General features: G+C 42.8%; 726 protein-coding genes, 8 tRNA genes, 8 pseudogenes and 2 riboswitches (2 of these 744 running past the window's edge). Of the genes and pseudogenes, 327 read left to right on the top strand and 415 right to left on the bottom strand.

What is annotated here, in order from left to right; genetic code table 11:
• Both D8S85_RS15510 and D8S85_RS15505 read left to right on the top strand, forming a co-directional pair.
• A protein-coding gene (locus tag D8S85_RS15510; RefSeq protein WP_106481393.1) for a PKD-like family lipoprotein crosses the window boundary here: on the top strand, window positions 1-902 show its 3' portion. The gene continues 691 nt to the left of window position 1, outside the view; 902 of the gene's 1,593 nt are visible here — the last part of the coding sequence; its start codon lies beyond the left edge, outside the window; its stop codon occupies window positions 900-902.
• Window positions 903-1,029: 127 nt separating this feature from the next.
• Window positions 1,030-3,744, top strand: coding sequence for a zinc-dependent metalloprotease (locus D8S85_RS15505; protein ID WP_106481392.1), 2,715 nt, complete (start codon window positions 1,030-1,032; stop codon window positions 3,742-3,744).
• Window positions 3,745-3,876: 132 nt separating this feature from the next.
• Here D8S85_RS15505 and D8S85_RS15500 read toward each other — a convergent pair whose 3' ends face one another.
• Together D8S85_RS15500 and D8S85_RS15495 are read right to left on the bottom strand one after the other, a co-directional pair.
• The gene (locus D8S85_RS15500; RefSeq protein WP_106481391.1) at window positions 3,877-4,416 is read right to left on the bottom strand and encodes an RNA polymerase sigma factor; all 540 of its coding nucleotides are present in this window, start codon (window positions 4,414-4,416) and stop codon (window positions 3,877-3,879) included.
• A gap of 150 nt (window positions 4,417-4,566) precedes the next feature.
• Window positions 4,567-5,031, bottom strand: a complete 465-nt coding sequence (locus D8S85_RS15495) for a DUF2059 domain-containing protein (RefSeq protein ID WP_106481390.1) — start codon at window positions 5,029-5,031, stop codon at window positions 4,567-4,569.
• A gap of 428 nt (window positions 5,032-5,459) precedes the next feature.
• On the opposite strand from D8S85_RS15495, the gene D8S85_RS15490 reads away from it, so the two are divergent.
• Entirely contained in the window at window positions 5,460-6,683 is a 1,224-nt protein-coding gene (locus tag D8S85_RS15490; RefSeq protein WP_005832231.1) for a site-specific integrase, read from the top strand.
• Window positions 6,684-6,706: 23 nt separating this feature from the next.
• Window positions 6,707-8,008 carry a site-specific integrase gene (locus D8S85_RS15485; RefSeq protein ID WP_021971806.1) on the top strand — a complete coding sequence of 434 codons (1,302 nt, stop codon included), beginning with the start codon at window positions 6,707-6,709 and terminating at the stop codon, window positions 8,006-8,008.
• A 66-nt stretch (window positions 8,009-8,074) separates the two neighbouring features.
• Here the strand turns inward: D8S85_RS15485 and D8S85_RS15480 are convergent, their stop codons facing one another.
• The 15 genes from D8S85_RS15480 to D8S85_RS15410 form a co-directional block, all read right to left on the bottom strand.
• On the bottom strand, window positions 8,075-8,386 hold the full coding sequence (locus D8S85_RS15480; RefSeq protein WP_004319015.1) for a helix-turn-helix domain-containing protein: 312 nt from the start codon (window positions 8,384-8,386) through the stop codon (window positions 8,075-8,077).
• A complete protein-coding gene (locus tag D8S85_RS15475; protein WP_004319014.1) occupies window positions 8,383-8,679 on the bottom strand; it encodes a helix-turn-helix domain-containing protein in 297 nt (98 codons plus the stop codon). Before D8S85_RS15475 ends, D8S85_RS15480 begins: the two co-directional genes overlap by 4 nt.
• Window positions 8,680-8,698: 19 nt before the next feature.
• Window positions 8,699-9,004 carry a helix-turn-helix domain-containing protein gene (locus tag D8S85_RS15470; protein WP_004319013.1) on the bottom strand — a complete coding sequence of 102 codons (306 nt, stop codon included), beginning with the start codon at window positions 9,002-9,004 and terminating at the stop codon, window positions 8,699-8,701.
• A gap of 217 nt (window positions 9,005-9,221) precedes the next feature.
• On the bottom strand, window positions 9,222-9,638 hold the full coding sequence (locus D8S85_RS15465; RefSeq protein ID WP_034522606.1) for a hypothetical protein: 417 nt from the start codon (window positions 9,636-9,638) through the stop codon (window positions 9,222-9,224).
• Between the two features lie 351 nt (window positions 9,639-9,989).
• Entirely contained in the window at window positions 9,990-11,303 is a 1,314-nt protein-coding gene (locus D8S85_RS15460) for a sigma-54-dependent transcriptional regulator (RefSeq protein WP_021971807.1), read from the bottom strand.
• On the bottom strand, window positions 11,278-13,614 hold the full coding sequence (locus D8S85_RS15455) for a hybrid sensor histidine kinase/response regulator (protein ID WP_394345024.1): 2,337 nt from the start codon (window positions 13,612-13,614) through the stop codon (window positions 11,278-11,280). The genes D8S85_RS15460 and D8S85_RS15455 overlap by 26 nt, the downstream gene beginning before the upstream one ends.
• Before the next feature lie 16 nt (window positions 13,615-13,630).
• On the bottom strand, window positions 13,631-14,107 hold the full coding sequence (locus tag D8S85_RS15450; protein ID WP_004319010.1) for a MutS N-terminal domain-containing protein: 477 nt from the start codon (window positions 14,105-14,107) through the stop codon (window positions 13,631-13,633).
• Entirely contained in the window at window positions 14,104-15,219 is a 1,116-nt protein-coding gene (locus D8S85_RS15445; RefSeq protein WP_227980148.1) for a reverse transcriptase domain-containing protein, read from the bottom strand. The genes D8S85_RS15450 and D8S85_RS15445 overlap by 4 nt, the downstream gene beginning before the upstream one ends.
• The gene (locus D8S85_RS15440) at window positions 15,141-15,365 is read right to left on the bottom strand and encodes a hypothetical protein (RefSeq protein ID WP_005832218.1); all 225 of its coding nucleotides are present in this window, start codon (window positions 15,363-15,365) and stop codon (window positions 15,141-15,143) included. The genes D8S85_RS15445 and D8S85_RS15440 overlap by 79 nt, the downstream gene beginning before the upstream one ends.
• Before the next feature lie 289 nt (window positions 15,366-15,654).
• Entirely contained in the window at window positions 15,655-16,029 is a 375-nt protein-coding gene (locus D8S85_RS15435; protein ID WP_004319006.1) for a four helix bundle protein, read from the bottom strand.
• A gap of 105 nt (window positions 16,030-16,134) precedes the next feature.
• On the bottom strand, window positions 16,135-17,700 hold the full coding sequence (locus D8S85_RS15430) for a fimbrillin family protein (RefSeq protein ID WP_127075360.1): 1,566 nt from the start codon (window positions 17,698-17,700) through the stop codon (window positions 16,135-16,137).
• 179 nt (window positions 17,701-17,879) lie between these two features.
• Entirely contained in the window at window positions 17,880-19,514 is a 1,635-nt protein-coding gene (locus D8S85_RS15425) for a fimbrillin family protein (RefSeq protein WP_127075358.1), read from the bottom strand.
• 120 nt (window positions 19,515-19,634) lie between these two features.
• The gene (locus D8S85_RS15420) at window positions 19,635-20,663 is read right to left on the bottom strand and encodes a fimbrillin family protein (protein WP_127075356.1); all 1,029 of its coding nucleotides are present in this window, start codon (window positions 20,661-20,663) and stop codon (window positions 19,635-19,637) included.
• A 31-nt stretch (window positions 20,664-20,694) separates the two neighbouring features.
• Window positions 20,695-21,585 (bottom strand): FimB/Mfa2 family fimbrial subunit, encoded by an 891-nt coding sequence (locus D8S85_RS15415; RefSeq protein WP_005832209.1) that lies wholly within the window; start codon window positions 21,583-21,585, stop codon window positions 20,695-20,697.
• 15 nt (window positions 21,586-21,600) lie between these two features.
• Window positions 21,601-22,815: a DUF3575 domain-containing protein gene (locus D8S85_RS15410; protein WP_005832206.1), complete on the bottom strand. Its 1,215-nt coding sequence runs from the start codon at window positions 22,813-22,815 to the stop codon at window positions 21,601-21,603.
• Window positions 22,816-22,866: 51 nt separating this feature from the next.
• Here D8S85_RS15410 and D8S85_RS15405 point away from each other — a divergent pair, with 51 nt between their 5' ends.
• Window positions 22,867-23,097: a hypothetical protein gene (locus tag D8S85_RS15405; protein WP_127075354.1), complete on the top strand. Its 231-nt coding sequence runs from the start codon at window positions 22,867-22,869 to the stop codon at window positions 23,095-23,097.
• A gap of 335 nt (window positions 23,098-23,432) precedes the next feature.
• Here the strand turns inward: D8S85_RS15405 and D8S85_RS15395 are convergent, their stop codons facing one another.
• The 10 genes from D8S85_RS15395 to D8S85_RS15345 all read right to left on the bottom strand — a co-directional run bounded on the left by D8S85_RS15395 (window position 23,433) and on the right by D8S85_RS15345 (window position 32,585).
• Window positions 23,433-24,221, bottom strand: a complete 789-nt coding sequence (locus D8S85_RS15395; protein WP_004318986.1) for a PRTRC system ThiF family protein — start codon at window positions 24,219-24,221, stop codon at window positions 23,433-23,435.
• The gene (locus D8S85_RS15390; RefSeq protein WP_004318984.1) at window positions 24,218-24,937 is read right to left on the bottom strand and encodes a prokaryotic E2 ligase family D protein; all 720 of its coding nucleotides are present in this window, start codon (window positions 24,935-24,937) and stop codon (window positions 24,218-24,220) included. Before D8S85_RS15390 ends, D8S85_RS15395 begins: the two co-directional genes overlap by 4 nt.
• Window positions 24,938-24,943: 6 nt before the next feature.
• Complete coding sequence (locus D8S85_RS15385) at window positions 24,944-26,026, bottom strand: hypothetical protein (protein ID WP_005832197.1); 1,083 nt, start codon at window positions 26,024-26,026, stop codon at window positions 24,944-24,946.
• A 35-nt stretch (window positions 26,027-26,061) separates the two neighbouring features.
• Complete coding sequence (locus tag D8S85_RS15380) at window positions 26,062-26,283, bottom strand: PRTRC system protein C (protein ID WP_004318980.1); 222 nt, start codon at window positions 26,281-26,283, stop codon at window positions 26,062-26,064.
• 4 nt (window positions 26,284-26,287) lie between these two features.
• On the bottom strand, window positions 26,288-27,265 hold the full coding sequence (locus tag D8S85_RS15375; protein ID WP_005832194.1) for a PRTRC system protein E: 978 nt from the start codon (window positions 27,263-27,265) through the stop codon (window positions 26,288-26,290).
• 36 nt (window positions 27,266-27,301) lie between these two features.
• Complete coding sequence (locus D8S85_RS21970; protein WP_004318974.1) at window positions 27,302-27,517, bottom strand: hypothetical protein; 216 nt, start codon at window positions 27,515-27,517, stop codon at window positions 27,302-27,304.
• Window positions 27,518-27,882: 365 nt separating this feature from the next.
• Window positions 27,883-28,119 carry a hypothetical protein gene (locus D8S85_RS15360; protein WP_004318972.1) on the bottom strand — a complete coding sequence of 79 codons (237 nt, stop codon included), beginning with the start codon at window positions 28,117-28,119 and terminating at the stop codon, window positions 27,883-27,885.
• A 200-nt stretch (window positions 28,120-28,319) separates the two neighbouring features.
• Window positions 28,320-30,416: a type IA DNA topoisomerase gene (locus tag D8S85_RS15355; protein ID WP_004318971.1), complete on the bottom strand. Its 2,097-nt coding sequence runs from the start codon at window positions 30,414-30,416 to the stop codon at window positions 28,320-28,322.
• 96 nt (window positions 30,417-30,512) lie between these two features.
• Window positions 30,513-30,776 (bottom strand): DUF4099 domain-containing protein, encoded by a 264-nt coding sequence (locus D8S85_RS15350; RefSeq protein WP_004318970.1) that lies wholly within the window; start codon window positions 30,774-30,776, stop codon window positions 30,513-30,515.
• Window positions 30,777-30,818: 42 nt separating this feature from the next.
• Complete coding sequence (locus D8S85_RS15345; RefSeq protein WP_004318969.1) at window positions 30,819-32,585, bottom strand: DUF3945 domain-containing protein; 1,767 nt, start codon at window positions 32,583-32,585, stop codon at window positions 30,819-30,821.
• A gap of 151 nt (window positions 32,586-32,736) precedes the next feature.
• On the opposite strand from D8S85_RS15345, the gene D8S85_RS21570 reads away from it, so the two are divergent.
• Complete coding sequence (locus tag D8S85_RS21570; protein WP_034522595.1) at window positions 32,737-33,078, top strand: hypothetical protein; 342 nt, start codon at window positions 32,737-32,739, stop codon at window positions 33,076-33,078.
• Window positions 33,079-33,354: 276 nt separating this feature from the next.
• Window positions 33,355-34,611, top strand: a complete 1,257-nt coding sequence (locus D8S85_RS15335; RefSeq protein WP_004318967.1) for an ATP-binding protein — start codon at window positions 33,355-33,357, stop codon at window positions 34,609-34,611.
• Window positions 34,612-34,722: 111 nt separating this feature from the next.
• Here the strand turns inward: D8S85_RS15335 and D8S85_RS15330 are convergent, their stop codons facing one another.
• From D8S85_RS15330 to mobA, 7 genes are all read right to left on the bottom strand, one after another.
• Window positions 34,723-35,013 carry a DUF4120 family protein gene (locus D8S85_RS15330; protein ID WP_005832188.1) on the bottom strand — a complete coding sequence of 97 codons (291 nt, stop codon included), beginning with the start codon at window positions 35,011-35,013 and terminating at the stop codon, window positions 34,723-34,725.
• 18 nt (window positions 35,014-35,031) lie between these two features.
• The gene (locus D8S85_RS15325; protein WP_004318963.1) at window positions 35,032-35,520 is read right to left on the bottom strand and encodes a hypothetical protein; all 489 of its coding nucleotides are present in this window, start codon (window positions 35,518-35,520) and stop codon (window positions 35,032-35,034) included.
• Between the two features lie 10 nt (window positions 35,521-35,530).
• The gene (locus D8S85_RS15320; protein ID WP_004318961.1) at window positions 35,531-35,785 is read right to left on the bottom strand and encodes a DUF6926 domain-containing protein; all 255 of its coding nucleotides are present in this window, start codon (window positions 35,783-35,785) and stop codon (window positions 35,531-35,533) included.
• 11 nt (window positions 35,786-35,796) lie between these two features.
• Window positions 35,797-36,060 (bottom strand): hypothetical protein, encoded by a 264-nt coding sequence (locus tag D8S85_RS15315; protein ID WP_004318959.1) that lies wholly within the window; start codon window positions 36,058-36,060, stop codon window positions 35,797-35,799.
• Between the two features lie 216 nt (window positions 36,061-36,276).
• Window positions 36,277-38,301 carry a conjugal transfer protein MobC gene (gene mobC, locus D8S85_RS15310; RefSeq protein WP_004318957.1) on the bottom strand — a complete coding sequence of 675 codons (2,025 nt, stop codon included), beginning with the start codon at window positions 38,299-38,301 and terminating at the stop codon, window positions 36,277-36,279.
• Between the two features lie 34 nt (window positions 38,302-38,335).
• On the bottom strand, window positions 38,336-39,589 hold the full coding sequence (mobB, locus tag D8S85_RS15305) for a conjugal transfer protein MobB (RefSeq protein WP_127075352.1): 1,254 nt from the start codon (window positions 39,587-39,589) through the stop codon (window positions 38,336-38,338).
• Between the two features lies 1 nt (window position 39,590).
• A complete protein-coding gene (mobA, locus tag D8S85_RS15300) occupies window positions 39,591-40,049 on the bottom strand; it encodes a conjugal transfer protein MobA (RefSeq protein WP_034522587.1) in 459 nt (152 codons plus the stop codon).
• A gap of 609 nt (window positions 40,050-40,658) precedes the next feature.
• On the opposite strand from mobA, the gene D8S85_RS15295 reads away from it, so the two are divergent.
• The 4 genes from D8S85_RS15295 to D8S85_RS15280 are packed head-to-tail and all read left to right on the top strand — an operon-like array spanning window position 40,659 to window position 42,898.
• On the top strand, window positions 40,659-41,411 hold the full coding sequence (locus D8S85_RS15295) for a ParA family protein (protein WP_005832182.1): 753 nt from the start codon (window positions 40,659-40,661) through the stop codon (window positions 41,409-41,411).
• Between the two features lie 7 nt (window positions 41,412-41,418).
• Window positions 41,419-41,838: a DUF3408 domain-containing protein gene (locus D8S85_RS15290; RefSeq protein ID WP_005832181.1), complete on the top strand. Its 420-nt coding sequence runs from the start codon at window positions 41,419-41,421 to the stop codon at window positions 41,836-41,838.
• A gap of 2 nt (window positions 41,839-41,840) precedes the next feature.
• On the top strand, window positions 41,841-42,629 hold the full coding sequence (locus D8S85_RS15285) for a DUF4122 family protein (RefSeq protein WP_127075350.1): 789 nt from the start codon (window positions 41,841-41,843) through the stop codon (window positions 42,627-42,629).
• 2 nt (window positions 42,630-42,631) lie between these two features.
• Window positions 42,632-42,898, top strand: coding sequence for a hypothetical protein (locus tag D8S85_RS15280; RefSeq protein ID WP_005832178.1), 267 nt, complete (start codon window positions 42,632-42,634; stop codon window positions 42,896-42,898).
• A gap of 72 nt (window positions 42,899-42,970) precedes the next feature.
• Here D8S85_RS15280 and D8S85_RS15275 read toward each other — a convergent pair whose 3' ends face one another.
• The 4 genes from D8S85_RS15275 to D8S85_RS15260 all read right to left on the bottom strand — a co-directional run bounded on the left by D8S85_RS15275 (window position 42,971) and on the right by D8S85_RS15260 (window position 47,962).
• Window positions 42,971-43,765 carry a TIGR02391 family protein gene (locus tag D8S85_RS15275; protein ID WP_034522585.1) on the bottom strand — a complete coding sequence of 265 codons (795 nt, stop codon included), beginning with the start codon at window positions 43,763-43,765 and terminating at the stop codon, window positions 42,971-42,973.
• A 292-nt stretch (window positions 43,766-44,057) separates the two neighbouring features.
• Window positions 44,058-45,533 (bottom strand): RNA-directed DNA polymerase, encoded by a 1,476-nt coding sequence (locus D8S85_RS15270; RefSeq protein ID WP_127075348.1) that lies wholly within the window; start codon window positions 45,531-45,533, stop codon window positions 44,058-44,060.
• A 58-nt stretch (window positions 45,534-45,591) separates the two neighbouring features.
• Window positions 45,592-46,848, bottom strand: a complete 1,257-nt coding sequence (locus D8S85_RS15265) for an ATP-binding protein (RefSeq protein ID WP_005832172.1) — start codon at window positions 46,846-46,848, stop codon at window positions 45,592-45,594.
• A gap of 133 nt (window positions 46,849-46,981) precedes the next feature.
• Complete coding sequence (locus D8S85_RS15260) at window positions 46,982-47,962, bottom strand: IS982 family transposase (RefSeq protein WP_034522583.1); 981 nt, start codon at window positions 47,960-47,962, stop codon at window positions 46,982-46,984.
• A 59-nt stretch (window positions 47,963-48,021) separates the two neighbouring features.
• Here D8S85_RS15260 and D8S85_RS15255 point away from each other — a divergent pair, with 59 nt between their 5' ends.
• From D8S85_RS15255 to D8S85_RS21965, 4 genes are read left to right on the top strand one after another with little or no spacing between them, the layout of a single operon-like run.
• Window positions 48,022-48,570, top strand: a complete 549-nt coding sequence (locus D8S85_RS15255) for a zinc ribbon domain-containing protein (RefSeq protein ID WP_117589815.1) — start codon at window positions 48,022-48,024, stop codon at window positions 48,568-48,570.
• A 1-nt stretch (window position 48,571) separates the two neighbouring features.
• Complete coding sequence (locus tag D8S85_RS15250) at window positions 48,572-49,591, top strand: BMP family ABC transporter substrate-binding protein (RefSeq protein WP_005832166.1); 1,020 nt, start codon at window positions 48,572-48,574, stop codon at window positions 49,589-49,591.
• Window positions 49,572-51,056: an ABC transporter substrate-binding protein gene (locus D8S85_RS15245; protein WP_240648694.1), complete on the top strand. Its 1,485-nt coding sequence runs from the start codon at window positions 49,572-49,574 to the stop codon at window positions 51,054-51,056. Before D8S85_RS15250 ends, D8S85_RS15245 begins: the two co-directional genes overlap by 20 nt.
• Entirely contained in the window at window positions 50,978-51,700 is a 723-nt protein-coding gene (locus D8S85_RS21965) for a C13 family peptidase (protein WP_240648692.1), read from the top strand. The genes D8S85_RS15245 and D8S85_RS21965 overlap by 79 nt, the downstream gene beginning before the upstream one ends.
• A gap of 13 nt (window positions 51,701-51,713) precedes the next feature.
• On the opposite strand, the gene D8S85_RS21565 is transcribed toward D8S85_RS21965, so the two are convergent.
• Together D8S85_RS21565 and D8S85_RS15240 are read right to left on the bottom strand one after the other, a co-directional pair.
• Window positions 51,714-51,992: a hypothetical protein gene (locus tag D8S85_RS21565; RefSeq protein ID WP_034522580.1), complete on the bottom strand. Its 279-nt coding sequence runs from the start codon at window positions 51,990-51,992 to the stop codon at window positions 51,714-51,716.
• Window positions 51,989-52,927: a hypothetical protein gene (locus D8S85_RS15240; RefSeq protein WP_117589814.1), complete on the bottom strand. Its 939-nt coding sequence runs from the start codon at window positions 52,925-52,927 to the stop codon at window positions 51,989-51,991. The genes D8S85_RS21565 and D8S85_RS15240 overlap by 4 nt, the downstream gene beginning before the upstream one ends.
• Before the next feature lie 251 nt (window positions 52,928-53,178).
• Between D8S85_RS15240 and D8S85_RS15235 the strand changes: the two genes are divergently transcribed.
• Entirely contained in the window at window positions 53,179-53,583 is a 405-nt protein-coding gene (locus D8S85_RS15235) for a hypothetical protein (RefSeq protein WP_005832157.1), read from the top strand.
• Window positions 53,584-53,610: 27 nt separating this feature from the next.
• Here the strand turns inward: D8S85_RS15235 and D8S85_RS15230 are convergent, their stop codons facing one another.
• Together D8S85_RS15230 and D8S85_RS15225 are read right to left on the bottom strand one after the other, a co-directional pair.
• Window positions 53,611-54,585 (bottom strand): IS982-like element ISPrsp2 family transposase, encoded by a 975-nt coding sequence (locus tag D8S85_RS15230; RefSeq protein ID WP_005832156.1) that lies wholly within the window; start codon window positions 54,583-54,585, stop codon window positions 53,611-53,613.
• A gap of 59 nt (window positions 54,586-54,644) precedes the next feature.
• Window positions 54,645-55,529, bottom strand: a complete 885-nt coding sequence (locus tag D8S85_RS15225) for an IS1595-like element ISPrsp1 family transposase (RefSeq protein ID WP_009017594.1) — start codon at window positions 55,527-55,529, stop codon at window positions 54,645-54,647.
• A gap of 159 nt (window positions 55,530-55,688) precedes the next feature.
• On the opposite strand from D8S85_RS15225, the gene D8S85_RS15220 reads away from it, so the two are divergent.
• Window positions 55,689-56,018: a hypothetical protein gene (locus D8S85_RS15220; RefSeq protein WP_034522578.1), complete on the top strand. Its 330-nt coding sequence runs from the start codon at window positions 55,689-55,691 to the stop codon at window positions 56,016-56,018.
• A gap of 82 nt (window positions 56,019-56,100) precedes the next feature.
• On the opposite strand, the gene D8S85_RS15215 is transcribed toward D8S85_RS15220, so the two are convergent.
• A complete protein-coding gene (locus D8S85_RS15215) occupies window positions 56,101-56,616 on the bottom strand; it encodes an SLOG family protein (protein WP_005832151.1) in 516 nt (171 codons plus the stop codon).
• Window positions 56,617-57,028: 412 nt separating this feature from the next.
• Between D8S85_RS15215 and D8S85_RS15210 the strand changes: the two genes are divergently transcribed.
• Genes D8S85_RS15210 through D8S85_RS15145 form a run of 14 tightly spaced genes read left to right on the top strand, consistent with a single transcriptional unit; the run spans window position 57,029 to window position 68,682 of the window.
• A complete protein-coding gene (locus D8S85_RS15210) occupies window positions 57,029-57,325 on the top strand; it encodes a DUF4134 domain-containing protein (protein WP_005832149.1) in 297 nt (98 codons plus the stop codon).
• A gap of 1 nt (window position 57,326) precedes the next feature.
• The gene (locus D8S85_RS15205; RefSeq protein ID WP_005832146.1) at window positions 57,327-57,659 is read left to right on the top strand and encodes a DUF4133 domain-containing protein; all 333 of its coding nucleotides are present in this window, start codon (window positions 57,327-57,329) and stop codon (window positions 57,657-57,659) included.
• Complete coding sequence (locus D8S85_RS15200) at window positions 57,656-60,154, top strand: TraG family conjugative transposon ATPase (RefSeq protein WP_127075346.1); 2,499 nt, start codon at window positions 57,656-57,658, stop codon at window positions 60,152-60,154. The genes D8S85_RS15205 and D8S85_RS15200 overlap by 4 nt, the downstream gene beginning before the upstream one ends.
• A 43-nt stretch (window positions 60,155-60,197) precedes the next feature.
• The gene (locus tag D8S85_RS15195; RefSeq protein ID WP_117589903.1) at window positions 60,198-61,223 is read left to right on the top strand and encodes a hypothetical protein; all 1,026 of its coding nucleotides are present in this window, start codon (window positions 60,198-60,200) and stop codon (window positions 61,221-61,223) included.
• Window positions 61,224-61,262: 39 nt separating this feature from the next.
• Window positions 61,263-61,892 (top strand): DUF4141 domain-containing protein, encoded by a 630-nt coding sequence (locus tag D8S85_RS15190; protein ID WP_005832139.1) that lies wholly within the window; start codon window positions 61,263-61,265, stop codon window positions 61,890-61,892.
• Between the two features lie 22 nt (window positions 61,893-61,914).
• Window positions 61,915-62,919, top strand: a complete 1,005-nt coding sequence (gene traJ / locus D8S85_RS15185; protein ID WP_008765484.1) for a conjugative transposon protein TraJ — start codon at window positions 61,915-61,917, stop codon at window positions 62,917-62,919.
• 23 nt (window positions 62,920-62,942) lie between these two features.
• The gene (gene traK / locus D8S85_RS15180) at window positions 62,943-63,566 is read left to right on the top strand and encodes a conjugative transposon protein TraK (protein ID WP_004309376.1); all 624 of its coding nucleotides are present in this window, start codon (window positions 62,943-62,945) and stop codon (window positions 63,564-63,566) included.
• Window positions 63,567-63,578: 12 nt separating this feature from the next.
• Complete coding sequence (locus tag D8S85_RS15175) at window positions 63,579-63,884, top strand: TraL conjugative transposon family protein (RefSeq protein ID WP_004309375.1); 306 nt, start codon at window positions 63,579-63,581, stop codon at window positions 63,882-63,884.
• Window positions 63,877-65,145, top strand: coding sequence for a conjugative transposon protein TraM (traM, locus tag D8S85_RS15170; protein WP_004309374.1), 1,269 nt, complete (start codon window positions 63,877-63,879; stop codon window positions 65,143-65,145). The genes D8S85_RS15175 and traM overlap by 8 nt, the downstream gene beginning before the upstream one ends.
• Window positions 65,146-65,168: 23 nt before the next feature.
• The gene (traN, locus tag D8S85_RS15165; RefSeq protein WP_005680473.1) at window positions 65,169-66,152 is read left to right on the top strand and encodes a conjugative transposon protein TraN; all 984 of its coding nucleotides are present in this window, start codon (window positions 65,169-65,171) and stop codon (window positions 66,150-66,152) included.
• A gap of 2 nt (window positions 66,153-66,154) precedes the next feature.
• Window positions 66,155-66,727 (top strand): conjugal transfer protein TraO, encoded by a 573-nt coding sequence (locus D8S85_RS15160; RefSeq protein WP_127075344.1) that lies wholly within the window; start codon window positions 66,155-66,157, stop codon window positions 66,725-66,727.
• 13 nt (window positions 66,728-66,740) lie between these two features.
• Complete coding sequence (locus tag D8S85_RS15155) at window positions 66,741-67,607, top strand: toprim domain-containing protein (RefSeq protein ID WP_005680475.1); 867 nt, start codon at window positions 66,741-66,743, stop codon at window positions 67,605-67,607.
• 39 nt (window positions 67,608-67,646) lie between these two features.
• A complete protein-coding gene (locus tag D8S85_RS15150; protein ID WP_005680476.1) occupies window positions 67,647-68,153 on the top strand; it encodes a DUF3872 domain-containing protein in 507 nt (168 codons plus the stop codon).
• A gap of 13 nt (window positions 68,154-68,166) precedes the next feature.
• A complete protein-coding gene (locus D8S85_RS15145) occupies window positions 68,167-68,682 on the top strand; it encodes a glycoside hydrolase family protein (RefSeq protein ID WP_004309369.1) in 516 nt (171 codons plus the stop codon).
• 76 nt (window positions 68,683-68,758) lie between these two features.
• Here the strand turns inward: D8S85_RS15145 and D8S85_RS15140 are convergent, their stop codons facing one another.
• A complete protein-coding gene (locus D8S85_RS15140) occupies window positions 68,759-69,685 on the bottom strand; it encodes a hypothetical protein (protein WP_004309368.1) in 927 nt (308 codons plus the stop codon).
• A gap of 44 nt (window positions 69,686-69,729) precedes the next feature.
• Window positions 69,730-70,020: a DUF4120 family protein gene (locus tag D8S85_RS15135; RefSeq protein ID WP_004309367.1), complete on the bottom strand. Its 291-nt coding sequence runs from the start codon at window positions 70,018-70,020 to the stop codon at window positions 69,730-69,732.
• Between the two features lie 322 nt (window positions 70,021-70,342).
• Here D8S85_RS15135 and D8S85_RS15130 point away from each other — a divergent pair, with 322 nt between their 5' ends.
• Window positions 70,343-70,687: a hypothetical protein gene (locus D8S85_RS15130; protein ID WP_005680486.1), complete on the top strand. Its 345-nt coding sequence runs from the start codon at window positions 70,343-70,345 to the stop codon at window positions 70,685-70,687.
• Between the two features lie 55 nt (window positions 70,688-70,742).
• Here the strand turns inward: D8S85_RS15130 and D8S85_RS15125 are convergent, their stop codons facing one another.
• The 14 genes and pseudogenes from D8S85_RS15125 to D8S85_RS15055 form a co-directional block, all read right to left on the bottom strand.
• Window positions 70,743-71,456: a hypothetical protein gene (locus tag D8S85_RS15125; RefSeq protein WP_127075771.1), complete on the bottom strand. Its 714-nt coding sequence runs from the start codon at window positions 71,454-71,456 to the stop codon at window positions 70,743-70,745.
• Window position 71,457: 1 nt separating this feature from the next.
• Complete coding sequence (locus D8S85_RS15120) at window positions 71,458-72,159, bottom strand: hypothetical protein (protein ID WP_004309364.1); 702 nt, start codon at window positions 72,157-72,159, stop codon at window positions 71,458-71,460.
• A gap of 10 nt (window positions 72,160-72,169) precedes the next feature.
• Window positions 72,170-73,189 (bottom strand): LPD29 domain-containing protein, encoded by a 1,020-nt coding sequence (locus tag D8S85_RS15115; protein WP_005680487.1) that lies wholly within the window; start codon window positions 73,187-73,189, stop codon window positions 72,170-72,172.
• Between the two features lie 12 nt (window positions 73,190-73,201).
• Complete coding sequence (locus D8S85_RS15110; RefSeq protein WP_004309362.1) at window positions 73,202-73,411, bottom strand: hypothetical protein; 210 nt, start codon at window positions 73,409-73,411, stop codon at window positions 73,202-73,204.
• Window position 73,412: 1 nt separating this feature from the next.
• Entirely contained in the window at window positions 73,413-74,045 is a 633-nt protein-coding gene (locus tag D8S85_RS15105) for a hypothetical protein (protein WP_127075342.1), read from the bottom strand.
• Complete coding sequence (locus D8S85_RS15100; RefSeq protein WP_004309359.1) at window positions 74,042-74,641, bottom strand: hypothetical protein; 600 nt, start codon at window positions 74,639-74,641, stop codon at window positions 74,042-74,044. The genes D8S85_RS15105 and D8S85_RS15100 overlap by 4 nt, the downstream gene beginning before the upstream one ends.
• A gap of 31 nt (window positions 74,642-74,672) precedes the next feature.
• The gene (locus D8S85_RS15095) at window positions 74,673-75,176 is read right to left on the bottom strand and encodes a DUF4313 domain-containing protein (RefSeq protein WP_004309358.1); all 504 of its coding nucleotides are present in this window, start codon (window positions 75,174-75,176) and stop codon (window positions 74,673-74,675) included.
• 32 nt (window positions 75,177-75,208) lie between these two features.
• Complete coding sequence (locus D8S85_RS15090) at window positions 75,209-76,141, bottom strand: hypothetical protein (protein WP_005680490.1); 933 nt, start codon at window positions 76,139-76,141, stop codon at window positions 75,209-75,211.
• A gap of 89 nt (window positions 76,142-76,230) precedes the next feature.
• Window positions 76,231-76,518, bottom strand: coding sequence for a hypothetical protein (locus D8S85_RS15085; protein WP_005680491.1), 288 nt, complete (start codon window positions 76,516-76,518; stop codon window positions 76,231-76,233).
• Window positions 76,519-76,525: 7 nt separating this feature from the next.
• Window positions 76,526-76,846, bottom strand: coding sequence for a hypothetical protein (locus tag D8S85_RS15080; protein ID WP_005680492.1), 321 nt, complete (start codon window positions 76,844-76,846; stop codon window positions 76,526-76,528).
• 12 nt (window positions 76,847-76,858) lie between these two features.
• Entirely contained in the window at window positions 76,859-77,356 is a 498-nt protein-coding gene (locus tag D8S85_RS15075) for a hypothetical protein (RefSeq protein ID WP_005680493.1), read from the bottom strand.
• Window positions 77,357-77,582: 226 nt separating this feature from the next.
• Window positions 77,583-80,584, bottom strand: a pseudogene (locus D8S85_RS15065) (N-6 DNA methylase).
• 79 nt (window positions 80,585-80,663) lie between these two features.
• Window positions 80,664-81,602, bottom strand: coding sequence for a hypothetical protein (locus tag D8S85_RS15060; protein WP_005680496.1), 939 nt, complete (start codon window positions 81,600-81,602; stop codon window positions 80,664-80,666).
• A gap of 19 nt (window positions 81,603-81,621) precedes the next feature.
• Window positions 81,622-82,449 (bottom strand): DUF4121 family protein, encoded by an 828-nt coding sequence (locus tag D8S85_RS15055; RefSeq protein ID WP_005680497.1) that lies wholly within the window; start codon window positions 82,447-82,449, stop codon window positions 81,622-81,624.
• Between the two features lie 544 nt (window positions 82,450-82,993).
• On the opposite strand from D8S85_RS15055, the gene D8S85_RS15045 reads away from it, so the two are divergent.
• The gene (locus tag D8S85_RS15045) at window positions 82,994-84,361 is read left to right on the top strand and encodes a S28 family serine protease (protein WP_106481389.1); all 1,368 of its coding nucleotides are present in this window, start codon (window positions 82,994-82,996) and stop codon (window positions 84,359-84,361) included.
• Here D8S85_RS15045 and D8S85_RS15040 read toward each other — a convergent pair.
• Window positions 84,350-85,573 (bottom strand): 3-deoxy-D-manno-octulosonic acid transferase, encoded by a 1,224-nt coding sequence (locus D8S85_RS15040; RefSeq protein ID WP_228423244.1) that lies wholly within the window; start codon window positions 85,571-85,573, stop codon window positions 84,350-84,352. The two genes, D8S85_RS15045 and D8S85_RS15040, sit on opposite strands and share 12 nt — an antisense overlap.
• 158 nt (window positions 85,574-85,731) lie before the next feature.
• Here D8S85_RS15040 and D8S85_RS15035 point away from each other — a divergent pair, with 158 nt between their 5' ends.
• The 5 genes from D8S85_RS15035 to D8S85_RS15015 all read left to right on the top strand — a co-directional run bounded on the left by D8S85_RS15035 (window position 85,732) and on the right by D8S85_RS15015 (window position 94,317).
• Window positions 85,732-86,925 (top strand): DUF4252 domain-containing protein, encoded by a 1,194-nt coding sequence (locus tag D8S85_RS15035; RefSeq protein WP_106481387.1) that lies wholly within the window; start codon window positions 85,732-85,734, stop codon window positions 86,923-86,925.
• A 220-nt stretch (window positions 86,926-87,145) separates the two neighbouring features.
• Window positions 87,146-88,573, top strand: a complete 1,428-nt coding sequence (locus D8S85_RS15030; RefSeq protein ID WP_228423243.1) for an efflux transporter outer membrane subunit — start codon at window positions 87,146-87,148, stop codon at window positions 88,571-88,573.
• Between the two features lie 26 nt (window positions 88,574-88,599).
• Window positions 88,600-89,691, top strand: coding sequence for an efflux RND transporter periplasmic adaptor subunit (locus D8S85_RS15025; RefSeq protein WP_106481386.1), 1,092 nt, complete (start codon window positions 88,600-88,602; stop codon window positions 89,689-89,691).
• Window positions 89,692-89,823: 132 nt separating this feature from the next.
• A complete protein-coding gene (locus D8S85_RS15020) occupies window positions 89,824-92,949 on the top strand; it encodes an efflux RND transporter permease subunit (RefSeq protein WP_106481385.1) in 3,126 nt (1,041 codons plus the stop codon).
• Between the two features lie 369 nt (window positions 92,950-93,318).
• The gene (locus D8S85_RS15015) at window positions 93,319-94,317 is read left to right on the top strand and encodes an IS110 family RNA-guided transposase (RefSeq protein ID WP_106625029.1); all 999 of its coding nucleotides are present in this window, start codon (window positions 93,319-93,321) and stop codon (window positions 94,315-94,317) included.
• Window positions 94,318-94,557: 240 nt separating this feature from the next.
• Here D8S85_RS15015 and D8S85_RS15010 read toward each other — a convergent pair whose 3' ends face one another.
• Window positions 94,558-96,720, bottom strand: coding sequence for a S46 family peptidase (locus D8S85_RS15010; RefSeq protein WP_106481384.1), 2,163 nt, complete (start codon window positions 96,718-96,720; stop codon window positions 94,558-94,560).
• A gap of 261 nt (window positions 96,721-96,981) precedes the next feature.
• On the opposite strand from D8S85_RS15010, the gene D8S85_RS21960 reads away from it, so the two are divergent.
• From D8S85_RS21960 to D8S85_RS14985, 6 genes are all read left to right on the top strand, one after another.
• A complete protein-coding gene (locus tag D8S85_RS21960) occupies window positions 96,982-97,194 on the top strand; it encodes a hypothetical protein (protein WP_240648690.1) in 213 nt (70 codons plus the stop codon).
• Window positions 97,151-98,017 carry a 23S rRNA (adenine(2503)-C(2))-methyltransferase RlmN gene (rlmN, locus tag D8S85_RS15005; protein ID WP_240648687.1) on the top strand — a complete coding sequence of 289 codons (867 nt, stop codon included), beginning with the start codon at window positions 97,151-97,153 and terminating at the stop codon, window positions 98,015-98,017. The genes D8S85_RS21960 and rlmN overlap by 44 nt, the downstream gene beginning before the upstream one ends.
• Before the next feature lie 622 nt (window positions 98,018-98,639).
• On the top strand, window positions 98,640-99,203 hold the full coding sequence (locus tag D8S85_RS15000) for a lipocalin family protein (RefSeq protein ID WP_228423242.1): 564 nt from the start codon (window positions 98,640-98,642) through the stop codon (window positions 99,201-99,203).
• Window positions 99,204-99,243: 40 nt separating this feature from the next.
• Window positions 99,244-100,557, top strand: a complete 1,314-nt coding sequence (locus D8S85_RS14995) for a DNA recombination protein RmuC (protein WP_106481382.1) — start codon at window positions 99,244-99,246, stop codon at window positions 100,555-100,557.
• A 339-nt stretch (window positions 100,558-100,896) separates the two neighbouring features.
• Entirely contained in the window at window positions 100,897-101,799 is a 903-nt protein-coding gene (locus tag D8S85_RS14990) for a sugar phosphate nucleotidyltransferase (protein WP_106481381.1), read from the top strand.
• A gap of 38 nt (window positions 101,800-101,837) precedes the next feature.
• Window positions 101,838-102,920 (top strand): phosphotransferase enzyme family protein, encoded by a 1,083-nt coding sequence (locus tag D8S85_RS14985; RefSeq protein ID WP_106481380.1) that lies wholly within the window; start codon window positions 101,838-101,840, stop codon window positions 102,918-102,920.
• Window positions 102,921-102,980: 60 nt separating this feature from the next.
• Here the strand turns inward: D8S85_RS14985 and D8S85_RS14980 are convergent, their stop codons facing one another.
• Together D8S85_RS14980 and D8S85_RS14975 are read right to left on the bottom strand one after the other, a co-directional pair.
• Window positions 102,981-103,529, bottom strand: a complete 549-nt coding sequence (locus D8S85_RS14980) for a heavy-metal-associated domain-containing protein (protein WP_106481379.1) — start codon at window positions 103,527-103,529, stop codon at window positions 102,981-102,983.
• 84 nt (window positions 103,530-103,613) lie between these two features.
• Window positions 103,614-105,902, bottom strand: a complete 2,289-nt coding sequence (locus tag D8S85_RS14975) for a TonB-dependent receptor (protein WP_106481378.1) — start codon at window positions 105,900-105,902, stop codon at window positions 103,614-103,616.
• A 769-nt stretch (window positions 105,903-106,671) separates the two neighbouring features.
• Here D8S85_RS14975 and D8S85_RS14970 point away from each other — a divergent pair.
• The 3 genes from D8S85_RS14970 (at window position 106,672) to D8S85_RS14960 (ending at window position 110,226) form a co-directional block, all read left to right on the top strand.
• Window positions 106,672-107,832, top strand: coding sequence for a TlpA disulfide reductase family protein (locus D8S85_RS14970; RefSeq protein ID WP_106481377.1), 1,161 nt, complete (start codon window positions 106,672-106,674; stop codon window positions 107,830-107,832).
• A 23-nt stretch (window positions 107,833-107,855) separates the two neighbouring features.
• Window positions 107,856-108,617 carry a UDP-2,3-diacylglucosamine diphosphatase gene (locus D8S85_RS14965; protein WP_106481376.1) on the top strand — a complete coding sequence of 254 codons (762 nt, stop codon included), beginning with the start codon at window positions 107,856-107,858 and terminating at the stop codon, window positions 108,615-108,617.
• A 73-nt stretch (window positions 108,618-108,690) separates the two neighbouring features.
• On the top strand, window positions 108,691-110,226 hold the full coding sequence (locus D8S85_RS14960) for a YifB family Mg chelatase-like AAA ATPase (RefSeq protein ID WP_127075338.1): 1,536 nt from the start codon (window positions 108,691-108,693) through the stop codon (window positions 110,224-110,226).
• A gap of 70 nt (window positions 110,227-110,296) precedes the next feature.
• Here D8S85_RS14960 and D8S85_RS14955 read toward each other — a convergent pair whose 3' ends face one another.
• The 10 genes from D8S85_RS14955 to D8S85_RS14910 form a co-directional block, all read right to left on the bottom strand.
• Entirely contained in the window at window positions 110,297-110,968 is a 672-nt protein-coding gene (locus tag D8S85_RS14955) for an inorganic pyrophosphatase (RefSeq protein ID WP_106481374.1), read from the bottom strand.
• A 30-nt stretch (window positions 110,969-110,998) separates the two neighbouring features.
• Window positions 110,999-111,577: a D-sedoheptulose 7-phosphate isomerase gene (gene lpcA / locus D8S85_RS14950; RefSeq protein ID WP_106625132.1), complete on the bottom strand. Its 579-nt coding sequence runs from the start codon at window positions 111,575-111,577 to the stop codon at window positions 110,999-111,001.
• Window positions 111,578-111,594: 17 nt separating this feature from the next.
• Window positions 111,595-112,545: a hydrogen peroxide-inducible genes activator gene (locus D8S85_RS14945; protein WP_106481373.1), complete on the bottom strand. Its 951-nt coding sequence runs from the start codon at window positions 112,543-112,545 to the stop codon at window positions 111,595-111,597.
• Window positions 112,546-112,556: 11 nt separating this feature from the next.
• Complete coding sequence (gene dnaJ, locus D8S85_RS14940; protein WP_127075336.1) at window positions 112,557-113,705, bottom strand: molecular chaperone DnaJ; 1,149 nt, start codon at window positions 113,703-113,705, stop codon at window positions 112,557-112,559.
• Between the two features lie 17 nt (window positions 113,706-113,722).
• Window positions 113,723-114,316 carry a nucleotide exchange factor GrpE gene (locus D8S85_RS14935; RefSeq protein ID WP_106625131.1) on the bottom strand — a complete coding sequence of 198 codons (594 nt, stop codon included), beginning with the start codon at window positions 114,314-114,316 and terminating at the stop codon, window positions 113,723-113,725.
• Between the two features lie 172 nt (window positions 114,317-114,488).
• On the bottom strand, window positions 114,489-115,184 hold the full coding sequence (radC, locus tag D8S85_RS14930) for a RadC family protein (RefSeq protein WP_106481371.1): 696 nt from the start codon (window positions 115,182-115,184) through the stop codon (window positions 114,489-114,491).
• Between the two features lie 142 nt (window positions 115,185-115,326).
• Window positions 115,327-115,578, bottom strand: coding sequence for a 30S ribosomal protein S20 (gene rpsT / locus D8S85_RS14925; protein WP_027201645.1), 252 nt, complete (start codon window positions 115,576-115,578; stop codon window positions 115,327-115,329).
• 28 nt (window positions 115,579-115,606) lie between these two features.
• Window positions 115,607-115,678 (bottom strand) — tRNA-Glu (locus tag D8S85_RS14920).
• Between the two features lie 22 nt (window positions 115,679-115,700).
• A tRNA-Glu gene (locus D8S85_RS14915) sits at window positions 115,701-115,772 on the bottom strand.
• A 28-nt stretch (window positions 115,773-115,800) separates the two neighbouring features.
• Window positions 115,801-115,872 (bottom strand) — tRNA-Glu (locus D8S85_RS14910).
• 248 nt (window positions 115,873-116,120) lie between these two features.
• Here D8S85_RS14910 and rsmI point away from each other — a divergent pair.
• Window positions 116,121-116,813, top strand: a complete 693-nt coding sequence (gene rsmI, locus D8S85_RS14905) for a 16S rRNA (cytidine(1402)-2'-O)-methyltransferase (RefSeq protein WP_106481370.1) — start codon at window positions 116,121-116,123, stop codon at window positions 116,811-116,813.
• 118 nt (window positions 116,814-116,931) lie between these two features.
• On the opposite strand, the gene eno is transcribed toward rsmI, so the two are convergent.
• Window positions 116,932-118,215 carry a phosphopyruvate hydratase gene (eno, locus tag D8S85_RS14900; RefSeq protein ID WP_106481369.1) on the bottom strand — a complete coding sequence of 428 codons (1,284 nt, stop codon included), beginning with the start codon at window positions 118,213-118,215 and terminating at the stop codon, window positions 116,932-116,934.
• A 227-nt stretch (window positions 118,216-118,442) separates the two neighbouring features.
• Here eno and D8S85_RS14895 point away from each other — a divergent pair, with 227 nt between their 5' ends.
• On the top strand, window positions 118,443-120,908 hold the full coding sequence (locus D8S85_RS14895) for an outer membrane beta-barrel family protein (protein WP_127075334.1): 2,466 nt from the start codon (window positions 118,443-118,445) through the stop codon (window positions 120,906-120,908).
• Between the two features lie 67 nt (window positions 120,909-120,975).
• On the opposite strand, the gene rplQ is transcribed toward D8S85_RS14895, so the two are convergent.
• From rplQ to D8S85_RS14635, 52 genes and pseudogenes are all read right to left on the bottom strand, one after another.
• Window positions 120,976-121,482, bottom strand: coding sequence for a 50S ribosomal protein L17 (rplQ, locus tag D8S85_RS14890; RefSeq protein WP_106481368.1), 507 nt, complete (start codon window positions 121,480-121,482; stop codon window positions 120,976-120,978).
• Between the two features lie 5 nt (window positions 121,483-121,487).
• Complete coding sequence (locus tag D8S85_RS14885; RefSeq protein WP_127075332.1) at window positions 121,488-122,480, bottom strand: DNA-directed RNA polymerase subunit alpha; 993 nt, start codon at window positions 122,478-122,480, stop codon at window positions 121,488-121,490.
• A 16-nt stretch (window positions 122,481-122,496) separates the two neighbouring features.
• A complete protein-coding gene (gene rpsD, locus D8S85_RS14880; RefSeq protein WP_106481366.1) occupies window positions 122,497-123,105 on the bottom strand; it encodes a 30S ribosomal protein S4 in 609 nt (202 codons plus the stop codon).
• Window positions 123,106-123,211: 106 nt separating this feature from the next.
• Window positions 123,212-123,601, bottom strand: coding sequence for a 30S ribosomal protein S11 (gene rpsK, locus D8S85_RS14875; RefSeq protein WP_041503054.1), 390 nt, complete (start codon window positions 123,599-123,601; stop codon window positions 123,212-123,214).
• Window positions 123,602-123,619: 18 nt separating this feature from the next.
• Window positions 123,620-123,997 (bottom strand): 30S ribosomal protein S13, encoded by a 378-nt coding sequence (gene rpsM / locus D8S85_RS14870; protein WP_027201654.1) that lies wholly within the window; start codon window positions 123,995-123,997, stop codon window positions 123,620-123,622.
• Between the two features lie 33 nt (window positions 123,998-124,030).
• A complete protein-coding gene (gene ykgO, locus D8S85_RS14865) occupies window positions 124,031-124,147 on the bottom strand; it encodes a type B 50S ribosomal protein L36 (protein ID WP_072025884.1) in 117 nt (38 codons plus the stop codon).
• A gap of 11 nt (window positions 124,148-124,158) precedes the next feature.
• On the bottom strand, window positions 124,159-124,380 hold the full coding sequence (gene infA / locus D8S85_RS14860; RefSeq protein WP_009137817.1) for a translation initiation factor IF-1: 222 nt from the start codon (window positions 124,378-124,380) through the stop codon (window positions 124,159-124,161).
• Between the two features lie 10 nt (window positions 124,381-124,390).
• A complete protein-coding gene (gene map / locus D8S85_RS14855) occupies window positions 124,391-125,161 on the bottom strand; it encodes a type I methionyl aminopeptidase (RefSeq protein WP_106481364.1) in 771 nt (256 codons plus the stop codon).
• A gap of 24 nt (window positions 125,162-125,185) precedes the next feature.
• The gene (secY, locus tag D8S85_RS14850) at window positions 125,186-126,529 is read right to left on the bottom strand and encodes a preprotein translocase subunit SecY (protein ID WP_106481363.1); all 1,344 of its coding nucleotides are present in this window, start codon (window positions 126,527-126,529) and stop codon (window positions 125,186-125,188) included.
• A gap of 101 nt (window positions 126,530-126,630) precedes the next feature.
• Entirely contained in the window at window positions 126,631-127,077 is a 447-nt protein-coding gene (gene rplO / locus D8S85_RS14845) for a 50S ribosomal protein L15 (protein WP_106481362.1), read from the bottom strand.
• Between the two features lie 28 nt (window positions 127,078-127,105).
• Complete coding sequence (rpmD, locus tag D8S85_RS14840; RefSeq protein WP_087421402.1) at window positions 127,106-127,288, bottom strand: 50S ribosomal protein L30; 183 nt, start codon at window positions 127,286-127,288, stop codon at window positions 127,106-127,108.
• Window positions 127,289-127,300: 12 nt separating this feature from the next.
• Window positions 127,301-127,807 carry a 30S ribosomal protein S5 gene (gene rpsE, locus D8S85_RS14835; RefSeq protein ID WP_106481361.1) on the bottom strand — a complete coding sequence of 169 codons (507 nt, stop codon included), beginning with the start codon at window positions 127,805-127,807 and terminating at the stop codon, window positions 127,301-127,303.
• Window positions 127,808-127,819: 12 nt separating this feature from the next.
• Window positions 127,820-128,176: a 50S ribosomal protein L18 gene (gene rplR / locus D8S85_RS14830; protein ID WP_106481360.1), complete on the bottom strand. Its 357-nt coding sequence runs from the start codon at window positions 128,174-128,176 to the stop codon at window positions 127,820-127,822.
• A 22-nt stretch (window positions 128,177-128,198) separates the two neighbouring features.
• Window positions 128,199-128,753, bottom strand: a complete 555-nt coding sequence (rplF, locus tag D8S85_RS14825) for a 50S ribosomal protein L6 (protein WP_027201661.1) — start codon at window positions 128,751-128,753, stop codon at window positions 128,199-128,201.
• Window positions 128,754-128,768: 15 nt separating this feature from the next.
• Entirely contained in the window at window positions 128,769-129,164 is a 396-nt protein-coding gene (gene rpsH / locus D8S85_RS14820; protein ID WP_018337672.1) for a 30S ribosomal protein S8, read from the bottom strand.
• Window positions 129,165-129,182: 18 nt separating this feature from the next.
• Entirely contained in the window at window positions 129,183-129,452 is a 270-nt protein-coding gene (rpsN, locus tag D8S85_RS14815; RefSeq protein ID WP_027201662.1) for a 30S ribosomal protein S14, read from the bottom strand.
• Between the two features lie 11 nt (window positions 129,453-129,463).
• Entirely contained in the window at window positions 129,464-130,012 is a 549-nt protein-coding gene (gene rplE / locus D8S85_RS14810) for a 50S ribosomal protein L5 (RefSeq protein ID WP_106481359.1), read from the bottom strand.
• Window positions 130,013-130,130: 118 nt separating this feature from the next.
• Window positions 130,131-130,454, bottom strand: coding sequence for a 50S ribosomal protein L24 (gene rplX / locus D8S85_RS14805; protein WP_106481358.1), 324 nt, complete (start codon window positions 130,452-130,454; stop codon window positions 130,131-130,133).
• A 90-nt stretch (window positions 130,455-130,544) separates the two neighbouring features.
• Window positions 130,545-130,910: a 50S ribosomal protein L14 gene (rplN, locus tag D8S85_RS14800; RefSeq protein ID WP_027201665.1), complete on the bottom strand. Its 366-nt coding sequence runs from the start codon at window positions 130,908-130,910 to the stop codon at window positions 130,545-130,547.
• Between the two features lie 2 nt (window positions 130,911-130,912).
• Complete coding sequence (rpsQ, locus tag D8S85_RS14795; RefSeq protein ID WP_027201666.1) at window positions 130,913-131,167, bottom strand: 30S ribosomal protein S17; 255 nt, start codon at window positions 131,165-131,167, stop codon at window positions 130,913-130,915.
• A 7-nt stretch (window positions 131,168-131,174) separates the two neighbouring features.
• On the bottom strand, window positions 131,175-131,369 hold the full coding sequence (rpmC, locus tag D8S85_RS14790) for a 50S ribosomal protein L29 (RefSeq protein ID WP_106481357.1): 195 nt from the start codon (window positions 131,367-131,369) through the stop codon (window positions 131,175-131,177).
• 44 nt (window positions 131,370-131,413) lie between these two features.
• A complete protein-coding gene (rplP, locus tag D8S85_RS14785) occupies window positions 131,414-131,833 on the bottom strand; it encodes a 50S ribosomal protein L16 (protein WP_027201668.1) in 420 nt (139 codons plus the stop codon).
• Between the two features lie 29 nt (window positions 131,834-131,862).
• Entirely contained in the window at window positions 131,863-132,591 is a 729-nt protein-coding gene (gene rpsC / locus D8S85_RS14780) for a 30S ribosomal protein S3 (RefSeq protein WP_027201669.1), read from the bottom strand.
• A 5-nt stretch (window positions 132,592-132,596) separates the two neighbouring features.
• Complete coding sequence (gene rplV / locus D8S85_RS14775) at window positions 132,597-133,016, bottom strand: 50S ribosomal protein L22 (protein WP_027201670.1); 420 nt, start codon at window positions 133,014-133,016, stop codon at window positions 132,597-132,599.
• A gap of 36 nt (window positions 133,017-133,052) precedes the next feature.
• Complete coding sequence (rpsS, locus tag D8S85_RS14770) at window positions 133,053-133,322, bottom strand: 30S ribosomal protein S19 (protein WP_106481356.1); 270 nt, start codon at window positions 133,320-133,322, stop codon at window positions 133,053-133,055.
• Window positions 133,323-133,341: 19 nt separating this feature from the next.
• Window positions 133,342-134,166 carry a 50S ribosomal protein L2 gene (gene rplB / locus D8S85_RS14765; protein ID WP_127075330.1) on the bottom strand — a complete coding sequence of 275 codons (825 nt, stop codon included), beginning with the start codon at window positions 134,164-134,166 and terminating at the stop codon, window positions 133,342-133,344.
• 5 nt (window positions 134,167-134,171) lie between these two features.
• Entirely contained in the window at window positions 134,172-134,462 is a 291-nt protein-coding gene (rplW, locus tag D8S85_RS14760; protein ID WP_106481354.1) for a 50S ribosomal protein L23, read from the bottom strand.
• 3 nt (window positions 134,463-134,465) lie between these two features.
• Window positions 134,466-135,104 carry a 50S ribosomal protein L4 gene (gene rplD, locus D8S85_RS14755; RefSeq protein ID WP_106481353.1) on the bottom strand — a complete coding sequence of 213 codons (639 nt, stop codon included), beginning with the start codon at window positions 135,102-135,104 and terminating at the stop codon, window positions 134,466-134,468.
• Window positions 135,104-135,721 carry a 50S ribosomal protein L3 gene (gene rplC / locus D8S85_RS14750; protein ID WP_106481352.1) on the bottom strand — a complete coding sequence of 206 codons (618 nt, stop codon included), beginning with the start codon at window positions 135,719-135,721 and terminating at the stop codon, window positions 135,104-135,106. Before rplC ends, rplD begins: the two co-directional genes overlap by 1 nt.
• A 67-nt stretch (window positions 135,722-135,788) precedes the next feature.
• Entirely contained in the window at window positions 135,789-136,094 is a 306-nt protein-coding gene (rpsJ, locus tag D8S85_RS14745; RefSeq protein ID WP_009137840.1) for a 30S ribosomal protein S10, read from the bottom strand.
• 77 nt (window positions 136,095-136,171) lie between these two features.
• Window positions 136,172-138,274, bottom strand: coding sequence for an elongation factor G (fusA, locus tag D8S85_RS14740; RefSeq protein WP_106481351.1), 2,103 nt, complete (start codon window positions 138,272-138,274; stop codon window positions 136,172-136,174).
• Between the two features lie 17 nt (window positions 138,275-138,291).
• Window positions 138,292-138,771 carry a 30S ribosomal protein S7 gene (gene rpsG / locus D8S85_RS14735; protein ID WP_106481350.1) on the bottom strand — a complete coding sequence of 160 codons (480 nt, stop codon included), beginning with the start codon at window positions 138,769-138,771 and terminating at the stop codon, window positions 138,292-138,294.
• Window positions 138,772-138,887: 116 nt separating this feature from the next.
• The gene (gene rpsL / locus D8S85_RS14730) at window positions 138,888-139,298 is read right to left on the bottom strand and encodes a 30S ribosomal protein S12 (RefSeq protein WP_106481349.1); all 411 of its coding nucleotides are present in this window, start codon (window positions 139,296-139,298) and stop codon (window positions 138,888-138,890) included.
• A gap of 428 nt (window positions 139,299-139,726) precedes the next feature.
• Complete coding sequence (locus D8S85_RS14725) at window positions 139,727-141,280, bottom strand: DUF4998 domain-containing protein (RefSeq protein ID WP_106481348.1); 1,554 nt, start codon at window positions 141,278-141,280, stop codon at window positions 139,727-139,729.
• 10 nt (window positions 141,281-141,290) lie between these two features.
• Window positions 141,291-142,658: a DUF4959 domain-containing protein gene (locus tag D8S85_RS14720; RefSeq protein WP_172726528.1), complete on the bottom strand. Its 1,368-nt coding sequence runs from the start codon at window positions 142,656-142,658 to the stop codon at window positions 141,291-141,293.
• Window positions 142,659-142,672: 14 nt separating this feature from the next.
• Window positions 142,673-144,613, bottom strand: coding sequence for a RagB/SusD family nutrient uptake outer membrane protein (locus D8S85_RS14715; RefSeq protein ID WP_127075326.1), 1,941 nt, complete (start codon window positions 144,611-144,613; stop codon window positions 142,673-142,675).
• An 11-nt stretch (window positions 144,614-144,624) separates the two neighbouring features.
• Window positions 144,625-148,064 (bottom strand): annotated as a pseudogene (locus D8S85_RS14710) (TonB-dependent receptor).
• A gap of 75 nt (window positions 148,065-148,139) precedes the next feature.
• Complete coding sequence (locus tag D8S85_RS14705) at window positions 148,140-149,273, bottom strand: FecR family protein (protein ID WP_106481344.1); 1,134 nt, start codon at window positions 149,271-149,273, stop codon at window positions 148,140-148,142.
• A gap of 68 nt (window positions 149,274-149,341) precedes the next feature.
• Window positions 149,342-149,845: an RNA polymerase sigma factor gene (locus tag D8S85_RS14700; protein WP_228423239.1), complete on the bottom strand. Its 504-nt coding sequence runs from the start codon at window positions 149,843-149,845 to the stop codon at window positions 149,342-149,344.
• Window positions 149,846-150,082: 237 nt separating this feature from the next.
• Window positions 150,083-150,655, bottom strand: coding sequence for an RNA polymerase sigma-70 factor (locus tag D8S85_RS14695; protein WP_106481343.1), 573 nt, complete (start codon window positions 150,653-150,655; stop codon window positions 150,083-150,085).
• Between the two features lie 212 nt (window positions 150,656-150,867).
• Window positions 150,868-152,964 (bottom strand): thioredoxin family protein, encoded by a 2,097-nt coding sequence (locus tag D8S85_RS14690; RefSeq protein ID WP_106481342.1) that lies wholly within the window; start codon window positions 152,962-152,964, stop codon window positions 150,868-150,870.
• A gap of 73 nt (window positions 152,965-153,037) precedes the next feature.
• Window positions 153,038-153,874: a DUF4465 domain-containing protein gene (locus D8S85_RS14685; protein ID WP_106481341.1), complete on the bottom strand. Its 837-nt coding sequence runs from the start codon at window positions 153,872-153,874 to the stop codon at window positions 153,038-153,040.
• Between the two features lie 34 nt (window positions 153,875-153,908).
• Window positions 153,909-155,372 (bottom strand): RagB/SusD family nutrient uptake outer membrane protein, encoded by a 1,464-nt coding sequence (locus D8S85_RS14680; protein WP_106481340.1) that lies wholly within the window; start codon window positions 155,370-155,372, stop codon window positions 153,909-153,911.
• A gap of 3 nt (window positions 155,373-155,375) precedes the next feature.
• Window positions 155,376-158,786, bottom strand: coding sequence for a SusC/RagA family TonB-linked outer membrane protein (locus D8S85_RS14675; protein ID WP_106481339.1), 3,411 nt, complete (start codon window positions 158,784-158,786; stop codon window positions 155,376-155,378).
• Window positions 158,787-158,930: 144 nt separating this feature from the next.
• The gene (locus D8S85_RS14670) at window positions 158,931-160,100 is read right to left on the bottom strand and encodes a FecR family protein (protein ID WP_106481338.1); all 1,170 of its coding nucleotides are present in this window, start codon (window positions 160,098-160,100) and stop codon (window positions 158,931-158,933) included.
• Between the two features lie 270 nt (window positions 160,101-160,370).
• Window positions 160,371-163,670 carry a golvesin C-terminal-like domain-containing protein gene (locus tag D8S85_RS14665; RefSeq protein WP_127075324.1) on the bottom strand — a complete coding sequence of 1,100 codons (3,300 nt, stop codon included), beginning with the start codon at window positions 163,668-163,670 and terminating at the stop codon, window positions 160,371-160,373.
• 30 nt (window positions 163,671-163,700) lie between these two features.
• Window positions 163,701-164,897, bottom strand: a complete 1,197-nt coding sequence (locus tag D8S85_RS14660) for a 6-bladed beta-propeller (RefSeq protein WP_127075322.1) — start codon at window positions 164,895-164,897, stop codon at window positions 163,701-163,703.
• A gap of 69 nt (window positions 164,898-164,966) precedes the next feature.
• Complete coding sequence (locus tag D8S85_RS14655) at window positions 164,967-165,206, bottom strand: hypothetical protein (protein ID WP_106481335.1); 240 nt, start codon at window positions 165,204-165,206, stop codon at window positions 164,967-164,969.
• Window positions 165,207-165,278: 72 nt separating this feature from the next.
• A complete protein-coding gene (locus tag D8S85_RS14650) occupies window positions 165,279-166,478 on the bottom strand; it encodes a 6-bladed beta-propeller (protein ID WP_158641607.1) in 1,200 nt (399 codons plus the stop codon).
• Window positions 166,479-166,542: 64 nt separating this feature from the next.
• Window positions 166,543-166,776: a hypothetical protein gene (locus D8S85_RS14645; RefSeq protein ID WP_127075320.1), complete on the bottom strand. Its 234-nt coding sequence runs from the start codon at window positions 166,774-166,776 to the stop codon at window positions 166,543-166,545.
• Between the two features lie 57 nt (window positions 166,777-166,833).
• Window positions 166,834-167,433, bottom strand: a complete 600-nt coding sequence (locus D8S85_RS14640; RefSeq protein WP_106481332.1) for a hypothetical protein — start codon at window positions 167,431-167,433, stop codon at window positions 166,834-166,836.
• A gap of 4 nt (window positions 167,434-167,437) precedes the next feature.
• A complete protein-coding gene (locus D8S85_RS14635) occupies window positions 167,438-168,502 on the bottom strand; it encodes a DUF1573 domain-containing protein (RefSeq protein WP_106481331.1) in 1,065 nt (354 codons plus the stop codon).
• A 767-nt stretch (window positions 168,503-169,269) separates the two neighbouring features.
• Here D8S85_RS14635 and D8S85_RS14630 point away from each other — a divergent pair.
• The gene (locus D8S85_RS14630) at window positions 169,270-170,901 is read left to right on the top strand and encodes a dipeptidase (protein WP_106481330.1); all 1,632 of its coding nucleotides are present in this window, start codon (window positions 169,270-169,272) and stop codon (window positions 170,899-170,901) included.
• A 344-nt stretch (window positions 170,902-171,245) separates the two neighbouring features.
• On the opposite strand, the gene D8S85_RS14625 is transcribed toward D8S85_RS14630, so the two are convergent.
• The 7 genes from D8S85_RS14625 to D8S85_RS14595 all read right to left on the bottom strand — a co-directional run bounded on the left by D8S85_RS14625 (window position 171,246) and on the right by D8S85_RS14595 (window position 180,428).
• Window positions 171,246-171,767, bottom strand: coding sequence for a TlpA family protein disulfide reductase (locus D8S85_RS14625; RefSeq protein ID WP_106481329.1), 522 nt, complete (start codon window positions 171,765-171,767; stop codon window positions 171,246-171,248).
• Window positions 171,768-171,865: 98 nt separating this feature from the next.
• Window positions 171,866-172,951, bottom strand: a complete 1,086-nt coding sequence (locus D8S85_RS14620; protein WP_106481328.1) for a thioredoxin family protein — start codon at window positions 172,949-172,951, stop codon at window positions 171,866-171,868.
• A gap of 109 nt (window positions 172,952-173,060) precedes the next feature.
• Window positions 173,061-173,624 carry a DUF4843 domain-containing protein gene (locus D8S85_RS14615; RefSeq protein WP_106481327.1) on the bottom strand — a complete coding sequence of 188 codons (564 nt, stop codon included), beginning with the start codon at window positions 173,622-173,624 and terminating at the stop codon, window positions 173,061-173,063.
• A gap of 16 nt (window positions 173,625-173,640) precedes the next feature.
• The gene (locus D8S85_RS14610) at window positions 173,641-175,062 is read right to left on the bottom strand and encodes a RagB/SusD family nutrient uptake outer membrane protein (RefSeq protein WP_228423238.1); all 1,422 of its coding nucleotides are present in this window, start codon (window positions 175,060-175,062) and stop codon (window positions 173,641-173,643) included.
• 12 nt (window positions 175,063-175,074) lie between these two features.
• Window positions 175,075-178,365, bottom strand: coding sequence for a SusC/RagA family TonB-linked outer membrane protein (locus tag D8S85_RS14605; RefSeq protein ID WP_106625128.1), 3,291 nt, complete (start codon window positions 178,363-178,365; stop codon window positions 175,075-175,077).
• Window positions 178,366-178,530: 165 nt separating this feature from the next.
• Window positions 178,531-179,742 carry a FecR family protein gene (locus tag D8S85_RS14600; protein WP_172726527.1) on the bottom strand — a complete coding sequence of 404 codons (1,212 nt, stop codon included), beginning with the start codon at window positions 179,740-179,742 and terminating at the stop codon, window positions 178,531-178,533.
• Between the two features lie 134 nt (window positions 179,743-179,876).
• Complete coding sequence (locus D8S85_RS14595; protein ID WP_106481325.1) at window positions 179,877-180,428, bottom strand: RNA polymerase sigma-70 factor; 552 nt, start codon at window positions 180,426-180,428, stop codon at window positions 179,877-179,879.
• Between the two features lie 200 nt (window positions 180,429-180,628).
• On the opposite strand from D8S85_RS14595, the gene D8S85_RS14590 reads away from it, so the two are divergent.
• The 10 genes from D8S85_RS14590 to D8S85_RS14545 all read left to right on the top strand — a co-directional run bounded on the left by D8S85_RS14590 (window position 180,629) and on the right by D8S85_RS14545 (window position 191,590).
• Window positions 180,629-181,861, top strand: coding sequence for a sigma-54 interaction domain-containing protein (locus D8S85_RS14590; RefSeq protein ID WP_106481324.1), 1,233 nt, complete (start codon window positions 180,629-180,631; stop codon window positions 181,859-181,861).
• An 84-nt stretch (window positions 181,862-181,945) separates the two neighbouring features.
• Window positions 181,946-182,464 (top strand): LptE family protein, encoded by a 519-nt coding sequence (locus tag D8S85_RS14585; RefSeq protein WP_106481323.1) that lies wholly within the window; start codon window positions 181,946-181,948, stop codon window positions 182,462-182,464.
• 3 nt (window positions 182,465-182,467) lie between these two features.
• Window positions 182,468-183,178 carry a hypothetical protein gene (locus D8S85_RS14580; RefSeq protein ID WP_106481322.1) on the top strand — a complete coding sequence of 237 codons (711 nt, stop codon included), beginning with the start codon at window positions 182,468-182,470 and terminating at the stop codon, window positions 183,176-183,178.
• 2 nt (window positions 183,179-183,180) lie between these two features.
• Window positions 183,181-183,552: a preprotein translocase subunit SecG gene (gene secG, locus D8S85_RS14575; protein WP_106481321.1), complete on the top strand. Its 372-nt coding sequence runs from the start codon at window positions 183,181-183,183 to the stop codon at window positions 183,550-183,552.
• A gap of 152 nt (window positions 183,553-183,704) precedes the next feature.
• Window positions 183,705-183,974, top strand: coding sequence for a co-chaperone GroES (locus tag D8S85_RS14570; RefSeq protein ID WP_106481320.1), 270 nt, complete (start codon window positions 183,705-183,707; stop codon window positions 183,972-183,974).
• 84 nt (window positions 183,975-184,058) lie between these two features.
• The gene (gene groL, locus D8S85_RS14565; protein WP_106481319.1) at window positions 184,059-185,693 is read left to right on the top strand and encodes a chaperonin GroEL; all 1,635 of its coding nucleotides are present in this window, start codon (window positions 184,059-184,061) and stop codon (window positions 185,691-185,693) included.
• A 105-nt stretch (window positions 185,694-185,798) separates the two neighbouring features.
• Window positions 185,799-187,493 (top strand): Na/Pi cotransporter family protein, encoded by a 1,695-nt coding sequence (locus D8S85_RS14560; protein ID WP_106481318.1) that lies wholly within the window; start codon window positions 185,799-185,801, stop codon window positions 187,491-187,493.
• Between the two features lie 80 nt (window positions 187,494-187,573).
• Window positions 187,574-189,130, top strand: a complete 1,557-nt coding sequence (locus D8S85_RS14555) for a glycine--tRNA ligase (RefSeq protein WP_106481317.1) — start codon at window positions 187,574-187,576, stop codon at window positions 189,128-189,130.
• Window positions 189,131-189,260: 130 nt separating this feature from the next.
• On the top strand, window positions 189,261-190,499 hold the full coding sequence (locus D8S85_RS14550) for a DcaP family trimeric outer membrane transporter (protein WP_172726526.1): 1,239 nt from the start codon (window positions 189,261-189,263) through the stop codon (window positions 190,497-190,499).
• Window positions 190,500-190,660: 161 nt separating this feature from the next.
• Window positions 190,661-191,590 (top strand): bifunctional riboflavin kinase/FAD synthetase, encoded by a 930-nt coding sequence (locus D8S85_RS14545; RefSeq protein ID WP_106481316.1) that lies wholly within the window; start codon window positions 190,661-190,663, stop codon window positions 191,588-191,590.
• 54 nt (window positions 191,591-191,644) lie between these two features.
• Here the strand turns inward: D8S85_RS14545 and D8S85_RS14540 are convergent, their stop codons facing one another.
• From D8S85_RS14540 to D8S85_RS14455, 20 genes are all read right to left on the bottom strand, one after another.
• Complete coding sequence (locus D8S85_RS14540; RefSeq protein ID WP_106481315.1) at window positions 191,645-192,871, bottom strand: OmpA family protein; 1,227 nt, start codon at window positions 192,869-192,871, stop codon at window positions 191,645-191,647.
• A 151-nt stretch (window positions 192,872-193,022) separates the two neighbouring features.
• Entirely contained in the window at window positions 193,023-196,097 is a 3,075-nt protein-coding gene (locus tag D8S85_RS14535) for a hypothetical protein (RefSeq protein WP_106481314.1), read from the bottom strand.
• 1,244 nt (window positions 196,098-197,341) lie between these two features.
• A complete protein-coding gene (locus D8S85_RS14530) occupies window positions 197,342-199,906 on the bottom strand; it encodes an adenosylcobalamin-dependent ribonucleoside-diphosphate reductase (RefSeq protein ID WP_106481312.1) in 2,565 nt (854 codons plus the stop codon).
• Between the two features lie 334 nt (window positions 199,907-200,240).
• A complete protein-coding gene (rimM, locus tag D8S85_RS14525) occupies window positions 200,241-200,768 on the bottom strand; it encodes a ribosome maturation factor RimM (protein ID WP_106481311.1) in 528 nt (175 codons plus the stop codon).
• 4 nt (window positions 200,769-200,772) lie between these two features.
• Window positions 200,773-201,348 (bottom strand): 30S ribosomal protein S16, encoded by a 576-nt coding sequence (locus D8S85_RS14520; protein WP_106481310.1) that lies wholly within the window; start codon window positions 201,346-201,348, stop codon window positions 200,773-200,775.
• 87 nt (window positions 201,349-201,435) lie between these two features.
• Window positions 201,436-202,398 carry a hypothetical protein gene (locus D8S85_RS14515; RefSeq protein ID WP_106481309.1) on the bottom strand — a complete coding sequence of 321 codons (963 nt, stop codon included), beginning with the start codon at window positions 202,396-202,398 and terminating at the stop codon, window positions 201,436-201,438.
• A 3-nt stretch (window positions 202,399-202,401) separates the two neighbouring features.
• Window positions 202,402-203,685, bottom strand: a complete 1,284-nt coding sequence (locus D8S85_RS14510; RefSeq protein WP_106481308.1) for a hypothetical protein — start codon at window positions 203,683-203,685, stop codon at window positions 202,402-202,404.
• 22 nt (window positions 203,686-203,707) lie between these two features.
• A complete protein-coding gene (locus D8S85_RS14505) occupies window positions 203,708-203,914 on the bottom strand; it encodes a hypothetical protein (protein WP_027200674.1) in 207 nt (68 codons plus the stop codon).
• 16 nt (window positions 203,915-203,930) lie between these two features.
• Window positions 203,931-205,322 carry a RagB/SusD family nutrient uptake outer membrane protein gene (locus D8S85_RS14500; protein WP_106481306.1) on the bottom strand — a complete coding sequence of 464 codons (1,392 nt, stop codon included), beginning with the start codon at window positions 205,320-205,322 and terminating at the stop codon, window positions 203,931-203,933.
• An 11-nt stretch (window positions 205,323-205,333) separates the two neighbouring features.
• Window positions 205,334-207,898, bottom strand: a complete 2,565-nt coding sequence (locus D8S85_RS14495; protein WP_240648684.1) for a SusC/RagA family TonB-linked outer membrane protein — start codon at window positions 207,896-207,898, stop codon at window positions 205,334-205,336.
• 29 nt (window positions 207,899-207,927) lie between these two features.
• Entirely contained in the window at window positions 207,928-208,956 is a 1,029-nt protein-coding gene (locus D8S85_RS21955; RefSeq protein WP_240648681.1) for an STN domain-containing protein, read from the bottom strand.
• Between the two features lie 70 nt (window positions 208,957-209,026).
• Entirely contained in the window at window positions 209,027-210,190 is a 1,164-nt protein-coding gene (locus tag D8S85_RS14490; protein ID WP_127075314.1) for a FecR family protein, read from the bottom strand.
• 72 nt (window positions 210,191-210,262) lie between these two features.
• Window positions 210,263-210,820: an RNA polymerase sigma-70 factor gene (locus D8S85_RS14485; RefSeq protein WP_106481304.1), complete on the bottom strand. Its 558-nt coding sequence runs from the start codon at window positions 210,818-210,820 to the stop codon at window positions 210,263-210,265.
• Window positions 210,821-210,984: 164 nt separating this feature from the next.
• The gene (locus D8S85_RS14480) at window positions 210,985-213,276 is read right to left on the bottom strand and encodes a S9 family peptidase (protein ID WP_127075310.1); all 2,292 of its coding nucleotides are present in this window, start codon (window positions 213,274-213,276) and stop codon (window positions 210,985-210,987) included.
• Window positions 213,277-213,576: 300 nt separating this feature from the next.
• A complete protein-coding gene (locus tag D8S85_RS14475; protein WP_240648678.1) occupies window positions 213,577-214,041 on the bottom strand; it encodes a flavodoxin domain-containing protein in 465 nt (154 codons plus the stop codon).
• A gap of 5 nt (window positions 214,042-214,046) precedes the next feature.
• Complete coding sequence (locus D8S85_RS21950; RefSeq protein ID WP_240648677.1) at window positions 214,047-214,226, bottom strand: hypothetical protein; 180 nt, start codon at window positions 214,224-214,226, stop codon at window positions 214,047-214,049.
• Between the two features lie 79 nt (window positions 214,227-214,305).
• Entirely contained in the window at window positions 214,306-214,992 is a 687-nt protein-coding gene (locus D8S85_RS14470) for a hypothetical protein (RefSeq protein ID WP_127075308.1), read from the bottom strand.
• Between the two features lie 55 nt (window positions 214,993-215,047).
• A complete protein-coding gene (locus tag D8S85_RS14465) occupies window positions 215,048-217,105 on the bottom strand; it encodes an acetate--CoA ligase family protein (RefSeq protein ID WP_106481299.1) in 2,058 nt (685 codons plus the stop codon).
• 81 nt (window positions 217,106-217,186) lie between these two features.
• Complete coding sequence (gene fbp, locus D8S85_RS14460) at window positions 217,187-218,206, bottom strand: class 1 fructose-bisphosphatase (RefSeq protein ID WP_205702809.1); 1,020 nt, start codon at window positions 218,204-218,206, stop codon at window positions 217,187-217,189.
• Between the two features lie 178 nt (window positions 218,207-218,384).
• Entirely contained in the window at window positions 218,385-220,091 is a 1,707-nt protein-coding gene (locus tag D8S85_RS14455; RefSeq protein WP_158641605.1) for a fimbrillin family protein, read from the bottom strand.
• A gap of 497 nt (window positions 220,092-220,588) precedes the next feature.
• Between D8S85_RS14455 and D8S85_RS14450 the strand changes: the two genes are divergently transcribed.
• The 16 genes and pseudogenes from D8S85_RS14450 (at window position 220,589) to D8S85_RS14375 (ending at window position 244,955) form a co-directional block, all read left to right on the top strand.
• Window positions 220,589-221,854 carry an aspartate kinase gene (locus tag D8S85_RS14450; protein WP_106481297.1) on the top strand — a complete coding sequence of 422 codons (1,266 nt, stop codon included), beginning with the start codon at window positions 220,589-220,591 and terminating at the stop codon, window positions 221,852-221,854.
• A 10-nt stretch (window positions 221,855-221,864) separates the two neighbouring features.
• The gene (locus tag D8S85_RS14445; RefSeq protein ID WP_106625124.1) at window positions 221,865-222,572 is read left to right on the top strand and encodes a glycosyltransferase family 2 protein; all 708 of its coding nucleotides are present in this window, start codon (window positions 221,865-221,867) and stop codon (window positions 222,570-222,572) included.
• 20 nt (window positions 222,573-222,592) lie between these two features.
• The gene (locus D8S85_RS14440; protein ID WP_127075306.1) at window positions 222,593-224,302 is read left to right on the top strand and encodes a hypothetical protein; all 1,710 of its coding nucleotides are present in this window, start codon (window positions 222,593-222,595) and stop codon (window positions 224,300-224,302) included.
• 535 nt (window positions 224,303-224,837) lie between these two features.
• Window positions 224,838-228,266 (top strand): isoleucine--tRNA ligase, encoded by a 3,429-nt coding sequence (ileS, locus tag D8S85_RS14435; RefSeq protein ID WP_106625123.1) that lies wholly within the window; start codon window positions 224,838-224,840, stop codon window positions 228,264-228,266.
• A gap of 94 nt (window positions 228,267-228,360) precedes the next feature.
• The gene (locus D8S85_RS14430; RefSeq protein ID WP_027201860.1) at window positions 228,361-228,741 is read left to right on the top strand and encodes a TraR/DksA family transcriptional regulator; all 381 of its coding nucleotides are present in this window, start codon (window positions 228,361-228,363) and stop codon (window positions 228,739-228,741) included.
• A 43-nt stretch (window positions 228,742-228,784) separates the two neighbouring features.
• On the top strand, window positions 228,785-229,396 hold the full coding sequence (locus D8S85_RS14425) for a lipoprotein signal peptidase (RefSeq protein WP_106481295.1): 612 nt from the start codon (window positions 228,785-228,787) through the stop codon (window positions 229,394-229,396).
• Between the two features lie 155 nt (window positions 229,397-229,551).
• Entirely contained in the window at window positions 229,552-231,588 is a 2,037-nt protein-coding gene (locus tag D8S85_RS14420) for a thioredoxin family protein (protein WP_205702808.1), read from the top strand.
• Between the two features lie 345 nt (window positions 231,589-231,933).
• A pseudogene (gene topA, locus D8S85_RS14415) lies at window positions 231,934-234,341 on the top strand (type I DNA topoisomerase).
• 114 nt (window positions 234,342-234,455) lie between these two features.
• The gene (locus D8S85_RS14410) at window positions 234,456-236,579 is read left to right on the top strand and encodes a peptidylprolyl isomerase (protein WP_106481291.1); all 2,124 of its coding nucleotides are present in this window, start codon (window positions 234,456-234,458) and stop codon (window positions 236,577-236,579) included.
• Window positions 236,580-236,712: 133 nt separating this feature from the next.
• Entirely contained in the window at window positions 236,713-237,291 is a 579-nt protein-coding gene (locus D8S85_RS14405) for an acyltransferase (protein WP_106481290.1), read from the top strand.
• A 16-nt stretch (window positions 237,292-237,307) separates the two neighbouring features.
• Complete coding sequence (locus D8S85_RS14400; RefSeq protein WP_106481289.1) at window positions 237,308-238,435, top strand: DegT/DnrJ/EryC1/StrS family aminotransferase; 1,128 nt, start codon at window positions 237,308-237,310, stop codon at window positions 238,433-238,435.
• A 10-nt stretch (window positions 238,436-238,445) separates the two neighbouring features.
• On the top strand, window positions 238,446-239,732 hold the full coding sequence (locus D8S85_RS14395) for a glycosyltransferase family 4 protein (RefSeq protein ID WP_158641604.1): 1,287 nt from the start codon (window positions 238,446-238,448) through the stop codon (window positions 239,730-239,732).
• Window positions 239,722-240,726, top strand: coding sequence for a D-glucuronyl C5-epimerase family protein (locus D8S85_RS14390; RefSeq protein WP_127075304.1), 1,005 nt, complete (start codon window positions 239,722-239,724; stop codon window positions 240,724-240,726). Before D8S85_RS14395 ends, D8S85_RS14390 begins: the two co-directional genes overlap by 11 nt.
• A 47-nt stretch (window positions 240,727-240,773) precedes the next feature.
• The gene (gene asnB / locus D8S85_RS14385) at window positions 240,774-242,702 is read left to right on the top strand and encodes an asparagine synthase (glutamine-hydrolyzing) (RefSeq protein WP_106481286.1); all 1,929 of its coding nucleotides are present in this window, start codon (window positions 240,774-240,776) and stop codon (window positions 242,700-242,702) included.
• Window positions 242,703-242,713: 11 nt separating this feature from the next.
• Window positions 242,714-243,751, top strand: a complete 1,038-nt coding sequence (locus tag D8S85_RS14380) for a glycosyltransferase (RefSeq protein WP_106481285.1) — start codon at window positions 242,714-242,716, stop codon at window positions 243,749-243,751.
• Window positions 243,752-243,767: 16 nt separating this feature from the next.
• Window positions 243,768-244,955, top strand: coding sequence for a glycosyltransferase (locus D8S85_RS14375; RefSeq protein ID WP_106481284.1), 1,188 nt, complete (start codon window positions 243,768-243,770; stop codon window positions 244,953-244,955).
• Here D8S85_RS14375 and D8S85_RS14370 read toward each other — a convergent pair.
• From D8S85_RS14370 to D8S85_RS14360, 3 genes are read right to left on the bottom strand one after another with little or no spacing between them, the layout of a single operon-like run.
• On the bottom strand, window positions 244,952-246,055 hold the full coding sequence (locus D8S85_RS14370; protein ID WP_106481283.1) for a glycosyltransferase family 4 protein: 1,104 nt from the start codon (window positions 246,053-246,055) through the stop codon (window positions 244,952-244,954). The two genes, D8S85_RS14375 and D8S85_RS14370, sit on opposite strands and share 4 nt — an antisense overlap.
• Before the next feature lie 5 nt (window positions 246,056-246,060).
• On the bottom strand, window positions 246,061-247,065 hold the full coding sequence (locus D8S85_RS14365; RefSeq protein WP_106481282.1) for a glycosyltransferase family 2 protein: 1,005 nt from the start codon (window positions 247,063-247,065) through the stop codon (window positions 246,061-246,063).
• Window positions 247,062-248,546: a lipopolysaccharide biosynthesis protein gene (locus tag D8S85_RS14360; RefSeq protein WP_106481281.1), complete on the bottom strand. Its 1,485-nt coding sequence runs from the start codon at window positions 248,544-248,546 to the stop codon at window positions 247,062-247,064. Before D8S85_RS14360 ends, D8S85_RS14365 begins: the two co-directional genes overlap by 4 nt.
• Window positions 248,547-248,669: 123 nt before the next feature.
• Between D8S85_RS14360 and D8S85_RS14355 the strand changes: the two genes are divergently transcribed.
• From D8S85_RS14355 to D8S85_RS14345, 3 genes are all read left to right on the top strand, one after another.
• Window positions 248,670-251,141 carry a YfhO family protein gene (locus D8S85_RS14355; RefSeq protein WP_106481280.1) on the top strand — a complete coding sequence of 824 codons (2,472 nt, stop codon included), beginning with the start codon at window positions 248,670-248,672 and terminating at the stop codon, window positions 251,139-251,141.
• Window positions 251,142-251,241: 100 nt separating this feature from the next.
• The gene (locus tag D8S85_RS14350) at window positions 251,242-252,615 is read left to right on the top strand and encodes a PCMD domain-containing protein (protein ID WP_127075302.1); all 1,374 of its coding nucleotides are present in this window, start codon (window positions 251,242-251,244) and stop codon (window positions 252,613-252,615) included.
• Between the two features lie 12 nt (window positions 252,616-252,627).
• Complete coding sequence (locus D8S85_RS14345) at window positions 252,628-253,449, top strand: outer membrane beta-barrel protein (RefSeq protein WP_106481278.1); 822 nt, start codon at window positions 252,628-252,630, stop codon at window positions 253,447-253,449.
• Between the two features lie 350 nt (window positions 253,450-253,799).
• On the opposite strand, the pseudogene D8S85_RS14340 reads toward D8S85_RS14345, so the two are convergent.
• Window positions 253,800-255,055, bottom strand: a pseudogene (locus tag D8S85_RS14340) (peptidase U32 family protein).
• Window positions 255,056-255,232: 177 nt separating this feature from the next.
• On the opposite strand from D8S85_RS14340, the gene D8S85_RS14335 reads away from it, so the two are divergent.
• Together D8S85_RS14335 and frr are read left to right on the top strand one after the other, a co-directional pair.
• Window positions 255,233-256,492 (top strand): energy transducer TonB, encoded by a 1,260-nt coding sequence (locus tag D8S85_RS14335; protein WP_106481276.1) that lies wholly within the window; start codon window positions 255,233-255,235, stop codon window positions 256,490-256,492.
• Between the two features lie 64 nt (window positions 256,493-256,556).
• Window positions 256,557-257,120: a ribosome recycling factor gene (gene frr / locus D8S85_RS14330; RefSeq protein ID WP_106481275.1), complete on the top strand. Its 564-nt coding sequence runs from the start codon at window positions 256,557-256,559 to the stop codon at window positions 257,118-257,120.
• Window positions 257,121-257,131: 11 nt separating this feature from the next.
• On the opposite strand, the gene kdsB is transcribed toward frr, so the two are convergent.
• From kdsB to rsgA, 27 genes are all read right to left on the bottom strand, one after another.
• Window positions 257,132-257,890 (bottom strand): 3-deoxy-manno-octulosonate cytidylyltransferase, encoded by a 759-nt coding sequence (gene kdsB / locus D8S85_RS14325; RefSeq protein ID WP_106481274.1) that lies wholly within the window; start codon window positions 257,888-257,890, stop codon window positions 257,132-257,134.
• 1 nt (window position 257,891) lies between these two features.
• Complete coding sequence (locus D8S85_RS14320; protein ID WP_106481273.1) at window positions 257,892-260,480, bottom strand: M1 family metallopeptidase; 2,589 nt, start codon at window positions 260,478-260,480, stop codon at window positions 257,892-257,894.
• Window positions 260,440-260,793, bottom strand: coding sequence for a bactofilin family protein (locus D8S85_RS14315; protein ID WP_106481272.1), 354 nt, complete (start codon window positions 260,791-260,793; stop codon window positions 260,440-260,442). Before D8S85_RS14315 ends, D8S85_RS14320 begins: the two co-directional genes overlap by 41 nt.
• Before the next feature lie 15 nt (window positions 260,794-260,808).
• Window positions 260,809-261,156, bottom strand: a complete 348-nt coding sequence (locus D8S85_RS14310; protein WP_106481271.1) for a bactofilin family protein — start codon at window positions 261,154-261,156, stop codon at window positions 260,809-260,811.
• A 66-nt stretch (window positions 261,157-261,222) separates the two neighbouring features.
• Window positions 261,223-261,915, bottom strand: coding sequence for a DUF1573 domain-containing protein (locus D8S85_RS14305; protein WP_158641603.1), 693 nt, complete (start codon window positions 261,913-261,915; stop codon window positions 261,223-261,225).
• Between the two features lie 153 nt (window positions 261,916-262,068).
• Window positions 262,069-262,473 (bottom strand): hypothetical protein, encoded by a 405-nt coding sequence (locus D8S85_RS14300; RefSeq protein WP_127075300.1) that lies wholly within the window; start codon window positions 262,471-262,473, stop codon window positions 262,069-262,071.
• Window positions 262,474-262,492: 19 nt separating this feature from the next.
• The gene (locus D8S85_RS14295) at window positions 262,493-263,266 is read right to left on the bottom strand and encodes a hypothetical protein (RefSeq protein WP_127075298.1); all 774 of its coding nucleotides are present in this window, start codon (window positions 263,264-263,266) and stop codon (window positions 262,493-262,495) included.
• Between the two features lie 321 nt (window positions 263,267-263,587).
• Complete coding sequence (locus tag D8S85_RS14290; protein WP_106481266.1) at window positions 263,588-267,835, bottom strand: cobaltochelatase subunit CobN; 4,248 nt, start codon at window positions 267,833-267,835, stop codon at window positions 263,588-263,590.
• Between the two features lie 76 nt (window positions 267,836-267,911).
• Window positions 267,912-269,096, bottom strand: a complete 1,185-nt coding sequence (locus tag D8S85_RS21945) for an HmuY family protein (RefSeq protein ID WP_106481265.1) — start codon at window positions 269,094-269,096, stop codon at window positions 267,912-267,914.
• A 37-nt stretch (window positions 269,097-269,133) separates the two neighbouring features.
• Window positions 269,134-271,353, bottom strand: coding sequence for a TonB-dependent receptor (locus tag D8S85_RS14280; RefSeq protein ID WP_158641601.1), 2,220 nt, complete (start codon window positions 271,351-271,353; stop codon window positions 269,134-269,136).
• Window positions 271,354-271,485: 132 nt separating this feature from the next.
• Window positions 271,486-271,687: riboswitch (cobalamin riboswitch) on the bottom strand.
• Between the two features lie 135 nt (window positions 271,688-271,822).
• A complete protein-coding gene (locus tag D8S85_RS14275) occupies window positions 271,823-272,824 on the bottom strand; it encodes a beta-ketoacyl-ACP synthase III (RefSeq protein ID WP_106481263.1) in 1,002 nt (333 codons plus the stop codon).
• A gap of 110 nt (window positions 272,825-272,934) precedes the next feature.
• A complete protein-coding gene (gene rpmF, locus D8S85_RS14270; protein WP_027201828.1) occupies window positions 272,935-273,120 on the bottom strand; it encodes a 50S ribosomal protein L32 in 186 nt (61 codons plus the stop codon).
• A 16-nt stretch (window positions 273,121-273,136) separates the two neighbouring features.
• Window positions 273,137-273,652: a YceD family protein gene (locus D8S85_RS14265; protein ID WP_228423235.1), complete on the bottom strand. Its 516-nt coding sequence runs from the start codon at window positions 273,650-273,652 to the stop codon at window positions 273,137-273,139.
• Window positions 273,653-273,929: 277 nt separating this feature from the next.
• Window positions 273,930-276,764 carry a M16 family metallopeptidase gene (locus D8S85_RS14260; RefSeq protein ID WP_106481261.1) on the bottom strand — a complete coding sequence of 945 codons (2,835 nt, stop codon included), beginning with the start codon at window positions 276,762-276,764 and terminating at the stop codon, window positions 273,930-273,932.
• A 43-nt stretch (window positions 276,765-276,807) separates the two neighbouring features.
• Window positions 276,808-279,105, bottom strand: coding sequence for a hypothetical protein (locus D8S85_RS14255; RefSeq protein ID WP_127075296.1), 2,298 nt, complete (start codon window positions 279,103-279,105; stop codon window positions 276,808-276,810).
• 47 nt (window positions 279,106-279,152) lie between these two features.
• Window positions 279,153-279,872, bottom strand: a complete 720-nt coding sequence (locus D8S85_RS14250) for a hypothetical protein (RefSeq protein ID WP_106481259.1) — start codon at window positions 279,870-279,872, stop codon at window positions 279,153-279,155.
• A 269-nt stretch (window positions 279,873-280,141) separates the two neighbouring features.
• On the bottom strand, window positions 280,142-280,318 hold the full coding sequence (locus D8S85_RS21560; protein WP_158641600.1) for a hypothetical protein: 177 nt from the start codon (window positions 280,316-280,318) through the stop codon (window positions 280,142-280,144).
• A gap of 23 nt (window positions 280,319-280,341) precedes the next feature.
• The gene (locus D8S85_RS14245; RefSeq protein WP_127075294.1) at window positions 280,342-281,091 is read right to left on the bottom strand and encodes a hypothetical protein; all 750 of its coding nucleotides are present in this window, start codon (window positions 281,089-281,091) and stop codon (window positions 280,342-280,344) included.
• 16 nt (window positions 281,092-281,107) lie between these two features.
• Complete coding sequence (locus D8S85_RS14240) at window positions 281,108-281,941, bottom strand: hypothetical protein (protein ID WP_127075292.1); 834 nt, start codon at window positions 281,939-281,941, stop codon at window positions 281,108-281,110.
• Window positions 281,942-282,329: 388 nt separating this feature from the next.
• The gene (locus D8S85_RS14235) at window positions 282,330-284,690 is read right to left on the bottom strand and encodes a thioredoxin domain-containing protein (RefSeq protein WP_106481256.1); all 2,361 of its coding nucleotides are present in this window, start codon (window positions 284,688-284,690) and stop codon (window positions 282,330-282,332) included.
• 3 nt (window positions 284,691-284,693) lie between these two features.
• Window positions 284,694-286,271, bottom strand: coding sequence for a DUF4998 domain-containing protein (locus D8S85_RS14230; protein WP_106481255.1), 1,578 nt, complete (start codon window positions 286,269-286,271; stop codon window positions 284,694-284,696).
• 9 nt (window positions 286,272-286,280) lie between these two features.
• Window positions 286,281-287,654, bottom strand: coding sequence for a DUF4959 domain-containing protein (locus tag D8S85_RS14225; protein WP_106625122.1), 1,374 nt, complete (start codon window positions 287,652-287,654; stop codon window positions 286,281-286,283).
• A 20-nt stretch (window positions 287,655-287,674) separates the two neighbouring features.
• A complete protein-coding gene (locus tag D8S85_RS14220; RefSeq protein ID WP_228423234.1) occupies window positions 287,675-289,621 on the bottom strand; it encodes a RagB/SusD family nutrient uptake outer membrane protein in 1,947 nt (648 codons plus the stop codon).
• Window positions 289,622-289,633: 12 nt separating this feature from the next.
• Window positions 289,634-293,065, bottom strand: a complete 3,432-nt coding sequence (locus D8S85_RS14215; protein WP_106481253.1) for a SusC/RagA family TonB-linked outer membrane protein — start codon at window positions 293,063-293,065, stop codon at window positions 289,634-289,636.
• A gap of 91 nt (window positions 293,066-293,156) precedes the next feature.
• Window positions 293,157-294,332: a FecR domain-containing protein gene (locus D8S85_RS14210; RefSeq protein ID WP_106481252.1), complete on the bottom strand. Its 1,176-nt coding sequence runs from the start codon at window positions 294,330-294,332 to the stop codon at window positions 293,157-293,159.
• 59 nt (window positions 294,333-294,391) lie between these two features.
• The gene (locus tag D8S85_RS14205; RefSeq protein WP_106481251.1) at window positions 294,392-294,937 is read right to left on the bottom strand and encodes an RNA polymerase sigma factor; all 546 of its coding nucleotides are present in this window, start codon (window positions 294,935-294,937) and stop codon (window positions 294,392-294,394) included.
• Window positions 294,938-295,035: 98 nt separating this feature from the next.
• The gene (rsgA, locus tag D8S85_RS14200; RefSeq protein WP_106481250.1) at window positions 295,036-295,956 is read right to left on the bottom strand and encodes a ribosome small subunit-dependent GTPase A; all 921 of its coding nucleotides are present in this window, start codon (window positions 295,954-295,956) and stop codon (window positions 295,036-295,038) included.
• Window positions 295,957-296,357: 401 nt separating this feature from the next.
• Between rsgA and D8S85_RS14195 the strand changes: the two genes are divergently transcribed.
• The 9 genes from D8S85_RS14195 to D8S85_RS14155 all read left to right on the top strand — a co-directional run bounded on the left by D8S85_RS14195 (window position 296,358) and on the right by D8S85_RS14155 (window position 313,422).
• Window positions 296,358-296,933, top strand: a complete 576-nt coding sequence (locus tag D8S85_RS14195) for a non-canonical purine NTP diphosphatase (RefSeq protein ID WP_106481249.1) — start codon at window positions 296,358-296,360, stop codon at window positions 296,931-296,933.
• A gap of 5 nt (window positions 296,934-296,938) precedes the next feature.
• Window positions 296,939-297,655, top strand: a complete 717-nt coding sequence (gene recO / locus D8S85_RS14190) for a DNA repair protein RecO (RefSeq protein WP_106481248.1) — start codon at window positions 296,939-296,941, stop codon at window positions 297,653-297,655.
• Window positions 297,656-297,897: 242 nt separating this feature from the next.
• Window positions 297,898-298,827, top strand: a complete 930-nt coding sequence (locus D8S85_RS14185; protein ID WP_106481247.1) for an ABC transporter ATP-binding protein — start codon at window positions 297,898-297,900, stop codon at window positions 298,825-298,827.
• Between the two features lie 133 nt (window positions 298,828-298,960).
• On the top strand, window positions 298,961-302,233 hold the full coding sequence (locus D8S85_RS14180) for a golvesin C-terminal-like domain-containing protein (RefSeq protein WP_127075290.1): 3,273 nt from the start codon (window positions 298,961-298,963) through the stop codon (window positions 302,231-302,233).
• Window positions 302,234-302,249: 16 nt separating this feature from the next.
• Window positions 302,250-303,722: a TolC family protein gene (locus tag D8S85_RS14175; RefSeq protein ID WP_228423233.1), complete on the top strand. Its 1,473-nt coding sequence runs from the start codon at window positions 302,250-302,252 to the stop codon at window positions 303,720-303,722.
• Between the two features lie 30 nt (window positions 303,723-303,752).
• Window positions 303,753-304,817, top strand: a complete 1,065-nt coding sequence (locus tag D8S85_RS14170) for an efflux RND transporter periplasmic adaptor subunit (protein ID WP_106481245.1) — start codon at window positions 303,753-303,755, stop codon at window positions 304,815-304,817.
• A 6-nt stretch (window positions 304,818-304,823) separates the two neighbouring features.
• Complete coding sequence (locus D8S85_RS14165; RefSeq protein WP_127075288.1) at window positions 304,824-307,913, top strand: efflux RND transporter permease subunit; 3,090 nt, start codon at window positions 304,824-304,826, stop codon at window positions 307,911-307,913.
• Window positions 307,910-312,649 carry an efflux RND transporter permease subunit gene (locus tag D8S85_RS14160; RefSeq protein WP_106481243.1) on the top strand — a complete coding sequence of 1,580 codons (4,740 nt, stop codon included), beginning with the start codon at window positions 307,910-307,912 and terminating at the stop codon, window positions 312,647-312,649. The genes D8S85_RS14165 and D8S85_RS14160 overlap by 4 nt, the downstream gene beginning before the upstream one ends.
• Window positions 312,650-312,720: 71 nt before the next feature.
• The gene (locus D8S85_RS14155) at window positions 312,721-313,422 is read left to right on the top strand and encodes a hypothetical protein (RefSeq protein ID WP_051465918.1); all 702 of its coding nucleotides are present in this window, start codon (window positions 312,721-312,723) and stop codon (window positions 313,420-313,422) included.
• A gap of 129 nt (window positions 313,423-313,551) precedes the next feature.
• Here D8S85_RS14155 and D8S85_RS14150 read toward each other — a convergent pair whose 3' ends face one another.
• The 15 genes from D8S85_RS14150 to D8S85_RS14095 all read right to left on the bottom strand — a co-directional run bounded on the left by D8S85_RS14150 (window position 313,552) and on the right by D8S85_RS14095 (window position 320,228).
• On the bottom strand, window positions 313,552-313,845 hold the full coding sequence (locus tag D8S85_RS14150; RefSeq protein ID WP_106625120.1) for a nucleotidyltransferase family protein: 294 nt from the start codon (window positions 313,843-313,845) through the stop codon (window positions 313,552-313,554).
• A gap of 175 nt (window positions 313,846-314,020) precedes the next feature.
• Window positions 314,021-314,455, bottom strand: coding sequence for a hypothetical protein (locus D8S85_RS14145; protein WP_106481242.1), 435 nt, complete (start codon window positions 314,453-314,455; stop codon window positions 314,021-314,023).
• Window positions 314,456-314,466: 11 nt separating this feature from the next.
• Complete coding sequence (locus tag D8S85_RS22110) at window positions 314,467-314,601, bottom strand: hypothetical protein (protein ID WP_262495393.1); 135 nt, start codon at window positions 314,599-314,601, stop codon at window positions 314,467-314,469.
• 41 nt (window positions 314,602-314,642) lie between these two features.
• Window positions 314,643-315,206: a hypothetical protein gene (locus tag D8S85_RS14140; RefSeq protein WP_106481241.1), complete on the bottom strand. Its 564-nt coding sequence runs from the start codon at window positions 315,204-315,206 to the stop codon at window positions 314,643-314,645.
• Window positions 315,207-315,515: 309 nt separating this feature from the next.
• Window positions 315,516-316,055 (bottom strand): hypothetical protein, encoded by a 540-nt coding sequence (locus D8S85_RS14135; protein ID WP_106481240.1) that lies wholly within the window; start codon window positions 316,053-316,055, stop codon window positions 315,516-315,518.
• 4 nt (window positions 316,056-316,059) lie between these two features.
• Window positions 316,060-316,230: a hypothetical protein gene (locus D8S85_RS21555; RefSeq protein WP_158641599.1), complete on the bottom strand. Its 171-nt coding sequence runs from the start codon at window positions 316,228-316,230 to the stop codon at window positions 316,060-316,062.
• Between the two features lie 44 nt (window positions 316,231-316,274).
• The gene (locus D8S85_RS14130) at window positions 316,275-316,739 is read right to left on the bottom strand and encodes a hypothetical protein (protein ID WP_106481239.1); all 465 of its coding nucleotides are present in this window, start codon (window positions 316,737-316,739) and stop codon (window positions 316,275-316,277) included.
• A 78-nt stretch (window positions 316,740-316,817) separates the two neighbouring features.
• Window positions 316,818-317,273, bottom strand: coding sequence for a hypothetical protein (locus D8S85_RS14125; protein ID WP_106481238.1), 456 nt, complete (start codon window positions 317,271-317,273; stop codon window positions 316,818-316,820).
• Window positions 317,274-317,323: 50 nt separating this feature from the next.
• Complete coding sequence (locus D8S85_RS14120) at window positions 317,324-317,797, bottom strand: hypothetical protein (RefSeq protein WP_106481237.1); 474 nt, start codon at window positions 317,795-317,797, stop codon at window positions 317,324-317,326.
• A complete protein-coding gene (locus D8S85_RS14115) occupies window positions 317,794-318,255 on the bottom strand; it encodes a hypothetical protein (protein WP_106481236.1) in 462 nt (153 codons plus the stop codon). The genes D8S85_RS14120 and D8S85_RS14115 overlap by 4 nt, the downstream gene beginning before the upstream one ends.
• Window positions 318,256-318,299: 44 nt before the next feature.
• A complete protein-coding gene (locus D8S85_RS22105) occupies window positions 318,300-318,434 on the bottom strand; it encodes a hypothetical protein (protein ID WP_262708586.1) in 135 nt (44 codons plus the stop codon).
• A gap of 102 nt (window positions 318,435-318,536) precedes the next feature.
• Complete coding sequence (locus tag D8S85_RS14110; RefSeq protein ID WP_106481235.1) at window positions 318,537-318,776, bottom strand: hypothetical protein; 240 nt, start codon at window positions 318,774-318,776, stop codon at window positions 318,537-318,539.
• 36 nt (window positions 318,777-318,812) lie between these two features.
• On the bottom strand, window positions 318,813-319,271 hold the full coding sequence (locus tag D8S85_RS14105) for a hypothetical protein (protein WP_106481234.1): 459 nt from the start codon (window positions 319,269-319,271) through the stop codon (window positions 318,813-318,815).
• 50 nt (window positions 319,272-319,321) lie between these two features.
• Window positions 319,322-319,795, bottom strand: a complete 474-nt coding sequence (locus D8S85_RS14100) for a hypothetical protein (protein ID WP_106481233.1) — start codon at window positions 319,793-319,795, stop codon at window positions 319,322-319,324.
• Window positions 319,796-319,892: 97 nt separating this feature from the next.
• Window positions 319,893-320,228, bottom strand: coding sequence for a hypothetical protein (locus D8S85_RS14095; RefSeq protein ID WP_106481232.1), 336 nt, complete (start codon window positions 320,226-320,228; stop codon window positions 319,893-319,895).
• Between the two features lie 367 nt (window positions 320,229-320,595).
• Between D8S85_RS14095 and D8S85_RS21670 the strand changes: the two genes are divergently transcribed.
• Together D8S85_RS21670 and D8S85_RS14085 are read left to right on the top strand one after the other, a co-directional pair.
• Entirely contained in the window at window positions 320,596-321,297 is a 702-nt protein-coding gene (locus D8S85_RS21670) for a sensor histidine kinase (protein WP_106481231.1), read from the top strand.
• Between the two features lie 9 nt (window positions 321,298-321,306).
• The gene (locus tag D8S85_RS14085) at window positions 321,307-322,029 is read left to right on the top strand and encodes a response regulator transcription factor (RefSeq protein WP_106481230.1); all 723 of its coding nucleotides are present in this window, start codon (window positions 321,307-321,309) and stop codon (window positions 322,027-322,029) included.
• A gap of 23 nt (window positions 322,030-322,052) precedes the next feature.
• Here D8S85_RS14085 and dnaG read toward each other — a convergent pair whose 3' ends face one another.
• A complete protein-coding gene (gene dnaG / locus D8S85_RS14080; RefSeq protein WP_127075286.1) occupies window positions 322,053-323,978 on the bottom strand; it encodes a DNA primase in 1,926 nt (641 codons plus the stop codon).
• Window positions 323,979-324,189: 211 nt separating this feature from the next.
• Between dnaG and D8S85_RS14075 the strand changes: the two genes are divergently transcribed.
• From D8S85_RS14075 to D8S85_RS14055, 5 genes are all read left to right on the top strand, one after another.
• Window positions 324,190-324,825 (top strand): TetR/AcrR family transcriptional regulator, encoded by a 636-nt coding sequence (locus D8S85_RS14075; RefSeq protein WP_172726525.1) that lies wholly within the window; start codon window positions 324,190-324,192, stop codon window positions 324,823-324,825.
• Between the two features lie 84 nt (window positions 324,826-324,909).
• On the top strand, window positions 324,910-326,196 hold the full coding sequence (locus D8S85_RS14070; RefSeq protein ID WP_228423232.1) for a TolC family protein: 1,287 nt from the start codon (window positions 324,910-324,912) through the stop codon (window positions 326,194-326,196).
• Window positions 326,197-326,231: 35 nt separating this feature from the next.
• Entirely contained in the window at window positions 326,232-327,266 is a 1,035-nt protein-coding gene (locus tag D8S85_RS14065; protein ID WP_106481227.1) for an efflux RND transporter periplasmic adaptor subunit, read from the top strand.
• Window positions 327,267-327,314: 48 nt separating this feature from the next.
• Window positions 327,315-330,467, top strand: a complete 3,153-nt coding sequence (locus tag D8S85_RS14060) for an efflux RND transporter permease subunit (RefSeq protein ID WP_127075282.1) — start codon at window positions 327,315-327,317, stop codon at window positions 330,465-330,467.
• A 64-nt stretch (window positions 330,468-330,531) separates the two neighbouring features.
• Window positions 330,532-330,825, top strand: coding sequence for a PG0541 family transporter-associated protein (locus tag D8S85_RS14055; RefSeq protein ID WP_027201798.1), 294 nt, complete (start codon window positions 330,532-330,534; stop codon window positions 330,823-330,825).
• Between the two features lie 23 nt (window positions 330,826-330,848).
• On the opposite strand, the gene D8S85_RS14050 is transcribed toward D8S85_RS14055, so the two are convergent.
• The 4 genes from D8S85_RS14050 to D8S85_RS14035 form a co-directional block, all read right to left on the bottom strand.
• The gene (locus D8S85_RS14050) at window positions 330,849-331,760 is read right to left on the bottom strand and encodes a YitT family protein (protein WP_106481225.1); all 912 of its coding nucleotides are present in this window, start codon (window positions 331,758-331,760) and stop codon (window positions 330,849-330,851) included.
• Between the two features lie 253 nt (window positions 331,761-332,013).
• Window positions 332,014-332,196: riboswitch (cobalamin riboswitch) on the top strand.
• 160 nt (window positions 332,197-332,356) lie between these two features.
• Window positions 332,357-332,950, bottom strand: coding sequence for a nicotinate (nicotinamide) nucleotide adenylyltransferase (gene nadD, locus D8S85_RS14045; RefSeq protein ID WP_127075280.1), 594 nt, complete (start codon window positions 332,948-332,950; stop codon window positions 332,357-332,359).
• 4 nt (window positions 332,951-332,954) lie between these two features.
• Window positions 332,955-333,515 carry a guanylate kinase gene (gene gmk, locus D8S85_RS14040; protein WP_106625118.1) on the bottom strand — a complete coding sequence of 187 codons (561 nt, stop codon included), beginning with the start codon at window positions 333,513-333,515 and terminating at the stop codon, window positions 332,955-332,957.
• Window positions 333,516-333,525: 10 nt separating this feature from the next.
• Window positions 333,526-334,404, bottom strand: coding sequence for a YicC/YloC family endoribonuclease (locus D8S85_RS14035; protein WP_106481223.1), 879 nt, complete (start codon window positions 334,402-334,404; stop codon window positions 333,526-333,528).
• Window positions 334,405-334,516: 112 nt separating this feature from the next.
• On the opposite strand from D8S85_RS14035, the gene D8S85_RS14030 reads away from it, so the two are divergent.
• The 3 genes from D8S85_RS14030 to D8S85_RS14020 all read left to right on the top strand — a co-directional run bounded on the left by D8S85_RS14030 (window position 334,517) and on the right by D8S85_RS14020 (window position 338,994).
• Window positions 334,517-335,710 carry a uracil-xanthine permease family protein gene (locus D8S85_RS14030; RefSeq protein WP_106481222.1) on the top strand — a complete coding sequence of 398 codons (1,194 nt, stop codon included), beginning with the start codon at window positions 334,517-334,519 and terminating at the stop codon, window positions 335,708-335,710.
• Window positions 335,711-335,812: 102 nt separating this feature from the next.
• Window positions 335,813-337,600, top strand: coding sequence for a translation elongation factor 4 (lepA, locus tag D8S85_RS14025; protein WP_106481221.1), 1,788 nt, complete (start codon window positions 335,813-335,815; stop codon window positions 337,598-337,600).
• Between the two features lie 263 nt (window positions 337,601-337,863).
• A complete protein-coding gene (locus D8S85_RS14020; RefSeq protein ID WP_127075278.1) occupies window positions 337,864-338,994 on the top strand; it encodes an ATP-binding protein in 1,131 nt (376 codons plus the stop codon).
• A 73-nt stretch (window positions 338,995-339,067) separates the two neighbouring features.
• On the opposite strand, the gene D8S85_RS14015 is transcribed toward D8S85_RS14020, so the two are convergent.
• Window positions 339,068-339,970 (bottom strand): helix-turn-helix domain-containing protein, encoded by a 903-nt coding sequence (locus tag D8S85_RS14015; protein WP_106481219.1) that lies wholly within the window; start codon window positions 339,968-339,970, stop codon window positions 339,068-339,070.
• Window positions 339,971-340,190: 220 nt separating this feature from the next.
• On the opposite strand from D8S85_RS14015, the gene D8S85_RS14010 reads away from it, so the two are divergent.
• Together D8S85_RS14010 and D8S85_RS14005 are read left to right on the top strand one after the other, a co-directional pair.
• On the top strand, window positions 340,191-341,384 hold the full coding sequence (locus D8S85_RS14010; RefSeq protein ID WP_172726524.1) for an aldo/keto reductase: 1,194 nt from the start codon (window positions 340,191-340,193) through the stop codon (window positions 341,382-341,384).
• Between the two features lie 7 nt (window positions 341,385-341,391).
• Window positions 341,392-342,420 (top strand): alpha/beta hydrolase, encoded by a 1,029-nt coding sequence (locus D8S85_RS14005; RefSeq protein ID WP_127075276.1) that lies wholly within the window; start codon window positions 341,392-341,394, stop codon window positions 342,418-342,420.
• Between the two features lie 22 nt (window positions 342,421-342,442).
• On the opposite strand, the pseudogene D8S85_RS22275 reads toward D8S85_RS14005, so the two are convergent.
• The 22 genes and pseudogenes from D8S85_RS22275 to D8S85_RS13910 all read right to left on the bottom strand — a co-directional run.
• Window positions 342,443-342,638, bottom strand: a pseudogene (locus tag D8S85_RS22275) (hypothetical protein); the annotation flags it as partial.
• Between the two features lie 17 nt (window positions 342,639-342,655).
• Window positions 342,656-343,516, bottom strand: a complete 861-nt coding sequence (locus D8S85_RS14000) for an Rpn family recombination-promoting nuclease/putative transposase (protein ID WP_127075767.1) — start codon at window positions 343,514-343,516, stop codon at window positions 342,656-342,658.
• 204 nt (window positions 343,517-343,720) lie between these two features.
• Entirely contained in the window at window positions 343,721-343,879 is a 159-nt protein-coding gene (locus D8S85_RS21545; protein ID WP_158641596.1) for a hypothetical protein, read from the bottom strand.
• A gap of 90 nt (window positions 343,880-343,969) precedes the next feature.
• Window positions 343,970-344,599, bottom strand: coding sequence for a DUF6266 family protein (locus D8S85_RS13995; RefSeq protein ID WP_106481214.1), 630 nt, complete (start codon window positions 344,597-344,599; stop codon window positions 343,970-343,972).
• A 91-nt stretch (window positions 344,600-344,690) separates the two neighbouring features.
• Window positions 344,691-345,299 (bottom strand): N-acetylmuramoyl-L-alanine amidase, encoded by a 609-nt coding sequence (locus tag D8S85_RS13990; protein WP_106481213.1) that lies wholly within the window; start codon window positions 345,297-345,299, stop codon window positions 344,691-344,693.
• Window positions 345,300-345,333: 34 nt separating this feature from the next.
• Window positions 345,334-345,708 carry a 3TM-type holin gene (locus D8S85_RS13985; protein ID WP_106481212.1) on the bottom strand — a complete coding sequence of 125 codons (375 nt, stop codon included), beginning with the start codon at window positions 345,706-345,708 and terminating at the stop codon, window positions 345,334-345,336.
• On the bottom strand, window positions 345,696-346,088 hold the full coding sequence (locus D8S85_RS13980) for a hypothetical protein (RefSeq protein WP_106481211.1): 393 nt from the start codon (window positions 346,086-346,088) through the stop codon (window positions 345,696-345,698). Before D8S85_RS13980 ends, D8S85_RS13985 begins: the two co-directional genes overlap by 13 nt.
• A gap of 50 nt (window positions 346,089-346,138) precedes the next feature.
• Complete coding sequence (locus D8S85_RS13975; RefSeq protein ID WP_106625115.1) at window positions 346,139-346,762, bottom strand: DUF6266 family protein; 624 nt, start codon at window positions 346,760-346,762, stop codon at window positions 346,139-346,141.
• Window positions 346,763-347,161: 399 nt separating this feature from the next.
• Window positions 347,162-348,490, bottom strand: a complete 1,329-nt coding sequence (locus D8S85_RS13970; protein ID WP_106481210.1) for an ATP-binding protein — start codon at window positions 348,488-348,490, stop codon at window positions 347,162-347,164.
• A 192-nt stretch (window positions 348,491-348,682) separates the two neighbouring features.
• Window positions 348,683-349,084: a LytR/AlgR family response regulator transcription factor gene (locus tag D8S85_RS13965; RefSeq protein ID WP_106481209.1), complete on the bottom strand. Its 402-nt coding sequence runs from the start codon at window positions 349,082-349,084 to the stop codon at window positions 348,683-348,685.
• 250 nt (window positions 349,085-349,334) lie between these two features.
• The gene (locus tag D8S85_RS13960) at window positions 349,335-350,048 is read right to left on the bottom strand and encodes a hypothetical protein (RefSeq protein WP_106481208.1); all 714 of its coding nucleotides are present in this window, start codon (window positions 350,046-350,048) and stop codon (window positions 349,335-349,337) included.
• Between the two features lie 363 nt (window positions 350,049-350,411).
• The gene (locus D8S85_RS13955; protein WP_106481207.1) at window positions 350,412-351,062 is read right to left on the bottom strand and encodes a hypothetical protein; all 651 of its coding nucleotides are present in this window, start codon (window positions 351,060-351,062) and stop codon (window positions 350,412-350,414) included.
• Window positions 351,063-351,580: 518 nt separating this feature from the next.
• On the bottom strand, window positions 351,581-352,681 hold the full coding sequence (locus D8S85_RS13950; RefSeq protein WP_106481206.1) for a TlpA disulfide reductase family protein: 1,101 nt from the start codon (window positions 352,679-352,681) through the stop codon (window positions 351,581-351,583).
• Window positions 352,682-352,723: 42 nt separating this feature from the next.
• Complete coding sequence (locus D8S85_RS13945; RefSeq protein ID WP_127075274.1) at window positions 352,724-356,029, bottom strand: metallopeptidase TldD-related protein; 3,306 nt, start codon at window positions 356,027-356,029, stop codon at window positions 352,724-352,726.
• Window positions 356,030-356,083: 54 nt separating this feature from the next.
• Window positions 356,084-357,646, bottom strand: a complete 1,563-nt coding sequence (locus D8S85_RS13940; RefSeq protein WP_158641595.1) for a DUF4998 domain-containing protein — start codon at window positions 357,644-357,646, stop codon at window positions 356,084-356,086.
• Between the two features lie 9 nt (window positions 357,647-357,655).
• Window positions 357,656-359,023: a DUF4959 domain-containing protein gene (locus tag D8S85_RS13935; protein WP_106481203.1), complete on the bottom strand. Its 1,368-nt coding sequence runs from the start codon at window positions 359,021-359,023 to the stop codon at window positions 357,656-357,658.
• Window positions 359,024-359,104: 81 nt separating this feature from the next.
• Entirely contained in the window at window positions 359,105-361,030 is a 1,926-nt protein-coding gene (locus D8S85_RS13930) for a RagB/SusD family nutrient uptake outer membrane protein (RefSeq protein WP_240648673.1), read from the bottom strand.
• A 15-nt stretch (window positions 361,031-361,045) separates the two neighbouring features.
• Window positions 361,046-361,837, bottom strand: a complete 792-nt coding sequence (locus D8S85_RS22155; RefSeq protein WP_317128916.1) for a SusC/RagA family TonB-linked outer membrane protein — start codon at window positions 361,835-361,837, stop codon at window positions 361,046-361,048.
• Window positions 361,834-364,503 (bottom strand): SusC/RagA family TonB-linked outer membrane protein, encoded by a 2,670-nt coding sequence (locus D8S85_RS13925; RefSeq protein WP_317128915.1) that lies wholly within the window; start codon window positions 364,501-364,503, stop codon window positions 361,834-361,836. The genes D8S85_RS22155 and D8S85_RS13925 overlap by 4 nt, the downstream gene beginning before the upstream one ends.
• A 140-nt stretch (window positions 364,504-364,643) precedes the next feature.
• Window positions 364,644-365,675, bottom strand: coding sequence for a FecR family protein (locus tag D8S85_RS13920; RefSeq protein WP_158641594.1), 1,032 nt, complete (start codon window positions 365,673-365,675; stop codon window positions 364,644-364,646).
• A gap of 101 nt (window positions 365,676-365,776) precedes the next feature.
• Window positions 365,777-366,490, bottom strand: coding sequence for a LytR/AlgR family response regulator transcription factor (locus tag D8S85_RS13915; RefSeq protein ID WP_127075270.1), 714 nt, complete (start codon window positions 366,488-366,490; stop codon window positions 365,777-365,779).
• Window positions 366,462-367,676 (bottom strand): sensor histidine kinase, encoded by a 1,215-nt coding sequence (locus D8S85_RS13910; RefSeq protein ID WP_127075268.1) that lies wholly within the window; start codon window positions 367,674-367,676, stop codon window positions 366,462-366,464. The genes D8S85_RS13915 and D8S85_RS13910 overlap by 29 nt, the downstream gene beginning before the upstream one ends.
• Before the next feature lie 228 nt (window positions 367,677-367,904).
• Here D8S85_RS13910 and D8S85_RS13905 point away from each other — a divergent pair, with 228 nt between their 5' ends.
• The 7 genes from D8S85_RS13905 to D8S85_RS13875 all read left to right on the top strand — a co-directional run bounded on the left by D8S85_RS13905 (window position 367,905) and on the right by D8S85_RS13875 (window position 376,663).
• A complete protein-coding gene (locus tag D8S85_RS13905; protein ID WP_172726522.1) occupies window positions 367,905-369,842 on the top strand; it encodes a carbohydrate-binding domain-containing protein in 1,938 nt (645 codons plus the stop codon).
• 134 nt (window positions 369,843-369,976) lie between these two features.
• Window positions 369,977-370,504 carry an RNA polymerase sigma factor gene (locus tag D8S85_RS13900; protein ID WP_106481196.1) on the top strand — a complete coding sequence of 176 codons (528 nt, stop codon included), beginning with the start codon at window positions 369,977-369,979 and terminating at the stop codon, window positions 370,502-370,504.
• A gap of 156 nt (window positions 370,505-370,660) precedes the next feature.
• Complete coding sequence (locus D8S85_RS13895) at window positions 370,661-371,968, top strand: amidohydrolase family protein (protein ID WP_228423230.1); 1,308 nt, start codon at window positions 370,661-370,663, stop codon at window positions 371,966-371,968.
• A 108-nt stretch (window positions 371,969-372,076) separates the two neighbouring features.
• Window positions 372,077-372,949, top strand: coding sequence for an agmatinase (speB, locus tag D8S85_RS13890; protein ID WP_106481195.1), 873 nt, complete (start codon window positions 372,077-372,079; stop codon window positions 372,947-372,949).
• A 136-nt stretch (window positions 372,950-373,085) separates the two neighbouring features.
• Complete coding sequence (locus D8S85_RS13885; protein WP_127075264.1) at window positions 373,086-374,108, top strand: 1,9-bis(guanidino)-5-aza-nonane synthase; 1,023 nt, start codon at window positions 373,086-373,088, stop codon at window positions 374,106-374,108.
• A 175-nt stretch (window positions 374,109-374,283) separates the two neighbouring features.
• Window positions 374,284-375,360 (top strand): DNA polymerase IV, encoded by a 1,077-nt coding sequence (gene dinB, locus D8S85_RS13880; RefSeq protein ID WP_106481193.1) that lies wholly within the window; start codon window positions 374,284-374,286, stop codon window positions 375,358-375,360.
• A gap of 484 nt (window positions 375,361-375,844) precedes the next feature.
• Window positions 375,845-376,663: a KilA-N domain-containing protein gene (locus D8S85_RS13875; RefSeq protein ID WP_106481191.1), complete on the top strand. Its 819-nt coding sequence runs from the start codon at window positions 375,845-375,847 to the stop codon at window positions 376,661-376,663.
• A 499-nt stretch (window positions 376,664-377,162) separates the two neighbouring features.
• On the opposite strand, the gene speA is transcribed toward D8S85_RS13875, so the two are convergent.
• Together speA and D8S85_RS13865 are read right to left on the bottom strand one after the other, a co-directional pair.
• Entirely contained in the window at window positions 377,163-379,055 is a 1,893-nt protein-coding gene (gene speA, locus D8S85_RS13870) for a biosynthetic arginine decarboxylase (RefSeq protein WP_106481189.1), read from the bottom strand.
• A gap of 155 nt (window positions 379,056-379,210) precedes the next feature.
• The gene (locus D8S85_RS13865; RefSeq protein WP_106481188.1) at window positions 379,211-380,674 is read right to left on the bottom strand and encodes a hypothetical protein; all 1,464 of its coding nucleotides are present in this window, start codon (window positions 380,672-380,674) and stop codon (window positions 379,211-379,213) included.
• Between the two features lie 521 nt (window positions 380,675-381,195).
• Between D8S85_RS13865 and D8S85_RS13860 the strand changes: the two genes are divergently transcribed.
• From D8S85_RS13860 to D8S85_RS13840, 5 genes are all read left to right on the top strand, one after another.
• Window positions 381,196-381,975: a DUF1573 domain-containing protein gene (locus tag D8S85_RS13860; RefSeq protein ID WP_172726521.1), complete on the top strand. Its 780-nt coding sequence runs from the start codon at window positions 381,196-381,198 to the stop codon at window positions 381,973-381,975.
• Window positions 381,976-382,413: a hypothetical protein gene (locus D8S85_RS13855; protein ID WP_127075260.1), complete on the top strand. Its 438-nt coding sequence runs from the start codon at window positions 381,976-381,978 to the stop codon at window positions 382,411-382,413. It begins immediately after the preceding gene.
• A gap of 76 nt (window positions 382,414-382,489) precedes the next feature.
• Window positions 382,490-383,026, top strand: a complete 537-nt coding sequence (locus D8S85_RS13850) for a hypothetical protein (RefSeq protein WP_127075258.1) — start codon at window positions 382,490-382,492, stop codon at window positions 383,024-383,026.
• A 564-nt stretch (window positions 383,027-383,590) separates the two neighbouring features.
• Window positions 383,591-385,798 carry a leucine-rich repeat protein gene (locus D8S85_RS13845; RefSeq protein WP_106481184.1) on the top strand — a complete coding sequence of 736 codons (2,208 nt, stop codon included), beginning with the start codon at window positions 383,591-383,593 and terminating at the stop codon, window positions 385,796-385,798.
• Window positions 385,799-386,056: 258 nt separating this feature from the next.
• Window positions 386,057-386,593, top strand: coding sequence for a hypothetical protein (locus D8S85_RS13840; RefSeq protein WP_127075256.1), 537 nt, complete (start codon window positions 386,057-386,059; stop codon window positions 386,591-386,593).
• Window positions 386,594-386,688: 95 nt separating this feature from the next.
• Here the strand turns inward: D8S85_RS13840 and D8S85_RS13835 are convergent.
• A tRNA-Pro gene (locus tag D8S85_RS13835) sits at window positions 386,689-386,761 on the bottom strand.
• 93 nt (window positions 386,762-386,854) lie between these two features.
• Between D8S85_RS13835 and rbfA the strand changes: the two genes are divergently transcribed.
• The 8 genes from rbfA (at window position 386,855) to D8S85_RS13795 (ending at window position 393,967) form a co-directional block, all read left to right on the top strand.
• Entirely contained in the window at window positions 386,855-387,193 is a 339-nt protein-coding gene (gene rbfA / locus D8S85_RS13830) for a 30S ribosome-binding factor RbfA (RefSeq protein WP_106625113.1), read from the top strand.
• Between the two features lie 12 nt (window positions 387,194-387,205).
• Entirely contained in the window at window positions 387,206-388,414 is a 1,209-nt protein-coding gene (locus D8S85_RS13825) for an ABC transporter permease (RefSeq protein WP_106481182.1), read from the top strand.
• A 14-nt stretch (window positions 388,415-388,428) separates the two neighbouring features.
• Window positions 388,429-389,256 (top strand): peptidylprolyl isomerase, encoded by an 828-nt coding sequence (locus tag D8S85_RS13820; RefSeq protein WP_106481181.1) that lies wholly within the window; start codon window positions 388,429-388,431, stop codon window positions 389,254-389,256.
• A 1-nt stretch (window position 389,257) separates the two neighbouring features.
• A complete protein-coding gene (locus D8S85_RS13815) occupies window positions 389,258-389,680 on the top strand; it encodes a VanZ family protein (protein ID WP_106481180.1) in 423 nt (140 codons plus the stop codon).
• Window positions 389,681-389,769: 89 nt separating this feature from the next.
• Complete coding sequence (gene pheS / locus D8S85_RS13810) at window positions 389,770-390,792, top strand: phenylalanine--tRNA ligase subunit alpha (RefSeq protein ID WP_106481179.1); 1,023 nt, start codon at window positions 389,770-389,772, stop codon at window positions 390,790-390,792.
• Between the two features lie 77 nt (window positions 390,793-390,869).
• Window positions 390,870-391,736, top strand: coding sequence for an N-acetylmuramoyl-L-alanine amidase-like domain-containing protein (locus D8S85_RS13805; protein WP_106625112.1), 867 nt, complete (start codon window positions 390,870-390,872; stop codon window positions 391,734-391,736).
• A gap of 110 nt (window positions 391,737-391,846) precedes the next feature.
• Window positions 391,847-392,443, top strand: a complete 597-nt coding sequence (locus tag D8S85_RS13800) for a penicillin-binding protein activator LpoB (protein WP_106481178.1) — start codon at window positions 391,847-391,849, stop codon at window positions 392,441-392,443.
• 12 nt (window positions 392,444-392,455) lie between these two features.
• Window positions 392,456-393,967: a COG3014 family protein gene (locus tag D8S85_RS13795; protein WP_228423229.1), complete on the top strand. Its 1,512-nt coding sequence runs from the start codon at window positions 392,456-392,458 to the stop codon at window positions 393,965-393,967.
• A gap of 80 nt (window positions 393,968-394,047) precedes the next feature.
• On the opposite strand, the gene D8S85_RS13790 is transcribed toward D8S85_RS13795, so the two are convergent.
• From D8S85_RS13790 to D8S85_RS13770, 5 genes are all read right to left on the bottom strand, one after another.
• Window positions 394,048-395,658 (bottom strand): PKD-like family lipoprotein, encoded by a 1,611-nt coding sequence (locus D8S85_RS13790; protein WP_106481177.1) that lies wholly within the window; start codon window positions 395,656-395,658, stop codon window positions 394,048-394,050.
• 11 nt (window positions 395,659-395,669) lie between these two features.
• A complete protein-coding gene (locus D8S85_RS13785; protein WP_106481176.1) occupies window positions 395,670-396,350 on the bottom strand; it encodes a DUF4843 domain-containing protein in 681 nt (226 codons plus the stop codon).
• A gap of 16 nt (window positions 396,351-396,366) precedes the next feature.
• The gene (locus D8S85_RS13780; protein WP_106481175.1) at window positions 396,367-397,878 is read right to left on the bottom strand and encodes a RagB/SusD family nutrient uptake outer membrane protein; all 1,512 of its coding nucleotides are present in this window, start codon (window positions 397,876-397,878) and stop codon (window positions 396,367-396,369) included.
• Window positions 397,879-397,896: 18 nt separating this feature from the next.
• Window positions 397,897-401,076 (bottom strand): SusC/RagA family TonB-linked outer membrane protein, encoded by a 3,180-nt coding sequence (locus tag D8S85_RS13775; RefSeq protein ID WP_106481174.1) that lies wholly within the window; start codon window positions 401,074-401,076, stop codon window positions 397,897-397,899.
• A 177-nt stretch (window positions 401,077-401,253) separates the two neighbouring features.
• Window positions 401,254-402,192, bottom strand: a complete 939-nt coding sequence (locus D8S85_RS13770) for a ribose-phosphate pyrophosphokinase (protein WP_027201316.1) — start codon at window positions 402,190-402,192, stop codon at window positions 401,254-401,256.
• Between the two features lie 203 nt (window positions 402,193-402,395).
• Here D8S85_RS13770 and D8S85_RS13765 point away from each other — a divergent pair, with 203 nt between their 5' ends.
• Window positions 402,396-403,769: a dipeptidase gene (locus D8S85_RS13765; RefSeq protein ID WP_106481173.1), complete on the top strand. Its 1,374-nt coding sequence runs from the start codon at window positions 402,396-402,398 to the stop codon at window positions 403,767-403,769.
• Between the two features lie 73 nt (window positions 403,770-403,842).
• Here the strand turns inward: D8S85_RS13765 and D8S85_RS13760 are convergent, their stop codons facing one another.
• The 3 genes and pseudogenes from D8S85_RS13760 to D8S85_RS13750 form a co-directional block, all read right to left on the bottom strand.
• Window positions 403,843-404,133, bottom strand: coding sequence for a HepT-like ribonuclease domain-containing protein (locus D8S85_RS13760; RefSeq protein WP_240648670.1), 291 nt, complete (start codon window positions 404,131-404,133; stop codon window positions 403,843-403,845).
• Between the two features lie 73 nt (window positions 404,134-404,206).
• Window positions 404,207-404,500, bottom strand: a complete 294-nt coding sequence (locus D8S85_RS13755) for a nucleotidyltransferase family protein (RefSeq protein WP_106481171.1) — start codon at window positions 404,498-404,500, stop codon at window positions 404,207-404,209.
• Window positions 404,501-404,578: 78 nt separating this feature from the next.
• Window positions 404,579-405,139 (bottom strand): annotated as a pseudogene (locus D8S85_RS13750) (ATP-binding protein); the annotation flags it as partial.
• Between the two features lie 213 nt (window positions 405,140-405,352).
• On the opposite strand from D8S85_RS13750, the gene D8S85_RS13745 reads away from it, so the two are divergent.
• The gene (locus D8S85_RS13745; protein WP_127075254.1) at window positions 405,353-406,531 is read left to right on the top strand and encodes a phosphatidylserine decarboxylase; all 1,179 of its coding nucleotides are present in this window, start codon (window positions 405,353-405,355) and stop codon (window positions 406,529-406,531) included.
• 303 nt (window positions 406,532-406,834) lie between these two features.
• Here the strand turns inward: D8S85_RS13745 and D8S85_RS13740 are convergent, their stop codons facing one another.
• A complete protein-coding gene (locus D8S85_RS13740; protein WP_106481169.1) occupies window positions 406,835-407,596 on the bottom strand; it encodes an SDR family NAD(P)-dependent oxidoreductase in 762 nt (253 codons plus the stop codon).
• Between the two features lie 36 nt (window positions 407,597-407,632).
• Window positions 407,633-408,022: a hypothetical protein gene (locus D8S85_RS21665; RefSeq protein WP_127075252.1), complete on the bottom strand. Its 390-nt coding sequence runs from the start codon at window positions 408,020-408,022 to the stop codon at window positions 407,633-407,635.
• A gap of 725 nt (window positions 408,023-408,747) precedes the next feature.
• On the opposite strand from D8S85_RS21665, the gene D8S85_RS13730 reads away from it, so the two are divergent.
• Complete coding sequence (locus tag D8S85_RS13730; protein WP_106481167.1) at window positions 408,748-409,287, top strand: DUF1697 domain-containing protein; 540 nt, start codon at window positions 408,748-408,750, stop codon at window positions 409,285-409,287.
• A 118-nt stretch (window positions 409,288-409,405) separates the two neighbouring features.
• Here D8S85_RS13730 and D8S85_RS13725 read toward each other — a convergent pair whose 3' ends face one another.
• Genes D8S85_RS13725 through D8S85_RS21935 form a run of 5 tightly spaced genes read right to left on the bottom strand, consistent with a single transcriptional unit; the run spans window position 409,406 to window position 415,346 of the window.
• The gene (locus D8S85_RS13725; protein ID WP_106481166.1) at window positions 409,406-409,828 is read right to left on the bottom strand and encodes a hypothetical protein; all 423 of its coding nucleotides are present in this window, start codon (window positions 409,826-409,828) and stop codon (window positions 409,406-409,408) included.
• A 10-nt stretch (window positions 409,829-409,838) separates the two neighbouring features.
• On the bottom strand, window positions 409,839-410,465 hold the full coding sequence (locus D8S85_RS13720) for a fasciclin domain-containing protein (RefSeq protein ID WP_106625110.1): 627 nt from the start codon (window positions 410,463-410,465) through the stop codon (window positions 409,839-409,841).
• Window positions 410,466-410,484: 19 nt separating this feature from the next.
• Window positions 410,485-412,008, bottom strand: coding sequence for a RagB/SusD family nutrient uptake outer membrane protein (locus D8S85_RS13715; RefSeq protein WP_106481165.1), 1,524 nt, complete (start codon window positions 412,006-412,008; stop codon window positions 410,485-410,487).
• 3 nt (window positions 412,009-412,011) lie between these two features.
• Window positions 412,012-413,283, bottom strand: a complete 1,272-nt coding sequence (locus D8S85_RS21940) for a TonB-dependent receptor domain-containing protein (protein ID WP_240648665.1) — start codon at window positions 413,281-413,283, stop codon at window positions 412,012-412,014.
• Between the two features lie 26 nt (window positions 413,284-413,309).
• Complete coding sequence (locus D8S85_RS21935; RefSeq protein WP_240648662.1) at window positions 413,310-415,346, bottom strand: SusC/RagA family TonB-linked outer membrane protein; 2,037 nt, start codon at window positions 415,344-415,346, stop codon at window positions 413,310-413,312.
• A 270-nt stretch (window positions 415,347-415,616) separates the two neighbouring features.
• Here D8S85_RS21935 and D8S85_RS13705 point away from each other — a divergent pair, with 270 nt between their 5' ends.
• Window positions 415,617-415,835: a helix-turn-helix domain-containing protein gene (locus tag D8S85_RS13705; protein ID WP_106481163.1), complete on the top strand. Its 219-nt coding sequence runs from the start codon at window positions 415,617-415,619 to the stop codon at window positions 415,833-415,835.
• Window positions 415,836-416,654: 819 nt separating this feature from the next.
• Here the strand turns inward: D8S85_RS13705 and D8S85_RS13700 are convergent.
• From D8S85_RS13700 to D8S85_RS13555, 32 genes are all read right to left on the bottom strand, one after another.
• On the bottom strand, window positions 416,655-417,860 hold the full coding sequence (locus tag D8S85_RS13700; protein WP_106481162.1) for a capsular polysaccharide biosynthesis protein CapF: 1,206 nt from the start codon (window positions 417,858-417,860) through the stop codon (window positions 416,655-416,657).
• Window position 417,861: 1 nt separating this feature from the next.
• Entirely contained in the window at window positions 417,862-419,022 is a 1,161-nt protein-coding gene (locus D8S85_RS13695; protein ID WP_106481161.1) for a UDP-N-acetyl glucosamine 2-epimerase, read from the bottom strand.
• A 1-nt stretch (window position 419,023) separates the two neighbouring features.
• Window positions 419,024-420,067, bottom strand: coding sequence for a polysaccharide biosynthesis protein (locus D8S85_RS13690; RefSeq protein ID WP_106481160.1), 1,044 nt, complete (start codon window positions 420,065-420,067; stop codon window positions 419,024-419,026).
• Between the two features lie 78 nt (window positions 420,068-420,145).
• Window positions 420,146-421,387, bottom strand: coding sequence for a DegT/DnrJ/EryC1/StrS family aminotransferase (locus tag D8S85_RS13685; protein ID WP_106481159.1), 1,242 nt, complete (start codon window positions 421,385-421,387; stop codon window positions 420,146-420,148).
• Window positions 421,388-421,392: 5 nt separating this feature from the next.
• A complete protein-coding gene (locus D8S85_RS13680) occupies window positions 421,393-422,472 on the bottom strand; it encodes a hypothetical protein (protein ID WP_106481158.1) in 1,080 nt (359 codons plus the stop codon).
• A 14-nt stretch (window positions 422,473-422,486) separates the two neighbouring features.
• Entirely contained in the window at window positions 422,487-423,704 is a 1,218-nt protein-coding gene (locus D8S85_RS13675; RefSeq protein ID WP_106481157.1) for a glycosyltransferase family 4 protein, read from the bottom strand.
• Window positions 423,701-424,741 carry a CapA family protein gene (locus D8S85_RS13670; protein WP_106481156.1) on the bottom strand — a complete coding sequence of 347 codons (1,041 nt, stop codon included), beginning with the start codon at window positions 424,739-424,741 and terminating at the stop codon, window positions 423,701-423,703. The genes D8S85_RS13675 and D8S85_RS13670 overlap by 4 nt, the downstream gene beginning before the upstream one ends.
• Window positions 424,725-425,648, bottom strand: a complete 924-nt coding sequence (locus D8S85_RS13665; RefSeq protein ID WP_172726520.1) for a sugar-transfer associated ATP-grasp domain-containing protein — start codon at window positions 425,646-425,648, stop codon at window positions 424,725-424,727. Before D8S85_RS13665 ends, D8S85_RS13670 begins: the two co-directional genes overlap by 17 nt.
• On the bottom strand, window positions 425,635-426,966 hold the full coding sequence (locus tag D8S85_RS13660) for a phenylacetate--CoA ligase family protein (RefSeq protein ID WP_106481152.1): 1,332 nt from the start codon (window positions 426,964-426,966) through the stop codon (window positions 425,635-425,637). The genes D8S85_RS13665 and D8S85_RS13660 overlap by 14 nt, the downstream gene beginning before the upstream one ends.
• Before the next feature lie 5 nt (window positions 426,967-426,971).
• The gene (locus D8S85_RS13655) at window positions 426,972-428,093 is read right to left on the bottom strand and encodes an ATP-grasp domain-containing protein (RefSeq protein WP_158641589.1); all 1,122 of its coding nucleotides are present in this window, start codon (window positions 428,091-428,093) and stop codon (window positions 426,972-426,974) included.
• A gap of 16 nt (window positions 428,094-428,109) precedes the next feature.
• Entirely contained in the window at window positions 428,110-428,799 is a 690-nt protein-coding gene (locus tag D8S85_RS13650) for a sugar transferase (RefSeq protein ID WP_106481150.1), read from the bottom strand.
• Window positions 428,800-428,812: 13 nt separating this feature from the next.
• Window positions 428,813-430,015 carry a glycosyltransferase gene (locus tag D8S85_RS13645; RefSeq protein WP_106481149.1) on the bottom strand — a complete coding sequence of 401 codons (1,203 nt, stop codon included), beginning with the start codon at window positions 430,013-430,015 and terminating at the stop codon, window positions 428,813-428,815.
• 143 nt (window positions 430,016-430,158) lie between these two features.
• Entirely contained in the window at window positions 430,159-431,376 is a 1,218-nt protein-coding gene (locus tag D8S85_RS13640) for an O-antigen ligase family protein (protein ID WP_127075248.1), read from the bottom strand.
• Window positions 431,366-432,886 carry a lipopolysaccharide biosynthesis protein gene (locus tag D8S85_RS13635; RefSeq protein WP_106481147.1) on the bottom strand — a complete coding sequence of 507 codons (1,521 nt, stop codon included), beginning with the start codon at window positions 432,884-432,886 and terminating at the stop codon, window positions 431,366-431,368. Before D8S85_RS13635 ends, D8S85_RS13640 begins: the two co-directional genes overlap by 11 nt.
• Before the next feature lie 162 nt (window positions 432,887-433,048).
• The gene (locus D8S85_RS13630; protein WP_106481146.1) at window positions 433,049-434,368 is read right to left on the bottom strand and encodes a UDP binding domain-containing protein; all 1,320 of its coding nucleotides are present in this window, start codon (window positions 434,366-434,368) and stop codon (window positions 433,049-433,051) included.
• A gap of 50 nt (window positions 434,369-434,418) precedes the next feature.
• Complete coding sequence (locus D8S85_RS21540) at window positions 434,419-434,595, bottom strand: hypothetical protein (protein ID WP_172726519.1); 177 nt, start codon at window positions 434,593-434,595, stop codon at window positions 434,419-434,421.
• The gene (locus D8S85_RS13625; protein WP_127075246.1) at window positions 434,592-435,092 is read right to left on the bottom strand and encodes a CpsB/CapC family capsule biosynthesis tyrosine phosphatase; all 501 of its coding nucleotides are present in this window, start codon (window positions 435,090-435,092) and stop codon (window positions 434,592-434,594) included. The genes D8S85_RS21540 and D8S85_RS13625 overlap by 4 nt, the downstream gene beginning before the upstream one ends.
• Before the next feature lie 8 nt (window positions 435,093-435,100).
• Entirely contained in the window at window positions 435,101-437,407 is a 2,307-nt protein-coding gene (locus D8S85_RS13620) for a GumC family protein (RefSeq protein ID WP_228423226.1), read from the bottom strand.
• Window positions 437,408-437,424: 17 nt separating this feature from the next.
• Entirely contained in the window at window positions 437,425-437,727 is a 303-nt protein-coding gene (locus tag D8S85_RS21930) for a polysaccharide biosynthesis/export family protein (RefSeq protein WP_240648660.1), read from the bottom strand.
• Window positions 437,699-438,196: a polysaccharide biosynthesis/export family protein gene (locus tag D8S85_RS21925; protein ID WP_240648658.1), complete on the bottom strand. Its 498-nt coding sequence runs from the start codon at window positions 438,194-438,196 to the stop codon at window positions 437,699-437,701. The genes D8S85_RS21930 and D8S85_RS21925 overlap by 29 nt, the downstream gene beginning before the upstream one ends.
• A gap of 156 nt (window positions 438,197-438,352) precedes the next feature.
• On the bottom strand, window positions 438,353-440,299 hold the full coding sequence (locus tag D8S85_RS13610; protein WP_106481144.1) for a polysaccharide biosynthesis protein: 1,947 nt from the start codon (window positions 440,297-440,299) through the stop codon (window positions 438,353-438,355).
• A 132-nt stretch (window positions 440,300-440,431) separates the two neighbouring features.
• Entirely contained in the window at window positions 440,432-441,199 is a 768-nt protein-coding gene (locus D8S85_RS13605; RefSeq protein ID WP_228423224.1) for a hypothetical protein, read from the bottom strand.
• 6 nt (window positions 441,200-441,205) lie between these two features.
• On the bottom strand, window positions 441,206-441,727 hold the full coding sequence (locus D8S85_RS13600; protein ID WP_106481143.1) for a UpxY family transcription antiterminator: 522 nt from the start codon (window positions 441,725-441,727) through the stop codon (window positions 441,206-441,208).
• Between the two features lie 698 nt (window positions 441,728-442,425).
• Window positions 442,426-443,883, bottom strand: coding sequence for a sodium:solute symporter (locus D8S85_RS13595; protein ID WP_106481142.1), 1,458 nt, complete (start codon window positions 443,881-443,883; stop codon window positions 442,426-442,428).
• A 112-nt stretch (window positions 443,884-443,995) separates the two neighbouring features.
• Entirely contained in the window at window positions 443,996-444,319 is a 324-nt protein-coding gene (locus D8S85_RS13590) for a DUF2149 domain-containing protein (RefSeq protein ID WP_087419139.1), read from the bottom strand.
• A complete protein-coding gene (locus tag D8S85_RS13585; protein WP_106481141.1) occupies window positions 444,316-444,918 on the bottom strand; it encodes a MotA/TolQ/ExbB proton channel family protein in 603 nt (200 codons plus the stop codon). Before D8S85_RS13585 ends, D8S85_RS13590 begins: the two co-directional genes overlap by 4 nt.
• Complete coding sequence (locus D8S85_RS13580) at window positions 444,918-445,616, bottom strand: hypothetical protein (protein ID WP_106481140.1); 699 nt, start codon at window positions 445,614-445,616, stop codon at window positions 444,918-444,920. The genes D8S85_RS13585 and D8S85_RS13580 overlap by 1 nt, the downstream gene beginning before the upstream one ends.
• A 2-nt stretch (window positions 445,617-445,618) precedes the next feature.
• Entirely contained in the window at window positions 445,619-449,947 is a 4,329-nt protein-coding gene (locus D8S85_RS13575) for a cobaltochelatase subunit CobN (protein ID WP_127075244.1), read from the bottom strand.
• A 19-nt stretch (window positions 449,948-449,966) separates the two neighbouring features.
• A complete protein-coding gene (locus D8S85_RS22100) occupies window positions 449,967-452,207 on the bottom strand; it encodes a TonB-dependent receptor (RefSeq protein WP_106481138.1) in 2,241 nt (746 codons plus the stop codon).
• A 189-nt stretch (window positions 452,208-452,396) separates the two neighbouring features.
• Window positions 452,397-453,428: an HmuY family protein gene (locus D8S85_RS13565; protein ID WP_127075242.1), complete on the bottom strand. Its 1,032-nt coding sequence runs from the start codon at window positions 453,426-453,428 to the stop codon at window positions 452,397-452,399.
• Window positions 453,429-453,653: 225 nt separating this feature from the next.
• Window positions 453,654-453,959, bottom strand: coding sequence for a helix-turn-helix domain-containing protein (locus tag D8S85_RS13560; protein ID WP_106481136.1), 306 nt, complete (start codon window positions 453,957-453,959; stop codon window positions 453,654-453,656).
• Window positions 453,937-454,272 (bottom strand): type II toxin-antitoxin system RelE/ParE family toxin, encoded by a 336-nt coding sequence (locus D8S85_RS13555; RefSeq protein WP_407712131.1) that lies wholly within the window; start codon window positions 454,270-454,272, stop codon window positions 453,937-453,939. Before D8S85_RS13555 ends, D8S85_RS13560 begins: the two co-directional genes overlap by 23 nt.
• Before the next feature lie 144 nt (window positions 454,273-454,416).
• On the opposite strand from D8S85_RS13555, the gene leuS reads away from it, so the two are divergent.
• Window positions 454,417-457,188 carry a leucine--tRNA ligase gene (gene leuS / locus D8S85_RS13550; RefSeq protein ID WP_106481135.1) on the top strand — a complete coding sequence of 924 codons (2,772 nt, stop codon included), beginning with the start codon at window positions 454,417-454,419 and terminating at the stop codon, window positions 457,186-457,188.
• 28 nt (window positions 457,189-457,216) lie between these two features.
• On the opposite strand, the gene D8S85_RS13545 is transcribed toward leuS, so the two are convergent.
• From D8S85_RS13545 to D8S85_RS13535, 3 genes are read right to left on the bottom strand one after another with little or no spacing between them, the layout of a single operon-like run.
• Window positions 457,217-457,597 carry a YbaN family protein gene (locus D8S85_RS13545; protein WP_106481134.1) on the bottom strand — a complete coding sequence of 127 codons (381 nt, stop codon included), beginning with the start codon at window positions 457,595-457,597 and terminating at the stop codon, window positions 457,217-457,219.
• A gap of 6 nt (window positions 457,598-457,603) precedes the next feature.
• Window positions 457,604-458,557, bottom strand: coding sequence for a tRNA-dihydrouridine synthase family protein (locus tag D8S85_RS13540; RefSeq protein WP_127075240.1), 954 nt, complete (start codon window positions 458,555-458,557; stop codon window positions 457,604-457,606).
• Between the two features lie 2 nt (window positions 458,558-458,559).
• Window positions 458,560-459,771 carry an ATP-binding protein gene (locus D8S85_RS13535; RefSeq protein ID WP_106481132.1) on the bottom strand — a complete coding sequence of 404 codons (1,212 nt, stop codon included), beginning with the start codon at window positions 459,769-459,771 and terminating at the stop codon, window positions 458,560-458,562.
• 203 nt (window positions 459,772-459,974) lie between these two features.
• Here D8S85_RS13535 and D8S85_RS13530 point away from each other — a divergent pair, with 203 nt between their 5' ends.
• Window positions 459,975-460,499, top strand: a complete 525-nt coding sequence (locus D8S85_RS13530; protein WP_106481131.1) for a TlpA family protein disulfide reductase — start codon at window positions 459,975-459,977, stop codon at window positions 460,497-460,499.
• 10 nt (window positions 460,500-460,509) lie between these two features.
• Here D8S85_RS13530 and D8S85_RS13525 read toward each other — a convergent pair whose 3' ends face one another.
• The 14 genes from D8S85_RS13525 to D8S85_RS13470 form a co-directional block, all read right to left on the bottom strand.
• Window positions 460,510-461,412 carry a DNA/RNA non-specific endonuclease gene (locus D8S85_RS13525; RefSeq protein ID WP_106481130.1) on the bottom strand — a complete coding sequence of 301 codons (903 nt, stop codon included), beginning with the start codon at window positions 461,410-461,412 and terminating at the stop codon, window positions 460,510-460,512.
• A gap of 3 nt (window positions 461,413-461,415) precedes the next feature.
• Entirely contained in the window at window positions 461,416-463,014 is a 1,599-nt protein-coding gene (locus D8S85_RS13520; RefSeq protein ID WP_106481129.1) for a S41 family peptidase, read from the bottom strand.
• 11 nt (window positions 463,015-463,025) lie between these two features.
• Window positions 463,026-463,472 (bottom strand): dCMP deaminase family protein, encoded by a 447-nt coding sequence (locus tag D8S85_RS13515; RefSeq protein WP_106481128.1) that lies wholly within the window; start codon window positions 463,470-463,472, stop codon window positions 463,026-463,028.
• A gap of 12 nt (window positions 463,473-463,484) precedes the next feature.
• Window positions 463,485-464,459: a polyprenyl synthetase family protein gene (locus D8S85_RS13510; protein ID WP_106625105.1), complete on the bottom strand. Its 975-nt coding sequence runs from the start codon at window positions 464,457-464,459 to the stop codon at window positions 463,485-463,487.
• 183 nt (window positions 464,460-464,642) lie between these two features.
• Window positions 464,643-465,584 carry a hypothetical protein gene (locus D8S85_RS13505; protein WP_240648657.1) on the bottom strand — a complete coding sequence of 314 codons (942 nt, stop codon included), beginning with the start codon at window positions 465,582-465,584 and terminating at the stop codon, window positions 464,643-464,645.
• Entirely contained in the window at window positions 465,581-465,748 is a 168-nt protein-coding gene (locus tag D8S85_RS21535; protein WP_172726455.1) for a hypothetical protein, read from the bottom strand. Before D8S85_RS21535 ends, D8S85_RS13505 begins: the two co-directional genes overlap by 4 nt.
• Before the next feature lie 37 nt (window positions 465,749-465,785).
• Window positions 465,786-465,929: a hypothetical protein gene (locus tag D8S85_RS21530; RefSeq protein ID WP_158641588.1), complete on the bottom strand. Its 144-nt coding sequence runs from the start codon at window positions 465,927-465,929 to the stop codon at window positions 465,786-465,788.
• Window positions 465,904-467,346, bottom strand: coding sequence for a PKD-like family lipoprotein (locus D8S85_RS13500; protein ID WP_158641587.1), 1,443 nt, complete (start codon window positions 467,344-467,346; stop codon window positions 465,904-465,906). Before D8S85_RS13500 ends, D8S85_RS21530 begins: the two co-directional genes overlap by 26 nt.
• Window positions 467,347-467,358: 12 nt before the next feature.
• Window positions 467,359-468,168 carry a DUF4843 domain-containing protein gene (locus D8S85_RS13495; RefSeq protein ID WP_158641586.1) on the bottom strand — a complete coding sequence of 270 codons (810 nt, stop codon included), beginning with the start codon at window positions 468,166-468,168 and terminating at the stop codon, window positions 467,359-467,361.
• 17 nt (window positions 468,169-468,185) lie between these two features.
• Entirely contained in the window at window positions 468,186-469,643 is a 1,458-nt protein-coding gene (locus D8S85_RS13490; RefSeq protein ID WP_106481124.1) for a RagB/SusD family nutrient uptake outer membrane protein, read from the bottom strand.
• A gap of 18 nt (window positions 469,644-469,661) precedes the next feature.
• A complete protein-coding gene (locus D8S85_RS13485) occupies window positions 469,662-472,997 on the bottom strand; it encodes a SusC/RagA family TonB-linked outer membrane protein (protein WP_158641585.1) in 3,336 nt (1,111 codons plus the stop codon).
• 102 nt (window positions 472,998-473,099) lie between these two features.
• Window positions 473,100-474,230, bottom strand: coding sequence for a FecR family protein (locus tag D8S85_RS13480; protein ID WP_158641584.1), 1,131 nt, complete (start codon window positions 474,228-474,230; stop codon window positions 473,100-473,102).
• Window positions 474,231-474,277: 47 nt separating this feature from the next.
• Window positions 474,278-474,811, bottom strand: a complete 534-nt coding sequence (locus D8S85_RS13475) for a sigma-70 family RNA polymerase sigma factor (RefSeq protein WP_106481121.1) — start codon at window positions 474,809-474,811, stop codon at window positions 474,278-474,280.
• A gap of 429 nt (window positions 474,812-475,240) precedes the next feature.
• Window positions 475,241-475,312 (bottom strand) — tRNA-Arg (locus D8S85_RS13470).
• A gap of 316 nt (window positions 475,313-475,628) precedes the next feature.
• Here D8S85_RS13470 and D8S85_RS13465 point away from each other — a divergent pair.
• The 5 genes from D8S85_RS13465 to D8S85_RS13445 all read left to right on the top strand — a co-directional run bounded on the left by D8S85_RS13465 (window position 475,629) and on the right by D8S85_RS13445 (window position 480,561).
• Complete coding sequence (locus D8S85_RS13465; protein ID WP_127075236.1) at window positions 475,629-476,852, top strand: aminotransferase-like domain-containing protein; 1,224 nt, start codon at window positions 475,629-475,631, stop codon at window positions 476,850-476,852.
• An 87-nt stretch (window positions 476,853-476,939) separates the two neighbouring features.
• The gene (gene dtd / locus D8S85_RS13460; protein WP_106481119.1) at window positions 476,940-477,392 is read left to right on the top strand and encodes a D-aminoacyl-tRNA deacylase; all 453 of its coding nucleotides are present in this window, start codon (window positions 476,940-476,942) and stop codon (window positions 477,390-477,392) included.
• Window positions 477,393-477,432: 40 nt separating this feature from the next.
• Window positions 477,433-477,789: a four helix bundle protein gene (locus D8S85_RS13455; protein ID WP_106481118.1), complete on the top strand. Its 357-nt coding sequence runs from the start codon at window positions 477,433-477,435 to the stop codon at window positions 477,787-477,789.
• Between the two features lie 39 nt (window positions 477,790-477,828).
• The gene (locus tag D8S85_RS13450; protein ID WP_106481117.1) at window positions 477,829-478,158 is read left to right on the top strand and encodes a nucleotide pyrophosphohydrolase; all 330 of its coding nucleotides are present in this window, start codon (window positions 477,829-477,831) and stop codon (window positions 478,156-478,158) included.
• 48 nt (window positions 478,159-478,206) lie between these two features.
• Window positions 478,207-480,561 (top strand): efflux RND transporter permease subunit, encoded by a 2,355-nt coding sequence (locus D8S85_RS13445; protein ID WP_106481116.1) that lies wholly within the window; start codon window positions 478,207-478,209, stop codon window positions 480,559-480,561.
• Between the two features lie 25 nt (window positions 480,562-480,586).
• Here D8S85_RS13445 and D8S85_RS13440 read toward each other — a convergent pair whose 3' ends face one another.
• Genes D8S85_RS13440 through D8S85_RS13415 form a run of 6 tightly spaced genes read right to left on the bottom strand, consistent with a single transcriptional unit; the run spans window position 480,587 to window position 486,590 of the window.
• Complete coding sequence (locus D8S85_RS13440; protein WP_106481115.1) at window positions 480,587-481,918, bottom strand: DUF58 domain-containing protein; 1,332 nt, start codon at window positions 481,916-481,918, stop codon at window positions 480,587-480,589.
• Window positions 481,918-482,895, bottom strand: coding sequence for an AAA family ATPase (locus tag D8S85_RS13435; RefSeq protein ID WP_106481114.1), 978 nt, complete (start codon window positions 482,893-482,895; stop codon window positions 481,918-481,920). Before D8S85_RS13435 ends, D8S85_RS13440 begins: the two co-directional genes overlap by 1 nt.
• Window positions 482,896-482,902: 7 nt before the next feature.
• Entirely contained in the window at window positions 482,903-484,063 is a 1,161-nt protein-coding gene (locus D8S85_RS13430) for a hypothetical protein (RefSeq protein ID WP_106481113.1), read from the bottom strand.
• Window positions 484,060-484,785 carry a DUF4129 domain-containing protein gene (locus D8S85_RS13425; RefSeq protein ID WP_127075234.1) on the bottom strand — a complete coding sequence of 242 codons (726 nt, stop codon included), beginning with the start codon at window positions 484,783-484,785 and terminating at the stop codon, window positions 484,060-484,062. Before D8S85_RS13425 ends, D8S85_RS13430 begins: the two co-directional genes overlap by 4 nt.
• Window positions 484,769-485,647 carry a hypothetical protein gene (locus tag D8S85_RS13420; RefSeq protein WP_106481111.1) on the bottom strand — a complete coding sequence of 293 codons (879 nt, stop codon included), beginning with the start codon at window positions 485,645-485,647 and terminating at the stop codon, window positions 484,769-484,771. The genes D8S85_RS13425 and D8S85_RS13420 overlap by 17 nt, the downstream gene beginning before the upstream one ends.
• Window positions 485,634-486,590: a stage II sporulation protein M gene (locus D8S85_RS13415; protein WP_127075232.1), complete on the bottom strand. Its 957-nt coding sequence runs from the start codon at window positions 486,588-486,590 to the stop codon at window positions 485,634-485,636. Before D8S85_RS13415 ends, D8S85_RS13420 begins: the two co-directional genes overlap by 14 nt.
• A gap of 85 nt (window positions 486,591-486,675) precedes the next feature.
• Here D8S85_RS13415 and D8S85_RS13410 point away from each other — a divergent pair, with 85 nt between their 5' ends.
• Window positions 486,676-487,383 (top strand): RDD family protein, encoded by a 708-nt coding sequence (locus tag D8S85_RS13410; protein ID WP_106625104.1) that lies wholly within the window; start codon window positions 486,676-486,678, stop codon window positions 487,381-487,383.
• Between the two features lie 16 nt (window positions 487,384-487,399).
• Here D8S85_RS13410 and deoC read toward each other — a convergent pair whose 3' ends face one another.
• On the bottom strand, window positions 487,400-488,275 hold the full coding sequence (deoC, locus tag D8S85_RS13405) for a deoxyribose-phosphate aldolase (protein ID WP_106625103.1): 876 nt from the start codon (window positions 488,273-488,275) through the stop codon (window positions 487,400-487,402).
• 647 nt (window positions 488,276-488,922) lie between these two features.
• Between deoC and D8S85_RS13400 the strand changes: the two genes are divergently transcribed.
• Both D8S85_RS13400 and D8S85_RS13395 read left to right on the top strand, forming a co-directional pair.
• On the top strand, window positions 488,923-489,405 hold the full coding sequence (locus D8S85_RS13400; protein WP_127075230.1) for a hypothetical protein: 483 nt from the start codon (window positions 488,923-488,925) through the stop codon (window positions 489,403-489,405).
• Window positions 489,386-489,817 carry a hypothetical protein gene (locus tag D8S85_RS13395; RefSeq protein WP_127075228.1) on the top strand — a complete coding sequence of 144 codons (432 nt, stop codon included), beginning with the start codon at window positions 489,386-489,388 and terminating at the stop codon, window positions 489,815-489,817. The genes D8S85_RS13400 and D8S85_RS13395 overlap by 20 nt, the downstream gene beginning before the upstream one ends.
• A gap of 103 nt (window positions 489,818-489,920) precedes the next feature.
• On the opposite strand, the gene D8S85_RS13390 is transcribed toward D8S85_RS13395, so the two are convergent.
• Both D8S85_RS13390 and D8S85_RS13385 read right to left on the bottom strand, forming a co-directional pair.
• Window positions 489,921-490,553: a recombinase family protein gene (locus D8S85_RS13390; RefSeq protein WP_106481108.1), complete on the bottom strand. Its 633-nt coding sequence runs from the start codon at window positions 490,551-490,553 to the stop codon at window positions 489,921-489,923.
• A gap of 218 nt (window positions 490,554-490,771) precedes the next feature.
• On the bottom strand, window positions 490,772-491,026 hold the full coding sequence (locus D8S85_RS13385; protein WP_106481107.1) for a hypothetical protein: 255 nt from the start codon (window positions 491,024-491,026) through the stop codon (window positions 490,772-490,774).
• Window positions 491,027-491,390: 364 nt separating this feature from the next.
• Here D8S85_RS13385 and D8S85_RS21525 point away from each other — a divergent pair, with 364 nt between their 5' ends.
• Window positions 491,391-491,528, top strand: coding sequence for a hypothetical protein (locus tag D8S85_RS21525; RefSeq protein WP_158641583.1), 138 nt, complete (start codon window positions 491,391-491,393; stop codon window positions 491,526-491,528).
• On the opposite strand, the gene D8S85_RS13380 is transcribed toward D8S85_RS21525, so the two are convergent.
• The gene (locus D8S85_RS13380; RefSeq protein WP_106481106.1) at window positions 491,525-493,072 is read right to left on the bottom strand and encodes a tyrosine-type recombinase/integrase; all 1,548 of its coding nucleotides are present in this window, start codon (window positions 493,070-493,072) and stop codon (window positions 491,525-491,527) included. The genes D8S85_RS21525 and D8S85_RS13380 overlap by 4 nt on opposite strands.
• A 255-nt stretch (window positions 493,073-493,327) precedes the next feature.
• Here D8S85_RS13380 and mutS point away from each other — a divergent pair, with 255 nt between their 5' ends.
• Complete coding sequence (gene mutS, locus D8S85_RS13375; RefSeq protein ID WP_127075226.1) at window positions 493,328-495,943, top strand: DNA mismatch repair protein MutS; 2,616 nt, start codon at window positions 493,328-493,330, stop codon at window positions 495,941-495,943.
• A gap of 94 nt (window positions 495,944-496,037) precedes the next feature.
• Here the strand turns inward: mutS and D8S85_RS13370 are convergent, their stop codons facing one another.
• Window positions 496,038-496,835: a peptidylprolyl isomerase gene (locus D8S85_RS13370; protein ID WP_106481104.1), complete on the bottom strand. Its 798-nt coding sequence runs from the start codon at window positions 496,833-496,835 to the stop codon at window positions 496,038-496,040.
• Between the two features lie 115 nt (window positions 496,836-496,950).
• Here D8S85_RS13370 and D8S85_RS13365 point away from each other — a divergent pair, with 115 nt between their 5' ends.
• The 3 genes from D8S85_RS13365 to D8S85_RS13360 are packed head-to-tail and all read left to right on the top strand — an operon-like array spanning window position 496,951 to window position 497,881.
• On the top strand, window positions 496,951-497,370 hold the full coding sequence (locus tag D8S85_RS13365; protein WP_106481103.1) for an SPOR domain-containing protein: 420 nt from the start codon (window positions 496,951-496,953) through the stop codon (window positions 497,368-497,370).
• A gap of 11 nt (window positions 497,371-497,381) precedes the next feature.
• Complete coding sequence (locus D8S85_RS21520; RefSeq protein ID WP_172726518.1) at window positions 497,382-497,702, top strand: hypothetical protein; 321 nt, start codon at window positions 497,382-497,384, stop codon at window positions 497,700-497,702.
• 11 nt (window positions 497,703-497,713) lie between these two features.
• Window positions 497,714-497,881 (top strand): SPOR domain-containing protein, encoded by a 168-nt coding sequence (locus D8S85_RS13360; RefSeq protein ID WP_240648655.1) that lies wholly within the window; start codon window positions 497,714-497,716, stop codon window positions 497,879-497,881.
• Here the strand turns inward: D8S85_RS13360 and D8S85_RS13355 are convergent.
• The 4 genes and pseudogenes from D8S85_RS13355 to hemW form a co-directional block, all read right to left on the bottom strand.
• Window positions 497,878-498,477, bottom strand: coding sequence for a PAP2 family protein (locus D8S85_RS13355; RefSeq protein ID WP_228423223.1), 600 nt, complete (start codon window positions 498,475-498,477; stop codon window positions 497,878-497,880). The two genes, D8S85_RS13360 and D8S85_RS13355, sit on opposite strands and share 4 nt — an antisense overlap.
• A gap of 18 nt (window positions 498,478-498,495) precedes the next feature.
• A pseudogene (gene rpoN / locus D8S85_RS13350) lies at window positions 498,496-499,985 on the bottom strand (RNA polymerase factor sigma-54).
• Window positions 499,986-500,007: 22 nt separating this feature from the next.
• Window positions 500,008-501,453 carry an asparagine--tRNA ligase gene (asnS, locus tag D8S85_RS13345; protein ID WP_172726516.1) on the bottom strand — a complete coding sequence of 482 codons (1,446 nt, stop codon included), beginning with the start codon at window positions 501,451-501,453 and terminating at the stop codon, window positions 500,008-500,010.
• Between the two features lie 61 nt (window positions 501,454-501,514).
• On the bottom strand, window positions 501,515-502,636 hold the full coding sequence (hemW, locus tag D8S85_RS13340) for a radical SAM family heme chaperone HemW (RefSeq protein ID WP_106481100.1): 1,122 nt from the start codon (window positions 502,634-502,636) through the stop codon (window positions 501,515-501,517).
• Window positions 502,637-503,342: 706 nt separating this feature from the next.
• On the opposite strand from hemW, the gene rplM reads away from it, so the two are divergent.
• From rplM to D8S85_RS13315, 5 genes are all read left to right on the top strand, one after another.
• The gene (gene rplM / locus D8S85_RS13335; protein ID WP_027200744.1) at window positions 503,343-503,798 is read left to right on the top strand and encodes a 50S ribosomal protein L13; all 456 of its coding nucleotides are present in this window, start codon (window positions 503,343-503,345) and stop codon (window positions 503,796-503,798) included.
• Window positions 503,799-503,804: 6 nt separating this feature from the next.
• On the top strand, window positions 503,805-504,191 hold the full coding sequence (gene rpsI / locus D8S85_RS13330; protein ID WP_027200745.1) for a 30S ribosomal protein S9: 387 nt from the start codon (window positions 503,805-503,807) through the stop codon (window positions 504,189-504,191).
• Window positions 504,192-504,284: 93 nt separating this feature from the next.
• Window positions 504,285-505,070: a 30S ribosomal protein S2 gene (gene rpsB, locus D8S85_RS13325; RefSeq protein WP_127075222.1), complete on the top strand. Its 786-nt coding sequence runs from the start codon at window positions 504,285-504,287 to the stop codon at window positions 505,068-505,070.
• Window positions 505,071-505,152: 82 nt separating this feature from the next.
• Entirely contained in the window at window positions 505,153-505,971 is an 819-nt protein-coding gene (gene tsf, locus D8S85_RS13320; RefSeq protein WP_106481098.1) for a translation elongation factor Ts, read from the top strand.
• 75 nt (window positions 505,972-506,046) lie between these two features.
• Window positions 506,047-506,712: an HAD family hydrolase gene (locus D8S85_RS13315; protein ID WP_127075220.1), complete on the top strand. Its 666-nt coding sequence runs from the start codon at window positions 506,047-506,049 to the stop codon at window positions 506,710-506,712.
• A gap of 9 nt (window positions 506,713-506,721) precedes the next feature.
• On the opposite strand, the gene D8S85_RS13310 is transcribed toward D8S85_RS13315, so the two are convergent.
• Together D8S85_RS13310 and D8S85_RS13305 are read right to left on the bottom strand one after the other, a co-directional pair.
• Window positions 506,722-508,224, bottom strand: coding sequence for an RNA-binding domain-containing protein (locus D8S85_RS13310; protein WP_106481096.1), 1,503 nt, complete (start codon window positions 508,222-508,224; stop codon window positions 506,722-506,724).
• A gap of 70 nt (window positions 508,225-508,294) precedes the next feature.
• A complete protein-coding gene (locus D8S85_RS13305; protein ID WP_106481095.1) occupies window positions 508,295-509,932 on the bottom strand; it encodes an ArnT family glycosyltransferase in 1,638 nt (545 codons plus the stop codon).
• 178 nt (window positions 509,933-510,110) lie between these two features.
• On the opposite strand from D8S85_RS13305, the gene D8S85_RS13300 reads away from it, so the two are divergent.
• Entirely contained in the window at window positions 510,111-511,706 is a 1,596-nt protein-coding gene (locus D8S85_RS13300) for an ArnT family glycosyltransferase (RefSeq protein ID WP_158641582.1), read from the top strand.
• Here the strand turns inward: D8S85_RS13300 and D8S85_RS13295 are convergent.
• Together D8S85_RS13295 and D8S85_RS13290 are read right to left on the bottom strand one after the other, a co-directional pair.
• On the bottom strand, window positions 511,656-512,267 hold the full coding sequence (locus D8S85_RS13295; RefSeq protein ID WP_106481093.1) for a lipid-A-disaccharide synthase N-terminal domain-containing protein: 612 nt from the start codon (window positions 512,265-512,267) through the stop codon (window positions 511,656-511,658). The genes D8S85_RS13300 and D8S85_RS13295 overlap by 51 nt on opposite strands.
• 50 nt (window positions 512,268-512,317) lie before the next feature.
• Window positions 512,318-513,052 carry a glycosyltransferase gene (locus tag D8S85_RS13290; protein WP_106481092.1) on the bottom strand — a complete coding sequence of 245 codons (735 nt, stop codon included), beginning with the start codon at window positions 513,050-513,052 and terminating at the stop codon, window positions 512,318-512,320.
• Between the two features lie 132 nt (window positions 513,053-513,184).
• Between D8S85_RS13290 and pyrH the strand changes: the two genes are divergently transcribed.
• The 9 genes from pyrH to gltX all read left to right on the top strand — a co-directional run bounded on the left by pyrH (window position 513,185) and on the right by gltX (window position 523,524).
• On the top strand, window positions 513,185-513,889 hold the full coding sequence (gene pyrH / locus D8S85_RS13285; protein WP_106625100.1) for a UMP kinase: 705 nt from the start codon (window positions 513,185-513,187) through the stop codon (window positions 513,887-513,889).
• A gap of 53 nt (window positions 513,890-513,942) precedes the next feature.
• A complete protein-coding gene (dxs, locus tag D8S85_RS13280; protein WP_106481091.1) occupies window positions 513,943-515,829 on the top strand; it encodes a 1-deoxy-D-xylulose-5-phosphate synthase in 1,887 nt (628 codons plus the stop codon).
• A 17-nt stretch (window positions 515,830-515,846) separates the two neighbouring features.
• Window positions 515,847-516,548, top strand: a complete 702-nt coding sequence (locus D8S85_RS13275) for a Crp/Fnr family transcriptional regulator (RefSeq protein ID WP_106481090.1) — start codon at window positions 515,847-515,849, stop codon at window positions 516,546-516,548.
• A gap of 101 nt (window positions 516,549-516,649) precedes the next feature.
• Window positions 516,650-517,669: a porin gene (locus D8S85_RS13270; protein WP_106481089.1), complete on the top strand. Its 1,020-nt coding sequence runs from the start codon at window positions 516,650-516,652 to the stop codon at window positions 517,667-517,669.
• Window positions 517,670-517,691: 22 nt separating this feature from the next.
• Entirely contained in the window at window positions 517,692-518,834 is a 1,143-nt protein-coding gene (locus D8S85_RS13265) for a nucleoside recognition domain-containing protein (protein WP_106481088.1), read from the top strand.
• Window positions 518,835-518,943: 109 nt separating this feature from the next.
• Window positions 518,944-520,140 (top strand): pyridoxal phosphate-dependent aminotransferase, encoded by a 1,197-nt coding sequence (locus D8S85_RS13260; RefSeq protein WP_106481087.1) that lies wholly within the window; start codon window positions 518,944-518,946, stop codon window positions 520,138-520,140.
• A 196-nt stretch (window positions 520,141-520,336) separates the two neighbouring features.
• Entirely contained in the window at window positions 520,337-521,491 is a 1,155-nt protein-coding gene (locus tag D8S85_RS13255) for a 1-acyl-sn-glycerol-3-phosphate acyltransferase (protein WP_106481086.1), read from the top strand.
• Between the two features lie 169 nt (window positions 521,492-521,660).
• Window positions 521,661-521,981, top strand: coding sequence for a hypothetical protein (locus tag D8S85_RS13245; protein ID WP_106481084.1), 321 nt, complete (start codon window positions 521,661-521,663; stop codon window positions 521,979-521,981).
• A gap of 19 nt (window positions 521,982-522,000) precedes the next feature.
• On the top strand, window positions 522,001-523,524 hold the full coding sequence (gene gltX, locus D8S85_RS13240) for a glutamate--tRNA ligase (protein ID WP_106481083.1): 1,524 nt from the start codon (window positions 522,001-522,003) through the stop codon (window positions 523,522-523,524).
• A gap of 120 nt (window positions 523,525-523,644) precedes the next feature.
• Here gltX and D8S85_RS13235 read toward each other — a convergent pair whose 3' ends face one another.
• Window positions 523,645-524,256, bottom strand: a complete 612-nt coding sequence (locus tag D8S85_RS13235; RefSeq protein WP_106625099.1) for a nitroreductase family protein — start codon at window positions 524,254-524,256, stop codon at window positions 523,645-523,647.
• A gap of 29 nt (window positions 524,257-524,285) precedes the next feature.
• Window positions 524,286-525,290 (bottom strand): tRNA dihydrouridine synthase DusB, encoded by a 1,005-nt coding sequence (dusB, locus tag D8S85_RS13230; protein ID WP_106481082.1) that lies wholly within the window; start codon window positions 525,288-525,290, stop codon window positions 524,286-524,288.
• A 71-nt stretch (window positions 525,291-525,361) separates the two neighbouring features.
• Here dusB and D8S85_RS13225 point away from each other — a divergent pair, with 71 nt between their 5' ends.
• Both D8S85_RS13225 and D8S85_RS13220 read left to right on the top strand, forming a co-directional pair.
• The gene (locus D8S85_RS13225; protein WP_127075218.1) at window positions 525,362-525,886 is read left to right on the top strand and encodes a hypothetical protein; all 525 of its coding nucleotides are present in this window, start codon (window positions 525,362-525,364) and stop codon (window positions 525,884-525,886) included.
• Window positions 525,887-525,906: 20 nt separating this feature from the next.
• Window positions 525,907-526,710 carry an outer membrane beta-barrel protein gene (locus D8S85_RS13220; RefSeq protein ID WP_106481080.1) on the top strand — a complete coding sequence of 268 codons (804 nt, stop codon included), beginning with the start codon at window positions 525,907-525,909 and terminating at the stop codon, window positions 526,708-526,710.
• 78 nt (window positions 526,711-526,788) lie between these two features.
• Here the strand turns inward: D8S85_RS13220 and D8S85_RS13215 are convergent, their stop codons facing one another.
• From D8S85_RS13215 to D8S85_RS13185, 7 genes are all read right to left on the bottom strand, one after another.
• Window positions 526,789-527,871 carry a TlpA disulfide reductase family protein gene (locus D8S85_RS13215; RefSeq protein WP_106481079.1) on the bottom strand — a complete coding sequence of 361 codons (1,083 nt, stop codon included), beginning with the start codon at window positions 527,869-527,871 and terminating at the stop codon, window positions 526,789-526,791.
• A gap of 203 nt (window positions 527,872-528,074) precedes the next feature.
• Window positions 528,075-529,622 carry a DUF4998 domain-containing protein gene (locus D8S85_RS13210; RefSeq protein ID WP_106481078.1) on the bottom strand — a complete coding sequence of 516 codons (1,548 nt, stop codon included), beginning with the start codon at window positions 529,620-529,622 and terminating at the stop codon, window positions 528,075-528,077.
• Between the two features lie 3 nt (window positions 529,623-529,625).
• Window positions 529,626-530,936, bottom strand: coding sequence for a DUF4959 domain-containing protein (locus D8S85_RS13205; protein WP_158641581.1), 1,311 nt, complete (start codon window positions 530,934-530,936; stop codon window positions 529,626-529,628).
• Window positions 530,937-530,969: 33 nt separating this feature from the next.
• A complete protein-coding gene (locus tag D8S85_RS13200) occupies window positions 530,970-532,895 on the bottom strand; it encodes a RagB/SusD family nutrient uptake outer membrane protein (RefSeq protein ID WP_127075216.1) in 1,926 nt (641 codons plus the stop codon).
• 18 nt (window positions 532,896-532,913) lie between these two features.
• Window positions 532,914-536,300, bottom strand: coding sequence for a TonB-dependent receptor (locus D8S85_RS13195; protein ID WP_240648652.1), 3,387 nt, complete (start codon window positions 536,298-536,300; stop codon window positions 532,914-532,916).
• A gap of 167 nt (window positions 536,301-536,467) precedes the next feature.
• Window positions 536,468-537,640 carry a FecR family protein gene (locus D8S85_RS13190; protein WP_106481074.1) on the bottom strand — a complete coding sequence of 391 codons (1,173 nt, stop codon included), beginning with the start codon at window positions 537,638-537,640 and terminating at the stop codon, window positions 536,468-536,470.
• A 74-nt stretch (window positions 537,641-537,714) separates the two neighbouring features.
• Entirely contained in the window at window positions 537,715-538,296 is a 582-nt protein-coding gene (locus tag D8S85_RS13185; protein ID WP_106481073.1) for an RNA polymerase sigma factor, read from the bottom strand.
• 103 nt (window positions 538,297-538,399) lie between these two features.
• On the opposite strand from D8S85_RS13185, the gene D8S85_RS13180 reads away from it, so the two are divergent.
• On the top strand, window positions 538,400-540,031 hold the full coding sequence (locus D8S85_RS13180) for a dipeptidyl-peptidase 3 family protein (RefSeq protein WP_106625098.1): 1,632 nt from the start codon (window positions 538,400-538,402) through the stop codon (window positions 540,029-540,031).
• Window positions 540,032-540,092: 61 nt separating this feature from the next.
• Here the strand turns inward: D8S85_RS13180 and D8S85_RS13175 are convergent, their stop codons facing one another.
• Window positions 540,093-541,130, bottom strand: coding sequence for an alpha/beta hydrolase (locus tag D8S85_RS13175; RefSeq protein ID WP_228423356.1), 1,038 nt, complete (start codon window positions 541,128-541,130; stop codon window positions 540,093-540,095).
• Window positions 541,131-541,346: 216 nt separating this feature from the next.
• Here D8S85_RS13175 and D8S85_RS13170 point away from each other — a divergent pair, with 216 nt between their 5' ends.
• The gene (locus tag D8S85_RS13170) at window positions 541,347-542,573 is read left to right on the top strand and encodes a dicarboxylate/amino acid:cation symporter (protein WP_106481071.1); all 1,227 of its coding nucleotides are present in this window, start codon (window positions 541,347-541,349) and stop codon (window positions 542,571-542,573) included.
• On the opposite strand, the gene D8S85_RS13165 is transcribed toward D8S85_RS13170, so the two are convergent.
• The 4 genes from D8S85_RS13165 to D8S85_RS13150 are packed head-to-tail and all read right to left on the bottom strand — an operon-like array spanning window position 542,503 to window position 545,892.
• Window positions 542,503-542,958 (bottom strand): hypothetical protein, encoded by a 456-nt coding sequence (locus D8S85_RS13165; RefSeq protein ID WP_106481070.1) that lies wholly within the window; start codon window positions 542,956-542,958, stop codon window positions 542,503-542,505. The genes D8S85_RS13170 and D8S85_RS13165 overlap by 71 nt on opposite strands.
• Entirely contained in the window at window positions 542,930-543,418 is a 489-nt protein-coding gene (locus D8S85_RS13160) for a DUF3990 domain-containing protein (RefSeq protein WP_106481069.1), read from the bottom strand. The genes D8S85_RS13165 and D8S85_RS13160 overlap by 29 nt, the downstream gene beginning before the upstream one ends.
• A gap of 51 nt (window positions 543,419-543,469) precedes the next feature.
• The gene (locus tag D8S85_RS13155; RefSeq protein ID WP_106481068.1) at window positions 543,470-545,095 is read right to left on the bottom strand and encodes a hypothetical protein; all 1,626 of its coding nucleotides are present in this window, start codon (window positions 545,093-545,095) and stop codon (window positions 543,470-543,472) included.
• Window positions 545,092-545,892 (bottom strand): ABC transporter ATP-binding protein, encoded by an 801-nt coding sequence (locus D8S85_RS13150; protein ID WP_106481067.1) that lies wholly within the window; start codon window positions 545,890-545,892, stop codon window positions 545,092-545,094. Before D8S85_RS13150 ends, D8S85_RS13155 begins: the two co-directional genes overlap by 4 nt.
• Before the next feature lie 325 nt (window positions 545,893-546,217).
• Between D8S85_RS13150 and D8S85_RS13145 the strand changes: the two genes are divergently transcribed.
• Window positions 546,218-546,460 carry a helix-turn-helix domain-containing protein gene (locus D8S85_RS13145; RefSeq protein WP_106481066.1) on the top strand — a complete coding sequence of 81 codons (243 nt, stop codon included), beginning with the start codon at window positions 546,218-546,220 and terminating at the stop codon, window positions 546,458-546,460.
• A gap of 195 nt (window positions 546,461-546,655) precedes the next feature.
• On the opposite strand, the gene D8S85_RS13140 is transcribed toward D8S85_RS13145, so the two are convergent.
• Genes D8S85_RS13140 through D8S85_RS13130 form a run of 3 tightly spaced genes read right to left on the bottom strand, consistent with a single transcriptional unit; the run spans window position 546,656 to window position 550,601 of the window.
• On the bottom strand, window positions 546,656-548,233 hold the full coding sequence (locus D8S85_RS13140) for an MFS transporter (protein ID WP_106481065.1): 1,578 nt from the start codon (window positions 548,231-548,233) through the stop codon (window positions 546,656-546,658).
• 5 nt (window positions 548,234-548,238) lie between these two features.
• The gene (locus D8S85_RS13135; protein ID WP_127075212.1) at window positions 548,239-549,273 is read right to left on the bottom strand and encodes an HlyD family secretion protein; all 1,035 of its coding nucleotides are present in this window, start codon (window positions 549,271-549,273) and stop codon (window positions 548,239-548,241) included.
• A 23-nt stretch (window positions 549,274-549,296) separates the two neighbouring features.
• On the bottom strand, window positions 549,297-550,601 hold the full coding sequence (locus tag D8S85_RS13130) for a TolC family protein (protein WP_106625096.1): 1,305 nt from the start codon (window positions 550,599-550,601) through the stop codon (window positions 549,297-549,299).
• A 170-nt stretch (window positions 550,602-550,771) separates the two neighbouring features.
• Between D8S85_RS13130 and D8S85_RS13125 the strand changes: the two genes are divergently transcribed.
• Both D8S85_RS13125 and D8S85_RS13120 read left to right on the top strand, forming a co-directional pair.
• Window positions 550,772-551,440 (top strand): YczE/YyaS/YitT family protein, encoded by a 669-nt coding sequence (locus tag D8S85_RS13125; RefSeq protein ID WP_106481064.1) that lies wholly within the window; start codon window positions 550,772-550,774, stop codon window positions 551,438-551,440.
• Between the two features lie 8 nt (window positions 551,441-551,448).
• A complete protein-coding gene (locus D8S85_RS13120) occupies window positions 551,449-552,360 on the top strand; it encodes a helix-turn-helix domain-containing protein (RefSeq protein ID WP_127075210.1) in 912 nt (303 codons plus the stop codon).
• Window positions 552,361-552,958: 598 nt separating this feature from the next.
• On the opposite strand, the gene D8S85_RS13115 is transcribed toward D8S85_RS13120, so the two are convergent.
• The 7 genes from D8S85_RS13115 to polA form a co-directional block, all read right to left on the bottom strand.
• A tRNA-Gln gene (locus tag D8S85_RS13115) sits at window positions 552,959-553,029 on the bottom strand.
• 69 nt (window positions 553,030-553,098) lie between these two features.
• Window positions 553,099-554,748 carry a S41 family peptidase gene (locus tag D8S85_RS13110; RefSeq protein ID WP_106481062.1) on the bottom strand — a complete coding sequence of 550 codons (1,650 nt, stop codon included), beginning with the start codon at window positions 554,746-554,748 and terminating at the stop codon, window positions 553,099-553,101.
• Between the two features lie 58 nt (window positions 554,749-554,806).
• A complete protein-coding gene (yidD, locus tag D8S85_RS13105) occupies window positions 554,807-555,028 on the bottom strand; it encodes a membrane protein insertion efficiency factor YidD (protein ID WP_106481061.1) in 222 nt (73 codons plus the stop codon).
• Window positions 554,988-555,458 carry a ribonuclease P protein component gene (rnpA, locus tag D8S85_RS13100; RefSeq protein WP_181951161.1) on the bottom strand — a complete coding sequence of 157 codons (471 nt, stop codon included), beginning with the start codon at window positions 555,456-555,458 and terminating at the stop codon, window positions 554,988-554,990. Before rnpA ends, yidD begins: the two co-directional genes overlap by 41 nt.
• 4 nt (window positions 555,459-555,462) lie before the next feature.
• Window positions 555,463-556,227 (bottom strand): uroporphyrinogen-III synthase, encoded by a 765-nt coding sequence (locus tag D8S85_RS13095; RefSeq protein ID WP_106481059.1) that lies wholly within the window; start codon window positions 556,225-556,227, stop codon window positions 555,463-555,465.
• 36 nt (window positions 556,228-556,263) lie between these two features.
• Entirely contained in the window at window positions 556,264-557,064 is an 801-nt protein-coding gene (locus D8S85_RS13090) for a DUF4271 domain-containing protein (protein ID WP_106481058.1), read from the bottom strand.
• Between the two features lie 27 nt (window positions 557,065-557,091).
• Window positions 557,092-559,791: a DNA polymerase I gene (polA, locus tag D8S85_RS13085; RefSeq protein ID WP_106481057.1), complete on the bottom strand. Its 2,700-nt coding sequence runs from the start codon at window positions 559,789-559,791 to the stop codon at window positions 557,092-557,094.
• A gap of 671 nt (window positions 559,792-560,462) precedes the next feature.
• Between polA and D8S85_RS13080 the strand changes: the two genes are divergently transcribed.
• Window positions 560,463-561,554 carry a bifunctional 3-deoxy-7-phosphoheptulonate synthase/chorismate mutase type II gene (locus tag D8S85_RS13080; protein ID WP_106481056.1) on the top strand — a complete coding sequence of 364 codons (1,092 nt, stop codon included), beginning with the start codon at window positions 560,463-560,465 and terminating at the stop codon, window positions 561,552-561,554.
• A gap of 137 nt (window positions 561,555-561,691) precedes the next feature.
• On the opposite strand, the gene D8S85_RS13075 is transcribed toward D8S85_RS13080, so the two are convergent.
• The 15 genes from D8S85_RS13075 to D8S85_RS13005 all read right to left on the bottom strand — a co-directional run bounded on the left by D8S85_RS13075 (window position 561,692) and on the right by D8S85_RS13005 (window position 582,345).
• On the bottom strand, window positions 561,692-563,116 hold the full coding sequence (locus D8S85_RS13075) for a TlpA family protein disulfide reductase (protein WP_158641580.1): 1,425 nt from the start codon (window positions 563,114-563,116) through the stop codon (window positions 561,692-561,694).
• 18 nt (window positions 563,117-563,134) lie between these two features.
• The gene (locus tag D8S85_RS13070; RefSeq protein ID WP_106481054.1) at window positions 563,135-564,625 is read right to left on the bottom strand and encodes a RagB/SusD family nutrient uptake outer membrane protein; all 1,491 of its coding nucleotides are present in this window, start codon (window positions 564,623-564,625) and stop codon (window positions 563,135-563,137) included.
• Between the two features lie 8 nt (window positions 564,626-564,633).
• Window positions 564,634-568,227: a SusC/RagA family TonB-linked outer membrane protein gene (locus D8S85_RS13065; protein WP_106481053.1), complete on the bottom strand. Its 3,594-nt coding sequence runs from the start codon at window positions 568,225-568,227 to the stop codon at window positions 564,634-564,636.
• A gap of 98 nt (window positions 568,228-568,325) precedes the next feature.
• Window positions 568,326-569,474 carry a FecR family protein gene (locus D8S85_RS13060; protein ID WP_106481052.1) on the bottom strand — a complete coding sequence of 383 codons (1,149 nt, stop codon included), beginning with the start codon at window positions 569,472-569,474 and terminating at the stop codon, window positions 568,326-568,328.
• 69 nt (window positions 569,475-569,543) lie between these two features.
• Window positions 569,544-570,122, bottom strand: coding sequence for an RNA polymerase sigma factor (locus tag D8S85_RS13055; RefSeq protein WP_106481051.1), 579 nt, complete (start codon window positions 570,120-570,122; stop codon window positions 569,544-569,546).
• Window positions 570,123-570,154: 32 nt separating this feature from the next.
• A complete protein-coding gene (uvrC, locus tag D8S85_RS13050) occupies window positions 570,155-571,960 on the bottom strand; it encodes an excinuclease ABC subunit UvrC (protein WP_127075208.1) in 1,806 nt (601 codons plus the stop codon).
• 3 nt (window positions 571,961-571,963) lie between these two features.
• Window positions 571,964-573,580, bottom strand: a complete 1,617-nt coding sequence (gene ade, locus D8S85_RS13045) for an adenine deaminase (RefSeq protein WP_127075206.1) — start codon at window positions 573,578-573,580, stop codon at window positions 571,964-571,966.
• A 111-nt stretch (window positions 573,581-573,691) separates the two neighbouring features.
• On the bottom strand, window positions 573,692-575,575 hold the full coding sequence (gene mnmG, locus D8S85_RS13040; RefSeq protein ID WP_106481048.1) for a tRNA uridine-5-carboxymethylaminomethyl(34) synthesis enzyme MnmG: 1,884 nt from the start codon (window positions 575,573-575,575) through the stop codon (window positions 573,692-573,694).
• A 2-nt stretch (window positions 575,576-575,577) separates the two neighbouring features.
• Window positions 575,578-576,006 carry an rRNA maturation RNase YbeY gene (gene ybeY, locus D8S85_RS13035; RefSeq protein WP_106481047.1) on the bottom strand — a complete coding sequence of 143 codons (429 nt, stop codon included), beginning with the start codon at window positions 576,004-576,006 and terminating at the stop codon, window positions 575,578-575,580.
• A 7-nt stretch (window positions 576,007-576,013) separates the two neighbouring features.
• Window positions 576,014-576,412 carry an ATP-binding protein gene (locus D8S85_RS13030; protein WP_106481046.1) on the bottom strand — a complete coding sequence of 133 codons (399 nt, stop codon included), beginning with the start codon at window positions 576,410-576,412 and terminating at the stop codon, window positions 576,014-576,016.
• Window positions 576,413-576,604: 192 nt separating this feature from the next.
• The gene (locus D8S85_RS13025; protein ID WP_106481045.1) at window positions 576,605-577,795 is read right to left on the bottom strand and encodes a murein hydrolase activator EnvC family protein; all 1,191 of its coding nucleotides are present in this window, start codon (window positions 577,793-577,795) and stop codon (window positions 576,605-576,607) included.
• A gap of 1 nt (window position 577,796) precedes the next feature.
• The gene (locus tag D8S85_RS13020; RefSeq protein WP_106481044.1) at window positions 577,797-578,651 is read right to left on the bottom strand and encodes a DUF4292 domain-containing protein; all 855 of its coding nucleotides are present in this window, start codon (window positions 578,649-578,651) and stop codon (window positions 577,797-577,799) included.
• Window positions 578,641-580,377 carry a tetratricopeptide repeat protein gene (locus tag D8S85_RS13015; RefSeq protein ID WP_106481043.1) on the bottom strand — a complete coding sequence of 579 codons (1,737 nt, stop codon included), beginning with the start codon at window positions 580,375-580,377 and terminating at the stop codon, window positions 578,641-578,643. Before D8S85_RS13015 ends, D8S85_RS13020 begins: the two co-directional genes overlap by 11 nt.
• A gap of 10 nt (window positions 580,378-580,387) precedes the next feature.
• Window positions 580,388-580,822 carry a dUTP diphosphatase gene (gene dut, locus D8S85_RS13010; RefSeq protein ID WP_106481042.1) on the bottom strand — a complete coding sequence of 145 codons (435 nt, stop codon included), beginning with the start codon at window positions 580,820-580,822 and terminating at the stop codon, window positions 580,388-580,390.
• Window positions 580,823-580,884: 62 nt separating this feature from the next.
• A complete protein-coding gene (locus D8S85_RS13005; RefSeq protein ID WP_228423220.1) occupies window positions 580,885-582,345 on the bottom strand; it encodes a lipopolysaccharide biosynthesis protein in 1,461 nt (486 codons plus the stop codon).
• A gap of 1,028 nt (window positions 582,346-583,373) precedes the next feature.
• Here D8S85_RS13005 and D8S85_RS13000 point away from each other — a divergent pair.
• The 5 genes from D8S85_RS13000 to D8S85_RS12980 all read left to right on the top strand — a co-directional run bounded on the left by D8S85_RS13000 (window position 583,374) and on the right by D8S85_RS12980 (window position 591,096).
• Window positions 583,374-584,123, top strand: coding sequence for an HlyD family efflux transporter periplasmic adaptor subunit (locus tag D8S85_RS13000; RefSeq protein WP_106481040.1), 750 nt, complete (start codon window positions 583,374-583,376; stop codon window positions 584,121-584,123).
• 28 nt (window positions 584,124-584,151) lie between these two features.
• Window positions 584,152-584,460, top strand: coding sequence for a class IIb bacteriocin, lactobin A/cerein 7B family (locus D8S85_RS12995; RefSeq protein WP_106625281.1), 309 nt, complete (start codon window positions 584,152-584,154; stop codon window positions 584,458-584,460).
• Window positions 584,461-584,472: 12 nt separating this feature from the next.
• On the top strand, window positions 584,473-585,372 hold the full coding sequence (locus D8S85_RS12990; protein ID WP_127075204.1) for a pepsin/retropepsin-like aspartic protease family protein: 900 nt from the start codon (window positions 584,473-584,475) through the stop codon (window positions 585,370-585,372).
• Entirely contained in the window at window positions 585,369-587,558 is a 2,190-nt protein-coding gene (locus D8S85_RS12985) for a peptidase domain-containing ABC transporter (protein WP_127075202.1), read from the top strand. Before D8S85_RS12990 ends, D8S85_RS12985 begins: the two co-directional genes overlap by 4 nt.
• 403 nt (window positions 587,559-587,961) lie before the next feature.
• On the top strand, window positions 587,962-591,096 hold the full coding sequence (locus tag D8S85_RS12980; RefSeq protein ID WP_127075200.1) for a hypothetical protein: 3,135 nt from the start codon (window positions 587,962-587,964) through the stop codon (window positions 591,094-591,096).
• 294 nt (window positions 591,097-591,390) lie between these two features.
• Here D8S85_RS12980 and D8S85_RS12975 read toward each other — a convergent pair.
• The 5 genes and pseudogenes from D8S85_RS12975 to D8S85_RS12955 all read right to left on the bottom strand — a co-directional run bounded on the left by D8S85_RS12975 (window position 591,391) and on the right by D8S85_RS12955 (window position 595,166).
• A pseudogene (locus D8S85_RS12975) lies at window positions 591,391-592,725 on the bottom strand (transposase).
• A 178-nt stretch (window positions 592,726-592,903) separates the two neighbouring features.
• A complete protein-coding gene (gene rfaE2, locus D8S85_RS12970; protein WP_106481036.1) occupies window positions 592,904-593,392 on the bottom strand; it encodes a D-glycero-beta-D-manno-heptose 1-phosphate adenylyltransferase in 489 nt (162 codons plus the stop codon).
• Window positions 593,393-593,399: 7 nt separating this feature from the next.
• Window positions 593,400-593,750, bottom strand: a complete 351-nt coding sequence (panD, locus tag D8S85_RS12965; RefSeq protein ID WP_027202130.1) for an aspartate 1-decarboxylase — start codon at window positions 593,748-593,750, stop codon at window positions 593,400-593,402.
• A gap of 12 nt (window positions 593,751-593,762) precedes the next feature.
• Window positions 593,763-594,602: a pantoate--beta-alanine ligase gene (gene panC, locus D8S85_RS12960; protein WP_106481035.1), complete on the bottom strand. Its 840-nt coding sequence runs from the start codon at window positions 594,600-594,602 to the stop codon at window positions 593,763-593,765.
• Window positions 594,603-594,686: 84 nt separating this feature from the next.
• Window positions 594,687-595,166 (bottom strand): arginine repressor, encoded by a 480-nt coding sequence (locus tag D8S85_RS12955; protein WP_106481034.1) that lies wholly within the window; start codon window positions 595,164-595,166, stop codon window positions 594,687-594,689.
• A 196-nt stretch (window positions 595,167-595,362) separates the two neighbouring features.
• On the opposite strand from D8S85_RS12955, the gene carA reads away from it, so the two are divergent.
• The 6 genes from carA to radA all read left to right on the top strand — a co-directional run bounded on the left by carA (window position 595,363) and on the right by radA (window position 605,675).
• Window positions 595,363-596,445 (top strand): glutamine-hydrolyzing carbamoyl-phosphate synthase small subunit, encoded by a 1,083-nt coding sequence (gene carA, locus D8S85_RS12950; protein WP_106481033.1) that lies wholly within the window; start codon window positions 595,363-595,365, stop codon window positions 596,443-596,445.
• A 24-nt stretch (window positions 596,446-596,469) separates the two neighbouring features.
• Entirely contained in the window at window positions 596,470-599,685 is a 3,216-nt protein-coding gene (carB, locus tag D8S85_RS12945; protein WP_106625095.1) for a carbamoyl-phosphate synthase (glutamine-hydrolyzing) large subunit, read from the top strand.
• A 186-nt stretch (window positions 599,686-599,871) separates the two neighbouring features.
• Window positions 599,872-600,279, top strand: coding sequence for a hypothetical protein (locus D8S85_RS12940; protein WP_106481032.1), 408 nt, complete (start codon window positions 599,872-599,874; stop codon window positions 600,277-600,279).
• Window positions 600,280-600,384: 105 nt separating this feature from the next.
• Entirely contained in the window at window positions 600,385-601,932 is a 1,548-nt protein-coding gene (locus D8S85_RS12935) for an ATP-binding protein (RefSeq protein WP_106481031.1), read from the top strand.
• 33 nt (window positions 601,933-601,965) lie between these two features.
• Window positions 601,966-604,299, top strand: coding sequence for a transglycosylase domain-containing protein (locus D8S85_RS12930; protein WP_172726515.1), 2,334 nt, complete (start codon window positions 601,966-601,968; stop codon window positions 604,297-604,299).
• A gap of 11 nt (window positions 604,300-604,310) precedes the next feature.
• Window positions 604,311-605,675 carry a DNA repair protein RadA gene (gene radA, locus D8S85_RS12925; protein ID WP_106481029.1) on the top strand — a complete coding sequence of 455 codons (1,365 nt, stop codon included), beginning with the start codon at window positions 604,311-604,313 and terminating at the stop codon, window positions 605,673-605,675.
• A 37-nt stretch (window positions 605,676-605,712) separates the two neighbouring features.
• On the opposite strand, the gene D8S85_RS12920 is transcribed toward radA, so the two are convergent.
• Window positions 605,713-606,225: an RNA polymerase sigma factor gene (locus tag D8S85_RS12920; protein WP_106481028.1), complete on the bottom strand. Its 513-nt coding sequence runs from the start codon at window positions 606,223-606,225 to the stop codon at window positions 605,713-605,715.
• Window positions 606,226-606,381: 156 nt separating this feature from the next.
• Between D8S85_RS12920 and D8S85_RS12915 the strand changes: the two genes are divergently transcribed.
• From D8S85_RS12915 to D8S85_RS22270, 11 genes are all read left to right on the top strand, one after another.
• The gene (locus D8S85_RS12915) at window positions 606,382-606,984 is read left to right on the top strand and encodes a hypothetical protein (RefSeq protein ID WP_127075196.1); all 603 of its coding nucleotides are present in this window, start codon (window positions 606,382-606,384) and stop codon (window positions 606,982-606,984) included.
• A gap of 14 nt (window positions 606,985-606,998) precedes the next feature.
• Window positions 606,999-607,583 carry a FecR family protein gene (locus D8S85_RS12910; protein ID WP_127075194.1) on the top strand — a complete coding sequence of 195 codons (585 nt, stop codon included), beginning with the start codon at window positions 606,999-607,001 and terminating at the stop codon, window positions 607,581-607,583.
• 168 nt (window positions 607,584-607,751) lie between these two features.
• Window positions 607,752-611,414, top strand: coding sequence for a SusC/RagA family TonB-linked outer membrane protein (locus tag D8S85_RS12905; RefSeq protein WP_228423219.1), 3,663 nt, complete (start codon window positions 607,752-607,754; stop codon window positions 611,412-611,414).
• An 11-nt stretch (window positions 611,415-611,425) separates the two neighbouring features.
• Entirely contained in the window at window positions 611,426-612,916 is a 1,491-nt protein-coding gene (locus tag D8S85_RS12900; RefSeq protein WP_158641577.1) for a RagB/SusD family nutrient uptake outer membrane protein, read from the top strand.
• A 22-nt stretch (window positions 612,917-612,938) separates the two neighbouring features.
• Window positions 612,939-613,877 carry a hypothetical protein gene (locus tag D8S85_RS12895; RefSeq protein ID WP_106481025.1) on the top strand — a complete coding sequence of 313 codons (939 nt, stop codon included), beginning with the start codon at window positions 612,939-612,941 and terminating at the stop codon, window positions 613,875-613,877.
• 128 nt (window positions 613,878-614,005) lie between these two features.
• Window positions 614,006-616,582 carry a zinc-dependent metalloprotease gene (locus D8S85_RS12890; protein WP_106481024.1) on the top strand — a complete coding sequence of 859 codons (2,577 nt, stop codon included), beginning with the start codon at window positions 614,006-614,008 and terminating at the stop codon, window positions 616,580-616,582.
• A gap of 10 nt (window positions 616,583-616,592) precedes the next feature.
• Window positions 616,593-619,208: a zinc-dependent metalloprotease gene (locus D8S85_RS12885; RefSeq protein ID WP_106481023.1), complete on the top strand. Its 2,616-nt coding sequence runs from the start codon at window positions 616,593-616,595 to the stop codon at window positions 619,206-619,208.
• A 22-nt stretch (window positions 619,209-619,230) separates the two neighbouring features.
• A complete protein-coding gene (locus D8S85_RS12880) occupies window positions 619,231-621,891 on the top strand; it encodes a zinc-dependent metalloprotease (RefSeq protein WP_106625093.1) in 2,661 nt (886 codons plus the stop codon).
• Between the two features lie 187 nt (window positions 621,892-622,078).
• Window positions 622,079-623,497, top strand: a complete 1,419-nt coding sequence (locus D8S85_RS12875; protein WP_106481022.1) for an alkaline phosphatase — start codon at window positions 622,079-622,081, stop codon at window positions 623,495-623,497.
• A gap of 115 nt (window positions 623,498-623,612) precedes the next feature.
• A complete protein-coding gene (locus D8S85_RS12870) occupies window positions 623,613-624,743 on the top strand; it encodes an AAA family ATPase (protein WP_106481021.1) in 1,131 nt (376 codons plus the stop codon).
• Between the two features lie 1,022 nt (window positions 624,744-625,765).
• Window positions 625,766-626,008: a sigma factor-like helix-turn-helix DNA-binding protein gene (locus D8S85_RS22270; RefSeq protein ID WP_106481019.1), complete on the top strand. Its 243-nt coding sequence runs from the start codon at window positions 625,766-625,768 to the stop codon at window positions 626,006-626,008.
• A 65-nt stretch (window positions 626,009-626,073) separates the two neighbouring features.
• Here D8S85_RS22270 and D8S85_RS12860 read toward each other — a convergent pair whose 3' ends face one another.
• Window positions 626,074-629,307, bottom strand: a complete 3,234-nt coding sequence (locus D8S85_RS12860; RefSeq protein WP_106481018.1) for a glycoside hydrolase family 2 TIM barrel-domain containing protein — start codon at window positions 629,305-629,307, stop codon at window positions 626,074-626,076.
• 179 nt (window positions 629,308-629,486) lie between these two features.
• On the opposite strand from D8S85_RS12860, the gene D8S85_RS12855 reads away from it, so the two are divergent.
• Window positions 629,487-630,425 (top strand): DMT family transporter, encoded by a 939-nt coding sequence (locus D8S85_RS12855; protein WP_106481017.1) that lies wholly within the window; start codon window positions 629,487-629,489, stop codon window positions 630,423-630,425.
• A gap of 154 nt (window positions 630,426-630,579) precedes the next feature.
• Here D8S85_RS12855 and D8S85_RS12850 read toward each other — a convergent pair whose 3' ends face one another.
• The 7 genes from D8S85_RS12850 to D8S85_RS12820 form a co-directional block, all read right to left on the bottom strand.
• The gene (locus tag D8S85_RS12850; protein WP_106481016.1) at window positions 630,580-632,871 is read right to left on the bottom strand and encodes a DUF6562 domain-containing protein; all 2,292 of its coding nucleotides are present in this window, start codon (window positions 632,869-632,871) and stop codon (window positions 630,580-630,582) included.
• Between the two features lie 69 nt (window positions 632,872-632,940).
• Complete coding sequence (locus D8S85_RS12845; protein ID WP_127075192.1) at window positions 632,941-635,322, bottom strand: DUF6562 domain-containing protein; 2,382 nt, start codon at window positions 635,320-635,322, stop codon at window positions 632,941-632,943.
• A 14-nt stretch (window positions 635,323-635,336) separates the two neighbouring features.
• A complete protein-coding gene (locus tag D8S85_RS12840; protein ID WP_106481014.1) occupies window positions 635,337-636,389 on the bottom strand; it encodes a DUF6562 domain-containing protein in 1,053 nt (350 codons plus the stop codon).
• The gene (locus D8S85_RS12835) at window positions 636,389-637,660 is read right to left on the bottom strand and encodes a DUF3575 domain-containing protein (RefSeq protein ID WP_106481013.1); all 1,272 of its coding nucleotides are present in this window, start codon (window positions 637,658-637,660) and stop codon (window positions 636,389-636,391) included. The genes D8S85_RS12840 and D8S85_RS12835 overlap by 1 nt, the downstream gene beginning before the upstream one ends.
• A 424-nt stretch (window positions 637,661-638,084) precedes the next feature.
• Complete coding sequence (locus D8S85_RS12830; RefSeq protein WP_106481012.1) at window positions 638,085-639,023, bottom strand: hypothetical protein; 939 nt, start codon at window positions 639,021-639,023, stop codon at window positions 638,085-638,087.
• 11 nt (window positions 639,024-639,034) lie between these two features.
• Window positions 639,035-640,444, bottom strand: a complete 1,410-nt coding sequence (locus tag D8S85_RS12825) for a RagB/SusD family nutrient uptake outer membrane protein (RefSeq protein WP_158641575.1) — start codon at window positions 640,442-640,444, stop codon at window positions 639,035-639,037.
• 8 nt (window positions 640,445-640,452) lie between these two features.
• On the bottom strand, window positions 640,453-643,707 hold the full coding sequence (locus tag D8S85_RS12820; protein WP_106481010.1) for a SusC/RagA family TonB-linked outer membrane protein: 3,255 nt from the start codon (window positions 643,705-643,707) through the stop codon (window positions 640,453-640,455).
• Between the two features lie 482 nt (window positions 643,708-644,189).
• Here D8S85_RS12820 and D8S85_RS21660 point away from each other — a divergent pair, with 482 nt between their 5' ends.
• On the top strand, window positions 644,190-644,522 hold the full coding sequence (locus tag D8S85_RS21660; RefSeq protein WP_181951158.1) for a helix-turn-helix domain-containing protein: 333 nt from the start codon (window positions 644,190-644,192) through the stop codon (window positions 644,520-644,522).
• Between the two features lie 149 nt (window positions 644,523-644,671).
• Window positions 644,672-645,067, top strand: a complete 396-nt coding sequence (locus D8S85_RS12810; RefSeq protein WP_106481009.1) for a helix-turn-helix domain-containing protein — start codon at window positions 644,672-644,674, stop codon at window positions 645,065-645,067.
• A gap of 112 nt (window positions 645,068-645,179) precedes the next feature.
• Here D8S85_RS12810 and D8S85_RS12805 read toward each other — a convergent pair whose 3' ends face one another.
• From D8S85_RS12805 to D8S85_RS12775, 7 genes are all read right to left on the bottom strand, one after another.
• Window positions 645,180-645,587 carry a hypothetical protein gene (locus D8S85_RS12805; protein ID WP_127075190.1) on the bottom strand — a complete coding sequence of 136 codons (408 nt, stop codon included), beginning with the start codon at window positions 645,585-645,587 and terminating at the stop codon, window positions 645,180-645,182.
• A 40-nt stretch (window positions 645,588-645,627) separates the two neighbouring features.
• Window positions 645,628-646,440 (bottom strand): leucine-rich repeat domain-containing protein, encoded by an 813-nt coding sequence (locus tag D8S85_RS12800; RefSeq protein ID WP_127075188.1) that lies wholly within the window; start codon window positions 646,438-646,440, stop codon window positions 645,628-645,630.
• Between the two features lie 392 nt (window positions 646,441-646,832).
• Window positions 646,833-647,579 carry a hypothetical protein gene (locus D8S85_RS12795; RefSeq protein ID WP_106481006.1) on the bottom strand — a complete coding sequence of 249 codons (747 nt, stop codon included), beginning with the start codon at window positions 647,577-647,579 and terminating at the stop codon, window positions 646,833-646,835.
• A gap of 173 nt (window positions 647,580-647,752) precedes the next feature.
• Window positions 647,753-647,825, bottom strand: a tRNA-Lys gene (locus D8S85_RS12790).
• Between the two features lie 73 nt (window positions 647,826-647,898).
• Window positions 647,899-648,615 carry a YebC/PmpR family DNA-binding transcriptional regulator gene (locus tag D8S85_RS12785; protein WP_106481005.1) on the bottom strand — a complete coding sequence of 239 codons (717 nt, stop codon included), beginning with the start codon at window positions 648,613-648,615 and terminating at the stop codon, window positions 647,899-647,901.
• A 99-nt stretch (window positions 648,616-648,714) separates the two neighbouring features.
• A complete protein-coding gene (locus D8S85_RS12780) occupies window positions 648,715-649,974 on the bottom strand; it encodes a FimB/Mfa2 family fimbrial subunit (protein ID WP_127075186.1) in 1,260 nt (419 codons plus the stop codon).
• Window positions 649,975-650,064: 90 nt separating this feature from the next.
• Window positions 650,065-650,979 (bottom strand): glutaminase, encoded by a 915-nt coding sequence (locus D8S85_RS12775; protein WP_106481003.1) that lies wholly within the window; start codon window positions 650,977-650,979, stop codon window positions 650,065-650,067.
• Window positions 650,980-651,626: 647 nt separating this feature from the next.
• Between D8S85_RS12775 and D8S85_RS12770 the strand changes: the two genes are divergently transcribed.
• From D8S85_RS12770 to D8S85_RS12755, 4 genes are all read left to right on the top strand, one after another.
• Window positions 651,627-653,513, top strand: coding sequence for a site-specific DNA-methyltransferase (locus tag D8S85_RS12770; RefSeq protein WP_106481002.1), 1,887 nt, complete (start codon window positions 651,627-651,629; stop codon window positions 653,511-653,513).
• Between the two features lie 13 nt (window positions 653,514-653,526).
• Window positions 653,527-656,601, top strand: a complete 3,075-nt coding sequence (locus D8S85_RS12765; RefSeq protein WP_106481001.1) for an N-6 DNA methylase — start codon at window positions 653,527-653,529, stop codon at window positions 656,599-656,601.
• Between the two features lie 83 nt (window positions 656,602-656,684).
• Entirely contained in the window at window positions 656,685-657,278 is a 594-nt protein-coding gene (locus tag D8S85_RS12760) for a hypothetical protein (RefSeq protein ID WP_127075184.1), read from the top strand.
• Window positions 657,275-659,929, top strand: a complete 2,655-nt coding sequence (locus tag D8S85_RS12755; RefSeq protein ID WP_127075182.1) for a restriction endonuclease — start codon at window positions 657,275-657,277, stop codon at window positions 659,927-659,929. Before D8S85_RS12760 ends, D8S85_RS12755 begins: the two co-directional genes overlap by 4 nt.
• 145 nt (window positions 659,930-660,074) lie before the next feature.
• Here D8S85_RS12755 and D8S85_RS12750 read toward each other — a convergent pair whose 3' ends face one another.
• From D8S85_RS12750 to D8S85_RS12710, 9 genes are all read right to left on the bottom strand, one after another.
• A complete protein-coding gene (locus tag D8S85_RS12750) occupies window positions 660,075-661,106 on the bottom strand; it encodes an AMP-binding protein (protein ID WP_106480998.1) in 1,032 nt (343 codons plus the stop codon).
• A gap of 5 nt (window positions 661,107-661,111) precedes the next feature.
• A complete protein-coding gene (locus D8S85_RS12745; protein ID WP_106480997.1) occupies window positions 661,112-662,170 on the bottom strand; it encodes an o-succinylbenzoate synthase in 1,059 nt (352 codons plus the stop codon).
• 20 nt (window positions 662,171-662,190) lie between these two features.
• Window positions 662,191-663,012 (bottom strand): 1,4-dihydroxy-2-naphthoyl-CoA synthase, encoded by an 822-nt coding sequence (gene menB / locus D8S85_RS12740; protein WP_106480996.1) that lies wholly within the window; start codon window positions 663,010-663,012, stop codon window positions 662,191-662,193.
• 224 nt (window positions 663,013-663,236) lie between these two features.
• Window positions 663,237-663,608 (bottom strand): DUF2752 domain-containing protein, encoded by a 372-nt coding sequence (locus D8S85_RS12735; protein WP_158641573.1) that lies wholly within the window; start codon window positions 663,606-663,608, stop codon window positions 663,237-663,239.
• A 51-nt stretch (window positions 663,609-663,659) separates the two neighbouring features.
• Window positions 663,660-664,031, bottom strand: a complete 372-nt coding sequence (locus D8S85_RS12730) for a CD225/dispanin family protein (RefSeq protein ID WP_127075180.1) — start codon at window positions 664,029-664,031, stop codon at window positions 663,660-663,662.
• A 9-nt stretch (window positions 664,032-664,040) separates the two neighbouring features.
• Window positions 664,041-664,142: a DUF4339 domain-containing protein gene (locus tag D8S85_RS21905; RefSeq protein WP_127075178.1), complete on the bottom strand. Its 102-nt coding sequence runs from the start codon at window positions 664,140-664,142 to the stop codon at window positions 664,041-664,043.
• 11 nt (window positions 664,143-664,153) lie between these two features.
• Window positions 664,154-665,245 carry a GYF domain-containing protein gene (locus D8S85_RS12720; RefSeq protein ID WP_172726514.1) on the bottom strand — a complete coding sequence of 364 codons (1,092 nt, stop codon included), beginning with the start codon at window positions 665,243-665,245 and terminating at the stop codon, window positions 664,154-664,156.
• Window positions 665,246-665,404: 159 nt separating this feature from the next.
• Complete coding sequence (menD, locus tag D8S85_RS12715; protein ID WP_127075176.1) at window positions 665,405-667,105, bottom strand: 2-succinyl-5-enolpyruvyl-6-hydroxy-3-cyclohexene-1-carboxylic-acid synthase; 1,701 nt, start codon at window positions 667,103-667,105, stop codon at window positions 665,405-665,407.
• Window positions 667,086-668,228 (bottom strand): chorismate-binding protein, encoded by a 1,143-nt coding sequence (locus D8S85_RS12710; protein WP_127075174.1) that lies wholly within the window; start codon window positions 668,226-668,228, stop codon window positions 667,086-667,088. Before D8S85_RS12710 ends, menD begins: the two co-directional genes overlap by 20 nt.
• A 135-nt stretch (window positions 668,229-668,363) precedes the next feature.
• On the opposite strand from D8S85_RS12710, the gene D8S85_RS12705 reads away from it, so the two are divergent.
• From D8S85_RS12705 to D8S85_RS12675, 7 genes are all read left to right on the top strand, one after another.
• Window positions 668,364-669,728: an MFS transporter gene (locus D8S85_RS12705; RefSeq protein WP_106480990.1), complete on the top strand. Its 1,365-nt coding sequence runs from the start codon at window positions 668,364-668,366 to the stop codon at window positions 669,726-669,728.
• A gap of 85 nt (window positions 669,729-669,813) precedes the next feature.
• Window positions 669,814-670,350 (top strand): RNA polymerase sigma-70 factor, encoded by a 537-nt coding sequence (locus D8S85_RS12700; RefSeq protein ID WP_158641572.1) that lies wholly within the window; start codon window positions 669,814-669,816, stop codon window positions 670,348-670,350.
• A gap of 83 nt (window positions 670,351-670,433) precedes the next feature.
• Window positions 670,434-671,585: a FecR family protein gene (locus D8S85_RS12695; RefSeq protein WP_106480988.1), complete on the top strand. Its 1,152-nt coding sequence runs from the start codon at window positions 670,434-670,436 to the stop codon at window positions 671,583-671,585.
• Between the two features lie 165 nt (window positions 671,586-671,750).
• Entirely contained in the window at window positions 671,751-675,221 is a 3,471-nt protein-coding gene (locus D8S85_RS12690) for a SusC/RagA family TonB-linked outer membrane protein (RefSeq protein ID WP_106480987.1), read from the top strand.
• 11 nt (window positions 675,222-675,232) lie between these two features.
• Window positions 675,233-676,819 carry a RagB/SusD family nutrient uptake outer membrane protein gene (locus D8S85_RS12685; RefSeq protein WP_106480986.1) on the top strand — a complete coding sequence of 529 codons (1,587 nt, stop codon included), beginning with the start codon at window positions 675,233-675,235 and terminating at the stop codon, window positions 676,817-676,819.
• Window positions 676,820-676,828: 9 nt separating this feature from the next.
• The gene (locus D8S85_RS12680; RefSeq protein WP_106480985.1) at window positions 676,829-677,443 is read left to right on the top strand and encodes a fasciclin domain-containing protein; all 615 of its coding nucleotides are present in this window, start codon (window positions 676,829-676,831) and stop codon (window positions 677,441-677,443) included.
• 28 nt (window positions 677,444-677,471) lie between these two features.
• On the top strand, window positions 677,472-677,897 hold the full coding sequence (locus D8S85_RS12675; RefSeq protein WP_106480984.1) for a hypothetical protein: 426 nt from the start codon (window positions 677,472-677,474) through the stop codon (window positions 677,895-677,897).
• Between the two features lie 43 nt (window positions 677,898-677,940).
• Here the strand turns inward: D8S85_RS12675 and D8S85_RS12670 are convergent, their stop codons facing one another.
• From D8S85_RS12670 to D8S85_RS12660, 3 genes are all read right to left on the bottom strand, one after another.
• Window positions 677,941-678,558, bottom strand: a complete 618-nt coding sequence (locus tag D8S85_RS12670; RefSeq protein ID WP_106480983.1) for a trimeric intracellular cation channel family protein — start codon at window positions 678,556-678,558, stop codon at window positions 677,941-677,943.
• Window positions 678,559-678,649: 91 nt separating this feature from the next.
• Window positions 678,650-679,486, bottom strand: coding sequence for an ATP-binding protein (locus D8S85_RS12665; RefSeq protein WP_106480982.1), 837 nt, complete (start codon window positions 679,484-679,486; stop codon window positions 678,650-678,652).
• Between the two features lie 111 nt (window positions 679,487-679,597).
• Window positions 679,598-680,761: a MalY/PatB family protein gene (locus tag D8S85_RS12660; protein WP_106480981.1), complete on the bottom strand. Its 1,164-nt coding sequence runs from the start codon at window positions 680,759-680,761 to the stop codon at window positions 679,598-679,600.
• A 143-nt stretch (window positions 680,762-680,904) separates the two neighbouring features.
• On the opposite strand from D8S85_RS12660, the gene D8S85_RS12655 reads away from it, so the two are divergent.
• Window positions 680,905-681,705, top strand: coding sequence for a UDP-2,3-diacylglucosamine diphosphatase (locus D8S85_RS12655; RefSeq protein WP_106480980.1), 801 nt, complete (start codon window positions 680,905-680,907; stop codon window positions 681,703-681,705).
• Window positions 681,706-681,895: 190 nt separating this feature from the next.
• Here the strand turns inward: D8S85_RS12655 and D8S85_RS12650 are convergent, their stop codons facing one another.
• The 8 genes from D8S85_RS12650 to mutA form a co-directional block, all read right to left on the bottom strand.
• Window positions 681,896-683,386, bottom strand: a complete 1,491-nt coding sequence (locus D8S85_RS12650; protein ID WP_127075172.1) for a DUF4998 domain-containing protein — start codon at window positions 683,384-683,386, stop codon at window positions 681,896-681,898.
• 3 nt (window positions 683,387-683,389) lie between these two features.
• Window positions 683,390-684,751, bottom strand: a complete 1,362-nt coding sequence (locus tag D8S85_RS12645) for a DUF4959 domain-containing protein (RefSeq protein ID WP_127075170.1) — start codon at window positions 684,749-684,751, stop codon at window positions 683,390-683,392.
• A gap of 15 nt (window positions 684,752-684,766) precedes the next feature.
• Window positions 684,767-686,698, bottom strand: coding sequence for a RagB/SusD family nutrient uptake outer membrane protein (locus tag D8S85_RS12640; RefSeq protein ID WP_127075168.1), 1,932 nt, complete (start codon window positions 686,696-686,698; stop codon window positions 684,767-684,769).
• 17 nt (window positions 686,699-686,715) lie between these two features.
• Window positions 686,716-690,156, bottom strand: coding sequence for a TonB-dependent receptor (locus D8S85_RS12635; protein ID WP_127075166.1), 3,441 nt, complete (start codon window positions 690,154-690,156; stop codon window positions 686,716-686,718).
• Window positions 690,157-690,274: 118 nt separating this feature from the next.
• Window positions 690,275-691,429 carry a FecR family protein gene (locus tag D8S85_RS12630; RefSeq protein WP_106480975.1) on the bottom strand — a complete coding sequence of 385 codons (1,155 nt, stop codon included), beginning with the start codon at window positions 691,427-691,429 and terminating at the stop codon, window positions 690,275-690,277.
• A 70-nt stretch (window positions 691,430-691,499) separates the two neighbouring features.
• On the bottom strand, window positions 691,500-692,054 hold the full coding sequence (locus tag D8S85_RS12625) for an RNA polymerase sigma factor (RefSeq protein ID WP_127075164.1): 555 nt from the start codon (window positions 692,052-692,054) through the stop codon (window positions 691,500-691,502).
• Window positions 692,055-692,232: 178 nt separating this feature from the next.
• Entirely contained in the window at window positions 692,233-694,389 is a 2,157-nt protein-coding gene (gene scpA / locus D8S85_RS12620) for a methylmalonyl-CoA mutase (protein ID WP_106480973.1), read from the bottom strand.
• Between the two features lie 92 nt (window positions 694,390-694,481).
• Complete coding sequence (gene mutA / locus D8S85_RS12615; protein ID WP_127075162.1) at window positions 694,482-696,359, bottom strand: methylmalonyl-CoA mutase small subunit; 1,878 nt, start codon at window positions 696,357-696,359, stop codon at window positions 694,482-694,484.
• Between the two features lie 339 nt (window positions 696,360-696,698).
• Here mutA and D8S85_RS12610 point away from each other — a divergent pair, with 339 nt between their 5' ends.
• The 5 genes from D8S85_RS12610 (at window position 696,699) to efp (ending at window position 700,619) form a co-directional block, all read left to right on the top strand.
• Window positions 696,699-697,595, top strand: coding sequence for a diaminopimelate dehydrogenase (locus D8S85_RS12610; RefSeq protein WP_106625092.1), 897 nt, complete (start codon window positions 696,699-696,701; stop codon window positions 697,593-697,595).
• A gap of 132 nt (window positions 697,596-697,727) precedes the next feature.
• Entirely contained in the window at window positions 697,728-698,303 is a 576-nt protein-coding gene (locus D8S85_RS12605; RefSeq protein WP_106480971.1) for an L-threonylcarbamoyladenylate synthase, read from the top strand.
• A 74-nt stretch (window positions 698,304-698,377) separates the two neighbouring features.
• Window positions 698,378-699,064 (top strand): tRNA (adenosine(37)-N6)-threonylcarbamoyltransferase complex dimerization subunit type 1 TsaB, encoded by a 687-nt coding sequence (gene tsaB / locus D8S85_RS12600; RefSeq protein WP_106480970.1) that lies wholly within the window; start codon window positions 698,378-698,380, stop codon window positions 699,062-699,064.
• Between the two features lie 2 nt (window positions 699,065-699,066).
• A complete protein-coding gene (locus D8S85_RS12595; RefSeq protein ID WP_106480969.1) occupies window positions 699,067-699,948 on the top strand; it encodes a class I SAM-dependent methyltransferase in 882 nt (293 codons plus the stop codon).
• Window positions 699,949-700,049: 101 nt separating this feature from the next.
• Complete coding sequence (efp, locus tag D8S85_RS12590) at window positions 700,050-700,619, top strand: elongation factor P (protein WP_027200891.1); 570 nt, start codon at window positions 700,050-700,052, stop codon at window positions 700,617-700,619.
• Between the two features lies 1 nt (window position 700,620).
• Here the strand turns inward: efp and rnc are convergent, their stop codons facing one another.
• The 3 genes from rnc to D8S85_RS12575 are packed head-to-tail and all read right to left on the bottom strand — an operon-like array spanning window position 700,621 to window position 702,881.
• Complete coding sequence (gene rnc, locus D8S85_RS12585) at window positions 700,621-701,361, bottom strand: ribonuclease III (protein WP_228423218.1); 741 nt, start codon at window positions 701,359-701,361, stop codon at window positions 700,621-700,623.
• 23 nt (window positions 701,362-701,384) lie between these two features.
• Window positions 701,385-702,629 (bottom strand): beta-ketoacyl-ACP synthase II, encoded by a 1,245-nt coding sequence (gene fabF / locus D8S85_RS12580; protein WP_106480968.1) that lies wholly within the window; start codon window positions 702,627-702,629, stop codon window positions 701,385-701,387.
• Window positions 702,630-702,644: 15 nt separating this feature from the next.
• The gene (locus tag D8S85_RS12575; RefSeq protein WP_027200888.1) at window positions 702,645-702,881 is read right to left on the bottom strand and encodes an acyl carrier protein; all 237 of its coding nucleotides are present in this window, start codon (window positions 702,879-702,881) and stop codon (window positions 702,645-702,647) included.
• A 171-nt stretch (window positions 702,882-703,052) separates the two neighbouring features.
• Here D8S85_RS12575 and purN point away from each other — a divergent pair, with 171 nt between their 5' ends.
• From purN to trxA, 7 genes are all read left to right on the top strand, one after another.
• On the top strand, window positions 703,053-703,622 hold the full coding sequence (gene purN, locus D8S85_RS12570; protein WP_106480967.1) for a phosphoribosylglycinamide formyltransferase: 570 nt from the start codon (window positions 703,053-703,055) through the stop codon (window positions 703,620-703,622).
• Window positions 703,623-703,711: 89 nt separating this feature from the next.
• Window positions 703,712-706,936 (top strand): S41 family peptidase, encoded by a 3,225-nt coding sequence (locus tag D8S85_RS12565; protein WP_127075160.1) that lies wholly within the window; start codon window positions 703,712-703,714, stop codon window positions 706,934-706,936.
• A gap of 666 nt (window positions 706,937-707,602) precedes the next feature.
• Window positions 707,603-709,006 (top strand): MFS transporter, encoded by a 1,404-nt coding sequence (locus D8S85_RS12560; RefSeq protein WP_127075158.1) that lies wholly within the window; start codon window positions 707,603-707,605, stop codon window positions 709,004-709,006.
• 12 nt (window positions 709,007-709,018) lie between these two features.
• Window positions 709,019-710,269 carry an acyloxyacyl hydrolase gene (locus tag D8S85_RS12555; protein ID WP_228423217.1) on the top strand — a complete coding sequence of 417 codons (1,251 nt, stop codon included), beginning with the start codon at window positions 709,019-709,021 and terminating at the stop codon, window positions 710,267-710,269.
• 231 nt (window positions 710,270-710,500) lie between these two features.
• Window positions 710,501-711,784, top strand: coding sequence for an ATP-binding protein (locus D8S85_RS12550; RefSeq protein WP_127075156.1), 1,284 nt, complete (start codon window positions 710,501-710,503; stop codon window positions 711,782-711,784).
• A gap of 264 nt (window positions 711,785-712,048) precedes the next feature.
• On the top strand, window positions 712,049-715,708 hold the full coding sequence (dnaE, locus tag D8S85_RS12545) for a DNA polymerase III subunit alpha (protein ID WP_106480963.1): 3,660 nt from the start codon (window positions 712,049-712,051) through the stop codon (window positions 715,706-715,708).
• An 87-nt stretch (window positions 715,709-715,795) separates the two neighbouring features.
• The gene (trxA, locus tag D8S85_RS12540; protein WP_027200880.1) at window positions 715,796-716,110 is read left to right on the top strand and encodes a thioredoxin; all 315 of its coding nucleotides are present in this window, start codon (window positions 715,796-715,798) and stop codon (window positions 716,108-716,110) included.
• A 75-nt stretch (window positions 716,111-716,185) separates the two neighbouring features.
• On the opposite strand, the gene D8S85_RS12535 is transcribed toward trxA, so the two are convergent.
• Both D8S85_RS12535 and D8S85_RS12530 read right to left on the bottom strand, forming a co-directional pair.
• Window positions 716,186-716,722 (bottom strand): chromate transporter, encoded by a 537-nt coding sequence (locus tag D8S85_RS12535; protein ID WP_106480962.1) that lies wholly within the window; start codon window positions 716,720-716,722, stop codon window positions 716,186-716,188.
• A gap of 4 nt (window positions 716,723-716,726) precedes the next feature.
• Window positions 716,727-717,266 carry a chromate transporter gene (locus D8S85_RS12530; protein ID WP_127075153.1) on the bottom strand — a complete coding sequence of 180 codons (540 nt, stop codon included), beginning with the start codon at window positions 717,264-717,266 and terminating at the stop codon, window positions 716,727-716,729.
• 171 nt (window positions 717,267-717,437) lie between these two features.
• On the opposite strand from D8S85_RS12530, the gene D8S85_RS12525 reads away from it, so the two are divergent.
• Window positions 717,438-719,582: a toxin-antitoxin system YwqK family antitoxin gene (locus D8S85_RS12525; RefSeq protein WP_106480960.1), complete on the top strand. Its 2,145-nt coding sequence runs from the start codon at window positions 717,438-717,440 to the stop codon at window positions 719,580-719,582.
• 87 nt (window positions 719,583-719,669) lie between these two features.
• Here D8S85_RS12525 and D8S85_RS12520 read toward each other — a convergent pair whose 3' ends face one another.
• The gene (locus tag D8S85_RS12520; protein ID WP_106625089.1) at window positions 719,670-720,929 is read right to left on the bottom strand and encodes a M23 family metallopeptidase; all 1,260 of its coding nucleotides are present in this window, start codon (window positions 720,927-720,929) and stop codon (window positions 719,670-719,672) included.
• A gap of 464 nt (window positions 720,930-721,393) precedes the next feature.
• Here D8S85_RS12520 and D8S85_RS12515 point away from each other — a divergent pair, with 464 nt between their 5' ends.
• The 14 genes from D8S85_RS12515 to D8S85_RS12450 all read left to right on the top strand — a co-directional run bounded on the left by D8S85_RS12515 (window position 721,394) and on the right by D8S85_RS12450 (window position 740,913).
• Entirely contained in the window at window positions 721,394-722,320 is a 927-nt protein-coding gene (locus tag D8S85_RS12515; protein ID WP_106625088.1) for an ABC transporter ATP-binding protein, read from the top strand.
• Between the two features lie 11 nt (window positions 722,321-722,331).
• Window positions 722,332-724,635: a Gldg family protein gene (locus D8S85_RS12510; RefSeq protein ID WP_106480959.1), complete on the top strand. Its 2,304-nt coding sequence runs from the start codon at window positions 722,332-722,334 to the stop codon at window positions 724,633-724,635.
• Window positions 724,636-724,783: 148 nt separating this feature from the next.
• A complete protein-coding gene (locus D8S85_RS12505; protein ID WP_106480958.1) occupies window positions 724,784-726,118 on the top strand; it encodes a MutS-related protein in 1,335 nt (444 codons plus the stop codon).
• Entirely contained in the window at window positions 726,115-727,452 is a 1,338-nt protein-coding gene (locus tag D8S85_RS12500) for a MutS-related protein (RefSeq protein WP_106480957.1), read from the top strand. Before D8S85_RS12505 ends, D8S85_RS12500 begins: the two co-directional genes overlap by 4 nt.
• A 151-nt stretch (window positions 727,453-727,603) precedes the next feature.
• On the top strand, window positions 727,604-728,155 hold the full coding sequence (locus D8S85_RS12495; protein ID WP_106480956.1) for an RNA polymerase sigma-70 factor: 552 nt from the start codon (window positions 727,604-727,606) through the stop codon (window positions 728,153-728,155).
• A 184-nt stretch (window positions 728,156-728,339) separates the two neighbouring features.
• Complete coding sequence (locus D8S85_RS12490) at window positions 728,340-729,497, top strand: FecR family protein (protein ID WP_172726513.1); 1,158 nt, start codon at window positions 728,340-728,342, stop codon at window positions 729,495-729,497.
• A 181-nt stretch (window positions 729,498-729,678) separates the two neighbouring features.
• Window positions 729,679-733,062 carry a SusC/RagA family TonB-linked outer membrane protein gene (locus tag D8S85_RS12485; RefSeq protein WP_106480954.1) on the top strand — a complete coding sequence of 1,128 codons (3,384 nt, stop codon included), beginning with the start codon at window positions 729,679-729,681 and terminating at the stop codon, window positions 733,060-733,062.
• A 26-nt stretch (window positions 733,063-733,088) separates the two neighbouring features.
• Window positions 733,089-734,540: a RagB/SusD family nutrient uptake outer membrane protein gene (locus D8S85_RS12480; RefSeq protein WP_172726512.1), complete on the top strand. Its 1,452-nt coding sequence runs from the start codon at window positions 733,089-733,091 to the stop codon at window positions 734,538-734,540.
• A gap of 17 nt (window positions 734,541-734,557) precedes the next feature.
• On the top strand, window positions 734,558-735,289 hold the full coding sequence (locus D8S85_RS12475) for a DUF4843 domain-containing protein (protein WP_106480951.1): 732 nt from the start codon (window positions 734,558-734,560) through the stop codon (window positions 735,287-735,289).
• A 52-nt stretch (window positions 735,290-735,341) separates the two neighbouring features.
• On the top strand, window positions 735,342-736,889 hold the full coding sequence (locus tag D8S85_RS12470) for a PKD-like family lipoprotein (protein ID WP_106480950.1): 1,548 nt from the start codon (window positions 735,342-735,344) through the stop codon (window positions 736,887-736,889).
• 56 nt (window positions 736,890-736,945) lie between these two features.
• On the top strand, window positions 736,946-737,803 hold the full coding sequence (locus tag D8S85_RS12465; protein ID WP_106480949.1) for a thioredoxin family protein: 858 nt from the start codon (window positions 736,946-736,948) through the stop codon (window positions 737,801-737,803).
• A gap of 63 nt (window positions 737,804-737,866) precedes the next feature.
• The gene (locus D8S85_RS12460; protein WP_158641571.1) at window positions 737,867-739,045 is read left to right on the top strand and encodes a TlpA disulfide reductase family protein; all 1,179 of its coding nucleotides are present in this window, start codon (window positions 737,867-737,869) and stop codon (window positions 739,043-739,045) included.
• Between the two features lie 111 nt (window positions 739,046-739,156).
• Window positions 739,157-739,651: an SRPBCC family protein gene (locus D8S85_RS12455; protein WP_127075149.1), complete on the top strand. Its 495-nt coding sequence runs from the start codon at window positions 739,157-739,159 to the stop codon at window positions 739,649-739,651.
• A gap of 38 nt (window positions 739,652-739,689) precedes the next feature.
• Window positions 739,690-740,913 (top strand): thioredoxin family protein, encoded by a 1,224-nt coding sequence (locus D8S85_RS12450; RefSeq protein WP_106480946.1) that lies wholly within the window; start codon window positions 739,690-739,692, stop codon window positions 740,911-740,913.
• 49 nt (window positions 740,914-740,962) lie between these two features.
• Here the strand turns inward: D8S85_RS12450 and D8S85_RS12445 are convergent, their stop codons facing one another.
• Window positions 740,963-742,396 carry a carbon starvation CstA family protein gene (locus D8S85_RS12445; RefSeq protein WP_106480945.1) on the bottom strand — a complete coding sequence of 478 codons (1,434 nt, stop codon included), beginning with the start codon at window positions 742,394-742,396 and terminating at the stop codon, window positions 740,963-740,965.
• A 308-nt stretch (window positions 742,397-742,704) separates the two neighbouring features.
• Complete coding sequence (locus tag D8S85_RS12440; RefSeq protein ID WP_106625087.1) at window positions 742,705-743,742, bottom strand: linear amide C-N hydrolase; 1,038 nt, start codon at window positions 743,740-743,742, stop codon at window positions 742,705-742,707.
• A gap of 222 nt (window positions 743,743-743,964) precedes the next feature.
• Here D8S85_RS12440 and D8S85_RS12435 point away from each other — a divergent pair, with 222 nt between their 5' ends.
• The 8 genes from D8S85_RS12435 to D8S85_RS12405 all read left to right on the top strand — a co-directional run bounded on the left by D8S85_RS12435 (window position 743,965) and on the right by D8S85_RS12405 (window position 756,313).
• The gene (locus D8S85_RS12435) at window positions 743,965-744,540 is read left to right on the top strand and encodes an RNA polymerase sigma-70 factor (RefSeq protein WP_106480944.1); all 576 of its coding nucleotides are present in this window, start codon (window positions 743,965-743,967) and stop codon (window positions 744,538-744,540) included.
• A 78-nt stretch (window positions 744,541-744,618) separates the two neighbouring features.
• Complete coding sequence (locus D8S85_RS12430) at window positions 744,619-745,761, top strand: FecR family protein (protein ID WP_106480943.1); 1,143 nt, start codon at window positions 744,619-744,621, stop codon at window positions 745,759-745,761.
• An 86-nt stretch (window positions 745,762-745,847) separates the two neighbouring features.
• Complete coding sequence (locus D8S85_RS12425) at window positions 745,848-749,312, top strand: SusC/RagA family TonB-linked outer membrane protein (RefSeq protein ID WP_158641570.1); 3,465 nt, start codon at window positions 745,848-745,850, stop codon at window positions 749,310-749,312.
• An 18-nt stretch (window positions 749,313-749,330) separates the two neighbouring features.
• Entirely contained in the window at window positions 749,331-750,701 is a 1,371-nt protein-coding gene (locus D8S85_RS12420; protein ID WP_106480941.1) for a RagB/SusD family nutrient uptake outer membrane protein, read from the top strand.
• 27 nt (window positions 750,702-750,728) lie between these two features.
• On the top strand, window positions 750,729-751,862 hold the full coding sequence (locus D8S85_RS12415; protein ID WP_106480940.1) for a TlpA disulfide reductase family protein: 1,134 nt from the start codon (window positions 750,729-750,731) through the stop codon (window positions 751,860-751,862).
• 6 nt (window positions 751,863-751,868) lie between these two features.
• Complete coding sequence (locus D8S85_RS12410) at window positions 751,869-752,954, top strand: peroxiredoxin family protein (RefSeq protein ID WP_106480939.1); 1,086 nt, start codon at window positions 751,869-751,871, stop codon at window positions 752,952-752,954.
• Between the two features lie 114 nt (window positions 752,955-753,068).
• Window positions 753,069-754,034, top strand: coding sequence for a hypothetical protein (locus tag D8S85_RS21900; protein ID WP_240648649.1), 966 nt, complete (start codon window positions 753,069-753,071; stop codon window positions 754,032-754,034).
• A gap of 26 nt (window positions 754,035-754,060) precedes the next feature.
• On the top strand, window positions 754,061-756,313 hold the full coding sequence (locus D8S85_RS12405) for a hypothetical protein (RefSeq protein ID WP_228423215.1): 2,253 nt from the start codon (window positions 754,061-754,063) through the stop codon (window positions 756,311-756,313).
• Between the two features lie 88 nt (window positions 756,314-756,401).
• Here D8S85_RS12405 and rnr read toward each other — a convergent pair whose 3' ends face one another.
• The 4 genes from rnr to rnhA all read right to left on the bottom strand — a co-directional run bounded on the left by rnr (window position 756,402) and on the right by rnhA (window position 762,135).
• Complete coding sequence (gene rnr, locus D8S85_RS12400) at window positions 756,402-758,684, bottom strand: ribonuclease R (protein ID WP_106480938.1); 2,283 nt, start codon at window positions 758,682-758,684, stop codon at window positions 756,402-756,404.
• 732 nt (window positions 758,685-759,416) lie between these two features.
• A complete protein-coding gene (locus D8S85_RS12395) occupies window positions 759,417-760,313 on the bottom strand; it encodes a helix-turn-helix domain-containing protein (RefSeq protein WP_106480937.1) in 897 nt (298 codons plus the stop codon).
• A 256-nt stretch (window positions 760,314-760,569) separates the two neighbouring features.
• On the bottom strand, window positions 760,570-761,538 hold the full coding sequence (locus tag D8S85_RS12390; RefSeq protein ID WP_106480936.1) for an NAD-dependent epimerase/dehydratase family protein: 969 nt from the start codon (window positions 761,536-761,538) through the stop codon (window positions 760,570-760,572).
• A 108-nt stretch (window positions 761,539-761,646) separates the two neighbouring features.
• Entirely contained in the window at window positions 761,647-762,135 is a 489-nt protein-coding gene (rnhA, locus tag D8S85_RS12385) for a ribonuclease HI (protein ID WP_106480935.1), read from the bottom strand.
• Between the two features lie 245 nt (window positions 762,136-762,380).
• Here rnhA and D8S85_RS12380 point away from each other — a divergent pair, with 245 nt between their 5' ends.
• The 18 genes from D8S85_RS12380 to D8S85_RS12295 all read left to right on the top strand — a co-directional run bounded on the left by D8S85_RS12380 (window position 762,381) and on the right by D8S85_RS12295 (window position 795,187).
• Window positions 762,381-764,954, top strand: coding sequence for an RNA-binding domain-containing protein (locus D8S85_RS12380; RefSeq protein WP_106480934.1), 2,574 nt, complete (start codon window positions 762,381-762,383; stop codon window positions 764,952-764,954).
• Between the two features lie 101 nt (window positions 764,955-765,055).
• Window positions 765,056-765,625 carry an RNA polymerase sigma factor gene (locus D8S85_RS12375; RefSeq protein ID WP_106480933.1) on the top strand — a complete coding sequence of 190 codons (570 nt, stop codon included), beginning with the start codon at window positions 765,056-765,058 and terminating at the stop codon, window positions 765,623-765,625.
• Between the two features lie 71 nt (window positions 765,626-765,696).
• The gene (locus tag D8S85_RS12370) at window positions 765,697-766,875 is read left to right on the top strand and encodes a FecR family protein (protein WP_106480932.1); all 1,179 of its coding nucleotides are present in this window, start codon (window positions 765,697-765,699) and stop codon (window positions 766,873-766,875) included.
• 133 nt (window positions 766,876-767,008) lie between these two features.
• A complete protein-coding gene (locus tag D8S85_RS12365) occupies window positions 767,009-770,530 on the top strand; it encodes a SusC/RagA family TonB-linked outer membrane protein (protein ID WP_228423214.1) in 3,522 nt (1,173 codons plus the stop codon).
• A gap of 16 nt (window positions 770,531-770,546) precedes the next feature.
• The gene (locus D8S85_RS12360) at window positions 770,547-772,046 is read left to right on the top strand and encodes a RagB/SusD family nutrient uptake outer membrane protein (RefSeq protein WP_106480930.1); all 1,500 of its coding nucleotides are present in this window, start codon (window positions 770,547-770,549) and stop codon (window positions 772,044-772,046) included.
• 25 nt (window positions 772,047-772,071) lie between these two features.
• Window positions 772,072-773,061, top strand: coding sequence for a hypothetical protein (locus D8S85_RS12355; RefSeq protein ID WP_127075147.1), 990 nt, complete (start codon window positions 772,072-772,074; stop codon window positions 773,059-773,061).
• Between the two features lie 95 nt (window positions 773,062-773,156).
• Complete coding sequence (locus D8S85_RS12350; protein ID WP_106480928.1) at window positions 773,157-774,080, top strand: ABC transporter ATP-binding protein; 924 nt, start codon at window positions 773,157-773,159, stop codon at window positions 774,078-774,080.
• A gap of 26 nt (window positions 774,081-774,106) precedes the next feature.
• On the top strand, window positions 774,107-776,521 hold the full coding sequence (locus D8S85_RS12345; RefSeq protein ID WP_127075145.1) for a Gldg family protein: 2,415 nt from the start codon (window positions 774,107-774,109) through the stop codon (window positions 776,519-776,521).
• A 113-nt stretch (window positions 776,522-776,634) separates the two neighbouring features.
• Window positions 776,635-777,723: a TlpA family protein disulfide reductase gene (locus tag D8S85_RS12340; protein ID WP_172726511.1), complete on the top strand. Its 1,089-nt coding sequence runs from the start codon at window positions 776,635-776,637 to the stop codon at window positions 777,721-777,723.
• Between the two features lie 172 nt (window positions 777,724-777,895).
• Window positions 777,896-778,468: an RNA polymerase sigma-70 factor gene (locus D8S85_RS12335; protein ID WP_106480926.1), complete on the top strand. Its 573-nt coding sequence runs from the start codon at window positions 777,896-777,898 to the stop codon at window positions 778,466-778,468.
• An 85-nt stretch (window positions 778,469-778,553) separates the two neighbouring features.
• On the top strand, window positions 778,554-779,738 hold the full coding sequence (locus D8S85_RS12330; RefSeq protein ID WP_106480925.1) for a FecR family protein: 1,185 nt from the start codon (window positions 778,554-778,556) through the stop codon (window positions 779,736-779,738).
• Between the two features lie 108 nt (window positions 779,739-779,846).
• The gene (locus tag D8S85_RS12325; RefSeq protein ID WP_240648646.1) at window positions 779,847-783,140 is read left to right on the top strand and encodes a SusC/RagA family TonB-linked outer membrane protein; all 3,294 of its coding nucleotides are present in this window, start codon (window positions 779,847-779,849) and stop codon (window positions 783,138-783,140) included.
• Between the two features lie 132 nt (window positions 783,141-783,272).
• Entirely contained in the window at window positions 783,273-784,715 is a 1,443-nt protein-coding gene (locus tag D8S85_RS12320) for a RagB/SusD family nutrient uptake outer membrane protein (RefSeq protein WP_127075142.1), read from the top strand.
• A 14-nt stretch (window positions 784,716-784,729) separates the two neighbouring features.
• Window positions 784,730-785,428, top strand: coding sequence for a DUF4843 domain-containing protein (locus tag D8S85_RS12315; RefSeq protein WP_106480922.1), 699 nt, complete (start codon window positions 784,730-784,732; stop codon window positions 785,426-785,428).
• Between the two features lie 23 nt (window positions 785,429-785,451).
• Window positions 785,452-787,080, top strand: a complete 1,629-nt coding sequence (locus D8S85_RS12310) for a PKD-like family lipoprotein (RefSeq protein ID WP_158641568.1) — start codon at window positions 785,452-785,454, stop codon at window positions 787,078-787,080.
• Window positions 787,081-787,194: 114 nt separating this feature from the next.
• Entirely contained in the window at window positions 787,195-789,879 is a 2,685-nt protein-coding gene (locus tag D8S85_RS12305) for a zinc-dependent metalloprotease (RefSeq protein WP_127075140.1), read from the top strand.
• 45 nt (window positions 789,880-789,924) lie between these two features.
• The gene (locus D8S85_RS12300; protein ID WP_127075138.1) at window positions 789,925-792,483 is read left to right on the top strand and encodes a zinc-dependent metalloprotease; all 2,559 of its coding nucleotides are present in this window, start codon (window positions 789,925-789,927) and stop codon (window positions 792,481-792,483) included.
• Window positions 792,484-792,508: 25 nt separating this feature from the next.
• Window positions 792,509-795,187, top strand: a complete 2,679-nt coding sequence (locus D8S85_RS12295; RefSeq protein ID WP_106480918.1) for a zinc-dependent metalloprotease — start codon at window positions 792,509-792,511, stop codon at window positions 795,185-795,187.
• Window positions 795,188-795,375: 188 nt separating this feature from the next.
• Here D8S85_RS12295 and D8S85_RS12290 read toward each other — a convergent pair whose 3' ends face one another.
• The 4 genes from D8S85_RS12290 to D8S85_RS12275 all read right to left on the bottom strand — a co-directional run bounded on the left by D8S85_RS12290 (window position 795,376) and on the right by D8S85_RS12275 (window position 798,379).
• Entirely contained in the window at window positions 795,376-796,026 is a 651-nt protein-coding gene (locus D8S85_RS12290; protein WP_127075136.1) for a transposase, read from the bottom strand.
• A gap of 200 nt (window positions 796,027-796,226) precedes the next feature.
• Window positions 796,227-796,592, bottom strand: coding sequence for a hypothetical protein (locus tag D8S85_RS12285; protein ID WP_106480916.1), 366 nt, complete (start codon window positions 796,590-796,592; stop codon window positions 796,227-796,229).
• A gap of 336 nt (window positions 796,593-796,928) precedes the next feature.
• On the bottom strand, window positions 796,929-798,074 hold the full coding sequence (locus D8S85_RS12280; RefSeq protein ID WP_127074756.1) for an IS256 family transposase: 1,146 nt from the start codon (window positions 798,072-798,074) through the stop codon (window positions 796,929-796,931).
• Between the two features lie 230 nt (window positions 798,075-798,304).
• Window positions 798,305-798,379, bottom strand: a tRNA-Val gene (locus D8S85_RS12275).
• Between the two features lie 467 nt (window positions 798,380-798,846).
• Here D8S85_RS12275 and D8S85_RS12270 point away from each other — a divergent pair.
• The 43 genes from D8S85_RS12270 to D8S85_RS12060 all read left to right on the top strand — a co-directional run bounded on the left by D8S85_RS12270 (window position 798,847) and on the right by D8S85_RS12060 (window position 867,516).
• Complete coding sequence (locus tag D8S85_RS12270; protein ID WP_106480915.1) at window positions 798,847-799,431, top strand: RNA polymerase sigma-70 factor; 585 nt, start codon at window positions 798,847-798,849, stop codon at window positions 799,429-799,431.
• A gap of 71 nt (window positions 799,432-799,502) precedes the next feature.
• A complete protein-coding gene (locus tag D8S85_RS12265) occupies window positions 799,503-800,672 on the top strand; it encodes a FecR domain-containing protein (RefSeq protein WP_106480914.1) in 1,170 nt (389 codons plus the stop codon).
• Between the two features lie 116 nt (window positions 800,673-800,788).
• Window positions 800,789-804,124, top strand: coding sequence for a SusC/RagA family TonB-linked outer membrane protein (locus D8S85_RS12260; RefSeq protein ID WP_127075134.1), 3,336 nt, complete (start codon window positions 800,789-800,791; stop codon window positions 804,122-804,124).
• An 11-nt stretch (window positions 804,125-804,135) separates the two neighbouring features.
• Window positions 804,136-805,575, top strand: a complete 1,440-nt coding sequence (locus D8S85_RS12255) for a RagB/SusD family nutrient uptake outer membrane protein (RefSeq protein ID WP_158641566.1) — start codon at window positions 804,136-804,138, stop codon at window positions 805,573-805,575.
• 11 nt (window positions 805,576-805,586) lie between these two features.
• On the top strand, window positions 805,587-806,408 hold the full coding sequence (locus D8S85_RS12250) for a DUF4843 domain-containing protein (protein WP_158641565.1): 822 nt from the start codon (window positions 805,587-805,589) through the stop codon (window positions 806,406-806,408).
• 25 nt (window positions 806,409-806,433) lie between these two features.
• Entirely contained in the window at window positions 806,434-808,035 is a 1,602-nt protein-coding gene (locus D8S85_RS12245) for a hypothetical protein (RefSeq protein ID WP_127075132.1), read from the top strand.
• Between the two features lie 62 nt (window positions 808,036-808,097).
• A complete protein-coding gene (locus D8S85_RS12240) occupies window positions 808,098-809,186 on the top strand; it encodes a thioredoxin family protein (RefSeq protein ID WP_106480909.1) in 1,089 nt (362 codons plus the stop codon).
• Window positions 809,187-809,209: 23 nt separating this feature from the next.
• Window positions 809,210-810,109 (top strand): S1 family peptidase, encoded by a 900-nt coding sequence (locus tag D8S85_RS12235; RefSeq protein WP_106480908.1) that lies wholly within the window; start codon window positions 809,210-809,212, stop codon window positions 810,107-810,109.
• Between the two features lie 64 nt (window positions 810,110-810,173).
• Window positions 810,174-810,683 carry a TlpA family protein disulfide reductase gene (locus D8S85_RS12230; RefSeq protein ID WP_106480907.1) on the top strand — a complete coding sequence of 170 codons (510 nt, stop codon included), beginning with the start codon at window positions 810,174-810,176 and terminating at the stop codon, window positions 810,681-810,683.
• Window positions 810,684-810,717: 34 nt separating this feature from the next.
• The gene (locus tag D8S85_RS21895; protein ID WP_228423210.1) at window positions 810,718-812,043 is read left to right on the top strand and encodes a TlpA family protein disulfide reductase; all 1,326 of its coding nucleotides are present in this window, start codon (window positions 810,718-810,720) and stop codon (window positions 812,041-812,043) included.
• A gap of 18 nt (window positions 812,044-812,061) precedes the next feature.
• Complete coding sequence (locus D8S85_RS12220; RefSeq protein WP_106480906.1) at window positions 812,062-813,402, top strand: TlpA family protein disulfide reductase; 1,341 nt, start codon at window positions 812,062-812,064, stop codon at window positions 813,400-813,402.
• A gap of 164 nt (window positions 813,403-813,566) precedes the next feature.
• The gene (locus tag D8S85_RS12215) at window positions 813,567-814,130 is read left to right on the top strand and encodes an RNA polymerase sigma factor (RefSeq protein ID WP_106480905.1); all 564 of its coding nucleotides are present in this window, start codon (window positions 813,567-813,569) and stop codon (window positions 814,128-814,130) included.
• A gap of 60 nt (window positions 814,131-814,190) precedes the next feature.
• A complete protein-coding gene (locus D8S85_RS12210) occupies window positions 814,191-814,757 on the top strand; it encodes an RNA polymerase sigma-70 factor (protein WP_172726509.1) in 567 nt (188 codons plus the stop codon).
• An 85-nt stretch (window positions 814,758-814,842) separates the two neighbouring features.
• Window positions 814,843-816,000 carry a FecR family protein gene (locus tag D8S85_RS12205; protein ID WP_106480903.1) on the top strand — a complete coding sequence of 386 codons (1,158 nt, stop codon included), beginning with the start codon at window positions 814,843-814,845 and terminating at the stop codon, window positions 815,998-816,000.
• 143 nt (window positions 816,001-816,143) lie between these two features.
• Entirely contained in the window at window positions 816,144-819,722 is a 3,579-nt protein-coding gene (locus tag D8S85_RS12200) for a SusC/RagA family TonB-linked outer membrane protein (protein WP_317046365.1), read from the top strand.
• Window positions 819,723-819,732: 10 nt separating this feature from the next.
• Window positions 819,733-821,325 carry a RagB/SusD family nutrient uptake outer membrane protein gene (locus tag D8S85_RS12195; protein WP_127075129.1) on the top strand — a complete coding sequence of 531 codons (1,593 nt, stop codon included), beginning with the start codon at window positions 819,733-819,735 and terminating at the stop codon, window positions 821,323-821,325.
• Between the two features lie 2 nt (window positions 821,326-821,327).
• Entirely contained in the window at window positions 821,328-822,224 is an 897-nt protein-coding gene (locus D8S85_RS12190; RefSeq protein WP_106480899.1) for a hypothetical protein, read from the top strand.
• 123 nt (window positions 822,225-822,347) lie between these two features.
• Window positions 822,348-823,448 carry a thioredoxin family protein gene (locus D8S85_RS12185; protein WP_106480898.1) on the top strand — a complete coding sequence of 367 codons (1,101 nt, stop codon included), beginning with the start codon at window positions 822,348-822,350 and terminating at the stop codon, window positions 823,446-823,448.
• 24 nt (window positions 823,449-823,472) lie between these two features.
• Window positions 823,473-825,554 (top strand): thioredoxin family protein, encoded by a 2,082-nt coding sequence (locus D8S85_RS12180; RefSeq protein ID WP_106480897.1) that lies wholly within the window; start codon window positions 823,473-823,475, stop codon window positions 825,552-825,554.
• A gap of 728 nt (window positions 825,555-826,282) precedes the next feature.
• Window positions 826,283-827,455 carry a FecR family protein gene (locus D8S85_RS12175; protein WP_158641564.1) on the top strand — a complete coding sequence of 391 codons (1,173 nt, stop codon included), beginning with the start codon at window positions 826,283-826,285 and terminating at the stop codon, window positions 827,453-827,455.
• Window positions 827,456-827,603: 148 nt separating this feature from the next.
• Window positions 827,604-831,125, top strand: coding sequence for a SusC/RagA family TonB-linked outer membrane protein (locus tag D8S85_RS12170; RefSeq protein ID WP_240648643.1), 3,522 nt, complete (start codon window positions 827,604-827,606; stop codon window positions 831,123-831,125).
• Between the two features lie 27 nt (window positions 831,126-831,152).
• Window positions 831,153-832,580, top strand: a complete 1,428-nt coding sequence (locus D8S85_RS12165; protein ID WP_106480894.1) for a RagB/SusD family nutrient uptake outer membrane protein — start codon at window positions 831,153-831,155, stop codon at window positions 832,578-832,580.
• A gap of 28 nt (window positions 832,581-832,608) precedes the next feature.
• Complete coding sequence (locus tag D8S85_RS12160) at window positions 832,609-833,487, top strand: zinc-binding metallopeptidase (RefSeq protein WP_106480893.1); 879 nt, start codon at window positions 832,609-832,611, stop codon at window positions 833,485-833,487.
• Between the two features lie 140 nt (window positions 833,488-833,627).
• Window positions 833,628-834,563 (top strand): ABC transporter ATP-binding protein, encoded by a 936-nt coding sequence (locus D8S85_RS12155; protein ID WP_106480892.1) that lies wholly within the window; start codon window positions 833,628-833,630, stop codon window positions 834,561-834,563.
• Between the two features lie 27 nt (window positions 834,564-834,590).
• Window positions 834,591-836,897 carry a Gldg family protein gene (locus D8S85_RS12150; protein ID WP_127075127.1) on the top strand — a complete coding sequence of 769 codons (2,307 nt, stop codon included), beginning with the start codon at window positions 834,591-834,593 and terminating at the stop codon, window positions 836,895-836,897.
• A gap of 179 nt (window positions 836,898-837,076) precedes the next feature.
• A complete protein-coding gene (locus D8S85_RS12145; RefSeq protein ID WP_106480879.1) occupies window positions 837,077-837,643 on the top strand; it encodes an RNA polymerase sigma-70 factor in 567 nt (188 codons plus the stop codon).
• An 85-nt stretch (window positions 837,644-837,728) separates the two neighbouring features.
• Window positions 837,729-838,901: a FecR family protein gene (locus tag D8S85_RS12140; RefSeq protein ID WP_106480878.1), complete on the top strand. Its 1,173-nt coding sequence runs from the start codon at window positions 837,729-837,731 to the stop codon at window positions 838,899-838,901.
• 165 nt (window positions 838,902-839,066) lie between these two features.
• Window positions 839,067-842,438, top strand: a complete 3,372-nt coding sequence (locus D8S85_RS12135) for a SusC/RagA family TonB-linked outer membrane protein (protein ID WP_240648637.1) — start codon at window positions 839,067-839,069, stop codon at window positions 842,436-842,438.
• A 16-nt stretch (window positions 842,439-842,454) separates the two neighbouring features.
• Window positions 842,455-843,996, top strand: coding sequence for a RagB/SusD family nutrient uptake outer membrane protein (locus tag D8S85_RS12130; RefSeq protein ID WP_106480875.1), 1,542 nt, complete (start codon window positions 842,455-842,457; stop codon window positions 843,994-843,996).
• Window positions 843,997-844,009: 13 nt separating this feature from the next.
• Window positions 844,010-844,729 (top strand): DUF4843 domain-containing protein, encoded by a 720-nt coding sequence (locus tag D8S85_RS12125; protein ID WP_127075123.1) that lies wholly within the window; start codon window positions 844,010-844,012, stop codon window positions 844,727-844,729.
• Window positions 844,730-844,747: 18 nt separating this feature from the next.
• A complete protein-coding gene (locus D8S85_RS12120) occupies window positions 844,748-846,361 on the top strand; it encodes a PKD-like family lipoprotein (protein ID WP_106480873.1) in 1,614 nt (537 codons plus the stop codon).
• Between the two features lie 81 nt (window positions 846,362-846,442).
• Window positions 846,443-847,369, top strand: coding sequence for an ABC transporter ATP-binding protein (locus tag D8S85_RS12115; RefSeq protein WP_106480872.1), 927 nt, complete (start codon window positions 846,443-846,445; stop codon window positions 847,367-847,369).
• A 7-nt stretch (window positions 847,370-847,376) separates the two neighbouring features.
• Window positions 847,377-849,692 (top strand): Gldg family protein, encoded by a 2,316-nt coding sequence (locus tag D8S85_RS12110; protein ID WP_106480871.1) that lies wholly within the window; start codon window positions 847,377-847,379, stop codon window positions 849,690-849,692.
• A gap of 39 nt (window positions 849,693-849,731) precedes the next feature.
• Window positions 849,732-850,658 carry an ABC transporter ATP-binding protein gene (locus D8S85_RS12105; protein WP_106480870.1) on the top strand — a complete coding sequence of 309 codons (927 nt, stop codon included), beginning with the start codon at window positions 849,732-849,734 and terminating at the stop codon, window positions 850,656-850,658.
• 45 nt (window positions 850,659-850,703) lie between these two features.
• On the top strand, window positions 850,704-853,001 hold the full coding sequence (locus D8S85_RS12100; protein WP_127075121.1) for a Gldg family protein: 2,298 nt from the start codon (window positions 850,704-850,706) through the stop codon (window positions 852,999-853,001).
• Between the two features lie 360 nt (window positions 853,002-853,361).
• Entirely contained in the window at window positions 853,362-855,062 is a 1,701-nt protein-coding gene (locus tag D8S85_RS12095) for a TldD/PmbA family protein (protein WP_106480868.1), read from the top strand.
• Window positions 855,063-855,140: 78 nt separating this feature from the next.
• Window positions 855,141-856,790 (top strand): metallopeptidase TldD-related protein, encoded by a 1,650-nt coding sequence (locus D8S85_RS12090; protein WP_106480867.1) that lies wholly within the window; start codon window positions 855,141-855,143, stop codon window positions 856,788-856,790.
• A 146-nt stretch (window positions 856,791-856,936) separates the two neighbouring features.
• A complete protein-coding gene (locus tag D8S85_RS12085; RefSeq protein ID WP_106480866.1) occupies window positions 856,937-857,482 on the top strand; it encodes an RNA polymerase sigma factor in 546 nt (181 codons plus the stop codon).
• A 123-nt stretch (window positions 857,483-857,605) separates the two neighbouring features.
• A complete protein-coding gene (locus tag D8S85_RS12080; RefSeq protein WP_106480865.1) occupies window positions 857,606-858,787 on the top strand; it encodes a FecR family protein in 1,182 nt (393 codons plus the stop codon).
• Window positions 858,788-858,952: 165 nt separating this feature from the next.
• Entirely contained in the window at window positions 858,953-862,477 is a 3,525-nt protein-coding gene (locus D8S85_RS12075) for a SusC/RagA family TonB-linked outer membrane protein (protein WP_240648629.1), read from the top strand.
• Between the two features lie 33 nt (window positions 862,478-862,510).
• Window positions 862,511-863,944 carry a RagB/SusD family nutrient uptake outer membrane protein gene (locus D8S85_RS12070; protein ID WP_106480864.1) on the top strand — a complete coding sequence of 478 codons (1,434 nt, stop codon included), beginning with the start codon at window positions 862,511-862,513 and terminating at the stop codon, window positions 863,942-863,944.
• A 24-nt stretch (window positions 863,945-863,968) separates the two neighbouring features.
• Window positions 863,969-864,856 (top strand): zinc-binding metallopeptidase, encoded by an 888-nt coding sequence (locus tag D8S85_RS12065; protein WP_106480863.1) that lies wholly within the window; start codon window positions 863,969-863,971, stop codon window positions 864,854-864,856.
• A 26-nt stretch (window positions 864,857-864,882) separates the two neighbouring features.
• Window positions 864,883-867,516, top strand: a complete 2,634-nt coding sequence (locus D8S85_RS12060) for a zinc-dependent metalloprotease (protein ID WP_127075119.1) — start codon at window positions 864,883-864,885, stop codon at window positions 867,514-867,516.
• 416 nt (window positions 867,517-867,932) lie between these two features.
• On the opposite strand, the gene D8S85_RS12055 is transcribed toward D8S85_RS12060, so the two are convergent.
• A complete protein-coding gene (locus D8S85_RS12055) occupies window positions 867,933-868,361 on the bottom strand; it encodes an Hsp20/alpha crystallin family protein (RefSeq protein WP_106480859.1) in 429 nt (142 codons plus the stop codon).
• A gap of 269 nt (window positions 868,362-868,630) precedes the next feature.
• Between D8S85_RS12055 and D8S85_RS12050 the strand changes: the two genes are divergently transcribed.
• The 11 genes from D8S85_RS12050 to D8S85_RS12000 all read left to right on the top strand — a co-directional run bounded on the left by D8S85_RS12050 (window position 868,631) and on the right by D8S85_RS12000 (window position 883,294).
• The gene (locus tag D8S85_RS12050; protein ID WP_106480858.1) at window positions 868,631-869,506 is read left to right on the top strand and encodes an energy transducer TonB; all 876 of its coding nucleotides are present in this window, start codon (window positions 868,631-868,633) and stop codon (window positions 869,504-869,506) included.
• Between the two features lie 161 nt (window positions 869,507-869,667).
• Window positions 869,668-870,243, top strand: a complete 576-nt coding sequence (locus tag D8S85_RS12045) for a sigma-70 family RNA polymerase sigma factor (RefSeq protein ID WP_106480857.1) — start codon at window positions 869,668-869,670, stop codon at window positions 870,241-870,243.
• Window positions 870,244-870,321: 78 nt separating this feature from the next.
• On the top strand, window positions 870,322-871,500 hold the full coding sequence (locus D8S85_RS12040) for a FecR family protein (protein WP_106480856.1): 1,179 nt from the start codon (window positions 870,322-870,324) through the stop codon (window positions 871,498-871,500).
• Between the two features lie 55 nt (window positions 871,501-871,555).
• Window positions 871,556-875,182, top strand: coding sequence for a SusC/RagA family TonB-linked outer membrane protein (locus D8S85_RS12035; RefSeq protein WP_127075117.1), 3,627 nt, complete (start codon window positions 871,556-871,558; stop codon window positions 875,180-875,182).
• An 11-nt stretch (window positions 875,183-875,193) separates the two neighbouring features.
• Complete coding sequence (locus tag D8S85_RS12030) at window positions 875,194-876,684, top strand: RagB/SusD family nutrient uptake outer membrane protein (RefSeq protein ID WP_106480854.1); 1,491 nt, start codon at window positions 875,194-875,196, stop codon at window positions 876,682-876,684.
• A 7-nt stretch (window positions 876,685-876,691) separates the two neighbouring features.
• On the top strand, window positions 876,692-877,621 hold the full coding sequence (locus D8S85_RS12025) for a hypothetical protein (RefSeq protein ID WP_106480853.1): 930 nt from the start codon (window positions 876,692-876,694) through the stop codon (window positions 877,619-877,621).
• A gap of 26 nt (window positions 877,622-877,647) precedes the next feature.
• Window positions 877,648-879,363 (top strand): S8 family serine peptidase, encoded by a 1,716-nt coding sequence (locus D8S85_RS12020; RefSeq protein ID WP_127075757.1) that lies wholly within the window; start codon window positions 877,648-877,650, stop codon window positions 879,361-879,363.
• Window positions 879,364-879,367: 4 nt separating this feature from the next.
• Window positions 879,368-880,507 carry a pepsin/retropepsin-like aspartic protease family protein gene (locus tag D8S85_RS12015; RefSeq protein ID WP_106480852.1) on the top strand — a complete coding sequence of 380 codons (1,140 nt, stop codon included), beginning with the start codon at window positions 879,368-879,370 and terminating at the stop codon, window positions 880,505-880,507.
• A gap of 4 nt (window positions 880,508-880,511) precedes the next feature.
• Window positions 880,512-881,789, top strand: coding sequence for a thioredoxin family protein (locus D8S85_RS12010; protein ID WP_106480851.1), 1,278 nt, complete (start codon window positions 880,512-880,514; stop codon window positions 881,787-881,789).
• A gap of 266 nt (window positions 881,790-882,055) precedes the next feature.
• A complete protein-coding gene (locus tag D8S85_RS12005; protein WP_106480850.1) occupies window positions 882,056-882,967 on the top strand; it encodes a DnaJ C-terminal domain-containing protein in 912 nt (303 codons plus the stop codon).
• Between the two features lie 12 nt (window positions 882,968-882,979).
• Complete coding sequence (locus D8S85_RS12000; RefSeq protein ID WP_106480849.1) at window positions 882,980-883,294, top strand: chaperone modulator CbpM; 315 nt, start codon at window positions 882,980-882,982, stop codon at window positions 883,292-883,294.
• Window positions 883,295-883,340: 46 nt separating this feature from the next.
• On the opposite strand, the gene D8S85_RS11995 is transcribed toward D8S85_RS12000, so the two are convergent.
• From D8S85_RS11995 to D8S85_RS11985, 3 genes are all read right to left on the bottom strand, one after another.
• Entirely contained in the window at window positions 883,341-883,676 is a 336-nt protein-coding gene (locus tag D8S85_RS11995) for a hypothetical protein (RefSeq protein WP_106480848.1), read from the bottom strand.
• A gap of 183 nt (window positions 883,677-883,859) precedes the next feature.
• Window positions 883,860-887,264: a golvesin C-terminal-like domain-containing protein gene (locus tag D8S85_RS11990; protein WP_106480847.1), complete on the bottom strand. Its 3,405-nt coding sequence runs from the start codon at window positions 887,262-887,264 to the stop codon at window positions 883,860-883,862.
• A gap of 101 nt (window positions 887,265-887,365) precedes the next feature.
• Window positions 887,366-887,788 (bottom strand): immunoglobulin domain-containing protein, encoded by a 423-nt coding sequence (locus tag D8S85_RS11985; protein ID WP_106480846.1) that lies wholly within the window; start codon window positions 887,786-887,788, stop codon window positions 887,366-887,368.
• Window positions 887,789-888,769: 981 nt separating this feature from the next.
• Here D8S85_RS11985 and D8S85_RS11980 point away from each other — a divergent pair.
• The 7 genes from D8S85_RS11980 to D8S85_RS11950 all read left to right on the top strand — a co-directional run bounded on the left by D8S85_RS11980 (window position 888,770) and on the right by D8S85_RS11950 (window position 896,724).
• A complete protein-coding gene (locus D8S85_RS11980; protein WP_106480845.1) occupies window positions 888,770-889,900 on the top strand; it encodes an AAA family ATPase in 1,131 nt (376 codons plus the stop codon).
• 200 nt (window positions 889,901-890,100) lie between these two features.
• Complete coding sequence (locus D8S85_RS11975) at window positions 890,101-891,312, top strand: dicarboxylate/amino acid:cation symporter (RefSeq protein ID WP_127075115.1); 1,212 nt, start codon at window positions 890,101-890,103, stop codon at window positions 891,310-891,312.
• Window positions 891,313-891,653: 341 nt separating this feature from the next.
• Window positions 891,654-892,253: a TetR/AcrR family transcriptional regulator gene (locus D8S85_RS11970; protein ID WP_106480843.1), complete on the top strand. Its 600-nt coding sequence runs from the start codon at window positions 891,654-891,656 to the stop codon at window positions 892,251-892,253.
• Complete coding sequence (locus tag D8S85_RS11965; RefSeq protein ID WP_106480842.1) at window positions 892,250-892,852, top strand: TetR/AcrR family transcriptional regulator; 603 nt, start codon at window positions 892,250-892,252, stop codon at window positions 892,850-892,852. Before D8S85_RS11970 ends, D8S85_RS11965 begins: the two co-directional genes overlap by 4 nt.
• 75 nt (window positions 892,853-892,927) lie before the next feature.
• Window positions 892,928-894,358 (top strand): TolC family protein, encoded by a 1,431-nt coding sequence (locus D8S85_RS11960; protein ID WP_172726508.1) that lies wholly within the window; start codon window positions 892,928-892,930, stop codon window positions 894,356-894,358.
• A gap of 122 nt (window positions 894,359-894,480) precedes the next feature.
• Window positions 894,481-895,467: an HlyD family secretion protein gene (locus D8S85_RS11955; protein ID WP_127075113.1), complete on the top strand. Its 987-nt coding sequence runs from the start codon at window positions 894,481-894,483 to the stop codon at window positions 895,465-895,467.
• An 84-nt stretch (window positions 895,468-895,551) separates the two neighbouring features.
• Entirely contained in the window at window positions 895,552-896,724 is a 1,173-nt protein-coding gene (locus D8S85_RS11950; protein ID WP_106480839.1) for an ABC transporter permease, read from the top strand.
• Window positions 896,725-896,845: 121 nt separating this feature from the next.
• Here D8S85_RS11950 and D8S85_RS11945 read toward each other — a convergent pair whose 3' ends face one another.
• The gene (locus D8S85_RS11945; protein WP_106625029.1) at window positions 896,846-897,844 is read right to left on the bottom strand and encodes an IS110 family RNA-guided transposase; all 999 of its coding nucleotides are present in this window, start codon (window positions 897,842-897,844) and stop codon (window positions 896,846-896,848) included.
• Between the two features lie 357 nt (window positions 897,845-898,201).
• On the opposite strand from D8S85_RS11945, the gene D8S85_RS11940 reads away from it, so the two are divergent.
• The 12 genes from D8S85_RS11940 to D8S85_RS11885 all read left to right on the top strand — a co-directional run bounded on the left by D8S85_RS11940 (window position 898,202) and on the right by D8S85_RS11885 (window position 921,967).
• Window positions 898,202-899,377, top strand: a complete 1,176-nt coding sequence (locus tag D8S85_RS11940; protein WP_106480838.1) for an ABC transporter permease — start codon at window positions 898,202-898,204, stop codon at window positions 899,375-899,377.
• A gap of 13 nt (window positions 899,378-899,390) precedes the next feature.
• Entirely contained in the window at window positions 899,391-900,458 is a 1,068-nt protein-coding gene (locus D8S85_RS11935; protein ID WP_127075111.1) for an efflux RND transporter periplasmic adaptor subunit, read from the top strand.
• A gap of 40 nt (window positions 900,459-900,498) precedes the next feature.
• Window positions 900,499-903,630 carry an efflux RND transporter permease subunit gene (locus D8S85_RS11930; protein WP_106480836.1) on the top strand — a complete coding sequence of 1,044 codons (3,132 nt, stop codon included), beginning with the start codon at window positions 900,499-900,501 and terminating at the stop codon, window positions 903,628-903,630.
• Between the two features lie 9 nt (window positions 903,631-903,639).
• Window positions 903,640-905,049 (top strand): TolC family protein, encoded by a 1,410-nt coding sequence (locus D8S85_RS11925; protein ID WP_106625083.1) that lies wholly within the window; start codon window positions 903,640-903,642, stop codon window positions 905,047-905,049.
• A 639-nt stretch (window positions 905,050-905,688) separates the two neighbouring features.
• Window positions 905,689-909,039, top strand: a complete 3,351-nt coding sequence (locus D8S85_RS11920; protein ID WP_106480835.1) for a SusC/RagA family TonB-linked outer membrane protein — start codon at window positions 905,689-905,691, stop codon at window positions 909,037-909,039.
• An 11-nt stretch (window positions 909,040-909,050) separates the two neighbouring features.
• Window positions 909,051-910,499 (top strand): RagB/SusD family nutrient uptake outer membrane protein, encoded by a 1,449-nt coding sequence (locus D8S85_RS11915; RefSeq protein ID WP_158641562.1) that lies wholly within the window; start codon window positions 909,051-909,053, stop codon window positions 910,497-910,499.
• A gap of 34 nt (window positions 910,500-910,533) precedes the next feature.
• Entirely contained in the window at window positions 910,534-911,547 is a 1,014-nt protein-coding gene (locus D8S85_RS11910; protein ID WP_127075109.1) for a hypothetical protein, read from the top strand.
• A 206-nt stretch (window positions 911,548-911,753) separates the two neighbouring features.
• On the top strand, window positions 911,754-915,239 hold the full coding sequence (locus tag D8S85_RS11905; protein ID WP_127075107.1) for an ABC transporter permease/M1 family aminopeptidase: 3,486 nt from the start codon (window positions 911,754-911,756) through the stop codon (window positions 915,237-915,239).
• Window positions 915,240-915,300: 61 nt separating this feature from the next.
• Window positions 915,301-916,380, top strand: a complete 1,080-nt coding sequence (locus D8S85_RS11900) for an efflux RND transporter periplasmic adaptor subunit (RefSeq protein ID WP_106480831.1) — start codon at window positions 915,301-915,303, stop codon at window positions 916,378-916,380.
• A 70-nt stretch (window positions 916,381-916,450) separates the two neighbouring features.
• Entirely contained in the window at window positions 916,451-919,573 is a 3,123-nt protein-coding gene (locus D8S85_RS11895) for an efflux RND transporter permease subunit (protein WP_106480830.1), read from the top strand.
• Window positions 919,574-919,736: 163 nt separating this feature from the next.
• Window positions 919,737-921,149 (top strand): TolC family protein, encoded by a 1,413-nt coding sequence (locus D8S85_RS11890; RefSeq protein WP_106480829.1) that lies wholly within the window; start codon window positions 919,737-919,739, stop codon window positions 921,147-921,149.
• Window positions 921,150-921,247: 98 nt separating this feature from the next.
• Window positions 921,248-921,967 carry a head GIN domain-containing protein gene (locus tag D8S85_RS11885; protein ID WP_106480828.1) on the top strand — a complete coding sequence of 240 codons (720 nt, stop codon included), beginning with the start codon at window positions 921,248-921,250 and terminating at the stop codon, window positions 921,965-921,967.
• Between the two features lie 385 nt (window positions 921,968-922,352).
• Here the strand turns inward: D8S85_RS11885 and D8S85_RS11880 are convergent, their stop codons facing one another.
• Window positions 922,353-922,746: the 3' portion of a S41 family peptidase gene (locus D8S85_RS11880; protein WP_106480827.1), read on the bottom strand. Its footprint extends 971 nt past the window's final position; the window shows 394 of its 1,365 coding nt (coding positions 972-1,365); the start codon falls outside the window, past its right edge; its stop codon occupies window positions 922,353-922,355.

Genomic DNA, 922,746 nt, shown 5'->3' with positions numbered 1-922,746 from the left:
GTCCGGAACTCTTGCTCACGGATCAAGGAGAAATTTATGACCGCATCAACAAAAAAACGACCAGCATGTTCCAAACAGCTTCTTACTCCACCATACCTTTCCTTCATACGAGCGGTAGTACATCGTTTACTTATTTCACTTTTTCGGGATCAACCAATTTCCAATTAATGTTTGATAATGCAAACAAAAGGTGGTTGGCATACCACAATACATCAACCATTCCTTATGCTATCCCGATTTTCACGAAAGGATACACGGACAATAGTTATCCGGGAGTATTCGACTTTTGCAATGGCATGGACGCAAATATCGACCTCGCATACGCGGAAACATGTAATGAATCGTCCAATAAATGCTATCTTGTTCACGTTTTAAAAGATAATACAACAGGCAAACATTACATTCAAGTACCGACCCTCACGTTTTCGACATCAAACTATCGCATAACGGTCACCAAACCCGAACAAAAAGAATTCGCTTCCGGGTATGGTATTGACGACAAAACGCAATATTGTTTGTTACGAGGCTCCAATACGTCCTTCACGGCCGATCCCCACTTGTTCTTTAGTGTCGGTAAAAAGGTTTATTTCTATCGTTGGAGCAATGATAAAATCTATCTCTATAAAGACTTCGGGACAGGAGAAAATGCTCCTACCGGAGACCTCGTATCCATGCACACGAACGGGAATGCCGTTGAAATGGGATTTGGATTCAGTGATGGACATTTCTATATCTGCAACATAAAAAAGGACATCATTGATAAAATTGCCAGAGGAGATATCGACCCGTTAACCGATAATCAAATCGAAATTCAACATTATTCCGGATTAGGAAAAATTGTTCACTCGGTATTCAAATATGGGAAATCAACTAATTACCTGAATGCAAGAATAGAATACTAGCAGAAAAATCTCTCTATTTTCCACTTGTAGAAGCTCGTGGGAAATAGAGAATAGATCAGAGTAAAAGATATAATAAGCCGGAAATAATTCTTGGCGTTAATAACTATTATCAATTTAATTTCATTTCATGAAAACGAAAAAACTGTATGTAGGGCTACTTTTAGCAGCCATGTTGGCTCCTTGTATCGGAACTTCAGGGGTCGAACGTAAAAAGGAGACGAAAAAAGACGAAAAGACGGAGACGAAAAAAGACGAAAAGACGGAGACGACAAAAGGAAAAGTTACCAAGTATGACAAATTACTCAAGAAACCGGGAGTCGTCTCTGCCAAAGGGGAGTTTGTAACGCTACATAAAATAGACAAAAAAGTCTATCTCGAATATCCGCTAAAATACGTAGGACGTCGAATATTAATCGGGGGAACCGTTTCCTCGGTTAGCAATCCGACTTTCATAAATGTGGGATACAAATACTCGAACCCGTTACACCTTCAAGTAGAATTGCAGGATAGTTCCGTTATCTTCAACAAACCCAATACCTCGGCAACGTTGAATAGTAACGATCCCGGTCTACGAGCTGCATTTGAAAAAAATTATACGCCCAAATTCTACAAAAGATTCCCCATCGCGGCCTACACTCCCGACAGTACAGCCGTTGTATTCGATATTACGGCTATGGTATTTGAAATGGGACCCCACAATAATAATCTGACTCCCCCAAAAGAAGGCAGCAAGGAAGAAAAGGAAAAAACATCTCTTGGCAGGATTAAATCTTTTACTGACAATGCTTCCATAGAAATCAGCCAAGAGGTTGAAGTCATGCAACAAATCCTCATATTCCGCTTCAAACTAGGAGAAGTATCCACGACCTCGAACGTTTCTATTCTATTATTGCCAGAAGAACAAATGTCACCCCGCATACAAGACTCCCGCATTGGAGTATTCTGGAGCATGGATGCAAACACACCGACCGCAACCTCAAAACACGAAATATCCTCGATTGAAGACGGGATGCGTCCCTACATCCTTGCCAATCGCTGGCGTCTGGAACCGACGGATATCGCTGCCTGGAAAAAAGGTGTAACAGTTGACGTAAAGAAACCCATTGTTTGGTACGTGGACAACACCTTCCCCGCAGAATGGAAATCCTCTATCCGGAAAGGTGTTCTCGTGTGGAACAAAGCCTTTGAAAAAATAGGTTTAAAGAACGTGATGCAAGTTCGGGATTTCCCAACAGAAGAAGAAGATCCCTCTTTCGACCCAGACAACCTAAAATATTCGTGTATTCGTTATTCTCCAAGCGCTACGATGAACGCAATGGGCCCGTCGTGGGTAGACCCGGTAACCGGAGAAATTCTAAATGCGAGCGTGATCGTATATAACGATATCATCAAGTTAATCAATAACTGGCGTTTCGTGCAAACAGCCCAAGTCGACGAGCGGGTACGCACGAAAAAAATGCCCCAAGACGTGGTAGACGAGTCCATGATATATGTAATCGCGCATGAAATTGGGCACACGTTAGGCTTGATGCACAACATGGGAGCCTCCTCTGCTTTCCCGGTAGATTCTTTACGTTCCATCAGTTTTACGCAGAAATATGGAACCACGCCTTCAATCATGGACTACGCCCGTCATAATTACGTGGCACAACCGGAAGACAAGGGTGTAAAATTAACACCTCCCGATCTGGGCGTTTATGACGAGTATGTCATTCAATGGTTGTACAAACCTGTTCCCGAAGCAAAAGACATGTGGGAAGAAGCAGAGATTGCCGGTCGATTGCTTGACGAAAAAGCAGGTGATCCTTTCTACCGATACGGTCGCCAACAAATCCAGTCACAAGGATTTAGTCAATATGATCCGAGTGCCCTTACGGAAGACTTGGGGGATGATCCCATAAAAGCCGGTAATTACGGGATAAAGAATCTTAAATACATTCTACCCCGGGTAAATGAATGGATTGAAGAAGATGAAAATACCAGTCATCGTCAAAGTTTGTACAACCAAATTGTAAACCAATACTACCGATACCTCACAAACACGCTTTGCCAGATCGGTGGAATTTATTTAACGGAAGTGAAAGACGGGACGCCCGGCAAGCCGGCGATTCCAGTAGATCGAGAACGTCAAAAATCATCTTTGTCCTGGGTGTTGAAAGAATTACGTTCATGCGATTGGATCAATAACCCGCAACTAACGGAGAAATTCCCGTTACACACGAAAATGTCTGCAAAAATTTGTTCTCTCGTCGCCAGCAACCTGTTAACGACCATTCCGACAAACGTGACTTTATCATCACACATTGCCCCAGAAAAAACGGCTTATACCATTCGGGAATATTTCGATGATCTCTATAATGAAGTTTTCTTCTCTACTCTTCAAAACCGCAAGTTAACGGATGAAGAAAAGATTCTTCAACGTGCGATAGTAACGGCTATGGCCAAACCTATGATTGCAGAAAAGAATGCACAAAAAATCACGTCCGACCCGATTATCTCGATTGAAACTTCTTTACCCTCGTTGGAAGAATTACGATTCCTTGGTTTGATTCATCCTGCTTTACAGGATCGTTTCGACGCTCAATTAGAGTATATCGAAGAGAAATTCGGCAAAGGAGCCGTTGCTTCCGCTTTATTGACAGAACAATTCGGAGAGTCAAGACTTCCTTTCCAAAGAACAGTGGACGTAAACAATATCAGCGAGATCAATGTCTACAAACAAACCATGATAAGCAAGATTGACAAACTGCTAAAGAGCAAACTAAACAATGCTCACGTTGAGGATCTGGCTCATTACGAGTATTTATGGAGACAGACTCGCAACGCATTAACTATTAATTAATCACGATAAACCACAAACTTATTCTCGTGACATATTTAAGCCTGATCCGGAGTTTTTCGAGATCAGGCTTATTTAGAAAAGAGACTTCCCTCAGTCCTATTTGATCATAACACGCGGATAAAAGTTCCCAGTTTATTTTGCTAACAACCAGAACAAGAATAACATCTCATCTCGTAATTCTTCCCTTAAATAGTTAATCGCTCTAACAACATGAGTCTTCGCAGTGTTCACACTTATGCCAAATTTTTCCGCAATTTGTTTATACGTCTCTCCATCCACGAAATGGGCTATTAACATGAGACGTTGTTTTTCAGACAATTTCGATAATTTACTCTCCAATCGGGACAAACATTGCTCATAGTATTCCAACTCCTCCGTTACATTCTCGTTCAATTCAATGATATTACGCTCATTATTTTCAATGACTTTCTGATGTTTTATATAATTCAGGGCACAATTCTTTGCAAAATTAAACAGGTACGTCTTTAAGGAATATAATGAATACAATTTGTTTCTATTCTTCCAAAGCGTCAAAAAAACATCATGAACAATATCTTTTGCCACTTCTTCATCCCGCACATAACTACATACGAATCCCATCAAGTTCTCAAAATGAAGATCAAACAATTCTTCAAAATCTTTCTCAGACAATACCACTTTGCTAGGATTCATAAATCATTTTTCAAATTCTTCCATTCACAAACACCTTTACAAAGATAAGGTATTTTTCGAAAATTTGATCTACATCAAACGATGTACTTAAAAAGAACGAAGTTGTCTCCCCATACAGGAGACACTCCTTTATTCCCCATATTCAAACTCCTACAAATACCCTTTTGCCTTCAACGCCTCCTCTACCTTCGCTGCAATTTTCATTCCCCATTGTTGTCCGACAGCCATACTTTCAGAGGCGATTGCCGGTTGTGCGGCAGCCATTTTCTTCCCGACAGGAGATTCGTAAAATTTAGTAATTTCCTGCAAATCGGATAAAGTAAGGCGTTTATGATAGATTGGAGCTAACATTTCAGCCAAGTCATCCACCAATGTCTTCGTCATCTCTTTTTCAGCCTCACTCCAAAATTCAGCGGGAACATTCGGGAGTTGTTGTTGCATCATGGCAAACATTTGCGGGATAAGAAGTCTGAATGTTGCATCACTCCCGGAAACCACGATCATTTTTTTCAATGCGACAACATATTCTTTAGAAGGTTGAGTTTGTGCTGTCTGAGCAACACTTACACCTCCTATACCCAAAACAAGAACAAGGATAAATAAAATCTTTTTCATAACATCATATTTTAAATTGTGTTACAAAGATGACAAAACTCGCTCACATACGGATGGATTTCAGAGGAATAATGCAAAGTGCTTGGACGAGAAAGGGATAAGTCGTTTTGTTCCACATTCTTCCATTTGAGGTTTTTGACCTGTTTTTGGGGAGTTAGGCAAACAAATCGCTACTTATCCGTTGCCTTTTCGGGATTGAAAATAGGTATGAAATTTACTTCCAAAACTGTTTTTCTACCCCTGTTCACCACCGCAAGAACGCTGTTCTGTCTGTTTTTTGCTAATGCAAAGTTAGTCAAAATTTTCCGTATCAGGAAAAAATACAGTCTCAGATTGGAAGTCAAGGGGGCTTTTTCTATATTCCGCTATATTTTTCATGCCATTCATTTGCTCACTATATAATAATTTTGCAAACAAAGGAATAGGTTATGAATCAGGCAAATGTAAAGGTGTCGTTCTACCTGAAAAAGAGCGAGGCGGATGCCAATGGCGAATGTCCAGTAATGGCTAAGTTGAACATCGGAAAATACTCTGAAGCGGCATTCAGCGTGAAGATGAAAGTGCCGCAATCCCGATGGACTTCGGGGCGTGCGTCTGGCAAGAGTGTGACGGCAAAGGAAATCAACAACCGGCTGGATGAGATCCGTGCGGTGGCGTTGAGTATCTATAACGAGCAGTCTGCCGTCCGTGACGGTGTGACCGCTGAGGAAGTGAAAAGCATTTTGCTTGGAATGGCAAGCGGGCAGGAAACACTGTTGAGCTATTTCAGGCAATTCATCAACAACTTTGAAAAGCGAGTTGGAGTCAACCGCACAGCCAAAAGTTTGCAGGCATACCGCAATGCCTATAGGCACATTGAGAAGTTTCTGCAAGAAAAATACAGGCTAACGGATATTCCTTTCTCGGCATTGGACCGCTCCTTCATCGACAAATACGACCTGTACCTTCGTACCGAACGCAATCTCGCTCCCGGAACCGTCATCAACCTGACCGTCCAACTGAAAACCATCGTGGGTGAGGCTATCGCTGACGGTATCATTACCGTTTATCCGTTCATGGGTTACGAGCCGGTTCGTCCGAAAGCGGTGCAGAAGTATCTTACCGATGAAGAGCTGCAACGGCTTATGACCACTCCGCTCCATAGGCAGACACTTTACCTTGTCCGTGACATGTTCCTGTTTTCCTGCTTCACCGGCATTTCATACAGGGATATGCGCTCGCTGACAAAAGAAAACCTGTCGCTTGCGGAAGACGGCACATGGTGGATTAAAAGTGCCCGCCAGAAGACCAAGATAGAATTTGAAATCCCCTTGTTGGACTTGCCGTTACAGATTCTGAAAAAGTACAGTGATGCCGTTTCTGATAACAGGCTGCTACCGATGTATTGTAATTCCAACATGAATCTCTACCTGAAAGAGATTGCCCGGATTTGCAACATCAACCGTCCGCTGGTATTTCACGTGGCCAGGCACACCTACGCCACGGAAATCACCCTTTCGCATGGGGTTCCTCTTGAAACCGTCAGCAAAATGCTCGGACATAGCCGGATTGAAACCACACGTATTTACGCGAAAGTGACCGATGACAAGATTGATTCCGACACAAGGACTTTGAACCGGAAAATATCGGAACGTTTTTCCGTCGTGATTTGATTACCTCTTAAAAAAACAAGAACATGGAAAAGAATATAGAAAACCAGAATATCAAGCGGCGTAGTACATTTGCCGTATTGTTCTATATAAACCGCACGAAAGTCCGCAAGGACGGAATGTGCCAGTTATTGTGCAAGGTAAGCATCGATGCCGAATGGGCACAGATAGGAACCAAAGTATCCGTCAATCCCTCTATTTGGAATCCCGACAAAGGACGCGCCGACGGACGGAGTGAAAATGCAGTTACGGTGAACCGCGCCATAGATGACCTGACAGACGAGATAACCGGACATTACGACAGGATAAAGAACAGTCTGGGGTTCATTACAGCGGAACTTGTCAAGAATGCAGTCAAAGGCATCGGGCAGAAACCACTTACCCTGCTTGCCTTGTTCAGGGAGCATAACGAGGAGTTCAAGAAGCGTATCGGGATAGACCGCATACAGGAAACATACGACTCCTACAAGCGTTCCTACAAGCACCTTTCCGCTTTTGTTCAGGAGAAGAAAGGCGTGGAGGACGTGACATTGAGAAGCCTTGACCGTGCGTTTTATGACGACTTCGAGTTGTTCCTGCGCACGAACCGCAACCAAAAACCCAAGACCGTACATGAACACCTGTACCGCCTGAAGAAGCTGACAATGCGGGCGGTCAGCCAGGGGACATTGCGCCGTGACCCTTACTGCCGCCTGCATCCCGAACTGCCAAAAAGAAAAAGCCGGCACATGAAATTGGAGGACTTGAAGACACTGATGACCACCCCGGTGGAGAAGCCTCAACTGCAATTCGTAAGGGATATGTTCATTTTCTCGACATTTACCGGATTGGCGTATGCGGACTTGAAAAAACTGTCGGTCAATGATGTCACGCAGGCTGAGGACGGCACATGGTGGATTCACATCCACAGGCAAAAGACGGATACGCTTTCGTCTGTCCGCCTGTTGGATATTCCCCTTCAAATCATCGAGAAATATCGTAGCCAAAGAACCGGGGACAAGGTATTCAATGTTTACAATCGTGGATATTTTATAACATTGACACGAGAGCTGGGACAGGTATATGGCTTTGATTTGACCTACCATCAGGCCAGGCATAATTTCGGGACCCACATCACCCTCTCGCTCGGTGTGCCGATAGAGACGGTCAGCCGCATGATGGGACACAACTCCATTTCCACCACCCAGCTGTATGCCCAAGTAACGGACACCAAAGTGGACGAGGATATGAAACGGCTAAAGTCCACAGGTTTCGGAAAACAGATACAGCTTTGCGAAGAAGATTTCATCGTCAAGAAAAAACGGGGAAGAAAGTCTGAAATGGCATAAAATAAAAACGGAGAAATGCCCTTTGTAAAAAGGAAATCATTTCTCCGTCTCTTTTAGTGAACGATGCTATACCCATCGTTGTTCTTCCCGGCAACGCTTGTAGGAATCCTCCAGTATCTTCAGAATATCCGATTCCTTATACAGAGTCTTGCCCTGCACCATGTAATAAGGAACCACCCCGAATGTCCGGTACTCCTGCAATGTGCGCCTGCTTACCCGCAGGACTTTGGAGAGTTCCTCGTCAGTGAGGAAGCGCTCACCGTTAAAGAGGGATTTCGGCATCTTCTCAATCACGGAGAGCATCTTCTCCATTTTTTCCAGCCCTTGAAACATCACGTCGATCCGAGGGTCTTTGTCGTCCAAGAAATGATAGCTCATAATCTGCTTTTTATTAAAGGGTGATAATTCAAATCCAACAATCTCTGTACGTCTTCAGGCTTGTAGAACAGCTTGTTCTTGATACGGCTGAAAGGCAATATCCCTTTGTTGCGATATACCTGTAGTGTCTTCTTGTTGATGCGAAGCACATCGCACACCTCCTGATTATCCAGCCAGTTTTTCAAGCCGAGGTCCTCGGCCGGACGGCATACCCGCGTCATCCGTTCCTCAAAATCACAGAACCGGACACGCAATTCTTCAAAAGTCTGTTTGTCAACACATATTATTTCCATAATCCTTGCTTCATTTTAATTAAACATTTGGCTGATGTCTGAACCTCGCCGGCAATGACTTGCCCTTTTGGTTGAGGAACGCCTCCACTTCGGATGCCTTGTAGTAGGTTCTCCCGTCAATCATGTAATAGGTCACGAGCTTCTTCTGGCGGTAACGCGCCAGCGTGCGTTTGGTGATGCCGAGCAGCCGGCACAGGTCGTAGTTGTCCAAGAGCGTGTCGCCGTCCAGGCATTCCTTCAGCTTGTTCATACGCTCCAATGCCCGCTCTATCCTGTCGAACCGTTCCATGATTTGGGCGAACATCTCGCTGTTTATCTGTAACATGAGTAATCTGTTTTAAGTGTAACTTATCGTTTGCTTACACCTTGTTGCGCAACAGGTTATATCATATTATAAGGCCAACAGCGTACCAATGACACCGATAGACACCAAGAGGAACTGATATAACATTGTATATCAGTGAAATAAAAATCTGAGGCTGTAAAAATGAATAAATGGCGAATCTTGCAAATTGCAAGATTTCCTTGCAGGATGCAATGGACTATCGCGAGGATTTGCGATAAATGAGACGGACAATCCCGTTTTTGAAAGCAACTGTCCTGTAAAGTTTCCAACGATTGACCGGAAGTCGATGCAGGCAGTCCGTACCGTTGCCTGTTGTCAGAGGAAGAATGTAGATGATGATTTCGTCAATGAGGTGGTAGATGGAAAGCCCGTGTAGCAAGTCAAGGCTCTTTGGGTCGGATATTTCTGAGGTAAAGGTAAAGGAGTCCGGTTTCTCGTCCTTTTCACAAATCAAGTCCAGCATGGGATAGCCGGGAAACAGCGTGAAGGTACTCCTCTCGTGCCAGAACGGGAAACCTTGGCTGTCCGTCTTCACCCATTGCAACAACTCTTCATTCGGGTCGGGAAGATAACCGTCCAATGTCACTGCCGTTATGATTTGTATTCTTGCCATACCTGTCCGTCTAAAAAAAGAAGCGTGGTAGCCACGCACTCAGACAGAGGCTCTGGTAAAGCCTAAAGGAGAACACGCAACACCACGCTATGACAGAGCATAGCATAAGCATTACGCAATCATTCTCCTTTAACGTCAATTTACCAGATTTCTGTCCGAGAAGCTTGCGCTCTTATGTTATATAATCAGCAGAGGGGTTTTCCCTCCACCGGTTTTCTTCTATGTTTCAGACCGGCAAGGCTATACCCTGCCAAATCTTTTGCAAATTTACAAAATTTCAGTCGGATTGAAAAATCATTTCAATATATTCTGTGTCAACACTGTTGCCGGAAATAGATAGAATATCGGGGATTATCTTATCCCGTATTTCTTCATCTTCCGGTACAGTGTTGAAGAGTTTACATTCAACAATCGTGCGGTCTGTTCACGATGCCCGTTGCACGCTTGAAGGGCATTTGCAATGGCTTCCCTCTCGCTGTTTTCGTCTTTCAAAGGCAATATGTCCGGAGTTTTCTCCGTAATCCGAATATCAGTCTGACTGTCTGCGTTCAAGTCCGGCAACTCCAATACAGGGGTTTCCGTAAGCAACACCGCCCGTTTGATCCGGTTCTGCAATTCCCTGACATTGCCCGGCCAACGATAAGAACGAAGTCGGTATATGGCATCTTTTGAAAAGCCTTTTGTCTCTTTCTTAAGTTCTTTGGAAAACCGTTCACGGAAAAATTCCGCCAAAGGCAAAATGTCATCAGCACACTCGGCCAAAGATGGCATCCTGATTTCCATCTCTGCCAGACGGTGGTACAGGTCTTCCCGGAATCGTCCTTCCTTGATGGCCCGTTCCAGATTTTCATTCGTTGCCGCCACAATCCGCACGTCTGCCATCCGCTCCCTGTCGCTGCCGATAGGGGTATAGGTATTCTCCTGCAACACTCTAAGGAGCATGGACTGTATGTCAATAGGCATCGTGCCGATTTCATCCAGGAAGAGCGTACCGCCTTTTGCCATGTCGAAATATCCGTTCTTTGCCGTATCCGCACCGGTGAAGGCGCCTTTCTCGTGTCCGAACAGGAGGGATGCCGCAAGTTCGCGTGGCAACGCTCCGCAATTGACCGCTACAAACTTGCCGTCACGTCCGCTGTTCGCGTGAATGCCCTGTGCCACGGACTCCTTGCCGGTACCGTTGGCACCGAGTATCAGCACCGACATATCCGACGGGGCTACTATCCTCGCGTATCTCTCCACCTCAAGTATTTTAGGGCAGGTACGTCTGAACAGGTCTTTCGGTTTCGTGCGGACAGTCGCGAGCGGACGGAATATCTCTTCCGCCAGTTCAAGCAGGTGTTCCCGGTGTACCGGCTTGGGCAGATAGTCTTTTGCCCCCAACTTGATGGCGCGTACCGCATCCGGTATAGACCCGTATTCCGTTGTCACTATGAATGGAATGTCTTTCTTCTCTTTTGTGAGCCACTCTAAAAGCGATATTCCGTCACCTTCAGGCAAGCGCACATCGGACAATATGAAGTCGAACCGATGCTTGCGTATCAATGCACGTGCGGCCGGTTCACGCATGGCGGTCATTACATCGTACCCCGCCTGTTCAAGCCAGTCTTTCTGGCGTTGTGACAAACTTATATTGTCTTCAACTATCAGTACCTTCTGTTTCATCGCTCATTTTCTTTATTTCCTTTTCAGCTTCTGTTATAAGTCCGGAGATGTGTCCTATCAGCAGCTTCACCTGTTCATTGACGGTATTCATATCGCATGCAGAATCGTTTAACGTGGTGCGGAGTTTTACCAGTGGAGCATCGGCCCGTAACAACTCCAACGAGGGCTTTATCTCGTGGGCTATGTCATGGAGCTTTTCAATGTCCCCTGTCTTTATTGCCGATTGCAAGTCTGCCATATTTTGTTCGGACTGGATAATGAAAGTTCTTAGCAGTTCTCTTTTATCAAGCACATCTGCCGTGAACGTGGCAAAATCCGGTGTATGTGACTCTTCCACATCGCGTGACACCACAGAAGAGACCATATCCAACAGTTCTCTCATGGAAAACGGCTTGTGGATGGAGTCCGTGAATCCGCCCTTTATGAATGCCTCTTTTTCTCCTTCTCCTCGTGCAGTCATGGCTACTATCGGAATTGTGTGTGAATTTCCGATGCTGGATTTGCGAAGCAATGCCAGAATTTCAAAACCGTTGGTTTCCGGCATCTGTATGTCGCTTAGCAGCAAGTCGTAATCCTGCCTGCGCATCTCATTGACCAGTTCTTTGGCATTGGAACAGGTGGTACACGATACTCCGTTGCGTTCAAGCATTTCCTTGGCTATTTCCAGTTGTAATGTGTCATTGTCTATAACAAGTACGCGCTGTGGCAATGGCAGACGGTCTTGCGGAACTGCCGACGCTTCACTATTGATTTTCTCATTGGAAACCGCTAACGGCAGGGATACACGAAATGTGCTGCCATGCCCGATTTTACTTTCCACATCAATGCTGCCTCCTAAAAGTTTGACCAATCCTTTTGTGATGGGCAAGCCCAACCCGAAACCTTCGGCATTCGCCTCAGACGACAGGCGTTCAAACGGACGGAAGATACGCGAAACGGTGTCTTGATCCATACCGATTCCCGTATCCTTTATTTCTATATAAAGCATTCCATTTTCATATCGGACATTGAACTGTATCATACCGGCGTTTGTAAACTTCACAGCATTCGTCAGTAGATTGTCTATAATTTGAGAGATACGATCCATGTCACCGCACAGTACGACATCCGTATTTTGGGAATCATGGTGGAATATGATTCCCTTATTATTGGCAATATGTGAAAATCCGGTCACAATACGTTCCAACAGATCATTAAGGTTGAACGGTACATTGTTGCAGGTTTCCTTGGACTCGTTCAGGCGGTACACGTCCAGCAGATTGTTCAGCAGGTGCAGGATATGTTTGCACTCCGTTTCGATATTTTCCAAATGGTGATTCCTGCGTTTCCTGTCCCGGGTATCTTTTGCCAGTTCGACATATCCGTAAATGATGTTCAGGGGGCCGCGTATGTCATGCGAGATAGTAAGTATGACGTTTTTACGCGTTTCCAGCAGTTCATTATTCCGGTCAATGACACCCTCCATCTTTTTCCTGAGCAGCGAATCCCGTTTCAGATGTTTCTGGATAATCAGGTACGAGAACACCAGCAGGAGGATGGCGGCGATGATCAGCCCGGTGATGATGGAGGTGGAGCGTTGGTGCGCTTGGGCTATCTGCTCTTCCCTGTCCCGGAAGGCGGCTTGTGCATGGTCTCTGATGTTACCGAGCAGGGCGAACAGTTTGCGGTTCAGTTCCCTGTTGCGGATGCGCAGGCTGTCGGTGTAATTCTCCATGTTGCGTATCCGCTCCGCTTGCAGGGCGATAAGCTGTTCGTTCAGCGAGCGGAGCTTGTCGGACGAGGCGGGCACTTGCACCGTTTCCTTGCCGCCGAACCATCCGGCTATGCCTTTCTTCTTCTGCACGACGGTACGGGTCTGTGTCGCTTGCCTTGCAGCTTCTGGCAGATGGTTCACCAGCAGGCTGTCGGCTTTGTCCTGCCGGTGGAACACCTGCATGATTTGGTGCAGGTGTGTCTCCTTGTCCGCCAACAACTGTTGCAGGGTATCTATCTGCGACAGACCGAATATGTAGCTATGGTTCGTTTGCAGCATTTGCAGCAGGCTGTCCACCCTCAGCCGTCTCGTTTGGTAGGCATGGTAGTCCTCATCCTCCCAAGCGATGACGCTCTCGCCCAATGAGGCGAGTACCGTGATGTTGCGGTGTATCTCGGATATGTCACGGCGTGCCTGTCTGATTTCGTAGGTGTCGGCCTCGATTTTCCGAAGGCGTGCGTGTTCATGGAAAAGAATAGCGGCCATGCTGATGATGACCGCCATTAACATCATATAGCCGAAGAGGATTTTAGCTTGCAGGGGTATGTTTCTGTTCATATATAACAAGGTCATATTAAACATCTGTATCGTAAATCCTCTTTTGCAGCAGGTCTATAAAGTTCATGGCATCCATAGGGGTGGAGCGAGAGAGGTCGAACGAGAGTATCATAGCCTGCAGGCTGTTGTCATACGAACTTTTGCTGCCCTTGCGGTCTTGCCCGCCCTCCGTTTTTTCGGGGATGGAGACCAACGCCTCCGCTTCGCTGCCGTCTATGCCGGAAAAGACGAAAGAACCGTCGTCCTGCCGGTCGATTTTCCCTCCGGCGGCTATTATCTGTTCCATCACTTTCCCTACATGGCTTTCCGGGAATCCTGTGGTCAGCACAAAATTTCCGCCTTTACGCTGCCGGTGCATGACACGGTAGCCTGTGGCGCGTGCCAAGGCGAAAGCCCCGCAACCGTAGGCGGAGAAAAACTTGCCCGACCGGGTCACGAGGAAACGGCTGTCGCCGAGTTCCTGCTGTTGTTGTATCAATTCGCGTTCTGTCATACAGTCCTCCTCAGTTCTTTGATTTCATTACAAATCTCCTCTTTTTTGCATTCAATCTGTCTGTACCGTTTTTTCAACACGACTTTCTCCAAGTGTCCGGCAAAATAGATGACCTGCCACCATTCCTTACCGATACGGCTCATGACCTTGCACCGCAGGTTGTAGGAGGAAAAATGCCGCATCATTCCCAAATAGGAGTTTATCGTACTGACAAACTCCTCCCCGTGGGTTTTCACGTAATCGGGCGAGCCTGCCGCCAAGCGGTTCAGGCGGTCGATGGCATCGTAGCAGAAGCCGACTGTGCGGTTGCTCAGGTATTTCCGCCCCGGAAGTATCATCCCTCCGATAAACAGGACACCTTTCGTGTAATGTTGCAGATAGATCTTGCGCGGGTGCAGCGACAGCCCGTGTTCGGAGAGCCAGCCGGCAATTTTCGCTTTCACCTCTATCAGGTGCTCTTTCGAGGGATGGACAAGCACCATGTCGTCCACATACCTGCCGTAGTGCTTCACGCCCCATTCTTCGCTGATGAGATGGTCCAGTCCGTCCAGGAAGTTAAGGGCGAGCAACTGGCTTGTCAGGTTGCCGATAGGCAGTCCGCACGAGCCGTCGGAATGGAACAGGCTCTTGTCTTTGGGCAATCCGCGCCAGCTTTGGGGAGGCGTCTTGCGGATGCAGTTCTTTTCCGGACGGTTGAATATCGTCTCACGGAGCAGATAGAGCAGTATCGCCAGGTCGTTTCCCCCGTAGCGTTCGTGCAAGAGTTCTTCGGTCAGGTCATACAGCCGCCTCTTCGATATTTTCATGAAGAACGAACGGATGTCTATTTTCAGGATATAGCAATCCCGCGTGTAGTTCTCGGAGCAGAGCCGGATATGTTCTTCCACCCGTTCTATGCCGTAGAGCGTACCCTTTCCCTTGCGGGTACTGTAACTGTCATCGATGAACTTCTCTTCCAAAAGCGGAACGAGCCTGTGGGCTATGAGGTGGTGTACAACACGGTCGCGGAAGTCGGCGGCGAAAATCTCCCGTTTCACGGGTTTGTTGATAATGAAAGCGATGGAACGCGAAGGGCGGTATGTGCCGGCATTGATTTCCCGCCACAGTTCCACACACCTCGTTCGTAATCGCTCTCGAAGGCAAGGGCATTGCAGGTATTGCGTTTCTTTTTACGGCACTCGAAATACGCCTCGAAGACATCCTCCAACGGAATGCCTCCGAGTTCCTCATCTGTAAAAAGACTTTGTTGCAACTCCATATCGCTATACCATTTTGTTTATCGTAAAGTTTTTATTGAAAAAGCCAAGACCGGACGCACGTAACTATTTCTGTTGTTCTTATTGTTGTTGTTCACGTTGCCGTTGTTCACATTCACATAAAGAGCGTTGTTCGCCGGATTGTTGTAGAACTCCGAGGAGGACCAGTAAATGTTGTCTGTTTTTGTCTTTGCGAGCCTCCCTGCACGAGGAAAGCCTGCCGACAACCCTTTTTCAATAATAAACAGTTCGCTTCGGGAAGCCTTGACCGCCCGAATCCCGACTGATAAATCATTGCCTTTTATCTTCCTGTTTCTTCATTCCGCGTTCGTTATATTGTTTCCAGCTCGTAGCCTGCTTGCCTATCTTCTCCAACAGCAGCCCGAACGAGGCGTATTTGCGCTCGGTAATGACCTTCTGCTCCACACATACGCGGAAAAGCATCTGCAACATGCGGTAACGGTCGAGAAATTCGGTCAATACGCCCACTTTTTCATAGCTGCTGTTCGCCTTGTAAATCAGAGAAAGCATATCCAAAGTCAAATCCACCATACGGCTGCCCATACTGTAGCGGAAGAAGCGCGGAAAATCCTGCGTCAGGATCAACAGGTTGTTCAACAACCGGTAAGTGTCGCGGTATAGGGGTAATTCTTCGGATAATGCCATAACTCGATTTTTCAAAAATTTTTCCGACCCGCTTCGCGGGTATTCAGCCTTTATCAACGAGCGGCTACGCCGCAAATAGATAAATAGATTGAATAGGTAAATAGGTCAGAAAGCCAAGACCGGACGCACGTAACTATTCCTGTCGTCCTTACTGTAGTTGTACACGTTGCCGCCGCTCACACTCACATAAAGAGCGCCGCTCGCCGGAAGGTCGCAGAACTCCGAGGAGGACCAGTACCAGTCAGACTTTAAGCCTGATACCACTGTCTTGCCTTCAAACAAAGAAGCGCGGTTTTGATAAACATTCCACATCTGGCCGATGGAGGGCAAAAACCAGCCGGTGCTATTGGCAGGGGACGGGACTTTGTGCGCATAATCCACAACGGCATAGTAGGTGGCAGGATAACCGGAATCTTCGGTGGCATTCAACTTGTCCTTGCCGCCGGCAGCGGTGATGATTTTCTGTGTCCAGGCGTAGCCGCTCCAGTCGATGTCAGGTGCAGAGTAATTGTTCTGTTTCTTTCCGCTTCCATCCGTGGGGCAGCAACCCAACTCGGTTCCGTAAACGCCCCACTGACAATGACCGTTTGTGGCATCCTGCAAGGCAACGGCATAGCCGTGGCACTTCTGCTGACCGATACCGGTGGCGGAGTAATCGGAGGCATCGTTTTCGTGATGACCGGCATGGAACACGATGGCGATAACGCTTGCTTTCTGTTCTTCGGTCAAAGTTTCGTCTTTGCCTACAATATTGCCGTCGGCAAGGAGGTAGTCCCCTACTTGCAAATTGTGATCTTTGTCAATCGTCGGTGCTCCGTCCACCTTATAGGTCTTGTATGAGCTTACGCTGATATTGTTCGGGGTGATGAAAAACTCCTTCTTGCCGTCGGCATAGCTGCCGGTGAGGGTTACGGTATTGCCTTGTCCGGGACGGACGAAGTAGCGGTATGTGCCGTCCGTATTGCGGCAGGGCTTGGCCTCTCCACTGAAATCGGCTGTAGTAGCAATCACATAGTCGGGAATGGAGGTGTCGGTGAACTTATACACCGTCTTGGGCATTTCGACTACGGCGAGTGCCATGCGGTGGGTCATGGAGAATGAGAGCGAGAGCTTGCCGTCGGCTTTGCTTCCCGAGCCCGTGGCGGTCATGAGGTCGGAGGCTGTGTAGCCTTGCGTGTAGTCGCTCTGATCAGCTTCCGGCTGCCAGTCATTGATAAGCGTGGCGAAGAAATCGCCATCGCTCGTGGTGTCGGTGGCATTTACCTTGCCCGCCATCTTCGCTGTCTCTTGATAGGGATAGTAGAGGAAATACTTCTCGCCCGCCATTCCGCCGGCAAGGGTTACGCCCGCTTCGGGTTGCCAGGTAAGACTGCCGTTCGTGCCTGCTGTGGCGGTGAGTTTCACATTGTCATAGACTATCGCCCCATTGCGCACAAGGTAGAGTCCGCAGGCGTCACTGGCGGTAAACTCGGTACGGTAACCGTCCTCGGTAGCACGGGTAGCGGCTTTCTGCGAGCCGTCAGCCGAAGTTGTCAGGGCATAGCCGCCGTCGGTGATGGTGATGGCGAGCGGTGCGGCATTGTCAGCACCGGGCAGGGGAAGCTCCTCCTGCGTGCAGGCGGTCAGCAGCAGTGCCGCCGCCCAAAGGGTATGTAGGATATTTCGTTTCATTGTCACACTTTTTATTTTAACTTTACGTTACTTGTTTTTATCTTCCTTGCGGGGCAAAGACTGCAAGCGGCCGTTGCCACAATTCCGTTTGTAAATCCGACCCGCTTCGCGGGTATTCAGCCTTTATCAACGAGCGGCTACGCCGCATAATAGATAAATAGGCTGAATAGGTAAATAGGTCAGAAAGCCAAGACCGGACGCACGAAACTAAATCTGCTGCTCTTACGGTCGAGGTTCACGCGGTCGTTGCTCACATTCACAAAAAGAGCGTAGTCCGCCGGAAGGCTGTAGAACTCCGAGGAGGACCAGTACCAGTCAGACTTTAAGCCTGATACCACTGTCTTGCCTTCAAACAAAGAAGCGCGGTTTTGATAAACATTCCACATCTGGCCGATGGAGGGCAAAAACCAGCCGGTGCTATTGGCAGGGGACGGGACTTTGTGCGCATAATCCACAACGGCATAGTAGGTGGCAGGATAACCGGAATCTTCGGTGGCATTCAACTTGTCCTTGCCGCCGGCAGCGGTGATGATTTTCTGTGTCCAGGCGTAGCCGCTCCAGTCGATGTCAGGTGCAGAGTAATTGTTCTGTTTCTTTCCGCTTCCATCCGTGGGGCAGCAACCCAACTCGGTTCCGTAAACGCCCCACTGACAATGACCGTTTGTGGCATCCTGCAAGGCAACGGCATAGCCGTGGCACTTCTGCTGACCGATACCGGTGGCGGAGTAATCGGAGGCATCGTTTTCGTGATGACCGGCATGGAACACGATGGCGATAACGTTCTTACCGTTCTCCGGCTGCGGCTTGGTCTCTGCCCACTCCATCGTGCCGTCGGCATAGAGCTTGCGCAGGCCACCGTCGCTCCAGGTGCCGTCGGAGTAGTAATAGTCGCCGATTTTCGGTTCTGTTTCCGTGCCGTCATAGGTGATGGTCACGCCCACATTCTCGCTGCCGCCGGCGTTCCACGTTCCGCCCTTGGCTGCGGTCACCTCTATGCCACTGGCTTTCACGGTGATGGTGTAGGCATACCGCTTGCCACCGAAAAACCCAAATTTGCCGGCAGCTTCTGTTTCGGGAGTGTAGGTAAAGTCATTGCTGCCTATGCTGATTCGGATGAGCGGCTTGCCCGTCATATCCTGCGGCGGCACTAACGCCTCGTATTTCTTCGTTGCGGCATCGTAATAGGGCTTTATCTCGCCGTCCGATTGGTCAACCGGTGATACCAAGCCGGCGGTTGAGTGCGTTAGCGGGTCTCCGAAAATGGTGACGGTCGCACCCTCCAACTCCTCTTCCGTAATGCCTTCGCCAGCTTTGAGAATTACTTCGATTTTCGCCATGCGGTGGATGAAACGGAGATTTATGGCTTGGTCATAACGCCCTATGGCACTGGCGTACAGGACATCGAAAGCGGCGTACCCGCCACTTTGGTCGGAAATATCCGTTTCCGATTCTATGTCCGGGGTCCATGCACTGACGCGGGCTTCATCGGTGTTCTTCCAATAGAAGGCATTATCGGCATCCTTCGGGCTTGCATTGCCCGATGCGTCCATCACGTATGTTTTGTTACCAAACACGCCTTCCAGTGACACTCTAATCTCCTCGCCGCCCGTCCACGCATCCTTACCTCCGGCGCGGGTCTGCGGCTGCGCCACCTCCGCCGTCAGTTGCAGCGGGTACTTGCCGTCGGGCAGGGGCGCGGTGCTTTCATCCTCACTGCTACAGGAAGCGAGCACCCCACAGATGAGCATCATAACCGGCAACCAGCCGCCGATGCTCGGCCACGGCCTTCTCGCTATGTTCCTTATTATTTTCATATTGTCTTTATTTATTTCGTTTTGTGCCACTGCCCGTTGCGACGCGGGCTGCCGCACCATTTATTATATATGGCGTGCCTCCGTCTTACGCCTGATGCACGGCAGTGGCTTTCAGACACACTACATTTTTGCATCACCCGCATGGCTACCACCGTCGTTCCAGTTTTCGATGGTGCTTCCGCTAAGGGTCAGCCCCGTCTTCTTCACCGTGATGGTGTAGGTATAAGAATAACCGGCCTCCAACGCGGGTTTGATCATGTCCTTGTTGGAGTAGCTCTGGTATTCCCCGTCATCGGGAGATATCTCAAGCACCAAAGCGTTGGCGAGTGTCTGCGGGAGCAGGATCATGGTGAAAGTCATCACGCCCGTGGCGGCGTCAAAGGTTGCCACGCACTTGTCCGTGGCCGTATTCGGGGCACCGGTGCACTGGCGTAACATCCAGTCGCTCACAACGCTGCCCGTGGCCGCGGCGGTACCGGTCTTCACATCGAACGTTCCCTCGTGAACCAGGCCGCCCAGCTTGTAGTCGGCGAATTCCAGCACGGCAGTGTCGTCGAAACCGTCGGTGTTCGACACCTGCACCTTGAGGATAAGACGGGCCATCTTGTGCTTGAAGGAGCAGTCGCTGCCGCCCGCGGCGGTGTTGTCCGTGAAGCTGACGGTCGGGCTGTCTTTATCGGCCTTGGCTCCCGTGGCATGGATGTAGTCCACCTTCTCCTGTTCCGTGGTCGTGGGCTGGTTGCTTGTATTTACCGTAATCTTCCCGTCTGTACCAGGCAGGGTGGAGGCGTTTGCGCCCGATGCGTAAGGCGCGTAGGCGGCAAAAGTAAACTCGAGGAAAGCATCCTCGAAGAAGATGCCGCCACCCGCCGTCATCGGGGTGAAGTCCGCGTTGGTGCCGGTACTCGTGGTCGCGTATCCCACGTTCTTGTACTTGTCGCCCATGGTCGTGGTCGTGCCAGGGGCATCCACCACCATCACGCCGATTCGGTCGGCGTTCCACCCGTTGTCCACAGCACGGGTCTTCGGCCCGCTCACGCCTGCCGTGATTCGTGCTTCCACCGGATTGTTCTGTACCTCGTTCTCTTGTGTACACGCAGCCAATAGCGTTGCTGCTGCAATAATGAAAAACCTCATGTTCATTGTCATAATCTTGTTTTTTTGATTAAAATATTTATCGTCAGTTAGCATCCCCATTGCCGCTTTCTACCTCGTTCCAGCCCGTGATGGTTGCGCCCGTTACCCCGGCCTCTACGGGCAAAAGCAGATTACCCGTGAGTTTAACCGGTTTGGTGCCGTTATTGAAGTCCCTTATGGCCTCGGTAAGGTCGCTCACTACCCGCTGCGTGTCACCGTTGTTGAAAGTGATGTCCACCGTCAGCGTATGCGTTTCCGTCGGGACGATGCCGAGCAGTCGGAAAAAGATTGTGAACTTGTTGCCGTCCTGCCTGAAAGCGTTTGTTACTTGTGCCGCTGCACTCCGGTCGCCTGTTGCCATATCCGCTGCCGAAGCCACGCCGGAGAGCGTTGCCGTAGCCGACTGTACACGGCTGTAGTCGCCTTCCGTGGCGGTCAGTTCGATGTCGAGCCTGCGCACGTATTGTCTCATCGGGGCGGTGACGTGCAGGGTGTCATCCGCCACGACGCTGATGTCCTGGTGCGAGGCGAAGAGGTAGCCGGGGTGCGGCTCTATTGCACCCGTCAGATCCACCGGATTCACCGTTGCCTTGTTTCCGTCGATACTAATCCCCTCCGGGGAGTTGTACACCGTCAGGCCGTAGCCACCGGGCGCGAGCAGCGCGTCGAACACGTTGGTCGCCGCACTCACGTTCTGTTCCCTCCCGCCGATGCGCAGTGTGTATGCCTGCGGTATGTCCGCCTCGGTGCTCTTTCCGCTCCAGTCTGTGGTTACGACCACCGCCCCACGGTCGGGGTGCGGCGTGTCATAGAGGTCGTCCTTCACGCACGAGGTCAGTATGGCCACCGCACCTATTAGATATAATAAGGTATAAGCCTTTCCGTATGCTCCCGTATATTCCTTTATCTGTCGTATGATTATCGTTGTATTCATTGTTCCTCCTTTCCGCTAAAAGATGTTCCACACCAGGGTGACACCCGCCGAAACAGGACCCCACCAGTTCTTTGTTCCGCTGCCGCGCCTTACCCTCACGCCGTTGATGACCACATACTTGTCATAGTCGGCATGGATATAGCCGATGCCGAGGTTGAAATCAAGAGAAAGGGCATTGTTGAGTTTCAGCTGATAACCTCCGACGATACCACCGCCCATGAGGTCGCCCTGACGGCCTGTTTCGGACAGCTTGTAGTTGAACTGCCCGGCCTTGTACATCGCACCGATATAGCCCCGTTTCTCCTTGCCGAGATACCATCGCACTTCGGGGGCCACTTCCCAAAGGGCATAGCGGCGGTTCTTGTCGTCCCAGCTCCATGAAGCCCACGTACCGTTCACGGCAATACCCACATGGCGGTTGATGCGCCACTCGATACCCAAATCGGGAGTGAGGGTTGCCCAACGCAGGAGGTTGGCACGCAAGGCAAAATGATACGGGGTGGCTATTGCCGTTTCTTCAGCTTGCAGGCGGGCTTGTTCCTCCGCTTCCAGACGCTCTTTTTCGACTTGTTCCGCTGCCATGCGTTCACGCTCCATCCGTTCCGCCTCGGCTTTCTCTCGGGCTGCCTGCTCTGCAGCGATACGCTCCTGTTCTGCCTTTTCCTTGGCAGTCTGTTCCGCTTTTGCCTGCTCTTTCGCTGCCATACGTTCGCGCTCCGCCTCGCCAGACACCTCTTTGTTATAGGCTTCCACTCTGGCGGCGGCTTCCGCACCGGCTATCTCCGCCACTTTCTCAACAGAGGCAGGGAGGGTGACGATGACCATGTTGTGCAGGGATTTTCCGTTCCCGTCCGTATAGGCTTCGTCAAACAACTGGTCGGTGACGAAGTTCGACTCTTTTATCTTGCCGCGCACAATCAGTTCCGACTTCACACGATTGCGGCGTGTCTTTGCCACTTGCGCCGCAGTCTGTTCTTCGTTGCCGTCCGTAGCGTAGCTTGTCACTAAAAGATACATTTGTCCGGCTTCGATGGCGGGGCGGTGTTCGTCGATGGCTGCAAGCAACCGCTCAAGTTCCTGTCCGTTGCCGCTCCACGGGGAGAAGAACATATCGTTCTCTGCCACGAACCGGAAACGGTAGGCAGTGGAGTCCGGCTTCTCCTGTGCCGAAAGCGACAATCCTGTAACGGCAAGAAAGACCGTCAATAATATTCGTTTTATCACTGTCATATTTGATAAGATTTGTTGTTACGGGTTAATAAAAAAGCATATCGGCGGCGTATGCGGGCATTGTTGTTCCATGCTCCGGCATACACCGCCGACGGATATGACGATACGCGCCCCCGATTGGTGAGGGCGGCATGTAAAGGTTCGGATAATAACGTGGAAAGGAGAGATATTCCGGAAAACGGACTCTCCGTAAGTGATTGGTATTTAAGGAATATTTTGTATATTGACGCGCGTAGCCATGAGAGAGAGAGAGAGAGAGAGAGAGAGAGAGAGAGAGAGTAACCGAATTATCTGAATATCCAAATAATCGGCACACATTTTAAGCGCATCGGACAAATATTTTCCGGATATGGAAACAACTTTACGAAACGGTAATGACACGAAAAAAGCCTCCGTCTTATAGGACGAAGCACCGCCTGAACAAAAAATATTTGTTATATACGGGTGGTATTTATATGTGCTTTTATTGCCGTTCATACATCGTTAACAAAACATTCTCGAAATACAATAGCAAAAGTACAAATAATTTCTCATTCCGCAATGAATTGAATGATATTATTTTGCAGAAACTTTTCCGGCAAGGCGGTTCCACTTTTTCATATTTGCTTTTGCCTGTCTTATACCCCTATCGGATTGACTTTCATCGTTTCTAAGTTCAGGAACAGCCCGTGATGCTCAATCATCCCGTGGCGGAACATTTTCCAGAGGATATTGCAGCCGAGTTGCGCCAGCGTGGAGTTGATAAACAGATCCTGTTTTTCCAATGCCTCTGCCAGTGAGCAACTCGGTCCGGAATCCACTTCTTTCACTCTCGCATATTTCACAAAACGGGTAATGACTTTCAGTGAGCCGACCGTTTCATACATCGTGGAAACCGGCTGTTTGATTTTCTTCGGCACGGTTCCCAGTACAACCTGCCCGGCGGTCTTTGTATTCCCGAAATCCATCCAGTAGAGCGGTGTGTTATTGTCCGTATAGGAGGATGAAGGAACTTTCGCAAGCACGTTCCACAAATCGAGTCTGGATTTTATATTATCCGTACAGGTAATGGTGATGTTCGCAATTTCGGTCCGCTTTACCTCCTTCAATACCGACGGATAGAAACTCGCCTCCGCTTTCCAGTCGTTTCCGAAAAAATTGTTTATCCTTGTGACCAGACATTGTGACTTGTTCAGTCCCAGGTCCGACGGTCCGAAGAGCTGCCGCCCAATGTTTGCGTCCGTCACGATGTCTGGATCGTAGACCGTTACGAACAATCCCGGATGTCCGAGTGCACGGAGCGTGACATCCAGTCTTGCCATACCGGTCAGCACTTGCGAGCCTGTACCGCCCGCGCCTATGATGTTTACCGTCACCGGATGTTGCGGGTTCATCAGGTAACTGTCTGTATAATGTACTCTTTTCATCGCAATATGTCTTTTAGTTTCAGTTTTTTTAAAGGTTGCAGTTCGTCAAGGTCAAAAGGCTTGTCCTTTGCCGCTTTCGTTACCAGTACCAGATTGGATTTCGTGGGGTTCCCACCTCCACCCAGATGGGAGAACTCCGTCAGCCAGAACCTCTTTTCCCAATACTCCAGCAGGTTCGTGTAGGTCAGGTCTTTCGGCTTCTCAATTTTTGCGGAGCCCAGACAGACGCTCGCTCCCGTCACATTGAAGAACGGAGCCGCAAAAAGGTCCGAATTGTCTGTCAGTTCAACATCTGTATAGGCATAGACATTCAGACGGTTTTCTCCGGCCTCATAGATCACGCCCGGCAGGTTGTATTCCGCGCTTTCAATCTTCAGGATGTCATGGAAGAACATCATGCGCTTTTGGGGCGGGTTGTACCAGATGTATTTCTCACTGCCCTTGCGCGGGTCAAACCACAGCAGGTTGGACGGTATCCTGCCGTATGGTGTCACACTGTGGCTTTCGGAATAGCCCCGTACCAGTTCGTTCATGAACTCCACCGTCACCGGACGGCCTTCGCCCATTGTCCCATTTTCGTCTATGTCCCTGACTTCGATAAAATAACCGTCGTCATCCGTGCTGTGGTTGTCATTCTCTTCCGCATAGACAATCAACGCCGCCCTCGGATGAAGCAGCGTCCTCAGTTTTCTTGTAAGTTCATTCGTTTCTACCATAATCTTTCAATATACAATGTTAATAAATTCATCCGCCCACTTGAAGAACCGTTCCGGATAGTCATCCATGATAAACAGGCGGTCGGTTTCCGGTGACAGGGCACAGGTGGTAATCGGGATGATATCGTATGTCTCCTGGCTGTTATTATTGTAATAGTCCACCAGATATTCGGACACCATGTCGTCGCAGTCATAGACCACCCTTATCTGCTGATCCAGACGCATCGGCTGAAAATCCGGTTCCTCCTCGTAAAAGGCATCATAGCCGTATTGCATGATACCGTGTTCCGGGTTAAGGAAGGGCAATCCCTTTTTCATCGCTCCGACAATGGAACGCTCGAAGTCGTTTTGCGGGGTGTATTTTTCAAGTGCCTTCGGCAAATCCTTGTAATAGGACTTTTTTTCAACATGCTTTAGCAGCCTGCCGATTTTCCCTTTCTCGTATGACCGTACCAGTTCCAGTCTTTTGACAGTTTCCTCTTCCTCCTCCTGCGAATCATCCTCTTTCAGCCACATGAATATATAATCCGTGTCCTCTTCGTCCAAAATGGTAGAGATTCCGTTTGCCCACATCAGCTTGTTAATGAATGTAATGGAAATCCTCCTGAGCGTAGAATTGAGAGATTCAACGAATTTCATCGGGAAATAGTACAAGGTCAGTTCGCCCCATTTGTGACACTTCCACAGATTGAAATAGAGCCTGCCGTTATCCTGTTCGATATTCACATTCATCCCTTCCCCGACAAGTTTGTCCATCTCGTCGTACAGATTGGCTATGCTTGCCCCGATACTTTTGCCCGGAGTATGCACCGCTTCCTGTTTCAACAAAAGGGCATAGTTGAAAAACGAGTCACGCAGGAACTCGTAGTTTTCCTGCGTAATCACGTTGATGCCATTACTGCCGTATGAATCCACGACAATACTTTTCTGTGCTATCGGGGCAAGTGCCGTATTCAGAAAAGAATTACGGCCCCGCTTGGAGCCGTAATCCGTTCTGTCCTGTTCACACCGTGTCGTACATTCCGTTCTGTCTGGCCGATGATGAGCCTTGCGAGCAGTGCCGACTGATGTTCGTCCAATGGTACACATGATTTCTTCTTTTTATTGTCCTTCTTCATGGTTTCCTATCCTTTTGTCCCGATGGTGGTCTTGAACTCGTACACCGCCTTGTCATTCTTGATGACCGGTCCGTGTACCGTCGCCGTGGTCAGCTCCGGGTAGAAGTTGGAGTAGTAACTCATGACCATTTCGGGGCTGTCCGACGGGTTGGGATCGTCGAGCGTAATCATTCCGCTGCCTTTCTTGAACGTGAACGAGCGTGTCATTCCTGTGATTTCGAGTGCCATAATCTTAAACTGTCTGATAAGGTGAATACTTGGGTTCTAACATGGATTGGGGAAAATCGGGATATTCCTCGTAATCCTTGGGATTGTAATTGATTTCTCCGTCCGCGGGATATTGCGCAGGGTAGTCTTCGGGAGAGAATGCCTGTTCCTGCCAGTGCGTGTCAGACTGTGCCCCGTATGGAGGCTGCGGAGCCGTAGGCTGTTGTCCGGCATATTGCGGCTGTGGCGGAAGCGGTCTTTGCGGCGGTTGTTGCGGTGGCCACATCGAAGGCTGTTGCAGCGGTTGTGCCGTCATAGGCCGCTGCGGTTGTCCTGCTATCGGTCTCGGAGCCTGGGGCTGCGGCGGATAGGGCGGTTGCTGCATGGGAACTGCCATTGGTCGTGGCTGTGGCTGTTGTGCCGTTGCCGCCATAGGTTGCGGTTGCTGCTGTGGCTGTGGCTGCGGTTGCGGTGCCGGTTCATCCATCAGCTCGAACAGGCTGCCCTTGTTCATCGCCTTCTTCTGTTCCTCCACCATGCTGTCAATCTTCTTCAGGTCTTGCGGCTTGGCATGGAGGCGTGCCTGGCCGAGTGCGGAGACAGCCTCGCTGTGCTTCCCGGCGGCAATCAGTTCCTCCGCCTTCTTGAGATGCTTCTCGTACTTCTCGCGTTTCTCCTTCTCCTCCTTCGTCTCTTTGGCTTTTTCTTCCTTCGCCGCCTTGCTGTCGGCAGCGGCCTTGTCAGCCTGCGCCTCGAACTGCGCCATGTTGGTGATCAGTCCCGCCACCTTCTGTATCGGCCGGGCGACGGTTTGCAGGAATCCCGCGTCCAGTTCCTCCGGCAGTCCGCTGACCGTCAGGGGCACGATGTGGTTCTGGGCCTCGTCCTTCAGCCCGTTCGACTTCGGCAGTGTGGATACCGCCATTTGTCCGTTCGCTTTGCGGATGACTATCGTGAGGTCCACGCCCTCGGTCATCATCTGGTTGATTGCTGTAAAAAACATAACTGTAATAATTTAAAGTGTGAATAATCGTATTTTTTATCGGTTGAAGAACTCCGCCAGCAGCCTGTCCCTGTCGGGATGGTGGCATATTTCCAGGATGGGGTTCAGCAGCGTGGAGATGTGTACCGGTCCTGTGCCTCTTGGCGGGAACTTGACTACGGGATTCGGCTCCACTGTCCTTTTTCTTCTTGTTGCGGGCATCGGCATCTGCACCGGTGCCATCGGCGGTCTTGAGATGATTGCTTGGTTCATGACTTTATAATTTTAATTGTGAATATCCGGGCTTTGGCAGCCCGTTGAACTACAAGGGCTTTACGGTAAACGCTTCCGGAAAGGCAAGGCTTTCGGGAAAAATACCGGAGCGCAGCGAGGATGATTTTTCCGCGAAACCCGAAGGGCCCGGCCTTGCCGTCCGAAAAGAAGCGTTTGCCAACTTTGCCCTGTAGTTCACGGTCTGTCAATGGCTGTATGCGCTTCCCTGTCTTTTCCATGCGTGTCCTCGTCATTCTCATTTCCATAAGGCATGGGAAACAAAAAGAGCCGCCCGAAAGGACAGCCCTGTTCCGCGAGGTGATATTTGGACCTGTATGGTATATCCGCTTCATATGTCTGTATCTTTAGAAAACCAGATAGCTGAGAATGCAGAAAAGTATAGCCGCCGCTACCAGCAGGCAGGCTATTTTATATAAAAACCTGAAGAATCCCTTGAAACACACGATGGCGACTGCCGCCCATACGGGCGATATTCCTCTTGAGTGGAGATAGCTGAACACGATGAAGGCGACAATGGCCAATGCCATAATCCTTATCCATTTGGCTGTCCTGAGTTTTTCGATACATTCCCTTGTTTTCATGACCGTATATGGTTAATGGGTGAAACATGTCATTTCCAATTTCAGGGGCCGGAAAGCGGACCGCCTCCACCGGCAAGGTTTTCGGGGAAAATACCGGAACGCGAGTGAGGATGATTTTCCCCGAAACCTGCAAGGCCCGACCTTGCGGGTGGAAACGGGCGGTTCCGCTACCTTTGCCCTTGAATTGGAATGGCAGTGCATTATTTCCCCTTCCCTCCCTTGGGCTTGGGGAACGAGAGTTTCAGGTTGAAGTCCGCGTCAAAGGCTACCGCGGCGTCGAAAGAGGCCCCTTTCTTGCCCTTGACCCCCTTGATCAGCCTGGTGGAGCCGGAAGAGAAAAGCTGTTCCAGATGCTGGTCGGTCAGCTCCTTGTTCAGGAAACGGCGGAACACCAGCAGTCCGCACCCCTCATGGTCGCACTTGGCGACTTTTGCCTTCACTATCACATTGCCGGTCTTGCACTTGGGGCAGGTAAAGGCGCGTGACGACGGTTCGGGGAATTTGAGACGCAGTATCTCACCGGTCACTTTCCCGGTGTATTCCCGGATGGAGAGCATGAAGCTTTCCGGATCGAGGGTGTGCCCCTCTATCTGTGCCAGTGCCTTCTCCCATGTACCGGTCAGTTCGGCATCGGCCACCATCATGCCCTTGACCGACTCGTAGAGGTAAAGCCCCTTTTCCGTCGGGCGGATGCTCTTGCCGGAACGCTCGATATAGTCACGCTTGAAAAGGGTCGTGATGATGGCGGCACGGGTAGCGGGCGTGCCGATGCCCAGCTCCTTCACCGCTTCCCGTGCCTGTCCGTCAGCGATTTCCTTACCGCAGTTCTCCATGGCGGTGAGCAAGGTCGCTTCCGTGTAAAGGGGTCTGGGCAGGGTCTTTTTCTGTGCCAGCCCGTATCCCATGACCGGGATTTCCTCGCCTTCGGCAAACACCGCCGTTCCCCCGTTACCTTCCGGCTCGTCCTTTTCACGGTCTTCCTTCCGGGAGAACACGGCACGCCAGCCGGGATTGACGATGACGGCGGATTGTGAGCGGAAATCCATACCCTCGCACACGCACTCCATCTTCAGTGACTCTTTCTCGCAGCGTGGAGAGAAGGCTTCCAGCATCCTTCCGGCTATCATCTCATAAACAACCGCTTCCGCCTCGGACAGCCCTTCGGGAACGACGCCCGTGACGATCAGTGCATGGTGGTCGGTCACTTTCGTGGCGTCCACGCTCCGGGTGTTCAGGCCGGAAAGGTCGAAAGTCCGTCCGTATTCCCTGAACCAGGGCATGGTGATGACCTTTTCCAGCAAGGCCGGGACATGTGCCATGACATCCTCCGGGATATAACGGCTGCCCGTTCTCGGGTAGGAGACCAGTTTCTTTTCGTACAGGGACTGGGCGATGGAAAGGGTCTTGTCCGCCGAAAGGTCGTGGTGGATGTTGCAGTCCTTCTGTAGTGCGGTAAGGTCATACAGAAGCGGAGCCTGCTGAAATACCGTCTTTCGTTCTACCTTATTTATGGTCACCACAGAGTCGGAAGTAATGCGCCTGTACGCGGCCTCCGCCCCATTCTTGTCCCTGAAGTCCTCCGGGTGGAAGAACTGCCGGTGCACGTCGTCTTTTTTCAGCGCGATATGCAGCTGCCAGTATGGAGTGGAGACGAAGTTCCGGTTTTCCTTGAAGCGTGCGCATATCATGGCGAGCGTGGGAGTCTGCACACGGCCTATGGAGTTGTTCGCCGATCCGGAGGCTGTCGCCAGGGCGCGGCTCGCGTTCATGCCCACCAGCCAGTCGGCCTTCGCACGGCTGTCGGCGGCGGCATAGAGGCTGTCGTATCCGCTTCCCTCCCTGAGGTTCGCCATGCCCTCGCGGATGGCCTCGTCGGTAAGCGAGGAGATCCACAGCCGTCTGAAGGGCTTGGTATAGCCCAGATAAGAATATATCCACCGGAAGATAAGTTCCCCCTCGCGGCCCGCGTCCGTTGCCACGATGATGCTGTCGCATTTGGAGAATACTTCATCAATGATTTTGAGCTGTTTGCCGGCGGCGATGTCCGTCACCATCCCCCTGTCCGTGCGTATCTGCCGTGGCACAAGGCGGAACGGTTCGGGAATCATCGGGAGGTCTTCGGCGGTGGTCCTCGTGTAGCCGTATGTTCCCGGCAATGCCAGCGACACTAAATGTCCCAGCGCCCATGTCACCATGTAGCCGTTTCCTGTTATGTAGCCGTCCATTTTTTCTGTAGCCCCGACTACGCGGGCTATGTCCTGACCGACACTCGGTTTCTCTGCTATGATTGCTATCATGATTCGGATAAAATTTAAGCCGTTTCCCGCTTGCCGGTACGCGAAGACGGGAAACGGCGGTTATACATTCGGTTTACATATTATAAGAAGGCGGGGTTACTGTTCCACGGGCTTGATACCGAGGATTTCGAGCAGCGGGTCGCCGTCCTTGCGTACCAACTGGAGTGTGGCGTCCATCACCACGTCCACGCCGAGCAGCACCAGGCTGAGCGATACCACGTTTGTCTTCTCACCGCTGAGCAGCGTATCGAGTTCCCCGGCCATTTCCAGTTCATCCTTCAGGATGCCGATGGCTGCCAGCTCGTCCCAGTTCACGTCTTCCGCCTTGAAAGGCGTGTTGTTTTCCTTGTTCATTTCCATGTTCTGATTCTTTTGGGTTCAACATTCGTTTTGCTTTGACCGTCAGGCTATGCTCGCCCCCCTGGATTGGCGGTTTTCCTCTCCCTGTCTTTGTGTGGCGGACACCACGTTGCGCTGCGAGGCGTCGCGTCTGCGGTCGGGATTCTCGTTGTAGAAGTCCAGTCTGCCCTGGTTGAAGTTCGCCTTGACGTACTGCGAGATGGTCTTGCCGTCATACCCCTTGATGCCCTCGACCAGCACCGCCTTGCCGCTCTGGAGGTCGGCACGCTGCTTGCGGGTAAGCTCTACGTCCCATACCTTGGCCGGTATCTTGAACTCCTCGCGCTGGTCGAAGCCGTCCCGGGTGCGCGAGTAGCTCAGCCTGCCCGTTTCGAGGTCTGCCTTGATGAACGAGGAGAATTCCTCTCCCTTGCGGTTCACCATGTCGTTGAGGAAGATGGGCTTCCCTTCGCGCAACTCTTTCTGTTCCTCGGGAGTGATTTTCACGCCATTGATTTCATTCGGGATGTAGATTTCCCGTGCGCCTTCCGGGGAGTCGGGATTGTAGCGGGTGTAGGACGGGCGGCCTGTCGCCTCGTCGAGTTTCACGTAGGAGGAGAACAGTTCCCCGTCCTTGCGCTTCATGCCCTCCACGAAGATGGCCTTGCCCTCGTTCAGGTCGTCAATCTGCTTCTTGGTCAGTTCGACGCCTCCCAAAGACTGCCGGTTGAAGAGCTTGTCGTTCTCGAAGATGAATTCCACGCCCCTGCGCTCGGCGTTGACCTGGAGGTGGGCGTCGAACGGGTTGCCCGATCTGGCTGTCATTCCTTCGACGAATATCTTCTTGCCTTCCCGCAGGTCGTTCTGCTCCTGCTCGGTCAGTTCAACTCCGCTGATTTCACGCGGTATGAAGACATTCTCGGCTTTCATCGCCACCACCTCGTTGGTCAGCTTGTCGATGCTGACGAAAGAGGGGACATACTCGCCGTTGCGGTTCTTCAGTTCCACGACACGCCCCATGTTGCCCGTCTCAAGCAAATTTTTCTTGTCCTCGTCCGAGAAGATGTGCCCGAAGTAGGGACGGTCGAGGTCGGGTTTCTGCCGGATACCGTGGATGCCCAGCACGATGTCTCCGGAGCGGGACTGCTGGAACGAGAGCCTCGCGTCGGTGCGTAGCACGGCGGAGCCGAAGTTCATGCTGATGGGCACGACCTGGTTGGTCTTGTAGCCCCTGAGCATCTGGTCGAGCAGCCCCCGTTCCTGGAGTTCTTCACGGGAGAGCCCGAAGTTCTTCAGCTGCTCCCAGTTGATCATGGACTCGTTGTAGCGGTACTGGGGCTGCTGCTGCGTGCCGTCACCTTGGGCGGCCTGCTGCTGTGTTTCGTTTTTCTTTGCCATTTCTTCTTGATTTTGATGGTTGATACTTTGGTTTTCCTTGTCGCGGGGGACAATCTCGTACTGTTTGAGGAATTCCTCCACCGCGTCTGTCTTTTTTCCGGCGGCGAGGTCTTCGACGGCCTGCCGCACTTTCGGGTCGTCCAGCGTGTCTTCCTTGATGGAAAGGATGCCGAAGCGTGTCGGGTCCTTGAGCTGGCTCCAGAAGTTCTTCAGGAAATTCTCGAACATGTTCGCGTAACGGTCGATTTTGAGGAAGGAGTTGCGGTGCTCCTTGTCTGCCGGCACTGTTTCGTACCTGCCGTCCTTGTCGAGCTTGCTGACCGCCTGGAGGAGCAGCTCCATCTTGTCGAGGATAAGGACGATGTCACTCATCTGCTCGTTCTCGGTGACTTGCGGTTTGAGGGGTTCGTCCCTCACGTTTTTCTTTGCCATAACTTTGAGTTTTTAGCGTTGATAATTGTTGTTGTCACCGCAAATATATAGGCATAATTTTGATAAATGACTATGTTTCAATGCGTTAGGCTATCCATTTCATCAAGTGTCATCATGTTTCACCGCGAGAGGAAAGAGTGTGGGCCGGAAAATGGGAAAAACGGAGGGAGAAGCCGGAACAACGCACCAAAGCCCGAAAGCGGAAAAAAGGGGGAAGCGTACGGACAGCCGCAACCAATCGAGGAAAAACGGCAGGGACGACACGGAAAACGGAGGCAAACCGCAAGGACGGCACGCAAACGGCAAAGGAAAAACTGTAATATGCAGAGTTGGGAGCGAGCGCAGCCCTTGTCCCCGTTTGAGGTATCCCCTGATGGGACAGGAAGAAGATTTTGTTTGGAAAACTCCGGGTGGCGTGACCCATTGGGATATCATAACGCGGCAAAATATCCCCCGGCAGATTTTTTCATTGACCTTGTATTATGCGTCGTAGGTCGCTTCGCTTGCCAAGTCCCAAACCTTTCCGCAACTCGGACGGCAATACCGGAGCGTTTTTTCGGGCGGAAAATTACCGCAGGGAATTTTATGTCCCGAAAACCGAAGGCTTGAACGTGCAGGTATTCGCCCTCCGAGTTACCTTCTTGATGGGACTTGGTAAGGGAAGCGACATTAATAAGCCCGGCTATTGCTATTGGAGAAATTTGGTACTTTTCCCATTTTTTTCCAATAGAATAATCGCACTACAGATAATTTTTACTACTTTTGCAACATGAAAATACCAAGAGACAAATACTTACAAGAGCTGCAAAGTGTGATGCACAACGGAATGATTAAGATTATTACCGGTGTACGACGTTGTGGAAAATCTTACCTTCTATTTGAGTTATTCAAACAATCATTACTTGATAATGGCGTGAATGAAGATCATGTTATTCAAGTAGATTTGGAAAACCGACGTAGTAAAGATCTCAGGAATCCGGACACATTATTGGATTATATTGACGGGCATATTGTAGATAACGATATGTACTACATACTATTGGATGAGATTCAACTTGTTCCAGAATTTGAAGATGTACTCAATAGCTATCTGAAAATTAAAAATGCAGATGTATATGTGACCGGTAGTAATAGTCGAATGCTATCCAGTGATGTAAAAACCGAATTTCGTGGTCGAGGATATGAAATCAGAGTACATCCTTTAAGTTTTTCGGAATTTCTCAAGACAGGACAGTACGCAAGCGAACTTAACGCTCTGCAAGACTATATGATTTATGGAGGAATGCCGCAGATTGTGTCTTTTTCTGACAAAAAGAAGAAAGAAAACTATCTTAAATCATTGTTTCAGGGTACTTATATACGCGATATAAAAGAACGGTATAATATTAGGAATGATGATGATTTGAACGAACTTATAGACATTATAGCTTCTAATATCGGTTGCCTGACAAATCCGACAAACCTTGAAAATACATTCAAATCTGTGAAAGGTCATAGTATCTCAGATACAACCATACAGAGTTATCTCGGGATGTTACAAGATGCGTTTATGGTGGAAAAAGCCATTCGGTATGACATTAAAGGTAAGCATTACATCAATACACCTTCAAAATACTATTTTGAAGATGTAGGATTGCGCAATGCCCGTCTGAATTATCGTCAGATTGACGGTGGCCACCTTATGGAAAATATTATATATAATGAACTGCGTATCAGAGGGTATTCTGTTGATGTCGGGCAAGTGGAGGTGAGAACAACAAATGCCGAAGGAAAGAAAATACGAAAACTATTGGAAGTGGATTTTATTTGTAACAGTGGGAACAAACGTATGTATATACAATCAGCACTTGATATGCCTACTCCTGAGAAAATTGATCAGGAAACAAATTCACTTCGTCATATCAATGATGGATTCCCTAAAATAGTCATAGTTGGAGGCTTAACCCCTTCTTATGTGAATACTGATGGCATATCAATCATGAATGTGATTGACTTCCTTAAAGATACAGAAATGGGGCTATTGTAAATAATTACAATATGGGCAAAATGGTGTGCTAAAAATGGTGCGTAGGTCTCTATACAAGATGACCTACGCATCATTTTTATAATCCAGGATTCCTTTTAGAGATATACAAGTTCAAGTATGTATACTCCAGCCGTGTATGGGAGTCAGTGTAACCGCATAAGACTGGTCCGGTTTTCCATGGTAAAGCAATCCTCCGACAATACCGCTGCTTCCGTTAGCGGCCACTTCCGCAAAACCGAATGAATGTGGGGCGAAATCCCGGTAGAGTTCAATTTCATACCTGCCGTTTGAGTTCTTCTCCCATTGTTTGAGGCGTTCAATGCAATTCTGAAATGTTGTGTCGCCGATACTTTTGGCGTACTCCACTACCTTATCGTAGTGTTCCTGACATCTGATTTTCATAACATGATTTAATTGGATTTATAATAGTTCTTCGTATGTTCCGAAACCGATACACTCTGCTATGGTGAAATCTTCCCTGCCTTTGTCCGCCATGGATTTCATATCATTCAGGCTGTCGCAGTAGAAGAATATTTCATCGTCCTTTTCCGTATCGGCATCCATAGCCAAAGCAATTCTTGCCTCTTCCGTTTCCAACGTATCGTTCCACCGTATCACGCAATCCGCGTAATGAGGTTCACATCCTTTTTCTGTATAGAATTTAAGATAATGGCTTCCGATTTCCTTTCTGACCTCATCCGGCTTTTTCCATGAACTGTCATCCACGATTTCAAAACCCAGCCCTTCGACCAGCAGGCAAGTACCATTATCATATACCATCATGGTGCGTTTGCCGATGTGTTTTTTACGCATTTCCGCCCAGTCGGGTATATCCCAACGCTCGGTAGTCCATACCCCGCGATAGGCTTCAGATATGGAATTGTATTCGCTTAATGTTATCTTCTTCATGTCAATGTTTTTATAGGATACAGAAAGTTACCTTATAAGTCTTGCACGCCTTTCCGAATGCCGGATTGGTGTCGAATTCGTTGTATGACTCCCAATCCACCGACATGGTGTAACCGTTCGGAAAGTTTTCAACGATGAACTTGGTTATCATCTCCTTGTCTTCATCGGGCAGGAACAGTTCCTCGTCGATGCCGTACTCCAATGAAAAAATCGCCCATTCGGGAATGTTGTCCCAAACGATCGTCTTGCTGTTATTGTTATTCATAGTCCTGCTGATTATTGGGGTGAAACCATAAGTCTTTTTATAATTTCGTCAAGCTCCGTTTCCCACTTGTCCGCCCCCTCAATGAGTGACGGGTAGGTCAGCTGTTTCCACTGTCGGTAATCGAACAGTTTCATCCGTAGCGGATAGTAGTCGAACAGCTTCCTGTTGTCAGCGAATATTCTCAGGTGGTTGGTTCCCACCTCCATCAGTTTCAGTCCGTATCGGTCGATTATCTCTTTGAACCGTCCCATCGGTGTAAAGTTGCTTCTGCTCATACCTTTTGTTTTTTGAGTTAGACATCCCCGGCTTTGTAGAGCCGAGATTTTATTTCTTGCCTGCCCCGCCGTTCCGTGCCGGATTGCGCAAGGCTTTCGGGAAAAATACCGCAAGCGCAGCGAGGATGATTTTTCCGCGAAACCCGAAGGGCCCGGCCTTGCACAATCCATAAGGCACGGGACGAACTTTGCAGGCTGAAATAAAACAGCGGTGTCCTATTCCTCTTTTTTTCCGTCCTCCTGTGGAATCAGGTGTTTCAAATCCGGGTCATTGGCAATTCTTTCCATCTCATCTTCAATTATTTGCAGTACGTCCGCCTTGATACGGGAGTAGTTGCGGTCTATCTGCTGCTGCATGATGTCGTTACCGTCTGCATCCTTGAACTCGTTGATGACAGGGATTTTTTTGTAGGCTCTGGTCTCCGCCGCCACCTTCTCGTTATCGACGATGATACGGGCATGGAAAATCTTCTGCTCGATTTCCTCACCGAAGTTGTCCGCCACGCTGCCCACGAATGTACCCTGCGAGAGGTTGGCAATCTTGGAAGCGGGTATCAGGGAATCCAATTGCGTGTTGATGGAGGTGGATGTGTCCTGCCGGTTGATGGATATGGACTGCCTTTGCTGAAGGATTTTGCCGAAACGCTCCGAAAGGTTCTTTGCCGTTTCGCCTACCACCTGTCCGGAGAAAATATTGCCGACTGTATTTTGGATCACTTTCGCCTCTTTTTCACCGTAGTCACGGGTCAGCTGCGAGAAGTCCTGGAAGCCGAGACATACCGCCACCTTGTTGCTTCGGGCGGTGGCTATCAGGTTGTCGATGCCGCGGAAATAGATGGTCGGTAGCTCGTCTATAATAATGGAACTCTTCAGCTGTCCCTTCTTGTTCACCAACTTCACGATACGGGAATTGTACAGTCCCAAGGCCGCCGAATAGATGTTCTGCCTGTCAGGATTGTTTCCCACACAGAGGATTTTGGGCTGTTCCGGATTGTTCAGATCAAGTGTAAAATCATCGCCCGTCATCACCCAATACAACTGGGGTGAAATCATCCTCGAAAGCGGAATTTTTGCGGACGCTATCTGGCCCTGGAGCTGATCTTGCGCTCCAGATTGCCAGGCATCCATGAATGGGGAAAGGTAGTTTTCCAGCGAGGGATAAGAGGTAAGAATCGTGAAGATATCGGCATACGGCTTGTTAAGAAATTCTATCGCGTGGGGGAAGGTGCAATACTTGCCGTCTTTGTAAATCCGCAAGTACCAGATAATCGCCGCGAGCAGGATAATCGGTGACTCCACGAAGAAATCACCCTGTTTCTGTATCCAGGTCTTGTTCAAATTGAGCATTATCGTGTAGGCGGATTCGTAGGCATCGGAAATATCCACCATGAATTTGGGATTGATGGGATTGCACCTGTGCGAGCGTCGGGGGTCATCGAAGTTTATGACATAGAACTCCGGTTTAACCTTGTAATGTTCCTTGTGTTTAAGCAGGTGATTATAAGCTATTTCGGATAAATCCGGAAACTTGTAATCATAAATGTACATGGCAAAGGATTTCTCGATTTGCTGTTTGATGTAGTTGTTTACCACCGCGTAGGATTTCCCGCTGCCCGGTGTTCCAAGCACGATGGACGCACGAAAAACGTTTACAACGTTGATCCATCCGTCCCATTCCTTGCCCTGATACACGAACTTGGTCGGCAGGTTGACGGAATACTCGTTTTCCATAAAGCGGGTTTCCTGCATGAAACTCTCGTTGGCGGTGTTGAACACGTCCTCCATAAGGTTGTGTTTCAGCATACGGCTTATCCATACGCCCGACATCAAAAGAAGGATGTACCCGGCGGTCAGCGTTACCGTGTAAATGGCGGCATTGACCGTAGGATTGAACGGCAAATCAAGCATCCACCAGTTCATGAAGAACAATACAAGCCCCGAAAGGAAGGCGGTATATATCTTCCGCCAGGTCATCTTCTGGTTCTTCACGCCCTTCGTGCCCAAACATGACAGGGCAAGGAATATGACGGCGAATACTTTTGTCACCAGCAGGTTGCTGAAAAGCCCCGCCGTCCTCTGGAAATTCAGGAGTATCTTATCGACCACTCCGATGTTGATACCCGCATCCACGAATGCCCGGTAACAGAACCAATAAACGTGGATGACGACAAACACGATGGATATGGCACGCATGAACTCCATGACCTTTGCCAATCCTCTCAAATCATCTTCTTGTTGCATATTGAATAATTTTAATGGTGAATGAATACTGTTTTCAGGAGATACCCCGTGAGCGGCGTTTCTTTTTCTTCTTGCGTTGCAGCCTGCGTGCGAGAGCCTCTTCCTGCGGGTCGGGACCATTGGCTTCAAAATCGAAGATTCCGAAAGCCTGCCCGATGGCGTTTTCCATGTCGGCAGAGAAACTGCTTTGCCTGCTGATTTCCGGTGTGGGAGCATCCAAGTCAGGAATATTGTTCGGCCCATTGAACAATCGTTCAAAGGCATTTGCCGAGAACTCCTTTCCGAGCCGCGAGCCGTTATACACCTCCCTGTTCTTGTGGTCGATGAAAGTAGCACCGTAAATGCGGCCTTCATTATTTTCACGGAATACCACGTCTATTCCCTGCCTGTTGAGCAGGCGGATGAAGTCCTCCCGGTTGCCCCGGCAGCCGTGCATGGCGAGTGCGACACCGTTCCGTATCTTGGGCTGCCATTTCTTGTCCTTGTATTCACGGGCATTGAATCCGATACGCTTTTCCAGTCCTTCATAGCCGAAGCGTTTTCCGATAAGGGAGGACTTGATGGGCGTACATATCGGCTTGCCTGTATCGTCTGTCATGGTATAGACAATGCCGTTGTAAGGCGTCCCTTCAAATTCGCCCCTGACCTGCTTCGCCTCGATGTTGAAGCAGGACAGCAACGCGCTGTACTCCCCGAATGACTGAAAGCGGTAAGTGGAGAACACGCTCTTGAGGATGTTGGAAACTTGTTGCTTTACATCGCCATTCTGATAGTCTGCTTTTTTCAGATATGGTTCCAACATTTCCCTGCGTTTGTCCTCCACCTGCTTCAGTCCGAACTTGCGTTCCAGTTCCCGGCAGGCTTTCATCGAGCGATTCCACTCGTAGGCGTCATCTATCTTTTCCCCTTTCTCGTTCACGCAGGTGGAAACGATATGGATATGCCTGCGGTCTATGTCCTCGTGGATATACACGATGTAAGGCTGGTCGCCGTAGCCCATGCGTTGCATATACTCCCTTGCCAAATCCGCAAACTGGCTATCGGTCAGTTTGTCGTCCACAGAAGGATTAAGGGATATATGCAGTATGGGCTTTTCCGTATTCTTGTTGGCGAGCAGGTAGTTCTCGAATGCCCAAAGCGTGTTCCTCATGACCTGCTCCGGATTACCCGTGACATCGGCAATCATGCGGTTGCCCGAAATGATGCGTGCCGTGGAGTCGTCCACTTTCTGCTGGTTGTAGATGACAGCCCCATAGAGCGAGGCGCCCCTGTTGATTTTCGCCACCATGTCATTCCTCCTCCCTCTGCTTTTTGATAAGGTAGGTTTCCTCAAACTCATGGGTCAGCATGATGATCCGCTTGCTCAGCACCACCAGATCTATGGTCGTCTTTTCCAGATTGCGGAGCAGGGCGTATGCCCGTTTCTCCCCGAAATTGTTCTTGATTGCCTTGACCGTCTGGTTGTAGTTGTTGCCGATGGCCTGGAACTGGTGGTAGAAATTGGTAAGGCGGACATAGTAGTCCATCGTCGCCTTGTCGATTCTGACCACCTTGATTTCCTTTCCGAAAATCATTGCCTTGATGAATTTGGAGCGTTCCCTCAGTCCCGATTTTTGAAACTGGATATCGAACTTTACGTTCTCTTCCGAGTTTAGCCGCACCACATAACGGTACACGGCAGGGTCGGTTTTCGGTTTCCGCCCTACACCTTTTCTTGTTTTTCTGTTCTTGTTTTCTTCCATACGCATTGATGTTTTTTGTTTCTTATCTTCCGTCATGGATTCACGACTTTGGAGTGAATCCCACCCCGAGCCGGCAGGCGAGCGGCAAGTTGTTTTGAGTGCCCGAATTCATTTCGGGTGCCTCAAAACACAACTTGCTATTACCGCTTGGTAATGAATTTTCCTTCGTCAAATTAAATTTTGACCTTCAGCCTCATTCTTCGGCTTCGGGAAACCTCCGCAGCGGTATCCGTTCCGTTGTCGGTGCAAAGTTATGGCGGTTTATCCTGTTGTAAAATAGCGGGTTATATGTAACGTGATGACATATGGTGACACAGGTCGTCACCTCCCTTGAAACATAGTGATGATATGAAAAAATACCTTTTTATTTGCAACATAAACGGTAAAACAAACCAATAGTCAAGTAACTGTCCGTTGTATTGCTGGTTAGCGAAAACACTTGTTGCAACAGGTGGGCAGTGATTGTTTACTTGCTTTGTTAGGGCAGATAACTATCGGTTGGTCGGTTTGCCGGTTGGTGAGCACAAAGTAACCATATCACTAACAAACCTTGTCACAAAGTAAATAACAGACAAGTAAAACAATAGTGTAATAAACCATTAAAAAAGTTCAGTTATGAAGAAGAATCCGTTATTCGTTGCGGTCAGCAACCAGAAAGGTGGGGTCGGCAAAAGTACCATGCTGGTAACGCTTGCCAGTCTCCTGAATTATTCGATGGATAAGAGTGTGGCCATCGTTGATTGTGACTCCACCCAGCGCAGCCTGTTCAATCTGAGGGAACGGGACATGGAGATGGTGGAGAAGAACAAGAAGTACATGGTGCTGTTGGAAGAGCAGAGGCTTAGGGGGTGCAGGATTTATCCTATCAGGCAGGCAAAGCCGGAGAATGCACGCCAGGTGGCCGGAGAGTTGGCGGCAAAAGCAGATTTTGATATCGTTTTCATAGATTTGCCAGGGTCTATGGACATATCCGGTGTGTTGCAGACCATTTTCAATGTGGATTATGTATTGACCCCCATTGCCGCTGACAATTTCGTTATGGACAGCAGTTTTGTCTTTGCCAAAAGCGTCATGAAGTTTTTGGAAAACCGGAAGAATATTCCTTTGAAAGACGTGTTCCTGTTCTGGACCAAGGTAAAGAAAAGAAGCAATACTGAAGTGCTTGACAACTATATGGCACTGATGAAGAAACAGGGGCTGAAAATTCTGGATTCAGCCATTCCGGACCTCTGCCGTTATGACAAGGAACTCTCATCCCGGACCCGCACCTATTTCCGCTGTTCACTCCTTCCACCGCCGGCAGGACAACTTAAAGGCAGCGGATTGCAGGAACTGGCAAATGAACTGATTGTAAAATTTAACCTGTAATTGAGGTATGGCAAAGAATATAGTAAAAGTAAATGAAGAGGAAATCAGGGGGTATATGGTCGGTAACATTCCTGATGCCATTGAGAAAGAGGATGTCATCGTGGTAGAAGTTCCAGCAGAGGAAACCGATAAAAGGCCGGATAAGGAAAAGGAAACAGCCTCGGAAAATCCCGAACCTCACCCAAAGCGTAAAAGTGAAAGCGGTTTCCGTCAGAAGTATCTGGTGAATACCCCCATGCCCGGACGTATCCAGGTGTACCTGAACCGCAAGCTGTACGACGAGATAAAGAATTATCTCAATGTGATAGCTCCCGAAGTAAGTATCGCGAGCTATATCAGTAACATCATAGCCGAGCATATAGAACTCAACATCGAGGAAATCACCCGAATGTATAAAGACCGTTTTTCACCCCCTAAAATTCAATAGTCATGGAAACAACATTAATTTATTTTTCAGTAAAAGCCATGTCGGCAACCTATATATTATATAAGGTATGGATGTTTATATTCAGTCCGAAAGTTTATAAATTCTGGGACAATCAGCTTCGTTATATGCGTATGGCACGTATCCGGTTATGGAAATCACGTAAAAAACGAATGGTGGAAAAAGCAAGGAAAGCCCGGTATAGGGCAAGACTGGACAAGGCTGAAGCATGGATCGCACAAGCGGAGAACGATATCCTAAAAGTCGGGCATGAAAAGAAAACCGAAACGCAGCCGAATCCCATGGACGAGTACAATGAAGTAATCGGCAAGACGAAGATAGTCTATCTTGAAGACCCGGAAGTGGCGAGAAAAACTCCCACACGTTCTGAACCTATGAAAAAGGAACCCATAGAGGAGGATAAGGATATAAATACGGATGACGTGATTGATGACTTTACTCCCAAAAAAGGACTGACTGAATCAGAAAAACGGGAACTCATGTCAAATGACGGGTGCGTTCCTGACCCGGATTTTTCAAGGGCATTGACTTTTGAAGAACTGAACAATGTCGCTGATGTGCTTATTTCGGGAACGGATGACAGAAAGAAAATCCGAAATGCTGCCGAAACCCTGTACCAACTTCAGGATACAGACCTGTTCAGTTTTTTTTCAACCGAACTGAGTACTCAAAGCCAATTGGAAAAACTGCTCAAAGAAAATATGCCAAATGGAAAAGAGACATCAAAACAGTCTTTGGAACAGATTGGAATTGATTGGAATAAATACATGTAAATATGGAATCGAATATGAAGGACAAAAAACAACAAGCAGTACCGCAGTCAGAAGCAGAATCTTTTGGCATAAAAAGAAATCCTGCAGTTCGTGCCCCACGCATCTGTCTATCTGAAGAAGAAGTCATCAGAATTATGCGGAATGAAGACGCTATCAAAAAGAAGATAGGAAATCTTATTGATAGTATGCTTTGTGATGACTCGCAAATTTCAGAAATGGATAATACAAAAAATAAGACAGAGGCATTCGATATAGATGAATTCGTTTAATTGTTTCTTTTTGCTGTCATAGTTTCAGAAGGCATGTCGATGTGATATCGGCCTGCCTTTGATTTTTAAGTATTATTCAACTCTTTTGGCATTATCTAATCTCCTATGACAGTAAGAAATCAAAGACAAAATTTCTAAAGCATCTTGTTCACTCACTGGCCACTCAATTTTTGGTTGATGAGCTTCTGGATTCCTAAACATATTGCACAAACCTTCTAAGATTGCCTCGAAACCTTTCTGTTCATCTTTTTCCTGTTTGGATTTATACGAATTGATTACCAATATAGGATGATTAAACACATATTCCACTAACCGTATTCCATCAGTATTAATTAATGACAGTTGCCGTATTCTTGCAAATAACCCTTTGCAAGCTTCAAATACAGCATGAAAGTAGTTCTTATCAACTAGTTCTGTTGTGCAATATTTGAATATTTCTTGATGTGCATTCCTCATCTGAAGATTTACTAAAAGGTCATTTGCACGTTGTTGGGCTTCACTAATAGTTTTTGCAGTAGTAACGACCCTAAAACGGCCGTTTGATTGTAATTCATAACCTACATAAGATAGGCATTCATTAATCGCCTTTCTTTTTGTCTCAAAAATTTGATTATCTGTAAAACGCGCAGGGTTCAATACAATTTGGATGAATCTCAATATTTTGTTTGAACATTTATCAAAGTTCTGAACGGATGCAAGTGCACTGTAAAGCCTTTTCCATTTCGTTATTTCAGGAGTCACATCTTTAATATTACACTGCTGAAGGAAATAAGATATTTCAGATCCAGTAAGTCCATTCGATGTATCTCCTAGTATTTTTGAAATACGTTCCAATATACCTTGGTTTAAGCAATATCTTAGTTCCATAACTGTCAATATATATAAGTGTTATCAATAAATGTTGAACAAACTAATTTCATCAATGTCTATTACTGGAGTGTAACTATCCCTTACCCATTCAGTGCAAATTTTATATTGAGGAAACGCACCCTTATAGGTAGGGTGTTCAAAATCCTCATAATTTTTATGTCCAAATTATCCCAAAAATGAATGTCTAACTAACAGTAAATCAACAAACTGCAATTTTAAAATCGTGCAGGATTCCCATTCCGATACATTATGCATATAATTGTTGCAGAATATCAGTGAGTTATAGCGTTTATTTGGTCAAAAATCGTGCGGGATTTTTTCTGGATTTTGAACACCCTACCTTATAGGGTTCATCTACCCAATCATTATTCCATAAATTAACGCCAGTCTCACCATTTACGATTTTACATATATTTTCAGTATATGTAACAGGGTGAGGCAAATTAAATGCTATACGTTGAATCCATATTTGAATTTCGCCAATATTCGGAAACCTCTGAAACTTCGCATAAACATTATTAACAATTCGCTCTCTTTCATCTGTCGAAGGAATTTTACTAAGGAGTTTACTGATGATAGAAAGAATTACCTTGTACGTTTTCGGACTATATAGTGCTATTTCTGTGAAAATTGATATCATCACAAGGTAATCGCCACAAATCGCAATTTTTTTGTTCAATCTTTGGGCAAAAGTTGTTAAAAGTTTTATTAGTGTACCGCTGTTTGGATGTTTTTTGGAAAATTGGTATATAAAAAGAGCCTCCTGCTGAAGATTGGACATTGTAGAGTATATCCTTTTCTGCGTTTTCCTATAAATTGGACCTTCTGAAATATATGCTTTCTTATCAGGTTTTATAGAATCACTGATGACATCTTCTGTCAGATATGTCTTTTTCCCATTCAATTGAAAATTGAGTTCTGCAAGAACTTCTTGAAGAAAGAATGCTATTCGTTCTGTATCCTCTTTTGAATTGCAAAAAATACGATAGTCATCTCGGTATCTTACTATATGATAGTTAGATATTCCATTTGTATTTAGTCTTTCGCTAAGTAGCTTATCTGCATACGCAAGTACTATTTCTGCAATAAAGTCAGATAACGTACTTCCCTGAGGTATACCATTTGTTTGACCATATTGCATACCTTGCATATAGTTGTCAATAATATTTCCCAATAGTCCTGACTTATTGCGTTTTTCTTTAGCTTGTTCTTTTCCCATCAATGCCCACGCAATGGTATGAGTATATATAGCACAGTAACAATTCGTAATATCGGTAACAAACATATATCTATAAGACAAAGCTAACTCAAGGCTTCTTTGTTCAACATTTTCCCACCAAGAACTTACTGATGCTGACATATGTGATTTGTCTGTGTCTCCTTTAACTTTAGGAATACTCGCAACTTCTATGTTTGGTACTTTCAGCTCAGCAAAGCGATCTTTTATCTCCTTCCAACTACTCTTATTTGTCATAGCCTTGACAAGCAGATAATAAAGGTATGGATTAATTAACTGAATAGGCCTATATGAATACTGTGCATCCTTCTTGACTAACATCTTATGATTTACGTTTTCATAATCAGAAGGCATTCTCTTAGGATCTTTTAGAATGTCTCTCAATTCTTTATTTCCGACAGAATTTTGGACATATTCTATCACGGGCTTAAAATCTATGTATTTGGGAAACTGCATATTACAATAGTTTTGCGATTCCAAGAAATACTGTCTTGCTTTTATATGCGAAAGTTCAAGAATGGTCTTCATCGACAATATTTTACTATATTTTTCTGATTGACTTTTATTATTGACGACACTTATGTGTTTATATATCTAAACTATCTTCTTTGAGTAAGAAATCAAATAACCCGACTGTGAGAATCCCTTCCTCATTTCGGCGAGGCATAATGTGATCTTTGACAACAATGATTTTCTTGAATGAATCATTGATATTCGTCAACGAACGGGATTCCTGTATTTCTTTCTCTCTATCCGGTATAGACAATGCCGACTGTATATAGTACTTCTTGCTGCCAAGAGTCGCTATAAAATCCACTTCAAGGTGGATGCGAGTCCACTTCCCGTCCTTATCCGGCTTCTTTATCTCCACCATTCCAACATCGACACTATAACCACGGACAATCAATTCATTGTAAATGATGTTTTCCATGATATGCGTTTCCTCTTGTTGGCGCATATCAAGAATGGCATTTCTTAAGCCAATGTCCGTAAAATAATACTTGGAAAGCGTATTGATGTACTTCTTTCCTTTAACGTCGTAACGTACAGCCCTATTCAAGAGGAACGATTCTGACAAGTAGTTCAGATATTTGGAAATAGTTTGACTGCCAATTTTCACATTTTTCAAACTTTTGAAAGTATTCGACAATTTTGTAGGGTTGCATGGAGCACCTATAGATGATGCCATAATGAGAAGTAATTCACGCATTTCATTCTCATTCTTGATTTTGTGCCTCTCGATAATATCTGCCAAATAAACAGTCTCAAATAGATTTTTCAGATAGTTTATCTTCTTTTGTTCGGTTTCAAATGACTGGACAAGAGGTAAACCACCGTAGGTGAAGTATTCGCGCCACGCATCTTGTTTGTCTCCACCTTTAGCCAAATAAAATTCAGAAAAAGACAGAGGATTTACATGAATCGTCTCTCCCCGGCCTCTAAACTCCGTTGGAATATCGGATGACAGGAAATGGGAATTGCTTCCTGTTACATACGTATCGGCATTTTCGATATGGCGGAAACTGTTCAATACATCGACAAATTCATCCATCAGCTGTACCTCATCAATAATGATATAGTAAAGTTCCTTGTCCTTGATTCTGTCGTGAACATAGTGAAGCATCATATCCGGATTCCTTAAATCCTTGTTCATCCGATCTTCAAGGTCAATCCGGATAATGTGATCATCTGCAATTCCATTTTCCAACAAATAGTGGTAGAATAAAACATTCAGCAGGTATGACTTGCCGCATCTGCGGATTCCTGTCACTACCTTGATAAAACCATCTTGACGGCTTTCTATCAGTTGCTGAAGATATCTGTCTCTTTTTATTTCCATCATCACATTAAATTTCTGCCAATATTGGCATTTTTTTACAATACAAAGGTAATGACTATAATCCGTCCATGCAAGGATTATATTATTTTTTTGCCAATATTGGCACTTATATATTATGGACTACCCGTTGGCGGAATTAATTTAGTGCATACTTAATTCTGCCAATGGGCTTGTTGTTGATGAAGTTTACGTATTGCAGAATGGTAAGTGCACTAATTTTGCCGATGATTCTGGCAAACAAACCATTCGTTATTTTCGCATAGTTTCTGATGGCCAAGAACTGGTCTGTAAGTTGTGAGAATATTGTCTCAATCCTCTTTCTTGCCTTTGCAAACGGAATGAATGTCGGCTTCCAGTCCTTCTGGTTGAGCCGATACGGACACTCCAGTCTTATGTGTGCGGTTTCGAACAAGTCAAGCTGTACATCAGCTCCAATATACCCTTTGTCGCCATAGATGCTACAGTCGTGATAAGCATGTTTCACATCCTTCATATAATGGAGATCAGCCGCACTTGCCTTTGAGAGATCATAGGAATGGATAACTCCACATAACCAACAGAGAGCGTGTAACTTATAACCAAAATAATACGTGTTCTGCGAAGCGCAGAAACCGAAGTCTGGAGCTTGCGAGAAATCACCGGTACGTCCCATCTTGCATCGTTTCCCTCTTGCAACCCTACAGACCTCTATTGGCTTGGAGTCAACAAAGAATTGTTCCTCTCCACCATCCATTTCCATGGCAACCCTTTTGCGCAGTTCCTCACACAAGCCTGCAGTTTTCTTCCTGCGGTCATTGAACTGTCTCCTTGATATGAGATTGGGAATGCAGTCCTTGTACTCTTGCAATTTATAGTCGAACAACCACTTCTCACTATCAATGCTCTCTGTCTCTGCTGTCAGGGACAGTGCCACTACTTCCAAGTCAGAAAACTTAGGAACAGGACCACGGCGTGGAACATTACCCGATTCATTGACGAGATTTTCAGAGAATTGCTTGCATATCTCAAGTATTTTGACGAATTTTGTATAAAGGTTGTACATACGATGGTTTGAACTTAATGTTTTGATTGTTGCTAAGTTACTAAAAATCAACGATATGTGCAACTTTTTACTCATCTTTATCAACTTAAATTAATTCCGCCAACGGGTAACAAGCAATTAAAAAACAACTTATTATGGTAAAGAAATTTTTAACAATCATGTTTGCTTCAGTGATGGCAATGCTCGCTTTCACTGCTTACAGCAACGACGATGAGCCACAAGGACCGTTTGGAGAAAAAATGTTGGAGAATATCGACAAGATAATAGTCGACCAAGCTGATGCCGGAAATCTCTATCAGAAAAAGGATGATGCTGCCCGGTTTATATTGGTAGCAGACTCAAAGGAGGCTGCCCATGGAGTGTGTGAGAAGTTCATTCTCGATCAGTGGGACGGAAAGCAACGCACTGTCAAACTCCCTGACAACTGCGGCAGAATCTCACTCACACCCGGTTCGGACGAAAGTATCTTTTACACCGTTTCGTTCAATGCTCTCAAGAATTTCAAAGAACCGGACATGACAGTCGTAATCGTTCCGGAGGAATACATGGACGGGGATAATCTTGCTATAGACCAATACTTCCCGGCAAGATGGACTGAAAAATGTCCCAATTGTGGTCATAAGTGGAAAACATTTGCATCCGGACCATATACATGCTCCGAATGTGGTCATAAGTTTGATTAGTATGCACAATACTTTCCGCGCTATCTTGGCAATGACAACGTTCCTGGTAACAGGAGCGTTGTCATCCTGTAATCATACCGATGAGTTGGAGCCGGAATCTCCGGCACCACAGATTGTTTTTCTCTTCTCTCCGGGGGGATTGGGTGACATGAGCTATAATGACCGTATACTTGAGGGTGTTCAGAGATTCAAGATGGAAAACGGAGATATAGACATCTATATCTACTCCCCGGAATCCCTGCAAGAGGCTGAGAAAATTTTTGCGGACTGGCTTGAACGTCCCCAAAGCAGCATACCCGTGCTTTTTGTATTAGGTAGCAGTGATTATGAGCCAATGGCGGAACTTTATCTGGCAGAACACGACTTGACACCCAACAAAAGTATTCTGCTTTTTGAAAGCCGGAAACAGTATAAGGACGAGAACATCCATACCTTCCAGATTTCGATGTTCGGGGCTTCATACCTTGCAGGAGTATGTGCAAGAAAATGTTCTGAGATGACACCTCTGGTGCTGCTTGCCAATAATACCGACAGCCCCATCAACATAGCCAAGGACGGTTTTATTGCAGGCTATGGCAGCGACTGCGATGTGGAGTATCTGGCGGATGATTGGACGGGATATGTGTCGGCTTCGCTCGCTTACCGGAAAATGAGCGATTGGGCGGTTGATTACGACTTCATCTTTCCGGTGGCAGGTGGCTCCAACGCCGGTATATACCGCTACTCCCGTGAATTTGAGGTCTCACCGTACCTTGCAGGTATGGACATCGATCAGTCAAGCCTCTCCAACCGGATTACGGGTTCGGTCATTAAGCATATTGACCAATTGATTTACAGGTATCTGACGGAATGGGTCGTCACAGGGGATATGCCGGAGAACCAACTTTACGGTCTTGAAAGCGGGTATGCCGACTGGCTGGTCGCACCCCGATACGTGAATGATTTCAGCAGCTTAGTCAATGGAATGCGCCCTCAGGCTATGATTTTTGAGAAAGAGTATTATGAAACAAGTGGTTATTAAACTTATTGCACCGCTCCTCTGCCTGATTGGTCTGTGGAGCTGTTCGGACGATGAGCCTTCCCTGTCTCCTGACAACAAGCAGTGGACAGAGAAGGTTGTTGCCGTGGTGCTTCCCATGGAGAAAGGGCTTGATGTGCATTGGAAAAGGACATTGGGAATGTTTACAACCAACTTTGAGCGTGCATTCAAGAACCACGAAGCGGGTATAAGGTTAAAGTTTGAATACTACGATGAGGCAAAGACCGATGTGCGGGAACTTGCCCGGTCGCTGGCATTCAACGACGAGGTGTATGCCGTAATCGGCGGGCTGTATTCTTCCAATGCGGCAATCCTCGCGGCGGAACTGACTATTGTGGGCAAAACATTCTTCACTCTCGCCACCGCCGAACAACTGGTTCGTGCATACGCATCGACAGGCTATCTTTGGGCGATGACCGAGACCGACATTACGCAATGTGAGGTGCTTCTCTCCAAGGTGATTAACTATGAGGGTAAAAGTGTGGCACTTTTGGTCAAGGAGAACGACGGTTACGGACAAACGTTCATTGACTGGTTCGCATTTCAAGCACGCGAACTGGGCTTGGAAAACATGGGATGCTATGCTTACACCTCTGACAATATAGCTGATGTGTCTCGCCAAGCCATGCAGTCAGGTGCAGAGTATGTGATATGTATCCCCTCTGAAATAGAAGAGATGAAGCCGATGCTTGAAGCGCATAAAGCACAAAGTCTGAACGGGCGCAGTGTACCGCGGATGTTGTTTTCGGATACCGCCTACGGTGCGGATGTACTCAAGATTCACGGTGATGCCGCCGAAGGCATAGAGGGAGTCGCATTTGGTGCCGACCCTGAGTCGGGGTTTGACGTAAGTTACAGGACCTTTTTCAATGCTACGCCTACTCTTGGAGAATCTCAGCTCTACGATGCCGCTATGCTCATCGGCTATGCCGCATGGTACCAGCAGTTCAGACCGGAGTTGTCGTTACAGAAATCATTAAGGGCCGTTGTTTCGGGTGAAGGCTTGAACATGGGCAGCTGGACAGGTGAGGATATGGGGCTTGTGGTGGATGCGCTCGCTGCCGGAAAGTCGCCCTATGTCCGTGGAGCGTCAGGACATTTAAGGTTCGATGCCAAGGTGTTTACCAATGTACTTGCCACCACTTACTATAATTTCAAGGTTTACAACGGACAGTACATCATCCTTGACTATAACACCAGCGACGGGGGGAACCGCACGATGCGACACTTGCCGGTTGGAACTGGAAAGCCTCCCGGATGCAGGATTTCGACAATTCAGGAGAATTCAATTACCCTGCACATACCGGCAACTGGGCACTCCTTGTCGCTTCCTCCAAGGAATGGACCAATTACCGCCATCAGGCAGATGTGCTCGCTATCTATCAGCAGCTCAGACAAGCCGGATATACCGACGACCGTATCATTCTCATTGTCGAGGATGACATAGCCGATAATATATCAAATCCCAACAAGGGAGTCATACAGGTGACTATCGGGGGAAACAATGTATACGAAAATGTAGAGATTGATTATCGTATGTCATCGTTGAATACAAAAGATATACTTGCCATTCTCAGTGGCGAAAAAAGCGAAAAACTGCCCACGGTAATCGAATCTACTGAGAACGACAACCTGTTCGTTTTCTGGAGCGGACACGGTGTGCCGGGGGCCATGTGTTGGGATGAGGAAGCTTACGCCATGACAGGCGATAAACTGTCTTCTGTTTTTGAGGATATGAACCGCAAAAGGCGTTACCGTAAACTTCTCATGATGGTGGAGGCTTGTTTTTCGGGCGGTGTGATGAAGCAGTGCGAGGGCATCCCCGGGATGCTGTTCGTCACTGCGGCCAACGGCGACGAAACATCCAAGGCTGATGTCTTCAATTCAGAGATGAAAGTGTGGATGAGCAACCGTTTCACCTCCACCTTTATCGAACAAATAACCGATAACAAGGAGGTGGCTATGCGCGACCTCTATTACCGGCTGTTCATCAATACTGTCGGAAGCCATGTTATGGTGTATAATGCTGAAAACTATGGCAATCTTTATTCAGCCAATATGTCAGAATTTATAAATTCAATAGTTCGTTAAAAAATAGCCACGCCTAAGCGGCTCTGGCAGTAAATAAAATGAGTTCTTTGAAAAGTTTGTCAATAACTTGCATGTCTGGGTTAATCCCGAACACGCAAATAAATCGTTCAAGCATATAAGCATTGTGTATAAAAGACTTGCAGGAGGATATGGAATAGGTTATTCCGAGCCTCTTACATGCCGCTTTGGCCAAGTTGACAGCAGCAAGCGATGCATTGAAGTGAAAATCCAACTTTCTGAAGTCGGTTGACTGACAGTTGGTGATTCCTGCATGTTGCTTACCATCTCTCAAAATTCCAATTGGAACCTGGTTCTGTAATAATCCAGAACCTCCCGTCCATCCATCGAATCGTCTGTAGAGAAGTAAAGCTGCCACTTGTCTGTCCTCCCGTCCATCGGATACCAGATGGCTAAGGAAACATACCTTTTGAGAGCTTTTGCATATACCCTCAATCCGTATAGCTTTCCTTTGTTCACCTCGTATTCCTTGCACCGGGTCAGATCCAGATTGGCAAAGTCGATTCTTCCGTCAAACCACTTTGGATGGCCACGTTTTCCTGTTTTCTGTTCCAATGTCGGATAGTACAGGATTACGTCATTCCGAAAGCGGCTGATGACATGGAAATCGTTCTCACACATAGGCGTTATGAATGTTTCCTTGGAAAAGAATGCGTCTGCAACCACCGTTCTTGATATGCTCTGTATCTTGTCTTTTCTACTGATAAGATAGCTGCTGTACCAGTCAACGAGGTTCTTGTCCATATTATCCAAGGTTTTACAATCCGGTGTCTGAATGGAACCTAAAGTCATGCATTCATGGTTGTCGATGTCTATGACACCGATGCCCATGATTTCCAATCCACGCTTGTACTCTCCTGCACAACCAGACCAGAAGTAACCTATCCAAGGTGTCTTCTTGCCTGATTTGGAGATATAGGAAGGATCGATGGCGATGGCTTTTCTTTTACCTGTGAGATGCTTGCTGATGATAGAGCCGTTGAACGCAAACCAGTCGAAAGTTTCATGCTCAAAAAGGTTACGGTAGGTCTGTTCCGAAAAACGTCCATACCTACCCAATTGGAGGAAGTTTATACGATCAGGGATGGCCATGAATAATTTCATTGCATCCATGAACGTTTTTTCAAAAGGTTTGTGTATATTCACGACTGATTTGAGAGCCGATAGGCACTCGGATTGGTATTGCATAAGGAGTGTTTCTTTAGTCATAATCAGAAGAGTTGGGAGACTTCTAATTTACTAAAAATCAACGAATTATGCAATACTTTCCACCTTTATTATCAGCAGGTTAGCACTCTTTTTTCAGTACATTTCTTCATGCTTAACCATTCGTTTTTGACAACATTTCAATGACCTCTTTAGTGTTTTCGAACCAGCTTTTGCCGGTTCTATTGTTTAACTTTTAATTTTTCGGTAAAAATTTACCGAAGTATTGTAAATTTCAAAAACAATAAATCAAAATGAAAAGTTCAATCAAAAAAATGTCAGCACTGCTGACGATGATGGCTGTCGCCATCCTTACTTTCACCTTCACCGCTTGCAGCGATGATGACGATCCTGTGACGGAAGTGACTTACACCTACGGCTTCTCCAGCATGTCGGCCTCACACCCCGACTTTCTCGAAGAGATGGGGAAAATAGAGAACGCCTTCCAGTCAGCCCTCGGTATCACCGGCAAGCTCTTCACCAAGAAAGGTACGATAGAAGAATGTGACAAACAGGTTTACGAGGCTTGCCGGAAAGCATTCGATTCGCTCAAAAGCGAGGCCTGGCAAGGGGATTACACCTTCCAGGTTACGAACGTAGGAACAGGCAAGGTGGTATGCACGGCTACATTCTGTGCCGACAACGAAAACTTTATATAGTTTTATTAGCATGACCTGTTGGCGGAATTAAAATAGCGCATATTTAACTCTGCCAATAGGCTTTTCATTTTTGTAGTTAATATATTGAAGGATTGTAAGTGCGCTAATCTTCCCAATAATCCGGGCAAACAATCCATCTGTATCTTTCGCATAATTCCTTATAATCATAAACTGGTCACACAATTGCGAGAATAGGGTTTCAATTCTTTTTCTCGCTTTGGCAAAAGCTGGGAATGTTGGCTTCCATTCTTTTTGATTACATCTGTATGGTACCTCCAATCTGATATTGGCAGTTTCAAACAAATCCAATTGCACTTGGGCACTTATATATCCTCTGTCCCCTATGACTGTACAATTACTATAATCCACTTTCACATCCTTCAGGTAATGAATGTCATGCACACTTGCCTTAGTGAGGTCAAAGGAATGGATGATACCACTTAACCAGCAGACTGCATGGAGTTTATACCCATAATAATACATGCTTTGTGATGCGCAGTATCCTACCCCAGGTGCTTTTCTAAAATCCTTCTTTCCCATACTGCAACGTTTGGAACGGGCAATACGACATACTTCTATCGGTTTCGAATCAATACAGAAATAGTCTTCACCACCATCCATTTTAGAAACCATTCTTTCTCGGATTGCATTACATAGGGAGGAAGTTATTTTACGCCTGTCATTGTATTGTCGGCGGGAAATAAGGTTGGGTATTTCAACCCTATATTCCTGTAGCTTTGCAAACAACAGCGACTCACTGTCAATACCAACAGCCTCTGATGCCATGTTCAAAGCCACTACTTCAAGGTCTGAGAATTTAGGGACGACTCCTCGTCTTGGTACATTCCCGGATTCATTGACTAAATTGCCGGCAATTTGCTTGCATATGTTCAGTAATTTTGCGAATATTGCATATAAGTTGTGCATACGATATTTGTCTATTAAAAGTTTAGTCACCTTTAATTTACTAAATATCAACAATATGCACAACTTTTTAAACATAAATCTTTTATAATTTATAGGTATAGGCGTTTAGAGCGCACTACATTCACAGCTGATTATCAGTCAGTTTTCTTTTGACAAATCATTCGACGAAGTAGCATATCGAAGATTGTGTCCATATTATTACGGCGGTTGAACCTGAAATGATACTCGTCAAGGTATCCTTGAAGATGCTCTTTGGAGCAATGGTGGTGTATTCCACGCAACCATCCCTTTATGTTCATGATGTGAATATGAATCTGTGGATGCCCTTTGCCCTTATCCGAAGGGCGTTGCTCCAATTTTGGATAATCTTTCTTTAACGGCAGGTAGCCTGACCATTCATCGGTTATGACTTTTGCGTCCTTTGATATGTATCTGTCGAAGAACGGACGAAAAGAACTTGCCGAAGCATCATCTATCACTTGGGCATACGCACGTCCCACGCCGTCTCGGACAATCTCCAACGCGACTATCACAAGCTTCTTTTTGCCTTCCGTGCTTCGTCCAATGATTCCTTCCTCTTCTCCTCCGATATAAAACTCATCGACATGTACCTCTCCTTTAAGAGGATAATTACCGCTGCTCCGCATGGCTTTCTGTATCTTACGCTTGAATTCCCATACGGTTTTCTGACGCATACAATATTCTTCCGCCAGTTCCAAAGAGGACATCCCTTTCTTCTTTGTCGATATTTTGAAGGCTATGTGGAAAGCGTAGACAAGCGGGAATTTTATCTTGTCGAACATGCTTCCGCTGGTAACGCTCTCGTCATACTTACAGCGTGTACAACGGCGAGAATAGGGATATCTGTCATTGCAATAATTGGTATGACCGCATTTCTTGCATTTGAAGCCGTCTGCCCACTTTATCGAGGACAAGTACTCAAGGCATGAGGCATCATCGGTAAAACGACTATAAAATTTGATTGATTCCACTCCTTTGAATTTATCGCGTTGTTCCATGCCTGCAAAAGTAGGCAAAATCCATAAAGTTAGTGCGCACTAAACGCCTATACCTATAATTTAATTCCGCCAACAGGTATGGACTATAAGATAATGCTGACAAACAAGTATTTAAGAGAAATCAATGCAAAAATTCTATCTTTGCAAAAAAAATGAACGATGGCAATGACAAAAGCGATATTGGAAAAATGGATGGTGGCGCAGAAGCGTCACCGCCTTTCGGACAAGCAGGTACAGATGGCCCGTGAACTGGGTCTGAACCCCGACAAGCTCGGCAAGATAGACAACCACAAGCAGGAGGCATGGAAAGCCCCGCTTCCGCAGTTCATTGAAAGTATCTATTTCAAACGATTCAAGCGTGAAAACCCGGAAACGGTCAAGCCCTTAAAGCAGATTATGGCTGAAATGGAGGTCAAGAAGAAGCAACAGAAAGCGAAGAAGGAGGAACGGAGGAAACAGCGTGCCCTCTCTTCCGGTTCTGAGGAATAGGTAATGTATATATGAAAAGAAGCGAAGTGTGAAGGCCGACCGGCTTTCACACTTCGCTTTTCCATTCCAATACAGACAGCCGCTATTTCATCCTTTCATAAAGATTGATGACCGACTTTCCGCTTTCCAACGCCTTGTTCACCGTGTAGAATGTTCCCCCTTTCGGTACAAGATCCCAATAGGCTATGACTGTATCCGCTTTACGCACCATGTATTCATCCCTGCGAAGGTAGCAGCCCTTGTGGTAATTCTCGGAAACCATGACCACCCGGTCCATCCTTTCCAACAGACGGGCATACAACAGCTGGTCTTCCGCTTCAAACCACAAGGGCTGTTTCCGAAAAGGTACTGCCGCTATGAGCTTGATATCTTCGTATCTCTCCCTGACCTGCAAGACCGCCTCCGCAGCAGTCATATCAAATCCGCTGGCCATCCCGGTGTAGTATTCCTTGTATCCCTGCCCGTACAGTTCTGTTACCACTCCGGTCACAGCTTCCCTGATTTGTGCAAGTATCCGGGAATCGTTTCCGGACCCTTGCAGAATACGTTCCTTACGGTGTCCCGTGAAAGCCACTGTCTGATTGTTTCTTGTTTCCATGTTATCTTCTGTTTTTTGTTTTTACATATATCCATTCAAACCGAACGGTATTTTATTTCCTGAAGGCTTTTCCGCCCCGGTCCGGAATCCCGCAAGGCTTGCCGTGAAAAAATACCGCAAGCGCAGCGAGGATGATTATTTCACGGCAACCAGCCCGCAGGGCCGCCTTGCCGGGTTTCCCGGGACACGGGGCTACCTTTGCCGGAAGAAATGAAATGCCGCTTTCTCCTTATCCCTGTTTTTACTGTTTCATATTGCCGGGAAAACCCTTTTTGAATGCTTGAAAACCCCTTGCCGATGTAACGTGACGTCATAAGGTGTCACAAGTCGTACAGTTTGTAAATCAATGGATTAAGCACTATATATTCGCAGTCGAAATCATTTTTGTCTCACCAATTAAAAGTTTCGACACATGAAAAAAAGATTCTTTTTGGCAGCCATGACGCTGCTGGTTTCAATGGGGGCTTTCGCCCAAGGCAACGGTATCGCCGGTATCTCGGAAGCGACCAACATGGTCACTTCGTATTTCGATCCCGGAACCAAGTTGATTTACGCCATCGGCGCCGTTATCGGCCTTATCGGGGGCGTGAAGGTATATTCCAAGTTCTCGTCGGGTGACCCGGACACTTCAAAGACCGCCGCCAGCTGGTTCGGTGCGTGTATCTTCCTGATTGTGGCTGCCACCATCTTACGTTCATTCTTCCTGTAATATGGCGAAGTATCCTGTCAACAAGGGAATCGGTCGCAGCCCGGAGTTCAAGGGACTCAAGAGCCAGTACCTGTTCATCTTTGCCGGAGGGTTGCTCGCCCTGTTCGTGGTGTTCGTCATCATGTACATGGCAGGCATAGGCCAGTGGGTCTGCATCGGTTTCGGGGTCATCTCCGCATTGGTGCTGGTCTGGGCGACCTTCAGCATGAACACGAAATACGGCGAATGGGGGCTTATGAAACTCCATGCGCTGCGCAGCCATCCCCGCTACATCATCAGCCGGAGAAAGTTCCTCCGGTTGTTTTCTTCAACTATTAAAAACAGAAAGGCATGAAAAACGTAATGAAAACAGCCACGCTGGAAAGCAAGTTTCCGTTATTGGCCGTGGAGAACGGCTGCATCATCAGCAAGGATGCGGACATCACCGTGGCATACCGGGTGGAACTGCCGGAACTCTTCACGCTGACACGGGCCGAGTACGAGTCCATGCACTCCACCTGGGCGAAGGCGGTCAAGGTATTGCCGAACTACAGCATCGTGCATAAGCAGGACTTCTTCATCGAAGAGGGTTACAGGCCGGACATCTGCAAGGAAGACCTGAGTTTTCTGAGCCGCAGTTTCGAGCGGCATTTCAACGAACGGCCGTACTTGCAGCACACCTGTTACCTTTTCCTGACGAAGACCACGAAAGAGCACAGCCGGACAACCAGCAGTTTCAACGCGCTTACACGGGGATTCATCATTCCCAAAGAGATGCAGGACAAGGAAACCGTTACCCGTTTTATGGAAAGTTGCGGGCAGTTCGAGCGCATCGTGAACGACAGCGGTCTGATCCGTATCATCCGCCTGACGGATGAGGAAATTATCGGAACCAAGAATTCAGCCGGCATCATAGAGAAATATTTTTCCATGTCCCAGGAAGACACCACCTGCTTGCAGGATCTGTCTCTCGGTGCAGGGGAAATGAAGGTCGGGGACAATTACCTTTGCCTTCATACGCTTTCCGATCCGGAAGACCTGCCGTCAAACGTATCCACCGACTGCCGGTATGAACGGCTTTCGACAGACCGGAGCGACTGCCGCCTGTCCTTTGCCGCACCGATAGGCGTCCTGCTCACGTGCAACCATATCGTGAACCAGTACCTCTTCATCGACGATTCGGCGGAGATTCTCAGGAAGTTCGAGCAGACCGCCCGGAACATGCACTCGCTTTCCCGTTACAGCCGTTCCAACCAGATCAACCGCGAATGGATTGAGGAGTATCTGAACGAGGCGCACAGCAAGGGGCTGGTTTCCATCCGTGCGCACTGCAATGTCATGGCATGGAGCGATGACCGGGAAAAGCTCAAGCGCATCAAGAACGATGTGGGCAGCCAACTGGCGTTGATGGAAGCCAAACCGCGCCACAACACGGTGGATGTGCCGACCCTGTTCTGGGCGGCGATACCCGGCAATGCCGGAGATTTCCCGTCCGAGGAGAGTTTCCACACCTTTATCGAGCAGGCCCTGTGCCTGTTCATCGGGGAAACCTCCTACAAGGACTCGCTCTCTCCGTTTGGCATCCGCATGGTGGACCGCCTGACCGGAAAACCCGTCCATCTGGATATTTCCGACCTGCCGATGAAGAACGGCACAATCACCAACCGGAACAAATTCATCCTCGGCCCTTCGGGCAGCGGGAAATCTTTTTTCACCAACCACATGGTACGCCAGTATTACGAGCAGGGTGCGCATGTGCTGTTAGTGGATACCGGAAACTCCTATCAGGGACTGTGCAGCCTTATCCATGCGCGTACACACGGCGAGGACGGGATTTATTTCACTTATGAAGAAAAAGACCCGATAGCTTTCAATCCTTTTTACGTGGAAGACGGGATTTTCGATATCGAGAAGAAAGAATCCGTCAAGACGCTTATCCTTACCCTGTGGAAGCGTGACGACGAGCCGCCGACACGTGCCGAGGAAGTGGCGCTATCCAATGCGGTCAATCTCTTTCTGGAGAAAATCCGCAGGGACAGCAGCATAAAACCCTCCTTCAATACCTTCTATGAATTTATCCGTGACGAGTATCAGGATATCCTGAAAGAGAAGCGAACCCGTGAGAAGGATTTTGATGTATGGGGATTCCTGAATGTGCTGGAACCCTATTACCGTGGCGGTGAATATGACTTCCTGCTCAACTCCGACAAGCAGTTGGACTTGCTGAACAGACGCTTCATCGTTTTTGAGCTGGACAACATTCGCGATAACAAAGTGCTGCTTCCGATTGTCACCATCATCATCATGGAGACTTTTATCACCAAGATGCGCAAGTTGAAAGGTATCCGGAAAATAATCCTTATCGAAGAGTGCTGGAAGGCATTGGCATCCGCCAATATGAGCAATTACATCCGCTATCTTTTCAAGACCGTCAGAAAATTTTTCGGCGAGGCCGTGGTCGTGACCCAGGAAGTGGAGGACATCATTTCTTCTCCGATTGTCAAGGGTACCATCATTAATAATAGTGACTGTAAGATTCTGCTTGACCAGCGCAAGTATATGAACAAGTTCGATGAGATCCAAGCGTTGCTCGGTCTGACCGACAAGGAGCGGGCACAGATACTTTCCATCAATATGGCGAACAATCCGTCCAGAAAGTACAAGGAAGTCTGGATTGGTCTGGGCGGTACGCAGTCGGCGGTCTATGCCACGGAAGTCTCACTTGAGGAGTACATATGCTACACTACTGAAGAAACCGAGAAACTTGAACTTATGCGGCTTACGGAAAGAATCGGTGGCAACATCGAACTTGCCATCAAGCAGTTGGCAGAAAGCAAGCGAAACAAGTGATAGGGATTGAAATCATATGGAAACCGAAAAACAATCATGAATCATGGGAATGGAAGAATGGATAAAAGAACAGCAACGCCGCTATCTGGACGAGCCACGCCTCAAGGAGTTGACGGAAGTGATGAAACAGATAAGAAAGTTCGTCCGGGAAAAGGAGTACCGGAAGCTGACGGAACTGGTCAGGCGGTACAGGAAGTCCGAGGATGTGATTACCCAAGTTGCCTGCCTGTTGTCAAACTCGCACCTGTTCCCGACACCGGAAAAAACGGTGGAAACGGACAGGTCAGAATTGATGACGGCATTGAAAAACACGTATTTCATGGAGAAGAACGGTTGCTGGCTTGCGGATGTCAATCCCGAAAAAGCCGATTCCGTCCACGGAATGCTCGCCATGCACACGTTCATGCGGGATGCTTACTTGAAGGTATATCCTGAAAGCAAGCAGGAACGGCCGTCACCGGAAGAAGTACGGTCATCTGTACGGATTCTGGATTTCCATCGGAAAGAGAGTGACGTGTGGGAACTCTGCAACCTGGCTGTGTATCTTATGCCGCCCTCACGGTATGTGGCACTCAGGTACGGGCTTGCGGATGATTATGACAGGCTTGACAGACTGCACCGTTCCGGACCGGAACCGGCATATGACGAGGGGGTGGCATTGGAAAGCCGCCTGTGCAGGAATGCGGAAAAGGCAGCGGAAAGCATCGGGGATGTCCGTCTGCCGGATTTCTACCTGGAAAAGCTGAATGGGGAACTGGAGAATTTGGGACGGATTGCGGCCTCGCCGGATGCCGTCCACGACATACTGCATATCAGTCCTGACTTTCTCACCAAGTACGGCATAGACAAGAACGCTTCCGCGACGGAACGCTCGTGCCAGGCGGAGAAAGCCTACCGGGAGCTGGACGCCCGTTTCGTCAGAATGACCGGACGCAGGCCGTATGCAGACGAATTCTTCGCATTCCTCAGACACGGGAAAGAAAAAGTGGCAGAGGTAGACCGTCCGAGACCGGTACACAAGCCTATCCTCCGGAACCCGCCGTCCAAAGGACGGAAAATGGGAATCTGACTTTTAACAGAATTATTCACAATTAAAAACAGGAACATCATGAAAAAGAAAATTCTTATGCTGTGCATGGGCTGTTTCCTTGTCAGCCTCACAGCGAAAGCCCAATGGGTAGTGAGCGACCCGGGCAATCTGGCGCAGGGAATCATCAATGCCGCCAAGAACATCGTTCACACGTCCTCCACTGCCACCAATATGGCGAATAGTTTTCAGGAAACCGTGAAAATCTACCGGCAGGGCAAGGAGTATTACGACGGGCTTCGCAAGGTCAAGAACCTTGTCCGCGATGCCCGCAAGGTTCAGCAGACCATCCTGATGGTGGGCGATATCACGGACATCTATGTCACCAGCTTCGAGCGTATGCTCAGCGACCCGTATTTTACGCCGGAAGAACTGAGCGCGATTGCTTTGGGGTACACCAAACTGCTGGAAGAAAGTGCCCATCTGCTGAACGATTTGAAGACGGTGGTCAACGAGAACGGGCTTTCCATGAACGACAAGGAAAGGATGGATATCATCGACCGCTGCTACAACGACATGTTGCAAAACCGCAGTCTGGTACAGTATTACACCAACAAGAACATCGGGGTGTCCTACCTGCGCGCCAAGAAACGGAACGACCTGGACCGCGTGATGGCACTCTACGGCTCACCGAACGAACGTTATTGGTAATTATTCCTAATCCGCTTTCATTATGTTATTGTTGGCTATAGATTTTGACAACCTGCATCAGATTTTACAGAATCTGTATGTGGAAATGATGCCGCTCTGCTCAAAGATGACCGGTGTGGCAAGAGGCCTTGCCGGTTTGGGAGCGCTTTTCTATGTGGCGTATCGTGTATGGCAGGCTCTGGCCCGTGCCGAGCCTGTGGATGTCTTTCCACTTTTGCGTCCGTTCGCCTTGGGGCTTTGTATCATGTTCTTTCCGACACTCGTTCTGGGTACGCTGAACAGCATCCTCTCGCCCGTCGTGAAAGGGACCCATACCATATTGGAGTCGCAGACCTTTGACATGAACGAGTACAGGGCGCAGAAGGACAAGCTGGAGACTGAGGCGATGAAACGGAATCCCGAGACAGCCTATCTGGTCGACAAGGAGACTTTTGACAACAGGCTGGACGAGCTGGGCGCGTTTGACGCTATAGAAGCTTGCGGAATGTATGTGGACCGTGCCATGTACAACATGAAAAGGGCCGTGCAGAATTTCTTCCGCGAACTGCTGGAACTCCTGTTCAATGCGGCGGCGCTGGTCATCGACACGCTGAGGACATTCTTCCTGATCGTGCTTTCGATACTCGGTCCCGTTTCCTTTGCCATCTCCTGCTGGGACGGTTTCCAGGCTTCTCTCAGCCAGTGGTTCGTCCGCTACATCAGTATCTACCTGTGGCTTCCCGTAAGCGACCTGTTCAGCAGCGTGCTGGCGAGAATCCAGGTATTGATGCTGCAGAGGGACATCGAACAGCTTTCCGACCCGGATTTCATCCCCGACAGCTCAAACGGGGTTTACATCACTTTCCTCATTATCGGCATCATCGGGTATTTCACCATCCCGACCGTATCGAACTGGATTGTGCAGGCCGGAGGCGGTGCGGGCAATTATGGAAAGAACGTGAACCAGGCGGCATCCAAGACAGGCTCCGTGGTGGCCGGGACTGCCGGAGCGGCGGTGGGAAACATTGCCGGCAGGCTTATCAAGTAATAACAGTATAAAACATTTACAGAATGGAATTCAAATCATTGAAAAATATCGAGACCAGCTTCCGACACCTGCGTCTGTTCGGAATCGTCTATCTGTGTGTATGCACCCTGCTTGTGGGATTTTCCGTATGGAAGGCTTACAGCTTCGCGGAAGCGCAACGGGAGAAGATCTATGTGCTGGATGAAGGCAAGTCACTGATGCTGGCCCTTTCACAAGACCTGGAGCAGAACCGCCCGGTAGAGGCAAGGGAGCATGTCAGACGGTTCCACGAACTGTTCTTTACGCTCTCGCCTGACAAGAATGCGATTGAAGGCAATATCCGGAGGGCCATGTTCCTCAGTGACCGTTCCGCCTATGCCCATTATGTGGATCTGGCAGAGCAGGGATATTACAACCGGATAATTTCCGGTAACGTGAACCAGCGTGTAGGGATTGACAGCGTCAAGTGCGATTTCCATACCTATCCGTATGAGGTCGTGACCTACGCGAAGCTTTCCATTATCAGGGAGAAGAGCGTGACCGAGCGCAGCCTCGTCACGCGGGGCAGGCTGCTGAACTCCACCCGTAGCGACAATAATCCGCACGGCTTCATCCTCGAAGCCTTCCGTGTGGTGGAGAACAGGGATATAAGAGTGTATGACCGTTAAAATTCAGAATGTATGAAAAAGATGTTTGTAAAAATCAAGGAATCCGTGGAAGAAAAGCTGCGGAAGCTGTGTTCCGGGCTTAGCCCGGAAAAGAGAGTGCCGGCAATTGTCGTGCTGGCTGCCCTGTTTGCCATCGGAAATTTCTATATGATTTTCCGTGCCATCCATGACATCGGACGGGAGGATGTACGGCCGGAAATCATAGAGATACCCCCGATGGAAATTCCGGATATCGTTCCTGCCGATACACTCCCGGATAAAAGGGTGCAGGAAATGGAAGAGTTTTTTAACCGATTCAATCAGAAAGAAAATGGGTAATGATGTCAATAAATTGAAACAGAGGCTGGAAATCAGGAAATACCTGGTTTTTGCCGGGATGTTCCTCCTGTTCCTCGGGGCGATGTGGCTCATTTTCGCACCGTCCGAAGAGGAAAAAAGGAAAGAGGAAAAAAATGCGGGATTCAACACCGAGCTTCCCGATCCGAGGGGAGCGGGCATAGAAGGGGACAAGATTGCCGCCTATGAGCAGGCTGACATGAAACGCAAACAGACGGAAAAACTGCGTACGCTGGAGGATTTCTCCGAGATGGCAGATGGGAACTCCGGGACTGTCGTGGAATTGTCACCGGATGCGGATGCCAAGGATGGCAGTTCACGTGAAGGTGACAGAAGGAATGAAGCCTGTTCTTCATCCGTCTCCGCCTACAATGACATCAACAGGACGCTCGGCAACTTTTACGAGTCGCCTCAGGAAGATCCGGAGAAGGAGGCTTTGAAAGCCGAGGTGGAACAACTCAAGCAGGCGGTCGCCACACAGAACGCGCAGCCGGGTTACGAGGAGCAGGTGGCTCTCTTGGAAAAATCCTATGAGCTTGCGGCCAGGTATATGCCGGGCAATGGCGGTGTGAATACGGACAGCCGTTCCGATAATGAAAGTCCCGGGCGGAACGGAAAGGCGAAAGCCGTTCCCGTGGGACTGGTTTCCACACCGGTGGTATCATCGTTGCCGCAACCGGTCAGTGATTCTATACAGCTTACGGGAATGGCACAACCGGAAAGATTCCACACGCCAATCGGTAATAAAGAAGAGAGAAACGTGAGGAATACCATCCGGGCCTGCATCCACGGGGACCAGACCGTCATCAGCGGTCAGGGAGTGAGGATGAGACTGCTGGAGCCGATGCGTGTAGGGAAGCATATCCTGCCCAAAAACTCCCTGCTTACCGGAGAAGGGCGCATACAGGGTGAAAGGCTTCACGTCAATATCCTTCAGGTGGAATATGGCGGTATCATCATCCCCGTGGAACTTGCCGTGTATGACAATGACGGGCAGGGCGGCATATTCATTCCGGGGTCAATGGAGGCTAACGCTGTCAGGGAGGTTGCCGCCAATCTGGGGCAGAATCTCGGCACGAGCATCTCCATCACCAACCAGTCGGCAGGCGACCAGCTGCTTTCCGAACTCGGAAAGGGTGCCATACAAGGTGTCTCGCAGTATATATCCCGGAAGATGCGTGAGGAGAAGGTGCATCTCAAGTCAGGCTATACCCTGATGCTTTATCAAGACAACGATCAATAACAATCCATTAAAATTCAATCGACATGAAAAAGTTTTTTGTAATGCTTGCCCTTGCATGGGGCACTGTGGGTGCTTTCGCCCAAAATGAAGCCGACAGCGTAGCGGCGGTAAACAATGCCATCACACTGGCCAAGGATGTGTATCCTCAAAAAGAGGAGGACGGAGACCTCTATCACGGTCTGACCCGTAAACTCACCTTTGACAGGATGATACCTCCATACGGGCTGGAAGTGACCTATGGAAAGACCACGCACATCATTTTCCCGTCATCGGTGCGTTATGTGGACCTCGGTTCTCCGAACCTCATTGCAGGCAAGGCGGACGGTGCGGAGAATGTCATCCGTGTAAAGGCCACCGTGAAGGACTTCCGTGAGGAGACCAACATGTCCGTGATTACCGAAAGCGGAAGTTTTTACACCTTCAATGTGAAGTATGCGGAAGAGCCGCTGCTGCTAAATATCGAGATGAAGGATTTCATTCATGACGGAAGTGAGGTGAACCGCCCCAACAACGCCCTTGACATCTACCTGAAGGAATTGGGCTGCGAATCGCCTAAATTGGTACACCTTATCTCGAAGTCCATCCACAAGGACAACAGACGGCACATCAAGCATATCGGGTGCAAGGCGTTCGGCATCCAGTACCTGCTCCGCGGACTCTATACGCACAACGGCCTGCTTTATTTTCATACACAGATAAAGAACCGCTCCAACGTGCCTTATGAGGTGGATTTCGTGACTTTTAAAATTGTGGACAAGAAGCTGATGAAACGTACCGCCATCCAGGAACAGGTGATATTCCCACTGCGTGCTTACGACTATGTAACGTCCGTCGCGGGAAAAAAGGACGGGCGCACCGTTTTTGTCTTCGACAAATTCACCATCCCCTCGGACAAGGTACTGGTGGTGGAGATGCACGAGAAAGGCGGTGGCAGACACCAGACCTTCACCGTGGAAAGTGAGGACATCGTGAGAGCCGGGGTTATCAACGAACTTAAAGTGAAGTAGCCATGAAGAAGTATCTGTTCCTTTTTGTTACAGTCGTGTCGCTTGCCCTGTTTTCAGGGCGGGCGCACGCCCAGCGGTACCTGCCCGGGATGAAGGGCGTGGAACTGCGCGGAGGATTTGCGAACGGCTCAAAGTCCCCCTTGAATTATTATACCGGATTTGCCGTTTCCGGATACACCCCAAAAGCCAACCGCTGGGTCATAGGCGCCGAGTATCTGATGAAGAACTACGGGTATCGGGATGCGAGCGTACCCCGTGCGCAGTTCACGGCAGAAGGCGGCTATTACCTGAAATTCCTGTCTGATCCGACAAAGACGGTCTTCCTCTCGGTCGGCGGTTCCGCACTGGCCGGCTATGAAACCGTGAATTGGGGAGACAGGATGCTGTTTGACGGTTCAACGCTGCTCGCCAAGGATGCGTTTGTCTATGGCGGCGCGATAACCCTGGAGCTTGAGGCATACCTGACAGACCGCATCGTCCTTCTTGCCGGTATCCGGGAACGTGTATTGTGGGGAAGCTCGCTGGACCTGTTCACGACACAGTTCGGTCTGGGCGTAAAATTCATAATCCATTAAAACCGTACCGCTTATGACTATAGAAGAGATAAGAGACATTCCTATCGCCGTTTTTCTGGCACGGATGGGATATGAACCGGCAAGAAGACGGGGGGATGAATATTGGTATCTGGCCCCGTACCGGGAGGAGCGCACCGCCTCGTTCCAGCTGAATGTCCGTAAAGATATATGGCATGACTTCGGTACCGGACAGGGAGGCGACATATTCACCCTTGCCGGGGAGTTTATCGGCAGCGGGGATTTCAAGGCGCAGGCCAGGTTCATAACAGAGATATGGGGCGGTCTTGCTCCCGAACACAAGACCGTTTTCCGCTCCGGGGAAAATGACAGGGAGGATTCCCATAGGCAGGAAAGTTTCACGAAGGTACAGTCCGGACCGCTGCACAACAGAGTCCTGCTCCGTTATCTGGCGGAACGTGGCATTAGCGGTGATGTGGCTATGCCGAACTGCAAGGAGATCAGGTATACCTTGCACGGGAAGCGGTATTTCGCCATCGGTTTCAGGAATGTCAGCGGTGGATACGAGGTGCGCAACCGCTTTTTTAAGGCCAGTCTCTCCCCGAAAGACATTTCGCTGATGGACAACGGTTCGGATACTTGCAATCTCTTCGAGGGGTTTATCGACTGCCTCTCGTGGATGCAACTCGAATTGGGATGTGGCGACGACTATCTCGTACTGAACTCGGTGGCATTGCTGGAACGCTCGTTCCCCGTTCTTGACAGGTATGAGAGAGTCAACTGTTACCTGGACCGGGACGAAGCCGGACGGCGCACGCTGGAGGCTCTCCGCAAACGCTACGCGGATAAAATAGTGGACTGTTCCTCTTTGTACAAAGGATACAAGGATCTGAACGAATACCTGCAAAACAAGTTTCTGTAAAAATAGAATTAAGTATAACGTTTTAAAATCTGATTGAATATGAATGCATTGAATAAAAAAAGAGGATTGGTCGGAATGACGGCAATCCTGTTCCTGGGTCTGGTGGCTTGTCTGTTGTCCGCCTGCAATGATGAAGTGGATGTACAGCAGTCCTATCCGTTCAAGGTGGAGACCCTGCCTGTCCCCACACGTATTGTGAAAGGCGAGACGGTGGAAATACGGTGTGAACTCAAACGTGAGGGACGGTTTTCCGATGCCCGCTACACCATCCGATATTTCCAGCCGGACGGCAAGGGTACGCTCCGTATGGATGACGGGATGGTGCTGCTGCCCAATGACCGCTATCCCCTTGACAGGGAGGTGTTCAGGCTATACTACACTTCTGAAAGCGAGGACCAGCAGACGATAGACATCTATTTCGAGGACAATAGCGAACCGGCACAGCTTTGCCAATTGACTTTTGACTTCAACAACGAGACGGAGGACGAGGATTCCGTCGTGACTGCGGATAGTAAGGAATTGCCGGTCACAACAGTCAGACACTAAGCCGGTCCTGCCTATGATGAAGTTAAAAGCAATATGGTTTGCGGTGCTTTCCGCTGCGGTCTTTTTTTCAGGTATGCCTTCAAGGGCGGAGAATCCGGTAAAGGCAAGTCCGGACAAGTTCAGTCTTGCGGTCGAGTGTGTCAAGCGATTCGAGGGTTGGCATGGAGAGAAAAAGCATTGGCCTTATGTCGGGTGGGGTCACAAAGTTCTTCCCGGGGAGAGGTTTACCAACGGTATTACAAAAGCACAGGGCGATTCCATTCTGAGAGCAGACCTCCGTAAGTTGTGCCGCATGTTCAGTTATCTGGGACGTGATTCTTTGTTGGCAGCAGTCCTTTCATATAATGTGGGACCCTACAGATTAAAAGGATATGGGAAAAGACCGAAGAGCCGGCTGTTGAAGAAACTGGAGTCGGGCGACCGTAATATTTACAAGGAATATGTCTCTTTCAGGTGCTATAAAGGGAAAGTGGTTCCGAGCATCGAACGGAGAAGGAAGGTGGAATTCATGCTGCTTTTTGAAGAGTAATTGAAAAAGGGAGAACCTTTCAGTTGTTATCACTGTCAGGTTCTCCCTTATTTCTTTGGTTTGAGAAGCTTGCATGTCAGTTTACCTGAACGGCATCCTGTACTTCCAGCTCTTCCGGCAGACGGGAAAGCAGGAGTTCCGCCATGGCTCCGTTCTGTGGAATAAGGGCCGGGAAGTCTGTCTTTCCGGGCTTGTATATCTCTGTGGCTATATTGTATAATTCCCAAGCGGTAATCTGTCCTTTGCTCATGGCCAGTTTAAGCACCTCTTCCGTGAAGATGGAAATCTGTCCCTGGTTCAGTGGATAGGTTTCCACGGAGGATGAGAGGTCCCTGTCCGAACTGTCGTGGGAGACACGCAACGCGGTCAGCAGACCTATGTACATATAGATTTCCTCCATAGATATAATCCGGCGTTTCAACCGTTGTATGCGTTCGATGTCCTCGTTCATGTTCACCTCGAAATTGGCCAGCCAACCATCCACGGTTTCGAACACCTCTTCCGTCGAGACTTTCTTCTTGCCGTAATTGCAGACGCTTCGCTCGGGTGAAAGGATACACTGGTTATGACAGATTAGCACGCAGGGGCCTATGGCTGCCTGTATGCCGTCCTGGTGGTAGGCGATGACCAATGTCGTGGTCAGTTCGTCCGTTTCCCAATCCTTGATCCGGATGGTAGCGAAAATACGGCGCAGGATATGGGCTTCCACGGCTTTTTCGCCATGTGTCTGTTCAACCTGCGGGAGGATGCTCACTCCCGGCTGTGTCTTGTTCCTGTTCTGGGCAGCGAAGATTTCTTCCACCTCATAGTCGAGATTGTATTTCTCGCAGATGTCCATCATGCGCCGGATGACCTGGTAATGGTAGATGCCCTGCACCGGATTGTTGTAGATGTCATTCTCTTTATAGGTGCGTTGAAGTGTCTCGAAGTTCATCACTTCAATTCCGTTTTTCTGGAAGTCAAACTGCTGTTGTCTTTCCATTACTGCCAATGTCGTTTCCATATTGAATTGAATTTTATAAAGTTAATATTGTCGTTTGCCTCTCATCAGGTGTGTATCTGCCATCCATGGAACGGCTGTAGTGTCACGGCGAAAGAACGGTCCGGTATTCCGTGATAGAGCAGACCGCCCACGATGCCTGTCCTTCCGTCGGGATAGCGTTGGGTGAAGCCGAACGAGTACGGGGCATGGTCATAGTAGAGTGAGATTTCGCTGGGACAGTCAGGATTTTCTTCCCAGCTCTTCAACCGTTCCAGGCATTTCTGGAGTGAGATGTCACCGATGGATTCGGCATAACGCTTTACATTCTCGAAATGTTCTTCATTCAGGATTTTCATGATTCATTGTATTTTATCTGTTAAACACGTCCGGCTCCGGGAGCCGGTATTTTTATTTCTCGCCTGCTTGACTGTCCCGTGGCAGTACCCGCAAGGTTTGGCGAAAGAAAATACCGCAGCCGTCAGGCGAGGATGATTTTCTTTCAGCCAACCCCGCAAGGGGCCTGACCTTGACAGGGTACACCGGACACGGGACTACCTTTGCAGGGTGGGAAATAAAATACACGGTAGTGTGCTTTGCATGGTCTGTGGCGATTCTCTTCCTGATTTGTTCGCCATTGCCGGACAAAAGATGTATTTTTGCAATTCTAATTTCAGTTTTATGGAAAACTATATAAAGAAAGCGGCGGATGCTTTCCTTGTGGAGCGTCCGTACGGTATGCGTGTGGATTACAGGAAGAAAGGATTCGTGCTGTTTAACCGTAACCTCAATGTGTTGGGAAATGCGGAACAGACCCGTCTGGAAGAACTGCCTCTGGAGCGGTTCAATGTGGAGGAGATTCCGTTGGAGGGTGAAGTCGTGGAGGAACACGCAGGATTTACCGATGTATTCTTCTATACCGATCTGACCAATCCCTATGCCGGATATGTACTGAATTTGCAAAAGCTTAAAGCCTATAACCGGTTTATGTTTCCGCTGGCAATGGCGCTGAACCGTGAGTTGTGAGGCCGGAAGATGGCAGCGGTAACAGTTGCATGAAGCAGGCCGTTACCGCCAGCATTTATTGTTTGCCCTCTTTTTCTGTTATGAACGCAAGATAGGCGGACACGGCCTTATGGCATCCGGTAAAGTCCGGAGTCCAGTGACCTTTGATTTTCCGGTAACTGATGGTTCCTTCCTTATTTATGCCCATAACATGCCTGTTGAATGTCCCTTTGGTTCTGATATGGATGTCAAAACCGTCCCTTCCGGTGATTTCAAGGAACATTCCTCCCGTGATCCGTTCCCCGTCCAGGAATTTCTGTTTCTGTTCATCGAGCAGCCGCTGATGTTGCTCTTCCCGCGCTCTGCGCTCTTCCGCCTCTTTCTCCTCCCACTCCCTGCGTTTCTGTTCCTGCTTCCTTTTGTACGCCTCACGGGCTTGCACCAAGGGGGTGGCGTCAAGTCCGAGAGCCTCGAACACGCGGACGGAGATCAACCTGACGAAGGTTCCTCTTTCCGCATCCTGAAGCGTATCCGCGATCCAGTTCCTGCAATAGGTGGCGGCTTCCTCTCTGCAACCTTCTCCCTTGAGAAACCGGCGTGAATACTGCCCGCTGGAAAAATAAACGTTTTCAATCCGGCAGACCACATGGAAACAGTCATCGTCTTCATTCCCGTCTTCGTTCTTTCTCGACAGGGAGAGATATACATTCTCCGCATACGGCTCCAGTTCCATATAAGGAGCCACGACGGTATTCCCGTCAGACTTGTACTTGAACACTTTTGCTTTCATATTATCGTTCAGTTTGTCGGTTGTTGAATATTTCATCTATAATCTCTTTCCCGCTTCTTTCACCCTTCAGGAAGGCAAGGAAGCGCCTCAAAAAGAGCCGGGCACAGTCAGTGCCCAGTTGGGAGCTTTCACCGTCTTTGGTTGCGCATACCGCAAAACGCCCCAGTCCGAAACTGTCCTGTTGCGGTATGATGTGGTAAGACAAGTCCTCGCTTGCGTTGATGTGCAACCCACGACGGAAAACATAGAAAGTTTTCGGGATTCTTCTGTCGGTATCGATTTCCATACGCTTGTAACCGTGGTGTTCCAATAACCGGACCAGTTCCCTGTTTGTCGGAATTGTATGTCCGATCCAGTCCGGCCAGCTTATATTTTCTATTATGTGTCCGTAATTGTCATATAATATGTTGAACTGTTCCTGGTATTCATCGTAAAATTCCCCGTTCCCGTTGCACATTTCCTCCAACGCGATGCCGTTTTTACGGACAAGGGCAAGGTCGCCCAGTCCACACGCGATTTCATTGAGCAGCGTGCGTTCCTCATCCCTGTCTTTTGCCGTTCCGTAAATTCTAAGCAGGGAATACCGGTGTAGCGCCGAACGGGATGGCATATCCAGTTTTTCCCATATCCCATCGTCTCCTATAGCCTGTCTGGTGTTTTCCGGAAGTCCGTACCACCACTTGTCCAAATTGTTTGTATCCATAATTCCTGAATCAGATTGTTTTCAAATTCTGTTTTGAGTACCATGCCTGATACGCGGCGGCATACTCCTGACGTTCCCGTTCCAGGGAATCTCTCATCTCAGGGGTGTACCCGAGCAGGCGGATGTATCCTCCGTTATAGCCGGTGAGTTCGCACCTTATTCCGGCTTCCTCCAGTTTGTCGATGCGTTTTTGGGCCATTTTTGCGCTTGAATATTCCTTCGGCCAAAAATAGAGTTCGCCCCGTGAGCCGAAACAGTCTTCCCCCAGAATTATTTCCCCGGCATACTTCCGGCTTTCGATGAAGCCGAAACGCGCTTTGCCCAATGCCCGGCGCATTGCCTTGTGTGCCGGACCTTCCGGATGCTTGAATACCTCCGGCTTGTCTTTGCTGCCGAGTCTGGGCGGTTCCACCTTGTACGGCTGTTTGTAACTTCCGATTCCGAGCGTCAGGTAAAAGTTGGTATGGAAATAGTCCGTCATGGGGTCGCTGTCATCGAAATTGTACGACATGATGAAATCGCAGATATTCATCATTACTTCTTTTGCCCTGTCCGTCAAGGATTTGTCTGAATGGATATGATGGTGGTTGACATCGCCTTGAACTTTTCCAGACTCTTTGGTGAACGCCTCGAAATCCGCTTTCATCAACCGGATATGGATGGAGTGGCAATTCTCCCGTCTGACGGAGAACTTGTATCCCGGATAGGTCTCCTTGAGCCATGCCCGTACCAGTTCCACGATTTCCGGCGCGTGCTGTCCCTTGTAATTGCGGCCTTTCCAGCGGTATTCGTTATACACGTACTCGGTGTATTCCTTTGCCGTGGCTCCCGGATAGTCATGTTCATATCCGGTTGAAGCCGCTGAAACATCCGGTTTGTCTTTCCATATCCCGTACAGTTTTTCAAACTCGGTGTTCACCCGTTGCATGATTGCAGTGTCACCACCCTTGTCCGGATGGTGCTGCAATGCCAGGCAGCGGTATTCCTTCTTCAGATCCGCCATGCTGTGTATGTTCTGAAAATAAGCCATAGCCATAAGTCTTTATGCCCCTGCGAGGCGGTTGATAAAATATTCCTGATAATCAAGGTCAAGCCCGAGGTTGCTGCACGCCATCCCGATGTCGTCTCCCCTCAAGTCATCCGCTTCCTGCAATTCACGCAGGTATCTGATTTCGGAATCCAGGTATTCCTGCGCTTCCGTCTGACTGCAACCGCATGAGTTACTTATCAGTTCAATGATGTTTGTCTGCATATCATTCGTTGTTTGAGGTATGTTTATTATAGATTTCCCGTTTATATTCGTAGTCCCGGCTGTTCCACCACCGGCCTGCCGCATCGACAAATGTCTGCGGACTTTCGGCAGGCGGACAGTCACAGACTTTCAACCCTGTGATTTGTTCTTTTGACTCAAGACCACATGACTCCCACCAGGACTGCATCTTTTGTGTGAATTCCGCTTTGGTACAGAAAAAGGTCTGGTCAACGCATTCTTCACACCATTTGCCGTCACACCAGTGCCCGTCATTGTCATCATACACATAGCTGATACGTTCATCCGTGTTGGCGTTTATCCATACTTGAATTTCCAACTGCCGTGAGCCGCATTCTTTGCATACAAGGATGTCGGAATCGTCCGGTTCTTTTCGGAAAGCCCTGCCGTCATAAAGCGTAACGGCACGTTCAACAAGTAACTTCTGATAGTTCTCCGACAATCCGGCAAAGAACCGTTCCGCGGCACCGAAAATGGCATTGTCTGCCGACACGGACCATTTATCCCAAAAGTGCCGGTACATATCTCCAAATACTACCTTGCATTCTTCCTTGCTCCAGGCGTTCCACATGTAGTGGAAGAAACTGGAGACTGCATTTTCCGCCTGATATTTCATGGTTCTTCCGTTTTGGGTTCAACATCTTTTGTCTCTTCCAATTGCCGCCATGCAGCATCGTACATTTCATGGAGCCAGTCTATATTCCTTGCGCCGAGTTCAAACGGGCCGTAGCATTCCACCTCATCACCGCTTTCTTTCTCTTCGGCAATGACGGTCAGGCTGCCCTCCATTATCCGGACACCCGTTACCCGGCATTCATACGGGTCTCCGTTTTTCCCGAACCAGATTATCCATACCGGGTCATCTTCCCGGTTCGTAAAGGCAAGTTCCGCCAGTGAGTGCGCCTGAAGCAACTGCCGTATCGCTTCAATGATGCCATTACGTAGTTCCTCAATCCGGTCGCTGAAATTCATCGCGATGTATTTTGCCCGGGCTTTCCTGCCCGTTTCCTTGATCGAGAGTATCTGCGATTCGGGATGGATGCCGAAGTTCCAGTCCGTTACCTCGTCATCATCGCGTGTCGTGTGGATATTGCCGCCCAGTACCAGACCGCAGTCTTCCTCTACCATTCTTTTTGCTTCTTCGCGGTTCCCTGCCGCTACCATGTAAGTGCCCTCGAAGGCGTATCTTACCCTTACTTCATATTTTGCCATACTCCTATAATTGGGTTGTTGATTGTTGATGTTACATGATTGATTGTTGTCCTGATTCCTCGAAGTATGCCGGTGATATCCGGTACAGTTCGGGAAGGTTCAGTTTTACCATCGGGTATTCCACCCATCCGCTCCTGCGCCTGTAACCCGTATCTTCGGCAAGATTGTATCTTATGAGAAAGTCCATCGCTTCCGGATTGTTGTTGATGTCAACAAATGCCTTGTCGGGAATCCCGAAGGCCGGAAAGTCCTCCAGATTGACGGTCAGTACCGTATAAGCTTCCCCGGTCTTCGGTACTTCCAGGCTCAAGGCAAGCCAGCCATTCGGATAAAACCCAGGGACAAGTTTCAATTTTCTTTTATGGTATGGATATGTCTTGCCATGCCGGTTCTGACCGGAATCCATGATTTCGAAATCTTCTTCGCCTTCAGTAAATGACCGCATCGGGCAGGATACATCATAATAGCAGCCGTCTTCGTGACAGCACAGGTATTCCTTTCCTTCGGAGAGGATGATGACATATTTCTTTTCCATGACTTTATGATTTTAATGGTGGATACTTGATTTTATGAGGCGACAAGGCTTATCCTCTCACCGAAAAAGGAGTCATCCACCCCGTACACATGCCGGATGGAGCATTCATACTTGGAACGTTCGTCATCCAGCCGGAAACGGAAACCGTGATAGTCTTTCACTTCCAATTTCAGCCTTACGTCTTTCTTCAGTTCCATTTCAAGCAGGCTTCCGCCGCCATATGTTGAACTGAAAAGTCCGCAACAGTTGCCTTTGGGGATAACGACCTCTTCCAATGAAAAGCCGGCTTCATACAGTTCTTTCAGGTTCACCCTGCCTATATAGGTCAGCAGGTTTGCCCCGCAGCAGGAATTGATAAGCTCCTCATAGAACTGTTCGTATGAGACCTGCTCCCTGCCGTTCCGGTTTTTACGGTTCGGGAAACGCCCGTAGGCCTTGTAGCCGTGCTTTGTCAGGATTTTCTTTACTCTCGCCGGATTGAGGTTCAGGCTGTCCACCATGTCCCCGAAATAGGACTCCTCGTACCTGTAACCGCCCTGCGATTCAAACCAGTGGGAGTTGATGCAGTCATAGTTGGAAAGCATCTCCACCCGGATGGGGATGTCGTCCGTATGCATTATCAGCTCCTTTATCACATCCGAATCATTTCGGCTGTAAATCTCGTCACGGATTTCATCTTCGTGCTCATCGAAGAAGTCATCCACATCCTCTTCGTCAAAGTCATTAAAGACGGTACATTCCTCTTTCAGTTTCGCGATGATTCCACGGACAGCCTCCCATTCGGCATCGCTGTACCACACGTCTGCCTCTTCCCACAAATGCTCACGGCTCTTGCTGTCAAGGCATTTTTGAATCAGGCCGCGGTGGTTGTCAAGATTGTCATCATAGTCCGTCCATACCAGCGTATAGGCCGGTTCCATCAGGGATTTGATGAAATCCAATGTCAATGTTTTCTGTTCATCCATTTCTGTTACCTGTGTACGGCAGGGTTCCTTTTCCCGTACATACCGTTATAAATGACAGAAGCGGCCTTCAAGCCGCCTCCGTGTGTTTCCTAACCATATAGTTCCTTCACGATCTTGTCGTATATTTCCTTTGCCATTTCCGTATTCCGGTTGAAGTGGAAATAAGCCGTGTATCTGTATCCTGTTCTTGGCACTCCTCCGCACTGCTGTATCGCCCTGTCTATCTCCCAGTCGATATCACCTATGCCGAGGGATATGCTTGTGCCATGCAGCATACATCGGGCAAGTTTCAGCGCGGAATCCTTCCTGTCGTCCTTGCGGAGCCTGTCGAAAGCCATCAGCGCGATTTCCCTGTTGCTTATCGTTATGGTGTCCATATCCTGTTCAGTTTAGTGTCAGACTGTCTTTATTCCGTTCCCTGTTGCGGCTTGCCAGTATCCCGAAATGGATGCTGAATATGCGCCGGCTGAAGCAGACAGGGGAATTGTATTCCATACGTTGCCACAGCGTGAAGTGGTTGCCGGAGAACGACCACCTGAAATATCCTGACAGCGAGCCGAATTGCGGATTGGTATTCCTGTTTATCAGGAACCTGTTCACATCCACGATGTGCCTTGCCGTCAGGAGAATGTTCAGGATCTCCACGAACGCCATTTGCGAGTAGGGGTCAACCGGCATTACCGGTCCTTTGAAGTTGATTTCCATCCTGTATATGTTTTAATCGTAATTGTCATCGAATACCTCGAAGTGGGGAATGCCCGTGTCGAAGTAATTGCTTGATATGCCCGGGTAGTACGGCAGGCTGTCATCCCCGCTGTCCGGGCATGGCTCATCACCGGTATAGGCCGTGTTCCCGAAAAGTTCGATGTAATGCGCCACCAGCAGGTGTGCATCTTCCGTGCTTATGTCATGCCCGTAGCGGTCACACCAGTCGAAGAAACAATCCTTGTCGGGTTCTTCCAGCTGTTCCATCGCTTCCCGTATCTCAAAAAAGTTGGGGCACAGCCATTCCATGTTGATGAGTGAGTCCGGAATGTCCTCCCATTTCATGTACCTGTATTCCGGTGTCTCCTCTTCGGCGAACAGTTCGGAACAGGTGCACAGGAATTCCCCCATGTCGCCGAAGTCAGACATCTGCAACCAGTTGTCCTTCTCCTGCCTTGTGTCTATGAGATGCTGCGTGGTCACTGCCACTTCCGCTTGATTCAAGTCCATAATTCTTCATTTATCAGTTAATGATTGGAACCGGGGATTTCATTCCACAGGCTCCAAAAGGTCCGCACCCCGGCAGCGCAGGGTTTTTCGGGGAAATACCGGAGCCCCCGGCGAGGATGATTTCCCCGAAAACCGCCTGCGGCCTGACCTTGCCCTGCCGGTAAGGGGGTGGGCTACCTTTGCCTGTGGAATGGAATCTGCGGTTTCCCATTAGTTTTCCCTTTTTTCAATTCATTATGCGCTGGCTTCCCCAGCTGATGTGTATCCTGCCTTCGCTGTCGCACTCCCTTACCAGCAGGCTCTCGATGACGGACATGGTGACGTCGAACTCCTCGAAGATCTCGGACTGTTCCTTGACCTCACCCGTCTTGATGAACTCGTTCAGCCGTTCCTTCGTAAGTACCAGCGCCATTAGGTTCTGCTCCACGGAATCCTTATAGGTGACATAATGCACGTCCTTCTGCTCTTTGGAGTCAAGACGGATAAATCGGAAATAGAACTGTTCCATCTTCGGGATGTTCCATTGCAGGGATTCCAGTATCACGTCGTTGCAGGTGGGTATGTTCACCGAACTGCTCAGGCTCTGCTGCGTGCAGACCAGTATGCCGTTGACGGTGGAATCGAACTCCGTCACAACGCTTTGTCGTTTCTTGAACGCCACGTCTCCCTTGACCACGAATACAGGACGCTCCGGGAAACATTCGCGGAGACGCTTCTCGTAAAGGTCGAATGCGGCTATGGACGTGCAACCGACAGCCACCTTGCCGGGTATCTTCCGCACCAGCCTTTCGATATACTTTGTCTTGTTCGGAATTCCGTCGCCGGAATAGCCCTCTATCAGGTGGGGGACGGAACAGGCCTTGATGAGCAGCTTGATCTGGCGCATAAGCCGGAGACCGGCATCCTTCTTCGTGTCACCCGTGCTGTTGTAATACAGCTCGCAGATGCGGCAGAACTCCTCGATGATGACACGGTAAACCTCACGCTCGCCGTCGGACGGGCTGACGGTATGTGTCCGTATCCTGTATTTCTCGCCCGCGAAATCCCTGAACTTGCGGGTGATGACGGTCTTGCCGATAAGCTCTGCCAGTTCCTCCTTGTTATAGACATCCTGGTTCTGTTTCTCAATGCCGAAGACGGTGGATTTTCCCGGACAATGGCAGGCACGGAAAAGCACATGCCCCCTGAAAGCCGAGAACGGTTCGCCGTAATGGGGATTTGTGTCTTCCTCTATCTCCTTGTCCTTGTTATCGTGGTACACCCGGCCGCTCCAACAAATCATATTGACGGAGTTGTTATAGAGCAGTTCGAACTGGCTGTACAGTTCCGCGATATTGTTGCGGGTGGTCGTGCCGGTGTCGAGTATCTTGTACCTGAGACGGCGGAAGAGGCAGAGGATATGCCTTGTCCGCTGTGACGACGGGTTGGTTATCTCGTCCGACTCGTCGAAAACGAGGCACAGTTTTCTTGAGGTGCGCTTGACAAACCTTGCCAGCCCCCGTTTCAGCTTGCTGAGCATGGAGGTGGAGAGGATGAGGAACACGCCTTCCGGCACCGTTTCCAGGTCGGCATTGCACCTTGCCACACGGAACTGTTCCCTGTTCATTGAGAGGAAGGGTATCCATGTCATGTTGGTGGCGATGGCGGGAGCCAGTATGACGGCATTCCGTACCTTGCGGTATTTGAGCAGGTACTTAGCGCGGTGGTACACGGCGGCCGTCTTGCCCGAGCCTTGCTGCCAGTTCAGCAGCGCATAGCGTTTCTGCAGGACAAGGTTAAGGTCGTGTTTCTGGAGCGTGGTGAACTCACATACGTCACCGTCCTTGTTGATGAAGGTCGTGCGGTCAAGGTATTCTTTCAGCCTGTCATCTTCCTCCATCTCCGGGAACTGCCGGTCCTGCATTTCATACTCTCTCCGCTTGCGCCGTATCAGTTTCTCCGCCGCACGGATTTGGCGCATGTTCTTTTCTGTCGGCACTTCCGGCATGGGCAGTTCGGCACGCTCCAGCACGAGGTCGTTGATACTTGCCGCCTTGTGCGGAACTTTGTCCAACAGACGCGGCGCATATTGTTTCAGTTTGAATCCGTATGAGGTCTTCACCAACGCCACTTCCTTGCGAGGTACAGTATTTTGCGAGGTGATGTACCTGCGGATGACAGCAAGCACTTTCTTCGGGGTCAGCTTGTTCTTCTCCCATTGGTTCACCTGTTCCCGTGTGGCGTTCCCGGGCGGTTTCTGGTTGCGGAATTTCGTGACCAAAGCCTCCGTCTTGCCGATATACCTGTTCAACTTGGCGTGTACCTTCAACTCGTACATGTACTTGGCAAGTCTGTACTCGAACAGTTCAAGCTCTTCCTTGTCGATCCTGTTGGTCTCGCGCATCAGGTCGAAACGCAACCGGTGTTTCATAGCCCTTGCCCCGCCGATGCGTTTTTTCAATTCTTCCACCGTTATGAATTCCTCCGCGCTGTAAGCCCGCATCCCGATGTGGACCGATTTACGGAGAAATACCATAATCTTCGTATTGAAATCATGGACTCCGGTTGCAGCAAAGGCTGACGGGGCCAGCTTCGTCTGACCGACAAAGGAGAAATTACTGTTTATGCCGGCTATCCGTGTCTTTTCCCAGAATCCGCTCTGCATGAAAGAGCCAGGCACGATTATCATCAGGATTCCTGCCGGATTAAGCACATCATAAGCCTTGTCCATATAGTATTCCTGCGACAGTTTGTAGTCGAACTTCAGGTTGAAAGGAGGATTGCCGATGACAATATCGAAGCGTTGTTCCGGATAGTATTGCCGGAGGTCGCATTTCTCGATATGCGCGTCAGGATAGAGGTATCGTGCCACGGAAACGGCCTTGCCGTCTATGTCGAAGCCGTAGGCGTTATGCAGGTTGGGCAGGTGGTTGAAGAAATTGCCCATGCCGCAGCACATGTCAAGTATCATTTCCGAGGAGGTGGGAGAAAGCATATCCGCCATGTCCCGGCATACTTCATGCGGGGTGAAGAACTGTCCCATCTCGGATTCCTTCTTCGCTTCGGCGTACTCGTGGTAATTGGCAAAATCGGACTGCTTGAGGTTGTGCAGTCCTCCGATGCCGGTGTAGCAGTTGTAGATGCTCTCCGCCGGAATGAGGTCCTTGCCGGAGTCTATGGCGAAAAGTATCTTTTCGTTGACCTCGGCACGCATACCTTGCGGGATCTGTTGGGGATGATGGCATACATGGCTTTATCTGTTTATCGTTGAAAATGAAAACACCCCGCAAGGATCGGCTTACGGGGTGTTGTGGGATTCTTCTCATGGTCAGTTCTCTCTTTGAGTGATTTCATCCAGCCGGAGACGTTTGAAGCAGTTCCCAGCTGCCGCGCTGTCCTTGAACCGGACATCGATGCGTCCGTTCTTGTAGAACCGGATCTGCTCGGCATTGGTGGTCGTGAGGTCGTACCAGTCAGTGACGGAAACATCGTTGTCATCGAAACGGATGATCATCTTTGAATTCCCGTTCAGTATGTCGTCCGCACCGTAGGCGATGCCGGCGCACAGGGTTTCCAAATCCCCGCCATAGTTGTAACTGATTTTGCACCTGTTGTTGTATTGTATGTAATAATCGTCGAAACGGATGATTTCGGGAAATACAATCCTGTCCTTCTTCAGCTCCGTCTTGACTTTACTCCAGCAGGAAGGTTTGACGACTCTGGCAACCCTGGCAAGAAGTTCCTCCACCGCCGTTTCCCGGAAACTCTTGCCACCCAGGTGTTCGATAACCACATCTACATATGTCCCATAGACAGGACGGGAGCCCATCTGAAGGGTCTTTTCGTCTATTTTATATTCAGGGACCGACACGTTGTAAGTCCTGTTGAAATAAGAAATGATGCGGCCCGCAAAGTTCGCGTTGGCGTTGCGGTTCTTATCCACCAGGTCATTGATCAGGTCGAACGGCTTGAACTCGTTGTGAGAATAGTCGTCCCTGTTGTTATGGTAAGTATAGAAATCCCGCATGGACACCTTGCCGTTCTCCTCGTAATGGAACTTGCGCTCGGCTTGATACTGTTCTGCCTCCTCCTTGAAGACGGCGTACCAACGGTCAATCTGGTCGAGTGTCTTGTAAAGCAGTTCTTGCTGCATCTGGCAATAGAGCCGGTCTTGTTCCGTAATCTTGTCCTCGTTTCTCACTTGTACGCTCAGGATACCGGAAAGCAGGTCGGGAGCGTTACCGGCCTTGGTCACTGTCGTTTGCATATCTGTTGGATTTTAAGTGTTAGAAATTATCTGGTTTGATTCGGTAGAAGTACGTGATGTGCTTTTCCATGTCCTTGACTATCTTGACCTGTTCGGGGTGGAAGTTGAGCCTCCGTTCTTCGGCAGGGGCATCAACCGTTTTCCACTCGGCGGAAGGTAGAAACACATATTCCCGACGGAAACACCATAACACGATTTGATTTTCCCAATTTCCCTTGAACACCGTTCCTTCGTAGTCCTTCAGGAACTGCCAGAACTCGGCTTCATCCCGGAAAGCGATGTCAAAGCCTTGATAGAGGTTGCCGCTTTCCGATTCATCCCTTTTGTTCAGGTAAAACTTCCGGTAGGTCTCTGTCGTGAAATCTCCATACCTGGAATTGGGTTCGGCATAGAACCATAAAGGCACTTTGGCAATGAACGTCACCGAACCGTTGGCGCATGCACCGCAGTGTCCCCAGTCCTTGAACGCTCCTTCCGTCCATTTCAGGAATTTCATGTCCTTCGGATTTACGGAGTGGAACGCTCCGCCGCTGACACTCAGACGGATGCTCCCGCCTTCTTCCCACACGAAAGGAACATAGGGCTGTTCGCATATGGATAGGTATCCTTCCTTTGTACTTTTGCCATCAATAAGAGCGTTCCCGTAATAATCCCCATGTTCGGTTACATATACCAGCCTGTCGCCGATTTGCGGTGTGACTTCAGAGCGTGTCCGCTCGATAAGCTGCACATGATTGTTGGCCATATCCACATCTTTCTGTGTCAGTCCATGTTCATGGTCGTATGAAACATTCCGTTCTTTGAGTGTCTCGATACCGTACTTTTCCTTTGTTGCCTGTTGTAGCATGACAATTATATTTTTTTGTTAGTCCGGCTTTTCGGGGCCGGAGTTCCCGTAACTACAGGCTATGAAAGGCCGTGTCCCGTACATGCAAGGTTGGCGGGAAAAATACCGCAAGCCCTCCGGGCGAGGATGATTTTTCCACGACACCCGGAGGGCTTGACCTTGCTTGTACGAGCAGGACACGGGGTACCTTTGCCTGTGAGTTAGGGGAACTCGGCTTCGGTATGACTGTCATGTCCGATACAGGTTATTTCATTGGTTCATCATGAATTTGTACCCGGAAAACTCCGGTATTCTCAGAAAAAATGCTATCTTTGCATCGAAACAAAGAGTTATTTGAAAGCATGAGGAATATAGTGATTCTGAACAGTCCGGCATTTTCTTATCCGTTGCCCGTTCTCATGCGAGTTGAATGTAATTCGTTGATAGTCAAATAAAATACTTCATACTATCACAAATATACCTTTTTTACACAAAAGTGCGGACGAGACAAGAAAAAACAGAAATAATTTATACCTTGCAGCGCAATAACGCAAAGAACTGAACTATGAGATATGTATTTTCACTTTTCGTAACTCTATTATTAGCTTGCGGATCAGTACTTGCAAACGGTCCGCTGTTACAGAAATTACAGCAAATCAAAGAAATATCCGGTATTCGAGAACTAAAAGTTCAACCTTACACGGAATACTACGAATTCTGGTACGAGCAACCGATAGACCACAATAACCCCTCGAAAGGAACTTTTAAACAACGGGTATTGTTGGGGCATCGGGATTTCAATGCACCCATGGTAGCCATCCTCGAAGGATACGGGATTTATTCCCCGGCAGAAAGCGAGTTGTCAAAACTATTCAACACGAACCAGCTTACCATCGAACATCGCTTTTTCAATAACAGCAAGCCTGAAGGCGAAACCCCATGGGCTGACTTAACCTTGAAACAAGCCGCCACAGACCAGCACGAGATTATTCAAACCTTACGGCAAAAGATATACCCAAATACGAAATGGATATCCACAGGCATCAGCAAAGGGGGACAGACGACCGTCTATCACCGTTATTTCTACCCGGAAGACGTGGAGATAAGTGTACCTTACGTGGCTCCCATTAATTTGGAAAAAATTGATCCCCGGTTAGAGAAATTCCTCTCTAAACTGGGAGGAACCCCGGAAAACAGGAAATTATTGGAAGGTGGCGGGAAAGACATCAAATGGCAAATCTTCGATTTTCAAAAAAGATGTCTTGAGAATTTGAACAAACTCATGCCGCTCATGCAGGAATTAACACAAGCCAAAGGATATTCGTTCAATAAAGTCGGTGGAACAGAACGGGCTTTAAAACTTACCATCCTAGAGTTCCCGTTTGCATTCTGGCAATGGGGAAATAACATCAATAACATGCCTCAACCGGAAGAAGATGATTATAACGAAATATTCAATTACCTGGTGAACGTGTCATCCCCTGATTTCTTTGACGACAAAGCCATTGAAAATTTGCAGGCTTTCTATTATGCTGCTCTAACGGAAACAGGAATGTACGCCTATAATACCAAACCTTTCAAGAAATTCTTCAAGGATGAACCGGAGCCGATCATCACGTTCGACTTCGCCATGCCTAAAGGATATGAAAATACCCCGTTCAACACGCAACAATTACAAAATATTAATCGCTGGTTACAAACCGATGCAGAAAATATTCTTTTCATCTATGGAGGAAGTGATCCCTGGAGCGCCACGGCTGTCGATCTGAAGAAAAACGACAAATGCCGCAAGTACATCAAAGCCAACATGGACCACAAATGTCGCATTGCAAGTTTCGAAAACCTTACCCGTTCTGCCATTATCAAAGTATTGAAATCATGGCTCACGGGGACGGAAGTCGAAGAAGAAATTGAAGAAGTTTTAATCTACTAACTGACGAATAATCACGTCTGTCGCACCAAGTTGTTGATTGACGAACTTTAAAGCACTTTGCCCGGCCGCCTCAGCGATTGCCGGGCTATTTATTAACGAATCCATCAAGGATGTAAATTGCTCTTTATCCGAGATCGAAAACGCCCCACCGCAAGCGATCAAATCAACAGCCTCTTTAAACTTGTGATATTTCGGTCCGAATATAACCGGAATACCATAGATTGCAGCCTCAAGCGTATTGTGAATTCCTTTCCCGAAGCCACCTCCGATATAGGAAATGGAACCATAACGATAAATCGATGACAACACCCCGATCGTATCGACCACGAGAACCTGACATTTCGTCATATCGGCAGTTTCATCCGTATAGCGGGCTACCGACTTACGGCACTTACCCAAAATATCCTTGATATGACTTTCCCCTATTTCATGAGGCACGATAATCCACTTGTAATTTCCTTCCTGTGCATTGATATAATCCAAAATAATATCTTCATCTCCAGGCCAAGTACTTCCACAGACCACGGCCCTCCGGTCATTACAGAAAGCCTCCACCTTTTCAATTCTCTTTGCCGCATCAGCAATCTGCTTTACCCGGTCAAAACGAGTGTCCCCTGTCTGTTGCACGTGAGTAATGCCAATCGTAGACAGCAACTTCACGGATTCTTCATCCTGCACGAAAAGACGAGTAAAGAACCCGAGCATACGACGATGAAGATTCCCCCATTTCTTGAAGAATGGTTGCTCCGGACGGAAAATAGCAGAAATCAAATACGTCTGTACCTGATGTTTATGCAATTCATTCAAATAATTATACCAGTATTCGTATTTCACAAACACGGCTGCATCCGGTTTCCACATTTCCACAAAATGACGGGCATTAGACGGGGTATCTATCGGTAAATAATAAATATAATCGGCCCCTTGGTAATTTTTGCGAATCTCGTATCCGGAAGGAGAGAAAAAGGTCAATAATACTTTCGTGTGAGGCTCTATTTCTTTCAATCTTTCAATCACCGGACGTCCTTGCTCGAATTCCCCTAGCGATGCGGCGTGGAACCATACTAAACGTCCTTTCCCCCGCTCAACTGCCGCCATTCGTTTCCATATACCTTTTCGTCCTTTCACCCATAACGCCGCTTTCTCGTTAAAAAGAGAAGCCACGCCAATAGCACAACGATATGCAATAATTCCCAAATTATACATGACCATTTATGATTTATTTTTCGCTGCCAAAGGTATAAAATTTATTGCCCAATGGTATAACTTTTGTAAATAACGTTAAGCAGGAGAATACCAAACGAGTTATTACATTACATTTACACTCCAAAGAGAAGTATGTGTCAATAAAACATTAAAATAATCAGATTATGAAGATCAAAAGTCTATTCACATGCATGATGATAAGCCTTGTCACAATCCTGCCATTACAGGCTCAGGTCGGCAAGGAAATGAAAGCATTCCGCAATAAGGATGGCATAACCGTAACGATGCTAAATCCATCACTCTACAGTCTTTATAAACAAGGAGATCTATCCCTATCCGCGGAAGAGGCTTTGAAAGATATAAAAGAGATCAACGTGATGCAGGTTGACATGAAACGGACCACCTCAAAGGTTGTTGAAGAAATTTCTCAACGCATCACCCCCATCGTGGAAAATGAAGCGAAATATACACTTGTACGCAGTCACCGGGGAGCTTACAGTCAAGAATATCTCTACGTGACACAACATGAAGAACGTATTACATCTCTCGTCTTATGGAGCGAGGATGCAGAAACACTCTCTATCGTGGAACTCAAGGGTAACATTCAACTGGACAACGTGGATGAAATTGCCAATGCTCTAAAAGTGAAAGGGCTTGATCGCTTAGCTTACATCAATACCCCGACAGATCAAGTTGCATCCGGTTCTGATTTTATCAAGAAATTAGAAGAACGTTTTGGTATAAAAAGAGATTCCATTTTCGGGAAAGATCCTTTTGGTTCATTCCGGGAAAGTTTCGGCAGCATCGATGACATGCTCAAAAAAGCAGAAGAAATGTTCCGCGATATGGGGCCTATGTTTAGCGGAGAATCGGACATGGACGGCATGAGTGAATCCATATCCAACGGACTGGAAGTCATTCAGGAAAACGGGAAAACCCGTATAAAAGTAAATGCCAAAAACTCGGAAGTATCTTACGTGATCGACGGTATCGAATACGTTGCAGACTCCCTTAAAAACGGTATCCCAGACGAAATCGCCACCGTGAACATGATTACTTCCCCGACGAATGCAAAAAAATCATACGTGATAATCAACACAAAACAAAAAAAAGGACAATTTATCAGTTATGCCAACGGCGTGCTGAAATACAAGTACGACAAACAGGAATACACGTTAAATCCCGAGAAACTGGAAGAGCCGGCACTTCTTATCAACAACCGTCTAACAAGACAATTCAATATTGATCCGCTACAGATTATACAGATTCGCCCGGCCTCCGAGCTGGAGCGCCAGTTATTCAGTGCCCCATCAGCACAAGTCATTATCGTAACCGATAAAATGGGCTTTTTCTTCTAACATTTTCTTTTAGGAAACGTATAGCAGCTATAACGAGGGTTGTCTAACAAACCTATTTTGAAACAACTACCTCCCCTACCCCTCCTCACACAGGAGGGGATCTGCTTGGTAATCAACCCTCCCCCTGTGCAAGGGGGAGTTGGAGGGGGTAGTTTGTGGATATCGTAGAAGACTTTTTTTGACACGCCCTCGCTATAAACTAACAATCAACACTCACGTTATGAAATTGGCTGCTATCAAGAGAATGGAAAGTTATTTCCTAACATTATTTCTATCTACCCTTATTCCTTCTACCGGAAATGCTGGGCAATACCTACCCGACCAACCGGAAAAGATCAAGCCGTATAAAAAGGTAAGCGAACAATCGAACCTGCAACAAACTTTACCCTCCAACGATGAATGGTGGCGATTGTTCAAAGATCCGATTCTCGACACGCTTATCAATAAAGCCGTTATCAAGAACCACGACGTGCGGAACGCTATCCGCAAAATAGAGATGGCAAAGGCAAAACTACGAGTTGATCGCAGTCCCTACTATCCGACCATCTATTTTTCAGCCAACTATGCTCCGGAAAAGAGCAGTCTTAGCGCGGATAAAAAAAACATCATCGAACGGAATGGAACCGCCACCGTCAATCTGAATTGGGAACTCGACGTGTTCGGACGAATCCGGAAAGAGAGTTCTTCACAAAAAGAATTTTACCTCGCCGCACAAGAAGATTACCGAGGTGTGATGGTATCTCTCGCCGCACAATTATCCACGGCATACATTAATTTGCGAAGCGCACAAAAACAATTGGAAGTAACCCGTGAAAACATCGAATCGCAGAAGAAGGTCATGGAACTCACCGAATCAAGATTTAAACTCGGACTAGCCTCCCAACTCGATGCGGCGCAAGCGAAAAGTCTTTACCTACAAACCAAAGCCTCATTACCGGGAATCGAATCGACCATTGCCCAACAGATTAACCTGATCGGAGTTCTCATCGGTGAACATTCGGTTGCCATCCGGGACTCGTTACTAAAAATCCGTCCCATTCCGACCAATCCCCGGCAAGCAGCGAACGGGATTCCGGCCAACCTGATCCGGCAGCGTCCTGACGTGCGTTCGGCGGAGAGAACGATCGACGGACTGGCCGAAGCCGTGGGAGCAAGCCGAGCAGACTGGTGGCCTAAATTCCTTGTGACCGGATTCTTCGGTTACTCGTCCGAGAACTTCGAACAATTCACCAACAAGGAAAACATGATTTGGCAAATCGCCCCTTCCATCAAATGGACTATTTTCAGCGGTAGAAACCTGGTGGAATCCAAGAAGTCCGCCCAACTACAACTTGACGAAGAGATCAACTCGTATAATCAAATATTGCTGACCGCCTTGCAAGAGGTGGATAACGCCCTGGTGACTTACAACAAATCACTCCTGCAAATATCCGCCTTGAATGACGCGTTCCAACAGTCACAATTAACGTTGGATTTAGCCATAGAACAATATAAAAACGGATTAACCAGTTACCAAACCGTGTTAAGTTCCCAAATCAGTCTCTTGAATTACGAAAATTCCCTCGTGGAAGCCCGAACAGCCTCTCTTCGCTACTTGATAGAACTTTATCAAGCCCTAGGGGGCGGATGGCCGGTAGGAGAGTTTTAACCTTATGAACTTTATAAACGAATCATATGAAAGCATTTTCTATTATTTGCGTTATTTCCATCCTTCTTTTTGCCGGATGCAGTAAATCGAAGAAACAACAGGAAACGCCCCAGGCGCCCTCGGTAGCCGTTGATCATCCGCAGTTGCGCACAGTGATTTACACGTTCGAATACCCCGGGTACCTACAAGCAGAACAAACGGTTCATCTCGTGGCACGAGTTTCGGGCTACCTGGAATCTTATCAATTTACTCCCGGACAACGGGTTCACGAAGGGCAAACTCTTTTCGTGATCGAACCGCAACCTTATAAAGACAAAGTGACACAAGCCGAAGCGAACGTGGAAAGTAGTAAATCGAAACTTGCCTACACGAAAGCATCCTACGAACGGATGCAGGAAGCCGTGAAGACCAAAGCAATCAGCGAGATTGACTATCTTCAAGCCCAATCCGACTATGGAGAAGCCCTTGCGGCTTACGAAGAGGCCCGGAGTCAGCTAAGTTTAGCCAATATAAACCTTTCGTACTGCATCGTGAAAGCCCCTTTTAGCGGACGAATCTCCCGCAACATGATCGATCCGGGCAATATAGTCGGAACAGATGCCGATAATTCGGCACTAGCAACCATATACAAGGACAACCAAATGTATCTCTATTTCAATATGGCTTACCCGGATTTTGCCCGATTACCCCAAAATACCCCATCCGCTCTTCCGGTTACGATACAAGACGTGAATAATCCTGAAAAAACTTGGGTTGCCGCATTAGATTACAGTTCCCCGAACATTGATCTCAACACGGGAACCCTCAGCCTGCGAGCCATAGCCCGCAACCCGAACGGAGAACTCCTCAGCGGAATGTACGTGAAAGTCATCGTCCCCTACAAAAGTGTCCCGAAAGCGATCGTCATTCCTGAATCGTCCCTCGGCACCAATCAAGGCGGACGCTATGTTTATCTCGTGGGACCGGATGACACCATCGTCTTCCGTCAAGTTGAAGTCGGCGTACTCACTCCCGATGGCATGCGGGAAATCACCGGTGGCCTCACGCTGGAAGATCGCTACGTGACCAAGGCCCTCATCAACGTACGCCCGGGAATGAAAATCAAACCCACGTTATGATTTACGATTTATGATTTTAGATTTTAGATTCCAGACGCGCAAAAACAACGCTTCGAGAATTACAAAATCTAAAATCATACATCGAGAGCATAAACAGAATCCAAAATCATATACCTAAAATCCGAAATAAAAATGTTATCTCGCTTTTTCATCAATCGACCGATATTTGCCACAGTCCTATCCATATTGATCGTGGTTGCGGGAGTGGTCTCGCTGAGATCCCTGCCCGTGGAACAATACCCCACGATAACACCCCCCACGGTAGTCGTGGAAGCACAATATCCGGGAGCAAACGCCACCACCATTGCCCAAATGGTGGCCACCCCGATCGAGCAACAAGTCAATGGAGTAGAAGGAATGCTTTACATGTCATCCACGTCTTCCAGTGCCGGAGTTTATCATCTTACCGTAACTTTCGAGGTAGGAACCGACCTGGACATGGCAACCGTTCTCGTACAGAATCGGGTAAACATGACGCTAAATTCACTTCCTCAAGAAGTGACAAAAATAGGGGTCACCACCACCAAAGAATCCACCAACGTGGTCATGTTTATCACGTTAACCTCCGATAATCCAAGCTATGACGCTCTTTACCTGTCCAACTATGCAGAGTTGAACCTCGTGAACGAATTATCTCGGGTGAAAGGAGTGGGGAGTGTCGGGGAATTCGGAGCCGGGAACTACAGCATGCGTCTATGGCTGAATCCCGACTTGCTGACGATCCGGGGTGTCAGTCCGCAAGAGATCATCTCCGCCATTGAAAGCCAAAACATACAAGTAGCCCCCGGGGCCGTCGGGGCTCCCCCACTTGCCGGTCCTGTAGCTTTCCAATACACGTTGGAAACCCAAGGATTACTGGTCAGTGAAGAAGAATTCGGGAACATCATTATAAAAACGCTCTCTGACGGTAGATACCTACGGCTGAAAGACGTGGCGACCATCGAGCTAGGTAGCCAAACGTACTCGACAAATGCCCTGCTACAAGGCCAGTCTGTGGCCGCCATAGCCATCTATCAACTCCCGGGAGCAAACGCCTTAGACGTGGCCCAACGCGTCAAATCCCGGGTAAACACGTTATCTTCGTATTTACCCGAAGGGGTACACCTGAATATCACGCTCGACACAACCGAATTCATTCACGCGTCAATCAAAGAAATATATAAAACGCTGGGAACAGCTTTTTTACTCGTGTTGATTGTCATTCTGATCTTCTTACAAAACTGGAGAGCCATGCTGATTCCCCTGATCGCCATCCCGGTATCACTTGTCGGGACCTTCACATTCATGGAACTCATGGGCTTTTCCATCAATACCCTAACTCTGTTCGGGCTGGTTTTGGCCATCGGATTGGTCGTGGATGACGCGATCATTATTGTCGAAAACAGCTACCGCCTGATCGAAACCGGGAAATATGCGGACATGAAAGCCGCCGTCACCCAAGCCATGAAAGAGGTGTCGGGAGCTATCGTGGGAATTATCCTTGTCCTCTTGGCCGTATTCATCCCGACCGCATTTATCGGAGGAATCACGGGAATGCTTTACAAACAATTCGCCCTAACCATCGCGGCCGCAACGGTCATTAGCGGATTCAATGCCCTGACGCTAAGTCCGGCATTATGCGCCCTTTTCCTGAAACCGGCCAAACCATCCAATTTCTTCCTGTTCAAGGGATTCAACAAGTTTTTCGAGAAAACCACGAACGGGTACACGTGGGTAGTACAAGGCTTTATCCGGAAATCGGCATTAGCCATACTGGCATTCCTGGTACTCGCCATACTGGCATTCATCGGTTTCTTACGATTACCGACAACTTTCGTTCCAAACGAAGACCAGGGATATTTCATGGTTTCCATGCAACTACCGGATGGCTCTTCCCTCTCCCGCACAGAATCCGCGTCAGCCAAAGCAGGTGAGATACTGAAACAAATCGACGGCGTAAAAACCTATATTGCCATCAATGGCTTCTCCATGATGGATAACGCCCAAAATTCCAACGCGGCCTCCATTTTTGTCATGCTCGAAAACTGGGACAAACGGAAAAGCAAAGCCCTGGGAGTAGATGCCATCACAACACGATTCAATGAACTGGCTTATCTCGAAATTCCGGAAGCGCAAAGTTATGCTGTTTCTCCACCCCCTATCCCCGGTTTGGGAGAAAGTAGCGGATTCGAACTCATGGTGGAAGACATCAACAACTACGGTTCCACCTCCCTGCAACAGGCCGTCAATCATCTGGTTGATGCCGGAAATGAAACGCCCGGTCTGTCCATGCTCCGTTCCACGTTCAGTGCCAGTGTTCCGCAATATTACCTGAACATCGACCGGGACAAGGTTGAATTAATGCAAATTCCGATAGGAAACGTGTTTAATGCTCTCTCGGCATATATCGGCTCCATTTACGTGAATAACTTCGTTAAATATGGCAGGACCTTCCAAGTTAAACTCCAAGGTCTTCCCGATAGCCGGAGGGTAATTGACGACGTTTTGTTCCTAAATGTCAAAAATACACAAGGTGAAATGGTACCCTTCTCTGCCTTCACGACGGTAGAACAACGTTTGGGGACAGAACTTCTTCCCAAATACAACACCTATTCGGCAGCCTCCTTGTCCGGAAGTGCAGCCTCAGGATATAGTTCCGGTCAAGCCTTAACCATCATGCAACAGGTATTTGAGCAGGAATTAGGCAACACGTTCGGTTACGAATGGACCGGACTGGCCTACCAGGAAGAGAGTGCAGGATCGACCACGACAATGATTTTCATACTCGCCATTCTCGTGGCTTTCCTCATTCTTGCTGCCCAATATGAAAGCTGGACTTCGCCGTTCGCGGTAATTATGGGATTGCCCATTGCCCTGCTGGGAGTTGTCATCGGATGTCTCGCGATGAATCTTCCGATCAGTGTCTACACACAAATCGGTATCATCCTGCTAATTGCCCTAACCGCCAAGAATGCCATTCTGATCGTGGAATTCGCACGGGATTATCGAAGTGCCGGAAAACCCATCTCCGAAGCTGCCATTGAAGCCGGAAAGGTTCGTTTACGCCCGATCCTGATGACCTCATTCGCGTTCATCCTCGGTGTTTTCCCGTTGGTCGTTTCCAGCGGAGCCGGGGCAGCAAGTCGAATCTCGTTAGGAATAGCCGTCTTTGCCGGCATGTTGATGACTTCGTTAGCGGGTACTCTTTTCATGCCCAATTTCTACTATGTCATGCAGTCTTTACAAGAAAGACTAACCCCAAAAAGGCTGAAATCCTAAGGAAATTTTACAGTCAACAAACTCCCTCCCGGCTTCGCCGTGCTCCCTCTATAAACAGAGGGAGAGCTAAGTAACTCACCATCTTCGGGAAGAAGTACCAACTCTCCCCCTGTGTAACCTTAGCTTTGTATCATGAAAAGTAAATGGAATAAAAAAGTAATATTTATATTTGTAAAGTATGAACTAATTTGAAAGAAAGGAAACCGAGGTGTGAACCGTGAGCTGTGTTTGAAAACAGCTTCATCCCCCTATTTGGACACCTTGGCTTTCTTGAACGGGGACCTGTATAAGAAATTAACTTTCTTGTTGTTAAGGTTTTTAGGTGACGTTCAATATCCTTTCCCTCTTCAAATTGCTAAACACAAAGATATGGAAAACTTTTATTTTATCGGGGTAGACGTTAGTAAAAAGAAACTTGATTTTTGCGTGTTGCTAAACGGCACGATAGTTCTTGAAGAAGTAGTAAACAATAACATCCCGTCGATACGTCGTTTCCTGGAAACGTTCTTGGTTGATTTTAAAACCTCGATCGATAACCTGCTAGTCTGTGCCGAGCACACGGGGCAGTACACCTTCCCCCTGTCAATCGCTTGCCAGTCTCTCTCTTGTGGTTTATGGCTTGAAAATCCAGCGCAGATCAAGTATTCTTCGGGCTTCTCACGTGGGAAGAATGACAAGGTCGATGCTCACCGAATCGCTCGCTACGCCTCTCGTTTCAGTGACAACGCTCGTTATTACCAGCGTCCTCGGGAAGAGATCGAGCGCCTCAAGCAGTTAAGGAACGAGCAAGACCTTTACAAGTCGGACTTGGCCAAGTACAAGGGGCAACTCTCCGACCAACGAGAGTTCATGCTTGATCGAGTCTATCAAGAGAAGGCTCAAAGACTGGAACGGTTGATAGAAGAGCTGGAAAAATTGATCAAAGATATCGATCTACTCGTCGAGACAATTATCCGTTCCTGCCGTGTTCTCTGGCGGCAGCGGGAGTTGTTGCTATCAGTCGAGGGGGTTGGGCCGAGTGTCGCCCTTTGCTTGATCATCGAGACTGAAGCGTTCACGCGCTTCGATGATCCCCGCAAGTTCGCCTGTCATGCCGGGGTAGCACCTTTCCGTTACACCTCGGGAAGCAGTCAACATTCCAGGAACAAGGTATCCCAGCGGGCGAACAAGCAAATCAAGACGTTGTTACACATGGCTGCCTTGTCGATCACGGGAAGGAAGTCTGGTGAGTTAAAGGCGTATTACGAGAGAAAGGTTAAGGAAGGAAAGAACAAGATGACGGTCATTAACGCGATCAGGGCAAAGCTGATCGCGAGAATGTTTGCTGTCATCAAAAAAGATCAATTTTATACCCCTGTTTATTCATGAAATATTTGCATAAATCATAAGAATAGGGGGAGTTGGAGGGGGTAGGACGGAAGAGTTTGAGGTAAAACATTGCTTGTGCTCATTTACTATAAAATGGTATATAATTACCATAATTTGATCACACCGTTCCTGTATAAAGAATTGCATAAAACAAATTGGCTAGTCCCAAATAACTGCGATGTTATTTAGGACTAGCCAATATAGCTTTCAATTCAGCCTTTCGACGAGACTACCCGACAATTAAAATACAATCGTCATCTCGTTGATTAAGTTTTGTGCATTCGCGATTTTGTCCACGATGAACAACATGTAACGAGCATCCAAGTTGATACATCTTTGCAAGTTTTCCTCAAAATCAATATCACCGGACATCGCCTCAGAGTTTCCGTCAAACGCGGTTCCGATCAACTCGCCGTTGCCATTGATAACCGGAGAACCGGAGTTACCACCTGTAATATCATTGTTCGTGATGAAGTTCACGGAAATGTTGTCGGCACCGTAACGTCCGAAATCCTTCGCGTGATACAAATCTTTCAATTTTTGCGGAACTTCGAATTCACCACCTTTCGGGCCTTCTTTTTCCATAACACCGGTTAACGTGGTGTAATAATCATAGAACACGGCATCTCTCGGCTTGTAGCTCTTCACGTTTCCATAAGTCAAACGGATCGTAGAGTTAGCGTTCGGAGCCCATACTTTGTTCGGTTCCATTGCCATCAATCCATTCACGAACAAACGATCTCCTTTGGCAATATTGCTACGCATAGCACTCATTTCCTCTCTCAATTTCTGGAAAACCTCGAACAAGCTTGCTCCCGTGATATAGCCCAGATCTTTATTCAATTTTTTCATATCCGGTTTTTCAAGGAACGCGTTCAAACGAGCCTCATCCGTGAAAATAGACTTGTCAGACAATTCTTTAGCGAATTTTTCGTAATTACCTTTGTATTTCTTGTTGATCAAGTTGAACACGTCCGGATGCCATTCAGCAGCCACGTTATCGCTATAAATTTTTAATAACGCTGCTACCAAGTTTTTATCAACATCTTTGTTAAAATCCTTAAAGAAAGCTGCCGCGTTACTCTTGATTGCCTTGAGGTACATTTCTTTCACTTCGGCCGTGTTTTTTGCATCGAAAGCTCTTTCTAAAGTATTACCCACTTGGAAAGCGAATAACGGAACTTCAGCACCTTGCAATCCGGCTTCCTGCATATAAGACATGGCCACGTTATACGGGTGCATTGCCTCGTAACCCTCTTTAATCAATGTCAACGCGTTACCATATTTAGCCTTGCGAGCCGGATCAGCATTCACCCAAGCGGTAAATTCACGTTCAATTCTCTCTTTCTCGCCCATCGTGTTCAAATTCTCCAAAGCGATATTCTGCTCGTGAGAATATTTCCAGTAGTTAGCACATTGTGCATATTTAGACGCGTATTGAATACGAGTGGCAGCCGCAGCGTTCATACCTTCTTTCATGATACGCAACTTCTCGGTACGTACTTTGTAACGAATATCATTGGTTACCTCCATCGTCTCTTTCAATCCAAAGCTGGTCAAGAAACGATCGGTTGTTCCGGGGAATCCCATGATCATGGCAAAATCACCATCTTGTACCCCTTTTGCTGAAACGGGCAAATGATGTTTCGGTTTCAACGGAACATTACTCGTGTTGTAAGGAGCCGGTTCTCCGTCAGGACCCGTGTAGATACGCATCATACAGAAGTCTGCCGTGTGACGGGGCCAAGACCAGTTGTCCGTGTCTCCACCGAATTTACCCATGCTTTGAGCCGGTGCGCCTACTAAACGAACATCGCGGTAAATCTTGTAAACCAACAAGAAGAACTGATTTCCCTCGAACATACTCTGTACTTGAGCGAAAAGGTTGGTTCCTTGTACTGCCTTGGCAGAAATTTGTTTAGAAATAGCGTCAATAGCCACAGCACGTTCTTCTTCTGACATATTATCATTCAAAACGGCATTCACCTGATCGGTCACGTCTTCCATGCGTTGCAGGATAGACGCGGTAATACCGGGATTCGGCAACTCTTCGCTATATTTGTAAGCCCAGAAACCGTTTGACAAGTAATCGTGTTCCACGGTAGAGTGCTTTTGAATCACGCTGAATCCGCAGTGGTGGTTTGTCAACACCAATCCTTTGTCCGAAATAATTTCGCCGGAACAAAAATGCCAGAAAGGACGTCCGTCGTTTCCTAATCCAACGATTGCATCTTTCAATGATGCCTGGTTCACGGAATAAATGTCTTCCGCCGTCAATTTGCAGCCTTGTGCCTGCATCTGCTCGATGTTCTTCCCAAGCAAAGACAAAAGCCACATACCTTCATCCGCCCGCACGATTGACGTTGAAAGCAAAGCAAATACAATAATAAAAACTCTCTTCATCTGTTTAAATTTCACGTTTAATATATAATCTGATCTAATTTAATTCATGTTAAATTGTGCCATCGCCCCACAAACGATCGCGAATATACAATTTAATTCAAAGAAACCTTATGTAACTCACCGTGATTTAATAATATTATAACATTTTACGACACGCGGTCAGAGTGAATATACTTGTCTTTTTAAATTCACAACATTCATCCATAATATAGACGTCATCTCGTTTTCTTGTTGTATTTTTGCGACAGAAAAAGTGATGACATGGAAAAAACGAATATAAGAGCGTACACGTTACAAGAACTAGCAAACGTACTGGTACAACACGGGGAAAAAGCATTTCGGGCAAAACAAATCTGGCAATGGCTTTGGCAAAAAGGCATCACCCGTTTCGAGGATATGACCAACTTATCAAAAGACTTTCGGGAATTTCTTGACACTCACTTTCATCCTGCAAACAGCCACGCTCACCCATAAACAAGAGAGCAGTGATGGCACGACGAAGCTCGGTTTTACTCTATCCGACGGAAACCTGATAGAAACCGTACTTATCCCGGGCAAAGACAAATCGACCGTGTGCGTATCCTCGCAAGTCGGGTGCAAACTGAAATGTAGCTTTTGCGCCACGGGTGGTCTGGGGTTCACCCGGAACTTGTTACCGGAAGAGATATTCGACCAGGTAGTTGCCGTGAAACGCCTGGGAGAAGAGCGGGGCCTCCCGTTATCCAACATCGTGTTGATGGGTATGGGCGAGCCGCTCCTAAACTACGAGAATGTCCTTGCCGCCATTGAACGCATCACGGCAGAGGATGGGTTGGGCATGTCCCCCTATCGCCTCACGTTATCCACCTCCGGCATCGTGGGAGGCATCAAGCGACTGGCAGATGACGACGTCCGTTTCAACCTTGCCATATCGCTTCACTCGGCAGTCAACACGACCCGGGACAAAATCATGCCAATCAACAAGGCTTACCCGCTTCCCGAACTGGCCGAAGCCATCCGGTATTTCGTGGATAAAACAGGCACCCGTCCCACGTTCGAATACCTGTTACTGAAAGGCGTCAATGACAGTCTTGATGATGCCAAGGCTCTCGCCTTGTTTTGTCGGCAATTCCCCGTGAAAATCAACATTATCGAGTACAACGAAGTGGACAACGCCCCCTACCGTCACAGTCCGGATGCCAGCAGGGATCAATTCGTCCGCTACCTCGAAAGCAAAAATATCGTGGTGAATATCCGTCGCAGCAAAGGAAAAGACATCGATGCGGCTTGCGGGCAATTGGCCAACAAAAACAGTTAGCCTACTCATTTTAGAACTTATATACAAGTTTACAGTCAACGAACTCCCTCCCGGCTTCGCTGTATTGAGCCCGAAACGGACTCGAACCACCTTTCGTTCGACAGATTCCGAGCAAGCTCTTCGTCTGTCCTCGCTTACCCGGGTGGTTGAGGGTGTGCCAAACAAGTCAGTCTTTTAATGACTACCACCCCTAACCCCTCCTTGCACAGGAGGGGAAACCGCTTGGTAATCAAATCTCCCCCTGTGTAAGGGGGAGTTGGAGGGGGTAGGACGGAGGAGTTTTAGCGTAAAAACGTTTACAGTAAACTTTTCCTAGGGAATACACGTTTATCTTCCGTGGCATATTCGATGTTCTTAGGGATTAAAGACGTATCAAAGACGTATCAAAGACGTTACAAAGACGTTCGTGAACGTCGTTATACCGAAGTTGACAGGATTTTAAAATACGATTATCAACCGATTACCTTAAACGCTCATCCTTCCTTCATTTGATAACGGGTGGGACCTCCTCTTCCCCAAAAGGCATTATGAACTTTACAGACTTTATAAATCTTATAAACGAACATCAGACCCCGACTTCTCGTATTACGAGAAAATAAACACCTAATTATCAAGTCGTAGCATGAAGTTTTTCTTATTAGCCATATTGCTCGTCGGATGCAATATCATGGCAGTAACAGCACAATCCGACAAACTCGTTGATAACCGGGCCATAGACACGCTGGATCTAAAAAAGTACGTCGGTCTATGGTACGAAATCGCTCGCTTTGATCATCCCTTTGAACGAGGTTTGGTCGGGGTAACGACCGAGTACACCATCAAACCCAACGGAAGTATCAAGGTTATCGGACGAGGCTACCAAGACAGTCTCCAGGGAGAGAAAAAAGAGATCGTGGGCCGCGTGTATATCCCGGACACGACCCAACCGGGAGTCCTAAAAGTCACCTTTTTCCTGATCTTCAACACGGACTACCACATCCTGGAAGTCGAGAAAGATTACAGCGCGGCCCTCATCGGAAGTTCCCAACGCGATCATCTCTGGATTATGAGCCGCACGCCGACACTTCCTCCTAAAAAGTTGAAAGACTTGATGCAACGGGCACAGCGCAGAGGGTATGACACCACGGCCCTCATTTTCGTCCCGCACGGGCAGAAACAAATTCAGGAAGAGTTGACCAAACTCTGAGTTATTTTCCATATTTTTGAACAACTAAAGGTTTAGAAATATGGAATTATTTATACTTATATCCTGTGTTTTACTTCTCGTTCTCAACATTATCCTCATCGGATTGCACGTCCGTTCCCGCAAGTACAACGCCGCCCAGGAGGTATCACGGTCCATCTCGGACCTCGAAAAAGTGATTCGGGACGAATCCCGCTATAACCGGGAAAACGACGAAAACCGCTCCCGCAAGGACCGGGAAGAACTAGCCTCTACCCTCAACCATTTCCGAACGGAACACCGAGAAACCTTAAAGAATATCACCAACCAAACCAACTCTGCCATACAGGCATTCCAGAAAAGTTTTGCCGAAAGTATGGAATTGTTCAATCGCCTGCAACGGGAAAAGTTCGGAGAACTCTCCCTCCGTCAGCAAGAACTTCTGCAAAACACGGAAAAGAAGTTGGAAGAGATGCGAACTATGGTAGATGAAAAGTTACAAAAGACTCTACACGAACGCATCGGACAATCGTTTGAACTCGTCAGCAAACAACTGGCAAACGTGCAGAAAGGCTTAGGGGAGATGCAAACGCTGGCGCAGGATGTCGGCGGACTGAAACGGGTGCTTAGTAACGTGAAAATACGGGGAACGATCGGGGAGGTACAACTTTCCATGCTACTGGAACAGATTCTGGCCCCGGATCAATATGATACAAACGTGAAGACCAAACCCGGATCAGACAAGCTGGTCGAGTTTGCCGTGAAACTTCCCGGACAGGCGGAAGATGACCAATCGGTTTATCTTCCTATCGATGCCAAGTTTCCGAAGGACGTTTACGAGCAACTCCTTGACGCTTATGAATCCGGAGACTTACAACGGGTGGGAACTACTTCCCGTATGCTTGAACAAACCATTCGCGGCATGGCAAAAGACATCCGGGACAAATACCTTGCCCCACCGTATACCACGGATTTCGGGATTATGTTCCTGCCTTTCGAGAGCATATACGGCGAAGTTACCCGTCGGGCTGCCTTGCTGGAACAATTACAGCAGGAATACCACGTGATTGTCACGGGACCCACCACGCTGGCAGCGATTCTCAACAGCCTGCAAATGGGATTCCGCACGCTTGCCATCCAAAAACGTAGTAGCGAAGTGTGGCGCATTCTTGGCGGCGTGAAAGCTGAATTCGAAAAGTTCGGGGGACTTTTGGAGAAAGCCCAAAAGAACCTCCAAACTGCCAACAATCAACTGGAAGAGGTCATGGGGAAACGAACCCGCGCCATACAAAGACAGCTTCGATCGATCGAAGCGCTTCCGACAAAAGAGGGACCAAACACACTCTTGGAGTCATTCTCAGAAGAAGATGAAGCATGATACAACAAAGATTTTTCACCCCAAATAAAACAAAACACAACTTGCTAGATTCTTTCCGCAGTTTTTATTAGCTTTGTCCAAAAGAAGGGAATACAAGTAAAAAGATTAAGGAGCTTATATACAAGTTTACTGTCAACAAACTCCCTCCCGGCTTCGCCGTACTCTCTCTATAAACAGAGGGAGAGCTAAGTCACTCTCCATCTTCGGGAAGAAGTACCAACTCTCCCCCTGTGTAAGGGGGAGTTGGAGGGGGTAGGACAGAGGAGTTTGAGGTAAAACAAAGCTTGTGCTCATTTACTATAAACAGGGTATATAATTACCAAGATTAAATATAGAAACATGGAAACTACGAAGAACAAAACGACCTTGCTCATTATGGCAGCAGGAATGGGTTCTCGGTTCGGGAGCTTAAAACAACTGGCCCTACTCGGACCTCACAAAAAAACATTGTTACATTATTCGATCTATGATGCCGTACACGCGGGATTTGACAAGATTGTTTTCATCATCCGCCGGAGTTTCGAGAAGGAATTCAAAGAGGCCGTGGGCAAATATGCCGAAAGTCTGGTTGAAACCGTGTACTGTTTCCAAGAAATGGATCAACTACCCGGTAATCTACCCCCGATCCAACGGGAGAAACCCTGGGGAACGGCCCACGCCATCTGGGCTGCCAAAGAGCACATTCACGAACCGTTTATCGCTATCAACGCCGATGATTTTTACGGACGGGACGCCTTCGTAAAAATGCACGATTTCGTGGCCGTCAATACCGATGAGAGATGTTTCAGTTTAGCCGGTTACCGGTTAGCTGCCACCCTATCCGAAAACGGTACAGTATCAAGAGGAATATGTACGGTAGACAACGATAATTTCTTGACAAGTATCACCGAACGCACGAAAATTGGCAGGGAGGGAGACGTGATCAAGGATATGAACTCAGGGGTCATACTGCATGAAAATGACGTGGTTTCCATGAATTTCTGGGGATTCTCGCCCATGCTTTTCGAGGAAATTGAAAAGCAATTCATCGAGTTTTACCACAAAAACAGTGAAAATCCCAAAGCGGAAATTTATATACCTTTCGTGGTGGACGAACTCATCAAGCAAAAGGCAGTGAAAGTAAAAGTCTTAAACACCAGTGCTAAATGGTTCGGAGTGACATACAAAGAAGACACTGAACTGGTGAACAATGCCTTACAGAAGTTTGACGGGGAAGGATTATATACTGACATGGGGCAGTAAATAGCATAAAAACGGGTAATCATAAAAAACAACTAAGCATGGACAAACTGAAGAGAATTTACGACACATTCGTATCGAGCGGGCGGTTTATATCCGCGACACCGTATGGTTCTGGCCATATTAACGACACCTATCTGGTGAAAGTAGACGAGGATGTCGAGTACATTCTCCAAAGGATCAACGACAATGTATTCAAGGATATCCCGAAACTGGTACGAAATAAAGAATTGGTGTGCGGACATATCCGCAACCGGCTTATCCGGCATAAAGTGAGCGATATCACCCGGAAATACATCACGTATTTCTACACGGACAAAGGGAACGCTTATTATAAGGATTACGAGGGAAATTACTGGACATTGTCACTCTTTATCAAAGGATCAAAGAGTTATGATGTCATCCCGAATTCCCAGATCGCTTACCAAGTGGGCATCGGGTTTGGGGAATTCGAGAATCGAATTTCTGATTTCGACTCAAAATTGTTGATCGAAACCATTCCGCTTTTCCATAACGTTCCCCGCCGCCAACGGGAATTAAAAGAAGCCTTGTCCAAAGCCAGACCGGATCGGATCGAGGCAAGCAAGGAGTTACTCGAATACTTGAAAAAATTCGATAACAAAATGCTGGAATTACAACAGATGAAAGATGAGGGGATCCTGCCTCTCCGGGTCACGCACAATGATATGAAAGCGAATAATCTCTTGTTCGACCACAATGATCACCCGCTATGCGTGATCGATCTGGACACCGTGATGCCGGGAATCGTGCATTATGATTTCGGGGATGCCATACGCTCGGCTTGCAACACGGCTGGAGAGGAAACCCGCGATCTTGACGAGGTTCACTTTAACATGGATTATTTCGAGGCCTTCACTGCCGGATTCATGGAAAAAGCAAAGCATCTTCTCACGCTCAAGGAGAAAAAGACTCTCGCCCAGGGATGCACGCTGATGACCTACCTGCAAGCCGTTCGTTTCTTGACGGATTACCTGGACGGGGATCATTATTACCCGATTACCTATCCCGAACATAACCTGCAACGAGCTAAAGTCCAAGTAAAGTTGTTACAGGATATGGAGCGGCAATTTGACAAGATGAACCAGTTTATTCTGAATCAATAATACAAAAAGAACGGTGACGAAAGCCACCGTTCTCTTTGTATAACCTTAGGAATAAATTTCTTACTTCTTTTTATTCTTACAGCACTCGTCTGTTTTACCCGTCTTGGAGCAGCAATTATCACCACATTTCCCTTCACATTTGCTCTCCTTTGACTCGCATTTCTGATCACATTTGCTGTCACACTTTTTCTCGCCACAGCTTTGTCCACAGGTGCCACTGCAATTATGTTTCTCACCGCAGCTTCCCTTGCAAGCTTCTTTATTCCCTTCTTTGCAACATTTATGTGCTTTACCGCCTTTTATCAACTTTCCGTCTTTATCACACATCCCTACCACTTTCACATCATGACGCTCAATTGCAGCCCGCAACGCCTCAACAGAGTTTTTGTCGGTACGGAAAGAAATCAACACGGTTGAATCTTTCATGTTCAACTTATAATCCTTGATTCCTTTCTCAAAAGGCATATCTTTATCCAATTTAGCCTTGCAAGAAGGACAATGTATGCCTATTTTAAAAATAACGGTTGTATCTTTTTTAGCTTGGGCACTTACGGTTAAACCCATCATAACGAACACGACCAGCGTGAATAAAATTTTCATTGTTTTCATAGTAAATGTATTTAGTTATTAAAACATTGTTTTTCAAAAGTTATTGTTGGGTGACAAATACGTTCCAACTATTTTATTGATTGATTATTCTTTACGATCTAAGGCAAATCTCAAACCGATATAAAATTTACGTCCGTGAAGAGGTCCCCACACTTTCGACGAGTCAAAGGTATCGCTCCAGGGATGGTGAGAATTCACGATCGGATTCTTTTGGGTGAAATCTCCGATATTCTCGCATCCCGCGTAAATACTCCACAAACGGAAATATTTCGTGACCTGTGCATTCATGATCTGGAAATCATCAAAACGGGAAGCTACCCGATATTCATCGGCAATCCCTCCCTGTTCCGGTAAACGTCCGGAACCGTTGAACTGGGTCGTGAAATCAAACTGCCATTTTTTCAAGTTAGTAAAGTATGACAAATTCACCAATCCCTTGTAACGGCTCGTTAAAGGAGTACGTTTCAAATCACCGTTGATCGTCGTCTTCACGTCATTGTAACGATAAGCCAAGGTAGCCTCCAAGCGTGGAATCAACTCGTATTTCACCTCTACTTGGTAGCAATTCGAATAGGATTTCCCATCCAAGTTATAAAAGTTTACCTTGTTATATGCCGTCTCGTTATCTACGACCACTTGGTCATTGAATTTCGTGTGATAATAATCCAAATTGATATTCAAGGTACGCCCGAACAACTCGAATTTCCGGTTCACGTTAGCCCCGAAATTCCAGGAATCCTCCATCTTCAAATCGTCCAGTAAAGCCGGGTTCTTACCCAACAACTCTCCATTTACATAGAAGTTTGCGGCAGAAGCCAACAAATAACTGTTCTCAGCCAAAATATTCGGCGTACGTAGACCGCGACCGAAAGTGGCCTTGATGCTGGTAAACTCATCCGGTTTGTACATGATGTGAGCTCGCGGAGTCCAGATACTCCCGAAGATGTTGTGATAATCGTAGCGCAACCCAGCCATCACGATAAAACGTTGATCCAAGAATTCACCCGTGTACTGGAAGAAAGCTCCCGGCACCCGCTCTTCCCGTTTCATGTTTATGAAATCGGTAGAAATGTCCTCTCCATAATTGAAAACCGGATCACGGAAATCTTCGTCATATTTGTCGTAATTGAAACTTAACCCGGCAGAGTACATCTGGCTGGGATTCGTACCGAAAATAGACTGATAAATGTAGTTCACAAATAAACTCTTCTGCCCGGCGTTATACATTTTCGGCCCGTAATAAGAATCTTGCGTGTGATCTGAATAGTTCACCAGAATCGCCATACTCGTATTCTCGTACTGAGGCATCAAGTAACCTAACTTCAAGAAAGCCTCATAACGACGGGTGTCTATTCCAATTTTATACAATCCGTACTTCTCGTCTATCATGGCGTGTCCATCATGAGAAGTTTGCCCTCCGTTTCGCTCTTCATCAATAAATTTACCCCCGAATTGCAAATACCAAGTATCATCTTTGTACGCCCAACGATTCATCACGTTGTATTGCGTTTTTTCCGGCATATCCACAAACCCGTCCTTGTTTCCGTCATGAGCCTCTTTCATCCAATCCCCGTGCAAAAGAAACATCGTACTCCATTTATCACTGAACTTGATGCTGAAATTGGAGTTAAACTCGTACATTCCCTCGCTACTTGTGAAGACATTAGCCGAAAGCAATTCCGGATCTCGGGGTTTCTTGTAATCCACGCTGATTTGTCCGGCCATTGATTCGTAACCGTTAATTACCGACCCCGTTCCCTTTGAGACGGAGATAGCAGACATCCAAGGACCGGGAATGTAAGTCAAACCGTACAAGGAGGCCAGTCCACGGAAATTAGGCATATTCTCGGTCATCATTTGCACGTACTTCCCGGTTAATCCCAATAGCTGAATTTGCTTCGCACCTGTCACCGCATCAGCATACGACACGTCAACCGAGGCATTCGTTTCGAAACTCTCTCCCAAGTTACAACAAGCCGCCTTGCATAACTCTTCGCCCGTGATCAGTTGTTCGATCAAAGGACCTTGTGTTGACATCACTGTACTCTGTTTCCGGGCAGCCACGCTAACCTCGTCCAATTGCTCCCCGGATCTCAACGTGCAAGTCACGAATTTATCCGTGGATTTTACCTCTATCGTATCCGAACGGTACCCGATAAAACTAACAACTAACTTTCCAACCTTTTCCCACTTGATTTTAAATTCCCCGTTCGCATCTGAAACAGATCCTTTCGAAGTTCCTACCCAATAAACATTCGCACCGGGTAACGCCACCTCCCCGTCTTCCGTTTCTTCCATGACACGCCCTTTTATGGTCTGTGCCTGTATGCCAACAGAGGCAAGTAAACACATTATAATAAATAAATTTTTCATATAGATTTAACGATTTTCAGGAACGTGCCGGGATATTTCTTTTACTAATGCCTCGAAACACGTTCTCTTTTGATTAAATTTTAAATAATGCTTCAGTCAAGCCAAGCGCATACTCACGACTCGCCGAAAGATACTTGTAAAGCATCTTTTTCGCGGATCAGAATTTAATCAACAACGGAAAATACATAGCAACTCCAAAGGTGGAGATGTGTCTATGTATGCAATAGAAGAATTTAATGGTTTTATCTTAGAAATAATCGTATCCGGTAAAAACATCATGAAATTACATTCCTGTACCATATCACAGAACTGTATTTCGAAATGGGACATCGCCCAGTCTCCGGAAACTTTATAATAAACATGTTCTTGTCGGGCATTATTACAATTTTTTGTGTGTGCATTGTGACACGCCTTATGGCAACATGCACAATCATGTGTACATGGACATGGAATGTCTTCGGGAATAACTACCACATGCAAGCGAGTTTCCTGACAACGCTGACAGTATACTCTACTTACATTCACGCCTACTGTACCTAACAAAAAGGTAAACAATAGCAAGAGTGCCGATATATTCCATTTTTTCTGCATCATCGTTCGCAAAAATAAAACATTTTTCGATTTCCTATCCTCTGAAATACGCCCTTAACAATTAATTAACGGTTTTTTTATTCAAAATCTGAGCCGATGATGTAAAAAATAGAAAAAAAGTATTACTTTCGAACTTCATAAATCAAGATGTAGATTATTTATATCATTCCAACAAATTATGAGAAAAATACTATTACTTGGACTACTTGTAGTTCTTATCGCATCCTGCAGTAAAAAGACGAATGTCGAGATTACAGGAGCCATCAAAGAGGCGGCAAACACGAAAGTATATCTGGAACAAATAGATGTAAGTTCAAGAAAAACTATCGATTCAACAAAAATTAATAAAAATGGAGAGTTTAAATTCAAACTTAATATTGAACTCCCGACATTCTATTCTTTAAGATTTTCTAACAATGAACAGGTGACCTTGATTGCTAGTCCGGACGAAGTGCTTGAAGTCAGTGGTACGCTGAATGACATAAAAAATAACTACTGGGTAGACGGTTCTGAAAACTCGTTATGGATTAAACTCCTGAATTTCCAGATTGCCCGTACCATCACGCTGACGGATTCTTTAAAAAGATCCTATCAAGCTCTTCCGCAAGGAAGTGAATACGACGCTCAACGCCAAGAATACAGCAAGGCTTGGGAAGAGGCAATAAACAAGCAGATCAGCTTTACCCGGGACTTCATCATCAAACATGCCACTTCTCCGGCATCTTATTATGCTCTTTATCAAAAGATAGATGATAATATCGGAGTGATGGACGAGTTCGAGGATCTTCACTATTTTAAAGTAGTCGCATCATCCTTAACAGCCCTTTATCCCGAATCACAGTACACGAAAGCGATCATGAATCACCTGAAACAAATATCCCAAGCCATCCGCAACCAACAGCTAGCAGCCGTGATTAATAACACGGAAGGATCGCTACCGGATATTAACTTGCCGGATGTAAATGGGAAGAATGTTTCACTGAACTCGCTTAAATCGAAACTCATCGTGCTTGACTTTGGACTAATCACAGCCAAAGAGAGCCAGGAGTACATTGACCAGATGAAAAGCGTGTATAACAAATTCAAAAACCGGGGAGTGGAAATCTATATGGTTTGCCTGGATAAAAACAAACTTCTCTGGGAAGACGTAATAAAAACGAACAAGATCAACTGGATTTGCGTATGGGATGAAGGAGCACTACAAAGTCGGGCAGCCTCGACTTGGAACGTGAAGAGTGTTCCGGCAAATTATATCATTAACCAGAAGAAAGAAATTGTCGGCAAAAACTTGTACGGTAGCCGTTTGGAAGACCGTTTGAACGACTTGTTGAAAAAATAATTATATTGGACGAACATATCATCATGCAGGGTAAGAAAGTTTATTTTCTTTCAGACGCACACTTGGGTGCCAAACTATTGAAAGATAATCGGGAGAGAGAAATTATGCTCGTGGAGTTTTTACAAAGCATCAGACCTGATTGCTCAGAACTTTACTTGCTTGGTGATATGTTCGACTTCTGGTTCGAATACAAATACGTCATACCTAAAGGTCATGTACGCTTCCTTGGTGAACTAGCCAATTTCACAGATCAAGGGATTAAGGTACATTTCTTCACGGGCAACCACGACATCTGGGCCTTCGACTACTTGGCAAAAGAGTGTGGTGTTATCCTACACACATCCATACTGGAAACCTCGATAAACGGAAAGTCTTTCCTTATCGGACATGGTGATGGCCTAGACCCGAACGACAAAGGATATCTTTTTTTGCGCAACGCTTTTCACAATCGCTTTCTACAAAGATGCTTCCGGTTTATCCATCCTGATTGGGGTATCGCTTTAGCCAATAAATGGTCATCCCATTCTCGACTGAAAGGGAACGGGCAAATCGAGGCAAAAGGGTACCTGGGAGACGACAAAGAAGAAATTGTTATTTATTGCCGGAATATCTTGAAAGAACACCACGTGGATTATTTCATTTTCGGCCATCGCCATTTACCTCTCAATCTTGAACTCGAACCCAACAGTCACTATATCAACACGGGAGATTGGATCACGCATTTCAGTTACGCCATGTTCAACGGGGAGAAAGTTACCATCGAAAAAATAAATCGCAAAAAATAATCTATTTTGCATTGCTTTACTATTAAATAATCCTAACTTACACGCCTATATATGAAACATAAGATCAGACGGTATGTTAGTTAAAATTTTCGGAGGTGCAGTATACGGAATCAATGCTTTGACCATTACAATCGAGGTTAATATTCTTTGGGGTGCAAAATTTATTATTGTCGGTTTACCCGATAATGCGGTGAAAGAAAGCCAACAAAGAATTGATTCCGCTCTCCGGGAAATAGGATTAAAAATACCAGGTAAACGAGTAATTATCAATATGGCTCCCGCCGATGTAAAGAAAGAAGGATCGTCTTTCGATTTACCACTAGCGATTGGGATTCTCGCTGCTAATGACCAGTTACCTAATGCACAATTGGATAAATACTTGATCATGGGTGAGTTGTCATTAGATGGTAGTCTCCAAGCGGTCAAAGGTGTACTTCCCATTGCCATACACGCTAAAAAGGAAGGTTTCAAAGGAATCCTTCTGCCCTATCAGAATGCAAACGAAGCTGCCGTTGTTCAGGATTTTGAAGTTTACGGTTTTCATCATCTGAATGAAGTAATCACTTTCCTGAAACAGGAGAAAGACTTCTCTCCCATTTCTTTCGACCAGCAAGTCATGACGGCATTTCCCGATGATGACTTACTTGATTTCAAAGATGTGAAGGGACAAGAAAACGTGAAGCGCGCAATGGAAGTTGCCGCAGCAGGTGGACATAACATGATCATGATCGGTTCCCCAGGTTCGGGGAAAACCATGCTAGCCCGAAGATTACCGACAATCCTCCCGCCCATGACAATCGAAGAAGCTTTGGAAACAACGAAAATCCATTCCGTTGCCGGGAAAATTCAAAACAATCATTCCTTAATTACCTCCCGCCCCTTCCGTTCTCCACATCATACCATATCTGATGTTGCACTCGTTGGTGGAGGATCTTGGCCCCAACCGGGAGAAATATCACTTGCTCATCATGGAATTCTATTTTTAGACGAACTCCCAGAATTCCGCCGGGCAGTACTGGAAGTACTGAGACAACCTCTTGAAGATCGGAAAATTACCATCAGCCGTTCCAAATTTAGCGTGGAATATCCGGCCAACATCATGCTGATTGCTTCCATGAATCCTTGCCCTTGCGGATACTATAACCATCCCACGAAAGAGTGCAATTGTCCACCGGGGGAAGTCCAAAAATACTTATCAAAAATATCCGGGCCTTTACTCGATAGAATTGACATACATATTGAAGTAATTCCCGTAGAACTTGACAAAATCACAAATCCCTCTGATAGTGAAGCAAGTTCTGTTGTCCGGACTAGGGTGATTGCTGCCCGGGCTATACAGACAAAACGTTTTCAATCTTACCCGGGGATTTATTGTAACGCACAAATGACCTCTCCATTACTAAAAAAGTATTGCCCTTTGGATGATAAATGTGTTGCATTACTAAAAATTGCCATGCAACGTTTCGGACTTTCCGCCCGAGCTTACGACCGAATCATCAAATTATCTCGAACAATTGCCGATCTGGATCACAACGAAAAAATCACCCCCCAATATATCGCCGAAGCCATACAATATCGAAGTCTTGACAAAGACGGATGGGGTAGATGAAAAAAGTAAAAGGTAAAAACTAAAAGTTGTTTTTTCACTTCACTTTTAGTTTTTACCTTTTACCTTGCCCTTATACCCGGCTTAGTATATCTTCAAGTCCTTGGAAGTGATTTTTATAATCTTCCGCACTCCGACGAATTACCTCGAAAGCCTCTTCCTTATTATAGACATGAGTGATTTCTGTACGTCGCTCTTCACCAGGAAGATCCTTGTAGGTTAAAAAATAATGCCGCAACCGATCGATCACCACGTGTGGTAATTCGGAAATATCATTGTAAATATTATACGTGGCATCATGTTTCAGCACGGCAATAATCTTATCATCGGCCTCATTCTTATCCAACATTCGGAATCCTCCGATAGGGCGAACTTCCGCAATAATATCCCCGTGAGAAATCGTTTTCTCAGTCAAGACACAAATATCAAGCGGGTCACCATCCCCATGAATATCCGTTCTCTCGGTCTGTAACATACAATATTCGGCAACCAAGTCGCCACAATAGGTCTGCGGCAAAAAACCATATAAAGCGGGAACCACGTTCGAATACTTTTGTGGACGATCTATTTTTATATACCCACTCACTTTATCCAACTCGTACTTCACCGTGTCTGTCGGTACCATCTCAATAAATGCGGTGACCACATTCGGCGCATCCGTCCCTATATCCAAACCATGCCACGGGTGTGACTTATACCTAAGTCCCATTAAACGGACAATAGGATCATTAATTTTATTTCCCATAATATACTATTAAGAACATATTTACCTCTTTTATTGTTTCGCAAACAAATGCGCCTCGATTTGCTCAATCAGAATATGAATCACCTTGATGTGAATCTCTTGAATCCTATCGGAATACCCATTCCAAGGTACACAGATATTCACGTCACACATATTCTTCATTTTGCCACCATTCTTACCGGTTAACCCAATCACCAACATTCCTTTACGGTGAGCTGCATCAACAGCTTTTACGATATTCTCTGAATTACCGGAAGTACTGATTGCCAGTAATACATCACCTGCTTTCCCGTGTGCCTCCACGTAACGGGAGAATACATACTCAAACCCGAAATCATTTGCCACGCAAGTCAAGTGGGTCGGATCGGAAATCGCTATTGCCGGTAGTGCAGGACGATCTTCCCTAAAACGTCCAGTAAGTTCTTCAGCAAAATGCATGGCATCACTCATGGAACCTCCATTTCCACAACTTATCACCTTACCTCCGTTCTTCAATACCCGGGACAATATCTCTGCCGCCAATCCGACTTGTTTCAACTTATCTTCGTCCGCCACAAAATCAGCTAATACCTGCAGCGCCTCCAAAAAACTTTTTTTGATACTATCCATATATTCGGGTATTACATTTATCTTACTTTTTTCCATTCAACAATTTTTCCCCTTTCTTTCTTCAACATTCCCGGGGGAACCACTTGCCGTATATCTTCGCAAAGCAAATCAATCAATTTTTGTTTCGTGAAATGACGGGAATAGATCACACTGACCTCTCGCAAAGGTTTCGACGCTGTGAACGAGCGTACTTGCTTTTTCTTTTCCTCTGTCATATATAACGTGGCCAATTCTGGAATCAAGGTAAATCCTCCTTCCCGGTCCACGATCTTCATTAAAGTCTCTAAAGAATTACTCTCGAAATCAAACGGCAAATTTTTATGTTGCGTTTCTTGTATCTCGCATAAATTTACGACTTGATCCCGAAAACAATGCCCGTCACCCAACATCCATAATTCAGGAGTTGCAATATCTTGTGTTTTTACGTCTTTCTTTTTTAAAAGTTCGTGATCGGGATGAGCGTAAATCATCATTTCCTCATAAAACACGGGCTGCTCTACAATCTTACTATCATGATAAGGGGTCACAAATATTCCCACGTCCAACGTGTCGTGTTTCAATCGCCGGATAATCTCTTCCGAGATTAATTCCTCCACTTCCACTTGTACCCCTGGATAACGACGAATATAGTCCCCGATAAATATCGGTAATAAATAAGGAGCTAGCGTGGGAATAATACCTATTTTCAAAGATCCCGCTACTTCCTGTTTCTCTTCATTAATAATCTCTTTTATTCTTTGTGTCGAAGCCAACACTATTCTAGCCTGCTCTATCAACTTATATCCAATGTCAGTGGGAACTACCGGCTGTCGACTCCGATCAAAAATGATTACACCCAGATCGTCTTCCAACTTCTTAATTTGCATACTCAGTGTCGGCTGTGTCACGAAACACTTGTCGGCTGCTGTTGCAAAATGCCGGAATTCATCGACTGCAACAACATATTCTAATTGTGTCAGTGTAATCATAAATTTATCTTTTAATCAAAAAAATCCTTCATCTTGGAGAAGATGCTTTTTTTATCGCCACTCCCCGGTTTAAAACCTTCCGTCTCTCTCATCTTTTCCACAAGCTTCTTCTCATCCTTAGACAAATTCTTAGGAATCCACACGTTCACCTTTGCCAACAAGTCACCTTTACCATAACCGTTTACATCAGGCAAACCTTTGCCCCGTAAACGCAATATCTTACCTGGTTGGGTCCCAGCCTCAATCTTCACCTTCACTTTCCCTTCGATAGTCGGAATTTCAACTGTTTCTCCTAATACAGCTTCCGGGTACCCGATAAACACGTTATATAATAAATCATTCCCATCCCGCACCAACTCCGGATGTTCTTCTTCTTCTATCAACACGATCAAATCCCCGTTCACGCCTCCGCGACGAGCTGCATTTCCCTTACCACTCAATGATAATTGCATTCCTTCTGCCACTCCTGCCGGAATGTTGATAGAAATTACCTCCTCCGACATCAACACACCCTCTCCATTACAGAAAGTACATTTTTCATTAATAATTTTTCCTTCACCTTCGCAAGTCGGACACGTGGAAGTAGTTTGCATCGCCCCCAATATTGTATTCTGTACTCGGGTCACCTGCCCTGATCCCTTACAAGTAGAACAAGTAGAATAGGATTTTCCATCCTTTGCCCCCGTTCCGTTACAATGTTGACAAGCCACATATTTTTTCACCTTAATTTTCTTCTCAATTCCAGTAGCAATTTCTTGAAGACTCATTTTAACTTTCACTCTCAGATTAGTTCCCCGATTTACCCGACGAGAACCACGTCCACCGCCAAAACCACCGAAACCACTAAAGCCACCAAAACTCCCAAAAATATCCCCGAATTGAGAGAAAATATCATCCATACTCATGCCTCCACCAAAACCTCCTTGTCCGGCGCCACCAACACCAGCATATCCGAATTGGTCATAACGATGTCTCTTTTCCTCGTTACTCAACACATCATATGCCTCTGCAGCTTCTTTAAATTTTTCCTCGGCCTCCTTGTCTCCCGGATTCTTGTCCGGGTGGTATTTCAAAGCCAGTTTCCGATATGCTTTCTTAATCTCAGTGGCATCAGCACTCTTAGATACCCCCAACACCTCATAATAATCTCTCTTTTCCATTACCACGCAACTATATTTTATTCACCAACAACCACTTTTGCAAAACGCATAACTTTGTCATTCAAATAATACCCCTTCTCAATACAATCCAACACTTTTCCCTTCAACTCAGGGGTCGGGGCTGGAATTGTCGTTACCGCCTCATGAATATCCGTGTTAAAATCAGCATTTTCAGTTTCGATTTCTTTTACACCATTTTGTGTCAAAAAAGACTTGAAATTAGCATAAATCAAATCTACTCCTTCTTTCAGAGCTGCCACATCTTTCGCCGTACTCATACTTTTCAAGGCACGTTCAAAGTTATCCACCACAGGTAAAATATTACTCAACAATTGTTCCCCAGCACTCTTCGTCAACTCCATTTTTTCCTTCAAAGTACGTTTCCGGTAGTTATCGAACTCTGCAGACAAACGTAAATATTTATCATTCATTTCGATCAACTTTTGTCCCAACTCTTCAAGCTGTTTGTCTTCTTTTTTACACGACTTGTCCTCTTTCTTTTTGTGAGCCTCCTCGTGATGTTTTCCAGAATTCACTTCTTCTTTCTCCATTTCGTTCATCTGTGACTCTTCAAACTCGTTCTCCTGAGTCGACATCTTCTCTTCTGCCATATCGTATATATTTTTATGAATAAACATTTTAAACTATTTATTCTAAGCAAAATCCCTGCCAAGTCTCAACATGTCACATTAACAATCACAACAAGTGTCAATATGACATCAATAGCTGCCACAAAGATAATAAAAGATATCCTTCTGATTCAACTTTTAGCACTTAATAGGATTAAAGCATTCCATTATCCGCAAAACTGTAATACCGATCAGGGCAAACGATAATATGATCCAGTATCATGATATCCAACACCCGTCCTGCCTCCTGCACTTTCTTCGTCAAAGTAATATCATGAGAACTCGGACGGTTATTGCCGCTAGGATGGTTGTGAGCGATCACAATAGAACATGCTTTTGATTCCAGCACCCTCCTGAATATCATACGAATATCAATAATCGTGCTTTCAATTCCCCCCGAAAACAAACGATCACATGACTTAATCCGGCAAGCACTAGACAGGGCCACTACCCAAAACTCTTCATGATCCAGATCCCCAATTAATGGTTGGAGATAATCATACAAATCCCGGCTAGTTGCCACGGATGGCTCTTCCCTTACCGCAGACAACGCCCGGCGGCGCCCTAATTCCATTGCAGCAACGATCGAAGCAGCCTTTGCCATCCCTACTCCTTTGTAACGATTCGTAAAATCCAAAACAGAAAGACGAGCCAACGTATTCAAATCATTACTAAGATCTAACAATATCCGACGAGACAAATCCAAGGCAGATTCCCCTCCACACCCCGAACGGATTAAAATTGCGAGTAACTCATTTGTTGAAAGTGTAGCAACACCTTTCGACAACATCTTTTCCCGAGGCTTGTCGTCTTCCGCCCACGAGGAAATCGGGATATAATTTTCAGCCATATTTTTTCTTTATTGCTGGCAATATAGCTATTTTTTTACAATAAAAAAAATCTCGAGAAACAATTTCTCAAGATCCAGCGACACATAGAAATAGAGGTAACAAACATTCTGTCTGTTACCTCAATATCTTAAAATAGTAAAATTACAATTTATTCACATGTAAAGCCAAGCTAGACTTTAAGTTAGCTGCTTTGTTCTTGTGGATAATATGTTTTTTTGCTAATTTATCCAACATAGCCGAAACCTTCGGCAATAAATCTGCTGCAGTCTCCTTCTCAGTCATTGCACGTAGCTTTCTAACGGCATTTCTAGCAGTCTTTGCATAATAACGATTGTGTAATCTTCTTTTTTCAGTCTGCCTTATTCTTTTTTCTGATGATTGATGATTTGCCATCTCTACAAATTAATTTAATTCAACTTTGTAGTCCGTACGAGAATCGAACTCGTGTTACAAGAATGAAAATCTTGCGTCCTAACCCCTAGACGAACGGACCATAAAACCCACTAAAATCTCGGTAGTCCGTACGAGAATCGAACTCGTGTTACAAGAATGAAAATCTTGCGTCCTAACCCCTAGACGAACGGACCATCGTTAATATCTTGCTCTTTGCCTTAGTAGTCCGTACGGGAATCGAACCCGTGTTACAAGAATGAGAATCTTGCGTCCTAGCCCCTAGACGAACGGACCATCTTTTGCTTTAGCGGTTGCAAATATACGGCAAATTTCATTCCAACCAAAGAAAACGTGATTTTTTTTTCACATCTTTGGCAATTTGGCCGTGAATGTTGCATCAATCATTTGTAAATAAATACAATACGACACCTTTCGTGTTAACAAATAAAATTCTCCCACCTCATACATGTAAATATTTTATTCCCTACCTTTGCCCCTGTAACCTATTGAAGATCGAAATTCACTTTCAATTATCAATTATTATGGCTAAATTATATCTGATTCCAACTCCAGTCGGTAATCTTGAAGACATTACGCTGAGAGCACTTCGCATACTAAAAGAAGTACCTCTTGTACTTGCCGAAGATACCCGAACCTCTGCAAAACTATTAAAACATTACGAGATTAACACGCCCTTGCTCTCACACCATAAATTCAATGAACACCAGCAAGTAAGTCGTATTACAGAGCGCATTGCTCAAGGTGAAGACATAGCCTTAATCAGTGATGCCGGAACACCGGGAATCTCCGACCCGGGATTTCTACTTGTACGTACCTGCATCGAGCAAGGAATAGAAACAGAATGTTTACCTGGAGCCACAGCATTTGTTCCGGCTCTCGTCAACTCAGGCCTACCCTGTGATCGTTTTTGTTTTGAGGGATTTCTACCACAAAAAAAAGGCCGCCAAAAGAAACTCATAGCCCTCGCTGAAGAGGAACGCACGATGATATTTTACGAATCACCATTCCGCTTAGTAAAAGCCCTCGAACAAATGGCTGAATTCTTCGGGGAAAACCGCCATGCCTGCGTAGCTCGCGAGATCAGTAAACTTTTCGAAGACTTCCAACGGGGTACATTAAAAGAACTAATTGATCATTACACCGAAAACGGGGTAAAAGGAGAGATCGTCATGATCGTAGAGGGTAAACCCAAAAAAGAACAAGAAAAAGAATGATTTGCATTTCAGACAAACAACCATAAATGTACTACAAATCAAGCATATTACCTATCTCTAAAAGGAAAGACTCCTACAGCTATGCCATAAGAGTCTTTGCATTTTATGAATAACTTAATTACTTGCAAAACTTCCGTCCATAAAACTGGGCATTATCACCTAATTCTTCTTCAATCCGAAGTAATTGGTTGTATTTTGCCATTCGGTCAGAACGGCTTAATGACCCTGTCTTAATTTGTCCGGAATTAGTTGCGACTGCAATATCCGCAATAGTTGCATCTTCCGTCTCCCCAGAACGATGAGAAGTTACTGACGTGTAACCGGCACGGTGAGCCATATCAATCGCATCCAGCGTTTCGGTTAACGTACCAATCTGATTTACTTTAATCAAAATAGAATTAGCACATCCCATTTCAATACCTTTCTTCAAATATTGTACATTCGTCACGAACAAATCATCACCTACTAATTGACAACGATTCCCTATACGTTGGGTCAGTAATTGCCAACCTTCCCAATCATTCTCACTCATACCATCCTCGATAGAATCAATTGGATAGCGAGAAATCAATTCTTCCAAATAAGCGACCTGCTCGGCAGAAGAACGCTTTGCTCCTGTCGCTCCTTCAAATTTAGAATAATCGTAAATTCCATCCTTATAAAATTCAGAAGAAGCACAATCCAACCCTATCATCACATCCTCTCCAGCCTTATATCCGGCAGTCTCAATAGCTTTAATAATAGATTCCAATGCATCTTCCGTCCCCTTCAAGGCAGGAGCAAAACCACCCTCGTCCCCCACAGCCGTACTCAAGCCTCGATCGTGAAGAACTTTCTTCAAACTATGGAAAACCTCCGCACCCATACGCAATGCCTCTCGGAAAGATTCAGCTCCAACCGGGCGAATCATAAACTCCTGAAAAGCAATCGGAGCATCGGAATGAGATCCTCCGTTAATAATATTCATCATTGGCACCGGTAGCACTTTTGCGTTTACACCACCAATGTAACGATACAACGGCATTTCCAATGCGTTAGCAGCAGCCTTCGCACAAGCCAAAGAAACTCCCAACAATGCATTAGCTCCTAAATTACTCTTGGTTGGCGTACCATCCAATTCCAATAAAATACGATCAATCCCCACTTGGTCTGTCACGTTCATTCCCAACAAGGCATCGGCAATCACCGTATTTACATTATTCACGGCTTTGGTTACCCCCTTGCCACCATATCTTTTCTTATCTCCATCACGCAATTCCAATGCTTCATGCTCTCCCGTGGACGCTCCAGACGGTACCGCAGCTCGGCCCATCGCCCCACATTCCAGAATAACATCTACTTCTACCGTTGGATTTCCTCTCGAATCCAACACTTCTCTTCCAATAACTTCTGTAATATACATTCCCTTTAACTTTAAAAGTTCGTAAATAAATTGTTGTGACTAAGATACGTAAAACAATTGAAAAAGTCACATGATTTGGTTTATAAAGTTTGCAAAGTTCCTAGTCATAAACTTTGATTTTACAATAAACTTTCTCCGGTAAGATTTGTCTTAATAGGGCAAAGAATTGGTTTGAAATCAAAACAAACTATTCTTCAACGGAATGTTCAATTGTGTATAAAGTGTATATGAATAGAGTAAAAGAAGCTGTTTTAGCTATCCTCTTCATGTTATTTACCCTATCGACCTTTGCCCAAACAGGAAGCGTCAAGGGAAAAATTATAGATGCTAAAACGAAGAAACCCTTAGAGTTTGTCAACGTGAGTATCCGAGCCATAGAAACTCAAAAACCATTAACAGGAACCGTTAGCGATTCAACTGGAGTTTTCCGTATTAACAGAGTGAAGAACGGAACTTACATTCTCTCCGCCTCATTTATCGGTTACAAATCCGTGGAAAAAGAATTCACGATCTCTCCAACAGCAAGAAACGTGAATGTGAAAAACATCCTTTTGGAAGAAGACAACCAAGTGATTGACGAGATAAAAGTTGTTGGACAACGAGCTCAAATGAGATTCGAAATTGACAAAAAAGTCTTTGACGTAGAATCCAATATTTCTCAAGCCGGAGGATCAGCCAGCGAACTGCTTGAAAATATACCCTCCATAGAAGTAGACAACGAGGGAGAAATCTCCTTACGGGGTAACTCAAGCGTAACCATCTGGATCAACGGCAAAGCATCAGGCTTATCTGCAGACAACCAAGCCCAAATCCTAGAGCAAATTCCTGCTGAAAGCATCGAACGCATCGAATTGATCACAAATCCATCGGCTAAATTCAGTCCGGAAGGCACTTCAGGAATCATCAATATTATCCTGAAGAAAAACCGAAAAGCCGGATATTATGGGAGTTTCCAAATTGGGGCCGACATTTTGGGAGGATACAATACCAGTGGCAGCATCAACTATAGCAGCGGTAAGATTGAATCTTACCTTAATATCGGGTATCGCCAAAGAAAATCAGGAAGCAAGGATTACTCCGACCGCATCAACCTAGATGACCAAGGTAATCCTGTCTCTTACCTGAACCAGAATGGCAGGCGCGATCGGAAAGGGGGGGCTCTCTTTACCGGGGTCGGCTTAACCTTTCACCTCACTCAAACCGATCATATAGGAATTGAAGGATTCGGACATTTTGGAAACCGGAATTCCAACAACACCATCCGTTACGAAAGCGATGTTCCCGGCTCATTCTCCAGCAGTGAACGGATCAGCAATTCAGACAACTCCTCGAAAGGAGGTAATGTCAATCTCGACTACAAACACGAATTCAGTGAGAAAAGCAATATAATAGCCCGTGCTTCCTGGGATTTATGGGTTTCTGACGGAACCAGTACATATAAACAACATTCTCTCTACCAGCAGAACAAAGAAATTTCTTCCTGGCAGAAACAGGAAAGCGACAACCGTTCCCAAAGCTGGGAATTTCAAGCAGACTACGTGAATCAATTCTCGGAAGAAAGTAAGTTAGAGACAGGCTACAAAGGCACGCTCAGTCGCCAGAAAAGCCCCGTAGAAACCTATTCCGGTGAAACGGAAACAACTGCCGTCTTTGATGAGTTATTATATAACAAATACTCTTATAACCGAAATATTCAAGCCTTGTACGTCACGTTCTCCACGAAAGTGAATAGCTTTGGATTGCAGCTGGGCTTACGGGGAGAATACACGGACACGGAAACCAAATCACTAGGGTACGAAAGAACCGAGGCCACGGCCCACCCGTATAAAGACAACTATTTCAGTTTATTTCCCAGTTTGTTTTTATCATATAGTCTACCCCAAAATCATGAAATACAAGTTAACTACACCCGACGAATTTCACGTCCTAGAGGCTGGCAATTGAACCCTTTCATGGACATGACCGATTCACTTAATATCTCGTTCGGTAATCCTTACCTCTCCCCGGAATATTCCAATTCTTTCGAGTTGAATTACATCAAGACTTGGGAAAAACATACGCTATCCGTTTCCACCTATTACCGGAACACGGACAACGTGATTCAACGCATTCGCTATCGGGAAGGGGATGTCATGAAAAGTACATCGGCTAACATCACGCAATCCTCTTCTGCCGGAGCCGAGATTGTGGCAAAAAATAAACTGTTGAAATTCCTAGATTTTACAACAACCCTTAATTTCTATTATAATGAACTGGAAGGCTTTTCTTACCTTCCGGCAGACGCAGACGCTCCGGTTACGGGAGAACGGGATGATAACTTCTCCTGGACAGGTAAAATCATCGCTAACGCCATACTACCGCATGCAATCTCGCTACAAGCTACCGGAAGCTACAACTCCAAACAGATCATTGCCCAAGGACACCGGGAAGCAAATTATCGCTTAGATTTAGGAGCTCGGAAGTTTTTTTTCGACCGAAAAATCAACCTTAGCATAAGCGTACAAGACATTTTAAATTCACGTAATTGGCACAGCATTACTTCTGGCAACGGATTCAAACAAGATAGCGATAGTTGGAGAAAAGGCGGAGTTTTTCGTTTCACGCTAAGCTACAATTTTGGAAATATGAAAGCCTCCAAACAAAAGCAACAACGCACCTCGGAAGGGATGAACAATATAATAGAAGAATTTTAACCTTAAAACACCGGATAAAAAATAACCCCGGAATTGTCCGGGGTTATTTTTTATCTGGAATAATACTTTATTCAGCTTTCGGCGCTTCTTCTGTAGCAGGAGTCTCAACCACTTGAGCTTCCTCAGTAGCAGCAGGAGTAGCCTCTTTTTTAGCAGAAGGTCTTCTACGACGAGTCGTTTTCTTAGCCTCTTCTTTCTTCACTTCAGTATAAGTCGTGTTATAATCCACCAACTCAATTATACACATCTCTGCATTATCACCCAAACGGTTACCCAATTTCAATATACGGGTATATCCTCCCGGACGATTAGCGATTTTCTGTGCAACATCACCGAACATTTCAGCAACAACTTCTTTGCGACGAAGGTAAGAGAAGACGGTTCTTCTAGAGTGTGTCGTGTCATTTTTGGCTTTTGTCAAAAGCGGCTCAACATAGACCTTAAGGGCCTTAGCTTTAGCTAGTGTCGTTTGGATTCTCTTGTGAAGAATCAAAGAACAAGCCATATTAGAAAGTAGAGCATGTCTGTGAGAACTAGTTCTACCTAAATGGTTAATTTTCTTATTATGTCTCATTTTACTTATTCTTTGTCTAATTTATACTTGGCAACATCCATACCGAATTCAAGGTTATTGTTCTCCAGAAGGGCTTCCAACTCAGTCAAAGATTTTTTACCGAAGTTTCTGAACTTCAACAAATCATTCTTATTAAATTGAACAAGCTCACCCAGAGTTTCAACCTCAGCTGACTTCAAACAATTCAACGCACGCACGGAAAGATCCATGTCCACGAGTTTTGTCTTCAACAACTGACGCATATGCAACACCTCTTCATCAAACTCTTCGTTTCCATATTTATCCTCCGTTTCAAGAGTAATTTTCTCATCAGAGAACAACATGAAGTGATGAATCAAGATCTTAGCAGCCTCTTTCAAGGCATCGGTGGGATTGATAGAACCATCGGTCTCGATGTCAAAAACCAAACGTTCATAGTCAGTTTTTCCTTCTACACGGTAATTCTCAATCTCGTATTTCACGTTTTTAATCGGCGTGTAAATAGCATCAATAGGAATTACACCAATCTCAGCATCTGCAGGCATATTCTCTGAAGCAGGAACATAACCGCGTCCTTTTTGAATGGTCAATTCCATTTCTAGGTGCGTGGAAGTATCCATGTTGCAAATTACCAATTCCGGGTTCAAAACCTCAAACCCTTTCAGGAACTGATTCATATCACCGGCAGTAAACGTCTCTTGTCCAGAAACGGTAACGGTCAACTTTTCATTCTCCACGTCCTCCACTTTTCTTTTCAACCGAACCTGTTTCAAGTTCAAGATAATCTCTGTAACATCTTCAATGACGCCAGGGATTGTCGCAAACTCATGATCTACACCTTGAATTTTAATACCGGTAATCGCAAAGCCTTCCAAAGAAGACAACAAGATTCTGCGTAGTGGATTACCAATAGTGATGCCGTAACCTGGCTCCAACGGGCGGAATTCGAATTTACCGAATTTGTCCGTTGATTCAAGCATGATTACTTTGTCCGGTTTCTGGAAAGCTAATATTGCCATATATATTTTTATTTTACTACTTAGAATACAACTCTACGATTAACTGCTCTTTTATGCTCTCAGGAATATCTGCTCTTTCCGGAACATTAAGTAGTTTACCACTCATAGCCGTAGCATCCCACTCCAACCAAGAGTATCTGCTACTTCTATTACCTCTCAATGATTCGTTAATCACTTCCAGTGCCTTAGATTTTTCTCTTACAGCAACAACATCTCCCGGACGAACGTGACATGAAGGGATATTACATACGTGACCGTTAATAGTGATGTGTCTGTGAGAAACAAACTGACGGGCAGCCGCACGGGTAGGAGCAATTCCTAAACGATAAACCACGTTATCCAAACGACATTCCAACAATTGAAGCAATACCTCACCGGTTACTCCCTTACTACTTTCAGCTTTCTCGAATAAGATACGGAATTGTCTTTCCAACAAACCGTAAGTATATTTTGCTTTTTGTTTTTCTTTCAACTGAGTACCGTACTCAGAGATTTTCTTTCTACGATGAGCAATACCGTGTTGTCCGGGAGGGTAATTACGATGTTCTAACGCCTTATCCGGTCCAAAAATGGGCTCACCAAATTTTCTTGCTATCTTAGACTTAGGTCCTGTATATCTAGCCATCTTATTTAGATTTTAAATTTTAGATTTTAAATTTTAAATTGTCGCGATTCTTAAAATCGTTCGAATCTCAAATTTTACAATTTACAATTTACAATTTAAAATTACATTACACTCTTCTCCGTTTTGGAGGACGACATCCATTGTGCGGAAGTGGTGTAACATCAATGATCTCGGCAACTTCGATTCCGCAAGCGTGGATAGCACGGATTGCAGATTCTCTACCGTTACCCGGTCCTTTGACATATACCTTAACTTTTCTCATTCCCAAATCGAAAGCAACTTTACCACAATCGGTAGCTGCCGTTTGAGCTGCGTAAGGGGTGTTTTTCTTTGATCCTCTAAATCCCATCTTACCTGCCGATGACCAAGAGATTACTTGTCCGTTTGAATTAGTCAACGAGATAATGATGTTATTAAAAGAGGAATGAACGTGTGCTTGTCCCACGGCTTCAACTTTAACTAGCCGTTTCTTGTTTGATGTAGACTTCTTTGCCATAATTCAATCTCTAATCAATTATTTAGTTGCTTTCTTCTTATTAGCAACAGTTTTCTTTTTACCCTTTCTCGTACGGGCATTGTTCTTCGTACTTTGGCCTCTTACCGGAAGACCAATACGATGTCTGATTCCTCTGTAGCAACCAATATCCATCAGTCGCTTAATGTTCATTTGGACAGAAGTTCTCAACTCTCCTTCTACTTTGTACCCACCATTGATGACATTACGTACAGCAGCTAGTTGATCGTCATTCCAATCCTTCACCTTAGTGTCAAAATCGATGCCGGCCTTTTCTAATATGGTCCTGGCACTACTTCTACCTATACCGAAGATATAGGTCAGAGCTATCTCCCCTCTCTTGTTTGAGGGCAAATCTACACCAACGATTCTTGCCATAAATCTTTTTTACTCTTTTTACTAAATTAATAATCAACCCTGACGTTGTTTAAACTTCGGGTTCTTTTTGCAAATGACGTACAAAACGCCTTTTCTTCTTACAATCTTGCAATCAGCACTACGCTTCTTAACAGATGCTCTTACCTTCATTGCTCAACAATTTAATTTTTATATCTAAATGTTATCCTACCTTTCGTGAGATCGTAAGGGGACATATCCACTCTCACTCTATCTCCCGGAAGTATCTTTATATAGTGCATTCGCATCTTTCCCGAAATGTGGGCTGTAATAATATGCCCGTTTTCCAGTTCAACACGAAACATAGCATTTGACAATGCTTCCGTTATTACTCCATCTTGCTCTATCGAAGGCTGCTTCGCCATAATTCAATTTTTACAATTTCCTGTCTTCTATATATTCAAATGTTGACAAAATATCAGCTTCTCCTTTTCTGATAGCCAACGTATGCTCGAAATGTGCTGCGGGCAAATGATCTCTTGTCTTTATCGTCCATCCGTCTGCCATTTGGAAAACGTTACGGGCTCCCATGTTAATCATAGGTTCAATAGCAATCACCATTCCGATCTTCAACTTGCACCCTAGTCCTCTCCGTCCGTAATTCGGTACCTGAGGCTCTTCGTGCAAGTTCTTTCCCACACCATGTCCGACTAGCTCTCTGACAACAGAAAATCCGTTCGCCTCGGCATACGACTGTACAGCATAACCAATATCTCCTATTCGCATTCCCGCAACAGCCTGTTCTATCCCTTTATACAAGCTATCTTTTGTTACTTGCAAAAGCTTTTTCACTTCATCACTAATCTCCCCGACAGCAAAAGTATAGGCGCTATCCCCATAAAAACCATTCTTCACAACCCCGCAATCAACGGATACGACATCACCTTCCTCTAAACGACGAGAGGACGGAATTCCATGAACCACTTCGTCATTCACTGAAATACAAAGCGTATTCGGGAACCCTCCATACCCGAGAAATCCGGGAATGCCTCCATTCGAACGAATAAAATCCTCAGCGATCTTATCCAACTCTAAAGTTGAAATACCTGGGCGAATGTGTTTAGACACCTCACCCAGAGTCTTTCCTACTAATTGGTTGCTTTCCCGCAATAGCTCAATCTCCTCCTGTGTCTTTAAAAAAATCATGCCGCAAAAGTACAATTATTTTTCTTAATATGCAGCAGGTCCTCCAGGATTTTTACCTTTAATACGTCCCGATTTCATCAACCCGTCATAATGACGCATCAACAAGTGAGATTCGATTTGTTGCAATGTATCTAACACTACACCAACCAAAATCAACAAAGACGTACCTCCATAGAACTGAGCAAACTGGTGGTTAACACCCGATATTTGGGCGAAAGCCGGAAGAATTGCTACAATTCCCAAGAATATAGATCCAGGAAGTGTGATTCTAGACATAATAGTATCGAGGAACTCCATCGTTTTCCTTCCCGGTTTTACTCCTGGAATAAATCCACCATTCTTCTTCATATCCTCAGACATTTGCATCGGATTCACCGTAATTGCCGTGTAGAAGTAAGTAAACGCGACAATCATGATAAAGAACGTGAAATTATACCAGAATCCCGTGAAATTTGAAAACGCTGCAGCAAAACCGGATAATGACTCCGAATTTGCATAGTTTATCAAAGAAACAGGTAATAACATGATAGCCTGAGCGAAGATGATAGGCATAACCCCGGCTGCATTGATCTTCAATGGAATGTATTGACGAACACCTCCGTATTGTTTGTTACCCACAATTCTCTTGGCATACTGTACGGGCACCTTACGGGTTCCTTGTACAAGCAAGATTGATCCGCAGAATACCAAGAATAATATAATCAACTCGATCAAAAATGCTACCAAACCTCCTCCTTGTTGAGAAACTCTGGAAGTTAACTCTGCAATGAAAGCGAACGGCAAACGAGCGATGATACCAATCATGATGATGATAGACACACCGTTACCGATTCCCTTATCGGTAATTCTCTCTCCCAACCACAAGACAAACATTGAACCTGCAGCCATGATCACGATAGAAGGGAGCTGGAATTGCCAAAAACCAGTAGATACAAAAGCCTCTGCCGGTACCTGAGCTTTCAAGTTTGTAAGATACGCCGAACCTTGTAATACCAGGATAACTAATGTGAGGTACCGCGTAATCTGGTTAATCTTACGTCTACCGCTCTCACCTTCCTTCTGTAAGCGCTGAAAATAAGGAACCGCAATTCCCAATAACTGCACAACGATGGATGCGGAGATGTAGGGCATAATACCTAACGCAAATACCGACGCGTTCGAGAAAGCACCTCCTGAGAACATATCCAACAAGCCTAATACTCCGCTGGATGTCTGATCTTTCAGAGCCTGCAAACCATGAGGGTCGATACCCGGCAGTACGATCTCTGTTCCCAACCTGTAAACGAGAATAAGCCCAAGCGTAGTTAGAATCCTAGTCTTGAGCTCTTCTATTTTCCAAATGTTCTTTAATGTATCAAATAACTTCATAAGTTCTTTCTTTTAAGGCATTAATTTGGGATTTTGTTAAAGTTGCTTCAAAAATAGTAATTCTATTTTAAAAACAACTTTAAACTCCCAAATTTTTAATCTTACAATTTAACTACTGTTCCGCCAACAGCCTCGATAGCGGCTACCGCTTTAGCGGAAAAAGCATTAGCTTTCACCTCAAGCTTAGCAGTTAACGCTCCGTCACCTAATACCTTAAGAAGATCGTTCTTAGACATTAACCCGGCTTGAACTAATACATCTCTATCGATCACGGTAAGATTATCTCTTTCTGCCAGATCCTGAAGCATCCCTACATTGATAGCTTTATATTCTACTCTGTTTATATTTTTAAAGCCAAATTTCGGTACACGTCTCTGCAAAGGCATCTGTCCTCCTTCAAAACCAATCTTAGATTTATAACCTGATCTTGATTTGGCTCCTTTATGCCCTCTTGTAGAAGTACCTCCTTTTCCGGAACCTTGACCACGACCAATTCTCTTTTCTCTGTGAGTTGATCTGGCAGCCGGTTTTAAGCTACTTAAATCCATTGTATACTCTTTAAAATAGGTTTAACAATTACTTTACTTCCTCCACACGCACGAGATGTTGCACTTTAGCAACCATTCCCATGATTTGAGGTGAAGTCTCGTGTTCAACACTGCTGTTCACTTTCCCGAGGCCCAGTGCGTTCAAAGTAGCAATTTGACGTTTATCACTACCAATTCTACTTCTTACCAATGTAATTTTAATCTTTGCCATCGTTATTCCAGTTTATCCGTTAAACACTTTGTCAAGACTAATTCCTCTTTGTTGAGCAATTGTACGAGGATCTCTCAATAACTTCAAAGCAGCGAAAGTAGCTTTTACCAAGTTGTGAGGGTTAGATGATCCTTTAGATTTTGCCAACACATCTTTCACTCCTGCACTTTCCAACACGGCACGCATAGCACCTCCGGCTACCAGCCCGGTACCGGAAGAAGCGGGACGCATAAACACAGTTGCACCACTATATTTAGCTTCTTGCTCGTGAGGAAGAGTTCCTTTCAATACAGGTACTTTAATCAAGTTTTTCTTCGCAGCTTCAACGCCTTTTGCAATAGCGGTAGTTACCTCGTTAGCTTTACCTAACCCGTAACCCACGATACCGTTTTCGTCGCCTACAACCACGATAGCAGAGAAACTGAAGGTTCTACCTCCCTTGGTAACTTTCGTTACACGGTTGATAGCCACCAATCTGTCTTTCAATTCCAAGTCTGCACTATTAATCTTCTGTTCCATTCTTGCCTACTTTTAAAAATTAAGACCACCGTTACGAGCTGCATCTGCTAATGCTTTCACTCTTCCGTGATATAAATACCCGTTTCTGTCAAACACAACAGCGGTAATCCCGGCTGCTTTTGCCTTTTCAGCAAGCATGGCGCCCAATAATTGAGCCTGTTCTGTCTTGTTACATTTCTTTTCAGCAATCTCTTTGCATAAAGAAGATGCTGATACCAGAGTTTTTCTGGCGTTATCATCAATCAACTGAGCAGAGATTTGCGTGTTTGAACGGAATACGGACAAACGGGGTCTCTCAGCTGTTCCGAAGATTACTTTACGTATTCTTCTCTTTATTCTTATTCTTCTTTCTACCTTAGTTAAAGCCATAACATTACTTTTTTACAGGTGATTAAACTTTAGCTGATTTACCAGCTTTACGACGAAGAACTTCACCCACAAATTTAATACCTTTACCTTTATACGGTTCCGGTTTACGGAATGAACGAATCTTAGCCGCTACCTGACCGATCAATTGCTTATCGCAACTTTCCAGCGTGATAATCGGGTTAGCACGTTTCTCATTAAGCACACTTACTTTCACTTCATTCGGTAACACCATGAAAATTCCGTGTGAATAACCTAATCCCAATTCAAGAACTTGACCTTCAGCATTTGCTCTGTAACCTACTCCGACTAACTCTTGTTTGATCGTGTAACCTTCAGAAACACCTACAACCATGTTATGAATCAAGGCACGATACAAACCGTGCATGGCTTTATGAGCTTTATCTTCTGACGGACGCTCTACAATAACGTGAGCTCCTTCCACTTTCACGATCATATCTCCGTGTACGTCCTGAGAAAGTTCGCCCTTCGGACCTTTAACTACGACCGTGTTATCAGGATTTACAGTAACTGTAACCCCTTGTGGTATATCTATTGGTAATTTTCCTATTCGTGACATTTTCCGCCCTTTTTATTAATAAACATAACACAATACTTCTCCACCAACATTCTTTTGGCGAGCTTCTTTATCAGACATTACGCCTAATGACGTTGACAAAATCGCGATACCTAATCCGTTCAACACGCGAGGCATGTCCTCTACATTCGTGTAACGTCTCAGACCCGGTTTTGAAACACGTGTCAATGTCCTAATGGCGGGAGCCTTCGTTTCAGGATGATATTTCAAAGCAATTTTAATGTTGCTTCTAACACCATCTTGCTCGAATTTATAATTCAGGATATATCCTTTTTCTTTCAAAATTTTGGTCATTTCCCGTTTCATTTTTGACCCGGGGATATCCACAACTTTATGACCTGCTTTTACTGCGTTCCTAATACGAGTCAGGAAATCTGCTATTGGATCTGTCATCTCTTCAAATTTTAAATATTACCAACTAGCCTTTTTAACTCCAGGTATAAGTCCGGCAGATGCCATTTCGCGGAATTGAATTCTGCTTATACCAAATTGTCTCATGTACCCTCTCGGTCTTCCCGTCAATTTGCATCTGTTATGCAAACGAACGCGACTTGAATTCTTAGGCAGAAGGCTTAATCCAATATAGTCTCCTTCCTCTTTTAATTTAGCTCGTTTTGCGGCGTACTTTTCTACCAATTTTGCACGCTTTACCTCACGGGCCTTCATTGATTCTTTTGCCATTTCGCTTTTTTTTAGTTCTTTTTAAATGGTAATCCAAATTCTCTTAGAAGAGCAAAAGCCTCTTCGTCGGTATTAGCCGAAGTTACAAACGTTACATTCATACCCATGATCTTGTGAACACTGTCCAACACGATTTCCGGGAAAATGATCTGCTCTTCTATTCCTAATGTGTAATTTCCTCTTCCATCAAGCTTATTGTTGATCCCTTTGAAATCGCGGATACGCGGAAGCGCGGAAACAATAAGTCTTTCTAAAAATTCATACATACGATCTTTACGCAAGGTTACTCTAACACCAATCGGCATCCCTTTACGTAATTTAAAATTAGAAACGTCCTTGGTAGATTTACAAGCAACGGGCTTCTGACCAGTGATGGCTGCAATCTCGTTCATTGAAAACTCAAGGATCTTCTTATCCTGGATGGATGATCCCACGCCCTGATTGATTACTATCTTCTCCAATCTGGGTGCCTGCATAACTGACTTGTATCCGAACTCCTTCATCAAAGTCGGTACAATTTCTTCGTTATACTTTGTTTTGTAATTTGGTACGTATTTCATTTATAATTATTTGTTTATCATGCCTCACGGCATATTACATTAATTTGCGGCTGCAAAGCTACAAATTTAAATCAATAATTGCAAGTTGCTCTAAGACAACCTGCAATTATTTATTTTACTATTTCAATTCCTGTCCGGATTTCTTAGCGTATCTCACTAATTTTCCTTCGGCATTCCGTCTACGTCCAACCTTCGTCGGTTTTCCTGTAACCGGATCAACCACGTTCAAGTTAGAAATGTGAATCGGAGCTTCTTTCTTGATAATTCCTCCTTGCGGGTGAGCTGCATTGGGTTTGGTATGTTTGCTTACCAGGTTGATACCCTCAACAATCGCTCTTTGCTTGTCCGGAATCATTTCAAGTACTTTCCCCTGCTTCCCTCTATCTTCTCCTGCATTTACTTGAACTAAGTCACCTTTCTTTATATGAAACTTCTTGCTCATCGTATAAATTATTTATGATTTATGATTTACGATCTATGATTCAAGAAATTCGATTATTCATCTACAATCCAAAATCATAAATCTAAAATCTTAAAGTACCTCGGGGGCTAATGACACAATCTTGGTATAACCCTCACGAACTTCTCTGGCAACAGGTCCGAAGATACGAGTTCCTCTCATTTCACCTGCGTTATTCAATAACACGCAAGCATTGTCATCAAAGCGGATATAAGATCCGTCCGGACGTCTGTACTCTTTACTTACACGAACTACCACAGCCTTACTAACTGAACCTTTTTTTACTTCACCGTTCGGGATGGCGTTCTTCACGGCAACAACAATTTTATCGCCTACGCGTGCATATCTTTTCTTGGTACCACCAAGAACACGGATACAAAGCACTTCTCTAGCGCCGCTGTTGTCGGCTACGGTCAATCTACTTTCTTGTTGTATCATGATTACTTAGCTCTTTCAATGATTTCAACTAATCTCCATCTCTTGGTTTTACTCAAAGGACGGGTCTCCATAATTCTCACTGTATCCCCGATGTTACATTCATTTTTCTCATCGTGAGCAGTGAACTTCTTGGTCTTGTTGACGAACTTCCCGTAAATCGGGTGCTTCTCCTTAAAATGAACGGCAACCGTGATAGATTTGTCCATCTTGTTGCTTACCACAAGACCGGTACGCTCTTTTCTAAGATTTCTTTCCATTTTTCTACTACTTATTTAATTCACGTTTGCGTAACTCCGTCATCAATCTAGCGATGTTTCTTCTTGTCGTCCGGATTAACATCGGATTCTCAAGAGGAGAAACAGCATGGTTCATCTTCATCTTGGTCAAGGCAGCTTTTTCTGTCTCGATCTTTTCTCTTATCTCATCGGTGGTTAAATCCTTAATTTCTGATGTTTTCATTTCTCTTACAATTTTTCGTTTCGAAATTCAAAATAGTCTCACGACTACTCAGTGTAATCACGTCTAACCACGAACTTAGTAGCGATGGGTAGCTTTTGTGCTGCCAGGCGCAAAGCCTCTTTAGCGATTGCATACGGTACTCCATCTGCTTCGAAAAGAATACGACCCGGAGTAACAGGAGCAACGAATCCTTCTGGAGATCCCTTACCCTTACCCATACGAACCTCAGCGGGTTTCTTAGTAATAGGTTTATCTGGAAATATACGAATCCATATCTGACCCTGTCTTTGCATGTAACGAGTTACTGCAACACGGGCTGCTTCAATCTGGCGTTGTTCGATCCACATGTTCTCCAACGCCTTGATCCCGAAAGATCCAAATGCAAGTTCATGTCCTCTCTGGGCATTCCCTCTCATTCTCCCTTTCTGCGATCTTCTGTATTTAGTCCTTTTTGGCTGTAACATAGCTCTTGATCTATTTAAAAGTTAAAAGACTACTTTTTTCTCTTTTTGAAACCGCCTTTTTTGCCGGCATTGTTCGGACGGTTGTTGTTCTCTTTCTGAGCGCCAACCAATGCATTCGGAACCAGCTCACGTTTTCCGTAAACTTCACCCTTGCAGATCCAAACTTTGATACCCAGCTGGCCATAAGTCGTCAATGCCTCGGCCTGAGCGTAATCAATATCAGCACGGAACGTGTGCAATGGAATTCTACCTTCTTTGTAGATTTCGGCTCTTGCCATTTCAGCACCGTTCAAACGACCGGAAATCAAGATCTTGATACCTTCTGCTCCCATTCTCATGGTAGAAGCGATAGCCATCTTGATTGCTCTACGGTAAGCCACACGACCTTCCAGCTGACGAGCTATATTATTACCCACGATCACGGCATCCAACTCGGGACGTTTGATCTCGAAGATATTAATTTGAACTTCCTTATCGGTGATCTTCTTCAGCTCCTCTTTCAACTTATCAACCTCTTGTCCGCCTTTACCAATGATGATACCCGGACGAGCGGTATTGATCGTGATCGTGATTAGCTTCAGGGTTCTCTCGATAACAATCTTAGCGATACCTGCTTTAGCGAGACGGGCGTTCAGATACTTTCTGATCTTGTAATCTTCCACCAATTTATCGCCATAGTTTTTACCGCCAAACCAGTTAGAATCCCATCCTCTGATGATTCCTAATCTATTGCTTATTGGATTAACTTTCTGTCCCATGCTAACTATTCTTTTGTAATGTTTTCAACAGCTGTCTTGCTTCCCAACACAATTGTCACGTGATTTGAACGTTTACGAATCCGGTGTGCTCTTCCTTGCGGAGCCGGTCTAAGTCTTTTCAACATACCTGCACCGTCAACGAAAATTTCCTGCACGAACAAGGACGCTTCGTCAACACGTTTGCCCTCGTTCTTTTGTTCCCAGTTAGCAATTGCTGAAAGCAACAACTTTTCAACTCTACGAGCAGCTTCTTTAGGACAAAATTTAAGCATATCCAAAGCTTTCTGTACATCTACTCCGCGGATCAAGTCTGCCACCAATCTCATTTTTTGAGGAGATGTAGGACAATCGCGAAGAATTGCAAAAGCCTTCTCTTTTTTGGCTTCTTTATTCTGATTTGCTCTTAATCTTTTTCTTGCACCCATTTTAATACATCTTCTTTAGTTCAACTTTACCATGCATTACTTTTTCTTTTTATCAGCATGGCCTCTAAATGTACGTGTCGGCGCGAATTCCCCCAATTTATGACCTACCATATTTTCAGTCACGAATACCGGGATAAATTTATTACCGTTGTGTACAGCGATAGTGTGCCCTACGAAGTCCGGAGAGATCATGGAATGGCGAGCCCAGGTTTTAACAACCGATTTCTTATTGGACTCATTCATTACCAATACTTTTCTCTCTAACTTGAAATCAATAAAAGGGCCTTTTTTTAACGAACGACTCATAACATCAATAATTAATCAGTTATTTTTTCCTTCTTTCTATGATATACTTGCTAGAGTGTTTCTTAGGAGCTCTAGTCTTGTAACCCTTAGCCAACAAGCCTTTTCTTGAACGAGGATGTCCTCCTGAAGCGCGGCCTTCACCACCACCCATCGGGTGATCAACCGGGTTCATTACAACACCTCTCACGCGAGGTCTGCGGCCTAACCAGCGAGTACGACCTGCTTTACCTGAACGTTCCAGCGCGTGGTCGGAATTTGATACCGTACCAACAGTTGCACGACAGGTCAACAGCACCATACGAACTTCACCAGAAGGTAACTTGATTGAAGCGTATTTTCCTTCTCTTGCTACTAACTGAGCGTAAGAACCGGCGCTACGAGCCATCACGGCTCCTTGTTGCGGTCTTAACTCGATGTTATGAATGATTGTACCTAATGGGATTTCAGATAAGAACAATGCATTTCCAACTTCCGGAGCAACACCAGCACCACTCATCACGGTTTGACCAACTTGCAAACCATCCGGTGCCACGATGTAACGTTTTTCTCCGTCTGCATACACTAATAGAGCAATTCTCGCCGTACGATTAGGATCATACTCGATTGTTGCAACACGAGCAGGAATATTATCCTTGTCGCGTTTGAAATCTATTATTCTGTATCTTTGTTTATGACCACCACCTATATATCTCATTGTCATTTTACCGGTGTTATTACGTCCACCAGTCTTACTCTTTGGTCCTAACAATGATTTCTCAGGTCTATCTGTAGTCAACTGATCAAAGGTAATCGCTACCTTATGTCTCTGACCAGGAGTTACAGGGTTTAATTTTCTTACAGCCATCTTAATTAAATATTGCTAAAAAAATCAATACTATCACCTTCTGCTAAGGTCACAATTGCTTTCTTGAAGGAAGCGGTTCTTCCGGAAATAACACCTGCTTTCGTGTAACGAGATTTAGCATCTCCTTGATACACCATCGTGTTCACAGATTTCACGGTCACGCTATACATCGCTTCAACTGCTCTCTTAATCTCTAATTTATTCGCTGCCTTGTTAACAACGAATGCTACTCTGTTCTGTTTGTCAGTCAATGCAGTCATTTTCTCTGACAAAATGGGCTTCACAATTACTTGCATGTCTTACTCTTCATTAAGATTGAACATTTCATTTAGGCCCTGCACTGAACTTTCAACGAACACGAGACTCTTAGCTCTCATGATATTGTAAGTTGCAAGATCGCTAACTCTCATCACATCCACGTATTGCAAGTTACGAGCTGACAACAGAACGTTATCGTTCATATCATTGGTAACCAACAGGATGTTACGATTATCTAATTTCAGGTTGTTAAACAGCTGAATCATCTGTTTTGTTTTCGGAGCCTCGAAATTGAGATCCTCAACAACAGTTACCGCGTTAGAAGCGGCTTTTACAGATAATGCTGATTTACGGGCCAATCTTTTCAGCTTCTTGTTCAATTTGAAGCTATAATCTCTTGGTACGGGTCCAAACACTCTACCCCCTCCTCTAAACAGAGGGTTCTTGATACCACCTGCACGGGCGCCACCGGTACCTTTTTGCTTTTTCAGCTTACGGGTACTACCGGAAACTTCATTTCTTTGTTTTGACTTGTGGGTCCCTTGGCGGTTGTTCGCTAAAAACTGCTTTACATCAAGATAAATAGCGTGCTCGTTAGGCTCAATCCCGAAGATAGCGTCATTTAACTCTACCTTCCTGCCTGTCTCTTGTCCGGCAATGTTTAATACACTTAACTCCATTACTTCTCGATAATTACGTATGAACCTTTAGCTCCGGGGATAGAACCCTTCACCAATAACAAATTATTTTCAGGTATCACTTTCAGCACTTCCAAGTTCTGAACCGTTACTCTGTCACCACCTGTTTGTCCACCCATACGCATTCCCTTGAACACGCGTGACGGAGTAGAACAAGCACCGATAGATCCCGGTTTTCTTTGACGGTTGTGCTGACCGTGAGTAGCCTCTCCTACTCCGGCAAATCCATGGCGTTTCACAACACCCTGGAAACCTTTTCCTTTACTAGTTCCGACTACATCAACAAACTCTGTTCCTTCGAACAAGTTCACGTCAATTACATCACCTAACTTGTACTCGACATCATACCCTGAAAATTCCACGAGTTTTCTTTTCGGAGTTGTGCCTGCCTTTTTAAAGTGTCCACTTAGCGGTTTGGTTGTGTTTTTCTCTTTTTTGTCATCAAAACCCAACTGAATTGCTGTGTAACCATCTTTCTCAATAGTCTTTACTTGGGTTACAACACATGGACCGGCCTCAATCACAGTGCATGGAATACTTTTTCCCTCGGCACTGAATACGGAAGTCATTCCGACTTTTTTTCCAATTAAACCTGGCATCTCTTTTTTTCTCTTTTTAAAAAATAGGTTTTCAATCTCTTAATAACGACATAGGTTTTCGCCGTTATCACACTTTAATCTCTACTTCAACACCACTCGGTAATTCAAGTTTCATCAAGGCGTCAATCGTACCTGCAGTTGAACTGTAGATATCGATTAATCTTTTGAACGTGCATACCAAGAATTGTTCACGGCTCTTTTTGTTCACGAACGTAGAGCGGTTTACAGTAAAAATTCCTTTGTGAGTCGGAAGTGGAATCGGACCACTAACCACTGCTCCGGTAGCCTTCACTGTCTTTACAATCTTCTCTGCAGACTTGTCAACCAAGTTGTGATCGTAAGATTTCAACTTAATTCTGATTTTTTGGCTCATGTTTTTAATTATGATTTATGATTTAAGATTTACGATTCTTGATTACTCTCGAATCGTAAATCAGCAATCTAAAATTCTTATAATAGGTCTACTCTACCGTTATTTTTCTCAACTACCTCTTTGGCAATTCCCTTCGGAACCTCTGCGTAATGAGAGAACTCCATGGATGAACTTGCACGACCTGAAGACAAGGTTCTCAAGACAGTCACGTAACCGAATTGCTCTGAAAGCGGCACTTTAGCCTCGATCACACGAGCACCGGCTCTTGACTCCATTCCTTCCACCTGTCCACGACGACGGTTCAAGTCTCCGATAATATCTCCCATGTACTCTTCCGGAGTAACTACCTCAAGTTTCATGATCGGCTCTAACAATACCGGTTTTGCCTTTTGAGCTGCTTCCTTATAACCGATCTTAGCGGCCATTTCGAAAGACAAAGCATCAGAGTCAACCGGGTGGAAAGAACCATCAATCAACGTGATCTTCAAGCTTTCCAACGGATAACCGGCCAATACACCATTATCCATAGCATCCTTGAATCCTTTCTCTACCGATGGAATAAACTCTTTCGGGATATTACCACCCTTCACCTCGTTCACGAAAACCAAACCTTCTTTTCCTTCCTCAGCCGGTTCCATTCTAAAGATAATATCAGCGAACTTACCACGACCTCCGGTTTGTTTCTTGAACACGTGACGATGATCAACCGTTCCGGTAATAGCCTCTTTGTAAGCCACCTGAGGAGCACCTTGGTTACATTCTACCTTGAACTCACGTCTCAGACGGTCAAGGATAATATCCAAGTGAAGCTCACCCATACCGCTAATTACCGTCTGACCTGAATCTTCATCAGTTTTAACACGGAAGGTCGGATCCTCCTCTGCCAATTTCGACAAAGCCATACCTAACTTATCCGTATCTTTCTGGGTAAGCGGCTCCACGGCGATACCGATCACCGGTTCCGGGAATGTCATACTTTCCAACACGATCGGGTTCTCCTCGGTACACAAAGTATCTCCGGTACGAATATCTTTAAATCCAACACAAGCACAAATATCACCGGCCTCGATTACGTCCTTCGGCTGTTGTTTATTTGAGTGCATTTGGAACAAACGAGAAATACGTTCTTTCTTCTCCGTACGCGGGTTGTACACGTATGAACCAGACTCGATCTTACCCGAGTAAACGCGAGTATAGCACAAACGTCCCACGAACGGGTCGGTTGCAATCTTGAATGCTAATGCAGAAAGCGGGGCATCCGGATCAATCTCGAAAGTCACAGGCTCTTCCGTACGCGGTCTCTTACCTGCAGCTGCCGGGATATCCAGCGGGTGTGGCAAATAAGCAATAACAGCATCCAACAAATTCTGAACACCTTTATTCTTGAATGAAGAACCGCACATAACCGGACAGAAATCCATAGCGATAACGGCCTTACGAACCACCGCCTTCAATTCCTCAACGGTAATGGAGTCCGGATCTTCAAAGAAACGTTCCATCAAAGCTTCATCCTGAACGGCAGCAGCCTCAACCAATTTCTCTCTCCACTCTTGAGCTTCAGCCAACAAATTCTCCGGGATTTCTTTGATCGTGGCGTTCATTTCTCCATTCTCCCACACGTAAGCCTTCATCTCGATCAAATCGATCACACCTTGGAATCCGTCCTCTGCCCCGATCGGCAATTGCAACGGAACAGGATTAGCATGTAATTTTTCACGGATTTCACGCACTGCCTTAAAGAAGTCAGCACCTGAACGGTCCATTTTATTCACGAAAGCAATTCTCGGAACCCCGTATTTATTAGCTTGACGCCAAACGGTCTCCGATTGTGCCTCAACACCTCCCACAGCACAGAACAATGCAACAGCACCGTCCAATACACGCAAAGAACGCTCTACCTCAACAGTAAAGTCAACGTGTCCCGGGGTGTCAATAATATTTACCTTATATTGTTGCCCCTGATAATTCCAGTAACAAGTAGTAGCGGCAGAAGTAATGGTGATACCTCTCTCCTGCTCTTGTACCATCCAGTCCATGGTAGCCGTACCATCATGTGTTTCACCGATTTTGTGATTTACTCCGGTAAAATACAGGATACGCTCAGTTGTTGTCGTTTTACCGGCATCAATGTGCGCCATGATACCGATGTTTCTTGTAAAATGTAAATCTCTCTTTGCCATTTATCTTATCCCTTCAATTAAAATCTGAAATGTGCAAAAGCTCTGTTGGCTTCAGCCATACGATGAATATCCTCTTTCTTCTTGAAAGCCGCTCCTTCTTCCTTGTATGCAGCCATGATTTCAGCAGCTAGTTTTTCTGCCATGTTTCTTCCGCTTCTTTTGCGAGAGAACAATATCATATTTTTCACGGAGATAGCTCTTTTTCTCATCGGGTTGATTTCCATCGGCACTTGGAATGTCGCACCACCTACACGACGGCTTTTAACCTCTACTTGCGGAGTAATATTCTCCAAAGCTTGCTTCCAGATGTCCAACGCGGATTTCTCTTCCTTCTTGGCCATTTTCTCGTCTACGATGTCAATAGCATCATAGAAAATTCTAAACGCGATAGACTTTTTTCCGTCTACCATTAAATCATTAACGAACCGGGTAACCAACACGTCGTTGAACTTCGGGTCCGGTAACAGGATTCTTTTTTTTGGTTTACTTTTTCTCATCTCTTCTAGTTTACGAATTTGTTCGTTCGCTGCCCTTACCGGTCTTCAACGGTCTCACGACCATTTACTCAACTTTTCGGGAACAACCCATAAACAACTCCTGTCAATAACTCTTTTTACTTCTTACCTTTTGCCGGAGCAGCTGCTGCAGCACCTTTTTTCGGTCTCTTAGCACCATACTTGGAACGACCTTGCAAACGACCGTTTACACCGGCAGCATCCAATGTACCGCGAACCAAGTGATAACGAACTCCCGGAAGGTCCTTCACACGACCACCTCTGATCAAAACGATAGAGTGCTCTTGCAAGTTGTGTCCTTCTCCCGGAATGTAGGCATTCACCTCTTTCCCGTTGGTTAATCTAACTCTGGCTACCTTTCTCATCGCTGAGTTCGGTTTCTTCGGGGTTGTCGTGTACACACGAACGCAAACCCCACGTCTCTGCGGACAAGCATCCAAAGCCGGAGCCTTACTCTTGTCCTGGATTTTTGTTCTTCCTTTTCTTACTAACTGTTGAATAGTTGGCATACAAGTACTTTTAAATTAGTTACTTTTATTCAATTTGGCTCGCAAAGGTAGCAACTTTATATATTACCACCAAACATTTCTACTCTTTTTTTCGGAAAAAAGCATAAGATTGTGAGAAGGTTAGCCGACAATAAGCCGATGAAATTTCATGGCATATTCATTTTTCTCGCACGACACTCACCCCTCAAAGATGTTTCAAAGACACTCGTGAACGTCTTTGATACGTCTTTGATTCGAAAATGATACGTCTTTGATCCCTGTATTCATCGGGTAATCATAGGGTATTCATCGGGTATCTATCCATCAAAACAAATGTTATTCCAGTTATTACTGTTTACTGTTTCTTAAAAAAGAAGCCTGCCATTGATCTGAATTTGTCAATGACAGGCGACTTACTCCATTTTAAGGTATATCGAACTCTCGTTAGATTAATAAAGTCCTATTTCAGCAAAACTTGTATTATAAAAACCATAATAAGTAGCTGTATTTACTTGTAATCTCACATAACGTGCATCTTTTCCTCCCGATACAAATGGAATTAACGTAATTTCCCCACTGCTATTACCTACATTATTTTCTTCAACATACGTCGCGTTCTCCCAATTTATCTGATCTTTAGATACGTTGATCCGAATCGAAGAAGGTGCAATCATAATTTGGTTATCACCACCGGGATAAATCCTTTGTACAAATTTCAAACCTGTCAAATGACGAACTTCAGCAACATCTAAAATCATTTCATAGGTCGTGTACGAATTTAGCTGTAACGGCTGCCAAAACGTATTGACATCACCATCTGTCAAATAATTCACGTTCGAATTATAACCATCCTTGTCCTCAGGATACACGGAAAACACGTAATTTTTTAAGTCTATATATGGAAGATCCGGTTCTACGGTTTCCCCTTTCTCTATGATGTAAGAGGCCTTCTTTAAAGTCTGATAATGTTTATTGTAACGTTCAACAACTAAGCCATTAAGTTCATTCAATGTTTGCAATACAAATTGAGAGAAAGTCAATGCTGTCCAATTCATGTTATCATACGAGGCTATTTCATCATAAAGCTTACTTTGTCCGTGTTCAGCATCATTTGCAGCATTTTCATCTAATAAATATCGATTTTTACCTAAAATCAATTTCTTTAAATTCGGAAAATTCAAAAGATCTTCCAAGCTCCCGAAATTCCAATCCAATTCCAACTCTTCAACCTCATTAACCCAATCTTCCGGGATATTTTCATCGAATCCGTATTGACGTTTTAATTCTTGCTTCATATCAGCCTCGAACATTATTTTATGTTCAAGAACGTACGGCTCGAATTCAATGATATCATCACATCCCGGAAGAGATCCTGTTCGATATAATACCACAGGTTTAGAAGTATCGACATCATCCGGAACGATAAATCTTGTAAAACCACTCATAACAAGCCAATCTCCAAATTCCACGCTCCCTTCATCCCCGTTTATTTTAGTATATTTCAAGACAGCACTTTTAAGATTCACATCCCAACCCGAAAAAGTCAAGATCACTCTATTTTTTACAAAAAAATGTCTTGATATCAGGCGAGTAAAAGCCATTACTTCTTCATGATACTCGGTATAAGGACGACCATAAACCGTATTAACAATCGATTTATTTCCATCTTTATCTACCCCGTAAACGGATATTTCATAATTACCGTCTTCCTCTAAATTGGTGATATCATATTCTGCCACCCCTTTCTCTAGCACGCATTCATTCGTTTGATCATCTTTACTCCAAACAACTTTTACATACGCGACATTTGGATCGACATTATTTGTCCATTTAACTATCAAACGCTTCCAACCCGGTTTCACAGATAAATTACTACATTGACCAAGATAGCGAATTTCACCATCGCCTGTATACTTTTTATAGGTATCTTCCAAGCTTTCGCTACATCCCAATATAGTCATCAAAATAAACAACAACACCGTCGTATATTTATTCCTTTTCATAATTTCTAATTTAATCGGTATAAATTTCTAATTCTTGCATAGCAACATACTCTAACCCATTCCGTTGATTTATGTCTGACGGATTCCATGGCAGATCAAATACGTCATCAATCACGATTTTCAAATATCGATATCCCTCTCCCTGTTCTGCATCAAAATCTATCGCCAAATAAGACGGATCACACTCTTCCATGGCAACCTTATTAGCGAGACGAACATAATTGTACATACTTCCCGCTGCATTCCGAGTCCAACGTAAAGATTGTGCTAATTTCGGAGATTCTTCAAAATTGCCTATTTTCTCCCATGCTTTACTCTCCCAATCACTATTACCATCATCCTTACACCCATAAACGGTCACTTTACAAGGCAACATATTCTCATAATATCCATACCATATACCCGCGGTTTCCGCTTTTGAATATACGGGAGCAGAAAAATCCGGTCCCTTACCACTCATATACCCAAGCATACAATATATTCTTAATTGAGCCGTCAACCTATTCTTCTTCATATCAACATACATTGGATGAGCATTTTCTCCCGCCGCGTTTGGACCTGCCAAAAATGAATAAAAATGGAAACGATCAAATTCTTCTTCATCCCACCAAGTTGTTCCTTTTGTATCTCCATCAAACAAATACTGTAAACCAATTTTATCCTTTTCACTAGTTACAATATTATCACAAACAAATTCAAACTCAGAAGCATCCAGTTTGGATGTAGTAATCGCGTCTATATTTTCCCAAACACGTTCCTTTACCATGTGACCTCGAAAATCTTCTGCACGAATGACTATATCGTACTTTCCGGACTCTTGTTTGGGCTGATAAACAATAAAATCTTCCCCTTCTTCCAAATTAAAACTACTGATCAAAATAGTATCCGGCTCATTTGTACGAGGATTTATTCCTAAATAAAACACGTGAGCCATACCTTTAGAATTTTCCGGATTATTATATGTAACAGTAAATCCATTCCAACCAGATTTTACCTGAACATTATTCATAAACGCTACGGGACCAGAATCTTTTGTTCCAAATGTAATATTAATAGGATTAGATTCTACACCATCTCGCCTACATAAGGTCACAACCGCCGGGACATTACTTTGTGCTTCATTAAAACCTATTAATATAATCGAATCGCAGATACTACTAGCAGAACGAAGCATATCACTCCCAAAGGCATCCTTATAACGTACACAAATTCCCATTATTTCCGGATCGGCAGGAAGATTATAATGCATAATAGCACCACCTGCTATCGGCTTAAACGAAAAAACATCTTCCGAAATATCCGTTAAAAACGTTGAGTCTTCGGACTTAGAACAAGCAGCAATAAATATAGCCACTAACACATAAATAATCTTTTTCATTTTAATCTCAGTAATTACCATCCTAAATTCTGTTTACATTCTGACATCAACACTTCTTCACTTTGGATCGGGAAGAAATAATCCCTCGGAACATTAAACTTTCGTTTTGACCAAACCACAATCGGTCCATCATAATTATGGTAAAATGTTTCAGCAGTCGAACCTAACACATTCCATCCATACTGCGGTGTATTCAATTCCTCTGGTGCTGTCATCCAACGACGTAGATTCCAAAAACGACGTCCTTCAAAAGCAAACTCAATATTCCATTCTTGCTGAATAATCTCGCGCATTCCCAATTTCGTATTTACTTTATCTGGATTACGCGCATAATTTTTCCATGCTTCTTGAACATTTAAAATTCCCGCACGTTCTCTTATTTTATTCAATGGATCATACACCCGGTTATCCGGAGCATCCAGATACTCATTCCAAGCTTCAGAAGAAGCCAGATAAAGATCAGGGAGACGAAAGATAATGCCTCCTTTTTCTGTATTATCTCGACTCGTGTAATAATAGAATGTGATATTGGATCGAAGATATTTTTTTATCCAATAACCACTCAAATTTTGTGGGGTATTATTATCAATACGAGTAATTTTCGTACCATACAATTCCCCTTGATAAGCACATATTTCTTGAGCAACATATTTTTGTTCCGAACCACTTTTTTGCATCCGGTACCAAAGCGTACGATCGGCACCAATATTTGCATAGAAACGAGGCTCACGACGACGATGCAAACCAAGTATTTCGGTATTCAGATTCAAAACATTTGTATATTTCTCATCAGATTCTCTACCCATTGAATACTTCGCCACAACCCATTGTTTATCCTCACTAATCGGAACTCCATGTTCAGTATAAAACATTTCAACCATCTTCATACTTGCCCCCAAACAACCGATAGAATGAGGATCATAGCAATCAGCCCCTTCTCCTTCGCCCGCAAAGAACGGAAGAATATACCCGCATGGACCTCCAGATGTATTACGTACATAAAAAATAGCTTCTGAATTTTTATAATCCGGAGCAAGAGCCGAATCTTCAATATCCTTCATTATATTTAGTAACTTCGTGGGGCGATCTGTATTCCCAGTAACCAGAGTCTTACCGGCAGCCTCACAAATTTTAATCGCTTCATCGGCAGCTTCCGCAGCTTTTCTCCATTTTTCTTTATCATAATCAGGGAAAAGACGTTCTCCATTTTTATTCAAAAAATTTGCAAACATCTTATTACCATTAAGCAAAGGTGAAGCCGCATAAAGAAGTGTCATCGCCTTCAAGGTCGCCGCGGATTCCTTGCTATGATAAGTAATACGTGTTGACGGTTTTTCCTTCAAATAAGGTAAATCTTCTATCGCCTCATCACAAAGATCAACAATCGCATTGACAACCTCGTCTATAGGTCTACGAGGTTGTTTCATTTCATCAAGACTTGCATTAGGATCAATATTCTCAGGAACTAAAATAATTGGACCATAACGACGCATTAATTCAAAATAGAAATGCGCCTTTAAAGCTTTTAACTCTGCAGTCCATAATTTCTTTTCTGAATCCTCCATATTATAGACATTACCAATCTTTTCAAAAAAGATATTGATATATCGAATCGCTCCATACGCCTCATTTTTATGCCACATAACTCCGTACGGAGCTTGTGCCATTTGTAAACCATCCCCAATAAACAATCCTCCGGGACCAATTTTTTGTCGACAATACTCACCTGCAACAATTTCATCCGCCCCAAGAAAAGCCGGATTATTCAAAAATTCCGCGATATGCGGTGTGAGCATAATATAACATGATCTGAGCCAGTGATAAGCATCTTCCCTTTTTTCGAAAATGGTTTCAATCGTCTGAATATCATTCTTGGGCACAACATCCAAATAATCCCCACACCCCGTAAGATGAACGGATAAGCCCAGTAATATAGTATATAATAAATTCCTCATCGTTATCTCTATTAAAAATTAACATTTAACGCAACCGAGTAAGTTTTTTGTATTGGATAATTAAATCCATTTTCACCTAATTCCACATCCCATAATTTGAAATTCGTAATACAGAACGGATTATTACAACTCAATGTAAATTTAACATTTTTCAATCTCATTGCCTGAATCCATTTTTTAGGTAAATTATATGCTAATGATAAAGAAGTACAACGCAAAAATGAACATTCACGCATAAAATAGGTACTCTTACGCACTTCTGCACCACTATACCAATTTTCTTGAGGATTATGTTGTGCTATACCATAGGTAGATAAACGAGGCCAAAAAGGCTTACTAGCTTGATTATCTTCAGACCAATGGTCTTTATAAATTGCCGTCAACATAGCATGATCATTCACAAAAGGAGAAATACTTACCGGATTTATAAAAAAAGTTCGTTTTCCAGAGCCTTGAAAAGAAAAATTCAATTCAAAATTCTTATAATTTATAAAACCATTAAACCCATAAACAAAACGTGGTGTTTCAGGATAACCAATATAGGTTGCATCTTCTACACTAATAACACCATCATTATTGATATCCCTATATTTTATATCACCGGGTAAAACATCACCATCTTGCCTCGGAGAATTATCAATTTCGGCTTGATCCCGGAACAATCCTTCTGCAATATACCCGATAGCTTGACTTATTTCATGTCCCACATGACGTTGCCACTCTGGCTTACCATTAGCTTCTTCTATTTGTTTATAAATCACCTTATTATACGTCAGCGTACCGTTTAATATAAACCAAAAATCATTACTAAACGAATGTTGAAGTTTTAATGAAAGGTCCATTCCACGTGAACGAGTCTTACCTATATTATCCAAAGGATTAGCCTCTATACCCATATTAGCAGGAATTACAATACGGTTCGAGATAATATTATGTCGTATCTCTTGATACAAATCAGCTTGCAATTCTACGATTCCTTTAAATAATTTCATTTCCAATCCCAAATTAACCTGCTCTGCAACTTCCCACTGAATATCGTCATTACCATAATTTGACACATATACACGATTTATTCTCTCTGCCATATAAGCTTCTGGATCTTGTCGATGTGTTGCTATAGCGCCAATTTCAGGAATATAAACATATCTTGGAGTACTAATAATACCATCATTCCCCACCTTTCCATACGAAATTCTCATCTTAAAAAAGAAAGATATTTAGACGTATTTACCATCCAAGGTTCACTTGAAATAATCCAAGCTCCCCCCACGGCGGGGAAAAAACCCATTCGGTTATGTTTAGCAAAACGTTCAGAACCATTATAACCAAAACTTCCTTCAACAAAATAGCGATCTTTAAACCCGTAACTTCCACGCATTGAAAATGTTAAATTCCGTTGAGGCATACCATTCAAGACACTTGAAACCGGAGTATAAGTACGCTCATACATCTGAAAAACTCCCGTAAGTGATGTTTGGTGATCATTCCAGGCTGCCGTGTGTAACAAACGTCCTTCATAAGTGACACGTGTATCAGAAGTGTGTGATTCTGAACCGGCTTGCAATGTTCTGCTTGCAAAAGTATTATCAACTTCAGCCAATTGGTGCTCACCAGTTTCATCATCATAATTAACCAAACGATACTTATAAGGCATCGTACTAAATGGCGTAGAATAGTAATTAGCTGTTACCAAAGAAACACTGGCTCGCAATTCCAAACCCTTTATCAACGAAGACAGATTCTGTATATATTCAGCTCTATTTATAGTCGAAAAACGAGTAGTTTCCGTATATCCTCTTTGCAAAAGCATATAAGGATTAGTCTGCTGTGAAGCAGTTGTTCCAAAACGGATATGAGGCCATCCATAAGTTGCATCACCTGGATAAGTAGGAGCAAAATCCACCGGAGATGCATTGAATGCTTGTTGATATGCTGCAACTTGACTATCAATAGGCCCATGATATTTATCCAACGTCGCGGATGAATTAATTAACAATCTAATTCCTGCATTCAAATTAATATTTAAATTCGTCCGATAGGATATCTGATTATTCGTGATATTACAATCAAATTCATTTAACCTGTCTGTCTTCAACATTCCTTCATCTCGATTATATCCTAAAGAAGCATAATATTGTATGACTTTAGAACCACCGCGAAGATTAATTCCCACCCGGTGATTGATAGTCCTATTTTTGAACAAAATTTTATACCAATCATTAGCAGGATAAACCCATGAAGGATATTTACCGGAAGCTGTACGATTAATGTGTTCTACACTATATTTAGGCGTAGCCGATTCCGAACGAGCCAATAATGCTTGGTTATACTGTCTCATATAAGTAACAGGATCCACAACATCAATCTCTTTCGTCGGTTGAGAAACTACCATTTCATAACGAGTGGTAGTATATACACTTCCTTCTTCTCCTTTTTTCGTCGTGACTAGAATGACACCATTGGCCCCCCTTGCCCCGTACATCGCTGTCGCAGATGCATCCTTTAATACACTAAAACTTTCAATATCTTCGGGAGCAATACGTGCAAGGTCTAATTTTGAACTTTCCACTCCATCCAACAAGATCAACGGATCAGAATTTGCATTACTTTGAAATGAGGTAATACCGCGTATATAAAACTTGGTATTCATCTCGTCCTCTGTCAAAGCAATAGGTAATCCACTTTGTTTCCAACCGATAACTCCAGCAATTTTCCCCACGAAAGCAGACGTAAGATCGTTACTAGAGGATTTTAAGTCCATCGCTTTTATTGTAGTGATGGAACCAACCACACTCTCTTTCTTTTGCTCTCCGAATGCCACGACAGTCACCTCCTCAAGGTTTTCCTCCGTGAGATTCAAACGGATGTTTAACTTGTCCCTCCCTTTAATGTCAACTGTTTCCGTCTTGTAGCCGATAAACGAAACTCGCAAAATGTCATCGGGTTTTGTGGCAATTGAATAGCGTCCTTCTGCATCAGAAGCCACCCCTTGAGTCGTTCCCACAATCACAATTGTCGCCCCGGGAATCGGGTTCCCTTTCTCATCCACGACACGACCACTGACTTTCAATAATTTAACCTCCTGCTCCACGGTCTGTTTTTTAATAACCACCGTCTGTCCCGTGATTCCATACGTTAATCCTTTGCCCTTCACCAGCGAATCCAACGCCACTTGCAGCAAGACATTCTTCAAAGAAAGAGATACATCTTTCACGTGCTCCACATCTCGAGCATTAAACACGAATTCGTATCCCGTCTGCTGCCGCAAATTCTCAATAACTTTCGCAAATGTCACATGCTTCAAATCAATACTTACTTTGGGTGCAGATTGGCCACATACTCGGGTGTTAGCACTGAATAAGAATCCGCCAATTAGAAAAATCGTTTGCAACAGGAAAATAAATTTCCTATTTGGGTTCGTCCCAAACCATTTTCGTCGATTTTTTTTCATAATTTTGTTTTTGAATTTATTTATTGAATTAATTCAGCATAAGGCGAGAGATGTTTGCTCCATCTCTTGCTTTTTTTATTGCCGAGATATTATTACTTTTTTCCCATCTATCCTATATTTCATATTTCCAGTTAATGTTACTTTATCTAACACCTCTTCAAGCGTCTTACTCCGCTCCACGTATATATAATAACGATCGTCTTTCAATGCTTCCGACTCGTACACCACCTCCATGTCATACCAACGGGAAAGTTCATTTATCATATTCTCCAACGTCACATTCTTAAACACAAACTCTCCATTTTTCCAAGCTAACGTAGTTACCAAATCTGCCTCCTTCACGGTCAACAAGCCGGTTTGCTTATCCACTTCACATTGCTCTCCGGGAGCCAATGTCAACGAATCCAATCCCCTCTTCACCATCACTCGCCCTGAAACTAACGTGGTCATAACTTCATTTTCAGCATAAGCTTTTACATTAAATTCCGTTCCCAACACTCTTACCGTCATCACACCTGTTTCCACAAAAAAAGGACAATCTTCATCATGAGCAACCTTGAAATACACCTCCCCTTGTATATAAACACGACGCTCATTCGCCTGAAATTCATCGGGAAAGCGAATTCGAGAATCGGAATTTAACATCACACGCGTACCATCCGCCAAAGTCAACTGATAATCAGCACCTCGCGGGACAATAATTTCATTGTAAGCAATCTCTTGTTTTTCCGGAGATTCCTGCTTCTTTTCCAACTGTTTCAATCCATCTTGTTCATTCACTTCAAAACCAGGAATACCCTCGCTAACAGTTTGATCCGTCTGTATTGGATGAGTTGTTCCGTCTGCCAAAATCAATTGAACTCCAAGTGGCATTCTTTCTCTCGATACTTCTCGCTCGGGTTTAAAGAGTAACAACCATATTCCCAAAATCACTCCAGCCAAAACAGCCGCTCCCGCAATCCACCTCTTCACATAAACAACCACACGTCGCTGCTTTGGAATTCGTTTCCGAACTCGTTGCCAAGCCTTATCCACATCTTTCGATGAAACGTCCTCTATCGGGAAACCCTTTTCGTAATACGATGTGGCATCCTTAATAAAAACCTCCCGCCGCAAATCCTCCTTCTTCCAAACCTCCACGTCATTCTTCTCCTGCTCGGAAGCATTACCTGTTACCACCCGTTTTATTTTTTTCCACTCTATGTCCATAATTTATCATCTCTTTACGTATAAAAGACGATATACTTCAAAAGTGGGGGACAAAATTCAAATGCTTTTTATAAATATTTTAGAATAAAAATATAAATAACTGGAAGTGAATCACGTAGATATCGATACGCCCTTTTAACATGAGTATGCACCGACTCCTCTGAAATACTTAATTCTTGAGATATTTCCCTGTAATTTAAACCTTTAAACACTTTCAATTCCAAAACTTTTCGCTGTTGTTCAGGAAGTTCCTGCAGACATAATTTCACTTTTTCCAAAAGCTCTTGATTGTCTTCATACTCTACGGTTCCAGAAAAGATCAAAGCTTCTGTCAATTTTTCTTTGTTATTATCAATTACTTGTAAATGCTTCAAATAATCCAAACACCCGTGCTTTACTGAAGAATAAAGATAATTTTTCAAATTTGTATCCCAAGGCATTGACTCTGCAGACGTCCACACTGCCACAAACACATCCTGCACAACATCCTCAGCCAAATTCTCATTCATCAAATAAGCATAAGCAAATTTATATAGATCCGCATAAAAAGTTTTAAAAATCTCTTCGAACACCTCGTGAGATTGATTCCGCAATCCACGAACCCATTGCTTATTTGCTATATCATCCGTATTACACACCATAGTAACGTTAAAGATGCGCCAAATATAAAAAATGTTCACTCGATATACATTATCTCGATACACTTTTAACATTAGCAAACGATAATCTCTACCCCTTCTCAGCACTACACTCTAAAAGTCAATTACCACCTTATTAGAATGCCATGTATAATCACAAAAGCCCATAAATTACTTACCGACTGCTTGATTCAATAGCAAGAACAACATCGTTACTTCCGCTATTTTTTGTTTTAACTTTTTATAGGCGATCTTTTTCTGCGTTTTCACCGTATTCTCTGAAACTCCCAACAATCGGGCGATCTCCTCGTTATCTTTTCCCTGCATGGCAAGTTTGAAAATCTCCCTGCATTTCGGAGCTAATTCTTGTTCGGTTTTAACCAGTATTCGTTCAACCTCCTCCTCGATCACGTAATTGATAAAACAAACCTGTGATTCCAGTTCTTGCATTCCTTCGAGCATATACTCGCTCTTCACTCGTTCATGCTTCAAATGATTCAGCGCATTATTACGACTGACTTGATACAAAAAAGATTTCACATGAGCCGCAGATGCCATTTCTTCCCGATTATCCCATAAAGAAATAAACGCCTCTTGAACACAATCCTCACAAACAGACAGGTCTCGGATAAAGCGATGCGTGAACAAACACAAACTATGATAAAAAGTATCAAAGATCTGTTGGTACACTTTTCTGTCACCAATCATTAATCCTTGGATCTTCATTGAAGTTTGTTCTTGCATACACTTACGCTTTATTTATTTCCTCTAAAGCAAAGATAGAAATGAAAATGTAAAAACGAAATGATTTATTTCATTATGTTTCAAGATAGTCTCTTTTTATTTATAAAATTAAAAACTATTTATAAATTTAAGGGGCCATATAACCCCTTAACACAAGCCATCGACAATATTATGAATAAGAAAATAATTCTTATTCATAATACAAACTATCATCACATATTACTTGAAATATACTTTCTTAAAGATTCATCTTTTATATTTGCCTCCAACACAAGAACCAACTTCTGCAACTCATCCTCTTGTAGCCTTTCCGTTTTCAAATACTTCAAAACCGGAAATGCAATATTCATAGCTTCATCATCGTGAAACAATTTAAATCCCTTTTTACAACAAGTATATAATCTTTTCAAATCTTTTTTCATGTAGGCCTCCGCTATATCAATACACGCAGATAATTCTTTTCGTTTTTCCAACTTAAAAGGTCTAATCTCGTTTTTCATATTCACCACTTCTTCCACTGTACTTTTTTTATCGTATCCTTTCAATATATAACTCAACTGGTTATAATATACTGCATATAATTTATCATCAACTTTCTGTTTACCCAAAGATTGAATGAACTCCTCCCGATGGTCAATTAGATATTTAAACTGATCTGTTCCCTTTTTAGTCAATGCCGGACTTTCAAAAACAAACCAGTAACTACTATCCACTTTCTCTGATTCATCCAACAATCCCAACAGAACGTTACTCACATCCTTCGCCTTGCTCTCCTCATATATAGACAACAGAGACTGAATATATCTTGATAGAAAAGCCTTATCCCGATTTCCCTCTTCATACAATCGATCCAAATACCCCGTAGAATTCTCTTCTTTCATTCCTTCTTGTACACGTTTCAAAAATGCATCCGCCTCACCTGAACCAAGTAATTTGTGATACACGCTACCATCCGGACGCAAAATCAAAAATGTCGGGAATGCTCGTATTCCATAGCGTTTCACCAATTCAGGACCTTCTCCTTTCTCCATATCTATCTTCAAACATACAAAATTAGAATTAAAATAGTCTCCTACTACCTCCTGTGGGAATACATTTGATGTCATGTACTTACATGGACCACACCAAGTCGTGTAACAATCCACAAAAACCATTCTTTTCCCACTTTCGGCCTTCTTTAAAGCCTGCTCAAGAGTCAAGTCTTCCCAATAGACTCCAATCGAAGCCAACTTTTTAAATGAACTAAAATAAGATCTCAAATATCCTTTCAAGTCTTCTTCCTTTGCCGCTTCCACGAATTGATCCCCCAATGTTGCCACTTGTCCCCATTGAGCCTTATTTCCATTCTTCTTTATAAAATCCAGAGAGGTCGCCAAAGTCCATAATTCTCCTTGTGGAAGATTACAAATTTCTTTTTCTAGGATAGAGATCATCCTGTCAATATCCTCGTTACAACGAGCATAAGCCAATGCCAATTTCGTTTGAAGATACGTTTTGTCGGGCAAATCATATTCATCCAACTGTTGTTTCATCACATCCAGCCGAGCCACGTCTTCCTTTTTCGCAAAACCGGCAACATAACCATATAACATCCCCGAATATGCCGATGCAATCTTTTGATTTACTTTCATTTCTCCCACGTTTTTCTCAAAAGCAGCTTTATTCTTCAATAAAAAAGAAAAATTATCTGAAGTTAAAGGAGAAAGAGAATTATCCTCATATATCACCCAATAAGGAGTAGAAACTTTCTCGTTAAATGTCAATCGTTTTACCAACTCATCGGCAACAACCTTCAACCGATCTGCATCATAAGCATCCTGTAATGTCATCACTAGATCAAGCATTCTTCTTTTTGACATTTTACCAGTCGTGTACTCTTTATCCAACACGGGTAAAGAATTTTTCTCTTGTAGTCCTCGACTAACCCGCTCAATAAATTCTTCGAGTTCTCCACCACCAACAATACGGTATCTCTCCGTTCCATCTGGTTCCAAAAGTAGAAATGTTGGGTATGCCCTAATTTTAAAACGTGTAGATAACTCTTTTCCTTCCCCTTTCTCCATGTCAAATTTCACGTTCACGAAATGAGTATTGAAAAAATCCCCAGCTTCCTTTTGGGGAAACACCTGTTCTGCCATCATTTTACACGGACCACACCAAGTCGTGTAGCAATCTACAAATACCATTTTCCCTTGAGCTTTCGCTTGCTCCAAAGCCTCTTTTAACGAGATTGATTTAAAACCAACTCCCTGCGCAAATAATTGAACACAGGTAAACACGCCGATAAATAAACATACAATTTTTTTCATACGATACTTTTTAATCCAAAAAACACAGGGGCCGTCCTACATTAGTCAGAACAACCCCTGTTCACAAAAGAGCCTAATTCTTTATCCTAATTCCGTCAAGACAAAAATACGGGGGAGTTCTCATTCTACCGGTCCCTTCTTCAACATCCGATGAAGCAACATGAAACACGACTTTTGAGACAACGCCTAATGAACTCAAATCTACTTTATACCAGTCGTTTATAACCAAACTCCAATCCGGATGGTTCGGGTCGCCCTTCCGGGTACACAAATAGAATTCCACTTGCCCGGTTTCCGTGCTCCCGTTATATCCCGTTACAATCAACTTATAGTAATCCTTGTCATCGTTCACCATCTTCTTGACTCCTCCCGGTACATTCGTGTACCACACGCCTTTTTTATTGGCACTACCCGGAATATTCGGATTAGCCACGGGTTCTTCTTCCGTCCCGTATTGATCCCCGTACACTAAAGCCAGATACACGTATGTTGTATTCGCCACCAAAATATGCTCTACCACCGCCGGAGATTCCAAGGTAAAATAAGCATCATCTCCTTCCACTCTTCCCACGGCATAAATTTCATTCGCATTCGGGAAACGGGTATAAACACTATAAATATTGGAATCCAACGCTTCTTGCGTGGCCGTCCACGTAAAAGAACGATTATTCCGGTTGGAATAAGCAAACCCAGCATACGTTCCGTCACCATTTTTCTTTGTATTAAAGGTCACAGAATTCCTATGTGCAGCTTTTGAGGTAAAACCACCATCAGGAATTATATGGGTAAACCGCTCTAGTGACAGTTCGTTTAATGTCACATCATTAGGTACAGGAGCAAGCACGTCTTTATCATCAGAACATGCAGCCAATCCTATAATAAGAACAAATATAAAACACCACTTTCTCATAAATCTCTTTTTTATCGTTTATCAGATATCTGAATTAATTACCAAGCTCTGGATTCTGAACGGCTAATGGATTTTTAATCCGTTCATTTTCCGGAATCGGCCAGCAATACTGGTTCTCCGTGAAATTTACATCCGGCTTCAACGTGTATATCCAAGGTTTATTCTGGGCTACACTAGCATCCGTGTCATTTATAAACCGTAAAGCAGCAAAATACTCGCTTCCGTTTTCCAGGAACTGCTCCACCCAAATCTCCTGAAATATAGCCCTTAAAAGAGCTTGTTTGTTACCGGGAGATAAAGCCGGTAAAACCGGATTTGTCCGACACGCCCGCATATCATTTAACGGCTTTAATGCCTCCTCTAAAGAATAATCATCCAAGCGAGCTTTCAGTTCAGCTTCCATCAAATACAACTCCGCATAACGGAAATAATAAGTAGCGTAAGGAGCATCCTTCGTATCATATCTTCCACCATGATACAATTTCACGGGAGTAAAAACCTTCTTCGTATCCCAAGTTTCCGGTGCTCTAGCCGAATCCATTACCACTTCATACCGGGGATCTTCTTTTAACCATCCGGTTGCAATATCAGAATAAGTATTATTATAACCGATATTATACGAATAATCAAACTCGTAAGAAGTCGTGCTAGCAAAATCACCCAAATACCTTGCCCACAAAACCTCTTTTGAATCCCATCCGGCTTTATACATAACAGCAATATCCGTCTCCATCTGCCACGCAGCAGGAGCATCCCGTTTCACAGTTTCAACCAATATCAGAGCATCCTTCAAATCTTGAGTAGATCCCCTCATCACACCCCGGTAAAGTAATATCTTTGCCTTTATCACCTGTGCCATTTGCCGGGATAAATAACGAGAAGTCGTAAAATCCGGCATATTAGCAATAGCATCATCCAAATCCTCAAATATCTTCGTGTAAGATTCACCCACACTTAGACGAGAAACCTGCAAATTACTCAAATTAGACATTTTATCCCGGTATAGAATTCCATAAGCCGAATCATCTGCATCCCACCATCTTCCAAAGAACCAGAATAAATTTATGTAAGCCCAGCCCCGCATACACCGTGCTTCCGCCAACATCTCCTGTTTACGTTCTGGTGTTGGAAATTTATTTTCTGCCAGATTTGAAATAGCCTCAATCGCAGCATTAGCTGAATTTACCAACGTGTAATAAGACTTCCATGTTCCATTCATATCATTGAAACCCTCTTTATACGACATATTAAAATGAGCCGTGTAAGACGAATAAAATCCGCCCTGTGAAGACAACCTACACCAAGTTGCCCCTCCAAACTCGGAACTGGAAGCCACAATTGCATACATTCCGTTAAGAATATTTTTTGCCCCACTATAATCCGTGACGGCATTATCCAGTGTCAAATTATGCTTGGGAACCTGATCCAAAAAATCCTCACATGAAGTAAAGAACACGATCCCCAACAACATGATATAATAACTTAACTTCTTCATCATATCCTATTTTAAAGTTATTTTTATTCCCACATTATAGGTTCTAGCAGACGGGTAACTACTATAATCAATACCCATATTATAAAAAGCACTGTAAGACGTGCTAAAGTTTCCTTGCGGGTCCATACCCGGGTATTTTGTCCAAGTAAATAGATTCGTGGCTTGGAATGTCAGATCAATCGCATCCACGATACTGGACCCGAATAATCGTTTCGGTAAACGATAACTGATATTCAACGCTGATAATCTTAAGAATGAAGCATCATGTACATAACGATCCGTAATAATGGAATTGGAACCCCAGCCATAATACATAGCCCTTGGATAACCTCTGTCTACCCCTGGGTTCATCGTCCATGACTTCAACACATTTTTCGAAACATTATATGCATTAATATCTCCGGCACTACTCTTTTCTTCATCATAAAAACGATCGGCACCAACCGAATACGTGAATGTAGCATTCACCATCAATCCCTTCCAATAAAGCGTTGTCCCAAATCCCCCGAAGAAATCCGGATTCGCATTACCGATTTCCGTACGATCGCCATCTGCCGTAATCTGTCCGTCACCATCCAAATCCATAATATACAAATCACCCGGACGCTCGTAATTATTATTATCCCGGTAATACTGCTGTTGCCCAGTCTCCGGATTAACCGTTTTCAAGGCAACCAACTCTTCATTCGTCCGAATCAAACGTCCCCCGTACTTATACCCGTACAGGATTCCCGTTTTCCCTCCCACTTTGATCTTGAAATAGTCATAAGCTCCGCCCCCGAAATACTCGGCCTCACTATTCAACTTCTCCAATGTCGTAATATTTCTCGCCACATTAAAATCAAAATCCCAAGTCAGGTCTTTTTGTGTATTCTTAATAATATCCACCTTAACATCAAACTCGAATCCTTTATTTTTTAAAGAACCGATATTTTGAGTCACTGAAGAGAAAGAAGAAGAATAAGGAACCGGATCACTATATAACAAATTATCTACCTTCTTCTGATAATACCCTATAGATCCCCGAATACGATCATCCCAAAAACCGTAATCCAAACCAATCTCCTTTTGCACTTGGGACTCCCACTGCAAAATATCATTTCCCAACGAAGAAGGTTTAATTCCCGGAGCATCATTATAAGTTGCCGATCCCATCAACGTACGCCAAGCATAATTGCCTAAATTTTGCGAACCGGTCTTTCCGATAGACGCTCTCAATTTTAAATAAGAAACTATATGAGAATAATCCTTCAAAAAGTTTTCCTCGGAGATTATCCAAGCTAAAGCTCCCGATGGGAAATATCCCCAACGTTTATCCGGTCCGAACTTGGAAGAACCGTCTGCACGGAAAGTAAACGTGGCCAAATAACGATTCTTGAATTTATATTCCAAACGGGCAAATGTTGAAACCAACGTGTTGGAATTATAACTTGAAGCAATCGAATTCTTTGTTGCTGCACTTCCTAAGTTTGTTAACACCTCATCATCTGGAAAATTGGATCCAGAGGCTGATAATCCATCAGATTCGTATTTTTCTATCGAGAAACCCAACAAACCGACTAAATTATGATCTTCCAGTGTTTTAAGATAAGTCAACGTATTATCCCACACGTAAGTATAACTTTCATTTTTAGAAACCGTGGAAGAACTGATACCATCATCATAATATTTACGGTTATAAGTCAAATTCTTATTTATACCATACTTTAAAGTTCCATTTGTTCGTAAAGTAAGACCGGGAATAATATCCCATTCCAAACCTAATGAACCGGTAAAATCCTTCCCTTTTCCTTCCTTAATATTCTTTAATGTAAAAAGAGGGTTCTCCACGTAATAACTGATCATATTAATTGATCCGTCCTCGGTATAGGCTGGGTAGTCCGGACGCATATTCAATATCGTACCGATCATGCCATCTTTATCGTCTGTTACACGGGATGTGGCACGCAACCCCAATTTAAAACGAACAACATCCCGAATAGATGCATCAAAATTAAAGCTACCACCCAACAATTTTGAACTACCGCCTTTCACGATTCCTTTTTGATCTTTATAAAAGAAAGAGGAACTATAAGAAGATTCTTTCGATCCACCGCGGATACCCAAACTATACTCTTGTGTCGCCGCATTATGCGTCATCAAATCCCACCAATCCGTATCTGCCCCATAATAAGCATCTTCCAAGAATAAATCATCCGTTAGCGTTTCCAAATCAAACTGACTGTAATTCGTTTTAGCATTAAATTTTGTCTCATCTATATATTGCCGAGTAAAATAATCCAAACTTCCTCTTGTAAAGAAACTGGCTCGTACGGATGCTTTCGACAAAGCAATATACTCCTCGGCATTCAACACCCCGAAATCATTCGCGTTCATGGTCTGAATCCCGTAACGGGCAGAGAACTCCAACGTGGGTTTCATCCCTTTTTTACCCCGTTTCGTTGTCACAAGAACCACTCCATTGGCAGCCCTTGAACCGTATATGGCTGTTGCTGACGCATCTTTAAGAATATCTATCGTCTCGACATCTGTCAGATTCAGATTATACAACGTGTTCGAAATATTTCCTGATGTTCCAGCAGAATATTCCGGAACCCCGTCAATCACCCACAACGGCTGCGAATCTCCCGACAAGGATGATGATCCTCGGATAATTACCGACACCGGAGAAGTAGGGGACGCAGAACTGATCATCACGTTTACTCCTGGAGCCCGTCCCTGTAACATCGATTGAATGGAAGCGCCCATTGGAGCCGTCTCAATCTCCTTTTTCCCAAGCCGGGAAACAGCTCCCGTCATATCTTTCGCTTTCGTAGTACCGTAACCGACAGCCACAACCTCGTCCAAACGATTTATTTCCTCCTCCAATACCACATTGATAACCGTATTATTCCCGACAGTCACATATTTCGTCTGCATTCCTACAAAAGAGAAACGTAAACGCACATTATTCATTTCCGGATAAGTTAATACATAATTTCCATTAACGTCCGTCACTACTCCCATCGTGGTACTGTCAATCATCACAGATACCCCAGGCAAAGGCAATCCCTCCTTGTCCATTACCCGGCCTTTTACTTGTTTCTCCTTTTTCACGTTCTGTTGTAACGGCATCTCTTTCAATGGTACTATCACAACATTCATACCCACCACATTAAATGTCAAACTAGACCCTTTCAGGCACTCTTTCATTACATCCCGAATATCTGTATCCTTTAAATCCAAAGTCAGATTACGCACAGATTCTATTTGACTATTCTGATAAACAAACCTATAATCCGTAGATTGTTCCAGAATATCCATCACCTTTTCAAGCGATGCTTTCTCAACCCGTAAAGAAACTTTGGCGTATTGCCCGAACACCGTAGCTGAAACCGGAACAACACCTAGAAACAGAAAAAATGCTAGCAATCTCATTGTTAACAACCTTTTTAATAGCCATCTTATCCAAAGATGGACACAACTACCTGTTTTTTTCATACATTTGTAAAGTTTTAAAGTATAACAATTCCGGTTTAACCGGATCCAGAGGACGAGGTAGTGCCAATACCTTGTCCTTTTCTATTTACGTCTCACGAAAATATTTTTCCCTTTTATTTCAAAATCCGTATCCCCCGTCATCCGCAAAAGATCAATAATCTCCTCAAAATGTTCAAACCGCTTCATGTTTCCCGTAAACACAACATCTTTCCGAGAAACATCTTCATAAAAAACCTCCACATCATACCAACGAGCCAACGTGTTCAACACCTCTTCCAAACGTTGTTTACGAAATACAAAATTCCCATCTTTCCAAGCGGTATATAAATTAACATCCACACTTTTCCTAACCAGCTCCCCTTTGCTCGTAAGAATTGCTTGTTCTCCGGGGAAGAGTTCCAGACTCTTGTCTTTCCCTGAAATAAATTTAACTTTCCCCGAAACAAGCGTGGTCATTTGTTTATCCTCATCCAAGTAATATCGAGCATTAAACTCGGTTCCGAGTACCTCTATCCGATTCCCTTCCATCTCCACACGAAAAGGCCTATTCTCATCCCGCTTTACTTTAAAATAAGCCTCTCCCACTAGGAAAACCCGACGCTCTGATTCTTCAAATTTCACGGGGTAACGGAATTTTGTCTCCGAATTAATATACACTTCAGTTCCATCTTCCAGCACGAGAGAAAATTCACCACCTCTTGGAACTCTCAACTCATGGTATGCTAACTTTCCGTCTGAATCCTTACTTTCATAACGAATCCCTGCATTCCCCTTTATGATTGTCACTCCATCTTGATCCGATAATATCGAATTTTCCTCTTTCCCGTCAAGAGGCAGATGTTGTCCGTCTGCCAGAATCAATTCGGCCTTTATGCTACCCGGATTAATACGGACTTCTGAATGTAACGGCATTTGGGAAGATTTTTCCGGCAGTAAATACATCACGAAAAAAATACTGGAAATAACAAACACGACAACAGCAGCATATCGGATACAATACGTGATCCACGACCTCTTCCCCCCGGTTGCCCGATCCACTCGTTTCCAAGCAGAATTCTTGTGCAACTTCTTAACTAACTGAATTCGTTGTTGAGAATCTCTCTGATTACGAATCTTTTCAAACAATAATTTATTATCTTCCCTCTCATCCAACCATTGTTCCAAAGTTAATCGCTCCTTATCGGAAAGCTCTCCATGCAAATCTTTCACGATCAAATAAGGTATATGCAAATAATTCGTCAAATCTCTCATTATTCCTTCGTTTAATAAGAGAACAAAAATGGATCTAATAAAAAAATAGAAAACTGTTATTTTACTGACAACAAGAGATATACTAAATTTAGAAAAAGATTATTTATCTTTAAATAGAAATATCATTAAACGAACGTTTATTCATATTTTTAATCCGTCATTCCCCGCACTTTATTTTACTGCTTTCTCCTCTTTTTTACAAACAACCAAAGCAAATCTACTCATATTACAATTCACCCTCTTATCTGGGTGAAAGATAAAATAAAAAAATTATTCTCTTATTCGAACCCACTTGACCGCATCTGCAAAAACTCGCTGTCCTTCAACGCCTTTATCTGACAACTCTAATTTTGCTTCTCCTTTATTAAAACGAAAATTTCCTAAAGAAAGCCATTCCACGTTCCTTCGGGGATTCATCTTTTGTTGAATCTCTTCCACTCCTTCTGCATGATGCAACGTGTAATATTGATACACCCGGGGCAAAGAATGCACTCCCGATATAAACGTAAATATAGAAGATGCAGCGTAATCACTTTGATTCGCCACGAACACCTCGTATAATCCGTTTTCGGGAAGATTTGCCCGCCAGATTGCCTTGGATTCCCCAGTCCCACAAATTTTGTAATAAGCGGAACGTTCGGGTTCTCCATAAAAAATTTTATTATAAACAAGACGCCACATCCCGGGGGCCGAAATTGGTTTTCTATACTTTCCTTTCTCTTTATTTCCATGAAAAAATGCATACATCTTGTTTCGTGAAGCAGCGTCCACTAACGAGAACCCCGAATCTTGATTATCCACAACGATTTCATCATTCAATTTTCTAAAATACTTCGAATCAATTTCCCGTTCGCCACTTGTACATTCCATAATAATTTCATTTTCAACATCACAATTCACCCAAATGTCCATCGGGCGATTTCCGGATATATTTGTACAATATCCTACATACAATGGCTTCTTATCACATGGTAACCATATTTCCATCGCTTTTCCTGCCGGAAGATAATAATCCTTTAGCACCTCTTCTTTAGACATATAGCCTAATAATCCTCCAAAAGAAAATATACCATCTGTCTTTCCCGAATTCAACACTTTACAGGAAATCTGAAACCCGGAATACTCGTCTGTCTCTATTTTCCTCATCTTTGCATCCCTTACTTCAAAAACTGGTAATCCCTCTACCATGTATATTTCCCTAAAGAAAGGCTCAAAATCTACCCCTAAAGAATCCCGAAACATTGTCTCAAAATCATCAAGAGAAAATTCTCGAAAACGACTAAAGGAAGAAGCCTGCTCCAAAAATCGTTTGAATTTTTCTTCTGGTACTTGCATAGAGATCCTTTTACGTAGGTAAGTACACTTTAACTTCACCATTTGTTCTAACAACTCAAGCGACAAATTACGATCTTTTGCTGCATCTTCCAACGTCCTTGATAAGAAATAATCCGATGCAGACATTTCTACATATTGATTAAAAACTTGATATGATATTCGATCTCCTAAACTTTCCCAAGGGGAATGAAAAAAAGTACTAAAAAAAATATCCATTAAAGGGTACTTTTCCGAGCGAACATTTCGCACATAATAAGTTGAGAGCGGAAAAATGTAAAGAGGATTTTCCACTTCTTCCATTTCACTGAGATCTTCTGATAATTGCATTTTTCCTGGTTTAAAACTAGTACGCCGAAAAGAGAGTAAAGGATGTTGGAAATTACCTCCCGTCCATCTCCAAAACACACTCTCCAATTTAATTCCAGCCTTTATCGCTTTTTTAAAATTCGATGAAACCATCGTAACTGCATATTCCGGTAGTAAAAGTAATTCCGGCTGAACTCGATCACTCCCACCTTTCTGCTTACGAAAATACGATGCGAAAGGTAGGGCCGTTTCTACCAATGTCAATCGTTTAAAAAAATATCCCGTTCCATTCTCACGTAAAAAAGCCGTACTCGTCTTCAATACTTCAACGATATTAAACTCCGGATCATCAAAATCTTCCGAAAAAAAATCATGTCCACGAAAATAATACAACGAGTATAACACAGAATCTACCATAACAGACCTCTTCTCGTAATCTCCTGCACAAAACGTGATACCCGTCAAACGCTCTTCATTCGTGAATCGCAACGTATCCCCATGTCGTGTTTGAGCTCCTTGTGAAATGACCGTTCGATCTGTTTCTCCCACCACGGACAACGTGTATCGCGTAAAATTCTTTCGTGTATCCCAAGGCATTACAGGATTTACTGGCGAACACGTTACCGGATACCACAAACACTCCGGAATCAACAAGGTTTGTTTCTCTCCCCAAAAAACGTTTTGTTTTCCCAATCGGAAAAATCCAATATCCCCGGAAGTCCGGTAATACTCTTCATCCGGAATATCCAAGTAACAGATACGACCGTCTATCTTCCCGGCATACACCACTTGTAATTTTACACTATCTTTCACGCCAAGTGGCACATCCACGGTCAATACTTGATGATCTCTAACGAAAGGAACTTCCTGTCCCCTAACCATTACTCGTTTCACTGCCAAACCCGGATTTAAAAACAACAACAGACGGTTCATCTTTTCTCCCGTCGTATTTTTCAACATCAACTCACAATCGCCCGTAAAACAATCCCCTGATTGCCGAAAAACCAGAGACAACGACTCCAAGTCTCCCGTCGGTTCCTCAATATATCGCTCGAATGTTCGAACATATTCTTTCCGCACATCTATCTCCCCTATATGCGGTAAAAAATACAAAACTCCCATGCAAGCCCAAAGAATAATACAAACCATACCCACCATCCTCGTATTTTTCACCGATTTGAAACAATTCGGTAAACGATTTGCAAAACCGATTGCCAGAAACAGCAAACCAGTTCCTCCCAATAACCACGCCAAACGTTGCAAAAGATAACACCACAGATTCACGTGTCCTGTCACATCCGAAAACATATTCGGGAGAGCACGCGTTGTAAAATCAAAAAAACCATTGCCTATATCATACAAATACAACCCGACAACACCAAAAACGAGTATTAAAACCAGAGATACCACCACCCGATTTTTCCCCCATACCAAAAGCGACATTGCCATTCCCACCGACAACACGAAGCCGGGCAACACTAACGTCACAAAATAAAAAACATATATCCAGAAAGAAAATTGAGAATCACTCGCAAAAAGATTCACCAACATCGAAAATACCATAGAGACTAGACAGGTCAAAAAGACAACCCTTGCGATTCCCAACACCTGTCCGAAACTTCGCTCCACGTTACTTATCGGGTGAACCAACAAGGATGCTTCCGTATCCCGTTTTTCCCGATTCAAGACTTCATGCACGGCAAAAATCACGAACAACACCTGCACGATGTTAAAACACAAGGCTTGAAAATAAGGGAAAGACGAAGGTAAAGCCATCCAATACCACTCGTTTCTCACAAAATTACCCTGAATAAACAATTGTGATACATTAATACCCACAACAATCAAGGCGAACAACTTAAATATCCACCCCCGACGAAACTGTATCGCTTCGTACTTTGCCATTAATTTAATATAACTGACATCCATAATTACAATTTTTAATAACAACATTACAAACTACCGAAACTTATAACTGATTATAACAAAGGCATCTCCATCATTCTCTTTATATATTTTGATTATATCCGGATGTTTCCGACAAAATTCATCCCATCCCGAAAGTGATAAATGTTCTTTCAAACGATCTATCTTTCGGGTAAAATCCTGCGGACGATAATAAAAATTGAAATAACAATCATCAAAATACAAATCACTCCAAGCCTGGAAGTAAGTTGATGGGAAAAGACGAGATTGGGGAGACGATGGAAACAAGATATCATCATCAACAAAAACATAATTAGAAGTCTTTCCATTGGATTTATCATGAACAAAATAATAATACCTCGTCTTAAAAAAATACTCCCCGATCACATACTTCTGATTTTCTTTCAATTTAACATGTATTATACCCGCCTTTTGAACAGCTTTACCGCAATCTGTGAGTAATAATTCCATATCAAGAAGAGTTGTATGTTTCCCCTTATCCAAGCAATAACAAGGAATCACACGATTTTTCTCCACAGAATAAACATGGCTATCATAAACATTATACAATCTAATACAACCATCATATGTATAAGAACTATATTCTTCACCTTGCTCACGTCCCACCAAAGAAAAAAACTGAAGAACCGTATGACCATCAGTATTTGTAATCTTTAGCCAATATTTATCAGAATTTTTATTTCCCTGTTGTTGATACATACGCCACAAATACAAATCATTACCTACACCTCCTTGTAGACTGAAACCTGTTGTCCGCATTCCTGTAGAATTCTCTATCTTTCTACGAAAATTCAATTTTCCATCTAACGAATAATTCAAATAAGCCCTAGTTACATAAACACCTAATGTTCCATCTGGTTCCAACTGAATCCCATTAATGCCAACTCTCTTATCAAAATCCACGTTATTCCCGATCCGTTGCAAGAAATGACCGTATCTATCAAACACCGCAATATAACGCTCTTCCATTTTTATCTCCAATAAAGCAATAAATTGATCTCCAACTTCTAAAATATCGAGCATCCTGTCATAGGAACAACCATTTAACGAGAATATTCGATAGCCATCAAATAATTCAGATGTTCTTAACGTTATTGCCTCTTCGGGACAAAGACGGATCACGGGTACAACAAGAGAAGACTCTTGGCTATATCCATTTTGTAAAAATAAACACAATTGTAAATAAATAAACAGCACCCTAAAATTCATTATATTTAATATTTTAAAAGCCAAACGATTCTCCTTCAAAGAAAAGAATTCATTTGGCATCAATTTTATTTACAAATCTTCCTCCATAAACTCACACATATTACCAAACCACCCTGGATTACAGACGCAATACCCGTAATAAGCATCCCATTCCAAATTATAATCAAGCACAACAAAACGGCCATGGTCTGAACAAAACATTTTAACATCATATATTCCTGCAAACCACCTCGGCTCGTTAAACGACATCAAAACAAATGCTCCCGCAACTCCAAGAAGCACGACTAATTTTTTCACTTGCTTTTTCATAGTTTTAAAGTATAAAGTAAATCATCCGTACCAACCTCGCCTAGTACTGGCTATATTACACCGTTCGCCCCGCTATCGAAACTTGTAACTGATAATAACAAAAGCATCTCTATCATTCTCTTGATATATTTTGATGATATCCGGATGTTTCCGACAAAATTCATCCCATGCCGAAGGTGATAAATGTTCTTTCAAACGATCAACCTTTCGGATAAAAGCCTGAGGACGATAATAAAAATAGATATAGTGATTATCAAATTTATTCCAATTATCAAAATAAACTGACGGGAAATATTTAATCGGGAAAGACAAAGAGAACAAAATATCATCATCTATCGAAACATAATTACAAGTCTTTCCATTTGACTTATCATGTACAAAATAATAATACCGTTCTTTCCAAAAATAACTGCCCATTACATATTTTCGATTTTCGTTTACATCTATACTATGTAAACCAGCTTCCAGATTCGCTTTCTCTTTGTCTTTACACCACAATTCAAAATCAAGAAGAACTGAATGTTGGCCCTTATCAACATAATAACTTGGGCTTATTTGATCCCCTTCCACGGAATAAATATAACTGTCATAAACATTATACAATTTGATCGTATCCCGATAACGATAAAAAGAACCTTTATCACTGTTTTTCAATCCCTTCAAGGGGAAAAATTGCCGAACAAGACGACCGTCAGTCGTCATAACTTTTAACCAATAACTTTCGGAATAATTTTTACCTTGTCGATAACGTCGACACCATAAATACAAATCATTCCCCACACGCCCTTTCAAAGCAAAATCCTCGTCCCAAATACCGGTTGTATTTTTTATTGCCCGGCGATAATTCAATTTCCCTTCCAGCGAGTAGTTTAAGTACTCCGGATTCGAAGAAGCATAAGCTCCAAGCGTCCCGTTTGACTCAAAAAATATATCATGAACGTAATGATACTTGTCACAATCATCATTACTTCCTATCTTTCGTTTAAAATTTCCAGATTTATCAAACTCTGCAATATAATTATTACCAAGGCTTATCTCAAACAAAGCAATAAATCGGTCATCCAGTTCTAAAATATTTTTCACCCACGTGTAAGAACACCCCTTTAACGACATTACCCGGTAACCGGTGAACAATTCCGACATCTTTAACGTCTGAGCCTCTTCCGGACAAAGACGAATCACAGGTACATCGGAAGATTTCACTTGCCCATAGCCTCTTTCCAAAAGAAAGAAATAGACAAAACAAAAAAACAAAAGTCTAATATTCATCATACTCTTAAAAATAAAATCAAATGGTAATTTCCACCAGGAAACAACCATTTAATACACTCAATTTTTATTCCGGCATAAATTCACAACGATCGCCAAACCAACCATTACGGCATTCACAATACCCATAATAAGCATGCTTGTTAGGCTGATAATCAATTTCAACAAAACGCCCATTAGGTCCACAATACGTCACGATATCAACGGCATCATCAAACCACCTCGGTTCATTAAACGACATTAAAACAAACGCTCCCGCAACTCCAAGAAACACCACTAATTTTTTCACTTGCTTTTTCATAGTTTTAAAGTATAAAGTAAATCATCCGTACCAACCTCGCCTGGTACATGGCTATATCTATTTTAAATAATCATCCCGGATCAATTTCATATAATTATTCAACACGCTCAACGTATGATCATTCAATATCAAATAAGCCTGTACCTGCCGTTGAGTTCCAACGTGAAAAATTGCGGTTTCTCGTCCTAATCTATTCCCTAAAGGTCCAGTTTCAAATACTCGATACGGGTAAGTTTTCAATATCTCAAATAAAGCCGGATCACATTTCTCATCGGCAACGACAACCAACCGAGACGGGTCCACATCCTTACACGTATTCAACATATAACTTAATCGTTGATCCCATAATTTATCTGTCATATCACCAGCGATGTAAAGCACCATGCAATCCCGCAAATCATCATGAATACTATCCGACCTTTCATTTGTTTGAATCCTGATGATTGAATCGCCATCCCACCATTTCTTTTTATACGTTTCGAAAAGTAATCTTAATAGGAAATCCGTACCCTCGTGCATTCTCTCGATCCCCATTTCCCGGTAATGACACGTCTCCCGCCAATAGTTTCTCGAAGCTGTCAAATAATTTACATATATCCCTCCGGCAATAATAATCACCAGAAACACAATAAAACTTATATCCGGTTTCTTTTTCATTACTTTAATTATTAGTACAACGTAATTGTATCTCGTGAGGCGAATCCGGCAAATTGGAAAATACATACGCCTTTTTATAAACCCGTCCTTCCCCCGTTGTTTTATATTTAACCCTTATCACTCCGGCTTTCCCGGGCAACAAAGGCATTCGATTCCACGAAAAAGACAAACAATTGCAACTTGTTTCTATGGCAGAAATAATTATCGGAGAATCAAACGAATTCCGGTAAACAATATCAAACTTGGTCTCTTTATCATCCGCCTCCCTTGTAAAATCATAATGATCAGCAAAAAGCCGTTTCTTTTCCCCATTAGTCTCTCGTGTCTCCCCGAATTCCATTTGAGCGAGATACTCGCAATAAAGTAACTTATCTAAATCATCTAAATTCCTTAACGCCCTTTCTTTGTACTCAAAGGCTTGCTTATCATCTCCAAAGAAGGTGCAATATCGCCATCCGAGATAAAGATTCATAAAATAAGGTTCCGTATCCAATGACTTCTTTACCCGGAGCATCCCATTCTGCAAGATTATCGTATCCGTATCCGGGCAAGTTAATTGAAATGCTGCCTGCAAAACATTCTCAAAAAAAGAATAGAAATCCGAAGAATACGACGTGTAAAGAGGTACATTCAAACGAGGAGGCACATTCTGTCCCCGTTCCAACAATTGTAACACAGACGATAATCCTTCGGCTCCAATAAATCCCGTATGCAAATATTCTATTCGCATACTACTATCTGCTATGATCAGTGTCGGGGTAGACAGCGAACGTAGAACTTGAGGAATCAATGCATTCTTCTCGTCAGTAATTTCCAATTGCCACACACGAAAGTTTCTATTCAATTTTTCTACTAACATTTTATCTCCAGCCCAATCATCTTTTGTCGCTTCACACACACTACAATCCTTTGAGGCTAATAAGATTAAGACTTTCTTCCCATCTAATCGCATGACATCCAGAACCTCACGGAAATTCCCTTGTCGAACCTGCACGGGAAACAAATCCCGACATGAACTGCAAAACAAAACCATCAAAACGATACTCAAATAACCACCTCTTTTTTTCATTGCATGTACTTTTAGTATTAAAAAAACCTACTCGTCCTTCGAAATGAATAATAAACACTAACACCAAGCTTCTCTCCAGCCTGATTCCCCAAAATGAATACTAAATTATCTCCCCCGAGAATTACATTTATACTAATACAATCCACACCTACATTCGGGTGAAAAAGAATACAAAAAAAGACGTGTCAAAACTCTTTTTTCACATAAAACTCCTCCGTCAGCTTCACTACACCTCCTATAAATAGGGGCTTCAACGCAAGTTCGATATAAGGATCAAATTATTTTTTTGAGTATTACAAGCATAGCGATAAAAGCATTCGGTATGTATTGTATCATTTCATACTATATAGATGCCCTATTAAAACAACAGAACGATAACAAATCCGGATCACTAGCAGATCTCTACCGTGTATAAAATTTTTAGTAAGCTATTAGAATGCTATTAAAACGCTATTCTGTATAGCGTTTTAATAGGGTTTTAATAGCGTTCTAATAGCGTTTTACACGGTAGTGATCCGAATGTAATCATATTTTTATCTTGATTTCGTGTATTAAATCGGACTATATACCGGATTACTTTCCCATAACTATCTCTTCTAAGTGTTGAACTAAGATCATGTTTCCGCTTACAAATACTAAACAATAAAATTTTTTGTATATATTGCCACCAGGTATAGATGGAGTCGGTTAGACAATATATATCATAGCTATTTAATAACTTAGAGAACAAAAACACATCATCACAAAACAAAAAAATCATATCGCACATGAAAACCTTCTTTTTACTTCTAGTAGCAGCCTTCCTTTTTTCCCAAACAGGAAAAGCTTGCACGATCATCGTGGCCGGGAAAAAAGCCACGGTCGATGGTAGTGTATTAAACTCTCACACGGACGCAGGTGCTGATTGTCGTATTCGGGTGGTACCGGGCCAGAAATTCCCCAAAGGGAGCATGGCACCCGTGTATTACGGCATACAGCGGGTTGACCTTCCTCTGGATGACAACGGGGAAATCTTAGGCTATATCCCACAAGTTGAACAAACCTACACGTATTTCCAATCGGCCTACTCTCACATCAACGAGTACCAGCTATGTATCGGGGAAAGCACCACGAGCCAACGCCCCGAATTACAAGTATCCAAGGGAGAAGGGAAACAGATCATGACCGTGGAGCAGGCGATGATCTTTGCCTTACAACGCTGTAAGACAGCAGAAGAGGCCCTTACACTCATCACCTCTCTCATGGAAAAATACGGGTTTCTCCCCTCTTGCGGACCGGAATCGGAATGCCTCACAATTGCAGATCCGGAAGGAGTATGGGTACTCGAACTTTTCAGTGTCGGTAAAGACTGGACACCGGAAAGTGGCAAGCCGGGAGTGATCTGGGCCGCACAACGAGTGCCGGATGACGAAATCGCCATTATCCCCAACTGGAGTATTATCAAAGAGATCGACCTCTCCAAGCCGGAACAATTCCGAGCCTCCTCCAACTACCAACAGGTAGCTATTGAAAATGGCTGGTATTCCCCGGAAAGCGGACAACCTTTCGTTTGGCAGGATGTATATGCCCCGACTCCCAGAGAATGGGCCACGAACCGTTTTTGGTTATTCGTCAACACTTTTGCACCCTCCCTCGACCCGATCCCGTCCAGACGCACCAACAATCCGTTCGACAACCTGAACCAGTATATCCAATACGTGGAGCCGCTTAGCGTGTACCCGTTCTCCTTTAAACCGGAACGACAAGTATCCGTGAAAGATTTCATGGACTTCCAACGTTCCACTTTCTCGGGAACTATCTATGATAAAGAGAATGATGCCGTCTGGTATTACCCGGACAAGAACGGGAACATGGTGAAAAGTAAACTGGCCACCCCTTTCCCCTCCGGTGAAACGCAAAAGTTAATGAAGACTACCCGCAGACGCCTAGTAGCACGGGTTGACGGGGAATACGGCATGGTTGCCCAGCTCCGTTCGGATCTTCCCCGGGAAATCGGTGGAATATACTGGGTTTTCCAAGACAATGCCTACACGTCGCCATACCTGCCTATCTTCACGGGAGTGACCCACGTACCGGAAGTCTATTCCACGTATAACCCCAAAGAATACTCGGACAATTCCGCCCGCTGGGCCATCGACTTTGTCGATAACTTACTCTATCTGAATTGGCAGGATGGAAAAAAGGATTTAGACGCCGCACGGACTCCCATGGAACAATCCTTCTTCGAACGTAACGCTGAAATCGAGAAAGAATTCATCGCCTTGCAAAAGAAAAATCCCAAGAAAGCAATAGAATTACTCAATAAATACACGCAGGAATGTGCCGACACGATCATGCAAACCTACGTACAACTCAGAAACACATTGATCACGAAATACACGAACAATAGGATGAGGTAAAAGTGACGAATCCGAAAAGAATTATATTATACACTTGTTCGCACTTGCCTTAGGACTAAGCTAGGGATGGGCTATGACAAGAAGCAAGCAACTACACAACACAAACACAGCATGAACAATCTTCAATGTACTTGCTGTGTTTGTGTTGTATGTTCTATTCTAAAAAAGTTGACTTATCCAACAAGTAAACTTATGCCAGTACCCCAAAAAATCCAGTATGATGTCAATCTCGTCCAAAATAATTTAATCTTTGGCTTCATCTTTTCTAAAAACCGTTCCCACATTTCCAAAAATAAAAGAAGGCTAAAACAAGATTCTCCTAGATTTATAAAAAACTGCTACCATTACATTCCTTTCAAGTCTTCTAGCATCTTTTCAAACCTAGAATCGGAAGGTTTTGGCAATTTCAAGTCCACAATCCGTCCCTTTTTATCCAACAATATTAACCGGGGAATCGCTCTCACTCGAAAAGCAATCATCGAAGATTCATCACCCGCAATCCACCACTGGTTACCACGCATTTTTCCCCACCACAACTCATTCCGCCAACGTTGCTCCTCCGTGTCACAAGAAAGACTCACGAAAACGATTTTTTTCTCCTTATATCGTTCAGCCAATTTTGTCAGAGTAGGGAACTCTTGCTTACAAGGGTAACACCACGATGCCCACACGTCAATTACCACGTATTTTCCTCGAAATTGTTTTAAAGACACTTCCCGATTAGCTGTATCACGAAAAACAAAATTCGGAACTCGATCTCCGACTTTCAATTCTGCAGTATCCCGTACTGGCACAAGCCCTGCCTTCATCTGCGCCACCCCCATAACTGGACACAATAAACTAAAAATTATCAACCATTTCTTCATACCAAAGTATTTAATATTTGTACAATATCCTGAGAAATTGAACACTCGATCACCATGTCCTTTTTCATCTACGTTAAATAAAAAGTTTCCTGATTTCTTTACAACCGAGCAATTGCTGTCTTGAAATTACGCAAGGATGCTTTAAGAGTAGACATTTCAACCTGTTCTGCCAACTGTTCGGTCAATGTATCCAATTCTTCTTTCTGCTTGTCGTTCCATTTCCCCTTCAAACTCAGAATCGGCATAAAATACAGATAAGCAATCTTTTCGTCTGCCATTTTCGGGAACACCCTCTTACACATTTCCAACACCTTATCTGTGTTTCCCATTTTCATTCCTTTGATTAACTCTATATACTCGTACAAATAATCCTGTCCAGTTAATTTATAAGCATCCAATGTTTTTTGGATATCTTCAACATCAGCCAAAGTGGCGGTCGTATTTTTTCCACGGATAATCTCCTCCAATTGCAAATCAAATAAAGAAACTAATTTCTTATCTACTTTCTCGACGCCAACACCTTCACGAAATTGCTCCGTGTGTTTCAAGAAATAATTCATATTCCCGGAGCCCATTGGTGACAAACTTATGTCCTCGTAAATAAACCAGTAAGGCTCCGTACATTTCTGGCTATCTTCCAACGAACCAATGATGTCCTGCGCCACGGCTTTCGCTTTATCCAAATCACAAGCCGTAATCAAAGCTTTCGTGTATTTCAACAAGAAATTCATCTCACGATTTCCCGCGACGTATTCGGCTTCCAAATTAGCAGCCGAATTTTCATCAAAAGCGGCATCCACTTTCTGAATAAACTCTTTCCCGTCCAACGTGCCACCGACGACACGTTGCATCAAACTGCCATCCGTCTGCAATACCAGAAAAGTCGGGTAAGCCGTAACCTTATATTTTCGGGCGAGATCCGGTCCTTCCCCTTTCTCCATGTCTACTTTGATACACACAAAACGTTCGTTCATATACTCGCCCACCTCTTTTAAGGGAAGCACCTTCTCCGCCATCATTTTACACGGTCCGCACCATGACGTGTAACAATCCACGAAAACTTTCTTATGCTCGCTCTTCGCTTTCTCCAAGGCTTTCTCCAACGTCAACTCTTGAAAATTAGTCTGTGCGAACACAGACACTATCATCAACATACCAGTAAATAACGATACAAACTTTTTCATGTCCTATAATTTAAAATCTTTAAAACATCAGTACATGTCAATAAACTTCCTCACGGTCAATGAAAACATCGACCGTGAAGGAAATTACGACAATATCAATTAATAACGATTAATTACTCTGAGTAAATTGCACGAAAGCATGAGTACGTGCCGGATTAGCACTAAGATTAGGATTAGTCGCCATTATTTCAAAATCGTCTGAATCGACCAGTTTAAAAGCTAGCATAAAACCTTTATAACTCCCTGCTATTGCCGGATTATAAGTAACAATGATCGGAATATTCACACTCACGGAATCAGCGGGAACGACACAACATTTCTCCATCTCCGGATCATCAAAAGCCACGTAATTCACTCCCGCTATCGCTTCCTCTCTACCATTCGTCAAGAAACTATACGGTTCTATATTAATCTTGCGATCCACACTTCTTGCCATACCGGCAACCTTTACTCTGAAAAAGAACGTATCCCGTTGTCGTGACGAATTCACGCTAACCGAAGAAGAATTGTAATATAGATACACACTATCCGCAACATTCATTGTCGTACCCAATCTTGACGACTCGTACTGGAAATAAATGTAATCACGTTCCAAAGAATACACCCCTACTTTCTCTTCCGAACAGGCATACCCGATTAACCCGATTACCAATGCTATAAGTAACTTTTTCATAACCATCTGTTTTTTATTATCTTTTCTTGTATTCACTCGGGGGTAATGGCAATACATACTGCTCCTCGCCACAATCTTCCGCTTCACTATTCTGCCACAACATCCGTTTCACGGCAAAACGCTTATACGTGAAGAAATTTTGCCCCTCGGCTGCAAATTCCCGTATATATTCCCACAATACCCTCTCCTGTCTATCTGATTCCGACATTGGAGTATACGTGAGATTACGAGCCGCACTATACTCCTCGTAAGCGACATTCGCCTCACTCAAACTTCCAGCTTCCATAATAATAAGATACATCTCAGCCAAACGCACCACCGGCATATTCCGTTTTGCCGTAGAACCGGGATACATCTCATTATATTTCTTCGTTACACGAACATTTTGCCTCATTTGATTTCTAGTCCAACTCCAATGACTCTTGTATCTCAAATCATTTGTATTCCCATCAAATAAGTCGTTCACGAATGAATTGTAATTGGAATTATAATATCCGAGCATCGTAATACCCGGGTTGAAACCACTCTGCTGGTAATCAAATTTATCTTGATTCACGCCACACAAATGTTCCGGATAAAAAAGATTATTACCGATATTCCCTTCCACAGCCAAAGTAAACTTCGGCGTTCCATCCTCGTTTTTCGCATCTTTCACCATCGCGGCATAACGCACGGCACCTTCTTTATCCCCCATCCACAATCGGGCACGAGCCTGCAATCCTAACACTCCGTAATAATTAAAATGACTCTTCCGGTCTGTCCAAGATCCCGTGTATTCCGTGCTACCGTCAGACGGGTAATTCAAAATCGGGTCGGACTTCTGCAACAATTGCTCAGCCTCATCCAGATCTGCCACCAACAACTCCATGAACCGTTTGAATGTATGATACTGGTAATTCTCTATGGAATTTCGTGTCACGTAAGGCAAATATTCCATGGAAGCATCCACCCGCATTGGCATCGGTCCCCAAATCCGTATCAAATCCAAATGCAACGAAGCCCGCAAAGCCAATGCCTCACCTTTCACTATATTATAATACTCGTCACTCAATTTCTCCCGATTCTTATCACATCCCTCGATCATCGGGTTCAACGAATTGATGATTTTATAAAACGCCATGAATACAGCATCCAGACCGGTTGCAAACGAAGCATTATCCAAATTGTACACGTGGGCTGCTAAATCTACATTCGTGTTCGTCCATGTACACGCCAAATATTCGGCAAAACCACCCCCACCCATATAACCGTTAGGCTTGTATATAGACTCGGCAGCTAAAACATAAGCACCATCCAGAGCTTGAAGAACACCATTATCCGTTTCAAACAAATTATCCGCTACAAGCGTAGTTTCCGGCACAATCGTAAGCCAATCGTTACACGCACAACACCCCAGTGCCAAAGACGTGCATAATATATAAATACCTTTTCTTATCATGATATTTCCAAATTAGAATGAAAGTGAAAGAAAAAAAATCGGGTTACGAGAAAACGGATAACTTGTCCCCCGTTCCCGTTTAACAGTTGAAATGTAAAAAACATCCGAAAGATTCGCACCTAGCGACAAACCTTTAAGTCCTAACTTTCGGCAAAATTGATCCGAGAAATTATACGAAACATTAATATTCGTACACTGGAACACGTTATCCTTTTGGACAAAAGCATCACAAGGAAAAGTATTCGTACTCGCAGAATTCAACATCAACTTCTTGTAAGGAACAATATCACCCGGTTTCTGCCAAGTATCCGATAACACGCGACGATCCTGATTAAGAATCAAGTAAGCGTTTTCCGTTTTGTTTGCCAATGTACTATTAAACTGTTTACCTCCCCATTTCACGCCAAAACCAACAGTCAATATAAACCCTTTATAAGCCAGATTCGTAGATAAATTACCGTTTATCTTGGGTAAACGATCTCCCAAATAAACCATATCCTCCGCATTTTGAGCAAAAGTTACATCCTCGTCTTTCGTTAAAAACATCCGCTGTCCCGTGGCGGGGTCTACTCCCACAGTACGCAACCCGTAAATCGCATCCATAGAATAACCTTCACGGTATCGATAATACACATCAGCCGTGTACATACTTGAATTCAATTCTTTCAAGAACTTCTTATACCCCTCCGAAATCTTTTCAATAAGATTTTTCGTGTGATTAAAAGAACCCGTTACACTCCAAGTAAAACCTCTATTTGGATTATGGAACAAATTCACGGTAACTTTCGCATCCCATCCCTTGTTTCTAATTGAACCGGAATTAGCCTTAGCCGTCCCGAAGCCATGAGATATGGGAAGTAACATTTCCGCTACCGTATTATTCGTCAACTTATCGTAATAACTGAATTCAAATTGCAAACGACGATTCCACGTGTGCAATTCTACCCCCAGATTCAATTGGTAAGTATTTTGCCACTTCAATGTCGAGTTGCCGAATGCTTTCAAATAAGCCCCGAATCGTGACATATAATCATTTTCCGTATCCAGAGTATACACAGCCATCGCATCTTCCGGACTAAATCCCATATTCCCAGAAACTCCATAAGAACCTTTTACTTTCAACCATTGAATAAAAGGAACGTACTCGATAAAAAATTCTTCATTACTGATATTCCACCCGGCTCCTACCGACCAAAATGTAGCCCATCGGCTATCCTCTCCAAAAGAAGACGAGCCGTTCGCATTAAAATTTACGTCAAAGAAGTAACGCATATCATAATAATAATTACCTGAAAAAATCAAAGCGATACGGCGGGTTGTATTTTTAGAACCTGTCGGATACGTGTTATCCCCATACCCCAATGCCATTGACGGGAAATCGATATTATCATTCGAGAATCCCGTGCCAGCCCATGATAGTCTCTCCTCCTTTTTTTCTTCTATCTCGCCGGAACCTCCCAATGTCAGCATATGCTTTTCGTTGAAAGTATTCGTGTAATTCAAATTCAAACGCCCTTGCCATTGATTAGTTTCAGTTTCGGTTCTCCCAAACCTTCCTTTTTGATTCACTTCTTTCCCTGCAAACTGTTTATGAGAAGGAGGTACAAAATTATCCGCTTGACTAAAATTCCGGGACAGTCCCAACGTACCTACCAAATAAAAATTCTCCGTGAAATTATACCGTACACTGGTGGAATTCCGCACATTCGTGTATCTGGTTTTATTCCAATTCCCGATATACTTATTATATACAGGATTCTCTTTTTTACTATTGGCAGATGTAGTCAGCGGATGATCGTAATTCTCTATCAACTTACCGTTATCATCATAGGGAGTCCAATAGGGATTCATCGCTACGTAATCCGAAAATGTACCATAAGGACTATTAGCATTATTATTCGTTCCGATGGCAAGGTTTTCCGAAACCATCAATTTCTTAGTTTGATAACTCAGATTTAGCGAGCCGTTAAAATTCTTTCGATCGGATCCTTTCATGACACCGATAGTTTCGTCGTAAGCCAAATTAGCACTAAAACGCCACTCTTCGTTTCCACCCATCACGTTCAAACTATGATTTTGCCCCACGCCAGTCCGCACCGGAAGAGATAGCCAATCATAATCTAAGCCGTTATCCACTTTCTCTTTTAACTCTCGGTACAAATCTTGATAAGCTTCCGCATCCCACGCTCCTAATCGATATTCCAAATCCAACTTCTCTTTGGCATTCAACAAATCGTAAGTACTCAAATCCGGTATTTCTAGTTTTACACTCCCCCGATAACTTGCTTTCAACGTACCGGCTTTCGGCACAAGCGACGTGATTACTACAACGCCGTTTGCTCCCCGGGAACCATAAATAGACGTCGCACTCGCATCCTTCAAGATTGTAATATTCTCGATATCCTCGTTATTCAAATCTTGCACCCGCTCCAAAGAAACCTCAAAACCATCCAAAATAAACAAGGGTAAATTCAACTCCGCACGGGTCGCCAATTGCAAATCCTGCACGTTTGCAAAAGTAGATGCCCCTCTCAACTGGATCTCTGGTAAAACATTCGGATCCGAACCGTAAGCATTATTCTCCACGATACGAAAACTCGGATCCAAATTGGATAATGTTTGCAATAAATTCCGAGAAAAATTCCGCTTAATGTCCTCTTTAGTCACAGCCGTAACCGCTCCCGTAAAACTTTCCTTCGGTTTGTTAAATATACCCGTTACTACAACTTCCTCCACTTCCTGCAGATCTTCAACCAGTACAATAGTCAAAGGTTTATTGTCTTTTTTCACTGCTATCTCCTGCTGCTTATAGCCCACGAAAGAAAAAATCAATACTAGACTATCCCGTTTGGGCAAATCAATATCAAATTTCCCCTTTACATTGGTTACAAACCCTAAAGTTGTCCCTTTTACCCGAATAGTTACCCCGGGAAGTAATTCCCCTTTTTTATCTTTCACTATTCCTTTCACGGTAACCTTGGAAAGCGTATCGCTACTTGTTACGGCAACATGTTGAATCACGATCGTGTTATCCATCAACCGGTAAGTAAGTCCAGTCCCTTTCAAACAAGCATCCAATACCACTTTAATATCAACATCCGTGTACTCCAAGTTTAATTCTTTAATATTGGCAACCTGATGATCGCGATATAAAAAAGTGTAACTAGTAGCTTTTTCCAAGACTTTTACTACCTCTTCAAATGAAGCATTCTTCAAATGAAGGGTCACTCTAGCCTCTTGACCATACACACTGGCAGATAAAGGCAATGCCGCAACGAACAGAAGTAATACTAAAAATTTCATAATTAAACATGTTTTCCATAACCTTCCACGCCATGGAAGATCGTGCATCCAATTTTTTTTCATACATTTGTCAATATTTAATGAAACAATTCCGGTTTTTCCGGGAAAAAGACGGGATACGGCCAATATCCTGTCTTTTTATTTATCTTTTTGCAAAACTGCTTTTCATCTGTTTACATCACAATGACACATCAAAAAGAAAAAGGAGGTATATAAAATTCTATTTTCTCGAATAAAGATATTATTTTCTTTAACCACAAATTCCGTGTTTCCCGTCATTTCAAGCATCTCTACCACTTTGGAAAAATCATCATACCGTTTCATTTTTCCCGTGAATGTCACCTCTTTTTGGGAGGCATTCTCCCAAAATATATTCACATCATACCAACGGGCAACTACATTCATAATCTCTTCCAATCGTTGTTTTTCAAATGCAAAAACACCATTTTTCCAAGCCGTGTACAAATAAGTATCCACCTCTTTGATTACCACTCGTCCTGACTTATTCAATACAGCTTGTTCACCCGGCTTCAAAACGACAGATTCTTTCCCAGCAGAAAACCTGACAGATCCCTGCACCAAGGTCGTCAAGATTTCATTCTCATCCGCATAAGCCCGCACGTTGAAACTCGTACCCAACACTTTCACGACCGACCCGTTCACGTCCACGCTAAATGGATGTTCTTTATCCTTACTCACATCAAAATAAGCCTCTCCGGACAAATAAACCCGACGATCTTCCCCCACAAATTTCACAGGATAACGAAGCTCGGACTCTGAATTCAGATACACGATACTTCCATCACTCAACGTGATTGAATACTCTCCCCCTCGCGGGACTCGCAACGTGTTGTAGCATTCTTCCACAACAGAAGAATCCCCTTGGTAACTTACTCCTTGATTTTGCACGACAATATTTGCCCCTTGTTGTCTAAATAACGAATCGGTCACTTCCGAACTCAAAATCCGTGTTGTTCCATCCGCCAATAGCAACTCCGCTTTCACCTCTCCATGCCGAATAACGCTTGTCACCTGTTCCTGTACATTCTCCATTTTTTCTCTTGTTCCATACCACAAAACCGCTGCCAATAACGGAAGAACAACTCCTGCCGCAATACTTACGACTCGACGAATTCTTCGTACTCTGATATTACGCTTTCGTTTCTGAAGCACGTTCATATAACCATTCACAATATCAACATTTGCTATCTCTTGACTTTTTTGAACCATATATTCAGCGTTCATCACACTTCCGTACAACCGTTCATTCTCCGGATTTGCCTCACGCCATTCCTTCAAGGAGCATTCTTCCTCTCCGGAAAGTGTTCCTAAAAGAGCTTTTGATAAAAGTGTCGGAATTCCTTTATATGTTCTCATACTTTTCATGCCTATTTATATTGAGGTGACACTTCAAAATAAAAAAAGAGGTATCCCTCCTCTTAAAAACTTCACTTTTCCTCCATTTCCCGCTTATATCTAGACACTAACAACACTATAGCGAAAAAAAATGTTTACCACATAGCGAAAAAAAGTGTAAATAAATTTCCCAATTTCTCTTTAAGTATCCTACGAGCTATTTGTTTTTGCTTTTTCACGGTCTCTACAGCAATTCCCAACTCTTCAGCTATCTCTTTAGCTGAATAACCTTGTATTGCCCGAGAAAACACATTTCTGCTTCCAGATGGCAAATCTTCTAAAGTTTGCATGACAATTCGGAATGTTTCGTTTTTGATATATTCATTCATCTCGATTTCGTCCAATTCCTCCGCAAAAGATTTCGTGGCATCTTGACGAATTTTCTCCGCACGTAAATAATTAAAACTCTTGAAACGAACCATCTGATACAAATAAGCAGACAAGTTATCAATCTCACCTAACTTTTCCCGACTTTCCCATATCTTCACAAAGACATCCTGCACGATATCTTCTGCAACATCTTGGCTTTCAAGATATTTCATTGCAAAAGAGACCAACACGGAATAATAGTTTATAAAAAGTATTTGAAAAGACTTTTCATTACCTCTTATCAAACCATTTATATCTATCGAAGTCCCTTCTGTCATAAAACGTTCGTTTATTGCGCAAATATAAGCAATTTATTTTCTCTCCTATCCAAGCATATACTCTTTGTAATTTTATTCTCCCCATTATGCTATTTTGTCAGCTAAAACTGCTAAATTTGCAGTTAGATATTGAGGGTTGGATTTTTTTTCACGCTCCACTCCGGAGGTTAAGAATAAAGAATTCATAAATTGTAAATCATATGGAGGATATCAGAACGATTAAACAACGTTTCGAAATTATCGGGAACGACATCAAGCTAAACCGGGCAATAGAAAAAGCCGTACAGGTGGCACCCACGGATTTTACCGTGCTTATCACGGGAGAGAGTGGAGTGGGGAAAGAGATTTTTCCCCGGATTATCCATAGTTTCAGCACCCGTAAACATGCACAATATATCGCTGTCAACTGCGGGGGAATCCCGGAGGGGACCATTGATTCCGAGTTGTTCGGTCACGAGAAAGGATCGTTCACTGGAGCGCTAGCCGACCGGAAGGGGTACTTCGAGGTCAGTGACGGGGGAACGATTTTTCTGGATGAAGTAGGGGAATTACCATTGTCCACGCAAGCCAAATTGCTGCGTGTACTTGAGGCCGGAGAGTTTATCCGGGTCGGATCGTCGAAAGTGCAAAAAACGAACGTGCGGGTGATTGCCGCCACGAACGTGGACCTACCGACAGCCGTCAAGAATGGGAAGTTCAGGGAAGATCTTTATTACCGGATCAACACGATCCCTATCTCGATCCCGGCACTACGAGACCGGAAAGAAGACATATCCCTCTTGTTCCGGAAGTTCGCGGCTGACTTCGCCGAAAAATATCGTATGCCTCCCATTCGACTTACAGAGGATGCCGTGCAAATACTCGAAAACTACCGGTGGCCGGGAAACGTGCGGGAATTAAAAAATATAACGGAACAAATCTCCATTCTCGAACAGGAAAGAACGGTGGATGCCCTAAGACTAAAAGAGTATCTTCCGGCACAAAATAACACGCTTCCGGCATTAACATCTAACCCGGAAAGCGATCATAGCTTCGCCACGGAACGAGAAATCCTGTACAAAATACTTTTTGACATGAAAAAAGACATGAACGATTTGAAACATCTCGTGTACGACATCATGCAAAAAGAACACACGATAAAGTCCGAACCGGAGCCTTCAACCTCCATCGTTCTCCGAAATTTGTATGAAACCCCGCAATCGGAATTCCTAGGACAAGCCCCGCAAAAGACCATCTCCGTGGAAAAGAACAATCATATCGAAGACACGGAAGCTGTCGTGGAGGAATCTCTTTCACTGGAAGAGAAAGAAAAAGAGATGATCGTGAAAGCCCTGGAAAAAAATCACGGCAAGCGGAAATTAGCCGCACAAGATCTCGGAATATCAGAGAGAACGCTATACCGGAAATTAAAAGAGTACGATATTGAAATTTGAAAACATGAAGAGAAAGATTTTTGCAAATTAAAATTATCTTTGTCTAGAATAAATAGAACTGTGTGCATATCAAGATAACATCACATGATCAAAAAAATTTTACCTGTATTATTGCTGGCGCTTGCCTTTAATGGATGTAAGCTACAAAGTATCAGTTACTCGTTTTCGGGCGTGTCGTTACAACACGGAGAAAAAACATTTTCAGTAGACTACTTTTCAAACAAAACCGCTTTTGCCCCAAATTTAGGATCAGATTTCACGGAAGCACTAAAAAACTACCTACGCTCTCGAACGAACCTGACCGAATTGACGGATAATGACGGGGATATTCGTTTCGAGGGACAAATCACCGGGTTCACCCAAACCCCGGTTGACATCACGGCTGATGAAATCGCAGCCAAGAACCGGTTGACGATCTCGATCCGGGTGAAATACACGAACACGAAAGATGAATCGGGCAAATCGGACTTCGACACGTCATTCTCGCATTATGAAGACTACGGGATCGATGAAAATTACGAAGCCATTGAACCGGACTTGATAAAGAAAATCACGGAGAAAATTATTGAAGATATTTATAACAAAGCCTTAACAAATTGGTAAACGTTGAAAGCGGAAGAATTAATTGATATTATACGTTCGGGACGAAAAGAGGGAGAGGACATCCGGAACATGGAGCTTCTCATGGAACAATTCCCTTACTTCGCCACGATTCGAATCGTGTATCTGAAAATGCTACACGATTCGGGACACTCGGCTTATCCCGAAAAATTGAAGCATAATACGATTTACATTCCCGATCACAAACAATTTTATCGTTTCCTGAATAATCTATTATCGGATTGGGACGAAGTCGGTAATCCGGTATTCAAACCGGAACCTGTTGCCATTGAATTGCTGGCAGACAAGGAAGAGGAGAAGAAAGCCGTTCCCACGACCACGTTCTACCAGCTTGAAAACGAGTTCCCGGAAGAGGAATTCCTGCCGATAGATGCCATCGCGAGTGAATGGTTGTCACGCAAGAAACAAAAAGAGGAACGAAAAGATAACCTTATTGATAAATTTATCCAAGAAGAGCCCTCCATGCCCAAGATCACGGAGGAAAACATGGTCACACCCATAATCACAGAGGCTGCCGCGAATGAGAAACCCGAATTTTTCTCGGAAACTCTGGCAAAAATATACGTTCGTCAGCAACTATATGACAAAGCCATTGCAACTTATCTAAAATTAAGTTTGAAATATCCGGAAAAAAGTGTTTACTTTGCGGTTCAGATTGAAAAAATAAAAGAGAAAATTAATAATAATAAGAACTAATTATGTACATAGCTGTTTCTATTTTGATCTTTATTGTTTGCGCTTTACTTATATTGATCGTATTGGTGCAAAACTCAAAAGGTGGTGGTTTATCTTCTTCCTTTGCTTCTTCAAACCAAATCATGGGTGTAAGAAAGACAACCGACTTCTTGGAAAAAGCGACATGGACATTAGCTGGGGCAATGCTTGTTTTATGTATTGTATCTGCCATGGTACTCCCCAGAGGTGAACAAGCCGGACAAAAATCTGCTATTCAAGAGCAAATCAATACTGCAGTTCCGGGAACACAGGCCATTCCTGATTTCGGGACGATGAATAACAACAACACGACCACTACAACAGGTGAAGAGAATAACACGACTTCACAAGAATAAGAATAACGATTCTCAGAATCGGCACAAAAAAATGTCAGTATGTCAGTCATACTGACATTTTTTTGTTTGGCACGAATTATGCTCTTCTCTAAGCGTAATTTTGAATTGAAAAAAGAATTTAATTAATAATAAACTTTTAAATATTAAGAATTATGGCACTTAAGACAGTTCTTAACAAAATCATTGTAGAGCCGGTAGAGGCAGAAACTAAAACTGCATCAGGAATCATTATCCCTGATTCTGCAAAAGAGAAACCACAAAAAGGTATCGTAGTAGCAACCGGGAAAGGCAAACACGACGAACCGATGGAAATCAAAGTAGGTGACTCTGTTTTATTCGGTAAATATTCAGGAACTGAAGTTCATATCGACGACAAGAAGTACCTGGTGATGAATCAATCAGACATTCTGGTGGTTCTTTAATCATTGAGAATGGAAAATGGAAAACGAATTTCAAGTGATCCCATTTTCAATCTAAAATTAAAAATTTAAAATTAGAAAACGGTTATGGCAAAAGAGATAAAATTTAATGTTGAAGCCCGCGATTTATTGAAAAAGGGTGTTGACGAATTGGCTAACGCGGTGAAAGTAACGCTTGGCCCCAAAGGACGTAACGTGGTAATCGAGAAAAAATTCGGTGCCCCGCACATTACTAAAGACGGTGTTTCCGTGGCAAAAGAGATCGAACTTTCTGATCCGTATGCAAACATCGGTGCACAAATGGTAAAAGAAGTGGCATCTAAAACAGGTGATGACGCCGGAGATGGAACCACAACAGCAACGATCTTGGCTCAATCCATTATCAACGTGGGCTTGAAAAACGTAACTGCCGGAGCAAACCCGATGGATTTGAAGAGAGGTATCGACAAGGCTGTTGCTGAAGTTGTAAAAAGCTTGGAAGCACAAAAAGAAGCCGTTGGGGAAAACTATGACAAAATCCGTCAAGTTGCCCGTATTTCTGCCAATGGAGATGACAACATCGGTTCATTGATCGCAGAGGCCATGGAAAAAGTGACCAAAGAAGGTGTGATCACGGTAGAAGAAGCCAAAGGAACCGAGACTGAAGTGAAAGTAGTTGAAGGTATGCAATTTGACCGCGGTTATATTTCTCCTTATTTCGTAACTGATACGGAGAAAATGAACGCAGAATTCGAGAAACCGTACATTTTGCTTTATGACAAGAAAGTTTCCACGATGAAAGAACTTCTTCCGCTTTTGGAACCGGTTGCTCAAGCCGGACGTTCTTTGGTGATCATCGCAGAAGACGTTGAAAGCGAAGCTTTGGCTACTCTAGTAGTAAACCGTTTGAGAGGTTCGTTGAAGATTGCAGCCGTAAAAGCTCCCGGATTCGGAGACCGTAGAAAAGAAATGCTGGAAGACATTGCCATATTGACAGGTGGTGTCGTGATCTCTGAAGAGAAAGGTTTGAAATTGGAAACGGCCACGATCGACATGTTGGGATGTGCTGACAAAGTTACCATCGACAAAGAAAATACCACGATCGTGAACGGTTGCGGTTCAAAAGAAGCTATCGCGGAACGTGTAAATCAAATCAAGAAATTGATCGAACATTCTACTTCCGACTACGATAAAGAGAAATTACAGGAAAGACTGGCTAAATTAGCCGGAGGAGTTGCCGTACTTTACGTGGGTGCCGCTTCTGAAATCGAAATGAAAGAGAAGAAAGACCGTATCGATGACGCGTTGAGTGCAACCCGTGCCGCTATCGAGGAAGGTATCGTTCCCGGAGGTGGTGTAGCTTACATCCGTGCTATCGAAAGCCTTGAAAAATTGAAAGGCGAGAACGAAGACGAGACCACCGGTATCGAAATCATCAAACGCGCTATCGAAGAGCCGCTTCGTCAAATTGCCGCTAACGCCGGAGTAGAGGGTGCCGTGGTTGTAAACAAAGTAAGAGAAGGTAAGAAAGACTTCGGTTATAACGCTCGTACGGGTGTTTACGAACACTTGATGAAGACGGGAGTTATCGATCCGAAGAAAGTTGCGAGAGTTGCTTTGGAGAACGCCGCTTCTATCGCCGGAATGTTCTTGACCACCGAATGCGTGTTGGTAGAAGAAAAACAAGAAAATCCTGCACCTGCGATGCCGCCGATGGGTGGCGGAATGCCGGGAATGATGTAATCATCGAGGAATTTAGATAAAAAAAGCCCCTTTCCGGGGCTTTTTTTTATTTACTTTATATACCTTTACGACCGCAAATTCAATTTATTACAATAACATGATTTTATGAATTACACGATTCTCGATTTCTTGCAGTTGATCGGATCATTGGGTGTGTTCCTCTTCGGTATGAAGATGATGAGTGAAGCCTTGCAAAAGGTAGCGGGTAATAAAATGAGGACCATCCTCGCCGCAATGACATCCAATCGCGTGAAAGGTGTGATCACAGGTTTGTTAATCACCACCATCATCCAGAGTTCTTCAGCCACTACCGTAATGGTTGTCAGTTTTGTTAATGCCGGCTTACTCGACCTCGTCGGTTCTATCGGGGTCATCATGGGTGCCAACGTGGGAACCACGTTCACGGCATGGCTCATCTCCATCTTGGGATTCAAGATCAGCATGGTGAGTCTTTCTCTCCCCTTGATCGGGTTGAGTCTGCCCCTGCTTTTCTCGGCCAAACGGATACGCAAGAGCTGGGGGGAATTGATTATCGGTTTCGGACTTCTATTCATTGGCTTGAACTTCCTGCAGGAAAACATGCCGAACATTCATGAAAATCCCGAGATTCTGAATTTTCTACATAATTACACGGATTTAGGTTATGGTTCTTACATCTTGTTCATGATTATCGGAACGGTGCTGACCATCTTGATACAATCATCATCTGCCACGATGGCACTGACTTTGGTCATGTGTGCTAACGGCTGGATCGGGTACGACATCGCTGCTTCCATGGTTTTAGGAGAAAACGTCGGAACCACGATCACGGCAAACCTTGCCGCCATGGTTGCCAACACGACAGCCAAAAGAGCCGCGTTCGCTCATTTCCTGTTCAACCTCTTCGGGGTCATGTGGGTACTGGCCATATTCCCGTTATTTTTAGGCTGGGTTGCCCGATTAAGTATTTACCTGGGAATCGGGGATCCATTTAACAACGTGGGATCGGTTCCGGTGGCACTATCGTTGTTCCACACCTGTTTTAATGTGGCTAACGTACTTATACTGATCTGGTTTATCAAAGTGATCGCTAAACTCGTCACCCGCATCATCAAATCAAAAGAATCGGCAGACGATGCCTTCACCTTGAAGCATATCAAAATCGGATTATTATCCACCCCGGACGCCTCCCTGTTCCAAGCCAAACAAGAGATTTCTCACTACGCGAAGAACACGCTGGATATGTATCGACAAGTGGTGGAATGCCTGCACACTCCCACGAAGGATTTCGAAAAGAAATTCAATAAAATCGACAAGCTGGAAGACGAGAGTGACGTGGTGGAAGTCGAGATTGCAGATTATCTGACGAAAGTATCGGAGTCCAAATTATCCACGGAGAATTCGCAACGGGTTAGAGCCATGTTCAAGATCGTGTCGGAAATCGAAAGTATCGCCGACTCGTCATTGAACGTAGCCAAAGCGATCGGACGCCGAAATGAACAAAATGTGGAATTCCCCGAGTTCATCGACGAGAAATTACACCACATGATGGCTATCGTGGACGAGTCCCTCGTAGTCATGTGTACCAACCTCTCGATTGAATACAAGGAGGTAAAAGCAAAGAAAGCTTACGAAGTGGAACAAACGATCAACGACTACCGGACAATCCTGCAACAGGAACATCTGACCGCGATCGAAGAAAAGAAATATGATTATGCCACGGGCATTATATACAGTGATATTTTCTTCGAATGCGAGAAGATCGGGGACTACGCGATTAACGTAACCGAAGCAATCAAGGAAATTGGAACAGACAATTAATTTACAATTTTAGATTTCAAATTTACGATTAAATCCAACGTAGCAGAATCTAAAATTTAAAATCATAAATCTAAATAAAAATGGCACAAGAAGATATTTTTAAAAAGCTGGTGGCACACTGTAAAGAATACGGGTACGTGTTCCAGTCATCAGAAATATATGACGGGTTGGCAGCGGTGTACGATTACGGACAATACGGTGTTGAATTGAAAAATAATATTAAAAAATACTGGTGGGATTCCATGGTACTGCTACACGAGAACGTGGTGGGACTGGATTCTGCCATTTTCATGCACCCTACAATCTGGAAGGCTTCCGGACACGTGGACGCGTTCAATGACCCGTTGATTGATAATAAGGATTCAAAAAAGAGATACCGGGCAGACGTACTGATCGAGGAGCATATTGCCAAATATGACGACAAGATCGAAAAAGACGTAGCCAAGGCAAAAAAGAGATTCGGGGAAAAGTTTGACGAAACATTATACCGCCAGACGAACCCGCAAGTGCTGGAAAATATCCGGAAAAAGGAAGAGTTGACAGCCAGAATGGCTAAGGCGTTAAATGACAATGATCTGGTTGAACTTCGTCAGATTATTATTGACAACAAGATTGTTTGCCCGATATCCGGAACTTGCAATTGGACGGAAGTACGTCAATTCAACCTGATGTTCTCCACGGAAATGGGATCTACGGCCGAAGGCGCCAGCAAGATATACCTGCGTCCCGAAACGGCTCAAGGTATTTTCGTGAACTTCTTGAATGTACAGAAATCCGGACGTATGAAGATTCCTTTCGGTATCGCCCAGATCGGTAAAGCTTTCCGCAACGAGATCGTCGCACGCCAATTTATCTTCCGGATGCGTGAATTCGAGCAAATGGAAATGCAATTTTTCGTACGCCCCGGCAGTGAACTCGACTGGTTCAAGAAATGGAAGGAAACCCGTATGAGTTGGCATCAAGCGTTGGGATTCGGACCGGAAAAATACCGGTTCCACGATCACGAGAAGTTGGCGCATTACGCGAATGCAGCCACGGACATCGAGTTCCGTTTCCCATTCGGATTCAAAGAAGTGGAAGGTATCCATTCCCGCACGGACTTTGATTTGAAACGTCACCAAGAGTTCTCCGGAAAAAAAATACAGTACTTCGATCCGGAGTTAAACGAATCATACGTACCTTACGTGATTGAAACATCCATCGGTGTGGACCGGATGTTCCTGCAAATTCTTTCTGCCGCTTACACGGAAGAAGAGATCGTGAAAGAGGACGGATCTAAAGACTCGCGGGTTGTATTGAAATTACCCCCTGCCCTAGCCCCGATCAAGCTGGCCGTGATGCCGCTCGTGAAGAAAGACGGGCTACCCGAAAAGGCAGAAGAGATCATGAAATTGTTGAGACTGGACTTCAGATGCCAATACGACGAGAAAGACTCCATCGGCAAACGCTATCGTCGTCAGGATGCAATCGGAACCCCGTTTTGTATCACCATCGACCACCAGACGCTGGAAGATAACGCCGTCACCATCCGTTACCGGGATACCATGGAACAGGAACGCGTGGCCATCGACCAATTACATGATATTTTGAGAAAAAAGACAGATCTTCGGGAAATTCTGAAAGAAGTCAAAATATAATGATTCGGTAGATTTTATGATGATGCAGGGGGGATGCACCCTCATCATCATAAAATTCGCCATATCCTCAACTTTTACTCCCCTTCCCCGTATATAGTGTTACTAAATTAACCAATTAATTCGTAACGCTATGAGAAAATTGACATTGCTATTGTTGATCGCCATCTCTTGTGGATTCTACACGGGGGTACGAGCGCAAGTCAACGTGACTTCCGTTTCAGAAAAAAATGACGCGGATAACCTTTACAAAATGATGAAAGAGGCTTTCCCGTTATCATTCAACGACCCGGCATCCCCAAGATTCGTGTTTTTCAACAAGAATAAAAACTTCGTTTTCGGCGTGGGGGGATATGTGCAAGTACAGGGAATTTACGACTTTAACGGGGTTCCCAATGACAATTATTTTACCACGAACACCATCGCTCTCAAAGGAGATCAACCCGGAGGTAGGTACGGCATTTCAGTCGGGCAATCCCGTTTATTCTTCAAGTTAGTCGGGGATACGGATGTCGGCAGACTGGTGACTTACATGGAAATGGAATTCGAGGGGAACCAGAGTACCCCGATTCTAAGACAAGCTTTTATCAAATTCAAGGGATTCACGATCGGTAAGACCTGGAGCACCTTTTGCGATATTGCCGCAGGACCGGCCACGGTAGACGAGGAAGGCCCTTCCAGCGAAGTAGCGTTACGCCAACCACAGATTCGTTACACGTATGATTTTACTGACAACCTGGAAGCATCCTTGGCCTTGGAATACGTGGAGCCATCCTACACGGAAGGAGAATTTACCAAGTACATCAACCAACGGATTCCGGACATCCCGATGAACGTGAAGTATAGTTTCAAAAACGGGAGTCACCTGCAAGCGGGAGCCGTGTTGAGAAATATGTACTATAAAGATAACATCGAGGAAAAAGACCGGATCGTTACCGGCTTCGGAGTTTCATTGAGTGGTATTTGGCAATTTGCCGAAAATACATCCCTCTGCTTCCAAGGCGTGTACGGGAAAGGCATCTCCAACTACATACAGGATATCTCCGGATCAGGACTTGACCTCGTTCCCTGTGCCACGGCAGAAGGGAAATTAAAAGCAATCCGTGCATGGGGTGGCTACATCGGATTTTCTCACAACTGGTGCAAAGCCCTGACATCAAACATCATGTACAGCTACGCCCGCGTCCTTGACCGTTACGGAATGCCTGCAACATCATACAAATACGCGCAATATGCCGCCGCCAACCTATTCTGGGATTTCAGTGAATACGGTTCCTGTGCCATAGAGTACGTGTTCGGCCGCCGGAATGACTTCAACAAAGATTACGGCAACGCCAGTCGTATCAACACGATGATACAGTACCGGTTCTAAAATCAAAACCTCTCCGGTAACAAAATTGCCGGAAAGGTTTTTGCATGATCTCAACCTTCCATCGCTCGTTGATAAATATATCTGCTGTGATTAGGACTTCTTTAGCCCCATAATTCAGTTATTTGTATTATTTTTGCCGCTAACTATTCAAACGACAAGAAATGAAGGTTCACCACGGAGTTGAAAATATAGAGATCAAATGTCCGGTCGTCACGATTGGAAGTTTTGACGGTGTACATTTAGGTCATGCTTGTGTGATACAACATCTAAAAGAGAAAGCGGCCGGTATTGATGGGGAATCCGTCATTATCAGTTTTGAACCCCACCCGAGAGAAGTGCTTTATCCCCGGGAACAAAAAATAGGAATCCTGACAACGCTGGAAGAGAAGATTTCCATTCTGGAAAAATATGGCGTTGACCACTTGATTATCTTGAAGTTCACGCTTGAATTTGCCCAGCAATCCTATACCGATTTCGTGAAAAAGATTCTTGTTGACAAACTAAAAATCAAAGGGCTCGTCGTGGGCTACGATCATCGATTCGGGAAAGATCGAGCCGGGAATTTCGAGAACTTACAGGAATTAGCGAATGAATACGGCTTTTTCCTTGAAAAGGAAGTCGTTTTTGAGGAGGACGATGTAAATGTCAGTTCCACGAAAATCCGTAACGCCCTAACCGTGGGTGATATCACCACGGTCAATCGCTTCCTCGGGTATCCTTATTCTGTCACGGGCAAAGTGGTTTACGGGCATCATCTCGGCCACCAAATCGGCTTCCCGACAGCAAATATCCAAGTTTCCGACGAACGGAAATTACTACCTGCCATAGGCGTGTATGCCGTCAAAGTAATTATCGGGCAAGAGATCTTCAACGGGATGCTTAATATCGGAATCCGTCCCACGGTCAGCAATGACGGGCAAATTTCCTGTGAGGTATATATCTTCGATTTCAACCGGGATCTGTACGGGAAAACCATCACGATAAATTTCATCACTCGCATCCGGGGAGAACGCAAATTCGATGATATCAAAGAATTACGAGCCCAATTACAGAAAGATCAGGAAAAAATACTCGCATTATTGGAATCGTAAGATAAAAGCCACCTTAAATAACAAAGTGGCTTTTCCCGTGTAATATAGAGAGTCTTAGTGCTTTTTCACTTCAACCTTACGAGCCTTTTCCGTGTAAACGTCCTTTTGATCCACGGACATATCCTTACCCTCGCCGAACGTACTCATCCGATCGGTCGAAATGCCTTTGCCAATCAAGTAGACTTTCAAGGCCTCCGCACGTTTCAAGGATAGCGGCAGATTCACACGATCCGTACCCGTGTGGTCCGTGTAACCGCGAATGTCGACCTTCACTCCGGAGAACTCTTTTAACGCTTCCACGATACGAGACAGCTCTCCGGCATAACGCACCGTGTCGATAACCGCCAAATTACGCTTGAAATGAATCGTCGGCAATACCGGGAAAGCCTTCTCCACGGTTTCCACCACCCTCACCACGTTCTCCATCGGTTGCTCTTCTTTCTTGACAACCGGTTTTTGCTCCTCCTTCACCACCGGTCGCGTCTCCTCCTTCGTCGGAAGTATTACCGGGGCAGCGTACATCAAATTCTCACGCTTCTTGTTGTTACCGATCTTCCACACCACCCCGACCGAAAGATTCGCCAACCAGTTGTACTTGGTCGTGCAACAAGTCGCCACACCGTCAAAGTTATTGTTCGATATCCACGCCACACCGGATTTCAATTGCAAATCGATATACTTTCCGGCACGATAGCGCAAAGCCAAGTCTCCTCCCAGCCCCAGATTCACGTCGTTATCCAGCGTGGAAGAAGTATCAAACCGCTTGTCATCCTCTTTCACGTAAAGCTTCGGCGAGAACTTTTGCAAGTAAACTGCCGGGCTCAACACCACCGTCCAACGACGCATCTCTTTCGTCCCGAAAAAGTTATTCACGTTAAAATCCCCGTGTAACCCTAGCGTGAAATATTTCACCTTCGCGTAAAGGTCGTTGTAGTAAGCAAAACCCGCCTCGGGCTTCGTGCCATAATAAGACTCCCCGTTCGGGTAAATCCTGAACTCTTTCTCCCACTCCTTGGCACTCCCTTTCCCCTGCCCCATGTCGGCCGTCAATGACAAACCGAAAGTCGGGGTAAACTGGTAACCGAGTTGCAAACCTCCTTGTCCCCCGATGTAAGTTTTATCAGCGGAGAAGGAAACCATATCTCCACGAAAAATGGAAATACCCCCGTTCACCCCCAAGCTCCAACGGGAGAAATCATTATAAATCTCTTTCTTTTGCTGCTGCGCCGTCAAAAACGAGGTCAACATCAATAGACAACAAGACAATACTATTTTTCTCATACGCTATCTTTCTATTAAAATTACCTGATTAAAGCAGGGGTGCCTAGAACTAGACACCCCCTTCTTCTCCTGGTTGCAAACAATAATGAACATGAAAGAGTTCACTATTTTATTGTAATCTGTACTCCATACTCTACTTCGTACAGTTATATTAGTTGTTAACAGGATTTACTTCCACCTCTACCTGACCGATTACAAATCCCCACTTGTAAGCCACCTTAACCGGGATCCACATCTTGTAAGTAGAAATAATCGTACCCATGTTCGTCTTGTAATTCAGTACCCACTTATCACCAGACTTCTTAAGAGTTAAGTTAGTTCCAACAGGCAAAGTTACACTAGCTTTGTCAACTGTCAAGCTACTATTGGGAACCCAATTGCCTTGACCGTCATCTGCCAAGTTCGTGAGAATCTCCTTATTTGTTAACAAATACTCATTGGTAGCACCCTCAATCGGAGTCGTTACGAATGGTAAGTTGTCAGCACTAATATTCTTCACGTCATAGAATTTACCTAAATTCTCAGGAGTTGTTGGGGTTACCCCATCTCCCGGGAAGGTTACAACATAAGATGCTCCTCTCCAATCGTACATGCTAAGGATCTCATCTAAATCGATTTCATCTCCTAGATCTTGAGCATCCGTAAATGCCTTCGATGCAAGCGGGTTAATATTCAACGGTCTTACGATATCGATATTAAAGTCTTTTGCAATAAGTTCGCCGTTCGGTAAAGTAACTACCAAGTAAACATTATTGATCGTAAATTTACCCGTGTTCAACAATTCTTGAGTTGCCAAAGAAGGAGTCAAAACGATACGATCGTCCACGATCGTGGCAATAACCTCTCCACCCTTCGTAATCTGATCGTTGGTAACAATAACTGTTGCTTTCTTACCATTACCATCAACAACTGTAGCTTTATCTGAAGCATCAGTAGAGAAGATAAATTTAGCTGTAGCACATGTATAATCTGCTCTCTCCGGAGTATAATTCAATACCGCTTTACCATTACTAGCATCTGTTACAAAGAATTCATTCAAATTCTTGTCAAAGATACACTCATCAGGGGTATAACCCGTATTCGGAGCTTGAACATTAAATTGTGCGTTGTTATTGATCCAATAAGTCCTATTTATATTTGCATACACTGTCGGCTGAGAAATAATAAATTCGTCTTCCACAGTCAATGTTTTGTAAACAACAGAAGTATTATTTGCTTCGAAATACAATTGGAGTTTGTATCTACCTTCTTTCATAGTGTTAGCCATTTGAATGGTAGCTCTATTATTTCGATCCAATGCAGTACCAAGTATAGTACTATGATCCTCTGCACCCAATACAACAAACGAATTATCTGCATCAACTAACGTGGTAATATTATCCCATTTACTAGTTTTCTCGTTGAATTTGAATAAACTCCACTTATCGTTTCCTCTATAAGCTTCCACGAATTGATCTTTGCTATACAGACAGTGATTGAATATCTGATCGAAATCAATATATTGTTCAATATTTTTACAAGATGCCGTGAAATTTTCAAGATCATCAATAATGAACGTTTCGTCCGTTTGAAGCTCCTTAAGCACATTGATTTTTAACAATTTGGTCATGATGATTGTTTTACCACCATCCAAACTCATGTTCACCCGAATAACCGGATTTCTACCAATGGCAGCCGTGTTTGCTTGATCAAATTTAATCACACCATTTTTCAAAGATTCCGAATCGATATATTTCGTTTGATCTACTTCTGCCAAGTCATAAGACTCAACCGTATAAGTATAAGTAGGTTCGAAACCGAAAGTAGTCAAAAGTTCTTGGTTAAATTTCAAATCAACACCCGTGTTTGTATAAGTAAAATTCGTGTATCCTTCAATCAAAGGCTTCAAATCGATTCCCGATTGGAACTGCACGTTCAAATGTACTGGAATATTAGCCACATAAGCATCTTTATCAACTTCAGCCATTTTGTACAACTGGGCCAAATCATTAAATTCACCACGCACCAATTTTTTTTGATCTGCATCTTTATTCAAACCAATAAGAATATTTTCTTGCAAAAGTACCATACGTTTTACAGAAACATAATCGGAAGTAACAATACCATTATTCTCTTTGGTATTTTTTAATTGAAGAGCAACTTGATTCACAGTGGCTAGAGCATCATCTTCTTCTCTCGGATTCTCAACACTAGGATCATCATAACCATCTGTATTATTTGCAATAGCAAAATCTTGAGCATTTGCACGAATTGTAAGGATTCCCTGAACATAATCCTTTTCCGTTACTTCATCCAGAGTTGGGGTTACAGCACGTGACAGAACGGTTACATCCTGACGTTTCAGTCCTACAACTTCAAAATTTTCGAATGGAACGCCATCCGGATTCACGTGATATTGCATTTTAACCCAGCCATAAGCCATGTTAGACCACAATTTTTTATTGGCTAAGTTATATTCATAAACTCTAGCTTCCTCAGAATCTCCATCTGTAACAACGACAGGCAAGAAAGCCACGTTATCTACGACCGGATCATAATTCGTCGGGATATAGGTCAATGAAGTTACATAAGTAGCCTCTTGAACTTTAAAAGAAGCAGATTCATCCCCTAATGTAATCGTGACACCGGTTATTACACCCTTGTCATTTTTAACAAAAGCAATAGCATCATTCGGTAAACCTAAATCATAAGATTGCGTCCCAATCCACAATTTACCTCCTTCTACTTTCACTTCAGGACGTACAATAAGATTGGTCGGCTCATCATCAATATAGAGAATTCCATCATCTTTTACCTCAACTTTCGTAGAAGTCCCGATGTTTAAATCTTGTGCAATTTCATCAATATAAAGCTTCCCGTCTATTACCTCAACTTTAGGCACATCGATACTAACTTTTCCCTTGGACTCGTTATTCACAAACAACTCATTGTTTCTCAACTCCACACTATAAGTCGGGATAGTTTGATGAGTTGAATAAGTTACCGTGCCACTAGTACTAACCACTGTCAATCTGCCTGTTGCCTCATCATAAGTAACAGACTTCACGATTCCATCGCCAACTTTAGCTTGCAAATCTTTTAAGCTATTTGCAATTTCTTCAACTTTTGTCTCGAGATTCTCTATATCGTCATCGTAATCCTTACAACCGACGAATGTAGGACTTGCAAGACCACAAAGCAAAACACCCAAAAGTGCCATTTTTGCAAAATTCCGTTTCTTGTTCATACTTTAAATAAATTATATTGGTAATTAAAAAATATCAAGTCACCCTAAAGTGTAACTTTTTCCACTAAAATGTTCGTTTAACTTAAATGTGTATATTTGTAATTTTTTGCATAATATTGCGTCTAAATTTTTAACATCTCGTACTATCAATAAACGTTCGTTTAATGATATTCACAAACCATTGAACAGTAGAGTGTTACGCCTCATAAACCCGATTAATCATGATAATTGCTATTTAGTTTTACTTTCCTCATAACCAGCCTCATATTATCCATCCAAGAGTATCTATCTACAAGTTGAAATGCATTTATGCTCATATTTAGTCATCTATCATGCCATTTTATTTACTCGAAAGGATCGAAATAGAGGTTTATCGCAACAATAAGTACATAAATATCAAATACTTAATAATTATGATAAACTACATCAATAAAAATCACAAACTTTGCAAAGAAAAAAAGAAGATACTTACATACCACTTTACAACGGAAAACGAAGTAAACTTTTCCTAGGGAATACACGTTTATCTTCCGTGGCATATTCGATGTTCTTAGGGATTAAAGACGTATCAAGGACGAATCAAAGACGTTACAAAGACGTTCGTGAACGTCCCTGACACGTCTCCGTGGCGAAATGAATTAGTGCTTGTCTTAGAAATAAATCCCTTATCCATTGGATTACGAATGGTAAATGTACCTTCTTGCATACAGGAGTTTACATCTTACAACAAAATCGTATATAACTACCTAAAAGAATAAGATTTTGGGGATATCCAATAACATAAGGATTAAATGATTCTTTCACATATTAATGATATCGCCACAAACGTATTAAATGTGTATTGTTCCCAATTGGATTATATTGAACTCTTTTTAAAACATTACTCGTAACACCTGTGTCGAAATACGCACATACCACCTCAAAAACAGACGATTTATGTCGTTTTACGCGTATATCAAACAAAATGTAAATAAAATATGAAATTTTTTTTGACCAAATCTTTCATGTTTCATAAAAAGTCGTACATTTGCAATCAATATATGAACGATTATTGATATTTTTTTAACGAGAAAAATAATTGTTAATTTTAACATCAAGCTGTTTCGCTTTATTAATCCACATGGTTTATTTTTGATCCATTCCAATACAAAAGAGGGTATCTGAAAAAGTCCTATTTGGAGAACGCCAAATAGGACTTTTTCAGATACCCTCTTTTATTTATAACTTGAAAGTCTATATAATCATCAACCGCATTTAGAAGAACCGCAAACCTTGCAGATCAAACACCCCTCTTGATAAATAACAGATTTAGAACCACAATTTTCGCAAACAGAACCGGTTGCTTCCGTCCCGTCCGGGATAAATTTCCGTAGCGCTCTTTCCACACCATTCTTCCAAGTGTTGATGTTCTCATTATCGAATTCCATCGCGGCAACCAAATCCACGATTTGATTGATCGGCATTCCATAACGCAAGACACCGGAAATTAATTTAGCATAGTTCCAATACTCTTTATTGAACTTGTATGACAATCCTTCCACCGTTGTCTTGAAACCTCTCTTATTCGAAAATTGGAAGTCGTAACGGCTATTCCCTTCTTCATCCGTGTTCTTCACAATCTTACCGTTGGTCACGGCTTTCGGCAACATGATTCCCTCTTCATCATCGGCGATACCGGTAAAGATCTCGTAAGGACGTCCGCCATACAAACCGATGAAGGCAATCCACTTCTCTTTATTATTCTGGAAACGCACGATCTCTGCATCCAATTCTTTCGGACGCTTGGCTGGCATCGCTCCTCCTTCCGGCTTTTTATCTTTATTGGAAACCAAAACTCCGGAACGGGAACCGTCACGATACACCGTACATCCTTTACATCCACTCTTCCAAGCCTCGATATAAAGTTGACCGACCAGCTCTTCCGAAACATCCGCGGGTAAATTCACGGTAACGCTGATGGAGTGATCCACCCATTTTTGTACACGGCCCTGCATACGCACTTTAGCAACCCAGTCAATATCATTAGACGTTGCCTTATAATAAGGTGACTTTGCCACCATTTCATCGATCTCCTCGTTCGTGTAGCGTTTATGAATATCATACCCGTTTTTCTCCATCCAGACGGCAAATTTATGATGGAACACGACAAACTCCTCGTAAGCATCCCCCATCTCATCCGTGAAATCAACATGCACGTTCTTGTCGTTCGGGTTCACTTTTCTTCTTCTCTTGTAAACCGGCAAGAATACGGGTTCTATACCGGAAGTCGTTTGCGTCATCAAACTGGTTGTTCCCGTCGGGGCAATCGTCAGGCAAGCAATGTTACGACGACCGTATTTTACCATCTCCTGATACATTTCCGGGGCAGCCTCTCTTAAACGAGCAATAAACGGGTTGTTTTTTTCTCGCTCGGCATCAAAAATCTTGAACGCACCGCGTTCCTTGGCCAACTCGACAGACGAACCATAAGCGGCAATAGCCAATTGTTTATGAATATCCACGGAGAAATCAATCGCCTCATCACTACCGTAACGCAACCCGAGAGCTGCCAACATATCACCTTCAGCCGTGATACCGACCCCGGTACGACGCCCTTCTCTGGCTTTTGCCTTGATTTTCTCCCACAAACGAATCTCAACGCCTTTCACCTCGTTATCTTCCGGATCCGACTCGATCTTCGCGAGAATGGCATCGATTTTCTCCAATTCCAAGTCAATGATATCATCCATCAGGCGTTGGGCGATAGCCACATGTTTCTTAAACAGCTCGTAGTCGAAATACGCGTTTTTCTCGAAAGGATTTACCACGTAAGAGTACAAGTTGATTGCCAACAAACGACACGAGTCGTACGGGCACAACGGTATCTCGCCACAAGGGTTCGTGGAAACCGTTCTGTAACCCAAGTCGGCGTAGCAGTCGGGCACGCTCTCCCGAATGATCGTATCCCAGAACAAGATGCCCGGTTCGGCAGATTTCCACGCGTTGTAAACAATCTTATTCCACAATTTTACCGCACTGATCTGTTTCACGTTCTTCGGCTCGTCAGAATATACCGGGTATTTTTGAATATAATCACGCTCCTCGATAACCGCTTTCATGAACTCGTCGTCAATTTTCACCGAAATATTAGCTCCGGTTACTTTCCCCTCGGTCATTTTCGCGTCAATGAAACTCTCCGAATCCGGGTGATTGATGGAAACGCTCAACATCAACGCTCCCCGACGACCGTCTTGTGCCACCTCCCGGGTTGAATTTGAATAACGCTCCATGAAAGGAACAATTCCCGTGGATGTCAAGGCTGAATTCTTAACCGGAGATCCTTTCGGGCGGATATGCGACAAATCGTGTCCGACGCCTCCTCTCCGTTTCATCAGTTGTACCTGTTCCTGGTCAATTTTCATCACCCCGCCATAGGAATCGGAAGGACCATCATGTCCTATCACGAAACAATTAGAAAGGGATGCAATTTGATAATCGTTACCGATACCCGTCATCGGACCTCCTTGCGGAACAATATATTTAAAATCACGCAACACCTCGAAAATCTGTTCTTCCGTCATCGGGTTCGGGTAGTTTCTCTCGATCCGAGCGATTTCTGAAGCTAAACGATGATGCATGTCATCCGGGTTCAACTCGAAAATATTCCCGTAGGAATCTTTTAAAGCGTATTTGCTCACCCAAACACGGGCAGCCAGTTCATCCCCCTTGAAATAATTCAAGGAACTGCTATAAGCCTCCTCTTGCGTGTAGACTTTCCTTTCTTCCACAGTTTCTTTTTGTTTTTCCACTTTCTTCGTAGTTTGTTCCATTAGCGTATTATATAAATAGTATTTTTATGGCCAATTCATTAAGGACAAAACTAAAGAAAAAAAATTTCTTGGAAAAATGTTTTTACTAACAAAACATGAAAGTTATCCAAAACAAAATCGCAATAAAATGATAATGATACTATTAATGTTTTATACGTGGTTGAAAAATTTTCCAAATATAAAATTGATCCAAACTAGAAATATTTTCTTGAAATATTTTGCTTTAATAAAAATTGAACTTTACACGATAAGTACCCTACTCCGAAACACCCGATAAGACACGCAAGTAACTCTCTATTTTTAGCTATTTACAGGTTTGAATGTTTAAAAAGACTTAATAAAGTTCTTTGATCTCTTCAGAAATATTTACATGCAATTTTTTCTCTTCATGAGAAATACCCAAGACATATTCATTGGATACGGGAAGAAGAATTTCTTTGGAAAATATTTTTATCGTGAGCACCACGTTGCCCGAATAGTTGTCTGCCTGCTCCACGACACCCGTCTCTCCCGTCGACTCGTCCAGCACGGAATACCCGATCAGGTCGGAAAGTTCAAAAGGCAATTCGTTTTCTTCTTCCAACAGGTATTTATCCATTAACAGGTCATGACCTACCAGACGATCCGCTTGCTCCTTCGAGTCAACAAAATCAAATTTGACAATATAAGAAGAATGGTTTCTTTCCGTCAAACCATCCTCGGCAATATAAAAGGGAACCGGTGCTCCTTCTAAAAGAATAAACACCGGCTCATCCATGTATTGTTCAAGAAGATCATTATCCGTATAAACAACAAGGGCTCCCTGTAAGTTATGAGTCTTACCTATCTCCCCTATCTTTACACAATCTTCTTTCTTGACCATAAAATTACTCTGCTGCTGGAGTTTCTGCGGGAGCTTCTGGAGCTGCCTCTGCGGCTTCAGTTGCAGCGGCCTCTACTTCTGCTCTGGCAGCGGCTTCTGCTTCAGCTTTTGCAGCTGCAATTTCAGCTTGTTTTTTAGCCACGATTTCAGCTTTAGCCTCTTTCACTTTAGTCTCAGCTTCCAGACGAGCCTTATAAGCGCTCTCTGATTCGTTAGCCAAACGAGCAATTTTAGCCTGAATTTTAGCAATCTTCTCTTTCTTCCAAGCTTCAAATTTCGTGTCAGCAGCAGCCATATCAAACGCACCTTTCTTCACACCTTCCAACAAGTGCTTTTTCATAAGTACTCCCTCGTAAGAAAGAATTCTTTTAGCCGTGTCAGTCGGTTGAGCTCCGGTCATCAACCAGTATAACGCTCTGTCGAAATTCAAATCAATCGTAGCCGGGTTGGTCATCGGGTTGTAAGAACCGATTCTTTCAATGTAACGACCATCACGCGGTGCTCTACTATCTGCTACCACTACATGGTAGAACGGACGTCCTTTACGACCGTGTCTTGCTAATCTAATTTTAGTTGCCATTCTTTTTAATTTTAACTGATTAATTACTTGCCTATTCTCGATAAGCGGGTGCAAAGATAAGCAATTAATTGAAAGTTGAAAATTCTTTTAGGGCAAAACATTTTGAAAAACACGTTCTATTTCTTTCACGTACTTCGGATTAACTACAATTTCTTTGTACCTGTTTTTCAATATCGCCACGGCTTCCTCCGGCAATTCATTATAATACTGCATCACGAAATTATTTCCTATATCATCCCGAATCTGTTCATGCAAGCCCAATTTGTTCAACTCGTCTATATAAGCATTCACGAATCGTTCCGGCTCGGACATCAAATCAGCTAATTTTTCACCCAGCAAATTATTCCAATACGAAACTTCGTAGATCTTATAGCGATACACGCTCCGGTAAACATTTATATCATTTTTCGGCAGCATCCGATCAAATATATTGAAATCGGCAGGCGTCTCACTTTTGTCTTCCCGATTTAACAAGGAGTGATACATGGGATAATAAAAATAAGAGGCCGCCAACGGCACTTTTACCTGCATTCGAAATAATTGCACAAATGCCGGATCGCACGTGTTCTTTTCCACGAATGCTGAAATAATACGATCATTAAAACGTACAATGGAATCCATGAACTGTTTAAAATCAGCCGGCGGGAGTACAAACATCTCCTGTGTTGACGGGAACCACTGCTTTTGGTAATAATCAACCATCATTCGGGTTTCCGGGTTATCACCCTCCAAGAACTCAACAGATTCATAGTCACCCTCCTGCACGCTCTTCACATCCATCTTCAAGCGTACGCTCTTCCCCGACAGCAAATAAAGAGGAAAAGCAGCCTTTCCATTTGCCAAGCGCACGTATCCTGCTTCTTTTAACGGCAAGATAGTCTCAAAATTTCCCGTACTGTCTAAAGCCACCGTAATGGTTGTGTCTTGTCCGCAGATTTCAAAATATAATTTATCTCCTTTATAATGAAGCAAATCTCCCGAAACCTTCACCCCATGAATAGGATTGCATGCCCACAAGCATGCAATCCATAAAGCTATATACCACTTCATCGTCTATTTCACTTTGGTAAAATGATATCGAACCATATGAAAATCCATCGGGAAATCGCCTTCTGCCGCATAATCAGCATTGCTCTTATATGTATCATACAGAAAGTCAGTAGGTTCATAATCCAACACGGTCACTTCCAAAGTCTCTTTATCATCCAACAATCTAAAACCGACTTGTACTGCTCTCAACTTTTCATTCGTACCAGAGAAATTCACATTTGCTTGACTCAATTCCAACATAGAAGCAGTAACCATAGGCGGCCGACCTATTCCGGCAAGTTCATACAAATATAACTGTTGTTCCCTCAAGAACTTTACATCGCAATCCCTAAAATATTTCGCCATATCTCCCGTTGCATGAACTTTTAACTTTGCCCCGCCGTCCACAAACTCTAATATATCCGTCGGTAAATTATTTTCCGGTAAATGTGCCACCTCGTCCAATCCCCCGTACCAATTATTCTCTCGCAGATACTCTATTGACGTTACCTCTTTGAAAGCCCACTTTCCGACCAAACGATCAGGCGTTGTCATCCCTTTTATATAAATCTCAGTTTGATCCACATCTCCCGGCAGCACTCGATCATTCCCGTCCGGAACTAATAAAAACAAGGTCGTTTTCCCCTCTTCCCATTTCAAAAACTTAATTTTTATTGTACCATAACTCTTTTTGGCCGGAATAACAAACATTTTATCAGGATTATCCACGAATTCATAATGCACATGTTCTATGGCCGTTGAATGTTTCCCCACGATGAAAGGAACTTTTGTATCCGTACTCGCCGAGAAATATTTTCCCGTATTTGCATCCTTTGCATTCATACGAACCTCAAGCTCTCCGGGTAACACGTAGTTCTCTTCTGCAAAAGCACAAATTAACTGTCCTTTAGTAAGCACTTCGATCAACGTAAAATTATATTCTCCCAATACATACCCCTCTACCGGACTCAATTCCAATTTTATCGTTTTTCCTCCCTCGAAATTATTCTTGGGAGTCACGGTAATACTAGCAGTTCTTTCTCCCGCGGGAATAACAAACTCATCAGCCGAAAGTTCATACTCTTCCCCCTGAACGGCAGCACCCCGCACGTTAAACTTAACCGATGTATTCGCTTGTACCGGTTCGGAAACCTGAATCTCCACCTCCAAAGGATTCTCGGCATCCAATGTATAGATCAATTTCGAAAAAGCCAGTTGAGGCCCTTTCTCTTCACTGTCATCATCGTTACATGCTACAAAGCACATCGACAACAGCAGGCAGGCAATCGATATAATATTCTTCATCATATTTCTCTTTAATCTTTAGCTATTACAACCCTTGAATCGCGTTATTATACTCCTCTTTCAGCAACCGTATCTCTTCTCGTTCTTCCAAAGTCAGCGGTCGTGCTTTAGGCAACTGGTAATCCTGACTTTCTGTCAAAATACGCGGCGGGACATCATCCGGTTTATCACATCCTCCACAAAAAGACAACAAAACAAACCCTAAACCCATCAATATTATTCTTGTTTTCATACTTACCTCCTTTTCATTACTTGACATAACCTTCATTTTGAATCATTCCCGGGATCAAATCAATATCCCTCGAAGGAATCGGTGCGGTATACATAAATTGTTTCGTCTCGTATTTAAGCCCGTCTTTAGCAATCCAAAACTCCGGGCATCCGTTCCGTTTCAAGTCGAACCAGCGATCACCTTCCATGAACAACTCTTTCCGTCGTTCACAATGTATCGCCCACAACAAGGGAGTAAAAGCCCCTCCTTCCGCATTTACCCGGACCAAAGCAAGCTCATCCACGGCAGGTAAATTCCCCATGGTATAGGGAGTATAATTCGAAATCCGTTTTGACCTCAACAAATTCAAATACTCAAGCGCCTCTCGTGTTTGATTCAAATAAGCATACGACTCCGCCATAATCAAACACATCTCCGCGCTTCTGACGCAAGCCAACGGAACCTTCTGTGCCTCTCGTTTATTGTTAAACAAAAACGAATACCGAACATCTTGCTCTTTCTCAACAAATAGATCAATAAAACTTTTACTTACAGGTTTCACGGCTAAATACCCTTTGGCTCCATTATAGTTCTGATCGCCACTCGTATGAGACAACATGTAAGAACGCAAAAGGATATTACCCTTCCGGGCATGTTGGGCAGAGAGCATTTCAACATACTCGTTTCCCTCCACCAAGGGATAAGCCTCCAATATTTCTTTGGCCACGGGTATCGCCTGTTCCCAATTTTGTGACCAAAAATATAGTCTAGCCAAATAAGCTTTGGCCACATCCACCGTGTAACGATAAATTTCCGATTGGGAATTATAAGAAATTCCTTTCTTCAAATCTTCTTCTATAAGCGACACAATTTCCTGCAGACTTGACCGTTTCGGGCGTGCTTCCATATCAAAACGCGTCACGATTGAAAGTCCCAATTGTTCATCTGCCTTTTGCTTGTTATAAGGTTCACAGAAAAGACGCATCAGATTGTAATAAGCGACACCCCGCAGCGTGTAGGCCGTGGCATAACATGCCTTTGCCATCTCCGTGTCAGTCTCTTTCATTTCGTGTATCACCAAGTTACAATTCCTGATCAAGGCATACAACTTCTCGTATTCAGACTTAAACGAATTCAAGCGGTCACCCACATATTTGGGAATAGCACCCATTCCAACGACATTCTTTGTCAAACTATTCTCTACGTTATCACTAAAACACTCGAATTCCAACTTTTCCATCGCGTTGCCCAATATAGCATCGTCATAACCATCATCGATCTCGCTCAGATGACTGTTCAACAACGCAGCGAATTCTTCAGCCGTCTTAGGAATCACCTCGCCTTTCGGTTTCACATCCAAGTACTCCTTACAAGATACACAAGCAAAGAATACGATTAAAAACACACTTATATTTTTCAAATTCTTCATAATCACACAAATTAAAAGCCTAAACTAAGTCCAAATGAACAGGAACGTGCCAAAGGATAAGTGGCCCCGGGCGTTTCCGGATCCAATCCCGAATAATTCGTTATCGTAAATAAATTCGTCAGGATAAAGGAAAAACTCAAAGAAGAAACACCCATTTTACTCACCACATCCAAAGGCAACGAATAAGACAACGACATATTTTTCACCCGCAAGAAAGAGACATTCTCCAGCATGGTTGCCCGGGTAATCGTACTGGATGTCGGGTAAATCTGGTCATAATAAAGTTTTTCGCCATACGTATCGATAATCCTGGGATACTTTACTCCGGTTCTGTTATTCTCCGTCCAACGATTCGTCACGTCTTTCCGCACATTCAAATGATTCACGTACAAATCATTTTCACTCGTCGGGATCTTTTCTCCCGATGACATTCCCGTAACGCTTATCGTGTTATAACTCACCGGCGACGTTATCTCATCCACAACCTTTCCTCCTAATGAATAAGCACCGCCGACATTCAAGGAAAGCGTCTTCCAGGAGAAGCTAAAATTAAAACCTCCCGTTACCGGAGCTGTTGATGTTCCCTTGTAGAATATATAGTTATTCACATCACTCAAATCTGTTGGCTTCAAAATATCTGCATCCGGACGTAGCTTATATTTATACAACCCGGTTTCCGGATTTATTCCCGTTGATTTACCTGCAAAAATCGAACCTAGAGGATACCCGACAAAATTATTGGCCGAATAAGATATCGGTGACGTGTAACGTTTCAAAATATTACTATTCCAGGCTACATTTACCGAAGCGTTAAATCTAAAATCACTACACTTAAAGACAAGCGCCTGCAATGTTGCCTCAATTCCTTTATTCTCGATCTGAGAAGTATTATAACCTTGCCCCCTGAATCCTGTCATGTAAGGGACATCAACACTTGTCACGAGATCCTTGCTCAAGCGATAATACGCCTCAACCAAACCATTAATCCGGTTATTAAAAAGTCCGAAATCCAAAGCTACTTTCATATCCCGCGTTTTCTCCCAACGCAAATGAGGATTGGGAGCCTTCCGAACTTCCCCGATGCGAAGATTTTCCAAGTCGGTTTTCCGATAAGAGGTTGAGTAATACATAATCAACTCCGGCTTTTCCGTTTTATTCACGTTCCCGGTATATCCCATCGCCATACTTAACTTCAAACGACTAAGAACAGGACGAAGTTTTTCCATGAAATGCTCGTCACCCACGTGCCAAGCCAAGCCTAAAGACCACGTCGGGTTAAACTGTTCGTCACTACCGAAATTATTTGACCCGTCAGTACGGAAAGAGAGACTGGCAATATACTTATCATACAAACTATAATCCACGGAAGCATAAAACGACGCGAAACGAGTTTCCTCGATAGATTGCCCGGAAAGCCCGTCAATCAAATTCGTCATATCCACTAACTTATTATAGTCAACCTTATCATCTGTCTTTTCCGGGGCCGGGGTAGAAGAATTTCCGGTAACGGGATCATAACCATAACGTTTCTCGTAAATACTTTTCGCTTTAGAGCCTCGTATTTCCGCTCCGGCCAATACCTGCAGGCGATGAATCGAATTGAAAATATCCGAATAATTCAATTGCCATCTCGCGCTATAATTCGTGTTATTAGCTGAAGATTGGGTAATTGACCCGTAACTTCTCCGGCTATTCCAATCGTCCAATACACTAGGCTTATCTCTAAAAGCGGCATACGTATCAATACCATTGATGTTATCCGATTTATTATTGATAAAATTATACGAAAGCAAACCGGAAAAACGGAACTTTGAAGAAATCGTGTAATTCAAACTTAACATCAAATTGGCAGCATAATCATCTGCAACACTAGACGTTTCATTAATTTCCCGCATAATATTATACCCGTTGGCAGGAAGTATGGCCTCTCGCCCGCCATTAATTTGATTCAGATTATAATACGTATAATCCGGTCTGTATGAGCCGTCTTCATTATACGGCTTCTCGTAAGGATTGGCAAAATAAGCATATTGGAAAGGATTCACATTCAACGAGGAACCATCTGATTTTTGTTGAGAAAAATCAATTCCCAAATCTACTGAAACTCGCTCGTGAGGATTCAATTTCACCTTTGTAGACAAACTGTATCGATCGTAAGAAGTTTTTCTCAGTATTCCGTTATCCTTCGAATAACCAAGTGAAACATAATATGTTGCTATATCACTTCCCCCGGATAAAGACAAGTAGTGATTCATCGAAAAGGCTGTCCGGAACAACTCGTCAAACCAATTCGTCGTGGTTTTAGACAAGTCCGCTATATAAGCATCTTGCTCCGCGGCACTCATCGGTTCGAACCCCTCGTCGGTCCAAACCTTACCGTCCTTCCCCAGCTTATTGGCCCGTAACATTCCGACAATACCAACCACCGGATAATACGTCCCGTTCGTAAACCCATCTGCCGAAAATTCATCCCACAACTCCTGCTCCCAAGCCAATTTTTGTTTCGAATTCATTAAATTACCATCTCTTTGCGGTTTCATCACCATCGAAAAATTAGCCGAATAATTCACAGCCATTTTTCCGACTTTACCTCTTTTCGTCGTGATCACGATAACTCCCCCGCGGCTCTTGAACCATAAATCGCGGCAGCAGAAGCATCCTTCAATATGGTAATATTTTCTATATCATTCGGATTTATCCCTGCTATACCGTTAGCAAAAATATCATTGAAATCTCCCGCTTTAATGCGTCCTTTTTCAATACTCGGTATGTTACGTTGCAAAGGCACCCCATCAACTACCCATAAGGGCTCAGCATCCCCGGTAAGCGTATTCGTTCCCCGAATCCGAATCTTTGCCGATTCACCCGGACGACCGGATTTGGCCACGATACTCACACCGGCCACCTGTCCTTGCAACAATTGATCTATCGACGTGGGCACCTTATTTTCAAACACCTCTTTACCCACCACAGCCACGGAACCCGTGGTTCGTTTTTGAGTCGTCTGCGTGTACCCCGTGGAAACAACCACCTCATCCAACTGCCCCACGGCCATCTTCAACACCACATTCACGTGGGTCTCCGCACCTGCCAGTTTGACCTCCCGCGTCTCCATCCCAATAAAAGAAAACTGTAAAACCTGATACCCATCCGGCATATCCAAAACAAAATTCCCGGTAGCATCTGTTGAGACGCCCATCGTTGTTCCTTTAATCATTACCGTAACACCGGGTAATGGCGCCCCGTCCTCATCTTTCACACTCCCCCGGATCACCTTAAACTTCCGTCCGGATGATTCCTGTGGAGCCCTCTCCAATAAAATAATCCGGTCCTGAATTCGATAACGCAACCCCGTCCCCTTCAACACTTCCTTCATCACGCTATCCAAAGAGACTTCCTTGACATCTACCGTTATCCCGCCAAGATCCTTCACGAACTTCTCGTTGTACACGAAATTATACCCGGATTGCTTTTTGATCTCTTCCAGCACTTTAACCAGCTTCTCATTGGTCACCTTCAAGGTTATCTTTTCCGGTGAATGCCCTGCCCAAAGCGTGCCTGATGCAAACAACAATAGCATCAAAAATGCACAACACTTGTTGAATTTTCTGAAAAAAAACTTTTCTACCATCATTTTTACCTATATTTGTGTGTTATGTCTATATAACATTTTGCGTTAAAGAGATTAGGAAAGACCAATTAGCCTAATCTCTTTTCTTTTGTACATAGACGATTTTGCGTTCTACTTTAAATGACACGGAAGTTGAAGACTCAATCACGGCAAGCAAAGACTCTAACGATACATCGCTTGACACATCTCCCGTATAATACTCCTCCTCAAATACTTGTTCTCGAATAACGGTTACATCATAATACCGGGACACTCGTTTCAAAATTTCCGTCAACGAAGCATTCCTAAAACTGAAATTACCACTCTTCCAAGCAATATAATGCTCTGTGTCACATTTTGAAACGTGGATCTTAGCCTGCACGTCATGCATATTCACCTCTGCCATATACCCCGGGGTGATGATCCGGGATTCCCCTTTCCCTGCAGACACTTCCACAAGCCCCTCGACCAAAACGACAAAACTCTTTCCCTCATCCTCGTACGTATTCACGTCAAAGGTAGTCCCCAGCACCTTCACATCCATTTTATCCGTACTCACGATAAAAGGACGGGAACTATCTTTTGCAACCTCAAAGTAACCTTCTCCACGCAAACTGACCTCCCTTTTATCTTGACCAAAAGATACCGGATACTTTATCTTTGAATCTGCATTTAACCATACTTTTGTTCCATCCGAAAGAACCAAATGGTAGAATGTCCCTTTCGGAATGATCAACTGGTTAAACTCCAACTCCTTTTTATGCAAAGAATCCGGTTGAACATATTCCAAACGATTCCCCTCATAAAGTTTTGTTCCTTTATCCAATTTTACCTCATCTTGTCCCACGTTCGAAATATCTACCACTTCTCCGGTCGACAACACAAGGCAAACATTATTTTGTTGTCCCTGTTCAGCCAGTACAACTCGCTCCTCTCCTAAAGTGCCCAACCACAACCACAATACACTTGTTATTAATAAACAAACACTTGCCGCAACTGCTACTCCCACTCTTATATTCCTCTTCCTTTGTTGTTGCCGTTTCTTGAAACTCTTCCATTTCAAATCAACATCCACCCCATCATACCGTTTTTCTAATTCTTCCGTGGAAATTCTTTGTAAGTTTAAAAAGACATGTTCCTTCTCCTTGGACTCACTCCTCCAGGAATCCAATTGTCTTTTTTCCGAATCATCCAACCCGGCAATTCGTTCTTTACAGATTAATTTAGCTATAAATAAATACTGAATTATCTCTTTCATCTATCTCTCGTTTTCCCAATAACGATCGAGATAAAAAACAGTATAGGTAAATTTTTTACTTTTTTTCAAAAACTATAATAACATGGCAATTATTAAGAACAAATGTCCCAAAGACTTATTCAATTCTCTATAAGCAACCGATTTATGAAATTTCACCGTTGTTTCACTTATCCCCATTTCCTCCGCGATCTCCTTATTCTTCTTGCCTTCTAAATGCAATTTGATCACCGTCTGCACCTGAGGGGTTAATGATTGTATCGCCTTGTGAATTAAGAAACGACTCTCCTCATCTATGATTGCCTGCATTAAATAATCACTGGTTTCCAATTCTTTTGAGAATTCACTAGAATAACGTTCTTTAATTTTTTCATGACGAATATAATCTAAACACTTGTTTCTAAGAGTTCGATAAATAAAAGCCTGCAAGGATGCTTCAGAATCAAACATTTTCAAATGCCGAGACCAAACAACAATAAAAGTTTCCTGTACTATATCTTCCCGCACATACGGATCATTAATAAAGCGAGACGTAAAGGCAAAAAACTTAGAGAAATGCTCTTTAAAAAAGTGCTTAAAAATAAGCACTTCCCCATTCAAAAATCGAATATACTCACATTGTTCCTCTGTCATTAAACGATCCTTTTTTGATTTTTGCATTTTCAAGAAAGACGTTAAATCTTGTGAGTACAAAAAATTAAATGCTGATAATTAGGTTAAGCTAAAAAGTGTTATCTTTGAATTACAAATAATTTCTTATTGAAAATAGTTGTCAAAAAAGGATCGTTTAAACATGGTCAGTCAACCTTATCCATATCAGCACTATTTAGCCTTTGTCCTAAAAGATTTTCAACAAAATAATATCGGATAAGATTCACATAATATGGAGAACCCAAGCCGTGATCTGCCCCGGGAATAAGCATCAAATCAAAGCGTTTATTTGCCTGCATCAATGCATTGGCCAACCGGATTGTATGGGCCATATGCACGTTAATATCCATATCTCCGGTTATCAACAGTAACTTCCCCTTCAAATTCTTGGCTAATTCAATTGTTGTCGGGATCTTGGATTCAAACGAATATACCACGCTATCCTGTTTTCCCACTCTCTTTTCGTGCATTTTCACGCCATGATAAGTCTCACCCCACCATTTCGTATATATATTATTATCATGATTACCGGATGCGGCAACCGCAACTTTATAGAAATCCGGATACGTCAGAATAGATGCTGCAGCCATAAAACCACCTCCGGAATGTCCGTAAATCCCCACCCGATCCAAATCAATAAAAGAATATCGATTAGCCAACTGTTCGACCACGAACTTGCAATCCGCCAAAGCATAATCCCTCAAATTTCCATACCCGAAACAGTGATAATTTCGTCCCCGGGTAAAACAACTACCCCGAAAGCCGACATTCACCACGATAAAACCCAACTGAGCCAAAGACTCGTTTCCATTATCATCCAACGTGAAAGACTGTGGAACAAAATTCTCTTGCGGTCCCGGATACACGTTCACGATAATCGGGTACTTCCGTGTCGTATCCATATCAAACGGCCGATACATCACGCCATAAAGATCCGTCATCCCATCTGCCGCTTTCACTCTTATCCGTTCCGGCTTCTTCCATCCCGTCTCGTACAGCAAACGCAAATCGGGACGTTCCAATTCCATGATTTTTTTCCCCTTCATGTTCCTTAATTCGGCAATAGGCTCCTGATCCGCCCGAGAATAATTATCAATCAAATATTTCCCGTTCTTGGCCAGATCAATCGAATGAAACCCGTCTCCGGGAGTCAACAACGTCAAATCGGAACCATCAAAATTCACTTTATAGAAAAGACGATACTCCGGATTAATCCCCTTCTCCCGGCCATACCCCTCAAACACGAAACTACGTCCCAACGTATCCATCTCCATGATTCTCCCGGCCACGAAATCACCCGTCGTCACCGGATTCTTCAACTGCCCGTCCTTGTTGTAAAGATAATATTGCCCCCAACCGGAACGTTCTGACCACCAAAGAATATCCTCCCCTCCATTCAATATTCGGCATTCAAACAACTGCTCTGTAAAATGCGGTTCACAACGTTCGTGAATAATTTCAAAAACCTCTCCCGTACGAGTATCTACCCGGCAAAGATCCATTTCGTCACACGTCCGGCTCTTACGGGTAAAATAAATATATTCCGGGTATTTATTAAAATCAAAAAGTATTATTTTCACCTCTTGATCCGGATATTTCGCAATATCAACCACCTGATGCGATCTCTTTTCCGCGTGAAACAGATGCAAATCATACGTGTAGACATATTTTTCCCCGGGCATAGGGAATTTATAAGTCTTCAACGTCGGACGAGGCTCTGCCAGATGGTCAATCAAATATCCCTCTCCCACATTCCGGCGATCCTGTCGCAAAGCATAGAACACCTTGGAATCCCTCGACCAGGTAATTGATGCCCCTTCCCTCTTATCCGTATCCTTATCCCGTTGAAAAGAATAAGAATAATAACGCTCCCCATCCGTCGTCAACTGGTAAGAAATCGTGTCTCCTCTTTCCTGCAGATACACGTTATGCTTATAAGCATACACCATATAGTTGCTATCCGGAGACCAGCGTTGCCAATAAGGAACGTGACTAAAACTATTTCCTTTACTTTCCCGTGAATATTCTTTCAAGACATTGCGTTTCACATCGTATTCAAAATCTTTCCCGTACTTGGAAAATATCAACCGATAAGGATTATCCCCCTCAAAACGGACTCCTCCCAATTTAAAATCCCGCACATTTTCAGTTTTACCCGTCAACTCCGCTAATTTCGCTGCAAGTCGCTCCGTTGAAAACAATTTCTGCTTCTTACCTTTCCCGGCATCCACCAAATAATACACCGTCCCGTCGCTCGTCGTGTAATAATACCAGAAAAAATCAGAATTTCCAATCCACGAGGGATAAACCGATAAACTATGGACATAATCAGAAAGGTTCTTCTCGGAAAACTTGACACAAGCCTCAAAATTTGCCTTCTGTGCAAATACACCACTCCCCATCAAGAAGAGTAGTAGGCATACAATACTTCTCATCATGTTTAATACATTTTGCGTTCTACATAAGCACGATTACACGGTAAAGACCAATAAACCATGAAATCGCTTGCCTCAAAAGTAACTCTTTTTTCAACAAATCCTCGCTTATGCCTTAAAAATAAAAATAAGCGACTGTCGAACACAAGAGGAGAAAACACCGCTTGACAACCCATCCATCCCCTGTGTAAGGGAAAATTAGAGAGGGTAGACCGGCTAAGACGTATTCGACAGCCGCTTATTTAGTAAGTCCCCATACAGACCCAATGATTCACGCCGCAACTTGCAGCTCGTCACCGACGATCAAATTCGCTCGAACTCCGGCAACACCATATCCAACCATTTGCTTATTCGGGCATCCGTCTTCTCCGGTTCAAAATCCTCATCCAAAGGTAATCCCACAAACAGATCATCGATCACGGCAGTAGAATCCTCGTACGCGTATCCGTCTGTCGAAGTCTTTCCCACAAGCGTTCCGCCAAGTTTTGTCACCAATTCCGCCATGTACCCCATTCCATCCACGAAATTCTTCGGGTAGGTCACGTGATCACCCAAGCCGACAAGAGCCACAAAACGATCTTTCAACGAAATCTTACGCATACTCGGGAAAAACTTGGCCCAACGATCCCTCTGTTCCCTTTCCCACGTACTACGCCCCAAAGAAGAGCATACCAATATCAAATTCTTATAGTCTAACAACTTATCCGCCTGAATATCACTTACACAAAACATATCCACTTGATCCGCCCCGATCTTCTTCTTCAACATCTTGGCTACCCGGTGAACACTTCCCCCGAGGGTGAATAAAAAATCCCCAACCATTTCATCTCGCTCGTCCGCTCATCCAGTAAATAGTTCCCCTTCAGGTCGGCAGTCAAACGTAACGTTGTATCCTCTTTCACTTCCTCTTGCTTCGCCCCCGACCTCTTTTGTTCAGTCTTATTCTTATCCATAAAAATATAGTTTATAGTGATTAAACCATTATCATCAACTATAAACTATACGGTAAGAAAGACGAAAAGTTATAGACGTCTATTTTTTATGCGTGGCAATAGCCAACAAAACTCCCAGGATAACCCCCAGCAAGGCGGCAAATAAAACCCGCATATCACCCGGCAACAAGAACGTGATCGTGTGAGCCGGGAACCAGAAGAATGGAATCGTCTTCTTGAAAACGAAATTCCATTGCACCCGCCAATTCAAATTGGCCATAATCTCCCCCATCTGTATCGGGGTAAAAAAACCGGATAACGTTCCGCCATGAGTCAATATATGTGTATCCGTGATCTTATGCAATGTCATAAAAACAGGAGCAAAAATCGTGTTCTGTGCCACAGAAATACAAAAGGCCACGAACACCTTGTCCCACGACAAACTCTCGCCCATCACGGCAACGGCATTCTCCATCCCCATCGTCTTCAAAAAGACCGGAACCCCACTTGAGAAAATCGTCATGGCCATACTGATACCCATGCCCAAAATCCCCCACACGATAGCACGAGGCCAAATCCCGAAACCTTCCCGGTTATACACTCCCGCACTTATCCTCAACCCGATACATTCTCCAAACGTCGATAAGATCGCGAACTTCAAAAAGCTCATAATCATACCATGCTCGGCGTTAAATGTTTTATAAAAAGAATACACGGAATCACACACGAAGAAAGGCAACAGGCATACGATAACGCACCCGATAACAATAAAATCACTTTTTTTCATCACACATACTTTACAATTTCCCGGGAAGCCACACCTTCCCGGGAAATCTTAAACATTATTTTTCAATACGAATACGAGCATCTACAGCCACCACGTTATCTTTATTTCCCAACAACGGGTTCAAATCCATCTCGAAGATTTCCGGGGCTACCTTCACCAAAGCGGAGATTCTCATCACGGCCTCGGCAAATTTATCCTCGTTCACGGGTTCTTGTCCGCGAACACCCTGTATAATCTTGTACGATTTCAACTCTTTTATCATACCGTGAGCCTCCTCTTTAGACATCGGAGCCAATCCGGCCTTCACGTCTTTCAACACCTCGATAAAGATACCACCCAACCCGCAAAGTACCATGTGACCAAACTTATCGTCCCGTTTAGCACCGATAAACACTTGCGTTCCATCCAACTGTTGGGCAAGCATGATCGCGTATGTATCCTTGATCTGCATCATCCGTTTGAACTCGCGGCGAACCGTCTCCTCGTCCTTCACGTTCAACACGACTCCGCCTACATCCGACTTGTGGATCGGCCCGACAACTTTCATTACCAGCGGGAACCCGATCTCTTTCGCCATCTTAACAATCTCCTCCTCGTTATCAGACACGCCCTCTTTAGCTCTCGCTACCCCGGCTGCATCCAACAACGCGTGAATCTCGTCTGGAGACAGATAACCGTTTTGCGCGTTATCCACCACCTCGCGGATTTTCTTCACGTCCATATCCGGCATTTCAAAATGCTCCGGTTGCGGGGCAGGAGTCTTGTATATCTTACACAAGGCATTTCCAAACAACACCTCGTCCGGGAAATAAACACGACCTTTAGACACGAACTCCGCAATCTCATCCTTCACGATCTTGGAAGAAGGGAAAATCGGGAAAATCGGTTTCTTGCTGGTCTTCATCTTCTCGTCGAGAACATTGTACACATCAAACACGGGAAACAAACCGGGACTACCGAAAATAACTGCCATCCCGTCAATATTATCAAAATCCCGATCACAAGCATCCAAGATATATCCTAACTGTTCAGCCGTACCTGTTGCCAAAAAGTCTATCGGGTTACCCACAGATGACCCGGCAAACAACTTCGCCAGCAACTCTTGTGCCTTCTCTCCTTCAATATGCGGAACATCCATCCCTCCGTTAGAAAGAGCGTCCGTCAACATAACGGCAGGCCCTCCAGCGTGGGTCACGACAGCCATATTACGACCTTTCATCTCCGGGTGCATGAAAATTCCGGCAACCGTCATCAACTCGTCACGTCCGTTACAACGCACGATGCCTGCCTTGCGGAACAACGCTTCCACGGCAACATCCGAGCTGGCTAAAGCTCCCGTGTGAGAAGATGCCGCACGACTTCCGGCTGCAGAACCTCCGGACTTAACAGCAGCGATCCGGCATCCCTTACGAATCAAAGAAGACGCGTGTTTCAACAACTTCTCCGGCTTCTCGATACTCTCCACGTATAATAATTTCACACGAGAACTCGTCTTCGGATCAAACGATTCGTCCATGTATTCCAAAATCTCCTCCACCCCTAACTGAGCGGAATTACCCACGGAATACATGCTATTAAACTTGATCCCTTTTTGCATTCCCGAGTCCATAATAAACAAGGCCGTTGCACCGGAACCGGAAATCAAATCCACCCCTTGCGGGTTCAATTCCGGGATCGGGCTCGTGAATACCCCGCTGTAATGATTTGTCAAAACACCGATACAGTTCGGTCCGATCAATGATCCTCCTACCGAATTCACCGTCTCCACGATCTGACGCTCCAACTTGGCACCCTCCTCGTTCTCTTCATGGAATCCGGCAGAGAGAATAATAAATGCTTTCGTGTTCTTCTGTTTAGCAAGCACTTCCACGGTTGACGGGCAGAATTTAGCAGCAATGGCTAAAATGGCACAATCCACCTCCGGAAGATCCTTCACGTCGCGACATGCTTTAATTCCTTGCACTTCGTCCATCTTCGGATTCACCACGTAAAGTGAACCTTTAAAGTTTCCGTCTTGCAAATTCCGTAACACGGCACCTCCGGGTTTGTGTACGTCATCAGAACCACCCACAACCACAATGCTCTTTGGCTCAATTAATTGTTTTGCTATCATATATTCGATTTATTTTTAACCTCCTCTTTAATTTCAAATGGATGATCGCTGTTACAATCATCCATTTGAAGTTCTTTATTTCTAGATATTATTGAAGAATGTCAGAAACTCCTGTACCTTCTGTACCATCTTCTTCGAGCCCGTGTACAACGGCACCCGCTGATGGAGAGCCTCCGGCTTTATCTCCAGAATTCGCTGCTCCCCGTCTGTAGCCAACCCTCCGGACTGTTCGGCAATAAACGCCATCGGGTTACACTCGTACAACAATCTCAATTTTCCTGTCGGGTGAGAACTGGTTTGCGGGTAAAGGAACACCCCGCCTTTCAACATATTCCGGTGGAAATCGGCAACCAAAGAGCCGATATAACGAGACGTGTACGGACGGTTCGTTGACTCGTCTTTCTCTTGACAATACTTGATATATTTTTTCACACCCACGGGGAAATTCACGTAATTTCCCTCGTTGATAGAATATATCTTTCCACTTTCCGGCGTCTGCATATTCGGGTGCGACAAACAGAACTCCCCGATAGAAGTATCCAGCGTGAAACCATTCACCCCGTTACCGGAAGTGTACACCAACATGGTTGACGATCCGTAAATCACATAACCGGCAGCCACCTGCTCCGTGCCGGGTTGGAAGAAATCTTCCATCACGAGCGGTTCCCCGATAGGAGAAATACGTTTATAAATAGAAAAGATCGTACCCACGGAAACATTCACGTCAATATTTGACGATCCGTCCAGCGGATCCATACATATAATGTACTTTCCATCCTTGCTCAATCCCTCCTCGAAAACCACAATGTCTTGATTCTCTTCGGTAGCTACCCCACAACACTCGCCACTCGCCCTCAACTCATCCATAAAAGTCTTGTCGGCATAGACATCCAACTTCTGTTGGTCCTCTCCTTGCACGTTAATAGAACCCACCTTTCCAAGTATATCTACCAAACCAGCCTTATTTACCTCCCGATGAACTTTCTTGGCAGCGATACCTATGTGGTGCAAAAGTCGTGAGAATTCTCCGGTAGCCCCGGGAATCTCGGCCTGCCGTTCAATAATAAATTGATTTAAAGTTGTAACTTTATGCATTATCATGGTTATGTGTTTTAATTTTTTTGCAAATATAGAGTTATAATCTTTAATTTAAAAGGTTTGCGGGTTTTATTCCGCCTCTTCCGTTCAAATCCTTGCACGTACAACCCAAAACCATGCATCCCTATTGCCAACCAAATTCATCTTAACCATTAACATTAACCCGACACAAGAAGTTTCATCAATAGGCACGAACGGGCCAAATGTTCATTATTGCTTTATCAAAAAGACTATCAGATCCAGATTTTGTTACTCCCCCACAATCTTTAACTGAAATCTCTGTTGAACTACCATAACTCAAGGTACCCATTTCCAAACCCAATCCTTCTTTATGCAAAACAATCCATCTAATTTCATTCAATGCTGGGAAATACCAATTTTCTCCCAAATCCTTACAAACTTTAAAAGCAGGATACAAATCAAGGGTTTCCCCGTTATCACGCGCAAAAGCCTCCACGGTTTTCAGATTCTCCAATCCATCATATCTATTACTTGCTCCAATGAGAGATGCCTTCCCTTTTGATTTTGTCTCACTCCACAATTCGCTTCCTAACGAAGCATTCGCCACAATCCTACCTCGATAAGCATTTATTCCATCTACATTTGTAACAAACGAGTTACTGGCTTCATCATATCCCGTCACTTCCCCCACCGCAAAAATCACCCCATCTCCCCAAGCATCCCCGACCTTGGGTGACACCAAAGACAACTCATCCAAATTATCCCCCAGCAACTCCTTATCCTGAAAGTAATAATCAAACTCATCTCCCGCCTCCGTGTAAAAACGAGCCTTATTCAACTGCAAAGTTCCCCCCTCTTTCTCCCTCGGGAACATAAATTCCATCTTATTCCTTATCACGGGAACATTCAACTTCTCGTAGTTTCTATTCTCAGAAGACAAATACAAATCCGCCCGCTTCACGACCACCCCGCTCGAAACATCCGTTAACGTTGCCACCACATTCTGCCCCTCTTCAAACACGACATAAATCGGCGGTTCCGACTCGTCCCAATCTTCAACCCGGGTACTGATCACCACATCTTTATCGCCTGCTCCCGGATACTGATTTATCAAAACATCACATGTATATAATTTCCCTTTTTCCAGTGACATGCCATCCGCCGGAACCGAATACGACCTTTCTTTTCCATCTTGGACAAAACGAAACAAAACATCCCCACCTTTCACCTTCTGAGGCAAAACAATCACCATCGATTCACTGGCCGGTTGCGCCTGTATATCGTCAACAGCATCTCCCAACGTCAACTCGCCCGTGGCCACGTCAAAACTTCCCTCCCGAACAACGTTTAAAACCTCAAGAGCCGTTATCTGCCCAAAATCAACGGTCTCCGGGGTATCTGTTCTAAAATGGAATAGCAACTTTACAAACTGATGGCTGAAATTCAACGAAATCACGTTATCCGTTGCCCGATAGCGCTCTTCCGATTTCACGTATAAAAAATCAGACCTCAACAAAGCCTCCTCCGACACCTGTTCACCCTCCACCCTCACCGGCACATTCAAAAGATCCGCGGGATTCCCTTCCATTCCCCTGCAACAAAAACCATATATATTTATCGGGTTATTCGGGTACACGTGCTTTTCCCCATCTTCAAAATCTATATTCCCATTGGCATCACTCCTCATCTGGTAAAAATCCTCACTTGCAGGCAATTTTAATTCCTCCTCCTCTTGCTCCACGATATACAACTGCACCTTATCGCCGCTACCCAACCCCGCTCTTGACCCCAACAAATGAACTTGTTGTAACTCCAATACATTTCCTCTAAAACAAATTTCCCGTTCTCCCGACTCGTCCGATGCAACTCGAGCACAACTCAAACACATACATAGACACACGATACCATACAACCAAACTTTTCCCATAATCACATTCATTTACAATTAATAATTCATTCATCAAACACCAAAATCTCGGACAAAGGTATCAAAATAATGCTACATTGCAATTTTTACAACATAAATGCAATCATCACACACCGTTTTACAATAAATGTAACTTAGCTCGGGACTGTCTAGCAAGTCTTATTCCTATCAACAAGCTACCTCCTCCAACTCCCCCTTGCATAGGGGGAGGGTTGATTGCCAAGCGGTTTTCCCTCCTGTGCAAGGAGGGATTAGGGGAGGTAGTCATTAAAAGACTGACTTGTTTGACACACCCTCAACCACCGGGTAAGCGAGGACAGACGAAAAGCTTGCTCGGAATCTGTCGAACGAAAGGTGGTTCGAGACCGTTTCGGGCTCAATACCCCGAAGGGGAGAGGGAGTTGATTGGTCGTGAACTCCTATATAACTTCCCTTATTTTGTATTTTACAATATAAAATTTACTTTTGTTTTGTGTTACTTATAATCGATACCTATAATGAAAGTTTTTAAATTCGGAGGAGCATCCGTGAAAGATGCAACAGGGGTAAAAAACCTCTCTTCAATTGTCCATCAACAACAAGGACAACTTATCGTGGTCGTTTCTGCCATGGGAAAAACGACAAACTTGCTGGAAACATTATGCAACGCCTACTTCCACCAAGACCCCCAAGCGACCGCTATCATGAAAGAACTGAAAAACTTTCACCTGGACATCGTGAACACCCTGTTCCCCTTAAATGACAGCGTCTACAAACACTTGGAAGAATTATTTACAAGCTTGGAAAACATTCTGTCAAGCGAATCGTCACTATGCTATGACTACGAATACGATCGGATCATCTCTTTCGGGGAACTGATCTCCACGACCATCATCTCCGATTACTTAAACATGGAAGGCATCGAAAATCAATTCATTGACATCCGGAAATTCCTCAAAACTGATCAAAACTATCGCAACGCGAACATCGACCTGGAACTTTCCGAACAACTCTGTAAAGATGCATTTGATTTCAACACATCATCCCTATTCGTCACCCAAGGCTTCATCGCCGGAACCCGCACCAACCAAACCACCACGCTGGGACGAGAAGGATCGGATTACACGGCTGCCCTCTTAGCCAACCTGTTAAACGCCGAAGACGTGACCATTTGGAAAGACGTCCCGGGAGTGATGAACGCCGATCCGAAAGAATACGAGAACGCACAAGTAATCAGCAGAATGTCATACAAAGAAGCCATCGAACTATCCCATTTCGGGGCAAAAGTCATTCATCCGAAAACCATAAAGCCGATCCAGAACAAACAAATTCCCCTCTACGTGAAATCATTCCTGCATCCGGAATACAAGGGAACCGTGATACAAGAAATTGACGAACACCTAACGTTACCCCCAATCTATATCAACAAAGAAAACCAATGCTTGTTGACCCTTACCCCGAGAGACTTCTCCTTTATCGCGGAAGAAAAATTAAGTCATATCTTCGCCGTGCTGGCCAAATACAAATTGAAATTGAACCTGATGCAAAACTCCGCCATCAGCTTCTCCTTCTGCGTGGATGGCAACAGCGCCGTGTTCAACGAATTCTTGGATCAACTCCGGGAAGAATTCGAAGTACGCTACAACCAAAACGTCAAACTCATCACGATCCGCCATTACAACGAAGACATCATCCGGGAAATCATCGGAGACACCCCCTCGCTAGTCGAGCAACGCAGCCGGACAACCGCCCAGTTCGTGCTAAGAAATCATGCATCACAATAACTTCAGCGACATGAAACACAAAACACTGTCCATCATCATCCCCGCTTACAACGAAGCCCGAACCCTTTTCGCGTTATTGGAAAAAGTTTATCGCACACGGCTGATTGAAAACATCCAAAAAGAAATTATCGTCATAAACGACTGTTCGAAAGACGAAACGGAAGCCGAAATTCAGCGTTTCATCGCGACGTATCCCGATTGCCCGATACAATACCACAACCAACCTTACAACCAAGGCAAAGGAGCAGCCCTACGAGTCGGGATACAGAAAGCCAGCGGGGAGTGGACCGTCATACAGGACGCGGACCTCGAATACGAACCGGAAGACTTCAACCCGCTATTGGCATGGATGATCGAACACGACGGAAAAGTCATCTACGGATCCCGCTTCCTCAACAAAGCAAACAAACACTCCTACCAGCGATTCTACTTCGGTGGCAGGCTATTGTCCATCATCACGAACATCCTGTACGGGCAACACCTGACGGATGAACCGACTTGCTACAAAATGTTCGACACGGCACTCCTAAAATCCATCCCGTTAACATGCACCGGATTCGAATTCTGCCCGGAAGTAACAGCCAAAGTGTGTCGCAAGGGATACAAAATAAAAGAATTACCGATCCACTATTATCCCCGGAGCATCGACGAAGGTAAAAAAATAAACTGGAAAGACGGGGTCATCGGTATATGGACCCTCATAAAATATCGTTTCTAATTTTAAAGAATCATCTTCATATGGGAATCTTCAATAAAATAAAACCAACCACGTGGATATATCTCTGCCTCGCGATCATCGCGTGTGTATTCATCGTGAACTACTTGAAAATATTTGACTTCAAACCGGACCTGAACGGAGACAACGTTTACTATTACGCCCTGGGAAGAGCCATCGCCGCCGGGAAAGGCTACACGAACATCATGTTCCTGGAAGAAACCCCTCATTCCCACTTTCCCCCGGGCTATCCCCTGTTTAACGCCGGCATCCTACTTTTCACCCATTCCTACACGGCACTAAAAATAGCAAACGGCATCCTGTTCGGGCTATCCATCCTACTCCTTTTCTTCCTCCTGAAAAGGATTTCGGGAAATCTATTAGTCGCCCTGTCAACCTGCTTGTTATGCTGCATGCAGCAAGCCTTACTACGTTTCTCCACGATCGTCATGAGCGAAATGCTATTCACCTTCCTCACGCTGGGAGTCCTGTACCTGATTTCACGGATTGACATGGACCACTTGTTCTGTAAAAAGCGCCCCCGTTCCCAAATCATCTATTTCATCCTGATGATCATCGCGCTGAATTACATCTACTTCGTCCGGACCATGGGAGCATCCATCATTCTGGCAATCATGATATACATCGGAATCCTTTGTATCCGGAAAGGCCTCGCGTACCTCAAAAGCAAACGTAAAAACGACGAGCTCACCATACAAACAGACAACAAACGAGCCCTGTTCAGCCACCTCATAATCCTATGCGTGATCATCGCCTCCTTTGTCGGGGCAAAAACAGCCTGGGACATGCGGAACAAAAGCATTGGGGTCACGAGTAGTGATTATCTCCACGACTTCAAAAAGAAACCCAAAGGCGAAACCATGACCACCTTCTCGGACTGGACCGAACGTATCGAGAACAACCTGATCAGCTACGTGGGCAAATGGATACCCACGGCGATTATCTCCGATGATCCCGGGTTCGACAAAAAAGTAACCACCTCCGAACTTATCGAAGGCATTGGCATCCTAATCATCGTCCTGCTCGGGTTGATCGCGTTAAAAAGAATGCAATTACTCCTGTTCATGTACATCGGCATCACGATGGCCGTACTCATGATTTGGCCGGAACAATACGCCGGACACCGCTACTTTATCGGGATCATACCCCTTTTCATATTCCTGTTCCTAAACGGCTGTCTCGAAATAATGAACATCATCACCAAAAAACTTTCTCTTACCAAATACCGACATGCAATTCCCGCGGGTGGACTGATCGTGTTCCTCCTATTTTTCATGTTCCCACACTATTCAAAAGCCTTGCAACCGCAACAAAATTTTGCAACCTACAAGCAATGGAATGAAAAAATCGCCGACGCCGCTTTCGTGGAGTACATTTATGCCATCAACTGGTGTAAAAAGAATCTTCCCGAAGAAGCGCGCATCGCCTGTCGGAAACCGGAACTTTTTTACCTCTTCTCGGGCGGTAGAAAATCGACCTCCTTTCCCCAGTATGCCGAACCGGAGGACCTGTTCAACCGATTCCAAAAGCAAAAAATTTCGCACGTGATCATCGACCGTTGGTTCCGTCACGGGTATGTCACCGTGTACCCCATGGTCAAAAAATACCCGGATTATTTCAAACCGCTCATCCAGATCGGACAGAACACAAAACAACAGCTACCTACACTCATTTTCCAAGTTTTACCGGAAGGCCAGCCACAAATTCCATAGTTCCGTTCAAAAAAAACAATTACCCCCTCCTTGCACAGGAGGGGGAACCGCTTGGTAATCAACCCTCCCCCTGTGCAAGGGGAGTTGGAGGGGTAGCTTGTTGATAGGAATAAGACTTGTTAAACAGCCCCTCTGGTTATTAGGCGGTTTTACATCCCACGTCCTAAAAATTAAATACCGCGATTCATTATTACAACATGACCAATAGCGGACCGCTACCATGTAAAGCGCTATTAGAACGCTATTAGAACGCTATTAAAACGCTATACGGAATAGCGTTCTATTAGGGATTTAATAGGACACTAATTATTTTCTATCCGCAATTGCTCCTGTATTGCAATACTAGTAATTTTGAAGCGATTAAAGAAAAGAGAATGAACTCTAAACGACCTCTTATAAACGCCATATATGATCCTCCCAAAGAATGAATGTATGAAAAAAAGGAGAGGATTTCCAGTTTCACAAATAAATGGTATATTTGCAACTTGATTTTTTAAATGTGCAAATAAGTAATATCTTAAAATCAGGAATCACGATGGACAAAAAATTCCAAGAGTACAAAGGTTTGGATCTCTCTCAGGTAAACAAGGATGTCTTGAAAGAGTGGGAATCAAACAATACCTTCGAGCAGAGCTTGAAGAATAGAGAGGGGCACCCCTCGTTTGTCTTTTTCGAAGGTCCCCCTTCGGCAAACGGGATGCCAGGTATTCACCACGTAATGGCCAGAACGATTAAAGATATTATTTGCAGATACAAAACGTTACAAGGATTTCTCGTTGAGCGAAAAGCAGGTTGGGATACACACGGGTTACCCGTTGAATTGGGTGTAGAAAAGAAACTCGGCATCACGAAAGAAAACATAGGGAAAACGATTTCCGTGGCCGACTACAACAAAGAATGCCGTTCCGACGTCATGAAGTTCACCCGCGAGTGGGAAGATTTGACGAACAAGATGGGGTATTGGGTAGACATGAGCAACCCGTACATCACCTACGACAACCGTTACATCGAAACTTTGTGGTATCTGTTGAAACAATTGTACGAGAAAGGATTCCTGTACAAGGGCTACACGATACAACCCTATTCCCCGGCTGCCGGAACAGGATTAAGCACGCACGAGTTGAACCAACCGGGATGCTACCGGGATGTGAAGGACACGACATGCGTGGCTCTATTCAAAGTGATCCGGGACGAAAAATCGGAAAAATTATTCGCTTTCAGCGACGAAGTATATTTCACCGCGTGGACAACCACCCCCTGGACGTTACCTTCCAACACGGCATTGGCCGTGGGACCGAACATCACGTACCTGGAGGTGAAAACTTATAACCCTTATACGTTCCGTCCGGTAACCATTATCATGGCGAAGGATCGCTTCAGCGCGTATTTCAACAAAAAAGCGGAAGGTATTGCCTTGGAAGATTACAAGGAAGGGGATAAACTGATCCCTTACCAGATCGTGGCCGAATACAAGGGACCGGAACTGGAAGGCATGCGCTACGAACAACTTCTACCGTGGATGCAACCCATGGGTGACGCGTTCCGCGTGATCCTCGGCGATTACGTGACCACGGAAGACGGTACCGGCATCGTGCATATCGCCCCGACTTTCGGAGCCGATGACGACCGGGTGGCCAAAATGGCCGGCATAGCCCCCTTGCAATTAATTGACAAGGAAGGGAGCAAACAACCCATGGTGGACAAACGGGGACGCTTGTTCCGGATCGAAGACATTGACCCGGAATACTTGAAAAACCATGTCAACACGGATTTGTACAGCGAGTTCGCCGGACGATTCGTGAAGAATGCTTATGACCCGAATTTAACTGAAAACGACACGACCCTTGACATCGATTTGAGTATCCTGCTGAAACGGGAGAACAAAGCGTTCAAGGTCGAGAAACACGAGCATAATTACCCGCATTGCTGGAGAACCGACAAACCGGTACTTTATTACCCGTTAGATTCTTGGTTCATCAAAACGACAGCCGTTCGGGATCGCATGATCGAGTTGAACAAGACCATCAACTGGAAACCCGCCAGCACGGGCGAAGGCCGTTTCGGGAAATGGTTGGAGAACCTGGTGGATTGGAACCTGTCGCGTTCCCGCTATTGGGGTACCCCCCTACCGATATGGGTTAGCGAAGACGGGACAGAGAAAAAATGCATCGGTTCGGTCAAAGAATTAGTTGAGGAAATAGAAAAAGCGATACAAGCCGGAATCATGAAGGAGAATCCCTTCAAGGATTTCAAAGTGGGAGACTACTCGAAAGAGAATTACGAGAAAATCGACCTGCACCGCCCGTACGTGGACGACATTATACTGGTTTCTCCCACCGGACAACCGATGTACCGGGAGAAAGATTTGATCGACGTGTGGTTCGATTCGGGAGCCATGCCTTACGCGCAGGTACATTACCCGTTCGAGAATAAAGAGCTGATCGATAACCGGATACATTTCCCGGCTGACTTTATCGCCGAAGGGGTGGACCAGACACGCGGTTGGTTCTTCACGCTACACGCTATCGCGACCATGGTGTTCGATTCCGTGGCATTCAAGAATATCATCTCCAACGGACTGGTACTGGATGCCAAGGGAAACAAGATGTCCAAACGCCTAGGTAATGCCGTTGATCCTTTCGACACGATCGAGAAACAGGGATCCGATCCTTTGCGTTGGTACATGATCACGAACTCCCAGCCGTGGGATAACTTGAAATTCGACATTGCCGGGGTGGAAGAAGTAAAACGCAAGTTCTTCGGGACATTGTATAACACGTACAGTTTCTTTGCCTTGTACGCTAATATCGATAAGTTCACGTATGCAGAGGCAGAAGTTCCGTTTAACGAGAGACCGGAAATCGATCGTTGGATACTTTCTCTATTGAATAGTTTGATCAAGGAGGTAACCGAGGCTTACGAGAAATACGAACCGACGCGGGCCGGACGGGCTATACAGGATTTCGTGATCGAAAACCTGTCGAACTGGTACGTGCGTCTCTCCCGTAAACGTTACTGGGGTGGCGAGCAAACCACCGATAAATTGTCGGCTTACCAAACGTTATACACTTGTTTGGAGACCGTGGCTATCTTGTCCTCACCCATCGCACCGTTCTACATGGATCGCCTGTTCACGGACTTGAACAAGGTGACGGGACGATACACGACGGACGTTCACCTAGTAGATTTCCCGGTGGCTGACGATTCCATGATCGATAAGCAACTGGAGGAACGGATGAACATGGCTCAACAAATATCTTCCATGGTACTTGGATTGAGACGTAAAGTTCAGATCCGGGTAAGACAACCGCTGAGCAAGTTGTTGATCCCGATCCTGAATGACGAGATGACGACGCAATTGGATGCCGTGAAGAATATCATCCTGTCGGAAGTCAACGTGAAGGAGATCGAGTATATCACCGACACGGCAGGTATCCTTGTGAAGAAAATCAAGCCGAACTTCAAGACGCTGGGACCGAAATACGGTAAGTACATGAAACAGATTTCCGCTCTCGTGGCAGAAATGAACCAAAATGATATTTACAATTTCGAGAAACAAGGAACTTATTCCCTGGAAGTGGGAACAGAGACGCTGGAATTGACGCTGGAAGACGTGGAAATCCTGTCGGAGGATATCCCGGGCTGGTTAGTGGCCAACGAGGGACGTCTCACGGTTGCCTTGGACATCAACATCACGAAAGAGTTACGTGAAGAAGGTATTGCCCGGGAGTTGATTAACCGAATCCAAAATTTGAGGAAAGAGAGTGATTTCAACGTGACGGACAAAATCGATCTTTACATCGGGAAACATAAAGAGATTAACGAAGCGGTCGAGAATTTCAAGGCGTACATCGCCAGCCAAGTTCTGGCAGAGAACGTTACGTTGATCGATAAAGCCGAGGACGGTGCTCAACCCATCGAAATCGACGACATACAAACGTTTATTAAAATCCAGAAAATGTAACCTATCCCTCTTACCGCGAGTAAAAGTGGATATTTTTCCACGGGAAAGATTACGTGACGGATTTTTTATTAACTTAGACAAAAACTTTACAACTATGGCCGAGAAGACTAGATATTCGGATGAAGAGTTGCAAGAATTCAAAGAATTGATTCTTGAAAAGCTCGAAAAGGCGAAAAGGGATTACGAGGTGCTGAAAGCTTCGATCTCCGGTAGCGATGGAAATGATATCGCCGACACGTCGCCCACGTTTAAAGTATTGGAGGAGGGAGCCTCTGTTCTTTCCAAAGAGGAAGCCGGTCGATTAGCCCAAAGGCAGGCAAAGTTTATTGCCCACCTGGAAGCTGCACTAGTACGAATTGAAAATAAGACCTACGGGATCTGCCGGGTTACGGGAAAACTGATCTCGAAAGAAAGATTACGTGCCGTACCTCATGCAACATTGAGTATGGACGCTAAAATGGGACAAGACTCTTAATCGTAAAAGCGATTAAGAGTCGCTTTAAAATTTTATTATACAAATGAGTACGCGGAAAAAACTTATTATTTTTATTATCGCCCTATTAGTCATTGATCAAGTCGTTAAAATCTGGATCAAGACCCACATGATGATCGGGGATGAATTCAGTGTCTTCGGGAACTGGTTCAAAATTCATTTTATTGAAAACAACGGGATGGCCTTCGGGATGGAACTCGGGGGTGGCAAGTGGGGAAAAACCGTTTTAAGTGTATTCCGCTTGGTTGCCGTGGTGGGTATCGCTTGGTACTTGGGACGCCTCATTAAAGAAAAAGCTCCCATGGGAGTAATCCTCTCTTTCGGGTTAATCTTCTGCGGGGCCGTGGGCAACATCATCGACAGCGCTTTCTACGGGATGATTTTCAGCGACAGTTATTCACAGGTGGCAACCCTGTTCCCTCACGGGGGAGGATATTCCTCGTTCCTGCACGGGAAGGTGGTTGATATGCTCTACTTCCCGCTTTACGAAGGTTTTCTGCCTCAATGGATTCCCATCTGGGGAGGTGATTTCTTCGTGTTCTTCCGACCGGTATTTAACCTGGCTGACTCCTATATTACCATAGGTGTGTTTATTCTATTGCTTTTCCACCGGAAATTTTTTGCATCGAAGAAATGATCTGATAATTATAAAAAATGTTACAATAACTACCAAAAAGAGGCTTTCAAACCTCTTTTGTTTTAAAAATAAGTTAATATCAACAAGCAAATAATAGAGTCCGACATTCTTTCCTACCTTGCAACATTATTTATCTATAATTAATTGTTGAATTTATGAAAAGTTTTATTTCAATTGTTGCATTTTTGATGCTTAGTTTCACAGCATTCTGTCAAGGAGGTGTGAATTTTGAGCATATCACGTTTGATGAAGCATTGGCCAAAGCCAAAGCAGAGAACAAACTCATTTTTATGGATTGTTATACCACATGGTGTGGTCCCTGCAAGTATATGACAGAAACTATTTTCCCGCAAGAAAAAGCCGGAGAATTTTTCAATCCCAAATTTGTTTGCGTGAAATTTGACATGGAAAAAGGAGAAGGCCCCGAATTGGCAAAAAGATTTGGCGTCAGAGCTTATCCGACATTCTTAATTCTACGCCCAGATGGATCGGTACAACACAAAGTAGTTGGAGGTGGAGATCTGGAAGGCTTCATCGCGAGAGTTGAAAAAGGACTGAACGAAAAAACTTCTCTCGATTATTTGAACAAATTGTACGAGAAAGGAAAAATGAACAAGAAACAGCTCGTGGCTTACCAGATCGCCTTGAACGATGCTTATGAACAAGCAAAAAGCGAAAAAGTAGGTGAAGAGCTGAATAAGATATTGAAAGATAAGGACAAAATGAAAAAAGAATTCTGGCCTATTCTCGAAGAAAGCCCTTACGGTTCTGATAATTTCAAACTTGTCATCAACAATATAGCTGCATTCAATAAAAATATCGGCAAAGAAAAAGTAAATGCTTACCTCTATAATAATTATAAACGAGCTATTGATAATACCACGCGCCGTAACGCAAAATCCCCCGCCCAAACACTGGAGCAAATTAGCCAAGAATTAGCCAATATCGAGTTGGAAAATAAAGATCAATTGATGAGCAATATCGAATTGGCTCAAGCCACGATTGACCAGAACGTGGATAAAATTATTTCTCTCGCAGAACAGGCAACAGATGCCAAGGGCGAAGACCCATGGTCTATCGTAAACGCCTTAGGATCGATTAGTTCCAAGGTGAACAAAGCGGAAGCCGGTCGTATCGTTGCATTAGGTGACAAATTCATTGCCAATTGCCCGGAAAATGGGAAAGCTTACATGACAAACTTCTTTGAAAAATTCAAAGTAGCAGCACATGTTGGTGTATATTTCTATGAATTAAGCTATGAAGATGCCTTAAAAATGGCTAAACAACAAAGACGTAAACTTTTCATTGATTGCTACACGACCTGGTGCGGCCCTTGCAAGTATATGTCAGAAACTGTATTCAAACAAGAAAACGTGGGTGATTTCCTAAATCAAAACTTCATTTGCTTGAAATATGATATGGAAAAAGGAGAAGGTCCCGAGTTAGCAAAAAAATTCGGTGTTCGTGCCTACCCTACTTTCGTAATTGTAAATCCCGATGGAACGATCCGTCATAAACTTGTCGGTGGAGGTGAAGGCGAACAATTTATCGAAAGAGTAAAAGAGTCTTTCGATGACAACAAGGCTTTAGGAGCTTTAGATGCAAAATACAATAGTGGCAATAGAGATAAAGCGTTTTTATCACAATACGCAAAAGCGATGGTAGCGAATTATGATCCGAATGCAAAAGCTATCGTGGATGAATTGTTGAAAATTTCTACTGATGAAGAAAAGTTATCAGAAGATTACTGGTTCATTTTCGGCAACAGTGAATTAAGCCCCAAAGATTCAGAAGCGGCAAAATTCCTGACTGCCAACCGGAGCAAATTCAATGACGTTATTGGAAAAGAGAAAGTTGACAATCGTTTAAGTGAAGGTCTTTTCCGTGAAATATTAATGGTTATCGCCGGACGCGGTCAAAATACCGATGCAAAACGCCTGGACGCTATCGGACGGGAAGTGAAAGCCCTGAAGCTATCAAACGAGAAGACTTTATTAGCATCTTTAGCCATTGCAAAAGCCGTGAAAACCGAAAATATTGATAAGATCTTGACAAGTTGCGAGAAAGAACTTCCGAAATTGGGACAAAATTCTCAAATGATTGCTTACTATTTATCCGGTGCATTGGCAAAAGCAAATGACACGCAAAAAGCCCGCTGGGAAAAAATAATGCAAGCAAACACGAAGAAATAGGTTTTCCCAAATTTATAATCTTATACGAGGGTCAAAATTCTAAATTCAAACTCCCTCCCCCTTCGGGGTACTCCCTCTATAAACAGAGGGAGAGTTGAAATACTCACTGTCTTTGGTGAGAAATACCAATTCCTCCTCTGTCAGCTTCGCTGCCAGAGGAGTTTTATGCAAAGAACGAATTTTGTCACATGCTCTATTTTGGAGAGAGTTTTTACTAAAAAACGGGTAGAGTTTTTCATTTTCAATTGTTTTACGTAAGTTTGCACCCTAATTTTAGGACGAACAGCTTAAGAAAAGCGACAAATCCGTTTCGGAAGGAAACGGAAATGTAAAAGGAAATCGTATATGATTGAGAATTTAGTAATTGTCGAGTCTCCGGCTAAAGCCAAGACTATTGAACGTTTTTTAGGAGAGAATTATGTCGTAAAATCTAGCTTCGGGCATATCCGGGATCTTGAAAAAAAAGACTTGGGGATTGATATAGAACATAATTTCCAACCAAAATATGAAATATCCCCCGACAAGAAAGCGATTGTAAAAGAACTAAAACAACTAGCCAAGGAAGCCAAGACCGTGTGGTTAGCATCCGATGAGGACCGCGAGGGAGAAGCCATCGCTTGGCACTTGTTCGAAGTTTTAGGATTGAAAAAAGAGAATACGAAACGGATCGTTTTTCACGAGATCACGAAAGATGCTATTTTACACGCCATCAATAATCCACGGGATATTGACAAAAACCTCGTGGATGCCCAGCAAGCCCGACGGGTTCTTGATCGCTTGGTCGGATTCGAAGTATCGCCGGTTTTGTGGAAAAAAGTGAAACCTTCCTTATCTGCCGGACGGGTTCAATCCGTTGCCGTAAAACTCATTGTTGAACGGGAACGGGAGATTAATCATTTCGTTGAACAAAAATACTATAAGGTTACCGGAACATTCGAAACCAAAGATGCGAACGGTAATTCTGTTCCTTTAAAGGCCGAGTTGTCCGAACGATTTTCCACCCAGGAGGATACCGTCAACTTTTTGGAACATTGCAAAAAAGCGACATTCACGGTAAGCGATGTAGAAACCAAGCCAAGCAGTCGTAAGCCGGCGCCACCGTTTACCACATCCACGTTACAACAGGAAGCCTCCCGGAAATTGGGATTCTCTGTTTCACAGACAATGGCTGTAGCTCAAAAGCTATACGAGCAGGGACATATCACCTATATGAGAACGGACTCCGTGAACCTGTCCCAACTGGCTATTGGTGCGGCAAAAGCTGTTATTTGTAACACGCTTGGAGAAAAATATTCCAAACCTAGAAATTTCGCCACAAAGACGAAAGGAGCACAAGAAGCCCATGAGGCTATCCGTCCGACCTACATGGATAAGGAAACCGTTAGTGGAGACAAGAATGAACAACAACTTTACTCGTTAATCAGGAAACGGACTCTCGCTTCACAAATGGCAGAGGCGGAACTGGAAAAAACGACCATAACGATCACTATTTCCGGAGAAAAATACACGTTCGAAGCCGTGGGTGAAGTGATCATTTTCGATGGTTTTCTTAAGGTGTACATGGAATCTTTCGATGACGAGAAAGAAGATGACGAAACGGCCTTGTTACCTGCAATACACAAGGGAGACCAATTAAAACGTTCCTTAATCCAAGCTTTAGAACAATACACGACGCATCCTCCCCGTTACACGGAGGCCAGTCTCGTGAAAAAAATGGAAGCTTTGGGAATCGGGCGTCCTTCCACATACGCACCCACGATTACCACGATTCAGAACCGGGGATACATTTTACGAGAGAGCCGGGAGGGTACAGAACGTCAACTAGACCAGATAGACCTGAAAGGAGAAGAGATAAAAGTCAAAAGATCAACCGAATATTCGGTGCAGAAAAGAAAAAACTGTTCCCCTCGGATATCGGGATGGTCGTGACGGATTTCCTTTCCAATTATTTCACGAATATCATGGATTACAACTTCACGGCAAATGCCGAGGATGCCCTTGACCATATCGCCGAAGGAGAGGTCGAATGGCAATCTATGATCGGAACGTTCTATCAACCTTTCCACGCTAACGTGGAGAAAACGTTGAAAGAATCCGAGCGGAACACTGGCGCCCGGGAACTCGGTAAAGATCCGCAAACGGGGGAAACCGTTGTCGTACGAATCGGCCGTTTCGGACCGATGGCACAGATCGGTGAAGGAGAACACGTACGTTACGCGGGATTGCTCAAAGGACAATTGATGGAGACCATTACCTTGGAAGAGGCTTTAGACCTGTTCAAATTCCCCCGTCAACTCGGAGAATTTGAAGGGAAACCCGTCAGTGTCGGTATCGGCCGTTTTGGACCTTATATCAAACACAACCAACTCTTTGTTTCCTTGAAAAAAGGGGTTGACGATCCGGGAACGATAACTCTTGAAACCGCCATCGAACGAATCAACGAGAAACGGGAGATCGAGAAAAACAGGAAAATTCAAGAATTTGAGAACGGTGTACAGATTCTCAACGGTCGTTTTGGACCTTATATTACTTTCAATAAAGTAAACTATAAGATCCCCAAAGGGAAAGAAGCTAATAAATTGACTTTTGAAGAAACGATGGAGATCATTGCCAAGGGTGGGGACAGCAAGAAAAAAACAACGAAAAAAACAACCTTGAAAACGACTTCAAAGACAACATCGAAGACAACTTCAAAAACGACCTCGAAGACAACGAAAAAAGAGACAAAGAAGGAAACGAAAAAGAAGGAATAGGGCAATACATGAAAGGGATTAAAATTTATTTGCATAAAACCAATCCATTTTATATATTCGTACCCTCGAAAAATAGAATAAATTCGTGTGAAGAAACATAAAATTTTAATATAAATGGCAACGTTACAAAAAATTAGAAATCGCGGCGGAGTACTTGTTAGTATCGTGATTGGATTAGCCCTCGTGGCATTTATTGTTGGTGATGCTCTTAGCTCAGGCGCCAGTCTTATTAATCGTTCCAGGAACGAAGTGGGAGAAGTTGGAGGTGAATCTATCGGCATTCAGGAATATCAACAAAAAATAATGAAGAATGAGGATTTCATCAAAAGCATGAACGGATTGTCAGCCTTGACAGATGAACAACAAAGAATGATCCGGGAAAATACTTGGAATCAAATTGTTTCTGAAATCATTCTGAACAAGGAATACGAGAAATTAGGCTTGAATGTCAGTGGGGATGAATTATACGATTTCTTATTAGGAAGTAACATGAATCCAGCTGTCAGCCAATTATTTGCAGATCCCAACACAGGACAGGTGGATAAAGAAAGAGCTCGTTTGATTATCAAACAATTGATCGAAGCTCCTGCCGGAACTCCTCAAAAGGAATATTGGTTGAACATGGAAGAGCAAGTAAACACGGCTCGTAAACAAGAGAAATACAATACGCTGTTAGCCAAAAGTTTGTTCGTAACAGATGCTCAAGCAAAAGAACTCGCTGAAAGTGCAGCAACAACAGCAGACATTAGTTTTATCATGAAAAGCTACAACACGGTTAGCGATTCTGCCGTAAAAGTAACTGCTAATGAAATTAAAGATTATTACAATTCACACAAATATTTATTCGAACAAGAAGAAGCCAGACAAATCGCTTACGTGAACTTTGATATCACTGCTTCAGCGGAAGACATCAAAGAAACGGAAGATTGGGTAAATGACTTGAAACCCGAGTTCGCAGAAGCAAAGAACGTGCTTGAATTTGCCAACCTTTCATCGGAAAAAAGATTCCAACCTAAATATTATAAAAAGGGCGAATTGGATAACGAGGAGCTGGATGAATTCTTGTTCACGGAAAAGAGCAATGCGGTATTCGGACCATACTTGAAAGATAACGCTTACAATATCGTTCGTGTTGCCCATCGTCGCGTATTACCAGACTCCGTAAGAGCTCGTCATATTTTGATCGCATCAAACAATATGACTCAATCAGAGAAATTAGCCGATAGTTTAGCCGGTTTGATCCGTAAAGGTGGAGATTTCGATGCATTAGCCAGACAATATTCTGCCGATCAGAATACTTCTGTAAATGGTGGAGATTTCGGATGGTTCACGCAGGATCAAATGCTTCAACCGATCGCGGACTCTGCTTTCTTCTCTAACAAGAACGAGGTGAAAGTGGTAAGATCAAATTACGGATTCCACGTTCTGCAAGTAACCGACAGATCAAAACCTGTTGAAAAGGTACAAATCGGAATCATTGCAAAAGAAATTACCCCGTCTCAACAAACAATCAACAAGATTTATAACGACGCACGTACTTTTGCAAACAATATCAATACGGTAGAGGATTTTGAAGCAGCTTTAACAGCCAACAATCAAACCAAACGTATTGCTAATTTAGGCAAAAACGATTATCAGATTGCCGGAATTGATAATGCAAGAGAAATTATCCGCGAGGCTTATATGACTGAAAAACCGGGATACATTTTGACAACCAAAGAAAAATCCCCGATTTTTGAAGCAGGAGATAAATTCTCTGTTGTGGTTTTGACCGGAATTCAAGAAGAAGGCATTGCCCCTCTGAATTCTGTTTCTGCAGCCATCCGTGCGGAACTGATCCGTAAGAAGAAAGGCGAAATTATCGCTAAAGAATTAACGAATGCTATTTCCGGAAGTGAAAGTTTACTCTCTGTTGCGCAAAAAGCGAATGCAGAGGTAATGGATGCCACGGATGTTAGCTTCAGTTCATTCCAAGTTCCCGGAGTTGGTATCGAGCCCGTGTTGACGGCCGAAGTCGTTACCATGAAAGAAAATGAAATCTCTAAACCGATCATCGGTAACCAGGGTGTTTACGTGGTAGTTGTAAACTCTAAAACTGTTGAAACAGTTACACCCGAACAAATTGAAGCTGCCAAGAGAAGCATCGAACAAACGAATCTATACACCAAGTTTCGTCTGATTCTTCCCGCGTTAGTGAAGAATGCCGGAGTGGTTGATACAAGATATAAATTCTATTAGTAACCTAAACCTCAAACCGAAAAAAGCCACCATCAAGGTGGCTTTTTTTATTCCCTTAAAAGAAAAACATCATTCCCGTTTTCTTTTAATACTCTAATAGAAAAACTATCTTTGCCAGTAAAATGATTCAAATATGAAAGATTATTTCGTACACGAGACTGCCATCATAGATGAAGGTGCCACTATCGGAAAAGGAACTAAAATATGGCATTTCTCTCACATCATGAGTAATTGTCAGATCGGGGAGAATTGTAACATCGGACAAAACGTGGTCATCTCCCCGGAAGTGATCCTTGGGAATCAAGTCAAAGTACAAAATAATGTATCCGTGTACACGGGAGTAACTTGTGACGATGATGTTTTTCTAGGACCGTCATGCGTGTTCACGAACGTGACCAATCCTCGCAGTGCCGTGAACCGGAAAAATCAATATGCAAAAACGCACGTGGGTAAAGGAGCTACCATCGGGGCAAATGCCACGATAGTATGCGGACATGACATCGGGGCTTACGCTTTTATCGGGGCCGGTGCTGTCGTGACAAAAACGGTTCCTGCATACGCCTTGCTCGTTGGTAATCCGGCCAAACAAATCGGCTGGATGAGCGAATACGGGCATCGCCTTTATTTTGATGAAAAGGGAGTAGCCGAATGCCCAGAAAGCAAACAACGCTATCGTTTACAAAACGGGCTAGTTCAAAAAATAAAAGAATAAATTAAATTATATCACCATGAAAATCGCGATGGTAGATCTTCACGGACAATATGAACGCATTCGGGAGGAAATAAATAACGCCATACAGGAAGTACTTGATAGCACAGCTTTTATTAATGGACCTCAAGTTAAAACTTTCGCACAACATCTCGCTGAGTATAATCAAGTAGAGCATGTTATTCCTTGTGCTAACGGCACGGATGCTTTACAAATCGCTTTAATGGCTCTCGGCCTGCAACCCGGAGACGAGGTGATAGTCCCGGTCCATACTTACGTGGCCACAGCCGAGGTGATTGCTCTTTTGCGGTTGGAACCTATCTTCGTGGATTGTGTTGCCGATCGTTTCACGATTGATGTTACGAAAATAGAAGAAAAAATCACTTCCCGCACGAAAGCGATCGTTCCTGTTCACCTGTACGGTCAATGCGCAGACATGGAACCGCTCATGGATATTGCCCGCCGGCACAAGCTTTACGTGGTGGAGGACACGGCACAAGCTATTGGAGCTACTTATACATTCAGTAATGGTGTCGCACAAAAAGCCGGATGCATCGGGGATATTGGAACCACCTCTTTCTTCCCTTCCAAAAACCTGGGGTGTTACGGGGATGGAGGAGCCTTATTTATCCGGGATTATGAATTGGCAGAACGGGCCCGCATGATTGCCAACCACGGGCAAAAGATCAAATATCATCATCGTGTCGTAGGGTGTAATTCCCGTTTGGATACATTACAAGCCGCCATCTTGGATGTGAAGTTAAAATATCTTGATGAATATTCGGCTACCCGCAATGAAGTTGCCGCCCGTTATGATAAAGGATTAGCTGCAGTAAAAGGGATTATCCTTCCACAACGGGCTGATAACAGCACACACGTATTCCACCAATACACCATTCAGGTTGGGAATCACTTACGAGACGAACTGAAATCTTTTTTGGCGGAACATGATATTCCCAGCATGATCTATTACCCGATACCGTTACATTTGCAAGAGGCTTATGCTAAAGAGGGACAAGGTAAAGGGACTTTCCCCATTGCCGAACAATTGAGTGAAGAAGTATTGTCTCTCCCGATACACACGGAAATGAAAATGGAAGAACAAGAATATATCATCAAACAAATTCATGCATTCTTTAACCGATAGAGATACCGCTGTGAAAAAGATTTTGATCATAACCTATTATTGGCCACCTGCCGGGGGACCGGGAGTTCAACGTTGGCTGAAGTTCTCGAAATACCTTCCGGAATTTAGTTATGACCCGATTATTATCACGGTAGATCCAGAAAAGGCTGAATATCCCATAAAAGACCATACACTGGAACAAGATGTTCGAGTCGGACAAAACGTGTATCGTACAAATTGTTCCGGCTTATATGAATATTATAAAAAACTAACCAAAACTCAAAGTGCCCCATATAGCGGATTCGTCAATGAAGGGGTTCCTAGTCTAAAGCAAAAGATTGCCCGTTTTATCCGGGGTAATTTTTTCCTCCCCGATGCCCGGCGAGGCTGGAATAAACATGCTTATCGCCAAGCCGTCCAAATCATCCAGAAAGAAAAAATAGATGCCGTCATCACAACAGGTCCGCCTATGTCAACCCATCTGGTCGGGCAAAAACTAAAAAAACGATTCCATTTGCATTGGATTGCCGATTTTCGAGACCCGTGGACCGACATCTATTACTACAATAAGATGTACCCAACGCTTATTGCAAAAGCGATTGACCGAAAATACGAACGAAATGTTCTTCTGAATGCAGATCAGGTGATCACGGTAAGCGATTACATCAAAAAGCAACTGGCGGCAAAATCTTCGACAATTCAAGCCTCTAAAATAAACGTTATTGCTAATGGGTTCGATGCCGAGGATTTCGATATCACTATTCCAAAGGAGGATGTTTTCACGATTACTTACACGGGGACTCTGGCCGCTGACTACACGATTGATTCCTTTATCCATTCGGTTAAAAGACTTTCCATCTCGAGAAAATTCAAACTACGTTTTGTCGGCAAAGTGGATCAAGGCATCGCTCAAAAGCTCTTGGAAGAACTGGAGGATTTCGTCGAAATCCATTCGTTCGTAGCTCACGCAGAAGCCATCAAATACATGAAGAGTTCATCCGTTCTATTGCTCATTATCCCGAACATCGAGGGGAATAAAGGTAATCTCACAGGTAAGCTCTTCGAGTATATCGGTTCGAGAACTCCCATTCTCTGCCTCGGCCCCACCGATGGAGATGCCGCAGCCATCATTCAAGTTTGCAAAGCCGGAAAAACATTCGAGTATGACGATGAAGAAGGAATATTTCATTTCCTAACCTCCCTACTGGATAATTTCGACCCACAATCTCCTGTAAAAGAAAATGATGCAGTCCATCGTTATTCGAGAAAATCCTTAACCCAGTCTTTAACCCAAATCTTAGCCCGCCATGAAGATTAAAAAGGTCATTTTCATGTTACGCAAACTTCTGAGAGATTTCAACACGAACCGCAAGATCGAAATTAACATGGATAATCAATCCGAAACGCTAGGCTATTATTACATCAAATTTGACGAGGATATCGCTAAGCTCAATCGTCTGATTCACTCTTTCGACAACAATGGAGTTCCATTGAACACGACGTATATTGACGTGGAAGATACAAAGCTGCACTACTATCCTATTTCCATCGGACAGTACGGGTTAGCTATATTCCACTCGTGGTTAAAGACGCATTCAGAAGAGAAAAAGGTTCATTTCCTTCGCATTGCAGACTGGTTTATGAACAACCGGACAGATCATTCAGAACTCGGTTGTTATTGGCTAACCGAGGTTCCTAAGCCCGAATACCATGTTCACCAACCTTGGAAATCCGCTTTCGCACAAAGCAGGGGAATATCCATACTATTGAGAGCCTGGCAAGTTACAGGGGACGATGCCTACTTGAAGGTTGCAACTCAAGCATTGCAGCCTTTCACAAAGGATATAACAGCCGGAGGAGTTTCCGTTGACCGGGAGAAGGGGGAAACTTTTTACGAAGAATACGTGGCCGAGCGTCCGACACGAGTACTGGATGGTCATGGCTTTTGCCTTTTCGGTTTATATGATTACATTCGGGCCGTTCCCCAAAGTAAGGAACCCAACGGGCATGCACTCGCACTTCGGTTGTTTAATGAAGGGGTGGAGGGACTTATCCGTCAACTCCCTCTGTTTGACATGGGGTTCTGGACTCGTTTCAATCGCTGCGATCTTCCCGACTATCCACAAGATGATCCTTGCACGATCGGTTATCTCAGACTTGTTTGCCAGCAATTCCTAATTCTTTATCGAATTACCGGAAAAGAGGAGTTACGTCTTTTTAGCGAGAAATTCCCTCATTATGATCGCATCTCCCATATTTTAAAAATGTATCGCCACAAGTTCACAGCATTAAAGAAACTGAATCGTTTATAATAAAAACGGGAAAAAATAATACTTTTGTATAAACAAACTCTTACAATATGTGTGGAATAGCCGGAATATTCGAACGGGATACAGATAACACTCAACTCATGTCGGAGATGCTGGCCACGATTGAACATCGGGGACCGGATGATCAATCCATATACACTTACCGGGATTTCACTCTCGGACATCGGCGTTTGTCCATTATCGACATCTCGGCGTGCGGCAATCAACCCATTTTTAACGAAGATAAAAGTATCTGTGTAATTTTCAACGGGGAGATATATAATTACGAAGAAATCCGGGAAGAGCTCAAATCCAAGGGACACGTGTTCTATACCGCCACCGACACGGAGGTACTGGTTCATCTTTACGAGGAGTACGGAACCGGATTCTTCAACAAGTTAAACGGTATTTTTGCTTTTGCGCTATTGGATCAAAAGAATAACCGATTGGTTCTTGCACGAGATCATTTCGGGGTCAAACCGTTACATTATTTCTTGAAAGACGGAGTATTGGTTTTCGGTTCCGAACAAAAATCCATCATCCTACACCCGAAATATGAACGGAAATTAAATCTAAAAGCTTTACATATACACTTGAACTTGCGTTACACGCAAGGAAATGAAACCCTCTTTGAAGGGATCAAACGTATTCCCCCGGCCCACTTCGCCGTGTTTGAAAACGGGTTATTTACGGTAAAACGCTACTGGCAACTGGCTGTAAATATTGATCGGTCGATTACGGAAGACGAGGCCAAAGAGAAGATGAACGAATTGATCAAACAGGCCGTGAAACGCCAGTTGGTCAGTGATGTTCCGGTAGGCGTATATCTATCGGGCGGACTGGACTCCTCAACGATTGTACAGAAAATGCATGAACTGGGTGTCCCCGAAATCAACACGTTTACCCTAGGATTCAATGAACCTACGGACGAGTTCCCCGACGCTCAACAGATTGCCGATCATTTTCATACACATCATCACACGTTGAGTCTTTCGATGAACCCGATGCAACAAATGCCCAAAGTGATCTGGCACGCCGAGGAACCCAAAATCAACTTGCTGCAAGGATTCAATATGTCAGCCTTCGTTCACCCGACCGTAAAAGTGATTCTTGGAGGGTTGGGTGGAGACGAGCTGTTTGCGGGGTATGATATTCATAAATTCATCTACCCGTTCAAGAACTGGCACCACCATACACCACCATGGCTACAACGCATGTTACGTTGGAAATCGGATTTTATTTTCCGCATTCAAAATCATTCGAAGTCATTACGTTACGACGAGTATCGCCGAGGTGTACAAATGCTACTATCTATCGGGAACGTGGAGCGTTTTTACCTCATCTTGCGGAACACGTGGGATTTCGATAACCCGTTCTACAAGAATATTTATTCGGAATCGTTTCTGAAGCGACAAGAAATGGAGCAATTCAAGGTACATAAGGAATTCGATAAGATTTTTGAATCCGTACAGCATCAGAATGGATTGGATCAAGTACTATATGCTGAGTTCCAATCCAAAATGGTAAATGATTATTTGCTTACGGATGATCGGATGTCCATGGCCCATTCGGTAGAAGAACGAGTACCTTTCCTTGACCGAGATCTGGTAGACTTTGGTTTTACTCTCCCCGTGGAGATGAAGATCAAGAATAACCAGACTAAAAATCTTTTCCGAGAAGCGATGAAACCCTATCTTCCTCCAAAGATTATCACGAAGAAGAAATGGGGATTCACGGTAAACCCGTATTTACAATTCAAAAAAGATTTAAAAGATACGGCCGAGAAAATCCTGACAAAAGAGTATATCGAGAAACAGGGAATATTCAATTATGCCTATATCCGCTATATTTTGGATTACCCGGCACACCCGAAACTCCGGTGGCATTATAATTTTATCTGGATCATCCTAGGACTGGCTATCTGGGAACAGGAGTTCATACACAAACGAGTAGAAGATAATATCGAAGCTTACTATTAAAACAACTATCCATGAAATACTCCATCATTATTGCCGTATATAATCGCCTGGAAGAAGTGAAAGAACTTCTTGAGAGCGCGGAAAAGCTCGACGGAGATCGAAGTCTTTTTGAACTATTGTTCGTAGATGACGGTTCAAAAGATGGGTTCAAAGAATTTATCGAACAATATCATTCTACCAGCGGACTTCAAATACGAGCCATATACCAAAAAAATCAAGGCCCCGGAGCTGCCAGAAATCAAGGCATGAGTAAAGCACAAGGCGAGTATTTCATTTTTGTAGATTCCGATTGTATGTTTCCTCCGCAATGGTTGACAGAAATCGAGAAGGCACAAAATGAACATCATTATGATGCATTCGGAGGTCCGGACACTTGTCACCCCTCTTTCTCTCCTTTGTTGAAAGCCATTAATTACTCGATGACTTCATTTATCGGGACAGGAGGAACGAGGGGAAATAAAAAGCATGTGGGGCGTTTTTATCCTAGAAGTTTCAACATGGGAATATCCAGAGAAGTATACAACACAATTGGAGGTATGGGAGGACTACGCCATGGGCAAGACATGGATTATTCCATGCGAATATACAATGCAGGTTTCAAAGTGGGTCTGATCGCAGATGCTTACGTCTACCACAAACGCCGCACAAGTATTCCCAAATTTTTCCGTCAAATATTTAATTGGGGGGTTGCACGCATCAATTTATCTCGACGCCATCCACATACGTTAAAACCGATTCACTTGCTTCCGGCTCTATTAATCATAGGATTAGTCACGCTAGGAATATGTACTATCTTCACTGGCCAACACTATCCTCCCGTACATTTTTTATGGAATATTATTGCTTACGGGTTAATATTCGTTTGCCTGTTTGCTTTCTTTCAATCTCTTTTCAGATATCGGAACATCATTGTTGCCTTTCTCTCCATCATCACTTTGCTCATCCAAGTCTTCGCTTACGGATTCGGATTACTCTGGGGAGGCTGGAATGCCCTACGCGGAAAGGAAGTGAAGGGTTTTTCAAAAAATTATTACGGGAAAAAATTATAAATCACATATCTTCATAATGAGACGTTTATTATTTTTTACTCAAAACTATCCATTCTCACAAGGGGAAACCTTTATTGAAAGTGAAATAGAATATTTATCCAAAGCTTTTGACGAGATTGTTATCTTACCTTGGATAGGAACAGGCAATGCGACACGACAAACCCCAGCCAATTGCAAGATATTGCCTCCCATGTTAAAAAACGACCGAGACACAATTATCTCTGGTATTTTCTGTTTCGCTCCTGTATTTTATTATATCCGTCACTTTTTCTCAGAACGAGCTTTTCGTAGCTTTAGCCGTTTAAAAAAATACGTGTCTGTTTCCATCTTTTGCCGAGCTATATTGGCAAATAAAAATTTTAAACAAGTGAACAAAGAGTTTCAAAATGATACGATATATTTTTACTGGGGAATCGGTACAGCCTATATACTTCCTTTTATAAAAAATAATACACGAAAGATTGTACGTTTCCATGGGGCGGACCTTTACCTAGAACGACGCAAAGATCAGTATATCCCATTCAGGAAAGAAGTATACACACACTTGACAAATGCTGTTTACATTTCACAAAACGGGTGGAATTATGCCAAAAAGAAATATGGTCAATATTTATTCAATTCGTGTTATAGTTATTTGGGCACTAGGGATTTTGGTCCTAGAACCATTGTTCCGCAGGATGGGTATATACATATACTTAGCTGCTCTAATGTAATTCCGGTTAAACGAATCCATCTAATACTAGAAGCACTACTTTTAATTAAAAACGATCATATTATTTGGACGCATATCGGAGCCGGAAAAGAATGGCCGGATTTAAAAAAACGAACACAACAAGTTCCTCAAAATTTACAGATCAATTGGGTTGGAGCAATGAGCAATTCAGATGTTATTAGATATTATCAGACTGAACCCATTGATATTTTTATCAACGTGAGTTCAAGCGAAGGTTTGCCAGTATCTATCATGGAAGCCATTTCCTTTGATATTCCTGTTTTAGCCACGAATGTAGGAGGAACGAGCGAAATCGTAACCCAAGAAAGTGGGATGCTAATCGATGCAGATGTCACGCCAGAGATACTTGCTACTAAAATCATCGAATTATACAAGCAACGCAAAAATTTTCATCCCCGGCAATTTTGGCAAACTCATTTTTCAGCCGCAAAGAATTACCCCGCGTTCATTAAAAATATTCTACTTGGCTAAATATTCGATAACAAAGCCCGGTAATGTTGTTCCAGCATTTTCACATGCCGAGCAATGCTATATTTTGTCTTTATTGTCACCGCTGATTGGCGGGCTTTTTGCTTATAAAACTCTGGATTCTCAACAAAGTCCATAAAGCGTGTCAAAAGATGGGCCTCTTCTTTCGTTCTGTAAAGCGTTGCCAATTCTCCTTCATTTGTAATTTCTCGCATCACTTCCCAATCATTCACAAAAACAGGTATTCCCATAGCAATGGCCTCTACCACGGCAATCCCAAAAGTGTCATGATCTGTCGCATATATAAAAGCATCAAGCTGAGACAAAATGGAAGCCACATCTTCACGTCCCCCTAAAAACAAAACGTCATCTTCTAAATTATGTTCTTGACAAAAACGAACACAACAATCATATAGTTGTGGCTGATGATTATCTTTTTTACCTATAAACAAAAAGCGAAATGCAATTCCCTTTTGTTTTAAACAAGCCAGGAAACGACAAATTGTCAATTGATCACGACCTTGTACAAAGTTACCCACGCTCCCAAGAATTAATTTCCCCGTTTCTCGAAATATTTCGTCTTTTTTCTCCACATACAACCGGTTAAAATCCACACCATTGTACACGACTGCCTGCTTTTCAGAAGAGGAAAGACCATATTTACGAACATAATACCTCTTTTGAGTTTCACTTACAAATATGTTCAAATCTACCCGATGAATCATCCATTCTAAAATCAAATGACCTTTTCTCGTTTGATGAAAATCATAACCATGAAAACTTTGGACAATCTTTATCTTTGTCCCCAAACAAGCAAGCCAAGCATAGCAAGCTTCAAGAGGATGTTGGGCATGGACAATATCAACATGCTGTGAAAGAAAATATTTTCGTAAACTCCTCAAATAAGCAAAATCAAATCCTTTTCGAGGCGTCAATTTATACATGGAAATTCCAAGAGATGCATAATTCTCCGACAATTGACCATCTTCCCTGTAAACACAAATCATTTGATAAGAAACCTCTCTAGATTGTCTAAAAACATCTAACAATAAAGTTTCCATTCCACCTCGATTTAAAGTTCCCAAGAAATAAGCTACTTTCATCTCGTTCAATTTTTCATCATATTTTTATGTATCCAAAGAAATGATTTTTTCACCCAACATGGCATCTCGGATAAAACAATCATCAAATAATTGACCATCTTGTTACTACGAAAACCACATACCTCTTTTAAAGAAATGTCACTCCGCAAAAAAGAAGATAAAAGAGAATTCTTATCTTTTATCTTAGCCTTCGAATCATATAACAGCGACTCTGCTACAAACACCCGTTGCCAGAACAATTTACAAGACAAGTAAGGATATATAGCTTGATTTTGAAATTCTTTAGCATACTCCCGTGTAAGGTTGGTCATTTCCAGTTGAATCTTAAAATAAGCATCATCGAATTCCCGTCTAAATGTAATTGATTTTTCTCTTATACAATAATGATAAGTAACTTCGGACAATATCACACAAGATGTTGCATTACAAATTATCTGAAAGTTAAAAACATCGTCTTCATAACGAGGTAAAGAACAACTAATATGATGTCTTTTTAGAAAAGAAGTTTGAATTAACTTATTCCATACCATCAAAGGAAATGCGTCCTCGTAAAAAGCCTTTATAATAGCATCCCGGCCAACAATCTTTCTACTCTGCAAAATCGCATTGCCCAAGAACCCACCCGTTTCGAAATCCGTTTTATCATAGGAACCGACCACAAAATCAACTTCCGTTTCCTTCATCACCTGATAAAGCTTCTCTATACAATTCAACTCTATCGTATCATCACTATCCAAGAAAAAAAGATATTCTCCAGTTGCACACTGTATTCCTTCTCCCCGCACAAAACCAATTCCTCGATTCGTGTCATGCAAAATAAGTTTCACACTTTTCCCACGAGGGTGTTTTGAGATATACTCTCGAATAGTTTCCACCGACCGATCTGTACTGCAATCGTCTATCAATATATATTCTATATCTTCAAATGTTTGTCCGAGAGCCGCATCCAAACATCTTTTAATATAACGCTCTACATTATATACAGGTATAATTACAGAAACCAAACTCATTTCACTTTTATTTTTAATACTTGATTTACTAGATTTGTTATTTCTTCGGATAACCGACTAAAATAAACGGCAATCCCACCCATCAAACAAATAATTAACGTTCTATATATTCCATCAAACCAAGGATTATCCACTTGGGGTAATAAACAATTTACCCCGTACAATAATATTAAAAGCAAAATTAACTTGAATGTATTTTTCGTGTAAGGATTCCCTTTTACCTTAACAAACACCAACCATTGTTGTACGGCATGGCTAATGACACACGTTAATAATGTCGCTATGGCTGCACCACTTATCCCCAAAATCGGAATTAACCATTGATTTGTCAAAATGGTTATAAGCGTAATGAAAAATGTAAAATACAATCCCCAATAATAATATTTGGAAAAACTAATCAACGTGTAACCAAATCCTAAAAACATAATAATCAATCGGGATAAACCGATATAAAAAACGACCCATTTCCCTTCCTTATAAATATCTCCTTGCGGAATGATCGCAAATATATTATCAATATTAATCCATAAAATTAAAAAAATGAATCCTCCGATTAAAAGTTGATGCAAAGCAACCTTTTTATAAAGATCATTTGCCCTCTCAAATTCACCCGCTCTTAAAGCATCAGCCGCCACAGGCGAAGATATTGCAGTAATAGAGCGAGAGGGGATGTCTATAATAGCAACCATATAAAAAGCAATCGAATAGATACCAGCATAGTTCAATCCTAACTCTGCACTAACCATAAAAATATCCAAACGACTAGTGATACTTCCTCCGATTACTCCAATCATGAGGAATAAGGTATATTTCAAAATATCTTTTCGCAAATCTTTATTTATAAACGAAGAATCATGTTTTAACGTAACGGAACCGATCTTCGAAACATAAAAGAAATTACAAAGCATGGCTACTCCGTAAACAGCAACATACCCCGTCACAAAACCAGTCAAATTTATAACGTGAAAAGCATATAACAAATAAACAACAATCAAAAGCAATCGAATAACGATTTCTCGTATCACTTTAGGAATCACTATCCGCATTAACAAATTCGCATACGTTTCAAATACCCCTAGATACACGACAAAAAACATCAAGGGAAGCAACCAGTCATAATAATCAACAAATAAAGATGAATTTTCTTTGAAATAATCACAAATCACATCTTGCAATAAACCAAAAAAAGGCAAAAATATCAAACAGCCTACGAGAGGAACCATCATCATGTAGAAAAAGAATCCATGATTATTTCCATCTTTACTTTTAAAAGAAGGGAAAAAACGGATAGCAGAAGAAGTTATTCCTAATTGGGCAAAAGTTCCAATAAAAGTAGCAGCTTCAAACAGAACACGGGTTAAACCAATTTCTTCAGATGAAAGAAACCGGGTCACAATAAACATGGTGGATATAAACCCAATAAAAGCTCCGATATAATTGACAATCGTTCCTTTCAGGCTCTGTCGAGCAATAATTCCCATAAATTCGCCCCTTAATAGATTTTATCTGTAAACAAAAGTAGGAATTATTTATGGATTACACCGGTTTCATTATTATATTTTTTATTTTTGCAAAGATTTGATCACGTGTAAAATTATACTTGCATGAAAAAAATAAATTTAAAGGCATTATACCCTCACCTTATCGCAATTATTACTTTTATCATTATTGCTTATTTATATTTCTTACCTACTTTAGAAGGAAAAATCGTCCACCAATCCGACATTTCATCTTGGAGAGGCGCAGCAAATGAAATTATTGATTACAGAGAAAAAAACGGAGAAGAACCATTGTGGACCAACGCCATGTTCAGCGGGATGCCTACAACAATGATTTCTACTCTTTATTCAGGTAACTATCTAGAGAATATTTATAAACAACTTTTCATAGGTAAGGCTCCGGCTAACTTCATTGTTATCGCTATGGTTAGCTTTTATTTTTTATTACTTGCCTTTGGAGTAAATTATTGGTTGGCAGCAATCGGTGCATTGGCGTTCGGTTTTTGTTCTTACAATTTTCAAATTATACAAGTCGGGCACAACGCCAAAATGGTAGCCATTGCATTTATGCCCGCGGTACTCGCTTCACTTGTCTACTCTTTTCGAAAGAACCGATGGTTGGGTGCCGTGCTGTTTGGTATTACGCTTTCCTTCGAGATTATGGCCAACCATCCACAAATCACTTTCTACTTGGCATTCATTACCATATTCTACGGTGTCGCTCAATTATACTCCGCTATAAAAGAAAAAGCCCTACCCAATTTCTTAAAAACCATTGCTCTATTAATTGTCGCTGCTGGACTTGCCGGGGCAACCAACGTGAACCATTTGTGGCCGACGTGGGAATACGGGAAATATACCATGCGAGGCGGTTCGGAATTAACTTTAAATCAAAAGAATCAAACCAAGGGAGGCTTGGATAAAGAATATGCAACAGCATGGAGTTACGGAATTGACGAATCCCTAAATCTGTTGATCCCGAACTTCAAAGGAGGAGCCTCTGCCGGGGCACTAAGCAAAAATTCGGAAACCTACAAATTCTTAAAGAGTGCTGGAGCCCCAAACGCAGATCAAATGATCAAGCAAATGCCTTTATATTGGGGACCTCAGGCATTCACCGCCGGACCGATGTACATGGGTGCTATCGCTATCTTCTTATTCGTATTAGGACTAGTCTTAATCAAAGGCCCCATGAAATGGTGGATCGTGGGAATATCCTTGTTGGCCCTGCTCTTGGGTTGGGGACGCAATTTCATGGCATTATCCAGCTTTTTCTATGACTACGTTCCTTTGTACAACAAATTCAGAGTTCCTTCGATGATGTTGGTTGTACTACAGGTAACTATCCCGTTATTAGGCATATACACGCTAAACAAAATTCTCAACGGTTGTTTTGAACGCCAAGTCCTTGTTAAGGCGTTAAAGATATCCCTTGGCATCACAGCCGGAATCTGTGCTTTATTTGCTTTGATCCCCGGACTCGCCGGAAATTTCTCAGCCCCCATTGATGCGCAAGCCGAGTGGTTACAACAATATCTACCCGCGGATCGGGAATCTTTACTCCGTACCGATGCCTTCCGCTCATTAGCATTTATATTATTGGCAGGAGCCGTTATTTGGGCGTGGATAATCCAGAAATTAAAAGTTACCCAAGTTGCCATGATCATGGGATTACTGATTCTTGCAGATATGTGGACCGTGGACAAACGTTACTTGAACAATGACCATTTCGTCACACAACGAGAATTCAATAGCCAGTATAAACTACGCCCGGCAGATAATGCTATTTTAACCGATAAAGATCCTAACTATCGGGTATTGGATTTATCCGTAGACGTATTTAACGATTCTCACACCAGTTACTTCCACAAAACCATCGGAGGTTATAGTGCCGCAAAACTACAACGCTACCAAGACATGATCGATTACTTCATCATCCCCGAAATACAAAACCTGGGAAACGCTTTGAAGCAATCACCGACACTTTCAACTATCGAGGGAAGCCTTTCTCAGCAAAAAGCACTCAACATGTTGAATGCAAAATACATCATCATTGATCCGAACTCTGCGCCGATCAATAACCGTTTCGCGTATGGGAACGCATGGTTCGTCAAAGATTATGAATTAGTTGACACTCCAGATGATGAAATTATTACATTGAAACAAATAGACCCGAAAGAATCTGCTGTTATCAACAAAGAATTCCAATCTATTATTCAGGACAAAGGTTTCAATTTCGATGAAAACGCCTCGATTCAACTGACATCTTACGCACCGAACAAATTGGAGTATAAAACCTCCGCTGCCGATGAACAACTAGCCGTTTTCAGTGAAGTGTACTACCCGAAAGGATGGAATGTATACGTGGATGGTAAACCGGGTGAATTATTCCGGGCTGATTACATTTTGCGGGCCATGATTGTCCCTGCTGGTGAACACGTGATCACATTCGAGTATAAACCACAATCCTATTTCATGGGAGCCAAAATATCAGCAATAAGTTCTGGCATATTATTACTTGCATTATTAGGATGTATTGCATATTATATGATTCGTAATTATAAGAAAAAAGATTAACTACTAATAAAATAACGACAAACGGATAACCCGTTTGCCGTTATTTTCGTATCTATAGATGGCATGAAAATTGCTGATTATTACGAAAAAATAAATTTTTATGAGAAAATATTATTGGATTCTTCTATTTGCTGTGGGATTATCTTCTTGCACAAAAGTCAGTAAATTAAGTGATACAGCGGAAATTGTATCCTTCACGATATTGGATCAAACCGAAGGGATTATATTAAACAAAGATGACATCACTATCACTAACAATGTAGTTACAATCCCCTTAGACTATGGACGAAAACTATTTCCCCTTACCATAAAAGCGGATATTAAATTCTCGTCAACCACCGATGATGCCATTAGCGTAAATGAAGAACCCTTAAATTTAAAAGAGATCACATTCAAAGACGTGTATACGCCACAAACATTTTATCTCATCTCAGAAAGTAGAGTCCCTTCATTAGGAAAAATCATGTTGAAAGATAAAGCAAATGCGGAAATCACCAATTTCAATGTCACGAATCACACTGAAGAAGAAGTTAGTGTTACCATTCGCAATAATAACATCCGCATCAACTTCAAACAAGATTTCAGTTGGCCCGTAACTATTGAAGCCGACATACGTAATAACGGGAAAATAAAAGCCGGATCTGCAGAATCTCCCTTTACTTTCTCGGGACCAAAAGACATAAAACAAATCACGTTAATTGCAGATGACAATCAAGACGAACGGGTTTGGAATATACAGGTTGTTCCGACAATAGAAAATTCTAACTTTGAATCATGGGTCAATATTGGAACTTCTAAAGTAAACATAGATCCGACTCCAGGTAAAGGCCTCGGGTGGGCTACAGCGAATAACACTTTTGTCCAAGGAACAACTCCGGTACCTTATCAAAAAGGGTATGCCGCTCAAATCCAAACAGGAATTCAGAACTTAACCGGTTTGGGAATTGGTGAATTGATAACAGCCGGAACAATTTTCACGGGATATTTCCAAATAAAAATCTCTGCTTTAAGCAATCCCCCGTTAATGACCTATTTCGGGATTCCATTCATTACACGTCCTCAATCCATCTCATTCGATGCGAAATATGTGGCTGGAGCAAAATTCCAACAATCAGAAAGAAAGGATGAAAAATCTCCTTACATAATAAAAGATATTCCGGGAGTTGACCAAGGGCGTGTTTGGGTTGAATTACTCCGTTGGGAAGGCGATGGGGAACTAGAGTATCATGGAGATCATGCCGAGCCGGTAGAAGGCCTTAAAGTCTTGGGTAAGGGAGAAATGATCTTTGACGGGGCCAACACTGCACTCCAAAACTGGAAAAACCATACAATTCCTATTAACTACGACAACAGGTATAAAGATTTGGAACCGACACATATATCTATCGTAATGACATCCAGTAGGCAAGGAGACCTGTTCATTGGAGCTAAAGGAAGTACTTTAACCGTCGATAACGTTGTTGTAAACTATTAACCCGAGAAGAAAATGAAACTAATATACCTTTTACTTGTACTGTTATTTTGTACTTTAAACATTGTCGCGAAAGAGAGGAATCAATCCCAACCAATCATGACTCAAACGGATAGTATCTCTGATGACCGGGTAGAATATCGATTTGCTCTCGGGGTTCAATTGGGAACAGACATTGGTGGAGCCATTCCTTTCCCATTCAGCAATGTGCCAGATGTATTTAATCCTTATCCCAAACTTTCACCCTCAATAGGGGCAAAGCTAACTTTTCCCGTGACAAAAAAATGGACACTTGGGGCTGAAGTCACATACAAGAAGGTCGCCATTGATGCCGATGCACGTATCGATAATCAACGCTTCCATGACGATAAAAACAATATTGTATCTCGTTTCTGCGGATCTGCCGAAATGTCGATGGATTTTACGATGTTGGAAATTCCTCTTTATTTCAAGTACACATTCAAAAATCAAAAAGACCGTATTCTAGCAGGTCTTTACGGGGCATGGATTATCAATGCTAAATTTCGCAATACTGTAACTAAAGGTTATATGATGACGGATGATAAAGTATACAATGGTTCTATCGATCCGGGTAACCCTCTCTACATCAACTTCAGTAATCTATTAGACAGTTGGGATATGGGCTTTATTGCTGGATACGAACGTCAACTATTCCCACGCATCGAGTTAGGCCTACGATTTAGTTGCGGATTCAAAGATATATTCAAACCTAGTAATCAGTATTTTGACTATAAAATGTTACACATGAGAGGCAGTTTGGTTTTAAGTTATAACCTATTTGACATCAAACCTCCCAAACTGAACCCTTTCAGATAAAATAAAAAACGATCAATTAGCTTTGATCGTTTTTTTATCTCAAATTATTTCCAGCAAAATTAGGTAATTATATACCACTTCACAACGAAATATAAAGTAAACTTTTCCCAGATAATACACGTTTATCTTTCGCAGCATATTCGATGTTCTCAGGGATTAAAGACGTATCAAAGACGAATCAAAGACGTTACAAAGACGTTCACGAACGTCTCTGATACGCCTCCGTGGCGAAATTAATTGGCGCTTGTCTTAGAAGTTAATCCCTTATCCATTTGATCACGAATGGTAAATATACCTTCTTGCATGCAGGAGTTAACAGCTCACAACAAAATCGTATTAACTACTTAAAATTATTGCATCAACTCTTCCGTCACATCCACCAACTTGTACAATTTATCAGACCTACGTAATTTCGTCTCGCACGGCATGGAAAAAATAGCACCTTTATCCACTTTTTCAACAGGTTCCAATTCTAATCTCAACTCAGGGACAATCATTTGTACAACACCCGTATTCGGCCCGACAATCAGTACTTCCTCTCCTACTTTCAAATCATAGGATTCCAACTTAAATTCCCCGACTTGTAACTTTCCAAAATAGTTCGTCACTTTACCGATGCATATCTTCTTCTTCGTGGCCTTAGATCCGTACACCTCACTCCACTCACCCAAACGTTGTCCTAAATAGTAGCCATTCCAGAACCCCCGGTTAAACACGGTTGACAGCCGTTCTTTCCACTTCGCAATCTTCTCGGCCCCGTAGCTCCCGTCCAGATAAGCATTCAACGCCTCGTCATAACACTCGCAAACCGTCTTCACATACTCTGCCGGACGAGCACGTCCTTCAATCTTGAAAACCCGCACTCCGGCATCAATCATTTTATTAATAAACCCGATCGTACACAAATCTTTAGGTGACATGATATATTTTCCGTCAACCTCCAATTCTATATCACTCTCGGTATCCTTCACCGTATAGGAACGCCGACATATCTGGTAGCAAGCCCCCGATTTGCCGACGCATTCATCTCATGAAGACTCAAATAACATTTACCCGAAACCGCCATACACAACGCCCCGTGAGAAAACATCTCGATCTGAATCAATTCACCCTTGGGACCACGCAAATCATTTTCAACAATTTGTCGATGAATCGTCATCACCTGATCCATATCCAATTCCCGTGCCAGTACCACTACATCCGCAAATTGGGCATAGAACTTCACCGCCTCATAATTGGTAATATTACATTGCGTGCTGATGTGCACTTCCACCCCTATCGACCGGGCATACAAAATAGCAGCAATATCCGAAGCTATAATTGCCGACACCCCGGCATCCTTGGCACACTCGATCACCTGGTGCATCTTCTCCAGCTCGTTATTATATATAATCGTATTCACCGTGAGATAAGTCTTCACCCCTCGGGCATTACAACGTTCCACGATATTCCTCAAATCATCCAATGTAAAATTAGCCGATGAACGGGAACGCATATTCAATCCTTCCACGCCAAAATAAACAGAATTCGCTCCTGCCTGCAAAGCCGCCTCCAGAGATTCATAAGAACCCACGGGAGCCATCACTTCAAAATCTTTCCTTTTCATATCGTTTCTTTAAGCAGACAAAAGTAACTCCCTTAATTGAAAATTAAAAATTTAAAAGCCACTCTTAACATTACACGTTAAACTTTCATTAAATCTTTATTTTCATTGCAAAAACAAAAAAATCCCTCTATATTAGCTTTGATAAAAAGAACTATTTATCACACTAAGAAACACACCATGACATTAAAAGCATTCTATCCTAAATTAAAATCTCTCGCCAAATTACAAACCGGGTTGGTGAGCCTTTTCCTTATTTTTAGCACACACACGGCAATTAGCCAAATTCAAGATAAACAAAACGTTCAAGATTCCACGGGAGACAACCAAGTCCATTTTCTTGTCCAAGAGATGCCCGTATTCCCCGGTAATTTAAATACATGGATATACAACAACATACGTTATCCGGAAGCTGCCAAGGAGAAAAAACTCGAAGGGAAAGTATATGTCCGGTTTATTATTGAAAAAGATGGAAGCATCAGCAATGTCAAAATTATTCGAGGAGTTTCACCCGAATTGGACAACGAGGCAAAAACAGTTATTGCCTCCATGCCTAAATGGGAACCGGGAAAACAAAACGGTTCTCCCGTACGTGTTTCATACACGGTACCCGTTTATTTCGCTCTAAGAAGCACCTCTCCCAGCATTGAAAGAAGAACTTTTGACAAGTACTTAAAAGTATTAAAAGCAGAAGAAGAAAAGCTAAAACACGGACTTGACACAGTTCCTCAAGCCTCTTTCGACATGTATCGTCTCTATCTGAAAAAACGTTACGGATCCGACAAAGCCGTTTATAAAGGAATCGTCACTTCCGCCCGGGAACAGCAACAATCCTCAGAAATCATGTTAAGCATCGTCATGCCCACCATGGCCCTTCCCGTCGCCGACAAAAATAAAATACTACAATTTTATAAAGAAGAATGGGACGAACAAATCCGGCTTATAGATAGCCTACCAACAGAAGATTTCACTTCGGAGTATGTACGGATCACCCCTCGTTTTAGGGCAAACACGACCCTACGAGAAATCAAAATTCGGAACTATCTGGGAGAAAAGAAATTCAAAAGATACGTTGAAGATTGTATTTTCAATCCCGGTAAACTCATTCGGACCATTATTGCCAACCCGTTTGTCGGAAAATGGGAAAAAGTAACGGAAAACGGAGTTGAAACCAAACAACTCTTACAAAAAGAATATTTCGACGATTACACGTTCAGTTGTTCTAACGGGGTCAATGGAACCTATAAAATCGCCCATGGACAATTTTTATCGGAATACGCTCCTTCTGTGAAAATAAAAGACATCGTGGAATCTTCCGCTCATTACCAATACGACGTAAATAACCGGATTCTTGTCCTCTCGGGCGAAGTAAAATTTAAATTAGCCGATGGGACCCACAAAAACGTCCAAATCAAGGAAACGTGGCGCAGGATAGAGTAAAAATAAAGTTTTTTTTATACCTTTGTTTGATTCATTATGCGATATTAAATCAAATAAAAATTATATGAACGAGGAAGTACAATTTTATCTCGATGAAGCAAAAGAGAGAATGGAAGCTGCTCTGAATCATTTAGAATCAGAACTTGGTAAAATCAGAGCGGGAAGAGCCAACCCCAAAATCTTACAAGACGTGCTGGTTGACTATTATGGTAGTCCTACCCCGTTATCACAAGTAGCTAATATTTCGACCCCAGATCCGAGAACAATCGCTGTTCAACCTTGGGAAAAGAGTATGATCTCTCCCATCGAAAGAGCGATCATGAACGCCAATCTCGGCTTGAACCCGGATAACAATGGAGAAATTATTCGTATAAATATCCCGCCTCTGACAGAAGAGCGTAGACGAGATCTTGTAAAACAAAGCAAAGGCGAGATGGAAACAGCAAAAGTAAGTATTCGTAATGCCCGCCGGGATGTCATTGAACAAGTGAAGAAAATGGTAAAAGACGGACTTCCGGAAGATATGTCTAAGGATGCGGAAGCTATCGCTCAAAAAATGACCGACGAATACGGCAAAAAAGCGGATGAATACTTTGCCAAGAAAGAAAAAGACATCATGACAATCTAAAAAAATCCCGGTTAAACCGGGATTTTTTTTATCTTTTTCAAGTCTTCCGGGGTGTCAATCCCTATCGATTCATGATTCGTGATGCTAATAGCAATCGTGTAACCGTTCTCCAACCACCGTAATTGTTCCAAAGACTCTGCCTGTTCCAAAATACCTTGAGGAATAGAAGTCACCGCTTTCAAAATTTCCGGACGATAAGCATACATGCCCACGTGTTTATAAAACGGAGTTTTAGCCAACCAATTTTCACGCTCCACCCCCCTGCAATAAGGAATCGGATTCCGGCTAAAATAAAGGGCCGTATGATTAGTAGAAAACACGACCTTTACTTTATTCGGATCAAATATTTCATCATTTTTCTCAAAAGGTTTGGCCAACGTGGCAATCTGCACGGCCGGCTCCTCAAAGCGCACAATCAAAGATTCAATCTGTTCCGGGATAATAAAAGGTTCATCCCCTTGCACGTTCACCACTACGTCAAAGTCACGATGCAACATCTCCTTTACTTTCGTGTATGCCTCGTAACACCGGTCCGTACCACTCCGATGCGACTCGGATGTCATTACCGCACGTCCGCCAAAAGCAAGCACGGTATCATATATACGCTCATCATCTGTCGCCACGTACACGTGGGCAGAAACTGCTGCAGCCTTCTCGTACACGTGTTGAACCATAGGTTTTCCGGCAATATCCACCAACGGTTTCCCCGGGAAACGAGTGGAAGCGTAACGGGCCGGAATCAATATCAATGAATTCTCTTCTATCGCCATGTTATTTCAATCTGTCTTTATTCTCTTCTTCTGAATGTAAACGCCGTAAATGATCTGAATTAGCCAGTATCTTCAATTTCAAATTTTGCGGGTAATTCGAATGCTTCTCCAAGAAAGAATTCACCATCGTGTATACATTCTTACTCGTATGTCCGGCCAACCCGGCACTTAGCCAAGAACCCGGGAAGAAAATATCCCCCGTTTGTTGAATCTCTTGCAACGCTCCAAGCATTTTCGGTACATACTCCTCTGCCTCCATCCTTCTCCGCGGATGATTCAACCACCGCAAACACTCTTCCACCCACACCTCATTCACACGGTTTTCTTTTACAAGTAAAGCATTAAACACACTATCACGCACCTGCTTATCACCCGACAAAGATGGATACACATATTCAAAACGATCCAATAAATCCTTATTCTTAACCGTTCTCATGATGTATGCCTTCGTGTCTTCATAAATACTCGTATCCCGCAACACCAGATTAAACGCAATACTAATCTTATCTTGTTCATTGATCGTCACGTCTTCCGGCAAATTTTGTTCTTCTTTCAACACGCTCAACAAATAAGAGCAACTCTTCGGTGAAGAACAAATCGACAATAACGTGTTAAAATATGATTTCTTATTCTTTCCCTCAGCCTTATTATTCACCATATTAATGCAAAAACGTTCCAAATCGTCCTGTATTAACTGTCGGCTTCCCTCATCTAGGTAAGTTGAATAAACGATTCTTAGAAAACTCAATGTCCGGTTCACAACCAGGTTATTCTTCTCTTGCGGTAAATGTTTGATACATAACTTTAGAAAAAACTCCCCTTTCACTTTTTTATGCAAAACCCCTTCATAAAGAGCTTGCCAAGCAACCGCTCTGTAAAGCGGATCGTTCAGATTTTCCAGTCCATCATCCAAAAAACGAATAGAAAAATCCGTGGGCAAGAAACAACCGTACCCCATGACATCCCCATCCGGTAACACAACAGAAGCCCCATACCTGAAAGGCGTCAGCGAATCACGCAACGGAATTAACGTTCTCTTCAATCCCATGTAATCCCAGACAACTGATATAGCTTGAGGCCAAACCCGACTCTTCCCACTCTCATCCGTCATCACGATTCCATCCTTTTGAAATTCGATCACGGGAGCACCGCTCTCTTTTATCCAGATCTCGTTCCAAGCCTGTAAATCCTGTCCTGTTGTACTTTCCAACAACTTGATCAACTCATCCCAATCCGCGTTAGAATAAGACCATCGACGCAAATACCTTTGCAATCCGATCTGTAAACGGCGTTCGGAAATCTCCCGTTCCAACATACGCATCACGATCGGGGCCTTATGATAAATAATATCCCCGTACAAAGTTCCCGCATCTTTCAGATTATTCAACTCCTGCAATATCGGGTGAGCCCCTTTCGTCCGATCCGTCCTCAATGCCGGCTCGTAATGATTCAAAAAGAAATTCAGATGATGATTCACATCCGGATATAACTGGGTCATAATCTTGTCTGACATGAAACCGGCAAATACCTCTTTCAACCACACATCATTAAACCACCTCATCGTGACATAATCGCCAAACCACATATGGGCCGTTTCGTGAGCGATCACATCGCTACGCTTCATCCATGCCGCCAAGTCTGCATTCCGGTCCAAAAACATAGTTGAGGCCCGGTAATACACGGCTCCCGGATGCTCCATCCCTCCATACTGAAAATCAGGAATAGCAACGACATTATATACATCAAACGGGTAACGTATCCCCGTGTAGTTTTCCATCCAATCCAATGCATGACTTACTTCTTTAGCAATAACCGGGATACTGGCATTAATTTTCGAAGTATCCGTTTCCCGGTGATAAATACCGATCCAACGTCCTCCCACGTAACGTTCCAAGTACGAGAACCTCCCCACGGTAAAAGCAAACAAGTAAGTACTCAATGGTTTCGTTTCCTCGAATTCATACAACTTATAGTTACTAAAATACTCCGTGCGAATCGGTTCCCCGTTTGCCACCGCTCTCCACCGGGAAGGTATTTTCAACGTCAATTTAAACCTTGCCTTTATATCCGGCTGATCAAAACAAGGCATCAACGTGCGACACCGATCCGGAACCAGCAACGTGTATAACATATCATCACTTCGATTCAAAGAAGACTCGCCCGCCTTAAACTGAATGACCAATTCGTTCCGTCCCTTTTTCAAGTGTTCCGGTTGAATAATAATATGTTCATTCTTAAATACGTATGGGATTCTTTTCCCATCCGAAGATGTAACGGAAAGAATATTCTCTTTGGCTTCTTTAAAGTCTAAAATGACCGGCACCAAATCAAACAATTCAAAAAAGATCGTTGATTCAGCCATAATAGCCTCACTCCTTTCCGTTGGGATAGAGAAATACAATTTATAGGTTACTCCGCCTATATTCGCTTTACGTTCTTTGGCCAACTCCAAAGAAACCCCATCTTCTACCTTATCCTGTTCCTTTTTACAAGAAACCAACCCCAGTAGCAATGAAATCACTACAAATACACGACACACCACGTTTTTATTATTTTTGTTGAACTTCTCGTTGAATATGACACTCGCCATTAAAAATCGCTCCAGCCTCGATTGCAATATAAGAAGCCTTGATCGTCCCCGTGAAAATCGCTTTTGACCTCAAGGAAACAGTTCCCGTCGACTCGATATCTCCTTCCATGGTTCCTAAAATATCAACACTCGAAGAATTAACATCTCCTTTCACTTTAGCCATTTGTCCGATAATCAAACGTCCCTTCGTGGAAATATTTCCTTTAAGTTCCCCATCAATACGAATGTCATTTGAAGCATGAAGATCTCCGGTAATCTGTGTCCCTTCACTGAGTAGATTTAGCGCTATTTGCTGTTGTACTTCTTTTCCCATGATTTATCGTTTACTTTATTTTCGTACCAAACGTAATCGTTTCATATCATACTTCACAGCTCTCACAAGTAATTTCCCGGTCTGCACATCCCCTTTCAAAACGGCATTTTCTTCTATAATCAAGAAACAGGTCTCCACGTTCCCCTCCACCAATCCCTCTATCTCTAATTCCCCGCAAGAAATATTCCCCGTTACCACTGCTCCCGACTTCACTTCCACCTTTCCTTTGGCGATAATATTACCTGAAATTTTGCCAAACAAACACAAGTCCCCGGGTAGATTAATATCTCCCATCACCTCGGAATCTTCCAAAACAACCGTCTGCTTCACTTCCGCATAGTCCGGACTCACACTTTTTCTCATTTAGCATCCATAATAAACGACCAAATATACAACAAGTAATTTAAAATTGGAAATCCCGACCAAGGTTTAATTCACGGTAACATCTCCATGTATTATCAATTTAATCACAGGCAGATGAGGATCATTACAGTACAATTTAATCGTTTTATACTGCCTGCCATACCTTCCCATTGGTCTAAAAACAATTTTTAAAATAACGGAATCATTAATCCCTACAATTCGATTCCCTATTATTGCAGCAGTACATGTACAGTCGGACTCGACTTTTCGTATAATCAAATTTCTTTTACCTTTATTTGTAATTTTAACAGGAATGGTTACTTTTACAGTAATTGTTCCAAAAGAAAATGTATCTTTTTCAACATCTATCGTGGGTACTGACAATAATTCTTTTGAAGTTAAAGAATCAAAGTTTTCAAGTACCTCAGCCCGCATTTCTATCGGTTTCATGTATACCTCTCCATCTATTTCCAAGAAAATCCCTTTTGAATAATCTCCAATTAAAGATGTATCACGTGGCATAAAGGTAAAGCGAAGAGTATCACATGCCAATGCAGACAGGACAACCTCTTTACTTGCACAATTAAGCGAATCACTCCCGAATTTGACCACACGTAATTCCGGTAAGCAAGTAAAAATTTTCATCGAAATGTCTTTATGTGTCGGATTATATACTCTTACAATATTTTCATAGTCTTTTCCTATACAAACCTCTCCCCATTCTATCTTATTAACCTCAAAAAGCAACTTTCCTATCATTGTTTTACAATTATTACACGAATTTATATCTCTATTACACGAACATAATATAATTAAGCATATCAATAGTAATTTTACTTTCATTATTTCCAGTATTACTTCCTACAAACAAAATAGAAGGCCATCTTTTACAGACAGCCTTCAAATCACGATTCAATAATGATCACTGGTAGTATCTCTAATAAGAACGGTAACATATCTATTACCCTCTATATACCACAACCCATAATTACCTGTCTTTAATCTTGCATTATCACGCTCCCACCCTCGAATAATAAAGTCATAAAGATTGTCCGATACCTTTACTTGTGCTCCATTTTTCATATTCCATACAAACTGGTTATTCAAAATAGTATGATGCCGTTCCATTCGAGTCAAAGCGCGCACCCACGTATCAACATGCTTTCTCATCGTATCATGGTGATTCAAATTTCCTTGAATATCTAAAAAAACAGAATCTTTATAAGAAATTTCCTCGCCCATATAGGTTTTAATCTTGTCTGATTGACAAGAATATATTACCATAAATAAACATATATTTAAAATCCATCGGTTCATAAAATCTTGTTTTTATAATTTATTGATAATACCTGTAATTCATAATGGAGACAAGAGGCAAGCCATTTCGACCTTTTACTTTATCCCACACCTCGTCCGCACGAACCTCTGTATCAGATCCGGCAATTTCATTATACACACAATCAATACGAGACGAATAGAAACAAGCATTATCACAATTGTAACTCCAACGTCCGAAAGAACTTGTAGCCCCGTAAAACAAATTGGGCCTAAAAAGAGAGTAATCATCCAAGTTATTTATATAATAATATAAAGATCTTCCTGGTCTAGCATATGAATGTAGTTGCTTTAATATATTTATATTATATCGATGTTGCCCACCAATTAAATATTGTCCAACCCTTGATTGTCCAAACCCTTCTTCAACTTTTATTGGCATAATATAATAGTCATTCCCCTGAATTTCGAGTTTATAATCGCCAGAATTCAACTTTTCATTCTGCCTACTCCACCATCCAGTAACATACTCAAAAATATTTTCCGAGATATTCAACTCGTCTCCATTTTTTATGTTCCAAACCAAAGCCCCATCTTTCAGTTTCAAATGAGCTTTCATTCTTTCAAAAGCACGAAGATAAGTATCCACATTTCCCCAAATCACTTCCGGATAAATCAAATCTCCCTCAAACCCTAAAAAAACAGAATCTATATACATCTCAGTAATATTATTCTCATTCAAGAAATCTTCTTGAATATTCTCGCTACATCCACCTAATAACATAGTGAACGCCACAAAACTAATCCATGTTAAATCACATAACCACCCTTTCATAACGATACGTTTTAATAAATAAACTCACAATATCGTATTAAAGATACAATTATTTATTGTGATAAAAACACAAAATCAAATTATTTTGCAATATTTTTGCATTCAATCAAAATCACATATTATACTTTAAAATTTTTTCATGATTATTATTTACTTCATTTTCGTACGGTCTCCTTCTGTCTCTATAATAATCAATCAAACACATCACAAGTAATTTAAAATTGGAAATCCCGACCAAGTATTAATGACGCAAAAACAAAAAGGACTGCCCAAAATAAATGAGCAGTCCTCTCTTTTAAATATAAACGCAAATAATCAAATTTATTTTTTCCGCTTCAAAAATACCATTACTATAATCAATATCACACCCACCAATAACAATGCAATAAAGAGAGTCTTCCGGCTTTCCCCAGAATCTTGCTGTATCTGATTAGCCCGATTTAATTCCTCTTTCTTCAATACCACTCCATTCTGGGCATGTTCCACTTGTACCTCCCGAACAACATCTATATTTTTACGATAAGCCTCAACATGATTTTTATCTGCATGTGAAGCAACAAAATCCTGTAATTTCTGGTTATCACAAACAAATCCGGTACAAGCCGGGCGATATTCTTCCAGTAAACGGGTATGTAAGTTTGCAACACCGGCTAACTGCTCTTCCGTTGCCGGCCAGTAGCCTTTACGTGCCGTTTCAAGCATCACCGCCGTAATCTCTTCTAAAGCAGCAGGACTTTCCTGTTTGAAAAATTCATGAATACCCAACTTCAAATTATCTTTCACATACACGTCATACACCCGATCCCAAAAATCCTTTCCTATAACTGACGGTTTCATGACATTCCAACCGTAACTATTCCGAATGGTTTCAGCAAAAATAGAAGAAGACGATGCCCCTCCTTTCATTTTTTCCCGAATAAAAGCCGGGTTAAAAATTGTTGTACGTCCCTCCACTCCGATAGCTTCTTTCAACTCCTGCATTCTCACATGATTACGATTCCTATAGTCACTCAGATAAGTCTCCGGTTCCTTACCTGTCACTTCCCGCACGGCTAAATTCAATCCTCCCATAAACTCATATACATGGTCCAGACTTAAAGCACCCCATGTATTACTTTGCCGGGGTTGAATGACCACATCCGCATCGTGGAGAGCGACCTCAAAAGCATCCCGGCTATATTTCCCCCACGCCTTGCTATCGCCATACATCATTCCCATATTACTCAAATACCGGTCTGCAATCTCCGACTCCCGTTCCCAAGCATCTCCTTTTTCCACCAATCCCGTAATCCCTGTACCATACCCAGCACCACCAAACACCCTCACCATGGACAATTCCCGTGCTTCTTTCGGAGAAAAACCTTTATCTACCAATAACTTCTCTGCCTCCATCGTACCGGAAACAACATAGTTCCCACACGTATCATTTTTAGACTGCGCCGCCAACGCTACCGCTTTCGTGAGCAACTCCAACCGTGATGCGGCAACATCCCGTAACTGTCCGGATGTCTGCACGACAATATCAATTCTCGGACGCCCCAATTCGGCTGACGGAATTAACCGCAAGTCTGTCACCCGGTTCATCCCGTCACGTACGGGAGCGACCCCTAGCATATACATTGCCTGCGCTAAAGTTGCCCCCTCCGTTTCTATAAACTCTCCTGCCCAGAAAGTGTAACTTACCTTACGAGGATAAGTTCCATGCTTTTTACGATATTGATCAATAGTTGCCTGGGCCAAAGCTTTCCCCTCGTCCCAAGCCCTCACTCCCGGAGTTGACTCTGCATTAATAGCAAACAAATTGCGTCCAGTAGGCAACGTATTGGGGTTACGCACAGCGTCTCCTCCCGGAGAAGGAATCACAAAACCGCCATTCAATGCATTCAGTAAAGACTGCATCTCCTGTTCGGGTGACTCACTTAAACACTGGGCATAAGCCTGCACGTGCCCGGCAACCTGCTGTATCTCACTCACCGCTTTGGCAAATTCTTTATCTTCTTGCGGCACTTCCGGCAATACAGGCTTCTTTCCCTCCCGCTCCGCTTTCTTACGGGCCTCGATGCGTTTCTTTACCCAATCGGGCATCTTACCGATCTTGGGAATCCCGGCAGGCATTTTCATTCCACCATCACTTTTTTTCACTCCCTCCGATATATTATTACCCGCATCAGAAGCCATTGCCATCATTTCACTCATCGACAATTGTTTCGGGTTAAGAGCCATTTCTGTCGCACGGGCACGCATCACATCCGCCTGACTCACGCCCAATTGCTCCAAGGTCAATTCTTTCCCCGAACGCAACAACTCTTCAACCTGTTTCCGAGCGTTAGCCACGTAATGACGATTCACATACACATTATCAGAAAACTGCTCGGAAGTAATCCGTCCTTTTTGCTTGTCAAGACGGGCAAAACTATAAGCTAACGGCTCTGCACACATGGCAATAACCGTAGAGCGAATATCTTCTCCAGTAAAAGGCTGTCCTAAAGTATACAACCGTCCCGTCATTTTTTCATTGGCAATCTCTTCCGCAAAACTCTCTATTTTCCGGATTTCTTTCTCCGTACAAGGCTTTGTAGCCACGCTATCCATTTGTAAATCATGATGCAGGCCAAGACTTAACACCTTACTTTTAATCCGTTTTGCCCACATCGGCTGTTCCTTCTCCCCCGTACGATCATAATCTGCAATCAACCGGAACAACTCTTCATACTGTCCCCGAGTCTGACTCTCCATAAAAGGAGGAGTCAAGTACGACACCAATGATGCATACGTCCGACGTTTAGCGACGATACCTTCTCCCACGTTAGCAATCGTGTAATAATAAAAATGAGGAACAGTCCCTATTAATCGGTCCGGCCAATCCCCTGATGACAAAGCCACTTGTTTTCCGGGAGTAAATTCCAAACTTCCATGCGTACCAAAATGAATTAAAGCATCAGCCCGAAAACCCTTCTGAATCCACAAATAGGGTGCAATATAAGCATGGGGAGGAGCCACTTCTGCCCCGTGTAAAATCTGAAATTCATTATCTCCGGCCGCCGCAACAGGTTGTGGCATTAACACTACATTTCCAAAACGCAAACAAGAAAATGCCAAAGCCGGTTCGCCATTTTTTACCCCACTCATGTATTCTCCAGGTGCCTCTCCATATTGTTTCACGACTTCCGCATATTTCTCCGGGGTAAGAACCTCTTGGGCCCATCGCTCATAATCGGTTTTATTAATCCATTCCGGATGGGCTGTTGCCATAAATTCCGCCATTTTTCCTTTGGCATAACTTCCAAAAACACTTCCTTCACGTTGGAGTAAAGCCTCAAATTCTTTTTCCGTTTCCGGAATATTCTCCACGGTATAACCTTCCGCTTTCAACCGTTTCAAAAAAGCATAAAGTGATGGAGCAACTTCAAGCCCGGCAGCAGTCAACGCACTTTGTCCAGCTCCTTTCAAGTAGACAATTGCCAACCGTTTATCCTTATTCTCTTTACGTTGAAGTTGTATTTGATTATAAATACCGTCAACCAAATTCTTTACCCGATCCGTCACAGGAACGAATTGATAATACCCGTTCTTATCAGCATCCTGCACGGAAAGCACTTGCGAACGAGTACCCCCGTCAATTTCCGGCAATACCACGCTAGCCGACAGATACCCCCCAACCAATCCTCGCGGATCATTTTCCCATTCATCTCGTTCCTGCAAAAGAGTTAGCGGACAAAACAACGGAATATTACGTTCCCGTAACCACTCCACGCTTTTATCACTTCCCAAACGCCCCATCGGCAGATAAATCACGGCATCGGGAGAAACTTCCTGCAACATCTGTAAACGTTTTCCTGCCGCGTAAACGGGATACACGTTAAAACCAGCACGTTCCAAACTGACAACTAATGTATCCACATTTGCCCGGTTCCCGCTTAAAGGAGAAGTCATCCCGGAAACAATAGCTATGGAAGGAGCCCCCTCCTTATAAAAACCATTTTTGCGATAATAGCTGTTGTACCCGTCCAAATCTGTAAAATAGTTATCATCTCCCAAATGCCAATAAAAATTAGAAGGCAAATGTTGCGGATCAGCCGGAACTGTTGCAAAAAGCTTATGCTTATCGAGTTCTGCACGGCAGAAATAAAGCAGATTACGGTAATTCGTCTTATTACCATTTCCGTAATAATCTCCAATGCGTTCCTGCTGAAGACTATCCACATTATGATTCGTAATTACCCCAGAAGAAAATATCAAGGTGTACACCGCAGTCCCTTTCGCCCCGGCTGTCTGAATTGCCGCGGCTTGTTCTCCATTTAAACGTAATCCGGGACCAAAAAATAAAACAACATCATAATTTTTCAACTTACTTGCATCCTCCGGTTTCAATGCATCTACCTGTATCATCCGACTGTCATTCGCCAAAGCGATACTAGATGCCTGATAAGCAGGAAAATTAATTAATGCAACCCGAGTCGGGGCAAAGTAACGGGAATAAAGCCCCCAGATACAGCAAAGCAGGATAACCACCAATCCCACCTTTAACAATATCTTTCTACGCGTACGGACAAAAGATTTCAATCCCATAACATCAGATTTTAATAAACCAAATTACCCCGGAGCCTAAACTCCGGGGGTAACAAACACTATTATTTACATCCTGTCATTTTGCAGGATAGACATATTCAAATTCTATATTTCCCTTTTCATTCGTACCCTTATAGGTCTTCATTATAATCTTTGCCCAATGTTTTCCATCTGCCGTTTGAATAGCAAAAACGTTATTATTATAATACCATTTCATTTCTGCAGGAGCATTAAACCATGCCCACGTTGGTTGTCCTTTACATTGGAATGCAGGATTTCCACTCTTCTCCTCAAAACTTCCCATCCCGGCCATCATGTTAACCAACTTATCTATTGTATAACCAGATGTCGGTACATTTGGCACATCATCAAAACTCGTCTTATTCATATCCAAAGCACCACCTTGACCTTTACCGGAGGTTCCGCTATTCGTACGAATATAATAACGTTGAAATGCAATATCCCAATCTAAGCTAGTTGCTGCTTGTTCCTCTGTCAAGTCAACAAAGTCCCCTTTAGCAAAAGAAAAATACTTCCATGGATCTGTTGCATTTGAAGAAGCGACATAAACCACTTTGTTCGTAACAGGTGTTTCCGGTTCTTCCGGTTGCTCTCCTCCCTGTTCTATGTCGGCATCAGCCTCTCCATCATACATATAACGGAATGTAATGTGACCAGAATTTCCTAGTTTATCTTTGTAAGTATCGAAAATCACTTTTGCACAATTCTTTCCATCAGCAGAACGGAAAACAAAAACATTGTGATTATAATACCAAGTAGACTCCATATATTTATACCAAGCCCAACTATTGGAACCTTCACATTGTATTCCCGGATTATAAGAATCTTTCGTAAAATTTCCCATCGTAGTCATGATCCTCAAAGAATCATCTACTACAAACTCGGCATTCACATCCCCAGTAACAGCAGCAAAAGTTGTCTCTCCAGAATCAAGCACTCCACCCTTTCCTTTTCCGGAAGTCCCACTATTGGTTTTCACATAGTAACGATTGAAAGCAACATCCCACTCCAAACTTGTCGTGGCCTGTTCTGCTGTCAATTCGACAAAATTTCCTTTTTTGAAAGAAAAATATTTCCAACCGCTATTATAATCTGCCGATTCAAAAGTACGAGTACGGATAGAATCATCTACCTCCGGGCCATCACTGTCACCATCATCATCTGTACAAGCCATAAAATTAAACGAAAATGCCAAACAAGCCAATAGCATGAGGCATGATTTTAAATTAAACTTTTTCATCCTATATCAATATTATAAGTTAAAGATTTTCATATTATTAGAAACGGAATATCACAGAACCGAAGAAGCGGCGTCCAGCATCATACGTCGTGTAATGTTTCGTATCCGTATAATCAAATAAATTCTGAATTCCACCTGTTAACGTCAACCTCATAAACTTCTTTTGCCAAGGCGTATATTGGGCCACCAACTTCCAAAGACTATAAGCCGGTTTTGTTCTTTCACGAATCACCTCTATTTCTTGACCGCTATCGTCCGTTTCCGTGGATTTACTCTGTGACAACTTCTTAGAAGTCCAACGTCCGGAGAGAGAAACAGAACCATCTCGTTTCAACAATTTACCGCGCAATGTCGTGGTAAAATTCAAAGCATGTTTTGCATTTCCGGACAATTGCAAATCCGTCTCCCGATCTCTCGCATCGGTATAAGCATAAGTTCCCCTCAGTAACAATTGCTTCATCGGGTAATACGTCAATGTCCCTTCTACCCCGCGAATACGCACGGCCTCCACATTTGCATAATGCATTTCCGCTCCCAGCTGTCCCGGTGCCGGATCTTCCACGTCAATGATAAAAGAATTAATTTTATCTTTTATCGTGTTCTGGTATCCTTCCACGCTTGCACTCAACCGCCCATTGTAAGTATATTCTGCGGAAACCGAAACATAATTGGAATACTCTGGTTTTAAGTCTGGATTTCCAATATTATGCGACACACTCCCCATGTTAAAATCAGAATACAACTCCGTCAAACCGGGTGCTTTAAATCCCCGACTATACCCGGCACGGAATTTAAAGCTACCGGGAGCATACATCAAATTTACTTTCGGGGTATACGCATCACCAAAAACAGAATGGTGCGTGTAACGGAAGCCTCCCACCAAATCCAGCTCCGGCAATATCTGCCAATCCACCTGCACGAAAACATTCGCATCATTCACTTTTCTCACGGTCTGTTCCTTGCCGTATTGCATCTTATTATAATTTCGAGTCCAGTTCCACTCAACTCCGCCAACAATCTCCACGTTCTTCAAGGGACTATAAATATCCGTCAAACGGACTGTTTGCTCGTGAGAAGTCGCATTCGTACTATCTGCGAGGTCAATCAAATCATACACGGTCTTACGGGTATAAAAATCTCCGTAATACACTGCATACAACTTATTCTCTTCCCCGAAAGCATGCTCCAATGATGCTCGGAACGTCTTGTTCAAACTACGATAATGCGTTGGAGATTCTCCCTTGGGCGGATTCTTTATTTCATTCCAATAAAAAGAAGCCGAAGCCATCACTTTCGTCCGTTCATTATTCCATCCTACCTTCTCCTCTATATTCATATCATGCGAAGGATTCATCGTGTAAGATTGGGGTGTTTCAGGCGTAAGATCATATCCATCCGTGGAATTACGACGGAAAAGAGTCTGGGAGAAAAATCCCTTGTGAGCCAACCCGATCCCGGCATCCAACTGCAAGTCATTAAACTTAGAATAACGGACTTTTGCCCAGCCTTCCAAGGAGCGTTTCGGAGAATCCGTGATGATATTCACGACCATACCCATGGCACTCGACCCGTAAAGAGCAGAAGCCGCACCTTTCAAAATCTCAATCCGTTTAATATTGGACGTACTCAGCCGTTCGAAATCGATGGGTCCCCCGGGTGTCTGGGATAATCTCTCCCCATCTACCAAAATAAGGATATAACTATTTTCCAATCCCTGAATCTGGATATTATTACCGCGAGGATCCACGTTAAAACGAAGCCCCGGAATATTGTACTCCAGAACATCCATCATACTCTCGTAATCATTCCGTTGTAACTCCTCGGCAGAAACGACACGGGTCATCACGGGAGCCTCGGAAATCACCTTCTCCGTTCTCGTACCTGTAATAACCACTTCGTCCAAATTCAACAGGCTCTTTTTCAGCTTAACAACAAGCCCGGAGATCGTTCCAGGAGCCACATCAACTTCACGAGTCTCATACCCGACAGAACGAACCGTCAAAGTTGCTTTACGATTAACAGGCACGTCAATCTTAAACTTCCCTTCCGTATCGCAAACACTTCCCCAACCCAGCTCTTTTACCAAGATCGTTGATAAAGGTATCGCTTCCCCCGTTTCAACATCCACAACCTTTCCGGTCAACTTTACCGTTTTCACCGAATCAGCCATCACTTCCGGTTGAATCGCCATAAGCCTCGACATTGGCACAAAATTCAATACAAACACGCCACATACTAGCAACAAGATACTTTTCATGTTTATTATTTTTTCATAAACATTATATAAACGCCACATGACAGCACGCACATCCGTGGTTTCATAAATGTTACTGTTAACAAAAACAACAGCTATATTTTTCCTTTTTTATCATCCTTATTCCCGAGAACAATAAAAACATCTGATTCAGGCAGGTTTTCTGACTTTCTCCGCTTATGTCGCCTTCCCAGATAAACCAGTGGCATGAGGAAACTAAGCACTTCCCGCGTAACGGGAAAGAGATTACAGCAACGGGTATTGTTCCGGACTCTCACCGGATTCCCTTACATCCCATACAGACTGCATGGGACTCACCAAAATCGACGCGAATATATAAAATAATTTATCTCTTCATGGAAAAAACAATTATTTTTCTAATAATCAGCTAAAAATACCTTACACCTATTATATAAAAAAAGCTGTCCGGTTATTTCCCGAACAGCTTCGCATATCGTGTTATCGATACAATCTAACCCTTATGAGTATACCCCCACTTCAAATAAATCGCCCCCCATGTGAAACCGGCACCGAAAGCAGCAAGGATCAAATTATCCCCCTTCTTCAACTGGTCCTCCCATTCGTACAGACACAACGGGATTGTTGCAGAAGTCGTGTTACCGTACTTGTGGATATTCACCATCACTTTTTCTTTCGGTAACCCCATCCGTTCCCCGGTAGCCTTGATGATCCGCAAATTTGCCTGATGAGGAACCAGCCAAGCCACGTCCTCCGATGTCAGATTATTACGTTTCATCACCTCCACCGACACGTCAGCCATGTTCGACACGGCATGTTTAAACACCGGTTGTCCTTCCTGATAGATATAATGCTCACGAGCCAAAACCGTATCAATGGTAGGCGGTTTCAAAGAACCACCCGCTTTCATGTGCAGGTGAACACGTCCCATGCCATCCGAACGTAAGATATGATCAATTACCCCCACGTCTTCCGTGGTAGGTTCCAGCAACACGGCGGCAGCCGCATCACCGAAAATAGGACAAGTTGCCCGATCCGTGTAATCCGTGATCGCCGACATCTTCTCAGCCCCCACAACAATCACTTTCTTATAGCGTCCGCTCTCCACGTACTGCGTTGCCGTGGTTAAACCGTATAGAAAACCGGAACATCCGGCATTAAGATCAAAACTAAAAGCATTCTTTATTCCCACCATATCGGAAATCACGTTTCCGTTAGCAGGGAAATGCATGTCGGCAGTAACCGTACAGCAAATCAATAAATCCACTTCTTCCGGCTTCAAACCTGTTTTACGAAACAAGTCCTCCACCGCTCTGGCCCCGAGGTAAGCACTGCCTTTATCGGCATCCCGCAAAATACGTCTCTCTTTTATACCGATTCGAGTCATGATCCATTCGTCAGTGGTATCTACCATCCGGCTCAACTCCTCGTTAGTTAAAACATAGTCGGGATAATACGCTCCTACCCCTGTGATTACCGCTCTTGGCCTTTCCATAAAATAAAAATTTTCAAATTGAATAATAGAATCAGATACCCATATACAATCATAGCCCCCTCGTACAGGGGGCTGTATTATCTAAGGCAATCTTTATCATTGCATCGATATTATGCAACAACTGCTTTCTCAATAGCCAATTTACCCCTGTAATATCCACATTCCGGACATACAGTATGATACTGTACTGCAGCACCACAATTTGAACACTTTGCTATTGCAGGAACCGTAGCCTTATCGTGAGTTCTTCTTTTATTCCTTCTCTGTTTAGAGATTCGGTGTTTAGGATGTGCCATTTCTCTCTAGTTTTATTTAGTTATTATTAATTAATTTCCTCAATTCATCCCATCGGGGATCAATCTTATCACTCTCTTCTTCCATTGCCAACTCTTCCAGTACATGCTCCATCTCCTCGTTACACTCTCCCTCCGGGTGAACCACCCGAAGCGGGTAATTCAGCATATACACTTCATATAGCGGTTCGCTCAAATCCAGATAATCATCATCTTGAGCCAAGATAATAAAATCATCATCATTTCCTTCCTCCCTCTCCCCGTACTTAGCATACAGGTTCAATTCCCCGCTAATCGGTAACTCCATCTCCTCCAGACAGCGATCGCAAATAGCTTCTACCGTCCCCTCAATCTTCATCCGAACCTCCATCAGCAAGGATGACTTCACGATATTCACTCTCGCGTTTACCTTCCCTTTCGTTCCTTTTGTCGCTTCAAAACAATTAAAAAAATTGTCATCCATGACAAAGTCGAAAGTGTGAGTTCCCTCGCTTAACCCTCTGTGAGCTATCTTATATTCATTCAATCTGTCCACAATTCTTCACGTAAAACGGCGCAAATGTACAAAAAAATATAATATGCAGTATATTCATGCCTATTTTTTCTTGGAAATAAAATCTTATACCTCACTCTCTTTTGAATCTATCTTCAATATACAATGGCTCCATAAGATTCATCCTTAGGCTACCACTTCTCTATGCAAACCACTCAACCACTCTCTTCCCTAACACCACATAAACACATGTCAGTATTTATGCAGTGTAGATGTTATATTCAAACTATTTTCATGATGCAGTGCGATCATAGATCACTCACTGGACAGCCTTAGCCATCGGATTCACCACCACCTCCTTCAAATTTCCGTCAGTCATGATTCTCCTGGCAAGTTCCTGTACTTTCTCCGGTGTGATCGCGTTTAATAATTTATCACGATCAGCATCCCAGTCTTCGCCCCACGTGTAATACGTCTGTAATAAAATCAAACGAGTCTGCACATTCTTCGTATCTTGAGCTTCCATCTTCCGCCAATACTCCAAATGCTTGTTCAAATCGTCAAGATCAGGCCCATTGTCGGCAATCCGGGCAAGCTCGTCTTTTACCACTCGAACCAATTCTTCCACCACATCCGGATTCGTCTGGAAAGTCACCTTCAGATCATACATTCCAATCGGTTGTCTGGAAAGAACTCCATTCACGGAAACCCCGTAACTTCCACCTTTTTCCTCCCGGATAACTTGGTTATAACGCGATTGAAGACAAGCGGAAAGCATACTCAGCGTCATCATATTCTGTTGCGTGTATTCCATCTCGCCCGAGTAAGCAAGACTGACCATACTTCTGGCAGTTTCCATGCGTATTTCTTCTCTTTCCTCCTTCATCCCGGGTAACACTCTCACCCCGTCATCCTTCCATCCCAACCGTTGTCTTCCTCTAGGAAGTCCCCCGATATACTTTTCCACCAACGGTTTGAAAGTCTCCATATCAATATCCCCGACAAAATAAAAAGTATAATTACCTGCCGCATCCGTAAACAAATTGCGGTACCAAGAAGCGATTTTATCAAAATCAATACCTGCCAAGATCTGCTCATTGGGTATCTGCGTCCGCGGTTGATCACCATACGTGACCTTATTCACCATCTGCGTCATCATAAAATCCGGAGAATTTACCGAATTCTCCAAGTTCATCCGGTTCGCCGCAATCATCATGTCAAAACGCCCCCGGTCAAAATTAGGACGTGTAAAATACAGGTACGTCAATTGCAACATCGTCTCCACATCCCCTTTCGCCGCACTCCCGTTTATGTCTGTCGAGAAACGATTAATCACGGGTTGCACGTTAACAGCCTTACCTCCCAACACCTTGCGCAACTGCTCCGCGGTGAAGTCCCCCACTCCCGATGCACTCACTAGCTGTGCAAGCATCGAAGCCGAGTAATAATCCTCCGTGGGAACCATGGAAAGACCTCCACTCGCCTGACCATTCATGACAATCTGATACGGACTATCTGCGGTTGGTAACACCACAACCCGAATACCGTTCTTCAACATCCACACGGTCGAACCATACTTCCCTTTTTTGGTTTTCACAACACGACCGGGTGTAATTTCTTCCGACAACAAAGGCCGATCAATTTTTTCGGTCCGGTAAGGCTCCATCTCAACCGTCCGAACCCAGGAGAAGAAATTCTCCCAGACCTCCGTTTGGGGCAAAGCGTCCTTCTCCTTTTCCGGGGCAGTAATAACCAACACATTATTAGCAAGTGAAACCAGTTGTTGCATCAACTCATTCACCTGTTGCAACGTCATTTGCTTCGCCAACATCAACTGCGTAACCGCCCACTTGTGTCGCGGAGACATCAAGGGCACATTCTTCACGTAATGATTGATACACTCCCACACGAGCATCCCGTTCTCCCGCTCCCCGGCAGTTTCGTATGCATACTTTCCACCTCTCAAGATTCCCGTGCGAACCTGCTCCAATTCCTCCTCCGTAAATCCGAAACGCCGCACTCGTTCCAACTCGCCATACGCCGAAGTGAAAGCCTCGGCGATCGCATTCCCGCGTGCCACGACCTGCAATTCCAACGCATCACAAGTATTCGTCAGCGGAACATTCTGCAAACGGGCAGATGCAAACGGGCATCCCTCCTGTTGAGCCAACTCCCCAAAACGAACATTCATCATGGCTGTGGCAACATGAATCATCATGTTCATATAAGTCGCCCCAACCCGGTTATTCAACTCCTTGGGAACGGCAGCTCGCCTGATATAAAAATTTGCATTACACGTCTGTTGCTCCGGATCCGTGATCACCGCCACGACAGGAGTTGCATTATCCGGAATCCGTATCACCTCTTTCGCTTTCGGATGCTGTGCAACGGGAATATCCGCCATAACCTTCTTCAACTTCCCCTCCATCTCGTTTACGTCGAAATCACCGACAATCACTATCGCTTGTAAATCCGGACGATACCAACACTTGTAAAAATCTCGAAGCACTTGAGGATCAAACGTACGCAGGAACTCTTCCGTGCCAAGCATATTCCGGTGTGCATGACGGGTATCACCAAAAACGGAGGCAGCCGCCTTGTTACCTACCCGGAACTGAGCATTATTCCGTTGCCGCAACTCCTCTACAATCACCCCCCGTTCCTTGTCGATCTTCTTGTCTTCCAAAGCCAAATACCCCGACCAATCGTGCAAGATCAACAGCATCGAGTCCACGATACTTTCCCGTTTAAGCGGGACTTGCGTCAATTGATAGTACGTCATTTCCATCCCCGTTGCAGCATTCAGGTTCGTCCCGAACTGCATCCCGATACTTTCCAACCACCGGATCATGCTATCACCCGGGAAATGCTTAGTCCCGTTGAACATCATGTGTTCCAAAAAATGCGCCAACCCATTTTGCGAATCCTCTTCTTGAACAGACCCCACGTCATACACGATGTAGAAATCCGCCAATCCCGTCGACTTGGCATTATGCCTCAAATAATACCTCATCCCATTGTCAAGTTTTCCAACCCTCACGCTCGTATCTTGCGGGAGTATATCCCCCATATTCAATTGTTGGGCAGAAGTAATACCACTTCCCACTATCAACAAGAATATCCCCAAGATAATTTGTTCTAATATTGTTCTCATAATAAGAATTTAAAATTTATTTTATCCTTCCATGTCAAATACATTACCACACATACCAACTATTCATCGTATTGCTCTCCCCATAATAACGCTTAGAAATACACACTCGCCCATAATCTGCTTTCGGACGACTCTTCCTTGCAAGCATAAAAGCCTCCTGCAACACACGCTGAGCTATCGTATCTCCAGATGCAATTTTTTCCCTGCATTCCAATGCTGTCTTTTCCACATTCTCCAACGATTTGCGATATTCATCATTCAAACCATACAAGGATATGGAATTCATCACCTTCTCAAGAATCTTCCGACCACAATCCCCACCCATACTCTCGTAAAACATCCGTTCCCATTGAGCTTGCGGCAAGACTTCAAACAAGGGCCTCGACATCTCTATCGAAGACACGATAATACGCCCCTCTCGATCAAAATAGATATAGACATCTATCATTATGTCCATTAATAAAGAATCCGCTACTGCTTTCGCAAAACGATCCACTCCTCCCCCGAAAACCCTCTTCTCCATCTCCTTTTCCCATCGGTTCCACGGATGATTCTCACGAATAGTCTCTTCACCTTCCTCAAAGGGCACTGCCAACAAATCCACCCACCCAAACATCCTCTTGTCTAACGAATCTCTTATCGAATAATAATTTTTAGGAAAAATCTGAACATTCCTATCATTCTGTTCAACTACAATAAACTTTTCCGTTTCAAATCCCCGATCCTCCCTATAAACATACATTCTTTCTTGACTATAGTCAGATGTTTTTTTTCTTATTTCAAGCCCAACCTTTTGTGGCTCCACCTTTCCCCTGAAATAACGCACATCCCAAAAAGGAACGGATTCTGCCGCATGACGAATGAACTCCATCCATGGACGAGCTATTCCTACGTCTTCCCGTTCATCTCCACGTTTCCGATTCAAGTCACAAGTTGTAACCAACTGAATACAACCAATCCGATCTGCACGACCATCCATAAGCGGGTAAACAGTGAAAGAACAATACAACTTGCGACCTTTCAACTCCGGATAACGATCCCAATCGTACGCACGCAGCATTTCCACAAAATGACGATAAGCCACCGTATCTCCTCGATGAGCAAAATTATTTCGAACCTCCTGATGCACAACATATCCCTGCTCCACCTCGCACACGATTTCTTTACGATCGATATATCTTCTGGTAGGGGCACCACACGCCACCTCACGCCCTTCAATATCATACCACAAAGAATCTAACGAACCTCTCGCTCCCATCTTAAAAGAACCCGTGTACCACGATGCTTCTACCGGCTCTCCTTCATTACCGGGAACAATCACCGAAAGGGGAATCAATTCTCCGGTACGGGCATTTCGCACCTCAGTCAACCACAGCTTCTCCTCTGCAATCTTCCAGCGAGCATGATATCCCCAAGGACACTCCGTCGTAAAAGCCTCTTTCAAATAGGGACGGACACGAGAAAACACCTCTGAATCATAATGCAAAGGGAAAGCATCCATCCGATAAAGTACGCCATCCATTTCCAATACATCCGGATAAGCTCTCGACAAATATTTGTCCATCTCCAATCTGTACTTCCTCTCCACAGGCTCCACCAACACCCTCTGAATTTCGCCATCCAAGGTCACCACTCGCCAATCACCTATCAATTCGGCACACGCATAGACCTCACGAGTAGCAGGATCATCAGGTGCCAATTTCCCTTTCCTACACATGACCTCCACATGATCCACCCTTCCGTCGGACTTAGGATAAACATAAGCATCAAAATCCGCCCCTCGATCCCGCTTCATCTCCTCTACATTCAACAACATCCCCATCGTGTAGTGACTCATCTGATTTCCTTGCTCCCGCAAACTGTTATGCACCTTTTTCCGTCCCGTCATCACCCCATTTCGAAACGTATACGTGATTTCCGTTTCAAATTTCCTAGTTATTGGACCACATGATATCGAAGCTGAATAATTTCGATAAGGATAAAAACTTTCACCTCCCACGACAAAAAGTTCCCCACTAAACCACCCGGCTACGATCCGCCCCTTTTCTCGATAGGCATCAAAGATTCCACTAATATCCACCTGTCGGTTTTCTTTTTCTATCTTCTCCAAGCAAAGCTTTCCCTTTTCCAATCGCCATAAACTATAATAGTCTTCCACATACCGAAACGAATCCCGAACCAACCGTTCTCGCACTAACCTTGTCAACACGCTATCCTGCCCTATCGGGCAAGAGTACATGACTAACGTATCCCTCCCGATAACAATCTTAGCAAATCCATGCCCCTCCACCAAGCCACACAAACCACACAAGCAAATTACAAGTAGTACTAATGTCTTCATGATTTCAATTATTTTTACACAAGCCACATTTTCACTGATCTCTTCATTCATTTAGGTTGTTCCAGTGAATCAAAATACTTCACCACGGCATCCCATGTTTTCGGATGATACTCTTGGCATTCTTTCGCCCATCGCAAACAAGCATTGGGAGAAAACTCCAACACGTATGTTTCTGCTAGCTCAAACTCTTTCGCTTCAATCCCTTCACTCGGCAAACGATAAATTCCATCGATCAATCGACAATTTTTCATAATTCCCTTGTAGATCGCCATCAACTGATCCTCTGTAACCAATTTGTATAAATTCCGATTTTGAAAAAAGAAATCAACCTGTATGATTTTCCCGCTCTTATCAAAACGAACCATAATTTGAATCTCATGTTCAACACATAAATAACTTATCTCATCATCTTCATATCGAGAAGCAAGATTCAATTTATCTTTTATTTCCTTAGGAATAATTCGTGCACACAACCATGCCTCCCACGCCTGAGCACTTTTAGGCCTTGGGTCCGTTTTAGGACTTCCATAGCCAAACTCCAAATCCGGATTATCCCAATACACCGAAGGGCTCAACAATCCGGCTCGTTTGCCATCATAATACAGCTCAAAATGAACGGGAAGTTCTTCTTGTGTAATCACAACACTATCTCCTCGGTTATCCATGCATTGAAATCTTACTGTCGGATACGTCTCTCGAATATGTTGTTGTCCGTAAAGTTGAACAACCGTGAAAACACAAACAAACAACACAAATAGTTTTTTCATATTTTGGATGTACTAGGTAATAATATATCTTCCTCAAAATTGTTATCTTGGATAATTAAAATCAAAATATCCCATGAAAAGCAAGAATATTTCCTCTCCGGTCTCTTCCCTTGTCAATACAGTCTGCCATTAGTTATTAAAAATAATAACACACAAACGTTGTTTAAAAAACGATACTACCTTTATCACTCCAAAACTCTTTTCGATTAGGAGGAAAGAAATTTAATAATACCCCTTTTTGAGCAACAAGATTATGATTTAACAACGTGTTACCAACAAGAAAAGAATAAATCACGATCTTCCAACATCTGTCGTACAACCTGTGGACGCTCTTTCAACCTCGGTTTCCCTTGTTGCGAGGCACATGCACATACGCACGCCATGAATGCTAAGCATAACAATTGTTGCAATTTTATTTTCAACAAAAAGAAATATAATATATTCATAATTCGACAATTATAAATTTTTATTAAAGTTTATTCTCGCCACAATGCCTAGATATTGTAAAAACTCCAAAACTAGCTTTGGGACGCTCTTTTGGGTGCATTACCAGAGAATCAAATAATTTATTTTGCTCCTCCTTGGAAAGTGTCCCGGATTCAAATCTCTCCTTAAATTCCAACATATTTTTCTCCATCACATTGGAATATTCTTCATTCCAACCGTACAAGGATATGCAATTCATCGCTTTCGTTGGAATCTTCCTTCCGTTATCACCTCCCATACTCTCGTAAAAAAATCGTTTTAATTGTTCTTCACTCAATCTATCAAACAAATGTTTATGCATCTCGAAATAAGAGGTAAGCAAAACTCCATTTTTATCAAAATAAATACTGACTATAAACCAAATGCTTGTATTCAAAGAGTCTGACGTGGTAGCGAGAGAATCTACAATATTTTGCATAATTGTTTCACTCTCTCGGTTAAAAATTCTTTTTTCTATTTGATCCTTCCACCGATTCCATGGACTATTCTGTATGTTTTTCTCTCGATCTTCATTAAATGGAATATTATATTCTATATAAGTTTGAGATTCTTTTTTTCTCAAACTATCATCTATCGAGTGGAAATTTTTAGGAAATATTCTCACGGAATTCTTCCCCACCTCTGCAATCGTGAAATCCCCATGTGTATATTCTTTATAACTATACCTCTCATTTTGAGCATTCACTGAAAAACAAAAAACAAAAAACAATAGTTCTGATAATAATATTTTCATAATCATTTTTCTACATTTAATTTATTGAAGCATGTTCCCACCAGGAAACAACATAACCAAGGGCACGAGGTGCGTAAACATAAGGAGGATTATTTCCATGAATTTCTTTATACCATTTCACATAAAATTCCGTTATCTTCTCAGTATTAAATTTTCCTGTTAAAACAAGAACATTCAATTCTTTTAAATATTGAGTTTCTTTACCCTTTATTCTCGAATCATGCACATCCCTAAAAAGCATAGATTCATATTTTTCAGGATAGGAATAAGAATTATACAGAAACTCCAATGCATCTGTAACAATATCCGTTTCAAACTCAATAAAAGGTTCATCCACATTCATATTGTATTTCAATGCTTTATGTTGAAATGCATGTACAAGTTCATGGGTAAATACATCTCGAGCAATAACATGAGGGCCCTCCCCCCTTCGCAAAAAATAAATTCCCCATTTATTATAAACAGCTCCCACATTATCTTCTGATTTTAATGATGTGTCAAAACCCATAGAAATGGCTTCATTTCCATTCTCATAAAACACTCGATAAGCTATCGATTTAAGTATAGGTAACCTCTCAAGCCAATCATTAGCCAATGATTTAAAAGAACTTTCTGTATGTATATCAAAAGCACAAAGAGATTGGTATTTCTCATCAGTGATTTTATTGTCTCTTACAAATCTTTTGTAAAATCCTTCCATAGTCCAACCTGGGAGGACGGGATAGCAGTTTTCAGGCACCCAAGGAATAAAAGACGATCGTATTTTTTCTGTTTCTAAATTCAGAACTTCTTGCAGACAACTTGCTAGAATAGTTACAAACAAAACGAGTAATATAATTTTTCTCATCATTCTTAAGAATTGAAAATTAATTTTAGGGAATTATAGTTTACAGTAAGCCTTATTTTATATCCAAACTCCTCCGTCAGCTTCGCTGCCACCTCCTCTATAAACGAGGCCGATGAAAAAGTCCCGTTCTATCGAACTACCACCCCTAACCCCTCCTGCACAGGCGGGGAAACCGCTTGGTAATCAGCCCTCCCCCCTGTGTGAGGCTGTGCAAGGGGGAGTTGGAGGGGGTAGCCTTTACGCTTAGAAATAACTTTTGCATCGGCCTCACAAATAGAGGTAAAAATGACGATTCATTCAGAATATAGGTAGTATTTCAACCCTCCCTCTGTTTATAGAGGGAGTTGGCTTACTGTAAACTTGTATATAAATGCCTAATTTTATATCTATTTTAAGGCAAAAACACCTCCGCCCCCACCTCACGCTCCTTCCCCTCCGTATCCCGAACCATCACCGTCTTTGCCCCATACTCGCGGATCAGTTCGTCGATATTGGGTGTATCCAATGCCACATGCTCCAACATTTTGCCGTCCAAAGCTACCACCGTCCATTGCGGAGCCAGTTTCTTGCAAGCCTCTTTCCCCCATACGGCAGCGATCTTCAACTCGCCATTGTCTGCTCCCGTCATCACGGGACGGCGATCTCCTGCCCACACGGCAGCATCAGCGTAAGGCTCGAAATGATAACGTCCATTCGGATAATCAAGCACGAATTTTCCCAAATCCGTCGTTTTGAAACAAAGCAACAAATACCCAACTCCACCGGTAATGATCGGCATCTTTTCAAAAGCGGAATCACCCAGATAGAGTCCCGTCATTTCTCCCCGGTAAAGCTTATCTGTTTTCACCATTCCACCAACCATCGTTCCGATAAAACCTGTTCCCTCTTCCACGTTTCCAATAATTCCCGCTTGTGTCCATTGTTCAAACCCCTCCACCGAGGGCAACCCAATGGCTCCGGTACCGTTACCCGTGTCAAACAACGCCGGTACATCATGAATCTCACCTTTCCCCTTCACCCGGATAGAAAGCAACGGCACGTTATTCCAAAGTTCCAACTTATTCCATCTCGTGATAGAAACATCCGCCCGGCTTGAAAAAGTGATCGTCCTCGCACGAGAGTCAATAGTCACCACGTAATCATTGATAATATTCGCTCCAATCGTTCCATCCACGTCCAAATGTTGAAAAACGGGGTTATGCTCACTCATCACTGCCGCCTGCTTATTCTTCACCGTCAATTCACCCAACAACAACTCCGGAACTTCAGCCATAACGACCTGCCCGTCCATCCCCTGCATGGAATTACCCGTCTGTTGATAAGCCAACTTCTCCGTGTTCACCAACTTATCGGATACGCAAGTAATTCCGGCACACGTGTCAAACAGGAAATAATACGTATGTCCGTTGATCACCACCTTCACTACCGGGACTCCTTGACGGAACTCATAGTTCAACGTCACATCACGCTCCAACCGGATATTATTTCTGGAAGTCACTGCCGTTTCAGGCACTCCGCCTTGCGTCGGAACTTGCGCACCAGCCGTCTCTTTCAGCAAATTGACATACTTTTCCATCTCTTTCTGCGCCTTCTTCATCTCCCCCGCTTTACCGACAGCCTGCAACAAGGAAGCCTTCCCCGCGTACATCATTGCCCGGGTTTGGTAAGACATCGCATCACTCCCCGAAGCTCGTGCAATCAATTCATCCAACCATTTCAGTCCGGCCTCAACGGCAGCCTTCTGCTCTTTCACCTGTGTCAACGTCTGCATAAAAAACGAGAAATATTGTCCGAACAACTGCGGGGGAAATATATTCTCTTTCTCCACCTCCCGCATGGCATCCAACATTTGTTTCCAATCTCCCTGTCGAGAAAGTTGAGATGTATTCAACCAAACGGCAGCCATCGTTTTTCCCGGTCCTTCCTTCGCCTGGTCCAAATAATCGACAAAAGCATTGAACCTATCCTGCTCGTAAATGGCAAGATTGGGATTGGTCGAAAATTCTATTGCCGTTTGCACCATGGCACCTGTCAATGTTGCATCCACCATTGCCCGCTGATTGTCCAAAGGAATGGCATAAAAACGATCAATGTGATCTCGTACCGTCAACAAAGTCTTCGATAATGGGTCATTTTCAAACTGCATAATTATCGGCCACATGGTCGGAGTTGCCAACTGATCAACGGATAACCCGTCAAGCCACTCTTTAACCACTTGCTGAATTTCCGCTTTCATTCCCGCGTTCCCCAAGGCTTTGATAAATTCCAACAAAAACGACGGCTCCCGCTCTCCCGCGTTATACCGTGCAGCCAAAGCATCCAATCGCTTAGCAGGATCCAACACCGCCTTGGCCCCATTCACCAGCCAATCGGCATCACCGGCTCCCACGAGCTTCCCAATAATCTGCTCCGTTTCCGGATCGACAAACACCAATGTGGGCAAAGAAGCCACCCCCCATTTAGTAGCATTTGCCTTACCATCGGCATCTTTCTCTACATTTAACTGAATACTAACAAAATGACTATTAAAAAAATCACCTACCTCTTTCCGAGTGAATACTTGCGAAGCCAATTGTTTACACGGTCCACACCAATCGGCATAACAATCCACGAAGACCAATTTGCTTTCCTTCCGAGCCTTTTCCACGACCTTCTTCCACGATCGGACAGGCTCAAACGCAATGCCCTGCGTTTGGGCCAGAGCATTCAAGCCCATGACCCAAAACAAGACAATGATAAAAAGTCTATTCATTATTTAATTTCCTTGAATTATCTGAATTGAAGACAACACGGCATTGTAAAAATCTACATAACTCCAAGAGGCATCATAACCTTGTTTATAGAAAGCATCAGGTATCGTGATCCGAATTTTTTGAGTTCTTTTCGTTCCTTTTTCTTTATTCAGATAAACAATAGTAGTCTCTCCCTCTCCATTTCCAAGAGGAGTACTTTTACTAAAAGTTGCAGACTCCCATTGTCCAGATCCGGTTTCTACCTCTATATCCAAACTTTCCGGACGAGGAACATTCGGATCTCCAAAATCTTTTGCTTGTACGATTTTAAATCCGGCAATCGTCTCCTCCTGTTTCATATCAATCTCAATAACATGAGTCCGAATCTGAGTTGCCGGTTGAGGTAACCAGTAAGAATCATCGCCAACCAACAAATTCTTTAGCCCCGAATCATATCCCAATGCATCCGCCGGTGATACGGAAATACTCCAATTTGCCGCATCCAAAAATGCAATCGTCGGTTGTTCGGCTACTTTATTCTTTTCCGTAAAGAAGTCCGGAACAGCATCAAAATAATGATGTCCGTAATGATATATCTTCACGCCCAACTTCTCTGCTGCAACTTCCAAAGCCCCAATACTGAGATCTTTATTGGCAAGACCTGACTTCACTTTATCTTCCGTTCCCGGTGCCAGATACCGATTCCTTCCCAAATGAAGCTCTTTCAAACTCGGGAAATGAAGTACATCTACCAATGAAACTTGGTCATAGTCAATATCCAAAACTTCCACGTTCTCGACATCATCCTGTTTAATCTCTCCCAACAAATCCAGTCGATTTCTCACGTCTGCAGCAAAATCACTCTCGAAAGAAGGAACATTAAAAAACAACTCTATCGGTTCTAAATCCAACATCATGTCATCAAGGATAGAAATCTTACCTTTACGATACACCTTTACGGGTTTACTAAAATCAATATCCTCTCCCAACAATGCATAAGACTTACCCTTCGGCCAATTATTTACACGATCCTCTGGCTCAGCTGTCCAAAATTGCTCCGTATCATTCCCTTTCTCAAAATACCCCACTTTAAATGAAATCAAATTATCCGTCCACTCATCGAAAGAGAGAAATAAATATTTATTCGCCAATTGGAACTGTTTATTTATGACACGAGTAAAAAGCAGTAATTCTTCCGATGCATACGTGTATGGCCGCACGTACACGGGATCTCCCAATGAACGCTTCACAATTTCACCATCCTTTTCCTCGATAGCACAGACTTTAAACGTGTACTCGTAATTTTTCAATCCTTCCACCAAGTAACTCTCACTTTCCCGATCAATAATTACAGAATCCGTCTTTTCATCATCCGTCCATTCCACCATAATTGCCGTCCGTCCCGGATCAAGTTTCAAATTCCAGGTCAGCAATACCGACAACCATCGCGGTTCTCCCTTCAAATCATAGATTTTAGTAAGATACTGCTCCGGACCATCACCCGTATGCTCTGAATAAGTATCTTCAAGATCCTCGCATCCTGTTAGGAATCCCATAAACAGGATGCACATTACCGTATATTTTAAAAATATTCCTTTCATAAATCGTTACTATTTTACTCCGTAAATTTCCAATTCATGGAAAGTCACATTATTGTTTCTGTTATGGTAATAATCAGGATTGAGAGTATTCACGTAAGTTTCGTTGAATTGGATTTTCAAGAAACGATACTCTCTCTCCTCAAATGGAAAAGGAATTGACAAATAATGAGCATCCAACGCCGCCAATTCAGCCAACGTATTACACTCATCCCTTACTTTTTCTTTATTCACGTACCAACGTTCTGCCTCTTCAATATTAGGATCTTGTTCAAAATTACCTATCAACTCCCAATCTGCCGCCGTACCGGGATTTGTACTTGGATGATAATCACCGTTCCCTATCCAAGCATACACTTGAACATTACAAGGAAGTTTGGTATAATAATCATTATCAAAATCTTGATTTACCGCTCCATTTTGTTCTTGTATTCTCATATACAACCGCATTTCTCCCACGACAGCAGGTTCCTTGATATCAAGTACAAAATAAACGTCATTTCCCGGACGATTCAATGCATTAGGTCCTGCCATGAAAGTGAAAGGAGGAGTGGCATATCCCCTTCTAAAATATTCAAGAGCCTGTGTTCCTTTTACATCGCCATCAAAAAGATATGCTTTACCCAATGCTCCCGGATGCCACGAATCAGTTGAACGAGGCATCTCTCTTGATTTATTGAAAGGATCAAAAAGTTCGAAATTAGTATTAGGGATCAGCGAACGAACAGCTCCTTTAACCCCGGTCCAAACCTGTTTTCTTGCAATCCGTTGACGATTATCTTCCGTTGTAATCATCACGGTGTAATCTTCTTGTTGCTGCGAATCATCCAAAGAATAGGCCTTCACAGAACGTCCACTTGCAAGACGGAAGTTTTCCAAAAAAATCGTATCCTGCAATTTAGTTGTCGGATTTGTTCCAACAAAATACACGGAAGCAGAGCCTTCTGTTCTCCCTTCCAAATTGCAAACCACTTGAAATCCATTCCAATACGAATTCACCTCTACCTTGTCAAAAAAAGTATAAAGTGCTGAAGGACGAGTATTAAAAGTAAAATGCATCACTTTCGACTCCTGCTCGTTTTTATCCAAAAATGATACTTTCACCGGAACGTTTTCACAAGCTTGATTAAATCCGTCAAGCATTAATGTGTCTACAGCATAATCCGCTACTTTATAAACGGAAGCCCCATACTCATCCGTATACTCCGCTTTCACTTTATTGATGCGTCGGTCGGCTAGAGAATAATGCATTACAGCTCCCCCTTCCGTTGGGATAAAAGAAAACATATTCTCATCAATCTCAACATCAAAATTTCCATTGTCATCATTGGAACAACCGATCCAACCCAAACAACTCAGAAAAATTAAATATATATATTTTTTCATATCACTCCATGCTAAATTAATTACCATCCGGGATTCTGCACGATACCGGAAATCATAGCTTCTTCGCTTTTAATCGGGAACAGGTAATCCCGTGCCGGGTTAAAATAGGCATCATCCCATACCACCACAGGACCTTGTCCATTATTAAAGAACTCCTGCCAAGTCTCACCCAATACAACCCAAGCCAAAGGCTTATCATTCCATCCTTCTGCAATAGCTGTACCCCAGCGACGTACATCCCAAAAACGATGTCCTTCAAACATAAACTCAATCGTTTTCTCTCTGTGAATAATATCCCGTAAACCAACCTGCTCGTTAAATTTATTCGGATTAATACCATATTCACCCCAACTTACCTGTACCGTGGGAAGTCCTGCCCGCTCTCGCACGGCGTTCAATCGATTGAATATTTGATCCCGATGAGCTCCATTCGGTCCTTCATATTCATTCCAAGCCTCTGCCGCTATCAGGTAAAGCTCGGCCAATCGCATATACACGGTCGCCCCCTGCTTAAATTTATTTATTTCAGTAAAATATTCTTGTGTTCTGAAATCACTTCGCGTACCTTTTTTCACGTAATACCCCGTGATATTTTGCCGTATTCTCGGATCAATACGATCTTCTGTCAAACCGAACAACTGCCCTCTACGGGAATCCACCAACAATCTGTTATAAGAGCCACTTCCCCGTTGCCAATAAAGTCCCGGAGCTGCAATCGTTGCGTAGAAACGCGGCTCTCTATCCAAATGTAGTGCCAACACATCCGTTCCCAAAGGAATCACATTCGTGTACATCACATCACGTTCTTGTGCCATCCCATATCCGTCTCCGTGAACCCAAGTCTTATCTTCCGAAATCGGTAATCCGTTTGCCGTGTAAAATTTATTTATCATTCGAATATTTGTTCCGAGAACCCCGTAAAGGACCCCGCTATAGTGCGGATCTGTTGACTTGGTCCCTAAACGAGGTAACACGTATTGATACAGATCACTCGCACCCGAAACAATCATGATTGCCTCTGTCGAATTCTGAAAATTCGGAGCCCATAAAGAAAGTTCCAAATCCCGCATCGTATTCAACAACGGAGTTGATTCAGAATTTGTTCCCGATATCAATTTATATCCTCTAGCCTCCAAATAATCAATCACTTCATCTGCATATTCAGCAGCAATCCGCCATTTCTCCTTATCCTCTTTTGAGAAAAGATCCACCCCACTTTTATTCTTCATATCCTTGTATGGACTTATTCCACCATTGAACAAAGGTGATGCTGCATAAAGCAATACTCTAGCCTTCAAGCCCATCGCTCCTTCTTTAGAAAAGAATTCTCTTCTTGATGCATCTTTCTCCCTTAATGGAGTCAGATAAGGAATAGCCTCATCCAACAAATTCGTAATTGCTTGAACACAACTATCCATCGGACTTCTCAACTGACGCTGTTCCTCGATAGGAGCATAAATATCTATATTCTTCGGGACCAACACAAATGGCCCATAACGTTTCATCAATTCGAAATAGTAAAAAGCTTTCAATGCCTTTATTTCCGCTGACCAGTTTTCCAACTCCCCTGCACGCAGGTTATACACATCCCCGATATGCTCTAAGAATGTATTACACAATCGGATATAATAATATACCCCATTATAAGCCCATATATCACCAAGCGGAGATAATGCCGTTTGTAATCCATCTGCAATATAAAAAGGAGTAAACACGTAATTCGTACGGGCAAAAGCATTTGCCGTATATTCGTCGGCCCCCACGAATGCAGGATTACCCCTTCGATCAATCGTTAAAGAACTAAACATCATATTCGCATCGATCATCCACTGTTCAGCCCCACTCCTCGTTTCAAATATTTTCGGAATTGTTAGAATATCGTCTTCCGGTACCAAATCAAGATAGTCATCACATCCTGAACAAAGGCAAACCGAACAAATCAAAATCAATATATTCTTGAATTTCATAAGCATGATTATTTAGAAACTAATATTAACACCCACAGAATAAGTCCGCTGGATCGGATAATTGAACCCGCTACTACCTAACTCTACATCCCAAAGATCAAAATCACTAATCAAGAACGGATTATTCACTCGTACATAAGGCTTCACCCGCTGCAGATGAATCTTCTTCACCCACCTTTCAGGGAGACTGTAAGCCAACTCCAACGATTGACAACGCAGGAATTTTACCTCACGCATAAAATAAGTTGAAGCACGCAAAGTTTCCGTTCCAAGCAATCCCTCTTCCATATTATGAGCGGCAATACTATTGGTAGACAACCGCGGCCATAAAGGACGACTCTTCATATTCTCCGGGGTCCAATGATCTTCCCAGATAGCACTCAACAATGCCCGGTCATTAACAAACGGAGTAACTGCACTCGGATTGATAAAAAGAGAACGTTGTCCCGATCCTTGGAAAGCAAAATTAAATTCAATCCTTTTATAACTTACCGTACCGTTAATACCGTACACCAAACGCGGTTCCGTCGGGAATCCGATATGAACAGCATCCTCAATGGTAATCTGCCCATCATTATTCACATCCCGGTAACGGATATCCCCCGGCATATAATCTCCTGATTGTTTCGGAGATCGATCGATTTCTTCCTGACTCTGGAAAAGTCCTTCCGCCACGTATCCCACCACTTGTGAAATATCATGCCCTACCTTCCGTTGCCATGAAGGTTTATCTGCAGCTTCTTCTATCTCCTTGTAAACCGCTTTATTATACGTGGCCGTTGCATTCAAGATAAACCAAAAATCATTTGAAAAAGCATGTTGAACCTTTCCGGCAAAATCAAAGCCTCGTGAACGCACGGCTCCAATATTAGCATCCGGATAAAGCCCCAATCCCATACTTCCGGGAACAATCACCCGTTGTGACAAAATATTATGACGGATTTCCTGGTAAATATCAAACGTAAAATCCAGTAACCCGTTCCAGAACGTCATCTCCAAACCGAAATTGGTTTGCTCCGCAATTTCCCACTGCACCGTCGGGTCTCCATAAGATTTGATACTATAATGTCCTTGAGAATCAACTCCAATATTCGGCAAATACACGTACCGGCCATTTTCTCCGATTCCACTTCCCGTTCCGATGCCATCATTACCCACTTTCCCATAAGAAGCGCGCAATTTCAAGAAAGACAACCAATGGCTTGTACCGACCATAAAAGGCTCTTTAGAAATCACATAAGACAATCCCACCGAAGGGAAGAAACCAAAACGATTATTTTTAGCAAAACGTTCTGAACCATTGTATCCGAAACTACCTTCTAAATAATAGCGTTCTTTAAAACCATAGGAGAGACGCATTGAAAGTCCCATGTTCCGGTGTTTGATCGCATCAAATAGCGTTCGTCCTTGGGAAGAGGCAAATTGTGATAAGTTAAAAAGCCCGGTATAACTCACCGTATGATCACCCCAATTACCATTATAATACAAACGGAACTCCCCTGCCAATTGAGTTTCGTCTATTGTAACCTTACTATTAGGTTCTACTTTCAAATTTTTTTCACCCTCTACCAATTGTTCCAAAGTATGCTTTCCCGTCTGGTGATTATAATCTAAAAGTCTATATTGATACGGAACGGTTATAAACGGAGTACTATTATAAGATTCCTTATAAAGAGAAACATTCGCCCGAATCTCCAACCCCTTCAACAAAGCGGATAGATTCTGTATATACTCCACCCGGTTTGTCGTGGCGAAACGACTCCGTTCCACGTATCCTGATTGAATATCTGCATAAGGATTCCTTGAATTTACTGTTTCATACCCGTAACGAATATGCGGGAACACATACGTATCATCTGCCGGATACACGGCCGCGTAATCCACCGGATTGGCATTAAAAGCTAGTCCGTACGCCGCGGTCACATCCTGTTGCGGCCCGTGATAGCTATCATACGTGGAATTTGAATTAATCACTAATTTAGCAGAAGGCGTCATATCAATATTCATGTTAATACGCAAAGAAGTCGTATTATTCCGGATATTGACATTAAACTGATTCAAACGATCTGTTTTCAGCATACCTTCATCATAATTGTGACCCAAAGAAGCGTAATACTGCATGATTTTCGTTCCCCCGCGGACACTTAACCCCAGATGGTGATTTATCGCCACATCTTTGAAAAGAAGATCGTACCAGTCATTTGCCGGGTACAACCACGATGGGAAACGGTCACTTCCCGTGTTAGCAATCCGATCGGCGGTATATTTGGGCTGTGCCAACGGATCGCGGGTCTGTAACGCCTCGTTGTATGCCTTCATGTAAGTAATGGGATCCACCACGTCAATCTTCCTTGTCGGCATGGAAGCAATAGCCTCGTAACGAAAAGCCGTATAAACCGATCCTTCAACCCCCTTTTTCGTTGACACGAGAATCACCCCGTTCGCACCGCGGGCACCATACATGGCCGTGGCCGAAGCATCTTTCAACACGCTGAACGAATCAATATCCTCCGGGTCAATACGAGACAAGTCAAGCACGGAAACCTCTACCCCGTCCATCAAAATAAGCGGAGCCGTGTTCACATTATTACCAAAAGACGTGATACCGCGAATCGAAAACTGCGTGTTCAACTCGGCTTCCGTCAATGCACCCGGCTTACCTCCTTTAAGATAACCGATCATACCCGGAATACGCCCCACGAAACTCGCCGTTAGGTCACTATTGGAAGTTTTCAACGAATTCGGTCGCACCGTCGTGATAGAACCCACCACGCTCTCCCGTTTCTGTTCCCCGTAAGCAACCACCGTTACTTCTTCCAACGCTTCCTCCGCGGGTTCAAGAGACAGGTTAATGGTAGATTTCCCTTCTACCGGAATCGTGGCATCCTTATATCCGATAAACGAAAATTTCAACACGTCATCCGTTCTGACAAGAATATCGTAATTCCCGCGATGATCCGTTGCCACCCCTCTTGTCGTCTGGTTAATCACCACGCTCACTCCGGGCATGGGATTCCCCTTTTCATCCGTCACGCGCCCTTTCACCGTTATGATCTCACGGGCAGGAACCTGTTGTTCTTTTGCCTTTTTCTTCACGACAATCACTTTCCCCTCGATCGAATAATCATAACCATGAGCCGTAAGCACCTTTTTCAACACATCGTCAAGCGTTGCATTCGTGAAAGTCTCCGTGATCTTCACCTCGTTGGATATATCGTTCTGTTTATGCACGAACGTATATCCCGTCTTTGTTTTCAAATCCTCCAAAACTTCCAGAATCGTCTTGTTCTGGTACTTAGCAGTAATTCTTTGCTGCCGGGATGACTCACTTTGTGCATACAAAGATACACCCGACAACAGCACCAAAATTAAATTTACTAACATAATCTTCCCCCATTTTCGAATTTCCACTCGAAAAATGGCGTGCCTTGACTTTTTTTTCATACATTTGTTTTTGAATTAATAAGATATCGTCTGTCGCCAACAGACGTTACACACTGCAAGCGGGAGAATTCCTTGAATTCTCTCTCTTTTTTTACTTTAATTTCTGAACTTCTATTTTACCATCGGCTCTCATTTTAAATTTCACATCCGCGACTTTACTCAACACGGCAAGAAACACCTCCAGCGTCTCGTCACTCGAAATACTTCCCCGCAGAACGATATCTTCTGCCGACAAAGCATCCGTTACAAAATCCACGTCGTAAGCACGCGAAACGACTTTTAGGATCTCACTCAACGCCATGTTCTCTATATTGATAATACCATTTTTCCACGACACCACATCATCGATATCCACCTGTCGCACGATCAAATGATCGGCATCCACTTTCAAAACAGCCTGTTCTCCCGGGGTAAGCACCACGCCCCCCGTTCCGTTCTCCGGCATTACCGTCACCTTTCCCGATGCCAACGTGGTCATCACCGGCTCCGACGGATAGGCCGACACGTTAAATTCCGTACCCAACACGGTCACCGTCTGCCGTTCCGTCTCGACAACAAAAGGTCGCAACGTATCCCGAACAACATCAAAAAACGCTTCTCCCGTGACACGTACTTTCCGTTCCCCCTTGGCAAATTTCTCCGGATACTCCAACCGGCTATCCGAATTCAGCCATATCACGGTACCGTCACCAAGTACCACACGGTACAGACCGGCTCCCCGGGGAACCGTAATCTTGTTATAAACAAGCACATCCTCTTTCTCCACGTCCTCTCCCCGCTTTTTATCGTACACCACCTTACCGCTACTGATCGCCACCTGTACACCATCCTGCTCCTTAAACTCAATCTCGTTACCCCCCAGATAATGATGTTCCCCGTCAGCAAGTTCCAATATCGCCGCACGTGCCGGAGGACCGATATAAGCAATCTCGTTACTGTTCTCGTCAATAGAAAAACCTTTCCACAACAAAACCGAAGACACGAGTATCCCGACCACGGCCGCTGCCGCCACCCCGTACCACCACCTGAACACCCGATGGCGTCTCCCCCCGATTCGCTCCCGTATGGCAGAATAATCTCCCTTGATCAACCGGGCTCGAACAACTTCCCGCATAACAAGATTTTCTTTCCGAACAGCATCAAACAACCTACGGTTCTCATCGCAAGCCTCCCTCCACGCCAAAACCTCCCTCTCTTCCGAGACAGAAAGTTTGCCGTTAAAATAATCCAATAACTCGGATTCGGTAATTTGAGGTATTTTCTCCATTTGTCAGTAATTATTTTCTACCGACAAGACCGGAAACAAATAAAAAAGGTTGATTCAAATCAAGAAAAAAAACGCGGAAAACATGAAAAAACTTTTCGCAACCGTTTTAAAGCATTTACTAACAACGTCTTAACCGTGGCAATAGAAATAACAAATTTTTCTGCCGTCTCCCGATAACTTAGTCCATCAATATACACGGCCTTCAACACCTCCCTCATACGCGGGGGTAACTTTTCAATCTCCTCCTCCATCGCCTGCAGGATTTCTTCCGTGAGCCATCCGGCATCACTCTCGTCCGCCAACACGGGCAATTCCCCGTCCGCTTCCCGCAAAACATCTCTTTTCTCCAGTAACTTCAAGGCCCGATTCCGCACGGCGGCAAAAATATACCCCCGGACACTGCTCGAAGTAATCCTCTCGTACGCACGCTGCTCCCAGAAATCCACGAAAAAATCCTGCACAATGTCCTCCGCTGCCGGGATATCATTCAAAAATGTATCTGCCCACAACACCAACGGTCGATAATAATACTCGAACAAGACCTCCATACCCCGGGGATCATGTTCTTTTAAAAACCTACATATCAACTTATCATCGACCTGCATAAATTCAATAGTTCACACACGTGTATAAATTATCGGATTACAAACCTACACAAAAACATTTAAATTTTATACACGGACAATAAAAAATACGGCTCTACTCATTTCCGGTATTTCTCGTCACCCTCCTCAAACATATTCACGTAACTGAAATAACGGCTCTCGCTGATCTCCCCGTCTTCCACCGCTTGAATCACCGCGCAGCCCGGTTCGTGAATATGCGTACAATTATAAAAACGGCAATCTTCCGCCCGTTTGAATATCTCGGGGAAATAATGTGAAATTTCGGTTTTCTCCATGTGAATCAACCCGAAAGCCCGTATTCCCGGGGTATCGATGATAGAGCCGCCGAAACTCAACGGAAACATTTCTGCAAACGTGGTGGTATGCTTTCCCGTGTCATGGGAATCGGATATCCCCGCTACTTTCAAGTTCAATCCCGGTTCGACACGATTGATCAGTGAAGATTTCCCCACGCCCGACAGACCGGAAAACACGGTCACTTTATCTTTTAAGGCAGCCACAACGTCTTCCATCCCCTCCCCCGTCAACGAAGAGACATGCAAACACGTGTATCCCACCTGCTCGTAAATCTCGGTCAAAGCTCCCAGTAACATCAAATCGTCATCGCTATACGCGTCTATTTTATTAAACACGAGTATAACCGGGATCCGGTATGCCTCCACGGATACCAAAAAACGATCGATAAAAACAATGGACGTCACGGGATGATTCACCGTCACGACCAACACCGCCTGATCGACATTCGCGGCGATAATATGCGCTTCCTTCGACAGGTTTGTCGATTTCCGGATAATATAATTTTTCCGGTCCTCGATCCGGTTGATCACCGCGCCATCGGGATTCATCTCCACCTCAACAACATCCCCTACCGCAACGGGATTCGTGGTTTTAATCCCTTTCATCCGGAATTTTCCCTTTATCCGACACTCCATCACCTCCCCCGAATCCATGCGTACGGAGTACCAACTTCCGGTAGACTTCACAACAATCCCTTTCATACGATCAATTTAATGGTTTCTGTTTTACTTGAATGCAAATATACACGATATAATTTTCTTCCCATACGGAGCGAGGAAAATTATAATATCAAGGCTTATAAATTGTCCTACCCACGACAGCCCCTTGTCTATCCTCACTGGATGAGTCATTCGGTATTACTACCGGATCACTAGCGAAAATCTCGCTCTTACTCTACTTTTAAAGCACTTATAAAACGCTATTCCGTATAGCGTTTTAATAGCGTTCTAATAGCGTTCTAATAGCGCTTTACATGGTAGTGGTCCGGTAGTAATCATCTGGTGATCATGATTTTTTCACATTTCACGGTATTTCCAGGGATAAACGTTAGCTTCTACCCCCGATTTCATTACCTTTGCCACGTATAAAATTATTATCGGCCATGAAATTAGTTTTTGCAACCAACAATGCCCACAAGTTGGAAGAGATAAAAGAGATGTTGGGTTCCCGGCACGAGATCGTTTCCCTGAAAGAGATTCAATGCCACGAGGATATTCCCGAGGAACAGGACACGCTCGAAGGCAATGCCCTTCAAAAAGCCCGGTATATCCACGAGAAATATGGTCTGGATTGTTTCGCGGACGATACAGGCTTGGAAATAAAAGCCTTGAACAACGCTCCCGGTGTCTATTCCGCACGCTACGCGGGCAACGCCCACGATTCGGAAGCCAACATGAAAAAGGTTTTACAGGAGATGCAACATATATCGGAGCGTCAAGCTCGTTTCAGAACGGTTATCGCTCTAATTCTCGGGGAAAAGGAATACCTGTTTGAAGGCATCGTCAACGGGGAAATCCTCACGAGTAAGCACGGCAGCGAGGGATTCGGTTACGATCCGATTTTCCGGCCCGAAGGTTTCCAGGAAAGCTTTGCCGAAATGCCCCTGCACGAGAAAAACAAGATCAGTCACCGGGGACGAGCCGTCCGGGAATTATGCCGTTTTTTAAACGACTTGTAAAAAACATGCACACGATAAAGGCCATCATATTGAAAAGTATACCTCATTCCGAGCAGCAACAAATTCTACACGTCTATTCGGAGGAAAGGGGGTACATGCAAATGATCACCCCGTTGGCCTTGTTCAAGCGCAAGGCGAACACGTCCGCCCAGTGTATGCAAATCGTGGAAATCGAGTTCATCCCGAATGAAAGGGGCGGTCTCCACAAGCTGAAATCGCTCTCCCCGCTCGTGAACACATCGGCCATCTATTTCGACGTGTACAAGATGAATATTGCCCTGTTATGGGGTGAAATATTAAATCTCGTGTTACGGGATTCCAACCCGAACCCCGATCTGTACGAGTACATTAAAACTTCCGTGGAATACCTGAATTTCACGCGGGATGATGTTGCCAATTTCAATTTGCTGTTTCTGTTCCGGCTGAGCAAACTACTCGGTTTTAGCATAGACAACAGCACGTATCGCCCCGACCGCGTGTTCAACATCAACGACGGATGTTTTTACCCCGCGAGTTCCCCGGGAAGTTACCATACCGGCCCACATGCAGCCAAGGCCATCCACGCCCTTTGCACGTGTCAGTTGCAAGAATTGAAAGACATCCCGCTCAATCAACAGGGACGCAAGATTTTACTCGACATAGCCCTGCTTTTCCTCGGGTTCCACCTGAACTTGGATTTTAACACGAAAAGCATCCGGGTCATCCGGGAAATTTTTTCTTAACGGAGTGTGAAAAAGTTCGCGAAGGAGATCATGTCTGAAAGCCCTCATCGCTTTATAGACCTCACGAATTTTGTGATCTTTACGACTTTTAGCCTTTACAGCCCGATTGTGTTAATGTTTTGTTAAAATAATAAACCTTTTTAAGTAAAACGTGTCTTATACATATAAGATATTTCACATTTTATTAACATATATTCTGCCTTATTATGCTTAGATTTATACCAACTTAAAATATTAGCGTTATGCGTATAAAAATTGTAAATCTGAATAAAGTCTACCCGGGAGGTAAAAAAGCCTTGAAAGACTTGAATTTGGAAATCGAACCGGGAATGTTCGGTCTGTTGGGGCCGAACGGAGCAGGCAAGACCTCCCTCATGAGGATTATGACTCTATTGCAGAGTTGCACGTCGGGAACTATCTATTTCGACGATTACGATATCGCCAAGGACCGGAAAGCGATTCGCTCCCTGTTGGGCTACCTGCCACAGGATTTCCGTTTTTTCGAGAAGCTGAAAACGTGGGAATTCCTCGATTATGGTGCCGGGCTTGCCGGGGTCAAGGGCAAACAACACCGGGCCGAAGTGGTAGACGAGATGCTACGCAAAGTTGGTTTGTTTGAAGTTCGCGACCGTTGGGCCAACCGATTATCCGGGGGTATGAAACGAAGACTTGGGATTGCACAAGCCATCATCGGCAACCCGAAAGTGATTATCGTGGACGAGCCGACCACCGGGTTGGACCCGGAGGAGAGAATCCGATTCCGTAATATCCTGTCTGACATCAGCGACAAGGATTCCATTATCATCCTCTCCACCCATATCGTGGGAGATATTTCAAGTACTTGTAAAAAACTGGCCCTGTTGAACCGCGGAGAACTGAAATTTGAAGGTTCCCCGGACGAGATGATCAACCTGGCTCGCGGGAAAGTATGGGAAATTTTCGTAACCGACCTGGAGTACGAGGAGATCAAAGATAAATACCCGATTATTTCAACCATACCGACGGACGGCGGAATGGAGATTCAGGTGGTAGCCGACGGCATCGACGGTTATTCGCATAAAGCCATCGAACCGAATCTCGAACATGCCTACGTTTACTACATGGACTACTTGTTGAAAGACAAGATGAACATGCAGGTTGAAGCCATCAAAGAAAACGAATTATTCCAGTAAATTATAGAAGAAACCAGCGATGAATATTCACAACATCAGCACCATATCGAGATACGAGACCAAGCTCCTGCGGAGAAGCTGGCTATTTCGTATATTCGCAATCTTATCCCTTTTAGTGATTGTATTTTTTCACATGGGTACACAGTCAAACCTAGGGTGGTTCGAATGGGTCATGGTCGCCATGCCGTCTTCCATCCCGTTTGTCAATATCTATCTTTTCAATATCGCACAATCTGTCATTGCCATATTCCTGGCAGGGAGTTTTTTAAAGCGAGACAAGAAGTTAGATACGGCCGAGGTGATTTACGTACGACCGATGAGTAACGCGGATTACATTGTCGGGAAAACCTGGGGGATCATGAAGGTGTTTGTATCGTTGAACATTGTCGCTTTACTCATCGCTGGTTTCATTCACGTATTCGCAAGTGAATCCCCGTTTGCCCTGTTCCCCTATTTCTTCTACCTGCTCACGTTATCGATCCCGTCTCTGATTTTCGTGCTGGGATTATCGTTCGTGGTCATGAGTTTCATTCGCAATCAGGCGGTGACGTTCGTCATCATGCTGGGATTTATCGGGGTAACCTTATTTTATCTCGGCAACGCAGAGCACGGGGCATTTGACTTCTTCGCCCTCACGGTGCCGAATATGTTTTCCGACGTGCTGGGACACACGAATTTGCTCCCCTATCTTATCCAGCGGTTTACATTCCTGTTCTTGGGAATGGGCTTGCTCACGTTTACCATTGCCATGGTCAACCGTTTACCGCTGCATCCCAAGAAAAATATCTTGCTGAATGCCCTGGGATGTATTATCCTGATCATCGGGATCGGCTGCGGTTTCATGTACTACGCCCGTTTTGACCACATTGACAATCAACGCAAACTATACTCTGAAAGGTATAAAAAATACAGTAACTTTGACAAGGCTCACTTGTTAAACCAAGAAATTATATTCTCCCAGAACAACAACACGATCACGGTAAGTTCACATGTAAAAGTCCAAAACCGGAATCATCAGGAGATTGACAAGATCGTGTTCTACTTAAATCCTTCTCTACAAGTTGAAAAAATAACCCGACAAGGAGAAGATGTTCCCTACGAAAGAGACGCGCAAGTTATTATCGTAGAACACAAACTCCGCCCGTACGAAAGTCTTGAACTGGACATCGCATACAACGGTTCCATCGACGAGAACATTTGCTACCTGGACATCACGGACGAAGAATATTACGACACGCAAACCGGAAGCAGTATTCTCCGCTTCGGGAAAAGATACGCTTTCGTGCAGGACCAATTTACCCTGCTGACCCCAGAATGCCTGTGGTATCCCTCTACTTTTCCCCCGGTAAATCCGGAAGCTCCTTATAATATCCGGAAGAATTTCTCGAATTACACGCTAAAAGTGATTCATCCTGACAACCGAACGATTCTTTCACAGGGGATGCCTTCCCAATCGGGGGACACGACCCTATTCCAAAATAACGAGCAATTGTCCGGCATCAGTTTAGCTATCGGAGACTACGAGAAGAAGAGTATCCTGGTTGATTCCGTGCAGATCGAATTATACAATTTCAAGGGACATGATTTCTATTCCGAAATATTTCCCAACATGCCGGACACGTTAGCCGGACTCCTTCAAGATGTGAAGTCCGAATACGAATTGAGAAAAGGGCGCAAATACCCGTACTCAAAATTCATCATGGTGGAAACGCCCATTTCCTACGCGGGTTACGTGCGCAACTGGAAAGGGAATAGCGAACAAACGCAACCGGAGATGGTTTTCCTTCCGGAATTTGCCACTACCCTACCCAGCAGTAATTTCAAATTCGCTAAAAAAAGAATGGCCGAATGGGGACGTAATGATCCTCGCGGGGGAGGCATGGAAGATATCGACGTAGAGATGAACGTGGTACGGGATTTTGTCCGTCGCGTACTTCTCTCGGAAGAAACGTACCAATCAGAGGGGAATACTTTCGTGAACATGTTTTCGAGAGAATGGTCCGGGACGTCCAAGTTGAACAAGTACGACGTGTCATCCATGTATTTCAATTACGCCGGCTCTATCTATTCCCAGAATTTCCCGATCATCGACATCGTGATGAACACGATGCTGAAACAGGAGGAAAGTTCGCAAGGCCGACACTTTTTCCGCATGTTCAGTGGAATGGGTGATGACCAGCGGGCAGCCGCTTACTTGAACGGAAGAAGTTTTGAACAAGCCGTGCTTGACAACACGCTTTCAACAGAGGTGTTCTACGAAATGATGAAACTGAAAGGTATTTATCTGAGAAACTACATTAATTCTCGCCTCTCGGCCAATGAATTCAAGAGTTTTATGGCAGATTTCATGAAAAGATACCCGTTCCAAGAGATCAATTTTACCCGCCTGAATAGTGAATTTATCCGCAAATACCATTTCAATTTGATGGATTTCATCCCGAGTTGGTACACGATCAACAGTACACCTCGATTCATCGTAAAAGGCATTGATGCCGACCAGATAGAAATCGGGGACTACACGAAATACATCGTGAAGTTTAAAATTTACAATCCCACGAAGGTGGAGGGAATTATCTCTGTCAACATCGAGGAAGGAGGAGGCATGTTCCCCGGAGGTCCGCGAGGGAGAAGAGGACGGGCAGCACAAATGGAAGAAAAGCCGGCGAAAAATTACATCATAGAACCTCAGAAGTACAAAGAAATTCGCATTTTGTGTGACGAACGTCCGAGCAGCCTCACAATTAACACGAATATCTCGCAGAATCTGCCCAGTTCGATCATGCACAGCTTTGCAAAAGTGACCACCACGACCACGGATTCGACAACAGGAATTTTCGACACGGATGCCGCCTTGTTCACATTCAATCCGAAAGAGATTACGGTGGATAATGAAGATCCCGGATTCCGAATCATTGAATCCAATCAAAAAAACAAACTGCAATCTTTGTTTAAAAAAGAGAGTGAAGATAAATACAAGCACTTGAATTTCTGGATGCCGCCCAGCAGATGGACAGCCACGATAGGCCCCAATTATTACGGGGATTATATCAATAGTGCCATGTATAAAAAATCCGGAAGCGGAAGTAACAAGGCCGAATGGACTACCCAGATACAAATTCCGGGCTTTTACGAAGTATTCGTGTACACCTCAGAACTCCCGATGATGGGATGGAGACGGCGAGGAGGAGAAGAGAAAAAAACACAATACTACACGGTAAAACACGATGACGGGGAAGAAGAGATATCCGTTGAAACTGGACGGGGACGACAGGGATGGATGACGTTGGGATCTTTCTATTTCTCGCAAGGAGAAGCCAAGATCACCTTAAGTGACAAGGGATCGGAGTCAAATCAAATCATTTTTGCTGACGCCGTAAAGTGGGTTTACACGAACAATAACAAATAAATAACAACAACATATTATGAAAAAGATCGCGTCAATTTCGTTGATTATTTCGGGAATACTCATGCTTTGTTCCGGATCAACGTTTGCTCAGGAATTTTTGACGTTGGAAAAGGCTCTGGAGATCGCTTATCAACAAAGTCCTTCCATCATTCAAAGTAAAATGAGCCTGGAACAAAGTGAACTAGCTCTTATCCAACAGAAAGCGTCGTTAAAGTCGCAGTTCAGTTTGAACCTGAACCCGTTTCAATATACCAGAAGTACATCGTTCGACGAGTACAACACGCAATGGTATACCCGAAAATCCATGAGTTCCGGACTGGATTTCAGGATCAGTCAACCGATCAAGTGGACGGACGGAACGATCACGCTCAGTAACTCGTTCAATTGGCAGGATGATGACAACCAATCTTTCGGGGCCAAGAGTACCTCTTTTTCAAATAACCTCAGCTTGAATTTAGAACAACCGATCTTTACTTATAACAAGACCAAGATGCAATTGAAAAGGTTGGAATTCAACCTTGAAAAAGCAAAGATACAATACGCTTTGGCCCAACTGAACATCGAGAAAAACGTGACTTCGGCATTTTATAGCGTTTACCAGTCTTATAAAAGGTTGGTCACGGCCCGGGAAGCTTTCCAGAGCCAAAAACAAAATTACGAAATCATCAAGAATAAGGTAGACCAAGGATTAATCCCCCCGGAAGAATTATTCCAGGCAGAAGTAACCTTGGCCACGAACGAGAATTCTCTCGCCGACACGGAAACGAGTTACGAGAATACCAAAGATCAGTTCAAGCAAACTTTGGGTTTACCCTTGGATATAGATATCAGCATCTTACCTGACATCCAGATTGATTCGGTTCACGTGGATGTGAATCAAGCGGTCAAATATGCCTTGACACAACGCATGGAGATCCGTCAACAACAAATTGCTATCGAAGAGGGCATTTTTAGCCTGATCGAAGCGAGGGACAACAACAAGTTCAAAGGTAGCATTTCCGCCAGAGTGGGCTTGATGGGACAAGGAAACAAGTTCAACGGAGCTTTCTCGAAACCGGATGATAACGAGACGATCGGGATCACGTTGACCGTTCCTATCTGGGATTGGGGTGCAAGAAAAGCAAACATCCGCAGCTCGGAATTATCCAACGAGAACACGGAGATCAGTAACGAGGAGGAAAGAAAATCCATCATACTCAACGTTCGTCAGGTGTGTCGGGAGTTACCCAAATTATTGAGACAAATCGAAATCGCCCGCCAAACGGTTAAGAACGCGGAACGCACGTACGACATAAACGCCGAGAAATATCGTAGCGGAACCCTTACCGGTATGGAATTGAAGAATCAACAGACGCAGTTGACGGACGCGAAAAACGCGTTGACGGACGCCATCATTTCCTATAAATTGAAATTACTGGATCTGAAAATCCAAACCCTGTGGGATTACCAGAGTAACAGTTCTTATTTACCAGTGAATTTATTGAAATAACCCTAACACAAAATATAAAACAATAACGCTATGATCAACAAATCTTTAAAATATATCGGGGTGCTTCTACTGGCATACACCTTGAACGCTTGTAACGAGCAACGCATGAGTTCCTCTTCAGAAACAACCACTCCTGTCTGGCTTTCCGAAGTCGGGAAACGCGATATCCGGGAACTGACCACCACGACCGGAACAGCCAAAGCAGCCAAAACGGTGGAGGTGAAATCCGAGACAAACGGTAAATACGAACTGATGATCAATCCCAAGACCAAGCGTCCTTACAAGCTGGGAGACATTGTCGAGGAAGGAGCCGTGATTATCAAGTTGAACAACAAGGAACACGAAAATACCGTATCGTTGCCAACGAAAAAGATGCAGGTTGATATCGCCAAAAAAGAGTGGGAAGGCCAAAAAGCCGTGTTTGAAAAAGGCGGTGCCACGGAAAAAGATGTACTAAATGCTGAAAGTAGTTACATACAGGCCCAATCGGCATTGGAGTCGGCATATACAGACCTGGCAAAACTCACGATCAAAGCCCCCTTCAAAGGAGCCATCGTCAACCTACCGTATTTCACCCCGAACGTGGAGATCGCCTCGGGCGAGACGATGGTCGGATTGATGGATTACAGCCACATGTACATGGAAATCGCCTTGCCGGAAAACACGATCGACAAGGTGAAAGTGGGTCAGAAAGTGTTGGTTACCAACTATAACATCAAATCAGATACCCTGTCCGGTCTTGTAACGCAATTATCCCCGGCCATCAACGAGGATACCCGCACATACACCGGATTTATCACGATCAATAATCCGGAATTGAAATTACGTCCCGGCATGTTCGCAAAAGGGGAGATTATTACTTTGCAAAAAGATTCGGTTATTGTCATACCGAAAGACATTGTTAACTCCCGTCGAGGAGGAAACCGGATTGTCTACACGATTGAACAAAACCGAGCCATGGAAAAAATTATCACGACCGGAATCAGTGACGACCGTTTCATCGAGGTGGAAAGCGGTCTGAACCAAGGAGACAAGATCGTGGTGAAAGGCTACGAATTCCTGAGAAACAGAGGCAAAGTAAAAATCATGAAATAAAAAGACATGAACAGTATTACCAAATTTGCAGTAAAATACCCGGTGAGCGTGTTGATGCTCACGTTGGCGGTATGTTTGCTGGGAACTATATCCTATAATAAATTAGGGACAGATCTTTTCCCTGACTTGAAAAATCCCGCTCTTTACGTGGAAGTGAAAAGCGGTCAGCGACCCCCCGAAGAGGTTGAAAAACTAATCACGACTAATGTCGAGTCGACCGCCGCACGTCAGGAAGGCGTGAAGAGCGTGTACAGCGTCACGAAAGTCGGGTACACGAAAGTTACCGTGGAGTACGGATGGGATCAGGACATGGATGCCGCTTTCCTGGATTTACAGCGAAGTGTCTCCTCTCTTTCCCAAGATGAAAGCATAGAAGAAGTCAACGTTACCCGTTACGACGCCAACGCAACCCCGATCATGACCATCGCACTCACCCACAACGAGGTGAAGGATATGAACGAATTGCGAAAGATCGCAGAGAATTACATGCGCAATGAACTTGTCCGGGTAGACGGAATCGCGGATATCCAGTTGAACGGACAGGAACAGGCTATCGTTGAGATATCCACGAATCCCTACATGCTGGAGGCATTCGGGTTGACTGCCGACGGGATTGCCTCACAAATCACGGCCATCAATCAAAACGTTTCCGGGGGAACAATTACGGACGGGGATATTCAATACACGGTGAAAGGGGTCAACCTGATTACCAGTCTCCAAGATATTGAGAACATTATCGTGGCGTTCAAAGAGAACTCTTCCACCGGAAGTTCCTCTTCTTCGGAATCTACAAGCAGTGCCGGTAAAACAAAGGCTCCGGTATATTTGAAAGACGTGGCCTCCGTGTCCATCCGCAACAAAGAGCCGGAGAATTTGGCCCGTTACAACGGGGAACGCTGCCTGGGAATCAGTATCTACAAAGAAAACAAATACAACACGGTAAATGCCGTGGAAAATTTGCTTGCAAAAATAGATGAATTCCGTAAAAGTCTGCCGGGATATGATTTCCATATCATCAGTAACCAAGGAGAATTTATCGGGAGTTCCATCAACGAGGTCAAGGATTCCGCGTTAATGGGTATCATACTCGCCGTGATTATACTTTATTTGTTCTTGCGACGAATAAACATGACCTTAATTGTGAGTCTCTCCATCCCGATCTCGATCATTGCCACGTTCAATTTGATGTATTTTAACGGACTTTCCATTAACATCATGACGTTGGGAGGACTCGCGCTGGGAGCGGGAATGCTGGTCGATAATGCCATCGTGGTGATGGAAAACATCTTCCGGAACATGGAAGAGAACAACCTCCCTCCCGCAGAAGCAGCCGTGAGGGGAACTTCGGAAGTCGCGGGAGCGATCACGGCCTCGACGTTAACCACGATCGTGGTATTCCTTCCGATCGTGTACCTGCAAGGCGCTGCCGGAGAGCTATTCAAGGAGCAGGCTTGGACGGTTAGTTTCTCGCTGTTGTCCTCGCTTTTTGTCTCCATCTTGTTTATCCCGATGCTGGCATCGAAATTCATGCGGAAGAAAGAGAACACGACCAGTCATGCCATCACGATCAAAGGGTTCGGAAATTTCATCGGGAAAGTACTTAAAAGGAAATACCTGGTGATTGCAATTGCCACCATCCTTATGGTTGTTTCTTACCTGATGTTACCGTTGATCGGTATGGAATTCATGCCTAAAACGGAATCGAAGGAATTTTCGATACTCGTTACCATGGAGCCCGGCACAAGGTTAAAAAGCACGGATAATGCCGTGGGGACAATCGAAGATGCCATCCGGACACTCGGTCAGGACGACATCGAGTGGCAATACACGTTGGTGGGCCCGTCGAATCTTGAAAGCCAGAGCGGAGGAAAATTGGAATCGGAGAACCAATCCCAAATCAAGGTAAAGATAAAGAAAGATTCCAAGCTGGATGCCGATTACTTTATCACGAATATCAACGAGAATTACCCGTTGCCGGAAGGCGTGGAGATCTCCTACGAAAAAGGCGAATCTGCCCTGCAAAGTATTTTGGGCACAGAGGGTGCCCCGTTAGTGATCGAGGTGAAAGGAGAGGAACTTGAGTTGCTGGATGAATTATGTACCGAGATAAAAGAGAAGATCACCGGAATCCCCGGCATATATGATATCAAATCTTCCCTGGAAAAAGGAGCACCGGAGATAAATATCAAGATCGATCGCTTGAAAAGCGGGATCTATGGGATCGACGTGGCCACGGTAAGTAACCAAGTCAGCGAGAAACTGGCAGGTAAGGATGCCGGAACTTTCGAGACACAAGGTGAAACCATTGACATCAATATCAAGGTTCCCGAAGTGACTCTTTCCGAGATCTACGATATTGAAATCGTGCAAGGAGAGAAGAAGTACCGCCTCGGAGAGATCGCAGATATTGAGATCACGTCTGCCCCGAAAGAGATTAACCGGATCAATCAAAGCCGGACGGGGATTGTGACCGCCATGATCGAGAAACAGTATTCACTGAGCCACATTACCCCGGCGATTCAGGAGAAATTGTCCGAGGTTGAATTCCCGGCCAAGTATTCGGCCAAGATCACGGGAGAAGAGGAGATGCGCCAAGAGTCATTCAGCGGCTTGGGATTTGCCCTGTTCCTATCCATATTACTTGTATATATGGTGATGGCAGCACAATTTGAATCCTTGCGCCATCCGTTCACGATCCTGCTGACCATTCCGTTGGCCGGCGTGGGATGTATCTTGGCATTCCTGCTCACCGGACAGACACTCAACATGATGGCCTTTATCGGTATCATCATGCTGGCGGGTATTGCCGTGAACAGTTCTATCATACTCGTGGACGCGATCAATCGTCTGAAAGAGGAGGGACACCCGCTGGAGGAGTCCATTAAAATGGCAGCACAGCATCGCGTGCGTCCGATTATCATGACCAGTGCCACGACCATTCTGGCGTTGCTACCTATGTGTTTCGGATTCGGGGAAGGAGCTTCATTACGCTCCCCCATGGCACTTGCCGTGATCGGCGGTTTGCTGACCTCGACCATCATGACGCTGATCGTTATTCCGTGTGTGTATTACGTTATTGACAGAAAGAAATCATGAACACGATTATAAAAAGAAGGGTTCTTGTATCGATGCTTTTCATCGGACTGGTACTTATGGGAATCTTCTCCTATAAACACCTTCCCATGGAATTATATCCCAACGCCGAACTGCCGGTGTTGAGCGTAAGCATTAGCGCCGAGACCGAATCCGACCCTTCCTATATAGAAAATCAAGTAGCTATTCCCGTTGAAGGAGCCGTCAGTGCCCTCCACGGGGTAGAAAAAATAGAAACCCAGATTTATTCGAGAGGGGGACAGGTCACCGTCTCTTTCAAGCAGGATGTCGATTTGAAATATACCTTCCTGCAACTGGAGGAAAGAATAAAAAGCATCACCCCGAATCTGCCTGATAATTTCAGGTTGAACGTGAACAAATCTTCCTCGGGCTCTGCCAGCGATATGTTCATGAATCTACGGGTTCTCGGGGAGGATGACATCGACTACGTGCGTAACATCGCCGATTCAGAGATTGTTCCCTACCTGGAAAATATCGATGGAATCGCTAATGTCACCACCTTGGGAGGACGACAAAAAAGCATTGAAGTTATCATCGATCCGGAAAGATGCAAAGCGTTGAACATCACGACATCCGCGATCAGCAGGGCGATTTCGAGCAACTTGGCAGAAAAGAGTTTCGCCGGTTCGGTTTACGAGAGTAACAAACGTTATTTTGTCAACGTGACGGCCGAATATCTTGCCACGGAAGACTTGGGAAGCATCGTGGTTGCCGATGGTCCGATCCAGTTGAAGGACATCGCTGAAATCCAGTTCGGGGTGAAGGAAGAGGAATCCTATGCCCGTACCAACGGGAAAGAGGTGATCTCCTGCATCCTATCCAAATCTCCCATGGCCAACGTGATCGACCTTTCCGAAAAGGTACGGCAGGAAATTAGCCGTTTGAACGGGGAATTGGAATCCAAAGGGGTGCTTATTGAAGTGGAAGACGATGCTGCCGAAGTGATGAACAAGAACATTGACCAGATCATCGATCTCGGGCTTTCGGGGGCTTTATTGGCTATATTCGTATTGTTTTTGTTCCTACGGAAAATACGGATCATTTCGATTGTGGCTTTTGCCATCCCGATTTCCGTGTTCTCGTCTTTCTATTTCTTTTATCTATTCGGAATCACGATCAACACGCTAACCCTTACGGGTATCGCGCTCGCCGTTGGTATGTTGTTGGACAACTCGATCGTCGTCATGGAGAATATTTACCGCCTAAAGGGGCTGGGAGTTTCCACCGACGAGGCCTGTGTACGGGGAACCACCGAGGTGTGGAAAGCCATCATGGCTGCCACGGCAACCACAATCACCGTATTTCTCCCCTTCCTTTTTGCAGACAATTACTTGATAAAATTGATCGGGGAACACATCGGGATCTCTATCGTGGCAACGCTTACCATATCACTGGTCGTGGCATTGCTGTTGATACCGATGGCGGTAAACGCTATTTTGCGCAAGACGCCGGAGGATGTCAACTTCAGCAACCTATCTATTCATAACAGATTGGTGCAGATATATGTTGCCATACTCAAGGTGTCACTTCGCCGTCCGGCACAAGTGATTATCATTGCTTTGGTCACGTTGTTGATAACCGTGGTACTATCCACCTCCTTAACCTTGAACACGTTGAAAGAGGTTGAGTTGAACACGTTCAACGTGTATATCACTCCACCTTCGGGCTACACGCTGCAAAGGACCGACGAGATGATTCGCCTTTTCGAGGATGAATTACTTGAAGTGCCGGAGATAAAAGAGTTCTCTTCCAACATTATGAAAGAGGATGTGCGGCTGACGATTCGGTTAAAGGATGATTACCAAAAGATCAATAAGAAATCCCTCATCCAACTGAAGACCGAAGTCCTCCGGTTGGCCGAGACGGTTAACATCAACCAGATCAGCCTGGAAGCCAGCGAGAGCAGCGAGAACTTCAGGGGAAGCGGCGGAGGCGGTGGAATGCTTGGTAACAGTTCCTTGCTCAGAATGATGGGGATGGGTAGTCAAACGGAGAAAGTGGTCATCAAAGGTCAAGATTTCGAGGCCATGACGAATTTTGCCGAATACTTGAAATACCAACTTGATGATCTGGATAACATTTCCAATTCATATATCTCTGTTTCCCAAGGAAGTACGGTTTCCAAAATATTCTTTGACCAGTACCTCATGGGGATGAATAACGTCGAACCCGGTAATGTAAGCCAAGAACTCTCCAATTTCCAACCTCAAAGTAAAGCCGAAGTCAAATACAAAGCAGGAAATCAGGAATATGATATTCTGATCCGGGATATCAACTACGATGAAGACGATCAGAAAACACAAACCCGGACTCTGGAGGATTTGAGGAACTTGGAAGTCACGAATAAGAATAACGGGTTGGTACAATTGTGGAGTTTCAGCCGCATCAACCTGGGGCGCGATAAAGGGAACATTACCCGTATCAACCAGGAGAAGGAGGTGAACCTTACTTACATGTTCAATTCCGACATCAATGAGTCCAAGGAGTTGCTGGAAGCTGCCCGGGAAGAGATTGACGAGCTCGTGCAAAGCATGGATGTACCGACAGGTATCGCCGTGGAGGTGATACACGAGGAGAACGAAATGAACGATTTCATTTTCCTTATCCTAGCCGCTTTTGTTTTGATTTACATGATTCTGGCTGCTGTGTTTGAATCGACCACCGCCCCGATTGTACTGATGTTTACCATTCCGCTGGCGGCCATCGGTTCTTTACTGGCTCTGTTATTCACGAGCAATTCATTGATGAATGCCAATGTTTTCATCGGTTTCATTATCCTGATTGGTATCGTAGTGAATAACAGTATCATTCTTATTGACTATACTTCTTTACTCCGCCGGAATGGAAACCGTAAACAACGGGCTATCATAACAGCCGGGTTGTCCCGCTTAAGACCGATTCTGATCACGGCGATCACGACGATCGTGGCCATGATTCCGTTGGCTATGGGACAAGGGGAATACGTGTCCGGATTGGGGGCCCCGTTTGCCATCACCGTGATCGGGGGGCTTACCATGAGTACGTTGTTGACTCTGGTCATCATCCCGACATTGTATTCCGGCATGGAGGACGCTTTACACCGTCTGCGCACGCAAAGTCTTTTCATGAAACTATTGCAAATCGTGCTTTTCGTCGTGGCCGTCATCTGCGTGTACTTCTGGACCTACACGTTATTGAATCGGATTCTATACATGATCCTGACGGTTATCCTCGTTCCGGGTGTAACTTGGTTCCTAGAGGACAGTCTGCGTCGGGCGCAAAGTAATATCATTCCGGCTGACGAAGAGCTGAATATCAAGATATGTAATCTGGTTAAAGTGTACGGACGCCCGTCACGCTTCAACCGGGAATGGACTTCCGGTTTGAAGATTCGGGAACGTCTCGGACTGCAAGGGAACTATCATCAATGGCGGGATATGCAGCCGCTGTTGTGGTCGTTGCCGGTACTGGGATTCATGTACTACTTCACGTTCAGCTATCAGGTACTGTTCTTGTGGGCCATCATTTTTGCCTTCATCACTTGGATGATGACGCTAAGTATCATGAATATTTTCCGGGAGTTCTGCGAAAACCGGAAACAGACGGTCATTGCCAAGATTCTACGGATCATCGCCATCGTCATTTACTATGCCGGTCCGTTGGTTATCCTGATCTGGTCAAGTAAAAAATTCGAAAACAGCGGAGGGGCTATCTTCTTGGGTATGTTCTGGTATCTCGGTATTGCCGCCCGCTACCTGTCGAACAAGATCAATAAAGAAAACATCAATATTGATTTGATTGACGGACGGTTCCGTATGCTCAGAAAGACTATTTTCCGTCTGGCATCCAAGGCTCCGTTTATCGGGGTGAAGAAGAAGCCGTTTAAAGCGTTGAATTCCGTTTCCATGGAAATTCACACGGGTATGTTCGGTTTGCTGGGTCCTAACGGGGCCGGTAAGACCACGTTGATGCGTATCATCTGCGGTGTCTTCGAGCAGAGTTACGGGAAGATATTCATTAACGGTATCGATACCCAGAAGAAACGGGAAGAGTTGCAAGGCTTGATCGGTTATTTACCACAGGAATTCGGGACGTACGAGAATCTCACGGCTTGGGAGTTTTTGGAGTACCAAGCGCTGTTGAAAGGGATATACAACAAGAAGGTACGCCATAACCGGATTGCCGAGGTGCTTTCTGCCGTACACATGTACGAGAACAAGGATAAGAAGATCGGAGGTTTTTCGGGTGGTATGAAACAACGTATCGGTATTGCACAAACCCTGTTGAACCTGCCCCGCATCCTCGTGGTGGATGAGCCGACAGCCGGATTGGACCCGCGGGAAAGAATTCGCTTCAGAAATTTGCTCGTGGAGTTGTCCCGGAACCGGATCGTGATTTTCTCTACCCACATCATAGAGGATATTGCCAGTTCCTGTAACCAAGTCGGCGTGATCAACAAGGGAATTCTGAAATACAACGGTACGCCGAGCGACATGGCCAATATCGCCAAGGATGTTACCTGGACCTTTGAGGTACCCGTACGGGATTTTGCAAAATTACCGTCCGATATGCTGATCGTTCACCACATCCGCCAAGGCGACATCATCAAAGTACGTTGCCTTAGCGAGCATAAGCCTACCGAGACCGCCGAGAAGATTCTCCCGGCCTTGGAAGACTCATACTTGTGGTTATTGAGAAGCGTGAAGATCGAGAACAAAGAAGAAATTATAACACAATAAAGAAATTTAGTGATTTATGATTGACGATTTCGTGATTCTAAATTCTAAATTCTAAATTTTACATTAACATTATGGTGCAATTTTGGATAACCCTACAAAAGTTGGTACAATATAACATCAAGATTATATTCGGGAACAAATTCCTGTACTTCATGTTGAGTGCCCTCGCCTTCTACGTGATCACGGTGATCGTAAAATTGTTGGGAGATGACGAGATCACGCAGGCAACAGCATACTCTATGTTGATGTTACCGAGTATTCTATTGGTTTTCTACCCCATGTGTTTCGGCATACAGAACGATCAGGATGCCAAGATCGTGGAGATTATTTTCGGAATCCCGAACTATAGTTACAAGGTCTGGTTATTACGCCTGATTATTTCTTACGTGATCTGTTTCGTGATTACCTGTTTCTTGGCACTATTAACGGATTTGGCCATCGTGTCGGTTCCCCCGATGGGACTGACACTGCAAGCCATGGTCCCGGCTCTTTTTATCGGTACGCTCTCCTTTATGCTGAGTACGATGATCAAGAACGGGAACGGTACTTCCGTGGTGATTATCATTATCGGACTGTTATTCTCCATGATACAGGGAGCTATCGGGGACAGCCAATGGAACATCTTCTTGAATCCTTACGATGTTCCCATTGACAAGAACCCGCAGATATTTTTCAACACGGTCTTCCATTGCCGGATGAATATGTTGATCGCCTCTGTCCTTTTTATCATTTTCGGGTTGAATAATACACGGAATAGGGAGAAGTTTATATAAAATAGAAGCCGCCGTCTAGCACTGGACGGCGGTCTTTAAACCAAGAATACGTTCATAACGTCCTAATAATTTAAAATAGCCTGTTCCGCTTTTATAGTGAGGAATCGAAGACGATCCAACACGCCCATTTCAGACATAGATTGCATCATGTTCTACATTTTTACGAAAATCAAAAAATTGATTTTCGTGTAAGGTAATTAAATCAACTTTACGGCGGAATAATGTTTCCAATTCTTCGCGGATACGATAACTTCGGAACAAACTAGGTCGTTGCATTTTGATAACAACATCAATATCGCTGTTATCATCCTGCTCACCACGTGCCACACTACCAAACAATCCTAACCGTTCGATTCCATACTTGGCTGCGAACTGCTGTTTGTAGAACTTCAGTATGTTGAGAATTTCTTGAGTACTTTCCATAAACACGATATTTTGATCATTCATTATACAAAGTTAGGAAATTCCTTGATTAAAAGGAAATTTACAGATATCATCTCGATTTATTTCTATCTTTCATTTTGTGAGGAAAGGATATTCTCGGTCATGAATGGAATTATACGTTTTTGGTAACTCTAACATACCGTTTCTCATAAACCTATTTACCTGCATCTTCATTTTTCCTGTTTTTACATGTGAGAAATAAATTACAATATGCTACTGCCCCGATATAATTTAAATAAAAAGAAAAAGATGAAACGAATACCATTTGCCATAGATATTTCCAAGGAATACATAATAATCCAAGCCCCAGCATTAACACTAAAAATAAAAACAATCCATATTTTTTCAACAAATTCCCAAAACCTCTTTTGGGAATAAATCCAAATCTAAAACACGTGGTAAAACCTGTTTGTTTCTTGTACAAGAATCTTAAAAAATAATAGACTAAAAAAATCGTGACAATTAAAATTGCCCCATATAAACCCATATAATATAAAGGAATTTGTTGCCAAGTTCCTAATAAAAACAATATAACTGAACTAATGATTCCTTTCCTCAAAAATAAATAATATGCTCGAATATTCTTCATAACAATCTATTCTAAAATGTCCAATCGATCTCAATCCCTTCACAAACTGATCCCAAATTACGATTCCCTTGGGTACTCAAATCCAAGTTCAACATGATCGCATAAGCCAAGAACATTAAAATTATTAACACGTACCACTTCTTCATAATCGTAAATTTAAAGTACATCTTAAAGGATAATATATCCTCTAGAATGGCGATTCACATTTTAAAGGCTGCCAACTTTCAACCAGATCAAGGTATTTATCCATATTTACATTAATAGAATACACGAAAAGAACACTTTTCCCCACACGAACACACCGGAAAGGGGGACGGTAGATAGGAATGTTCATCGTGTATTTTTGAGATGCCATTTTTGCTTTTTTGAATATATCTACAGCTTGTTGCTCTGTAGAAAATCCTATTTCAATGATGCCAAACCCTTCACACCATTCTTCAGGATCTTCATATATTTTACCTCCTAAAAGTTCTACAATAAAAATATTACCTCGTGTGAAATCAATATTCCCTATTTGTAATTTTTTCTTGATTTCCTTTATTGAACTAGTGATCGTTTCTCGGCTTTTTTTATTATCATACAAACCTTTTGATTTCAAATACAATTCCAATTCTCGCACATACGATTTGCTCTGTGATTTTTCGACTGAATATATTTCTGTTATACACCTCTTTTCTTGAGCCGAAGAGATAAGACTAGTTAAAAATAGACTTATGAACAAGACGAACAATTTATACATGCTTTTTCCCATATTATCTTTTCTTAATATTAATATAATAATGTCTGCATTTTCTTCACGTAAATATATGATTTATATATCAATGTACAACATTGCATTAAAATCTTTAGGCCGTTAAATAAGGATTTTCCCCTCATAACATCTCCTCTCCACAATCCACTAAGCCTATATACCGGTTGCTACTCGCTTTTTAATCTTGACTCACGATGCTTAAATAATACAATCATGAATCATCGTTTTATCGTACTGATTAAAAAAATAAGAGAGCATGTCATTCTGAAGTCTTTAGGACACACCCTCATCGTTATATTTTCACCGGTACTAATACTCCAGTTCGTCTATTAATTCATTCATATAATACCGTGAATTATGGCAATAAACCCGGTACATTTTTATCGAGTCTCTAGAAAAATCTTGACGGTCTATAAAATATAGCTTGGTCTCTTTACCATCTTTCCGTTTCCACTGATGGCATTCATGAATAAAAAAAGAATACATCTTGGCTGCATCTGATGGACTCAACCGGGGAAATAAAACATTCCAATCCACGTATTGAATAGTCTGTAAAAACGACTTTGGCTTAACGATAGGAACTGCATTATTTAGGACATAAAACGTTATCTCATTATGTTTAATATCCTTAAAATAGTATGAGTAACATCTCCATTTATCACTCCACATCCGATTCACGGCACTACCATCACCATAATTATCACTTGAAGTAAAAATAATATACTTTACACTATCCGATTTGATGATACTATCTATTTTCATTTCAGGTTGTCCTTCGTTTGAAACTGGCACAACCATACTTGATAAAGCCCAACCCAAGGCTAATAAAACTATTAATTTCATTCTCATCTTCTTAAATTATTATCCCATAAATATTTGTCAATTCTATTTTTTCATCTAAGGACAGATTATTATATTCTTCTGATTCCTCCTCTCCTACTCCCCACTTACCATATTTACAAGAAAGTGCAAAAACGCAAGGAGCGATAGTTGTCAACAAAAAAGACCCTCGATATATTTTCATTATCTATAAATTCATTTTCAAATCTTATTGACTCATTCTGCTTTCTAAAAATATTCCATTCCCTCTACATCAACCTGCATCCCTTTCGCTCTTAAAAGGTCTATCACCTCGGGAAAATCTTTTAGTCGAACACGATCCAGATAATAACGCCAAGCAAGTTTCCTCGTACCTCTCATGATTTGCATGTAAGGTATCGTATAACCACTAAGATAAATAATCTTTATTTTTACCGGATCTTGATAAAAAAACTTTTTCCTCCAAAACGGACAAATGGCATTTTTTAGGATTAAAGCGTCATTCGAGAATATAATATAAAATTCTGATAAGAATACTATGCCATAAAATAACAAGTTCGGTAAAAGCATTATCAATCCATACCATGGGAATAATTTCGTAAAATCAACATTATTCATTACAATCAAAACACATAATATATTCACTACCGTCCATGGTATAAATATTGATTGTACCCATCGACCCGACCAAAAAGAATTACGGAATGTTTTCATAAAATATAATATTCATTATCAATTTCTCTAATGCTCTTACCTATCAAGAATTCACATTTTCTAATTCAATCTTATACATTAATTCCAATTAACAAGATTCTCATTATCAACAACAACACCTTTTGACTTAATAACCTCAACTAATTTGTCATATTCTTTTGGAGCTACTAAATCTATAATATATTTCCACGCATGTTTTCTATTTTTCTTCGTAATAACTTGAATATAGGGAGGGGCCATTCCTCCAAGACGTTTGATATTTACTTTTTCTACATCCTTATAAAAATGCTTTTCATACAAAAATGGACAAATCCCATTCTTTATAACAAAAAAATTATCTTCCAATACTATATAAAATAATTGAAAAATAAGAGCGATTAAAAATATTAATACTACTAAAAGTAAATAACACCATGCTACTAAATTAAGATTATAATCGTAAAAAATAAAAAACAATAATAAGGGTATTAAAAACGGCATGAACATATGTTTAAACGTTGTTGTTTTCCCAAAAGAACGACGGAATTTTTTCATTTGTTATTGTTTTTACAAAATTATCTATAATTCTTGGGTTCTACTATGTTTCATTTAAAATATTCCATTCCCTTGACATGAACTTCAATCCCTTTCTCTCTCAAATAATCTATTATTGCGGGAAAATCTTTAAGACGAACACGATCTAGATAATAACGCCAAGCAAATCTTCTTGCACTTCTTATGATTTGTATGTAAGGTATTGTATAGCCACTAAGATAAATAATCTTTATTTTTACCGGATCTCCATAAAAAACCTTTTTCTTCCAAAACGGACAAATAGCATTCTTTAAAATCAACGCATCATCTGACAAGATAACATAAAACTCGGACACGAAGAAATAAGTCAAAACACCCAATGTTGGTGTTCCTAAAAATAGGAATCCATAAAAAGAAAGTAGTCTTGAAGGATCAATTCCGTCTTCAATCATCAAAAAATAACAGAATATCGACCCTACTACCCATGGTATTATCATTGAATTTACATTGCAAGCTGCCCAAAAAGAACGACGATATTTTTTCATAATAGATATGTAAGATTTTTCGTTTTAACATCAATACCTTTTTCTTTCAGCATAGGTACCAATTCCGTGTAATCTTTGGGACTAACAAAATCAAGAATATATTTCCAGTTATGTTTTCTATTTTTTCGGGTAATCACTTGTATATAACAAACACCAAGCACTCCCGGTTGTTCTATATATATCTTTTCAATATCACTGTAATAAAATTTATTACACCAGAAAGGACAAAACCGATTCTTTATAATTAATCTGCCATCCATCAAGATAAGGTAAAAACATCGAATAATAATCCCGACAAATCCAACAATACAAATAGCAATCAAATAGATCCATACCACAACAGGTACTTGCACATCATGAAGATAATATCCCCCTAGTAACAAGAGAAATACATATCCTGGTAAAAGACCAAATTTAAATGTACATGTCTTCCAAAAAGAACGACGGAATGTTTTCATATTATTTCATGATAAAATTATAACATTGGTTATTAATCCGAGAATTATTTCTCCTTGAACATATCAACAAACATATCAAGATCTTTCGTTTCGACTGGAACCTCTTTCTTTTTCAACTCCTCGACAATAATAGAATAATCTTGTGGATCCACGTGATCAATCGTATAACGCCATGACATTTTAGAAGACTTTTTAGTAATAACCTTCATACTTGGATAAGACCGTCCGCCATACCAAATGAACCTTAACTTAACTATATCTATATATCGCACTTCTTTTTTCTAAAACGGATAAATGCCATTTTTTATAATCAATTTATCATCAGTCAAAATTACATAGAATAACTGCATGACCAACAAATGGAATATCATTAACAAAAATACAATCACACCTAAAATTGCGGGAATACTAGATTTGACTATCCAAATTGCAGGTAAAAATAATAAAACAAAAAGTATCACCAAAACTTTAACATCAAATGCTGTACGTGTTTTTCCAAATGATTGACGAAATTCTTTCATTAGTTATTACGATATTAAATTTTCTCTTTTAGTTTTTTACTTCAACATATCCATTCCCCTTGCATCCTCGTCTATCCCCTTTTTTCTCAAAGAATCCACCAACTCCGGTAACTGCTTGCGTTTAACTCGATTTATGTAATAGCGGCAAGCTCGTTTTTTGTCGATTATTATTCGCATATAAGGTACTGCATATCCGCCAAGATATACGACACTTATTTTCACAACATCCTTAAAATATATTTTCTTCTTCCAAAATGGACAAATTGCATTTCTCACGACCAATGCATCATCAAGTTCTATAACATAAAACTCAGAAAATAACAATAAACAAACCGGGAAAGCAAACAAAACAAGTAACATCCCCATGATCTTTAAACATGAAAAATCAATTTCAACTCTAACCAATAGGGCAACAAATACTAATCCCAAAATATAAGACATAAAAAAGGAATGTACGCTATCTCCCGACCAAAAAGAACCTCGATATATTTTCATCGTTATTGTTTTTACAAAATTAGGAATATTTCTTATTCTCTACCCACGTCTCATCTAAAACATTCCATTCCATTTACATAGACTTCAATCCCTTTCTCTCTCAAAACATCTATTATCTCTGGAAAATCTTTAAGACGAACACGATCCAGATAATAACGCCCCGAACGTTGTGCCTTGGTGGTAGCTATTTTCATGAAAGGAATTGAAGGACCACCTCCATAGTAGATTATCTTTACTTTCACCATGTCATTATAATACACTTTCTTCTTCCAAAACGGACAAATTGCGTTCTTCAAGATCAACGCGTCATCTGACAAGACAACATAAAACTCGGACACGAAGAAATAAGTCAAAATTACCAATGTTGGAATCCCCCCAAATATCAATCCATAAAAAGAAAGTACTCTCGAAATATCTATTCTATCTTTAACTGATAAATAACTGAATACAAACGCTACTATCCATGGTATTATCATTGAATTTACACAGGATGCTGCCCAAAAAGAACGACGATATTTTTTCATTACCTATAATATTTTACATTATTCCAAGTAGCCTAATATAAAAAACATCAAACTACTCAGAATAACGCTATTAACAAAACATTAGTTCACAACAAAATTAAGCAAATGATGTCATATTCGGTGATATGTATACATAAACATTATGACCATCTTCTAAAGGAACTTGAATTAACAAAGATTGTCCTGCCAAATTTATCATTGTAGAAACAAGACCAACAACACATCCAGCAATGCCAACCACTCCAGCAACAGGGAAGAATCCAGCTGAAGCAAAAAGATAACTAGCAGCACTGAGAGCCGTAGAAACAGCTCCCAAAATATCATTTCCCGTAATATCACCATCTGTAAAAGCAATATATGTTTGATATCCACTAAGTGCCAAGCCCAAATATCCCACAGAATTACCAAATAGCATAAGTTGATCCCGCATCATTTTATTCAAAAAATTGAAACATAACATGACCATATCAACGGTCTAATCTTCCACTGTCCATAAATATATCGAAATACTATTCAAGTAAAACTTTGGCAGCCTTCTTTATTTTCCTTATTCGAGAAGAGTTAATTTTTACTGGTTTGTCAATAATTATTCTCGCATAACGTTTAGCTTCTGTAAAATCTTTGATTCGTAGGTGCAAATTCATTAATTCGTACAATGGGACAAAACGGACCGGACACATCGCAGCAGCAAGCAATAAAATTACCCTTTCGAACGATTTTTAAACTTGGCATCCGGACATATCTCGCTAGTTTTTTTCATCTCCTTACTACTTATTTTCTGTATCATTTCGCTTCTCCACATGCTCCGCTGGGAGAAAAGAACCGGGAAATACCGAGAGATTTTTGTGCATAGCATCGTGCATGACTTGAGACACCCCATTGAAACTGAGCTCAAACTTCACTATGTACTTTATAAAACTCTTTCTTCTCAACAAAAAATCTTACTGGAAAAAAGTACAATCGAATTAAATAATGTATTACAAACCATTAATCGGATATTACTTCAATCCACGGATGCCCATGGTTTACGGTTGAAAATTAAAGATTTTAACCTGTATGAAATGTTGGATAAATTAAGTCGTCCGGACTCATGGAATATCGGAAAAGAGAAACAAGCAGACATTCAACTCCAATACCTTTCCGATCGACACGTGATTGCCGGAGACCCTAATTTTTTACAACCGGTTTTCCAAAACTTAATCGAAAACGCTTTAAAGTATGGCGGAGAAAAGGTGCATATCCGAATCACGTGTAAAGAAATCAACCCAAACACTATCCGCATTGAAGTGAAAGACAACGGTATGGGTATTACTCCCGAAGCTCTAAAACATATTTTCAAACGTTACCACAGGGGTGATCACCAAAACGACATGAAGATCAATGGACATGGACAAGGCCTGTATTTCGCACGCATGGTTGTTCAGGCACACAGGGGCTCGATCGCAGCGGAAAGCGTAGTCGGAACAGGTACAACCTTTATCGTGACATTACCTATAAAATAAAGAAACAAGATGACAAACAAGATGAGAATCCTTTACGCGGAAGACAATAAAGTCGATTCCGAATTGACAAAAATGATCCTGGAAGAACACGAATTCATAGTTGACATTGCTGTTAACGGGGAAGAAGCCTGGGATGCTTATAACCGTCAAAAGCCTGATATTTTATTACTCGACCTGTATATGCCCCTAAAAGACGGGATAGAAGTTATCCGATTGATTCGAAAGAAAGACCCGCTAACATGTATTATCATCTATACCTCCCACGGAGAACCTGAAAGAGAAATTGCCGCACTGGATGCCGGAGCGGATAGATTCATTTCTAAAGACCGTCCTCCAAATGTTTTGATTGCCCATTTGAAAGCCCTTCGCCAAAAAATAGTTACACGCTTAAATGCCCCACACATATATGAACTTTCTTCCATCACAACATTTAATGTTGTTGCACGCACGATAACCATCCAAGGAGAAGTGACCCTACTAAGTTCCAGTGAAGCACGCCTTCTACAATTACTATGCGCTAAAAACAATCAAATTGCTAACATGGATTATCTCACGCTGGGAATTTGGAAGGGGGCCACCCTTGGCAAAAGAAAGAGAATAAAGGAATACGTGTGCCGAATCAGGCAACCATTAAAAAAGGATTTGTCTATCAGAATCGAGTACATCGGGAATGATTACGAAGAAGGATATATACTATACACCACAACGTGCGGTAAGCCCGAAGATGTATGAGAGGAGATGGGGAGAAATATCATTCAATGGATTCCCGTACGTCCCAATTTCTCGTTTAACTTACGACGAATGACGTTGATGGCATTTTTGCGCTTGAGGAGTTCTACGATTTGCGAAGGATCTTTACTGTTCTGCGATTCAAGGATGCGATTATCTATGTCTCGAGAAAGCATTTCCACTCTCCGCATCTTGTAATTGTCCAGTATTTTAGGAAGAAGTTCAGCAAGTTTCATCTGTTCAGTCTCGACAAAATTGTCCATCTTGTACCAAATCTTACTTAATTCGTAAGGTTCGCTCAAGATATTGGCTGCCATCGTACTAACTTTTATATCCGGGTAAGAAATAAAGTAACGGGCCGGGATGAACGACGGCGATTCATACTGACGCTGATATTCCTGTTGCATTGTACGAAACACGGGATTTAGTAACTCCAAGTCATCTTCCCCGAGTTCCCGGATAATGAATTCCCCGACACTCACGCTTCGCATATACCCGTTATGCTCCTCCTCGTACAACTCGTTATCCCCGAATAAAAGCAGGTAACGGATCAACACGCTCTCCTCGATGTCACAAGGAGTTGCACCTCGTGTCGGGGGTGTTATTTGCGGTTTCGATGTTGTGGCAGGAACTTTAGAAGGTTGTTCTTCGTTTTTCAATCGAACCTTGGCAATCTCGGTATATAAAATCCGTTCCTCGACATCCAACTGGTGAGCCGTTTCGCGCACATAGACTGAACGCACGATGTTATCCGGGATCTTGGCGATACTTCGCACGATATCCGTGATCAAGCGAGCCCGCTCAACCGGATCATCACCTGCCGCACCCAATAACAATTTAGTCTTGAAATTTATAAAATCAGTCTCGTTATTCGCAATAAAGTCCGCCAAGTCTTGCGATGTGTGACTTCGAGCAAAAGAATCCGGATCCTCCCCGTCCGGCAGTAAAAGTACTCTCACGTTCAATCCTTCTTCCAAGACGAGGTCGATTCCCCGTAAAGAGGCCTTGATTCCGGCTGCATCCCCGTCATAAATAATCGTAACGTTCGGAGTCAAACGACGAATCAAGCGGATTTGTTCAATCGTTAAAGAGGTCCCCGAGGAGGCCACTACATTCTCAATTCCTTTCGCGTGAAAAGAGATCACATCCGTGTAGCCTTCCACCAAGATACAGCGATCCTGTTGCACGATCGATTTTTTGGCAAAGAAAATCCCGTACAGGGTTTTACTTTTATGATAGATCTCGGATTCCGGAGAATTCAAGTATTTTGAAATCTTTTTATCGGCTGTCATCGTCCGCCCACCGAAAGCGATCACCTTCCCTGCCAGATCAAGTACAGGAAACATCACACGGGCGCGGAATCGATCGAAAAGTCCTTTCTCGTTCTCGATGGTTAATCCTGTCTTCACGAGAAACTCTTTCTTGTAGCCCTTCTCTTGAGCTGCTTTCGCAAAAGCCCCCCAACCTTCCGGATTATACCCCAAACCGAATTTACGAATCATCTCGTCACTGATACCTCGTTGGCGCAAATAACCCAGTCCCACGGAACGTCCCTCATCCGTGTTCCACAGTTGATACTGGAAATATTCATTGGCATACGAAGAGACGATCAGCATACTCTCCCGCTCGGTTTTCTCTTTCTTCTGTTCCTCCGTTAATTCCTTTTCCTCAATCGGGATATGGTATTTTTCGGCCAGATATTTCAATGCTTCCACGTAAGACATTTGCTCGTGTTCCATGATAAAATTCACGGCATTCCCCCCTTTTCCACAACCGAAACATTTGTATATGCCCTTTGCCGGGGAAACGGTGAATGAACCTGTCTTCTCGTTATGAAACGGACATAGGCCAAGATAGTTCACGCCTCGCTTTTTTAAACTCACGAAATCGGACACCACTTCGTATATATCCGCCGCATCAAAAATTTTCTGTATAGTTGCCTGATCAATCATGACACAAAGATAGGATAATGGAATTGAAAAGTGAGAATTGAAAATTGAAAATGATGTAATAAGATTAAAATCATTGAAAAGTGTACCCAAAAGAGTTTTAACAATACTTTAACACGCGAGTCATATTAGTGGAATGATATTTGTATACTTTTGCACGAGGAAACGTTTTAAATACATTTCGTTTCCAAATGCAAATACTAAAATGTCAACTATGGAAGAAAACATAAAACAAAAAAGGGAACTTATAGCTGCTATTTCGGATCTTTTCTTGAGATTCGGATTGAGAAGTACCTCCATGGATGATATAGCGAATCACTTGAAAATTTCCAAAAAAACACTTTACCAACAGTTTGCCAATAAAGACGACGTGGTGGAACAAGTGATGTTGTACAGAAGAGATGAAAAAATAAAAAACACGGATGTTGATCAACTCGCCAAGAAAAATCCGATCGTGGTCATGAGCGAAATTCGGGATTTCATGGTGAGTGACTTGGGTAGCCGATTACCTGCCAATCATTTTGATTTAAAGAAATACCACCCGGCCGTGTACGAAAGAGTAGCCAAGCAAGAAGAGGAGTCAACGAAGAAGTTTCTCGTGGCATTACTGGATAACGGTATAAAACAAGAACTTTTCCGAAAGGATATTGACAAAGAATTACAATTGTACCTGCTAGGCAAACAAATGCACTTTCTGAAAAACCCTGAAATTACCAGTAAGCTTAAATACCCGATTTCAGTAATTATTTCAACGATCTTTGTCAATTTTATTTACGCTATATCCACAGAAAAAGGTTTGAAAGAATTTGAACGCTTAAAAAACACTGCAAATCGCCCAGAAGATGGATGATCAAGTTTTTTGGTATGAGTTTTGCAACAAAAGAAAAAACATTTGAAATTTCCCGGAAAAAATAAATAATTAAATCTATAATCTATGAAACAAGGAATGACTCTTTTCCTCTTGATGTTTTTCGTGCCATGGATGCTTTGTGCCCAGGAAGCACCGCAAACAATATCGCTGCAGCAAGCAGTGGAGTTTGCCATCAAGCACAACAAAGAACTGCAATCTTCGCAGATGAATATTGATTTGTATCGCCAGAAGGTACGGGAATCCGTATCACAGGGGTTACCACAAGTTAATGGTACCGTAACGTATTCCACAAATTTCGGCTACAAGATGAATTTCGGCGAGCAGGCAATAAAAATGAAAGACCAATCCAACCTAACGGTAGGTTTGCAACAATTATTGTTCAGCGGTCAATGGATCCTAGGAATGCAAACCAGCAAGATCGCGGTGCGTTTGACCGAGCAAGAAGTTGAATCCACGGAATTGGATATCATTGAGAATATCTATAATTCATACTACACGGTATTGGTGTCTGAAAGAATGCTCGATATTCTACGTCAGAATTTGGAGAACATGAATGAAATTTACAAGCACACCGATAACATGTACAAGGCCGGAACGGTTGAAGTTACGGATGTGGATCAAATTCGCATCAACGTGGGGCAACTGAAAAACAGTTTGTTATCCATGGAGAGAACGGTTGCTGTAAATTACAATTTATTGCGTCTTCAACTGGGACTGGAAGCAGGAACCCCGATCAAACTCACGGATGCACTGGATGTGTTCCTGGAAAACGATAAATCCACTCGTTTGTATGTCGAGAAATTTGATATCAATAATAACTTGAGTTACCAATTGGTCACCACGCAAACCGAGTTGAACAAGAAGATGCTGGGATTGGAAAAATGGAGTTACGCTCCCACGATCTCCGGCAATTACAACTTCAACTACAAGATTTTGAAACCGGCATTGGATATGAGTCCGAAACACACGGCCGGACTCACGATGAACATTCCTGTCTTCTCCGGTTTACAACGGGATTCGAAAGTGAAACAAGCCAAAATCACCCTGGAACAATCCTATTTGCAAAAAAGTTTATTGCAAGATCAGTTGAATGTGCAAGATGAGCAGTTGAAATTCAACTTGAAAAATGCCATGGAGAATTACAACCTGCAAAAAGAAAACATCGATGTTGCCACGCGGGTATTAAAGAATTACCAAAGAAAATATGAATTGGGAGCTGTTTCCAGTCTGGACTTGACGCAAGCAAACAATAACTACCTGCAAGCAGAAACAAATTACACGGAAGCCATTCTTACATTACTACAGGCACAAGTAAGCTTGGAAAAATTGTATAATCAACTTCCTCGATAAAACAACTTGAATAATAAAAACAAAAAAGAAATACAATGGTAAAGAATCTCATTTTATCGATTATAGCATTAGCTATCCTTGCCGGTTGCTCGGGCAAAAAAGATAAGACTACAGAGAAAACCGTGGAAGCGGTTCCTGTTAAGGTACAAAAACTAGAGAAAACGGATATTGCCAAAACATTGGACTATGCCGCCAACTTACAAGCTGACAAACAAGTGTACTATGCCCCCGCTGCCACGGGAAGAATCGAGAAGATCTACGTGGAAGTGGGCGATCGCATCAAGAAGGGGCAGTTACTCGTTGAAATGGATAGAACCCAGTTAGTTCAGGCAGAAGTTCAATTAAAGAACCTGGAAACGGAATATAACCGTGCCGTTCAATTAAATAAAACCGGAAGTATTTCCAAACAGGCTTACGATGCTGCCGTAACCCAATACGAGGTGGCCAAGGCAAACGTAGATTTCTTGAAAGAAAACACGAAGATGCTCGCTCCTTTTGACGGTATCGTAACCGGGAAATATTTCGAGAACGGAGAACTTTACACGGGAGCCGCTTTCGGTGGTGCCAGCAAACCTTCTATCATCGCAATCGAGAAGATCAACCCGTTGAAAGCTTACGTGAATCTAGCCGAACAATATTATTTGTCCGTGCAAAAGGGGACTAAAGTTCAGCTAAAGAGCAATATCTATCCTGACAGAACATTTGACGGTACGGTTAGCATCGTTTACCCAACGATTGACCCAGCCTCAAGAACGTTCACTGTAGAAGTAAAAATCCCGAATAACGATGAAGCATTAAGACCGGGTATGTACGGAACCATTGACTTCTTCATCGGTAACACCCAAACCATGGTTGTTCCTGCTATTGCCGTGTTGAAATTACAGGGCTCAAACGATCGTTACGTGTTCTTGAATAAAGATGGAAAAGCAAAACGTACGGCAGTAAAACTCGGCAGACGTTTCGAGGATCAAGTAGAGTTGATCAGTGATGAGATCCACGAAGGAGACGAATTGATTGTTGTCGGTCAGGGTCGGTTAGTTGACGGATCACCACTTTCTATTACAAAATAGGAGAACCCGCAACTTAAAATTTAAAACTTAAAATTTAAAATTCAGCATATGAGTATATACAATACAGCGGTCAACAAACCCATTTCAACCTTGATGGTTTTCCTCGCCATCATTGTATTGGGTGTTGCCTCCTATATACAACTACCGGTGGACCAGTATCCCAAGATGGACCCGCCTTATATCACGGTAATGGCAACCTATCCGGGAGCTAACGCTGCAGATATTGAAGAGAACGTGACCAAGATCCTCGAAAACCAGTTAAATTCGGTGGATGACTTGAAGGAATTGACCTCAACTTCTTACGATAACTTATCCGTTATCTCCTTGGAATTTGAGTGGGAAGTAAATCTTGACGAGGCTTCGAACGACGTGCGTGATGCTGTGGATAAAGCCATGTCAAGCCTTCCGGATGATATAGATCGGCCTACCATCATGCGTTTTAACACCTCCATGATGCCTATTTTGATCTACGCCGTAACTGCAAAGGAATCATATCCCGGTATTGATAAGATTTTGGATGACAAACTGGTTACCCGATTAAATCGGGTGGACGGAGTTGCCTCTGTTATCGTGGCCGGAGCCCCGGAACGTGTGGTTTACGTGGACTTGGATCCCAACAAGCTTGACGCCTATAACTTGACGTTAGAGCAAATCGGTAACAAGATTCTGGCAGAGAATAAAGATATTTCTTCCGGTAACGTGAAGATGGGACAGATGGACTATACTCTGCGCGTGGAAGGAGAATTCGAAGAGAGTGACCAGATTAAAAACATCGTGCTGGGTACCAAGAATGATAAAATCATTTACTTGCGGGATGTTGCAAACGTACGGGATACCCTGAAAGATATCACCCTGGAACAAACGATTAACAGAGGTCGGGGTGGTGTATTGATGGTAACCAAACAAACCGATGCTAATGCCGTTGCCGTTGCCAAAGAGGCAAAAAGTGAAATTGAAAAAGCACAAAAAGAATTACCAACAGATATCCACTTCCAAATCATTTCGGACAACTCGGACTTCATTATTAAGTCTATCAACAACTTGCAGGAGTCTTTGATGTACGCTTTGATCTTCGTGGTTTTGATCGTGTTCCTATTCTTAGGGCGTTGGAGAGCGACTTTCATCATCGCACTGACTATCCCGATCTCCTTGATTGTTGCTTTTATCTACTTGTTTGCAACCGGGGAATCACTTAACATCATATCACTATCGTCCCTCTCTATCGCAATCGGTATGGTTGTGGATGATGCCATCGTGGTATTGGAGAACATCACGAAACACATCGACCGAGGTAGCCGTCCGCGAGAAGCGGCAAAATACGGTACGAATGAGGTTTGGCTGTCCGTAATCGTTACGACATTGGTAACCGTGGCCGTGTTCTTCCCGTTAACCTTGGTGAGTGGTATGACCGGTATTTTGTTCAAACAGTTGGGATGGATCGTTTGTATCACGGTATGTACGTCAACCGTAACTGCTATCTCCTTGACTCCCATGTTGTGTTCTCAATTGATGAGGATCCAAGAGAAGACGAACTCGGGTAAATTCAGTTTCTATAACTTTGTTTCCAGAATGTTGGAAAAACTGGATAGCGCTTACGAGAAATTAATCCGTTGGGTACTTGTTCACAAGACGGTGACTATCGTTAGTATGTTCGCCTTATTCTTTGCCTCCATGTTTATGGCTAAATTGATCAAGACGGACTTTATGCCCCAGAATGACCAGAACTACTTGAACGTGTATGCCAAGATGCAATCCGGACAACGTGTAGAAGTGACGAAAAAGGTCGCTTTGGAAATCGATTCCATCATCCGCAATGATATTCCGGAAATCAAGTTGATCAACCTTTCTTACGGTAGTGAGGAGGAAGCTTCTTTTGCATCCATGATGAACAGCACGGGTAACAATATCTTGAACATGCGTTTGAGAACGACAGATATCAAAGAGCGTCAACGTAGCGTGTTCCAAATCGCTGACCAAGTGCGTGGTATTTTGAAAAAATTCCCTGACATTTTACAATACACGGTAACCACATCAAGCGGTGGTTCCATGGGTGGTAATAACGTGGACATTGAAATCATGGGACACGATTTCAACACAACTACAAACTTGGCTCACCAGATTGCCGAAAAGGCCCGCCAGATTCCGGGAGCAGAGGACATCAAGATCAGCCGTGACGAGGATAAATCCGAGTTGCGTATCATGTTGGATCAAGATAAATTGGCTCGTCACGGACTGACAACTTCTGAAGTCGGTTCATACATGCGTAACCGTATCTATGGATACCGGAACAGTAAATACAAGGAAAACGGAGAGGAATATGATATTATCGTACGTTTCGACGAGAAATACCGTTCTTCGATCACCGAGATTGAAAATATCATCATCCCTGACGGCAAGGGCCAGAAGGTGCGGTTAAAAGAACTGGGAGAAATACAAGAGTTCTTCTCTCCACCAAATATCGAGCGTAAGAGTAAACAACGTTTATTGAAAGTGTCTATCACCCCGGCAGCAGGAGTTGCCCTAGGAGATATTGCTGCCGTAGCTCAGGAAGTCATCAACAACACAGAAATACCACAGGAAGTATCCGTGTACATCGGTGGTAGCTACGAGGACCAACAAGAATCATTCAGCTCTTTGTTCTTATTGTTGTTGCTCTCTTTGATGTTGGTTTACATCGTGATGGCCGCACAGTTCGAGTCATTCAAGATGCCGTTCATCATCATGTTGGCTATCCCGTTCGCCTTCACGGGTGTGGTTTTGGCCTTGTTGCTGACGAACACGACCTTGAGTATCGTTGCCGCATTGGGAGCTATCATGTTGGTAGGTATCGTTACGAAGAACGGTATCGTGTTGATCGACTTCATCAACTTGATGCGTGAACGGGGCATCCGCCTGTACGATGCAATCGCAATGGCTTGTCGTTCTCGTCTGCGTCCGGTATTAATGACCTCGTTAACAACCATCTTAGGTATGGTTCCGATGGCAATTAGTGCTGGAGAGGGTTCTGAAACTTGGCGACCGATGGGTGTCGCTGTTATCGGTGGTATGGTATTCTCCACGATCATCACCATGTTGATTGTCCCGGCCGTTTACGCCGCAATGGACAAGAGCGGTAGCCGTGACAAGAAAAAGATTCTTAGTAAACAGTTCAAATTCATGGCAGACTTTAACGCGGAAAGAGATCTTCCAAAAAAGAAATAAGTAATATTTGATTTTAGATTTACGATGTTGAATCGTAAATCTAAAATCTAAAACCTAAAACATTATGAAAGCAGTATTTATATCATATAACCAAGCCTTGACGGAACGGGTTGCTTTTATCCTTGATCAATTGCAAATACGAGGATTCACGCAATGGCCTTTGGTCAACGGAGCCGGTACCGTGGATGGAGAACCCAGAATGGGAACTCATACTTGGCCGGAGATGAACTCCGCCACCATGACAATCGTGGAAGACGAAATGGTTCCCCTGATCTTAAAATATGTCAAGAATCTAGACGAGGTGAATAAAGAAAACGGTATACGGGCATTTGTCTGGGATATCACGGATATGTATTAAAAAAAGAGCCATGTGGCTCTTTTTTATTCTGCATCAAGTGGCTTGAATCCTTTTCCTAATATTTCCCTAGAATCAATGACATTTATAAAAGCCTCCGGATCAATTTCACGTATCTTGTGACGTAAAACCATCATCTCACGACGGGTTAAAATTGTATAAATCACCTCACGCGGCTCTCCTTTATAAGCCCCGATTGCCGGTAAGATTGTGGCTCCGCGCTTAATATCATTCAAGATAATATTCTTCACGGCATCGATCTCTTTGGTCACAATCATCAACGTCTTGTGGACAGAAGCACCTTCCACAATCAAGTCAATCACCTTACCTTCGATGAACACGATAATCCAAGAATACATGGGCAAACGCCAGTCTCCGAAAGCAACAACCGTTGACAAGGTAATCGTACAATCCACGATAATCACCAATGTTCCCAAAGAAATATGCGTGTACTTGTTCAAAATCATGGAAATGATATCCGATCCCCCGGATGTTGCCCGCGCCTTAAAAATCATACCGATACCGATACCGTAAACAATACCACCGAAAATAGCTGATAATAGCTGTTCATTCAACATCGTCCGATCGGTAATTCCCGGTTCCAACAAAGCATCATAACCGTAAAGATAGTGAATCAACCGCATAAACGCCGGAATGGCAAACGTACAGATGATGGTTTTCACACCAAACATCCCTCCCAAGAAATAGATACCCAATAATAACAAAGGCACATCCATACAAAGGGCTGCAATTTCAGTCTCCCAACCCCACAAATGATGAAATACCATGGACAGACCGTATGTTCCCCCGGGAGCAAAACCGTAAGGCTCGGCAAATAACACAGCCCCTAATGCAAACACGAAACAACCACCCAACAACCATCCGTAGGTGATAAAGAAATCCTTGGAGAATAATTTCTCCTTAGTTACAAATCCCATACTACAATTTATTTATTTTAGTTATTAATTTCGCTCATTTTTAGCCGCACAAAAGTACAACTTGTTTTCGACTTTTTACAACGTTTACGGCCTCTCAAATTTAAGCATAATGCATTAAAAATCTGTATTTTACGTTTTGCTTTTCATGCATAATTATACAACACATCTCATAATTATTCGAAAAAGCATAACCCTCATGAAAAAGAATAATTTTCAATTCTCCATTTTCAATTTCCAATTATTTTCCCTATGTTTGTAAACGTATTGGAAAGGTAATGTTCTTCGTGACATTACGAGGGAATCCCGTGAGAGTCGGGAACTGTACCCGCAGCTGTAAGCTTCGAAACTTTAGTCTCTACTGCCACTGTCTGTACATAGATGGGAAGGCGACGAAAAGGAAGCAAGTCAGAAAACCTGCCAAGACGTAACTGTTTATGTAGCTTTCGGGAAGTGAAGCTGGCAAGATGTTTATCATGGTAACATGATTTTCTTCTACCCCAATTTTCCAACAAGCATTGTTCTGTGAAATAAGTGAGCACGTTACGAGATGTAGAATATCTCTGCCAATTTTGTTTTACATCACATAACAAGCTCACTTATTTTGAATACGACTCCCAGATCAATGTTAACGCCTCACTTGGAACTAAACCTGAAATATCATCCCCTTTTTGAATCATTTCCCGGATCTCGGTAGCAGACAAGGGAAATAAAGGCGCATCAATGAATGTCATACCCGTAGATCCTTCAACAGGAGTGATCATTCCTGGACGGGGATAAACAAAGATGGAACAATGTGACTCGATCCAACGATACTCCTTCCACTTCGGGAAATCCGGTACGTTATCTCCCCCGATGATCAAAGCAAACTGCCGGTCGGGATACCGATCAAACAACACTCGCAAGGTATCAACCGTGTAAGAAGGTTTAGGCATAGAAAACTCTACATCACAAGCTTTCATCCCGGGGATTCCCCGAATAGCAGCATTCACGATCGCCAAACGATCTATTTCCGGTAAAAGGAAACGATCAACTTTAAACGGATTACAGGGGCTGACCACAAACCACACTTCTTCGCATAGTTCTTTTTCCAGCAAGTAGCGAGCAATGCCCACGTGCCCATTATGAATCGGGTTAAACGATCCGAAAAAAAGCCCGACAGGTTTTCTATGCTCTTCTTTGCCCTGCACCATACGATTATTTCAAAAAATCTCTTACGGCCTTTTCTGCCTCGGCTAAGGCCGTATCCAAATTGTCATTCACAATGACCACGTCAAATTTATCGGCAAATGTCATTTCATACTCCGCTTTGGCCACCCTTTGTTCAATCTTCTCCATGGAATCTGTTCCCCGTCCAATCAACCGCTGCCGCAAAGTCTCGACAGAAGGTGCCTTAATAAAGATAGATAGCGCCTGATTCCCAAATATTTTCTTGATATTCACCCCTCCAACAACATCCACGTCAAATACCACGGCATGGCCGGCCTTCCAAATACGCTCCAGTTCACTCTTCAACGTTCCATAGAAACATCCCGGATAAACCTCTTCCCACTCCAAAAATTCCTCCGTTTCTATTCTCTTTTTAAACTCATCCGTCGAAAAGAAATAATACTCTTTCCCATGTTTCTCCTCTCCTCGGGGAGCTCTACACGTTGCCGACACCGAAAACTCCAACCCCAAATTCTTCGACAACAAGTAATTCACGATCGTACTTTTCCCCGATCCGCTAGGAGCTGAAAATATGATTACCTTACCCATAACAATTGCATTACAAAACATTGAGGCTTTGTTCTTTTATTTTTTCCAGTTCATCTTTCATGCGAACAACCAGCTTCTGGATGTCATGATCATTGGCTTTGGAACCCATGGTATTGATTTCGCGACCGATCTCTTGGGCGATAAATCCGAGTTTACGTCCCGGGGCTTCTTCTTTCTCCACGGTTTCGACAAAATATTTACAATGATTTGCCAAACGAACTTTCTCTTCCGTGATATCCAATTTCTCCAAGTAATAGATAATTTCCTGCTCCAATCTGTTTTCATCGATATTCTTGATCTCTCCCCATTCTTTCATCTTATCCTGCAAGCGTTGCTTGATGGTAACCACTCGTTGTTTCTCGAATTGGGGCACTTCACCTGACAAGCTTTTGATCAACTCGATTCGTTTCAAAATATCTGCAATCAAAACTTTACCCTCTTGAATACGGAAAGCATCAACGTCCGACAAGGCTTTCTCGATAGCACTCTTCAAGCAATTCCAACCTTCTTCATCCAACTCTTCCACCTTAGCTTGCATCGTATCGGGGAAACGCATGATGGTCTGCAACAATTCACTCTTGTTGATTTCTACACCCAGCGAATCGGCGACTTCCAACATCTGATTGTAATACTGTCTCACAACCGACTGGTTCACGGCAACATCCTTTTCATCCTCTGCATTATCAAAATAGATATACACGTCCACTTTCCCGCGTTCCAGAACGTTCTTTATCATATTCCGGATCTCTATATCTTTCTCTTTATAAATACTCGGGGTCCTCAGGTTAATATCCAATTGTTTTGAATTCAGACTTTTCACCTCCACGATCACTTTCTTTGTCCCGCAGTCCACGGTTGCTTTACCAAAGCCGGTCATTGATTTTATCATAACTCTTGTTTTAAATACAAACATTTAACCACAAAAGTAAAGCTTTTTTTGAAAATCACCGCCAAATAACTACCTTTGTTCCGTTTGTTAAATCATCAGAATATACATAATCATGGATGCGAATCACCTTTCAGCCTTTCAAAAAGGAGTTATCGGGGTACAATTTCTTTTCGTTGCTTTTGGTTCGACAGTACTTGTTCCTTTGCTCGTAGGGCTTGATCCATCAACAGCACTCCTGACAGCAGGAATCGGAACATTAATTTTCCATCTTGTCACGAAAGGCATGGTTCCCATCTTCCTCGGAAGTAGTTTCGCATTCATTGCTCCAATCATCAAAGCCAGTGAATTGTACGGGATGGCCGGGGCTCTCTCCGGGATGGTCGCCGTGGGTGCGGTCTACGGGCTCATGAGCCTGTTGGTAAAATTACGGGGGACCGACTTCATCAAGAAACTATTTCCCCCGATCGTGATTGGACCAGTAATCATATTAATCGGCCTTTCCTTGGCAGGCTCCGGGGTAAAAATGGCGAGCGAGAATTGGGTTTTGGCTCTAATCTCTCTTATCACGGCTGTCATCGTCTCTCTGAAAGGTCGGGGATTATTAAAATTGATCCCCATATTCTGTGGGATCATTGTCGGATACCTCGTGGCGCTTTTCTTCTATAACGTGGATACTACCCCGATTAAAGAAGCTGCTTGGTTTGCCCTTCCCCAGTTCGTTACCCCCGATTTCTCTTGGGAAGCCATCATTTACATGACACCCGTGGCCATCGCTCCGGTAATTGAACACATCGGAGATGTATACGCGGTGAACAGCGTTACCGACAAAGATTTCGTGAAAAATCCCGGATTACACCGTACGCTATTGGGCGATGGCCTTGCTTGCGCTTTTGCCGGATTAGTAGGAGGACCTCCCGTAACCACGTATTCCGAAGTTACCGGAGCCGTATCTTTAACAAAAGTCACTAGCCCTGCCGTGATTCGAATTGCAGCAGTAACGGGGATCGTCTTTTCTGTTTTCGGTAAAATCAGTGCCTTGTTAAAATCCATCCCTGCATCTGTTTTAGGCGGAATCATGCTACTCTTGTTCGGAACGATTGCTTCTTTGGGAATGAGTAATTTAATCCAAAACAAAGTTGACCTCTCCAACACCCGCAACATGATTATCGTCTCTTTAATCCTAACTTTCGGTATTGGCGGAGCCGCATTCGAATGGAATAATTTCTCCATGTCCGGCATTGGCCTTGCCGCTTTACTAGGCGTCATTCTAAACTTAGTTTTACCAACAAAAGAATCCAAAGCGTAATACCAACTCTAAATTGCACTGTATTATTAAACAAACAGTTCCTTTTCGTTTGAAATTTTCCGCTTTATCCATATTTTTGCAACTCAATCTAAAATTTCGTAGATGAAGAACATTAGGAATTTCTGTATAATCGCACATATTGACCACGGTAAGAGTACACTTGCCGACCGTTTATTGGAAACAACCGGAACTGTAGTAGGGAAAGATTTGCAAGCACAGGTGCTTGACGATATGGATCTGGAACGAGAGCGAGGCATCACCATCAAGAGCCATGCCATACAGATGGATTATCATTACAAGGGAGAGAAATATGTTCTAAACTTGATAGACACCCCGGGACACGTGGACTTCTCGTACGAAGTATCACGCTCTATTGCAGCCTGCGAGGGTGCGCTACTGATTGTCGATGCCACGCAAGGAATTCAAGCACAAACCATTTCGAATCTTTATCTCGCTATTGACAATAACTTGGAAATTATACCCGTCTTGAACAAGATGGATATGCCCAACGCCATGCCGGAAGAAGTGAAAGACCAAATTGAAGAACTGATCGGATGCGACCGGGATGATATTATCGAAGCCAGCGGAAAAACCGGACTGGGCGTGGACAGAATACTGGAAGCAGTTGTAGAACGGATTCCTGCTCCCACGGGAGATCCGGATGCACCTCTTCAAGCTTTGGTGTTTGACTCGGAATTCAACTCTTTCCGCGGAATCATCACCTATTGCCGCATCATGAACGGTAGCTTGAGAAAGGGGGACATCGTAAAATTCGTGAGCACGGGCAAAGAATACGCTGCCGACGAAATCGGAGTATTACGCCTGGAACAAGAACCCCGTAATGAATTGAAAACAGGAGATGTGGGATACATTATTTCCGGAATAAAAACTTCATCCGAAGTAAAAGTCGGGGATACCATCACACACGTGGAACGTCCATGCTCCGCCGCCATCGAGGGCTTCAAGGAAGTAAAACCCATGGTCTTCGCCGGGATCTACCCGATTGATTCGGAGGATTACGAAGACCTGCGTGCCTCTATCGAAAAACTACAACTAAACGATGCTTCCCTAACCTTCGAGCCTGAATCCTCAGCTGCTCTTGGATTTGGTTTCCGCTGTGGATTCCTCGGAATGCTCCACATGGAAATTGTACAGGAACGTCTGGACCGAGAATTCGACATGAACGTGATTACCACGGTTCCCAACGTTATGTACATCGCCCACACCACCAAAGGCGAAGTCTTTGAAATGCACAATCCCTCCGATATGCCCTCGCCCACGGTACTAGACTATATCGAAGAGCCTTATATAAAAGCACAAATCATCACGCCCACCGACTACATCGGCCAAATCATGACCCTTTGTCTCGGCAAACGAGGCGTATTGATAAAGCAACACTACCTGACAGGAAACCGGATCGAGTTGAACTACGAGATGCCATTGGCAGAAATCGTGTTTGACTTCTACGACAAACTGAAAAGCATCACGAAAGGTTACGCCTCTTTCGACTACTTCCAGATCGGTTATCGTCGGGCCAACCTCGTAAAACTGGATATATTGCTAAACGGTGAATCCGTGGATGCCCTGTCCGCTTTAATTCACTTTGACAATGCTTATTCTTTCGGGAAACGCATTTGCGAGAAACTAAAAGAACTCATTCCCCGCCAGCAATTCGATATTGCCATTCAGGCTGCCATCGGTGCAAAAATTATCTCCCGCGAAACGATTAAAGCCGTTCGCAAGGATGTAACCGCAAAATGTTACGGAGGTGATATCTCCCGTAAACGTAAATTGTTGGAGAAACAGAAAAAAGGAAAGAAACGAATGAAACAAATCGGTAACGTCGAGGTGCCACAAAAAGCATTCCTCGCGGTACTGAAATTGGATTAAGTCAAAAACTGTCTAACAAGTCTTATTCCGTATCAACAAACTTCCCCTCCAACTCACCCTTGCACAGGGGAAGAGCTAATTACCAAGCGGCTTCCCCTCCTGTATAAGGAGTGGTTTGGGGAGGTAGTCATAAAAGACTGACTTGTTAGACACTCTCTTTACAAATCAGAAATCTAAAAATCGCCAGTTAAGAGTACGTTTTTTCTATAAAAATCGCCAATAGGAAAAATAATCATTATATTTGTAGGGAAAGAAAGACCATTATGGAAACCATCAAAAGAATTCTCCAAAATAAAATCACAGATCGAATCACTCCCGGTAAAGCAATTCTAATTTTCGGGGCTCGCCGCGTAGGGAAAACAGTCCTCATGCGTAGAATCGTAGACGAATATCCCGGAAAAACGATGATGCTCAACGGAGAAGACTACGACACACAGGCGTTGTTAACAAATCGTACTATTGCCAATTACCGACATTTACTTGAAGGGATTGACTTATTAGTCATTGACGAGGCACAAAGTATTCCACACATCGGCAGCATATTAAAACTAATTGTTGACGAAATAAAAGGGATTAAGGTGCTTGCCAGTGGGTCTTCATCCTTCGATTTGCTTAACAAGACAGGGGAACCTCTCGTTGGACGGAGCACTCAATTTATACTTACTCCTTTCTCCCAGCAAGAAATCAACCAAATAGAAACACCTTTCCAAACCCGTCAAAATCTTGAGGCACGTCTCATCTACGGTTCTTATCCAGAAGTCGTTACAATTGATAGTTTCGAACAGAAAACAGACTATTTACGCGATATTGTCAGAGCTTATTTACTAAAAGACATCTTAGCCATTGACGGCTTAAAAAATTCAAGTAAAATGCTGGAACTACTCCGGCTTATTGCCTTCCAATTAGGTAGCGAAGTTTCATACGAAGAATTAGGACGACAATTGGGGATGAGTAAAACTACAGTAGAAAAATATCTTGATCTATTAGAAAAGGTTTTTGTCGTATTCCGCCTAGGTGCATTTGCCCGCAATTTACGCAAAGAAGTTACCAAGGTCGGTAAATGGTATTTTTATGACAATGGCATTCGTAACGCCATCATTGGAAACTTTTCTCCGTTAGCTATCCGGCAAGATACTGGAGCTCTTTGGGAAAATTATTTAATCGGAGAACGACGCAAAGCGAATTTTAACGAAGGGCAACACAAAGAATTTTATTTTTGGCGCACTTATGACAAACAAGAAATAGATTTGATCGAAGAATACTCGGAAAACTTAACAGCTCTAGAAATCAAATGGGGAAACAAAATCCCAACCCTACCCAAAATCTTTCAGGAAGCGTACCCTCATGCAAAATATCACGTAATAAATCGAGATAATTACCAAGAATTCATATAGCGATGCATAGCGGGATACAAAATTCTATTATAAACCCGAGGGCCTCTAAAAAGCACCTAAATGCACCCTCAAGTCAATTGAGGGTGTTTTGCCTGTATTCATTCGGTGTACTCCCTGCCATTTTCTTAAACCAACGACTGAAATGCTGCGGATAAGGAAATCCCAATTCGTATGATATCTCACTGATTGATTTAGAAACATTAAATACCCGTTCTTTCGCCACATCGAACATCTTCTGCTGAATATGCTTCAAAGCGGACATCCCTGTTTCCTTTCGACACAAATCACTGAAATAATTAGCAGAGAGACACAACTTATCGGCACAATATTGTACCGATGGCATACCTTTCTCTGCCGGAGCATCGGATGAAAAATAATCTTCTAAAAGATTTTCAAAACGTGTCAGAATATCTTTATTGACATTCTCGCGAGTTATAAACTGCCTGTCATAAAAGCGTATGCAATAGTCAAGCAAGAGCTTAATATTATCTATTATCAATGATTTACTGTGCTTATCTATCGGATATTGTAACTCGATACGAATTTTTTCCATGCAATCAATAATAGTCTTTCGCTCCTGTTCCGACAAATGCAACGCTTCATTGGCGTTATATGAAAAATAAGAATATTCCCGTATAAGACTTGCCAATGGTGTACCCCTTAAAAGTTCAGGATGAAGAGCCAGTACCCACCCTTCGGGTTGATGCAACACCCCGTCATCTTCCGACCCCATTACCTGGCCGGGTGCAAGAAAAAGCATTGTACCTTTCTGATAATCATAGATACTTTGACCATATTTCAAATTGCCGCAATTCGTATCTTTCAGCAATATGGCATAAATATTATATAGTTTTTTGCAAAACCGTAACGGTTTTGCTTTCTTCCCCTCAATCACACTGACCAACGGATGACAAGTTTCTATTCCAAAATAGTCATTGTATTGCTGGACCGTATCTATTTTCATTATTTCACTCATCGCTTCTTTCTATTGATATTGTAAAACTACTTATTTATTAGCAAAAGTAAGGTATAAATATAATACTAAATGTATCAAAATCATAGCGCTTATTACCAATTTCACAGATACCCTACATGGAAGATAAAATTGGTCTTTTAATCCGTGGAATTGATACGAGCTTGATAAAAGCAGTTCCATATTTTTGTAGACATAAAAATAGATAACAAAACAGACGAACATGAAAGAGGAGCAAAACATTGTAAATAATGCAGACATGAGCCGTCGGAATTTTCTGAAACGGACGGTATTGGCAGGTGCAGCCATCTGTATTGCACCGACATTGGAGAAAGTAACGGCAGCGGAAAGAGTCATTGACGGCAAATCCGTAGTACCCCACACAGCCATTCCGGCAGGTATCGCCGCAGTCCGCACGCAAAGAACATTGGGCAGTGGAAAAGCAGCGTTTACCGTTTCCTCTATGGGCTACGGTTGTATGGGGTTAAACCACAACCGCAGCCAGTATCCAAGCAAGGAAAATGAAATAGCACTAGTACGTGAAGCCGTCGAACGTGGTGTTACCCTTTTTGACACCGCAGAAAGCTATGGCTACCATGTCAATGAAAAATTGGTAGGCGAAGCCTTGAAAGGATACACCGACCGGGTATTCATTTCTTCCAAATTCGGACACAAGTTCGTGAACGGCGTGCAGGTAAAGACGGAAGAGGACAGCACTCCGGCAAACATTCGCCGCGTATGCGAGAACTCCCTGCGTAACCTTGGCGTGGAGACACTTGGTATGTTCTATCAACACCGCATCGACCCGAATACACCTATCGAGGTTGTTGCCGAAACGGTCGGCGAACTTATCAAAGAAGGTAAAATCCTGCATTGGGGAATGTGCGAGGTAAATGTCGAAACCATTCGTCGTGCGCACAAAATCTGCCCCGTTACAGCCATTCAAAGTGAATATCACTTCATGCACCATACAGTGGAAGAAAACGGAGTGCTGGCCCTTTGTGATGAATTGGGCATCGGTTTCGTACCCTACAGCCCCCTGAACAGAGGTTTTCTCGGTGGCATGATTAACGAATACACGCGATTCGACCCTACCAACGACAACCGGCAAACCCTACCCCGTTTCCAGCCCGAAGCCATTCGTGCCAACTACCGGATCGTCGAGGTGCTGAACGCTTTTGGCCGAACAAGAGGTATCACTCCCGCACAAGTGGCATTAGCTTGGCTGATGAACAAAAAAACGTTTATTGTTCCCATCCCCGGCACAACCAAACTCTCGCATTTGGAAGAAAATCTGAGAGCTTGCGACATCGTGTTCACGGCAGAGGAAATGAATGAATTGGAAAAAGCGGTAACTGCCATTCCGGTCATGGGCAGTCGCTACGATGCTTTACAAGAGTCTAAAATTCAGAAATAAATAATACATGAAAAAGCTTATCTTTTATTTGGTAGTTATCGCCTTGTTGTCAAGTTGCAATACACGCGATGGGAATATCTTGCATATCGAAGAACAAGGCAGCTTTGCCGTAGGCGGCACGATCTTAACCGATTCGCTGGGACGAAATTACCATGGAGACCATGCCTACGTGTTTTATCAGAAACCTGTCAATGCACGCAAATACCCTCTCGTATTTGCACACGGCGTCGGTCAGTTCTCCAAGACTTGGGAAACCACGCCTGACGGACGAGAAGGATTTCAAAATATCTTCCTGCGACGTGGTTTTTCCACTTATGTGGCAGACCAGCCCAGACGCGGCAACGCGGGACGTGGCACTGAGGCCGTCACCATATCACCGGTTTTCGATGAAGAAGAATGGTTTAACTGTTTCCGTGTAGGCATATATCCCGACTATTTCGAGGGAGTACAATTCAGTCGCAACAAAGAAACCCTTAATCAATATTTCCGTCAAATGACACCCAATATCGGTTCCGTGGACTTCGAGGTTTATTCCGATGCTTATGCCGCATTGTTCGACAAAATCGGCCCTGCAATATTCGTCACCCACTCGCAAGGCGGTCCGGTAGGCTGGCGCACGTTACTTAAAACCGATCATATCAAGGCTATTGTCTCCTACGAACCGGGCGGAGGTATTCCATTTCCAGAAGGACAGGTCCCCGAAGAAGGTAAGATACTGACCTTATCGAAAAAAACAGAAGGAATAGAAGTACCTATGTCCGATTTTATGAAATTCACAAAAATCCCCATTATCATCTATTACGGTGATAATCTGCCCGAAACCGATGAAAGACCGGAACTCTACGAATGGACCCGCCGTTTGCATCTCATGCGCAAATGGGCAAAAATGCTCAATGACTTGGGTGGTGATGTAACGGTCATTCATCTACCCGAAGTCGGTTTGCATGGCAATACACACTTTCCAATGTCCGACCTAAATAATATCGAAGTCGCAAACCACCTTTCACAATGGCTGCACAAAAAAGCATTAGATTAATTTGTAAAAACTAAGGTCGCACAGGAGGGGGAACCGCTTGGAATTGCTCGGTATCGGCAAATCCGTCTGTAATACTTGCCATCTGACGAGGGCATTTTCAGTTGACTACAATTTGTAGTCAACTCACTTTCCTCCTTTTTTAACCGAGTTTTCAGCACACTCCAATAATTTCGAGGATTAGGACTTTCCGTCAGAACCTCCGCCACATCAACTATGGAGATACAGGAAATTGATGTTACAACCGTTCTATCTCCTCGATTGTTAGTCCTGTACTTAAAACAATTGAATCCAAGGATATTCCCAACTTTTTCATATTCCGAGCAACTTTAACAACTCCTTTTTCTTCTCCCTCAATTAACCCTTCTAGCTTTGCGGTTCCCAATACATCATTTTGAATCATAATCGCATCCACATGACGATCATAAGCCGCACGCTCCGTTGGGGTCATGTTATAATAAACCAACTTCTCCCGGGCCTCTCTCAACCCCGGGGTGGTGGTATCGGGACGAATATAATCGTTCTTCAAGTAATCCAGCCACTCCTCAAGCGGGGTTGTTGCCACCTTGTCGAACTCGTTGACCCGGATCAAGAAATACTCCGGGAAAATTTCCGATGGCAAACGTTGAACCAAAGCATCCCGTTCTTTCACCGTCACCTGCAGGTGATCACCCGTGTGCACTCCCGTGAACGTATTTTGCCCGTGATACAAGTAATCATTCCCTTTCCCGATATCAAAATAAAGGATACTGATCGAGTACACTTTCTTCACTTCCGAATAAAGTTCTCCTAACGCCATGTGTTCCGTGATCGCCTTGGCCACGCCATAGAGAATTCGTTCTAAAAAATATAATTCCCGGGTAACCTGCACTTCCACGATGATAATCTCGTTCTCGCTATCCCGAGCCTTAATATCCACCCGGTTAAACTTGTCATCGTAATCCTGTTGATTACTCTCGCTTTCCAGAATATCGATGATGTGAATCTGCCGATCAAGCAACACGGTCAACAACCCCTCCAGCACGTCGAAATTCGCCTTGTCCCGCAATAACCGTTTTACAGCCCAGTCAAACCGAATGTATTTATCTTTCTTCATGATTAAAAATGATTTATCTATCTCAAAGGTAGGCATTTTTTACAACATCCCACCCCATATCCACAAGTTATTTTGAAACGATGAAACTGTCAAACAAAGTATTATCCAATATGAACAAACTACCCCCTCCAACTCCCCTTGTGTAAGGGAAGGTTAGGGGAGGTAGTCGTAAAAACAGACTTGTTAGACAGTCTCATCGTTGGGCTATCACCTCTCCCATCGTCGTTTCACCCAAGCCACGGCAAGGGAACTGATCACACCCCCGATAATACTCAAAACTCCTGCCAGCAAGTTATCCGCCATCTGCGACAACACGGCATTAAAACTCAATGTCGAAAACATTCCTATTATAAAATAACTACCCATTTTACTCATTTAAAATTTAAAGTTTAGAATTCAGAATACCCCTCACGCCTCCGGCACGGATCCTATACCGGAAGCGCAAGGGTCATTCATCTAGCATTCCACCAATCGACTGTCCGAGGCTCTTTTCCCGTTCTTCAACGTGGCGAAACAATACAGTTTCACGTTCTCGTGACTCCACTCCTCCGGCAGCGCGTAATTCGTGTTACTATTCTCACCACGGGTTCGCAACGCCACCAAGCGGGCACGTCCAAGTACCGTTTCGTACAACATGACATACACCAAATCGTCACTGAAAGCGTAACCGTTTTCCTCCACCTGCATCTCTTGCACGAAAGAATAAAGCTTACCCTCTTCCGCGTACGTCACTTCCACCTTCGGCGGGTACAACATCCCGGAGGCACAAAGCAACCGTTCGAAATCCACCGTTGCCACGTTATTCTCGTCCACCGACACGCGAGACATGTTAAGCGAGGTAAAAGCATTCACCGCCGATCCCTTACCGATACCGCCAAAACCTTTCCGAATCACCGGCAGCAACTGTCGGGATAATTGCACGAGAGTTTTCATTTTCGCCCGTTGAGCCAGAATCTCCGGCGTCGGGTTATCCTTCCGGGAAAACACCTTTGCCCTGACGATGTTCTTCCCCCTCGTGTAACACAACGTAATGTTACCCACTGATTTTCTCACTTTTCCTAACAAATACGAATTAAATTCTGCCATAATTTGAAATTAAGAATTAAAATTAAACATGAAGTTTACACACCCGGGACGGGCCCTGCCCCAAAAAGGTATATTTTCTAGTTTCTCACTTTTAGTTTTTAACTTGCAATTCGCTAAACGCGAACTCCAACGCCGGACCCGGATCAATTTTTCTTGGCGTGATCACTGAATGTCCCACCACGTCACGGATCGGGTAAGTCTCTTCCAACAAGGAACAGATCTCCTGCAACACCCGGATTTGCCTCTCCGTGTAGCGGTGCCAGTAAGTCGGATGATCACCGGAACAATCCGTGTACACCTCGTCAGGCAACACCACACGCCCACACTCCGCGACAAATAGATCACCCGAAAAACGGAGTTTCCCCAGATTATCCAACTCAATCCCGATCGAGTAACGATTCAGTCCTCCACGTCCGGCATACCAACTTTTCCCGGCGTGCCATGCCTCAATATGGAAAGGCACCAGCTGAAACACCTCCCCTTTCCGCCCGATCACCAGATGAGCCGAGGCCGACACGTCCGGCCGGGTCAAGAAAATAGATGAACTTTCAGCACTCGTCCCGGCCGTGTAATGTAGCACGATCATATCCGGCCCCTCCAACTTTCGTGTATTCTTCACGCACGCCAAATGAACCACCCCGTCACCCATCAACCGATGGTTCACAATTGAAAACGAAGAATTAAATTTTGAACATACCATGAATAAGAAATTTAGTTAACCAAGTTTTTAACTTTTACTTTTTAGCTTTTAGTTTAAAAATCGCCGCGGCCATCTTCTCCCCGCCACGTCCGATAACATACCCTCCCAGACCGATTTCCAGTAAATCCCAGAAACGAGACGTGTCCGAAAGAATGGGGAGTGTCGTAAACGTCCCCGCGAGGACAATCAAAGCAAACACCAGCATCACCAACGGTCGCCACGATCGTTGCAGCCAGTTTCCCCGGGCCTCTTCCACCACCGCCGCCGAGCGAGATCGCACCATCTCCTTCTCGTATTCGGCCAACAATGTCAACAAATCCGCTTCCAGTTGTCGCTTCTCCCTCGCCGGGAGTGTCAGGCCGTCAATCACCTTGCCAACCGCCCCGACCACGTTCTTCAATCCTTCCAAAACTGCAAAGCTGTAAGGATACAATTCTTCACCTCCGCCTCCAAGTAAAACTTCTTCTTCCCGATTTTACGCACCGGGATCCCGAACCATTTCTCGTAACGACGTAACGTGTTCTCTGAAATACCCATCGTTTGACGAAGTTCCGCCGCGCTCAACACCTTGTACGGGGCATTGGTCGCCGTTTCTATAGCCAAGCGCACCTCTTGCCTCAGTTCCCTCAATTCCTCAAGCACTTGCGCAACCGCGTTCGCCGTTTCTTCTCCTTTACTTGTCTCTCTTTTTGCCATATTTTTATTATTAAAGTTATCCGTTCCCTTTCCTCCTTGCACACGACTCCCCCGAAACGACACGCCAGGAACAGCTAAACGCCTCGTCTTCATTCAATTCATAAAGTTTAAATCACCTAATTCCTGAATTTTTTAATCTAAAATCATACAATCTCAACGTATTGACTCGGGGAATAAGCTTTCCCGTTTTTCTCCCGGAAGAAGCAATACAAATGAGCCGTCGTGCCTCGTTTACGCTGCAAACGAAAAGTTGCTCCCCCGGTCCCTCGTGTCTCCCCACCCGTCTTAATATATTCCGGAGAAAAAGAACGATCGGCATAAAGCACGACAACCACCAACTCATCTCCCTCCCCCGCGGAAGGAAGACTCTCCCCCCTCTCCCATGTCAAAGAAACCATGTCCTGCTCACCAACACACGCCACAAGATGATTCGCCTTTTGCAACCTACCGATTGTCAATTGCAACCGGGCAAAATCTCCAATCCGCCCGTTCGGTTTAAAAACCATCATATTCAATTTCATAAAGAGATTATACCCGCTTTTCCCGCTTCCTTGGGCTACCAGAAACCACGGCTTTTGTAACTCCACCTCCACCAAACGTTGGTAGAAACGTACCGCTACCCTCAAACGGGAACGGCTTTCCTGTTGCCTTGTCGTATTTGCATCCGTGTAGCTCGACGTCACACTCCTTACCCGTGTTGCTGGCCCCACCCGGTAAAAAACCGAATTCCCGATCCTTCCTCGAATATTTTCATCTACTATTGCCATCGCTCGTTTGTATTTTAGGTTTTCTTTGTTTTCTGAGACAAAGGTAGGGTATGAATCCTCCATATAAAATTCTGATTCACAAACAACCGAATCTTTTCACAAACGGTACTTTTCACTACATATTCGACATAAATTCCATACCCCCTCATTCATAAAACACGTCCCCCTCTCAAACAAAAGCCCCTCCAAACTATTCGTGTAATAAAGCGAAGCACCACCGAAAAGCATCTTCAACAAACAGACAACAACAGCCCCTCTCTCCCGAATCAAGGACACCCCTGAACGTCTTTGATACGTCTTTGATACGAAAGTGATACGTGTTTAATCCCTAAGAACACCCTGTATGCAATGAAAGATGTACGGGTGTCTATATAATAACATTACAATTTTCCCATGCTTTCATAATCCTTGCTGCATTTTCTTAAGCCATTCTTTTGTCCAATCTGCAAGGAAAATCGGGATATTGAGAATTGCACCATCTTGCCTTAGGTTATTCATAGAAAAACGCAATGCCAATTCAACAGAGAAACGATCGATGTATATTCCGAGACTTTTACCGCCCAGACGAGTGCCGGATTTTACCTCTACAGGAAGTAACGAGGTATTGTTCTGTAACAGGAAATCCACCTCTGCTGTAGCCTCGGAAGTCCAGTATCGCGGCATCACGTCAAAATGGGCCACGAGGGATTGTAGCACCATATTTTCTGCCATTGCACCTTTGAATTCGGTATAAAGCGAATTTTCCGTCCAAAGCAAATCTGCCGGAAGCTGCGCCATAACACGAAGTAAACCCCCGTCACACAAATAGATTTTGAATGCCGAAAGATCGTCGTATGCTCTCAATGGTAAGCCGGGTTTGGAAGAACAAAAAATGCGATAGATCATTCCCGCATGTTCCAACCACAAAAGCCCGTCTTCATATTCCCGTGCCCGTGCCCCGGTTTTGACTAGCTTGTAGACAAACTTTCTATTTCCTTTTGCCAATTGGGACGGTATAGAATTCCAAATAGCGGCGATACGCGGGATATCTTTGCCCGGAGCGTGCTTAGCAAAGTCCAGCGAGTAGGCCGTCAGTATCGATTTTTGAATCTCCTCAATCTCCCGCACACCACCTTTTTCAAGCATGGCAGTAACGGCAGCCGGCATTCCACCACAAACTTGATAGCGACGATACGCCTCCCCAACACGCCCCATAACAATTTCCGGTAATGGTGCGATCTCAGTCAGGTTTTCAAGATATTCATACATTTGTGGCGTATCAGCACGCAAAAATTCCCGGAACGTAACCGGATACATTCGTAAAAATTCTACTTTACCGACAGGAAACGAATCTCCCCGCGAGAGAGACACTCCTAATAGCGATCCCGCTGCAAGAATATGATATCCGGGAGCATCCTCGCAAAAATATTTCAAGCTGTTAAGAGCCTTGTTACTCTGCTGAATCTCATCGAAAATAATCAACGTTCGTCCCGGTTCGATAGGACATTCCGTATAGAGTCGGAGAATATCGATCAACCGTTCAGGACTTTTCGTATTTTCGAACTCCCGACATAACTCCTCCGACGCGTCGAAGTTAAAATAAGCGACATGGTCAAAATATTCTTCCCCGAACTTTCGCATAATCCACGTCTTACCTGTCTGGCGCGCTCCTTGAATAATAAGTGGTTTGCGCTCCAACCGTTGCTTCCATTTAAGCAGAGCAGTCATTATATCTCTTTTTATCTCCATTTTATCTTCGCATTTTTGTCCATTAATCACATTTTACCAACATGATTTGTGCAAATATACACATTTTTGATACATGATATGAGAGAATGGGCAATTTGATTTATACTATCGCAATACCACATACCAACCACCCGGGAAAAGCCGCCGTGGCCAATTCACCAGGCAGATTGATAATTAATTAAATTAGGATGATTATAATTTCATTTTACTATTTAGCCGAGAAATTTGCGGAAAATGCAATACATCCAGCAGGCGGGAACGATAAACCCGCCCAAGCGGGAACCATTGTTCACCGATCCTCGCGCTATTCCCCACGTAGGAATCGACGTAATGCCAATTCAGGATAAAACTCTGGTGTACCCGGATGAACGTGTCAGTCGGCAAAATTTGCTCCACTATTCTCATCCGCCAAGAGAGAGTCACCCGGCTCCCGTCTATCAAGTGGAACTCGCAGTAACTACGTGACGCTTCCACGTAAAGAATATCAATATATAAAATTCGACGGCAGTAATTTTCACACCAAATAAAAATATGTCCCTCCCCGTAACGAGGTTTGTTTAAACATGCCGAAGCACCGGTCTTTTTGTTTTCCATAGATTATTGATTTTACACCTCGTAAAATCAGCCTCGGCGGTTATAGTGATTATTGACATTTGCTAACAAAACTGGAAAACAAAAGGCCAAACATTCTCCTGCAAGCAGGCAAAAAGTTTAAAAAAGGACCGTTTTTTGACAAACTTTAAAACGGTCCTCATTTTACACGTATCTTTCGTCTACTTATTCTTCATCATTACTTCTCATCATAGTAATTATGAAGGAATAAGGGTATTACAAGGAGGAAGATTTATTGTTCTTTCTCCTGGCTCTTCATTCTTGCTTCTTCCTTTTCAAGTAATCTTCTAAACTCTTCTTTCGGTAAATTCGACGGATTAAACGTACCGAACACGTCATAACAAAACTTTTTTAATAAGAGGGTTATATATTCATTCCCACTCCCGTTCGACCCCCACACACTTAAAAGTTCGTAACTATGAAATTCATAATCGGGATTCAAAACATGGAAATCCACTTCTTTAAAAGCAGTACACTGCTGTTTTATTAAATTCCGGTAAAAGTTTTTCAACGTATTCTTCGGAAGACCTTCCAATTTCTGAAACGTTTCATCGGACATAGAAAACTCCACGGCAAAAACATGTCCATCCTTATCAACAAATAGTTTAAGATCAACGCCTTCTAAAGCTTTCATCTCCGGAGGATAGATTTCCCAAAGTTTATCCTGCCAATTATAAATAGCCTGGTTCACTTCATCGGAGTTCAGATTGTAATTCATTCCTCCCGGGTATTTACTCTCGAACTGCTGAAAACATTTCTCAAAATCAGAGATTCTCAATTTCCAATATATCTCTCCCGAATTATTATAGGTTGTTCTTACCGGAATCACTTCCAAACCGTTAACGACTCTCTTAGGTAAAGTGTCTATTACATGAGGATTCCATCTAGCGTTTGCTACCATGATACAAGATAAGCATAATGACAAGGTCAAAATTATCTTTTTCATAATTTATAAATTATTGATTAATAATAAATTCACCATACCTCCTTCATAATGCCAACGTTCCCAACATCGGAAACTCATTTTGAAGAATTTGCACTTTGAGTGTTTTCCCGAATTCTAATTTATAATGAATCAGAATTAATATGTACCAAGACACATGACGATAAACTGACCAGCGTACTTACGACAAAAAATAAGAGTAAATTCTTTCCCATAAACGTTATATCAAAAGTTTAAAAAAGGACCGTTTTTTGACAAGCCTTAAAACGGTCCTCATTTTACACGTATCTTTCACCCACTTATTCATCATAATTACTCCTCATCACAGTAATTATGAAGGAATAAGGGTATTACAAGAAGGAAAAATTATTGTTCTTCCTCTTGGCTTTTCATTCTTGCTTCCTTCTCCTTAATCATTTGTTCTTTAAACGGGTTAAATGTGCCGAACATATCATAAACATCCTTTTTCAACCAGATGGTTGTATATTTCGGACTATCGAAATCTTTATTAGAATTCAAAACATGGAAATCCAATTCTTTGAAAACTGTACACTCCTGTTTTATTAAATTCTGGTAAAAGTTTTTCAACATATTCTCCGGGAGTCCTTCCAGTTTCTGAAACGCTTCATCAGGCATAGAAAACTCCACGGCAAAAACACGTCCATCGTTATCAATAAAAAGTTTAAGATTAAAGTCTTTTAAAGCTTTCATTTCCGGAGGATATATTTCCCAAAATTTATCCTGCCAATCATAAATAGCCTTGTCCACTTCACTAGAGTTCAGAGCGTAATTTATTTCTCCTCGGCATTTATTTTTAAAGCGCTGAAAGCACTTTTCAAAATCAGAGACTCTAAAATCCCAAAAAACGCCTCCCCATTCATAAGTTTTTTTTACCGGAATTATTTCCAAACCGTTAACTATTCTCTTGGGTAAGGTATCCACAACGTGTGGATACTCTGCGTTTGCTACCATAATGCAGGATAAGCATACGAATAATGTCAAAATTATTTTTTTCATGTCTTTATGTTTTTAAGATTAATCATTCCATAGACAATAACTTTACATGAGCAAATTGAATTTTGTTTATTAACTATTCATTTTCAATACACTCTATTTTGTTTACTCGCTGTTCGACACGTTCGATACCCCTAAAACCATGTATATTAATATATACTAATATCGTCAGCACTGTCAGTATTATGGATGTTATTAAAAAACAATCTTTCTCTCAATCAATACATTAAGGATAAAAATTACACCGATAAGCATCAGTAATGTTGAAATAAAATTCGATAGACTGAAAACAATCAACAAAACGCCCACAAAAAAGGCGACACTTCCAAAAATTAGTTTAAACCTCCTGTCCATAATCTTGATTTTAGAAGTTGTTTTAAAGTAATTTAGCTCTCCCCAAAGGCCATTTAGAATTTAGGTTTTAAAATGACAAAGGACCATGAATACAAGAATCATAAATCTAAAATCACTAAATCTGAAATACCTCTGTGGAGAGCCGTAAAACCGGGAAGGAGTTTAATCTACTCCTTATCCTTCTTCTTTTTCAACAATTCTTCAATCTTTTTCTCCAGTTCTCTCCCCCGGAGATTTTTAGCCACGATGCGGTTTTCCTCGTCGAGGATAAAGGTGCAAGGAATACCTTTTACTTGGTATTCAGCAGCGATTTCTGATTTTTGTCCTTTCAAATCAGACACACACTTCCAATTGCAACCGTCCTGACCGATGGCAGCCAACCAAGCGTGTTTGTTGTCATCGAGTGAAACGCTGATGATTTCCAATCCCTTCGGGCGGAAGCGCTTGTAAATCTTTATCAGGTTTACATTCTCTGCACGGCAAGGTTGACACCATGACGCCCAGAAGTCGACAACTTTTACTTTAGCTTTCGTCTCATGCAAAGAAAGCACGCCTCCATCGGACAACGGAGCCGCAAAGTCGGGAGCAATGGCTCCTATCGCTAATTTCTGTATCTTTTCCAACTCTTTAGCAATATGTTTGCCATAAATAGTAGCTTTCGCTTTTTCTCCCAGGATATTGTAGCGTTCCTCCAACTTTGTTTCGTCAAAAGCTTGAGCCAATTTGGCATAAACGACATAAGCGGCCACGTACGTGTCGTTGTACTTGTTCAGCAAAGCCAGTTCTTCAGTCTCCACTTGAGCCATTATCTTTTTGAAATTCTCTTGCAATTTCTGCATTTGCATGGGATTCGCCTTAGCTTGCGCTTGCAGTTGCTGCCCGCTTTGTGCCAGATATTTGTCCAAATCGTTGAACTCTTTCAATATTCGTTGAGACTCCCCGCCGCCATCCACGATCAATTCATTCGCTCCCGCGGTAATCGTGTAGTTCGCGTTCTCCAACATAATGGTTGCCAATGCCGCATTTCTCTGAACCGGCATCAAGTAAGCCAACGTTGTTTCCGACATCCGGCCCGTGAACTCGAAAACTCCATTCGTGACCTCGGCCTCTCCGATATCAATCAAACCCTTCTCCGTGAGAGCCACCAACAGTAATTTCCCGTTGACGGAGTTACCCACCTGACCCGTAATTTTGTAACTATCTCCTTGTGCCACGGATAACATGACACAAGCAAACAACGTGCATATCGTAATTAAAATCCTTTTCATCTCATCATTTTTAATTCTAAATTCTAAATTTTAAATTCTAAATTACATCTCCCGTTGTCTCGGGACCTTCAACGCCGGTTCTTTCTCCGTTTTCGGGGTGGTTTTCTCGATCACCAATCCGTCCACGATCATCCCGGCGGGATAGATCATTGAAGCGGGATAGTAATTCGAAAGAGTATTCATCACCTCTTCTTTCGAAGATATTGCCGTTATTTTCTGTAATTTCGTTAAATCGGGCATACGGAATCCGGCTGTGCGGACACGGGTTTCTTTTCCGTCCTTGAGGTCAACACGATAGACCACGGGTGCCGACCCGGCAATCCCTCTCGCGATATAAGCACACGATTGCCCGGCATCCTTCGCCGCTTTTATGAGCATCTTTTTCATCTTCGCATGGGCAACGCCTTTGTCCACCTGTATATGAATCGTACCGATGCCTACCGTGACAGTCGGGCTTTGCGGTGAAAACATAAAGCGGGCACTGCCTGTCGATTCCGGAGCCTTCAATGTCGGGATTCGTCCGTTCAGCATCTTCTTGAACACGCCTTTCTCGACCAGCGTCATCTCTGCCACCGGAGTAACACCGTCTCCGTCCATCTCGTAATACCCGTATAACGGAGTACCGTTATACTCTTTCATCGTCGTATAGTTCTTAATCGTCAAACGATTATCTATAATCTTTCCTCCGAACTGGTCTTCCAATCCGCCGCGGGACGGCCCAAGCGAACGATTGGCAATCAATCCGCCGCGATACAGAAGATTACCGGACAAAATCGTTGCCACAGCCCCTCCTTCAAACATAACCGGTCCGTTGTAGTACTCTTCCACTAGAGGAGCTGATTTTAATTGCATCAAGCCTTCGGCAAAGGCCCTCACCCGCTCTTTCATTTTTTCGATAGAGGGGATTTCTGCCGGATTCAATAACGAAAGCGTGAATGAATCGCCCACGGTTGAACCGTCATCAGCACGAGTTTCCGCGGCAACCGACAGGGTTACCTGCCCGCCGGGTTCTTTCAATTGCACTCCCTCCGAAGTCAACCGGTAAAGGTCTATTTCCGCCCCACTGATTGCCACGCTGGAGTTATAAATATCTTTGTACTCCGTGAATACAGCCGAAACTTCCGCAACCAGTCGCTCCAAGGCAGCCTGATCGATCTCGAATGTCGTTTCCCGTTCCCGTACGCGGGTCACCGCGGGCAACTGCTGCATTTCCGGCAAAGCAGCCATCTCGGGCGATTGCGGATTTTGTTGTAAGAAATTTGCCTTCTGCGCCATCATCCCCAGCGAGTACTTGTACATCATATCCGATGATTCCCAGAACCCGCGACGAATCACGTCATAGTCTACTTCCGCCGGTAATTGAACGGGAACGATTTGTTCCATGTATTGCACATCATTGTTGCGCTGATAATTTCCCAGCATCATTCGCGTACCCCCATTCATTTGCCACGGGGAAACATTTGAAAACAGGATTCCTCCTAACGAACCGGCCACCGAGAAATGTCGGAAACGGGATATCGTGTACGAGATATAGTAGGGTTTGGGACTATTCGGCAAAATCAGCGCGGCATGGTTGCGGTCCAACTCGGAACGCAGGGCAGCAAAAATCACTTCATCCGTATTTTCGGTGACTCTATTTTCCGGTTTCGGTGAAGGTAAAACCGGGGGAATATCCCGGGCCTGTTCCCGACGTTGAGTCTCTATCTGGCTCACGAATATCGTGGGGGATATTGCTGTTACGGGCACCCAACCCGACTCGGCCCCGCAAGAACCCGTGAATACGCTCGGATCGTTGCCGGCAGCCGAGATGTTCGAGAACATCGACAGAGGGGTCCCGATCAAATCCACACCCCGCACCAGTTGATCCGGCCGACCGTCCACGAATACCCGGTAGACCTCCAAAGGGGTCACGTTGAACGAGTTCAGGCTTCCTCCCTCGCCCGTGTACGTGAAACCGCTGGTCACGGTGCGGAAATAGTAACCGTACTCTTTTCCTTGCTTTTTGGCTTCTTTCACCAGCATGGCACGCAATTCGTCTTCCGTGTAGGGATGATCGGTTTCGATGATCAGGTTGGATTGCCGCGAAACGGGGTCTCCTCCCCCGGAGGTACGTCCGTGACCGTTACTCACGGGAAAACCGTCCAACGGCACCCGGCTCATAAGGAACTCTTTCAACACGCCGTTCACCACGTTATCCACCCGACGCGCTTTCACACCTTCGTCATCGTACACGTAATGACCGTACAAATCCGTATTGGCATAACGCTTTTGCAACGGATCGCAATACACTTGAAACTCCGCGGGCAACACTTGTTCCCCGACCATTTTCTTGAAGGTCTGACCGCCCGATTTCAAACGGTGGCCTTCCAAGCGATGTCCGAAAATCTCGTGAAAGAACACGCCGCTAGCGGGTCCCGAAAGCATAGCGGGTCCCGTGTAGGGATCGGCCACCGGGGCTTCGCGTAAAGCCAACAAACGGTTGATCATATCCTGCACATCATCCGTCATCCGGTTTGTTCCGGGCAAATCATCGGGCGTATATGCGAAGTAATCCTTGTTCAACGTCAACTCCATCCCGTCTGCCGCCTTCAACGAGGCAGACAACATCACCCGAACGGCCACTTTATTCTGCACGACCACGCTCCCCTCGCTATTCACGAAATAGGTACGTAATACTTGATAACTAAAACTGGCTGATCCTTGACGCAATTCAGGACAACTTTTGAACACGGCAGAAACCTCGTTCATCCGTTTTTTCCAAGATCGCAGCATCTCCGTATTCCGATTGCCGACCACCACGGGGGCCTCGTAATAATGTTCCACCGGCACTGCCGAAAAACACGGAGCTTTATCTTCATCCTCCACGCTTACCGCGGCCCGGGTCTTTGTTTGGTCGTACATGGTACGGGCATACTCGTAACGCCGCAGTGTCTCCCTCCAAATCGCCTCCCGAATGGCATCCGGGGTATCGTCATCCAAAGGTAAAACAACTCCCCGCGCTCCCTGTGCATTAGGACCGGCCGCACCTCCCTGTCCGTTATACTTGAAATTGTCCAGTTCCGGACTTCCCAATCGGATTTGCGGCACCAGTGTTCTCATGCGACTTTCTTCGGCAGTTGACGCAGCCCCGAACGAACTTATAATCGTCATGTTATAATCGTCCATCGCCCGCATGTTCATGTAATAGGGGATATTTTCCTGTTTCTTCAACTCCTCCATGCTGTATTGCAATTCCTGTTTCATCAGTTGCAAAAGTTTATCCTCTTGCTCCTGACCGAATACGCCGGAGAAACTTAATAGCAGTATCCCGCTAAAAAAGAGTCTGGTTAAATGACTTATTTTCAACATAGTTTCTTTATTGTGTTTGATTAACGACCGCTTTTGCGGTCGTTAAATTCATAATTATTTATAGAGATCGATACCTGCCAAGCGGCATGACCAGTTTCCACTCGGATCGGAACCGTCCCGTATGGTTATTTTGATATGCTTCACCTCTCGGGAGCCCTCGGCAATCTTCAACAAGGTTACTTCTCCCGACACACGTCCCAGATCGTTACTGGGCAAAAAGGTTACATCTTCCCAAACAACCCCGTCAAGAGAGGTCTGAGCAACCATCATGTCCGGCAAGAAATAGGGAGCACTTCTATCATTTCTAGGGATTACAATTTGCGTTACCTTAATCCCACTTATCGCGGTTCTCTCCTCCAATTCCATGTACATTTCATAGGTACGCATCGACGGTTGTGTACTCGTTTGTAAAAAAGTATTTTTATTGTTATCCAACAAAACATCCCAATCTGCAAAAATATCCTCCGTCTCGCAATAAATCTTATTGCCATCCTCATATTCCTTGAAAGCTGACGCGGGTATAATCTCCAAATCATTAGGAGCTGCAGAAAAATTACGATACGTCATAAATGAATATACTTTATCGAAATAATGCATTCCAACGCCCGATTGATTTCCGTAGTACTCCACCTCCAAACCCAATATATCATCTTCTGCTGCTTTTGACAAAGCGGCATAACTATTTTTATCATTCTTGAGTATCTGACTCCTGTTATCCCTAGTCGCCTGTTCGGTAAAATAGCGATTCTTGCCCACCACAAGTCTTTTCAAATTGGTACAAAAAAGTATATCTTCCAAAGATTCAACGGAATAATCAAACTCCAACTCCTCCGCATTTTCGATAAATTCCAAGAACTCATCTTCTTTTTCTTGCGTGTCCGTTGAATAGCCGTAACGTGCCGTGATGGCGTGAACGAATCCCGCACTGAAATTTTTCTTCCGACTAATCGCCGTCGGGTCAATGACAACCTGATCCGGAGAGTTTTCCAAAATTCCCGTTCGAAGTACATAGACTGTATCCTCCGGGTTCATGCTCACATCATCGATCGTGACCAACGTATTGTAACTGTCCGGATTCTTAAATTCATAGTACTTGGTTTCTCCCGCCGTGTTCTTGTATTGCAACTTCATCTCCACGATGTTATCGTTATACTGGTCGGAGAAAAATATCATCTTCTCTTTCAAAAAATAGGACTTGAGGACTCCTTGCGAAAACGAGCGCATCAACTCGTGCTCCCGCGTGTAAGGCCGACCGGAATAAGCCTCTATCAAAGACTCATTCCCGAATTTATCCACGGCACTCACGTAAAACTGGTACGTACCATCCGCCAAATCCGTCAACTCGAAAGAGGTTGCCGTACCGGGAAGATACACCGAATCTCTTTGCCCCTCGAACAACCAAGCCACCTTTATCTTGTCGATCGTGGCATCCGTACCGTTCACCCAAGTGACAATCAAACGTTCCCACCCCGCAGTAATGTCCAGATCGGAACATTTCGCCACGTAACGGATTTTCCCGTCACCGGCAAAATCGCTATAAGTATCTTCCAAACTCTCGCTACACCCCGTCATGAAAGCTACCACCGCGAATAATAAATTAATTATATGTTTTCTCATATTCATAGCTTAATTCTTTTTTATATAAACCTCCAACTCATGCAATGTAAAATAATTGTCTGGATTCGGCTTTGCCGCAGAATTGAGTTTTGATCTAAATGTTTCATGTACGATGATCTTCAGGTAACGGTACTCGTTATCCTCCACGGGGAACAAAACGTCCACATATATCGGATCTGCATCCTCAAATTCCGCTAAAGTCTTCGGAAGACCTATACCGGAGGCATTTTTATTTATATGAGGAAAACTCCACTTCTCACTTTCCGTTTCGGCTTTCGGGTTTTGATTCAAATTGCCCAAGTACACCCATCCGTCGGCATCCGGATTGCCCGTTGTGCTATTGCCATACACCGACAATTTACAAGGAAGTTTATCGTCGTACCATCCGAGCCAAACATCTCCTAAAGCAGCTGCCCCCTGAGCGTCCTTCGCCTGCGTGGGGATAAGAGCGTACAAACGAATCCAAGCCGGCGTTTTCTGCTCTCCCAAGTCAAGCACCATCGGTTTTTCAAAAGCATTGGGTCCTGCCAGAAAAGTTCCATACACTTCATGACCGGTATATCCTAGATTCGGATTTCTTTCTGACAGGAAGAATTCCATCCGCTCTTTTCCTTTCAGATCTCCGTCAAACAAATACTCCACCCCGGTTTTCGCTTTCGCATTTTTAACCACCGTAAGCTTGCTCGTATTAAAGTCATCTGCCGTCACCGGCCATTGTTCCGTCAAGAAGGCATCAATATCAGGATAAATCTCCTGTCTCACCCGGAAACCTTGAAAATCTTCCGTGCGGACAACCACCGTGTAATTATCCATTTTCCGTTCCATCTCGAATTTGAGCGTATCGCCTCCCTGACGAATCGGGAAACTCTTTAAAGGAATCGTATCCGGTTGGTGTGTCAACGGATTTTCGCCCAAATAGAAAACATGGGCCATACCGGTTGTCACCTTGGGAGTTTGATAAATGACCTGAAAGCCATTCCAAGTAGAACTCACCTCCAAGTCCTCAAAAAATACCCACGGCGCACTGGGCAGGGTTGAGAAGCTATACTCCCGTTTTGCGGATTCCTCATTGCGATGATTGACAAAAGAGACTTGGGCCACCACGTCCATAGTCCCCGTAAAACCATCCAATAGAAGCGAATCGCCCCCGTAATCGCCAACTTTCAACACATCATTTCCTTGCCAGTTCTTGTAGCGCACATTCATGGCAAAAATATTCCTATCATTCGGCAGCGAATAACGCATCATCGCACCTCCTGCCACGGGTTCAAATTTGATTTCCAACCCCTCGGTCACCGGATTAAAAACAACGTCATCATCGTTGCAAGCCAGAAAACCGAGTATCAATAATAAAATCCATATCGAATTCTTCATCATCTTATTTTTAGAATTAAATTCTTACAATCGTACATCCAAAATCTACAATCATAAATCGTAAATCATAAATCGTAAATTCCTTTACCATCCCGGATTTTGTTTCATTCCGGAGATCAAAATTTCCTCCGCTTTGAATGGAGTAAAATAATCCCGAGGGGCAACGAATTTGAAACTACGTCCGATCTCGATCGGTCCGTTTTCGTCATTATAGAATGTCGTTGCCGTTGAGCCGAGAACATTCCAGCCGTATGATTTCCCGTTCATCTCCGTTTGGGCGATCATCCAACGACGAACATTCCAATAACGATGCCCTTCAAAAGCGAACTCGATGTTATACTCTTGGCGTATGATCTCCCGCATACCCTCTTTTGTCTTGATTTTTCCGGGATTTGAAGAGTAATTCGTCCAAGCATCCTCGACCGTCGGAATCCCTGCCCGTACACGTACTTTATTCAACGGTTTGTACACGTGCTCTTCGTCCGGCGCATCCAAATATTCGTTCCAAGCCTCCGCCTGCATCATATATACCTCTGCCAAACGAATAACCGCCATGGTCTCGTTCGTTATGCCTTGATAGTAATTCTTGGTAGGAATCCACGAATAAATCCATTTTTTCACCCAATAGCCACAAATGTTCTGGTAATCGTTGCTGACAATCACATCCTGCTGCGAGCTCCAAGGCCCTTCTCCCTTGCGGGCTTGCACGAGTAGGTTATTGTCCAGACTCTGCGTGCTTACTCCGCGCTGCCAATACATCCGGTCTCCTGCAATAGAAGCATAGAAACGGGGTTCCCGACGCAAGTGAAGTCTGACCACGTCCGTATTCAACGGAACGACATTCTCGTAGGCAAGGGCACTCTCCGAGCCTAATTTATAGCGGTTGCCATAGTTCCAATAAACATCGGCAGTTATCGGCAACCCGTTTTCCGTGTAATACATCTCCACCATCTTCATCGAAGGAGAAAGGCAACCGAACGCAAGTGCTTCAAAATGGTTATTATCACCCACCAAACGCGGGAGTAAATATATGTATATCGTTGTCATTCCACCTTTCCACTCCAAGAGGTACTCCTTATTACTAAACATCGAATAGGTGCTTTGCTCGATATCATCCATGTGGTTCAAAAGCGTGGTTTTCTTACTGCTTCCTTTCGCCGGAAACTCCCGGTCTCCCTGCGCACAAATTTCAGCCGCCTTGTCGGCAGCTTCAGCCGCTATCCGCCATTTTTCCCGATCGTAGGTCGGATTAAAAAGCAACTCCCCGTTCTTATTCTTGAAATCGGCATAAAATATATTTCCGTTGAAAAGCGGAGAGGCGGCATAAACCAGCACTCTGGCCTTCAAGGCATAAAGAGCCTCTTTGGTAAACGTGAATCCATAGATTGCCGAACGTTGGGAATGTCTCGGTATATCAGGTTCAGCCTCGTCCAACAGACGAATGATCTCCTTAAAACAGGTGTCCACGGGTTGCCGCGGCAATTGATAATCCTCCATCTCCAAATCCACGGGCATATTTTGCGGAATCAAGCAAATGGGACCGTAAGTACGAAGCAATTCAAAGTAGATGTATGCCTTCAAGGCCTTCATGTCCGCCTTCCACCAAGTCTTATCCTCTTGAGTCATGTTGTACGTTTTGTCGACATTATCAATAAAAACATTGGCTCTTCGAATCAACTGATACATTTTCGCCCATATATTCCCGTAAGGATCTTGTGACATCTGCTGGCCGTTTGCCACGAGGAAGCCGGGGAGCAGATTGATGGAAGTGTATAAAACAGGACTGGGCGTATACTCGTCGGAGGCAGAAAAAGCAAGGTTTTTATCCGAGCTTTGGAGCAAAGAAATCAAATCTGCGTAAACCCCTATCCACCAGCCTTCCACTTTTGTCCGTTGCTCAAAAACCGATTCGATGGTTTCGATGTCTTTCTCCGGCACCATGTTCAGGTAATCACACCCGGGCAACAGGAAAAGACCGCAAAGTATAGATACTAAATATTTTTTCATCATTACGTGTATTTAAATTTAGAAACTGACATTCAACCCCGCCGACCAAGTACGTTGTATGGGGTAATTGAATCCACTACTACCTAACTCTACATCCCATACTTTAAAATTAGTAATCAGGAAGGGATTATTGACGCGGGCATAAAATTTCACGTTTTTCATTTTCAATTTATCCAGCACATTCTTCGGGAGGTTATACCCCACTTCAATGGCGGTGCAACGCAAGAAGCTGCATTTCCGCATAAAATAGGTCGAATACCGGGGATTGCCGGCGTTAGAATATTCACCCTCTTGCGGATTATGCATATTAATGGCTTGGGTTGAGAGACGCGGCCAGAAGGGACGTTCTTTCATATTGTCCTCACTCCAATGATCGTCATAAATGGCTTTCAGCATGGACCGATTATTCACAAACGGACCGATCTGCATCGGGTCCATAAAAAATGCCCGTTTCCCCGATCCTTGGAAGGCAAAATTGAACTCAACGTTTTTATACTGGAATGAACCGCTAAAACCGTAAACGACACGGGGTGTGGTCGGGTACCCGATATACGCGGCATCATTCACGTCGATTTTTCCGTCATCATTCAAGTCGCGGTACCGGATATCTCCCGGCATCGTCATTCCGGTACCTCCCTGGCTGGGCGAGTTGTCGATTTCCGCCTGCCCGCGGAAAAGCCCTTCGGCGATGTACCCGATTTGTTGGGAGATCTCTTTGCCTTTTTTCCGTTGCCATTCCGGCGTGTTGGTTGCTTGTTCAATCTCTAAATAAATCGCTTTGTTGTAAGTAAACGTACCATTCAAAATCATCCAAAAATCAGGACTGAAAGCGTGTTGGATTTTACCGGAAAGGTCAAACCCCGAGAACGGGTTTTACCCACGTTACCGATTTGCAGCTTCTCTAACCCGGTTGTTTCGGGCATCGTGTAGCGATAGTCAATGATATTGTGACGAATTTCCTGATAAATATCAGCATTGAGTTCCACGATTCCATTGAAGAATTTTGTCTCCACGCCCAAATTTACCTGCTCGGCAATCTCCCACGTGATCTTGTCATTCGGGTAAGATTCTATGACAGCTCTCTCCACCGTAGCACTTGTTGCAGTTCCCGGATGCGGCACACTTACTGTTGACACGACGGGCAGATGGACAAAACGCGGATTTTTAACAATCCCGTCATTCCCGACTTCTCCCCAAGAAAGACGGAACTTCAAGTACGAAAGCCAATGAGCGGTATTATTAGCAAGGAAAGGTTCTTTCGAAGCAATCCAAGCACCTCCCACGGCAGGGAAAAAACCGAAACGATGTTTCTTGGCAAAACGCTCTGAACCGTTGTAACCGAAACTTGCCTCTAAAAAATATTTATCCCTGAACCCATAGGTCCCGCGCATCGCCAAGCCCAAGTTTCGTTGGGGTATACCGTTCAAAATCGAATTATTTACGTCCGATGCCGTGGTCTCTTGCCCGCTAAACACGACCGTCAAACTGGTCTGGTGCTCACCCCAGGCAGCCACGTGCAATCCCCTCAATTCGTAACTCAATTGCGAAGTTTGACTACTTCCACCAACGTCAAAATCCAATGTTCTGGATGATCCGTCCGGACTTATCGCTAACAATTGGTGCTTGCCGGTCTCGAAGTTATAATCTTTTATGTTATACTTATAGGGTTTGGTGTTATAGACGTTATAATAGTATCCTACATAATTCAAAGATACGGAAGCCCGCATTTCCAATCCCTTGAGGATAGGTGACAGGTTGTGGATATACTCCGCCCGCGTTACCGCAGAATAACGGCGACGATCGTTATATCCCTTGTGAATCTCCATGTAAGGATTCGCATCCGGTGCCGCATTGGTGGCTCCGAAACGAATGTGCGGCCAATTATAGGTATCGTCAGCCGGATAAGTAGCGGCAAAATCTACCGGCGACACGTTGAAAGCCATATAATATGCCTGTGAAACATCGGCCTTGGGGCCCCTGTATTTATCAAAATTCGCGGAAGTATTGATGTTCAAACGAATCCCGGCACTCAAGTCGATATTTAAGTTGGTACGGAAAGAGAAGGAATTATTCTCAATGTTCACTTTGAACTGGTTCAAACGGTCGGTTTTCAACATACCCTCATCCCGCGTATAATTCACGGACGCATAGTATTGTACCACACGCGAACCACCCCGAATATTCAAACCCGCCCGGTGGTTGATCGAGTAATCCTTAAACAAGATATCGTACCAATCATTGGCAGGATATAACCAAGAAGGATAAAGATCGGAACCGGTACGATCAATGCGCTCCACGCTGTATTGAGGTGTTGCACTCGGATCGCGAGCGAGCAATGCCCGGTTATACATTTTCATGTAAGTAATCGGATCAACCACCTCAATCTCCCTAGTCGGTCGGCTCATTACCGCCTCGTAACGAACAGAGGTGTAAACATTACCCTCTTCTCCTTTTTTAGTCGTTATAAGAATTACCCCGTTTGCCCCGCGGGCTCCGTACATGGCTGTTGCCGAAGCGTCTTTCATGACGCTGAACGTCTCGATGTCCTCCGGTACCATACGGGAAAGATCCAATTTGGAAGATTCCACCCCATCAATCAAAATAAGCGGGTCAATGTTAGCATTCGTCTGGAAAGAGGTAATACCCCGGATATAGAACTTCGTGTTCATTTCATCTTCCGTCAAAGCACCGGGAAGACCTCCCGTCTGCCACCCAATCATTCCGGCAATCTTTCCGGCGAATTGAGTGGTCAAGTCGCTACTTGAGGATTTCAATGTTCTTGCATCCACGGTAGTAATCGCTGATACCACGCTCTCCTTCTTCTGCTCACCGAAAGCCACCACGGTTACCTCCTCGATGTTCTCAGCCGTGGGATTCAAACGGATATTTATTTTCTTCTTCCCTTTCAATTCGATAACTTCCGTCTTATAACCGACAAAAGAGACCCGTAAGGCATCCGTCGGCTGCATACTGATCGTGTAATTTCCATCCGTATCCGTGGCTACCCCTTGGGTAGTTCCTTGGATAAGGACTGTTGCCCCGGGAATGGGATTTCCTTTTTCATCCACCACCCGTCCGGTTACGGTGACCAATTCCACGGGTTTCTTTTCCCGCATAATTATAACAACCCGATTTTTCTCCAGAACATAAGTATAAGGACTGTCTTTTAACAATGTCGTGAGGGCTTCTTCCACCGTAACATTCGTTACTTCCAGGGTGAATCTCCGGTTTTTATCTACCGACCCGTTACTTTGGAAACCGTAATCAAGACCCGCTTGCCGATTCATTTCGGCAAGGATTGTTTCCAGCGTGGCATTTTTCATCGAAATCGTTACTCTCTTCGAGATGACCTGAAACACACTGGATGTGGCCCCGAAAGTACTCTCTGGCAAAGCACTTAGCGTCGCGGATACCAAGAATATGCACAACGCAACTTTTTTGGCGATATGAATACCGCCGATGTGATTTTTTTGCATAAATTTGTCGTACTAATTATTAAATAGTAAATTTAGTTTACTGTTTGATGGTCGCTATGATAAAGGCTCAATTTTATTCGATAGCGATTGCGCGTAAAATTATCCTGCCTGGCGGGATAATTTTTTTTGATTCAGGATGTTTACTTCACGATGTAATACCCCCTTTCTTTTATGAATTTGCATTTTGTTATTTTTTCAAGGAACGACACCACTTCGTCTATCGGTGTCGTTCTATTTAGATTCATCGTAACTTCTATTCTGTCCAGCCCTTTCCGGGATTCAAAAGAGACACCGTACCAGGTGGAAATATCCTCCAACACCAGGTCCAAAGGCTTGTCGCGATAGCGGAACACACCGTCCAGCCACGCCGTGGCATACAGCACATCCACGGGCTTTACCTTGACGTCTGCCGATGTCATATCATAAGAGACTAATTCCCCGGGACTGACCCGGACTTCCTTGTGACCAGGGGATTTAAAACCGATCTTCCCTTCGACCAGTACGGTTTCAATGGCTTTTCGTGCTCGTTCTTTCACGTTGAAACGGGTGCCATACACCCGGATTTTCGAACCGCCAACACTGATTTCGAAAGGAACATCTGAACGGGCCACGTTAAAATAGGCTTCACCCGACAATTCCACTTCCCGACGTTTGCCGACAAATGTTTCCGGGTATTTCAAGCTACTCCCGGCATTCAGCGTCACCTCCGTCCCATCGGCAAGGGTGATGTTATAGGTAAACCCGGTAGGGATGATCAACCTGTTGTACACGATCTCCCGCACGGCAGGCATGGTATCGTAGATCACCCGATTGTCTGTAATCCGGATATTCGATTTCCCCACGGTAGAATCCGCTTTCCTCTCTTTCAAGTTCAACTTATTGCCATCTGCCAAAATCAATGTAGGCACAACAATCTGATGATCCGCTTTGAGAACACGGGGCATTTCCGCCACGCCGATATTTTCTTTTGTCCCTCTATTCATCCACAAGAAGGCAAACACGAACCCGCAACACAACACTGCTGCCACAGAACCCGTTACCCGTATCACGCGACGACGCATTCTCAGGCGACGTATCCGACGATCAAAGCGCATCCCCGCGGCCTCCACTTCTTCATCCGAGGGAATCTTTACCCCATCCAATAACTTTTCTATATCTTTTTCCATTTTCATTGCTATGCTTTTATACATATATAAACCGAAATAGGAAAAACTACCGTAGAAAAGTGATTTATTTTTTGAAAAATAACAAATATACACGCACCTCCTATGATCTACTTGTCTAAGGAATGCAGTCGCAGAAACTCCATAAACTGCTGCCTGTAACTATCGCCTACCGGTATTCTCTCCTCTCCGATAACAATGCGCATGCGTTCTATCTCCTTTACCTTTTTGATGTTGACAATCCAAGAGCGATGCACCTGCAGGAAACAGGCCGGGAGTTTCTCTTTTATCTGGGTCATTGAAGTATTGACGATGACCGACTTCTTTCCCTCGGTGTATATCTTCACGTAATCCCTCATACCTTGTATGTAGAGAATGTCGGCTATGCAAATATTGACATACTTGTATCCATCTTTGACCAACAAGTAGTCTTCGTCAGACGCGGTTGCCGTGTCGTTGAAAAGCTTCGCCTGTTTCAGCAATCTGCCTGCCGCACGCTGGAAATCGGTGAAATCAAAGGGTTTCAGCAGGTAGTCCACGGCAGGAATCCGGTAGCTCTCCGCTGCGTATTCCGCGTAGGCGGTGGTAAAGACCACCATCGGAGGGTCAGGCAGGGAGGAAACCATCTCCATGCCGTTCAGGTCGGGCATATTGATGTCCACGAATAGGGCATCCACCCGTTGTTCCATCATAATTTGCACCGCCTCCACGGGACTTTCGCACAAAGCCACGAGTTCAAGAAACGGTATTCTACGGATATAGTTCTCCAACTTTTCGAGTGCTATCGGCTCGTCATCAACAGCCATACATCGTATCTGTATCATATTCGCAAGGGATAATCAGTTTTACTTGATAAGTTTTTCCGTCCTTTTCAGTGATGTCCAACGTGAAACGATCGCCATAGAGCAACTGCAACCGCTGCCGGAGGTTGACAAGCCCCACGCCTCCCGCACAACCTTCTTTTGGCGGATGCTTGTGGATGCTGTTCGTGCAGTGGAGGTGGAGCATCTTCTCCTCCATGAAGAGGCGTATCTCCACGAAAGAGGGGTTCTGGTAGCTTATGCCGTGCTTGAAAGCATTCTCGATAATGCTGATGAACAGCAAGGGTGGAAGAAGCACACGCTCCCGGTTCTCCTCGGGCAGTTCGAGGCTGATGTGTACCTTCCGGCTCGGATAGCGTTTCCGCATCAGTTCCACGTAGTTGGCAATGAACCCCGTCTCCTCGGATAGCGTGGTGCGGGGTTTCGCCCCTTCGTAGAGCACGTAACGCATGAGTTTCGACAACTCCATGATCATCACCTGCGCCTTGGCTGGATCCAACTCCACCATTCCGTGTATGTTGTTAAGCATATTCATGAAGAAATGCGGGTTGAGTTGCGCCTTAAGGTGTTCCAATTCGTACCGCAGGTGTTCGGTTTCCAGTCTATGAGCCTTCTCCTGTTCTTTTTGATAACGGAAAAGGAGAGCGATGGCCAAATCGAACCCCAGCATCAGTACGGCAATCACGAGATCCAACAACAGGGGCTTGGGCAGTCCTTCGGGAACCGGTCCGTATCCGACAGAACGGGGAGGTCGCGGACCGGAGAGTTCCGGCCTTCCACCTACTAAGCCCTCCTCGTACGCCATGTCGTTCTTACCCGGAACGGGCTCTCGTCCAAGTGGTTGTTCACGGGGTAACATACAAGGTTCCTGCATATGCAATACACGAGACTTCTCCTCGCCCGAATAGTAGCGGAAAAAGCCGAAGAGACAGAGCCCCCCGACTACAGAAAGTATATAAACTCGTACACGGTGGCGCATGAACAAGAAGTGTACCGGCAAGCGATGGAGCAGAAAGAGCAGGAAGAAGGGAAGTATGCCCGCCCAGCCGTGAAGAACGCTGTTCCAAGAAAGGGTCGTTCCTCCTCTCACGGCAATCACCAGGGTCGTGAGCACGGGATATGCCCACACCATTCCCCATAGAATGGCATAGATGAGCCACACGTATGAACGGGTATTGAAAACTTTCATGCTCCTTACATTTATATTTAAATTTTCTGATACGAAGGTAGAATGAAATTGCTGAAGACCCAAAACAAATCTACCAAACGTCCGTTTTTCTCTGCCAAACGCACGGGACAGGATAAGACGGAGAGCATTCCGTGGCGTTTTGTCGACAATAAAGCCCCGTTGGCAGAAAATATTTTATCGTGTATATCGAAGCTCTTTATCTTTGTGTCTAGTTAAATACATATGATTATGAGATATTGTATGAAAAGAATGAGCGTACTTGTGACGGTAGTCCTCACGCTTGCCCTCGGGACGGGAATACTGTCCTGCACGGGAGACAACGGATTCGAAGAACAGGAGATGACACCCGAAGAATTACCGGGTGGCGGTAATGGCAGCGACGACGGCGATGCTCCGGATTTCGACCCCATCATAACAGGATGGGACGGGCAGAAAGCCGATGATGCGGCAATGGATATTGTCGGCACAAATGAAGATATTTATTGGGAAGCGAACGGGTTCGGGGGCAGCAAAGCCGTGACCGTCACGGTCACCTATTCAGGAAGTTCGGCCACGGTGACTACTTCCGATACCTCCGTGGAATACTACACGGATGGCGCCTATGTCACCATCGACATGCTAACCCATTCGGTGAAGAACGTGGAGATCGTGGTTTCCGGAAAGAGCGATGACGGACAGTTGAAAATCTACGGGGAGAAGAAGTTTAAGCTCACGCTTTCGGGCGTGGAACTGACTTCGAGCAAGGGTCCCGCCATCAATGACCAATGCAAGAAGCGTGCGTTCGTACATCTGACGGAAGGCACGACCAACCGCCTGACTGACGCGGCGACCTATTCGGAGGAGCCCCGTTATCTCAACGGGGGAAGTTCGGCAAGCGAGGATCGCAAGGGGTGTTTCTTTAGCGAGGGTAACCTGATTTTCAGCGGTACGGGCGTGCTGGAGGTAAAAGGCAACTACAAGCACGGCATCGTCACCGACGGTTACTTCTACACGCGTCCCGGAGTGACAATCGCCGTGACGGGAGCCGCCAAGAACGCCATCCACGTCAAGGGCGACCAGGATGACGGCATCGGCGTGTACATCGCCGGAGGTCTGATTTATGCCAACGTATCGTCCACGGCAGGTAAAGGCATCAAGACGGATCTCGATGCAGAAATTGTCGGAGGAAAACTCCTGCTAAATACCTCCGGTAACGCCACTTACGATGAAGACGAAAAAGACACCTCCTCGTCTGCCTGCATCAAGACAGATGGTAGTGTCATCATTTCCGGGGGCACACACACCCTAAAAAGTACCGGTACGGGCGGCAAGGGAATCAATGCCGATGGAGAGATCCGCGTATCGGGCGGCGAGACCACCGTGACGACCACGGGCGGCAAGTACACCTACTCGTCAAACCTGACCTCCTCGCCCAAGGGCGTGAAAGCCGACGGCAACATTACCATAAGCGGTGGCAAACTGAATATCTCCGTGACAGGAGCAAGCGATGGTTCCGAAGGACTGGAGAGCAAGGCGACACTTACCATCAGTGGTGGAGAGATCTACTCGTATGCCTATGACGATGCCATTAACGCCGCTTCGGCCATCAACATCACCGGCGGAAAGGTTTATGCCTACGCAAGCAATAACGACGGTATCGACTCCAACGGTTCGCTAGTCATTTCCGGGGGACTGGTCATCGGCGTGGGAACATCCGCACCGGAGAGCGGCATAGACTGTGACGACAGTAACAGTTTCAAGATTAACGGCGGAACGGTAATCAGCATGGGCGGAACCTTGCAGTCCAATCCTTCTACCTCCAGCACGCAACGGTCGGTGGTCTATAACGGCGTGTCCGCAACCAAGGGAACGAAGATTTGCGTACTGAACAGTTCGGGAACACCGGTCCTGACATTCGAATTTCCCCGTACAATGAACGGTGCGGCATTCTTCTTCAGCACACCCGACATCGCTTCGGGAGCCTCTTATACCCTTTCCTCTGGCGGTTCACTCAGCGACAATACAGACGCATGGAACGGATGGTACGGAGGCGGAACATGGTCGGGCGGTTCACAAGTGGGAACTTTCACGTCAAACAGTGTCGTGACCACCATCGGTAGCAGCAGTGGCCCGGGAGGAGGCGGCATGCCGGGAGGCGGTGGCCCGGGAAGACCCGGCGGGCGGTAAAACCGTATGGAACATAACAGATAGTAAAAGTTTTCTCCTGTGGCACGTTGATGCGACAGGAGAAAATTTGTCATTTATACCGCTTTTTATAAAAAAAGACTTACATTTGCATAAAACAAACCGATATTGGATGTATGTCAAAACAGAACGATACGATCCTTTTGAAATCTTTTAACCGCCGTAACCCGAACGCATTCAGTATCGTTTATCGAATGATATATAGAGAATTATACCTATATGCCACCCGTCTCTTCGACCCTCTGAATCTTCCGGCAGAAGACGTTATCCAAGACATTTTCACCGATATATGGCTTCGGGAATCCGTCCAATTCCCATCCATCCTTTACATCAAAACATTCTGCTTTATCGCCCTGAAAAATGCCTACAAGAACAAAATCAAGCATCAAGGATATCAACAACGCTTCGAATTGGAGTGTAAAGTCGAAAAAGAATTTACAGACGACATCGAGCAAGTGGAACTATACCATACCTTGTACGAATCGCTCAAATTCCTACCCGTCGATTACGCCACGGTCATCCGCATGTACCTCGAAGGTTGGAAACCCGAAGAGATCGCCACGAAGCTGGGCCTCGCCCTCCAAACAGTCTACAACAAACGCCGGGAGGCGATTGTTATTTTACGGAAATATATGATGAAGTAATAAACTACTCTCTTCGTTTGGGAACAAAGTGATTTATAGAATTACATACAACCAATGATTTATTCGTTTTATTATTAGAAAATATCCATCGGGATAAAACAGTCAATCGTCCCTTGAAACCGGAAATATCACTAACTTTGGCACAAAAACAAGAATATGGCAACGACAATTATATTTAACGCTTGCATCATCACCATGAACGAACGCATGGAGTTGATCAAAAACGGTTCTATCCGGATAGAAGATAATCAAATCAAAGAGATCGGTGAAGGTAAAATTCAAATCCCCGATGCCGAATATTTTGATGCAGAAGGCATGATCGTGATGCCCGGGTTTATCAACACGCATACCCACGTGCCGATGACCATGCTACGCGGGTATGCCGATGACCTTCCACTCCACACGTGGCTGAACGAACATATTTTCCCGGCAGAGGCACGCATGGTGACCCCGGAGAACGTGGCCGTTGCCTCCCGGTTCGCTTTTATCGAAATGATCAAATCGGGGACCACGTGTTTCAACGACATGTATTTCTTTGAAGACATCATCGCCTCCGAAGCTAAAAAAGCGGGAATCCGAGCCGTCGTGGGAGAATCCCTGATTGACTTCCCGACACCCAGTTTCCACTCGGTGGATGAAGGAATTGCTCGCGGCGAATCGCTCGCCCAACAATGGTACGGTGACAGCTTGATTCACCCTGCCATCTGCGCCCATTCACCCTATACCTGTTCCAAAGAGACGCTTCAAAAAGCCAAAGTCCTCTCCGAAAAATACAATATTCCACTCCACATCCACGTGGCCGAAACCCGTAAAGAAGTGGAAGACCTCACGGCTCAAACCGGTATGGCTCCGGCTGAATACCTTTACTCAATCGGGCTGTTGGACAAGAATGTCGTGGCCGCCCATTCCGTTTGGCTGACCCCGAAAGAGATCGAATTATACGCCCGCACCCGAACCTCGGTAGCCCATTGCCCGAAAAGCAATCTAAAACTTGCCAGCGGAATCGCTGACACTGACGCTTACCTGAAAGCCGGCATCAACGTCGGCATTGGAACTGACGGCACGGCAAGCAACAACACCCTCGACATGGTGGAAGAGATGCGCTTTGCCGCCCTCCTCCCTAAAGGCACCCGTTACAACCCGGAGGCCGTCAATGCCCGCACGGCATTACGCATGGCCACGATCAACGGGGCAAAAGCCCTCGGCATTCACCACCTGACGGGTTCTCTGGAAGTCGGTAAACGGGCCGACCTGATCGTCGTCCATGCCGATGCCAGCAACATGATTCCCGTATATGACGAATATTCAGCCCTCGTTTACGCTTCCAACAGTAAAAACATCCGTTTCAGCATGGTGAACGGGAAATGGATTATGCGCAACCGGGAGATCACGAACATCAATAAAACAGACACGATGGAAGCGATGAAACAGATCGTTAATCACCAAACTTACAACCGGAAATGATCGGTTTTCATTTTCAAATTTCAATTTTCAATTCTCAATTATATTCGCTAGTTTTGCAAACCTTTTTATAAAGAAAGGTGTTTATAAATACTATAGACCCAATTAGATATGGAAAACAAAAATTATGGAGGACTCGAGAGCGAGTTTACGGCATACGAAACTGCCGAGATTGTAGTATTGCCTGTACCCTATGATGGAACAAGCACATGGTTGAAGGGAGCAGATAAAGGTCCGGATGCGATTCTGGAAGCATCGGCAAACATGGAACTCTACGATATTGAAACGGATTCCGAAGTATATACCCACGGTATCGCGACCCTGGAACCGGTGACAGAAGCCTCATCTCCGGAAGCCATGTCTCAAGAAGTTGAAAAACAAGTAGACAAAATATTAACCGACAAGAAATTCCCGGTTATTCTGGGAGGAGAACATTCCGTCAGCATCGGTGCATTCCGAGCATTTGCCAAACACTATGACAAATTCTCTGTTTTACAACTGGATGCACACTCCGACATGCGTAGCGAATACGAGGGATCTACCCACAACCACGCTTGCGTCATGGCACGAGCCAAAGAAGTGGCAACCGTGGCTCAGGTAGGAATCAGAAGTTCAGCCATCGAAGAAAAAGAAAACATCATGCCGGATCGCATTTTCTACGCTCACGATTTGCATGATGCCAAGGAAGGCAACAACTGGATGTACATGGTATCGCAAAAATTACACGACAACGTGTACATCACGATCGATTTGGACGTTTTCGACCCGGCTATTGTTCCGGCAACAGGAACTCCGGAACCTGACGGACTCTATTACAGAGAAGTACTGAACTTCCTCAAATTGATCAACGAGCGTCACAACATCGTTGGCTTGGACGTGGTAGAGCTTTGCCCCAACGATATCAATAAATCATCTGATTTCTTGGCTAGCAAATTGATCTATCAAATATTGAGTATCAAGTATCAAAACCAATCAAATAATTGACGATTTATGATTGAAGATTAAAGCCTTAGCCTTGTGCGGCCGGAATCTAAAATCTCCAAAATCAAGAAATCTAAAACCGAGAAATTGAGTCAATAAGGTCCTCATAATTGTACCTTATATTTTTAAGATAAATAAAATGGAAAAGAAAGATTTATTAAAAGACACTATCAAACACATCGACATCAAGTCGTATGACTCAACCCAACTGATCGACGCGATGCGCGGTATGTCATTCACCTCTCGCGACACGGCCAGAGCAACCGACATCCTGATGATGATGGTTGGAGAGAAAGAGTGTACTAATATTCTTACCATTGCCGGAAGTACCAGTGCTGCCGGATGTATGCAGGTTTACGTGGACATGGTTCGTAACAAAATGGTTGACGTGGTAGTTTCTACCGGTGCGTCCATCATCGACATGGACTTGTTCGAAGCCCTTGGCTACAAACACTACAAGGGACACCAAGACGTGCCTGACATGCAATTAAGAGAACTTTACATCGACCGTATTTACGATACGTTCATCGACGAAGAGGAATTACAGGCTTGCGACCACACGACTTACGAGATCGCCAACAACTTGGAACCGCGTCCTTATTCTTCACGTGAATTTATCTGGGAAATCGGTAAATGGTTACACGAAGGACACGCTGTGAAGAAAGACAGCCTGATTCAAACCTGTTATGAATGCGGAGTGCCCATCTTCTGCCCGGCCTTCTCCGATTGTAGCGCGGGCTTCGGTATCGGTAAACACCAATGGGAACACCCCGACAAACACGTGTCTATCGACTCCGTAAAAGACTTCATCGAATTGACCCAAATCAAGATCAAAGCAGGCACGACCGGATTGTTCATGGTAGGTGGTGGAACCCCGAAAAACTTCGCGCAAGACACCGTTGTATGTGCTGAAATCCTAGGATTCGACGTGCCAATGCACAAATACGCCATCCAGATCACCGTGGCCGACGTTCGCGACGGGGCTTGCTCCTCTTCAACCCTGAAAGAGGCTTGCTCTTGGGGTAAAGTTGACGTTACCTACGAACAAATGGTTTACGCCGAAGGAACCACCGTTATTCCCGCTATCGCAAGCTACGTTTACCACAACGGACCTTGGAAAGAGAGAGAATACAAGAACTGGAACAAACTATTCCAAAAATAATCACTATAAAGAGGGAAGCTTTCACTTCCCTCTTTATATTCCCCCACCCCTCCCTCCGCGGAATATCTCCACATTTAAGCTGAGGAGAATTTCCCCATCTTCTCTACATGAATCCCCCCAACATACACCATCAGAATTCAGGAGAAAGTTGTATATTTACTCATTGAAACGGGAGATGGAAAACAGAAAGATCATTCATATCGACATGGACGCGTTCTACGCCTCTATCGAACAACGGGATCACCCGGAATACAGGGGAAAACCGCTTGTCGTGGGGCGTCCGGAGAAACGCGGGGTCGTGGCAGCCGCCAGCTACGAGGCACGCCGTTATGGCATACACTCTGCCATGTCGTCCATGAAAGCCAAACAACTCTGTCCCGACCTCATTTTCGCCAGTTCCCACATGGAATACTACAAATCGATATCCATGCAAATTCACGAAATATTCCACGAATACACGGACATCATCGAACCCCTGGCACTGGACGAAGCCTTCCTGGACGTGACCGAGAACAAAAAAAACATCCCGCTGGCCGTAGATATCGCCAAAGAAATCAAGAATGAAATCAAAGAAAAACTAGGACTCGTGGCCTCTGCCGGGGTCTCTTACAATAAATTCCTGGCTAAGATTGCATCTGATTACAAGAAACCCGATGGGCTTTACACCATCCACCCTGACCGGGCCCCCGCCTTTATCTCCAAACTCCCGATCGAGGCATTCTGGGGTATCGGTAAAATCACAGCCCGCAAAATGCACTCGCTAGGCATACACACGGGGGCAGACCTCAAGAAATGCACGCTGGCTTTCCTTATCCGTAACTTCGGGAAAGCCGGCACCTTGTATCACGATTTTGCCAATGGCATCGATCTCAGGGTAGTTACCCCCGAGAGAATCCGTAAATCCGTAGGCTGTGAAAGTACCTTCGAGAACGACTTGACAAACTATATCGCTGTCATCATAGAACTGTACCACGTGACAACGGAATTAATTCTCCGGCTGGAAAAGTCTGATTTCAAAGGGCATACACTAACCTTGAAAATCAGATTCCACGATTTCACCCAAAAGACACGCAGTATCACTATGCCACACGAGTTACGAACGAAACAGGATATTCTTCCCCTGGCCAAAAAATTACTCAAAGATTTAGAACTTACACAATTTAGAATACGTCTTCTAGGACTCTCTGTATCAAATCCTTTCGATGAACTAACCTCCCACGGTCCCTTGCAATTAAGAATTAATTTTGATTAATTATGAAACCTTTACGTTCATGTGCCGTATATAGGCATATATTTTGAATGTAATCATAGTGTAACCGAAACTTAATAGATAAGTGACAAGGTTACGATGAAAAACCGATACCTTTGTATCGGAATTCAAAAGAGACTTCGATTTTTTTTCATAAATTTGTTATTGGTATTTTGGGTCCCCGCTGAGACAGCGCGGACCATTTTTATTTTAAATTTTCAACGGCTTAACACAACCATTTGAAGAATAAATTTTAGCAGAGCGTTTGAGAAACAGAGGTAATGATTTGGCGACCGTGCGAATTTCAGCGATTTGCGGTGTTATGCTGTCAAATAACTCTTTCTGATAAAAGGCATAACAATTCCTGAAAAAAACAATGTCCGTTATCGTATTTTTGCTTTCCATCCGTTGTAAATTATTCATTGGAAAGAAGATCATCTCGTGAATTATAGCTACCTTTACGACTGAAAACCAAAGCATAGACCCGATGGCGAAAATTATCGTTCAAAATACACCGATTACAGTTCTCAATCTTGAAGAGCAGGATTATATCTCTCTTACCGACATGGCTTCTGCCAAAGAGGGTGACAGCAGAGCGGCAGACGTGATTAAGAACTGGATAAGAGGTCGCTATACAATTGAATTTCTTGGCACATGGGAGGTTATTCATAATCCTGGTTTTAAAGTGGTCGAATTCGACCACTTTAGGAAAAGTGCGGGGCTGCCGTCTTTCGTACTGAGTGCATCCGAATGGATAGAAAGTACCAATGCCATTGGTATCGTTGTGAAAAAAGGACGTTATGGAGGAACATACGCTCATAAGGATATTGCGTTTGAATTCGGTTCTGCAATCAGTGTGCCTTTTAAGTTGTATCTTATAGAAGAGTTTCAGCGGCTGAAGAACGAAGAACAAAGACTGCTCGGCTGGTCGGCAAAGCGTGAACTGTCGAAAATCAACTACCGCATACATACCGATGCCATAAAACAAAACCTTATCCCGGCAGAAGTTACTCGGGCGCAGGCAAGCATCATCTATGCCAACGAAGCCGACGTGTTGAATGTGGCGATGTTCGGCATGACTGCAAAGCAATGGCGTGAAGCCAATCCCGACCTGAAAGGCAATATCCGGGATTATGCCGCCATCAACGAACTTATATGTCTGTCAAACATGGAAAACCTCAATGCTGTGTTCATCGAACAGGGCATGCCGCAGGGAGAGCGTCTTTTAAAACTCAATCAGATAGCCATTCATCAGATGAGCGTACTGCAAAACGGCGATAATGGAGAGAGAAAGTTGTTGAAATAATCATTGCCAACATACTACCTTTGTTTTATAGCCTAAGAATTCGGTCGATTATCATCATAAAAAGAATTTTTCACGTGAGCCAATCCAAACCTTTGTCTCTCGGTTCTCGTATATAAAGTGTATATCGAAAATTAATCGATATAACAGAAATTTAACTACTCATTTTTTTGTATATAAAGAAAAGCCGATACCTTTGTACCGGATTTCAAGAAAAGACTTCAATTTTTTTTCATAAATTTGTTATTGGTTGCCTCCTGCTGTGACAGCACGAGGCTTTTTTCTTTCAGCGATGCCAAACTAACAAATCTTTCTTTACCTGCAAACACTTGCATGCATTTTAATAGTGTTAAAATACGAATTTTTACCAACACACTGATTGTCTGATAAAACAAAATCGGAATTAACATTTACACGATAGCGTGTTTACAAAAAAAGATCGTGCTCGATTGACATTTAACACATTCGGCACGACCTTCCAATTTTATTATTAACTATCGAATTATTCCAAATAGGTATACCCGTACAGTCCGGAACGATAATTGGACAGGAACTCACGTCCTTCTTCAGCCGAGATAATTCCCTTTTTCACGGAAGAAGTTACCCACACTTCCACCGTGCGGGCCATCCTCTTCGGCATAAACTGCACGTACTCCAACACGTCGGCCACCGTCTCTCCCTCGATCACCTTATCGATCACGTAATCATCGCCTTTCACCTTGATATGGACGGCATTCGTGTCACCGAACAGGTTGTGCAAGTCACCAAGAATCTCCTGGTAGGCACCCACGAGGAACACGCCCAGGTAATACGGCTCCTTGCCATTCAACTCGTGTACCGGAAGATGGTACGAGAAATTGCGCGTCGAGATAAAATTATCGATCTTCCCGTCAGAATCACAGGTAATATCCTGAATTGTTGCCGATTTCGTCGGCTGCTCGTTCAAACGGGAAATCGGTATGATCGGGAATATCTGGTCGATCGCCCATGAATCAGGCAAAGACTGGAATAACGAGAAATTACAGAAATATTTATCCGGCAACATCTTGGAAATCTTCTTCAACTCGTCCGGGGCATGCTTCGTGGCCACGGCCATGTCATACACGTCTCTGGCCACCGACCAGAACAACCGCTCCACCTGGGCACGGGTAAACAAGTCGATCAAACCAAGGTTAAACAAACCGAGAGCATCTTCCCGGATCTGCATGGCATCGTGCCAAGTCTCGATCAACCGGGGCTGATTCAGGTTCTCCCACAAATCATACAACTCCTTCACCAGCTCGTGAGCATTCTCGTCGATCTCCTCGTTTTCATCGAAAGCGGGCAGACTTGTACTGGCAAGCGCCTCGAAAATCAACACGGAGTGATGTGCCGTCAGAGAACGTCCCGACTCGGTGATAATATTCGGCTGCTCCAGGTTATTCTTCTCGCAGGCATCCACCAGCGCGGACACGGCATCATTCACGTACTCTTGAATCGAGTAGTTCATGCTGTTTCCACTCGTGGCCGAGCGTGTCCCGTCATAATCCACGCCTAATCCCCCGCCGATATCCACGAAACGTATATTGTACCCTAAATTTTTCAATTGCACGTAGAACTGGGAAGCCTCTTTCAACGCCGTCTTGATGCGACGTATATTGGTCACCTGGCTACCGATATGGAAATGGATCAACTTCAAACAATCCGTCATCTTATTCTTCTCCAGAATATCCATGGCTTCCAGCAACTCGCTCGAATTCACCCCGAACTTGCTGACATCTCCTCCCGACTCTTCCCACTTCCCACTCCCGGAACTGGCCAACTTAATACGGATGCCTATATTCGGGCGAATTTTCAAGCGTTTGGAGATCTTCGCGATATTTCTCAATTCAACCAACTTCTCGACAACCAAGTATATATTTCGTCCCATTTTCTGGGCCAAAAGAGCCAACTCGATATAATTCTCGTCCTTGTAACCGTTACAGATAATCATCGCGTCGTCGTCAATATCAATCGACAACACCGCGTGCAATTCCGGTTTAGAACCTGCTTCAAGACCAATATTATACTTGGTCCCGTGACTGACAATCTCTTCCACCACGGGGCGCATCTGGTTCACTTTAATCGGATAAATGATAAAATTTTTACCCGTGTAACCATATTCCGTCGCCGCTGTTTGAAAACAACTAGAGATTTTCTCGATCCGGTTATCAAGGATGTCCGGGAACCTTAACAACACGGGAGCCGATACATCCCGCACCTGGAGTTCCTCCATCAATTCCTTGATGTCAATTCTCGGTCCCCCGACTTTCGGTGTTACAGTAACGTGTCCCTTCTCGTTAATCGAAAAATAGTTCAGCCCCCAACCGTTAATATTGTACAGTTCTGCTGAATCGTCAATACTCCATTTTCTCATTTCTATTCTATAAGCTCATTAAGATTGATTGTCCCGCAAAGCTACAACATATTTTCAATATTATATACTTTATCGCCTAGGATTTCACGATTTTAGCCATTGGATTTCACGCTCTCGGGATACGCCAGGCAGAATTACAATCCCGTTAAATAACCTCACATCCTCTGGATCTCCTGAATGCCGTCCCGATCGATCACCAAACGGTAACGCTTGTACTCGACCTGTTCCCCGTGTTGCAATTGTATCAGGAAATTAAGATAATATATCTTATCTCCCCTGATCGGACCGTAATCCGACTCGCCCTTCGGCACATACAGCTCGTAGTCCCGCTCGTCCATCTTCTGCACGAAACTCCCCACGTTAAAACGCAAGATCTCGTTCACCCCGGCAATATCGTACTGACTATATTCGTCGAGCGCCTCCGGGTTGAGCTGTACCCATTTCCGGTAAAGAATAATTTTCTCCCCGCCATTCCGATTATCCGCCTCCAACAGATCCGGCCGGGCCCTTCGCTCGATAACCTCCTCCGGGACTTTCCTTTCCGAGATAAAGTCCACCCCGTCCTTGATCCACCCGACCACTCTCTCGTTCATACTGATCGTTGTCTTCCGGTCAAAATAATTCTTCCCCAACCGGTGAGCAAAATAAAAACGCATCAACTCCTTGATCCGGTCCTTCAGCATATAGCTCACCACCAAAGCCACGAACAACGGCATCGTGAAATTCCCGTACTTCTTCTGAAATGAAAAAGCTACCACCGTGGCAAATATCATCGAAAGCCCTGCCGCGATACTATAATATATCTGCTCCACTAGCACCCCGTCTCTCTTTTTCGATGCCTTCAAGAACAAATCGCTCTCCGCGTATTTTTTCAGCATTCCCCGCCGATAGATCACCGTCCGATTCCGGTCCTTACTCTTCGGGTCGGCCACGAGATAACCGTTCTGTTTCTTATAATCAATCTCCGAACGTACCAACGACAACAATGATTTCACCTCCCGGTCATAACACCTCGAATCAGTTGTCTTCAATCCGTCCAGCAATTTGAACGTATGAAACTCCACCAGGTTAGAAAGATACTCATCCCCGAAAGAGAAATAATTCAACGCCTCCCGGGGAATCCCCGGCTTGTCAACAATAGCCTTCAAATCCCGGTATCGTTTCACGATCAATCGCACGTATTCAACATACCGATCGACCATCTCTCCCCGTTCACCACTTTCCACCTCGTGATGAATCGTCTCTCCCGCCATCCCCCGAAGGGCGCTTTTAAAGATGGAAGTAAACATCTTAATCTGGTATTCGTAAAAGCCCAACGCCTCCCTCGTCCCATCCGCCACCAAATGCAGGAACGCATCCTCCAGGAAAACAAAAGGCGTCCATTCTCCCCGCGCGATCTCCTCCAAGGTGTAGATCGGGGTAATCAAACGCACGTTGGATTTCAGATCCCGGTAAAAAGCATCCTTGGGATAAGTCGAGGCATTAATATCCAAACTATGAGGTACGAAAAACCACGTGTTCATTCTGAACTCGTTCTCTCCCTTGTCCCGATCGACATAATAACCGACCTTACATTCCAAGGAGTAGCGATCATGCAACTTAACTTGAATATCTATCATATCACAAAATTACAACGCAAGGTACGAAAAAAAATAAGGAATTTATATACGAATTTACAGCAAATTAACCCCCTCCCTCCTTCAGCGTTTTGAGCCCGGGAACCCGCCTCGAACCGGCTTGACACGAGGTGATGGAAGAGTTGGAGCATGAAAACAAGTAAACCACACTAGAATTCGGAAAGAAGTAGAAAAGGTTTCCGTGTGAAATCATCCGGCATTAAGTCCGATTTAATGCACGAAATGAAAATAAACACATGATTACATCCGGATCACTACCGTGTAAAACGCTATTAGAACGCTATTAAAACCCTATTAAAACGCTATACGGAATAGCGTTTTATCAAGGATTTATAAGCATACTAAAAATCTTGTAACCGGAAGTGATCTGCTAGTGATAATGATTTGCAATTCTTTTTTTCAATTAAAACATTTTATTTAGATTTGTAATTCAGGAGTTATTGTCTAACCTAAATGATGTATTTATGAACGAACGAGCATTTCCCTCTCATAAAAAAATGATCATGATAGGCATAGTGTTGTTGTACATGCTTTTTTCCGGATGCGAGGAAAAAGCAGATTACAGGGCAACATGTACAGTCCCGATCGGACGTTTGTTATTAAGCGAGGAATGGTTGGAATTAGGAGTAGTACAAATGAACGAAGTTCAAGAAAAATGGATACGCATTTTTAACCCGACTCAAAAACCGGTTTCCCTATCCATTATGGAAAATCCAGAGGAAAATACCGGTTTAAAGGTAACATACCACAAAGGTAAAAAGCATGTGCCAGCAACACAAACGTTCATCCTACCGGGAGGACACGTGGATTCTTTATTAGTGACATTCTCACCACAACATGATAATCCATATGGAGAATTTCTTTATGCCGAATATCTCAAATGTGACGGCGAGATTCTGATGACCGGAATAAAAGTTAGCGGTATCGTAGTAGATAATTTTGAAAACGTATTACCGGATAAAGCTCCACGCGGAATATTAAACCAAGATTCCATCACGTTCCAGTTTGATCAAGGTAAGCAGGTTCCTGTTGCATTTGACGTGGAAATTCGAAATGATGGGTATTCGAATTTAATCGTGAGAAAAGTAGAAGTAACATGTTCATGTGTAATGACTGAACTCAATGATACTATAATTGCACCAGGGAAATCCTCCACGTTACACGCTAAATTTACCCCAGAGGGATTAGCCGGTTCGTTCTGGCAAGAAATCCGCCTAGTAACAAACGACCCTACAACTCCCTTAAAAACCGTGTTTATCAAATGTCATGTTAAAGAAAAGTAGATGAAAAGAAATTATACATGTTTTCTCCTCAAAAGGAGATTTATAGCTTACTTGTGTGTCGGGCTTGTAATAAATTGCACGCCATCAGCACGCCAAAGGACATATTACGAGCAATTATATGCAGATTCTGCATTTATAACTTGTGAAGGAGATTTAAATAAACCAGGAGTGATCGACCAACAAGAAACGGCTTACATGAAAGCACACCAACGCATGACACGTCATTTACGATACAAGGATTCGCTATCATGGGATTTCACGGCAAAAGAACTGAAAATATCTGATGACGTGTATGACTACTTAACAGGATGCTGGAAACACGAGAACTCACTATTACGAGGAGATAACCCACATATCCATGGTAGATTCATTCTAAAATTAGTACCCACCGGACATGTTTTATTACCATCGCGGGAAAAATGTTCAAGGGAAGATTAAAAGGAGACCATGGGAAAAATTACAATTTGATTCGTCCAAAATGAAAAGTTGCATTGCCGAGTTGAATCCGCATAACATGAAAACAACATTATTAACATTAATATTGACAATTATTGCACTAAGTTCAAGTGCACGGTCGTTCCCCAAGGATACTCTTAGAGGGAAGAACGCTAGTTATCATCGGGAATTCATATTAAGCGCGATTAAAATGAGAAACATCCAAAACAAGGACACCTCTAGTTTTGTGTATTTTGATGATGGTAAACAAGTGTCAGAAGAATACTGGCCGACAAGTGAACCAAAATTCAATTCTAAATATCCTATGGAGGTGTTTAAAGACTTTCTGACTCCACAGGAGCAAGATCAACTAAAAACAGAAAGAGGAATATTGGGATTATTGGTTGTTCTTGATAAAAATGGAAATATAATTGAAATAGAATTCACATTCTCGAAGAAAAATCCCGTGTTATCTCAATTTTCTGCCGATAGATTCTTCGAACTGGAAACAAAATTTAAAAAATTATTAAAATGGGATATTGATAATAATGATAAGAAAATAAAACATCTAAAATTTTTGTTAGCCATAAGTATTTCGGAATCAGCTCGAATGTAAAATAAACAGATAGCGAGAAAATAAATTTGGGCAAAATTCTACGTGACGAAAGGCAGTGCGAAACGCAGAGAATCAACCATGCCGTCATGAAAGCGTTGAATTTCCAAATCATCGGTTTTGCATATCGTCAAGCCTACAGAGGGCGAACTCTATCGGAAGGAATACAAGCGAAGGTTCACCACCGACAAGACTGATGACAAGAAAGCAGATTTCAGCTATAGAATGTACCGAATATTTTATCAGCAGATGGAAAAAACGGAAAAGTTCAGAGCCTTTTCAATTTTTTTAGCTAATTTTGCAAATGAAGAGGAAAGGTCCTCTCAAAGGACATATTAGATTAAAAAAGAAGCGTTATGCCTATCTTGTAGTTTGAAAACGTAGGAAATTTTCAGAAGAGTATATACAAGGATTTGCATGGTGGTTCTTACGCTATAGCGTGGACTGCTATTACTACATCTGTATACGGGTTTCCTACGACCTTCAAACTAAGACGTGGCATTGCAGTTCCACGCTTTCGGTGTTTTTAAAGGTCTTTGAGGAACTGGAAAGACACTTTTCATCAGTATGAAAAAGAAATTTATCGAGACGGGAACCATCCGTAAGGCATGGATTGCGTGCTCTATTATGTGTGCTTGCATGTTCGGGTTGTCCTCTTGTTGGGATGATTACGACAATTCAGAACTCAGAGGCGACATTGAGAACCTTAAAAATCGGGTAAAAACCCTTGAGGAATGGCAAAAATCCGTCAACACGGACATCCAATCATTGAAAAGCCTTGTCGAAGCCCTTGAAGACAAGGATTATGTTACAGCAGTGACACCTCTTGATGATGGAACGGGCTACGTCATTTCATTCCTCAAAAGCGGTAATATAACCATCAAGCACGGAGAAAAGGGCGATAACGGAACAACGCCCGTTATCAGCGTAAAGCAGGACACAGACGGGAAATGCTACTGGACGCTGAATGGCGAGTGGCTGCTTGACAATGGAAACAAAATACCCGTAACCGGAGAGAAAGGCGACAAGGGGGACAAAGGTGAGGACGCTATCACTCCGCAAGTTCGCATCAACACAGATACAAACGAATGGGAAATCTCGACCGATAACGGCACAACTTGGGTTTCAACAGGGGTAAAGGCCACCGGAGAGAAAGGCGACACCGGAGCACAAGGTGATAAAGGGGATTCCATGTTCAGCAGTATCGACAACTCGAACGAAGCTTACGTAGAATTGACGCTTGCCGACGGTGTAACCAAAATCAAACTGCCGAGATATGCCGCTTTCTCCATCGCTTTCGAGAGCGACGAAGTGTTCTACGCTTCGCCCTCCGATAATGAATTGACACTTGTTCTCCCCGCCACTCTCAAAGAAAGCGATTATCGTTCCATCATAGCGACCGTAACCGCAACAAACGGAGCAGACGTGCAGGCACGAAGCTCCGAAAGCCGGTGGAATGTTACCGTAACGAAACCCACATTCGGAACAGACGGCGTACTGGTAGAAGGGAGCGCAAAAGTTACGATAAAGGGAACGGAGAATACTCGCCTTGCCGACACTTATTTGTTGCGCGTGGCTCTCGTGGCTGCAAACGGAACGGAAGTTACCGCTTCCCGGTTGATTAAGTATTTCGATGGTACGGTTGCGGAAAGCCAATCGGATATAACGGACAATACCGTTAAACGTTTGGCATGGAAAGGTGATATGGCTGAAGACGATTTTGCGTATATCCGGAATAATATGGCTTCGACTTTGGAAGTGCTCGACCTTTCGGCTACCACGTTGACAGAATTGCCGTATAGGGCTTTGGCTTTTTACAGCAGCATGGGGCTCAGCGACAACACAACGCTGAGAGAGGTAATCCTGCCGGAAGGACTGAAGACTATCCACAATTGTGCCTTCGCCATGTGTAAGGCCTTGAACAAATTGAATGTTCCCTCTACAGTTACAACGCTTGGAGGTTGGATATTGGAGGGTACACCTTTGACATCTTTCACTATTCCTGACGGCTTGACCTCCTTGTACCAAAGTACGTTCTACAATAGCGACATTGTAGAAATCCGTATTCCGGCAACGGTAAAGGAAATTCCTAACTGGTGTTTCACTCTCTGTGAGAACCTGGAGCGGATATATCTGCACGATGGCATTACGTCTATTGGAGAAGGAGCATTCTCATCCTGCCCCTCCTTGGACCACATTACCATTCCCAAAGGGGTTACCGTACTGTCGAAAGACTTGTTCGCTTCTTGTCATGGATTAAGGGAGGTCTATCTGCATGATGGCATAACGGCAATGAAAGAAGGTGTTTTTTATTGCTGTACGTCGTTAACCTACTGCACCTTTCCCGATTACGGGCAAAACATTCTACCTGACGGTTTGACAGAAATAGGAAAGAATTGCTTTTATAACACCGCATTAAAGCAGATAAATATGAGCAGAACGCAAATCAAAGACATACCGGACTGGGCTTTCTACACATGCGAGAACTTGAAAGAAGTTGCATTCCCATATGATTTGGAAACGATTGGGAACTATGCGTTCAGTGGATGCCCGTTCACATCCATTACGTTGCCCGCGTCTTTAACGGAAATAAAATCATGGGCATTTAGTAGTTGTAACAACTTGCGCTTCGTGGAATGTCGGGCGACTACTCCGCCGACACTGAATGATGGAGCATTCCCCACTAATCAGATGTCTCGTCTGACGGTGCCGACCGCATATATAGATACTTATAAGAGTAGTTCTTGGAACGATTATTTCGAGAATATTGAGTAAATAATCACGAATCCTATCGGAAGAACTTTAAGACGGGTTGCCTTTGTGCTGCCCGTCTTTTTTTAACGTACACTTTGGTATATCTTATAAATTAATTAAATTTACATTGAGTTATTTGACAGCATAACGATTGAAAATCGTACGGTTGCCAATTCGTTATCGCTATTTCTCAAATAATCAGCTAAATGCTTATTTCTCAAATTGTTGTGCTAGACCGTTAAAAATCTAACATAAAAATTAAATGAAAAAATGAATATCATGAAAGTAACATTATTAACATTAATATTGACAGCAATTGTCTTAAACTTAAACGCACGATCATTTCCCAAGGATACTCTTAGAGGTAAAAACGCTAGTTATGAACGGGTATTCATATTAAGCGCAATTAAAATGAGAAATATTCAAAACAAGGATACCATTCCTAGTATGTATTTTGATGATGGTAAACAGGTCCCAGAAGAGTACGGGGTAAATAGTGAACCAAAATTTAATTTTGAATATCTCATGAAGATATTTAAAAACTCTTTCACACCACAAGAACTAGATCAACTAAAAACGGTAAGAGGAACATTTGGGATTTGGGTTGTTCTAGATAAAAGCGGGAATATTATCGAAATGGAATTTTCATTTGCCAAGAAGAATCCCGTGTTATCTAAATTTTCTGCTGATAGATTCTTTGAAATGGAAACAAAATTTAAAAAATCATTAAAATGGAATATCATCGGTAACGATCAAAAAATTAAACATCTAAAATTCATGTTTGCAATAAGTATTTTTCAATCAATTCAGATGTAAAAAGGGCTCACGTGCAAAAATAGGTGGAGCACTCAGAAAGTGTTATGCGAGTTAATAAAAAAAGACGCTCTGATGATCAGAGCGTCTATTTTTTGTCGAGATGACTGGACTTGAACCAGCGGCCTCCACGTCCCGAACGTGGCGCGCTACCAACTGCGCTACATCTCGTTCCTGTTTTGCGAGGGCAAAGATAATAAAAGTATCAATTATAATCACTATATTTGTAAAAAATTTTATCGCATAAAATATTTTTCTTCAGATATGGACTCAATTAGACAAAATAAAGTTGGTCGCTTAATCCAACGGGACCTAAGCGAAATGTTTCAGAAAGAGTGTAAAGAATTCACCGCAGGCGCCATGTTATCCGTTACAGCAGTGCGAGTTAGCCCGGATATGTCGTATGCCAGAGTTTACCTTAGTATATTCCCATCGAGCTTGACGGAAAAGGTTCTGGAGAGCTTGACGGAAAAAAACAAAAGCATTCGTTTTATCCTTGGAAAGAAGATTGGCAAACAAACACGAATCATCCCGGAGCTCAAATTTTTCGTGGACGATAGCCTCGATTACATCGATAAAATCGATTCTCTGTTGAAACAATAACCCGCGTCCACGATGAATCTGTCGATATTCATTGCACGGAGATACCTGTTTTCAAAAAAGAAACAGAATGCCATAAACATCATTTCCATCATCAGCATGGTCGGTGTCGCAATTGGCACTACGGCTCTTATTGTCGTACTCTCCGTGTTCAACGGAATCGACACGCTCCTCACGGAAGCTACCGACTGTTTCACCCCGGACCTTACGATTGCCCCGGCAAAAGGGAAATTCATTACGACCGACACGATTCTAATTCATCGACTAACTCGTATGCCGGAAATCTCTTCCTGCGATCCCGTCGTGGAAGAAAATTCTCTCGTGAAATTCGGGGACAAGCTAGTTCCGGTAGTTGTAAAAGGAGTCGATTCGACTTATGCCGAACACGTAAATATACGCCCTTCCATTGTTGGTGGTATTTACTCTCTCGAAAAAGACGGTAAACCAGCCGTAGTCATGGGCTACGGTATTGCCGCAGCTTTAAAAATCAGATTGGGCAGCCTCTCCCCCGTCACGTTCTACTACCCGGATCGAAAAGCTTCCTCCGCATCAAGTTCTGCACTAAACAGCCAACAAATATATCCTCTCGGAATATTCTCGGCACAACAGGATATTGACGGTAAATACGTGATCACCGGAATAGAAACAGCAAGGGAGCTATTCGGAGTTCCGGGACAAATCTCTAAAATAGAGATAAAGCTAAAAGACCCGGACCAAACGGAGTCATTAAAAAAAGAGCTATCCGTGCAATTACAACCGACGTACAAAGTGGAGGATAAATATGACTTGAACCGATCCTTTTATGCCATGATGAAATCGGAGAAACTGGCAGTCTTCCTAATCCTGCTATTCATCCTGTTAATCGCATCCTTCAATATTATCGGTTCTGTATCAATGCTCATCATTGACAAAAAAGAAGATATCGGGATTTACCAGGCTCTCGGGATGAGCAAAGAAAAAATAACCTCGATTTTCACGTTGGAAGGTAACTTGATTACCGGACTCGGGGCTTTGATCGGACTGGTTCTAGGTACTATATTATGCTTGTTACAAGAATATTACGGGTTTATTACACTCGGCAACGGGAGCTACATTGTCAGCGCGTACCCGGTAAAAGTCATCGCATCGGATATTCTGATTATCATGGTCACGGTGATCACCATCGGTTATCTGGCCTCGCGTTTCCCGGTAAAATATCTCGTAAACAAAATCGTCAAATCATAAATAAGAATCACACCATGTATCATAAACTTTTAACGCTCTCACTTTTATCCCTAACGTTCGCCCTACTTCCCTTGATGTCAAGAAGTCAGGAGAAAGAGCATGTTGTTTTAATCGAAACCAACATGGGAAACTTAAAAGCAAAACTATACAACGATACCCCCTTGCACCGGGATAATTTCATCCGGCTGGCAAAATCCGGCCATTATAACGGGACATTATTTTATCGTGTTGTTAAAAATTTCGTGATACAAGGAGGTTCTTCAGACAGTCGAAATGCCATTGCCGGACAAGCCATCGGCTACGGTAAAGGCGTCACGATCGACGCGGAGATCAAGCCTCACCATTATCACAAGAAAGGAGCCCTAGCCGCTCCTCGCCAACCGGACCGGGTAAATGTCTTCAAAGAATCGGATATTGCACAATTCTATTTCGTGGTCGGTAAAAAATACACGCCGGAAGAACTGGACAAAATCGAGAAATCAATAAACGTCCCCATTAAAAAAGCCATCCAGAAAAAGTATTATACACCGGAAAAAAAAGCTATTCTTGACACCTTGAGGGCGCAAAAGAAAGTACCTGAATTCCGGGCTATTGCGGAAAAGATCAAATCGGACATCAATTTCGAATGGGAAAACAACACGGACAAACTCTACATGGATGATGAAAAAAGAAAGGCATACACCACGTTAGGCGGAGTTCACCACTTGGATAAAGAGTACACGGTTTTCGGAGAACTCATCGAAGGCTTCGATGTTCTGGATAAAATTGCCGCTCTACCCACGGATAGACAGGATCGTCCGTTCAAAGACGTAAGAATAATCAGTGTAAAAATAATAGAGTAACATGATACCACGCAAATACTCCTTACTAGGGAGAAATATTATCTGGGCAGGAGTAATCTTTTTCTTATGCGCCATTCCATCAGATTCGATTCCTGACCCGAAACTGAATATCCCTCATCTTGATAAAGTTGTGCATTTCGGGATGTTTTTCATCATGTCAATTTTCCTGTGTAGCGAACTCCGTTACCAAACCCAACTATCTTTACGGAAGATTTACATGATCACCATCAGCTTCAGTTTTATATACGGGGGACTTATCGAAGTCCTGCAATTCAAATACTTCAACCGGGGTGGAGATTGGTGGGACCTGTTTGCCGATGTCCTCGGGGGCGTGGTCGGCTGTCTGTTATACCCCACGGCGAAAAAACAGAAAGACAAATTTGTTGATTACCTATACAAGAAACTAAAAAACCGGAAAGTATAACCACTCCGGGGAAAATCTTGTCCATTAAAATGGAAGATTACAAGACTTTTTATTAACTTTGTCCACCAAAGATTTCAAATTTTGAGAAGATGTTAGACAAGATAAAACAACTCAGTGCTGAAATAGCCGGCTTCCAGGCAAAGAGCCTAGAAGAAGTAGAACAGTTCAGAATCAAGCATTTAAGCAAAAAAGGAACTATCGCTGCTCTCTTTGATGATTTTAAAACCGTACCCGCGGATCAGAAAAAAGCCATGGGACAAGAATTAAATGAATTGAAGAACACGGCTTTGGCAAAAATCAACGAGTTGAAAGAGTTACTTTCTAACGCGGAAGAAGATGTAAGCGGCATAGACTTGACGATGCCGGGAGATCCCTTAAAATTGGGAACCCGTCACCCGTTAGCTATCGTGAAAAATGAAATTCTGGCAATCTTCAATAAACTTGGATTCACCATTTCCGAAGGACCGGAAATCGAGGATGACTGGCATAACTTTTCCGCGTTGAACTTCCCGGAAGAACACCCGGCTCGTGACATGCAGGATACGTTCTTTATCAGCAAGAATCCGGACATCGTGCTACACACGCATACTTCATCCGTGCAAGTGCGAGATATGGAAGCTCACCGTCCCCCGATTCGCTTGGTTACTCCCGGAAGAGTGTTCCGTAACGAAGCAATTTCGGCCCGGGCACATTGTATTTTCCATCAGATTGAGGCTCTTTACATCGATGAGAATGTTTCATTCGCCGATTTAAAGCAAACACTTACCTATTTCGCGAAAGAACTTTTCGGACCGGACACGCAAATTCGTCTCCGTCCGTCATACTTCCCTTTCACGGAGCCATCGGCAGAGATGGACGTTTCCTGTACCCTATGTCATGGAAAAGGTTGCAACGTGTGTAAGGGAACCGGATGGTTGGAAATTCTCGGGTGTGGAATGGTTGACCCCAATGTTTTGGAACTAAATGGTATAGACAAGGAAAAATATACCGGGTTTGCACTCGGTATGGGTATCGAACGTATCACCATGCTAAAATACGGCATTAAGGATATACGCCTCTTTTTCGAGAACGACATCCGTTTCCTTGAACAATTTTCGGCCGCAGGCAAATAATATATAAACACAACACAAGAGAGATGAGGATGTCGGTAACACGACTCCTCATTTTTTATTCGCAAACACCGGTTGCTATGAAGAATTTAGTCTTTCTATTCCTGATCACCTTTTCATTCGGAGCTTTTGCTTGCTCTCCCGTTGATTCCGTGCATCAGAAAGATCAAACTTTGTTAAAACATTTTTTCGAATACGCCAATCAAAAGGAAATCAACAAACTTCCGCTCAACGAAAAAGTAGTCGCCATCGGACGCTATTTTCTCGAAACGCCTTACGCAGGAGGAACTTTGGACATCAATCCCCAAGAGGAACTGGTTGTCGATCTACAAGAATTTGATTGCGTGACTTTCGTCGACAACGTCATTGCCCTGGCACGACTAGATAAGTACGAAGAAGAAAGTATTCCTCAATTCCAAAAGAATTTGCAGGAAATTCGATACCGGAACGGGGAAATAGTCGATTACACGTCACGTCTACACTACTCTTCCGACTGGTTATACGAGATGACCTGCCGAAATATATTGGAAGATATCACGAAAGAAAAAGGGGGTATTCCTTTTCCCAATAAAGTATCATTTATCTCTCAAAACTGGAAAAAATACCCGGCCCTAATACAGGATTCCACCCTCGTAACAAAAATAATTGATATCGAAAAGGCAATTAACGGCAGAGCGTATTACTATATCCCGAAAGAAAAAGTGCTTCCTTTCGCGGGACAAATCAAAACCGGGGACATTATACTGATCACCACGAAGAAAAAAGGGCTCGACACGGCTCACGTGGGCATTGCCATTGAAAATGAGGGACAAGTATACCTGCTTCATGCCTCGGTATCCGATAAAAAAGTGTCCATTACGACGGAAACACTTCCCGACTACCTACAACGAATCACATCACATTCTGGCATAATGATCGGGCGTCTCATCAATTTTAAATCTAATTAACATCCACAAAACCGAGTAATACGTATATTTGGTAAAATTATTGTTATAAACTTTTACAAGAGCACACAATGTGATCGTGGAAATTGAATAAAAACTTAAAACAACGGAATATGAGAAGAATATTTATCGGAACACTTGTTGTGTTGACCATTGCTTTGATTAACGGATGTGCTAATCGAAAAATCACACGGGTAGACCCGAATGAAACCATCGACCTTAGCGGACGCTGGAATGATAGTGACTCGCGGCTTGTTTCCGAGGAAATGATCGGAGACGTGCTTACCTCTGCCTGGCTTCCCAGATACACGAAAGCAAACGACAAACGCCCGGTGGTGGTAGTCGGACTGGTGGAAAACAAAAGTCATGAACACATCAACTCTGAGACTTTTATCAAAGACATCGAGAAAGCAATTATCCGGGATGGTAACATCCGTTTGGTCGTTGCCGGAGAAAAACGGAATGAACTTCGAAAAGAAAGAGCCGAACAACAAGATTACGCGTCACCGGAAACCACCAAAAAGTGGGGGAAAGAACTGGGTGCCGATTTTATCTTGCAAGGAACAATCAATAGCATTGTCGATGCATACAAGAAACAAAAAGTCGTAACTTACCAGATCGACCTGCAACTCACGAATATCGAGACCAACGAGGTTGTCTGGATGGGAGACAAGAAGATCAAAAAACAAATCAGTGACCGAATACTGTAATCATTCCAACGGATGAAAATATCGTTACCTTCTCCAACACCCCTTAATAAAGGGAAAGAGTGCTCACTCATCACATCTCCCCTTCCCGAAGAAGGAGAATTGGAGAAGGTAAATCATTCATTCTCCATTTTCAACGTTCAATTTTTAATTGTTCTTCTCGTTTTTCTCTTCTCCGGATGTGCCACCTGGTACCAGCGAACGGCTGATTTCCAAGCAGCCGTCAACATGGGAAATTTCGAGAAAGCCAATAAACTGCTTGACAAAGATAAAAAACAAGCCACGGGCAAAAACCGTATTCTCTATTATCTCAACAAAGGATACGTGGAATTCATGCTTGGCAATCCCACCCACAGTAATCAATATTTCGAGACAGCCGAAAACCTGATCGACGAGTATCACAGTAACGTCGGAGCCGAAGCGGCAGCCTTGATTACCAACCCGGAAGCACGCCCTTATCGACCGGAAGATTTCGAAGTTATCATGATTAACTTCTACAAAGCCTTGAATTATATCGACTTGAATGACATGGAAGGCGCCTTGGTCGAAGTCCGCAAAATCAATATCAAACTCAACCGGTTAAATGACAAGTATCCCGATAACAAAAACCGGTATCAACGAGATGCTTTCGCCCATTTATTAATGGGACTGATCTACGATGCCACGGGGGATTACAACAATGCTTTCATCGCTTACCGAAATGCTTACGAGATCTACCAGTCCGACTACATCAAAAACTTCGGCGTGAAGGCCCCGGAACAGCTAAAGCAGGATTTGATGCGTACCGCCTATAATTGCGGTTTCATGGCAGAATTGAAACAATACGAGAAAGAGTTCAACACGACATACACACATACCCCAACGCCTGCTAACGGACAACTCGTGTTCTTCTGGCTGAACGGTATGGGCCCCGTGAAAGCAGAATGGAGCGTAAACTTTGTCAAGCAAAAAAGAGGAGACGGAGCTGTTGTATTTCACAATGAAGCTCTCGGACTCTCGTTCCCATTCTTTTTCGGCTCAAGATACAGCGATAACGAGAAGCAAAGTATTGCCGACCTGCAAACCCTACGTGTTGCCTTCCCTAAATACATGGAACGTCCCCCGCTTTACGCCACGGGAACTCTCGTGACAGGGAGTCACTCGTACCCGCTGGAACTTGCCGAAAATATCAATGAAATCGCGTTTAAAACCTTACGGGATCGAATGGTACGGGAATTTTCAAATTCCCTTCTCCGGGTGGCTGCCAAAAAAGGACTGGAGTATTCCGCCCGCAAGCAAAACGAATGGCTAGGCTTTGCTGTCGGCATTGCTAACAGCCTTACCGAAAAAGCAGATACCCGCAACTGGCAAACACTACCTTATTCCATCTCCTACACCCGCCTGCCATTATCCAACGGAACAAATAATCTCACGCTTCGCTTGAATGCCCGAAACGGTTCTCAACACACGGAACAATTCTCCATCGAAGGCGGTGGACGTAAAACTCGCTTCCACGTATTCCAATCCATGGATTCCAGACAATACTAATGATCCTTTTACAAGCTCCCCCACCTTACAAACGTAAAATGAGGGGAGTACCGAAAAATGACAATAATTTAAATTTGTTATCAATAACCTTTTATATTTACATCGTATATTTCGTCAAACCCTGTATATTCCTGAACCGACAACACTCTCCCGGACAAAGGATCCAACTCTATACTATAAAGAATTCCTGAACCGGAAGTTCCTCCATACGTGCCGACCACCATCTCCACGTTAGACTTATAGTACACATCATTATTGTTCCCAGAGAAAATATCCGGTTTCAATATTTTCATCATGGTAATATTACCATCAAACTGGACTTTGGCATTATTTGCCGTCATCAAGGGTTCGGGCTGAATAGTTTTGCCGTTATCTACCGTGAATCGATACACTCCTTCCGGTGTTGCAAAATAACACATGTTCATAAAAGTACTCCCAAATGCCCAATCAATCACACGATTATTCTTTACATCTTCTACATGCATCAGGTCATATTTGAATTTAGGTGTCTCCGGAGCAGTCTTCACCGAAACATCCATCTCTACCATGAAATACTCGCCGTCATCATTCTTCATCACGGCAAGTACGTGGTCTCCCAATCCTCCGAGATCCATGTGAACCAGATCTGCTTTCATGTCTCCGGGATTGAATGGAGCATTTACACTCCCTGCTCCAACGGTAGCATCCAAGGCTAGAAACTTATTAAAACTATTTAACCCGGCACTTCCAATGACAGCGACGAAACCACGTTTTGCCCGGTCAAATAACAGGGCCCGAAGGATATCCCTGTACGTGTGATGAGAAAAAGGCAAAATACGAGGATCAAAATCATATTCATGATCAGCAGCTGCATACAAAGGCACGGCGAACAACACTTCTGTCGACGTTTTTTTAAACACGTCCCCGCCATCGAAGGCCATAAACGACATGCTGTTGATCACCACATTCTCCGGTTTCCCTTGATTTAAACCGCCATTAAACAAATCATTCCAACTCCCGTTATTCAAAAGGCTTTTGCTATGGGCCAGAACAGCCTCTTTATCCGTGACAGCGATCACGAAGATGTTCTCAGGATATCTATAAGAACTCTTCGTGCAGTTCTGAATGATCCATTGTCCACGCCCATCGATTTTTTCACCAGCATTGGCATTCGAATAAAAATGTGGGTAAACTTCCGGAGCGGCAGAAGATTCCGGTTTAACAATTTGAAATTCATCCGCCACGACAATCCCGATATCCGACGAGATACCATCACCATGGAGTATCATCGCCCCGATATGACTTAATTGAAAGTCAAGTTTCACGCTTATTGTTTCCGAATAAAAGTGGCGTCCCGTACTATTTTGTGTCACGTTCAGACGTAGTGAATAGGTACCCTCTCCCGGCAACAACGTGTCGTTATAGAGACAGGTATAATCCAATTCTTTCCCCCTATACACGGGAAAATAACGACTCCAATAATTATCACCATCCTTCCCGTAAAACTCCCACTCGTAAATCAAATCGGTTTCGGGAATTGTTGTCTCGATTGTCGGGGATATCTGCAATTTTTCTCCGAAAAGACAAGAGTAGGTTTTACTTGGTAGCGTAATAGAAAGACTATCCAAGGTCTTGTAGTCGTAATTCCCCTTGTCGTCATAACAACCGTAAAGGAGAAACAATGTTAAAAATATAATATATAATCTACTCATAACTAACCTATTTATTTACTTCCTGATTCAAATTGAATAACACTCTCGTCTTCAGGATTATATTTCACGTTGTTATCCTTGCAATAGCGATTCAATTTATAAATAGCGATTCGCACATCATCATCATACCAACTCTTCACGTTCTCAAATACCTTCGTGGAGCCTAATACCTGATAAATAATCTCCAACTTCTTAACGGAATACTCTCCAAGGTGATAGTTATCCCACCAAGAGGGTTGTGTCCACAAGTTTGACACGATCACGGCATTGCGCAAGTGATCCTCCTCGCCGACCTCGAATTCCTCAGAAGCTACCACCTCGAAACTCAGCGTATCATTCGCTATGTCGAGATTATCTGTTTTGTACACTTTTATCAAAGCATCTCCCCTCTTCTTCCCCGCGGGAATAATTGCCGACACAATCTCATATCGCGAACCCGGATTCGAAGGACTTCCCCCCAATCCTTTGATAGCTATATGACGATCAACATCAGCCAAGCGCCCGGCTATCGTAATACCTAACTTCACAACCCCTTCAGTCGTTCCTTCCGGTTGCGTCGTGAAAGAAAAAGAAACGGTATCGTTCCTCATGTAAAAGCTTGCTCGCGGCTTAGCACTCCACGTCTCAATCTCACTCTTCGAGCACGCTCCTGCCACGAAGAGCATTGCAATTATGATCCATATATTTCTCATCGTCTTCTATTTTTTATCATTTTTCCCGTCCTGCCGTTGATTCCTCTACATCGGGAATCTTAAAAGTAAAGAAATCGGTATTCGTCATGTATTCCGAAAAATCGGTGATCGAATTACGCTTATAGTAAAACCACAATTGTCCCTCTCCCCAAAACTCTTTCCGATACTCTTTCCGAATCTCCTGTAAAAGTTCCTCTCGCGACATCGACCGATTCAATGGAAAGCTTACCAACCCGCGGTTCATCCGCACCTTTTCCAGATAATCCACTCCATCCGAAGTTGAAACCGCACACTCTGCTGCAATGTAGTACATCTCCGACAAACGGATCAAGGGTAATCGCTCCTGAAAATAGCGGGCAACGATCGCATTTTGGTAAAATTTCGCAATCAGGAAATAATTCATGTAGGGCTCGAACCAATACTGGTAGCGCACATCAGCCGTATTCTCCTCGTATACTGCAGATCGGTCCTCGCTTGAAGCTCCCAATCTAGTATCAACCGTAGAAAAATCTTCAAGTCCTCCCTGAATATATCCATCCATACAATCTTTTAAATCCGTAATGTTCAACGCAAAAATATGTTCCGTTGCAAAAGCCCGATCTTGATTTCGAAAATTATTTGCCGTATTCACATCCCCAACATGTATCAAATTCTCCTTTAGTACCCAGGGAAATTTTGTCTCTTGATCACGAATTACCTCCTGCGCACAAAGTAACGCGTTTTCCCGGTCGCCCTTCCACAAGAAAACCCGTGCCATCGTAGCCACAGCCGCGTAATAATTAAACCGGAAACGACGATTGTGCCAAGTCGGGATCTTATCGTCTGCTAAAAATTCACCGGAAGGCAAAGAAGCCAAACAAGAGGCCGGAGTCGTTCCCAAACGGATCGGATCATTGGCCATCAGAGTCTTGGCGTTGGTTAAATCGGACAACATAGCCGAAATCGCATCTTCTTGCGTAAATAACGGTGTTACAGAATGCGTCAAATGTGTCACGTAAGGAATCGACACCTTGTCTTTGCCAAGTGGATAAGCCGCCGCAAACAAGCGTAACAACTCAAAATGGAGAAACCCTCGCAGTCCCAAGGCCTCACCTTTTATAAGATTATAATTGTCGTCCGAGAACACGTGTTTGTTCGCATCTATCGTCTCCAACAGAGAATTCAAATTCGCAATCTGCGCGTACATGTTACTCCAAATATCTTCCGTATAATTCTCATGCCAATTCACTGCATTCGTATTCGATGGATCGGCATAACTATACCGGTACCAATAGCCATTGCCGGTAGTTAATGTTAATTTATAATAGCCCGCCAATACATCTGCCATATCGAAAGTAAGTTCCCGCCCATACAACGATTTATCGCACAACTTGGCATATACACCGATCAATGCCTCCCCGTAACCGTTCTCACTCTTGAACAATTCAGAACGATCCAATTCAGAAGAAGCATTCACGTCCAACCAGTTTTCACATGCCATGCACAGGAACACGGACACCGTCGTCATTATGATACTCAATCTTTTCATGCTCTTGTTGTTTATGATTTAAAAAGTTGCTTGTAACTCAAACGAAAAATTCCGGGCGAATGGATAAGATGTCCCTCGTTCAATATCAACACTCGACACACGCAGCAATTCATTCATGTAGAATGAAACCTTCAACCGATCCAAAGCAATCCGCCGGATCCATGATTCTTTCGAGAACTCATATCCCATATTCATAGAAGAAATATAAAGCTCGTTGTTCTTTTGAATAAAACGGGAGGTAGGCTTCGTGTAACTGGAATTCCGGGAATCGAACACCGTTACCCGGTAAGGAGCCACATCGCCGATCTTTTGCCAAGCCTTATGTATCCGACGGTCGAGATTTTCCAACCCGGTCACGTTTTCCACACGAGAGATCAGTGACTGGTTATAAAGGTCGCCTCCCAACTTATAGCTGCACGACACGGACAAACTAAACCCCTTATACCCGGCGTTCAACCCCAAGGACCCACTCAATTTAGGAGAAGAATCACCAATCACAACCTGATCAGCCGCACTCCAAGTGTAATTGCTCTTTCCATCTTTCGTTAAATACATTTCCCTCCCCGATGCCGGATCAATACCCAAAGAACGCATTCCCCAAATGGCTGTCATAGAACACCCTTCATAATATAGAGTAGCCGGTTTCGTGAAACGATTAATATACTTCTTGATCACCTCCGGAGAACTGATATCTTCGTCTCCCCCGTCAAAATATTTATAATTGTTATTCTGCTCCTCATTGCTATTCTTGAAAATATCATATATCTTTTTGATCTTGTTATCATTATGTAATCCGGTGGCCGACAAGGAAATATATGCACCCCGCTTCTCATCGCGCCAAGGAGTGACCTGCAAAGAGATCTCGTACCCGCGATTCTCGATAACACCCAAGTTTTCCATGTAATTGCGAAAACCCGTCGAGGGAGGTATTGAAATATTCGAAAGCAAATTCTCTGTACGTTGAATATAGTAATCCGCCCGAAGAATCAAGAAACGCTTGAGGGATAAATCTAACCCGAAATTGTAATCCTTATTCTTCTGCCACTGTAACTTATCATTGGGAATAGCCACCAATTGCGCACCGATTTTATCACTATACGTATAGTCATAATACTTGTAGCGAGCCCTAGATTGCGAAGGGTCCAAGTTTTGATTTCCCGTGTATCCCAACGAAGCCCGCAACTTTAGAGTACGAATCCATTCATTTGCCTCCAGAAAACGCTCGTGGTGAAGGTTCCACCCCACACCCAGAGACCAAAATGTACCCCAACGACTATCTTTTCCATAGGCAGAAGAGGCACTTCTTCGAAGCGAGGCATCAAAAAGATAACGATCGGCATATGAATAGTTGAGAGCACCGATAATACCAATCTCCCGCAATTTACTATTACTCCCCCGCGGTTTACCATTTTTCTCGTAATTTGTCCCAAAAGAAATATCATCCATGTAATCGTTACCGAATCCTTCCGCTACCACCGTTGTTGACATGGCTCGCGAGGTCGACACATTCCAAGTCACGTTGGCAAAAAGCAGATGTTCTCCAAAAGTTTTATTGAAATTCACTCCCGCTTGCAAAGACACTCGCTCCGAAGCCTCATCTCTCTTCGAATACTGCCCTTTCCGGTCGCTCATCCCGTTCTTGTCATAATAGATAAATTTCGTGTGACTGGCCGGATAGAAAACATCCGCACTTCCTTCCCTGCGGGAATATCCAAAACTCCCGATCACACGCAAAGCCTCGTCAATACGCCAATCTGCCGAAAAATTATCCTGTACTTCCGTATAACCGGACTCGTCTTTCGTATTCAACGTAGCATTATAAAGCGGATTATAATAATGATATTCGTAAATACTCTCATCACTTTGCCCCTTGTGAACCGTGAACTCTTTGATCAAATTCCCGTCCTCGTCATATGGAGCCCAATAGGGATTCAATGATGTATATTCTGAAAAACTTCCGTAAGGTGAATTCTTCGACCAATTTCGAGAAAACTCTATCGTATTCCGGAAAAGAAGATTTCTATATGAATACGAAAGTGTCGTGTTGACATTCAATGTACTACGATCTGATTCTTTCATCACACCTGCCACATTATTGTAATACAGGCCAAACTGGTAACGCATTCGCTCATCCCCACCCTCTAATGTCACGGAATGCTTATTACTGAATCCCGTACGAAGAGGTTTTGAAAGCCAGTAAGTGTCCACCCCTCGCACAACATCATCATACACTTTCTTGTATGAATCATAAGCCGTGATCAATCCTCTCGAAGGCCCGTACATGCCAATCTGTACCTCATACGCCAACTTCTCCTCGGCATTCATCAAATCATAACCGGTTAAATCCGGTGCTTCTATCCCGAAATCACCGGAATAATACACCCGCAATTCTCCTGATTTTGGACGAATCGTCTCAATTACGACCACTCCATTCCCGGCTTTCGAACCGTAAATTGCTTTCGCAGCCGCATCTTTCAACAACGTAACGCTAGCCACCCGGTTCATATCAAGATCATACACTTTCTCCAAGGTTGTCTCAAAACCATCCAGAATAAATAAAGGTTGATTCGGATTATTCTCATACTCTCCCTGCAAATTGGGGAATGAAGTCTGTCCTCGCAATTGCACTGTAGGCATACGATTCGGGTCACTACCATATTCCAGATTTTCTATAATCTGGAATGCAGGATCCAGATTTTTCAAACTCTTGATCAAATTTTGATTCCCCACCCGCAAAATATCTTCTTGCTTAAAGGTGGTAGCCGAACCTGTAAAACTTTCCACCCGGCGATTAAACATACCCGTCACCACCACCTCATTTATTTTCGCTTGTTCCTCCTCCAAGGTTACGTTTATTTCACTATTTCCCAAATAAGGCACCTCTTTAGAGGTCATCCCGACAAAGGAAAATAATAACACGGGCTTCATTATTTTTCCCGGCACGACAATAACATACTTCCCATCTTTGTCCGTTGCGACCCCAAGCAAGGCATCCTTTACCCGCACGGTTACCCCCGGCAAAGGATTTTTCCATTTATCTGTTACCTTTCCATGGATTCGAAGCTCTTGTTTCGAATTTATGCGTGTTGAATCCTGCGCATAAATCGAAAAAGAAGAACAACAGAATCCACAAAACATCAATAAAATCAACACCTTCCCTTTTTTGTATAGTTGTTGAATCCTTTGTTTTTTCATCATTTGATTGGATTATTTGTTACTTATTTCCTTAATCTTCCCGAATAATAAATTTTATCCATTAACGGTCGACAAAAATATAGTACATGAAAAATGGGGACAATCCCTAAAATTAGGTATATTTAATCTAAAAATGGCACCCGTTTTCGGGTGCCATTTTCTATATCACGAAACATGAATTTACATGAGGAAGTGATCACTGATCGATTTGTGCTCGTAGATGTTGCGGATCGTGTCGGCAAACATGGGAGCGATCGGTAATACTTTTATTTTTGAGCAAGGTTGTTTCTGAGGGATGGAATCGGTGAAGATTACTTCCGTCAGTTTTGATTTCTCGATATTTTCGTATGCTTTACCGGAAAGAACGGCGTGAGTGGCCACGGCACGTACGCTGGCTGCTCCATTGTCGATAAGCATATCGGCCGCTTTGCAGATTGTTCCGGCCGTGTCGATCATGTCATCGACCACGATGATGTTTTTGCCCTCAACATCCCCGATCACTTTCATGTCGGCCACTTCGTTTGCCCGGATGCGGGTCTTGTGGCAGATAATCAACCCGGAATCGAAGTATTTTGCCCAGGAGTTTGCTCTTTTGGCTCCACCGATATCCGGAGAGGCAATGGCGAAATCACGTAATCCTAAAGATTTGATATAAGGGATCAAGACGGTTGAACCGTACAAGTGATCCACGGGAACATCGAAAAATCCTTGAATCTGGTCGGCATGCAAATCCATCGTGATAATCCGGTCAACGCCGGCAGCTTGTAGCATATTAGCCACTAGTTTTGCCCCGATAGCGACACGCGGTTTATCTTTCCGGTCTTGACGTGCAAACCCGAAATAGGGGATTACGGCGATTACCTTGTAAGCGGATGCTCTTTTGGCGGCATCGATCATCAAGAGTAATTCCATGAGGTTATCACTGGGCGGGAAGGTGGATTGCACGATAAATACATGCTCACCTCTCACCGTTTCGTCGAATGACGTGACGAATTCTCCGTCACTAAATCTCGTAAACGTTTTTTTACCGAGTTCCAGCCCAAGAGAACTAGCAATACTTTCTGCGATATATTGGCTATTCTCACCGGCGAAAACTTTAATTTCGGGAAGATTTGACATATCTAATTCATTAGTTGAAAACACCAGGCAAAAGTATGAAATTATTTTGTTCCGCCAAAGGAATTTGTGGAACAGTTGTTTGATTCCTTCATCTGAAAATATTATATTTGTTCCAATAAAGATGTTGTTGGAACAATTACAGGACTTGTACTTGTTACCATGTGGAGTATGTTAATTTTATTAATCAATATATTTTCAAATAAATGGAAGAAATCAAAAAGTACGTGGAAGAGAACAAGGAACGTTTCTTGAACGAGTTATTCGAGTTGATTCGTATCCCTTCAATCTCGTCATTGTCTGAGCATAAGCCAGACATGTATCGTTGTGCCGAGCAATGGACGAAAATCATGTTAGCCGCCGGAGCGGACCGGGCAGAAGTGTATGAAACGGAAGGAAATCCAGTTGCTTACGGGGAAAAGATCATTGATCCGGCTCTTCCTACGGTGTTGGTGTACGGGCACATGGACGTGATGCCGGTTGACCCGATCGAATTATGGAACACGAAACCTTTCGAGCCGGTTATTAAGGATGGTAAGATTTGGGCTCGCGGGGCTGATGATGATAAAGGTCAGGCTTTCATGCACGCCAAAGCGTTTGAATATTTAATGAAATCCGGAAAATTGAACTGTAACGTGAAGTTCATGATCGAGGGAGAAGAGGAAATCGGTTCTCCGAGCCTTCCGAAGTTCTGCCGGGATCATAAGGACATGTTGAAAGCGGATGTGATTCTGGTTTCAGATACCAGTATGATTGGCCGTGATATTCCTTCAATCACTACGGGATTGAGAGGTTTGGCTTACTGGCAGGTTGAAGTTACCGGTCCGAATGCCGATTTACATTCCGGAATATTCGGAGGTGCTGTAGCAAACCCGATCAACGTGTTGTGTAAGATGATTGCCGATATGCAGGACGAGAAAGGGCATATCACGATCCCCGGATTCTATGATGACGTGCTGGAAGTAAGTGCTGAAGAGCGTGCCAAGATGGCGAAGGCTCCTTTTGATTTGGAGAATTACAAAAAATCTCTAGACATCAAGGAAGTGAAGGGCGAAGAAGGATTCACGACCAACGAACGTACAGGTATTCGTCCAACGTTCGACGTGTGTGGTATCTGGGGTGGTTACACGGGAGAAGGGGCCAAGACAGTGTTGCCTTCTAAGGCTTACGCTAAGATCAGTTGCCGTTTGGTTCCGAACCAGAAACATGAGAAGATTGCAAAATTGTTCAAGGAGTATTTCGAGTCGATTGCTCCGGATTGCGTGAAGGTAAAAGTGGATTACCTGCATGGCGGACCTTCTTACGTGTGTCCGATTGATCTGCCGGCTTACAAGGCTGCCGAGAAGGCATACGAGGAAGTGTACGGCAAGCAACCGGTTCCGGTTCGTTCCGGTGGTAGTATTCCAATCATTGCCACTTTCGAGGAAGTGTTGGGAATCAAGTCCGTACTGATGGGCTTTGGTTTGGGTTCCGATGCCATCCACTCCCCGAACGAGAATTACCCACTGGAGCAATTCTTTAATGGAATCACGACAATTCCGTTATTCTACAAATATTTCGGAGAGATTATGAAGAAATAGTCTTGTAGGTAAATATCATTTAGGCTCCCCTCATGTTACGTTTGTAAAGTGAGGGGAGTTTTTTTATAAAATTCTATTCTATCTTCTTCAATATCGCACGAATGGTAACCAACATATCAGGAAGTTTTGTCTTGACAACACTATAAACGATTTCTCCATCCAAATCGAAATAATGATGAGCGATAATATCTCTAATTCCCATCGCACCTTTCCAATCTATTTCAGGATATTGTACTAACAATTGTTTGTCTGTAAGTTTATCTACACCTTTCAATCCTTCTCCTATAGCTATCAGTAACATACAAGTACTTTCCAAACGTTCCATCCCGGATGGCGTATTATAATAATAATGATAGCTATCCATACAAGCAGATTTTTTTATAATCCGATCAATCGCCTGCTCTATCTTACGCAAAGAGTCTATCAAAATTTCTTCTTTAAGCATAAATTCCTTCTTCTATAATGGAACGTTTTAATAATTCGTTCATATTATCTCGCAAGCGAACAATATCGACAGGACAACCGAAAAGTTGCTGTAATTCCTCCTTGATATGTACCAGACAGAACAAATCAGGAGAGGAAAGCTCGACGTAAACATCTACATCACTCCCTTCTTGTTGCTCTCCACGAGCTACGGAGCCAAAGATTCCGATGCGAGAAATCCCATATCGAATCGCAGACTGCAATTTATACGTCCGCAACAACAGTAAATATTCCTTCGTCGTTTTCATGATTACTATAACCAAAATATTTATTACAAATATAGTGAATTCAAAGGACATAAACAAAACCACCCGATACCCACCTCATTAATACGTTAATCCGAATTGCCACAGCGGAATAATATTCAGATACCCGTTTTCGATATCATCCTTTACGATATATCCGTTCTCGACCTCTTTAATCTGCTTCTGTCCTTTCTTCTTACCCCCTACTTCGAATGTTTTATCGTCCACCAAGAAATCGGCGACAGGAGATGCAAATACATCATGCTTAACCCGCATTTGATTTAAGAAGAACGTCTCGCAGATATTCCCGACATTGGAAGTGCCATCAGCAAGATTATAAATAAGATTCGTGTTATCCAAATATACCTTGTCAACCTTGCCTAATCCGCGAATGCCGCCTGTATTATCCCTTAGCTGAGCGATCATGCCCGCCTCTTCAATATACAGGCAATAATCCGAAATATTGTTGCGGCTGGCTGATAGCATATCGGCTATTTTAGTCATGTTAGGTTTGAACGGTGCACTTTTAGATATTATCGCGAGTAATTGCTTCAACTTTCTTCCGGTCGCTACATTCATATTGGCATACATCGGAATATCGTTCTCCAGCGTTTGGTTTATAACCTGTCTCAACCGCAATTCAATAACTTGTCCATCACGATCACGTTTTTTGCAAAAAAAACAAATTTCGCACTACTAAAGTGCATTTTCATTTTCTTTTTGCACTATTATAGTGCAATCGTGTAAAAAGCATTATTTCGGTCAACTTCACGGAAAGGTTGCAGGATTATTGGTGTAAATTGTGATTTATATATAAATTTGCACACATCATAATTAAAATATACATATTAGCATATGAGAAACTTAATGAACAACTCGTTAAGAATGCTATTATCGGCATTCTTGCTTATGATCCTCCTGTCGTGCCAAGATAAGGCTAAGGAAGAGAAACAGTACAGCCCTACCACACAAAAGCTGGTCGATTTGGTGAAGAGCGACGAACGTATCAAGTTACTCCTCACGGAAGCCATCGAGAAAGGCAAGAAAATCAATCCTGACTCCTCCACCAACCCGGCACAATCGCTGGAAGAATACTATAACTTCATCGACCATTCGCAGACCGCCATGCCGTGGGATGTCATTTTCTGTCCCGGGCAGCCCAGTATCTTCGGGCGAATGTATCAGGCTCTGTGCTATTGCTATTTCATCAACTGCATGCCGCTGGAGGCGTTGGAAGGCGAAACGCTGTTTACGAATTCTGTGCAATACGTGGAACCTTACCGCAGCTGGCTGGTAGATTACTGCAAGTCGTGGGGAAGCTTCCTCTCGTCACCGGAATCCTGGAACAAGGAATACGAGGAACTGATGATGCAGCAAGAAGAACTAGGCATGACCAATGGATGGTATGAAGACCCGTCGAACTGGCATTCATTCAACGACTTTTTCTGCCGTCGCTTAGCCTCTCCCGACCAACGGCCTATCACCTCGCCGGAAGATAATTCCATCGTGGCCTCTCCAGCCGATTGTATCCCGCAGGGAGTTTGGAAGATTGATGACGAATCCTACATCATCACGGATGAAAAGATCGCGGTAAAATCCCGCGTGTTCAATTCCGTACGCAACCTTATCGGCCCGGACAGCCCTTATTGCGATGCCTTTGCCGGAGGTACGTTCTATCACGCTTTCCTCAATGCCAATGACTACCACCGCTATCACTTCCCGTTATCGGGTGTTATCTGCGAACTTCGCATCATTCCGGGAGATGACGCTTTGGGTGGAAAAATCACTTGGGAGCCTGATTTGAAGCAATATGTCGTAGATTGTTCCGTTCCGGGTTGGCAAAGCATCGAAACGCGCGGACTGGCTATCATCGAAACTGACGCACATGGATTGGTGGCCGTGATGCCGATCGGTATGTCGCAAGTGGCTTCTGTCAACTTCACGGAAGGACTACAAGTCGGTGATCGGGTTAAAAAAGGCGATGAACTGGGCTATTTCCTGTTCGGTGGTTCGGATTTCGTGCTGGTATTCTAGAAAGATGCGGACTTTCGCCTGACCTCTCCGAAGGATGGAGACAACGCATGGCAACACATCCTGATGGGTGAAAAGCTGGGCGAAGTGAAGTCGGTTAAATAACAAGATTCATCGAATAGGAGGAAAACAAAGGGAGTGTCTAACAAGTCTTATTCCTATCAACAAGCTACCCCTCCAACTCCCCCTTACACAGGGGAGAGTTGCTTACCAAGCGGTTTCCCCTCCTGTGCAAGGAGGGGTTAGGGGAGGTAGTTATTAAAAGACTAACTTATTAGACAGTCCCTTTTGAAATTTGCAACAGAATCAATGTGCCACCAGACCTCCGTCTACCAGATAATGCCCTCCCGTGCAGAAACTTGACGCATCGGAAGCCAGGAAGTACACCATTTCCGCCACCTCCTCCGGACGTCCCGCGGAACCTCTTGCATACAGGGCGTTCTCCTCGCGCCAATAGTCGTCAATGCTGCAATGATTCTCTTGAGCAAACTTCTCGAACAGATTGTCCACCAAAGGCGTGTGGATGGTCCCCGCGCACACGGCGTTGACACGGATGTTCTTCGGGCCAAGGTCTATGGAGAGACTTCGGGTGATTTGTCCCAGCGCACCTTTGGTCAGCCCGTAGCCGAAACTATGCGCCTTACCAACGAACCACTGGTCCGAAGCGTTGATAACCACCGTCCCTCCTCCCGCACGAATGATGTGCGGCACCGCCTCGCGGAGCGTGTTCACCGTACCGTAGATATTGGTCTGGATCATCAAGTCCAGCTCCTCGTCTGAAATGTCCAGCAACGTGTTGCAGCGATGGATGCCCGCGTTGGCCACCACGCTGTCCAGCCGGCCGAACCTCTTCACGGTTTCTTCGACGGCACGATGGATGTCTGCACGGTTCCGAGTGTCGCCCGGCACAAAAATCAATTGTTCCGGACGGTTTATCTCTTCCATCCGTTCGCGAGCCGCCTCCTCATTGATGTCCATAAACCCCACGTTCCATCCCTGTTGGATGAATTTCTTAACCGAAGCGGCACCGATACCGGTAGAACCGCCTGTAATGAATACTGTTTTCATACGAATGACTTATTTAGATTGTTAGTGAATCGCCCATCAAATGCCCGGCTGACGGTTGGTCTGTCGGCTTATTTCCCGGTACCAGCTCCATATCCCCGTTTTCGCCGCTACCCTGACAGTTGCTCCCTCCCTGATAATGAATTCCCCGGGACCGACGTGGCTACTTGTGCCGCCGTGCCAGTCGTAGGTGTACCCCAGGCGTGTCCACGGGTAAGGCGTATCCGAAAAGTAGGAGAACTGCCTGTTTTCTTCGAACCACTCGCGGTAATCCGGCGTGGCAGAGGCCGGAAAGTCCAACTCCGCTTCGTGATCGGTCGTCTCGTTATCGGGAGTCGGACGGAAAAGCCCATCCGCCTCCGCGTAGAAAAAGGTGATGCAATCGTAATCGCAAGCGGGCGGAAGTCCAAGCAGTTGCACGAGCCTCATGCGGCACTCCAGCGAATCGCTGCAGACCGGAAGCCGTTCCAGCAAGTGGTCGGCAAGGTCGTAAGGTAGCGTCACCCACGGCATCCGTCCATCCATCGTAAAAAGCTCGTCGGATGGTGCGGGATACCCCTCCGCCTCCGCGGACGACATCATCGAACCGACCAGGACGAACGCCTTCCCGTCGGCAGAAACCATCCATTGCTGTCGCAGATCATCCAGGCTGTCCGGCGAAACGATGGCGGGCAGCGTGCGACATATTTCCTGCGGCAACGCTTCCTCCGCATCCCGTACCGCCGCCAAATAACAACTTTCCAATGCTTCGACATCCTGATACCACGGTCTGTCGCTATCGTCCGTGCAACTGCTGCATAAAACCAGCAGGCAAGGCAAGAAAACAAGAATCTTATATAGAATCTTATTCATTCAATTCATATTTAACGTGAATTCAATATAAAGTACAAATTTAAGAGTTACCACTAAGTTCTCTGAGGCCAAAATTACAAAGATTTATCGTATGGCAGATGATTTTCTCTATGAATTAAAGCAGTTTTTTCACGCAGTAAATATCCTTTAACAATCGTGCCAATATTAAAACTTTGATAATAAAAATAGTAACTTTGCACAAAGTACCCAAATATGAACTTTGAATCATTAGTAAATCATATCAATATCATTCAGACCACGCTACAAGCACAAGTTGCACACTCTGTAAACAAATCTGTAAGATGAAAAGATATATCGCATTTTTAAGGGGCATTAATGTTGGTGGTAAAAATAAAATCCAGATGAGCTGTTTAAAGGCAAGCTTTGAAGAAATGGGATTGACAGAAGTTAAAACATGGCTAAACAGCGGGAATGTGATCTTTTCTCGTGACAGAAATGACGAAGAAGATTTTTCCGGTCGGCTTGAAGCAATGATAAACGAAAGGTTCAATTTGGACATACCGATTTTTGTTATATCAAAAGAAGAACTGGAAGATATATTGAATAACGCTCCCGACTGGTGGGGAGATGACAACAAGGAGACGTATGATAATCTGATCTTTATCATGCCACCGACAACACCTGTCGAGGTTTGTCGTGAAATAGGTAAACCTAAAGAAGAATTTGAAAAGATAAAGAGCTACAGGAATGCAATATTCTGGTCTTTCAACCGAAAGAATTATCAAAAGACAAATTGGTGGTCGAAAACGGCGAGTGCAAACATTAGCGGTAAACTGACAATCAGAACGGCAAATACGGTTAGAAAGGTAATTGGGATGTGATAAGGCTGCAAAGTTTCATTTCAACAAGTATTAATAACACCATTATAATGAATAATTATAAAATCAGCGAAACACCCATGGAAAGAGATGTTTCGCTGAAATACTTCTCAAGGGACGACTACTTGACAATCACGGTGTATACCGAATCTTTCACAATGGATCGTCCTTCATTGGATACCCGAATACTGATCACGTAGCGACCGGGAGGTACGGTGTGGTTCCACGGTAACTCGATCACCCCTTTCCGAACCATTTGAAATTGGGAAACGGATGCAGGATCCCCATCCGGGGTTACTACATTTTCAATGGCATAATTGATTGGTGATGTGCCTTGCACTCCCTCCAACGCCACGGATTGCCACGGCATTTCCTTGTCGATTTGTTCTTCATCCTCCACCGGGTCAAGCACGGCTTTCACGACGATCGAATCGGGCGTGTAGGTCAGGTTGTCGGCAAACAAATACCCCACGGTAGTCTTATCACAACTGATTGCCGCTAGAAGCAACAAAATTGGAATGATGTACTTGCAAAATATTTTCATGGAATTTGATTTATAGTTCGGTAAATTGATACGAATTACTTAGTGAATGAACCGTTCCGTTCGTCATTTCAATGTTTGATGAAGCGATCAAGACAATGTGTCCGAATGTCAGGGAATGAACGTACAAGGTCTCTGCCCCGATGCCGGGAATTCCCATGTACTCTCCTTTTGTCCGATAAATGCGCAACGGGTTTCCTGCCAAATTCGTTTCCTCCGATCCTCCGGTCAAGGTCCCCTTGTTTTCAAACTCAAAATCGGTACTCAGCCATTTCTCCCGAATCACGTGGGAAAGAATGAATTGCCTGCAGATCTCCACGGGGATGTCATCAATGGATGAATACATCATTTCATACTCCTCATCCACCGTTTTGAAAAGAAACTGCATGATCGACATGTTTGTTGGTCCGAAAAACGTGATCTCTTTATTCTCGCCATCTGTCCCGTCAAACAAGGATTGGAGACCGGCCCGTTTGATAACGAGTATTGTTGAGTCCCAGTTTTCCCGATCCTGTTGCATATATTCCCAAATCGTACAATCGTGTTTACCGTTAGCCAGCCCGGTATCGTGAAAATAATCCTTCCCGCAACCGCAGAAAATAATCATGAATCCTATTATAAATAACGCACATTTTTTCATGTTCATATCGTTTAATGAGTTAATAAGCATACCCGTTTCTGAACCAATAAGGTGTTTGTTTCATAAGAGTATTATCATTGAAAGCCTTACTTCCCACGGGTAAGAACAAGGCGCCGTCCTTCACGTCTTGGTCTGTCAGGGTCTTGTACTTGCCTCGTAGTTTCTCCCGGAATGTCCCGTTACGCACGATGTCATAATAACGAGCCCCGTATTCGAGGAACAACTCCTTTTCCCTTTCCAGCGCGATCACCTTCTTCAGTTCCCCCTCGTCGGTCGTGTAAGTATGGGCCTTTGCCCTATCGCGTACAGAATTCAGATCCTCGATGGCCCCTTGCGTGTCACCCGTCAATTCTTTCAATTCTGCCCGGAGCAGAATAATATCAGCAAGCCGGAACAGAATCTCGTTATCCTCGTAGGCCTTTATTCTTCCCGCATCCGGACCATCCGTGTAGGTAATCACACCCCGCCATTTCCGGATATAAGCGGCCCCTTGTGTGATTGACACGGGTTCTTGTGCCATCTCATCCAGCTGATAGAAATACTCCTGCCTTCTTTCATCCGAGAGATCGGGGAACATAGCCATAGCTGTGGAGTTATTCAATCGTAGCAGGCTACGTCTCGTCGATGGAGTTGTCAGCGGCTCCACGGGCCATTTCTGGAATCCCCCTGCCGCGTAAGAACCCGATGGTTTCAAATCGTCCTCGGAAATATTCTGGTAATCCAGTTCGAAAATCCCCTCCGGGCTGTTTCCCCGAATTACTTTCTCGCACACGTCTTCCACGTTATCTGCCAATCGATAGGACCTATCCGCGATGACCGAGTCGCAGGCCTGCAAAGCCAGTTTGTTCAACTCCGGTTCTTCATTCAAGGATGCTTTCCACGCGTACAGGTGAGCCAACGTGGCCCACGCTGCCCCTTTCGAGGGGATTTGCTTGCTGGTGATCGGTTGACCGTCAGCACCGACGAGTTCCACGGCCGCGGGTAACATTGCTTTGGCTCTCAGTAAATCGGCAATGGCAAAATCTGCCAATTCCTGCCACGGGGTTCTCGCTTTTTCCCCGATGTCCACAGACTCTTTGATCAAGGGAGCGTCACCCCAAGTCTTGAGAATATAGAAATAAACGTATGCCCTGATGCACAATGCCTGTCCCAGGTAGAAATTGTATCGATCCACGGGCATTTCCACCTTCTGCAGGTTGTCAATGAGGAGATTGCATTGAGCGATAACCTCGTATTCTCCTTCCCACGTAAGCTGTGCTGACGAGTTGGTCCACACCGGCGTCCCGTTTGAAGAGGCTCCCCAGATGGAGGGATTCATAAAATCAAAAGGAAATCCCCGATCCCGGTACACGTAATTGATCGAGCCGAATGTGGTGCGAAATAACCTGTGTAGTCCATAAATTGCCGATTCTGCATCCTGTTCTGTCTTCCAGAAATTCCCGTTCGTAACGGAGTTCTCCGGTTCTTCGGTCAGGAAATCGTCACACGAGATACCGAGCATGAAAAACGGAAGAACGAATAAGGTGTATATAATCTTTTTCATCGTTTAAAAATTTACAGTTAGACCCAAAGTAACCCGTTTGCTAAGGGGATAGTTCCCGAAATAATCAATTCCCGTCACGAGATCAACAGACTCCGGATCCGGTCCGCTATAATTGGTTATCGTGAACACGTTTTCCGCCGAGATGAAAATCCTTGCCCCGACGCCAATTCTGGATGCGATGGTCGAGGGAAGAGTGTAACCCAGCGTGATGGTCTTCAATTTTATATAACTCACGTCTTCCACGTTGGAATACAGGTTTGTGGCAAAATTGGATAAACCGTTTTCTAACCTGTTAGCTGGAAAATCCGTCCGGTCTCCCGGTCTTTGCCAAAAACTGATCTTATCAAGGTTGGCAAAAATGGGGGTAGCCGTGTCTTCGATGGTCATTCCCAAGCGGGTTCCCACGGAAGCCCCTTTCCCGGCATTCAGAATATGTCGTCCGATCACGTAACTGAACAGCATATTCAAATCGAAATTCTTCCACTCCAATGAACTCGTGATCCCCCCGCTGGCAATAGGAAGGGGAGAACCGGAATACACCCGGTCGTCTTGCAAGGGTTGGAGCGTGTTGATCTGCCCGTTACCATCAGCATCGTAAATGATCCGATCGCCTGCCCGATAGAAGCGTTGAGTATTATTCCCGAAAAGATACGTTTTTCTCCCGTTCAGAAAATAATACGGCACTTCATTATCATCATCGTAAAACCCATTATCCTTATAGGTGTAAATCCCATTCAACGGCTTCCCGATCACGCTCAGGTTGTCCGAGAAATTATTACTCCCGTTCCGGTTTTGGAAATCCATCCCGTTCGTACTTTTCTTCAAACGGTTCCAGTTCCGTGCAATATTGAACGTCATATTCCATGACAACTTCTCTTCCCGAAAAATATCCCATTTCACTTGAATCTCAAGCCCCTCGTTCATGATGGCGTAAGCGTTTTGCCATTGACGGTCATAACCGGAATAGTTACCCGGCAAAGTAATGTTGTACAACAATTTATCCGTCAACCGGTAGTAATAATCCATCGTGAGACTTACGCGGTGGTCGAAGAAATCGAGATCAATACCGAAATCATACTGTTTCGTTTCTTCCCATGTCAGGTTCTTGTTGGTCAACCCGTCGAACCACTCCGGCTGCACACCGGGGTGTCCGAGAAAGGACTTTGACGGGGTAAGCAGGCCGTAAGCGATGTAAGGTTGGTCGAATTGCTTGCCCGACTTCCCGTAGCTTGCCCTGATCTTCCCGAAATCCAGAATCCCTCCGGCCCATTCCATGAACGGCTCTTCCGAGAACGCGTACCCTATGGCATACGACGGGAAGTGGCCCACCTGACGTCCTCGCCGAATTTGGACGAGGCATCCCTTCTCACGGTGACGGAAACGAAATACTTCTGTCGGTAGTTGTAGTTCAGTCGCCCGAACAACCCGACCATGGTACTTCTCTCCTTGTCCGAGTGAAAATCTTTCAGAACACGGTTCGCATTAACATCGTAGACATTCTCGTACCACGACACGTAGTGAATCAGATCGCTGGGAGCCTTTCTCCCGTAACCACCGACAAGATGATTCTCGTTGACTTGCACCGAATGGCCTAGTAAAATGTCCACGTTATGATCATTTTTGAAAGTGTGCTTGTAGGTTAGCAGGTTTTCGTTCAACAACATCATCGCTCTCGCGATCTGTCCTCCGGAATATGATTCGTTGTACTCGTCAAGATACGAGGGGCGGAACAGGTTTTGGTTCTGTTGCGAGTAGTCCGCGGCAACAGAGGTTTTGAACGTCAATCCCTTCACGAACTCGTAGCTCGCGTCAAAACTGGCCCTCGCCCTGTACGAGTCGTTTTTCTCGATCGTCCCCTTGAATCGGTTAATCATCTCCTCGAAGGCGGGCGTTCCTTTTCCCGGCCATAGCGTTGAGGTGGTCAGCAACTCGGAAGGAATTGTTTCCAAGTCGCTACCGGTTGAAAAGTCGTACCCGTTTTGGTCTCTTGACGAACGGCTCCGATCCGTGCGAGCAAGATAGAACCGCAGATTCATGTTCATCTTCTCAACCGGGCTCACGAAGAGATTGGAGAGCAGTTTCACCCTACTGAACCCCGTGCCTCTCAGCACGCCTTTCTCATCGTAATATCCCAGACCGATGTTGTAGGCGATATTTGTGCCACCACCGGAAACCTGAATATTGGCATCCGTAACCTTGGCTGTTCTGAAATAATAGTCGAACAGATCTGTCGAATTATTGTAAAACGGATTCAGGCTATCTTGATAGAGCGGAATGGTTGCCCCATCACCCATGTTCCAGAAATAATTGTACTTTACCCCGTTCTCGTAGGATTCCCAGTAGCTTTCCGGGTACTTGTAAACGTTATTCTCGTAATCGAGGTAGGCCTCTTGTTGGTTCTTAAGGGCCTCCATCCTGTGATACCTTTCCCGGTTCCCACCCGTGAGATCGGGAAGATTCGGTTGAAAAATAAATGTTCGCGAAACATTCAGGCTGACTTTTGCTTTCTGGTTTAATCGTCCTTTCTTCGTGGTAATCAGGATTACCCCGTTGGCGGCACGCGAACCGTAGATGGCAGCCGAGGCGGCATCTTTAAGCACTTGTACCGTCTCGATGTCTTTCGGATCGATTTCAGACAGCGTGTTCAACCCCGAGATGGGAGAAGTGAATGAATACATGGGCACCCCGTCGATCACCCACAAAGGTTCCGAGTGACGTTGGGAGGCTTCCACCGACAAACTGTTAAATCCCCGTATCGTGGTAACGATGCCTCCACCACCGGGAGCCCCGGAGGCATTGATCACGCTCATCCCGGCGACCCGGCCTTGCAGTAGATTAGCAAGGGAAGGCGAGGGAATATCTTTAATGTCCGCGGCCTTCACGATTGACATGGCCCCGATCACATCCCGCCTCGATTGCTCCCCGTAGGCCACCACGGTAACCTCATCCAGTTCGGAAATATCCTCTTTCATGCGAACGTACAATAGTTTGTCCGGTTCAAATTTCATTTTCACGGTTTTATATCCCACAAACGAGAACACGAGGACTCCCCGAACCTGTGGTAAACGTAAAAGAAATTTCCCTTCATTGTCGGTCGTGACGCCTAGCATAGTAGAATCCAGTCGTACGGTAACCCCGGGTAGGGGGATTCCTTTCTCGTCGACAACCGTTCCCTGCACCCGATAACCTTCTAAGCGGGTTGAATCTCTCATCCCGGCCCGAGCCAGTAGCGGACACCCGAGCAATAAGACGATCAGCAAGCGAGTCACCGTGACGACGGTCTTTCTCTTCGATAGTAACTTTTGCTTAAAACCTTTCCTGTCATAAGTTTTTTTCATAACTTTGATTATTCGTTAATTACTAAGGTTAATTAATGTAAGGGGGTGCTATTCTGTGTTTTCCAGACGAGGAATGCACCCCTCTTTCATTTTTTTCGTTTGTTCTTCCCGAGGAAGAATATTTTCTTCTGTTCTTTCCTTTTAAATTGTTTTTGGTTTAATCATTAATTTGTTAAACAATTTTCTATAACTTATTTTCCTGTCATATATGATAGAAACTTAACCATATTATATCCTTTCCTTTGTTTTTATCATTTATGATAGAACAAAATGGATGATAGAGATTTAATTTTAAAAATTGGTAAAAGAATAAAGGAGATTAGGCTTTCTAAACCTATGACATTGGAAGAACTTGCAGCAGCTTCCAATATGGATAATGCAAATATTGCTAGACTTGAATCTGGTAATACGAATCCAACAATACGTACTCTTTATAAAATAAGCCGAGGGCTTAACGTCAAATTAAAAGAGCTAGTTGATGTTGAATAAATTCATTTTTTAGTTTCATATCTTCGTTTAGGTTACTATTCATTTGGACAAACTCACATATATTTAAGGCAGGTTTTCCTACCGTCATTAAGTCATATATGCAAATATATGAATACTTTTCAAATTATCCATGAACTTTTTTACATACTTTGCTTTAAGTAGCGTAAATGTGACTCTCGTTGGCATTCACAAACACACCAATTAGTAACGAATAATTTTAATAAGGTCATCCCCTAAGAATGGTTTACAACAAATTTCCTACATTTCCTTATCCTCTACCCCTTCCCGATATCCAAGAAATCAACAAGCATAGTGATAAAAGTATTCGGCATGTATTGTAGCATTTCATGCTATGTAGATATCCTATTAAAATGACAGAACTATAACAAATCATAATCACTAGCAGATCTCTACCATATATAAAATTTTTAGTAAGCTTTTAGAATGCTATTAAAACGCTATTCCGTATAGCGTTTTAATAGGGTTCTAATAGCGCTTTAATAGCGCTTTACACGGTAGTGTTCCGAATGTAATCATGTTTCAATCTTGATTTCATGTATTAAATCGGACTATACACCGGATTATTTCCCCATAATTATCTCTTCTAATTCTTTACAAGTCCTTGCGTGGGCGCTCTTCTTGTTTTATGCTGATTTATTTCGAACTCACGTATTTTTAAATTTCGTGAGATGACCTTTAACAACAAAGGCACGCCACACCGGCATGCCTATAAACAACAAGGGTATAACAAAAGTGTAAATCACTCTCGTTATACCCTTTTAAGAATAATACTATTTCTACAGTCTTTTCAAGACCAGATTACTTCATAACTGGATCCCCATAGGTATCTGGATACGTAGGATCAAAGATTTCATTTGCCCACATCACCGTCACCAAATTCTCTGTTTCTGAAAGATTAATGATGTTATGAGTGTAACCTGGGAGCATATGTACCGCTTGTATCTTATCTCCCGAAACTTCGAACTCAAGCACCTCATCAGTTCCCTCCTTACGTTCTTGAATCAATCCATGCCCAGCAACAACAATGAAAAACTCCCACTTGGAGTGATGCCAATGTTGCCCCTTCGTGATTCCCGGTTTAGAAATATTGACACTGACTTGACCACACTTTGCAGTATGCAAAAGTTCCGTGAAAGACCCACGAGCATCCACATTCATTTTAAGCGGGAAAGCCACTTTAGATTCCGGCAGATAACTCAGAAATGTCGAGTATAATTTCTTTGCAAAAGAACCGGCAGGGATCTCCGGCATCATTAATGTCGAAGGCTGATCGGCAAATTCATGTAACAGACTTACGATCTCTCCGAGCGTTATCTTATGAGTTATTGGGCAGTAACAATATGTCCCCGCAACGGAAGGTACCACCTCCAACCCGTCAAACTCACAGCGATGCACCTCCCCTTTCAAGGCAGAAACCATCTCCGCCACAAGATCATCAATATAAAGTAATTCCAGCTCAACCGTGGGATCATTCACCTGAATAGGCAAATCATTCGCAATATTATAACAGAACGTTGCTACAGCCGAATTGTAATTCGGACGACACCACTTTCCAAACAGATTTGGGAAACGATAGACCAACACTTCAGCCCCGGTATCCGTTGCGTAATCAAGGAATAAATCCTCTCCGGCCTTTTTCGAACGACCGTACTCGGAATTACCAAAGCGTCCGGTCAATGAAGCCTGTTGGGAAGATGAAAGCATCACCGGACACGCGTTCCCATGCTTTTTGAGAGAATCAAGCAACGTGGAAGCAAAACCGAAATTCCCTTCCATAAACTCTTCTTGATTTTGCGGACGATTGACTCCCGCCAAATTAAAGACAAAATCACACTCCTTACACCACTCGTCCAACTCCTCTGAAGTAGAATCTACATCGTATTCAAAAACTTCGTCAATAACCACATCTCCCCAACAACGAGATTTTCCGTCCTTGATATTTCTTAATTCGGCACAAAGGTTCTTACCCACGAATCCTTTTGCACCCGTAACAAGTATTTTCATGCTAAAACTTTCTCCAAACCATCTTGTTAATAATACCGGTATAAGACTGTATAATCTTCACCACTTTCGTGGAAACATTCTCATCCACGTAATTCGGCACCGGAAGCCCATGATCTCCGTTTCTGTTCATATCAACAGCACATTCCACGGCCTGTAACAAAGAATCGGAATCAATCCCGGCAATAAAGAAACAAGCCTTATCGATAGCCTCCGGACGTTCTGTAGAGGTTCGAATACAAACTGCCGGAAATGGGTGTCCCACGGAAATAAAGAAAGAACTTTCCTCGGGTAACGTTCCACTATCGGAAACAACGGCATAAGCATTCATTTGCAAACAATTATAATCATGAAATCCCAATGGTTCATGCCGAATCACACGACGATCAAGTTGAAAACCGGAAGCCTCCAAACGTTTACGACTCCTTGGATGACAACTATAAAGAATCGGCATGTCGTATTTTTCTGCCATCATGTTTATCGCCGTAAAAAGAGAAAGAAAGTTCTTCTCCGTATCAATATTTTCTTCACGATGAGCCGAGAGAAGGATATACCTCCCTTTTTCCAGTCCGAGACGCTCGTGAATATCGGAAGCCTCTATTTCAGCCAAATTCTGATGCAACACCTCAGCCATCGGAGAACCCGTCACGTAAGTGCGCTCCTTGGGCAGTCCACATTCCGCAAGATACCTACGAGCATGTTCACTGTAAGCCATGTTAACATCGGAAATAATATCAACAATCCGACGATTGGTCTCCTCCGGCAAACACTCATCCTTGCAACGATTACCCGCTTCCATGTGAAAAATCGGAATATGTAAACGCTTTGCACCGATCACACTAAGGCAAGAATTCGTATCCCCAAGCACAAGAACCGCATCCGGCCGGGTTGCCACCATCAACTTGTAACTTTTGTCAATAATATTACCCATTGTCTCCCCCAAATCTGCCCCCACTGCATCCATATACACGTCAGGATCAGCCAATTCCAAATCTTTGAAAAAAATCCCGTTAAGATTATAATCATAATTCTGCCCGGTATGAGCCAGCAAACAATCGAAATACAGCCTACACTTGTTTATCACGGCAGCCAGACGAATAATTTCCGGTCTTGTCCCCACGATGATAAGCAACTTCAATTTACCATTATTCTTAAATTCTGCCATACTATTTCTTTTTTGCCAGTTCCTCTTGAATATACTCTAATGAAGCAACTTTTGCCTTAGTTTCTTCCAAACTTAACCGATAGGCATTATCGGAATTAAATTCCTCGATAGTAACATGCTTCACGTCACCCTCGGTAAAGAATTTATCGTAATTCAAATCCCGGTTGTCTGCCGGGACTCGATAAAAATTCCCCATATCCACCGCCTTGGCACATTCCTCCTTCGTGAGAAGTGTCTCGTACATCTTCTCCCCGTGGCGAATACCAATCACCTTAATATCCTCTTTCTTTCCTCCAAAAAGTTCACAAACAGCTTCCGCCTGAACTCGTATCGTACAAGCCGGTGCTTTCTGCACGAGAATATCACCATTAGCCCCATGCTCAAAAGCAAAAAGAACAAGATCAACTGCTTCATCCAGACTCATGATAAAACGAGTCATTGATGGTTCCGTGAGAGTAATGGGAAGTCCTGCTCGAATTTGTTCGATCCAAAGAGGGATAACGGAACCGCGGGAACACATCACGTTACCGTAACGCGTACAACAAATCTTTGTTTTATCAGGATTACACAAACGACTCTTAGCCACAGCCACCTTTTCCTCAATGGCCTTAGTAATCCCCATAGCATTTATCGGGTAGGCCGCCTTATCCGTGGAAAGACAAATAACACTCTTCACCCCGCTCTCAATCGCAGCCGTCAACACGTTATCCGTCCCAACCACGTTCGTACGAACAGCCTCCATCGGGAAAAACTCACACGAAGGGACCTGTTTCAAGGCTGCCGCATGGAAAATGTAATCTGTACCCGGCACGGCAGCCCGCACACTCTCCAACGAGCGAACATCTCCAATATAAAATTTAATTTTATGTGCTACCTCTGGAAACTTCGCTTGGTATTCATGTCTCATATCATCCTGTTTCTTTTCATCCCGGGAGAAAATACGAATCTCTCCAATATCAGTACGAAGGAATCTTTTCAACACGGCATTACCAAAACTACCGGTACCTCCGGTAATCATTAAAACTTTGTCTTTAAAAATGGACATGATAATATTTTATTATTTATATTTTATCTAAGAAACTTTCTTATGTTACAAATGCCGCTCAACAATTAAAGCAGTTCATTAACCAATACTCTCTTTGATTTGCTCTACAATGTACTTCACATCATCATCAGAAACATAAGGACCACTTGGAAGACAAAGTCCCCTCTTGAATAAACTTTCACTTACTCCATTCGTATAAGATATTGCTGTTTTATAAACCGGTTGTTTATGCATCGGTTTCCATAAAGGACGACTCTCAACATTTGCAATATCAAGCATTCTACGCATAGCTTCAACATTCAGATTGGGTTCGCAATCTGTATGCAAAATCGAAGTAACATGAGTTACACCAGCAGCTCCCCCAACTGCTCCTTGAATCGTATTTTTATAAGCATCTTTTTCTCCTTTCACTTGCAACTTTGGATCAAGAATAATAGTACAAAGCCAAAAATTACTATCATAACGTGAAGATGGGTTTTCATGCAAAGCAATACCATCTACATCTTTAAACAATTCCCGATAAAGAGATTGAATATGTTTATGATGAGCAATATGATCTGTTGCCACAAACATCTGCCCGCGACCAATTCCAGCACAAATATTACTCATACGATAATTATAGCCTATTTTTTCATGCTGATAATAAGGATATGACTCACGAGCCTGTGTTGCATAAAACATAATTTCACGTTTATCCTCATCATTAGTACAAGTTAACGCACCTCCTCCACTAGTAGTAATCATTTTATTACCATTAAATGATAAAACGCCATATTTCCCATAGGTACTAAGCATACGTCCATCAAACTTAGATCCAAACCCTTCTGCAGCATCTTCAATTACGGGAATATCATAACGATTCGCTATTTCCATGATTCGTTCACAATCATACGGCATACCATAAAGAGCTACAGGAATTATGGCTTTAGGCTTACGTCCTGTTTGAACTATACGGTCTTTTATAGCTATTTCCAATAAAACAGGATCCATATTCCACGTATCTAATTCCGAATCCACAAAAACAGGAGAAGCACCAAGATAGGTAATTGGATGACTAGAAGCACAAAACGTGAACGACTGCACTATTACCTCATCCCCTTGTCCTACCTTACAAGCCAATAATGCTAGATGTAAAGCCGCAGTACCTGCAGAAAGAGCTACAACCCGCCTATCTTCCCCTATGAATCTTTCAAGATCTGCCTCAAAGCCATTCACATTGGGTCCAAGAGGTACAACCCAATTTGTATCAAATGCCTCTTTTATAAATTTCTGCTCTTCACCACTCATGTGTGCTAAACAGAGATAAATACGTTTATCCATTCTTACTATATTTGAAAAGGATGATTGAAGACTTGTTCACTCTCTAAAATAATGGGTTCCACATCTACATCACGCAAAAAAACATAGGGTTTTTCATAATGATAATAAGGAGCTTTCTCAACCCTATCACAATTCCCATCTTCCATAATCTTAATTGTATCTTCAATAAGATTGAATCCTACATGAGCCATAACTCCAGTATATGCCATATGCCGAATATTCACTTCCGTAACTTTCATATTACCATTCTTGTCTTCCTTTAAATCAAAGGAAAGAATACCATGTGCAGATACACCAAGTTTCTTTTCTAAATACTTAACACAATCATCACAAAACTTATTAATCTGATCTTCATTGAGGAAGCGCCCAAAATGAGTATTACCTGTAACATGAGAAGGAGCCGTATTGGCCATCACATATTCTACACACTCCAAAGCAGCACCCTTTATATATTCTCCGTTATAATAAAGCATCTCGTTAGCAAGATGACGCCCTGCAAGAAATTCACTTACCGTAAACTCCGGAATTTTAGAATTGATAAACAACCAACTTTTATAACTACAGATATCATCGAGACGAAGAGATCCCAATCCCCCTGTTCCGTTAGTTGCACGAATCCAACAGGGAAAACCAATAACTTTTTCTACATCTTCATAGCGCGGATTATCCTGTGTAACCTTGATAGTTTTAGGAATAAATTCTGTTCCCTCAAGAAGTTCCGCCATGATAGCCTTATCTTTCAATGAAACAGAGAGCGCTTTACATCCCATAAACACAGGACATGGAAATCTACCATTTTTCTCATAATAGTCTCCCCACTCAACAATTTCACTTTCTGGTTGCACAAAAGCATAATCAATATTCTTTTCTTTGACAAGCTTCTCTATCCAAGGAAAGTATTCCAGAGTATTACAACGAGGACAAATAAAATATTCGTCCAAAAGTCCTTCCATGAAAAAACCGACAGCTTTTTTTTCTATATCACAACCGATGATTTTATAATCAGGATGGTTTTCACGAATAATACCGGCAAGAGAACGAGGCGTTAACCCACCGATACCCGTAACGAGAATCGTTTTCATCATTATGTATTTTTAAATTATTTACTAAAATGTCTTGTTATAATATTGTATGCAGTAGAAACAGTATAGTTCTTTACAAGATATTCCCATGCATTTTTACCCATTTCCTCAATATTCGAATTTATAATCTTATCTACAGCCTGGGAAAAACCTTCAACATCGTTGCTTAGACATTTGTAGCCAAATCCATTCTCTTCTGCAATAGTACCCATATCAGTATTAGGATCTGTCGCAATAATAACTGGCATTGCAGCTGCCATATAAGAAAGAAGCCGAGAAGGAAAATTAGGTATTTGAAATCTATAATCTAAAAAAATCATACCTACTTGGCACTGATTAACAATCAATTTATATTCTTCTTTAGGCAAATATTTTAAAAGAAGAGTGTTTCTCGTTTGGGATTTTTTAATAAAATTTTCGATCCGACCAAACTCCGTTCCCGAACCAATAATAATAAAGAATACTTTTTTATTATCTTTTTCCTTATCCAAACAATCTACCAAAAATTTAATACCTTGAGGCTTCCCTAAATTTCCACCATAAATAAATATTTTTGCATCTTTAGGAATATTATACTTTATCCTCAAATCTGATACCTCTTTCTTTTGGGTGACAGGATTAACTTCTGGTAAAGCTATACAATTAGGACAAACCTCAACAATGTCACGTTTCACTTCTGGATTATGCTTAAGCACATATTCTACATTTGCTGGAGACATACAACCAATATGATCAGATATTGCATACAATTTTTTCTCTTTTCTCCTAAAATATTTATATATCAATCCCTTTATTCCATTTTTTTGCATCAAAGCAAGATCCACAGCATTCTGTGGGAAGATATCCTTTAAAAGAAGGTATGTTTTTGCTCCTGTTCTCTTTTTTATTTTAGTAATTGTATTTACCAACGTAATTGGAGGAGTTGGATATATAATTAAATCAAACTTTACATCATAATACACTTTTCTAATTGCTTTCAGAAACAAAGAATCTATTGTCATTGTAGAAATTCCTTTCTCAATAATTCCAATATTTCCCGTAATGTTTCCAATTCTTATACGCAAAATTGTCATTCCATCCTTTTCATATAAACCATCCTGCTCTTCACTACTTCTTTCATTAGCACATGCAACATAAACTTTATTACCTCTTTTTTGGAATTCACAAAGAAGATCTTCATAAAAACTTTTATGTTTACTAGTACTAAACGATAATGATAAAAAAAGAATATTCATCGTTTTACTAGTTTTTTTATAAATCTAATTACTTTCACTCGACAGATTGCCCATTTTTCATTAAAATGATATTTCTTTCCTTGGAAATCACGAAATATTGGAACAAACAAACTTTTACTTCGATGTGCTTTAAAGTATGAAACATAACGAGCATCTGACATATTAGAAAATGGAGAATATTTTGAGATTTTTTCTCCATACAAAGATTCCTCCAACATTAATGATATCACTTTATCATCTTTATCTGTTTCAAACCAGACAAGAGACGAATTTTCCCCTGAAATCTTAAGAGCATAAGTTTCTTTGGCATAATCTGGATAAACTAATTTGCCATCAAAATAAATACCAGAAGGAAGATAAAAATTACCAAGCCCATAAACGATAGGCTTCCCCTTATAAATTTCTGCCCCCTGAGGCCTATGTGAATGACTTCCAATTACACCTTCAACACCTCGATCTATTAAATAATGAGCAAATTTCCTATGCATCGGCATTATTAATTTCTCCCGATCATAATTCCAATGCATAAAACAATAAACTTTTGTTCTTGGATTCATCTTAACATAATCCAAAACAATATTTGCAAAAATATCGTAATCATGATCAACAATACGTACATTATTTTCATTATTCGTATTCGTACGTGTATATAATCCCCAACAATGACCGAAATAAGCATACTTAATCCCATTTTCTTCATATTCAAAAGGAAGAACAGAACCATCCTTTTCACAAATACCAAAAACTCCTATATTTTTACTTCTCAGATAAGATGCTGTTATTTGTATTTTTGAAGGATAATCATACATATGGTTATTGGCCATAGTAACAATTACTTTCTTTGCATCTGTAAATGCATCAATAACCTTCGGAGAATTAAATAATGTCAAACTTCTTTTATTTTCTTTTTCATCAAGGATATTTGCCTCGAGATTTAACACAACAATCTCATTTTTAAAAATTCCAAGACTTCTTATACTAGAGATAAAAGAATCCACCTTTAAAGATGGACAAGCGATATCACCAATAAAGATCATATTTTCTTAATATTTGTCTTAACCCCCTTTTTGAACTTATTTGAAGAAGTGCAATTTCTGGTTGGGCATTAACCTCCACAATTTCAGGACCTATATTTGTAATCGCTATATCCCAACCCAATAAAGGTATACCTTCAACAAGTTTTGTTGCATCGCAAATTAGATTACAGATGTCATCCCACATAGGAATTTGAAAACCCAAAAATTGGACTTGTGTATCAGGATGAACAACATACTCCTTATTTTGATAATTTACTGCATTACGTCTAATAATACCGTTATTAATATCAACCTCTGCAAATAATCCCCCCGACGAGGCATTATCAATATTCATTCCCCCTCTACCCACACGAAGAACTGAGCCTATAATATGACCATAATAACTAAATACTCTCAATGTATTTACCGCATAAGGATATAGTTTATTAATTTCATCATGTTGTATAATAAGAGCTTCTATCAATTTCCCCTCAACAGAATAATTACCATCTTTAATTAAATCAGTATCAACAATTTCAATTCCATAACCACCACTACCTTCCAACGGCTTTACAATACATTTATCATACTTACTCAAAAATTCTTCTAAACGCTTATCATCTATACCACTCACCCAATCTCTATAAATATAAGAGCTAAATAAATCCAACGTTTTCTCTTTATTATTTATTAGGTTTCTCTCCATGAACAAATCATTGAATTTTTTATAAAACAACAAAATCTCACGTGTTGAAATAAAATTTAAGATTTCAGAATTTCTCATATGACAGAATTCACATGAGAAAAAATCACGAATAGAATAACCATACTTTACATAATACAAAAAAAACTTGAGAAGTGACAACACTCCGTCACCAGCTGATTTATTTGCAAGATAAGCTTTTTTGAAATATTTAAAATAATTCATTTGTATACTCATTTACAACATAACGCCTTTTACCTGAAGCTAAAACAGGAATTTCATTCACATACTTAATCATTATTGTAGATCCATCTCCAACAATAACTTTTAGACTACTCTTTAATTCCTCTTCGTCTATTTTTGTACTTGAAACAATATTCAATCGAATCTCATAAATACCCTTACCAATCTGAGCAAACTGGTATTGTTCTACGTTTTGATATTTCCACATCGCCGTAGAAATTGAGTGAGGGGATATAGTTTCTCCGTTACAATTAAAAATCATATCAACAACACGTCCTCCAAAATTACCTATAGCCATTCTTTCTGTACCATTACATTCTATTTTTTCCCAAGCTCCCACATCACCAGTATCATATCTAAGCATAGGCATCGCATAATTATACAGATCTGTAACTACAATACGTCCAATTTCACCTATCTCGGCAGGCACATCAGAATCTAACTTTAGAACCTCCACGTAATAATTAGCACGATTCATAAAGAAAACATTATTCTTTACCCCATCTTGCCCTAAAAAACCATTTTCCTCATTTGCATATCTTGAGAAACATTTACAATTAAACGCTTTTTCAATAGTATTTCGTGTATTATCATAAAGCATCGTAGAACCACCAACAACACCATAAAGATTACATCCCTTGGCTTTATCGAAACCATATTTATCAAAATATTTTCTAAATGCATCTAAAGTTGAAGAATACCCCATCATCATTGCTCCACACCCCTTTGTATATTTCTTTATAAACTTTAATTTGGTTTCTATCCCTGCCTCACTAAGATCTGTACAATTTAACAAGTAAATATTTTGAGCAAATTGCGAAATGGCAGATTTCGCAATTTCTTGAACAACAGAACGAAGATATATAATGCGACGTCCGATCTTATAACCAGTTTGCCCATTATAATAAAGAACTTCTGCATTAACATGACGTTTTTTCTCAATATTCTGATAACATCTAAAAGGAGTTCCCGTAGAACCACTTGTAGACATAACAATAAGATCCTCTTTCTTATATTTAGTAGAAAAAAATTTATCTTGATTTTCCTTGATAATAAACTTTGAAACGACTGGCCATTTATTAATATCAAAAGACTTCTGTTCCATGTAATAAGGTACTGTTGTTTTTGCGTGTTGAAGCAAAAACACTAATTGTTTCTTTTGATACTCCGTAATCTCAGACTCTGTCCATTTACCAGATTCACAATTATCAAGGAGATTATAAGCTCTCCTTACATATCCCCCCTTCAAATAGTCTATTCCCCAAAAAAACTGATTACGTAATACTTCCAATAGTGTCATATGTTCTATTTTACGGTAATATAATACCCAGCTCTATCTGCACTTTTCAATATTGGGTTCCCGCTTATTTCCTTCATTACACTACAACGCCAAATAGATTTTGGATTTTCAAGCTTGAGACGATTGAACTCGTCAAGATTAGCTTGACTCATAATATAATGATTCTCGGCAAGCTTTGGTTCTCGAATTTTAGTAAAACTAGGAGCTTTACCACAACAGATATTTATCACCATTCCCATGAAATCATAACCAGAAGATAATGGTGTTAAATCAGTACCTATACAATCTCCCCCCATACGAGTAGCAATTTCCATGAAATAAATCTTACCCTCTTTAGTGATCCGAAATTCTGGATGAATAGCACCATATTCTATCTTCATTGTCTCAAAAGCTTTGTAAAGAGTCTGCTCTACCCTCTTGAACATCTCAAGCTCTAAAAGCGCAGGCTGACGATGACCTATTTCAACAAAATGGGGAGCTCCAGTTGTATACTTTTCTGTTATAGCTAGCAATTTATACTTTCCTTGATACGCAATACTTTCACCACTATACTCTGGTCCTTCAATGAATTCTTCAAGAATAACTTCTTTTTCCTTTGACCATCCCAAAGCATAATCAAGAGCTTTTTCTAAATCTTCTTTTTTCTCAATCTTAAATACACCACGACTTGAACTTAAATCTACCGGTTTACAAATTAGAGGATAAATAAATTCAGAAGTCGCTGCATAAATATCTTCAATAGCACTTTTTTCTGTAACAAGCATGAAATTGGGACTATCAATACCTCCTTCTTTCATTACTTGACGCATGAGATACTTATTTGTAGAAATTTTCTCTGTCCACTCACTATTACAAGGAATTCCCATCTTACGCAACAGAAAATTCATGGGATGCATTGCAAGTTCTGAACAAATAGAAACTACACCACACGGATGCAATTTCTGACATTCTTTCCATAGTCTGTCATAATCTAAGATATCAACAGGATGAAAAAAATCAGCTGTAATTTCACCGATTTCTCCCCTCTGTAAACCAAAAACATGAGTCTCATATCCTAATTCTTTAGCACGAACAATAACAGGATTCTGATACTCATTCGTACCTAGAATCATCAAACGATTATTCATATTTATTGATAATGTATTATTTATTGAAATGAGGTACATTATACCCACCCCATTTTAACTGAATTTTTTCCACATATTCAATTTTCTCTGGCCGTTGAATTTTACGCACAAGATGAAGTCCTCCTTCCTCCGTCACAGAGGGAATACCAATATCATTTTTTCCTGCTACCTTAAAAAAAGTTCTCCAAAGAATCTTAATATCATTTACAAATGACATTTCTTTAACATATTTGCAATCATAAGCAAAACGGTCATTCCATCTACATAACGCACGCCCATTTATCTGCGCCAAACCTGTAATCCCTCCACGAACTGTATGACGTAAACTTTCCTCAGGTGTATAATATGGTAAATAAAATGGATAGAGAGGACGAGGACCAACCAAACTCATATCTCCCTTGATAACATTTATTAACTCTGGAAGTTCATCTAGACTTGAATTACGAAGAAAATTACCAAATCGCGTGAATCGCTCCGTATCAGGCAACAGATTACCATCCTTATCTCTAGCATCTGTCATTGTTCGAAACTTAATAATTTTAAACGGTTTTTCATCTTTACCTATTCGGACCTGTATAAAAAATACTGGCGAACCTAATTTACATCTAACTAGGATACAAAGTATCAAAAAGAATGGAGAAATACAGATAAAACCCAAAAGGGTAATAATAAAATCTAAAATACGCTTAAAAAAATGTTTATACATGAATTTATCGTTCTTATTTACTAGTATTAAAAACACTATCTATATAATTCTTTGCTACTCTTTTATCAGTTAATTCTGTTGCAGTTTCCATTGCTCGTTTTGAAATAATTAACAATTCTGCCTCTGACATTGTCCTAATATGTTTAATAATATCTGACAATTCATTCTCATTCCCTTCTTCACATAAAAAACCATTAACACCGTCTTTTATAATACCATCGAATCCTCCATTACGAGAAGCAATTGTAATACACCCCATTGCCATCGCCTCTAAATAAACAAGTCCAAATGTTTCCTCTATTGAGATCATGATAAAAACTTGACTTTTCATAAGTAAATTAATAATGACATCTCTATCCTGCCGTCCTAAAAACTGGACATTTTGTTCAACTTTATATCTTATCGCATTCTTTTTTGTCTTAGAAAGTTGTTCTCCTGTTCCAATGTATAACATTGTAAAAGGATCTTGCCCAAAGGCATTACTTAAGGCAGGTATTATCTGCGCAGGACATTTTCTTGCTATCATTGTTCCAACATAAATAAAATCTTTTATTGTCGAAAAATCTTTAGAAAAAGTATCATCCAAATACGAAGACGGAATACCAGAATAGCACAAAAATGATGGCTTTTTTACCTTATAAACATTTAAGAATTGTTCTCGAATAAAAATCGATCTAAATCCAATGACATCAATATCATTGAGATAGTTTATTAGCCTATCGCCATAAACTGTTCTTTTATTAGTCCAATGTGCTACATAACAAGTCAGACAATGAAATTTATGTTTCAATTCCGGCATTATTTCAATAGAAGGATTTAGCCAATGGCCAATAATAACATCGGGGCAAAAATTGTTTATTTCACAAAATTTTTCTATTTTAAAAATTGTAGCATTAATTACTTTTTTAGAATATCTAGAATGTGGCTTCATTTTTGTCATTGCAATTCTCTTTACATGCACCCCCTCTAACTCGTATTCCTTATCTACATATGGATGATCTCTAATCACATACCCCTCATAAGAACCTATTAGATCTCTAAACGGTTTAATTAAGTAATAGAATATATTAGGAAAGTTTGTTACACAATGAATTACTTTCACCTCATACCCCATCTTCACCCATTCACGAGTAAAATAATGCACAACAGGAGTATCCGTTTTAGGAATATCATCAGCAGGGTAAACAGGAGTAACAACTAGTACTCGTTTTTTCATGTATATTAGATTTTTAACAAAACCGTAATTGATAAACTACTAATCTTTAAATCCTATTGATCGCCTAAAAGCTATCTTTATAAACAAATAAATTAGACTATTTCTTATGGCATCAATTTAATACTCTTAGCATTATCTAACATTTAAACTGGCAACTTATGACACCTGACACAACACTTTTGTAATTCATCTTTCTGTTTAAAAAGACTATACCCCATAAGAACAAAAGGTAATATAGCACCTGTACCTGGGGCATAAGGAAAAGTTGGCTCTTCCCAACTAATAATAACAGGAACCATGAAAACAAAATAACCGAGAGTTAATAGCGTTAACTTTCTTTTTATAACATTTTTAACAACAAACACAACAAGACTTACGTAGAGCCCCATAAGAGGAAAAGATCCAAGTATACCATAAGAAGACAATTGCCGTAAAGCATAATTGTGAATCCATTCATAAGTATAATTAGTAATTAGATTACCAAATAACGGACTTTCTGCAATTATTTCTATAGCAAATAAATTTCTACTCATTCGACCAGAAGTCAAATCAGAACTTTGATTTTGCGTAAATGAATCAAAGATGTAATCCCACAAATTTTGAAGCATTCCCAAAAATACTCCACCCAATATCAGGCTAATAAAAACTACAACTACTAAACTTTTTAAATTACTATTATCCTTAAATTTTCTATATAAAATATATAAAATCAGAAATATTGTAACTATAAATGCTGCTCTTGCCCTAATAGTAATCGTAAAAAATAATAACAACAAGGCGATACCCCACAAACATATTTTACAATAATATTTCTTATTCAAACTTATAGCAACAACCCCCATAGCCACACATGACGAAGATGTCATAACTCCTAAGGTATTTTTACCATACTGCATGTAAGTATCAGCAATGATAAAACCACCAAAATTACTAACAATCTGACAATAGACACAATACAATATCATTACAGAATATGATATTAATATAATTAATAATTCATTGTTCTTAAGCTTTGCATTATAACCTATTAAGATAAACATCAATGCAATCATTACATTTTTCGATTCACCGAAATAATCTGTAGTATCCCAAAAAACAACAAATATTAATCCCCAAAGAACAATAAGTAACACCCACTTAAAATAGTTACGTATAAATGACTCTGACAGCCAAGATTTAATACCAATATGTAAAAAAAATGTAACCGCCATCATAAGATAAATATATTTCTTAAGAGGATTTATATCTTGCCAATCTGTTACAAAACTAGAGAACATCGGATGGTAAGACAATGCTGTCAAAAGAAGTAGTACTAATAAAGAACAAACTTTTAGAAAATGTAATACTATGTTATCTTTCATTTCTATGAAAAACAGACTTTATAATGTTATTAATCGCATATTTTTCTTCTGCAGATAAACCAACAAGATAAATAAGTATAAGATACGAAAAAGAAGTAATTATAATATTAAATATCATAGTTAACAATGTCTTACAAAAAAAATGTATTGTGAAACAGAGTAAAAATGCAACAACAAATGAAGGCAACACACGACTTATTACACTTTGAAAAAAAAATAATGAACTAATATTTTCAAGTTTAGATATTACAAATATTCTAGTAATAGATCCAGTAACTTCACATATAAAAAACACTATAATCGCCACATATGCCGAACATCCTAAACTAAGTAATAATACTGATATTGGAAGTGCAGAAACTCTAATACATGATACTATAATGGAAAACCATTTAATATGCCCAATAGCTTGACAGGCATATACTAGACCTCGTGTTAATTGTTCCGACATACATGCCAATACCATTAACCTTGCAAATGTCACCGTGCTTTCTGGAACACTTTTAAGCCATAATTCAAGAATCAAAGGCATCATAACAATGAGTGGTATAGCAATAAAAGACATCAATATAAAACCAAATTTCCCCGCCGTCATAGAAAGTTTAAACATTCTTTCCCTATCATTTGATCCATAACTCTTCATTATTTGAGGTTTTATCGTATCTATAACAGCAGCAGATATTGTATATATTTGCCCTTCGATTTGCCGAGCTAAAGCAAATGCAGCATTTGTAACAGGACCAAAAAACTTATTCAACATAATAGCATATCCTTGCCTATTAGCTATCGTACCAAGAACATCGATAATCGTCCAACCCGCAAATTTTGACTGCTTTTTAATCCCTTTAAATGAAGGTTTCCCGATATAAAACTCATCTTTATATTTGACAAAAATATACAAAATGTACATCACAACATTTATTATTACTACTGTCATCATTAGAATTCCATAAACAACGAGTTTATCACCAGTAGTAAAAGCAAGAAAGAATGCTATACCAAGTTTTAACAATGCATCAAGTATTGATATACAAGATGAATAGAAGAAATTTTCATGCGATATAATAAATGCGCTAAAAGGTGTTATAAATATATGCAAAAACATTGTTACTGACATACAATGAAAAACGATACGAGCAGCTTCTATACGTTCTTTAGGAATATTTAAAAAACCATCAAATATAAATAATCCAATAAATTCCAATACGGCAACGATACCAATAGCAATAAATAAATGCAACCAAAAGCAATTATTGAATGTATTACGTAAATCTGAAAGATTATTCTTACCTAAACTTACTGAAAGATAACGTATAGATGTTTGGCTCAAAGAAGAATTTAAAAATCCAAGAATAGCAATTACACCTGCAATCACATCATAAATACCATAATCACTTGCACCAAGAGCATTTAGTATAACTCTAACAGAGTATAGAGATATTACAAAATTGAGAAGTAATCTCGTATATTGAATAACTGTATTAATTGCAACTTTATTTGCGACTCGCATAATTCAAAATAGTCTTATTCTCATTAATATTCCCAAATATTTTAGATTATTCTCGATAATACAATTACCATGCGATATCATCATTCGTTATGATGAAACGAACAACTACACCATTCCACTAACGTTAAAAACTCTAAACATAATATTTCGTTAATCTAAGAATCAATCCCTCCTAAAAATATCACGAGTATAAACCTTATCTTCAACATCCCCAAGACTGTCATCAAAACGGTTTGCAATAATAGCTTTACTCATCTCCTTGAATTTGACAAGGTCATTGACAACCTTGCTACCGAAAAATGTTTCTCCATCTCCAAGGGTTGGCTCGTAAATGATTACTTCTGCCCCCTTAGCCTTCACACGTTTCATAATTCCCTGAATAGCAGATTGACGGAAATTATCAGAATTTGCCTTCATTGTCAAGCGATAAACCCCAATAGTGCAAGCATGTTCTTTACTTGAATCCCATTGTCCGTTCTCACCATAGTAACCTGCCATTCTCAACACCGCATCTGCAATGTAATCCTTACGGGTTTTATTAGACTCCACGATGGCAGACATCATGTTTTGTGGTACATCTTGATAGTTGGCAAGCAACTGCTTTGTATCTTTCGGTAAACAATATCCCCCGTAACCGAAAGAGGGATTATTGTAATGCGTGCCGATTCGAGGATCAAGTCCCACTCCCTCTATGATTGATTTTGTATCGAGTCCTTTCATCTCTGCATACGTGTCAAGTTCGTTAAAATAGCTCACACGCAAGGCAAGATAAGTATTGGCAAAAAGTTTCACTGCCTCCGCCTCCTTCATTCCCATAAAGAGCGTGTCAACATCTTTCTTAATAGCCCCCTCTTGCAAGAGAGCCGCAAATGTCTTGGCAGCCTCTTCCAACATTTCAACATCTGTCACAGCCTTTATTGCCTCGTTCTCCTCTGCTAATCCGGGTTTGTTTATAATTTTAGGATAGCCCACTATGATCCGACTTGGGTACAGATTATCATACAAGGCTTTACTCTCACGCAAAAACTCCGGCGAGAAGAGTAAATTAAACTTTTTCACTCCCTTTTGAGCGTACTTGACATAGAGATTGCGAGTGTACCCCACCGGAATGGTACTCTTGATAACCATCACCGCATCGGGGTTTACCTCCAGGACCAAATCAATCACCTCTTCCACACGAGAGGTATCGAAATAGTTTTTCACCGGGTCGTAATTGGTCGGGGCGGCGATCACCACGAAATCCGCATCACTATAAGCATTCTTACCATCGAGGGTGGCTACCAAGTTTAAGGACTTTTCTGCCAAATATTTCTCGATGTAATCATCTTGAATCGGAGAGATCCTGTTGTTCAGTTTCTCCACCTTTTCAGGTATCACGTCTACCGCCTTCACTTGATGATGTTGGGACAACAATGTCGCTATACTCAAGCCAACGTAACCGGTCCCGGCCACAGCGATTTTTATATCTTCAAATTTGTTCATGACGTGAATTTTATTGTTTCATTTATATTTTTTGATTCAAATAATTACCCTCAACCTACCAAAAATTTCCTTATCCCCTCCACCTGCCTCATCCCATGCACATCCCCCGCATAATAATCAATCAACCCCGCATCATGCAACCTCTCCGCTCCCCGTTGCGCCTCCTTCCCGTAATACCCCGCAAACGACAGAATATTCACCTGCAACCGACAATTCCTATTCTTCAACTCCTCCCCATGTCGGACAATATCATCCCCCAGAATGCGTACCGCTCCGGATGAGCCAGTACCACCTCATATCCCCTAGCCTGTAGCTCGAACACTACTCGATCAAAAAAAGGTGAGGGAGATAAAAAACTATGTTCCACCAGTACCCGGTTTTCATCCCCGGACAGAATCTCTCCCCGGTCGATCAAACCCAACATGTACTCTCCGACACGGTACTCGGCTCCCAAGTCCAATTTTATCTTAACCCCCTCCTTTTGCAAACCAGCCCGAAGATTTTCCAACAAGGGACGAAGATTTTCCCGCCCGTTCATCAGGGTAGGGAAATAAACATGAGAAGTACTCGTCACTCGCCTTACTCCAAGCTCAGACAACTCTTTCAATATGGCTATTGCCTCCCCGTAAGTCCTCACCCCATCGTCCACCCCGGGGAGAATATGCGAATGAATGTCACGCGTGTAATCAAAAAGCACTTGCTTCCGTTTTCGAAACCACCACATGATTCACTCTATTCCTTATGTTGCTTGTTATAATAGCTACCATACCCGTATCCATACTTGTAATAATGGATTCTCCGGGATACGCCGTTGACAATAACCCCGCAATTCGTTACATGGTGTTCGCTCTCCAGGGCTCGCAAAGAGGCTAACATCCCTCGCGGCAACACGTTCAAGCGAGTCACGCAGATACAGGCGTCCGCTTGTTTTATCATCGTTAAAGCATCTGCAAGGATTCCCACGGGAGGTGTATCCAAAACAACACAATCGTACTGCTTTTTCAGCTCTGTCAACATTTTTACAAACCGCTCCCCGGAAAGTAAAGTTATCGGGTTAGGGGGTACATCTCCCCCGAACAGGACATCCAGGTGATCACCCAGCGAATGCACCAAACTTTTCCACTCCGGTTCCATTCCCGCCAAGTAAGCCGATAGCCCCCGGGAGTAGTCCTTGTGAAGATACGTGTGTAACCTTGGATTACGCAAATCACACCCGATCAGTAATGTCTTTTTACCCGCTTTGGCATAAGCCTGGGCTAAATGAGCGGCCACCAGCGTTTTCCCCTCACCCGGTACCCCGGATGTCACCAAAAGCACGGCACAAGCTTTCTCTCCCAGCATGTAATTTAACTTCTCCCGTACCACCTGCATGGATTCCGACACGGAGAAATTCTCCCTCTGCAAAGTAGTCTCTTCCTTACACAATTCGGGGATGTTCCCCAGTACGGGAAATGGGAGTGCCCTTTTCACTTCGTCAACGGAACACACTTTATCGTTCAACGTTTCTAGCAACAGGATGATTCCCGCCGGTATTCCAATCCCAAGTATCAACCCCACAAGCATGATCAAGGCTTTTTTAGGCTCCACGGGAGCGTTACCCGCTGAGGGGTCTTCTATAATCTTAGCCGTGGCCACGTAGATCAATTTCGCGATCTCCGCTTCTTCCCGCTTTTGCATCAGGAAAAGGAAGAGGTTTTCCTTCAGTTCCTGTTGACGGGCGATGGCACGGTATTGTTTTTCTTGCGTGGGCACGGAGTTCAGCATCTTGTTCACGGAGGTGTTCTCTTTTTCCACGCTCTTTAACTTGATCAGCAAGCCGCTTTCCACGTTGGAAATCGTTTCCTGTATATTTTTCTTCAACTCCCGCAACTGCGTGTTTAATCCCATCACGATCGGGTTACTCTCGCTGGCACTTTGCAGCAATTTACCCCGACGTAGCACCATCTCGTTGTAACGGGCAATCCCGGCATTTAATCCCTCGTCCGAAAGTCCCAAGTTTTCCGGCAACAAGGTAAACTCGTCCACCCGCTTTTGCGTGATCGCTGCACGGATACTCCGTAACACATCCAACTCGGTCTGCAATTTCAACAACTCGGCCTCCGACTGTTTTTTACGTTCCATCACGAAAGCGGCATCCGAGGTGATGTCCGTCAACCGGTTGGTCTTCTTGAAATTCTCCGCGCTCCGCTCAATCGAACCCAGTTCCTGGTTAATCACGTCCAAACGCTCGTTGATGAACTCGACCGTGGCTTCCGAAACAATCCTTTTATTATCGATCCCGTTCCGGTTATAGCGTTTAACCAACGTGTTGATAATAGCAATCCCCCTGGTCGGAACAGCATCCTTTAAAGACACCAGTACCGAATTCGTGTTTTTTACCAGTATCTGTACGTTCAGGTTCTTGGAAAAACGATCCGTCGTCTTCCGGTAATCGGACAAGTCTACCCGGATTTTTTCCCGGGAAGACACTTCCCCGTTTCGTTCTATCGACAAGTGATAATCGCCCATGGAAACGCTCTCCGAGTAATGTCCGCTCCAAATTTCCTTCCCGTCAAGGTCCGACAAAACCACCACGTTTGCCGTGTCCAACGTGACATAGAAAGAGGTATCCCGAATCCCGGCGGGGTTATCCACGAGTACTTTCACGGGTGAGGAGTCGTACAGTTCCCGGTCCCGCAAGAATCCCTCGCGAAAGTAACGGATATTCAAATCCAGTTCTTTCACCACTTCCCGCAGTAAATTCTTGGACTGCAATTCCACAATCTCGTTTTCCACGAACATATCGGTAGCAGCAAATCCCAGTTCTTTCATCATCACGTTTGATCCCAGTTCCCCTTTTTTAGAGTCGCTGATCATCACTTTCCCCGTCACGTTATAGATAGGTACCCGGCTTTGACAAACCAAAAAAGCGATGAGCAGACACAAGGGAATCGAAACGACAAACCAACGCCAGCGGGAGATAAATTTCTCCACCACCACTTTTATATCCATGCTCTCGGGATCGCCCCCGTTCTCTCTGTTCAAGTTATTGTATTCCATATTATCCCTGTTTCAAATTAGCGAATCGCGATGGCCAAAATGGCTACCAACGTGGAGATACTCGATAACACGTAAGGCAGGAATGCCCCGGCGTTGCCCCCGACAATCCGGGCTTTATTGGGCTCCACGTAAACCACGTCGTTCTGTTGCAAGTAGAAAAACGGGGAGTGAATGATTTTCTCGGACGTGAGATCCAACTGGGCGAAAACTTTCTCGTCACCCTCCTCCCGCATCACCAGTACGTTTTTACGTTTCCCGTTGATCTGCAGGTCGCCCGCCATGCCCAACGCGTCAAAGATGGAAACCCGCTCGCTGTTCACCTTGTAACTCCCCGGGAGCTTTCACCTCACCCAGTACCGTTACCTTGAAGTTCAAGTACTGGATGGTCACGATCGGATTTTTCAAATAACCGCTCAACTCTTCCTTTAACTTGGCTGCCAACTCCGTTCGGGACAGCCCCTCCACCTTGATCTTGCCCAGCACCGGGAAATCGATCGTCCCGTCCGTGGCCACCAAGTAACCGTAAAGTTGTTCGTTACCCGATCTGGTATTATTCTGTCCCAACCCGATCATCGGCGTGTTAAAGGGAAGCGCAGCCTCGATGTCATCACAAGAGACCACGATCGACAACAGATCATCCACGTGAATCACCGTCCGGTATTGCAACGCCGCTTTCACCCTGGAATTGACCTTCGCATCCTGCAGGTACACCACGTCTTTTGGGGAAGCGCAAGCCCCCAGCAGACAAACCAGCATACCGATAAAAAACATCCTTCTAGTTCCCGTCATTACTTGTAAATCATTATTTGGTTAAATTTCATTTTCAAACTCCCTCCCCCCTTCGGGGTACTCCCTCTATAAACAGAGGGAGAGTTGAGCTACTCACCGTCTTCAAGAAGAAATTACAACCCTTTCCCGATGTAAGGGGAAGTTGGAGGGGGTGGTTTACTTGATGGCAATACCCTCAGGGAGTTTCTCCCGGTCCAGCATCTCGAAGCGGGAGTTCCTCGATTTAAACTCGGGGACAATCCGTTTCATCAATCGCACGGTATCCTCGATCTTTACCGCCAAGGCCAATTCCTCCAGCCGGTCGTAAGCCTCCAGTATCTCGTTCCGCTTGTACTCTCGCACTTTGGCTACCCGGATCTTGGCATTCCCGGTAGGAATCGTGTTTTCCTCGCTACTCAATACCTCCTCGTATAATTTCTCTCCCGGACGCAGCCCGATAAACTTGATTTGGATATCCTCGTTCGGGACGTATCCCGCCAGGCGAATCATCCGTTCGGCCAAATCGACGATCTTCACGGGCTCTCCCATGTCAAAAACGAATATCTGGTTACCCGTGCTCATCGCGGCCGCCTCCATCACCAAGCGGCAAGCTTCCGGGATGGTCATGAAAAAGCGGGTGATCCCCGGGTCGGTAACCGTCACCGGGCCACCCCGCTCGATTTGTTTCCGGAAATAAGGGATCACGCTACCGTTACTCCCCAGTACATTTCCGAAACGAGTCGTGACAAAACGAGTTTTACCTTTCACTTCCCCACGCTCTATTGCTAATCCTAAACTTTGTACATATATTTCCGCCAACCGTTTGGAGGCTCCCATCACGTTGGTGGGATTCACCGCCTTGTCCGTGGAGATCATCACCATCATATCGACATCGTATTCCACGCAAAAATCGGCCACCAACCTCGATCCCTCCACGTTGACCCGGACGGCCTCGCAAGGATTTTCTTCCATCAACGGGACGTGTTTGTAAGCCGCGGCATGGAATACCACCCGGGGATGATACATCTCGAATGCCATTCGCAGGCGCTCCTTCTGACGGACATCACCGATAAAAGGCGTGAATGTCAATCCGGGAAAATTCCGTTCCAGTTCGAGCCGAAGTTCATGCATCGGCGTTTCCGCGTTATCAAACAAGACCAAATGCTTCACGCCGAAAGTTGCCAACTGACGGCACAACTCGCTGCCAATACTACCGGCCGCTCCCGTGACCATCACTACCTTGCCCGCAAAATACGCCGCAATCTCTCGTGTGTTTACCCGGATCTCCTCTCGTCCCAGCAAATCCTCTATCCGGATCTCCCGGATAACCGTCTTTTTCGCCCCGTCACCCAACACGTCTATCGGCGGGGAAACCAGGTTCTTTACCCCGTTCTCCTGGCAAAAACGAACTAACCGGTCTTTCTCCCGGCGAGCCTCCTCGTGAGAGGGATATAAAAGACCGTTTATGTTATACTTTTTTACAAAACGAACAAAATTCGGCTCGTCCGCGAAATAATAAACCGGCAATTCCGATATCACAAAAGATTTCAAGTACTTGTCGGGATTCACGAACCCCACCACGTGATAATGTTTGCTGGTATGCATTCTTTTTTTCAAGGCCACGCTTTTATCCCCGGTACCGTAAACAAGAACCCTCGTCTTCCCCGAACCATACAGTGAAATCGCGAAATCGTAAACCAGCACGAGTGTTACCCGGAAACCGACCAGCACAGCAGTCGTTACGAGGAAATCGATCAAGCCGCAAGCAAAAAGATGCTGCCCGAACAAGTGTTCCCCCGAAACAAGAATCATCCCTACCAGCAGGATTTCCTTCAGCAACACCGCCATCCCCATCCGCCCGATACTTTTGATCGTGGCGTGTCGGATGATGTTACGGTTCACGCTCAACCCCCAGAATGCCAAAAAACTGGTCAGGCATGTCCCAATCATGACCAAGACATAGGTTGAGCGGGACAAGTCGATAATAAAGTTATCAACGAAAAGAAGTGTAACAAATGAACTGCCGGCAGATAAAAAAATATCCACCAAAAGGATTGCCCGAGAGTTCATGTATTTCTTCCCTTCGCGTAAACGATCGCATATCGAGTGAAGTGAATTCTTCATTTTAGAATCATGTTAAAAAGGCGCCCCCTCCGGTAGTATTTAATAGCTTGATCCGGCATATTGAAGTACGGTGGAGGGAGACGCCAGCACTGATACATAAACAATGGTTTTGAGCTGATGCTCCAGTGTGAATTAGATATATTTATTCTTCTTTTCAAACTCCATGTTGCGGGCAGCGAACTCTCGTTTCGCCAGGATGTAAAATACTTGTCCCGAACCCGCGGGGGAAAACTCCCCCTCGCGTGCCAGTTGCTCGATCATCTCGTCCTCCACCTGGCGGACCCGGGCGGACAACCGGGCTCGCTCTCCCTTCAACCGCTCCCGTTCTTCAAGCGGTAATTCCAGCAGGCCGATCACGTCATCGTACAGGCAAATCGCCTCCCACCAGTCAAGCAAGTCGCCCCGGTAACTTCCCCGCGTGTACCCCAGCGCTTCCGTCACCAGCTTGCCGGCCAACTTCCCGCATTCCTCGTCACCCGTGAAGTAATAGCAATTACACAACAAACGGCAGGCGTTCGGGGTACGGCACGGTAACACCAGCTTGTCGCTTCCCCACGGCGTCAGTATGTCGTAAGCCGCGTCCACTCCTTGCTCCAGGAATTCGAGATCCGAGTGCAGCTGGTAAACGTCCATCAAGTCAGCCGCGTAACCGGCCCGGGTATCCGCCGGGAGATCCTTCTTCCGAACCAGCACCTCGTACCGCCGGGCGATATCTTTCGCTCGCTCGTGTATCTCGTGCGGGGTGCCGAAATCGGCTTCCAGCCACGGGTAAACCCGTACCATCGCGTAAACCGTCAAGTAACCGTGAAGGTAACCGGACTGCTTGTCGGGGGGAAACGAGCGGAAATCTACCTCCCGTAGCCGACCGTACAATTCATGAAATAAACCTTTCTCCATCATCTTTTTCTACTCTACTCGTTCCAGGAAGGAGCCCGGGATGTAGGACGTCGCTATGGACACCACGCCTTCCAGGCGGATAACCACCCGCTTGTGCCCCATCAGGCGAACCAGCTCGCCCTCCAGCCCCTGCAGGGGACCCTTGATCACTCGTACCCGGTCTCCCCGCTTCAGGTTCTTGTTCAGCACTTCCACCCCCTCCGGGGAAAAATCAAGCAAGAACATGAAATCGCGCATTTGCTTGTCGGGAACGATCAACGAGCCACGACCCTCGATATCTTTCAGGTAAACGATATTCAGCCCGTGGTCGTTTATCAACGAGAAACTCGTCGCTTTATCCGTGTGAATAAAAATCATCCCGTGGATCAAGAGCACCCGGATCGTTTTACGACCCAGCGGCGTTTCCCGGACTTGCTCTTCCTGGGGCAGGAAATTCTCGATCCCCAGCTCGTCAAGCCGCTTCTTTATCCACAACTCTTGATTCACGCGAGTGTGAGCCACGTACCAGTTTATCTTGTTATTGTCAACCATTTATCCTTTGATGTTCCCTTGTCAAGGGATTGTATTGAATTTCAAACAACCTTCTTCACGCTTCCCGGCCGGGCGCGCTTCGCGCACTAACCCTGTTACCGGTCCCGATTTATTGCCACGTGTCCCACGCCCCCCACTTAAACAGTGATATTTATTATAGAGGCACGAAAGCTGTCTCATTAAACCATTTTTTATATCAAAAAATCATCGTTTAATGATACCAGCACTTAACAACAAATTGTCTGAAATCGTAAAAATGCAACCACTTGATTACTAAAAAGAAAAAATTATTTATTTTTATTTACGAGATTCGAAAATTTACTATATTTGTAGCGCATTAAACGATCCTATAATAAGATTCAAAATCCCATACAAACAGTTGATTAACAAGTGAATACAAAAACACCAATTTCACCTTGTATATACGTTATTTAACCATTTTCCTCACTTGTATAGGGATTTCCTACTCTTTCGCTACCCCACGAACCTACCATGGGACTGTCTAACAAGTTTTAGACAGCATCACAACTACCCCCTCCAACTTCCCCTTACACAGGGAGAGGGTTGATTGCCAAGCGTTTTTTCCTTCCCGTGTAAGGAGGAGTTAGGGAGGATGGCTATCGTATACGTTCTATCATTGCCACAAGATTTCGTCAATGGGCAACGGGACGATTGAATTTGAGTAAAAAAAACGATAATTAAGCATTTAGAGGCTTACCAGATAACTTATCACGAATCAATAGTAAACCCAGATAACAAAGCAGTCCATTAAGCAGGAGAATCTCGAAGCCGAATTTATACCCGAAAAGGAGTTGTTCCGAGTAACAATTCACCACGTAAGAGAGCACCGGTGAAAGCAAGCAGACCCAAGGAAGATATTTCTCCCGTACCTGATATTTTGTCGTCAGACCGAATGTGAAAAGTCCCAGGAGAGGCCCATACGTATAGCCTACTGCTTTAAAAAGAGATGATATGACGCTCGAATTATTCAATTCACGGAAGAGGACAACCACGAAAATCATCAGTAACGAAAACACGATATGTACCCCGATCCGCTTTTTCTTCTCCTCTCTATTACCTGGATCTATTTTCAGAAAATCAATACAGAACGAGGTCGTCAAAGCCGTTAATGACGAATCGACGGAAGAATAGGCCGCGGCAGTTATTCCCAGCAAGAAAAACAGTCCGGCCGTGGCCCCGAAATAATTCAGGGAAAGGAACGGGAACACGTCATCAGACTTCCCGGGAAGCACGATTCCTTCTCTTTCCGCATATATATAAAGCAAGGCCCCCAACATCAGAAACAACACGTTCGTCACAAGAAACAAAAAAGAGAAGGAAAACATGTTCGTCTTACACTCCCGCAAGGAGCGACACGTCAGGTTCTTCTGCATCATGTTCTGGTCCAACCCATTCAGACAGACCGTGATCGCCACTCCTGCCAAAAACTGTTTCACCGTGTTCTGGCCGGACCTCCAGTCAAAATCAAACACCCTGGAAAGAGGACTTTCCTTTACAGCAGCAAGGGCTGACGAGAAATTAAAATCCAACGCCTTATTTACCACCACGATTGTCAAACCGACAGAGATCAGGATAAACACGGTTTGCAATGTATCGGTCCAAACGATTGTCTTGATCCCTCCCCGCACGGTATAAATCCACACGAAGGCAATCGTGATAAACACGGTCAGCCAGAAAGGCACGCCTATAGCATCAAAGAATGCCAGTTGTAACACGCCGACAACCAAGAATAACCGGAAGGAAGCCCCCACGAGTTGCGACACGATAAAAAAGAAAGAACCCGTCAACCGGGCCTTCTCCCCGAAACGAGTTCCCAACCAAGAATATATAGAAACCAAATGCTGCCTGTAAAACAAGGGCAAAAGCACGAGTGCAATCACGATATATCCCACGCAATTACCGAAAACCAAGGTCAGGTAAGTCCAGTGCGTATTACCGACTTCCCCGGGGATAGAGATAAACGTCACCCCGGAAAGCGTTGTCCCGATCATCCCGAAAGCCACCAGATACCAAGGGGAATTCCGGTTTGCGGTAAAAAACATCTCACTATTGACTTTTCTGGTCGTCACGAAGCCAACCAGAATCAACAATAAAAAATAAGCTAATAAAACCGTTAAAACTAAACTCGTGGACACAGGCACAATGATTTTTATTCCACGACAAATATAGCATAAATAAGATTATAACGTACATGAGGTTCATAAAGCCCGTAAAATAGATACGTGTACTTTATGAACCTTATAAAGTTTACTCCGGAACGTAAATAATTTCTCCGTTTTCAAGCTCATACGCGATCCCCACTTTCTTCCCGCGTTTCCCCGACTGGTTTTGGTCTTCCGAAGGCGTGTAGCGATTTATCTTTTCCCCTTCCTTGGTAATAATCTCCATATTTTCCTTTCCCGGATTTTTTACCATCGTGAAATCCTCTGTCGAGAGCATCTCCGTCATATTATATCTTGTCACCAACGCTACCATCAGAGCCACGGCAAACACCATCGCCACATCAAAAAGATTCGACACCGCACTAATCGGGTCATTATCCTCTTCTTTTTTTAACAGATTACGTTTCATCTCTTCTCATTCTTTTCATTCAACACTTCCACGAGACATTCCAAATTAGTCATGTCCTGCAAATACCAACGCTGTTTTACCTGCTGGGTCAAGAAACCGATGGCCCCGGCCACTAACCCGATCACCGTCGTGGCAAAAGCGACCTGCATATTATAGGCCATCGAGGCAATATCACCCGTGGACAAACCGACCAAAGCAGGTCCCATCGGAATCAAGGTTCCCATCAAACCTAAGATAGGTCCTAACTTTGTCAACGTTTTGGATATTGCCAAGTCCTTATCCGCCGCGATCTCGAAATTAGCCAACAAGCGTTGAACTTGTGCTTTATTCTGTTGCTCTGCCAAGATGCGCTTCATAAACATCACGACCAGAGAATTACTCTTTTCCGGTAATTTCTCTGCCAAATGATCCACGTTATCCACGTGCAATGTTTCCATTTGCTCCCGGATCACCTTATCCGTCTTACGAATAGAAACATATTGGCCAAAGAAACTCCCCACCAGTAAAAGGGAACGAAAAAACAACAGAATCAACAACACGATAACAGGTACTAACAATCCTGTTGAAATCCAAAACATGATATCAGAAATAGCATTCATTATCTTCTCAATTTAAAAGTTAGTTTTCTTTTGATCACATACACGATCCACCCTACAATAGCTCCCACTAAAAACAGTATAATACAGCCGGTCAATGCCGACCAGTCCACATCACTTACTCCATCTACAGCCGTTCTCCCGTTTACCGTGGCAATAATTCCTAAAATTGCCACCAAGGCATTCGTCAGGAAAAACAATTCCAGACGCAACTCTTCTTCCGGCAACAACCACCTGACCAACCATCTTCCCACAGGAATAACCACGAAAACAAACAGGCCAAACAGCCAGGCAATCAATTTAAATGAAACTCCCGGAAAAGAGAATATCGCTTGGGTCAAACCGAAAAACAGAACCGGGAATATCAAAACTCCCGGAAACCAATACAATACACGATATGCCCACATCATACGCCTTTTGACCGGAGAGAAATTTGCCACGTGAACAGCCAACAGGCAGAATGCCATCTGCAAAACAATCTCCAAGGTCAACACGACGGAAGTGTCCAACATCAATTGATTGTCCGACAACCAATCAGCAATTTGTGTCTTTGATTGTTCGATAGCATAAGGCCACACCAGAATCACAAATACGGCAGCAATAGCGGCAGTGACGCCCACCGCTATTGGCTTCCAGAAGGTTTGTTTCAATAAAAAATTAAATGCCGTCAGTAATATTAATATCAATACAATTGTGTCCATTATTACATTCTGTTTCTACGTCTTTTACGCATCAAAACCGCCAGACTACCCAAAATTACTACAACACCGATAACAATCCAAACGGAATTCACCTTATTTGTGTGTTTGTGTGTCTCAGAAGCGATTTCATCCTTCTTCATCACGACACCTTTGGACTGATCTGCCGCCACTTCCCGTACATTTTTTATACTGTTCTGATATTGCTTGGCTACTTCGGGAGTTGCTTTAGATGCGATAAAATCACGCAATTTGGCATTATCGCATACAAATCCGGAACAAGCCGGCTTATACTTCTGAATCAGGTCCGTATGCAATTTCGATAAATCGGCCAATTGCTGTTCCGTGGCTTTCCACATCCCTTTACGTGCCGTCTCCATCATAACAGCCGTGATTTCCTGTAAGGCTGCCGGACTCTGTTGCTCAAAGAAATCCTGTACCCCTAGGTTAAATTTATCTTTTACATACACGTTGTAAATCTCGTCCCACATTTCGTTATCGATCACCGAAGGTTTCATCACGTTCCAACCGTAAGTGTTACGAACAATTTCGGCAAAACCGGCAGCCGAGGTCGCTTCTCCTTTCATCTTCTCCTTGATATAAGAAGGGTTAAAGATCGTGGTTCTCGACTCCACACCGATCGCCTCTTTTACTTCCTGCATTTTATTGTTATTCCGGTTCCGGTAGTCACTGAAATAAGCATCCGGATCCTTTCCCGTCACGTTACGAACTGTCAGGTTCAAGCCTCCCATAAACTCGTACACATGATCCAGACTCAACGCCCCCCACGTGTTACTCTGCCGGGGTTGAACCACCACGTCCGTCCGGGTCAAAGCGGCCTCAAAAGCAAACTGCTGGAATTTTTCCCAGTTTTTCTCGCTGCCGTAATAAGCACCCATATTATTCAAATAGGTTGCAGCTATTTCCGATTCATCTTCCCAACGATCTCCGGCGTCGACCATCCCCTGTATTCCGGCTCCGTAACCGCCATTCGCACCCCCGAAGACCCGGAAAGTTGAAATCTCACGCGCATCTTTCGGAGAGATTCCCTTGTCAATCAACGTCTTTTCCGCTTCCAGTACCCCGGCGGCCACTTGATTCTCGTATTGATCATCTTTGGCAGCCGCGGCCATCTCCACGGCCCGATTCACCAAGAAAAGACGAGATGCGGCAATATCCCGCAACTGCCCGGAAGTCTGGACAACCACGTCAATACGCGGACGCCCCAAATCAGCCGACGGGATTAATTTCAAATCGCTTACCCGTCCGAAAGCATCCCGCACGGGTTCCACGCCAAGCATATACAACACTTGAGCAATCGTGGCTCCACCCGTTTCAATAAATTCTCCGGACCAAAGCGTGTAGCTGACCTTTTTCGGGAACTCCCCGTTATGTCGTTTCCGGTACATCTCGATTGTACTCTTTGCCAACTGCACTCCTTTCTCCCAGGCTGATTCCGTAGGTGTTTCCTCTGCATTTATCGCAAAAAGATTACGCCCCGTCGGCAACGTGTTCGGGTTCACGATAGGATCACCCCCGGGAGAAGGAGCCGTGTAACCGCCATTTAGGGCATTCATCAGCGACTGCAATTCAACCTCCGGACTATCCTGTAATGCCCGCTTATAATTATTCACGTTTTTCAACGTCCGTTCCACTTCCACGATAGCCAGCGCCTTGTTCACCTCTTCTTTGGAATATTCCTTGGCTTTCTTTCCCATCATCGCTTGCATCATGGCACTCATATCCGGGCCTTTTTCACCGTTTTCACTTTCCATTGCCGCTTTCATTTTCTTCAAAGCCTCTTCGGGTGCCCCCATCTTCCTTGCTATCTCCAATCGCTCTTCGAGAGTCTTCCCTTCCCCCATCCGCTTCATCATATTCTTCATCATCCCGGCCATTGAAAGCCCGGACTCTTTCTTCTTCACCGGTGTAATTTCCGGTTGTTTTGCCGCGGCAGCCATCATCATCGCCATCATTCCCTTGGGAGTATTCCGATCCTGATCGATTTCACGAGCCTGTGCCAGTTCTTCTTTCGAGATACCTGCCACCTGGCAAATAAAATCATCGTTCACGCTCTCCCGTCCATCCAGCAATCTCTGCACCAATCGCTTAGCGGGATCAAGATAACGTTCGGTAAATATAGTCTTCCGTTTCAACACACCCGCATCCGCCTTTCCTCTCAACCGATCCAAGCCGAACAACCCGTAGGCAATCGGGTCGGTTGACATCGAATAAACGGACGATTCAATCCGGGATGCCTCATAGGGGATGCCCATCGTGTACAGTTGCCCGGTAACCTTCTCCGCGGCCAACTCGTCCGCAAAATTCTCGATCTTCAATATTTCTTCTTCCGTGTAAGGAACATTCAACACGCTATCCAAGCCCAACTCCCGATGCATTCCCAAGGAAACGGCTAATTCTTTCACGGACAGGGCTGCTTGCTCCACCTCCTTCGAATTGGCTGTACCTTTTTCCGGATAAGCTTTCTGATTATATATCTTTATTCTTTCCGTTAAATTCCGATAGATACCCCTCACGTTACTCTCCATAAACGGGGGTGTCAGGTAAGATTGTAACACACCATATCCCCGACGCTTGGCAATCATCCCCTCACCCACATCGCCGATAGAGTAGATATAAAGATGAGGCACGCTACCCACCAGTCGATCGGGCCAATCCAAATCACACAAGGCAGCCTGCTTTTTAGGCGTAAATTCCAAACTACCATGCGTTCCGAAATGAATCATTGCATCCGCTTTGAATCCGTACTGCATCCACAAATAAGCAGCCACGTAAGAATGAGGGGGTGCAACATCCGTTCCGTGTACAATCTGGAAGGCGTTATCCCCGCCTCCGGCTGCCGGTTGAGGCATAATGACCACGTTCCCGAACTGTATGCGGGATACCCCTAATTTGCCATCGGCAGTACTCATGTATTCCCCGGGGAACTCCCCGAAAGCGGCTACCACCTCGGCATATTTTTCCGGCCGTAAAGCCTGTCTCACCCAACTCTCATATTCCTCTTTCGAAATCAACAGCGGGTGGCTCTCTTTCAGGAAATGATCCATCACCCCGCTTGCATAAGTACCGAACACGGCACCTTCCGCCATGATCATTTTCTCCAACTCCTTGGAATTTGCCGGCAGATTCTCTACCCGGTATCCCTCTTCTTTCATCTTTTTCAAAAGATTATACAACGAGGGTACCACTTCCATCCCGGCAGCACTCATGGCACTTTGTCCCGGACCTTTATAGTAGTAAATCACAACTCGTTTCTCGCTATTCGGCTTTTCCTTCAAAGCCAACGTCTTTTGAATATTCTCCACGTACGTTTTCAACCGTGAAGGTACCGCAAAAGAATGACGCAATCCCTCTTTATCCTCGTACTGGGCAAAGAGAGCCGACGTACGGATAGCCCCGTCAATTTCCGGCGTAACAATACTTTGGGACATAAATCCTCCGGACATTCCCATCGGGTCCCGCTCCCATTCCTCTACCAGACTATTTACGGTCAACGGGGCAAACAACAAGATATTACGTTCTTTCAAATATTTCACGACATCATCTCCCAACCTGCCATGCGCCATATTGATAATCGCATCCGGACTAATTTCACGCATGAAATCAAGCAGACGTCGTAAAGACAGAACCGGATAAACATTGTATCCCATGCGCTCCAACGTATCGATCAATCCCGTGGCATCAGCCATTTGTCCGGTCACCACGATTTTTTTCGCTCCCTCTTTATATAGTTGTTTACTCTTCAAATATTTCTCGTATTCCTCCACGGAAATAAAATCAAGCTCGTCCCCCGGCTTATCCAGATCGACATGGTACAACACGTCCGAAGCTCTTTCGATCGGGGCTTCCGGTTCCTCCACGGAAATGAGTTTCTTATCCATGTTTTTCCGGATGTAGTTCAGCATATTCTTGTAATTCCGTCTTCCTCCGCTCCCCAGATAACCCCTCAAAGCAACCTGGTCAACCGAATCGATCGTGCATATATTATTTGCCGGATTCGTCGCCATCGTCGTGTACACGAGCACTCCTTTATCTGCCGCTTTCTGTATCTGCTGCCGTTGTTCTTCCACAACACGCAAGCCCATACCATTCACAAATACCATATCAAAACCGGACAACCGATCCAGTTCCTCCACAGGTACCTCTTGCAATTTAATAAATGAATTGTCATTCGCCTTCGCAATACCTCCCATCGTAATCGTCTGGAAATTCACGAAAGCAATCTTGGTGGTCCCGAACCAGACGTTATACGCCCAGATCCCCAACAAGACGACAATTAAAAAACATCCTAACGTAAGCCACTTTTTTTTCATCCTTATTCTCTTTTATGAATCATAATTTTAATAAATCTGCTATATTCACTGACAACGTCCCGATAAACCCGATTCCCCTCTGCAGGGTCACCGATTGATCGGCTGTCACGTTTTTATCTCTGAAGTCAAACAAGTTATCAATACCTGCCGTGAAACGAAAACCTCTCGGGAAACGAGCGCCAAGATTCAAAGAACAAAAGGTCCGGCTCTCGTATTCATTTTTCACGTAACCGCCCGCACTATTCTTGTACCACGTCTCCACTGAAGACATCCACCGCCCGTTTAAAGCTGCCGACAAAGTAATCTTCCCGAACGTCTTGGAATAATTTGCCGTAAAAGTCAAACTATGCGGGCGGTCACTCGCCATATTATGTCCATCCACTTCGGAATGCACGTCAATATAAGCGTAGGCTCCTTTTAAGGTCAACCCATTTCTAAAGCGGAATTGCGCCATCACGTCAACCCCCGTTCTCGTTGCATCATCCGCATTATAATACTGCTGATTTTTCCCGTCCGGGGCCAATCCCAATGCAATTTCATCAAAAAATCTCGTGTAATATCCGGACACGGAGCCATTGAAGATTCCCTTTGTTACCTCTGCAGACAGCGTTCCCTGATGACTGATTTCAGGCTTTAGATCTTCGTTCCCGTATATCATGAAAAAGCCCTGTCCGCCCATGTCATATTCACTATGCAATTCTTTCAAGGAGGGTATACGAAATCCCATCCCGTAGCCACCGCGTAATGTCAAAACACCATATTTGTACATCAATGAAATCTTCGGACTCGCATGAAAACCGTATTTTGAATGACAATCCGAACGAACTCCTGCCAACATGCTAAACGAATTGCTTATCTTATAATCTTCCTGCAAGTACAACACATACGTCTGGGCGTCAAATTTCTTTCCCGAGCCGTTATCAAACCAATAATGTTGCAATTTCTGGGTATTCACTTCTATACCGGCTGTCAAGGTATGTTTTTCATGTATGCTCCCGGTATAATTCAACCGAACGGTATTGGTAAAATCTCCAAAAACCTTTTTGGAAGGCAACGAAGTAGTATAGACGTAACGCTTCTCGTAATTCTCTAGCACATACGAGAAATCTAATATATGAGAAGCATTTATAGCGTAATACACCCGAGGGTTTATACTGTAATTAGAAAAGCGATCCTGCTCTTTTTGCTCCACGTATTCCAGCACGTCGTTATTGTAATATGTCCCATTCAAGGAGATTCGAAAATTCTCGTTAAACGTGTAGCTTAATTTCTGATTCGCCTGCCAGATCTCGAATCCGTTCACACTGGACATCCCTTTCTTCGACGTATCCGCAACCACAGAATCTCTCCCATATATATCTTTATAATACGAATACTCAATCTGCCCTTCTTTATCTTTTAAAGCATAAGCCTCCCGTTTACGGTAGGAAAGAGAGGTCAATGCAGAAAAACGTCCTTGTTTGGTTCCCAAAGACAGAGAATATTTACTCTCGTCATTATTGCCATAGCGCACGGAAACGTTGCCCGTAAAAGGACGATTCGCATCTTTCGTAATAATATTTACCACACCCCCCATTGCTTGAGAACCGTAAAGAGTGGACATCGGTCCCTTGACAATCTCAATACGTTCTACATTATCCATATCAATCAAACTATAATCAATATTATTACTGGATCCCTCTCCGGCAATACGTTCTCCATCAATCATAAATAACACGTACCCCCCGGCAGATCCTTGGAATTTCAATTCCGGTAACCCAGAACCGTGGGCCAGCCCGAACTGTAAGCCCGGCATTTCATATTCCAGTAAACTTTGCAAATCCAAGGGGTTTACCTGTGCTATATCTTCCTGTGAAATCACGCGGGTAAGCACCGGGACATCCTTCAACGGTTTCAGCGTACGGGTTCCCGTGATCACCACTTCATTCAACGCGTTATTACTCGGTGTCAACACAAAACGATACAAACTGTCACCCCCAGGAGTCACCTCTCGTTCCTGCGGTTCATATCCCGTGAAGCTCACCCGTAACACACACTTATTCTTCGATGACAACTTAAAAGAAAATTCTCCTTTAGCGTTTGTTCCGGCTCCGACCACCGTTCCCTTTACCCACACAGATGCTCCCGGCAATCCCTCGCCCTTCTCATCAGTAACAATCCCCTGCACTTTAAAAGCAGGAGCCTCATGGGTATGCTCATCAGCCATCAACGCTGATGATGACAAAAGAATAAAAAACAATATCAATAATTTACACCTCATAAAACTCTTTTTATGGAAAAAAGAGACTATCTAACAAATCTGTTTTTAACGACTACCACCCCCTCCTTGCATAGGAAGGAAAACCGCCTGTCAATCAACTCTCCCCCTGGTATAAGGGGGAGTTGGAGGGGGTAGTTTGATATTAAATAAGACTTGTTAGACACCCTCTTGATTAATCATGAATAAAAATTATTTTAGAGGATACTCATAATCAAATGTAGCTGCCTCATTTTTGCCCGTGGCATCAGACATATCCGTGAAACGTAATTTTGCATATTTGCCATCGGCAGTTTTCACAACAAACACTTTTCCATTAATTTTGTACGTGTACGGAGGCATTGATCCGGTAGGAGTTGCCGTTACCCATTTAGCCAGCACCTCGTTAACCTTCGTGGGTTGATATCCGATAAAGCCAGTCATCATTCCCGACATATCCACCATAACCTCTCCGTCCACGTCAGAAGTAAAACTCTCCCCCGTAACATCGGCAGAAGTAACACTTTCCAAATCCGAGGTTTGTAACATGATGGCTGCACCACCATTCGTTTTTATATCATACCGATGGAAGGCAAGATCCCATTCGAAAGAAGTTTCATCACCATCCACGCCATAAGTCTTTCCGGTAGATTTTCCGACAAGGTCTCCTCCCATATTCATTTGCATCCCTCCATCTTCCATTGCCTTTACATTCATGTATAAAGCAAGGTCAAAGTCTGCGTTCTTCGTCGTACCGATTGTTCCATTTATCGACATATAATAATCCGTAGAGGTGGCATTCTCCTTTTCCATGGCAACAACAGACTTCTCACTTGAGATCTTCCATATATTACCCTCCTTTTTAGCAATAGCTTTTAAAGAAAAACTAGCGTTCGTTGTTTCTGTTCCACTCATCGCACCAATTTTACAAGCCGGGAAGGAAATAACCACGGTATCCCCGATGCCTTCATTAATTACCATCAGCAAAGAATCGGTATTTTTTATAAGCGTATTAGAACTCAAATCCCCGTAATACACTCCCGCTACAGCTCCTTCCATACTTTTCACGTTCAGTGTCTTTACCGTCTTTCCCTCCTTAAAACTAAAATATGACCATGCATTATATGGATCACAATCTACGGTAACAGACTTTCCAATCCAAGAATCACCGTTGTTATTCTTCGTACAAGAAGCAAAACACGCCCCAACAACATAAACCACAAGAAACCAATTCATCTTTTTCATTATATTTAAAAATTTAGTTTAATAACAATATAGCGCTACAAAAGTAAAGTCGCCCACCTCCACCCACAATCCCTTAAAATGGGTAAAAAAGATCCCTCCCTAATTGATTATAGGGATGACATATCCGTTAAGTTATGCCCGTAAATAAAAAATCCCCGCTTATAAGCGAGGAAATATATCATTATATAATCAGATTTTACTTTACACTAATCGTAATAAGAAATACTAAATAGGTCTAAGTTCTATCGTCAATCCCATTGCAGAGGCTATTTTATACAACGTAGCAACAGTAGGAACAGTAAGCCCACGCTCAATTCGTGAAATATATCCTTTATCTGCTCCGATACGGTCTGCGAGTTCTTGTTGCGTTAGCCCCGCATTTTTCCGTGCATCAAGCAGTATTTGAGCATTATATTCCTCCCATGCCCTCTCTCTGTTTTTTTCTCGTTCAGGAGAACCTTCCTTGCCAAGGCATTCATCAAGCCATGCATCAACATCGTAAATGTCTTTACTGATTTCCTTTAGTTCCATAATATTCCTCCTTTAACTTTATTGCTTTCCTAATTTCACTATCTGGTGTTTTTTGTGTCTTTTTTCTAAATGCATTAAATAAAACGACAATCACTTCCCCGTCATATATAAAGAAAATTCGAAATTCATTATTTCCATAACTTACACGAAATTCATATAACCCATCACGAATGAACTTAATATAGTGTCTTGGCATTCGATCTTCCACCTTAAACAAATCCAATGCACGTTTTATTTTTCCACGTTCTTCTTGCGATAAGGTTGAAATGAAGTCCGAAAAATACCTCTTATATGCAATGATCTTTTTCATCATACAAATATAATGAATGTTATATAATTATACAACATTCGTATTGATTATTTCATGTTTTTCTCATCTCCAAACAGGAATATACTAAGTGAATTAGTGATTTTTATTACCTTTGCAATCTATTACGAGAACTAAAAAAGGATTAACATGGAATACAATTTCAAGGAAGTCGAGAAAAAGTGGCAAAGCTACTGGCAAGAAAACAAAACTTACCGGGTGGAAGTCGATCCTTCCAAGCCCAAATATTACGTGTTGGATATGTTTCCTTACCCTTCCGGGGCAGGGTTACACGTGGGACACCCGCTAGGCTACATCGCTTCCGACATCTATTCCCGTTACAAACATTTGAAAGGATTCAACGTCCTGCATCCCATGGGATATGACGCGTACGGTCTGCCCGCAGAACAATATGCCATCCAGACCGGACAACACCCGGCCATCACCACGGAGAAAAACATCCGTCGTTACCGGGAACAAATGGATAAAATCGGGTTCTCTTTTGACTGGGACCGGGAAATCCGAACCTGCGACCCGAAATACTACAAATGGACTCAATGGACGTTTATCCAAATGTTCAACAGTTTCTATTGCTACGACAAACAGAAAGCCCTGCCGATCACCGAACTGGTAAAAGCATTCGAAACCGTTGGAACTCAAGGATTAAATGTAGCTTGCGGAGAAGAGTTGAACTTTACCGCCGAGGAATGGAAAAACAAGAGTACAAAAGAACAACAAGAAATATTGCTGAACTACCGCCTTGTCTATTTGGCCGACACCATGGTAAACTGGTGTCCCCAGCTGGGAACGGTATTGGCAAATGATGAGGTAAAAGAGGGACTATCCATCCGCGGGGGGTATCCCGTGGTGCAAAAGAAGATGCGCCAATGGTCATTGCGGGTTTCCGCTTACGCGCAAAGGTTGCTTGACGGGCTCGAAAATCTTGACTGGTCTGACTCCTTGAAAGACATCCAACGTAACTGGATCGGTCGTTCACAAGGAGCAGACGTGAAATTCGACGTGAAAGATTCAGACTTGAAATTAGAAATATTCACTACCCGCCCGGATACCATATTCGGGGTTAGTTTCATGGTACTGGCACCCGAATCCGATTACGTAAAGCCGTTAACAACTCCCGAACAAGCTAATGCCGTTGCCGAGTATTTGGATTACGTGTCCAAACGGACGGAACGGGAGCGCCAAACCGACGTGAAAAAAGTTACGGGAGTCTTCACCGGATCATACGCCATCAACCCGTTCACCAACGAGGCGATTCCCATTTGGATCAGTGAATACGTTCTTTCCGGTTACGGAACCGGTGCCATCATGGCTGTTCCGGGACACGACAGCCGCGACTACGCTTTTGCCAAACATTTCAACCTGCCCATCATCCCCGTTATCGATGACGGGGAAGGCCACGATATGTCGGAAGGTTCCTACGATGCCAAAGTCGGCAAGATGATTAACAGCGGCATCATCAACGGCATGGAAGTCAAGGAGGCCATCGCTTATATTGCCGGAGAAGTGGAAAAACGAGGTATCGGTAAAAGCAAAATCAACTACCGCTTGCGCGATGCCATCTTCAGCCGTCAACGCTACTGGGGCGAACCGTTCCCCGTGTATTACAAGGACGATCTTCCCTACATGCTGGACGAGTCCAAACTTCCACTGGAATTGCCGGAAGTTGATAAATATCTGCCCACCGAGAGCGGAGAACCTCCCCTCGGACGAGCCAAGAACTGGAAGACAGAAGAGGGTTACCCGTTGGAACTAAACACGATGCCCGGTTTTGCCGGATCATCCGCTTACTTCCTGCGTTACATGGACCCACACAACGATAATGCATTAGTTGATCACGAAATATGTAACTATTGGAGAAACGTCGATCTTTATCTCGGTGGCTCCGAACATGCCACGGGACACTTGATCTACGCCCGCTTTTGGAATATGTTCCTGTATGACATCGATGTGGCTTGCGAGGAAGAACCTTTCAAGAAACTGATCAACCAAGGCATGATCCAAGGACGTTCAAACTTTGTATATAGAATACAAGGTACGAACACGTTCGTTTCCGTCGGATTGAAAGATCAATACAAAACCACGGAAATCCACGTGGATGTAAATATCGTTAAAAACGATATTCTTGACTTGAATGCATTCCGGGCATGGATGCCGGAGTACGCCAATGCCGAGTTTGTCCTAGAAAACGGAAAATACATCTGCGGATGGGCCATCGAAAAGATGTCGAAATCCATGTTCAACGTGGTAAATCCCGACACGATTATTGAAGAATACGGGGCCGACACGTTACGTCTGTACGAAATGTTCCTCGGACCCTTGGAATTCAGCAAGCCTTGGGACACGCAAGGAATTGACGGAGTGTACAAATTCTTACGCAAATTCTGGCGTCTATTCCAAGTCGGAGAAGACTTCAACGTAAGTGACGAAGCACCTTCCAAGGAAGAGCTTAAAGTGCTACACAAAACCGTCAAGAAAGTAGAATATGACATCGAGAACTTCTCATTCAACACGTCTATTCCTGCATTCATGATTTGCACGAACGAACTGACCGCCTTGAAATGTAACAAACGGGCCATCCTTGAACCTCTCGTGATCGCTATCGCTCCTTTTGCCCCGCATATGGCGGAAGAATTATGGAGTCTGTTGGGCCACACCCAAAGCATCACGAAAGAATCATTCCCCAAATGGGAAGAAAGATTTTTGGTAGAAGACGCTTTCGAATACCCGGTATCCTTCAACGGCAAGGTTCGTTTCAAACTATCCATGCCTTTAACAGCAACCAACGCTGATATTGAGGTCGCAGTCAAAGCTGCTCCTGAATCAACCAAATGGTTAGAAGGAAAAGAGATCAAAAAGATGATTATTGTCCCGAAGAAAATCGTGAACATCGTTATCGGATAATATTCAATACCCAAAAGACGCCGGGAATTCAGTTTTCCGGCGTCTTTTTGGCATTAGGAACAATGAACAGCACACTACACGTTCCGATCACTCCCAGTCCTAAAAGCAACAAACGCACATGCCAGTTCTCGAGAACCACGAAAGCTGAAATAGAAATCATGGTCCACATACAGACGATCGACACCGCCTTTGTTTTCCACCCAACTCCTTTACGCTCTTGAAAACGCCTCAAGTAAGGTCCCAACCATTTCGAACGGTGTAAAGCATCGTGTAATCGTTTCGAGCTATTGTAGAACAACCACGAACTTAACAACAAAAAAGGAGTAGTCGGTAATCCGGGAACAAAAATGCCAATAATTCCCAGTACCACGGAAATACAACCGATGATGATATATATCGCCTTTTTCATCCGCACTTATTCTTCCTCATCCCCCGGCACAAAAGCCTTCACCACCGCCTCGTTATACTGTGTCAACTTATTGCTCTTGTGAATTTTCTTCAAAATCTTCCGGTCTGTCGAAGGCATGAAATACTCCCAGAACGTTTTCATCTTCATCAACAACTGGCGATCTCCCTGCAATCGTTCGGCATACGCCGCAAGTAATTCGGTATGAAACGCCTTGAACTTTCTTAATCGTTCTTCCCCGGCAAGTACTTGACCCTCCGCGTACTCTTGCGCCAAGGCCGGGTTTGCCAACAAACCTCTCCCGATCATCACTCCCTCCAAACGAGGGAAACGCTCCGTCACGGCTTGAATATCCTCCAAAGTCAAAATGTCCCCGTTATAATACAATGGATGTTCGCACTCTTTATAGAAAGCCTCAAAAGCCTCCTTGTCCGTCTCCCCCTTGTATTCCTGCTCGCCAACCCGAGCGTGAAGAAATATCGCTGCTAACGGGGCCGCATTCAACAAGGGCAATAACTTCAGACATTCACCCGGATCTTCCCATCCCAACCGCATCTTCACGGAACACTGTATCTCCGGAAAATCCTTCACCACCTCCAGTAAGGCCTCCACCCTCTCCGGGTGAGGTAACAATCCGGCTCCCTTTCCCCGTCGGGAAATCATCGTAAACGGGCATCCCATGTTAATATCCACCTGCTTGTATCCCCGTCCTTCCAACATCTGCAAGCAAACATCCAACTCCGCGGGCTCCCCTCCCAACACTTGGGGAACCAGCAACTCCACGCTATTTAACTCCGGATCGCAATCCTTCATATCCCTTGAACGAAATGAATCCTCCTTCTCCACCCGGATAAACGGCGTGTAGTAAGCATCCACTCCCCCGAAAAACTTCGCATGTATATTCCGATATGTCCAATCGGTAATCCCCTGTACCGGGGCAAAATGTATCTTATACTTTTTCATACTTAATTATTCATTAAAAGAAAACGCCGTACGGGAATTTGCCGAATTCCTTGGAAAGAGGCCCCCTCAAGCGGATCTAAAGTAACTACAATTTTCGGATAATTATCTCTAATCCCCAGTAAATTTCCATATTCACGCTCCCAAGTCTTTTGTTCCATCACGGAAGTAGCGACTTGAACATACAACTTTTCACCATCACGCTCCGCCACGAAATCGACCTCCCGATCCCCGTCGCGCCCGACATGAACCGTGTATCCACAAACCATCAAATGATGATAGACAACATTTTCCAACACCTGACCAATATCATTCGGACGGAAAGGTCGGAGCACATGGCGGATTCCCAAATCTTCAAAATAATATTTCTCTCCTATCCGGAACTGTTTCTTACCTTGAATATCCACGGGACGCACCCGACGAACAAAAAAAGCATTCTCCAGATACCCTAAATACTCCAGAATCATCTTGGGAGTCAAATCAATCCTTTGAGACTTTAGATATTCACTAATGCTACTCGCCGAAAACATATTCCCGATCGTATCAGCCAAATATACGGTAAGATCCTGTAATTGTCTAACATTACGAATACCATACCGATCAACAATATCTTTCAAAAGAATCGTGTTATAGATACCTCTTAAATATTCCGACACGATTCCCTCATCAAAAGGTAAATTTACTAAATAAGGAAGTCCCCCGAATTTATAATACCGAGAAAATGTTTCATCACTATCCTCCAACTGATGAAATTGCATAAATTCAGAATAATTCAACCCCCAAATTCTAAATTCCACATAACGTCCACTCAAAAAAGTGGCTAATTCCCCCGATAGCATCCGGGCATTACTTCCTGTACAGTAAATATCATATCTCCCGTCAGCCAACAATCCACGCAAGGCCTTTTCAAATGATATTATATCCTGCACTTCATCAATAAAAAGGTAACATTTCCCTGTCTTTCCTTCCCTGTGTTTCTGTATATAATACATTAAATCCGTGTAATCCCGAAGAGAATCAAATTCAAATAATTCCTTATTAATATATAATATATCAGCGTTCGCATTTTTCCCCCGGATGTAATCCATTAACTGAAAAAGCATAAAACTTTTTCCGACACGCCTTTGTCCTACTAAAACTTTTATAATCTGCGTGTCAATAAATGGTTTTATTCGATCCAGATAGATCATTCTAGCATAATAATGCGGTATTTCCATGTTTCATAATTAATTGGTATTCCAAAATTACAAATTTCTTTTCGTATACGAAAAGAAATTACTTCTTTTGTCTCATTTTTTTCGCACACGAAAAATGTCAGTCTCTTGAAACATATTTACTCCAAACTAACGCACAACTATCAAGAATAATCATTAACTATGCCTCAAAATTTGTAACATAAAATTTTAATATACATTATTCTATGAAACACCTGACATTTATACTATTACTAGTTATGACCTGTTCACTGGCAAAAGCCCAGCAAGACGATCGAGGGTACATCGTGAAAGTAGGTGAGAAAGCCCCGAACATCGAATTATTGTTTCCCGACGGCACCAAGAAACAACTAAAAAAGCTGAAAGGGAAAGTCATCATGATACAATTTACCGCCAGCTGGTGCGGTGTATGTCGTAAGGAAATGCCTTTTATTGAAAAGGACATCTGGCTGAAATACAAAAACAATCCGGAATTTGCCCTTTTCGGTATCGACTTCAAAGAGAGCAAAGAGACCACCGAAAAGTTCGCCAAGGACATCAAGATCACCTATCCCCTACTCCTTGACCCGGAAGGCAAAGCATTCTACACCTACGCCGCACAAGGAGCCGGAGTTACCCGTAACATTATCATCGACAAGGAAGGTAACATCGCCTTCCTCACCCGTCTCTACGATCCGAAAGAATTCGAGGAAATGGTGAAAGTCATTGATACACTTTTAAAAAAGAAATAAGCCGATGAGCTTATTTCTTTTTCTTTACCGGTTTGCGAGCCGGTTTCTTTTTCTTCTTCTTACCTCCTCGGCGTTTTAGCAAGAAATGCACCACGAGGAAGATCACAACCACGGCAACAACCGCAATAATCTGTTGATTTCTTGTCGGGCGATACGAACTTTTCGATGCTTGTCCTCCATCCCGAGAGACGTGCGAAAGCGTGTCTGCCTCCAGCACCCGTTCCAAATCATCGGGCAACTGGGAAAAGAAATCAATTCCCGTCATCTTCTCCACCTTATCCACGGGAACGGCAAAACTATTCAAGGACCGCTTGCTCTCCTCGTTGGGCAACACGTAAGCGATCATTTGCTGCTTGGAAGGGGAGTAGAATAATTTGTAATAATACCCCGGAACCGTCACTTTCCCCTTGCCAATCGTACCTTTATTACTCTTGAAAATCGGTCCCGTTACCACGTAAAGTTTCTCCTTCCGGGCCCGATTGCGCACGTGCTCCTCCAACTCTTTCCAGATTCCCCGGTTAAACATCGGTACTTGAGGAGACATATTCGACATATAGAACGTCTCGCTCATCGCCTGCGCATTAAACGACATATCCGCCGCGGGACACAAATGCCCCCGATCGTAACCGCTTCGCTTGTAATCATCGGGAGTGGCACTCCAACGGCTAATCTTCGGGTCCACCCGGAAATCATTCTTCCGACTCGCTTTCCCTGTCAAATTCGCAGCACCCAGCTCGTAGTACACCCAGTTGGCCTGTTTATGCTCCTTGTTGAATCCCAGACAATAATATTTATAATCCACCCGTATCCCGTCCTCATAAACCGGGATATAGCGCCCGTCAGCAAAACTACCTAAGGCAAGAAACAGAAACAGGAGGCCAAAAATCAGCCTCCCGTGTAATATTCTCTTCATCAATTATTGTTTAATCGCTTCCTGCAACGTGTTGTCAATCTGACCGAGAATCGGGTAGAATCCCTCGTCATCTATCGTATGACGGGCAATATACGCCTCAATTCGGGTACGTAAAATCTGGTAGGACTCCTTGATTCCCTTCTCGTCCCGTTTCAATCCGCGACGGGCGGCATAATTCGCCATCTCGTTCACCAGATCAAATGATTTCAGGTAATTCTGAATCTGCTTATAATCCTTCAGATTCACCATTTCAGCACGATGCCGATCCATGAAATCAAACGTGTACTCGTACAAGAACTGGGTTCTCGTCACGTCGCTCAGATAACGGGAAACCCCGGTCGTGTCCGCCGGAACAAAGACATCCGGCATGATACCGCCTCCACCATACACGGTACGTCCACCCACCGTCTGGTACTTCAAATTCTCATCAAAAACAATACTGTCCTTTTGGGAGAATTCCCCGTGAACCAAACGATTGTAGATATCATTGTAATACTTTTCTTTCCCTTCGTTATAAGGTTTCTGGATAGAACGTCCCGAAGGTGTGTAATAACGGGCTACCGTCAGACGCAACGCGGAACCATCAGGCAACATCCGCTGTTCCTGAACCAATCCTTTACCAAAGGAACGACGCCCGATGATCAACCCTCGGTCGTTATCCTGTATCGCCCCGGCAAAAATCTCACTAGCTGACGCACTAAACTCGCTAATCAACACATCCACTCGCAAATCCTTGAATTGGCCTTTGCCGTTAGACTTGTAATCCGTACGAGGTTGCGCCTGCCCTTGCGTGTAAAGAATCAAACGGTCGGCATCCAAGAACTCGTTAATCATTTGTATCGCTATCGGTAACACACCTCCTTCATTCTCCCGCAAATCGATAATAATTTTCTTCATGCCTTCCTCTTTCAACTTCGCCAATGCCTGCATGAACTCAACATACGTGTGCATACCGAACGTGTTTGTTTTCAAATACCCCGTCGTGTCATTCAGCATATACGCCACGTCCACGCTTTTCACCGGAATACTTCCGCGCACTACCTCTTTCTTGATCAGCTTCGGCTCACCCCTTCTTGCAATCGTCAACACCACCTTCGTGCCCAGTTCACCCCTCATCAACTCTTGAATCTTATCTTGGCCCATTTTCACCCCGGCAACCAAAGAATCATTCACCCGCACAATCCTATCCCCATCCTTTATCCCGGCCTTCTCCGAGGGACCACCCGGAACCACTTTCACGACAGTCACCGTGTCCAAATACTTGTAGAACTGGATTCCGACTCCCCCGAAGTTTCCCACGATTCCCTCGTTCGCCCGTTGCATATCTTTCGCGGGAATATACACCGTGTGCGGGTCCAAATCCTTCAACAGAACCGGAATCGTGTTCTCCACGATCTTTCGCGTATCCACGGTATCCACGTACGAATTTTGGATCATACTGATAATCAAATCCAACTTACTCCCCGTCACGGGCAAAAACATTTCCGAGGATGCCGACACCCGATTCCGATTCGGTAGAAATCGGTTCAACATCATCCCGAACACGATAGCCAACGCCAACACGATCGGGGTCAACAATGCCCTCAAATTACTCTTATTCATTATTTTTCTATTTAATCTTTATTTTCCTGTTTCTCGTTCAACTCGATAAACGCCACATCAATCCCGGCCTTCTGCAACAACTCGATCCCATCGGCACTCCGGTAATTCTCGGAATACACCACTCGCCGAATCCCGGCCTGTATGATCAATTTGGCACACTCGATACAAGGTGAGGCCGTCACGTACAACGTTGCCCCCAAACTGCTGTTATTCGACTTCGCCACCTTCGTGATCGCGTTTGCTTCGGCGTGCAACACGTAAGGCTTCGTCTTGTTATTCTCGTCCTCGCAAACATTCTCAAACCCGGAAGGCGTCCCGTTATACCCGTCGGATATAATGGCATCCCCCCTCACAATCAACGCACCCACCTGCCGACGTTCGCAATACGAATTCTCAGCCCATATCCGGGCCATCCTCAAATAACGTTCATCCAGTAACTGTTGCTTCGATTTACTCATCTATCTTTTATTTTATTTTTTCCGATTCCCGATCGCATCCAACGTTTCGTAGAAATCGACCTTTCTTTCTCTCGGCACATCAATCTTATCCAGAATATCCCGACTCATCTTCAAATATTTATCAATTGCCGCGAAAGCAACCTCTTTAATTCCCAGACGATCGTATATCCTGGTTACCGCCTTGATCTTCTCCTCGTGATCAAACTCTTTTCGTTCGATCCATCCCCACAACTCCTCTTTTGTCTCCGGATCGGCCAACTCCAACGCCTTGATCAGCATATAAGTCTTTTTATTAGCCACAATATCGCCACCGATGTTTTTCCCGAATTCCGCCACGTCACCATACACGTCCAGGTAATCATCCTGCAATTGGAAGGCCAACCCCAGATAGCCCCCGAATTCATACAAAGCGTTATATTCATGCTCCGGAGCATCCGCCAACAAAGCTCCATGCCGTAAACTTCCGGCAATCAACACCGAAGTCTTCAAATAAATCATCTCGATATATTCCTCCTCCGAAACATCATTCCGAGTCTCGAACAACATATCATACTGTTGTCCCCGACACACATCCATCGCCACTTGGTTAAAGAAATCAATCGCCCGGCGCAAATACTTGTCCTCGCAATGCTCAATGCACTGATAAGCCGTGATAGCTGCCGCATCACCACTCAAAATGGCCACGTTACTGTTCCACTTTTTATGAACCGTCGGCCTGCCTCTCCGTAACTCCGCGTCATCCATCACATCATCATGCAGCAACGTGTAATTGTGGAATATCTCGATCCCGATAGCGGATTTCAGTACCCTCTCTATATCTTCCCGGTAAAGATTATAAGCCATTAATGTCAAAAGCGGTCGCAGGCGTTTCCCTCCATCCTCCAAAATATAGAGAATCGGCTCAAACAGGGAATACGGCTCCTGTATATACTCTTTCTTATCTAACTCTTCCTTTATAATTGCTCTAAGTTCATCTACGGTATACATATCCATCACATTTTCAAATTAGTTCGGCTAAAGTATAAAAAAAGCGCCAACAACCCATCATTCATGCAAAGAAATATCTTTTTTCCAAACAAATCTTATCATAAAAATATCCCGGCCTCTACTTCAGAGAACCGGGACATTCAACGATTCGATTTCGAAAGCCTCTTTTAATATTTTCGATCATCAATGACCTTTACCTTCCAATTGCATAAGTTGTTGGGCCACAAATATAATCATGGTCGCATCCATATCTAGGAATGAATGACGTATAAATTTTGCCGCCCGTTTTTTCACCGTCTCATCCGCATTAGCAAACACATTAGCAAAACTATACATGAGGGAAGACTTGTAATCATCATTCAACTGATCATACTCTTTCTCGCATAACGTCATGAAAGCATCCATATCCCCTTTACCGTAAGATTCAATAAAGCGGAATGCCGTCGTATAATAACCATCTTTATTCAATCCAAGATCCATAACTCCTTTTTTCACAATATCATACTGTTGTTGATTAAAAGGGATCCGTGCCGTCAGGTAATTTAAAACATCCATTTTGTACAGTTTTTCTATTCGATCAGAAATATTACTCTTGATCGCGGGAGCAAACTTATCCCGGTTCGCAATCATATATTGAGCGATTGCATCTGCAGGACTCTCCGTGTAAGTCGTATAGATAAACAAGTTTTCTTCTGCCAAACGCTCCTTATCCTTCAAGCCATCAAAATAATCCTGCACCATCTTGAAAGCCTCTTCCTTCTTGGTCATATCCGGTTGACGGTTTTTATAAACTTCCTCCATTTTCAGACCCGCATAAGCAGAAATCAAGTCGGCCGTACGTTCTCCATTTTCATAACGTTGTTGCATACGTTCTGGCGTTTTATTTGGATCTATCCGACGATCAATACTTCCAATAAACTCCTTTCCATCAAAATCCCCCCCTTCTTTTATCATCAACACTTTCTCTTCGGGATCAATCACCACAAAGGTCGGATACGCTTTCACCTTGTACCGTTTGGCCAATTCTGGTCCCTCACCTTTTTCTGCATCAATCTTTATACAGACGAATTTAGCATTTAGATAATTCCCTACCTCTTTTAACGGGAATATATTCTTCATCATCATCTTGCATGGTCCGCACCAAGATGTATAAAAATCAATAAACACCTGTTTTTTTCAGCTCTGGCGATAACGATAGCCTCCTTATAAGTAACATCACGAAAATTTGTTTGTGCTAACGCCGGAACTGATAACATGACGATCAATAATATAAAAAAAATCTTTTTCATAACATCTCTTAATTTAAAAATATTTACAAAAACAATCTTAATAACTTAATCCATAATCACCCAACTGCCATTCCCATGTCTCATTAAAAACCGGAGACATGTACTGAATATCGACAACTTCACCCATTCCACTAAACTGAATAACAGGTTCTCCGTTAGGTAATCCCCCCCACCATCTCATACATGCTGAGGGTATAATCTCCTTGACCTGCAGTTGTTCCAATCACCAAGTAATCAAACTTGTACTTTGTATCACCAAAAGCTCCCCAAAAACGATTTGAAACGAAATTAATCGACTCACCCTCGGGCAATCCCTGCAATGCTACCAACACCTCTTTATTCGAAACAAATGAATAGCTATAAAGTTTGGAGCCCCCTTCCTCCTCCACTATATAATAAATAATTGGAGAAGAATAAGAACAAATAGCATAATGACTCGCATAGTTAAACTTCATCGCAACATCCATAACCTTTGTTCCTTCTTGATCAATAGGATTTGAACCCGACGTTATTTTCATCTTATACAATTTACGTTCAGTAACCCTGGGAGCTTGAAATACAGCATAAACATCATTTGCCCCAGCATAATGAGAAACACCCATATACAAAAGTTCATCCCTAATATCATTCGGCTTATAATACCCATCGCCATTTTCAAACGCAGTCACTTCTCCATTGTAAGAAACATGTAAAAAACGTTTTGCCTCTTCATCCCAATACATAAATCCCCAAGAGGCACGATCGTAAACAAGCCACTTGCTTCCTCCCGAAATTGAACTTGGATAAGCAAAACGTCCCGTGCTTAATTGTTGTCCAAACATACCATCCCCGGCCCCGATAGAATAGCAGCCATCTCCAGACAAGTAATGCTCTTTCATCATTCCTCGGAAAAAACGACCAGGTTTCCCGGTGTTATTGTCACCAAAAAACAAAGTCCGACGATCATGTATCAAAGACATATCTTTCACTCCAATCAAACAAACGTCATCCTCTGTCGTAATTCCCAAAGCATGTCCAACAACTTTCCTATTCGTCATTTTATCCACATAAGGATAATTCATCATTTGAGCCAATACTTTCGGAAAACCAGTTAAAGGATTCTCCAATACTTTCTCCAACAAATTATACCCCATTTTCCCATCTTCAGACCTAAAATCCAACTCGGTTCCACCACTCTCCGTAGCCTTTAAAATGTAAAAACCTCGTGAAAAAGCGGTCTCCACAATCAAATTCGTCGAAGCATACTCAGCATATTGATTAACTGTATTTTGTACTTTCAACACAACTGTATATTCTCCTTCGTCCTCAACCACAGGATAAACTAAATCTCTCTCCCTACTAATCGTATCTACCGATTCCATATCTGAACCCTTATAAATGAACCAAACATATCTTAAATCCGATTTATCATACTCAGTCTTTACTGTTACCGGAATAATCAACGAATCCTGCATACTGTATTTCCGGTAATCCTTCTCGATACCACTTAGCTCTATATCAGAAATTTTAATATAAGAATAATTCCCCTCATCATCGAAACAACCGACAACAAGCAGGATAAACAAAATATCCAAAATATATTTCAATTTATTTTCCATATCCATGCACATTTATTCTGTTTCACCAATACGTACTTCTTTTCCATCTTCTCGCATCCAAGGCCCCTTACCTTCTACAATTCGCCTTGCATTATCTTCTTCCAGCAATTGCTGCCACACCCCAATCAAATACTGAAAATATGCATCCTCGTAATTATCATTCGTATAAGTCCAAGAATCTTCAGGAATAATAAATCCTAAAACATCATACAAATAATCGTAATCCCATTTCTCTCCTGTAATATGTATCAAGCACTCATGTAAACCTCTATCGTAAGAACCAATATAATAATCCAAATACATATTCCAGTTCGAAGGACGAGCCAATCGATCCGTGAGCCAAACCTGAATTCGATCCGGCTTCACAAACCCCGGTTGAAAGTCATCATTCGATCCAATAACAAATTCAAGTAAAACATCCATATTCTTCAGTGAAACATCCCGTTTAAAAATAACCGGCACACGTGCCTTTATTTGATTTGCAGGTATAACATAAGCATTAGCAAGAGCCAAATCATCAAAAGCTATATAATGTTTGCCAGCTTCGGCATTTGTCGTATCTGTCATCACTTGGGTGAAAGTAATTTTTCGATCATAATCTTTCATACTCCCGATCGTCTTCACGTCAATCCAAACCGTGTCTGTCTCTGCATCATCACCCAAATAAACAAATGAACGTGACTGTAAAGTATCCGCCAACTGGGATAAATTAAAACGTAACCAACAAGTTTCCGTATCATAATTATCCAATTTCTCTTCACAACTTAACAACGAGCAAAGAAAAACAATACCTACTATATATTTAAAAATTCTATCTTCCATATTATCCATTTTACAAATTACTGATTCAACGTGATTGGATCATACTCCGTGTCAGGCAATGGTAACACATACTCATTTTCACCAATATAATTGTCTTCATCTGTAAACATCATGTGTTGAACGCCTTGACGTTTGTAAGCATAAAACATGTGTCCCTCCGCAAAAAACTCTCTCCGAATTTCATTCATGACGAATTCTTTCACCTTTTCCAACGAAGCAAACTTCGTCACATCTCCCACGTTATGAGCCATCATGTAATCAACATAAAGAACGTTTGCCTCATCAAGATCCATGGTTGTCTCCATCAAAATCAAATACACTTCACACATCCGAATCATCGGAACAATCTGTAATTTCATCAACAACACATCAGCCTCATGTGATTCGGAAGTATTGTAATAATACTTCTTTACCACACATTGTTTGCTCCCAAAATTATCCAGCGTATTCTTATTCCAGGAAAGATCTCGAATATGAGCCTCCCCACTCACACCCTCGTAAAGTTCATTATACATCTTTTGAGTAATATAAAGACCTGAGCCTACCCTTTCTCCGGGATTCCCTAAAACAGCAACAGAGTAATCGATTAACGCATTATTACTTAAAGCAAACAAACACTCCGTTGGAGATGCAAAATACTTACGTTGCATATCCTCCACCCCACTCAATTTAACCGGCATAACATCATACACGGCTTTTGCTGCCGCATAAGCTTTATCCGGCTGATTTATATAAAGATAAAAACGTGCTTGCAAAACCTTCACCGCATAGTAATTCAAATCCAATCCCCGGTAATTATGCATCACGTCATCACTCCCGCTGTATGCCATTCCCCGTTCAATAACCGGATCCAATTTCTCCAGAATTTTCTCTGCCATCAACAAATCATTTTCGATCTTCGTACAAAAAGCAGCATAATCATAATAGGGAGGCAATTTTTTAATCGACACCTCCTCTGCATAAGGTAAAGATACTTTCCGCATCGGGTTTTTCGGCATTTGTCCAAAAAGCCGCAACACGTCCAAATGACAAAAAGCTCGAATAGCATATGCTTCTCCTTCAATCAACGCCAAAGAAACGGAATCTTCGATACAACTTCCATTCGTCCGAGCATGCTCGATAATCGTGTTTGCCTGTACAATAACATTGTACAAACCGGAATAAATATCTGCCACTATTCCCTTAACTTTTTCATGCTCGTAATCATGTTCTGCCAAAGCTTCCACTACATCATCCGTGGAACGCACATACCACAACCGGGCCAAAGATTCCAAATGAGACATCGTCAAATACTCGCCATACAATCTCCTGTCTCTCATTTTAATATAACACCCAGTCAAGGCACTCTTGAACCCCTCGTAAGAAGTAAACATCTCATCCGTTTCTGTTTGGGAGTTCGGCTTCAGGTCTAGCCAGTCATTGCAAGAAGAAAAAAAGAACCAAAAGCATAAACTATAAATAATATACTTTTTCATATCATTTTACATTAAGAATTAAAACAACAAGGAAACATTTGCTCCCACGGTTCGAGCAAACGGATAGGAAGTACCACGTTCACGTTTCACGGAAGACACGTAAAATAAATCAGACACATTCACGCCAAATGTAATAGTTTGCAATCCCAAACATCGCAAATAAGGAGCATGCCACTTATATTGCACACTAGCTGATTGTAACTCAAACACATTATCCTTCATCACAAAACGAGACGTGGCCCGAGTAGCAACATCCGAGATCCCTCTAAAAAACACCACGTCGCCATCATGCAACCAGCGGTTAGACAATACCCTTTTATCCACATTCCCATTCCGGATAACATTCTTGGTCACCTCTACTTTATTCAGTAACGTCGAATTATACAACTTACCTCCCCAATGATATCCAAACGAAAAATTAATACTAAAATCTTTCCATGAAAACATCAATCCGGCATTCCCGTTATACAAAGGCTCGCTTACCCCCATGTACACTTTATCTGAAGGAGCCCACGTGTAAGTAGGATTACCATTCTTATCCAAGAAAATCTCCTCGCCACTACTCGGGTCAATCCCCAACGAACGAACTGCGTAAAGAGAATTTTGAGAACGCCCTTCATAAAATAAATAATTAATATCTACATCTTGCTTCAACAATTCCGCCGTCTGTCGCTTAATATCTTCTGACAATTTCGTGATTTTATCTTTATTATAAGCCAATTTAGCCGACAACATCAACACGATGTCCCTTTTCGAATCACGAATCAAATAACCGTTTAACGAAACTTCGTAGCCCGTATTCTTCACCACTCCAATATTTTCCATATAAGAAGAAAAACCTGTAGAATTCGGTAAATTCATCAAAGAAAGCAAATTATTCGTCTTTTTCTCGTAATAATCAAAATTACCCTTAATTCGATTATTCAAAATAGTAAATTCCAACCCAACATTATATTGGGAAGTCACCTGCCATTTCAAATTTTCATTCCCCAATCCCTTCAAATAAGAACCACTACGCACCCCGTATCTTTCATCCGTATAATATTCAAACATGGAAAGAGCTTGCCAAGACTCGAACTTTTGCGAACCGGTTTCTCCATAAGATAAACGTAAACGTAACGTATTCAAGAAATCTCTCCCCGACAAAAAAGCCTCATGATGAAGATTCCAACCGATACCAGCACTCCAAAACGTGGCAAATCGATTCTTTGCCCCGAATTGCGAACTCCCGTCCGTTCGTAATGAAAAATCCGCATAATAACGATTATCATATATATAGTTAATATTCCCGACCAAACCAATACGTCTAGTTTTGCTCTCTGTTGCCAAAGGTTTACCATTCTGCGGATAATTCAAAGCATTACCGATAAATGATCTGTCATTCGTGAAACCTTCCACTTCAAAATCATAAGAATAACCATCACTTTGGGCTATCGAACCATCCAAACCTACATACAACGAATGTTTTTCCTTGAATAACTTCGAGTAACTTAACGTCAAGTTTCCCTCGTACGTATTGGTTTTCCCGGTCGTGAACTCATACGTCCCCTTACGCAGGATTTGATCACCCGCAAATTCGATAAACTCCGAACTCTCTGGAGAACGATACTTATCATAGGTATTATCCTTGTGCGATATCCCGAACTGTCCTCGTAAAGTCAACTCAGGCAACACTTTCCATTCTACAGAAAAATTATTAATAATCTCCGTGTAACCACTCTTTTCCACGTTATTTAACGTTGCGTCATACAACGGATTTTGAGTTTTTCCGCTCCAAGCATCCCAACCATCAAAATAACGTTTTAATTTACCATCGGAATCATAAGGTGCATGATAAGGTTGTTGCTTAGCATACTCACTAAACGTTCCATAAGGACTTTCTTGACTTTTATTACGACCAATACTAGTTTGATTACGAAAAATCAAATCTTTATACGTGTATGACAATGTAATACTACCATTAAATGTCTTACGCTCAGATCCCAACATAGCACCCTGTATATCTTTATACCCGGCAGAAGCAGCCCAACGAAATTCTTCACTTCCCCCCTCAAAACGAAAATTATAATTCTGACCGACACCCGTGTGCAAAGGCTGGCTTAGCCAATCCGTGTCAACCCCTTCTTGAACCGCTTTCAAACGTTTATAATAAGCTTGTTTAAACAACACATCCCTTTTAGGATTCGACGTATTACAAAGCCCCCCTTCCCATTCCAGTTTGAGTTTTTCCCGTGCATTCATCAAATCATAAGAAGATAGATCAGGAATATCAAGCGTAAAACCGGCTTGTGCGAACACCTTTAGCTTTCCCGGTTCCGGCTGTCTCGAAACAATAACCACGACCCCATTAGCACCACGTGATCCATAAATCGCCGTTGCCGCCGCATCTTTTAGAATATTGATTGACTCGATCTCCTCATCATTATAATCCATCAATTTCGTAAGTGAAATTTCAAAACCATCCATGATAATCAAGGGTGTATTCAAGTTATTCTTATTTCCAGCATTAAATTCCTCCAAATTACTTGACAACGAAGAATTACCCCGGACGGTAATATCCGGTAACCGGTTGGGATCACTTCCGAACTCGTTATTTTCCATAACATTAAAAGCTGGATCTATATTCCGTAACGTCTGGAGCATATTTTGTCCTCGAAAAGCCATGATCTCATCCTTCGAGATCGTACTCACTGCACCCGTGTAACTTTCCTTCGTCTTTTTGAAAATACCGGTAACCACCACGTCTTCCAACACAGTATTATCTTCTTCCATCACAACACGGACTTCGGTTTTGTCTTTGATGGAAACCAGTTGTGTCTTCATCCCGACAAACCCGACTTCAAGTGTCGTTACATCTTCCGGAACACGCAAGGTAAAGTTTCCATCAATATCGGTGGCAGTCCCGATTGTAGCACTCACAACCCGAATCGTGGCCCCGATAACTATTTCTCCCTTACTGTCCACTACCTTTCCCTTGATTTCTTTCGTGGCATCAGACTTTTTCTTGGGTTGGTACACGACCGATATATATTTTCCATTCGCCACATCCGAGAAAACAAAAGGTTTACCATCAAGTACTTTTTGTAAAGCCTCGGTGATAGTCGCATCCTTCAACGAAACGGTCACTTTATAGGACTGCACGTCGTCATAAGTAAAGAGAATCTTGTAGGTAGAAAGTTTTTCCAGTTGTTTTAACACGTTGGATAAGGGTGCATCCTTGAATTCCGCCGTAATTTTCTTTTCTTGCGCTTGCGTCAGCCCTGCCGACAACAAGCAACACATGAAGAACACAACCCGGAATAACCCGTTCAGTCGAAAACTGCCCGGTTTGAATTGGAGTTTCTGGTTTTTCATAAATTTGTTCATTTAATTTATTTTTACATGACTCAAATACGTATTCTTTACTCAGATTTCGTTTTGAGATGTAAATCGGGTACCAGAAACGATAAAAATTTTTTATTTTACCGAAATTTTATTGTTTTCGCAGGTCGCTTGTACTTTACCAAGCATATTCAATAATTGCAGTACTTCTTCTATTTTCTGATCGCGTTCGGCAAGGAAATGTAAGCGGTAATTCATCGCTTGCGGATTCTCGAATTCTACCCGTATATTATACCACCGCCCTAGTTCACGCATGATCTCGACCACAGTTTCATTATCAAAATAGAAATACCCTTCCGTCCATAAATAGTAATTGTCCGTGTCAACTTCCCGCACGTCAAAAGTCCCGTCTCCTTGTAAATGAGCGTCCTCCCCGGGACGTATTACCACTTCCGAGGATGAACTAACATCTTTCACTTTCACACTCCCTTTTAACAAAGTCACGTGTGAATCATCGGACACGTAGGTTCTGACATTGAACTCGGTCCCCAAAACTTCCGTCGTGATATTCCCGGATTTTACAATAAAAGGTCTTTTGGTATCGGGCATTACTTTGAAATAACCTTCCCCCTCTAACTCAACCACACGCTGTTCCCCGGTAAAGCGACTGGGATATTTCAAACGGCTCTCGGCATTTAACCATACTTGAGTACCATCTGCTAGACGAAGCTGATAGGCCCCACACCTAGGAGTTGTCAATGTATGTATCTCTGTTTCTCGGATCGTTTGCTGGTAATCCAACTCTTCTTCTCCCCGGGTAATACCTGTTTCTCGTAGCAAACTATCTGCTTGAGGTGCGGATAAAGACACCATTCGCCCGTCTCCCGTGGACAAAAGGACCTCCTGAGATTGAGTACTGGCAGTAAAAGCCACGATAGGTTGGTTAACCGGTGATTGTAAAGGAATCTGGTGGAACATCTGCCAACCCAAAAATAGAAAAACGGATGCAGCAACACCTATCGTTATACCAACCCACAATTGCTTACCTTTGCTTCTGCTGGAAATTTTACTTTGTCGGAAGTTATTCCATTCTTTATTCACATCAGGTTTCAAGGATGCATGACGACGTACAAACGCCTGCCTGTAATTCCCTAGCAAGCGAGCATCTTCCTGTTCATTCGGATCATTCAGAATTGCATCAAGCTCCTCCTGACTCAACGAGTCGGGATCATCCAAAGCATCCAGCAAATCCTTTTTATTTTTCATATCCTGATCATCCATGTTTACTAACAACCTAATTTATATTAATACGTTTAGACCTCATTTTCGGGCACCCCCTCCGAGCCATTATTTATATGAAATTCTTCCCTCAATAAACGCAAAGCTTTCATAACGTGCTTCTTTACCGCACTAGGACTGATATTTAGCATCTCCGCAACCTCTGCATATTTTTTCCGGTTAAAATAACATTCTTCCATGATATGCCTTGTCTGCGGGCTTAAACTATCTAATACTTTATATATCCGTTCCATCTTCTCGTTTTCCTCATCCACCCCCACATCCTCTTCCGAAAACATCCGGGAATACAATGTCACGTAATTCTCTTCTACTTTATTATGCCGGAAAGTGTCTATGCTTTTATTTCGTACACTTTGAAAAAGAATCGCCACCACGTTCATCTTCCGGAAGTTTTCGTAGTTTTTCCACACGTACTCGAACGCATCATTCACCACGTCCCGACTCACCTCCGCATCATTCAAAAACTGATAAGCATAGTAGTACAAACGGGAATAGTTCCCCGTGTACAGTTTTTCGAACTCTTTTCCATACCTCAAGCTTTTCAGCATATTTAATCCTGTTTATCCGCCTGCTAAGTTAATAGAAATTCACGGAACTCGTACTTCTAATTATTACATTATTTAACTTTATCACCGTAATGGACCTGCAAATCATTCAAGATAAGATTTGATCGGTTACCAACTTCCCGAATATGATAACGAATAAGCAAGTAGAAGCCTTGATATCGTATTCAGCTAAGCATTTTTGTCTGGCATACCCTGGGGACACGCTCGCCCCACTTACGCCCCGTGAGCGAACTTCCACCGAAGGTGTTCCGAAAAAGAAGCGAAGGAATTCCCTATCTTCACCAGAACAACAACAGCTATGCCCCGTATTTTATCCTAAAGAACTACGCCCATTTCCTCTTTTTAATTAAAAAAAGCTAAAAGTGAGTTCCCCAACTTTTAGCTTTTAATCTTTAACTTTTACCTTTTTAGTACCCCCGGGCAGAATCGAACTGCCATTTAAAGTTTAGGAAACTTCCGTTCTATCCGTTGAACTACAAGGGCCTTTATTTGGTTCGCAAAACTAATCGAAAAAACGCTTTATTCCAAATAATATCGTAATAGTCTTTTTATAAACAAGAAATTTTTGTTGCACCATATTATTACCATTCCCTATAAGGAGTTCTCCTCTACTGAAAATAGAATCACCCACCTTCGAAATTCAAATTATTACTAAAAAAGCTCGAAAACATACAAAATGAAAGCATCGCAAACGATTTTATTAAAAATCTGATATGAAAAATTTTATTTCAAAAACTTATTATTAACTTCGCAACACAAATACTTAACAGCGTGTATTCACTTTAAAATAAGAATAAACATGGTTAGCGACTACAAAGAAATTCTATCAGACAGCGCCAAAGGAATGAAGCGCTCTGCTATCAGAGAGTTGTTGAAATTAACTCAAAAGCCGGAAATTATCTCTTTCGCCGGGGGTCTTCCTGCTAAAGAATCTTTCCCGTTAGAACAATTACAAGAAATTTGTGCAGAAGTAATCGCCACGGATGGTGCGGCTGCCTGCCAATACGGTTCAACCGAGGGAGTTCCGGAATTATTGGAAATCCTTGCTCAACGTTATCGAGATCAAGGATTGAGTTACGTGACAAAAGAAAACATCACGATCATCACCTCTTCACAACAAGGACTGGATACCGTAGGTAAGATTTTCTTGAATCGCGGAGATAAATATATTTGCGAATTACCTTCTTATCTGGGAGCCATCGGAGCATTCAACTCTTACGGTGGTATCGGCGTGGGTATTCCTCAGGATGAACAAGGAATGAGTGCCGTAGAGCTGGAAAAAACATTGGCAGAAATGAAAGCCAAAGGTGAAAAACCGAAATTCATTTATTTGATTCCGGACTTCCAGAATCCTGCAGGTATGACTATGCCCGAGGCAAGAAGAATTGAGATTTTGAACATTGCCAAGAAATACGAAATCATGATTATAGAGGATAGCCCTTATCGTGAACTGCGTTTCTCTAGTAAACCACAACGTATGCTATACGATTTGGACAACGGAGAGGGTAACGTGATCACGTTAGGAACTTTCTCCAAGATCTTCATGCCGGGATTCCGTATGGGATGGGTTCTTGCTCACCCGATGGTTATTGACAACTTCGTGAAAGCAAAACAAAGCACAGACCTTTGTACTTCTGCGTTCTTACAAAAGATCACGATCAAATTCTTCCAAAAGAACTACTTCGATGCTAACGTGAAGAAAATCGTTGACATGTATCGTAGCAAATTACAAGCTATGCTAGGTGCTTTTGAAAAATACATGCCGGAAGGAGTTACCTGGACGCGTCCTGAAGGAGGTTTGTTCCTATTCTTAACCTTGCCGGAAGGATACGATGCAGAAGAATTGTTCCAAATCGCTATTGAAAAGAACGTGGCATTCGTACTCGGAACCGTGTTCTTCGTTAACGGTCAAGGCAAAAACACCATGCGTATCAATTTCTCTTACATGAGCGAGGAAAAGAACATCGAAGGTGTCAAGAGATTGGCCGATGCAATTAAAGAACTATACGCTAGAAAAAAGTAATCTAGAACATAGAAAATTTAAAGTTTAGAGTGGAGTATGTGAATAAATTTCATATATTTCACTCTAAATTTTAAGACTAAGTCCAAAATGAAAGTAGTTATTCAACGAGTTACACGAGCCAGTGTTACCATCGAGCAACAATTGTTTTCTTCAATAGGCAAAGGGATGCTTATATTAGTGGGTATTCAATCTGATGATACAGATGACGATATCAACTGGCTTGCTTCCAAAATTGTAAATCTCCGTATCTTTGATGACGAGAATGGAGTCATGAACAAATCCATTTTAGACACAGGTGGTGAAATCCTTACCGTCAGCCAGTTCACTCTCATGGCCCGAACCAAAAAAGGCAATCGCCCCTCGTACATCGATGCCGCCCCTCCTGCCATCTCCGTCCCGTTATACGAGAAATTTGTCTCAACCCTGAGCCAAGAGCTTCACAAAGAAATCCAAACCGGACAGTTCGGTGCCGACATGAAGGTCGAATTAATAAATGATGGACCCGTCACAATCATAATCGATTCCAAAAATCGACAATGATTGTGAAACTAACAACTAAAAGTTAAAAGATAAAAGTTACATGAATTCAATTTTACAAGATAAAAGTTATATTTTTGCCATAAGCATCGTGAAACTTGCTCAATTTCTTCAAAAAGATCAAAAAGAATTTGTTATCAGCAATCAAATTCTAAAAAGCGGAACCTCCACGGGAGCTTTAATCCGTGAAGCCGAATTTGCACAAAGTCAAGCTGATTACATTAACAAGTTTTACATTAGCCTTAAAGAGGCAAATGAAACGAATTACTGGCTTAATCTTTTAAAAGACACAGGATATATTGATGGGAATAATTTTACAAGTATGGAAAAAGATAATAAAGAACTAATCGCCATGCTTGTTGCCACCGTAAAAACACTCAAATCTAAATTAAAGAAATGAACTTTTATCTTTTAGTTTTTAACCTTTAACTTGGTAACAATGGATATCGCAGAATTACAAACCGCAGTTGACGCATGGATCAAGACCCACGGGGTTAGATATTTTAATGAATTGACCAACATGACCATTCTCGTGGAAGAGGTGGGAGAACTGGCCCGGGTGATGGCTCGAAAATATGGAGAACAATCGTACAAAGAAGGGGAAAAGGATAATTTGGCAGAAGAGCTGAGTGATGTCCTCTGGGTATTGGTATGCCTAGCAAACCAAACAGGGGTAGATTTGAACGAAGCCGTAAATAATAATTTTGCAAAAAAAACGACAAGAGATGCTAATCGACACAAAAAAAATCCGAAACTCTTAAAAGATTAAACACTTTTATTCTACTTTTGCCAACAAATGCGCAAATAAAAAAATATCATGTGGATTAAGATTGCAGGGATTCTTCTTCGTAACCGAATGGCCTTTATTATCGGTGTCTTACTTATCACCGTGTTCATGGGATTTCAAATCCCCAAAGTGGAAATGTCATATGAATATTCGAACTTGTTACCTGCCACGGACAGCGCATACCTGGACTACCTTGATTTTCACGAGAAATTCGGGCAGGAAGGAAACGTGATGGTCTTCGCCATACAAGACTACGACTTTTACCAGCTAGACAAAATGAATGACTGGATCAGCATGTGCGACAGCCTAAAGGCTCTCCACGGTATCGTGGCGCTCGTGGACATCACCCATTCATTCAATCTCCACAAGGACACGCTGAATAAAAAATTCGATATCCGCCCCATTTTCCCTAATCATATCAAAAACCAACAGGAACTGGATAGCTTGGTGAACATCATTGAGAATCTTCCATTCTACGACGGAACCCTGTTCAATAAAACGAAAGATATTTATGGGATGATGGTTTCCGTCTCCGCTGATGTCATGAACTCTCCGGCACGGGTAGGCTTAGTAAAGGATATTTTAGAATTAACCGAACATTTCTCGGAGAAACACAACCTCCAGATGCACTACTCGGGACTTCCCTACATTCGGGTAATCAACGCGGAAAACATCAAAGGAGAGATGTACATGTTCATCATCCTGTCATTATTGATCACGACATTTATCCTCTACCTGTTTTTCCGTTCCTTCCGCATCCTCGGTTTCTGTTTATTGATCGTGCTGATTTGTGTCAGTTGGACAGTTGGCGTGATGGCTATGCTAGGCATCAAGATCACGTTACTTACCGCCATGCTGCCTCCTCTATTAATCGTGATATGTATTCCGAACCTCGTCTTCATGATCAACAAATTCCACGCGGAATTCGACCGGCATGGGAATAAAATCAAGGCTTTACAACGCATGATTCAAAAGATCGGGAATGCCTCATTCTTGAGCAACTTGACCACGGCTGCCGGTTTTGCAACTTTCATCGTGACCTCTAGCCAGATCCTCGTGGAGTTTGGTATCACCGCTTCCATCGGTATCACGTTCGTGTATCTCGTATGTTTGATCATGATTCCCTGTGGATTCAGTTTCATGCCGGAACCGGATAGCAAACAAATCAAACACTTACACAACAAAACGGTAACCGGAATGCTGGAGCGTGTCACACAACTCATCTTAAATCGTCGAAACGTTGTGTACACGATAGCCATTGTCGTTGTCATTCTCGGTGGTATCGGAATCTCCCTCATGAAGTCCACGGGGTATATGGTGGATGATTTGAAAGAAACAGACCCGATCCGACAAGATCTGAGTTTCTTTGAGGAAAATTTTGACGGGTTAATGCCCCTGGAGGTAACCGTTGATTTTGGAAAACCCAAGCAAGTATTGAATTTGTCCAACCTTCAAAAGTTAGACAAACTCTCCGAAGAACTGTCAAAAGACGAAGATATCTCTAAACCGATTTCTATCCTTGAAGTCATCAAGTTTGCCAATCAAGCATTCTATAACGGGAAACCTGCTTATTACAAGCTCCCGACAAACATGACCAAGAACTTTATCCTGAAATACGCCTCCCAATCCACGGGAGAAATTGGCGGACAGGCAAATTCTTTCGTCGACTCCACCCTCCAACGAGTACGTCTCAGTTTCAGGGTAAAAGACATCGGGACCCAAAAAATGCAGGAAAAAGAAGACAAACTATACCATATCGTTGAACAATACTTCCCGAATGATCGCTATACGGTAAAAGTTACCGGTTCAAGTATCATTTTCTTCAAAGGAACTCAATACCTTGTATTCAACCTCTTTACCTCACTAGCGTTAGCGATTGTTCTTATCGCCATCTTTATGGCCTGGATGTTCAAGAGTAAGCGCATGGTACTGGTTGCCTTGATCCCCAACATCATTCCGCAGATTATCACGGCTGCCATCATGGGATATTTCGGCATCCCGATCAAAGCATCCACGATCCTGGTATTCAGCATCGCTTTTGGTATTTCCGTTGATGGAACCATCCATTATCTCGCTAAATACCGTCAGGAACTACAAGGAACAAACTGGAGCATACGCTCTTCTGCCGTACTGGCCTTACAGGAAACAGGACAAAGCATGATCTACAACGCCATCATCCTCTTCTTCGGATTCGGCATCTTTGCTCTTTCCGATTACGGGGGTACGGTTGCACTGGGAGTCTTGGTTTCCATCACGCTATTGGCAGCCATGCTCTCAAACCTGATCTTACTGCCATCATTGTTACTCACGCTGGACAAACACACGACCAACAAGACATTCCAGAATCCCAAAATCCTGAGTGACGAGGAGAATAAAAAGGAGTAGAAAATATACTGAAAGAGCGGAAGTTTCAAATTAACTTTCGCTCTTTCAAGTTCAAATAACTATTGATACTATTCACCGTCAGAGATTCCGGTTTAGAAAGAATAACCCGAATACCAAGTTGGCTTAATTCACGTACCATTTGCCGTTTCTCCGTGGCAAATCCCGCTGCAATGGTTTCAAAATACGCATCCTTCAAATTACGGACGGGACGCTCCAAAGCCTTATTCAATTCCGAATTTTCGAATAAAATGACCAACACGAGATGTCGGGCAGCCAAACGCTGTAATGCAGGCAAATGACGTCGTAACCCCGATACGGTATCAAAATTGGTAAACAGGATCAGCAAACTCCGGGTCGGGACTTGTCGATTCACCGCTACGTACAATTTCTCGAAATCCGTCTCTTGATAGTGTGTCTCCAAACGATACAAAGCCTCGCTTATCCGATTTAACTGTCCAACCCGGTTATCGGCTTTCACGCAATTCCGGGAATTATTCGAGAACGTAATCAAACCGGCCCGATCCCCTTTTTTCAATATAATATTCGACAACGTCAAGATCGTATTTATGGCATGATCCAGCATCGTCATGTTATTAAAGGGCGATTGCATCGTGCGCCCCTTATCCACCAGGCAATAAATCTGTTGTGATCGCTCTTCCGTGTAGGTATTCACCATCAAATGATTATATTTCGCCGTGGCCTTCCAATTTACCGTACGGGGATCATCCCCCGTCACGTAAGGCTTGATCTGCTCGAAGGCCATGTTACCGCCAAGAGCCCGGGTACGGATGCCCCCATTCTCCGGATGGTAATTCCCGTAAGCCATCAACTCATAACGATGCATCATCATGAACGAAGGATAAACGGCAACATCCTGATCCGCCCGAAAAGAATAACGCCTTTCTACCAACCCGAAACGCACGGACACGAATACCCGAATCTTCCCGAAATTATAAGCACCTCGTTTCGTAGGACGTAACGTGTAATGAATCTCCTGCTGCTCCCCGGCATTCACCTTCCGCCGGAACAAGACATTCCGGTTTTGGAATTCCACCGGAATCTCGTCAATCACACGCAGACAAGTACTCACCGGATAACGATTCCTCACGACCAGACTAACCGGGTTTTCTTCCCCGTTAGACAATTTATCCGCCACCACCCGCAAGGCGTCAATTCCGTCCACTCGCCTGTACAACTCGAATAACTCCACGAACAACAGCAATAGAACAGCCAGCAATGCCCCCGTAACCCAGATGAAAAGCAACGGGAAAACGTAGGCCATTACAAAAGCGAATATTCCCAACATCAACATCAGGAAAAAACGACGGGATAAATATGTATCTTTAAGTATTCGCACTACCTTGGAACTTCTATTTTAGACACGATCTGCTGTATCACCTGATCAACGGTCACACCCTCCAACTCCTTCTCGGAAGAAAGTTGCACCCGGTGTCGTAAGACCGGATTAACCAAATACAAAACATCGTCCGGAACAACAAAATCCCGTCCTTGAATAGCTGCAAAAGCCTTGGCCCCGTTCATCAAAGCGATCGATGCACGGGGAGACGCTCCCAGGTAAAGCCAACCACTTTTACGAGTAGCCCCCACGATATTCACGATAAAGGATTTTATTTTCGGATCCACGCGCACTTGAGCCACCTGCGTCCTCAACTTCTTCAAAGCCTCCACGCTCAACACGGGTTTCAACTCCTGCCAGCGAGCAATAGCCCCGTGATCATGCAGTTCAAGCACCTCGATCTCTTCCTCCACGGAAGGATAAGTCACGTTAATCTTAAACAGGAAACGATCCAGCTGAGCCTCGGGCAAACGATAAGTTCCTTCATGCTCTATCGGATTTTGCGTCCCCACCACCACGAAAGGATAATCCATCCGGTATTCCACCCCGTCATTCGTAATTTGCCTTTCCTCCATCACTTCGAACAAAGCCGCCTGCGTCTTTGCCGGAGCCCGGTTAATCTCGTCCACCAACACGATATTCGAGAAAATAGGCCCTTTCCGGTATTCAAAACGTCCGGTTGCCGGAAGAAAAACAGAGGTTCCTAAAATATCACTCGGCATCAAGTCCGGCGTAAACTGAATCCGGTTAAAAGTAACATCCAGCATCCGGGCCATAACCTTTGCCATCAACGTCTTGGCAATTCCCGGAACACCCTCGATCAAAATATGCCCGTCGGCCAACATTGCCGTCAACAGCAGGTCTGCCACTTCCCTTTGACCGACAATCACTTTCCCCATCCCTTCCCGAACCTGGGTGATCTTCTCGTTTAAATCCGTGAAATCTATCCTGGACTCAAAATTTATTTGATCTTCCATAATCTATTTAGCTTTTAGTTTTAAACAATTCTATATATTTCACCAACTCCCGCAACTGATCTTCATCCACATGCTCGGCCTTCCGAATCCGGATAATCAAAAAAATCAAGCTCTCCACACTGACCCGAGCAACTCCCGATCGTTCCGACAACAAATCTATAAAAGAACGATCCAGTTCCTCCGTGCGTAGTTTATAATAATAACGGACCTCTTCCAGAAAACTATTAATCCGTTTATTCGCAATAGCCGCATGATCCCGCTGCTTGTAGTACAGAGAACTCACAACCGACACGAACTCCAACGTCCGGTTTTCCAAAGGACGAATCACCGGTATCGGACGCTGCTCTCGTTTCGTCCGGAACAAAACGTATAGTATTGTCCCCAATATCAACAGGATATATGCCCACTTCAACGCAGGATACCTGAATATCACCCGAAAAAGAGTCCGTTGTCCCTCGGCCCCGGATTTCAGGTATTCATCCCACACCACATTCGTATCCGGGGGAAGAAACGAGAGAGCCCTCTGGTAATAATCCCCGTTCACCGAATCCAACAAGAAGAAATTCGTGAATGCCATCGGGTTCGAATGTAGATAGATACCCCCCTCCCCGTAATTCACCCGGATGAAATTAGGATTTTTGATCGTATCGACATATCCTAGAACCTCTCCGTCAAAAGATTCCTGCAGTTCAAAACAATAATGAGTCTGTTTGAAAGGATAACCTTTATCTTCAAAGCCTCGCAAATAATCTTTCCCGTTCTGAACCCTTTTCATTCTTGAAACTCCCGTGTAAGAATACAATGTATCGGGAATAAACTCCGCCGACACAAAAAGCACCCCTCCTTCCTCCACTTCTTCCAACATGGCCTCCAGATCTCCCAGAGCAATACTGAAAAAGGAACTTACGAAAAAACAGGTCTTCAAGAAATAAGTTCTATCCTCACGCAATTGTTCCCGTACAGACTTCCGGGCAAAAGACACTTTCCCTTCCGGAAACAAATACGGTAGCGCATCTTTAATAATATACGTCCCGTAAGGACTTTTCTCTGTAATCGAAAAATTAGGACTCCAATCTATCGGTTGCGGTTTATTCGCCTCATATCCCGTGTAAACCGCCATAATGGCAATCACGAAAAGAATAATCAACACATTTTGTCTCCGTTTCATCCCTCCACCTCCTTCCTGAACTCCGTAAAATATCGCTTGATATTCCGATAAGCAATTTCATCCACGGGAAACTCTCCATAACAAACACAATCAAATATACGACTTATCTCCTCGAAACGATGGCTCCACGTTTCATTTCTTATCTCGTAAATATAATGCTGATTCGTTTTGGAAACCTCCCAATGAATCACCTCCTTTTTATCCAACATTTGCAACAAAGCGGAATAACTCACCCGTATTGCCAGAACGTAATCACCCTCCTGCTCCGCTTTCGCCAGCAATCGCACGAAAGAATCGGCTTCCTGCTCTCCGGTGTACTCCACGGAATCTTCCGGGGAAAAATCCGTACCCCGCTTGCGGAAAAGAAATTTATCCCTGTTCCTCACGAGCAGGTAAATAATACCCAAAGCAAAAAGCCCCAGCACAATCTTCAAAATAATATCCATGGTCTGCTTTGCCCCCTCCGAATCCTTTACCCGGAACAAACGTTCCAGAATCCAATGTTTTATCCACTCCCAAACGCTAGGTGCCTCTTCAATATTCATCGTGTAATCAAAAGCTGCATCTTTCCTGTACTTTTCCAGGAAATCAGCTTCCGGGGCTCGCAAAACATAAGAAGAATCCGGAGAGCATGAAGGCTCCCGATACTCCTCTTCCGCCCATGCCACATTACCGACACAAGCGAACATGAATAGAATAATATATTTAACTAACCTCCTCATCCGCCTTTTTCTCGGGTTGAGCCCCCAACTGGTCAATCTGGCTTAACAAAGTCGTATGTTCCATCTCTTCCAAACGGGAAAAGAAAAGCATCCCGACCCCGACAAACAAAACCGTATACAACGTGTATTGTCCCAAATAAGAGAGTAATAACGAGAACGTAATCTCATAAATATTCGGAATCTCCCCCGTGAAAGCCGAGGACATCATCAAGAACATGTAAGGAATGCCAAACAAGTAGGCCAGAACCCCCACCAACAAGTACATCACGACAATAAACCCAAACGTTTTCCACCAATTCCCCTTCACCATGGCCATGGACTCCGTGATAATCTTTCCCAATCCATTATCCCTTAATATCAGTAAATAAGATCCGAAAGTAAACGAAATCCCAATATATATTCCGGGAACAAACAGAAACAAAAAACCGATAAAAACAACCAAGCCACAGAAAACAGACCACATAAGATACACGCCGAGCTTCTTCAACATGACTCCCAAAACCTCGCCAATCGTAATCCGCTCCTCAATCCCCGCCTGATAATGATCCCAGTAAACCCGCAAATAAGAAATAGCAAACAACTGTACCCACATCATCAGCAGCATTCCAAATAATGACGTGAACAAGGTCCGTAACATCATATCCCCAAAATTATTCACTTCATAATAAGCCTCCGGATGCAGAGACATATCAAAAGCTCCCATCAACAGATCCTTCATGAAAAAAAGCATCAGCAAAATCAAGGGGAACCCGATCACGGCAAAAGCCCGGATAAAAGGAACAAACTCCTGTTTCATGAAATTAATCGTCACGGTAATCAAATCCGAAAAAGAACGCTGCACACTTAAATTAATCTTTTCCATTGGTCTCTGTTTTATGTAAATAATAAGGATAAACAACAAAATACCCGACAACGCCTCCCAGTGAAAGGAGGATTGCCACGGCCCCCACCACGGGATAAACATCGGCATAACGCGTGATGAAACTTTCAATCCACCCCGCGATAATAAAAAACGGAATCAACCCGGTAACGATCTTTATACCCCGCAAAGCCCCATTCCGAAACGAATGCGAACGCTTATACGTTCCCGGAAACAAAAAACTATTCCCCATCACCAGTCCCGCTCCCCCGGCTATAATAATCGATGTTATCTCAAACGTCCCATGCGCCCACACGGACATCACCGAATGCAACAACAAACCATGCTGGAAAAAGAAGTACTGGAAAGCTCCCAGCATAACCCCGTTCGTGAAAAGGATCCATAACGTCCCCGCGGAAAAAAAGATACCGAAAACAAACGCCACGAAAGCCACCTTAATATTATTTGCAGTAATCATAAAGAACATATTCACCTCATCCGAAGATGAATAAATCCCCATCGGAGTCCCTTTCTCAATATTTTCCAACGTCTCGTCCACGTAAGCATCACCAAGAATCAACCGAACGAAAGTATCGTCTTTCGCCGTAGAGAAAACCCCGATCAATGCTGCAAACAACAAGAAAAGGAAAGCAAACAACAAGGTCCGCCTCTCCCGATAGAGCAACAAGGGGAATTCCCGTACCCAAAAAGAAAGAACTCCCTTTTTCTCCGATCGCTCCTGCCCGTAAATATTGATCTGGTAAACAGAAATCAACTGATTCAGATACTTCACCACATCACTGCCCGGATAAAACGTCTTCGCGTAAGAGAGATCATCGGAAAGAATCACGTAATTAGAGGCAATAGAATCTGTATCCAGATGGCTCACATGCTCCATTTTCTCCCATTTTTCCTTATTCTGACTGACAAACCTAGCCTCTTTCATCCTAAATACCACACTTTTTTCTTGTGATAAAAATAATGTATTTATTCAAAAAAAATGTATGTTTGTAAAAATATTTATACTTATCATGAACATTTCTATTAGCACGGCCCACCACGTAGACATTGATTACACTCCCGCGGGCATTTTCGACCGCATTCTGGCAACCTTAATTGATGGAGCCTTTCAATTCGGGTTACTGCTGTTGGGGTTCATGTTTATCGACCTCCTCACCCCGGTAGACTCCCCGACTTGGTTTTTCGTCATTCTCATGGTAATCATCGCCTCCTACCATCTATTCTGCGAGATCGTATTTAACGGTCGTAGTCTCGGTAAATACGCCATGCGCATCCAAGTCGTGAAACTAAACGGTAAAAAACTCACGTTTTGGGATTGCATGCTCCGTTGGGTATTCCGTCTGGTGGATATTTCCATATCAAGCGGTGCCGTGGCTCTCGTCTCAATCATCGCCTCCAAACGAATGCAAAGGCTTGGTGATATGGCAGCTGGAACCACGGTCATCAAACTCGAAAAAGAGGTCACGTTAAAACAAATCAGTGAATTCGAAGCCCCCGAAGAGTATCAAGTTGTCTTTCAGCAAGCCGCTCTCTTATCCGACAAAGACATCAAGATCATCAAGGACGTACTGCGAGAAGTTCTCAAAAACAACAATTATGCCCTACTGGCCCCTCTCTCCAAAAAGATTAAAGAAGTAACAGGAATTGAAACATCCATGATTCCACTGGAATTCGTGGAAACCATCTTAAAAGATCACTCACACTTGGCAAATAATTAGCTGAAAGTTTTCACTTTCAGCCATTAATCTTTACTGTTTTCATCTCTTTCAGAACATCTTCCAACAACTGAGATGTTCCGATTCTGAAATAAGCAGGCGTAAGCCATTGCTCGCCTAAAATATGTTTCACAATCGTAAGGTAACGAATCGCATTTTGAATCTTGGTGATACCTCCGGCCACCTTAATTCCAACCATCTTCCCGGTCTGTGCGTGGAATTGACGTAAAGCCTCGCAAATCACGTAAACGGTCTCTGGAGTGGCATTTACCGGAACCTTCCCGGTAGACGTTTTAACAAAATCAGCCCCCGCGTAAGCACTAATCAACGAGGCATTGAACACACTCTCGATAGTTTTCAATTCGCCCGTTTCCAAAATTACCTTCAAAACAACCCCCGCACAAGCCTCGCGGATAGCGACCAACTCTTTATATACCTTCTCGTAATTACACTCCAAAACATCTCCCACGGAAATCACAACGTCCACCTCATCCGCTCCAGCCGCAATTGCCGCCTTACATTCGGCCAACTTCACGTCCAAAAATGTCTGTGCTGCCGGAAAACAAGCTCCCACGACCGTCGTTTTAATCGGAGTCCCGACCAGACATTCCTTCACGAGAGAAGTGAAGCGGGGAAACACACATACGGATGCCACATCCGGCAAGGTGTTCTTTTTCAATTTTTTCAGCAATTCAGAAACAAAAGTCACAATCGATTTCTCCGTATCCGTCACCTTCAACGAAGTATAATCCATACATGAAATACACAATTCAAAATTCTCATTACAATAAGCCGGAGCAATTTCTTTCTCGATCACCCCATCCAACTCAAATTCGATCCGATCCTCTAAATTCAAATACCCGTAAAGAGCCAATGCATCCAATACATTTTCCATATACATCATTTTATTAATTGGCTATCCCCCATTCCTGTCTCCATATTTAATACGAAAAAAATACACGACAGGTTATTCTTTTACACCCACTAAATTCCGTCATCCCCTTTTTAGCCTAGGCAAAATTACACAATGTTTGCGAAGTTTTAAAGTAAATCTCAATCAAAATATTTACTTTTGCCTGCGCTATTAACACACAACAACTTACTTATCAACTGTACCCATATCATGTTCCTTATCTATCAACTCTCAAAAATTTCCCCAACAAAAATTATTACAATTCCATTCTCCAAAGTTTAAAACTTCGTATCGCCACCTCTCAAGTCAATACTTTACAATATCCTCATTTACTTCAAATTCGTTGTTTATTGTATTTTCAATATTCATAAAACATGACATTAAAGTTTTAAGGCAAATATAGGAAAAAAGTAGATAAGTATTGAAAACAAACTTATCTACTTCATATTTATAGTAAAATATTATAACATGAATGAACAAATACTAGAAAAAAAATACGAAATAAGCTATTAAATACACATTGCAAATGGTAATACAAGAAAAATATTAACAACTCCTTGAAAGGACAAAATAGAATTAAAATTCCATGAAAAGATATTGTAAAATAAGAAAATTAAATACACTACAAAATGAAAAATGACAAATTTAAAATAGGGCTTGATGCAGTCAAATTATGTTTTACAGATGAGAGGGAAAATGTGTTATTTGAACGCCTATTGAATGGTAGTAATATACTATGGTGGGGTGAGGGAAATGAGGCTAATTTTTATACATTTCGGATAGAAAAAGAAAGTGATGAGGATGTACAAATAGTTAATATTGAAATTCCAGATAATGATAAAACATTTTTATTGGGTACTTTATCTGTTCATAGGAAGAAAGAAAAAGGGAAATATCATGGAATGATATTTTTGAATATAGAAAACAATGCACTATATACAATGTTACGTCATTATTTACCTTATGTATTGAGCTGTTTTCATATAAAATTTAATAATATAACGTTAATTACTCCTGCATTGACTACCACTCGTAACTACATTTATCAAGTACAACGGATGCGAAAAGATATAAGTTTCGATATGATATATAATGGCAAAAAAAATAACTAATCCCAATCAAACAATTAAAGATTGGGTGATTGCGAAAGGTTGTAGTAGAAATGAGATACATAAAATTCCTACCTTGTATTTCGGTCAAATCAAAGATAATGGTATAAAAATACGTATGTATGATAAAGATAGAGAATTGAAAGAGCATTCCCCCGAAAAACGACCTGTAATTAATAGTTGGTTAGGGTTCAATTATGATAAACTTTATCGAATTGAAGCTGAAATTACAAATGTTAGTATGCGAGAATTATGTGCAATTCTTAATAATTTTGATATAGATTATTTTCATGATGATAGAATACTATCATTTCTTTTTGATGAAAAGTTTTTATTTCAACTTTTAAATATGGCATTGCATAAAGTTGTTTATTGGAGGGAAAATGAAAATGTAATAGACTTATTGGATTTGTAAGTATATAAACAATATACCTGCGAGAGGAGATTTTGCAATATAAGACATTGAAAATAAATACAATATCCTCTCCAACCATTTGAAATGATTGAAGGGGATATTTTTATAGATTAAATTCTTTCTTTATTCTCTGTATTGTTGCCGTTCCTTTTCCCGTTAATTTAGCCACATTACGCACGCTTATACCCTTTTTCAATAAAGATATAGCCTCTTTATATTCTTCTTTTTTCATATCTAATGTTTTTATTGAACCCGCTTTTCGTCCTAGTTTTCCACCATTTTTGATGTACAAATCTCTACCGCTGTTCAAACGAAATTTAATATTTTCTCTTTCTAATTCGGCACAAGTACTTAATGTAGCAATCATCACAGGGGCAAATATAGATGGTTTCCCCTCATCGTTCAATAAACTAAATTGCTCTTTTTGTATATAAAGATTAATACAATTATCAATTAAAAACTTAACTGTTGAAAGTACTTCAAAAGCATTTCTTCCAAGTCTTGATAACTCCGAAACTAATAATACGTCAATATTATTATCCTTGCAATAATTTAAACATTCCGTTAGCACAGGACGGTCAACGTTACGTTTTCCACCACTTATTTTTTCCTCGAATATTTCTATTATATTATGTTCGGAATATTCTGCATATCTTGTTAAATCGACGACTTGACGGTCGGTATTTTGGCGGTCTGTAATTGAACTTACTCGTGCGTATATAACTGCTTTTTTCATATACTATCTTTATTTCATTTTTCAACAAAACAAAGATAGGTATTTTTAGTATACTATCAAAATAATCTTTGATAAAAATGATAACAAAAATATAATGTAATCAACAAACAAAAATAGATTTATTTGATTACACTATATATTTGATTACACAACAATAATTGAGTCTACGAAGTATCAAAATGTGATACTTAATAATATCATTCTTTGACACATTACTATCAACTTGCTTTATCTGAATCGTGTGTATTTGGAGAGATTAATTTATTGACAGATTCGCCTAATTTATCACACAATTTTTTGACGTTTTCCAAATCTTTTAGTGACACTTTTCTATCTCTTTCTTCTACATATTTGTTGAAAATTTCTTCTATAGCCTCACCAAGCTGTTTATAAGTATATTCAGAATAGTCTATAGATTCTTTCTTTTGTAATTTCTCGAAAATTGTTAAATTTTTTGATTTTGGACGTGCCATAATATTAAATTTTAAAGTTAACACGACAAATATATAACTTATTTATTTATCAAACAAACAGTTTATCATGTGTATTACAGAGTGTTTATTTCTAATTTAAAGAAAACATTTTTTAATATAATTATATTATTATTAGACCGTAATTTTATCTACTACATTAAATTTGTAGCTCTTTATTGACACGTCATTTATAGTGTATCCTTTCTCTCACAAATTGAGTACATTCTATCTTATTTACCATATGTCTGTTTGACGTGTATTTTTTTACAAAATTTTTTCTGATAGAGAAACAAACTTATCTACTTATTGATATTTATTAAAAAAACTTATGAATGAGATTACTAAACACAAAATAAGTCTAAAAATGAAAAACAAGAAAAAAACGGCAACACACAGAAAACACATAAAAGAGGCTCTAAGAAATCAACAAAAAAGTAATGAACACAAAAAGGCGATATCAAAAGCTATGAAAAAGTTTTGGCAGGAAAAGAAAAGGAGTTAAATTTTCTTTTTTTCTTTTCTTTGCTTTTTCACCTCCTCATCCGTAATCCACTCTCCGTCTGTAGTTTTTCCAATAAAATCATTTTCGCTTGGAATTTCCATGGCTAATTCTTCACAAATAGAGTCAAAAGTTATTATATCCAATTTTCTTTTTATATCAACATATTCTTGTTCTATTTGTTTATTTTCTTGAGTCAATAAAACATTTTTTTGAGCTAATTCAACAACTTCTCTAATCATATTGTCAGCATTATTAGTAGTACTAGTAGCCTTATTTGATTCTTTTGAGAGTATTTTCTCTGTAACATCATGTGATGTTTGTTTATCATATACATCAAAACTACTTCCATTACTATGCCCCGTTATTTTAACTAAATCTTCCTTAGTATACCCTTTTTTTAGCATATTTGTAATGTAACTTCTGCGAGCTGTATGCGTACCTATCATTTCATATTTATATTTTCTTTCTATAACATTCCCCCCTTTTCGTTGTACATTCTTTAATATTACATCTACAATCTTTGCTTTTTTCGCTATTATTTTCAATACTTGCGTTGCAAGTGACGAGCTTTTTTCGAGGAAATCAATCTGAAAATTATATTTTTTCAAAATATTAATCGCTAATTCATTAAAAACAGGTATTTCAACTAATTTTCCCGTTTTACTTTGAATTAATTTTATTCTTATACCACTATCTTCTATTTTTAAGCTTTCCCGTCTAAAATTACACATATCAGAATATCGCTGTCCGGTCCAGCATTGTAATACGAATACATCTCTCACTCGCTCTTCTTTACCACTCAAATTCAAATCATAAATTCTTCTAATTTCATTCTCATCCAAATAAACTTGCACATTATCACCCTTTTTTTTCGGTAATTTATAATGCAATATTTTATCATTCAAATATTCACATCCACGTAAAATAATTCTTAATTGATTAATCCTATCACGAATAGTATTTATTGCTAATGTTGTTCCTGCCAAAGTACGTCTATTGAATAAATAATCGATATAATTAACAAACACATTATAATCTAAATCTTCAAATACATTCAATTTAATATTATTTGTCATTAGATAGTCTTCAAACACATTAATACCTTCATTATACCTTTCTTTAGAAGACTCCTTTAGATTATTAGACTCTCTAACATAACGTCTCATTTGCAATACAGGAGGTAGTTTTTTGGATACTTTCATATCGTTGTAAAAAAATTTTTTCAAAACAAATTCAATACATTTTATGCTTTCCGGATTTTCACAAAGATATAATTTTAGTCGTTCAAAAACATTTTGCTGCCGTAATATTTTTTGATTTACGATATTATTATTCATGTTATCAAGCGGGGTTAACACTTCGCTTATGTATGCACGATTAAGTCTTTTGTTCCACTGTTCAACGTATATTTTTATTCGTAAACTCAATTTTATGCGAAAATCACCCAAACTATAAATCACATAAAGAGTACCTAATCCATTTTTATCCACATTGCGAATGTGAAATTTTTGGTGCAGATTATCAACAAAAAACTGTTTATCCATAATTTTCTCAAATTTGCAAACACATTTATCAATCAAACATTTATACAAATTACTGTTCCATGAAACTGTTCCATGAAACTGTTCCACCCGTGATAAAAAAGAAAAGATACGAGTACAATAATTTTAGCTAAACTACTGATAAACAGATATTGTTCATTTTTAAGTCAACCTCGCAAATTATTCAATCAAAATATTTACTTTTGAAAAGCGAAAACTCGTGATCAAAATTTAATAACAAACAATAAACTCTATATAATGGCAACAAAGTCAGAAGAGCAAACACCGCTTATGCAACAATATTATTCGGCAAAAGCTAAATTCCCCGATGCAATTTTATTATATCGAATGGGTGACTTTTACGAAACTTTCGGTGAAGATGCCATTCTTACGTCCAAGATATTAGGCATCACGCTCACCAAACGTTCCCATGGCTCTCCGGGAGACGTGGAGCTTGCCGGTTTCCCCTATCACGCCATCGACACGTATCTGCCCAAATTGGTACGTGCGGGACAACGGGTAGCCATCTGTGAACAACTGGAAGACCCGAAAAAGACGAAAAAACTGGTAAAAAGAGGAGTCATTGAACTCGTTACCCCCGGGGTTTCCTATAATGAAAACACCATCGACAACAAAAACAACGTCTTTTTGGCTGCCGTGTATTTCACAAAAACCAAAGCCGGATTGTCCCTGTTGGACCTTTCCACGGGAGAATTCCTAACCACAGAAGGCAGTCCCGCCACGATGGATAAAATATTAAACAGCTTCCAACCCAAGGAGGTGCTTTACCCGAAAGGTTCGGAAGCCCGCTTCAACGAACTCTTCGGGACAAAATACTACACTTACCCGATCGAGGAATGGTTCTTTGAAACAGAATCCGCGGCAGATCGTCTCAAAAAGCATTTTGAAGTATCGTCGCTAAAGGGATTCGGTATTGATAAAATGGACTGCGGTATTTCCGCTGCAGGTGCAATATTGTACTACCTCGACATGACAAAGCACGAACTAGTGGGACACATCACCTCGATCTCCCGCATCGACGAATCAACCTGCGTCTTGCTGGATCGCTTCACGCTGCGTAATCTTGAAATCTTGGATACCCTGCACGAAGGAGGAAGCTCCTTGGCAGACATCATCGATCGAACCATCACCCCGATGGGCTCACGCACCTTGCGTCGTTGGCTGTGTATGCCCCTGAAAAAACCGGCAGACATAAACGAACGGTTGGACATCGTGGAATGTTTCGTGCATCACGAAACGGAACGTTTGGAACTGGAACAAATTCTCCGCACCATCGGAGATCTGGAACGCCTCGCCTCCAAAATCGCTGTCGGTCGTATCTCTCCAAGAGAAATGGTTCAACTAAAAATTGCATTGCAATCCATCAAACCGTTGAAAGAGCAATGCTTATCTACCGGAAACGAAGTCCTTGCTAAATGGATGCAACAACTGGATGATTGCGAAACATTGAGCCAAAGAATAGAACATGAAGTCAAGGAAGATGCCCCCTCAATGCTCAACAAGGGAAATGTCATCGCTCCCGGAGTCAACGCCGAACTGGATGAATTGCGAGAAATCTCTTCTCACGGAAAAGAACTTCTACTAAAAATGCAACAACGTGAGATAGAGAATACTGGAATACCAACATTAAAGATCAGCTTCAACAATGTTTTCGGCTACTACATTGAAGTGACCAAAACTCACGTGAACAAAGTTCCCGATACTTGGATACGCAAACAGACCCTTGTCAACGCCGAACGTTACATCACTCCAGAGCTAAAAGAATACGAAGAAAAGATTCTCGGGGCTGAAGACCGGATTCAAGAATTAGAAAGTGACATATACAACACCCTGCTGGCAACGGCAGCCTCCTACATCAAACCGATACAGTTGGATGCCCGCGTCATCTCTCACATCGATGCTCTCATCTCGTTCGCCAACATAGCGATCACCAATGACTATCATCGACCGGAAATCAACGAATCTTTCGTGATCGATATAAAAGGAGGACGCCACCCGGTCATTGAACGCCAGTTGCCTCCGGGAGAAAACTACATCGACAACGACCTCTACCTCGATAACGACAAACAACAAATCATCATTATCACAGGGCCCAACATGGCAGGTAAATCCGCTCTTTTACGCCAGACGGCACTCATCGTGATCATGGCCCAAGCCGGATGTTTTGTCCCTGCCAAATCAGCAAAGATCGGGTATGTTGACAAAGTTTTCACCCGCGTTGGAGCGTCCGACAACATCTCTTTGGGAGAATCCACCTTCATGGTAGAGATGAACGAGGCTGCCAACATCTTGAACAACATCTCCGATCGAAGTCTTGTACTATTCGATGAACTTGGACGAGGCACCTCCACGTATGACGGTATCTCCATTGCTTGGGCTATCGTCGAATTTTTACACGAAAACTCGAAAAACAGAGCGAAGACCCTCTTTGCCACCCATTACCACGAACTGAACGAAATGGAACATTCTTATCCGAAGATCAAGAATTTCAACGTATCGGTAAAAGAGGTGAACAACAAGGTTGTATTCCTCCGCAAACTGGTGAAAGGCGGCTCCAACCACTCGTTCGGTATACAGGTCGGTAAAATGGCTGGTCTGCCACAATCCGTCATCAAACGTTCATCCGAGATATTGAAGCAACTCGAAAACGACCGGAATTCAAGTGGAGCAATACAAAAAAACGTTGCTAAAATAGGAAACGAAAGGGAAGGCATTCAACTTAGTTTCTTCCAACTGGAAGATCCCGTGCTATTACAGATTCGGGATGAAATAGCCGGACTCGACATCAACAGCCTAACCCCTCTTGAAGCATTGAATAAATTGAACGAGATAAAAAAGATAACGGGAATTTAATCCCTAAAAATTCCCGTTATTTAACTACCTCCCCTACCCCCCTCCTTACACAGGAGGGGAAACCGCTTGGCAATCAACACACCCTTGGAGCATTCTACCTTCTAATCTTTTCAATCACAACATCTTTCACCGGTCTATCGAAAGAATTTGTTTTCACCGCGGCAATCTTATCCAGTACATCCAATCCTTCAATCACCTCCCCGTACACCGTGTACTGTCCGTCCAAATGAGGAGTTCCGCCCACCGTAGTGTAAGCCTGTTTTTGCGCCTCCGTCAGCACGAACTCTTCATTCACGAACAAACTGTCACACACACGTGTTAATTTCTCCGATAACTCATTCAAAGCCTCCGAATCATTTGCCTCTTGCAAGCGGGCAAACTCATCCTTGTATTGATTCTTCAATCGCCCGTACAACGCCATCTTACGTCTTTCATTGATACTCTTTACAGTAGCCTCCAACTGCTCCGGAGAATACACGTTCCCTTGAACAATATAAAACTGCGCTCCACTGGATTTACGCTCCGGATTGGTATCGTCTCCTTCCCGTGCAGCTGCAAGCACCCCTTTCTTATGGAAATACTCCGGCACGAACTCCGCGTCTATCCGGTAATCCACGTCACCCTCGCCCAACATCACGTCCGGCCCTGCATTCTTCGACGTCGGATCTCCCCCCTGTATCATAAAATGATTAATCACCCGGTGGAACAACAAACCGTCATAAAATTTCTCATCCACCAACTTCAAAAAATTATCCCGATGCTTCGGTGTTTTATCATACAAACGAATCTTTATATCCCCGTACTCCGTGGTAATTTTCACAATCGGTTCCATTTCTTTCTTACACGAAGCGGCAAGAACCAAAATCAACAATACTCCGATAAATTTATTCATAATAACTCTTTTATTGGTTACAATTAGACTCTTTCACCACAAAAATAGAAGAAAATACTTTACTAACAATAAATTTGTTTGTATCTTGGCATGATAAACCAAAACGTTGTCAAACATGAAAACGATTCTACTATTTACACTTGTCATCCTAACGATTGCGATCTCCGGATGTCAAGATAAAAAGAAAACAAAAGACACGAAGACGCAAAAAGAAGCGGTTAACGTAGAAAACAAGGCTGTTTTTATAAAAGACACCATCCCAACAACAGAAACGGTAACGGAAAACACCGCGGTAAAAGAAGCTCCGGAATATTTCCTTATCGGTGGCTGCTTCCGCATCAAAGACAATGCAGATCGCATGTATGACAACCTACATAAAGAAGGCTATACAAATGCCATCATCATGCCTTATAGCAGGGATCTTTATCTCGTTGCCTACGAAGGATACAAAACTGAGAAAGAAGCGATTACAGCCGTGAGAAAAATTCATGAAATCCCCGGTAAAGAAGAGACTTGGATCTACCAAATAAAATAAACACAAGTAACATGAAACCCGTATTGTTCCTATCATTCGTTCTGATGTTGTCGTTCGTCGGCTGTCAACGGGATAAAATGAATTCCAAGAACCTGACCACCGTCAACGTGAAAAGAAGCCTTCCGGCCTCGATTTCGGCAAACCATGTTTCCCTTGACACCATCAAACAAAATTACTCTCAAGATGCCAACAACACAACGATCACATCAAACGTGAAGACGCTCCCTTCCCAGCAGCAAACAACAAAAAACAAGGAACGGAACAAAACATCAAAAAAACGAATACCAAAAGTTACCACATCATCGTGGCCAGCCACCCGCGGGAAAATCTAGCCGAAAACGACGTGACACAACTAAAAGCCAAAGGTTTCCCGGATGCACAGATCATTATCAAAGACCAACGTTATCGTGTCAGCATCGCGAACTACACGGACAAACAAGAGGCCACCAAACAAAGAGATCTACTCGCCACCCAACTAGGACAAAGCGACATTTGGATCATGCTCCATTAATACATGATAGCCACTACGGCAACAGCGCCATAAATATACCCGGCATACACTTGGGCGGGGGTATGGCGTTTTAAATACAAACGAGCGGAGGCAACAAGGCCGGAAACTAAAATCAGCAAAGGCAACAAATTAATCACATCCCCCAAATACTTTATTCCCAAAATAAAAACAAAACCACACAATGCCCCAATCGCCGTCATGTACATACTGATTTTCCAACGGAGCGTTACGATCATAAAACCGGAAAGCATGATCACCATAATCAGATAAAGCTGCCTCACGATATTAGAATACGGCAAATTGCGAGAGAAATAAAACACGATAAAAGTCCCCGCGATCGTCACCAATACCGGGAACACCCGGTCCTGCTTCTGCATCAGACGGTAACCCTCGATCAAACCGAACCACTTCAACAATGGCAAACAAAGCAGAGGAATCAATATCACCCCAAACAACGTCAGCAAATAAGACATATTCTGCGTGTACGCCGGAACATAAGTAAAAACTGTTCCTGTATGAAATGTGATAAACAACACGTACAAAGGCAAAAGCAAAGGATGAAACAGTATGGACACGGCAAAAGCAAGTATTTTCATATTTCAAAATTATGACTTTTAAACTTCCCTACGAAGTCGGGCTACCGGAATATCCAACAACTGACGATACTTCGCAATCGTTCGGCGGGCAATCTGGTAACCTTTTTTATTCATTAATTCCACCAACTCATCATCCGTGTAAGGCTTACGTTTATCCTCACCGTCCACGATTTCCTTCAACACGTTCTTCAACTCGCCCGTGCTAACTTCCTCTCCACTACTTGTCGGCATACTTCCTGAAAAGAATTGTTTCAACGAATAGATGCCAAACCAAGTTTGTATATATTTAGAATTAGAAACCCTCGAAATGGTAGAAACATCCAGTCCCGTAATATCGGCAATATCCCGGAGAATCATCGGTTTCAACTTACTCTCGTCTCCCGTCAGGAAAAATGGTTTCTGGAACTGCACGATAGCGGTCATCGTCAACATCAGCGTATTATTCCGCTGTTGCACGGCATCAATAAACGAACGGGCCGAATTTAACTTGTATTTCACGAAAGACACCACATCCTTCTTCTCCCGGGAATTCGAATTCTTCTGGTAATCCTCCAACATATTGACATACGACTTGTTCAACCTCAACTCGGGAATATCCCCGTGTTCAAGCTCAACTGCAACTCTCCGTCCACAATATCCAAGTTAAAATCAGGAATAATCTTCTCTGCTCCCGGAACCGAGGAGTCGGAAATCTGTCCGCCCGGTTTAGGATTCAATTTCAGTATCTCGTCCACGGCCTCCTTCAACTCCTCCTCTGAAATCCTCATCCGCTTGGAAATCTTCTCGTAATGCTTTTTCGAGAACTCCTCGAAATAATTCTCCAATATGATCTGGGCATTCATCAAAGCCGGCGTGGACATCTCCGCCAAACGTCGTTTCACCTGCAACAAAAGACACTCCCTCAAATCCCTCGCCCCCACTCCCGGCGGATCAAACTGCTGCACGACATGCAACAAGGACTCGATCTTCTCTTCATCCACCTCGATACCGGCCCCAAAAGCGAGATCATCCACGATATTCTCCACGTCCCGGCGCAAATAACCGTCATCATCTATATTGCCAATAATGTACTCGCAAATCTTTCGATCCTTCTCCTCCAAGTGCTGCGTCCCCAACTGTTGCTCCAGATTCTCCCGGAAAGATACCCCACCGGAAAGCACGAACTCCCGCGCGTCATCATTATTCGAAGCGTTCGAAGTCGTCAACTTATAATCCGGAACATCATCCTCGTCACTAATATAATCATCTAAAGAAAATTCATCCTCCGAAGACTCGTAATTATCCTCTTCCGGTGAATTTTCATCAAAATCCACTTCATCCCCGTCCTCCTTGATATCAACTTCCGGCTCCGGTTTCTCCTCCCCCTCCTCCAAAAGCGGATTTGACTCCAATTCCTCCTTGATCCTCTGTTCAAGCTGATAAGTAGGAAGCTCAAGTAACTTTATCAGCTGTATCTGCAACGGATTGATCTTTAACCCTAATTTCTGTTGTAAATTTTGCTTGAGCATCCTCTTCTATTTCAATTTATTCTTAAAATTCGGCATTTTTCGGTGTCCGCGGGAACGGAATCACATCACGGATATTCCCCATTCCGGTCACGAACAACAACAAACGTTCAAACCCAAGTCCGAACCCGCTATGCTCCGCGGAACCGAACCGTCTGGTATCCAAATACCAAGACATGGATGCAACCGGAATACCGACTTCCTTCATACGGGTCACCAGTTTATCGTAATCCTCCTCACGCTGTGATCCCCCGATAATCTCACCGATTTGCGGGAAAAGCACATCCATCGCGGCAACCGTCTTTCCGTCCGGGTTCTGTTTCATATAAAAAGCCTTGATCTCCTTCGGGTAACCCGTCAAAATCACCGGTTTCTTGAAATGCTTCTCTACCAAGTAACGCTCGTGTTCACTCTGTAAATCCACACCCCAACCCGTTACCGGATACTGGAACTTACCGTTTTTATTTTGCTTGCTGTTTTTCAATATCTCGATAGCCTCCGTGTAAGTAACCCGTTCGAAATCGTGGTTCAACACGAACTGCAACTTCTCGATCAACTCCATGGAACGATCCTCTGCCTTCTTGTCCTTCTCCTCCTCCTGCAAACGCTTGCTCAAGAACAACAAATCATCCATGCAATGCTCCAAAGCATAACGGATCAAATATTTCAAGAAGTCCTCTGCCAAATCCATGTTATCCTCCAAATCATTGAAAGCAACTTCCGGCTCGATCATCCAGAACTCCGACAAGTGACGCGTGGTATTTGAATTCTCTGCCCGGAAAGTGGGTCCGAACGTGTAAATCTTACCTAGTGACATGGCACCCAACTCACCTTCCAACTGACCGCTCACCGTCAAGTTTGTCGATTTTCCGAAAAAGTCCTGTCTGAAATCAACACTTCCATCTTCCAGCAGGGGAGGATTCTTCGCGTCAAGCGTCGTTACCCGGAACATCTCGCCCGCTCCCTCGCAATCCGAAGCCGTGATCAGCGGAGTATGTAAATAATAGAACCCGTGATCGTTAAAATATTGATGAATAGCGAAAGCCATCGCGTGACGAATACGGAATACGGCACCGAAAATATTCGTGCGGAACCTCAAATGAGCCACCTCGCGCAAAAACTCCAGGCTATGCTTTTTCGGTTGTATCGGGTATTTCTCCGGATCAGCTTCACCCATCACGATCACCTCCTTTGCCTGAATCTCATGAGCCTGCCCACTACCCGTACTTTCCACGAGCAATCCTTTCACGTGAACAGCCGCCCCGGTCGTTACTTTCTTCATCACCTCCTCGGCCACCTTCTCCATATCAACTACCACCTGTATATTATTGATCGTAGAGCCGTCATTCAAGGCAATAAAATTCACCTGTTTATTACCGCGTTTGGTTCTCACCCAACCTTTAACCTCAACCTCTTTACCGCAATCTCCTGACTGCAACAATTCTTTGACTGACATTCTACTCGTTTTCATCTGAAAAACATTTAAATATTAAACTTACAACCGCAAAAATAGTATTTTTTCATGTAAAAAACTAGACCACGAACAAATCACTCAAAATCGTATCTGAAATTACCCATCCGGCCTCGCTAATTTTCCATCTTCCCCTCTCCTCGATCAAATCCCCGGAACTCTCGTATTTCCGGACTTGCTCTTGCACCTGTTTCCAAAACACGGCGTAATCTCCCTCCAACTTTTGTTTCTCCATTCCCCACATCGTCCTCAAACTCGTCATCACGTATTCATTATACAAGTCAACAGATGCTAACTCCTCTCTTTCAAATGAAAGCATCCCCTTATCTAAATGATCTATATAAACCTTCAAATTCGCCGTATTCCATTGCCTGGAATGCAGGTCGTAAGAATGCGCCGAAGGACCGAAACCGATGTATGGCTTTTGTTGCCAGTAAGATGTATTGTGACGGGAATATCTCCCGTTCCGGGCAAAATTGGAAATTTCATAATGTTCAAAACCCGACTCTTTCAACCGTTCACACACCCGCTGATAACGTTCGGCCATCACCTCCTCATCCTCCAAGCGAAACTCGCCCCGTTTCACCATATGCTCAAACACCGTATTTGAATCAATACTTAACATATACACGGATAAATGAGCTATTGGCAAACGACTTGCCTTCTCCACGTCATCCAACAACTCCCCCTCCGTCTGCCCCGGTAAACCGATAATCAAATCCATACTTATATTATCAAACCCCATGTTGGCGGCAAGCTCAATCCCCTCTCGCGCTTGTTGGGCCGAGTGCGTCCGGTTAATTCGTTTCAATTGCTCGTCCGAAAAAGACTGCACCCCGATACTCAACCTGTTAAAGCCCAAATCCCTTATCCCCCGCAACTTCTCCTCCGTCAAATCTTCCGGGTTCAGCTCAATTGTACGCTCCGCCCCCGGTACGAAAGAATAATTCGCCTCCAACGTCGCCACGACCCGCTTCAAATCCTCCCATTCCAAGTAAGACGGGGTTCCACCTCCAAAATAAAGCGTATGCACTTCGTCCTCCGGTAAATATCCCTTACGCAAGTCTATTTCCCGCTCGATCGCCTTCAAATACGCCTCTTTCAATTTCAACGAAGCCACCGAATAAAACCCACAATAAAAACATTTACTCCGGCAAAAAGGTACGTGCACGTAGATTCCCATAACATGATTTTAATAGATTCACTGCAAATTAACAACAATTATTCACACCGACCATAAGACTTCAAGGGATTTATTCACTGCCATTCGCGAAATTTTCGATGGCAAAATCTCACCTTATAAGATCTTTAAACCCTGGGAATCAAGACGTCAAACTGATTTAAATCATCATTTCATGACCACTTCATGGTCTCTTCCTGATCATATCTGGATAAAGAATTCAAAAAGTACTTTTAAAGTGCTATTAGAACGCTATTCTCTATAGCGTTTTAATAGCGTTCTAATAGCGTTCTAATAGCGTTTTACACGGAAGTGATACGGAAGCAAACCGCTTGAATTGACTAATTGTCAAATTATTACGCCAATTACACGGTAAAACCAAGAAATAAACACCCCCTATACCGGAAAATACACGCCAATCGTCCGTCATCAAACACATGATTCAGAAGTACATCCAAACACTCCGGCACAAATCTTTTCGCGGAATGTTTTGGAATTCACGTATTAATGTGTAATTTTGCCCCTCATTTTGGAGTGGAGTACTCGCTAAAATTGTAAGGGATACCTTAGCCATGCTCTTTACAATGCACCTGTCTCCGTTGAAAATTATATCAGTTTGCCCGATAAACCTCGTTATTTTCAACCGGATAGAATGCCGAGAGTCCCACGAAGAAATACAAACAGAAGTTTAATTTTTAATTAAAAAAAAGTGGATCAGATTAGTTACAAAACAACTTATGTCAACAAAGCCACTGCACAGAAAGAATGGGTTTTGATTGACGCAGAGAACCAAGTTGTGGGACGTCTTGCCGCTAAAGTTGCGAAACTATTGAGAGGCAAGTACAAACCCAGTTACACTCCCCACGTGGATTGTGGAGACAATGTAATCATTATCAACGTAGAAAAAGTTATCTTCACGGGTAACAAATTAACAGACAAACAGTATCGCAGACACACCCAGTATCCTGGAGGTCAACGGATTTCTACCCCGGCTGAAGAGATGAAAAGATTCCCGGAAAGAATTCTGGAACATGCTGTTAGAGGTATGCTTCCTAAAAATCGCCTTGGAAGAGCTGTATTCAAGAACATGCACCTGTTCGTAGGACCGGAGCACAACCATGAATCACAACAGCCCAAAGTAATTGATATAAACGCACTTAAATAACAAGGTATGGAAGTAGTAAATGCAGTAGGTAGAAGAAAAACAGCGGTAGCCCGCGTTTATCTTAACGAAGGAAAAGGCAATATTACGATCAACAAGAAAAGCCTGGAAGAATATTTCACATTGCCTACCCTCCAGTATATTGTAAAACAACCGCTTGAGTTATTAGGCGTGTTGGGACAATATGACATCAAGGTAAACCTTGTAGGTGGAGGTTTCAACGGACAAGCTGAAGCTTTACGTTTAGGAATTGCCAGAGCATTAGTGAAAGTAAACGCAGAGGATAAATCAAAATTAAGAGCAGCAGGGTTCATGACCAGAGACCCGCGCGAAGTGGAACGTAAGAAACCGGGACGTCCTGGTGCTCGTAAGAGATTCCAATTCTCTAAACGTTAATAGGAGTTTAGTATCTAAATTGGCGGGACTTCTGTGGAGAACTACCCGACAATTGATTAAATTTAAGAATGTAAACTTTAAAGAAGACACAAAATGTCAAATACAAATTTCGACGAATTATTAAATGCAGGTTGTCACTTTGGACACCTTACCCGTAAATGGAATCCTAAAATGGCTCCGTATATTTTCATGGAGCGTAATGATATCCACATTATTGACCTGAACAAAACAGCCATCATGTTGGACAAGGCAAGTGCAGCTTTGAAACAGATCGCTAAATCAGGTAGAAGAATTCTGTTTGTTGCAACAAAGAAACAGGCTAAGGACATTGTTGCTGAAAAAATTTCTAATATCAATATGCCGTTCGTGACTGAAAGATGGCCGGGTGGTATGTTGACCAACTTCCCGACTATTCGTAAAGCCGTGAAGAAAATGACCACCATCGACAAGATGGAAAAAGACGGTACTTTCGCTCACCTTTCAAAACGGGAAAAACTTCAGATCTCTCGTCAAAGAGCAAAATTGGAGAAGAACTTGGGTAGCATCGCTGACTTGACTCGTCTTCCGGCAGCTCTTTTCGTGGTTGACGTGATGAAGGAGTATATCGCTGTAAAAGAAGCTAACACGCTGGGAATTCCAGTATTCGCTATCGTGGATACGAACTCAAACCCGGAAGGAATTGATTTCGTGATCCCGGCTAACGACGACGCTTCAACTTCTATTTCTTTAATCATCGACAAGGTAGCCGGAGCCATCAAAGAGGGTCTGACTGAAAGAAAAGCCGAGAGAGAGAAAGAAGGAGACAAGAAAGGTGCCGAGAAAGCTGAAGCTGCTCAAGACGAAGTGGCTGAAGTAAGCGAAACCGCTTCTGAAGAATAGACTAATTTTTGATTTTAGATTTCAGATTTTAGATTGCATGATCTAACTTCTGAAATCGAATTAACATGGAGATTTAAAGCATATGGAAATAAAAGCAGCAGACGTGATGAAGTTGCGTAAAGCAACAAACGCCGGAATGATGGACTGCAAGCATGCATTACAAGAAGCTGAAGGAGATTTCGACAAAGCCGTTGATATCATCCGTAAGAAAGGTCTTGTTGTTGCAAGCAAACGTGCAGACAGAGAAGCAAAAGAAGGATGCGTTTTGGCCAAAACCGATGGAAAGAATGCAGTTATGGTTTCCTTGAACTGCGAAACGGACTTCGTGGCTAAAAACGAGGGATTCATCGCTTTCACGACGAAGATTCTTGACGCCGCTTTAGCTAACATGCCTGCAACTACCGAAGATTTGTTGGCTATCCAACTGGACGGTAGAAGCATCGCTGACCAGATTTCAGAACAAACCGGTGTTATCGGTGAAAAACTGGAATTGAGCTATTACGGTTTCATAAAAGCAGAAGATTGCGTGATCTACATTCACCCGGGAAACATGTTGGCAACCGTTGTTGGTTTCAACAAAGCAGCTGACACCCAAGTGAAGAAAAATATCGCCATGCAAGTGGCAGCCATGGCTCCTGTTGCTGTGGATAAAGACGGTATTCCTCAAAACGTTATCGATCACGAATTCGAGATCGGTCGCGAAAAAGCTCGTGAAGAAGGTAAACCGGAGAACATGTTGGATAAAATTGCTCAAGGTCGCTTGAACAAATTCTTCCAAGAGTCTACGTTGTTAAACCAAGTTTTCGAGCAAGACGGTAAAATGTCTGTAAGAGAGTACTTGAAGAGTGTAGATAAAGATTTAACTGTTACCGCTTTCTTACGTTTCACGTTGAATGCCTAATACAGGGATAAATCTTTGAAATATAGGAACAGGCTTAGCAATAGGCCTGTTTTTTTATCCACTCACACCCACGATATGCAGCCAGAATACACTTACATTCTTTTAGACCTTGACGGTACGGTCACCGATTCCATGGAAGGGATCACGAAGTCGATCCAATATGCCTTGAAGCACTTCGGGATAGAGGTGAAGGATTTGAACGATTTACGCAAATTCGTGGGTCCCCCGCTGAAAGAGTCCCTGATGGAATTCTGTCATTTCAGCACGGATGAAGCCGAGGAAGGCATCCGGAGGTATCGGGAAAGATTCGCGGAGACGGGCATATACGAAAATGCCGTTTATCCCGGCATGGAGCGTCTTCTGCAGGAATTAAACGAGGCCGGGAAGCAAGTGATGCTGGCTACCGGAAAACCGGCTTATTATGCCGAAAAGATACTTGATCATTTCCACTTGAGTCGTTACTTCAAATTCGTGGGAGGAAGCGGGCTTGACGGTTCTTTATCGCATAAAGACGAGGTGATACGCCATGTGCTGGAAAATAATGATATTTGGGACTTGAGTGACGTTGTGATGGTTGGCGACCGGAAGCACGATATCATCGGGGCTCGCAATACCGGCATTGATTGCATCGGGGTTTTGTACGGCTACGGGGATCGGGAGGAATTAACCCAAGCCGGAGCCAAACGAATTGTCGCATCGGTAGATGAATTAAAACGGGCGTTGTTACCACATAGTCATTAAGACATCTCTCTATTTTTTGAAATATCCTCCCGTCTTACGCGAACCTCTATATTCGATTAAGTTTTTCTCTTTCAACGATCTCAAATAACGTTCGATCGTGGAAGTCCCTTTTTGAAGGAATTGAATAATTTCACCACCTTTAGCACCCGGTTTTTTCTCTAAAAAAGCAAGAATCAAAGTTTCAATCTCATTTATTCCCTCTCCAATATTTATAGGATCATTTATTCCCTCATTTATTCCCTCAGTAACGTTTATAGGATCATTTATTCCCTCATTTATTCCCTCGGTAACGTTTATAGGATCATTTATCCCCTCATTTATTCCCTCAGTAACGTTTATAGGATCATTTATCTTATCATCATAAACACGATTTATTACAGAAACAAATTGCATTCTCTCGGAGTCGTTCACAAATTCTAAATTCGGTTCTTCTCGCAATGCTCGAATAATCCCTGAACCAAGTCCGCGATAAGGCATCATTTTGGCACAGAAGTTAGCGACGAAGGGATTACGCACGACGGCTGTACCCAATTTAATGCTTTCTACGGTTAATCCATCTGGCAGACAACCCGGGCTGATTATTTCTACCCGATTATCAAATATGAGTAACCGCACCGGAGCGTTTCTAGTGTAGTCGCGATGTACAAGAGCGTTTTGAAGTAATTCCTCTAACGCAATCTCAGAAATCTCAAGTTGTCCGATCGAATTAAATCCTCGTCCAGCTTGGACACTATGAAGATTTGCTTTCAGAAAAGACATCCCCTTGTCAAATAATTCAGGCAAAGTTCCGGTTATATCCTTACTATCTCTATAATTAATACCCGCAATATTGTTACCGAAAAAAGAAACCGCTTTTATCATAAAAGTAGGACGAAATTGTTGAGGATTTTTACCAAAAAACAATAATCCGGCTAACGTCATCCTATTTTCTTTCAGAATATTAAGATTTTGTAAAAGTTCCGTATAGGGAACACCAAAAGACTCTTTCTCCCGCCCATATTCTTTACGGATAAATTCATCCAATATACTTCCGTTTACATCCTTTTCGGAAGTGAAAGGAATCGGTTGCTCGTCGGCATAAAGCATCCCAGAACATTGAAACAATCGAATGATTTCACTATTCTCCATGACCTTACGCTTATCAGCCCCCTGTTTCGTCCAAATTACCCCGTGTAAATCCTTGTAAGGTTTATTATCACCTTCCGCAACGCGGGCAACAAGAACAGCACGGTCGTCAATGATCACCGTTTCTGTTTGTATGTAAATAACCGGACGCAACAGATTCGTGGCTATATTTGCCAGTATCGAATTAATTTGCTGAATTTCAGGGTAACGCAAACCCGTAATTTCTCCCGTCTTGTCTTTTATCCCAAATAAAATCATCCCCCCACAAGCGTTAGACATGGCCACCATTTCGGCAGCAATGCTGTCTTGATTAGAGAAATGTTCCTTAAATTGAACCGTACTCGTTTCCCCGCATGCTACAATCTGTTGTAATTCCTTGCTATCCATTTTTTGCCAGTTAATTATCTTACAAAGATAAGGAAACCAACTCTCTCTTAGCGAGAATATTCTTTTTCTTTTACTTTTTCTCCAAGATGGTCACGTAACGGACGAATTTAGGGGAATAGCGTTTTTTATCTGTTTTCGGACGATTATTATTGTCGTAGACATCTATTAAACGCAGATTCACTTTCTCCTGCATCCCGGCAGGAAGGACCTCGGAGGCAGGCTTACCGGAAACCAACACGATAGGCAGAGAGTTCAAGAGGGTCGTATCACTTTTCATGTCCCAAGGTAATATGCGACGACCGGCTTCATATACCAGTTCGATTCTCAATTCCTCATCGGCCGGATAATAGAACGGCAGATGCTGTAACTCTTCAATCTGACGAACAGCTTTAATACTCTTGATTTCCGTGTTATTGAACATGTTGGCGACACGAGACATCAATAGAGTTTCCACAAGAATCAACAGCAATACCACTCCCGTGAATACTTTCATCGATTTAATTCTAACTCCTCCCGCGAAAATAGAATAGGCAGCAAGAAGGAACAGGAGCGAAACGATAATCAAAAGAGACAACCCGATTTCTCCTTCCCGATAAAATAAAAGATAAATGGCAACCGGCATTCCTAAAGCGATTAACGCCGGGATAAAAGCATTCACACGGAACACGATTCGATCACCCGCGGTAAGCGTTTTCTCTTTTGCCGCCATGAATATATAAACGATATAATGCGCCACGACCATCGCTGCCGGGATTAATAACGGCAAGAGATAACGAGTTTTTTTCTCCGGGAAAAAAGAAAGCATGACCAAGGTAACCACGATCCATAAAACAGCAAACGTGTATTCCTTACGCATACGAACTTTCTTTTTCAACCATGGCCAACACAGACCGGTCAAGAGGAATAGCGCCCAGATTCCCGACTCGGCAAAGAACAACCAGTAGTAATACCAGGGACGAACATTTCTCTCGATCCATGCCGTCGATTCTTTTGCTAGCACGGATAAAGCGGTCTCCCGGTGGAATACATACAAGTAAAGCGGCCACCAAAAGCTGATAACGATAAACAACAGCAACATGACCGCGATAGGCCCACCTTTTCCCTTGAGAGAAGGCCGATAGATGCATATATATGAAATCAGGAAAGGCAACAATAACGCATAGAATGCCACAGGTCCTTTACCAAGGAAAGAGAGCCCCAAGAATACCCCGGCCCAGATAAAATTAGCCCAACTCGTTCGCACGCTCTTTATTCCCCGATAAAAGAAGAATATAGCACCCAACATGAAGCTATGGCAATAAATGTCCCATGTTGCCACCCGTCCTGCCATAATGACATTGAAACTCGTTGCCAACACTAACGCGGAGAGTAAAGCCAACAGTCTGTTACCACTTAAGGCCAAAGCAAGGAAGTAGAGGAAAAAAGCCATCATCGTGGCCATAATTCCCGCAGCAGCACGCTGCAAAGATATATTATCCGGTTGTAAATACTCGATTCCCGCGGCAACCCATGTCGGAAGAGGCGGTTTTTCCAAACGCAATTCACCGTTCATCGTGGGTACCAACCAATTGTCATATTCAATCATTTCATGTGCCGTAACCAAATTACGGGACTCCATAATATCCTCATAAACAGAACCGTTATTCACGAAAAAAGCGAACCAACAAACGACAAGAATAAAGAGATAATGAATATAATTTTTCTGCATAATCTTATGTACACGTTTAGATTAGAGTGCAAATTTATAATAATAAAACTATTTCCAAGAGCATATCCTTCAAATAATGCTGGAAGAATTTTTTTCTCCAGCTGTAACAAAAAAGAAACATTTTTGGTATATATTTCGGAACTGTTTTGGCGTGAAAAGGATTTACATACTAACAATCATGAAAATTGAACGATATTTTATATTGCTTATTTTGGTGATTCCCGTGTTGATCCTACGGGATTTTACACCAAACAACGAACTGAAGTACCTTAGTATCGTTGACGAGGCCCTACGAGACGGGCACTTCTTTACTTTCTATCATCAGGGAGAACTCTATGCGGACAAACCGCCCCTTTATTTCTGGCTATTCATGTTAAGCAAGTGGATATGGGGAGAATACAATATGTTCAGCCTTTCGCTTTTTTCCATCATTCCCGCCTTGATTTCCATTTATATCATGAATAAATGGGTTGAAGAAGATACCACCCCATCCCTGAGATGGAGCGGTTCGCTAATGCTTTTCACAAGTGCATTTTTTATTGGCTCGGGGCTTGTGCTGCGGATGGATATGTTGATGTGCATGTTTATTCTTCTTGCCCTGTACACGTTTTATAAACGCTATTCGGGGAAGGGGAGGCCAAGGGATCGGTTCTTGTTACCTTTTTATATATTCATGGCGATTTTCTCGAAAGGGCCGATTGGGTTTATCGTTCCCTTGATTACCATGTTTGTCTTCCTGTTGGTAAAAAGAGACATCCGTTCTCTCGGCCGGTATTTCGGTTGGCTGGAATGGGGAATTTTATTGGGATGCTGCGCGATATGGTTTCTCGGAATTTATCTTGAGGGCGGAGCAACCTACTTGAACAACCTTCTTTTTCATCAAACCATAAACCGGGCGGTTGATTCGTTCGATCACAAAAAAGCATTCTGGTATTACGGGGTGACGTTCTGGTACTCCGTGGCCCCCTGGTCTATCCTGTACATCGCGACAATCCTTATCGCGATAAAAAAGAGAGTACTCACGACAGATAAAGAAAAACTTTTTCTTACGGCAATTGTCTCCACTTTCGTGATTCTCTCCCTGTTCAGCGGGAAACTGGATATCTACATGTTGCCCCTGTTCCCGTTCTTCACGTATCTGACAATCTTGTTACTCCCCAAGATCAAGGAGAAATGGGTTGCATTTTCCGTGTATATTCCGGTGGCAGTGCTTACCATCGCTCCCATCGCGACATTCTTTATCCGCGACAAGTTCAATGTTCCCGACTCACCATTTATTTACGTGGCCATCATAACCTTGTTCATCTTCAGTTTGACAGCCTGCTACATGCTATATCGCAAGCGGGTATTCCAGGCTATTAATTGTGTCGCACTGGGTATTCTGTCCACGTTGTTCACGGGAGCCTTCGCCTTACCCCGAATTAATCCATACATCGGTCTTACAACGATGGCTACCGAAGCGCATCACATATGCGAGGAAGAGCATATTGACCACTATTATTATTACAAGTTTCGCGGCGGGGAGAACATGGATGTCTATTTGCACGAAGAGGCCATGAAGATCACGAGCGAGGATTCATTGTTTAATATTTACCGGAAAGGCAACTGCATGATTTTTGTCAAAGAAAAGAATGTTACACGTTCCCCGGTGCTCTCCAATTGGATTCAACAAGTCCATCACGAGAAGGTCGGCAACTTTTACCTTATCCACCCGGACGACTCATTAGTCCCCGGCTCTTTTGGACAGGTAAATATTTCGACTGTAAGCAATTAATCCGGTTGACTGCCCTAGAATTAACACGGGGTCACTCCGATAAATAGCGTAAGAAACGATGATTAAAGAACCGAAAAGACTGATCACCCAAAAGCCAATCGGCAGAAGTGATTCGTCTTTTCGCTTGGAATAAATCCACTGGTAAACAAAACGCAGGGTAAAAATAATCTGCCCCATAGACCCATAAACCAAGAGCCACAATGGGATTTTTTCGTTCCGAAAGAACTGATCAACAAAGATACCCGCATCTTTAAGCATGTATAGAATTGCCACCACCGGGGTCAAAAGCAATAGCGTCCGGATGATAACCGGCAATTTTTTCCATTGGTGCTTTTTGTCCAAATTCCAAATATAAATATAATAAGATATGATTTGCCCCAGAATAATGGCAAAGTCATCCCTCAACCATCCATATACAAATAACAGGTAAGCCCCCACGATACTCAACTGCCAGAAAATAGCCGGAGAGATTACTTTTTTAGCCCGTTCAGACAAGAACCATTGTAAAAGAATCCGGGCGGAGAAAAACACCTGAGCAAGAAATCCTATAACGTATATCATTTTACAAACTAAAAAGTTTAAAGATAAAACTAAAAACCAGGAAGTATATCTCAAGAATTCAAATTATTCTCGGCTACCTGATAGTTGATATATCTTTTTCTCATCCAGCGGTAAGCAAAACAATCCTTAAACGGTCCCACCAAACGATTGGCCAGGTTGTACTTTGACTTTCCGGCAATACGCGGGAAGTGGCGTACCGGGACCTGTTTCACTTGTCCTTCCTGCAATTGGATCAAGGCTGGCAGGAAACGATGCATTCCCGTGAAGAAGGGAATCCTTTTGGCATAATCCGTTCTCAAAACCTTTAACGGACAACCTGTATCTTCGACACCGTCGTGCGTCATCATTCGGCGAAAGCCATTCGCGATACGAGAAGACATATTCTTGACGAAACTATCCTTCCGTCCGGTACGGATTCCCATGACCATCTCATATTGATCCACGAACTCCAACAATTTATTAAAATCTTGTGGCGTTGTTTGGAGATCAGCATCGATGTAGCCGACCCATCTTGAGAAACTATTGTCGATACCGGCTTTCATGGCGGCACTTAATCCCCCGTTTCGAGCCAGGTTTAAAAAGAAAAATGCTTCGTTACGCCCACAAACGTCCCGAATCAAACGTTCGCTATCATCTTTCGAACCGTCGTTCACGAATAACACGCAAGAAGTCACCTTCGCATTCTTTAAAAACTCTCCCAATTCTTTTTCTAACCTTAAGATATTCCCTTCTTCGTTATACACTGGAACAATGATAGTTAACTGATAGTTCGCGGTCTTATTCATCTGCCGAAAAATTTATATTATGAATTTAAATTATAGTTATAACAAAAATCATTAGCTTTGTTGTTATGTTTTTGCGTGCAGAAACAACGTTTTTTTCTGGTTTTTGTTATAAAATTTAAAACGAACAAAGATATGCAATATAACCGAATTTTGTTAAAACTCAGTGGAGAATCTTTAATGGGCGAGCAAAAATATGGTATTGACACCCGGTGTTTGGAAAGCTATGCCCGCCAAATTCATGAAATCGCGGAAATGGGAATCCAGATCGGAATTGTCATCGGAGGAGGAAACATTTTTAGAGGGCTGAGTGGAACAAATAAAGGTTTTGACCGGGTAAAAGGGGACAATATGGGAATGTTGGCCACCGTAATTAACAGTTTGGCTTTAAGTTCCGCCTTGGATAATGAAGGTTGTAAAAACAAGGTGCTAACGGCCATACGCATGGAGCCTATCGGGGAATTCTACTCGAAAGCCAAAGCCATGGAATATTTGAAATCCGGACACGTGACAATCATCAGCGGGGGTACGGGAAATCCTTACTTCACGACCGACACGGCCAGTAGCTTAAGAGCCATCGAAATCGAGGCAGACGCCATGTTTAAAGGAACCCGCGTGGACGGAATTTACACGGCTGACCCAGAAAAGGACTCTACGGCGACGAAATTCGACAAGATCACGTATGATGAAATATACAACCGGGGACTTAAAGTCATGGATTTGACGGCAACAACGCTATGTAAAGAGAATCATTTACCAATTATCGTGTTCAACATGGATCAGCCGGGAAACTTGAAAAAGGTCATTCTGGGAGAAAATATCGGAACCATCGTGTACTAATTGAAAATGGGGAATGAAAAGAAAAGTTCCCCTGTTGTTTTCAATAATTAATCATGAGTGAAGAAAAAAGAAATATACTAAATACTATAAATTCTCCCGATGATTTGAAAAAGGTGCCGGAAGATGACCTGATTCAATTGTGCAAGGAGTTACGGGAGAAAATCATTGACGAGTGTTCGGAACACCCAGGGCATTTCGGTGCCGGGCTGGGAGTTGTTGAACTGACGGTAGCATTACATTACGTGTTTGATGCCCCTTACGATAACATCATATGGGATGTCGGCCATCAGGCTTATCCTCATAAGATTTTGACCGGCAGGAGGGACAATTTCTCTACCAACCGGCAATACAAAGGCCTTAGCGGTTTTCCGAAAAGAAGTGAAAGTAAATACGACGCTTTCGGAACGGGACACTCCTCGACATCTATCTCTGCCGCTTTAGGCATGGCTGTCGCGGCCAAGATGAACGGTGAGGAAGACCGCCAGTCGGTTGCCATCATCGGCGACGGTGCCATGACCGGAGGATTGGCTTTCGAAGGTTTGAATAATGCCGGCATAAACAACGCCAACTTGTTAGTCATTCTAAATGATAACAACATGGCCATCGATCCCAACGTGGGCGGGATAAACGAGTATTTACTGGACATCACGACCTCAAAGACTTACAACAAGCTCAAGGATGACATCTGGCATATCCTCGGACGGATCAACAAAATCAGTCCGGGTGCCCGAAACTTTATCCAGAAAATAGATAATAGTATCAAATCACTCATGTTACGTCAAAGTAACTTGTTCGAGGCCCTTGGTTTCCGATACTTCGGCCCCGTGGACGGGCACGACGTGAATCACCTCATCAAAGTACTGCGGGATCTGAAGGATATAAAAGGTCCCAAACTTTTGCACTGTATCACGGTGAAGGGGAAAGGCTTCAAACAAGCAGAGATTGACCAAACGACATGGCATGCACCGGGGAAATTCAATAAAGAAACCGGGGAAATCATTAAAGAGAGTAAACCTAACACCCCGCCTAAATTTCAAGACGTGTTCGGACACACCATACTGGAACTGGCACACACGAACCCCAAGATCGTGGGGATAACACCAGCCATGCCTAGCGGATGTTCCTTGAACATCATGATGAAAGAAATGCCGGATCGGTGTTTTGACGTGGGGATTGCCGAACAACACGCCGTTACTTTTTCAGCCGGGTTAGCAGCACAAGGCTACGTCCCGTTCTGTAACATATATTCCTCTTTCATGCAACGCGCATACGATCAAGTCATTCATGACGTGGCTCTTCAAAAGCTTAACGTTGTATTCTGTCTTGATCGAGGAGGTTTGGTCGGAGCCGACGGGGCCACGCACCACGGGGCATTTGACCTGGCGAGCTTCCGGTGTATCCCCAACATGACGATTGCCTCCCCGTTGAACGAGGAAGAATTACGAAATATGATGTACACGGCTCAACTACCAGATCAGGGACCTTTTTCCATCCGTTACCCGCGAGGCTGTGGAAGCATGATAGAATGGCGTACTCCTTTTAAAGAATTAACCATCGGCAAAGGCCGTTGCCTAATCGAAGGTGACGACATTGCCATTATTTCTATTGGAGCTATCGGTAATGAAGCCCTAAAAGCGATACAAAAGACGACCGACCGATCCGTCGCTTTTTACGATATGCGGTTTCTTAAACCGATAGATGAAGAATTACTTCACAGTATCTTTCGCAAGTTCAAAAAAATCATTACCTTAGAGGACGGAACAATTGTCGGAGGATTAGGTAGTGCAGTAATCGAATTTATGGTGGACCACGGCTATTCGGCTAAAATAGTGCGGCTCGGTATCCCGGATCACTTCGTGGAACATGGAAGCCAGCAACAACTTTACCACGAATGCGGGTATGATTGCGAATCCATCTATCAGACAATCTGTTCGATATAAACAACAATAGATTAATTATGAAAGAAGAGGCTTTATTACCAGACGTAAGCGAATGTATCGGCAAATTCAAGCTGACATTTAAAAACGTAAGCGACTCGGAAATCGAGGCCTTGTTCGCTGACACCACCATTAAATTCCACAAAAAAGGAGAGTATATCTATAACGAGGGAGCCCGCATCAAGGGTTGCTATTTCCTTTTTTCGGGTATCGTGAAAATCTTTCAAACCGGAGTGGCCGGAAAAGATCAAATCATCCGTTTCGGGAAAGAAGGAGATATTTTCGGGTTCCGTTCTGTCATCCGCAATGAAGCTGCCTGTACTTCAGTGGAAACCATTTCTGACTGTACCTTGTGTTATATTCCCAATACTTCTTTGATGCACATAATCACCCATAGTCCCAATTTCGCTTATGAAATGATGCAAATTGCCTGCGAGGAACTAGGAGTGGCTAATCATTACATCCGGGATATCGCCCAAAAATCCGTGAAAGCCCGGTTGGCAGAAATCTTGCTATTGATAGCCTCGGATTTCGGACAGGAAGAAGATGGCACGTTAAAACTTAACGTTTCGCGGGAAGACTTGAGCAATTTCGTGGGAACCGCCACGGAAACACTTATCCGGTTACTTTCCGACTTGAAAAACGAAGGAATTGTCGAAATAAAGGGGAGAAAAATAAAATTATTACAGCAAGATAAATTACAACAAATCACAAACGGTTGAAGATTGCAATATTTACAAAAATTGTTTTTTCTCTCTTTTTCTTTGGTTAATTTACTCTTTTTTTGTTATTTGGCCGCAAAATTAAATCACTATTTAAAGATATGAAGAAAATACTCCTCACTTTACTTTGGGGTACTTGTTTTTTTGTTGCACAAGCTCAAGAAGAGTTACTAAAGTTACAAGCAGAAACGCGTATAGACTATCAACGCGAGTATGTAGACGGAACATCTATCCATTCCAATTCCGGATTTAAAGGAAAATATTTAAACGTTATTATCAGCGGAACGATCGCAAAGCAGTTTTCCTATTCCTACAGGCAACGTCTTAACAAAGCCCACTCGGACCAAAGTTTTTTTGATGCCACAGATTGGCTGTATTTAACCTATCGCCCCGATGAACAGTGGAGTCTATCGGTGGGTAAGCAAGTTGTAGGCATCGGGGGCTACGAGTACGACCGCGCTCCTATAGACCTCTATTTCTGTTCGGAATATTGGAACAACATTCCTTGTTATCAAATGGGAATTAGTGCAGACTACAGTTTTAACCGCGGGAAGGACAAAGTAATGTTTCAACTCTGCCAAAGTCCTTTCCGTGCTTACGCGGACGATATGTACGCTTACAATCTTATGTGGATCGGTGCACACGGTTGGTTCAACACCATCTATTCCGTGAACATGATCGAGTATCAACCCGACAAATTTATCAACTACATCGCGTTGGGACATCGTTTAGAGTTCGGGAAAACCGCCTTGGAACTTGATTTTATGAACCGGGCTGCCGATCATCAGACATACTTTTTTAAGAATTGTTCCGTAATGGGAGAACTCTCCTATCGTCCATCGGAAAGCTTTAACTTATTCGGGAAAGTGACCTATGATGTGAACAGGACTCAGGTGGGGGCAGACTATTGCGTACTCCCCGGCACGGAACTTACTTACGTGGGCGGCGGGGTAGAATTTTACCCGATAAAAAACAATAGGAATTTACGCTTACACGCTTTCTATTCTTACGCTTTCGGTCACAACGGAAACACGGAAGGAGCCATCCTTCCCGAACAAAACATGCTAAGCATAGGAATAAAATGGAAAGTTGACTTTCTTTCATTCATGAACAAAAAATAAATTTTAATCCGTATTATAAATTATGACTGCAAATTTTCTTCGCCGGTGCTGGCAAGCCATTCCTAGCGGAATCGTTTGCCTTGCCGTAATCTTTGCCCTGTTCGGGTATATTGCTTCTGTCATGGGGACGCCGAATATGTTGAATACCATCATGAAAACGGCCCATGATTTATTACTAAATACCGTGTTCTATTTGATGGGCATCTGCGTCATAACCGGTGCTCTCGGACGATTGTTTGTCGAATTTGGCGTTGTCAACTTGCTTGAAAAAATGCTACGTCCACTGATGCGCCCGTTATTCAACCTGCCGGGAGTGGCTTCTTTGGGAGCCGTGATGACATTCCTTTCAGACAACCCGGCCATCATTTCGTTGTCTCAGGACAAGCGCTTCAGCAATTTTTTCAAAAAGTATCAATTTATCTCCTTGACCAACTTTGGAACCGCCTTCGGTATGGGTCTGTTGGTCATTGTTTTCATGATAGGACAAGGTTTCTTTCTTGAACCGTTTATCGGACTATTCGGAGCATTTATAGGCTGTATCGTCTCCACCCGTCTGATGCAACGCGCCATTCTGAAATCACACCCACAATACGCGGAAGAAAATGCCTGCGATGAAGAGATTGTCGTAGAAGTGGAGTGCAAAGAAGAAAAGACGCTCTTTTTACGAATCCTCAACTCACTGCTTGATGGGGGACGAACGGGGGTTGACATCGGTATCGCCATCATTCCGGGAGTGCTGATCATTTCCACACTGGTTATGATACTGACCTTTGGCCCGGGCGCAGACGGATACACGGGTGCCGCTTACCAAGGGGTTGAAGTTCTTCCTTGGCTGGCCAATAAAGTAGATTTTATCTTCCGCTGGCTGTTCGGATTCACAGATCCGCACTTGATTGCATTCCCCATCACAGCCTTGGGTGCGGTAGGAGCAGCCCTCGGATTGGTTCCCAATTTCTTGACAGAAGGCTGGATAGACGGAAATGCCATTGCCGTATTTACTGCCATTGGAATGTGTTGGAGTGGATATCTTAGTACTCACACGGCCATGCTCGACTCGCTCGGCTACCGGGAACTGACCTCCAAAGCTATCTTGTCGCACACCGTCGGTGGTCTAGTGGCAGGCGTCACAGCACATTGGCTATATGTTTTAGTCTCTTTATTTTAAATGAAAAAACAATTAGGCATTATCTCTCATTAAAAAATAGGAACATATTGATTTAAAATCACGCAATATGCCTATATTTGTACAGGATAAATTTAAACTCAAATAACTTATGCCACAGATCTCAGAAAAAGGAATGGCGATGCCTTCTTCGCCCATCCGTAAACTCGTTCCGTTCGCGGACAAAGCTAAAGAAAGGGGTATCAAAGTATACCACTTGAACATCGGACAACCGGATATTCCAACTCCCGATGTTGCATTACAGGCATTAAAAAACTGTAACGAAAAAGTGATTGCATACACTCACTCTGCAGGAAATATTTCCTACAGGAAGAAATTAGCCAAATATTACCAAAACATCGGTATCAATATCGATGAAAACAACATCATGATCACGACCGGAGGCTCCGAAGCCATCACGATCGCTTTCATGTCTACATTAAACCCGGGTGACGAGATTATCATCCCCGAACCATTCTACGCAAACTACACGGCTTTCGCTTTAATGTGCGGCGTGAAGGTAAAAACAGTTACTTCTTCCATCGAGAATAACTTTGCCTTACCCCCAATCAGTGAAATCGAGAAAGTAATCACTCCTCGCACGAAAGGAATCGTGATCGTGAACCCGAATAACCCGACAGGTTACCTGTATTCTAAAGAAGAATTGGAACAACTGGCGGTTATCGTGAAAAAACATGATTTGTACTTGTATGCAGACGAGGTATATCGTGAATTCTGTTATGACGGTTACAAGCATTTCTCCACCATGCAGTTGGCAGGTATCGAACAAAACGTTATCCTCTTGGATTCCGTTTCAAAGAGATATAGCGAATGCGGATTGCGCGTGGGAGCTTTAGTAACCCGCAACAAAGAAGTAATGGTTGCAGCCTTGAAGTTTGGTATGGCTCGTTTGTGTGCCCCGGCTATCGGACAAATCATTGCCGAAGCATCGTTGGATACCCCGACCGAATATTTCGAAAGCGTATACAACGAGTATATCGAAAGACGTGATTTCATGGTGGAAGCCCTGAACAAAATGCCGGGAGTTGTTTGTCCGAAACCCAAAGGAGCTTTCTACGCCGTGGTAAAACTTCCCGTGGATGATGCTGATACATTTGCAAAATGGTTGCTGGAAGAGTTTGAGTACAACAAACAAACCGTAATGGTTGCTCCTGCCAGCGGCTTCTATTCTACCCCGGGGCTTGGAAAAAATGAAGTTCGTATCGCTTACGTACTCAAAATCGAGGAATTGAAAGGAGCCATGGAAACATTAGCCAAAGCTCTTGAAGTATATCCCGGAAGAGTATAACACGATAAGCTGAAAAATCCTGTGATTTAGCCATTCTTGGTGCCAAGATTTAATGGCTAAATCACAGTTTTTATATCCCCCAATGGATAACCCGTATAAACTAGGGCTCCCTCTCCTCATTTTCAACCGTCAATTTTCAAATGTCAATTTTCTTGCCTATCTTTGTTTCGTGATTTCTAATAACTAAAATTACAACATGACTTCGGATTCCCAATTTAACGCGATCAGACCCTATATCGGAGAAGAAATTCCAGCAGCCGTAGAGCGCTTGAGTCAAGCAGAAGAATTTCTGTCTCTTTTCTCCCAAATGACAAGAGTTGATAAGAGCAAAATTCAAGAACAACTAAAAGGCATCACGAGCAGAGAGCAATTTCAAGCTCAATTTTTTGGTCCGACCATTCAACGGTTAATTGCCGGAACGACCAAAGGAGTTACTGTCACTGGCTTGGAATACATCGAAAAAGATAAAAGTTATCTTTTTGTGTCCAACCACCGGGATATCATCCTGGATTCTGCCATCCTCAACGTACTATTGTGCGAGCGAGGCTGCCATTACTGCGAGGCTGCCATCGGGAGTAATCTATTGATCAATAAATGGGTTACCGACTTGGTCAAACTGGATGCCTGTTTCATCATTGAACGCGGCCTTCCGGTAAGAGATATGATTACCAGTGCCAACCTACGTTCCCACTACTTGCGGGATGTCATTTATGAAAATAAAGATTCCGTCTGGATTGCCCAGAAAGAAGGACGTACAAAGAACGGTGACGACCGCACGCAGCATAGCCTGTTGAAAATGTTCCGCATGAGTGGTCCCAAAGATTTCGTGGAAAACTTTAAAGAACTCCGGGTTGTTCCGGTATCTATTTCCTACGAATGGGAACCTTGTGACGATCTGAAAACAGACGAATTATACCAGAAAACCGTGGGAGAATACGTGAAAACCCCGGCTGCCGATATGCGAAGCATGCAACAAGGCTTATCGGGCTTCAAGGGACGGGTTCATTTCGCGATCACCCCTCCCATCGACCATGAACTAATCGAGATCGACGAACAAGCCAACAATAGTGACCGGATCGCGGAACTTGCTGCGTTCATGGATGCCCGCATTCAAGGGAACTTCAAATTGTGGCCGAATAATTATATTGCCTATGATCTACTTCATAGCACGAACAAATTCGCATCCAAATACAATGACGAGGAAAAAGAAAACTTTATCCGCGTGATGGCTGAAAAACTGGATAAATTAGAAGGGAACCGTTCTATTCTGAACAACATCTTCCTTGAAATTTATGCCAACCCCGTTAAAAATTCCATTGAACACAATTATTCATCACCCCTATGCGAATAGCCAAATACTTATTAATCTTAGCCGCTTTCTTGATCATGATTTCCAGCGTACTCAGCATGTATCATGGTGGAGATCGCACGGCGGTATATGTCAACGTGGGTGCCATGGCTTCTCTAGCTGTAGCCGTAGGTATTCTGAATTTCAAAAATCCGCCTAAAACCAGAAGGTAATGTACAAGTTCAAGCGCAATATATATTTGGAAGATCGCACGATCGAAATGTGGTTTGGACTGACCAGTAAAAGTCGGGATCGACATAGTAATTTTACCCTCTATCTTCTTACCGAAGGGCCGGATAGCCCGTTCAGTTACGCGGAACAAATAAAGAGTGGCATAAACTCCAAAAGTGAAGCGGAACGTTATGCCATTAAATATGCCAAAGACCTGTTACATCAATTACTAGAACAGGAAAAAGCACCGAAAGACACGGAACCATTTTCAGACGAGGATTTCGATTTCGACAACAACCAGGAAACAAACGAACAGGCATAATATTCAAAATCAAGAAACAATGGATAGAAAAGTACGAGTAAGATTTGCTCCCAGTCCAACAGGAGCCCTTCATTTAGGAGGTGTGAGAACAGCCCTTTTCAATTATTTATTTGCCCGTCATCACGGGGGTGATTTTTTATTACGAATTGAAGATACGGATCAAACCCGCTACGTGCCGGGCGCCGAAGAATATATTATCGAATCATTAAAATGGTGCGGCCTTACCGTCGATGAAGGTGTGGGCGTGGGAGGGGAATACGGCCCCTATCGCCAAAGTGAACGCAAACCGCTTTACAAACAATACGCCCTTCAGCTCGTGGAATCGGGAAATGCCTACTATTCTTTTGATTCCGCGGAAGAACTTAGTGCGCAACGGGCTGCCTGCGAGGCAAAAGGCGAAACATTCATGTACAACGCCATCAGCCGGAAGAACATGAAAAACTCGCTAACCATGAGTGCCGAAGAAGTTAAGACACTATTGGATAGCGGGGCAAACTACGTGATCCGTTTCAAAATGCCGGAAAACGAAGATCTTTATCTACACGATATTATCCGGGGTGAGGTACATTTTAACACCTCTCTACTTGACGATAAAGTTTTGTTCAAAGCAGACGGAATGCCTACTTATCATCTGGCAAACATCGTTGACGACCACTTGATGAAAATATCCCACGTGATCCGCGGGGAAGAATGGTTACCTTCACTTCCGCTACACGTGCTACTATACCGTGCTTTCGGCTGGGAGGATACCATGCCTGAATTCGCTCACTTGCCCTTAATACTGAAACCCGTGGGCAACGGAAAGTTAAGCAAGCGCGATGGAAATAAAATGGGATTCCCGGTATTCCCAATGGAATTCACCGATCCCGAAACCGGAGAAAAATGGCACGGGTACAAAGAAGACGGCTACCTGCCGGAAGCTTTCATCAATATGCTGGCATTGCTGGGGTGGAATCCCGGAACGGAACAAGAAATCTTCACGTTACAGGAATTGTGTGACCAATTCTCGCTGGAACGCGTGAACAAATCGGGTGCTCGTTTCAACCCCGATAAGGCCAAATGGTTCAATCACAAATACCTGGTACAAAAAAGCGATGCGGAACTAGCCATTCAGTTAAACGAATTCCTAGTAAAAGACGGGATTTCTTACGACATGGCAAAACTGGAAAAGATTTGTCGTCTTTTGAAAGAAAGAGCCAACTTCGTTGCAGATATCTACAATTCATCCCAGTATTTCTACCATGCCCCTCAAACTTATGACGAAAAAGGGGTGAAGAAAAGCTGGAAAGAGGAAACTCCGGCCCTCATGGAAGAACTCATCGACGTACTGGAAAAAGTATCCGAATTCACCTCTCCCAACACGGAGGAAGCCGTGAAAGAATGGGTTGCAAGCAAAGAAGTCGGATTCGGCAAGATCATGAACCCTTTCCGCTTGGCTATTATCGGCTCTGCTGATGGCCCGCACATGTTTGATATTATCGAAATCCTAGGAAAAGAAGAAACTTTAACACGTCTTCATCGTATTATATCAACACTGAAATAACTCTGAAGACAATACACATAACAACGTCAGAAAGGTCCGTGAATCTTTCTGACGTTGCTTTTTTTCTAATACATTCGCTATCCCTAAGCTATGGACAAGCGTATAAAATTCCGCCGAGAATTAGTACTTATTCCGATGCACCCGTTGCGGGTCAAACTTATCTTTTACTTTCTGCGGACCATCCGGGTAACCGATTGGAATCACACAAAGAGGTACGATATGCTCAGGCAAGCCCGTGTTCTGACGTACAACATCAATCCGGTCTTCATAAGGATAAGCCGCCGTCCACACGGCTCCAAGTCCTAGAGCCTCTGCCGCTAATAATACATTCTGTGTTGCCGCAGAGCAATCCAAATACCAGTAAGAAGAACGTGTCGTATCACCACAAACAACAATAGCCAACGGAGCCCCTGTCAACATTTTAGCGTAAGGTAATTTTGCAGCCATCGAATCAAGCACCACCCGATCCGTCACGACAACAAACTCCCACGGACGTCTGTCCATCCCGGAAGGAGCTGCCATTCCGGCCTTCACCATGGCATCGATCTTGTCTTCCTCTACACTCCTGTTCAAATACTTCCGAACACTTTTCCGCTCGGCGATATTTTCCAAGACAGCCTTTGATTTCAAAGTTGCCTCATCTTGTTTCTGCTCTCCCATACACGATGTTTTTAAAATTACAATTACCAATACTACGGCAAGCAACAGGTAAAAGGTATTAAATTTTCTCATTTCCATTCAATATTAATTTGTTTTTATACTTACTCATCCACCCTATCGTTGGGATCCATGGAACCGTAGCGCTCTACAATCTGATCAAACACTCCCCACAACTCTTCAATGGTAGGAGCCTGCAACATTTGAATCCGCAAATCCCGAAAATGAGGCAAACCTTTAAACATACAAGCCATGTGACGCCGCATATGGAACAAACCTCTCACCTCATCCAACCATTCCATGGACAACAGAATCTGTTCCTTGATAATCTCAACCTGGGCCGCAACAGACAACTCCGGTAAAATCTCTCCTGTTGCCAAATAATGTTTAATTTGTTCAAAAATCCAAGGCTTCCCGATCGTTGCACGTCCAATCATCACCCCATCAACGCCATAACGCTCGAAAGCCTCTTTGACCTTCTGTGGAGAATCTATATCCCCGTTCCCGATGATCGGAATCTTGATACGAGGATTTTGTTTTACCCGGGCAATAGGTCCCCAGTCTGCCTCTCCTTTATACATTTGCGAGCGGGTCCGTCCGTGTATTGCCAAGGCACTGATCCCGACATCCTGCAAACGCTCTGCCACGTCATCAATAATAATATGCTCGCAATCCCACCCCAATCGAGTCTTTGCCGTTACCGGAATATTCACCGCCTGCACGATCTGTTTGGCCATCTCCACCATCAAAGGCACATCCCGGAGCATTCCTGCCCCTGCCCCTTTCGCGGCCACCCGTTTCACCGGGCAACCAAAATTTATATCAATAAAATCGGGTTGAACCTCTTCAACGATTTTGGCCGCCTCGACCATAGAATCAATAAACCGTCCGTAAATCTGTATCGTCACCGGACGTTCATTTTCCTCTATCGTCAACTTCTTAACCGTCTTGTTAATAGAACGTACCAACGCATCCGCCGACACGAATTCCGAGTAGAGCCAATCGGCCCCGTAGCGTTTACAGAATTTCCGGAAAGGGGGATTGGTAACCTCCTCCATCGGGGCCAGAATCAACGGCCGATCTCCTACATCTTTTCCTCCAACAATCATCTTCAATTAAATAAGTTTTGCCACAAAAATAATAATTTCTATCTTTAACTCACGAAATAAAGAGAATGGATATGTTGATACTTAAAATAATACTTATCGGGTTCCTCTGTCTGGCTCCCGAAAAAGACGGTTGGGTAAGAATAAACGGGGATAATTACATCTCGTTTTCATTCCCCAGTCGCGGAGAGCGCTTTAAGAAAGAGGTAAACAATATGCGGTCATGGATATTCCAAACCAAAAATATTACCTGTGTGTTCGGTGTCGTTTGTACCCAGTTAACGAAAGAAAAAGGGGTGCTGGACGAGTACACGATCAACCAGCTATACATATCCATGAAAAAAGAATCCGTTTCCATGCCCACGGCAAAACTCACCGGGGAGAAAAGGATTCCCGATGCGGAGACGGATATCCGGGAAATATCATACACGATCATGAAAGACGGGGAAGAAATGACCTATTTCAAACGATTCATCTTCCGGGATAATTGTATGTACCAACTCACGATAGGCGGAAAAACCGAGGATCTGGAAGAACTCAACAGCCAGCGAGATAAATTTTTCAATTCTGTCAAATTCGATCAAAACACACGCAAATAAACAGATTAGAATATAATATCATGAAAAGTATTATTATCACCTTGACATTATTATGCAGTTTTTTCTTTTTTTCTCAGGCAGAAAAAAAGAATCCGACCGATACCATAAAGAATGTACATCTTCGGGAGAAAGGAGAAGCCTGGAAAACACAAGTGCTAAGTGATCCTCTACATAGTAGAGTTTATCAACGTAGTCAAAATCCGCGTTTCCGGGGACACTGGAGTGGTTTCAACCTGGGCTTTGCCGATTTCTCCGTCAGCAACAAACTGGGCGATGCGGGTGACTATCTAGAGCTGGAACGCAAGAATTCGCTTGTCATGCAATTCAACATGTTCCAGTACAGTATGCGCCTCAACAAGCTAAACAACATCGGTTTAGTTACCGGTCTGGGATTAGAGTATCAACGTTTCCGCTTTGCTAACAAAAACAGCATTAAACGTGGTGACGGCGGACAAATCTACCCGGTGGAAATCGAAAATGTCAAAAAGAGTTCCTTCAAGAACCTTTATTTAACCGTGCCTCTTATCTTCGAATGGCAATTCCCGGCCAAGCAATACCAACGAGCCTACGTGGCAGCCGGAGTGATGGGCGGTTTAAGACTACATACCAAGACAAAGATCGTTTACAAGAATGAAAACGGTGATACCCGTCGTATGAAAAATTCCGGCAATTATAGCATGAATCCGGTGAAAGCCGATGCCGTGGTTCGTATCGGGTATTGCAAACTGGCATTATGGGGAAGTTACACCCTTACGAACATGATGGAAAAGAGCAAAGCTCCGGAAATCCACCCGTACACGATTGGATTTGGGGTAAATTTCTAAGTTATCATCTTTACAAATAAAGCAAGAGGGTATAATTTATTCGTAAATTAATACCCTCTTTTGCACGCACCTAAAAAATCATTTCCTTTTTAACAACTCCCCGATTCTCTTTTGCAATTCTGTTCCTTTCAAGTCCTTGGCAATAATCTTATTCTCCCCATCCAGCAAGATGCTAAAAGGAACTGTTTTTACATGATAACGGTTAAAAACAACTGAATTTCGATCAATTCCTTGTTTCCAAAACATTCCATCCATATGGATGGCCTTTTCCCAGACCTGTACATTCTGATCCCGGGAAATACTTATGATTTCCAATCCTCGCAAATGATATTTCTGGTAAATATCAAGAAGATTCACGTTTTCCTCACGACAAAGAGAATCCGTGGACTCCCAGAAAACAACCAGCTTCAATTTACCTTTTACGGGATACAAGGAAAGAGAATCCCCGACCTGCGTGGTAACGGTGAAATCCGGAACAACATATCCTTCCTCAAATTGTTCCATGTCAGCAATAAGTTCCGCAACGAAACGTCCAGGAATCGTTGCTTTTGCAGAATCACCCAATAATCCATAGCGAATTTTCAAAGTTTTCAATTCAAATTGTCTCGCTCCAACCGCAACAACATAAGCCGCGACATACGAATCTGCATATTGTTTTAATAACTGCTCCTCTTCTTGTCGAGCATTAATAACTGCTTCTTCAAACTGTTTTCTCAATGTTTGCATCCGGTTCTTATTACCCGTTTGCTCCGCTTGCTGAAACTCTTGCTGAATCCGATTTTGAGTTTGCAAAAGTTTCATATTATTACGACTGAACAAGTTAAAGATTTCCTGTTGCTTTCCACCTTGTATCAACGCTCCAGTACTACTTATGTTCACCATAAAATTAACATTTTCAAGAATTAAAGGAACGACTCCGCCCCCATTTTCTAACATAAGATAAGCTGCCAGAGGTTGATTAACCTTACCCGTAAAAATAAACACTCCATTGTTAATCAACGTTGTTGCCAATGTATCAAGTTTACCGCTTTCCTCACTTACCAGTAATATTTTTCCATCAGCAATTCCATCCACTTTACCACTTATTTGATAACCCTCTTGGGCTTTACAAGCGATTGTAGAACCTATCATCAAACTGAATAGTAATAAAATTTTATTCATTATTTCAAATTATCAATAAATTCATTTCTTCAGTAAATCAGCCATTTCCCTTTTCAGAATCTTACCTTTGAGATTCTTGGCTATAATACATGACTTGTGTAAATTTCATATTTCCTTCCCCGTCAAAAACAAATAATATTGTGAGGGGGTGTGTCGTAATGAGCGATGCACCCCCAAAGATTTATGAAAATAAATATTCCCAATTACCTGAAAATCATCACATCACCTATCATTGCCCTTGCATTTACTCCCGACACTTGATCTACAAGCAAAACTTTAATATAACGGGCCCGCCGTGTACCTTCTTTCATCGATAAGAGTGTCGCTTCCCCAGATCCTTTACCAAGAGTATTTTCTTCCGCATAAGTAACATCCTCCCAATCTATCTGATTAACGGACGTTTTCACTTGAATGGATGGAGCAAGATAAGAGGGTATTTCCATATCCCACCACTCGTAAACGGGTTGTACAACCTTTATTCCCCGAATATCTATCTCTTCTTTCAAATAGATGGTCAATTCATAGGATCTCACTAGTCCCACATTTGTGGTTTCCCACCGGGTATTGGAATTATCATCTAACAAATATTCCAGAGTTAGCTTCCCGCGGTCGTTCTCAACGGAAGAGGTTACACTGTCAATAGCAACTCTTGCCACGTAATCCAAATCAGGCAAAACACTCTTTCCTTTATCTTCCATGTAAGGGAGAGCTGAGGCATTCTTAAAATAATGATTTCCGTACCGTTCTACGGTCACCCCGCAAAGTTCATTTGCCTTATCAAGAATAGCTATACTTTTCTCCACCTCTTCCAAAACACTTTTATCTGCCTTTTCTGTCAATGTCGTCAAATAACGATTCTTGCCAATCACCACTTTCTCTAAGTTTGGACAATACAAAACATCTTCTAACGATGCCATATCATAATCAAATTCCAACGTTTTGACCGTATCGATAAAATGATTCAATTTTACCAACTCTTCGTCTGTTTCGCTTGATAAACCGTAACGTGTTTCAAGAGTAAGTAAAAAATCGGTTGTAAAAACCCGGTTTTTACTCATCACGATAGGAGCAAAATCAATGAGATCCGGACAACCTTCCACCATTCCCCGACGTAAAATTGTAATCGAATCCTCAGGATTATTACTTACCCCCTCCAACACAAAGAGTTGAGATGGATCGGGATTTTCTGGGTCAATAAAATCCTCTTTCTCTAATCTTACCGAATCCACCTGTCCTTGTGTATTCTTATATTGCAATTGCACATCTTTGATATTATCATTCCATTTATCGATGCAACATATTAATACATTCCCCACTTGCCAAGATTTAGTAACAACATTGGTAAATGTTCGTACAATCTCATGTGTTTCCGTGTAAGGACGACCATAAACCGTTTCCACCAATGACTCCTCTCCAGCATTATCAATCACTGTTAAATCAAAACGATAAGTTCCATCAGTCAATGCTGGGATTTCAAATGACGAACAATCTGGTTCGAGTAAGGTTGAATCTTTCCCGTCATTAAGCGTCCACACGACCTTGATATTCTTAGCTGCTTCGTCTGTTGCTCTTTTCCAATTCAACGTGAGCCGTTTCCAGCCCGGCACAGTCTTGACATCATAACATTTGCCCACGTATCGGATTCTCCCCCCATCTGTATAATCACCATACGTGTCCTCCAGACTCTCGCTACACGCTATCGCCAATAGCATCGTAGAAAGAAGCCCCATTATATATTTTCTCTTTTTCATGACTTAATCTTTTTTTACGTAAATTTCCAATTCATGCATGGTTACATATTCCTTGGCATTATAATTTCCTATCCACTCCTCGTAATTATAAAACGTTTTATTCACCTCCATTTTTAAATAACGGTAAGTTTTTTCTGAAGCCCTGACTTTTACATCAAAATAAACCGAATCAGCCGCAGCTAATTCTTGTTGGGACGTTATCAAAGTTTCCTGATAATACCAACGAGAAGCTTCCGTCGCATTCTCATTTTGCGAATAATGCCCGACTTTCTCCCATACCTCTTTATCATTACTAGCATACAAGGTTACTTCACAAGGCAATTTGCTCCCGTAATGTCCCCACCACACATTTGCCAAACCAACGCTAGTTACACCTCCAGGAAACATCCTATCCAAATTTTGCATAGCATAAATCCGAATAAATGCAGGTATTTTCTCTCCACCCAAATCCACAATAAACGGCTTATTCAAAGCATTCGGCCCCGCCAGGAAAGTAAAACATTCGGAATCATAATACATACCAACAGAAACACTCAATCGTTGCTCTCCTTTACGGTCTCCATCAAAAAGGTAGTCCACTCCTACTTTCTCATCTTCTCGCGTTACCACAGGTACACCCGAAAAGTCCCAATTTTCTTTAGGAACAACCAAACGCTCGACTTGATAAGCAAGTACATCCGAAAAAACTTTCTCCCCAACTCGGTAACCTTTAAAATCATCGACACGCAGCACAATTGTATTCTTCTCCCCGCCTGATTTTAAATCATACGTCAACGTATCTCCTCCACGATTAATTGTAAAACTCTCCAGCAAAAGAGTGTCCTCTTGTTGTGTGAAAAGGTTTGTCCCCAAATAAAACACGTGAACCATACCCGTCACTTCCTCGGGAGCTTCATACAACACTTGAAAACCATTCCATGATGACTCTACATGCACTCCCGTCAAGAACACGTAAGGCGCACTATCTTCCGTGTCAAACGTTGTTTCCAGTGCTTCAGATTCATTCCGAAAACGATCAAGATAAGATATCTTGACCGGGACATTTGTCCTTTTTTCATTAAAACCATCACACAAGAGAGAATCTCCCCCGAAACTACCTTTTTTCGTAACTTCTTCCCCCTGAGCATTCGTGTAATTCACTTTGATTCCATAAATATCACGTTCACCCGGAAGAGTGTAAAACAACATCGCTCCTCCCGCTTTGGGTTCGAAACGAAACCCTGTTTCCGGCATGATCCCAAAAACATTTTCATCATCTTCACAAGCCGTAAAAGCACTCAACAGGAATACCCACAAAAATATTTTATATTTCATAATCATTGTATTAACATTTTCAACTCTCATTTTTTACCATCCAGGATTCTGTACTACTCCGGAAATTAGGATCTCTTCCGCTCGAATCGGGAACAAATAATCACGCGGGGCGGTAAATTTACATTTCATACCCGGCAACTCTATCGGCATGTCGTAACGATTATAGAATTCAGAAGCGGACGCACCCAACACATTCCAACCTAATTGCGAATGATTAAACTCTTCAACCGCTGTTAACCAACGGCGTACATTCCAAAAACGATGTCCCTCGAAGGCAAACTCAATGTTAATCTCTTGCCGAATAATATCACGCATACCTTCTTTAGTTTCCACTTTCATCGAATTCTTTCCATAAGATTGCCAAGCCTGACGCACTTTTGGTATTCCCGCCCGCTCGCGAACTTTATCAAGTGCATCATACACTCGATAATCAGGTCGATCCAAATATTCATTCCACGCCTCTGCCTGAATCAAATATACCTCGGCCAAACGAATTACCGGATAGGTTGGATCGGTGCTCAGAACAGAAATATAATCTCGCGTCGAATATTCTGAAAAACTATGCTTTTTAGACCAATATCCAGTGATATTTTGGTAATCGACAGAAGTAAGGATATTATAATTCGTTTCCCATTTTTCTCCCTTACGAGCCTCGATAAGCAATGTATAGTCTATACCTTGCGCTGGATTATCTTTCCCTCTCTGCCAATAACAGCGGTCTGCACCGATACAAGCATAAAAGCGAGGTTCTCGACGTAGATGTAACTGCAACACATCTTCATCCAACGACACAATATCTTTATATCGACCGCTGGATTCTTTACCTAGTTTATAACGATTAGCATAAGACCAAGCATTATCTTGATCAATAGGCAATCCATGTTCCGTGTAATACATCTCAACCATCGTTATCGAAGGGGCAACATTCCCATAAAGTTGTGAACTAAGATTTTTTTCATCATTCACCAAACGCGGCATTGTAAAAATAGATATATGATTTCTCCATTCCCATTCCAACAGAAATTCCGGATTATCAAATGAAGAATACATGCTGTGCTCAACATCATAAATCTTATTCAATAATTCCGATCCCTTGGTAGTATTCCCACCATAAAGATCCCGACCATTTGCCAAACATACAGCCACAGCTTTATCTGCCGCCTCTGCCGCCAATCGCCATTTTTCTTTATCATATGTCGTGCTAAAAAGTACTTCTCCGTTTTTCCCCTTAAAATCGGAATAAAACGCATTACCATTAAATAAAGGAGAAGCTGCATACAACAATACTCTCGCTTTTAGCGCATAAGCCGCTTCTTCAGCAAACGTGTAAAATTCATCCGATTCCCTGATATTCCCTGCCGGCAAATATTCAATGGCCTCATCCAATAAAGTAACAATCGTATTAAAACAAGTATCAACATGCATTCGCGGCAACTGCAAAGTTTGAATATCAGCATCGGCAGGCAAATTTTCAGGAACTAAAACAATCGGTCCGTAACGGCGTACTAATTCGAAATAGAGATATGCCTTCAAAGCTTTCACGTCTGCCTCCCACATTCTCTTTTCTGTATTCTTCATATTGTACACGTTATCGATATTATCAAGAAAAGTATTGCAGTCACGAATTATGTTATAAACACTTGCCCACACATCCCCGTAAGGAGTTTGCGCCATCTGCAATCCTTCAGATATCTTGATTCCTGCTACAGTTGCATCATTTTTCATATATTCGTTCACCACCAACTCATCTGCCCCGAAAAAAGACATATTTCTACAAGCATCCGCAAACAACAGGTTCGCTGAAGCATAAAGACCACGCCGCCATTGTTCTGCACCTTTCCGTTGTTCAAAAATCGATTCCACGGTCTGGATATCCTTCTCGGGTACGGCATCCAAATAATTACATCCGGTAAATCCAAATGCAATAATTATCAATATAGTATAAACTAAATATTTCATTATTAATATGTTTTAGATTTAGAAGCTAATATTCACACCCAAGGAATAAGTCCGTTGAATAGGATAATTAAACCCATTCTCACCCAACTCCACATCCCACACTTTAAAATTCGAAATTAGGAAAGGATTATTCGCACGCAGATAAAATTTCACATTTTGCATTTTCAATTTATCCATCAATTTTCTGGGCATATTATAAGCTAACTCTATAGATGTACACCGCAAGAAACGGCATTCTCGCATAAAATAAGTACTTTTACGTTCCTCGTTGTTAGCAGACCAATCTTCATAAGGATTATGCGCTATAATCGATTGTGTGGACAAACGAGGCCAAAAAGGACGTTCACTCATGTTATCCTCACTCCAGTGGTCATCTGCAATCGCTTTCAACATTGCTTTATCTTTAACAAAAGGACTAATTTTATCCGGATTGATAAAGAATGAACGCTTACCGGATCCTTGAAACGCAAAACTAAATTCCCAATTTTTATAATTGAAAAATCCGCTAAAACCGTAAATCACTCGTGGTGTTTCCGGATAACCGATATAAGTAGCATCATTCACGTCAATTTTTCCATCCCCATTGATATCGCGATAACGAATATCCCCGGGCATAACTTCCCCATCTTGACGAGGAGCACTCAAAATTTCCGCCTCATCATAGAACAACCCATCTGCAATGTAGCCCACTTGTTGTGAGATCTCTTGTCCTTTTTTACGCTGCCATTGGGGTTTGTCGGTAGCTTCCTCGATTTCTTGATAAATGGCCTTACTATACGTGTACGTTCCGTTCAATATAAGCCAACAATCCGAACTAAATGCATGTTGAATCTTACCCGACAAATCAATACCCCGAGAACGGGCACGCCCCACGTTAGAAAGCTGTAATGCAGCCAAACCCGTGGTTGCCGGAACATTATACCGATAATCAAGTATATTATGGCGAATTTCTTGATAAATATCAGCGTTCAATTCCACAACGCCATCAAAGAACTTCGATTCTATACCTAAATTCATTTGCTCGGCAATCTCCCATTTAATTTTTGTATTTGGATAAGATTGTACCACATACTTGTCCATACTAGCTTCTCCTTTTCGAGGATCATAAATACCTTGCGAACCTATCACAGGAAGATGAGTAAAACGAGGTGAAGTAATCACACCATCATTTCCAACCTTCCCCCAAGAAAAACGGAATTTCAGAAAAGATAGCCAACCGGAAGTATTGTCTGCTAAAAAACGTTCTTTAGAAGCGATCCATGCACCACCAATAGCAGGAAAAAATCCCCATTGATGATTTTTGGCAAAACGCTCAGAACCATTATAACCAAAACTAGCCTCCATGAAATATTTATCTTTAAAACCGTAAGAACCTCGCATAGACATACCCATATTCCGATTTGGGATACCATCTAAAACCGTCGCCGTTTCAGATATCGTCGTTTCCTGCATATTAAATACTGCTGTCAAACTAGTCTGATGATTACCCCAAGCTGCCGTGTGTAATCCACGCACTTCATACATCAATTGCGTTTGCTGCTCCCGGCTACTGGCCTGACTATTTTTACTCAATGTTCTTTCGGCCTTATCTTCATTTAAAAAAGTCAACCAGTGCGTGTTGTTAACAAAATCATAACCTTTAAGGGCATACATAAAAGGCTCTGTACTATAAGCATTATTATAATACCCTATTTTATTTAACGAAACGCTTGCTCGCAATTCTAATCCCTTTACCAACGAAGAAAGATTATGGATATACTCAGCACGTGTTGTAGCAGAATAACGACTTCTTTCTTTATATCCTTGATGAAGCAATTTGTAGGGATTAATTGATTCAGCTGTAATCCCCCCAAAACGTAGATGCGGCCAACTCGTATTTTCATCCCCAGGATATGTCGGAGCAAATCCCACGGGAGAAGCATTAAAAGCTAAATAATAAGCTTCCGTGACATCTGTAAAAGGACCGTGATATTTATCCAAATTAGCAGACGTATTGATCAACAAACGGATACCGGCAGCCAAATCAATATTCAAATTCGTACGGAATGAAAACGTGTTATTCTTGATATTGGTATCAAATTGATTCAAACGATCGGTTTTCAACATACCCTCGTCCCGGTTATAACTTACAGAAGCAAAGTATTGCACGAGAGGTGAACCACCGCGAATATTCAACCCCATGTGATGATTGATAGAATGGTCATAGAACATTAATTTATACCAATCATTTGCAGGATAAACAAATGACGGATATTTATCAGATCCAGTCCTAGCAATACGCTCTACACTATATTCAGGTACAGCTTGAGGATTACGTGCTAATAACGCCTGATTGTACATTTTCATATAATTGATGGGATCTACGACCTCTATCTTTCGGGTAGGCTGTGATAAAATCGCTTCATAACGCACGGTCGTATACACGCTTCCCTCTTCTCCCTTTTTGGTTGTCACAAGAATTACCCCGTTAGCTCCCCGAGCGCCATACATGGCCGTCGCCGAGGCATCTTTCAACACGCTAAAACTCTCGATATCTTCCGTCGAAAGACGAGATAAATCCAATTTGGAAGACTCCACTCCATCAATCAAAATTAATGGGTCGATATTTGCATTCGTTTGAAAAGAAGTAATTCCTCGGACATAAAATTTCGTGTTCATTTCCTCCTCGGTCATCGCCCCGGGAATACCACCCGTTTGCCAAGCGATCATACCGGGGATTTTACCAGCAAACTGTGTGGTTAAATCACTACTGGATGATTTCAACTGCTTTACATCAACTGTAGTAATAGCCGAAACCACACTCTCTTTTTTCTGTTCACCAAATGCAACAACCGTCACCTCCTCAATGTTCTCCGCGGTAGGATTCAATCGAATATTGATTTTCGTTTTTCCTTTTAATTCTACCACTTCTGTTTTGTATCCGACAAAAGAAACCCGTAAAGCATCCGTCGGCCTCACATTAATCGTGTAACGTCCCTCCACATCGGTAGCAACCCCCTGACTTGTTCCCTGAATAAGTACTGTTGCCCCCGGAATCGGATTCCCTTTTTCATCTACCACTCGTCCCGTCACTTGAATCAATTTCACTTGCGGTTCTGAATTTGCCACATTCCTTTTCACCAACGTCACCACATCCTTGTCATACTCGTAAGTTAAAGGAGTTCCGGCCAAGACCTCCGTCAGCACATCCTTTACTTTTTTCTGCTTCGCATCCACGCTTACCTTCGGAACTTCTTTCATCTGTTCTGCGTTGTAAAGGAAACGCAATCCCGTCTGCTTCCGAATTGCATCAAACAATTCATACAGATTTACATCCGTCAATTTCAACGTTACAGTTTGCTCCTGTGCCACACTCGGCAAAGCCAAACTAACGAAAAAAATGATAAAAAAAGCATGTAATTTCATTGTTTTCCAAACTTTTTCTCGTGCTTTTCCAAAGAAATGGCACGACCTGTCCTTTTTTTTCATAAATTTGTTTCTAAATTTTTGTGTTAAACATGGTAATAACCTTTTGCAAGAAGGTCATTACTGGTTATTACAATCCCCGGAGAGTCGCCACAACTCTCCGTTTTTTATTTATTATTAATAATAATCGTTCGATCCTTTATACTAAAATGAGCCCCGGAAGTCTTCTCCAAAAAGAACAACAAATCCTGTATATCAGCATAACGTTGAATATTTCCATACAGTCTAACATCTTTCAGCGAATCGTTTTGGAAAAAGACATTCACATCATACCACCGCTCAATCTTTTCCATAATTGATTCTAACCTTTCATTCATAAACACCACATCCTGATTCTTCCATGCAATATAAGGATAAACATCCACCTCCTTTATTTCCGTCTTCCCCGTTAATTCATTCGCCACGCCCAATTGATTCGGTTTCAATCGCAATTCCGGTGTTGACAAGTTCGCCCGGAACCCAACAGCACCCTGTACTAAAACCACTTGAATCTCTTCTTGGTGATAAGTATTCATGTTAAATTCCGTCCCGTACACCTGTAAACGATATTCCCCGGAAGTCACCCGAAATGGTTTTGTCGTGTCTTTCTTCACTTTAAAATAAGCTTCACCCCTTAACTTCACCGCTCGTTCATCGGCAACAAAATTGACCGGATACTCCAATTCAGAATCTGCATTCAACCATACTTCTGTCCCATCAGATAATGTCAGAAAAAATTCTCCTCCTCTAGGAACAATAATTTTATTATATAACGTTTTTTTCGATTCAATTACTTGAGCTCCGTCATAAACAAGCATTTTATTACTATCCAACGCTACAACAGAACCATCCTGTTCTTGAATATGTCCTGCATTTTTTGTCAAATCAATCTCTTTACCCGTGGAAAGAATCAATTTCGCTTGAGGATAGGCATGTCGTATCACCGATTCATTTTTGGCCAACATCTTTTCATGAGTGGGTGAAGATACAAACAAGTACATGCCTCCCAACGTCATCAGCAATGCCACGGTAGCTGCTATTCGGAAACTGATTTTCCGAATTCTACCCCGACGAATTTCTTGTAACAAGATCGTTTTTCTCTTTCCAACATTCACCTCACGTTCTCTTCCCGCCCAACGAATAAATAAACAATCCTTTTCCAAGAGACGAAATGCCTCCCGGTTTTCCGGTTTATTTCTCAACCAACTTTCAACAGAAAGACGCTCCTCCTCGTCCAGCTCTCCATTGATATAGCTTAATAAACGTTCTCGTATTTCTTGATCCAACAAATTATTTCGCATAAACGGTATCATTTTTCATTAATAATACCGGAAACATAGAAAAAGGTCTAATGGATTTTCAAAAAAAATTGATTTTATTTCAACACATAGAAAAACAATAAGAATCCGGCAAAAAACTCATCATCTAACCGCTCCCTCAACTTCTTGACCGAATTACTCAATAACGTCTTCACCGTGGATAGCGAAATTCCGTAACGTTCCGCCACCTCCCGGTACTTCAACCCTTCGACAAAAACCCCATTCATCACCTCCCGGCTACGATCAGGCAACAAAGCGATCTCCTCCAACACTTTCGCCACAATTTCGTCATGCCGCTCATTATACTCCTCAAAAGCTAAATCCACGTGATCCAATTCCACGGCATGGTGAAAAATATCCTGCTTATCCAACCTATTCAAACATCGATTTCGTACTGAAACATAAAGAAAAGATGCCAATGTCGCCGGTTCAAATTTCTTATAAGTCTTACCATTCCATACTGATAGGAAAAAATCCTGCACAACATCCTCTGCCATATTCATATCACGCAGAAATGTATCGGCCCATACAACCAAGGATTTATAATAGACATCAAATAACAACTCCATCCCTTTTTGATTTCCGGAACGAAGTAACCGACATATCTCTTGATTCTTATTTCCCCCAGAATCGTTCACCTTGATATCCTTCTAAAAATTAATGATCACGATTACCAATCACAAAGGTAACGGAATTTTTTATAAATTCGTCCCCAAATACTCAAACACAAATTTTATAAAAATGAGAAAACTATTCCTATTTCTATCTTTAGGTATTTTCTTGTTCTCTTGTAAAGAGGCCAAGAAAGAAACGAAACCAAGCCCCTATCAATCGCTTGCAGATCAGTATGCAGAATTTCCCTTAACAACGGATTTAAACCAATTGACTGAAAACGAAAAGAAAATGCTCCCCCTACTTATCGAAGTGGCTGATATCATGGAAGACATCTTCTGGCAAAACGCATACGGGGACAAGAGTACACTGATGGCTCAATTCGCCCAAGACTCTGCCGCATTGAAATACCTCTCCATCAACTACGGTCCTTGGGACAGATTAAACGATAACAAACCTTTTATCGACGGCGTGGGCGCAAAACCTCTCGGGGCGAACTTCTACCCGGCCGATATGACAAAAGAAGAATTTGATGCATTGGAAGATCCCCGAAAAACGGATTGGTATAGTGTTGTCCGTCGGGATGCTGCCGGAAAACTCATCGTGCTTTCATTCCACGAAGCTTACCCGGAACAAGTGGCAAAAGCCTCTAAATTACTCGAAGAAGCAGCTGAACTTGCCGAAGATCCGGGATTAAAAAACTACTTGGCATTAAGATCAAAAGCCCTTTTGGATGACGATTACCTGGCCAGCGATTTGGCTTGGATGGATATGCAAAACAACACGCTGGACTTCGTGGTGGGCCCCATCGAAACCTACGAAGATCAACTTTACGGGTACAAAGCTTCTCACTCCGGACAAATCCTCGTGAAAGACAAAGAGTGGAGCAAACGCTTGTCCGAATACGCTCAATACTTGCCCAAATTACAGGAAAACTTACCGGTTCCGGCCAAATACAAAAAGGAAAAAGCAAATGCCAACCCGGACATGAACGCTTATGACGTGATTTACTACGCAGGAGACTGCAATGCCGGAAGCAAAAATATCGCAATCAACCTGCCGAACGACCCGAGAGTACACGCGGCAAAAGGAAGTCGTAAACTGCAATTGAAAAACTCCATGCAGGCCAAATTCGAGAAAATGGTTGTGCCGATATCCAAATTGTTAATTACCCCGGATCAACAGAAACATATCAACTTCGACGCTTTCTTCGAGAACGTAATGTTCCACGAAGTAGCTCATGGGCTGGGAATCAAATACACGCTGAATGGCAAACAAGACGTTCGCTCTGCCCTGCAAAACTACTACACTTCTATCGAGGAAGGTAAAGCGGACATTCTTGGTCTTTTCTGCGTGACCAAACTCGCAGAATGGGGAGTATTGGAAAACAAAGACCTCATGGACAATTACGTGACCTTCATCGCCGGAATCTTCCGTTCCGTTCGTTTTGGTGCCGCCAGCGCCCACGGAAAAGCAAACATGATGCAATTTGCCCATTTCATGGAAAGCGGAGCCATCAGCAAGGATGAAACCACGGGATACTACACCGTAGATTTCGAAAAGATGAAAAAAGACATCGAAGTGATTGCCGGAGAATACATCACGATCGAAGGAGACGGCGACATCCAGAAAGCTACTCAATTAGTAGCAGAAAAGGGTATCGTTCCCCCGACCTTACAGAAAGATTTGGATCGTATCGCGGAAGCTAACATCCCGAAGGATATTTTCTTCAAACAAGGAACCAAAGTTCTAGGGTTATAATCCGAAACGATATTATACAAAATGCCCAAGTTCATGTCGATTTTGAACTTGGGCATTTTTATTATTTCAAATATGCACGAAAGAAAGATTCTATCTTATCAAAAGGAATAACATTTGCCTGGTTATCATACAAATCCACGTGGCTTGCCCCAGGGATAATCAAAAGTTCCTTGTTATCACCTTTCAGTTTCTTGAAAGCATCTTCACTAAAATAGCGGGAATGAGCCTTTTCACCATGAATCATAAGCACGGCATTCCGTATTTCATCGCTGTAAGTCAACAACGGCATATTGATAAATGAAAGTGACGACGTCTTATTCCAACCCTTATTGGAATTAAGTGAACGTTTGTGGTACCCGCGCGGAGTTTTGTAGTAAGCGTAATAATCCTTCACGAACTGCGGGGCATCATCAGGTAACGGATCCACCACACCCCCGGCCAATTCATACGTGCCCTTCTTGGCGTCAATCGTACGCTGGGCATTAAGTTGCCGGCGAAGTTCATATCGTTGATCGGCATCCATCGCGTCAAAATACCCGTTGGCATTCACCCGGCTCATGTCATACATCGTAGACGTAACCGTAGCTTTAATACGCGTGTCCATGGCTGCGGCATTAAGAGCCATTCCTCCCCATCCGCAAATACCTAAAATTCCAATGCGTTCAGGGTCAACATCATCGCGAGTCGAAAGAAAATCAACGGCAGCACTGAAATCCTCCGTGTTGATGTCCGGCGAAGCCACGTACCGAGGCTGCCCTCCGCTTTCACCCGTGTAAGAAGGATCGAAAGCGATTGTCAGAAAACCGCGCTCCGCCAGCGTCTGAGCGTAAAGACCGGATGATTGCTCTTTTACAGCCCCGAAAGGACCGCTCACGGCAATAGCCGCTAACTTCCCCTCGGCATTTTTCGGAATATACATATCCGCGGCAAGCGTGATACCGTAACGATTACGGAAAGTCACCTTCTCGTGGATCACTTTGTTGCTCTGTGGGAAAACCTTGTCCCACTCCTTCACTAATTCTAACTTTTCCATATTCTTCTCTTTTATCTGATCTGCACTTGTTTGGGCACTCGCGATTGTTCCGGCAAGGAACAACATACCTGTTATTACAATGTTTTTTATACTCATACTATTCCATTTTAAATTTCATACCTAACACTTCTAATTTATGATGTAAAAGTATGATATTCCATTCATTGGAGTTGTATACAAATTACCGTAAAACGAACCACTTTTACGGTTTCCGCTTGAGAACACCCTCTTTTCTGTAACTAATTTCCTTCTGCAGACGGTATAAACGAAAAAAAAAGAATCATGAAGAAATTATATTCCAGTACCATATTCAAATTAATCATCGCCGTCATTATCGGGATTCTACTCGGATTTATCGCTAACGAAGGATTCATGAATATTGTTGTTACCGTGAAATACATCCTCGGACAACTGATCTTCTTCATGGTTCCGCTCATTATCTTAGGATTCGTATCCTACTCTATTGCCAAAATGAAGGACAACGCATCCAAAATGCTGTCACTGGCACTCGTCATCGCTTATCTTTCTTCCATTGGTGCAGCCTTCTTTGCCATGGTCTCCGGGTACACCCTGATCCCGCATCTCTCCATCGAACCCGTGAAAGAAACCTTACGACAATTACCGGAACTAATCTTCCGCCTTGACATACCTCCTGTCGTCAGCGTGATGACAGCCCTTGTACTTGCCATCATGATCGGCCTCGCCACCGTGTGGACCAAATCGGAAGTATTCGAAAACCTGCTGGACAATTTTCAAAAAATGGTGTTATTACTCATCAACCGGATTCTTATACCCATTCTCCCCTTCTTCATCGCAGCCAATTTCTGTGCATTAAGCTACGAGGGTGCGATCACGAAACAACTACCCGTGTTCCTTGGCGTTATGGTTATTGTCATCATCTCCCAGTTCGTGTGGCTTTCTTTCTTGTACGTCCTTGCCGGAGCCGTCTCGAAAAAAAATCCTTGGCAGGTATTGAAGTACTACGGCCCCGCCTACCTCACGGCTGTCGGCACGATGTCATCCGCTGCCACGTTAGCCGTTGCGTTAAAATGTGCCAAGAAAAGTCCAGTATTAAAAGACGATGTTATTGATTTCGCCATTCCCCTGTTCTCGAACATCCATTTATGCGGTTCCATACTAACAGAAGTCTTCTTCGTGATGACCGTGTCACTCATGCTTTACGGTTCGCTCCCATCATTAACCGTCATGATCCTGTTCATCATCCTGCTCGGCATCTTTGCCATCGGGGCGCCGGGAGTTCCCGGCGGAACCGTCATCGCCTCTCTGGGAATCGTGATCTCCATACTCGGATTCGATGAAGCCGGAACAGCCCTTCTACTAACCATCTTCGCCTTACAAGATAGTTTCGGAACGGCCTGTAACATCACGGGAGACGGGGCTTTGACACTAATCATGACCAAAGCATCCGGTCACCGTTCTACAAAACATCCCCTTCAAGATAAGATTCATAAAGATACCCCGGATTTTCATAATAAAGGCTACTATTGAAGTCTTCTATCTTGCGGGACAACCATGAATTGTACACTTCTACCAACGTTTCAATCGACTCTTTACCCTGTTTTACACAAATGTCTATGATCAACCTCTTATACACCTTCCCTATATCCCAATGTGTGGGTATCGAGTACTTACTATCAGAAACATTATCAAACGCTCCTTCTTTGATATGATAATTATCAATCAATTCATCACTAACTTTATCTATATTGTCACTATGATATACATCCGCCAACTCGTACAGATGCTGCAATTTATCCTTACCGATAGCGTTAACCACAACATTCCGATGATTTTTCGTTTTTCGACCAATATACTCTATCAGACTACAAACAAAAAATAAATCATTATACTCTTTCTTTTCTCGTCCAATCATTTTTTAGCTCCTCAAACTTCAAAAAAGTAAGACATTTTAGTGCATCCGGAGTACAAAAGTTTATTTGATGCGTGGGATGCTTAAATTTCGCCAAAGCCCAAAATTGCTCTCTTGTAATAATCCCTTGAACAAAATCCGATATATAATTATAGATTTGATCATTAGCCATAGCACCGATCACTATATCATAATTATGTTTCACACCATTACGACAATTTACGATAAAATCGAGCCATTCCTCTGTCATCTCGGTAAAATGAAGAATCTTCAATCCATAATCTATCTCAAAACGAAAAATACTAATTACAGGATTATCGTACCGACGAGCCCAACGTGCAGCCTGTTCTTTCAACTCCGTACAATAAAAACCTCCTCCGAAATCTTTGGCATACTTACCTATAATGATTTCAGGAAATTCGACCTGGCAATACCCTCCATGATATACTTCTATATAATCCATATTGACCGTAAATATAGTAAAAGTTATTATAACGGAAAAGTCAGAAAAGTATTAATAATTAGAAATCACCTTCCGCCAAGAAACACGGCATATCACGAATTCCATCAAGAAAACAAGGAATACCACCACCGCGATCGCAGCCCAAATGCCAAACCACGACAAGCGCATGACCAGCACATGCGCACCCCCGACAAGGACCAGCATAAGCATCAACACGACAACCCGCAACATATTCCGTCCGGAATCCATGGAACTTTTCTCTTTCGAGAAGGGGAAAAGCATCCCGGAAAACCAAAGATAAACGTAACTCACCAACGTACTCACGGCTAGAACAAACAACAAGTCCGGAAGAACCACCCAGCCCAGCATCACGATAAAAATCCCGCAGAGCAACACGTAAGCCGGAAGATAATATTTCACGAACAAAGCCTTGAAACACCCAAGAATCAAAGCTCCCGGACGCACCAACGGTTTAGAGCGATAAAGCCAAAGTAAATCCCCCTTATCCGTGATCGACATATTCATCTGGATTCCAATACCAATCATTGTCATCATGTAAAGAGGCATATAATAAGCAATACCGCCAACTTCCTCCTGCTGTCCCTGGTACAAAAAGAAAATTGCCAGACACACCGTGTAAATCATCATGGGCAAAACACCTTGCCTGAACTTCAAATTATCGCGGGTCATACGCCATCCCAAAACAAAACCCGTCACTTGCATCGGACTCCGACCACACACCCGTGCCAAAGCGTAAAGCCACTCCTCCTTTCCACCCTTACACTTCTTGCTCTCGGGCGTGTACGAGTTTAACCTCCCCGCCTTCACCGAAAAATAAGGAGCGAGATAAGCCACCGTGATATAACCAAGCACACCAACAAGCCCCACCCCGATCAGTGCCAACAACAACACGGGCCCTGTCGGTTGCTTCCCCAGCACGGTCAAAGACATAAAATAACAAGGTGGCGTGAAATACACCCAATTCCCCGGATGAAACACATCCAACTGCACACTCCGTGTAAACTGTCCGACCAATTGATAACTCAAAGCCACCCCGGCAATCAACACCACCTGCGCATAACTCACCACCCGCTGGAACTTCTCCACGGAAACAAAACGCATCACCCCGAGATAAACAGCATTAGCGAAAAGCAACGTGAAAACCGTATTCAAAAACACGGAAACAATAAAAAATACCCCGGATACCACCCCTTTCCAGCAACAGACAATCACCGTCGGGACCACCGACATACAACCGGAAAGAAAAAACATATACACCAACATCGACATCAGGCGAGCAACCAGTATCGTTTTGGAATTCACGGGCAAACACTGCAAAATATGATTGTCCTTCCCGTCAAAAAGAATTCGGGAATACTCCATCATAAAACTCATCAACAACATCAAAAACAAGTACGACTGGAACAACAAAAGCGACACCTCGAAAGCTCCCGATGCTATCCCCGACAAGAAAAAGATCGGCCCGCAGATGCCGAGTAAAATTCCCTGTTTCATCAACGCGTTCGATGCATTCTTCTTGTTCCGCCCGCTCCGGTCAATCCGGTTATCCAGCGTCAACTTTACCGTCACAATGGCCAACATCCGATCGAAATCAACCCCCATACGGGTAAACATCCCCCGGAAGAGCCGTAGGATTTGTGCAACCACCTTGATCATGACTCCCTGTTTTCAAAAGCGTTTACAATCTGTTCCGCTTTCTCCGACTGCCCCGTAACCCCTATTAACTTCGTGAACAAACTCTCCAAAGAATTCACACCCGCCTCTTCCATCAACTCCCGAACCGAACCGTTAGCGATAATCATTCCCTCGTTGATCAAGATCACCCGACTGGCTATTTTCTCCACCACATCCATCAGGTGTGAACAATAAAAGATCGTTTTCCCCTCTTTTGCCAAACGAGCCACGACCTCCTTCACGACAATCACCGCGTTAGCATCCAGCCCGTTCAAAGGTTCATCCATAAAAATCACTTCCGGGTTATGCAACAGCCCCGAAATAATATGCACCTTCTGTTTCATCCCCTTCGAGAAATTTACCATCCGCACGTCCCGGTTCTCCCTCATCTCGAACAACGAGAGCAACTCATCAGCTTTCCGGCTCACCTCCTTCCGATCCAACCCGTACATGGCTCCGATAAACTCCAAGTACTCCATCGGGGTCAAATGCTCGTACATCACCGCATTCTCCGGGATATACCCGATCCGTTTCTTCACCTCTATATCATTTTCCCGCACATCATACCCCAACACATCTACCTTCCCCTCAAAATCCTCCAATAACCCGCACATAATCTTCACGGTCGTGGACTTCCCCGCCCCGTTACTTCCAAGATAACCAATCACCTCTCCCGGGCGAATCTCCATATCAATACCCTTCAACACGTGTAAAACCTCTTTCCCCTTGGGAAAACTCTTTTTCAAACCGGTCACCCGAATCACGCAATCATCTGCCATATACTGAAGTCATTAATTACATCCCAAACATTTTATCACAAAGATAGAAGATTATTTGAATAAAATACGACATCAAATACAGATGAGACGGTCCAACAAGCCTCATCTTACATCACAAACCATCCCTTAGGCTGATTGCCAAGCGGCTTCCCCTCCTGTGCAAGGAGGGGTTAGGGGAGGTAGTCGCTTGAGCCTATAAAGACACACCACCCCGGTTGCAACAATTTTATTATTGATAAAATCCGTATTTTTACAAAGAAAACCTTTTTTATTTGCCAACAAATTCGTTGGCGAAAATTGATACGTTCATTTCTTTCTTTACGGCATGAAAAAATATATTGATGAAGCATTACTAAAAGAAATCGCCCTAAGAATAAAGGTTTTACGAAAGGAGAAAGATCTTTCGCAAATAGAATTCTTAATCGCAACAGACATAAATATTTCCAGAATAGAAATTGCTAAAAATAACATGACGATATCAACCTTAAAAGCAATATGCAATTATTTCGATATCTCATTAAGTGATTTCCTGAAAGATATTCCAAAATCTAAATTTCCAAAGGAATAAATTAGTTACTCTCTATCTTCGGGAAAAAGTACCAGTTGAGGCTGTCTAAAAAGTAAATAGACAGCCTTTTTCTTCATTTTAGAAGGTCGTTAAAAAAGTGCTTAGATGCAAGGCGCTGATTGACAAAGACGAGGGAGCGTACTAAAGTACGTGACCGAATCTTTGGGAAGCAGGAACGCAGCAGATGAGTACTTTTTAAAAAGAAACATCCCGTTTCATCATCCGCTTAATCCGCCTCATCCCGGGTAAACGTCCCACCGTGTTCCGGTTCAAATACCTGTAACTCAAAAGCATCAGCAAAAAGAAAATCCCAGCAATACACGTCCAGCCATATAATTCCTTCACGCTAACCAGCATCGCCTGCCTCATCGTCTCCCCATAAAGCTGCTCCACGGGGATGTGCGCCGCAACAGGATTCACAGCATCCAGATCGGTAGCCAACAACTGGTACTTCTCCGGCAACACATGCTGCATCATCCGTTCATAAATCGCACTTCCGAATGCCGACCCGAACCCCGTCCGCACGAAACCCAACAAAGACAACACCTGGAAGAAATGCTGGAACGACACGAAACCCGAGATATAAACCGTCAACGATATATAAATCATCACGAGCCCCACCCCTCTTAACAACGTCGGCAGGTAAAGCCACTCAATATTCATCCGCGGATCTATCAGGAAAAACATGAAACACTGGTACATCACGACCAGCGCGAACCCCGTAAACACGGCCCTTTTATACCCCCCATGCAAACGAGCGTGCCAGTAATAAACCGCCAAAGCACCCAAAACAATCCCCAGCAAATTCCACCAATTCAGAGACACCGAACTCAGCACGTCATACTTCAAAATACCCCCGGTAAACATATTTTGCAGGATTGTCGGTGTCGCCTGCAAGCAACACAACACCAGAAACGCGAACAATATCGCCCCCATATTGCGGTACCCCAGCGCCTCCTTCGTGATATAAGGATGCCGCAGCGTGTGCATCCGGTTAATATTCAACAACAACGCCACGACCGCAACCACGATTCCCGAACGGATATAAGGAGAATACAACCAGTCATAAAACTTCCCGTATTCAAAAACAAAAACCAACGCCAAAAGAAAAATCGCCCACAAAACACCGCCCAACCAATCTATCCCGTACAACGGCAACGCCTTCATAAACCGAAAATGTCGGGTAAACAGGGCCGCACACAACCATACGACAAGCAACAATCCGACAATCAACCCATGCATGTATCGCCAGTCAGCCCAATACCCCAAATAAACAGTCACCAGCCCCGACAACTGAATACTCCCCAACACGATAAGATACACGACCGGAAAGAACACCGCGAAATTACGAGTCGGCGTGATACTGAGCTGCACGCTCGACAAGCACTCGAACGTCCCCCACATACGCAACATCCCGGCAATAAAACACACCCCGACCAACACGGGAAGACTCCCCGTGCTCATCGTGATCAAATTACAAACAATCAACGCCGGACAAACCATCAAGAAAATCGACCGGGAAGTGAAACGAAACTTCAACCGGAAAAGAATAGGAAAAACAATCGTTGTCCCCACGAACGAAGCATAACCCGCCATCATGATATCCTCCTGCATCAACGCCAACGACCCGACCATCTGAGAAACAGACGCCAAATAAATCCCCCCGCTGAATTGAAACGTCACGGCAAAAAACAAACAAAGAAACACACGTACCCGGTCCGGAACAAAATCCCGGAACATCAGGATACGTGTCGGTATATTCGGTACAGACATCTCCTCTAGTAATTAACCTTACACTCCACGTTCATCCCGGCACGCAAGCGGCTCATATCCTCCGGCCTGTTTCTCCCCGTGAATTCAATACGAACCGGAATACGCTGTTCCACCTTCACGAAATTCCCGGCAGAATTATCCTGCGGGATCAGTGCAAAAGAAGCCCCCGTGGCCTCCGAAATCGACGCCACTCGTCCCTCAAACCTTACTCCTGGGATAGCATCCACCTCGATCTCCACCATCTGCCCCTCCTCCATGCGGGTCGTTTGCCTCTCCTTGTAATTCGCGATCACCCATTTTTCGTTCACGTCCACGAGATTAACCATCGTCTGACCCGGTTGCACGAGCTCCCCCTCGTGTATATTCTTGCGCCCGGTCACCCCGTCGGTCGTGGCCAGAATCACCGTGTACGAAAGATTCAGTCGGGCCAAATTCAACGCGGCCTCGGCAAGCTTGACATTCGCCTCGTTTTGTTCCAAACGCTGCGCCTGCTCTTGCTTCACCAGTGAAACCGCCTGTCGCTGGCGAAGAATTTGCTCGTGGCGAGCCTTCGTTGCCTCGAACTCCGTCTTCACCCGATCAAACTGTTGCACGGTAACCGCCCCCTGCTTCAACAACTCCTTGTAACGCTCGTAGTCTTTCTCCGCGTTCGCCAATCGCACCCGCACCTCCTCCACCCCGGCATCCGTCACCAACACATGACTCTGCGCCGCGTGAACCGTCGTGTGCATCGCGTCCATCCCGACCAGCGCGTTCCGGTAATCCGCCTCCGCCTGGGCCAATCGCAGACAAAACTCGGCATCCTCGATCACCACCAGCGTATCGCCTTTACACACACGCTGGTACTCCTCGAAATATATCTTCTTGATAAACCCCTGTACCCGGGTATTTACCGGGGTAATATGTTGTTTCACCTGGGCATTATTCGTGTACACCACCCGTCCCAAATGAATAAAACGACTGGCCACCCAGCAAATTCCGACAACAATAACAAGGATTAAAACCACGTTAGGAATCCATTTCTTTCTACTTGTACTCATAACCAAAATATCAATTAAAATCATTACAAACCACCAACCGTCCTCTTCAACAAATAATACTGATACAGAATACCGATCCGGGCATTCGTCAACTCCAACTCGCTACTCAACTGTATATTACTGGCATCCAGCATATCCGTCACCAGGGACAACCCGTTCAAGTAACGATAACGCACCACGTCGTAATTCTCGTGAGCCAATTGCACGCTCTTCTCCCGCGTACGCAACCGGGAATAAGCCTCATCCAGTTCAACCCACGCGGCATGAATCCCGTTAGCGACCTGTTCCTCCGCCAACAACCGCTCCTCCTCCGCCTTCCGGGTAGCAATCCGGGCTTGCTTCAACTTCTTATTATTCTTGAAAAGAGCGTCAAACTTGTAGGAAACACCTATTCCGACATACCAGTAATTAAAATTCTTGTCAATCGGCGGCACCTCGATCAGTATCGGCCCGTCAAAATGATTCGCGGCCACGAGTCCGATATTCGGCCTACGCCCTGCACGCACCAAATCTTGTTGTTGCTTACTGATCTCCACCCCCAAATCTGCCAGTTTCAAGCGCGGAGATTCATCTTTCATTCCCTGCCAAGCCAACTCATCCCGCCTCTCCATTTCCCTTGTCAACACGGTCGTGTCGGGTAAAATCACCGTCTCCGGGTCCAAACCGATCGTCGTTGTCAACTGACGATTCAAAACTTTAATCCGGTTCCGCGTACTCGTCAAGCCCAGCTCCAAACTCTGCAACTGAAGCTCGTAACGGGTAATATCACTCTTCAAGGCCGTCCCCTGTTGAAAAGCGGCTTGAATCTCTTTCACAAGCATACGAGTTTGCTCGATGTTTTTCTCGTAAACCTCTTGCCGGTTATACAACTGGTAAAGTTCCAAATAATACCCCACCAACAGAAGCCGCACCTCCTGGCGGCTATCCTGCAACTCCAATTCCGCCACCTGCTCCCGCAACTCGCTCAACCGGACACCACGATTGATAGCTCCCCCGGCATACACCACCTGTGTCGCTTTAATCGCGAAACTATTCCCGTAATGCGGCATAGAGGCCTTCTGCCCGTCCGAAAAATCCCGATCCGTCATCCAGCCGTTCCCGATATAACTGAACGACAAATTTGCCTCGATAGAAGGCAACTTATCACTTTTAGCCGTTTTCGTTCCCTGCCTTGTTTCATCAACAGCGAGACGATGCGAGCGAATACTCCGACTATTCGTGTCGGCCAAACGAAACATCTCCTCCACGCTCAAAACCCTTTGTTGCGCGCAAACCGGTAACAGACCGGCCATACACAATAGTCCTGTCACAAATTTCTTCCTATTCATCCTGCTTTTTCTTTCTTTAAGACGCCGCAAAATTCCTAAAAAAGCCCCAACAATCGGATGTTCGAAAACCGAGAGAATTTGTTTTATTTGAAACAACCCGTTTGCCATTATTCCTATTCTCATCAAAAAATAGTACCTTTGCATGTTTTTTTACAAAGGAGAAATTAACCATGAAGGAACTTTCAAAAAAATATTTAGTATTCGTTATCGGCTTGTATTTTCTAGCCGCGGGAGTCGTGTTGATTGTCCGTTCGGCTCTAGGCACCACGCCTATATCCAGTGTAAACTACGTGTTGAGCCTGAACAGCTCTCTATCCTTGGGAACCTGCACGTTCATCATCAATACGCTATTAATCATCGGACAATTCTGGCTGATCCGGAACAATAAAAGCAAACGGGACATCATCGAAATACTACTTCAGCTTCCCTTTTCCTTCATATTCTCGGTATTTATCGACCTGAATATGCTCTTGACAAATGACTTACACCCCTCGAACTACGGGATGTCCATTGCCTTGCTACTCGTCGGCTGCCTCGTGCAATCCATCGGAGTTGTTCTCGAAATAAAACCCCGCGTGGCCATGATGAGTGCCGAAGGATTCGTGAAATACGCCTCCCGCAACTGTAACAAGGAATTCGGAAAATTCAAAGTGTACTTCGATGTTACCCTGGTCACGTCGGCCGTCATCCTTTCCCTCATCTTGAGCCAACGCGTAGAAGGCGTGCGGGAAGGTTCCATCATCGCGGCCTGCATAACGGGCTACCTGGTCAGCTTTTTGAACCAAAAAATCATGACACAAAAAACATTACATAAACTTCGCTCCATCATCATAAGATAACCCCCAGCATGGAGCCTTACAACATTGTCAACATTCAAGAAATCGCGGCTTTCAGAAAAAGCGCTTCCTACAAGGGAGAAATTGCCGTGTTCACCTCCGACACCGGCACTAAATTTCTCCTGTTCGAAAACAAATCCGTTTACCTGAATGCTTTTTCCTACATCCTGGTGTTATCGGGAAGAGCCACGCTTTTGGTCGATAGCGCGGAATACCCGCTTGACGCCCATTCCCTGTGCATCCTATCCCCGCTGCACCTCACGAATTTTCACCAAGTAAGCGATGATTTTCAATGCCTGTGCCTCTGTTCGCACAAGAATTTTATCGACCGCCTGCCTATTCTCAACATCCAACACCGCATTGCCCGCAGGATGAACATGTACCATTACCCCATCGTGCAAATCTCCGAGGAAGAAAAACTCCTGCTAACCACCAGCATGGAAGACCTCCGGATTCAACTCTCCCGAACGGAACATTCCTATCAGTTGGAAATGATCCAGAACGCCCTGATTCGTTACTATCTGGAAATCGACAACATCTTGGATAATAAAGAAATAGATGAAACAACCGAAGGTGTTCCACAAACCCGATATGCCTATATATTACGGAAGTTTATCACGTTGCTCATGCTCCATTATAAAACGGAACATTCCGTTCCTTTTTACGCCCGGGAAATGAATATCACGCCCCAGTACCTGACCTCCATCATCAAATCACAAACCGGCCGCTCCGTGAACAATTTCATTTACGAGATGTTATACAGCGAGGCGCGCAACCTTCTCGCGCTATCCGAATTTTCCATTCAGCAGATTGCCTCCGAGTTGCAATTCTCTGACCAAGCCTCTTTCAGTAAGTTTTTCAAAAGATGGGCCGGCATTTCACCTCTAGAATTCAGAAATGTGATGGCGAAATCCAAAAAATAAAAAATAGTTTCTTCAAAAAAGAGAAATTTCAAACATAGCAGAATCGTAACTACATGAAAATCAATGCTTATATAACAAGCAATTTAATTACAAGTATATTGTCATGAACTGAATACTACCGGATCACTACCGTCATGAACCTTATAGATACCTTATAGAAACCTTATATGAACCTTATATATAATAAGGTTCATAAAGTATTTATAAAATGTAATGAAAATACTACATTTGGTAGTAATCCGTTAGTCATTACCTATTAACTACAAATTAAAAATAAACCTTAGCACAAACAAGTACAAACCTTACTTACTCCTTCCAAACATACATGAAAAAAATGAGGCCATCTGGATCATTATCATAATATTTATTTGTAAAACATTAACAATAAATACATTAATATGATACCTAAATTTATTGTCAAAACTGGGAAATGATACCTTTTATGATACCTCTTATGCCTCAAATTATCCCTTAATCCTAATATCACAAATCATTCAAACAAAATAGAAAAGAGAAGTAACGGCACTGATAATCAACAAATTTCATTCAAAAAGAAAACCCTCACAGTTTTCCAACTATAAGGGTTTTCTTTATGTTGTTGCCCCACTAGGATTCGAACCCAGACAGACAGAACCAGAATCTGTAGTGCTACCATTACACAATAGGGCAATTGTTTTATTGCGATGCAAAGATAGTAGTTTTTTGGAATTTCAAAAAACTACTATCTGTTTTTTCATGCTACTTCAATATTTTTTGATACTCCTCGTTGTTCGATAAGACCTCCAACGCTTTGGCTATATCCTTGTCATTACGGACATGATACTCTATCACACCCTCTTGCATATAATAACGTTCCATCAACTGATCGGATAATATATCGGAAATTTCATTCTTGAAAACATCCAAATCCCGATCGATGGAATGGCCAAGACTATTTTTCAATTGTTCGACCAGACCTGAAACCTGATCATAGTATTTCTCATCCTGAGTGGTTTTCTCCAATCTTTCCAAAACAAGTTGAGAGGCTGTTTCGTATTCAAACTTACGCTTTTTCAAGTATTCCTTGAACTCGTTGAACAATTCATCCGACAAAACAAATTCAGAAGGAGCCGCGATCGTGGGATGAGTTGCCGCGTATTCGTTAACAAAATCAAAGATCATATCCTGCAACACCAGTTCCTGGGTTACTTTAGCGTACTTTTCCGGCTCGATTTTCACGTCCGGCGTGATGCCACCACCGTCATACACGATTCGCCCGGCCTTCGTTTTAAAGGGTTTCATCAAAGAATCGGGAATCGTGCCCACGCTACCATCCGGGTTACGATGAGAATAATCCACCGCTTGAATACAGCGTCCACTCGGAATATAATATTTCGCCGTGGTCACTTTTAATTTCGTGTTGTAAACCAAATCACGGGTGGTTTGCACCAATCCCTTGCCGAATGAACGTTCGCCGATCACAACCGCCCGGTCATAATCCTGCAAAGAACCGGAAAGGATCTCCGAAGCAGAGGCCGAAGCCCGGTCGATCAACACGGCCAGTTTCATATCCGGCAACAAGGGGTTTCTCGTCGTGAAATACTCTTTATCCCATTGTTTCATCTTTCCTTTCGTGCTCACGATCAAGGAGCCTTTCGGCAGGAAGAAATTGGCAATCTCTACCGCCTGATCCAACAATCCGCCCCCGTTACCGCGAAGATCGAGGACAAGGGATTGCGCTCCCCGGTTTTTCAAATCCATGATCGCACGTCTTACATCATCGGCAGCCTTATCCGTGAAACCGGTAAAATAGATATACCCGATTTCGTTGTTCAACATCCCGTAATAAGGAACACTGGGAACCTGTACCACTTCCCGAAGAACCCGTTTTTCCAGCGGTTTTTCTTCCCCGACGCGTTGCAGTTTAAGCACCACTTCCTTACCGGGTTGTCCTTTCAGGCGGGAACTCACGTACTCGACATTCTTTCCCTTCATGTTTTCCCCGTCAATAGACAAGATCAAGTCGCCCGGAAGCAGTCCGGCCTTGTATGAAGGAGATCCCTTGTAGGGCTCGCGGATCACCACGTAATCATCCTTCATGCCGATCACGGAACCGATCCCGGCGTATTCGCCCGTCGTCATCATCTTGAATTCGTCCAGCTTCGTTTCCGGGTAATAAACCGTGTAAGGGTCCAGTTTTTTCAACATGGCATCAATCCCGTCCTGCACCATTTTCTCCGGCTGCACGTCATCCACGTAAAAAAGATTCACGTCTCGGAAAAGCGTGGCAAAAATATCCAATCCTTTACTAATCTGGAACCTTTTATTGTCTTCTTTCAAGCCAAGCATCCCGAAAGCCAGTATCAAGACTCCCGAAATGAAGATAATTACACGTGTATTTTTTCTCATAATCTTATTTTAATAACAATCTAGCGAAAATAGTATATATCCAACAAAATAACAAATTTCAAGGTACCGGATCGTAGCCCGAACCACCCCACGGGTGACAGGAACATATCCGTTTTATGGCGAGGTATAATCCTTTTACCGGACCGTGTTTTCGTAACGCCTCGACCGCGTATTGCGAACAAGTCGGTGTATAGCGGCAACTCGGGGGTGTCCAAGGGGAAATGCATAGCTGATAAAATTTAATGGGTATCAGTAATATCCCCACCACTATCTTTTTCAATATAGTTCCTGATTTTTTTAATAGCACCGGTTATCGCTTTTTCGATTTTACCATATTCAAAAATCTCGTCATGCAAATATATAAACAATATATCCATCGTTTTATTCTCCGGGATAGAAGAGTATAATACATTTTTATTCAGACGATAGGCCTCCCGAATCAAACGTTTTACCCGGTTGCGTTTCACGGCTCGTTTGAAACGTCTTTTAGAAACACTCACGGCGATACGGGCCGGGAAATCTTTCTCTTCCCTCGGGTATAACCGGATAACCACGCGTAACGGATAAGAGACGAAACTATAGCCCGAGGATAAAAGTTCCTCGAATCCCCCTTTCCGGCATAGCCGTTCTTCTTTGCAAAACGTGTATTTTATCGTTTCATCCATATACGAGTGCAAACATACAAAAAATGGACATCGTTTGATGTCCATTTTCCTATTTTGATTTATTTTCTTTGTTGTAAACCTTAATGAACTGTTCCAGCGCCATGGTCATCGAAGGGGCTTTTTCCGTGGGGGCTTTTATATCAAGCCTCAAGCCTGCCTCTTCCACCGCCTCGGCTGTTGCCTCGCCGAAGGCCGCGATAATCGTCGAACCCTGTTCAAAATTCGGGTAGTTGTGGAACAACGATTTGATACCGGCCGGGGTGTAGAACGCCAAGATGTCATACTCTTTCAAATCCGGAATTTCGGAGGCTACATCACTGGACACGGTTTTATAAAATATGGATTTCGTGTACTTCAGGTGTAGTTCATCCATCAAAGCGGGGATATTTTCTTTATGCACGTCGGAAACCGGTACCAGGAAGTTTTCGGTTTTGTGCTTCAACAAAATTTTCGTCATATCCTCGACTTTTTTGTCCCCGTAGAAAATTTTTCTCTTACGGTACACGATATATTTCTGAAGATAGAAAGCAATTGCCTCTGATATACAGAAATACTTCATCGTGTCGGGAACGGTTACCCTCATTTCGGTACAGATTCGGAAGAAATGGTCAATAGCCGTACGACTGGTAAAGACGATCCCGGTAAAATCGAGAATATTTATTCTCTCTTGACGAAATTCTTTTGCCGTGACACCTTCTACCTTTATAAATGATTTGAATTCTAATTTCAATCCAAATTCTTCTGCCAAATCAAAATACGGAGATTTCTCGGTTGTCGGCTTTGGCTGCGAAACTAGTATCTTTTTTATTTTCAACTCTTTCTGTTTTAAAATTACACTAACTTCTCTTACTTATCCCAATAGCTTGTACAAGACAAGAATCGGCAATATTTCGAGCCCACAAAGGTACAAAATCATATACAAAATTGAAACTCTATATCCATATAATATTTTAATCAATCTTATAAATCTGAAAATCAGTATAATGATACCTATTCCTAAAATGACATACAATAACATATCTACTGCCACAGCTTGCACGTAGAACAAGGCTAGCACAAAGGGAGAAATCGATAATCCCAATACGATCGCGCTGGTGCGCAGATTCAAGATGATCTCTGACGCGCAATGTCTTCCATTAAATGTCCATCCGAAAAGTCGCACAAGTCCCAGGACTAAAAAGTAGTAACCGAAAATGATCAGGAAATAGATTAAAGCATGAAAGAATGCAAAGGGAGGATCCATTAAAAAAGTCAACAATATAGACAAGATCGAGAAGGAAAGACAAACGGACAAAAAAACAAAAAAGTAGTTCGGCATCCCGCCTTCCGATTGCAAACTGGCTCCTCTTTTACGGTTGAAAAAATAGGTGTACACCGTCGTGAGAAACCCTCTTCCCCGCAGACGCAACAAAGCGATAAAAACAAGATATATAACCGTGTAAATCAGAATACTGGAAATGAATTCAATGTTCATTTTCTCCCCGTTCAAAGGAATCCCTTCTACTAATTCCACCTGATTTGTCAACGTGTCAAAAGGCAACATAGGTTTCCAGGAGGCCGCCTCTTTTAACAATGAGGCCAGTCTTTCCGCAGAGTCCTGCACCGGAACGATACTATCCGTTATAACTGAATCAATTGGCTCGTCCAACATTCCCAACAATATCTTTATATTCTACAATTAGTGCGCCTCGTACCAGCTTTTCCCGTAGCCGGTTCCCACGGTTAAAGGTACGGAGAGGCTTACGACATGTTCCATGCAATCCACCACGAGGTTCTTCAATTCCTCGACTTCTTCGTGGTGACATTTGAAATTCAACTCGTCATGCACCTGCAAGATCATCTTGGAACGTAATCCCCGTTCTTTTAATTTTTGATGAATACATATCATCGCTTTCTTAATAATATCGGCAGCCGACCCCTGAATAGGAGCGTTCACCGCGTTTCGCTCGGCAACACCCCGAACAACCGCGTTCCGGGAATTTATATCTCTCAGATAACGACGGCGCCCCATAATCGTCTCCACGTACCCTTTTTTCCGGGCTTTCTCCACGGATTCCTCCATGTAACGTTTCACTCCGGGATAAAGGGCAAAATAGCCATCAATCAATTCCTTCCCCTCTTTCCGGGATATTTTCAGCCGTTCTGCCAATCCCCAAGCCGAAATGCCGTAAATAATTCCGAAATTAGCCGTTTTCGCTCGTCGCCTCATCTCCGGGGTCACCTCTTCCAAGGGCACGTGATAAATCTTGGATGCCGTTGCAGCATGCACATCCTCGCCTCGCAAGAATGCGTTGATCAATTCCGGCGTGCCACTTAAATGCGCCATCAATCTCAGCTCTACCTGCGAATAATCGGCCGAGAAAAACCCGTAATCCGGATCACCCGTGATAAAGGCTTTTCGAATGTTACGACCTTCGGCCGTCCGGATAGGTATATTCTGCAAGTTCGGATTCAAGCTACTCAATCTTCCGGTAGCGGCTTCCGCTTGGTTAAAATGCGTGTGTATTTTTCCGGTAGCCGGATCAATGTACGTGGGTAAAGCCTCCGCATAGGTAGTCAACAATTTCTTTAATCCCCGGTAATTAAGTATATGTCCGACAATCGGGTGTGCATCTTCCAATTTGGATAATACCTGTTCGGAGGTACTGTATTGACCGGTTTTGGTTTTCTTGTTGCCGGGATCAATATTCATTTGGTCGAACAAAATTTCGCCCAGTTGTTTGGGGGAGCTGATATTGAATTCTTTGCCGGCCATTTCAAATATAATTTTCTCCGTCTCCGCGATTCTTATCTTCAAGTCCTCGGATAACTCATCCAGTGCCGCTTTATCAATGGCTACCCCCTCGTATTCCATGTCGGCCAGGACGGATACCAAGGGCATTTCAATTTCTTCATATAGTTTATAAAGCCCGACTTCCTGTAACGCCTCTTCCAGTTTTCCTTTCAAGCGAAATAAGATATCCGTACGTTCCGCAAAGTCCTTGTCTTTCTTGGAATCTTCATCAGGGAACAGGGATAATTGAGGATTCTCGGTATTATCTCCTTTTATCAAGCGATAATTCAGCATTTCCAATGCAATGCGTTCCAATTCATGGGAACTATCCGGTTGTAGCACGTAGTGGGCGATCTTGACATCAAATATTTTATTTAGGATTTCGACCCCGGCTCTTCTTAACCAGATGATATCGTCCTTCACGTCATTCGAGATCAAAGTTTTATCCTTATCTTCAAGAATAGGTTTAAATAGACGAATCACTTCCTCCGCTTTATCTTTCGCTGAAGGTAATCGCAGATAACAAGCCGTATTTACGGCTGTTGAGAAACATAGATAGTCCGGATAAGAGTTATAAATCGTTCCGTCGCCAAAGATCACGTTCAGCACGTATTCCGGGGCTTTTTTCAGCTGCTGAAGCAACTCGTCCCGTTCTGCCACGGTAGTGATTTCCCGGTAATCGACTTCTTCCGAGTGAATCGTTTCTACCAAATTTTCCTCGTGTTCTATCGTGAACACTCGCTTTGCCAGAGAGAAAAGCTCTAACTCGTCAAAGATCGGCTTCAATACCGCGTCTTGAATCTCGCCTAAAACCAAATCTTCAGCTTTCACTTCCGTGGGGACTTCCGTGTTGATCGTCACCAGTTCTTTCGACAAAAAGACGGTATCCCGGCAACACAACAAACGTTCTTTTTGTTTGCCTTTCAGTTCATCTATATGTTGATATACCCCTTCTATGCTTCCATATTTATAAATCAATGTCGCGGCACTTTTGGGTCCGACACCATCACATCCCGGCACGTTATCCGCCGTGTCGCCCATCAAGCCAAGAATATCGATCACTTGTTCCACCCGTTCGATCCCGAAATGATCCAATACTTCCGGAATACCCCACACTTCAGACTTGTTTCCGGCACGCCCCGGTTTATACATGAACACCCGCTCGCTGACCAATTGGGCATAATCTTTATCCGGCGTGATCATGTACACCTGAAAACCTTCTTTTTCTCCCCGTTTGGCCAGCGTTCCGATCACATCGTCGGCCTCAAAGCCGCTGACAACAATCGATTTAATTCCTAATCCTTCAATGATTCGTTTAATATAAGGGACCGACTTTTTCAAGTCTTCAGGCATGGGGGGACGCTGGGCTTTGTAGGGCGGGTACATTTCATGACGGAAAGTAGGACCTTCCGGGTCGAAAACTACTGCCAGATGGGTCGGTTTTTCCAATTCAAGCAATTCCAGTAAAAAATTAAAAAAACCGAAAGTAGCTGATGTATTTATTCCCGTTGTCGTAATTCGGGGATTATTGATAAACGCGTAATATGAACGGTAAATCAACGCGTAAGCATCCAGCAAGTACAATTTTTTCTCCTCGTTAGTCATCATCTTTCCTTTTCAAATTAATCCACACAAAGTTAGACTTTTTCTCCTAACTTTTCTTCTTGCTTATTTGTTTTATATTTCAGAATGCCTATATTTGTCTCGAACAATAAGAAGAGAATGAACACGATGTACACCTCATATTACTATTTCTATTATTACTTTCCGGAAAAGTAAAGGGGAAAATATTGTGATTGTTAAAAATATAGAGGCCCCGAAATTCGAGGCCTTTTTCATTTAAAACCATAGACATGAATACTATTTTTTCACATACAGGTCGTTATTATTTCTACTATTATTATTGCCTCAACAATAGCTGGGATGACCTTGTAATACCTGCAAAATGTAAGTAACGCATATTATATTTATTCAACCCGGCTGAAACCAGCCGGGTTTTTTCATTTAAATCTGTCATAACACATAAAACAAAAACAAGTATGAAAACACAAAAATCAAATCTTCAGCCAGGAAACAAGAACACACAAAACCGTGTATTCCTTTCCAAAAAATCAAGTAAGAAGACTTCTGCTAAAAAAGTATCTAAATTCAATTTTAAACACGGAACATTTTGTTAAAGCACATCATCATCCTCCGGGAGCTATCCAAAAAGTAAAGGGATAGCTCCATTTTTAGAAAAGAAAAGAATATCTTTGAACTCTAATTTTGTAGTTAAAATGACCAAAGCATTAGAGATACCATCTTATTCCGAGTGGAATTTGTTTACCCGACAAACACGTCCATTAATGATCGCAGGTCCTTGCAGTGCCGAAACTGAAGAGCAACTTTTTAAGACTGCAAGTTTATTGAAAAACAATGGAATAGAAGTTTTACGAGCCGGGATATGGAAACCTCGGACTCGTCCGAATTGCTTTGAAGGAGTTGGCGTGAAAGGATTGCCTTGGTTGCAAAATATCCAACGAGAGTTGGGAATGAAGATTTCCACGGAAGTCGCTAATGCTCATCACGTGGAAACCGCATTGAAATACGGGATGGATATGTTATGGATTGGCGCCCGCTCCACGGCAAATCCATTTGCCGTTCAAGAAATCGCAGACTCCCTGAAAGGAGTTGACATCCCGGTTCTCGTCAAGAATCCGGTAAATCCGGACATAGAATTATGGATTGGTGCTTTTGAACGCCTCTATTTGTGTGGTATTACAAAATTAGGCGCTATTCATCGCGGGTTTTCATCTTATAACAGTACCCGCTATCGTAATATGCCTCAATGGCAAATACCTATTGAATTAAAGCGACGCATTAAGAATTTACCGCTCTTTTGTGACCCCAGCCATATCAGTGGTCACCGGGAGTATATCCAAGAAATATCACAAAAAGCCATGGACTTGGGATTTGACGGATTAATTATCGAATCTCACGTGAATCCGGATTGTGCATTAAGTGATGCTTCTCAACAAATTACCCCCGATCAATTGAATCAAATTCTAACTCATCTAGTTATTCGGGAAGAACATCCAAACAATTCAAACAATACTTTAATCATGGAAGAACTCCGGGAAAAAATCGATACGCTGGACAACACGATCATGGAAGCTCTCACCAACCGGATGAAGATTATTGAAGAGATCGGGATGTATAAAAAACAAAACAACATTACCATTCTCCAACCGGACCGCTGGGAAAAAATATTGACCCGAGTTCTCGAAGAAGCTCGCAAGAATAACTTGAGTGAAGAACTCGTGGAGCGGGTGTTCAAGGCCATACACCAAGCCTCTATCGACCGACAGACGGACATTATGAATGAATAAAAGAAGTTGTCCAACTACCCCCTCCAACTCCCCCTTACACAGGGGGAGAGCTGATTACTAAGCTATTTTCGCACCTATGTGAAGAGGGGTTAGGGGAAGGAGTTGGACAACTTCCAATAGTTTATAGGAATCTTAAATTACTTTAGTTTAATCATTTTCATACCACCGGGGCCTTTCATCTCTTTCGGTTTAGCCAATTGTTCCTCTATAAACGGAATCAACTTACTGTTAGAAGGTCTCAGTGCATTGATTGTGATAATTTTACCTTCACTATCAAACATCATAAAACGAGGGATTCCGGTTATCATGTATTCATTGTACAATTTATCTTTTAAAGTTCCGTCAACGATATATTGAGGCCATTGAGGCTTGTCTTCATTCAATTTTTTCTCCCAAAGGTTCTTTTTACTATCCACGGATACACTCACTAACAGGATTCTTGGATCATTTTTATAATATTGGTACAATTTTTCCATATTAGGAATCTCTTCCACGCACGGTCCGCACCATGTTGCCCAGATATCCATATAAACAAGTTTTCCCTTAAAATCTGAAAGTTTCACCAAATTACCATCACGATCACGCATTTCAAAATCCTTAGCCACGGATCCGGCTTCAAGATTATTATCCTTTGATGGTAATGGTCTTGATTTCACAAAAGCACGATGTTCCGGATCTGTATTTATTTTATTAAAAGTCTCAACAAACTCTCTCGCGTGAGCATTTCCCCCACCCATATAAAACATAACGGCATAATAGTGAGAAACACTATTTTTAATCTCCTGGTTACTCACCAATTCGTCAAGAATCAATAAATTTTTAATAAGAGATTTAGCGGGATCGTCTTGAGCGGTTGCCCTGTTTTTTGCTTCCCAAGATATTCTTCTTGCTACTATTCCCGTATAACCCAACGAGGCTTTGCGAGGATCTTTTCTAAAGGTTACGCTATCATTCAGATCTATCGACTTCATAAATTTTATGTAATCGGCATCTGCAAGAGCCAGTTTTTCATCATCTCTTCCAAATCCGATTTTAGCCGAAATGATGTCCACATTCTTTTCCACCCGATATTCATCGACAAGATCCTGATCTCCCTTAACTTTATCCAGTAATTGATCCAATTTTTTATTCAAGCGATCCAAACTTGCCGAGTATTCCTTAAACGTAGCAAATTTCTGTCCTCTAACACCCTTTAATGATAATTGATTCGCGTGAACAAATAAATAGGTATTAATATCCGTTCTATCTCCGGAAAATTTAGCTATTGTTTTCCCATCCTTGTCTTTTGATACCTCCAAGCGAACCTCTTCTCCTTTACCAACTAACACCGGAATCCGAGTTTCATCGGGCATATTTATAGTAAACTTTTGCCCTTCATACCTGATCACCGGGTTGAATACAAACGATCCGTCACTTCCTATTTTAAGGGCTTCCCGATCACAACCTCCAATGTTGATCTTTATTGTTTCCCCATGATAATCATTAAATTTTCCTTTAATTACCTGTGCTTTCAGCGCAAATGTTCCAAGTAATATAATGCTTAATAAAATTAGTTTTTTCATTTTCATCAATATTTATTGTTATTTATTATTCTGCCAATCCGAGTTAAATACAAGTATTTTCGGTGGAATTTGATAAACAAGCCGATCTTCTGTCAGCGTATAAGAACTTTCCCCATCGGTATGTGTATATTCGGCTTTCCAATCTTGAAAAAGAGGGTCATTCCACAATCTTCTCATATCAAACCAGCGTATGCCGGTCATCATATATTCCCGCAATCGCTCTTCCACGACAAAGCGAATAAGTTTTTCCTGAGAAGTTATATCGGCAGGAATCACCGCAGCTTCCTGAGGCATCCGGTGGCGTCGAAATTCTTCAAGATTTACCCGAGCCTCATCTTGCAAGGCCTGATTCGTTGAGCGGGCCTGACACTCTATCAGCATTAAATACAGATCAGGCATTTCAACACCTAAATTAAAGACTGTCCTGCAAGGTAATCTCCTATATCCCTCCATAGCGGCCCCGGTCCTCGTTTTATTCGAAAAAAAGTTTCTTCGAAGATCATCCTGCTCGTACAGATCCATGTATTTTTCCTTTACAAATAATTTGGGTTGCCCCGTTGCACTGGAAATTGAAGAGATCGCATACTGATAGTTGTAAACCACCTCTTTGTTAGCCCCTGTGTTATTAGCCGGGAAACCGGAAGTCCACGCGTAAGGCTTAGCGGAATTATATCCCCATTCACTTAACATTTGGTTGTAATCCCACAAAGTGATACCGGTGGTATTTATTTCAGAAGATTTAAGTGCTTTCTCCAAGGCGATTCTTGCATTCTCGTAATCTCCTTTAACCCAATAAGCCTTACCCAAGAAAAACCATCCTGCACATTGGTAAATTCGTAACGGATGATTCGTTGATTCCACCAAATTGGGACAAGATTCTTCCAATTCCTTAATGATAAAATTATACACTTCCTGAACTGTATTCCGTTTCAGATTTTTCAAATTCATATCATCCTCTACAACAAGAGGAACACACAAATCAGTGCCAGCCGTTGATTCATTATATGGTTTTCCAAAATATTGGGCAAGTATCAGATATCTAAAAGCCCTATTCACCCGTGCTTCAGCTTGGAGTTCCAACTTCCGTTTATTCGTTCCACCCGATGCATCCATCACGTTATTAATGATAACATTAAACGTGTAGATTTGCTGATACATCGTCGCCCATTCACAAACATCATCTTCTTCACCGAAAATCTTTCCCTCCCATTGATACGCCTGATTCATTTTGAAATCAAGTTCAGAAATCGAAGTTTGTGTCGCCGTGAGTTCATCTCCCATAAAAATATTGTACAGGGTACTCACGCCTAATTTCGTCCCGAGTTCCGTCACTTGAGTATAGGTTACAGAAGTCAGATTCGTACTATTGAACATTCCGTTATAGTGTTCGATTGTTTCCGGAATATCTTTTCCTTTAGGTTTTACATCAAGGAAATCCTTACAACCTCCAAGCAACAAGACAACACTCAATATAGTTGCCAATCCGTGATATACATGATTACATTTCATCGTCAACCTTATTTAAAGTTAATAGTAAGTCCGAATGACCACGACGGACCGTATTTTGTCCCGCGTAACCCACTTCTGTAGTGGTGATATTCAGGGTCTATCCCATCGTTATTTGCCGCTATCAGGAATAAATTAGAGGCCTGTGCCCGTAACGTGATTCTATCCATGAATAGTTTGTCACACAAACTTTTAGGCAGAGAGTATGATAATGTAATATCCCGTAATTTGACATAGGACGCATCCAAAACATTAATATCCGCTAATTCATAAAAGGTAATGTTCCGAGACTTCGTTTTATTTTCAACCGTTTTCGAAACATATTTCGGTACATCCGTGTATTTCTCATCACCAGGTTCCCGCCAACGATCTAAAAACTTCTTGCTTACATTATGTGTCAATCGCCCGTACCAAAAATTATTTACATCACGACGCATCTTGTGACCAAAGTTATACACGAGCATAAACGAAAAGTCAAACCCCTTGTAAGAAAAGTTGTTCGTCAATGCGCCATACCATTTCGGCTGGGTAACACCCATAAACTTCACGGCATTCTCGGTCAAAGATTCATCTTGATAATCACCGATTATTTCTCCTTCCGCGTTGAAAACTTGAGGGTTTCCTTCCTCACTCAAACCTGCCCACCGATATGCAAACAAGCTATTGCCTGCATAATCTTCAATATAGTCCATGTACACCTTTTTACTTGCGGTCATTGCACCATCAAGATTGAGTTTCAGAACTTTATTACGGTTATTCGTCATCGTCAACACGGTTGACCAACTAAAATTCCGGGAGAAGATATTCTTCGTCCGAAGAGATACTTCAAATCCCTGGTTTTTCATATCCCCGAAATTGGTATAAAAACTCTCCCATCCCAACGTCTGATCCGTCGGCTTCGTTGCTAACAAATCTGTTGTCAGTTTATGGTACACGTCTATTGATGCTGTAATCCGGTTGTTAAACATGGCCACATCTATCCCGCCATTTATAGTCCGAGTCCTTTCCCAATGAATCTTATCATTTGCCGGATACATGATGTCATAACCTATACCCAATCCTGCAAACATAGAATTAGCTCTTGCACTCAACAAGTTATAAGGTCCTCCCTTGCCCGGCTTTGGAGAATTTCCTCCCAAACCATAACTAAACCGAAAATCCAAGCGATTCAGGAAATCAACCTGATCCATAAAACTTTCCCTCTTCAAGTTCCAAGCCACACCAAGAGACCATATAGGTTTAAACTGGACGCTCGGATCACTCCCGTATAAATTTGACTGATCTACCCGAATACTCCCATTCAACGTGTATTTACTATTGTAAGTGTACGCAACATTCGAATAAAAAGAAACAAACCGTTTTTCCGTTTCACTTTGAGAAAACATTTTCGTCACCAATGTATTACGGGGTGTTCCGAAATTAGTGTACACGGCACCTGAAATTCCATTCGTGGCAAGTTCCTTTTCATCATACGCTTGGTAAGTCTGTGATTGCGGATCATATCCCCGTCGTGTATTTGAATTGGAAGTAGATACTCCTGACTGTATTTCCATTCCAAGGATCGCTGTTATTTGTTGTTTATCCTTACCGAAAACACGGTCATAATTAAATTGATTTCGAATCGTCCAGTTTATCCCGTCAACATTGGCAAGGGTGTATCGTCCTCCGGTAGTGGGCAGATAATAAGTAGGAGCCGTGGTTGAAGGCGGATTAGCCGGTTTTGTGAATCTTGCTAACTCTATTCTAACCAGCGATGAATTTTGGCTGTAAAATAACTCGCTCTTGCTATAATTTTGCTGGTACTGGAAACGTCCTTCATATTTTAATCCCTTAACCAAATTTATAGCAATACCCAAATTTACACGACCATTCACCGATTTTGACTTATTAAACCCTTCCTTCATATCATTCAAAGGGACATAGCTTAAATCGAGAAGACTCTTTGTTTCAAGCTCATCTTGATAATCTTTATAAAAAATCGTGTGGGAATGATCGATCGGGTTTCCTTCTTCATCTGCCAACATTTCGTAAGGTAAAATCGTATTTACATTCGTGTATGCCGGCATGAGACCTGTTTTTACATTTTGCACGGAAAGATTCGTTGTCAAATCAATTTTCAACCATTTTTTCAACTGTATATTATGCTTGAAATTGAGCATGATCTTGTTGGTATTTGCCCGTTCGGTACTCTGGTTATACTCGTAACCAACCGATCCATAGATGGAATAAATATTATTGGCTGCACCCGAAAATGATATTGTATGCTTCGTGAATAAAGCCGGCTGCAACAAGTATTTTTCAATTTGTGAACGATTGTCCAACTTGGCTAATGCCTCAAGCTGCCGATCCCGTTCAGCCTCGTCTATCTCATTATTAGCATACTGATATAACGGTATTTCATGCGGATAAACTAAAGCTCCCCCATTTTTGGTAGTTACCGTTGCCCATGGATAAGCCTCCGGATCAAAAATCTCCTTTGCAGACTGGATAATCTGTTCGCTACTCATAAGTCCCTTATATCCAAAATCAGGAAGCCCCTTGTAAGTAAATGAACCGTCATAAGTAATTTTTAAACGATGATCTCCGGTTTTACCCGATTTCGTAGTTATCACGATTACCCCATTTGCAGCTCTAGCTCCCCAGATCGAAGCAGAAGTCGCATCTTTAAGGAAAGTCACGCTCTCTATATCGTTACTGTTTATAAGTTCCTCGATATTCCCCTCCTCTAATGCAACTCCATCGACCACGATCAGTGGTTCTGTTGACGAATTAATCGACGTCGTTCCCCGGATCAAGAACTTGTCCTCTCCAATCCCGTAATTTACACTTAATCCGGGAGTCAGTCCTTCAAGAGTTTCAAGAATATTCCCCGTCAGGTTCGCCTTTTTAGATACTTCTTCACCTGAAACCCTCGAATATGAACCTGCACTTCTTTCCCTGGAAATCGTTTGGTAACCAGTAACGATCACATCATCAAACTTTTGTAATTTCGTACTTAAAATCACTTTATAGTTATCTTTTTCCGAAACTTTCAATTCCAAAGGTTCCATTCCCACAAACGAAAGAACAAATACCGGTTTCGTACCATCTTCAACCGCAACACTAAACTTTCCGTTAACATCCGTCGCGATGCCCTTATGTGTACCTTTAATCACCACGTGAACTCCCGGCAAGGGTTGTCCTGTTTCGTCCGTTACGACACCTGTAATCATTCTTACCGCTTTCACAGGACGATCAGCAGGAGCTTTCCGAACGACAACAACGCTATCTTCGAAAATGTATGTCAACCCCAATGGGGGTAAAAATTCTTTCAACACCTTTTCTAATTCCTGATTGTCAGCCTTTAAAGAAACTTTTCCTTTAGATTCAATCAATTTATGGTCATACAGGAAAACCATTTTACTCTGTTTTCCCAATGCTGCAAAAACTTCTGAAAGTGGAGTTTCTGTAAAATTAACTGAGATTTTAGCTGTTTGAGAAAAAGCAACCCCATTTACTGATAAAAATAAAATCATCAATAAAAAAAGTGGCAATTTCATTTTAATTAAAAATTTCCGGACACTCAATTCATCCGTCAACCTTTTCTTGGTTCGCTTTTTTTTCATAACTTTGTTTTTTAATTATTACTATTTAGCAAAATAGTCTCACTACCATTTAAGCTATTTTGCAGGTTTAGCTTGCTAAGGATGCACCCTTAGCAAGTTTATTTTTTCCTAACGGTTAACTTCTTACCATTCAATTCAAACGTAACATTATTGGTGTATTCGAATTTCTTTAACAGATTCATGAGATTGTCATAACGGGCCATCTTACCTGAACTTGTGAAACTCAGATCTTTAACTGATTCATCAGCATAGATCACATCCACATCGTACCACAACGACAACATCGCCAATATATCTTCAAGTCTCGTCTCATTGAATTTATAAAAACCATTTTTCCAGGATGTATATAATTCCGTGTCAACTTCCTGTATCTTTACTGATTTTGTCTCTTTCTCGAAAACAATTTGTTGTCCCGGAAGAATCGTATGGGTATTACCGGAACATTCTACTTCAATTTTCCCGTTAACAAGTGTTGTCCTGACAATTTTATAATCCGGATAAGCATTTATATTGAAAGAAGTTCCCCGGACTAAAATATTCATATCATTTGTTTTGACAATGAATGGTTTATTTGGATCATGCGTCACTTCAAAATAAGCCTCTCCTTCAAGAAATACTTCGCGACTTTCACCTGCAAAAGAAACCGGGTATTTCAATGTTGACGAGGAATTCAAATAAACCTTAGTTCCATCTTCCAGCGTCACGTTCCATTCTCCTCCCCTTTCTGTTTTCAATATGTTATACTCCATTTGCTGCAAATTATCAGCATGTTGATAGGTCAATGTCTTGTTTCCGGATGAAACATTCACATGATCCATTCCCATCAAACGATTCTCTTTAATCGTATCCAGGTCTAACCAATGACCATTTGCAAGTTGTAATTGAACTTTCGAATGCTCGCCGCTTTCATTCAAATTTACAGAGCCAGGTTCCGGATAATTCAAAAACAAGGTAAATAACGCGACAACAGCAACAACAGCTGCCACCGAAGTGGATACAAGGATTTTCCGACGCACAAGCCTTCTATTTCGACGCTGTTTTAAGCGAGACAATACATCCGTATATTCTGACCTCCATCGCTCAAATTTTTCATCACTAAGTGAATACGAATCATAAGCCTTTATTTTCTGGTATAACGCACGATGTTCCGCCGATTCGGCTAACCAATCTGATAGCATTTTCGATTCCTGATCATCTAACGATCCATCAAGACTTTTATTAATAATAATCCAATCTATCGAGTCCATTTCTTGAGTTTATTTGTACATATAATCCCAAGAACTCAAAAAGGTTTACAAATAATTTCGATTTTTTTTCTACTCTTGGAAAAATTCCAAGTATGCATTAAGCAAAATAAAGAAAGCAGAATCAGCAGCCAATTGTTCTTTTATCTTTAGTATAGCCCTATGCACTTGCACTTTAGCTGTATTTTCAGAAATTGAAAGTTCCGACGCAATTTCGCTATATTTCATTTCTTTGATCAATCGCATTTTAACTATCTCACGACATTTACCCGATAAATGTTCTATCGCGAGATAAATCTTTTCTAATAACTCTTCATCATCAATCCATTCCATGGATTCAGAATGCAGCATAGCTTCTGCATAAAGAACATTTCTACGATCTTCAACTTTCCGGTCACGCAAATATTTCAAACAGGAATTACGGACGGATACAAATAACCAACCCGAAAGATTACTTCGAGCAGATAATTTCTTGCTATTTTCATATAAACTGATGAATACATCCTGTACTAAATCGTGAGCAACCTCGGAATCAAAAACCATTCGTTCGGCAAAATGATGTAACTGTTTGAAATAAATCTCAAACAACTCCTGATAAGCCGCCTCATCATTAGCCTTTAATCTTTCTAGCAGAATATTATTTTCATCCATTACACTGAAATACACGCAAAGATACGAAATTATTAAGACATAGCAGAATGAAAATAATCATACACGACATTTCCTTTTGCCGGACCGATGGCTTTTGCCAGCTCTTCACGAGATGCCTCTTTTATAGCATTTACAGACTTAAAATATTGCAATAAAGATACTTCTGTTTTCTCACCAATGCCTTTAATTTCACTTAACACACTGATTGTCTGCTTTTTCTCTCGCAATTTACGATGAAAAGTGATACCAAAACGGTGAGCCTCGTCCCGAATATGCATTAATGTCTTTAAAGCCACAGAAGTTTTCGCTAACAAATAAGGATCTTTATCTCCGGGGTAATATATTTCTTCCATTTGCTTGGCCAAACCGATGATAGGCACTCTTTCCAACAAATCCAATTTACGCAATGTAGCCACGGCTGAACTTAATTGCCCTTTTCCTCCATCCACCACAATCAGATCAGGCAGCTCCCCACCCTCTTCAAGCACCCGGTGATAACGACGGTACAAAATCTCTTCCATAGAGGCAAAATCATTTGCCCCGATAACAGTTTTCACGTGGAAACGTCTGTATTCCCGCTTTGCCGGTTTACCGTCTATGAAAACAACACAAGAGGCTACAGGATTGGTTCCCTGTATATTAGAGTTATCAAAACATTCCATCCGGTGAGGTAATCGCGGTAATTTCAGATCATTTTTTATCGTATTCAATAAATCCAATTTACTATCCTGCCGACGTAATCCCCGTTGACGTTCCCGATCCATTTTAAAGAATTTCACGTTACGTTCGGATAACTCCAACAATTGCTTTTTTTCACCCCTTTGCGGAATAGCATAATTCATTCCTTCCATCAATACATCCGGATAGAAAGGTACCAGAATCTCCTTGGAACGACTGTTTACCAACTGGCGAATCTCAAAAATGGCAAAAGAAAGTAAGGATTCCTTTGATTCATCCAACTTTTTCTCCAATTCGATAGTATGCACTTGATTCACAGCTCCATGAACAATTCTCAAGTAATTCACATAGGCATATTTTTCGTCTTCTAAATAAGAAAATACATCAATATCATTTATCGAAGTACTTACTATCGTGGACTTCGCTTGATGAGACCTCAATGCTTCTATTGCTTCCTTCATTTCCTGAGCCTTTTCGAATTGAAGAGAAATAGTATATTCCTTCATTTTTCGGGTCATGAGATCAATCACGGAAGAAATATTTCCCTTTAAAATGTTCCGGATTTGTGCAATATATTCCATGTACTCCTCTTCTTGCACGTACCCGACACAAGGTCCCATACAATTTCCAATATGATATTCCAAACATACTTTATATTTTCCGCTATAAACAGCTGATTTATTGAGAGATAAATTACAAGTTCTCAATTTATACAGCGATTTCACCAAGGAAATCAAAGTGTTAGCATATTTAACCGAAGTATAAGGCCCAAAATATTCTGACCCGTTCCGAATAAATTTCCGAGTAGTGAAAACTCGTGGAAAAGCCTCTTTTGTAATACAAATCCAAGGGTATGTCTTATCATCCTTCAATAGAATATTATACCGGGGTTTGTATTTCTTGATTAAATTATTCTCTAACAATAGCGCATCTTCCTCTGTATTAACCACAATGTATTTCAAATCCCGTATTTTACGGACTAAAACCATTGTTTTAGAGGTCTGATTTGTCTTTACAAAATAAGATGAAACTCTGTTTTTCAGATTCTTAGCCTTACCTATATATATAATTACTCCATTTGCATCAAAAAACTGATACACTCCCGGAGTCGTAGGTAATTTACTGACTTTCTCTTTCAAGCCAAATTCATCTTCTGCCATACACTATGATACAAAATCAAACTTTTCGAAATCAAAGATCCCTTTTTCTCCTATTTTTAAAGTAGGTATTACAATTAATGCCATGAATGAAAGCGTCATAAAAGGAGATTTTAGTGGTGTCCCCATTTTTGAAAGTATTTCATTCAATTCCATGTAGCAACTTGCCACTTCCCTCCCGCTTTTATCACTTATAATACCACCAATAGGAAGGGGTAAAGAGTGCAATTCGCCCGCTTCATTCACGACTAAACCACCTTTTTCCTTTATCAATTCGTTTATTGCAAGCATTAAATCTTGATCTGTACAACCCACTGCAATAATATTATGCGAATCATGTGATATAGAAGAAGCAAAAGCTCCTCGTTTTAAACCGATACCTGAAATAAAACCAATTTGCGGTTTAGAATTAAAGTAACGATTTAAATAAACTATTTTCAAAATATCCTTATCCAAATCTGATTGAAAACCTTCTATTTTCTCGTTAAAATGAAGTATTTTACTGTCTGTCAGAATACTATCAGGTCTCACTTGAATACATGCAACATCTCCAAAAACATTTGTATGAAGATCGGATAAACTTATTTCATCGTGATGAAACTTATTTAATAACGGTACATCATAAACCGGATTACTTTTAGAATTGTTTTCACCATAAACTACCTTCCCTTTAATATAAGTAGAACGTACATTCAAAGATTCTATGTCATCCAAAATAATGAAATCTGCATCATCTCCAACATGCAAAGTTCCTATATTCAAATTATAAAAATGTACCGGATTAAGACACGCTATCTGCAAAATATCAAAAATACCATAGCCATCAGCCAATGCTTTTCTGATAATTTTATTAATATGACCTTTATTTAATAGGTCATCAGCGTGTGAATCATCCGTGCAAAACATGACACGATCTGTACGTGTAGCAATCAATGATTTTAATGCATCATAGTTTTTAGCAGCACTTCCCTCCCTGATCATGATGTACATTCCTTTTGAAATTTTCTCCTCTGCCTCTTCTATGGTCGAAGATTCATGATCGGTTTCTATACCATGAGCAATATATGAACTCAGAGAATCACCCGTGAGTTCCGGTGCATGACCATCTATTTTTAATTGATATTTCTTGGCTATTTCTATTTTTCCAATAACATCCGGATCATTATTTATAACACCAGGAACATTCATAACCTCAGAAAGCAGTATGAATTTTCCGGTTTTTGCTAATTTATCCGTGTCTTCTACGGATAAAATGGATCCTGGTTTATCAAATGGAGTGGCAGGAACGCAGGAAGGAATACCCCAAAAGAATTTTAAAGGTGCTTTTTCTCCATTATCTATCATCAATTTCACCCCCTCTACCCCTAAAACATTTGCAATTTCATGCGGATCGGCAACCACACCCACTGTTCCATTCGGAATTACTAATTTGGAAAATTCAACAGGCATTAACATGGAACTCTCCACATGAACATGCGCATCTATAAATCCCGGTGAAATATATTGATCATACGAATTAGAATTTCTTTCTATATTTATAATCTTTCCTTCAGATATAAATATAGCACAAGGATAAAATTCCCTGTTTTCTATATCAATTAAATTTCCTTCTACAATTTCCATTTTATACCTCGGTTTTTATTTACAATTTGACCCTATAAATGTACTTTTTTACTAGATTTATTCAATACCCCTCTTCGCACTATTTTCAATGTTCCACGTGAAACATTCCTTTTATCTTCCCAATAAAATCAATAAAACATTAATGTCAGAAGGCGATACACCTGTAATACGTGATGCCTGCCCAATAGTTTTCGGATTAATCTTTGTCAATTTTTGACGAGCTTCATAAGAGAGAGAAGTTATCTCCATATAATTAAATTTATTCGCAATAACTAAATTCTCCAACCGATTCAATTTATCAGCAATCAATTTTTCTCTCTCTATATATCCAGAATATTTAATTAAAACTTCAGCAGCTTCTATGATTTCTTCCCGCAAATTATGATCAAAAACAAATTCCTTTAAAGAAGGAATTGCATCTATAATTTTAGGAATAGTTACCTGCGGTCTCGAAATAATATCAATCAATTTAATTTTTTGACGGATAGGCGAAGATTTCAAATTTTCTAAGGTCGGGTTAATCTCTTCAGGTGAAATACTAAAATTAGTAACAAAGTCTATCAACCGGTCACGTTTCAAAATTTTATCTTCAAACACGGCAAAGCGATCTTCTTTCACCAAACCTAGAGAATACCCTAAAGGCGTCAATCTGGCATCAGCATCATCCTGTCTCAATAAAATTCTATACTCGGCGCGTGAAGTAAACATCCGATAAGGTTCATCCACTCCCTTCGTAACTAAATCATCTATCAATACACCAATATAAGCCTGATCCCTATTCAGTACAAAATCTCTATTTTCATGAAGTGAAAGATGGGCATTAATTCCAGCCATCAATCCTTGAGCCGCTGCCTCCTCGTATCCGGTAGTCCCGTTTATTTGTCCGGCAAAATAAAGTCCCTTGACTAATTTTGTTTCTAAAGTAGGATACAATTGAGTAGGCTGAAAAAAATCATATTCGATAGCATAACCCGGTCTGAAAATTTTTACATGCTCAAAACCTTCCACGTTTCTCAATGCCCGCAATTGAATATCCCAAGGCAAAGAAGAAGAAAAACCATTCAGATAATATTCGGTTGTCCTCTCCCCCTCCGGTTCCAAAAACAGATGGTGACTATCCCTATCTGAAAAAGTATCCAATTTAGTTTCAATACTCGGACAATAACGAGGACCTATACTTTTTATAGTACCGTTGAACAAAGGACTATCATCAAATCCTTCCCGCAAAATGTCATGTACGACTTTATTCGTGTAGGCGATATAGCAAGGCATTTTCTCAAGTGAATTCGTATACGCGAAGCTCAGAAAAGAGAACTTATGGAAATCATTATCCCCATCCTGACGAGTCAATTTGGAAAAATCAATACTTCGGCCATCTATACGAACCGGAGTACCCGTTTTCATTCGCCCTACTGTGAAACCATACGCTCTCAGTTGCTCAGACAAACCATACGTGGCCGGTTCTGAAATACGACCACCGGGAAAACTAACCCGTCCGATATGCATCAGACCGTTTAAAAAAGTACCATTCGTCAAAATCACCCGATGACCACTAAAAGAAATCCCCAATCTGGTTCTAACCCCGGTAACCTGTCCCTTATCCAAAAGAAGTTCAATCACATCATCCTGCCACAAATCCAGATTATCAGTATGCTCTACCCTATCCCTCCATTCGGCCGAAAAAATCATTCGATCACATTGAGCCCTTGGACTCCACATAGCAGGCCCTTTAGATAGGTTCAGCATACGGAATTGGATTGTACTTTTATCCGTCACGATGCCAGAACCACCGCCTAAAGCATCTATCTCCCTAACAATCTGACCTTTAGCAATACCACCCATGGCCGGATTACAAGACATTTGTGCTATCTTATTCATATCCAGTGTAATAAGCAATGTCTTTGATCCTAAATTAGCGGCAGCACATGCCGCCTCACAACCAGCGTGTCCGGCCCCTACTACAATAACATCATATACGGGCAGTAATCGTGACATAATTATATCGTTTTAAGCAATTCTAAGCAATGATTTTCGTTTTGACGCATCTCTCTAGCGTCAACATCTGATTTATCCTTAAAACCCATTAAATGAAGCACAGAGTGTACAACCACCCTATGCAATTCATCTTCATAAGTCGTATGAAATTCTAAAGCATTGGATTGAACTGTATCAAGGCTGATAAAAACATCACCTGACAATATTTTTCTCTCGGAATAATCAAAAGTAATAACGTCAGTATAATAATCATGATTCAAATATTTCCTGTTCACATCCAGGATATAATCATCATTACAAAAAATAAAAGAGATCGCTCCTAACTGAAACGAATAATCATCAGCAACGGCCTGTAGCCATTGTTTCACTCTCTCTTCATTAAAAAAAGGAGGCGTATCACACTCCTCGCAAAAAAAAAGAAGTTCGCTCATCTATGTATTATAAATTGAAAACCATGGTCACCTTTGATCCACCATCCTCAAAAATCAAATCATCAGAAAGCGTTTTCATCAGGTAAAGACCACGTCCTGCATCTTTTTCTATGTTATCCGGCAAAGTAGGATCCGGAATATAAGAATAATCAAACCCTTCTCCCTCATCCTTCACGGTTACGAATAAACGCTTTTCCTCCTCATACACGAAAAACTTAACATACTTCGAAGAATCCAGTTTATTCCCGTAAAGAATCGCGTTATTCACAGCTTCAATAACGCACAAGCTAATCTTGCCGAATACATCCGGTTCTACATGATAAACATCCGAGAAATAATCGATAAAGTTCTCAACTTTAACGATATTACCAATTTCAGAGGCAATCGAAAATTCTAATTTGTCCATCGCTTTTTCAAATAATTAATAATGATCATCGCAATCATAATCGAGCTCTTTTTAGTCACCATTTTACTCATTATCCACAGCTTTTAAAAACAATATTCTCACTATCGTACTATCTAGCGAATGTAAGTAAAATATTTTTAAATAACAACCGCCGCTAAAGTATATTATTAATCTTTCAAACATACTACCATTTTACCAAGATGTTAACCATAATTGCGGATCTAAATTGTCTTTATCTCTCCAAACTTGAAAATTTAACGTACTGTTATTCCCACTACTCACAGCCAGCTTGCCAATTTTTTGCTTTACATTGACAGTATCCCCCTTCTTAATAAACACTTCCACTAAATTCGAATACACCGTCAAGTAATTTCCATGCCGTACAATCACAACGTTATTATCCCCCGGGATAAACATGATTTCCGTCACTACACCCTTAAACACCGCTCTAACATCAGCATTCCGGGACGTTGTAATAGTAATTCCTGCGTTATTTAATTTCACCTGTTTAAAAACGGGATGTACATTCACCCCAAATTTTTCAGAAACAAACCCCTGTTCAACAGGCCAAGGTAACTTTCCTCTATTTTTAGCGAAATCGTCAGAAATAAGTTTCTCTTCTGGTGTTAATCGATATGTAGAATTTTTACTACCCGACTTTTTAGTCTGAGCAGCAATAAGTTTCTCTAACTCTTTTTTAAAGCGTTCTCTATTCTTTATTTCAATATTCAACTTTCGCAAAAGCTCTTTTTCCTTCTTCTTCAAATCCGCTACATACGTGTTCGCTTCATTTTGTTCCCGTATCAATTGATTATTTTGAGAGGCAATTTTAGACTGTGTTTCACTTTTCAAAGCCATTAACTTACTCAATTCTTTATTGATGGCAGTCAATGAATCATTTGTCTGTTCAATCAACTGAATCTGCCGCTTGGAATACTCCTGAACCTGTTCAAAATATTTATACCGGGCATAAGCCTGGGCAAAACTTGAAGAAGAAAATATATAGATCAACTTATCCGATTCATTCCTCTTTTTCCAAGTCTCGTACACCATCTTAGAATAGAACTTCAACATCCGTTGCTTATCAGATTCCAAACCCAATCTAACAGTCTCATTCTTTTTAATTTGGCTGTCAAGATAATTCACCTCGTTCGTGAGAGATTGAATCATCTCCTTTCCCTTACCGATTTTCTGGTTAATAATTGAAACTTTCTGTATAGTAGAAGATTTATCTTTACGAGCATTTTCCAGTAATTTATTTAAATACGCGATCTCCCTCTCCGTCTTTTCATTTTTCTTTTTAATCGCGTCAATCGACTGCGAGTAAGAAAAAGTGAAAGAAAACAAGAAAATCACAATCAATATATTACGACAAATCTTCATGCTAATTCATCCTTTTATACTTACTAGGTATTCTAAAATTAGGTGAAACTTCCACGTCAAATTCCAACCGATCAAAATTCAATATAACCTCCCAATTATCATTATCCGAAAATACATTAAAAGTTATTTTTTCAGGAAACAATTTTCCACTAAAATCCTTTATATTATTGTATTTCACCATCATTCCCACACCTTCTTCCAAATCTTCGATAGAAACAGCATTAGGCCGGAAACAATCCGGATCAATGTGTATCTTCTGTAACACCAAAGAAAATTCTTTATTCTTTCTCCTTTTCTTGTATAGCTTTTTCAATTTCCTACCTAAAGCCTTCTCCTCCAAACTATACAAAACATAATCGTTACCCGACCTATCAAACTTATAACGTTTTCCCCGTGCGGTCTCTGTAGTACAAGATTCAAAATCAAAGAATTGATTTGTCAGTATCCGTTGAAAACAATCAAACGTCAACCCCACGTCAAAACGTTCAGCAAAATAGCTATAATCCGAAACAAAATATTTTTTCTCTCTGGGACTCACAAATTTAACGCTATCCGGGGTTAATAACAATCGAGCCACATCAACACCCAAAGAAGCACTAACCGAAATCCATATAAAACTATCTCTCTGTATTCTCAAAATAGCTTTAAGACTATGAGAACTCTTGCTATCTTTCAAAAATAAATCAACTTTCTTCGCATATATCGTGTTATAATCTAACTCGTTAGAAATAATATTCTTAAACAATTTTCCTTCGGTAATATTCGGCAAATCTCTACGACTTTCCGTAACCTCCTTCACGGATCTACATGACACTAAACACAATAAAACCAATAATAAAACACAACTACTTCTCATGATCTACCGATAAACCATTCTCTATCTTATTTTTTAAATCACCACATTCTTCATCACCCAATTCCAATGCCTTCCGCCACATCTTTACAGCCTCTTCCTTCTCCCCGTTCATAAACAAAATATCACCATAATGCTCATACAAAACCCCACTCGGACTCTTCTCATTCTCGATAGCCGAACGCATATAAAATTTAGCCAAAGAATAATTTTTACTTTTAAACAAAACCCACGCGTAAGTATCCAAAAAAGTCGAATTATTCGGATCTGCACTCAATGCCGTTAAAATCATCTTCTCAGCCTTATCCAAATGTTCATTCCGCAATGAAAGATAATAGCTATAATTATTCAACGTCATGATATCACCCGGGTTTATCAACAAAGTACTATCAAACATGGCAAAAGCCTGTTCAATACTATCTTGCTTATAATACACCTCACCAAGATAAGCAAAAAATTGAGCCTTAATAGGAGAATTATCCGGAGACAAGACAAGCCCTTGTTCCAAATATCCCTTTGCCCTCTCCAAATCCTTCCGAATCAATAAAGCCAAACTGACCATTACATAGGGTAACGGTTCATTCGGAAAATACTTCAAGCACTCTACCCCACCCCGATACATGGCAGCCGTATCTTCCAGTTTATTATATAACATCAACAACTCTTCCCAGACCAGATAATTATTCTTCTCCTTAGAAATAAGAAACTCCAGCTCTCCCCTACACTCCTCCAGCCTATTATATCGCTTTAAAAAATCAGCATTCAAAGTTCTAACCGCTATATCCTCGGGATACTTATCCAACAACAATTGTACGTAAGAATAAATATAATCCAAAGAAATATTCGAATCATTTTGATTCACCAACAACTTCAGCAAATATTGAACTTTCAATCCATTCTCCACGTTATCATTCAACAAAGCCGAACGAATATATTTTTCAGTATTTAGCGTATCATTTTTTGTACGATAATAATCAGCCAGATAAAGTCGTACAAAACCATTATCCGAATCATTCTTTACAATCTTGTTCAGCAATTGAAGACCTTTTTTCTCTTGATCATGTGACAAATACAATTCAGCCAATAAACCCAAATAATCCGTTTTCTCAGGATACTTCTTCACCAACTTCATGATCTCAGTCGAGGCACTCTTCACATCATCCATTTTAGAATATAACTTGGCCTTCTCTATAATAGCAGGCTCACTTATTCCAAACTGTTTCTCGTAACGATCCAACACATTTATAGCCTTATCCCACTTTTCAACAGAAGAATACAAATCAGTCTCCACGACATAAAAATCCTCTCTATCAGGATGCAACAATATCAATTTATCATATACCTTACACGCCTCTTCAATCATTGATTTTTTCTGCAAAATATTCGCCAACAGCAAATTATACCAAATATTTGTCGGCTCCAATTCCACAGCTTCCCGCATCAGTTGCAAAGGTAACGTATAATCATCTCCTAACGCCAGTATACTGGACAATTCATAACGTACAGCAGCACTTCTGTTATAGATCTTCATACACTGATCGAAACAGGCAATAGCAGACTTTAAATCACCTAAAATCTTACAACGCACCCCCTCCATGAAAGCATAATCAAACTGTACTTTAGCCTCACCCTCCAAAGTAGGTTCTACCGCTTTCTTTTTATCAGCAAAAAGCTGAGTAGTACACAAAAGCAATAAAAAAACAAATAATAATCGACCTCGTTTAGTCATTATAAATGATTTATTGTTTACCCGTGTGACCAAAACCACCCTTTCCCCTCTCCGTCTCGCTCAACGTTTCCACTTCAATTAATTCAGCTTGTTCAACTTTATTAATCACCATCTGGCAAATTCTGTCCCCATCATTAATCTGCACTACCTCATGAGACAAATTCACTAGAATCACCCCGATTTCCCCTCTATAATCAGCATCAATCGTCCCCGGAGTATTTAGCAAAGTAATCCCCTCATTTAAAGCCAATCCACTTCGCGGACGCATCTGAGCCTCGTAGCCATCGGGTAATTCGATAAACAAACCCGTGGGAACAAGCTTCCTTTCCAAGGATTTCAACATGATAGGTTCATCAATATTAGCCCGTATATCCAAACCGGCAGATGACTTCGTCTTATATTCCGGAAGCGGGTGCTTCGATTTATTCACTATTCTAACTTTCATACTCACTGTAACTTTGAAAATCAATTACATTTTAACTAGTCTCATAAATTGCGCTAAGATAGCTATTTTTTATGAATTAATTTATACATAAAATCTTTTGTCAGCAAAAAACTCATCTCTCTCCTTATAAAAATATACACGAAGAGTACAAATAACGGTAAACGAGCCAAACAGGTTACCAAACTACTATCAAATTTTATATAACCACCGACAAAATAAAACAATAAACAAATCACGAAATAAAAAATAATCTTAGGTACATCATAATTGATCTTGTAAAAATGCCTTCCCAGTACAAAAGACAAAATAGTCATAACCAAAAAACAAGTGAAAACAGAATAAGCAGATGCCATAAAACCTACCTTCGGCAAAAAAATCACGTTTCCACCTATCGTGATCACGCAGCCGATAACCGCCATATAAGCCCCGTATATTGTTCTATCCGTCAATTTATACCACAAAGACAACGAATAATAAATACCCTGAAACAAATTAGCCATCAACACCCAAGGCAATATCGTCAACCCGCTAAAATACTCCGACCCCAAGAAATATTTCAATACATCGAGAAAATACATGACACCCAAAAAGATCATTAAACCGAATCCGGTAAAATAAAGCAGAACATCCTGATATATTTTCTTTGAATCATTATGTTTCGCGTAATTGAAAAAGAAAGGTTCAAAAGCAAAACGAAAACCTTGCGTGAAAATATACATCACCAAAGCCAATTTATAACTTGCCCCGTATATCCCGGTAATAGCCAAAGACTCCTCTCCATCTCCCAATATTTTAGGCATCAAAATCTTATCTCCCTGCAAATTAATCATCCCGGCAACACTCACGATCAAAATCGGGTATGAATATTTCAAAATATCTTTCAACAAAGAGAACGAGAAAACAAACTTAAACCGGAAAATATAAGGAAACAACATCACCAGCGTACAAACAGAAGCAACCAAATAGGAAATGAAAATATAAACCACCCCACCGTCAGCTTGATAAAAAGGAACGTGAATCCCTTTCTTTTCCAAAAACGGACAAAGCAAATAGAAAAATAAATTCAATCCCACGTTAATCATTATATTCACTAACTTGATAACGCCGAAACGAAGGGCTTTCCCCTCCATTCTCAATAGGGCGAAGGGCAAAGTACTCACCACATCAATCGCGATCGTTACAATCAATAAAACGAAGTAAATCGGGTGGTTCCCCACCTCAAGAAAACTGACAATTCGCGGGAGAAACAAAAAACAGAGTAATAAAAACAAAGTTGAAGTAAAAAGCAAAGAAGTCAATAAAGTTGAAAACACCCGATCCTTATTATCTTTCGTTGCGAAACGGAAAAATCCCGTTTCAGTACCATAAGTCAATAATACGACCAACAAAGCAACATACCCCATCAAATTTGTAAATATACCATTATCGACGGGAGAAAGTACCCTGGTATACAGTGGTACCAGCAACCAATTTATAAATCGTCCGAGTATTGTCGAGAAACCATAAATTACGGTTTCACCCATTAGCTTTTTTAAAGGATTCATAATAACTTTGTCTTCATTAAATGTGATTCAACGGACAAAAGTAACAAGTTCCCAATAACAATATCATATATATATATTATCTTTTATTTTTTTAAAAAAAGATATGAGGATAATGATAGGCTGTGAGTTTTTGGTATAAAAAATAAGAGATTCTTTTGTTTTAATCGTTATTATTTGTGGAGTCAAGAGTTATTCACAGGTTATGATTTTATTAATGATTGATAATGAGATTTATTCTTGAGTTATCCACAGTAGTTAGTAAAACAGACTTTGGAAAAGTTTTCAATAAAATTCATGTGAATTCATGTTAGTATTTTGTAGAAAGGAATTGGAATAATTTGAATAACTATTCTTGTATTTTTGAATACTATTATTACTTGAATTCAAAATCGAGAAATCAAAATAAAGTTATTCTTTTTAGTTCTTTTTTTATTCACAGTTACTAACGGGGATACTAACACTTCAATATCATAAGGTTTCACATCAGAATTCGGGAAGGATTAGAAAAGGTAATCGTTGCAAAATAATCCGGTATTAGGTCCGATTTAATACGGCAAATGAAAATAAATACATGATTACATCCGGATCACTACCATGTAAAACGCTATTAGAACGCTATTAAAACCCTATTAAAACGCTATACCGAATAGCGTTTTAATAAGACTTTATAAGCCTACTAAAAACTTTATAACCGGAAATGATCTGCTAGTGGTAATGATTTGTAAATCTAATTTTAATAGAAATTCTATAGAATACAATATGATTATAGTTATATCTGTAATATTCAAAAGAATAACTTAATTTTTATACCGAACTCTTGTTAAATGAAATAGAACACATGAACAGTAAGAGCAGATGTAATGTATTGTCTGAGTAGTTTTTTTATTAGCTTTCTATAAATGTATATTATATAATATAATGAAATAATAATAATTTTTTAATCAATATATTTGGATTAAAAGATATTTATTTTATATTTGTGTAATAGAATATAATAATCTGATAGAATGAAGATATTCCCAGATTCAGTCATAGATCAATCTTATGAACAGATAATATTTGAACACAATAAACGTTCAAGTTTATTATATTCTATTATCATTTTTGCATTGGTTGGAATATTTATTTCGTTCTTTTTTATTCGTATAGATGTTGGTACATCCGTTGTAGGGACAGTGCAGTCTCGAGGAAACATAATGGCGCTAATATCTCCTGCTGATGGTATTTTACATATTTTTAACATATCTGAAAATATAGAAGTGAAACAAGGAGATACAATTTTTATAGTTAGTGATTTAAAGACCAATCATAAATATACTGTTTGTTCTCCTATTGATGGTATCTGTACTAATACAAGCAAACTAGTTGAAGGTTTGAAAGTTTCATTGGGACAGCAACTAATTGATCTGATTCCTAACAGTGAATTATGTGTAGAGTGTAATGTATTCTCTAAAGATTTAGGTTTGTTAAGAGTAGGATTACCTTGTAATATTCAGGTAGATGCTTACAATTATAATCAATGGGGTATGTTGAAAGGAATGTTAGTAGAAATAGCAGATAATCCTACAGTAACTTATCAGGGCGTATTTTATAAAGTGTATAGCAGCTTGGATAAAGATTACTTGGAACTTAAAAATGGTCATAGAGGATATTTGAAACGAGGGATGAATGTTAATTGTAGATTCATAGTAAATAATCGAAGGATTATTGATCTATTATACGATAACGTTGAAAATTGGATTAATCCTTTAAAATAGTTTTATTATTAACTTAAACTAAATTATTATGAAAAAATTTGACTTGGCAATTTACGAGGTTGAAGAAATGAACCAAAAAGAACTGACAGAAGTTAATGGAGGAGTAGCATTCTGGACGATAGCAGGTGTTATTATTGCATTTGTTGCATTAGTGTATACCATATATAGAGATAGTAGACCACCGCAAACAATTCATACAACTGATCCTACACCTCCTCCTTATGAAATAAATGCACATATAACTATTGATTCTATTACAGTTGCACCTGGTTATGGATATACTATTACTGGTAATGGAATTGATATAACCATTACAATACGGCAAATATCAGATTAATTAGTATATAGAATGAGCGTGAATATGTTAAAATTATTCCTATTATTTTCCATTTTAATGATATGGTCATGCGAGAGAGATCATGTTATTGTGAAATTCATGTTTAACGATGTTGGTCACATAGTTTTTCCTCTCTCAATAAATGATTCATTAGTATATGGTATTTTTGATACAGGTGCGCAGTCATCATTGATTGAAAAAAAGGAACAAAATAGAATAGGATTAGATACATCTGCTAAAAAAGTATATAGTTTTTTTCCTCACACGGGAAAGAATCCGGTTTTATTTCAAAAATCTATCAAAACTTCTGTATCAATTTGCCACATGCAATTGAAAAATCCTATTGAATTTAGTATTGTAGATGGAGAACATAATTTCTCAGTATGGGGAAATGACATTATCGATCAATGTAATTGGTTGTTCGATTTTGAAAAAGATGAATTGACAATTTCATTTGAACCAATAACTTTTGACACAAATCAATGTGTATCTATTAAATACAGAGATCAACTCAATCTTAAATTTTGTTCATTATATTGTAAAGGCATTGGGCTGTTAGATAATGTAATGATAGATTCTGGGGCATCTTGGACGTACATTATAAATGATAGTGCATTCTATTCTATATGTTTATCTCTTCCCGATTCATTAAAAGATAAACGTAAACGTAACTCAAATTTACGTCAGTATACTGAATTAGAAAACCACAAATCTGATACTATAAACTATTATTTTCCTTTAGTTAACTTGATGTATCACAGTCTCCTAATTTATGAGGGTTGTAAGTATTATTCTGATAATGCATTATTTGATATAATGTCAATGAATGGAATATTAAGTCTATGTTATGCACAAGGATATTCATACATGTATTTGAATACGACGGATAAAATAATTTACTTGAAACGATGAAGAGTGGTGTCTGCATAAAACAACACGATATAACCGATTGCGGAGCAGCATGTTTGTCTTCAGTTGCGGCATATTATGAATTGCAGTTACCTTTAGCTAGAATTCGTCAAATTACTCACACGGACCGTCAGGGTACTAATTTTCTTGGTATGGTTGAAGCTGCACAGAAATTAGGGTTTGCCGCAAAAGGTGTGAAAGCAATAGAAACCATTAATAATCGAAGTATTGGCAAAAAAAGTAGTTTATACAAAATACCACTTCCTGCGATTGCCCATATAATATTGAATGGAAAATTACAGCACTTCGTGGTTATTTATAAAATTGGCAGAGATAAAATATGGATTATGGATCCAGTAACCGGAGAAATAAAAGCAGAACTAATCGAAGAGTTTATGCAAAAATGGACAGGAATGTTGTTGTTGATTGTTCCTGACGAAGATTTTGTAAAACGAAACGAAAAAGTTTCTATTATTTATAGGTTTTGGTTTTTATTCAAGCCACATCGAAAAGTGTTTATACAGGCTCTATTCGGTTCGCTTATATATACTGTGATAGGTTTGATTTCTGCAATATGTATACAAAAGATAATAGATTACGTTATTCCTGAACGCAATTTTAACTTGTTGCATTTGATATGTATAATATTGATAGTGTCTACGTTGCTGTCTGTATTTATAAATTTTGTACGGTCAAAAATGATGCTGCACGCTGGGGTACAAGTAAATACAAGATTAATACTTGGATATTATCGTTATCTATTAAAGCTTCCACAATCATTTTTTGACTCTATGCGTTCCGGTGAAATTCTTTCGAGGATGGCTGATGCTGCACGCATTAATACATTTATAAACAGTACATTACTGACAATCGTGATAAACGTATTTACTGTAATAGTCTCTTTTATGTTGATGTTTTCATATTATTGGAAACTTGCAGCCATTATGTTGTGTACAATTCCGATATATGCTGTGATGTATTACTTTTACAATAAAGTAAATAAAATAATTAAACGTAAAATAATGGAACAAGGTGCTGATATGCAGTCGCAACTTGTTGAGACTATTAATGCCGCAGGTACTATCAAACGTTTTGGTATAGAAGATTATGCAAATTTAAAGACAGAGGAACGATTCGTTACATTAACTCGTACCGGTTGGAATTCTGGAATGTATGGACTGAATCTCGGTGCAGCATCGGGATTATTTTCAGGGTTATTCTCTGCAATATTATTTTGGGCTGGAACATCCTTTGTCCTTGACGGAATAATTACTCCTGGAGAACTTATGTCTTTCAATTCTTTAACAGGATATTTTATGGGACCTGTCATTGCACTATTAAACGTAAACAATGTGTTTCAGGAAACAAAAATTGCAGCAGAACGGTTATTCGAAATATTTGACAGGCAGCAAGAAGATGATGACCAATATAAAGTTCCGTTTTTGCGTAGTTCATGCGGTGATGTGATTTTTCATGACATAACGTTTAGATATGGTTCAAGAGAAATTATATTTGAACATTTTAATATATGTTTTCCATCAGGTAAAGTAAGTGCTATTGTTGGCGAAAGTGGGAGTGGGAAGAGTACAATTGTATCATTAATCCAGAATCTTTATCCTCTTCTTTCCGGCAAAATTACTATTGGTGGAATAGATATAAAACATATTAGTACAAACGATTTGCGTTCAGCTGTTATTGCTGTACCCCAGCGTATAGACCTATTTAACGGTTCTGTTGCTGATAATATTTTACTTGATGATTTGGAACCTGATTGGGAACATGTAAATGATCTATGTAGAAGATTAGGAATAAGAGAGTTTGTAGATAAATTACCACAAGGACTAAAAACATATATTGGTGAAAACGGGATGCAACTATCAGGTGGACAACGTCAAAGAATTGCCATCGCAAGAGCATTGTATCGTAATCCTGAAATATTGATTCTTGATGAAGCGACGTCTGCACTTGACTCGGAAGCAGAACAAATGATTAAGAATATAATCAATGATTTGCGCAAAAATAATAGAACAGTGATTTTGATAGCTCATCGTCTCAGTACGATAATGAACGCAGATAAAATATTTTTACTTAAAGACGGGAAACTTGTGGAACAAGGCTCTCATGAAGAATTGATAAATGCGAATGGCAAATATTTTAAAATGTGGGAGATACAAACCGGAAATATTTGATTTGGCTTTCCATGAAAAGACGTTGTGATGTAATAATTAGAGATAAGGCTGCTAGAGACTTTATTTTCAGAAATATTTACGAAAAACTTGCTCCAGTAAAACTTTTTAAAATGCTATTATGATGAATTTTTATAATTTGAAAGTGATTGCCACTTACAACTCTAAGTTATTGTTGCGGAGTTGGTTGTTTCGGGTCTTCTTTTTGTTGACGTTTTGTTGGATTCTCTTGTACCAAATATTGTTCCAAGCAAATCCCTTTGTGTCGATAAATAACGGTTTAATAACCTTGTCTTCATTTTTCCCTTACATGAATGCTTACTTGTTTGTTGGATTACAAGTTATTCCGCTAGTCTTTCTAGTAGGTATGTTCTTGACAAAAGAGAGAAAGTTGGATTCGATGGACATGGTTTATTATCGTCCGGAGAGTAATGTCGAGTATGTACTAGGTATGGCTGCTGGGTTTGCATGGGTGTTTATTATGATGGCGATAGTGTCCTTATTCTTCGGTTTTTTATTGCATTTTTTCGCCAGTGATTCGCCAGTGAATGTGTGGATTTATTTGTTTTACTTGATTACATTTATTGTTCCATCACTCGTTTTTATGTTGAGTCTTTCTTTTTTTATTCATACTTTGATCCGTCATCAGGCATTGAGTATTTTACTCCTTTTGATAGTAGTAGGGTGTTTGATTTTTTATGTTGGTAGCGTTGGACAAGGTATTTTTGATCCGTTTGGGTATAGTTTACCGAATACTTTTTCGAGCGTAACAGGACATTCAGATTTAACAGGTTATCTTTTACAGCGGTTATGTTGGCTGTTTGTAGGTTTTGGTTTTCTTGGATTCACAATATGTTTATTCAAACGGCTTTCCAATAGCCCGGAGAACCAGATGTGTGTAACAGGACTTTCTATTGTTTGCATGATAGCAGGTATTACGGTAGGGAGTCTTGTTTATTCTTTGTACTCCCAAAAAGTCTTTGCAAGAAAGGTTTATACGGAGACTTTCAATAAATACAATAATGTGCCGAAAGGCAGTGTGGTTTGTCATAATATAAGTTTTGAACAAAGAGGTGATGAAATGAGCGGGAAAAGTATTCTATTGATACAAAACCGTACACAGGAAACATTACCGGAAATTATTCTTTATTTGAATCCGGGTTTAGAGGTACTTTCGATTAAAGGGGAAGCGAATTTACCATTTGAACGGGATAAACAGGTGATACGAGTACGCCAAAAATTGTTACCTGACGAGGAAATAGCATTAACAATAGAATATCAGGGTGGAATAGACGAGCAGGTATGCTATCTAAGTGTGCCTGATAATGTCTTATTCAGCCAGGAAGATAATACTTATCTTCAATGTCGATATGGAAAAAGATACCTGTTTTTGGATCAAGATTTTACTTTTTTGACACCGGAATGCTTGTGGTACCCGATGACAACTCCCCCCGTGAACCCGGCACAGCCGTATGAAATATTCCCGGATTTCACGTTTTATTCGTTACAAGTGTTGAATACCGAAGAACGGAGAGTTATAGCACAAGGAAATGAAGAAGAAATAGATAATGGGGTACATTTCACGAATCTCCTTCCGTTACCTGGAATTTCACTCTGTATCGGTAGTTACGAGAAAAGAGAGATAATTGTTGATTCCGTGCAGTATGAACTTTATCTTTTTAAAGGACATGATGATATTTTAAGGGGATTGGAAGTCTTGTCTGATTCATTACCAGAACTAATCCGGGAAATGAAGAAATCTATTGAATATAAGATGCATTATTCTTATCCTTATTCTCGTTTGAAGTTGATTGAAACCCCGATTACTTTGACGAGTTTCTTTCGTCAGGAAAAAGGAACGAGTGAATTTATTCAACCTGAAATGGTTTTTCTACCGGAACGGGGAGTTGGAGTATGGTCTGATTACAGTATACTAATGGAGCAGATGAAGAATCAGGAGAAGAGAATGAGTTCTTCCGGGATTAGTTTTGATAATACCTCTAGGGTAGATAGGCTTCGACAGGCAGTTCTTTGTGGTTTACCCAATTTATTGATGAATACCGTAATTGCAAAGTATAATAGCTGGCAAGGGTTTATACAAAGATTTAATCCTTCCGCAATTAAGAACGTGGCAAGAAGTACTACTTCGACTCGTCATAACTTGTATTATGCTAGTTCTATGTTTTACGATTATTCACTTTATTTTTGGTCGAAAGATTATCCCATTATTAATACTGTATTGTTAAATATGTTGCAGCGTCATCCACAAAATTTGTACGAAGAATATGCTATAGATTACCTATCCTCTCATAGTTTTGAAGAATCTTTCTATGACAGAGAAATTGAACCAGCTGTTTTCAACGGTTTATTACAGATGAAATCGAAAGAATTGATCCGAAGGTTAGCTATAGGGAATATAACAGAAGAGCAGGTTTTTAATTTTCTGAATGAATATGTTGCAATTCGTCGTTTTCAAAATATTGATTTTGATCAATTTGACGAGACTTTTGGTCAAAAATTTGGTATTCGTTGTAGGGATGTGTTGTCTTCTTGGTATACGAATAAACAATTGCCTGAATTTTTGATAAAAGATTTTAAGGTCGAGGCTGTGGGATTGGATGAAGAGAAAGCTAACAAGATGAGACAAATCATATCTTTAAGCAGTTTTGGAAATATTATTGGAATGCATGGAGAAAGTTCCAAAGTACGTCTTACTATTTTCAATAATAGTGATGTTGATGGGGTGGTATCACTTCAGGCTCAAAATTACACATCTTCTTTTGGAGCTACACTTACCCGTAATTATTTGATAAAAGCAAGGAGCGGAAAAGAGATTGTAACTCATTTCGATGGCGGTTTGGTTTCACTGAATACCAATTTATCATTAAATATACCGGTGTTGTTGAATGGAGATATGGGTATAGCGGATGACGAAATAGATGATTACGAGAGGGATCTCGAGTTATTTTATTTTTACCCTGATAAGGATATGGTAACGATAGATAATGAGGATGTAGGTTTCCGTATTGTACAGTCTTCACCTAAAAAACGGTTACGTGATTTATTTGTCAAAGAACAAAAGAGTAAATATCAGAATATAAGGGCAGTATCAATTATGGATGGAGTTAAAGTGCAACCAGGCTATATTAAAAATGCATATGCTTATGGTCTTTCTAAACGTACTCATGCTTTTATGATGCAGGGCGGAGGTGCAAGTATGGAATGGACGACTCAGATTGAGCGGGAAGGTGAGTATAATATTTACGCTTATATGCCGCCTAAAATAATGACAATCAAAATGAATAAACAAAATATGGTGCCTGCGGTAACGAGTAAAAATGCAGGATTTAAACAATATTATACTCTAATAAATGGTAGTGAAAATAGAGAAATTATTGGAGAATGTGATGGAACACATGGTTGGATATTATTGGGACGTTACCGACTTTTTCCGGGGGAGTGTAAGATCGTGTTGACTGACGAGGGTGAGAAAGATCAAGTTCTTCTGGGCGATGCTATCAAATGGAAATATGTAGATTAACGTGAATTCAATAAGGACGCTGATCAGAAATTTATTTAGGGATACCCTTCAAATGAATTAATTAAATAATTTTCATTTGAAGGGATATTCAGTAGGGATATTCAGTAAATTCCTAAAAATAGCAGCAATACTTTTTTAGTTGCTGCTATTTTAGTTTTTTTTACACGTGTCCCCGGTCTACTCTTGAAAAAACACGATAAACTGTGAAGGTAGTGCATGCTTTTCCCGGGGAAGCGCTCTTGTCTTCCCCTTTTCACGTCATTATTGTCAAGCGACCCTCTTCTTCTCTCTCTCCTAGACTTTCTCGATCATCTTGACGGCGTTGGCGGTATGTATCCCGAAGAAAATCCACAAGATCTCGTTTTCCTTGATCCTCGCCTTTATCTTGTCAAGTGAATAATGTTGTTTCCGGGTGCCGAAGCTACCCTCTAGGCGAGTGGCCCTTTCCCTGGAGAGGGCGGAACGAAGTTGCTTTCGTTGGTCCTCGTCAGCGGCCACCCTTCCCTTTCGAACGAAGGAGGTGTGAATCCTGCGTCTCGTGCAGTATTTACGGTTGGCGTTGGTGACGTGAATGGCATCGGCCGCCACGGCTTTAACGCGCGTCTTGAACAGGCGTTGTTGCAACTCGATACATTGTTGCAACCGGGTACCCTCGTTGAAAGCGTTAAAAGAGAGGTGCTCGATGAAAGAGATCCCGTCTACCTGGATGTTGTTGACCTTGGCCCCGAACTCCACGCTTCTCGTCTCTTTCCCCCTGACGATGGGACGGGTGTAGTGCTTGTCCACGCTCACGATCCGGCCGCTTACCTTCTGCCCGTCAAACAGTCGTGTTTTCTGGTCGAGAACTTTCTGGATGACCGAGAAACGCTCGTGGAAACCCGGGGACAGTCCCGGTTCTTTCCCTCGCTTGTCAAGCACCTCTTTCATTTGCCCGACCTGTTTTCCAAGTAACCGGAGCAACCCCCGCTTGATCATCCGGGTGGAGGAGCGCTTCCTCTTTCGTTTCTTGCTGTACGCCAGGTAACGCCGGCTAACGTCAGCGAACTTGTTACGGGGGCAGCGTTGACCGGGTTCCCGTGAAAAGCGAGACAGGTATTGTTGCAACTAGTTCACGCTTTCCCACAACAATTTCGGGCTGGTGGGATAGCGTGAATAACTCTCGTAACACGTCGCGTCCGTCATGCAAACGTGTAAGTTTTCCAGGTAAGGCTTCCAGGCCACCGCCAGCACTTCCTGGACTCGTTCCACGTTTAATAACCCCGCGATATCGGTGCGGATGGCGCTCACGATCTTGTGGTTCGTTAACGGCCGGGAGGGATGAATGTAAACCCCGCAAAATAACTGGAAATGAATGTTACCGTTGAGGTGGGACACCAGGTCCGCGTCCGAGAAACCCGTGTAAGACTTCAACAACATCAAGGCCACCTTGCCTTCAGGGGAGAAGAGCGAGGGACGACCCACGCGGCTTGACACCAGGCCGGTCGACTGGCAAAACGACTTGAACGGGAAGAGAGCGTGCAAACGACCCAGCTCGCTTGACTCGAAGCTAGACTTGTAACATTGATAGATATCAAATTCTGTAAACCCCAGAGTCGGTTCTAGTCTTGAAATTTTTTGTATCTTTACCATCGTGTTCTTGTTTGATTACCCCCGTTTTTGGCGATCAACCTCTTATCGCGGGGAATAATTAAAGATACAAAAAAGCCAACTAATTCATTGCAAATTAGTTGACTAAATTTTAATATTTTACAAATATCCCTTGAAAGATATCCCTAAATACACTACCGGTCGGTAAGGGTCAACTATTTTATTTCATTTTTTCTATCAGGGAAGTGGTGGAATAACCTTCCACGAAATCCAGGGTAACTATTTCTCCACCTTTGGCTTTTACTATATCGTAACCTACAATTTCTTCAGGTTTATAGTCTCCGCCTTTTACCAATACGTCCGGTTGAACGAAATCAATCAGATCACGGGGAGTATCCGTATCGAAAAGAATCACTTTATCAACGAATACAAGAGAAGCTAATAATAATGCTCGGGCATTCTCATCGTTTACGGGTCTGGAATCTCCTTTTAATCGTTTTACGGAAGCATCCGTGTTTAACCCGATTACTAACTTAGTTCCCAAGGAAGCTGCTTTGGCCAGGTATTCGATATGTCCTTTGTGGAGAATATCGAAACATCCGTTTGTGAAAACGATCTTATCATCTTTGAATCTCCACAGGCTTAATGTATTTTCAGCTTCTTTCGCCGTGTATGCGATTTTTTTCTCGATAAATGGTAAATAATCCATGATAATGTCAAATAAGTTTATTAGTTGCGGTGTCTGGGAAAACCAATGTAGGTTTGTGTGATTTAGCTTCTTCAAAATCCATGGAAGCGTATGAGATAATGATGATCACGTCACCCACGGCACATTTGCGTGCTGCCGGACCGTTCAGGCAAATAATACCCGAATTGCGTTCTCCTTTGATGATATAGGTATCGAATCTCTCACCATTGTTAATATTCACGATCTGAACTTTTTCGTTTTCGATCATGTTAGCTGCCTCCAACAAAGCTTCGTCAATAGTGATACTGCCCACGTACTGGAGATTGGCATCAGTAACGGTAACTTTATGAAGTTTAGATTTTACTACTTCTATAAACATCTTCGTGTTAGTTTAAAATACAATATTATCAATTAATCGGATTTTACCGGCATAAACCGCTATACATCCAACTTTTACATTGTTTTCATTCCAGTCTTGAATAGTTCTTAGTTCAGTGTCGTCCACGATTTCGAAATATTCAGTTTCCAGGTAAGGGTTTTTATTGATTTCGTCTACTACCCATTTTTTCAATTCTTCCACGTTCATTTTGGAAGTCAAGTGAGTAGCTTCTTCGAGCACTTTGTGAATGTGCGGGGCATTTTTCCTGTATTCCGGTTCCAGTAAAGTATTTCTGGAACTCATGGCTAGCCCGTCTTTTTCCCGGATGATAGGGCATGAAACAATTTCCAGATCATAATGTAATTGTTTCACCATATTTTTGATCACCGCGATTTGCTGGAAATCCTTCATCCCAAAATATGCCCGGTGTGGTTGTACGATGTCAAATAACTTGCTTACGATTTGTCCCACGCCGTTAAAGTGTCCCGGGCGTTTTGCCCCTTCCATGACGCTTTCCACGTACCCGAAGTTAAATACACGTGTATCTTCTTCCGGATACATCTCTTCCACGCTGGGAGCGAACACGTAGTCACATCCGTTTTTTTCCAGTAAAGCTACATCTTTATCCAGCGTACGGGGATAGCGTTTCAGATCTTCTTTATCATTAAACTGTGTCGGGTTCACGAACACGCTGACCACGGCAATATCATTTCCTTTTTTACATGCTTTCACGAGGGACATGTGACCTTCATGAAGTGCACCCATTGTTGGCACTAAACCCACCGTTTTCCCTTCACTTTTCAACTTCTCGATAACGGTGCTTAATTCCGTTTTCTTAGTTATAATATTCATGCTTATATTCTTGAAAATACGGGGTGCAAGTTTACAAACTATTTTCGATATAATGCAAAATTGAAAGTTGAAAATTCAAAATGATTATTTAAATAGTGAATGAATATTAACGTGTATAGACGATAGAGCATCCAGCAATTCGTTATGGGTAACGCCTTCCCGCATGACAATCAGAACCGTATCGTCTCCACCGATAGTTCCCAGTACTTCAAAATAGTTCTCATTATCAATCAGAACGGTCACTGCTTTGGCATACCCGGGAAGAGTTTTCATCACGGCAATATTCCCTGAAAAATCGATGCTTGAAATGGAGTCTGTCACGATAGCAGAGGCTTTTTCGTCGGTTTGTTCATTCTGGATGCTGTCCGGGATAATATATATGTAACCTTTATCTTTATGAGGTATTTTAGCTACTCTCATGAATTTAAGATCGCGTGATAACGTACTTTGTGTTGCTTCCACGTTTAACTCTTTCAGTCTGAATAATAATTCTTCCTGCGAGCAGATCTGTTCATTCTCAATAAGCTTTCGAATGGCCAACAGGCGTTTCGTTTTATTTCTCATAGGTGTTTATTATTACGCCTCACAAAGTTAGGGAAATTTGTTTTATATTCAATACGATGAAATAAAATAAAGAAAGAGAAGGTATTCCGGGATTGTAATCTTAAAAATATTTATTTTCATAAATATGCTTTGCAAATTCATATATTCGTCATATTTTTGCATAAAATTTAATTTATAGTTGATTGATTGAATAAATATGCATGAATTAAAGAAAGCCCGTCTAGTTTTAGAAGACGGGACAGTTTATGAGGGAACTTCCTTTGGTTACGAGAAATCGGTGTCCGGGGAAGTTGTTTTTTATACGGCAATGACCGGTTACCCGGAAAGTTTGACAGATCCTTCTTATAAAGGACAAATTCTGGTTCCGACTTATCCCATGATTGGAAATTACGGGGTCCCGGTTGATGACGAGCGAGATGGGATATCCAAGTTCTTCGAGTCGGATAAGATTCATTGTAAGGCTTTGGTCATTTCGGATTACTCTTCCCGGTATAGTCATTGGAATTCACAAAAAAGTCTCGGAGATTGGTTAAAAGAACAACAGATTCCGGGGCTTTTTGGTATTGATACGCGGGCATTAACCCAAAAACTGAGAGATCATGGAGCGATGTTGGGTAAGATACTGTTTGACGATGAGGAGGTACCTTTTTATGATCCCAATAAAGATAATATTGTTGCCGAGGTTTCCACGAAAAAGATCATGGAATACGGGAACGGAAAGTATAAAGTGGTTCTGGTGGATTGTGGGGTAAAAAATAATATACTACGCTGCTTGTTAAAGCGGGATGTTACCGTAAAACGAGTTCCATGGAATTATGATTTCACGAAGGAGAAATTTGATGGAATCTTTCTTTCGAACGGTCCGGGAGATCCCGCTCGTTGCGAGGAAACTATAGAGCATATTCGGAAAGCGCTGAAAGGTAATACCCCTATCATGGGTATTTGTTTGGGAAATCAACTCATGGCACGGGCTGCCGGAGCTTCCACCTATAAATTGAAATACGGTCATCGAAGTCACAATCAGCCGGTGATGAATCCCGGCGGAACTCGTTGTTATATAACTTCTCAGAATCATGGATTCGCGATAGATGAAACAACACTTCCGTCAGATTGGGAACCGCTATTTGTAAACGTGAATGATGGCACGAACGAGGGTATTCGGCACAAGAAAAAACCTTTTTTCTCGGCTCAATTTCACCCGGAAGCATCGAGTGGTCCCGTGGATACGGAGTTCCTTTTTGATGATTTTATTAAGGCAATGGAAGCATCAAAAAAGTAATTGAAAATTGAAACAAAATTGAAAATTAGAATGAACATAACAAAAGTATTGCTTCTAGGATCGGGAGCGTTGAAGATTGGTGAAGCCGGAGAGTTTGATTATTCCGGATCGCAGGCTTTGAAAGCACTTCGGGAGGAAGGGATTTACAGCGTGTTGATAAATCCGAATATAGCCACGGTGCAGACATCGGAAGGAGTGGCCGACAAGATATATTATTTACCCGTGACTCCGGAATTTGTGGAACAAGTGATTGAAAAGGAACGTCCGGATGGTATTCTTCTCTCTTTCGGGGGACAGACTGCATTGAATTGTGGGGTAGCTCTTTATAAATCGGGTGTTTTGGAAAAATATAACGTGCAAGTACTTGGAACACCCGTGCAAGCCATTATAGACACGGAAGATCGGGAAATCTTTGCCGGAAAACTAGCGGAAATTAACGTGAAAACACCTAGGAGTATTGCTGCCAGCAACATGGAAGAAGCATTTGCCGCTGTGGATAAACTAGGTTTTCCGATAATTGTCCGGGCTGCTTACACGCTAGGGGGATTAGGTTCCGGTTTTTGTTCCAACAAGGAGGAATTAGAACGATTGGCTGCCAGTGCCTTTTCTTATTCTCCTCAGGTTTTGATAGAGGAATCTTTGAAAGGATGGAAAGAAGTAGAATATGAAGTGGTGCGTGATAAATACGATAACTGTATCACGGTTTGTAACATGGAAAACTTCGATCCGCTGGGTATTCATACCGGAGAGAGTATCGTGGTGGCTCCATCGCAGACTTTAAGTAATAGCGAATACCATAAATTGAGATCGATAGCTATAAAAATAATCCGGCATATAGGCATCGTGGGTGAATGTAACGTGCAATATGCCCTGGACCCGAATTCGGAAGATTACCGGGTGATAGAGGTGAATGCTCGTCTTTCGCGGTCTAGTGCTTTGGCATCCAAGGCAACCGGGTATCCTTTGGCCTTTGTTGCTGCAAAATTGGGAATGGGATACGGGTTACACGAAATTAAAAACTCGGTAACTAAAGTCACCACGGCCTGTTTTGAGCCCGCGTTGGATTACGTGGTTTGTAAAATACCTCGTTGGGATTTGAATAAATTCGAGGGAGTTTCCAAAGTGATCGGTTCTTCCATGAAGAGCGTGGGAGAAATCATGGCTATCGGGCGATCTTTCGAAGAGGCAATCCAAAAAGGCATCCGGATGATCGGGCAGGGAATGCATGGTTTTGTCGGTAATGTACTGAAAACGAAAGATATTGATGAAGAGTTGGTGAACCCGACAGATTCACGGATATTTGCTATTGCCGGGGCTTTTGACAAGGGATATAGCGTGGAGAAAATTCATGAATTGACAAAAATCGATCATTGGTTTTTGCAACGTTTGGAAAACATTCACTTGCTGAAGGAGGAATTAAGCAAGTTTGATAAGGAAACAGACATTAGCGAATGCTTGTTGAGAAAGGCAAAGCAATATGGTTTCTCTGATTTCCAGATCGGGCGGTTGACCGTGAAAAATACCTCGTTATCCCATCACGAGAAAATGTTGAGAGTTCGTGAATACAGGAAGAAATTGGGCATATTACCCTGCGTGAAACAGATTGACACGCTGGCAGGTGAGTATCCGGCAATGACAAATTACCTGTATATCACTTACAATGGAACAGAAAATGACGTGAAATACGAGCATGACAAACGCTCCGTGATTGTGTTGGGCTCCGGGGCTTATCGTATCGGTAGTAGCGTGGAATTTGATTGGTGTGGTGTGAGCGCTTTGAATACGATTCGGAAAGCCGGGTATCGTTCGGTGATGATTAACTATAACCCGGAGACTGTCAGCACGGATTACGATACTTGTGATCGTCTCTATTTTGACGAGTTGTCATTTGAGCGGGTGATGGATATTGTCGAATTGGAAGAACCGAAAGGGGTGATTGTTTCCACGGGTGGTCAGATTCCGAATAATTTGGCTATGCGATTGTATGGTCAGCATGTGAATATTCTGGGAACTTCTCCCGAATCCATTGATCGGGCGGAGGACCGTCAGAAATTCTCAACCATGTGTGACGAATTGGGTATCGACCAGCCTCGATGGAGCGAATTAACGAGTATAGAGGACATTTATCATTTCGTGGATAAAGTGGGTTTCCCCGTGTTGATTCGTCCTTCTTACGTGCTTTCCGGGGCTGCTATGAACGTGGTGTCGAATAAGGATGAATTATTGCATTTCTTGGAGTTGGCGGCAGAGGTGTCGAAAGATCATCCTGTCGTGGTATCCGAGTTTATCGAACAAGCGAAAGAGGTGGAAATTGATGCCGTAGCACAGGAGGGCGAGGTGAAGGCTTATGCTATCAGTGAACATGTTGAATTTGCCGGCGTACATTCCGGTGATGCGACCATCGTTTTCCCGGCACAGAAACTTTACGTGGAGACAATCCGTCGAATCAAAAAGATTGCCCGCTCTATCGCTAAAGAACTGAACATATCCGGTCCGTTCAATATGCAGTTTTTGGCAAAGGACAATGATATCAAGGTCATCGAGTGTAATTTGCGAGCGTCGAGGAGTTTTCCCTTCGTGTCGAAAGTACTGAAATATAACTTTATCGATATGGCCACCCGGATCATGTTGGGAGAGAAGGTGGAAACCTTGAATAAATCGGTATTCGATTTGGATTACGTGGGAGTGAAGGCTTCACAGTTCTCCTTTGCCCGGCTTTTGAAAGCCGATCCCGTGTTGGGTGTGGATATGGCATCCACGGGAGAAGTCGGCTGTATCGGGGAGAATTATTACGAGGCAATATTGAAAAGTATGCTTTCTGTCGGGCATCGTATTCCGAAGAAGGATATCCTGATCTCTTCCGGTCCGACCCGCTCCAAAGTGGAGTTGCTGAACTCTACCCGGATGCTGATAGAAAAAGGATATACTATTTATAGTACGGCAGGAACGGCTAAATTTTTTAAAGAGAATGGAATTGATACACAAATTCTTTACTGGCCGGATGAAGATAAGGAGCCGAATATCATGGAATATTTGCATGACCGGAAGATAGACCTGGTTATCAATATTCCGAAAAATCACACGAAACGGGAGCTGGATAACGGTTATAAAATTCGTCGCGCTGCCGTGGATTACAACATCCCGTTGATCACGAATGCCCGTTTGGCCAGTGCCTTTATCTATGCTATTTGCAAGGTCGATCCTGCCGAGATAGCGATTAAGAGTTGGGATGAATACTAGGAAGATAAAAGCTAAAAACTGCTGGATTAATTCAGCAGTTTTTTATATTTTGCAGAATGTAACCAGCAATAATTGAATAAAACTGCAAGTTACAACTTGCAGTTTTGTGATGTAATAATTATTTTTTGGGTATTTGGCCTTAAATAGCTAGTTTTGTAGTAATCATTATTACAAAAATAGATATCTATGAAGAGTAAGAAATTGAAAAGAATTCTATATGTTTTTGCGGTTTTAATCATGTTGATATTGGGGATTGTCGTGTGGATGCAATCATCCGGTGGAGTTGTTGAAGAACAGACGTTTACTATTAATAATAAGCAATTAGCCACTTTTGTCTATAACACGAAAACAGAAACACCTCAAAGGTTGCATATCACGGTGAAAGGTACCTTGGATTGTGATGCTATTTTGACGATAAGAGAGGACGGTGAAACTAGCGGGATTCGTTCCCGTCGTTCGTTTCCTTTAAAAGCAGGAGAACTGAAAGATCGGGATTTCCAGACCATGTGGACTCATACCGGGATGATCATAGAATTCAAGACGGATGGATGCACTGTTAATGATGTAAAAGTGAAAATAGAGGTGTTAGAGTAAGCATGATCATTTTTGTGGAAGTTGAGTCTGCGGTTTCTATATTGTGGATGCACGTGTTGAGCTTCTGAAATTTATTTTCTAACTTTGTATTCTAATACAAGAAAAATGAGTAACACATTGTATCCTATCGGTATTCAAAATTTCGAGAAATTGCGTAAAAGTGGTTACTTATATGTTGACAAGACGGAATTGATTTATCGTTTAGTCAAGAGGGGAAGTTATTACTTTTTAAGTCGTCCGCGTCGCTTCGGGAAGAGTTTACTAATCTCGACGCTTGAAGCTTATTTCCAAGGAAAACGAGAGCTATTTCAAGGACTTGCCATGGAAGAATTGGAGAAGGAGTGGGTACAACATCCTATTTTCCATCTTGATTTAAATATTGAGAAATATGATTCGATGGAGAGTTTGGGGAATATTCTCAATGATAATTTGACCCGATGGGAAAATGTGTACGGACGGGAAACCTCGGAAGTCTCGTTTCCGTTGCGATTCGCTGGGGTTATTCGCCGAGCTCACGAGCAAACAGGACAACGGGTGGTGATTCTTGTTGATGAGTATGATAAGCCGATGTTGCAGGCAATTAATAACGAGGAGTTGCAACAGGAGTTTCGTAATACGTTAAAACCGTTTTATGGGGTTTTGAAAACCATGGATGGGGATATTAAGTTTGCCTTGTTGACAGGGGTTACTAAGTTTGGGAAAGTTAGTGTATTTAGTGACCTTAATAATTTGAATGATATATCCATGGATAACCGTTATGTTGCTTTGTGCGGGATGACCGGGGAAGAAATTCATCGTTATTTCGAGGCTGATTTGCGTGAATTGGCTTCTGCCCAAAAAATGACATATCAGGAAACGTGTGATCGACTAAAAGAGTCATACGACGGGTATCATTTTGTGGAAAACTCCGAGGGAATTTATAATCCGTTCAGCGTGTTGAACACGTTTGACAAAATGAAATTCGGTAGTTACTGGTTTGAAACAGGTACTCCGACTTATCTGGTTGATTTACTGAAACGGAACCATTATAACCTTGAACAGATGGCTCGCGAGGAGACTAATTCAGATGTGTTGAACAGTATTTATGCAGACGAAAGTCCGATTCCAGTGATATATCAGAGTGGGTATCTTACGATAAAAGATTATGATTCCCGTTTTGAAAATTATACTCTAGGTTTCCCTAACCGGGAAGTGGAGGAAGGTTTTATCAAATTTTTGATGCCTTTTTACACGAGAGTGAACAAAGTCGAATCACCTTTCGAGATACAGCAGTTTACTCAAGAGATTGAATCCGGTAAACCGGATGCTTTCTTACGTCGTTTGCAAAGTTTTTTTGCCGATACGCCTTACGAATTAATACGAGAATTGGAGATACATTACCAGAACGTGCTTTTCATTGTTTTCCGTTTGGTGGGTTTTTACGTGAAGGTAGAGTATCATACGTCGGAGGGAAGGGTTGATTTGGTGTTGCAAACGGATCGTTATATTTACGTGATAGAATTTAAGTTGGAAGGGACAGCAGAAGAGGCTTTGCGACAGATTGAGGAGAAACATTATGCTCGTCCGTTTGAAGCGGATCCCCGGCAATTATTTAAGATCGGGATTAATTTTGACAACAAAACTCGAAATATTGAGAAGTGGATTGTGGAATAAAATATGTAATAAATTATAATCAACAGAATGCAGATGTTTAAAAGATATTGGAAAGATTTTGCCATTTTTTGGGGGCTGTTTATTGTTTTTGTTGCGGGAGTGTTTTTCTTTTTCTACCTCGTTTCGGCAGGTAAACTAGGTTTTATGCCTACATTCGAGGAGTTGGAGAACCCCAACAATAATTTTGCCACGGAGATTTATTCCGAGGATGGAAAGATTTTAGGAAAGTATTTCGAGGGGAGTGAAAACCGTCGATATATGGATTACAAGGATATACCTCAAAGTGTGATCGATGCGTTGATTGCCACGGAGGACGTACGTTTCTATGATCATAGCGGTATTGACGTGCGAGGTTTGTTTCGGGTAGCACAGGGAATGTTGACCGGAAATTCTTCTGCCGGAGGTGGTAGTACGATCACGCAACAGTTGGCGAAAATGTTGTTCCCGCGGGAGGCAAACCAGAACTTTTTGGAGTTGGCCGTGCGTAAATTCCGCGAGTGGGTGATTGCGGTGAAGTTGGAGAAGAGCTACACGAAGGAAGAGATTATCACGATGTATCTCAATAAGTTTGACTTTTTGAATTTGGCCGTCGGTATTAACTCTGCCGCTAATATTTATTTCTCGACAACACCCGATTCTTTGAAAGTGGAACAGGCTGCCATGTTGGTGGGGATGGCCAAGAATCCTTCGCTTTTTAACTCGGTTCGGAGACCTGATAAGACGTTGGGACGCCGGAATGTGGTGTTGGGACAGATGTTGAAATATGACAAGATTTCACAGGCGGAGTTTGATTCGTTGAAGGTTTTGCCTTTGGGATTGGATTTCCATAAAGAGGATCATAAAGAAGGAATTGCAACCTATTTTCGGGAGTATTTGCGATTATACATGACGGCATCCAAGCCGGTTAAAAAGAATTACAGCAAGTGGAATAAGGACCAGTATGCAGTAGATTCCTTGGCTTGGGAAACGAATCCGCTGTACGGATGGTGTAACAAAAATCTGAAATCAGACGGTTCGCATTATAATATTTACACGGACGGGTTAAAGATTTACACGACGTTGGATTCCCGAATGCAGAAATACGCGGAAGAGGCCGTGACAGAACATCTGGGAGGAACGTTGCAGCCGGCGTTTATGGCTGAGAGAAGTAGAAAGGCTCATCCGCCTTTTTCGAATGATTTGACGGTTTCCGAAATCAATGATATTTTGAATACTTCTATTCGTCGTACTGAACGTTACCGTTCAATGAGTAGTGCAGGTAAAAGTTTCCAAGAGATAAAAAAATCTTTTGATAAAGCGATCCCGATGTCTGTTTTCACGTGGAAAGGAGTACGGGATACCGTGATGAGTCCGTTGGATTCATTGAAGCATTACAAGTCTTTCTTCCGGGCGGGATTCATGGCGATGGAACCTGCTTCAGGAAAGATCAAGGCATACGTGGGCGGTCCGGATTATCGTTATTTCCAGTATGATATGGTGAGTACCGGGAAGCGGCAGATCGGTTCTACAATCAAGCCGATTCTTTATACGTTGGCCATGCAAGAAGGGTTAGGACCTTGTGATCAGGTATTGAACGTGCAACAGACGTTTGTATTGCCTGATGGAACGACTTGGACTCCTCGTAATTCCACGGACAAACGGGAAGGTGAGATGGTGACTTTGAAATGGGGGTTGGCAAATTCGGTAAATAATATTTCCGGCTGGGTATTGAAACAATTTACCCCGGAGGCGGTTGTGCAAATGGCTCATCGAATGGGTATCACGAGTTTTATAGACCCGGTTCCCGCGATCTTCTTGGGTTCTTCCGAGGTTTCCGTGAAAGAGATGGTCGGAGCGTTCTCGATATACGCGAACAAGGGGGTGTACAATGCTCCCATGATGGTGACAAAAATAGAGGACAAGTATGGTAACGTGCTGGCGAATTTCTACCCGGAATCTCGAGAGGTGATTACTGAAAACACGGCTTTCTTGATGGCGAATCTGTTGCAGGGAGTTGTGGATGAGGGAACGGGACGTCGTTTGCGTTTCCGATATGGTTTTAAAAATCAGATCGGGGGAAAGACCGGAACGACGCAGAACCACTCTGACGGTTGGTTTATCGGGATCACACCTGATCTTGCCGGAGGAGTTTGGGTCGGAGCGGAAGACCGTTCTATCCATTTCCAAAATTTGGCGAATGGACAGGGAGCCAGTATGGCACTTCCAATTTGGGCTTTGTTTATGCAGAAAGTTTACGCGGATAAATCCCTTGCCGTTCCACAAAGGGATTTTCAAAAGCCGAACGGGGTGAACCATGTGCTTGATTGTGGAGATGCGGATAGAGAGGGAATGACGGATTATGACTCTTCGGATGAAATCTTTGATTAATTGAAAATTGAATGGCTAAGACAAAAACCGTGTACGTTTGTCAGAATTGTGGGGCAAAGGAGTCCAAATGGGTAGGTAAATGCTCTACTTGTGGGGAGTGGAATAGTTTTGTGGAAGAGGTGGAGGTTTCTACAAAGGGAAACCGGGTGGCCTCTATCGTGGGAGCGAGTTCTTCACGGCCTTTGAAATTGTCGGAGGTGAAGGCGAATGCCGATGAGCGAATGGATACCGGTGATGGAGAATTGAACCGGGTGCTGGGAGGTGGAATCGTGCCGGGTTCCATGATTTTGCTGGGGGGAGAGCCGGGTATCGGTAAATCAACGCTGGTATTGCAATTTGCCCTGCATAATCGATGTGGAAAGGTTTTATACGTCTCGGGAGAAGAGAGTGTGTCACAAATTAAGATGCGAGCGCAACGGTTGGGAGCGGAGAATGACGATTGTTTGTTCCTTTCGGGAAATTCGTTGGAAACGGTACTGGAACATTCCCGTGCGCTTGAACCGAAATTATTAATTATTGATTCTATACAGACGCTGGCAACAGAGAGCGTGGATGCTATTCCGGGGAGTTTATCACAGATCCGGGAGTGTACCAACGTGTTGCTGCGTTACTCGAAAGAAAATACGATCACGACAATCCTGATCGGGCATATCACGAAAGACGGTCAATTGGCCGGTCCGAAGATTCTGGAACACATGGTAGATACTGTTCTGCAATTTGAAGGGGATCAGCAACACATGTACAGAATCCTACGGTCCATGAAGAACCGTTTTGGTTCGACTTCCGAGATCGGTATCTACGAGATGTTACAATCCGGATTGCGGCAGGTGGCTAATCCTTCCGAGTTATTGTTGTCCAATCATGCTCAGGACTTGAGCGGGGTTGCTGTTTCTGCCACCATGGAAGGCGTTAGAACGATTTTATTGGAAGTACAGGCGTTGGTTAGCACGGCGGCTTACGGGACGCCCCAGCGGTCTGCAACGGGCTTTGACACGCGACGATTGAATATGTTGCTTGCCGTGTTGGAAAAACGGGTAGGTTTCCGGTTGGCCGCAAAGGATGTGTTCTTGAATATTGCCGGAGGAATACGGGTGAGTGATCCGGCTCTGGACTTAGGAGTTGTGATGGCGGTTCTTTCTTCGAATATAGACGCCCCGATACCCACGAATACCGTGTTTGCCGGTGAAGTTGGTTTGTCGGGAGAGATTCGTGCCGTGAGTCGTATCGAGCAGCGGGTACTGGAGGCTGAAAAACTCGGTTTCCAGCAAATATTTGTTCCGGCGGGAAACAAGAAAGCGTTGACAAAAGTCCCTGCACGTATAAAAGTAAGATTCGTTTCCCGGGTGGGAGATATTTGTCGGGAGTTGTTTAGCTAAATCGTTTTATATGACTCGTGATTTGTCCGGGTACACGTTAAAATTCTGCCCTATAATCCCGGGCAATAAAGTATTCCCGCAATTTGCGGATGGCTCCGTATTTGAGAGTACGTACCGTGTTGACGGAAACGGCGAGGATTTCTGCTATCTCTTTCACGTTATTTCCGGCAAGAGTGAGAAGAATAATGCGTTCACTTTGAGGGGGAAGCTGTTGGATGGCATGGATTAATATTTGATTGGCTTCTTCCTCTATGATTTTATCCAGAATGTCGGAATCATCCTGTTCGCCCGGGTATATTTGTTTGTAACGATCGTTTTCCCGTTTAATGCTCCGGATGTAGTTGAGGGATTCGTTTCTTGTCATGATGAACAAGAAATTTTCCACGGATTCGAGGGTTCTGTATTGTTTCCGATTCTCCCAAAATTTGACAATCACATCCTGTGCGATGTCTTGAGCGATGTCGAAAGAGCCGACAAACTTCAAGGCGATCGTGCAGATCGTTGTGTAGTGTCGTTGTATAAATTGTTCTAATTCAACAGAGTTATTCATCGATTAGTGTGTATTGAATGTCAATATGCTTACAAGTTCGATAAATCATTGCAATTATAGTTATTTTTTTCGTTCCAAATAAATTTTGAAAAAAAATCATGTTTTCGTTCATACAAATCGGATACCCTTGGTGTCTTTAAGAAAATGACGATAAGAATGGACTATAATCAGGAAAAAATAATAGCAGAAATCATTTTAAAAATCCGATTCGGGACAGCGACGGAGGATGAGAAGCAACAGGTGGAAAATTGGGTTGCTGAAAAAGAGGAACATCGCCTCCTGTACGAGAAGATTGTTTCAGGGAAAAGTATCGCGGAATATTTGAAGAAAGAGGGGGATGTGAAAGCGGTTACTGATATAAAGGCGGTGTCGGCTCGGGTGCGGGAACGGATTCAGGAGAAGGAAATGGGAAAACGGCGTGTGCTTCGGAAATGGTATGCGGTAACCGGGGCTGCCTGTCTGATCGGTATCATTTTAGGCGGGGTCTTTTTGAACCATGAGGATCGGGAGTCCGTTGCTTTGGTGGAGAATAATCCGGAACAAGTTGTAAATGAAAAAGTAATGCTGGTACTTTCGGACGGGCAGACGATAGGGCTTGCTCACCAGGGCACCGATAGCATATATATCGGGCAGGCCACGATTATAAAGAAGGAGAATCAGTTGGCTTACCAGAGGAGACAGGACACACTGGGAACACGTGTCGAGGAGGAGCGGAACCGGATTATCACGACTGTCGGGGGGATTATTGCTTTATTCTGAGCGATGGAACCAAAGTGTGGTTGAATGCCGAATCCGAGTTGGATTTTCCGGTAGATTTTGTTGGGAAGGAGCGGGTGGTAAGACTAAAGGGAGAAGCGTACTTTGAGGTAAAACCGGATGCGGCACATCCTTTTATCGTGGAGACGAGAGGCGTGCGAACCCGGGTATTGGGTACTTCATTTAATATAAAGGCATACGATAATGAAGAAAGTATATTTACAACCCTGTTGACCGGAAAAGTAAAAGTGTCTGCTATCGGTGAAGAGAATGAATCCGTGGTGTTGACACCCGGGATGCAGAGCGAATGGCAGGAGAATGGGCAAAAGATGAGCGTGAAGAAAGTGAATGCCGAGAATTTTACTGCTTGGCGGCAAGGAGCCTTTATGTTTGATAATGAAAATATCATGGTGGTAACCCGTGTATTGGAAAGATGGTATGGATTGAAATTTATTTATAACGAGAATGTTCATGAGCATACTTTTAGTGGTCGTTTGAGTAAGGATGAGCCTTTGGAGTCAATATTGGAAACATTGACATTCACGGGTGGACCTCAATTTAAAATAGAGAAAGATGTAGTGTATATTATTGAGAAAAAGTAGGAAAACAAAAATGGAGAAGTTTCGCGGACCTCTCCATTTACAAGGACCTTGTTAGAATACAAGGATAGTGTTTCATTTTAATTGTACAAATCTATGAAAAAAGAACTGAACAAAAAGTTTTTTTCGAACTTTCGTGTTTGGTGGAGGTATTGTTTAACATTGTTTTGCATGTTTCTGACAATTATTTCGCTCACGACAAGTTCAGCTTTCGGGCAAGAAAGAGCTACAAAAGTAATTTCCTTGAAACTGGGGAACGTAACCGTATTACAGGCTTTGGAGGAGATTAATCGGCTGAGCCAGAATAACGTTATCTTTAAGCGGGAGGAAGTAATCCGAGAAACCAAAAGGATTACCGTCGATTTGAAAGACGTGACCGTGTTGCAAGCTGTACAAGAGTGCATCAAGGGAACCCGCTTGACTTGTACGGAACGGAATGGTAGTGTCGCCGTGGGACCGGATACAGGAGTGAAACCTGTTCGAATTTCCGGTACGGTAAAAGACCAGAAAGGGATGGTATTACCCGGTGTAACCGTCATTGTCAAGGGCTTGGCTATGGGAACAAGCACGGATAATAACGGTCACTATTCTTTGAATTTGCCCCGGGTGGATAATCTGTCACTTCTCTTTTCATTTATCGGAATGGAAACCGAGGAAGTAAAATACGCGGGCAAGGACACGATCAACGTGGTGATGAAGGAGATCGTGTCGGAGTTGGAGGAAGTAGTGGTGAACACGGGATATCAACGAATAGACGCACGTAAAAATGCCAGTGCAATTACTTCTGTCCGGGCGGAGGATATTATCACTCCGGGTTTACAAACCATCGATCAAATGTTGGAAGGGCACGTGCCGGGAATGATCTTTATGCAAAATTCGGGACAGATTGGGGCTGCTCCGCGTTTACGTATCCGGGGTACGTCCACGATTCTGGGATCGCAGGAACCGCTTTGGGTGATCGATGGAGTGATTCAGGAAGACCCGGTGAACGTGGATCCGGAGAATCTGAATGACTTGGATTTCGTGAATTTGCTGGGTAACGCCATTTCCGGTTTGAACCCGGAGGATATCGAGCAGATCGACGTGTTAAAGGATGCGGCGGCTACAGCGATTTACGGAAAGAAAGCCGCGAATGGTGTGATCGTGATTACCACGAAAGCCGGTAAACAGGGACCTCCCTCGGTGATGTATTCCGTGTCCGGGTCTTTTACCCAGCGTCCTAGATATAGCGACCGGAGCGTGAACGTGATGAATTCCAAAGAACGTATCGCTTTTTCGCGGGATATGATCGAGAATCGGTTAGCTTATCCCAAGATCACTTCTTGGGTAGGATACGAGGCAGCATACCGGGACTATATCAATGGACAAATCGGATACTCGGAATATAAATCATTGGTGGATAAGTACGAGACGATGAATACCGACTGGTTCGATATCCTGATGCAGGATGCTTTCTCGCACAAGCACACGTTAAGCCTTTCCGGTGGTTCTTCCACGTTGAGATATTACGCGTCTCTCGGGTTAAATGATCTCTCGGGAAGCGTGAAGGGGGAGAGTAACCGGGTATATTCGACCAATGTCAATTTAACGGGTAACTTCGATAAGTTCACGGTGCGTTTCGGATTGCAAGGAAGTGTTTCCAAGAGGAAATATATTCCTGAAGACGTGGGCGTAACAGAGTTTGCGTACAACACGAGCCGGGCTGTGCCTGCACGGAATGACGACGGTAGTTATTGGTATTATCAGATAGAGAAAGAGATCGATGGAGAATCTTATTATTATCCCAAGAATATATTGGAAGACATGGCAAATTCATCGACTCAGACCAACCAGAATTCCTTGACATTCCAATCTAGCGTGGCGTATCAGGTATTGCCGGTATTAAAGGCTCAGGTATTATTGTCTTACAGTTTTTCAAACTCCAATTCGGGAACGTGGCATGGAGCTGATACCTATTATTGTCGGAGTTTAAATAAGTCTTACGGGGCTTCAACGGAAGCTTGGTGGAAAGCGAATACTTTGTTACCCTGGGGTGGAGAACAGAAAGACAGCCGGGTAGAACGTAACAGCTATACTGCCCGTTTTCAGGTGGATTATAATCAAGCTGTGGATAGAAATGAAGAGCACGTGTTGAATGGAAATGTCGGTTTCGAGGTGAAGTCCAACAAGTACAATACTTATGCCAAGACAACCCGCGGTATTTTCCGAGATAGGGGAAATGCAATACAGGCTATTCCAACGGATGATTTGAAAGCATATACTTATCAAAAATACATCGAGTGGACGCAGTCGGCTGCCGCACTGGGTACCTACACGAAACAGTTAACAAACGATGTTTCGGCTTATATGACATTGGGATATAGTTATAAAAACATATATAATTTCAGTGTAAACGCACGCGTGGATTTCTCTAACGAATTTGGTAGCCGGGCGAACGAGAAATTTTTCCCAATTTGGGCTTTAGCCGGTCGTTGGAACCTCTCGGAAAACGTGTTGAGAGAAGTACATTGGATTAATGATCTGGCATTAAAGGTGTCTTTCGGTTACCAAGGAAACGTTCCTAGTGTACCGTCGAGATTGGTGATCAAAAAATCAACGGTATCCAGTGACTTGTTTGACCAGTTTTATTCCACGGTTTCCGCTTATCCGAATCCCAATTTGAAATGGGAAAAGACAGCAAATTTCAACGTGGGGCTTGATTTTTCATTACTAAAGAGAAAAATCACGGGTTCTGTAAGTTATTATTACCGGAAAACAGTGGATGCCTACATGGATAAAACGGTATCCGAGGTAAACGGGATGACTAGTTACAAAGTAAATCAGGGGACCGTGGTGAACCAAGGGTACGAGTTGTCACTGAATTTTATTCCTGTCAACACGATGGGGGCGGACGGGAAAGGATTCCGTTGGAGATTTGATCCTCAGTTAGGACAGGTGATCAATAAACTGATCGATAATGCCACTTCGTCAACAGACAAAAGTTTAAAAGATGATTCCGATCTTACCTATTCGGATTACTTGAATGGAACGGTGCAGACTGTAAATCGTTCTATAAACGGTTTCTACTCTTATAAATTTATGGGACTCGATCCGGCAGATGGACGTCCGATATTTCCGAATCTGGAACAAAAGATCATGGAGAATGGTGAAGAAGTAGATTATGGAGAGCGGTTTAAACTGATGTCTAACGAGGAACGGTATATGTCCGTGATGGAATATTCCGGTAATCGAGTACCCACGTTGCAAGGAAGCTTGATTAATACTTTTTCGTACAATCGATTCACGTTGTCGATTAATATGTCTTATAGTCTTGGATCTAAAATCCGGTTGTTGAAATTGTACCCGAATATTAGTTCGGATAATGGAACAATGGCTCCCAATCCCATGGAGAACATACGGTCTGAATTTTCCAAACGTTGGAAGCGACCGGGAGATGAGGCGTATACTAACATCCCGGGAATCCTTAGTAATTCGGATTTTTTGGCAACCTTGGGAACTAATCCGTGGTGGAAAAAAGCAGCTTACAACGGAACGGTAAACCGCAAGGTGGTAGCCGAAAACATATGGCAGATGTATGATTATTCAAGTGCACGTGTTGTGAGTGGAAATTATTTGAAGATTCAGAATATTGCATTGCGTTACAATGTGCCGGATAAATTTTGTAAAAAGATTCACATGAAAGCGGCATACGTTTCCTTGTCAGGCACAAATCTGTATACCTTCAGTAGTAAGAAATTGAAAGGACAGGATCCGACAACGCAGACAGGTAATTCGTCAACGATCACGCAATCGATACGTCCGACGTATTCGTTTAGTTTGAATGTAACATTTTAAAGAATATGGTTATGAATAAGATATATACGCTATTGATCATATTGGTTTTAGGATGTGTTTCTTGTGGAGATTTTTTGGAAGAAGATTCTCAGACATTATCCTATGTAACCAGCGTGGAGGATTTGGATGAGTTATTAGTAGGAAGCGGGTATTTACAGAATGCAAGAGGTACCTATTATACGATGAGTTGGTTGGAGGTGATGGACGATGACATGCAACAAAAATTGACGGGTTCTCATGCGGCGTTGGTGAATTTTGTTTATGTGGCTCCTTTTTTCAAATGGGCAGACTATCCTTGGGACGACGATTACCCGAATCGGATTGGTGGAAATAAAACGTGGTCTAGATTGTACGAATCAATAGAGATTGCAAACTTGATACTTAAAGAGGTAGAGCGTTTTAGTGAAGAAGATGATTATGCTAGAGTGAAGGGGGAAGCTTATTTTATTCGGGCTTATTGCTATTTCTATTTGACAAATATTTGGGGACATCCTTATGAAGCATCTACAGCTAGTGCGAAGTTGGGCGTTCCTATAAAACTGACAGATGTTATCGAAGTAAAAGGATTTGCTAGAAACTCTGTGGAGGAGTGTTATCAACAAATATTATCCGATGCCAAACAGGCAATATATTATTTGAAAGGAATCACCCCCACTATAACATATCGTGCAGGAGAAAATGCTGCACGGGCATTATTAGCAAAAACAGCTTTATATATGGGAGATTGGAGTACAGTGGTGAACCAATGTGATTCTATTTTTAATTCTCCTAAAGGACTGGGATTAATCGATTTTAATACCACGACAATGAGTGTGTACTCTACCGCTAGTTCTTATAATGCATTGATTCGTTCAAATTCAAGTAGTGAGGCCATATTCTCAGGAGGATTCTGTACGAGTGGGGTATCCCAGATAACGACAAATCTATCCTATGCTGCTTCCTCGGAATTGTTGGCGTTATATGATGAAAGGAATGACCTGAGATATTCATCAGGTAAGAATTCGTATTTTTTTCAGTATAGCAAAGGGTATTATGCATCTTATCGATTGACCAATGCTTCGAAATTGCCTGGAAATAGTTTAGTATATTCTGAAGTGTATTTGAATAAAGCGGAGGCATTAGCTTTGCTTGGGCGGGAGGCTGAGGCTATTTCAACTTTGCAGGAATTGAGAAGTAAACGAATGAGTGATGCCGGGACTATAAATGAAACCGGTGAAGGTTTAATAAAATTTATTCGGGATGAACGCAGACGGGAACTTTGTGGAGCCGGACAACGTTGGTTCGATTTGCGACGCTATGCTGTGCATCCGACATATCCGGAAAAAACAACCATCAAGCATGATTATTATGAATGGGATAACGGTACGGCAGTCTTGAAAAAGACTTACGTGTTGGGTGAATATCCCGAGGATGGGGGATGGCTATTGCCAATGCCATCTTACGCGTTGGAATCGAATGAAGGAGAATTGGAAGATAATGTTCGCCCGGATAGAGAAAATTAATTAATAATGAAATAAGTATAATATGAGAACAAAATTAATCTATATTATTGGCTTATGGGGATGTTTATCTCTGTTTGGCTGCGGCGATGATGACAATCTTTCTCCGTCGGATCTGGATGGAGATTGGTATGTGTTGACCGACTCGGAGGATCCGTTGGATCATTTACGATATACGGTGTTCCAGACGTATGGTGTCCCGGTATTCTATAACGATACGATCGGGAGTCAGAATAGGGGCACGGACTACGCCGGGTTACCGATTATTTATTATGAAATATTGAACCCGAATTATTCTATCGAGAGTTCAACCGAGTACGCGAAGTATGAGTTGTCGTATGACCGGGAAGCGATTACAACCGGGGTTGAATTTATTCGGGATGAAGTTTTACCGAGATTGGTTTCTTCTAAATTATACCCCCGTTCATTTTTGTTGATGAATAAATTGACATTGAATGCATCGGCTTCATCGGCTTCATTGTTGCATGAAGAGTGTGCTTACCGGGGGATGATGACGTCATGTGTTAGTTTGGTAGAGGAGATAGGCGGAATGACTGATGCTGAAATCAAACGAATGGCATGTGAAATAGTGGCAGAGGAATACACGACTTATTTCATGGAAAACGCTTTTTCATTGTTGGAGGCTTTCCTAAATGTGTGTCGTGCCGAAGTGACCAGTGTCAACTTGTATTCATTAAGTTTGACTTCTTCATCCACACCACCTTATGTGGCTGATTTGAAGGAATACGGATTTTTGTCTTACAATAAGGAATCTCAATATGCTCCGGCAAGTAAGCGAGTAACGACGGTAACTGAACGTATGGATGTGGTGGATTATGTGACCGAGGTATTGATGGAGGACGATGAGGCTTTTGAAACGAAGTACGGCTCTTACGAGTATGTCATGAAGAAATACGAGTTGATGAAGACGGCTATGGAAAATTTGAAAGCAGCGTTGAAATAACTGAATTAACTGTGTTTTAGTGTTTGATCTTACTTCAGGATGAGGGCTTTTTAAGTCTTTCATCTTGAAGATAGGGAATTCTATTGTCTGTAAAACAGGGATATTATTATAATTTAAAAGAAGTATGTATGAATAAATGGATTGTATGGAGTCTGACGTTGCTGTGGATTCTACCGGTTGCTTTTTCCGCGGAGGCGGTGGGAAGGAAGAGGAAAAAGGTGCCGGAGAAGGCGACGGTGGAACCGAGCAAGTATGACAAGTTATTTAAAGGAAAAAAGTACGAGACGGCGAGAGGGGGCTTTGTGACGGTGCATCGGGTAGACGGGAAAGTGTATTTGGAATATCCTTTAAAGTTTATGGGAAGGGAGTTGCTCTTGGCAGCGACCTCGACGGCGTCCTCTGACAATAGTGTCTGCACGAACGGGTATAAGGAGAATACCCCGATGCATATCCGGTTTACACTGGAGGATAGTACCGTGCAGATGAGGAAAGTGAATGCCGTTGTGGCAACAAAATCTGCCGGGGAGCGGATAGATCGGATCATGGAACAGAATTTCAGTGATCCCGTCATAGCGCAATACAAAGTTCTGGCTTATTCGCCGGATAGCCTGGCGGTGGTTTTCGATATGACGGGAATATTCCTGGATGAAGAGGCGGCTTTGTCGCCCGTGCCTAAAGGCAGCGGGTTGATGGAGGTGACTAAATCGTTGACGAAGGACCTTTCTTCTATCCGGGAGGTAAAGGCGTTTGAGGATAATATGTCTGTGAAATCTCAATTGGTCTATAAATATAGTATTACTTACGACAAAGCGAGAGTGGTGACCGACCAACCTCTAACCGTGTTGGCTACCCGATCATTGCTTTTGCTTCCCGAGAGAAAGATGACTCCCCGGGTATCGGACAGACGAATCGGGGTATTTTTAACGTCGAAATCATATATTTCCGACGAGGGGGTACCCACGGAAAGGTATTCCTACGCTAATCGTTGGTGGGTGGAGCCGAGCGACGAGGAGGCTTATCGTAGAGGGGAATTGACAGAACCCGTGAAACCGATTGTTTTTTACGTGGATACTTTATTTCCGGAAGCATGGAAACAGCCGATCCGGGAAGGAATATTAAGATGGAACCAGGCTTTCGAGAAGATTGGTTTCAAGAACGTGATGCAGGTAAGGGATTTCCCGAAAGACGATCCGTCTTTTGATCCCGATAATTTGAAATATTCTTGCGTGCGTTACGTCCCCACGGGCGTGGCGAATGCCATGGGACCCTCGTGGGTAGACCCGACAACGGGGGAGATATTGAATGCCTCGGTACTGGTCTACAACAACGTGATCCAGATGTTGAGAAATTGGCGTTTTGTGCAGACAGCTCAGATCGATCCGCTCGTGAGTAAGGAGTTGCCGGAAACGTTATTGAATGAATCTCTGACCTACGTGATCGCTCACGAGATAGGACATTGCTTGGGACTGATGCATAATATGTCGGCTTCTGCCTCCTATCCGGTGGACTCTTTGCGCTCGGCAAGTTTCACGGCAAAATACGGGACAACTCCTTCGATCATGGATTACGCCCGTTTCAATTACGTGGCGCAACCCGGGGATCGGGGAGTGAAATTGACACCTCCGGATTTGGGTGTGTACGATGAATTTGTAATAAACTGGTTATACCGTCCCGTGTATGGCGTGTCTACGATATGGGAAGAGGCGAAAGTGTTGGAAACCTGGGTGGACGAGATGGTAAGCGATCCGATGCTCCGCTACGGACGGCAGCAGATCGCCGGACGCTACGATCCCACCGCCTTGGAGGAAGATTTGGGTGATGATGCCATGAAGGCGGGAAATTATGGCATACAGAATTTGAAGTATATACTATCGCATTTGGACGAATGGATTGCGGATGATCCGGAAGTAACCGCCCGGCGTTCTCTGTACGTACAGATGGTGAACCAGTATTATCGCTATATCCGGAATGTAATCTATAATATCGGGGGTATCTATCTCTCGGATGCCAAAGAAAGCTTGTCGCCTGAACGTTTTCGTCCCGTGGAACGGGAGAAACAGAAGGCTGCGGTAGTCTGGACGTTACAACAATTACGGGACTGCGAGTGGTTGGATAATCAGGTTTTGTTGAAGAAATTTCCTCTGGGCATAATGTCCTCGCCCGTGGTGGTGGAGGCTGTCGGCAAGCAACTGATGGCAGCTTCTCGGCGTGTGGCTTTGGCTGCATCGTTGTCGGATGAACCCTATTCGATGGAGGAATATTTTGATGACCTGTATTGCGGTATATGGGATAGTGCTCTTGAAAATAGGAAATTAACCACGGGAGATATGATTTTACAACGCCTGCTGTTGGATCAATTGAACGAACAGATGCGCAAGGTCGGGGGTAACCGATTGGGTATAACGGGGGATGATGCGGAAGAATTGTTCCGTGAATTGTACGCACCTTCGGCACTGGATGCGGAGTGTTACGGATTGGACGAATTGCTGTTGACGCGTTTCGGGACCGGGGGATACGGGTGGCAACGACCTCTCGATGTCACGAATCTCGATGAGTCAGCCACGTACTACTATCGGATGGTGTTACGTATCCGGGATTTGCTGGAATCTAAAATGAAAAGCTTCGACGCCGAGGATTTACCGCATTACGAGGCGATGCTTTTCGCGATGAAACAGATGTTGGGTAAACAAGCACAAACTAAATAAAACAAGATATATGAGAAAATGGATAATACCGAATATGGTTTTCATTTTGCTGTTGTCAGGATTCTGTTCCCTGGGAGGCGAGAGAAAGGCGAAGAAGAACAAACAGGAGGAAAAGCAGGGCAAGTATGAACAACTATTTAAAGGTAAGGTGTGTACCACGGTTTCAAGCGACTTTATGACATTGCATAAAGTGGACGGAAAATTGTATTTTGAGATGCCTTTGAAGGTATTCGGGCGGGAGATGTTGTTAGCTTCTTCAGTAGCAAAAACCAGTAATAATATGGCTGCGGTTTGCGGGTATACGCCTAACGTGATGCACGTGCGCTTCGTGTTGCAGGACAGTACCGTGCAATTGTGTTCGGTGGCTTCGAACATGACGGCGAATCTCGGGAACGGGCGGATGAAACAGGTGATCAAACAAGGGTATAGTGATCCGGTTTTGTTCGGATACAAGGTACTTGCTTATACACCAGACAGTTCCGCCGTGGTATTCGACGTGACAAGTCTGTTGCATAGCGATGTGGCTATGTTATCTCCTTTAGCCCGGAAAACGGGGCGGTACGAGGTGCAAGGACACCTGAAACCGGCTCATTCCCGTTTGGGGGAGGTGAAGGCTTTCAAGGATAATGTTTCGATAAATTCCACGTTGTTATACACGGTGAACGTGTGGTACTCGATCTTTCCCGTCTTGCGACAGGTGTCGGTGACCGTGGAGGCAAACCGGACGTTGATGCTGTTACCGGAGGAAAGAATGCGTCCCCGGCTCTCGGACTCCCGTGTAGGTACATTCCTCACGAATAAACGCTATATCCCGGAGGAGGGCGGTGACATTCGTCCCTATTCCTACGTGCATCGTTGGCGTTTGGAGCCCAAAGATGCGGAAGCTTATCGGCAAGGCGTGTTGACCGAGCCCTTGAAGCCGATCGTGATGTACGTGGATCCCGATTTCCCGGAGAACTGGAAAGAGCCGATCAAGAAAGGTATATTGAGATGGAATCAGGCTTTCGAGAAGATTGGGTTTAAAAATGCCATTCAGGTGAAGGACTTCCCGACGGACGATCCCGAATTTGACCCGGCTAACTTAAAATATTCTTGTGTACACTATGTTCCTTACACGCACGAGAATGCCGAGGGAATTACTTGGGTAGACCCGATGACGGGAGAGATTCTGAATGCCGGTATATTTATTTACAATAATGTGACGTGGGCGTTGAATAACTGGCGTGTTCTTCAGACAGCACAACTTGATCCGTCCGTGAGGACAAAGAAGATGCCCGACGATATCATGGGCGAGTCGCTGGAATACGTGGTTGCTCACGAGATGGGACATTGTTTGGGATTGATGCACAATATGGCTGCGTCCAGCGCGTATCCGGTGGATTCGTTGCGTTCGGCTACTTTCACTCAAAAATATGGAACGACTCCCTCGATCATGGATTACGCGCGTTTCAATTACGTGGCTCAACCCGGAGACAAAGGGGTGAAGTTAACGCCTCCCGATTTGGGCGTCTATGATGAATACGTGATCAAATGGATGTACACCCCGTTCCCGGATGCGGTTTCTATTCAGGATGAAGCGAAAATTCTGGAGGCTTGGGTGGACGAGAAAGCGGGGGATCCCATGTATCGCTATGGAAGACAACAGGAGAAATACCGCTATGATCCCTCGGCACTGGAAGAGGATTTGGGAGATGACGCCCTGAAAGCCGGGGATTACGGGATTGCCAATTTAAAATATATCATGGGTAATATAAATAACTGGATAGACGGAGATGCCACGGCGGATCACCGTAAGCAGTTGTACACGAACCTGACGAAACAATACGAGTGCTACCTGATGAATGTTTTATATAACATCGGAGGAATCTATTTGAACGAGGTGAAGGAGGGAACTCCCGGAGAACGGTTCAAACCGGTACCGAGGGAGAGACAAAAGGCTTCCGTGAGTTGGTTACTTCGGCAGTTGAGAGAAGGATCGTGGTTGGACGACCGGGACCTGGTGGATCGCTTCGGTTTGGGAATCCCGGCCTCCTGGCGGGTAAGGACCTCCGTGTTGAACGCTTTGTTCGGTCGAGGTGCTTGTGTCACGTTATCCTCTCATCTTGCAGATGATCCTTACACGATGAGCGAGTTCGCGGAGGACGTTTACCGGGAAGTTTGGGCGAGTGCGTTGGAAGGAAGAGAATCAACCCCCATCGATCGATTGATGCAACGGACGTGGTTGAATAAATCCAAAATGCCCGTGGCGAATGTCGGGGGAAATCGATTCAGCCTGCAATCGGCAAGTGAGGCTTATGCCGTTACTCCCGACGAGAGTTGGGCGTATGGTTTGGAAGGTGGCGTCTTGACGGAAGAAATCATGGAGCAGGTGTGGGATATGGAGCGAACAGGAGCGTCGGAAGTGTCAGAGCAGGATGCCGGACAGGTGAGTTTCGGGCACGGTTACGGTTGGCAGGGAGAAGTCAATAGTAAAGTGTTGAATAACGAGGATATTTATTTTTATAAAATGGTGCGGGAATGTCGGGATATGTTACAAAAGAAAGTATTGACGGCTCCAGAGGTCGATCGTCCCCATTACCGGGCCATGCTGTTGATGGCAGAGAAATTATTGATGGAAAGAAAATAGTATGAATATAATAAGACATGATATGAAAAATTGGATTGTATTGTTGATCGCTGTATTTATGGTGAATGCTTGTTTTCTGACAGTTGATGCTTCAGAAAGGAAGAAAAAGACGACAAAGAAAGAGGAAACGGTGGCAAAGCCGCCCGTGAAGAAGTTGAGTAAATACGAGAAATTGTTCAAGGGGAAATCGCACGAGATAGCTAAGGGTGGTTTTATGACGCTTCACAAGGTGGACGGAAAACTGTATTTCGAGATGCCGCTTGCCGTGATGGGAAGGGATATGTTACTGGCTTCCACTACCACGCAAACCAGTGATAACTCGGTATCCACGAACGGTTACAAGGCGAAAGAACCGATGCACATCTGCTTCACCTTGGCGGATAGCATGGTGCACATGCGTAAGGTGAATTCTTACGTGAGCTACGATAAGAACAATGACCGCCTGCAACGGGTGATAGACCAGAATTTTGTAAACCCGATCATCGAGGGATACAAAGTGTTGGCTTATACCCCGGACAGTTCGGCGGTGGTTTTCGAGATGACGGCTTTGTTCACGGGTGGAGATGCGGCTGTTACTCCCATGGTGGATGAGGCTTTCCCGCTAGCTTTCCGGAACTCGATTAATAAATCTTTGTCCGCGATAGATGGCATTAAAGCATTCGAGGACAATGTTTCTATAAAATCATCCCTCTCGTACAACGTGAGTGCCAAGTACCTGAACACGATCCTTTACGAGAATCGTCCCGTGTCAATCAAAGTTACCCGTACATTATTGCTTTTGCCGGAAGACCGGATGCGTCCGCGTATCTCGGATTCCCGTATCGGTATTTTCTTGACGAACAAACAATATATTGCGAATGATGCCGACCAGTTGCAACGTTATTCCCTGGCACACCGTTGGCGTTTGGAACCGAAAGACATGGAAGCCTACAAGCGGGGAGAGTTGGTAGAGCCCGTGAAACCGATCGTGTTTTATTTGGATAATTTGTTCCCGGAGGAATGGAAACAACCGATCCGGACGGGTGTGATGAGATGGAACAAAGCTTTCGAGAAGATCGGTTTCAAAAATGTGGTGCAGGTGTTGGATTTCCCGACAAATGATCCGAACTTTGATCCGGATAACCTGAAATATTCGTGTATCCGTTACGTGCCTTCCAGTACGCAGAACGCGATGGGTCCCTCTTGGGTAGATCCGATGACGGGGGAGATTCTGAATGCTTCCATTTTGGTTTACAATGATATCGTGAAAATGTTGAACTATTGGCGTTTCGTGCAGACGGCACAAATCGATCCCCGGGTGAGAAACAAGAAGCTACCGAAAGATGTGTTGGAGGAATCGATGGCTTACGTGCTGGCTCACGAGATGGGACATTGCCTGGGATTGATGCATAATATGGCTGCTTCTGCTGCCTATCCGGTGGATTCGTTACGTTCTGCCTCGTTTACGCAAAAATATGGAACAACTCCCTCGATCATGGATTACGCGCGTTTCAATTACGTGGCTCAACCGGGAGACAAAGGGGTGAAGTTGACGCCTCCCGATTTGGGAATATATGACGAGTATGCTATTCGTTGGCTATACACGCCCGTGCCGGATGCCGGAACTATTTTCGATGAGGCTAAGATCTTGGAGTCCTGGGTGGATGAGAAAGCCGGCGATCCTTTGTTCCGCTACGGGAAACAACAAATGTCCAGCCGGTATGATCCGAGTGCCTTGGAAGAAGATTTGGGCGACGACCCGATCAAAGCAGGTGACTACGGGATCAAAAACTTGAAATATATCCTCAAGAACCTGAACAACTGGATACAGGATGACGAGTCGGCTGAACATCGGCAGGAACTTTACAACCAGATTGTAAAGCAATACGGTCGCTATTTGCAAAACGTGGTGTATTGTATCGGGGGTATTTATTTGACGGAAGCCAAGGATGGCAGTGTGGATAAACGTTTCCGTTCCGTGCCTCGCGAGAAACAGAAAGCTGCCATGAAATGGGTGATGAAACAATTGCAGGATAACGATTGGTTGGATAATCGTGAGGTTTGCTCGAAATTCAAATTGAACACGAAAGCTTCTTCCGAGTTGAATGCTTCTGTTGCCGGAATCCTGACGAAAATATACATGAACGTGACGTTATCGTCTTATCTGGCAGAGAAAAATCCTTATACCTTGCGTGAATTTTTCGATGATTTCTATACCGGGGCATGGGATGCGGCTATCCGCAACCGGAAGCTTACCCATGGCGATAAGATTATGCAAAAAGCATTGTTGGACATGATGGCCCGCTCCGTGTCTTCTATCGGGGGAAATAAACTCGGGTTGGTGAGTACTGCCAATATCTCGGCAGAGGTTGCTTACGCTCCCACGATTGAGGAAATTTGCCTGTACGGGTTGGACGAAAGCGGCATGATCGACAAATATGCCCGGGATCTGAAAGAGGTTGAACAACGGGAAGGAAAGGCTTATCTGGTTGAGTTGATGAAACAAACCAGTTTCGGGTATGGCTACGGGTGGCAGAATTGGGTTCGCTCGACGGCTATTGATGAATCCGCTACCTACTATTACGAAACGGCGACTAAAATTGCTTCCTTGTTACAACGTCGGGTAGCTTCGGCAAACGCGGCCGATAAACCGCATTACGAGGCTATGTTGTTCGCTGTGCAACAGATGTTGGGGAGAAAATAAGTTTGTAAAAGTTATTATTCATTCCCGAAGACGGAGAGTAATTCAACTCTCCCTCTGTTTATAGAGGGTGTACCCCGAAGGGGGAAGGAGTTGGAATATAGAGTTTTGACATACCATCGCTTAGTTACTCGTCGGTCTTCGGGATTTTTTTATCTTTTAGTTTTTAATTTAAACATTCCTCGGTAACATGAGATATGTAAGATTTATCATTCTGAGTGTAATTTGCTCTATTGTTTTATTGGGTTGTGCGGGTAAAACAGAGCAGGCTAAAGCGAAATACGTGTTTTATTTTATTGGTGACGGGATGGGGGTTAATCAAGTGATCGGGACGGAGATGTATTTGGCAGAATTAGAAGGGCGCATCGGGACGAAATCGCTTTCGTTCACTTCATTCCCGGTTCGTAATTATATGACAACCTATTCCGCTACGAATGCCGTGACTTGTTCGGCTGCTGCCGGAACCGCGTTGGCCACCGGAACAAAAACACAAAACGGGCGCATCGGGATGAGGCAGGATAGTAGTGTTTTGTACAGTATTGCCTGTAAAGCAAAGCAAGCCGGAAAGGCAGTGGGCGTCACCACGAGTGTTGCCATCAATCATGCAACACCCGCTGTTTTTTACGCGCATCAACCGGATCGGCAGATGTATTACGAGATCGGAACAGATGCCGCTAAAGCCGGATTCGACTTTTACGGGGGAGCGGGATGGAAACAAGTCTTTTCTCCTCATGATTCTTCGGCGATAGATCTCTATTCCCTGTTGCGTGATTCGGGGTACATGATTATCGATCATCGACAGGATTTTCAGGCATTGTCTGCCGGGGCAGGGAAAGTCGTTTACGTGCAACCGAAGGATTGTGTCAATCCGTCGAGTTTGCCCGCGGCAATCGACCGGAAGGAGGGAGATCTGACTCTTGCGAATATTACCGAAAAAGCAATTCAATTCTTGTCCACACGCAACGAGACAGGCTTCTTTCTGATGGTGGAAGGTGGCGTTATCGACTGGCTTTGCCATGCGAATGACGGTGCGGCTGCTTTTCGGGAAGTTGTCGATTTTTCAGAAACAATTCAAGTCGCCCTTGATTTTTACAAGGCTCACCCGAATGAAACATTGATTATCGTGACTGCTGACCATGAAACCGGAGGATTGTCGCTGGGTAACGGTCCTTACGAGTTAAATTTGAAACTATTGGCAAATCAGAAAAGTTCCATTATCGGTCTGACTCAAAAATTGAAGCAATTGAAAAAGAGTAAAGGGAAGAATTTAACTTACCCCGATTTGCAGGAATTATTCAAGCAGGAATGTGGCTTTGGAGCAACAGTTATGTTATCCCCGGCAGAGGAACAACTTCTGGAATCGGAATGTATGAAAATAATCCGTTCGGATCGTAATCAACTTGTACGAAACGAACATGCGTTAGTCGATCCCCTTGCCGTGTTGGCAGTGAAAATTCTCAACCGTAAAGCTATGATCCAGTGGGCTAGTGGCGGTCACTCTGCCGGAGCGGTTCCTGTCTATGCAATTGGTGTCGGAGCAGAAAAATTCAGCGGGATATCTGATAACACGGAAATTATTGGAATTATCGAAGAGGTGATGGGGAATTGATATTACGACAAAACCAAGATGATATGATGTATTAAATTATTCGTTATGAACTGACTATTTTGTAAGTTACAAAATAATCAGTTATATTTGTTCTAGAATAAACGAATAAAGAAATATGGAAACGCCTTTTGTTTTTGGAAAAATAGCAACAGATCAAAATTTCACTGATCGACGAGTGGAAACCGAACGGTTGTTGCAGAATTTCAGTAGTTTGACCAACACGATTATTATATCCCCTCGTCGTTGGGGAAAATCGTCACTAGTGACACATGCGGCTAAACAACTTCTAATGTCCGAAGAGAATGTGAAATTATGCATGATTGACCTTTTCAACGTGAGAGAGGAGGAAGGATTTTATACGTTACTAGCGAAAGAGGTTTTAACTGCCGTGTCTTCTAAATGGGAAGAAATAGCAGTAAATGCCAAAAACTTCCTTGCCCGTTTGATTCCCCGAATTTCTTTTACGGCAGATGTGGAGAGTGAATTGTCCTTTGGAATTGGTTTGGAGGAATTGAAACGTAATCCAGATGATATTTTAGACTTGGCAGAGGCTTTAGCTGTATCTAAAAATATTCGTTTAATTATTTGTATCGATGAATTTCAAAATGTGGCTAATTTCGGGGATTCTTTGGCGTTTCAAAAGAAGTTGAGAGCACATTGGCAGCGGCATACCCGTGTCGCTTATTGTTTGTTCGGTAGCAAGAGGCACATGCTGATGGATGTATTTGCGAATGTTTCTATGCCCTTTTATAAGTTTGGGGACTTAATGTTTCTTCAAAAAATAGAAACGGAAGAATGGATCCCGTTCATCCGGCAAAAATTCCAGATGACAGACAAGGTTATTGAACGGGATGAAATTCAGTTATTGGTGGAATTGGTTGATAAACATCCCTATTATGTGCAGCAATTGGCTCAACAAGTGTGGCTTAGAACAGAAAAGTTTGTAGTGCCGTCTATCGTCAAGGAGGCGTATAATGGATTGATTGATCAGTTGAGCTTACTTTTTCTGAATAGTATGGAAACGTTTAGTAATGCCCAACTTGGTTTTTTGAAGGCATTAATAGCGGGGGAGAAACAATTGAGTTCAAAACAAACATTACAGACTTATCGGATCGGTACTTCCGGAAATGTGGCTAGAATAAAGCAAGCTCTTATGGAACGGGAAGTGATTGATGTGCAGGGTAATGAAATCACCTTTCAGGATCCATTGTTTGAAGCATGGTTGAAACGGGATTGGTTTAAATGAAAATAATGCGACTGACTATTTTGTAACTTACAAAATAGTCAGTCGCTAAATATGGCTCCGATTCCTATTCTTGTTTTCTTTTTGTAGGAGTGATATAAAGCACCTTCTATTTTTTCTTCGATCGTGTGGCGAGACAAATCTCTCGATTTTGTAGGTACTGACATAAGTTTAAAGTGAGTTCGATATAAACAGTATAAAATAAGAAGAGCGCCCACACAAGGATTTGTAAAGAATTAGAAGAGATAGTCCTGGGAAAATAATCCGGTATATAGTTCGATTTAATACTCGGGATCAGGATTGAAATATGATTACATCTGGATCACAACCGTGTAAAGCGCTATTAAAGCGCTATTAGAACCCTATTAAAACGCTATACAGAATAGCGTTTTAATAGCATTTTAATAGCTTACTAAAAATTTTATATACGGTAGAGATCTGCTAGTGATTATGATTTGTTATAGTTGTGTTGTTCTAATAGGATATCTATATAGCATGAAATGTTACAATACATGCCGAATGCTTTTATCTCTATGCTTGTTACTACTCAAAAAAAATAAGGTAATTATATACCATTTTACAATAGCAAATAGCAAGCTTTGTTTTTATACTCAAACTCCTCCGTCCTACCCCCTCCAACTCCCTCTTACACAGGGGGAGAGTTGGTACTTCTTCTCGAAGATGGTGAGTAATTCAACTCTCCCGCTGTTTGTAGAGGGAGTCCTCGAAAGGGGGAGGGAGTTCATGGACTATAAACTTGTATATAAATTCCAAAAATAATTTAATCCTTATATCGAACTCATGTTATTTTAAATAGATGATTGTTCGATCGGCTCTTGTCTAATTTTGTATTAGATTATATTGTTGTCCTTGTAGATGGCCTTATCTCATGACTTTTTGTATTTTCCGGAATTTCTTGCGTTTTGAAACTTAAATAGAATATTCTATATTTGCAATTTATCCGATATAGGATAACATAGATATTTTATAGACAATTAGAAGAAGAGAAAGGAAGGACGTTTATTTTGATACGGGAAGAAATATACGAGGAGTTGAATTCAGCTATAAAGGAATTACCTGAACTTAGCCAAGAGATATTTGCGTTGTATGTGTCGGGTAAGAGTGATAGCGAAATTGCGGAATTGTTATCTATTGACATGCATGTTGTACGTGTTAATAGAAAGGAGACAATTCTTTTTTTGAAGAATAAATTGAGAAATCAATTTTATTGGTTTTTATGGATGAGGCGAAACCAAAAGAGTTTGTAAAAAGGGCAAAAGTCCTCATCTTTGGCAAGTTGGAAGGTTGTCGATGAGGACTTTGTGACGTCTTTTTATGGTAAATATTGGTAATTCAAGTAAGAGTTGATTTCCATGTTGTTTTTGATTGGCAGGATGGTGAAACTCCAGTGGTAATCCTTGTTTGTCGGGAGCTTGTATTGGGGATAGGGTTGAGATCCCCAGGCATTATCTCCGGCAACTCCCATCATGCGATGATCCAAGCATACTTCCACGAAATTGCGGGGATGGATGTCGTTGATATGTGTTTGTTTGGGTTTCCGGTTTTTCGCTACAAGCGGGTCGTGGGATTCGTCTTTCGTGAAATTCTGCCATTGGTATGGGCGATTGGATCCTTCGGAGTCGAAGTCTTCTATTGGGTTTCGGGACACGTTGAATTCCATGAAGTTCGAGTCGGCAATGAACAGGAGTCCCTTTCCGTTTTTATCCGTGAGAGCCAGCCAACGGGTTTCTGTTTTGTGGCCGTTTTCCTGTGGACGTACATATGGCACGTATTGTTGTTCGGCCGTACTTTTGTAGTGCCCGACGAGTGTTCCGTTATTCCGGTCACAATAGTTTTCCTCGGGTCCCCGTCCGAAATACTCCAGTTGATTCACGTTTGCGGGAGCTCTGAAACGTACCCCGATTCGAGGAAGCTCGGGTGCATCCGGTCGGGTTTCTAGGTGACAGGTTACGCGGATCATGCCTGATGGGTATAAGGTGTAGGATATGTGGTATCTGCTGTTGGTTTCTTGAAGTCTGTACGTGATGGTCAGGTTCGTGTTTGTTGTGGCATTAGAGGTCTTGATTCCGGCAATCTTGAAATTCTTGCTTGACTGTTTCCAGCTTTGCAGACGACTCGGCATTCCGTTGCCATAATCGTTATCCGTGGGGCCTCTCCAGAAGTTGGGTTGAAACCCGAAATCTTCGGCAATGTATTGAACGCCATTGGCCCGGTAGGATGTTACGTATCCTTTTTGTTTGTTGAATACGAAGTCGATGTTCGAGCCGGATATATGAATGTCCGGTCCGTTCTCTTCGATGTTCAGAGCCTTTTCCGGGAAGGGGTAGCGGAACACGGGAGCCGGGGTGTAATCTGGTAATCTGAATTGTTCCGAGGCCACGATGTAGCCGGCAGGAACGGAAAGACTCGCTTGTTTGGATTTTACATAGAGGTTTAGAAAATACTCCGTTCCGGGTTTGTTCTTTACGTTCCGGAGTGGAATCGCGAGTTGTTTGTTTGCCCCGGGGGCAAGATGTTGCGTGGAAAGGGTGCCGGACTGCACGGTTTCCGTGTTTGCCTGTATCGTGTACTCGATCGTGTATTGATTCAAGTTCGTGAAATCGTATCGATTTTCTACCCGGATGATTCCTTTTCTCAGGTCAACGGGCTGAAACCACACGTACTGGTAGGCTTTTTTTATCTCGGTTAAACCGGGATGCGGTTCCCGGTCGGGGCCAACCACTCCGTTGCACAAAAAGTTTCCGTCAGACGGGGAGTTTTCTCCAAAATCTCCACCGTAAGCCCAGAACGGGGTTCCTTCTTCGTCTTGCACGAGGATGCCTTGATCAATCCAATCCCAGATGAACCCACCTTGTAAATTGGGGTAGCGATAGATTGCCTCCCAGAGGTCCATGAAGTTTCCGGTGCTGTTTCCCATGGCATGGGCGTATTCAGACATGATGTAAGGACGGTCTGTTGGCGAGTTACCCCATTTTTCCAGCGTGCTTGCGCCCGGGTATTGCGGACAGTAGATGTCCGTGTTCCATTCGAGCAGGGCTCTCTCGTACTGTACGGGACGTGTGGTGTCCTTGGATTTTAGCCAGTTATAGGTCATGTAAAAATTATACCCGTTCCCGGCTTCATTCCCTAGGGACCAGAAGGTGATACAGGGATAATTTTTCCCGGTTTCGTACATGTTCATGGTCCGATCCATGTGGGCGTTCAGCCAGTTCGGATTATTTCCTAACGTTTTTCCCTTGCGAAGATCGTATCCCATGCCGTGAGACTCGATGTTCGCCTCGTTGCAAACGTAAAATCCGTATTCATCACAAAGTTCGTAAAAGCGTCGTTGTTGGGGATAGTGACAGCAGCGTATGGCGTTAATATTGTGACGTTTCATGATTTCGAAGTCCTTGCGCATGTCCGCTTCGCTGAGAACGTGACCCGTGTGTTCGTTGTGTTCGTGGTAGTTCACGCCCTTGATTAGTATGGCACGACCGTTTACCAGGAATTGATTGCCCCGAATCTCCAGTTTCCGGAAACCAACCCGGAAGGGGATGACTTCCGTATTTTTCCCCGGTTGTTCGATCCGGATAAATAATTGGTATAGGTTGGGGGTCTCTGCTGTCCACGGGATGACTTGTGGAATTTTTGCCTCGAAATGCACCGTTGTGGCAGAATCTATTTTGATCGTCTGCCTCCCTTCTGCCACTCGCGTTCCCGAGGTGTTTTCCAGTTGATAAGACACGGTGACCTGTCCCGGTTGCCGGGGATTGGCGTTTGCCATGAATAAATCTAGTTCGAAAAGGCCGTTCTTGTACGTGCTGTCCAGATCTTGACGGATCGAGAAATCTCGAAGATGCACGGGGGATTGGGCGAACAAGTAAACGTCCCGTTCGATTCCGCTAATTCTCCAGAAGTCCTGGCATTCCAGGTAGCTTCCCGTTGACCATCTGTATACCTCAAGGGCAATGAGGTTGAGTCCCGGTTTTAGATAGCGGGTAATGTTGTATTCTACGGCGTCCTTGGAATCCTCGCTGTACCCCACCTTGGTGCCGTTCACGTACAGGTAGCATCCTGATTTTACCGCACCGATGTGTAGGAATATTTCTTTCCCGTTCCACTGTTCGGGAATTTCGATATATTTCCGATAAGATCCCACGGGATTTTCTTCCGGCAGAAGAGGTGGTTGCGGGTTACGAGGACAGAATTCGTAAGGATGATTCGTGTAGAGAGCATCGCCGTAACCGTTTAGTTCCCAGTTTGCTGGGATGTCGATTTCTCCCCACGCAGAATCGTCAAAATCTGTTTTGTAGAAGTCTACCGGACGCTTTTTGTAGGAGGGAACCCAGTTGAATTTCCATTTCCCATTGAGCGATTGGTAATCGAATGATGTGTTGAAGTCGTTGCTCCGGGCTTTATCCGCTTCACTATAGGTCATGAATGCTGTCCGGGGATATTCTTTCCCAATGAAGGGTATGGACTCGTCTTGCCATTCCGGTTTCACTTGCATGAAAGCTGTAGAACAGATTAAACAACAGGTAAGCGTGGAGAATAGTTTTTTCATTTTGTATGTGGTTTGAGGTTTTGAGTCTAAAGATAATACTTTTTTGTTAAAAGTATCTATATTTGTCTTAAAGTCTTGCAATGTTGCATTTAAAGAGAAAATAATTTGTCGAGATGGAGGTTCATAATGATAAACAAAATTCTATCTTTGTCGCCAATTTAATGTAATTATTTGCAGTTATGAATGTAAAAGCTAAAGGATACGCGTTAGGGGTTATTGCGGCAGCAACCTATGGGATGAATCCCTTGTTTGCTCTTCCTCTGTACGAGGCGGGGATGAATCCGGAGTCAGTTCTTTTTTTCAGATATTTGTTTGCTATCCCGGTGTTGGGGGCGATGATTAAGTTGCGGGGAAGAGATTTCAAGTTGAAGCGAAAAGAGGTATTCCCGTTAATTATTATGGGATTGCTGATGGCTCTTTCGTCTCTTACCTTGTTCCAGAGCTATAATTACATGGCGGCTGGTATCGCATCGACGTTGTTGTTTGTTTACCCGATCATGGTGGCGTTGATCATGGCCTTTCTTTTTAAAGAGAAGTTGACGTTACAAACGATTTTGTGTATTATTTTGGCCTTGGGAGGGATTGCCTTGCTTTATAAAGGGGAGGACGGATCGACGTTGAGCTTGCTCGGAGTTCTTCTGGTTATTGTTTCTGCTTTGTCGTATGCTATTTATATTGTTGCAGCCAATCGACCCTTGTTGCGGGAGATCGCGACACTGAAACTGACATTCTATGTTTTAGTGTTCGGATTCTCTTTGTTCCTAGTCCGTGTTGATTTCGGGGCCAACTTACACGTGGTCGATACGTGGTATCTGTGGGGAAATCTGCTTGCCTTGGCCGTGTTTCCGACAGCCATATCGTTTCTTTGTACTACTCAAGCCATCCAGTATATCGGTTCTACCCCGACAGCTATTTTAGGGGCTTTGGAGCCCTTGACAGCGGTATTTTTCGGGGTGACTGTCTTTGGGGAGTCGTTGACCGTGAGAGTGGGATGTGGAATCATGATGATTGTTTTTGCCGTGACGATTATTGTTGCGGGAAGTAATGTCACAACTTATTTAGTACGTTTTAGAAAGCTTTTCCCGAAACTTCCGATAAAGAGAAAGCCGACGCATTAGTCCTGGAGAGGAGGAACTGACCACCGAGGGACATATCAGACGTGGTGAGGATGCGGAAAGAAGAATAAAATGCTGGTCATTTCGGTAGTTAAAAAATAGGCAGCCCTTTTGTCTTTCAAGGGCTGCCCATTTATAGTGTTTCGGAATAATAGGATTATTCTCCTATTTTCTTAACTTCCCAAGCGGTTTTGCCGTTGTAGGTCGTTTGTACAGATTCATACCCATCGGCAACAAAAGTTGAGATGTTCGTACCCGAATCGCCATTCGCTGGATTGAAACCAACAAAAATTCCGCCATAGATTGCAATTTTATTCCAAGTTGCAGCAGATTTACTATCTTGCACATTTATGAGGTAGTTGTTCGTTTCTGTTTCCGATTCGAAAACTCCTCCGTAAACATTGAGGACACATGTTCCGTTATAGCTGTCGCCGGCAAGATGGATACAGGGATTAGGGGCTCCGGTTGCATCATTTGCTGCGTAAAAGTAACCGCTATAAATATTTACTTTCCCTTTAAATACCATTATCCCCGCATCTACAGTATTGCCTGGGTTTCCACCTCCGTTTTTGACGAAAACATTTCCGTTGATGGCAACACTCCCTCCATTGAGCCATAATGTAGCTCTATTGCCTGTCGGTTTATCATATTTTGGACCTACAATAGTTCCCTCTCCGTCTATTGTCAATGTTTTGTTGGGACCAAGAAGGATACTTTGTGGAGATTTGGTATCTCCGCTCAATACAGCATTGTTATTGAGAATCAACTTTGATGAACCTTTAGCAATACTCCATGAACTGGCCGTCATATTCGAAGCTACGACTACGATTCCGTTGGGCTTACCGATAGCAGCTTTCGCTTCGTCCGCATTTTCCGCAATTTTAACTACCTGATAAGTGCCATACGGTGTTGTATTTTTTGTTTTTACTGAAGCGTACCCCTCGGCCACGAAATTGGTCGGTTGGTCATGGTCGTCACCCTTGCTCGGGTCATAATTCTCGAAAGTACCACCCTTGACCGTAATCGTGCCTTCCGCCCCATTCTGTTGGTTCAGTACATAATAGAAGTTGTTCCAGGGAGCTTTTACCTTGAAAGTACCTCCGTTGATTTCTATACTTCCTTTGTTCTGAACTCCATTTTGGGCCGAGTTGAACAAGTATATGCACGAACACTCGGAACCTCCATTGTAAGTACCGCCATTAATCGTAAGTTTCCCGCCCAATACACAAACAGCCAAAGCTCCACCGGAAAGACTACCGATCGTTCCTTCCCCGTTAATGACAAGTTCAGCTCCATCGAAAACTTGTATGGTGCGATCTGCTCCGGTCGGGGGGGTGATGCGTTTCCCGTTCAAATTGATTACAACGCTTTTGCCGGCGGCGATTTTAAGCGGCTCTTGCAAAACGACATTTTCCTGCAAGGTAATTGTACCGCCGTAAGCAGCAGCCATGGCCAGTTCCTGTGCGCTTCCGTCGGGATAGATGTAATCGCCGTCATAAATCGGGTCGATGGAGATATTAAAGATAATATCACTGGTCAAGAGTTTACCGAGGATATTGGTTCTCCAGTTGCGCTGCACGGGTACGTTGGTCAAACCGCTTTTCAAGGTAATCTCGTTACCTGATTCGGGTTGGAATGTGAACTCCAAACTTTCCAAAGTGGCTTTTTGAGCACCATCTACAGAAGCATTGTCTTCGCCGCCATCGTTTACCAGAATGTAGCTCATGGAAAGCCACGTGTAGGTTTCATCGTTCCCGATGGTTCCGTCTCCGTTCACATCGACTTTCAAATCTTCGGTCGGGATTGTGTTAAGGCTATGCGTAACTACTTCAGACCCGCTTACCGCACCCGTAAGTAGGTTTATAGATGTTGCTGCATTCTTGATAACTACGGAAGAGTTCTTGATCGTAACGCCCGAAGCGACAGCGGCTTCCCAATCCTCCTCGGTCACGCCGACATTGATCTGTGCGAAAGGACGTTTCAACTCGACATGAATTGAAGTGGAACCGGTGACGGTGAATGTCTCGGTCTTGAAGAATGCATCGCGGGTCTCGTCGTTGTTCGATGCGTTCTCGTAACTTACCGTAACATTCATGTTATCATCTATGGTATACGCTTCGCAATCCGCATCTTGAGCCCAGAATGCAATCTTGTAAGTTTGCCCCTTGGCCAAAGTCAAGGTCTCTGTGGCGGGAAAGGTAACGTCTGTTCTTTCAATCTTTTGGATGGTAGAAATTCGCCCTCCGTTTTCATCAAACACGGCATACACCAGCTTGTCAGCTTGTGAACCGTCGCTGATGGCACGAGTAGCGATTCCCCCTTCAAGGCTAAGCGAGAATGTCACTTGGGCCTCATTCCCGGACTGAACTGTATCCAAATCGTCATGCGAACACGATGTTGCAAGCAGTACACCTGCCGCCATCATAAACGTAAAGAATTTCTTAATCATTTTATTTTTTGTTATATAAATAAATTGATTGCTGATAAGTGTGCTTATTCAACAACTCGAATACATGACTTACAAAACTTTTTCCCCGTCAATGGTAACGGACAGGTGTTCTGCATTCATACTGTTCTTGTTTGCCCACAATTTACTACCGGTGTTTTTACCATCAGCAAAACCGTTTACCGTGCAGTTTGTGGTGGTGAGGGAGTAAGTTGCGTTGTAGTCGTTACCTATCTCGATAGCGGCTTTCCCGGCAGAACCATTGTTGCGATCATTGAAAGTACAGTTGGAAACGATCAGATCGGTCGGCCCCTTACCGTACAGCAGAATAGCCTTGCCATTCGTGTTGAACGTGCAGCCTTCAAACTTCACCTCCGTGCCGCCCCATGTCCAGATGGAATATTGGTCGGCCATATCATTTTCAAAGGTGCAGTTGATAAAGGTTGCTTTGCCGTAGAGAGTGAGTTTGCCCGTGATGGTGCAGTTATAATAGGTCAGTTCGTCACACACGATACCATCGAAAGCGCCTTCGCCGGCTTTGATGGTCAAATTTTGGAAGGTAAAAGTAGAACCACGCTGATAATTCAGTTGACCACCCTCGGCGGTTTCAGTATCCGAAATAACATCGAAAGTCGATGTTCCATCACCGATGAAAGTGAAGTCATTGCTCTTACCATTGGCGGCACCGCTTTTCAACGAGATTTCTGCATTGTTTCCCAATGCTATGATTGCCTCGCCCTCCGTGTTGCTTATTGCGGCGTCAAGATCCTCGTTGGAACTTACGACATCCGTCACTTCATTCGGGACGACAACATACGTTTCGCCCTTTTGAAGGCTCTTGTACCCTTCAGCTACGAAATTTGTCGGTTGGTCATGGTCGTCGCCCCTGCTCGGATCATAATTCTCGAAAGTACCACCTTTGACCGTAATCGTGCCTTCCGACCCGTTTTGTTGGTTCAGTACATAATAGAAGTTGTTCCAGGGTGCGTTTACCTTGAAAGTACCTCCGTTGATTTCTATACTTCCTTTGTTTTGAATACCATCATATCTGGCCGAGTTAAACAAGTATATGCACGAGCATTCGGAACCTCCGTAGTAAGTACCTCCGTTAATCGTAAGTTTTCCGCCTAATACACAAACTGCCAAAGCCTCGCTGGAAAGACTACCGATCGTTCCTTCCCCGTTAATTACAAGTTCAGCTCCATCGAAAACTTGTATGGTGCGATCAGCTCCGGTCGGGGGGGTGATGCGTTTCCCGTTCAAATTGATTACAACGCTTTTGCCATCGGCGATTTTAAGCGGCTCTTGCAAATCGACATCCTCCTGCAAAGTAACTGTACCGCCGTAAGCAGCAGCCATGGCCAATTCCTGTGCGCTTCCGTCGGGATAGATGTAATCGCCGTCATAAATCGGGTCGATGGAGATATTAAAGGTAATATCGCTAGTCAAGAGCTTGCCGAGAATATTGGTTCTCCAGTTGCGCTGCACGGGTACGCTGGTCAATCCGTTTTTCAGGGTAATCTCGTTACCTGATTCGGGTTTGAAGGTGAACTCCAGGTTTTCCAACGTGGTTTTTGTGGCTCCATCTACAGACGGAGTTGCGTCGCTTCCGTCATTTACAAGTATATAACTCATGGAAAGCCAGTGGTAGGTTTCTTTCGTCCCATCGTTATCTACATCGACCATCAGGTTTTCTGCCGGGATGGTTGCGAGGTCATAGGTTACCCCTACCGTGGTGGGGTCGCTTACAGCACCGGTTAGCAGGTTGAGCTTGGTAGCAGCATCCTTGATTACCACTTTCGAGTTTTTGATTTCGATGCCGGATGCAACAGCGGCCACCCAATCCTCCTCGGTTACGCCGACATTGATCTGTGCGAAAGGACGTTTCAACTCGACATGGATTGAAGTGGAACCGGTGACGGTGAATGTCTCGGTCTTGAAGAATGCGTCGCGGGTCTCGTCGTTGTTCAATGCGTTCTCGTAACTTACCGTAACATTCATGTTGTCATCTACGCTATAAGCCTCGCAATCCGCATCCTGAGCCCAGAATGCAACCTTGTAGGTTTGTCCCTTGGCCAAAGTCAGGGTCTCTGTCGCGGGAAAGATAACGTCTGTTTTTTCAACCTTTTGGATGGTAGAAATACGGTTTCCGTTTTCATCAAACACGGCATACACCAGCTTGTCGGTTTGTGAACCGTCGCTAATGGCACGGGTTGCGATTTTCTTTTCAAGGCTGAGCGAGAATGTCACTTGGGTCTCATCCCCGGACTGGACTGTATCCAAATCGTCATTCGAACACGATGTCGCAAATAACATGCCTACCATCGCGAACATTAATAATAAATTTCTCATGTTTGTATTTTTTTGTTGATTAAAAATTAAGTTATTTCTTGTCAATTGCAGGATGAAAGCTTGGAGTTGTTCCCGCTTTCCCGTGTGTTTTACTTTTTCCATGGTCAGTATTTTTATTATGGAAAAACCAAGTTATAATCCCCGTCGAAGTCTGGATTGATGATCACGCCTCCCGAGGCTTCCGACATCAGAAACTTACCCCGCAGAATGGTGTGGTGGTTTCTTTTTAACGGCACCTCTATCGGTTGGGTAAGGGAGAGTTGCGTGCCTTCCTTATCGAGAATCCCGATCTGTATGGTTACCGCTGATTCTTTGCCGTTCACGAATACATAGTCGAATCCCAGGGAAGCTTCCCTGTTGTTCAATACCTTCAAAGCCGATGAGAACGTCACCCCCGTGGAGGAATCCACCGGCTTGTCCGTGAACATACTGTATGTGTCGGGCATGAAACCGACATAGTGGAACACGATTCTATAGTCTTCGAGATTCACCCTCGAAGCCGGGTTCTCCGGTACGGATTTCGTACCGTTACTTTTTGCTGTGGTACGGGAAACCTCTTTTTCGATGAATTCCGCGAGATCGTTTGTGATGACCTCGAATTTGGCAAGCGGACGTTGCATCGGGATTTCAAGCGTATTAGGAATATCTTCCGCGATATCTGCAACCAAGGAGATTTGGCCTGTTCCACGAAAACCGTCAAGGTAATCGTTGTTTCCCTCATGGTCGCCTTGAAGCGTGATGCCGGCAAAGTCGTCGGCAGCGTGGTGCGGGTATTTATTTTCATCTTCCAATAAATCCGACCATACCATGATATGATAGTCGCCCGGAGTGAGGTCAAGCATTACCTCGTGGTCGTAACCCTCCGTGATGTCTTTTGTGATCACGAACTCCCGCGAGTATTCCCGCGTGGCGCGTTGTTTTTCCGAAACGGGATAGGCACGTATGATGTAGCGTATTTTGCCGAGTTCCCGGCTGTTGTCGTACGTGTCGCCTAATCCCTGCTCGGTTACACCCGTGCCATCGTATAGGTGTTCCCATACGGTCATGTTTTTTTCATAGCTCAACTTCAAACGGAACGTAACATTTTCGGGTGTGTCGGGCCATTCGTGTACGTTACAAGCAATCAGAAATACCAACGGCATCCATATATGGTATAACAATTTTCTCATTATCTGCCTCCTTTCCTTTTCAGATCAAACGCGTACGAGAACGACACCGCCGCCTGGTCGATACCCCAGTAGGTTTTCTTCACGCTCTCCACCAACAGTCCGTCTTTCGTGCGCGGGGTGTTGTGGAATTTGTCGTAATGTAGCGAATACACACCGGCTCCGAGCGAGAACTCCATCCGCCAGCGGTTGTTCCTGCTGATAGGCAGGCGATAACCGACGCTCACACCGCCACCGATGGCAGGGCTTCTGCGGTTATGGTCTTGATAACGGTAATCGCCGTTGATGGCGAAGTTGTAATACATCAATCCGAGATGTGCTCCGGCAAAGAGGCCGTCGTTATGCATCGACAGCCAGTAACGGAACTCCGGCTGAATAGCGAATGTGCGAAATTTGATGCTGGATTTGAAATAGTTCCATGTCGAGTAATAGACGGGGAACGTGAACGACCAATGCTTTGCCAAGTCCACTTCGACGGCAACATTGGCGGTAGCCAGTCCCCAACCAAGCGCGTTGGTTTTCAAATGCAGGTGATGCGTCCATTCCTCCGCTTCGGGAGTGATGGGTTCCACTGTCATTACGGTGTCGGGCACGACTTCTACGATATCAACGACCGGTTCTGGTTCGACAATCGTCGTGTCGGGTAGGTTCCCCGGTTCTTGAACGGGCGACATCTTTTTTTTGTAAGTGATAATTACCACGTAAGCGTTCCGCATCTGCCCGAAAAAGAGTTTGTTCATCTGTTGCCATACTTTGCCGTTATCCAGTTGTTTCAGTTTGACAATACGGTTGTCAATGTTCGTCCCCGTATGATGGTAATCTACTAATCGGGCCTCTTCTTCCAGTATGAAGATTATCTCATCTTTGTTTTGCAGGTCTGAATTTTCTACCTGTGATTTCAAGTAGTCCCAAGGAATATAGCTGTCGTTTCGGGTGATGATGCTGTCGGGTATGTTGATATCTCGGCGTACAAATTTTTCGAGAGACGTGAGACGTCCTCGTGCCAGTTTGCGGTTAAGCTCGTAACTGCCTTCCGGGGAGGCAGCCCCGCAGAAAGAAACCTCAACGATGTTTACCGTACTATCCTGCTTGATATTCTGCAGGGTTGTTATGATTCCCCGCATACGGGCGGCGTTATCAGAGTAGGTGGAATCAATCACTATGCTGTTCGTGCGGAAATTAATGCTAATTTCCGTGCGTTGCTTTTGCGAACGTGCTATGTTCGTGTAAAACAGCAAGAAAATCAATATTATACAATATCTTTCGACATGCATAAATCAAACTTTTAAACAACTCTCTTTGCAAGAGAAACAATTATCGTCACAAAATTATATAAAATATCACAAATAAGTCGATTAATCGACAAGAAATCGCATAAAAAACAATTTTATCATGTGTGACAATCGATTGTGGCTATTTTCGGATTTAAAACAGGCTGTTTATACGAATTTTGAACACGTACGAGTGGTGTTTATATAAACTGTTGAAGTTTTTCGAGATTTGAAGGGAATTGTACAAAAAAGAGAGACTGTCTAACAGGTCTTATCCGACATCAACAAACTACCCCCTCCAATTCCCTCTTGCATAGGGGGAGGGGTGATTGCCAAGAGGTTCCCCCTCCTGTGTAAGGAGGGGTTAGGGGAGGTAGTCGTTAAAAATAGACTTGTTAAACAGTTTCCCTTCTTTTCATTTAAACCATTATTGTTTTTTAGCTACCGCTTGAAATTTGCATTGGATCGTCGGGTAGATGGACGATGATATTTTCACGTTCATTATTCCCCGTCGCCCATCTTGGTTCTCGAAACCGACGACGCTTCCGGTGATCACTTCGATTTTATTCACGGCTTTCGAGAAGTCCATCTGTTCCAGCTCCGTATCTCCGGCAAGGTCAAAATTGACATGATCCAATGAAATGAATTTTGTAGTTCTCATGGTTGAGGCGTCATACTCCATGCCATCTGTCACGAACAGGGTTTGCGTTTCCTTGTCGGCCGGATTCAGGAAGTAGTGCTTCCCGTCGTTTGCCGTGTAAGCCGCCACGTCTATTTCATCTTTATGAGTTCCGAAACTGCTGTTTGAATAGACCTTGTATTTTGCGGGATTAAAAAACATACTTCCTTGTATTTTTCCGGCAAGTTTGTACAGCCATAACCAACTCGTGTTTCGAATATAGTTCACGATCTTGAATGAGGATTTTATACTTCCGGATTTCCCCTTGTCATTATGCGCTTTGAAAGTCATGCTAAGTACTTCTCCCACGATGGCTTTGTCGTTAGGTACGATAACGGGATAAATCATCATCACAGTCGAGACGGGACGAGATAAATACCCCTCTTCGTCCACCGTCAGTTCCAGTGTTTCATCCACTAATGCGAATCGGATGGAGTCCTTCAATTCATTGAAATTATGGCTTTTTTCCACGATTTCAATACGACGTAAAGTTGCCCCGTTGGTTGACGCTATAAATTTGAAACTTATCGTGTCTCCCGGTATGGCGACGACGGTGTCGACTGTTTCCATTAACGCCATATTCACTCCATCGGAAGGTTCCAGCACCTCACCGAGTGAACAGGCAGCCATCAATGATACAATAATTAATGCTTGGAATCCGTTTTTCAATATATTCATTTTCATCATATGGTCTGGTATTATAAAGGTTTTTGCTCTACTACGAAATTATGTTCCAATTCGGCTTTGGGAATGGGGAAACACAGTTGGTCGTCATTCTCAAAATTCGGGTTCATATCTTTTAATTTTCGGCGGTTTCCTTCGGTATATCTCACGGAGAGATAGAATATAGCTCCGTTTTCCATCCCGATTTCCCGTACGTTCTCCCGGAAAACCTCTTCCAGCACGTCTGACAGGGTACTGTAATCGGCTACATCAAAAGTCGTGTTACCGGAACGAAGGCGTAGAACATTCAGCACGTCCAGACAGTCCTTTATAGTGGCATTCGTGCGAGCCATTGCCTCAGCCTTGATCAAGTACATCTGGGCCACGCGCATATAATACATCGGGCAATCGCCGGATGTGACGTAATGTTTCTTCCACACCTGTGTTTTTCGTGCTGCCGTTCCGTTACCGAGCATCACGGAATCGAAAGTAGCTTCGTAACGTTTATCGTCTGGGGTCAGAATTTCGAAATACATCTCTGTCGGTTTATAGGTTGCACCACCGAACATCTTGAACAAGCTACCCACGTTATCATCCATTGTAGGCGGTGTCTTGATGTGTCGTGTGAACATCAATTCTTTTGAAGAGTACCCCTTGTTAAAAATATCTTCATATTTGTCTTCCAATCCGAATTCATCACTGGCAATCACTTCATTTGCCAATCGTATTGCTTCCGTGTAGTCTCCTTCTTCTCCTCGATTCATTAAGATATCTGCTTTAAAAGCTTTGGCAGTTGTCGCGCAGGAACGGTATTTGGAATAAAAACGGGGACCGTACTGTATCGCGTAATCCAGGTCTTCGAATATTTTTTCATAACTCTCTTTCACGGAACTACGTCCCATGCTATTATTCGAGATGGATGAAGGTTCCAGACGAATGATCGGGCCGAGAGGACTGTTTATATCCCAGAAGTATCCGTATTTCCTTAGTAGGAATGCGTGTCCGAACGCACGGGCGAATTTGGCTTCTGCCAGCATTTCTGTTTTCCGGTTCTCTCCGAATAGGCTTTCGGATAATTTTTCCACGTAATAGATGAAATTATTCGCGGCGTTTACCATTTTGTAAGCTAATTTCCAAGGATCGGCAACGTATGAATATTCTTCGGTCAATTTGAAACCTAACAAACCGTCCGTTTCGAATGTACCCCGGTAAGTTCCGTTTAACAGTCCCGTGCGGTACTCGTTGTCACAGATGTAATATGCGCTCATCGTTCCGTATCCCTGTAAATTCGAGAAGATGCCATTTAACGCTGTTTCTGCGGAGGTCTCGTTCGTGATCGCATTTTCCCCGACCAGATCATGAGGGGGAAGTTCGTCATCGAACATGCTGTCACATCCTGTTATTGAAAGAAGAAACAATAGGCTATATAAAAATATCTTGTTCATAATTATAATCATTTAATGGTTACTTTCACTCCGAAATTGAATGTTCTGGTCTTGGGATAAGCTTCCGTGTCGATTGAGGCTCCTCGAATGGCATCACTGCTCCACGATTCGGGCGAAGGGCCGGGGTAAGACGTGAAAGTACATACGTTATTTGCGGAAGCGAAAATGCTGATATTTTCGAATATCTTTGTTTTCTCCACGATATGTTTGGGAAACCTGTACTCTAAGTTTACATTTTGTATTTTGAGATACGAGGCATTATACACCGAGAAGTCGGTGAAATCATTGTTGTAGAAATCCAAGCGCACGCATGGGTAATTGCTAGTTGGATTTTCCGGAGTCCAGCGTTTCAGAGCAACGTCCAGCACGTTTGCCGTTCCCGTGGAGGCAAAACAGAATTGGTTGGCCTCTGCTGTCCATGCTTTTTGTGCCCCGTAACTGAATGTCCCCTGCACGCTTAGGGTGAGCCCTTTCCAGCTTAAACGGGTGTTGAATCCTCCTTCAAAATCGGGGCGGGAGCATCCTAGCACGATTTTGTCTTCATGGTTCCCGTACACTTTATTTACTCGACCGTCACCATCTTGATCAACAAACTTCAAGTCTCCGGGAATGGTCTTTCGGTAAGAATACTGTTCTTGGTATTGATAATCCGGGTTTAGGGATTCATAGTAATCAATTTCTGCTTGGGAACGGAACACCCCGTCCGTTTCAAATCCGTAGATCAATCCCAGCGACTCTCCTTCTCGGATAACCGTGTTGCTTAGGTAGGTTTGTCCGGGGGAAGAGATATATTCTGCGTCAAGTCCGGTAATTTTGTTTTTGTTTTTCCCGATATTGAAGCCGAGAGACCAGTTCCAATTTTTGTTCTGGATGATTGTGGTAGAGATGTCAAACTCTACCCCCTTGTTCTCGATGTTAGCGAAATTCACGCTGGTCGACTCCATTCCGGTGCTCAAAGCCATGGTGAAAGGATATAACAGACCTTTCGTGGTTTTCTTGTAGAAGCCTAAAGAACCTCTTATTCTTTGGTTCTTCAAAAAGCTGAAATCTAATCCTAGGTCATATTGTTGGGTCGACTCCCATTTTAATTCATTATTCCCGATTTGGCTCGGTATTGTTGCCGGCATATTCTGGTAATCGGTAGAAGAATACAGGGTTCTCCATCCGTATTCACCAACCCAACCATTACCTGTTTTTCCCCATCCGGCACGGATTTTCAAGAAAGATAGCCAGTGGGAATTTTTCAAGAAATTCTCTTCGGAAACGATCCACGCCGCGGCAAATGACGGGAAAGTTCCCCATCTGTATTTCGGGGAGAACTTGGAGGAACCGTCCGAACGTATTGTCCCGGTCAGTAAATAGCGATCCATGAATTTATACTCGATCCTTCCCACGAAAGATAATAGTACCGACCCGCTGGCACTCCCAGACACCGCCCCGTACTTGTACGGGTTAGCTCCTTGCCATATGGCATTCTGCACGTAGTCGTCCGGGAAATCGGTCATCGACAAGGAGTAGTATTCCGACTCTTCATCATTGTAGTTCCCTGCCAGAACGGCTGTCAGTTTGTGTTGTTCTCCGAAGCTCTTTACATATGACAATCGAGCCTCAAATTCTTTACTGTCAGTCTTACTATGCGTCTTTCTTCCGGAACCTTTCTGGTCTCCCCAGTAGCCACTGCCGGCCTGTGTACGGCTGGACTGGTATGCGTAGCGTTCCCCTTTTCGAGTTTGATACGTGTATTGGGTCACCAAGGTCAATTCGGGCAAAATTCGAAACTCCAGATTCCCTGTGAGTCTTACATTGTGATCTTCGCTTTCCGTGGTGTTTTCTTCCATTTCTATGATCGGATTCACTACATAATAGGTACGTCCGGAATAAAGGTATGAATGTAAATATAGAGATCCGTCGTCATTGTAAGCTTTTATATCAGGACGGGCTTTTGCTGCAGAGGATATGCCTGCACTATTGCTTAACCGGTCAGACAGGGTTCCGGAAACTTTCACGGAGGCTTTAATCCATTTGTTGATATCTGCATTGAAACCGATATCATACGTGTATCTCTCGTAATTTGTCCCTTTTACTTGTCCCAACTCATCCGTGTAACCTAAAGAGGCGTTATATCCGAATGAACTTCCACCCCCTCGAATGGAAACTTTGTGTTGCTGTTTGGAACCATCCCGCATGATATATTTCATCCATGGGGTATTTGCCTCTCCAAAGAAATCCGATGCGGCAAATGTAGAGTATTTGGAATATTGGGTAATGTCGTCATATCCTTCTGCTTTTGCTCCATTGCGGACGGCTTCCATGACCAGCATTTTGAACTCGTCCGTGGTCAACGTGTTTACATCGGAAACGAGGCTTGTTATACTGTAATCATAGCTATAATTGATCACCGGTTTTTGATTACGTTTCCCTCCTTTCGTCATAATCATGATGACCCCGGCGGCGGCTCTCGAACCGTATATCGCCGCGGAAGAAGCTCCTTTTAAAATGTCAATACTTTGGATGTCATCGGGATTCAACTCGTTGATGTCGAAATCACTTGTCATGGGGACGTTATCAACCACGATTAGGGGAGAGGTGGCCCCGCTTAAAGAAGGAACTCCTCGAATTTCCAACCGTGCAGGACTACCGGGCGATCCGTCTCCGGCTAAAATACTCAGTCCGGGAATTTGTCCTTGCATCATGTGAGCCACGCTTGTTGCCGTTGACTCTTCAATAATGCGAGAATCAAAACTTGCCACCGATCCTGTCAAATCCTTTTTGGTTGTTGTTCCGTACCCGATAACCACCACTTCCTCAACTTCGCTCACATCTTCTTCCAGCACGATATTCAATGTTTGTTGGCCGGTCCATTTTACCTCTTTCGTCTTCATCCCCACGAACGAGAATGACAGGATTAGGGAATCCCGTTTCTCCACGTTCATTGCGTATTCTCCTTTCACATCCGTGGATACTCCGACTGTTGAACCTTTTATCAAAATCGTAACCCCCGGTAAAGGAGTCCCCTCTTTGTCTTTCACGACTCCCCGAATGACGGTGGTTGCTTGTGGTGTATCATTCCCTGGATTTTCTGATCTGGAAAGTTCGTTTATTCCCGTGTGATGCTTTGCAAAATGAGCATTCGACAGCAGGGGTAAACAACACAAGAATGGTAATACGATAAGTCCCCATTCCCTTCGTCTTCGGGGTGATTTCGTTTTCACTGATGCGAGTACTCTTTTTTGCCTCACTTTCGTTTGTGGATTTTTTTTCATACTTTTGATTGTTAATTAATTTGAATTAGCGACGGGAAGATGTATTCGTGGCTTGAGAAACTTTGAATACTCTCCCGTTTTTATTTTTCCGGTTTATGCCCCATTGGGGGACATCCTTTCTGTATTTCTTCCGGTAAACAAATATCCGTTGATAGTGTGTCAAAACACATTTTTCGCATAAAACTCCTCCTTCTGTTTATAGAGGGAGTACCCCGAAAGAGGGGAGGGAGGTTGAATATGGAATTTTGACACACCTCCTTTTCAAATATAATTTTTCCATAGTTTCTTGATTTAGTTTATAATTTATAGTTCTATCAAATGTATTCAATTTCCAAGGATTTTATATGACCTCTTGAGCTTATATGACAATGTAGTCAGTATTAAGAAATTTCACGATGTTAATAGTACAAAGATAATACAGGGTAATAACCCCTGCAAATGTTTTAATAAAAATCTTTCCTTTACTATTAATTTTTTTCAAAATGATAACAACAGAAACTGAAAACAGAACAACCAAAACCGAGATCGAGCTATACGTGATTAATAAGGTAAAAGAGTTGAGAAAAGCTGCAAATCTGAGTCAAGAAAAATTGTCATTAGAGCTAAAATTAGATAGTTCTTTTGTTGGGCATGCAGAAAGATTAAAGCGAGAGGAAAAATATAATTTAAACCACATTAATGAAATTGCCAAATATTTTGATGTGCCTATTGCCAGCCTTTTCCCTCCTCAATATCTAAAAACAGATTGCATTGAAGAGTACTGGGAAAAGCATCCAAAACAAAGAAAAAAATATGATCAGAAACCGGAATGGTAGTCAGAATAAAAGAATAAGTTTGATATAAAAATGAGATAAAGAAATAATGCTGTCTTTTCCTATTCGATTTTTCAACTGCATGTTCTAATTGAATCTACGATTTCCGGAATAGACAAAAACGTGGTTGATCAATTAAATTTTTTTTCGAAATGACAACAAAGCAGGAAAATAAAGGAAAGATTAAGAATACGGAAATAGAACTTTATGTTATCAATAAAGTTAAAGAATATAGAATAGCTGCGAAAATGAGCCAAAGAAAACTCTGTATGGAATTGAGATTAAGCCCTACTTACGTGTTTTGTGCAGAGAATCCCAAATATACGGCGAAATATAATTTGAATCAACTGAATGAACTCGCTAAAATTTTCAAATGTTCGATAGCTGATTTTCTGCCTTCTCCTTACGTGGAAACGGATACAATTGAAGAATACATGGATTTGCATCCCCAAGTAAGAATAAGGAATGAAAAAATGATAAAGGAGGCTGAGGAGAAAGGACGAAAAAAGAGAGAAAAGAAAGAGAAAACAAGAGTGAAAAAGCAATAATCTATTCAATAAATTGTCTGTAGTGTTACTCTACTTCAGGGCTGACGCATGAGATTTAACTATCTTTAAAGACTTTGGTGATATAGTCGATATTCCACGAGCATTTTTTGCGTCAGCGTTTAAGGCTTAGTTTGTCATCCTGTTTCTTGAGCATTTCCAGTGCATATTTGCGCATTGCCGATAAATTGACAGCACTGTTTTTTTTGTGCGAACGGATATCGTCTTGTGTATGCTCGCGGTCCATCTTTATGATACGTTTCAGCCCGGTCCATTGCTCATACATGCCTTCCTGTTCCAGAAGTGCAGTATCAAAAATGGAACAGGTCCTTTTTTCCAACCTGCCGTGACTTTTTTCCTCGGTTATGTAGGTCGACATCGGGACTGTGCGATTGAAGATGCTCTCAGTCAAATCCATGAGTATAGGCTGGTTGCCTTTCAATGACATCAGATGGTCTCCTCCTTGAAGAAGAATCTGTTCAGCGACTAGTCGGATGCCGCCGAACTCTACACAAAAGGCCATTTTTTGTCGATATTGGATGTTATAGCTCTGCGATCTGCTTTTATCTCGCATGGTGGCCGGAGGCGGGTTCGCCGGGATACCACCAGCCAGAACCGTCGTCAATGTAGGGCGTAGAGCCGTCGTCAGGGTATTCGTAGCGCGCATCGTGCTCGAATTGCGATATTTTGTCCATCCATTCAGGGATTTCGCCACCGATGCGGTTGCCGAAACACCAAAAAATATACAAGCGTCCGTTGTTGTCAAACGTGAGGTTCTTCATGTCGTTATTGAAACAACTGATTATGCTAAGGTAAGGGGCACCGCTCAGATCAAGTTCTTTGATGGAGTTCTCGTAGCAGAATACACTGCGCAGTTTCTGTCGGTGAGGGATGACGAGGCTTTTCATTTGGTTGACGGCACAATCGATTTCCTGCAGTTCCACACAACGGCTGAGGTCGATTGATTCCAATCGGTTATACTCGAAACTAAGCACGTCGAGGGTTGTGCACCATCCCACGGAAAGGTTCTCAATCTCGTTGTAACCGACATCGAGTTTGCGGAGCGATAGACAGCCGTCGACCTTGATTTTGGAAATTTTGTTGTTTATCAGATAGACCTCTTCAAGCATCGAACAATCGGATAGATCGACTTCGGTAATCTCGTTCTTGGAGGCGTGAAGTTCCACGAGTGCCCTACAGCCCGATAGGTCTACCTTACCCTTGACTCCTAATTCGCCGAGGCGTAGATCGAGACGCCCATTTTCATAAAGGACTCCGTTCCAACGATTGATAGGCAGGTTTGAACCCCAGTTGTGATTGAAACGCCAGTTCGGACCGTCGTTGTCGTTGTAAAGACGCATAAGGTAAGTGCGCACCTCTTCTTCCGTTGGCAACTCAATGCCGAGTCCCTCTTGGGAAACCGTGACCTGTGCCGCCGCATGCCCCGCTGTGAGGTTAAAGACTACATTGCGTCTGTCGGTCGATGTGTTGGGGTGCATGGTAAAGACGATGCGGCAATGGTCGTCGGCATCGCCTTTCTCGGCATCCAATGTGCCGAATACGGCTTGCCGGTCGTCGGCATAACGTATCGTCCAGTCCTTGTTGGCTCTGAATGTGATATGCGCGTCGCCACCCTTGGCATCGACGGTGAAAAGATTCGAATCGAGCATTATAGTGTCAGGCTCGGGAGTGGGCGGTATGTCCTCGCCATCGCTTGAGCAGGCGACGGCGAGAAACGATAAAAATGCGGTTATCAGCCGTCCGAATCTCATTTCGACGGATGCTTGGTTAGGAAGTCATCGACAAACCCGACAAAGATCTGCGGATTGTCCAACACTTCTTTGGCGAGTTCCTTGCGGGCCTTTTTATCTTTTGGGTAGAAACGCTCCATTATAGCCTCGCTCAGTGCAGGATTTATTTCCTTGAAATCCTCAGCGATATCTTTGGCAAAGAACTCTGGCTTGTGGCATCCTGCCTGAATCGGGTTGCTGTAAAACATATAAAGTTCGCCATCGGTTTTCATCCTGATCCACCACATCTCGATGCGCTGGTCTAAGTTCATTATACCGACTTTACAGTTGCCGATATAAGGCATCTTGCAGAAGTCGATGTTGCGACCGTTGTAGACACGGCGTATCATTTTGTATTTACCTTTCTTGAATGAGATTCCAGCGACAGGCAGATAAAAGTCACCCACTGCAAAATCATCGTGGGTGCTCGCAGTAATCAGAATAGAGTCAACGTCTGCGGCCTCGCATTTGACGGTCTTCGACGGGTCGTTAGGCGAAACTATGTGAAAACTATGGCCCGGATTAAGGAATGTCTGTTTGTATGTGAGCCAGTGTTTTGGCATGAGGCCCTCGTAGATGCGTCCGTCTTTAAACCATATTTTTGCCTCGATTTTGCCTTTGCCATTGTTTTCGTCATCGTTTTTGTCTTTTTGGGCTGAAACATTCAGTGTCGTGACGAAAACAAAAATGACTGTGAAAAGTGAGAATAGTTTTTTATTAGTCATAGAAACTGCGATTTTTGATTTTGTCACACAAAGTTACAAATATATATGTGACAAAATGGTGACAAATATTATTTTTTTTACTAAAAACCAGGGCTGCTCCACCTACTTTTTCAGGTGAGCCGGTTTTACCCAAAAAAGAAAACCACTTACGAAAGTAAGTGGTTTATCTTCGGTGACCTCGGTGGGACTCGAACCCACGGCCCATTGATTAAGAGTCAATTGCTCTACCAGCTGAGCTACGAAGTCTTCCTTGTTGCAAGCGGTTTTAACCGTTTTGCGGGTGCAAATATGCAACAATATTTTTTAATCTGCAAGAAAATTATTCTTTAATGTTGTGATAAACGTTGGTTACGTCATCATCTTCTTCCAATTTTTCCAGCAGTTTGTCCACGGTTTCTCTTTGTTCGTCGGTTAACTCTTTTGTATCAAGAGGAATACGTTCGAATTCTCCACTTACCATTTCATAGTGGTTGTCTTCCAAATATTTTTGGATTGTTCCGAACGCTTCGAAAGAACCGTAGATGATCACGTGGTTCTCGTCATCCTCGAAAATTTCGTCGGCACCGTAATCAATCATTTCCAATTCGAATTCTTCCAGGTCGAAATTCTCCGGACGGTTAATTTTGAACACGCATTTCCGGTCGAACAAGAAGTCCAAGCTTCCGGTTGTTCCTAAAGAACCGCCATATTTATTGAAGCAGTGACGTACATTGGCAACGGTACGGGTGTTGTTGTCGGTTGCGGTTTCTACCACGATGGCGATACCGAAAGGACCATATCCCTCGTAAACGATCTCCTTGTAGTCGGAAGTGTCTTTTGAAACGGCGCGTTTGATAGCTCTTTCGACGTTTTCTTTCGGCATGTTTTCTGCCTTGGCGTTTTGGATAAGTATACGTAAACGAGTATTATTCGCTGGGTCCGGACCTCCGGCTTTTACGGCGATATCAATCTCTTTTCCTATTCTGGTAAACGTACGGGCCATGTTGCCCCATCTCTTTAGCTTCCGTGCTTTACGGTATTCGAACGCTCTTCCCATATAATGTGAATCTTATTTATATTACAATTTGAAACGCGAATTTAGTTTTTCTCCTTAAAACAAAAAAGGAATTCAGCGATTTTGTGTTGAGAATGAGTTTCATTCCGCGAGTTCTACGCTGAAATCGTCAATATATATTCCCTCGTCGGGTGTGATTTCTTTGCCATAGGTACGAATTTCTACCCGTAGAAGTTTTGCTCCTTCCGGTGCGGTGAATGATTTACCGTTGAACACGTTGATCCAACCATTCGTTTGTTTCAAGTAACTTGGGGCTTGTATCGGTTTGTTGTGTTCTGCCGGGAGTGCCGTACTTTTGGTTTTACGCCAATAACAATAATATTTCCACGGGAAAGAGGTGGAAGGGGCGTTTACATGCATTTTTATTTCATAACGTTTACCCGCTTCAATTTCTATATCTTGGTACAGGTAAGTTTTGCCTTGCAGGTAAACGGATTGACCGGAATGAGCCTGGGGCCCCGTGATCTTGAGTGCAACGCTGTCCTTTCCGTCTTTATAGAAGTGCCAATTATCGGGTTCTTGTGCCGGGTTACTCCATTCTTCGAAATCTCCATTCCGGAGCAGGTTTTTCCCGTTCCCCTGTATCCCGCCTTCAATTAGCTCCGGGAAGTTGCAATCTACGCGAATGATTTGATTCGTGTCGATAGCCGCGGAGAAAGGAATGATTCTTCGCTTTGACTTGTTTCCTTCATCGTAGGTGATAGAAAGTGTGGCTTCTCCTTTTTGGGTCGGGAAGGTTCGAATCATTGCTTTTCCTTGATGATCCACGGGTTTCGTGATCGTGCCAAATGTGTTGGTGTTCGATCCCGCGAAGCTGACCGAGGACGGGACGAAAGACAACTCCAAGTTTAGATTGGATATTTCACCGGGAATCGCGTGAAGAGAAAATTGTAATACCCCGGTTCTCGGGAAGAGCCGGATCGAGGGGAGGGTATTTTTATTTTCCGTGATGCTGATACTTTGCAAGGCCGTGGAGATGTCGTTGGCTTCCGGATTCGTATGTTCTTTATGTGGCAGGCAAAGGAACAGGCTTTCAAGTGCTTCTCCGGTTTTGGGGATAACCATGTTTCCCTCGGGAGCGTTGGCCACGAGGGCTAACCTGTACCGCCCCAATGGGAGAAGGGCATGAAACGTGTTGTTATGGATGTCCGATGATGTAAATGTTTCGTGGCGGGCAATACGATTGTCCCGATCAATGGCGAACAGGTGCAGGTGGTTTATGGAGAATCCCTCGGAGGTGTTACATTCAAGTGGGATTTGTATTTCCTGTCCTTCCATTGCTTTGTCTTTTTGACAGGCAAAGAGTACGAGTAGTATTTGTAATAAGATAATTTTCCTCATGATCGTTGGGTTTAATGCATGATTGTCCGTATTGAATAACTTTTCAAAGTTAATCAATATAGTGATACATCCATGAGGAATGCGATCTTATTAAAAAATAGAAATTCCGATATTTGTCGTGAAACGTTCAAGAGTTTCTATACCCATGTATGAATTCCCGTGTTCGTTCAGCTCGGGGCTCCACACGGCAATGCTAAGTTTGCCCGGGATGATGGCTACCACGCCTCCTCCCACGCCGCTTTTTCCCGGCATTCCCACGCGGAAAGCGAACTCCCCGGACTCGTCATAGAAACCGCAGGTCAGCATAAGAGCGCTGAGACGTTTCGAACGGCTTACGGTGAGAATATTCTCGTTGTTGTGTGGGTTGGTCCCGTGGTTGGCTAGGAACAGGAATGATTTTGCGAGGTCTTCGCACGTCATGGCGATGCTGCATTGATTGCAGTACACGTCGATCAGCGAGTCCACGTCGTTATCGATGTTGCCGAAACTTTTCATGAAATGTCCCAAGGCTTGATTCCGGCTAGCGTGTTCAAATTCGGATTGGGCCACCATTTTGTCATAGTAAATGTCATCGTTTCCGGCCACGCTTCTCACGAATTGCAGGATGGCTTCTTTGGGTCGGTGGTAAAGGTTCATCACTTTATCCGTAACCACGAGAGCCCCGGCGTTGATAAACGGGTTGCGCGGGATACCCTGTTCGTGTTCCAATTGAACCAGCGAGTTGAATGGGGTGCCGGAAGGTTCCCGACCCACGTATTTCCACAGGTCACCCCCCATGTGGCGAACGACCATGGCGAGCGTGAATACTTTCGAAATACTTTGGATGGAAAATTTGGTTTGGTAATCTCCCGTGCCAACGATTTGGCCGTCAAGAGTGGCTATGGCAATCCCGTATTGTTTGGGGTTAATGTTAGCTAACGCCGGTATGTAGTCGGCGACACGGCCTTTCCCGAAAAAGGGTTTTACCTCGTTGTATATGTTGTCGATGACTTCTTTGTAATCCATTGCAAACGTTTGTTTAAACGGGTGCAAAGATATAAAATAAAAATGAGACTAAAGACAATGTACAGAAAGAAGGATGTAAATTAAGGGGGATAGGACAGCTTTCAATATGCTGATTTGTACGTTTGTGCAGGAGTAATTATCGACTCGATGAGATTTGAAAGTGAATATTAACAGAAATACCAAGTATTAGAAATACAACAAATAAATCAGATACTACCAACGGGCACCACAGGGATATACAGGAAATAGATGAAGCGAAGTGTTTGGTTTATAACGCCTATCTCCAAATAAATGGGACCTCTAAACAGCAAATAAAAATATAACAATTAGAACCTGCCAGCTAAATAGATATGCTAAGTATTATAAGAGAGCAGACAGAACCCATCAATCAGAGAAACTCTGCTATGTAGAACTGTACTGGCGAAAAACAAAAAAATGGAAGGATTATTTCGCCTGGCTTTCTGGTGATCAAGCTAAGTTTTAATCCTTCATTTGGAGGCTTACCTATGCAAGGAGTAATTGCCTCTGAAGTCGGGTGATTAAAATAAACTATCGTCAAAATCGAAATAATGAGAAGATAATGTCAACCTTATTAAGATTTATCGCTATCTTCGCTTGTTAAATTGGATAAATTATATATTAAATATATGGATGGAAATTCTCAAACTCCACAAAAAGAACGGTTGGAAGCTTTGCGATTACTTATGCCTGAAGTATTTGATGAGGGGTATATTGATTGGGAAAAGTTGAAAGTTGCATTAGGCGAAAATGTAAATTTTACTAATGAACGCTATGTGTTGAACTGGGCAGGGAAGAGCGAAGCTTTCAGAGTGATGCAACAACCATCAAAGGCCACTCTTGTGCCCTGCCGTGAGGAATCTGTTGATTTTGATAATACTCAAAATATCTTTATTGAGGGCGAAAACATGGAGGTGCTGAAAGTCCTCCAGAAGAGTTATTTCGGTAAAGTGAAGATGATTTATATCGATCCTCCATATAATACAGGTAGTGACTCATTCATCTATCCGGACAAGTTTTCTGAAAGCAAAGAGGAATATTTACGTCGAGTAGGAGATAAGAATGAAGAAGGCTATATGACACATGACGGAATGTTTCACAAGAATGTCAAAGAGAATGGACAGTATCATAGCAATTGGCTGAACATGATGATGCCGCGTCTTTATCTTGCAAAAAGTCTACTACGTGAGGATGGAGTGATATTTATTTCAATTGACGATAATGAGGTGCATAATCTTCGACTGTTGATGAATGAGATATTTGGGGAGGAAAATTTTGTAGCACAGTTTATTTGGGAAAAACGTATCACAAGAGAAAATCGTAAAGCTATTTCAAATCGATGTGAATATGTCTTATGTTATACCAAAAGCAGTGAAGGAAGAATTGGTCTACTACCAATGAACGAAGAAGCAAAAGGGAGATATAAAAATCCTGATAATGATCCTCGCGGCCTTTGGACTTCTGTACCCGCTATCGCTCAAGCAGGCCACGGGACAAAGAAACAATTCTACACATTAGTTACACCTGCAGGAAAAGAACTTCTACCTCCTTCCGGTTCTTGTTGGCGATATACATTGGTAAAAATGCAAGAAGCAATTAATGACAAAAGAATTTGGTTTGGCTCAGATGGTAATGGAGTTCCAAGAATAAAAAAATTCTTGCATGAGGGGAAACAAGGATTAACGCCAGAGACACTATTAACAGCTGATTCTGTTGGTACAAACGATTCAGCCAAAAGAGAGTTAGTTAATCTATTTGATGGTATTGCCGTATTTGAAACACCTAAGCCAATTACTTTGGTGGCTCATTTAATTAATATATGCAATGTTGATGATGGTGACATCGTGTTGGATTTTTTTGCGGGAAGTGCACCAACAGCCCATGCTGTAATGTTTTTGAATAAAGATGGTAAAAACCGAAAATATATATGCGTGCAAATGGATGAGCTATGCGAAGAAAGTAGTGAAGCCTATAGAGCAGGCTACAAAACCATTGCTGAAATATCCAAAGAACGAATCCGTCGTGCAGGAGCTAAAATTCGCAAAGGAATTGAGATAGAACAAACTAAACAGAAAGGACAATTATCTTTTGGAGAGGATCAAACTGTGGTAATGCCCGATCTCGGCTTCAAGGTATTTAAACTCTCTGATAGCAATTTCAAACAATGGAGAGACATTCAAGGTTCCAACAAAGAAGAATGGCAGCAACAAATACTAAATTTCCTTGACCCGATTACAGAAAATGCTACAATCGACAATATGGTCTATGAGTTGTTATTGAAAAGTGGCAAAGACTTGAATAGTGTCATAGAGCATAAAAAAGGCTATTACACCATAAATGGCAAAGACTTGATTCTGATGTTGGAGTCAGCCACCCAAGAGGTGATAGATTCCATCCTTGTTGAACATCCTAACAAAGTAATTGCCCTCGACCGCTTGTTTGAAGGTAATGACCAGTTAAAAACTAATACTGTTCTACAAATGAAGGATATAGGAGTGGAATTCAAAACGATATAAGGAGGAAATATAGATGGATTTACAAGAAATATATGATAAACTTTCATTCACTGATGATTGCCTTATTCGGCTATCAGATAAGAACTGGAAGAAAAAGGTAGTGCTTCCAAGTCGAGTTTGTCATTTGCTGGAAGAAAATGAATTATTAAGAACTTTAGATGCTTTCTTCTGTTTCGACAACAAGCCTCTTATTCTGTTTTTTAAAGATCCTCAAGATAGAATGGCTCTACATCAAGCTATCTGGAACTTCAATGAATCCCCAATCGCTATTATTCTTGAAAACAATGTTGTTGAAATATTCAATGGTTTTGCTATTGATGAGAATAAACAATTATTAAAGAGGTTAGGCGGAAATGAAACTTTAAATGATTTTACCTATTTTGAATTAGTAACCGGTAAAACATGGGAGAAGTATAATGATGATATAAACCATAAAAATAGGGTGGATTATCGTTTATTGGAGAATATTGAAGCTGTACAGAAACGCTTGAAGGAAAAAGGCTTAACACAAACAACGGCAAATGCCTTATTGGGTAAAGTAATTTTTTTCAGATATCTTATAGATCGTCATGTTAGGCTTAATTATCAAGAGAAAGAACTATGGGATAATGAAGATTTATGTAATTGTTTAAGCAATAGAGATGATTTTGTCGCTTTTATACGACATATAGAAAATAAAGATACAGGTTTTAATGGAGATCTGTTTCGCATAAGTGAGAGTGAGTTTAGTACAATAGACCAAGATGCCTTGGATATTCTTATTAGATTGTTACGGAGTGAAGAAATCTCGACAGGGCAACAATCTTTATTTGATATGTATGATTTTTCTATTCTCCCTATAGAGTTTATTAGTAATATGTATGAGAAATTTATAGGGAAAGAAAATCAAGAAGATGGAGGTGCTTATTATACACCTACTTTTTTAGTTGATTATATCATATCTGAAACTATAGGAAAGAAACTAAAAGAATCAAGTAATTACAATTGTAAAGTTTTAGATCCAGCTTGTGGATCCGGAATATTTTTAGTTGAATCATTACGGAAAATCATAGAGAAGTACATAGAAGTCAATGAAATAGAAGATACTAATACTGATGATTTCAGACAAGCATTAAAGAGTATTGCTCAAGATAATATTTTTGGCATAGACAAAGATCCGAGCGCAATACAAGTCGCTATCTTCTCTGTTTATCTAACGTTACTTGATTATCAAAAACCTGCTGATATTAGAAAATTTAAATTTCCTAATTTGATAGGGACGAACTTTGTTTGTAGTGATACTTTTGATTTGGATAATAAGGATTTGAAAGCCTTGGAGGATAAAAAGATTCATTTTGACTACATAATTGGTAATCCTCCTTGGAAAGGGGCAGGTGGGGATAGAGTTGTGCGAAAATATATCAAAGAAAGAAAGAAAAAAGAAAGAGGTAAAAAATATTGTATACAAATCAATAATAACGAATTAGCGGAATATTTTGTTTTTAGAACGAGTGATTTCTGTACAAAAAACACAGAGGTGGCATTAGTCATTCATAGTACATCTCTATATAATTCTAATTCTAAAGATAGAGAGAGTTCATTTCGTCGGTATCTGTTAGAAGAATTTCATATCAAGAAAGTATTTGAGTTAGCAGTTGTTAGAAAAGAGGTTTTTGACAAATCCAATGACAAAGCAATAGCTCCTGCATGTGTATTGTTTTATAAATATGCCAACGGAGATGATACGAATAATAATATTATTACTCATATTGCATTGAAGCCTAGTCGTTTTTTTTCGATGTTTAAGGTTTTTTCTGTATGCAGTAGTGATATCCAAGAAGTGCAGCAAGATCGGCTGAAAAAATACGATTGGCTTTGGAAAGTGCTTGTTTATGGTTCTTATCTAGATTTCAATTTAATAAAACGGCTGAGAGAAAAACCTTCAATAAAAAACATTATTAATGATAGAGACAGATTTATATCAGCAACAGGCATTACATTTAGTGAAAAGAAAGCAAAATATGACGCTTCTAGATTGAAAGGCATGGATTTTATTGATGTCTATGCAGTGGAAAACTTTTTTATAAATCCTCAAAAAGTAACTCCCTTCCAAAAAGATAGATTAGGGAGGATTAGAAATACTAAGAAAGATATTTTTTATGCACCAATGCTTCTGTGCCGTCATGGCCTTGATACGGAAAAACTCATTTTAAGATCCGCTATTTCATATAAAAATGCGATTTTTAAGAAGTCTTTATTATCAATTAAAGCGTATAGAATTGAAGATACGAATATTTTAAAGAATATTGGATGTATTTTTTCATCTGACATTTTATCGTATTTATCTATTCAAACTTTTTCTTCTATTGGCATAGAACGTGGAAATGCAAAAGGAGGTGAGATACTAAGTCTTCCCTATGTCGAACTTAATAAGGATTATTATGAAACAATGGAAGGGTTATATAGGTTGCGTGATCAAAAAAAGGAAAGTATGCTTTTGAATGCAAATGAATTATATGATATTGATAAAAAGATAGTAGATGAATCAAATGCTTATAACAATAAGATTAAAGACATGTTAAATTTGACAACAGCTGATGATGATATTGTTGACTATGCGTTAAACGTCAGTCGTACTATAATTCACATAAACGATGTCGGTATTGAAAAAAGGAAGGAACTTATGCTTAACGATCAATTATTTAAAGCTCTGAATACCCAAGATACGATGTTAAAAGAATATGCCCAAGTATATATAGATCGTTTTGCTAATAGTTTTAATAGGAACGGGAAACGTTTTACGGTTGAAATTCTATATTCCAGTCAAGTTATAGGAATGTATTTTAAAGTAATTGACGAAAGTATGTTCATTGATGATATCGTTTTTACTTCTGATAATAAGAACTTATTGTCTACTATTATAGCGTTAGCATCCAATAAGTTGACTGATGCATTATTTGTGCAAAAGGATGTTCGGGGATTTGAAAAGGAATACTTTTATATTTTCAAACCAAATGAAAAACGTTTATGGTATAAGGCCGTAGCGTATTTAGATGTTAATGAATTTGATGATGCAATGTTAAAAACAGGGAGGGGCGGACAATGTTAAACATATTAGATGCATCTTCTTTCAATTATTCGCAAACTCGAAAAGATTTATATTTGGAGTTTGTCCTAACAAAATGTATTATCGTGTATAATACAATATTGAACTCCGGCATTAGTTTAGTAAACGATGAGAACCTGATTAGGGATGAGTTTCTGAAATATTTACAAGATTTTGACTTTAAAGTAAAAAACGAATTAAGGAATTTGAAGTTTGATAAGGAAACAGTAGAAAACACAGGGAGAGTTGATATTCGTATTCTCCCAACTAAAAATGAATATGTGAACGATAGAGCCTATTATATTATTGAGTGTAAAAGGTTAAATACAACTAATCCTAAAGGAACAACAGGGTTGAATGCAGAATATGTAAAGAATGGAATATGCAGGTTTTCTACCGGATATTATTCTTCGTATTTTGGTTGTAGTGCAATGTTCGGTTTTCTTGTAGAACCGGTGAATACACAAAAGGATATTGTGAATAATATAAATTCTATGTTGAATACAAATTTTACTGATGCCCAAGGACAGTCAGTTAATGCAAATGCAATACAGCAAATGCAATATGAGAATTTCGCTGATGGATATTCTTATTCCTATGTATCAAAACACACTCATTGTTCCGGAGATGAATTAGTTTTATATCATCTAATGTTTGACTTTTCAAAGAATATCCAATGAAGCTAACTTTTGAATCTAATTTGGTCTATCAACAAGAAGCTATACAAGCGGCCGTCAATCTCTTTGAGGGACAAATGTCGGAAGAATCAGGTTGTCAATATAGTCTGAATGAGAACGGAGTGCTTGATTTAACAGCAGGAATCGGAAATAGATTGGTTTTATCTAAAGAACAAATACTTGCCAACTTGCAAAAAGTGCAGCAACAGAATAATATTCCATGTTCCATTACGCTTGAAAATATGCATTTCTCGGTCGAAATGGAAACAGGTACTGGAAAAACATACGTTTATTTGCGCACAATCTATGAGTTAAACAAAAAGTATGGATTCAAGAAGTTTGTAATTGTGGTTCCGTCAGTACCTATTCGTGAGGGGGTTTTGAAGAATCTAAAAATCACGTACGAGCATTTTCAAACACTCTATGACAATACTCCCGTTCGGTTTTATGTTTATGACCGCAATAAGATTTCTCAATTAAGAGGATTTGCAACTGGCGACAATATTGAGGTGCTGGTTATCAATATTGATTCTTTTGCAAAAGATGAGAATGTGATCAATAAGCCTAATGACAAATTGAATGGACAAGAACCTATCAAATTTGTCCAATCCGTTCAGCCTATTGTGATTGTAGATGAACCGCAGAACATGGAGTCAGAAAAACGTGCTGCAGCTATCTCGAACCTTAATCCACTCTGCACGCTACGTTATTCGGCGACACATCGTAATCGTTATAATCTGATTTATAGCCTAAATCCCATTAAAGCTTATGATTTGGGATTGGTGAAGCAGATTGAGGTCGATTCGGTTTTGGAAGAAAATTCTCTGAATGGGATTTACGTCGCATTGGAGTCTATAACTGCCTCTAAGACAAAAATTACGGCAAAAGTCTCCATTGATATAAACGACAAAGGTGGAGTAAAAAAGAAATCTGTCACAGTCCGTTCTGGTAGTGATTTGTATGTACTTTCCAATGGCAGGGAAGTTTATCGTAACGGGTATATTGTAGAAGAAATCGATGCAGCAAATGGCTGTATCATATTTTCAAATGGTGATATTCTCTATCAGGGACAACGGAAAAATGACTTGAATGACGAGATTATGAAGTTTCAGATTCGACGTACTGTTGAAGAGCATCTGCGTAAAGAGTTAAAGTTGAATAGACAGGGTATAAAAGTCTTGTCCCTTTTTTTTGTCGACCGAGTGGCAAACTATCGGAGCTATGATGCACAAGGAAATGTTGTCGACGGAAAGTTTGCCGTATGGTTTAAAGAAATATATAATGAATTGATACATAAGTCTACGTATCAATCATTAAGTAAATATTCAGATAAAATCCATAACGGCTACTTTTCACAAGATAAAAAAGGACGGGTAAAAGACACGTCAGGTGAAACACAAGCCGATGCCGATACTTACAACTTGATCATGAAAGATAAAGAGACATTGCTAGATATGAATAATCCACTTCGTTTCATTTTTTCGCATACGGCATTACGGGAAGGTTGGGATAATCCAAATGTTTTTCAGATCTGTACACTTAATGAAACTAAATCGGAAATAAAGAAACGCCAAGAGATTGGTCGTGGACTTCGACTAGCGGTTAATCAAGATGGCGTGCGTTGCTATGACAGGAATATAAACCGTCTGACCGTAGTTGCCAACGAATCTTATAACGATTTTGCAAAGGCACTTCAAAATGAGTTGCAAGAAGATTGTGGCGTTGACTTTAGTGGACGTATCAAGCCAAAACGTAACAGGGTGTCAGTTAAATATAAAAAAGGATTTGAAGCTGACCCATTGTTTCTTGCAATATGGGAAAAGTTGAAAGCAAAGACTACGTATCGTGTAAATTACGATACCAATACGCTTGTTGAAAAAGTAAGTAAGGAAATCAAAAAGATGCCTTGTATCAGTGCGCCTGCCATTCGTTCTGTGAAAACGGAGGTTGTGATCTCGGATAAAGGTATTAGTGCCCAATATAAAGGTGATAAAATATCTATCTATTCTTCCGATTGCCTAATACCTGATGTATTGGGTTATATTCAAAATCGAACCGAACTGACTCGCTCAACGATAATGCATATCCTTGTTAAATCTGAGCGTCTTGATGATTTGGCGGTCAATCCACAATTTTTCATGGATCAGGTTGTAGATAAAATCAAACGTGTATTACAGGAATTGATGATTGAAGGTATAGAGTATTACAAAATTGGTGATTCCGCCTATGAAATGCGACTATTTGAAGAACAAGAACTTGAGATCTACCTGAATGACTTCACGTTTAAAGTTTCTGATTCGGATAAGACTATTTATGATGAATATGTACCATTGGATTCTTCTGTAGAGAATACTTTTGCTCGTGATTGTGAGACAAGCGACCAAGTCAAATTCTACTTCAAATTACCGGATTGGTTTAAAATTCCTACACCAATAGGTAGCTACAATCCCGATTGGGCAGTGGTGTTTGAAGATAACAAACGAGTCTATTTTGTTGCAGAGACCAAAGACACTGGAACCTCTGTTGTCGACTTGGATAAACTACATCCAAGTGAAAGACTGAAAATCCATTGTGGAGAGGAGCATTTTAAACAGTTTGAAAGTTTGAAATATCGGGTAATAAATAAAGTGAGCGAATTAATAAAAGAATATTGATTATGGATTTTCGATTTAAGATGTAGCAGAAGCAACGGTCAAAGCTATGGATTTAAAAGATAATAGGAATAAAAGACCAATATAAAGCTATTATTAGATGGATGCTTACGCAAGAATGATGAAAAGTAAATGTAAGTAGCTAAGTTTATTCTATTTTTCGAATGATTTTGCCGGAATAGGTTTCATTGAAATGTTCTTGGAAATATATCTCCTTGGGAATTTCGTAAGGAGATAGGCATGATCTTAATTGGCCAAGTAGTTTTTGGCATTCGGTTGAGCTCCAAGATGCGGATTCTATGACCAAGACTGCTTTTTGTCCCAGACGGGAATCGGGTTCGGAGGTGATGAAGAAACGTTGGGGTATGAGGGGGGCAATGCGGGATTCTATTTTCTCGGGAAATAATTTGATACCACCGGAGTTAATCACGTTGTCATAGCGTCCTAGCCATTCGAAGTGGGTGGTGTCGGCGAGTTGAATGATGTCGTTCGTGACAAAGGTTTGCTGTTGTAAGTGTGGGGCGTGGATGATCAGGCATTCTCTTTCGTCTTTTTCAAACGTGACCTTTCCCAGGGCAAAGTAGTAAGGGGAGCTTCCCTCTCCGTTTATTTGCCGGAGGGCAATGTGTGATACGGTTTCTGTCATGCCGTAGGTCCCGTAACAGGCGGCTGGGATTTGTTGAAGTTGTTGTTCCAGTGTCGGGGATACGGCGGCCCCTCCGATAATGATTTGTTTAACGCGGGCTAGTTTTGTGGCCGTATCCGGGGAGGATAGGCTTGTTGCAACTTGCATGGGCACCAATGCTGCAAAATCGATGTCTTCCGTTATGTTTTGTAAAGGGGAAGAACTGGGTTTTACTGTGATCAGGTTTGCTCCGGAAAGAATCGTTCGGACGATCATCATTTTCCCCGCGATGTACTTCGGGGACAGGCAAAGTAGTAAGTTGGAGGATGGGCGGATATTGAAAAATTCGTTCGTGAGGCGTGCCGAGGCAATCATGTCTTTTTTAAGCAAACGAATCTCTTTCGGGATTCCCGTGGAGCCGGACGTGTGTCCGATGACGTGGTCATGGGAATCATACCATTCTTGCAGGAAAGAGCTGATGTCGGGATCAACGCTATTTTTAAGCGTTTCCAGATTCTTGTGTTGGATTCCGTTAAGCTTGATATTGATTCCCATGACGTTTAGAATGAAATTTGAGATAAATCCCAGTTTGCCTGTGGGTTATACCGGATGGTCGAGCCGGTTTGTTCCAGGGGCGAAGGTATGTTATTCGTGTAGAGTTGTCCTGTCCCCAGTCCTTGAGTCATCCCCGTGGGGTGATGCTCCAGGATATAGGCAGCCCATTGTGCGATAGCGTTAAGTCCTATGTTGGATTCCAGGGCGGACGTGATCCACCAACCGATATGACGTTCCCGGGCCCGGGCAATCCATTCCCATGAACCGGAGAAACCGTCTAAAAGTGATGGCTTTATTACGATATATTGAGGGCGGATCATGTCAAGTAGTTTCCCTTTGTCAGCTATTTTAATGCCTATCAGTTCCTCGTCCAGGGCAATGGGGATAGGTGTATTCCGGCATAAAATAGCCATTTCTTTATGCTGTCCTTGGCGAATGGGTTGTTCGATCGAGTGAATATCATAGCGTGACAGTTCTTCCAGTCTGCGGGGAGCCTCTTTCGGGGTAAAAGCCCCGTTCGCGTCTACTCGCAACTCGACGACTTCTTTGCTGAATTGTTTTCGGATATAGCGTAATAAATCTAATTCTTCCTCGAAGTTGATAGCCCCGATTTTCAGCTTGACACAATGGAACCCGGCGTCCAGTTTTTCGATAATCCGTTGGCGCATGGTCTCCTTGTCGCCCATCCAGATCAATCCGTTAATCTCGATGTCTTTTTTCCCTTCGGTAAAGGGGGTGTGGTAAATGATGCGTTTCCCTCCATTGTCTAAATCCGATAGAGCGGTGTTCACTCCGAAACTGATAGAACTCCAATCTCGTAAGATGTGGATGTCACGCGTTGTGCTGATTTCTTCGCAGAATTCTTTTAGCTTTTTCTCGTATCCCGGGCGGTCGTCCGCGCTTAAGCCTCGGAACAAGGCACATTCTCCCAGTCCGTATATTTCTGGCTGTTCCGATCGCCAGATTTTGATGAACCAAGTTTCCTTTTCCGTGAGGATTCCCCGGGAGGTGCCTGCTGGTTGCTTAAAACGCAGGTTGTATTTTAAATAAGTTGCTTGTAGCATGAGTGGTGATATTTGTATGATTATGGGAATTTGGGGAATTTCTTGAAATCCGGGTCCCGTTTCTCCAGGAAGGCATTTTTACCCTCTTGTGCCTCTTCCATGAGATAGTACATTAGCGTGGCATCCCCGGCGAATTCCATCAATCCATGCTGTCCGTCCAGTTCTGCATTTAATGCCCGTTTGATCATGCGGATGGCCATGGGGCTGCGTTGCATGATGGTCTTGCACCAATCCACGGTTTCATCTTCCAGTTGGTCGAAAGGAACTACTTTATTCACCATTCCCATCTCTTCGGCTTCTTTGGCGGTGTATTGGCGACAAAGGAACCAGATTTCACGAGCTTTTTTCTGGCCGACGTGGCGAGCGAGGTAGGAAGATCCGAATCCCCCGTCGAAACTGCCGACCTTGGGACCTGTTTGTCCGAAACGGGCATTTTCGGAAGCGATGGTAAGGTCACACACGATGTGAAGCACGTGGCCTCCCCCGATGGCGTACCCGTTTACCATGGCAATGACGGGTTTCGGAAGAGAACGAATGGCTTTATGCAAGTCGAGTACGTTGAGGCGAGGTACTCCGTTTTCATCGATATAGCCTCCTATTCCTTTCACTTTTTGGTCGCCTCCGGAACAAAACGCTTTATCCCCGGCACCCGTGAGCACAACAACACCAATGTCACTTCGTTCCCGACAGATGTTCATCGCGTCCAGCATTTCGAAATTGGTCTGCGGACGGAAAGCGTTGTAAACTTCCTGGCGATCAATGGTGATTTTAGCTATTCCCTCGAAGAATTCAAATCGAATGTCTTCGTATTCTTTGATTGTAGTCCATTCTCTTTTTGACATATCCGGTATGTATTTCTTAGTTTTTGTAAAGTGTAATCACAAATGTACGTGATAATTTTTATTTTAGCGTGAGATCAATCTAAAGAATTCTTTGACGGTAGAAAATCCGTTTATCTTCCGTTGCATATTCGATGTTTTTAGGGATTAAAGACGTATCTCTCTCGAATCAAAGACGTATCAAAGACGTTCACGAAGGTCTTTGATACGGGAATGAGTCCTCTGTGTTATCCGATTGATGAAGTTGTGTCACGGAAGATCGGTAGGAGATTCCGGGCAATCCACCACACGATGATTAAGATTAAGTACGTGTTGACCGTTATTTGATGACGGCAGATCCTTTTCAGTCGTGCCAATCGGTTTTGAGGATCAAACCATTGCGTGATGACAAGAGCGATCAAGTAAGGAAAGGAGAGCATGAGGAACGGGTTGTATCCGAAAGCCCCCTTGATGTTCAGGTGTAATAATTGATGGATGGCCCTTTGGCTGCCACATGCCGGACAATCGAATCCCGTGAACCAACGGAAAGGGCATTTGGGTATAAATGCCGAATACTCGGGATCAACGAAAAACAATATGATCCCGAGTAATATGATCAAAATAAGGCCTATTTTCTTAAAATGCCCGAACGAATACATTCATTCGAATATTTAATAATAGCCTCCTCCAAACATCATGCTTGCTAACCCGCTAATGAACCCGATGATCAAGGCAAGTACGCCTCCTCCCAATGCCAGGAAGAAAAACAATCTTGCCATGTTCGAAGCTTTTATTGCTTCTTCTTGTTGACCGGAGTTCCAGAGGTTGTCCACTTTCGTGGCGTAAATGATGGAAACAACTCCTAGTGGCAAACAGCATAATACGGTTGATAAAATTGCCCATATTAACCAGTTTTCCGGTTTGGGAGTGGGAGGTGTGAGAGGGGATGGCGGGGGTGTGGGAGGAGTAGGAGGGGTGGGAGGTGTATCCGTGAACAGGTTTGCAAGTTCAGAAACCTCTCCTGCCGGGAGCCATTGAGCCATACCGTTTTTTCACACAAGGGTGTTTTTCGTTACCCCGTTGCTGATTAATTCTTCGGGAGAAACCGGTCCTTTTTGTTCATTCTTTTCGTTCAGGTAAAAATAGTTTTCCATAGTTTAATAATTTACCATTTATATTCACTTCGTAAATAATTTCCATTAAAGTCATAAATATCTTTGATATATCCCCCATCAGCTTCAATGCTTTCGGTGTCAACGTTGGAAGTGATGTCATTGTATTTGCAGGGAACAATGATTTTGCCTTCTTGGTTGATCACTCCCCAGATTCCATCCCGAACTTTGCCGTCTTTCACGAAGCCGTTGCAATTAATCAGTGATATGCCGTTAAATTCGTCACAGATGATAAATTGACAGGGTAGTATCTCCTCTCCGTCCTGCGTGTAAAGTCCTTCTCGATCTTCGATTTCCACGTGAACGAGTGAGGTTTTTCGCCAAAGGGAAATTCCCGTGTATTCGCAAGGAAGGATTTCTATTCCCTCCGGGCTATATAATCCATTCAGGTTACCTGATGTAACTATAAAATTGTCGGTTGAGAGCCAAGTGTCAACGTCATCATATATACACGGGATAATCTCGGTTCCGTCAAGGGCAAGTACCCCTTTTTGATGGTTGCAAGAGGCCCAATAGTAAGCAGGTGCCCAGTAACTATTGGGAGCGATATTGTTGTATATGTAGGGAACGATCGTCAAGCCAAATTTATTCATGACCCCAACACCTGATCTTTTTTCCATGACACAGCGATCCTGCCGGAAACGGTAAGCATGATTTAGTATCCCGTAGTAGTAAATGGAAAACAAGGAAGACAGTAAAAAGGGTAGAACTACCAGTATCGTATTCAGCAGGTATTTTCTTTTTTTATAAAATAGGAAAAAGGCGATGCCCAATATCCCGATGATGAGGGTGACAAATCCCGGAACATAAGGGTAGAGGTTAAAACAGGAGGCGATAAATGCAGAAACAAATTTACCCGCGAATAAGAATACGATGGAGCCCAAGATGGCATATAAAATCAGTATGAGCCGCACCACGTTGATGTAAGGGCTGGGAGTTACGATATACGCGTGTAGTTCGGGGATATCTTTTGCCTGTACCCAATTCGGCATGCCTTCACGCCACACGGGTGTCTCTCGCGTGATACCTTTTTGTTTAAGTTCATCTAACGAAAGCGGTCCAACCTGCTTGTTGGCCTTGTTCATGAAATAGTAACTTATCCCCATAAATTAAGATAAAAATAATAAACAAACGCTATCCCAAAAGTAATAAATAAATGGATAAGTATGCCGTCCGGGAGGGAAAAAACGCATGTTGATCCGTTTTTTCCCGGAGTAAGGGAGTGTTGGTGGGGTGTGATTCAATTAATTCTTCAATGTCTGAAAATATCCTTTTAGTATTTTCCCATTTATTTTTTCGGGTGTCTGAATAATAAGAACGGCTGCTTGTCGTCCGGGTTGATAGAATTCGGATAGTGCTGATTCTAACGAGGGGGCATCCGTTGCTCGATAGACCTTGAAACGATGAACTTCGACTAGGCGTTCTATATCCACGTTGTGTGGGGTTTCAAAATACTCCTCGACTTCTTCCAGACCGGAGGGGCCTTCCAAAAAACGGAATATGCCTCCTCCCCCGTTCTGGATAACGATGATTCGTAATGATGGGGAACAGTTTTTGATCCATAAAGTATTGGAGTCGTACAAAAAACTATTGTCCCCCACGATCAGCGTGGTTATCCCATCGAATGTGGAGGCGGCTCCCATGGCTGTTGAAGTACAACCATCAATGCCACTTGTCCCCCGGTTGGCATCGGTACGATCCACCTGCGTGTAGCGGAAGAGTTGGGCGTAACGTATCGGGGTGCTGTTGCCTAGTTGCAAACGGCTTCCGGCAGGAAGTGCAGGCATAAGCATGGAGAAGGCTTTCAGATCGCACCACGGGATATGCTGCAGGTAGTTGTCGTGTATTTGCGCTGCTTTTTCTTCCCGTTGATACCATTGGTGGGCGTAACTGGATGGCAGACTATTGGCCTTTATTTCAGTGGGTTGAAGTTGATCAAAGAAGGTTTGGGCATCCATGGGGATGTGTAGCGTCATGGACTTGTACGTGTCGGGCGGCGTGGACCGTTCGTCGATATGCCAATGAGAATGTGGGGTATGTTCTCGGATGAAAGCTTTTATCATGCGGGAAACGATTGCTCCCCCGAACGTGATGAGTAATTCGGGGGCGTAAGTTTCTGCTTCTTCCGGCTGAATCGTGGAGATGACCCTGTCTATCGTGGAGATCACGAGGGGAACGGATAGATTTGTTACGCTTTCCGTTAGAACAACCACGTTGGGAAGGCTTGCCAATAATTGGATGTGTTGTTGCAAAACCGGGTTGGGTTCGTGGAATCCGGCGATGATCATTACCTTGGGGCAAAGGAAGAATTCTTCCCGCAGGTTTTGAGAGAGTTCTGCGGTGAAGGAAGGAGTTTCTTGCAGTGTTTTGATGACCCGTTCTGAAGTGATGGTTTCATGTTGAAAACCATACAGGGGTTCTCTCAGCGGGATATTGACATGCACCGGTCCTTTCCGTCCGAGTTGGGATAGATTGATCGCCTCGTTTACTAGTCGATTGGCATACCAGCGGTCCTCAGGGCAAGTAATGGCCGTCGGGAGTTGAAAGCTCTTTTTCACGAAGTTGCATAATGCGCCCTGTTGTCGAATGGTCTGGCTGTCATCTTGATCAATCCATTCGGTGGGTCGGTCTGCCGAGATCACGAGAAGGGGAATACCTTGGTAATAGGCTTCTGCCACGGCAGGGGAATAGTTCAGTAAAGCGGTTCCCGATGTGCAGATGAGGACAACGGTCTGTCCGGTTTGTTGCGCTATCCCCAGTGCAAAGAAAGCGGCCGAACGTTCATCCACGATGACATGGTGTTTCAACCTTTTTTCCCGGGCAACCGAAACGAGTAAAGGGGCATTGCGGGAACCCGGAGACAGAACGACTTCCTTAATTCCTTTTTGAACGAGTAAACTGATAAGAATTCGAACGCTTTCAATATCAGAATGTAATTTTTCCATAATTCATTTGGCGTATGAGGTTCAGTAAAGTATCGGCCTTCTGGCAAGTTTCCTGCCATTCTGTTTCCGGGTCGGAAAGAGGGGTAATGCCTCCCCCGACGTATAGCCGCAGGGCATCATCGAATACTTCCATGGTACGCAGGTTGACAAATAGGTCGAATGCCCCGGAGGCCTGCAATGGTCCAAGGAATCCGGCATAATATCCCCGATCCCGCTTCTCGATTTCCGAGATGATTTGCATGGCTCTCTTTTTAGGAAGACCGCACACGGCCGGCGTCGGGTGAAGTTGTCCTACCAACTCGTCAATCTGGTCGGCGGGAAGTTGTTCGTCGCTTCTGAAAAAGGTACAGAGATGAAAGACATTCCCGGCTTGTAACGTGATCGGTCCCTCGATGTCGAGATGGCGGGTAAAGAAATGTCTTAACGTGTCCTGGATGTAATCGGTCACGATTTGCTGTTCTTCGATATCCTTGTCTCCCCATTCCGGAGGATTCTTTGCCGTTGCCACGGGTTGTGTCCCTGCCAGAGACATGGTGAAGAATCCGTTTCTGTCGTATTTGAGAAAGGTTTCCGGAGAGGCACCCATCCAAGCACATTTTCCCGGAATGGCGGCAAAGAACAGAAAGGCATGATGGTATTGTTTCATCTGCTCGAAGATCGCGGGAGACAACCGGAGTGAATCGCAAGGAATGGTGATGGTTCTTGATAGAACGGCTTTTTTCATTCCTTCCCGTTTCAGCGTGTCGATCATCGTGCGCAGTTCATCCAAGTACTCGAAGTGCTCGCAGTCCTGTTTCGTGAAAATGCGTTCCGGGGTGTTGAAAACGGTGTTCTGTAAATTCCGGATCGCTTCCCCGTCCGTCAAGTAGTCCGTGAATGAAAGATCGGCCTTGATGAAGAAAGGGAAACTCCAGGAGGAGTGGTTGAAGGGCGTGATAACAAACCCTTTTTCTCCCCGATGTTTTTCAAACCCCTTGAATATCCGGGTATCGTTGGAGAGTTGAGCCCCGAAAATAACTTCACGGGAACCGGGTAAACGGTACGTGTAAAACGGGATGTTATTTCGCAGGCAGATGTTCTGCGCTTCTGCAACCGAGAGTCTGTTTTCTGTTTGTTCTATCATGGCATAACCGTATTCTTATCGCAAAAATAGGCAAAATTATTCGCTCGTGATTCAAATGATGCAAAATCTGAGTATTTTTGTGGGGGTGTGACTGTGCCTCGTTGCCGGTTTTCAAGTTACAAATTATTTGATGAAATGAATAAAGATAAGAGCGAGTACAGGTTTTTGGGTGGTTGGCGAGGGCTTCGGGAGTTATTACCAAATAATTCGGGAGCCTTCACTCAGGTATTCGCTTCCTTGAAAAGTTATAATTTCCGTCTTTATTTCGGGGGACAATGTATTTCGCTGATCGGGACGTGGATGCAACAGATTGCCATGAGCTGGTTGGTGTTCCGCTTGACAGGGTCGGTTCTTTTACTGGCAACAGTTACTTTTACGGCGCAAATCCCAATTCTCGTGGCAACACCTTACATGAGTGTTTTTGTTGATCGCTTTGATCGACGTAAGTTGTTGGTGTTGACACAAACGCTATCTATGATACAAGCACTGTTAATGGCTATACTTACCTTGACGGGGTTTGTACAGGTGTGGCATATCATGGTGCTGAGTTTATTGATCGGTTTGATTAATGCTTTGGATAATCCCACTCGACAATCATTTTACCCGAGTTTGGTTTCACCGGATAAGTTGAGTAATGCCATTGCTCTGAATTCTGCCGTGATCAACGGTTCCCGTTTGATCGGGCCCGCGGTGGGCGGGGTATTGATCGGTCTGTTGGGGGAGGGGATTTGTTTTTTGCTGAATGGTATTAGTTATATCGCCGTGATCGTGGCATTGCTGTTGATGCGGCTGCCCTCCACACGGGGATGTACCGTGAAACAGAAGGTTTTGGAAGATATGCGGGATGGTTTCCGGTACGTGGTGCGAAATATACCCATCCGTACGTTGTTGCTTTTGATGAGTGCAATCAGTTTCTTCGGGTTGCCTTTGATGACGTTTATCCCGGCTTACGTGAAAACAATCCTGCATGGGGAGAGCGAGATGTTGGGATTACTGCTTTCATGTATTGGGGTCGGTTCTTTTGTGGCGGCCTTGTACTTGGCTGCTCGAAAAAGCGTGCTGGGATTGGGAAAAGTGGTGATGCTTTCCGGAGTTTTATTGGGCATCGGGCTGTCGGTGATGGCATTTGTCACGATCCCGTGGGTGGCTGCCGTGCTCTGTCTTCCAATCGGTTTTACGATTATTGCTGCCGTGGCTTCTATCAACACGCTGTTGCAAACCCTTTCCGGTGAGGATAAACGAGGTAGGGTGATGGGGTATATGGCAATGGCTTTCACGGGTATGGCACCCGTGGGAAGCATGGTTTTGGGAGCAATTGAGAAATGGATCGGGTTGCAGATGATTATCCTGTTGTCTGGGATTTGTTGTTTTATTGCCGCACTGGTTTTCGAGTATTATCGTCCCTTGGTGCGTAAACATGCCCATCCCGTTTATATTGAAAAGGGGATAATCAAGGAAATCGCTATTGGTATTGATTCCACGGAGGAACAGCAGTTCTGAATTATTTTATTTCATTGTTTTGAATATAACTCTTTTCTTTTTTTACATACTTTTGTATTGGATTGGTATAAAGCGTAAAATGACCATGAAGAGAAATAACTTGGATATTCTGTTTAAACAATATTACGAGCGTCTTGTTTTATTTGCAGAAAGTTACGTGGGTGATATGATGATAGCGGAAGATATGGTGCAGGATGTGTTTTTGACAGTATTGTCTCGCCCCGATTTTGCAGATGTGGGTTATATGCGTGCTTATCTTTACAGTTGTGTCCGAAATAATTGTGTAAATTATTTGCGACGGTTAGATATTGTTGATCCTTTAAATATTAAATTATTTGATGCTGTTTATTATACCGGGGATTTTGATTTGGAAGAGGAAGAGAAGTTGATTCTCCGGGTGGAGGAAGAAATCGATAAATTACCGATACAACGACGGAAAGTATTGAAATTAAGTGTTTATCAAGGAATGAGCTATTCTCAAATTGCGGAGGTTACTGGATTGTCGGTGAATACAGTAAAAACACACATGAAAAAAGCTTACCAAGAACTTCGGGAAAAATTGTATAATGAACATCAGGAGTTATTTTTACTATTTATTTTTTCCTTGTTAAGAGAGGATTGAGTAGAGAAATAATTTTTTTTTTTGAAAAAATGCTTCACCCTGTTTTCTAAATTTTACGTCTTAGCGAAAATTGAATTTAGAAAATGGAGATTTCAATATCTATATTGTATCGTAAAATGGCTAAAATGCCTCTTGTGAAAGAAGAAAAGGAGCTTTTCGATAAGTGGTATTCGGAGAGTGAAGAGCATCGTGTTTATTGGGAACATTTTTGTCGTCAACAAGAGAAAATACAAGAACGACAAAAAAGTATTGTAAATGTAGAAGCAGGATTGGCTCGTTTGAAACGAGACCACAACAAAATTTGGAGGCGGATGATTTGGATGAGGGTGAGTGTTGCGGCTTCTATTTTTATATTGATAGGATTAACTATTTTCTTTTTGTATCAGCCACGACAAAAATTCCATTCTCAAGTGGAATATAAAAATGTTATTGAACAAGAGAACGTAGTTTTGAAACTAAGTGACGGAAAGAATATTGTTTTGCAAGATAATTCTATGGTTGATACGTTGCACGAGAAAGAGGCTCTTATTCAAATCGAAGCGGGAAGGTTACATTATCAAATGGGCTCTCTGACAGGAGACGTGATTGCATATAATGAATTGAAGGTTCCGGCTACAGGAGAGTATCAAGTTGTGTTAGCTGATGGAACTAAAGTATTTTTGAATTCCACTTCTATGTTGCGTTATCCTGTGGTTTTTACCAAAAAAGAACGTCGGGTTTATCTGGATGGAGAGGCTTTTTTTGTAGTAGAACACAGTGAAATTCCATTTATTGTGGAGACAAAGGAGGAAGAAATCCGGGTTTTCGGAACGGAATTTAACGTGATGATTTATGCGGAGGAAAAACAAATGCAGACCACGTTGGTGAAAGGAAGTATTGGAGTGAAAATGAAAACAGAACCCATGAAAGATTATGTGAAACTTGTTCCGGGAGAACAGTTTTTAGTTGATAATCAGACAAAAGAGGTCTCAGTGCGCAAAGTGGATGTATTTCCCTATATTGCATGGAAAGAGGGGTTGTTTGTGTCGCAAAATGATGATTTGGAAACAATTATGACAAAGATTGCTCGTTGGTATAACGTAGACGTATTTTATCAAAATTCATATCTAAAGGAGAAAAAATTTTGGGGAGTCATGAAAAAACAGGATAGTTTAGAAAAGATATTGGAAATAATAGCAAAGGCTGGTGATGTGAAATTTAATGTGAATGATAGAACCGTGATTGTTACGGAGTAAAATATAACACGGAGTTGCTGCAAACAACCCCGTGTTTAAAATTAATCGGGAATATTCATTGACAGTGGAATTCCCAATCATGTTTCATTTAATTATAACAAAAGTATGGAAAAAAATCGATGGAACATTCCAATAACATGGAATGATTTTCGAAAAGTATGGCTTATGACAAAATTCGTAATTATTTTTCTGTTCATGATGTCAATGAACGTATCTGCAAATCTTTATTCGCAGACGAAAACAGTAAGTATTAAGATGGAAAGAGGTTCATTAGAGGAGATTATTCAAGTCCTGAAAAGACAGACGGAGTATGGTTTTTTTTACAACATTGATAACGAGGCTATTAAGAATGTAAAGAATATTTCCATTGATATGACAGACGTTCGGTTAGAAGATGTACTTCAACAAATATTGAAAGGTACAAATCTGACCTATTCTATTATAAACGACGTGGTTATTATTAATTCGAAAATACAGAAAACTATAAAAGATTCTGTGCCAAATGAGAATCTACTGATCGGTAAGGTTGTGGATAAGACGAAAAATCCTTTGCCAGGAGTGACCGTCCGACTAAAAAATACTAATATCGGGACAGCTACGGATGTTAATGGTGTTTTCGTTTTTCGGTTACCGATGAAGAAAGGAGAATTGTTACTGACATTTGTAGGATTTAAACCTTATGAGACGGTATTCACAGTTTCTTTAGATACTTTGCGGATTACAATGGAAGAAGAGTTGTCAAGTATTGATGAAGTTACTGTTGTTGCTTATGGATCGCGAAAGAAAAGGGAAGTTGTAGGTGCGATCTCTTCATTGAAAGCTGATGATATAAAGGAAGTTCCGACTGCGAGTGTGGAAAATCTGTTGCAAGGTCGAATGGCTGGTGTGGAGATTAACACTCAGAGTGGAGCTCCTGGTGGAGGTGGTAGTGTTGTTGCCATTCGGGGGTATAATTCTTTATTTGTAGGTGATGGGCGTGATTACGGGGAGCCGCTTTATGTGATTGATGGGGTTCCCGTGCATTCTTTTACTTCCCCGATCACGGGAACTAATGCTTTGGCTGAAATTGATCCTTCTACCATTGAGTCTGTTGAAGTTTTGAAAGATGCTGCCTCTGCTGCTATTTACGGATCTAGGGCAGGTAACGGTGTGATATTGATTACAACTAAAAAGGGACGTACTGGAAGGGCTAGTTTCTCTGCAAACGTGTCTTATTCTTATTCTGTGCTACCTGAGACACCAATACAGACCGGAGGTCGAAGTGAAAGGGCTTATAATTTTGATGTATATAAAAATGAGCATATTGCAGGAAATGATTACGGACAATATGTATTCCCCAAAAATTATGAAGATGCCAAGACGGGATTGGGGATGTATGACCGTTGGTGGTATAATGCTATGAATCGTATTAGTGGAATGAGAGAGTTGCAAGATTCTTTGAATCCTTATTATAACAATTCAACAGACTGGTTTCGTTATGCTTTTCGTGCTGGAGAGATTGTGAATGCTAATATTCAAGCTAGTGGAGGTAGCGAGACAATTGATTATCTTGTTGGAGCAGGGTATTATACAGAAAAAGGGATTATGTATGGTAGTGATTTTTCACGTATGAATTTGATTGTTAATCTAGGAACACAGCCGGTTCATAATTTGCGTTTGGATACTAGATTGTATTTTGCATATACAGATAGAAGTCGTGGTAGTGGTTCTGGAGATGGAATGTCTGGATCAAAGATTGAAAAACTAACAGTAGATCCCAAACAAACATCTTCTATCTTAGGTGCAGGAGGTATTCATGAAGAGGAATTATTGAAAGAATTAAATACGTCTATTGAGAAAAACGAATCTTATCGGTTGCGGGCAAACTTGAATTTAAAGTATCAGTTGTACAAAGGTTTGGATTTGTCTGTATTAGGATCGTTGGATTATAATCAAGGGATGAGAAACAGTTTTCGTCCCAGTACATTGGATGCAGCAAATGGTTTGAGTTCTTCTATTGGTGAGCTTGATAGAAGTTTATTGATTTTGAATGAGAATATGTTGACGTATAAAGCATCTTTTAATGAGAAGCATAATATTGATGCGTTATTTGGAATTTCTTATCAATCTGATCAGTATGATTATATTTTTGCTAAAGGTCTAGGAGGGGCAAATGATAAAATTCATTATATTGTTGACGAAGGAACTGCAATAGAGGTAAATGGACAAACAATTTATTTGAAAAATGCTCAAACGAATCGTACGGAAAAGGTCTTAGTGAGTTATTATGGGCGTTTAGCCTATAATTTTATGCAACGCTATCTTGTTGAGGCGACTTGGCGTAAGGATGGTTCTTCCGTGTTCGGAGAAAAAGTTCGTTGGGCAACTTTCCCATCTGCAGCTATTGGTTGGGCTTTTTCTGAAGAGAGTTTTTTAGATAATATTTCTTGGTTGGATTTTGGTAAAATTCGTGTTTCTTGGGGGCGTTCTGGTCAGCAATTCGGTCAACCTTATTTGGCTCATGGGGTGATGTCTTCATTTAACACGTTTTTAGGGCAGACGACACTTGCTCCGGATCCGATGGGGGGAATGATTAATCGTAAATTAACATGGGAAGAGAGTGATCAGTATGATTTCGGGTTGGATGTAGATTTATTTAATTACCGTTTAAAATTTAAGTTGGATTATTATTATAAGTTGACAAAAGGATTGTTGTATAGTGTTCCTTTGTCCGGGAATTGGAATTTCAATACAAAACAGTGGCAAAATGCGATGAAAGTCTCCAACGAAGGATTAGAGATGGAGTTGGAAGCTGATATATTTCGAGAGAGTGCCGTGTCTTGGAGAATGAAATTTAATATTTCTAGAAACTGGAATCTTTTCAAGAAGAGTTATACGAATCGGGATGTCGATAATTATATTGTGGGGCGTCCACTTTATTCGATTTTCTTGTATGAAGATGACGGTTTTTATCAGACAGACGATGAAATTCCGTATCTGTATGATAAAAAGGGGAATAAATATAAGATGTATGTGGGAGGAACAGGAGGAGGAACTCCGTCTGCCCGTTACGAAGCTGGAACCCGAAAAATATTGGATATTAATGGTGATGGAATGATTGGTACGGAAGATATGGTTTATCAAGGAAGTGCCTTGCCGTTAGCTTATGGAGGATGGGTAAATGAAGTGAAATGGAAAGATTTTGATGTGAATATTTTATTCTCTTACTCTTTAGGGCGTAAAATGTATAGAACTTATAATGTAACTTCAATGCAAGGTAATCATCGGGCTCCGATCTTAGAGGATATTGAAAATGTATCATTCTGGGAAAGCGAAGGAGATATTACAGATTTCCCGAGAAAAGCCGTGTATTCAGCCGGATTACAACAGTTTCGCGGAGCTATTGCTTCGAACTTGGAGAATGTGAATTATGTGAAATTGAAACAATTGACGATAGGTTATAATGTTCCCAAGAAGATTGTGAAGAAGTTGTGCTTGTCTTCTGTACGCTTGTTCTTTACGGGGGAAAATCTTTTCATGTTAACGAATTATTCGGGATTAGATCCAGAGGTGGTAAATCTTTATACTGGACATGATGATTTTAGTTATTATCCGTTAGCTCGGAAAATATCTTTAGGACTTACTGTAAATTTTTAGATGAATAAGTTATGAGAAAATTGATTATATTGTTTATGGTATTCGTGATCTCTTTGAGTATTTCATGTAATAATATGTTAGATGTTGAACCTGAAAATTCGGTTACATTCACGAATTTCTATAAAAATGAACAGGATCTTGCCGTATTGGTGAGAGGAATGCATGCCATATTGGTCCCCGCTTTTAATAAATTTAATACATTGGAACTTGTTGGGGTAAAAGCTGACGAATCTCCTTCCGGGCATATTCCGATTCCGGATGTATTTGCGCGTTTTCATGAATGGAATTCTATCGGAACTGATTGGAAAAATTTTTACGATGCAATATATGAGTGTAATTTGTTATTTGACAATGTAAAAACTCCAGTATGTTCACAGGATCGTATGAATTTTTATTATGGGCAGGCAAATTTTATCAAAGGTTTATGTTATTTCCAATTAGTACGTTATTGGGGAGATGTCGTTATTTCAGGACATACGGAGGATACTCAAGCTCGTCCTAAAAAGCCTATGGTGGAAGTCTTAGATACTGCTTTGGCTTGTGCGAAAAGAGCCTATAATTTATTAACCAAACATGAAGATTTAGTAGATCAGACAGGTGCTAGAATCACTTCCAAACAATACGGTAGTAAAGGTAGTGCGGCAACATTGATTGCTAATATTTGTGCTTGGAAAGCTACAGTAGGAAAAGGGTTAAGTGATGATGAGAAACGGGCTTGTCTTGAAGAAGCTGAATTGTATGCTTCTAAAGTTATTGATACGGATGAGTGTGGATTTTATGAGTTAGAGAGTTCTGTCGAACAGTTGGTAACTAATACATTAAATTCACGAGGAGGAAAAGAGAGTATTTTTGAAATAGAATTGAATGCTAGAGATGAGTCTTTGAACAGAACATTTACTTCCGCTAGATTGTTTGTAAGTTTCCCGATCATACCAGGGGCTCTTCCTAGAGATATTTTGGATAAACAATGGAGAATTAGAAATGAAAGTGTATTAAAGATGTATGAGGGAACAGATGAACGAAAAAATGCATTCTTTTATAAACCGGAGTTATACACGGAGAATTCAGACAGTGCCCGTGCTTGTGGGGGGTATGCTTTTGAATATAAATTTAGAAAGGGATTGTATAGTACACAAACTTCTTCTGGACAAACATTACAATTCTTGAACTTCGATGTAAACCGGGTTTTCTGGCGTTTGGCTGATTTAATATTATTGCGTGCAGAGATTCGTATGAATTTGGAAAATACTGCTGGTGCAAAGGTTGACTTATGGACGGTACAACGGCGAGCAAAAGCTCCAGAATATACGAGTGGTGATTTACAAATGGCCATTTTCAAAGAAAGAGAAAAGGAGTTGATTTTTGAGGATCATCGTTATTTTGATATCAGGCGAAATGGAGATTATTATAAAACGGAATTGCCTAAAAATAAAGTATTTGTTCCATTCCCATTTCCTCACGAAGAAGAAGAGGAAGTGTATAGTTTGTTGACGGAACAGGATATTGCTGATGGAGCTCTTTTCTTGCCAATTGCGAGTGGGGCTTCTTACCTGAATCCATTAATGATTCAAAATACATATTGGTTTAATAGAAAATAGTTTTTAGTCATGAAAATAGTTGTTGTTACAGTATTGTTGATTACATTTTGGGCTTGTGGAACGAAATATAATTATATTGATACAGGAATTTCGAATGGAGTCCATGATTGTTCTATGTTAGAATATCTAAAAGGAGATACATATAATTGGGATACGATTGTACGGATTATAGAACGAGCGAAATTAACTTATTTATTTGAAGGGGATAATGAAAATGAACAGATAACTTTTCTTGGACCGACGAATCATTCTATTCGGAATTGGATGTATGATAGTGCATATGTTAGTGTAAATAGTATTCCTATTGAAAAATGTAAGAGAATGGTATTACATCACGTGATTAAGGGGCGTTATATGATGACAGATATTCCTCGTGGTAGTATTGCTTCCAGTGGTTCTTTCGAACGTCAAGGGGGTGTTGAGATGATAACTTTAAGTGGAAATAAAGTTTGGTTTTATACGGTATCCAGTGAGGCATATGGCGTGCCGGATGCAGGACCATTGACGTTGAATTGTATTTCATTGGATACCCAAAAAAGTATTCCTCTTGCTTGTCCGGATATTCAGACACATACTGGTGTTGTGATTTCTTTGGATTATAATTTTTATTGTGGAGAGTTATAAAAGAGTTTTAATAGGGATAAGATATATTATGAGAAAGAATGTATTTATATTATTACTTGTGGTGATTGCAATGTCTTGCCATGATGTAAAAATTGGTTATTTAGAAGCAGAGAATGCAGTTTACGTTCCGGATTCTCTTGTTGTAGAATTAGAATGGGATGCTCAAAATAATACTCGTTTTGAGAATGAGGCAGATTGGGTGTCATCGGGAATTCAAGGTGTGTTAGGAACAGCTCCAATTAGTTATAGGATTACAGATGTGAAAGTTGTTGGAGATGGAGAGGGTGATGCTGAAGCGTTGAAAGCTGTTTGTACAATGAATGGTGGTGGTATTTTTATCGTACCTTTTCATCATAAAATCCCTAAAGGAACGTATTTATTGTCAATAGAAATTAGCAACAAGGATTATTCTTGTTACAAAGATGATATTTTCAAAATAATTGTGAAAGATTAATGTGTATGGAAGTCGCCTCATTTTCTGTTTGAGGCGACCTTTTTTATTTCTCGTTTCCTTTCAATACCGGAAGACTGATGTGGAACTTCACGGCAATAACCCGGGCTAAGATAACGCTTCCGGCCGTGATAATCTGGGTGGTGATATGGCCCACGGCAAAGAAGTCACAAGTGAAGTAAATTAATCCCCCTAGAATGCAGGCGATAGCGTAAATGTCCTTGCGGAAGATAAGGGGAACCTCGTTGATAAATATATCCCGGATGACACCACCGACGGCTCCGGTCGTCATACCCATGATAATGGCAACCCACATGGGGAAACCGGCGAGTAAGCTCTTTTCAATGCCTACCACGGTAAATAATCCGAGACCGATGGCATCGAAGATAAAGAATGTGTTGTTCAACCGGATAACATACTTGCCAAATATGATGACAAACAACAAGGCCAATCCTGTGACAATCAGGTAGGAGGGCTGGTGCATCCAAAAAGGAGTTAATCCTAGCATCAGATCCCGTGTAGTTCCACCCCCGATGGCCGTTGCAGCTCCAACCACATATGCCCCAAACCAGTCGAACCGTTTGGCTGATGCCAAACGTATTCCACTGATAGCAAATGCGAATGTACCAATATAATCAATGATTGTAGTGAAATCAATATGCATATTCCTGTTATTTTTTTTGAGCGTGCAAAGCTAATAATAAAGGAATATCATTGGACACCCATTTTGATGTTTTACAGCATGATAATGAAGTTTATACCCATTCTTCACTTTTCACGTCCCCTTCCACGGACAGCACGATCTTTTTGATCGGGATGTTGCGGGAGGCTGTTTCTCTCGCTTTTAAAGCCATTTGCAGGAGTCCTCCGCAACAGGGAACTTCCATGATGAGTACCGTGAGCGTATCGATCTGGGCATCGTCAATCATGCTACGGAGTTTGTTCACGTAAGAATCGGTATTATGATCCAGTTTCGGGCAGGCGATAGCTAGGATCTTGCCTTTCAGGAAACGTTCATGAAAATTCCCGGCGGCAAAGGCCGAGCAATCGGAGGCCAATAGTACGTTTGCCCTTTGAAAATATCCGGCTTGTGGGTTTAGCAGATGTAACTGCACGGGCCATTGCCGGAGTTCGGAGCTACTGGAACATGGGGTTGCAGCAGGTTTCATGACGGGTTTTAATTCTCGTGCCATGGAACCGGGACATCCACACCCCAGTTTGGGAGTGGGATGTAATTCTTGCAGGTTTATGGGGATGTTATGGCGTTTCAAATAGTCCACTCCTTGTTTTACCAGCTCTTTTTCACCGTGCTCTTTCAAGTGACGTAAATGAGCCAGGATCACGTGTTCGCCTTTGGGTGCAATACGCTCCATAACAGCCTCTTCGCTATATGGTTCCGCTTCCCGCTCTTCTAGCTCGATGGCACCGACGGGGCATTCTCCGATGCAAGCTCCCAGCCCGTCGCAATATAAATCACTTATCATGACGGCTTTTCCGTCTATTAATTGTAAAGCTCCTTCGTGGCAACCTTTCACGCATTGCCCGCAACCGTTACATTTTTCCTCGTCTATTTTTATAATTGTCCGTTTCATAGTCAGTCATTTTTGATTCTAGGACAAAGATACACGTGAGAACAAGGGAATTTTGTAATGAATATTACAGACGGTACTCAAAAAACAAAAATAATTGTTTATGAGCCTTAACTATTTGAATGCTTTTTTCAAGCGTTCGAGTCCTTCTTTTACCGTTTCGAGCGGGCAACCGATGTTCATACGGAAAAAGCCTTCTCCCTCGGGGCCGAAATCCATGCCGCTATTTAAGCCGATTTTCGCTTCGTGGAGTAGTTTTTTCTGGATTTGCTCGTGGGATAACCCTGTTGCCCGGAAATCAAGCCAGAGTAAGAAGGAGCTTTCCGGGAGTATCATCTTTATCGCGGGTAATTCTTCCCGGAGGAACTGATCGACAAACAGGATGTTTTTTTCGAGGTAGCGAACCATTTCGTCGAGCCAAGTATCTCCGAACTTGTAGGCCGCCTCCAGGGTGACATGTCCGAAGATATTACCTAAATCCAGGTGCAGGCATAAAAGTTCTTTCTCGAAAAGGCGACGTAATTCCGGGTTGGAGATCACAACAACGGAATTCATCATCCCGGCGATGTTGAATGTTTTACTCGGAGCCATCATGGTGATGGTGATTGCGGCAATCTCCGGTGACAGGGAGGCCATTGCCACGTGTTTGTGTCCGAAGAGGGCAAGGTCGGAATGGATTTCGTCAGAGAGAATTGTGACCCCGTGTTGCAGGCATAACGTTCCGATTCGAGTAAGTTCTTCCTTGGTCCATACTCTTCCCACGGGGTTGTGTGAATTGCTTAGGATCAGTAATTTTACCCCATTTTTCAGCTTCTTCTCAACATCTTCCCAATCCATGTGGTAATGTCCGTTTTCTACTTTCAAGGTACTACACACGAGTTCCCGGTTGTTGTCTTTCACCACGGCATAGAATGGGGGATAGACGGGAGTGAAAATCATTACCTTATCGTGTTCTTGCGTGTACACCCGAACCCCTAATGCCAGGGCCGTAACGATGCCGGGGCTACTTAACAACCAGCGGGTGTCCACTTGCCAGCCGTGGCGACGTGCCACCCAATCGGCAAATGCCTGCTTGGCTTCATCACTTCGGAACGTGTACCCGAAAACTCCTTTTTCACAACACTCTCGGGCAGCATCGAGAATTTCCGGGGCTACCTGAAAATCCATATCCGCTACCCACATGGGCAGAATATCGGTGCAACCAAACACGTTTGCAAGATTGTCGTATTTCACGCAATTGGTGTTACGACGGTCAATTATCTGATCAAAATCGTACATATTATTCTTATTTTATCGAGTAGCAAGTTATAAAACTCTTTCAATTATTGTGCGGTAAATGTTGAAACATTTATTTCATATTTTGGTAACCGTTTCTTAATAATACAATTCTTCTTTTGTGTAAGTAATTTAGGAATGAATATATGCCTAAGAAACAGCAACATTACAAAACAATTGTTCTTTCGGATATTCACCTCGGTTCTAAATGGTCGAAGACGAAAGAAGTTACTCGCTTTTTGAAGCAACACTCTTGCGATACCCTTATCTTGTGTGGTGATATTGTCGACGGGTGGTCGCTTATGCGGGGGAAGAACAGTAAATGGCGTCGTTGCCATACGAATTTTATTAAAGTACTACTTGATATTTCTCACGACACGAAGATTATTTACGTGCGGGGAAATCATGATGATTTTCTAGATCGGGTGATCCCTTTGACTTTCTCGAATATTTCCGTGGTGAAGGATTACATTTATACGAGTGGAGATAAACGTTACTACGTGCTGCATGGGGACGTGTTTGATAAAGTGACGTCTTCCATGAGCTGGTTGGCGAAAGTCGGGGATGTGGGATACTCTTTCTTGTTGTGGGCGAACAAGATTTACAATCGTCGTCGGTTGAAAAAAGGCTTACCCTATTATTCGATTGCCCGGGAAATCAAGTTGAAAGTGAAAGCTTCGGTTTCATATATCAGTGATTTTGAAAAACATATCGTGGATATTGCCGGAAAAAAGGAATGCCAGGGGGTAATCTGCGGGCATATCCATTATCCGGAGAAAAAGATGATCGGGAACGTGCTTTACTTGAATTCGGGGGATTGGATGGAATCCCTTTCTGCCTTGACCGAAGATTACGATGGAAATTGGAACGTGTATATTGAAGAAAAAGTTTTGTCAACTCGACAGATGGAAAAGGAAACGATATTCCACACGGAATTAGCAGTATGAAGAATTTATTTATTATTCAAGGAGAGGGAGAGACTATTTACATAGATCATTATGCTCTCACAAATGTTACATTGTCACGGTCATGAAGTTGTGGAAGAACTGGTTGGGAAAAGCCGCAACCGGGAGATTCTAAATAGAGGATGAGTCTAAACTCCATGTTTAAACGCATCCTCTAATGAAATAAATTTTGTTACTTTTTAAAGATTTTAATTTTACCTAAAGATACGGTATAGTAAAAGGAATTATATGCTAAATCACTGACAGTAAATTTTAAATAGCGAGCAGATTGTGGTGTTGGAAAATTTATGATAGTGGTTTCCCCGCTAGTATTTCCAAGCCTATTTTCTATCACATAGGTTGCATCTTGCCAGTTTTTTAGGTCTATAGATGTTTTTATTTGTATCTTTTGTGCAATACATTTTTTATAATTTGAAGTAATGACTTGTTGTGTAACCTGTACTCCATTTATTGTTTGAGGAGCTTGCATGTCTACGGTTATTTCATACGTTAATGCCGTTCTATGTCTTGTAGGTTGCCATCCTTCTGTTGAATTTTCGTCAAATAACGCCTTAATTCCTTCTCCGTACTCATCGTTTGAGCAAGAGTAGCTCCAATTTGCACTATTGAGATAATTTAGATTGTCAGGTATTTTAGGGTTTGCTAAATACTCAATGTAAGATAATTCTCCCTCTGGGATATAATGTTTATTATAGCATTGTATTTTTGTGTCCAATATTTCATAAACCCGATTTAAGGCGAAAATACTACTTGCAAGGTTGGAAACTTGACTTGCATCTTCGTATTGGCTTAATTCTTCTGGGTTTAAATACCGGTTTTTACCAAGAATTAGTGTTTTTAAATTGGGTAAATTCATGATATCCTCGAAAGAGTCCATATCGTAATCAATTTCTAATTCCGTAATAGAATTTGTAAATGTTTCCGTTATTTCTGATTGACCGTATTTTTCTTTGAGTAGTTGTTTGAAATCTAGCGTATAGGTTTTATTTTCACGTGTTAATTCGTAGGGGGTGAATATGATCAAGTCTGAACACCCTGCTAACCGTCCACTTCGATTGATAACTACTTTTGTTCCTGTATCGATCTTGTCAGGAATTAAATAGTATTTATTATTGGTAATAAATACACTATCTAATTTTTGTTCTTTCAATTTTCCTCCGGAATAATAGTTTAGACTAGCTGTTTCAATGTTTTTTTGCCATTCGCCAAAAAACAATACTAAATGATCTTTTATCCAAAAATATTTGTCAAATAATCGTGTAAAAGAAATTACATTTTCGTGCTCTAAAGTGTAGGGACGTTTATAATCTAAAACAGGTAAGGAACAATTTCCATCTTTATCCACACTTTGTACGGACACTTTATAAGTTCCATTTTTCAGGTTGTGAATATTACATTCAGTTGTACCTTTTTCCAATAGCGAATCACGTGTGACCCCATCTAACGTCCAACTGACTTTAATTTTATCAATTACCGGATCAACATGATTTGTCCATTTTACTATTAATCTCTGCCATCCCGGACTAACGGACAAGTCTTTGCATTTCCCTAAATAACGAATGGTTCCGTCTCCTGTATAATTGCTATATGTTTCTTCTAGATTTTCACATCCTCCAATGATGAAAAGGATGAAAAAAGACCATAAATATTTGTTTAATTTCATATCTTAATTTTCTTTTGCGGTGAAAATTTCTAATTCTTGTATGGTTACATGTTTTTCGTAGTTTGAACCATATGATGCACTTTCATGACCTGTAGGAGAAGCAAATACTTCATTTACAACAAATTTGAAATAGCGGTATTTCTTCCCATGAGGAGAACAACTTAATTTCATGTAACATGGTTCTGCTAGTTGTAAGGCGTTAAAACTTTTAATAAAATATTCGCTATAACTTCCTCCGTCATTACAGCGTTCACACCAGCGTAATTTATTGTCAATTTCTCGATTTTGTTCGAAGTGTGTCACTATTTCCCAGGAAGAGTCATCATTCATATTATTAGAACCAAATACGGTCACACTACTAGGTAATTTTGTAGCATAGCAAGAGGTCCATATTTCTCCATATTTCTCGTCCGGGTAACCAGCCATTGGTCCATAAGGAAAGGAACTTCTTACAAATAGCATAGCGTAGAGCCTGAATTCTGCAGGAAGTTTTTGTTCTCTTAAATCAATAATGAACAGAGGTTTACCCAAGCATTGCGGACCGGCTAAATAGGTACTGAAATTATCAAATTTATTCCAATTATAGCAGGCTTCTCCTTTCAAGTCTCCATCAAAAAGAAATGCTTTCCCTAAGTTGTAATCGGGATCTTCGATGGAGAGATTTGCTGGGTCGAGGAAATCGAAATCTTCTTCGATAGACTGTTTTTCTATTTCTAATGGAGAAATCTTTTCCCATACTTTTTCTTTTACCATGTATCCCCGGAAATCTTCTGTCCGGACAACAATATCATAAGCGAGGCGAGCTTGTTGGGGGATAATGTTTAAAGAGTCTGTACCTTTAGTTAACACGAAACTCTTAATCAATAATGTATCCGTTTTTTTGTTTGCAGGGTTTTCTCCAACATAAAATATATGGGCCATACCTTTTATGTCTTCTGGGATGTTGTATTTTAAAGAGATGCTTCCCCAATCAGGAGATATTTCTAAGTTATCCAAAAAGGTTACTGGTCCGGAGTCTTTCGTATCAAAAGTTACTTCTATTGGTTCCGATTCGATATCGTCTTTGTTGCATAAACTCACGCGAGCTGAAATTCCTGTTTGGGCTTCGTTGAAACCTAATAAGGTTAAAGAATCACATGCATAACTACCAGAACAGATGATGTCTTTTCCAAAGGAGTCTTTATAACGTACTCGGATGTAAAGAATATCTTGATCTGCTGGTAATTTATAGTACATGATAGCCCCGCCTGGAATTGGACGGAAAGATAAATTTTCAATAGGCATGGAAATTCCAAAAGAAGAGTTATCGTCTTGACAACTACAGAATCCCCAAAATACGAGTAGTATATATATAAGTTTTTTCATAGTTTTTTTTATAAATTACCAACCTGGATTTTGTTCACAACCTGAAATTAGAATCTCTTCGCTTCGTATTGGGAAAAGGTAATCCCGCGGAGCAATGAATTGTCGTTTGGACCACACGGGTACAGGTCCTTCAAAGTTATTATAAAATTGTCGTTGTGTTTTTCCTGTGATGAGCCAGCCGCAAAGTGTTGTGTTTAATTCTTCTGTGGCGGTTAACCACCGGCGTAAATTCCAAAAACGTTTGCCTTCAAATGCAAATTCAACATTCCATTCCTGACGAATGATTTCACGCATACCTTCTTTGGTTTTTACTTTACCTGGGTTCGTGGAATAATTTTGCCACGCTTCTTCTACATCAGGAATCCCAGCCCTTTTACGTACAACGTTTAACGGATCGTATACGTGTTGCTTATCTGGAGCATCCAAGTATTCGTTCCATGCTTCTGCTTTCATCAAATAAAGTTCGGCTAACCGAATCAAAACACAGGCTTCCTCATTAGAAAATGTGTTTTTGTAGTCCACGTTACTTTGGGAAGAACGAGAGCCTTTCTTCATGTAATATCCGGTTAGATTTTGTGCTTGCGAACTGGAAATGCTTGTGTACAATGTACCGAATCGCTCTCCTTGATAAGCTCTTACGAGATCATTTTCTGGGTCAACGTATATTCCTCGTTGGAAGTAACAACGGTCTGCTGCAATATGTGCATAGAAACGAGGTTCTCTGTTAAGATGTAATCGTAAAATACTGTCTGCATCCAGTAAAACAACATTTTTGTAATATGGATCAGTTTCTTTATCAATTTGATATCGGGAAGAATAATCCCACTCTCTGTCTTCATTAATAGGTAAACCATGTTTGGTGTAATACATTTCTACCATTTTGATACTAGGAGAGATACAACCAATGAGATCTGCATTGTAATCCGGAGTGCCGCTTCTGAAATAAGGGCGAGTCCATTTTGTCCATGATGCTAGGCTACGGTTTTCGTATTGAATCATGAAAATAGCTTCTTCGCTTTCAAAATTTTTTGCTAATCCCGATTCTTCAATGGCAGACATGATATTTTGTAGTTTTTGATCTTCGCTTTCGATTAATTTTTTACCATTGTCTAAACAAATTGTTAGGGCTGAGTCAATAGCTTCTGCTGCCCGTTTCCATTTTTCTTTATCATAGGTTGGGTTAAAGAAATTCTCTCCTTTTTTGCTGGTAAAGTTGGCGTATGCAGGATTTCCATTGAACAGGGGAGAAGCGGCGTAAAACAATGTTATCGCTTTTAAAGCTGCAGCAGATTCAAGACTATGGTATGCCCATCGGCTTACTGATTTTTGTTTCATAGGGGGTAAATCTTTCATCGCTTCGTCTAACAAAGAAACAATTTCTTCAACGCAGGTTTCAAATGGGCTGCGGGGTTGTTTCATCTCTTCAATTCCGGCATTCGTGGCAATATTTTTCGGAACTAGGATAATAGGACCATACCGCCTGAGTAACTCAAAATAGTAATGGGCTTTAAGAGCTTTTATTTCAGCGGACCATAATATTTTTTCTTGGTTTTCCATGTTGTATACTCCGTTTATTTTCTCCAAAAAGGTATTACAATAACGGATTGCATTGTAAGCTGCATCTTTCCGCCAAATGTTACCATAAGGATCGGCTGACATTTGCAAACCATCTCCAATGTAAAAACCAGCCCAATTGTAGTTAAATTGTTGTCGGATAAAATCTCCTGCAACAACTTCGTCAGCCCCGGTATAAGCTGGATTTGAAATGATAGAAGCCGTATAGGGCATTAAAAATGTATGGCAAAATTTAAACCAGTTCTCTGCTTGATCCCGTTTTTCAAAAATGGTTTCAATGGTTTCAATATCATTGTCTGGCACAACATCCAAATAATCACATCCGGAAAAGAGCGAAATCAAGGTGATTATTAATATATAAACATGTTTCATAATAATAGTACATTAAATTAGAAACTAAAATTCAATCCTATTGTATAAGTTTTTTGGATCGGATAATTGAATCCGTTTTCTCCTAATTCAACATCCCATAACTTGAAATTGGATATTAAGAAAGGGTTGTTGGTACGAACAAAAAACTTTACATTTTGTAGTTTCCAGCGTTCAGTCAGTTTACGAGGCATATTATAGGCTAATTCTAAAGAAGTACAACGTAAAAATCTACATTCTCTCATGAAATAGGTACTTTTGCGAGTTTCACTAGCTTGGGGGGCATACCAGTTTTCTTCTGGGTTGTGTTTTGTTAGATTGTAAGTTGACAGACGAGGCCAAAATGGTTTTTTGGTCATATTATCCTCTGACCAGTGATCTTTATAAATGGCAGTCAACATGGCATGATCATCAACGAATGGAGATAATTTTTCTGGGTTCATGAAAAATGAACGATTGCCAGATCCTTGAAATGCAAAACTAAATTCGAAGTTTTTATAGTTAATAAATCCTTGGAATCCGTATATTATTCTTGGGGTCTCGGGATAACCTATAAAAGTAGCGTCATTTACATCAATCATGCCGTCTCCATTGATATCTCTATAACGTATATCTCCAGGCATTACGTCACCGCTCTGTAAGGGAGAATTGTCTATTTCTGCTTGGTCTTGGAATACCCCCTCGGCAATATATCCGATTTGTTGTGAAATTTCTTTCCCGACTTTTCTTTGCCATTTCGGTTTATCATTTGCTTCTTCAATGGTTTTGTAGATAACTTTGTTATAGGTAAATGTGCCATTTAATATAATCCAAAAATCGGGGGTAAAAGCGTGTTGTATTTTCCCGGAAAAGTCGATGCCGCGAGAGCGGGATTTCCCGATATTGTCTAGTTGGGAGTATTCTATACCAGTGTTTGCCGGAACGTTGGTTCGATAGCTGATAATGTTATGTCGGATTTCTTGGTACCCATCCAAAGTAAATTCTAAAATTCCTTTGAATAATTTTGCTTCAATTCCAAAATTCACTTGTTCAGCGATTTCCCATTTTATTTTTTCATTTGCGTAAGAAAGAATTTTTCTTGCTACTAATTGCCCACTACCTGTTCCTGATTCGGGATCTTTATAACCCATCTGTCCCACTATTGTTGGCAAGTAAACAAAGCGGGGAGAAGATACAATACCATCATTACCGACTTGTCCGTATGAAGCTCTGAATTTAAGAAATTCCAACCATTTGGAGGTGGAGGCCATAAACGGTTCGCTTGTTACAACCCAAGCAAATCCTCCTGCGGGAAAGAACCCCATCTGGTTATTTTTGGCAAAGCGTTCGGAACCGTTGTATCCAAAGCTTCCCTCAATAAAATAGCGGTCTTTGAAACCGTAACTCCCACGCATGGAAAATGTTAAATTACGTTGAGGCATCCCGTCTAAAACTTTTTGAATGGGAGTATAAGTATACTCCGATGCTTGAAAGACGGCTGTTAATGAGGTTTGATGTTCTTGCCATGCTGCCGTGTGTAACAAGCGGGCTTCATAGACAACTCTTGTGTCCGTTGTTGATGCTTGTGCATCTTTGTCAATAGTTAAGGCTCTGTAAGATGTTGATGATAAATCTTGTAACGTGTGTTTCCCCGTTTCAAAGTCATAATTCAATAAAGAATATTTTGTTGGTTCTGTTTTAAATCCGGTAGTGTAATATCCTGCTTGTGATACGGATACGCTTGCTCTCGCTTCTAACCCTTTTATTAGGCTAGAAAGATTGTGAATATATTCCGCCCTATTAGTTGTTGAATATCGAGTTCTTTCCAAATATCCTCGATGTAATAACATATAAGGATTAATTTGAGTTTCTGATTCTGTTGCACCAAAACGGAGATGAGGCCAGTTATAAGTATCATCTCCGGGGTAGAGAGGTGCGAAATCGACAGGAGAAGCATTAAATGCCAGTTGATAAGCCTGTGTTACACTTTCTAGCGGACCATGATATTTGTCTATCGTTGTTGACGAATTAATTACTAGTTTAATTCCAGCTTTCAAATCAATGTTTAAATTTGCCCGGAATGAAGTTTGATTATTTGTAATGTTGCAATTAAAGTCATTTAATTTGTCCGTTTTTAACATACCCATATCTCTGTTGTAGTTTACGGAAGCGTAATATTGAATTACTTTTGAACCACCCCGAATATTTACTCCCACGTGATGATTTACGTTATAATTCTTGAACATGATTTTGTACCAATCGTTAGCCGGATATACCCAAGATGGATATTTCCCAGAGGCTGTACGGTTGATTCTTTCTACGCTATATTTGGGCGTTGCTAAAGGATTGCGGGCAAGTAAGGCTTGATTGTACATTTTCATGTAGTTGATAGGGTCTACAACGTCAATTTCTTTCGTTGGCATGGAGAAAACTGTTTCATAGCGGGCAGAGGCGTAAACACTCCCTTCCTCCCCCTTTTTAGTGGTAACTAAAATGACTCCATTTGCTCCTCGGGCCCCATACATTGCGGTTGCAGATGCATCTTTCATGACACTGAAAGTTTCAATATCTTCTGGTGCAATACGGGCTAAATCCAGCTTCGAAGACTCTACTCCATCCAATAGGATTAACGGATCAATGTTTGCTCCAGTTTGGAATGAAGTGATACCGCGAATATAAAATTTTGTATTCATCTCTTCTTCTGTAAGAGCGGCGGGGAGACCTCCCGTTTGCCAACCGATCATACCTGCAATTTTACCGGTGAAACTTGAAGTTAAGTCGCTGTTCGATGATTTTAAGTCCATGGGTCGCACTGTGGTGATTGCTGAAACAACGCTTTCTTTTTTTTGAGTTCCAAAAGCAACAACAGCAACTTCTTCGAGGTTTTCTGCTGTAGGATTTAACGTGACATTTATCTTTGTTTTACCTTTAATAGGAACAACTTCGGTTTTATAGCCAATAAAAGAGACTTGCAATATATCGTCTGGTTTGACGGGAATCGTAAATCTCCCTTCTGCATCTGTTGCAGAACCCTGTGTTGTTCCATGGATAATTACAGTTGCCCCGGGAATTGGAATTCCTTTTTCATCGGTTACTTTACCTTCGATTTTTATCAACTCGATAGTCTTTTTTTCTCGGATTGATATTAAATTTTGCTGGATGGCATATTCTAATCCTAATTTTGGGAGGATTTCATCCAAAAGTTGTTTAACCTCTTTGTTTTCGGCTTTTACTGAAATTTGCCCTTTGGATTTTGCTAATTCGCTGTTGTAGAAAAAATCATAATCTGTTTGTTTTTTCAATTCAGTAATGATTTCATTTAGGGTGACATTTTTTAAGTCAATGGTAACCTTTGTTCGTTGTTGGCCTTGTACATTTCCTGACAAGGAAAGAATAAAGATTACGAGAATGTTTTTAAAAATTAACATCTTTCGCCATGGATTCCAATGGTTTGATAATGCATAATCTCGCTTTTTTTTCATAAATTTGAAAATTAATTATTTAACATTTATACATTTCCGTTTCTTGCAAGGATTTTCGGATTGTATATGTGAATATGAACAGGTTGGAGATTGCTTGAATCTTCAGCCTGTTGTATTTTTATTTGCTTTGTATTATAATTCTGTCTTTTTCAATAATAAATTTTATATCACGGGTATATTCTAGCATTTTAAATAAAGAATGAAGGTCATCGTACCTTTTTAATCGACCGCTAAATTTGAGCTCTTTTAATTCAGGTTTGGCAAATTCTAATTTGATATTATACCAGCGGGAAAAAATTTGCATGAGAACTCTTAGTGGCATATCTTCAAAATCATAGTATCCATCTTTCCATGAAGTGTATTGTTGAATGTTTACCGGAAAATATTCAACTTTTTGAGTTTCCTTGTTATAAGCTACCTGAGTATTAGGCTTCATGATGAAATTATGATTTCCGCATAGGGCCTTTACGGAACCTTCAACTAGAGTTGTTTTTACCCATTCCTCTTCGGGGTAAGCATTTATATTAAAACTTGTTCCGAGCACTTGTATACTCATGTCTGCAACATGTACGACAAATGGATGAAGAGAGTCGGAGGCTACTTCGAAATAACCTTCCCCGATTAGCGATACTTCTCGTTTCTCTCCAATAAATTGATCTGGGTATTTCAATGAGCTTCCTGCATTTAGGTATATTTTTGTTCCGTCTGGAAGGATAATATTGTATTCAGCTCCAAGAGGAATATTTATGGTGTAATATTGAGGTTCCCGGGGAATAAGATTGTTGGATTCCACGAATAGGGTTTGCTTGTCTGTACGCATTGCCCTGTTGCTATCAGCTATTACAACAGTAGCTTTTTCTCGACTTAGAAAACGTTTTTCCCCGTCAGGTAAAATTAATTCTGCGGATGGTTGGAAAGACAAATTGGATGCATACATTGGGGTGGGAGAAAATTCTTCTTTATAGAATATTGCCTGTTGAAAGACAAGAAATATTCCAATCAGTAAAATAATGCTGGCTGCAAAGGAAGACCAGTAGATAATGCGTTTTTTCTTTTTTTGATAAATTTCTTTCTTTATCCTAGTGAATACGATTTCTTTCTTTTGATGTTTATTCAAAACTTTTTTTTGTCGCGTTAATGCTTGAATAAATTTTTTTGTTTTTTCATTTTTTGAAGAAATGTTACTCCAAGCTTGAAGATGTTGCTTTTCTTCATCAGTAAGCGGCTCTTTGGCTAGGATATTAGCTAATATTTCATCGATATCTTCATTCATATTTTGTCATTATTTTCTTATATATTTTCAAAATGACAAAAAAGGGTGATTCCCAATCAGATTTTTTTTGTTAAAAAAATAAAATGGAAAGAAAGTTTTTGGATTGAAGATTTTCCCGTAAAAATTTGAGGGCTGCTTTCATTTGAGTTTTTACCGTATTGATACTAGTTCCTTGTTCATCGGCAATTTCTTGATAGGTTTTATCGTTCAAGCAAGCTAGAAGGAAAACTTTTCTGCATTTTTCAGGAAGTTGATCTATCGTTTTGTATAATAATTCTATTTCTTCAGAAAACTCTTCAGAAAACTCATAATAGGGAAATTCATTTTCTTGAGGAAACTCATGTTGTATATTATTTCTTGTTTTTTGTTCCTTTAAAAAAAGAAGGGAACGGTTTTTAATCATTTTAAAAATAAAACGGTCTAAATCTCCGGTGAAAGAAACGAGTCTTTTACTATTCCATAAGTTGATAAAACAATCTTGTACAATATCTTCCGCTGCTTCCAAGTTGCCCGAGATATGATAACAATATAGCAATAAGTTATCATAATATCGATTGAAAAGTAGCTGAAATGCCCTATTTTCGTCTTTTTTGAATAAGTCTAATATGGATTCGGATGAATTCATGGACACTTTTTTATAGTGGCAAATATACAGAAATTCAATGTGTTTACAAATTTTGAATGAGGGAAACGAGAAATTATAATGGTTTTCAGAAAAATAATTTCGTGGATAGGTGTAGAATAAGAGTTTTTAGCAAAAAAGGGAGTCTTGTGAACTCCCTTCTTTTGCTTAATGCATTTGATTATTTCTTAGCCAAGTCAATCAAAATTTCAAGAATTTGGATTGCACTCTTGGATACCTTGGTTCCGGGACCGAATACGGCGACAGCCCCTGCATCGAACAAGAATTGATAATCTTGGTGAGGAATAACACCACCCACGTAAACGAGGATGTCTTCACGTCCCAATTTCTTTAATTCTGCGATAACGGCAGGTACAAGCGTTTTGTGTCCGGCTGCCAGAGAAGATACTCCGACAACATGTACGTCGTTTTCAACGGCTTGTTTTGCGGTTTCTTCCGGGGTTTGGAACAACGGTCCCATATCCACGTCGAAGCCGAGGTCTGCATAACCGGTGGCAACAACTTTAGCTCCACGGTCGTGTCCGTCCTGACCCATTTTAGCGATCATGATACGCGGACGACGTCCTGTCATTTCTGCAAATTGGTCAGCCAATTGTTTTGCTTTCTGGAAGTCTTCGTCTTCCTTGGCAATGCTAGAATATACTCCGCTCACGGTTCTGATAACTGCTTTATAACGTCCTACAACTTTTTCACATGCATAAGAGATTTCTCCCAAAGAAGCTCTCTTCTTGGCTGCGTCGACTGCCAATTCCAACAAGTTACCCTCGCCGGTTTCAGCACAACGGGTAATGGCTTCCAATGCAGCGTCAACTTCAGCTTGGTTACGGTTAGCTTTCAATTCGTGCAAACGACGGATCTGAGCCTCACGTACTGCCGTGTTGTCCACTTCAAGAATGTCGATCGGATCTTCTTTCTCCAGACGATATTTGTTTGTACCCACGATTGTTTGTTCGCCACTATCAATACGAGCTTGTGTACGAGCGGCAGCTTCTTCGATACGTAATTTCGGAATACCGGATTCGATCGCTTTAGCCATCCCACCCAATTTCTCGATCTCCTGGATGTGGGCCCATGCTTTTTCTACCAACTCTTTAGTCAAGCTCTCAACATAGTAAGAACCTCCCCACGGGTCGATGGATTTACATACGGTTGTTTCATCCTGGATATAGATCTGGGTATTACGAGCGATACGAGCGGAGAAGTCTGTCGGAAGAGCGATAGCCTCATCCAATGCGTTGGTATGCAATGATTGCGTATGCCCCAAGGCAGCACCCATGGCCTCGATACAAGTACGACCCACGTTGTTGAACGGATCCTGCTCGGTCAATGACCAACCTGAAGTCTGGCTGTGAGTACGCAATGCCAAAGATTTCGGGTTTTTCGGGTTGAATTGTTTAACGATCTTAGCCCACAACAAACGTCCGGCTCTCATCTTGGCGATTTCCATGAAATGGTTCATACCGATAGCCCAGAAGAATGACAAACGGGGAGCGAATGCGTCAATGTCCATTCCTGCATTAACTCCGGCACGTAAATATTCCAAACCGTCGGCCAAAGTGTATGCCAACTCGATATCAGCGGTAGCACCTGCTTCTTGCATGTGGTATCCAGAGATAGAGATTGAGTTGAACTTCGGCATATTCTTGGAAGTATATTCGAAGATGTCAGCGATGATCTTCATAGAGAACTTCGGCGGGTAGATATAAGTGTTACGCACCATGAACTCTTTCAAGATATCGTTCTGGATCGTTCCTTGTAATTGGTCTAGAGTAGCACCTTGTTCTAGTCCGGCAACAATATAGAATGCCAAGATAGGAAGTACGGCACCATTCATCGTCATGGATACAGACATCTTGTCCAATGGAATTTGATCGAACAAAATCTTCATATCCATGATAGAGTCTACGGCAACTCCGGCTTTACCCACGTCACCGATTACACGCGGGTGATCAGAGTCATATCCGCGGTGGGTAGCCAAGTCGAATGCCACGGACAAACCTTTCTGTCCGGCAGCCAAGTTACGACGATAGAATGCATTCGATTCTTCAGCGGTAGAGAATCCGGCATACTGACGGATTGTCCACGGACGCATAGGGTACATTCCTGAATAGGGACCACGTAAATAGGGAGGGATACCGGCAACGTAATCCAAATGTTCCATCCCTTTTAAATCTTCAGCCGTGTACACGGGTTTTACCGGTATTAGCTCGGGTGTCAACCAGTTCTTCTCGATATGATTCGCTTTTTCCCACTCTGTAGCAGTAGTGGTAGCTTTTTCTGTTGACTTGATATTTATATCTTTGAAATTTGGTTTCATCTTTCAATTTTTGATTTATGATTTTTGATTTATGATTCTTGATGTTTTCGGTTTTGTCCGTTAATCTAAAATCGTTAATCTAAAATCGTCAATTACTTAATTCCCAATTTTTGTTGGTATGCTTTCAAGTCTTCCAACACGTTACATTTCACGTGAACATAGTTCTTGATACCGATTTCTTCCAGTTGGGGTCTGCATTCCGGGTTACCGGCAACAACGATGATTGCTTTGTCTTTCATTGCTGCATATACTTCCGGAGCGATTGTAGCGTATTCGTCATCCGAGCTACAGATAACCACGATATCGGCTTTGTTGTCCATGCAGGCTTTAGCTCCTTCTTCAACCGTTTTGAAACCATTGTTATCCATTACTTGGAATCCGGCGCAAGCGAAGAAGTTGCAAGCGAATTGGGCTCTTGCTTTACGCATAGCCAAATTACCCATCGGGAACATGTAAACAACCGGGCGACGACCTTGTTCTTTCGTGAACATATCGGTTCTGATACGCATAGCCTCGAAAGCCTGGGTTCCACGGTAGGGTTTCAACGTTTCAATAACAGCGTCGGGAGCGGTTTTGTCTTCCGGCTCTAGGATGCAAGCGCAAAGCTCTTTATCCATTTTTTCGTTGAAATTCGGGAATTGGTTCGTACCCAAGAAGTTTTCTTTCCGGTTAGCGATATCCTGATCTCTCTTCTGTGCAGTAGCTTTCACGGCAGCTTGTACGAATCCTGATTCAAGTGCTTTTACCATACCGCCTTGTTCCTGTACTTCCAAGAAGAGTTTCCAAGCAGCCTCGGCGATGAATTGGGTTAATTCCTCGATATAATATGAACCTCCGGCAGGGTCAACGATCTTGTCGAAGTGTGATTCTTCTTTCAACAATAATTGTTGGTTACGAGCGATTCTTTCAGAAAAATCATTGGTTTTTTCGAAGATATCATCATACGGGTGAACCGTGAACGAGTCAACACCACCGATCGTTGCGGACATGGTTTCCGTTTGAGTACGAAGCATGTTCACGTTCGGGTCGTAAACCGTCTTGTTCCATTCTGATGTTTCCGCGTGAATATTCATTTTGCAAACGCAGTCACAGCAAGGATTGTAAGCTTTCACGATGTGTGCCCACAAGTAACGAGCTGCTCTTAATTTGGCAATCTCTATGAAATATTTGGAACCGGTAGCGAAGTGGAAACGCATACGAGGAGCGATGTCCTTCACGTCCATACCTGCATCGGTTAATTTATCAAGGTATTCTACTCCAGCAGCCAAACTGAATCCTAATTCCTGAACGATGGATGCTCCGGAATTATTGAAAACGTATCCACCTACCTCAATCGTCTTGAAGTTTTTCATTTCGGCAGAGCTTTCCGTTGTTTCCTTAACCACGTTGAATGGATTCGGGTCACAGAATTTTCCTTCTAAAACAAGTTTGCTGATCGGATCGATATTTATACCTCCCTGTATTTTTTCAGGGTTGAATCCTTTCTCTGCAACGTACTCTTTGAACATGTTCAAGATGGCAGCTTTGTTGCAGCATACAACGAAGTTAATCTCGATACATTCCAAGCAAATGTCTTTCAACAAGGCGGCCATATCGGCTTTCGTGAAGTTCTTGCAATTTGAAAGCACGAACCCGAGCGAGTCAACACCCTTGTTCAGAACATCCAACGCTTTCTTGTTCGCTTCAACCACATCCTCTACCACGATGTCTTGACGAACGAACCATTCGTTGTTGTTTTTCTTGTTACCTCTCACGAAAGGATATTCTCCCGGGAAGCACTCTAAATTCTTGAGGTCTTTCATATTCTCCAACCGGTACATCGGTTGCACGTTGAATCCCTCGTTTGTTCTCCAAACCAGCTTTTTATCGAAGTCAGCCCCTTTTAGGTCTGCAATGACTTTGTCCTTCCACTCTTGAGTCGTGTTGGGCGCAAATTCACTGAAAAGCTTTTCGTTTACATTCTCTGCCATAATAGATTTTTATGTATTTATTCTGTAACTGTTTGTTATTAAAAACGAAAAGCAAAATTAGCCGTTTTTGACAATAAAAAAAAGAAATTCTTCTTTATTTCATCGCTTGGATGAGAATATAAGTCTTTTTAAGAGTTTTGTGAAAGGGGCGTTTTTTAGCTTGGCATAACGGATATAGCTAAAGTGAAAGGATGGATGGAGTAAATGATGTTGTATTTTGATATGATGGAGAAATAGGTGTTGAAAGTTTAACAAATGGATGGAAATGATGTGTTTGTATTTTGTCAAAAAAAATTTTATTTCGTAATTTGCAATGTTAATTTAAAAAGCAAAAAACAGATGAAAAAAATTAGAGCAGCCATTGTCGGGTATGGGAATATTGGCAAGTATGTGCTTGAAGCACTGCAAACTGCCCCCGACTTTGAAGTAGCAGGAGTAGTACGTCGGGACGCAACGAACGTGCCGGCTGAATTGAAGGACTATATTGTCGTGTCGGATATTGCTCAAATCAAGGATGTAGATGTGGCAATTTTGTGTACACCGACCCGTAGTGTGGAGTCGTATGCCTCGAAAATTCTGGCTATGGGGATTAACACGGTGGATAGTTTTGATATTCACACGGAGATTTCCGGTTTGCATAAACGTCTGGGAGAGATTGCTAAAAAGCATGGAAAAGTATCTGTTATCTCCGCGGGATGGGACCCGGGAAGTGATTCTGTCGTTCGTGCTTTGTTAGAGGCTTGTGCCCCCAAAGGGATTACTTATACGAATTTCGGTCCCGGCATGAGCATGGGACACACGGTTGCCGTGAAGGCCGTTGAAGGCGTGAAAGCTGCGTTGTCCATGACAATCCCGCTAGGTACGGGAATCCATCGCCGGATGGTCTATGTGGAACTGAAAGAGGGGTACGATTTTAAACAAGTGGCGGAGGCTATCAAAACCGATCCTTATTTTGCACATGATGAAACGCATGTAATGCAGGTGGAATCTGTTGACAGCCTGAAGGACATGGGCCACGGCGTGAATCTTGTTCGTAAGGGAGTTTCCGGTAAAACACAGAATCAGTTGTTCGAATTTGATATGAAAATCAATAATCCGGCCTTGACAGGACAAATCCTTGTGGCCACGGCTCGAGCTTGCATGAAACAGCAACCGGGATGCTATGCACTAATTGAAATCCCGGTGATTGATATGTTGTACGGAGATCGAGAGGAATTGATCAAACATTTGGTATAATTTAACGACAAAACAAGATAACAATTATGACTTTATCGCCGATAATCTGGTGATAAAGTCATAATTATTTCTTTAAAAATTGACATCCTGCCGTAAACTTTGTACTTTCGTCCCCACTATAGATGACTTATAATGAATGATGAAAAGTTAAAAGAAGAAGTTCGCAAGGCTTGCGAGGTTCTTAAAAACGGGGGGATAATTCTTTATCCCACGGACACGATATGGGGTATCGGGTGTGACGCCACGAACGAGCTAGCCGTGAAACGGATATACGAGCTGAAACACCGGGAGGACAACAAGGCCATGTTGGTATTACTGGATGACGTGGGCAAGCTTGCCTCCTACGTCGAGGTTCCAGATGTGGCTTACGAGTTATTGGAAGTGAATGATAAACCCATGACAATCATTTATCCGAATGCAAAGAACCTGGCAAAGAACTTGATTGCACAAGATCGGACCATAGGCATCCGGATCACCTCGGAGGCTTTCACGAAAGCCTTGCTTTACCGTTTCCGCAAACCCATTGTTTCAACGTCGGCTAATATCAGCGGAGAACCTTCCCCCAAGTGTTTTGCGGAAATTAGTGATGCCGTGAAGTCTGTCGTTGATTACGTGGTAGATTTCCGTCAAGAAGAAACTTCGAATCCCGCACCCTCTAGTATCATCAAACTGGGTGTCGGAGGAGAGATTCAAATCATCAGGAAATAATTATTAACCCGAGAATTGAACCTTGATATGTCTTTCACATTTTCAATTTTCAATTTTCAATTTTCAATTGTATTATGGCACTGATTTTAAATATAGATACTTCTACGGATATTTGTTCCGTGGCTATCGCTCGGGACGAACACGTGGTTGCTTTAAAAGAAAATGACGAGGGATTCAATCATTCCACTTTGCTGGGTGTATACGTGGATGATTTGTTGAAGGAGAATAATTTAACGGCAAACGACTTGGATGCCGTGGCTGTGAGCATGGGCCCCGGTTCCTACACGGGCTTGCGCATTGGGGTATCTTTAGCCAAAGGGATATGTTTTGGTGCGGGTAAGCCGCTGATTGCGGTAAGTACCTTGGAGGCGTTGGCAAATGCAGTGGCTTGTCGAGAGAACGAAGAGGCTTACTATTGTCCCATGATCGACGCTCGTCGCATGGAAGTGTACACGGCTATTTATGACCGGATAGGAAATGTCGTACGTGATATTCATGCGGAGATAATAGACGAAAATTCATTTGCGGATTTGTTATCGGAACATAAGATCTTGTTTTTTGGCAACGGGAGTAATAAGATAAAGGAGGTGTTAAAACATCCGAATGCAATGTTTATTGATGGGGTGGCAACTTCTGCCGGAAACATGATAACACTTGCCGAACGTAAGTTTGAGGATAAAAAATTTGAAGATGTGGCTTATTTCGAGCCGTTTTATTTAAAAGATTTTGTGGCAACAGTGCCGAAGAAAAAAGTTTTGTGATAATGAATATAAAACTACTAAGTCCTTCATGTTGGACGGATTACGAGTTGATAGATAGTGGAGCGTACGAAAAATTGGAGCGCTTCGGACGTTACGTGATTGCTCGGCCGGAGCCGCAGGCGATATGGAATAAATCACTTTCCGATGCGGAGTGGCAGCAACGGGCAGATGCTTATTTCAAGAAGGACAAGAAGAGTGAGGAGCGGGGAGAGTGGATTTGTAAGCCTAAAATGCCACAGCAATGGTTCGTGAATTACCGCTATGGAGATATGAGCATCCGGATGCGATTGGGATTGACCTCTTTCAAACACGTGGGGGTATTTCCGGAACAGGCCGAGAACTGGAATTTTATATCGGATCAGGTAAAACGAATCGGTACGGGAGCAAAAGTACTGAATTTATTTGCTTACACGGGCGGTGCTACTCTCGCTGCGAAGAGTGCGGGTGCGGATGTAACTCACGTGGATTCGGTGAAGCCTGTCGTTTCTTGGGCAAGGGAGAATATGGAGGCTTCCGGTTTGGACGGGGTGCGTTGGATCGTGGAAGATGCTTTAAAGTTTGTACAGAGAGAAGTGCGTCGGGGAAAAAAGTACAACGGGATTATTCTAGACCCTCCGGCTTACGGGCGTGGGGCGAATGGTGAGAAATGGGTGCTAGAGGAAAATATAAACGAATTAATCACCTTATGCGGGCAATTGCTGGAATCCTCCAATAGTTTTCTTGTGCTGAATCTGTATTCCATGGGATTGTCTGCTTTATTGGCCCGTGGTATTGTGCGTCAGCTAGTAGGGAATTGTTCTGGAGAACAATTCGGTGAGTTGTATTTTACTGATTCTTACGAAAAATCACTACCTTTAGGAGTTTATTATCGATTGTGGCGATGAGAAATCATACATCTAAAATTTATATGTATTTGGTGATTTGTGCTGATTTCCTTATCTTTGCACCCTCAATGAAAAAATATTAAATCTAAAAAATAAAATAAATGGCAACAACGGCTGATTTTAGAAATGGATTATGTATCGTTTTCAAAGACGATTTATACAGAATTGTACAGTTTCAACATGTGAAACCCGGTAAAGGTCCTGCTTTCGTGAGAACAAAAATGCAGAACATCAAAACCGGTCGTACCTTGGAAAATACGTTTACTTCCGGAGTGAAGATCGATGTCGTACGCATCGAGAGACGCCCCTACCAATTCCTGTACATGGAAGGAGAGGATTATATCATGATGCACACGGAAACTTTCGAGCAAATACCTATCGCGAAAGATTTGATCAATGCTCCCCAGTTCTTGAAAGAAGGTGATGCTGTTGAAATGGTAGTACACGCAGACACGGAAACCCCGTTGTATGTTGAGTTGTTGCCGACAGTTGTTTTGGAAGTGACTTACACGGAGCCGGGATTAAAAGGTGATACCGCTTCTTCCACGGCGTTGAAACCGGCAGAGGTAGAAACCGGTGCAAGAGTAATGGTTCCTCTTTTCATCAATACCGGCGAGAAAATCCGTATCAAAACGGAGGACGGTACTTACGTGGAACGTGTGAAAGAATAAATTAGATTTCAATTTCTCCTTGTGCTTCAACTTGGAGTTTTTGGATAGCCTTTTCAGCGGAGTTTTGCTCCGCTTCTTTTTTTGATGCACCTGTGCCTTGAGCCATGATCTCTTCGCCGATGGAGATCGTACAGACAAATTTGGCGTGACGGGCATTACTTTCAAGTGTCTCGATATTCAGGTCAATCTTTTGTTTTTGAGCCCATTCAATCAGCCTGCTCTTGTAGTTTTTGTCAACGTACACGAGGTCTTCCAGATTCACGTAGTGAGGGAAAATATAATTCTCGATAAATGCCTTGGTTCTATCGTACCCTTGGTCCAGGTAGATAGCCCCGGTAAAAGCCTCGAATACATCACCGTAAATATGTTTGTTTTTGGAAATATCCGATTTGGCAATTACCTCCTCGTTCAACCCCATTTTAATGGCAATAATATTCAATGATTCGCGACTCACGATCTTGGAGCGTAAACGAGTCATGAACCCTTCATCCTTGTTGGGAAAAAACTTGTATAGAATTTCAGCGACAATAGCTCCCAGTACGGCATCTCCTAAAAATTCGAGGCGTTCGTAATTCAACACGGTTCCGCTTTTCGTGTATCTGGATGCCGATTTATGTAACAATGCCAAGGTATATAAACCCTTGTTACCGGGAACGAATCCCCATTCCGAAATAGACAATCCATAAAACTTTTCCTTCCTGTGAAGGTAAAGTTTTATGGATTGAATTATTTTACTAATCACTTCCCCAAAATTTTAGTTCGTGATTATTTTTTGAATACAACGCAAGCATTGTGTCCTCCGAAACCGAAAGTGTTACTGATGGCTACATTGATTTCTTTCTCTTGAGCCTTGTTGAACGTGAAATTCAGCTTGGGATCCAGCTCCGGATCAAGATTGCTGAAATTAATGGTAGGAGGTACAATGTTGTTTTTCACAGCCAGAACACAAGCGATTGCTTCCAAGGCACCGGCGGCACCTAATAAATGTCCTGTCATTGATTTGGTGGAACTGATATTCAGTTCATAAGCGTGTTCACCAAATGCTTTCTGAATGGCCTTAGGTTCTGCCACATCTCCCAGTCCGGTAGACGTTCCGTGAACGTTGATATAATCAACATCTTTCGGGCTTAGTCCGGCGTCTTCCAACGCGAGCAACATAACATCGGCGGCTCCTTGTCCTTCCGGATCCGGTGCAGTCATGTGGTAAGCGTCGCAATTGGCTCCACCACCCGCGAGTTCTGCATAGATGTGAGCACCTCTTTTTACGGCATGTTCATACTCTTCCACGACTAAGCAAGCACCTCCCTCGCCGATAACGAATCCGTCACGATCAGCGTCAAAAGGACGCGATGCTGTTTTCGGGTCATCATTACGAGTGGATAAAGCTTTCATGGAATTGAAACCGCCTACACCCGGAGGGGTGATAGCCGCCTCAGATCCACCGGCAAGTATCACGTCTGCTTTACCTAATCGGATTAGATTTAATGCATCTACTAACGAGTGTGCAGATGAAGCACAAGCTGAAACCGTCGTGTAGTTCGGACCCTTTAGGCCTTCTTCTATGGCGATCATCGCTCCACCCATGTTGGCAATCATCTTGGGTATAAAGAACGGGTTGAATCTGGGAGTTCCGTCTCCTAATGCAAAACTTTTGCATTCCTCGTAGAACGTATCCAATCCACCGATACCTGCACCCCAGATTACACCGATTCTCTTTCTGTCCTCTTGCGAGAAATCAAGTCCTGCATCTTTTACGGCTTCCCTGGAACAAATCAGGGCAAACTGGCTGTAAAGATCCATTTTACGGACCTCCTTCTTGTCGAAGTATTCCGTGGGCTCGTAGTTTTTAACCTCGCAAGCGAATTGTGTGCGAAATTTAGATGCATCAAAACGAGTAATAGGACCGGCGCCACTGACGCCACCTTTCAAGTTCTCCCAAAATTCGGCCACGTTATGACCCAAGGGATTAATAGTTCCAAGACCAGTTATTACTACTCGTTTGAAATTCATAGATAAAATATTAAATTATTGAGCGTTAGCTTCAACGTATGCAATAGCATCGCCCACGGTAGCGATTTTCTCTGCTTGATCGTCCGGAATAGTGATGTTGAATTCTTTCTCCAGTTCCATGATCAACTCTACCGTATCCAAAGAGTCAGCTCCTAAGTCGTTAGTAAACGTAGCTTCCGGTTTAACTTCACTTTCGTCAACTCCTAATTTATCAACAATGATAGCTTTAACTCTGTTTTGAATGTCAGACATAACTTTAAATTTTAATTAGACATTTTTTAAATTCACACTTGCGTCTACAAGAGGCGCGCATAACTCTCTAAGTTCGGGGGCAAAGTTAGAGAATTTATTTTTCCTAGAAAATTTTTTGGCATGAATAAAGTTTTCTTATCTTTATGCGTTTGATTTTTAATAGATTACAGGATGAAAAAAATTGCAATATTTGCCTCTGGTTCAGGTTCTAACGCTGAAAATATCATTAATTATTTTAAAAATGACACCGAAAATGTCGTAAAAATCGTGTTCTGTAACAAGCCCGATGCCTATGTTCTGGAACGGGCAAAACGTTTAAACGTGCCGACATTCGTTTTCGGGCGGGAAGAGTTTTTTCATTCTGACTTGGTTCTAAACGAGTTGAAACGTTTGGATATTGATCTGATCGTCTTGGCAGGCTTCCTGTGGAAGGTACCGGATGCCATTATTGACGCTTATCAAAACCGGGTAATCAACATCCATCCGGCCCTGTTGCCTTCATACGGGGGGAAGGGAATGTACGGCATGAAAGTACACGAGGCCGTGATCGCTGCCGGGGAAAAGGAAAGCGGCATCACGATTCATCACGTGAACAACCATTACGATGAAGGAGCCACCATTTTCCAGGCTAAATGTGAAATCGACCCGGGAGACACGCCGGAAACCCTGGCAACAAAAGTCCATGCCTTGGAATACGAACATTTCCCCCGCGTGATCAAAGAATTCTTGGATAATTTATGATTTCGGATTTCATGACGTGGGATTTTATGACGTTTGATTGAAAAACCTGCAAGTCATGTTCAATTTTTAATTCTCAATATTCAATTACTATGAGGAGGTTTATTCTTTTATTCGGTGTATTGTTAGCCGGTTTGTGGGTACAGGCCGGGGAAGCAAGGTTATTAAGGTTCCCGCATAGCGTGGGGGACAAGTTGGTATTCTCGTATGCCGGGGATCTTTATCTGGTTGCAGCCGAAGGAGGAACGGCCCGTAGATTGACCTCGCACGTGGGGTACGAAATGTTTCCTCGCGTTTCACCGGATGGAAAATATATCGCTTTCACCGGGCAATATGACGGTAACACGGAAGTATTCGTCATCCCCGTGGAGGGAGGTGAGCCTCGTCGCTTGACATACACGGCCACGCTGAAAAGAGATGACCTGGGAGATCGCATGGGGCCGAACAACGTGGTGATCGGGTGGACTCCGGATAGTAAACGGATTCTGTATCGTTCCCGGAGATACACCTTTAACGATTTCACCGGGCAACTGTTCACCGTGCCGGTAGAGGGGGGAATGTCCGAGGAAATCCCTTTAAAGAACGGCGGTTTCGCCTCTTATTCCCCGGATGGAAAGAAATTGGCTTATAATTATATCTTCCGGGAATTCCGGGCGTGGAAACGTTATCAAGGAGGAATGGCGGATGATATTCGGGTGTTTGATTTCAACACGAAAAAATCCGAACGGATTACCGACAACGTGCGCCAGGACGTGTTTCCGATGTGGTCTCCGGATGGAAATACTATATATTATGTATCCGACCGAGACGACGTGATGAACCTTTACGCCTACAACGTGAACACGAAAGAGGATAAACAACTGACGTTCTATAAAGAATACGATATAAAATTCCCCGCGATCGGTGACAAATTGATTGTCTACGAGCAAGGTGGTTATATTTACGGGTACGATTTACAAAGTGGTAAAGAAACCAAGATCACGATAAACATTGATAACGATCAGATTTATTCTCGCCCGACCTTGACCGATGTCAGCGGTCAGATTTCGAGTATCGCGGCCGCTCCCGGTGGAGAACGGGTGGTCGTGGCTGCTCGCGGGGATATTTTCTCGTTGCCCGTGAAAGAGGGAATCACCTATAACCTGACCCATTCTTCCGATGCGAATGATATGCTGGCAGGTTGGTCTCCGGACGGGAAATATATCAGTTATGTTTCCGACAAGGACGGGGAGTTCAATATTTATCTTCGGGACGTGGCGACGGGGAAGGAGCGGAAACTGGTCAAAAATTTGAAAAGTTATATCTTCAATTATAAATGGTCCCCGGATTCCAAGAAAATTCTCTGGAGCGAAAAGGGGAATACCTTGAATATATCCGATGTGGAAAGCGGGAACCGGAAGATCGTGGAAAAATCGGGAATCCGTCCCATGACCTCCTACAACTGGTCGCCCGACGGCAAGTATATTACCTACGTTCGTCCGGAGACGACGATGGATAACATCATCGTCTACGGTGTTGAAAGTGGTGAGAAACACCAAGTTACCGACGGATGGTTCGGTTCCAGTTCGCCAAACTTCAGCGAGGACGGGAAATACCTCGTGTTTGTTTCTGCCCGCACGTTCTCCCCGACGTATGGGCGGACGGAATGGAATCACGTGTATAATGATATGAACAAGGTGTACATCCTGCCATTGGCGAAGGATGCCCCGGTATTGTTTGCCCCGAAAAATGATGTTGTCTGGGTGGAGACTGCCGTGAATGAGAAAGACAAGAAAAAAGAGAGCGAGGATAAAAGTATCGTGTATGACTTCACGAACCTGGAAAGTCGCCTTGTCGAACTACCCGTGTTGGCGTCGAATTATTATGGCAACGTGCACATGCTGGGAAATCGAGTGTATTACAACCGGGGCGGTAGCACGTTGATTTATGACTTGAACGGGAAGAAAGAGACCGATTCGGGTGGAAACATCGAATTCACTCCCGGTTATAAAAAGGCGATCGTTTCTTCGGGCTCCGCGTTCCAAGTGGAAGACCTTCCGGTATTTTCTGCCAGCGTGACCTCTCCCGTATCCACGAAAGGCGTGAAACGGGTAATCGACTACCATCAAGAATGGATGCAGATCTATAACGAAAGCTGGCGACAGATGCGTGATTTCTTCTATGCCAAGAACATGCATGGCGTGGATTGGAATCACGTGTACGAGAAATATAAGGTATTGGTTCCTTACGTGAATCATCGTACGGACTTGACTTACATCATCGGGGAGATGATCGCGGAATTGAATGTCGGACATGCCTACTCCATTAACGGGCGGGTACCGATGCCCGAGAGAATAAAGATGGGTTTGCTGGGAGCTAAATTCATGAAAGATAAATCCGGTTATTTCAAAGTGACCGAAGTCATCGAGGGAGCAAACTGGGATGCTTCAACCCGTTCGCCTTTGACTATGCCGGGCGTGGAGGTAAAAGCGGGAGATTATATTTTGGCCATCAACGGGAAATCGTTGAAAGAGGTGGATAACCTGTTCTCCGAGTTGATCGATATGGCAGGCAAGACTGTTGAATTGACCGTGAACACGACCCCGGTTGAGAAGGGAGTCCGTAACGTGTTAGTCGTTCCGCTGGCTGACGAATCAAAATTGTATTATTATCATTGGGTGCAAAATAATATCCGTAAGGTAAACGAGGCCACGAACGGGGAAGTAGGTTACATTCATATTCCGGACATGGGTGTTGACGGGTTGAACGAGTTCGTGAAGCACTATTACCCGCAGTTGAATAAAAAAGCCTTGATCATTGATGACCGGGGAAATGGCGGTGGAAACGTATCCCCGATGATTACCGAACGTTTGATGCGTACTCCGACGTTCTACACGATGCACACGAACCAAACCTCCGGGTCGGTAAATCCCGTTGGTACATTCCTCGGGCCGAAAGTTTTGTTGGTAAACGAGTATTCTGCCTCTGACGGGGACCTTTTCCCGTATCGCTTCAAGTACAATCACTTGGGAACGATTATCGGGCGTCGTACGTGGGGAGGTGTCGTGGGATATAGCGGTTCCATCCGGGTTGTTGACGGTGGTTCCATCGTGACGCCTTCATACGCGCCGTTTGCAGCAGACGGTAGCGAGTTTATTATCGAGGGAACGGGCGTGACTCCTCACGTTGATATTGAAAACGACCCTTATCTGGAATATAAGGGTGAGGATCAGCAACTGAATAAAGCGATCCAAGTGATATTGGAAAAGTTGAAGACGGAGAAGAACGAGATTCCGCCTATCCCTGCCTTCCCGAATAAAGCGGCAAAGAAAAAATAATACGGTTCATGCGGTAAAAGTAAAGGGGGAGGGTTGATTTCCAAGTGGTTGAAGGTGTGTCAAAATTCGTTCTCCGCATAAAACTCCTCCGTCAGTTTCGCTGCCACCTTCTCTATAAACAGAGAAGGTGGTGGAGCTTTTCCCCGAAAATTGTGTACATTTTAACTCTCCCTCTGTTTATAGAGGGAGTACCCCGAAGGGGGGAGGGAGTTTGAATATAGAGTTTTGACACACCCTCCAGGGAAGGTTTTCGTTAAAAAATAGGCTTGTTAAACCTCTTTTTTTGCAGGTTCTTGCGATTGTATGAGGAGGTTAATCTGAAATAAGGTGTTGTTAATGTCCTGTTTATAAGGTTTAAAAGGGATATTTCAGGATCACTTCCGGATTATTTCCGGGTAGAAGATATTTAACAAGCAATTAAATCCCTAATAGAACGCTATTCCGTATAGCGTTTTAATAGCGTTTTAATAGCGTTCTAATAGCGTTTTACACGGAAATGATCCGCTATTTATCATGATGTGGTAATGACGTGTTTATTACTCCCCGCTTGTTTTCCGTTTATATACCGATAGACAACCGATATAGGAACTTTTGAATTTTTTATGCGTTAGATGAAGCGGGAATCTTATATTTCGTATTTTTGTACGATAAAATTGGACTGGGAAAATGAGCACAAAAGAGATCGAGTGGGACGGGTTGCCTATCCCGAAGCGATACGGGGCGATTCTTGCCATTGCCATGGGAATTACGGTTTCCGTGTTGGATGGCACGATTGCTAACGTGGCGTTACCGTCTATCGCGGAGGATTTGCAGGCCACGCCGTCTATGTCTATTTGGATTGTGAACGCTTACCAGTTGGCTATCGTGGTTTCCTTGTTGTCGTTGTCTTCTTTGGGGGATATATTGGGTTATCGGCGGGTGTATATCGGAGGTTTGTTTATATTTAGCGTGACTTCATTAGCTTGCGCGCTTTCCAATTCTTTGCTGATGTTGACGATAGCCCGTGTGTTCCAGGGATTTGGGGCGGCCGCTTTGGCAAGCGTGAATACTTCTTTGATTCGGATTATTTATCCCAAACGGCATTTGGGTCGAGGAATGGGTATTAACGCGTTGGTGGTTGCCGTGTCGGCAGCGGGAGGGCCGACGATCGCGGCGGGGATTTTGTCGGTAGCCTCTTGGCAGTGGTTGTTCGCTGTAAATGTTCCCGTTGTTATCGCGGCATTGATCTTGTCTTTCCGTTTTTTGCCCGTGAATCCGGTAAAGAGAAGTGAACGGAAGTTTGATTGGATCAGTGGGGTGATGAACGCGTTTACGTTTGGTTTGTTGATTTTCTCGATCGAGGGGTTCACTCACGGGGTGAGTTTGCCTGTACTGCTCCCGGGGATTGGGGTGATGCTGTTTGTCGGTTACTTTTTCGTGCGTCGTCAGTTGTCGCGGGAATATCCCTTGTTGCCTGTCGATTTGTTGAAGATTCCGATTTTTTCGTTGTCTGTCGGAACGTCCGTGTGTTCTTTCGTGGCGCAGATGTTGGCCATGGTTTCTTTGCCTTTCTTTTTGCAGCACACGCTGGGGCTGGATGAGGTGGCAACGGGATTGTTGCTGACCCCTTGGCCGTTGGCAACGATGGTTGCGGCTCCTTTGGCTGGGAGGTTGCTCGAGCGAGTTCACGCGGGTGTGTTAGGTGGCGTGGGATTGTCGATATTTTCCGCGGGGCTGTTTTTGTTAGCTGTCTTCGCGGATCAGGTTCCCAACGTGGGAATTGCTTTGTTTATGGCTATGTGTGGATTCGGGTTTGGTTTATTCCAGACACCGAATAATAGTATATTAATTTCTTCCGCACCGCAGAATAGGAGTGGTGGGGCTAGCGGGATGCTGGGTATGGCCCGGTTGACCGGACAGACGACGGGGGCTTCGTTGGTGGCTTTGATGTTTGTTGTTTTCCCGGTGAATGGGACGTATGCTTCCCTTTATTTCGCGGGAGGGTTTGCCACGCTGGCCGCTGTCGTGAGTTTTTCCCGGGTTTCTTTGCCGGAACCGGAATTGTTGCGAGGAAAGGCTAAGAGTGGTTAACCGGATTGTTTTATGAATGGAATTTATATGGATGGTATGAAGAGAATTTTGAGAGTAGTCGCTTTTTGGGGGATCATTTTCGTTGGAGGCGTGTCGCACGTGATAGGGCAGGGGAACGATAGTTTGGTGGATGTGTCGTTGCGTAAGTTCGTGCATGGATTGCGGGTGGAGGGACGGCCGGAGTATGTTTTCCCGACAAGTTCTTTTTTGCAGGGGGAGAACGTGGAGGGAAGGATTATTCAGGGAGTTTTTTCCTCTCACTTGAAGTATTTGTTCCGTTATCGTCCGGGGAGTTTTGACGAGCATATTTATGGAGATGTATACCAGGGGGTAGGAGTCGGATTTTATAATTTCGGGGGATCCAGGCAGTTGGGGAACCCGGTTGCCTTTTATTTGTTTCAAGGGGCTCGTATCTCTAGTTTAGCTCCTTGGTTGTCTTTGCATTACGAATGGAATTTCGGGTTGTCCGCGGGGTGGAAGACTTATGACCCGTATTATAATTCGTCCAACACGATAATCGGTTCGAAGGTGAATGCTTATATTAATGTTAATTTTTATTTGCGCTGGAGGTTGTCTCCAAGGGTTAGCCTGCTTTCGGGAGTGACGTTGTCGCATTTTTCCAACGGGAATACGAAGCTTCCTAATGCAGGGCTGAACACGATCGGGGGAAATATCGGGTTGGAGTGTAATTTTTACCGGAAGGATGATTTGAAGTCGTTGGAGAGGAGAGTTGATTTTGCTGTACAACCTTTCCGCCGACATTTCACGTATGATTTTGTTTTCTTCGGTTCGTGGCATGATCGGTTGGTGAGGACGTCCGACGGTTTTTCCCCTTCTCCGGAGGCTTATCCCGTGTTCGGGTTTAATTTTACCCCGATGTATAATTTGAATTATAAACTCCGGTTAGGCGTGTCTCTGGACGGGACGTTTGACGGGGGAGCCAATTTATACACGGAGGGGGACGTGTACGGGAGGGTGAGTAAGTCGGACATTGTTCGTCCCCCTCTGGGCGATCAGTTTGCCTTGGGGTTTTCCGGGCGGGCAGAGTACGTGATGCCTTTTTTTGTCGTGGGAGTCGGGATCGGGGCGAACGTGATCGGGAAGGACGATCTGAATATGTTTTATCAGCTATTGACGTTGAAAATAGCCTTGTCACGTGCCGTTTTTTTGCATGTGGGCTACCGTCTCCAAGATTTCAACGAGCCTAACTTTTTGATGCTGGGAATAGGTTTCCGGTTTAACGGGAAGTATACCGCTTTTTAGAATTGTTGTTTCCTGAATATAGCTGAGAAGTCGTTGAAAATGTATTACAACGAAAATAATTATCTTTTCAGCTTGATTTCCTTTTGGCTAGTATTATTTTGTATCTCTGGAAAAAACAATGGTAAAGTCTATTTACCGAACAAACTTATGCCAAATTGCCGAAAAATATTACTCCAAATAACCGAATGCTAGAATTTTTAATTACATTTGTGGTAGTAAATAGTTTGATTTATGGATGGTTACAAACATAGAATAATGGATAGCCTGCTTGAAAAGAAATTGCAGGCTAAAGGAGCAGTGTTGATAGAGGGGCCTAAATGGTGTGGTAAGACAACGACAGCTGAGGAAATTGCGGCTAGCAAAATATTGTTGGCTCGAACTGATGTGAAAAATAATTTCAAGAGCTTGTTAGAAATAGATACAGATGTAGCACTGTCGGGAGATACACCAATGCTTATTGACGAGTGGCAGACTGTGCCTAAATTGTGGGATGCTGTAAGATATACTGTTGATCATCGTCGTAAAATGGGGCAGTTTATATTGACGGGGTCTGCCGTTCCAGACAAGGAGGCTGAAGAGGAAAGAGAACATTCTGGAACAGGTCGTTTTGCTTGGTTGACAATGCGCCCAATGACTTTATTTGAGTCAGGAGAATCAAACGGGAAAGTAAGTCTTGGAAATCTGTTCACTACTCCTGGAAAAATACTGGAGAAGAATGAACTTAAATTGCAAGATATTGCATTCTTGATTTGCCGAGGTGGTTGGCCAATGGCTGTTGGGCTACCCGAAGAAGCGGCTTTGGAACAAGCTTTCGACTATTACGATGCAGTAACCAAAGAGGATATAACCAAAGTAGATGGGGTGAAAAGAGCTTCGGAGCGAGTACAACGCTTGATGAGAGCATATGCCCGACATCAGGGAACACAAGCATCAATTGCGACGTTGAAGGACGATCTAAAGAATAATGATACTGCCACACTTGATGAGGATACCATAAGTTCTTATCTCGAAGCTCTGAGGAAAATATTTGTGGTGGAAGATATGCCTGCATGGAATCCAAATCTTCGTTCAAAGACTGCAATTCGTACAGCAGATACACGCTATTTTGTTGACCCATCCATCGCAACTGCTGCATTAGGTTTAGGTCCTGCCGATTTAATGAACGACTTGAAGACAATGGGCTTTTTCTTTGAAGCGATGTGCGTAAGAGACTTGCGTGTGTTTGCAGAAGCATTAAATGGAAAAGTATATCATTATAGAGATAAAAGCGGTTTAGAATGTGATGCAGTAGTACACCTCCGCAATGGACAGTATGGGCTTATTGAAGTCAAACTTGGTGGCGAGACATTGATAAACGAAGGTGTAGAGATATTGACCTCATTAGCCAAACAGATTGACACGACACGTATGAAAGCACCAGCTTTTAAGATGATATTAACGGCAACAGGCGAATATGCTTATCGCCGTCCTGAAGATGGAATTTACATTGTTCCGATAGGATGTTTGAAGCAATAGAAGAGACGCTATCTTCTGTAAATAAAGAACAACTTTCTTTGTATTATGGTGTAGGGCAATATGTTTCAGAAAATTCTCGTGAGGTTTTTTGAGGAATGGGTGCTATTGAAAAAAATGTTGTGACTGGGGATTGGTTTTCGGTTTAACGGGAAATATACCGCTTTTTAGAATTGTTTGTATGGTAGGGGGTGGTAGTGTCGGGATTTTTGGCTAAATTTGTGATATGCCTTTTAAGGTTGTGTTAATATTTAATTAAGTGTATATATGGCATTTACGCATTTTCATGTACATTCTCAGTATTCTATTCTCGACGGGGCGGCGAGTGTGCCCGGGTTGGTGGAGAAGGCGATTGCCGACGGGATGACGGCGATCTCGTTGACGGATCACGGGAATATGTTCGGGATAAAGTTGTTCTATGATACTTGTCGCAAAAAGGGGATAAAGCCTATTTTGGGGGTGGAGGCTTACGTGGCCCGGGAGTCTTTGTATAGCAAAGAGAAGCCGGTGGACCGTTCGGGGGAGCATCTGATTATCCTGGCCAAGAATCTGAAGGGGTATTTGAATTTGGTCAAGCTTTGTTCGACGGCGTTCGTGGATGGGTATTATTATCGTCCGCGTATTGACAAGGCGTTGTTGGAGAAGTATCACGAGGGGTTAATTATTTCATCGGCTTGTTTGGGAGGTGAGATTTGCCAGAAGATTATGGGAGGGGATATCGAGGGGGCGGAGGCGGCTGCCTTGTGGTACAAGAATTTGGTGGGGGAGGATTATTACTTGGAGGTGATGAGGCATCCCGCAGAATCAGCGAAGGAGAGGGCGGAGGTTTACGATAATCAGGTGAAGTGTAACGCGGAGATCCTGCGTATGGGCGAGAAGTTGGGGATCAAGGTGATTGCCACGAACGACGTGCATTTCCTGAACGCGGAGGATGCCGAGGCGCATGATTTGTTGATTTGTCTGAATACCCGCAAGGATTTGGATGATCCCAACCGGATGCGTTACACGCGGCAGGAGTGGTTCAAGACGACGGCCGAGATGGAGGAGTTGTTCAAGGATATTCCGCAGGTGATAGAGAATACACAGGAGATTGTTGATAAAGTTGAAGAATATAAACTGGATTCCGACCCGTTGATGCCGGTTTTCCCGATCCCGCCGGAGATCGGTACGGAGGAGGAGTACCGGAAGAGATTCACGGAGGAGGATTTGTTTAACGAGTTTACCCGTAACGAGAAGGGTGAGGTCGTTATGAGCGAGGAAGATGCCCAGAAGAAAGTGAAGAAGTTGGGGGGATATGACCGGCTTTACCGTATCAAGTTGGAGGCGGATTATTTGAAGGAGTTGGCGATGAAGGGTGCCAAGCGGCGTTATGGGGAGAATATTCCACCGGATATTATGGAGCGTTTGATTTTCGAGTTGCATATCATGAAGACGATGGGTTTCCCGGGATACTTCTTGATCGTGCAGGATTTTATTCAGGCGGCTCGGGATATGGGGGTAATCGTGGGACCGGGACGTGGTTCTGCCGCGGGGAGTGCCGTGGCGTATAGCCTGGGTATCACGAATATTGACCCGGTGAAGTATGATTTGCTGTTCGAGCGTTTTTTGAATCCCGATCGTATCTCGCTGCCTGATATTGACGTCGACTTCGATGATGACGGACGTCAGCGGGTGTTGGAGTGGGTTACACAGAAATACGGGGCGGATAAGGTGGCGCACATCGTGACTTTCGGTAGTATGGCGGCCAAGATGGCAATCAAGGACGTGGCGCGGGTGTTGAAGTTGGATCTGTCGGAGGCCAACCGGTTGGCCAAGATGGTGCCGGAAACCCCGAAGATCACGTTGAAGAAGGCTTACAAGGAGAATCCGGATTTGGAAAAAGAGCGAGAGTCGTCGAATCCATTGGTGGCGAAGACGCTTCACCTGGCAGAGATTTTGGAAGGTTCCGTGCGGCAGACGGGGGTACACGCTTGTGGTATCTTGATCAGTCGTGACCCGTTGACGGAGCATATCCCGATTATGCCGACGGAGGGAGAAAGTTTGATGACCACCCAGTATGACGGCCACTTCGTGGAGCCGATCGGGTTGATCAAGATGGACTTCCTGGGATTGAGGACGCTTTCGATTATAAAAACTTGTTTGGATAATATAAAGAAATCCCGCCACGAGACGTTGGATGTGGATGCGATTTCGTTGGAGGATAAGGAGACATTCGAATTGTTTTCAAGGGGGGATACGACCGGCCTGTTCCAGTTTGAGTCGCCGGGAATGAAGAAGCATTTGAGGGCGTTGAAGCCGAACCGTTTCGAGGATTTGGTGGCCATGAATGCTTTGTATCGTCCCGGACCGATGGAGTATATCCCTGATTTTATCAAGCGTAAACACGGGGAAGCTCCTATCGAGTATGATCACCCGATGATGGAACCTTATTTGAAGAATACGTATGGTATTACGGTTTACCAGGAACAGGTGATGTTGCAGTCCCGCGCTTTGGGTAATTTTACCCGGGGTATGTCGGATACTCTTCGTAAGGCGATGGGTAAGAAGCAGATTGATACGATGAATCAGTTGAAGACGCAATTTATCGAGGGGTGTAACAAGAACGAGGAGTTCGTGAAGGGATGCAAGGAAATGGGGAAGGAGGTTAACCCGTTGGTCGATAAGATTTGGGGTGACTGGGAGGCGTTTGCTTCGTACGCGTTCAATAAGTCGCATTCGGTTTGTTATGCTTATATTGCTTACCAGACGGGATTCTTGAAAGCTCATTATCCGGCCGAGTTTATGGCGGCCAACTTGAGTTGCAATTTATCGCAGATTGAGAAGGTGACGGTTTTTATGGACGAGTGTAAGCGAATGGGGTTGAAGGTGTTGGCGCCGGATGTAAACGAGTCTGACGATGATTTCACGGTGAACCACAAGGGGGATATTCGTTTCGGAATGGCCGGAATCAAGGGTGTTGGCGAGGCTGCCGTGCATTCGATTATCCGGGAACGGAATACTAACGGGGTTTACAAGGATCTTTTTGATTTCTTCGAACGTTTGGATTATAAGACGGTGAATAAAAAGACGTTGGAGAATTTGATTGTCGCCGGAGGGTTGGATAGTTTCGGGTTGGATCGGTCGCAGTATTTCCATATGCCTGATGGTCACATGACGTTCCTCGACAATCTGGTGAATTACGGGCAGAAGAAGCAGCAGGATAGTTTGATGATGCAGGCGACGCTGTTCGGGGGGATGGATGAATATGACGTGAAGAAGCCCACTATTCCTTTGTGTGAGCCTTGGACGGACGTGGAGAAGGCGCGTAAAGAGAAGGAATTGATCGGGATATATTTAACTTCTCACCCGTTGGATTCGTATAAGTTGGAGATCAATGCAATTTGTACTCCTTTGGAGAGTCTGAGCAGTGATTTGAGTTCTTATAAAGATCGGGAGGTGACGATCGCGGGTATTATTGTTGCCAAGCGAGAGGGAAAGACGAAGAAAGGGAATGATTTTGGCATTTTGACGATCGAGGATTTCACGGGTTCTTACGAATTGCCTTTTTTCGGGGAGGACTATATCAAGTTCCGGAATTATTTTATTCTGGAGACATCGATTTATATCAAGGGGAAAGTGCAGAAAAAGAAGTATGGTGATGAGCTGGCTTTTAACGTGCAGAGCATGGATTTACTGAGCGTTATCAGTGAAAATTTGATCCGGTCGATCACGTTGCAGGTTGATGTGGAGAAATTGACGCATGAGCTTGTGCTAGAGTTACATAACCAGTTCGTGAACGAGAAGGGAGATTTGCCGTTGAACTTTGTTTTGTATGACGGGACGGGACATCGGGTAAAGATGTTTTCAAGAACCTGTAAGATAGGGCGTTCGAGAGAATTGTATGAATATTTTGAAAATAATGATGCTATTAAAATGAAAATTAATTAATTTCGCCATGTCAAAGCGTTGGATTATGGCGAAACTTTATCCAACGCTTTTAGCATGAATATTATTATAAATTTTAAAGATAGAAGTATGGCTATTGCAGTTAATGATTCAAATTTCGAGGAAGTTGTGCTCAAAGCAGAAGTTCCTGTTCTTGTAGATTTCTGGGCAGAATGGTGTGGACCATGTAAAATGATGTTACCCATCGTGGAAGAGATCTCTAAAGAGTTCGAAGGTAAATTAGTGGTTGCTAAAGTGAACGTAGATGAAGGTTCTGCTGCCGCTAAATATGGTATTCGTAACATCCCGACAATTCTTTTCTTTAAGAATGGCGAGGTGGCTGACAAACAAGTCGGTGCAGTACCTAAGACGACGTTGGTTTCTAAAATCAATGCACTGCTTTAAAATATAAAACCGCCGATTGGCGGTTTTTTTGTTTGTATTCTCGCCTGTAATTTAATCGCAAGCTCAATTTGTAATCTAATAAAGAATGTACCCAACAATTCCCGCTGCAATGATCATCAGAATCGGGTCCATTTTGAATTTGAAGGTGGCGATGAAGGCTATGGCGAAGATGACATAGCTTTTGTAGTCCACGAAGTTTTGTTTGTTCATCAATAACAATGCTGCAGCCCCGATAAGTCCTAAAACGGTGATTTTTAATCCTTGCATGGCCATTTCCACGTATTTGTTGTCACGGAACATGAAAAAGAATTTGGAAATCATGACCATGATGATTAAGGAGGGAAGGCTGACAGCGATCGTGCAGATGGCTGATCCCCAAATGCTGCCTGTTGCCGTATAACCGATGTAAGTAGCGGTGTTGAAGGCGATGGGGCCGGGCGTACTTTGCGAGATGGCCACGATGTCCGTGAAGTCGGCCACGCTGATCCAGTTATGAGTTTCCACGACGTCATGCTGTATTAACGAGAGCATGGCGTAACCACCTCCAAAACCGAATAGGCCGATTTTGAAGAAGGTGATAAAGAGGCTGATATAGAGATCAAGTTCTGACATTTATTTAGAGTTTGTGGGTGATTTTGCCGTAAAGGAGGCCACCGAGGATGGCGGCGATGATGATGTATATCGGGGAGAGGTTGAGTTGCCAAACAAGGAGGACGGCAATGACCGGGAAGATGACCGTTTTGCGGGTGACTCCTGCCGATTTGCCCATTTTGTATAAAGGGGCGGCAATGAGTGCCACCACTGCCGGGCGAATGCCTTTGAATACTCGTTCTACTCCGGGATTGTTTTTGAAATCCGTGAAAATAATGGCGATCAGCAGGATCACGATGAAGGAGGGGAGGATGGTTCCGAGGCTGGAAAAAATAACCCCTTTGACTCCTCGTGCTTTGTAGCCCACGAAAATGGCCGTATTCAAGGCTATCGGTCCGGGGGCAGATTGGGCTATTGCCATCATCTCCACGAATTCGCTCTCTTTTAGCCAACCTTTTTTATTCACTACTTCCTGTTGGATGAGTGGTATCATCGCGTAACCACCTCCCAGCGTGAAAGAACCGATCTTGAAAAATGAGATAAATATTTGCCAGTATGAAGCCATAATTTTGCGTTATATATCAAGGGCAAAGATACGATTTCCCAACTAAAATTCTTAATATTGTAACGTTGAAATCAACGCAGACGTGTTAAAACCCGGTTGGTTTTTTGGGCGTGTGATTTCAGCCTTTTGTATAGGCTTTGGTGTAGAGAATACGAACTTGATGATTGATGTATGAAGAAAAGTAGGAAAAGGAAGATAATTGTTATTTCGGGGGTATGCATGATGGTCGGACTGATCGTGTGGTTCGGGATTTTCCGAAGGGCAGGGAAGTTTGATACTTTGCAGGCAGTACCCGCGGATGCGGTCTTTAAGGTGAATATTGTATCCGTGAATAGCGTGTATGAACGGTTGCACCGGAATTTTATTTGGAGGTCGTTGAAGAATTATCCCTATTTCGAGGAGTATCAATCAAATTTGCAGTACGCGGATTCCTTGGCGAATGCCTACCCTAAATTGGAAAAGATATTAACTGATCGCCCGGTTACCATTTCGTGTCATCAGGTGGGGTTGAATAAATACGATTTCTTGTATGTTTGTGATTTAGGGAAGTTGAACGTGATTCAGGTGTTTGAAGCGTTGCTGTTGGGATTGGTGCAGGATGACGAGATAAAAATAAAGACGATCAAGGACCTGAACGGGGAGATTCGGGAAGTTCATTGGGGGAACGGGCGTTTCTTTTTTGCGATTCGGGATAATCTGCTGATAGGTTCGTTGTCTCACGCATTGGTTGCCCGTTCTCTGGCCCGGTGCAAGGCGAGTAAGGAGGAGCAGGAGGAGGTGGTTTCGGGGGATATAATGCTTGATCTTGATCATCGACAGTTGGGAAGGTGGGTTGCTTCGGTCATGGAGGAGTCAGCGGTAGCGGATGAGTTTTCGTTGTTGAGGAATACCCGTTTGATGATGCAATTAAATGATAAATCTCTTCGTTTTGTCGGGGAAACGAGGCCTGATCCGAATAAATACTCTTTGTTGGACGTGGTGAGTTTTCTGGAAGGAGGTTCTTCTAACTTAGAGACGATCGCTGGTGAAAATACGGCAGCTTATGTCTCTTTTTGTTTCCCTTCTTTTAAGGACGCGGAAAATCTGTTGTTGGAGAATTATAAGGTGAATCGTCTGCAATCTTATACAGAGATGAAGAAATCGCTGGATCGGTTGAATAAATTTCTGGATATGGACGTGCTGGAGGTGTTCACATCTTGGGTTGGCGGTGAGGTGGCAATTATCAAACCCCGTTTGGAGAATGATCAAAAAGCGGATCATATTGTTCTGGCGATACGCGCAGAGGATATCCATCTGGCCGAGGATCAAATGGCTTATCTGGCCGAACAGATTCAATGGAGGACTCCTATCCGGGAGAGGGCGATGGAGTTTAACGGGCACACGATTCATTATTTCCGTTTAAAAGGTTTTTTCCAGCTTTTTTTCGGGGGGATATTCGAACGATTTGAACGGCCTTATTATACATTCTTGGGTGATTATGTCGTTTTTAGTAATTCTCCATCCACTTTGGCCGAGATGATTAAAGAGTATGTGCTGGGAAACACGTTGGCGAATAACGAGAAGCATACGCGTTTGAAAGGGCAGTTGGGAAGTCGGAAAAACGTGTTTGGTTACATGCAGACCCCCAATACATACGAGTTTTTATATGATGCTTTCAAGGCAGATACCCGGGAGAGTTTGGAGAAGAACAAGGGGGCGTTTCTGAGTTTTGAAACGATCGGTTTCTCGTTGTCGAAGGAGGGGGGAGTTTTTGAGACACAGATTATAGCAAATTATAATGATAAGGCTCCTGAGGAGTACAAGATGCGGGAGTTAAATCGTCAGTTTGAGAACCAGATAAACAAGATCGAGGCTGGTTTTTATTATCCCGTGATTCCCGATAGCATCGCGGTGAGTGGGCAGGAGTATTACGAGTATAAGTCGGAACAGGCGATCTTCAAGGGAGCCCTGAAGGATGGGGAGCCGGATGGCGTGTGGTGCGTGTTTAATGTTGCGGGAAAGTTGCTTGGACAATTCCCGTATGGCAACGGAAAGATTGACGGGGTTGCTCCGTTCTTCTACGAGAATGGGGATTTATTGGCTCAAGTGACTTATAAGAACGGGCTGATTGCGGGATATAAGGAGTTTTTTCCGGATGGTACGCTCCGTACGGAGATCGCGTATCGGAAAGGTGTACGACATGGTACGGCAAAGTTTTATTACAATACCGGCCACTTGCTCTGTGAAGGACGTTACAAGAACGGGCGACAGGCTGGGAAATGGCGGTATTATAAGGTAACAGGGGAAAAAAGGGACGATCTCTTAATTTATGATTGAAGATTTATGATTGAAGATTCCGCCCATTACCTGTGCGTTCTTAAGCATTAAATCATAAATCATAAATCATAAATCTAAAATCTAAAATTATAAGGGTTGTTTTAAGATCTTCACGAGTGAGTCTCTCGTTTGAATGAAACGAGGCATGTTTTCCGGTGAGATGGGTTCCTTGGGGGGTGAACTCATTTTTAACGGGTTGATGGGAGATCCATTTTTATATACTCGGAAATCCAAGTGGGGACCTGTTGCCAATCCAGTACTGCCGACATAGCCGATGACATCCCCTTGTTTTACCCGTTTGCCGGGTTGGATGCCCTTGGCAAATTTAGAGAGGTGCATGTAGGTTGTGGTGTACACGCTGTTGTGTTTGATTGTTACGTAGTTTCCACCCCCGTTGGCTTGATAGGCTTTTTTCACGACAACGCCATCGCCGATGGTTTGTACTTCCGTGCCTGTCGGGGCTGCATAGTCTACACCATGATGTGCCCTGTATCTTTTCAGTACCGGATGGAATCGATTGTTGGAGAATCCTGAAGAAATACGAGAGTATCTTAACGGGGCCTTTAAAAAGGTTTTTTGAAGGCTGTTCCCTTCTTCATCAAAATAGGATAATTTTTCGTTTTGTTCAAAAGGAATGGCGTAGAAGTCTTTGCCGGAGTTGGTGAAAATGGCTGCTTTCACGTTGAAGTCTCGTAGCGGTTTGTCTTCCACGTACGACTGTTCGTAAAGGACTCTCACGGAATCACCTTTGGCTATGCCGTAGAAGTCGATGCTCCACGCGTAGATATCGGATAGTGTGACGGCCAGCATGGGGTCGGCTTGGGCATCAACCATCGCATTCCACAGGTTGGAGGTGATGATAATATGGGCCATTTTTTCTTTGGTCACGATGTTTTTTTTCCCCACGTAAACATCTGCCGTTTCTTTAAAGTCGATAACGACGTATTCCAAGGCATTTTTTTCGTAAATGAAGAATTCCGGGGTACGAAGGCTGTCTTGGTCTAGGAAAAGCGTGTAGTTTTGACCTCGTCTGATGCTTCGTACGTCAAAAATGTCTTTGCAGCGTTGAGAGATTTCGTGAATCTTTGCCGGTGATACCTTGTATTTGGATAGGATTGAGGAAAGATTTTCATTTTTCCCCACGGTGCCTTCTTCTATAAGAAAATTTTCATCCGGGATACCGTATTTATAATGAACCTGTTGTTGTTCGGTGGTATCAACAACTTCCTCTACCGCGTTAGCCTCTAATATGGCCTCTTTGTTTCCTTTGTTGCTAGGCCAAAAAATAACAATGCCCAATATAAACCCTATGGCAGCCCAGATCCAAATCCATTTCGTTTTTTTCATCTTTTCCGTTTGATTCTTAATGTTCACTCAAAATCCGGGATGCAAGTTAGGGGATTCCGATTGAAACTGCAATAAGGGAGAAATGTTTTTTTTGTCCTTCTGATTTTCAATGTGTGAAGAGATTCTTAATATTGTTATTAATAAAAAGTTAAAGTTGTATTTTTGATATTGCACCTATTTGCATTTTACTATTTTTGACAAAACAAAATATAAAAAAATGTTCCTGACTTTTTAGTGTATATTTGTTTTTGAAGTGATGATGTAAAAGTTTGAAATGTTATTTTCTTCTGAAAATGCAGAATGGTAGTTTGTGTAATTTGATGTAAAACAACTTGTTGAGGAATTTGAATATCTTAAAAATTTCATAAAGTTGATTTCTGAATAACACTAAATTGTTTTTGGAACGTCTTTTTATAAAGTTTATACGTGTTATTGTAGACAATATTAATTTTAATAACAAGTTTATGGAAGAGCCAGTTGTAAAAGTCGAACATTTGTCACATCGTTACAGCATCCAATGGGCCGTAAGAGACATTAGCTTCGAGATTCCCCGGGGGGGGATATACGGGTTGCTAGGGTCTAACGGGGCCGGAAAGTCAACCACGATGAATATTATTAGTGGAGTCATTAAACAAACTGAAGGGCAGGTTTTTATTAATGGTATTGATGCCCGTAAAAGACCGGTTGATGCGAAACGTCACATCGGTTTTCTACCGCAGAAACCACCTTTGTATGGTGATTTAACGGTGGAAGAGTATTTGATTCACTGTGCAAGATTGCGTTGGGTGGCAGACAAGGATCTTCTCCCGGCGGTGGATGAAGTACTGGCAAAATGTGGAATTACTCATTTCCGCAAACGCTTGATCAAGAATCTATCCGGTGGTTATCAGCAACGTGTTGGTATTGCTCAGGCCATTGTTCATAAACCTGATCTAGTTATCTTTGACGAGCCGACAAACGGTTTGGACCCGAACCAGATTATGGAAATCCGTCACTTGATCCATGATATTGCCAAGGATCGTACCGTGATTCTTTCTACCCATATTTTGACTGAAGTGCAGGCTGTGTGTGATCATATCCTGATGATCGAGGAAGGTAAGCTGGTGTTTATGGGAACCGTAGATGAATTTGATAATTACATTATCCCGAATTCTCTCTATGTTTCAATGATAGACCCGCCCGTTGCCGATGAGTTGGCGAAGATAGAGGGTGTTCTTGGCGTGGAAGAGTTAGGAAACCGGAATTTCCGTCTTCGTTTCACCGAGGCACAGGAGGTTATTGACCAAATCGTGAAACTAAGCGCCGCTAACAATTGGCGTTTGTCAGAGGTTCGGGTGGAGAAGAGTTCCCTCGATAATATATTCGCAGAATTATCTAAGAAAGCACATTAAAAAATCGGGTTATGTTTAAAATGATATATAATATAGCGAGGACGGAATTACAAATGTTGTTCTATTCTCCTGTGGCATGGCTAATTTTAGTCGTATTTGGGGTTCAATCGGGAATGCTTTTTGCTAACCAGTTGACCGGTCTCGTGAGTTCCCAAGAAATGGGGTATAGTGTTGAGGGAGCTACAATTACTATTTTTGCCAGCAGATGGGGTGGAGTTTTCACCTTGATGCAAAATTATTTGTATTTCTATATTCCTTTGTTGACCATGAGTTTGGTGAGCAAGGAGTTGAGTAGTGGATCTATCCGTTTGTTGTATTCTTCTCCGATCACGAATACCCAGATTATCGTGGGAAAATTCTTCTCCATGATGATTTACGGTCTTATCATGATTGGAATCTTATTCTTGATTACTCTTTGTAGCTGGGCTGTCGTTAAAGATTTTGAATTATCGATGGTTTTAACCGGATTGTTGGGATTGTACCTGTTGATCTGTGCTTACGCGGCTATCGGTATTTTCATGTCCAGTTTGACTTCTTACCAGATCGTGGCGGCTATTGGAACGTTTGCCGTGTTGATGGTATTGAGCATGATTGGCGGATGGTGGCAGGAATATGATTTTATTCGCGACGTGACTTATTGGTTGTCCATGCCCGGTCGAAGTGGGAAGTTTATTGCCGGATTGATTTGTAGCGAGGATGTTCTTTATTTTGTTATCGTGGTTTGTCTTTTCTTGTCATTAACGATTATTCGTTTGAATTCGGTTCGTCAGAAAATCCGTTTCGTGATTACTTTAGGAAGAAATATCGGTGTTATTTTCTTGGCTTGCTTCTTGGGTTATTTGTCTGCCCTTCCGCAAATGAAGCTCTATCACGATGCGACGTCAACGAAAATTAACACGTTGACCCCGAATAGCCAGGATATCGTGGCGAAATTGGATGGCGGTATGACAATAACGACCTATATTAATGCACTTGACCCAGGGTCATCTTGGTTTGCAGCTCCTTATTTCTTGAAACCGGATATGGAGCGTTTCGAGCAATATTTGCGTTTCAAACCGGACATGAAGTTAAAATACGTGTATTATTATGATACTACGGCGAACCCCATGTTGGACAGAAGATTCCCGAATGCAACACTTCGCGAGAAGATGGTCGAGGTTTGTAAGATCTACGGTTTGGATTCCAACAAGTTCATGGCTCCAGAAGAGATTCGGAAAATCATAGATTTGTCAGGAGAGGGTAACACGTTCGTGCGTCAGATTGTTCGCGATAACGGCGAAAAAGCATGGTTGAGAATATATAATGACATGCAACGTTTCCCGAGTGAAAGAGAGATTTCTGCCGCTTTCAAACGGATGGTAATGGAGCTTCCGAAAGTCGGATTCGTAGAAGGACAGGGTGAACGCAGTTATTCAGGTGGTAAAGACCGCGATTATAGTGCTTTTGCTAATGACAAGGGTTTCCGTTATGCTTTGGAAAATCAAGGATTTGATGTTACGAAAGTTGTGATGGATCAGCAAGTGCCGGAGGATATTAATATTATCGTGATCTCTGATATGCGTGAGTGGTTTACTCCGGAGCAGGAAGCTAACTTACAACAATATATTGATCGGGGAGGTAATTTGTTCATCTTGGGAGAACCGAAACGTAGAGATGTAATGAACAAGTTGTTTGCCAAGTTTGGTTATGAGATGACAACAGGCGTGCTGGTGAAGAGAGACACAAACTTGCAGGCTGATGTGATCCTTTCTTACCCGACGGCAGAGGCTGATAGTATTGCTTATGATTTTGGTATAATGCGTCATCGTCATATGGTTATCACGACACCTAGCACTGCCGGGTTAGAACAAATCGCAGACAAGGGGTACACGGTGACGAATATGTTCACGACTGACACGCTTGGTGTTTGGAATGAATTGGAAACGACAGATTTCATTGATGATACGATACGTTTGAACCCAGCTATCGGTGAAGTAGAGAAAATCTACAATACCGTGGTTGCGTTGTCTAAAAAAGTGGGGAATAAGGAACAGAAGATTATTCTGACCGGAGATGCGGATTGTATCAGCAACGGGGAATTCGGACGAAGAGTTCCAGGTGTTCGGACTGCAAACTTCTCGTTGATTACCGGAGCTTTCTTCTGGATGTCGGATAACGAAGTGCCTATTGATGTAAGACGTCCTGCTCTCCCGGATGATAAGGTGTACGTGGAAAAAACCGGAAGCAAGGTGATTAAATGGTCGTTCATGATCGTGTTGCCTCTATTACTGGCAGGAATAGGTATCTTCTTGTGGATTCGTAGAAAAGGAAGATAAAAGATACAGTATTTATGACCGGGGGATTGATGATCTCCCGATCATAAATAAAAAGATTCTATCATTTAGAGAGTCAAGAAAATTAGAATATGTATATTTGTAAGGGTGTACATTTTAATTTTCATTTTTCATTTTTAATTCATATAGGATGAGCTTTAAAATAGACAAACAGACATTGGATGATTTGGCTATTTTTGGGAATAACCGAACGAAGTCTGTTTATGATATTTTCAACCGGACCCGTACGCGGGGTGGTGCGAAAATTCTTGAAGAGATGTTTTTGTATCCCCTATCGGATGCAGACCAGATTAATGAGAGAAGTGACGTGATCCGTTATTATCGTGATATTGAAGCAGAGTTCCCGTTCCGTGGAGAAATTTTTGACACGATGGAATTCTACCTGAGCAACACGGACAGGCGTACGCAGTTGATGACGCAGGATAACACGTTAGGACGAAAATTTAAGAATCTCGTTGGGACGGATACAGAGTATACTCAAATCCACAACGGGATTGTTTGTTGTATAGAGTTGTTGAATACATTGGATGCCTTTTTGAAGAATTCCAAGGCAGATGCCGAGAACAAGACGATAGCCGAGTTGACCGCTAATTTGCGGGGATTGCTCGGTAACGAGAAGTGGTCCTGGTATGTTGCCGAGAAGGGGAAGAAAAAGCTAAGTTACGAGCAGGCGGTTGTTTACGACCGGGTGTTGCGTTTCGAGGAACGGGATAAGTTGATGAAGATTTTGTATTACGTTTATTTGCTGGATGTTTACATGGCCGTGGCCAACGTGGCAAAAGAACGTGGTTTTGTTTTCGCTAAAGCTCATCCGAATGATAAAAACAGGTTGGTTATGAAGGGAATGTTCCATCCTTTCCTCACGAAGCCTGTCGGTAACACGATCACGGTGGACGAGAATAGTAACGTGATCTTTTTGACGGGAGCAAATATGGCCGGAAAGTCGACTTTTATGAAGAGTTTTGGTATCACGGTTTTCTTGGCTCATGTGGGATTCCCTGTTCCCGCGAAAGAGATGGAGTTTTCTGTTCAGAACGGGATGTTCACGACGATTAACCTACCGGATAACTTGAATATGGGATATAGCCATTTCTACGCTGAAGTTTTGCGGGTGAAGAAAGTGGCACAGCAGGTTAGACAAACCCAGCATTTGGTTGTGGTGTTTGACGAGTTGTTCCGCGGTACGAACGTGAAGGATGCTTACGATGCGACAGTTGCAGTGACGGAGGCTTTTGCAGGAATCCGGAATTGCACGTTTATCATTTCGACTCATATTATAGAGGCGGGAGAAGTACTGAAAGCAAAGTGTGATAACATTAATTTCGTTTATTTGCCGACCAAGATGGAGGGAAGTAAGCCTATTTATACTTACACGCTGGCTCCCGGTGTCACGGATGATCGTCATGGTATGATGATCGTGAATAACGAACACATTATTGAAATCATTAAAAATGGAGAAGCATGAGTTTTGAGACAGATAAACAGACCCTGGACGATCTGAATCTTCTGGGGAAATACAAGAATAATTCCGTTTACAGTTTGTACGTCGGGACGGTCACCCGGGGTGGTGAGCGGAAGATGGAGGATATGTTTCTGCACCCGTTGACGGATGCGAAATCTATCAACGAGCGGTCTGCTGTATTCCGTTATTTTAGAGACCATGATTTTGGCTTTCCTTTCGGGAAAGACGAGTTTGATGTCGTGGAACAATATATTGCCGGGGCTAGCGGGAAACGAGCTTTTATGAATATGCTGCAAGTTTTGCGAGCAAAAGCGATGTTTTATATCAGCCATGATCCTGAATTCGGGATTATCCGGGATCGTATCGTGACATCGATTGAATTTTTCCGGAAGGCCCGGACTTATTTTGACGAGTTGGGACGTGACGTGGCCGGGAATCCTTTTCAGAAGATCGCGGAACGCGGAAAGGCGTTATTGAATGATAGCCGGGTGACGAAGTTATTGGAGAATACTCGTCGGGAGAATCCCGGTTTGATGGATATGCTCTTTTTTGATCGGAATTTGCGGTGCGTCTGTCACAAGAACTTCAAGGAAATCGTCGAGTTGTTACAGGAGATTGACGTGAACGTGGTGGTAGGTAGCGTGGCTCGGGAGAAGAAGTTCTGCTTCGCGGAAGCGGCTGATGACGGGGAGATTTTGGTTGCGGTGAAAGGTTTGCACCATCCTCGTATCGATGGGGCGATTTCGAACGATCTAGAGGTTACGGCCACGAAGAACGTGTTCTTCTTGACGGGTGCTAACATGGCCGGAAAGTCCACGTTGATGAAATCTTTCGGTATTTCGGTGTACTTGGCCCACATGGGATTCCCCGTGGCAGCGACATCCATGAAGTTCCGTATTCAAGATGGTATGTACACGTCTATTAACGTGCCGGATAATATTAACTTGGGTTATAGTCACTTCTATGCTGAAGTGCTTCGTGTGAAAAAGGTTGCTATCGAGGTGAGTCGTGACAAACGCTTGGTTGTGATCTTCGACGAGTTGTTCAAGGGTACGAACGTGAAGGATGCTTTTGATGCCACGTTGGCCGTTACGGAGGCGATTGCCGAGAGAAAGAATTGTGCGTTTATGGTTTCAACCCATATTATAGAGGTGGGACAGGAACTCGGAAAACGTTGTGATAACGTGACGTTCGAGTATCTCCCGACCGTGATGAAAGGGAAGTTGCCGACATATACGTATAAGTTGGAACCGGGTATCACGAGTGATAAACACGGTATGATTATTATTAATAACGAGAAAATTATCGAGATTATTAAGGGCGAGGTGGCTTCTTAGTCGGATAAAATTTTAGGATAGTATAATTGATCCCCGGGAATGGTATTTGTTCCCGGGGTATTTTTTGTTCGCCCATTTAAATTGAAGTCTATTCGTATTTTTACTTTTAATGTGCTTATATTTGTATTCGTCAAAACGTAATGCAAGATAAATGTTGAATGAAACTAAGGTTGGTTTAATCTGTTTATCAGAGAGAAAGAGGTTTAAAGAGGTGTACGAGGAGTATTTTACCGCTTTGAAGTATTTCGCCATGCGTTACGTGAAGGACGAGGAGGTGGCCTGTGATTTGTTGCAGGATGTTTTTGTGAAATTGTGGGAGAAAGGAGATCGCTTTGAGAACGTGATACAATTGAAGACTTATCTGTACCGGGTCGTTCGAAATTATTGCCTGACTTTTATTCGAGATGCTCAAAGAAAAGAGAAACGCATGGAAGGTTTTGAGGTGGAAGATACCGAGGAATCGTTTGTGTACCAAATGATTGAGGCCGAGATATACGCTTTGATAAATGATATTTTCGAGGAACTTCCGGATGCTTGTAAGAATGTTTACGTGAAAAGTTTGGAGGGCAAAAGTCATAAGGAGATTGCGGAAGAATTGCATATCGCTATTACAACCATTAAAAAGCACAAGACGAATGCGAATAATTATTTAAGGAAACGACTGAAGGACTTGTTGTTTCTTGTCATGCTCTATGGAGCTTGAATTCCCCTGTCCCTTCTTTTTCTATGGTTGGGCTACGAATGGGATTCTTTATCTTGATTTTGATCACCACATGATTTTTTAACGAAAAAAGTCAGGTTGGGAATACTACCTGTTATATATTTTGGAGTTCTTAATAAAAGGATGATTAAAAATTACCGATTACAATACATCTGATAGTATGGATATGGATAGTAAGCGAGTGGAAAAATTGATAACAAAAGCGCTTTTGAAAGAGATTTCTGAAGGTGAGCAGTGTGAGTTGGACGAGTGGTTGGATGCTTCTGAACAAAACAGGAGTTTTTTCGAGAGTTTGCATTCCGAGGCGTATCTAAAGAAGGCGGTGGGAGATCATAATCGTGCGTTGCGTGATGCGGGGTGGAAGCAAATAAAGAGAAAAACGATAGAAGTAAGGTCTCGCAAGATTCGTTGGCAGGTATCTCGTATCGCGGCGGCGATTATTTTCCCATTTGTGTTGGGAGGATTTATTTGGTATATGATGGGTTCTGTGGAGAAGTCGTCGGGATTGCCTTTCGTATCTCAAGAAATAAAGGTGGGGGGATCTAAAGCGGTGGTTACATTATCAACAGGAGAGCGGGTTACTCTTTTTGGTGACACTACGGTATGCGTGAATGACGGGTTGTCCACGATGATTAATCAGCAGGACACGTTGAATTTCATGAAAAATAACGATGTGGTTGTAGCGGAAAATAGTTACACGGTTATTGAGATTCCGAGAGGTGGTGAGTATGTCGTACGATTGGAAGACGGGACCGTGGTTTATTTGAATTCCGAGTCGGAATTACGAATTCCCGTTCATTTCGGATCGGAGGAGAGGTTGGTTTGGTTGAAGGGCGAAGCTTATTTTAATGTTGAACATGAGAGCAAGCGTCGATTTATTGTAAGAACGGATCGGGCTGATGTTTCGGTGTTGGGAACTGAGTTCGGTGTGAGAGCATATGCTGACGAGAAGAAGTTCCTGACAACTTTGGTGAAAGGTAGCGTTGAAGTGAAGAGTGAGAATAACGTGCATCGTATTGAGCCGGGAGAACAAGCAAAAGTCGACAATGCCGGAAGTATAGCGGTTGCGAAGGTGAATACGGATGAATTTGTTGCTTGGAAATTGGGACGGATCGTGTTCACGGACGCTCGTTTGGAAGATATCATGAACGAGTTGCAAAGATGGTATGATTTTAACGTGTTTTACACGAATTCGGAACTTAAAGAGTTACGTTTCTCGATGGATATCGTGAAATACAAAGAAGTTTCAGAGATATTTGACTTGATGGAAAAGATTCGAAGAGTTTCTTTCGAGGTAAATGGGAATAATGTGATCTTAAAATAAAGAGAGTAGTACCGCAAATACTACCCTCTTGAATGCCTGATAACAGACAAATGTAAAATCAATACAAAGTTATGGAAAATAATTAGAACAAGAAAAGAAAAAGGAGCCTCATTTCTACCGCAAGCAGAATTGAGGCTAAAGATGGATAACAGACAAATGTAAAATCAAACAATTTATTTTTATGAAAAAACATCATGAGAGTTTACGGGGGTTCCCCCGTTGGCTGTGCCGACTACTATTATCTGTGAATGTCGTGCTGGTGGCAGTATCGTTTTCATTTGCTCAGCAGAACACGGATCGGGTAACACTTAACATGAAAAATGCTTCTTTATCGGAGGTGTTTAACGAGATTAAACGACAGACACATTTGAGTTTCATGTTTAGTAATGATGATTTGAAGGATATCAAAAGAAAGGATGTCCAGATGAAAAATGTCACGGTAGATGAGGCTATGAAGAAATGCTTGGAAGGGACAGGCTTGGAATACGAGCTGACGAATAACGTGGTTGTTATCCGTAAGTCTGCTGCGAAAATGGAAAAAGCACAACAAGTAACATTGAGTGGTACGGTACGAGATAAAGACGGTCAAACTTTACCGGGAGTGTCCGTTGTAATTAAAGGAACTTCTTTGGGAGGAGCGACAGATATTGACGGAAAATATCGGTTTACGGTTCCTTTGACGAAGGATATGATATTGGTATTTTCTTTCGTGGGGATGGAAACCAAGGAAGTGGTGTACAAAGGTGAGTCGACGTTGAATGTGACTCTAAATTCTGATATAACGGAGATGGCAGAGGTCGTTGTGACAGGTATTTTTACTCGTAAAGCGGATAGCTATACCGGTGCAGTGACGACGATTAAAAAGGAAGAATTGCAGCGAGTTGGTAACCAGAACGTGTTGCAATCACTGAAAAATATCGATCCCTCTTTCCAAGTATTAGAGAATAATGAATTTGGTTCTGACCCGAATAAGGTGCCGGATATTCAGATGCGTGGAGCATCTAATTTTTCGGATATGAAAGATAAATATCAGACAAACCCGAACCAACCGCTTTTCATTGTTGACGGATTCGAACAGTCGATAGAGAAAGTAATGGATATGGATATGAATCGGGTGGCCTCGATTACTTTGTTGAAAGATGCAACAGCCAAGGCGCTTTACGGTTCTAAAGGAGCCAATGGGGTCGTCGTGATCGAGACCGTGACTCCGGAAGTTGGGAAAATGAGAGTTTCTTATTCAGGAAATCTTAGTATCCAGGCTCCGGATTTGGGGAGTTATGATTTGGCAAATGCGGCAGAAAAACTAGAGATTGAGAGAAGAGCAGGTGTTTACACGGATAAATTGGGACGTCCCGATGTGCAACAACAATATGATGAGAAGTATAATGAGTATTACAAGGAAATCTTACGGGGTGTGGATACCTATTGGTTGGAAAAACCTTTGCGAGTGGGTGTGGGACACAAACATTCGTTGAATTTTGAAGGTGGAGATGATATTATCCGCTATAGTATTGATTTCTCGTATAATAAAGTCGCTGGTGTAATGAAGGGATCTGATCGAGAAGTAATTTCGGGTGGTTTTAATTTTCAATATCGCTACGGTAAATTCCTTTTTAGGGATCAATTGTCTGTTACTTTTAATAAGGCAGATGAGTCTCCTTATGGAGCTTTCTCCGAGTATGCGAAGTTAAATCCCTATTGGCGAGCTTACAATGATGATGGTAGTATTAGGGAAGTTATGGGAGATTATCAAATAGCAAATATGCAAGGAAGTCATCCTATATATAACCCGATGATAAATGCTTCATTAAATACGAAGACATCGACTTCTTATACCGACATCACGAATAATTTTTATGCAGAATGGGATGCTTTTGAAGGAATGAAGGTAAAAGGACGTTTTGGGTTGGTTAGCAGTAAGAATGATAGTGAGGTGTTTTTACCGCGTGATCATACATCTTTCCGGGATATATCGCCTGATAGCGAGGATTATTTCAATAGAGGGAAGTATACGAAAGGTAATGGTACGCGCTTAGATTATAATGTAGATCTTTCCGCGAATTATTCGAAATTATTCGGTAAGCATTTGTTGTTTGCTAATGCCCAATGGAGCATAAGTCAAAAAAAGAGTGAGATGGTATACTTTCAAGCTCAAGGGTTTGCTAATAACAAAATGGATTATATCACGAATGCAAAAGAGTATGTATCCGGCAGTCCTTATGGAAACGAGTCCGTCGTAAGGGAAACTAGTGTCTTGGCCTCTGTCAACTATTCTTATGATGATCGCTATTTATTGGATGCTACTTATCGGGCGAATGCTTCTTCTTTATTCGGAGCCGATAAACGTTGGGGTAGTTTCTGGTCTGCAGGAATTGGCTGGAATATTCATAAAGAGAGGTTCTTTGAAGGAGTTAGTTTTTTGGAAAAATTGAGATTAAGAGCTTCGACAGGATATTCCGGTTCGCAGAACTTTAATTCTTATCAGGCTATAGCCACTTATAAGTATTATAACGAGAGCTATGATAATATTATGGGGTCATACCTAATTAGTTTGGCGAATCCGGAGCTACAATGGCAAAAAACTCAAGATAATAATTTTGGTATAGAGTTTTCAATGTTGAATATGTTGGATGTCACGTTTGATTATTACATAAAGAACACGGAAAATTTGTTGACGCCTGTTTCGCTTCCTCCTTCAGCCGGTTTTGATAGTTACGTGGAGAATTTAGGCGAGACGAAAAATCGAGGAGTCGAGGCAAAAGTGAATCTACGTGCGATCAGAGATACAAAGCGTGAAATGTATTTAAGCGTGTTTGGCTCTCTTATGCATAATAAGAACAAAATAACCAAGATTTCAGATGCGTTGAACACGTTAAATAATACTCGGGATGAAGAAAAGGTAGGGAGTAATATTCCGGATCACGAGAATGGGAAGGGCGTGACTAAGCCTTCAACCCGTTATGCGGAAGGACAATCCATGAATGCAATTTGGGCGGTGAGATCATTGGGAATAGATCCGATGAATGGAGATGAAATCTTTTTGTCGGCAGACGGAAAGATGGTTTATAAATGGGACCCCAAAGATCAAGTGGTTGTTGGTGATGATTTACCCAAGGTTTCCGGTACTTTCGGTTTTAATTTTGAATATAAAGGCTTTTCTGTGAACACATCGTTTTATTATAGATTGGGCGGACAATATTATAATCAGACATTGGTAAATAAGGTGGAGAATGCTGATATACAATATAATGTGGATCGTAGAATGTACACAGATCGTTGGACTACCCCAGGTGTTGCGGCTAAATATAAAGCCTTTAATAGCAGTGAACCTTTTACCCGGCCGACCTCTCGTTTTGTTCAAGATTTAAATGAATTGCAAATGACATCATTAAATATAGGATATGATTTCCGTAATTGTGGTTTTATGAAGAGTGGGGCGATTGAACGGTTAAAATTACAATTCTACGCAAATGATTTGTTTAGATTATCAACGGTGAAAACGGAACGAGGTACTGAATATCCGTATGCCAGAACGTATTCATTTACTTTGCAGGCAACGTTTTAGATTTTTGAATGATAAAAAAGGAAATTATGAAGAATATAGTACATAAAATAAAGTTATCCGTTTGGATTCTTCTGGCTTTGTTTGTTACAACTTCCTGCGATAGCTGGTTGGATGTGAAACCTAAGACGGAGGAAGAAGCTGAACGTATGTTTAGTACGGAAGAAGGATTTAAGTCTGCTTTGGCAGGTGCTTATATTTCTTTGAGTCAGCCCGAGTTATACGGTAGAGAGTTGACCTTCGGAATGGTAGGCATTTTAGGGCAAGAATGGGGAGGTGGAGGAACTTTGGATCAATCCAGTTCGGCATATTCTTTTTTCTTGCGATATAGATATGATGAAACGGTGTCGAAAGCTATCGTGGAGAAGGTATGGGGAGAGATGTACAAGACGATTGCCAATGTAAATACATTACTTGAGTATACGGAAAAAAAACGGGATGTGTTGAGAGGGAATAATTATGAGATTATTCGTGGGGAGGCTTTGGCTTTAAGAGCTTTTATTCATTTTGATCTTTTACGGTTGTATGCGGAAGCTGATTTTTCGGAAACGGCAGGGCTTTCAATTCCTTATGTGAAAGAGGCCAAGCCGGCGATTGCTCCACAATATACTCCGGCAGGTGTGGTGGAATTAGTTCTGGGAGATATAAAAGATGCTCTTGATTTATTGGAAAAAGATCCTATTTACACGGGGCAGGATGTCTCTGGTGAAGATAATGGTTATTTAGCCAACCGGAATTTTCACTTGAATTATTACGCTGTGCAAGGATTGAAAGCCAGGGTATTGGCTTATGCGAAACAAATGGATAAAGCGGCAGAGGCAGCTTTGGTCGTAATTGGCGCACAGGAAAATAAAGATATTTTTCCTTGGGTGAAAAAGAATGATATAAATCCTAGTGATGTAACATTGAAAGATCGTACTTTTTCCACGGAGCATCTTTTTGCCTTGAATACGATCAAATTGGACGAGAATATCAAAGGATATTTTAAAGAGACGATGTCTCCAATGCTTCCTCGACAAGCAATCACGAGTGGTTCGGATTATTTGTATGATGTGGCTGATTATCGATTGAAGTGGTTTGATAATGAGAACGGGTTGATAAATGTATTTTCAAAATTCTGGCAAAGCGATAAGAAAACGGTAGACGGGATTGTTTTACCGAAGAGGGACAGGATGCCGATGATTCGGATTTCAGAGATGTATTATATCGTGGCAGAGTCGATGAAGATTTCTGATCCTCAAGGAGCATTGGATAAATTGAACTTGGTGCGTAAGATGCGCGGATTGACAGAGTTGCTTGCCGACTTGAATCCTGATGCGATTCAACAAGAAATACAGAAAGAGTACGAGAGAGAGTTTTTAGGAGAAGGGCAGCTATTTTTCTTCCATAAAAGACAGGGAACGAGGAATATCGCAACGGCAAATGCTGTTTATAAACTCCCGATACCGGATCTGGAAATCGATCTTGGTGAACGTGAATAATTTTAAATTTGTTGATTATGAGAAGTATATTTAAAATATGGATGCTTGCAGGGCTGGTGTCATTCTTTATGATATCATGTAACGAAGATGAGATTGAAACTTATTCCGGTCCGGATGCGGTCAATATGTGGATAGGTACGACGAGAGATAGTGCCGAGATGTCCTTTTTGGCTCTTGGACCAACGTTGACTGAATATGTCTTTAACGTAGAACTTAGAATCCAATCTGTATTGAAGAATGAAGATCGAGAGGTGAAAATTAACTTGGGAGCATTGACAACGGCTGTTGCCGGAGAAAATTTCGAGGTGGTCGAAAATGTTACCATTCCTGCCGGGGAGACTTCCGTTATCGTACCGGTGAAAGTCTATAAAAAAGGATTGGCTGATATTGAGGGAGGATTGGTCGTTGAGCTTGTTGTTGGAGCATCCAAAGATTTCATTCCGGGTGTCTACGGGAAGATGAAACTTTCTTTTGCCGGTGATTTCCCCAAAAATTGGTATGCAAGTACGACTTCAGATGTAGGAGCAATACCTTATTTCTGGGGTAAATGTACGAAAAATAAATACCAATTCGTTTTTGAACATTTAGGTACTATTGACTTGAAAGATTATGCGGGATGGAATTATACTCCGATTATAGCGATGCAAAATGAATTGAATGCCAAATTGGAAAAGTATGCTGCCGATCATGATGGGGAATACTTGCTGGATGATGATGGAAGTAAAATGTGGTTCTCTGCTGGTACCTGATATTTAAGTGTATTGGAGTATTGGTATATTGATGAATTAAAATTTAGAGTTTATGAAAAATAAGATAAAACATGTATTATTTCTTTCGGTAATACTATTTTCCGTCGCTTCATGTATTGATGATAAAGGCAATTATGATTACACGGAAATTGAAGATGCAATAGTTGAAATACAGGAAGTGAAAGAGAATGGAGGTAAGATTAGTCGGGATCGCTACGCCGAATTGAGTTTTAATCCCGAGATACAATATCAAGCCGGTTCTTCTGTGGATGATTATAATTTTGAATGGAGTTTATATACTCAACAATCACAAAAAGATGATGATGATGCTTATATTCCCAAGAAGGTTATTGGTGATCAACCACAACTGTCATATAGGCTAATTGATGAGCCGGATAAATATTATGTGGTTTTGAAGGTGACGCATAAAAAAATGGGTTCGTGTACAGACTATAAATTTGAATTGAATATTAATTCTGTGGTTGGGTGGATTATTTATGATGAAGTCGCTAGTGGAGATGGAGATTTCCAAATTATTCGTGATCGTGAAATTGTACCGGAATTGTCTTCGATTCAGACGGGTATTGTTCGAAATTATTTTTCCACGGCTAATGGAGGAAAGAAATTGCAGGGAGGAAAGTTCTTGGGAAGAAGAAATATGAATAATCGATACGATCATTTATATCTTTTTAAAGAGGATGGAATGTACAAAATGAAAGCCGGGACTTACGAAGTTATTACGGAAGATTATTCTACTTTATTTTCTACCCAGCCAGCGAAAAATGCTCCGATGGCCCTCTATTATCCTAGCCCGATGTATGGACAAGTCGAAGTATTCGTGAATAATAATGAGATGTACACGATCAGATGGAATATGTTGGGACAGGAAGATAAATACACTACGCCTATAGGAGCGTTTGGGACGGCTTATAAAGTCAATCCGTTTATAGCTCCGGTTCCTGTGACAGGTAATACTGTTCGTGCTGTTCTGTATAATGATATTAGTAATGCTAGAGGTCAATTTATTACTATAAATAGTAGTGGTGCTGCTGGTTTCCCGAGGACTCCAGATGGGAAATTTAATACCGGAGCGATTAATATGAATGAGTCCATGCAACTTAAATTAGAGTATTTGGGACAAGGTCGAGATGGTATTACTTGTGCATTATTTAAAGATGAACTAAATGCAGGGAAGTTTTCGCTTTACACTGCAGATTTTCGGGATGTTTCTAAGCCGTTAGCATTAGAGATTTACGATTTAGGAGATCTGCAAGATATTGACGATGCTAAATATTTTACTTTCGGGACACGGGGTGATGTGCTGTTTTATGCGACAACTTCGAAGGTTTATAGTTACGTGTTCGATGGGGCGGTAACCGAATTGCTTTCTACTCCGGGAGAGGAGATCGTTTCCATGAAGTTGTACACGCATTCTGCCAATGAAGATTACAGTGGTCGTATGTTATTCGTGGCAACTTATGACGGTTCTGTTGGAAAAGTATACAAGATTAAATTCAATGAGTTGAACGGACAGTTGGATGGAGAGATTGAGGAGTATACCGGTTTCGGGAGAATTATTGATATGATGAATAAAGAATAAAAATAGAAATATTCCCCTCATGTTTTCATGAGGGGAAAGTTCTAAAATGAGTATTAATGAAAAAAAATAGATTACTTAAGATTGTTGGTTTTGCTTGTTTGTTCGTTGTATTAACGATATCGGTAAACGCCCAGAAGTATAAATCAGTGTTTAAAAACCTGACTTGGGAACAAGCGGCAGAGCAGGCGCAGAAAGAAGGAAAGATTGTGTTGGTGGATGCCATGCGAAAAGCTCGAACCCCGGAGGATCAGAGGAAACAGGATGTTGCCGAACGGAAATTGTTCTCAACTCCTGAAATCATGGATTTTTGTAATCAGCACGTGATTGCTATTCACATTGATATGGGGTCAGAAGCAGGTAAGGCATTTGCACCTAAATTAATGATGAATATGTACCCGACCTATGGTTTTTTCATGCCCAACGGGGATATTCTTGGGGTTGTAAGTCCTTTTCTTTTGGCACAAAAACCGGAAAAGTTCATGGAGGTCGGGAATAAGGCGTTGAAAGATGCCGTGGTGAAGAGAAATAATACACGTTCGATTCGGTTTGAAGAAATTGGCTTGAAGGATGCCATGGCAAAAGCAAAAAAAGAAAATCGGTTGATTTTTATTGATGCTTATACGGATTATTGCCAACCTTGCATGTTGATGGTGAAAAATGTGTTTTCATTGAATGCTGTGGCTGATTTTTACAATCAGAACTTTATAAACTTGAAAATGCATTTCGGCAAGGAGAAAGAACTTGCAGAGAAATATGGAACAAGTGGTTATCCGGCATTCCTGTTTATTAATGGTGACGGAAAATTGGTTTATATGGAGAGTGGATACACAGAAGGTGATGAGTTTATCGGTTATGGAAAGACTGCTTTAGAAAAGGCCAAGGGAATAGAGTTTATCGAGGATACTGCTTTATAATTGAGAATTGCGGGTAAATAAGCAATGTAAGGATAAGGCATTTAATGAATTAAAATGATATTTATGAGAAAGATTTTAAGATTGTTGTTATTGGTTTGTATCGTGGTGACTACAAATAGTGTTTTTGCTCAAAAAACGATCACGATCAAGGGAAAAGTAAAGTTTCCTTATAACCGTTTCAATATGGAAATTATTGAACGACAGGGATTCGATAAGACGATTATTGATTCGTGTAAGGTGAAAGATGACGGAACGTATGAATTTAAAATGAAGGTGGATAAACCGGGTGTTTACACGCTGGATTGTCAGAAGTGGCAATCTGTACAATTTTGGGCAGAGGACGAGGATTTGGAGATTAATTTCAGAGGAGAGGACACGGCTAGAATCAAAATAAAGAACCCGCCTTACGTGTACATTAAAGGAGGACCGAATAACGAAGTTATGAACCTGATGAATTGGAATGGATACAGGGGATACCAGTTGATGATCGGTATATCGCAAGGTGTATATCGTATTCCGGGTATTGATGATCAGACAAAACAGGAAGTTTCCGGTAAATTCTACGATATGCTGGGGGATGAGTCAAGGGCAAGGATACGTTTTTTGGCTGAACATTATGCCGACCGGAATAGTGTGCTGGCTGTATTACCGGCGTTGAGAGGAGAAGAAAACGAGGAATTGGTGCAGCAAGTGTTGGCCCGTTTGGAAAGTAAAAACCCGAATTATGCTCCTTTGTTGAAATATAAGGCAGAAATGGCTGAGGCGAAAGCTCAAAAAGAGCGTTTGGCTGAGGGAAAGATCGCTCCGGAATTTTCATTCCCTACCCCTGACGGTAAAAAGATGTTAGGTCCTCAGGATTTTAAAGGAAAGATTCTTGTGCTTGATTTTTGGGCTTCTTGGTGTGGGCCTTGTCGGGCTGAAATTCCTCACTTAAAGGAGGCTTATAAGGAATATAGCAACAAGGGCGTGGCATTCTTTAGTGTATCCATTGATAAAGATAATGCTGCTTGGAGAAAAGCCATGAAGGAAGAGAATATGCCTTGGGCTCAAGTACAGGCTCCGAAGGCCGGTAAAGACGTGATGAAACAATACCAGTTCTCGGGAATCCCTTATATTTTGGTTTTGGACAAGGAGGGGAAAATCGTGGCAAAGAATTTGCGGGGAAAGGCATTGACGGATAAGCTAGAGGAATTACTTAGTGGTAAAAAGAAGAGTGTGGCGATGCCCGCGATGGGAATGTAGTAAAAAGGGGCAGGGGGATGGCGTGTAAGGTTGGGAGTAATGCTTCTTCTTATCACACAGTTCTTTGCATGCATCTCCCTACTTCTTTTAGAATATTTAACGGTAAAGGAAATGAGAATATTACTTAGTTTTGTATTGATGTGCTGTATGTCCGGGTTGGCTTCGGCACAAATGACGGCAGCGAAGAAAATACCACCTGCTATTGAGAAAAAGATCGTGTTGAAAGCATCTGCTCAAAAAGTGTGGGACTACATCTCGGAACCGGCAAATTACAAGAAGTTTTCGGGCGTGAAGGAATTTACTTGTGAGGAGAAGGCTTTGAATGCTAAAATCGAGTTGACCGGGAAAGATGGTAAAAAAAGGAGTCAATATATCAGCGTGATTGATTATGATGTCTTCAAGATTTGTTATTTTATTACCCGATCGGATTACACGGGTGATAAACAGTGGGTTTATGCTTTTGAAGTCCATCCCAAAGGAGACAAAAAATGTGAGGTCGTGTTGTCTGTTTACAATGGGTTTGACGAACTTTCGCCTGAATTCAAGAAAGGAATGACCGAAGAGTTCGATACGATTATTACCAGTTTGCAGAAAAAATTTAAATAGTGATATTACGAGAGGATGTTCAATTAAAATTTTATGTAATGAAGAAATTATTTGTATTAATCGTTTTGATAGCCGGAATTGTTTGGGGTGCAGAGGCTCAAAGCAAGGGGATTACTTTCGAACAGACGAAAGAATGGAAGAAAGTTTTGAAAAAGGCTAAGAAAGAAAAGAAGCTGATCTTTATCGATTGTTACACTTCTTGGTGCGGGCCTTGTAAGATGTTATCATCGCAGGTGTTTACCCGTGAGGACGTGGGAAATCAGTTTAATGCGGATTTCGTGAACGTGAAGTATGATATGGAAAAGGATGCGGATGGCGTGATATTGAAAGATAAATTTGAAGTGAAGGCCTTCCCGACGTTGGTTTTCGTGGACCCGAACACGCAGCAGGTAGTTCACAAAATGGTTGGAGCCGGTTCTGCCGAGTGGTTGATGGCAGGTGGAAAGATGGCGAAAGATCCCCAGAATAATTTGAACGGTCTGACGAAGCGGTATGAGGCCGGAGAGCGGAGCACGGATTTGTTAAGTCGTTATTTAACGGCATTATCCTCTGCTTACATGCAGGAAAAGCAAGGGGCTGTTGCCGCTGAATATTTGAATGCCTTGTCGGATGACGAGATTGTGACCAAGGAGAACTGGGAGTTGATTAAAAAGAACGTGAGCGATCCTCTGTCAAAACCTATACGGCAAGTGATTGCAAATATCGGGCGTTTTTATGAAGTGGCCGGTAAAGAAGTGGTAGACTATAAATTGGAAAATTCGATAAAGGGAGCCGTGGCAGAAATCATGTATTGGCGTCCGGGGAACGGGGAATTTGACGAGACTAGAAATGCCGAGTTAGTTAAATTACTTCAATCTTTGGATTATGCTTTTATCCCGGGATCTTTGGCTAGTTTATATACCGCCGAGTATATTCGAAAAGGTGATTATAAGGGAATGTTGAATAGTATGCATGAGGCGTTCAAATACAACGTGTTCAGGAATGGTGAGGACCAGATGTACTTCCAAAGTAACATTGAGGCTTTGACTGGTTGTGATGACAAAGCTCTCGTGCAGGAAGGTATCGATTGGCTTGATGCCAGATGTGCTCAAACAAAAGATTATTTCAGCAAAGCTAATTTGATGAATTCTAAAGCCCGTTTGTTGACTAAAATCGGAGACACGCTTGGGGCAGACAAGGCGAAGATGGAAGAAGAGAAATATAATAAAGAGGGAGAGAAGAGAAGCGGAGGAAAAGCCGTTAGAGCTATTCGAATGAATTAATAATATTTCCTTTATGTGATGAAGGCCGCTCGTATCGAGCGGCCTTTTTTTATTTGTTTTTAGTAATTTTCGTGATAAACAGAACGAAAAGACCGATTCCTACGATTGCTCCTACCGGGTAACTAATGGTGGGGGAAAGATGCAAACCACCTACTTTATAGGGGGCTATCAAGAAATAGGTTGTACATACGATACTTAAAAATGTAGCCGGGAGTGACATCATCCAATGTGCTTTCCCTTTTTTAGCTAGGTAGGTAGCTGCCGTCCACAGAGTAATGGTTGCCAACACTTGATTACCGATGCCCACGTATTTCCATATCGTGGAGAAATCCACGTTACAGAGCAGGTAGGCAACCACGAAAATTGGAACGGATACAATCAAGCGGTTCTTAATCGGTTTCTGGTTGAATTTCAAAGCGTCGGCAATGATCAATCGCATACTGCGGAATGCCGTGTCGCCAGATGTGATCGGACAAACAACCACCCCGACAATAGCGATGATTGCTCCCAAACGTCCTAACCATGAATTGCAGATCACATCCACGATTATAGCAGGCGTCTTTCCTGCCTCTGCTGCGGCGTTTAGACCTTCTGCTCCCCCGAAATAGGCCATTGCCGCGGTTGCCCAAATCATAGCCACGATTCCCTCTGAAATCATGGCGCCGTAGAAGATGGGACGACCGTATTTTTCGTCTGTCATGCAGCGTGCCATCATGGGGGATTGTGTGGCATGGAAACCGGAAATGGCCCCGCAGGAAATCACGATAAACAGCATCGGGAAAAGGATGTTGTTTGCCGGATCAGCGTGCATATTCTTCATCGTGTCGAAGGTTAATTCTTCAAGATAAAGTTTCCCGGTAAATCCCCCGTAAAGGAGATAACCTCCCACTGCAACCGCCATGAATATTAATGCCAGTCCCATGAAAGGGTATATTTTACCGATGATCTTATCAATGGGGAGTAACGTGGCAAGAATATAGTAGGCAAAAATGACATATAGCCAAGGTGTCATGCTCATGTTCGTCAAGTTTCCAAGCAAATCTGCCGGTCCGTTCACGAAAGAGACCCCAACGGCCAGTAATAAAAATCCAGTGAAAAACGTCATGAATTTACGCACGTTATTCCCAAGGTATTTCCCGACAATGTCAGGCAGGCTTGTCCCATCGTGGCGGATGGAAAGCATACCGGAAAAATAATCGTGAGTAGCACCCATAAAAATACAACCGATCACGATCCATACGTAGGCCATAGGACCGTAAGCCGCACCTAGAATTGCCCCGAAGATCGGTCCCAGACCGGCAATATTCAAAAACTGGATAACGAAAATTCGCCAAGGTTTTAACTCGTGATAATCCACGCCGTCTGCTAGGCGTTTCACCGGAGTCGCTATTGCAGATGAGGCTCCGAAGAATCGTTCAACAAATTTCCCGTAGGTGAAATAAGCAACGATTAATAAACCGATAGAGATAATAAATGTTAGCATTTGCTTTGGAATTTTTGCATGATCACAAAATTATAAAAAATGTAGTATATTATAATTCTTGAACATGAAAAAAAGAAATGCTGGTTTGTCGGGCTGCGAGCGAGGGTCTGTAGTTGTAATATAAAAATGACGGGACTATCTAACAAGTCCGTCTTTTAATGACAACCTCCCCTAACTCCTCCTTGCACAGGAGGGGAAACCGTTTGGTAATCAGTCCTCCCCCTGTGTAAGGGGGAGTTGGAGGGGGTAGCTTGTTGATAGGAATAAGATTTGTTAGACAATCCCTTTATCCAATCAGATGATTTTTGTTATAGTACTTCAAATAGGAATTTGAATGACGGGCTGTCTACCATATTTTTGGCTGCATTCCCGGCGTAAGTTTCTCCGTTTGCAAGGTTTAATTTCTTGATAGGTGCCCCTGCGGAAAAATCCAGGTCTTTCATGTTAATCCAGAATATATTGGGGGTCATCGTGGATTCGAAGAAGTACACCTTGTTCTTTTGGTCTGCTACAGTTCTCCATCGGGTGGAGGAAATATTAGGTTGTGCTGGAACGGAGATCCCGAGAGGAACCGATACATTCCGTATAACGCTAAAAACTCCGGCTACAGCCTCTCGTTGATTGTCAGTTTGTGGGATAACATTGATGTAAAATGATGCCCTGACAAAACGGTCTACAGCCCGATTCGTCCCCGGTAGCATCACTAATCCCCCGATTTGTTTCCAGTAATTATTTAACGTGATTTGTTGTTCGTAAGAAGGGGAGTTTGTCATAACCTGATATTCTTTTCCCTCATGTATGATGAGTTTCCCCTTGATGTATTCAAATATGGCACTATTCCCTGAGGCGTCAGAAATGGCCAAATGCAAGGTTGATTTCGCCCCATTCGGCATATCCGGTGCATCTATCCGGAATGTCTCTTTGCTTAACTCTTTTACAGCCTCGTCCACGGTTGCAAAATTGTCGAGTACGTACTGGGTCCAGATACTGATTCCCATGACCGGACGGGTATCATTGGGACGGTAATAATCGGATTCCGCCAGATATAAAAGGTTGGCCACCAATCCCTTTTCATTCATACCATCGGAAGTGCCAATGTCATATCCGGCCGTGATGACACTTCCGTATTTGGATTTCCAATGAATCGTGTTCCCCTTGTCCGCCCCCGCTCTTTCAATTCCTCTGGGAAACACGTAAATATTTGATTTTAAGTCTTCTTTCCAGTCCATGGTTCGACCTGTCACAACCATCCCGTTCTTACCGAGATATACTACACGGGTACAAGCTTGGGTATATGTTGTCAGCATTCCTGCGATCAATAATGTTGTAATAAATAATGCTTTCATTTCTATTCTGTTTGATTTATATATTAAACGAATAGAGTGTGCAATAGGTTTCTTAAAATTATGCAAGATGATAAAATTCTTTCCTATGTTGAAATGTTGGAAAGTTGATAATCTGGTCATTGATTTTTATATTTGTGCCATAAAAAGAATGTTCTGTGTAACGTATATTTGATCGAGTGAACATGTGGGGCTCTTTTTATTTTTAATCATAGATGTTATTTTATGACACCATTTATTTCAGTTGATATAGAGCGTTTAATACGTGGGGATGAGAAAGTATTTAAATCCCTGTTTGATCACTCGTATGTCGGGATGGTGCAGCGTGCCGTGTATTACACGAATGATTTGAATGCGGCAGAAGATATTGTTCAGGAGGTTTTCATGCGCTTATGGGAAAAACGTGAAGAGTTGAGGGAAATTCAAAATATTCAAGGGTATTTACTTTTTAGTATCCGGAATAAGTGTTTAAACCTTCTCGAACATCAGCAAGTTATGGATAAGTACCGTCAGTATTGCTTGCTACAAGAAATCTCGGATGACGAGGAAGAACCGGAGACTTTCATTGAAGAAGTTGGGAATCTATTGAACAAATTACCTGAAAAACGCAGAAAAGTATTAGAAATGAGTATTTTGGAATCGAAATCTTATGCAGAGATTGCAAGTTCTTTAAAAATCTCGTTGAATACGGTGAAAGACCATATAAAGAAGGCATACGCTTTTCTGCGGGAGGAAATGCGTAAAGATATTTCATCTCCCATACTTTTTTGTGCTTTCTACTATCGTGAAAAGTATGTGTGAAAAATAATTCTTTATTTTTTATTTTTTGAACCACTCGATTTATTTCTTTTCCTGTCTTTAGAATATAATACGGGAAAAATGGAAAAGAAATTAGAAGAAATAATCATGAAACAACTTGCTTCCGAGATATTGTCGGAAGATGAAAAAGTATGTTTTGAAGAGTGGTTTAAAACTCCTTCTCATCAAAGGTATTTTCGAGAGTTGTCGAAATTTCGTTCGGGAGTGATGGCCTATTCCGTGAAAGATAAAGTGGATCGTAAAAAAGCTTGGAATAAAGTTCGTCCAGTTCGGAAAATCTCTCGAGTACGTCAAGTGTTGAAGTACGCGGCCATCTTGTTATTGCCTTTAGGCGTGGGTCTTCTTTTGCTTACCCGAGAACAGGAAAAGGTGCAAACGGTTTATGTCGAGCCGACTGTTAAACCGGGAGGAAAGCTTGCCGTGTTGACATTATCTACCGGTAAACAAGTAGAACTTGTTGGAGGTGTTTCCGCTATAAGTGAACAAGGTGCGGAGATTTCAACCTTAACAGATAACGAGTTAGTGTATAAACAGGTTGAAAATAAGATGCCTGTTAATGAAGCTTATAATACGATCACGATCCCGCGAGGAGGAGAATATAGGCTTGTCTTGGCTGATGGTACAACGGTTTGGTTGAATTCGGACAGTTACATCCGTTTCCCGGTTGCTTTTTCTGGGGATAAACGTCAGGTTGAACTACGGGGAGAAGCTTATTTTGAAGTAGCAAAGAACGTGGAAAAGCCTTTTGTCGTGAAAATAAGCGATTATGATATCCGGGTAACAGGAACACAATTTAATGTGCGTAATTATTCCGGAGAAAGGGTGGCTACGACTTTGGTTGAGGGAAGCGTACAACTGGAGCGAGGAAAGGAAGTCCTGAAAATGCATCCCGGACAACAGGCCTTACTCGTTGATGGGCAATTGGTCATGAAGGAAGTAAATGTAGTGGATGTAATCGGTTGGCGAGATGGTACATTTAGTTTTAAAGAAGTTCGTTTGGAGGACATTATCAACGAATTGGCACGTTGGTATGATTTCGACGTGTACTATCAGGATACGGAAGTGAAGAATTATCACTTTACAGCGTGGTTCCGTCGTAACGCTTCTATTGCAGAAGTCATCGAGGTGTTAGAGAAAACGAAAAAAATCAAGATGAAACTGGATGGGAAAACATTAATCGTGCAGAAAAAATCAATACAATAAAAAAGACCGGAATATGTTGGCGCATATCCCGGAGGTAATTTAAATTCCCTTGGCGGGGAATCATGTTTAATCACAGCAACAAAGTTATGAAAAAAACAATTCAAAAATTGAACCGGATCATGATTAAAATGAAGTTGGCGTGTCTGGTCGTTCTGTTAACGTGTTCGGGACTAAGTGCGAAAGTCTGGTCCCAGCAGGAACGAATCAATCTGAAATTTGAACAAGTGACCTTTGTTCAATTATTCGATTTGATCCAGCAGAAAACAAATTTAAAGTTCGTGTTTAATCACGAGGATGTGCAGGGTTTCCAAGCAAATAAGCAGAATTTCATGGGTAAAACCGTAAGTGAAATCTTGGATGTGATTTTTCGAGGAAAACCTTTTGCTTATGAAATCTTGGCAGACCATATCGTGGTTTCCCGTGTGACTCAGGAAAAGAAACACACGATCAAAGGAAATGTTGTCGATGAGGCGGGTTTACCCCTACCGGGAGTGTCCGTAATCATCAAAGGAACCACGGTGGGAGTGGCTACCGATGCGGATGGTAATTTCCAACTGGAAATTGTTAAACTAGAAGGTGTTGTTTTACAATTTACGATGGTCGGGATGAAAATGCAAGAGGTGAAACTTGTTCCCAATCGTTTGTCCTACAACGTGGTTATGCAAATGGATGCGCAAGAACTGGGGGATGTGGTATGTACCGGTTATCAGACTTTAAAGAAAGTTAATACTACAGGATCTTTCTCTACGATTTCACCCCAAGCGATAGAATTGCGAGGAAGTGCAGGCTTGAATCGTTTATTGGAAGGTAAAGTCCCTGGTTTGACGATTTATAATAATGACGTTCGTATACGAGGTGGAAGTACTATTTCTGAAAAAGTGGGAACTAAACCGTTATATATCGTGGATGGTTTTGAAGTGGATGAACTACCGGAAAACATGGACCTTGTAGAACGAATTACCGTGTTGAAAGATGCGGCGGCGGCAGCAATATGGGGTACTCGTGCCGCCAATGGCGTGATTGTAATAGAGATGAAAAAAGGAACTGTCGGTCACAGTAAGTTATCTTATTCCGGTAATGTCAATCTAATGTGTAAACCTGATTTTGATGATTTGAATCGAGCAGACTCGAAAACGTTGGTGGATTATGATCTTGAAATGTTTGATAAAGAATTGATATTCGGAGGAATCTATGAGAATAGCGCTAATGGTTATTCCCCTTCTTTGGGTTGGATTTTCGAATATGAGAAGAACAACATTACTCGCGATCAGTTAGAAGAAAAGTTGGAAATTCTGGGTGGAATGTCCAATAAGAAACAGATCGAGGATAAATTGTTACGTACAGCAATACGCCATAATCATAACCTTTCCTTGAGCGGAGGAAGTGAGAAGTTTTCATACTTCTTGTCCGGAAGTTACACGGGTGAAAATTCTGTATACAAGGATGGAAGTAGTAAGAATTCTATAAATATTTTATCTAAAAACACCTATGTGGTTACACCTAGAATCTCCGTACGGGCGGACTTGAATGCAGTTTATGGGAAAGAAAATCATGGATACGATGTAAAAAGTGTTATTAATACGATTTTGCCTTACCAAATGTTAGTTGACGAAGAGGGAAACCGGGTAAAAGATTACGCGAACTTTAATATCCAAAAAAATCAGGAGTTAGTAGAAGAAGGCTATAAAGATTATGGATTCAACGTGTTGGATGAAATTGATTTGGCTAATAATAAGACCAATAAGTTCGGATTACGGGCGAAAATGGGGCTTGACATAACCATATTGGATGGGTTGAAACTTTCTGCCGATTACCAGTATGAACGGACGCATAGTGAGACCAAAAATTTGCAGGATGAAGAAACATATGCTGTTCGGGAGCAATTGAATTATATGACAAATGTGGAAAATGGTAAACTCGTGAATCATTTACCTATGGGCGATATTTTGGACATGAAGAATGAGGACTTGACTGCACATGCTTTAAAAATTGGGGGTATATTAAATCGGAATTTTGGTAAAGAAGGAGAACATTACGTGAATGTTGTCGCCGGTTTCGAATTACGCAAGCATACCTCCAAATCTAATTCTTATCGTAAATTGGGTTATGATGATGAATTGTTGTCTTACCAATTATTTGACGAGCAAGAGTTAGCTAAAACGGGGATTGACGCTTGGGACATGTATAAGCATACTTATGATGCCAGTTATTATGACAAATTTTCATATCGGGATAACCGAGAAGTATCTTACTATGGCTCTGCCGTGTATACGTATGATAGTCGTTACACGTTGAGCGGAACGTTCCGTATTGATGAGTCCAATTTATTCGGGGCAGCGAAGAAATATCGTCGTAACCCCTTGTGGTCAGTGGGTTTAAGTTGGAATGTACACGAAGAAGATTTTTTCCATTCTAATGTTATCAACCGTTTAGCCCCTCGAATTTCTTACGGATTAACGGGTAATTTCGACCGGAGCGGGTCATCTACTCCTTTGTTGACCGTTAGGAGAAGTTTCAATAGTGCGATCGGTGCTTATCTATCACGTGTGTCAAATGCTCCGAACCCCAAATTGAGATGGGAACGGACAAAAACGTTAAATATCGGAGTCGAGACAGAATTGTTTAATCGTTTGTCAATCGTGTTGGAATATTACGACAAACGTAGTTACGACTTGTTGGGAAATGTTCAAATCGATCCGACACTTGGGTTTAGCGGAGGGTATATTAATGCTGCCGATATGCGTAACCGGGGAGTTGAAATGCAGTTAAATGCCGAAGCCCTGCGTCTGAAAGATTTCTCGTGGTTTGTGAACTTTGTTTTTGGGTATAATAAAAATAAGATTACGAATAATAATATTTCGGATGGAAATCCGGCTTATAACCGCACCCATGCTGTTACCGAATTTGTTAAAGGTTATCCGCGGGAAGCATTGTGGAGTTATCGTTGGGCTGGATTGGATGAAAATGGTAATCCTCAGACCTATGATGCGGAGGGAAATAAAACTCGTACTCCTGTAGCAGAATCTATTGAATGCAATGGAACCTATCGACCGAAATATAGTGGAAGTCTTTCAACAGACTTTAAATATAAGAACATCCTCTTGTCATTTGCTTTTGTCTATAACTTTGGGCATGTCTTCCGTATTGCCTACCCTACGATGAACCCTCTGGAAGGGACTGCCGATTTGAGTGCATTTGTTGCCAAACGTTGGCAAAAGCCGGGAGATGAGAATAAGACGGATATTCCGGCAACATTGACATGGGAATCCTATGATGGAATGAGACAACATCTAGCCTCGTACTCGTCCAATAGTGTTCGCAAGGGAGATTTCATTCGTTTGCGGGAGATCACATTGAATTACGAATTACCTTCTCAATTAATCAAGAAAACGCCATTTTCTCGTGTAAGCCTAACAGCACAAGCAAATACCGTGTGGATGTGGACGAAAAATAAAGAAGGGTTTGATCCGGAAGTAGTTGATCCGATTCATGGAACGTTGGGATTGAGCGAGGCTCCTTCTTTCACGTTAGGTTTAAGAGTAGAGTTCTAACCGGAAAATTGAAATGTTATGAAAAGAATATGTAATATAGCTTTAGCGATTATTTTGTTATGTGGATGTGACTCTTTTTTGGATGTGACTCCCAAGGGAAAGTTGCTCCCTGAAAAAGTGCAGGATTTTGACGAGATGATCGGGGATTCCCGTAATCCGTCATCAATCAACCCTCTTGCAGAAATGTGTGGTGATAATCTTTATATGACGGAGGAACGCTTAACAGGGAAAATGATGTCAGAACAGGGAAAAGCCTACACGTGGCAGGAAGAATTTTATCTTCCGGAAGAGGACGATGCGACATGGAACAGTGCCTACGAGATTATTTACACGTGCAATCTGGTATTACAGGAAACTCCCAAAGCAAAGGAGGGATCAGATGCTGATCGAGCACGAGTAATGGCGGAGGCCCGGGTGAATCGTGCTTTTTACTATTGGTATTTACATTCTTGTTATGCTCCGGCTTATGCTCCGGAAACGGCTGCAGCGGACTTGAGTGTTCCATTGGTATTGGAACCTGATTTGGAAGCCAAAGTGAAGCGGGCTACTTCCGATAAAGTGGTTACACAAATATTGGAAGATTTGAAGAACGTGGCTATGGATTTGCCTGAAGAGAGTATTTCGGTTTATCATCTTCCTCGTATGGCAGCATTTGGTTTGGCGGCTCGGGTGAACTTGTTTTTCGGAAATTATGATGCAGCATTGGAGAATGCGGAAGAAGCGTTGAAATTGAACAATAAGTTAGTTGATTACAACACATTCAGTTTTAAGAATGAAGGAAAACCTTCCGGGGGAATCAATAATCGTCCTATTCCAAGGGAATCGCCTGAAATGATTATGTATCGTTCTACTAGCTTCCAATCAATCCTTTCTTCTTGTTGTATGTCACCCGAACTACTCGATCTTTTTGATACGGATGCCGATTTGCGTTATAAATTTAATTTTACCGTGCTCGATAGATCCGGGAAGCCAATAGATGAACCTTATCCTTTGTTCTTGCAAGAACTCGATTATAATATAGGAGTTCCGGAAATGATGTTGATTAAGGCTGAATGCTTGGCCCGAAAGAAAGACCCGAAAGCCTTGAACGTGTTGAATGAATTACGTAAAAAGCGTATCGCTACAGATAAATACACGGATCTACCGGAAGTAAATGGCGATAAATTATTGGGCGTGGTGTTGGAGGAACGGCAACGGGAATTGGTATATAGTGGAGTACGATTCTTTGACATGAAACGTCTGGCTAAAGAAGGGATATATACCCGAACACTTACTCGTCAATTCAAAGAAACGACGTACACTCTTGCACCCAATTCGAACAGGTACATGTTCCCGATCGCGGCAAAAGTACGGATATTGAATAATGGTATAGAACAGAATCCAAGATAGGCGAATAAATAATTAAAATCATATTGTATGAAATCATTGTATGTATTTTTTGCACTGTTTTTTATAGTGTTGGCGGCTTGTGCTGTCGAAAAACCGGTAAAAGTTACCGGGAATATAAAAGGCTTGGGAAACAACGAAGTAGTTCTTTATACTTTCGATAATAAAGAAATGGCGCGAACGAAGGGCGTGAATGATAAATTTACCTTGGAACTTACCGTGGACACGGATTACGGTCAACCTTTTTTTATACATTTCCCTTCGATTGCCCCGCTTGGACCTTCTATGAAAATACCGACCATGATGCTTTTTGTAGATTCGGATCAGGTGGAAGTGACGGGATTTATAAATGAAAAAGGAATCAACAAAGAGAGCATTAAAGGATCACCCTTGTCGCTGGCTTATGAGGCCGTGTTTGCAAATTTGCCGGTTACAAAGGAATTGAATGAGGCTATCCCTATCTATAATAAGGCTTTTCATGAATATAACGTGGTGTCCATGACGGATGAAAATCTAGCTATATTGAAAAAATGCAGTGCCAAAGTGGATTCTTTACAGGATCTACAAATGCAACAACTTTTTGCTTCCATTCCTACTGATCCTAAAAACAAGGCATTGGCCGTGATTATCAGCTCGTATGCGGCATATCATGACGTGGCACAACAGGAAGCCTTGTTGAATCAATTTGATGCTTCTATCCGGCATTGCTACGGGCTAGAGAAAATGCAACAACGGATAGACTTAATAAAGAATTGTGCTGTTGGTGCCGTTGCTCCCGACTTTGAATTGAAGGATACGTCTGGGAAAATGGTAAAACTATCTTCTTTCCGGGGAAAATACGTGCTTATGGATTTCTGGGCTTCCTGGTGCGGACCTTGTCGTAAGGCATTGCCTCTCGTGAAAAAAGCGAATGAAGAATTTAAGAACAAAGGACTTCAGGTAATCGGGGTTTCTGTCGACAAAAAAACAAAGGACTGGGAAAAGGCCTTGGAGGAAGAGAACTTACCTTATTTGCAATTGCATGATCCCGAAGGAATAACTGGGAAATTGTATAATTACAACGGGATACCTTTTATTATTCTGATCTCTCCGGAAGGCATTATCTTGGAGAAAGAATTGTGGGGAGATGGAATTCGGGAAGCCATCACGAAATATATAAAATAAAGTAGAATGAAGTATTTGTTTTTATTCTTGGTTATTGCGGTCTGCGGTTGTCAATCCGGGCCGCAAGCCCGTTTAAACGGGAAATTCGGACAAGGGATTAAAAGTAAATTTATAGAGGTAAAGATGCCGAATAGTCATCGGGACAGTGTCCTGTTTACCATTCCGATGAAGGACGATGGAAGTTTTTCCTGGACGGGAAGTTTGCCCGAGGGCACGATGTTGGTACTCGACTTGTATAAAGATTATATCTCTATTCCATGGTATGCTGAAAGTCAGAATTACACGTTGGAAAAGAGCGGAGAAAATTATTATTTGGTTTCTTCCCTGGAAGAATCTTTGCAAAATCGATTTACAAAATTTCGTAAGGAACAAGATCAACGGGAAACGGCATATAATATGGAATGTAGGGGGTATGAAACAATTACCGATATGGAAGAAAAAGTCCGGTTTTCAGATCGAATGGGCAAAATATTTGACGAAAATCAAGAGTATCTACTTTCCGGGATTCGTCAATTTGCAGGGACTCAGATCGGCGACTTTCTCGCGGATGAGAAACTTTATCATTGGGAAGTTGATTATGCCGGTTTTACCAAAGTGATGGAGATATTGAACGGGCAAATGGCAGAAACCCCGATGAAGAATCGTTTAACGACAGCTTATGCTAAATTGAAGGCAAAACAGCTGACAGGCATGGCTCCGGATTTTGAATTGCCCGATATGAAGGGAAAACTCGTTCGCTTATCCTCTTTCCGCGGTAAATATGTTTTAGTGGATTTTTGGGCTTCTTGGTGTGTGAGTTGCCGGCAAAATAACCGGGAATTATTTAAGTACTATCCGGAATTAAAAGCGGCAGGCCTGGAAATAATTTCTGTTTCTTTGGATGACGATCGGGCTCTATGGATCAAGGCTGTTGAAGCGGATAAAATAACTTGGACCCAATTGATTGATCCAAAGGGTTTCAAGGCTAGTGAATTGCGTAAGTCTTATAAATTTGACTCCCTTCCGACCGTTTATTTAATCGATCCTCAAGGAAACATTGTAGCGAAAAAACCAACCTTGGAACAACTGCGTGAAATCTTGACTGATTGCTAATCTCTCCCCCTGTGTAAGGGAGAGCTGGAGGGGTAGTTCTCTGTATTTTTATTATTGCTGCCGATATTGCTAATTTTATTCCTACCTTTGTTTTGTACTAAAATAAACTTTATCATGGAAACAACGGCTTTAAAGGCAGCTATCTCTTACGAGAGTAAGCTGGTAAGAAGAAATTGGCTATTCTATTTCTTCATTTTCGGCGTATTAGGCATTTTGAGTGTTCTCGTTCCTTGGACACGAGATTGGATTTTTTGGGAGAATGTTGCGTTTGCTTCTTCCATTCCTATACGTGGAATTTACTTTTTGAATCTATTTCAATCGTTAATCGTTATTTTTATTATTTGTGATCTTGAAAGGAAGCGAAGAAAAGCTGAAACCCGTGACGTCCTTTCCGCACGACCTATCGGCAACAGGCAATCTGTGCTCGGGGAGCTTCTGGGCATTCTTATCCCGTTTTTGATTGTAGATATGGTTTTTATGATTGCCTGTGTGGTTATCGGTATGATCATTCCTGATTCACCGATGAACATTGGGGTGAACCTTTTTTATCTGCTCACGCTTATGCTGCCCGCGCTTGTTTTTATCACCGGGCTATCTTTGCTTGTGAACAAATTGTTCAAACAGCCTTTTGTCTGTTGGGTAATCTTGACTGCTTTTCTTTATTTCGCTTGTAATTATGGTGTAACGCCCCTTTATGGAATATTGAATTTTCGGGGTAGCTTACTTCCAAGTTCTTTTTCCACCTTGATCGGATTCGTGAATCTTGAGGATTACTTGCTCCAGCGGACGGTTTTCTTGTTCTTGGGAATCAGTTTCCTTTGTTTCTCTGTTTTGTTTGTAAAGAGAAAATCCAACACCTCCGATCGAAAACACTATCTGATTGTCCCTGCTTCCCTGTTTCTGGCTCTATCCTTGGTGCTCGGGGGCGTTTACGTCGGAAAATTTCAAACTCGTCAGGAAAATAGAATGGCGTACCGTGAAACGTTCCTGAAGTACAATGAATATCCCACCTCACGCGTGCTTACCCACGACGTCACGTATCGTCCCGGGGGAGAAAAATTTCGGCAACCAGCCGGATGAGTATCCGGAACCAGAAAAAGGTAAAAATGGATAAGCTTTTGCTCTTTTTGAACCCGGGATTGGAAATCGGTAAAATTGAATCCAATGGACAAAACCTTCCTTTTAGCAGGGATTACCAAGTGATTCTCATCGATCATCCTTTGGCTCCCGGTGGAGATATTGAATTGGAGATTGAATACGAGGGAGGCATTGACGAGGATATCTATCAGGTAAACATCCCCGATAACGAGTTTTTTTCTCCCATTGCTCCCTATGCACAAAAAGAAAACTATGGCAGGCGCAAGGCTTTCGTGTCGAGCGGCTTTACGCTGCTTGTACCGGAAGTGATGTGGTATCCGATGACAGTCCCACCTGTGGAGTTGCAGGCCGCTAAAGAAATTAATTTCACGGATTATACCCTTCATGTTAAAAACCCGGGGGAAATGACTGTTTTATCTCAAGGAACCCCCACGAGGGAAGGAGATAACATTACATTCAATAATTTGCAAAACTTGACGGGCTTAAGCCTTTGCATGGGAATGTACGAGAAAAGAGCGGTTACCGTCGATTCTGTTACCATCGAGTTTTATACCTACCCGGGGAATGATTTCTACCTGAAGTATTTCGATGAATGGGATGACCTGAGAAAAGATAATCCGGATCGGGAAAAGAAGTTGCTGGAAATCGTGAAACGGAGTAAAGATGTCGTCGAAGGTGGCAAACCTAACCCCTATCCTTTCAAATACCTAAAGTTGATAGAAGCCCCCTCGTCCTTATCCTTGCTCGTCACAAGATCGTTCAGTAATAATGTTCAACCGGAGATCGTGTTCTTTAGTGAACGGCTGTGTAAAGTGGAGACACCTCATCCCGGTTTTTATACCGGTGAACCTGACAGGGGAGTGAGCGTGCAAGATTTTCTGTTGGATAACAAAATTCCCTTCGATTTGAGCATGATGGGTGTAAATCATCTTTTCTCGAATTACAGTAGTAGCATCACGTCCGACACCTATCAAGGCATAGAGTTGATATTCAAAGAAATGATAAACTCTCGAAGTATTCGGGATAAAATAACCCCGCAAATGTTAGATCATATCGCGGAAAAAGGATTGGAAGGAGTGATCTCGGGAGAGTATAGCGGGGAACAAGGCACGCTCGTTACCTTAAAAGTTTCATCTTTATTGGGCTATCTCACAACGATTACCACGTGGGATTCTTTAACCCGCTTTATGCAGGAATTTAACGCGGGTACGCGTTTCCGGGATGTCCATTTCGATTCCTTTATCGAGGGATTTGAACAGCGTTTCGGGCAGGACATTAAAGCCTACCTGGACGAGTGGTACACGAGTAAACGGATACCCTTGTTAACGATAAAAGATATATCTCGAAAAACAACAGACGAGATGCAAATCATTGATTTTAAAGTAGGAAACTTTAGCGATACGGAAGGCGTTGTTTCCATTACGACCGGTGAGTATCAAATCGGTGGCCAAATGATAAATTATTGTCGAAGTTACCTGATCAAACCCGGGGAGTGTAAACGAATTGTCATGCATGAAGACATAGGCAAGCGCCTGCAATTGACCACGAATTTCTCCGGATGCTTCCCACGGGATATTTCATTCGATAACAGAAACTTTCCATGCTCTGGTGCCGTGCCGGCCGAAAGTGTTACCTTGCTCGAAAGAAATCAATTCTATCCCCCGGGAGAAATTGTAGTTGACAACGAGGATGAAAACTTTCACGTGATTGACTCCTCAAACAATCGGAAACGATTGGCCGATTTAATCAAAAAAGAGAATGGTGAAAAATACGTTACTTTGCACAAGATTAAGGCTAACGCGTGGAATCTTACTTTATCTCAGGAATTTTGTGGCGGGCATATTCGTAGCGGTTTCATAAAAAAAAACGGAACGGGGAAGTGCAAGGCGGAATGGGTGGCAAACCTTCCGGAAGCGGGAAAGTATGAGATATTTATCCATCGGCCTCATATTATCACGTATGGGGAAGATACGGGAACAACAGATTATCCTGGGATGAAAAATTACTATACCGTCTATACGCCCGAGGGCGGGAAAGAAATCGTCTTGGAGGTCCCGGAAGACGATAATCGACTCGTCTACGAGTATTCCTTATCGGCAGAAGAAGCTTGGGTATCATTAGGCACATTTTCCCTACCTGCAGGAGAATCGCGTGTCGTGTTGGATGACCGGGGTATAGCTCCTATTACGGATGAAAAATTTCGGAGTACGTATAGTCAACTGGTAGTAGCCGATGCCGTTAAATGGGTGAAGGTAAAATGAGGGTGCCGAAAAAGTCTTGTTGACGAGACATCACTATCCCCACCAACTCTCCCCTTGCACGGGGGGAGAGTTAAAATACTCTTCATCTTCAATGACTCTTCCTCTTCTTCTCTTTCCGTCTCGTTGGAGCGTTTCCCCGTCTTCCCCGTCGGAGCTTGCGTTCCGGGCGTTGGCGATGGCCGGAGGCTTTGGGAGGGACCACCTTTGCCGGGGCGGCAGTTGTGGTACTCGTGCTTTCCACGAGAGCGAAATCAAGCTGACGGGCAACCAGATTGGCCTTTACCACTTTCACGAGCACCTGATCACCGAGTTGGTACACTTTCCGGTGGTGGCGGCCCACGATGCAGTAATTCTCCTCGTCGAACTCGTAATAATCTCCTTCCAGCTCATTGATGGCAACGAGGCCTTCGCATTTCGTGTCATTCAGTTCCACGTAAAAGCCCCATTGCGTCACGCCGGAAATCGTTCCCATGAAATTCTCTCCGAGTTTGTCGCTCATGAACTCGACTTGCTTGTACTTGATGGAGGCCCTTTCCGCGTTAGAGGCGACTTGTTCCATGTCGGAGCAATGCTTGCACATCTCTTCATACTTCTCGGCATTGGCAGAGCGTCCACCGTCGAGATAACGTTGCAACAAGCGGTGGGTCATCACGTCCGGGTACCGACGGATCGGCGACGTGAAGTGTGAATAGTAGTCGAAAGCCAACCCGTAGTGTCCCACGTTCACCGTCGAGTAGGCGGCCTTTGCCATGGTACGGATGGCCAGTGTTTCGATCATATTTTGTTCCGGGCGGTCCTGCACGTCTTCCATCAATTTATTCATGGAAGAGGATATTTGCCGGGGAGTACTCGTGCGTAAACGGTAGCCGAATTTGGCAATAAAGCGGTTAAAATCTTCCAGCTTTTCGGTGTTCGGTTGCTCGTGAATACGATACACGAACGTTTTGGCTTTCTGTCCTTCCTTGACCTTCCCGATTCTTTCCGCCACCTTCTTGTTGGCGAGAAGCATGAACTCCTCGATCAACTTGTTGGCCTCTTTCGAACGTTTGAAGTACACGCCCGTGGGTTTTCCCTTCTCGTCAATATCAAAGCGAACCTCGATCCGGTCGAAAGCGATGGCGCCGTTCTGGAAACGGACAGCCCGTAACTTCTGGGCCAGATCATTAAGGGTTAATATCTCTTCTTTGTAGTCGCCCTCGCCCCCCTCGATCATGGCTTGTGCTTCCTCGTAAGTGAATCGGCGGTTTGACTTGATAATCGTCCGTCCGAACCATTGATTGATAACCTCCGCCTTGTCATTCAACTCGAAAACGGCCGAGAAACAAAGTTTTTCCTCGTTGGGGCGTAGCGAACACAACCCGTTGGACAAGTGTTCCGGTAACATCGGGATCGTGCGATCCACGAGATACACGGATGTGGCACGGGTGTAGGCTTCCTTGTCCAGCACCGAATCCGGGGTCACGTAGAAACTGACATCCGCGATATGCACGCCGACCTCGTAATTCCCGTTTTTTAATTTTTGGAGCGAAAGGGCATCATCGAAGTCCTTGGCATCCTTCGGGTCGATCGTGAATGTCGTGATTTCCCGGAAATCTCTCCGCTTCTTGATCTCCTCTGCCGGGATGACATCTTTTATCTTTTTGGCAGCTCTTTCCACGCTCGCGGGGAATTGCACGGGCAACTCGTATTCCGCCATGATGGCGTTCATTTCCGTGTCGTTATCTCCCGGTGTTCCGAGAACTTCCAGTACTTTCCCCACCGGGTTCTTTTGGTTCTCCGGCCACTCGGTGATCTTGACAATAGCTTTTTCCCCGTCCTTGGCCCCGTTCAAATCAGCCAGGGGAATAAAAATATCGTAAGGTAATTGCTTGCCCGTGGGAACGAGAAAGGCATATTGTTTGGAGCATTGTATGATGCCCACGAATGTTTCTTTCTTGCGTTCCAGGATTTCCACCACTTCCCCCTCGGGGCGTCTTTTGGAACTCCGGGCATAGAGCAGCACTTTTACCTTGTCTCCATTTAAGGCGTGATTCAGACCCACTTGGGGAATGAAAACATCCTCCTTGCAATCGTCCGAGATCAGGTAGGCGGTGCCTTTTGCCGTCAAGTCGATGGTTCCGGTAACGTAAATGGTGTTTACCTTGAATTTGAATACCCCGGTTGATTCCTCCGTGAGCATGTTGTCATTTTTCATCTCGTTGAGAACCGTCATGATCAATTGTTTGGCATTCATATTCTTGATGCCTAATCGTTGGGCTAGTTGCTTGTAATTGAAATTTTGATCGGGGTTACCGGAAAATATATCGTATAATAATCGGTGTAATTCTTTTTTACCGATGTCTCTCTTGCTTTTTTTCTCTTTCTTTGGCATAATCTAAATCGTAAAATATCGGGTGTGGGCGCCGAAAGCACGCTTGTCCCTCTTAAATGAAGTTACTAATGTACAGTTTTATTTTCGTATTTTTATATATAAAGTTTCAAAATTTCTATTTTTCTTTCCGAGGAGATGTATAGACGATTTAAATGCTTTTTGGGGGAACGTATTTTGATTTTTTTTCGAGCGATTATTGTTGGCATTGCGAATAGCTTGACAGTTAAATAGTTATTCATAACGTTTTTTATAACGGGATGTGGTATACTTCAATATCAATAGCGGATCACTACCATGTAAAGCGCTATTAAAGCGCTATTAGAACGCTATTAAAACGCTATACGGAATAGCGTTCTAATAGCATTTTAATTGCTTAGTTATAATTTTTTATTCGGAAGTGATCACGATGTGCTCCGTTAGGATTGATGTAATGATTATGGAACAAGGGATTTAAACGGTTTATCGTGGGGAGAAAGAGGTGATAAGGAGGAAAAGTCCCTTTAGGAGGGAGGTTACTACCCCCCTCCGACTCCCCCTTGCACAGGGGGAGGGCTGGTTACCAAGCAGTTCTCTCCTCTCTATTAACAGAGGAGAAGCTGGAGCTTCTTCCCGAAGATTGGGTGTATTTTAACTCTCCCTCTGTTTATAGAGGGAGTACCCCGAAGGGGGGAGGGAGTTGGAATATGGAGTTTTAATATTCCCCCGAAGCACCTTGTAATTATCTTTAAAAAATCAATTCTGGGCTCGGAACTCGTTGGGCGTGCATCCGGCCACCCGTTTGAACATCCGGCTTAAATGCTGGGGATATTGGAATCCCAGGTTGTAAGCGATTTCGCTCATCGTCTTGTCCGAGGAGAGTAAATTATCCTTGGCTCGTTCGATGACCTTGGTTTGAATGTATTCCGAGGCGGTCTTTCCGGTTTGCTTGCGGATCATATCACCGAAATAATTCGGGGAAAGAAAGACTTTGTCCGCGAAGTATTTGACCGATGGTAAGCCTTCTTGTTGTGGTAGCGGACCATCGAAATATTCATCCAGCAAGCGTTCGAACCGGGCGATGATATCGTTGTTTTGCTGGTTACGGGTAACAAATTGCCGGTCGTAGAAGCGGAGGCAATAATCCAATAACACCCCGATGTTTGCCGTGATTAGGCGTCGACTGTGTTTATCGATGGAGTGCTCCAGTTCTGCTTGTATTTTGCCCAAGCAATCCATGATGGTTTGGCGTTCCTCTTCGGAGAGGTGTAGGGCTTCGTTGGACTCGTAGGAAAAGAACGTGTAGTTGCGCATCTCTTGCCCGAGAGCCGTGCCCCGGATAAGGTCGGGATGGAACAGTAGCCCGTGGGCCGCGGGGCGAACTCCGGAAGGCATGTTAACCCCGGCGATCTGTCCCGGGCTGAAACTGACGATGGTGCCCTCTTGATAGTCGTAAAGTTGTCGCCCATAGCGGATGTCTCCACATTTGACGTCTTTCAGGAAAAGGACGTAGATGCCGTAATTAAAGACTGCTTTTGTGGGCCATCGGGTGGCTTGTGATAAATCGACAACGCTGACTAACGGGTGGCGGGTTTCCAATCCGAAGAGCTTGTTATAGTCGTCTATGCTGTTTATTTTCAGTACCTCTTCCATGTTGTTCGTTATTAACTATTCACAAAGATAAGATATTTTATCGGAAAAATAGTTGATGTGTTTTCATGTTCCGTAATTCGGGTATGAATTTCTGTAAATCGTATACAGGCGGGCTGTCTTTCTTGAGGAGAGGAGGGATCGAGGTGTTCCGGGTATCCGGCTTCTGAAGGTGAAATTGGAAAAGCAATGGAAAGGAACCGTTGTGGATGTATCGAAAAAGAGCCACTTTTAAAAAGCGGCTCTTTGTTAGATATTGTTATTTGATCAATCCTTTGTCGAATTTTTCTTTTACCTTGATCAACATATCGTTTGTCATGCTGGTAAGGTCATATTTCGGAGCCCAGCCCCATTCTTCGCGGGCGCAAGTGTCGTCCATGCTGTTTGGCCAGCTGTCGGCGATGGCTTGTTTTACCGGATCAATCTGGTAGTCCATCTTGAAGTCGGGGAGGTGTTTGCGAATTTCGGCAGCAATTTGTTCCGGCTCGAAACTCATGGATGCGATGTTGAAACTGTTCCGGTGTTTTAATTTGCTAGGATCGGCTTCCATCAACTGAACAACCGCATTCAAGGCATCCGGCATGTACATCATGTCCATGTAAGTTCCTGCTTTCACGTTGCAGGTGAATGAGCCTTTGCGGATGGCGTCGTAGTAGATTTCTACGGCATAGTCCGTGGTTCCTCCACCGGGAAGGGTCACGTATGATATCAAGCCCGGGAAACGCACGCTACGGGTGTCAACGCCGAAACGGTTGAAGTAGTAGTCGCTTAAAAGTTCTCCCGTTACTTTGCATACGCCGTACATGGTCGTGTTGGAACGTTGTAGGGTGTCTTGCGGAGTTTTGTCTTTCGGGGTGTCTTTACCGAAAGCACCGATGGAACTCGGGGTAAACACGGCGCAGTTGTTGTCTTTCGCGATGTATAAAGAATTGGTTAGCGCACCGATATTGATGTCCCAAGCTAGTTTCGGGTTCTTTTCTCCCGTGGCAGACAACAAGGCAACCAGGTTGAAGATGGTGTCGATGTTGTATTTTTTCACGATGGCACTGAAACTTTCCCCGTCAAGAGCGTTCAATTCTTCGAATGGACCTGCTTCTGCCAATACTTTACATTTTTCGGCACTGATATCAGCTGCCACTACATTGTTGTTTCCATAAATGGATCTCAAGTGGGGTACCAGTTCGGAACCGATTTGTCCCCCTGCACCAACGATTAATATTTTTTTCATCTCTATAAGTTTTTGTGATGAACGATGTTACTTTTCCTAGTTTTAGATTGTAGCGCGAAAATAGTTATTTTAGCATCTTATTGATTAATAATTGTCAATTTTTTTTGTCTATTCACTGAAAAGTTGTTTGTCAGAATTTTGTTCTGCTTCATAATATTCATCAATCTGCAGGTTTGGGGCTTTGTAGGCGGCCACGGCGAGTTGGTCGCAACGTTCGTTTTCCGGGATGCTGGCGTGTCCTTTTACCCAGATGAATTTCACGTGATGCTTGCGATAAAGGGCTAGGAATTGTCGCCAGAGATCGGGGTTCTTTTTCTTTTTGAACCCGGTCTTTTCCCAGCCGAAGACCCAGCCTTTTTCGACGGCATCGACCACGTATTTCGAGTCGGAGTAGATGGTTACGTTGCTTCCTTCAAAACGTAGGGCAGCAAGGCCGATGATGACGGCGAGCAGTTCCATGCGGTTGTTGGTGGTCCGGCGAAAGCCTTCCGACAGTTCTTTGCGATGGGAGCCGGCCATGAGTACGACCCCGTAACCTCCCGGTCCGGGGTTACCGCTAGCGGCTCCGTCTGTGTATATCGTGATATTATGTGACATATATTTGTTTTTGCGCCGTAAAAGTAAGTATTTATAAGGTATTTGTTTGTACCGATGAAAGCAAATGTAGTAATATTTGGTTAAAATTGTAAAGTATAAAGGTGTCGACTTTCAGAAAAAAGTTGTTACTTTGCATGGTAATAATCAGAGGGGAACGAGGATACGTCGATTTTTTGTCATGAGGTAGGGCATTTTCACAAGGAAGTGCGTGTTTGAATATTTTTGCAATAATAAAAATAAGAATAATGGATTTTTTATCTCCTGAACGCTTGTTCAAGGAACTTCCTCTTACACAAGAAGAGGTGGGTGTTCTTGAAGAGTATATTTGCGATTATGATTTCACGGTTGTTGGAAAACAGGGACCGGAGTGGATATTTTCTTTGTTGAGTGTTGTTCGGGCGGAGCTGGGTAATGGAGATATGATTTTGGAGGATTACGGTCTTTTGAATGATATTTTTATTCGTATTTTGGAATGGTTGCTTGAAGGGTCTGACTGTTTAAAATGTTTTGAGGGGGTTAAGTTGAACGATGCGCGTATGCAGGTTGAACGCTACTTGGATGAGGCTATTGCCGGTAGGGAGGCCGTTCGGTTGATTGACGCGGGGGAGGAAGGAGTGTATGTTACCTCGAAGTTGGAAAAGTTGATGGTGTCGGGATACTTGTACAAGAAGTCTCTCGTGTGGATAACGTTACTGACGATCGTGCGATTTAGTCCGAGGTTGCATTTGTTGCCGGCGCGGGGACTTGTTTTGCTGGTGTATAACACGTTGAACAAGCCGAATCCCAGGGTGTTGGATTGTTTCAATGAACGGGTGGCTCTCGTGAGAGAGCAGGATGATGCCTTGTATTTTGACGGGCATACCCGGGAACAGTTGCAAGAGGCAGTTTGGCTTCTCGGGGCCCGGGTTTTGTTGGGAGATCCGGTGCAGGAGGAATTGGCAAGTTTGCGTTCCATGTTTTTCAGATACCTGTATTTGTTATCGGATAAGAAGGAGGAGTTAGCTCGGAAGAACGCATTTAATTCGTTGTTGTTTAATCAAAAGAACGCGGTGTTCACGTGGGAGGAGTTGTTGAAGTTCTCCGTGCCTGTTCTGTTGGAATCGATAGGGCAAAAAAGCGTTGATGTGATTCGGAATTGTCAGGGACGTTTGTTCGAAGGGCATGGGCAATTACTGGTGGAGACAAAGGCGATTACGCTTGCCGCACCGGTTTCTTTGAAGTTTGATACGTTGATGGAGATTGACGGTGTCGCGTTGAAGCTTGGGTACAGTAAGAAAAAGTTGAGTTTTGAGGAAGGGTTGGTCGGGACAACCTTGGCCTGGCGAGGTGTTTTTGCTGATTTTTCAGATGAGCTGAGAAAGAGCGTGATTCAGAAGAAACAACCGCCCGTGGGGGCTGTCGTGAATATACGGGTGAAGTCGGTGCACGATCTTAAGCCCACGCTGGTTTTCGTTACGGTTGTGGACCCGCGGTATGGCGGACAGGGGGTTTTGCATGTCAGTCGGGTGACTCGGGCAAGGTTGGATAGTTTGAAAGATATTTTCCATCCCGGGGATGTTATGGCGGCAACCGTGGTCGAGTCGGAAGATGATCGCCTACAGTTTTCGATTTGGGAGGAATTGAATCAAGTGGCCGTGGAGCACTTGCGGGAAGGGGATCAGTGTAACGCTTTGCTGTTGAGTGAAAAAAACGGTTTCTTGATTTGGTTGTCGGAAAGCGGTTTTTTGGTATCGACTCCTCTTGCTGAAGGGGTGAGCGAGGAGAAAGGGGGATACTATCTTTTGGAGATTACCGATGTTCCCCAGGTAGGGAGGATTAGAGGAAAGGTTTTGGAGGCCACGAAGGAACGATTTGACCGGCATGAGGCGGTCGCCAATCTGGTTTACAGTTATATAGAGGCGTGTAAGGATAGGAATAGGGATGGACAGGGAACGTTTAGCACGGGTAAGATCGAGCGTTCTATCGGGATTTCGGGTAAGTACGTGAAGGAGTTGACCCGGTTGTTGCAGCTTTATTTGACGCGGGAAGTTTGTTTGGAGAATTTGAATTTGCTTTATTATATTCGTTTGTTGGCTCATGTGCTGGGAGATTCCCGTTTGAAAGGGTATTATGATTGCTTGATCAATCATTTGATTGTGAAATACGAGTTCGTGGAAGGGCGTCTGGGTGATTTGGATCTAGGGGCTTTGGAGAGGGATTTCCGGGCTTATCCCGCGTTGAAATCGTTGTGGGCGGTAGTGAAGATGCTGGCATCGTATGGCGATCCTTCTTTTGCCGATGAATTGGAACGTTTTTCTCATTCGGAAAATGAGTATGTGGCTAAAGTGGCTGAAGCGATATTGGCTAAGAATGTACAGGGGAATCTTCTCGAAGAATCTCGTTGGGGGGAGGATGAGTTGTTGGAATTGTTATCCTTGAAGGGGGAAGGTGAAGAAGATGCCATGTCCGGGAGTATGGGAGGAAAGAGGACGTTTAAGAATTCGTTGGTCTACCCGGTAGGTGCGAAGCACGTGGACGTGGAGGCCCAACTGGATTCAATTATGCAGGATATATGCCGTTTCCTGAACGATCAGGGAGGGGTCGTGTATATCGGGATGAGCGATAAAGGGATACCCGTGGGGATTCAGGCGGATTTGGATTACCTGTGTTGCAATCTGGACAAGTATGAGTTGTTTCTTCATCAAAGGATAAAGGAGGCTTTCGGGGAAGAGGTGGACCGGACAATTCAGATTGAAAGGAAACAATTCGGAGATAAGGTGGTGGAGGCTCTCGTGGTTCCACGTTTCGACCGGGTGGTGGAGTATCATTCGGAGAATTGAAAGGCGGGCAGAGGTGGAAACCTGTTTTCGAAGGTTCTAAGAAGAAATCGTAATTGATACTAAATATTTTTTCTATATTTGTTCCTGAGTAGTACATTCGTATGGAGCTTGGCGATGAATATACAAGATTGATTTACGGGGTAAATCGTAAGGATGAGAAAGTGTGGCAAGAGTTATTCGACTCTTACTATGAAAGTTTGTGTAATCACGCGGCTCGGATTTTATTGGATGATCAGGTGACGGAGGATATCGTGCAGGAGGTGTTCGTGAACCTGTGGAACGGAACGGCTGTTTTCGAGAACGAGAAGGCTTTGACGGTTTATTTATATCGGTCGGTAACGAACAATGCCTTGAAATATTTGCGGGACCGGAACACGGAGGAGGCCCGGTTGAGGTTGTGGAGCGAGGTGGAACAGGAGATGTCCGAAGAGAATTTTTCGAGCGTGGTGCGGGAAGAGGTGTTACGAAAGTTGAGGGAGTTGATCGATTTGTTACCGGGAGAACGTCGGAAAGTGATCTTGATGAGCATGGACGGGATGAGCGGGGAGGAGATTGCGGCTAAGTTGGGAGTGACGATTCATACGGTTAAACAACAAAAATATTTAGCTTATAAATTTATAAAACAGGAACTTGGCAAGTACTGGATCGTGGCCATGTTATTTTTTCTATAAAAAAATCATTTTTCTTTTTATACTTTTTCGTTTTTTTGGATTTAATAGGTGAATCCAATACAAGAAGTGTAATGAAACGTAATGGTCATACTATATTTGAAGTTGTTCAACAAGTGGTTCGGAACTTTTTCAACGAGGAAGATGAAGAGGCAAAAAAGGAGTTTCAGCGATTGATGCGAGAACCGGGTTTGTTGAATAATGCTTCCGGACTGGAAGATAAGGAGCAACTTGCGTCTTGGTTAAAAGAACCTCCTCGTTTTTCTTCGAAGGAGGGGTTCAAAAAATTTCAGACCTACGTGAAACGGGGACGGAAAGTCCGAATGTTGCGGAGGATGAGGATTGCTGCCTCGTTTTTATTGGTACTTGCGCTGGGAGGGGCTGCTTATTGGTTGAATGTGCATTGGGAAAAACGGAATCACGTGGAGTTAGCCGAAGGGATACAGCCCATCATGTCGAAGGGATATATCATGTTGGATGACGGGAGTCGGATTGATTTGGGAGAGGATGAAGGAGAGGTGCGGGAGGCAGATGGGATAAAGATTATTCGGGATTCCGTGAAGGTCGTGTATGCCTCGGCAGATGTAATGCCAACGGATAAAATTGCTTACAACGAATTGAATGTTCCGCGGGGAGGGGAGTATATGCTGGTGCTGACCGATGGAACGAAAGTTTGGGTGAATGCCGATTCCCGGTTAAAGTTCCCGGTGCGTTTCAAGGAGAATAGCCGGGAGGTGTATTTGTTGTCGGGAGAGGCTTATTTTCAAGTGGAGAGGGATGAATCAAGGCCTTTTCTGGTACATACTTCTCGAGGATGCGTGAAAGTGTTGGGGACGGAATTTAACGTGCGTGATTATCCGGAAGAATATCGAGTGGTGACTACGCTGGTAAATGGTTCCGTGCAGTTCACGGGAAAGGATAAGAAGAAAGTGGTGTTGAAGCCCGGCTTTCAGGTGATAGCTGATTCTTTGACAGGTGTGAGTGATGTGCGGGAAGTGAATTTGAGGGAGTATGTGGGATGGCGTAGCGGGCTTTACGTGTTTAGTCATTTGACGCTGGAGGAATTGATGAGGGTGGTTGAGCGGAATTATGACGTGACGGTCTTTTTCGCAAACGAAGAGTGTAAGCAACTGGTTTTTTCGGGAGATTTGCAGAAGTATGAGACAGTCGAGCATTTTTTGAGATTTATAGAGACGGGTGGGGATGTTCGTTTTGTGGTGAAGGAGCGTACGATTACTGTGTATAAAAAATAAGACAGGGATGCCCTGGTCCGGCAACCCTGTCTAAATGGTTATAATTATTTATAATTAAACATTCAAATGTATGAAAAAAAATTGGATTAGTAGGCGTGGTGTGCCGATCCATGTCTTAAAAAAAGTTTTTTTGATGATGAAACTGACTTTTTTACTCACCGTTGTGTTGCAGGTCAGTACTTGGGCAACGGGGTTCTCTCAAGAGAACAAGGTGTCTTTGCAGATGAAAGATGTTTCCTTGGAAACGATTATTCTCGAGTTACGGGAGCAGACAGGTATTCGCTTTTTCTATAGCATTGATAAGATAAAAGCGATTGATCACCTTTCTGTTGATGCCAAGAACGAGGAACTGAAAGATGTGTTGAATCGCTTGTTGGGCGGAACCGGGCTTACGTACACGTTGCTGGATGATGTGATTGTGATCAAGGATTTGACGGTTAATCAAGATCCGGAGAGAATTTCCGTCCGGTTGAAAGGATGGGTTGTGGACGAGAAAAAGCGGGCGATGCCGGGAGTGACGGTAAAATTATCGGGAACTTCTCTCGGGACGGCTACGGATGCGAAAGGATGGTTTTCATTACAATTGCCTGTTTCCGAGGGTAGGCTGGAGTTTTCTTTTGTGGGGTTTGCCACTCAAATCGTAGACTTTTCGGCCCGTACGGCGAGGGACACGATGCGAGTTGTTTTGAAAGAGGAACTAATTAAGATGGATGAAGTGGTTGTCACGGGCTACCAGGCCGTGAAGAAGAAAGCGATGGTCGGATCATATTCGAAAGTGGATGCCGATGAGTTAGTGATGACCGGATCGCAGACGCTCGAACAGATGTTGCAGGGTAAGTTGCCGGGTGTGATGGTGATTAACCAAAGTGGGTTGACCGGTACTCGTCAGAAAGTGCGTGTTCGGGGTACTTCCACGCTGGTGGGGAATGCTGATCCGGTGTGGGTGGTTGACGGGATTATTCAACAAGATCCATTGCCTTTCAGTGCCAGTGAATTGACCAATATTGGTGATGATAACATAGATATGATCAAGAATTTTGTCGGGGGAGCCATTGCTTGGTTGAATCCCAATGACATTCAGGATATAACAGTACTAAAAGATGCTTCGTCCACGGCTATTTACGGGGTAAAGGCTGCTAATGGGGTGATCGTGATCACAACGAAGAAAGGGGAGCGGGGACGTTTGTCGTTGAACTATTCCGGTAATTATTCCGTGGGAGAAAAGTTGAATTATGACAAACTGGAGATTATGAATTCCAAACAGCGGGTTGATCTTTCCCGGGAGGCTTACGAGAGAGGTGCACAGGTGCCGAATGATAAAATCGGATATATCGGGTTGGCGTTGGCTTACCAGCGGGGAGAGATTTCTTACGATGAGTTTGACCGAGGAGCTAAGGCATTGGAATCCGTGAACACGAACTGGTTTGACGTGCTTTACCAAACCCCGTTTTCTCATTCTCATTCGCTGAGTTTTTCGGGAGGTAATAACAACTCTACTTATTATGCTTCTTTAGGTTATTCAAATAATCAGAATACGGCGAAAGGAAATTCACAGACTTCTTATACCGGGCGTTTGAATTTGAGTTCTACGTTTTGGAACAAGTTGCGGTTGAATGTCTCTTTATCCGGTTCTCATACCGAGACAAAAGCTTTTGCCAATGGGGTGGATCCATTCAATTATGCCATCAATGCTAACCGGGCAATCGCTTGCTACAATGAGGATGGGAGTTTGTTTTATTATGCTAGCGGGGGCAAAGGGTATGATTATAATATTTTGAATGAATTGAAATATTCCGGGAATGAAAATAGAAGCAGAAGTCTGAATTTGAGTGTTGATGTCCGTTGGACGATTCTGGAAGATTTAGTCTTTTCTACCACCTTGGGAGGAGGTTCTATTTCTACGTTCGGGGAGTCATGGTTTACGGAACGGACTAATTATATTGCCGGAATCCGTGGATATAATTATGGCGAACACGATGCGTTTGACACGGATCTGAAAACTTCACCTTTACCTTATGGAGGCGAGTTGAACGTGAGCGAGAATGAAGGATTCAATTATAGCTGGCGAGGACAGTTTGAATATATAAAGAATTTTGGCCGTCACGCTGTGAATATGATGGTCGGGGGAGAGTTGAGTAGTAATAAGCGTAAATCTTACGCACAAACGGATTATGGGTATATGCCGGAGCGGGGTTTGTCATTCGTGGATGTACCTCTGGGAACGAGACCGAGTACGGATGTCAATTACACGCTGAACGGGTATGCACGCACGGTTCCCTCTTTGTCGAAATCGTTGAATAACACGTTGTCTTACTATGTTTCGGGTTCTTATATGTATGATAATCGCTATGCCTTGAATTTCTCCGTGAGAGGTGATGGTTCCAACCGTTTCGGACAGGACGAGAAAGAGAAATATCTGCCGGTGTGGTCTATCGGTGCCCGGTGGAACGTGACGGATGAACATTGGTTGCAGGGGCAGGATTTGTTGAATTACTTGTCTTTGTCGGCCACTTACGGTTATCAAGGAAACGTGGTGGAGAACGTGAGTGCGAATCTGATTGCGAAAATCTTGCCTTTGGATACGGAGACAGGAGAGTTCAAGATGACTTACACGAAATTGCCGAATCCCGATTTGAAATGGGAAAAGACAAAGTCGATTAATTTGGGAATTAATTTTAGCGTTTTGCATAGTAAGGTGAACGGTTCGTTCGAGTATTATTACAAGAAGACAGAGGATTTGGTTACCCAACGGGAGATTCCTTACGAGAACGGGGAGCATTCTATGTACGTGAATGGCGGTAATATGAAGAATTCCGGTTGGGAATTGTCATTCAGTCTGGTACCTGTTCGCACGCGGGATTTCGTGTGGAGTTTGGGATTCAATACTTCAAAAGTGTATAACGAGGTGAGTTCGGAGTTTGAACCGACGGGAGATTGGAGAGAGGTTGTAGGCGGGAAATATAACAAGAAAGGATATCCTGTTTCCAGTTTCTGGGCATTCCGTTTTGCCGGACTGAATCCGGAAAATGGCGGGCCTTTATTCGATATGTCCGGGGCGAACACGAATGCGGGTGAGTTGGACGTGACACAGTACATGGTTCATGCCGGGAAGTTGGATCCGGATTTAACGGCGGGACTGAATATGAATTTCCGATACAAGAATTGGACGCTGGCGACTTCTTTTTATTGGTCAACCGGTAACCAGTGTTTTTTGAGTTCCCCGTATGGCGAGATGAATAACACGTATGGTATGCCGAGCGAGTACAAAAATGCCTCGACTCAACTGTTAAAGCGTTGGCGAAAATCAGGTGACGAGAAGTACACGAATATTCCTTCTATCCCGGTGGGCGAGAATTGTTTGCCCATGTATCCGTTTAAAGATTCCAGCGTGAGTCTTTATCCTTACGAGGCGTGGGCGAATTCGGATGTCCGGGTTGCGGATGCGTGGTATTTGCGTTGCAACAGTATAAGCCTTTCTTACGTGTTCCCGGAGAGGTTGATTCGCCGGTTTGCCCAGAACGTGGGTTTTACCATGACGTTATCCAATCCATTCCAGATCGTGAGTAGCGATTTTGATAGCCGGGATCCGGAAGTGGCTAAGGGAAGTCAGCCATTGACAAGGAATTTTACTTTTAGTTTAAACGTGAGTTTTTAATTAATATATAAAGAACATGAAATCGATCGTATTAACATTTGTTGGTTCGTTCATGTTGTGGATGCTTGTCGGTTGTGACGGCTTCCTTGACGAATATAGTATAACCGAAGTTCGACCGACAGAACTTACCGATGTAGAACAGTTGCTTCTGGGAGATGCTTATCTGGATGCCGGACAAAAAGAGGTGCAGTATAATATCATGGATATTTTCACGGATGATATAAAATGTAACGGGTTGAAGAGTGAAGGTTACCGGACTTATCTTGAGAATATGAAGTGGCGTTTCTTGTGGGATGCGGATATGTTTAACAATGCCGGTGGAGGATATGATGCTGCCTTTTGGGAATTACCTTACAACAAGATATTGGGATGTAATATCGTGCTGGATTGTCTGGATGATATGACTGGAGAGGCATCTTTGAGAGAGAATCTTCGGGGGGAGGCGTTGACGTTGCGTTCCATGTACTACTTGATGTTGGTGAATATGTATGGAATGCCTTACAATGAAGGTGATCCGAACCTGAATCCGGGGGTGCCTTTGAAGTTGACCATGGAGGTTCGGGATGAACGTTTTCCCCGTAATTCAGTGGCAGAGGTGTACGGGCAGATTGAACGGGATTTATTGAGAGGTAATCGGTTGCTAACGGAGTATGATTATAACCGTAACTTTTTGCGGATAGGTCATCTGGCTGCCAAGGCTCTTCTGTCGAGGATGTATCTGTACATGGAGGATTGGGACCGGGCGATTGCTTACGCGGACAGCGTGTTGCAGGTGAAGCCGAATTTGTTGGATTTGAACACCGTGCAGTGGAGCACGCCTAAATCCCCGGAGTCGTTGTCCGTGTATTCCATCGAAACGCCGGATGAGGTGATTTGGATGCGGGAAGGTTACCGGGAGTTGCCGGATATGCAGGCCTCGGATCCTTGTTATATGGTTTCCGATGAATTGTTGGATTTGTATGGCCCGTGTACACAGGTAATGGTCAAAGATAAAAAGATTCGGGATATACGGGGTTGTTTGTATTTTGCGTGGAATTTTAAAATGGCGTTCCCGTCTATCACGTATTACCGGAGTTATTTGTCTATCGGGGGAAGTAATAATGGCGTGTACCAAGGGATTCGTACGGCTGAAATGTATTTGAATCGCGCCGAGGGATATATCCGTAAATATATGGCAGGAGGTGATGCGTCTTGTTGTCAGAAGGCTTTGAACGATTTGAATGAATTGCGTCGTCACCGTTTCAATAATGTGGAGTACACGTATGAGGAGGTGAATATCACGGACCCGGATGATTTGTTTAAATTCTATCAGGAGGAACGGCGTAGGGAGTTGGCCGGAGACTGGATGCATCGCTGGTGTGATTTGAGAAGATACGGTATGCCGGAAATTAACCATACTTTTTTTGAGACGGCTTCCGGTAACAAGACGGAAGTGACATTACAGAAGAACAGGTACGTGTTGCCGATCGCTGAAGAGGTGATCCGTTTGAATCCCCGATTGGAACAGAATAAATAGTCATGGAAATTAAAACTAGGGTATTATGAGATATTTTTTGATAATAATATTAGGATTGTTTTTGTGGACGGGATGTAATGACGATGACGAGAAGTTGACACCTTCGACGGAACCGGAGTTTCGTTATGTCCTTCCGCAAGGGGATCACGATTATGACACGAAGATCGTGAGCTGGTATGAAGACTGCGGGATTTATTTCTTGTACAAGTTCGAGAATAAGGATGTGTATTATAACGAGAATGACCGATGGGCAGGGTTTGTGGAGGATACGTCGCGGATCAACGAGAGCGAGCTTGTGTTTTATAATCCCGGTTTGCGTGTGGAGTTACCGGACGAGGAGTACGTCGGCAAGCAACTGGAGTGGATTGAGAAGTTGTTTTTGAACCATTATTCCAGGGAATTGTTGAAAAAGAAGATGGTGAAGAAAGTGATTCTTGCCAAGAATGTGACTTATTGCCGTCGTTTGGGTAATAATATTTTGTCAGAACAGGAACGGGATTATTTCAATAATATCGCCAATACGTTGATATTTAGTCATGGGGATGCGTCCGTGGAGAATTTGGCAAATGAAGATATGCTAGAGATGAAGAATGATTTGCACACGTGGATGTTGACGGAGAAGTTGGTGGATGATTACCCGATGGCGGAGTTGGAAGATTTCCTTTCCGTGACGGATTATTCTAAAACCTTGTCCGCGGATTATTATGAAGAGTGGGTGTCTGAAGGTTGGTTGGGACGGTTGGCAAATTTCGAGGAAGAAGCAAAAAGAACGGATGTCCGGACTTACTTGGAGATGATCATTACGACACCGAAGGAGATATTGGAAATAGATGTGAATTCAGTATCCCGTCAAGATCCGCTGTTCTGGGTGATTAGGAATTATGATTATGCCGGTTTTTTGCATCCGTCGAAGGATGTGGCGGGGAACATTAAGAAGAAATATGATCTTATTGTCGCTGCCTTTAAAGATTGGGGGGTAGACTTACCGGCCATAGGAGACTTGTATTACGAATAATCTCCTGTTTGTATGTGTTTCTGGAGAGTAAAAAATGATGGCTATTTGCTGTCACGGGAGAGTTATGTCTAGTATTTTGATAATAAATCGTTTGTATGGAAAATCCAATTGTAAGAGTTGAACATTTGTATCATCGGTATACTTCCAGTCGCTGGGCGATAGAGGATATTAATTTCCAGATTGATGATGCCGGGGTGGTTGGTTTGTTGGGATCGAATGGGGCGGGTAAGTCTACCACGATGAATATTATTTGCGGGGTGATGAGACAGACCGCGGGGGAGGTATATATTGGCGGGATAAACACGTTGAAAGAACCTGTGAAGGCTCGTAAGTTGATCGGTTTCTTACCCCAGAAACCCCCTTTGTACCCGGATCTGACGGTCGATGAGTATTTGCGTTTTTGTGCAGAAATACAGTGGATGGATAAGAAAAAGATTAAATCAGCTATCGCTGCTGCCGAGGAACGTTGTGGTATTACTCATATGAAAGATAGGTTGTTGCGTAATCTTTCGGGAGGGTATCAGCAACGCGTCGGGCTGGCTCAGGCCATCTTACATGATCCGAAGTTCGTGGTGCTTGATGAACCGACGAACGGGTTGGACCCGAACCAAATACTGGAAGTCCGTCAGTTAATCAAGGATATTGCAGTGGATCGGACCGTGATGCTTTCGACGCATATTTTGTCGGAGGTTCAGGCTACTTGCTCTTCTATCAAGATGATTGAACACGGGAGAGTAGTTTTTTCCGGTAGTACGGAAGATTTTGATAATTATATCGAACCGAACACGCTCTATTTGGAATTTGATCAACTTCCGGAAATGGATGAATTGATGAAGTTGCCCGGTATCAAACGGGCGGAAGCATTGGATAATCATGGCGTTCGTTTGTGGTATGACGGGGAGCGGGGAACGATTAAGCAAGTGATGCGGGAGGCTGTTTCTCGGGGATGGGATATGATAGAATTGCGAAAGGAGAAGAGTTCCATGGAAGCCGTATTTGCTAAATTGTCCGGTAAATAATCAATTAATTCTAAGAAGTAAATGTTATGAGAGCAATATACAGAATAGCTCGTTTGGAGTTATCAAATCTTTTTTACTCGCCGATCGCATGGTTGATCTTGATCCTTTTTGTCTTTATGACAGCGATGAATTTTACGGATGTGCTTTGGGCATACGCGAGAAGTCAGGAATTCCGGGGCGGGGGCTTGTCTGACTTGTCCCGGGCGTTATTTTTCGATGCAACGGGACGGGGGTTGTGGCCTAAGATCAGTAATTTGTTGTACATGATTATGCCTTTGTTGACGATGGGGTTAATCAGTCAGGAGTTCAGCCGGGGATCGATCAAATTGTTGTTTGTAGCCCCGATTACCAGTCGTCATATCGTGTTGGGAAAGTTTCTGGGGATGATGATGTATGGGTTGTTGATGTTTAGCGTGTTGCTGGTGTACGTTATTCTTGCCGGATGTTGGATTGAATCCTTTGACTGGGCAGCGGTGTTGACCGGACTGTTGGGGCTGTACCTTCTTTTCGGAACTTACGCGGCAATCGGTCTGTTCATGTCCACGCTGACGACTTACCCGATCGTGGCGGCTATTTATATGCTGGCTTTGTTGACTTTCTTACGTTTCGTGTCCGGGTTGTGGCAGGAATATACTTTTGTCCGGGATATTACGTATTGGCTGGCACTGGACCGACGGGCCGGTACGTTTATTAACGGGATGATTTGCAGTGAGGATTTTCTCTACTTTGTTATTATGACGGCCATGTTCCTCGGGTTCGCGATTTTGAAATTGCAGTTTATTCGGGAGCGTCGTTCTGTGTTGAGTAAAGTCGGACGCTTCCTAGGTGTGTTTATCGTGGCGATGTTGCTGGGATACGTGACTTCTCGGCCGATGTTACGATTGTATCACGATTCGACGCATACCAAGACAAACACGTTGACCGAGGCTAGCCAGGAGATCGTATCCAAGTTGGACGGGGGATTGAAAATGACGACTTACGTGAATTTGTTCGGTAGTGTTTACAATATTACTCCTGCCAAAGTGATGGCTGATATAGCACGTTATAATTCTTATATACGGTTCAAACCGGAGACAAAGATGGATTACGTGTTTTATTATTACACGGACACGACGGACGGATTTTTTGCGCACCGTTTTGCGGGAAAGACGTTGACCGAGGCTGCAAAAGAAATGGCAAAATTCCAAGGGGTTAATGCTCGAAAATATGTTCCTCTATCGAAGGTCGATCCTGACGTGGATTTGAGAGACGAGGGGTATCGCTTCGTGGTGTTGTTGGAACGTGAAAATGGAGAAAAGACTTTTTTGCGGGTGTTTAATGATGCACAGCGAGTTCCTTTTGAAAGGGAAATTTCCGCTGCGTTGAAACGGATAGGTATGAAGTTGCCGAGCGTGGGATTCCTTTCAGATCATTATGCCCGCACGATTACGGGGGACCGGAATCGGGATTATTCCTATATGGTGTCGGAAAAGCTGTACCGTTCGGCATTGATTAATCAAGGCTTTGATGTGGTGGATGTGAAATTAAGTCGTAATCCTCAATTGCTTGATAGTTTGGATGTATTGGTTATTTCAGAACCTCGGGAGTCCTTCACGGAAGAGGAGTTGGATAAATTGTATCGTTACGTGGAAAGCGGGAAGAATTTGATTATCGCGGGAAAGCCAAGAACAAACAGTTATTTGGCCCCGTTGATGGAGAAGCTGGGATTACGTTTTGAGCCGGGAATTTTGGTTCAGAAACAGGATCAGATCGTGGATAAAAACGCTGCCAGTATGCCTTCTGTCAGAGGTGCAGGTGGTGGTCCCGGAGCTTTGGGGCAGGCCGAGGAAAGAGAATATCCGGTTAGCTTGTTCCTTTGTAGAGCTACCGATGAGGCCAAGGGGTTATCTAAACTTTGGGACGATTTATATGTAAAAACCAATCATCCCGAATGGCCCTACTCGATCGTGATGCCGGAGGCTTCGGCGATCGAACAGGTGGAGGATAAGGGATTCCGGGTGATTCCGTTGCTGATCGGGCGTGATCCTTCAAGTTGGAACGAGTTGGAGACGATTGATTTTGTGAATGAAACGCCCTTGTTGAATCCTAACGTCGGGGAGCAAGCCGGGACGAAAACTACGATGGTGGCTTTGGAGCGTCAACAGGCAGGGAAGGAGCAGCGAATCGTGGTTGTCGGGGATGCGGATGCTTTTAGTATGGGAGAGGTGATGGCGAGTCGTAGGGGGATTCTTTCTATAAACGGGGGACTGATCATGTCTATGTTTGAGTGGTTATCCTACGGGGAACTCCCGGTGGATACTTCCCGTCCCGATCCGATAGACAATAACCTAACGATAGGTGCGGAGGCGGCCGGAAATGTGAAGACGATTCTGCAATGGATTCTACCGGTGTTGATTTTGTTGGGAGGTGTGTTATTGCTGTTCAGAAGAAAGGGGAAATAGAGAATGTATTTTGGCGCTGTTTCGTGCCGTGTATGTGTAATAATTTCGTATCACAGGGCCGTGGCGAAAGCGTCTCTTTTGACTCGGCTCTTTGGTTTAATAATTTGAGGATAATGATGAAGAAATTGATTTACATGGCTGTATTATTACTTGCAGTCATTTCTGCTAGGGCTCAGGACTACGAGGCTTTTAACAAATTTATGAGAGAGTATTCCAGGGGTTGGATGACAGATTACATGAAGCCGGCAGGCAACACGATGACGATGGTTAAACAAGTGGGTGAGCCTGCCCCGGAATTTTATTTTGATAAAAAGTTAAACAGCAAGGCGTTAAAAGGAAAGTTTGTCGTGATAAATTTCTGGTCCACGTGGTGTGGTAGTTGCATCAATCTGGTCCATGATTTGGATACGGTGCTGTTCCGGAATATGCAGCCTTATGAGGGAGTGCAATTTATAGGAGTGGATTCACACGAGAAGGTATCGGAACGTGAAGCTCGGAAATGGTGGAAAGATCATGGCATTAATTATTCTTGCGGTTATGGGAAAGGGGCAGATGCTTGTGCGGAGGCGTTTCATGGCAATCACCCGTCTGTCATAATTATAGATGATCAAGGGATCGTTAGAGGGCGTTGGGACGGTAGGAGTCCGAAATTGGCGGAAATTGTTCGAATGGCTATTTGGGTGCTTAAAATTGTTCCGGAACAGGGGATTCAAGCTGATTTGACAACAGTCAAGAAGCTTGTGGAAGAGAAGGAGTATCTTAAGGCGCTTTATTTACTCGAAATTATGCCGGAGAATATAGAGAGTGCTACTTTGAAATACCAGTGTAAATTGGAGATTTTCGAAAATAGTGCTATCCGGTATTTTGATGTAATACGGGAAAAATACAGGGATGATGAGCAATATCTTTCCGTTATGGAGAGTATAATGTATTTGGTACTGGCTTCTGATTCGAAAGCAGATGCTGTTATCAAGAATGGGTTGGATGCGGCCGAGAGTTTGTTGAGAAGTAGGAGGAACGGGGATTACCGTGTCCATGAAGCGATGGGTATTTTGTGTTACAGGTATGGCGAAAGTTTCAAGCGTAAAGGAGTTCGGGCTTTGGAAAATAGTATTCCGGCAGCCAAGATGAATCGGGAGGGGGATGATGTTATCAAGCATTTGGAGGAACAGGTGAAGATTTATCGGGAGAGATTGGATTGATTGGGGTTGATGTGAAAGAGTAGTTAAAGGAGGGTGAGATAAAATTTGAAGTACACCCTCTTTTTTTGTGCGGGGTCGAATCTGCGGCTGCGGATTCGTAAAATTGTTATTTTCATTTTTTTCTCTACTTTTGTACTCTTAAGAGTGTTCTTTTGATGTAAATCATAGAATTATGTCTAAACGTGATCAAAATACAGAGAACTTTTTATTTGACTCTATTCGTAGTGGCAATATTGAGGCTTATGAGGTCTTGTTTAAAAAATATTACTTGTCTATGTGTATTGTTGCTTGCCGTCTTATCGGGGATGAAGATATAGCGAAAGACATTACGCAGGAAGTATTTATTCATTTGTGGGAAAAAAGGGAATCTTATGATTTTAAAACAACACCGGATATATTTTTATATGTAGCTGTCAAGAACAAATGCTTCGATTATTTGAAAAAGCAAAAGAAAATGCCTATTCAAAATAGTTCGGAAACAGCTGATCGTGAATACTTTTTTCGAAATCTAGTGATCGAAGAAGAGACATATCGAATTGTTAATGAGGCAATTGATGCTTTACCTGTTCAAAGTCGTCGAATTATAAAATTAAGTTTGGAAGGTAAGCAAAATAAAGAAATTGCAGAGGAATTAGGAATTTCTACAAACACTGTTAAATCATTGAAATATAAAGCGATAAACGTCCTTCGTGTAGCGTTGAAGGATTATTATTATTTACTTTTGTTCTTGTTTCCAAAAATATAATCAAAAAAAACGACGAGTCCACTCATCCTTTTTTGAAATTCTGTCGTTCTGTAGGTAGAATTATAAATTTAAATTAGGACGTTTTATGATGGACTATCCGAAAGATTATAAAATATCTCGTTTGATTGCTAAAAAAGTGATCGGTACACTTTCGCCTGCTGAAGAAGAGAGATTAGAAGCGTGGCTGAAGGAGGATGTTCGGAATAGAGAATTATTTCAATATATCCTTGAAGGAAAAAATCTTTCGAGCAGAGATTTATATGCCAGGCATTTTGAGGTGGATGATTCGTGGAAGACGGTGAAAAAACAGTTGGGGTTACGAAACAAACGAAGAAGTATGTCTTTTGGGAGGATGGGTATTGCAGTTTCTATAATTTTACTTGTAGGGATTGGGTTGTATTGGGGATTTTTTAGAAAGCCTACGGAACGAGAGATTGCGCAATCGATAGCTCGTATCGAGACGGGTGGTTCCAAGGCTGTTCTGATTACTTCTTCCGGTGACGAAATTGTATTGCAAGATAGTACGAAACAATTAATAGCTTTGGGAAGCGGTATGGTAGCCAAAAATGATGGCCATCAAGTTTCTTATGAAGAGATTGTGGGGGAAAGTGGAAGAGATGTTCTTGTGTATAATACCATTCGGGTGCCATGCGGTGGAGAATATAAATTGTTTTTGTCTGATAGTACGGAGGTGTTCTTGAATTCAGATTCTGAGATACGATTTCCAGTTAAATTCGGGAAGAACAAACGGGATGTATTTTTACGTGGAGAGGCTTTTTTTATTGTTAGAAAAGATGCTTCACGTCCGTTTGTAGTGAATGCAGATGACAAAGTGTCTGTCGAGGTCTTAGGAACTCAATTTAATTTGCAGGCTTATCCGAATAAGAAAATTGTAGAAACCACGTTGAATGAAGGATTGGTGCGGGTATATGATGGAAAGCAAAGCGTGAAGATTCAGCCTGATCAACAAGTTGTATATAAAGATGGAGAACTTTTTATTCGTCGGGTAGATGCGAGCCTTTATTCTGCATGGAAGGATGGACGGTTTGTATTATTGAATAATACCTTGGAGGACATCATGATGTGCTTGGGACGTTGGTATAATATTGATATATTTTGGGTAAACCCGGAACTGAAGGAATATCACTTCTCCGGAGAGTTAGCCCGGTATGAGGATTTCACGGAAATATTGGATATGTTGGAGAAAGCTACTCGGGTGCATTTCGAAGTAAAAGGTAGAACCGTGTTCGTGAATAAAATATTCAAATAGATGTTGTTATATTGTGAAGAGCAGAAAATATTGGTACTATTTTCTGCTCTTGAGTGAGTTTTAATAACGATTAAAAGGTCAATAATTAATCATTAAGCATGTAAAAGTATGAAAAAAAATGGAATTGAAGTCTTTGGCGGAATGCAAAGATTTAAAAAGATGCGATTTATTTTTAAACGCAGCTTTCTTCTTCTATTCATGTCCCTCTTCTTCTTGCAGGTTGGTGCGAAATCTCAAGTTGTAAGATTGACAATGAATTTGGAAAACGTTACTATCGACCAAGCCATCACAAATGTGAGTCAGAAAACTGGTTATCGTTTTTTGTATCAGATGGAAGAAGTCATAAAGTATGGGAAAAGGAATTTGAGTGTGAAGAGTGCTACTTTGGAAGAGGTGTTGAACGAGTTATTGAAAGATACGCCTTTGTCTTATGTTATCCAAAATGATGTAGTCATCATCACTCCGGCTAAAGATGAAAAAGCACAGGAGAAACCCCGGCAAATCAAGGGTAAGGTGGTAGATGAGAAAAGTGTTCCGTTGCCTGGAGTTACAATTCTTATAGAGGGAACTAAACTGGGGGTTGTAACGGATGCGGATGGTAAGTTTAAAATTGAGATACCCAAAATGGATAGTACAATTTTAGTGTTCTCGTTTATTGGGATGGAAACCATCCATTATCGTTTAAGTGATGATCGGAAAAATGATGAAAAATTGATTATCAAGATGAAAGGAGACGTGGAGGAGATGGATGAGGTGGTTGTGACGGGATATGCCAACATCAGAAAAGAAAGTTTCACGGGAAATACGGTCTCTGTAAAGAAAGAGGAACTTTTAAAGGCTTCCAAAACGAATGTAATTAAAGCGTTGCAAGCATTTGATCCCTCTTTCCGTATCAAAGAAAACAACCAATGGGGATCAGACCCGAATGCCTTACCGGAAATGTATATTCGCGGTGAATCCGGTATAGGTATAAAGCAATTAGATCCGAATTACACAACTAAAGGTAATTTACAGAATAACCCGAACCTTCCGACGTTTATTATGGACGGGTTCGAGATTAGCGTGCAAAAATTATACGACTTCGACATCAATAGAATCGAGAGTATCACTATATTGAAAGATGCTGCAGCAACGGCCCTATATGGTTCGCGTGCCGCCAATGGTGTCGTGGTTATCACAACCGTAGCTCCGAAACCAGGTAAATTGAATGTTTCGTATAGCTTTACCGGTTCAGTGGTCGCTCCCGACTTGTCGGATTATGATCTTCTAAATGCGAGAGAAAAGTTGAAAGTCGAAAAGTTAGCTGGCTGCTATGACGCCGATGATGACCTGGATTTAATTGCTAAGGAAAAAGAATATAATGCGAAACTCACGAATATTGAAAAAGGTGTCGATACGTATTGGTTGTCTAAACCTCTTGAAACCATATTCAATCACAAACACAGTTTATTTGTAGAAGGAGGGGCGGAAAATGTGCGGTTTGGACTTGATCTTGGTTACAATACCAACTCGGGAGTCATGATCGGTTCTTACCGGGATAATATCGGGATTGCATTGTACGTGGACTACCGGATAGGGGAATTGCAGGTAAAAAATCAAGTAAGCTATAACTTGACTAAATCGGCCGAATCTCCATACGGTGATTTCTCAAAATATGCCTATGCCCAACCGTATGATCCTTACAAAGATAAAAACGGGAAATATCTCGAAAAATTACAAGATTATGACGGAACAAGTACGGCTACTGATTACCGGGAAAATCCCCTTTACGAATCGACATTGATGAATTACGACAAATCCGATATCGAGGAGTTCATCAACAATCTCAGTGCGAATTGGTATATAACCCAACATTTGTTGCTGAAAGGAACTTTCAGCATTACCAGAATCGTGGAACATGGAGAAAGTTTTCTTGACCCGCTCTCCAAGCGGAATTCAGAACCGTTGAGCATGACCCAACTTTATTCTGGAGAATTGAGAAAATCAAACGGGGAAGCGTTTAATTGGGACATGAACCTGTTGTTGGCTTACAATCGCACATTTGACAAACACAGCGTAAACTTTACCGTCGGGATCAATACGAAAGAAGATTACAGCAAAAGCGGTTTCGCCCTATACAAGGGCTTCCCGTCGGGTTCGTTGAATTCGCCTAATTATGCGAAAGAAATTTACGAGAAGCCCTCTCAATCAGAAGGCAAAAGCAGGTTGTTCGGAGCTATTGCTACGGTAAACTATAGTTACCGGGATATCTATCTATTCGATTTCTCAGGACGTATCGACGGGTCGTCAAAATTTGGAAGCGACCGGAAATATGCACCTTTCTGGTCTACCGGGTTCGGTATCAACATCCACAATTACGCTTTCATGGACAGCTACAAGTATATTGACGAGTTGAAAATCAGGGGTAGCTACGGGCAAACCGGAAATGTCAATTTCTCGGATTACGAGGCCAAAACGATTTACACGATGAATGATGACCAATGGTACCAGACAGGAGCCGGGGCGACATTAACGGCATTGGGGAATAAAGACCTTACTTGGGAAACGACGAACACGTTGGATGTCGGGGTTGAATTGAGCATATTGAATCGTCTTTTCTACATCAAAGCGTCCTATTACAACAAAAAGACCACTGACTGTATTAATAGCGTGACCATCCCGAGTTCCACGGGTTTCAATACGTACAAAGACAATATCGGGGAAGTAAGGAATAAGGGATACGAAATCAACTTGAGAGCGGATATTATCAGGAAACAAGATCTATACTTTGCTCTTTTCGGAAACCTCTCGCATAATCAAAACCGTTTGATGAAAATCGCCCAAAGCTTGAAAGATTACAACTCACAAGTGGACGACTATTTTAACACGAGCAATCCTTACGATGGTTCAACCAGCAAGCCTTTCACTAAATACATCGAAGGAATATCCATGAACACCATTTGGGGTGTCAAATCAATGGGGATCGATCCGTCCAATGGTAATGAAGTGTTTATCCGCCCGGACGGAACGTTAACTGACGTGTGGAATACTTCCGACCAAGTGGTGATCGGTTGTACAGATCCGGATGCGCAAGGTTCATTCGGATTCAACTTAGTCTATAAAAACTTTACCTTGTTCACGAATTTTATGTATGAATTCGGGGGACAACGTTATAACCAAACACTGGTAGATCGGGTAGAAAACGCAAATATTTACGAGGAGAATGTGGACAGAAGGGTGTTGACGAACAGATGGCAGAAAGTCGGAGACAAGGCAAAATTTAAAAAACTGGAAAGCGGCAGATCCGGTGTTACGGCAACCAACCCGACATCTCGGTTCGTGCAAGACTACAACACGGTATCTTTGAGCTCCATCTCTCTTGGTTATGATTTCACTCAACCTTGGATAAAAAAGCCAAATTGAGCATGCTACGTTTTGAGATCGGTGCAGAAGATCTCGTGAGATGGTCGTCGGTAAAAGAAGAAAGGGGTTTGAGCTATCCTTTTGCTAGAACGATAAATTTTTCATTAAAAGCCAGCTTCTAAAAGAAAAAATATGAAAGTATTGAAATTTATTACCGCTATAACTTTGTTGACCGTATTGAGTTCGTGTAACGATTGGTTGACAATAAGCCCGAAAGATCAAGTTGACGAAGAGCAGCTTTTTGAAACCGGGTTAGGATACAGAAATGCTTTGAACGGCATATATCAAAACATGGCTTCCGGAAGCATGTACGGCAGGGAGATGACATGGGGTGTACTCGATGTGTTGGCGCAATACTATGATTCTGGAGAACTCGATAATCCTTGGAAACACATGGCTGAAAAATTCAATTATGATGTCCAAGATTCAGAAACATTAATTGACAACATCTGGTCGAGAGCTTTCAATTCTATTGCGAATGCGAATAACTTATTGTCACGGATTGACGATGAAGACCCGTTAAAATTTGCGGGAGAAGAACTGGAAAAAAATGTAATCAAAGGTGAGGCGTTGGCTCTTCGGGCTTTCCTACACTTTGATATGGTACGTTTATTTGCCCCATCCAAAGATGATGGCCGTACCTATATTCCTTATTTCGAGAAATATCCATCGACTTTCGAACCAAGAACAACGGTCAACGAGGTGATGGAAAAAGTGATTCGTGACCTTAATGCGGCAAAAGATCTTGTGGCGCCGTATGACACGTTGGATTCGCGAGAAGACAAGTTACATTCATTGTACCGTTTTAACACGGCAATCGGGATGGGGGTACTAGGAGTTACAGATCTTTTTGAGGCATATAGAGGCTTTAGGATGAATTACTACGCCATTCAAGCCCTTTTAGCTCGTGCATACGCTTATATCGGGAGATACCAAGAGGCATTTGATGCTACCCAAATCGTTATCGATGCAAAAGATAAAGATCTACACAAGTTATTCCAGTTTACTTCTAAAAGCGACCTTAGTAAAAAACCAAAATTGCAAGATGATCTAATTTTTGCATTGTCAAATGAAAAACTTTTGGACAACTATCTGGAATATTATAATGGAGAGTACGTAAAGTTATATCTAGACATTTGGGATAAAGATGACCTATTCGATGATCCTGCCGATTACCGTAGGGAGTTAATCGCTGAAGTCGGATATTTTTATCAATCCGTAAAATACTCCAAAACTGCAACAGGCAACCAGCAGATAAACGAAGTCATGATACCCATGCTCCGTTTAAGCGAAATGTACTATATCCGGGCAGAATATTATGCGCATTCCAGTATGTTCGACAAGGCTACAAGTGAACTGGACATGGTACGCCGGGGACGGAATTGTACCATCGGACGCTTGGATATCAGTTCTGTATCGGAATTTAGCACGGAATTGATTAATGAAGCCAAAAGGGAATTTGTAGGAGAAGGACAATTATGGTATTATTATAAAAAACTCAATATCAAACCTGTCAGATCCATGCCGGACGATGCCTTTATCTTTCCTTTACCCAAAAGTGAAACCATTAATTAATCACGTCAAAAGATATGAAAAAGTATATTATTATATTAGGATTATTATTTGTCTTGTTTGCTTGTTCTGAGCAAGAGGCGGCACTATATGACACAGCCCATCGCCAATTATTCATTTCCACGGAGGGAAGAATGGACACGGCTTATATTTCGTTTTCGCATCATCCGGGGGAGAATACATTAAAGGTGCCCTTCATCGTGACTCTAATCGGAGAACCAGCCAAGGTTGACCTTGAATATAAAATACAAGTTATTGATTCCTTAACGACAGCCATTGTGGGGGACTACGTGTTACCCCAACCTCCTGTTTTCAAGGCGAACCGCATGCAGGACACGTTGTGGATAGAGGTTAAGAAAGAGAAGCTAGAGGAGAAATCCTACCTACTTAAGCTCACCTTGGCTGAAAATGAAAATTTTAAAGCCGGTTATTATTACCAACAAACAGCGCAACTTCGTTATGACAATATGATAAGTTGCCCTTTATGGTGGGATAATACCATCGTTGAAATGTATTTAGGGACATTCTCCCCGGAGAAATACACTGCCTTTATAAAAGTAACGGACGAAACCACCCTAGAAGGTAAGGAACCGTGGGAGATGCGGCTATTAGCACTAGAACTCAAAAACGCCATTGCGGCTTCGCTTGCCGATAATGATCCGGACAATGACATAACGGAAGCTGGAGGAGCCCCAATGATAATCCCTTGCTATTAATTTTAAATTAAAAGACCATGAAGATGAAATATAATATATTTTCACTCATCATTATAGTGCTGTTTTTCACCAATTGCTATGATGACAAAGGAAGTAATTCTTACCACGATATCAATACTATAGAAATCGGAGAATTTCCCAATTTTGAAAATAACATAACCATAGGGGATGTACTGGATATAAAACCGGAATTAACATTTAGCAGCGGTGTTGAGACAGAGAATTTGACTTACACGTGGACTTATTGTGGTAAAACACGCCCGGAGTGGAATAAAAAAGATTTCCACTGGGTCACGGACACGATTGCATTAGGACAACTTGCTTTACGCATTACCGATCCTAATACGGGGGTTACCTACATTCAATCCAAAACGTATGAGGTGTATAGTAAATTTAATGCCTATGGGTGGATTATACTGGGAGATAAAGACCAAAAATCTTACCTGACATTCATAAAAGAGTCAATAGAAGAAAATGAAACCGGGGAGGAGGTTTGGGCTGACATCGTGTATGAAGACGTGTATAAACAACAAAATAATAGTGAGTTAGGCTCTATACCAATTAAAATACATGAACACTTCTGTAATACATACGGCAACAGTAACTTAGTTGGTAATATTATGATTGTGCAACAAGGGGGACAAGGCATGGTTGATTTGGATGGTTTTGCATTCCAAAAAGAGATCACAATTGACGAGGCGTTCGCCAACAATGCCTTGCCAGCTGATTTCAAACCGATCAATACCATGTCCATGAAAAGAGTCGACTTGATAGAAAATTATGATGGGAAAATATTTTCTCGGGTAAAACCCAATGATCAATTGTTTCATTCAAGCAGCTATTTACAAACACCGGTTACTTTAGACGGAGAAGAATTGCATGCTCATATCCATCTATCGACATTCGTCTATTGTGGTTTTGCAACCCTCCATGATTTTGAAAATAACCGACTGGTTTTGGTCTTGGATCAAACCATCAATAATGGATTGACAAATGTAAACAAACCTCTAGTAATGCCCGGTAAACCTTCGGACGATATTGAGTCGGTTCCAGCAGATTGGGTACCTCTGGATAATCTAGGAGATAATGAATTAATCCATTTAGGATATTATCGTCCCGATCCCTATGATGCATACTCATCCCAGTGTGTTGGGTTCTTCATGATTTTAAAAGATAAAGATGGGAAATACTGGACACAAGATTTTATCATAAATCGGGATTGGAATATTTCAGATGTCTACTTAAATAACTGTAAACGTAATGAAATTGATTTAGCCCCGTATATAAACTCCAATAGCGTGATATATACTTTGCCTTACGGGGAAGAATCAGATTACGTACTTATATCCAAGGATAAGGAACTCTACTTGTATTGCAGAAATTCCCCTAAAGATGGCATTAAACCTTATTATACCTGCTCCGGCAATGTCACGGCAATAAATGCGGAAAAATATAGACACAGGCATGCGGGGATTGGTATGGATAATGGACAATTTATTATTCTGAATATGAAAGATGGTAAAAATTTAACAAACGAAGAAAAATTGATATGGAAGACTCCCGAAGAAACGAATCTTGGCAAAATCGTTGATGTCCGCTTTAAAGTAGGAAGTGGAAACGAGTGGAGTTGGTCTAATGCGAATAAAAAATAGAGAATATAAAAATGCCAAAAGGAATACGGATACTATCAAGTACCTGTATTTCTTTCAATAAAATTCATAAATCCCTAGGATGGGATGTTATTGTATGTTTAAATCAAAATATTTATGAAAATCAGAGTTTTAATTATTCTGGTGGCTTTGCTTTGCGTGCCGTTCACTTCGGAGGCTAGGAAAAAGTCCAAGAAAAAAGATGCAAAAGTCGAAGAGAAGACAGAAAGCAAGTACGAAAAATTATTCAAGGGAAAGCAGTGTACAACAGTGAAAGGGATGATTATCCTTCACAAGATGGATCAAAAAGTATACATGGAATTTCCATTATCTTTGATGGAGAGAGAAATGCTTTTGGGTGCAACCGTGTCTGAAATCAGTGACAATTCCAATGCGCTGGTGGGACAGAAAAACAATCCTTTGGTACACATCAAATTTTCATTAGCAGATAGTGCTGTTCAAATAAAAGAGGTGAGCAATGAACGCAAGACGCAAATGATTTCGGACACAAAAGATCCAAACGTGAAAGCTGCTATGGCGAAAGGAAATTTTGCTCCCGTGATTGATGCTTACAAAATAGAAGCTTATTCTCCGGATAGTACAGCCGTCGTGTTTGATGTCACCAAGTTTTTCGTGGGCAATAACAGTTGGCTGCAACCTTTTGATCCGTATAGCCAAAGAACTTATTACGGGATGGCAGCTAGATTTGTAAAATACCAAAAAGACCTTTCTTACGTCGATGAAATCAAAGCTTTCGAGGACAATATATCCATCACTTCGAGTTTGTCTTATTTGCAAGATATTATTTATATGGGAATAGTAATGTTTGCTCACAACGAACCGGTTACGGCAAAAGTAAACTGTTCTTTGGTTTTGCTCCCCGAAAAGCCAAGTATGCGCCCGAGAATAGCCGACCCCCGGGTGGGGTATTTCTTCGGTTACAAAAGTAATGTCAGTACCACGCAAGACGGTATAAAAAATATATACTTTATCAACCGATGGGACGTGCAACCGAAGGACGTGGAGGCCTACAAGAAGGGAGAATTGGTGGAACCCGTAAAGCCGATCGTGTTCTACGTGGATAACGCTTTCCCTGAGGAATGGAAAGAACCGATTCGCCAAGGTATTTTGGAATGGAACAAGGCTTTTGAAAAAATCGGTTTCAAAAATGTGATGGTAGCTAAAGATTTTCCGACAAACGACCCGGAATTCGACCCGGATAATATTAAATATAATTGTGTTCGTTACTGCCCGATTGGGATGGCTAACGCACAAGGTCCTTCATGGGTAGATCCGAGAAACAACGAGATTATCAATGCTAGTGTGTTGGTTTATCACGACGTGATTCAACTGGTAAATAGTATGCGTTTCGTGCAAACGGCACAATTGGATGAACGCGTAAGAACACCCAAATTACCGGAAGACGTAGTGAAAGAAAGCATGCGTTACATTATTGCCCACGAGATCGGGCACACGTTGGGTTTGACGCATAATATGGCAGCCTCTGCCGCTATTCCTGTTGAGAAGTATCGGGATGCGGAATTTATGGCAAAATATGGGACAACGATGTCTATTATGGACTATGCGCGTTATAATTATATAGCACAACCCGGAGATAAAGGAGTTAAATTAACCCCCCCCGACTTGGGCGTGTATGACTATTACGCTATCGAATACGGGTATAAACCGATTCTTGAAGCAAATACTACCGCGGAAGAAATTCCGGTATTAAGAAAATTCGTTAGCGATAAAGCTGGGGACCCGAAGTACCGCTACGGGAAACAACAAGTGTATTACGGTGTATTCGACCCTTCATCCATGACGGAGGACTTGAGTGATGATCCAGTAAAAGCTGGGGAGTACGGTATCAAGAACTTGAAATATATTTTGGCACATATGAATGAATGGTTGGATGATAAAGATCATGATTACACCTACCGCCAAAGTATTTACAATGATATGGTGACCCAATACACCCGTTACTTGACAAATGCTCAGACGAATATAGGGGGATTCTATATCAACGAACATTACGTGGGAGATCCTTACGCTACATGTAAGGTTGTTCCCAAGGAAATCCAGAAGCGTTCGCTGGCATTCATCATGAAAGAACTGAAGAACCTAGAATGGATCGATGACATTAACGTGGTTAAAAATCTTGAATTTGGCGGTTCAACGGCAAGACTCATGCTGAAAGAATTTAGCGGAACATTATTGAACACGAAACGCATATCACTGGCTGCCTACCGTGAACCGGACGTTGCTTACACGCCGAGAGAATATCTTGATGATTTGTATAGCTACGTGTGGGAATCCGCTATCAAAGGAAGAACCCCCATGGCATCGGAAATGTTATTGCAAACAGTTTTCCTTGAAACCTTGCTTAAAGAAGCTGATCCACTAACCGAAAAAATGTTTCAATCGGACTATTTTTTACTTAGGAGTAATCCCATACCGGAGATTCCAACATTCGCCAAAATAAAGATGCCTGTTTATGAAGCTATGCAAATGATGAATTCTTTGAGCCAAAACTCGGCATTACATGCGAATACGACTGAAAAGAATTTCTTGAATTTCAAACGTGACAATGATTTTAGGCAAGCATTAAATGAAACATTCGGTTTTAATTACATCATGTACGTGGAGAATATATCCAATGACAACCAAAAACATTTATTGCATCGGATGGTAAGCCGAATTCATAACACGCTAAAAGCGAATAAAAATACGGGGACCTACGAATCCAAAGCTCATTATAACTATTTGTTATCATTAATCGAGGATTTTCTCAGAGATAAGTAATAAATTACAAGTGACAGCATAAATTAAAAAAATTAAATCAGTATTATGACGAAAGGGTTCATTATATTCATCTCTTCTCTTTTTCTACTCGTGACGGCATTACCCGATGATAGTTTCGGTGGGAACAGGAAAAGAAAGAATAAAGACAAGACAGAAGAAGCAACCCGGGAAAGCAAATATGATAAATTGTTCAAGCAGGAAAAATTTGTTACCCGTAAAGGGGTATTTACCCTTCATAAAACAGATAAAAAGCTCTATTTTGAAATCCCGTTGACGCTTCTAAATCGAGAATTTTTGCTTGGTTCCACGATCAAGGAAACAAGCGACAACGGTTATTCGCTTGTGGGACAAAAGCCACAAGAGCCTCTGCACTTGGCCTTTGCCCGCAGGGATTCCTCTATCCAATTGCTTCAAATCACGCAACCGTGGGGAGTGATTCCGAAGTATTCGGATAGCCGGGAAGATGAACTGAAACAATCCATCCGGAAAAGTTCTATCTCGCCGATTATCAAAACGTACGAAATAAAAGCATTCAATAACGACAGTACAGCCGTGGTTATTGACATGACAGATCTATTTTTGAGTGATGACGAGCGCGTTTCGCCTTTTGACCCGTACGGGATAAAAGCCGAATACGGGAGAGTTAAATTATCACCGGAATACCAGCAGGAGTTGTCGTTTATCGATGACATTAAAGCGTTCGAGGATAATGTGTCGATCATCTCCTCTTTGAATTACACGATTGCAAGCCAAGAGAATAAAGAGGTTAAGTTGCCTGTAACGATAAAAGTTAATCGCTCTATCATTCTGTTACCGGACGAGGAGCATATGATGAGGAGTAGGATTTCGGATCCCCGGATCGGATTTTTTACTACCGTGAAACAGAATATCAGTGTAAAGCGGGATGGCTCAAAATACGTTTATTTCATGAATCGCTGGAACGTGCAGCCGAAGGATATGGAGGCATACAAGCGGGGTGAATTGGTCGAGCCGGTGAAACCCATTGTGTTCTACATCGACAATACATTTCCGGCTGAATGGAAAAAAGCAATCCATGCGGGAGTCTTGGAATGGAATGCCGCTTTCGAGAAAATCGGTTTTAAAAACGTGATGCAGGCAAAAGATTTCCCGATGGATGACCCGGAATTTGACCCGGACAACCTGAAATATTCGTGCATCCGTTATGCGCCTATCGATGTGGCTAACGGGATGGGGCCCTCGTGGACAGACCCTCGTACCGGGGAGATTATCAACGCTTCCGTGTATATTTACCACGATGTCATCAAGCTCGTGAACGATATGCGTTTCGTGCAAACCGCACAAGTAAATGAAAGAGTGCGCACGAAAAAGTTGCCACAAGACATATTGGATGAAAGCCTTAACTATGTTATCGCTCACGAGGTGGGACATTGTTTGGGGTTGATGCATAACATGGGAGCCTCTTCATCCTATCCGGTAGATTCGCTTCGTTCCGCTTCGTTCACGCAAAAATACGGTACCACTCCTTCCATTATGGACTATGCCCGTAATAATTACATTGCTCAACCCGGAGATAAAGGTTTGCGATTGACGCCTCCCAATATCGGGGTTTATGACTTTTATGCCATAAAAATAGGTTATCAACCCATTCCCGAGGCAAAAACAGCGGAAGAAGAGAATGCTATCGTGCGAGGCTGGATTGCCGAGAAAGCCGGTGACCCGATGTTCCGTTACGGGAAGCAACAGCTCCAAGCCGTGTATGACCCTAGTGCATTGATGGAAGATTTGGGGGATGATGCGGTGAAGGCAGGAGAGTACGGTATCAAAAACTTGAAGTACATTCTCGAACATGTGAACGAGTGGATGGACAAGGAAGACCCGAATTTTGATTACCGGATAAATATTTATGGAGAAATTGTCAATCAATGTTTCGGTTATCTCTATAATGCACTGATGAATATAGGTGGTTTTTACTTGAATGAACACGAGGTAAACGATCCTCGCCCCTCGTTCGCAGTTGTTCCCAAGGAGAAGCAAAAACAATCGCTTAGGTTTCTGATTAAAAATTTGCAACAACTGGAATGGTTGGATAATCCCCAAGTAACAGAAAACTTAAGAGTAAGTTCTCCTCGTTCGGAGAGGCTCGTGAAGAATTTTGCAGCAGCTTTACTTGTCAACACGAAAAAAATATCCTTAGGCGAGTACCGTGATCCGAACTCCTACTCATCCCAAGAATACCTGAACGACCTGCATGCTCTCGTGTGGGAACCGACAATCAAGGGGAAAAACCTTTCTGCTATTGACATGCTTTTGCAGAAAACGATATTGTCTTCCCTCTTGAATTCATTATTACCTGTTAACTGGACGGTGAAAAGACCTCCTATTGCGGAGAAACCCATGTTGCGTCGTACTTGCAGTTGCGGAGAACACATGGCATCGGGATTCGAGTTCCAATACCCGGTCTATAACATTGCTCATGATAACACGAAGTACCTGTATTTTTCACTACTTGACCGCATTGAAAAAACGGTAAAAAGTAAACGGGCAACCGGTAATTTTAATACGCGGGCACATCACGCTTATTTGTTGGAAATGATCGAAGATTTCAGAAATAGGAAGGAATAAATGCTTAAAATTAAAAACTAAAGTAATGAATAGAAATATAGTTATATCCATTTTATTGCTCGTGGCTTTCTGTTTGACAAGCACGGTGAATGTCATGGCAAAGAGTGAACGGAAAAAGAAAAAAACAGAAAAAGTTGAAAGTCAAGAGTTGACGAAATATGAAAAGCTTTTCAAGGATAAAAAAGTAATAACGGCAGAAGGATTGTTCACGCTCCGCCAAGTGAATGGAAAAGTTTATTTTGAATTCCCGAAAACATTGTTAAGCCGAGAATTCCTTTTAGGTTCAACTATCGTAGAAATTAGTGATAACGGTAACGGGCTGGTGGGGCAAATGCCTTATGAACCGATGCACGTGACCTTTACTCTACGGGATTCGACTTTGCAAATGTGTATAGTGGAATTGCTTGCAAACGGACAGACTCCAATCTACACGGATTCAAAGGACGAAAACACACGCGAAGCGATCCGGAAAAGTAGCGCCCCGGCTATAATTAATACATTCAAAGTAGAAACTTACACCCCGGATAGCAGTGCGGTTGTTGTCGATATGACAGCGTTCTTCACGGAACATCGGGATGAAATGAATCCATTTTGGGGACCGAGTAAACGTACCGTAGAATACGGTCGGGCAAGTCGTGCTGTTAAGTTTAAAAAGGAACTTTCAAAAATCGACACGATAAAAGCTTTTGAAAATAACGTGTCTGTTGTCACAACTTTAAATTACGACCAGGATATTGTCGTGGGCGGGGAATATCTTGTTGCCAAAGATGAGCCCGTGACGGCAAAACTTAACCGCACTCTTATGATTCTTCCGGAAGAGAAAGATATCATGTGGCCTCGGTTGGCAGATCCTCGTGTTAATATCAACACGATTGCCCGAATGAATATGAACACGAAGGTAGATCGTGCTATGAAGACACACTATATGACTCGCTGGAATTTGCAACCGAAGGACATGGAAGCCTATAAACGAGGTGAACTTGTGGAACTGATAAAGCCGATCGTGTTCTATATTGACAACCTTTTCCCGCAAGGCTGGAGTGAATATATCACGGCAGGAGTCCTTGAATGGAATAAAGCATTTGAAGCTATCGGTTTTAAAAATGCCATCCAAGTAAAACCTTTCCCAAAAGATGATCCGAATTTTGACCCAGATAATATTGCGTTTAATTGTATTCGTTATGCCCCGACTAGTATATACAGTACCGTATCGGGTCCTCTATGGGCAGATCCTCGTTCCGGTGAAATTATGACGGCTTCCCTGTTTATTTTTCATGATGTGTTAAGCCAAATCAATTATGGACGTTTCATTCAAACGGCATCCAATGATGCTCGGGCTCGTAATATGAAATTGCCCTTGGAAGTTTTCGGTGAAGGATTAAAGGCCATGGTTGCCAACAATACGGGAACAATGCTGGGGTTCCTGTGCAACGCTGCCGCCTCCAATGCTTACCCGACAGATTCCTTGCGTTCGGCTTCTTTCACCCAGCAATACGGAATCAGCCCGTCGATTATGGACGAATTGGGATATAACTACGTGGCACAACCGGAAGATAAAAATGTGGTACTCGTTCAGAGTAAAATTGGACCTGCCGACTACTATACCGTGCAAGTAGCTTATCAACCGAATCCTGAAGCCACGACACAAGAAGCTGATTATGAAATTGTCAAAAAATGGATTGCAGAGAAAGCCGGAGATCCTATTTTCCGCTATGGCAAAAGGCAACGCCTGTTGACAACGTTTGATCCGACTGCCCTCCCGAACGATTTGGGTGATGATGCACTCAAAGCCAGTACTTATGGCATCAAGAATTTGAAATATATTCTTGAGAACATGAACGATTGGTTGGATAGTCAAGATGTTGATTTCGAATATAGAAATGTGCTTTACAGGTATTTGGTGTACCATTTTGAACAATATTTGTTCAACGTGTATATAAATATCGGGGGATTCAAATTAAACGAACATTTCGTGGGTGATGCTATGCCTTCGTTTATTCCTTTAAGCAAGGATTTACAAAAACGTTCTTTGGCTTTTGTCATGAACGAGTTGAAAAACATGGATTGGATTGACAATTACAACGTAACGAAAAATTTGGCATTTGACGGTTCGCAAGCTCGCCGCATATTACAAACTTATTTAATTCGCATGCAAAACGTAACAACTGAGTTGTTCATTACCAAGCGATTGTCTCTCGTGGCATATAGAGATAAAGACAACTATACCCCCAAAGAATATCTTGAAGATCTTTACGCTTACATTTGGGACTCCACGATAAAAGGCAGAAATGTTACAGAGGCAGAACGTATTATGCAAAACGAATTTATCCGTCGGACTCGTGATCTTGTCGACTTTAACGGTAAGAAAGACCCGTTTGGACAAGTATATGCGACAACACCACAAATACCAAGTGAAGAAGAGATCTTACGCCAAATCAAACAAATGCGCAATGTTGAAATTCCGACAGAGATGCGTTTTGTGGATAATGCCTTGAAAACCAATCTGACAGCAGGGTTTGGTAGCCGTTGGTTAGTAGAGAATATCGCAGTAGACAATACAAATCATTTGTGGAATGCTCTTTACGGGAAGGTTATTAAATTAATAAACCAGCGCAAAGGTACGGGAAATATTGAAACCCAAGCACATTACGATTATTTATTATATTTGATTAATCGCTCTTTGAAGAAAGCTCCTAAGTGGTAAAGTAGTTATTCAGAATAGAAAAGGGGTTGAATGCAGTGTTTATGGGTTAAGTGGAAAACCTGGGGGTGAAATTTATTTTTCACGCGCAGGTTTTCCTCCCTTTTATATTATTTCGTTAGTAAAACAGAATTAATCAGGGATATTCAATAAATTCCTAAGAATAGCTGCGAGACCTTTTAGTGTTGTGGCTATTTTAGTTTTTTTACACGTTTCCCTGGTCTACTCTTGAAAAAACACGATAAAATTGTAGAGGCAGTGCATGTTTTGGTGGCGTGAATGGCATCGGCCGCCACGGCTTTAACGTGCGTCTTGAACAAGCGTTGTTGCAGCTCGATACATTGTTGCAAGCGGGTACCCTCGTTGGAAGCGTTAAAAGAGAGGTGCTCGATGAAAGAGATCCCGTCCATTTGGATGTTGTTGACCTTAGCTCCGAACTTCACGTTTCTCGTCTCTTTTCCCCTGACAATGGGACGGATGTAGTGCTTATCCACGCTCTCTATCTTGTGGTTCGTTAATGGCCGGGAGGGATGAATGTAAACCCCGCAGAATAACTGGAAGTGAATGTTACCGTTGAGGTGGGACACCAGGTCCGCGTCCGAGAAACCCGTGTAAGACTTCAACAACATCAGGGCCACCTTGCCTTCAGGGGAGAAGAGCGAGGGACAACCCATGCGGCTTGACACCAGGCCGGTCGACTGGCAAAACAACTTGAACGGGAAAAGAGCGTGCAAACGACCCGACTCGCTTGACTCGAAGCTAGACTTGTAACATTGATAGATATCAAATTCTGTAAACCCAAGGGTCGGTTCTAGTCTTGAAATTTTTTGTATCTTTACCATCGTATTCTTGTTTGATTACCCCCGTTTTTGGCGGTCAACCTCTTATCGCGGGGAACAATTAAAGATACAAAAAAGCCAACTAATTTGCAATGAATTAGTTGGCTAAATTTTAATATTTTACGAATATCCTATCCAATCCCGAAATATACCAATAACTGTATCTTCTAAGCTGCCGGGTTAACCCGGTAGCTTAGTCTTACTCAATAGGATGTTATTTTTAATTTTACTTCATTATCTTGACACTCGGACTTCAAAGCAATTTGCACGTTCGAATAATACCAGTCCGTCCGAATAGTATAATTATTCAACTTTTGCTTCTTTATAAGAAAATGTTGAATCAATTTTTCATCTTCTCGTGAAGTCAATGTTACGTGAATATCACATTCCATTTTACCATCAAATCGCATAATTAAATTGGAAACAGCATCTTTTGCACTATACTCATATGTCATTTCCTTCGTGTTATAATATTTTACCACGTTCTCCGTCGGATCATGCCTCAAAAAAATATAACAGATACCGATAATCACGATACAAATGGTAGTAATGCATATTATTTTTTTCATGCTTGCAAAATTATAAATAATTCAATAAAATAACCTTGATTCTAAAAAAATTATGGTACTTATATACTACTTTGCAACGAAATATAAAGTAAACTTTTCCCAGGTAATACACGTTCATCTTCCGTGGCATATTCGATGTTCTTAGGGATTAAAGACGTATCAAAGACGAATCAAAGACGTTACAAAGACGTTCGTGAACGTCTCTGATATGTTTCCGTGGCGAGATTAATTGGTGCTTGTCTTGGAAGTTAATCCCTTATCCATTTGCTTATGAAGATAGTGTACCAAAAAGTGTGTATAGCCCTTCTTTTTTCATATTTGCAAATCTATTAATTTTTAATAAAATAATCTTGATTCTAAAAAATTATAAATTGGGTACTTGTAAATATCTGCATTTTGCGCCACCGTTCCCATGAGCAGGATGACGGCTCGCGGGTTTGGCATTGCGCCCCTCATGTTTATAACCCTCTTGTAATCCCTGTTCAGCCTTTCGATCCAGTTTGTAGTGTAAATCATCCCCCTGATTTCTCTTTCATACTTGAAGTACGTGAAGTAGAACCTGTACCTGTCGTGACAATATCTTTTCAAGACGGGATAACTTTTCTGCCACCTGGCAATAAACTCTTTAAATTTTAGAAAAGCCTTTTCCGGCGAGATCTCCCACTGGTCGGGAGCGCAAATTTGTTTAAGCTCTTCCAGCACTTGTTTCTTGTCCCTTGGCTTGACCTTTCCCGCGATATTCCTCTTCAAATGCACGGTACATAGCTGTAGATCCGCCAGCGGGAAAGTATCCGCCAGGACATTTTCAATGCCGGGGAGCCCGTCACACACCAGGAGGTTAACCTCCTGGACCCCTCTCGCTTTTAGATCCTCGAACACGTCTTTCCAGTTCGTGGCGCTTTCCACGGGGAAGTTCACGACGGTCAAAACTTCCCTTGTCCGGTCTTCTTTCACCCCTAAAACCGTGTAGTAGGCTTCGTTGCTCACGGACTCATCCCGCCGGGTGAGGACATAAGTGGCATCAATATAAAGAATGGGGTAACGCTTCTCAAGTTTACGCCCCAGCCAGGCGTTTACATCTTCACGTGCCGTGTTCAAGAGACGACTTACCTGACTTTTACTGTAATGCTTGCCGTAAAACTGTTCGTAAATTTTACCCACTTGTTCCGTGGTTAAACCACTACAATAAAGGCTACTCACTAGCTTTTGCGCTTCTTCTTCCTGGTCTTTCAACACGCCTAGTAACATCGGGTAAAAATTACTGTTACGACTACGCGGGACCCGAAGCTCGAAGACCTTACCTCCATGACAGACTCTACGGCCTCGAAAACCGTTACTCACGTCTGATAACGTTTCGTTATGAAGACTTCGCTCGGTGAGCATTAAACTCTCTAACCCGCGTTTTACTAATCCATGAAAACCGGATTCGCCATTTGTTATTTCTGAAATTATTTCCGAGATTTGTTCATGTGTAAATTCCATAAATATTCATTTTTGACAGTTCCATTACAAAAATAAAAAATTTGGGATTTACACACTTTTTGGTACACTATCCTTATGAATGGTAAATATACCTTCTTGCATGCAGGAGTTAACAGCTCACAACAAAATCGTATATAACTACCAAAATTATAAATCGGATACTTGCAAATATTGGGAGCACGTGAAAAAGTAGATAAATGCAAAAAGAGGTCCTTTTTGAACCTCTTTTGTGGGCGCTGAGGGATTCGAACCCCCGACCCTCTGGGTGTAAACCAGATGCTCTGAACCAGCTGAGCTAAGCGCCCTTGTTTCCTGATTGCGGATGCAAATGTAGTGCAATTTTTGGACTCTGCAAAGGTTTGACAGATTTTTTTTGAAAAAAATGAGATTTCGGATAAACTTGAAGACGGTAAGATATTTTTTTAAAAGGAAATTCTTGTAGTTTTGAATTGTAAGATGCTGTAAATCATATTTTATAAATTTGACGGATAGATATATAAAAACAATCTTAAGTGAATAAGTTTAAGTTTTAATTTGTATCTAGAAGACCGTATTGTTTCAGGACGGCTTTTTTATTTCGCTTATAACCCGATGACGGGATTGTTGTGGTGAGGATTTTTCTTTTATCATACGGGTAAATAAAAATTGTCAGCGACAAAAGTGAGGTTAAAAAGGAAGTTTTATTTCAGATTTTATTATTTTTGAAAAGCCAATTTATGGATGCAATAGGAGGTTTTTAAGTAGGGCGTATTTTGTACGGTTAAGCTATACGATGGAAAATAGTCAGAAATATTATGACATAGAAATATTGACTAGAGAGTTAAAAGAAGGAAAAGAAGTTGCCTTTGATTATCTTTTCAGAACTCGCTACAAAAAACTGTGTCGTTTTGCTGCCACATTTGTCGTGCAGTTTGACGTGGCAGAAGACATTGTGCAGGAAGTTTTTGAAAAGATCTGGAAAAGAACTACTCAGATTGATGAGGGGGAATCCATTGATAGTTATTTGTTTGTTGCCGTGCGTAATGCTTGTTTTACGTTTTTGAAGAATAAACAGGAACGTGTTGATTTGGAGGATGTGAAACAAAATTTGAAGATTTCGGAAGAAGTCGTGGAATTTGAAACACCGGAATTGAACCATTTGTGGGGAGAGATTGAAAATTTACCCTTGCAATGTAAAGTTGTTTTTAAATTGGTGGTTCTGGAAGATATGAAATATAAGGATGTGGCCGACTCGTTAGGAATTTCGGTCAACACGGTAAAAACACAAATGAAAATCGCTTACAAGACTTTGCGGGAAAAATTGAAACAAGAACAATTCTCTTTATTACTGTTTCTTTTTGAGATGAAAGAAGATTAAAATCTTTTTTCAAAAAAAATCTGATTTTTCTTCACCCTATTTTTCATTTTTGAAGTACTCTATATAAAAATATGGAGATGAAAATAGATGATCGAATATATGATTTGATTGCCAGAAAGTTGGATGATGGTTTGTTACCTATGGAGGAAACGGAACTTTCGGACTGGCTGGCAGAAGATGTGAAACACGAGGAAGTGTATGCCGAGATAAAGAAAATACGTGATCGGACTAAACTTTTGCATCGGGATTTTGCCCCTGATACGGAGCATGTATTAAAACGGATAAAGCGGGAAAGAGTAAGGCAAATAGGTTTTCGTTACTGGTGGAAATACGCGGCCCTTTTTATTTTGCCATTAAGCGTGGCTTTGGTCTTGTGGCAGGGAATGAAGAATGAGGCGGAGGAGGAACACCGTCAATTTAGTGCAGTTTCTCGTCCGGGGGGAGAACGGGCAATATTGAAGTTGTATAATGGAAAAACGGTTGTGCTGGATAGTACAATGAAGAGTTCATTGATCGCTCACGAGGCAAATGTCCGGATAGAGATGGATTCTAATCATCTGTTACGCTATTCTTCACATGACTCTATTGAGATGGCCAATGACAATAAAAATAATGAATTAATTATTCCTAAGGGTGGGGAATACCAAGTCGTGTTGGCAGACGGGACAAAGGTTTGGTTGAATTCGGCATCACGATTAATATATCCTCAATCTTTCATGGGAAAGGAGAGACGGGTTGTTTTGTCCGGGGAAGCTTTTTTTGACGTGACACACGATGCTGAAAGGCCTTTTGTCGTGGAGACATCCCGGATGAACGTGAAGGTGTTGGGTACTCGTTTTAACGTGAATGATTACGATGATAACGAGGAGGTTTCGACCACGCTGGTAAATGGTAGCGTGGAAATTATTTCTGGTGATCAGCAGGCGTTTCGGTTGGTTCCGGGAGAACAGGCTTACGGGAAAGAAAACGAGTTAGAGAAACGGGAAGTCAATGTTCGTCTTTACACGTCCTGGATCGACGGAAAGTTCTTGTTTAATAACACGGAATTGGAAGAGATTGCCAAGCAAATATCTCGTTGGTATGACGTGGAGATATTCTTTAGTAGTGAAAGCGTGAAAAAGGTGCGGTTCACGGGGGCGATCGTGAAGTTTAAACCTTTGGAGGATTTGGTGCGGATGATCGAGAGTACAAGTCAGGTCCGGTTTAGCGTGAAGGGGAGAACAATTGTAATTTCAGAATAAATTAAAAATACCGGAAAAGTATGGCGACTTTCCCGGCATTTATAAAAGTTAACAGTCTTGCCTGACATTTGGCGATAGAGGACAAGACTTATTGTAAACCTTTAAAAAACAAATGTATGAAAAAAAAATGTGATTTGGGGCTTTATCCTCCCAGATGGCTAAAAAATTTTCTTAAGGTTATGCGAATAACAGGAATTTTATGTTTGATGTGCGTGATGCATTTGTCGGCTGCGGTACATTCGCAGACGGCTCGTATCAACTTGAAAATGAAGGATGCCACGATCGAGCAGGTGTTGAATAAGATTTCGGAATCCACGCAGTTGGACTTCTTTTACAGTAACTCCAAGATTGATGTGTCAAAACGGGTGAACGTGGATTTTCTGGATGCCACGATTGAACAGGCTTTGCAGATGATTTTTAAAGGATACGATGTGAAGTTTGAGGTGAATGATAATTTCGTGGTGATTCATTATGTAAGAGCCATGGCTGTAGCGGATTCGCTGAAGAAGATTACCGTGAGGGGAACTGTGAAGGATGTAGACGGGATGACACTCCCCGGTGTAACGATTCAGGTAAAAGGTACAACGATCGGTTTTACAACCAATGAGGAAGGAAAGTTTGATTTCGATTTGCCGAGACGGGATACGTTGGTTTTGATCTTCTCGTTTGTCGGTTATCAGAAGCAAGAAGTGCGAGTGAAAAAAGATAACAAACCGATGAATATCGTGATGAAAAACGATATGGCGGAGATTGATGAAGTTGTGGTGACCGGTATTTTCAATAAACCGAAAGAGAGTTTCACGGGAGCTGTGAAGCATATTACTAAGGAGAATATTATGGCGTTCGGGAGTAGAAATTTGTTACAGACGTTGAGTAATATTGATCCTTCATTTTTGATACGCGAAAATAATACGTATGGTTCTGACCCGAACGTGTTGCCGGAAATTCAGATTCGGGGAGTATCGAGTTTGCCGGATATTACGAATTTGCAGACCTATGCTCGGGCAGAGTTGAATCAACCGTTGTTTGTACTGGATGGTTTTGAGGTGTCGCTAGAGCGGGTGATGGACTTGAATCCGACAGATGTGGAGTCAGTGACGATATTGAAAGATGCGAGTTCTACGGCTATATACGGCTCCCGAGGGGCTAATGGAGTGGTTGTTATTACTTCAACTAAGCCACGGCAAGGTAAATTGAAGATTTCTTACACGGCGGGATTGAGTTTGGAAATTCCCGATCTTTCGAGTTATAATTTATTGAATGCGAAGGAGAAGTTGGACGTGGAGGTTCGTGCGGGGTTGTATGATGATGTTTCGACGAAGTATTTATATGAGGAGGCTGCCCGAGGAGTTGCAGAAGGTGTGGACACCTACTGGATCGGCAAACCAGTCCACACGGGAGTGGGGCAACAACATAATCTGGGATTGAGCGGTGGTGACGAACAATTTCGTTATACTTTGTCATTGGCGTATAATTCTAATCAAGGGGCTATGAGAGGATCTTTCCGGAATAATTTTAACGGTTCGTTATCTATCAGTTATTTGTTGAAGAACCTTCGTTTCACGAATACTGTTTCTTTGGGATTAAATAACTCGGAAAACAGTCCTTACGGAACCTTTTCAGATTACGTAAGAATGAACCCATACTGGTATCCATGGGACGAAGAGGGTAATTTGATCCCCACGTTTAATACCTTCCCGAATTCGGGAGGAAGCACGGTTGCCAATCCGTTGTATGATGCTTCGCTGCCGAGTTTTGACAAGACGAAATACACGAATATTCGCAATCAACTTCGAGTGGAATGGGATATTTTTAAAGGTATGAAGATTGGTGGAGGTTTCGGTTATACAAAACAAACAGATCGGGGTGACCGTTTTCAACCTAGATCTCATTCTGGTTTCTTGCAAGTGTCGGATGAAGACTCTAAAGGTAGTTATGATTGGAAATACGGTGAGATGTCTTCCTACCAGTTCGAGGCTACAGCCAGTTACGGAAATACTTTTGGACGACATAGCATTTATGCCGGGGCGAATTGGAATATGCAAGAGAATCAGAATAGTCAATACACGATTTTGTTACAAGGGTTCCCGAATGATAACTTGAATGATATATCGAATGCGAATAGGTTTGCAAGGGAGCGTCCCTCATCAACAGAAACGACAAGACGTCAGATCGGAATTGTAGTAACGGCAAACTATAATTTTGACAGCCGCTATTTTGTGGATTTTTCTTACCGCTCGGATGGGGCTTCTTCTTTCGGTTCTAATAAAAGATTTGCACCGTTTTGGTCTGCCGGTATCGGTTGGACAGTTAGTCAGGAGAAGTTTATTCAAGATCATTTGCCTCAGCTTGAGTTATTCCGTTTGCGTTATTCTTATGGGGTGACAAGTGCTTTAGGATTTCAGCCTTACCAGTCGCTGACGACGTATCAGTATGATTGGACAAGTCGTTATCGGGGGAATATCGGAGCTATAATGCGTGGAATTGGTAATGATGATTTGCGTTGGCAGAACACGTACCAGCATAATTTGGGAGTTGATATTTCTTTGTTTAACGGGTTGGTAGCCATAAACGGAAATTATTATCATAAAGAGACGACGAATCAAATTTCAACGTTGGGACTGACTTATTCCCACGGGTTCGATGAATACACGGAGAATTCCGGGACAATGCGTAATGTGGGTTTGGATTGGGAGGTATCTGTTTATTTGTTGCGGAATAAGAATATATCTTGGTCGGCACGAGCGGCATTTTCTCATAATAAGAACACGATCGTGAAGTTGTCCGAGGAGATGAAACGGAAAAATGAAGAAACAATTAATAATCAGACCGGGGCTTTTATTTATTTACAATACCGGGAGGGACAGTCAATGGATGCGATCTATACGTTTATTTCTCCGGGTGTTGATCCGGCAACGGGTAGGGTTCTTTACATGGATAATAACGGGAATGTGTCTGATAGTTATGATATGTACTCCAAAGTGTATTGTGGAAACGAGATTCCCAAGATTAATAGTCGCTTGAGTACAGCATTTCGTTACAAAACACTATCCGTGAATATGAATTTTGAATTGAGGTTGGGGGGACAAAAGTTTAACCAAACATTGTTGGACAAGGTGGAGAATGCTGCGGTACGTTTTAACGTGGATCGACGAGTGGCTACTCAACGCTGGGAAAAACCAGGCGACGTGACCCGTTACAAAGGATTGAATAATGACACGAACACTCCGGCTAACTCTCGTTTCGTGGCGGATGAATCGACATTTATTCTTCGGAATGTAAATATTCAGTACGATTTTCCCCGGCGAATAAGTAGGTTTTTCGGGATGGAACGATTGAGTATATCCGGTAATTTGAATGACTTGTTTTATCTTTCCACGATAGAACAGGAACGGGGAATTAATTATCCGTTCTCCGTTAGGCCGTCATTTTCATTATCATGTACATTTTAAATAGAGATATTATGAAGAAGATGAAAATATTTGCATGGACTATTTTGCTTGCAGCAGGATTGACAGCGTGTACGGATTGGTTGACAGTACAACCCAAGACAGAGGTGTCAAAGGATGATATGTTTAAAAGTTCGGGAGGGTTTCGTGATGCATTGATCGGGGTGTATACCTTGATGAGAGAGAATAATTATGCTCCCAACGGGAATTTGGTGACTGGAATGGTGGAGTTTATTGCTAACCTCTGGTACACGGAGAGTAACTCGGAATCGGGAGATTTTGCGGCTCACAATTACCGGGGAGATGCCGTGGAGAGAGCTAATGGGGAGTTGTTTTTGCAGCAGTATAAGACTATCACGAATCTAAATCAAATGTTGGCATACATGGAGAATGGAGTTTTGTCGAGTCGGGAATATGCCTTGTATAAAGGAGAGGCTTTGGGGCTGCGGGCTTATTTGCATTTCGATTTGATCCGTTTATATGGCCCGATGCCGATGAATGTACAGGAAGGACGACGTTATTTGCCTTACGAGACGACTATTTCGTTGGGAAATTATACTTATTCGACGTATAACGAATACATGGGGGCTTTGATTGCGGATTTGGATTCGGCGGAAATTCTATTGGCACGGGTAGACCCGATTATTACGACATCAAATTCGGTACTGAATACCACCAATGAATACCGGCAGAACCGGATGAATTATTATGCTGTTTTAGCCGAAAAGGCTCGGGTGTATTTATGGATGGGGAATCGTGAAGAGGCGTTGCGTTATGCGCGTTTGGTAAAAAACGCTGCTCTAGAAGGTGTTACTCCCCAGTTTACATTAGGGCCATCTTCAGCTCTCGGTCCGGTAGGGGGAAATGGCGGTAATGATTTCGTGTTTTTTAACGAGCAGATATTTGCCATGTATATTGAGAATTTTGATGATTCGCAGATGGCTTCGGCCGCCAATTCGTACCAGTATCAAAATAATTATTGGATAGAGGAATTGTTTCCCGTAGTAAATGGCATGACAGATATTCGTTTGTATCAATGGTACACGTCGACATGGAATGCTTCGGTGGGTATGTACAAGCGTTCCACAAGGAAGTATTCTGGTTTGAGGTCAACGGAAACCACGAATGCCTCTCCGTCCCGTGGAGTGCCTTTGATAAGACTTGCGGAGATGTATTTGATTATTGCGGAGTGTGCACCGTTGGATGAGGCAAATGAGGTGTATCGTGAATTGTTGAGCAATAGGAATGCCCCGGTAACGGTGTTGACAGAAACGAATCGGGAAGATGTGTTAAAGACCGAGTATTTGAAAGAGTTTTATGCAGAAGGACAGATGTTCTATACTTATAAACGTTACGGGACGGAACAGATGCGTTGGAGTAATCACACGTGTGGAGAGAGTGATTATGTGGTGCCATTGCCTCGTAGAGAAACAAGTACGGAAAACAGTTATTAAAAATGAAAGTCATGAAAACCAGTTTATATTTATTTATAGCGTTGCTGCTTTTGTGTGGTGGGTGTGAAAAGGCGTTACCGGGTTTTGCGGAAGAGTGGCATGGTGTCCAGTTTATATTGGATGGAGAGTATAATGCGACCCTTAACGATAGAGTAAAGAGTAATTATTCGTTTTATGGCAAAGATGCGGCACTCACGCAGGATACGGTTTGGTTGCGAGTTCGTCCTCAAGGGGCATTGCCTCAAAGAACAAGTTATTTGCGTTTTGAACAATTTCAAGAAATCCGTTGGGATTACAAATATGATGAATTGGGACACGTGATTGATTCTACGCTTTACGAGTACCCTGATCAAGCGGAGCCGGGAGTGCATTACGTGGCATTTGATGATGCACGGGTAGCTGGATTGATGAAGTTGGAGGAAGGGGAGTTGGAAGCCCGGATTCCCGTGATCGTGTTGCGCTCTCCTTCCTTGCAAGAAAAACCTTACACATTGAATTTTAGAATTGTGGATTCCGATGATCTTTCGGCGGGAGATAGCCACTATTGCCAAGCACAGATCGTAATTAGTGATTGTTTGGTACAACCAATTAATTGGTCTTGGCGTTTTGGAACTTGGAGTGTGGTGCGGCATGATTTTATGAACCGTGTGACGGGCATATTTTGGGATGACGATTTTATAACATCAGTGAATAGTAATGCTGAATTGCTAAGTTACTATATTTACGTATTCAAAAGGGAGTTGGCAAAAGAGAATGCAGCCCGAGCAGAGGAGGGTTTACCTCCGTTGAGGGATGATCCGAATGACCCGAGTACCGAGATCGTTTTTAATTAGGTTATGAATTAAATGAATGAATGAGATGAAATCAAATAGATATACACAGTTGTTCGTGTTGTTTGTGGGGCTTATTCTAGTGTCTTGTTATGACAAGAATAATACAATACACCGTTTGCCTGATTTGCAGATAACGAATATATCGGCAGGGGCAGTAAAAACAGGTGATGAATTGAAATTGCACCCGATCGGGATGTTGGGAAACGAAGAGGTGGAGTGTACGTATCAATGGTACCGTTATCATGGAAATCAGCCGGAATTGATCCACGAGGGACAGGATTTGGTGTGGAGAGTGGATACAACTGATTTTGTAAATATTGGATTGGATGTGACTCACGTGGAAACAGGTATGATGATTTCCGAAGTGTATAATTTCACGATTACTCCCCGTATTGAACGCGGTTGGATTGTTTTGAAAGAGAATACCGAGGGAAATACGGACATGGATGCTCTTCTTATGGTAGGTGATAATGTTTTCGAGCTATCGGAGAATTTATTGCCGGAGCCGTTGGAAGGAAAACCGGTGGCATTGCTTGAGGCAGGGAGGTACTATTGGAATCACCCGGTAACCCTTGTCCAAGAAGGAAACTTGGAGTGTTTGTTGCCCGTGAGTGAGAAAAATATCGCTTGGTACCGGATCAAGGATGAGGTTACAATGTTATCGGGAGATGATATGTTCTATGAACCTTCTCCCGTGGCAACTAGAAAATTTGAGGCAGTAGGGGTTTTTAATTCTTCGTATTGTGTCATGGCTCTAGTGGATAACGGACGAGTTTCTCGGACTCTAGCCTCGTATTCCGGCTCAAGATTCATGCCAGAGATTGTTGGAAACTATAAATTGGCTCCATGGCTAGTTACCGGGGTGTCTATGAATATGCCGGTGGGATATGATGAGTTTACTTCGTCTTTTGTTATGGTGGGAGATGATGCGTTGTCTTATTTCCCGGATACTTACCGGGAAGGAGATGATGTACAAATTTCCAGTAATGCGATGGATGCCGATTTGTTGTTCTTCGGACAAACGCATGGGAACTTGGATCCTAATTACACGTCTTATCCTGCTTATGGTCCGGGTATTGGTTATGCGTTGATGAGGAAGAAGGGAAATACGGAACAGGTAGAATTGTATGGTTTGAATTTTAGGGAAGCCACGAGTTATGGAACTATTTATAGCCCAATACGTTTTCACCGGACAATAGAGGTCGTTGCTTGTCCGGAATTGGTGGCAGCTGATTTTTACACGTTACATCAAGATAAAGGTATTCTTTATTTTATAAAAGATAATGTTTTGCATTATTATGATATAGAGAATGATAGGTTCGTGAAGGATTGTTATACATTTGACGGAGAGGTGACTTACTTGAAATTTGTCGGTAATAATTATGATCGGAGTGATTCATGGGATCCAATACAATTTAACTACACGTTTAGTCGTTTGATGGTGGCGACTTGTTCCGGAGAAGAATATAGCGTCTATACTTTTGAAGAGAATGATAGTGGTAACTTGGTTTTACGACCGGAGAGAACTTTCGTTGGGCACGGGAAAGTGAAAAAAATGTTGTGGTATGGATATAATCCAACGGGATATTTATCAAAATTATCTTCAAATGGTTATATTTACAATTGATTGATTTATAGTTTGGATGACCTCTATGGTGCGTGCGGAGGTTATCCATTTAATTTTTTTGTATGAGAAAGTTTTTATTGTTTGTTGTAGCATTTTTTATGCTGCAAATGGGAGCTTTTGCCCAAACGAATTTTGAAGAATTGACGTTGGAGAAAGCTTTAGAGAAATCTAAAAAAGAGAATAAATTGGTGTTCGTGGATACTTATACCTCTTGGTGTATGCCATGTAAGTATATGGCGAACACGATCTTCCCGAAAAAAGAGATGGGGGACTATCTGAACGAGCGGTTTGTTTGTGTGAAATTTAATACAGAAGAGGGCGAAGGAGCCGAGATCATGAAACGATATGAGATTTCAGCTTTCCCGACATTCTTGATTTTGAACTCGGAGGGAGAAGTGCAGCACAAAATTGTCGGTGGAAGTGAGACCGCAGAAGATTTTATCAAGCGTGTGGAAGAAGGATTGGATGAAGAGAAAGCGATAGGGATTCTTGCCAATCGATACGCGAAAGGAGATCGAAGTATAAATTTATTGACCAAGTATGCCCGGGCGTTGTTGGCAATTCAAGATCCTCAAGTAGTAAAAGTGGCAGAAGAGTTAATTGGGAAATTGAGTGATGCACAACGGGTGGATACAGCGTACTGGTTTATCTATGAACATCCTTTTTTGACGCAGGTCGGTTCTCCTAATATGACCTATTTGTTGGAGAATGCCGAACGTTTTCAAAAAAGCATTGGGGAGGAGCGAGTGAATGAAAAGATTGCGACGGCTTTTGATCTTCAATTGACGAATATGATCACGGGACGTGACCGCCAGAGCGGGGTGGATGCAATAGATCGGGTTGAGAATGAGATGGAGAAGTATAAATTCCCCAGTAAGGCCCGTTTGAAAATGTTTGCCGAGATTGCCCGTGCTCAAAGAAGTGGGGACATTGAAAAGTTGTTGACTACTTGTGAGAAAGATATCCCGCAGATTGAGCATGAGCATCTGTTGGCTGTGTTTTTCCCGTTGTCTTTGACGATCAAACGCAATGGAACTCCTGATCAACAGGCGAGAATTTTAAAATTAGCCAAGAAACTATTGGCAGAGACCACAAACGATAAGTTTAAATTCTCCTTGGGACAATTTATTCCTTATGCATTGGAAAAATAGAAATTGTTTTAGAGTGATTGCAAATGAAAAAGTATTGTAATATATGTTTTTGCGTCGGACTGATTCTTTTTTTGTGCGGGTTGCAAGTGGGACGTGCGCAAAATGGCGTAATTTATAGAGATTATGACCGATTGGGGTGGACCATCCTCGATTCGTTGAAACGTCCGGAGGCTGCCTCGTTGTTTAAAGGAATGAATACATTGAAGCGAGAGACTCGTATGGTGCAAGAAGAGGCGCTCGTGGATCTAGTCCCCCATTCTGCCGGGAAGCGGAAATTGAAGCCGGGAAAGATGATGACAGAGAGGCGGGCGAGCGTGTTGATGATGTTTAAATATTTGCGAGCTACAACTCGTCCGGAAGCAATCGAACCTTGGGCAACGGCCGTGGTGTTGTCGGAAGACGGGGTGTGCGTGACGAATTGGCATGTGTTCTGGCAATTGATAGATCCTACGGCACGCTTGGATTTGCGGGATAGCTTACTTTTTGTGGCAACAGAAGCCGGAAAGATATATTCCATATCTTCCATTCTTAGTTATAGCCGGAGTGGAGATTTGGCTTTCTTCAAGATTGATACCCGAGGCGATCGCTTGGTGCCGATGCCAATGGGAGGTGATCTTGCTGTAGGAGAGAACGTGCATGCCTTGACTAATCCGGCAGGATATCCTTACGTGTACACGAACGGGGTGGTTTCTCGTACTTTTGTCAAGGAATCCGGCAATCCCTTTGCCAACCGCGTGGAGATTACGGCCGATTTTGCTAAAGGCTCTAGTGGAGGACCGATTATGGACGACCGGGGAAATATGGTTGCCATGGTTTCTTGTCTTCATCCGATCTTCTACGTGGATCAGCCGCCGACAGATCGGCAAATGGGGATAAAGGAGTGTATCCCGGTAAGTTCGATCGTGCGGTTGATGCATCAGTAAACGTGTTTTTAATCATGGCATTGGGGTGATGGTTTGGGATGAATGTATGTAAATTGTAATAATTATGAGATTGAAGAGTTTATGGTTCGTTGTTTTCATGTTTTTAGCTGTTTTTCAAGTTATGGGAGCAGCGAAGCAGGCAGATACGACGGCATTGAAAAAGGGTGATAAATGTCCGGAGTTCGTGTTTAAGGATGCTCAAGGAAAGGATCACAGGTTATCGGAGTTGAAGGGGAAGTATGTTTTTATAGACGTGTGGGCATCTTGGTGTTACCCGTGTCGGAAAGAGTATCCTTATTTGCAGGAATTAGAGGAAAAGATGGAGGGCAAGAACATTGTTTTCGTGGGTATCTCTTGTGACCATGTTGAGTGGCGTTGGACGGGAGCTTTAGGGATGATGAAAGGCATACAATGGTGGATTGCGGGAGACGAGTCATTTCTAAAGGCATTTCGGGCGGATCGGATTCCCCGTTTTATATTGCTTGACCGGAAAGGACGGGTGTTGGAATTGGAGATGACGAGACCTTCCAATGCAAAAACATTGGATAGATTGTTGAAATTAAAAGGATTGTAGAATTTGTGCATGTTACTAAATAGTGATTAGGATTATGAGACGGATTTTTTTGATTTGGTGTTTAAGTTTATTTATCGGAGGAGTATACGCTCAAGAGAAAATGGCAGAAATTGCCTTATCCTTACCGGGGGGCCACGTGTCGGGTGTTGCCTTGGAATTGAATGAGCGAATTGTGGAGTTGGGCGTGAATGGAGAGGGAAAAGTTCAGGCAAAAATTCCCGTGTCGGGAGGAGAGTATGCTCGATTGTGGATAGGGCAAGGGTGGTTTCCGGTATGGCTGGAACCGGATAAGCCGTGGCAGGCAAAAGTAGATAATAACGGGGCATATTTTGAGGGAGCCGGAGCGGCGATCAACACCTATTTGAATACGAAGCCGAAGAATCAGATAGAGCGATATGATTACAAGATGGACGATGCTTCTTTTCGGGCAAAATTGCAAAAACTGGATGAAGAGAAAAAACAATTGCTCACTTCTTCGAATTTGGATGCTGATTTTACGGCAAAAGAACTGAAGCGAATTAAATATACGCGGAATTATTATTTGGCTTCTTTCGTGATCGGAGGAGGAGCCGATGGGACGATGAATCTTTCCGGAGATACATTCTCTGAGTTACAACAGGCGTTGAAAGAGGATCCGGATTCGTGGGGTATTTTGGGGTATACCGAATCTTTGAATCGCGTGGTTTTTGCTTTTGCTAAAATGGATGAAACTTCAACAACTCCTTATGCCGTGTTGTTGAACGCCTTGAAGATTGCAATGGAAAATTTCAAGGACAAGCGCACGCTGGAAGATGTGGTGATGAATGCCGTGATGGAGTATGTCGGTTTCCAAGGAATGGAAAACACGGAGGAGATGGATCGTATTTTTCGGCAATGCGTGACTCGTCCGGATTACCTGGAGGAGTACGAACGGATGTATGCTGATTTTAAACGTTTGGGGAAAGGAGCTCCGGCTGTTCCTTTTAAATTCAAGGATATAAACGGGAATGAGGTAAGTCTTGCCGATTTGAAAGGAAAATACGTTTATGTGGATATTTGGGCCACGTGGTGTGGACCGTGTAATGCTGAAATTCCCAAATTGAAAGAATTGGAGAAGAAATTGGAAGGTCGGAATATTTGTTTTGTTAGTATTTCTTGTGACGAAGACAAGGCTGCTTGGGAAAAATTTGTGAAAGAGAAAGAAATGGGTGGTATTCAGTTGCATTTTGGCGGCGATCAGAATTTTATGGCAACAATCAAGTGTGATGGAATTCCTCGATTTATGTTGATTGATCGTGAAGGAAAATTTATAGATTCCAACATGACACGTCCTTCCGAGGCTGCTACATGGAAGACCTTAGAGGCTTTACCCGGATTGTAAACGAAAGAAAAGATACGGATGATGAAAAATAGTATGATAATCGGGTGCCTGATGCTATTGCTGACGGCTTGTTGCAAACACGCGGAAACAACTTTCGAGTTGGCTCTTCCCATCGATGATAATCGAAGCGTGGATGTTGAGACCGCCAATGGACGGGAATCCTTAACATTTCAGTTGTCCGATTCTTCGCGAAAAGCCTCTTTTGGGCTTTCTTTGGCGGGAGGAGAATATGCTCGTCTTTGGGTTGGTGATCTACCTTTTCTTGTTTGGGTTGAGAATGAAAAACCTTGGAGTGCGGAGTTAAAATGGAATGAATTGCATTTTAAGGGACCGGGAGAGGAGATAAATAGTTATTTGAATACTCGTTTCGTGCATCAATTCTATTTTAATGACTACTACCGAATGGAAGATGCTGAATTCCGAGGACAATTGCAAAAGGTGATTGGCGAGCGAGAGAAAGTGCTTCAAGAACGGGAACTTGACATGAAGTTTGTTGAACGAGAGAAGAAACGTTTGCAATGGTTGCGAAATTATCACTTGGCTTCATTTGCCGTGGGGGCAATATCTCGGGCCGAACCGACAACGCTTTCTGGTGAAAGTGAGGCTGAATTGCAACTCGCCGCTTTGGAAGATTCGGGCTGTTGGGGCATCCCTGAATATCCGGAAACAATAAAGCGAATATTGCAGGCTATAGCACAGCGGGAGACCTCGTTGACGGATGCTTATTCTCGCTTGTTGAGCGTGTTAAAAATGGCAACAGAGAATTATAAAGACCAACGTTTGGTGGAATTCCTTGTGAATAAAAGTGTGATGGAGTATATTCGTTTGAATGGCATGGAGAATACGACGGAGATGGATTGCGTGTTTCGAAAGAACGTTCATCGCCCGGAGTACGTGGCGGCTTACAACGAAATGTACGAGGCTAACCGGTCTTTGTTCAAAGGCCAACCGGCGATTGCTTTTACCTTACCGGATACGACGGGCAAAATGGTGAGCTTATCGGATTTTAGGGGTAAATATGTTTACATCGATATGTGGGCCACTTGGTGTGGTCCTTGTCGTGCCCAAATCCCGCACCTGGAAGCTTTGGAAAAACGTTTGGAAGGAAAGAACATCTGTTTCGTGAGCATCTCTTGTGACAACGGGCAGAAGGAGTGGAAGAGATACGTGAAAGATCATCAATTGAAAGGAGTACAATTGTATTTAGGCTACGATAAGGAGTTCATGAAATCTATTCAGTGTAACGGAATCCCGCGATTCATCCTGATTGATCCGGAGGGAAATTACGTGAATGCCAACATGTCTCGTCCTTCGGATGCAGAAACATTGAAAATTTTAGAATCTTTGCCCGGGTTATAATATTGGTGCGTGTTTTTAAGTTGGCAAGGAGTCATTCGGGTATATTCTCGGATGACTCCTTTTTTTAATAAGAAAAGAAAAGTTAACCCTATCGGTCCGAATTTGGGAGAGTGAAGTTTTATTCGCATATTTGCCTTTGGTTAGAATCGAAATGATGAATAGCTATGGACGTGGATCGGTTTATTGAAAGTGTCAATAAAAAACGTGAAGGAGCATGGCGGGAAATGTACCGGAAATACTATCCTGCGATGTGTAACTATGCATCGAGAATTGTGAAAGATGATGCTGCCGCCGAAGATATTGTTCAAGATTGTTTTATTAAGATATGGGATTCCGGGACTCAATTTCCTGACGTGCCTTCGCTGGTCGGTTATCTGTACCGCATGGTGTATACCAGAGCCCTAAATTCGGTAAGAGACCGAGGATTTGTGCAAGAATTATATGAAAAGTGGGGAAGTGAACTTCTTGAGAATCAAGAAGAACTTGTGATAGAATGTGCGGTGGAGGAGGATGTCGTGAATAAATTTTACAGTGCTGTGGATAAATTATCCGATCAGCAGCGGCAGGTTCTATTTATGAGCATGGAGGGCTGTAAGGTAAAAGAGATTGCCGCGCAATTGGGGGTTAGTGAGAATTCTGTAAAAACCCAGAAAAAACGGGCTTATGCATTCGTGAGGGAAGAATTAGGGGAAGGTTTGGCCATATTAATTTTCTTTTTATTCTCGTGAGTGGGTGCTATAATTCGATTTTCTTACATAAATTTGTCCGGATAATCTGAAAATATACTCATGGATATCGAAGAGAATTTGATTTTAGATCGAATAAAGAAGCATGATAAAGAGGCGTTTAGATTCCTCTATGAGTATTATTTTACCAAAATAGTACTATTTGCCGAAAGCTATTTGTACGATGAAGAAGAGGCAAGGGATTTAGTGCAGGATTTATTTTTCCATTTGTGGGATCACTCCGAGGCATTGCACGTGACGACTTCAATAAAATCTTATTTGTTTACTTCCGTGCGAAATCGTTGTTTGAATATTTTGCGGGATCGGAAGATTAGAGACGAACATAACAATAAATTATTTGAAGCCCAACTTTTTTCAGGCACAGAAGACGTGGTTATTGATGAAGAGATTCAACAACGTCTACAGGAAGCTTTGGATTCGTTACCTGATAAATGTAGAGAAATTATCTTGTTGAAAGTGGTAGAGGGAAAGAAGAATAAAGAAATTGCCAACCAATTGAATATTGCCGAGACGACGGTAAAGACTCAAGTGCAGCGAGCCTATCGTATGTTGCGTGAGAAATTGATCCCCATTTTATTGCTTATCGAGTATTTACAGGAAGGTATCTGAAATTTTTTCATAAAAAATAATAAGAACCTTTGTACTCCGTTTTTTTAATAAATGTGTCTTACGTGTGAATGATAAATAAAGAATCATGACGAATGACAAGACATATATAAATTGGGATATAATTGCGAAACATCTGCTGGGAATTTCTTCTGCCGAAGAGCGAGAAAGGGTTGAGGAATGGTTGTCGGAAGATGAAAGTAACAGGGAATATTATCGTAAAGCTCAACGGTATTTTGATAAGTATTACACGGGAGAGGAAAGTCGGGTCGTGGATTCTAAAAATGCTTGGGAGGAATTTGTCGTTTATACGAACAAGACCCCGAAAAAGCATATTGGGAGAATAATCATTAAATATGTTGCCGTGTTGCTGCTCCCCTTACTTCTGGGAGGTATTGCTTATTGGTTTTGGGAGAGTGGTCAATTCCAAGTTACAGAAGTTGCAAAGGGAATATCCATTGAACCGGGGATGACGAAAGCGGTATTGGTATTTAATTCCGGTCAACAGGTAGAATTAACGGATTCTGTTGCTTTTGAACAGGTGGTGGAAAAGTTTAAACCTGCTCATGGTAGAATTGAAGAGGCGGAAAGATCTGTAAGGTATAATAAAATTATTGTACCGAGAGGAGGAGAATACAATTTAGTGTTGTCGGATGGAACGAGTGTGATGATAAATTCCGATTCAAAATTAAGCATTCCGGATCAATTTGTGGGAAAGGAACGACGGGTTTATTTGGAAGGTGAGGCGTTGTTTCATGTCACCCGGGATTCTGAGCATCCTTTTATAGTAGAAACAGACAATGGCGATGTTACAGTTTTAGGGACCGTGTTTAACGTGAATGCTTATCCGGATGAAGCATATATACAGACGACCTTGGTGGAGGGAAGCGTTGCTTTTAAAGGAAAGGGAATGGCCTCCTCTCGAATGATATCCCCTGGCGAGCAAATTACTTATGATATCCAGACGAAGGACATAAACGTGGAGCGAGTGAATACGGACATATTCACGGCGTGGACCGAAGGGAAGTGGATCATTGAAGGAATGCGCTTGGATGGGATCATGAAGCAACTGGCCCGGTGGTATGACATTACGGTATTTTATCAAAATCCGGAAGCTAAAGAGCTTGTATTTACCGGCGATTTGGAGAAATATAATACATGTAATGTGATCTTGGATATTATATCCATGACAACAAATGTTGAATTTGAATTAAAAGAGAGAGTCATTATTGTAAAAATGAAATAACCGGTAGGTGTTGGGACCACCTAACCGGCCAAAGTGTTAATAAAATATAGTAATCTTTACATTAACAAGACAAATGTATGCAAAAAAAACGAGATGATGGCATCCCTGTAAGGGAAGCGTGTGTAAAAAAATGGTTTCTAGTTATGAAATTGATATGTGTTTTTACATTGTTTCTGGTGTTGAAAGCTTCTGCGAATGGTTTCACTCAAAAGAAAGTAAGTCTGGATTTTGAGAAAGCAAATATGTTGGAAATTATTCAAGAGTTACGTCAGCAAACGGGTTACAAGTTTTTTTTCAATCATAATGAATTGAAAAAAGTGAAAGATGTGTCTGTAAAATTTGTTGATGAAGAATTGGAACAAGTGTTGGATGCCCTTTTGGGTAAAGTGAACTTATCTTACCGGATAGAGCAAGGTGTTATTATTATTGTTCCGGGAAAAGTAAAAAATGAAGAAAAAGAGGTACGCATTATAGGGAAGGTGACTGATGAGAAAAAGCAACCGTTGCCCGGGGTGACAGTTATAGTGAAAGGTTTAACCTTGGGAACGTCAACAGATGTAAATGGAAGATTTTCCTTAACCTTGCCCAAAATGCAAAATGTGTCCTTGCTTTTTTCATTTATCGGGATGGAGACGCAAGAGATAAAATATACCGGTCAGGATTCGATTCATGTGGTTTTAAAAGAATCGGCAGAGCAATTGGAGGAAGTGATTGTGAGAACCGGTTATCAGAATATCGATAGGCGTAAATTAACGAGTGCCGTGCAAACCATCAAAATGGATGACATCAAAGTGGCAGGGGTGAACACGATTGACCAGATGTTGGAAGGACGTATCCCGGGTATGATTTTTATGCAGAATTCCGGACAGGTGGGTGCCGCTCCGAAATTGAGGATACGGGGGACTTCGACCGTGTTGGGAAATCGGGAGCCATTATGGGTGCTGGATGGGGTGGTCTTGACCGATCCGGTGAACGTGGATCCCGCACAGATCAATGATCTGGATTTCGTGAATCTGTTGGGGAATGCCATTTCGGGTTTGAATCCTAATGATATAGAACAAATTGACGTACTGAAAGATGCTTCAGCAACGGCTCTTTACGGGGCGAAAGCGGGTAACGGGGTGATTGTAATCACGACAAAGAAAGGTAAGGCAGGTCCTCCCAGTGTGACTTATTCCGGAACGGGTTCTTTTACCCGACGTCCGCGTTATAGTGACCGAGCTATATATCTGATGAATTCGAAGGAAAGGGTTGATGTTTCCCGTGAGTTGGTAGAACGGGGTGTTTATTATAATAATGTGGATAGTTGGGTCGGATACGAGGCTACAGTGCAAGATTATTACAACGGTGCGATTGATTATAAAGAGTATAATCGGTTGGTTTCGTATTATGAGACATTGAACACGGATTGGTTCGATATTGTTTGTCAAGATGTATTTTCACATAGCCACACGTTAAGTCTGTCGGGTGGTTCTGCCAATATCCGTTATTACGCATCTCTCGGGATGAGCGATGAGAACGGGGCAATAAAAGGTGAGAATAACAAACGGTATTCGACTACGTTGAACTTAACGGCTAATTACGAACGTTTTGCGGCACGATTCCAGCTTCAGGGAAATGTATCAAGTCGTAATTATAATCCTTCTGAATTAGGTGTTTTGGATTATGCTTATAATATGAGTCGTGCAGTTCCGGCTTTTAATCCCGATGGTTCCCGTTATTTTTATCAACGGACGAGTAGCACTATACCGGTGTATAATTTCAACGTGTTGAACGAAATGGATAATTCCGGGGATAAAACCAAGGGAAACTCTATTAATATGCAGGCTCATATCAGTTACAACGTTATTGACAATTTGAAATTGGAAGGAACATTATCTTATGCGGTAAGTAATACGAATCAAAGTATTTATTTCACGGAGGATACCTATTATGTACACAAGTTGCGTGCCGACCGAACGGAACGAAATAATATGTGTCCTGTCGGGGGTGAATTGCGTAAGAATGACGTTCGTAATACCAATTGGATGGTTCGGGTACAGGCGAATTACACCAAGAACGTGGGAAGAGATGGTAAGCATAACGTGAGTGGTTCTGCCGGTTTGGAATTGAATTCTCAAAGATACGATGGTTTTAATATTACACGCCGGGGCTATCATAGAGATCGGGGTAAATTATTTTCTTCTATTCCCCAAACTTACACGGGATATTATAACCAATTTATGGCAAGTGCTAATGCTTTGGGTGTTATCACAGAAAATTTAATGAATTCGGTAGCGTGGTATGCGATGGCCGGGTACGATTATGACAACCGCTATATGGTGAATCTACATATTCGAGGGGAGGCTTCCAATTTGTTCGGGTCACGGGCAAATGATCGTATGATGCCGATTTGGGCGTTATCAGGTCGTTGGAACATGAAACAAGATATTTTGAGATCTGTTGATTGGGTGGATGACATGGCATTAAGGGGGTCTTTCGGTTATCAGGGAAATATGTTGAGTAACCAGACTCCGAATATGATTATTCGACAAGAGGCCGATTATACTGGGAAATATGGAGAATTTCGTTCGAAAGTAGCCCATTACCCGAATCCTGATTTGAGATGGGAAAAGACGGCGTCCACGAATGTGACTTTGGATTTTTCGTTTTTGAAAAACAAGATTAACGGTTCGGTTTCTTGGTATTATAAAAAAACGCGGGATGCATTTTTGACCAAGACGATTTCTGAAATCAATGGAACCACACAATACGTTGTAAATAGCGGAACACTTGTAAACAAAGGTATCGAGGTGAGTTTGAATTTTACCCCAATCAATCGTGTCGGCTTGGATGGTGGAAAGAGAGGGTTTGTTTGGCGTATTGATCCCCAATTGGGACAAGTGTTGAACGAATTAGTGAATAATGCGATAAACAATCGGAATAACGTTTTGCGAGATGAGATTGAATATACCGATATGTTGACCGGTGACGTGGATATTGCCGGAGAGCCTTTGAATACATTCTATTCATACCGCTTTAAAGGATTGAGCCCGGTAGATGGTTCTCCTATTTTTTACGGGGCGGAGGATGAATTACAGGAGGAGTTGAGCAAGAAGTATAACAATATGGAACGAGAAGATGTCTTTTTGGAGGTGATGGAAAGATCGGGACGGCGTGAGCCCTACCTTCAGGGAGGAGTTTCGAATTATTTTGGGTATCGGAATTTCGGTTTATCGTTTAATCTGGCTTATAGTTTGGGTAATAAAATTCGTTTGCTGAAATTGTGTACCGAATACGGGACAACTAATCCCAATCCGTCAAGTAATTTGCGGCGGGAGTTTGTGAATCGTTGGAGAAAACCGGGAGACGAGAATTATACCAATATCCCTGCATTGAATACAGTTGCGGGAGCTCATGCTAGTCCGTGGTGGAATAGCGGTACAAACGTGACACATCGAATCGCATCTAATATTTACGAGATGTATGATAATTCGGATATTCGGGTGGTAAGTGGAAATTACTTGCGCTTATCGTCGCTTTCTTTCCGTTATAATGTGGATGATCGATTTTGCAAAAAATTAGGCCTTAAGTCGGCTTATATCAATCTGACAGGAACAAACTTGTTCACGATAGCCCATAAAAAGTTACGGGGGCAAGATCCAACTCAGTCTGGTTCGTCGCCGAGTGTAAATCTTTCGGTACGTCCGACTTACTCGTGTAATCTTAGTATCACTTTCTAAAATTTGAACGATGAAAAAAGGAGTTTTAATTTATATATTCGGTGTACTTGCCCTAGGTCTTGGTGCTTGCGGTGATTTTTTGGAAGAATATTCGCAGAACCAGCGATATGCAACCACGGCACAGGATTTAGACGAGTTGCTTCGAGGTGAATGTTTCATGCAATGGACAAACCTTAGTTCCAATACCCAGGAAACAATGAGTTTCAGTAGCGGACTTACCATGAATTACCCGTGGTTGCACGTGATGGATGATGATGCCGAGGAATTTGTCGATGGGGGTTTGGCTTATACTTCGAATTACCCGCGTAATGTACTAGGTTCTTTCTATCACTGGGGAGCCGACCCGTTTTTGACTTTAGAGAATGACCAATATAGGGATAATGACTGGGAACGGTTTTACAAGAGTATAGGGGTATTGAATTCTATCATTTACATGGCTGATGAATTCCGTTCGAAAGAAGAGGATATTGAATTGTTGAACAGGGTAGAAGGTGAAGCGCGTTTTCTTCGGGCAGGTTATTACTTCCTATTGGTAAATATTTACGGGATGCCTTATTGCAAAGCTACTGCATCCCGTGATGCTGGAGTTCCGTTAAAAATCACGGAGTATATAGAGGATAAGTATTTTAGCCGTAGCTCGGTGGAAGCGGTGTATTCCCAGATTGTCACGGATCTTAAACGTGCTGCTGTTTGCTTGGAAGGTATTGTGCCTTCTTCGACATTACGGGTTGGAAAAGTTGCTGCTAACGCCTTGTTGTCGAGAGTGTATTTGTATATGGAAGAATATGAGGCGTGTATTGCCGCGGCAGACGAGGCCATGTCGGGAACTTATTCCGTGATGGATTTAAATAGTTGGACTGACGGGCAAAACGTGATTTCATGGACATCTCCCGAAACGATTTTCACACAAGGGGGAAATGCCGTGGTTTCAACATTTTTGAGTTCTTCGAATGTATGGGTGCAGCAAAATGGAAATTGGGTGGAGCAAGCTCAAGCACTTTCCTACCAAGTATCCGAGGATTTGTTGCAATGTTACGACGATGGAGATTTACGCAGAACCGCTTTTTTTAAGAATTCTTTACATGCGGCTATTCCCGATAAGTATAAGACGTGGGCGGATTATAATGATAATGACGAGATTGGGGCGGATTTTTTGATTCGTTTACCGGAAGTGATTTTGAATAAGGCTGAAGCATTGGCAATGTTGAACCGGGATGGAGATGCGAAAACCGAGTTGCAGAAGTTGCGTTCCAAACGTTTTGCACTAGCTCCAGCGATAACGGAAACGGGAGGGGCATTAATAGACTTTATTCGTGATGAACGTCGTCGGGAACTTTGTTTCGAGGGACATCGTTGGTTTGATTTGCGACGCTATGCGGTGAACAGTATTCACCCTCTTCCTGATAATTTCACTATCCGTCACCGGAATAATGCTTATGAGGCAAATTCACAGACTTGGTATGAAGACGGTTATTACAAGTTAAATGCTTACACGCGGGATCGTGCGGCTTGGATAATTCCGATTCCGAACTATGCTATTGAATTTAACCGGGGAGAACTCCAAAATGAGATCCGCCCGAATAGAGAACTTCAAAGAGATTGATTATGAGAAAGAATAAATTCCTTTATGTATTGCTTTTGTCCGTGTTATTCTCGGCGTGTGACAAGGAAGATAATTTGACGCCTTCCAACCTCGGTAAAGATTGGTTCACGATTGAAAATTCCGAAGATCCGGTGGATCGGGCAATTTATCAATTTTACGAGGAAACGGGGATTCCTGTGTTCTATAACGATACGATCGGACAAGAAACCCGTGTGGATAATTGGGGTAATTCGTATACACATTACGAAATCCTGCAGTTTAGTTCATCTGCCTTGGGTGGGACGGAAACCCCTAATCCGTTTTCGGCTTATGAGTTGTGTCCGAAAGAAAGTGTTATCGACGGGCTTGAATTCCTGCGTGAAGAAATTGTGCCTGTTTTGCCCGAGAGTATCAAAATTCGCAGTTTCTTGTTGTTGAAATCTTTAACACCTAGGAATTCGACAACAAGTAAAGAGGCTTTCAAAGGATTGAACACCGTACTGATTTCACGTGTTGCCGAATTTAGGAACATGAGCGATGCGGAACGGCAAAACATGAAAGGTGCCGTCCTGAATGCTGTTCTTGCCACGCCAGTTGCCGCTTATACCGAAGAATTGGCAGCATTTTATCAGACGACACGCGGTTGCTACACGCAGGCGAATCTATACGGCTGTGCCGGTTGGTATTTTTATAATCGATACGGTTTCTCTGATCCGAGAACCGTCGGTTTCTTGAAAGATCCAAATCCTTATGATTATAGTAACATGCCTACGGAAACTCAGGATGTAGGAATGTATATCAGTGCTATATTTACTTCTACGCCGGAAGAGTTCCAGGCATCGTACGGGGCGTTTGATGCCGTGATGACCAAGTATAGAATTATGGTTTCGGTATTGAAGAAAATAGGGGTTTCTATATAGGTTATTGTTTTATTTATAGCTACATGTTGTTTTATGGAAGAGTGGTTTTCACTCTTCCATCGGGAAAACACGTGGTTTTAATTAAGGTAAGATGTTTTGTATTGTATAATTAAATGAACTGAAATGAAGAAAATTTTATTGATTTATCTCGGGGTTTTGTGTTCTGTATTGGCTTTCGGGCAGACAAATTTCCAGAAATTGACATTAAATGAAGTGTGTGAAAAGGCGAAAATGGAAGGGAAAATGGTTTTTGTAGATCTTTACACGTCATGGTGTGGCCCTTGTAAAGTGATGGCTGCTGAAGTGTTCCCGAATGTACAGTTGGGTGAGTTTATGAACAAGCATTTCGTGTGTGTGAAATATGATACGGGAGCGGAAGAAGATGGTAAAGTTCTTGCGAAAAAATTTAACATTCAGGCATACCCGACATTCCTATTGCTGAATACCGATCAAGGGTTAGAAAATCAAATTGTCGGAGCCACAATCGATCCGTTAGAGTTTAAAAAACTGGTGGAAGAGGCTATGTCTGCTTCTATTGCCAGTTTGGAAAAACAATACAAAGAGGGCAATCGGGAAGTTTCTTTCCTGACAAATTATTTGCAGGAATTATTGAAAGCACAAATGACTACAGAAGCACAAGAAGTTCGTGCAGAACTGTTTAAGGTGCTCCCGGATGCGGAAAAATCGAATAGAGAATATTGGTACATTTATGATAATCAGATATTATCCCCGATTTGTTCAGAACCAATGGATTTCCTATTTGCACATTTCGATCAATTTTGCAAGAGCATGGGAGAGGAAAAAGTGTTGGAAAGAATCTCGATGGCTTTTGAGATAAAATTGAGAGATATGATTCGTGGTCGCGAAAAGATGGATGACTTGGATAAAGTGATGAAGCAGATGAAACCTCATCACTTTAACTCTCGGTCTCGCCTTGATGTTTATGCCTCTTTGGCCCAAGCATTACGTGCTGCTTGGGCGGACAAAGAGAACAAGAAAAAAATAGAAAAAGTTCTCGAGTTATGTGAAAAAGAATTTCCGAAAATCGATGGAGAAGATTTGGTTTGGTTTTATTTTCCCGTGACAATTTTTATTGCGGCTTCGGGGACAGAGGAACAATATGCGCGGGTAGTAAAATTACACGAATACATTTACGAGCATACCGAGTATCGTCCCTTGCAAAGCGGATTGGGAAATATGCTTAATGCTAGGAAACAAAAATAGGATTAACGTTGTAAGCAAAAGAAAATGAAAAAATTATTATTCGTATTCGTTGGACTCTTATGTTCCGTGGGTATTTTTGCTCAAACTAACTTTCAGGAATTGTCATTAGAGAAAGCTTGCGAGCAAGCGAGAGCAGAGAACAAAGCCATATTTTTGGATTGCTATACCTCATGGTGCGGGCCGTGCAAGATAATGGCAAATAATGTTTTCACGCTTGAAGCTGCCGGAGATTATTTCAACAAGAATTTCGTTTGCGTGAAAGTCGACATGGAGAAAGGTGAAGGACCGGCTATCGGTAAACAATACGGGGTTGATGCGTATCCTACCTTTTTGATTATTAATGCTAATGGGAAGTTGATGCATAAACTAGTCGGGGCAATGCCTCTCGAAGAGTTAATAGAGAACGTCGAGCGTGGTTTAAAAGCGAATAGTATTGCCGAGTATGAAGCATTGTATCAGGCGGGGAAATTGGATAAAACGGAGCAAATGGCATACTGGAAATTACTTTCAATCTCCGGTGAGGTGGTGAAGGCTCAAACCGTGGGCGATGATCTTTGGGGAAAACTTTCAGAAAAGGATAAACGGAATTCGACTTATTGGCCATTGTTACGCTCGCGGGCGACGACCATAGAGGGCGAGGAGATGAAGTTCGTTTGTGCGAACCGGGAGTATTTTGAAAAGGAAGTCGGCAAAGAAGAGGTTGGTAAATTGATCTATAATTCTTTTATAACCGAATTGAATATGATGATTGTATACCAGTTGCCTGCAAAAAAGTATGAAAAGCTTCCAACGATTAAGGATTTGCTTAAAAATAACGATGTGCCCCGTAAAGAGGCTCTTTTGAAGATAACCGAATTGGCTGAAGCACGCGGAAATTATAACGTGAAGGCATATCTCGATATCCTTGATGCTAATTTGAATGTATGGAATGATTCAGAAAAAGGAACGATATTCGAGGCTGCAAAATTGTTTATCCCGCTTGTCAATGACAAAGAACAAACGCGAAGATTGGGGGAGATTGCCTTACGGGCACAAGAATCCGTGAAAGATGAGATTGTTAAGGAGGGGATTATTAAAATAGGGCTTACTTCCAGAAGGGTTTCGGGAAAAGACGGCGTGTATTGGGAAGACTTGGGATCGCTGAAAGAAGTCTTGGATCGAGCTTCTCTCGAGAGTAGGTATGTGTTCTTGTATTTCCACAACGACGGTCAAACTTCAAAGCTTATCAATGAAAAACTCTTTTCTAACAAAGAGGTGGGAGATTACTTGAATAAGTTTTTTATAAATTATAAAATACACGTTGGAGAGGGGGAAGGACCTGAAATTGCCAGAAGATATGGTGTTATTGTTCCCAACGTGGTGATTGTACTTGACAAACACGGGGATATGCGTCACCGGGTATCCAATCTCATGCAAGGTGATTTCATCGAACGGGTGAACGAAACCTTTGATGATAATAAAGCTGTGGGAGAACTTGAAACACGATATACAATGGGTGATCGTTCTCCTGAATTCATGTTGAAATATTTGACGGCATTGATCAAACTGTCTAGCCCTAAAGCCTCGTTCGTTGCCTTGGAGTTATTTGCATTGCTGAATGATGAGCAGAGAATTTCGCCTGAATTTTGGATGTTGTATCACCCGCAATTTGCCATGATCAGTTCGGATATGAAGAATTATTTATTTTCGAATATTCAGAAATTTCGTGAAAAGTTAGGTGCCGAAAAAGTGGATGAACTGGTTGGCTTTCAAATTAATTCTGATCTTGACCAGGTTCTTTATAATGCAGCAGCAAAAATCTCTGTTGAAGATATAGATAGAACAATACAATTTATCAAGCAAAATAAGTTACAGCATTCGAAACAATTAATTGGTTTGGCCAATATTGTCAAGTTGTTTAAGAATAAAGTTTGCAGTGTTAAGGCCTATAAGAAGGCAAGTAAAGACATGAAGCCGGAAGAAATTCCATTTGCGGATTTATATGCCAATATTCTCGCAATGGAACCGGAGAGAGCGGAAGAGTGGAAGGCGTGGGGAAAAGAGATTGTGGATTCTCTTACAGACCCTAAATATATACAGTGGTATAAACAACTTCTTCAATTATAACCAACTCTATTCTCATCTAATTTAGAGAGCTTGTACCAGTTTCTATAAATGTAGAAAAGTATCATTTTGAACCTAAAATGCAGGGGAAAAATGATACTTTCTTATAATAAAAGTGCTTGACGTCTATAATTTTATCTAGGGTGATATTGCACATGTATTAAAACAATAGAATTGCAAATCATTATTACTAGCGGATGACTTCCGGGTATAAAGTTTCTAGTATGCTTATAAAGCCTTAATAAAACGCTATTCCGTATAGCGTTTTAATAGCGTTCTAATAGCGTTCTAATAGCGTTTTACACGGTAGTGGTCCGGATGTAAATATGTATTTATGATCATGTGGGGTATCAAGTTGAACTTATTGCCAGATTATTTCCCCACAATGACCTCTGAAGGTGTGTCAAAACTCTATATTTCAACTCCCTCCCCCCTTCGGGGTATTGAGCCCGAAACGGACTCAAACCACCTTTCGTTCGACAGATTCCGAGCAAGCTCTTCGTCTGTCCTCGCTTACCCGGTGATTTCCCTCTATAAACAGAGGGAGAGTTTAGCTCCTCACTGTTTTCGGGAAGAAGCACCAACTCTCCCCCCGTGTAAGGGGAAGTTGGAGGGGGTAGTGATGGAGGAGTTTGAGCGTAAAAACAAAGCTTGCGCTTATTTGCTGTAATTTTTTTCAAAATGTTTGTCACCCGTTTTTTCCGGTCATGTGTTCTACTAACGAAAGACACATGGAAAAGATGAAAAAATGGAATCAAATATATGAGTGGTCTAAAAAAGTTAGGACATATTTCGATAGGGATTGTTCCGCTTCGTTGGTAGATGAGGAAGATCCTGTTGTGCGTCGGGTGGTGAAACGCTTGTCTGACCCGGGATATTTGCAGACGAAAGGGTTGGAACAGAAACGGTTTGATGCGGAATTTGCTTTTAGAAAATTGCGCCGGAGAAATCGAGGGCGGATGATGATACGTGTTGGAAGTGTTGCTGCTGTTTTTGCTTTGATCCTGGGAGGCGTTGTCCTGTATAAGGGTGATTTTTCTCAAGAGAAGAAGGTGCCGGAATTGACGCGACGAATAACCTCGGTTCTTCAACCGGGAGCGAATAAGGCGGTTTTGCATTTGGCGGATGGGCGGGAGCTCGTTTTAAACGATGCTTTGCGAGCCAAGGTCGAGACGAAAGAGGGTGTGGTCGAAGTAGATTCGATGGGGGTGGTTTATGGAATAAAAGAGGATTCCGTGTCAACGGAAAGGGAGCAGGCCTATCACGTGATGAGTATCCCTCGCGGGGGAGAGTTTCATTTGACCTTGGCTGACGGAACACAGGTGTGGTTGAACTCGGAAACGGAGTTGCGGTTCCCGGTTCATTTTGCCGGGGGAGAGCGGAACGTGTATTTGAAGGGAGAGGCTTATTTTGACGTGGCCAAGGATTCGGCCCATCCTTTCGTGGTGAAGACTTCGATGGGTGATATAAAAGTGCTGGGGACGGCGTTTAATGTTTCGGTTTACGATGAACGGATGATAGCTGCGACACTGGAAAAAGGGAGTATATGTTATTTGAAAGATACGCGGAAAGGGGTGCTGATCAAGCCGGGAGAGCAGTTGATTAGCACGGAAGGTTCCGATTTGCCCGTGGTTCGGAAGGTGAATACCCGGTTGTACACGGCTTGGAAGGATAATCTTTTCTGTTTTGAGGAACAGCATTTGGACCAGATTATGTCGACATTGGCACGTTGGTATGATTTCCAAGTGAAGTTTGAATCCGAGGAGTTGAAAAAACTGGAATTATCGGGGACATTGGATAAATATTCGGATATACAGCCTTTATTAAGGTTGTTTGAATTGGGAACAGATGTGAAATTTGAAATTCAAAATAAAGTTATTTATGTGAGGCGGAATGTAAAATAAAAGGATCTGATTCGCCAGCGACCAAACTATAGAATCAAATCCTTTGTATTTAGAGTTTATAAACCCTTTAAACAGAAACAAAGTTATGAAAAAAAATCCACCTAACGTGTGGGTACGACCACATTGTGTCAAAAAAATGTTACAAGTCATGAAACTAACTTTACTTTTTGTGATGTTATTTTTCTTCTCAGCAAGCGCGTTTACCCAGCGTGTAAGCCTTTTGGTGAAAGCGGAGACGACATTGAACGAGGTGTTAAAACAGGTGAAGGATCAAACGGGAGTTCGGATTTTGTACGATGCCGGGAAGATGAAACGTGTGCCGTGTCGGGAGATGAGGATTGCCGACTTGGAGGTTACGGAGGCCTTGAAACAGATTTTGAAGGATACCCGGTTTGAGTTCTTCGAGGAAGGTGGGGTGTTTATCGTGCGGGAGGCGTTGTCGCAACAAGTGAAAGCAATTCGCGTAGTGGGGAAGGTGACGGACGAGAAGAAACAACCGCTGCCGGGGGTGACCGTCCAATTGAAAGGATTTTCAGTTGGAACGGCGACAAACGGGGCGGGGATGTATCAATTGTCTATTCCCAATGCATCGGAGAAGTTTTCTTTAGTCTTTTCTTTTGTCGGGATGATTTCCCAAGAGGTTGTTTACGCGGGGAAAGACACGATCAACGTGGTGATGAAAGAGGACGTGGAGACGTTGGAGGATGTGGTAGTCACCGGTTACATGACCTTGGATAAGAGTAAGTACGTGGGGGCGGTTGACAAGGTGTATGCAAAGGATATTATGGTCCCGGGTGAGAGTACGATCGATCAAATGTTGCAGGGGGTGATTCCGGGGATGTCCGTGCGGATTACTTCCGGTATGGTCGGATCGACGCCTAAAATTAGAATTCGGGGAACATCGACTTTGTTAGGTAGCCAAGACCCGGTGTGGGTGGTGGATGGGGTCATCCAGCGGGATCCGCTTCCGTTGAGCCAGACGGATGACGCGCTTTCGAGTGATTTGGATAATTTGCGGGATATTGCAGCGAACGCGATTTCTTGGTTGAATCCGTCGGATATCGAGTCACTGACCGTGTTGAAGGATGCTTCGGCAACCGCTATTTATGGCTCCAAGGCAGCAAACGGGGTGATCGTGATTAATACCAAGAAAGCACAGGCGGGTTCCGCTTCTATTTCTTATTCCGGAAATTTTACTATCGGACAGCGTCCGCGTTACGGGTTGTACGACCGGATGAATTCACAGGAGTTGATGCAGTTTTCCCGGGAAATGTACGAGGATCGCGTGCGTTACTCCAGTGCCGTGTTGCCAATCGGTTTCGCGGGATTGGTGCAAAAGTTGACGAACAAGGAGATTACTCACGAGCAATTGGTCGAGGAGTATAACAAGATGGCTAATATGAACACGGATTGGTTTGATATTTTGTTCCGTAATTCATTTAATCATAAGCATAGTTTAAGTATTACCGGTGGTTCGGAGAAAATTTCCAGTCGTGCATCCATTGGTATTGCCGAGGAGAAGGGAGAGGCTAAAGGGAATGAAGGGAAGACATTTACCGGTAGTTCAAACACCGTGATACAGTTGATCCCGAGTTTGAGAATCAGTTTGAATCTGAACGGAAGTTATCGTGAAGTATTCGGTTTTGCTTATGGGGTTAGCCCATTCACGTATGCCTATAATACGGCACGTACGATCCCGTTGTACAACGAGGACGGCACGCTGTATTATCACGAGAAGTGGGGAAGTGCGAGTACGGCTATTTCCGGTAAAAGGTCGTACGGGTATAATATTTTGAATGAAATAGACAACACGGGCAATGAAAACCGGACAAAGATGGTGGCTTCCAGTATTGATCTTTCATGGAAGATTTTGCCTTGTCTGGAGTATCAGGGGTTGTTGTCTTACTCGGTGAGTTCGTCGGAAGTGAAGTCGTATGCCACGGAATATTCCAATTATATTACTTCTTTGCGGGGATACGAGATCGGAGAGGTTGCCGCTAACAGCAAGGAGGAGGGTATGACGAAACTCCCTTTTGGCGGATTGTTGGTTACGGAGAATGCCACGACGAATACATGGTCGTTCCGGAATAGTTTGGTGTTTAACAAGTTGTTTAAAGAGCGTCATAGCGTGACTTTGCAAGTAGGTTTGGAACTTTCGTCCAACACGGCTACTGGTTCGAGAAATACGCGTTATGGGTATTTGCGTTACCGGGGAGAGACTTTCGCGGCTGTCCCGACAACTTATACAACGGCGTATAACAGTATTGCACAAGCGAATCCTCTTTTGGATGAGATGAGAACGGCATCATCGGTGACAAACCGGGAAAATAATTATTTAAGTGAGTTCCTGACGGCGGTATATTCTTTTGATAATCGTTACGTGTTGAATTTCAATGCCCGATTGGATGCTTCTAATCGTTTCGGACAGAGTAAAAACGATAAGTTTGAACCGACGTGGTCTATTGGTGCGAAGTGGAGGGTAGGCAGTGAGCCGTTTGCTCGCGATTGGAGTTGGATGGAGTCTTTGGATATATCCGGTTCATACGGTTATCAAGGAAATTCGGTGGAGGAGGTATCGCCTTATCTGATCGCGAGGGATGGGGGATTGAACCAATACTATAGCCAATATACATTGAATATTAAGTCTTTGCCGTATGAAGAGTTAGGATGGGAGAAAACGAAGTCGTGGAATGCCAGTGTTGATCTCTCTTTCTTGAAAGGCCGGATGAATGTGGTATTCAATGCTTACGGCAAAAAGAGTGACGTGATCGCTTCCCGACAGATTCCGGGTGAGAACGGGATGTTGAATTCTCAGATTTTCGGAACCAAGATGAACAATAACGGGTACGAGTTGACGGTTAATTTTATACCCGTCCGGACGGAAGATTTGACATGGTCGTTCTCCGTGAATACCGGAAAGGTGAACAATAAGATACGGAATAATGAACGGGTGAATGTATTGGAGGATTTCTTGAATGGCTCTGCCATCGTAAACGGGCAGGCATATAATACGTTTTATTCTTTTCAATATAAGGAGTTGAGTCAGGAGAATGGGGAACCTCTTTTCTACGACATGGATATCGAGAAGACGAATGATTTTACGGAATTCCTTGTGCGTAACGGCAATTTTGATTCGGATTTCACGGGAGGATTCAATACGCAGGTGAGATACAAACGCTTGTCTCTGACAATGCAGTTTGCCATGCAGTTTGGCGGTCAGGATCGTTTGCCCGAATTGTATACCGGTTCTTTGAAGGGAGTTCCTGCCCCGCAGGAGAATGTTTCCCGCCAGTTGAAGAAGCGTTGGAGAAAGCCGGGTGACCAGACGGATATTCCTGCCGTACCGAATTATAATAGTGCAAGTTCATTCGGTTATGTCACTTTGCCGACCTTGTCCGGTACGTCGAGTATGACGCCTTATGATATGTACGCGAAATCAGATTTCCGGGTGGCAGACACGGATTTAATCCGTTGTCGTCAGATAGCCCTTACCTACAGCGTGAGTGAAAAGATTTTGAAGGCTCTTCACATGAAATACGCAAGTATTAGTTGGAGTATGAGCAATCCGTTTATGATCGTCTTCGATAAGGCATGGAAGGGGTTGGATCCGGAAACGAAAAATTGGCCTGCCCGTAGAACGACATCTCTTTCTTTGAACGTGACTTTTTAACGAGTGGAACCGATAAAAAATATAGAAATGAAAGGAAAAGTTTTATCAATAATATGTGCGTTGGGGATACTGACAGTTTCTTGTTCGGATTTCCTGGATTCCAAATCTCAAGATGAGGTGATCCCGAAGACAACGAAGGATTTTCGCGAATTGTTATTGGGATCGGGATATCCCAATCCCACGAATGAGCACCCGGTTGCCATAACCAGTTACATGGATGATGATCTTGACTGTGATGTGAATAACTCTTCGGCTGGTGCGGATTACACCAAGAGTATCTTTGCGGTTTACACGTGGCAGCCCGATGCGGAGAGGTACGAGTCGACGGTTGTGAGCCCGGAATTGGCCTCCACTCCTTATTATGCCATGTTCGAGCGGATTAAAGGTTGTAATGCCGTGCTGGATTATGTGGATGAGGCGGTAGGGTCGCAGCAGGAAAAAGATCAAATCAAAGCGGAAGCGTTGGCTGTGAGGGCATTATTTTATTTTTGGTTAGTGAATCTTTACGGGGAGCCTTACACGGAGAACCCGCAGTCGTTGGGGGTGCCTCTGAAGCTTTCTTCTTCGGTGGAGGAAGTTAGTATTGCCCGGAGCACGGTGGAAAAGGTGTATGAGCAGATTCTGGCGGATTTGAATAAATCGGCAGCCTTGCTGGGCGAGGATAGTCGCGTGACCACGGATTACAGGATTAACCGACCGACAGTGGAGATTCTTCTTTCTCGGGTGTATCTTTACATGGGAAATTGGCAAAAGGCCGTGGAGGCGGCAACCGAGGCAATCCGGATAGGAGGGGAATTGACGAATTTGACAGCGATAGAGAAGGCAGATGCGAATTTTGTTTGTACCCAATATTCCTCTCAGGAGGTAACTTGGATGTATGGAGGCAGCGTGTCAACCTTTAAAATTGAAAGTGGCCTGAATATGTCTACCGAGTTACGAACGGCTTACGGGGAGAATGATCGAAGAATGGATCTTTATTATTCGTATGATGCAAGTAGAGGAGAATATTACAATAATAAACCGTCGTCGACGAACGATGCTCCAAAGTCCGCGATACGTATGTCCGAGGCTTATTTGAATCGGGCGGAGGCGTATGTTTTGTGGGAAAACAAGACCACGGAGGCTTTGGCAGATCTGAATAAATTGCGTCGGAATCGTATCACCGGTTATCAAGATGTTGCTATCAGTGATCCCGATTTGTTGTTGAAAGAGATTCGTTTGGAGCGGCGTTTGGAGTTAACCTTGGAGGGGCATCGTTGGTTGGATTTACGCCGTTACGGGATGCCTTCTATCAAACATACTTGGTTGCCCGGTGTTGGGATGGCATTGCAAACTTACGTGTTGAAGGAGAAAGATCCGATGTACACGCTTCCTTTGCCGGAATCCGTGATAGGAGCGAATCCAGCCTTGACTCAAAATGCTTCGGCGTATGAACCGGAACGAAAAGCTGAATGAAATTATGAATGACTAAAAGAGATTCGTTATGAAAAAAAGATATGCAATAGTAATGTTGGTCTGGGGTATATTTTTGTGCTCTTGTTCGAAAGACGTGGCTTTGGGTCCGGATGTGGAGTTTGAGCGGGATTATGTGTTACCGCAAGGAGGAGATGCGGAATCGGATGAGCGGATCGTGGAGTTGTATGAAAGATACGGTTCTTATTTTCTGTATGATTTTACCGTGGCAGATTTGAATTGGAATCAGGTGGCTAATTCAACGTTGTACAAATTGGCTTTAGGAGAACCGAAATATGCCATAGATATGTTGAATTTGTTGGATGAGGTGTGGTTGAAGTTTTATCCCGAGGAATTCTTGAAAAAGAATTTGCCGTACCGGGTTTTTATGGCAGATACGGTGTATTCCGTGTTGAGTTATAGGGATCGTCCGGAGATATGTGTGAAGACGGGTGATAATTCTTTGGCTTTTGGCTATATGAATAAGGATACCAAGAATAAAACTGCCGCGGAGAAATTGGAATTAAAGAACACGGTTCAATCTCTTTTCTTTGATTTGTTGCAGGTCCGTAAAGTGATAACTATTCCGGAGGAATTTTATAAGATCAGTGACTATTCGACGAAAGCGAGTCGTGATCCCAATGACCCGGACTACGCCCGTAAACGCGGATTTGTGGCTAATCCCCAGTATGGGAACGAATGGTGCATTTATGTCAATTGGCAAACGAAAACGCTGTTGCAGTCGGATGACTTGACTTATTTTCTGGCAAGTATTCTTCGCCGTACTTCTGAGCAGTGGGAAAGCGATTTAACCTATCCGCTGGTAAAGCAAAAGTATGATATTCTGGTGGACCATTTCAAGAAGGAGTATGATATTGATTTGGTTAAAATAGGGAATACAATTTATTGATTTTTGAATAGGGAGGCGGGATTCGCGGCCTCCCTACTATTCCGTGTAAGTGTGAATGTAATATGAACAATGCGTTGAAAAACGGGTTGTAAGGGCGTATTGTCTTAAAATTAAAGATGTTTGAATTATAAAATTACTGTATGGAAAATTCAATTGTAAAAGTAGAGCATTTATCTCATCGTTATAGTGTCCAATGGGCAATCCGGGATATTAATTTCGAGATTAATCAACGGGGTATCATGGGACTCCTCGGCTCCAACGGGGCGGGGAAATCAACGACGATGAATATTATATGCGGGGTGTTGAAGCAAACAGAAGGAAACGTGTTTATTGACGGGATTGACCTGCGGGAGAATCCGGTGGAGGCGAAGAAGAATGTCGGGTTCTTGCCTCAAAAGGCTCCCCTGCATTTGGACTTCACGGTCGACGAGTATCTGACGTATTGTGCAGATCTTCACATGGTGGATAAGAAGCAGATTAAGGCGGCGGTGGATGAGGCCAAAGCTCGTTGTGGGATTACGCATTTCAGCAAACGGGTGTTGCGAAATCTTTCCGGGGGATACCAGCAACGCGTGGGTATCGCGCAAGCGATTGTGCATAAGCCGAAATTTGTCGTGTTGGACGAACCGACGAATGGATTGGACCCGAACCAGATCACGGAAGTGCGCCATTTGATAAAGGAAATAGCGGAAGAGCGTTCGGTGTTGTTGTCTACCCATATTCTTTCCGAAGTACAGGCTACTTGCCGGAACATTAAGATGATCGAGAACGGGCAAATGATATTTTCGGGCAGTATCGAGGAATTCGATAATTATATCCAACCGAATACTTTGTTAGTGGAGTTGGATACTCCGCCGATGGAGTGTGACCTGCTTTTGCCGGGGATCTCCAAAGTGGAAACCTTGTCGGAAAGAAGATTCCGTTTGCGATATGACGGAGATCAGGATACGGCTAAGCGTGTGGCAGAGGTTTGTGTCACGAGAGGATGGGGGTTAATTGAGCTAGTGATTGAGAAGAGTTCGTTGGATGCGATATTTGCCCAATTATCAAAGAGTGCTTCCAAGGGGAGAAAGTAGTATGTGAATTTATACGAGAAGAATATTATGAGAAGAATATATAAAATTGCAAAAGCGGAGTTAGCTACCCTATTTTATTCTCCGGTAGCATGGTTTATTTGGGTCGTGTTCGCGTTTCAGGTAGGGATGACGTTTGTCGGCTTGATGGAAGAAAAGGCACAGTCAAGTACGTTGGGGTACGCATTTGGGATGCAAACTGCTTCGTTATTAGGGGGTATGCGCGGTTTGTACACGATCGTACAACAATATCTTTACCTGTATATGCCCTTGCTGACGATGTCATTGATGAGCCGGGAGTATAGCAGTGGTTCCATTAAGTTGTTGTATGCGTCGCCGGTGACTTCTACCCATATCATTTTGGGGAAGTTCCTTTCTATGATGCTTTACGGGTTGGTGTTGTTGGGAGTGTTGTTTGTGATGGTGTTGTTTGCCGGTTGCGTTATTCCTAATTTCGGATTTAAGGAGGCTTTGGTTGGTTGGCTGGGACTCTATTTGTTGTTGTGTGCTTACGCTTCTATCGGTCTGTTTGTCTCTTCGTTGACTTCTTACCAGGTGGTGGCCGGTATCGGGACGCTGGTGATTCTGGCTGCGTTGAATTACGTGAACCAAGTCGGTCAGAGTTATGATTTCGTGCGGGATATTACGTATTGGCTTTGTATTTCCGGACGTTCGGAAGAGATGATTTCCGGATTGATTTGCAGCGAGGATATAATCTATTTTATCGTGGTGCCGGCAATGTTCTTGTCTCTGACGATTTTGAGATTGAATTCAACCCGTCAGTATACTCCGAAGGGTGTTATGTGGGGAAAGTATTTGGGAGTGATTGCGGGGACTTGCCTGATCGGTTATATTACCTCCCGGCCGATGATGATGTGTTTCTATGATTCTACCGAGACAAAGCGGATGACTCTGACGCCTGTAAGTCAAGAAATCATGAGCAAGCTGGAGGATGGGATGACGATAACGACTTACGTGAATTATTTGGATCGAGATGCTTTTTACGGCTGGCCCACAATGGTAAACGAGGATAAAAAACGCTTCAAGCAATACCTGCGTTTCAAGCCGGATATCAAAATGAAATACGTGTATTATTATGATACGGTGGCTACGAATCCTTGGCTGATGGGGCGTTATCCGGGCAAAACAATTGACGAAATTGCAAAAGAGGAGTCAGAAAAACGGGACTGGGATGTCAAAAAATTGCTGACCCCGAAACAGATTAAAAAGATAATTGATTTGGAACCGGAAGGGAATGTTTTCGTGCGGTTGGTGGAACGGAAAAACGGACAAAAGGCATTCCTGCGGTTGTTCAATGACTTGGAGAAATTCCCGAGTGAAGCTGAAATCGGGGTGACATTCAAGCGTTTCGTGATGGAGATGCCTAAAGTCGGATTCCTTACCGGACACGGGGAACCTTCCATCACTGGAGAGCGGAAACGGGATTATTTGTTGTTTGCCGGGGAGAAAACATTCCGCCATTCGTTGCTGAATCAGGGGTTCGATACGGAAGAAGTATCTATTTCTGGCAATTCCGATATACCCGATTATATCAATATTTTGGTTGTTGCCGATATGAACACGCCTCTAAATCCGGAGGAGATGACCAAATTGAACAAGTATATCGAACGGGGCGGCAATCTGTTGATCGCGGGTGGAGCCGGGAAGCAAAACATTATGAACCCGATTATCGAACCATTTGGTGTACGTATGTTGCCGGGAACATTGGTACAGAAGAAAGTGGATATTCTCCCGAACTCCATGATGGTAAATGCTGTGCCAGAAACAGTGAAAGAACTTTCGTATCATTATGAATTCATGTGGTTGGTACGTAAGTTTAAAGTGAACATGAAGGATGCCGTGGGATTGGATTACACGACGGACAAAGGCTTTACCGTGCGAGAGTTGTTGCGTACAGATTCCACCGGATGTTGGAATGAGATGGAAACACGGGATTTCGTGAATGATTCTGTGGTGTTGAATCCCGCGGCAGGAGAGATCGAACGGATGTACCCGACGGCGTTGGCTCTATCTCGTAAAATAGGTGATCGAGAACAACGAATCATGATTTTGGGAAATGCCAGTTGTATCAGTAATGACGGGGTTGCCGGAGAACGAGGGGTGCCCGTGGCGAATTATCCGTTGGTAACCGGAACGTTCCATTGGTTCTCTTACGGGGAGGCTCCTTTGGATGTGCGTCGCCCGAGCGGTTCGGATGTCGGTTTCCGTTTGAAACGTCCGGATATGCCGTACGTGAAGATTGTCTTTATGGGTGTTATTCCCGTGATTCTGTTGTTGTGGGGTACGATTTTGTGGATTCGTAGAAAGAGAAATTAATAAAAAGAAATAACCAACGATAAACATGGTATGATTGTTATTAATAATGAGGGTGTGTCTTTTGGCACGCCCTTTACTTGATCGTGTTTATTTGAATTTGTGATATATTTTGTGTTTATTTGAATGAAAAATCATAGCTTTGCGATAAAGTAACGCGGGAAAACAATTATTAGAGTTACATGGAAATGCAACCAGATGAATTTATAGACCAAATAAATAGAAAGCAGATGCCGGCTTTCCGCGAGTTGTTTGGTACATTTTATCGATATCTGGTGTTATATGCCCTACGTTACGTGAAACAGCAGGAGGTGTCGGAAGATGTTGTGCAGGAGGTTTTTATTGCTATTTGGGAGAGTGATAAGAAGTATAATTCATATCACGGGTTTCGGGCATTTTTGTATGATGCGGTCAAAAATCGTTGTTTAAATTATTTAAAGCATGAAGAGGTTGAACGGCGACATGCAGAAATTTTATTGCAGGAACAAAATGAAGAGGACGAGGATTACCGGTTGATGCGTGAAGAGCTATACCGGGAGTTACATCGAACCGTGGATGAGTTACCGAAGCGTTGTCGTCAAGTGTTCGAATTGCATTTGCAGGGCAAGAAAAATGAGGAAATAGCTCAAGTACTGGAACTTTCTGTAGAAACAGTGAAAACACAGAAAAAGAAGGCGATGTATTTTTTGCGAGAGCGATTAGGTAAATCGTATTATTTGTTAATTATTTTGAATATCATTGATTTGTAAAATTTTGTGTCTTTTTTTTGAAAAAAGATGGATTTAGGATACCCCGTTTTTGTATCATGGTTGTATATGATGCAAAAATTATCAGATGAAGAATCAGTATTCCGATAGAATTGTTCGCTTGTTGCAGTTATACTTGCTTGGAAATATTACCGAGAAGGAACGGCAGGAATTAGAGAGCTGGTGTGAAGATGCTCCCCGAAATAGGAAATTATTTGAGCAAATTTGCCAGGAAGATTTATTCTCGAAAGAACACGCTGTTTATAAGGAGATTAATGATATAAAAGCATTACATGTTTTTGAAAAACGTGTGAGAAAAGTCTCCCCGAAGTACATAGGGCGTTGGTGGAAATACGCAGTCGTGTTGTTATTCCCTATTTTAGTTGTGGGATCGTGGAAGTTAATGCATGAAACAGTGCAAGTTCCTGTCGTAGTCTCATCTGTCGCGTCAGTTCAACCGGGATGTTCACAGGCCGTGTTAGTTTTGGATGACGGGCGTAAGGTGTTTTTGAAGGAGGAGGAAGAGGGGGTGATTTCTGAGGATAAGGAGATAACGGTTACCGGGGAAAAAGATCGTTTGGTATATACTTCTTCCGAGGGTAAAAATGTAGACGGAATCCGTTTCAATGAACTTGAGGTTCCTCGTGGTGGGGAGTATAAGGTGAAGTTAGCGGATGGAACATTGGTGTATTTGAATTCGGCTACTCGGATGAAATATCCTGTTAAATTTGATGGGAAAGAACGTAAAGTGTATTTGTCGGGAGAGGCTTATTTTGAGGTTGCCAAAGATCCCGAGTGTCCATTTTTTGTGGAAATGGAAGGTGTGGAGGTTCGAGTGTACGGGACTTCTTTCAATGTTAATACTCATCAAAAAGGGTGCATACAAACCGTATTAGTCAAGGGAAGTATTGGGGTCAAGGTTTTGGCTTCGGGGACGGAGAGCGTGATCAAACCCGGACAGATGGCTGAATTTAAGCAAGGAAAGACGAAGGTTGACGTGAAGGAAGTAAATGTAGCCGTTTATACGGATTGGAAGGATGGCATTTTCCGTTTTGAAAATCAGAGATTGGAAGATATTCTTACTGTTTTGTCGAACTGGTATGATGTGGATGTTTTTTATCAAACACCTTCCGTGAAGGAGTTACATTTCTCGGGGTATATGGAACGGTATAAAGATGTCCGTGTGATTTTGGATGCGATTACCTTATCAACAGGGGTAACGTTTTCTATTCAAGGAAAGACGATTATTGTATCAAAATAAAAACGGAAAGTATTTGGCGTACTTCCCGTTTGTAATTAAGGACAACAAAAACTATTTGGCGTAGTTTCTTGTTGAGGTATTAATAACTTTAAGTACAAATGTATGGAAAAAAAACGATTGTGCCATTCTTTTTTTAAAAGACCATGGCGTAAAATTTTAGTAATTATGAAACTGTTTTTTTTACTCACTTGTTGCTTTACGCTTTCGTTGTCAGCCAATAGTTTGGCACAACAGGAACGCGTGAGCTTGAAAATGAAGAACGTGGGTGTGGAGAAATTGTTCGACGAGGTTCAACGTCAGACGAAGCTTTATTTCTTGTTTAATATAGAACAAGTAAAGCAGTTGGGGAAAATTTCTTTGGACGTGAATAATGAGACCGTGGAATCTGTGTTGATGTCTGTTTTCAAAAATTCAGATTTGACGTACGTTTTTAACGGCAATATGATCGTCGTACGACCTAGAGATGCCCAAGATGATAAGGAAGTAAAGAAGATCGTTATAACGGGAAAAGTTTCTGATGCGAAAAAACAGCCTCTTCCCGGTGTGACCGTGCAGATGAAGGGGGTTGCTATCGGAACAGCGACGGGGCATGATGGTAAATACTCGTTGACAATCCCTAATGCTCCCCAAAAATTCACACTTGTTTATTCTTTTGTGGGGATGCTGACTCAGGAAGTTGTTTACGCCGGGAAGGATACGATTGATGTTGTGATGAAAGAGGATGTTAAGGCTTTGGAAGATGTGGTGGTGACGGGATTTATGAATATTCGTAATTCAAGTTTTACGGGTAATGCTGTTACGGTGAAAAAGGAGGATTTGCTGAAAGTGTCGAAAACGAATGTCATTAAGGCTTTGCAAACATTCGATCCTTCTTTCCGCATTAAGGAGAATAATCGTTGGGGATCAGACCCGAATGCTTTACCCGAGGTGTATATTCGTGGAGAATCCGGTTTGGGAGTGAAACAGTTAGATCGTGACGCTTTGTCAAAATCGAATCTAGTGGATAATCCGAATCTTCCAACATTTATTATGGATGGTTTCGAGGTGAGTGTGAGTAAATTGTATGATATGGACCCAAATAGGATCGAGTCAATCACCATTTTAAAAGATGCTACAGCAACGGCTCTTTATGGATCACGCGCAGCTAATGGTGTGGTAATTATTACCACAATTCCTCCTAAAGCTGGAAAGTTGAACATTGATTACAGTATTGTGGGAGATATTACATTTCCGGATTTGACGGACTATCATCTATTGAATGCCAAGGAAAAATTGGAAGTGGAACGTTTGGCAGGATGTTATGATTTTGACAAGAATAATGATGGTTATACGGACAAATATACTTTGGATAAAGAGTATAGCAATAAATTGGCAAATGTTGTAAAAGGAGTGGATACTTATTGGCTGGCAAAACCGTTACAGACCGTGTTTAATCATTCTCATAGTTTGTATATTGATGGAGGTAGTGAGAGTGTGCGTTTTGGCATTGAATTGCAATATGCTAATCAAGATGGTGTGATGAAGGGCTCTTTGCGTGATCGTATGGGGGCAGGTGTTTCTTTAGCGTATAATTATAAAACATTTTTGGTAAAAAATACGGTGACTTATCAACGAGTGCGTACGAAGGAATCTCCTTATGGAAATTTTGCTGCTTTTGCAAAGCAATTACCTTATGACACGTATAAGGACGAGGATGGTGTTTATAATCCGACGATGAAATATTGGGGGAGAGGTTCTGATAGTCGACGTGTGAATCCGATGTATGAACCGAGTTTAAATAATTTTAATAAGGGAAGCTCTGAAGAGTTTATCAATAATTTGTCAGTCAATTGGAATATTATTGACGGGTTATTGTTGAAAGGTCAGTTGAGTTTGACTAAAACGATAGGTAATACTAAACGTTTTTATGATCCATTATCCCAGCAGTCGGCTAATTTGAATATTTTGTCTTTGAAAAATGTGAATTCGGGTACATTGTATTTGGATAATAATGATGGTTTTAGTGTGGATATGAATGCCACGTTGTCATTCAATAAAGCTTTGAATGGTCATATGATAAATGCTTTGACAGGAATTTCTGTGCAAGAGGATAAATCTAAATCAAATGGCGCTACCTATATTGGTTTCCCCTCCGGAACTCTTTCATCTCCAGAATATGCTAAAGAAATGTATCAAAAGACTCGCTTTAATGAAAGTACGAAACGTCTAGTGGGATTCTTATTTTCATTGAACTATTCGTATAAAGACATTTATCTTTTGGACGCCTCTGTTCGTATGGATGGTTCTTCGACATTTGGATCTGATCAACGTTTTGCTCCTTTTTGGTCATTTGGGTTAGGTGTGAACTTGCATAAATATAATTTTATCCAATCGTTAGGATTTGTTGATCAGTTGAAACTTCGTGCTTCTTACGGGCAGATTGGTAAAGCGAATTTTCCGGCTTATGCTGCTCGATCTACATATGATATTGCAACAGATGAATGGTATAAAACAGGATTGAGTACTAGGTTGAAGGCCTTGGGTAATAAGAATTTGACTTGGGAAACGACCAATACATTTGATATCGGGGCAGAATTGTCATTGTTCGGTGATTTGTTGTATGTGAAGGGATCTTATTACGACAAACGAACCATCGATTTGGTAAATGATGTGACAGTCCCTACTTCTACCGGTTTTACTTCTTATCGAGATAACGTGGGGGAAGTTTCGAATAAAGGGTACGAGTTTGATGTACGAGTGTCTGCTTATCAGACGAAGGATTGGTCTGTTATTTTTAACTTTAATTTGGCACATAACAAAAACCGGATAGAGAAAATTTCAGAGAGTTTGCGTGCCTATAATGAACGCGTGCAAGAGATGTTCTCGAAACAATTGGCTTTTAATGATCCGGATAAGGAGTTACAATCACAACCTTTCTTGCAGTATGTGGAAGGTGGTTCTTTGAATTCTATTTTTGGCGTGCGTTCGCAAGGTATTAATCCTGCTGATGGTCAGGAAGTATTTGTAAGTCGTAATGGTCAATTGACAAAAGTTTGGGCTGCTTCGGATCAAGTAGCCTTGGGCACGTCAGAGCCCAAAGCACAAGGAACTTTTGGTTTTAATATTGTTTATAAACAATTCAGTTTGTTTACGAATTTTATGTATGAAACTGGTGGGCAACGTTATAATCAAACTTTGGTGGATAAAGTGGAAAATGTGAATGTGTATACGGATAATGTGGACGAGCGAGTGTTGACCAGTCGGTGGACAAAACCGGGCGACAAGGCAAAGTATAAAAGTTTGGTTGTCGGGCGAAATGTTGTCGAGCAAACAAAGCCCACTTCTCGTTTTGTGCAGGATTATAATGTGTTGTCGTGGAACTCTTTGGAGTTGGGCTATGATTTACCGTCTAGTATTACAAATAAATTGAATTTGAGTATGTTACGTTTCAGTTTCGGTATGAACGACATTTGGCATCTTTCCAGTGTGAAGCAGGAGAGAGGAACGAGTTATCCTTTCGCTCGTACGGTGACGTTCTCTATCAAAGTTTCACTATAATGAAAAAATTAGCGATATGAAAAAAGTGAATATATTGATTTTAGTGACGTGTGGCTTATTATTATCGGCATGTACCGATTGGTTGGATGTTTCTCCGGAAGACACGGTGGAAGAGGAAGATTTATTTAAAGAAGCTACCGGATTTCAAAATGCGTTGAATGGTGTGTATCAGCAAATGGCAAGTACTTCCTTGTATGGACGGGAATTGACTTTCGGATTGATTGATGCCATGGGCCAAGTATATAGGATATATGGAGAGAATAAAACTTGGAGTAGCTGTATTAGTCAATATCATTATTATTATCATGGAACTAAGTTTGCTTATGATGCCAATAAGGATATAAAGAATGCCATTGAAAGTATTTGGGCAAAGGGTTATAATACGATAGCTAATTGCAATAATATTATTAATCATGTTGATGATTTAAAGACAGAAGATTTTCGCGGAGGAGAGGTAGAACGTCAGATGATTAAGGGTGAAGCATTGGCAGCTAGAGCTTTAATGCACTTTGATTTATTACGTTTATTCGCTCCGGCGTTAGTGTCTAATCCTACTAGTATATATATTCCTTATGTAACAGAATTCCCGTATTATGGAGGGCAAGTGGCATTGAGTGTGGAGGAGACGTTAAAGAAAATCGAGGCGGATCTTTTGATGGCAAAAGGAATGATTATGGCTTATGATACATTGGATTTGGCTCATCGGAAAGCCTTGGGGGCGCAGTATCGTTTTGATTCGTATGCGCTTTCTTCTAGTGAGGATGGTTCGAAGGTAATAAGTTTGCCTTTCTATCACTATCGAGGTTATCGAATCAACGCTATGGCTGTGACTGGTTTGTTGGCACGCGTGTATAGTTATTGGGGAGGTGAAAAGTTAGCTATTGCTGCCAAGAATGCTCAAGAAGTAGTTGATTTTAAATGGACTCGAGAGGGAGACTTAGCGTTGAATTATACGGAAAACGGTTGGGATGGTCGTTTGGATTATGATCGGAAATGTACGCAGGATTTGATATTCTGTTTATCATATCCATTGCTGCAACAGGATTATAGTGATTATTCGCTATCAACTAGCAACTCTTGTTTGTCCTTGGCCAAATATGATGAAGTTTGGAATTATGATCTTGCTGATGGTGGTGATTTCCGTTTGAAATTTATTAAAACGATAGATGGTTTCTATCCTGTAAGTATGCCGTTGAAAAATATCCGTCCGAATTCTGATAAAGAGTTGGTGTCGCAGATCGAGGATATGGTTCCGATGATGCGTTTGAGCGAGATGCATTTTATTTTAGCAGAATACTACGCATCTATTAAAAATTTCGAGCAAGCTGCATATTACTTGAAACAAGTGCGTGAGGGAAGAAATTGTAAAGGGGATGTGAGTTTAGGAATTGTTGATATGGCGACTTTTAAGGCTCGGCTTTTGGGAGAGGTGAGACGCGAATTTTTTCAAGAGGGACAGACCTTTTTTTATTATAAAAAATATGGAGAAAGTTTGAGGTCTGGGATGAAGCCGGAGTCCTTTGTTTTCCCGAAACCGGATAGTGAAAATATTAATTAATGAGGAGGTGATTATGAAAAATAAACATATTATAGGAAAAGTGTTGTTGGGAGGCTTGTGTTTAATGATGTTGTCGCAAAGTTGTGATAAACGTGACGTTTTTTCTTACGAGGCAGATCGTGCGTTGTTTTTTGAGCGTTGGGAGCAGGTTGGAACTAATAAATATGTTCGTTTGGATACGGTGCAATATTCTTTTTCCCACTATGTTGGGGCTGAAGATTTGGAGCATCGCTTTAAAGTAAATTTGATTGGAAATTTGTTGGAGGAAGATATGGAGTATCGGGTGATTGTTGTTGATTCATTGACAACAGCTACGAAAGATCAATATACGATTAAAGATCCAGTTTTTCGAAAAGGACGATCTTCTGATTCATTAACCGTGATATTACACAAGACTCCGGCATTGAAAGACAAACAGGTACATTTGACCTTGCGTTTGGTGGAAAATGAAAACTTTGGTTTAGGTTATATAGGTTATACGGATGTGCGAGTTCGGTTTAATGATATGAAAATGAAACCATTATGGTGGACAAAGGAAATTGAGTTAGCATTTTTGGGTCCTTATTCGTATGAAAAGTTAGAAGCGATTGTTGCGGCGAATGAAGGATTCACGACATTTGAAGGCTTGGATATCACGACTAGGCGCAAAATAGCATTGAATACAAAAGAGTATATCCGGAAACATGGGATTACTGAAGCGAATGGTGACGCAATGGTGATACCAATCTATTAACGTGTAATTTGATGAGTTATGAAAAAAATATATTCAATATTTCTGTTGTTTTCCGTAGTCTTCTTGACCGCTTGCTATGATGATAAAGGAAATTACGATTATAAAGATATTAATGAAATAAAAATTTCATTTGATGGTGAGGGTTTCTTATCGAAAACATTTGGTGAAGTGTTGGAATTGAAACCTACCTTTAATATAGATTTAAGTCAAAATCCCGATAGGTACACGTATTTGTGGAAGTTGAATGACGAAACTCGTGAAGGTTGGGATCAGCCAACATTTAAGTGGAAAATTGACGAAGTTGTGCAACACGGTAATATCTCTTTGGAGGTAACAGACAAGCAAACTGGAGTAGTTTATATGGAACGCGTGACTTTGGAGGTCGTTGGAGTTTATGAAAATCGATGTTCATGGATGATTTTGTCGGATGTGGGAGGAAAATCGCAATTATCCTATTTCAATACATTGGAATACGATGAAAATGCAGACACAATTATTGCGTCGCGGTTAATTCTGGATGTTTATGGAATAGCGAATAATGGAGCAGAATTGGGATCAGGCCCGATTGCTTTGCAAGAGCATTTTAGGGAGAAGATTGAGTGGAGCGAAAATATTGTTGGTAATATCTGTGTTTTTCAAGAGAGTGGTGCAGTGGATTTGAGTGGAGTGAGCTTTGAAAAAGAGATTGATATGGTGGAAGCTTTTGATGGAGGTGTGTACCCGAAGGAGGGAATTGTGCTTCATCCTGGAACTTTTATGGATTGGGTAGATGTAGTAACCGATCAAGAGGGACAATTATATTCTCGGTTGAAAGTGACGAGTACAGTCTATAATTCGGATTATTTTTTACATACACCGTTGTGTTGTGAGGGTGAAAGTGAACCCTTACGGAATTGTACGGTGATCCATGGATATTATAGATCGAATCGCACGGGGTATAACTTTATTTATGATGGAGAGAATAAGCGATTACTTTACGTAACGAATGGGGGAACGAATTGGGATTCAGAGTTGTTAGGTGCTGGTCGCATAAGTAAGTTGCCAGCTTGTGGGGAGAATGATGATATTAATGCGATCATTCCTTTAGACAACATGAAAGGGTATGAATTACTGAAAGCAACGATGTTTGGGTTTGGATATCCGAATTATGGTGTAGCCCTATTGTTGAAAGAGGAGGCGACTGATAAAATATTTTTAGAGCGGGTGAAATTTAAGGGAAGTGGAGGAAACCCTACAATTGTTGAAATTTGCAAGGATGAAGTGATGGGTTTGCCTGGGATTCCAACTGTTTCCACGATGCCGTTGAGTGGTCCGGAATATATGTTCTTTGCTGTTGGTAAAGATGTGTATTACATGGATTTCAATAATACACAAAATCCGGTAGTCCTTTACAAGAGTTTTAATGCTAATATTGTGGCGATGAATGCTGAATCGGCAACTTATTATGGAGCTCACATGGCCGTGGGATTAGAAAATGGCGAGTTTTACGTGTTGTTTATTTACGGGGCTAAGAATCTTTCTGAGGAAGAAAAAGTCCTTTACCCGAAAAATGGAATGGCTTATCCTGAAGAGGAGCGTATGGGACGGATCGTGGACATCCAATACAAACAATTGGATCATTGGAATTATTAATCAAAGATAAATAGATAAGGAATACACTTTCCTTGCAGGTTGTATGTGCTTGCAAGGAAAGTCCTTAATGAAAAAATAAATATGGGAAGTTCGATTGTATCAGTAAAAAATCTGTCTCATCGCTATAGCGTGCAATGGGCGATAAAAGATATTAGTTTTGATATCACTAAAAAGGGGGTGATGGGTTTGTTGGGGTCCAATGGAGCCGGCAAATCAACTACGATGAATATTATTTGTGGGGTTTTGAATCAGACGGAAGGGGAAGTTTTTATTAATGGCATTAATTTACGAGAAAATCCTGTAGAGGCTAAAAAGTATATTGGTTTTTTGCCTCAGCAGCCTCCCTTGTACACGGATTTGACGGTGGAGGAATATTTACGGAATGCGGCTTTTTTGCGCTTGATGGATAAATCGGAAGTGAATAAGGCTGTTGATATAGCCTTGGAGCGTTGTTCGATCACGCATTTTCGTGATCGTTTGATCAAGAATCTTTCTGGTGGATATCAACAGCGGGTAGGCATCGCACAGGCCATCGTTCATAATCCAAGTTTTGTGGTGTTGGATGAGCCGACGAATGGGTTGGACCCGAATCAAATTGTTGACATTCGTAACCTGATTCGAGAGATCGCGGAGGAACATTCCGTGTTATTGTCCACCCATATATTGTCTGAAGTTCAAGCGATATGTAATGATATAAAAATGATTGATAACGGCCATTTGGTGTTTTCCGGGTCTATGGAAGATTTTGATAATTATATCGCTCCCGATAGTTTCGTTATTGAGTTGAATCATTCTCCGGGGAAAGAAGTGCTTGCCCGGTTGGCTCCGAACAAGGGCGTGGAGGCGTTGTCGGAAAAACGTTTTAGAATATTTTTTAATGAGGATAATACAATCACCGAAAAATATATTGAAGAGAGCGTGATGAATGATTGGGATTTGAAGGAACTTGTGGTTGAAAGGTGTAGTTTGGATCAGATTTTTGCACAATTATCCGGAAAAGTAAAGTAGCGTGAATATGAAATTAAATAATAATATAAGACAGACGTTTAGGGTGGCTAAGATAGAACTGAGTTCTATGTTCTATTCTCCTGTAGCTTGGTTGGTGTTGATTATTTTTGCCTTGTTGATAGGGTATGATTATGCAAACGTGTTTGATAATCAGCTAAGAGCCCAATCGTTGGATCGCGAATTATGGAATGTGTCATCGGCGATTTATAATAGTTGGATGACGGGTATTCTGAAACCGATTTTACGTAATCTTTATTTATACATTCCGTTGATCACAATGGGCTTGATGAGCCGTGAGTACCAATCGGGTTCAATCAAATTGTTATATTCCTCTCCGGTGAAAAACTCTTCGATTATATTGGGGAAATATTTAGCTATGATGTGTTACGGTGCAGCTTTGATGAGTATTATCGGGTTGAACGTACTTTTCTCTTGGCTGACAGTTGAAAATTTCCAAATCTCCATGCTTTTGGTTGGAATGTTGGGAATTTATCTTTTAATCTTGGCTTATTCGGCAATCGGATTGTTTATGTCGACACTTACGGCTTATCAGGTGGTGGCGGCAGTGGGTACTTTGGCCGTTTTAGCCGTCTTGAATTTTATCGGGGATGTTGGTCAAAATATTGATTTTGTTCGGGATATTACTTTTTGGTTGTCCATCTATGGACGTGCGATTTCCTTTATTGAGGGGTTATTGCCTAGCGCGGATGTGATGTACTTCTTAATTGTAATCGGATTGTTCCTTTCGCTCTCTGTATTGAAATTAAACACGGAGAAGAAGATCATGTCCTTGCGCACGAAAATTTTAAAATATAGTACGATTATTGTAACGGCATTATTGTTGGGCTATTTGACTTCTTTGCCAGAAGCAAAGTTGTATTATGACGGAACTTACACGAAAAGCAACACGTTGTCTCCGGAGAGCCAGGAGGTGATGAAAAAATTAACTCAACCGCTCACAATTACGACATACGTGAATATTTTAGCTCCGGATTATTTTGCTGGATTACCTTTTAACCGTAACTGGGATTTTGAACGATTTGAACACTATGTACGTTTCAAACCGGATATCAAGATGAAATACGTGTATTATTATCATCATGCAAATAATCCGGATCTTGACGCGCAGTACCCGAATATGACGGATGAAGAGCGTGCTAAGGCTCTTTGTAAAATTAGCGATTTGAATTTTAAGATGTTTAAATCTCCGGAGGAGATTGACAAGATTGTTGATTTAAGTGGTGAAGGATATCAGTTCGTTCGTGTTGCGGAACAAAAAGACGGTAAAAAAGCGTTTTTACGATTATTTAATGATAACCAGCGTCATCCGCGTGAAACCGAAATCACTGCCATGTTGAAGCGTTTTGTGGCTAAAGCTCCGATGGTTGCGTTTTCTAAGGGATACGGTTCGCGGAGTATTAATAATTACGGGGGACGTGGTTTCTATTTATTCGCAAAAGATTTGTGGTTCCGTAATTCGTTGTTGAATCAAGGTTTTGACACGCGAGAGATTGATTTGGATAACGAAAAAGTATCAGATGATATTTCCGTGCTCGTTATTTCAGATTTGCGAGAGCCTTTATCGGAAAAAGCACTAGCTAACGTGAAGGATTTTATGGCAAGAGGAGGGAACATGATGATTCTAGGAGAGTATGGAAGAAGTGAAAACATGAATCGATTGACAGCCTCTTTAGGAGTTCGTTTTTCGGATGGAGTATTGGCTTGTCCGAACGAGTTAAATTCCCCGGTTGTTTTGAGAACCACCTACACGGAGGAAGCTGTTGAAAAACATTCGATATTTGCCACTATGCGTGATTTCGGATATGGCGTATCGGTGCCTTCATCCCTGGCATTGGACTATTCGGAGGTGAAGGATTTCGAAGTTTATCCCGTGTTGGAAACGAGCGACAAGGCTTGGATTGAATATGAAACGAAAGATCTCGTAGATGGTGATTTCATTTGCAATGCAGAGGCCGGAGAGAAGGAAGGTGTTTATGCGACATTGATTTATTTAAGACGTAAAGTGGGTGATAAGGAACAGCGTATCGTGGTTTCGGGTGATAGCGATTTTATCACGAATGAGGAATTCGGATTATCACGTCCAGGAATGGAAGTGAATAATATGGGGATTATTTCTGGTTCATTCCGTTGGCTTTCAAATGATGTATTCCCGATAGATACAGAACGTATTGCGGCGATAGATAATCGTATTGATCTATCTTCTGGCTGGAGATTTTGGATTAAATTGTTTTTTATGGTACTCTTCCCTCTCTTCCTTGCGATTTCGGGTATTTCGATCATATATAGAAGACAACGTAAATAGGGCTATAGAAGATATGTTTTCACATTAAAATTCGAATGTATGTTAAATAAAATAGTGGAGGTTAAACATCTATCTCATAAATATAGTGTGGATTGGGCTATTCGAGATATCAATTTCGAGATAAAAGAGAATGGCGTGTTTGGATTATTGGGTTCTAATGGAGCGGGTAAATCCACGACGATGAATATTATCTGCAACGTGTTAACACAAACGGAAGGGGATGTTTTTATTAATGGTATTAATCTAAGAGAGCATCCGATCGAGGCGAAAAAGTTTATCGGTTTTTTACCTCAGAAAGCTCCTCTTCACACGGAAATGACGGTGGACGAATATTTGTATCATTGCGCGGATATCCGATTGATGCCTAAAAAAGAGATACCTAAAGCGATGGAGAGGGCTAAAGAAAAATGTGGGATAACACATTTCAGTAAACGACAAATTCGGAATCTTTCTGGGGGATACCAACAACGTGTCGGGATTGCACAAGCGATTATTCACAACCCTTTATTCGTGATTCTTGATGAACCGACCAACGGGCTCGATCCGAATCAAATTGTGGAAGTTCGACGTTTGATTCGAGAAATAGCGAAGGATCGGGCTGTTTTAATTTCGACTCACATATTGCCTGAGGTGCAAGCCGTTTGTGACTATATCATGATGATCGAACACGGGCAGAAAGTGTTTGAAGGTACGATTAATGCTTTCAACACGTACATGTCTCCCAGTGCTTTACTTACGATTATGCACAACGCCCCTTCTTCGGAAGAGTTGATGAAAATAGAGGGAGTCGTGCGGGTGGAGCGGCTGACGAATACCCGTATTCGTTTACACTTTAGGGGGGATGATTCGATTATTGGACGAGTGGTAAAACAGGCCGTCTCGAATCACTGGCATTTACGGGAGATATCCTTGGAAAAGGAATCATTGGATAAAGTGTTTGCCAAGTTGTCCGGAAAGGATGCGTGAAACGGGTATTGATATGATAATACGTTATTTAAAAAGATTATAAGAATGAGAACGATTATACGGATTACAAAATCAGAGCTTCGAGTTCTGTTTTTCTCTCCTATTGCATGGCTTATCTTGATTGTTTTTAGTTTCCAGGTAGGTATGGCGTATAGCGATGCCCTTGCTTTACAACTTAGAAACCAAGAGTTGGGTTATCGGGTGTTCGCGGTCACACTCTCTTTATTTAGTGGATATTCGGGGATTCTTTCCAATCTGTTGGAGAACTTGTATCTCTATATCCCGTTATTCACGATGGGATTGATGAGTCGTGAATTGAGCAGCGGATCCATAAAATTATTGTATTCATCACCGGTGTCGAATTTGCAGATTATTCTAGGTAAATTCTTGGCCGTAGTGGTTTACGCTTTACTCTTGTGCGTGATTTTGATGGGGCCACTTATCAGTACGTGTGTTTCCGTGCAGGCTCCAGATGTTCTGTTGATGTTAACCGGCGTGTTGGGTGTTTTCTTGACGGTTCTGGCATACGGGGCCATCGGGCTATTCATGTCGACAATCACGAAATATCAGGTTGTTGCCGTGGTGGGAACGTTGGCTATTCTTGCTATCTTGAATTTCATCGGTGGTGTCGGACAAGAATATGATTTTGTTCGGGATATCACCTATTGGTTGGCTATATCCGGACGCTCGAAGGTGTTCATTGACGGGATGATCAGTTCCAAGGATACGTTATATTTCATTTTAGTGATTTTCATGTTCTTGGGATTTTCTGTGATTAAGTTGCAGGGAGAACGTCTACGATTGAATAAGTGGAAAACCTCGTTGAAATACGGCTTCGTGTTGTTAATCACGTTGACCTTAGGCTACATTTCGTCCTTACCCAAATTCAGTATTTATTATGATTCAACGGCTACCAAAATAAACACGTTGACCGAGGAAAGTCAGCAGATTCTTGAACAATTAAAGGGAGATCTGTCCATTACGACTTACGTGAATTATTTGGATGAGACCTATGATCGGGGCGCCCCGAGAAATAGAATTGATGATATCGCCCAATTTGAGCAATATTTACGGTTTAAACCAGAAATAAAACTCGAGTACGTCTATTATTATGCGAAAGGATATATGCCTTACGCGAGGGCTGATTACGATACGATGACCTTAGAACAGATCGTGGAGGATAAATGTCGCTATTCGGGATACAATCCTAAACGTTTTCTATCTTTGGACGAGGTATTGAAGAAAGATGATATTTCGGGAGAAAATGGTCGGTTTGCCCGGGTGATTACTGCCGCGAATGGGAAAAAGGCTATTTTGCGTATTTATCAAGATAATAGCATTTATCCTTATGAAGCACAAATCTCTACAGCGTTAAAAACTTTACTTCAAGAGGCTCCCGTGGTCGGTTTTGTTACGGGACATAAGGAGAGAAGTGGCATGGATTTGGGAGAAAAAGGATACGGGACTTTTGCATCAAATAAAACATTCCGCTATTCATTGATAAATAGTGGTTTCGGGATACGCGAAATATCATTGGGACAACCGGTACCGGAGGATATTGACATTGTGGTACTGGCAGATATGCGTAGTGGTTTGACGGAGGAAGAATTTCGTAATTTTGATGCTTATCTGGCACGAGGAGGTAATTTGTTTATATTAGGAGAGCCTAAGCGTCAGAAATTTATGAATCCGGTTGTTGAAAAATTAGGATTACGTTTCGCGGATGGTATTATCGTGTCTCCTTCCGAGATTCATCTGGATGATATTGTCGCCGCAGACATAAAAGAAGGGGCAGCAATGGTTTCAGAAAACTATATCAAGTATTTTCGTAGAGGCTATTCTATCATCACTCCTTCGGCTTGTGCGGTCGAGATTATAGACACGACGAAAGGATTTAAAATAACCGAAGTGTTGGCTAGTGCAAGTAAAGGTTCTTGGATCGAGAAGGAAACGACGGATTTTATTAATGAAAAGTCAGTGTTAAACCCGGATGCCGGAGAGGTGGAGCGTTCTAATTCGATCATGTTGTACCTCACGCGTTTAGTAAAGAATAAAGAACAACGTATTTTTGTGATTGGAGATGCTGATTGTATTAGTACGTTGGAACTTTCGCAGAACAGGGCCGGGTTTAGAAGTTCGAATTTTACGTTAATAACGGAAACATTCCGTAATATGTCCTACGAGGAATTCCCTGTTGATGCAAGTCGAGTAAATCCACCTGATAATCAAGTCGTGATTTCTCAAAATGGAGTTTCTGCTATAAAAGTTGTTATCATGTGGATTGTCCCACTATCGCTTGTGGTGGGTTGTGTTATATTATTGTTTAGAAGAAAAAGAAGATAGTATTTTTAAATAATCTTCTAAAATGAAGAAAAAGAGGGTGTGTTAAAATGCACACCTTCTTGCATGATAGTTGTCCGGATGTAGGTATGCATTTTCCCCCCCCAACTTCTTATTGGGTTACTCTTTTTGTGTGGCTCGAAATTATGCCTAATTCACATCGTTTTAGCTCATGTGTAATTTCCTTTAGAACCGTTTTTTTAAGAGGTTGAAATTAACAATGTTAACAACCTGGCAGGGAAGAATTAACAAAGAATTAATGTAAATTCATTTTGAATAACAAAATGAGAAATATAATTTTGTTGACAGAATTAGTGCGTGATCTTCAGAGATCCAAAATTTAAATGATTAAAACAATTGACAATGAAAAAATTAGGATTGATTATTATTAGTTGTATCTTCTCGTTGTTGTCGGTGCATACGTTGTATGCGCAGGAACAAGATAAGTTGTTGCAACTATTGAAACAGGAGTTGGCGGCTGATATGCAAGAGCTGCAGAAACAGGAAAATCCTCCCTACCACATGAATTTTAGGGTGATGGATGATCGGACAGTGAGTATTTCGAGTTCTTTCGGGGCTACGATGATGTCCGTGAAACAACATTCTCGTTCAATGGTTCCACAGATTCGGGTGGGAGATACTACTCTGGATAATTTTAAATATAATGCCATGGGTGCCCCGTCGGATCAACGCGGTAATGTGCGGGTGGCTTATCTGGGATTGGATGATGAAAAAGGTGCTGATGCAACTCGTCAGGCAATCTGGGCTGAAGTGATGAAGCGGTATGATTTTGCCGTTGATGCTTACCAAAAGGCAAAAACCCAAAGCCAAGTGAGTGTTGCTGACGAGGATAAGGCTGCTTCGTTCTCTGCTGCTCCGGTGGAGAAATATTATGAGGCTCCTCTTCCTGCAGAGAAGTTGGCGATTGATCAAGCAGCTTGGGAAAAACGTTTGAATGAAGTTTCTGCCGTGTTTAAAGCATATCCGTTATTACAATCGGGTGATGTTAGTTTGACGTTCCGGGTGCTTCGGAATTATTTTGTAAATACGGAAGGAACCGAGGTCGTGCAGAATAGAACCTATGCACGAATCATTATCAGCGCGTCGATGAAGGCCGAGGACGGTATGGAATTGCCGTTGAATATGTCATATTTCGCGTATGACCCGAAAGATCTTCCGTCTAACGACCGAATGATTGCTGACGCTAAAGATATGGTAAAGAGATTGACCGTGTTGCGTGATGCTCCGGTTGTTGATCCTTACACGGGTCCGGCTATTTTGTCCGGTCCGGCTAGTGGAGTATTTTTCCATGAAATTTTCGGTCACCGTATTGAAGGACATCGTTTGAAAGGTGGTGGCGAGACTTTTAAGAAGAAAGTAGGAGAGTTGGTTCTTCCGGCAGAATTCCAAGTGTATTGCGACCCGACTTTGCGCCGTTATGCAGGAACCGAGTTGAATGGATTCTACTTGTATGACGATCAAGGTGTAAAAGCTCGTCGAGTAGATGTTGTGAAAGATGGTATTTTGAAAGAATTTTTGATGAGCCGCGTGCCTTTGGATGGATTCCCTAGCAGTAACGGGCATGGACGTACGGCTGGAGGTGGCGACCCTGTTTCTCGTCAATCAAACTTGGTGGTAGAGACTTCACATCCTTATACGGAGGCAGAGTTGCGTTCCATGTTGATCGAGGAGGCTAAAAAACAAGGAAAGGAATATGGATATTATTTCAAAGAGGTAACCAGTGGTTTCACGTTGACGGGAGAGGGTGGTAGCTTGAACTCGTTTAATGTGACTCCCTTGGAAGTGTACAGAATATACGTGGATGGACGTCCGGATGAGTTGGTGCGCGGCGTGGATTTGATCGGAACCCCGTTATCCATGTTCTCTAATATCATGTGTGGAGGTGATACTCCCAGCGTGTTTACCGGAGAGTGTGGGGCAGAATCCGGTTGGGTGCCTGTAACGGCAAGTTCTCCAATGATTCTGGTAAACAAGATCGAGACTCAGCGTAGACAGAAGTCAAGAGATTTACCCCCGATCTTACCAGCCCCGGGAAATAATTAAAAATGTTAAGTGATTTATGAGGAAGAAAGGTTGTGGCGTTGGAAACCGTAAATCTAAAATTTAAAATCTAAAATTGAGATGAAATATATATTATCGATTATATTGTTTTTCCTGCTGGCAGGATCGTTAACCGCACAGAATAAACAGGATCAGGTGATCTTTAAGGCTATGCAGGATGAGATGCAACGCAGTAAGGATCAATTGATGTTGCCGGGTATGCAAAAGCCGTATTATTTGTCTTATACTTTGGGGCGTACACATCAGTTTGAGGTTGTGGGTGCGTTAGGTGGTGTTGTTAATTTCTACGAGTCTCCTTGGAGTGCCGTGGGAGGTGTTCAGATGTTTTTGGGTGATTATGACCATAATAATGATATTAATTACATATGTGCATCTATTCAAGCTGGAATGCCGGAAGAGGCTGATTATGATGTAATTCGTAGGAATTTCTGGTTGGGATCGGATGCCATGTACAAATGGTCTTTGCAGGCAGGAGCAATGAAGGATGCTTATTTGAAGGCAAACCCGAAAACAGCCGAGGAGTTAGCCGTGAAGGATCAACAGAAGGTGGATGCGGTTACTCGAATCGAGGAACCGAAAACGGCCTATACGATTGATCGTGCGAAGTTAGAGAAGATTGTAGAAGAATTGTCTGCTATTTTCAAAGACTATAAGGATATTTATGATTCATCCGTGGCAATTACCGGACAGGAAATGGAAGTGTACAAGTCTACCACGGATGGTGTTGTGTTGAAAGAGCCGTTACGTTATGCAAGCTTGGTTGCTTCTGCATACGTGATGACGGAAGATGGGGTTCGAATTGATGATGCATTTTCCGTGCTTGTTGCTCGTCCGGATGATTTGCCTTCTTTGGATGAGTTGAAGAAGGGGGTTAAGGCTTTTGCTGATAACTTGATCAAGTTGAAGAATGCTCCCGCGATTACAGAGTATTATGCCGGACCGGTGTTATTTGAAGACGGTGCTTGTTCTTCTGTTTTTATAAGTAATTTCTTGAAACGCGGTGCTTTGTTTGCTTATCGTAAACCTGACACGGATCGGGCTCAGCCGATGAAAACATTGGATGCACGGTTAGGTATGAAGATTGTGGATAATCGTATTTCCATTAAGAATTACAGTTCTTTGGACAAGTATAATGGAGTTCCTTTGTTGGGAGCTTATAATATTGATGCCGAAGGTGTTGTTCCTGCTAAGGAGATGACATTGGTTGAAAATGGTATTTTCAAAAGTATGTTGAACGGGTGTACTCCGACTTTATACGCTCCTCAATCAACGGGTAGTTCTCGGTTCTTGTTGTCCAGCAGAAACGGAATGTTCTCCACGGCTCCGGGTACTATTCATATCGAGGTGGAAAAAGGGACGAAGCCGGAAAAGATGAAGAGTGCATTGATTAAGGCTGCTAAAGAGGAAGGTTTGAAGTATGCTTATATCGTGCGGAGTTTAGCCGGTAAAGCCTCTCGTATTTATCGGGTGGATTTGGATGGTAAAGAAACTCAGGTTCGTTTCGGTGATGTGAGTGGATTGACCTTGATAAATTTGAAACGTATGCTGAATATTTCCAGCAAGGAAAATGTGAGCAACTATATTTTGAACGGTCAGTTGTTGTCTTCTTTGATTTACCCGTCTTCAATCTTGATTGAGAATATCGAGATTAATAAGTCTGACGTGAAGAAAGACAAAGAACAGGTATTGACCTTCCCGTTACAACGGTAAAGTTATTTTAAGATATTAGAACACAGGGTGCCCCTTGATTCAGAAATGGATCAAGGGGTTTCTTAATTAGTTTATTTTAGGTGATATACTTTTAGTTCGTTTGGAATAAATTTGTATTTTTGCCCTAGGCGTGTTGTTACTAAGAGATGACGAAACTAAGGAGTATAACGAATAAAAGAATTGGATTCGAAGAAATCTATAGAGACTATTCGAAATCTATGTTTTTGTATGCCATTAGTTTACTAACTTCAGAAGAGGAAGCGGAAGATGTGATACAAGAAGTTTTTGTCAATTTTTGGAAAGATGATACTTATCACAAGGTAAAAAGTGAAGTAACAAAGACCTATTTATTCCGCTCTGTTAAAAATAATTGTTTGAATCGCTTGAAAAAGAAAGACGTATTAAAGGATCGTTTGGATTTGTTGTATGGAGATGTTGCGGAAGAAGAGATGATGACGTGGAATGACGAGTTAATTCAAGAGATTGAGACAGAGATTTCAAATATGCCGGAACAAACACGAGAAATTATCCAAGGTGTTTTTTTCCAAGGTTTAAAATATCAAGAGGTGGCAGATCAGTTGGGGATATCTATAAATACAGTGAAGACTTTGCTGAAAAATGGTATGAAGCATTTACGGGAACATTTTTCTGGACGTGGAGATTTATTTCTTTTTGTATTTTTATTTAGATAATTCTACTATTATGCTGTGTTTTTATACTGTGTTCGGGAATAAATGAGATAATATTATTTGAAAATTTCCATTTTTGATTCACCCGTTTTTATTTTTTGTTGTCTATACGAAAAACAAAAAGTTATGGAGGCAGGAGATAGAATAGACGAATGGGTCAATCAATATGTACGTGGAGTTCTTTCTGAGAAAGATAGAATCGAGTTACTCCGGTGGTTGGAGGCAGCTCCTGAACATGAGAAACAATTTCGGGAAATGTTGCGAATCAAAATGCGAGTATCTGCTGTTGGGCAATGGAAAGAGTTGGATGATGTGCAACAGAGAACGTGGGATAAGATTACGCTTTTTATAGAATGTCGAAGGAAAAAGTTGTATATATGGGGGGCTCGGATTGCCTCGATGATTATTGTTGCGATTGGAGTGGCATTCATATGGCAGAATAGATCGGGGTCAGAGATGGAGACAATATTGGTTTCCAATGTGCTACAAGTTGAATCTGGCTCTCCAAAAGCGATTTTAGTAACAAGTGCGGGAGAAAAAATAGCTTTAAATGATGGCAAAACCTGTCAAGTAGCAGATGTTTCAGGGATTGAGATTATTCAAGATTCGACGGGGAGTGTCCGATTTGAAGATCGTGGTGTTGTTACAGAAGAGGAAGTTTGTCGGTATAGTTCAATCGTCGTGCCGGAGAAAGGTGAATATCAAGTTATATTAAGTGATGGTACGAAAGTTTGGATTAATTCAGATTCAAAATTAGAATTCCCAGACCGTTTTCACAAAAATGTACGAGAGGTGAAGTTGACAGGAGAGGCTTATTTTGAAGTGATTGCTGATCCGCAAAAGCCATTTTATGTTCAAGTTGGGGAGGCTAAAGTACAGGTGTTGGGAACTGCATTTAATGTATCGGCTTATCAGGAAGATCAACAAGTTGAAGTTGCTTTATTACGCGGTAAGGTTGGGTTCAATTTACCAAATAATGAATATGTATTGGTACCAGGGGAGATCGCAACTTGGGACAAAGGAGATAGAGAGGCAACTCTTCGAAAGGGGAATGTCGAATCGATCATAGATTGGAAAACAGGACGGTTCAATTTTGAGGATATGCCTTTGGATAGATTGACGGTGAAACTGGCTCGTTGGTATGGTGTGCAATTTATGTTCGAGGATGAGACTGTGAAAGAGTTTCGTTTTTCTGGTGCGGTAACGAAATATAGGACATTGGATTACGTGTTGGGGATGATTGCGAAAACGACAAAAGTCGCTTTTCAAGAAAAAGATGGAAAAATTTTGGTTCGAAAAATAGAATAGAAATTGTGTGACAGTAAACTAAAAAATCCCGAATAGTGGTGACGCACTACCCGGGAGGAAGTTTAATTAACTTTTATAATTAACTAACAATGCAAATGTATGAAGAAAAAGGGTACAAAGTGGCTTTTCGAGAGAAATAATCAGCTGCGAAAACTTTTTAAAATTATGAGGTTAAGTGTAATTTTATTGTTTATCGGAATGCACCTGACTTTTGCAAACGTAGGTGCTCAATCGAAAGTGACAATTGAACATCAGTTTGTTACTTATCAAGAATTATTTACTCAGATTCAAAAACAAACGGGCTTGACGGTTGTGTATAGTAACAATGAATTGAATAAAGACAAGAAAATACAAGCCGGATTTGTACAGATGGAGCTGAAGGATGTGCTGGACAAGGTTTTAGCTGGAACTAACTTGAGTTATGAGTTTATGGATGAATTCGTGATACTGAAAGTTATCATGAAAGATGAAAAGAAGAAAACCGTATCGGTTACCGGGAAAGTCGTTGATGAAAAAAACATGGCTTTACCTGGAGTGACAGTAATGGTAAAAGATTTGAAGTTGGGAACAACAACTGGTCCTGATGGACGTTATGTATTGACAATTCCAAAGGTTGATAATATACTCTTGGTATTTTCTTTTGTCGGGATGCATACGCAGGAAGTGAAATACACCGGGCAGGATTCTGTAAACGTGGTTATGAAGGATGATATAGAAGTTTTGGAAGATGTAGTGGTTACCGGTTATGGGAATATGTCAAAAGGTAATTACACGGGTGCTGCAACTACGATGAAAGCCGAAGATATTATGATGGCGGGAGTTTCTTCAATTGATCAGATGTTGCAAGGAGTGGTGCCGGGTATGCTTGTTCAACAGGGAACGGGAATGGTTGGTGCCTCCCCCAAAATTCGGGTTCGTGGGGTGTCTTCATTGTTGGGTAGTCAAGAACCGGTTTGGGTCGTTGATGGGGTAATACAAAGAGATCCACAACCATTCAATTCGGAAGATAACACAAAATTTTCAGTGGATGCAGATGATATCTCTCAGTTGGCTGGTAATGCTATTTCTTGGTTGAATCCCAATGATATAGAGTCGATCACCGTTTTAAAAGATGCATCTGCGACGGCAATTTATGGTTCAGAGGCCGCAAATGGTGTGATTGTTATTACGACTAAAAAAGCGAATGTTGGTAAAGTTTCTGTCGCATATAGCGGGGATTTCTCCATTGGCCAAAGGCCTCGTTATGGTTTGTATAACCAGATGAATTCTCAGGAAATGATGGAATTTTCTCAGGAAATGTATGAAGATAGGGTAAGTTATCCTTCAAAAGTGTTATCTATCGGGTTTGCTGGTTTGCTGCAATCTTATTTGAACAAAGAGATTAGTAAAAAGGAGTTTGACCAACAGTATGAAAAGATGGCTACTACGAACACGGATTGGTTTGACTTGCTTTTCCAAAATTCATTTAGTCATAAACATAGTTTGAGTCTTGCTGGGGGATCTGAAAAGATTCAAAACAGAACTTCTCTTGGGTATACAGATGAAACGGGAGAGGCGACTGGGAATAAGGTTACGTTATTGACGGCAACTTCCAACACGACCGTTAATTTGATGAATAATAAGCTTATTGTAAATTTATTATTGAAAGGGACGTGGCGTAAAGTGAAAGGCTTTGCTTATGATGTGGATCCCTTTAGCTATGCTTATAATACGAGTCGGGTAATTCCAATGTATAGTGAGGATGGTTCTTTGTATTATCATGAGAAATGGGCCAATGAGTCAAGCACGGTCATCAATAATAAAACGAGTTATTTATACAATATCCAAAATGAGTTGGATAATACAGGAAGTGAAAATAACACGAAAACTTGGGGCACCACGTTAGATGTCAAATGGAATATCTTGCCGGGATTGGATTATCAAGGGTTAGTTTCTTACTCGTCTTCATCTGCAGACGTGAAAAAGTATGCAACAGAACGTTCTTTTTATGTTGCCTCTTTGCGTGGGTATGATTATGGGGTTTATGAAAGCTCGGCTCCGGAGTTTGCTTATACTCGTTTGCCTTTTGGTGGTTTATTGGAAACGGGATTGACAGATGTTTCTACGGTTACTGTTCGAAATGCTTTGGTGTATGACCATATGTTTGAGGATATTCATCGATTAACTTTACAACTAGGTGTTGAGACCAATTCCTCGAAGACAAGAGGAACAACAAGTAAGCGTTACGGGTATTTGAAAGATCGAGGTGAAACCTTTATTAAATTGCCTCTGACCTATTCTGATTTAGCCTGGGAAGGTGATCTTTTAGATAATGATCTAGCCCAAGGAGAAGCGATGGTGCTGAATAAGATTGATAATAAGCTTAGTGAGTATATTTCTGCCGTGTATACTTATGACGGTCGTTACGTGTTGAACGCGAGTGCTCGCCTGGATGCTTCCAATCGTTTTGGACAGGATAAGAATAAACGCTTTGCTCCAACGTGGTCTGTGGGGGTTAAGTGGCGAGTTGCTGCCGAACGTTTTGCGAAAAACTTGTGGTGGTTGAACAATTTGGATTTAATTGCATCTTATGGATTTCAGGGAAATGCCGTCGAAAGTGTTTCTCCCTACTTGATTGCAAAAGATGGAGGTGTTAATGAATATTATAACGCTTATTTGTTAAATATTAGTTCATTACCTTATCCTGATCTCGGGTGGGAAAAAACAAAAACTTATAATTTTGGTGTTGATGCTGCCTTGTTGGATGGACGTTTGAATTTTACGGTAAATTATTTTAAGAAGATTAGTGATGTGCTTTCTTCTCGTAACATTCCACGGGAAAATGGCATGAAGAATGCAGTGGTGGATGGTGGAGAAATGACTAACACCGGTTATGACTTCGTGATTAATGTGATCCCTGTGCGCACCAAAGATTTCACTTGGCAGTTATCCTTGAATACCAGCGAGACCAAGAATAAGGTTAATAAAAATCAACGTATCAATACATTGAATGATTATTTGGAAGGGAGTGCCGTGGTGGATGGAGAGGCGTTTTCAACCTTTTATTCTTTTAAATATAATGGACTGAACGATGAAAATGGGACACCGGAATTTGCCTATATGGATGTTTTAAATGGAGCAAGTCCGTTAAATTATTTGGTGAAATCCGGGAAATTCACACCTGATTTTTCTGGAGGTTTAAACATGATGTTTAAATATAGAAACTGGTCATTATTCGCGTTGTTTAACGTACAATGGGGTGGCCATGCCCGTTTACCGAAGTTGTATGACACGGACAATAATTATGGGATCCCAACTCCGGAACAAAATGTATCTCGGGATTTAGCTCTCCGTTGGAGGAAAGTTGGGGATAAAACGAATATACCTTCTATTCCGACATCTGAGGCTTATATCGATCTTCCGGCAACAGCTTCGGTTGCTAGTACAGAAAGGAAACTTTATGATATGTATAATAATTCAGATTTGCGTGTTGCAAACACGGATTTTATTCGCTGTCGTTCATTATCACTTTCTTATGAATTTAATCAAAAATGGTTATCTCGTATTGCCGCTCAACGTTTTGTCATTAAAGCAAGTATGACAAATCCATTCATGTGGGTTTCCGATAGTAAATGGGATGGTTTGGATCCGGAAACAGGCAATTGGCCTGCAAGACGAGTTACATCCTTGTCATTGCAAGTAATGTTTTAAGATATAAATTGAACATCAAATGTAAAAGATAGTATGATGAAGAAATTACAATTCATGATATGTATATTAGGATTACTTGGTTTAAATGCCTGTTCCGACTATCTGAACAAAGAATCGTCGGATGAAGTAATCGTGAAAACGGTTTCGGATTATAGTGAATTGCTTTTAGGGGCTGGTTATCCGGAACCAACGGGTTCTCTCTATAATACATTGTATCTGTTGGATGATGATTATATGCTTAATGAAAATTCTTTGGATGATGAAGAAGATTACAGTGGAGCCGTGAGTGCATTCCCTTTCTATACTTGGCAAGCAAATATGTGGGAACGACAGGAAGTTAATGCATCTACGTATGGCGAATCTTATTCCCCGACTTATACCCGGCTGATGGGCGTGAACGCCGTTTTGGACGGAATTGATGAGGCAATCGGTGAAATTGAAGATCGAGATCAAGTAAAGGCAGAGGCCTTGGCATTAAGAGGATATTACTATTTTATGTTGGTGAACCTCTACGGAGAGCCTTATAATTACAACAAACAAGCTTTGGGTGTTCCTTTAAAATTGACGGCCAATATGGAAACAAACGGGACGGCTCGTAGTACGGTGGAAGACGTGTACAAGCAAATCGTGTCAGATTTGAAGGCTGCATCGGATTTGTTTGAGAAATACCCGAAACGTCGGGGAAGCTATCGTATCAACCTACCTGCTACAAATATTCTTTTGTCTCGGGTTTATTTGCACATGGAGTTATGGGATGAGGCGATTGCGGCAGCCACGAAGGCAATTGAAAATGGTGGAGTTTTAACCAATTACGTCAATCTGAAGAGTTCTTCGACTTGTATTTCCAATTACAACTATTCGGAAGTGGAATGGGTGTATGGGAATGGCAATACCCCTACCCGCTCTTTGCCTGGAATGGTTGTGTCGACAGAGTTGCGTAATAAATTTTTAGAAAACCCCAATGATACCCGTATTAACTTGTGGTTCTTGATTAATCGTACAAACTGGAATATTACCAAAAAACGTATTAGTTATCCTTCCGGAACACCTCGGACTCCGACAAACTCCATTCGTATGTCAGAGGCTTATTTGAATAGGTCAGAAGCTTATGCTCAAAAGGGAGAGTGTGTGGCAGCTTGGAATGATTTAAGCCATTTACGAGAGAATCGTTATAAAGAATATAGTGAAACTGCAATAACCGATGCAACTGTGTTGTTGAAGGAGATTCGTGAGGAACGGCGCTTAGAATTATGTTTTGATGAAGTACGTTGGTTTGATTTACGTCGTTATGGTATGCCTTCTATCTCTCATCTTTACAAAGTGAGAAAATCGGCATCTTGGCAAACATACACGTTAAATGAAAAGGATCCGTTGTATACTTTGCCGCTACCTAGCGATGTGATGAATGAAAACTCGGCTCTCCAGCAAAATGAATCAGCCAAAGAGCCGCTGAGACAAGGAAGATGATGTGAAATCTAAAATGTAATAGAAATGAAAATGAGAATATATATAAGTTTGTTGGCAATCTTATTCTTAAGTGGCTGCGCGAAAGATACCCAAATTGGAAATATTCAGGTGCCTGGAGCTGATTATGTACTTCCTCAAGGAGGTGACGCTATGGCAGATCAACGAATCTTGAAATTATACGAGACTTATGGTAGTTATTTCTTGTATGAATTTTCGGAAAAAGATTTCAATTGGACGCAAATTTCGAATTCTTTAGGTGATGATGTATTTCGGTTTGATCCTATAGAACCGGGTAAAGTGAAAAACTTGCTTGATTTACTTCAACTTACTTGGTTTGATTTCTATGATCAAGAATTTCTAGCCCATGCAATGCCTATACGAATATTTTTGACTGAAACCGTGCAATTACAAGTTCGTAAATTTGATTGGGGCATATGGGATTATATTTTAAGTTGGAAAGATGTATATGCTCGTTACCTGGATAATCAAATAGCTATTAGCAACGTGAATAAAAGTGTAGCCGATATGTCTGCAGAAGAAAAGAGAGTGTATAAATCTAATTTGCAGAGTGTATTCTTAGAATCACTTGTGGCTTCAGCAACCATTGTTGCTCCAGATGAATTTATTGCAATTAGTGACTATTCAAATAATGTAGATGATACTGAGGAGGCTCGGAATGCAGGATTTGTTTTAAATCCAACGATGGATTATGAGTGGAGTATTGATGGTAATATGACAGAATCGAATGATTTGAATGCTTATCTTGCTTCTCTTGTTTTCCGGACGGCTAAAGAGTGGGAAGATGATTTGCAATATCCTTTGGTCAAGCAAAAATATGATATATTGGTTAGCTGGTTAAAAACGGAATATGGTATAGATATCGTTAAAATCGGAAATACTATTTATGAATAATTGTTGTATGTAAAAAAATTGCGTGTATGAAAAAATGGATTGTATTATTTGCAGCAGTTATGTTCGTAACTTCTTTTACGAACATAATTTCTGCGGCTGATAAACAAAAAGACAAGAAAAAAGAGGTCCAAAGATCTTCAATCGCTAAAGAAACGGATTATGACAAGTTAATGAAAAAATCCGGTCGGGAAACAGCGAGAGGAGGCTTTATGACTTTACACAAAATAGGGGGTAAACTTTATGTTGAAATTCCCTTGAAGTATTGTGGAAGAGATTTGTTAATCGCCTCTACCACGGCTGAATCTAGCAATTCCAGATTAGCTACTGTGGGACATAAGATTAATGATCCGATGCATGTCAGATTTGTCAAGATGGACAGTTCTATGATATTGGAGTCTGTGAATTCTAGAGTTGAATGTGATGTTGAATTGAAATTGGCATTACAACGTAACTACATGAATCCATTTAATAAAAAGTATGTTATTGAGGCTTATAGTAATGATTCTACGTCTGTTGTTATTGATATGACGGAAATGTTTATTGGTGATGAGCCCGCTTTGAAACCTGTAGAAGAAAGATATAGTATATTGACGGTGAGTTCAAGATTGAGACCCAATTTTGCATCGCTAGGGAAGATTAAAGCTTTTGAGGATAATATTACAATAGAATCCTATATGACTTACGATTATACCTTGTCCTTTTTTGGAAGCGAGGTACAGAAAAATGAATTAACAACAAAAGTGAATCGTACCATTCTTTTATTACCTGAAGAACAAATGAAACCGCGTATCGCGGATACCCGGGTGGGGATCTTCCTTACCGCCAAACAGAACATTACAATGGAAAAAGATGGCATCTATAATTACACGTTGGCTAATCGTTGGCGTCTTGAGCCAAAAGATATGCATGCTTGGGAACGTGGTGAACTCGTGGAGCCGGTGAAGCCTATTGTGTGGTATATTGATGATGCCTTCCCCGAATCTTGGAAAGCTCCTTTGAAACAATCTGTGTTGATTTGGAACAAGGCTTTTGAAAAAATTGGATTCAAAAACGTGATGAAAGCTTTGGATTTTCCCAAAGATGATCCGAATTTTGATCCGGATAACTTGAAATATTCCTGTATTCGCTATGTGCCTATTGCCGTGGAGAATGCCATGGGTCCTTCTTGGGTTGATCCTCGTACGGGGGAAATTATCAATGCAACGGTGCTTGTTTATAATGACGTGATTAAATTGATTAATAGCTGGCGCTTCATCCAAACCTCGCAGCTTGATCCAAGAGTACGTGCTAAAAAAATGCCGCAGGAGGTTATAGATGAATCTTTGACCTATGTTTTTGCTCACGAGATAGGTCATACTTTGGGGTTAATGCATAATATGGCAGCATCCAGTGCCATCCCTGTAGACTCTTTGCGTTCTGCAACATTTACTCAAAAATATGGTACCACTCCTTCTATCATGGACTATGCCCGTTTTAATTATGTTGCTCAACCCGAGGATAAAGGAGTTCGTCTGTCTCCTCCTGATATGGGAGTGTATGATGATTATGCCATAAAATGGTTATATTCTCCGATTCCGGGAAATAAATCCGTGAAGGAAGAAGCCAAAATATTAGAAAGTTGGGTAGATGAGAAAGTTGGAGATCCCATGTATCGTTACGGGAAACAACAAGTTTTTTCTCGTTATGATCCGAGTGCTCTTGAAGAAGATCTTGGAGACGATGCATGTAAGGCTGGAGATTATGGAATTAAAAATTTGCAATATATATTAGCACATTTCGACGAATGGATAAAAGACGATGAAGCAATGACTCGCCGTGAAGAACTCTATGTTGAACTTTGCACTCAATATACTCGTTATTTATTAAATGCTTTGGTAAACGTGGGTGGTATTTATTTAACAGAAGTGAAAGATGGAACTTCGGGTGAACGTTGGCAATCTGTGCCCCGGGAGATTCAACAGAAATCTTTATTATGGGTGATCGAACAACTTCGTAATAGTGATTGGTTGGATCAACATGAATTGACTCGTCGACTTCCTTTGGCATTAAGTAAATCTATTGTTTTAAAAGGTATTATTGGGAAAAAACTTTTGGAATTGAATAATGGAGTACTCCTGTCTTCACATGTTAGTATGCGACCTTATACACTAAAAGATTATTATAATGATTTATATACCGGAATTTGGGGGCCTACAATTCAAGGTCGTCATTTGACGGATGGTGATAAATTATTACAGAGAATGTTGGTGCAAAATGCGGTAAATTCTGTAGGTAAGATTGTAGGTAAGAAAAGTGGCAAGTCTCTTCAGGATCAAATCTTAGCTTATGCACCCTCCGTGGATGAATTAGCTCTTTACGGTTTAGATCCCATGGGGTATGTTGAAGAATTTTTACCTGCACTGCGTGCTTTGGAAGAAGAACGAGGACAAGGGTATGTCGCTTCGTGGTTATCAAGATATAAACAGTTTGGAGATAAGGGAGATTATGGTTGGCAGTCAGAAATCAAAACTAGCCAGATCGATGAATCCGGTGCTTATTATGCAGATATGTTGGAAAAAATCGAACGTTTGATAAAAGCTAAAATTCTTTCGGCAAATGCTGCAGATAAGATACATTACCGCTCGATTTTATTGATAATTGATTCCTTGAAAAAAGGATAAATTAGATAAAACATCATGGAAAGGGGATGTGTCAAAACTAAGGCACATCTCTCCTACATCTCTCCTACATATCTGGCTTTCATCTATTGATCATGTATTGATCATGTGTTGATCATCTATTACTCTACACAATACATGATGGATAGATGATGGATAATCGATCGACTTGTGACAGCCAGAAGTGTAAGAAATATGTAGGAGAAGATTCCTATACATACTAGTATGGGGTGATTGTTTATTTCAGCAAAACTTTATGCTGAAAAGTTTGAATAAGCTTTAGACGAAAATATTGATTAAAACAACGATAAAAGAATTGAAGGAGGGTTAAAAGAAAAGAGTCCGGTACACTACCGAACTCTTTTCTTTTTTTGGGGCGGTTCACAATAGCGGCGACCCACCCTTTGGTTACCTTAATCTTATTTTATTTCAATGTTTCTTTCTGCTTTCTTGACTTCTTCTTGGGATAATTTCGGCAGATCGATGGTCAGAACACCGTGTTCAACTCCCGCAGCGATCTTTTCTTTATCCACGTCATCCGGTAGAATCATGGTTTGTTGGAATTTAGAGTATGAAAACTCCCGACGTAAGTAGCGATGTTCTTTTTGCTCTTCTTTACTTTCGCTCTTTTTCTCCATGGAGATCACTAAATTGTTGTCTTCGTCTATGCGAACGTTGAAATCTTCTTTCGTCATACCCGGCGCAGCAACTTCTACTTTATATTCCTTTTCGGATTCGATCACGTTAATCGCAGGTGCGGTTGCATTTGCTTTTGTCATCCACTCGTTATCAAAGAAATCATTAAAGATACTTGGTAACCAATTTTGAGTTCTTCTTACAGGCATCATAATTTTAGTCTCCTATCTTTAAGTTCAACATTATCATTTTATTGGATCCAGGCTCTTTGTGAACCTGCATTCACCTATGCTTATTGCAAACCATGTGCCAATGGGTTTTGAGGACTTTTTGACACCAATTTTATGTCAAATCTTCAGTATTCCTGTCAATCAATGACAAGAAAAAGCAGGATTAAATATTCGAAATTCTAATATTAATTGTAGCTTTATGCTCTGTTTTTGTAAGAGGATACGATAACTATTTGATAAATATACATGATATGAAAAAGAATTACAATTGGGCTAAAGCGACACTTGTTATGGGGTGTATGCTTGGATTGGGGTGGTTGGTGACCCCGGTGATGGCGCGGGATATGGGCGTGCGGCTGATGGATGAAGACACGACAATTATGGTTGTTGCCGAGGTACAACCGGAATTTAACGGGAATTTGAATCAATGGATCGGGGAAAATGTGCAGTATCCGGAAGAGGCGTATGCTAACCAGATTGATGGGCGGGTATTTGTTACTTTCGTCATTGAGAAAGATGGAAGTGTGACCCATGCCCGTGTGGTTCGATCTGCTCATCCTCTTTTGGACGCGGAGGCTCTTCGGGTGATTGCCGGTATGCCAAAATGGAAACCGGCTATGTCAGAGGGAAAAGCTGTGCGTTTTGAAAAGACGTTACCCATCACGTTTAAGTATACTCCGCAAGAAGCAGAATTGACGTATGAGCAATATTTGAAAAACTTGGAAGAGGAGCAGGAAATGCTGAAGAAAGGGGAGAAAATGAGTTTGGAGGATATGGCTCGTCGGGTGAATGCTTTCAAGAAACAATTAGGAGATGATGCCACGGTACGTAAACTGTTGCTGGAGAAAAGCCTGTCGATTAAAAGTGAAATAGATAGTACCGTGAAGGCTCAAGCAAAGGTCTTGAAGTTGAAAAAGAATGATGTGAAAGAGTTGACGAAAATCTATGAGAATGAGATCGATACGAAGATCAAATTGATCGAAAGTTTGGGAGAGGATCAATTTATTAGTTATTTCGTGGAATCTGAACTTGAGATGAGAAAGATAGAGATGGATAAGATGCTAAAGATTAAAGATCTTTTGAAAGATCGGTTTAAATTGTATTTTGAGAATTATATTTTGCAGTAATAACATATTGTTGTAATGCTTGATAAAGGATGCCGAGACAAACAAGTCCGGCATTTTTTTAATTAGAGGTGTTTCTGTCCTCGTTGATTATAAAGTGAATTTCAGTTGAAATTGTATTATAATGAGAGAGAGAATTAATATTTTTGTACAAAAGTGTTAGTATGTATTCTTCAGATCAGGATATTTTAGCTTTCATGCGAAAGGATAAGACTATCGGTATTCAACATTTGTTTGATCGTTACTATCGTCCTTTAGTGCTATTTGCTGATGAATTTTTGAAGGATAGCTCTGCAGCAGAGGATCTGGTGCAGGATTTTTTTGTAAAATTGTGGGAGGATGATTATTTGTTAAAGGTGGCTGAAGGAGCTCTTGGTTCTTATCTTTATTCTGCGGTAAGGAATCGGGCAATTTCTTTTCTTCAGAAAAAAGATGTATTACGCGATTCTCAAGAATTGGGAGTGATAGATATCTTTGTAGACGTGGTAGAGGATATTGACGAGGAACGAATGGATATTGTAATGAAAGAGGTAGAATTACTACCAGAAAGAACCCGGCAAGTAGTGGAACGTGTGATGTTACGGGGTTTGAAATATAAAGAAGCTGCAGAGGAATTGAAAATTTCTATAAACACTGTGAAGTTTGCTTTAAAAGAGGGGACAAAACGTTTACGGGAACGTTTGGCTTCAATGGGACCAGAAGTCTTATTTTATTTTCTTCGAAAGTTTTCTAATTATTAGAATTATTTTTTCAAAAAAATCGATTTTACCCTACCCGTTTTTTGTTTTTTTAGGTCTTACTGGTAAAAATAAGTAATTATGAAGTTACCGGAAGATATACATGAATTAATTTTGGAAGACTTAGCGTCTAAATTAGACGTCTTAGGTCAGGAAAAACTTGAAGCATGGTTAGAGGAGAATGGGGAGAATAGGGAAACATACCGGAAATTTTGCTCTTTGTGGTATAGCGGAAAATGGGCTAATTCCCGAGTAGTGATAAAGAAACAGGTCGCTTGGGAACAAATTCAAGGGCGGCGGAGAAATAGACGAAGGATACGTTGGATTGTTAGAAGTGCTTCTGTTGCAGCTTCTTTAATATGTGTGATTGGATTGATATGGCTCTTTACTTCGAAAGATGAAATTGTTCCTGTTGCTTCCCTGCCGAAGTGGCAACCCCGGCAGGCGACGCTTGTGCTTTCGACGGGAGAGACGAAGGAATTGAGTGTAGCGAAAATGAGCATGATAGAGGAAAAAGGTGCGATTATTTGTTCTGATTCTGCTTATTTGGAGTACCGGAATGAAGGTTTGGAAAAATCTCAGGAAGAACAAGTATATAATGAATTGATCGTACCTAAAGGCGGGGAGTATCGTTTGCGATTGGTAGATGGAAGTCTGGTGGTTATAAATTCTGGATCAAGATTACGCTTCCCAGTTAGTTTTAATGGAAAAAGTCGGGAAGTTTTCTTATCTGGAGGTGCTTGTTTTGAGGTTGCAAAAGATTCATTGAAACCGTTTATTGTACATGCAAATGAAGCGGATGTTCGGGTGTTGGGGACATTGTTTGACGTGTCTGCTTATGAGGATGAAGAACGGGTAGAAGTAACTTTAGTAAATGGAGCTGTAAAGATTGCTGTTGATGGTTCTAATGCTCGGTTGGTACCTAACGAACAGTTTGTATTTAACCGGCGAACAGGGGAAACTTTGGTACGAGAGGTTGATGCTGAAAGTTATATTGCTTGGACGAATGGTATATTCCGATTTGATGCTTTACCTTTGGACTTGTTGATGAAAAAGTTAAGTCGTTGGTTCGATATCCAGTACGAATTTGAGGATGATGTATTAAAAGAGGTGCTTTATTCCGGTGGATTTCGAAAATACGATAATATACAAGATATCTTGAATATGATTGGGGAGGTCACGAATATTTCTTTTATAGTAACAAATGATGTAATTAAAATAAATAAAAAATCGGATAATGCGACCAACATTACCCGATGATATTCATCTCCTTTTGGAAAGAGGTGAATAAAGTAAAACTTAATAACACAAATGTATGAAAAAAAGTCAAGAGCACAAACCTGTGTCTGGGAAAGACAGGTGGTGGAAAATTTGTATGATTATGAAATTGACATTGTTTATGTGTGTATTTCTCGTGATTACGACATTGGGAAATGGTTTTTCTCAACAAAGAATTACAATGAAGTTGGGAAACACGACAATTAAAAAGGCGTTAACAGAATTTCAACGCCAAACAAATAAAATCGTGATTTATAGTGATAATAACTTTAGTACCTCTCAAGAAATCATTGCTAATTTTAAAGATGTTGAGATGGAATTGTTTCTGGCAAAAATCTTAGAGGGAAGTGGAATGACCTATAAGTTGATGAAAGATTATATCTTAATTCTTCCCTTAAAAGAGAGTGTGACCGATTCTTTAAATCAGCTGAAAAAGTACACGATAAAAGGAATTGTGAAGGATGAGGGAGGTGGTCTTATGCCAGGGGTAACTGTTTTGATAAAAGGTACGCAGGTTGGAGTTGCTACTGATATTGAAGGAAAATTTGAGATTGCAACGACAAACTCAGATAAGTTGGTACTTGTATTCTCTTTTGTAGGAATGCAGACAGTTGAAGTAAAATATAGCGGTCAGGCTATGATTAACGTGGTGATGAAAGAGGCGGTTAATGAGATGGAAGAGGTGACGGTCGTGAGTACAGGTTATCAAACGGTGAATCGAAAAGATATGGTCGGTTCTTATACTGTGATAAAAGCTGATGATGTGATGATTCCTAGTTATTCAACAATAGACCAGATGTTACAAGGTCAAGTTGCAGGAATGATGATTATGAATACGAGTTCTCGAGTTGGGGCAAGCCCTAAAATTAAAATTCGGGGAACTGCAACATTATTGGGTAATCAGGATCCTCTTTGGGTTGTGGATGGTATTATTCAAGATGATCCGATTCCGATTGATTTGATGACGAATATGGCAGATGACTTAAAAAATATTTTAGGGAATCAAATCTCTTGGCTAAACCCAAATGATATCGAAACAATTACAGTATTAAAAGATGCTTCTGCAACTGCTGTTTATGGGTCCAGAGCCTCAAACGGGGTTATTGTGGTAACAACGAAAAAAGGCAAAACAGGAAGAATGTCTATTAATTATTCTGGAAGTTTCTCGTATGCACCAGCACCCACGTACGATCGGTTCAACTATATGAATTCACAGGAAAGGATTCGATTTGCGGAAGAAGCATATAATTATGGAGCTCGATATGGTGAAGAACCTTTGAAACAACCTTATACTTACGAAGGTTTGATGAAAATGTATATTGATGGAGATATTAATCAAGATGAATATTTGGGCCGTAAGAGTGCATTAGAAATGGTGAATACAGATTGGTTGGATTTATTAACCCGGGTGACATTGAGTCAAACTCATAGTCTTAGTATATCTGGAGGAACAGATAAAGTGAGTTATCGGGTGTCTTTGGGTTATAATAACAATCATGGTCAAGAAGTGAAGAATGATGGGGAACGTTTAACATCTAGTATTTCTGTCGGAATGCAACTTCCGCATCGAATTAAAATTAATGTTGGGATGAATGGGACAATCTCAAAAAATGCGGGATATGCTTCTGGTGTTAATCCGTTAAGTTACGCATTGTCAACAAGTCGTGCATTACCTGCTTTTGATGAGAAGGGTGAACGTTTGTTTTATAAAAGACGAAGTACGTATGGTTTTAATAACGAATCGGAAACATTGAGTTATAATATTTTAAATGAATTGGATCATAGTGGTTCGGATGTAAAGAATCATCGTTTGTCTTTAAATCTGATTTTGTCATGGCAACTTTTGGATTGGCTGAAGTATCAGTTTACAGGAGGATACACTTATTCTAACTCAAATCGACAATCATTCCGAGAGGAGGAAACTTATGCGGTAGCAAATGAATATCGAGGATATGATTTTGATAGCGTTGAACCAGATGATCCTTGGTTTAAAGCAGCACTTTTGCCTTTCGGTGGAGATGTATTTACATCCGATGCGATACAGCAAACTTATAATATTCAAAATCAATTGCTTATTTCAAGAACATTTGCAGAGAGGCATCGTTTGAATATGATGCTTGCCACAGAAGTTCGTTCAACGATTAGTGAGGAGCATTCCAATACATTATGGGGATATGTGAAGAGTCGTGGAAATAAATTGATTGCACCTACGGCTTGGAGTGATTTTAAGCCTATCGGGAGAAAAACGCAAGGTGGCGTGGGAGAATTGTTTAACCGTTTATATAGTAATAGTGCCAAGATTTATGGAAAAACAGATAATTTCTTTTCATTATTTGCAACGGTAGCTTATTCATTTTCGGATCGCTACGTGTTGAATGCTAATTTTCGACATGAAGCATCCAATCGTTTCGGTCAAGATGTGAATCATCGGTTTGACCCTGAATATTCTTTTGGTGTTTCTTGGCGCGTGAGTGAGGAACCGTTTATGCAGAGTCAGATCGGGTGGTTGTCTCAATTGAATTTGAAAGCTACTTATGGCATTCAAGGAAATGTTTTGCAAAAGATTGGTCCGGATTTGGTTTTGTATCAAGGAGGAGTAGCTGGAGTATTTAATGAATATTCTTCTTCTATTGCCCGAATTCCTAATCCAAACTTGTCATGGGAACGGACACGGACATGGAATTTCGGGGTAGATTTGGAATTATTTCAAAAGGTTTCTGTCGTATTTGAATATTATACCCGGCGTTCCAATGCAATTATCGGCCAAGAGATACCTTACGAGAACGGATTGAGTTCAATGGAAATAAATGGAGGGATTATTTATAATAAAGGAGCTGAAGTCACAGTGAATTTTGTGCCGGTAAAAACAAAAGATTTTGCACTAAATGTAAGTGTAAATTCATCCAAAAACTGGAACACAACGGGAGTTGGTCCTTCTAGAGAACCCGGTTTGTATGAATACCTATCGGGTAATGCCGAAAAAGTGATGAAAAAAGGTTATCCTGTAGGGGCTTTTTGGTCTTATAGCTTTGCAGGATTGAACCATGAAAACGGAACTCCTCAATTCAATTTGTTAGAGGTGTCTGAAGATAAGCCTTATAATGGAGATCCGACGAGTTTTCTTGTATATTCCGGGACGATAGAGCCTTATTTCACTGGAGGAGTGAATTTGAATGCTAGGTATAAATCTTTTACGTTGTCGACAATGTTCTCGTTACTTTTGGGAGGACGTAAACGCCTTCCCTCTCCTTATGAAGATTTTAGAAATAAGATTTTTTTGCCTAATGAAACTAAGAATGTTTCCAAAGATTTAGTAAAACGTTGGATGAAGCCGGGAGATGAAAAATATACTAACATTCCAGCTTTAATTCGGAAAGATTATATGATGGAGGTTCCAACTGGTCAGGAAAATATGATAGAGATGTGGGAAAATTCGAATGTAATGGTCGTGAAGTCTTCTTTCTTGAGATGTTGTAATTTGAGCTTAGGATGGAGAATGAATCCTGAAATATCAAAGAAATTCGGGGTGTCAAATCTATCTTTAAATGCATCGGTTAGTAACCTTTTCGTCATTGCTTCCAAGCGTTTTAATGGTTTTGATCCTGAATTGGGGAATAGCATTATGCCCCGGAATTATTCTTTTAGTATTAATATTGGATTTTAAATTTAGAAGATATGAAAATAAAGATATTCATATTTGCAATTGTTCTTCTGTTCGTCTCCTGTTCGGAGTTCTTGGAGCCTAAATCTCCGAATGAATATATACCAGAACAAGCGTCTGCATTAGACGAGATGTTGTTAGGATCAGCTTATCCTTCTTCTACGAGCGACCCATTGTTCGTTTTTCACAACATTTTAGATGATGATGTGAAAATAACTGATGAGAATGTTACTTGGAGTGAGGTAAATGTTAATCAGAGAGAGGCTTTTATGCAACTTTTTTCATGGCATCCGGATTTACAGATGACGATGAAAGATGCTGGTAATTATCAAAAGGTTTGGGAAACTTATTATAATTTGATCTTAGGTGCGAATGCTGCATTGGATTATATTAAAAAAGTTTCTGGAACAGAAGAGGATAAAGCTCACGTGCAGGCTCAGGCGTTGGCATTAAGAGCTTTTTACTATTTGCAATTGGTGAACCTGTTTGGAGAGCCTTATACTTATAATAAAGAAGCTTTAGGGGTTCCTCTAAAATTAACCAGTGCTTTGAGTATCAGTTATGATAAGCGGAAAACTGTCGGAGAGGTATATGACCAGATTGTAAGGGATTTGGATGAAGCGGAAAAATATTTTTTGATGCTTCCAAAAGAAAAACAATTTTTGCCTAATTACCGAATCACATTACCTGCAGTTCAACTTTTGAAAGCTAGGGTGAATCTTTATATGAACAATCTTGAAGAGGCAGCAAAATATGCTAAGAACGTGATTAAGGATTGGGATTTTGCATTATATGATTTGCGTTCACTTTCTTATGATGGGGTTACATTTCCTAATTATGTAACTTATGATAATCCGGAGACAATTTGGGCGTTTGGAAAGAGAAATGATCTTCTCAAGTTTACTTATGATTTGACGGGTGATTATGGTGTGAAGGATCATCGGGTACTTATAAATGCTTCAGATGAGTTAGTTGATAATTATGAAGATGAAGGTGATTTGCGTAAACAATTTTATCTCGTACCGGAATATGGTTATACTCCCGTGTGTTATTTGGCTGTAAATAAATGCATGTTCTTGGGAGAGAGTATTCCTTCTGATGATAAATTTATGTTGGCTCTGAGATTATCCGAAGCTTACTTGATTTTGGCAGAGGCAACTGCTAAAACAGATCCGATGATTGCATTGAATGCGGTAAATGAATTGCGAAAAAAAAGAATATCAGAAGAGAAATATAAAGATAAATCAGGATTATCCGGGGATGAATTACTTGAGTTTGTAAGGAATGAACGTCGTCGGGAACTTTGTTTCGAAGGGCATCGTTGGTTTGATTTGAGGCGTTATGGAATGCCTAGCTTCACTCGTGTGTGGAAAGAAGGAGGAGTGCCAGCAAAATGGTTTACAATGGAGAAAGAAGATGCTGCTTATACATTGCCCATTTCTAAAGAAGTAATGGATCGTAATCCAGGATTAATTCAAAATCGATTAGGTAATCCTAAATATTAATAGTAAGATGAAAATTATAAGTACAATATTCGTGGGACTTGCGTTTTTTTTGTTAAGTTCTTGTCATGAGGATGAAATATTGACTCCTCGCCCTTTGGAAATGGAATTACGTTATGAATTTCCTGAAGGTAATAATGCATGGGATCAAGATTTAGTTGAAATAGCTGATAAGTTTAAAACTTATCTGATATATAAAAATTTGAAAGAAGAAGATTTTGATCGTTCTTGGGTTGGATCTAGTGGAGGAGCGGTCCATGGTTCTCCATTGAATGATGAACAAGCTGCTTTTTACGTGGATTTCATGAAGAATCATGTGTTTGCTTTTTTGACTCCGGAGTTGACAGATCGGGTATTACCAATATATATTTACTTGGCTTATCACATGTATCTTGATTCGCCTTTGGGAGCTAGCCCAAGTACGACGAAATATGATGGTATGGATTTTTGGGCATTCTGTCTGGAAGGAGATGTACCGGGATTACTTTATTCCCGCATTGTTCGTCCACAAACTCCGGAAGAATACATGGAAAGAAGAGGGATTATTTTAAAGGAGATTTTGTATAGGATTGTCACTAAGGGAAATATTGTTATTCCTTCAGAATTTGAGAATGATTTTGATTATGAGACTCAAATTGTTTACTTAACAGGGTCTGAAAATAATATAAATTATTATAAAACAAGGGGTTTCCCTGGACAAATGGGCCCAAAAAATTTCAGGATTGCTCCATTAAAAAGTATTAGTAATACGTCAATTCAAAGGAATTTTATAGATTACATGTATTTGGCCATCCGGTATGAACGAGATGTAGTTTTGAGTCTTTATCCGGAGGATAAATATCCGAAGATTATCAAGTATTATGATTTTGTAGTAAATTATTTGAAGAAAAATTATAAGTGGGACATAACAAGAATTGCTGTCCTACCTCTGCTAAATTAGTATTGTAAAATATCACAAGTATGAAAATGAAATGGTTATTTTTCGTTAGCTTATTGCTGACGATAAGGGTAGTTTATGCCCAGTTAGAAGAGAAAAGTGCTGTTAAGGCACAAAAGGATTTGGATTGGTACAATTGTTCATTTGAGGCAGATCATGTATATGGAGCAGCAATCAATAAAGCATATCAGTTTTTAAAAAATAAGAAAGGAAAATCTAAGCCGATTGTTGCTTTAATTGGTGGGGGAATTGATTGGGAACATGAAGCTTTGAAAAATAATATATGGACGAATCCCAAAGAAAAACCAGATGGAAAAGATAATGATAGAAATGGATATGTGGATGATTTACATGGTTGGAATTTTTTAGGTGCAGCAGATGGACAGGTGATGGAGAAATTAATGGTAGAGGGTGATAGGGAATTCCTACGTTTGAAAGATAAATATGGCTCCTATTTTTTTGATGGGAAAAATTATTTCAAATATGTTAATGGTAAAAGGGTGTCTCTAGATCCTCCGGCAGATATGGACGAGTACAAATATTATCAACATATCGTGATGCCGTCATCTCGCTTGTGTTCTGAGTATGGGAGTTTATTATTTGCTAATGTACTTCGAGAATACGTTCAGATATTTGACAAACAAATGAGAGATAGGAATCCCGGAAAGAAGTCATTTACTGTAGAAGATATTGTAGCTTGTATTGATAAAAATAGTCCGAGAGATAGCCTAAGAGATATTGCGTTATACCTGATGGCATGGAGTATGAATGAGAAGAGAGGAGATGATAAAGCTTGGGAGGGAACATATAATTATTACTTTGGCGACAAGGCAGAGAAAAGGATGAAAGAAAGCTATGAACGAGTTTTGAAAGAGAATGGAACTGATTTGCGTAAGGAGATTGTCGGGGATAATTATATGGATATTAATGACAGAATATATGGTAATAATATTTTATTAACGTTGAATTCGGAAGTTAATACCATGGTAGCCGGAATTATAGCTGGAAGACGTGGAATAGAAGGACGTAATAGTCCGATAGCAGAGAATGCTCAAATTATGAATCTGGTGGTTTCTGCGGAGAGTGGAGAACCTTATTTGAAAGATATGGCATTGGCAATACGTTACGCTGTCGATCATCAAGTGGATATCATATTGTTGGGCGAACAAAATACAGTTTATCCCAGGGAGCAGAAACAATGGATGATTGAGGCGATACGTTATGCTGAAAGTAAAGGAGTGTTAGTTGTTGTTCCTACGTGGGATCTGTCCTTTGATGTGTCTCAACTTGTTTTTTATCCGAATCGCTGGATGGATGGAGGAAAGGATTTAACTAATTTGCTGGTTGTTGCCTCTTCGGATAAGGCTGGTAATCCGTCTATAGCATCAAATTATGGGATTCAAGGTATTGATCTTTTTGCTCCAGGAGTGGAAATTTTTGCACCCAATGTGGGTGATACTTATAAGTCTGCATCTGGGCCTTGTTTGGCGGCGGCTACGGTTGCAGGTATTGCAGCCTTAATTAAAACATATTATCCGCAATTAACTGGCAATCAAATTCGAGATGTGCTGTTGAAAACAGTTTCTTCTCGCAAAGGAGTGGAAGTTCAAAAAAATTGCCGAATAAATGGTCGAATGTCAGAAGATCTTTTTTTGTTTGAGCAACTATGCCAGAGCGGAGGAATTGTGAATGCCTATCAAGCTCTTGTTGAGGCAGAAAAAATAGCCAAGAAGAATAAAAAATAAAGGGATGAAACGTAGATTGTTGATTATATTGTTTTTAATTTTAATTTGGGGACTTCACGCTTCTTGGGCCCAACAGGGTAAATCCGTTATCCCTTATCGAATTGTTGGAGGGAAAATGATTATTGAAATGTTCGTGAATGGGAAGTTACAAAATTTTATTTTTGACACGGGAGGACAAACTTCTCTGTCTCCTGATTTATGCCAAGAGTTAGGACTGAAAATTGTAACAAAGATTCAAGTAAAGGATGTCAATAATCAGTCAATATCTTATCCTGTTGTAGAATTAGAGTGTTTAGAAACTTCTGATAAAGGTATAAATTTTAAGAACATTCCTGTTTTACAAATGGGCCATTTTTCTTTTGATTGCTTTGGGGTGGTTGGATTGATTGGGAGTGATCTGTTGGCAAATATGATTTTGGAGATAGATTCTAAGCAACAGATAATTACTATCACGACGGCAGAAAAGCAGACAAATGTTTCTTTACGTAAATCAGTTCCTTTTGTTGAGGAGGGAGTGATGCCGATAATTGAATTGCAAGCAGGATTGGGAAATGGGATAAAAGTATTGTTTGATACCGGAAGTTCTGGATTCGTCAGTTTGAAAACAAGTGATTATGAGCGCTTATCTACTTCTCGTGCATTTGAGAATGTTATAGAAGGTTATGGAGAGGGAGGGCTGGGAGTTGCAGGTGTCGCAAAAGCTAGGGTGATTCATCGGGTTCATTTCCCTCTAGTCTCATTTGCGGGAACTCGTTTCTGTCATGTGTTTGCTGAAACCTCAGATACCCCTTATACATTATTGGGGATGAAATTGTTGGATTATGGGAAGCTTACTATTGATTATTCTCGTCATCGTTTTTATTTTGAAGCGTATACACAGGAGAATGACTTGGGGCAGAGGTTTCCAGATTTTAGAGTACGTGTAAAAGATGGAAATCTTATCGTGTCTACCGTGTGGGGAAAGATGAGGGATATTCTTTCAGTTGGAGATAAGGTGTTGAAAATTAACGGGAGACAGACAAAAAAATATGATTTCTGTGAAAGTATAACACAAGGGATTCCAGAATTAAAAGGGAAAAGATCTGTAAATATGACCATACAGACTGAACAAGGTGAAAAAATAGTTCGTTATAAAAAGAAGTAATGATATGAAGAGGATATTTGTATTAATATGTTGTGTTTTTGTGTTCTTTAGTGTGTTTTCACAGTCTAAGAATACATCGGTAGAGGTTCTTGATTATCGTACCGTTGATGGTAAAATTATATTGGAATTATTAGTTAATGACATAAAGGCAGATTTCGTTTTAGATATTAATGGAGCCAATGCCGTTTTACCTGAATACGTGGAAAAATTAGAAATTGATCAAGAAGTACAAAAATCATTATCTAACGTGGCAAAAACTAGAGGAATAGAAACTATTAAAACGATGAAAATAAATAAAATTTCTTTTGGAAATAATATTTTCAGTAATAACTTTTCTATACTTGTACTGAAAGATGCTCCTTATCTTAGAAAATTAGGAGTGGCAGGTACAATCAACACCCGCTTGTTTCGCGGAGCAACGATAACGCTAGATGGTAAACGACAGAAAATTACAACTTCAATCCCCTATCGTCCTCCCTACATGAGATTGGATTATCGTGTTGATTGTGTGCTAGAAACAGATGGAACATTACTTTGTCCGGTTGTGATTAATGGGAAAAATTATTCTCTTGCATTTGATTCATGGTGTGAAGATATAATTGCGATGTCTCCGGAAGATTTTGCTTTATTTACAGGGAAAAAGGCAGGTCAGGAGTTAAATATTAATTTGGGGTATGAAGCCCCGATAAAGACTGGGCAAGTAAAAGTTGCAGATGAATGTTTATTTGTTAAGAATATGATGAAAAATGTTCTTATTCCAGAAAATAAGAGTTTGCAACGTTCCGTTTTGGGGGTAGGATTATTAAAGGAAGGAATATTGTCAATAGATGTGCGTCGCTCGAAAATGTATTTCCAACCTTATGATCTGGTGAAAATTGAAGATGAGTTGATTCCTAAAGATTTGAATGTGAAAATTGAATCTGGAAAATTGAATCCGATTACAGGAGAATATTTTTTAGAACATATTTTTGATTATAAAAAAGGGGGTGATTTTGTTTTAAAAGGAGATAAACCTGTTGTTATTGATTTCTGGGCATCTTGGTGTGGACCTTGTATGAAGATGCTTCCTATCATGGAAAAGTTAGCGGCAAAATATAAGGATCAGGTGATTTTTTATAAAGTAAATGCAGATGTGGAAAGAGAATTATGCCGGGTCTATGATATTGAGGCTTTACCGACATTCTTTTTTATACCGGTTGGGGGAAAACCAATAGTTGAAGTTGGTGCTAGACCTGAGAATTTTGAAAGTATAATTCAAGAGCAGTTATTAAAGAAAAAATGATATTGGGAATTATACAAAGAGGACGGAATATCCTAAAGTCCTCTTTGTATGTGTAGACAGCTCTATTGTGTAGAGAGGGATGATTACTAGATGTTTGTAAGGAATGTTTGGGTGGGGCGCCGTCTTAAATAGGACTTAGGGAGAGTTCTCTTTTTTTGTTTGTCACTTTGTCAGTCAGCTCGTAACAAGGCGTCAGTTTAGAACGTATATCACAGGTTGGTACGTAGTTTGTATGAACGTATTACAAATGTATAAATTATAAAAGTATGGCCTACATAGATTACTATAAAATTTTAGGAGTTGATAAAAGTGCTTCACAGGATGACATCAAGAAGGCTTTTAAGAAACTGGCCAGAAAGTATCACCCGGACTTGAATCCGGACGATCCGAATGCCAAGCAACGTTTCCAAGAGATAAACGAGGCGAATGAGGTGTTGGGTGATCCGGAGAAACGGAAGAAGTATGACCAGTATGGAGAGAACTGGAAACATGCCGACGAATTCGAGGCCCAGAGACAGCGTTACCAGCAGCAAGGCGGCGGAGGTTTCGGGGGTGGAGCCCATTGGTCGTCGGAAGGCGGGTTCTCCGGCATGGGGGGAGATGGTGAGTTTTCGGACTTTTTCGAATCGTTATTCGGTTCTCGTCGAGGAGGAGGACGTTCTGCCGCATTCCGGGGTCAGGACTATAATGCCGAATTGCATCTGTCATTCCATGATGCCGCACAGACACACAAACAAGTGTTGTCGGTAAATGGTAAAAATATACGTATTACCGTTCCGGCCGGAGTAGCTGACGGGCAAACGATTAAATTGAAAGGACAAGGTGGACCCGGTGTGAACGGGGGACCCGCGGGCGATTTGTATATTACGTTCGTGATAGCAGAGGACCCGGTGTTCAAACGTTTAGGGAATGATCTGTACGTGACGGCTCCTTTAAACCTTTACTCGGCTGTTTTAGGTGGAGAACAGGTGGTGGATACGATGGATGGTAAGGTGAAATTAAAAGTAAAACCCGGAACACAGAACGGGGCGAAAGTAAGGTTGAAGGGAAAAGGTTTCCCCGTCTACAAGGAAGAGGGAAAATTTGGTGATCTGATCGTGACTTATTCTGTCGAGATTCCAACAAATTTGACGGAAAAGCAGAAAGAGTTATTCCAGGAATTACAAAAACTTAGCTAAAGGGAAAGAGTTATGGAAACAGATTTAATTATAGTTAGGGAATACTGTCAGAAAAGTCACGTGGATCCTTCATTTATCGTGTCTTTGGAAGAAGACGGGTTAATTGATATCCGGGAGGTCGATGGAGAACGTTATTTGCTCGAATCACAATTACGTGATTTGGAACGTTTTGTCCGTTGGCACGAGGATTTGTCCGTGAATATTGAGGGGATTGGTGTCATCCACGAGTTGATGGGACGATTACATGAAATGCAACATGAACTGGACCAATTACGTCGGGAGGTTCGGGTGTTCCGCTCGAATCATTTCGGGTATTGGGAAGAATAAAAATTGGAGAGTGTCCGTATATACATACGTCACACTCTCTGTCTTTTTATAATTTGCCATTGTTGATATCCCGTAATTTCAGTTCGAGAGGTTTATAAACTTTCTGATTTTCATTTTTAAGTTCCTTTTGACTGGCAATCGCTTTTTTCAAGATGATTTTGGCATCTTTAAAATTTCCGATTCTGGCCAGTAAGTCGGCAGCCGGGACGGCAACTTTGTCGTTGAAACGATTTATGTTATAGGCATAGTTGATCCATTTGCTGCATAACGCTTTGGTTTTCTTGTCGGAAGGGGAAAGTTTCCAGAAATAATCAGTCCAGACGACGATGTTATGTGCCGTGATATTTCCGGTTTCAAAGATATGTTGTGCGAAAAGTTTCATTGATCAGAGAATCAACGGGATTCTCGTTAATAACCATGATCACGCTACTTATCCTTGCACAAATTTAAAGATAAAAGAATAAATAGCATCATTAAAGGATAAAAACTATTTCGGAATTGTTGTATGAAAATGTTGTTATCAGAATAAGGGTCTTCGAATGTAATTATATGTTGTTTTTTGGATCTATTCTTGTAGTCGAACCCATTTTATGGCATCTGCTGTAAGTTCTTGTGGTGCGACACCATAGTATTTCGATTCGATTTTTTCTTTACGATCTCGATCGCATAGAGTTACTTTTGCCTCCTTCGTGAAATGGAATACACCAAGGGAAATCCATCCTATTTCGTCATGATTTACGTGAATAACGACTTCGTGTTCTTGTGTACCATCGAAAACAGAGTAATAAAATTCTTGTCTTGGGTCTTTCACCTTATCTTGGGGACTTGGATGATAAAAAAACACTTCATATTTCCCTTTCTGTGGTAATTCTGTATTCCATTCCACTTTTTGCTTGCCTGCATCCGCTTGTTTTATATATGCACTTTGGATGGGAGAACCGTAAAAATGATGGTTTATTACGGGAGTCCATGCTTTTTGTTGTCTATAATTTGTGTAATATGCTTTATAATTATTCTCTTTTTGGAACAAAGACAAGAGTTTAAAGCCTTTTGCTTTGACAATTCTGAATCCAGGATCCTCGTTATCGACAATGATCTCGTTCTCGTTTCTTTGCTTCCAGAATGTAATGGAATCAATGTGGGTTATTTTGCAGGTAGTATCTTTTATAACATTGTTCTCCAGTTCCAAATTCACGTATGACGGGAAATTCTGGGAAAATGGACGGTTTAGATAATAACGATTTGTGCGGAAGGGTGGTTCTTTCAGCTCTTTTGTCTGGATTTCTCGACCTTCATGAGGGGGGATAATCCAGCTTTGTAAATCAGTTGTCATCACGATTCCGGGGACGTCACTCTCGTTAAATACACTGAAACTATATAATACTTCTGGGTAAAATGATTGTTCCTCCGGGTCTTCGATTTTAATTACTTTGGCATTTCGTATTTCGAGGCGGGGTACTTGTTTTGTATTATACCAATGATCGATCAAGGAATCTAATCTAAGGTTGGTCCATTGGTAAAATTGTTGATAAAATTCTTCTGCAGGAACCTCTTTGAATTGATTTCTTAATAGAAAATCATGATAAAACTCTTTAAGAGTATCTCTGTGAACTTGAATTTGTTGAGATATATACATCCATAACTCGGCACTTTTTTTGTGAATGATATTTTGAAGTTTTTCAGAGGATAGAGAATGCTCATGTAATGCTTCTTTTAAACTCTTATTTTTCAGATATGCTATTGCGTCGACTTCTCCGACGTCCCATTCTTGGGGTAATATGTTTTTATCTTGAAATATAATATTGTTTATAATATTATTTATAATTGGGTTTTCATCTGTAGAAATATAAAATGTTCTTCCTCGAAAAGCTGGTATTATGCTACAAATTCCGTCCTCAAAAATGGGCTTAAGAGTGATTGGCCATAAGAACAGGTTGAATTGTTCTTTTTCTTTTTCTGTTTGGGGTTTCCTATTGTTGTATTTTGTTATGGAATATAATTTTTCTGGGATGAATACCATCCCTCCTTGTTCTCTTTCTCCAGTCGGTTGTACTAAACGAGAATAAATGTGGTAATTACATGGAGTTTCCACAAAGATTTGCCAATAATACGGGTAATGTTGAATTGGGTCAAAATCTCTTTTGGCTAAAACAATATTTTTAAGTCTCTGTAGAGGGAGAATGCCATCGTTTAATGTGTTTACCATAGCTAATTCCTCTGCTGTGAGATCTTTCTCTGCGAATGAGAGACATTCCTTAGATTCTATTGTTTGTTTTGCATTTAACAATATAGAAGCTAATTTGTCTTCTTCTAAATCAAATCTTTCAAGAAGATATTCATGGCGGGGATGATAGTAAAGAGTTAAGCGGGTTGTGTAATTAGGCATGCTGGTGGTGTCTGCGAAAAATCTAGGAAGTAACATTAAAGTCCTTTTCTTGTAATTGCCAATGCATAAGCTGATTCCTGGCATATCATGTTTGAAATGAAATGAGGTTATACCCTCTTTTTCTTCTGTGGTATATCCTTGGGAGATAGCCGTCAGTTTAGGATCATGTTCCACTTTAAGGGAGTAGCGAGTGAAATTTATGGCGGGATTTCCCAGTCTACTATATGGGGAGATACACATAGGATACCAGATGCATTCTATGGGGAATAGCTTGTAATCTTTTTCACAAAAAGCCGGGAAATTCCCGTAATGATATATCCCGAGAGAATTTACTTGTGGTGAGTCATGTTTTTCCGGAATAATATCTAAATTGCAAATTGTATTTTCTATTTTCCCTTTATATTTCATAGTTACATGGCAAGAGTCTTTAGCTTGTAACTTCTTGTTGATGATCAAAATTTGATGCTCTTTCCGGAACGAAATTTCTTGGCCGTCAATCTCAATAGAGTTGATTTTTAAACCGGGATTCAAGTACATAATTAAAGGAGCCTCATTTGAGGTTTTATTTTTGATTGTCATGTGGCTGCTTGCAGATATACCTCCATCTGCTAATTCTTTCACGTGTAAGTCATGGCGAGTGATTCTTGTTTTGGACGGTCCTGCATATTTTTCATAGACTTGTCTGTAAATTTCCCGAGTATCTTTTTCCTTCCAGTGCAGATTAAGATAAAAGAGTGCTAGACAACTGGCCAGTATAAGAAAGAAACAAGCAATACCTATACTATTTTTTAATATCCGGTTATAATTGGGAATCCGGGGGAAAGGGATAATTGATAGTACGAGGAAGCTGATCCCTGTGAAGAAAATACCTCCTCTTTGTAGCAAATAGTTAACTAAGTTTGAATGTCCCGTGAAGTCTGAAAACATGTTGGGTATATTGCGAGCGCAGGGATCCAAAACGCCATGGAAAAGCGTGGCTCCTCCTAAGATGATTCCTCCTAATGTAAGTAATAATACCATAAGACTTATACCTGAATGCCGAATAAAGCGGGTTACGAGGCTGGATATTCCTAGAAAGTAAATGGATGCAGGAAACGTGAGAGTGAACCAGTAAAATAGATAATATGATAATCTGAAAGATTCTGGATACAAGATTGCGTTGAAAAGGATAGAAGTTGCAAATAAAATCCAGTTTAATATGGTGATTACGAGTAATAAACCTAGGAAATTCCCTGCCACAATCTCGTTGTTTCCTTGTGAATGAGTATGTAAGGCTTCCTTTGTTCCCAATTTGAAACTTCTTGAATTGTTTACAGCACAACAAGCGATGAAAATCAACTGGATGATATTAAAGTAGTAAGCACTTTTAAAAGGAATGGCAGAAGCTAAAGCCAAGGAAGGCCAATCTTGGTAGAATTGTAATAAATTTTTTATGGAGATTGCATCATTCCCTTTTGACAAAAATGTAAATTGATAGAAAATTAATCCTAAAATGGCCAATGTGATGAAAATATGAAACAGAATACTCCTGCGTGTACGTTTAAATTCGTATAAGGTCTCAATAAAAATGTTATCCTTGTTCATGATGCAATTCTTTGAAAGATTAAAAAATTAAAAGCACCATTTTAGTTATCGTTTTTTGAAATAGTGCTTTTATATTTGAATATATCATTTATTCTTGCTTTTTATTCTGAAATTGTAAAATCAGGGGCAACGTATACGCTAAAAAGGATAGAAGTCGAACCATATTTATTGGTAAGAGTTATGACATATCTCCCTGCATCTTCCATTCTAGTATTAATAATCGTAACGTTCACAGAAGATTCATTGCTTGAATAGATGCAATTTTCCCCTAAAGAACCACCTTCCCGTGTAACACTCACCTTTGCTCCTGCCTCAGCCTTTTCAAATGTGATGCTAAATGTAGCTCTATCGCCTTCTTTTATAACTATTTCAAGGGACAATGGGGTTGCACTTAATATTTTAGGGGGGAGATTTTGCTGTAACATATCTGTTAACATAAGGGGAATGTCTAATCTTTTTTCTTCTTTGCTAGTGAATCCTGTAAAAAGTAAAGAGATTATTACTAACATTAATAATTTTTTCATAGTTCAAAATTGTTTGATTAATATTACTGCGAATATACGAAAATTATCCAATATTATGAGTGTTGTTACGAATAATAATTATCAGATGAATTATTGTTGTGAATAATTCCAATATACTTTTTTATGTAATTTATATTAAATTTATGTTTCCATCGGAATGTTATTAACTGCATTTTTTCTCCATGCCTGCTTGGGCTTTGCTCTGCGTGAGGAGATAGACTCCCGTGAAAGCTATTAGAGTAGCAACTGTTTTACCCTAAGTTTGCGTATCTTGGTTCACAAGAATGGCTAAAGTGGTAGTAACTAGCTGTCGTACATAATTGTACATGCTGACTGTCGTGGAATGGAAGCTGAAATAATTACCACTATTACGAAATTTATTGAGACAATTAGCCCAGAGTCAATCGGAGAGTTCATCCCAAGTCCTTTAACGAATATAAGTTGATTAATAATTGGAATATTCTCCACCCCTTTTGTATACGGGTAAGAATTTGAATATATTTGTAATTAGTTATAAAATAGTGTGTTTGATATATAAAGAAAAGTCTTGTCGTTTTAATATGCTTGTGCGGTTTGTTGGGAACAAGTGTGGCACAAGTGAAGGTTTCGTACGATAAAGGTAACAGGGGAACCTATAACTGGCGGTATAAAGAAATAACAGTCGCTGATAACTATGCACCCCGGTATGCGGTTGACGTAATCAAATACGCTCGGTTGCAGAATACGTGGGGTGAACGTGTTGAAAGGAGGTGCACATAGCCTTAACGTGGAGGCTGTTCGGGTTGTAAATCAGCCCCGAAATAAATTCCTGCTTAGTGTCCGCTTCATCTGGGAAACGTGCGGAGGAGCATGACCGTACCCATTAATTTTTAGTTACAGTAAGGGCGATGGTCACGCGTGGAGATACGGTGCAATTTTATAACGATCATGCACTCATTATTATAAGATAATAATTATCTTTGTGTATTAATAAAAGTAGTTATGGTACAGGTAAATAATCCATTCATTACGGCGGGGTATATTTCTCCAGAGTATTTTTGCGATCGACAATCGGAGAGCAACGAACTTATAAAACAGCTTACAAATGGGAACAATCTTGCATTGATATCTCCACGAAGAATGGGGAAAACAGGTCTTGTCATGCATTGTTTTGCTCATTCGGAAATAAGTGATAAGTATTACACCTTCTTTGTGGATATATACGCCACAAAATCATTACGTGATTTTATACTGTCATTAAGTAAGGTTATTTTGGAGCGATTGAAACCTTTCGGAAGAAAAGCCATAGAAACATTTGTGAATTGTGTGAAGACATTACAGGCCGGAATTTCTTTTGATGTTGTCGGTAATCCCTCGTTTAACATGCAATTGGGTGATGTACGCGATACTCGGGCAACATTAGATGAAATCTTCAAGTATTTGGAGGTGGCTGATAAGCCTTGTATCGTTGCTATTGACGAATTTCAACAGATTGCCTCGTACCCTGAAAAAAATTTGGAAGCCCTTTTAAGAACTTATATCCAGCATTGTAATAATGCTCGTTTTATTTTTGCGGGAAGCCAGCGGCATATTATGGGGAATATGTTTCTAAGTCCCTCTCGTCCCTTCTACCAGAGTGTATCGATGCTTTACTTGGAATCCATTCCGCGGGATAAATACATTGAATTCGCAATGGGGCATTTTGAAAAGGCAGGGAAGATGATCTCCCCGGAAATCATAACGGAGGTGTATGACCGTTTTGAAGGTGTCACTTGGTACATTCAGAAGATGTTAAATACTTTGTTTATGATGACAGAGAAAGGCGGATCATGTACAGGGGATATGATTCAAACTGCCTTGCAGAACATTATTTCAAGCTATCGTTATAATTATGAAGAAACGCTGTTCCGGTTGCCGGAGAAGCAAAAGGAGGTATTAATCACTATTGCCAAAGAGGGGAAGGCGAAAGAGGTTACCGGTAGTCGCTATATCAAAAAATACCGTTTGGCTTCGGCAAGTTCCGTGCAAGCTGCTTTAAAAGGATTGTTAGAGAAAGATTTTGTCTCCTCGGAGCTGGGAACATACTATGTCTATGATAAGTTCTTTGCTTTGTGGCTCTCCCGTTATTTTTAGTCGTGAAATCCTCTTCATTTCAAATCGGAAAGGTCATTCCAAGTCATTCAACGAACGCAAGTTGATTAACAATTGTGCCTAGAATAGTACATAAATAGGATTAGTAAATCTTTTTTACTTACGTTCTCGTTTAAAGTAAATAGGGAAATCGCCCAAAAGGCGAGAGCCTTGAATGACGTACTAATATAAATAGATGGCCTATGGAAAAAAAGAAGATAGGATTATTACCCAAAATTGTGATCGCAATAGCTTCCGGTATCGTGTGCGGACTTTTCTTCCCCGATGGGTTGGTAAGAATATTCTTAACGGTAAATGGCTTGTTTAGTAATTTCCTTGGTTTTATTATCCCGTTACTGATTCTTGGATTGGTGGCCCCGGGTATTGCCGATTTGGGCAAAGGAGCCGGGAGATTGTTGTTGATAACTGCTTTGCTGGCGTATGGATTTACCCTGTTTTCGGGATTCTTTACTTACCTTGCCAGTGATTTGAGTTATCCGTGGTTATTGAAAGATGCCGAGTTGCAACCGCAGGAAATGGCGGTGGTGGAACCTTTGACTCCTTATTTCACGGTGATGATGCCACCTTTGATGGACGTGATGACCTCTTTGGTCTTGGCTTTCACGTTAGGCCTGGGAATGTCGGTTATCAACGGGGCCACGTTGAAAGAAGCGATGGAGGATTTCAAGGATATTATCAACAAGGTGATCACGGGCGTGATTATTCCCTTGTTGCCGCTTTATATTTTCGGTATTTTCTTGAATATCTCGAATTCCGGACAGGTTTCCGGTGTGTTGGGCGTGTTCGTGAAGATTATCGTGATGATATTTTTCCTGACGATCATACTGTTGTTTATCCAATTCTTCATTGCCGGAATCGTGTCGAAGAAGAATCCGTTCCGGTTGTTTCGAAATATGTTGCCGGCTTACATGACCGCTTTGGGAACACAGTCTTCCGCCGCGACAATTCCCGTGACGTTGGAGCAAACGATAAAAAATGGCGTCAACCGGGAACTAGCCACTTTCGTAATCCCGCTTTGTGCCACGATACACTTGTCGGGTAGCACGATGAAGATCGTGGCTTGTGCCATGGCGATCATGTTGATGTCAGGAATGCCGATTTCTTTCGGGGTGATGGCCGGGTTTATTTTTATGTTGGGAATTGCCATGGTGGCGGCACCGGGGGTACCGGGCGGTGCGATCATGGCGGCTTTGGGGTTATTGCAATCTATGTTGGGATTTGACGAAACGGCTCAAGGGTTGATGATCGCTTTGTATATCGCGATGGATAGTTTCGGTACGGCTTGTAACGTGACGGGTGATGGTGCAATTGCCGTGATTATGGACCGGATTAACAAAAAAAGTCACCACACGGGGACTCGGGAGGAACTAGAAGAGGTGGTTGTGGCGGAATAATCTGGTATTCAGTTTGATTTAATACACGAAATAAAGATTAATACATGATGACTTCCGTATCACTACCGTGTAAAGCGCTATTAAAACGCTATTAGAACGCTATTAAAACGCTATACGGAATAGCGTTTTAATAAGATTTTATAAGCTTATTAGAAACTTTATATACGGAAGTAATCCACTAGTGATTATGAATTGTAGCTTTATTATTTTATTATTAGAAGGTGATATCCTGATTATGATTTATAAAAAACGATTATTTCCCCTGTTAACGTGAATCTAAATGTTAAATTTAAGATGTTCAGTTTTTATCTCTATCTTTGCAACATATAATAAAAGTTTCTATGACAGAACTTCGGGAGGAAATAGTAAAAAAGGCGTTTTTGCAATTCTTGAACAGGGGGTATAAGGCCTGTTCGCTGAAAACACTGGAACAAGCCACGGGCTTGACCAAAGGAGCGTTTTATTATTATTTTAAGGATAAGAAGGAAATTTTGGAGGCGGGGATGAAGCGTTATTTTAGCGTGATGAAGGAGGAGAGCGAGGACGATGTGGAGCGTGTGACCTCTTTGCGAGAGTTCATTGATCTCGTGATCAAGAATAAAGAGGCGAGTGCTGATGCATCCCAAAAAGCTTTTGGGTGTTTTATTCTGGAGGTGCTGTTTTTTCAATTGGTGTTGGAAGTTGCTTCGATTTTCCCGGAATTTCGGGAGAGGATATACACGATTTCCAAACGACGCTTGGCGAATTGGGAGCAGATTATTTTGAAGGCGAAGCAAAGCGGGGAAATCCGGGAGACGTTGGATACTTCGGTGTTGGCGCGTAACTTGATGTCCGTGTCAAGTAGTATGTTGAATATTGAATTGGATCAAGCGAGTTTCCAGTATATGTTTTCAGATACCCGGATGCAGTTTGAACAATATTATATGTTGATAAAGAAATGAGTGGAACGAGAGACACGATTATCGAGGCGGCATTTCTGCTGTTTTTGAAAAAGGGATTTAAGACGGTAACTCTTACCGATCTGGAAAAGGCCGTGGGGATGACCAAGGGTACGTTTTATTATCATTTCTTGAACAAGGAAGAGGTGCTGAAAGAGGGGGTGACGAGGTATTACCGTATGTTGAATAGTCGGCGAGCCGAGGAAATGAGCCGGGTGCATTCGTTACGGGAGTTTGTTGACTTGACGATCCATAACCTGGAAAGTATCGGTCATTACGGGGCGAAGCGTTTGGATAGTGATATCCCCGAAATTTTGTGCCTTTCGCTGATGGTAGAGGTGATTTCCTTGTACCCGGAGTTTAAACAGATGGTGAGCGATACGAAGATTTCATGGATGTCGAAGTTGGAAGGTGTTATTTTAGAGGCAAAACGGGCTAAAGAGATAAGAGATGATGTGGATACGTCTATTCTGGCAAAGAATTTGTTGAACATAAGTATTGGGTTGATAAATTACATCGTCATGCATCAGGATATTTCTTATGCTTTATCATCGGTGCGTTACCAGTATGAACAACTTTATTCGTTAGTAAAAGCTCGATAAAGTTTTTACGGGAGTACATACCGAAAAGTATAAATTTGAAGAAGCTTGAAGTTAGAATATAAAAACGAGAAAGTGATGAAGAGGATTACGAAATGTAAATCTGGTTTGAGTTTAGTTACTGTATTATTGTGTTTTATATTGCAATCGAATGCACAAGAAGTGTTAAGTTTGGAGGATTGTCGGCGGTTGGCGATAGAGAACAATAAGAAACTGAAAATTGCAGACGAGGAGGTAAAAGCGAGTCAGGCGCAAAAAGCAGAGGCTTTCACGAAGTATCTGCCCGGTATTGACGCTATGGGCGTGTATCTGCGCAATCAAAAAGAGATTAATTTGTTGGCTGATGATGCTCATTTGCCCGTCGGGTCGATGGGTTCGGATGGGAAGTTTACGTTTCGTCCCGATCAATTGACGATTGGTTTGGATGGGCAGTATGTCCCGAAGGATTATGCCTTGTTGCCGAAGGAGGCAATGAGCGTGGACGAACGGAATATGGGAATCGTGCAGGTCGGGCTGACACAGCCGATTTATATGGGAGGGAAGATCAGGGCTTATAACCAGATTGCCGGGTTGGCGGAGCAATTGGCAAAGAGCAAGCGGTCGCAGGAGTTGCAGAGCGTGATTCTTTCGACGGACGAGGCTTACTGGCAGATCATTTCTCTGGTAAACCGGAAGAAATTGGCGGATAAGTACGTGGAAACATTGAGGAAGTTCGTGCATGATGTCGAGTTGATGCACACGACGGGGGTGGCTACTAAAGCGGATGTGCTTTCCGTGCGGGTGAAACTGAACGAGGGGGAGATGGTTCAAACGAAGGTGGATAACGGCTTGTGTTTGTCCCGGATGTTGTTGAACCAGATTTGCGGTTTACCGACAGACACGATCGTGATGTTGAAAGAAGAGGTGGTAGACACGGACGTGGAGGAGGTGCCCACGGAAAGCTTGGAACAGGTGTATAGCCGGCGTCCGGAGGTGGCTAGTTTGCAGTTGGCCGCGGATATATATAAAAAGAAGGAGAAGATCGCTTTATCCGAGTATTTGCCGACGATTGCTTTGACGGCAAATTACTTGAGTAGCACGCCTTCTTTCTTTGACGGGGTGAGTACGAAATTTGATGGTATGTGGAGCGTGGGAGTTGGGATTAAGGCCCCGATATTTCATTGGGGAGCATCCCGTAAAAGTTTACGTGGTGCAAAAGCACAGACGAACGCGATGAATTATAAGTTGCAGGAGGCGAAGGAGCAGATCGAGTTACAGGTGAACCAGTCGGAATTCAAGATGAAGGAGGTGACGAAGAAGTTGGCGATGGCCCGTAAGAATCTGGAACGGGCGGAGGAGAATCTGAAGTTCGCGAATTTGGGCTTTAAGGAGGGGACGATTCCCGTGTTGAACGTGTTGGAGGCTCAAACGGCTTGGTTGACGGCGAATTCGGAACTGATCGATACGCGGATAGAGGCTCGATTGTGTAAGGTTTATTTGGAGAAAGCTTATGGAATACTGGAATTTTAGATTTATGATACTAGATTTAAGATTGACCCCCTCTAGCTCCCCCTTCCCAAGGGGGAGCTAGAGGGGGTAGTTTTTCCATTCTAAATTTTAAATTTTAAATTCTAAATTTCAAATTAATTGTTATGAGTGAAAAGAAAGTAAGTGGGAAGGTGTTGATGTTTACGGGGATCGTGATCATCATATTTTTGGTTGCTATATTCGGGTTTATTTTTTGGGAGCCGGTGCCGGAGATGATTCAAGGTGAGGCGGAGGCCACGGAAGTGCGGATTTCCGGGAAGGTGCCGGGGAGGATTGAGCGGTTTTTGGTCGACGAGGGGGATCACGTGATGAAAGGGGATACGGTGGCGATTTTGGATAGTCCGGAGGTGATGGCGAAGTTTAATCAGGCACAAGCGGCGGAAGAGGCCGCTCAAGCGTTGAGCGATAAGGCTCAAAAGGGTGCCCGTGAAGAGCAGAAGGCGATGGCCTTCCAAACGTGGAAAAAAACGCAGGCGGCACTTGATGTGGCAAAGAAGTCTTTTGATCGGGTACAGACGTTATTCGAGAATGACGTGGTCTCCGCACAGAAACGTGACGAGGCTGAGGCAAATTACAAGGCGATGTTAGCTACGGAACAAGCCGCGAAGGCCCAGTACGAGATGGCAAGAAACGGGGCGGAGAAAGAAGACAAACAGGCTGCCGAGGCTCAGGTGAACCGGGCAAGAGGCGCCGTGGAAGAGGTCGGTTCTTATGTCAAAGAGACGTTTTTGATTTCACCGATTTCAGGTGAGATTTCCGAGCGTTACCCGAAGGTGGGGGAATTGGTGGGAACGGGTTCTCCCGTGATGAACGTGTTGGATTTGGAAGATATGTGGGTGGTGTTTAACGTGCGTGAAGATTTGTTGGGCGATTTGCAGATGGGTGCCGTGTTCACGGGATATATTCCGGCGTTGAATAATAAGGAGGTGCAGTTGAAAGTGACTCACATGAAGAATATGGGAACTTATGCCGCTTGGAGAGCCACGAAGACAACGGGGCAGTATGATGCGAAGACTTTCGAGGTGAAAGCCGTGCCCACGGAGAAAGTGGAGGGGTTGAGACCGGGGATGAGCGTTTTGAAGAAATTATGAAATTTAGAATATAGAATTTAGAATGAAGAAGGGGGTTGTGCGATTGGAATCTAAAATCTGAAATCGTAAATCTAAAATTAATTTATGCGAGAGAATATAAGGGCTTTGGGGGTGTTGATGAAACGGGAGATCCGGATGTTGGCTGAACATCGGATCTATTGGTTCGTGATGATTTTTGCGCCTTTGTTTTGCTTCCTGTTTTTCATGGATTTGTTGAAGGACGGGTTGCCGAAGAAGTTGCCTGTGGCCGTGGTGGATGAGGATAATACTACGACTTCCCGTTCTCTGGCGCGTTCGTTGAACACGTTTGCCCAGACGGATGTGGTGATGCGCACGGCAAATTTCAGCGAGGCCCGGGAGGCTTTACAACGAGGTGATGTTTACGGGATCTTTTATATTCCGGCAGATTTCCGGCGGGATGCTTCGACAGGGAAAGAGCCCGTGTTGTCGTTTTACACGAATGATACTTATTTTTTGGCGGGTTCTTTGTTGTATAAAGATATGCGGATGCAATCAAATTTGGCTAACGGGGTGGTCCAGCGGACGTTGTTGTTGGCGAAAGGGGAGGGAGGACCGTTACTTGCGGCGAAGTTGATGCCGATCGTGTTGGACACGCATCCGCTGAATAACCCGTGGTTGAGTTATGCCGTTTATTTGGCGAATTTCCTTTTGCCGGCATTCTTGTGCATGTTCGTGATGTTTACCACGGTGTACAGTATTAGTGAGGAGATTAAGCGGAGAACGTCAAGAGAGTGGTTGGAGGCGGGGAACGGTTCTATTATCGTGGCATTGATGGGAAAACTTATCCCGCAGGCTTTGATTTTCACGGCGATGGGGATGCTTGCTCTTTCCATGTTGTATGGTTATGCTCATTTCCCGTTAAATAGTGGATTTTTCCCGATGTTTTTGGCGATGGTGCTGATGATTCTGGCTTCTCAGTGTTTTGCGCTGTTTGTCACGGGAATGAATCGCCGGAGCAGGATCGCATTGAGTACATGTGCCTTGTGGGGCGTGTTGTCGTTTTCAATATGCGGTTTTACTTACCCGGTGCGTTCCATGCCGGAGTTGGCACAGATCGGGTCGAATTTGTTCCAGATGCGCCACTATTTTTTGATATACGTGGATCAAGCTTTGAATGGTATTCCGATGATATTTTCTTGGCAGAGTTACGCGGCATTAATGGTCTATCTGTTTTTGCCCATTTTTGTACTGCCGAAATTGAAGTCGGATTTGTTGGAGTTTAAGTATTTGCCGTAAATCGTTGGAAACGATTTGCGGGTTGAGATAGGATTTGAAATTTAGAATTTAGAATTTAAAATTTAGAATGGAAGAACTACCCCCTCTAACTCCCCCTATTCTTATGATTTATGCAAATATTTCATGAATAAACAGGGGTATAAAATTGATCTTTTTTGATGACAGCAAACATTCTCGCGATCAGCTTTGCCCTGATCGCGTTAATGACCGTCATCTTGTTCTTTCCTTCCTTAACCTTTCTCTCGTAATACGCCTTTAACTCACCAGACTTCCTTCCCGTGATCGACAAGGCAGCCATGTGTAACAACGTCTTGATTTGCTTGTTCGCCCGCTGGGATACCTTGTTCCTGGAATGTTGACTGCTTCCCGAGGTGTAACGGAAAGGTGCTACCCCGGCATGACAGGCGAACTTGCGGGGATCATCGAAGCGCGTGAACGCTTCAGTCTCGATGATCAAGCAAAGGGCGACACTCGGCCCAACCCCCTCGACTGATAGCAACAACTCCCGCTGCCGCCAGAGAACACGGCAGGAACGGATAATTGTCTCGACGAGTAGATCGATATCTTTGATCAATTTTTCCAGCTCTTCTATCAACCGTTCCAGTCTTTGAGCCTTCTCTTGATAGACTCGATCAAGCATGAACTCTCGTTGGTCGGAGAGTTGCCCCTTGTACTTGGCCAAGTCCGACTTGTAAAGGTCTTGCTCGTTCCTTAACTGCTTGAGGCGCTCGATCTCTTCCCGAGGACGCTGGTAATAACGAGCGTTGTCACTGAAACGAGAGGCGTAGCGAGCGATTCGGTGAGCATCGACCTTGTCATTCTTCCCACGTGAGAAGCCCGAAGAATACTTGATCTGCGCTGGATTTTCAAGCCATAAACCACAAGAGAGAGACTGGCAAGCGATTGACAGGGGGAAGGTGTACTGCCCCGTGTGCTCGGCACAGACTAGCAGGTTATCGATCGAGGTTTTAAAATCAACCAAGAACGTTTCCAGGAAACGACGTATCGACGGGATGTTATTGTTTACTACTTCTTCAAGAACTATCGTGCCGTTTAGCAACACGCAAAAATCAAGTTTCTTTTTACTAACGTCTACCCCGATAAAATAAAAGTTTTCCATATCTTTGTGTTTAGCAATTTGAAGAGGGAAAGGATATTGAACGTCACCTAAAAACCTTAACAACAAGAAAGTTAATTTCTTATACAGGTCCCCGTTCAAGAAAGCCAAGGTGTCCAAATAGGGGGATGAAGCTGTTTTCAAACACAGCTCACGGTTCACACCTCGGTTTCCTTTCTTTCAAATTAGTTCATACTTTACAAATATAAATATTACTTTTTTATTCCATTTACTTTTCATGATACAAAGCTAAGGTTACACAGGGGGAGAACACGCGACATTGAAACATCGTACTTGAAAAGGGGGAGCTAGAGGGGGTCAATCTAAAATCATAAATCATAAATCTAAAATTAATAAGGGATGGTTTTCTGGACAGATATATATTATGTTTTTAAACGGGAGTTTTATGCGGTGTTCCGGGATCATGCCGTGTTGACCTTTTTCGTGGCATTGATGTTGGGATATCCGGTGGTCTACACGTTTATTTATAGTAACGAGGTGGCGATGGAGGTTCCTGTGGCGGTGGTTGATCATTCGAAGTCGGCGTTGAGCCGGGAGTTTATCCGGAATTGGGATGCCACGGCCAGCGTGGATGTGGTGGCTCGTTGTGAGGATATGGAGGCGGCGAGGTTGCTGATGTATAAAAAAGATATTTACGGGATTTTAGAGATTCCCGCTGATTTTAGTAAAAATGTAGCTCGGGGGGAGCAGGCGTACCTCTCTCTTTACTGTGATATGGGAGCTTTGTTGAATTACAAGGCTTTGCTGACGGCGGGGACGGATGTTGCTCTGGCGATGGGGAAAGATATACAGGTGCAGGGGATTGAGTATGCCACGGAGGTCACGGAGCAGATTGCCTCTTCTCCGGTACGGATTCAGGACGTGAAATTGTTTAATCCTCAAGGTGGTTTTACTTCTTTTTTGATTCCCGCGGTGTTGATTTTAGTGGTACAGCAGTCGTTATTATTGGGCGTGGGAACGATGACGGGTACAGAACGGGATCGACGTCGGAAAGGGTTGCTGTTGCCCGAAAATAAGCATTTTCGTCGTCCGGTGCGAGTGGTTTTGGGGAAGGCCTTCGCTTATCTGCCCATTTATTTCGTGATGAGTTATTGGGTGTTTTTCATCGTGCCTCGTTTGTTCGGGATGACTCAGGTCGGGGAGCGGGGAGAGTTGATGTTGTTTTTATTCCCGTTTTTACTGGCGTGTACTTTTTTTGCTATTGCCATGTCGTTTTTTAGTCGGGAACGGGAAATGCCATTCTTGATATTCGTGTTTACGTCTGTTCCATTGATGTTTATTTCCGGAATTTCTTGGCCCAAGTCGGCGATACCGGAATATTGGGTGTGGTTTGGCAAGTTATTCCCCTCCTCGTTCGGGATTGATGGTTTCGTGAAAATCAACAATACAGGTGCCACATTGTCAGAGGTATTACCTGAATTTAGTGGATTGTGTATATTGATGGTATTTTATTTTATTGTGGCATGTTTGTTGTATAAAAAAGAATGTAGAAGATTAAAAATTAACAGGGATTAGATAAAATAGAAAAATGATGAAAGGTGTTGTATTTTCTTTATTTGGGTTGATTTTATTAATGTGTGCCTGCGGAAATTCTCAAACGAAACAGGACCGCGGTAAAGCTACGGTACAGGCCGATACGGTGAAAAGTTACCAAGGAGAATTGTCGATTATTTATCCGGGGAAGATCAAGGCAGCTTCGGAGGTGAAGTTGTCATTTCGGGTAGCCGGACCTATCCGGGCTGTGTTGCCGGAGGTGGGGGCTTTTGTGAAGAAAGGAGAATTGATTGCCGAGATCGATCCGAGGGATTACGAGATTCAACTTTCAGCGACTGAGGCGGAATACAATCAAGTGAAAGAGGAGGCCGGAAGGGTTATTGAATTGTATAAGCGGGGGAGTGTTCCGGCGAATGATTACGATAAGGCCGTGTCCGGACTCAAGCAAATTACGGCAAAGTATAATGCACATAAGAATGCATTGGCAGATACTCGTCTGACAGCACCTTTTGACGGGTATATTCAGAAAAAGTATTATGATTCTCACGAGACGGTATCTGCCGGTTATCCCGTGGTGTCGATGATTAATAGTAATTATTTTGACGTGGATATTGATATCCCGTCCAGTGATTTCGTGCGTCAGGGGTTGTTCAAGTCATTTTCTTGTACGATTGATGTGTTCCCGGGACAAGTTTTCCCGTTGGAGTTGATCGAGATTACCCGGAAGGCGAACTTGAATCAGTTGTACCGGATGCGTCTGCGTCTGAAACCCGTGCCGGGAGTGGATATTGCTGCCGGGATGAGTGTGAACGTGACGATCGAGTACAACCCGAACGAGGAGGTATTGACGGTGATTCCGTTGTCCGCGATGTTCGAAGAAAACGGGGCATCCGCCGTGTGGGTGTATAACCCGAAAACTCAAAGCGTGACCAAACGTGTGATCCAGTTGAGTAGATTGTTGAAAACAGGTGAGTTGATTGTTTCCGAAGGATTGGCTGCCGGAGAGATCGTTGTGTCTGCCGGCGTGCATAGCTTGAAGGAGGGAATGTCCGTGGAATTATTAAAACCGGTTTCTAAAACAAACATAGGGAAACTGCTTTAATTTTAGAACTTGTAACCTGTAACATTACGAAGTAATTGATATGACTAATTTAACGGATTATGCATTAAATAATAGGGCACTGGTAAAGTTTTTTATTGCAGTGCTGGTGATTGGAGGTATTTTTGCCTTTAATTCAATGAGTAAGTTAGAGGACCCGGAAATCAAGGTAAAGCAGGCGATGGTGGTTACGGTATATCCCGGGGCTTCTGCTCATCAGGTGGAGTTGGAGGTGACGGATGTATTGGAAAAGTCGATTCGTTCGATGGGTGCAATCGGTAGTATTGAATCCAAATCCATGGCGGATATGTCGTTGATCACGGTGGAGTTGGAGAGTACGGTGAGCCCGGACGAGTTGGAGCAGAAATGGGATATCCTGCGTCGGAAGGTGACAAATGCACAAGCACAAATGCCCGATGGGGTACGTCCTTCCGTGGTGATGGATGATTTCGGGGATGTGTATGGAATGTTTTATGCCATAACAACCGACGGGGTGGGTGACGAACAGTTGTTGGATTATGCCCAGTTGGTGAAACGGGAGTTGCAGGATATTGAGGGGGTACGCCGTGTTGAAATCTATGGAAATCGAACCCCGTGTATCAATATCGAGATGATGCAGGATAAGATGGCTAATCTGGGTGTTCACCCGATGGAGGTGTTGTCCACGTTGAATAGTCAGAACAAGACGGTGTATCCCGGTTATTTCAATAGCGGGGATCAGCGTTTGCGGGTAGCTATTAATGATAGCTATAAGTCGATAGAGGATATCAAGAATTTAATTATACAGGGACACGAGGATGATCAGTTGCGTTTGCGGGACATCGCTTCCATCACGGAAGGGTATGAGGACCCGGCTCGTAACGGGATGAAGTATGATGGCAAGCAAGCTTTCGGGTTGGCAATTTCCATGGAAAAAGGGGGAAACATTATTACCTTGGGAGAGAAAGTCGATCGGGAACTGCAGCAATTGAAAGAGTCTCGGATTCCGGTGGGCGTTGATTTCCAGAAAGTGTTCTTTCAACCGGATCGGGTGAGGGAGGCCATTAATGTTTTCATGGTTAATTTGGTGGAATCCGTGGTAATCGTGATTCTCGTGTTGATGCTTACGATGGGATTCAGAAGTGGGATGATTATCGGTACGGGATTGGTGATTATCGTGTTGGGGTCGTTCGTGGTACTTTATCTTTTTGACGGTACCTTACAACGGGTTTCACTGGGATCGTTGATTGTTGCCATGGGAATGCTGGTGGATAACGCGATCGTGATTGTCGACGGGATACTGGTAGATTTGGAGCGGGGCGTGAAACGTCCGGCGGCGTTGACGAATATAGCGAAGAAGACGGCCATGCCTTTGTTGGGAGCCACGTTGATTGCCATATTGGCTTTCTTCCCGATTTTTATTTCCCCGGATACGACGGGTGAGTATGTGCGGGATTTGTTTATCGTGTTGGCGGTGTCCTTGTTGTTGAGTTGGGTGTTGGCCTTGACGCAAATTCCGATTCACGCGGATCATTCCTTGAAAGTGAAGCCGAAGAAAACGAACGAGAATTTGTATGATAGTAAGATATACCGGTTGTTCCGGCAATTCCTTTCCTTTATGTTATGGCATAAGTCCATGGCAATCGGGGTGGTGGTCATTTTGTTGGCGATAACCGCATTCTTGTACCGTTATATCCCGCAGGGATTCTTCCCAGATTTGAGTTACACGCAGTTGTATATTGAATTTAAAATGCCGGAAGGTACCCGGGTAGAACGGGTGGAGTCGGATTTGGCGAAAATAGAGGATTATTTGTTGAGCCGTCCGGAGGTTACTCATGTTACAACGAGTGTCGGTGGAACTCCGGCTCGTTATAATCTGGTGCGTTCTATCGCGGAGCCCACGATGAGTTACGGGGAGTTGATTGTGGATTACACGACCCCGGAAGAGTTGAAAGCGTCAATGACCGAGATACAGGATTACCTGACGGCTCATTACCCGGATGCTTACGTGCGGATGAAACGATATAACCTGATGTACAAAAAGTACCCGATCGAGTTGATGTTTACCGGTCCGGACCCGGCCGTGTTGAGAGAGTTGACCGCGAAAGCGGAACAGATTATGCGCGACGAGCCGGCAATCACTTTGGTGACGAACGATTGGGAACCGATGACTCCCACGCTGATGGTGAATTATTACCAGCCGATAGCTCGTTCCGTGGGACTTTCCCGTTCGGATGTCGGTTTGTCGATGCTGGCGGCCACGGATGGTATGCCCGTGGGTTCTTTTTACGAGGGTGTACATGCAAAGCCTTTGTACATGAAGAGCGTGGATAGTGAGGGGGAGAAAGTGGAAGCGCTGGATAATATTCCCGTGTGGAGTGTGTTGCCTTCGACGGCGGCTTTGAACGAGGAATCGTTGAAAGAATTGTTGATGGGAACCATGTCCGGGGAGGATTTACTATCACAAAGTATCGGTTCTATTCCGTTGAATCAAGCCACGCAAGGTGTTTCCTTGAAGTGGGAGGATCCCGTCGTGCGACGTTACAACGGGCAGCGGGCGATGAGAGCGCAATGTAATAATGCTTTGGGCTATACGGCAGAGAGCGCTCGTTCGTTGATCGTGGCGAAGGTGGACACGATTACTTTGCCGGAAGGGTACGCTAAGCAATGGTTGGGGGAACGTAAGGCAAGTAATGATTCGATGAAATATTTGTTTGCCAATATCCCGTTGGCTGTTATTTTGATGATCGCGATACTGATCATGTTGTTTAAAGATTTCCGTAAACCGATTATTATTTTCTGTTGTTTGCCGTTGGCAGCTATCGGGATTGTGTTGGGCATGTTGATCAGTGGTAAGGAGTTTGGTTTCGTGGCAATTGTCGGTGCGTTGGGGTTGGTTGGAATGATGATAAAGAACGGGGTGGTTCTACTGGACGAGATCGGGTTGCAGATTGCTTCCGGAAAAGATCAGACACAGGCGCTGCTGGATTCTTCTTCTTCTCGTTTCCGACCGGTGATGATGGCATCTTTGACGACGATATTGGGAATGATTCCCTTACTGGGTGACGATATGTTTGGTTCGATGGCCGTTACAATTATGGGCGGTTTGTTGGTAGGAACAGTGATCACGTTGGTATTTATTCCCGTGTTGTACGCGATATTCTTTAAAGAGAAGAAAAGTGATAGTATAAGTTAGATGGTTATTATGAAAGGTCTGTTAATAATATTATTGGTTTTAGGTATTTCTCCGGTAAAAGCACAGGTTTCTTTGAATTTGGAGAAATGTCGGGAAATGGCTTTAGAGAGTAGTAAGAAGATGTCGATAGCCACGAAGCAGGGAGAAAAGGCGGAATTTGAGCGAAAAGCTTATCGTGCGAATTTCTTACCTAAACTCTCGGCGACCGGGTTGTATGCTTATATACAGAAAAAGAGTTCATACACGATTGACGGGGGATATTTGCCAACGTTCGTACTGGATGATAATAGGGAGTTGGTTTATAATCTATATGTTGATCCGACAACGAAACTTCCGGTGATGGGAAAGGACGGGTTGCCTTTGGCGAAAGCATACGCTTTTATGCCGGATATTGAATTGGAGTTAGGATTACGAGGGGTTTATTCGGCAGGGGCGATGTTGGAGCAACCGATTTATATGGGAGGTAAGATTCGTTCAGCTTACCGTATGGCTACCATTGGAAAGGAAATGTCCGAATTGAATAAGCAGTATACCCGTGCGGAAGTAATTACTGAGGTGGATGAGGCTTACTGGCAATACTTGCGGGTGGTGGAACTGGTGACTTCCGCCCAGAAATACAAAGCGGTGGTCAATGAGTTGGTGCGAAATTTGACGGATGCTTTCGAAACGGGAATGGCTTCCCGCAACGATTTGTTGAAGGCGCAGGTAAAGTTAAACGAGGCCGAATTGATGTTGCAAAAGGCAGAGAACGGGAAGGCTTTAGCAGGAATGAATCTTTGCCGGGTGATCGGGATAGACCTCCATTCGACGATACAGGTAAGTGATTCGTTGTACGCGGAGGTGACTCCCGGGGTATTGAATGCCGGAGAAGGATTGCAACAGCGCCCTGAATATAATTTGTTGGAGAAAGATGTGGAGTTGAAGGGAAAACAGGTGGCGTTGACCCGTTCCGATTTCTTGCCGGAAGTGGGAGTGTCCGCTTCTTATGGATATTCCGGGGGAGTATCTCTGAATGGACAGACGGAGAACTTGGCTTCTTTCATGGCAATAGCTTCCGTGAAGATTCCGATTTACCATTGGGGCGAAGGCCGGGGTAAAATTAAAGCAATGAAAGCAGAACAGGAGATGAGTCAATTGAAAAAAGAGGAGATGACTCAAATGATGCTTCTGGAGATTGCTCGGGCTCGCTATAATATCGAGGATTGCCATACAAGGGTTATACTGACCCGTAAATCGTTAAGTCAGGCAGAGGAGAACTTGACGGTGAGCAAAAATCAGTACGAAGTAGGGTTGGAAACGATTACAAACTATATGGAGGCTCAAGCCCAGTGGCAGAAAGCGTGGAGTGATTGGATTGATGCGAAAGCGGAGTTGCGATTGAGCGAAACGAGGTACTTGAAAGCGACGGGACGGCTATAAAAAATGAGGCTTGCTTTTGAGCAAGCCTCATTTTTTAGTAATAAGTTCGGATGTGGGTTTAGGTAATAAATGAGCTTTTGTGAAGCGATACTTGTTTTTAATAAAAATCTATGTATATTTGTGATGCTCTTCATATCCTAAGGCAGGGGAGAACCTGCCAATTCATGACAGGCATTTTTTATGCCTGTTATCTTCATACGGCGGTTTCGTACCTCCGTGTTGGAACGTTAATGCGTCCACTGCCTTAGGGTGAAGAGCAACGGGAAAGGCGAAACCGTTTTTTTTCGTCCTAATCTTGAAACCAAAAACTTATGAGGGGAAATCGTGATCATATTTTTGTGCGGGAAGTTGTTGATCCGACTTCCATTTTTCGTTGATTTTTAGCGTTTACTTGTGATGAGATCGGCTGGTAAAGCATTCGAATGTAGGAATGTTTTGATCTTTGTATTTTTTGCCGGTTAGGTGAAATCTTTGTCTTGCAAGATAAAGGGTGAGGGTGTCATATCAAATAGTAATGAAATGTGGATAGCCAAATAAGAAACAGAAAAATGAAATAGAAGGTGTATTCTCTGCCTCGAAAACTTTGAATATCACCTTCTTGTGTAAATCAATTTTATTAATTAATTAACGATCAAAGTTATGAAAAAAACTTATGACAGGAAAGTTTTTAATCGAATGTTACGGTTGCGAGGAATGACTCTACTCTGCTTCTCCCGTTTGTTGATGTTTTTGTTATTGAGTTTTCCTCTGTTGGGTAGAGCGGGGACGATGAATTTAGTTCAGGCACAGGTAAACGTGAAATCCGTGGAGATTTCGGGTAAGGTGGTGGATAAGAATAACGCTCCGCTACCGGGTGTAACCGTTCTGATGAAAGGAACCGGTTTAGGTACGGCCACGGATATAAACGGAACCTATAAATTGTCTATCCCTGATCAGCAGTCGATCGTCTTGGAATTCTCGTTTGTCGGGATGAAAACGAAAACGGTGGCTTACACGGGGCAGCAAAAAATCAACGTGGTGTTGGAAGAAGACGTGAGCGAAATGGAAGAGGTGGTTGTGACCGGTTACCAGAAAATTGAACGTCGTAAATTGACCTCTTCTATTACCACGGTGGACATGGACCGTTTGCGTATGGTGAACCAGCCAAGTATTGATAAGTTATTACAAGGACAGGTACCGGGTATGACCATCGTGAGTACTTCAGGGGCTCCGGGAGCCGTTCCGCAAATACGAATTCGGGGTACCTCCACGATCAGTGGTAACGTTCAGCCGTTATGGGTGGTTGATGGGATTATTCTCGAAGATCCGGTGGATGCCAGTGTAGATGATCTTTTGAATAACAGAAATTTGATAGCATCCGGTATCGGGGGTGTGAACGTGGATGATATCGAATCGATCAACGTTTTGAAGGATGCCGCGGCAACTGCTATTTACGGGACACGAGCTGCCAACGGTGTTATCGTGATTACCTCTAAAAAAGGTACGGCCGGTAAAACCCGGGTAACTTACAATGGAAGTATCACGATCGGTATGCGTCCGAAATTGAAAGATGCTTACATGATGAACTCCAAAGATCGTATTGATGTAAACATGGAGATGTTGTCGCAAGGTTTGTTAAAGGCTTCTTCCAACAAAGCCGGGCAATATGGAACGGTTTCCGATTTCGAGCGTTATTTTATAGATGTGAATGATCATAAATTGAACTGGGAACAATTTCAGGATAAAGTGAACCAGTTGGAAACGGTGAATACCGATTGGTTCAAGTATCTTTTCCGGAATTCAATAACTCATCGCCACAGCATTAGTATTTCCGGTGGATCGGAAACTACGACATTCTATCTTTCTGGTAGTTATATGGACGAGCAAGCCACGGCCAAAAGTGTGGGGATGGATACGTATACGATGGCGGCAAAAGTTTTTGCGAAGTTAAGACATAATTTGAGAATCGGTGGGATGCTGGACGTGAATATGCGCAACAACAAGAGTTTCTTCGCTTCCGATTCGCGTGAAAATCCCTACGAATGGGCGATCTACACGACCCGGGCCCATAATGCCTATGATGAGAATGGTGATTTCAATTATATGTATTATAATGATTTGAAATTTAACTTCTTGGAAAATAGAGAGCAAGCATGGAGAAAATCTAAAAGTTTTGGATTGAAAGGAACTGTAGATATCGAGTGGAAAATATTCTCGGATTTGATTTTTAGCAGTTTATTCTCTTTTTCAAAATCGAATACGACCGATGTGGATATAGCTACAGAGGATAGTTATTTTGTGCGAGCACGGCAGAAAGATATGTATGATAACACCACTTTCGATCCGGTATGGCATGATGGAGGATACCGTCAAGGCAAAGGGACGAATAATAGTTCGATCACTTTCCGGAACCAGATTTCATACATGCCGGTTATTAATGAAGATCACCGTTTTGACGTGATGGTAGGTCAGGAAATACGAACCTCTAAATATGAAGAGGAGAAAACCCAAATCTACGGTTACGCTCACGATCGAGGTCATCAACAGATTCTGCAATTGGACTTGATGGCTAAATTAGGTGTCCCCTACTGGACGGAAAGTATGAATGAAACGGCAGCTGTTTCTTGGTTTGGAGTGGCCGGTTACACGTACAAGAATCGTTATACGGTAAGTTTTAATGCCCGTACGGATGGTTCCAATCGTTTCGGATTGAAAACGAATGATCTTTTCCAACCGCTTTGGTCAGTCGGATTTAATTACCAGGTAAAAGAGGAGAATTTTTTGAAAGATATACAGTGGTTGACTTATCTAACGTTGAAAGGTTCTTACGGTAGTCAGGGAAACGTGGCAGATGCTTATGCTGATTTAGTCGCGAGGGTAGGTACGATAGATGCTATTAAAAAAGAGAATTATTTGATTATTTCTGCTCCGAAAAATCCAAATCTGAAATGGGAAAAGAATTATTCTACCAATTTGGCGCTGGAATTCGGACTGTTTAATCGTCGAATAGCGGGTACATTGGAATATTATTATAAAAAAGGAGTTGATTTGCTAGGGAGCAAGCAGGTGTCATTGGTTTCTGGCTTCCCGTCAGTTTCTGTAAATTGGGCCTCCATGAAGAATACCGGTTGGGAGTTTTCTTTAAATACAATAAATATTGATACTCACGGTTTCCGTTGGACCTCAAATTTCAATTTCGGTTATAACTATAATGAAATTCTGGATGTATATTCAACGCCGGGTTATGGCTCCATGACTAACGCTCAACGGACGGATTATGCATCTGCTGCTATCGTGGGTAAACCGATTAACGGGCTGTGGTCGTATAAGTATGCCGGATTGAATGAAGAAGGACGTGCCCAGTTCTATAACGAGGAAGGAGAGAAAGTTTTGAAGGGAATGAATAATATTGATGGGTTGGTGTATTCCGGAACAACCATGCCCTTGGTTCAAGGCGGTTTTACCAACACGTTTATGTACAAGAATATAACATTATCTGTGCTCTTGGTTGGGAATTTCGGAAACGTGATCCGTTTACGGAATATGACGGATGGACAAGCATTCGCTTATCCGGAAGCAACGCAGAATATGTCTAAAGAGTGGGCTTCTAGATGGAGAAAACCGGGTGACGAGGCTTTCACGGATGTACCGAGACTGGAGGCAAACCAGTTTGATGATGCCGTCTTCTATCCTTACCCGTCCAACGGGACAATGTATAATAATAGTGATCTGAGAACCGTGAAAGGTGATTTCGTGCGGTTACAGAATATGTCTTTGAGTTATGATTTGAACTTGAAGAAATTCAGGGATTTAGGCATTCAAAATATTCGTTTCATGCTGCAAGGGAACAACCTTCACGTGTGGAAAAATTCGAAGTTGAAAGGACAGGACCCCGAGGCCACGGGAGCGGTCATGAAATATGGATCGACAAGTAGTGCCAATGTTTCTTTCGGGAACACCTATTTGCCTTTATCTCGTACATATTCGTTCTCGTTATCTGTACAATTTTAATGTTATTGATTATGAAAAAGATATTTTATACTCACGTCTTGATTCTACTTACGTTGTTAAGTAGTTGTAATTTGCTAGATATAAAGCCGGTAAACAGTATGCTACCGGTTAGCGTGGAGGATTTCGAATCTGTTTTATTGGGTGGTTACCCGACGTCGGATTTCTTTATTAACACCGATTTGGCAACCGATAACGTGTATGCCAACCTGAATGCTTCTGCATCTGTGACGAAATCATACGAACCTTGGTTTATTTGGGCTGCGACACACCAGTATAACGGGATTGAGGATGCCTACTGGAGACAGTTGTACAAATCGGTGTACTATGCGAACACCGTGCTGGATGAATTTTCCGGGAAAATACCTTCTGCCGAGGAGAAAAATTTGTTTGAAACGGTGAGAGGTGAGGCTTATGCTTTACGTGCCTATTGTTACTTTTACCTCGTGAACCTTTATGCTGAGAATTATGCCACGGAGAACATGGAGAAACCGGGAGTCCCGATGCCATTGAGTGCCATAGATGTGCATCAGAACACCCAGAATAACGTGCGTGTTGCCGTTGGTAAAGTGTGGGAGCAGATCGAGAAAGACTTGGATGAGGCAACCAAAGATTTGGAGGGAAAGGAGAGTAAAAGCAGGTATCGTTTTGATTATATCTCTTTGCAGGCTTTTAAGGCTCGTGTTTATTTGTTCATGAATAAATATGAAGAGGCAATCCAGGCCGCCTCGTACGTTATTGACGCTAAAGCTTTGTTTGATATGAATGAAATTCAGTCCTATTTAGACGGGTTGAGTAAAATTTCGAACGCGTTTAGTTTTGATTATGGGTTTATAGACACGGACTATCGGAATGAAGTCTTGTTTTTCGTGGGAGGTAAAGCGAATCAAAATCCCTATTATTACGGAAAAACTCGTTTTAAACCGACGGAAGAGTTATTGAATCTTTGCAAGCGCAATTCGAAAGTGGTCGATTATAGGCGGTATATATTCGAGTCGAACGCCGATATGGAAAGTGCTGATTACGTGGAACTAGGCCCCACCGTGTACCGGATGTTTGCCACACAACAAAGTGATTGTTATTATATCGGATTGAAATTGAGCGAGGCCTATGTAACTCGTGCGGAAGCCTATGCTCGGACGGGTGAGAAAGATCTAGCTATTGCTGACTTGAATCGGCTTCTGGTAACCCGCATCAAGAAAGGAGATTATGTAGCGTTGGATAATACTAGCTTCACCGACGAGACGGCCTTGCAAAGAGTATTGGAAGAACGCCGGGTTGAGTTGGCATTTGACGGTGGAATGCGTTGGCTTGATTTGAGAAGATTGGGTAAACCGAAAATCCAACATGCATACGAGAATGGACAAGTGTACACGTTGGAACAAGGTGATTTGCGTTACGTGTTGCAAATCCCGGAGTCGGAACAACAGAATAGTCCCAATATGCCGTTGAATCCTAGATAAACAGTTGGTTTAAAATTTATAAATGTAGAATATCATGATGAAATCTGGAAATATATATTTACTATTGACCACTCTCGTGTTATTTTTGAGTGGTTGTGACAAGGAGAGTAAATTGTCTCCGACGGAAAATTTGGGGCTTGTTGATATGTTTTCCCCGGATGAAAATGCCGATCCTCGGGTAAAGGCGATGTATAATGATTATGGGGTTTGGGTTCGCACCCATTTTAATAGTATCGACGAGCTGACAAATGCCATCCTGGCTCAAGATGCCTTTGTTGCTATACGTGGAGCGGAGAATTTGGAAGAAGAGAAAATACCTGAAGTGTTGAATTATTCGGAAGCCTTGTTGAGTAATGTGTCGAAAGAGTATGCCAATGCATTTTTCCCGTTGGAGTTTTTCTACGTGAAACAATACGGTTCTCTCTACTGGATTTATCCGGTGCAAGCGTTGGGACGTAGTCGTTTAATTTTGATGTGGCCTAATACCACGGAGGGGGCCATCCCGGTGACAGACCCGGTGAACCATTATTATCAGGATTCCGTGTTGGCTTCGAGCGTGTGGCGAAAGTTGGGTTCAATGATCGTGGCTCGCATGGAAGAACCCTTGAAGGAATTTGCTGCAGGTGGCAAGGCTTATGATAAGGGCGAGGCTTACGAAAAATTGGGTGACGAGTATGATAAAGACGAGGAGGCCTGGAAAGAGGAAAATCCGGATGCGGATGATGAAGACGAAGACGAGGTAAACAGTCGTCCGTATGTCATCAAGTATAGAAACGCCGTGGCTGAACTATGTCGAAACGGGGGATATATCACCGGGGGAAGTTCTCGTTCCTTCGAAGGGGATTTTTCAGAATGGTTACGTTTACTCGTGATGGAATCGTACGAGAATATTAAAAAAGATTACTTGGATAACAGTAAATCCCGGGCATTGAAATACGAGATTATAATTAAGTATTTCAAAGAATACGGTTGGGACATTCAAGCTGCTGGGAATAAATATCGGACGGAATTCGACAAATATAAAGCATCATTGCCCGAGGAGGATTAACACGCTAATCCCCATCGGACTACCACCCCTAGCCCCTCCTTACCCAGGAGGGGAAACCGCTTGGTAATCAACCCTCCCCCTGTGTAAGGGGGAGTTGGAGGGGATAAATTCCTTATTTACCAATATAGCTTGCGTTTGAATTTTATTATTCGTATCATTGTATATTCATGTGTGGCCTTATTACTTACAAATTAATATACAATGCTATGAACATCCATAACCTAAAAACCGTTGCTTGTTATAATTCGAAATTGTTATTGAGAAGTTGGATGTTCCGGCTGTTCTTGTTGTTGCTTTTTCTGATGGTCATGCTGTTTCAGCTCTTGACCCAGACGGGTATTATGGGGGGCGTGAATAGTGGGTTGGTGACTTTATCGTCATACTTCCCTTATGAAAATGCCCATCTGTTCACAATGTTGCAAATCGTACCCTTGATTTTTCTGGCGGGAACTTTTTTAGGAAAGGAGAGGAAGATGGATTCGATGGACACGGTTTACTATCGTCCGGAAAGTAACGCGGATTACGTGATGGGCATGATGTTGGGATTCGCGAAAACTTTTATGACGATGGCAGGAGTTTCGCTTGTTATCGGGATGTTGTTACATATTTTCGCGAGTGAATCTCCTTTTAATTTCTGGATCTACCCTTTTTACTGGCTCACGATGATTTTTCCTGCGTTGGTATTTGCCTTGGGGTTCTCTTTCTTCATTCATACGTGGCTTCGTCACCGGGGGCTTAGCATATTGATCCTTTTGGTTGTATTTGGGGTATTTCTGTTTCAATTGGGTAAAGTGCGGGAAGGACTTTTTGATCCCTTCGGATTGTCTTTGCCGAATGCTTTTTCTGAAGTGACGGGACATCCAGGAATGGCCCTTTATCTCCTGCAGCGGGTTTGTTGGTTATTGGTGGGAATGGGTTTTGCGGGATGGGCCGTGTTGATGTTTCAACGCTTGCCGAATCGTCCGGTGAACCGAAAGCGGGTGATGCTCATGGCAAGCTGTTGTTTGGTGTTGGGGGTACTATGCGGGGGAGTCGTCTACCTGGTACGGGAGGACGTGAAGAAGGTGCGGGAACTTTATGCCGCAACGTATAATAAATATCAAAAATTCCCGAAAGGCAACGTGATTTCGCATACCTTGGAAGTGGAGCAAAAGGGAAATGTGCTCTCTGGGAAGAGTACTCTTCTTATTAAAAATCAAGGGAATCAAGAATTGTCTGAAATGATTCTTTACCTCAACCCGGCCCTGGTCGTGTCCTCGATAAAGGAAGGTGGGACTGACGTGACATTTGAGCGGGAGAATCAAGTGATTCGGGTGGCCCGGAGATTGTTGCCCGGCGAGGAAGTGGAGTTCGTTGTGGAATATCGTGGAGGAATTGATGAACGGGTATGTTATTTGGATGTGGACTTTGATAAATTATTCCGGCCGCAATCCATCCCTGGGCATAGCTCTACCGCGGGAAAGAGGTTTGCTTTTATGGGAGATCATTTCACGGTGCTCACTCCGGAATGCCTTTGGTATCCGGTAGCCCGACCATCGGTGAATCCTGCATCCCCGTATGATGCTTTGCCCGATTTTACTTCTTACTCGTTGCAGGTGACATCGACAGACGGGCGTGTGGTTATCGCTCCCGGAAAGCGGGAGACGAAAGAAGGAAGTGTTTGTTTCACAAGCGAAATCCCGTTGCCCGGAATGGGCCTTTGCATCGGGAATTTTGAAAAATATGATATTTTCGTTGACTCTACTTTGTATGAACTTTATCTTTTTGAAGGGCATGGTAAACTTTTGCAGGGATTGGAGGAGATTCGGGATTCAATGCCTACGGTCATTCGGGATGCCCGTTATAACGTGGAGGAACGGATGGGGATCACGTACCCTTATGCTCAACTGACATTGGTGGAAACACCGATCTCTTTTTCCGGTTTTGCCCGTCCCAATAAAGGGGGAAGCGAGATGGCCCAGCCCGGTATGTTGTTTCTGCCGGAACGGGGAGTCGGGATGTGGAATGATTATAAGGCAGACGCAGCTTTTAAGAAACGGATGGTACCCGAGCTCCTGTCTTCTTATGGTTCCCCGGAGGAGATGCTTAGCACTGATTTGATTAGGGCCTTATCTTCGATGTTCTTGACCGAGTACCGTTATTCTATAAGCATGACAAAATTGTTGTTGTATTCGGTGATGTCCCACTCTTTCTTGTGGAGTAATAAGACAACGGGCGTGGGCAATTTATACACGATAAGTCCCATGTTCTACGAACAGACGATGGCACTGCATGCTGTGGACTATCCGGCAATAAATGCGATATTGACGGATGCATTAAAAAAATCGACTACATTCTTTATTCCTAGTACGGATAAGGATCAAGCTGAACGGTTTGCCGGACGTAGTGTGGGTGATCTTTTCCGTGATCGGTTGGATAATCCTTACGAAACCGCGACGCTGCTACACGAGAGAACGCAAGAATTGTTGCGTTTGTTGAGCGTGAAAAATATACCCGCAAAACAGATTACAGAATTCCTGACAACGTTTATTCGAGAGAATCGTTTCCGACAAGTTGAATTTGACGAGATGAACCGGGAATTTATCAAAAAATTTGGTGTTGATTGGATGGATGTTTTGCCCCAATGGTACGAGAATCGTAAAATACCCGTTTTCTTTGTCAGAGATTTCAAGGTGGAAAACATTACATTTCAAGAGAATGAAGGCGACGGCCTTTCTGCTGCTATGTTCTCGGAGTATCCTGCGGATCAAGATTGGAATGATATGCGCTACCGGGTATCGGCAAGTGTTTTTAATGACAGTGACGTTGACGGAGTTGTTTCTTTCGAGGCTCGGGAAATGTATTTGGGAGGAGTAAATGCGCGTAGGCAGGATAGTGGTGACGAGAGAGCCTCTGCCCGGAATTTTTTGATTAAAGCGGGAACCGGCAAACAGATTGCCGTCGTGATGAGAGGAATGTCAATCATGTTTAATACTAATATATCGAATAACCTCCCGGTCAGCTTCTATGCGATGGGAATGATGAGTAAATCAAAAACGACGGATACAACGGAATTCGTGAAAGACCTGGATCGTTCCTATTTTATGCCGGCTACCGGGGAAATGATCGTGGATAACGAGGATGAAAATTTTAAATTAATCTCTCCTTCCTCTCGGAAACGCTTGAAAAATCTGATCTCTCCTTTAAAAGAATTGAAGTATGAAATGGGGACGAATCTTACGATAAGGGACGGGGTTGAAGTCGTTCCGAAACACATGATTAATTTCGAGGCTTATGGATTGAATAAATTGACTCACGCCTTTATGTTACAGGGAAGTAAGGTGACGATGGAATGGACGGTCCGGATTGAGTGTGAAGGTGAGTACGAGATATTGGCGTACATCCCCCCGAAAGTTCTTGCGCATCGAATTGAGGAACGGGAGAGAGGTGGCAGAGGAAGTGGTTACATCTCTGTATCATATTCGGCAGTTTCAAAAACGGAGTCGGAAGAAATAAAACAGCATTACATCGTGAATTTTGGAGGAGAGAAGCAGGAGGTCTCCGCTGATATTAAAGAACAGGTGGGGTGGGTCTCCCTGGGGCTTTTCCGGCTGCCTGTCGGGGAATGTAAAATCGTGCTGACGGACCAAGGCGACAAGAATCAGGTGCTTCTGGGCGATGCAATCAAATGGGTCTATAGGGAGGATAAATGATTTTATAGAAACTTTAACACGGTCTTTTGAGTATATATACTCGATTTAAAAGTTTATATATATGAATAAGACAGTGTTTTCGGTATTGAAGTGGACTTCTGTCTCGGGAGTTTTACTCGTTGCGATGTCTTGTCGGAGAGCTGCTCCGGGCTTGGAAATCTCGCAACTGGTGAAGACGGCAGAAGTGCAGAAGTATGATGGGGAGTGTAGTACGACCTATCCGGGGAAAATCAAAGCGGCTTCAGATGTGCAGTTGGCATTCCGGGTGGCGGGACCTATTCTACGTTTCAACGCTGAAGTGGGTGAATTTGTGAAGAAAGGAGACGTGTTGGCCGAGATAGATCCGAGGGATTACAAATTGCAGTATGAGGCAACAAAAGCAGAGTACACGCAGGTGACGGAAGAATCGGATCGGGTGATCGAATTGTATCACCGGAAAAGTGTTCCCGTCAATGATTACGACAAAGCCGTGGCGGCCAAACAGCGGATCGCCTCGTTGTACCATGCCAACCTGAACGCCTTGAACGACACGAAATTAAAGGCTCCTTTCGACGGGTATATTCAGAAAAAGTTTTTTGATGCTCACGAAATTGTGAACATCGGGACTCCCGTGTTATCCATGATTAATAATGATTACTACGAAGTGAATATCGACATCCCGTCCAGTGATTTTGTTCGCCGGGAGAGCTTCAAAGAATTCTATTGTGAGGCGGATGTCTTTCCGGGTGTAAAAATCCCCTTGGAGCTGCTGGATGTAACACAACAGGCGAATTACAATCAACTCTTCCGGGTACGTTTCCGGATGAAACCGGAGGAGAAATTGAACTTGGCGGCAGGCATGAGCGTCAGCGTCACCATCCGTTTCGAACCGGGGCAGGAAGGCTTGTCCATCATCCCGATTTCTTCATTGTTTCAAAAAGAGGATAAATCTTATGTATGGGTGTACGATACGGCTCAAATGACCGTGAAAATGAACCCCGTGCAAGTCGTCGAACTGGATAAAGACGGGCAAGTCATCGTGGAATCGGATCTGGCCTCGGGTACAAGGATCGTTTCCGCCGGGGTGAACGGCCTGAGGGAAGGGCAAAAAGTACGGTTGCTAGCCCCTGTCTCCTCTTCCAATGTCGGCAAATTATTATAAATATTGAAAACTAAATTAACCTGCAACGTGCAACCTGTCAACGTGCAACGTTGCGAAGCAACAAAATACAATGAATTTTACGGAATACGCTTTAAAGAATAGAGCTTTTGTCTACTTCTTTGTTTTCGTTTTGGTGGTTGGGGGGATATACTCGTTTTTCACGATGAGCAAGTTGGAGGATCCGGCGATAACCGTGAAGCAGGCTATGGTGGTGACGGCCTATCCGGGTGCTTCTGCCTATCAAGTGGAACTGGAAGTGACGGATGTATTGGAGAAAGCGATTCGTTCGATGGGCGACTTGGATCATGTCTCCTCTCGTTCGATGGATGACGTGTCGGAAATTATGGTAGAATTGAGCAGTACGGTCCCCTTGGCGGAATTGCAGCAAAAATGGGATATCTTACGCCGGAAAGTCATGGGCGTGCAAGCCCAACTGCCGGAGGGTGCCCAACCTTCCATCGTGATGGACGACTTCGGGGACGTGTACGGGATGTTTTATGCCATGACGTCCGATGGCTTTGATTATCAGGAAATGTCGGATTACGCCGAATTGGTTCGTCGTTCCGTGCTGGATATTGACGGGGTGAGCAGTGTGGATGTGTATGGCGAACGTCAAGCCTGCATAAACGTGGAGTTTTTGGAGGACAAAATGGCCAACATGGGTGTCCATCCGGCAGAAATAATCATGACCCTGAACGGGCAGAATAAAACGGTTTACTCCGGTTATTTCGATAGCGGGGAAAAACGGGTTCGGGTGAACGTGAACGGGGCTTACAAAGAGATCGACGACATCCGTAACCTCTTGATCAAGGGGCACGAACAGGATCAAATCCGCTTGTCGGATGTGGCCCGTGTCACGAAAGATTACGTGAAACCGGAACGGGAAGGATTGTTATACGATACCTTGCCGGCCATCGCGATTTCGATTGCCATGGAAGAAGGTGGGAATATACTTCAACTGGGGAAAAAAGTGGACGCCAAACTGGCCGAGTTGAAAGAAGATATCATTCCGGCGGGGATTGATTTTCAAAAAGTATTCTTCCAACCGGCACGGGTGAAAAGTGCCATCAACGTCTTCATGGTAAACCTCATCGAATCGGTAGTCATCGTGATCCTGGTGGTCATGCTTTTCATGGGATTCCGGAGCGGGTACATCATCGGGGCCGGCCTCGTGATCGTCGTGTTGGGATCGCTGCTCGTGCTGTACATGATGCACGGAACATTGCAACGGGTTTCGCTCGCCTCGTTTATCGTGGCGATGGGAATGCTGGTGGACAACGCGATCGTGATCACGGATGGGATCCTCGTGGACCTGAAGAAGGGAATACCCAAGCCGGCAGCCTTGGTGAATATCACGAGAAAGACAGCTTGGCCTTTGCTGGGAGCGACCACGATCGGGATTCTTACTTTCTTACCGATATTTTTATCTCCTGATACCACGGGAGAATATGTCCGGGACTTGTTTATCGTTTTGGCCGTATCCTTGTGGTTGAGTTGGATTCTCGCTTTGGCGTACGTTCCGATACAAGCGGACCGGGGATTGCGGGTAAAACCGGGAGAGGTGGAAGATGAAACGAAAATGTATGACACCCGCGTCTACCGGGCATTCCGCAAGACGTTGCAGTTTTCCGTGCGTCACCGGGTAGGGGTGATTGGCGGGATCGTCCTGTTGCTGGTTGTCAGCATCTATCTGTTCCGCTTCGTGCAACAGGGATTTTTCCCGGACTTGAGTTATAACCAGTTGTATATAGAATATAAAATGCCTTACGGGACGAATCCCCAGACCGTGAAACGGAATTTGGATTCCATCGAGGAATATTTGACCAGTCGTCCGGAGATTACGGCCGTTACGACAAGTTTGGGAGGAACACCTTCCCGCTATAATCTGGTACGAACGGTGGCAGAACCCGCGTTGAGTTACGGGGAATTGATCGTGGATTTCACCTCTCCCGAGACGCTGAAGGCGAATATAGACTCCTTGCAGGTATATCTTTCGGAACATCACCCGGAGGCATACGTCCGGATGAAACAATACAATTTGATGTACATGGATTATCCGGTACAATTCATGATCTCCGGTCCGGACCCTGCCGTCTTGAAACGATTGTGCGGGGAGGTGGAGGCGTTGATGAACGAGGATTCCACGACCATGTTGGTCACCAACGACTGGGGACCGATGACACCCGTGCTGAACGTGAACTATCACCAACCGATAGCCCGGGTGGCCAACCTTTCCCGGGAGGACGTCGGGTTGGCTTTGCTGGCCACCACGGACGGGTTGCCTGTCGGGTCATATTACGAGGGGGAACATGATTTGCCGATTTATATTAAAAGCATGGGAGAAGACGGGTTACGTCCCGGGCGGTTGAATAATGTTCCGGTGTGGAGCCTCGTGCCTTCGACGAATGTGCTGAACCTGGAAACCGTCAAGGAATTGATGATGGGAATGATATCGACGGATGAGGTGATGACCGCCGTGGCAGGCTCCACTCCCTTGAACCAAGCCACAAACGGCATCGCGGCTTCATGGGAAGTCCCGGTCGTCAGGCGTTACAACGGGCAGCGGTCGATATCGGCACAATGTAATAACGCGCCCGGCTATACGGCAAACGACGTGCGGAACAGTTTGTTGCCCAAGATCGAAAAATTGAACATCCCGCCCGGTTACTCCACGGAATGGCAAGGAGAGTATTTGGCAAGCACGCAATCCAAACAGTATTTGTTCAAAAATGTACCGTTGGGAATTGTTCTGGTGTTGGCCATCCTGATCGCCTTGTTCAAGGATTTCAAGAAACCGCTGATGATCATTCTTTGTTTGCCGTTGGCGATTATCGGTGTTGTCTTGGGCATGTTGCTGGCCGGAAAGGAATTTGGCTTCGTGGCGATCGTTGGCGCCTTGGGACTGGTCGGCATGATGATTAAAAACGGGGTGGTACTGGTCGACGAGGTGGATATACAGATTCAATCGGGAAAAGATCGCTTCCTGGCTCTTCTGGATGCCTCCTCTTCTCGTTTGCGTCCCGTCTTCCTGGCTTCGATGACCACGATCCTGGGTATGATTCCCTTGATTAACGATGATATGTTCGGGGCTTTGGCCGTGACGATCATGGGCGGATTGTTTATCGGTACGGTGATTACCCTGGTAATCTTGCCGGTATTCTATTCGTTGTTCTTTAAAATCAAAGCGAATTGATTTTGGATTAACCCCCTCTGACGCCCCCTTTTCAAGGGGAAGAACACGCTGCATGTAACATTGTAGCAGTTTCTTGCGCTTGTTTCTCCCCCTGTGTATGGGGGAGCCAGAGGGGGTAGCTTTTTCATTCTAAATTCTAAATTTTAAATTCTACATTTTAACTATGCGCTTTATCATATTATCAATCGGGTTATTATTGTTTTTCGCTCCTTCACGGGCCCAGCGGCAATTGGACTTAAAACAATGCAGGGAAATGGCACTTGAATACAGCAAGCAGTTGGCTATCGCGGAAAAGCAGAAAGAGAAAGCCGCGTGGACCAAGAAAGAATACGGGGCCAATTACTTGCCGAAACTCTCCGTGTCGGGTTTTTACCTGTACCATCAGAAAAAGCAGGAATACAAATTGAGCGGTGGCTATCTGCCGACTTACCTCCCCGGTGCTGACGGGAAATTGCAACCCAACGTTGTCATCGGGTCAGACGGGAAGCCCGTGACGGGGACTGACGGGAAACCTGTTTTTCATGAATACGCTTTTCTCCCGGACATCCCCTTGTCACTTTCTCTGAGAGGGGCGTATATGGCATCGGTTCAATTACAACAGCCTTTATTCATGGGAGGAAAAATCCGGGCGGCCCATCAGGCGGCTAAACTGGGTGAAGAACTTGCCGGGGAAAATGTTCGCTTGAATCGTTCGGAAGTCCTTGTCGAACTGGAACAGGCTTACTGGCAATGCGTCCGGGTACAGGAACTGGTGTTGGTTGCCCGGAAATACAAGTCGGTAGTGAACGAATTGGTGAAAAACTTGGAAGATGCCCAACAAGCGGGAATGGCCCCGTTGAACGATGTACTCAAGGCTCGGGTGAAATATAATGATGCTTTGTTACAACTGCAACAAGCGGAACATGGGAAACAGTTGGCTCAAATGAACCTTTGCCGTTTGGTGGGACTGGAATTGAATACCGAATTGGTGCTGACCGATTCCTTGTCGGCCGCGATAACCCCCGGGGTACTGGCCTTGCCGGACAACCTGGAACAAAGGCCGGATTATAACATGCTGGAGAAACAGGTGGAGATGAAACGGAAGGAAGTCAACGTGACCCGTTCCGACTTTTTGCCTCAAGTAGGCGTATCCGCCGGCTATGGTTATGGCGGGGGCTTGAAATTGAATGGCGATGACTCGAATTCCGGTTCTTTTAACGCGATGGCGTCCGTGGCGATACCTGTTTTCAACTGGGGGGAGGGTCGGAATAAAGTTCGTGTAGCGAAGGCCGAGGAGGAAATGAGTCGCTTGAACAAAGAACGCCTGGGAGAGATGATGCAGTTGGAAATTGCCGGAAGTCGCTTTAAACTGAATGATGCCCAGACCCGGATTCGTTTGACGAAATCAGCCCTCGAACAGGCAAAGGAGAATCTGAGAGTATCCGAGGATCAGTATGAGGTGGGAATGGAAAATCTGACAAACTTGTTGGAAGCCCAAGCCCAATGGCAACAGGCCTGGAGCGAGTGGGTGGATGCGAAAGCCGCTTTGAAACTATGCGAATCGGAATATTTGAAAGCGATAGGAAAACTGGAGTAATTTCAAATTTTAGATTTCAACCCGCGAAGTCCGCGCTTTTTAATCATAAATCATCGGTCGTAAATCATAAATTGTAAATCGTAAATCATAAATCGTAAATGAAAAAGGTTGGCTTGATCTTATTGGGGATATTGATGGCAGGGGTCGTTTCTGCCGGGGTGAAAAAAATCAAGGGGACGGGCTATCTCGTGGTGCATGATCGGCAGGCGGAACAGCCGTTTACTCGAGTTTCCGTTCAACAGTCGATAACTCTCTATATATCGCAAGGAAAAACGGAAGGGATTACCGTGGAGGCGGACGATAATATTATCCCTTATATAAAAACGGAGATAAAGGACGGGCAATTGAATGTTTTCCTTGATCCGGAAGTGATTGTCCGGGGGTATACGGCAATGAATGTTTCCGTCTCCATGCCTGTTATCACGGATATAAACGTGGCGGCTGCCGGACGTTTGGAGGGGAGTTCGCTTTTTACAGTGAATAAACTGGAGATCGTGGCCTCCGGGGCGGGGAATGTGAAGTTGGAGGTGAAAGGGAGTGAAGTTGACGTGGAGGCCTCCGGGGCCGCGAGGCTAGAACTTAAAGGGGAGGTGGAACACGTTGACCTGAAGATGTCTTCCGCTTCCACCCTGAAGGCTTGGGAGCTGCGTGTGAAAGATTGTGACGCGGAGATTAGCGGGGCTGCCAAGGCTGAAGTCTCCATTTCCGGCCGCTTGGAGGCAGAGATTTCATCGGCCGGCATTTTGATCTATGACGGGAATCCGCAGATTACCAAACAAAACGTGACCGGTAGGGGAGCTTTGGTGAAAAGGAAATAGCATGCGAATGATATTTCGTACCTCCGGAACGCGGGAGTAAGTAGCGATTTGTCCCGATAGAAATCGAGCTTGTATAGATGTTATGCCTGTTCCTGCTAGAAGCGTGGAATCAAAGAGCTATCATAGAACGATCCTCTTGTTAACACATACTATCTTCGTGTAATTATTTGTTATTTTAATAGGAGGAGAATGGGAGCGGAATGGGAGGGGAATGGGAGCGGCTCGCTCTGGAATGGCAAGTTGATGGTATGTTGTTAGCACTATGTGACATTAAATGATATAATTTTCATTTATCTCACGCGTACTCTTTCGAATGCAAAAAGTGAAAAGCGGGTAGGGGGTGTTTACGGATATAAACAGAATTTTAAGACCTCACCCGCGTGAATTAATTTTCAATCCCTAGTAACAGCCTTGATTTTGCTTGCACGAATTCCGGGATAATCCGGCGTGGGGCATCCGTGCCGATGTTTCTGCCGCTCCGACTATTCGTGGCCGGGGTGACGATCGTGTCTTGAGTAATGAGTTGAAGGGTTGCGGCCAGTAGGGGTTCTTCCTGATCTCCCAGTTGGTGTTGATGGTGGAATTGCTCCAAGATGGGGAACATAGGAGGGATACCGCCTTTGACGGACTCTTCCCGACTGTTACTATATTCCGTGGAAATCAACATGATATTCCAATTCTGCAGGTCTTTGTCGTTGGGCGTGTAGATGATTCCGCCCATATTTTTCCCCATGGTAAGGTCGCCAACCACGTTTACCTTCATGTACGGGGATAAGGCG

The sequence above is a fragment of the Butyricimonas faecalis genome (genome assembly GCF_003991565.1).
Lineage (GTDB): Bacteria > Bacteroidota > Bacteroidia > Bacteroidales > Marinifilaceae > Butyricimonas > Butyricimonas faecalis.
This window is presented reverse-complemented; position numbering and strand designations above follow the sequence as displayed.

What these genes read in the sequence shown, in the direction of transcription:
- D8S85_RS15505 (WP_106481392.1), top strand. Translation starts at nt 1,030, where the DNA reads ATGAAAACGAAAAAACTGTATGTAGGGCTACTTTTAGCAGCCATGTTG.
- D8S85_RS15500 (WP_106481391.1), bottom strand. Translation starts at nt 4,416, where the DNA reads ATGAATCCTAGCAAAGTGGTATTGTCTGAGAAAGATTTTGAAGAATTG.
- D8S85_RS15495 (WP_106481390.1), bottom strand. Translation starts at nt 5,031, where the DNA reads ATGAAAAAGATTTTATTTATCCTTGTTCTTGTTTTGGGTATAGGAGGT.
- D8S85_RS15490 (WP_005832231.1), top strand. Translation starts at nt 5,460, where the DNA reads ATGAATCAGGCAAATGTAAAGGTGTCGTTCTACCTGAAAAAGAGCGAG.
- D8S85_RS15485 (WP_021971806.1), top strand. Translation starts at nt 6,707, where the DNA reads ATGGAAAAGAATATAGAAAACCAGAATATCAAGCGGCGTAGTACATTT.
- D8S85_RS15480 (WP_004319015.1), bottom strand. Translation starts at nt 8,386, where the DNA reads ATGAGCTATCATTTCTTGGACGACAAAGACCCTCGGATCGACGTGATG.
- D8S85_RS15475 (WP_004319014.1), bottom strand. Translation starts at nt 8,679, where the DNA reads ATGGAAATAATATGTGTTGACAAACAGACTTTTGAAGAATTGCGTGTC.
- D8S85_RS15470 (WP_004319013.1), bottom strand. Translation starts at nt 9,004, where the DNA reads ATGTTACAGATAAACAGCGAGATGTTCGCCCAAATCATGGAACGGTTC.
- D8S85_RS15465 (WP_034522606.1), bottom strand. Translation starts at nt 9,638, where the DNA reads ATGGCAAGAATACAAATCATAACGGCAGTGACATTGGACGGTTATCTT.
- D8S85_RS15460 (WP_021971807.1), bottom strand. Translation starts at nt 11,303, where the DNA reads ATGAAACAGAAGGTACTGATAGTTGAAGACAATATAAGTTTGTCACAA.
- D8S85_RS15455 (WP_394345024.1), bottom strand. Translation starts at nt 13,614, where the DNA reads ATGAACAGAAACATACCCCTGCAAGCTAAAATCCTCTTCGGCTATATG.
- D8S85_RS15450 (WP_004319010.1), bottom strand. Translation starts at nt 14,107, where the DNA reads ATGACAGAACGCGAATTGATACAACAACAGCAGGAACTCGGCGACAGC.
- D8S85_RS15440 (WP_005832218.1), bottom strand. Translation starts at nt 15,365, where the DNA reads ATGGAGTTGCAACAAAGTCTTTTTACAGATGAGGAACTCGGAGGCATT.
- D8S85_RS15435 (WP_004319006.1), bottom strand. Translation starts at nt 16,029, where the DNA reads ATGGCATTATCCGAAGAATTACCCCTATACCGCGACACTTACCGGTTG.
- D8S85_RS15430 (WP_127075360.1), bottom strand. Translation starts at nt 17,700, where the DNA reads ATGAAACGAAATATCCTACATACCCTTTGGGCGGCGGCACTGCTGCTG.
- D8S85_RS15425 (WP_127075358.1), bottom strand. Translation starts at nt 19,514, where the DNA reads ATGAAAATAATAAGGAACATAGCGAGAAGGCCGTGGCCGAGCATCGGC.
- D8S85_RS15420 (WP_127075356.1), bottom strand. Translation starts at nt 20,663, where the DNA reads ATGACAATGAACATGAGGTTTTTCATTATTGCAGCAGCAACGCTATTG.
- D8S85_RS15415 (WP_005832209.1), bottom strand. Translation starts at nt 21,585, where the DNA reads ATGAATACAACGATAATCATACGACAGATAAAGGAATATACGGGAGCA.
- D8S85_RS15410 (WP_005832206.1), bottom strand. Translation starts at nt 22,815, where the DNA reads ATGACAGTGATAAAACGAATATTATTGACGGTCTTTCTTGCCGTTACA.
- D8S85_RS15405 (WP_127075354.1), top strand. Translation starts at nt 22,867, where the DNA reads ATGCGGGCATTGTTGTTCCATGCTCCGGCATACACCGCCGACGGATAT.
- D8S85_RS15395 (WP_004318986.1), bottom strand. Translation starts at nt 24,221, where the DNA reads ATGAAAAGAGTACATTATACAGACAGTTACCTGATGAACCCGCAACAT.
- D8S85_RS15390 (WP_004318984.1), bottom strand. Translation starts at nt 24,937, where the DNA reads ATGGTAGAAACGAATGAACTTACAAGAAAACTGAGGACGCTGCTTCAT.
- D8S85_RS15385 (WP_005832197.1), bottom strand. Translation starts at nt 26,026, where the DNA reads ATGTGTACCATTGGACGAACATCAGTCGGCACTGCTCGCAAGGCTCAT.
- D8S85_RS15380 (WP_004318980.1), bottom strand. Translation starts at nt 26,283, where the DNA reads ATGGCACTCGAAATCACAGGAATGACACGCTCGTTCACGTTCAAGAAA.
- D8S85_RS15375 (WP_005832194.1), bottom strand. Translation starts at nt 27,265, where the DNA reads ATGTTTTTTACAGCAATCAACCAGATGATGACCGAGGGCGTGGACCTC.
- D8S85_RS21970 (WP_004318974.1), bottom strand. Translation starts at nt 27,517, where the DNA reads ATGAACCAAGCAATCATCTCAAGACCGCCGATGGCACCGGTGCAGATG.
- D8S85_RS15360 (WP_004318972.1), bottom strand. Translation starts at nt 28,119, where the DNA reads ATGAAAACAAGGGAATGTATCGAAAAACTCAGGACAGCCAAATGGATA.
- D8S85_RS15355 (WP_004318971.1), bottom strand. Translation starts at nt 30,416, where the DNA reads ATGATAGCAATCATAGCAGAGAAACCGAGTGTCGGTCAGGACATAGCC.
- D8S85_RS15350 (WP_004318970.1), bottom strand. Translation starts at nt 30,776, where the DNA reads ATGGAAATGAACAAGGAAAACAACACGCCTTTCAAGGCGGAAGACGTG.
- D8S85_RS15345 (WP_004318969.1), bottom strand. Translation starts at nt 32,585, where the DNA reads ATGGCAAAGAAAAACGTGAGGGACGAACCCCTCAAACCGCAAGTCACC.
- D8S85_RS21570 (WP_034522595.1), top strand. Translation starts at nt 32,737, where the DNA reads ATGGGAAAAACGGAGGGAGAAGCCGGAACAACGCACCAAAGCCCGAAA.
- D8S85_RS15335 (WP_004318967.1), top strand. Translation starts at nt 33,355, where the DNA reads ATGAAAATACCAAGAGACAAATACTTACAAGAGCTGCAAAGTGTGATG.
- D8S85_RS15330 (WP_005832188.1), bottom strand. Translation starts at nt 35,013, where the DNA reads ATGAAAATCAGATGTCAGGAACACTACGATAAGGTAGTGGAGTACGCC.
- D8S85_RS15325 (WP_004318963.1), bottom strand. Translation starts at nt 35,520, where the DNA reads ATGAAGAAGATAACATTAAGCGAATACAATTCCATATCTGAAGCCTAT.
- D8S85_RS15320 (WP_004318961.1), bottom strand. Translation starts at nt 35,785, where the DNA reads ATGAATAACAATAACAGCAAGACGATCGTTTGGGACAACATTCCCGAA.
- D8S85_RS15315 (WP_004318959.1), bottom strand. Translation starts at nt 36,060, where the DNA reads ATGAGCAGAAGCAACTTTACACCGATGGGACGGTTCAAAGAGATAATC.
- mobC (WP_004318957.1), bottom strand. Translation starts at nt 38,301, where the DNA reads ATGCAACAAGAAGATGATTTGAGAGGATTGGCAAAGGTCATGGAGTTC.
- mobB (WP_127075352.1), bottom strand. Translation starts at nt 39,589, where the DNA reads ATGGTGGCGAAAATCAACAGGGGCGCCTCGCTCTATGGGGCTGTCATC.
- mobA (WP_034522587.1), bottom strand. Translation starts at nt 40,049, where the DNA reads ATGCGTATGGAAGAAAACAAGAACAGAAAAACAAGAAAAGGTGTAGGG.
- D8S85_RS15295 (WP_005832182.1), top strand. Translation starts at nt 40,659, where the DNA reads ATGAAGAAGAATCCGTTATTCGTTGCGGTCAGCAACCAGAAAGGTGGG.
- D8S85_RS15290 (WP_005832181.1), top strand. Translation starts at nt 41,419, where the DNA reads ATGGCAAAGAATATAGTAAAAGTAAATGAAGAGGAAATCAGGGGGTAT.
- D8S85_RS15285 (WP_127075350.1), top strand. Translation starts at nt 41,841, where the DNA reads ATGGAAACAACATTAATTTATTTTTCAGTAAAAGCCATGTCGGCAACC.
- D8S85_RS15280 (WP_005832178.1), top strand. Translation starts at nt 42,632, where the DNA reads ATGGAATCGAATATGAAGGACAAAAAACAACAAGCAGTACCGCAGTCA.
- D8S85_RS15275 (WP_034522585.1), bottom strand. Translation starts at nt 43,765, where the DNA reads ATGGAACTAAGATATTGCTTAAACCAAGGTATATTGGAACGTATTTCA.
- D8S85_RS15270 (WP_127075348.1), bottom strand. Translation starts at nt 45,533, where the DNA reads ATGAAGACCATTCTTGAACTTTCGCATATAAAAGCAAGACAGTATTTC.
- D8S85_RS15265 (WP_005832172.1), bottom strand. Translation starts at nt 46,848, where the DNA reads ATGATGGAAATAAAAAGAGACAGATATCTTCAGCAACTGATAGAAAGC.
- D8S85_RS15260 (WP_034522583.1), bottom strand. Translation starts at nt 47,962, where the DNA reads ATGAGTAAAAAGTTGCACATATCGTTGATTTTTAGTAACTTAGCAACA.
- D8S85_RS15255 (WP_117589815.1), top strand. Translation starts at nt 48,022, where the DNA reads ATGGTAAAGAAATTTTTAACAATCATGTTTGCTTCAGTGATGGCAATG.
- D8S85_RS15250 (WP_005832166.1), top strand. Translation starts at nt 48,572, where the DNA reads ATGCACAATACTTTCCGCGCTATCTTGGCAATGACAACGTTCCTGGTA.
- D8S85_RS15245 (WP_240648694.1), top strand. Translation starts at nt 49,572, where the DNA reads ATGAAACAAGTGGTTATTAAACTTATTGCACCGCTCCTCTGCCTGATT.
- D8S85_RS15240 (WP_117589814.1), bottom strand. Translation starts at nt 52,927, where the DNA reads ATGACTAAAGAAACACTCCTTATGCAATACCAATCCGAGTGCCTATCG.
- D8S85_RS15235 (WP_005832157.1), top strand. Translation starts at nt 53,179, where the DNA reads ATGAAAAGTTCAATCAAAAAAATGTCAGCACTGCTGACGATGATGGCT.
- D8S85_RS15230 (WP_005832156.1), bottom strand. Translation starts at nt 54,585, where the DNA reads ATGTTTAAAAAGTTGTGCATATTGTTGATATTTAGTAAATTAAAGGTG.
- D8S85_RS15225 (WP_009017594.1), bottom strand. Translation starts at nt 55,529, where the DNA reads ATGGAACAACGCGATAAATTCAAAGGAGTGGAATCAATCAAATTTTAT.
- D8S85_RS15220 (WP_034522578.1), top strand. Translation starts at nt 55,689, where the DNA reads ATGGCAATGACAAAAGCGATATTGGAAAAATGGATGGTGGCGCAGAAG.
- D8S85_RS15215 (WP_005832151.1), bottom strand. Translation starts at nt 56,616, where the DNA reads ATGGAAACAAGAAACAATCAGACAGTGGCTTTCACGGGACACCGTAAG.
- D8S85_RS15210 (WP_005832149.1), top strand. Translation starts at nt 57,029, where the DNA reads ATGAAAAAAAGATTCTTTTTGGCAGCCATGACGCTGCTGGTTTCAATG.
- D8S85_RS15205 (WP_005832146.1), top strand. Translation starts at nt 57,327, where the DNA reads ATGGCGAAGTATCCTGTCAACAAGGGAATCGGTCGCAGCCCGGAGTTC.
- D8S85_RS15200 (WP_127075346.1), top strand. Translation starts at nt 57,656, where the DNA reads ATGAAAAACGTAATGAAAACAGCCACGCTGGAAAGCAAGTTTCCGTTA.
- D8S85_RS15195 (WP_117589903.1), top strand. Translation starts at nt 60,198, where the DNA reads ATGGGAATGGAAGAATGGATAAAAGAACAGCAACGCCGCTATCTGGAC.
- D8S85_RS15190 (WP_005832139.1), top strand. Translation starts at nt 61,263, where the DNA reads ATGAAAAAGAAAATTCTTATGCTGTGCATGGGCTGTTTCCTTGTCAGC.
- traJ (WP_008765484.1), top strand. Translation starts at nt 61,915, where the DNA reads ATGTTATTGTTGGCTATAGATTTTGACAACCTGCATCAGATTTTACAG.
- traK (WP_004309376.1), top strand. Translation starts at nt 62,943, where the DNA reads ATGGAATTCAAATCATTGAAAAATATCGAGACCAGCTTCCGACACCTG.
- D8S85_RS15175 (WP_004309375.1), top strand. Translation starts at nt 63,579, where the DNA reads ATGAAAAAGATGTTTGTAAAAATCAAGGAATCCGTGGAAGAAAAGCTG.
- traM (WP_004309374.1), top strand. Translation starts at nt 63,877, where the DNA reads ATGGGTAATGATGTCAATAAATTGAAACAGAGGCTGGAAATCAGGAAA.
- traN (WP_005680473.1), top strand. Translation starts at nt 65,169, where the DNA reads ATGAAAAAGTTTTTTGTAATGCTTGCCCTTGCATGGGGCACTGTGGGT.
- D8S85_RS15160 (WP_127075344.1), top strand. Translation starts at nt 66,155, where the DNA reads ATGAAGAAGTATCTGTTCCTTTTTGTTACAGTCGTGTCGCTTGCCCTG.
- D8S85_RS15155 (WP_005680475.1), top strand. Translation starts at nt 66,741, where the DNA reads ATGACTATAGAAGAGATAAGAGACATTCCTATCGCCGTTTTTCTGGCA.
- D8S85_RS15150 (WP_005680476.1), top strand. Translation starts at nt 67,647, where the DNA reads ATGAATGCATTGAATAAAAAAAGAGGATTGGTCGGAATGACGGCAATC.
- D8S85_RS15145 (WP_004309369.1), top strand. Translation starts at nt 68,167, where the DNA reads ATGATGAAGTTAAAAGCAATATGGTTTGCGGTGCTTTCCGCTGCGGTC.
- D8S85_RS15140 (WP_004309368.1), bottom strand. Translation starts at nt 69,685, where the DNA reads ATGGAAACGACATTGGCAGTAATGGAAAGACAACAGCAGTTTGACTTC.
- D8S85_RS15135 (WP_004309367.1), bottom strand. Translation starts at nt 70,020, where the DNA reads ATGAAAATCCTGAATGAAGAACATTTCGAGAATGTAAAGCGTTATGCC.
- D8S85_RS15130 (WP_005680486.1), top strand. Translation starts at nt 70,343, where the DNA reads ATGGAAAACTATATAAAGAAAGCGGCGGATGCTTTCCTTGTGGAGCGT.
- D8S85_RS15125 (WP_127075771.1), bottom strand. Translation starts at nt 71,456, where the DNA reads ATGAAAGCAAAAGTGTTCAAGTACAAGTCTGACGGGAATACCGTCGTG.
- D8S85_RS15120 (WP_004309364.1), bottom strand. Translation starts at nt 72,159, where the DNA reads ATGGATACAAACAATTTGGACAAGTGGTGGTACGGACTTCCGGAAAAC.
- D8S85_RS15115 (WP_005680487.1), bottom strand. Translation starts at nt 73,189, where the DNA reads ATGGCTTATTTTCAGAACATACACAGCATGGCGGATCTGAAGAAGGAA.
- D8S85_RS15110 (WP_004309362.1), bottom strand. Translation starts at nt 73,411, where the DNA reads ATGCAGACAAACATCATTGAACTGATAAGTAACTCATGCGGTTGCAGT.
- D8S85_RS15105 (WP_127075342.1), bottom strand. Translation starts at nt 74,045, where the DNA reads ATGAAATATCAGGCGGAAAATGCAGTCTCCAGTTTCTTCCACTACATG.
- D8S85_RS15100 (WP_004309359.1), bottom strand. Translation starts at nt 74,641, where the DNA reads ATGGCAAAATATGAAGTAAGGGTAAGATACGCCTTCGAGGGCACTTAC.
- D8S85_RS15095 (WP_004309358.1), bottom strand. Translation starts at nt 75,176, where the DNA reads ATGGAAAAGAAATATGTCATCATCCTCTCCGAAGGAAAGGAATACCTG.
- D8S85_RS15090 (WP_005680490.1), bottom strand. Translation starts at nt 76,141, where the DNA reads ATGGATGAACAGAAAACATTGACATTGGATTTCATCAAATCCCTGATG.
- D8S85_RS15085 (WP_005680491.1), bottom strand. Translation starts at nt 76,518, where the DNA reads ATGGACACCATAACGATAAGCAACAGGGAAATCGCGCTGATGGCTTTC.
- D8S85_RS15080 (WP_005680492.1), bottom strand. Translation starts at nt 76,846, where the DNA reads ATGGAAATCAACTTCAAAGGACCGGTAATGCCGGTTGACCCCTACTCG.
- D8S85_RS15075 (WP_005680493.1), bottom strand. Translation starts at nt 77,356, where the DNA reads ATGGACTTGAATCAAGCGGAAGTGGCAGTGACCACGCAGCATCTCATA.
- D8S85_RS15060 (WP_005680496.1), bottom strand. Translation starts at nt 81,602, where the DNA reads ATGCAAACGACAGTGACCAAGGCCGGTAACGCTCCCGACCTGCTTTCC.
- D8S85_RS15055 (WP_005680497.1), bottom strand. Translation starts at nt 82,449, where the DNA reads ATGCTACAACAGGCAACAAAGGAAAAGTACGGTATCGAGACACTCAAA.
- D8S85_RS15045 (WP_106481389.1), top strand. Translation starts at nt 82,994, where the DNA reads ATGAGATATGTATTTTCACTTTTCGTAACTCTATTATTAGCTTGCGGA.
- D8S85_RS15040 (WP_228423244.1), bottom strand. Translation starts at nt 85,573, where the DNA reads ATGGTCATGTATAATTTGGGAATTATTGCATATCGTTGTGCTATTGGC.
- D8S85_RS15035 (WP_106481387.1), top strand. Translation starts at nt 85,732, where the DNA reads ATGAAGATCAAAAGTCTATTCACATGCATGATGATAAGCCTTGTCACA.
- D8S85_RS15030 (WP_228423243.1), top strand. Translation starts at nt 87,146, where the DNA reads ATGAAATTGGCTGCTATCAAGAGAATGGAAAGTTATTTCCTAACATTA.
- D8S85_RS15025 (WP_106481386.1), top strand. Translation starts at nt 88,600, where the DNA reads ATGAAAGCATTTTCTATTATTTGCGTTATTTCCATCCTTCTTTTTGCC.
- D8S85_RS15020 (WP_106481385.1), top strand. Translation starts at nt 89,824, where the DNA reads ATGTTATCTCGCTTTTTCATCAATCGACCGATATTTGCCACAGTCCTA.
- D8S85_RS15015 (WP_106625029.1), top strand. Translation starts at nt 93,319, where the DNA reads ATGGAAAACTTTTATTTTATCGGGGTAGACGTTAGTAAAAAGAAACTT.
- D8S85_RS15010 (WP_106481384.1), bottom strand. Translation starts at nt 96,720, where the DNA reads ATGAAGAGAGTTTTTATTATTGTATTTGCTTTGCTTTCAACGTCAATC.
- D8S85_RS21960 (WP_240648690.1), top strand. Translation starts at nt 96,982, where the DNA reads ATGGAAAAAACGAATATAAGAGCGTACACGTTACAAGAACTAGCAAAC.
- D8S85_RS15000 (WP_228423242.1), top strand. Translation starts at nt 98,640, where the DNA reads ATGAAGTTTTTCTTATTAGCCATATTGCTCGTCGGATGCAATATCATG.
- D8S85_RS14995 (WP_106481382.1), top strand. Translation starts at nt 99,244, where the DNA reads ATGGAATTATTTATACTTATATCCTGTGTTTTACTTCTCGTTCTCAAC.
- D8S85_RS14990 (WP_106481381.1), top strand. Translation starts at nt 100,897, where the DNA reads ATGGAAACTACGAAGAACAAAACGACCTTGCTCATTATGGCAGCAGGA.
- D8S85_RS14985 (WP_106481380.1), top strand. Translation starts at nt 101,838, where the DNA reads ATGGACAAACTGAAGAGAATTTACGACACATTCGTATCGAGCGGGCGG.
- D8S85_RS14980 (WP_106481379.1), bottom strand. Translation starts at nt 103,529, where the DNA reads ATGAAAACAATGAAAATTTTATTCACGCTGGTCGTGTTCGTTATGATG.
- D8S85_RS14975 (WP_106481378.1), bottom strand. Translation starts at nt 105,902, where the DNA reads ATGAAAAATTTATTTATTATAATGTGTTTACTTGCCTCTGTTGGCATA.
- D8S85_RS14970 (WP_106481377.1), top strand. Translation starts at nt 106,672, where the DNA reads ATGAGAAAAATACTATTACTTGGACTACTTGTAGTTCTTATCGCATCC.
- D8S85_RS14965 (WP_106481376.1), top strand. Translation starts at nt 107,856, where the DNA reads ATGCAGGGTAAGAAAGTTTATTTTCTTTCAGACGCACACTTGGGTGCC.
- D8S85_RS14960 (WP_127075338.1), top strand. Translation starts at nt 108,691, where the DNA reads ATGTTAGTTAAAATTTTCGGAGGTGCAGTATACGGAATCAATGCTTTG.
- D8S85_RS14955 (WP_106481374.1), bottom strand. Translation starts at nt 110,968, where the DNA reads ATGGGAAATAAAATTAATGATCCTATTGTCCGTTTAATGGGACTTAGG.
- lpcA (WP_106625132.1), bottom strand. Translation starts at nt 111,577, where the DNA reads ATGGATAGTATCAAAAAAAGTTTTTTGGAGGCGCTGCAGGTATTAGCT.
- D8S85_RS14945 (WP_106481373.1), bottom strand. Translation starts at nt 112,545, where the DNA reads ATGATTACACTGACACAATTAGAATATGTTGTTGCAGTCGATGAATTC.
- dnaJ (WP_127075336.1), bottom strand. Translation starts at nt 113,705, where the DNA reads ATGGAAAAGAGAGATTATTATGAGGTGTTGGGGGTATCTAAGAGTGCT.
- D8S85_RS14935 (WP_106625131.1), bottom strand. Translation starts at nt 114,316, where the DNA reads ATGGCAGAAGAGAAGATGTCGACTCAGGAGAACGAGTTTGAAGAGTCA.
- radC (WP_106481371.1), bottom strand. Translation starts at nt 115,184, where the DNA reads ATGGCTGAAAATTATATCCCGATTTCCTCGTGGGCGGAAGACGACAAG.
- rpsT (WP_027201645.1), bottom strand. Translation starts at nt 115,578, where the DNA reads ATGGCAAATCATCAATCATCAGAAAAAAGAATAAGGCAGACTGAAAAA.
- rsmI (WP_106481370.1), top strand. Translation starts at nt 116,121, where the DNA reads ATGGCTAAATTATATCTGATTCCAACTCCAGTCGGTAATCTTGAAGAC.
- eno (WP_106481369.1), bottom strand. Translation starts at nt 118,215, where the DNA reads ATGTATATTACAGAAGTTATTGGAAGAGAAGTGTTGGATTCGAGAGGA.
- D8S85_RS14895 (WP_127075334.1), top strand. Translation starts at nt 118,443, where the DNA reads ATGAATAGAGTAAAAGAAGCTGTTTTAGCTATCCTCTTCATGTTATTT.
- rplQ (WP_106481368.1), bottom strand. Translation starts at nt 121,482, where the DNA reads ATGAGACATAATAAGAAAATTAACCATTTAGGTAGAACTAGTTCTCAC.
- D8S85_RS14885 (WP_127075332.1), bottom strand. Translation starts at nt 122,480, where the DNA reads ATGGCAATATTAGCTTTCCAGAAACCGGACAAAGTAATCATGCTTGAA.
- rpsD (WP_106481366.1), bottom strand. Translation starts at nt 123,105, where the DNA reads ATGGCTAGATATACAGGACCTAAGTCTAAGATAGCAAGAAAATTTGGT.
- rpsK (WP_041503054.1), bottom strand. Translation starts at nt 123,601, where the DNA reads ATGGCAAAGAAGTCTACATCAAACAAGAAACGGCTAGTTAAAGTTGAA.
- rpsM (WP_027201654.1), bottom strand. Translation starts at nt 123,997, where the DNA reads ATGGCAAGAATCGTTGGTGTAGATTTGCCCTCAAACAAGAGAGGGGAG.
- ykgO (WP_072025884.1), bottom strand. Translation starts at nt 124,147, where the DNA reads ATGAAGGTAAGAGCATCTGTTAAGAAGCGTAGTGCTGATTGCAAGATT.
- infA (WP_009137817.1), bottom strand. Translation starts at nt 124,380, where the DNA reads ATGGCGAAGCAGCCTTCGATAGAGCAAGATGGAGTAATAACGGAAGCA.
- map (WP_106481364.1), bottom strand. Translation starts at nt 125,161, where the DNA reads ATGATTTTTTTAAAGACACAGGAGGAGATTGAGCTATTGCGGGAAAGC.
- secY (WP_106481363.1), bottom strand. Translation starts at nt 126,529, where the DNA reads ATGAAGTTATTTGATACATTAAAGAACATTTGGAAAATAGAAGAGCTC.
- rplO (WP_106481362.1), bottom strand. Translation starts at nt 127,077, where the DNA reads ATGGATTTAAGTAGCTTAAAACCGGCTGCCAGATCAACTCACAGAGAA.
- rpmD (WP_087421402.1), bottom strand. Translation starts at nt 127,288, where the DNA reads ATGGCAAAGATTAAAATTACATTGGTAAGAAGTAGAATTGGTAGTGAT.
- rpsE (WP_106481361.1), bottom strand. Translation starts at nt 127,807, where the DNA reads ATGGAACAGAAGATTAATAGTGCAGACTTGGAATTGAAAGACAGATTG.
- rplR (WP_106481360.1), bottom strand. Translation starts at nt 128,176, where the DNA reads ATGGCTTTAACTAAGGTAGAAAGAAGAATAAGAATAAAGAGAAGAATA.
- rplF (WP_027201661.1), bottom strand. Translation starts at nt 128,753, where the DNA reads ATGTCACGAATAGGAAAATTACCAATAGATATACCACAAGGGGTTACA.
- rpsH (WP_018337672.1), bottom strand. Translation starts at nt 129,164, where the DNA reads ATGACAGATCCAATAGCAGATTTCCTGACTCGTATTAGGAACGCAGTA.
- rpsN (WP_027201662.1), bottom strand. Translation starts at nt 129,452, where the DNA reads ATGGCAAAAGAATCAATGAAGGCCCGTGAGGTAAAGCGTGCAAAATTG.
- rplE (WP_106481359.1), bottom strand. Translation starts at nt 130,012, where the DNA reads ATGAAATACGTACCAAATTACAAAACAAAGTATAACGAAGAAATTGTA.
- rplX (WP_106481358.1), bottom strand. Translation starts at nt 130,454, where the DNA reads ATGAGCAAGAAGTTTCATATAAAGAAAGGTGACTTAGTTCAAGTAAAT.
- rplN (WP_027201665.1), bottom strand. Translation starts at nt 130,910, where the DNA reads ATGATACAACAAGAAAGTAGATTGACCGTAGCCGACAACAGCGGCGCT.
- rpsQ (WP_027201666.1), bottom strand. Translation starts at nt 131,167, where the DNA reads ATGGAAAGAAATCTTAGAAAAGAGCGTACCGGTCTTGTGGTAAGCAAC.
- rpmC (WP_106481357.1), bottom strand. Translation starts at nt 131,369, where the DNA reads ATGAAAACATCAGAAATTAAGGATTTAACCACCGATGAGATAAGAGAA.
- rplP (WP_027201668.1), bottom strand. Translation starts at nt 131,833, where the DNA reads ATGTTACAGCCAAAAAGGACTAAATACAGAAGATCGCAGAAAGGGAGA.
- rpsC (WP_027201669.1), bottom strand. Translation starts at nt 132,591, where the DNA reads ATGGGACAGAAAGTTAATCCAATAAGCAATAGATTAGGAATCATCAGA.
- rplV (WP_027201670.1), bottom strand. Translation starts at nt 133,016, where the DNA reads ATGGGTGCAAGAAAAAGATTAAGAGCAAATCAGAATAAAGAAGCCAAA.
- rpsS (WP_106481356.1), bottom strand. Translation starts at nt 133,322, where the DNA reads ATGAGTCGTTCGTTAAAAAAAGGCCCTTTTATTGATTTCAAGTTAGAG.
- rplB (WP_127075330.1), bottom strand. Translation starts at nt 134,166, where the DNA reads ATGGCTGTAAGAAAATTAAACCCTGTAACTCCTGGTCAGAGACATAAG.
- rplW (WP_106481354.1), bottom strand. Translation starts at nt 134,462, where the DNA reads ATGCAAGTAATTGTGAAGCCCATTTTGTCAGAGAAAATGACTGCATTG.
- rplD (WP_106481353.1), bottom strand. Translation starts at nt 135,104, where the DNA reads ATGGAGTTAAGTGTATTAAACATTGCCGGACAAGAGACAGGCAGGAAG.
- rplC (WP_106481352.1), bottom strand. Translation starts at nt 135,721, where the DNA reads ATGCCAGGTTTAATTGGAAAAAAAGTCGGAATGACTTCCGTATTCAGT.
- rpsJ (WP_009137840.1), bottom strand. Translation starts at nt 136,094, where the DNA reads ATGAGCCAAAAAATCAGAATTAAGTTGAAATCTTACGATCACAACTTG.
- fusA (WP_106481351.1), bottom strand. Translation starts at nt 138,274, where the DNA reads ATGGCAAAGAGAGATTTACATTTTACAAGAAACATCGGTATCATGGCG.
- rpsG (WP_106481350.1), bottom strand. Translation starts at nt 138,771, where the DNA reads ATGAGAAAAAGTAAACCAAAAAAAAGAATCCTGTTACCGGACCCGAAG.
- rpsL (WP_106481349.1), bottom strand. Translation starts at nt 139,298, where the DNA reads ATGCCAACTATTCAACAGTTAGTAAGAAAAGGAAGAACAAAAATCCAG.
- D8S85_RS14725 (WP_106481348.1), bottom strand. Translation starts at nt 141,280, where the DNA reads ATGAAAAGGAATAAATATACGACGGTGTTGTTGTTTATTTTGATGACT.
- D8S85_RS14720 (WP_172726528.1), bottom strand. Translation starts at nt 142,658, where the DNA reads ATGAAAAAGATTATTTATGTGTTAGTGGCTATATTTATTGCTGCTTGT.
- D8S85_RS14715 (WP_127075326.1), bottom strand. Translation starts at nt 144,613, where the DNA reads ATGAGGAATTTATTATATACTATATTACTGGGCTTATCCGTTCATCTT.
- D8S85_RS14705 (WP_106481344.1), bottom strand. Translation starts at nt 149,273, where the DNA reads ATGGACATAGAGTGGAAAAAAATAAAACGGGTGGTAACAGGTAATGCT.
- D8S85_RS14695 (WP_106481343.1), bottom strand. Translation starts at nt 150,655, where the DNA reads ATGCAAGAACAAACTTCAATGAAGATCCAAGGATTAATGATTGGTGAC.
- D8S85_RS14690 (WP_106481342.1), bottom strand. Translation starts at nt 152,964, where the DNA reads ATGAAAAAAATTGTATGTTTATTTATCGGCGTGTTTACCTGTGTTCAA.
- D8S85_RS14685 (WP_106481341.1), bottom strand. Translation starts at nt 153,874, where the DNA reads ATGAGAAAGTGGTGTTTTATATTTGTTCTTATTATAGGATTGGCTGCA.
- D8S85_RS14680 (WP_106481340.1), bottom strand. Translation starts at nt 155,372, where the DNA reads ATGATGAAGAAGTTAAGTTATTATATCATGTTGTTGGGGATCGTGTTC.
- D8S85_RS14675 (WP_106481339.1), bottom strand. Translation starts at nt 158,786, where the DNA reads ATGAGATTGCTAGCATTTTTTCTGTTTCTAGGTGTTGTTCCGGTTTCA.
- D8S85_RS14670 (WP_106481338.1), bottom strand. Translation starts at nt 160,100, where the DNA reads ATGAGAGATTTGACGAATTATTTGCATATACCTTATTTGATCGTGAAA.
- D8S85_RS14665 (WP_127075324.1), bottom strand. Translation starts at nt 163,670, where the DNA reads ATGGATGTCAGTTATATTAAATTAATGGCAAAGTACGAAGCGATACAG.
- D8S85_RS14660 (WP_127075322.1), bottom strand. Translation starts at nt 164,897, where the DNA reads ATGAATTTTAGGGTGCTGTTTATTTATTTACAATTGTGTTTATTTTTA.
- D8S85_RS14655 (WP_106481335.1), bottom strand. Translation starts at nt 165,206, where the DNA reads ATGAAAAAGCAAGTGAAAAAATTAGTCGTGCTTCTTGGAGTTGCGGGA.
- D8S85_RS14650 (WP_158641607.1), bottom strand. Translation starts at nt 166,478, where the DNA reads ATGATGAATATTAGACTTTTGTTTTTTTGTTTTGTCTATTTCTTTCTT.
- D8S85_RS14645 (WP_127075320.1), bottom strand. Translation starts at nt 166,776, where the DNA reads ATGAAAAAGCAAGTGAAAAAATTAGTGGTGTTTCTTGGAGTTGCGGGA.
- D8S85_RS14640 (WP_106481332.1), bottom strand. Translation starts at nt 167,433, where the DNA reads ATGAAAAAGAAACCGGATATAAGTTTTATTGTGTTTCTGGTGATTATT.
- D8S85_RS14635 (WP_106481331.1), bottom strand. Translation starts at nt 168,502, where the DNA reads ATGAAAAAAAGAGGTGGTTATTTGAGTATCGTTTTGATGGTTTTGTTT.
- D8S85_RS14630 (WP_106481330.1), top strand. Translation starts at nt 169,270, where the DNA reads ATGAAAACCTTCTTTTTACTTCTAGTAGCAGCCTTCCTTTTTTCCCAA.
- D8S85_RS14625 (WP_106481329.1), bottom strand. Translation starts at nt 171,767, where the DNA reads ATGAAGAAATGGTTGATAATTTTTAGTTTATTGTGTCCAGTTATGGGG.
- D8S85_RS14620 (WP_106481328.1), bottom strand. Translation starts at nt 172,951, where the DNA reads ATGAAAAAGTTTGTATCGTTATTTACTGGTATGTTGATGATAGTGTCT.
- D8S85_RS14615 (WP_106481327.1), bottom strand. Translation starts at nt 173,624, where the DNA reads ATGAAAAAGTTACTTATAGCATTGGTAATCGGGTTAATCGGGTATGCC.
- D8S85_RS14610 (WP_228423238.1), bottom strand. Translation starts at nt 175,062, where the DNA reads ATGATAAGAAAAGGTATTTATATATTATGCACGTCTTTGGCACTGGGG.
- D8S85_RS14605 (WP_106625128.1), bottom strand. Translation starts at nt 178,365, where the DNA reads ATGAAATTTTTAGTATTACTTCTGTTCGTTGCGGCATTGCCTTTATCT.
- D8S85_RS14600 (WP_172726527.1), bottom strand. Translation starts at nt 179,742, where the DNA reads ATGAGAACATATAAAGGAATTCCGACACTTTTATCAAAAGCTCTTTTA.
- D8S85_RS14595 (WP_106481325.1), bottom strand. Translation starts at nt 180,428, where the DNA reads ATGACAGAAGGGACTTCGATAGATATAAATGGTTTGATAAGAGGTAAT.
- D8S85_RS14590 (WP_106481324.1), top strand. Translation starts at nt 180,629, where the DNA reads ATGGAGGATATCAGAACGATTAAACAACGTTTCGAAATTATCGGGAAC.
- D8S85_RS14585 (WP_106481323.1), top strand. Translation starts at nt 181,946, where the DNA reads ATGATCAAAAAAATTTTACCTGTATTATTGCTGGCGCTTGCCTTTAAT.
- secG (WP_106481321.1), top strand. Translation starts at nt 183,181, where the DNA reads ATGTACATAGCTGTTTCTATTTTGATCTTTATTGTTTGCGCTTTACTT.
- D8S85_RS14570 (WP_106481320.1), top strand. Translation starts at nt 183,705, where the DNA reads ATGGCACTTAAGACAGTTCTTAACAAAATCATTGTAGAGCCGGTAGAG.
- groL (WP_106481319.1), top strand. Translation starts at nt 184,059, where the DNA reads ATGGCAAAAGAGATAAAATTTAATGTTGAAGCCCGCGATTTATTGAAA.
- D8S85_RS14560 (WP_106481318.1), top strand. Translation starts at nt 185,799, where the DNA reads ATGAATTACACGATTCTCGATTTCTTGCAGTTGATCGGATCATTGGGT.
- D8S85_RS14555 (WP_106481317.1), top strand. Translation starts at nt 187,574, where the DNA reads ATGGCACAAGAAGATATTTTTAAAAAGCTGGTGGCACACTGTAAAGAA.
- D8S85_RS14550 (WP_172726526.1), top strand. Translation starts at nt 189,261, where the DNA reads ATGAGAAAATTGACATTGCTATTGTTGATCGCCATCTCTTGTGGATTC.
- D8S85_RS14545 (WP_106481316.1), top strand. Translation starts at nt 190,661, where the DNA reads ATGAAGGTTCACCACGGAGTTGAAAATATAGAGATCAAATGTCCGGTC.
- D8S85_RS14540 (WP_106481315.1), bottom strand. Translation starts at nt 192,871, where the DNA reads ATGAGAAAAATAGTATTGTCTTGTTGTCTATTGATGTTGACCTCGTTT.
- D8S85_RS14535 (WP_106481314.1), bottom strand. Translation starts at nt 196,097, where the DNA reads ATGAACAAGAAACGGAATTTTGCAAAAATGGCACTTTTGGGTGTTTTG.
- D8S85_RS14530 (WP_106481312.1), bottom strand. Translation starts at nt 199,906, where the DNA reads ATGGAACAAACTACGAAGAAAGTGGAAAAACAAAAAGAAACTGTGGAA.
- rimM (WP_106481311.1), bottom strand. Translation starts at nt 200,768, where the DNA reads ATGGTCAAGAAAGAAGATTGTGTAAAGATAGGGGAGATAGGTAAGACT.
- D8S85_RS14520 (WP_106481310.1), bottom strand. Translation starts at nt 201,348, where the DNA reads ATGGCAACTAAAATTAGATTAGCAAGACACGGTCGTAAAGGACGTCCG.
- D8S85_RS14515 (WP_106481309.1), bottom strand. Translation starts at nt 202,398, where the DNA reads ATGAAGTGGTATATAGCTTTATGGATTGCATGCTTGTGGGCATGCAAT.
- D8S85_RS14510 (WP_106481308.1), bottom strand. Translation starts at nt 203,685, where the DNA reads ATGATGAAGAATATTATATCGATTGCCTGCCTGCTGTTGTCGATGTGC.
- D8S85_RS14505 (WP_027200674.1), bottom strand. Translation starts at nt 203,914, where the DNA reads ATGAAAACAAGAATAATATTGATGGGTTTAGGGTTTGTTTTGTTGTCT.
- D8S85_RS14500 (WP_106481306.1), bottom strand. Translation starts at nt 205,322, where the DNA reads ATGAAGAATTTGAAAAATATAAGTGTGTTTTTAATCGTATTCTTTGCT.
- D8S85_RS14495 (WP_240648684.1), bottom strand. Translation starts at nt 207,898, where the DNA reads ATGGCTGTGAATTATTCGGCTAATTTTTCGATGGTGATGAAACCGCAA.
- D8S85_RS21955 (WP_240648681.1), bottom strand. Translation starts at nt 208,956, where the DNA reads ATGATGGTAGAAAAGTTTTTTTTCAGAAAATTCAACAAGTGTTGTGCA.
- D8S85_RS14490 (WP_127075314.1), bottom strand. Translation starts at nt 210,190, where the DNA reads ATGAAAGAGATAATTCAGTATTTATTTATAGCTAAATTAATCTGTAAA.
- D8S85_RS14485 (WP_106481304.1), bottom strand. Translation starts at nt 210,820, where the DNA reads ATGACAGAGGAACAATGTGAGTATATTCGATTTTTGAATGGGGAAGTG.
- D8S85_RS14480 (WP_127075310.1), bottom strand. Translation starts at nt 213,276, where the DNA reads ATGATGAGAAGTATTGTATGCCTACTACTCTTCTTGATGGGGAGTGGT.
- D8S85_RS14475 (WP_240648678.1), bottom strand. Translation starts at nt 214,041, where the DNA reads ATGTTGAAGAAGAAGATCGGGGCGGATCAAGTGGATATGTTTTGTGTA.
- D8S85_RS21950 (WP_240648677.1), bottom strand. Translation starts at nt 214,226, where the DNA reads ATGGATAAGAATAAGACTGAACAAAAGAGGTCGGGGGCGAAGCAAGAG.
- D8S85_RS14470 (WP_127075308.1), bottom strand. Translation starts at nt 214,992, where the DNA reads ATGAAAAAAAGTGATTTTATTGTTATCGGGTGCGTTATCGTATGCCTG.
- D8S85_RS14465 (WP_106481299.1), bottom strand. Translation starts at nt 217,105, where the DNA reads ATGATAGCAAAACAATTAATTGAGCCAAAGAGCATTGTGGTTGTGGGT.
- fbp (WP_205702809.1), bottom strand. Translation starts at nt 218,206, where the DNA reads ATGATAATGCATAAAGTTACAACTTTAAATCAATTTATTATTGAACGG.
- D8S85_RS14455 (WP_158641605.1), bottom strand. Translation starts at nt 220,091, where the DNA reads ATGGGAAAAGTTTGGTTGTATGGTATCGTGTGTCTATGTATGTGTTTG.
- D8S85_RS14450 (WP_106481297.1), top strand. Translation starts at nt 220,589, where the DNA reads ATGAAAGTTTTTAAATTCGGAGGAGCATCCGTGAAAGATGCAACAGGG.
- D8S85_RS14445 (WP_106625124.1), top strand. Translation starts at nt 221,865, where the DNA reads ATGAAACACAAAACACTGTCCATCATCATCCCCGCTTACAACGAAGCC.
- D8S85_RS14440 (WP_127075306.1), top strand. Translation starts at nt 222,593, where the DNA reads ATGGGAATCTTCAATAAAATAAAACCAACCACGTGGATATATCTCTGC.
- ileS (WP_106625123.1), top strand. Translation starts at nt 224,838, where the DNA reads ATGGACAAAAAATTCCAAGAGTACAAAGGTTTGGATCTCTCTCAGGTA.
- D8S85_RS14430 (WP_027201860.1), top strand. Translation starts at nt 228,361, where the DNA reads ATGGCCGAGAAGACTAGATATTCGGATGAAGAGTTGCAAGAATTCAAA.
- D8S85_RS14425 (WP_106481295.1), top strand. Translation starts at nt 228,785, where the DNA reads ATGAGTACGCGGAAAAAACTTATTATTTTTATTATCGCCCTATTAGTC.
- D8S85_RS14420 (WP_205702808.1), top strand. Translation starts at nt 229,552, where the DNA reads ATGAAAAGTTTTATTTCAATTGTTGCATTTTTGATGCTTAGTTTCACA.
- D8S85_RS14410 (WP_106481291.1), top strand. Translation starts at nt 234,456, where the DNA reads ATGGCAACGTTACAAAAAATTAGAAATCGCGGCGGAGTACTTGTTAGT.
- D8S85_RS14405 (WP_106481290.1), top strand. Translation starts at nt 236,713, where the DNA reads ATGAAAGATTATTTCGTACACGAGACTGCCATCATAGATGAAGGTGCC.
- D8S85_RS14400 (WP_106481289.1), top strand. Translation starts at nt 237,308, where the DNA reads ATGAAAATCGCGATGGTAGATCTTCACGGACAATATGAACGCATTCGG.
- D8S85_RS14390 (WP_127075304.1), top strand. Translation starts at nt 239,722, where the DNA reads ATGAAGATTAAAAAGGTCATTTTCATGTTACGCAAACTTCTGAGAGAT.
- asnB (WP_106481286.1), top strand. Translation starts at nt 240,774, where the DNA reads ATGTGTGGAATAGCCGGAATATTCGAACGGGATACAGATAACACTCAA.
- D8S85_RS14380 (WP_106481285.1), top strand. Translation starts at nt 242,714, where the DNA reads ATGAAATACTCCATCATTATTGCCGTATATAATCGCCTGGAAGAAGTG.
- D8S85_RS14375 (WP_106481284.1), top strand. Translation starts at nt 243,768, where the DNA reads ATGAGACGTTTATTATTTTTTACTCAAAACTATCCATTCTCACAAGGG.
- D8S85_RS14370 (WP_106481283.1), bottom strand. Translation starts at nt 246,055, where the DNA reads ATGAAAGTAGCTTATTTCTTGGGAACTTTAAATCGAGGTGGAATGGAA.
- D8S85_RS14365 (WP_106481282.1), bottom strand. Translation starts at nt 247,065, where the DNA reads ATGAGTTTGGTTTCTGTAATTATACCTGTATATAATGTAGAGCGTTAT.
- D8S85_RS14360 (WP_106481281.1), bottom strand. Translation starts at nt 248,546, where the DNA reads ATGGGAATTATTGCTCGACAGAGCCTGAAAGGAACGATTGTCAATTAT.
- D8S85_RS14355 (WP_106481280.1), top strand. Translation starts at nt 248,670, where the DNA reads ATGAAAAAAATAAATTTAAAGGCATTATACCCTCACCTTATCGCAATT.
- D8S85_RS14350 (WP_127075302.1), top strand. Translation starts at nt 251,242, where the DNA reads ATGAGAAAATATTATTGGATTCTTCTATTTGCTGTGGGATTATCTTCT.
- D8S85_RS14345 (WP_106481278.1), top strand. Translation starts at nt 252,628, where the DNA reads ATGAAACTAATATACCTTTTACTTGTACTGTTATTTTGTACTTTAAAC.
- D8S85_RS14335 (WP_106481276.1), top strand. Translation starts at nt 255,233, where the DNA reads ATGACATTAAAAGCATTCTATCCTAAATTAAAATCTCTCGCCAAATTA.
- frr (WP_106481275.1), top strand. Translation starts at nt 256,557, where the DNA reads ATGAACGAGGAAGTACAATTTTATCTCGATGAAGCAAAAGAGAGAATG.
- kdsB (WP_106481274.1), bottom strand. Translation starts at nt 257,890, where the DNA reads ATGGCGATAGAAGAGAATTCATTGATATTGATTCCGGCCCGTTACGCT.
- D8S85_RS14320 (WP_106481273.1), bottom strand. Translation starts at nt 260,480, where the DNA reads ATGGCGAGTGTCATATTCAACGAGAAGTTCAACAAAAATAATAAAAAC.
- D8S85_RS14315 (WP_106481272.1), bottom strand. Translation starts at nt 260,793, where the DNA reads ATGGGAAAAGAAGTACAACAGCAAATAGCGCTAAATCTACTCAGTGAA.
- D8S85_RS14310 (WP_106481271.1), bottom strand. Translation starts at nt 261,156, where the DNA reads ATGAGAAAAAGTGTGAGTCCGGACTATGCGGAAGTGAAGCAGACGGTT.
- D8S85_RS14305 (WP_158641603.1), bottom strand. Translation starts at nt 261,915, where the DNA reads ATGATAGGAAAGTTGCTTTTTGAGGTTAATAAGATAGAATGGGGAGAG.
- D8S85_RS14300 (WP_127075300.1), bottom strand. Translation starts at nt 262,473, where the DNA reads ATGAACCGATGGATTTTAAATATATGTTTATTTATGGTAATATATTCT.
- D8S85_RS14295 (WP_127075298.1), bottom strand. Translation starts at nt 263,266, where the DNA reads ATGAAAGGGTGGTTATGTGATTTAACATGGATTAGTTTTGTGGCGTTC.
- D8S85_RS14290 (WP_106481266.1), bottom strand. Translation starts at nt 267,835, where the DNA reads ATGGGATTGAAATCTTTTGTCCGTACGCGTAGAAAGATATTGTTAAAG.
- D8S85_RS21945 (WP_106481265.1), bottom strand. Translation starts at nt 269,096, where the DNA reads ATGAAAAAGTTTAATTTAAAATCATGCCTCATGCTATTGGCTTGTTTG.
- D8S85_RS14280 (WP_158641601.1), bottom strand. Translation starts at nt 271,353, where the DNA reads ATGAAAAGTATCTTGTTGCTAGTATGTGGCGTGTTTGTATTGAATTTT.
- D8S85_RS14275 (WP_106481263.1), bottom strand. Translation starts at nt 272,824, where the DNA reads ATGGAAAGGCCAAGAGCGGTAATCACAGGGGTAGGAGCGTATTATCCC.
- rpmF (WP_027201828.1), bottom strand. Translation starts at nt 273,120, where the DNA reads ATGGCACATCCTAAACACCGAATCTCTAAACAGAGAAGGAATAAAAGA.
- D8S85_RS14260 (WP_106481261.1), bottom strand. Translation starts at nt 276,764, where the DNA reads ATGAGAACAATATTAGAACAAATTATCTTGGGGATATTCTTGTTGATA.
- D8S85_RS14255 (WP_127075296.1), bottom strand. Translation starts at nt 279,105, where the DNA reads ATGAAGACATTAGTACTACTTGTAATTTGCTTGTGTGGTTTGTGTGGC.
- D8S85_RS14250 (WP_106481259.1), bottom strand. Translation starts at nt 279,872, where the DNA reads ATGAAAAAACTATTTGTGTTGTTTGTTTGTGTTTTCACGGTTGTTCAA.
- D8S85_RS21560 (WP_158641600.1), bottom strand. Translation starts at nt 280,318, where the DNA reads ATGAATATATTATATTTCTTTTTGTTGAAAATAAAATTGCAACAATTG.
- D8S85_RS14245 (WP_127075294.1), bottom strand. Translation starts at nt 281,091, where the DNA reads ATGAAAATATTATTATCAGAACTATTGTTTTTTGTTTTTTGTTTTTCA.
- D8S85_RS14240 (WP_127075292.1), bottom strand. Translation starts at nt 281,941, where the DNA reads ATGATGAGAAAAATTATATTACTCGTTTTGTTTGTAACTATTCTAGCA.
- D8S85_RS14235 (WP_106481256.1), bottom strand. Translation starts at nt 284,690, where the DNA reads ATGAATAGACTTTTTATCATTGTCTTGTTTTGGGTCATGGGCTTGAAT.
- D8S85_RS14230 (WP_106481255.1), bottom strand. Translation starts at nt 286,271, where the DNA reads ATGAAAGGAATATTTTTAAAATATACGGTAATGTGCATCCTGTTTATG.
- D8S85_RS14225 (WP_106625122.1), bottom strand. Translation starts at nt 287,654, where the DNA reads ATGAAAAAATATATATATTTAATTTTTCTGAGTTGTTTGGGTTGGATC.
- D8S85_RS14220 (WP_228423234.1), bottom strand. Translation starts at nt 289,621, where the DNA reads ATGAAATTCAAGAATATATTGATTTTGATTTGTTCGGTTTGCCTTTGT.
- D8S85_RS14215 (WP_106481253.1), bottom strand. Translation starts at nt 293,065, where the DNA reads ATGAAAAAAAAGTCAAGGCACGCCATTTTTCGAGTGGAAATTCGAAAA.
- D8S85_RS14210 (WP_106481252.1), bottom strand. Translation starts at nt 294,332, where the DNA reads ATGGAGAAAATACCTCAAATTACCGAATCCGAGTTATTGGATTATTTT.
- D8S85_RS14205 (WP_106481251.1), bottom strand. Translation starts at nt 294,937, where the DNA reads ATGCAGGTCGATGATAAGTTGATATGTAGGTTTTTAAAAGAACATGAT.
- rsgA (WP_106481250.1), bottom strand. Translation starts at nt 295,956, where the DNA reads ATGAAAGGGATTGTTGTGAAGTCTACCGGAAGTTGGTACTCCGTACGC.
- D8S85_RS14195 (WP_106481249.1), top strand. Translation starts at nt 296,358, where the DNA reads ATGAAATTAGTTTTTGCAACCAACAATGCCCACAAGTTGGAAGAGATA.
- recO (WP_106481248.1), top strand. Translation starts at nt 296,939, where the DNA reads ATGCACACGATAAAGGCCATCATATTGAAAAGTATACCTCATTCCGAG.
- D8S85_RS14185 (WP_106481247.1), top strand. Translation starts at nt 297,898, where the DNA reads ATGCGTATAAAAATTGTAAATCTGAATAAAGTCTACCCGGGAGGTAAA.
- D8S85_RS14180 (WP_127075290.1), top strand. Translation starts at nt 298,961, where the DNA reads ATGGGTACACAGTCAAACCTAGGGTGGTTCGAATGGGTCATGGTCGCC.
- D8S85_RS14175 (WP_228423233.1), top strand. Translation starts at nt 302,250, where the DNA reads ATGAAAAAGATCGCGTCAATTTCGTTGATTATTTCGGGAATACTCATG.
- D8S85_RS14170 (WP_106481245.1), top strand. Translation starts at nt 303,753, where the DNA reads ATGATCAACAAATCTTTAAAATATATCGGGGTGCTTCTACTGGCATAC.
- D8S85_RS14165 (WP_127075288.1), top strand. Translation starts at nt 304,824, where the DNA reads ATGAACAGTATTACCAAATTTGCAGTAAAATACCCGGTGAGCGTGTTG.
- D8S85_RS14160 (WP_106481243.1), top strand. Translation starts at nt 307,910, where the DNA reads ATGAACACGATTATAAAAAGAAGGGTTCTTGTATCGATGCTTTTCATC.
- D8S85_RS14155 (WP_051465918.1), top strand. Translation starts at nt 312,721, where the DNA reads ATGGTGCAATTTTGGATAACCCTACAAAAGTTGGTACAATATAACATC.
- D8S85_RS14150 (WP_106625120.1), bottom strand. Translation starts at nt 313,845, where the DNA reads ATGGAAAGTACTCAAGAAATTCTCAACATACTGAAGTTCTACAAACAG.
- D8S85_RS14145 (WP_106481242.1), bottom strand. Translation starts at nt 314,455, where the DNA reads ATGAAGAATATTCGAGCATATTATTTATTTTTGAGGAAAGGAATCATT.
- D8S85_RS22110 (WP_262495393.1), bottom strand. Translation starts at nt 314,601, where the DNA reads ATGAAGAAGTGGTACGTGTTAATAATTTTAATGTTCTTGGCTTATGCG.
- D8S85_RS14140 (WP_106481241.1), bottom strand. Translation starts at nt 315,206, where the DNA reads ATGGGAAAAAGCATGTATAAATTGTTCGTCTTGTTCATAAGTCTATTT.
- D8S85_RS14135 (WP_106481240.1), bottom strand. Translation starts at nt 316,055, where the DNA reads ATGAGAATGAAATTAATAGTTTTATTAGCCTTGGGTTGGGCTTTATCA.
- D8S85_RS21555 (WP_158641599.1), bottom strand. Translation starts at nt 316,230, where the DNA reads ATGAAAATATATCGAGGGTCTTTTTTGTTGACAACTATCGCTCCTTGC.
- D8S85_RS14130 (WP_106481239.1), bottom strand. Translation starts at nt 316,739, where the DNA reads ATGAAAACATTCCGTAATTCTTTTTGGTCGGGTCGATGGGTACAATCA.
- D8S85_RS14125 (WP_106481238.1), bottom strand. Translation starts at nt 317,273, where the DNA reads ATGAAAAAATTCCGTCGTTCTTTTGGGAAAACAACAACGTTTAAACAT.
- D8S85_RS14120 (WP_106481237.1), bottom strand. Translation starts at nt 317,797, where the DNA reads ATGAAAAAATATCGTCGTTCTTTTTGGGCAGCTTGCAATGTAAATTCA.
- D8S85_RS14115 (WP_106481236.1), bottom strand. Translation starts at nt 318,255, where the DNA reads ATGAAAACATTCCGTCGTTCTTTTTGGAAGACATGTACATTTAAATTT.
- D8S85_RS22105 (WP_262708586.1), bottom strand. Translation starts at nt 318,434, where the DNA reads ATGTCATGGCGTTATACGATTGATCACGTGGATCCACAAGATTATTCT.
- D8S85_RS14110 (WP_106481235.1), bottom strand. Translation starts at nt 318,776, where the DNA reads ATGAAAGAATTTCGTCAATCATTTGGAAAAACACGTACAGCATTTGAT.
- D8S85_RS14105 (WP_106481234.1), bottom strand. Translation starts at nt 319,271, where the DNA reads ATGAAAATATATCGAGGTTCTTTTTGGTCGGGAGATAGCGTACATTCC.
- D8S85_RS14100 (WP_106481233.1), bottom strand. Translation starts at nt 319,795, where the DNA reads ATGAAAAAATATCGTCGTTCTTTTTGGGCAGCATCCTGTGTAAATTCA.
- D8S85_RS14095 (WP_106481232.1), bottom strand. Translation starts at nt 320,228, where the DNA reads ATGATGCGGGATCAACTTATGCTATTTGGTAATTCTGTGGGATATTTG.
- D8S85_RS21670 (WP_106481231.1), top strand. Translation starts at nt 320,596, where the DNA reads ATGCTCCGCTGGGAGAAAAGAACCGGGAAATACCGAGAGATTTTTGTG.
- D8S85_RS14085 (WP_106481230.1), top strand. Translation starts at nt 321,307, where the DNA reads ATGACAAACAAGATGAGAATCCTTTACGCGGAAGACAATAAAGTCGAT.
- dnaG (WP_127075286.1), bottom strand. Translation starts at nt 323,978, where the DNA reads ATGATTGATCAGGCAACTATACAGAAAATTTTTGATGCGGCGGATATA.
- D8S85_RS14075 (WP_172726525.1), top strand. Translation starts at nt 324,190, where the DNA reads ATGGAAGAAAACATAAAACAAAAAAGGGAACTTATAGCTGCTATTTCG.
- D8S85_RS14070 (WP_228423232.1), top strand. Translation starts at nt 324,910, where the DNA reads ATGAAACAAGGAATGACTCTTTTCCTCTTGATGTTTTTCGTGCCATGG.
- D8S85_RS14065 (WP_106481227.1), top strand. Translation starts at nt 326,232, where the DNA reads ATGGTAAAGAATCTCATTTTATCGATTATAGCATTAGCTATCCTTGCC.
- D8S85_RS14060 (WP_127075282.1), top strand. Translation starts at nt 327,315, where the DNA reads ATGAGTATATACAATACAGCGGTCAACAAACCCATTTCAACCTTGATG.
- D8S85_RS14055 (WP_027201798.1), top strand. Translation starts at nt 330,532, where the DNA reads ATGAAAGCAGTATTTATATCATATAACCAAGCCTTGACGGAACGGGTT.
- D8S85_RS14050 (WP_106481225.1), bottom strand. Translation starts at nt 331,760, where the DNA reads ATGGGATTTGTAACTAAGGAGAAATTATTCTCCAAGGATTTCTTTATC.
- nadD (WP_127075280.1), bottom strand. Translation starts at nt 332,950, where the DNA reads ATGGTGCAGGGCAAAGAAGAGCATAGAAAACCTGTCGGGCTTTTTTTC.
- gmk (WP_106625118.1), bottom strand. Translation starts at nt 333,515, where the DNA reads ATGGGTAAGGTAATCATATTTTCAGCTCCTAGCGGATCGGGGAAAAGT.
- D8S85_RS14035 (WP_106481223.1), bottom strand. Translation starts at nt 334,404, where the DNA reads ATGATAAAATCAATGACCGGCTTTGGTAAAGCAACCGTGGACTGCGGG.
- D8S85_RS14030 (WP_106481222.1), top strand. Translation starts at nt 334,517, where the DNA reads ATGGATGCGAATCACCTTTCAGCCTTTCAAAAAGGAGTTATCGGGGTA.
- lepA (WP_106481221.1), top strand. Translation starts at nt 335,813, where the DNA reads ATGAAGAACATTAGGAATTTCTGTATAATCGCACATATTGACCACGGT.
- D8S85_RS14020 (WP_127075278.1), top strand. Translation starts at nt 337,864, where the DNA reads ATGGAAACCATCAAAAGAATTCTCCAAAATAAAATCACAGATCGAATC.
- D8S85_RS14015 (WP_106481219.1), bottom strand. Translation starts at nt 339,970, where the DNA reads ATGAGTGAAATAATGAAAATAGATACGGTCCAGCAATACAATGACTAT.
- D8S85_RS14010 (WP_172726524.1), top strand. Translation starts at nt 340,191, where the DNA reads ATGAAAGAGGAGCAAAACATTGTAAATAATGCAGACATGAGCCGTCGG.
- D8S85_RS14005 (WP_127075276.1), top strand. Translation starts at nt 341,392, where the DNA reads ATGAAAAAGCTTATCTTTTATTTGGTAGTTATCGCCTTGTTGTCAAGT.
- D8S85_RS21545 (WP_158641596.1), bottom strand. Translation starts at nt 343,879, where the DNA reads ATGGGTAGTTATTTTATAATAGGAATGTTTTCGACATTGAGTTTTAAT.
- D8S85_RS13995 (WP_106481214.1), bottom strand. Translation starts at nt 344,599, where the DNA reads ATGGCAGAATTTAATTCGTATTTGTTAGGAAAAGTGAGAAAATCAGTG.
- D8S85_RS13990 (WP_106481213.1), bottom strand. Translation starts at nt 345,299, where the DNA reads ATGGTATGTTCAAAATTTAATTCTTCGTTTTCAATTGTGAACCATCGG.
- D8S85_RS13980 (WP_106481211.1), bottom strand. Translation starts at nt 346,088, where the DNA reads ATGAAGACGAGGCGTTTAGCTGTTCCTGGCGTGTCGTTTCGGGGGAGT.
- D8S85_RS13975 (WP_106625115.1), bottom strand. Translation starts at nt 346,762, where the DNA reads ATGGCAATAGTAGATGAAAATATTCGAGGAAGGATCGGGAATTCGGTT.
- D8S85_RS13970 (WP_106481210.1), bottom strand. Translation starts at nt 348,490, where the DNA reads ATGGAGATAAAAAGAGATATAATGACTGCTCTGCTTAAATGGAAGCAA.
- D8S85_RS13965 (WP_106481209.1), bottom strand. Translation starts at nt 349,084, where the DNA reads ATGGAAAACAAAAAGACCGGTGCTTCGGCATGTTTAAACAAACCTCGT.
- D8S85_RS13960 (WP_106481208.1), bottom strand. Translation starts at nt 350,048, where the DNA reads ATGAAAAAGATAATTTTGACCTTGTCATTATGCTTATCTTGTATCATG.
- D8S85_RS13955 (WP_106481207.1), bottom strand. Translation starts at nt 351,062, where the DNA reads ATGAAAAAAATAATTTTGACATTATTCGTATGCTTATCCTGCATTATG.
- D8S85_RS13950 (WP_106481206.1), bottom strand. Translation starts at nt 352,681, where the DNA reads ATGAAAAGGATTTTAATTACGATATGCACGTTGTTTGCTTGTGTCATG.
- D8S85_RS13945 (WP_127075274.1), bottom strand. Translation starts at nt 356,029, where the DNA reads ATGTTGAAAATAAGTCATTTAACCAGACTCTTTTTTAGCGGGATACTG.
- D8S85_RS13940 (WP_158641595.1), bottom strand. Translation starts at nt 357,646, where the DNA reads ATGAGAAAACATATAATTAATTTATTATTCGCGGTGGTAGCTTTCATG.
- D8S85_RS13935 (WP_106481203.1), bottom strand. Translation starts at nt 359,023, where the DNA reads ATGATGAAGAATTCGATATGGATTTTATTATTGATACTCGGTTTTCTG.
- D8S85_RS13930 (WP_240648673.1), bottom strand. Translation starts at nt 361,030, where the DNA reads ATGATGAAAAAATATTTAGTATCTATACTTTGCGGTCTTTTCCTGTTG.
- D8S85_RS22155 (WP_317128916.1), bottom strand. Translation starts at nt 361,837, where the DNA reads ATGATTTTGAATGGTACGTTTACTTACAACAAAGCGATTTATTTAGAG.
- D8S85_RS13925 (WP_317128915.1), bottom strand. Translation starts at nt 364,503, where the DNA reads ATGCAAAAAAATCACATCGGCGGTATTCATATCGCCAAAAAAGTTGCG.
- D8S85_RS13920 (WP_158641594.1), bottom strand. Translation starts at nt 365,675, where the DNA reads ATGAAAATGGAAAAAGATATAGAAAAGTTATTGGATGGGGTAAAGATT.
- D8S85_RS13915 (WP_127075270.1), bottom strand. Translation starts at nt 366,490, where the DNA reads ATGATACAGATACGATGTATGGCTGTTGATGACGAGCCGATAGCACTC.
- D8S85_RS13910 (WP_127075268.1), bottom strand. Translation starts at nt 367,676, where the DNA reads ATGAAAGTTTTCAATACCCGTTCATACGTGTGGCTCATCTATGCCATT.
- D8S85_RS13905 (WP_172726522.1), top strand. Translation starts at nt 367,905, where the DNA reads ATGAGATATTGTATGAAAAGAATGAGCGTACTTGTGACGGTAGTCCTC.
- D8S85_RS13900 (WP_106481196.1), top strand. Translation starts at nt 369,977, where the DNA reads ATGTCAAAACAGAACGATACGATCCTTTTGAAATCTTTTAACCGCCGT.
- D8S85_RS13895 (WP_228423230.1), top strand. Translation starts at nt 370,661, where the DNA reads ATGGCAACGACAATTATATTTAACGCTTGCATCATCACCATGAACGAA.
- speB (WP_106481195.1), top strand. Translation starts at nt 372,077, where the DNA reads ATGGAAAACAAAAATTATGGAGGACTCGAGAGCGAGTTTACGGCATAC.
- D8S85_RS13885 (WP_127075264.1), top strand. Translation starts at nt 373,086, where the DNA reads ATGGAAAAGAAAGATTTATTAAAAGACACTATCAAACACATCGACATC.
- dinB (WP_106481193.1), top strand. Translation starts at nt 374,284, where the DNA reads ATGGAAAACAGAAAGATCATTCATATCGACATGGACGCGTTCTACGCC.
- D8S85_RS13875 (WP_106481191.1), top strand. Translation starts at nt 375,845, where the DNA reads ATGGCGAAAATTATCGTTCAAAATACACCGATTACAGTTCTCAATCTT.
- speA (WP_106481189.1), bottom strand. Translation starts at nt 379,055, where the DNA reads ATGAGAAAATGGAGTATTGACGATTCAGCAGAACTGTACAATATTAAC.
- D8S85_RS13865 (WP_106481188.1), bottom strand. Translation starts at nt 380,674, where the DNA reads ATGATAGATATTCAAGTTAAGTTGCATGATCGCTACTCCTTGGAATGT.
- D8S85_RS13860 (WP_172726521.1), top strand. Translation starts at nt 381,196, where the DNA reads ATGATAGGCATAGTGTTGTTGTACATGCTTTTTTCCGGATGCGAGGAA.
- D8S85_RS13855 (WP_127075260.1), top strand. Translation starts at nt 381,976, where the DNA reads ATGAAAAGAAATTATACATGTTTTCTCCTCAAAAGGAGATTTATAGCT.
- D8S85_RS13850 (WP_127075258.1), top strand. Translation starts at nt 382,490, where the DNA reads ATGAAAACAACATTATTAACATTAATATTGACAATTATTGCACTAAGT.
- D8S85_RS13845 (WP_106481184.1), top strand. Translation starts at nt 383,591, where the DNA reads ATGAAAAAGAAATTTATCGAGACGGGAACCATCCGTAAGGCATGGATT.
- D8S85_RS13840 (WP_127075256.1), top strand. Translation starts at nt 386,057, where the DNA reads ATGAAAGTAACATTATTAACATTAATATTGACAGCAATTGTCTTAAAC.
- rbfA (WP_106625113.1), top strand. Translation starts at nt 386,855, where the DNA reads ATGGACTCAATTAGACAAAATAAAGTTGGTCGCTTAATCCAACGGGAC.
- D8S85_RS13825 (WP_106481182.1), top strand. Translation starts at nt 387,206, where the DNA reads ATGAATCTGTCGATATTCATTGCACGGAGATACCTGTTTTCAAAAAAG.
- D8S85_RS13820 (WP_106481181.1), top strand. Translation starts at nt 388,429, where the DNA reads ATGTATCATAAACTTTTAACGCTCTCACTTTTATCCCTAACGTTCGCC.
- D8S85_RS13815 (WP_106481180.1), top strand. Translation starts at nt 389,258, where the DNA reads ATGATACCACGCAAATACTCCTTACTAGGGAGAAATATTATCTGGGCA.
- pheS (WP_106481179.1), top strand. Translation starts at nt 389,770, where the DNA reads ATGTTAGACAAGATAAAACAACTCAGTGCTGAAATAGCCGGCTTCCAG.
- D8S85_RS13805 (WP_106625112.1), top strand. Translation starts at nt 390,870, where the DNA reads ATGAAGAATTTAGTCTTTCTATTCCTGATCACCTTTTCATTCGGAGCT.
- D8S85_RS13800 (WP_106481178.1), top strand. Translation starts at nt 391,847, where the DNA reads ATGAGAAGAATATTTATCGGAACACTTGTTGTGTTGACCATTGCTTTG.
- D8S85_RS13795 (WP_228423229.1), top strand. Translation starts at nt 392,456, where the DNA reads ATGAAAATATCGTTACCTTCTCCAACACCCCTTAATAAAGGGAAAGAG.
- D8S85_RS13790 (WP_106481177.1), bottom strand. Translation starts at nt 395,658, where the DNA reads ATGAGTAGATTATATATTATATTTTTAACATTGTTTCTCCTTTACGGT.
- D8S85_RS13785 (WP_106481176.1), bottom strand. Translation starts at nt 396,350, where the DNA reads ATGAGAAATATATGGATCATAATTGCAATGCTCTTCGTGGCAGGAGCG.
- D8S85_RS13780 (WP_106481175.1), bottom strand. Translation starts at nt 397,878, where the DNA reads ATGAAAAGATTGAGTATCATAATGACGACGGTGTCCGTGTTCCTGTGC.
- D8S85_RS13775 (WP_106481174.1), bottom strand. Translation starts at nt 401,076, where the DNA reads ATGATGAAAAAACAAAGGATTCAACAACTATACAAAAAAGGGAAGGTG.
- D8S85_RS13770 (WP_027201316.1), bottom strand. Translation starts at nt 402,192, where the DNA reads ATGTCAAATCTTCCCGAAATTAAAGTTTTCGCCGGTGAGAATAGCCAA.
- D8S85_RS13765 (WP_106481173.1), top strand. Translation starts at nt 402,396, where the DNA reads ATGGAAGAAATCAAAAAGTACGTGGAAGAGAACAAGGAACGTTTCTTG.
- D8S85_RS13760 (WP_240648670.1), bottom strand. Translation starts at nt 404,133, where the DNA reads ATGGATAGCTATCATTATTATTATAATACGCCATCCGGGATGGAACGT.
- D8S85_RS13755 (WP_106481171.1), bottom strand. Translation starts at nt 404,500, where the DNA reads ATGAAAACGACGAAGGAATATTTACTGTTGTTGCGGACGTATAAATTG.
- D8S85_RS13745 (WP_127075254.1), top strand. Translation starts at nt 405,353, where the DNA reads ATGAGAAACTTAATGAACAACTCGTTAAGAATGCTATTATCGGCATTC.
- D8S85_RS13740 (WP_106481169.1), bottom strand. Translation starts at nt 407,596, where the DNA reads ATGAAAACAGTATTCATTACAGGCGGTTCTACCGGTATCGGTGCCGCT.
- D8S85_RS21665 (WP_127075252.1), bottom strand. Translation starts at nt 408,022, where the DNA reads ATGAGGCTCGTGCAACTGCTTGGACTTCCGCCCGCTTGCGATTACGAT.
- D8S85_RS13730 (WP_106481167.1), top strand. Translation starts at nt 408,748, where the DNA reads ATGAAAAGATATATCGCATTTTTAAGGGGCATTAATGTTGGTGGTAAA.
- D8S85_RS13725 (WP_106481166.1), bottom strand. Translation starts at nt 409,828, where the DNA reads ATGAAAATATTTTGCAAGTACATCATTCCAATTTTGTTGCTTCTAGCG.
- D8S85_RS13720 (WP_106625110.1), bottom strand. Translation starts at nt 410,465, where the DNA reads ATGAAAAAATGTGCGTTATTTATAATAGGATTCATGATTATTTTCTGC.
- D8S85_RS13715 (WP_106481165.1), bottom strand. Translation starts at nt 412,008, where the DNA reads ATGAAAAAGATTATATACACCTTATTCGTTCTTCCGTTTTTCATGCTC.
- D8S85_RS21940 (WP_240648665.1), bottom strand. Translation starts at nt 413,283, where the DNA reads ATGGAATGGGCCGGAGGGATTCTGGATTTCGGGAAGATCAGGGCAAGC.
- D8S85_RS21935 (WP_240648662.1), bottom strand. Translation starts at nt 415,346, where the DNA reads ATGAAAAAAACTTATGACAGGAAAGGTTTTAAGCAAAAGTTACTATCG.
- D8S85_RS13705 (WP_106481163.1), top strand. Translation starts at nt 415,617, where the DNA reads ATGGATGATAGAGATTTAATTTTAAAAATTGGTAAAAGAATAAAGGAG.
- D8S85_RS13700 (WP_106481162.1), bottom strand. Translation starts at nt 417,860, where the DNA reads ATGAAAATACTTGTTACGGGTGCAAAAGGATTCGTGGGTAAGAACCTT.
- D8S85_RS13695 (WP_106481161.1), bottom strand. Translation starts at nt 419,022, where the DNA reads ATGGCAGAATTTAAGAATAATGGTAAATTGAAGTTGCTTATCATCGTG.
- D8S85_RS13690 (WP_106481160.1), bottom strand. Translation starts at nt 420,067, where the DNA reads ATGTCCATTTTTAAAGACAAAGTTTTAATGATTACCGGAGGTACCGGT.
- D8S85_RS13685 (WP_106481159.1), bottom strand. Translation starts at nt 421,387, where the DNA reads ATGGATAAACGTATTTATCTCTGTTTAGCACACATGAGTGGTGAAGAG.
- D8S85_RS13680 (WP_106481158.1), bottom strand. Translation starts at nt 422,472, where the DNA reads ATGATGAAAACGATTCTCGTTACGGGTATCGGTGGGTTAACGCCTCGT.
- D8S85_RS13675 (WP_106481157.1), bottom strand. Translation starts at nt 423,704, where the DNA reads ATGAATATTCTTTTTTTATCATTATCGTTTAGTACTAGTAAACATAAA.
- D8S85_RS13670 (WP_106481156.1), bottom strand. Translation starts at nt 424,741, where the DNA reads ATGATCTTTATTGGTGATATCGCTTGTCCATCTTTAAAGGTGGATTCT.
- D8S85_RS13665 (WP_172726520.1), bottom strand. Translation starts at nt 425,648, where the DNA reads ATGAATTATTTTAAATATTTCAAAAAAGCTTATCTTGCAAATAAATCA.
- D8S85_RS13660 (WP_106481152.1), bottom strand. Translation starts at nt 426,966, where the DNA reads ATGACACTATTGGAAGTATTACGTAATCAGTTTTTTTGGGGAATAGAC.
- D8S85_RS13655 (WP_158641589.1), bottom strand. Translation starts at nt 428,093, where the DNA reads ATGAATAATCGTTTGATGATTCTAGGTACGAATGAGTATCAGAATCCT.
- D8S85_RS13650 (WP_106481150.1), bottom strand. Translation starts at nt 428,799, where the DNA reads ATGTATAAACATTTTTTTAAGCGTATTTTAGATTTTATTATTACCCTT.
- D8S85_RS13645 (WP_106481149.1), bottom strand. Translation starts at nt 430,015, where the DNA reads ATGAAAAAACGAGTACTAGTTGTTACTCCTGTTTACCCTGCTGATGAT.
- D8S85_RS13640 (WP_127075248.1), bottom strand. Translation starts at nt 431,376, where the DNA reads ATGAAAGATAACATAGTATTACATTTTCTAAAAGTTTGTTCTTTATTA.
- D8S85_RS13635 (WP_106481147.1), bottom strand. Translation starts at nt 432,886, where the DNA reads ATGCGAGTCGCAAATAAAGTTGCAATTAATACAGTTATTCAATATACG.
- D8S85_RS13630 (WP_106481146.1), bottom strand. Translation starts at nt 434,368, where the DNA reads ATGAACAAATTTGAAGATATAAAAATCGCTGTGGCCGGGACCGGTTAC.
- D8S85_RS13625 (WP_127075246.1), bottom strand. Translation starts at nt 435,092, where the DNA reads ATGTGGTGGTTTCGAAAACGGAAGCAAGTGCTTTTTGATTACACGCGT.
- D8S85_RS13620 (WP_228423226.1), bottom strand. Translation starts at nt 437,407, where the DNA reads ATGGAATACAATAACTTGAACAGAGAGAACGGGGGCGATCCCGAGAGC.
- D8S85_RS21925 (WP_240648658.1), bottom strand. Translation starts at nt 438,196, where the DNA reads ATGACGGGAACTAGAAGGATGTTTTTTATCGGTATGCTGGTTTGTCTG.
- D8S85_RS13610 (WP_106481144.1), bottom strand. Translation starts at nt 440,299, where the DNA reads ATGAAGAATTCACTTCACTCGATATGCGATCGTTTACGCGAAGGGAAG.
- D8S85_RS13605 (WP_228423224.1), bottom strand. Translation starts at nt 441,199, where the DNA reads ATGATGGAGAAAGGTTTATTTCATGAATTGTACGGTCGGCTACGGGAG.
- D8S85_RS13600 (WP_106481143.1), bottom strand. Translation starts at nt 441,727, where the DNA reads ATGGTTGACAATAACAAGATAAACTGGTACGTGGCTCACACTCGCGTG.
- D8S85_RS13590 (WP_087419139.1), bottom strand. Translation starts at nt 444,319, where the DNA reads ATGAAACGTAATCTGTTAAAAAAAGAAGAGGATAATGACCCGATTAGT.
- D8S85_RS13585 (WP_106481141.1), bottom strand. Translation starts at nt 444,918, where the DNA reads ATGAATGCTATTTCTGATATCATGTTTTGGATTTCAACAGGATTGTTA.
- D8S85_RS13580 (WP_106481140.1), bottom strand. Translation starts at nt 445,616, where the DNA reads ATGGACACAATTGTATTGATATTAATATTACTGACGGCATTTAATTTT.
- D8S85_RS13575 (WP_127075244.1), bottom strand. Translation starts at nt 449,947, where the DNA reads ATGAAAAAAAAGTGGCTTACGTTAGGATGTTTTTTAATTGTCGTCTTG.
- D8S85_RS22100 (WP_106481138.1), bottom strand. Translation starts at nt 452,207, where the DNA reads ATGAGGTGTAAATTATTGATATTGTTTTTTATTCTTTTGTCATCATCA.
- D8S85_RS13565 (WP_127075242.1), bottom strand. Translation starts at nt 453,428, where the DNA reads ATGAAAAAGATGAATTGGTTTCTTGTGGTTTATGTTGTTGGGGCGTGT.
- D8S85_RS13560 (WP_106481136.1), bottom strand. Translation starts at nt 453,959, where the DNA reads ATGGAACTAAAGGAAATCAGTAAAGACATTTACGATGTTGATGCATGG.
- D8S85_RS13555 (WP_407712131.1), bottom strand. Translation starts at nt 454,272, where the DNA reads ATGATGAAAAAGATCATTGCATATAAGAGGTATTTTTCGGACTTCATT.
- leuS (WP_106481135.1), top strand. Translation starts at nt 454,417, where the DNA reads ATGGAATACAATTTCAAGGAAGTCGAGAAAAAGTGGCAAAGCTACTGG.
- D8S85_RS13545 (WP_106481134.1), bottom strand. Translation starts at nt 457,597, where the DNA reads ATGAAAAAGGCGATATATATCATCATCGGTTGTATTTCCGTGGTACTG.
- D8S85_RS13540 (WP_127075240.1), bottom strand. Translation starts at nt 458,557, where the DNA reads ATGAAAAAGTATAAGATACATTTTGCCCCGGTACAGGGGATTACCGAT.
- D8S85_RS13535 (WP_106481132.1), bottom strand. Translation starts at nt 459,771, where the DNA reads ATGGAAATACCGCATTATTATGCTAGAATGATCTATCTGGATCGAATA.
- D8S85_RS13530 (WP_106481131.1), top strand. Translation starts at nt 459,975, where the DNA reads ATGAAACACCTGACATTTATACTATTACTAGTTATGACCTGTTCACTG.
- D8S85_RS13525 (WP_106481130.1), bottom strand. Translation starts at nt 461,412, where the DNA reads ATGAAGAGAATATTACACGGGAGGCTGATTTTTGGCCTCCTGTTTCTG.
- D8S85_RS13520 (WP_106481129.1), bottom strand. Translation starts at nt 463,014, where the DNA reads ATGAATAAGAGTAATTTGAGGGCATTGTTGACCCCGATCGTGTTGGCG.
- D8S85_RS13515 (WP_106481128.1), bottom strand. Translation starts at nt 463,472, where the DNA reads ATGAGTAAATCGAAGCAACAGTTACTGGATGAACGTTATTTGAGGATG.
- D8S85_RS13510 (WP_106625105.1), bottom strand. Translation starts at nt 464,459, where the DNA reads ATGTATACCGTAGATGAACTTAGAGCAATTATAAAGGAAGAGTTAGAT.
- D8S85_RS13505 (WP_240648657.1), bottom strand. Translation starts at nt 465,584, where the DNA reads ATGATGATGAAGAATATATTCCCGTTAAAAGAGGTAGGGAATTATCTA.
- D8S85_RS21535 (WP_172726455.1), bottom strand. Translation starts at nt 465,748, where the DNA reads ATGAAAAAGATTTTTTTTATATTATTGATCGTCATGTTATCAGTTCCG.
- D8S85_RS21530 (WP_158641588.1), bottom strand. Translation starts at nt 465,929, where the DNA reads ATGAGATGGTGGGGGGGATTACCTAACGGAGAACCTGTTATTCAGTTT.
- D8S85_RS13500 (WP_158641587.1), bottom strand. Translation starts at nt 467,346, where the DNA reads ATGGAAAATAAATTGAAATATATTTTGGATATTTTGTTTATCCTGCTT.
- D8S85_RS13495 (WP_158641586.1), bottom strand. Translation starts at nt 468,168, where the DNA reads ATGGAAGATAGAATTTTTAAATATATAGTAGGTATTGTTTTTCTTTGC.
- D8S85_RS13490 (WP_106481124.1), bottom strand. Translation starts at nt 469,643, where the DNA reads ATGAAAAAGTATATTATTTATAGTTTATGCTTTTGGTTCTTTTTTTCT.
- D8S85_RS13485 (WP_158641585.1), bottom strand. Translation starts at nt 472,997, where the DNA reads ATGAAAAACCAGAAACTCCAATTCAAACCGGGCAGTTTTCGACTGAAC.
- D8S85_RS13480 (WP_158641584.1), bottom strand. Translation starts at nt 474,230, where the DNA reads ATGAAAAATAAAAAGGATTTGCTGGATGCTTTGGATGATCCCGACTCG.
- D8S85_RS13475 (WP_106481121.1), bottom strand. Translation starts at nt 474,811, where the DNA reads ATGCTGAAAAGCTTGAGGTATGGAAAAGAGTTCGAAAAACTGTACACG.
- D8S85_RS13465 (WP_127075236.1), top strand. Translation starts at nt 475,629, where the DNA reads ATGGTTAGCGACTACAAAGAAATTCTATCAGACAGCGCCAAAGGAATG.
- dtd (WP_106481119.1), top strand. Translation starts at nt 476,940, where the DNA reads ATGAAAGTAGTTATTCAACGAGTTACACGAGCCAGTGTTACCATCGAG.
- D8S85_RS13455 (WP_106481118.1), top strand. Translation starts at nt 477,433, where the DNA reads ATGAATTCAATTTTACAAGATAAAAGTTATATTTTTGCCATAAGCATC.
- D8S85_RS13450 (WP_106481117.1), top strand. Translation starts at nt 477,829, where the DNA reads ATGGATATCGCAGAATTACAAACCGCAGTTGACGCATGGATCAAGACC.
- D8S85_RS13445 (WP_106481116.1), top strand. Translation starts at nt 478,207, where the DNA reads ATGTGGATTAAGATTGCAGGGATTCTTCTTCGTAACCGAATGGCCTTT.
- D8S85_RS13435 (WP_106481114.1), bottom strand. Translation starts at nt 482,895, where the DNA reads ATGGAAGATCAAATAAATTTTGAGTCCAGGATAGATTTCACGGATTTA.
- D8S85_RS13430 (WP_106481113.1), bottom strand. Translation starts at nt 484,063, where the DNA reads ATGAAACGGAGACAAAATGTGTTGATTATTCTTTTCGTGATTGCCATT.
- D8S85_RS13425 (WP_127075234.1), bottom strand. Translation starts at nt 484,785, where the DNA reads ATGAGGAGGTTAGTTAAATATATTATTCTATTCATGTTCGCTTGTGTC.
- D8S85_RS13420 (WP_106481111.1), bottom strand. Translation starts at nt 485,647, where the DNA reads ATGGAAAAGATTAATTTAAGTGTGCAGCGTTCTTTTTCGGATTTGATT.
- D8S85_RS13415 (WP_127075232.1), bottom strand. Translation starts at nt 486,590, where the DNA reads ATGAAAGAGGCTAGGTTTGTCAGTCAGAATAAGGAAAAATGGGAGAAA.
- D8S85_RS13410 (WP_106625104.1), top strand. Translation starts at nt 486,676, where the DNA reads ATGAACATTTCTATTAGCACGGCCCACCACGTAGACATTGATTACACT.
- deoC (WP_106625103.1), bottom strand. Translation starts at nt 488,275, where the DNA reads ATGGAAAATGTATTGGATGCATTGGCTCTTTACGGGTATTTGAATTTA.
- D8S85_RS13400 (WP_127075230.1), top strand. Translation starts at nt 488,923, where the DNA reads ATGAAAAATGACAAATTTAAAATAGGGCTTGATGCAGTCAAATTATGT.
- D8S85_RS13395 (WP_127075228.1), top strand. Translation starts at nt 489,386, where the DNA reads ATGGCAAAAAAAATAACTAATCCCAATCAAACAATTAAAGATTGGGTG.
- D8S85_RS13390 (WP_106481108.1), bottom strand. Translation starts at nt 490,553, where the DNA reads ATGAAAAAAGCAGTTATATACGCACGAGTAAGTTCAATTACAGACCGC.
- D8S85_RS13385 (WP_106481107.1), bottom strand. Translation starts at nt 491,026, where the DNA reads ATGGCACGTCCAAAATCAAAAAATTTAACAATTTTCGAGAAATTACAA.
- D8S85_RS21525 (WP_158641583.1), top strand. Translation starts at nt 491,391, where the DNA reads ATGAAAAACAAGAAAAAAACGGCAACACACAGAAAACACATAAAAGAG.
- D8S85_RS13380 (WP_106481106.1), bottom strand. Translation starts at nt 493,072, where the DNA reads ATGGATAAACAGTTTTTTGTTGATAATCTGCACCAAAAATTTCACATT.
- mutS (WP_127075226.1), top strand. Translation starts at nt 493,328, where the DNA reads ATGGCAACAAAGTCAGAAGAGCAAACACCGCTTATGCAACAATATTAT.
- D8S85_RS13370 (WP_106481104.1), bottom strand. Translation starts at nt 496,835, where the DNA reads ATGAATAAATTTATCGGAGTATTGTTGATTTTGGTTCTTGCCGCTTCG.
- D8S85_RS13365 (WP_106481103.1), top strand. Translation starts at nt 496,951, where the DNA reads ATGAAAACGATTCTACTATTTACACTTGTCATCCTAACGATTGCGATC.
- D8S85_RS21520 (WP_172726518.1), top strand. Translation starts at nt 497,382, where the DNA reads ATGAAACCCGTATTGTTCCTATCATTCGTTCTGATGTTGTCGTTCGTC.
- D8S85_RS13355 (WP_228423223.1), bottom strand. Translation starts at nt 498,477, where the DNA reads ATGAAAATACTTGCTTTTGCCGTGTCCATACTGTTTCATCCTTTGCTT.
- asnS (WP_172726516.1), bottom strand. Translation starts at nt 501,453, where the DNA reads ATGAAAACGAGTAGAATGTCAGTCAAAGAATTGTTGCAGTCAGGAGAT.
- hemW (WP_106481100.1), bottom strand. Translation starts at nt 502,636, where the DNA reads ATGGGAATCTACGTGCACGTACCTTTTTGCCGGAGTAAATGTTTTTAT.
- rpsI (WP_027200745.1), top strand. Translation starts at nt 503,805, where the DNA reads ATGGAAGTAGTAAATGCAGTAGGTAGAAGAAAAACAGCGGTAGCCCGC.
- rpsB (WP_127075222.1), top strand. Translation starts at nt 504,285, where the DNA reads ATGTCAAATACAAATTTCGACGAATTATTAAATGCAGGTTGTCACTTT.
- tsf (WP_106481098.1), top strand. Translation starts at nt 505,153, where the DNA reads ATGGAAATAAAAGCAGCAGACGTGATGAAGTTGCGTAAAGCAACAAAC.
- D8S85_RS13315 (WP_127075220.1), top strand. Translation starts at nt 506,047, where the DNA reads ATGCAGCCAGAATACACTTACATTCTTTTAGACCTTGACGGTACGGTC.
- D8S85_RS13310 (WP_106481096.1), bottom strand. Translation starts at nt 508,224, where the DNA reads ATGGATAGCAAGGAATTACAACAGATTGTAGCATGCGGGGAAACGAGT.
- D8S85_RS13305 (WP_106481095.1), bottom strand. Translation starts at nt 509,932, where the DNA reads ATGCAGAAAAATTATATTCATTATCTCTTTATTCTTGTCGTTTGTTGG.
- D8S85_RS13300 (WP_158641582.1), top strand. Translation starts at nt 510,111, where the DNA reads ATGAAAATTGAACGATATTTTATATTGCTTATTTTGGTGATTCCCGTG.
- D8S85_RS13295 (WP_106481093.1), bottom strand. Translation starts at nt 512,267, where the DNA reads ATGATATACGTTATAGGATTTCTTGCTCAGGTGTTTTTCTCCGCCCGG.
- D8S85_RS13290 (WP_106481092.1), bottom strand. Translation starts at nt 513,052, where the DNA reads ATGAATAAGACCGCGAACTATCAGTTAACTATCATTGTTCCAGTGTAT.
- pyrH (WP_106625100.1), top strand. Translation starts at nt 513,185, where the DNA reads ATGCAATATAACCGAATTTTGTTAAAACTCAGTGGAGAATCTTTAATG.
- dxs (WP_106481091.1), top strand. Translation starts at nt 513,943, where the DNA reads ATGAGTGAAGAAAAAAGAAATATACTAAATACTATAAATTCTCCCGAT.
- D8S85_RS13275 (WP_106481090.1), top strand. Translation starts at nt 515,847, where the DNA reads ATGAAAGAAGAGGCTTTATTACCAGACGTAAGCGAATGTATCGGCAAA.
- D8S85_RS13270 (WP_106481089.1), top strand. Translation starts at nt 516,650, where the DNA reads ATGAAGAAAATACTCCTCACTTTACTTTGGGGTACTTGTTTTTTTGTT.
- D8S85_RS13265 (WP_106481088.1), top strand. Translation starts at nt 517,692, where the DNA reads ATGACTGCAAATTTTCTTCGCCGGTGCTGGCAAGCCATTCCTAGCGGA.
- D8S85_RS13260 (WP_106481087.1), top strand. Translation starts at nt 518,944, where the DNA reads ATGCCACAGATCTCAGAAAAAGGAATGGCGATGCCTTCTTCGCCCATC.
- D8S85_RS13255 (WP_106481086.1), top strand. Translation starts at nt 520,337, where the DNA reads ATGACTTCGGATTCCCAATTTAACGCGATCAGACCCTATATCGGAGAA.
- D8S85_RS13245 (WP_106481084.1), top strand. Translation starts at nt 521,661, where the DNA reads ATGTACAAGTTCAAGCGCAATATATATTTGGAAGATCGCACGATCGAA.
- gltX (WP_106481083.1), top strand. Translation starts at nt 522,001, where the DNA reads ATGGATAGAAAAGTACGAGTAAGATTTGCTCCCAGTCCAACAGGAGCC.
- D8S85_RS13235 (WP_106625099.1), bottom strand. Translation starts at nt 524,256, where the DNA reads ATGAGAAAATTTAATACCTTTTACCTGTTGCTTGCCGTAGTATTGGTA.
- dusB (WP_106481082.1), bottom strand. Translation starts at nt 525,290, where the DNA reads ATGATTGTTGGAGGAAAAGATGTAGGAGATCGGCCGTTGATTCTGGCC.
- D8S85_RS13225 (WP_127075218.1), top strand. Translation starts at nt 525,362, where the DNA reads ATGTTGATACTTAAAATAATACTTATCGGGTTCCTCTGTCTGGCTCCC.
- D8S85_RS13220 (WP_106481080.1), top strand. Translation starts at nt 525,907, where the DNA reads ATGAAAAGTATTATTATCACCTTGACATTATTATGCAGTTTTTTCTTT.
- D8S85_RS13215 (WP_106481079.1), bottom strand. Translation starts at nt 527,871, where the DNA reads ATGAATAAAATTTTATTACTATTCAGTTTGATGATAGGTTCTACAATC.
- D8S85_RS13210 (WP_106481078.1), bottom strand. Translation starts at nt 529,622, where the DNA reads ATGAAAAAGAGAAAATATATAATGGGGCTTCTTTCTACGATGCTATTG.
- D8S85_RS13205 (WP_158641581.1), bottom strand. Translation starts at nt 530,936, where the DNA reads ATGAAATATAAAATATTTTTGTGGGTATTCCTGTTGAGTGCTTTTACG.
- D8S85_RS13200 (WP_127075216.1), bottom strand. Translation starts at nt 532,895, where the DNA reads ATGAAATATTTAGTTTATACTATATTGATAATTATTGCATTTGGATTT.
- D8S85_RS13195 (WP_240648652.1), bottom strand. Translation starts at nt 536,300, where the DNA reads ATGAAATTACATGCTTTTTTTATCATTTTTTTCGTTAGTTTGGCTTTG.
- D8S85_RS13190 (WP_106481074.1), bottom strand. Translation starts at nt 537,640, where the DNA reads ATGCGAAATAATTTGTTGGATCAAGAAATACGAGAACGTTTATTAAGC.
- D8S85_RS13180 (WP_106625098.1), top strand. Translation starts at nt 538,400, where the DNA reads ATGAGAAAACTATTCCTATTTCTATCTTTAGGTATTTTCTTGTTCTCT.
- D8S85_RS13175 (WP_228423356.1), bottom strand. Translation starts at nt 541,130, where the DNA reads ATGTTGTTCCTTGCCGGAACAATCGCGAGTGCCCAAACAAGTGCAGAT.
- D8S85_RS13170 (WP_106481071.1), top strand. Translation starts at nt 541,347, where the DNA reads ATGAAGAAATTATATTCCAGTACCATATTCAAATTAATCATCGCCGTC.
- D8S85_RS13165 (WP_106481070.1), bottom strand. Translation starts at nt 542,958, where the DNA reads ATGATTGGACGAGAAAAGAAAGAGTATAATGATTTATTTTTTGTTTGT.
- D8S85_RS13160 (WP_106481069.1), bottom strand. Translation starts at nt 543,418, where the DNA reads ATGGATTATATAGAAGTATATCATGGAGGGTATTGCCAGGTCGAATTT.
- D8S85_RS13155 (WP_106481068.1), bottom strand. Translation starts at nt 545,095, where the DNA reads ATGATCAAGGTGGTTGCACAAATCCTACGGCTCTTCCGGGGGATGTTT.
- D8S85_RS13150 (WP_106481067.1), bottom strand. Translation starts at nt 545,892, where the DNA reads ATGGCAGATGATTGCGTGATTCGGGTGACCGGTTTGAAAAAGAGTTTT.
- D8S85_RS13145 (WP_106481066.1), top strand. Translation starts at nt 546,218, where the DNA reads ATGAAAAAATATATTGATGAAGCATTACTAAAAGAAATCGCCCTAAGA.
- D8S85_RS13140 (WP_106481065.1), bottom strand. Translation starts at nt 548,233, where the DNA reads ATGTCTGTACCGAATATACCGACACGTATCCTGATGTTCCGGGATTTT.
- D8S85_RS13135 (WP_127075212.1), bottom strand. Translation starts at nt 549,273, where the DNA reads ATGAGTACAAGTAGAAAGAAATGGATTCCTAACGTGGTTTTAATCCTT.
- D8S85_RS13130 (WP_106625096.1), bottom strand. Translation starts at nt 550,601, where the DNA reads ATGAATAGGAAGAAATTTGTGACAGGACTATTGTGTATGGCCGGTCTG.
- D8S85_RS13125 (WP_106481064.1), top strand. Translation starts at nt 550,772, where the DNA reads ATGAAGGAACTTTCAAAAAAATATTTAGTATTCGTTATCGGCTTGTAT.
- D8S85_RS13120 (WP_127075210.1), top strand. Translation starts at nt 551,449, where the DNA reads ATGGAGCCTTACAACATTGTCAACATTCAAGAAATCGCGGCTTTCAGA.
- D8S85_RS13110 (WP_106481062.1), bottom strand. Translation starts at nt 554,748, where the DNA reads ATGAGAAAAAATACACGTGTAATTATCTTCATTTCGGGAGTCTTGATA.
- rnpA (WP_181951161.1), bottom strand. Translation starts at nt 555,458, where the DNA reads ATGGACATCAAACGATGTCCATTTTTTGTATGTTTGCACTCGTATATG.
- D8S85_RS13090 (WP_106481058.1), bottom strand. Translation starts at nt 557,064, where the DNA reads ATGTTGGACGAGCCAATTGATTCAGTTATAACGGATAGTATCGTTCCG.
- polA (WP_106481057.1), bottom strand. Translation starts at nt 559,791, where the DNA reads ATGACTAACGAGGAGAAAAAATTGTACTTGCTGGATGCTTACGCGTTG.
- D8S85_RS13080 (WP_106481056.1), top strand. Translation starts at nt 560,463, where the DNA reads ATGACCAAAGCATTAGAGATACCATCTTATTCCGAGTGGAATTTGTTT.
- D8S85_RS13075 (WP_158641580.1), bottom strand. Translation starts at nt 563,116, where the DNA reads ATGAAAAAACTAATTTTATTAAGCATTATATTACTTGGAACATTTGCG.
- D8S85_RS13070 (WP_106481054.1), bottom strand. Translation starts at nt 564,625, where the DNA reads ATGAAATGTAATCATGTATATCACGGATTGGCAACTATATTGAGTGTT.
- D8S85_RS13065 (WP_106481053.1), bottom strand. Translation starts at nt 568,227, where the DNA reads ATGAAAAAAAAGCGAACCAAGAAAAGGTTGACGGATGAATTGAGTGTC.
- D8S85_RS13060 (WP_106481052.1), bottom strand. Translation starts at nt 569,474, where the DNA reads ATGGACTCGATAGATTGGATTATTATTAATAAAAGTCTTGATGGATCG.
- D8S85_RS13055 (WP_106481051.1), bottom strand. Translation starts at nt 570,122, where the DNA reads ATGGATGAAAATAATATTCTGCTAGAAAGATTAAAGGCTAATGATGAG.
- uvrC (WP_127075208.1), bottom strand. Translation starts at nt 571,960, where the DNA reads ATGGCAGAAGATGAATTTGGCTTGAAAGAGAAAGTCAGTAAATTACCT.
- ade (WP_127075206.1), bottom strand. Translation starts at nt 573,580, where the DNA reads ATGGAAATTGTAGAAGGAAATTTAATTGATATAGAAAACAGGGAATTT.
- mnmG (WP_106481048.1), bottom strand. Translation starts at nt 575,575, where the DNA reads ATGTCACGATTACTGCCCGTATATGATGTTATTGTAGTAGGGGCCGGA.
- ybeY (WP_106481047.1), bottom strand. Translation starts at nt 576,006, where the DNA reads ATGAGCGAACTTCTTTTTTTTTGCGAGGAGTGTGATACGCCTCCTTTT.
- D8S85_RS13030 (WP_106481046.1), bottom strand. Translation starts at nt 576,412, where the DNA reads ATGGACAAATTAGAATTTTCGATTGCCTCTGAAATTGGTAATATCGTT.
- D8S85_RS13025 (WP_106481045.1), bottom strand. Translation starts at nt 577,795, where the DNA reads ATGAAGATTTGTCGTAATATATTGATTGTGATTTTCTTGTTTTCTTTC.
- D8S85_RS13020 (WP_106481044.1), bottom strand. Translation starts at nt 578,651, where the DNA reads ATGAGAAGTAGTTGTGTTTTATTATTGGTTTTATTGTGTTTAGTGTCA.
- D8S85_RS13015 (WP_106481043.1), bottom strand. Translation starts at nt 580,377, where the DNA reads ATGACTAAACGAGGTCGATTATTATTTGTTTTTTTATTGCTTTTGTGT.
- dut (WP_106481042.1), bottom strand. Translation starts at nt 580,822, where the DNA reads ATGAAAGTTAGAATAGTGAATAAATCGAAGCACCCGCTTCCGGAATAT.
- D8S85_RS13005 (WP_228423220.1), bottom strand. Translation starts at nt 582,345, where the DNA reads ATGGGTGAAACCGTAATTTATGGTTTCTCGACAATACTCGGACGATTT.
- D8S85_RS13000 (WP_106481040.1), top strand. Translation starts at nt 583,374, where the DNA reads ATGAAGATATTCCCAGATTCAGTCATAGATCAATCTTATGAACAGATA.
- D8S85_RS12995 (WP_106625281.1), top strand. Translation starts at nt 584,152, where the DNA reads ATGAAAAAATTTGACTTGGCAATTTACGAGGTTGAAGAAATGAACCAA.
- D8S85_RS12990 (WP_127075204.1), top strand. Translation starts at nt 584,473, where the DNA reads ATGAGCGTGAATATGTTAAAATTATTCCTATTATTTTCCATTTTAATG.
- D8S85_RS12985 (WP_127075202.1), top strand. Translation starts at nt 585,369, where the DNA reads ATGAAGAGTGGTGTCTGCATAAAACAACACGATATAACCGATTGCGGA.
- D8S85_RS12980 (WP_127075200.1), top strand. Translation starts at nt 587,962, where the DNA reads ATGGTTTATTATCGTCCGGAGAGTAATGTCGAGTATGTACTAGGTATG.
- rfaE2 (WP_106481036.1), bottom strand. Translation starts at nt 593,392, where the DNA reads ATGGATTATTTACCATTTATCGAGAAAAAAATCGCATACACGGCGAAA.
- panD (WP_027202130.1), bottom strand. Translation starts at nt 593,750, where the DNA reads ATGTTTATAGAAGTAGTAAAATCTAAACTTCATAAAGTTACCGTTACT.
- panC (WP_106481035.1), bottom strand. Translation starts at nt 594,602, where the DNA reads ATGAATATTATAACTAAGAAAACGGAATTAAGCACCGTTATCGAGAAG.
- D8S85_RS12955 (WP_106481034.1), bottom strand. Translation starts at nt 595,166, where the DNA reads ATGAGAAATAAAACGAAACGCCTGTTGGCCATTCGAAAGCTTATTGAG.
- carA (WP_106481033.1), top strand. Translation starts at nt 595,363, where the DNA reads ATGCATGAATTAAAGAAAGCCCGTCTAGTTTTAGAAGACGGGACAGTT.
- D8S85_RS12940 (WP_106481032.1), top strand. Translation starts at nt 599,872, where the DNA reads ATGAAGAGTAAGAAATTGAAAAGAATTCTATATGTTTTTGCGGTTTTA.
- D8S85_RS12935 (WP_106481031.1), top strand. Translation starts at nt 600,385, where the DNA reads ATGAGTAACACATTGTATCCTATCGGTATTCAAAATTTCGAGAAATTG.
- D8S85_RS12930 (WP_172726515.1), top strand. Translation starts at nt 601,966, where the DNA reads ATGTTTAAAAGATATTGGAAAGATTTTGCCATTTTTTGGGGGCTGTTT.
- radA (WP_106481029.1), top strand. Translation starts at nt 604,311, where the DNA reads ATGGCTAAGACAAAAACCGTGTACGTTTGTCAGAATTGTGGGGCAAAG.
- D8S85_RS12920 (WP_106481028.1), bottom strand. Translation starts at nt 606,225, where the DNA reads ATGAATAACTCTGTTGAATTAGAACAATTTATACAACGACACTACACA.
- D8S85_RS12915 (WP_127075196.1), top strand. Translation starts at nt 606,382, where the DNA reads ATGGACTATAATCAGGAAAAAATAATAGCAGAAATCATTTTAAAAATC.
- D8S85_RS12905 (WP_228423219.1), top strand. Translation starts at nt 607,752, where the DNA reads ATGTTTCTGACAATTATTTCGCTCACGACAAGTTCAGCTTTCGGGCAA.
- D8S85_RS12900 (WP_158641577.1), top strand. Translation starts at nt 611,426, where the DNA reads ATGAATAAGATATATACGCTATTGATCATATTGGTTTTAGGATGTGTT.
- D8S85_RS12895 (WP_106481025.1), top strand. Translation starts at nt 612,939, where the DNA reads ATGAGAACAAAATTAATCTATATTATTGGCTTATGGGGATGTTTATCT.
- D8S85_RS12890 (WP_106481024.1), top strand. Translation starts at nt 614,006, where the DNA reads ATGAATAAATGGATTGTATGGAGTCTGACGTTGCTGTGGATTCTACCG.
- D8S85_RS12885 (WP_106481023.1), top strand. Translation starts at nt 616,593, where the DNA reads ATGAGAAAATGGATAATACCGAATATGGTTTTCATTTTGCTGTTGTCA.
- D8S85_RS12880 (WP_106625093.1), top strand. Translation starts at nt 619,231, where the DNA reads ATGAAAAATTGGATTGTATTGTTGATCGCTGTATTTATGGTGAATGCT.
- D8S85_RS12875 (WP_106481022.1), top strand. Translation starts at nt 622,079, where the DNA reads ATGAGATATGTAAGATTTATCATTCTGAGTGTAATTTGCTCTATTGTT.
- D8S85_RS12870 (WP_106481021.1), top strand. Translation starts at nt 623,613, where the DNA reads ATGGAAACGCCTTTTGTTTTTGGAAAAATAGCAACAGATCAAAATTTC.
- D8S85_RS12860 (WP_106481018.1), bottom strand. Translation starts at nt 629,307, where the DNA reads ATGAAAAAACTATTCTCCACGCTTACCTGTTGTTTAATCTGTTCTACA.
- D8S85_RS12855 (WP_106481017.1), top strand. Translation starts at nt 629,487, where the DNA reads ATGAATGTAAAAGCTAAAGGATACGCGTTAGGGGTTATTGCGGCAGCA.
- D8S85_RS12850 (WP_106481016.1), bottom strand. Translation starts at nt 632,871, where the DNA reads ATGATTAAGAAATTCTTTACGTTTATGATGGCGGCAGGTGTACTGCTT.
- D8S85_RS12845 (WP_127075192.1), bottom strand. Translation starts at nt 635,322, where the DNA reads ATGGAAAAAGTAAAACACACGGGAAAGCGGGAACAACTCCAAGCTTTC.
- D8S85_RS12840 (WP_106481014.1), bottom strand. Translation starts at nt 636,389, where the DNA reads ATGAGAAAATTGTTATACCATATATGGATGCCGTTGGTATTTCTGATT.
- D8S85_RS12835 (WP_106481013.1), bottom strand. Translation starts at nt 637,660, where the DNA reads ATGCATGTCGAAAGATATTGTATAATATTGATTTTCTTGCTGTTTTAC.
- D8S85_RS12830 (WP_106481012.1), bottom strand. Translation starts at nt 639,023, where the DNA reads ATGATGAAAATGAATATATTGAAAAACGGATTCCAAGCATTAATTATT.
- D8S85_RS12825 (WP_158641575.1), bottom strand. Translation starts at nt 640,444, where the DNA reads ATGAACAAGATATTTTTATATAGCCTATTGTTTCTTCTTTCAATAACA.
- D8S85_RS12820 (WP_106481010.1), bottom strand. Translation starts at nt 643,707, where the DNA reads ATGAAAAAAAATCCACAAACGAAAGTGAGGCAAAAAAGAGTACTCGCA.
- D8S85_RS21660 (WP_181951158.1), top strand. Translation starts at nt 644,190, where the DNA reads ATGATAACAACAGAAACTGAAAACAGAACAACCAAAACCGAGATCGAG.
- D8S85_RS12810 (WP_106481009.1), top strand. Translation starts at nt 644,672, where the DNA reads ATGACAACAAAGCAGGAAAATAAAGGAAAGATTAAGAATACGGAAATA.
- D8S85_RS12805 (WP_127075190.1), bottom strand. Translation starts at nt 645,587, where the DNA reads ATGGCCTTTTGTGTAGAGTTCGGCGGCATCCGACTAGTCGCTGAACAG.
- D8S85_RS12795 (WP_106481006.1), bottom strand. Translation starts at nt 647,579, where the DNA reads ATGACTAATAAAAAACTATTCTCACTTTTCACAGTCATTTTTGTTTTC.
- D8S85_RS12785 (WP_106481005.1), bottom strand. Translation starts at nt 648,615, where the DNA reads ATGGGAAGAGCGTTCGAATACCGTAAAGCACGGAAGCTAAAGAGATGG.
- D8S85_RS12780 (WP_127075186.1), bottom strand. Translation starts at nt 649,974, where the DNA reads ATGAGGAAAATTATCTTATTACAAATACTACTCGTACTCTTTGCCTGT.
- D8S85_RS12775 (WP_106481003.1), bottom strand. Translation starts at nt 650,979, where the DNA reads ATGGATTACAAAGAAGTCATCGACAACATATACAACGAGGTAAAACCC.
- D8S85_RS12770 (WP_106481002.1), top strand. Translation starts at nt 651,627, where the DNA reads ATGGATGGAAATTCTCAAACTCCACAAAAAGAACGGTTGGAAGCTTTG.
- D8S85_RS12765 (WP_106481001.1), top strand. Translation starts at nt 653,527, where the DNA reads ATGGATTTACAAGAAATATATGATAAACTTTCATTCACTGATGATTGC.
- D8S85_RS12755 (WP_127075182.1), top strand. Translation starts at nt 657,275, where the DNA reads ATGAAGCTAACTTTTGAATCTAATTTGGTCTATCAACAAGAAGCTATA.
- D8S85_RS12750 (WP_106480998.1), bottom strand. Translation starts at nt 661,106, where the DNA reads ATGGGAATCAATATCAAGCTTAACGGAATCCAACACAAGAATCTGGAA.
- D8S85_RS12745 (WP_106480997.1), bottom strand. Translation starts at nt 662,170, where the DNA reads ATGCTACAAGCAACTTATTTAAAATACAACCTGCGTTTTAAGCAACCA.
- menB (WP_106480996.1), bottom strand. Translation starts at nt 663,012, where the DNA reads ATGTCAAAAAGAGAATGGACTACAATCAAAGAATACGAAGACATTCGA.
- D8S85_RS12730 (WP_127075180.1), bottom strand. Translation starts at nt 664,031, where the DNA reads ATGGCTCAATGGCTCCCGGCAGGAGAGGTTTCTGAACTTGCAAACCTG.
- D8S85_RS21905 (WP_127075178.1), bottom strand. Translation starts at nt 664,142, where the DNA reads ATGGAAAACTATTTTTACCTGAACGAAAAGAATGAACAAAAAGGACCG.
- D8S85_RS12720 (WP_172726514.1), bottom strand. Translation starts at nt 665,245, where the DNA reads ATGAACAAGGCCAACAAGCAGGTTGGACCGCTTTCGTTAGATGAACTT.
- menD (WP_127075176.1), bottom strand. Translation starts at nt 667,105, where the DNA reads ATGGAAAAATTACATTCTGATATTGAAAGCGTTCGAATTCTTATCAGT.
- D8S85_RS12710 (WP_127075174.1), bottom strand. Translation starts at nt 668,228, where the DNA reads ATGATAGAACAAACAGAAAACAGACTCTCGGTTGCAGAAGCGCAGAAC.
- D8S85_RS12705 (WP_106480990.1), top strand. Translation starts at nt 668,364, where the DNA reads ATGAATAAAGATAAGAGCGAGTACAGGTTTTTGGGTGGTTGGCGAGGG.
- D8S85_RS12700 (WP_158641572.1), top strand. Translation starts at nt 669,814, where the DNA reads ATGAAGAGAAATAACTTGGATATTCTGTTTAAACAATATTACGAGCGT.
- D8S85_RS12695 (WP_106480988.1), top strand. Translation starts at nt 670,434, where the DNA reads ATGGAGATTTCAATATCTATATTGTATCGTAAAATGGCTAAAATGCCT.
- D8S85_RS12690 (WP_106480987.1), top strand. Translation starts at nt 671,751, where the DNA reads ATGACAAAATTCGTAATTATTTTTCTGTTCATGATGTCAATGAACGTA.
- D8S85_RS12685 (WP_106480986.1), top strand. Translation starts at nt 675,233, where the DNA reads ATGAGAAAATTGATTATATTGTTTATGGTATTCGTGATCTCTTTGAGT.
- D8S85_RS12680 (WP_106480985.1), top strand. Translation starts at nt 676,829, where the DNA reads ATGAAAATAGTTGTTGTTACAGTATTGTTGATTACATTTTGGGCTTGT.
- D8S85_RS12675 (WP_106480984.1), top strand. Translation starts at nt 677,472, where the DNA reads ATGAGAAAGAATGTATTTATATTATTACTTGTGGTGATTGCAATGTCT.
- D8S85_RS12670 (WP_106480983.1), bottom strand. Translation starts at nt 678,558, where the DNA reads ATGCATATTGATTTCACTACAATCATTGATTATATTGGTACATTCGCA.
- D8S85_RS12665 (WP_106480982.1), bottom strand. Translation starts at nt 679,486, where the DNA reads ATGAAACGGACAATTATAAAAATAGACGAGGAAAAATGTAACGGTTGC.
- D8S85_RS12660 (WP_106480981.1), bottom strand. Translation starts at nt 680,761, where the DNA reads ATGTACGATTTTGATCAGATAATTGACCGTCGTAACACCAATTGCGTG.
- D8S85_RS12655 (WP_106480980.1), top strand. Translation starts at nt 680,905, where the DNA reads ATGCCTAAGAAACAGCAACATTACAAAACAATTGTTCTTTCGGATATT.
- D8S85_RS12650 (WP_127075172.1), bottom strand. Translation starts at nt 683,386, where the DNA reads ATGAAATTAAACAAATATTTATGGTCTTTTTTCATCCTTTTCATCATT.
- D8S85_RS12645 (WP_127075170.1), bottom strand. Translation starts at nt 684,751, where the DNA reads ATGAAAAAACTTATATATATACTACTCGTATTTTGGGGATTCTGTAGT.
- D8S85_RS12640 (WP_127075168.1), bottom strand. Translation starts at nt 686,698, where the DNA reads ATGAAACATGTTTATATATTAATAATCACCTTGATTTCGCTCTTTTCC.
- D8S85_RS12635 (WP_127075166.1), bottom strand. Translation starts at nt 690,156, where the DNA reads ATGAAAAAAAAGCGAGATTATGCATTATCAAACCATTGGAATCCATGG.
- D8S85_RS12630 (WP_106480975.1), bottom strand. Translation starts at nt 691,429, where the DNA reads ATGAATGAAGATATCGATGAAATATTAGCTAATATCCTAGCCAAAGAG.
- D8S85_RS12625 (WP_127075164.1), bottom strand. Translation starts at nt 692,054, where the DNA reads ATGAATTCATCCGAATCCATATTAGACTTATTCAAAAAAGACGAAAAT.
- scpA (WP_106480973.1), bottom strand. Translation starts at nt 694,389, where the DNA reads ATGAAACCAAATTTCAAAGATATAAATATCAAGTCAACAGAAAAAGCT.
- mutA (WP_127075162.1), bottom strand. Translation starts at nt 696,359, where the DNA reads ATGGCAGAGAATGTAAACGAAAAGCTTTTCAGTGAATTTGCGCCCAAC.
- D8S85_RS12610 (WP_106625092.1), top strand. Translation starts at nt 696,699, where the DNA reads ATGAAAAAAATTAGAGCAGCCATTGTCGGGTATGGGAATATTGGCAAG.
- D8S85_RS12605 (WP_106480971.1), top strand. Translation starts at nt 697,728, where the DNA reads ATGAATGATGAAAAGTTAAAAGAAGAAGTTCGCAAGGCTTGCGAGGTT.
- tsaB (WP_106480970.1), top strand. Translation starts at nt 698,378, where the DNA reads ATGGCACTGATTTTAAATATAGATACTTCTACGGATATTTGTTCCGTG.
- D8S85_RS12595 (WP_106480969.1), top strand. Translation starts at nt 699,067, where the DNA reads ATGAATATAAAACTACTAAGTCCTTCATGTTGGACGGATTACGAGTTG.
- efp (WP_027200891.1), top strand. Translation starts at nt 700,050, where the DNA reads ATGGCAACAACGGCTGATTTTAGAAATGGATTATGTATCGTTTTCAAA.
- fabF (WP_106480968.1), bottom strand. Translation starts at nt 702,629, where the DNA reads ATGAATTTCAAACGAGTAGTAATAACTGGTCTTGGAACTATTAATCCC.
- D8S85_RS12575 (WP_027200888.1), bottom strand. Translation starts at nt 702,881, where the DNA reads ATGTCTGACATTCAAAACAGAGTTAAAGCTATCATTGTTGATAAATTA.
- purN (WP_106480967.1), top strand. Translation starts at nt 703,053, where the DNA reads ATGAAAAAAATTGCAATATTTGCCTCTGGTTCAGGTTCTAACGCTGAA.
- D8S85_RS12565 (WP_127075160.1), top strand. Translation starts at nt 703,712, where the DNA reads ATGAGGAGGTTTATTCTTTTATTCGGTGTATTGTTAGCCGGTTTGTGG.
- D8S85_RS12560 (WP_127075158.1), top strand. Translation starts at nt 707,603, where the DNA reads ATGAGCACAAAAGAGATCGAGTGGGACGGGTTGCCTATCCCGAAGCGA.
- D8S85_RS12555 (WP_228423217.1), top strand. Translation starts at nt 709,019, where the DNA reads ATGAATGGAATTTATATGGATGGTATGAAGAGAATTTTGAGAGTAGTC.
- D8S85_RS12550 (WP_127075156.1), top strand. Translation starts at nt 710,501, where the DNA reads ATGGATGGTTACAAACATAGAATAATGGATAGCCTGCTTGAAAAGAAA.
- dnaE (WP_106480963.1), top strand. Translation starts at nt 712,049, where the DNA reads ATGGCATTTACGCATTTTCATGTACATTCTCAGTATTCTATTCTCGAC.
- trxA (WP_027200880.1), top strand. Translation starts at nt 715,796, where the DNA reads ATGGCTATTGCAGTTAATGATTCAAATTTCGAGGAAGTTGTGCTCAAA.
- D8S85_RS12535 (WP_106480962.1), bottom strand. Translation starts at nt 716,722, where the DNA reads ATGTCAGAACTTGATCTCTATATCAGCCTCTTTATCACCTTCTTCAAA.
- D8S85_RS12530 (WP_127075153.1), bottom strand. Translation starts at nt 717,266, where the DNA reads ATGGCTTCATACTGGCAAATATTTATCTCATTTTTCAAGATCGGTTCT.
- D8S85_RS12525 (WP_106480960.1), top strand. Translation starts at nt 717,438, where the DNA reads ATGAAGAAAAGTAGGAAAAGGAAGATAATTGTTATTTCGGGGGTATGC.
- D8S85_RS12520 (WP_106625089.1), bottom strand. Translation starts at nt 720,929, where the DNA reads ATGAAAAAAACGAAATGGATTTGGATCTGGGCTGCCATAGGGTTTATA.
- D8S85_RS12515 (WP_106625088.1), top strand. Translation starts at nt 721,394, where the DNA reads ATGGAAGAGCCAGTTGTAAAAGTCGAACATTTGTCACATCGTTACAGC.
- D8S85_RS12510 (WP_106480959.1), top strand. Translation starts at nt 722,332, where the DNA reads ATGTTTAAAATGATATATAATATAGCGAGGACGGAATTACAAATGTTG.
- D8S85_RS12505 (WP_106480958.1), top strand. Translation starts at nt 724,784, where the DNA reads ATGAGCTTTAAAATAGACAAACAGACATTGGATGATTTGGCTATTTTT.
- D8S85_RS12500 (WP_106480957.1), top strand. Translation starts at nt 726,115, where the DNA reads ATGAGTTTTGAGACAGATAAACAGACCCTGGACGATCTGAATCTTCTG.
- D8S85_RS12495 (WP_106480956.1), top strand. Translation starts at nt 727,604, where the DNA reads ATGTTGAATGAAACTAAGGTTGGTTTAATCTGTTTATCAGAGAGAAAG.
- D8S85_RS12490 (WP_172726513.1), top strand. Translation starts at nt 728,340, where the DNA reads ATGGATAGTAAGCGAGTGGAAAAATTGATAACAAAAGCGCTTTTGAAA.
- D8S85_RS12485 (WP_106480954.1), top strand. Translation starts at nt 729,679, where the DNA reads ATGAAAAAACATCATGAGAGTTTACGGGGGTTCCCCCGTTGGCTGTGC.
- D8S85_RS12480 (WP_172726512.1), top strand. Translation starts at nt 733,089, where the DNA reads ATGAAGAATATAGTACATAAAATAAAGTTATCCGTTTGGATTCTTCTG.
- D8S85_RS12475 (WP_106480951.1), top strand. Translation starts at nt 734,558, where the DNA reads ATGAGAAGTATATTTAAAATATGGATGCTTGCAGGGCTGGTGTCATTC.
- D8S85_RS12470 (WP_106480950.1), top strand. Translation starts at nt 735,342, where the DNA reads ATGAAAAATAAGATAAAACATGTATTATTTCTTTCGGTAATACTATTT.
- D8S85_RS12465 (WP_106480949.1), top strand. Translation starts at nt 736,946, where the DNA reads ATGAAAAAAAATAGATTACTTAAGATTGTTGGTTTTGCTTGTTTGTTC.
- D8S85_RS12460 (WP_158641571.1), top strand. Translation starts at nt 737,867, where the DNA reads ATGAGAAAGATTTTAAGATTGTTGTTATTGGTTTGTATCGTGGTGACT.
- D8S85_RS12455 (WP_127075149.1), top strand. Translation starts at nt 739,157, where the DNA reads ATGAGAATATTACTTAGTTTTGTATTGATGTGCTGTATGTCCGGGTTG.
- D8S85_RS12450 (WP_106480946.1), top strand. Translation starts at nt 739,690, where the DNA reads ATGAAGAAATTATTTGTATTAATCGTTTTGATAGCCGGAATTGTTTGG.
- D8S85_RS12445 (WP_106480945.1), bottom strand. Translation starts at nt 742,396, where the DNA reads ATGCTAACATTTATTATCTCTATCGGTTTATTAATCGTTGCTTATTTC.
- D8S85_RS12440 (WP_106625087.1), bottom strand. Translation starts at nt 743,742, where the DNA reads ATGAAAGCATTATTTATTACAACATTATTGATCGCAGGAATGCTGACA.
- D8S85_RS12435 (WP_106480944.1), top strand. Translation starts at nt 743,965, where the DNA reads ATGACACCATTTATTTCAGTTGATATAGAGCGTTTAATACGTGGGGAT.
- D8S85_RS12430 (WP_106480943.1), top strand. Translation starts at nt 744,619, where the DNA reads ATGGAAAAGAAATTAGAAGAAATAATCATGAAACAACTTGCTTCCGAG.
- D8S85_RS12425 (WP_158641570.1), top strand. Translation starts at nt 745,848, where the DNA reads ATGAAAAAAACAATTCAAAAATTGAACCGGATCATGATTAAAATGAAG.
- D8S85_RS12420 (WP_106480941.1), top strand. Translation starts at nt 749,331, where the DNA reads ATGAAAAGAATATGTAATATAGCTTTAGCGATTATTTTGTTATGTGGA.
- D8S85_RS12415 (WP_106480940.1), top strand. Translation starts at nt 750,729, where the DNA reads ATGAAATCATTGTATGTATTTTTTGCACTGTTTTTTATAGTGTTGGCG.
- D8S85_RS12410 (WP_106480939.1), top strand. Translation starts at nt 751,869, where the DNA reads ATGAAGTATTTGTTTTTATTCTTGGTTATTGCGGTCTGCGGTTGTCAA.
- D8S85_RS21900 (WP_240648649.1), top strand. Translation starts at nt 753,069, where the DNA reads ATGGAAACAACGGCTTTAAAGGCAGCTATCTCTTACGAGAGTAAGCTG.
- D8S85_RS12405 (WP_228423215.1), top strand. Translation starts at nt 754,061, where the DNA reads ATGGATAAGCTTTTGCTCTTTTTGAACCCGGGATTGGAAATCGGTAAA.
- rnr (WP_106480938.1), bottom strand. Translation starts at nt 758,684, where the DNA reads ATGCCAAAGAAAGAGAAAAAAAGCAAGAGAGACATCGGTAAAAAAGAA.
- D8S85_RS12395 (WP_106480937.1), bottom strand. Translation starts at nt 760,313, where the DNA reads ATGGAAGAGGTACTGAAAATAAACAGCATAGACGACTATAACAAGCTC.
- D8S85_RS12390 (WP_106480936.1), bottom strand. Translation starts at nt 761,538, where the DNA reads ATGAAAAAAATATTAATCGTTGGTGCAGGGGGACAAATCGGTTCCGAA.
- rnhA (WP_106480935.1), bottom strand. Translation starts at nt 762,135, where the DNA reads ATGTCACATAATATCACGATATACACAGACGGAGCCGCTAGCGGTAAC.
- D8S85_RS12380 (WP_106480934.1), top strand. Translation starts at nt 762,381, where the DNA reads ATGGATTTTTTATCTCCTGAACGCTTGTTCAAGGAACTTCCTCTTACA.
- D8S85_RS12375 (WP_106480933.1), top strand. Translation starts at nt 765,056, where the DNA reads ATGGAGCTTGGCGATGAATATACAAGATTGATTTACGGGGTAAATCGT.
- D8S85_RS12370 (WP_106480932.1), top strand. Translation starts at nt 765,697, where the DNA reads ATGAAACGTAATGGTCATACTATATTTGAAGTTGTTCAACAAGTGGTT.
- D8S85_RS12365 (WP_228423214.1), top strand. Translation starts at nt 767,009, where the DNA reads ATGATGAAACTGACTTTTTTACTCACCGTTGTGTTGCAGGTCAGTACT.
- D8S85_RS12360 (WP_106480930.1), top strand. Translation starts at nt 770,547, where the DNA reads ATGAAATCGATCGTATTAACATTTGTTGGTTCGTTCATGTTGTGGATG.
- D8S85_RS12355 (WP_127075147.1), top strand. Translation starts at nt 772,072, where the DNA reads ATGAGATATTTTTTGATAATAATATTAGGATTGTTTTTGTGGACGGGA.
- D8S85_RS12350 (WP_106480928.1), top strand. Translation starts at nt 773,157, where the DNA reads ATGGAAAATCCAATTGTAAGAGTTGAACATTTGTATCATCGGTATACT.
- D8S85_RS12345 (WP_127075145.1), top strand. Translation starts at nt 774,107, where the DNA reads ATGAGAGCAATATACAGAATAGCTCGTTTGGAGTTATCAAATCTTTTT.
- D8S85_RS12340 (WP_172726511.1), top strand. Translation starts at nt 776,635, where the DNA reads ATGATGAAGAAATTGATTTACATGGCTGTATTATTACTTGCAGTCATT.
- D8S85_RS12335 (WP_106480926.1), top strand. Translation starts at nt 777,896, where the DNA reads ATGTCTAAACGTGATCAAAATACAGAGAACTTTTTATTTGACTCTATT.
- D8S85_RS12330 (WP_106480925.1), top strand. Translation starts at nt 778,554, where the DNA reads ATGATGGACTATCCGAAAGATTATAAAATATCTCGTTTGATTGCTAAA.
- D8S85_RS12325 (WP_240648646.1), top strand. Translation starts at nt 779,847, where the DNA reads ATGAAAAAAAATGGAATTGAAGTCTTTGGCGGAATGCAAAGATTTAAA.
- D8S85_RS12320 (WP_127075142.1), top strand. Translation starts at nt 783,273, where the DNA reads ATGAAAGTATTGAAATTTATTACCGCTATAACTTTGTTGACCGTATTG.
- D8S85_RS12315 (WP_106480922.1), top strand. Translation starts at nt 784,730, where the DNA reads ATGAAAAAGTATATTATTATATTAGGATTATTATTTGTCTTGTTTGCT.
- D8S85_RS12310 (WP_158641568.1), top strand. Translation starts at nt 785,452, where the DNA reads ATGAAATATAATATATTTTCACTCATCATTATAGTGCTGTTTTTCACC.
- D8S85_RS12305 (WP_127075140.1), top strand. Translation starts at nt 787,195, where the DNA reads ATGAAAATCAGAGTTTTAATTATTCTGGTGGCTTTGCTTTGCGTGCCG.
- D8S85_RS12300 (WP_127075138.1), top strand. Translation starts at nt 789,925, where the DNA reads ATGACGAAAGGGTTCATTATATTCATCTCTTCTCTTTTTCTACTCGTG.
- D8S85_RS12295 (WP_106480918.1), top strand. Translation starts at nt 792,509, where the DNA reads ATGAATAGAAATATAGTTATATCCATTTTATTGCTCGTGGCTTTCTGT.
- D8S85_RS12290 (WP_127075136.1), bottom strand. Translation starts at nt 796,026, where the DNA reads ATGGTAAAGATACAAAAAATTTCAAGACTAGAACCGACCCTTGGGTTT.
- D8S85_RS12285 (WP_106480916.1), bottom strand. Translation starts at nt 796,592, where the DNA reads ATGAAAAAAATAATATGCATTACTACCATTTGTATCGTGATTATCGGT.
- D8S85_RS12280 (WP_127074756.1), bottom strand. Translation starts at nt 798,074, where the DNA reads ATGGAATTTACACATGAACAAATCTCGGAAATAATTTCAGAAATAACA.
- D8S85_RS12270 (WP_106480915.1), top strand. Translation starts at nt 798,847, where the DNA reads ATGGAAAATAGTCAGAAATATTATGACATAGAAATATTGACTAGAGAG.
- D8S85_RS12265 (WP_106480914.1), top strand. Translation starts at nt 799,503, where the DNA reads ATGGAGATGAAAATAGATGATCGAATATATGATTTGATTGCCAGAAAG.
- D8S85_RS12260 (WP_127075134.1), top strand. Translation starts at nt 800,789, where the DNA reads ATGAAAAAAAAATGTGATTTGGGGCTTTATCCTCCCAGATGGCTAAAA.
- D8S85_RS12255 (WP_158641566.1), top strand. Translation starts at nt 804,136, where the DNA reads ATGAAGAAGATGAAAATATTTGCATGGACTATTTTGCTTGCAGCAGGA.
- D8S85_RS12250 (WP_158641565.1), top strand. Translation starts at nt 805,587, where the DNA reads ATGAAAACCAGTTTATATTTATTTATAGCGTTGCTGCTTTTGTGTGGT.
- D8S85_RS12245 (WP_127075132.1), top strand. Translation starts at nt 806,434, where the DNA reads ATGAAATCAAATAGATATACACAGTTGTTCGTGTTGTTTGTGGGGCTT.
- D8S85_RS12240 (WP_106480909.1), top strand. Translation starts at nt 808,098, where the DNA reads ATGAGAAAGTTTTTATTGTTTGTTGTAGCATTTTTTATGCTGCAAATG.
- D8S85_RS12235 (WP_106480908.1), top strand. Translation starts at nt 809,210, where the DNA reads ATGAAAAAGTATTGTAATATATGTTTTTGCGTCGGACTGATTCTTTTT.
- D8S85_RS12230 (WP_106480907.1), top strand. Translation starts at nt 810,174, where the DNA reads ATGAGATTGAAGAGTTTATGGTTCGTTGTTTTCATGTTTTTAGCTGTT.
- D8S85_RS21895 (WP_228423210.1), top strand. Translation starts at nt 810,718, where the DNA reads ATGAGACGGATTTTTTTGATTTGGTGTTTAAGTTTATTTATCGGAGGA.
- D8S85_RS12220 (WP_106480906.1), top strand. Translation starts at nt 812,062, where the DNA reads ATGATGAAAAATAGTATGATAATCGGGTGCCTGATGCTATTGCTGACG.
- D8S85_RS12215 (WP_106480905.1), top strand. Translation starts at nt 813,567, where the DNA reads ATGGACGTGGATCGGTTTATTGAAAGTGTCAATAAAAAACGTGAAGGA.
- D8S85_RS12210 (WP_172726509.1), top strand. Translation starts at nt 814,191, where the DNA reads ATGGATATCGAAGAGAATTTGATTTTAGATCGAATAAAGAAGCATGAT.
- D8S85_RS12205 (WP_106480903.1), top strand. Translation starts at nt 814,843, where the DNA reads ATGACGAATGACAAGACATATATAAATTGGGATATAATTGCGAAACAT.
- D8S85_RS12200 (WP_317046365.1), top strand. Translation starts at nt 816,144, where the DNA reads ATGAAATTGATATGTGTTTTTACATTGTTTCTGGTGTTGAAAGCTTCT.
- D8S85_RS12195 (WP_127075129.1), top strand. Translation starts at nt 819,733, where the DNA reads ATGAAAAAAGGAGTTTTAATTTATATATTCGGTGTACTTGCCCTAGGT.
- D8S85_RS12190 (WP_106480899.1), top strand. Translation starts at nt 821,328, where the DNA reads ATGAGAAAGAATAAATTCCTTTATGTATTGCTTTTGTCCGTGTTATTC.
- D8S85_RS12185 (WP_106480898.1), top strand. Translation starts at nt 822,348, where the DNA reads ATGAAGAAAATTTTATTGATTTATCTCGGGGTTTTGTGTTCTGTATTG.
- D8S85_RS12180 (WP_106480897.1), top strand. Translation starts at nt 823,473, where the DNA reads ATGAAAAAATTATTATTCGTATTCGTTGGACTCTTATGTTCCGTGGGT.
- D8S85_RS12175 (WP_158641564.1), top strand. Translation starts at nt 826,283, where the DNA reads ATGGAAAAGATGAAAAAATGGAATCAAATATATGAGTGGTCTAAAAAA.
- D8S85_RS12170 (WP_240648643.1), top strand. Translation starts at nt 827,604, where the DNA reads ATGAAACTAACTTTACTTTTTGTGATGTTATTTTTCTTCTCAGCAAGC.
- D8S85_RS12165 (WP_106480894.1), top strand. Translation starts at nt 831,153, where the DNA reads ATGAAAGGAAAAGTTTTATCAATAATATGTGCGTTGGGGATACTGACA.
- D8S85_RS12160 (WP_106480893.1), top strand. Translation starts at nt 832,609, where the DNA reads ATGAAAAAAAGATATGCAATAGTAATGTTGGTCTGGGGTATATTTTTG.
- D8S85_RS12155 (WP_106480892.1), top strand. Translation starts at nt 833,628, where the DNA reads ATGGAAAATTCAATTGTAAAAGTAGAGCATTTATCTCATCGTTATAGT.
- D8S85_RS12150 (WP_127075127.1), top strand. Translation starts at nt 834,591, where the DNA reads ATGAGAAGAATATATAAAATTGCAAAAGCGGAGTTAGCTACCCTATTT.
- D8S85_RS12145 (WP_106480879.1), top strand. Translation starts at nt 837,077, where the DNA reads ATGGAAATGCAACCAGATGAATTTATAGACCAAATAAATAGAAAGCAG.
- D8S85_RS12140 (WP_106480878.1), top strand. Translation starts at nt 837,729, where the DNA reads ATGAAGAATCAGTATTCCGATAGAATTGTTCGCTTGTTGCAGTTATAC.
- D8S85_RS12135 (WP_240648637.1), top strand. Translation starts at nt 839,067, where the DNA reads ATGAAACTGTTTTTTTTACTCACTTGTTGCTTTACGCTTTCGTTGTCA.
- D8S85_RS12130 (WP_106480875.1), top strand. Translation starts at nt 842,455, where the DNA reads ATGAAAAAAGTGAATATATTGATTTTAGTGACGTGTGGCTTATTATTA.
- D8S85_RS12125 (WP_127075123.1), top strand. Translation starts at nt 844,010, where the DNA reads ATGAAAAATAAACATATTATAGGAAAAGTGTTGTTGGGAGGCTTGTGT.
- D8S85_RS12120 (WP_106480873.1), top strand. Translation starts at nt 844,748, where the DNA reads ATGAAAAAAATATATTCAATATTTCTGTTGTTTTCCGTAGTCTTCTTG.
- D8S85_RS12115 (WP_106480872.1), top strand. Translation starts at nt 846,443, where the DNA reads ATGGGAAGTTCGATTGTATCAGTAAAAAATCTGTCTCATCGCTATAGC.
- D8S85_RS12110 (WP_106480871.1), top strand. Translation starts at nt 847,377, where the DNA reads ATGAAATTAAATAATAATATAAGACAGACGTTTAGGGTGGCTAAGATA.
- D8S85_RS12105 (WP_106480870.1), top strand. Translation starts at nt 849,732, where the DNA reads ATGTTAAATAAAATAGTGGAGGTTAAACATCTATCTCATAAATATAGT.
- D8S85_RS12100 (WP_127075121.1), top strand. Translation starts at nt 850,704, where the DNA reads ATGAGAACGATTATACGGATTACAAAATCAGAGCTTCGAGTTCTGTTT.
- D8S85_RS12095 (WP_106480868.1), top strand. Translation starts at nt 853,362, where the DNA reads ATGAAAAAATTAGGATTGATTATTATTAGTTGTATCTTCTCGTTGTTG.
- D8S85_RS12090 (WP_106480867.1), top strand. Translation starts at nt 855,141, where the DNA reads ATGAAATATATATTATCGATTATATTGTTTTTCCTGCTGGCAGGATCG.
- D8S85_RS12085 (WP_106480866.1), top strand. Translation starts at nt 856,937, where the DNA reads ATGACGAAACTAAGGAGTATAACGAATAAAAGAATTGGATTCGAAGAA.
- D8S85_RS12080 (WP_106480865.1), top strand. Translation starts at nt 857,606, where the DNA reads ATGGAGGCAGGAGATAGAATAGACGAATGGGTCAATCAATATGTACGT.
- D8S85_RS12075 (WP_240648629.1), top strand. Translation starts at nt 858,953, where the DNA reads ATGAGGTTAAGTGTAATTTTATTGTTTATCGGAATGCACCTGACTTTT.
- D8S85_RS12070 (WP_106480864.1), top strand. Translation starts at nt 862,511, where the DNA reads ATGATGAAGAAATTACAATTCATGATATGTATATTAGGATTACTTGGT.
- D8S85_RS12065 (WP_106480863.1), top strand. Translation starts at nt 863,969, where the DNA reads ATGAAAATGAGAATATATATAAGTTTGTTGGCAATCTTATTCTTAAGT.
- D8S85_RS12060 (WP_127075119.1), top strand. Translation starts at nt 864,883, where the DNA reads ATGAAAAAATGGATTGTATTATTTGCAGCAGTTATGTTCGTAACTTCT.
- D8S85_RS12055 (WP_106480859.1), bottom strand. Translation starts at nt 868,361, where the DNA reads ATGATGCCTGTAAGAAGAACTCAAAATTGGTTACCAAGTATCTTTAAT.
- D8S85_RS12050 (WP_106480858.1), top strand. Translation starts at nt 868,631, where the DNA reads ATGAAAAAGAATTACAATTGGGCTAAAGCGACACTTGTTATGGGGTGT.
- D8S85_RS12045 (WP_106480857.1), top strand. Translation starts at nt 869,668, where the DNA reads ATGTATTCTTCAGATCAGGATATTTTAGCTTTCATGCGAAAGGATAAG.
- D8S85_RS12040 (WP_106480856.1), top strand. Translation starts at nt 870,322, where the DNA reads ATGAAGTTACCGGAAGATATACATGAATTAATTTTGGAAGACTTAGCG.
- D8S85_RS12035 (WP_127075117.1), top strand. Translation starts at nt 871,556, where the DNA reads ATGAAAAAAAGTCAAGAGCACAAACCTGTGTCTGGGAAAGACAGGTGG.
- D8S85_RS12030 (WP_106480854.1), top strand. Translation starts at nt 875,194, where the DNA reads ATGAAAATAAAGATATTCATATTTGCAATTGTTCTTCTGTTCGTCTCC.
- D8S85_RS12025 (WP_106480853.1), top strand. Translation starts at nt 876,692, where the DNA reads ATGAAAATTATAAGTACAATATTCGTGGGACTTGCGTTTTTTTTGTTA.
- D8S85_RS12020 (WP_127075757.1), top strand. Translation starts at nt 877,648, where the DNA reads ATGAAATGGTTATTTTTCGTTAGCTTATTGCTGACGATAAGGGTAGTT.
- D8S85_RS12015 (WP_106480852.1), top strand. Translation starts at nt 879,368, where the DNA reads ATGAAACGTAGATTGTTGATTATATTGTTTTTAATTTTAATTTGGGGA.
- D8S85_RS12010 (WP_106480851.1), top strand. Translation starts at nt 880,512, where the DNA reads ATGAAGAGGATATTTGTATTAATATGTTGTGTTTTTGTGTTCTTTAGT.
- D8S85_RS12005 (WP_106480850.1), top strand. Translation starts at nt 882,056, where the DNA reads ATGGCCTACATAGATTACTATAAAATTTTAGGAGTTGATAAAAGTGCT.
- D8S85_RS12000 (WP_106480849.1), top strand. Translation starts at nt 882,980, where the DNA reads ATGGAAACAGATTTAATTATAGTTAGGGAATACTGTCAGAAAAGTCAC.
- D8S85_RS11995 (WP_106480848.1), bottom strand. Translation starts at nt 883,676, where the DNA reads ATGAAACTTTTCGCACAACATATCTTTGAAACCGGAAATATCACGGCA.
- D8S85_RS11990 (WP_106480847.1), bottom strand. Translation starts at nt 887,264, where the DNA reads ATGAACAAGGATAACATTTTTATTGAGACCTTATACGAATTTAAACGT.
- D8S85_RS11985 (WP_106480846.1), bottom strand. Translation starts at nt 887,788, where the DNA reads ATGAAAAAATTATTAATGTTAGTAATAATCTCTTTACTTTTTACAGGA.
- D8S85_RS11980 (WP_106480845.1), top strand. Translation starts at nt 888,770, where the DNA reads ATGGTACAGGTAAATAATCCATTCATTACGGCGGGGTATATTTCTCCA.
- D8S85_RS11975 (WP_127075115.1), top strand. Translation starts at nt 890,101, where the DNA reads ATGGAAAAAAAGAAGATAGGATTATTACCCAAAATTGTGATCGCAATA.
- D8S85_RS11970 (WP_106480843.1), top strand. Translation starts at nt 891,654, where the DNA reads ATGACAGAACTTCGGGAGGAAATAGTAAAAAAGGCGTTTTTGCAATTC.
- D8S85_RS11965 (WP_106480842.1), top strand. Translation starts at nt 892,250, where the DNA reads ATGAGTGGAACGAGAGACACGATTATCGAGGCGGCATTTCTGCTGTTT.
- D8S85_RS11960 (WP_172726508.1), top strand. Translation starts at nt 892,928, where the DNA reads ATGAAGAGGATTACGAAATGTAAATCTGGTTTGAGTTTAGTTACTGTA.
- D8S85_RS11955 (WP_127075113.1), top strand. Translation starts at nt 894,481, where the DNA reads ATGAGTGAAAAGAAAGTAAGTGGGAAGGTGTTGATGTTTACGGGGATC.
- D8S85_RS11950 (WP_106480839.1), top strand. Translation starts at nt 895,552, where the DNA reads ATGCGAGAGAATATAAGGGCTTTGGGGGTGTTGATGAAACGGGAGATC.
- D8S85_RS11945 (WP_106625029.1), bottom strand. Translation starts at nt 897,844, where the DNA reads ATGGAAAACTTTTATTTTATCGGGGTAGACGTTAGTAAAAAGAAACTT.
- D8S85_RS11940 (WP_106480838.1), top strand. Translation starts at nt 898,202, where the DNA reads ATGGTTTTCTGGACAGATATATATTATGTTTTTAAACGGGAGTTTTAT.
- D8S85_RS11935 (WP_127075111.1), top strand. Translation starts at nt 899,391, where the DNA reads ATGATGAAAGGTGTTGTATTTTCTTTATTTGGGTTGATTTTATTAATG.
- D8S85_RS11930 (WP_106480836.1), top strand. Translation starts at nt 900,499, where the DNA reads ATGACTAATTTAACGGATTATGCATTAAATAATAGGGCACTGGTAAAG.
- D8S85_RS11925 (WP_106625083.1), top strand. Translation starts at nt 903,640, where the DNA reads ATGAAAGGTCTGTTAATAATATTATTGGTTTTAGGTATTTCTCCGGTA.
- D8S85_RS11920 (WP_106480835.1), top strand. Translation starts at nt 905,689, where the DNA reads ATGAAAAAAACTTATGACAGGAAAGTTTTTAATCGAATGTTACGGTTG.
- D8S85_RS11915 (WP_158641562.1), top strand. Translation starts at nt 909,051, where the DNA reads ATGAAAAAGATATTTTATACTCACGTCTTGATTCTACTTACGTTGTTA.
- D8S85_RS11910 (WP_127075109.1), top strand. Translation starts at nt 910,534, where the DNA reads ATGATGAAATCTGGAAATATATATTTACTATTGACCACTCTCGTGTTA.
- D8S85_RS11905 (WP_127075107.1), top strand. Translation starts at nt 911,754, where the DNA reads ATGAACATCCATAACCTAAAAACCGTTGCTTGTTATAATTCGAAATTG.
- D8S85_RS11900 (WP_106480831.1), top strand. Translation starts at nt 915,301, where the DNA reads ATGAATAAGACAGTGTTTTCGGTATTGAAGTGGACTTCTGTCTCGGGA.
- D8S85_RS11895 (WP_106480830.1), top strand. Translation starts at nt 916,451, where the DNA reads ATGAATTTTACGGAATACGCTTTAAAGAATAGAGCTTTTGTCTACTTC.
- D8S85_RS11890 (WP_106480829.1), top strand. Translation starts at nt 919,737, where the DNA reads ATGCGCTTTATCATATTATCAATCGGGTTATTATTGTTTTTCGCTCCT.
- D8S85_RS11885 (WP_106480828.1), top strand. Translation starts at nt 921,248, where the DNA reads ATGAAAAAGGTTGGCTTGATCTTATTGGGGATATTGATGGCAGGGGTC.